This window comes from Rhizobium sp. WYCCWR 11128, assembly GCF_013416305.1.
Classification (GTDB): Bacteria; Pseudomonadota; Alphaproteobacteria; order Rhizobiales; family Rhizobiaceae; genus Rhizobium; species Rhizobium indicum.
In genome coordinates this window covers 1-903911 of the sequence record NZ_JACCEZ010000001.1, presented here as the reverse complement: position 1 = coordinate 903911, position 903911 = coordinate 1, and the positions used below count along the sequence as shown (strand labels likewise).

General features: G+C 61.4%; 867 protein-coding genes, 2 tRNA genes, 2 other RNA genes, 8 pseudogenes, 5 riboswitches and 1 other annotated feature (1 of these 885 running past the window's edge). Of the genes and pseudogenes, 391 read left to right on the top strand and 488 right to left on the bottom strand.

Annotation, left to right across the window (positions count from 1 at the left end; translation table 11 throughout):
• On the top strand, positions 1–503 hold the 3' portion of the coding sequence (locus tag HX898_RS04370; RefSeq protein ID WP_138329287.1) for a DUF922 domain-containing protein. 124 nt of this gene lie to the left of the window's left edge; 503 of the gene's 627 nt are visible here — the last part of the coding sequence; the start codon falls outside the window, past its left edge; the stop codon is at positions 501–503.
• Positions 504–820: 317 nt separating this feature from the next.
• On the opposite strand, the gene HX898_RS04365 is transcribed toward HX898_RS04370, so the two are convergent.
• Both HX898_RS04365 and HX898_RS04360 read right to left on the bottom strand, forming a co-directional pair.
• Positions 821–1141: a 2Fe-2S iron-sulfur cluster-binding protein gene (locus HX898_RS04365; protein WP_003540151.1), complete on the bottom strand. Its 321-nt coding sequence runs from the start codon at positions 1139–1141 to the stop codon at positions 821–823.
• A 260-nt stretch (positions 1142–1401) separates the two neighbouring features.
• Positions 1402–1785, bottom strand: a complete 384-nt coding sequence (locus HX898_RS04360; RefSeq protein WP_003540152.1) for an Hpt domain-containing protein — start codon at positions 1783–1785, stop codon at positions 1402–1404.
• Between the two features lie 462 nt (positions 1786–2247).
• On the opposite strand from HX898_RS04360, the gene HX898_RS04355 reads away from it, so the two are divergent.
• A complete protein-coding gene (locus tag HX898_RS04355; protein WP_180194085.1) occupies positions 2248–9390 on the top strand; it encodes a hypothetical protein in 7143 nt (2380 codons plus the stop codon).
• Between the two features lie 112 nt (positions 9391–9502).
• Positions 9503–10063, top strand: coding sequence for a cysteine hydrolase family protein (locus tag HX898_RS04350; protein WP_180194084.1), 561 nt, complete (start codon positions 9503–9505; stop codon positions 10061–10063).
• Positions 10064–10116: 53 nt separating this feature from the next.
• On the opposite strand, the gene HX898_RS04345 is transcribed toward HX898_RS04350, so the two are convergent.
• On the bottom strand, positions 10117–10866 hold the full coding sequence (locus tag HX898_RS04345) for an aminoacyl--tRNA ligase-related protein (protein WP_180194083.1): 750 nt from the start codon (positions 10864–10866) through the stop codon (positions 10117–10119).
• Between the two features lie 370 nt (positions 10867–11236).
• Here HX898_RS04345 and HX898_RS04340 point away from each other — a divergent pair, with 370 nt between their 5' ends.
• Positions 11237–12112, top strand: coding sequence for a D-alanyl-D-alanine carboxypeptidase family protein (locus HX898_RS04340; protein WP_180194082.1), 876 nt, complete (start codon positions 11237–11239; stop codon positions 12110–12112).
• A gap of 149 nt (positions 12113–12261) precedes the next feature.
• Here HX898_RS04340 and HX898_RS04335 read toward each other — a convergent pair whose 3' ends face one another.
• From HX898_RS04335 to HX898_RS04315, 5 genes are all read right to left on the bottom strand, one after another.
• Positions 12262–13515 (bottom strand): sensor domain-containing diguanylate cyclase, encoded by a 1254-nt coding sequence (locus HX898_RS04335; protein ID WP_138329282.1) that lies wholly within the window; start codon positions 13513–13515, stop codon positions 12262–12264.
• Positions 13516–13662: 147 nt separating this feature from the next.
• Positions 13663–14274, bottom strand: coding sequence for an ABC-type transport auxiliary lipoprotein family protein (locus HX898_RS04330; RefSeq protein ID WP_138329281.1), 612 nt, complete (start codon positions 14272–14274; stop codon positions 13663–13665).
• 24 nt (positions 14275–14298) lie between these two features.
• Positions 14299–15669, bottom strand: a complete 1371-nt coding sequence (locus HX898_RS04325; protein WP_180194081.1) for an MlaD family protein — start codon at positions 15667–15669, stop codon at positions 14299–14301.
• A 9-nt stretch (positions 15670–15678) separates the two neighbouring features.
• Positions 15679–16524 (bottom strand): ABC transporter ATP-binding protein, encoded by an 846-nt coding sequence (locus tag HX898_RS04320; protein ID WP_018445167.1) that lies wholly within the window; start codon positions 16522–16524, stop codon positions 15679–15681.
• 1 nt (position 16525) lies between these two features.
• The gene (locus HX898_RS04315; protein WP_171598709.1) at positions 16526–17695 is read right to left on the bottom strand and encodes an MlaE family lipid ABC transporter permease subunit; all 1170 of its coding nucleotides are present in this window, start codon (positions 17693–17695) and stop codon (positions 16526–16528) included.
• A gap of 99 nt (positions 17696–17794) precedes the next feature.
• Here HX898_RS04315 and dgcA point away from each other — a divergent pair, with 99 nt between their 5' ends.
• Positions 17795–18778 (top strand): N-acetyl-D-Glu racemase DgcA, encoded by a 984-nt coding sequence (dgcA, locus tag HX898_RS04310; RefSeq protein WP_180194080.1) that lies wholly within the window; start codon positions 17795–17797, stop codon positions 18776–18778.
• On the opposite strand, the gene HX898_RS04305 is transcribed toward dgcA, so the two are convergent.
• Positions 18730–19950: an MFS transporter gene (locus HX898_RS04305; protein ID WP_138329278.1), complete on the bottom strand. Its 1221-nt coding sequence runs from the start codon at positions 19948–19950 to the stop codon at positions 18730–18732. The two genes, dgcA and HX898_RS04305, sit on opposite strands and share 49 nt — an antisense overlap.
• 211 nt (positions 19951–20161) lie before the next feature.
• Complete coding sequence (locus HX898_RS04300) at positions 20162–21004, bottom strand: UDP-2,3-diacylglucosamine diphosphatase (protein ID WP_024321852.1); 843 nt, start codon at positions 21002–21004, stop codon at positions 20162–20164.
• 256 nt (positions 21005–21260) lie between these two features.
• Here HX898_RS04300 and HX898_RS04295 point away from each other — a divergent pair, with 256 nt between their 5' ends.
• Complete coding sequence (locus tag HX898_RS04295) at positions 21261–22010, top strand: phosphoglycerate mutase family protein (RefSeq protein ID WP_138329276.1); 750 nt, start codon at positions 21261–21263, stop codon at positions 22008–22010.
• Positions 22011–22074: 64 nt separating this feature from the next.
• Here the strand turns inward: HX898_RS04295 and HX898_RS04290 are convergent, their stop codons facing one another.
• Both HX898_RS04290 and HX898_RS04285 read right to left on the bottom strand, forming a co-directional pair.
• A complete protein-coding gene (locus HX898_RS04290) occupies positions 22075–25227 on the bottom strand; it encodes an efflux RND transporter permease subunit (RefSeq protein WP_138329275.1) in 3153 nt (1050 codons plus the stop codon).
• A 5-nt stretch (positions 25228–25232) separates the two neighbouring features.
• Positions 25233–26411: an efflux RND transporter periplasmic adaptor subunit gene (locus tag HX898_RS04285; RefSeq protein WP_180194079.1), complete on the bottom strand. Its 1179-nt coding sequence runs from the start codon at positions 26409–26411 to the stop codon at positions 25233–25235.
• Positions 26412–26643: 232 nt separating this feature from the next.
• On the opposite strand from HX898_RS04285, the gene HX898_RS04280 reads away from it, so the two are divergent.
• Entirely contained in the window at positions 26644–27204 is a 561-nt protein-coding gene (locus HX898_RS04280; protein WP_138329274.1) for a TetR family transcriptional regulator, read from the top strand.
• A gap of 60 nt (positions 27205–27264) precedes the next feature.
• Here the strand turns inward: HX898_RS04280 and HX898_RS04275 are convergent, their stop codons facing one another.
• On the bottom strand, positions 27265–28704 hold the full coding sequence (locus tag HX898_RS04275; RefSeq protein WP_138329273.1) for an FAD-binding oxidoreductase: 1440 nt from the start codon (positions 28702–28704) through the stop codon (positions 27265–27267).
• A 429-nt stretch (positions 28705–29133) separates the two neighbouring features.
• Here HX898_RS04275 and HX898_RS04270 point away from each other — a divergent pair, with 429 nt between their 5' ends.
• Complete coding sequence (locus HX898_RS04270) at positions 29134–31446, top strand: NADP-dependent malic enzyme (RefSeq protein ID WP_138329272.1); 2313 nt, start codon at positions 29134–29136, stop codon at positions 31444–31446.
• Between the two features lie 151 nt (positions 31447–31597).
• On the opposite strand, the gene HX898_RS04265 is transcribed toward HX898_RS04270, so the two are convergent.
• Positions 31598–32131 (bottom strand): ribonuclease H, encoded by a 534-nt coding sequence (locus HX898_RS04265; protein WP_138329270.1) that lies wholly within the window; start codon positions 32129–32131, stop codon positions 31598–31600.
• A 250-nt stretch (positions 32132–32381) separates the two neighbouring features.
• Between HX898_RS04265 and HX898_RS04260 the strand changes: the two genes are divergently transcribed.
• The gene (locus HX898_RS04260) at positions 32382–33479 is read left to right on the top strand and encodes a DUF2865 domain-containing protein (RefSeq protein WP_171598705.1); all 1098 of its coding nucleotides are present in this window, start codon (positions 32382–32384) and stop codon (positions 33477–33479) included.
• Between the two features lie 9 nt (positions 33480–33488).
• Here HX898_RS04260 and HX898_RS04255 read toward each other — a convergent pair whose 3' ends face one another.
• Complete coding sequence (locus tag HX898_RS04255; RefSeq protein ID WP_138329268.1) at positions 33489–34235, bottom strand: SDR family NAD(P)-dependent oxidoreductase; 747 nt, start codon at positions 34233–34235, stop codon at positions 33489–33491.
• Between the two features lie 565 nt (positions 34236–34800).
• On the opposite strand from HX898_RS04255, the gene HX898_RS04250 reads away from it, so the two are divergent.
• A complete protein-coding gene (locus HX898_RS04250; protein ID WP_180194078.1) occupies positions 34801–35955 on the top strand; it encodes a sulfite oxidase in 1155 nt (384 codons plus the stop codon).
• A 109-nt stretch (positions 35956–36064) separates the two neighbouring features.
• Here the strand turns inward: HX898_RS04250 and HX898_RS04245 are convergent, their stop codons facing one another.
• The 4 genes and pseudogenes from HX898_RS04245 to bluB all read right to left on the bottom strand — a co-directional run bounded on the left by HX898_RS04245 (position 36065) and on the right by bluB (position 40128).
• Positions 36065–37249, bottom strand: a complete 1185-nt coding sequence (locus HX898_RS04245; RefSeq protein ID WP_138329266.1) for a phosphatase PAP2 family protein — start codon at positions 37247–37249, stop codon at positions 36065–36067.
• A gap of 701 nt (positions 37250–37950) precedes the next feature.
• Positions 37951–38148 (bottom strand): annotated as a pseudogene (locus HX898_RS04240) (SRPBCC domain-containing protein); the annotation flags it as partial.
• A gap of 93 nt (positions 38149–38241) precedes the next feature.
• Complete coding sequence (locus HX898_RS04235) at positions 38242–39084, bottom strand: PhzF family phenazine biosynthesis protein (RefSeq protein ID WP_138329265.1); 843 nt, start codon at positions 39082–39084, stop codon at positions 38242–38244.
• A 357-nt stretch (positions 39085–39441) separates the two neighbouring features.
• Entirely contained in the window at positions 39442–40128 is a 687-nt protein-coding gene (gene bluB / locus HX898_RS04230) for a 5,6-dimethylbenzimidazole synthase (protein WP_138329264.1), read from the bottom strand.
• A gap of 41 nt (positions 40129–40169) precedes the next feature.
• Positions 40170–40358: riboswitch (cobalamin riboswitch) on the bottom strand.
• Between the two features lie 488 nt (positions 40359–40846).
• Between bluB and HX898_RS04225 the strand changes: the two genes are divergently transcribed.
• The 4 genes from HX898_RS04225 to HX898_RS04210 all read left to right on the top strand — a co-directional run bounded on the left by HX898_RS04225 (position 40847) and on the right by HX898_RS04210 (position 46471).
• Complete coding sequence (locus tag HX898_RS04225) at positions 40847–42250, top strand: MFS transporter (protein WP_138330031.1); 1404 nt, start codon at positions 40847–40849, stop codon at positions 42248–42250.
• Positions 42251–42517: 267 nt separating this feature from the next.
• The gene (locus tag HX898_RS04220; protein WP_138329263.1) at positions 42518–44392 is read left to right on the top strand and encodes a HAMP domain-containing methyl-accepting chemotaxis protein; all 1875 of its coding nucleotides are present in this window, start codon (positions 42518–42520) and stop codon (positions 44390–44392) included.
• Between the two features lie 60 nt (positions 44393–44452).
• Positions 44453–45034, top strand: a complete 582-nt coding sequence (locus HX898_RS04215; RefSeq protein WP_180194077.1) for a hypothetical protein — start codon at positions 44453–44455, stop codon at positions 45032–45034.
• Between the two features lie 375 nt (positions 45035–45409).
• Positions 45410–46471: a 3-deoxy-7-phosphoheptulonate synthase gene (locus tag HX898_RS04210; RefSeq protein ID WP_180194076.1), complete on the top strand. Its 1062-nt coding sequence runs from the start codon at positions 45410–45412 to the stop codon at positions 46469–46471.
• On the opposite strand, the gene HX898_RS04205 is transcribed toward HX898_RS04210, so the two are convergent.
• Positions 46468–47295 carry a PD40 domain-containing protein gene (locus HX898_RS04205; protein ID WP_180194075.1) on the bottom strand — a complete coding sequence of 276 codons (828 nt, stop codon included), beginning with the start codon at positions 47293–47295 and terminating at the stop codon, positions 46468–46470. The two genes, HX898_RS04210 and HX898_RS04205, sit on opposite strands and share 4 nt — an antisense overlap.
• A 62-nt stretch (positions 47296–47357) precedes the next feature.
• A complete protein-coding gene (locus HX898_RS04200) occupies positions 47358–49037 on the bottom strand; it encodes an NAD+ synthase (protein ID WP_180194074.1) in 1680 nt (559 codons plus the stop codon).
• A gap of 192 nt (positions 49038–49229) precedes the next feature.
• On the opposite strand from HX898_RS04200, the gene HX898_RS04195 reads away from it, so the two are divergent.
• A complete protein-coding gene (locus HX898_RS04195) occupies positions 49230–49760 on the top strand; it encodes a DUF1003 domain-containing protein (protein ID WP_138329258.1) in 531 nt (176 codons plus the stop codon).
• Here the strand turns inward: HX898_RS04195 and HX898_RS04190 are convergent.
• Complete coding sequence (locus HX898_RS04190) at positions 49757–50155, bottom strand: GFA family protein (RefSeq protein WP_180194073.1); 399 nt, start codon at positions 50153–50155, stop codon at positions 49757–49759. The two genes, HX898_RS04195 and HX898_RS04190, sit on opposite strands and share 4 nt — an antisense overlap.
• A 296-nt stretch (positions 50156–50451) precedes the next feature.
• Here HX898_RS04190 and HX898_RS04185 point away from each other — a divergent pair, with 296 nt between their 5' ends.
• Positions 50452–52290 carry an ABC transporter ATP-binding protein gene (locus HX898_RS04185; protein ID WP_180194072.1) on the top strand — a complete coding sequence of 613 codons (1839 nt, stop codon included), beginning with the start codon at positions 50452–50454 and terminating at the stop codon, positions 52288–52290.
• Between the two features lie 171 nt (positions 52291–52461).
• Here the strand turns inward: HX898_RS04185 and HX898_RS04180 are convergent, their stop codons facing one another.
• Positions 52462–53835, bottom strand: coding sequence for a 3-deoxy-7-phosphoheptulonate synthase class II (locus HX898_RS04180; protein ID WP_029875504.1), 1374 nt, complete (start codon positions 53833–53835; stop codon positions 52462–52464).
• Between the two features lie 219 nt (positions 53836–54054).
• Between HX898_RS04180 and HX898_RS04175 the strand changes: the two genes are divergently transcribed.
• Positions 54055–55338: a pilus assembly protein TadG-related protein gene (locus HX898_RS04175; protein ID WP_180194071.1), complete on the top strand. Its 1284-nt coding sequence runs from the start codon at positions 54055–54057 to the stop codon at positions 55336–55338.
• 121 nt (positions 55339–55459) lie between these two features.
• On the opposite strand, the gene gor is transcribed toward HX898_RS04175, so the two are convergent.
• Complete coding sequence (gor, locus tag HX898_RS04170; RefSeq protein WP_138389035.1) at positions 55460–56845, bottom strand: glutathione-disulfide reductase; 1386 nt, start codon at positions 56843–56845, stop codon at positions 55460–55462.
• A gap of 227 nt (positions 56846–57072) precedes the next feature.
• Between gor and HX898_RS04165 the strand changes: the two genes are divergently transcribed.
• Positions 57073–57285: a hypothetical protein gene (locus tag HX898_RS04165; RefSeq protein ID WP_064648318.1), complete on the top strand. Its 213-nt coding sequence runs from the start codon at positions 57073–57075 to the stop codon at positions 57283–57285.
• An 89-nt stretch (positions 57286–57374) separates the two neighbouring features.
• On the opposite strand, the gene HX898_RS04160 is transcribed toward HX898_RS04165, so the two are convergent.
• The 3 genes from HX898_RS04160 to rpiA all read right to left on the bottom strand — a co-directional run bounded on the left by HX898_RS04160 (position 57375) and on the right by rpiA (position 59034).
• Positions 57375–57659, bottom strand: a complete 285-nt coding sequence (locus HX898_RS04160; RefSeq protein WP_180194070.1) for an acylphosphatase — start codon at positions 57657–57659, stop codon at positions 57375–57377.
• A 97-nt stretch (positions 57660–57756) separates the two neighbouring features.
• Positions 57757–58320, bottom strand: coding sequence for a DUF2059 domain-containing protein (locus HX898_RS04155; protein WP_138329250.1), 564 nt, complete (start codon positions 58318–58320; stop codon positions 57757–57759).
• A gap of 15 nt (positions 58321–58335) precedes the next feature.
• Entirely contained in the window at positions 58336–59034 is a 699-nt protein-coding gene (gene rpiA / locus HX898_RS04150; RefSeq protein ID WP_003540249.1) for a ribose-5-phosphate isomerase RpiA, read from the bottom strand.
• A 225-nt stretch (positions 59035–59259) separates the two neighbouring features.
• Between rpiA and HX898_RS04145 the strand changes: the two genes are divergently transcribed.
• Positions 59260–59976 (top strand): HAD family hydrolase, encoded by a 717-nt coding sequence (locus tag HX898_RS04145; RefSeq protein WP_180194069.1) that lies wholly within the window; start codon positions 59260–59262, stop codon positions 59974–59976.
• A gap of 134 nt (positions 59977–60110) precedes the next feature.
• Here the strand turns inward: HX898_RS04145 and HX898_RS04140 are convergent, their stop codons facing one another.
• Entirely contained in the window at positions 60111–62024 is a 1914-nt protein-coding gene (locus tag HX898_RS04140) for a murein L,D-transpeptidase (RefSeq protein ID WP_180194068.1), read from the bottom strand.
• A 94-nt stretch (positions 62025–62118) separates the two neighbouring features.
• Positions 62119–62385 (bottom strand): hypothetical protein, encoded by a 267-nt coding sequence (locus HX898_RS04135; RefSeq protein WP_180193653.1) that lies wholly within the window; start codon positions 62383–62385, stop codon positions 62119–62121.
• A gap of 61 nt (positions 62386–62446) precedes the next feature.
• Here HX898_RS04135 and fumC point away from each other — a divergent pair, with 61 nt between their 5' ends.
• Positions 62447–63838: a class II fumarate hydratase gene (fumC, locus tag HX898_RS04130; protein WP_180194067.1), complete on the top strand. Its 1392-nt coding sequence runs from the start codon at positions 62447–62449 to the stop codon at positions 63836–63838.
• A gap of 135 nt (positions 63839–63973) precedes the next feature.
• Here the strand turns inward: fumC and HX898_RS04125 are convergent, their stop codons facing one another.
• Entirely contained in the window at positions 63974–64807 is an 834-nt protein-coding gene (locus HX898_RS04125) for a VCBS domain-containing protein (protein ID WP_180194066.1), read from the bottom strand.
• A gap of 256 nt (positions 64808–65063) precedes the next feature.
• Between HX898_RS04125 and HX898_RS04120 the strand changes: the two genes are divergently transcribed.
• On the top strand, positions 65064–66671 hold the full coding sequence (locus HX898_RS04120; protein ID WP_180194065.1) for a fumarate hydratase: 1608 nt from the start codon (positions 65064–65066) through the stop codon (positions 66669–66671).
• Positions 66672–66691: 20 nt separating this feature from the next.
• Here the strand turns inward: HX898_RS04120 and HX898_RS04115 are convergent, their stop codons facing one another.
• Complete coding sequence (locus HX898_RS04115) at positions 66692–66898, bottom strand: hypothetical protein (protein WP_138329242.1); 207 nt, start codon at positions 66896–66898, stop codon at positions 66692–66694.
• A 347-nt stretch (positions 66899–67245) separates the two neighbouring features.
• Between HX898_RS04115 and HX898_RS04110 the strand changes: the two genes are divergently transcribed.
• A complete protein-coding gene (locus tag HX898_RS04110) occupies positions 67246–68313 on the top strand; it encodes a GGDEF domain-containing protein (RefSeq protein WP_003540258.1) in 1068 nt (355 codons plus the stop codon).
• 290 nt (positions 68314–68603) lie between these two features.
• Here HX898_RS04110 and HX898_RS04105 read toward each other — a convergent pair whose 3' ends face one another.
• Both HX898_RS04105 and HX898_RS04100 read right to left on the bottom strand, forming a co-directional pair.
• Entirely contained in the window at positions 68604–69215 is a 612-nt protein-coding gene (locus HX898_RS04105) for a pyridoxamine 5'-phosphate oxidase family protein (protein ID WP_138329241.1), read from the bottom strand.
• A gap of 37 nt (positions 69216–69252) precedes the next feature.
• Positions 69253–70233 (bottom strand): alpha/beta fold hydrolase, encoded by a 981-nt coding sequence (locus tag HX898_RS04100; protein ID WP_180194064.1) that lies wholly within the window; start codon positions 70231–70233, stop codon positions 69253–69255.
• A 47-nt stretch (positions 70234–70280) separates the two neighbouring features.
• Here HX898_RS04100 and HX898_RS04095 point away from each other — a divergent pair, with 47 nt between their 5' ends.
• A complete protein-coding gene (locus tag HX898_RS04095; protein ID WP_025394811.1) occupies positions 70281–70748 on the top strand; it encodes a MarR family transcriptional regulator in 468 nt (155 codons plus the stop codon).
• A gap of 3 nt (positions 70749–70751) precedes the next feature.
• Here the strand turns inward: HX898_RS04095 and HX898_RS04090 are convergent, their stop codons facing one another.
• Together HX898_RS04090 and HX898_RS04085 are read right to left on the bottom strand one after the other, a co-directional pair.
• Positions 70752–71942 (bottom strand): low temperature requirement protein A, encoded by a 1191-nt coding sequence (locus HX898_RS04090; RefSeq protein WP_180194063.1) that lies wholly within the window; start codon positions 71940–71942, stop codon positions 70752–70754.
• A gap of 62 nt (positions 71943–72004) precedes the next feature.
• Positions 72005–72379: a DUF971 domain-containing protein gene (locus HX898_RS04085; RefSeq protein WP_043294718.1), complete on the bottom strand. Its 375-nt coding sequence runs from the start codon at positions 72377–72379 to the stop codon at positions 72005–72007.
• 136 nt (positions 72380–72515) lie between these two features.
• Here HX898_RS04085 and moaA point away from each other — a divergent pair, with 136 nt between their 5' ends.
• Positions 72516–73562: a GTP 3',8-cyclase MoaA gene (gene moaA, locus HX898_RS04080; protein WP_180194062.1), complete on the top strand. Its 1047-nt coding sequence runs from the start codon at positions 72516–72518 to the stop codon at positions 73560–73562.
• Between the two features lie 416 nt (positions 73563–73978).
• On the opposite strand, the gene HX898_RS04075 is transcribed toward moaA, so the two are convergent.
• A complete protein-coding gene (locus HX898_RS04075; protein ID WP_180194061.1) occupies positions 73979–74764 on the bottom strand; it encodes a methyltransferase domain-containing protein in 786 nt (261 codons plus the stop codon).
• 115 nt (positions 74765–74879) lie between these two features.
• On the opposite strand from HX898_RS04075, the gene HX898_RS04070 reads away from it, so the two are divergent.
• Genes HX898_RS04070 through HX898_RS04060 form a run of 3 tightly spaced genes read left to right on the top strand, consistent with a single transcriptional unit; the run spans position 74880 to position 77839 of the window.
• A complete protein-coding gene (locus HX898_RS04070; protein WP_138329235.1) occupies positions 74880–76016 on the top strand; it encodes an ABC transporter substrate-binding protein in 1137 nt (378 codons plus the stop codon).
• Between the two features lie 6 nt (positions 76017–76022).
• Positions 76023–77093, top strand: coding sequence for an iron ABC transporter permease (locus HX898_RS04065; RefSeq protein WP_180194060.1), 1071 nt, complete (start codon positions 76023–76025; stop codon positions 77091–77093).
• On the top strand, positions 77087–77839 hold the full coding sequence (locus HX898_RS04060) for an ABC transporter ATP-binding protein (RefSeq protein ID WP_180194059.1): 753 nt from the start codon (positions 77087–77089) through the stop codon (positions 77837–77839). Before HX898_RS04065 ends, HX898_RS04060 begins: the two co-directional genes overlap by 7 nt.
• A gap of 21 nt (positions 77840–77860) precedes the next feature.
• On the opposite strand, the gene HX898_RS04055 is transcribed toward HX898_RS04060, so the two are convergent.
• From HX898_RS04055 to HX898_RS04040, 4 genes are all read right to left on the bottom strand, one after another.
• Positions 77861–78811 carry a sugar-binding transcriptional regulator gene (locus tag HX898_RS04055; protein ID WP_003540269.1) on the bottom strand — a complete coding sequence of 317 codons (951 nt, stop codon included), beginning with the start codon at positions 78809–78811 and terminating at the stop codon, positions 77861–77863.
• A 21-nt stretch (positions 78812–78832) separates the two neighbouring features.
• Positions 78833–80299, bottom strand: a complete 1467-nt coding sequence (locus HX898_RS04050; RefSeq protein WP_180194058.1) for an FGGY-family carbohydrate kinase — start codon at positions 80297–80299, stop codon at positions 78833–78835.
• A 67-nt stretch (positions 80300–80366) separates the two neighbouring features.
• A complete protein-coding gene (locus tag HX898_RS04045) occupies positions 80367–81323 on the bottom strand; it encodes a transketolase family protein (protein ID WP_180194057.1) in 957 nt (318 codons plus the stop codon).
• Positions 81323–82132 (bottom strand): transketolase, encoded by an 810-nt coding sequence (locus HX898_RS04040; protein WP_130760764.1) that lies wholly within the window; start codon positions 82130–82132, stop codon positions 81323–81325. Before HX898_RS04040 ends, HX898_RS04045 begins: the two co-directional genes overlap by 1 nt.
• A gap of 206 nt (positions 82133–82338) precedes the next feature.
• Here HX898_RS04040 and HX898_RS04035 point away from each other — a divergent pair, with 206 nt between their 5' ends.
• From HX898_RS04035 to ribB, 6 genes are all read left to right on the top strand, one after another.
• Positions 82339–83319: an ABC transporter permease gene (locus HX898_RS04035; protein WP_180194056.1), complete on the top strand. Its 981-nt coding sequence runs from the start codon at positions 82339–82341 to the stop codon at positions 83317–83319.
• A gap of 117 nt (positions 83320–83436) precedes the next feature.
• Entirely contained in the window at positions 83437–84366 is a 930-nt protein-coding gene (locus tag HX898_RS04030) for a sugar ABC transporter substrate-binding protein (protein ID WP_171598688.1), read from the top strand.
• Positions 84367–84394: 28 nt separating this feature from the next.
• Complete coding sequence (locus HX898_RS04025; RefSeq protein ID WP_180194055.1) at positions 84395–85873, top strand: sugar ABC transporter ATP-binding protein; 1479 nt, start codon at positions 84395–84397, stop codon at positions 85871–85873.
• 22 nt (positions 85874–85895) lie between these two features.
• Entirely contained in the window at positions 85896–86684 is a 789-nt protein-coding gene (locus HX898_RS04020; protein WP_138389016.1) for an SDR family oxidoreductase, read from the top strand.
• A gap of 284 nt (positions 86685–86968) precedes the next feature.
• Positions 86969–87751, top strand: a complete 783-nt coding sequence (locus HX898_RS04015) for a glucose 1-dehydrogenase (RefSeq protein WP_138389015.1) — start codon at positions 86969–86971, stop codon at positions 87749–87751.
• A gap of 194 nt (positions 87752–87945) precedes the next feature.
• Positions 87946–88096, top strand: a riboswitch (FMN riboswitch).
• A 126-nt stretch (positions 88097–88222) separates the two neighbouring features.
• The gene (ribB, locus tag HX898_RS04010; RefSeq protein ID WP_138329224.1) at positions 88223–88858 is read left to right on the top strand and encodes a 3,4-dihydroxy-2-butanone-4-phosphate synthase; all 636 of its coding nucleotides are present in this window, start codon (positions 88223–88225) and stop codon (positions 88856–88858) included.
• Between the two features lie 86 nt (positions 88859–88944).
• Here ribB and HX898_RS04005 read toward each other — a convergent pair whose 3' ends face one another.
• Complete coding sequence (locus tag HX898_RS04005) at positions 88945–89712, bottom strand: SDR family oxidoreductase (RefSeq protein ID WP_180194054.1); 768 nt, start codon at positions 89710–89712, stop codon at positions 88945–88947.
• A 327-nt stretch (positions 89713–90039) separates the two neighbouring features.
• On the opposite strand from HX898_RS04005, the gene HX898_RS04000 reads away from it, so the two are divergent.
• From HX898_RS04000 to mobB, 3 genes are read left to right on the top strand one after another with little or no spacing between them, the layout of a single operon-like run.
• Positions 90040–90948, top strand: a complete 909-nt coding sequence (locus HX898_RS04000; RefSeq protein WP_138389012.1) for a DMT family transporter — start codon at positions 90040–90042, stop codon at positions 90946–90948.
• A 9-nt stretch (positions 90949–90957) separates the two neighbouring features.
• Positions 90958–91587, top strand: coding sequence for a molybdenum cofactor guanylyltransferase MobA (gene mobA, locus HX898_RS03995; protein ID WP_138389011.1), 630 nt, complete (start codon positions 90958–90960; stop codon positions 91585–91587).
• Positions 91584–92093, top strand: a complete 510-nt coding sequence (mobB, locus tag HX898_RS03990) for a molybdopterin-guanine dinucleotide biosynthesis protein B (RefSeq protein ID WP_180194053.1) — start codon at positions 91584–91586, stop codon at positions 92091–92093. The genes mobA and mobB overlap by 4 nt, the downstream gene beginning before the upstream one ends.
• Here the strand turns inward: mobB and HX898_RS03985 are convergent.
• From HX898_RS03985 to HX898_RS03975, 3 genes are all read right to left on the bottom strand, one after another.
• Positions 92037–94199, bottom strand: coding sequence for a response regulator (locus HX898_RS03985; RefSeq protein ID WP_281426026.1), 2163 nt, complete (start codon positions 94197–94199; stop codon positions 92037–92039). The genes mobB and HX898_RS03985 overlap by 57 nt on opposite strands.
• Positions 94177–95688 (bottom strand): ATPase domain-containing protein, encoded by a 1512-nt coding sequence (locus tag HX898_RS03980; protein ID WP_180194052.1) that lies wholly within the window; start codon positions 95686–95688, stop codon positions 94177–94179. Before HX898_RS03980 ends, HX898_RS03985 begins: the two co-directional genes overlap by 23 nt.
• Before the next feature lie 151 nt (positions 95689–95839).
• A complete protein-coding gene (locus HX898_RS03975) occupies positions 95840–96733 on the bottom strand; it encodes a LysR family transcriptional regulator (protein ID WP_138329218.1) in 894 nt (297 codons plus the stop codon).
• 133 nt (positions 96734–96866) lie between these two features.
• Between HX898_RS03975 and HX898_RS03970 the strand changes: the two genes are divergently transcribed.
• Both HX898_RS03970 and HX898_RS03965 read left to right on the top strand, forming a co-directional pair.
• Positions 96867–97262, top strand: coding sequence for a cupin domain-containing protein (locus HX898_RS03970; RefSeq protein ID WP_138329217.1), 396 nt, complete (start codon positions 96867–96869; stop codon positions 97260–97262).
• A gap of 14 nt (positions 97263–97276) precedes the next feature.
• Positions 97277–98266: an aldo/keto reductase gene (locus HX898_RS03965; RefSeq protein ID WP_180194051.1), complete on the top strand. Its 990-nt coding sequence runs from the start codon at positions 97277–97279 to the stop codon at positions 98264–98266.
• 48 nt (positions 98267–98314) lie between these two features.
• Here HX898_RS03965 and maiA read toward each other — a convergent pair whose 3' ends face one another.
• The 6 genes from maiA to HX898_RS03935 all read right to left on the bottom strand — a co-directional run bounded on the left by maiA (position 98315) and on the right by HX898_RS03935 (position 103068).
• A complete protein-coding gene (gene maiA, locus HX898_RS03960; protein ID WP_180194050.1) occupies positions 98315–98950 on the bottom strand; it encodes a maleylacetoacetate isomerase in 636 nt (211 codons plus the stop codon).
• Positions 98947–99123: a hypothetical protein gene (locus HX898_RS03955; RefSeq protein WP_171598680.1), complete on the bottom strand. Its 177-nt coding sequence runs from the start codon at positions 99121–99123 to the stop codon at positions 98947–98949. Before HX898_RS03955 ends, maiA begins: the two co-directional genes overlap by 4 nt.
• A 103-nt stretch (positions 99124–99226) precedes the next feature.
• Positions 99227–99643, bottom strand: a complete 417-nt coding sequence (locus HX898_RS03950; protein ID WP_171598679.1) for an organic hydroperoxide resistance protein — start codon at positions 99641–99643, stop codon at positions 99227–99229.
• Between the two features lie 191 nt (positions 99644–99834).
• Positions 99835–101157 carry a HAMP domain-containing sensor histidine kinase gene (locus HX898_RS03945; RefSeq protein ID WP_180194049.1) on the bottom strand — a complete coding sequence of 441 codons (1323 nt, stop codon included), beginning with the start codon at positions 101155–101157 and terminating at the stop codon, positions 99835–99837.
• Positions 101154–101894: a response regulator gene (locus tag HX898_RS03940; protein ID WP_018068635.1), complete on the bottom strand. Its 741-nt coding sequence runs from the start codon at positions 101892–101894 to the stop codon at positions 101154–101156. Before HX898_RS03940 ends, HX898_RS03945 begins: the two co-directional genes overlap by 4 nt.
• Before the next feature lie 124 nt (positions 101895–102018).
• Entirely contained in the window at positions 102019–103068 is a 1050-nt protein-coding gene (locus tag HX898_RS03935) for an alpha/beta hydrolase (protein ID WP_138389004.1), read from the bottom strand.
• A gap of 350 nt (positions 103069–103418) precedes the next feature.
• On the opposite strand from HX898_RS03935, the gene HX898_RS03930 reads away from it, so the two are divergent.
• The 11 genes from HX898_RS03930 (at position 103419) to ugpC (HX898_RS03880) (ending at position 116972) form a co-directional block, all read left to right on the top strand.
• Complete coding sequence (locus tag HX898_RS03930; RefSeq protein ID WP_138329210.1) at positions 103419–105194, top strand: cytochrome c biogenesis protein DipZ; 1776 nt, start codon at positions 103419–103421, stop codon at positions 105192–105194.
• Between the two features lie 54 nt (positions 105195–105248).
• The gene (locus HX898_RS03925; RefSeq protein WP_138329209.1) at positions 105249–106007 is read left to right on the top strand and encodes an alpha/beta hydrolase; all 759 of its coding nucleotides are present in this window, start codon (positions 105249–105251) and stop codon (positions 106005–106007) included.
• Positions 106008–106393: 386 nt separating this feature from the next.
• The gene (locus tag HX898_RS03920; RefSeq protein WP_130668602.1) at positions 106394–107116 is read left to right on the top strand and encodes a DeoR family transcriptional regulator; all 723 of its coding nucleotides are present in this window, start codon (positions 106394–106396) and stop codon (positions 107114–107116) included.
• 177 nt (positions 107117–107293) lie between these two features.
• Positions 107294–108322, top strand: coding sequence for a deoxyribose-phosphate aldolase (deoC, locus tag HX898_RS03915; protein WP_246697881.1), 1029 nt, complete (start codon positions 107294–107296; stop codon positions 108320–108322).
• A gap of 5 nt (positions 108323–108327) precedes the next feature.
• Positions 108328–110715, top strand: coding sequence for an aldehyde dehydrogenase family protein (locus tag HX898_RS03910; protein WP_138329208.1), 2388 nt, complete (start codon positions 108328–108330; stop codon positions 110713–110715).
• Between the two features lie 159 nt (positions 110716–110874).
• Entirely contained in the window at positions 110875–111330 is a 456-nt protein-coding gene (locus tag HX898_RS03905; protein WP_138329207.1) for an RbsD/FucU family protein, read from the top strand.
• 12 nt (positions 111331–111342) lie between these two features.
• Positions 111343–112275 (top strand): ribokinase, encoded by a 933-nt coding sequence (rbsK, locus tag HX898_RS03900; protein WP_180194048.1) that lies wholly within the window; start codon positions 111343–111345, stop codon positions 112273–112275.
• Positions 112272–113147 carry a sugar ABC transporter permease gene (locus tag HX898_RS03895; protein WP_138329205.1) on the top strand — a complete coding sequence of 292 codons (876 nt, stop codon included), beginning with the start codon at positions 112272–112274 and terminating at the stop codon, positions 113145–113147. Before rbsK ends, HX898_RS03895 begins: the two co-directional genes overlap by 4 nt.
• Complete coding sequence (locus HX898_RS03890; RefSeq protein WP_138329204.1) at positions 113144–114172, top strand: carbohydrate ABC transporter permease; 1029 nt, start codon at positions 113144–113146, stop codon at positions 114170–114172. The genes HX898_RS03895 and HX898_RS03890 overlap by 4 nt, the downstream gene beginning before the upstream one ends.
• A gap of 44 nt (positions 114173–114216) precedes the next feature.
• Positions 114217–115671, top strand: a complete 1455-nt coding sequence (locus HX898_RS03885) for an extracellular solute-binding protein (protein WP_138329203.1) — start codon at positions 114217–114219, stop codon at positions 115669–115671.
• A gap of 212 nt (positions 115672–115883) precedes the next feature.
• Positions 115884–116972, top strand: coding sequence for a sn-glycerol-3-phosphate ABC transporter ATP-binding protein UgpC (gene ugpC, locus HX898_RS03880; RefSeq protein ID WP_180194047.1), 1089 nt, complete (start codon positions 115884–115886; stop codon positions 116970–116972).
• A 275-nt stretch (positions 116973–117247) separates the two neighbouring features.
• Here the strand turns inward: ugpC (HX898_RS03880) and HX898_RS03875 are convergent, their stop codons facing one another.
• Positions 117248–119452, bottom strand: a complete 2205-nt coding sequence (locus HX898_RS03875) for an OmpA family protein (protein ID WP_138329201.1) — start codon at positions 119450–119452, stop codon at positions 117248–117250.
• A gap of 331 nt (positions 119453–119783) precedes the next feature.
• On the opposite strand from HX898_RS03875, the gene HX898_RS03870 reads away from it, so the two are divergent.
• The 4 genes from HX898_RS03870 (at position 119784) to HX898_RS03855 (ending at position 122733) form a co-directional block, all read left to right on the top strand.
• The gene (locus HX898_RS03870) at positions 119784–120557 is read left to right on the top strand and encodes a transporter substrate-binding domain-containing protein (protein ID WP_003560025.1); all 774 of its coding nucleotides are present in this window, start codon (positions 119784–119786) and stop codon (positions 120555–120557) included.
• Between the two features lie 113 nt (positions 120558–120670).
• Entirely contained in the window at positions 120671–121477 is an 807-nt protein-coding gene (locus HX898_RS03865; RefSeq protein ID WP_180194046.1) for an ABC transporter permease, read from the top strand.
• Complete coding sequence (locus HX898_RS03860) at positions 121474–122304, top strand: ABC transporter permease (protein WP_180194045.1); 831 nt, start codon at positions 121474–121476, stop codon at positions 122302–122304. The genes HX898_RS03865 and HX898_RS03860 overlap by 4 nt, the downstream gene beginning before the upstream one ends.
• A gap of 162 nt (positions 122305–122466) precedes the next feature.
• Positions 122467–122733, top strand: a complete 267-nt coding sequence (locus tag HX898_RS03855; RefSeq protein ID WP_062942183.1) for an usg protein — start codon at positions 122467–122469, stop codon at positions 122731–122733.
• Between the two features lie 65 nt (positions 122734–122798).
• On the opposite strand, the gene HX898_RS03850 is transcribed toward HX898_RS03855, so the two are convergent.
• Positions 122799–123524: a DUF2270 domain-containing protein gene (locus HX898_RS03850; protein ID WP_138391006.1), complete on the bottom strand. Its 726-nt coding sequence runs from the start codon at positions 123522–123524 to the stop codon at positions 122799–122801.
• Between the two features lie 114 nt (positions 123525–123638).
• Here HX898_RS03850 and HX898_RS03845 point away from each other — a divergent pair, with 114 nt between their 5' ends.
• The 4 genes from HX898_RS03845 to HX898_RS03830 all read left to right on the top strand — a co-directional run bounded on the left by HX898_RS03845 (position 123639) and on the right by HX898_RS03830 (position 126082).
• Positions 123639–124457, top strand: a complete 819-nt coding sequence (locus HX898_RS03845; RefSeq protein WP_138391005.1) for a methyltransferase domain-containing protein — start codon at positions 123639–123641, stop codon at positions 124455–124457.
• 127 nt (positions 124458–124584) lie between these two features.
• Positions 124585–125271, top strand: a complete 687-nt coding sequence (locus tag HX898_RS03840; protein ID WP_138391004.1) for a glutathione S-transferase family protein — start codon at positions 124585–124587, stop codon at positions 125269–125271.
• On the top strand, positions 125268–125609 hold the full coding sequence (locus HX898_RS03835; RefSeq protein WP_138329195.1) for a metalloregulator ArsR/SmtB family transcription factor: 342 nt from the start codon (positions 125268–125270) through the stop codon (positions 125607–125609). Before HX898_RS03840 ends, HX898_RS03835 begins: the two co-directional genes overlap by 4 nt.
• Positions 125606–126082 carry an SRPBCC family protein gene (locus HX898_RS03830; RefSeq protein WP_138329194.1) on the top strand — a complete coding sequence of 159 codons (477 nt, stop codon included), beginning with the start codon at positions 125606–125608 and terminating at the stop codon, positions 126080–126082. Before HX898_RS03835 ends, HX898_RS03830 begins: the two co-directional genes overlap by 4 nt.
• Positions 126083–126159: 77 nt before the next feature.
• Here the strand turns inward: HX898_RS03830 and HX898_RS03825 are convergent, their stop codons facing one another.
• The 10 genes from HX898_RS03825 to HX898_RS03780 form a co-directional block, all read right to left on the bottom strand.
• Positions 126160–126627, bottom strand: coding sequence for a DUF1801 domain-containing protein (locus HX898_RS03825; RefSeq protein WP_138329193.1), 468 nt, complete (start codon positions 126625–126627; stop codon positions 126160–126162).
• A 101-nt stretch (positions 126628–126728) separates the two neighbouring features.
• The gene (locus HX898_RS03820) at positions 126729–127199 is read right to left on the bottom strand and encodes a DUF1801 domain-containing protein (protein ID WP_138329192.1); all 471 of its coding nucleotides are present in this window, start codon (positions 127197–127199) and stop codon (positions 126729–126731) included.
• An 11-nt stretch (positions 127200–127210) separates the two neighbouring features.
• Positions 127211–127432: a hypothetical protein gene (locus tag HX898_RS03815; RefSeq protein ID WP_138329191.1), complete on the bottom strand. Its 222-nt coding sequence runs from the start codon at positions 127430–127432 to the stop codon at positions 127211–127213.
• Between the two features lie 57 nt (positions 127433–127489).
• Positions 127490–127900, bottom strand: a complete 411-nt coding sequence (locus tag HX898_RS03810; protein ID WP_138391003.1) for an SRPBCC domain-containing protein — start codon at positions 127898–127900, stop codon at positions 127490–127492.
• The gene (locus HX898_RS03805) at positions 127897–128220 is read right to left on the bottom strand and encodes a metalloregulator ArsR/SmtB family transcription factor (protein ID WP_138391002.1); all 324 of its coding nucleotides are present in this window, start codon (positions 128218–128220) and stop codon (positions 127897–127899) included. Before HX898_RS03805 ends, HX898_RS03810 begins: the two co-directional genes overlap by 4 nt.
• 246 nt (positions 128221–128466) lie before the next feature.
• Positions 128467–129294: an ATP-binding cassette domain-containing protein gene (locus HX898_RS03800; protein ID WP_171598671.1), complete on the bottom strand. Its 828-nt coding sequence runs from the start codon at positions 129292–129294 to the stop codon at positions 128467–128469.
• Between the two features lie 10 nt (positions 129295–129304).
• Positions 129305–130141 (bottom strand): aliphatic sulfonate ABC transporter permease SsuC, encoded by an 837-nt coding sequence (gene ssuC, locus HX898_RS03795; RefSeq protein WP_138391000.1) that lies wholly within the window; start codon positions 130139–130141, stop codon positions 129305–129307.
• 78 nt (positions 130142–130219) lie between these two features.
• Positions 130220–131410: an FMNH2-dependent alkanesulfonate monooxygenase gene (gene ssuD, locus HX898_RS03790; protein WP_168349466.1), complete on the bottom strand. Its 1191-nt coding sequence runs from the start codon at positions 131408–131410 to the stop codon at positions 130220–130222.
• A 384-nt stretch (positions 131411–131794) separates the two neighbouring features.
• Positions 131795–132760 (bottom strand): aliphatic sulfonate ABC transporter substrate-binding protein, encoded by a 966-nt coding sequence (locus HX898_RS03785; RefSeq protein ID WP_180194044.1) that lies wholly within the window; start codon positions 132758–132760, stop codon positions 131795–131797.
• 199 nt (positions 132761–132959) lie between these two features.
• Complete coding sequence (locus HX898_RS03780) at positions 132960–133328, bottom strand: hypothetical protein (protein WP_180194043.1); 369 nt, start codon at positions 133326–133328, stop codon at positions 132960–132962.
• 161 nt (positions 133329–133489) lie between these two features.
• On the opposite strand from HX898_RS03780, the gene HX898_RS03775 reads away from it, so the two are divergent.
• Positions 133490–134359 carry an NAD(P)-dependent oxidoreductase gene (locus tag HX898_RS03775; RefSeq protein WP_180194042.1) on the top strand — a complete coding sequence of 290 codons (870 nt, stop codon included), beginning with the start codon at positions 133490–133492 and terminating at the stop codon, positions 134357–134359.
• Positions 134356–135039: a DNA alkylation repair protein gene (locus HX898_RS03770; RefSeq protein WP_180194041.1), complete on the top strand. Its 684-nt coding sequence runs from the start codon at positions 134356–134358 to the stop codon at positions 135037–135039. The genes HX898_RS03775 and HX898_RS03770 overlap by 4 nt, the downstream gene beginning before the upstream one ends.
• Before the next feature lie 41 nt (positions 135040–135080).
• On the opposite strand, the gene HX898_RS03765 is transcribed toward HX898_RS03770, so the two are convergent.
• From HX898_RS03765 to HX898_RS03745, 5 genes are all read right to left on the bottom strand, one after another.
• Positions 135081–135977: a LysR substrate-binding domain-containing protein gene (locus HX898_RS03765; RefSeq protein ID WP_138329183.1), complete on the bottom strand. Its 897-nt coding sequence runs from the start codon at positions 135975–135977 to the stop codon at positions 135081–135083.
• Positions 135978–136426: 449 nt separating this feature from the next.
• Positions 136427–137482, bottom strand: coding sequence for a porin (locus HX898_RS03760; RefSeq protein ID WP_138329182.1), 1056 nt, complete (start codon positions 137480–137482; stop codon positions 136427–136429).
• A gap of 716 nt (positions 137483–138198) precedes the next feature.
• On the bottom strand, positions 138199–138687 hold the full coding sequence (locus HX898_RS03755) for an Lrp/AsnC family transcriptional regulator (protein ID WP_003540387.1): 489 nt from the start codon (positions 138685–138687) through the stop codon (positions 138199–138201).
• Positions 138688–138756: 69 nt separating this feature from the next.
• The gene (locus tag HX898_RS03750; RefSeq protein WP_180194040.1) at positions 138757–139389 is read right to left on the bottom strand and encodes a uracil-DNA glycosylase family protein; all 633 of its coding nucleotides are present in this window, start codon (positions 139387–139389) and stop codon (positions 138757–138759) included.
• A 4-nt stretch (positions 139390–139393) separates the two neighbouring features.
• Positions 139394–139951, bottom strand: coding sequence for a thermonuclease family protein (locus HX898_RS03745; protein WP_180194039.1), 558 nt, complete (start codon positions 139949–139951; stop codon positions 139394–139396).
• Positions 139952–140057: 106 nt separating this feature from the next.
• Here HX898_RS03745 and HX898_RS03740 point away from each other — a divergent pair, with 106 nt between their 5' ends.
• Complete coding sequence (locus HX898_RS03740) at positions 140058–141593, top strand: HAMP domain-containing sensor histidine kinase (protein WP_027667588.1); 1536 nt, start codon at positions 140058–140060, stop codon at positions 141591–141593.
• A 105-nt stretch (positions 141594–141698) separates the two neighbouring features.
• Here HX898_RS03740 and HX898_RS03735 read toward each other — a convergent pair whose 3' ends face one another.
• Together HX898_RS03735 and cobT are read right to left on the bottom strand one after the other, a co-directional pair.
• Positions 141699–142088, bottom strand: a complete 390-nt coding sequence (locus HX898_RS03735; RefSeq protein ID WP_180194038.1) for a diacylglycerol kinase — start codon at positions 142086–142088, stop codon at positions 141699–141701.
• A gap of 156 nt (positions 142089–142244) precedes the next feature.
• The gene (gene cobT / locus HX898_RS03730) at positions 142245–143261 is read right to left on the bottom strand and encodes a nicotinate-nucleotide--dimethylbenzimidazole phosphoribosyltransferase (protein ID WP_180194037.1); all 1017 of its coding nucleotides are present in this window, start codon (positions 143259–143261) and stop codon (positions 142245–142247) included.
• A gap of 182 nt (positions 143262–143443) precedes the next feature.
• Here cobT and HX898_RS03725 point away from each other — a divergent pair, with 182 nt between their 5' ends.
• The 5 genes from HX898_RS03725 (at position 143444) to HX898_RS03705 (ending at position 146888) form a co-directional block, all read left to right on the top strand.
• Positions 143444–144226, top strand: a complete 783-nt coding sequence (locus tag HX898_RS03725) for an adenosylcobinamide-GDP ribazoletransferase (RefSeq protein WP_180194036.1) — start codon at positions 143444–143446, stop codon at positions 144224–144226.
• 18 nt (positions 144227–144244) lie between these two features.
• Entirely contained in the window at positions 144245–144463 is a 219-nt protein-coding gene (locus HX898_RS03720) for a DUF1289 domain-containing protein (protein WP_180194035.1), read from the top strand.
• Entirely contained in the window at positions 144460–145161 is a 702-nt protein-coding gene (locus HX898_RS03715) for a TIGR02281 family clan AA aspartic protease (RefSeq protein ID WP_180194034.1), read from the top strand. Before HX898_RS03720 ends, HX898_RS03715 begins: the two co-directional genes overlap by 4 nt.
• Before the next feature lie 265 nt (positions 145162–145426).
• The gene (locus HX898_RS03710; RefSeq protein ID WP_138329174.1) at positions 145427–145864 is read left to right on the top strand and encodes an EamA family transporter; all 438 of its coding nucleotides are present in this window, start codon (positions 145427–145429) and stop codon (positions 145862–145864) included.
• A gap of 100 nt (positions 145865–145964) precedes the next feature.
• Positions 145965–146888, top strand: a complete 924-nt coding sequence (locus HX898_RS03705; RefSeq protein ID WP_180194033.1) for a LysR family transcriptional regulator — start codon at positions 145965–145967, stop codon at positions 146886–146888.
• On the opposite strand, the gene HX898_RS03700 is transcribed toward HX898_RS03705, so the two are convergent.
• The 12 genes from HX898_RS03700 to HX898_RS03645 form a co-directional block, all read right to left on the bottom strand.
• Complete coding sequence (locus HX898_RS03700) at positions 146851–147588, bottom strand: SDR family oxidoreductase (RefSeq protein WP_180194032.1); 738 nt, start codon at positions 147586–147588, stop codon at positions 146851–146853. The genes HX898_RS03705 and HX898_RS03700 overlap by 38 nt on opposite strands.
• 113 nt (positions 147589–147701) lie before the next feature.
• Entirely contained in the window at positions 147702–148463 is a 762-nt protein-coding gene (locus tag HX898_RS03695) for an ABC transporter permease (RefSeq protein ID WP_027667579.1), read from the bottom strand.
• On the bottom strand, positions 148460–149386 hold the full coding sequence (locus tag HX898_RS03690) for an ABC transporter ATP-binding protein (RefSeq protein ID WP_138390986.1): 927 nt from the start codon (positions 149384–149386) through the stop codon (positions 148460–148462). The genes HX898_RS03695 and HX898_RS03690 overlap by 4 nt, the downstream gene beginning before the upstream one ends.
• Positions 149387–149837: 451 nt before the next feature.
• Positions 149838–151451, bottom strand: coding sequence for a glycoside hydrolase family 43 protein (locus HX898_RS03685; protein WP_138390985.1), 1614 nt, complete (start codon positions 151449–151451; stop codon positions 149838–149840).
• 98 nt (positions 151452–151549) lie between these two features.
• On the bottom strand, positions 151550–152581 hold the full coding sequence (gene mgrA / locus HX898_RS03680) for an L-glyceraldehyde 3-phosphate reductase (protein WP_138329167.1): 1032 nt from the start codon (positions 152579–152581) through the stop codon (positions 151550–151552).
• 127 nt (positions 152582–152708) lie between these two features.
• Positions 152709–153842 (bottom strand): Gfo/Idh/MocA family oxidoreductase, encoded by a 1134-nt coding sequence (locus tag HX898_RS03675; RefSeq protein WP_017988583.1) that lies wholly within the window; start codon positions 153840–153842, stop codon positions 152709–152711.
• A 9-nt stretch (positions 153843–153851) separates the two neighbouring features.
• Positions 153852–154613, bottom strand: a complete 762-nt coding sequence (locus HX898_RS03670; protein ID WP_138329166.1) for a sugar phosphate isomerase/epimerase — start codon at positions 154611–154613, stop codon at positions 153852–153854.
• A 37-nt stretch (positions 154614–154650) separates the two neighbouring features.
• Positions 154651–157113: a glycoside hydrolase family 2 protein gene (locus HX898_RS03665; RefSeq protein WP_180194031.1), complete on the bottom strand. Its 2463-nt coding sequence runs from the start codon at positions 157111–157113 to the stop codon at positions 154651–154653.
• Positions 157114–157237: 124 nt separating this feature from the next.
• A complete protein-coding gene (locus tag HX898_RS03660; protein WP_173862949.1) occupies positions 157238–158329 on the bottom strand; it encodes an ABC transporter ATP-binding protein in 1092 nt (363 codons plus the stop codon).
• Between the two features lie 4 nt (positions 158330–158333).
• Positions 158334–159278, bottom strand: coding sequence for a carbohydrate ABC transporter permease (locus HX898_RS03655; protein ID WP_138390982.1), 945 nt, complete (start codon positions 159276–159278; stop codon positions 158334–158336).
• Positions 159271–160176 carry a sugar ABC transporter permease gene (locus tag HX898_RS03650; RefSeq protein ID WP_029870732.1) on the bottom strand — a complete coding sequence of 302 codons (906 nt, stop codon included), beginning with the start codon at positions 160174–160176 and terminating at the stop codon, positions 159271–159273. The genes HX898_RS03655 and HX898_RS03650 overlap by 8 nt, the downstream gene beginning before the upstream one ends.
• Before the next feature lie 183 nt (positions 160177–160359).
• On the bottom strand, positions 160360–161595 hold the full coding sequence (locus HX898_RS03645; protein WP_180194030.1) for an ABC transporter substrate-binding protein: 1236 nt from the start codon (positions 161593–161595) through the stop codon (positions 160360–160362).
• Between the two features lie 454 nt (positions 161596–162049).
• Here HX898_RS03645 and HX898_RS03640 point away from each other — a divergent pair, with 454 nt between their 5' ends.
• A complete protein-coding gene (locus HX898_RS03640; protein WP_011652324.1) occupies positions 162050–163093 on the top strand; it encodes a LacI family transcriptional regulator in 1044 nt (347 codons plus the stop codon).
• Between the two features lie 57 nt (positions 163094–163150).
• On the opposite strand, the gene leuS is transcribed toward HX898_RS03640, so the two are convergent.
• Both leuS and HX898_RS03630 read right to left on the bottom strand, forming a co-directional pair.
• Complete coding sequence (gene leuS, locus HX898_RS03635) at positions 163151–165667, bottom strand: leucine--tRNA ligase (RefSeq protein ID WP_180194029.1); 2517 nt, start codon at positions 165665–165667, stop codon at positions 163151–163153.
• A gap of 394 nt (positions 165668–166061) precedes the next feature.
• Entirely contained in the window at positions 166062–166970 is a 909-nt protein-coding gene (locus HX898_RS03630; protein WP_138329162.1) for a LysR family transcriptional regulator, read from the bottom strand.
• Positions 166971–167144: 174 nt separating this feature from the next.
• Here HX898_RS03630 and HX898_RS03625 point away from each other — a divergent pair, with 174 nt between their 5' ends.
• The 3 genes from HX898_RS03625 to HX898_RS03615 are packed head-to-tail and all read left to right on the top strand — an operon-like array spanning position 167145 to position 169431.
• Positions 167145–167759: a C39 family peptidase gene (locus HX898_RS03625; RefSeq protein WP_180194028.1), complete on the top strand. Its 615-nt coding sequence runs from the start codon at positions 167145–167147 to the stop codon at positions 167757–167759.
• Between the two features lie 34 nt (positions 167760–167793).
• Positions 167794–168870 carry a D-alanine--D-alanine ligase family protein gene (locus HX898_RS03620; protein WP_180194027.1) on the top strand — a complete coding sequence of 359 codons (1077 nt, stop codon included), beginning with the start codon at positions 167794–167796 and terminating at the stop codon, positions 168868–168870.
• Positions 168871–168885: 15 nt separating this feature from the next.
• On the top strand, positions 168886–169431 hold the full coding sequence (locus tag HX898_RS03615; RefSeq protein WP_138390978.1) for an AAA family ATPase: 546 nt from the start codon (positions 168886–168888) through the stop codon (positions 169429–169431).
• A gap of 8 nt (positions 169432–169439) precedes the next feature.
• Here the strand turns inward: HX898_RS03615 and HX898_RS03610 are convergent, their stop codons facing one another.
• The 3 genes from HX898_RS03610 to HX898_RS03600 all read right to left on the bottom strand — a co-directional run bounded on the left by HX898_RS03610 (position 169440) and on the right by HX898_RS03600 (position 171219).
• The gene (locus tag HX898_RS03610; protein ID WP_180194026.1) at positions 169440–170057 is read right to left on the bottom strand and encodes a class I SAM-dependent methyltransferase; all 618 of its coding nucleotides are present in this window, start codon (positions 170055–170057) and stop codon (positions 169440–169442) included.
• Between the two features lie 105 nt (positions 170058–170162).
• Positions 170163–170672, bottom strand: a complete 510-nt coding sequence (locus HX898_RS03605) for a GNAT family N-acetyltransferase (RefSeq protein ID WP_180194025.1) — start codon at positions 170670–170672, stop codon at positions 170163–170165.
• Between the two features lie 52 nt (positions 170673–170724).
• Entirely contained in the window at positions 170725–171219 is a 495-nt protein-coding gene (locus HX898_RS03600) for an N-acetyltransferase (RefSeq protein WP_180194024.1), read from the bottom strand.
• A gap of 248 nt (positions 171220–171467) precedes the next feature.
• Here HX898_RS03600 and HX898_RS03595 point away from each other — a divergent pair, with 248 nt between their 5' ends.
• Entirely contained in the window at positions 171468–171845 is a 378-nt protein-coding gene (locus HX898_RS03595) for a VOC family protein (protein WP_138390975.1), read from the top strand.
• Between the two features lie 73 nt (positions 171846–171918).
• Here HX898_RS03595 and HX898_RS03590 read toward each other — a convergent pair whose 3' ends face one another.
• Positions 171919–172683 carry a carbon-nitrogen hydrolase family protein gene (locus HX898_RS03590; protein ID WP_180194023.1) on the bottom strand — a complete coding sequence of 255 codons (765 nt, stop codon included), beginning with the start codon at positions 172681–172683 and terminating at the stop codon, positions 171919–171921.
• Between the two features lie 84 nt (positions 172684–172767).
• Entirely contained in the window at positions 172768–174198 is a 1431-nt protein-coding gene (gndA, locus tag HX898_RS03585) for an NADP-dependent phosphogluconate dehydrogenase (protein ID WP_003540463.1), read from the bottom strand.
• A 231-nt stretch (positions 174199–174429) separates the two neighbouring features.
• Between gndA and HX898_RS03580 the strand changes: the two genes are divergently transcribed.
• The 3 genes from HX898_RS03580 to HX898_RS03570 all read left to right on the top strand — a co-directional run bounded on the left by HX898_RS03580 (position 174430) and on the right by HX898_RS03570 (position 176050).
• The gene (locus HX898_RS03580) at positions 174430–175221 is read left to right on the top strand and encodes a helix-turn-helix domain-containing protein (protein WP_180194022.1); all 792 of its coding nucleotides are present in this window, start codon (positions 174430–174432) and stop codon (positions 175219–175221) included.
• Between the two features lie 70 nt (positions 175222–175291).
• Positions 175292–175690, top strand: a complete 399-nt coding sequence (locus tag HX898_RS03575) for an SRPBCC family protein (RefSeq protein WP_180194021.1) — start codon at positions 175292–175294, stop codon at positions 175688–175690.
• Positions 175691–176050, top strand: a complete 360-nt coding sequence (locus HX898_RS03570) for a VOC family protein (RefSeq protein WP_138329151.1) — start codon at positions 175691–175693, stop codon at positions 176048–176050.
• A gap of 82 nt (positions 176051–176132) precedes the next feature.
• Here the strand turns inward: HX898_RS03570 and HX898_RS03565 are convergent, their stop codons facing one another.
• The 7 genes from HX898_RS03565 to HX898_RS03535 all read right to left on the bottom strand — a co-directional run bounded on the left by HX898_RS03565 (position 176133) and on the right by HX898_RS03535 (position 182592).
• The gene (locus HX898_RS03565) at positions 176133–176849 is read right to left on the bottom strand and encodes a PAS domain-containing protein (RefSeq protein WP_180194020.1); all 717 of its coding nucleotides are present in this window, start codon (positions 176847–176849) and stop codon (positions 176133–176135) included.
• 251 nt (positions 176850–177100) lie between these two features.
• Positions 177101–178036 carry a lipid A biosynthesis lauroyl acyltransferase gene (locus tag HX898_RS03560; RefSeq protein WP_138390970.1) on the bottom strand — a complete coding sequence of 312 codons (936 nt, stop codon included), beginning with the start codon at positions 178034–178036 and terminating at the stop codon, positions 177101–177103.
• Positions 178037–178040: 4 nt separating this feature from the next.
• Entirely contained in the window at positions 178041–179069 is a 1029-nt protein-coding gene (locus HX898_RS03555; protein ID WP_171598653.1) for a zinc-binding dehydrogenase, read from the bottom strand.
• A gap of 57 nt (positions 179070–179126) precedes the next feature.
• Positions 179127–180413, bottom strand: a complete 1287-nt coding sequence (locus HX898_RS03550; protein ID WP_003540471.1) for a beta-ketoacyl-ACP synthase — start codon at positions 180411–180413, stop codon at positions 179127–179129.
• A gap of 12 nt (positions 180414–180425) precedes the next feature.
• A complete protein-coding gene (locus HX898_RS03545; protein WP_138390968.1) occupies positions 180426–181631 on the bottom strand; it encodes a beta-ketoacyl-ACP synthase in 1206 nt (401 codons plus the stop codon).
• Positions 181628–182110, bottom strand: coding sequence for a 3-hydroxyacyl-ACP dehydratase FabZ family protein (locus HX898_RS03540; RefSeq protein ID WP_003540474.1), 483 nt, complete (start codon positions 182108–182110; stop codon positions 181628–181630). The genes HX898_RS03545 and HX898_RS03540 overlap by 4 nt, the downstream gene beginning before the upstream one ends.
• 203 nt (positions 182111–182313) lie before the next feature.
• Complete coding sequence (locus tag HX898_RS03535; RefSeq protein WP_003540486.1) at positions 182314–182592, bottom strand: acyl carrier protein; 279 nt, start codon at positions 182590–182592, stop codon at positions 182314–182316.
• A 432-nt stretch (positions 182593–183024) separates the two neighbouring features.
• On the opposite strand from HX898_RS03535, the gene HX898_RS03530 reads away from it, so the two are divergent.
• Positions 183025–183747 carry a Crp/Fnr family transcriptional regulator gene (locus HX898_RS03530; RefSeq protein ID WP_180194019.1) on the top strand — a complete coding sequence of 241 codons (723 nt, stop codon included), beginning with the start codon at positions 183025–183027 and terminating at the stop codon, positions 183745–183747.
• On the opposite strand, the gene HX898_RS03525 is transcribed toward HX898_RS03530, so the two are convergent.
• The 8 genes from HX898_RS03525 to HX898_RS03490 form a co-directional block, all read right to left on the bottom strand.
• Positions 183737–184165 (bottom strand): L,D-transpeptidase, encoded by a 429-nt coding sequence (locus HX898_RS03525; protein WP_129420337.1) that lies wholly within the window; start codon positions 184163–184165, stop codon positions 183737–183739. The genes HX898_RS03530 and HX898_RS03525 overlap by 11 nt on opposite strands.
• Before the next feature lie 139 nt (positions 184166–184304).
• Entirely contained in the window at positions 184305–184505 is a 201-nt protein-coding gene (locus HX898_RS03520) for a hypothetical protein (RefSeq protein ID WP_003540491.1), read from the bottom strand.
• A gap of 136 nt (positions 184506–184641) precedes the next feature.
• Positions 184642–185622, bottom strand: coding sequence for an adenosylcobinamide-phosphate synthase CbiB (cbiB, locus tag HX898_RS03515; RefSeq protein WP_180194018.1), 981 nt, complete (start codon positions 185620–185622; stop codon positions 184642–184644).
• The gene (locus tag HX898_RS03510) at positions 185619–186743 is read right to left on the bottom strand and encodes a threonine-phosphate decarboxylase (RefSeq protein ID WP_180194017.1); all 1125 of its coding nucleotides are present in this window, start codon (positions 186741–186743) and stop codon (positions 185619–185621) included. Before HX898_RS03510 ends, cbiB begins: the two co-directional genes overlap by 4 nt.
• Positions 186740–188047 (bottom strand): cobyrinate a,c-diamide synthase, encoded by a 1308-nt coding sequence (locus HX898_RS03505; RefSeq protein ID WP_180194016.1) that lies wholly within the window; start codon positions 188045–188047, stop codon positions 186740–186742. Before HX898_RS03505 ends, HX898_RS03510 begins: the two co-directional genes overlap by 4 nt.
• Positions 188044–188883, bottom strand: coding sequence for a uroporphyrinogen-III C-methyltransferase (gene cobA, locus HX898_RS03500; protein WP_180194015.1), 840 nt, complete (start codon positions 188881–188883; stop codon positions 188044–188046). The genes HX898_RS03505 and cobA overlap by 4 nt, the downstream gene beginning before the upstream one ends.
• A gap of 189 nt (positions 188884–189072) precedes the next feature.
• Positions 189073–190026: a nucleoside hydrolase gene (locus tag HX898_RS03495; RefSeq protein WP_171598648.1), complete on the bottom strand. Its 954-nt coding sequence runs from the start codon at positions 190024–190026 to the stop codon at positions 189073–189075.
• 70 nt (positions 190027–190096) lie between these two features.
• Positions 190097–190516 carry a cobalamin biosynthesis protein gene (locus HX898_RS03490; protein ID WP_138390961.1) on the bottom strand — a complete coding sequence of 140 codons (420 nt, stop codon included), beginning with the start codon at positions 190514–190516 and terminating at the stop codon, positions 190097–190099.
• 100 nt (positions 190517–190616) lie between these two features.
• Between HX898_RS03490 and HX898_RS03485 the strand changes: the two genes are divergently transcribed.
• The 3 genes from HX898_RS03485 to HX898_RS03475 all read left to right on the top strand — a co-directional run bounded on the left by HX898_RS03485 (position 190617) and on the right by HX898_RS03475 (position 192672).
• Positions 190617–191402 carry a TSUP family transporter gene (locus HX898_RS03485; RefSeq protein ID WP_180194350.1) on the top strand — a complete coding sequence of 262 codons (786 nt, stop codon included), beginning with the start codon at positions 190617–190619 and terminating at the stop codon, positions 191400–191402.
• Between the two features lie 62 nt (positions 191403–191464).
• Positions 191465–191878 (top strand): nuclear transport factor 2 family protein, encoded by a 414-nt coding sequence (locus HX898_RS03480; protein ID WP_017988609.1) that lies wholly within the window; start codon positions 191465–191467, stop codon positions 191876–191878.
• Positions 191878–192672, top strand: coding sequence for a helix-turn-helix transcriptional regulator (locus HX898_RS03475; protein WP_180194014.1), 795 nt, complete (start codon positions 191878–191880; stop codon positions 192670–192672). The genes HX898_RS03480 and HX898_RS03475 overlap by 1 nt, the downstream gene beginning before the upstream one ends.
• A 5-nt stretch (positions 192673–192677) precedes the next feature.
• Here the strand turns inward: HX898_RS03475 and cobO are convergent, their stop codons facing one another.
• From cobO to cobU, 4 genes are read right to left on the bottom strand one after another with little or no spacing between them, the layout of a single operon-like run.
• Positions 192678–193328, bottom strand: coding sequence for a cob(I)yrinic acid a,c-diamide adenosyltransferase (gene cobO / locus HX898_RS03470; protein WP_180194013.1), 651 nt, complete (start codon positions 193326–193328; stop codon positions 192678–192680).
• Positions 193329–193342: 14 nt separating this feature from the next.
• A complete protein-coding gene (gene cobN, locus HX898_RS03465) occupies positions 193343–197500 on the bottom strand; it encodes a cobaltochelatase subunit CobN (RefSeq protein WP_180194012.1) in 4158 nt (1385 codons plus the stop codon).
• A 4-nt stretch (positions 197501–197504) separates the two neighbouring features.
• A complete protein-coding gene (cobW, locus tag HX898_RS03460; RefSeq protein ID WP_180194011.1) occupies positions 197505–198554 on the bottom strand; it encodes a cobalamin biosynthesis protein CobW in 1050 nt (349 codons plus the stop codon).
• A 4-nt stretch (positions 198555–198558) separates the two neighbouring features.
• Complete coding sequence (cobU, locus tag HX898_RS03455) at positions 198559–199068, bottom strand: bifunctional adenosylcobinamide kinase/adenosylcobinamide-phosphate guanylyltransferase (RefSeq protein WP_171598644.1); 510 nt, start codon at positions 199066–199068, stop codon at positions 198559–198561.
• A 376-nt stretch (positions 199069–199444) separates the two neighbouring features.
• Positions 199445–199842: riboswitch (cobalamin riboswitch) on the bottom strand.
• Positions 199843–200102: 260 nt separating this feature from the next.
• On the opposite strand from cobU, the gene HX898_RS03450 reads away from it, so the two are divergent.
• A complete protein-coding gene (locus HX898_RS03450; protein ID WP_180194010.1) occupies positions 200103–201893 on the top strand; it encodes a chloride channel protein in 1791 nt (596 codons plus the stop codon).
• 28 nt (positions 201894–201921) lie between these two features.
• On the opposite strand, the gene HX898_RS03445 is transcribed toward HX898_RS03450, so the two are convergent.
• The 7 genes from HX898_RS03445 to HX898_RS03415 all read right to left on the bottom strand — a co-directional run bounded on the left by HX898_RS03445 (position 201922) and on the right by HX898_RS03415 (position 225806).
• Positions 201922–203181, bottom strand: coding sequence for an adenylate/guanylate cyclase domain-containing protein (locus tag HX898_RS03445; protein ID WP_180194009.1), 1260 nt, complete (start codon positions 203179–203181; stop codon positions 201922–201924).
• A gap of 170 nt (positions 203182–203351) precedes the next feature.
• Positions 203352–204122, bottom strand: coding sequence for an SDR family oxidoreductase (locus HX898_RS03440; RefSeq protein ID WP_180194008.1), 771 nt, complete (start codon positions 204120–204122; stop codon positions 203352–203354).
• A gap of 258 nt (positions 204123–204380) precedes the next feature.
• The gene (locus HX898_RS03435) at positions 204381–204791 is read right to left on the bottom strand and encodes a hypothetical protein (protein ID WP_138390951.1); all 411 of its coding nucleotides are present in this window, start codon (positions 204789–204791) and stop codon (positions 204381–204383) included.
• A 146-nt stretch (positions 204792–204937) separates the two neighbouring features.
• The gene (locus HX898_RS03430; RefSeq protein WP_180194007.1) at positions 204938–219031 is read right to left on the bottom strand and encodes a DUF4214 domain-containing protein; all 14094 of its coding nucleotides are present in this window, start codon (positions 219029–219031) and stop codon (positions 204938–204940) included.
• Between the two features lie 775 nt (positions 219032–219806).
• Positions 219807–221252, bottom strand: a complete 1446-nt coding sequence (locus HX898_RS03425) for an HlyD family type I secretion periplasmic adaptor subunit (protein WP_138387465.1) — start codon at positions 221250–221252, stop codon at positions 219807–219809.
• On the bottom strand, positions 221249–223420 hold the full coding sequence (locus HX898_RS03420; protein WP_173883648.1) for a type I secretion system permease/ATPase: 2172 nt from the start codon (positions 223418–223420) through the stop codon (positions 221249–221251). Before HX898_RS03420 ends, HX898_RS03425 begins: the two co-directional genes overlap by 4 nt.
• A gap of 931 nt (positions 223421–224351) precedes the next feature.
• Complete coding sequence (locus HX898_RS03415; RefSeq protein WP_180194349.1) at positions 224352–225806, bottom strand: cobyric acid synthase; 1455 nt, start codon at positions 225804–225806, stop codon at positions 224352–224354.
• A 671-nt stretch (positions 225807–226477) separates the two neighbouring features.
• Between HX898_RS03415 and HX898_RS03410 the strand changes: the two genes are divergently transcribed.
• Together HX898_RS03410 and HX898_RS03405 are read left to right on the top strand one after the other, a co-directional pair.
• On the top strand, positions 226478–227479 hold the full coding sequence (locus HX898_RS03410) for a glycine betaine ABC transporter substrate-binding protein (RefSeq protein WP_180194006.1): 1002 nt from the start codon (positions 226478–226480) through the stop codon (positions 227477–227479).
• A 20-nt stretch (positions 227480–227499) separates the two neighbouring features.
• Complete coding sequence (locus HX898_RS03405; RefSeq protein WP_180194005.1) at positions 227500–227862, top strand: hypothetical protein; 363 nt, start codon at positions 227500–227502, stop codon at positions 227860–227862.
• A 76-nt stretch (positions 227863–227938) separates the two neighbouring features.
• Here the strand turns inward: HX898_RS03405 and HX898_RS03400 are convergent, their stop codons facing one another.
• Both HX898_RS03400 and HX898_RS03395 read right to left on the bottom strand, forming a co-directional pair.
• A complete protein-coding gene (locus HX898_RS03400; RefSeq protein WP_003540537.1) occupies positions 227939–228094 on the bottom strand; it encodes a hypothetical protein in 156 nt (51 codons plus the stop codon).
• Positions 228095–228286: 192 nt separating this feature from the next.
• Complete coding sequence (locus HX898_RS03395) at positions 228287–229228, bottom strand: LysR family transcriptional regulator (protein ID WP_017960848.1); 942 nt, start codon at positions 229226–229228, stop codon at positions 228287–228289.
• Positions 229229–229301: 73 nt separating this feature from the next.
• Between HX898_RS03395 and HX898_RS33110 the strand changes: the two genes are divergently transcribed.
• Positions 229302–229547 carry a hypothetical protein gene (locus HX898_RS33110; RefSeq protein WP_246697880.1) on the top strand — a complete coding sequence of 82 codons (246 nt, stop codon included), beginning with the start codon at positions 229302–229304 and terminating at the stop codon, positions 229545–229547.
• On the opposite strand, the gene HX898_RS03390 is transcribed toward HX898_RS33110, so the two are convergent.
• The 4 genes and pseudogenes from HX898_RS03390 to HX898_RS33025 all read right to left on the bottom strand — a co-directional run.
• Positions 229462–230556 (bottom strand): 4-oxalomesaconate tautomerase, encoded by a 1095-nt coding sequence (locus tag HX898_RS03390; protein ID WP_180194004.1) that lies wholly within the window; start codon positions 230554–230556, stop codon positions 229462–229464. The genes HX898_RS33110 and HX898_RS03390 overlap by 86 nt on opposite strands.
• On the bottom strand, positions 230549–231220 hold the full coding sequence (locus HX898_RS03385) for a 4-carboxy-4-hydroxy-2-oxoadipate aldolase/oxaloacetate decarboxylase (RefSeq protein ID WP_180194003.1): 672 nt from the start codon (positions 231218–231220) through the stop codon (positions 230549–230551). Before HX898_RS03385 ends, HX898_RS03390 begins: the two co-directional genes overlap by 8 nt.
• Before the next feature lie 2 nt (positions 231221–231222).
• Positions 231223–232185 (bottom strand): VOC family protein, encoded by a 963-nt coding sequence (locus HX898_RS03380; protein WP_180194002.1) that lies wholly within the window; start codon positions 232183–232185, stop codon positions 231223–231225.
• Positions 232186–232282: 97 nt separating this feature from the next.
• Positions 232283–232419: pseudogene (locus HX898_RS33025) on the bottom strand (PIG-L domain-containing protein); the annotation flags it as partial.
• Between the two features lie 332 nt (positions 232420–232751).
• On the opposite strand from HX898_RS33025, the gene HX898_RS03375 reads away from it, so the two are divergent.
• Both HX898_RS03375 and HX898_RS03370 read left to right on the top strand, forming a co-directional pair.
• On the top strand, positions 232752–233636 hold the full coding sequence (locus HX898_RS03375; RefSeq protein WP_171598635.1) for an NAD(P)-dependent oxidoreductase: 885 nt from the start codon (positions 232752–232754) through the stop codon (positions 233634–233636).
• Positions 233633–234844, top strand: a complete 1212-nt coding sequence (locus HX898_RS03370; RefSeq protein ID WP_138387457.1) for a LysR family transcriptional regulator — start codon at positions 233633–233635, stop codon at positions 234842–234844. Before HX898_RS03375 ends, HX898_RS03370 begins: the two co-directional genes overlap by 4 nt.
• 13 nt (positions 234845–234857) lie before the next feature.
• Here HX898_RS03370 and HX898_RS03365 read toward each other — a convergent pair whose 3' ends face one another.
• Positions 234858–235466, bottom strand: a complete 609-nt coding sequence (locus HX898_RS03365) for a LysE/ArgO family amino acid transporter (RefSeq protein WP_180194348.1) — start codon at positions 235464–235466, stop codon at positions 234858–234860.
• Positions 235467–235567: 101 nt separating this feature from the next.
• Here HX898_RS03365 and HX898_RS03360 point away from each other — a divergent pair, with 101 nt between their 5' ends.
• The gene (locus HX898_RS03360; protein ID WP_180194001.1) at positions 235568–236461 is read left to right on the top strand and encodes a LysR family transcriptional regulator ArgP; all 894 of its coding nucleotides are present in this window, start codon (positions 235568–235570) and stop codon (positions 236459–236461) included.
• Positions 236462–236509: 48 nt separating this feature from the next.
• On the opposite strand, the gene HX898_RS03355 is transcribed toward HX898_RS03360, so the two are convergent.
• The 7 genes from HX898_RS03355 to HX898_RS03325 form a co-directional block, all read right to left on the bottom strand.
• Positions 236510–236869, bottom strand: coding sequence for a hypothetical protein (locus HX898_RS03355; protein WP_138329120.1), 360 nt, complete (start codon positions 236867–236869; stop codon positions 236510–236512).
• Positions 236870–236976: 107 nt separating this feature from the next.
• Positions 236977–237459, bottom strand: a complete 483-nt coding sequence (gene greA / locus HX898_RS03350) for a transcription elongation factor GreA (protein ID WP_138387454.1) — start codon at positions 237457–237459, stop codon at positions 236977–236979.
• A 211-nt stretch (positions 237460–237670) separates the two neighbouring features.
• Positions 237671–237856, bottom strand: a complete 186-nt coding sequence (locus tag HX898_RS03345) for a DUF3008 family protein (RefSeq protein WP_003560205.1) — start codon at positions 237854–237856, stop codon at positions 237671–237673.
• Between the two features lie 37 nt (positions 237857–237893).
• Positions 237894–238103: a DUF2945 domain-containing protein gene (locus HX898_RS03340; protein ID WP_138387453.1), complete on the bottom strand. Its 210-nt coding sequence runs from the start codon at positions 238101–238103 to the stop codon at positions 237894–237896.
• A gap of 70 nt (positions 238104–238173) precedes the next feature.
• Positions 238174–238407, bottom strand: a complete 234-nt coding sequence (locus tag HX898_RS03335) for a DUF2171 domain-containing protein (protein ID WP_138387452.1) — start codon at positions 238405–238407, stop codon at positions 238174–238176.
• Positions 238408–238489: 82 nt separating this feature from the next.
• Entirely contained in the window at positions 238490–239446 is a 957-nt protein-coding gene (locus HX898_RS03330) for a DUF2950 domain-containing protein (RefSeq protein WP_138387451.1), read from the bottom strand.
• Between the two features lie 20 nt (positions 239447–239466).
• Positions 239467–240834 carry a DUF3300 domain-containing protein gene (locus HX898_RS03325; RefSeq protein WP_138387450.1) on the bottom strand — a complete coding sequence of 456 codons (1368 nt, stop codon included), beginning with the start codon at positions 240832–240834 and terminating at the stop codon, positions 239467–239469.
• A gap of 397 nt (positions 240835–241231) precedes the next feature.
• On the opposite strand from HX898_RS03325, the gene HX898_RS03320 reads away from it, so the two are divergent.
• Positions 241232–243946, top strand: coding sequence for a glucosidase (locus HX898_RS03320; RefSeq protein WP_180194000.1), 2715 nt, complete (start codon positions 241232–241234; stop codon positions 243944–243946).
• 173 nt (positions 243947–244119) lie between these two features.
• Positions 244120–244980, top strand: a complete 861-nt coding sequence (locus tag HX898_RS03315; protein WP_138330011.1) for an SDR family oxidoreductase — start codon at positions 244120–244122, stop codon at positions 244978–244980.
• A 133-nt stretch (positions 244981–245113) separates the two neighbouring features.
• Here the strand turns inward: HX898_RS03315 and HX898_RS03310 are convergent, their stop codons facing one another.
• The 3 genes from HX898_RS03310 to HX898_RS03300 all read right to left on the bottom strand — a co-directional run bounded on the left by HX898_RS03310 (position 245114) and on the right by HX898_RS03300 (position 247646).
• Positions 245114–246142, bottom strand: a complete 1029-nt coding sequence (locus tag HX898_RS03310; RefSeq protein ID WP_138329115.1) for a DUF2955 domain-containing protein — start codon at positions 246140–246142, stop codon at positions 245114–245116.
• Positions 246132–247238: an HlyD family secretion protein gene (locus HX898_RS03305; RefSeq protein WP_138387448.1), complete on the bottom strand. Its 1107-nt coding sequence runs from the start codon at positions 247236–247238 to the stop codon at positions 246132–246134. Before HX898_RS03305 ends, HX898_RS03310 begins: the two co-directional genes overlap by 11 nt.
• Positions 247239–247391: 153 nt before the next feature.
• Positions 247392–247646: a hypothetical protein gene (locus HX898_RS03300; protein WP_138329113.1), complete on the bottom strand. Its 255-nt coding sequence runs from the start codon at positions 247644–247646 to the stop codon at positions 247392–247394.
• 142 nt (positions 247647–247788) lie between these two features.
• Here HX898_RS03300 and HX898_RS03295 point away from each other — a divergent pair, with 142 nt between their 5' ends.
• The 7 genes from HX898_RS03295 to HX898_RS33505 all read left to right on the top strand — a co-directional run bounded on the left by HX898_RS03295 (position 247789) and on the right by HX898_RS33505 (position 256323).
• Positions 247789–249609, top strand: a complete 1821-nt coding sequence (locus HX898_RS03295; protein ID WP_138387447.1) for an adenylate cyclase — start codon at positions 247789–247791, stop codon at positions 249607–249609.
• Between the two features lie 142 nt (positions 249610–249751).
• Positions 249752–251062, top strand: a complete 1311-nt coding sequence (locus HX898_RS03290) for an alpha/beta hydrolase (RefSeq protein ID WP_180193999.1) — start codon at positions 249752–249754, stop codon at positions 251060–251062.
• Positions 251063–251109: 47 nt separating this feature from the next.
• Positions 251110–253266, top strand: coding sequence for a mechanosensitive ion channel family protein (locus tag HX898_RS03285; RefSeq protein ID WP_180193998.1), 2157 nt, complete (start codon positions 251110–251112; stop codon positions 253264–253266).
• A 54-nt stretch (positions 253267–253320) separates the two neighbouring features.
• Complete coding sequence (locus HX898_RS03280) at positions 253321–253722, top strand: hypothetical protein (protein WP_138329109.1); 402 nt, start codon at positions 253321–253323, stop codon at positions 253720–253722.
• 106 nt (positions 253723–253828) lie between these two features.
• Positions 253829–254476, top strand: coding sequence for a MarC family protein (locus HX898_RS03275; RefSeq protein WP_138329108.1), 648 nt, complete (start codon positions 253829–253831; stop codon positions 254474–254476).
• A 332-nt stretch (positions 254477–254808) separates the two neighbouring features.
• Positions 254809–255009: a hypothetical protein gene (locus HX898_RS03270; RefSeq protein WP_026157393.1), complete on the top strand. Its 201-nt coding sequence runs from the start codon at positions 254809–254811 to the stop codon at positions 255007–255009.
• A gap of 294 nt (positions 255010–255303) precedes the next feature.
• Positions 255304–256323 carry a GlxA family transcriptional regulator gene (locus tag HX898_RS33505; RefSeq protein ID WP_003540607.1) on the top strand — a complete coding sequence of 340 codons (1020 nt, stop codon included), beginning with the start codon at positions 255304–255306 and terminating at the stop codon, positions 256321–256323.
• A 141-nt stretch (positions 256324–256464) separates the two neighbouring features.
• Here the strand turns inward: HX898_RS33505 and HX898_RS03260 are convergent, their stop codons facing one another.
• The 3 genes from HX898_RS03260 to HX898_RS03250 form a co-directional block, all read right to left on the bottom strand.
• On the bottom strand, positions 256465–257796 hold the full coding sequence (locus HX898_RS03260) for a diguanylate cyclase (protein WP_180193997.1): 1332 nt from the start codon (positions 257794–257796) through the stop codon (positions 256465–256467).
• A 180-nt stretch (positions 257797–257976) separates the two neighbouring features.
• A complete protein-coding gene (locus HX898_RS03255) occupies positions 257977–258807 on the bottom strand; it encodes a response regulator (protein WP_138387444.1) in 831 nt (276 codons plus the stop codon).
• A gap of 145 nt (positions 258808–258952) precedes the next feature.
• Entirely contained in the window at positions 258953–259156 is a 204-nt protein-coding gene (locus HX898_RS03250) for a hypothetical protein (RefSeq protein ID WP_180193996.1), read from the bottom strand.
• On the opposite strand from HX898_RS03250, the gene HX898_RS03245 reads away from it, so the two are divergent.
• On the top strand, positions 259155–260138 hold the full coding sequence (locus tag HX898_RS03245; RefSeq protein WP_180193995.1) for a squalene cyclase: 984 nt from the start codon (positions 259155–259157) through the stop codon (positions 260136–260138). The two genes, HX898_RS03250 and HX898_RS03245, sit on opposite strands and share 2 nt — an antisense overlap.
• On the opposite strand, the gene HX898_RS03240 is transcribed toward HX898_RS03245, so the two are convergent.
• From HX898_RS03240 to HX898_RS03230, 3 genes are all read right to left on the bottom strand, one after another.
• The gene (locus HX898_RS03240; protein WP_180193994.1) at positions 260124–260738 is read right to left on the bottom strand and encodes a TetR/AcrR family transcriptional regulator; all 615 of its coding nucleotides are present in this window, start codon (positions 260736–260738) and stop codon (positions 260124–260126) included. The two genes, HX898_RS03245 and HX898_RS03240, sit on opposite strands and share 15 nt — an antisense overlap.
• Positions 260739–260757: 19 nt before the next feature.
• The gene (locus HX898_RS03235; protein ID WP_180193993.1) at positions 260758–261261 is read right to left on the bottom strand and encodes a DinB family protein; all 504 of its coding nucleotides are present in this window, start codon (positions 261259–261261) and stop codon (positions 260758–260760) included.
• A 133-nt stretch (positions 261262–261394) separates the two neighbouring features.
• On the bottom strand, positions 261395–261919 hold the full coding sequence (locus tag HX898_RS03230) for a DUF6428 family protein (RefSeq protein WP_138329102.1): 525 nt from the start codon (positions 261917–261919) through the stop codon (positions 261395–261397).
• A gap of 42 nt (positions 261920–261961) precedes the next feature.
• Here HX898_RS03230 and HX898_RS03225 point away from each other — a divergent pair, with 42 nt between their 5' ends.
• The 7 genes from HX898_RS03225 to arsK are packed head-to-tail and all read left to right on the top strand — an operon-like array spanning position 261962 to position 266349.
• Positions 261962–262318, top strand: coding sequence for a metalloregulator ArsR/SmtB family transcription factor (locus HX898_RS03225; RefSeq protein ID WP_180193992.1), 357 nt, complete (start codon positions 261962–261964; stop codon positions 262316–262318).
• Positions 262315–262845 carry an arsenate reductase ArsC gene (locus HX898_RS03220; protein WP_180193991.1) on the top strand — a complete coding sequence of 177 codons (531 nt, stop codon included), beginning with the start codon at positions 262315–262317 and terminating at the stop codon, positions 262843–262845. Before HX898_RS03225 ends, HX898_RS03220 begins: the two co-directional genes overlap by 4 nt.
• Positions 262845–263288: an arsenic resistance N-acetyltransferase ArsN2 gene (gene arsN2 / locus HX898_RS03215; protein ID WP_180193990.1), complete on the top strand. Its 444-nt coding sequence runs from the start codon at positions 262845–262847 to the stop codon at positions 263286–263288. Before HX898_RS03220 ends, arsN2 begins: the two co-directional genes overlap by 1 nt.
• On the top strand, positions 263285–263992 hold the full coding sequence (locus HX898_RS03210) for an MIP/aquaporin family protein (protein ID WP_180193989.1): 708 nt from the start codon (positions 263285–263287) through the stop codon (positions 263990–263992). The genes arsN2 and HX898_RS03210 overlap by 4 nt, the downstream gene beginning before the upstream one ends.
• Positions 263989–264417: an arsenate reductase (glutaredoxin) gene (gene arsC / locus HX898_RS03205; RefSeq protein ID WP_180193988.1), complete on the top strand. Its 429-nt coding sequence runs from the start codon at positions 263989–263991 to the stop codon at positions 264415–264417. The genes HX898_RS03210 and arsC overlap by 4 nt, the downstream gene beginning before the upstream one ends.
• The gene (gene arsH / locus HX898_RS03200; protein ID WP_168311617.1) at positions 264392–265117 is read left to right on the top strand and encodes an arsenical resistance protein ArsH; all 726 of its coding nucleotides are present in this window, start codon (positions 264392–264394) and stop codon (positions 265115–265117) included. The genes arsC and arsH overlap by 26 nt, the downstream gene beginning before the upstream one ends.
• Positions 265114–266349 (top strand): arsenite efflux MFS transporter ArsK, encoded by a 1236-nt coding sequence (gene arsK / locus HX898_RS03195; RefSeq protein ID WP_171598624.1) that lies wholly within the window; start codon positions 265114–265116, stop codon positions 266347–266349. Before arsH ends, arsK begins: the two co-directional genes overlap by 4 nt.
• Before the next feature lie 21 nt (positions 266350–266370).
• Here the strand turns inward: arsK and HX898_RS03190 are convergent, their stop codons facing one another.
• The 5 genes from HX898_RS03190 to HX898_RS03170 all read right to left on the bottom strand — a co-directional run bounded on the left by HX898_RS03190 (position 266371) and on the right by HX898_RS03170 (position 272951).
• Positions 266371–266637: a hypothetical protein gene (locus HX898_RS03190; protein ID WP_064250899.1), complete on the bottom strand. Its 267-nt coding sequence runs from the start codon at positions 266635–266637 to the stop codon at positions 266371–266373.
• Between the two features lie 112 nt (positions 266638–266749).
• Entirely contained in the window at positions 266750–269296 is a 2547-nt protein-coding gene (locus HX898_RS03185) for a mechanosensitive ion channel family protein (RefSeq protein ID WP_180193987.1), read from the bottom strand.
• Between the two features lie 92 nt (positions 269297–269388).
• The gene (locus tag HX898_RS03180; RefSeq protein ID WP_180193986.1) at positions 269389–269940 is read right to left on the bottom strand and encodes a DUF924 family protein; all 552 of its coding nucleotides are present in this window, start codon (positions 269938–269940) and stop codon (positions 269389–269391) included.
• A gap of 222 nt (positions 269941–270162) precedes the next feature.
• On the bottom strand, positions 270163–271227 hold the full coding sequence (locus tag HX898_RS03175) for a sensor histidine kinase (RefSeq protein WP_138329094.1): 1065 nt from the start codon (positions 271225–271227) through the stop codon (positions 270163–270165).
• Between the two features lie 278 nt (positions 271228–271505).
• Positions 271506–272951, bottom strand: a complete 1446-nt coding sequence (locus HX898_RS03170) for an MFS transporter (protein ID WP_180193985.1) — start codon at positions 272949–272951, stop codon at positions 271506–271508.
• 677 nt (positions 272952–273628) lie between these two features.
• Between HX898_RS03170 and HX898_RS03165 the strand changes: the two genes are divergently transcribed.
• The 13 genes from HX898_RS03165 (at position 273629) to HX898_RS03105 (ending at position 285499) form a co-directional block, all read left to right on the top strand.
• Positions 273629–274954: an ABC transporter substrate-binding protein gene (locus tag HX898_RS03165; protein ID WP_180193984.1), complete on the top strand. Its 1326-nt coding sequence runs from the start codon at positions 273629–273631 to the stop codon at positions 274952–274954.
• A gap of 132 nt (positions 274955–275086) precedes the next feature.
• Positions 275087–276055 carry a sugar ABC transporter permease gene (locus HX898_RS03160; protein ID WP_180193983.1) on the top strand — a complete coding sequence of 323 codons (969 nt, stop codon included), beginning with the start codon at positions 275087–275089 and terminating at the stop codon, positions 276053–276055.
• Positions 276052–277005 carry a carbohydrate ABC transporter permease gene (locus tag HX898_RS03155; protein ID WP_180193982.1) on the top strand — a complete coding sequence of 318 codons (954 nt, stop codon included), beginning with the start codon at positions 276052–276054 and terminating at the stop codon, positions 277003–277005. Before HX898_RS03160 ends, HX898_RS03155 begins: the two co-directional genes overlap by 4 nt.
• A complete protein-coding gene (locus tag HX898_RS03150; RefSeq protein WP_138387434.1) occupies positions 277002–277220 on the top strand; it encodes a hypothetical protein in 219 nt (72 codons plus the stop codon). Before HX898_RS03155 ends, HX898_RS03150 begins: the two co-directional genes overlap by 4 nt.
• 3 nt (positions 277221–277223) lie before the next feature.
• A complete protein-coding gene (locus HX898_RS03145) occupies positions 277224–278321 on the top strand; it encodes an ABC transporter ATP-binding protein (protein WP_180193981.1) in 1098 nt (365 codons plus the stop codon).
• Entirely contained in the window at positions 278314–279342 is a 1029-nt protein-coding gene (locus tag HX898_RS03140; RefSeq protein WP_180193980.1) for an ABC transporter ATP-binding protein, read from the top strand. The genes HX898_RS03145 and HX898_RS03140 overlap by 8 nt, the downstream gene beginning before the upstream one ends.
• A gap of 53 nt (positions 279343–279395) precedes the next feature.
• Positions 279396–281036: a dihydroxyacetone kinase subunit DhaK gene (locus tag HX898_RS03135; protein WP_180193979.1), complete on the top strand. Its 1641-nt coding sequence runs from the start codon at positions 279396–279398 to the stop codon at positions 281034–281036.
• 46 nt (positions 281037–281082) lie between these two features.
• Positions 281083–281703, top strand: coding sequence for a dihydroxyacetone kinase subunit DhaL (dhaL, locus tag HX898_RS03130; RefSeq protein WP_180193978.1), 621 nt, complete (start codon positions 281083–281085; stop codon positions 281701–281703).
• Entirely contained in the window at positions 281700–282098 is a 399-nt protein-coding gene (gene dhaM / locus HX898_RS03125; protein WP_180193977.1) for a dihydroxyacetone kinase phosphoryl donor subunit DhaM, read from the top strand. Before dhaL ends, dhaM begins: the two co-directional genes overlap by 4 nt.
• Positions 282098–282442 (top strand): HPr family phosphocarrier protein, encoded by a 345-nt coding sequence (locus tag HX898_RS03120; RefSeq protein ID WP_017994418.1) that lies wholly within the window; start codon positions 282098–282100, stop codon positions 282440–282442. The genes dhaM and HX898_RS03120 overlap by 1 nt, the downstream gene beginning before the upstream one ends.
• Positions 282426–284024, top strand: a complete 1599-nt coding sequence (locus HX898_RS03115; RefSeq protein WP_180193976.1) for a putative PEP-binding protein — start codon at positions 282426–282428, stop codon at positions 284022–284024. Before HX898_RS03120 ends, HX898_RS03115 begins: the two co-directional genes overlap by 17 nt.
• A gap of 1 nt (position 284025) precedes the next feature.
• Positions 284026–284436, top strand: coding sequence for a hypothetical protein (locus HX898_RS03110; RefSeq protein ID WP_180193975.1), 411 nt, complete (start codon positions 284026–284028; stop codon positions 284434–284436).
• Positions 284437–284497: 61 nt separating this feature from the next.
• The gene (locus HX898_RS03105; RefSeq protein ID WP_180193974.1) at positions 284498–285499 is read left to right on the top strand and encodes a dihydroxyacetone kinase subunit DhaK; all 1002 of its coding nucleotides are present in this window, start codon (positions 284498–284500) and stop codon (positions 285497–285499) included.
• A 102-nt stretch (positions 285500–285601) separates the two neighbouring features.
• On the opposite strand, the gene HX898_RS03100 is transcribed toward HX898_RS03105, so the two are convergent.
• From HX898_RS03100 to HX898_RS03085, 4 genes are all read right to left on the bottom strand, one after another.
• Complete coding sequence (locus HX898_RS03100) at positions 285602–286072, bottom strand: hypothetical protein (protein WP_180193973.1); 471 nt, start codon at positions 286070–286072, stop codon at positions 285602–285604.
• 257 nt (positions 286073–286329) lie between these two features.
• Positions 286330–287058, bottom strand: a complete 729-nt coding sequence (locus HX898_RS03095; RefSeq protein ID WP_180193972.1) for an alpha/beta hydrolase-fold protein — start codon at positions 287056–287058, stop codon at positions 286330–286332.
• Positions 287055–288014 (bottom strand): acetylxylan esterase, encoded by a 960-nt coding sequence (locus HX898_RS03090; RefSeq protein ID WP_180193971.1) that lies wholly within the window; start codon positions 288012–288014, stop codon positions 287055–287057. Before HX898_RS03090 ends, HX898_RS03095 begins: the two co-directional genes overlap by 4 nt.
• Before the next feature lie 81 nt (positions 288015–288095).
• Positions 288096–288692, bottom strand: coding sequence for an NAD(P)H-dependent oxidoreductase (locus HX898_RS03085; RefSeq protein WP_180193970.1), 597 nt, complete (start codon positions 288690–288692; stop codon positions 288096–288098).
• A 93-nt stretch (positions 288693–288785) separates the two neighbouring features.
• On the opposite strand from HX898_RS03085, the gene HX898_RS03080 reads away from it, so the two are divergent.
• Positions 288786–289457: a TetR/AcrR family transcriptional regulator gene (locus HX898_RS03080; RefSeq protein ID WP_180193969.1), complete on the top strand. Its 672-nt coding sequence runs from the start codon at positions 288786–288788 to the stop codon at positions 289455–289457.
• 214 nt (positions 289458–289671) lie between these two features.
• Positions 289672–291018 (top strand): epoxide hydrolase family protein, encoded by a 1347-nt coding sequence (locus HX898_RS03075; protein ID WP_180193968.1) that lies wholly within the window; start codon positions 289672–289674, stop codon positions 291016–291018.
• A gap of 60 nt (positions 291019–291078) precedes the next feature.
• Here the strand turns inward: HX898_RS03075 and HX898_RS03070 are convergent, their stop codons facing one another.
• Both HX898_RS03070 and HX898_RS03065 read right to left on the bottom strand, forming a co-directional pair.
• Positions 291079–291471, bottom strand: coding sequence for a VOC family protein (locus HX898_RS03070; protein WP_138387428.1), 393 nt, complete (start codon positions 291469–291471; stop codon positions 291079–291081).
• A 171-nt stretch (positions 291472–291642) separates the two neighbouring features.
• A complete protein-coding gene (locus HX898_RS03065) occupies positions 291643–292425 on the bottom strand; it encodes an alpha/beta hydrolase (protein WP_168311637.1) in 783 nt (260 codons plus the stop codon).
• 369 nt (positions 292426–292794) lie between these two features.
• On the opposite strand from HX898_RS03065, the gene HX898_RS03060 reads away from it, so the two are divergent.
• On the top strand, positions 292795–293487 hold the full coding sequence (locus HX898_RS03060; protein ID WP_180193967.1) for a GntR family transcriptional regulator: 693 nt from the start codon (positions 292795–292797) through the stop codon (positions 293485–293487).
• A gap of 5 nt (positions 293488–293492) precedes the next feature.
• Here HX898_RS03060 and HX898_RS03055 read toward each other — a convergent pair whose 3' ends face one another.
• Positions 293493–293888, bottom strand: coding sequence for a hypothetical protein (locus HX898_RS03055; protein ID WP_003540671.1), 396 nt, complete (start codon positions 293886–293888; stop codon positions 293493–293495).
• A 120-nt stretch (positions 293889–294008) separates the two neighbouring features.
• The gene (locus tag HX898_RS03050) at positions 294009–294620 is read right to left on the bottom strand and encodes a DUF1442 domain-containing protein (RefSeq protein ID WP_180193966.1); all 612 of its coding nucleotides are present in this window, start codon (positions 294618–294620) and stop codon (positions 294009–294011) included.
• Positions 294621–294902: 282 nt separating this feature from the next.
• Here HX898_RS03050 and HX898_RS03045 point away from each other — a divergent pair, with 282 nt between their 5' ends.
• Positions 294903–295673 (top strand): siderophore-interacting protein, encoded by a 771-nt coding sequence (locus HX898_RS03045; protein ID WP_180193965.1) that lies wholly within the window; start codon positions 294903–294905, stop codon positions 295671–295673.
• A gap of 148 nt (positions 295674–295821) precedes the next feature.
• Positions 295822–296328 carry a MarR family transcriptional regulator gene (locus HX898_RS03040; protein WP_180193964.1) on the top strand — a complete coding sequence of 169 codons (507 nt, stop codon included), beginning with the start codon at positions 295822–295824 and terminating at the stop codon, positions 296326–296328.
• Positions 296329–296411: 83 nt separating this feature from the next.
• Here HX898_RS03040 and HX898_RS03035 read toward each other — a convergent pair whose 3' ends face one another.
• Entirely contained in the window at positions 296412–297713 is a 1302-nt protein-coding gene (locus HX898_RS03035; RefSeq protein ID WP_180193963.1) for an epoxide hydrolase, read from the bottom strand.
• A gap of 232 nt (positions 297714–297945) precedes the next feature.
• Between HX898_RS03035 and HX898_RS03030 the strand changes: the two genes are divergently transcribed.
• On the top strand, positions 297946–298395 hold the full coding sequence (locus HX898_RS03030) for an NUDIX domain-containing protein (RefSeq protein ID WP_180193962.1): 450 nt from the start codon (positions 297946–297948) through the stop codon (positions 298393–298395).
• A gap of 8 nt (positions 298396–298403) precedes the next feature.
• Here HX898_RS03030 and HX898_RS03025 read toward each other — a convergent pair whose 3' ends face one another.
• Together HX898_RS03025 and HX898_RS03020 are read right to left on the bottom strand one after the other, a co-directional pair.
• On the bottom strand, positions 298404–299465 hold the full coding sequence (locus HX898_RS03025) for a DUF3095 family protein (RefSeq protein ID WP_180193961.1): 1062 nt from the start codon (positions 299463–299465) through the stop codon (positions 298404–298406).
• A 118-nt stretch (positions 299466–299583) separates the two neighbouring features.
• Positions 299584–299979 carry an Ohr family peroxiredoxin gene (locus tag HX898_RS03020; RefSeq protein ID WP_171602853.1) on the bottom strand — a complete coding sequence of 132 codons (396 nt, stop codon included), beginning with the start codon at positions 299977–299979 and terminating at the stop codon, positions 299584–299586.
• A 281-nt stretch (positions 299980–300260) separates the two neighbouring features.
• Between HX898_RS03020 and HX898_RS03015 the strand changes: the two are divergent.
• Positions 300261–301054, top strand: a pseudogene (locus tag HX898_RS03015) (methyltransferase domain-containing protein); the annotation flags it as partial.
• Between the two features lie 20 nt (positions 301055–301074).
• On the opposite strand, the gene HX898_RS03010 reads toward HX898_RS03015, so the two are convergent.
• The 3 genes from HX898_RS03010 to HX898_RS03000 all read right to left on the bottom strand — a co-directional run bounded on the left by HX898_RS03010 (position 301075) and on the right by HX898_RS03000 (position 304840).
• Positions 301075–301422: a hypothetical protein gene (locus HX898_RS03010; RefSeq protein WP_012757920.1), complete on the bottom strand. Its 348-nt coding sequence runs from the start codon at positions 301420–301422 to the stop codon at positions 301075–301077.
• A 135-nt stretch (positions 301423–301557) separates the two neighbouring features.
• Positions 301558–302871, bottom strand: coding sequence for an extensin family protein (locus tag HX898_RS03005; protein ID WP_180193960.1), 1314 nt, complete (start codon positions 302869–302871; stop codon positions 301558–301560).
• A gap of 151 nt (positions 302872–303022) precedes the next feature.
• Entirely contained in the window at positions 303023–304840 is a 1818-nt protein-coding gene (locus tag HX898_RS03000; RefSeq protein ID WP_180193959.1) for a methyl-accepting chemotaxis protein, read from the bottom strand.
• Positions 304841–305129: 289 nt separating this feature from the next.
• Here HX898_RS03000 and HX898_RS02995 point away from each other — a divergent pair, with 289 nt between their 5' ends.
• Together HX898_RS02995 and HX898_RS02990 are read left to right on the top strand one after the other, a co-directional pair.
• Positions 305130–305516, top strand: coding sequence for an acyl-CoA thioesterase (locus HX898_RS02995; protein WP_003540707.1), 387 nt, complete (start codon positions 305130–305132; stop codon positions 305514–305516).
• 19 nt (positions 305517–305535) lie between these two features.
• On the top strand, positions 305536–306123 hold the full coding sequence (locus tag HX898_RS02990; RefSeq protein WP_138329062.1) for a hypothetical protein: 588 nt from the start codon (positions 305536–305538) through the stop codon (positions 306121–306123).
• 123 nt (positions 306124–306246) lie between these two features.
• Here HX898_RS02990 and HX898_RS02985 read toward each other — a convergent pair whose 3' ends face one another.
• The 4 genes from HX898_RS02985 to HX898_RS02970 all read right to left on the bottom strand — a co-directional run bounded on the left by HX898_RS02985 (position 306247) and on the right by HX898_RS02970 (position 309710).
• Positions 306247–306945, bottom strand: a complete 699-nt coding sequence (locus HX898_RS02985) for a DUF4405 domain-containing protein (RefSeq protein WP_180193958.1) — start codon at positions 306943–306945, stop codon at positions 306247–306249.
• Between the two features lie 33 nt (positions 306946–306978).
• Positions 306979–307461, bottom strand: a complete 483-nt coding sequence (locus HX898_RS02980) for a cytochrome P460 family protein (RefSeq protein ID WP_180193957.1) — start codon at positions 307459–307461, stop codon at positions 306979–306981.
• Positions 307462–307580: 119 nt separating this feature from the next.
• A complete protein-coding gene (locus tag HX898_RS02975) occupies positions 307581–308669 on the bottom strand; it encodes an alpha/beta fold hydrolase (RefSeq protein WP_180193956.1) in 1089 nt (362 codons plus the stop codon).
• Between the two features lie 141 nt (positions 308670–308810).
• Positions 308811–309710, bottom strand: a complete 900-nt coding sequence (locus tag HX898_RS02970) for a LysR family transcriptional regulator (RefSeq protein WP_180193955.1) — start codon at positions 309708–309710, stop codon at positions 308811–308813.
• Positions 309711–309865: 155 nt separating this feature from the next.
• Here HX898_RS02970 and HX898_RS02965 point away from each other — a divergent pair, with 155 nt between their 5' ends.
• Entirely contained in the window at positions 309866–310855 is a 990-nt protein-coding gene (locus HX898_RS02965; RefSeq protein WP_180193954.1) for an aldo/keto reductase, read from the top strand.
• Between the two features lie 102 nt (positions 310856–310957).
• Here the strand turns inward: HX898_RS02965 and HX898_RS02960 are convergent, their stop codons facing one another.
• The 6 genes from HX898_RS02960 to HX898_RS02935 form a co-directional block, all read right to left on the bottom strand.
• Positions 310958–312142, bottom strand: coding sequence for a DUF1501 domain-containing protein (locus tag HX898_RS02960; RefSeq protein ID WP_180193953.1), 1185 nt, complete (start codon positions 312140–312142; stop codon positions 310958–310960).
• Between the two features lie 114 nt (positions 312143–312256).
• Entirely contained in the window at positions 312257–313768 is a 1512-nt protein-coding gene (locus tag HX898_RS02955; RefSeq protein ID WP_180193952.1) for a DUF1800 domain-containing protein, read from the bottom strand.
• A 211-nt stretch (positions 313769–313979) separates the two neighbouring features.
• Entirely contained in the window at positions 313980–314327 is a 348-nt protein-coding gene (locus HX898_RS02950; protein ID WP_003540725.1) for a DMT family protein, read from the bottom strand.
• Between the two features lie 270 nt (positions 314328–314597).
• On the bottom strand, positions 314598–315848 hold the full coding sequence (locus tag HX898_RS02945; protein WP_180193951.1) for an MFS transporter: 1251 nt from the start codon (positions 315846–315848) through the stop codon (positions 314598–314600).
• A gap of 437 nt (positions 315849–316285) precedes the next feature.
• Positions 316286–317095 (bottom strand): class I SAM-dependent methyltransferase, encoded by an 810-nt coding sequence (locus tag HX898_RS02940; RefSeq protein ID WP_180193950.1) that lies wholly within the window; start codon positions 317093–317095, stop codon positions 316286–316288.
• 80 nt (positions 317096–317175) lie between these two features.
• The gene (locus HX898_RS02935) at positions 317176–318087 is read right to left on the bottom strand and encodes an AraC family transcriptional regulator (RefSeq protein WP_138387409.1); all 912 of its coding nucleotides are present in this window, start codon (positions 318085–318087) and stop codon (positions 317176–317178) included.
• 93 nt (positions 318088–318180) lie between these two features.
• Here HX898_RS02935 and HX898_RS02930 point away from each other — a divergent pair, with 93 nt between their 5' ends.
• The gene (locus tag HX898_RS02930; protein ID WP_138329051.1) at positions 318181–318918 is read left to right on the top strand and encodes an SDR family oxidoreductase; all 738 of its coding nucleotides are present in this window, start codon (positions 318181–318183) and stop codon (positions 318916–318918) included.
• Between the two features lie 98 nt (positions 318919–319016).
• On the opposite strand, the gene HX898_RS02925 is transcribed toward HX898_RS02930, so the two are convergent.
• Positions 319017–320066, bottom strand: a complete 1050-nt coding sequence (locus tag HX898_RS02925) for a class I SAM-dependent methyltransferase (protein ID WP_138329050.1) — start codon at positions 320064–320066, stop codon at positions 319017–319019.
• A 98-nt stretch (positions 320067–320164) separates the two neighbouring features.
• On the opposite strand from HX898_RS02925, the gene HX898_RS02920 reads away from it, so the two are divergent.
• Entirely contained in the window at positions 320165–321244 is a 1080-nt protein-coding gene (locus HX898_RS02920; RefSeq protein ID WP_138387407.1) for a helix-turn-helix domain-containing protein, read from the top strand.
• 87 nt (positions 321245–321331) lie between these two features.
• On the opposite strand, the gene HX898_RS02915 is transcribed toward HX898_RS02920, so the two are convergent.
• Positions 321332–322213 (bottom strand): NmrA/HSCARG family protein, encoded by an 882-nt coding sequence (locus HX898_RS02915; protein ID WP_138387406.1) that lies wholly within the window; start codon positions 322211–322213, stop codon positions 321332–321334.
• Between the two features lie 100 nt (positions 322214–322313).
• Between HX898_RS02915 and HX898_RS02910 the strand changes: the two genes are divergently transcribed.
• Positions 322314–323237, top strand: a complete 924-nt coding sequence (locus HX898_RS02910) for a LysR family transcriptional regulator (protein ID WP_138329047.1) — start codon at positions 322314–322316, stop codon at positions 323235–323237.
• A 22-nt stretch (positions 323238–323259) separates the two neighbouring features.
• Here the strand turns inward: HX898_RS02910 and HX898_RS02905 are convergent, their stop codons facing one another.
• The 5 genes from HX898_RS02905 to HX898_RS02885 all read right to left on the bottom strand — a co-directional run bounded on the left by HX898_RS02905 (position 323260) and on the right by HX898_RS02885 (position 328765).
• Positions 323260–324726, bottom strand: coding sequence for a SulP family inorganic anion transporter (locus HX898_RS02905; protein WP_180193949.1), 1467 nt, complete (start codon positions 324724–324726; stop codon positions 323260–323262).
• A 70-nt stretch (positions 324727–324796) separates the two neighbouring features.
• Positions 324797–324852: a sequence feature (sul1 is cis-regulatory element that is thought to sense ions involved in sulfur or methionine metabolism; They are found in Alphaproteobacteria), on the bottom strand.
• A 146-nt stretch (positions 324853–324998) separates the two neighbouring features.
• Positions 324999–325250, bottom strand: a complete 252-nt coding sequence (locus HX898_RS02900; RefSeq protein WP_131663617.1) for a hypothetical protein — start codon at positions 325248–325250, stop codon at positions 324999–325001.
• A gap of 74 nt (positions 325251–325324) precedes the next feature.
• Positions 325325–325702, bottom strand: coding sequence for a response regulator (locus HX898_RS02895; RefSeq protein ID WP_180193948.1), 378 nt, complete (start codon positions 325700–325702; stop codon positions 325325–325327).
• A gap of 278 nt (positions 325703–325980) precedes the next feature.
• The gene (locus HX898_RS02890) at positions 325981–327741 is read right to left on the bottom strand and encodes a phospholipase D-like domain-containing protein (RefSeq protein WP_180193947.1); all 1761 of its coding nucleotides are present in this window, start codon (positions 327739–327741) and stop codon (positions 325981–325983) included.
• Between the two features lie 235 nt (positions 327742–327976).
• On the bottom strand, positions 327977–328765 hold the full coding sequence (locus HX898_RS02885; RefSeq protein ID WP_180193946.1) for a thioredoxin family protein: 789 nt from the start codon (positions 328763–328765) through the stop codon (positions 327977–327979).
• A gap of 209 nt (positions 328766–328974) precedes the next feature.
• Here HX898_RS02885 and HX898_RS02880 point away from each other — a divergent pair, with 209 nt between their 5' ends.
• Both HX898_RS02880 and HX898_RS02875 read left to right on the top strand, forming a co-directional pair.
• Positions 328975–329622, top strand: a complete 648-nt coding sequence (locus HX898_RS02880) for an ankyrin repeat domain-containing protein (RefSeq protein WP_138329041.1) — start codon at positions 328975–328977, stop codon at positions 329620–329622.
• Between the two features lie 96 nt (positions 329623–329718).
• On the top strand, positions 329719–330210 hold the full coding sequence (locus tag HX898_RS02875) for a YHS domain-containing (seleno)protein (RefSeq protein ID WP_138329040.1): 492 nt from the start codon (positions 329719–329721) through the stop codon (positions 330208–330210).
• A gap of 19 nt (positions 330211–330229) precedes the next feature.
• Here HX898_RS02875 and HX898_RS02870 read toward each other — a convergent pair whose 3' ends face one another.
• The gene (locus HX898_RS02870; protein ID WP_180193945.1) at positions 330230–332446 is read right to left on the bottom strand and encodes an adenylate/guanylate cyclase domain-containing protein; all 2217 of its coding nucleotides are present in this window, start codon (positions 332444–332446) and stop codon (positions 330230–330232) included.
• A 440-nt stretch (positions 332447–332886) separates the two neighbouring features.
• On the opposite strand from HX898_RS02870, the gene HX898_RS02865 reads away from it, so the two are divergent.
• Together HX898_RS02865 and HX898_RS02860 are read left to right on the top strand one after the other, a co-directional pair.
• Positions 332887–333723, top strand: a complete 837-nt coding sequence (locus HX898_RS02865; RefSeq protein WP_180193944.1) for a hypothetical protein — start codon at positions 332887–332889, stop codon at positions 333721–333723.
• Between the two features lie 687 nt (positions 333724–334410).
• A complete protein-coding gene (locus HX898_RS02860; protein WP_180193943.1) occupies positions 334411–335178 on the top strand; it encodes an adenylate/guanylate cyclase domain-containing protein in 768 nt (255 codons plus the stop codon).
• A gap of 78 nt (positions 335179–335256) precedes the next feature.
• Here the strand turns inward: HX898_RS02860 and HX898_RS02855 are convergent, their stop codons facing one another.
• Positions 335257–335487 carry a DUF982 domain-containing protein gene (locus HX898_RS02855; protein ID WP_246697166.1) on the bottom strand — a complete coding sequence of 77 codons (231 nt, stop codon included), beginning with the start codon at positions 335485–335487 and terminating at the stop codon, positions 335257–335259.
• A gap of 278 nt (positions 335488–335765) precedes the next feature.
• Positions 335766–336107 (bottom strand): hypothetical protein, encoded by a 342-nt coding sequence (locus HX898_RS02850; RefSeq protein ID WP_130677824.1) that lies wholly within the window; start codon positions 336105–336107, stop codon positions 335766–335768.
• 248 nt (positions 336108–336355) lie between these two features.
• Here HX898_RS02850 and HX898_RS02845 point away from each other — a divergent pair, with 248 nt between their 5' ends.
• The 7 genes from HX898_RS02845 to HX898_RS02815 all read left to right on the top strand — a co-directional run bounded on the left by HX898_RS02845 (position 336356) and on the right by HX898_RS02815 (position 351251).
• On the top strand, positions 336356–338146 hold the full coding sequence (locus HX898_RS02845) for a glycoside hydrolase family 15 protein (protein ID WP_180193942.1): 1791 nt from the start codon (positions 336356–336358) through the stop codon (positions 338144–338146).
• A gap of 178 nt (positions 338147–338324) precedes the next feature.
• On the top strand, positions 338325–341318 hold the full coding sequence (uvrB, locus tag HX898_RS02840) for an excinuclease ABC subunit UvrB (RefSeq protein ID WP_180193941.1): 2994 nt from the start codon (positions 338325–338327) through the stop codon (positions 341316–341318).
• A gap of 99 nt (positions 341319–341417) precedes the next feature.
• Positions 341418–341726, top strand: a complete 309-nt coding sequence (locus HX898_RS02835) for a hypothetical protein (protein WP_246697879.1) — start codon at positions 341418–341420, stop codon at positions 341724–341726.
• 66 nt (positions 341727–341792) lie between these two features.
• Positions 341793–342179: a GNAT family N-acetyltransferase gene (locus tag HX898_RS02830; protein WP_180193940.1), complete on the top strand. Its 387-nt coding sequence runs from the start codon at positions 341793–341795 to the stop codon at positions 342177–342179.
• Positions 342180–342565: 386 nt separating this feature from the next.
• Positions 342566–345337, top strand: coding sequence for a metal-binding protein (locus HX898_RS02825; protein WP_180193939.1), 2772 nt, complete (start codon positions 342566–342568; stop codon positions 345335–345337).
• 232 nt (positions 345338–345569) lie between these two features.
• Complete coding sequence (locus tag HX898_RS02820) at positions 345570–348878, top strand: cadherin domain-containing protein (protein ID WP_180193938.1); 3309 nt, start codon at positions 345570–345572, stop codon at positions 348876–348878.
• 171 nt (positions 348879–349049) lie between these two features.
• Positions 349050–351251 (top strand): cadherin domain-containing protein, encoded by a 2202-nt coding sequence (locus HX898_RS02815; RefSeq protein ID WP_180193937.1) that lies wholly within the window; start codon positions 349050–349052, stop codon positions 351249–351251.
• An 85-nt stretch (positions 351252–351336) separates the two neighbouring features.
• On the opposite strand, the gene HX898_RS02810 is transcribed toward HX898_RS02815, so the two are convergent.
• Positions 351337–351648, bottom strand: a complete 312-nt coding sequence (locus HX898_RS02810; RefSeq protein ID WP_011652481.1) for an antibiotic biosynthesis monooxygenase family protein — start codon at positions 351646–351648, stop codon at positions 351337–351339.
• A 179-nt stretch (positions 351649–351827) separates the two neighbouring features.
• Between HX898_RS02810 and HX898_RS02805 the strand changes: the two genes are divergently transcribed.
• From HX898_RS02805 to dusA, 3 genes are all read left to right on the top strand, one after another.
• On the top strand, positions 351828–352295 hold the full coding sequence (locus HX898_RS02805; protein WP_180193936.1) for a DUF3828 domain-containing protein: 468 nt from the start codon (positions 351828–351830) through the stop codon (positions 352293–352295).
• Between the two features lie 760 nt (positions 352296–353055).
• Positions 353056–353268, top strand: coding sequence for a cold-shock protein (locus HX898_RS02800; protein ID WP_003540801.1), 213 nt, complete (start codon positions 353056–353058; stop codon positions 353266–353268).
• A 188-nt stretch (positions 353269–353456) separates the two neighbouring features.
• A complete protein-coding gene (dusA, locus tag HX898_RS02795) occupies positions 353457–354458 on the top strand; it encodes a tRNA dihydrouridine(20/20a) synthase DusA (RefSeq protein WP_180193935.1) in 1002 nt (333 codons plus the stop codon).
• Between the two features lie 38 nt (positions 354459–354496).
• On the opposite strand, the gene HX898_RS02790 is transcribed toward dusA, so the two are convergent.
• Positions 354497–355453, bottom strand: coding sequence for a trypsin-like peptidase domain-containing protein (locus tag HX898_RS02790; protein WP_180193934.1), 957 nt, complete (start codon positions 355451–355453; stop codon positions 354497–354499).
• A gap of 586 nt (positions 355454–356039) precedes the next feature.
• On the opposite strand from HX898_RS02790, the gene HX898_RS02785 reads away from it, so the two are divergent.
• The 3 genes from HX898_RS02785 to HX898_RS02775 all read left to right on the top strand — a co-directional run bounded on the left by HX898_RS02785 (position 356040) and on the right by HX898_RS02775 (position 357607).
• On the top strand, positions 356040–356876 hold the full coding sequence (locus HX898_RS02785) for an alpha/beta hydrolase (protein ID WP_180193933.1): 837 nt from the start codon (positions 356040–356042) through the stop codon (positions 356874–356876).
• 43 nt (positions 356877–356919) lie between these two features.
• A complete protein-coding gene (locus HX898_RS02780) occupies positions 356920–357201 on the top strand; it encodes a hypothetical protein (RefSeq protein ID WP_180193932.1) in 282 nt (93 codons plus the stop codon).
• A gap of 196 nt (positions 357202–357397) precedes the next feature.
• The gene (locus HX898_RS02775; protein WP_138330007.1) at positions 357398–357607 is read left to right on the top strand and encodes a hypothetical protein; all 210 of its coding nucleotides are present in this window, start codon (positions 357398–357400) and stop codon (positions 357605–357607) included.
• A gap of 23 nt (positions 357608–357630) precedes the next feature.
• On the opposite strand, the gene HX898_RS02770 is transcribed toward HX898_RS02775, so the two are convergent.
• From HX898_RS02770 to HX898_RS02760, 3 genes are all read right to left on the bottom strand, one after another.
• Complete coding sequence (locus HX898_RS02770; protein WP_180193931.1) at positions 357631–357858, bottom strand: hypothetical protein; 228 nt, start codon at positions 357856–357858, stop codon at positions 357631–357633.
• 48 nt (positions 357859–357906) lie between these two features.
• The gene (locus HX898_RS02765; protein ID WP_180193930.1) at positions 357907–358062 is read right to left on the bottom strand and encodes a terminase small subunit; all 156 of its coding nucleotides are present in this window, start codon (positions 358060–358062) and stop codon (positions 357907–357909) included.
• Positions 358063–358427: 365 nt separating this feature from the next.
• Entirely contained in the window at positions 358428–358637 is a 210-nt protein-coding gene (locus HX898_RS02760) for a hypothetical protein (protein ID WP_138329026.1), read from the bottom strand.
• A gap of 479 nt (positions 358638–359116) precedes the next feature.
• Here HX898_RS02760 and HX898_RS02755 point away from each other — a divergent pair, with 479 nt between their 5' ends.
• The 3 genes from HX898_RS02755 (at position 359117) to HX898_RS02745 (ending at position 361120) form a co-directional block, all read left to right on the top strand.
• A complete protein-coding gene (locus tag HX898_RS02755) occupies positions 359117–359599 on the top strand; it encodes a BA14K family protein (protein ID WP_180193929.1) in 483 nt (160 codons plus the stop codon).
• Positions 359600–359865: 266 nt separating this feature from the next.
• On the top strand, positions 359866–360375 hold the full coding sequence (locus tag HX898_RS02750) for a BA14K family protein (RefSeq protein ID WP_180193928.1): 510 nt from the start codon (positions 359866–359868) through the stop codon (positions 360373–360375).
• Between the two features lie 154 nt (positions 360376–360529).
• Positions 360530–361120 carry a GNAT family N-acetyltransferase gene (locus HX898_RS02745; RefSeq protein WP_180193927.1) on the top strand — a complete coding sequence of 197 codons (591 nt, stop codon included), beginning with the start codon at positions 360530–360532 and terminating at the stop codon, positions 361118–361120.
• Between the two features lie 130 nt (positions 361121–361250).
• On the opposite strand, the gene HX898_RS02740 is transcribed toward HX898_RS02745, so the two are convergent.
• The 3 genes from HX898_RS02740 to HX898_RS02730 form a co-directional block, all read right to left on the bottom strand.
• Positions 361251–362150 carry a DUF3313 domain-containing protein gene (locus HX898_RS02740; RefSeq protein WP_171600328.1) on the bottom strand — a complete coding sequence of 300 codons (900 nt, stop codon included), beginning with the start codon at positions 362148–362150 and terminating at the stop codon, positions 361251–361253.
• 201 nt (positions 362151–362351) lie between these two features.
• Positions 362352–363704: a HAMP domain-containing sensor histidine kinase gene (locus HX898_RS02735; protein ID WP_171600327.1), complete on the bottom strand. Its 1353-nt coding sequence runs from the start codon at positions 363702–363704 to the stop codon at positions 362352–362354.
• Entirely contained in the window at positions 363704–364375 is a 672-nt protein-coding gene (locus tag HX898_RS02730; protein WP_138329021.1) for a response regulator transcription factor, read from the bottom strand. The genes HX898_RS02735 and HX898_RS02730 overlap by 1 nt, the downstream gene beginning before the upstream one ends.
• A 141-nt stretch (positions 364376–364516) precedes the next feature.
• On the opposite strand from HX898_RS02730, the gene HX898_RS02725 reads away from it, so the two are divergent.
• Positions 364517–364663 (top strand): hypothetical protein, encoded by a 147-nt coding sequence (locus HX898_RS02725; protein WP_012757973.1) that lies wholly within the window; start codon positions 364517–364519, stop codon positions 364661–364663.
• Between the two features lie 15 nt (positions 364664–364678).
• Here the strand turns inward: HX898_RS02725 and HX898_RS02720 are convergent, their stop codons facing one another.
• Complete coding sequence (locus tag HX898_RS02720; protein ID WP_180193926.1) at positions 364679–365221, bottom strand: NADPH-dependent FMN reductase; 543 nt, start codon at positions 365219–365221, stop codon at positions 364679–364681.
• A gap of 162 nt (positions 365222–365383) precedes the next feature.
• On the opposite strand from HX898_RS02720, the gene HX898_RS02715 reads away from it, so the two are divergent.
• Genes HX898_RS02715 through HX898_RS02705 form a run of 3 tightly spaced genes read left to right on the top strand, consistent with a single transcriptional unit; the run spans position 365384 to position 367988 of the window.
• On the top strand, positions 365384–366385 hold the full coding sequence (locus tag HX898_RS02715; RefSeq protein ID WP_138329019.1) for an ATP-binding cassette domain-containing protein: 1002 nt from the start codon (positions 365384–365386) through the stop codon (positions 366383–366385).
• Entirely contained in the window at positions 366382–367182 is an 801-nt protein-coding gene (locus HX898_RS02710) for an ABC-2 family transporter protein (RefSeq protein ID WP_180193925.1), read from the top strand. Before HX898_RS02715 ends, HX898_RS02710 begins: the two co-directional genes overlap by 4 nt.
• A 2-nt stretch (positions 367183–367184) precedes the next feature.
• The gene (locus HX898_RS02705; protein WP_180193924.1) at positions 367185–367988 is read left to right on the top strand and encodes an ABC-2 family transporter protein; all 804 of its coding nucleotides are present in this window, start codon (positions 367185–367187) and stop codon (positions 367986–367988) included.
• Positions 367989–368013: 25 nt separating this feature from the next.
• On the opposite strand, the gene HX898_RS02700 is transcribed toward HX898_RS02705, so the two are convergent.
• The gene (locus tag HX898_RS02700) at positions 368014–368535 is read right to left on the bottom strand and encodes a helix-turn-helix domain-containing protein (protein ID WP_138329016.1); all 522 of its coding nucleotides are present in this window, start codon (positions 368533–368535) and stop codon (positions 368014–368016) included.
• A 90-nt stretch (positions 368536–368625) separates the two neighbouring features.
• Here HX898_RS02700 and HX898_RS02695 point away from each other — a divergent pair, with 90 nt between their 5' ends.
• Both HX898_RS02695 and HX898_RS02690 read left to right on the top strand, forming a co-directional pair.
• Complete coding sequence (locus HX898_RS02695) at positions 368626–369267, top strand: dihydrofolate reductase family protein (RefSeq protein WP_180193923.1); 642 nt, start codon at positions 368626–368628, stop codon at positions 369265–369267.
• Between the two features lie 279 nt (positions 369268–369546).
• Complete coding sequence (locus tag HX898_RS02690; protein ID WP_138387373.1) at positions 369547–369750, top strand: hypothetical protein; 204 nt, start codon at positions 369547–369549, stop codon at positions 369748–369750.
• Positions 369751–370020: 270 nt separating this feature from the next.
• Here the strand turns inward: HX898_RS02690 and HX898_RS02685 are convergent, their stop codons facing one another.
• Complete coding sequence (locus HX898_RS02685; RefSeq protein ID WP_180193922.1) at positions 370021–370665, bottom strand: TetR family transcriptional regulator; 645 nt, start codon at positions 370663–370665, stop codon at positions 370021–370023.
• An 87-nt stretch (positions 370666–370752) separates the two neighbouring features.
• Here HX898_RS02685 and HX898_RS02680 point away from each other — a divergent pair, with 87 nt between their 5' ends.
• On the top strand, positions 370753–371406 hold the full coding sequence (locus HX898_RS02680) for a class I SAM-dependent methyltransferase (RefSeq protein ID WP_138387371.1): 654 nt from the start codon (positions 370753–370755) through the stop codon (positions 371404–371406).
• Between the two features lie 29 nt (positions 371407–371435).
• On the opposite strand, the gene HX898_RS02675 is transcribed toward HX898_RS02680, so the two are convergent.
• Positions 371436–372056 carry a TetR/AcrR family transcriptional regulator gene (locus HX898_RS02675; RefSeq protein ID WP_138387370.1) on the bottom strand — a complete coding sequence of 207 codons (621 nt, stop codon included), beginning with the start codon at positions 372054–372056 and terminating at the stop codon, positions 371436–371438.
• Positions 372057–372190: 134 nt separating this feature from the next.
• On the opposite strand from HX898_RS02675, the pseudogene HX898_RS02670 reads away from it, so the two are divergent.
• Positions 372191–373222, top strand: a pseudogene (locus tag HX898_RS02670) (aldo/keto reductase).
• Between the two features lie 322 nt (positions 373223–373544).
• On the opposite strand, the gene HX898_RS02665 reads toward HX898_RS02670, so the two are convergent.
• Positions 373545–374420 (bottom strand): helix-turn-helix domain-containing GNAT family N-acetyltransferase, encoded by an 876-nt coding sequence (locus HX898_RS02665; protein WP_180193921.1) that lies wholly within the window; start codon positions 374418–374420, stop codon positions 373545–373547.
• 63 nt (positions 374421–374483) lie between these two features.
• On the opposite strand from HX898_RS02665, the gene HX898_RS02660 reads away from it, so the two are divergent.
• Positions 374484–375380, top strand: a complete 897-nt coding sequence (locus HX898_RS02660) for a hypothetical protein (RefSeq protein WP_180193920.1) — start codon at positions 374484–374486, stop codon at positions 375378–375380.
• A 504-nt stretch (positions 375381–375884) separates the two neighbouring features.
• On the opposite strand, the gene HX898_RS02655 is transcribed toward HX898_RS02660, so the two are convergent.
• Entirely contained in the window at positions 375885–376352 is a 468-nt protein-coding gene (locus tag HX898_RS02655) for an Lrp/AsnC family transcriptional regulator (RefSeq protein ID WP_138334738.1), read from the bottom strand.
• Between the two features lie 124 nt (positions 376353–376476).
• Between HX898_RS02655 and HX898_RS02650 the strand changes: the two genes are divergently transcribed.
• Together HX898_RS02650 and HX898_RS02645 are read left to right on the top strand one after the other, a co-directional pair.
• A complete protein-coding gene (locus HX898_RS02650; RefSeq protein WP_180193919.1) occupies positions 376477–377688 on the top strand; it encodes an argininosuccinate synthase in 1212 nt (403 codons plus the stop codon).
• 254 nt (positions 377689–377942) lie between these two features.
• Positions 377943–378116 (top strand): hypothetical protein, encoded by a 174-nt coding sequence (locus HX898_RS02645; protein ID WP_180193918.1) that lies wholly within the window; start codon positions 377943–377945, stop codon positions 378114–378116.
• Between the two features lie 204 nt (positions 378117–378320).
• Here the strand turns inward: HX898_RS02645 and HX898_RS02640 are convergent, their stop codons facing one another.
• Positions 378321–378704, bottom strand: a complete 384-nt coding sequence (locus HX898_RS02640) for a VOC family protein (protein WP_180193917.1) — start codon at positions 378702–378704, stop codon at positions 378321–378323.
• A 579-nt stretch (positions 378705–379283) separates the two neighbouring features.
• Here HX898_RS02640 and HX898_RS02635 point away from each other — a divergent pair.
• Positions 379284–380060: a phosphodiester glycosidase family protein gene (locus HX898_RS02635; protein ID WP_180193916.1), complete on the top strand. Its 777-nt coding sequence runs from the start codon at positions 379284–379286 to the stop codon at positions 380058–380060.
• Positions 380061–380260: 200 nt separating this feature from the next.
• Positions 380261–380875, top strand: coding sequence for a LysE family transporter (locus HX898_RS02630; protein WP_138387364.1), 615 nt, complete (start codon positions 380261–380263; stop codon positions 380873–380875).
• A 31-nt stretch (positions 380876–380906) separates the two neighbouring features.
• Here the strand turns inward: HX898_RS02630 and HX898_RS02625 are convergent, their stop codons facing one another.
• Positions 380907–382787, bottom strand: a complete 1881-nt coding sequence (locus HX898_RS02625; protein WP_180193915.1) for an ABC transporter ATP-binding protein — start codon at positions 382785–382787, stop codon at positions 380907–380909.
• A gap of 171 nt (positions 382788–382958) precedes the next feature.
• Complete coding sequence (locus tag HX898_RS02620; protein WP_180193914.1) at positions 382959–383525, bottom strand: nuclear transport factor 2 family protein; 567 nt, start codon at positions 383523–383525, stop codon at positions 382959–382961.
• A gap of 89 nt (positions 383526–383614) precedes the next feature.
• Between HX898_RS02620 and HX898_RS02615 the strand changes: the two genes are divergently transcribed.
• Positions 383615–384628 (top strand): LysR family transcriptional regulator, encoded by a 1014-nt coding sequence (locus HX898_RS02615; protein WP_246697878.1) that lies wholly within the window; start codon positions 383615–383617, stop codon positions 384626–384628.
• Positions 384629–384723: 95 nt separating this feature from the next.
• Entirely contained in the window at positions 384724–385125 is a 402-nt protein-coding gene (locus HX898_RS02610) for a GFA family protein (RefSeq protein WP_138387361.1), read from the top strand.
• A gap of 79 nt (positions 385126–385204) precedes the next feature.
• Here HX898_RS02610 and HX898_RS02605 read toward each other — a convergent pair whose 3' ends face one another.
• The 3 genes from HX898_RS02605 to HX898_RS02595 all read right to left on the bottom strand — a co-directional run bounded on the left by HX898_RS02605 (position 385205) and on the right by HX898_RS02595 (position 387596).
• Positions 385205–385678: a VOC family protein gene (locus HX898_RS02605; RefSeq protein ID WP_138387360.1), complete on the bottom strand. Its 474-nt coding sequence runs from the start codon at positions 385676–385678 to the stop codon at positions 385205–385207.
• A gap of 300 nt (positions 385679–385978) precedes the next feature.
• Positions 385979–386983 carry a carbon-nitrogen hydrolase family protein gene (locus tag HX898_RS02600; protein ID WP_138387359.1) on the bottom strand — a complete coding sequence of 335 codons (1005 nt, stop codon included), beginning with the start codon at positions 386981–386983 and terminating at the stop codon, positions 385979–385981.
• 223 nt (positions 386984–387206) lie between these two features.
• The gene (locus tag HX898_RS02595; RefSeq protein WP_138387358.1) at positions 387207–387596 is read right to left on the bottom strand and encodes a VOC family protein; all 390 of its coding nucleotides are present in this window, start codon (positions 387594–387596) and stop codon (positions 387207–387209) included.
• 193 nt (positions 387597–387789) lie between these two features.
• On the opposite strand from HX898_RS02595, the gene HX898_RS02590 reads away from it, so the two are divergent.
• Positions 387790–388005 carry a hypothetical protein gene (locus HX898_RS02590; RefSeq protein ID WP_138387357.1) on the top strand — a complete coding sequence of 72 codons (216 nt, stop codon included), beginning with the start codon at positions 387790–387792 and terminating at the stop codon, positions 388003–388005.
• A gap of 130 nt (positions 388006–388135) precedes the next feature.
• Positions 388136–388906 carry a 4-hydroxy-tetrahydrodipicolinate reductase gene (gene dapB, locus HX898_RS02585; protein WP_138334751.1) on the top strand — a complete coding sequence of 257 codons (771 nt, stop codon included), beginning with the start codon at positions 388136–388138 and terminating at the stop codon, positions 388904–388906.
• A 15-nt stretch (positions 388907–388921) separates the two neighbouring features.
• Here the strand turns inward: dapB and HX898_RS02580 are convergent.
• The 3 genes and pseudogenes from HX898_RS02580 to HX898_RS02570 all read right to left on the bottom strand — a co-directional run bounded on the left by HX898_RS02580 (position 388922) and on the right by HX898_RS02570 (position 391079).
• Positions 388922–389841: pseudogene (locus HX898_RS02580) on the bottom strand (ornithine cyclodeaminase family protein).
• A 99-nt stretch (positions 389842–389940) separates the two neighbouring features.
• Positions 389941–390447, bottom strand: a complete 507-nt coding sequence (locus HX898_RS02575; RefSeq protein ID WP_138387354.1) for a GNAT family N-acetyltransferase — start codon at positions 390445–390447, stop codon at positions 389941–389943.
• A 134-nt stretch (positions 390448–390581) separates the two neighbouring features.
• Positions 390582–391079: a hypothetical protein gene (locus HX898_RS02570; protein WP_180193913.1), complete on the bottom strand. Its 498-nt coding sequence runs from the start codon at positions 391077–391079 to the stop codon at positions 390582–390584.
• A 313-nt stretch (positions 391080–391392) separates the two neighbouring features.
• On the opposite strand from HX898_RS02570, the gene HX898_RS02565 reads away from it, so the two are divergent.
• Both HX898_RS02565 and HX898_RS02560 read left to right on the top strand, forming a co-directional pair.
• Positions 391393–392796, top strand: coding sequence for an aspartate aminotransferase family protein (locus tag HX898_RS02565; RefSeq protein ID WP_180193912.1), 1404 nt, complete (start codon positions 391393–391395; stop codon positions 392794–392796).
• Between the two features lie 74 nt (positions 392797–392870).
• Positions 392871–393191 (top strand): low molecular weight protein tyrosine phosphatase family protein, encoded by a 321-nt coding sequence (locus HX898_RS02560; protein WP_180193911.1) that lies wholly within the window; start codon positions 392871–392873, stop codon positions 393189–393191.
• 107 nt (positions 393192–393298) lie between these two features.
• Here HX898_RS02560 and HX898_RS02555 read toward each other — a convergent pair whose 3' ends face one another.
• Complete coding sequence (locus tag HX898_RS02555) at positions 393299–393775, bottom strand: GNAT family N-acetyltransferase (RefSeq protein WP_180193910.1); 477 nt, start codon at positions 393773–393775, stop codon at positions 393299–393301.
• Between the two features lie 154 nt (positions 393776–393929).
• Between HX898_RS02555 and HX898_RS02550 the strand changes: the two genes are divergently transcribed.
• The gene (locus HX898_RS02550; RefSeq protein ID WP_180193909.1) at positions 393930–394715 is read left to right on the top strand and encodes a class I SAM-dependent methyltransferase; all 786 of its coding nucleotides are present in this window, start codon (positions 393930–393932) and stop codon (positions 394713–394715) included.
• A gap of 67 nt (positions 394716–394782) precedes the next feature.
• On the opposite strand, the gene HX898_RS02545 is transcribed toward HX898_RS02550, so the two are convergent.
• Together HX898_RS02545 and HX898_RS02540 are read right to left on the bottom strand one after the other, a co-directional pair.
• Positions 394783–395205 (bottom strand): TIGR02594 family protein, encoded by a 423-nt coding sequence (locus HX898_RS02545; RefSeq protein WP_138334759.1) that lies wholly within the window; start codon positions 395203–395205, stop codon positions 394783–394785.
• Positions 395206–395706: 501 nt separating this feature from the next.
• A complete protein-coding gene (locus tag HX898_RS02540; protein WP_180193908.1) occupies positions 395707–396882 on the bottom strand; it encodes an MFS transporter in 1176 nt (391 codons plus the stop codon).
• A 430-nt stretch (positions 396883–397312) separates the two neighbouring features.
• Between HX898_RS02540 and HX898_RS02535 the strand changes: the two genes are divergently transcribed.
• Positions 397313–397735, top strand: a complete 423-nt coding sequence (locus HX898_RS02535) for a hypothetical protein (RefSeq protein ID WP_180193907.1) — start codon at positions 397313–397315, stop codon at positions 397733–397735.
• A gap of 305 nt (positions 397736–398040) precedes the next feature.
• Complete coding sequence (locus HX898_RS02530) at positions 398041–399942, top strand: potassium transporter Kup (RefSeq protein WP_138334763.1); 1902 nt, start codon at positions 398041–398043, stop codon at positions 399940–399942.
• A gap of 99 nt (positions 399943–400041) precedes the next feature.
• On the opposite strand, the gene HX898_RS02525 is transcribed toward HX898_RS02530, so the two are convergent.
• A complete protein-coding gene (locus HX898_RS02525) occupies positions 400042–401625 on the bottom strand; it encodes a Na+/H+ antiporter (protein WP_180193906.1) in 1584 nt (527 codons plus the stop codon).
• A 563-nt stretch (positions 401626–402188) separates the two neighbouring features.
• On the opposite strand from HX898_RS02525, the gene HX898_RS02520 reads away from it, so the two are divergent.
• The 4 genes from HX898_RS02520 to HX898_RS02505 all read left to right on the top strand — a co-directional run bounded on the left by HX898_RS02520 (position 402189) and on the right by HX898_RS02505 (position 405329).
• Positions 402189–402944: an SDR family oxidoreductase gene (locus HX898_RS02520; RefSeq protein ID WP_180193905.1), complete on the top strand. Its 756-nt coding sequence runs from the start codon at positions 402189–402191 to the stop codon at positions 402942–402944.
• Between the two features lie 51 nt (positions 402945–402995).
• Positions 402996–403400 carry a cupin domain-containing protein gene (locus HX898_RS02515; RefSeq protein WP_180193904.1) on the top strand — a complete coding sequence of 135 codons (405 nt, stop codon included), beginning with the start codon at positions 402996–402998 and terminating at the stop codon, positions 403398–403400.
• Between the two features lie 169 nt (positions 403401–403569).
• A complete protein-coding gene (locus HX898_RS02510) occupies positions 403570–404319 on the top strand; it encodes an NAD(P)H-binding protein (RefSeq protein ID WP_180193903.1) in 750 nt (249 codons plus the stop codon).
• 233 nt (positions 404320–404552) lie between these two features.
• Positions 404553–405329, top strand: a complete 777-nt coding sequence (locus tag HX898_RS02505; RefSeq protein WP_180193902.1) for a protocatechuate 3,4-dioxygenase — start codon at positions 404553–404555, stop codon at positions 405327–405329.
• Positions 405330–405379: 50 nt separating this feature from the next.
• Here the strand turns inward: HX898_RS02505 and HX898_RS02500 are convergent, their stop codons facing one another.
• The 3 genes from HX898_RS02500 to HX898_RS02490 all read right to left on the bottom strand — a co-directional run bounded on the left by HX898_RS02500 (position 405380) and on the right by HX898_RS02490 (position 407366).
• Positions 405380–406156: a molybdopterin-binding protein gene (locus HX898_RS02500; protein WP_180193901.1), complete on the bottom strand. Its 777-nt coding sequence runs from the start codon at positions 406154–406156 to the stop codon at positions 405380–405382.
• Positions 406153–406995 carry a cytochrome b/b6 domain-containing protein gene (locus HX898_RS02495; RefSeq protein ID WP_171598271.1) on the bottom strand — a complete coding sequence of 281 codons (843 nt, stop codon included), beginning with the start codon at positions 406993–406995 and terminating at the stop codon, positions 406153–406155. Before HX898_RS02495 ends, HX898_RS02500 begins: the two co-directional genes overlap by 4 nt.
• 86 nt (positions 406996–407081) lie before the next feature.
• Complete coding sequence (locus HX898_RS02490) at positions 407082–407366, bottom strand: pentapeptide MXKDX repeat protein (RefSeq protein ID WP_180193900.1); 285 nt, start codon at positions 407364–407366, stop codon at positions 407082–407084.
• 235 nt (positions 407367–407601) lie between these two features.
• On the opposite strand from HX898_RS02490, the gene HX898_RS02485 reads away from it, so the two are divergent.
• The 3 genes from HX898_RS02485 to HX898_RS02475 all read left to right on the top strand — a co-directional run bounded on the left by HX898_RS02485 (position 407602) and on the right by HX898_RS02475 (position 409213).
• Complete coding sequence (locus tag HX898_RS02485) at positions 407602–408150, top strand: sigma-70 family RNA polymerase sigma factor (protein ID WP_027683988.1); 549 nt, start codon at positions 407602–407604, stop codon at positions 408148–408150.
• Positions 408147–408791, top strand: coding sequence for a DUF1109 domain-containing protein (locus HX898_RS02480; protein WP_180193899.1), 645 nt, complete (start codon positions 408147–408149; stop codon positions 408789–408791). Before HX898_RS02485 ends, HX898_RS02480 begins: the two co-directional genes overlap by 4 nt.
• Before the next feature lie 140 nt (positions 408792–408931).
• A complete protein-coding gene (locus HX898_RS02475) occupies positions 408932–409213 on the top strand; it encodes a nodulation protein (RefSeq protein ID WP_138334774.1) in 282 nt (93 codons plus the stop codon).
• A gap of 63 nt (positions 409214–409276) precedes the next feature.
• Here the strand turns inward: HX898_RS02475 and HX898_RS02470 are convergent, their stop codons facing one another.
• The 8 genes from HX898_RS02470 to HX898_RS02435 form a co-directional block, all read right to left on the bottom strand.
• Positions 409277–410770, bottom strand: coding sequence for a right-handed parallel beta-helix repeat-containing protein (locus HX898_RS02470; RefSeq protein WP_180193898.1), 1494 nt, complete (start codon positions 410768–410770; stop codon positions 409277–409279).
• A gap of 461 nt (positions 410771–411231) precedes the next feature.
• Positions 411232–412719, bottom strand: coding sequence for a right-handed parallel beta-helix repeat-containing protein (locus tag HX898_RS02465; RefSeq protein ID WP_180193897.1), 1488 nt, complete (start codon positions 412717–412719; stop codon positions 411232–411234).
• 526 nt (positions 412720–413245) lie between these two features.
• Positions 413246–414217: a DMT family transporter gene (locus HX898_RS02460; RefSeq protein ID WP_138334777.1), complete on the bottom strand. Its 972-nt coding sequence runs from the start codon at positions 414215–414217 to the stop codon at positions 413246–413248.
• Between the two features lie 111 nt (positions 414218–414328).
• Positions 414329–415531 carry an ABC transporter permease gene (locus tag HX898_RS02455; RefSeq protein ID WP_180193896.1) on the bottom strand — a complete coding sequence of 401 codons (1203 nt, stop codon included), beginning with the start codon at positions 415529–415531 and terminating at the stop codon, positions 414329–414331.
• A gap of 4 nt (positions 415532–415535) precedes the next feature.
• A complete protein-coding gene (locus HX898_RS02450; RefSeq protein ID WP_180193895.1) occupies positions 415536–416675 on the bottom strand; it encodes an ABC transporter permease in 1140 nt (379 codons plus the stop codon).
• Positions 416672–417376, bottom strand: a complete 705-nt coding sequence (locus HX898_RS02445) for an ABC transporter ATP-binding protein (protein WP_138334780.1) — start codon at positions 417374–417376, stop codon at positions 416672–416674. The genes HX898_RS02450 and HX898_RS02445 overlap by 4 nt, the downstream gene beginning before the upstream one ends.
• The gene (locus HX898_RS02440) at positions 417373–418605 is read right to left on the bottom strand and encodes an efflux RND transporter periplasmic adaptor subunit (protein ID WP_180193894.1); all 1233 of its coding nucleotides are present in this window, start codon (positions 418603–418605) and stop codon (positions 417373–417375) included. Before HX898_RS02440 ends, HX898_RS02445 begins: the two co-directional genes overlap by 4 nt.
• Before the next feature lie 226 nt (positions 418606–418831).
• Positions 418832–419905 (bottom strand): helix-turn-helix transcriptional regulator, encoded by a 1074-nt coding sequence (locus HX898_RS02435; protein WP_138334782.1) that lies wholly within the window; start codon positions 419903–419905, stop codon positions 418832–418834.
• On the opposite strand from HX898_RS02435, the gene HX898_RS02430 reads away from it, so the two are divergent.
• Positions 419895–420092 (top strand): hypothetical protein, encoded by a 198-nt coding sequence (locus tag HX898_RS02430; RefSeq protein ID WP_180193893.1) that lies wholly within the window; start codon positions 419895–419897, stop codon positions 420090–420092. The genes HX898_RS02435 and HX898_RS02430 overlap by 11 nt on opposite strands.
• Positions 420093–420147: 55 nt before the next feature.
• Here the strand turns inward: HX898_RS02430 and HX898_RS02425 are convergent, their stop codons facing one another.
• Positions 420148–421128 carry an SDR family oxidoreductase gene (locus HX898_RS02425; RefSeq protein WP_180193892.1) on the bottom strand — a complete coding sequence of 327 codons (981 nt, stop codon included), beginning with the start codon at positions 421126–421128 and terminating at the stop codon, positions 420148–420150.
• Between the two features lie 265 nt (positions 421129–421393).
• On the opposite strand from HX898_RS02425, the gene HX898_RS02420 reads away from it, so the two are divergent.
• Positions 421394–421570, top strand: coding sequence for a hypothetical protein (locus HX898_RS02420; RefSeq protein ID WP_171598283.1), 177 nt, complete (start codon positions 421394–421396; stop codon positions 421568–421570).
• Between the two features lie 8 nt (positions 421571–421578).
• Positions 421579–421953, top strand: a complete 375-nt coding sequence (locus HX898_RS02415) for a VOC family protein (protein WP_138334785.1) — start codon at positions 421579–421581, stop codon at positions 421951–421953.
• Positions 421954–422050: 97 nt separating this feature from the next.
• Here the strand turns inward: HX898_RS02415 and HX898_RS02410 are convergent, their stop codons facing one another.
• Both HX898_RS02410 and HX898_RS02405 read right to left on the bottom strand, forming a co-directional pair.
• Positions 422051–422632: a dienelactone hydrolase family protein gene (locus HX898_RS02410; RefSeq protein WP_171598285.1), complete on the bottom strand. Its 582-nt coding sequence runs from the start codon at positions 422630–422632 to the stop codon at positions 422051–422053.
• A 251-nt stretch (positions 422633–422883) separates the two neighbouring features.
• A complete protein-coding gene (locus HX898_RS02405) occupies positions 422884–424404 on the bottom strand; it encodes an FAD-dependent monooxygenase (RefSeq protein ID WP_180193891.1) in 1521 nt (506 codons plus the stop codon).
• On the opposite strand from HX898_RS02405, the gene HX898_RS02400 reads away from it, so the two are divergent.
• Positions 424403–424651, top strand: a complete 249-nt coding sequence (locus HX898_RS02400) for a hypothetical protein (RefSeq protein WP_171598287.1) — start codon at positions 424403–424405, stop codon at positions 424649–424651. The two genes, HX898_RS02405 and HX898_RS02400, sit on opposite strands and share 2 nt — an antisense overlap.
• 50 nt (positions 424652–424701) lie before the next feature.
• On the opposite strand, the gene HX898_RS02395 is transcribed toward HX898_RS02400, so the two are convergent.
• Genes HX898_RS02395 through HX898_RS02385 form a run of 3 tightly spaced genes read right to left on the bottom strand, consistent with a single transcriptional unit; the run spans position 424702 to position 428372 of the window.
• Positions 424702–426690: a primary-amine oxidase gene (locus HX898_RS02395; RefSeq protein WP_180193890.1), complete on the bottom strand. Its 1989-nt coding sequence runs from the start codon at positions 426688–426690 to the stop codon at positions 424702–424704.
• Positions 426691–426750: 60 nt separating this feature from the next.
• The gene (locus HX898_RS02390) at positions 426751–426924 is read right to left on the bottom strand and encodes a hypothetical protein (protein ID WP_171598289.1); all 174 of its coding nucleotides are present in this window, start codon (positions 426922–426924) and stop codon (positions 426751–426753) included.
• On the bottom strand, positions 426921–428372 hold the full coding sequence (locus tag HX898_RS02385) for an APC family permease (RefSeq protein ID WP_180193889.1): 1452 nt from the start codon (positions 428370–428372) through the stop codon (positions 426921–426923). The genes HX898_RS02390 and HX898_RS02385 overlap by 4 nt, the downstream gene beginning before the upstream one ends.
• Before the next feature lie 121 nt (positions 428373–428493).
• Between HX898_RS02385 and HX898_RS02380 the strand changes: the two genes are divergently transcribed.
• Positions 428494–429531: an AraC family transcriptional regulator gene (locus HX898_RS02380; RefSeq protein ID WP_138334787.1), complete on the top strand. Its 1038-nt coding sequence runs from the start codon at positions 428494–428496 to the stop codon at positions 429529–429531.
• 67 nt (positions 429532–429598) lie between these two features.
• Here the strand turns inward: HX898_RS02380 and HX898_RS02375 are convergent, their stop codons facing one another.
• From HX898_RS02375 to HX898_RS02345, 7 genes are all read right to left on the bottom strand, one after another.
• Complete coding sequence (locus HX898_RS02375; protein WP_180193888.1) at positions 429599–429961, bottom strand: cytochrome C oxidase subunit IV family protein; 363 nt, start codon at positions 429959–429961, stop codon at positions 429599–429601.
• A gap of 7 nt (positions 429962–429968) precedes the next feature.
• A complete protein-coding gene (locus HX898_RS02370) occupies positions 429969–430688 on the bottom strand; it encodes a heme-copper oxidase subunit III family protein (RefSeq protein ID WP_180193887.1) in 720 nt (239 codons plus the stop codon).
• 10 nt (positions 430689–430698) lie between these two features.
• Positions 430699–431418 carry a cytochrome c oxidase subunit 3 gene (locus HX898_RS02365; RefSeq protein WP_180193886.1) on the bottom strand — a complete coding sequence of 240 codons (720 nt, stop codon included), beginning with the start codon at positions 431416–431418 and terminating at the stop codon, positions 430699–430701.
• A complete protein-coding gene (ctaD, locus tag HX898_RS02360) occupies positions 431415–433193 on the bottom strand; it encodes a cytochrome c oxidase subunit I (protein ID WP_138334792.1) in 1779 nt (592 codons plus the stop codon). The genes HX898_RS02365 and ctaD overlap by 4 nt, the downstream gene beginning before the upstream one ends.
• Before the next feature lie 45 nt (positions 433194–433238).
• Positions 433239–434057, bottom strand: a complete 819-nt coding sequence (locus HX898_RS02355; RefSeq protein WP_138334793.1) for a cytochrome c oxidase subunit II — start codon at positions 434055–434057, stop codon at positions 433239–433241.
• 165 nt (positions 434058–434222) lie between these two features.
• Entirely contained in the window at positions 434223–434612 is a 390-nt protein-coding gene (locus HX898_RS02350; protein WP_003540937.1) for a cytochrome c family protein, read from the bottom strand.
• A 272-nt stretch (positions 434613–434884) separates the two neighbouring features.
• Positions 434885–435808, bottom strand: coding sequence for an MYG1 family protein (locus HX898_RS02345; RefSeq protein ID WP_138387319.1), 924 nt, complete (start codon positions 435806–435808; stop codon positions 434885–434887).
• A gap of 178 nt (positions 435809–435986) precedes the next feature.
• Between HX898_RS02345 and HX898_RS02340 the strand changes: the two genes are divergently transcribed.
• Positions 435987–436478, top strand: coding sequence for an HIT family protein (locus tag HX898_RS02340; RefSeq protein ID WP_171598293.1), 492 nt, complete (start codon positions 435987–435989; stop codon positions 436476–436478).
• A 186-nt stretch (positions 436479–436664) separates the two neighbouring features.
• On the opposite strand, the gene HX898_RS02335 is transcribed toward HX898_RS02340, so the two are convergent.
• From HX898_RS02335 to HX898_RS02325, 3 genes are read right to left on the bottom strand one after another with little or no spacing between them, the layout of a single operon-like run.
• Complete coding sequence (locus HX898_RS02335) at positions 436665–437429, bottom strand: ABC transporter ATP-binding protein (RefSeq protein WP_180193885.1); 765 nt, start codon at positions 437427–437429, stop codon at positions 436665–436667.
• A complete protein-coding gene (locus tag HX898_RS02330) occupies positions 437426–438466 on the bottom strand; it encodes an iron ABC transporter permease (protein WP_138387316.1) in 1041 nt (346 codons plus the stop codon). The genes HX898_RS02335 and HX898_RS02330 overlap by 4 nt, the downstream gene beginning before the upstream one ends.
• Complete coding sequence (locus HX898_RS02325) at positions 438463–439479, bottom strand: ABC transporter substrate-binding protein (protein WP_138387315.1); 1017 nt, start codon at positions 439477–439479, stop codon at positions 438463–438465. Before HX898_RS02325 ends, HX898_RS02330 begins: the two co-directional genes overlap by 4 nt.
• 176 nt (positions 439480–439655) lie before the next feature.
• Positions 439656–439912: riboswitch (cobalamin riboswitch) on the bottom strand.
• Between the two features lie 212 nt (positions 439913–440124).
• Here HX898_RS02325 and HX898_RS02320 point away from each other — a divergent pair.
• From HX898_RS02320 to HX898_RS02310, 3 genes are all read left to right on the top strand, one after another.
• Entirely contained in the window at positions 440125–440691 is a 567-nt protein-coding gene (locus HX898_RS02320) for a TetR/AcrR family transcriptional regulator (RefSeq protein WP_171598294.1), read from the top strand.
• The gene (locus HX898_RS02315; RefSeq protein ID WP_138387313.1) at positions 440688–441236 is read left to right on the top strand and encodes a hypothetical protein; all 549 of its coding nucleotides are present in this window, start codon (positions 440688–440690) and stop codon (positions 441234–441236) included. The genes HX898_RS02320 and HX898_RS02315 overlap by 4 nt, the downstream gene beginning before the upstream one ends.
• Positions 441237–441326: 90 nt before the next feature.
• Positions 441327–441929: a tetratricopeptide repeat protein gene (locus HX898_RS02310; RefSeq protein ID WP_171598296.1), complete on the top strand. Its 603-nt coding sequence runs from the start codon at positions 441327–441329 to the stop codon at positions 441927–441929.
• Between the two features lie 65 nt (positions 441930–441994).
• On the opposite strand, the gene blh is transcribed toward HX898_RS02310, so the two are convergent.
• The gene (blh, locus tag HX898_RS02305; protein ID WP_180193884.1) at positions 441995–443275 is read right to left on the bottom strand and encodes a bifunctional sulfur transferase/dioxygenase Blh; all 1281 of its coding nucleotides are present in this window, start codon (positions 443273–443275) and stop codon (positions 441995–441997) included.
• Positions 443276–443457: 182 nt separating this feature from the next.
• Complete coding sequence (locus HX898_RS02300) at positions 443458–443826, bottom strand: DsrE family protein (RefSeq protein WP_064652755.1); 369 nt, start codon at positions 443824–443826, stop codon at positions 443458–443460.
• Between the two features lie 88 nt (positions 443827–443914).
• Here HX898_RS02300 and HX898_RS02295 point away from each other — a divergent pair, with 88 nt between their 5' ends.
• From HX898_RS02295 to HX898_RS02285, 3 genes are all read left to right on the top strand, one after another.
• Positions 443915–444910 (top strand): AraC family transcriptional regulator, encoded by a 996-nt coding sequence (locus HX898_RS02295; RefSeq protein ID WP_171598326.1) that lies wholly within the window; start codon positions 443915–443917, stop codon positions 444908–444910.
• 151 nt (positions 444911–445061) lie between these two features.
• Positions 445062–446531, top strand: coding sequence for an HWE histidine kinase domain-containing protein (locus HX898_RS02290; protein ID WP_180193883.1), 1470 nt, complete (start codon positions 445062–445064; stop codon positions 446529–446531).
• A 1-nt stretch (position 446532) separates the two neighbouring features.
• Positions 446533–446877 (top strand): response regulator, encoded by a 345-nt coding sequence (locus HX898_RS02285; protein WP_138387308.1) that lies wholly within the window; start codon positions 446533–446535, stop codon positions 446875–446877.
• 107 nt (positions 446878–446984) lie between these two features.
• Here the strand turns inward: HX898_RS02285 and HX898_RS02280 are convergent, their stop codons facing one another.
• The 3 genes from HX898_RS02280 to HX898_RS33500 form a co-directional block, all read right to left on the bottom strand.
• Entirely contained in the window at positions 446985–447467 is a 483-nt protein-coding gene (locus HX898_RS02280; RefSeq protein ID WP_173883645.1) for a cupin domain-containing protein, read from the bottom strand.
• Between the two features lie 43 nt (positions 447468–447510).
• Positions 447511–447891 (bottom strand): VOC family protein, encoded by a 381-nt coding sequence (locus HX898_RS02275; RefSeq protein ID WP_180193882.1) that lies wholly within the window; start codon positions 447889–447891, stop codon positions 447511–447513.
• A 262-nt stretch (positions 447892–448153) separates the two neighbouring features.
• A complete protein-coding gene (locus tag HX898_RS33500; protein WP_180193881.1) occupies positions 448154–448417 on the bottom strand; it encodes a DUF1127 domain-containing protein in 264 nt (87 codons plus the stop codon).
• A 176-nt stretch (positions 448418–448593) separates the two neighbouring features.
• Here HX898_RS33500 and HX898_RS02265 point away from each other — a divergent pair, with 176 nt between their 5' ends.
• The 3 genes from HX898_RS02265 (at position 448594) to HX898_RS02255 (ending at position 452427) form a co-directional block, all read left to right on the top strand.
• Positions 448594–450606: a BTAD domain-containing putative transcriptional regulator gene (locus HX898_RS02265; RefSeq protein ID WP_180193880.1), complete on the top strand. Its 2013-nt coding sequence runs from the start codon at positions 448594–448596 to the stop codon at positions 450604–450606.
• A 108-nt stretch (positions 450607–450714) separates the two neighbouring features.
• Positions 450715–451251, top strand: coding sequence for an AAA family ATPase (locus HX898_RS02260; RefSeq protein ID WP_138387303.1), 537 nt, complete (start codon positions 450715–450717; stop codon positions 451249–451251).
• A gap of 189 nt (positions 451252–451440) precedes the next feature.
• Positions 451441–452427 carry an aldo/keto reductase gene (locus tag HX898_RS02255; protein WP_180193879.1) on the top strand — a complete coding sequence of 329 codons (987 nt, stop codon included), beginning with the start codon at positions 451441–451443 and terminating at the stop codon, positions 452425–452427.
• A 191-nt stretch (positions 452428–452618) separates the two neighbouring features.
• Here HX898_RS02255 and HX898_RS02250 read toward each other — a convergent pair whose 3' ends face one another.
• Complete coding sequence (locus HX898_RS02250) at positions 452619–453032, bottom strand: hypothetical protein (protein WP_180193878.1); 414 nt, start codon at positions 453030–453032, stop codon at positions 452619–452621.
• Positions 453033–453100: 68 nt separating this feature from the next.
• Positions 453101–453589 (bottom strand): hypothetical protein, encoded by a 489-nt coding sequence (locus HX898_RS02245; RefSeq protein WP_180193877.1) that lies wholly within the window; start codon positions 453587–453589, stop codon positions 453101–453103.
• A 145-nt stretch (positions 453590–453734) separates the two neighbouring features.
• On the opposite strand from HX898_RS02245, the gene HX898_RS02240 reads away from it, so the two are divergent.
• The 3 genes from HX898_RS02240 (at position 453735) to ftsZ (HX898_RS02230) (ending at position 457065) form a co-directional block, all read left to right on the top strand.
• Positions 453735–454397, top strand: a complete 663-nt coding sequence (locus tag HX898_RS02240) for a response regulator transcription factor (protein ID WP_171598307.1) — start codon at positions 453735–453737, stop codon at positions 454395–454397.
• Complete coding sequence (locus tag HX898_RS02235) at positions 454394–455764, top strand: HAMP domain-containing sensor histidine kinase (protein WP_180193876.1); 1371 nt, start codon at positions 454394–454396, stop codon at positions 455762–455764. Before HX898_RS02240 ends, HX898_RS02235 begins: the two co-directional genes overlap by 4 nt.
• A 281-nt stretch (positions 455765–456045) precedes the next feature.
• Complete coding sequence (ftsZ, locus tag HX898_RS02230) at positions 456046–457065, top strand: cell division protein FtsZ (protein WP_003560594.1); 1020 nt, start codon at positions 456046–456048, stop codon at positions 457063–457065.
• A 123-nt stretch (positions 457066–457188) separates the two neighbouring features.
• Here ftsZ (HX898_RS02230) and HX898_RS02225 read toward each other — a convergent pair whose 3' ends face one another.
• Entirely contained in the window at positions 457189–457467 is a 279-nt protein-coding gene (locus HX898_RS02225; protein WP_138334815.1) for a hypothetical protein, read from the bottom strand.
• A 210-nt stretch (positions 457468–457677) separates the two neighbouring features.
• Here HX898_RS02225 and HX898_RS02220 point away from each other — a divergent pair.
• Positions 457678–457812: pseudogene (locus HX898_RS02220) on the top strand (cell division protein FtsZ); the annotation flags it as partial.
• Between the two features lie 108 nt (positions 457813–457920).
• Here HX898_RS02220 and HX898_RS02215 read toward each other — a convergent pair.
• A complete protein-coding gene (locus HX898_RS02215; RefSeq protein ID WP_180193875.1) occupies positions 457921–459453 on the bottom strand; it encodes an Ig-like domain-containing protein in 1533 nt (510 codons plus the stop codon).
• Between the two features lie 196 nt (positions 459454–459649).
• Positions 459650–460774: a hypothetical protein gene (locus HX898_RS02210; protein WP_138334863.1), complete on the bottom strand. Its 1125-nt coding sequence runs from the start codon at positions 460772–460774 to the stop codon at positions 459650–459652.
• Positions 460775–460887: 113 nt separating this feature from the next.
• Here HX898_RS02210 and HX898_RS02205 point away from each other — a divergent pair, with 113 nt between their 5' ends.
• Positions 460888–461298 (top strand): hypothetical protein, encoded by a 411-nt coding sequence (locus tag HX898_RS02205; protein ID WP_029870478.1) that lies wholly within the window; start codon positions 460888–460890, stop codon positions 461296–461298.
• Here the strand turns inward: HX898_RS02205 and HX898_RS02200 are convergent.
• A complete protein-coding gene (locus HX898_RS02200) occupies positions 461291–461476 on the bottom strand; it encodes a hypothetical protein (RefSeq protein WP_138334817.1) in 186 nt (61 codons plus the stop codon). The two genes, HX898_RS02205 and HX898_RS02200, sit on opposite strands and share 8 nt — an antisense overlap.
• 52 nt (positions 461477–461528) lie before the next feature.
• Positions 461529–462353, bottom strand: coding sequence for a helix-turn-helix transcriptional regulator (locus tag HX898_RS02195; protein ID WP_138334818.1), 825 nt, complete (start codon positions 462351–462353; stop codon positions 461529–461531).
• 90 nt (positions 462354–462443) lie between these two features.
• Here HX898_RS02195 and HX898_RS02190 point away from each other — a divergent pair, with 90 nt between their 5' ends.
• Entirely contained in the window at positions 462444–463334 is an 891-nt protein-coding gene (locus HX898_RS02190; protein WP_138334819.1) for an SDR family oxidoreductase, read from the top strand.
• A 96-nt stretch (positions 463335–463430) separates the two neighbouring features.
• On the opposite strand, the gene HX898_RS02185 is transcribed toward HX898_RS02190, so the two are convergent.
• Together HX898_RS02185 and HX898_RS02180 are read right to left on the bottom strand one after the other, a co-directional pair.
• Positions 463431–463640, bottom strand: coding sequence for a hypothetical protein (locus tag HX898_RS02185; RefSeq protein ID WP_138334820.1), 210 nt, complete (start codon positions 463638–463640; stop codon positions 463431–463433).
• Between the two features lies 1 nt (position 463641).
• Entirely contained in the window at positions 463642–463842 is a 201-nt protein-coding gene (locus tag HX898_RS02180; RefSeq protein ID WP_171598312.1) for a hypothetical protein, read from the bottom strand.
• Between the two features lie 100 nt (positions 463843–463942).
• Here HX898_RS02180 and HX898_RS02175 point away from each other — a divergent pair, with 100 nt between their 5' ends.
• Positions 463943–464251, top strand: a complete 309-nt coding sequence (locus tag HX898_RS02175) for a hypothetical protein (RefSeq protein ID WP_180193874.1) — start codon at positions 463943–463945, stop codon at positions 464249–464251.
• A gap of 83 nt (positions 464252–464334) precedes the next feature.
• Complete coding sequence (locus tag HX898_RS02170) at positions 464335–465267, top strand: hypothetical protein (RefSeq protein ID WP_180193873.1); 933 nt, start codon at positions 464335–464337, stop codon at positions 465265–465267.
• Between the two features lie 60 nt (positions 465268–465327).
• Here HX898_RS02170 and HX898_RS02165 read toward each other — a convergent pair whose 3' ends face one another.
• On the bottom strand, positions 465328–465771 hold the full coding sequence (locus HX898_RS02165; protein WP_003560606.1) for an SRPBCC family protein: 444 nt from the start codon (positions 465769–465771) through the stop codon (positions 465328–465330).
• Positions 465772–465824: 53 nt separating this feature from the next.
• Between HX898_RS02165 and HX898_RS33400 the strand changes: the two genes are divergently transcribed.
• Positions 465825–465959, top strand: coding sequence for a hypothetical protein (locus HX898_RS33400; RefSeq protein ID WP_281385434.1), 135 nt, complete (start codon positions 465825–465827; stop codon positions 465957–465959).
• A 30-nt stretch (positions 465960–465989) separates the two neighbouring features.
• Here HX898_RS33400 and HX898_RS02160 read toward each other — a convergent pair whose 3' ends face one another.
• From HX898_RS02160 to HX898_RS02145, 4 genes are all read right to left on the bottom strand, one after another.
• Positions 465990–466403 (bottom strand): GFA family protein, encoded by a 414-nt coding sequence (locus HX898_RS02160; protein ID WP_047623313.1) that lies wholly within the window; start codon positions 466401–466403, stop codon positions 465990–465992.
• 162 nt (positions 466404–466565) lie between these two features.
• Complete coding sequence (locus tag HX898_RS02155; protein WP_138334824.1) at positions 466566–467258, bottom strand: type 1 glutamine amidotransferase domain-containing protein; 693 nt, start codon at positions 467256–467258, stop codon at positions 466566–466568.
• Between the two features lie 431 nt (positions 467259–467689).
• Positions 467690–467896 (bottom strand): hypothetical protein, encoded by a 207-nt coding sequence (locus HX898_RS02150; RefSeq protein WP_180193872.1) that lies wholly within the window; start codon positions 467894–467896, stop codon positions 467690–467692.
• Positions 467889–468428 (bottom strand): hypothetical protein, encoded by a 540-nt coding sequence (locus HX898_RS02145; RefSeq protein ID WP_138334826.1) that lies wholly within the window; start codon positions 468426–468428, stop codon positions 467889–467891. Before HX898_RS02145 ends, HX898_RS02150 begins: the two co-directional genes overlap by 8 nt.
• 122 nt (positions 468429–468550) lie before the next feature.
• Here HX898_RS02145 and HX898_RS02140 point away from each other — a divergent pair, with 122 nt between their 5' ends.
• Together HX898_RS02140 and HX898_RS02135 are read left to right on the top strand one after the other, a co-directional pair.
• Positions 468551–469219 (top strand): TetR/AcrR family transcriptional regulator, encoded by a 669-nt coding sequence (locus tag HX898_RS02140; RefSeq protein ID WP_180193871.1) that lies wholly within the window; start codon positions 468551–468553, stop codon positions 469217–469219.
• Positions 469220–469446: 227 nt separating this feature from the next.
• Positions 469447–469929, top strand: coding sequence for a DUF4168 domain-containing protein (locus HX898_RS02135; protein WP_138334828.1), 483 nt, complete (start codon positions 469447–469449; stop codon positions 469927–469929).
• Positions 469930–470153: 224 nt separating this feature from the next.
• Here the strand turns inward: HX898_RS02135 and HX898_RS02130 are convergent, their stop codons facing one another.
• Complete coding sequence (locus tag HX898_RS02130) at positions 470154–470540, bottom strand: ectoine synthase (RefSeq protein WP_138387292.1); 387 nt, start codon at positions 470538–470540, stop codon at positions 470154–470156.
• 130 nt (positions 470541–470670) lie between these two features.
• Between HX898_RS02130 and HX898_RS02125 the strand changes: the two genes are divergently transcribed.
• From HX898_RS02125 to HX898_RS02070, 11 genes are all read left to right on the top strand, one after another.
• Positions 470671–471549, top strand: coding sequence for a LysR substrate-binding domain-containing protein (locus tag HX898_RS02125; RefSeq protein ID WP_180193870.1), 879 nt, complete (start codon positions 470671–470673; stop codon positions 471547–471549).
• A 223-nt stretch (positions 471550–471772) separates the two neighbouring features.
• Positions 471773–473428, top strand: a complete 1656-nt coding sequence (locus tag HX898_RS02120) for an EAL domain-containing protein (protein WP_138334831.1) — start codon at positions 471773–471775, stop codon at positions 473426–473428.
• Positions 473429–473503: 75 nt separating this feature from the next.
• The gene (locus HX898_RS02115) at positions 473504–474013 is read left to right on the top strand and encodes a hypothetical protein (protein WP_138334832.1); all 510 of its coding nucleotides are present in this window, start codon (positions 473504–473506) and stop codon (positions 474011–474013) included.
• Positions 474010–475182 (top strand): class I SAM-dependent methyltransferase, encoded by a 1173-nt coding sequence (locus tag HX898_RS02110; protein WP_138334833.1) that lies wholly within the window; start codon positions 474010–474012, stop codon positions 475180–475182. The genes HX898_RS02115 and HX898_RS02110 overlap by 4 nt, the downstream gene beginning before the upstream one ends.
• Positions 475179–477536, top strand: coding sequence for a SpoIIE family protein phosphatase (locus HX898_RS02105; protein ID WP_180193869.1), 2358 nt, complete (start codon positions 475179–475181; stop codon positions 477534–477536). The genes HX898_RS02110 and HX898_RS02105 overlap by 4 nt, the downstream gene beginning before the upstream one ends.
• 3 nt (positions 477537–477539) lie before the next feature.
• Positions 477540–478100, top strand: coding sequence for a hypothetical protein (locus HX898_RS02100; RefSeq protein ID WP_180193868.1), 561 nt, complete (start codon positions 477540–477542; stop codon positions 478098–478100).
• A 7-nt stretch (positions 478101–478107) separates the two neighbouring features.
• Positions 478108–478446 (top strand): hypothetical protein, encoded by a 339-nt coding sequence (locus HX898_RS02095; protein WP_138334836.1) that lies wholly within the window; start codon positions 478108–478110, stop codon positions 478444–478446.
• A 342-nt stretch (positions 478447–478788) separates the two neighbouring features.
• Complete coding sequence (locus HX898_RS02090; RefSeq protein WP_180193867.1) at positions 478789–479196, top strand: lysozyme inhibitor LprI family protein; 408 nt, start codon at positions 478789–478791, stop codon at positions 479194–479196.
• Positions 479197–479422: 226 nt separating this feature from the next.
• Positions 479423–480076, top strand: coding sequence for a hypothetical protein (locus HX898_RS02085; protein WP_138334838.1), 654 nt, complete (start codon positions 479423–479425; stop codon positions 480074–480076).
• Positions 480077–480801: 725 nt separating this feature from the next.
• Entirely contained in the window at positions 480802–482577 is a 1776-nt protein-coding gene (locus HX898_RS02075) for an adenylate/guanylate cyclase domain-containing protein (RefSeq protein WP_138334840.1), read from the top strand.
• Between the two features lie 257 nt (positions 482578–482834).
• Positions 482835–483419, top strand: coding sequence for a GNAT family N-acetyltransferase (locus HX898_RS02070; protein ID WP_180193866.1), 585 nt, complete (start codon positions 482835–482837; stop codon positions 483417–483419).
• A gap of 224 nt (positions 483420–483643) precedes the next feature.
• Here HX898_RS02070 and HX898_RS02065 read toward each other — a convergent pair whose 3' ends face one another.
• Entirely contained in the window at positions 483644–484729 is a 1086-nt protein-coding gene (locus HX898_RS02065; RefSeq protein ID WP_180193865.1) for an aldo/keto reductase, read from the bottom strand.
• Between the two features lie 27 nt (positions 484730–484756).
• Positions 484757–485743, bottom strand: coding sequence for an MBL fold metallo-hydrolase (locus tag HX898_RS02060; RefSeq protein ID WP_180193864.1), 987 nt, complete (start codon positions 485741–485743; stop codon positions 484757–484759).
• Positions 485744–485791: 48 nt separating this feature from the next.
• Here HX898_RS02060 and HX898_RS02055 point away from each other — a divergent pair, with 48 nt between their 5' ends.
• Positions 485792–486772, top strand: coding sequence for a LysR family transcriptional regulator (locus HX898_RS02055; RefSeq protein ID WP_180193863.1), 981 nt, complete (start codon positions 485792–485794; stop codon positions 486770–486772).
• A 312-nt stretch (positions 486773–487084) separates the two neighbouring features.
• Here HX898_RS02055 and HX898_RS02050 read toward each other — a convergent pair whose 3' ends face one another.
• The 5 genes from HX898_RS02050 to HX898_RS02030 form a co-directional block, all read right to left on the bottom strand.
• Positions 487085–489217 (bottom strand): beta-galactosidase, encoded by a 2133-nt coding sequence (locus HX898_RS02050; RefSeq protein WP_180193862.1) that lies wholly within the window; start codon positions 489215–489217, stop codon positions 487085–487087.
• Positions 489218–489234: 17 nt separating this feature from the next.
• Positions 489235–490380: a sn-glycerol-3-phosphate ABC transporter ATP-binding protein UgpC gene (ugpC, locus tag HX898_RS02045; protein ID WP_180193861.1), complete on the bottom strand. Its 1146-nt coding sequence runs from the start codon at positions 490378–490380 to the stop codon at positions 489235–489237.
• A gap of 46 nt (positions 490381–490426) precedes the next feature.
• Positions 490427–491278 (bottom strand): carbohydrate ABC transporter permease, encoded by an 852-nt coding sequence (locus HX898_RS02040; RefSeq protein WP_138334845.1) that lies wholly within the window; start codon positions 491276–491278, stop codon positions 490427–490429.
• Positions 491278–492162: a sugar ABC transporter permease gene (locus tag HX898_RS02035; RefSeq protein ID WP_131620361.1), complete on the bottom strand. Its 885-nt coding sequence runs from the start codon at positions 492160–492162 to the stop codon at positions 491278–491280. The genes HX898_RS02040 and HX898_RS02035 overlap by 1 nt, the downstream gene beginning before the upstream one ends.
• Before the next feature lie 253 nt (positions 492163–492415).
• On the bottom strand, positions 492416–493690 hold the full coding sequence (locus HX898_RS02030; RefSeq protein WP_138334846.1) for an ABC transporter substrate-binding protein: 1275 nt from the start codon (positions 493688–493690) through the stop codon (positions 492416–492418).
• A gap of 195 nt (positions 493691–493885) precedes the next feature.
• Here HX898_RS02030 and HX898_RS02025 point away from each other — a divergent pair, with 195 nt between their 5' ends.
• The 4 genes from HX898_RS02025 (at position 493886) to HX898_RS33020 (ending at position 496618) form a co-directional block, all read left to right on the top strand.
• The gene (locus HX898_RS02025) at positions 493886–495103 is read left to right on the top strand and encodes an ROK family protein (RefSeq protein ID WP_180193860.1); all 1218 of its coding nucleotides are present in this window, start codon (positions 493886–493888) and stop codon (positions 495101–495103) included.
• Positions 495104–495220: 117 nt separating this feature from the next.
• Entirely contained in the window at positions 495221–495607 is a 387-nt protein-coding gene (locus HX898_RS02020) for a cupin domain-containing protein (RefSeq protein WP_180193859.1), read from the top strand.
• 195 nt (positions 495608–495802) lie between these two features.
• Complete coding sequence (locus HX898_RS02015) at positions 495803–496144, top strand: hypothetical protein (protein WP_210273037.1); 342 nt, start codon at positions 495803–495805, stop codon at positions 496142–496144.
• A gap of 114 nt (positions 496145–496258) precedes the next feature.
• Positions 496259–496618, top strand: coding sequence for a hypothetical protein (locus tag HX898_RS33020; RefSeq protein WP_210273036.1), 360 nt, complete (start codon positions 496259–496261; stop codon positions 496616–496618).
• 31 nt (positions 496619–496649) lie between these two features.
• On the opposite strand, the gene HX898_RS02005 is transcribed toward HX898_RS33020, so the two are convergent.
• The 3 genes from HX898_RS02005 to HX898_RS01995 are packed head-to-tail and all read right to left on the bottom strand — an operon-like array spanning position 496650 to position 498781.
• Entirely contained in the window at positions 496650–497495 is an 846-nt protein-coding gene (locus HX898_RS02005) for a hypothetical protein (RefSeq protein ID WP_180193857.1), read from the bottom strand.
• A 31-nt stretch (positions 497496–497526) separates the two neighbouring features.
• The gene (locus HX898_RS02000; RefSeq protein ID WP_180193856.1) at positions 497527–498108 is read right to left on the bottom strand and encodes a TIGR00730 family Rossman fold protein; all 582 of its coding nucleotides are present in this window, start codon (positions 498106–498108) and stop codon (positions 497527–497529) included.
• Positions 498109–498160: 52 nt separating this feature from the next.
• Positions 498161–498781, bottom strand: coding sequence for an NAD(P)H-dependent oxidoreductase (locus tag HX898_RS01995; protein WP_180193855.1), 621 nt, complete (start codon positions 498779–498781; stop codon positions 498161–498163).
• A 207-nt stretch (positions 498782–498988) separates the two neighbouring features.
• Here HX898_RS01995 and HX898_RS01990 point away from each other — a divergent pair, with 207 nt between their 5' ends.
• The 5 genes from HX898_RS01990 (at position 498989) to HX898_RS01970 (ending at position 502679) form a co-directional block, all read left to right on the top strand.
• Positions 498989–500410, top strand: a complete 1422-nt coding sequence (locus tag HX898_RS01990) for a PLP-dependent aminotransferase family protein (protein WP_180193854.1) — start codon at positions 498989–498991, stop codon at positions 500408–500410.
• 99 nt (positions 500411–500509) lie between these two features.
• Positions 500510–500965 carry a carboxymuconolactone decarboxylase family protein gene (locus HX898_RS01985; protein ID WP_180193853.1) on the top strand — a complete coding sequence of 152 codons (456 nt, stop codon included), beginning with the start codon at positions 500510–500512 and terminating at the stop codon, positions 500963–500965.
• 98 nt (positions 500966–501063) lie between these two features.
• On the top strand, positions 501064–501384 hold the full coding sequence (locus tag HX898_RS01980; protein ID WP_138387275.1) for a multidrug efflux SMR transporter: 321 nt from the start codon (positions 501064–501066) through the stop codon (positions 501382–501384).
• A 385-nt stretch (positions 501385–501769) separates the two neighbouring features.
• Positions 501770–502093 carry a hypothetical protein gene (locus HX898_RS01975; protein WP_180193852.1) on the top strand — a complete coding sequence of 108 codons (324 nt, stop codon included), beginning with the start codon at positions 501770–501772 and terminating at the stop codon, positions 502091–502093.
• A complete protein-coding gene (locus HX898_RS01970; RefSeq protein ID WP_180193851.1) occupies positions 502065–502679 on the top strand; it encodes a 3'-5' exonuclease in 615 nt (204 codons plus the stop codon). Before HX898_RS01975 ends, HX898_RS01970 begins: the two co-directional genes overlap by 29 nt.
• Positions 502680–502706: 27 nt before the next feature.
• On the opposite strand, the gene HX898_RS01965 is transcribed toward HX898_RS01970, so the two are convergent.
• On the bottom strand, positions 502707–503570 hold the full coding sequence (locus tag HX898_RS01965; RefSeq protein WP_180194346.1) for a DMT family transporter: 864 nt from the start codon (positions 503568–503570) through the stop codon (positions 502707–502709).
• Positions 503571–503672: 102 nt separating this feature from the next.
• Here HX898_RS01965 and HX898_RS01960 point away from each other — a divergent pair, with 102 nt between their 5' ends.
• Positions 503673–505082 (top strand): PLP-dependent aminotransferase family protein, encoded by a 1410-nt coding sequence (locus tag HX898_RS01960; RefSeq protein ID WP_180193850.1) that lies wholly within the window; start codon positions 503673–503675, stop codon positions 505080–505082.
• A gap of 338 nt (positions 505083–505420) precedes the next feature.
• On the opposite strand, the gene HX898_RS01955 is transcribed toward HX898_RS01960, so the two are convergent.
• Both HX898_RS01955 and HX898_RS01950 read right to left on the bottom strand, forming a co-directional pair.
• On the bottom strand, positions 505421–505822 hold the full coding sequence (locus tag HX898_RS01955; protein ID WP_180193849.1) for a response regulator: 402 nt from the start codon (positions 505820–505822) through the stop codon (positions 505421–505423).
• A gap of 10 nt (positions 505823–505832) precedes the next feature.
• Positions 505833–507578, bottom strand: a complete 1746-nt coding sequence (locus HX898_RS01950; protein ID WP_180193848.1) for an ATP-binding protein — start codon at positions 507576–507578, stop codon at positions 505833–505835.
• A gap of 80 nt (positions 507579–507658) precedes the next feature.
• On the opposite strand from HX898_RS01950, the pseudogene HX898_RS33080 reads away from it, so the two are divergent.
• Positions 507659–507736: pseudogene (locus HX898_RS33080) on the top strand (GNAT family N-acetyltransferase); the annotation flags it as partial.
• Positions 507737–507753: 17 nt separating this feature from the next.
• Here HX898_RS33080 and HX898_RS01945 read toward each other — a convergent pair.
• The 5 genes from HX898_RS01945 to HX898_RS01925 form a co-directional block, all read right to left on the bottom strand.
• Complete coding sequence (locus HX898_RS01945) at positions 507754–508236, bottom strand: hypothetical protein (RefSeq protein ID WP_180193847.1); 483 nt, start codon at positions 508234–508236, stop codon at positions 507754–507756.
• A gap of 264 nt (positions 508237–508500) precedes the next feature.
• Positions 508501–509415, bottom strand: a complete 915-nt coding sequence (locus HX898_RS01940; RefSeq protein ID WP_180193846.1) for an esterase — start codon at positions 509413–509415, stop codon at positions 508501–508503.
• Between the two features lie 180 nt (positions 509416–509595).
• Entirely contained in the window at positions 509596–511908 is a 2313-nt protein-coding gene (locus HX898_RS01935; RefSeq protein ID WP_180194345.1) for an autotransporter outer membrane beta-barrel domain-containing protein, read from the bottom strand.
• Between the two features lie 722 nt (positions 511909–512630).
• Positions 512631–513290 carry a PQQ-binding-like beta-propeller repeat protein gene (locus tag HX898_RS01930; RefSeq protein WP_180193845.1) on the bottom strand — a complete coding sequence of 220 codons (660 nt, stop codon included), beginning with the start codon at positions 513288–513290 and terminating at the stop codon, positions 512631–512633.
• A 54-nt stretch (positions 513291–513344) separates the two neighbouring features.
• Positions 513345–514565, bottom strand: a complete 1221-nt coding sequence (locus HX898_RS01925; protein ID WP_180193844.1) for a helix-turn-helix domain-containing protein — start codon at positions 514563–514565, stop codon at positions 513345–513347.
• A gap of 119 nt (positions 514566–514684) precedes the next feature.
• On the opposite strand from HX898_RS01925, the gene HX898_RS01920 reads away from it, so the two are divergent.
• Both HX898_RS01920 and HX898_RS01915 read left to right on the top strand, forming a co-directional pair.
• Positions 514685–515482, top strand: coding sequence for a DUF899 family protein (locus HX898_RS01920; protein WP_180193843.1), 798 nt, complete (start codon positions 514685–514687; stop codon positions 515480–515482).
• A gap of 5 nt (positions 515483–515487) precedes the next feature.
• Positions 515488–515850 (top strand): hypothetical protein, encoded by a 363-nt coding sequence (locus HX898_RS01915; RefSeq protein ID WP_180194344.1) that lies wholly within the window; start codon positions 515488–515490, stop codon positions 515848–515850.
• Between the two features lie 106 nt (positions 515851–515956).
• Here HX898_RS01915 and HX898_RS01910 read toward each other — a convergent pair whose 3' ends face one another.
• The 7 genes from HX898_RS01910 to HX898_RS01880 all read right to left on the bottom strand — a co-directional run bounded on the left by HX898_RS01910 (position 515957) and on the right by HX898_RS01880 (position 522758).
• Positions 515957–516598, bottom strand: a complete 642-nt coding sequence (locus tag HX898_RS01910) for a metallophosphoesterase family protein (RefSeq protein ID WP_180193842.1) — start codon at positions 516596–516598, stop codon at positions 515957–515959.
• Between the two features lie 152 nt (positions 516599–516750).
• Entirely contained in the window at positions 516751–517584 is an 834-nt protein-coding gene (locus HX898_RS01905; RefSeq protein ID WP_180193841.1) for an inositol monophosphatase, read from the bottom strand.
• Positions 517581–518411 carry a glycerophosphodiester phosphodiesterase family protein gene (locus HX898_RS01900; RefSeq protein ID WP_180193840.1) on the bottom strand — a complete coding sequence of 277 codons (831 nt, stop codon included), beginning with the start codon at positions 518409–518411 and terminating at the stop codon, positions 517581–517583. Before HX898_RS01900 ends, HX898_RS01905 begins: the two co-directional genes overlap by 4 nt.
• A complete protein-coding gene (ugpC, locus tag HX898_RS01895; protein WP_180193839.1) occupies positions 518408–519529 on the bottom strand; it encodes a sn-glycerol-3-phosphate ABC transporter ATP-binding protein UgpC in 1122 nt (373 codons plus the stop codon). Before ugpC (HX898_RS01895) ends, HX898_RS01900 begins: the two co-directional genes overlap by 4 nt.
• A 2-nt stretch (positions 519530–519531) precedes the next feature.
• Positions 519532–520449: an ABC transporter permease subunit gene (locus tag HX898_RS01890; protein ID WP_138387263.1), complete on the bottom strand. Its 918-nt coding sequence runs from the start codon at positions 520447–520449 to the stop codon at positions 519532–519534.
• Positions 520450–520452: 3 nt separating this feature from the next.
• On the bottom strand, positions 520453–521343 hold the full coding sequence (locus HX898_RS01885) for a sugar ABC transporter permease (protein WP_180193838.1): 891 nt from the start codon (positions 521341–521343) through the stop codon (positions 520453–520455).
• 107 nt (positions 521344–521450) lie between these two features.
• Complete coding sequence (locus HX898_RS01880; RefSeq protein ID WP_180193837.1) at positions 521451–522758, bottom strand: extracellular solute-binding protein; 1308 nt, start codon at positions 522756–522758, stop codon at positions 521451–521453.
• Positions 522759–522965: 207 nt separating this feature from the next.
• On the opposite strand from HX898_RS01880, the gene HX898_RS01875 reads away from it, so the two are divergent.
• On the top strand, positions 522966–524117 hold the full coding sequence (locus HX898_RS01875) for an ROK family transcriptional regulator (RefSeq protein WP_138330650.1): 1152 nt from the start codon (positions 522966–522968) through the stop codon (positions 524115–524117).
• A gap of 170 nt (positions 524118–524287) precedes the next feature.
• The gene (locus tag HX898_RS01870; RefSeq protein WP_180193836.1) at positions 524288–525169 is read left to right on the top strand and encodes a transglutaminase-like domain-containing protein; all 882 of its coding nucleotides are present in this window, start codon (positions 524288–524290) and stop codon (positions 525167–525169) included.
• Between the two features lie 58 nt (positions 525170–525227).
• Here the strand turns inward: HX898_RS01870 and HX898_RS01865 are convergent, their stop codons facing one another.
• A complete protein-coding gene (locus HX898_RS01865; RefSeq protein WP_180193835.1) occupies positions 525228–526010 on the bottom strand; it encodes a class I SAM-dependent methyltransferase in 783 nt (260 codons plus the stop codon).
• Between the two features lie 223 nt (positions 526011–526233).
• Here HX898_RS01865 and HX898_RS01860 point away from each other — a divergent pair, with 223 nt between their 5' ends.
• Positions 526234–527256, top strand: a complete 1023-nt coding sequence (locus HX898_RS01860) for an LLM class flavin-dependent oxidoreductase (protein ID WP_180193834.1) — start codon at positions 526234–526236, stop codon at positions 527254–527256.
• A gap of 127 nt (positions 527257–527383) precedes the next feature.
• On the opposite strand, the gene HX898_RS01855 is transcribed toward HX898_RS01860, so the two are convergent.
• The 3 genes from HX898_RS01855 to HX898_RS01845 all read right to left on the bottom strand — a co-directional run bounded on the left by HX898_RS01855 (position 527384) and on the right by HX898_RS01845 (position 530124).
• Positions 527384–527833, bottom strand: a complete 450-nt coding sequence (locus tag HX898_RS01855) for a potassium channel family protein (RefSeq protein WP_138330646.1) — start codon at positions 527831–527833, stop codon at positions 527384–527386.
• Positions 527830–528936 (bottom strand): AI-2E family transporter, encoded by a 1107-nt coding sequence (locus HX898_RS01850; protein WP_180193833.1) that lies wholly within the window; start codon positions 528934–528936, stop codon positions 527830–527832. Before HX898_RS01850 ends, HX898_RS01855 begins: the two co-directional genes overlap by 4 nt.
• 363 nt (positions 528937–529299) lie before the next feature.
• Positions 529300–530124: an AraC family transcriptional regulator gene (locus HX898_RS01845; protein WP_180193832.1), complete on the bottom strand. Its 825-nt coding sequence runs from the start codon at positions 530122–530124 to the stop codon at positions 529300–529302.
• A 97-nt stretch (positions 530125–530221) separates the two neighbouring features.
• Between HX898_RS01845 and HX898_RS01840 the strand changes: the two genes are divergently transcribed.
• A complete protein-coding gene (locus HX898_RS01840) occupies positions 530222–531145 on the top strand; it encodes a phytanoyl-CoA dioxygenase family protein (protein ID WP_138330643.1) in 924 nt (307 codons plus the stop codon).
• A 195-nt stretch (positions 531146–531340) separates the two neighbouring features.
• Positions 531341–532246 (top strand): LysR family transcriptional regulator, encoded by a 906-nt coding sequence (locus tag HX898_RS01835; protein ID WP_180193831.1) that lies wholly within the window; start codon positions 531341–531343, stop codon positions 532244–532246.
• Here the strand turns inward: HX898_RS01835 and HX898_RS01830 are convergent.
• The 3 genes from HX898_RS01830 to HX898_RS01820 all read right to left on the bottom strand — a co-directional run bounded on the left by HX898_RS01830 (position 532209) and on the right by HX898_RS01820 (position 535321).
• Positions 532209–533483, bottom strand: coding sequence for an MFS transporter (locus tag HX898_RS01830; RefSeq protein WP_138330641.1), 1275 nt, complete (start codon positions 533481–533483; stop codon positions 532209–532211). The two genes, HX898_RS01835 and HX898_RS01830, sit on opposite strands and share 38 nt — an antisense overlap.
• Complete coding sequence (locus tag HX898_RS01825; protein ID WP_180193830.1) at positions 533480–534130, bottom strand: helix-turn-helix domain-containing protein; 651 nt, start codon at positions 534128–534130, stop codon at positions 533480–533482. The genes HX898_RS01830 and HX898_RS01825 overlap by 4 nt, the downstream gene beginning before the upstream one ends.
• 84 nt (positions 534131–534214) lie before the next feature.
• The gene (locus HX898_RS01820) at positions 534215–535321 is read right to left on the bottom strand and encodes an adenylate/guanylate cyclase domain-containing protein (protein WP_180193829.1); all 1107 of its coding nucleotides are present in this window, start codon (positions 535319–535321) and stop codon (positions 534215–534217) included.
• 215 nt (positions 535322–535536) lie between these two features.
• Between HX898_RS01820 and HX898_RS01815 the strand changes: the two genes are divergently transcribed.
• Positions 535537–535761, top strand: coding sequence for a hypothetical protein (locus HX898_RS01815; RefSeq protein WP_003541104.1), 225 nt, complete (start codon positions 535537–535539; stop codon positions 535759–535761).
• A gap of 115 nt (positions 535762–535876) precedes the next feature.
• Here HX898_RS01815 and HX898_RS01810 read toward each other — a convergent pair whose 3' ends face one another.
• Positions 535877–536185: a hypothetical protein gene (locus HX898_RS01810; RefSeq protein ID WP_180193828.1), complete on the bottom strand. Its 309-nt coding sequence runs from the start codon at positions 536183–536185 to the stop codon at positions 535877–535879.
• A gap of 185 nt (positions 536186–536370) precedes the next feature.
• Complete coding sequence (locus HX898_RS01805; RefSeq protein ID WP_138330637.1) at positions 536371–536817, bottom strand: SRPBCC domain-containing protein; 447 nt, start codon at positions 536815–536817, stop codon at positions 536371–536373.
• 246 nt (positions 536818–537063) lie between these two features.
• A riboswitch (FMN riboswitch) is annotated at positions 537064–537206 on the top strand.
• Positions 537207–537284: 78 nt separating this feature from the next.
• Here HX898_RS01805 and HX898_RS01800 point away from each other — a divergent pair.
• From HX898_RS01800 to HX898_RS01790, 3 genes are all read left to right on the top strand, one after another.
• Complete coding sequence (locus HX898_RS01800) at positions 537285–537719, top strand: 6,7-dimethyl-8-ribityllumazine synthase (protein WP_062943356.1); 435 nt, start codon at positions 537285–537287, stop codon at positions 537717–537719.
• Between the two features lie 252 nt (positions 537720–537971).
• On the top strand, positions 537972–538661 hold the full coding sequence (locus tag HX898_RS01795; RefSeq protein ID WP_180193827.1) for a VOC family protein: 690 nt from the start codon (positions 537972–537974) through the stop codon (positions 538659–538661).
• Positions 538662–538687: 26 nt separating this feature from the next.
• Positions 538688–538852 carry a hypothetical protein gene (locus tag HX898_RS01790; protein WP_173883624.1) on the top strand — a complete coding sequence of 55 codons (165 nt, stop codon included), beginning with the start codon at positions 538688–538690 and terminating at the stop codon, positions 538850–538852.
• Positions 538853–538923: 71 nt separating this feature from the next.
• On the opposite strand, the gene HX898_RS01785 is transcribed toward HX898_RS01790, so the two are convergent.
• Positions 538924–539457: a cytochrome b/b6 domain-containing protein gene (locus tag HX898_RS01785; protein ID WP_180193826.1), complete on the bottom strand. Its 534-nt coding sequence runs from the start codon at positions 539455–539457 to the stop codon at positions 538924–538926.
• Positions 539438–539914, bottom strand: a complete 477-nt coding sequence (locus tag HX898_RS01780; RefSeq protein WP_138330634.1) for a MarR family transcriptional regulator — start codon at positions 539912–539914, stop codon at positions 539438–539440. Before HX898_RS01780 ends, HX898_RS01785 begins: the two co-directional genes overlap by 20 nt.
• 98 nt (positions 539915–540012) lie before the next feature.
• Between HX898_RS01780 and HX898_RS01775 the strand changes: the two genes are divergently transcribed.
• Positions 540013–540381 carry an antibiotic biosynthesis monooxygenase family protein gene (locus HX898_RS01775; protein WP_171376910.1) on the top strand — a complete coding sequence of 123 codons (369 nt, stop codon included), beginning with the start codon at positions 540013–540015 and terminating at the stop codon, positions 540379–540381.
• Positions 540382–540505: 124 nt separating this feature from the next.
• Here the strand turns inward: HX898_RS01775 and HX898_RS01770 are convergent, their stop codons facing one another.
• Complete coding sequence (locus HX898_RS01770) at positions 540506–541390, bottom strand: LysR family transcriptional regulator (protein WP_180193825.1); 885 nt, start codon at positions 541388–541390, stop codon at positions 540506–540508.
• 123 nt (positions 541391–541513) lie between these two features.
• Here HX898_RS01770 and ampC point away from each other — a divergent pair, with 123 nt between their 5' ends.
• The gene (gene ampC, locus HX898_RS01765) at positions 541514–542671 is read left to right on the top strand and encodes a class C beta-lactamase (protein WP_180193824.1); all 1158 of its coding nucleotides are present in this window, start codon (positions 541514–541516) and stop codon (positions 542669–542671) included.
• Positions 542672–542794: 123 nt separating this feature from the next.
• Here ampC and HX898_RS01760 read toward each other — a convergent pair whose 3' ends face one another.
• Together HX898_RS01760 and HX898_RS01755 are read right to left on the bottom strand one after the other, a co-directional pair.
• On the bottom strand, positions 542795–543571 hold the full coding sequence (locus HX898_RS01760) for a DUF1194 domain-containing protein (RefSeq protein WP_180193823.1): 777 nt from the start codon (positions 543569–543571) through the stop codon (positions 542795–542797).
• A gap of 113 nt (positions 543572–543684) precedes the next feature.
• Positions 543685–544587, bottom strand: coding sequence for a LysR family transcriptional regulator (locus tag HX898_RS01755; RefSeq protein ID WP_180193822.1), 903 nt, complete (start codon positions 544585–544587; stop codon positions 543685–543687).
• Between the two features lie 194 nt (positions 544588–544781).
• Here HX898_RS01755 and HX898_RS01750 point away from each other — a divergent pair, with 194 nt between their 5' ends.
• Positions 544782–545507, top strand: a complete 726-nt coding sequence (locus HX898_RS01750) for an SDR family oxidoreductase (protein ID WP_180193821.1) — start codon at positions 544782–544784, stop codon at positions 545505–545507.
• Positions 545501–545989 carry a RidA family protein gene (locus HX898_RS01745; protein WP_138330627.1) on the top strand — a complete coding sequence of 163 codons (489 nt, stop codon included), beginning with the start codon at positions 545501–545503 and terminating at the stop codon, positions 545987–545989. Before HX898_RS01750 ends, HX898_RS01745 begins: the two co-directional genes overlap by 7 nt.
• An 83-nt stretch (positions 545990–546072) precedes the next feature.
• On the opposite strand, the gene HX898_RS01740 is transcribed toward HX898_RS01745, so the two are convergent.
• On the bottom strand, positions 546073–546612 hold the full coding sequence (locus HX898_RS01740) for a Pycsar system effector family protein (RefSeq protein ID WP_138330626.1): 540 nt from the start codon (positions 546610–546612) through the stop codon (positions 546073–546075).
• Between the two features lie 128 nt (positions 546613–546740).
• Between HX898_RS01740 and HX898_RS01735 the strand changes: the two genes are divergently transcribed.
• Positions 546741–550457 carry a FecR domain-containing protein gene (locus HX898_RS01735; protein WP_180193820.1) on the top strand — a complete coding sequence of 1239 codons (3717 nt, stop codon included), beginning with the start codon at positions 546741–546743 and terminating at the stop codon, positions 550455–550457.
• Complete coding sequence (locus HX898_RS01730; protein WP_180193819.1) at positions 550457–552427, top strand: adenylate/guanylate cyclase domain-containing protein; 1971 nt, start codon at positions 550457–550459, stop codon at positions 552425–552427. Before HX898_RS01735 ends, HX898_RS01730 begins: the two co-directional genes overlap by 1 nt.
• Before the next feature lie 31 nt (positions 552428–552458).
• Here HX898_RS01730 and HX898_RS01725 read toward each other — a convergent pair whose 3' ends face one another.
• Positions 552459–553211 carry a nucleotidyltransferase domain-containing protein gene (locus tag HX898_RS01725; RefSeq protein WP_180193818.1) on the bottom strand — a complete coding sequence of 251 codons (753 nt, stop codon included), beginning with the start codon at positions 553209–553211 and terminating at the stop codon, positions 552459–552461.
• A 283-nt stretch (positions 553212–553494) separates the two neighbouring features.
• Between HX898_RS01725 and HX898_RS01720 the strand changes: the two genes are divergently transcribed.
• Positions 553495–554190, top strand: coding sequence for a fumarylacetoacetate hydrolase family protein (locus HX898_RS01720; RefSeq protein ID WP_180193817.1), 696 nt, complete (start codon positions 553495–553497; stop codon positions 554188–554190).
• Between the two features lie 10 nt (positions 554191–554200).
• On the top strand, positions 554201–554731 hold the full coding sequence (locus HX898_RS01715) for a gamma carbonic anhydrase family protein (RefSeq protein ID WP_180193816.1): 531 nt from the start codon (positions 554201–554203) through the stop codon (positions 554729–554731).
• A 40-nt stretch (positions 554732–554771) separates the two neighbouring features.
• Here HX898_RS01715 and HX898_RS01710 read toward each other — a convergent pair whose 3' ends face one another.
• A complete protein-coding gene (locus tag HX898_RS01710; protein WP_180193815.1) occupies positions 554772–555479 on the bottom strand; it encodes an isoprenylcysteine carboxylmethyltransferase family protein in 708 nt (235 codons plus the stop codon).
• An 88-nt stretch (positions 555480–555567) separates the two neighbouring features.
• Positions 555568–555969: a hypothetical protein gene (locus tag HX898_RS01705; protein WP_032992435.1), complete on the bottom strand. Its 402-nt coding sequence runs from the start codon at positions 555967–555969 to the stop codon at positions 555568–555570.
• A gap of 331 nt (positions 555970–556300) precedes the next feature.
• Here HX898_RS01705 and HX898_RS01700 point away from each other — a divergent pair, with 331 nt between their 5' ends.
• On the top strand, positions 556301–556672 hold the full coding sequence (locus HX898_RS01700; protein ID WP_171598379.1) for a hypothetical protein: 372 nt from the start codon (positions 556301–556303) through the stop codon (positions 556670–556672).
• A 31-nt stretch (positions 556673–556703) separates the two neighbouring features.
• On the opposite strand, the gene HX898_RS01695 is transcribed toward HX898_RS01700, so the two are convergent.
• The 4 genes from HX898_RS01695 to HX898_RS01680 all read right to left on the bottom strand — a co-directional run bounded on the left by HX898_RS01695 (position 556704) and on the right by HX898_RS01680 (position 559423).
• A complete protein-coding gene (locus HX898_RS01695; RefSeq protein ID WP_180193814.1) occupies positions 556704–557102 on the bottom strand; it encodes an ester cyclase in 399 nt (132 codons plus the stop codon).
• A gap of 167 nt (positions 557103–557269) precedes the next feature.
• A complete protein-coding gene (locus HX898_RS01690) occupies positions 557270–557668 on the bottom strand; it encodes a Fur family transcriptional regulator (RefSeq protein WP_011652680.1) in 399 nt (132 codons plus the stop codon).
• Positions 557665–558480 carry a zinc ABC transporter permease subunit ZnuB gene (gene znuB, locus HX898_RS01685; RefSeq protein WP_138387497.1) on the bottom strand — a complete coding sequence of 272 codons (816 nt, stop codon included), beginning with the start codon at positions 558478–558480 and terminating at the stop codon, positions 557665–557667. The genes HX898_RS01690 and znuB overlap by 4 nt, the downstream gene beginning before the upstream one ends.
• The gene (locus tag HX898_RS01680) at positions 558473–559423 is read right to left on the bottom strand and encodes a metal ABC transporter ATP-binding protein (protein WP_180193813.1); all 951 of its coding nucleotides are present in this window, start codon (positions 559421–559423) and stop codon (positions 558473–558475) included. The genes znuB and HX898_RS01680 overlap by 8 nt, the downstream gene beginning before the upstream one ends.
• 102 nt (positions 559424–559525) lie before the next feature.
• Here HX898_RS01680 and HX898_RS01675 point away from each other — a divergent pair, with 102 nt between their 5' ends.
• The 3 genes from HX898_RS01675 to HX898_RS33075 all read left to right on the top strand — a co-directional run bounded on the left by HX898_RS01675 (position 559526) and on the right by HX898_RS33075 (position 562097).
• Positions 559526–560569 (top strand): zinc ABC transporter substrate-binding protein, encoded by a 1044-nt coding sequence (locus HX898_RS01675; protein WP_180193812.1) that lies wholly within the window; start codon positions 559526–559528, stop codon positions 560567–560569.
• 146 nt (positions 560570–560715) lie between these two features.
• Positions 560716–561921: a zinc metallochaperone GTPase ZigA gene (gene zigA, locus HX898_RS01670; protein WP_180193811.1), complete on the top strand. Its 1206-nt coding sequence runs from the start codon at positions 560716–560718 to the stop codon at positions 561919–561921.
• Positions 561918–562097 (top strand): hypothetical protein, encoded by a 180-nt coding sequence (locus HX898_RS33075; protein ID WP_246697875.1) that lies wholly within the window; start codon positions 561918–561920, stop codon positions 562095–562097. The genes zigA and HX898_RS33075 overlap by 4 nt, the downstream gene beginning before the upstream one ends.
• A gap of 114 nt (positions 562098–562211) precedes the next feature.
• Here the strand turns inward: HX898_RS33075 and HX898_RS01665 are convergent, their stop codons facing one another.
• Positions 562212–562538, bottom strand: a complete 327-nt coding sequence (locus HX898_RS01665) for an RcnB family protein (protein WP_180193810.1) — start codon at positions 562536–562538, stop codon at positions 562212–562214.
• 529 nt (positions 562539–563067) lie between these two features.
• Here HX898_RS01665 and HX898_RS01660 point away from each other — a divergent pair.
• Positions 563068–563451, top strand: a complete 384-nt coding sequence (locus HX898_RS01660) for a VOC family protein (RefSeq protein ID WP_012758163.1) — start codon at positions 563068–563070, stop codon at positions 563449–563451.
• 241 nt (positions 563452–563692) lie between these two features.
• The gene (locus tag HX898_RS01655) at positions 563693–565024 is read left to right on the top strand and encodes a hemolysin family protein (protein WP_180193809.1); all 1332 of its coding nucleotides are present in this window, start codon (positions 563693–563695) and stop codon (positions 565022–565024) included.
• On the opposite strand, the gene chrA is transcribed toward HX898_RS01655, so the two are convergent.
• A complete protein-coding gene (chrA, locus tag HX898_RS01650) occupies positions 565021–566442 on the bottom strand; it encodes a chromate efflux transporter (RefSeq protein ID WP_180193808.1) in 1422 nt (473 codons plus the stop codon). The two genes, HX898_RS01655 and chrA, sit on opposite strands and share 4 nt — an antisense overlap.
• 1 nt (position 566443) lies before the next feature.
• Positions 566444–567259 (bottom strand): sulfurtransferase/chromate resistance protein, encoded by an 816-nt coding sequence (locus HX898_RS01645; protein WP_180193807.1) that lies wholly within the window; start codon positions 567257–567259, stop codon positions 566444–566446.
• A 374-nt stretch (positions 567260–567633) separates the two neighbouring features.
• Here HX898_RS01645 and HX898_RS01640 point away from each other — a divergent pair, with 374 nt between their 5' ends.
• A complete protein-coding gene (locus HX898_RS01640) occupies positions 567634–567942 on the top strand; it encodes a hypothetical protein (protein ID WP_003541169.1) in 309 nt (102 codons plus the stop codon).
• Positions 567943–568183: 241 nt separating this feature from the next.
• On the opposite strand, the gene HX898_RS01635 is transcribed toward HX898_RS01640, so the two are convergent.
• Entirely contained in the window at positions 568184–568486 is a 303-nt protein-coding gene (locus HX898_RS01635; protein ID WP_028740913.1) for a hypothetical protein, read from the bottom strand.
• 248 nt (positions 568487–568734) lie between these two features.
• Here HX898_RS01635 and HX898_RS01630 point away from each other — a divergent pair, with 248 nt between their 5' ends.
• Complete coding sequence (locus HX898_RS01630) at positions 568735–569049, top strand: hypothetical protein (protein ID WP_246697874.1); 315 nt, start codon at positions 568735–568737, stop codon at positions 569047–569049.
• Positions 569050–569087: 38 nt separating this feature from the next.
• Here the strand turns inward: HX898_RS01630 and HX898_RS01625 are convergent, their stop codons facing one another.
• From HX898_RS01625 to HX898_RS01605, 5 genes are all read right to left on the bottom strand, one after another.
• The gene (locus tag HX898_RS01625; RefSeq protein ID WP_168312913.1) at positions 569088–569384 is read right to left on the bottom strand and encodes a hypothetical protein; all 297 of its coding nucleotides are present in this window, start codon (positions 569382–569384) and stop codon (positions 569088–569090) included.
• Positions 569385–569538: 154 nt separating this feature from the next.
• Positions 569539–569614: transfer RNA gene (locus HX898_RS01620), tRNA-Lys, on the bottom strand.
• Positions 569615–569830: 216 nt separating this feature from the next.
• The gene (locus HX898_RS01615) at positions 569831–570742 is read right to left on the bottom strand and encodes a PhzF family phenazine biosynthesis protein (RefSeq protein WP_129420025.1); all 912 of its coding nucleotides are present in this window, start codon (positions 570740–570742) and stop codon (positions 569831–569833) included.
• Between the two features lie 484 nt (positions 570743–571226).
• Entirely contained in the window at positions 571227–571997 is a 771-nt protein-coding gene (locus HX898_RS01610; RefSeq protein WP_180193806.1) for an NUDIX hydrolase, read from the bottom strand.
• Between the two features lie 8 nt (positions 571998–572005).
• Positions 572006–573115 (bottom strand): endonuclease/exonuclease/phosphatase family protein, encoded by a 1110-nt coding sequence (locus tag HX898_RS01605; RefSeq protein WP_180193805.1) that lies wholly within the window; start codon positions 573113–573115, stop codon positions 572006–572008.
• A gap of 198 nt (positions 573116–573313) precedes the next feature.
• On the opposite strand from HX898_RS01605, the gene HX898_RS01600 reads away from it, so the two are divergent.
• Complete coding sequence (locus tag HX898_RS01600) at positions 573314–573676, top strand: DUF4189 domain-containing protein (RefSeq protein WP_171598382.1); 363 nt, start codon at positions 573314–573316, stop codon at positions 573674–573676.
• Between the two features lie 20 nt (positions 573677–573696).
• Here the strand turns inward: HX898_RS01600 and HX898_RS01595 are convergent, their stop codons facing one another.
• The 4 genes from HX898_RS01595 to HX898_RS01580 form a co-directional block, all read right to left on the bottom strand.
• Positions 573697–574752: an ABC transporter ATP-binding protein gene (locus HX898_RS01595; RefSeq protein ID WP_180193804.1), complete on the bottom strand. Its 1056-nt coding sequence runs from the start codon at positions 574750–574752 to the stop codon at positions 573697–573699.
• Complete coding sequence (locus tag HX898_RS01590) at positions 574740–576434, bottom strand: iron ABC transporter permease (RefSeq protein WP_180193803.1); 1695 nt, start codon at positions 576432–576434, stop codon at positions 574740–574742. Before HX898_RS01590 ends, HX898_RS01595 begins: the two co-directional genes overlap by 13 nt.
• Positions 576435–576441: 7 nt before the next feature.
• Positions 576442–577419 (bottom strand): ABC transporter substrate-binding protein, encoded by a 978-nt coding sequence (locus tag HX898_RS01585; protein ID WP_180193802.1) that lies wholly within the window; start codon positions 577417–577419, stop codon positions 576442–576444.
• A 291-nt stretch (positions 577420–577710) separates the two neighbouring features.
• Entirely contained in the window at positions 577711–578478 is a 768-nt protein-coding gene (locus HX898_RS01580; RefSeq protein WP_011652698.1) for an alpha/beta hydrolase, read from the bottom strand.
• 230 nt (positions 578479–578708) lie between these two features.
• Between HX898_RS01580 and HX898_RS01575 the strand changes: the two genes are divergently transcribed.
• The 3 genes from HX898_RS01575 (at position 578709) to HX898_RS01565 (ending at position 581708) form a co-directional block, all read left to right on the top strand.
• Positions 578709–579179, top strand: coding sequence for a MarR family transcriptional regulator (locus tag HX898_RS01575; protein ID WP_180193801.1), 471 nt, complete (start codon positions 578709–578711; stop codon positions 579177–579179).
• Between the two features lie 224 nt (positions 579180–579403).
• Positions 579404–580462 carry an aldo/keto reductase gene (locus tag HX898_RS01570; protein ID WP_180193800.1) on the top strand — a complete coding sequence of 353 codons (1059 nt, stop codon included), beginning with the start codon at positions 579404–579406 and terminating at the stop codon, positions 580460–580462.
• Positions 580463–580664: 202 nt separating this feature from the next.
• Positions 580665–581708 carry a DUF2278 family protein gene (locus HX898_RS01565; RefSeq protein ID WP_180193799.1) on the top strand — a complete coding sequence of 348 codons (1044 nt, stop codon included), beginning with the start codon at positions 580665–580667 and terminating at the stop codon, positions 581706–581708.
• A gap of 40 nt (positions 581709–581748) precedes the next feature.
• On the opposite strand, the gene HX898_RS01560 is transcribed toward HX898_RS01565, so the two are convergent.
• A complete protein-coding gene (locus tag HX898_RS01560) occupies positions 581749–582969 on the bottom strand; it encodes a PLP-dependent aminotransferase family protein (RefSeq protein WP_180193798.1) in 1221 nt (406 codons plus the stop codon).
• Between the two features lie 206 nt (positions 582970–583175).
• On the opposite strand from HX898_RS01560, the gene HX898_RS01555 reads away from it, so the two are divergent.
• The 6 genes from HX898_RS01555 to HX898_RS01530 all read left to right on the top strand — a co-directional run bounded on the left by HX898_RS01555 (position 583176) and on the right by HX898_RS01530 (position 586466).
• Entirely contained in the window at positions 583176–584276 is a 1101-nt protein-coding gene (locus HX898_RS01555; protein WP_138330597.1) for a branched-chain amino acid aminotransferase, read from the top strand.
• Positions 584277–584613: 337 nt separating this feature from the next.
• Entirely contained in the window at positions 584614–584823 is a 210-nt protein-coding gene (locus HX898_RS01550; RefSeq protein ID WP_003541204.1) for an AbrB/MazE/SpoVT family DNA-binding domain-containing protein, read from the top strand.
• Positions 584823–585200 (top strand): type II toxin-antitoxin system VapC family toxin, encoded by a 378-nt coding sequence (locus tag HX898_RS01545; protein ID WP_138330596.1) that lies wholly within the window; start codon positions 584823–584825, stop codon positions 585198–585200. The genes HX898_RS01550 and HX898_RS01545 overlap by 1 nt, the downstream gene beginning before the upstream one ends.
• Before the next feature lie 118 nt (positions 585201–585318).
• Entirely contained in the window at positions 585319–585570 is a 252-nt protein-coding gene (locus HX898_RS01540) for a type II toxin-antitoxin system ParD family antitoxin (RefSeq protein ID WP_180194342.1), read from the top strand.
• The gene (locus HX898_RS01535; RefSeq protein WP_138330595.1) at positions 585554–585889 is read left to right on the top strand and encodes a type II toxin-antitoxin system RelE/ParE family toxin; all 336 of its coding nucleotides are present in this window, start codon (positions 585554–585556) and stop codon (positions 585887–585889) included. The genes HX898_RS01540 and HX898_RS01535 overlap by 17 nt, the downstream gene beginning before the upstream one ends.
• Entirely contained in the window at positions 585879–586466 is a 588-nt protein-coding gene (locus HX898_RS01530; RefSeq protein ID WP_180193797.1) for a class I SAM-dependent methyltransferase, read from the top strand. Before HX898_RS01535 ends, HX898_RS01530 begins: the two co-directional genes overlap by 11 nt.
• A gap of 49 nt (positions 586467–586515) precedes the next feature.
• On the opposite strand, the gene ilvC is transcribed toward HX898_RS01530, so the two are convergent.
• Complete coding sequence (gene ilvC, locus HX898_RS01525) at positions 586516–587535, bottom strand: ketol-acid reductoisomerase (RefSeq protein WP_003560822.1); 1020 nt, start codon at positions 587533–587535, stop codon at positions 586516–586518.
• A 49-nt stretch (positions 587536–587584) separates the two neighbouring features.
• Complete coding sequence (locus tag HX898_RS01520) at positions 587585–588250, bottom strand: TetR/AcrR family transcriptional regulator C-terminal domain-containing protein (protein WP_180193796.1); 666 nt, start codon at positions 588248–588250, stop codon at positions 587585–587587.
• Between the two features lie 141 nt (positions 588251–588391).
• Between HX898_RS01520 and HX898_RS01515 the strand changes: the two genes are divergently transcribed.
• Both HX898_RS01515 and HX898_RS01510 read left to right on the top strand, forming a co-directional pair.
• Positions 588392–588871: a hypothetical protein gene (locus tag HX898_RS01515; protein ID WP_180193795.1), complete on the top strand. Its 480-nt coding sequence runs from the start codon at positions 588392–588394 to the stop codon at positions 588869–588871.
• Positions 588872–588893: 22 nt separating this feature from the next.
• On the top strand, positions 588894–589259 hold the full coding sequence (locus tag HX898_RS01510; protein WP_180193794.1) for a DUF4087 domain-containing protein: 366 nt from the start codon (positions 588894–588896) through the stop codon (positions 589257–589259).
• 83 nt (positions 589260–589342) lie between these two features.
• Here the strand turns inward: HX898_RS01510 and HX898_RS01505 are convergent, their stop codons facing one another.
• The 3 genes from HX898_RS01505 to HX898_RS01495 all read right to left on the bottom strand — a co-directional run bounded on the left by HX898_RS01505 (position 589343) and on the right by HX898_RS01495 (position 593080).
• Positions 589343–591022 carry a hypothetical protein gene (locus tag HX898_RS01505; protein ID WP_180193793.1) on the bottom strand — a complete coding sequence of 560 codons (1680 nt, stop codon included), beginning with the start codon at positions 591020–591022 and terminating at the stop codon, positions 589343–589345.
• Positions 591022–592080: a glycosyltransferase family 2 protein gene (locus tag HX898_RS01500; protein WP_180193792.1), complete on the bottom strand. Its 1059-nt coding sequence runs from the start codon at positions 592078–592080 to the stop codon at positions 591022–591024. The genes HX898_RS01505 and HX898_RS01500 overlap by 1 nt, the downstream gene beginning before the upstream one ends.
• Positions 592081–592171: 91 nt before the next feature.
• Positions 592172–593080, bottom strand: coding sequence for an AraC family transcriptional regulator (locus HX898_RS01495; RefSeq protein ID WP_138330589.1), 909 nt, complete (start codon positions 593078–593080; stop codon positions 592172–592174).
• A 204-nt stretch (positions 593081–593284) separates the two neighbouring features.
• Between HX898_RS01495 and HX898_RS01490 the strand changes: the two genes are divergently transcribed.
• Positions 593285–594331 carry an NAD(P)-dependent alcohol dehydrogenase gene (locus HX898_RS01490; RefSeq protein WP_011652713.1) on the top strand — a complete coding sequence of 349 codons (1047 nt, stop codon included), beginning with the start codon at positions 593285–593287 and terminating at the stop codon, positions 594329–594331.
• Positions 594332–594390: 59 nt separating this feature from the next.
• Here the strand turns inward: HX898_RS01490 and HX898_RS01485 are convergent, their stop codons facing one another.
• The 3 genes from HX898_RS01485 to HX898_RS01475 all read right to left on the bottom strand — a co-directional run bounded on the left by HX898_RS01485 (position 594391) and on the right by HX898_RS01475 (position 598395).
• On the bottom strand, positions 594391–596346 hold the full coding sequence (locus tag HX898_RS01485) for a TetM/TetW/TetO/TetS family tetracycline resistance ribosomal protection protein (RefSeq protein ID WP_180193791.1): 1956 nt from the start codon (positions 596344–596346) through the stop codon (positions 594391–594393).
• Positions 596347–596556: 210 nt separating this feature from the next.
• The gene (locus HX898_RS01480) at positions 596557–597822 is read right to left on the bottom strand and encodes an NAD(P)/FAD-dependent oxidoreductase (protein WP_180193790.1); all 1266 of its coding nucleotides are present in this window, start codon (positions 597820–597822) and stop codon (positions 596557–596559) included.
• A gap of 108 nt (positions 597823–597930) precedes the next feature.
• Positions 597931–598395: an Lrp/AsnC family transcriptional regulator gene (locus HX898_RS01475; protein WP_180193789.1), complete on the bottom strand. Its 465-nt coding sequence runs from the start codon at positions 598393–598395 to the stop codon at positions 597931–597933.
• A 157-nt stretch (positions 598396–598552) separates the two neighbouring features.
• Here HX898_RS01475 and HX898_RS01470 point away from each other — a divergent pair, with 157 nt between their 5' ends.
• The 4 genes from HX898_RS01470 to HX898_RS01455 all read left to right on the top strand — a co-directional run bounded on the left by HX898_RS01470 (position 598553) and on the right by HX898_RS01455 (position 602440).
• Positions 598553–599272 (top strand): aspartate/glutamate racemase family protein, encoded by a 720-nt coding sequence (locus HX898_RS01470; protein WP_180193788.1) that lies wholly within the window; start codon positions 598553–598555, stop codon positions 599270–599272.
• 247 nt (positions 599273–599519) lie between these two features.
• Complete coding sequence (locus HX898_RS01465; protein WP_180193787.1) at positions 599520–600437, top strand: helix-turn-helix domain-containing GNAT family N-acetyltransferase; 918 nt, start codon at positions 599520–599522, stop codon at positions 600435–600437.
• Between the two features lie 60 nt (positions 600438–600497).
• A complete protein-coding gene (locus HX898_RS01460) occupies positions 600498–601121 on the top strand; it encodes a TetR/AcrR family transcriptional regulator (protein ID WP_180193786.1) in 624 nt (207 codons plus the stop codon).
• A 110-nt stretch (positions 601122–601231) separates the two neighbouring features.
• A complete protein-coding gene (locus tag HX898_RS01455) occupies positions 601232–602440 on the top strand; it encodes an MFS transporter (RefSeq protein WP_180193785.1) in 1209 nt (402 codons plus the stop codon).
• Positions 602441–602449: 9 nt separating this feature from the next.
• On the opposite strand, the gene HX898_RS01450 is transcribed toward HX898_RS01455, so the two are convergent.
• Entirely contained in the window at positions 602450–602866 is a 417-nt protein-coding gene (locus HX898_RS01450) for a helix-turn-helix domain-containing protein (protein WP_180193784.1), read from the bottom strand.
• Positions 602867–603003: 137 nt separating this feature from the next.
• Here HX898_RS01450 and HX898_RS01445 point away from each other — a divergent pair, with 137 nt between their 5' ends.
• The gene (locus HX898_RS01445) at positions 603004–603891 is read left to right on the top strand and encodes an SDR family oxidoreductase (RefSeq protein ID WP_180193783.1); all 888 of its coding nucleotides are present in this window, start codon (positions 603004–603006) and stop codon (positions 603889–603891) included.
• Between the two features lie 71 nt (positions 603892–603962).
• On the opposite strand, the gene HX898_RS01440 is transcribed toward HX898_RS01445, so the two are convergent.
• The gene (locus HX898_RS01440) at positions 603963–604715 is read right to left on the bottom strand and encodes a pyridoxine 5'-phosphate synthase (RefSeq protein WP_180193782.1); all 753 of its coding nucleotides are present in this window, start codon (positions 604713–604715) and stop codon (positions 603963–603965) included.
• Positions 604716–605169: 454 nt separating this feature from the next.
• Between HX898_RS01440 and HX898_RS01435 the strand changes: the two genes are divergently transcribed.
• On the top strand, positions 605170–605862 hold the full coding sequence (locus HX898_RS01435) for a MerR family transcriptional regulator (RefSeq protein WP_180193781.1): 693 nt from the start codon (positions 605170–605172) through the stop codon (positions 605860–605862).
• 87 nt (positions 605863–605949) lie between these two features.
• Here the strand turns inward: HX898_RS01435 and HX898_RS01430 are convergent, their stop codons facing one another.
• Complete coding sequence (locus HX898_RS01430) at positions 605950–607077, bottom strand: ATP-dependent RecD-like DNA helicase (protein ID WP_003560862.1); 1128 nt, start codon at positions 607075–607077, stop codon at positions 605950–605952.
• Positions 607078–607150: 73 nt separating this feature from the next.
• Positions 607151–608074 (bottom strand): LysR family transcriptional regulator, encoded by a 924-nt coding sequence (locus HX898_RS01425; protein ID WP_180193780.1) that lies wholly within the window; start codon positions 608072–608074, stop codon positions 607151–607153.
• Between the two features lie 130 nt (positions 608075–608204).
• Here HX898_RS01425 and HX898_RS01420 point away from each other — a divergent pair, with 130 nt between their 5' ends.
• From HX898_RS01420 to HX898_RS01405, 4 genes are all read left to right on the top strand, one after another.
• Positions 608205–608684: a carboxymuconolactone decarboxylase family protein gene (locus HX898_RS01420; protein ID WP_171603999.1), complete on the top strand. Its 480-nt coding sequence runs from the start codon at positions 608205–608207 to the stop codon at positions 608682–608684.
• Between the two features lie 68 nt (positions 608685–608752).
• Entirely contained in the window at positions 608753–609508 is a 756-nt protein-coding gene (locus tag HX898_RS01415) for an SDR family oxidoreductase (RefSeq protein ID WP_180193779.1), read from the top strand.
• Between the two features lie 68 nt (positions 609509–609576).
• A complete protein-coding gene (locus HX898_RS01410) occupies positions 609577–609993 on the top strand; it encodes a cupin domain-containing protein (protein WP_138387186.1) in 417 nt (138 codons plus the stop codon).
• Positions 609994–610182: 189 nt separating this feature from the next.
• Positions 610183–611664 carry a mechanosensitive ion channel family protein gene (locus HX898_RS01405; RefSeq protein ID WP_180193778.1) on the top strand — a complete coding sequence of 494 codons (1482 nt, stop codon included), beginning with the start codon at positions 610183–610185 and terminating at the stop codon, positions 611662–611664.
• A gap of 16 nt (positions 611665–611680) precedes the next feature.
• Here the strand turns inward: HX898_RS01405 and HX898_RS01400 are convergent, their stop codons facing one another.
• Positions 611681–612169 carry an Rrf2 family transcriptional regulator gene (locus HX898_RS01400; protein ID WP_012758212.1) on the bottom strand — a complete coding sequence of 163 codons (489 nt, stop codon included), beginning with the start codon at positions 612167–612169 and terminating at the stop codon, positions 611681–611683.
• A 132-nt stretch (positions 612170–612301) separates the two neighbouring features.
• Positions 612302–612853, bottom strand: a complete 552-nt coding sequence (locus HX898_RS01395; RefSeq protein WP_138387183.1) for a MarR family transcriptional regulator — start codon at positions 612851–612853, stop codon at positions 612302–612304.
• A 144-nt stretch (positions 612854–612997) separates the two neighbouring features.
• On the opposite strand from HX898_RS01395, the gene HX898_RS01390 reads away from it, so the two are divergent.
• The 5 genes from HX898_RS01390 to HX898_RS01370 all read left to right on the top strand — a co-directional run bounded on the left by HX898_RS01390 (position 612998) and on the right by HX898_RS01370 (position 615672).
• Positions 612998–613333 (top strand): cupin domain-containing protein, encoded by a 336-nt coding sequence (locus tag HX898_RS01390; RefSeq protein ID WP_180193777.1) that lies wholly within the window; start codon positions 612998–613000, stop codon positions 613331–613333.
• A gap of 57 nt (positions 613334–613390) precedes the next feature.
• A complete protein-coding gene (locus HX898_RS01385; RefSeq protein ID WP_138387181.1) occupies positions 613391–613807 on the top strand; it encodes a VOC family protein in 417 nt (138 codons plus the stop codon).
• Between the two features lie 155 nt (positions 613808–613962).
• Positions 613963–614343: a hypothetical protein gene (locus HX898_RS01380; protein ID WP_138330570.1), complete on the top strand. Its 381-nt coding sequence runs from the start codon at positions 613963–613965 to the stop codon at positions 614341–614343.
• 34 nt (positions 614344–614377) lie between these two features.
• The gene (locus HX898_RS01375) at positions 614378–614893 is read left to right on the top strand and encodes an RNA polymerase sigma factor (RefSeq protein WP_138330569.1); all 516 of its coding nucleotides are present in this window, start codon (positions 614378–614380) and stop codon (positions 614891–614893) included.
• Entirely contained in the window at positions 614890–615672 is a 783-nt protein-coding gene (locus HX898_RS01370; RefSeq protein ID WP_180193776.1) for an anti-sigma factor, read from the top strand. Before HX898_RS01375 ends, HX898_RS01370 begins: the two co-directional genes overlap by 4 nt.
• Positions 615673–615779: 107 nt before the next feature.
• On the opposite strand, the gene HX898_RS01365 is transcribed toward HX898_RS01370, so the two are convergent.
• From HX898_RS01365 to nthA, 3 genes are read right to left on the bottom strand one after another with little or no spacing between them, the layout of a single operon-like run.
• Positions 615780–616148: a nitrile hydratase accessory protein gene (locus HX898_RS01365; RefSeq protein ID WP_138387179.1), complete on the bottom strand. Its 369-nt coding sequence runs from the start codon at positions 616146–616148 to the stop codon at positions 615780–615782.
• The gene (gene nthB, locus HX898_RS01360) at positions 616135–616794 is read right to left on the bottom strand and encodes a nitrile hydratase subunit beta (RefSeq protein ID WP_138387178.1); all 660 of its coding nucleotides are present in this window, start codon (positions 616792–616794) and stop codon (positions 616135–616137) included. The genes HX898_RS01365 and nthB overlap by 14 nt, the downstream gene beginning before the upstream one ends.
• Positions 616791–617438 (bottom strand): nitrile hydratase subunit alpha, encoded by a 648-nt coding sequence (gene nthA / locus HX898_RS01355; RefSeq protein WP_138387177.1) that lies wholly within the window; start codon positions 617436–617438, stop codon positions 616791–616793. The genes nthB and nthA overlap by 4 nt, the downstream gene beginning before the upstream one ends.
• A 97-nt stretch (positions 617439–617535) precedes the next feature.
• Between nthA and HX898_RS01350 the strand changes: the two genes are divergently transcribed.
• Together HX898_RS01350 and HX898_RS01345 are read left to right on the top strand one after the other, a co-directional pair.
• Complete coding sequence (locus HX898_RS01350) at positions 617536–618810, top strand: SDR family oxidoreductase (RefSeq protein ID WP_180193775.1); 1275 nt, start codon at positions 617536–617538, stop codon at positions 618808–618810.
• A complete protein-coding gene (locus HX898_RS01345; protein WP_180193774.1) occupies positions 618810–619286 on the top strand; it encodes a DUF2269 domain-containing protein in 477 nt (158 codons plus the stop codon). Before HX898_RS01350 ends, HX898_RS01345 begins: the two co-directional genes overlap by 1 nt.
• On the opposite strand, the gene HX898_RS01340 is transcribed toward HX898_RS01345, so the two are convergent.
• Positions 619278–619871: a LysE family translocator gene (locus HX898_RS01340; protein WP_180193773.1), complete on the bottom strand. Its 594-nt coding sequence runs from the start codon at positions 619869–619871 to the stop codon at positions 619278–619280. The genes HX898_RS01345 and HX898_RS01340 overlap by 9 nt on opposite strands.
• A 150-nt stretch (positions 619872–620021) precedes the next feature.
• On the opposite strand from HX898_RS01340, the gene HX898_RS01335 reads away from it, so the two are divergent.
• Positions 620022–620870 carry an aldo/keto reductase gene (locus HX898_RS01335; RefSeq protein WP_180193772.1) on the top strand — a complete coding sequence of 283 codons (849 nt, stop codon included), beginning with the start codon at positions 620022–620024 and terminating at the stop codon, positions 620868–620870.
• Positions 620871–620949: 79 nt separating this feature from the next.
• Here the strand turns inward: HX898_RS01335 and ilvN are convergent, their stop codons facing one another.
• Both ilvN and HX898_RS01325 read right to left on the bottom strand, forming a co-directional pair.
• Positions 620950–621522 (bottom strand): acetolactate synthase small subunit, encoded by a 573-nt coding sequence (gene ilvN / locus HX898_RS01330; RefSeq protein WP_003541288.1) that lies wholly within the window; start codon positions 621520–621522, stop codon positions 620950–620952.
• Between the two features lie 20 nt (positions 621523–621542).
• The gene (locus HX898_RS01325; RefSeq protein ID WP_180193771.1) at positions 621543–623333 is read right to left on the bottom strand and encodes an acetolactate synthase 3 large subunit; all 1791 of its coding nucleotides are present in this window, start codon (positions 623331–623333) and stop codon (positions 621543–621545) included.
• Between the two features lie 323 nt (positions 623334–623656).
• Between HX898_RS01325 and HX898_RS01320 the strand changes: the two genes are divergently transcribed.
• A complete protein-coding gene (locus HX898_RS01320; protein WP_180193770.1) occupies positions 623657–625681 on the top strand; it encodes an ATP-binding protein in 2025 nt (674 codons plus the stop codon).
• Here HX898_RS01320 and HX898_RS01315 read toward each other — a convergent pair.
• Positions 625666–626592, bottom strand: a complete 927-nt coding sequence (locus tag HX898_RS01315; RefSeq protein WP_180193769.1) for a dihydrodipicolinate synthase family protein — start codon at positions 626590–626592, stop codon at positions 625666–625668. The two genes, HX898_RS01320 and HX898_RS01315, sit on opposite strands and share 16 nt — an antisense overlap.
• 21 nt (positions 626593–626613) lie before the next feature.
• On the bottom strand, positions 626614–627228 hold the full coding sequence (locus tag HX898_RS01310; RefSeq protein WP_180193768.1) for a LysE family translocator: 615 nt from the start codon (positions 627226–627228) through the stop codon (positions 626614–626616).
• A gap of 151 nt (positions 627229–627379) precedes the next feature.
• Here HX898_RS01310 and HX898_RS01305 point away from each other — a divergent pair, with 151 nt between their 5' ends.
• A complete protein-coding gene (locus HX898_RS01305) occupies positions 627380–628888 on the top strand; it encodes a PLP-dependent aminotransferase family protein (RefSeq protein WP_180193767.1) in 1509 nt (502 codons plus the stop codon).
• Here HX898_RS01305 and miaA read toward each other — a convergent pair.
• Complete coding sequence (miaA, locus tag HX898_RS01300) at positions 628885–629781, bottom strand: tRNA (adenosine(37)-N6)-dimethylallyltransferase MiaA (protein ID WP_180193766.1); 897 nt, start codon at positions 629779–629781, stop codon at positions 628885–628887. The genes HX898_RS01305 and miaA overlap by 4 nt on opposite strands.
• Here miaA and serB point away from each other — a divergent pair.
• Positions 629780–630670 carry a phosphoserine phosphatase SerB gene (gene serB / locus HX898_RS01295; RefSeq protein WP_180193765.1) on the top strand — a complete coding sequence of 297 codons (891 nt, stop codon included), beginning with the start codon at positions 629780–629782 and terminating at the stop codon, positions 630668–630670. The two genes, miaA and serB, sit on opposite strands and share 2 nt — an antisense overlap.
• Positions 630671–631010: 340 nt before the next feature.
• On the opposite strand, the gene HX898_RS01290 is transcribed toward serB, so the two are convergent.
• From HX898_RS01290 to HX898_RS01270, 5 genes are all read right to left on the bottom strand, one after another.
• Positions 631011–632738 (bottom strand): DegQ family serine endoprotease, encoded by a 1728-nt coding sequence (locus HX898_RS01290; protein ID WP_180193764.1) that lies wholly within the window; start codon positions 632736–632738, stop codon positions 631011–631013.
• 202 nt (positions 632739–632940) lie between these two features.
• Positions 632941–633906 (bottom strand): protease modulator HflC, encoded by a 966-nt coding sequence (locus HX898_RS01285; RefSeq protein ID WP_180193763.1) that lies wholly within the window; start codon positions 633904–633906, stop codon positions 632941–632943.
• A 3-nt stretch (positions 633907–633909) separates the two neighbouring features.
• The gene (gene hflK / locus HX898_RS01280) at positions 633910–634992 is read right to left on the bottom strand and encodes an FtsH protease activity modulator HflK (protein WP_138330553.1); all 1083 of its coding nucleotides are present in this window, start codon (positions 634990–634992) and stop codon (positions 633910–633912) included.
• A 148-nt stretch (positions 634993–635140) separates the two neighbouring features.
• Positions 635141–635659: a dihydrofolate reductase gene (locus tag HX898_RS01275; protein WP_180193762.1), complete on the bottom strand. Its 519-nt coding sequence runs from the start codon at positions 635657–635659 to the stop codon at positions 635141–635143.
• Positions 635660–635672: 13 nt separating this feature from the next.
• Complete coding sequence (locus HX898_RS01270; protein WP_180193761.1) at positions 635673–636467, bottom strand: thymidylate synthase; 795 nt, start codon at positions 636465–636467, stop codon at positions 635673–635675.
• A gap of 111 nt (positions 636468–636578) precedes the next feature.
• Between HX898_RS01270 and ssrA the strand changes: the two genes are divergently transcribed.
• The 4 genes from ssrA (at position 636579) to HX898_RS01250 (ending at position 638207) form a co-directional block, all read left to right on the top strand.
• Positions 636579–636941: a transfer-messenger RNA gene (gene ssrA / locus HX898_RS01265) on the top strand.
• A 127-nt stretch (positions 636942–637068) separates the two neighbouring features.
• Entirely contained in the window at positions 637069–637584 is a 516-nt protein-coding gene (locus HX898_RS01260) for an SspB family protein (protein WP_138387101.1), read from the top strand.
• Positions 637585–637633: 49 nt separating this feature from the next.
• Complete coding sequence (locus tag HX898_RS01255) at positions 637634–637828, top strand: DUF4169 family protein (protein WP_003541320.1); 195 nt, start codon at positions 637634–637636, stop codon at positions 637826–637828.
• A 154-nt stretch (positions 637829–637982) separates the two neighbouring features.
• Positions 637983–638207 carry a ribbon-helix-helix domain-containing protein gene (locus tag HX898_RS01250; protein ID WP_180193760.1) on the top strand — a complete coding sequence of 75 codons (225 nt, stop codon included), beginning with the start codon at positions 637983–637985 and terminating at the stop codon, positions 638205–638207.
• Between the two features lie 92 nt (positions 638208–638299).
• Here HX898_RS01250 and HX898_RS01245 read toward each other — a convergent pair whose 3' ends face one another.
• The 3 genes from HX898_RS01245 to HX898_RS01235 all read right to left on the bottom strand — a co-directional run bounded on the left by HX898_RS01245 (position 638300) and on the right by HX898_RS01235 (position 644933).
• Positions 638300–642016, bottom strand: a complete 3717-nt coding sequence (locus HX898_RS01245) for an AsmA-like C-terminal region-containing protein (protein WP_180193759.1) — start codon at positions 642014–642016, stop codon at positions 638300–638302.
• 202 nt (positions 642017–642218) lie between these two features.
• On the bottom strand, positions 642219–643631 hold the full coding sequence (locus tag HX898_RS01240) for an FAD-linked oxidase C-terminal domain-containing protein (RefSeq protein WP_180193758.1): 1413 nt from the start codon (positions 643629–643631) through the stop codon (positions 642219–642221).
• A gap of 267 nt (positions 643632–643898) precedes the next feature.
• A complete protein-coding gene (locus HX898_RS01235; protein WP_180193757.1) occupies positions 643899–644933 on the bottom strand; it encodes an aldo/keto reductase in 1035 nt (344 codons plus the stop codon).
• A 92-nt stretch (positions 644934–645025) separates the two neighbouring features.
• Between HX898_RS01235 and HX898_RS01230 the strand changes: the two genes are divergently transcribed.
• Positions 645026–645928 carry a LysR family transcriptional regulator gene (locus HX898_RS01230; RefSeq protein ID WP_180193756.1) on the top strand — a complete coding sequence of 301 codons (903 nt, stop codon included), beginning with the start codon at positions 645026–645028 and terminating at the stop codon, positions 645926–645928.
• 256 nt (positions 645929–646184) lie between these two features.
• Positions 646185–647279 (top strand): AbrB family transcriptional regulator, encoded by a 1095-nt coding sequence (locus HX898_RS01225; RefSeq protein WP_138387095.1) that lies wholly within the window; start codon positions 646185–646187, stop codon positions 647277–647279.
• Between the two features lie 76 nt (positions 647280–647355).
• Here HX898_RS01225 and HX898_RS01220 read toward each other — a convergent pair whose 3' ends face one another.
• On the bottom strand, positions 647356–648252 hold the full coding sequence (locus HX898_RS01220; protein WP_138387094.1) for an AraC family transcriptional regulator: 897 nt from the start codon (positions 648250–648252) through the stop codon (positions 647356–647358).
• A 45-nt stretch (positions 648253–648297) separates the two neighbouring features.
• Here HX898_RS01220 and HX898_RS01215 point away from each other — a divergent pair, with 45 nt between their 5' ends.
• Positions 648298–648705 carry a DUF2000 family protein gene (locus HX898_RS01215; protein ID WP_003560946.1) on the top strand — a complete coding sequence of 136 codons (408 nt, stop codon included), beginning with the start codon at positions 648298–648300 and terminating at the stop codon, positions 648703–648705.
• A 51-nt stretch (positions 648706–648756) separates the two neighbouring features.
• Here the strand turns inward: HX898_RS01215 and HX898_RS01210 are convergent, their stop codons facing one another.
• The 9 genes from HX898_RS01210 to HX898_RS01170 all read right to left on the bottom strand — a co-directional run bounded on the left by HX898_RS01210 (position 648757) and on the right by HX898_RS01170 (position 662504).
• Entirely contained in the window at positions 648757–649422 is a 666-nt protein-coding gene (locus HX898_RS01210) for an OmpA family lipoprotein (protein ID WP_003541337.1), read from the bottom strand.
• 434 nt (positions 649423–649856) lie between these two features.
• Positions 649857–650855: a flagellin gene (locus HX898_RS01205; protein ID WP_180193755.1), complete on the bottom strand. Its 999-nt coding sequence runs from the start codon at positions 650853–650855 to the stop codon at positions 649857–649859.
• A gap of 273 nt (positions 650856–651128) precedes the next feature.
• Positions 651129–654284, bottom strand: a complete 3156-nt coding sequence (locus HX898_RS01200) for an efflux RND transporter permease subunit (protein ID WP_138387091.1) — start codon at positions 654282–654284, stop codon at positions 651129–651131.
• Entirely contained in the window at positions 654281–655492 is a 1212-nt protein-coding gene (locus HX898_RS01195; RefSeq protein ID WP_138330542.1) for an efflux RND transporter periplasmic adaptor subunit, read from the bottom strand. The genes HX898_RS01200 and HX898_RS01195 overlap by 4 nt, the downstream gene beginning before the upstream one ends.
• A 268-nt stretch (positions 655493–655760) precedes the next feature.
• Positions 655761–656681: an adenylate/guanylate cyclase domain-containing protein gene (locus tag HX898_RS01190; RefSeq protein ID WP_138330541.1), complete on the bottom strand. Its 921-nt coding sequence runs from the start codon at positions 656679–656681 to the stop codon at positions 655761–655763.
• A 155-nt stretch (positions 656682–656836) separates the two neighbouring features.
• Positions 656837–658387, bottom strand: coding sequence for a SpoVR family protein (locus HX898_RS01185; protein WP_138330540.1), 1551 nt, complete (start codon positions 658385–658387; stop codon positions 656837–656839).
• Positions 658384–659658 (bottom strand): YeaH/YhbH family protein, encoded by a 1275-nt coding sequence (locus HX898_RS01180; protein WP_180193754.1) that lies wholly within the window; start codon positions 659656–659658, stop codon positions 658384–658386. Before HX898_RS01180 ends, HX898_RS01185 begins: the two co-directional genes overlap by 4 nt.
• Positions 659659–659670: 12 nt before the next feature.
• On the bottom strand, positions 659671–661614 hold the full coding sequence (locus HX898_RS01175; RefSeq protein ID WP_138330539.1) for a PrkA family serine protein kinase: 1944 nt from the start codon (positions 661612–661614) through the stop codon (positions 659671–659673).
• Between the two features lie 413 nt (positions 661615–662027).
• Positions 662028–662504 (bottom strand): VOC family protein, encoded by a 477-nt coding sequence (locus HX898_RS01170; protein WP_029870283.1) that lies wholly within the window; start codon positions 662502–662504, stop codon positions 662028–662030.
• A 248-nt stretch (positions 662505–662752) separates the two neighbouring features.
• On the opposite strand from HX898_RS01170, the gene HX898_RS01165 reads away from it, so the two are divergent.
• The gene (locus tag HX898_RS01165; protein ID WP_180193753.1) at positions 662753–665233 is read left to right on the top strand and encodes a UvrD-helicase domain-containing protein; all 2481 of its coding nucleotides are present in this window, start codon (positions 662753–662755) and stop codon (positions 665231–665233) included.
• Positions 665234–665258: 25 nt separating this feature from the next.
• Here the strand turns inward: HX898_RS01165 and HX898_RS01160 are convergent, their stop codons facing one another.
• Positions 665259–665606: a hypothetical protein gene (locus tag HX898_RS01160; protein WP_180193752.1), complete on the bottom strand. Its 348-nt coding sequence runs from the start codon at positions 665604–665606 to the stop codon at positions 665259–665261.
• 268 nt (positions 665607–665874) lie between these two features.
• Between HX898_RS01160 and HX898_RS01155 the strand changes: the two genes are divergently transcribed.
• The 3 genes from HX898_RS01155 to HX898_RS01145 all read left to right on the top strand — a co-directional run bounded on the left by HX898_RS01155 (position 665875) and on the right by HX898_RS01145 (position 668095).
• On the top strand, positions 665875–666372 hold the full coding sequence (locus tag HX898_RS01155; RefSeq protein WP_180193751.1) for an EF-hand domain-containing protein: 498 nt from the start codon (positions 665875–665877) through the stop codon (positions 666370–666372).
• Positions 666373–666707: 335 nt separating this feature from the next.
• Positions 666708–667334, top strand: coding sequence for a bifunctional nicotinamidase/pyrazinamidase (pncA, locus tag HX898_RS01150; RefSeq protein ID WP_180193750.1), 627 nt, complete (start codon positions 666708–666710; stop codon positions 667332–667334).
• 95 nt (positions 667335–667429) lie between these two features.
• Positions 667430–668095: a dihydrofolate reductase family protein gene (locus HX898_RS01145; protein WP_180193749.1), complete on the top strand. Its 666-nt coding sequence runs from the start codon at positions 667430–667432 to the stop codon at positions 668093–668095.
• A 138-nt stretch (positions 668096–668233) separates the two neighbouring features.
• Here HX898_RS01145 and HX898_RS01140 read toward each other — a convergent pair whose 3' ends face one another.
• Entirely contained in the window at positions 668234–668497 is a 264-nt protein-coding gene (locus HX898_RS01140; RefSeq protein ID WP_138330532.1) for a DUF2164 domain-containing protein, read from the bottom strand.
• Positions 668498–668629: 132 nt separating this feature from the next.
• Between HX898_RS01140 and HX898_RS01135 the strand changes: the two genes are divergently transcribed.
• Together HX898_RS01135 and HX898_RS01130 are read left to right on the top strand one after the other, a co-directional pair.
• Positions 668630–669361 carry an AzlC family ABC transporter permease gene (locus HX898_RS01135; protein ID WP_180193748.1) on the top strand — a complete coding sequence of 244 codons (732 nt, stop codon included), beginning with the start codon at positions 668630–668632 and terminating at the stop codon, positions 669359–669361.
• Positions 669362–669364: 3 nt separating this feature from the next.
• Positions 669365–669673, top strand: coding sequence for an AzlD family protein (locus tag HX898_RS01130; protein ID WP_017961278.1), 309 nt, complete (start codon positions 669365–669367; stop codon positions 669671–669673).
• 68 nt (positions 669674–669741) lie between these two features.
• On the opposite strand, the gene HX898_RS01125 is transcribed toward HX898_RS01130, so the two are convergent.
• Entirely contained in the window at positions 669742–671577 is a 1836-nt protein-coding gene (locus HX898_RS01125) for an aminopeptidase P family protein (protein ID WP_138330530.1), read from the bottom strand.
• A gap of 279 nt (positions 671578–671856) precedes the next feature.
• On the opposite strand from HX898_RS01125, the gene HX898_RS01120 reads away from it, so the two are divergent.
• Entirely contained in the window at positions 671857–672030 is a 174-nt protein-coding gene (locus HX898_RS01120; RefSeq protein ID WP_012758267.1) for a hypothetical protein, read from the top strand.
• A 422-nt stretch (positions 672031–672452) separates the two neighbouring features.
• Here HX898_RS01120 and HX898_RS01115 read toward each other — a convergent pair whose 3' ends face one another.
• Positions 672453–673331: a 50S ribosomal protein L11 methyltransferase gene (locus HX898_RS01115; RefSeq protein ID WP_180193747.1), complete on the bottom strand. Its 879-nt coding sequence runs from the start codon at positions 673329–673331 to the stop codon at positions 672453–672455.
• Between the two features lie 69 nt (positions 673332–673400).
• Positions 673401–674003: an SCO family protein gene (locus HX898_RS01110; RefSeq protein WP_168344447.1), complete on the bottom strand. Its 603-nt coding sequence runs from the start codon at positions 674001–674003 to the stop codon at positions 673401–673403.
• A gap of 319 nt (positions 674004–674322) precedes the next feature.
• Here HX898_RS01110 and HX898_RS01105 point away from each other — a divergent pair, with 319 nt between their 5' ends.
• Positions 674323–674793 carry a chemotaxis protein CheW gene (locus HX898_RS01105; protein ID WP_003541378.1) on the top strand — a complete coding sequence of 157 codons (471 nt, stop codon included), beginning with the start codon at positions 674323–674325 and terminating at the stop codon, positions 674791–674793.
• Between the two features lie 109 nt (positions 674794–674902).
• Here the strand turns inward: HX898_RS01105 and HX898_RS01100 are convergent, their stop codons facing one another.
• A complete protein-coding gene (locus HX898_RS01100; protein WP_180193746.1) occupies positions 674903–675397 on the bottom strand; it encodes a CreA family protein in 495 nt (164 codons plus the stop codon).
• 77 nt (positions 675398–675474) lie between these two features.
• Positions 675475–676065, bottom strand: a complete 591-nt coding sequence (locus HX898_RS01095) for a 3'-5' exonuclease (protein WP_033180944.1) — start codon at positions 676063–676065, stop codon at positions 675475–675477.
• Positions 676066–676348: 283 nt separating this feature from the next.
• Here HX898_RS01095 and HX898_RS01090 point away from each other — a divergent pair, with 283 nt between their 5' ends.
• A complete protein-coding gene (locus HX898_RS01090) occupies positions 676349–676885 on the top strand; it encodes a GNAT family N-acetyltransferase (RefSeq protein WP_138330527.1) in 537 nt (178 codons plus the stop codon).
• A 31-nt stretch (positions 676886–676916) separates the two neighbouring features.
• Here HX898_RS01090 and ligA read toward each other — a convergent pair whose 3' ends face one another.
• The 10 genes from ligA to aqpZ all read right to left on the bottom strand — a co-directional run bounded on the left by ligA (position 676917) and on the right by aqpZ (position 689936).
• A complete protein-coding gene (gene ligA, locus HX898_RS01085) occupies positions 676917–679073 on the bottom strand; it encodes an NAD-dependent DNA ligase LigA (protein ID WP_138387079.1) in 2157 nt (718 codons plus the stop codon).
• Between the two features lie 308 nt (positions 679074–679381).
• Positions 679382–679909 carry a DUF6886 family protein gene (locus HX898_RS01080; RefSeq protein ID WP_138330525.1) on the bottom strand — a complete coding sequence of 176 codons (528 nt, stop codon included), beginning with the start codon at positions 679907–679909 and terminating at the stop codon, positions 679382–679384.
• A gap of 99 nt (positions 679910–680008) precedes the next feature.
• Positions 680009–681682, bottom strand: coding sequence for a DNA repair protein RecN (gene recN, locus HX898_RS01075; protein WP_138330524.1), 1674 nt, complete (start codon positions 681680–681682; stop codon positions 680009–680011).
• Positions 681683–681687: 5 nt separating this feature from the next.
• Positions 681688–682557, bottom strand: a complete 870-nt coding sequence (locus HX898_RS01070) for an outer membrane protein assembly factor BamD (protein WP_029873425.1) — start codon at positions 682555–682557, stop codon at positions 681688–681690.
• Between the two features lie 256 nt (positions 682558–682813).
• Positions 682814–683770 carry a UDP-3-O-acyl-N-acetylglucosamine deacetylase gene (lpxC, locus tag HX898_RS01065; RefSeq protein ID WP_012758277.1) on the bottom strand — a complete coding sequence of 319 codons (957 nt, stop codon included), beginning with the start codon at positions 683768–683770 and terminating at the stop codon, positions 682814–682816.
• A gap of 262 nt (positions 683771–684032) precedes the next feature.
• A complete protein-coding gene (ftsZ, locus tag HX898_RS01060; RefSeq protein WP_180193745.1) occupies positions 684033–685745 on the bottom strand; it encodes a cell division protein FtsZ in 1713 nt (570 codons plus the stop codon).
• Positions 685746–685801: 56 nt separating this feature from the next.
• Positions 685802–687133 (bottom strand): cell division protein FtsA, encoded by a 1332-nt coding sequence (gene ftsA / locus HX898_RS01055; protein ID WP_012758279.1) that lies wholly within the window; start codon positions 687131–687133, stop codon positions 685802–685804.
• Complete coding sequence (locus HX898_RS01050) at positions 687130–688062, bottom strand: cell division protein FtsQ/DivIB (RefSeq protein WP_138330522.1); 933 nt, start codon at positions 688060–688062, stop codon at positions 687130–687132. The genes ftsA and HX898_RS01050 overlap by 4 nt, the downstream gene beginning before the upstream one ends.
• Entirely contained in the window at positions 688050–688976 is a 927-nt protein-coding gene (locus tag HX898_RS01045; protein WP_017961294.1) for a D-alanine--D-alanine ligase, read from the bottom strand. The genes HX898_RS01050 and HX898_RS01045 overlap by 13 nt, the downstream gene beginning before the upstream one ends.
• 273 nt (positions 688977–689249) lie before the next feature.
• On the bottom strand, positions 689250–689936 hold the full coding sequence (gene aqpZ / locus HX898_RS01040; protein ID WP_180193744.1) for an aquaporin Z: 687 nt from the start codon (positions 689934–689936) through the stop codon (positions 689250–689252).
• A 268-nt stretch (positions 689937–690204) separates the two neighbouring features.
• On the opposite strand from aqpZ, the gene HX898_RS01035 reads away from it, so the two are divergent.
• Both HX898_RS01035 and HX898_RS01030 read left to right on the top strand, forming a co-directional pair.
• The gene (locus tag HX898_RS01035) at positions 690205–691518 is read left to right on the top strand and encodes an MFS transporter (RefSeq protein ID WP_180193743.1); all 1314 of its coding nucleotides are present in this window, start codon (positions 690205–690207) and stop codon (positions 691516–691518) included.
• A 115-nt stretch (positions 691519–691633) separates the two neighbouring features.
• On the top strand, positions 691634–692563 hold the full coding sequence (locus HX898_RS01030) for an SDR family oxidoreductase (protein WP_180193742.1): 930 nt from the start codon (positions 691634–691636) through the stop codon (positions 692561–692563).
• Between the two features lie 4 nt (positions 692564–692567).
• Here the strand turns inward: HX898_RS01030 and murB are convergent, their stop codons facing one another.
• The 18 genes from murB to HX898_RS00940 all read right to left on the bottom strand — a co-directional run bounded on the left by murB (position 692568) and on the right by HX898_RS00940 (position 712307).
• Positions 692568–693542, bottom strand: coding sequence for a UDP-N-acetylmuramate dehydrogenase (gene murB / locus HX898_RS01025; RefSeq protein WP_180193741.1), 975 nt, complete (start codon positions 693540–693542; stop codon positions 692568–692570).
• Complete coding sequence (gene murC, locus HX898_RS01020; RefSeq protein ID WP_180193740.1) at positions 693539–694954, bottom strand: UDP-N-acetylmuramate--L-alanine ligase; 1416 nt, start codon at positions 694952–694954, stop codon at positions 693539–693541. The genes murB and murC overlap by 4 nt, the downstream gene beginning before the upstream one ends.
• Positions 694951–696075 (bottom strand): undecaprenyldiphospho-muramoylpentapeptide beta-N-acetylglucosaminyltransferase, encoded by a 1125-nt coding sequence (gene murG / locus HX898_RS01015; RefSeq protein WP_180193739.1) that lies wholly within the window; start codon positions 696073–696075, stop codon positions 694951–694953. The genes murC and murG overlap by 4 nt, the downstream gene beginning before the upstream one ends.
• Before the next feature lie 6 nt (positions 696076–696081).
• Entirely contained in the window at positions 696082–697236 is a 1155-nt protein-coding gene (gene ftsW, locus HX898_RS01010) for a putative lipid II flippase FtsW (RefSeq protein WP_017988955.1), read from the bottom strand.
• A 1-nt stretch (position 697237) separates the two neighbouring features.
• Entirely contained in the window at positions 697238–698650 is a 1413-nt protein-coding gene (gene murD / locus HX898_RS01005; protein WP_138387071.1) for a UDP-N-acetylmuramoyl-L-alanine--D-glutamate ligase, read from the bottom strand.
• 7 nt (positions 698651–698657) lie between these two features.
• Positions 698658–699758: a phospho-N-acetylmuramoyl-pentapeptide-transferase gene (mraY, locus tag HX898_RS01000; RefSeq protein WP_003541415.1), complete on the bottom strand. Its 1101-nt coding sequence runs from the start codon at positions 699756–699758 to the stop codon at positions 698658–698660.
• Between the two features lie 22 nt (positions 699759–699780).
• Positions 699781–701214 (bottom strand): UDP-N-acetylmuramoylalanyl-D-glutamyl-2,6-diaminopimelate--D-alanyl-D-alanine ligase, encoded by a 1434-nt coding sequence (locus HX898_RS00995; RefSeq protein ID WP_180193738.1) that lies wholly within the window; start codon positions 701212–701214, stop codon positions 699781–699783.
• On the bottom strand, positions 701211–702731 hold the full coding sequence (locus HX898_RS00990; protein ID WP_180193737.1) for a UDP-N-acetylmuramoyl-L-alanyl-D-glutamate--2,6-diaminopimelate ligase: 1521 nt from the start codon (positions 702729–702731) through the stop codon (positions 701211–701213). Before HX898_RS00990 ends, HX898_RS00995 begins: the two co-directional genes overlap by 4 nt.
• Before the next feature lie 6 nt (positions 702732–702737).
• On the bottom strand, positions 702738–704498 hold the full coding sequence (locus tag HX898_RS00985) for a penicillin-binding protein 2 (protein WP_138330513.1): 1761 nt from the start codon (positions 704496–704498) through the stop codon (positions 702738–702740).
• The gene (locus HX898_RS00980; protein ID WP_138330512.1) at positions 704498–704974 is read right to left on the bottom strand and encodes a hypothetical protein; all 477 of its coding nucleotides are present in this window, start codon (positions 704972–704974) and stop codon (positions 704498–704500) included. Before HX898_RS00980 ends, HX898_RS00985 begins: the two co-directional genes overlap by 1 nt.
• A gap of 1 nt (position 704975) precedes the next feature.
• A complete protein-coding gene (rsmH, locus tag HX898_RS00975) occupies positions 704976–706001 on the bottom strand; it encodes a 16S rRNA (cytosine(1402)-N(4))-methyltransferase RsmH (protein ID WP_138330511.1) in 1026 nt (341 codons plus the stop codon).
• A gap of 17 nt (positions 706002–706018) precedes the next feature.
• Positions 706019–706456, bottom strand: a complete 438-nt coding sequence (gene mraZ / locus HX898_RS00970; RefSeq protein ID WP_026188472.1) for a division/cell wall cluster transcriptional repressor MraZ — start codon at positions 706454–706456, stop codon at positions 706019–706021.
• A gap of 413 nt (positions 706457–706869) precedes the next feature.
• Positions 706870–707267: RNase P RNA component class A (gene rnpB, locus HX898_RS00965), an RNA gene on the bottom strand.
• Positions 707268–707424: 157 nt separating this feature from the next.
• The gene (locus HX898_RS00960) at positions 707425–708600 is read right to left on the bottom strand and encodes an FAD-dependent oxidoreductase (RefSeq protein WP_180193736.1); all 1176 of its coding nucleotides are present in this window, start codon (positions 708598–708600) and stop codon (positions 707425–707427) included.
• Positions 708601–708687: 87 nt separating this feature from the next.
• Positions 708688–709878 carry an FAD-dependent oxidoreductase gene (locus tag HX898_RS00955; protein WP_138330509.1) on the bottom strand — a complete coding sequence of 397 codons (1191 nt, stop codon included), beginning with the start codon at positions 709876–709878 and terminating at the stop codon, positions 708688–708690.
• Positions 709879–709959: 81 nt separating this feature from the next.
• Complete coding sequence (locus tag HX898_RS00950) at positions 709960–710580, bottom strand: lytic transglycosylase domain-containing protein (protein WP_138330508.1); 621 nt, start codon at positions 710578–710580, stop codon at positions 709960–709962.
• A gap of 261 nt (positions 710581–710841) precedes the next feature.
• Positions 710842–711603, bottom strand: a complete 762-nt coding sequence (locus HX898_RS00945; protein ID WP_138330507.1) for an N-acetylmuramoyl-L-alanine amidase — start codon at positions 711601–711603, stop codon at positions 710842–710844.
• Positions 711600–712307, bottom strand: coding sequence for a DnaJ family molecular chaperone (locus HX898_RS00940; protein ID WP_025395328.1), 708 nt, complete (start codon positions 712305–712307; stop codon positions 711600–711602). Before HX898_RS00940 ends, HX898_RS00945 begins: the two co-directional genes overlap by 4 nt.
• Positions 712308–712718: 411 nt before the next feature.
• Between HX898_RS00940 and HX898_RS00935 the strand changes: the two genes are divergently transcribed.
• The 3 genes from HX898_RS00935 (at position 712719) to HX898_RS00925 (ending at position 715682) form a co-directional block, all read left to right on the top strand.
• Positions 712719–713930 carry a pyrophosphate--fructose-6-phosphate 1-phosphotransferase gene (locus tag HX898_RS00935; protein WP_171598402.1) on the top strand — a complete coding sequence of 404 codons (1212 nt, stop codon included), beginning with the start codon at positions 712719–712721 and terminating at the stop codon, positions 713928–713930.
• Positions 713931–713987: 57 nt separating this feature from the next.
• A complete protein-coding gene (locus tag HX898_RS00930) occupies positions 713988–714623 on the top strand; it encodes a LysE family translocator (protein ID WP_003541440.1) in 636 nt (211 codons plus the stop codon).
• Positions 714624–714737: 114 nt separating this feature from the next.
• The gene (locus HX898_RS00925) at positions 714738–715682 is read left to right on the top strand and encodes a lytic transglycosylase domain-containing protein (RefSeq protein ID WP_138330505.1); all 945 of its coding nucleotides are present in this window, start codon (positions 714738–714740) and stop codon (positions 715680–715682) included.
• Between the two features lie 44 nt (positions 715683–715726).
• Here HX898_RS00925 and HX898_RS00920 read toward each other — a convergent pair whose 3' ends face one another.
• Entirely contained in the window at positions 715727–717154 is a 1428-nt protein-coding gene (locus HX898_RS00920) for a serine hydrolase (RefSeq protein ID WP_138330504.1), read from the bottom strand.
• Positions 717155–717368: 214 nt separating this feature from the next.
• On the opposite strand from HX898_RS00920, the gene HX898_RS00915 reads away from it, so the two are divergent.
• The 5 genes from HX898_RS00915 (at position 717369) to HX898_RS00895 (ending at position 722636) form a co-directional block, all read left to right on the top strand.
• On the top strand, positions 717369–718613 hold the full coding sequence (locus tag HX898_RS00915) for a DUF3419 family protein (RefSeq protein ID WP_138330503.1): 1245 nt from the start codon (positions 717369–717371) through the stop codon (positions 718611–718613).
• On the top strand, positions 718610–719284 hold the full coding sequence (locus HX898_RS00910) for a class I SAM-dependent methyltransferase (protein ID WP_138330502.1): 675 nt from the start codon (positions 718610–718612) through the stop codon (positions 719282–719284). Before HX898_RS00915 ends, HX898_RS00910 begins: the two co-directional genes overlap by 4 nt.
• A gap of 125 nt (positions 719285–719409) precedes the next feature.
• On the top strand, positions 719410–720207 hold the full coding sequence (locus tag HX898_RS00905; RefSeq protein WP_180193735.1) for a GH25 family lysozyme: 798 nt from the start codon (positions 719410–719412) through the stop codon (positions 720205–720207).
• 82 nt (positions 720208–720289) lie between these two features.
• Positions 720290–721507, top strand: coding sequence for a lytic murein transglycosylase (locus tag HX898_RS00900; protein ID WP_180193734.1), 1218 nt, complete (start codon positions 720290–720292; stop codon positions 721505–721507).
• 223 nt (positions 721508–721730) lie between these two features.
• Positions 721731–722636: a DMT family transporter gene (locus HX898_RS00895; RefSeq protein WP_180193733.1), complete on the top strand. Its 906-nt coding sequence runs from the start codon at positions 721731–721733 to the stop codon at positions 722634–722636.
• A 480-nt stretch (positions 722637–723116) separates the two neighbouring features.
• On the opposite strand, the gene metF is transcribed toward HX898_RS00895, so the two are convergent.
• The 4 genes from metF to HX898_RS00875 form a co-directional block, all read right to left on the bottom strand.
• Positions 723117–724025 carry a methylenetetrahydrofolate reductase [NAD(P)H] gene (gene metF, locus HX898_RS00890; RefSeq protein ID WP_180193732.1) on the bottom strand — a complete coding sequence of 303 codons (909 nt, stop codon included), beginning with the start codon at positions 724023–724025 and terminating at the stop codon, positions 723117–723119.
• 1 nt (position 724026) lies between these two features.
• Positions 724027–725052: a metalloregulator ArsR/SmtB family transcription factor gene (locus HX898_RS00885; protein WP_180193731.1), complete on the bottom strand. Its 1026-nt coding sequence runs from the start codon at positions 725050–725052 to the stop codon at positions 724027–724029.
• A 162-nt stretch (positions 725053–725214) separates the two neighbouring features.
• On the bottom strand, positions 725215–726864 hold the full coding sequence (gene ettA / locus HX898_RS00880; RefSeq protein WP_012758311.1) for an energy-dependent translational throttle protein EttA: 1650 nt from the start codon (positions 726862–726864) through the stop codon (positions 725215–725217).
• A gap of 97 nt (positions 726865–726961) precedes the next feature.
• Complete coding sequence (locus HX898_RS00875) at positions 726962–727702, bottom strand: ribonuclease (RefSeq protein WP_138330498.1); 741 nt, start codon at positions 727700–727702, stop codon at positions 726962–726964.
• Between the two features lie 159 nt (positions 727703–727861).
• Here HX898_RS00875 and HX898_RS00870 point away from each other — a divergent pair, with 159 nt between their 5' ends.
• The 4 genes from HX898_RS00870 to HX898_RS00855 are packed head-to-tail and all read left to right on the top strand — an operon-like array spanning position 727862 to position 732706.
• A complete protein-coding gene (locus tag HX898_RS00870) occupies positions 727862–728791 on the top strand; it encodes an alpha/beta hydrolase (RefSeq protein ID WP_180193730.1) in 930 nt (309 codons plus the stop codon).
• Between the two features lie 48 nt (positions 728792–728839).
• Positions 728840–729796: a DMT family transporter gene (locus tag HX898_RS00865; protein ID WP_180193729.1), complete on the top strand. Its 957-nt coding sequence runs from the start codon at positions 728840–728842 to the stop codon at positions 729794–729796.
• 38 nt (positions 729797–729834) lie between these two features.
• Positions 729835–731037, top strand: coding sequence for a CaiB/BaiF CoA-transferase family protein (locus HX898_RS00860; RefSeq protein WP_180193728.1), 1203 nt, complete (start codon positions 729835–729837; stop codon positions 731035–731037).
• A 13-nt stretch (positions 731038–731050) separates the two neighbouring features.
• On the top strand, positions 731051–732706 hold the full coding sequence (locus HX898_RS00855; protein WP_180193727.1) for a thiamine pyrophosphate-binding protein: 1656 nt from the start codon (positions 731051–731053) through the stop codon (positions 732704–732706).
• Positions 732707–732751: 45 nt separating this feature from the next.
• Here HX898_RS00855 and HX898_RS00850 read toward each other — a convergent pair whose 3' ends face one another.
• The 3 genes from HX898_RS00850 to HX898_RS00840 form a co-directional block, all read right to left on the bottom strand.
• Positions 732752–733096 (bottom strand): RidA family protein, encoded by a 345-nt coding sequence (locus HX898_RS00850; protein ID WP_138330493.1) that lies wholly within the window; start codon positions 733094–733096, stop codon positions 732752–732754.
• 73 nt (positions 733097–733169) lie between these two features.
• Positions 733170–733508: a TIGR01244 family sulfur transferase gene (locus HX898_RS00845; protein ID WP_138330492.1), complete on the bottom strand. Its 339-nt coding sequence runs from the start codon at positions 733506–733508 to the stop codon at positions 733170–733172.
• A 71-nt stretch (positions 733509–733579) separates the two neighbouring features.
• Positions 733580–734419 carry an aldose 1-epimerase family protein gene (locus HX898_RS00840; protein ID WP_171598410.1) on the bottom strand — a complete coding sequence of 280 codons (840 nt, stop codon included), beginning with the start codon at positions 734417–734419 and terminating at the stop codon, positions 733580–733582.
• A 360-nt stretch (positions 734420–734779) separates the two neighbouring features.
• On the opposite strand from HX898_RS00840, the gene HX898_RS00835 reads away from it, so the two are divergent.
• Positions 734780–736180, top strand: a complete 1401-nt coding sequence (locus HX898_RS00835) for a L,D-transpeptidase (protein WP_171598411.1) — start codon at positions 734780–734782, stop codon at positions 736178–736180.
• A 96-nt stretch (positions 736181–736276) separates the two neighbouring features.
• Here the strand turns inward: HX898_RS00835 and HX898_RS00830 are convergent, their stop codons facing one another.
• The 6 genes from HX898_RS00830 to HX898_RS00805 form a co-directional block, all read right to left on the bottom strand.
• Positions 736277–736975: a ParA family protein gene (locus tag HX898_RS00830; RefSeq protein WP_180193726.1), complete on the bottom strand. Its 699-nt coding sequence runs from the start codon at positions 736973–736975 to the stop codon at positions 736277–736279.
• A gap of 230 nt (positions 736976–737205) precedes the next feature.
• Positions 737206–738357 carry an iron-containing alcohol dehydrogenase gene (locus tag HX898_RS00825; protein ID WP_180193725.1) on the bottom strand — a complete coding sequence of 384 codons (1152 nt, stop codon included), beginning with the start codon at positions 738355–738357 and terminating at the stop codon, positions 737206–737208.
• A complete protein-coding gene (locus tag HX898_RS00820) occupies positions 738354–739739 on the bottom strand; it encodes an aldehyde dehydrogenase family protein (protein ID WP_180193724.1) in 1386 nt (461 codons plus the stop codon). The genes HX898_RS00825 and HX898_RS00820 overlap by 4 nt, the downstream gene beginning before the upstream one ends.
• A 205-nt stretch (positions 739740–739944) precedes the next feature.
• Complete coding sequence (locus HX898_RS00815; protein ID WP_138387051.1) at positions 739945–741309, bottom strand: glutamine synthetase family protein; 1365 nt, start codon at positions 741307–741309, stop codon at positions 739945–739947.
• A 146-nt stretch (positions 741310–741455) separates the two neighbouring features.
• Positions 741456–743012, bottom strand: coding sequence for an amino acid permease (locus tag HX898_RS00810; protein WP_173883615.1), 1557 nt, complete (start codon positions 743010–743012; stop codon positions 741456–741458).
• A gap of 119 nt (positions 743013–743131) precedes the next feature.
• Positions 743132–743902: an N-formylglutamate amidohydrolase gene (locus tag HX898_RS00805; RefSeq protein ID WP_138387486.1), complete on the bottom strand. Its 771-nt coding sequence runs from the start codon at positions 743900–743902 to the stop codon at positions 743132–743134.
• Positions 743903–744080: 178 nt separating this feature from the next.
• Between HX898_RS00805 and HX898_RS00800 the strand changes: the two genes are divergently transcribed.
• From HX898_RS00800 to HX898_RS00775, 6 genes are all read left to right on the top strand, one after another.
• Entirely contained in the window at positions 744081–744953 is an 873-nt protein-coding gene (locus tag HX898_RS00800) for a MurR/RpiR family transcriptional regulator (RefSeq protein ID WP_138387049.1), read from the top strand.
• Between the two features lie 191 nt (positions 744954–745144).
• Positions 745145–746248, top strand: a complete 1104-nt coding sequence (locus HX898_RS00795; RefSeq protein WP_138330485.1) for an ABC transporter substrate-binding protein — start codon at positions 745145–745147, stop codon at positions 746246–746248.
• Between the two features lie 70 nt (positions 746249–746318).
• Positions 746319–747212, top strand: a complete 894-nt coding sequence (locus HX898_RS00790; protein WP_138330484.1) for an ABC transporter permease subunit — start codon at positions 746319–746321, stop codon at positions 747210–747212.
• Positions 747209–747997: an ABC transporter permease gene (locus HX898_RS00785; protein WP_026158775.1), complete on the top strand. Its 789-nt coding sequence runs from the start codon at positions 747209–747211 to the stop codon at positions 747995–747997. The genes HX898_RS00790 and HX898_RS00785 overlap by 4 nt, the downstream gene beginning before the upstream one ends.
• A gap of 12 nt (positions 747998–748009) precedes the next feature.
• The gene (locus HX898_RS00780) at positions 748010–749071 is read left to right on the top strand and encodes an ABC transporter ATP-binding protein (RefSeq protein ID WP_138330483.1); all 1062 of its coding nucleotides are present in this window, start codon (positions 748010–748012) and stop codon (positions 749069–749071) included.
• 196 nt (positions 749072–749267) lie between these two features.
• Positions 749268–749573 carry an NIPSNAP family protein gene (locus tag HX898_RS00775; protein WP_012758329.1) on the top strand — a complete coding sequence of 102 codons (306 nt, stop codon included), beginning with the start codon at positions 749268–749270 and terminating at the stop codon, positions 749571–749573.
• Positions 749574–749648: 75 nt separating this feature from the next.
• Here the strand turns inward: HX898_RS00775 and HX898_RS00770 are convergent, their stop codons facing one another.
• The 5 genes from HX898_RS00770 to HX898_RS00750 form a co-directional block, all read right to left on the bottom strand.
• Positions 749649–750650 (bottom strand): ABC transporter ATP-binding protein, encoded by a 1002-nt coding sequence (locus HX898_RS00770; RefSeq protein ID WP_138387048.1) that lies wholly within the window; start codon positions 750648–750650, stop codon positions 749649–749651.
• A 10-nt stretch (positions 750651–750660) separates the two neighbouring features.
• Positions 750661–751719 (bottom strand): Gfo/Idh/MocA family oxidoreductase, encoded by a 1059-nt coding sequence (locus tag HX898_RS00765; RefSeq protein ID WP_138387047.1) that lies wholly within the window; start codon positions 751717–751719, stop codon positions 750661–750663.
• The gene (locus HX898_RS00760) at positions 751716–752555 is read right to left on the bottom strand and encodes a carbohydrate ABC transporter permease (protein WP_138330479.1); all 840 of its coding nucleotides are present in this window, start codon (positions 752553–752555) and stop codon (positions 751716–751718) included. Before HX898_RS00760 ends, HX898_RS00765 begins: the two co-directional genes overlap by 4 nt.
• A gap of 9 nt (positions 752556–752564) precedes the next feature.
• The gene (locus HX898_RS00755; protein ID WP_180193723.1) at positions 752565–753512 is read right to left on the bottom strand and encodes a sugar ABC transporter permease; all 948 of its coding nucleotides are present in this window, start codon (positions 753510–753512) and stop codon (positions 752565–752567) included.
• Positions 753513–753729: 217 nt separating this feature from the next.
• Entirely contained in the window at positions 753730–754989 is a 1260-nt protein-coding gene (locus HX898_RS00750; protein ID WP_128438203.1) for an ABC transporter substrate-binding protein, read from the bottom strand.
• 524 nt (positions 754990–755513) lie between these two features.
• Here HX898_RS00750 and HX898_RS00745 point away from each other — a divergent pair.
• Together HX898_RS00745 and HX898_RS00740 are read left to right on the top strand one after the other, a co-directional pair.
• The gene (locus tag HX898_RS00745) at positions 755514–756398 is read left to right on the top strand and encodes an N-acetylglucosamine kinase (protein WP_138330477.1); all 885 of its coding nucleotides are present in this window, start codon (positions 755514–755516) and stop codon (positions 756396–756398) included.
• Entirely contained in the window at positions 756395–757159 is a 765-nt protein-coding gene (locus HX898_RS00740) for a GntR family transcriptional regulator (protein WP_011652849.1), read from the top strand. Before HX898_RS00745 ends, HX898_RS00740 begins: the two co-directional genes overlap by 4 nt.
• A 133-nt stretch (positions 757160–757292) precedes the next feature.
• Here the strand turns inward: HX898_RS00740 and metH are convergent, their stop codons facing one another.
• The gene (gene metH, locus HX898_RS00735) at positions 757293–761066 is read right to left on the bottom strand and encodes a methionine synthase (RefSeq protein WP_180193722.1); all 3774 of its coding nucleotides are present in this window, start codon (positions 761064–761066) and stop codon (positions 757293–757295) included.
• Between the two features lie 170 nt (positions 761067–761236).
• Here metH and HX898_RS00730 point away from each other — a divergent pair, with 170 nt between their 5' ends.
• Positions 761237–762511 carry an AGE family epimerase/isomerase gene (locus HX898_RS00730; RefSeq protein WP_180193721.1) on the top strand — a complete coding sequence of 425 codons (1275 nt, stop codon included), beginning with the start codon at positions 761237–761239 and terminating at the stop codon, positions 762509–762511.
• Here the strand turns inward: HX898_RS00730 and HX898_RS00725 are convergent.
• The 8 genes from HX898_RS00725 to HX898_RS00690 form a co-directional block, all read right to left on the bottom strand.
• Positions 762505–763128: a DUF2799 domain-containing protein gene (locus tag HX898_RS00725; protein WP_138330474.1), complete on the bottom strand. Its 624-nt coding sequence runs from the start codon at positions 763126–763128 to the stop codon at positions 762505–762507. The two genes, HX898_RS00730 and HX898_RS00725, sit on opposite strands and share 7 nt — an antisense overlap.
• 146 nt (positions 763129–763274) lie before the next feature.
• Positions 763275–763772: a heme-degrading domain-containing protein gene (locus HX898_RS00720; protein ID WP_180193720.1), complete on the bottom strand. Its 498-nt coding sequence runs from the start codon at positions 763770–763772 to the stop codon at positions 763275–763277.
• Positions 763773–763860: 88 nt separating this feature from the next.
• A complete protein-coding gene (locus HX898_RS00715; RefSeq protein WP_180193719.1) occupies positions 763861–764472 on the bottom strand; it encodes a flavin reductase family protein in 612 nt (203 codons plus the stop codon).
• A gap of 4 nt (positions 764473–764476) precedes the next feature.
• A complete protein-coding gene (locus HX898_RS00710; RefSeq protein WP_180193718.1) occupies positions 764477–765220 on the bottom strand; it encodes an aspartate/glutamate racemase family protein in 744 nt (247 codons plus the stop codon).
• Position 765221: 1 nt separating this feature from the next.
• Positions 765222–766043, bottom strand: coding sequence for an ABC transporter permease (locus HX898_RS00705; RefSeq protein WP_138387039.1), 822 nt, complete (start codon positions 766041–766043; stop codon positions 765222–765224).
• Position 766044: 1 nt separating this feature from the next.
• Positions 766045–766959: an ABC transporter permease gene (locus HX898_RS00700; protein WP_027664196.1), complete on the bottom strand. Its 915-nt coding sequence runs from the start codon at positions 766957–766959 to the stop codon at positions 766045–766047.
• A gap of 307 nt (positions 766960–767266) precedes the next feature.
• A complete protein-coding gene (locus HX898_RS00695) occupies positions 767267–768565 on the bottom strand; it encodes a PotD/PotF family extracellular solute-binding protein (RefSeq protein WP_138330469.1) in 1299 nt (432 codons plus the stop codon).
• 54 nt (positions 768566–768619) lie between these two features.
• Positions 768620–769708, bottom strand: coding sequence for an ABC transporter ATP-binding protein (locus HX898_RS00690; protein WP_138387038.1), 1089 nt, complete (start codon positions 769706–769708; stop codon positions 768620–768622).
• Between the two features lie 266 nt (positions 769709–769974).
• Between HX898_RS00690 and HX898_RS00685 the strand changes: the two genes are divergently transcribed.
• The gene (locus tag HX898_RS00685; protein WP_180193717.1) at positions 769975–770685 is read left to right on the top strand and encodes a GntR family transcriptional regulator; all 711 of its coding nucleotides are present in this window, start codon (positions 769975–769977) and stop codon (positions 770683–770685) included.
• A 63-nt stretch (positions 770686–770748) separates the two neighbouring features.
• Here the strand turns inward: HX898_RS00685 and HX898_RS00680 are convergent, their stop codons facing one another.
• Together HX898_RS00680 and HX898_RS00675 are read right to left on the bottom strand one after the other, a co-directional pair.
• Positions 770749–771162: a DUF4174 domain-containing protein gene (locus tag HX898_RS00680; protein ID WP_129419797.1), complete on the bottom strand. Its 414-nt coding sequence runs from the start codon at positions 771160–771162 to the stop codon at positions 770749–770751.
• 219 nt (positions 771163–771381) lie between these two features.
• Positions 771382–771765 carry a hypothetical protein gene (locus HX898_RS00675; RefSeq protein ID WP_129419796.1) on the bottom strand — a complete coding sequence of 128 codons (384 nt, stop codon included), beginning with the start codon at positions 771763–771765 and terminating at the stop codon, positions 771382–771384.
• A gap of 360 nt (positions 771766–772125) precedes the next feature.
• Here HX898_RS00675 and HX898_RS00670 point away from each other — a divergent pair, with 360 nt between their 5' ends.
• Complete coding sequence (locus HX898_RS00670; RefSeq protein ID WP_129419795.1) at positions 772126–772332, top strand: hypothetical protein; 207 nt, start codon at positions 772126–772128, stop codon at positions 772330–772332.
• A 25-nt stretch (positions 772333–772357) separates the two neighbouring features.
• Positions 772358–772597, top strand: a complete 240-nt coding sequence (locus HX898_RS00665) for a DUF2934 domain-containing protein (protein ID WP_180193716.1) — start codon at positions 772358–772360, stop codon at positions 772595–772597.
• 42 nt (positions 772598–772639) lie between these two features.
• On the opposite strand, the gene HX898_RS00660 is transcribed toward HX898_RS00665, so the two are convergent.
• Complete coding sequence (locus tag HX898_RS00660) at positions 772640–774565, bottom strand: DUF5054 domain-containing protein (RefSeq protein WP_180193715.1); 1926 nt, start codon at positions 774563–774565, stop codon at positions 772640–772642.
• 374 nt (positions 774566–774939) lie between these two features.
• Positions 774940–775134, bottom strand: coding sequence for a hypothetical protein (locus HX898_RS00655; protein WP_018242928.1), 195 nt, complete (start codon positions 775132–775134; stop codon positions 774940–774942).
• 123 nt (positions 775135–775257) lie between these two features.
• Here HX898_RS00655 and HX898_RS00650 point away from each other — a divergent pair, with 123 nt between their 5' ends.
• The 3 genes from HX898_RS00650 (at position 775258) to HX898_RS00640 (ending at position 777048) form a co-directional block, all read left to right on the top strand.
• Positions 775258–775983, top strand: a complete 726-nt coding sequence (locus HX898_RS00650) for a LuxR family transcriptional regulator (RefSeq protein WP_138330463.1) — start codon at positions 775258–775260, stop codon at positions 775981–775983.
• 199 nt (positions 775984–776182) lie between these two features.
• A complete protein-coding gene (locus tag HX898_RS00645) occupies positions 776183–776848 on the top strand; it encodes an acyl-homoserine-lactone synthase (RefSeq protein WP_003541559.1) in 666 nt (221 codons plus the stop codon).
• On the top strand, positions 776845–777048 hold the full coding sequence (locus HX898_RS00640) for a hypothetical protein (protein ID WP_138330462.1): 204 nt from the start codon (positions 776845–776847) through the stop codon (positions 777046–777048). Before HX898_RS00645 ends, HX898_RS00640 begins: the two co-directional genes overlap by 4 nt.
• Positions 777049–777167: 119 nt before the next feature.
• Here the strand turns inward: HX898_RS00640 and HX898_RS00635 are convergent, their stop codons facing one another.
• On the bottom strand, positions 777168–777536 hold the full coding sequence (locus HX898_RS00635; protein WP_025395379.1) for a response regulator: 369 nt from the start codon (positions 777534–777536) through the stop codon (positions 777168–777170).
• Positions 777537–777736: 200 nt separating this feature from the next.
• Here HX898_RS00635 and HX898_RS00630 point away from each other — a divergent pair.
• Positions 777737–777812, top strand: a tRNA-Ile gene (locus HX898_RS00630).
• Between the two features lie 318 nt (positions 777813–778130).
• Here the strand turns inward: HX898_RS00630 and HX898_RS00625 are convergent.
• Together HX898_RS00625 and HX898_RS00620 are read right to left on the bottom strand one after the other, a co-directional pair.
• A complete protein-coding gene (locus HX898_RS00625) occupies positions 778131–778751 on the bottom strand; it encodes a hypothetical protein (protein WP_180193714.1) in 621 nt (206 codons plus the stop codon).
• Positions 778748–778981: a hypothetical protein gene (locus HX898_RS00620; RefSeq protein ID WP_173883609.1), complete on the bottom strand. Its 234-nt coding sequence runs from the start codon at positions 778979–778981 to the stop codon at positions 778748–778750. The genes HX898_RS00625 and HX898_RS00620 overlap by 4 nt, the downstream gene beginning before the upstream one ends.
• A gap of 732 nt (positions 778982–779713) precedes the next feature.
• Between HX898_RS00620 and HX898_RS33065 the strand changes: the two genes are divergently transcribed.
• Positions 779714–779908: a hypothetical protein gene (locus HX898_RS33065; RefSeq protein ID WP_138386981.1), complete on the top strand. Its 195-nt coding sequence runs from the start codon at positions 779714–779716 to the stop codon at positions 779906–779908.
• 103 nt (positions 779909–780011) lie between these two features.
• Here the strand turns inward: HX898_RS33065 and HX898_RS00615 are convergent, their stop codons facing one another.
• Complete coding sequence (locus HX898_RS00615; protein WP_138330460.1) at positions 780012–780209, bottom strand: hypothetical protein; 198 nt, start codon at positions 780207–780209, stop codon at positions 780012–780014.
• A 254-nt stretch (positions 780210–780463) separates the two neighbouring features.
• On the opposite strand from HX898_RS00615, the gene HX898_RS00610 reads away from it, so the two are divergent.
• Entirely contained in the window at positions 780464–780610 is a 147-nt protein-coding gene (locus HX898_RS00610) for a hypothetical protein (RefSeq protein WP_171598428.1), read from the top strand.
• A gap of 100 nt (positions 780611–780710) precedes the next feature.
• Here the strand turns inward: HX898_RS00610 and HX898_RS00605 are convergent, their stop codons facing one another.
• Positions 780711–781157 carry a GNAT family N-acetyltransferase gene (locus HX898_RS00605; RefSeq protein WP_138330459.1) on the bottom strand — a complete coding sequence of 149 codons (447 nt, stop codon included), beginning with the start codon at positions 781155–781157 and terminating at the stop codon, positions 780711–780713.
• A 196-nt stretch (positions 781158–781353) separates the two neighbouring features.
• Here HX898_RS00605 and HX898_RS00600 point away from each other — a divergent pair, with 196 nt between their 5' ends.
• On the top strand, positions 781354–782094 hold the full coding sequence (locus HX898_RS00600; protein WP_180193713.1) for an SIMPL domain-containing protein: 741 nt from the start codon (positions 781354–781356) through the stop codon (positions 782092–782094).
• A gap of 145 nt (positions 782095–782239) precedes the next feature.
• Here HX898_RS00600 and HX898_RS00595 read toward each other — a convergent pair whose 3' ends face one another.
• The 4 genes from HX898_RS00595 to HX898_RS00580 all read right to left on the bottom strand — a co-directional run bounded on the left by HX898_RS00595 (position 782240) and on the right by HX898_RS00580 (position 784084).
• Complete coding sequence (locus tag HX898_RS00595; protein ID WP_138330690.1) at positions 782240–782584, bottom strand: hypothetical protein; 345 nt, start codon at positions 782582–782584, stop codon at positions 782240–782242.
• Between the two features lie 176 nt (positions 782585–782760).
• Positions 782761–783066 (bottom strand): hypothetical protein, encoded by a 306-nt coding sequence (locus HX898_RS00590; protein ID WP_180193712.1) that lies wholly within the window; start codon positions 783064–783066, stop codon positions 782761–782763.
• A 124-nt stretch (positions 783067–783190) separates the two neighbouring features.
• Positions 783191–783613 carry a secondary thiamine-phosphate synthase enzyme YjbQ gene (locus tag HX898_RS00585; RefSeq protein WP_138386979.1) on the bottom strand — a complete coding sequence of 141 codons (423 nt, stop codon included), beginning with the start codon at positions 783611–783613 and terminating at the stop codon, positions 783191–783193.
• 117 nt (positions 783614–783730) lie between these two features.
• Positions 783731–784084: a DUF1428 family protein gene (locus HX898_RS00580; protein WP_138330456.1), complete on the bottom strand. Its 354-nt coding sequence runs from the start codon at positions 784082–784084 to the stop codon at positions 783731–783733.
• A 213-nt stretch (positions 784085–784297) separates the two neighbouring features.
• On the opposite strand from HX898_RS00580, the gene HX898_RS00575 reads away from it, so the two are divergent.
• On the top strand, positions 784298–784984 hold the full coding sequence (locus HX898_RS00575; RefSeq protein ID WP_180193711.1) for an HAD family hydrolase: 687 nt from the start codon (positions 784298–784300) through the stop codon (positions 784982–784984).
• 122 nt (positions 784985–785106) lie between these two features.
• Here the strand turns inward: HX898_RS00575 and HX898_RS00570 are convergent, their stop codons facing one another.
• From HX898_RS00570 to HX898_RS00560, 3 genes are all read right to left on the bottom strand, one after another.
• Positions 785107–785778: a DUF922 domain-containing protein gene (locus HX898_RS00570; RefSeq protein ID WP_180193710.1), complete on the bottom strand. Its 672-nt coding sequence runs from the start codon at positions 785776–785778 to the stop codon at positions 785107–785109.
• 3 nt (positions 785779–785781) lie between these two features.
• Entirely contained in the window at positions 785782–787002 is a 1221-nt protein-coding gene (locus tag HX898_RS00565; protein WP_138386977.1) for an MFS transporter, read from the bottom strand.
• Positions 787003–787139: 137 nt separating this feature from the next.
• A complete protein-coding gene (locus tag HX898_RS00560) occupies positions 787140–787859 on the bottom strand; it encodes a Crp/Fnr family transcriptional regulator (protein ID WP_138330689.1) in 720 nt (239 codons plus the stop codon).
• 133 nt (positions 787860–787992) lie between these two features.
• Between HX898_RS00560 and HX898_RS00555 the strand changes: the two genes are divergently transcribed.
• Positions 787993–788238 carry a hypothetical protein gene (locus HX898_RS00555; protein ID WP_129419782.1) on the top strand — a complete coding sequence of 82 codons (246 nt, stop codon included), beginning with the start codon at positions 787993–787995 and terminating at the stop codon, positions 788236–788238.
• Between the two features lie 163 nt (positions 788239–788401).
• Here HX898_RS00555 and HX898_RS00550 read toward each other — a convergent pair whose 3' ends face one another.
• The 17 genes from HX898_RS00550 to dnaG form a co-directional block, all read right to left on the bottom strand.
• On the bottom strand, positions 788402–788635 hold the full coding sequence (locus tag HX898_RS00550) for a hypothetical protein (RefSeq protein WP_129419781.1): 234 nt from the start codon (positions 788633–788635) through the stop codon (positions 788402–788404).
• Between the two features lie 75 nt (positions 788636–788710).
• Positions 788711–789109, bottom strand: coding sequence for a DUF427 domain-containing protein (locus HX898_RS00545; protein ID WP_138330452.1), 399 nt, complete (start codon positions 789107–789109; stop codon positions 788711–788713).
• 83 nt (positions 789110–789192) lie between these two features.
• Complete coding sequence (locus tag HX898_RS00540; protein ID WP_180193709.1) at positions 789193–789885, bottom strand: phenylalanine--tRNA ligase beta subunit-related protein; 693 nt, start codon at positions 789883–789885, stop codon at positions 789193–789195.
• A 3-nt stretch (positions 789886–789888) separates the two neighbouring features.
• Positions 789889–790785, bottom strand: coding sequence for a DMT family transporter (locus HX898_RS00535; protein ID WP_180193708.1), 897 nt, complete (start codon positions 790783–790785; stop codon positions 789889–789891).
• Between the two features lie 79 nt (positions 790786–790864).
• Entirely contained in the window at positions 790865–791671 is an 807-nt protein-coding gene (locus tag HX898_RS00530; protein ID WP_180194341.1) for an AraC family transcriptional regulator, read from the bottom strand.
• 78 nt (positions 791672–791749) lie between these two features.
• Entirely contained in the window at positions 791750–792547 is a 798-nt protein-coding gene (locus HX898_RS00525; RefSeq protein ID WP_180193707.1) for an APH(3') family aminoglycoside O-phosphotransferase, read from the bottom strand.
• Between the two features lie 105 nt (positions 792548–792652).
• Entirely contained in the window at positions 792653–792814 is a 162-nt protein-coding gene (locus tag HX898_RS00520; RefSeq protein ID WP_171598430.1) for a hypothetical protein, read from the bottom strand.
• Positions 792815–792898: 84 nt separating this feature from the next.
• Positions 792899–794047 (bottom strand): DUF930 domain-containing protein, encoded by a 1149-nt coding sequence (locus HX898_RS00515; protein ID WP_180193706.1) that lies wholly within the window; start codon positions 794045–794047, stop codon positions 792899–792901.
• Positions 794048–794082: 35 nt separating this feature from the next.
• The gene (locus tag HX898_RS00510) at positions 794083–794820 is read right to left on the bottom strand and encodes a DUF930 domain-containing protein (RefSeq protein ID WP_138330446.1); all 738 of its coding nucleotides are present in this window, start codon (positions 794818–794820) and stop codon (positions 794083–794085) included.
• Between the two features lie 175 nt (positions 794821–794995).
• The gene (locus HX898_RS00505) at positions 794996–795289 is read right to left on the bottom strand and encodes a GYD domain-containing protein (RefSeq protein ID WP_003541605.1); all 294 of its coding nucleotides are present in this window, start codon (positions 795287–795289) and stop codon (positions 794996–794998) included.
• A 319-nt stretch (positions 795290–795608) separates the two neighbouring features.
• Complete coding sequence (rpoD, locus tag HX898_RS00500; RefSeq protein WP_018074040.1) at positions 795609–797666, bottom strand: RNA polymerase sigma factor RpoD; 2058 nt, start codon at positions 797664–797666, stop codon at positions 795609–795611.
• A gap of 463 nt (positions 797667–798129) precedes the next feature.
• Positions 798130–798477 (bottom strand): GFA family protein, encoded by a 348-nt coding sequence (locus tag HX898_RS00495; protein WP_171604142.1) that lies wholly within the window; start codon positions 798475–798477, stop codon positions 798130–798132.
• A 9-nt stretch (positions 798478–798486) separates the two neighbouring features.
• Complete coding sequence (tdh, locus tag HX898_RS00490; protein ID WP_011652887.1) at positions 798487–799524, bottom strand: L-threonine 3-dehydrogenase; 1038 nt, start codon at positions 799522–799524, stop codon at positions 798487–798489.
• Between the two features lie 112 nt (positions 799525–799636).
• Entirely contained in the window at positions 799637–800824 is a 1188-nt protein-coding gene (locus tag HX898_RS00485) for a glycine C-acetyltransferase (protein ID WP_180193705.1), read from the bottom strand.
• Positions 800825–800889: 65 nt separating this feature from the next.
• Complete coding sequence (locus HX898_RS00480; RefSeq protein WP_180193704.1) at positions 800890–801618, bottom strand: class I SAM-dependent methyltransferase; 729 nt, start codon at positions 801616–801618, stop codon at positions 800890–800892.
• 69 nt (positions 801619–801687) lie between these two features.
• Positions 801688–803556, bottom strand: a complete 1869-nt coding sequence (recQ, locus tag HX898_RS00475; protein WP_180193703.1) for a DNA helicase RecQ — start codon at positions 803554–803556, stop codon at positions 801688–801690.
• Positions 803556–805565: a DNA primase gene (gene dnaG / locus HX898_RS00470; RefSeq protein ID WP_138330440.1), complete on the bottom strand. Its 2010-nt coding sequence runs from the start codon at positions 805563–805565 to the stop codon at positions 803556–803558. Before dnaG ends, recQ begins: the two co-directional genes overlap by 1 nt.
• Before the next feature lie 670 nt (positions 805566–806235).
• Between dnaG and HX898_RS00465 the strand changes: the two genes are divergently transcribed.
• Entirely contained in the window at positions 806236–807126 is an 891-nt protein-coding gene (locus tag HX898_RS00465) for a hypothetical protein (protein ID WP_138386963.1), read from the top strand.
• A 3-nt stretch (positions 807127–807129) separates the two neighbouring features.
• Here HX898_RS00465 and HX898_RS00460 read toward each other — a convergent pair whose 3' ends face one another.
• On the bottom strand, positions 807130–807585 hold the full coding sequence (locus HX898_RS00460) for a GatB/YqeY domain-containing protein (RefSeq protein WP_138386962.1): 456 nt from the start codon (positions 807583–807585) through the stop codon (positions 807130–807132).
• Between the two features lie 269 nt (positions 807586–807854).
• Between HX898_RS00460 and carA the strand changes: the two genes are divergently transcribed.
• Together carA and HX898_RS00450 are read left to right on the top strand one after the other, a co-directional pair.
• Entirely contained in the window at positions 807855–809060 is a 1206-nt protein-coding gene (carA, locus tag HX898_RS00455; RefSeq protein ID WP_011652894.1) for a glutamine-hydrolyzing carbamoyl-phosphate synthase small subunit, read from the top strand.
• Between the two features lie 128 nt (positions 809061–809188).
• Positions 809189–809509, top strand: a complete 321-nt coding sequence (locus HX898_RS00450; protein WP_138386961.1) for an antibiotic biosynthesis monooxygenase — start codon at positions 809189–809191, stop codon at positions 809507–809509.
• A 10-nt stretch (positions 809510–809519) separates the two neighbouring features.
• Here HX898_RS00450 and HX898_RS00445 read toward each other — a convergent pair whose 3' ends face one another.
• The 3 genes from HX898_RS00445 to HX898_RS00435 all read right to left on the bottom strand — a co-directional run bounded on the left by HX898_RS00445 (position 809520) and on the right by HX898_RS00435 (position 812605).
• Positions 809520–810923, bottom strand: coding sequence for an MATE family efflux transporter (locus HX898_RS00445; RefSeq protein WP_180193702.1), 1404 nt, complete (start codon positions 810921–810923; stop codon positions 809520–809522).
• Positions 810924–811065: 142 nt separating this feature from the next.
• Complete coding sequence (locus HX898_RS00440) at positions 811066–812310, bottom strand: TCR/Tet family MFS transporter (protein WP_180193701.1); 1245 nt, start codon at positions 812308–812310, stop codon at positions 811066–811068.
• Positions 812303–812605, bottom strand: coding sequence for a hypothetical protein (locus HX898_RS00435; protein ID WP_138330435.1), 303 nt, complete (start codon positions 812603–812605; stop codon positions 812303–812305). Before HX898_RS00435 ends, HX898_RS00440 begins: the two co-directional genes overlap by 8 nt.
• Positions 812606–812717: 112 nt before the next feature.
• Between HX898_RS00435 and HX898_RS00430 the strand changes: the two genes are divergently transcribed.
• On the top strand, positions 812718–813713 hold the full coding sequence (locus tag HX898_RS00430; RefSeq protein WP_180193700.1) for an aldo/keto reductase: 996 nt from the start codon (positions 812718–812720) through the stop codon (positions 813711–813713).
• A gap of 56 nt (positions 813714–813769) precedes the next feature.
• On the opposite strand, the gene HX898_RS00425 is transcribed toward HX898_RS00430, so the two are convergent.
• Both HX898_RS00425 and HX898_RS00420 read right to left on the bottom strand, forming a co-directional pair.
• The gene (locus tag HX898_RS00425) at positions 813770–814690 is read right to left on the bottom strand and encodes a neutral zinc metallopeptidase (protein ID WP_138330433.1); all 921 of its coding nucleotides are present in this window, start codon (positions 814688–814690) and stop codon (positions 813770–813772) included.
• 76 nt (positions 814691–814766) lie between these two features.
• Complete coding sequence (locus HX898_RS00420; protein WP_138330432.1) at positions 814767–815297, bottom strand: DUF2306 domain-containing protein; 531 nt, start codon at positions 815295–815297, stop codon at positions 814767–814769.
• A 47-nt stretch (positions 815298–815344) separates the two neighbouring features.
• On the opposite strand from HX898_RS00420, the gene HX898_RS00415 reads away from it, so the two are divergent.
• Positions 815345–816121, top strand: coding sequence for a LytTR family DNA-binding domain-containing protein (locus tag HX898_RS00415; RefSeq protein ID WP_138330431.1), 777 nt, complete (start codon positions 815345–815347; stop codon positions 816119–816121).
• A 270-nt stretch (positions 816122–816391) separates the two neighbouring features.
• The gene (gene carB / locus HX898_RS00410; RefSeq protein ID WP_138330430.1) at positions 816392–819880 is read left to right on the top strand and encodes a carbamoyl-phosphate synthase large subunit; all 3489 of its coding nucleotides are present in this window, start codon (positions 816392–816394) and stop codon (positions 819878–819880) included.
• 77 nt (positions 819881–819957) lie between these two features.
• On the opposite strand, the gene HX898_RS00405 is transcribed toward carB, so the two are convergent.
• Positions 819958–821412: a UdgX family uracil-DNA binding protein gene (locus tag HX898_RS00405; protein ID WP_180193699.1), complete on the bottom strand. Its 1455-nt coding sequence runs from the start codon at positions 821410–821412 to the stop codon at positions 819958–819960.
• Positions 821412–822644 (bottom strand): putative DNA modification/repair radical SAM protein, encoded by a 1233-nt coding sequence (locus tag HX898_RS00400; RefSeq protein ID WP_180193698.1) that lies wholly within the window; start codon positions 822642–822644, stop codon positions 821412–821414. The genes HX898_RS00405 and HX898_RS00400 overlap by 1 nt, the downstream gene beginning before the upstream one ends.
• A gap of 253 nt (positions 822645–822897) precedes the next feature.
• Here HX898_RS00400 and greA (HX898_RS00395) point away from each other — a divergent pair, with 253 nt between their 5' ends.
• Both greA (HX898_RS00395) and HX898_RS00390 read left to right on the top strand, forming a co-directional pair.
• Complete coding sequence (gene greA / locus HX898_RS00395) at positions 822898–823374, top strand: transcription elongation factor GreA (protein ID WP_012758398.1); 477 nt, start codon at positions 822898–822900, stop codon at positions 823372–823374.
• Positions 823375–823401: 27 nt separating this feature from the next.
• On the top strand, positions 823402–824460 hold the full coding sequence (locus HX898_RS00390) for a glycosyltransferase family 4 protein (protein WP_180193697.1): 1059 nt from the start codon (positions 823402–823404) through the stop codon (positions 824458–824460).
• 73 nt (positions 824461–824533) lie between these two features.
• Here the strand turns inward: HX898_RS00390 and HX898_RS00385 are convergent, their stop codons facing one another.
• Entirely contained in the window at positions 824534–825868 is a 1335-nt protein-coding gene (locus tag HX898_RS00385) for a dicarboxylate/amino acid:cation symporter (RefSeq protein ID WP_138330427.1), read from the bottom strand.
• 225 nt (positions 825869–826093) lie between these two features.
• On the opposite strand from HX898_RS00385, the gene HX898_RS00380 reads away from it, so the two are divergent.
• Entirely contained in the window at positions 826094–827962 is a 1869-nt protein-coding gene (locus tag HX898_RS00380; RefSeq protein WP_171598431.1) for an ATP-binding protein, read from the top strand.
• Positions 827963–827966: 4 nt separating this feature from the next.
• A complete protein-coding gene (locus HX898_RS00375; protein WP_180193696.1) occupies positions 827967–829313 on the top strand; it encodes a sigma-54 dependent transcriptional regulator in 1347 nt (448 codons plus the stop codon).
• 31 nt (positions 829314–829344) lie between these two features.
• Here HX898_RS00375 and HX898_RS00370 read toward each other — a convergent pair whose 3' ends face one another.
• Positions 829345–829812 (bottom strand): Lrp/AsnC family transcriptional regulator, encoded by a 468-nt coding sequence (locus HX898_RS00370; RefSeq protein ID WP_003541645.1) that lies wholly within the window; start codon positions 829810–829812, stop codon positions 829345–829347.
• 230 nt (positions 829813–830042) lie between these two features.
• On the opposite strand from HX898_RS00370, the gene trxB reads away from it, so the two are divergent.
• The 6 genes from trxB (at position 830043) to HX898_RS00340 (ending at position 835977) form a co-directional block, all read left to right on the top strand.
• Complete coding sequence (gene trxB, locus HX898_RS00365) at positions 830043–831017, top strand: thioredoxin-disulfide reductase (RefSeq protein WP_171598432.1); 975 nt, start codon at positions 830043–830045, stop codon at positions 831015–831017.
• Positions 831018–831039: 22 nt separating this feature from the next.
• Positions 831040–831936 carry a LysR family transcriptional regulator VtlR gene (locus HX898_RS00360; RefSeq protein WP_018446649.1) on the top strand — a complete coding sequence of 299 codons (897 nt, stop codon included), beginning with the start codon at positions 831040–831042 and terminating at the stop codon, positions 831934–831936.
• A 554-nt stretch (positions 831937–832490) separates the two neighbouring features.
• Positions 832491–832784: a metalloregulator ArsR/SmtB family transcription factor gene (locus tag HX898_RS00355; protein WP_138330423.1), complete on the top strand. Its 294-nt coding sequence runs from the start codon at positions 832491–832493 to the stop codon at positions 832782–832784.
• Between the two features lies 1 nt (position 832785).
• Complete coding sequence (locus HX898_RS00350) at positions 832786–833952, top strand: MFS transporter (RefSeq protein WP_138386949.1); 1167 nt, start codon at positions 832786–832788, stop codon at positions 833950–833952.
• Positions 833953–833977: 25 nt separating this feature from the next.
• On the top strand, positions 833978–835102 hold the full coding sequence (locus HX898_RS00345; RefSeq protein WP_180193695.1) for an alkene reductase: 1125 nt from the start codon (positions 833978–833980) through the stop codon (positions 835100–835102).
• 74 nt (positions 835103–835176) lie between these two features.
• Positions 835177–835977 (top strand): aminoglycoside phosphotransferase family protein, encoded by an 801-nt coding sequence (locus HX898_RS00340; RefSeq protein WP_180193694.1) that lies wholly within the window; start codon positions 835177–835179, stop codon positions 835975–835977.
• 350 nt (positions 835978–836327) lie between these two features.
• Here the strand turns inward: HX898_RS00340 and HX898_RS00335 are convergent, their stop codons facing one another.
• Positions 836328–837350, bottom strand: a complete 1023-nt coding sequence (locus HX898_RS00335) for an NAD-dependent epimerase/dehydratase family protein (RefSeq protein WP_180193693.1) — start codon at positions 837348–837350, stop codon at positions 836328–836330.
• A 94-nt stretch (positions 837351–837444) separates the two neighbouring features.
• Here HX898_RS00335 and HX898_RS00330 point away from each other — a divergent pair, with 94 nt between their 5' ends.
• Positions 837445–838371, top strand: coding sequence for a LysR family transcriptional regulator (locus HX898_RS00330; RefSeq protein ID WP_180193692.1), 927 nt, complete (start codon positions 837445–837447; stop codon positions 838369–838371).
• Positions 838349–838864: a GrpB family protein gene (locus HX898_RS00325; RefSeq protein WP_180193691.1), complete on the top strand. Its 516-nt coding sequence runs from the start codon at positions 838349–838351 to the stop codon at positions 838862–838864. Before HX898_RS00330 ends, HX898_RS00325 begins: the two co-directional genes overlap by 23 nt.
• Here the strand turns inward: HX898_RS00325 and HX898_RS00320 are convergent.
• The gene (locus tag HX898_RS00320) at positions 838861–839148 is read right to left on the bottom strand and encodes a DUF2188 domain-containing protein (RefSeq protein WP_012758413.1); all 288 of its coding nucleotides are present in this window, start codon (positions 839146–839148) and stop codon (positions 838861–838863) included. The genes HX898_RS00325 and HX898_RS00320 overlap by 4 nt on opposite strands.
• A gap of 231 nt (positions 839149–839379) precedes the next feature.
• Here HX898_RS00320 and HX898_RS00315 point away from each other — a divergent pair, with 231 nt between their 5' ends.
• A complete protein-coding gene (locus HX898_RS00315) occupies positions 839380–840477 on the top strand; it encodes a calcium:proton antiporter (RefSeq protein WP_138330416.1) in 1098 nt (365 codons plus the stop codon).
• A 96-nt stretch (positions 840478–840573) separates the two neighbouring features.
• On the opposite strand, the gene HX898_RS00310 is transcribed toward HX898_RS00315, so the two are convergent.
• The 3 genes from HX898_RS00310 to HX898_RS00300 form a co-directional block, all read right to left on the bottom strand.
• Complete coding sequence (locus tag HX898_RS00310) at positions 840574–841443, bottom strand: 3-deoxy-manno-octulosonate cytidylyltransferase (RefSeq protein ID WP_138330415.1); 870 nt, start codon at positions 841441–841443, stop codon at positions 840574–840576.
• Positions 841444–841489: 46 nt separating this feature from the next.
• Positions 841490–842476 (bottom strand): glycosyltransferase family 8 protein, encoded by a 987-nt coding sequence (locus HX898_RS00305; protein ID WP_138330414.1) that lies wholly within the window; start codon positions 842474–842476, stop codon positions 841490–841492.
• Between the two features lie 187 nt (positions 842477–842663).
• Positions 842664–843866 (bottom strand): pyridoxal phosphate-dependent aminotransferase, encoded by a 1203-nt coding sequence (locus HX898_RS00300; protein WP_180193690.1) that lies wholly within the window; start codon positions 843864–843866, stop codon positions 842664–842666.
• A gap of 384 nt (positions 843867–844250) precedes the next feature.
• Between HX898_RS00300 and HX898_RS00295 the strand changes: the two genes are divergently transcribed.
• The 3 genes from HX898_RS00295 to HX898_RS00285 are packed head-to-tail and all read left to right on the top strand — an operon-like array spanning position 844251 to position 848603.
• Positions 844251–846638 (top strand): marine proteobacterial sortase target protein, encoded by a 2388-nt coding sequence (locus HX898_RS00295; RefSeq protein WP_180193689.1) that lies wholly within the window; start codon positions 844251–844253, stop codon positions 846636–846638.
• Complete coding sequence (locus HX898_RS00290) at positions 846628–847401, top strand: class GN sortase (protein ID WP_180193688.1); 774 nt, start codon at positions 846628–846630, stop codon at positions 847399–847401. Before HX898_RS00295 ends, HX898_RS00290 begins: the two co-directional genes overlap by 11 nt.
• A 59-nt stretch (positions 847402–847460) precedes the next feature.
• Positions 847461–848603, top strand: coding sequence for a PQQ-dependent sugar dehydrogenase (locus tag HX898_RS00285; protein ID WP_180193687.1), 1143 nt, complete (start codon positions 847461–847463; stop codon positions 848601–848603).
• A gap of 4 nt (positions 848604–848607) precedes the next feature.
• Here the strand turns inward: HX898_RS00285 and HX898_RS00280 are convergent, their stop codons facing one another.
• Entirely contained in the window at positions 848608–849078 is a 471-nt protein-coding gene (locus HX898_RS00280; protein ID WP_180193686.1) for a DUF3052 domain-containing protein, read from the bottom strand.
• Positions 849079–849177: 99 nt separating this feature from the next.
• On the opposite strand from HX898_RS00280, the gene HX898_RS00275 reads away from it, so the two are divergent.
• From HX898_RS00275 to HX898_RS00265, 3 genes are all read left to right on the top strand, one after another.
• Positions 849178–850068, top strand: a complete 891-nt coding sequence (locus tag HX898_RS00275; protein WP_180193685.1) for a DMT family transporter — start codon at positions 849178–849180, stop codon at positions 850066–850068.
• Between the two features lie 486 nt (positions 850069–850554).
• On the top strand, positions 850555–850770 hold the full coding sequence (locus tag HX898_RS00270) for a cold-shock protein (protein WP_003561293.1): 216 nt from the start codon (positions 850555–850557) through the stop codon (positions 850768–850770).
• Positions 850771–850911: 141 nt separating this feature from the next.
• A complete protein-coding gene (locus HX898_RS00265) occupies positions 850912–851367 on the top strand; it encodes a BA14K family protein (RefSeq protein ID WP_180193684.1) in 456 nt (151 codons plus the stop codon).
• A gap of 147 nt (positions 851368–851514) precedes the next feature.
• On the opposite strand, the gene HX898_RS00260 is transcribed toward HX898_RS00265, so the two are convergent.
• Positions 851515–852408: an oxidoreductase gene (locus tag HX898_RS00260; protein WP_180193683.1), complete on the bottom strand. Its 894-nt coding sequence runs from the start codon at positions 852406–852408 to the stop codon at positions 851515–851517.
• A gap of 34 nt (positions 852409–852442) precedes the next feature.
• Here HX898_RS00260 and HX898_RS00255 point away from each other — a divergent pair, with 34 nt between their 5' ends.
• Entirely contained in the window at positions 852443–852904 is a 462-nt protein-coding gene (locus tag HX898_RS00255) for a helix-turn-helix domain-containing protein (RefSeq protein ID WP_180193682.1), read from the top strand.
• Here the strand turns inward: HX898_RS00255 and HX898_RS00250 are convergent.
• Genes HX898_RS00250 through HX898_RS00240 form a run of 3 tightly spaced genes read right to left on the bottom strand, consistent with a single transcriptional unit; the run spans position 852901 to position 855495 of the window.
• Positions 852901–854277: an ATP-binding protein gene (locus tag HX898_RS00250; protein WP_180193681.1), complete on the bottom strand. Its 1377-nt coding sequence runs from the start codon at positions 854275–854277 to the stop codon at positions 852901–852903. The two genes, HX898_RS00255 and HX898_RS00250, sit on opposite strands and share 4 nt — an antisense overlap.
• A gap of 24 nt (positions 854278–854301) precedes the next feature.
• A complete protein-coding gene (locus HX898_RS00245) occupies positions 854302–855003 on the bottom strand; it encodes a response regulator transcription factor (protein WP_011652933.1) in 702 nt (233 codons plus the stop codon).
• Positions 855004–855495 (bottom strand): MarR family transcriptional regulator, encoded by a 492-nt coding sequence (locus HX898_RS00240; RefSeq protein ID WP_017989072.1) that lies wholly within the window; start codon positions 855493–855495, stop codon positions 855004–855006. It abuts the gene before it with no gap.
• A gap of 298 nt (positions 855496–855793) precedes the next feature.
• Between HX898_RS00240 and HX898_RS00235 the strand changes: the two are divergent.
• Positions 855794–856246 (top strand): annotated as a pseudogene (locus HX898_RS00235) (aminotransferase class IV); the annotation flags it as partial.
• Positions 856247–856394: 148 nt separating this feature from the next.
• Here HX898_RS00235 and HX898_RS00230 read toward each other — a convergent pair.
• Together HX898_RS00230 and HX898_RS00225 are read right to left on the bottom strand one after the other, a co-directional pair.
• Positions 856395–856664: a hypothetical protein gene (locus tag HX898_RS00230; RefSeq protein WP_180193680.1), complete on the bottom strand. Its 270-nt coding sequence runs from the start codon at positions 856662–856664 to the stop codon at positions 856395–856397.
• Positions 856665–856847: 183 nt separating this feature from the next.
• Positions 856848–857465 carry a DUF1236 domain-containing protein gene (locus HX898_RS00225; protein WP_180193679.1) on the bottom strand — a complete coding sequence of 206 codons (618 nt, stop codon included), beginning with the start codon at positions 857463–857465 and terminating at the stop codon, positions 856848–856850.
• A 287-nt stretch (positions 857466–857752) separates the two neighbouring features.
• On the opposite strand from HX898_RS00225, the gene HX898_RS00220 reads away from it, so the two are divergent.
• The gene (locus HX898_RS00220) at positions 857753–858448 is read left to right on the top strand and encodes an MBL fold metallo-hydrolase (protein WP_171598439.1); all 696 of its coding nucleotides are present in this window, start codon (positions 857753–857755) and stop codon (positions 858446–858448) included.
• A 114-nt stretch (positions 858449–858562) separates the two neighbouring features.
• Here the strand turns inward: HX898_RS00220 and HX898_RS00215 are convergent, their stop codons facing one another.
• The 4 genes from HX898_RS00215 to HX898_RS00200 form a co-directional block, all read right to left on the bottom strand.
• On the bottom strand, positions 858563–858904 hold the full coding sequence (locus HX898_RS00215; protein ID WP_180193678.1) for a tRNA-binding protein: 342 nt from the start codon (positions 858902–858904) through the stop codon (positions 858563–858565).
• A 10-nt stretch (positions 858905–858914) separates the two neighbouring features.
• Complete coding sequence (gene proC, locus HX898_RS00210) at positions 858915–859742, bottom strand: pyrroline-5-carboxylate reductase (RefSeq protein WP_180193677.1); 828 nt, start codon at positions 859740–859742, stop codon at positions 858915–858917.
• A gap of 1 nt (position 859743) precedes the next feature.
• Positions 859744–860244, bottom strand: a complete 501-nt coding sequence (locus tag HX898_RS00205; RefSeq protein WP_003541709.1) for a YbjN domain-containing protein — start codon at positions 860242–860244, stop codon at positions 859744–859746.
• Between the two features lie 389 nt (positions 860245–860633).
• Positions 860634–860894, bottom strand: a complete 261-nt coding sequence (locus HX898_RS00200) for an accessory factor UbiK family protein (RefSeq protein WP_003541711.1) — start codon at positions 860892–860894, stop codon at positions 860634–860636.
• A 201-nt stretch (positions 860895–861095) separates the two neighbouring features.
• Here HX898_RS00200 and lgt point away from each other — a divergent pair, with 201 nt between their 5' ends.
• The 6 genes from lgt (at position 861096) to HX898_RS00170 (ending at position 867078) form a co-directional block, all read left to right on the top strand.
• Entirely contained in the window at positions 861096–861944 is an 849-nt protein-coding gene (lgt, locus tag HX898_RS00195) for a prolipoprotein diacylglyceryl transferase (RefSeq protein ID WP_138386934.1), read from the top strand.
• Positions 861945–861963: 19 nt separating this feature from the next.
• Positions 861964–863064 carry a class I SAM-dependent methyltransferase gene (locus HX898_RS00190; RefSeq protein ID WP_180193676.1) on the top strand — a complete coding sequence of 367 codons (1101 nt, stop codon included), beginning with the start codon at positions 861964–861966 and terminating at the stop codon, positions 863062–863064.
• A gap of 111 nt (positions 863065–863175) precedes the next feature.
• A complete protein-coding gene (pgeF, locus tag HX898_RS00185) occupies positions 863176–863970 on the top strand; it encodes a peptidoglycan editing factor PgeF (RefSeq protein WP_180193675.1) in 795 nt (264 codons plus the stop codon).
• Between the two features lie 5 nt (positions 863971–863975).
• Positions 863976–865127, top strand: coding sequence for a Xaa-Pro peptidase family protein (locus HX898_RS00180; RefSeq protein WP_017961468.1), 1152 nt, complete (start codon positions 863976–863978; stop codon positions 865125–865127).
• 91 nt (positions 865128–865218) lie between these two features.
• On the top strand, positions 865219–866040 hold the full coding sequence (locus tag HX898_RS00175; protein WP_180193674.1) for a hypothetical protein: 822 nt from the start codon (positions 865219–865221) through the stop codon (positions 866038–866040).
• 105 nt (positions 866041–866145) lie between these two features.
• The gene (locus tag HX898_RS00170) at positions 866146–867078 is read left to right on the top strand and encodes a ribose-phosphate pyrophosphokinase (protein WP_163882283.1); all 933 of its coding nucleotides are present in this window, start codon (positions 866146–866148) and stop codon (positions 867076–867078) included.
• 219 nt (positions 867079–867297) lie between these two features.
• Here the strand turns inward: HX898_RS00170 and HX898_RS00165 are convergent, their stop codons facing one another.
• Positions 867298–868851, bottom strand: a complete 1554-nt coding sequence (locus HX898_RS00165; protein ID WP_180193673.1) for a hypothetical protein — start codon at positions 868849–868851, stop codon at positions 867298–867300.
• Positions 868852–868953: 102 nt separating this feature from the next.
• Positions 868954–871038: a bifunctional diguanylate cyclase/phosphodiesterase gene (locus HX898_RS00160; protein ID WP_180193672.1), complete on the bottom strand. Its 2085-nt coding sequence runs from the start codon at positions 871036–871038 to the stop codon at positions 868954–868956.
• 296 nt (positions 871039–871334) lie between these two features.
• On the opposite strand from HX898_RS00160, the gene HX898_RS00155 reads away from it, so the two are divergent.
• The 5 genes from HX898_RS00155 (at position 871335) to HX898_RS00135 (ending at position 876600) form a co-directional block, all read left to right on the top strand.
• Entirely contained in the window at positions 871335–871943 is a 609-nt protein-coding gene (locus HX898_RS00155; protein WP_003561325.1) for a 50S ribosomal protein L25/general stress protein Ctc, read from the top strand.
• Positions 871944–872127: 184 nt separating this feature from the next.
• A complete protein-coding gene (locus HX898_RS00150) occupies positions 872128–874479 on the top strand; it encodes an EAL domain-containing protein (RefSeq protein ID WP_180193671.1) in 2352 nt (783 codons plus the stop codon).
• A gap of 25 nt (positions 874480–874504) precedes the next feature.
• Complete coding sequence (locus HX898_RS00145; protein ID WP_138330396.1) at positions 874505–875218, top strand: transporter substrate-binding domain-containing protein; 714 nt, start codon at positions 874505–874507, stop codon at positions 875216–875218.
• 192 nt (positions 875219–875410) lie between these two features.
• A complete protein-coding gene (gene pth / locus HX898_RS00140) occupies positions 875411–876142 on the top strand; it encodes an aminoacyl-tRNA hydrolase (protein WP_180193670.1) in 732 nt (243 codons plus the stop codon).
• Complete coding sequence (locus HX898_RS00135) at positions 876139–876600, top strand: GNAT family N-acetyltransferase (RefSeq protein WP_180193669.1); 462 nt, start codon at positions 876139–876141, stop codon at positions 876598–876600. The genes pth and HX898_RS00135 overlap by 4 nt, the downstream gene beginning before the upstream one ends.
• A 31-nt stretch (positions 876601–876631) precedes the next feature.
• Here the strand turns inward: HX898_RS00135 and clpS are convergent, their stop codons facing one another.
• Entirely contained in the window at positions 876632–876943 is a 312-nt protein-coding gene (clpS, locus tag HX898_RS00130; protein WP_003541733.1) for an ATP-dependent Clp protease adapter ClpS, read from the bottom strand.
• A 341-nt stretch (positions 876944–877284) separates the two neighbouring features.
• Here clpS and ychF point away from each other — a divergent pair, with 341 nt between their 5' ends.
• A complete protein-coding gene (gene ychF / locus HX898_RS00125; RefSeq protein ID WP_012758451.1) occupies positions 877285–878388 on the top strand; it encodes a redox-regulated ATPase YchF in 1104 nt (367 codons plus the stop codon).
• Between the two features lie 72 nt (positions 878389–878460).
• On the opposite strand, the gene HX898_RS00120 is transcribed toward ychF, so the two are convergent.
• The gene (locus tag HX898_RS00120; protein ID WP_180193668.1) at positions 878461–879558 is read right to left on the bottom strand and encodes a hypothetical protein; all 1098 of its coding nucleotides are present in this window, start codon (positions 879556–879558) and stop codon (positions 878461–878463) included.
• Positions 879559–879639: 81 nt separating this feature from the next.
• On the opposite strand from HX898_RS00120, the gene HX898_RS00115 reads away from it, so the two are divergent.
• The gene (locus HX898_RS00115) at positions 879640–880131 is read left to right on the top strand and encodes a MaoC family dehydratase (RefSeq protein WP_180193667.1); all 492 of its coding nucleotides are present in this window, start codon (positions 879640–879642) and stop codon (positions 880129–880131) included.
• Positions 880128–880595: a MaoC family dehydratase gene (locus HX898_RS00110; protein ID WP_180193666.1), complete on the top strand. Its 468-nt coding sequence runs from the start codon at positions 880128–880130 to the stop codon at positions 880593–880595. Before HX898_RS00115 ends, HX898_RS00110 begins: the two co-directional genes overlap by 4 nt.
• Before the next feature lie 24 nt (positions 880596–880619).
• Here HX898_RS00110 and HX898_RS00105 read toward each other — a convergent pair whose 3' ends face one another.
• The 4 genes from HX898_RS00105 to petA all read right to left on the bottom strand — a co-directional run bounded on the left by HX898_RS00105 (position 880620) and on the right by petA (position 884049).
• The gene (locus tag HX898_RS00105) at positions 880620–881162 is read right to left on the bottom strand and encodes an adenine phosphoribosyltransferase (protein WP_180193665.1); all 543 of its coding nucleotides are present in this window, start codon (positions 881160–881162) and stop codon (positions 880620–880622) included.
• Positions 881163–881277: 115 nt separating this feature from the next.
• Positions 881278–882162, bottom strand: a complete 885-nt coding sequence (locus HX898_RS00100) for a cytochrome c1 (RefSeq protein ID WP_138330390.1) — start codon at positions 882160–882162, stop codon at positions 881278–881280.
• A gap of 25 nt (positions 882163–882187) precedes the next feature.
• Entirely contained in the window at positions 882188–883456 is a 1269-nt protein-coding gene (locus HX898_RS00095; RefSeq protein ID WP_138330389.1) for a cytochrome b N-terminal domain-containing protein, read from the bottom strand.
• A 14-nt stretch (positions 883457–883470) separates the two neighbouring features.
• Positions 883471–884049, bottom strand: a complete 579-nt coding sequence (gene petA, locus HX898_RS00090; RefSeq protein ID WP_138330388.1) for a ubiquinol-cytochrome c reductase iron-sulfur subunit — start codon at positions 884047–884049, stop codon at positions 883471–883473.
• Positions 884050–884331: 282 nt separating this feature from the next.
• On the opposite strand from petA, the gene HX898_RS00085 reads away from it, so the two are divergent.
• Positions 884332–885264 carry an endonuclease/exonuclease/phosphatase family protein gene (locus tag HX898_RS00085; RefSeq protein ID WP_180193664.1) on the top strand — a complete coding sequence of 311 codons (933 nt, stop codon included), beginning with the start codon at positions 884332–884334 and terminating at the stop codon, positions 885262–885264.
• Here the strand turns inward: HX898_RS00085 and HX898_RS00080 are convergent.
• Positions 885220–887133, bottom strand: coding sequence for an ABC transporter ATP-binding protein (locus HX898_RS00080; protein ID WP_180193663.1), 1914 nt, complete (start codon positions 887131–887133; stop codon positions 885220–885222). The genes HX898_RS00085 and HX898_RS00080 overlap by 45 nt on opposite strands.
• A 162-nt stretch (positions 887134–887295) precedes the next feature.
• Here HX898_RS00080 and HX898_RS00075 point away from each other — a divergent pair, with 162 nt between their 5' ends.
• Positions 887296–887526, top strand: coding sequence for a ribbon-helix-helix protein, CopG family (locus HX898_RS00075; RefSeq protein WP_062944444.1), 231 nt, complete (start codon positions 887296–887298; stop codon positions 887524–887526).
• A 111-nt stretch (positions 887527–887637) separates the two neighbouring features.
• On the opposite strand, the gene HX898_RS00070 is transcribed toward HX898_RS00075, so the two are convergent.
• On the bottom strand, positions 887638–889494 hold the full coding sequence (locus HX898_RS00070) for an ABC transporter ATP-binding protein (RefSeq protein WP_138386918.1): 1857 nt from the start codon (positions 889492–889494) through the stop codon (positions 887638–887640).
• Between the two features lie 386 nt (positions 889495–889880).
• On the opposite strand from HX898_RS00070, the gene HX898_RS00065 reads away from it, so the two are divergent.
• Together HX898_RS00065 and HX898_RS00060 are read left to right on the top strand one after the other, a co-directional pair.
• Entirely contained in the window at positions 889881–890342 is a 462-nt protein-coding gene (locus HX898_RS00065; RefSeq protein WP_029873279.1) for a tRNA (cytidine(34)-2'-O)-methyltransferase, read from the top strand.
• Between the two features lie 216 nt (positions 890343–890558).
• Positions 890559–892205, top strand: coding sequence for a Na/Pi cotransporter family protein (locus HX898_RS00060; RefSeq protein ID WP_138386917.1), 1647 nt, complete (start codon positions 890559–890561; stop codon positions 892203–892205).
• A 3-nt stretch (positions 892206–892208) separates the two neighbouring features.
• Here the strand turns inward: HX898_RS00060 and HX898_RS00055 are convergent, their stop codons facing one another.
• Complete coding sequence (locus HX898_RS00055; RefSeq protein WP_003541775.1) at positions 892209–892469, bottom strand: hypothetical protein; 261 nt, start codon at positions 892467–892469, stop codon at positions 892209–892211.
• 175 nt (positions 892470–892644) lie between these two features.
• Here HX898_RS00055 and hemF point away from each other — a divergent pair, with 175 nt between their 5' ends.
• The 3 genes from hemF (at position 892645) to HX898_RS00040 (ending at position 894229) form a co-directional block, all read left to right on the top strand.
• Positions 892645–893556 carry an oxygen-dependent coproporphyrinogen oxidase gene (hemF, locus tag HX898_RS00050; RefSeq protein WP_138386916.1) on the top strand — a complete coding sequence of 304 codons (912 nt, stop codon included), beginning with the start codon at positions 892645–892647 and terminating at the stop codon, positions 893554–893556.
• A gap of 103 nt (positions 893557–893659) precedes the next feature.
• A complete protein-coding gene (locus HX898_RS00045; protein WP_180193662.1) occupies positions 893660–893929 on the top strand; it encodes a hypothetical protein in 270 nt (89 codons plus the stop codon).
• A 114-nt stretch (positions 893930–894043) separates the two neighbouring features.
• Positions 894044–894229, top strand: coding sequence for a DUF1059 domain-containing protein (locus HX898_RS00040; protein ID WP_003561358.1), 186 nt, complete (start codon positions 894044–894046; stop codon positions 894227–894229).
• Here the strand turns inward: HX898_RS00040 and HX898_RS00035 are convergent, their stop codons facing one another.
• Genes HX898_RS00035 through HX898_RS00025 form a run of 3 tightly spaced genes read right to left on the bottom strand, consistent with a single transcriptional unit; the run spans position 894230 to position 896762 of the window.
• Positions 894230–895495, bottom strand: coding sequence for a CCA tRNA nucleotidyltransferase (locus HX898_RS00035; RefSeq protein WP_180193661.1), 1266 nt, complete (start codon positions 895493–895495; stop codon positions 894230–894232).
• The gene (locus HX898_RS00030) at positions 895492–896142 is read right to left on the bottom strand and encodes a CoA pyrophosphatase (protein WP_138330378.1); all 651 of its coding nucleotides are present in this window, start codon (positions 896140–896142) and stop codon (positions 895492–895494) included. The genes HX898_RS00035 and HX898_RS00030 overlap by 4 nt, the downstream gene beginning before the upstream one ends.
• The gene (locus HX898_RS00025) at positions 896139–896762 is read right to left on the bottom strand and encodes a DUF1285 domain-containing protein (RefSeq protein WP_180193660.1); all 624 of its coding nucleotides are present in this window, start codon (positions 896760–896762) and stop codon (positions 896139–896141) included. Before HX898_RS00025 ends, HX898_RS00030 begins: the two co-directional genes overlap by 4 nt.
• A 158-nt stretch (positions 896763–896920) precedes the next feature.
• On the opposite strand from HX898_RS00025, the gene HX898_RS00020 reads away from it, so the two are divergent.
• Genes HX898_RS00020 through HX898_RS00005 form a run of 4 tightly spaced genes read left to right on the top strand, consistent with a single transcriptional unit; the run spans position 896921 to position 903746 of the window.
• Positions 896921–897931 carry a MoxR family ATPase gene (locus HX898_RS00020; protein ID WP_138330376.1) on the top strand — a complete coding sequence of 337 codons (1011 nt, stop codon included), beginning with the start codon at positions 896921–896923 and terminating at the stop codon, positions 897929–897931.
• Between the two features lie 13 nt (positions 897932–897944).
• Positions 897945–898865 (top strand): DUF58 domain-containing protein, encoded by a 921-nt coding sequence (locus tag HX898_RS00015; protein ID WP_138330375.1) that lies wholly within the window; start codon positions 897945–897947, stop codon positions 898863–898865.
• Positions 898862–901675, top strand: coding sequence for a DUF4159 domain-containing protein (locus tag HX898_RS00010; RefSeq protein ID WP_180193659.1), 2814 nt, complete (start codon positions 898862–898864; stop codon positions 901673–901675). Before HX898_RS00015 ends, HX898_RS00010 begins: the two co-directional genes overlap by 4 nt.
• A gap of 1 nt (position 901676) precedes the next feature.
• Complete coding sequence (locus HX898_RS00005) at positions 901677–903746, top strand: hypothetical protein (RefSeq protein WP_180193658.1); 2070 nt, start codon at positions 901677–901679, stop codon at positions 903744–903746.
• Positions 903747–903911: the final 165 nt, after the last annotated feature.

Sequence of the window (903911 nt, the reverse complement as noted above, 5' to 3'; positions counted from 1 at the left end):
AAACCGCGGATGAACTCGACCGTGAACTCAGCCGGCGCGGCCCGACGGCGAGCGGTTCCTCGGCACGCCATCCCGGCGCTACCAAGATCCGCTTCGGCGGCGAGGCAACCTATATTCAGAATAACGGGCGCTGCCGCGTCGGCAACGTCAAGGTCACGGTCCACACCCAGATCATCCTGCCGCGCTGGAGCAGCCGCAAGGGCGCCAGCAAGGAGCTGTCGATGATCTGGGACGCGCTGTCGAGCGATATCAAGCGCCACGAGGAGCGCCATGCCGAGATCGCCCGCGACCAGGCCCGCGCCATGGAGCGCGCCATCCGGGCGCTGCCGCAGCAGCGCAGCTGCGAAGCCATGCAGGAACTCGTCTCCGGCGAATCAGCTCGCGGTATAGAGGAGCACGACCGGCAGCAGGCGCGATTCGACCGGGTCGAGGCGGTCAATTTCCAGAAGCGCATGCTGAGGTTGCTGAACAATCGAATCAATGGTCGAGCCGGCGCAAAATAAGGCTTTTTCAGTCTGATTGCGAGCGGAAACCCTTAGCTGCATAACGAAACTTGTGCGAAACTTGCACCCTCCCCAGCGATTCACTGGTCATTTTTCATCCTGGCAGACTCAACCGGAACGCGTTAATATGAACACATTCGAAAGTTCAGGTACGGCATCTGCACTTTCATCGCTGGGTTCTCCTGGCGCGTTCCGAAGCCGCGGATGTTCCTCCCTCATCCGTAGGTAATGCGCCCGCCTCGCCTCGCTCGCTCTAGCGCGCGAGGCGTCTTTTTTTGGTATCGAATTTTTCGGCGACGTTTGAAGCGCAGCGTGCTTCAGGCTTGGCGTTCCGGCACGTGCACCACGAGCCCGTCATAGACAGCCTTCATCCGGATCTGACAGGACAGTCGCGAGGTCGGGCGCACATCGAAGGCGAAGTCGAGCATGTCCTCTTCCATCGCTTCCGGCTGGCCGACCTTCTCCGTCCACTCCTCGTCGACATAGACATGACAGGTCGCGCAGGCGCAGGCGCCGCCGCATTCGGCCTCAATGCCGGGCACCGAATTGCGCACGGCATTCTCCATCACGGTGGAGCCTTGGTCGACGTCGAGGTCGAAGCGCGTGCCGTCGAAGGCGACGATGGTAAGTTTTGGCATCAGGACTATTTCCGGTCTTCAGGTGGGTGGGCGGATTTTCTTCCGACAATTCGACGCATCAGTCAACATTGGGAAATCCGCGACAGCCTCGCAGATCGGCCCTTCGCCCGCCGTCTTCAAAGCGTCATAAGAGACGTCGCAAAAAGACCCGCGGTTCCGCAATGGAACAACGGGCCTCGATCGAACGGTATCTTATGCACGTCGCCCAAAAGTACGCAGCGGTTTTGGCACAACGACATCTACCGAATAAAACTTGGAGATCAGCCGCGGCAGAGCTTCAGGATGAAATTCTCGGCGTCGATGACGGCGGCACCGAGCGCTGCCGTCGCGCCGGCATCACCACCGTTTTCCTCGACGGCTTCCGCTGTCTGCGACACGCGGAACGCGCCGACCGAGCTTGCCGCGCCCTTCAGCCGATGCGCGGCTGCGCCGATACGGATGGTTTCGCCGCTGGCAATATCCTGCAGGCATGCACGGGCTTGGCGCGCGAACATCTGAAGGACTTCGAGTTCCAGCGTCTTATCGCCCATCGTCTGCTTTGCGAGATGGACCAGATCGATCGGCCGGACCTTGGAGGGACACGGTCCCTTTGCATTATCCGGCGCCTCGAATACGATGTTCAATGCTGCCATCTGGGCTGCCATTGCCAATTCTCCCGTCTCTGTCGTCCGCAGTTGCAACAGTTCTGCGTCAGGAGGGTGGCCATCACGTTAAATTCCGGCACACTCGGGGCGGAAATCTCGCCATATGGTTAACATCCGTTAAATATCCCTAAACTATTGGCTTTTAAGCCGCGCCTGGGATTCAAAGGTGTTAACAACAGGTTAACGTGCCGTGAATCTCAAGCCTTCATTAATTGTGTGAAGAGCCCAGATGTGTCACTACGATACTGGTGGAGCGGGTTTATGGTACGCGCCTTTGCCGAGCGAGTGGATAATGGTAGTGTTTTGATACCTTCCGTTTGAAAAAGCGGCTATCTACTCTGAAATGACATGCTTATCCGTCCTTCGTTGGGATGGAAGGCTGGAACGGCAAAGTTGTTCCCGGGTGAGGCGGAAGCCCAGGAAGCGCTGTCGGACTGGCTGACAGTAACGAGGCATAACCGAATGGCGAACAACAAATATAACGAGTCGATTGAGGACAAGGCGTTCAAGGCATTGGACGAGGCGCTCCAGATCGACTTCAGCAAGGATAACGTACCGTCTCGCCGCGGCGACGCGCCCCAGGCCCCGGAGGCTAATGTGTCTGATCCAGTAAATGCGCGTAACCAGCAGGCCCAGGAAGAAGCGCAGCGCCGCAGCCGCCGCGGTGCCGCCGGCGAGCAGGCTTCCAGGGGTCCGGCGTTCGCGCCCGCCAACGATGCCAGCCGCAATACGCCCGCCTCGATCCTGAAATCCTTTGACGGCGCCTCCAGCCGCTCGGCGGTGCGCACCGCCACCCTGTTTTCCGTGCTTTGGGTCATGGCCGGCCTCGGCCTGATGTCGCTGCTTTATGCTCCGCAGATCTGGCAGATCCGTTCGCTCGCCGATCTCGTCGCCCTGCCCGGCGTCATTGCCGGCCTCGTCGGCATCATCATTCCTGTGATGATGTTCTATGCCTTCGCCATCATGATCTCCCGCGCCCAGGACATGCGCAACGCCGCCCGCTCCATGGCAGAGGTGGCATTGCGCCTGGCAGAGCCGGAAACCATCGCCTCCGAGCGTATCATGACCGTCGGCCAGGCCGTGCGCCGTGAGGTCTCGGCCATGAATGAAGGCATCGAGCGCACCATCGCGCGTGCCTCGGAGCTGGAAACGCTCGTCCATTCCGAAGTCAATGCGCTTGAACGTTCTTATGCCGACAACGAGTTGCGCGTTCGCGGTCTCGTCCACGAACTCGGCTCCGAGCGCGAGGCGATCGTCAACCATGCCGACCGTATCCGCACCTCGATCGGCAGCGTCCACGACCAGTTGAAGGAAGAGCTGTCGCTTGCGACCGAAGAGATCGCGGTGCGGCTTGCCACATCGGGCGAAGCCTTCGCCTCGCTGATCGATACACGCGCCGCGACGATCCTGGAAAAATCGGACAGCGCCCTGCAGTCGATGGGCAGCCTGCTCGCAGCCAAGACCGATACCCTGCTGCAGACCCTGAACGCATCGGGTTTTGCGCTGGCCACCGAATTCGACAACCGCCTCGAAGCCCTCTCCGTCAATCTCAACGACCATGGCGAAAGGCTGCTCAGCCAGTTCGAGACGCGCGCCTCGACCATGGACAGCAGCACCGAAAAGCTGAATGCGGCGCTGAATGAGCGTACGCACCAGCTCAACGAGATCCTGATCGCCCGCACCCGCGAGATCAATGAGAGCCTGACGTCAGGCGAACGCACGATCGGCGGCACGCTCGACGACGTGCTGTCGAAGCTGAACAGCGCGCTCGACGAAAAGGGCGCAAGCTTCCGCCAGAGCCTGCAGACCACCGCCGACGACGCCGTCATGGATCTCGACGTGCGCTCCGGCTTCTTTGAGGAGCGGCTGCAGACGACCGTCGCCCAGCTGTCGACCGCCTTCGACGAACGCGTCTCCGAATTCACCAGCGCCTTCGACAAACGCACCGGCTCGCTCGACACCAAGCTGATGGAGAGCCTCGCCCGTATCAACGAAACGCTGACCGGCGGCTCGGATTCGATCGACGGCATTCTGAATTCCGGCATCGACCGGCTCGGTTCGTCGATATCAGACCAGTCGCTGGCGCTCGCCACCGCGCTCGCCACCGGCCACGAAGTGTTGGAAAGCACGCTCGGCAATCGGGCGGACGAAATCACCGCGGCACTCACCAGCCGCACCGGCGAACTGACCTCGGCGCTGCAGAGCGCCACTTCGGAAATTGCGCTGACGCTTGCGACTGGCACCTCCGAGCTGCAGAACAACCTTCAGACACGCTCGGCCGAATTCCGCGACACGCTGCGCACCACCACCACCGATCTGACGACTGCCGTTGCCGCTGGCACCGAGCAGGTGACCGCTGCCTTCGGCGGTCGCGCCGAGGAACTGAGCGGCGTGCTTACCGCCCGTGCGACCGAAATCAGCGAGGCGCTCGGCACGGCCCATGGCCGTATCGACAGCGTCATGGCAGAGCGCGGCGGCGCACTGCTCCAGGCGCTGACCACTCATCACGGCCGCTTCGAGGAAGCGCTGACGACCCGCTCCGACGCCATCATCAATGCCGTCTCGGGTACCCATGACCGTCTTGCCGAGACGCTCGACGAAAAGGCGATGGCGCTTGCCATCTCTCTGAACGAGAGCCAGGCCCGCATCGAGGACACGCTCGAGACCCGCTCCGAAGCTCTGTTGAACGCCGTCTCCGGCACCCATGATCGTCTCTCCGAGACGCTCGACGAGAAGGCGATGGCGCTCGCCATTTCGCTCAGCGAAAACCAGGCCCGCATCGAAGATACGCTCGAGACGCGCTCCGAGGCCTTCCTCAACGCTGTGTCTGGCACGCATGATCGCCTGTCGGAAACGCTGGACAGCAAGGCGGCGGCCCTTACGACCTCGCTCGACGAGCGCCATGCCCGCATCGAGGATGCACTTGGAACGCGCGCCGAGGCACTGCTGAACACTGTATCCGGCACGCGCGACCGTCTTGCCGAGACGCTCGACGAAAAGGCGATGGCGCTCGCCATGTCCTTGAACGAGAGCCATGCCCGTATCGAGGAGACGCTCGAAACCCGTTCCGCCGCCCTGCTGAACGCCGTCTCCGGCACCCATGATCGTCTCTCGGAGACTCTGGACGGCAAGGCGGCAGCTTTTGCCACCTCGCTGAGCGAAGGCCAGGCCCGTATCGAGAATACGCTCGAAACCCGCTCCGCAGCGCTGCTGAACGCCGTCTCCGGCACCCATGATCGCCTCTCCGAGACGCTGGACGAAAAGGCGATGGCCCTCGCCATTTCGCTCAACGAAACCCAGACGCGGATCGAAGACACCCTGGAAACCCGCTCGGCGGCCCTGCTGAATGCGGTCTCCGGCACGCATGACCGTCTGTCCGAGACGCTGGACGAGAAGGCGATGACACTCGCCATCTCGCTCAATGAGAGCCAGTCGCGGATCGAAGAGACGCTGGAAGCACGCTCCGAAGCCTTCCTCAAGGCCGTGTCCGGCACGCACGACCGTCTCTCGGAAACGCTCGACGAAAAGGCGACGGCGATCGCCGCCTCCCTGAACGAGGGCCAGAGCCGCCTACAGGATACGCTGGAGAGCCGCTCGGAATCCTTCCTGAATGCAGTCTCCGCCACCCACGACCGCCTGTCCGAGACGCTCGACGATCGGGCGATGGCGCTTGCCATCTCGCTGAACGAGAGCCAGAGCCGTCTCGAGGAGACGCTGACAACAGGCGCCGATGCGATCACCAATGCGGTCTCCGGCACGCATGACGGCCTGAACGGTGTACTCGACCAGAAGGCCGCCACCCTCGCCGCCTCGCTGAGCGAAGGCCAGGCCCGCCTCGAGGAAGCCTTGGGCCACCGCACCGCCGCGATCATCGGCGCCGTGACGGCAACCCACGATCGGCTCACCGATACGCTCGACGAAAAGACCATGGCGCTCGCCATTTCGCTCGATGATAACCAGAGCCGCTTCGACAGTGTGCTCGAAGCCCGCAGCAACGCCATCATGGAGGCCGTCTCCGGTGCCGAGGCACGAGTCGCCGGCGCCTTCTCAGACAAGACCGATGCGATCCGCACCGCCTACACCGACAATCAGCAGCGGCTCGAAAATGCGCTTTCCGAGCATAGCGCCGCCCTCTCGGGCGTTCTCGATGCCGGCGGCAACCGCTTCGAGGATCTCGTCGGCGGCTTGACCGGCCGCATCGAAGGTCGTCTGACCGATGCACATACACGGCTCGGGGGCCTCGCCGACGAGGCCGCGGCTCGTATCGAGGGCGGGCTCGCCTCTGCCCATGAGCGCATCCGTACGACGCTCGAAGACCGCGCCAACGCCATCGACCTATCGCTGAACCAGGCCCATGCGCTGATCAGCGATACGCTGGCCGAACAGGCGACCAGCATCGGCACCTCGGTCGCGACGAGTGTTGGCATGCTCGAATTGTCGCTGGAGCACCGTGAAGCTGCGATCCGCGAGGCGATCGATGCCGGCGCCCAGACATTGGAAGATCGCATGCATGCCGGCGCCGGCCAGATCGCCGGCCGCTTCCAGGAGGCGGCAAACGCGATTTCGAGTTCCACTCAGAATTTCTCCGCCCATCTCGATCGGTCGGTCGAAAGCCTGACGGGCCGTTTTGAAGAAACCGGATCCCGCGTGGAATCCGGTCTTGCGGCGATCGAGACCCGCATCCGCGACGGCGTCGGCGGCGTTGCCGAAAAGGTCGAAGCGGCCAGCGGCCAGCTGTCCGGCGTGCTTGCCGACGGCGTCTCCCGTATCGGCGCGCTCAGCGACGACGCCACGCAGCGCATCTCGGCGACGCTCGAAGGCAGTGCTGCAAACCTCACCCAGGCGATCGACAGCCGCACCGCCAATCTGGCCGAGACGCTGGACAGCCGCACCACCAGCCTGACCGGCGCCATCGACGGCCGCACCGCGAGCCTCGGCGAAACTCTTGACCGCGGCAATGAACGCATCGAGGAACGCCTCTCCACCATGGACCGTGCGTTGACCGTCGGTCTCGAGGCTGTCAACCGCACCATCGAAGGCAAGGCCGCCGGTCTCGCCTCGACGCTGCGCAGCGCGGTTGCCGACGCAGCCCAGGGAATGGAAGGCGAAGCGACGAGAACCACCGAACTGCTTGGCAAGACCGGCCAGCAATTCGCCGAGGATCTCAATACGAAAAGCGACGAATTCACCCGCACCATGGATGAGCGCTCGTCGCAGATCGTCACCCGCGTCGCCGAAGCGCAGAACCGGCTGGCAAGCCAGGCCGCTGCCGTCGCCCAGACATTCTCGGAAGCCGGCAACGCCATCGTCAACAAGGTCGCCGAGGCCGAGACCATCGTCGGCACGCAAGTCAATGCCATCTCCAAGGTGCTGTCGGATGCCGGCCAGTCTCTGGAGACACGCGGCAATGCCATCCGCTCGACGCTGTCGGGCGCCGGCAGCGAGATTTCCACCACCATGGCGGATGTCGACCGGGCGCTCGAAGCCCGCAGCAGCGCCATCCGCTCCAATCTCGAGGAGCGCGCCCGCGAGATCGATACGACGTTCTCGGAAATCGACCGGGCGCTCGAAGCGCGCGGCAACTCGATCCGCTCGACGCTCGAGGAGCGCACCCGCGACCTCAACTCGATGCTATCAGGCCGCTCCGTCGAATTGACCCGCATCCTCGACGAAACGGCCCGCCCGATCATCGACCGCTACACCGATGCCGGCGAGCAGGCTGCCGCCCGCATCACCGCCGCGGCCAACCTCAGCGCCGACCGCCTGCGCGCCGAAAACGAAGCGCTCGCCAGCGCCGTTGCCGCGCGCACCGAGAATGTCGCCAATGCCGTCAGCGCCATCGAGAACAGTCTGGTCGGCAACGTCAACGGCCTCGTCGAGCGCATGTCGGAAAGCAGTGCGGCGATGGCGATGATGATGAACCGCGCCGCCGAGCAGCTGACCAGCGTCGACGGCCGTCTCGGCGATACCACCGCGCGTTTTGCCGACTCCGCCACCAAGGCCGCTGAAATGGTCTCCGCCTCGACCAGGCTTCTCGAAGGCAAGGTCGACCGCCTCTCCGACATCTCGGGCCAGACGCTGGCACAGGTCGGCGGCATCATCGGCCGCTTCGACGAACACTCCAAGGTTCTGACCCAGGCTTCGCAGCTTCTCGGCGCCGCCCAGTCCAACCTCGCCTCGACGCTCGAAGAGCGTGAGAGCGCGCTGCAGACGCTCTCGGTCGGCCTCGTCTCGCGCTCGGCCGAGATCGAAAAGACCATGCAAGGCCTCGGCAGCATGATCGAGACCGTGTTCGAGCGGGCAGAGCAACGCTCCAGCCAGGTTACCGGCAATTTGCGCCAGGGCGTGCAGTCCTCCTTCGCCGATATCGGCCGCATTCTCACCGAAACCGAAAAGCGCGCCCAGGAAGCGGCAGAGACGATGCGCGAGGCGATCACCCGCGCCGGCGACGAGGCCAATACGACGATCGACGGCACCTTTGCCAATGTCGAGCGCCGTTCCGGCGATCTCTCCAATCGCATTCGCGGCGGGCTCACCGCCTCGCTGTCGGAAGTCGAGCGCATGCTCGGCGAAGCCGGCCGCGCCTCCGACGGTGCCGCCCAGCACATGCGGGAAGCGCTGCGCGAGGCAATCGATGATGCCGTCGGCCGCTTCTCCGGCGCCACCGAGGATATCCGCCGTTCCGCCGCCGACATCCGCAGCGAGCTCGACGCCACCCGCGCCGAACTGAAGCGCGGCGCCTTCGATCTTCCCGAGGAAGCCAAGGAAAGCGCCTCGGCCATGCGCCGGGCCGTCGCCGAGCAGATCAAGGCGCTGCAGGATATCTCCCAGCTCGTCGGCCGCTCCAGCCAGCAGCTCGAGATCTCCGAGCCCGTCGCCCGCACGCTCGTCCAGGTGCAGCCGGCCCCGCGTCCCGCCCAGCCGGTCGCAGCCCAGCAGCCGCAGCCGGCAGCGCCGCCGCCGATCGAAGCGACAGGTCTGCGCGGAACGATCGCACCGTCTGCGCCGGCTGCCGCCCCCCAGCGCGCCGCGCCGCAGCCTGCCCCCAATCGACAGGAAACAGGGCGCCAGGAAACAGGTCGCCCGGAAACAGGTCGCCAAGAGCCGGCTCGTCCGGAAAGCGGCGGCTGGATTAGCGATCTGCTGCGTGGCGCATCGCGTGAGGACGCCGCCGACGAGGCCGCGGCCGCCCGTGTTCCCGCCCGCCCGGCGGAAACTGCCGCACCGGCGGCGCGCAGCAATGACAGCCGCAATCCGCGCCACGTCGTCGAATCGCTGAACTCGCTCTCGGTCGATATCGCCCGCGCCATCGATCACGACGCTTCGGTCGATCTCTGGCGCCGTTATCAGCGCGGCGAGCGCGACGTCTTCACCCGCCGCCTCTACACGCTGAAGGGCCAGCAGACCTTCGACGAGATCAAGCGCAAATACGACCGCGAACCGGAGTTCCGCACCGCCGTCGACCGCTACATCGGTGATTTCGAAAAGCTTCTCGCCGACGTCGCCCGCACCGACCCGAACCGCACGGTGACGCAGTCCTACCTCACCTCGGATACGGGCAAGGTCTACACCATGCTCGCTCATGCCGCAGGCAGGCTCGGCTGAGCCTGACTGGTACCCACCGATTGGAAAGCCGCTTGACCACGTGTCGGGCGGCTTTCGCTCTGTGAAGCGAGTGTTATCCATTCGCCATCCAGCCCACGGAAGCCTCTCCCGAATGACCAAGGCCCTTCTGATCATCGACGTACAGAATGCGATCCTCTCCGGAAAAGCCTCGCCAGAGCGGCAGCCTCAAGTCGATGCCGCACTCGACGAGACCGTCGCACGGCTGGCCGCACTACAGGAAAAAGCTCGGCAGGCGGGCGCGCCGATCGTACTCGTTCAGCATGATGGCGACAGCGGCCATCGATTGGCTGTCGGCACGCCGGGTTGGGCGCTGCGCGACGAGATCGCGCCGAGGCAGGCCGAGGTCGTTGTGCGCAAGAAAAGCGCCGACTCCTTCTTCGAGACCGATCTTGCAGAACTCCTGGACAAACGATCGGTCACTCACCTCGTCGTCGGTGGATGCATGTCGCAATTCTGTGTCGACACGACAGTCAGGCGAGCCGTGTCGCTCGGATATGATGTGACGTTGATTGTCGATGGTCACACGACTGGCGACACGGCGACCTTCACTTTCTCCGAGATCATTGCCCATCACAATGAAACACTCGATGGTTTCGATGCGGGCAAGGCGACGGTAGAAATTCGCCCCGCCGCCGAGATCGACTTTTCATAAATTTTCGGACGCACGAGAACCGGGACCGCTTGGCGGTCCCGGTTTCCGATATCTCACCGATCGGCCGCTATGTTCCAGTTGTAAACGCAGCGATCGAGGCCGATGGCGATCTCAAGCACAAGCACGTCGTGGTCGACGGCCGCTCCCTTCTTCGGCTGCGCCCGGTAGGGCTGCGGGAAATCCGTGCGTCGCGAGATCGAGCAGACTTCCATCCATTTGTCGCCATTGTCGACCTCGATATCGACAGTCACTTCGGAATAGGCCGGCAGCCGGTCGGAGGGTACGATCCGCGTCGGCAGATGGATGAGCGATGCGATCATCCGGCGGACCGGCTCGATGCAGGCGGCGTGATAGTCGTTGCCGCTGTCGGCCGCGAAGGCACATTGGAATTCGAGCTGCCAGAATTCCTTCAGCCGCAAGTGTTTGCTCGGCTGTTCCTGCTCGCGACGATAGGATCTGCCGGCCTGCCAGACGCAGAGCGGCAGCCGTGTCTTCGAGTGATTGCCGAGAATATGCTGCATGTAGACGTAGGTCGACGGCGTGGTTTCCGGCCTCAGCACCAGCGCGGTATCGCTGGTGGAGAGCTGTTCCTGGATCCAGATATCGGCGTTCGAATAGGCGCTCGAAACCAGCGACCGCGGCATCAGCGCCGGCGCCTCGACCCTCCTGACATCCCAGGCCGGATTGACGGATCTGAGAAAACTGCGGACCTCTTGCGAAAAGAAGCCGATCATATGATCGCGCAAATGGATCTCACGCTCCTCCCAATGGACGAGCGAATTGACATGATAAATATTGAGCACGGTGCCTGTCTCCCTGGCAACCTTGATTGACGTGGTGAGGGGCTTTACGTCCAGCAGCGCGCCGGACGCCTGGCGCCCTGACGTCACAGCAGGACGCGAAGACCTCGTCCGCCAAGAGCGCGCACGATCGCGACCTGCAGGCAGGTGCTGATATGACGGGAGAAAGGCGCGCGCTTCATGCTCATGGCGCGTTTTTTACGTGCCGTGCGCCTCATTGTCAAAACCGAAGAGGGTGAGACAAAAGGAATCAGCTGTGGATGACCCTTTTTTATTGCCCGCTGTCCTTCATTCCGTCACAAACTTTTCTGATCCGCTCACATTCAAACAAACGGCTCACTCCACCATCCAAACGACAGAGACAGCAACATTGATGACCAAGACGACATCCAGGCTCCTTGCCACCGCGCTCTCTTCCTTTTTCCTGATGGGCGCTTTCACTCAGGTTCAGGCAGGCCAGGCAAGCTTCGTCGTGGATGTGCAGTCCGGCCAGGTCCTCGAAGGTTCCAACCAGGACGATCTGAACTATCCGGCGTCGCTGACCAAAATGATGACGCTCTATCTCGCCTTCGAGGCCCTGCATGACGGGCGCCTCAACTGGGACCAGAAGCTCACCATGTCTGAGAATGCCGAGAGCAAGGAGCCCTTCAAGCTCGCTGTCGGCGCCGGCCGCAAGGTGACGCTGCGCGAAGCGGTCGAAGGCATTGTCGTGCTCTCTGCCAACGATGCGGCTGTGGCGATCGCCGAACAGCTTGGCGGCTCCGAACAGGTTTTCGCCAAGGCGATGACCGACAAGGCACGCCAACTCGGTATGAAGGATACGGTCTTCAAGAATCCGTCGGGCCTTCCCGATCCGGAGCAGGTCACCACGGCGCGGGACATGGCGACACTCGGCGTTTCGCTGATGCGGGACTTCCCCGAAGAGTTCAAGCTCTTCTCCATGCGCGGCTTCCAGTTCCGCGGCATGAAGCTGCGCGGCCACAACAACCTCATGTATCGCTATGACGGCGTCGACGGCATCAAGACCGGCTACACCGATGCATCGGGCTACAATGTCGTGACCTCGGCGCTGAAGGATGGCCGCCGCGTGGTCGGCGTCGTCATGGGCGAAAAGACTGCGAGCATACGCGACGACAAAATGGCAAGCTTGCTGGACAGCACCCTGTCGCCGTCATCAAGCGCCACAGCTTCCACGACGCCAGGCACGCAGCCGGGCGCGACGATGACGGATTCGCAACCGACGAAATAGGCCCGATGAGCGGAGACTTGCCGGCAGGATTTTGCTAGCGCATCGTGCTTTCCGAAAATCGGAAGCGATTTTCGGAAAGCACGATGCGTAGACTCAAAGAGTTAGAGCGTCCTTTGTGCGTCCCAAAAGACGCACGGCGCTCTAACGGGTTATCTGAACGCGACTTCCAGATGCTGCCGGTCTTGCGCGATCACCTTGCAATTCGTTTCGAATCCTTCGCCTTTGATGGCCAGGACAAATTCAGAAGGAATGCCTGATGTATTGGAGACTGAAATGCCGGCGCTCTCCGAGCCTATGGTTTTGACGGTGCAGTCGATGGTCGAACGCCGATCGTTGAACAGGATCGAACCCGCCTTCAGCACCCGCCGTCGAGCCCCAATGGCGTGATCGGCGTGGATGGAACTCCACGACACGCAACGATTCCGTCCACCATGCTTGGCCTGATACATTGCCGCATCCGCCTGAGCCAGCAAGGTCTCGATCTCCTTGCTGACGATCGAGAGTGCCGAAGTTCCAAAACTGGCTGTGACGGTCAGGGCGCCGTGATCGCCGCGTATGATCTCAGAGGCGACGGCGGCTCTGAGTTTCTCCGCGACCGCGGCAGCACCTTCCCGATCGACATGCGGCAGGATGACGGCAAATTCCTCGCCGCCAAGGCGGCCGAACAGATCGCCGGCTCGAAGGGTCGTCTTGCAGGTCGACGCCACCGCCTTGAGGACCTCGTCTCCGGCGGCATGTCCATGGGTATCATTCACCTTCTTGAAATGGTCGATATCGAAGACGATGCATGAGAGGTCGTGCTTGTGCCGCAGAGCGAGCGAAATGAGCTGATCGGCCTCCTGCTTGAAGGCACGCCGTGTCATCGCCTCGGTGAGGCTGTCGATCGCGGCCGACTGCATGAGCTCGATGCGGTCCATCGCCGCGCCCGCCAGTTCCTCGAGAATGCCGAGATCTCTGTTGCCGAACGATCTTGGCCTGCGGTCGATTGCGCATACCGTTCCGATCATGTGCCCGGCTTTTGTTCTCAACGGCACACCGGCATAAAAACGAATACTGTCCTCGCCCGTCACCGCAGGATGCTGTGAAAACCGCGAGTCCCTGGTAGCGTCCTGCACGACAACAGGCCTTTCACAGTCCACGACATAGCGGCAGAACGTATCTTCGCGCGACACCTCGTCGCCCGCGAGGCCGGAGCAAGCCTTGTACCATTGCCGATGCGCATCGATCAGCGACACGATGCCGATGTCGATGGAAAAGACCTCCTTTATCAGGCGTACGATCCGCTCGAAGCCCTCGTCTCTCGGCGTGTCGAGCAGATCGAGCTGTTGCAGCGCAGCCAGGCGATCATTTTCGCGCTGGATCGCCTCCGATGACGATTTCCCGAATACTCGCGCAACCACCATGCAGCATTCCTCCTGAAAGGGACTACATGATGCGTTCCATAAATTCGTGAAGAAATTGAATACGATGACGACCCCTATGCCATGGGATCAAATATTTTTCACAATCGACAACCCCCGATATTCACGGGGCGGCATCGAAATTCAAATTCAAATTGAGCGCAGCGTCCAGCTGACGATCTCGGAGGCGACGTTGGAGAAGGCGCGGTCGAGGCCTTTGACGAAGCCGTCATTGTCGCCGCCGGCCGGCGCCATGGCGCGGAACACCTTCTGGGCGCGCACCGAGCCGTTGCGATCATTGAGGATCTTGGCGGAAATTTCGACCACCGCCTGGTTGCCGTGCGAAGCGTCGATCTCGAAGGCGCGGATATCGGTGACGATCTGGTAGTCGATCGCCAGCCCCTGCCCCGGCATGCCGACGCCGCCGAGCTTGCCCGAGTTCTCGAAGGCTTCCACCAGCTTCGACTGCACTATGCGCGGCAGCTTGTCGCCCCACTGCGCCTTTGAGAGATACTGGATTTCCGAAGGCGAAACACGGATGACGATCTGCTCGCTGTCGAGCGACCTTAGCGCCGTCGGGCTGGCGATCAGGATCTGGCGGGATTTGGCCGCGGGTCCACTGCCGTCGACGGCAGCGGGCAGGTCATAGGTGTCGTTCTTGGCCGCGGTGCCGCACCCCGAAAGGATCAGCGCCGTCAGCGGCAGCGCGATCACCGTTCCCCTGATCCGTGAACGGCGCGACAACAAATGCGATGCGACCATATTAGGCTACCCCTGATTTCCCAGTTAACGCCGCGTCCGGCCGTCATATTGCTTCACCGTGTCCCCGCCGAAGATCAGGCGTTGCGGATTGCGGTCGAAGTTGGTGATCGTATCGTTCAGATTGCTGACGGTTCCGCGCATGTCGTTGACGAGAGTCTGCACGTCGCGCAAGCCGCCGCTCGAGAATTTCTGCAGATTGTCGGCAATCGGTCCAATGCGCGAATTCAGGTTGTCGGCGACCTTCTTGAAGGATTCCAGCGTATTGCGCGCCTCGGTGAACAGCGATTGCGTATTGTCGGTGCCAAGCAGCGCATCGACTTTGATGAGAATGCCGTCGATGCGGGTCGAGGCCGAATTCAGCTTGTTGGAAAGCTGCGATACGTCCTGGATCGTCTGGTCGATATCTTTCTGACGCGCCGAGACCGTGTTCGCGACCTCGCGGATCGAGGCGACGGCGGCGCGCGCATCCTTGGTCGCCTGCGCGATGTCGTCCACGGAACCCTTCACCTTCGCCGGGTCGATCTGGGCAACGAGCGTATCGACGCGATCGAGTGTCGCCTGCGCCTGCTTGCCGAAATCGTTGAAGGTTGTGGCCGTCTGGTCGAACTTCTGGATCGCGCCCTTGAGGTCGCCGGAGGCATCGGCGACATTAGCGGTAATCTTCTCGGCATTGGAGACGATGTTATCGATCTTTTGCGCATCGACCGCCTTGACCAGCGACTCGACGGCTTGAAGCGTCGAATCGACACGGCCGGAGACCGCCTTCACCGTATTGGAGAGCTCACCCACGCTCTGCAGGAAGGCGTCGATATTGCCGGAATTCTTGGCAAGCGCATCCGAAAACGTCTCGGCATTCTTGAAAGTCTCGGTCAACGGCCCGCGCGAATCTTCGATGAAACCCTGAAGCTCGCCGACCGCGTCGTTGGCGCGATCGAGGATCTTGTCGGCGGTCGCCAGAAGATTGGTGACGCTCGACTGGTCGGCGACGATGACGGCGCGCTTGTTATTGTCGATCGCATGCTGGAGGATGCTTTCCTCGCCCTTGCGGCCGCCCGAGAGTTCGATATAGGCAGCCCCGGTCAAACCCTGGATTTCAAGGGCGGCCTTGGTGGAGGGGTAGATCGGCGCATCGGTGCGCACCTGGGTGAAGGCCAGCGAATATTGCGGATCGTCGGCATCGATCGACAGTGTCTGCACCGAGCCGATCTGGATGCCGTTGAAGCGCACCGGCGAGCCGACGCTGAGACCGTTGGCCGAGCCCGGAATACGAACGATCAGTTCCGTCATCGGGCCGCCGCGGCCATATTCGGCCATCCAGTAGACGAAGCCGAAGGCAGCCGCGATCACCAGCACCGTGAAAAAACCGACAATCGTGTAATTGGCTTTGGTTTCCATCTTATCCGGTCACTTTCCGCTGCTGTCGTGCCGCGCGGCAGCATCGTTCTGCGGCACAATCGACCGCGCGCGTTTGCCCTTGAAATAGGCCTGCACCCACGGATCGTCATAGGCCAGCATGTCGTCGATCGTGCCTTCCACCATTACTCGCTTCTTTCCGAGCACGGCAATACGGTCGCAGACCGAAAACAGGCTGTCGAGGTCGTGCGTCACCATATACACGGTCAATCCCAGACTATCGCGCAGGTTGGCGATCAGTTCGTCGAATTCGGCCGCACCGATCGGGTCGAGGCCGGAGGTCGGCTCGTCCAGGAAGACGAGTTCCGGATCGAGTGACAGTGCGCGGGCAAGGGCTGCGCGCTTGATCATGCCGCCGGACAGTTCGGATGGATATTTGTCGGCGGCATCGGCTGCAAGCCCGACCATACGGATCTTCAAATGCGCCAATTCGTCCATCAGCGAGGTCGGCAGGTCGAGATATTCGCGCATCGGCACCTGGATGTTTTCCTTGACCGTCAGCGACGAGAACAGCGCTCCCTGCTGGAACAGCACGCCGAGCCGCATGTCGAGGGCGTTGCGCTGCGGTTCATCGAGCTCGTCGAAATCCTGGCCGAGGATCTTGATCGTGCCGGAGCGGCGCGGCAGCAGCCGGAGCACCGTGCGCATCAGCACCGATTTACCCGTGCCCGACGCGCCGACGAAGCCGAGGATCTCGCCGCGGTAGATATTGAGGTTCAGATTGTCGAGCACGACCTTGGAGCCGAAGCCGACGGTGACGTCGCGCGCCGACAGCACGATGTCCCTTTCGTCCTTGTCTTCCGTATCGATCGGTTTCTCGTCCACGCGGTCCGCCATCCTAGAAATCGATCGCTGCATAGAACATCGCAAAAAGCCCGTCCATCAGGATGACGACGAAAATCGCCTTCACCACCGCGGCCGTCACGTGCTGGCCGAGCGATTCCGCGCTGCCGCCGACCTTCAGCCCCTCGACGGCGGCGACGATGCCGATGACCAATGCCATGAACGGCGCCTTGATCATGCCTGAGAGCACCGTCGACAGTGTGACCGCCTCGTGCAGGCGCGACAGGAAGTTGGCGAAGGTGATGCCGGAATAGCCCCAGGCGACGGCGGCAGCACCGCCCAGCGAGGCGAAATTTGCCAGCACCGTCAAAAGCGGCAGCGCTATGGTCAGCGCCACTAGCCGCGGAAAGATCAACACGCCGATCGGGTTCAGCCCCATCACCTTCAGCGCGTCGATCTCCTCGCGCATCTTCATCGAACCGATTTCGGCGGTGATCGCGCTGCCCGAGCGGCCGGCAATCATGATCGAGGTCAAGAGCACGCCGATTTCGCGCAATTGCAGGATGCCGACGAGATCGACGACGAAGACCTCAGCACCGAAGTAGCGCAGCTGGAAGGCGCCTTGCTGGGCGATGATCGCCCCGATCAGGAAAGACATCAGCAAGATGATCGGAACGGCGCGAACGCCCATATGGTCGATCTGGTTGACGATCGAGGCAGGCGAAACGCCGCTGCCGCGGCCGAACTTCATCTGCGCGCCGCGCACAGCCGAGCCGAGGATATACATGGCAGCGGCGAAATTGTCCCAGACCTCATAGGTCATTTTGCCGATCGGCGCGAAGATGCGCGTGGCAAGCGAGACTTTCTCCACCTGCTCCGGCTCGGGCTTAGCCGGCTCCTCGGAAAACATCTCCAGCATTTCGTCGATATGCGAGTTGGTGCCTTCGAAGCGAACCGTCCGCCCGCCCGCCTCTTCTTGCTTCTTCAGCCGGCACAGCAGCCAGATGCCGGCGGTGTCAATCTCCGAAATCTCCGAGAGGTCTACCGTCAGATCGCCATTCTTCTTTTGCAGGAGCTTTTCGAAATCGCGCAGCACCAGATGGATGTAAGCGCTGCGCCAATTGCCCTGAAGACGCACACGCTGTCCCGAGCCATCAGCCTGGTCGTCCACTTGCAGTGAGGCGGCGTTGCGATTCTCGGCGTTCAAGATACTTGTGTCTTTCAAGGCTTACAGCGACATTGCCGAATCGCGAAGCAGATCGTTCGCCCGGCGCGTCAATATACAGAAGCACCGTGCAATTTCCATGCTTGCAGGAGAGCAATAATGCCGCGCACCCTCGATATCCAGATGAATTCCTTCCCAATTGCCGGGACCTTCACAATCTCGCGCGGGGCAAAGACCGAAGCCGAGGTCATCACCTGCACGCTTGTCGAAGAGGGTGCGCAGGGGCTTGGCGAATGCGTGCCCTACCGCCGCTACGGCGAGACCATGGAGAGTGTTTTCGCCCAGATCGAGGCTGCGCGACCGCTGATCGAGGCCGGCATTTCGCGCCATGACCTGCTGTCGGCCATGCCGCCAGGCGCGGCCCGCAACGCCGTCGATTGCGCCCTCTGGGATCTCGAGGCGAAGCGGACGGGAGACAGCGTCGCCGCCCGCCTCGGCCTTTCCGCTCCGCAGCCACTCACCACCGCGTACACCATCTCGCTCGGTGAGCCGGAGGTGATGGCCGCTCAGGCGCGCGAGCATGCCGGCCGCGCCCTGCTGAAGGTCAAGGTCGGCACCGGCGACGATGAAAGCCGCATCCGCGCCGTCCGCGCCGCCGCGCCCGATGCCGAAATCATCCTCGACGCCAATGAGGGCTGGCCGGAAGCAGTGTTGGAGCGTCATCTCCATATCGCCGCCGAAGCAGGCATCGCCCTCGTCGAGCAACCGCTGCCGGCCGGCCGCGATGGGCTGCTTGCCGAAATCCGCCGCCCTCTCCTCGTCTGCGCCGATGAAAGCGTCCACCACACCGGCGATCTCGCGAGCCTTGCCGACCGCTACGACGCGATCAATATCAAGCTCGACAAGACCGGCGGCCTGACGGAGGCGCTGTCGATGAAGGCCGAGGCCGAACGGCTTGGATTCAGCATCATGATCGGCTGCATGGTCGGCACCTCGCTTGCCATGGCGCCCGCCGTTCTGCTCGCCCAGAATGCCGATTTCGTCGATCTCGACGGTCCGCTGTTGCTTGCCCGCGACCGCGAACCCGGCCTGCGCTACGCCGCTTCGCTGGTCTTTCCGCCGGAAAGCACCCTTTGGGGCTGAAGGTAATAGGCGAAGATGACGAGGCCGAGGCCGGAAAACGCGACCAGCGCCATGACGTAATAGCTGACGACGCCGAGCCAGGCATAGAGATAACCCGACGCCAGGGTCATCAGCGCCATCGCCATGCCGACATAGAAGAAATAGGCGCCCTGTGCCGAAGATTCCTGCGTCTCCTGCACCGTCGCCATGATCCGTCGCTGCACGCCGGTATGCACGAAGGCGTAGGTGAAGCCGTGGAAGCATTGCAGCAGGAAGAAACCGGCAAATCCCGTATTCATCGGAAACAGTATCCAGCGGCAGACGCTGATGGCGCAACCGAAGCGGATCAGCGTCCAGGCGTCGAAGCGACGGCTGAGGCGCTTCGACAGGAAGAACACCGTCACTTCCGAAGCGACGCCGGCGCTCCAGAGCAGGCCGACCTCGGTGCCGGAAAAACCGAGGTGATGCCAGTAGATCGAGGAGAAGGCGTTGAGCACCGCATGGCTCGATTGCTGGATGGCGACGCCGATCAAGAGTAGCAGCAGGTGTGGCTCCCGCAGGCCGCTGCCGGTGGCGGCCGGAAGATCGATCGGCTGGCCGCGGCGCCGCGTCGGCCCGATGCGCGGACAGAAGATCGCCATGACAACGGTCATGATAAAGCCGAACGCCATGACATCAAGCACCATCCCGCCGCCCCACCGGTTGATCAGCTGGCCACCAACCAGCGTCGAAACGATGAAAGCAATCGAACCCCAGACCCGCATCGATCCGTAATCGAGCCCCCAGCGGCGCACGCCCGATATGACGATCGATTCGACGACCGGCACATAGGGCGCGAAGGTGGCGCCCTGCAGCGTAAAGACGATGAAGACAGGCCAGAAAGTCGTCGTCCAGTAGAGTGCTACGGCCGTCAGCAGCGACAGGCCGCCTGACCAGAGCAGTACGTCGGCGCGCTCCTTCATCCGGTCGGCAATCATGGCGACAACAGGCGCCACCAGCACGCGCACCACCATCGGAACGGCCAAGATCACACCGATTTCGTGGTCGCTGAAGCTGTGGCCCGCAAGCCAGACGGGGAAGAACGGCAGGACGATGCCGTTGACGAGCAGCGGCGCGCAATAGGAAAGCGCGCTGAGCAATCGGAAGCGCCGCGGCGCTCCCTCACCCGTCGGGGAAATTTGAGCGGGAATCATGGATGGACCTGAAGGAAACTCGTCGTTGTCCTAACACACCACCCCGGAAGCGACTATTGCGAGAAATAGCCCTTCTGAAACGTTTTAGAAAAAAAATAGGGCCTGTCGCCTGACGGTAACGGCTAAATTCCTACTGCAAAATTTCAAAGTGCTACAGCGTCCTTTGCGCGTCTGAAAAGACACGCGGCGCTGTAAAGCGCCGGCGCCAAAATCAGGCGGCTTGCGGGGCCAGTTCACCCTCGTCATGCATTTCGATGGCGGCAAGCGCCGGCACACTGCTGGCGAGCGCCCGCCAGGTGATCAGTTCGAAGGTGCCGTCCTCGTGCTCGGCGACCGCCGTGCAGCTTTCCACCCAATCGCCGGTGTTGATGTAGCGGATGCCGTCCATATCCTGGATGATGGCATGATGGATATGTCCGCAGATCACGCCGTCGGCGCCGTTTTTGCGGGCTTCCTCGGCCACGACGCGCTCGAATTCGCCGATAAAATTGACGGCATGCTTGACCTGCAGCTTCGCCCAGGCCGAGAACGACCAGTAGGGCATACCCAGCCGGCGGCGCACTGCCGCCAGGATGATGTTGATGCGGATCGCCGTGTCATAGGCCCAGTCGCCGAGATAGGCGAGCAGCCGGGCGTTGCGGACCACGACGTCGAACTCGTCGCCGTGCAGGATCAGGTATTTCTTGCCGTCGGCGCCGTCATGCATCATGCGCTCGACGACCTCGATGCCGCCGAAATGCATGCCCGGGAAGGCGCGCAGGAATTCGTCGTGATTGCCTGGAATATAGACAACGCGCGTGCCCTTGCGCGCCTTGCGCAACAGTTTCTGGACGACGTCGTTGCAGACCTGCGGCCAGTACCAGCTGCGCTTCAGGCGCCAGCCGTCGACAATGTCGCCGACGAGCACGATCGTGTCGGCCTCGTGGTGGCGCAGGAAATCCAGCAGGAAGTCGGCCTTCGCGGCCTTCGAGCCGAGATGGACATCGGAAATGAAGAGCGTGCGGAAATGTCTGGGTTCCATCATGTCTTTCACGAGCTGCCGCTCATGTCCCATCTTTCATCTAACCTTCCAAAACCAGACTCGTGTTTCAGGAAGATGACAAGCTGGGGAAAAGCCCTGCAAACCTGTTCATCCCACGCGGGCAGAATGCCCGTCGTCGCGAAGGCAGCATGCCCGTCGCCGCGTGGCCGCATGGCCGTCGCCACGTGGGCAGTATGCCCGTCGCCGCCAGGTCCGCGGACAAGGTTGCCCTGTGCATTCAGGGCGTTCATGATGACGGCGATTCATATCCGACAATGCGGGATGGCTGATGCGTCTCTTTCTCGTTCGCCACGGCGAATCCCTCGGCAACATCAATGAACAGGCCTACCGCCAATTCGGCGATCACAATGTGCCGCTGACGCGATGGGGCCATCGGCAGGCTCTCGAGGCAGGCGGCGTGATCGCGTCCTATCTCCAGGCATTGCCGAACGCGGGTTTCGGCAAGCTGCAGATCTGGTATTCGCCCTTTCTCAGGACCCGGCAGAGCAAGGATGCGCTGCTCGAAGCCCTGCCGGAAAGCTTCGTCGGCGATATCAGGGAGGATTATCTGCTGCGCGAGCAGGACTTCGGTCTCTTCACCGAAATCTATGACCACGCCGAACAGAAGCAGAAGTTTCCCGAGGAGTTCGAAAAATGGGCGAGGCTGCGCAGTAACAGCGGCAAGTTCTACGCCCGGCCGCCGGATGGCGAAAGCCGGGCGGATGTGGCCCAGCGGGTGCGTCTGTTCCTGCAGACAGTCATGCACGACGCCGAAAATAGCGACCACAACGTCGTGATCGTCGGCCATGGCGTCACCAACCGGGCGGTCGAGATGAATTTCCTGCACCGCCCTGTCGAGTGGTTCGAGCGCTCCGACAATCCCGGAAACGCCGATATCACGCTGATCGAGGGGACGCGCTCGCAAGGATACGAGTCGATCCTGCTGCATCAGGCCGCCGACCGGCAGCCGGGACAGGAAGGCGAATTGCGCGATGCCTATGGCGCCGACGTGACGATCACGCCGAAGCCAAAGGCATAATTCCTGAAATCCAACCGCGCAAAGGTGTGGCGAGTTGCGCAAGGCAACCCTCCAACTCTTCACCTCAGGTCGGCGACGTGACGGTTGCCGGCTCCTGCCCGGCCGGCGCCTCCTCGTTTACAGTCTCCGGCCGCTTCGTCCTCAAGAGACGCAGCACGAAGACGAAGAAGACGGGAACGAAGAAGATCGCCAATACCGTCGCCGAGATCATACCGCCGAGCACGCCCGTGCCGATGGCATTCTGGCTCGCCGCACTTGGCCCGGTGGCGATCGCCAGAGGCACCACGCCCAAAGTGAAGGCGAGCGAGGTCATGATGATCGGCCGGAAGCGCAGACGAGCACCTTCGATCGCGGCATCCATCAGCGATTTGCCCTCGGCAAAACCGTCCTTGGCGAATTCGACGATCAGGATGGCGTTCTTCGCCGACAGCCCGATGATCGCGATCAGGCCGACCTTGAAGTAGATGTCGTTGGACATGTCGCGGCTCATCACCGCGAGCACGCAGCCGATGACGCCAAGCGGCACGACCAGCATCACCGACAACGGGATGGACCAACTCTCGTAAAGCCCCGACAGCAGCAGGAAGACGAAAAGGATGCTGAGGCCGAACAGGAACGGCGCCTGCGATCCCGATCTCAGCTCCTCCAGCGACTGGCCGGTCCATTCGAAGCCGAAGCCGTCGGGAAGTTCCGAGGCCAGCCGCTCCATTTCGGCAATCGCCGCCCCCGACGAATATCCAGGCGCCGGAGCGCCAGAGATACGTACGGAAGGGTAACCGTTATAGCCGACGATCTGCGCCGGTCCCTTCTGCCATTCGGCGACGGCGAAGGACGATAGCGGCACCATGCCGCCGCTCGCATTGCGGACATTGAGCTTCATCAGATCTTCCGCCTGAAGTCTGCTCTTGTCCTGTGCCTGCACGATGACGCGCTGCATGCGGCCCGAATTCGGGAAGTCGTTGACATAGCTCGAGCCGAGATTGGCGGTGATCGTGCTGTTGATGTCGGCGAAGGCGACGCCGAAGGTATTTGCCTTCTCGCGATCGATAACGAGCACGAGCTGGGCCGAGTCAGGCATGCCCTCCGGTCGGATGCCTGATATGATGGGGTTCTGCGATGCCTTGCCGATCAGCATTCCCGCCGCCTCGGTCAGTGCCGCCTGGCCTTTCGCCCCGCGATCCTGAAGGCGGAAGGTGAAGCCGTTGGTCGTGCCGAACCCTTCGATCGGCGGCGGCGACAGCGCGAAGGATGTGGCGTCCTTCAGCCCAAACAGCTGCATGTTGGCGCGGTTGGAGATCTCCTGCACGGAATTGCCGGCGCCGCGTTCAGCCCAGTCCTTGAGCGTGACGAACACCAGGGCGGCGTTCGGTCCCTGCCCAGAGAAGCTGAAGCCCTGGATCGCAACGACGTTGGCAACGGCCGGCTCCTTCTTGAAGATCGCTTCGATGCTTTCGAGCGAGGCCACCGTGCGGTTGCGACTCGCCTCCGGCGGTCCCTGCACGTCGACGATCAGGAAGCCCTGATCCTCATCCGGCACGAAGCTGCTCGGCAGGTTGACGAAGAGATAGCCAAGGCCGATGAGCAGCGCGACATAGACGGCCATCACCCGCCAGGAGCGCTTGGCCAGTCGCTCGACGGTGCGGGCATAACGGCCGGTCAGCCGGTCGAAGTTGCGGTTGAACCAGCCGGCGATACCCTTCTTCTCGTGATGACCTTTGATCGGCTTCAGGAAGGTGGCGCAAAGCGCCGGGGTCAGCGACAGCGCCAGGAAGGCCGAAAACAGGATGGATACGACCATGGTCAGGCTGAACTGACGGTAGATGATGCCTGTGGAGCCTGGGAAGAACGCCATCGGCACGAAGACGCAGGAGAGAACCAGCGTAATCCCGAGGATCGCGCCGGTGATCTGCCGCATCGCCTTCTTGGTCGCTTCCTTCGGTGACAGCCCTTCCACCGCCATCAACCGCTCGACGTTTTCCACCACCACGATGGCGTCGTCGACCAGAATGCCGATGGCAAGCACCATCGCGAACATCGTCAGCACGTTGATCGAGAAGCCGGCGGCAAACATGACAGCAAGCGTCCCGAGCAGCGCGACGGGCACGACGAGCGTCGGAATGATGGTATAGCGGAAGCTCTGCAGGAAGATGAGCATGACGACGAAGACGAGCGCGACGGCTTCTGCGAGTGTATGCGCCACCTTCTCGATCGATGCCGAGACGAACGGGCTGGTATCATAGGGAACGGAATATTCGACGCCATCAGGGAAGAAGCGTGACAGCTCCTCCATCTTCGCCTTGACCAGGTTGGACGTATTGACGGCATTGCCCGTCGACGACAGCTGGATGGCGATGGCGGCACTCGGCTGCCCGTTCAAGCGGGTCGAGAAACTGTAGCTCTCGCTGCCCTCTTCGATGCGCGCGACATCGCGCAGCCTGACGTTCGATCCGTCGGCATTGGCGCGCAGCACGATGTCTCCGAACTCCTTGATATCGGTCAGTTGCCCCTTCACCAGCACCGTCGCCGTCAGGTCCTGCGAGATCGGATTGGGTGCTGCACCGATCTGGCCTGCCGCGACCTGGGCGTTCTGCGCCGAGATCGCCGCGCTGATGTCGGATGCTGTCAGGTTCAGGCCGACCATCTTGTCGGGATCGATCCAGATGCGCATCGCCCGCTGCGACGCAAACAGCTGGGCGCGGCCGACGCCTTCGAGACGGCGCAGCTCGCCGATGACGTTTCGGTTGAGATAGTCGCCGAGCGCCACCTCGTCGGTCTTCCCGTCCGTCGAGGTCAGCGAGATGAACATCAGGAAGCCTGAGGACGCCTCCTCGACGGTGATGCCCTGATCCTTGACGGATTGCGGCAGCCGCGGTTCGACGCGGCGGATGGCGTTCTGAACGTCGACCGAGGCCTGGTCGATATCGGTGCCGGCCGCAAAGGTCGCGGTGATCGTCATTGCGCCTGAGGTATCGGAGGTCGACTCGAAATAGGAAAGGTGCTCGACGCCGTTCAGCTCTTCTTCGATCTGGCGAGTAACGCCCTGATAAATGTCCTGCGGCGACGCGCCGGGATAGCTGGTGGTGATGCTGAGCTGCGGCGGCGCCACCTTTGGATATTGCGCAACCGGCAGGAACGGTAGAGCGATCAGGCCGGCGAGAGAGATGAAGATCGCAAAGACCCAGGCAAGGATCGGGCGATCGATAAAGAAACGTGCCATCGATCTTACTCCGGCTTCTTGGCGTCACCGGACGCGAGCTGGCCATTCCGCCACTCTTCCGGGGCGACCTTTGCGCCCGGCTGCAGCTTCTGGCCGCCGTCGACAACGAGACGCTCACCTGGTGACAGGCCGCTTTCGACCACCCATTCATTGCCGAAGGATTGACCGAGCTCCACGTCACGCGGCTGTGCTACGTCTCCCTCCTGGACGACATAGACCTGCGCCTTGCCGTCGGCCGTGCGGATGACGGCGCGCTGCGGGATAAGGATCGCCCTCTCACGGACGGCCTGTTCGATGCGGACCCTGATGTAAAGACCCGGCAGCAGGTCGCCCTTCGGATTGGGAAATTCACCGCGAAGGGTGACCTGCCCGGTCGTCGCATCGACGCTGGCACTGCTGAAGAGCAGCTTACCGGCTTCGCCATAGACCGTGCCGTCATCAAAGACGAGCTTGATGTCGGCCTTGCCTGGTTCGGTCGACGTGAGGCTGCCGTTCTCGACCGCCCGCTTCAGCGCCAGCAGGTCTCCGGAGGATTGCATGAAGTCGGCATAAACTGGGTCGATCTGCTGGATCATCGCCAGCGCGTCGCCGGCGTCGGCCGTCACCAGCGCGCCTTCCGTCACCAGCGCGCCACCGATGATGCCTGATATAGGCGCGCGAACTTCGGTATAGCCGAGATTAATCTTCGCTTCGTCGAGCGCAGCCTGCGCCAGCGCGATATCGGCATCGGCCTGCGCAAGGGCGACGGCGGCCGCATCATATTCGATACCGCTTGCAACATCGCGGTCGCGCAGCGACTTCTGCCGGTCTAGCTGCTGGCGGGCATTCAGCTGCGTCGCCCTGGCGCGATCGAGGCTTGCTTCCGCACTGGCCACGCGGACCCGGAAAAGCGCCGGATCGATCCGGTAGAGCACATCGCCCTGATGAACGAGGCTGCCCTGCTCGAAGATCCGTTCCTGCAGGATGCCGGAAACCCTGGCCCGCACTTCGGAAACGCGCGTCGCGGCAATGCGGCCGGGCAATTCGCTGATAACGGGAACCGGACGCGCGTTGAGCGTCAGGACGCCGACGGCTGCTGGCGGCATCGCGCCGCCTTCCTGGGCGTAAGCCGGCAGGCCGGCACCGAATATCAGCGCCAGGACAAACGTATAACGCAATGATTTCGTTCGAAAAAGCATGTTCATTAGCCTTCCTGCTGGTCCCGCTGGGGTCCAAAAAAGCACAGCCCGCCGAAATGACGTTCGGCGGGCCTCCTCGGCCGACAGATAGTCGATCTTTTTTTGCTTTGCAAGATACCTACCGGTTGGTATGATAGCATTATCATGATCGGAACTCCCATGGCCCGGCGATCCCGGGAGTGATACTGATCTTCTCAGGCGCCTCGGCGCGTAGCTTATCTCGAACACAGGTCATGCATTGGTAGATAGCCCCCGCAACAGAAAGAAACAGCCGGATGTCGTGCGGCAGGCTCTTCTCGATTGCGCCAGGAAGCTGGCGCTCGAGCATGGCCTGGCCGCCGTCAGCCTGCAGGCAGTCGCCAGCGCAGCCGGCGTGACCAAGGGAGGGCTGTTTCATCACTTCCCCAATAAGCAGGCTCTTATAGAGGCCGTGTTCGACGGCATGATGGAAAGCCTCGACCGCGAGATCGACGAGGAGCTTGAAAAGGATAAGGGCGGCCATGGCACATTCACCCGCGCCTATGTCCGCACCCTGTTTGCCGACCGAGCCCTTGCCAACAGCCCGTGGTCGGCGCAGACGATGACGGTGCTCGCCGACCCCTACTCCAAGAGCCTCTGGCACAGATGGATGAATGACCGGCTGGTCAGGCACGCCGAAACCGACATGGGAATGCGGCTGGAGATCGTTCGCCTGGCGGCGGACGGCGCATGGCTTGCCCATGTTTTACGGCCTGACGACCATGCCGCGTCCGACGACGCGGTTCTACTGCGTGAATTGATCGAACTCACCGAGGGGTGACAAGCAATTGGCGTCTCATCCCGCGCCCGGCTATATCACCCGAGCGCGGGGATGGTCGGGCTAGGCAGCTCGCACTGCCGCCATCGGTTTAACATTCTGGTTCATCCGGAACAGATTGTTCGGATCGTAGCGCCGCTTGATCTCGGCAAGGCGAGCGTAGTTGGCGCCGTAGGCAGTCTCGACGCGATCACCTTCGTCTTCGGGCATGAAGTTGATGTAGGCGGTGCCGACCGAATGCGGCTTGGTAGCCTCGAACAGATCCCGTGCCCAGCCTATGCAGCTTCCATCCATCCCGGTCTCCCGCCAGCGCGCATGCACATTCATGACGAAATGCGAACTGCGTTGCGGAAATGCGGTGGCCTCGGTGGCCACGCGGCCAGCCGCACCGCCGACATGACCGATGAAGATCTCGCATTCCGGGCCGGGCAGCCTGCGCACGGCATTAAGCAGAACCTCGATCGCGACATCGGGGAGAGATGCAAAATCCTGGCTCTTCCAGTAATTGCGTGCGCCGGGCGTGAGCAACGGGTCGAATGCCTGCTGCCAGCCGGTGAACGGCACCGGGCCGACGACGTCGGCAATGGGATTTCCGATCGCGCGCAATCGAGACGTTGCCTTTTCGCCCGCCGCGATGTCTCCGCAGTAGCACATGGCGAGCACGACGATTTCCTTGCCGTGCCATTCCGCGGGAAGGAACGGCAGCGGAGGCGCCTGGCGCATCACCACCCAGCAGGTCAGTTCGTCAGGTGCCGCGTCCAGCGCCTGTCGGTATTCCCTCAGCACCTTCTCCGCATCAGCGAAGGGATGTACGACCAGCCCGGCGAGAACCTCTGTGTTGAGAGGGTTGAGTTGGAACTCGAAGGAGGTGACGACGCCGAAATTGCCGCCGCCGCCGCGCAGCGCCCAGAAGAGGTCCGGCATTTCCTTTTCGCTCGCCTTGACCAGTTCGCCGTCGGCCGTCACTACATCAACCGAAAGCAGATTATCCAGCGTCAGCCCGAATTTGCGGGTCAGCCAGCCGAAGCCGCCGCCGAGCGTCAGGCCGGCAATGCCGGTCGTCGAATTGATGCCGGTCGGCAGCACCAGCCCGAAGGCCAGCGTTTCCTGGTCGACATCGGCAAGCGTGGCGCCCGGCTCGATCCTGGCGCGCCGCGTCTGCGGATCGACCCGCACCGATTTCATCGCCGACAGGTCGATGACGATACCGCCCTCGCAGACGGCGTTGCCGGCAATGCCGTGGCCACCGCCACGCACTGAAACGAGCAGATTGTTGTCGCGTGCAAACCGCACCGCCCGCACGACATCGGCGGCACCCGCGCATCGCGCGATAAGCCCGGGCCGGCGGTCAATCATCGCATTCCAGATCGTCCGCGCCTCGTTGTAATCCATGTCCTTGCTGGTCAGGAGACTGCCGCGAAATCCGGCGGCAAAGGCATCGATGGCCACGTCATTGACCATCGTCTGCCCCTTTTGCAGGGTCGTCAGGTTCAAATTGTCCATGATTTCCTCCATGCGACCGGCGCCCCGCACCCTCGCGGCGGCATTTTGCGCTTGTTGAAGTCGTCAAACAAGTTTCCCAAAGGGATTAGTCCCGTGATGACGATACGTCAGCCCAATCTGAAGTGCCCTGGGGTACCCCCCTCTGCCCTGCCGGGCATCTCCCCCACAAGGAGGGAGATCGGATGGGCGCGGCGGCTTCCCCAAACAACTGCCGTAAAGTTATTTCGATGCTGCAGAGAGGAACGGATGATCCAACCGCTTGCCGATCTCCACCCTTGTGGGGGAGATGCCCGGCAGGGCAGAGGGGGGTGCCACACAGTATACCCCCCGCCCACCTCGCGAAAACTTCTCCCATCCCTCATTTCCATACTGTCGCCCGTATCCGATTGATGTATGGAGGGAGCTCAAAAGACGTGCACGGAGGCGGCGATGGATCACCCGGAAAAATCGAAGACGGAAAAGAACCTGACGAGCGGCGATCTCGACGAGCAGGCACTTTTCTTCCACCGCTATCCCCGCCCCGGCAAGCTGGAGATCCAGGCGACCAAGCCGCTCGGCAACCAGCGCGACCTGGCGCTCGCCTATTCGCCCGGCGTTGCCGCCCCTTGCCTTGCCATCCGCGACAATCCGGAGATGGCGGCCGAATATACCTCGCGCGCCAATCTCGTCGCCGTCATCTCCAACGGCACCGCCGTGCTTGGCCTCGGCAATATCGGCCCGCTTGCCTCCAAACCGGTCATGGAGGGCAAGGCTGTGCTCTTCAAGAAATTCGCCGGCATCGACGTCTTCGATATCGAGATCGATGCCGCAGGCGTCGACCAGATGGTCTCGACCATCGCCTCGCTGGAGCCGACCTTCGGCGGTATCAACCTCGAAGACATCAAGGCGCCGGAATGTTTCGAGGTCGAGCGGCGCCTGCGCGAGAAGATGAAGATCCCCGTTTTCCACGACGATCAGCACGGCACGGCGATCATCGTCGCCGCCGCGATCCTGAACGGGCTGGAACTCGCCGGCAAGGCGATCGAGAACGTCAAGATCGTCGCCTCCGGGGCCGGTGCTGCCGCCCTTGCCTGCCTCAACCTGCTTGTCATTCTCGGGGCAAAACGCGAAAACATCTGGGTCCACGATCTCGAAGGCCTCGTCTATGAGGGCCGCATCGAGCTGATGGACGAATGGAAATCCATTTATGCCCAGAAGAGCGACACACGCACTCTGGCCGAAAATATCGGCGGCGGCGATGTCTTCCTCGGCCTTTCCGCCGCCGGCGTGCTGAAGCCGGAGCTGCTGGCGCAGATGGCCGACAAGCCGCTGATCATGGCGCTCGCCAATCCGACGCCGGAGATCATGCCCGATCTTGCCCGTGCCGCCCGCCCCGACGCGATGATCTGCACCGGCCGCTCGGATTTCGCCAACCAGGTCAACAACGTCCTCTGCTTCCCCTATATCTTCCGCGGCGCGCTCGATTGCGGCGCCGAGACGATCAACGAGGAAATGAAGATGGCGGCCGTGCGCGCCATCGCCGCCCTTGCCCGCGAAGAGCCATCCGACGTTGCCGCGCGTGCCTATTCCGGTGAGACTCCGGTCTTCGGCCCGGACTACCTCATCCCCTCGCCCTTCGATCCGCGCCTGATCCTGCGCATCGCGCCTGCAGTCGCCAAAGCCGCCGAACAGAGCGGCGTGGCACGCCGCCCGATCCAGGATTTCGACGCCTATCTCGACCAGTTGAACCGCTTCGTCTTCCGCTCCGGCTTCGTCATGAAACCGATCTTCACCGCCGCCAAGGCCGCCGAGCGCAAGCGCGTCATCTTCTCCGAAGGCGAGGACGAACGCGTGCTGCGCGCTGCCCAGGTGCTGCTCGAAGAAGGCCTTGCCGAACCGATCCTGATCGGCCGCCCGCAAGTCATCGAGACACGCCTCAAGCGCTACGGCCTGCGCATCCGGCCGCTGCAGGATTTCGAGGTCATCAACCCGGAAGACGATCCGCGCTTCCGCGAATATGTCGATCTCTATTTCTCCCTCGTCGGTCGGCGTGGCGTCATCCCGGAAGCAGCCCGCACGATCGTGCGCACCAACACCACCGTCATCGGCGCGCTGGCGCTGAGGCGCGGCGAGGCCGATGCGCTGATCTGCGGCCTGGAAGGGCGTTACGAGAAGCATCTGCGCGACGTCCGCCTGATCATCGGCAAGCGCAAAGATGTCCGCGATTTCTCAGCCCTCAGCCTGATGATCTCGCAGCGCGGCGCCACCTTCTTCACCGACACCTATGTCACCTTCAATCCGACTGCCGAGGAGGTCGCCGAGGCGACGGTACTGGCGGCCGAGGAAATCCGCCGTTTCGGCCTCACCCCGCGCGCCGCCCTGGTCTCGCATTCCAATTTCGGCTCGCGTGAGTCCGAAAGCGCCACGAAGATGCGCAACGCCCTGCAGCTCGTGCGCGAAGCCGCGCCCGACCTCGAGGTCGACGGTGAGATGCACGGCGAAAGCGCCATCACCGAAGCACTGCGCAAGCGCGTCATGCCGGACACGACCCTGCACGACGAAGCCAATCTTTTGGTCTTCCCGAACCTCGATGCCGCCAACATCACCCTCGGCGTCGTGAAGTCGATGACCGACGGCCTGCATGTCGGCCCGATCCTGCTCGGCACCGCGCTGCCCGCCCATATCCTCGCCCCCTCGGTCACCTCCCGCGGCGTCGTCAATATGGCGGCACTCGCCGTCGTCGAGGCATCGCAACCGGCTTGAGCCGGTTCAGGCTGCTGACAAAGTCGGCCAACTCCCTTTCGTCATGCTCGGGCTTGTCCCGAGCATCTGCAGCCGGTTGATATGCAGCAGATATCAGGCCACGGCGCCCGGGATAAAATCCTTTGGCTCCAAGACATGTCCTCATGCCGTATCAGGCACTCCGTATCGACAGGCGCCCTTTATCCGCAAGCGCATCGGCGCGTTCGTTACCGGCAATGCCGGAGTGGCCCTTGCACCAGGCAATGGCAATGAGCGGCTTCTGGGATAATTGAAGATCGACCGCTTTCCAGAGTTCCGCATTGGCGATAGTTCGGTTTCGAGCATTCCCATTGGGGTTGCCTTTCCTCCAGCCGTTGTTCCTCCAGATATGTCGCCGGCTGTTGCAGCCTTTGACGGCGTAGACGGAATCGGACCAGATGGTGACAGGCTCGCCGCTTGCCTCGCTGTTGATCCAGATTGCCGCCCTGAGCACGGCGGTCAATTCCATCGAATTATTGGCGGAATCTTCGGCGCCACCGAAGCCGGACGCGATTTCCGCCGCATCGCGATAAACGACGAATGCCCAGCCTCCGTGCCCAGAACCGGGTTCATAACAACCGTCCACGAAAACGTGGAAGCCGTGCTGGGTTTCCGGCAGCCCGACTGTCGTTGCGGGGGAGCTGAGTTCGTTGGCAATACCTGTCATTTTCGACGTCCGGATATGAGTACGTTCCCCAAGCGACTGAGGAGATTGGAGTGGAGCACGTGGCCTCGTTGATTACCATCGGCAGCCTCTTCATAATCGAACATTGGGTCTCTGGCGGTCCGCTGGATAAAATCGCGAAAATACGGTAGGAATTTATCCCAGCTTATTAAGAGAAATACCCTAAGAGAAACCCGCGGCGATCGAGGCCGCAATCGACCGATCGATTCTTTGCTCATTCCGGGACGACGCCGTGAAACGCCGAAACCTGTCTCTTGCCCTTCTCCTTGCCTTTGCGGCGCCTGCCGCCGCGCAAAGCAGCAGCGCCGTCTGTGAGGACCTGCGCGGCCGCCTCGCCGACTTGCCGCGATCGATCGGCAATGGCAACGGCCCGGAAGCCCGCCAATATTCCAGCGCCATGGCCGAGCAGAACCTCGAGCTGCGCAAAGTTCGCAACGAGCTGCGCAGCAATGGCTGCACCTCAGGCAGCATGGTCGTGATCGGCGGCGAGAATGCCGATTATTGCGCCGAACTCTCGCAGTCCGAAGCCCGCATGATCGACAATATCCGCTATCTCCAGGACCGCCGCAACGAGCTGGCCGGCCAGAATGGCGCCGCTGACGGCACGCGCCGCGAACTGATCGCCGCCCTCGACCACAATGGCTGCAACAGCGAAAACTTCTATGCCCCGAGCGATCGCAGCGCCAACGAACCGGCTCCGAGCGTCGAGGAACAGGCGATGCGCACCGATACCTTCATTCCGCTCGGCGGTGAAGAGATCGATCCGCGTTACGGCGTGCCACGGGCAGAGATGCTCTCCCCGGTCAGCACCATGTGCGTGCGCAGCTGCGACGGCGGCTTCTTCCCGATCAGCTCGAACGCCACGTCGGTCGATTTCGGCCGCGACGCCCAGACCTGCGCCAAGATGTGCCCAGGCATCGAGACCGAACTGTTCTATCGTGACGTGACGAGCACCGAAGCCTCGAACATGATCTCGGTCGCAACGGGCACGCCCTACAGCGCCATGAAGAACGCCTTTGCCTACAAGAACCGCACGCCCGGGGAAAAGTCCTCCTGCGCCTGCAATCTCACCGCCTATTACGAGGAGATGCGCGGCAAGCAGGCGGTAAGCGAACCGCCGCAGCAGGGCTCGATCACCACCATTCGCACCAATCCACCGGCGAAGGATACCGCAGCCGCCGCGCCGCAGCCGTCCGTTCCCGAGCGCCCCTATGATCCGACGCAGAACCGCGTCCGTCAGGTCGGCCCGCAGTTTCTGGCCGGCGATCAGGGCGCGATCGACCTCGCCAATCCGGCAGCGCCGGGCCCGCAGCCGCAACAGCAGCAGTGATCGAATGGGTCAGTAGGTCGTACGACCGCCGCTCAGGTCGAACGTCGATGCGGTCGTGTAGGAGTTCTCTTCGGAAAGCAGCCAGACCACCATCGAAGCGATCTCACGAAGTTCGACAAAACGGTCGCGCGGAATGCGGACGCGCATATATTCGATAAACTCGGCTGTCAGCCCGTCCAAAATAGGTGTCTTTGCTGTCGTCGGCGTTACCGCGTTCACGGCGATTCCCGTCTTTGCGAGTTCCTTGCCAAGCGACTTGGTGAAGCCCAGCACACCAGCTTTCGCAGCGCTGTAGGCGGCGATGTTCGGATTTCCTTCCTTGCCCGCAACCGAAGAGATGTTCACGATCCGTCCGTAATCGCGTTTTGACATGACAGGAACGACGTGCCGGCAACAATTGAAGGTTCCCGTCAGGCAGACATCGACGACGTCTTTCCACTCGTCGACATCGTATTCGATCGTGGGTTTTACCGGACCGGTAATCCCGGCGGAATTGACGAGGCCGTCGATACGGCCAAAAATCTCCTCGGTCGTCGCCGCCGCGTTTTTCACTGATTGGGGATCTGCGACGTTGACGCCGAAAGCGACCGTGCCGGATCCGAGAGCGGAAGCGCTGTCCTTCGCCATGTTTTCGTTCAAGTCCCAGATGGCCACCTTGCCACCAGACTGGATGACGCGCTCTGCGATCGCGTAGCCGATGCCGCGCGCACCGCCTGTGATCACGATGGTCCGTTCCTTCAAGTCGATCATGTTCATTGGGCCGTTATCCTCCGATTGAGCCACCGATAGCCGAATATCTATTGGAAATTCCGGGATTTCGCCTTCAGCGTATCGATATGAAGGTCAAGAATTTATCCCGAGTCGGATACTATGCCGAGCCCATTCGCTAAGAGATTTCCGGTAGTCCAGGATCGAAAGCTCGGCATGGTTTGAACGCGTTGGAAGACCGGGTTCGGCCCTAAGCGGACTTTTTTCGTTGTCGGAGGAGATGGCGGCTTTGCGCCCTCCTTCCGGACCTTTGCTGGTGATGACGCGAGGGCGCGTCTCGGCCAAAACAGCCTCGCAGTCGATCCTGAATATCGACGCTTACCTTGAACTCGGCGATTCGACGGCTATGGACTCTTCTCTTGCAAAGGCGCAATTTTGAAATAGGAGACGCAAGCTAGAAAACCGTCCGGCGCTGCATGTTTGAATGCGCAGCTGACGCTTGACCTCGCTCCGAAAATTTCCGGGTGAGGTAAGACATTGTGCGCATATCCGTGCCCAGGCTGCGGCAGATGGCCCGCTGCAGTTCGTTCCGGATGCATGTGGAGGGAAAACCATGCCTGTTCTTCAACGCAGAGAATTCATCGTTCAGGGAAGCGCGGTTCTCGCCGGAATCGCGGGTCTTTATTCGTCGCTGGCCTACGCTTTTCCGACGCGGCCGGGCGAGAAAGTCATTCCATGGCTCGATCAGCCCACGGAAAGTCCCGATCCGGTAGGGATTCAAACCCAGCTTGTCTGGGAGGATTTGGATGCCTTCATAACTCCGAACGACAGGTTTTTCAGCATCTCGCATTTCGATCGACCGACGATTGACGACAAGTCCTGGTCCCTCGACATCGGAGGGCTGGTCAAGAAGCCCTTGAAACTGACACTCGCCGACATCAAGGCGCGGCCGCGGCAGGAGGTAGTTCTCACCGTGGAATGCTCCGGCAACCACGGCTTCCCCTTCTTCACCGGCGGCATAGGCAATGCCCGCTGGGCAGGCACGCCGCTTGCCCCGATCCTCCAGGATGCCGGGGTCCTTGATAGTGGCATCGAGGTCGTCTTCTTCGGCACCGACAAAGGCGAGGTCACGATTCGCGACATCAAGATGCAACAGAACTTCGCTCGCAGCATGTCGCTCGCCGACGCGATGAACCCCGACAATCTGCTCTGCTACGAAATGAACGGGGCGACCCTGCCTGCCCCCAACGGTTTCCCGCTGCGGCTGATAACTCCGGGCTGGTACGGGATCGCCAACGTCAAGTGGCTGAAGGGCATCGAGGTTCGCGACACCCGCTTCATGAGCCTGCTGATGGGCCGCGACTATGTCACCATCCGGGAGGAAGAGCACAACGGCGAGACCGTGTGGGCCGAGACCTCGGTCGGCCGGGCCCTGCTGAAATCCGCGCCCGCGAAGGTCACGCGCAACGACTCGGGTCACCGGGTCGTCGGCGCAGCCTGGGGTGCACCGATCGACCGGGTCGAACTGAAAATCGATCAAGGGCCCTGGATGCCGGCAGTCATCGATCACAGCGAGGAGGCCGAATACGCCTGGAAGATTTGGTCACTGGATTGGCCAAATCCCTCGCCTGGAGAACACACGGTGACCTCGCGCGCGATCAGTACCGCAGGGCAAATTCAACCGGCGATGGACGATCCCTTGATCGCCAAAAAGCACACATACTGGGAAAGCAATGGCCAGGTGACGCGCCGCATCCGCATCGTTTGAGAAACGTTGCTGCCTCGCACGTCGGCTGCTGAGTGAACGGAACGTTCCACCGAGAACCCCTCGCTTAGGATTGCGACATTTCAGGAGAAAGGCGCTAGCGGCCCTTCCGCTAGTCTGCCCCGTCTTTTTTTGCCCGCTCGATGAATTTCCCGGCGACCGCTTTGCCAAGTGCGGCACCGGCCCGGTTGTCCATTTCATAGTGGATGCCGGCCCAGATGCGTGAATCGCCCGCTTCCTTGCCGACCGTTCGGATGAACTCCGCCTGGTCGGGGAACAGATAGGCAAGCACCTCGCATCGGGCAGTCGACAACGTGGAGTGATTCGACGGATAACTGGGATGGGCCGGCACTGCGAACAGGGGAGTGATGCTCGGGTCAAGCATGTTGGGCCGCAGGTACCAATAAGCGTATTTCCCGTCGTTGCTTGCAATGTAGGCGTCGTAGTAGACCGTTGCGAGCATCGCGTAAGCCCGTGCGGCGCGCGGCGGGTTCGAATCCGTCTTGTCCTCGAACATCCACTTGCTGGCATAGTCATACCAGTCGGTGAACAGGCCGGATGGGCTTTGCCAGTAGAACGCCTTGTAGCTGTTGGGGAATTTTCGCTCAAACTGGCGGACTGCATCCGTCTCGGCCTTCACGGCCGCAGACTTGCAGTCGGGCGGAGTCGGTGGCCTGAATTCATCGGCTGTCTCGAGCAGGATCGGCTTCCAGTTTGGCATGGTTGCATTGGCGGGTTTGTCTCCGACCCACATGCACGGCCCGGTCGGCACGGTGCCGGTCCAGACGGCATCGGAGCCGTCGGCCTTTGCCCGCGCAATCACTTGCTCTGCCACGCTTCGCCCCAGTTCCAGGCCGGCGGATGAATCGCTTGGGAACTGGACACCGGCAAGGACACGCGACTGTGCGGCTTCTTCGGCCATCGCCTGGAACGACAACGCCTCGTCGGGAAAGAAATAGGCAAGAACGGTCGCGGCGGCTCCAGCGGCTGCCGCGTGTTCGGATGGATAAGCGGGACTCCGAGGCGTGGGTAGCGCAGTCGGCAGTGTCGTATCCACCTCGCTCGGGCGGGGGCGATTGTAGAAGTATTTCGACTCCCAAGCCGCGATGGTGGCGTCGTAGACCGCCATCGTCAAATAGGTGTAGACGCGATGCGCATTGGGGATCGTCTGGTTTGCGAGAAGACGGTTGTTGACCAGGTCGATCCATCGATAGCCGGGCGAGCCAGCGTCCCAGAATCTGATCTTGGCGGCGACCTGCGCATCGTTCTTTGCGACAAGTTCGCGGACCTGCTCCAACTCGGTTGCGGAAGTATCCGGTGGGGGCGAGACTCGGAAGTCTTTGCCCGACGTGATTACCCACGTCTTCCACATTCCAGCGTTTGGCTCTATCTGATCCGATTGGGCGAAAGCGACGTTCCCTGAGAAAAGGATTAGCGCGCAGGCCCTGCTAAAGCCGCTAAGCATTTTCGACCCCCATAGTTGATCCCCGGCCCAGAGACGGAAGGTTTTCTGTTTTGACGGCCGTCCCACTTTCTATTTTAGCCCTCTCTAATTATACCGCGAAGCGCTGCCAAGTGAAAGGATCAAAAATGAGAGCAGGTTGCGGTATGAAAGGTCAGGTCCGAAGATCGCTGTCTTCCTGATTTGCACCCCGCAGGGTTGCTGTGACGACGCTCAGCAGTTAAGCCATCGGCGGGCCCCTTCCCACGTACCGATGGAATCGGTCGCCCGGAACAATCTGATTGCTCCCAGCGAATGGAAAGTCCTTTCCGGCCATGACTACTTCCCTTCGATCTAAAGAGACTGACGTAGCTTTTAGGGAAGTGAGAATGGTCGCCACGTTCCGAACTAGGGCCGAGGACCGCAATTGGCCGCCGCTCATAAAGCCCCTGAGGCTTCTCGGCGTCTGAGCGGTTAGCGCCCCGCTCCGGCCGGAAAGGCCGGTGGAGTCATTTCCCAAGAGCAGACGTTTCCCGAGGCGAGTTTCCCGACCCGCGCTACTCGCCTATGCTGGAAAGCAGTTCGTCGAGCTGTTCCAGTTGCTCCGGCAATGCCGCCGCCCCGCCCTGTAGTGCTTCCTCAAGCGCCTCCTTGGACGGATAGGCTTCGTGGAGATTCAGCAGCGTCTTCCCGCCCTGGTCCTCGAAGGTCACGGTCGTGACCGCGCCCTCTTCGCCCTCGTCGTCTGTCCAGACCGGCTACCGGCCCAAATCGGTAACTCATTCAAGTCGAGCCCATGACTGCTTCTGGCGCCAATTGCAGTCATCGGCCTCAGGTCGATGACTGTCTTAGAGGATAGCTTTTCCGTTTATGCAGGTAACGACATTGCCGCCAACCCAAATATCTTCAGATTCGAGCCGGACATGTACCCGCCCTGACCTGCCCAAGACCGTCCCTTGCGCAGCGATGTATGAAGGCGGGGCGAGATTTGCGGAAATGAGCCATTTTGCCAAACCCGCATTTAGGCTACCAGTGACTGGGTCTTCGTAACCAGCGGCGGTGAAGGCGCGGACCTCGAAATCCACGCCATCGACGTCCCCCAAACATGGTGCAATCAGGCCTACCCTTAGTCCGGAAATACTCTGGTAGTTCGGACGGACACGTAGGACATCGTCTCTGCTTTTCAGGAGCAAGGCCATCCAACCGGGACCGTTGTCTACCCAACTCGCATCGACTATCATCTCAGATGACAGACTTAGACCGCTCATAACTCGTTTCATTAGATCGTTATCGATATGTCCAGTCTTGATCAAATCTGGAGCCAGAAATGAGAGGATATCGCCGTCTCTTCTGATCCGGATCAAACCCGCCTCGCATTCCTGGATAACAACTGGCTGCTTTGGCTTTCCGCCCAAGGTCAGCCATGCGTGGCAGCTACCCAAAGTCGGGTGTCCGGCAAAGGGTAGCTCCTGATGCGGCGTGAAAATTCTGACGCGATAATCAGCATCCGGGACCGTCGGCTTTAGGAGGAAGGTCGTCTCGCTTAGATTGGTCCAGTTGGCAAACTTGGCCATCGTTGGTGTATCAAGATCGTCCGCATCCACTACCACCGCAAGTGGATTTCCACCCATTCGCTCCGAGGAAAAAACATCAACCTGTTGAAACGATAGCTCTTTAAGGTTCCTGTTCATAGCATCTCCTACTGTTCGTTCGCTAACAGCGTGCGCCAATGTCTATACACAAGGGGGCTGCAGAATGCCTTTCGGAGTAACGGATGCAGACAAAGATTTCCGCTTCGGGCATACCCGGTCTTCCAAAGCGTTCAAATTATGCCGAGCTTTTAATCCTTGATTACCGGAAATCTCGGGCTTTAGGGAATGGGCTCGGCATAGTTTCGGACTCGGGATAAATTCCGTTATGCCGAACTCGGCATAACGGAACAAAGATATCTCGGCCTCGCACCGCGTCGGCGATACCGACATCGGTTTGCTCACCTTGACCGTCAATGGCGTGACTATGCGATTGAGGCCATGCTCCACCGCACTGCTCTAGGTGTTCAGTCCCCATCCATCATGAAAGACGAGTTCCTCGAGCGGTAGCCGCTGCCGCCAGCCTTTGACGGAGAGTTCCGGCTCGTCATAGAGCCGGTCGACGAAACCGGCACAGAGCCAGGCGACCACTTCGATATGCTCGGGTATGCCGAGAATGGTTTTCAGGTCGCCTTCACGAAAAATGCTGACCCAGCCGATGCCGACCCCTTCCGCCCGTGCCGCAAGCCAGAGATTCTGGATGGCGCAGACGGTCGAGTATGAATCCATCTTCGGATTGTGGGTGCGCCCCAGCACCACGCTGCCGCTGCGGGTAGGATCGCAGGTCACGCATATGCCGAGCGGCGCCTCGACGATGCCTTCGAGCTTGAGCGATCGGTAGGCCTGCCGCCGCTCGCCTTCGAACATCAGCGCCGCCTCCTCGTTGGCCCTCGCAAACGCGTCCTGGATGCGCGTCCGGACAGCGGCACTTTTCACCAGAATGAAATTCCACGGCTGCATGAAGCCGACGGATGGTGCGTGGTGAGCGGCCGTCAGCAGCCGCTGCACAACATCATCAGGCAAGGGATCGGGCAGGAACTGGCTGCGAACGTCGCGCCGCGTCATGATCGCGTGATAGACGGCCTCGCGTTCGGCCAAGGAAAAACCGGACGCCGCCGAAAGGGCATCCTCATCAAAGGGTCGCATCGTCAAATCCCCAACAACGCGACCGCCCCGCTGTCCGCGCGGATCGGTCTATCTTGCCAGGCCGGTCTTCTGACTCGGCGTCATCCGTCTGCCGCAGCCTTCCCGGCAAAAGGCCAGTGGCATGATGAAGCGGCAAGCGTCGGCCTTACAGCGTTGGGCACGTTCCGGTCTTGCACCGGATTCCCGATTCTCCCGCCTTATCGGCGGGCACCTGACGACGCATCTATTTCAGGAAAGCGCGGCGGCGGCAAGCTGGGCCCGATGTCGCAGTCAAGCCGGAGGCCGCGCGGTGCCGCCTGTCCCTCTCTTCCGCCGGCAAAAGGGAGCGCTGCGGTGCCACGAATCTCTTCTCCCCAGCGGGGAAAAGGTGCCGGCAGGCGGTTGAGGGGGTGAGCGGCAAAGCCGCGAATGCGCTGAGCGTAAGCGAAGGGCAATGATGAAGGGCAGCCGTGCAGCCCCCTCATCCGACCCTTCGGGCCACCTTCTCCCCGCTGGGGAGAAGAGAGCGCAAGCCGCAGCCTCAGTTCCTACATCAAACCCTTGGGAGGACATAAGGAAACAAGACGTACGATCCCGTTTCGTCATCCACCCGCGTCGGTTTGAAGCGGCTAGGCAAGCCCCTTCACCGACAGTTTCTATGGCCTTATCACCACCGAAAGCGTATGGACTGTGACAGTCCATCGCAGCATCTCGGTTGCCCGTGCCCCGCCTCACACCCATGATCCTTGCGGTCGCCCTGTTCATGGAACAGATGGATTCGACCGTGATCGCCACCAGCCTGCCGGCAATCGCCGCCGATATCGGCACCTCGCCGATCGCGCTGAAGCTCGCCGTCACCAGCTATCTCGTGGCGCTGGCGATCTTCATCCCGATCAGCGGCTGGATGTCCGATCGGTTCGGTGCGCGCAACATCTTCCGCATGGCGATCTTTGTTTTCATGATCGGCTCGATCGCCTGCGCCTTTTCCAACTCGATCACGGCCTTCGTCGTCTCGCGCCTGATCCAGGGCGCCGGCGGCTCGATGATGACGCCGGTCAGCCGCCTGCTGCTGGTCCGGGGAACGCCGCGCCACGAACTCGTCGATGCCATGGCCTGGCTTACCATTCCCGCTTTGATTGGCCCGATCATGGGGCCGCCGATCGGCGGTTTCCTCACCACCTATCTCACCTGGCATTGGATCTTCTGGATCAACGTCCCGATCGGCGTGCTCGGCATCATCCTCGTCACGCGTTTCCTGCCGACCGTCGAGCCACGCAGTCCGCGGCCGATGGACTTCCCCGGATTCTTCCTTTGCGGCATCGGCTTCTCCGGCTTCGTTTTCGGCGTGTCGGTCATCAGCCTGCCGGCCGTGCCCGTCATCTACGGTTACGTCACGGTTGCGATCGGCATTCTTGCCGGCCTCCTCTACCTCCTGCATGCCCGCCGCGTGCCCTATCCGCTTCTCGATCCGAAGATGTTCCGTTACCCGATGTTCCGGGCGGCGATCCTCGGCGCTTCGAATTTCCGCATGGGGCTCGGCGCCCTGCCGTTCCTGATGCCATTGATGCTGCAGCTCGGCTTCGGCCTGACGCCGCTGCAATCGGGCTCGGTCACCTTCGTCAGCGCGCTCGGCTCCATGGGCTCGAAATTCGCCGCCTCGCGCACCTTCAATGCCTTCGGCTTCCGCACCGTCATATCAATCACCACTTTGCTGGCGGCGATCTTCCTCGGCATCAACGGCCTTTTCACCGCCGAAACGCCGCTGTTCCTGATCATGGCCTGCCTGCTGATCGGCGGCCTGTTCCGCTCCATGGCTTTCTCGGGCGTCAACGCCATGGCCTTCGGCGATGTCGATGACGCCGACAGCAGCCAGGCAACCGCGATCAATGCCGTTGCCCAGCGTATCTCCATGGCGATGGGTGTGGCGATCGCCGGCGGCATTCTCGAAATTTCGAGCAGCTTTCACGACGGCAGGCTGCTGGTCTCTGATTTCCATATCGCCTTCTTCAGCGTCTCGGCGATTTCGGCACTGGCCTGCATCACCTTCCTGCGCCTGCCGCATGATGCCGGCGCGGAACTGACGGCGCGCGGCCGCAAGCGCCGGCACGCCGAGCCCGAAGAGGCCGTGGCGGAAAACAGCTGATCGAGACAGATCTGCTTGGCGCGAAGGAAGCACTCCTCCTCCGATTCGCAAGGTTCGGCGCCGGCGAAAGCTACACGCGTGTGTTCCAGCATCTCATTCCACTTTATGATTTATTCACATATCAAATACACACTGCGTTTGCGCGTTTTGGGTTGCAATCCGGACATGGGCATGAGGGCTCGTGATGTGACCGTCAGCGCGGATGCCCGTATTGAGACGCCGGTCGGGAACATATCCGACTGAGCCGCAATTCTAGGCCGCCGCGGAATGTTCCAATTTTTGAAAACGATGCCTCTGACAGCCAAGCTGGCGGCGATTATCGTTGCCGTCAACCTCTGCGGCATTTCCGCTTTCGCCACCTATACGTGGATGTACGAAACCCGGGCATTGATCGATGGCGCCAAGGCGAATTGGTCCAAGGATGCGGAGCAGTTTGCCTCTCTGGCCGCGGGCGGCGTGAAATGGGGGAAGGCGAACGCCGTTCGCGAGGCTTATTCGCTCTACCGCGACGACCCCTCGCTCGATCTTGTGCAGTTTGCCGCATTCAACGCCGAACCTGCCGCCGTCGATACCTGGGCGCGCGATGGCGTCAGTGGTTTGCCGGCACCAGCCGATCTGGTGAAGAGCCTCGGCGCGAAACCGGAAAAGACGACCATCGATGACGGTAGAATATCTGCCGGCGTGGTGACGATCATCGCGCCGCTCCCGCTGGATAAGTCGGGCAAGGCCACCGGTTACATCGTCACGAACTGGTCCGTCGAAAAAATCGCTTCCGAAGTCAGGCAGAAAGTTCTCATTTCGCTGCTCACGCAGTCCGCGATCACCGCCATGGCCGTCGTTGCCTTCCTTCTCGCCATGCGCAGCCTAGTCGGCCGGCCCATCAGGGTAATCAGCGAACGAATCAGCGCGTTGCAGAAAGGCGATCTGGTCTCTCCCGTCACCTACAGGGAAAATGGCGACGAGATCGGCTTTCTGGCGCGTGCATTGGAGGTTTTCCGTCACGAGGCGATTGCGAAGGTCGAGAGAGAGCAGGCCGCTGCCGAGCAGAGTGCTTCGCTCGACGCCGAACGGGCGCGCAACGCATTGTTGACCGAAGAGGCCAGCAACACGCAACGGCTGGTCATGAACGCTCTCGCAAATGCATTGGAAGGGCTCGCCGCCGGCGACTTCTCGATACACCTGGCCGACGTCGGTCCAGAATTCGATAAATTGCGTCAGGATTTCAACAACATGGTCAATGCGGTCGCGGCCGCTCTAACAGAGATCAAGACCGCTTCCGTGGCGGTTGAAACCGGCTCCAGCGAGCTGGCGACCTCCGCGGATCAACTCGCCAGGCGGACCGAGCAACAGGCAGCAGCATTGGAACAGACCGCTGCGGCACTGGATGAGGTGACCACAACGGTCAGAACATCGTCGCAGCGAGCCGAAAATGCCGGGCAGCTGGTCGAGGAGACAAAGCGCAGCGCCCATGTCTCGGCGACCGTGGTGCGTGATGCGATCGGGGCGATGGACCGGATTCAAACCTCGTCGAGCCAGATCGGCCGCATTATCGGCGTCATCGACGAAATCGCCTTCCAGACGAACCTGCTGGCGCTGAACGCCGGTGTCGAGGCGGCGCGCGCCGGCGAGGCCGGCAAGGGTTTTGCGGTCGTTGCGCAGGAAGTGCGTGAGCTCGCCCAGCGGTCGGCAAATGCCGCCAAGGAAATCAAGAACCTGATCAACGTATCCGGCCAGGAAGTTGCCGCGGGCGTCGGGCTGGTGAACCAGACCGGCGATGCCCTGCTGAAGATCGAGGAGCAGATCAACCGCATCAGCGACAGCATCGCTTCCATCGTCCAATCCTATCGCGAACAGGCGACAGGCCTGCAGGAAATCAACAGCGCGATCAACCAGATGGATCAGACAACACAGCAGAACGCGGCGATGGTCGAGGAAACCAACGCGGCCTGCCACGAACTGCTGTCGCAAGGACGCCTGCTGCAGGACTCGGCCGGCAGGTTCATCGTTGGCGCGTCTGCGGCCAGCCCGCCCAAAGCCGTTCAACCCACCCGCCAATCTCGTCCCGAGCCGAGAGCCTTCGCGCAGCGGCATGCAGGAAATGCTGCCGTTGCCGCTGCTCCCGGAGCCTGGGAGGAGTTCTGACGTCGTCAGCATCCGATAAACCTTAGTTCTCAGCAACCTATAATCAGGAAGGAAACACTTATGAAGAAAATCGTGCCCGCATTTCTTTTGGCCTGCACCGCATTTGCCATGCCCATGGGCGTATCCATGGCGCAGGATGCCAAGCTTGCCCCGATCTCCGACTACGTGACAAGCGACGTCAAGCCCTGGCTTAACGACCCCGCCATCATCGAGGCTGTCAAGGCGCAGAACGCTGCCAACGCCAATCTCAGCGCAGCCGATGTCGACGCCCTCGACAAGAAGTGGCGTGCCGAAGTCGATGGTTCCGACCACTCGATGATCGACGGCGTGCTCAACAATGGCCTGTCGAAATTCCTTCAGGGAAAGAAGGAGGCTTCCGGCGGCAAGATCACCGAGATCTTCATCATGGATGCAAAGGGCCTGGACGTCGGTCAAAGCGACATCACATCCGACTACTGGCAGGGCGACGAGGCCAAGTTCCAGAAGTCCTTCGGCGCCGGCAAGGATGCCGTCTTCGTCGATGAGATCGAAAAAGATGAGTCGACCCAGACGCTGCAGTCGCAGGCAAGTGTCACGATTTCCGACGACAAGGGAACGCCGATCGGCGCCATTACCGTCGGTGTGAACGTCGACGCTCTCTGATCTCCGGAACGACATTCGAAAGCAATAAACCATATCGCCCGGAGCATGCACGGTTCGGGCGATATGCATAAACAAAGACTTCCAAGACGTCGCATGAGCGAGATCGAGTGCGGCGTGCCTTCTTCGGCGGTATATGCGCCCGCAAGAGCGCCAGTTTTTCAAGCGGCAAATTCTACGTGACATTGCCTGGTCTTGGCGCTACACAAGCCTCATGTCGATCACCTCAATCTACGCCTCGCGATTTTATGCGTACCGCTGCTCTCAGCGGATGCGGGTCCATGCGTAACTGAATTCGACGCGACGACAACCCGAACAGCCGCTAGTCTACCTGGCGGCTTTTTTGTTCCGCCGGTATGACCAAACAGGAGCCATACCGTGTCTGATGCCATTGATGATCTGCGTATCGTCGAGATCACCCCGCTGACCAAACCCGCCGATATCATTGCGGAAATCCACCGCAATACTGCTGTCACCGAGACTGTGACCAGCAATCGCGATGCGATCCATAAGATCCTCCAGGGCGAGGACGATCGGCTGATCGTCGTCATTGGCCCTTGCTCCATCCACGACCCTGCCGCGGCCAGGGAATACGCCGCGCTGCTGGAAGAGCAGCGACGTCGCTTCGCCGGCGATCTCGAGATCGTCATGCGCGTCTATTTCGAAAAGCCCCGCACGACCGTCGGCTGGAAGGGCCTGATGAACGACCCGCATCTCGACGGCAGCTACCGCATCGAGGAAGGGTTGAGGATTGCAAGACGCCTGCTGCTCGATATCAATGCGATGGGTCTTCCGGCCGGCGTCGAATTCCTCGACACGATCACGCCGCAATACATCGCCGATCTCGTCAGTTGGGGTGCGATCGGCGCGCGCACGACCGAAAGCCAGGTCCACAGGCAGCTTGCCTCCGGCCTTTCCTGCCCGATTGGCTTCAAGAACGGCACCGACGGCGGCGTGCGTGTGGCGCTGGACGCGATCCTCGCCGCCTCGCAGCCGCATCACTTCCCGGCCGTGACCAAGGACGGACAGGCGGCCATCGCCTCGACGACGGGCAATGAGGACTGCCACATAATCTTACGCGGCGGCAAGCGGCCGAACTATGAAGCGGCCGACGTTGAAGCCGTCACCGGCGAAGCCGTCAAGCTCGGCGTCGCCCCGCGCATCCTCATCGATGCCAGCCACGCCAACAGCGGCAAGGACCCGATGAACCAGCCGCTCGTCGTCAAATCCGTGGCCGCGCAGATTGCCGCCGGAAACAGCGACATCAAGGGCATGATGATCGAAAGCAACCTCGTCGCCGGCCGCCAGGATCTCGTTCCCGGCAAGCCGCTGGTCTATGGCCAGTCCATCACCGACGGCTGCATCGACTGGGATATGTCCGTCGCGGTGTTGGAAGACCTGGCAAAATCCGCCCGCGAGCGCCGCCAGACCCGCGCTTAAGCCGCCGGGAAATAGCGGACATAGGCGAACTCTTCGCCGTCAGGAGACCAGCAGGGCACGTTGATCGTGCCCTGCCCCCCGAAAAGCTCGAACAGCGTCTTCAGATTGCCGCCGTCCATATCCATCAGCCGTAGCCGCACGTCGAGGTCGCGCGGATGGTCGAACACCGATGGGTCGTAGGACAGGAGCAGCACCATGTCGTTGTTGGGCGACGGATGGGCGAACCAGTTGCCCTGATTGTCCGAGGTCACCTGCTCGAGCCCAGTGCCATCGGGATGGATGCGCCAGATCTGCATCAGCCCGGTACGGCTGGAATTGAAATAGATCCATTGGCCATCGGCGGAATAGTCCGGTCCGTCATTGCGGCCCTCGCCATGCGTCAGCCGCGTCTCGGCGCCGCCGTCGACGGAGATAGTGTAGATATCGAAGAGGTCGTCGCGGATGCCGCAATAGGCGAGCTGGCGCCCGTCCGGCGACCAGCCATGCCAGTAGGATGGCAGGTTCTCGGTGATGAGCCGCGGCTTGCCGCCTTCGATCGGCAGGATATAGATCGCCGACTTGCCGAATTCGGTCTTGTCGGAAATGACGATCTCAGTGCCATCGGGCGACATGCCGTGATCATTGTTGCAGTTGACGGCAAAGCCGGTATCGACCTTGACCACCTCGCCGCCATCGAGCGGCAACCGGTAAAGCAGCCCGTCGCCGTTCAAGAGCAGGTAGGAACCATCCGGCGAGAAGTTCGGCGCCTCCACCAGCCTGTCCGTCTGCCAGACCTCGCGGGCACTGCCCGTCCTGACATTGTAGATCTCAACCGAGCTGCGCATGTTTCCTCCCGAAAAGCTTGATGCCGTCAGCGATCTCGATTGCGTCAGCGATCTCGATTGCGTCAGCGGTCCCTGAACCGGTTGGTGATGGGATAGCGCCGGTCGCGGCCGAAATTCTTCTTGGTGATCTTCACGCCCGGCGCCGATTGCCGGCGCTTGTATTCGGCGAGATAGAGCAGATGTTCGACCCGGTGAACGGTCGCAACATCATGGCCGCGCGCGACGATCTCCTCGACCGCCATCTCCTTCTCCACCAGGCATTCGAGAATATCGTCGAGCACGGGATAGGGCGGCAGCGAATCCTGGTCCTTCTGATCGGGACGCAGCTCCGCCGATGGCGCCTTGTCGATGATATTCTGCGGGATCACCTCGCCCGACGGTCCCAGCGCACCCGGCGGCACGTTTTCGTTACGCCAGCGGGAAATCGCATAGACCTGCATCTTGTAGAGGTCCTTGATCGGATTGAAGCCGCCGTTCATGTCGCCGTAGAGCGTGGCATAACCGACCGACATTTCCGACTTGTTGCCCGTCGTCACCACCATTGAGCCAAACTTGTTGGAGATCGCCATCAGGATGACGCCGCGCGCCCGGCTCTGCAGGTTCTCCTCGGTGATGCCGCTATCCGTGCCTTCGAAAAGGCTGGCGAGCGCGCTGCTGAAACCCGTCACCGGCTGCTCGATCGGCACGATGTCGTAGCGGCAGCCGAGCGCCCTCGCGCAATCGGCCGCATCCTTCAGCGAATCCTCGGAGGTATAGCGGTAGGGCAGCATCACGGTGCGCACCCGCTCCTCACCGAGCGCATCGACAGCGATTGCCGCACAGATCGCAGAATCGATGCCGCCGGAAAGGCCGAGCACCACTGTTTTGAAGCCGTTCTTGTTGACGTAGTCGCGAAAGCCCAGCAGGCAGGCGCGGTAATCGGCCTCCTCGCTTTCAGGGATGTGCGCCATCGGCCCTTCGGCGCAATGCCAACCATCTTCGCCGCGTTTCCACGTCGTCACTGCAAGCGCCGTCTCGAACTGGCTCATCTGGAAGGCGAGCGACTTGTCGGCGTTGAAGGCGAAGCTCGCCCCGTCGAAGACAAGTTCGTCCTGGCCGCCGAGCTGGGCGGCATAGATCAGCGGCAGGCCGGTCTCGATCACCTGCTTAAGCACCACCTGATGGCGGATATCGACCTTGCCGCGATAATAGGGCGAACCATTCGGCGACAGCAGGATCTCGGCCCCGCTTTCGGCCAGCGTCTCGCAGACGCCGAGATCGCCCCAGATATCCTCGCAGATCGGAATGCCGATGCGCACGCCGCGGAAATTCACCGGCCCCGGCATTGCGCCCTGGTCGAAGACGCGCTTCTCGTCGAATTCGCCGTAATTCGGCAGGTCGATCTTGTCGCGCACCGCAATCACCTTGCCGCCGTCGAGCACGGCGACCGAATTGTAGCGCCCGGTCTCGTCCTGCCGGGGAAAGCCGATGATGACGCCCGGCCCGCCATCGGCGGTATCGGCCGCGAGATTCTCGACCGCCTTCCAGCAGGCGCGGATGAAGGCTGGCTTCAACACCAGGTCCTCCGGCGGATAGCCGGAGATGAAAAGCTCGGTCAGGACGAGCAGATGCGCGCCCTCCCGTCCCGCGTCAATACGCGCCTCGCGCGCCTTGGCGAGATTGCCGGCGACATCGCCGACCGTCGGGTTGAGCTGGCCGATGGCGATGCGGAAGATATCAGAAAGGGCGTTTTCCTGTGTCATGTCATTTATTTAGCCTGCACCTTTCACGACCGCAACACGTTCGAGCCGAAAGCGGCACCTCGCGACGACGAAATTTTTATGAACGGATCACGCGTGGCTCCGCGCGGCACCGATACGCATTGCAATTTGCCTCCGGAGCGGAATACTGGCGCCGAAAGCGACCGCATCGATAACCGGTATCGGAAACAGGCAATGTCTAATCTTTCGGACTTCGTGCACCATCATTTCGACAAACCGGCCGACGAGCTCGGCGACGTCGAAAAGCGCGTGCTGGCGAAAGCGCACCAACGCAAGGTCATCTCGACCGACGTCAATGCCGCCTTATCCGCCGAGTCATCCTTCGGCGAGCGTATCGCCGATGGCATCGCCCGCGTCGGCGGCTCGTGGTCCTTCATACTCGCCTTCCTCGCCTTTCTCGCCGTCTGGACACTGATGAACACCATCGGTCTGGTGGCGAATCCCTTCGACCCATACCCCTTCATTTTTCTGAATCTGATCCTGTCGATGATCGCCGCCATCCAGGCGCCGATCATCATGATGTCGCAGAACCGGCAGGCCGAGCGCGACCGCTTCGAGGCCGCCAAGGATTATGAGGTCAATCTCAAGGCCGAGCTTGAGGTGCTCTCCCTGCACCAGAAGATCGACATGAGCGTGCTGACCGAGCTGACGGCGCTGCGCGAGGATGTGGCCCGTCTCACAGCTGCGCTTGCAGCCAAGGGTTAAACCGGATTCACCGCGTATTGCGGAAGGCCGTCCGATATTTCGTAGAAATCGCCCTTGTCGGCGCAGTAGATATGATGGCCGAAGGCAAGGCCGCTCGGCGTGTCGAAGGCGCCGGCCATCACCGAAATCTCCGCCGATCCGTCCGCCTGCCAGAACAGCGCGGAGCCGCAATTCGAGCAGAAGCCGCGCTGCGCCTCGTCACTCGACCGGTACCAACGGACCGCCTCAGTGCCATGAACCGAAAGAGCCGCGCGGGCCACGTTGACCGCGGCGTAATAAAACCCCGTCTGCCGGCGGCACTGCGAGCAATGGCAGCCGACGACAGGTCCTGGCTTCGCCGTCGTTGAAAATCGCACGGCGCCGCAAAGGCAGCCGCCTGTATGCCGTTCGGTCATGATCGCTCTCCCGCTTATGACGGAACGTTGCCGCCGATCACCCGCGGCGTCAAATCCATTCCTTTCAACGAAATCATCAGAAATCTTGAAAATCGCCGGCCTTATCCATGCTTGGTCGGCTCAAGCACCTGTTGCTCGACGACAACAGCCCCCCAACCTCATCTCATCCCGGCATTGAATCGCCGGCTGTTGTCGGCGATACTTAAGGTCCAATTTATTCAACCCCCGGGAGACTGACATGAGAGCGACCCTGTCCGAACAGAAAGGAAACATCCCCCACAAGGACATTCAGCTTCATGAACATTCGGTTCTCCCGCGCGAGGAAAAGCTCGCGACGCCATAACCTCTTCCTGAAATTCTTCCGCGACGATGCGAATGCCGCCGACCGCGAGCGGCGTTGGTCGCGTATGCGCAAATTCCTCTCCTACTACCGTCCGCACCTGCCTTTGCTGCTGGCAGATCTACTTTGCGCCATCCTGGTCGCCGGCACGGCGGTCGCCCTGCCGCTCTGCGCCAATATCGTTACCAGCAGGCTTCTGGTTCTGCCCGACGCGCCGCAGGCCTTCGCACAGATCCTGGCGATGGGCGGCGTCATGCTGGCCGTTCTGGCGGTCCAGATCGTCGCCATCTTCTTCGTCGATTATCGCGGCCACGTGATGGGCGCGCGCATCGAAGCAACGGTGCGGCAGGAACTCTTCGAGCACTGCCAGAAGCTCTCGTTCAGCTTCTACGACCGCCAGCGCACCGGCCAGCTGATGAGCCGCATCACCAATGACAGCCTGTGGCTGGGCGAGCTCTTTCATCATGGCCCCGAGGATCTTTCCATCGCCGTACTCAAATACGGCGGCGCCATGCTGGTGCTGTTCTTCATCGATCCGCCATTAGCAGGCATCATCCTGCTGCTCACCCCGGTGGCGGTCGCCTACGCGCTCTATTTCAACCGCCGCATGAACCGCGCGCTCGAAGCCAGCAAACGCCAGATCGCCGCCGTCAATGAACGCGTCGAGGATGCGCTTGCAGGCATCCGCGTGGTCCAGTCCTTCGCCAACGAGGCGCTGGAGAAGGAACGCTTCGCCGAGCAGAACCGGCGTTTCCTGCAAAGCCGCGCCGAAGGCTACCGCAGCGAAGCCTGGTTTTCGGTAGGCACCGAAACCTTCGCCCAGCTCGTCACCATATTGGTGATCATCGTCGGCGGCCTGCGCATCCTGGCGGCGGAGCTGACCGTGCCTGATATGCTGACCTTCCTGCTCTGCGTCGCCGTGCTGGTCGATCCCGTGCAGCGGCTGGCGAATTTCGTGCGCCTTTGGCAGGAGGGTTACACCGGCTTCGTCAGAGCCATGGAGATCCTGGAGATCGCTCCCGATATCACCGACCGGCCGGAAGCGCGGCCGATGCCGGCGCCAAGGGGTGAAATCAGCTTTACCGATGTCGCCTTCGGCTATGAAGCCGACGGCCCGCGCGTCCTCGAAAAGCTGTCGCTCACCATCGCGCCCGGGGAATTCGTTGCCCTGGTCGGCCCTTCAGGGGTCGGCAAGAGCACGCTTTGCGCGCTGATACCGCGTTTCTACGAGGTCGAGGCCGGGGCGATCCAGATCGATGGCATCGACATCCGCGATGTGACGCTGGCCTCGCTGCGGCGCCATGTCGGGGTGGTGCAGCAGGATGTCTACCTGTTTGCCGGTACGGTGGCGGAAAACCTGCGTTATGGCCGGCCCGACGCCAGCGATGCCGAGCTGGAAGCCGCCGCGCGCGCCGCCAATGCGCACGACTTCATCATCGCCCTGCCCCATGGCTATGACACCGATATCGGCCAACGCGGCGTCAAGCTCTCGGGCGGCCAGCGCCAGCGCATCACCATCGCCCGCGCCTTCCTCAAGAATCCGGAGATCCTGATCTTCGATGAGGCGACCAGCGCGCTCGACAACGAGAGCGAACGGGCGGTGCAGCAGGCGCTGCTTAGCCTGGCAAACGGCCGAACCACCCTGGTCATCGCCCACCGCCTGTCGACCGTCCGCCATGCCGACCGCATCCTGGTCCTGACGGCTGATGGTATCGTCGAACAGGGCACCCATGACGAGCTCATGGCGCAAGACGGCGTCTACGCCAATCTGCACAGCGTCCAGGCCAGCATCTGAGCGTCTGGTGCGCCTCCACTGCAATAAAAAAGCCCGGCATCGCCGGGCTTTTCTTCACTCATTTGAGGCCACTGCATAATTCCTTAAATCGGAATCGATTTAAGGAATTATGCAGCAATCCAAAGTGCTACAGCGTCCTTTGCGCGTCTTTTCAGACGCGCGGCGCTGTTCTCAGCCGTTGGCGACCATCCGCTTTTCGTCGCGGCCACCCTTCATGCGCTCGGCAAGCAGGAAGGCGAGTTCGAGCGCCTGGTCGGCGTTGAGGCGCGGATCGCAATGGGTGTGGTAGCGGTCCTGCAGGTCTTCTGCGGAGACCGCGCGGGCGCCGCCGGTGCACTCGGTCACGTCCTTGCCGGTCATCTCGATATGGATGCCACCCGGATGCGAGCCTTCGGCGCGGTGGATCTGGAAGAAGCTTTCGACTTCCGACAGGATCCGCTCGAAGGGACGGGTCTTGTAGTTGTTGAGCGTGATCGTGTTGCCGTGCATTGGATCGCAGGACCAGACGACCTTGCGGCCCTCGCGCTCTACGGCGCGAATGAGCTTCGGCAGGCTGTCGGCGACCTTCTCATGGCCGAAGCGGCAGATCAGCGTCAGGCGCCCGGCTTCATTGGCCGGGTTCAGGATGTCGATCAGTTGCAGCAGATCGTCGGCCTGCAGCGACGGACCGCATTTCAGGCCGATCGGGTTCTTGATGCCGCGGCAATACTCGACATGCGCATGGTCGGCCTGACGCGTACGGTCGCCGATCCAGATCATGTGGCCTGACGTTGCATACCAGTCGCCCGATGTGGAATCGACGCGCGTCAGCGCCTCCTCGTAACCCAGCAGCAGCGCCTCATGGCTGGTGAAGAAATCGGTCTCGCGCAGGCTCGGATGATTTTCCGAGGTGATGCCGATCGCCTTCATGAAATCCATGGTTTCGCTGATGCGGTCGGCAAGCTTGCGGTAGCGCTCGCCCTGCGGGCTGTCCTTGACGAAGCCGAGCATCCACTGATGCACGTTTTCGAGATTGGCGTAACCGCCCATCGCAAAGGCGCGCAGCAGGTTCAGCGTCGCAGCCGACTGGCGATAGGCCATGGCCTGGCGTTCCGGATTCGGAATGCGCGACTCCTCGGTGAACTCGATGCCGTTGATGATGTCGCCGCGATAGGCCGGCAGCGTCACGTCGCCCTGCTTCTCGACATTCGACGAACGCGGCTTGGCGAACTGGCCGGCGATGCGGCCGACCTTGACGACCGGCAGCTGCGCACCGAAGGTCAGCACCACGGCCATCTGCAGGAAGGCGCGGAAGAAGTCGCGGATATTGTCGGCGCCGTGTTCGGCGAAGCTCTCGGCGCAGTCGCCGCCCTGCAGCAGGAAGCCGTTGCCTTCGGCGACATTGGCGAGATGCTTCTTCAGGCGGCGCGCTTCACCTGCAAAGACAAGCGGCGGATAGCTGGCGAGCGTGGCTTCCGTTGCCGCCAAAGCGGCTGCGTCGGGATATTCGGGAACCTGCAGGATCGGTTTTTGCCGCCAGCTGCTCGGGGTCCAATTGTCTGCCATCTCACTCACCTGTTCTCACATCCATACCTCAGGATGCCCTCAATATGCGGCGGCTTATAGACCTTTAGGTCAGGCTTGCAAAGACCAATCGCCGACAGTTGTCGCCTCACCGCCGCCGCCCGGCATTCTCTAGTTAAATCCGCATATACCATGTCGATTTCCCCATATTTTAGACTTTCAATGTAGAACCGCATAGAGTTTCAACATCGGGGAAATGGCATGGCGATCGTTCCGTCCGGCTTCATATCGGACCGCTCGGGCAATTTCGGCATCATGACGGCACTGCTGGTGGTGCCGCTCTTCGGTGCGGCCGGCATGGCGGTGGATTTCGCCCACGCGCTCAGCTTGAGGACACAGCTCTACGCCGCTGCCGATGCCGCCGCCGTCGGTTCGATCGCGGAAAAATCCGGCGCGGTCGCCGCCGCCATGACCATGAGCGGCAACGGCACGATCTCGCTCGGCAAGGACGACGCCCGCAATATTTTCATGTCTCAAATGTCCGGGGAGCTGACCGACGTTCATATCGATCTCGGCATTAATGTCACCAAGACCGCCAACAAGCTGAATTCGCAGGTTTCCTTCAGCGCCACCGTGCCTACCACCTTCATGCGCATCCTGGGCCGGGACTCGATCACGATCTCGGGTGCGGCGACTGCCGAATATCAAACCGCCGCCTTCATGGATTTCTACATTCTGCTCGACAACACGCCTTCCATGGGCGTCGGCGCAACCGCGAACGATGTTTCCAAGCTGCAGGCCAAAACAGGCTGCGCCTTCGCCTGCCATCAGATGGACCAGAGCACCAACAACTACACGATCGCCAAGGGCCTCGGCGTCGCTATGCGCATCGACGTCGTACGCCAGGCAACCCAGGCGCTGACCGATACGGCCAAGACCGAGCGCGTCAGCAGCGACCAGTTCCGCATGGGCGTCTATACTTTCGGCACCAAAGCCGAGGACGCAAAGCTGACGACGATCTCCAGCCCCACATCCGACCTGACGAAGGTGAAGAATTACACCGACACAGTCGACCTGATGACCATTCCCTACCAGAACTACAACCAGGATCAGCTCACGAGCTTCGATAGCGCCCTGACGCAGATGAATACCATCATCGATCCGGCGGGCGACGGCACGTCGAATATCAGCCCCGAAAAGATCCTGTTCTTCGTTTCCGATGGCGTCGGCGACAGCTACAAGCCGTCGACATGCACCAAGAAGACCACCGGCGGCCGCTGCCAGGAACCGATCGACACCTCTTTCTGCAAGCCGCTGAAGGATCGCGGTGTCAAGATCGCCGTGCTCTACACAACCTACCTGCCGCTGCCGAGCAACGATTGGTACAACAAATGGATCAGCCCCTTCCAGAGCGAGATCCCGACGAAGATGCAGGCATGCGCTTCGCCCGGCCTCTATTTCGAGGTGACGCCGACCCAAGGTATCGCCGATGCGATGAAAGCGCTTTTCCTCAAGGTCATCCGCTCGCCGCGCATCACCAGCTAGCGCATCGGCCCGAAAATTGGAATCGATTTTCGGAAAGCACGATACGTCGTTCAAAGAGTTAGAGCGTCCTTTGTGCAGCGGTTCCGGGTCAACGACATGCAGGGCAAAAGCAGGTCGCGGCTCAAATCCGCTTGCCGTCGCGGATCCGATAGCTCGGCGCATACATGGTGACGAGCTCTTCGGCGGCTGTCGGGTGCAGCGCCATTGTCCGGTCGAAATCGTCCTTGGTGCAGCCTGCCTTCAGCGTGACGCCGAGCAGCTGCGCCATCTCGCCGGCATCGTGACCAAGGATATGGGCGCCCACCACCTTGCGGCTCGCCGCATCGACGATCAGTTTCATGATCATCCGCTCGGCCCGCCCGGAAAGCGTCGCCTTCAGCGGCCGGAACTGGGCGCGGTAGACCTCGAGTTCGGGATAACGCTTGCCCGCCTCCTCTTCCGAAAGGCCGACAGTGCCGATCTCAGGCTGCGAGAAGACGGCGGTCGGGATCAGCTCGTAGTCCGGCCGGGTCGGATTGTTCTTGTACTCGGTCTCGATGAAACACATCGCCTCGTGGATCGCCACCGGCGTCAGCTGTACCCGGTTGGTGACATCGCCGAGCGCATAGATGTTTTCGACATTGGTGCGGGAATATTCGTCGACGATAACGGCGCCACGCTCGTCGACGGCGACGCCGGCCGCCTCGAGACCGAGACCTTCGGTGTTCGGATCGCGTCCGAGCGCCAGCATGACGACGCCGGCTTGCAGCGTGCCATTGTTCAGCGTCTCCAGAATGAGCCCGTCCGCACCCTTCGAAACCTTCTGCAGCGTGTCGTGGCAGAGGATGCGGATACCCTTGGCGACCATCGCCTCGTGCAGCCCGCGCCTCAGATCTTCGTCGAAGCGCGACAGGATCTCGGCGCCGCGATAGATCAGCGTCGTCTCGACACCGAGGCCATGGAAGATATTGGCGAATTCGACGGCAATATAGCCGCCGCCTGATATCACGATCGATTTCGGCAGTTCTTCAAGATGAAAGGCCTCGTTGGAGGAAATGCAGAGTTCGTGACCGGGAAGGGCTGCATGCGGGTTCGGCCGTCCGCCGGTGGCGATCACGATCGTCTTGGCCGTCACCGTCTGTCCAGTCTTCAGCAGCCGGACTGTATGAGCATCGACGAGCTCTGCGCGCGTTTCCAGGATTTCGGCATTGGCGCCGGCGAGACCTTTCTTATAGAGGCCTTCCAGACGGGCGATTTCAACATCCTTGGCCGCCACCAGCTTCTTCCAGTCGAAGCTGCTTTCGCCGACCGTCCAGCCGAAGCCCGCCGCATCCTCGAAATGCTCGTGGAACTGCGAAGCATAAACGAAGAGCTTCTTCGGCACGCAGCCGCGGATGACGCAGGTGCCGCCGTAGCGGTATTCCTCGGCGATCGCCACTTTCTTGCCGAGCGAGGCGGCGACACGGGCGCCGCGCACGCCTCCGGAACCGCCACCGATGACGAAGAGGTCGTAGTCGTAGGAAGACATGAGGAGCTCCGGAAGGGAATCGCAGGAAGGATGTTCCTGATATAGGGGCGATCGTCATGAAAACAAAAGCCCGCTCCTGCGTCATCCAGTTCCCATCGCCGAATCTTCATTGTAAAGGGCTGACCCCGGTCACCGTCTGCGGTTGACCCAGTCACCGTTTACGGTTGACCCGGTCGCTCGACGCTGGCAGGCAATCCACGGGCTGGAAAAGAATGGCGGAGCAAAAGATGGATCAAACTCTCTTCAGCAATCTGTGCAAGGCTGGCAAATTCAAGGAAGCGCTCGGCCTCGCCATTCAGGGCCATGAGAATGAAAAATACACGCCGAGCCGCTTCTCGATCGACAAAAAGACGAGACTGCCGATCTTCTATCGTGGCAACAAGCGCGTAGAGCCGGATGAGACGGGTGAATGGCAACTTGCAAAGAACCCGAACCCATAGGGCTGAGTTCCGGCGCATATGCGATGCCAATTGCATCTGCCTAGGATCGGGATGATTTTAGGCCCGATCGGCTCTAGCGATTGCGGCTGTCAGCGGGTAATGCGGAAATCCGTCAGGTTCTTCTCAAGCTGGGCTGTTTCCGTCTCGACGCCCGAAACCGACGCCCCCGAAGGCCCGCGCCTGAGACGCTCGATCATTGTCGTGACGGCGGCGGCGGGTCCTGCGATCACAGCGACGACCGCCCCGTCCTCTTCATTGCGAACCCAGCCCGTCAAACCGAGCCGTACCGCCTCATCGCGCGTCCAATAGCGAAAACCGACACCCTGGACCTTGCCGGATATCCGCACTCGGACGGCCTTATCATGATCGGACATGTCTGCAGTCACCTGAAGCCTCGCCAGCGGCATTTGCCGCACCATAGCAAAAAAGCCCGGACGATGCCGGGCTTTCGCAAATTTGAGGGGGCAGGCCTTACTGCTGGGCAGCCGGTGCCGGAGCTGGAGCAGTCGGGCTGTCGGTTGCCGGCGGCGGCGCCTTGATGACCTTGGAAAGCTCGGCGTTGCTCTGCTTTTCCAGGTCGCGGGAAATGCCCTGCGCCCAGATGTCGGCAGCCTTCGCCGTCTCGCGCGAGGCGACCGGGCCATCGCGCAGCAGCTTCTTGCCGACGTCGGAATTATAGAAGTCGGCGATCGCCTTCAGCTCATCGACGGTGAAGGTCTTGGCATAGGTGAGTGCAGCCTCCTTCTCCAGATCGCCGCGGCGCGGCGCCAGCGCCAGCGCCTGCGCGTCGACCGTCGACGAAATGACGTCCTGGTAGTTCGGCGAATCCTGGATCAGGCCGGCCTTCAAACGCTCGGCCAGACCGGGCAGAATGTTGTCGAACTGGGCAGTGGCGCCAATGGCGTCGATCGCCGCGCGAGACGCCTTCAGCTGCTCCTCGGAGACTTCCTGCGCCTTGACGGCGGAGCCGAAGGCAAGCCCGGAAAGAACGACGGTCGCAGCGGCGAGACGGCCAAGACCTGCAATGTTCATCATGAGTATATGCTCCTGTTATCTGTTTGCCTGCAGCGTGCGCGCACCCGCAGGACCGGCAATGATCGCAAGTGCCGCCATATTGATAAAGAGCCCGTGTTCAACGACGCCGGGTATGGAATTCAGCTCGCTCGAAAGCGCCTCTGCATCAGGAATGCGGCCAAAAGATGCATCGATGATGTGATGGCCGCCATCCGTGGTAAACTCTCCGTCACCCGACTGGCGCAGGTCGAGTTCACCGGAAAGACCAAGCCGGGCCGCGACCTTTTCGATCGCGATCCGCGTCGAGACGAGCCCGAACGGATTGACCTCGATCGGCAGCGCGAAGGCGCCGAGCGTTTCGACCAGCTTGCTCTCGTCGGCAATGACGATCATTCGCTCGGAGGCCGCCGCGACGATCTTTTCGCGCAACAGCGCGCCGCCGCCGCCCTTGATCAGCCTGAGCGCCTGATCGACCTCGTCGGCGCCATCGATCGTCAGGTCGAGTGCCGGCAGTTCGTCGAGCGACTTCAGCGGGACGCCGAGTTCGACGCAGAGCCGCGCGGTTCGTTCGGACGTCGGAACGCCTTCGACCCTGAAGCCGCCCGCGACCTTCTCCGCCAGCAGGCGAACGAATTCTTCCGCCGTGCTGCCGGTGCCGATCCCGAGACGCATCCCGCTTTCCACATGGGCGAGTGCGGCCTCGGCGGCTTTGATCTTCATTTCGCGGGCATCCATGCGCCGCCAGCTCCTGATATTGCGTTGGATGTGCTGTTTACACGGCTCGCCTGGCAAACGAAAGTCAAAATCATCACGGAAAATGAAAAGCCGAAACAGAGGCCTGCAGCCTTCCCGGCCATCGCCGGACGTTGCTTTCCGCCGCATGATCGCCTACCTCAGGGACGATCCATCGTTCCCTTGGACGATCCATCGCTCCTCAAGACGACCATCGCTCAAAGAGACATGCCCTTGACCCCTGTTCCCGCTCGCCCGGCGCTCGTCGTCTTCGATCTCGACGGCACCCTTCTCGATACCCATGTGGATCTGGTCGAGAGCCTGAACCATACGATCGCCGCCCTCGACCTCGAACCGGTCAGCTACGACGACCTCACCCACCTCGTCGGCCAGGGTGCGCGCGTGATGATCGAGCGCGCCTGCCGGCTGCGCGGCCATCCGCTCGAAAGCGACGCCCTGCCGCTGCTGGTCGAGCGTTTCGTTGCCCACTATGCCGGCAACATGCCCGGCCGTACCGAACCCTATCCCGGCCTGGTCGCCGCGATGGACCGGCTGAAATCTCAGGGTTACCGCCTCGCCGTCTGCACCAACAAGATGGAAAGCCTGGCAGTCGGCCTGCTCGACAAGCTCGACCTCACCCGATATTTCGACACCATCACCGGCGGCGACAGCTTCGAATACCGCAAGCCCGACGCCCGCCACCTCACCGGCACCATCGAACGCGCCGGCGGCGACATCGCCCGCACCGTGATGATTGGCGACAGCATCAACGACATCGCCGTGGCGAGGAACGCCGGCGTACCGTCGATCGCCGTGCCTTTCGGTTATTCCGATGTGCCGGTTTCGAGCCTCGATCCGGATGTTATCATCACCCATTTCGATGAGTTGACACCGGAGCTGGTGGAGAGGCTGATCCGCGACTTCGCGGAAAAGGTTGCGGTCTGAGTCCCAGCCGTCCCCGACTTCCGCTGGGTGCCACGCGGCAAGCCCTCTCCACTTTGTTCCCATTCCGTGCTCGCTGCAAAAACAAACCGGGCGGCCCGAAGACCGCCCGTTCGCATAAACCATCAAATCCGATATCAGATCTGCGCCCCACGCGCCTTGCTCGTCGCATCAAAAGCCTTGTCGACGTAGGCGTCGCGGCCATAGACGTCGTCGAAATATTCCACCACGCCGTCCTTGTTCGGCCAGGCGGTGAAGTAGGAGACGTAGACCGGGATCTTCTGCGGCACGCGCACCGCATGGTTCTGCCCGCTGGCGATCTGCTTGGCGACGTCGTCGACCGTCGTGCCAAGCACGGCGGCCGCCATCGCCCGCGGGTCGGCAAGGCGTACGCAACCGTGGCTCAGCGCCCGCATGTCGCGCTTGAAGAAGCTCTTTGACGGCGTGTCGTGCATGTAGATCGCGTGGCTGTTCGGGAACAGGATCTTCAGTTCGCCGAGCGCATTGTCGCTGCTTGGCGGCTGGCGCACCGAAACATTGTTGGTCGAGCCGTACCAGTCGACGCTCGACGAGGCGACGGCGTGGCCGTTCACTTCGACCTCATAACCGAGCTGGTCGAGATAGTTCGGATCCGAGCGCAGCTTCGGCAGCATCTCGTTGATGATGATCGACTGCGGCACGCCCCAGAAAGGGTTGAACTCGACCGTCTCGATTTCGTCGTCGAAGAAATAGGTCTGGTTGTTCTTGCCGCCGACCACCACGCGCATCGACAGCTGTTCCTTGCCGTCATTGTGGTAGTAGACCATGTAGGCCGGCTGGTTGATCATGACGTAGCGGGAACCGAGATCCTCCGGCAGCCAGCGCGCCTGCTCCATGGCAACGACGAGCTTGTCGATCTTCGAGGCATTGGTATCGCCGCCGGTCATGGCGCGCACCGTCGCCTGGCCGATGACGCCATCGGGCTTCAGCCCACGCTCTTTCTGGAAATCCTCGACCAGCGAAACGATGTCGGGCGAATAGTCGATGCTGCCGGCGTAAGCAGCAAGCGTTGCCGCATGATCGGTCTTCAGCGTTTCGGAACCGTGCTTGCCGATCGCCTTGACGATATTGGCGATCTCTGGCGAGCTGTCGCCAGGCCTCAGCAGCCTGTCGAGCGAAACGACGATTCGCTCCTCATTGCCGCCGTCGGCGGCGCGAAGCTTGGCAAGCTCCGCCTTCAGCGCCAGGAATTGCTGACTATCAGGCGAGCGGCTGGCGATGTAGGCGCCGACATCGGGGCTTAGGCGAGCAAGCTTCAGCACCGGGGCCAGATTGACCACCTTGCGCTGGAAGTCGTGATAGCCGGAGATCTTGTTCGGATCGATGCGGCCGCGCACCGTGTCCTGCACGAAGGCGAGCACCTTGGCGGAGAGATCGAGCTCGAACTGTGTCAGCGCCCGGTCGCGGAAGGCGGGATCGGGATTGGCCGGGTCGATATCAGGCGTCTGGACGGCGTAATCCGCCGGGTCGAGACCAACGAAGGACGCATCGGCAAGTACCAGCATCGCCGACTTGGCGCGGTCGTTGATCTGATTGCCCTCGACCCAGACGAGCGGATTGCGGCTGTCGCCGTAATAGGCTTCGAGCGCCTTTGCGACGTCGGCATTGGCGCGCACCTTGGCCTGCGCCAGGAAACGGCGCTGCACGGCCGGCTCGGCGCTGGCATCACCGCTGCCCGAAACATCGGCGACCGCGCCGGTGACGACGGGATCGGCAAACCTGCCGGTGTCGACGAACTGCAGCGTCTCGGTTTTGTAGGTATAATAACGCGGACCGCTCACCTTCGGTAGCGGCGCTTCCGGATCGAGCCCGCCGAGCGAGCCACCGACGCCACCGCGCGAACCCACGCGGCCGGGCGGCATCTGGTCCATGAAGATGGTGCTCTGCGTCCGCTGCCTGTCGCCGCGCAGCATGTCCATCAGTGTATAAGCATGCGCGGGTGCGGCACTCATCATAGCCACGCCGCAGGAAAGTGCCAATGCGGATGCCGCGCTTTTCAAAACGAACGTCATATATCTTCCAGTCCCGGTGTCATGCTGTTCTTGTCACGAGCGCAAGGCTCAAGCTCAAATCCCGCGAAACTCAAGCAGCGTAGGGCCTCATTGATCAGAAACCGGCCTGCGCCGCCAGCGCCGGCGGACTCAATTTTGTGTGACGGAGATCCTGCACGGCGCCGGCCAGCAGTTCACACAAAATTATGAAATTATTAGTTAATTTTTTACCGAATTTTCGCCGCCAGACCAGTCCGGCGAAAACGCCCGAACGCATAAAATTTCCAAAGTGGCTTAAAAGGCACGCCGAAAAGCCAGCGCAAACATGACTGGCAATTTCAATATTTCGCGCGGCGTCCAGTTTTCTTGTCGGACTTTCCAACCTATAAGACCTCATCTTTCGAAAATGCCCGAAAACAGCATGTAAAGGGAAGGCAAGGCCGATGACCGCAACCCGCACCGAAACAGATACTTTTGGCCCGATCGAGGTCGTCGCCGACCGATATTGGGGCGCCCAGGCCGAGCGTTCGCTCGGCAATTTCAAGATCGGCTGGGAAAAGCAGCCGCTGTCGATCGTGCGTGCGCTCGGCATCGTCAAGCAGGCCGCCGCCCGCGCCAACATGTCGCTCGACCAGCTCGATCCTGCCCTCGGCAAAGCGATCGTCGACGCCGCCCAGGAGGTTATCGACGGCAAGCTGAACGACCACTTTCCACTGGTCGTCTGGCAGACCGGTTCAGGCACGCAGTCCAATATGAATGCCAACGAGGTGATCTCCAATCGTGCGATAGAAATGCTCGGCGGCGTCATGGGTTCCAAGAAGCCGGTGCATCCGAACGATCACGTCAACATGAGCCAGTCGTCGAACGACACCTATCCGACGGCCATGCACATCGCCTGCGCCGAGCAGATCGCCCATCACCTGCTCCCGGCCCTCAAGCACCTGCATGCCGCGCTTGACATGAAGGTCACCGAATTCAGCCACATCATCAAGATCGGCCGCACCCACACCCAGGATGCGACGCCGCTGACCCTCGGCCAGGAATTTTCGGGTTACGCGGCCCAGGTCGGCTCCGCCATCAAGCGCATCGAAATGACCCTGCCCGGCCTTTGCGAGCTCGCCCAGGGCGGCACTGCCGTCGGCACCGGCCTCAATGCGCCGGTGGGTTTTGCCGAAAAGGTCGCCGAAGAGATCGCCGCCATCACGGGCATGCCTTTCGTCACTGCGCCGAACAAGTTCGAGGCGCTCGCCTCGCATGACAGCATGGTCTTTTCCCACGGCGCCATCAACGCGGCAGCCGCTGCCCTCTTCAAGATTGCCAACGATATCCGCCTGCTCGGTTCCGGCCCGCGCGCCGGCCTCGGCGAGCTGGCGCTGCCGGAAAACGAGCCCGGCTCCTCGATCATGCCCGGCAAGGTCAATCCGACCCAGTGCGAGGCGCTGACGCAAGTCTGCATCCATATCTTCGGCAACAACGCGGCTCTGACCTTCGCCGACAGCCAGGGCCATTTCGAGCTCAACGTCTACAATCCGATGATGGCCTATAATTTCCTGCAGTCGGTGCAGCTGCTCGCCGACGCCGCCGTCTCCTTCACCGACAATTGCGTCGTCGGCATCGAGGCGCGCGAGGACAATATCAAGGCAGGCCTCGAACGCTCGCTGATGCTGGTGACCGCACTTGCCCCGAAGATCGGATACGACGCCGCCGCCAAGATCGCCAAGACGGCGCACAAGAACGGCACGACGCTGAAGGAAGAGGCCCTCGCCAGCGGCCTGGTGACATCGGAAGAGTACGACGAGATCGTGCGCCCGGAAACGATGATCGGGCCGAAGTAGGAAGGTCGCATAGGCCACAGCCCCTCATCCGGCTGCCGCCACCAACCGGGGTCGAGCCACAGGTCTCGACCCGTCCTTCGGACCCCCGCTCGGGGGGAGAAGGGGATATGCCGCAACGCCTCGACTCCCTCCGGCCTATAGCAAGGCAAACAGCGAAAAATTGTCCATCACGACGGAATTGCCCATGAAATCGAAACGGATTTCTTCAATGTCTTCGAGATTGACCTCGAGAGTGGGGCCGGTGACTTCAAGCTCCTGCTGATAGACGATCTGGCCATCGTTCAGGGCGGTGAGCGTCAGGTGAAAGGGCGCTGCCGACAATTCGGCAATCGAAACGCTCTGAAAGGAGAACTCCCCGCCATCGAGCATTTTCAAGCTTACGGGCGCGGAACCTGGAAATAGGACCGTATCGCTGAAACCGTCCTCGGTGATGGCGTCGACGCCCGGGATGGTATCATAGACATACCCGTTCAGAAGCGTCAGGTCGTGGCTGCCGTTCACCGAAAGTGCAAAGTTGCGGTAGTCAGGCAGAGAGAAATTATCCGCCCTCGAGGTGACGCCCATATCGTCGAAATCCAGGACTTCGTGGTATTTTTCGCCTACGTCGACGCCGTCGATCGCAAGGGTCAGCACGCCGAGGTCCGTGCCCCCTGAGCCATCGGACATCTTGTAGCTCAGCGTCTCGATGAGCTGATCGTATTTCCCTAAATTCTTCACGACGTCGAGCGTGTAGTCCAGCTCATATTCGAAGTGGCCGTCCGGCTTCACTCTGAAGGTTCCGTACTCGCCCTTGATGATCGTTTCATGGTCAGGCCCATGTTTGGCGTCGATACGCACGCCATTGACGAAGCGAGCATACATGTCCGCTCCCTCGGGATCACTGGCGAGGCGCAGCAGATCCCCACGGATCCAATTGTCTTCGAAAAAAACGAGAAGGTCGTCGACAGCAGTTGGCTTTGCATTTGTCATTGTAAGCCCCGGCAAGTTAACGCTGCCGGGAATATGAACTGGCCTCGACCGGAAGGCAACCTGAAGTCGTCTGCTTCGCGAAAAATGTCGACTTCCCCTTTACTTTCACTCGCTTACCGTGTGTGACGTGCCGACTGCAAAACGCGACACGACATGGCCGCCCACTCCAGAGTCCGCCGCATCCTGATTGCTTTTGCCCCGCGGCGGATTTAGACCGGTTCCAATCTAGCGACGCCCTACCAGAAAGGTCACTTCGATGGCTGACGATCTCTTCCCCCTCGGCAAGGATGCCACCCCCTATCGCAAGCTCAGCGGCGACCATGTCTCGGTCGACACGTTCAAGGGCCAGGAGATCCTGACCGTCGAGCCGGAGGGGATCCGCCTGCTGGCCGAAACCGCCTTTGCCGACATCAACCACCTGCTGCGTCCCGGCCACCTGAAACAGCTCGCCTCGATCCTCGACGATCCCGAAGCGACCGACAATGACCGTTTCGTCGCCTACGATCTCTTGAAGAACGCCAATATCGCCGCCGGCGGCGTGCTGCCCATGTGCCAGGATACCGGCACGGCGATCATCATGGGCAAGAAAGGCCGCAGGGTCTGGACCGAGGGCGAGGATAGTGCAGCGCTGGCCCGCGGCGTCATGGACGCCTACGAGAAGAAGAACCTGCGTTATTCGCAGCTCGCGCCGGTCAAAATGTTCGAGGAGAAGAATACCAGAAACAACCTGCCGGCCCAGATCGACATCTACGAGGAAGGCACCGACGCCTACGAGTTCCTCTTCGTCGCCAAGGGCGGCGGCTCGGCCAACAAGACCTTCCTCTACCAGGGCACGCCCTCGCTCTTGACCCACGACCGAATGATCGACTTCCTTAAGGAGAAGATCTTGACGTTAGGGACGGCAGCCTGTCCTCCCTACCATCTGGCGATCGTCATCGGCGGCACCTCGGCCGAGATGAACCTGAAAACCGTCAAGCTCGCCTCCACCCGCTATCTCGACGAACTGCCGACCGAAGGTTCCGAGAGCGGCCACGCTTTTCGCGACATCGAGATGGAGAAGGAAATCCACAAACTGACCCAGCAGATGGGCGTCGGCGCCCAGTTCGGCGGCAAGTATTTCTGTCATGACGTGCGTGTCATCCGCCTGCCCCGCCACGGCGCCTCGCTGCCGATCGGCCTCGGCGTCTCTTGTTCCGCCGACCGTCAGGCCAAGGGCCGCATTACCCGCGACGGCATTTTCGTCGAGCAGCTCGAAACCGATCCGTCGAAATACATGCCCGAAATCGACGAGGCGAAACTGTCGGAATCGACGGTGCGCATTGATCTCAACCGGCCAATGGCCGAGGTGCTCGCCGAACTCTCCAGGCATCCCGTCAAGACCCGCCTGTCCTTGACCGGCACCATCATCGTTGCCCGCGACCTCGCCCATGCCAAGATCCGCGAACGGCTGGAAAAGGGCGAAGGCATGCCCGATTACCTGAAGAACCACCCGGTCTACTATGCCGGCCCCGCCAAGACGCCTGCCGGCTACGCCTCCGGCTCCTTCGGCCCGACGACGGCCGGGCGCATGGATAGTTACGTCGACCAGTTCCAGTCCTTCGGCGGCTCGATGGTGATGCTCGCCAAGGGCAACCGCTCGCGCCCCGTGCGCGAGGCCTGCAAGAAGCATGGCGGCTTCTATCTCGGCTCGATCGGCGGCCCCGCCGCCCGTCTTGCCCAGGACTGTATCCGCAAGGTTGAAGTATTCGAATATCCCGAGCTCGGCATGGAAGCGGTCTGGAAGATCGAAGTCGAAAACTTCCCCGCCTTTATTGTCATCGACGACAAGGGCAATGATTTCTTCCAGGAACTGAATTTGGGGTGATGGGGCAGGCTGCGCCTGCTCTACCGTGCCGACGCCTTATCCGACGCGCTGATGTTCCGCGCCGTGACCACCTCGCCCACGCTCACCACAGCCCCAGCATCGACCCTTGCCAGGATCTCCGTGCGGAAAGCGCCGGCGAAGAAGCCGGTGTGCTCCAGCAGCAAGACGCCGGCGGCAAGGACGGTGAAGGTCAGGATGGCGAAAGAAATATGACGGGAGGTTTCCATGGTCTCACGCCCTGATTTGTGGGCCAAGATCGGGTCCGTTGCAGAAAATACGATCCCCAAAATGTCGAGACTGCAATACGAAACGGCCAAAACCAACTGTCGACAAGATGAATACGGTCTCCAGCAGAGAAGAACTGTAAGTTTTTCAGACACTGTACCCGCTCTGCGAGTATGCACTGCCTCAGTAAAGATACGTTTTTCCATGGAGAATCATAGGTCTGATCGAAGTATTACCCCATGGGGCATTTGTCGTATGTAATCTTTGGTATATATCGCTTTAATCTTTTCCCAAGAAATTTAAGCTAACAAATAGAATATTGCCTTTGAATATATGAGGAGTTCGCCGGATGAATACGGCTGTCGCGCCCAAGGTGCCGGTTCCCGACGTTGCGGGTCAGATCACCTATGCCATGCGCTCTATGGGCGTCGCGCCGATACCGCGCAATTACCAGCTCTTCTACGAGGCCTATATCGGCTCTAATCCAGCCCTGACCCGCGAGCTTGCGGCCCTCGGCGGCCAAGTGACCCAGGCCGAACTCGATGCGCTCGGCGCGCAGCACTTCACCCACAGCCCGGCCCGTGTCTTCGATGATGCCCATACGCGCATATCAGGCGAGCTCGATGGCCTGCTGCGCATTCTCAGGCAGGAGCAGAGTTCGCTCGAAAGCTATACCAGACTGCTCGGCGAGACCCACAAGCGTATCACCTCCAAGAGCAATGCCAGTGTCGAACTGATCGAAAACGCTATCGATCTCCTGAGCCAGGCGACCGGCGACACCATGGCGCATGGCGAACGCACCGTCGAGGACGTCGTCCAGCGCTCGCAGGAGATGGATCAGGTCCGCAAGGAACTCGACGAATACAAGCGCATCGCCAACACCGACTCGCTGACGCGCCTTTCCAACCGCCGCGCCTTCGACGACCGCCTCGCCGCCATTTTCGACAATTCGAGCATGCGGCCGGTGACGGCGCTGCTGCTCTGCGACATCGACAATTTCAAGAAGATCAACGACACCTACGGCCATCCGGTCGGTGACAAGGTGCTCGCCACAGTCGCCTCCGTCATCCGCAGCAATGTCCGCCGTGACATCTTCGTTGCCCGCACCGGCGGCGAGGAGTTCGCCCTCATCATCGATGGCAACACGCCCGAGGAAGTGACCGCGATCGCCGAGCGCATTCGTCGCACGCTGGAGACGACGCCCTTCAAAAATTCCCGTACGCGGGTGAATTACGGTCCGGTCACCGTCTCGATCGGCATCTGCATGGCCTCCAGCGCCGGGGATGCCGGCGAACTCTATAGCAAGACCGACATCGCCCTTTACGGCGCCAAGAATGCCGGCCGCAACTGCACCATCCTCTATCAGGACGGCATGCAGAAGGATTTCACCAAGAGCTGGCTGATCTATAAGACGTGAGGGTAATCGGTCGCCGTGCGCACGCTGTCACCACAAGGTGACGGCTTAGACTGTTGTCCGGTTCACGCCGATGGCTCCGCCAGGAGTCCGAGGGAACGGACGAGGTAGCCGCTTGCTCCCTCATTCCTGTGCCTGTCACAGGAATCCAGCCACCGCGCGTCTGCGCGGTGAATAACTCTCTGCGACCGTGAAAATGTCTTCCGCACCCAAGGACTTGGGCGCACTGGATTCCTGTGACAAGCACAGGAATGAGGGAAGAGAGGTGGGTGTCCGCTTCTCGACACCACACCCTACCACATCGTCTTCGCCGCCCTGCCCGGCCATTCCCGGTCATAGGTCTCCTGGTCGAAATCACCCACCGCAGCCTTCAGCATCTGTCCCGGCGTCGGCAGCTTCGCCGGATCGGCGAAGTGTTCTCCGTTCCAGAGTTCGGCCCGCATCACGGCACGCGCGCATTGGAAATAGACCTCGTCGATCGAAATGACGACGACGGTACGCGGATGTTTGCCGTCCATCTCGAAGCTCGAAAGCAGCGCCTCGTCGTCGGAGACGATACCGCGGCCGTTGATGCGCATCGTCGTGTTCGAGCCGGGGATCAGGAACATCAGCGCCAGGCGCGGATCGCGCACAATGTTGGAGAGCGAATCAACGCGGTTGTTGCCGCGCCAATCCGGCAGATGCAGCGTCTCGTCGTCGGCGACGCGCACCACGCCGCCAAGATCGCCGCGCGGTGAACAATCGAGCCCTTCCGGCCCGACGGTCGCAAGCGCCGCAAACGGTGAGATCTCGATCATCTCACGATAGAGGGGGGTCAATTGCTTCGTCACCTTGGTGACGGAGGCCGGCGAAAGCCCAGCGCCATAAATCGTATTGAGCTCTTCGATGCTGCTGATGATTTTCATGAGGCGTCCCGCCGCGGCTTGATCTTCGCGACGGACGCTACAATGCCGCGCGCCTTGCCGGAAGCTCAAAAAACGGAATGATCTCCGCATCTTTTTTGATGCTTTCATCAGGCACTTCACCCACGCCCCGATCGCCGTCGAGAAACGCCGCGATCGCGGCAAGAACCGGTGCGGCGCCGATGATGCGCCGGTGGCCGAAGCCGTTCGCCCAGAACAGCCGAACGCCCTTCCCCGCCGCGCCATAGCGCCTGGCATGGAGAGACGACACCTCCTTGTCTTCCTCGGCATGGATGACGAGCACCGGCCGGCCGATGACGCCCGCCGCCGCGCCGGCGTCGAAATCCTCAAGTCTCCGGCCGGTGACGCGATGGACCTCATTCTCCAGTGTGGCTTGCGCCGCAGGGCGAAGACCGACCATCCGGCCGAAATCGGTAAACAGCCAGCCCATTTCGCTCGGCGCGCCGATCAGCACTAGGCGGTCGCCGCCAACAGGCGCAACGCTGGGCAGCAGGCCCGCCGCCGAGACCATCAACGCCGCGCCGCCAAAGGAATGGCCGATCGCCGCATCGAATGCGCCGAAGCGCGCCTCGGCCGCTGCGATCGTCTCGACCGCAAGCCCCATATGCAGGAAGCGCCCGCCGGAACGGCCGTGGCCGGGAAAATCGAGCGCCACGACCTCCGCGCCCGTTGCCGCAAGCATCGAGACGAGTTCGGCCATATATGTCGCGCTCGATCCCCAGCCATGCGTCACCAGATAGCGCTTGCGTTTGCCCCTCGCCCCGCCGTTCAGCCGATAGGCATGCGCTTGGCGCCCGCCGGCAAGCCGGAGGGTAAAGCGTTCGGCGCCGGCAAGCCGGGCCGCACCCGCCGCATGCGCCAGCTTCGACTTTGTGCCCTTGGGTCTTGCTGACGGCGTCCGGCAGAACAGCTGGAACGCCGCTCTGGCCGCCAGATCAGGAGAAACCGCCTGCAGCAGCGAAAACCCGAGGCGGGTGACGTTAAGCGCAAAGTTTGCCATAGTGGGATTCCAAAATACTGTTCAACACTGAACAATAAAGTACAACGATGAACAAAAATCAATCCCTTCCCTGGGATCATCCGCGTTTTCGCAGCTGGATCGCGGTGGCTCGCGCCTGCCAGCTCATGCAACAATCCCTGGCCCGCTCGCTTGCCGATCTCGACATCAAGCCGCCGCACCTCGATATCCTGGTCAATCTCTATCGTTTCGAAGGCATCTCGCAGCAGGAACTGGCGCGCAAGCTGCTGGTCGGCCGCTCCAATATGAGCATGCTGCTGCCGCAGATGGAAAAGCGCGGTCTAATCCTTCGCCGCGATGACGAACGCGACAAGCGTGTGCTGCGCCTCTATTTGACGCCAGAGGGTCGAAAGCTGAGTGAGGAAGCCATGGCCATCCAGACCGGCCTCATCGATCGCGTGCTGTCGGACGAGCCGATAGAGCAATGCATGGCGACCGCCGATTCGATGGAGCGGATCATCACCATGCTGCTGAAAGATCTGCGCGACGAGGACTGATGTTCAATGCAGCGTCGGCGCCGCCTCCGTACCCGTCAGCGAGCGGTATTCCCAGGCGGCGACGACGATCAGCACCAGCGTCGCCAGAATGCCCATCAGATAGACCTCGATGAAGGGCGCGACAAAGGCAAGCAGGATCAAAAACACCAGGCCGGCGAGATGCGAGAGCGGCATCCGCCCGCTGGTCGCGCCCTTGAACCAGAGATTGCCGATCAGGAACAGGCCGGAGCCGCCAAGCACGGCGGCGGCGATTCCGAGATCGCCGGTTTCATGCGGATGCGAGAACATGAACTCGACCGCGACCGCATGGACGATGATGCCGGCAAGAATTGGGATATGCCCATAGGTGAAGGCCTGCCGCGCCAAGCTTCCCGGCGTCTCTTCATGCTCGATGCGGTGGGCGGCGCGCCCGTGGCCGAAGCGGAAGTAGAGCCACCACATGGCGACCGTGCCGATGAAGGCGGTGACGAAGACGACGTTGGTCAGTCCTGAGAACGGCAGCTCCGCAAAGGTGCGGCCGGAAACGAGGATCGCTTCGCCGAGACAGATGATGACGAAGAGTGCACAGCGTTCCGCCATGTGCGCGCCGGAAACGTCCCAGTCCCGCGCCGTCGAGCGGCCGAGCACCGGCACGGCAAAGCCCGCGGCCGGCCCGGCATATTCGATCGCAAGCGCTATCACCCAGGCGATCAGCCGGGCTTCATGCTCGAGCAGCCCGCCGACAATCCAGAAGACCCCTGCAGCCACGAGCCAGGCGGTGATGCGGACGAAATTCAGCGTATTGGCGCGGTCGACGCGCGTCATCGCATAGGTCGTAAACAGCGAGCGCCCGACCTGCATCGCCACATAGGCGCCGGCAAACAGCAGCCCCTTGTCGCCGAAAGCCTCGGGAATGGAGGCAGACAGCAGCAGCCCGAGCATCATCAGCGCCACCAGCATGCCACGCACCGGCATCTTGTCCGGATCGAGCCAGTTCGTCACCCAGGCGGTGAAGATCCACACCCACCAGACGGCGAAGGTCATCAGCGCCGCTTCGGCGGCACCGAGCGGCGTGTAGTGGGCGGCGAGCGCATGCGAGAGCTGCGAGATCGAAAAGACGAAGACCAGGTCGAAGAACAGTTCGAGGAAGGTCACCTTGTTGCTGCTGGCGCTGCCCTTGGCGCGCAGCCAGTTCTTTCCGTTCGTTTTCGCCATATGGCCCCCCGATGGCTGGAATTGTGGGTCTCTTGAAAGTGATAGCGGCGCTCTCGTGAGCGTCAGCGCGGCTTCTCCGCCGTATCGCGGTTCATGCCCTTTTCGCTGAGCTCGTTCTCGTAGGCCGAAAACAGCTCCGCGCCCCGTTCGCCGAGCTCGCGCAGATAGGTCCAGGTGTAGATGCCGGTATCGTGCATGTCGTCGAAGCCGATCCGGACCGCGTAATTGCCGGTCGGCATCATCGAGATGATCGCAACATTGCGTTTGCCGGGCACCGTCACCTTCTGCCCGGGCCCATGGCCTTGCACCTCGGCCGAGGGCGACAGCACACGCAAGAGCTCGGCCGACAGGTCGAAGCTCTGGCCGTCGTTGAAAGTCACCGCCAGCCGCTGCCTGTCTTTCGAAACGCGAAGTTCGCTCGGCCAGATATCGCTCATCATTTTGTCCTCTTCTCATGCGAGGAGTAGGCGTTGATCTTTTTCAGCGCAAGCTGAAATTGGCATGCTCGCGCGGGCTGTTTCCCTTGACGCGACAATAGCATATGCCCACATTGATGAGAGTACGGAGATACAGGTGAACACCAGAGTCGGAACGATAGGCAATGCATCGCCGCTAGTGGCGGATGCACACCCGATGATCGACCCCTTCGGGCGGGCGGTCACCTATCTTCGCGTCTCCGTCACGGACCGCTGCGATTTCCGCTGCACCTATTGCATGGCGGAGAATATGACCTTCCTGCCGAAGAAGGATCTCTTGACGCTGGAAGAGCTCGACCGGCTCTGTTCCGCCTTCATCGCCAAGGGTGTCAGCAAGATCAGGTTGACCGGCGGCGAGCCCTTGGTGCGCAAGAACATCATGTATCTGGTGCGCCAGCTCGGCCAGAAGATCGGTTCCGGCCTCGACGAGCTGACGCTGACGACCAATGGCTCGCAGCTTTCCCGCCATGCCGAGGAGCTTTATGATTGCGGCGTGCGCCGCATCAATGTTTCACTCGATACGCTCAACCCGGACAAGTTCCGCAAGATCACCCGCTGGGGCGACTTCGCCAAAGTCATGGAAGGCATCGACGCGGCTCAGAAAGCCGGGTTGAAGATCAAGCTCAACGCCGTGGCGCTGAAGGATTTCAACGATGCCGAGATGCCGGAACTTCTGCGCTTCGCCCATGGCCGCGGCATGGATCTGACCGTCATCGAAACCATGCCGATGGGCGAGATCGAAGAAGACCGCACCGACCAGTATCTGCCGCTTTCAAAGCTGCGCGCCGATCTTGAAGAGCAGTTCACGCTTGCGGACATCGATTACCAGACCGGCGGCCCGGCGCGTTACGTCAGGGTCGAAGAGACCGGCGGCCGCCTTGGCTTCATCACCCCGATGACCCATAATTTCTGCGAGAGCTGCAACCGCGTGCGCCTCACCTGTACCGGCACGCTCTACATGTGCCTCGGCCAGAACGACGCCGCCGATCTCCGCTCAGCCCTCCGCGCCACCGAAGACGACGCCCTCCTCCATACCGCCATCGACGAGGCCATCACCCGCAAACCCAAGGGTCACGACTTTATCATCGACCGCACCCATAATCGTCCGGCGGTGGCGCGGCATATGAGTGTTACGGGTGGGTGACGCGCGGTCCCCGCGAATTGGGGAGTGATCGATCCAGTGAATCGATCGCAGTGCCGAACGCCCTGAGCCCAAGCGAAGGGCCGGGATACGGTGCGGCAAACTCCCTAAACACAGCCAGCCCCGAGAGAGCCTCATCCTGAGGTGCGTTGGAGGATGCCGCGCCCCAGTAAGAGGCGTTGGCGGATGCCACCCCCCTCTGCCCTGCCGGGCATCTCCCCCACAAGGAGGGAGATCGGCAGGAGGTTGGACCATCGATCTCCCTCTACCGATGCACGGCATACCAATCCGTCATTGTTTGGGGAAGCGTTGCGCCCATCCGATCTCCCCCCTTGTGGGGGAGATGCCCGGCAGGGCAGAGGGGGTACCCCACGGCGAACCCCTGAACTAAGCGGAGCCGCCGGCGGGCGCCAACCCCATCACCCAGGCTTGCGCGCACAGATCGCAAACCGGTCCTGCACCATGCGCTCCAGTCCGCGCAGGAACGGCATCTTGCGGGCCTGCGCCCAATGGATATCGGCGAGTTTGCGGTCGACGACGATATCGGTAAATCCGGCTTGGCGCAGAAGATCGACGACTGCTTCGGCCGGCATCTGGCTGGAGAAATGCACGCGTGAGCGGATCTTCTGGTGGCGCGCCATCATCTCCGGCGACATGTGGCTCGCCGGCGGTTTGCCTGTTACCTTCGTCCAGAGTTTCTGCAGGCCTTTGACCCAGGTTTCCTTACCCATATTGCCGTCGAGTATCAGCACCTTGCCGCCCGGCTTCAATACCGAGAACCATTCCTTAAAGGCAGAAGCCGGGTCCACCAGCGTCCAGACGAGATGGCGGTTGGTGATGACATCGTAACTGTCCTTGGGCTCCATCGTGTTTTCGGCGTCGCCGGAAACGAAACGGATATCGGTGCCCCGCTTCTTCGCCTTGGCGCGCGCCTGCGCCAGCATCGCATCCGACCAGTCGAGGCCGGTGACCGCAAAGCCGACATCGTACATGAGATGCGAGATGACGGCGGTGCCGCAGGCGAGATCGAGTGCCGCGCGCCCCTGCCCCTCGCCCAGATGTTTTCTGATCAGCCGCTGCCAGCCTTTCCGCTCCGCTTCCGAAAAGATTTCATGGCCGACGCTCTGGTCGAAGGTCGCCGCCCGTTCCGACCAGAAATCGCGGATTTCATCGCGGATGGAGTAGTTCGTATTCATGGAATTCATCTGAGGCACCCCGGCATCGGATCAGTTTGGAAACGCTCTAAAACATAGAACTTGATTCATAAAGTCATATTTCTTATGCCTGCGGACATTATTCAGACCTCGGGGGAATTTCCAGATGAATTTCGTGAAAATACTCGCAGTCTCCGCAGCGGCGATTGCGAGCCTGATGCCGCTTTCGGCCTGGGCGCAGTCCTTCACCGTCAAGGATGTCGCGGGTCGCGAAGTGACCTTCGACAAGCCGGTCGAGCGTGTGATCCTTGGGGAAGGCCGCATGCTCTATGCCGTAGCCCCGATCGAGAAGGAAGATCCCTTCGCCAAGATCGTCGGCTGGCGCAACGATCTCTGGACCACCGACAAGGACGGCTTCAACGCCTATGTCGAGAAGTTTCCGAAGGGCAAGGACCTGCCATTCCTCGGCAACCTAACCGACGGCACGCTGCAGACCGAGACGGTCGTCAAGCTTCATCCTGATGTGCTGCTGCTGCCGATCGGCAACAAGGCAGCGGCCGACGAGGTGAAGCTCGAAGACATGCTGAACGGCATCGGCGTGAAGATCGTCTACATCGATTTCCGCGAGCACATTCTCGCCAACACCGAGCCGAGCCTGAAGATCCTCGGCCAGATCTTCGGCCATGAAGACCGCGCCGAAGCCGTCGCCAGCTTCTGGAAAGAGCAGATGGCCCGCGTCACCGACAAGCTGAAGGCCGCCAATCCGCCGAAGCCCAATGTCTTCATGTACCGCGCCGCAGGCCTGGTCGAATGCTGCGGCACCTTCGGCCCCGACAATTTCGGCCTGATGGTCGATTGGGCCGGCGGCCACAATCTCGGCTCCGATTTCCTGCCGGGCTATACCGGCTCGATCAATGCCGAGCAGGTCGTCGCCTCCAATCCTGACGTCATCGTCGTCACCGGATCCAATTGGAGCCAGACCAAGAATGCCAAGGACTTTGTGAATGTCGGTCCCAATGCCGCCGCCACCTTCGACGACAGCCGCAAGACGCTGACTACGCTGATGGAAAACCCAGCCTTCACCGGCTCCAGGGCGGTTGCCGGCGGCAATGTCCACGCGATCTGGCACCAGTTCTATACCAGCCCCTACCAGTTCGTCGCCGTCCAGCAACTGGCCAAGTGGTTCCATCCTAACCTCTTTGCCGATCTCGATCCCGATGCCACCTTCAAGGAATTCCACGAAAAATTCCTGCCGGTCGCCTACCAGCCGGGTTACTGGGTCGACGCCAAGGCGGGTCAGTAATCCAAAATGGCCGAGATCGCCGCCATATCGATCGAAGCCGAAGCCGGGAGGGAGCGCTACCGCGCCCTCGCCCGGCGCAAGCTGCTGATCCTTGCCGCCATGACGGCAGCGCTCTGCCTGTCCTTTGCGGTCGATCTCGCCTGGGGCCCGGCCCGCTATAGTCTCAGTGAAGTCGTCGCCGCCCTCCTCGACCCCTCCTCCGTTTCGGATCAGGTGCGGGCCGTCGTCTGGGGCATCCGCATGCCGGTTGCCGTGATGGCGATCGTCGTCGGCGCATCGCTCTCCGTCGCCGGCGCGCAGATGCAGACGATCCTCGCCAATCCACTCGCCAGCCCCTTCACGCTCGGCATTTCAGCGGCGGCAAGCTTCGGTGCTGCCCTTGCGATCGTCACCAGCGTTCCGCTTCTGCCTGTAGCAGCCGGCCTGCTGGTACCGGTCAATGCCTTCATCATGGCGTTGATCGCCACGCTCTTCATCCATTTCGTCTCGCAGGCCCGCGGCGTCTCGGTGCAGACGGTGGTGTTGCTCGGCATCGCGCTGGTCTTCACCTTCAATGCCTTGCTCGCCTTCCTGCAATATCTCGCCTCAGAACAGGCGCTGTCGGCTGTCGTCTTCTGGACGATGGGCAGCCTCACCAAGGCCACCTGGCCGAAGATCTGGGTAACGCTTACGGTGCTGCTGATCGCGCTACCGCTCTTTGCCCGCAACGCCTGGGCGCTGACCGCGATCCGCCTCGGCGAAGACAAGGCCGCCAGCTTCGGCGTCAATGTCCGCCGCATCCGGCTGGAGACCATGCTCGTGGTCTCGCTGCTTGCCGCAGTCCCCGTCAGCTTCGTCGGTACGATCGGTTTCGTCGGCCTCGTCGGGCCGCATATCGCGCGCATGATCCTCGGCGAGGATCAGCGCTTCTTCCTGCCGGGCTCGATCCTGTCGGGCGCACTGCTGCTCTCGCTGACCTCGATCGTCTCGAAGTCGATCATCCCAGGTGTCGTCTTCCCGATCGGTATCATCACCGCGCTGGTCGGCGTGCCCTTCTTCTTCTCGCTCATCCTCTCGAACAGGAGCCGGTCGTGGTAGCGCTTCAGTTGCAATCGGTCGGCGCCTATCACGGCCGCAAGCTCTTCGTCGAAGATGTGACAACGCCGGTGATGACATCGGGCGAGGTCGTGGCGGTGATCGGCCCGAACGCCGCCGGCAAGTCGACGCTTTTCAAGCGCATCACCGGCCTGCTCAAGGGGCCGGGCCATGTCGTCGTCGAAGGCTCGAAGACAAAAAACGCCATCAGCTACATGCCGCAGGATACCTCGGCAAATGCGGTGCTGACGGTCTACGAATCTATCCTGCTTGCCCGCAAGCAGGGCCAGTCCTGGGCCGTCAGCGACAGCGACCTCCGCTTCATCGACGAGATCATGAAAGCGCTCGATATCAACGCCATCGCCTTCCGCGATCTCGGCGCGCTCTCCGGCGGCCAGCGCCAGCTCGTCTCGATCGCCCAGGCCCTGGTGCGCGAGCCAGAGATCATGCTGATGGACGAGCCGACCAGCGCGCTCGACCTCCACCGCCAGGTCGAGGTCCTCGATTTCATGCGCCGCCAGGCCCGCACCAAGGGCATGATCGTGCTGATCGCCATCCACGACCTCAACCAAGCGCTGCGCTTCGCCGACAAGGTCCTCGTCATCGCCAACGGCCGCATGCACGCCTGCGGCAATCCCCGCGACGTCGTCACCGCCGAGATGCTGCGGGAGATCTACAGGGTCGAGGCCCGGGTGGAGAAATGCTCGCTGGACCATGACCATGTGATTGTGGATGGGACAGCGCATTGAGGTGGCAATCAGTCTGTCTCATCAGTTGATCAATCGCTGCGCGGTAAACTTGTCCGTAACAAGCATGTGGATGACCCCCACGCGCAGCGCGCCTGCGATTGCGTCGGTCTTTTTGGACCCGCCGGCGAGAGCAATGACCCGGTCCACCCGTTCGAGATCCTCGAGTGGAAGCCCTATGACCCGGTCGTCCAGAGGTGTCTTGACCGGCTTGCCGTTTTTATCGAAGAAGCGAAGCGAGATATCGCCGACGGCTCCCGCCTCCGCGAGATCAGACAGTTCCCGAGACGAAAAGATGTTGCCTGACCGTGCGAGAAGTTCGGACGGCTCTACTGCTCCGATTCCGACGATCGCAAGCGTTATGCTGCCGAACAAGTCCATCGTCTCCCGAACGTATGGATCGGCCTGCATAAGAAATTTTGCCTCTCTGGACGTCGTAACCCCCTGCACAGCGAGCAGTTTTGGCTCAGCGCCGGTCAGCCGAGCAAGCCGCGTGGTGAGCTGCGTCGCATGCGTCTGCACTGAAGGATCGCCCATGCCTCCAAGGGTTTGGACGACGTATTTCGCCTGAGCGCTCTTCAGGGGATGAATGTTCTCGACCATCTTGGAGATGGTCTGGCTCCAACTCGAAACGCCGATGATCTCCCCTGGCGCAAGCGTCACCTCCAAGAGATGAGCCGCGGCCTCTCCGATACGGGCCATGATGGCGCCGTCCCGATCTTCCGTACACTCAACGACGATCGCCTCCGGCAAATCATATTTCTCGCGAAGCGCGCTCTCAAGCTCGCTGTAGGTGCCAACCGGGGGGGTCACGCTGGTTCGCACAATATCTTCGGCCTCGGCACGCTTGAGCATGCGCGACACTGTCGCCTGCGACAGGCGAAGGTGCTGTGCGATCTCCGCCTGTCGCCGCCCCTCCAAGTGGTACATCTGGGCGACCCTTGAGATGAGGCGGAGTTCATTGAGGCGAGTCATCGCTAATCCTAGGGTGAATTTTTATTCATCATTAGCCGTTGTTTCGCGTGCCGTCGAGCGGGCAAGTGCATCATTCCAGGTATTCAGAAGCACCGCTCGATCCACGGGTTCCGGGTCAATGATATGTGAGCTCCGGGGCAGCTCTGCGATAACCTGAAGATCGCTCCAGAGGCCAAGTGAGAGACCCGCGAGATATGCGGCTCCCAAAGCCGACGCCTCGGGTGCTTCGCATTGGATCACGGGATGTTCGATGAGGTTAGAGACACACTGCATCAGGAAGCGGTTTTGGCTCGGTCCGCCGTCGACATAGAGCGCCCCGAGCTCGCCGCCGCTTTGTGCTCGCATGGCGGTGATCACGTCGTGCACCTGGAAAGCGATCGAGTCGGTTACGGACCGCGCCATTTGCGCACGTGTCGTATTGAAGTTGATCTGGGAGAACAGGGCACGGGCGTCGGAGTTCCAATAGGGTGCGCCCAGTCCCACGAATGCTGGCACGAAGCCCGGTCCGCCCGGTGCGGCGCTCGCCGCAAGTTCGACAAGGGCCGCCACGTCCGAAAGGCCGAGAATGCCTGCCATCCAGGGGAGACTGGCGGCGCAAACGAGAATATTGCCTTCGAAAGCGAAAGTCGGCTTTCCATTGAGACGCCATGCGACGGTCGTTGTGACGCCGTTGCGTGGGGGAATAAATCGCGGAAGCGTCGTCATCACCGAAGAGCCGGTTCCGAAGGTTACCTTGCCATCACCCGGCTTGAATGCTCCATGACCGAACAGCGCAGCATGACTGTCTCCGATCACGGCCATTATCGGAGTTCCATCCGGCACGCCTGGCACCCCTTGCGTCCTGCCGAAGTCGGCAGAACTGTCGAGTACCTCGGGGAGGAGCGCGATATCCACGCCGAAAATCTCGCCAAGTTCCTCGCTCCATCTCTGCTCCTGGAGATCGAACAACTGGCTCCTGGCGGCATTCGAAGCATCGCAAACACGCCGGCGCCCGCCCGTCAGGCAGTGGACGAGCCAACTGTCGACCGTTCCCAGCCGCACCGATCGCCCGGCCGGAATACGGTCGAGCAGCCATCGGAATTTCGAACCCGGGAACATCGGATCCAATGGCAGTCCTGTGAGCGCCTGCACACGGTCAAGGCGGCCTTCGGCGATGAGACGTTCACAATCTTGTGCCGTTCGACGACACTGCCAGCTTACCACCGGTCCAAGTGCTTCTCCCGTTTCGGCGTCCCAGACAGTGACTGACTCGCGCTGATTGGAAATCGCCACGGCCTCGACAGCCACGTCGGGGGCGGCCTTCAGGCAGGCGTCGATCGCCTCGCAGACGGATGCGTAGAGCCGGCGTGGGTCTTGTTCGACCCAGCCTGGTTTCGGATAGGTGATGCCGACCGGAGCCGAACCTCTGCCAACAATTTCTCCCTTTTCGGAAACGAGAACTGCCTTTGAATTGGTCGTGCCCTGGTCAATTGCCAGAATTGCCCGCATTCTATCCTCCCCAGATCAGACGGCAGCCTGGACGACAAATGCGCCCCGGCTGATCACGTGATCCAAATTACTTGCGCCTGATCAGCGACTGCGCGGCGTCGGCGATTGCGGACGGCGCCATCCCGAATTCGTCGAGCAGGAACTCTGCCGAACCGGTCGGAGCATAGATGCCGGGAACTCCGAGACGTTTCATCGGGACCGGAGCATTGTCGACCACCACTTCGGCTACGGCGGAACCGAGCCCGCCAAAGATCGAATGCTCTTCGGCTGTGACGATCGCTCCGGTTTCCTTCGCCGCGGCGATGATGGCGTCCTCGTCGATCGGACGAACCGTTGCAAGGTTGAGCACTCTGGCGTTGATGCCGCGTTCTGCGAGGATCTCGGCAGCCTTTAAGATTCGATGAGTCAAAGTGCCGTTTGCGATAAGGGTGACGTCGGAACCCTGGCGAAGGAGGTTTGCCTTGCCCAGTTCGAACTTGTGACCCTCCGGAAGCAGATCAGGCACACCGACGCGAGACAGACGCAGGAAACAGGGGCCGTTATAGGCCGCGGCCCACTCAACCGCAGCAGCTGTTTCGATGCGGTCACAAGGCGCAATGACCGGAAGATTAGGCAGAACCCGCGTCCAGGCAAAGTCCTCGATCGAGTGATGGGTCGGGCCGAGTTCGCCATACGCCATTCCAGAGGAAATGCCGACCAGCTTGACGTTGGCATTCGAATACGAAATATCGGCCTTGATCTGCTCCAGCGACCGTCCCGTTAGAAACGGAGCGGCGGCGCACACGAACGGAAGGCGTCCGCCATTGGCGAGGCCTGCTGCAACCCCCACCATGTTCTGCTCAGCGATACCGACATTGACGAGGCGCTCTGCAAACTTCGCCTTGAAGCCGCCGAGCTTGGAAGAACCCACGGAGTCGTTGCAGACGGCAACGATCGTTTCGTTTTCGGCTGCCAGCCGCTCAAGCGTAGAGGCGAATGCGTCGCGGCAATCGTAGAGCTTGGGTGCGTTTATTGGCGCGTTCATTACAGTGCCTCCGACAATTCTGCCAATGCGATTTCGTATTGTTCCTTGCTCGGTACCTTGTGGTGCCAGTCGACTCGGTCTTGCATGAAGGAGATTCCATGGCCCTTGTTGGTGTGGGCCACGATGCAATGCGGTCTCGAAACCCGGTGTTCGAGGGCTGAAACGACTTCGCTCATATTGTTCCCATTGATCTCGGTGACTTCCCAATCGAAAGCTTCAAGCTTCGGACGAAGCGGGGCGAGATCGTTGGTTTCCGCCAGGGCGGCGCCCTGCTGGAACCTGTTGTGGTCGATGACCAGCGTCAAGTTATCGAGCTTGAACTGCGCGGCCGCCATGATCGCTTCCCAGTTGGAGCCCTCCTGCATCTCACCGTCGCCGGTGACGACGTAGGTGTGATACTTCGCGCCTGAGAGCTTGGCGGCTTTTGCCATTCCTATTGCGACTGGAAGACCGTGGCCGAGCGGCCCGGTATTCGTTTCGACGCCAGGGACCTTGTTGCAATTTGGATGCCCGTTCAGCCTCGAATGCGGCTGCAAGAAGGTGGAAATCTCTTCCTCTGGGATGAAGCCGCGTTTTGCGAGCGTCACATACAGAGCGCATGCAGTATGTCCCTTCGAAAGAACGAACCTGTCGCGGTCCGGGTGCTTTGGCTGATCGGGCCAAACATTCAGCACACGAAAATAGAGGGCAGTCAAAATGTCGATGACCGACATTTCCCCGCCAATATGGCCGGCGCCCGCTTCAAAGACCGCCTGGAGATCGCGCAATCGGATCTCGCGAGCGACCCGCTCGAGTTCTGTCGTATTCATGGGTTCCTCTCATGCATAAATATTCAGTTATCAATATTTTTGCACAAGACACCGATTAGTCAAGCCCTTTAAGCAACGCGCCGGCAGTTGCAAGTCCGGAAAATCCTATTGACAGCTCGGAAGCAACTTGTTAATGAATTTTCCAGCATCAGTGAATATTTATTCGTAGAGTGAATTAGCGAATAGCCTAGGCATAGGGAGGAACAATGGTGGCGCTCGATATCAATGAACACGGGCTTTCGTCCGGCGCCTGGTTGAGCAAGCTCAAGGGCGCCACCGGCCCGCTCGTGGGGCTGCTCTTGCTTTGCGTCTTCCTGAGCCTCAGCACCGACACGTTTCTTTCGGTTCGGAACGGCCTCAACATCCTCGATCAGATCACTGTCCTCGGCATCATGGCCGTCGGAATGACCTTTGTCATTCTGATCGGCGGCATCGATCTTTCCGTCGGCTCGGCGCTCGCTCTTGCGATGATGGTCATGGGCTGGACTGCGAATGTCGCCGGCCTACCGCTGCCGGTCGGGATCGTTTTTGCTCTGGTCGCATCGGGCGTTTCGGGCCTGATCGTCGGACTTCTGGTGACACAGTTCAGGGTTCCAGCGTTTATTGCCACTCTTGCGATGATGTCCGCGGCTCGCGGCGTCGCAAATATGATCACGGACGGCCAGCAGATCGTCGGATTCCCCGACTGGTTCATGATGCTGGCAATCGATCGTCATTTCGGCGTGTTGACAGCCACTGTGTTTCTCATGCTTGCGGTTGTTCTTGCGGCGTGGCTTTTCCTGCACTTCCGGTCTGAAGGTCGCATGCTCTACGCGGTGGGAGGAAATCCGGAAGTCGCTCGGCTGGCGGGTATCAACGTCCCGCTCGTGACGATTGGCGTCTACGTCGCAAGTTCAGTCCTTGCGGGGCTCGCAGGCATCGTGCTCGCCGCGCGGCTGGATTCCGTCCAGCCGTCCAGTGGTCTGGGCTATGAACTGGACACCATTGCCGCGGTCGTCATTGGCGGGACTTCGCTCTCCGGCGGCGCGGGCGGCATCGGTGGAACGCTGATCGGCGTTCTTATCATCGGCGTCCTTCGCAACGGGCTCAATCTTCTCAACGTCTCACCGTTCCTGCAGCAAGTGATCATCGGCATCGTCATCGTGCTCGCGGTCGGCGCGGAGACTATTCGTCGGCGTCGCGCCTAACGAACAGGGTCCGCCGCGTCGGCGGGCTCGGAATTCCGCTCCAAGGGTTTGGGGCGGATCAATACCCCGAGGGGGAGGACATACCCGAGGGTTCCATCAAACAACGGAGGAAATACAATGAAAATAGCGCGCACCATGCTCGCGTCTGCTGCACTGCTCGGCCTCATGCTCGGCCCCGTACACGCGGCGGAACTGAAGAAGCTCGGCCTGGCCGTAGCCAACCTTCAGGCAAACTTCTTCAACCAGATCAAGCAATCGGTCGAAGCCGAAGCCAAGAAGCGCGGCATCGAAGTCATCACGGTCGACGCAAAGGGCGACGGGCCGACACAGGTCAATCAGATCCAGGACCTTCTGACCCAAAAAATCGACGCGCTGATCTACATTCCGGCCGGCGCGGCGGCTGCGACCGTTCCGGTCAAGCTCGCAAAGAGCGCTGGTATTCCGGTCGTGAACGTTGACCGCAACGCCGAGGGCGCACCCGGCGATACCTTCCTTGCAACGGATTCCGTCGCGTCTGCCAAGGCCGTGTGCGACTACATCCTGAAGGAAGCCGGCGGCAAGGGGAAGATGGTCATCATCCACGGCCAGAAGGGCACGACGCCGGAAGTCGATCGTTCGAAGGGCTGCGGTGAATCTCTCAAGGCATATCCTGACGTCAAGGTTGTCGCCGAGCAGTTCTCGAACATCTGGAGCCAGGACGAAGGATTCCAGATCATGCAGAATATGCTGCAGGCAAATCCGGACGTTTCGATCGTGTTCGCCCAGGCCGACGGCCTCGCCCTTGGCGCCGCGCAGGCGATCAAGGTCGCCAATCCTTCCCAGAAGATCGTGGTTGGCGGCTTCGATGGTGACACCGCAGCTCTCGAAGCGCTCAGCAAGGGCGTCTTCAACGTAACGGCGACCCAGCAGACGCAGAAGATGGGCCGCGACGCGGTTGAAAACGCCGCCAAGCTTGTTGCCGGGGAGAAGGTGCCGCCGGTCCAACTCATGGATGCCACCCTGACCACCAAGGAAAACGTCGCAGGCTTCATCGCCAACCATCCGTAATGAAGTTGAGGTCTTGAGGAGGTGTGCCGTGACTGATCCAGTTCTTTCCCTGAGGGGCATATCCAAATGGTATGGGCCGCTCCAGGTTCTGAAGAATGTCAGCTTGGACGTCTATCCGGGCGAAGTGGTTGCACTTCTCGGTGAAAACGGAGCGGGCAAGTCAACGCTATCGGGCATTATCGCCGGGTCACGCACGCCGTCCGAAGGATCAATGACATGGCTGGGGCAGCCTTATGCCCCGGCCACCCCAAGGGAAGCGATCGACAAGGGCGTTGTCCTGATCCATCAGGAGCTGCAGCTTCTGCCGCAGCTGTCGATCGCGGAAAACGTCTTCATCGGACGTTGGCCGATGAAGAACGGTGTTGTCGACCGCGCCCAGATGGTTCGCCGGGCCCAGGACCAGCTCGCTCGCTTGAACCTTCACATCCCCGCAACGCGGACGGTCGCCGGCCTTTCCACAGCAAATCAGCAACTTATCGAGATCGCCAAGGCGCTGGCTCTCAACGCAAAGCTCCTGATCCTCGATGAGCCGACGGCCGCCCTTGGCGGCGCGGAGACGGAAGCTCTTTTCGAACAGGTTAGAAAGCTTCGGTCGGAGGGCGTCGGCATCGTCTACATTTCCCACCGCATGGAAGAGATCAAGCGAATAACCGACCGGATCGTCGTTCTTCGCGATGGCGAGCGCGTGCAGGAATTCTCAGACAGCGCGACCCCGGTGCGAACGATCGTCGAAAGCATGGTCGGACGCCCGCTTGACCGCTTGTTCCCTGCCCTGCCAGTTCCGACAGACCATCCGGTACTCCAGGTGTCCGGACTGAGCTCGCCGGACAACTCGTTCCGTGACGTTACCTTCGAAGTGCGCGCCGGGGAAATTCTCGGAATCGCCGGATTGGTCGGCGCCGGCCGTACGGAACTTGTCCGCGCGATTTCGGGCGCGGACCCAATCAGTGCAGGTTCGATCAAGCTGGAAGGCGAAGAACTCAGGCTGCGCGATCCGGCGGACGCGATCGCCAAGGGTATCGTGATGGTTCCGGAAGACCGCAAGGAGCAGGGCCTGATTGTCGGGCACCGGATCGGCGAGAACATTATCTACGCCAATCTCGACAAGCTGGGCGGGCGTTGGATTACGCCGAGCGTCAAGCGCTCGTTTGCGGAGAAGGCAGTTGCCAAGTTCGGCGTAAAGGGCCGTGCGGAGCAATATGCCTCGGACCTGTCCGGCGGCAACCAGCAGAAGGTGGTCATCGCGAAATGGCTGATGCGCGATCCTAAGGTCGTCGTGCTCGACGAACCGACGAGAGGCATCGACGTCGGCGCCCGAGCGGGCATCTACGACATCATCGTCAATCTTGCAAAACGGGGCGTGGCGGTCATCGTCGTAAGCTCGGACCTTGAGGAAGTTCTCGGAGTCTCCAATCGCATTCTCGTGCTTGCGCAAGGCAAACAGGCAGGCATTCTCAATCGTGACCAGGCAAATGACGTTTCGGTCATGGAGCTAGCTACCATCTAAACAGACAGAGAAAGGAAGAGCGGTGTCCGACATCACTCTGAACGCCCCGAAGCTTTTCGATCTCAGCGGCCAGGTTGCCATCGTTACCGGAGCCGGAAGCGGCATTGGGCAGCGCATTGCCATCGGCCTTGCGCAATGCGGGGCGGACGTGGCGTTGCTCGACCGTCGAACCGACGACGGGCTGGCCAAGACGGCTGAACATATTCGCGCCGCCGGCCGCCGCTCGATCCAGATCGCGGCGGATGTCACGAGCAAATCTTCCCTTGGAGATGCCGTAGCACGGACCGAAGCCGATCTCGGCCCATTGACACTTGCAGTCAACGCTGCAGGCATCGCTAACGCGAACGCAGCGGAAGAAATGGAGGAGGACCAATATCAGACGTTGATGGATATCAACCTGAAAGGCGTCTTTCTTTCCTGCCAGGCAGAGGCTCGCGCCATGCTGAAGAATGGGCGCGGCTCCATCGTCAACATCGCTTCCATGTCGGGTGTGATCGTAAACCGGGGGCTGAGCCAAGCGCACTATAACGCCTCCAAGGCGGGCGTGATCCATATGTCGAAGTCCATGGCGATGGAATGGGTCGACCGCGGCATTCGCGTCAACACCATCTCCCCCGGATACACGGCAACGCCCATGAACACCCGTCCGGAGATGGTCCACCAGACCAAGCTCTTCGAAGAGCAGACGCCGATGCAGCGCATGGCAGCGGTGGACGAGATGGTAGGCCCGGCGGTGTTTCTGCTGTCGAATGCAGCAAGTTTCGTGACCGGCGTCGATCTTCTCGTCGATGGCGGTTTCTGCTGCTGGTGATGCGATGAGAAAGCTCATTGCCGCCGCTGGAAAGTGACCGGTCTCGCTTCCTCCCTGGCTGAGATCGAGGCGCTGAAGGGACTAACGGGCAAGACGGCGTGCGATATCGCCGTCTGCCCGCCCTTCACGCCGATCGAACGGGCTGTCTAACGGACGGAGGGTTCGGGCGTCGTCATCGGCGCTAAAGGCTGCCTGAATTTGCGACAACCGGTTGAGATCCAATAATGATCGCATGGTAGGTCGCACCCAGATTTGCTGTTTATCGAGTGACACAAGGAAAGAGCATGAAACGCTTTGAGCAGAAGACCGTCGTTATTACCGGGGGCAGCCGCGGCATCGGCGCCGCCATCGCCAGACGCTTTGCGCGCGAAGGCGCCAATCTCGTCGTCTCGGCCAATGAGGAGCTGGTCCACGGCGTTGCCGAACAGATCCGAACCGAAGGCGGCAAGGCGATCTCCTTCATCGGCGATGTCACCGACAAGGCAAGCGTCACCGCCCTCTATGATGCCGCCGAGAAGGAATTCGGCTCGGTCGACGTTTCGATCCAGAATGCCGGCGTCATCACTATCGCCCGCGTCGAGGACCTGACCGAAAACGAGTGGGACAAGGTCATGGCCGTCAACACCAAGGGCGTCTTCCTCTGCGCCCAGGAGGCAATATCAAGAATGCGCAAGCACAAGCGCGGCGGCCGCATCATCAACACCGCTTCCGGCCAAGCCCGCGACGGCTTCATCTACACCCCGCATTATGCCGCCTCGAAAATGGGCGTCGTCGGAATCACCCAGAGCCTGGCCAAGGAAGTCGCGACCGAGAAGATCACCGTCAACGCCTTCTGCCCCGGCATCATCGAGACCGACATGTGGGCCTATAACGACCAGGCCTGGGGCAAGCTGCTCGGCAACTACGCCCCCGGCGAACTGATGAAGGAATGGGTCGAAGGCATCCCGATGAAACGGGCCGGCTCCGGCGAAGATGTCGCCGGCCTGGTGACCTTCCTCGCCAGCGATGACGCTGCCTATATCACCGGCCAGACGATCAATGTCGACGGCGGCCTGATCATGTCCTGATGCAGGCGCCCAAATTGCGTAGCGGTTTTGGGACAACGACATGCATCGAACAAAGAGCAAACCACGAGCGAAGTGCGGAAGGCGACACGGTCGTCGCCTCTGTGTGAACAGTGTGTCCATCGGCGTTAGGGCAGCTTTGCATTTTTGCCTGGTCGAGTGACCTTGCCATCCGCCTGTTTTTGGTCCTATCTTTGAACTGTTCTCAGGGCGGGGTGTAATTCCCCACCGGCGGTATCAGGAGCAATCCTGGAGCCCGCGAGCGCTTCCGGCACCTCCTGTCGGAAGGTCAGCAGATCCGGTGAGATGCCGGAGCCGACGGTATAGTCCGGATGGAAGAGGACAACACGGGCAGTCGCACTCCATCCTGGAGGCGGCTGACGTTTGTTCGCCCAAGGGCAGAAGGCTCGCTCACGGATTGAGCCGAGCAGACCATGTCAGTCCGCTGACATAACCCTTGAAAGGCCAGACAGCATGACTATCGCAACAATTGAAGATGCCATATCAGCCATTGCCAGCGGCAAGATGGTCGTCGTCGTCGACGACCAGAACCGGGAAAACGAAGGTGATATCGTGGTCGCGGCCGATGCCGTCACCCCGGAAACAATCGCCTTCATGATGACCCACGCCCGTGGTCTCGTCTGCATCGCCATGGAAGGCGAGCGTCTCGATGCGCTCGACATTCCGCTGATGGTGCCCAACAACACGGAATCGCACAAAACTGCCTTCACGGTCTCGGTTGATTATCTCAAGGGCACGACGACGGGCATTTCTGCGGCGGACCGCGCCGCCACCGTCCGCGCCCTGGTCGATGATCGCGCAAAGCCCGCCGATTTCGCCCGCCCCGGCCATATCTTTCCGCTGCGCGCCAATCCCCGCGGCGTGCTCGGCCGCCCTGGCCATACCGAAGCCGCCATCGATCTCGCCCGCCTTGCCGGAAGGGTCCCCGCCGGCGTCATCTGCGAAGTCGCCAACGACGACGGAACCATGTCTCGCCTGCCCGAACTCACGCTCTTCGCCGAACGCCACAACCTACCCCTCGTCACCATCGAGGATCTGATCGCCTATCTCGACCGCCAGGTAGTAAAAGACATACGCGAAGTCGCTTGATCGATGCCTTTGTTGCGGTGGCACAGCCCGCCGCAACTAAGAACGTGCCGAAGCGATGACCCTGAGGGCACCTTCCCTTGCCCACCCTATGTCCGGCTGATTGAAACGCCGCCATCGGCCAGCATCGCCGTGCCGGTCACGAAGCTCGACATGTCGGAGGCGAGGAAAAGCGCCGCATTGGCGATCTCTTCGGGTTGCGCCATGCGTTTCAGCGCATGCAGCCCCTCCACGAAGGCGAGCACCTCCGGCGTGGCATCAGGCGCGTTGGTAATGCTGGCGGGCGTGTCGGTGCCACCAGGAAGCAGTGCGTTGACGCGGATCTTCTGCGCTCCGAGTTCAGCGGCGAGCACCTGCACGAAGCCGATCAGCCCCGCCTTGCTCGCCGCATAGGCGGCCATGCCAGGCATACCGACGGTGTGGCCGACGAAAGTCGAGGTGAAGATCAGCGATCCGCCGCCTTTTCCCATCGCCGCCGACTGGTGTTTGGCGCCGAGGAAGGCGGCGGTGAGATTGGTCTCGATCGTCTCGCGCCAGCCCTCGAGCGACAGCCCGGCAACCGGCCCCATCTCACCGAGGATGCCGGCATTGTTGAAGGCGATGTCGAGCCGGCCAAAACGCGAGACCGCCGTTTCGACGAGCCTTGCCTGCAGCGCCTCGTTCCTGACATCGCCTGATATGGCGACGGCTTGACCACCCTCCGCCTCGATTTCCGCGATGACATCATCGAGCGCGTCCTGCCGCCGGCCGGTGACCACGAGCTTGGCGCCTTGCCGCGCAAAGAGTTTCGCCGCCGCGCGGCCGATGCCGGAGCTTGCGCCGGTGATGATGGCGATCTTGTCGTTGAGAAGTGTCATATCGGTCTCTCCTGGGTTGTTGCGAGATGTGAGATGCTCAAATATCAGGCGATGCAGCCACCCGATTCCCGCGCAAGAAGAGAAAAACGCCTATGGCCCAACCGGAAGGAGCGATGGCGCGTCCCCATCGCCGCCTTGATGGCCGTGCGGAAGTATCGGGATTCGCCTTATAAAACGGTGATTTGCGGCGATCTCACTCACACGCCTGCGTTGACGTCAGCGTTATTGTGCACCGCATCATCGATTTATGCTTTGTGTGACATTCATCCGATTCCCTTGATGCATCTTCGCGATTAAAAGGAGCGCACAGGTAACGGGAATCTCTTCATGCCGCGGTCACGCAATACTGAGGGCGCCATCTATATGAGTATGGCGATGGCCGGCTTTTCCGCGAGCGACGCTCTGTCCAAATCGGTGATCGGCTATATGAACGCTGGCGAAATCATGTTCCTGCGCGGCCTCTTCACCAGCCTGCTCGTCTATCTGATCGCCTGGAAAATGGGCGCGCTGCGTTCCTGGCGCATCATGCTGCAGCCGATGATCATTTTCAGGATCATCTGCGAGACGCTCTCCGCCGTCACCTATATCACCGCGCTCGGCATGATGCCGATCGCCAATGCCTCGGCGATCCTGCAATCGCTGCCACTGGTCGTCACCTTCGGCGCGGCGCTCTTCTTTGGCGAGCCGGTCGGCTGGCGGCGCTGGTCGGCGATCCTCGTCGGCCTCGTCGGCGTGATGATCATCATTCGTCCCGGCCCTGAGGGATTCACCGCCGCCGCCCTCCTCTGCGTCGCCGCGGTGCTGACGACGGCCGGCCGCGATCTCGCCACCCGGAGCATCAGTCCGGAGATTCCCTCGCTGATGATAACCGTCATCACCGCCATATCAGCCTCCTTCTTCGGTGCGCTGCTCATTCCGGTGCTTGGCGGCTGGCAGCCGGTCAGCGCCACCGCGCTTGGTCATCTCGTGCTCGCATCGGTGCTGGTGCTCGTTGGCTATCAGTCGGTCATCCTCGCCATGCGCACTGGCGAAATCTCTTTCGTCGCGCCGTTCCGCTATACCAGCCTGATCTTCTCTTCTGTGCTCGGCTTCTTTTTCTTCGCCGAAGTGCCTGACAGCTGGACGCTCGTGGGGGCTGCGATCGTCATCGCCTCCGGCCTCTATACGTTCTATCGTGAGGCCAAGCGCCGCGTGTCGCCGATCGCGCAGGAATCCGCGCCGCGCGCGCCGGTTTGAGGAAGGATGATGGCTGAATTCTCATTGGATAAATCTCAAATAGCGGGCGTCGTGCTGGCCGGCGGCCGCTCACAGCGCATGGGCCGCGACAAGGCGGGCGTGATGCTCGGGGCCGAGAGCCTGCTCCACCATGTGCTGACCCGCCTCTCGCAGCAGGCCCCGCTCGTTGCCGTCAACGCCGATGCCGCCGCCGAGAGCGTGCCTGTCGTTCCCGACCGTTTTCGCGGCAAGGCCGGGCCGATGGCCGGTATCCATGCGGCCATGGTCTATGCCGCCGGCCTGCCGTCGACCACCCATGTCGTCACCGTCTCGGTGGATTGCCCGTTCTTCCCGGCCGATCTCGTCGCCCGGCTGGCGGCAGCGGTCGACCACCCCTCGCAGGTCGCCATTGCAGCCTCCGAGGGCCGCAGCCATCCTGTCTTCGGGCTTTGGCCGGTGACGCTGGCCGCCGATCTCGAAGCCTGGATCGCCACCGACGAGAAGCGCCGAGTACGCGACTTCCTGTTACGACATGACGTTACGGAAGTGGCGTTTCCGCTGCATCCGACCCGTGCCAGCCTGCTGGATCCCTTCTTCAACATCAATACGCCCGACGATCTCGTCGAGGCGGAACGCTGGCTGGAGGCCCTTCGCGGATGACCGCACCGAAAATCTTCGGCATCGCCGGCTGGAAGAACTCAGGCAAGACGGGGCTCGCCGTCCGGCTGGTGACGGAGTTCACCCGCCGCGGCTACAAGATCTCGACGATCAAGCACGCCCATCATGATTTCGACATCGACAAGGTCGGGGCCGACAGCTACCGCCACCGTCAGGCCGGCGCCCACGAGGTCACCATCGTCTCCGGCACGCGCTACGCCATCATGCACGAGCTGCGCGGCGCGCCAGAACCTGAATTCGAGGAGATCCTCGCCCGTCTCGCCCCCTGCGATCTCGTGCTGATCGAAGGTTACAAGCGCGAGCCGATCCCGAAGATCGAGGCCCGCCGCCTGGAGGCCGCCAATCGCGAACCGCTGGCGCCAAGCGATCCCCATATCTGCGCCATCGCCGCCGATCATGCGGTCACGGACACGGCCTTGCCGGTCTTCGATCTAGACGACACAGGCGCCATCGCCGATTTTATCGCTGACATCGTCGGCCTTGGATAGGCGAGGCTTTGAACCACCTGCGTCACCGCCGGACCTGAGAAGCGGGACCGTTTCGCTTGCCATCGCCTTGGCAATTTCCTTAGCAAGCTGAGCCTGATCATAGGGCTTTGCCAATCTCGGAAGATCGATATCGGTGCCGGCAGGAAGATCGGCGTAACCTGTCGCCAGCACGATCGGCAATGCCGGATGAATGTCCCGTGCGGCCTGAGCAAGCTGTGCGCCGGTCATACCAGGCATCGAATAGTCGGTTATGACAAGGTCGAAATACTGACCGCTGCTGATCAGTTCCAGCGCCTGCGCGCCGGAGTTTGCTTCGACGACCTCGTGGCCGAGATCTTCAAGCATGTCGACCGAACTCATGGCGATCAAGGCATCGTCATCGACCAGAAGGATCTTCAGTCTGGATGCAGCTTGCGGAACGGGCAGTTCCGCTTCGATCGCCCGCTCGGGGCGCCGTTCGGTCGCCGGAAGCCACAGTTCGGCAATCGTTCCCACTCCAAGCTCGCTGGTCAGAAGAAGTGCGCCATTGAGCTGAACGGCAAGTCCGTGGATCATCGACAAGCCTAGGCCCGTGCCCTTTCCGAGTTCCTTGGTAGAGAAAAACGGATCGACTGCCTTCTTCAGCGTCTCCGCGTCCATGCCGGTGCCGCTGTCGGCCACTGCCAGCACAAGATATGCCCCCTTGCCGAGAGCGCCGTCATCGCCGGCCACCTGCTCCTCACGCAGCGATATCAACAGCGTCCCGCCATCCGGCATCGCATCGCGGGCATTGACCGCAAGGTTGAGCAGCGCCAATTCGAGCTGGTTCGCATCGACTAGCGCCGGCGGCAGCGTCGCCGGCAGGCTGGTTTCGATGCTGATCGACGATCCGACCGAGCGCCGCAGCAAGTCGTTCATGCCGGAGACCAACTCGGCCAGATCGACGGGCTTGACCTGCAGATCCTGCTGTCTGGCAAAAGCCAGCAGCCGCTGCGTCAGCGCCGCCCCGCGTCGCGCGCCCTGAACCGCGCCATCGACCAGACGCGTCGCCTTCGCATCTCCAGCCACGTGCTTGCCGAGCAGCTCCAGATTTCCGAGAACAACCATCAGCAGATTGTTGAAATCATGGGCGACGCCACCGGTCAGTTGGCCAATCGCTTCCATTTTCTGCGATTGGCGAAGCTGCTCCTCGGCCCTTTCGCGCTGGGCGACCTCCTCAAGCAGGGTCTGGTGGGCAGCGTTGACCTCCCTGGTCCGTTCCCTCACACGCTCTTCGAGGTTCTCATTGAGCCGTCTCAGATTTTCTTCGATGGTCTTGCGGGCGGTGGTATCGGAGCAGACGCCGACCAGTTTGCTGGCGGACCCATATCTGTCGGCGTAGAGCTGCGCATGGACTTCGGTCCAATGCAGTGATCCATCCGGCCAGATCGTCCTGTGCTCGATCGAATAGTCTTCTCCGGTATCAATCGTCCGGCGCAGGCGTGCCAGCACAAGGTCCCGGTCATCGGGGTGGATGCTGGCGATCAGATCGTCGCGGGTGACATCATCATCCGGTTCTCGGCCGAAGACTGCCTTGCAGGTCGCCGAGGCCGTCAACGCCATCGTGGAAAGTTCCAGCTCCCACGCCCCGAGACGACCGGCGGCGAGTGCCGTCTGCAACCGGCGTTCTCCCTCGCTCAGAGCCTCGAGCCGGGCGCGCGCTTCGTATTGGCGCAGACGTCCCTTCAAAGCTGTGCGGACAACGCTGATGAAGGAGGTCGCATGGAACGGCCTCTCCAGAAAGGCGACGTTGCCTAGAACCTCGGAAAGCCTGGCAGCGGCTGGATTTCGTTCAGGTCCGCCACCGCGGCGGGTGAGGACGATGAACGGCAGGTCGGACCAGCTTGGCTGGGCGGCAACCCAGGCAGCGATCGGTTTCAGGTCACTGCCGCGAACGGCCTCTTCCGTCAACACGCCAACCGCGATGTCGTCATCCAGCGATGACGCGAAGAGATTCAAATCGGCAACTGCGATCGATGATAGTCCGGCCTCATCGGTCAAGGATGCCGCAACCTGGGCATCGCGTCCGGCCGGGGCATAGATCAGTGCCTTCGGGTTACTGGAATTAGGAATTGCCGCCGTCCTCACTGTCGGTTGGCAAAAGCGCAGCGGACTTTGCAACGAAGTCCGGGACGCCACGAAGCACCCCCTGAAAACCGACGATGGGATCTCCGATCGTCAGGCCGTCCGCATCGATCCGATACTCCCGGATGGTGTCCTCGTGGTGGCCGGTCCTCTTCTTGATGACGGAGACCGCCCGCCGCACACGTCCCACGGCCTCGAAGTAACGCAGGAGGATGACCGTATCGGCGAGGTAAGTCACGTCAACAGGCGATTTCATATCGCCCACCAGTCCATGCTGGGCGACCGTAAGGAAGGTGTTCGCGCCTTGTCTGTTCAGATATTGCAGCAGCTCGTGCATATGCAATATCAGCGAATTTTCATCCGGCATCGAAGCCTGGTAGCCATTGATGCTGTCGATGATGACGGTCCTCGCGCCCGACCTGTCGACACAGGTCCGCACGCGGTGGGCGAATTCGCCGGGTGATAGTTCCGCGGCATCGAGCTGCTCGATATGCACCAAACCCTCATCCCTCAGTCCCTCGAGATCTATCCCGAGCTGTTTCAGGCGGGCGAAAAGCAAACCGAGCTCCTCATCGAAAATAAAGGCAGCCGTCTTTTCTCCGCGCGCGATGGCCGCCATCAAGAATTGAAACGAGAAAGTGCTCTTGCCGGTGCCGGCGGGACCGAGGATCAGTGTACTGGACCCTCGCTCGAGCCCTCCGCCCAGAAGAAGGTCCAGCTCTGCAATATTGCTGGGAAGCTGATCGCGAACATATTTCAACCTGTGTTCTGCGGCGACGAGACGCGGAAACACGACGACACCGCCGGTCTGGATGGTGAAGTCGTGGTAGCCGCCGCGAAAAGCCTGCCCGCGGTATTTCATCACCCTCAGGCGCCGCCGTTCGGAGCCGTAATTCGGCGCCAGCTCGTCGAGATGGATAACCCCGTGCACGACGCTGTGTACCGTCTTGTCGAGCGTGTCGGAGGTCAGATCGTCGAGGAGAAGCACGGTCGCCCCTTGTCGGGCAAAATAATGTTTGAGCGCAAGAATCTGCCGGCGGTAGCGCAGCGAGCTTTGTGCGAGAAGCCTTATCTCGGACAGGCTGTCGAGAACCACCCGGCTCGGCTTGATCCGCTCGAAGGCGGCGAAAATTTCTCTTGTCGTCTCACCGAGTTCAAGATCCGACGAATAAAGCAGGCTCTGCTGTTGGTCGGCATCCAGCAGGCTTTCCGGAGGCACGACCTCGAAGACCTCGATATTGCCCTCGATCACCATGCCGTGCGATGCGGCACCGGCCCGAAGTTCGCTCTCGGTTTCCGAAAGGGTGATGTAGAGCCCCTGCTCGCCGAGCCGTGCACCTTCGATCAGGAACTGCAGCGCAATCGTCGTTTTGCCAGCTCCCGGATTTCCCTCCAGGAGAAACACGTGCCCCGGCGAAAGGCCCCCCGCCAAAACTGTATCCAAACCGGACACGCCGGTCCGAGCTTTCGTGGCAGACGCCGCAGTATTCATTCACTGTTTCCTTCAATTTCAAGTGTGAATTAGCGGCGAGCGATGGAATGTCAAATTGCCGGCGGCATGATTTCACCTCCAGCAAGAACCAATCATTGAACGTTAGGTAGCTCGGATCCATGCCTGTCCGGACAGCTCGAAACGGCGAGACCTATCCCCGATAGCGCAGCGCATCGACGACGAGGGCGAATGCCGGCGATGTATGTCTGCGGCTCGGATAGTAGAGATGGTAGCCGGAAAACGGCAGGCACCAATCCTCAAGGACCCGCACCAGCCGCCCCTCGGCAAGATGCGTCTCGACCAAGTTCTCCGGCATATAGGCAAGGCCCAGACCGGCCAGCACGGCATTCAGCCGGAGCGCTATATTGTTGAAGACCAACTGTCCTTCGACGCGAACCCTGAGTTCGCGCCCGTCCTTTTCGAACTCCCAGGCATAGACACTGCCATAGGTCGGCAGGCGCAGGTTGATGCAATTGTGATCCGTAAGGTCCTGCGGCGTCAGCGGCTTCGGCCTGGTGTCGAAATAGGCGGGAGCACCGACAACGGCCATGCGCATATCGGGGCCGATGCGCACCGCGATCATATCCTTCGCCACCTGTTCTCCAAGCCGCACCCCCGCATCGTAACGCTCCGCAACAATGTCGGTCAGACCGTAGTCGACGATGATCTCGACATTGATATCGGGATAATCGGGCAGCAGCTTTTGCAAGGCGGGCCAGAGGACGGCATCGGCCGCATGCTCGCCGGCATTGATGCGAATGGTGCCTGCCGGCTTCTCCCGGAACGCGCTCAAGGCAGCCAGCTCGCTCTCGATCTCGTCTAAGCGCGGTCCGATGGAGACGAGCAGGCGTTCGCCGGCTTCCGTCGGCGAAACGCTACGGGTCGTGCGTGTCAGCAATCGCAGTCCAAGCCGTTCCTCGAGCCCTCGGATGGTGTGGCTGAGCGCCGACTGCGACACACCGAGCTTGCCCGCCGCCTTGGTGAAGCTTTGAGCGCGCGCGACGGCGATGAAGGCGATGAGGTCGTTGACGGCGGGGCGCGGCATTTATGAAACTTTCTCATGGGTTCTTGCCGTTTATACCATCTAATCGCGGCCAGGCGCACGCCCTAAATACCTTGTTACTCGAGTGGACATGTCCACCCGCCATCGAAAGCCCGGCATCGAAAGGAAGATAAAGATGGATATCAAGCGAAGCGGTTCGCAGCCATCGGCCAAGGGACCGACCGATTGGTTTACCGGCAGCGTGCGTGTCGACCCGCTGTTTGCCGTGACCAGCCCCGCACGCGCGGCTGGCGCCAGCGTCACCTTCGAGCCCGGCGCCCGAACCGCCTGGCACACCCATCCGCTCGGCCAGACGTTGATCGTCACATTGGGCTGCGGTCGCGTGCAGCGCGACGGCGGCCCCGTCGAGGAGATCCGCGCCGGCGACGTCGTCTGCTTCGCACCGGGTGAACGCCATTGGCACGGCGCATCGCCGACGACGGCAGTGACCCATATCGCCATCCAGGAACAGCTCGACGGCAAGGTCGTCGACTGGATGGAGCATGTCACCGACACGCAATACCAAGGTTAGAAAAGGAAACTTCTATGCAGAAGCGTGAACTTGGAAAGAGCGGACTTCAAGTCTCAGCCATCGGTCTCGGCTGCATGGGGCTGAGTTACGGGTATGGCCCGGCGACAGATATTCAGGAAGCGACCGTACTGATCCGGCGGGCATTTGAACGCGGCGTGACCTTCTTCGACACAGCCGAGGCCTATGGCCCCTATAAGAACGAAGAGCTTTTGGGCGAGGCGCTCGCCCCATTCCGCGAAGAGGTGGTGATCGCCACGAAATTCGGTTTCAACTTCGATGCCAATGGCGGTCAGAGCGGCATGAACAGCCGTCCGGAGCGGATCCGCGCGGTGGCCGACCAGGCGCTGAAGCGTTTGAAGACCGATGTCATCGATCTCTTCTACCAGCATCGCGTCGATCCCGATGTTCCGATCGAGGATGTCGCCGGCACGGTCAAGGCGCTGATCGCGGAAGGCAAGGTCAGGCATTTCGGCCTCTCGGAAGCGGGCGCCCAGACGATCCGCCGCGCCCATGCCGTCCAGCCGGTGGCGGCACTGCAGAGCGAATATTCGCTGTGGTGGCGCGAGCCCGAGCAGGAAATCCTGCCGACGCTGGAAGAGCTCGGCATCGGTTTCGTTCCTTTCAGCCCGCTCGGCAAGGGCTTTCTGACTGGCGCGATCAGCGAAACGACCACCTTCGACAGCAAGGATTTCCGCAACGTCGTGCCGCGCTTTTCTCAGGAGGCGCGAAAGGCCAACCAGGCGCTCGTCGATCGTCTCGGAGAAATCGCCGCCCGCAAGAAGGCCACCTCCGCCCAGGTCGCTCTCGCATGGCTGCAGGCGCAGAAGCCCTGGATCGTGCCGATCCCCGGCACCACCAAGCTGCATCGCCTCGAGGAGAACATCCGGGCCGCCGAGGTCGAACTGACGGCCGAGGATCTCGGCAATATCGAAAGCGCGCTCGCCACCCTCAAGGTGGAAGGCGATCGATATCCCGCGCATCTGCAGGCAAGGGTCAACCGCTGAGAAAAGAAACGGCCGCCATCGTTTGCGGTCGCTTCTTCATTGATCGCATCATCGTCTCGGCGCCGGTGCATTCTCCTGGAAAGCCGGGATCGCCTCGAGCCTGCCGACAATCTCCGCGATATTGGGCCACAGGGCGAGATCGAAGCCCATGCGCCGGGCGCTGATCGCCTGCGGGAAGAGAAAAATATCGGCGATACCAGGCCGGTCGCCGATGGCGAAGGCGCCTTGCCTGCGGCCGGCGATCATCGTCTCTACAGCGGCCATTCCCTCGCCGACCCAGTGACGGCTCCAGGCTGCAACGGCATTGGCATCCGCCTGGAAGGCCGTTTTGAGGTGCAGGCCGATGCGTGGCGGCAGCAGCGCATGGATCTCGGCTGCGATTGCAAGCGCGATCGACCGCGCCAGCGCCCTGCCCTCCGCCGTGTCGGGCAGCAGCGGTGGTTCGGGGTGAAGCTCGTCGAGATATTCGACGATCGCCAGTGACTGGGTGATGAGAACGCCGCCATCCGTCAGCAAGGCCGGCACCAGCCCTTGCGGATTGACGCTGCGATATCCGGCCTGCCGGCTCTCGGCCTCTTCGCCGAGGATGGTCACCGGCAGTGTTTCCGCCGTCAATCCCTTCAGGGCGAGCGCGATGCGGACTCGCGACGTCGCCGAGGAAATTTCATTCTGATAGAGCTTCACTGGTCTTCTCCCTGGTGACTTAAAAGAGGAGCTGGAACGGCCGCTTGCTCCCCGGAAGACGATGCTGCCGTCACGAGGCCCGCAAGCGGCGAAGGCTCCTGCGAGCTTACGTCGTAGATGCAGGGCGCGGCGAAAACCGTCGCGCCCAGAATGCAGATGATCATCAATCTCATCAGATCCTCCATCGGCGAGGCCCGGTCGGCCTCGTCCTGTTTGCTTTCGGCTCCTGTCCTTTGCCCGCCGCAGCCAATGGCCTTCGGTGGGCAATTCCACTCGTTAGGCAACCGTCAATTCGACATGAATGTTGCCGCGTGTGGCCTTCGAGTATGGGCAGGTCTGGTGAGCCTCTTCAATGAGGGCTCGTGCCACATCCGCTTCGATCCCGGGCAGGCTGACCTTGAGACGGGCCTGCAGGAAATAGCCGCCATCGGCTGTTCCGAGATCAACCTCGGTGTCAACGGCAAGATCGGCTGGAAGCTTGACCTTTTGATTAGCCGCGGCAAAGCCGATCGCGCCGATGAAGCACGCAGACCAGCCGGCGGCGAAAAGCTGTTCGGGATTGGTGCCGGCGCGGTTGCTGCCCGGAGGCGAAAGCTTGATCTCCAACTGGCCGTCGTCGCTGTGCGAAGCGCCATCGCGCCCGCCCGTCGTATGGGTCTTGCCGGTATAGAGAACCTTATCGATCTTTGTCATGGAACACTCCTTGTGTTGCGTCGCTCCAGGCGACTGGCCGCGCTGCGCGGCCGGGTTGACGGAGTGTGGTTTGACCGACGGATATATCCGCCATGTTTCCGAAATCGCCCGAAATGTCACAAAGCGTAGCATCCGGTATCGAGGACATCTTCACATACAAAACGTCTCGAAATTTTGCAGCGCCTCTGATGTCAACGGATAGTGATTTCCGCTGCCAGCCCGCCGCCAGCGCGATTGTGGAGCCGGAGCGACCCACCAATCTTGGCCGTCAGTTGCTGGGCGATAGCAAGACCGAGACCGGTGCCTCCGGTCTCCCTGTTGCGGGATTGTTCCAGCCGGAAGAAAGGCTGCATGGCGGCTTCCAGCATATCGTCCGGAATTCCCGGCCCGCGATCCATGACTGTGATCACGATATCGTTCTCGGCGCTGCGCTCGACACTAATCTCGGCAGCACCAGCGAACTTCAGCGCATTGTCGATGAAGTTCGACAGGATTCGGCGAAGTGCATGCGGCTTGGTGAAGGCGGCGCCCTGAACCAGCCCGACGACGGTGACGGCCTTTCCGGTATCCTGGTAGTCATAGGCTATGCTGTCGATGAACGAGGCGAGATCGATCCGGGCGCTCTTCTCGCCGTTGCCATGCGCGCTGCGAGCATAGGCAATCCCGTCCTGGACGAGACGCTGGATCTCGCCGAGATCATGCACCAGCTTGTCTTTCTCCGGCGACTCCTCCGCCATGTCGGCGCGCAGCCGCATGCGGGTGATCGGCGTCTGCAGGTCATGCGAGATTGCCGCCAATATCTGAACGCGCTCTTCGAGATAATGGGCAATCCTCTCCCGCATCGCGTTGAACGCCCTTGCCGCATGGGCGACCTCGCTCGGCCCCGCCTCGCTCAAGGCCGGACCGTCCTTGTTCGGGTCGAGGGCATCGGCGGCGGCGGCAAGCTCGCCGAGCGGCCGGATCGCCTGGCGAACCGCAAACCAGGTACAGAGGATGAGCAGCGCCATCTGGACGATAAAGACATAATGCAGCCATGCGGCAATAGGCATGACACCCTTCGGCGTGACGTCGATCGTCAAGGGGCTTCCGTCGCTCAACGTCAGATGCGCCTGCAGCCGGTTCACATCGCCTGGAATCCGTTCGATCCGGATTGGAAAGCGGTGCCCGATAGCCTCCTCGATCTTTCCTGAGATTTCCGCCCCTTTGCTTGACGTGTCAGGCACGCCGGGAAGGCCGGGCCCGAGCACGAAACGGTAATTGCCGCGGCTCAGCCGGTCGAGCAGGTCGCCGCGCTCGCCGGGCGGAAGCCGATCGAGAACCGCAATCGACGTTGCAACATCGTTTTCCAGCGTGCCGAGCATCACGGCCTTGGCCGACATGTACCGCTCCATATAGAGCACACTGAAGGACAGCCCGTAGGCCAAGGCCAGCCCGATCAGCAGGATCAGGAAGATCCGCGACCGCAACGTGCTCGGCCACGTCAGGCCCGAAGGCAAGGGGATTGCCGCCTTCATTGGCGCGGCTCCGATATTTCGACCGGGACGGAAAATACATAGCCTTCGCTGCGCACCGTCTTGATATAAGTCGGTTCGCGCGCATCGTCGCCCAGCCGCTGACGCAGGCGGCTGACCAGGAGATCGATAGAGCGATCGAAGAGATCGGCGTCGCGGCCCTGCGTCAGGCTCAGAAGCTGGTCGCGATTGAGCACACGTTGCGGGTGATCGATGAAGACGCGGAGCAGACGGTATTCGGCGCCGCTCAGCGCAATCGCGGTCCCTTCCCTGTCGAGAAGGTGCCGGGCAACCGTATCGAGCCGCCAGTCGCCGAAGGTCAGCAATTGTCCGGCTTCGCTGATCTGCAGGTTGGGCGGCAGCATCCGCGTCCGCCGCAGCACCGCCTTGATGCGGGCGAGAAGCTCACGCGCAGCAAAGGGCTTGGGAAGATAATCATCGGCGCCCATCTCCAGCCCGAGGATCCTGTCCATCTCGTCGGTGCGGGCCGTCAGCATCAGGATCGGGATCGCCTTGTGCCGGCCGGCGCGCAGTTCGCGGCACAGCACCAGCCCGTCGTCGCCGGGCATCATCACGTCGAGCACGATCAGGTCGACGGCATTGGCGTCGACAAAACTGCGCATCTGCCGTCCGTCGGCAGCAACGCTCGTGCGCAGGCCATTCTTCTGCAGGTAGCCCGATACCAGCTCGCGGATTTCGCGATCGTCATCGACGATCAGGATGTGATCGACATGATCCATATTTCCCTATTCCCCATCGATAGAAGCGGCCGCGCCGGTCGCTTTGTTCCTGACCGAAGCGACAGACGCGACCTACGCATATTCCGCTGGCCGGAGCAACGAGGCGCTGCACGGCAGCGTCGACCTAGAAACGATCGACGTCTATGACCGCCTGCGCAAAAGCCTGCGGCGCTTCCTGAGGCAGGTTGTGGCCGATGCCGCCGCCGATGGTGCGATGCTCGTATTTGCCGGAGAATTTTCCGGCGTAGGCGGAAGGCTGCGGATGCGGCGCACCGTTTGCATCGCCTTCCATGGTGATGGTCGGCACCGAAATGACAGGCGTTGCGGCGAGCGTCGTCTCGTAGGCATCGTACTTTGCCTCGCCTTCGACAAGCCCCAGGCGCCAGCGATAATTGTGAATGACGATGGCGACGTGGTCGGGATTGTCGAAGGCAGCGGCCGACCTGTCGAATGTCGCATCGTCGAAGTTCCACTTCGGCGATGCCGTCTGCCAGATGAGCTTTGCGAAATCATGCGTGTTGCTCTCGTATCCCTGACGACCGCGTTCGGTGGCGAAATAGAACTGATACCACCAGGCGAGTTCGGCTTTCGGCGGAAGCGGCTTCTTGTTGGCCTCCTGGCTGCCGATCAGGTAGCCGCTCACCGATACCATCGCCTTGCAGCGCTCGGGCCAGAGCGCCGCCATGATATTGGCGGTCCGCCCGCCCCAGTCGTAGCCAGCAATCACAGCCTTCTCGATATCGAGTGCATCGAGCAGCGCGATCATATCGGCGGCGAGCGCTGACGGCTGGCCGTTGCGCGGCGTCTGGTCGTCCAGGAAGCGGGTCGTCCCGTAGCCGCGCAGATAAGGCACAATCACCCTGTAGCCCGCCGTGGCAAGCAGCGGTGCGACATCGACGAAACTATAGATGTCATAGGGCCAGCCATGCAGGAGCAATACGACGGGGGCATCCGCCTTTCCCGCCTCGGCATAACCGATGTCGAGCACGCCTGCCTTGACCTGCTTCAGCGCTTCGAAGGACGTGTTGGTTCCGGGCTTTATAGCTGGCACCGATGCGGCAGTCGCAGACGACTGGGCGGCAGCCGTGCCGGCCACGCCGAATTCGACGGCCGCAAGGGCGATTGCCGTCATGCCGAAGAAACGGCGGCGGTGATGGTTGATTTGCTCTGACATCGGTCTCTCCTGTCGAATGGATCACGGTCGCGAAAAGGCGCTCTACTTGTATCCCTGATATGTCGCAAGCAACCGTTTTTTGAATGCGGATGTAGCTTCCGGCCGCCTGGATACATTCCGATACAATCGCGCGGCCTCGGCAAGTGGCCGCCTTGGCTGCAGTCGTCTCCTCGCGGCTGCGGCAGTTTGTATCGCTTTGTATCGCTGCCGCCCCACCCCGACACTTCGGTACATTTTCCTGCAAAGCCGGACACATCGGGGATACTTCACGCCGGCCATATCCCCGCCGTTGCTGGTTCGGGCCCCATCGCCGCCCAGAGCCCGATCAAGCGGTTTCAAAGGAAACGATGATGACACTTCTGATCATTGCCTATCTCGGAGGCGCGCTGACGATCCTCAGCCCGTGTATCCTCCCCATCCTGCCCTTCGTCTTCGCCCGCGCCGGACAGCCCTTCGTCAGAAGCACGCTGCCGATGCTGGCGGGCATGGCCGCCACCTTCGCGCTGGTCGCCACGCTGGCCGCAGTCGGCGGCAGCTGGGCCATTCGCGCCAATGAATATGGCCGCCTTGCCGCCATCGTCCTGCTTGCCCTCTTTGGCGCGAGCCTGCTTTCGCCGCGTTTCGCAAGCACGCTTGCCCGGCCGGTCGTCGATCTTGGCAACAATCTTCTGAACGCCACCGGCGGCGGGCGCGGCACCACGACAGTGAAGAGCGCGCTTCTTCTCGGCGTTGCCACCGGAATGCTCTGGGCGCCTTGCGCCGGTCCGATTCTCGGCCTGGTGCTGACCGGAGCTGCATTGCAGGGCGCCAATCTGCAAACGACCTTCCTGCTGATCGCTTATGCCGCTGGTGCTGCAAGTTCGCTTGCGGTAGCCCTGCTGGTCGGTGGCCGGATATTCGCCGCCATGAAGCGTTCGCTCGGCGTTGGCGACAGGATTCGTCAGGGGCTCGGCGCTGCCGTCCTGGCGGGTGTCGCCGTCATCGCGCTTGGCCTCGACACCAGCCTGCTCGCCCGGCTCTCCTATGCCAGCACCACATCGCTGGAACAGGCCGTGCTCGACAGGCTGCATGCAAAGCCGCTCAGTAGCGCATCTTCCGAGCTGGCGAGCAACGAGGTGATGATCGCCGCAGCTGATGCGAAGAAGCCCTTCCGCAGCGACTTGCCCGTCGAAGGCCGCGCCCCCTCGCTCGACGGCGCGGTCGAATGGCTGAACTCTGAGCCTCTGACATCAGAGCAATTGCGGGGCAAAGTCGTGCTCGTCGACTTCTGGACCTATTCCTGCATCAACTGCATTCGCACGATCCCCTATGTCAGGGCCTGGGCGGAAAAATACGCCGATCAAGGCCTTGTCGTCATCGGCGTCCACGCCCCGGAATTTGCCTTCGAGAAGAAGATCGACAACGTCAAAAGCGCAATCGACGATTTCAAGATCGGCTATCCCGTTGCGATCGACAATGATTACAAAATCTGGCGCGCTTTCGAAAACAGCTACTGGCCTGCCGCCTATCTGATCGATGCCAAGGGTCAGATTCGCTACCACCATTTCGGCGAAGGCAATTACAACAGGACCGAAAAGGCCATTCAGGACCTGTTGCGCGAGGCCGGCAGCCAGACGACGGCAAGCGCGCCGGTCGCGCCGGATGCCAAGGGCGTGGAAGCAGGCCCAGATCTCCGCAATATCCGCTCCGGCGAGACCTATCTCGGCTACGAACAGGCGGCGAATTTCGCCTCTCCGGAAGGGCTGCAGGCTGACCTGGCACAAAATTATACAATCGGCGAACCGGGCCTCAATGGCTGGGGCCTGTCCGGAACCTGGATCGTCGGCCGGGATCAGGCGACGCTTGATCAGTCGGGCGGTGGCATCACCTATCGCTTCAGCGCCCGCGATCTGCATCTCGTTCTTGGGCCTGGTGCCGGCGACAAGCCGATCCGCTTCCAGGTGAAGATCGACGGCAAGGCGCCAGGGCCCGACCACGGGTCAGACATCGATGCCGACGGCAACGGCACGGTGACCGCGACGAGGCTTTATCAGCTCGTCCGCCAGTCCGGCATGGTCGCCGCCCGCAACTTCGAGATCCGCTTCCTCGATCCCGGCGTGCAGGCTTACGCCTTCACGTTCGGCTGAACCTGAAACGCATCAATATCCCGATCATCAACAATGACCAAAGGAGTGATACTCATGAACAAACGCCTTCTTTTCACGGCAGCGTTTGCATTTGCCACCACCGCCATCGCGTTCGCCGCAGAGGCTGCCGCGGTCAAGAACATCGTGATCGTCCACGGCGCGCTGGCCGATGGCTCGGGATGGCGCAAGGCGACGGACATTCTCGAGAAGCGCGGCTTCAACGTCACCATCGTCCAGCAACCCATTACCTCGCTCGACGACGATGTGGCGGCGACCAAGCGCGTTCTCGACCTTCAGGACGGCCCGGTCCTGCTCGTCGGTCACAGCTATGGCGGCATGGTCATCACCGAAGCCGGCAACGATCCCGCGGTCGCGGGCCTGGTCTATGTCGCGGCATTCCAGCCCGACAAGGGCGAAAGCCTGCTGAGCCTCGCCAGCTCGAAGCCCGCCGGCAGCATGGATATAAAGGAAACGAAGGACGGCAAATATCTCTATCTCGATCCGGGCGCCTTCGCCGCGGATTTCGCAGCCGACCTTCCGCAAGCCGAAGCCGATTTCATGGCAAAGTCACAGGTCTTCGCCTCGAAGCAGGCATTCTCCGCCAAGATCACTCAGCCGGCATGGCGGACCAAGAAAAGCTGGTCGATCGTCGCCACCGAGGATCGCTCCATCAACCCCGAGCTTGAACGCGACATGGCAAAACGTGCCGGAAGCGACGTGACTGAAATAAAGGCAAGCCACGCCGTCTTCGCATCCCAACCGGAAAAGGTTGCCGATGCGATCGAAACGGCAGCAAGGAAAGCCGGCGAGTAGCGCGCGCAGCCAAGAATGTCCTCAGCAAGCCTCTGGTCGGAAGGCCACCCCGACCAGAGGCGTGACGAACCGCTGCCGGCAGAGAATGTCGATCTCGTCGTCACCCGCTTCCCCGCAGCCGAAGTGAGGCACCATCTATGCAGTTTTGTGACTATACCATCACGAAAATGGAAGATTGGTCACAAATTCTCATTTCAAATTGCGGGGTTTCCCTGTAAAATTGTGACGATATGCCATTTTGCGCGCAACTGGCTGGTGCAGAAGCTGTAGCTCGGCGCAAATGCCGAATCGTAGCTCGAGGGACATACAAGATGAGAATGGCAGTCCCTTGTTAAATTTTGATCAGAACACTATTCCAAGTGTAAACGATAAGGGAGAGATGCGATATGGATAGTCGCAAGGGCCGGCGCATCGCAGTCTTATCCGAGGCCCTTTCACAACATCGCATTCTGCACATCAAGAATGCTGCGGAGATCCTGGGCGTCTCAGAGATGACGGTTCGGCGTGATGTCAGCGCCAATGCAGACCAATTCGCGTTTCTCGGCGGCCACATCGTTGCAGCTGTCGAAGCGGAAAACGATCCCTATGAAATTTCCAAGGCAGCCGACAGTCATGCCGCTGCAAAACGGCAAGTTTGCACACAAGCTATTGATTACATTCACCATGATGATACGGTGTTTTTCGATTGCGGCACCACCTTACCCTATCTGGTCGATCTCCTCCCAGACCAGATTCACATAACGGCGATCTGTTACGCCATGAATGTCGCTGATCGTCTGACGCGAAAACCCAACGTTCGCCTTGTTATGCTCGGTGGTCTTTACCACCCAGCATCGGCGAGCTTTTCCGGTGCCACGGGGCTGGAAATGCTCGATCAGCTTGTGATCAACGTGGCATTTCTATCGGCAGCCGGTGTCGATGCCCGGCGTGGCGCAACCTGCGCGCATTTTCACGAAGCGGAGATCAAGAAAAAGGCGATGTCCCGGGCACGAAAGAATATTCTTCTCGCCGACAGCAGCAAAATTGGCAAGCTCAAGCCAGCCTTTTTCAGCGACATGAAGTCGTTCGACGTGGTCATCACCGAAAACGGCATGAACGATTTCGACTGAGAAATCCCGTACTTTTTTTGCGTCTGTCGAAATCTAAACTTGACGCAGCGGCGCGGTGATGCAAACCTCACAAACAGTGAAAAAAAAATCACATTTGAGCCAGTCGTGAAGCTTCCTCTGCGTGCCTCTGCACTTGATGGCAACAGGATCTTCACGCTCGGATCGGGAGGATTCTAGTTGGAAACCGTTGCTGTTCACAATGCGGCAAACGCGGCGCATCATGGAGGCCCTTCGCGATTGCCGGGCGGCACCCATAACCGGCCGCGCAATACCGGGATGGAACTCGATCTGTCTTGGGTGCTTGACACCCGGGTCAACCTGTCTGCCACCGAGCGCCGCGTAGCCTCGCTTCCCGGACGCCGGACCGTCAAAAAGGACGCACAGGGGGCTTGGCTCCTGAAGGCGGTGACCTGCATCGACCTGACGACATTGAACGGCGACGATACCCCCGAACGCGTCAAGCGGTTGTGCGCGAAGGCGATGAATCCGATACGTGCCGACATTCTGGATTCCCTTGGCATGAGCGGCCGTTCGATCACCACCGGCGCCATCTGCGTCTACCATCGTTTTGTTGCAACGGCCGTCGAGGCGCTCGGAGATTCCGGCATTCCGGTCGCCGCGGTTTCGACCGGTTTCCCTGCCGGCCTCAGCCCGCACCACCTCAAGGTCAAGGAAATCGAGGCGTCAGTTGCCGATGGCGCGAAGGAAATCGACATCGTCATCACCCGCGAGCATGTGCTGACCGGCAACTGGACAGCACTTTACGAGGAAATGAAAGAATATCGCGCCGCCTGCGGTGATGCGCATGTCAAGGCCATTCTGGCGACCGGCGACCTGAAGACGCTCCGCAATGTCACCAGGGCCTCGCTGGTCTGCATGATGGCGGGAGCCGATTTCATCAAGACCTCGACCGGCAAGGAAGGCGTCAATGCGACGCTGGCCGTGACATTGACCATGCTGCGGGCGATCCGCGCCTATCAGGAGCGCACCGGTATCAAGATCGGCTACAAACCGGCCGGAGGCATTTCCGCGGCGAAGGACGTGTTGAACTACCAGTTCCTGATGAAGGACGAACTGGGGCGCGAATGGCTGGAGTCAGACCTCTTCCGCATCGGTGCATCAAGCTTGCTTGCGGATATCGAGCGGCAGTTGGAGCATCACGTCACCGGTGCCTATTCGGCCCTCAACAGACACCCGATTGGATGATCCAGATGACTGTTGCAAAGTATTTCGACGAGATGTCCTACGGCCCCGCCCCTGAATCCGATACCGAAGCTCGCGACTGGCTGGCACGCCACGCTTCCGGTTTCGGTCACTTCATCAATGGCGCATTCGTGCCCTCCGCGTCGGGAAAGAACTTCGAGACGTTCGAGCCAGCCACCGGCAAGGTCCTGGCGAAGCTCGCGAACGGCGGCGCGGCGGATGTGGATAACGCGGTTGCTGCGGCTCGCAAGGCACAGGCGTCATGGGCGAGATTGCCGGGCCACGCGCGGGCGCGCCATCTCTATGCACTTGCCCGGATGATCCAGCGCCATGCGCGTCTGATTGCTGTGGTCGAGGCAATCGACAATGGCAAGCCCATCCGCGAAACCCGCGATCTCGACGTGCCCCTGGCAGCCCGTCATTTCTATCATCACGCCGGATGGGCGCAAATCCAGGACACGGAATTTGCCGATCATGTGCCGGTGGGCGTCGTCGGCCAGATTATCCCGTGGAATTTCCCGTTCCTGATGCTGGCCTGGAAAGTGGCGCCTGCTTTGGCGCTCGGCAACACCGTCATCCTGAAGCCTGCCGAATTCACCTCGCTGACGGCGCTTCTCTTTGCCGAACTGGCATCCGCGGCGGGCCTTCCGCCGGGCGTACTCAATATCGTGACGGGAGAAGGCGAGACAGGCGCGCTGCTTGTCGGGCATGCGGATATCGACAAAATTGCCTTTACCGGATCGACCGAAGTCGGGCGCGTTATTCGCGAGCGCACCGCGGGTAGCGGCAAATCCTTGACGCTGGAACTCGGCGGCAAGTCCCCTTTCGTCGTTTTTGACGACGCCGATATTGACGGCGCCGTGGAAGGCGTTGTCGATGCGATCTGGTTCAACCAGGGGCAGGTCTGCTGCGCCGGTTCGCGGCTTCTGGTCCAGGAAGGCATTGCCGATCTTTTCCACGAGCGGCTAAAGCGCCGGATGGAGACATTGCGGGTCGGTCAGCCTTTGGACAAGTGCATCGATATGGGTGCGATCATCGCGCCCGTGCAATTGACGCGTATCGAAGCGTTGGTGAAAAAGGGAGTTTCAGAAGGCGCGACGCTGCATCAGGCTAAGATCGACCTGCCGAAGGGCGGCAGCTTCTACCCGCCGACGCTGCTGAGCGGCGTGCAGCCGACATCGATCGTCGCGACCGAGGAAATCTTCGGGCCGGTTGCGGTCTCCATGACTTTCCGCACACCGGAAGAGGCTATCCAGCTTGCCAATCACACCCGCTACGGCCTCGCCGCCAGCGTCTGGAGCGAGACGATCGGCTTGGCGCTGAACGTTGCGGCAAAGCTTGCAGCCGGCGTGGTCTGGGTGAATGCCACCAATCTTTTCGATGCCGCCGTCGGTTTTGGCGGCAAGCGCGAATCCGGATTCGGCCGCGAAGGCGGACGCGAAGGTTGCTACGAATATCTGAAGCCGAAGGCTTGGGTCGGTCGCAAGGCGCGCGCAGCTATGCCCGCACTTTCGCAACTAAAGCCGGTTGCCGGCGATTTTGCCCTGCCAAGCATCGACCGGACGGCAAAGCTCTTCATCGGCGGCAAGCAGGCACGCCCGGACGGCAATTATTCCCGTGTCATCGCCTCACCCAAGGGCAAGGCAATCGGGGAGGTCGGCGAAGGCAACCGCAAGGACATCCGCAATGCGGTGGTAGCCGCCCAGGCCGCCTCCGCCTGGTCGAATGCGACCACTCATAACCGCGCCCAGATTCTCTATTACATCGCCGAAAACCTCAGTGGCCGCGCCGACGAGTTCGCCTCGCGGATAACAGCGATGACCGGAGCTTCCGCAGCCAATGCAAATGCCGAGGTCGACGCCGCGATTTCCCGTCTCTTCACCTACGCAGCCTGGGCGGACAAATATGAAGGCGGCATTCACCAGCCGCCGCTTCGCGGCGTTGCCTTGGCCATACCGGAAGCCATCGGCGTCGTTGGCGTCATTTGCCCGCCGGAAGCGCCGCTGCTCGGCTTTATCAGTCTGATTGCGCCGTTGATTGCTACCGGCAATCGTGTCGTCGCGGTGCCGAGTGAGGCCTTCCCGCTTTCGGCCACGGATTTCTATTCAGTTCTGGAAACGTCGGATGTGCCTGCCGGTGTCGTCAATATCGTCACCGGGTCGGCGATCGAACTGGCAAAGATCCTTGCCGCGCACAATGACGTTGATGCCTTGTGGGCCTTCGGCTCGGCGGAACTTTCGACGATGGTGGAGAAGCTGTCTTCGGGCAATCTCAAGCGAACCCTCGTGGACAATGGCAAGGCGACGGACTGGATGGACAGAGCCGCTGCCGAAGGCGCGATATACCTTCGCCGCGCTGTGGATGTGAAGAATATCTGGATCCCCTACGGAGAATAAGGGCTCCAACCCTGATCATCCGGGCAGGAGGAGAACCGCACCGGCAGGCGAGAATAACGGAATTTGAGGGAATCGCAGAACTGTAACGGAGCTGCGGTTATTGGGCTCTGTTTCGCGGCACGAGGTGCTGCGAAATGGTGCAACTAAGGGAGGATTTTCATGCTGAAGAATATCGATCCGGCTCTGAATGCGGACGTGTTGCACGCGCTCCGGTCCATGGGGCATGGCGACACGGTCGTCGTTTCCGACACCAATTTTCCTTCGGATTCCATTGCCCGGCAAACGGTGCTCGGCAAGCTGTTGCGCATAGACAATGTGTCTGCTGCCCGCGCCATCAAAGCTATTCTTTCGGTGATGCCGCTGGATACGCCGCTGCAGCCGTCCGCCGGACGAATGGAAATCATGGGCGCGCCGGACGAGATCCCTCCAGTGCAGCAGGAAGTCCAGGCCGCTATCGACGGCGCCGAGGGCAAGCCGGCGCCGATGTATGGCATCGAGCGTTTCGCCTTCTATGAGGAGGCCAAAAAGGCCTATTGCGTCATCACCACGGGCGAAAACCGCTTCTACGGCTGCTTCCTCTTCACCAAAGGCGTGATTCCGCCGGAAACCGTTTGAGGGGAAACGATAATGAAGGTGGGTGTTTCGATCCTCGGGATTTTCGTCGCCGACACGGCCTATCTGGCCAAGCGCATGCCAAACGTTGGCGAGACCATCACCGGGACCGGTTTTGCAGTAGGCCCGGGCGGCAAGGGATCCAACCAGGCTGTCGCTGCTGCCCGCGCCGGTGGAACGGTCTCCTTCATCTCGAAGATCGGCCGCGACACGTTCGGCGACATGGCGCTGAAGACCTATGCGGAAGCAGGCGTGACGCCGAAGGTTGTACAGATGGACGATATGCCGACCGGCGCTGCCTTCATCTACGTGAATGACGGTAACGGCGACAATGCGATTATCGTCTATCCAGGTGCCGCAGGCACCATCGGCGTTGGTGATGTCGAAGCGGCACGCGAAACCATCGAACAATCGGCTGTTTTCGTGACCCAGCTCGAACAACCGGCTGAAGCGGCGCAACGCGCCCTCGAAATCGCCCATGCGGCCGGCGTTACCACTGTTTTCAATCCCGCGCCGGCCGAGCCGTTTCCAGACACGATCTATCCGCTCTGCGACTATATCGTGCCAAACGAAACCGAGGCGGCGGCCATCGTCGGTTTTCCGCTCGACACGCTCGACGACGCCAGACGGGCTGGCGACGCCTTTCTTGCCAAGGGCGTGAAAGCCGCGCTGATCACCCTGGGTGGTCGCGGTGTGCTCTATCATACGGCCGGGCAATCGGTTCATGTTCCGGCGGTCTCGTCGGGAGCAGTCATCGATACCACCGGCGCCGGCGACGCATTTGTCGGTGGCTTCTCGGCAGCGCTCTCGCGGGGCGCTAGTCCGGTCGACGCCGTGCGTTTCGGCTGCGCGACCGCCGGTATTGCGGTGACGCGGCGGGGTACCGCGCCTGCAATGCCGAAGATCGAGGAAATCGAGGCGCTTCTCCAGAAGGGAGACGCAGCATGACCCGCAACGATCCAGTCAAACACTTCTTCATCTGGCCGGCGTTGCTGATCGTGCTGGTGATCTCGATCTTCCCGCTGATCTATTCGCTGACCACCAGCTTCATGAGCCTGCGGCTCGTGCCGCCGATCCCCGCGCGTTTCGTCGGCTTCGGCAACTATACGGAACTGCTTCAGAATCCGCGCTTCTGGAGTGTCACCTGGACGACGACGATCATCGCCTCTGTCGCGGTGACGCTGCAATATGTCATCGGTTTTTCCGTGGCGCTGGCGCTCAGCCGTCGTGTGCCCGGCGAAGGCTTGTTCCGGGTCAGCTTTCTGGTGCCGATGCTGGTGGCGCCCGTTGCCGTTGCACTGATTGCCCGCCAGATCCTCAATCCCACGATGGGCCCGCTCAATGAGCTGATGACCGTCTTCGGTTTTCCCAACCTGCCGTTTCTGACGCAGACCAGATGGGCTATCGGCGCCATCATTTCCGTCGAAGTGTGGCAGTGGACACCCTTCGTCATCCTCATGCTTCTTGCCGGCTTGCAAACCCTGCCGGAGGACGTCTACGAGGCTGCCGCGCTTGAAAATGCCAGCCCCTGGCAGCAGTTCTGGGGGATCACTTTCCCGATGATGCTGCCAATTTCGGTGGCGGTGGTCTTCATCCGCCTCATCGAGAGCTACAAGATCATCGACACGGTGTTCGTCATGACAGGCGGAGGGCCCGGCATTTCGACCGAAACGCTCACCTTGTTCGCGTATCAGGAGGGCTTCAAGAAGTTCAACCTCGGCTACACCTCCGCCCTTTCCTTCCTGTTTCTGATCGTCATTACCGTGATCGGGCTCGTCTATCTCGCCATCCTGAAGCCTTATCTGGAGAAGCACAAATGAGCGTGCGTGACCTCAAAGGATCCGGCCGCTGGTTGGCGCTCGCAGGCTGCCTGCTCTGGCTCGCCTTCACCTTCTTTCCGCTTTACTGGGTGGCGATCACCTCGTTCAAGTCGCCGCTCGGCGTCGTCGGCGGACCGACCTATATTCCGTTCGTCGATTTCGACCCGACGCTGACAGCCTGGAGCGAGCTTCTGTCGGGCGCGCGCGGCCAGTTCTACAACACCTTCATCGCCTCGACGATCATCGGGCTATCCGCATCGGTGCTGGCCACCTTCATCGGATCCATGGCAGCCTATGCGCTGGTGCGCTTCACCTTCGAGGTGAAGCTGCTATCCGGGGTGATTTTCGTCGTTGTTGCCTTCGGGGGATATCTGCTTGGCCGTCATGTACTGGGCTACGGGCAGGCTATTTCGCTGATCTTTGCCTTTGTTGCAGCGCTTGCGCTCGCCATTGGCTCCAGCCGAATGAAGCTTCCAGGGCCGCTCCTCGGCAATGATGATATCGTCTTCTGGTTTGTGAGCCAGCGCATGTTTCCGCCGATCGTCGCCGCCTTTGCCTTGTTCCTGATGTATACGGAAATCGGCAAGTTGGGGTTCAAGCTTGTGGACACCTATACAGGCCTCACCTTCGCCTATGTCGCCTTCTCGCTACCGATCGTGATCTGGCTGATGCGCGATTTCTTTGCGGCACTGCCGGTTGAAGTCGAAGAGGCGGCGATGGTCGACAATGTGCCGTCGTGGAGAATTTTCTTCGGTATCGTCCTGCCCATGTCCAAGCCGGGCCTGATCGCGACATTCATGATCACGCTCGCCTTCGTCTGGAACGAGTTCCTGTTCGCACTCTTCCTGACCAGTTCCAAATGGCAGACACTTCCCATTCTCGTCGCAGGGCAAAACAGCCAGCGCGGCGATGAGTGGTGGTCGATATCGGCAGCCGCCCTGGTCGCGATCATACCCATGGTCGTCATGGCGGGCATTTTGAGCAGGCTGATGCGGTCTGGCCTGCTTTTAGGAGCAATAAAGTGACCGTTCGACAAGCCTAGTCATTGTTCAATTCCGGGGAGGAAAACATGAGAAGATTGCTACTGAGTTCAACGGCCGCGGTACTGTTTGCGGCGGCGGGCACCGCACCGGCGCTCGCGTGCGAACCGGACTACACCGGTGTCACACTCACTGCCACGACGCAGACTGGGCCCTATATCGCCTCTGCACTGCAACTCGCGGCCAAGGGCTGGGAAGAAAAGACCTGCGGCAAGGTGAATGTCGTCGAATTTCCGTGGTCGGAACTCTATCCGAAAATCGTAACCTCGTTGACTTCGGGCGAAGACACGTTCGACGTGGTCGCCTTTGCGCCGGCCTGGGCACCGGACTTCACCGACTTTCTCTCAGAAATGCCGAAGAATATGCAATCAGGTGCCGACTGGGAGGACATCGCGCCGGTTTACCGCGAGCAACTGATGGTCTGGAACGGCAAGGTCCTGTCGCAGACCATGGACGGTGATGCCCATACCTATACCTACCGCATTGATCTGTTTGAAAACGCGGAAAACCAGAGCGCCTTCAAGGCGAAGTATGGCTATGATCTGGCCCCGCCCAAGACATGGAAGCAGTATCTCGACATCGCTGAATTCTTCCAGCAGCCGGACAAGGGCCTTTGGGGCACGGCGGAAGCCTTCCGCCGTGGCGGCCAGCAATTCTGGTTCCTGTTCAGTCACGTGGCGGGATACACCAGCCATCCCGACAATCCCGGCGGCATGTTCTTCGATCCGGATACGATGGATGCACAGGTCAACAATCCGGGCTGGGTGCGCGGCCTGGAGGAATATATTCGCGCCTCCAAGCTCGCACCGCCAAATGCGCTGAACTTCTCGTTCGGCGAAGTGAACGCGGCCTTTGCCGGTGGCCAGGTCGCGGAATCGATCGGCTGGGGCGATACCGGCGTCATCGCCGCCGACCCGAAGCAGTCGAAGGTTGCTGGCAGCGTCGGTTCGGCATCGCTGCCGGGCTCCGACGAGATCTGGAACTACAAGACCAAGAAGTGGGACAAGCAGCCAGAGGTCGTCCAGACTTCCTTCATGGCCTTCGGCGGTTGGCAGGCGGCTGTTCCGTCGTCTTCCAAGAACCAGGAGGCAGCCTGGAACTATATCCAGTTCCTGACGAGCCCGGCGGTTTCCGGTCAAGCGGCCATCACCGGCGGCACAGGCGTCAATCCTTACCGTCTTTCGCACACGACAAATACGGCGTTGTGGTCGAAGATCTTTTCCGAGCGTGAGGCCAAGGAATATCTTGGAAGCCAGAAGGACGCGGTGACCGCCAAGAACACGGCGCTCGACATGCGCCTGCCGGGCTATTTCTCCTATACGGAAATTCTCGAAATCGAGCTTTCCAAGGCATTGGCTGGAGAGGTGACGCCGCAGCAGGCGCTGGATACCGTGGCTGCCGGATGGAACAAGCTGACGGACGAGTTCGGCCGCGACAAGCAACTGGCAGCCTATCGTTCGTCGATGGGCCTGCCTGCGAAGTAAGCCCATCCTCAACATCTCATCCCGGCGGTGCCGGGATGAGATCAGACATCGTTGAAAGAAGAAGCAAACCATCGCCGCTTAGAGCGCCGTGCGTCCTTTCGGACGAAGGACGCTCTAACTCTTTCTCGCATCGTGCTTTCCGAAAATCGATTCCGATTTTCGGGCCGATGCGCTGGGGCCAGGCGATGGAATTCTCATGAAAAGGTTACAGCATGTCCCAGGTGCGTTTGGATCAGGTCACCAAATCCTTTGGTAGCGTTGAGGTCATTCCTTCGCTCGATTTGGCAATTGCCGACAAGGAATTCGTGGTTCTTGTCGGGCCTTCCGGCTGCGGGAAGACAACCACCCTGCGGATGATCGCGGGGCTGGAACAGACGACGTCAGGGGAAATCCGTATCGGCGAGCGGGACGTTACTGCGCTGCGCCCGGGTCTGCGCAATTGCTCGATGGTGTTTCAGAATTACGCGCTCTATCCGCATATGACAGTCGCCGAAAACATCGGCTACGGCATGAAGGTGCGCGGAACTCCGAAGCAGGACATCGATGCCGCCGTTGCAAATGCGGCGCGCATTCTCAATCTCGGTGCCTATTTGAAACGCAAGCCGAACGCGCTCTCAGGTGGCCAACGCCAACGTGTGGCGATTGGTCGAGCGATCGTTCGCCAGCCGGATGTGTTCCTGTTCGACGAACCACTGTCCAACCTCGACGCTAAATTGCGCATTGAAATGCGGACAGAAATCAAGCTCTTACACCGCAGGCTCAAAACCACGATCGTGTACGTTACACACGATCAGGTAGAGGCGATGACGATGGCAGATCGGGTCGTGGTTATGAATCAAGGGCGGATCGAGCAGGCCGCTGACCCGATCACCCTTTATGAATCCCCGAAGAACCTCTTTGTCGCTGCCTTCATCGGCTCGCCAAGCATGAATTTCATCGAGGGGCGACTTGTGCAAAACTCCGGTGAAATTGCCTTCCAAGCCGAAGGTGGGGTCGACATTCCGGTTCCTACACATAGAGCCGAGAGCCTTTCGGCGGCAGTGGAACAGTCAGTGGTTCTCGGAATCCGACCGGAACATACTATGGTTGGGGATCCCAACGTTCCAACTGTGAGCCTTCATGTCGCCGATATCGAGCCTCTCGGTCCATACACACTGGCGATTGGCAAGGTCGGGTCAGCGGCCTTTACTGCCCAGATCCACGCGTCATCGCGCGTTGGCCCGGATGACAGGATTAGCGTTCCAATTGATACCCAAAAAATGCACTTTTTCCTTAAAAGTACCGGAGATACGGTCGGCTAAGAAAGCACAGTGAGCTTATCCGGCAATCCACCAAAAGGGCATGCGGCCATCGCGATTTGCGCCGTATGAATTCAAAGATACGTGGCGTCGGCAGCCCCGCATAGGCGCTAAAGGCGTCGCAATGCCTCCGATGATCGACGACAATCCGCTCTCCTGCCGGCACCGCCCCGCTGGGGAGAAGAAGCCGCACGTCTCAACCATCCTTCAAGCCGCTTGGAAAGCAGAAGCAAGAACGGAATGCCCCTCCCCAAGAATGGAGAGGGGCATCCACATCATCACTTGTTGGCAGCGACCGGGCGGACCAGTGCCGTGACGCGGCGGATGGTGACGCGGCGGTTTTCCTGTTCGGGCGCTGACGTGTTGACCTTGAGATAGTTCTCACCATAGCCCTGCGTCGCGAGGTTCTCCGGCGCGATGCCGTAGACGTCGGAGAGCACGTTGGCGACCGATTCCGCCCGCTGGTCGGAGAGGATCAGGTTGCTCTGGTCTGAGCCGACAGCATCAGTATGACCCTCGATTAGGAAGGTTTCGCTCGGATCTTTCTCGAGCACCTGGCTGATCGCGTCGGCGACCTTGCGCAACGTGCGCGCCTGGGTCATCGGGATATCGGCGCTGCCGGTCGCGAAGGTGATCGTGTCGAGATCGATGCGACGCACCTTGTCGCGGATACGGGCCGAATACTTCACCTCATCCAGCGAATAGACGCGCTCGACCGGCTCGACGGGCGGCTCGCTCAGGAACTCGTAATAGTCCCGGTTCGGGTCGCTGCGGGTGTCGATGATGTAGTCGCTGAGCGGCACACGCAGCCGCATCGGCGGCAGGTCGGCGCCCGGATCCTCGAAATAGTCGCGGTCCGGATCGTCATAGAGATCCTGCGAATAATAGAGCACGTTCTCGCGTCCGCGGGCATCGACGCGCGAGCGCTGGATGATGTCGCCGTAGCGGTTGCGGATCGTCACGATGCGATAGCCTTCCGGCCGCGTGATCGTCTCGCGGTAGCGGTCGCCGGAGAGCTCTTCGTAGCTCGGTCGTTCGCCGTCGCGCAGGAAGCGCCTGTCATCGTCGCCGCGCACGATCGTCCTGTTGTCGTATTGGATGATCACACGGCTGTCGTCGCCGCGGTCGTCGAAGCGCGCGCCGTCGGGACGGACGAATCGTGGCCGCTCATCGAGCTTCCTGCCCTTCTCGCGCGTCACCGCCTCGAGTTTGACTGGCGCCGGCGCCTTGCCGCCGGTGGCGGCCTGTGCATCGGCATCGGAGGTCGGCACCTTCACCTCCTGGCTGTCGGCGCGCTGCCTGTCGCGGTCGCGGCGGCCTTCCCGGCCCTTGCTGCGGTCGGCATCCTTGTCGCTGTCGAGCACGGCCGCGCCGTTCTCCACCGGCAGCACGACGGTCTCGCTGCTCTTGGCCGGATCTGCGGCGATCTTCTTGCGGCGCTCCAGTTCCTCGGGCGAAGCCTTTTCCGGCGCCGGAATAGCCTGCTCAACCTGCTGGCCGCCGCTGGCATCCGGCAGCGGCTGGGCAGTGTCAGTTGCGGGCACGGCCGGCTGTGCGCCGGCGGGCTGCTCACCGGCGGGCTTTGCCGCCGTGCCGTCCTTGGGCTTTTCGACGGGTGCGGCTTCCGGTGCCGCCGCCTTGTCCTCCGTCGCCTTGCCTTCGGTTGCCTTGCCTTCGGTTGCTTTGTCTGTGGGTGCTTTGTCTGCTGGTGCTGCAGTCTCACCCTTTGTCGGCTTTTTCTCGGCCGGCGCCTCGGCGGCGGGTTTTGCCTCAGGCGTGGCTTCGGGCTTGGCCGTTTCTGCAGTCGGTGTCACGGCTTCGGGAGCGGCAGGCTGAGCTTCTTTCTCGGCCTTACCCTTGCCTTTATCCCTGCCCTGGGCCTTGTCCTGTCCTTTATCCCGTTTGCCACCTTCCGGCTTGGCTTCGGGCTGTGCTTGCTCCGCTTCCGGCTGAGCTTCCTTTGCTGCCGGCTGCTGTTCGGGTTCGGCCTGCTGCGCCTCCGTCTTCTTCGGCTTTTTCGGCTTTTCCTGGGTTACCGGCTGCTCGGCCTCGGGCTTTGCCTCGGGCTGCGCTTCCGATTTGGCTTTCCGCGCGGGCTTGCTTTCCGGCTGCTGAGCAGGCTCTTCTTTCGGCGCTGCTTCGGCCTTGGGCGCCTCAGGCTCTGCCTTGGGTTCAGGTGCCGGAGCTTCCTTGCGCTCAGCCTTCGGCTTTTCCGCGGGCGCTTCCTGCTGCGCCGGCTTCTCGGCGGCGGGCGCCTGTTCGGCCGGGGCTTCCTCCTTCTGCTTGCGCTTCTTCTTCAGCAACTCCTCTTCGGAAGGCGCATCCTGCGCCACCTGGAAGCTGCCCTGCTCGGCCTGCCGCACGGGCGAAGCCTGCGTCGCGACGTCGCGCACGGCCGCCATCGCCGCTGCCGGCTGCAAAGCCAGCGAAAAAGAAAGCAACGGAAAAGCCGCGCTTGCGAACAATCTTGATTTCATGCCCATCGGGTTTCCTCGATCCTGTTTGAGCTTCTTGAGGCCGCCAGGCCCTGGTTCCGCCCCTAGCCTCGCATTGAGGCGAAACGGCGGAATGGCAATTGCCGAGCCGCCGATTTGTTCCGGTTCTAAGAAGTTGGGGATTAACCTCGCGTGAATGTTGCAGTCTGCCGGCGTTCATCTCGCCTGCTATTTGCACCGCACAATTGCGATGGGATTTGTGTTGCAATTCCATGAAAAAAAGTCTGATTATCGCCGCAAGGCGGTCTCAGCACCGTTGAACTGCGGCCGTCAGCCCAACAGAAATAAGGAGCGACGGCCACCAACAGAGAGGATCCTCATGCTTAATTCTACCCGTATTTTCGCGGCAGCCTCGATCGCGGCGATGTCCCTTTTTGCCGGATCGGCCATGGCCGATGGCGAGAAATATGTGATCGGCACCGATTCGACCTATCCGCCCTTCGAATTCGTCGATGCCAGCGGCACCATCCAAGGCTTCGACATCGACATCACCAAGGCGCTCTGCGCCGAGATGAAGGCTGAATGCACCTTCGTCAGCACCGACTGGGATGGCATCATCCCGGCGCTCAACGCCAAGAAGTTCGACATGATCGTCTCCTCCATGTCGATCACGCCGGAGCGTCTGAAGCTCGTCGACTTCTCAAACAAGTACTACAACACCCCGCCGGCCATTGCCGTGCCGAAGGATTCGACGATATCGGACGTCGCCGGCCTCAAGGGCAAGGTGATCGGCGCGCAGACCTCCACGACGCACGCCAACTACGCCGAGAAGCATCTCGCCGACACCGAGCTCAAGCTCTATCCGACCGCTGACGAATACAAGCTCGACGTTGCCAGCGGCCGTGTTGACGCCGTCATCGACGACGTCGTCGTTCTCTCCGAATGGGTCAAGTCCGACGCCGGCGCTTGCTGCAAGATCCTGACGACCCTACCGGTCGACAAGGAAATCAATGGCAACGGCGCAGGCATTGCTATCCGCCAGGGCGATCCGCTCAGGGAAAAGCTGAACACGGCGATCGCCGCGATCCGCGCCAGCGGTGAATACAAGAAGATCCAGGACAAGTACTTCGACTTCGACGTTTACGGTCAATAAGAAATTCGTTATCTGGCCGACGAAGGTAATGGCGGAAGGCTTGCTCTTCCGCCATTTTTGTTTGACAAGGATTGCAAGATTAAAACGGCAAAAGCCGTGAGGGGAATTCTCGCATGGGCGGATTATTTTCCGCGCTGAGCTCCTTCTGGAGCTGGATTGTGCACATATTCGATCCGCTGTGCGGACCCGTTGGCATCTTCACGTGGTTAGGTCAGTCGACGATCCTTGCCTGTGGCGATACCGGCTGGGGCGACGAGATTGCACTTGGCCTGCAGGTCACCGTTTCGGTGGCGATCGTCACCCTGCCGATCGGCCTCGCCATCGGCTTCCTGGTGGCGCTCGGCCAGCAGTCGGAGGAAAAGCCGCTGCGGCTGGCGGCTGGTATCTACACCACGATCTTCCGCGGCCTGCCGGAGCTTCTGACGCTCTTCATCATCTATTACGGCATGCAGATGCTAATCCAGTCTCTGCTGACCTTCGTCGGTTATGACGGACCGCCGATCGAGATCAACGCCTTCCTCGCCGGCGTCATCGCGCTTTCGGTCGTCTTCTCCGCCTACTGTTCGGAAGTGCTGCTCTCGGCCTTCCGCGCCATTCCCAAGGGACAATATGAGGCGGGCGACGCGCTGGGGCTGCATCGCGGCCGCACGCTGCGCCTCATCATCCTGCCGCAGCTCGTGCGCATCGCGCTGCCGGGACTGACGAACCTCTGGATGGTCCTCCTGAAGGACACGTCCTACGTCTCGATCATCAGCCTTGCCGATATCCTGCGCCAGACGAGTGTCGCCGTACGCGTGACCAAGGAACCCTTCTTTTTCTATGGTCTGGCCTGCTGCCTCTATCTGGTGCTCGCCATCCTCTCCTCCTTTCTGCTCGTCTATGTCGAGCGCTGGGCCAAGCGTTCGGAGATCCGCCGATGAGCTACGCCGAAACACTGATCCCGCCGCAGCCCGCACCCCGGGAAGTGATGAAGCCGATGACACCGGCGCGCATGGCCGGCTATATCCTCGTCGCTCTCTGGGCTCTGCTTGGGGTGCTCCTGGTGATCTCCGTCATCAATGGCTGGGATCCGGAAAAATTCACCCGCTACGGGCCGCGTTATCTCCATGGCCTCTGGATAACGCTGAGCCTCGTCTTCATTTCCGTTATCTGCGGCGCCATCCTGTCCCTGCCGCTTGCCATGGCGCGCATGTCAAGGAACCGGGTGCTGAATGCGCTGGCCTACGGCTACATCTACTTCTTCCGCGGCACGCCACTGCTTGCCCAGTTGTTCCTGGTCTATTACGGCCTCGGCATATTCCGGCCGCAGCTTGAGGCCTTCGGCATCTGGTGGTTCTTCCGCGAAGCTTGGTATTGCGGCCTCTTTGCCATGACCATCAATACCGCGGCCTACCAGGCGGAAATCCTGCGCGGCGCCATCGAAAGCGTGTCGCATGGCCAGCACGAGGCGGCCGCCGCACTCGGCATTCATAAGTTCATAGCCTTCCGCAAGATCATCCTGCCGCAGGCTCTCATCGTCGCACTTCGGCCTTATGGCAACGAAATCATCCTGCTGATCAAGGGCTCGGCGGTCGTCGCCATCATCACCGTACTCGATCTGATGGGCGAAACCCGCTACGCCTTCTCCCGCACTTTCGACTACCAGACCTATCTCTGGGCGGCGATCTTCTACCTCACCATCGTCGAGGCCTTACGCCATCTCTGGGCCTGGTTCGAGCGCCGCCTGACCCGGCATCTCAAGCGCTGAGCCTTTGGCAGCACTCTCGGGACGATGCTGCCAAACCATTGATATTAAAAATAAATTGCCCTTTTACAAAGTATCTGTAAAGCTTCCGTTAACCACTCGCATGTTTCCATATCATGCAGCGCTAATAAGCGCGCGAGTGGGAACAAGAAGAAGCGGAATACGATGCATAAGGACATGGAAAAACAACTGAAGGGCTATGGTCTGACGACCGCCCAGATCCTCTATCGCCTGCCGGACCACCCGGTGATCCTACAGACCTATGTCTGGCAGGATTACGACCTCGCCCCTGATTTTCCCGAAATGCGCGGCTTCCTGAAATTCTGGGAAGAGAAGCTCGACGGGCCGCTGCATTCGGTGCGCTACATCCACCGCCAGCTGATCTCAGCAACCGAATGGCGGGCACTGAAGGGCGAGTTCATCCTGCACTGATCGGCTCTGGAGCATGATGCCGAAAAGAGTGAACGGCTTTTTCGCGTAACATCATGCTCACCGCATCAGACATGGGCTTCGCCATGGCCGAATTCGCCTTCGTCGCGATCCGGACGCAGGGCGAAACCGAGCATGCCGAGATAGAAGGCGACGACGGCTGCAATGACCGCAAGGCCGGGAACCGGCCCGAGCACGGCATTGTCGATGACATAGGCCCACGACTGCGCCTGCAGCGCCGGCATCCCCTCCGTCTGCAGTTTCGGCGTCGAGATCTTCAGGCACCAGGCGAGCAGCAGGATGAAATACATCCAGCCATAATTGCGTTTGAGCCGGCGGTGCATCGCCTCTTGATAGCTGAGCAGAAAGCGCGGCTTGCGCAGGCTGCGGGCGACCACCACCGCCCATTCGCTGCCGGCATTGGCGTCGGGCGCCAGAATCTGTGCGAAATAGCAGCGCTCGATCTGGCGAATGCGCGCGCGATAGATATCGAAGAAGCGGTAGCGCCGCGCCTCGATCATCAGAAGCAGCGTCACCAGCATCATCCCGAACAACAGCACCCCGTGATGCGAGGTCGGCGTCGACAGCGACACCGAAAGGAGTGCTGCAACCACGGTGATTGCCCAGTTGGACGTTCGGTCGATGCGGTCGCGCCAGCTCGTCATCCGCCCGAGTTCACCGCGGTAATAATGGCTGAGCGTATTGGTGACCTCGTTTGGTGTCGTAGGTAGCAGCAATGCCCGGCCGGCCTCGCCTTCCGTCGCCGATAATGTCCTTTCTGGCTCCGTTTTCATGGTCTTTCCTCCCTGGGTCTTCTTTTCGGCCATTCTGCGCCTGCAAGCGCGCCATTGCAAAACATCGAAAGCCGTCTTAGACGCATGCCTGAAACAAAAGGACGATGGACTGCGATGGCAAAGAAGATCGACGAAGATGCCCTTGGCGAGGCCTACAACCGCGCGCTGGAGCTGGAAAAGGCCGGAGATGTCGATGCGGCCGTTGCAGCCTATGAGGAAGTCCTGGCACTCGATCCCGACGATCACGGCGGTGCGGCCGTACGCATCGCCGCGATGGGCCGCGGCGAAACGCCGGTCAAGGCGCCCGACGCCTATGTCGAGACCTTGTTCGACCAGCATGCCGAGGTTTTCGAGGACGTGCTCGTCGAGCAACTCGGCTATCACGTGCCGATGCTGGTGCGCCAACGCCTGCAGGCTTTAAAGCTCGGACCGTTCAAGCGGTTGCTCGATCTCGGCTGCGGCACGGGCCTCACCGGCGGCGCGCTGCGCGACCTCTGCGCTGACATGACCGGGATCGACATATCGGAGAAGATGGTCGAGATCGCCCATGAGAAGGATCTCTACGAGACGCTCTTCGTCGCCGAGGTCGAGGATTTCCTCGACGACAACGACGAGGAAGCCTTCGACATCATCGCCGCCACCGACGTGCTGCCCTATCTCGGCGCGCTCGAACCGCTGTTCTTCGGTGCCGCCGAGAACCTGATGCCGGGCGGATTGTTCATCTTCTCCTCGGAAACCCTGCCTGAGGAAATTCTCGCCGGCCGCGCCTACATGGTCGGCCCGCACCAGCGCTTCGCTCATGCCGACGCCTATCTCAGAGAACGTCTGACGGCCACCGGTTTCGAACTCGTCGAAATATCGGATATCAACGTGCGCATGGAAGACGGCCAGCCGACACCAGGCCATTTGGTGATCGCCCGGTATAATGGCTGACGCCAACACCTGATATATCGGCTGACGGATGGTTGCACGGTTGGCGAAGTATCTATTGCGTAATGTGTTATGACCTGATAGTTAGTCGATCGGTAAAGTTTACCGCAACGATAGGAAAGGTCGCCGCATGTCGCTCGTGCTCCATGGGCATCCGCTCGCATCCTTCTGCCATAAAGTGCTGATCGCGCTTTATGAAAACGGCACTGTCTTCGAGAATCGCATCGTCGATCTTTCAGACGAAAGCTCGCGCGCCGATCTCTTTCGCTTCTGGCCGATCGGCAAGATGCCGCTGTTGCGGGACGAGGCGCGCGACAGCACCATTCCCGAGACATCGATCATCATCGAATATCTCGAGCAATATTATCCCGGCCCCGTTCGCCTGCTGCCGCCGGAGATCGACCGGGCGCTGCAGGTTCGCCTCTGGGACCGCTTTTTCGACCACTATGTCCAGGCGCCGATGCAGACCATCGTCAGCAATCGTCGGCGCCCCGACGGCACGGCAGACGAGATCGAGGTAGCAGCCGCCAAGGCGACACTCGCCACCGCCTATGCGATGATCGAAAAACAGCTCGCCGACAAGCAATGGATATCAGGCGAGGGCTTCACCATGGCCGATTGCGCCGCCGCCCCTGCCCTCTTCTATGCCGAGACACTGATCCCGTTTTCAGCGGAACAGCCGAGTCTTCGCGCCTATTACGACCGGCTGCTGGCGCGCCCGTCCTTTGCAAGGGTGCTGGAAGAGGCCCGCCCCTACTTCAAATTCTATCCCTACAAAGAACGGTTGCCGGCTCGCTTCCGGGATGCGACGGAATGATGGACGGCCAGGCGGATCTCGACCGCATGTTCCATGCACTTTCCGATCGCAGCCGCCGCGGCATGATCGATCGCCTCGGCCGGGGCCCGGCTTCCGTCACCGAGCTGGCCGCGCCGCTCGCGGTTGCCTTGCCGACGGTGATGAAACATCTGCAGGTGCTGGAGGAGAGCGGCCTCGTGCTCTCCCAAAAATCCGGCCGGGTGCGAACCTACCGCCTGCAGCAGGATGCGCTTGCCGCCGTCGAGCGCTGGGTGGAGCAGCGGAAGATCCGCTGGACGACTACCTTCGACAGGCTGGATCACTTTCTCGCCAATGAAACGGAGACCCTTCCCGAATGACGACACGATCCGCCGAACACGCCACTCTCGTCATCGAGCGTCACCTGAAGGCGCCGGTCGCCCGCGCCTTCCGCGCCTGGTCGGCGCCGGAAGCCAAGCGCCAATGGTTCGCCTGCCACGGCGAGTGGGTGCCGCTGGACTACGGGCTCGATTTCCGCCCCGGTGGCGCGGAAAGGAACTACGTCGCCGATACCGACGGCCTTCTGCACGCCTATGATGCCCATTACATCGACATCGTGCTCAATACCCGGATCATCTATGCCTATGAGATGAAGCTCGGGGAAAGCCGCATCTCTGCCTCGCTCACAACCGTCGCCTTCGAAGCCGAACCCGGCGGCACCAAAATGGTCTTCACCGAACAGGTGGTCTTCCTCGACGGCTACGCCGATAACGGCGCCCGCCTTCAGGGCACGGAGATCGGCCTCAACAATCTGGAACTCTTCCTCGAACGCGAGGAAAGCCCGATCCACTGATCGCATGTCACGCAAAACCAAATCGCCTCGCATGAATCAAATTTGACGCGAATGTTTCAGGCGAAATAGGCCAAGCCTCAAGCGCTGCTTGGTTTCTTCCGCGAGCCGGCAGGACGAGCGGCGGCCCGCTTTGAAGTGTTGAGTGCGACAGCACCGCGAATGAGCGCCTTCAACGCCTGCTCGTCAATCTCGTCGCCCTCATGGAAATCGATGGCGCGCCTGGTATTGCCGTCAAGGCTGGAGTTGAAGAGGCCTGAAGGGTCCTCCAGCGAGGCGCCCTTGGCGAAGGTCAGTTTCACCACGCTCTTGTAGGTCTCGCCGGTGCAGATGATCCCGGCGTGCTCCCACACCGGAACGCCTCTCCACTTCCATTCCTCGACCACGTCGGGCTCGGCCTGTCTGATGAAAGTTCGGACGCGGGCGAGCATCTCGCCGCGCCAATCGCTCAACTCCTCGATTCTCGCATCGATCAAACGAGAAGGAGAGTCTCCGTCTTTCTCTTCGCTGGAGCCGCTCTTCTTCGGGGTTGCCGTGGCTTTCTTCATCGATATCTCCCCTTCATCCCTTAAATGCTGATGGCCTAAGCGCGCAGTGCGTCTTTTCGGACGCACAAAGGACGCTCTAACGCTTAAATCTACGCGTCCGCTCACATTCGTTCGCCGGGCAATTGGCTTGCCTGTTCCACCCAGGCGGCGAGCTGGGCCTCGTCGAGTCGGTCTTCCTCATGAATGTGGAAGTAACGCACTTCCTTTTGTTTGGACTCGCCGGGCGGAACGGGACTGAGCGACGTGCCGCGGAAGAAAGCAACCTTGATGTATTTTGCGAAGCAATGGACACCGAGAAACCAGCCCTGCCCTTCCATGCCGTAAAGGGGCGAGTTCCATTTCACGGCCTTGTACACCCCGGGCACCGTGCGGGTGATGAGCGCGTCGAGGCGATGCCCGACGTCGCTTTTCCAGCCGGGCATGGCGGCGATGTAGGCTTGCACGGGAGCGTCGCCGTAACCCTTGGCGATCTGAGGGTTGCCGCCCGAGAGAAGGGTCGGCTCCGCGGTATCAGGCTTGGCGGCTGTCTTCTTCGTGACCTTTGCCGCAGTCTTGAGTGTCTTCCCGGACATTGCCTTCACTCCTACCCTCCCCTGCGTCCCGCGCCGCGCCACTTTGTGGCATATGGCAGCGCGAACAGGTAGAGACCGGTGAGCAGCAGCAAGGTCAGCGGCAGCAGCGCCATGAGGCCCACCCAGACCGACGATTTCTCCTGCACCATCGCGATGATATTAATTATGACGGCCAGCGTAAAGGCAATGGACAGCCAACGGTGGATCTGCCGAAGCCAGTTATTCCAATTCAAGGGAACCTCCTGCGAAAACGAGCGAAGCGGATGGCGTGATCCGTTTTGGCAGCGGTCTCACTCGATGCGCGTCAGCACCTGCTCCAGCTTTGCGAAGAACTGCTGCCAACCGTTTTTGGCGCCCCCGTAAGCCTGCCGCTGATCCGGCCGGAAGCCCGACTGCTCCATGCGCAACTGCGTGCCCGCGCCCTTGGGTGTGAGAGTCCAGGTGACGACACTTTCGAGATCATAGGCAGCCCAGGTGTAAGACAGGGTTTTGTTCGGCTCGACTTCCAGGACCTGGCAGTCGACCGAGCCCCAATCCGCGCTCAGCTTGAAACGGTGATCCACGACCGGCACGAAGTCGTTCTTCATTAGCCAGTCCGCAATCAGATGCGGCTGCGTGAGCGCGCGCCAGATCTTTTCCGGCGGAAAAGGGATCTCTCGTTCGACGATGACGGAACGGGTTTCGTTTGAAATTTCGGTCATTGGTCCATCCTTTTCAATAGATCTTCCAGCTGGTCGAACCGATTTTGCCAAAAGCCCGCCATCTCACTTGTCCAGTCGACCAGCGGCGCCAGCGCACCGAGCTGGGCGCTATAGTGGGTCTGGCGACCTTCGCGACGGTCGCGCACCAATCCGGCCTGCTTCAGGATTCCGAGATGTTTCGAGACGACCGGTTGCGAGACCCCGGCCCGAGCCGTCAGAGCCCCGACCGTCTTCTCTCCTTCGCGGCACAGCCGTTCGAAAAGAGCCCTCCGGGTCGGATCGGCGAGCGTTCTGAAGAGCACGTCCTGGGTGTCCGACATCTACAATCCATACCTCGTTGGCTATGGATTAACGTATAGCCATGGAGGTATGAATGAGTCAAGCTGAACGTAAAACAACTTGAGGAAAATAGTATTGCTGAATTTAGTGCGCATGGCAGCGCTGGCAGAGATAGGGTGAACTTCACATACCCAAGCGGCTATGCATTTTCGCCAGTGGTCATGCATGCTCGCACCGATACGCCTCGCCTATGCCGAGGTCATGCAGCATCGCGACTAGCGCTGGGATCAATGGCCGCCGTCGGTGCCGAGAATCGCGGCAAGCAGCCGGCCTTCCAGCTCGGCGAGGCCAGGATGGCCGTGCCGGCGCGGACGCGGATAGGGAATGGCAAGATCGAGTGCGATCCGCCCCTCGTCGAGCACGATGACCCGGTCGGCGAGATGCACCGCCTCGCTGACATCATGGGTGACGAGCACTGCGGTGAAGCCGAGTTCGCGCCAGACACGGTTGATGAGTTCTTGCATGCTGATGCGCGTCAGCGCATCGAGTGCGCCGAGCGGTTCGTCGAGTGCCAGCACGCCCGGCCGGCTGACCAGCGCCCGCGCCAGCGCCACGCGCTGCCGTTGCCCGCCGGAAAGCCGCGCCGGCCATTCCCCGGTCTTTTCGCCAAGCTGGACTTCGGCAAGCACGGCGTCGGCCGCCTTCAGTGCCGCCCGCCTGTCGATGCCGTCGCCGAGCCCGACGACGACATTGTCTGCGACACTGAGCCAGGGCAGCAGCCGCGGCTCTTGAAAGACGATGCGCGCGTTCGGGCTCGCCTGCGCCCCGTCGGCATCCTCGAAATGCAGCTCGCCGGCACTCGGCTCGTCGAGGCCCATCAGGATGCGCAGCAGTGTGCTCTTGCCGCAACCGCTCTTGCCGATCACCGCGACGAACTGGCCGGCCGGAATATGCAGGTTGATGCCGCGCAGCACGCGGTTGGCCCCAAAACTCTTTTCAAGCCCCGTCAGGCTGATCGCGGCGGGCGCACTACGGCCCACTGCCGGCGCGTTTTCACGCGCATAAGCTGGCTCTTCGGCGACGGCGTGAAAACGCTCATGTGCGATCGATGTCATGGCGTTTCTCCTACTTCTGATAGACCGGGTTCCAGGCGAGCAGCCGCCTCTCCAGAACCCGGGCGATGACATCGGCAAGCTTGCCGAGCACGGCATAAATGACGAGGGCGAGCACGACGACGTCAGTCATCATGAATTCGCGGGCATTGTTGGCCATATGGCCGATGCCCGAGGATGCGGCAATCGATTCCGATACGATCAGCGTCAGCCACATGATGCCGAGCGCATATCTGAGACCGACGAAGATCGACGGCAGCGCACCTGGAAAGATCACCTTGCGGAAAAGCGTCCAGTTGCCCATGCCATAGACCTTGCCCATCTCGATCAGATCGCGATCGACATTGCGCACCCCGTGATAGGTGTTGAGATAAACCGGGAAGAGCACCCCGAGCGAGGTCAGAAACAGCTTCGATTCCTCACCGATCCCGAACCACAGGATGACGAGCGGGATCATCGCCAGATGCGGAATGGTGCGCAGCATCTGCAGCGTCGTATCGGTCAATTGCTCGGAAATGCGTGATACGCCATTGGCAATGCCGAGCAGGAAGCCGATCGAGCCGCCGACGAGAAGGCCGGCAAAGGCGCGGCCGGCGCTCACCAGCACGTCATTCGGCAACTGGCCGGAAACCGTCGTCGACCAGAAGGCGAGGCCGACATCGGCTGGCGACGGCATGATGCGCGACGAGATCCAGCCGACAGAGGAGGCAAGCTGCCAGAACGCCACGATCGCCACCGGCACCAGGTAAGGCGTCAGCTTCTCCAGGCCGGGCAGCGGCAGGCGCAGACCCGCCTTCCCGGCCTTTTCGGAAGCGACCGACCGTACGAACGGAGTATCGAAAGTCGACATGCTTTGTCCTCGCGCTTATCGAAAGCAGGGTGTCGCAAGCCGTAAGCGGCTTGCGACGGTGTCACGCTCTGTTCGAGCTCAGGAGCCGGAGACGACTTTCAGATTGCCGCCATGGCTGCCGCCTGCGAAGACCTGCTTGCGGCCGAACTCGTTGTTGAAGCCCAGACGCTGCTGCTCGCGGGTGATGCCGAGTTCGGGGAAAAGCAGTTCGGCGACGCGATAGGCCTCTTCCAGATGCGGATAGCCGGAGCCGATCACCGTATCGATGCCGATCTCCTGATACTCGCGAAGGCGCGCGGCCACCGTCTTCGGCGAGCCGACCAGCGCCGTGCCCGCACCGGCGCGCACCAGGCCGACGCCGGCCCAGAGGTTCGGCGAGACTTCGAGCTTGTCGCGCCGGCCGCCGTGAAGGGCGGCCATGCGCTTCTGGCCAACCGAATCGGACTCGTGAACGAAGCGCTCCTGCGCCTCGCGGATCGTATCGTCGTCGAGATGGCGGATCAGCCGCTCAGCAGCCTCCCATGCCTCATCATCGGTTTCGCGCACGATGAAGTGCAGGCGAATGCCGAAGCTCACCTCTCGGCCGCGCTCGCCTGCGGCCTTGCGCACCTTGGTAATTTTCTCGGCAACCTGTGCCGGCGGCTCGCCCCAGGTCAGGTACTTGTCGACGCGTCCGACGGAGAAATCGATGCCGGCATCCGACGAGCCGCCGAAATAGAGCGGCGGGCGCGGGTTCTGCACCGAGGGAAAGCCGAGGCGCGCATTGGTCGCCTTGATGTATTTGCCGTCGAAGCTTGCCGTTCCCTTTTCCAGCAGTTCCTCGAACACGGTGAAAAACTCTTCCGCATGGGCGTAGCGCTCGTCATGCTCGAGATGGATGCCATCGCCGGCAAGCTCCGCAGGGCTACCGCCGACGACGATGTTGAGCAGCAGGCGGCCGTTGGAGATCCGGTCGAGCGTCGTCGCAAGACGCGCGTAATAGGCAGGCGATGCCGTGCCGGGACGGATCGCCACCAGGAACTGCAGCTTCTCGGTCTTGGCGGCAAGGGCTGCTGCCGTCACGAAGGATTCTTCGCAAGCAACCCCGGTCGGCAGCAGCACGCCGGAATAGCCGAGCCGGTCGACGGCTTGGGCGATCTGCGTGAGATAGCCGATCTCGGGCGCACGGTTGAGCTCGGAGGAGCCGAGATAAGTGCCGTCGCCCGATGTCGGAATGAACCAGAGGAAATTGATGGGCTCGGATGTGCCTGTATGGGAGATGGTGGTCATTGGAAGACGGTCCTTTAGCTGCGGAATTCGAAAATCAACTCGCGTGGTCGAGATGGCTCTCTGCAAGCGGCGACACGCAGACCGTCTGCCTTGCGCAGAGCCGCCGCCGCACAGATGCTTGGGAGGATCGTAGTGGCGGCGGAGGCGGCAAGAAGGCCGGCTGTCTGTCTATGCGCGAGCATCTGAAATATCCCTGTCGATCGGATTGGCAGTAGGCAGATGCCTTTCGGTGTCTCTCGATCGTGAGGATAGTGACATAGACCACCAATTAGATCGACAATATCAATTTGCTATTCTAATCCGTTTTGGGGAATATTTTTCCGGCTCGGCGGCATGGAGGCCCTCTCCATGCCGCCGAGCGGAAATCTTGGCCTGGCTGGAAAATCAGCTTGCCTTGGGACGCCAGACGATATCGCCGGTCACGAGCTTCTTCGGCAGGATGCCGAGCCCGTGGAACTCGTCGGCGAGGGCTTGCTGATAGGCGGCGGCGGCATCGGTGATGGTCGAAACGCTGCCGAGATCGGCGCCCTTTCGCGTCAAGGTCACGCGCGTTACGTCAACAGGAACGCCGGTGATCTCGGAAAGCTCCTTCACCGTCTCGTCGAGATTGCTCTGGGCCGACGTGCCGACCTTGGCAAGCTCATCGATCACGTCGACGACCACTTGCCCGTTCGCATCGGTGAAATCGCGATTGGCGAGGAAGAAACTGTAGGAGTCGACGATGCCTTCGGCGGTCGTCAGGATACGTGTCTCCGGATCGGCTTCAGCAATCGCCAGATAAGGATCCCAGATCGACCACGCGTCGATGCTGCCATTCTTGAACGCAGCGGCGGCATCCGGCGGCGAAAGATCGAGCTGCTCGACATCTTCGGGCTTCAGGCCTGCCTTGCGCAGAACCTTGACGGTTACATTGTGCGCGCTGGAGCCGCGCTTGAAAGCGACCTTCTTACCTTTGAGGTCTTCAAGCGTCTTGATCGACGAATCCTTGCGCACGAGGATGGCCGAGCCTGCCGGGCTGCCCTTGTAGAGACCGACATAATAGAGCTGCCCGCCGGCCGCCTGGGCAAAGAGCGGCGGCACATCGCCAGTCGCGCCGAAATCGAGAGCACCGGCGCCCAGCGCTTCGAGAAGCGGCGGGCCGGAGGTGAATTCTGACCAGCTGACGGTAATGCCGCGATCGGCAAGCCGCTTTTCAAGTGCGCTGCGACGCTTGGCGAGCGCCAGCACGCCGTTCTTTTGCCAACCGATACGAAATTCGCTGGCGGCAGCGCGTGCCGGCCGGACAGCCGGCAGCATTGCCGTAGCCACGGCAGCTCCGAAAAGCCCGAGCGTGTGTCGACGTGAAATCATGACTATCCCCATATTGAACGATGTCGGGCCTGCTTTCGGCTGGTCGACCTGTCAGTTATGGATGCCATGATGATAAAATCTATAATTTAGATCGACATTTTTATTTGCAACATTTGGCCCTTGCTGAAATTTTGCGGCCCGGAAATCGACCTCAAGCGGAATTTTTTCGCGCGCCCCTTATGCTGCCTATTATCCCGGCTCACTCCCGACCTTCGGCAGCCAGCCGCTCGCGAATGAAGGTGGGGCCGCCGGCAAGACGTTTCGCAAGCAGGCTTGCGGGATCGACCATGCGCCAATAGGGCGTAACCGTCGAAACCGGCTCGCCCTTCTCCAGCGCGCCGTAGGACAACTCGGCGATCGCACGCAAATGCCGCTGGACGGTCACCGGGCAACAGGCGTCCGCCCCGTATTGAGCGGCGAGACGGCGGCGGAGAGTGCCGACTTCGGTGAGGACACCTTCCGGTGCCGATCGAATCTGCTCTGCGACCATCTGCTGCGATGGAATGAGCATCGCCTGCATTCCGCTGCGGCCTTTGCGCCGCGGCTTGATCGTCGGAATTTCCCCCATGTCACCTCCGGAACATAATATCTTCTCGCCAACTTAGGACTCGGCCGAACAGTGGCCAGCCTCATATTCATTGATCGCAAGGAAGTCCGTTCGCGGGCTTTTCTGCTCCCGCCGTTTCGGTTAATCCTCGGAGCCTGCACTTGAGGAAAAGGATAGGACATATGGCAAAAGTCGCGTTCATCGGTCTCGGCGTCATGGGTTTTCCCATGGCGGGGCATCTGAAGACGAAAGGCGGCCACGATGTCACCGTCTACAACCGCACGGCCGAAAAAGCTGCCGCCTGGGCCGAGAAATTTTCAGGCCACGCCGCCCCCACCCCGGCCGAGGCCGCCACTGGGGCCGATTTCGTCTTCGTCTGCGTCGGCAATGACGAAGATCTCCGCTCGGTGACATCGGGTGAGAACGGCGCCCTGCACGGCATGAAGCCAGGTTCGGTGCTGATCGACAACACCACCGCCAGCGCTGAGGTCGCCCGCGAACTTTATGCCGCGGCAAAGGAAAAAGCTGTCGATTTCATCGACGCTCCCGTCTCCGGCGGCCAGGCCGGCGCCGAAAACGGCGCCCTGACCGTCATGTGCGGCGGCGACGAGGCCGTCTTCGAACGCGCTAGGCCTGTCATCGACGCCTATGCCCGCATGGTTGGCCTGATGGGGCCGGCAGGCTCGGGCCAGCTGACCAAGATGGTCAACCAGATCTGCATCGCCGGGCTCGTCCAGGGACTTGCCGAAGCGCTGCATTTCGGCAAGCGCGCCGGCCTCGATATCGAAAAGGTCGTCGAGGTGATTTCCAAGGGGGCAGCCGGCTCCTGGCAGATGGAAAACCGCCACAAGACCATGAACGCAGGCAAGTATGATTTCGGCTTCGCGGTCGACTGGATGCGCAAGGATCTCGGCATCGTGCTCACCGAAGCCCGTCGCAACGGCGCCAAGCTGCCGGTCACCGCCGTCGTCGACCAGTTCTACGGTGACGTGCAGGCAATGGGCGGCAATCGCTGGGACACATCCTCGCTGCTCGCCCGCCTCGAAAAATGATCGGCCCCTCCTCCGATGCAGCCGAATTGATCGCGCATCTCGAAACGCTGCGTTCGGAGGAGAATGTCGCCGGCATGGCGCGCTTCGGCATTGTCACCGGCGGCGCCCTCGGCATCTCCAATCCCGATATCCGCGCGGTCGCCAGACTGGCGAAGAAGGATCACCTCAGGGCAATGCAGCTCTGGCGAAGCGATATCCGCGAAGCCCGCCTGCTCGCCCTCTGCACAGCCGAACCGAAGCGGTTGACGACGGAAGAAGCCCGAAATTGGGCCGATGATTTCAACTCCTGGGAGATCGTCGATTGCGCCGCCGATCTCTTCGTCGAAGCCCGGCTGGATGAACTCATCTCAGACTTCGCCGCCGACGAGCGCGAATTTATCAGGCGCACCGCCTTCGCCATGATATCAGGTGCTGCGGTTCACTTGAAGCAGGAACCTGATGCGACCATCCTCGCTTGGTTGCCGCTGATTGAGGCCCATGCCGGCGACCCACGAAACTTCGTGCGCAAGGCGGTCAACTGGGCGCTGCGCAGCATCGGCAAGCGCAATCTCGCCTGCCATGCGCCGGCCCTGGCGCTCGCAAGGGCCCTGGCGGAAAGCCCTGACAAAACCGCCCGCTGGATCGGCAAGGATGCCGTCAGGGAACTGGCCGGCGAAAAGCTGTTGGCACGGTTGAGATAAGGCGGGATGCCGGCTCGAATAAAGATGCCTGGCGCTGTGAGTCAATGCTGTTTGGATTTTTCGACTAGGAAATCGATCAGGACCCGTACCGCCGGCGGCATGCCCTTGGCCGTCGTGAAGACGATGTAGAACTGGCTCTCCTCCGACTGCCATTCCGGCAGCACCCGCACCAGCTTGCCGGCCTGGAGATCGGCCTCGCAGGCGCTTTCGAGCAAAAGCCCGAAGCCGAGGCCGGCACGGGCTGCGTCGAGGATGGCGGTCATACTGCGGCAGGTGAGCCGCGGCTGATGCCGAATCACCTGCTTAGCGTCATTCGGACCGACCAGTTCCCAGGTGTGGAACGACACCCATGACGTCATCGCCAGCGTCGGCTGGTCGGCGAGTTCGTCCACGCAATGCAAGTTGCCGGTACGTTCGACAAGCGCCGGACTTGCGACCAGGATACGCCTGATACGGTCGAGCTTGCGCATCGTCAGGCTCGTCTGCGTCTCCGGCTCGTTGGTCGCCCTCACCTCGAGGTCGATCCGTTCGTTGATGAGATCGGCGCGCCGGTCGGAGCCGATGATCTGCAGCTTGATCTTCGGATAACGTTCCAGGAATTCGGGCAGAATCCCCCCGACAGAGATGTCGACGAGACCGAGCGGGCAGCCCATCCGCACCACACCTTGCGGATCGGACTGAGCCTCGCTGACGATCGATTTGGCGCGATCGGCCTCCTGCAGGATGGTCTGGCATCTTTCGTAGAAAGCTTGGCCGATCTCAGTTACCCGGAAGTGGCGGGTCGAGCGTTCTATGAGCCTTGCGCCAAGCCCTTCCTCAAGCCGGCTGACCCGCCTGCTGAGCTTCGAACGTGGTATTTTGAGATCGCGACTTGCAGAAGCGAAACCGCCGCTGGAGACGACAGCGGCGAAATAATAGTAGTCGTTGAGATCGTCCATAAGAACAAGCTATCCGCGAGTAGGAATGAATGCCGGCCCCCAGCAAGGGTTGTATCCTCTCTCCCAAAAAGCTGTGATCACATTGTCGGCATTGGATTTTCTTTTCGCGACCTGTTGCGACAAAACAAACAGATGCCGAAGGGGAGAATAGACAAACAGCCGTCCGCACGACAATTCTATCGGTGGATCCAGCTCGTTGGAAAAATGGAAAAACAGGGTGCCTCTAGAACGAGGCTGGCGGGATGCTGAGTGCAATACACACCGCACCGGTTCGGCTCACCTGAAGGCATCGTCATTGACTGCCTTGAAGACTGCGCGTCAAAAACGCTGCAAGGACGGTCCGGCAGGGAAGACCGGACCCGTCCCCGTAGCTGATCGGAGGTCACTCGGATCAGAAACTGATTTAAGTGCTCCCGGTCCGAAGACCGGGAGCATATCCACCAAGTGGATTAGAACGAACGCTGCAGACGGAAGTAGCCCGTCGTGGAGTCGTCGCCATCATCCGGATCGAGGTACTGAACCGAAGCCTTGGCGTAGAAGTTGTCGACGATCTGGTAATCAACCGTCAGACCAACCTTCCAAGCATCGCCGAGACCGTCGTAGTCTTCCGGAACTTCCGTGCCACCGCCGAAGTAGTTGCCGTAGTACTGAACGGCCGGGGTGATCTTCAGCTTGTCGGTTGCCTTGATAGCATATTCGGCAGCGACAGCCCATTCAGCTGAGGAGTAGTAGGAATTCGGGCCGGAAGAGTAAACGCCTGCGAGGCCGAGCGTGCCGGGACCGATGTCAACCGTACCCATTGCACGGATAGCGCCGTCTTCGTTGTCGACGTCCCAGCCACCGGTGACCTGGTAGCTGAATGCGCCGGCAGTGCCGCCAACGCCGAAGGCAACGCCGACATTGTTCGGACCATCGTCCGCAGTAAAGACGCCGGTGACGGGATCCACGGTACCCTGGTAGACGCCGTCTTCCAGTTCGTCGACGCTGATGCCAGCGTAGAAGGTGCCGCTTTCATACTGATAGCGGATCGAGTTGTGCAGCGTTACGACCGAACCGATGTCGTCGGTTTCACCGGAGAGACCATCGTCCCACCAGCTGTAGAACAGACCGGCGCGGAAGCCCGCGACGTCGAGGTAAGCGGAGTCGAGGATGGCGTCCTGATCGGTGGCATTGTCAGCATTGAACTGCATGACGATGACGCCGGTCAGCGGACCATACTCGGTGTCGCTCTTGGCCGTGAACTGAACCTGACCGCGGGTGACGGCATCCCAGTCCGAATCGCCGCCGACATCTTCGCCAACGTTGACCTGGAAACGGATGTAGCCTTCGATCTTGAGGCAGGTTTCGGTGCCCGGGATGTAGAAGTAGCCGGTGCCGTAAGCGTCGCAGACGCGAACATATTCAACCGGTTCCGGCTCAGCAGCAACAATAGCGTCAGCTGCAAGAACCGGCGTCGATGCAGCAAATGCTGCTGCTGATGCAAGCAAAACCATTCTGATGTTCATTTACCAATCCATTCCTTTGTCGATCGGGGCTGGCTTCAGATCGGGTAGTCGATTTGAAGCCGGCCCAGTTTGAACAGCCATCTCGGCGTGCGGATCGATCGAACCGCCAAACCGTCATCACATACAAGGCCCTATCAAGCAATTCTCGATACACGCCAGATGGGTTCTCACCGGATACTTTCCCCGACAACGTGATTTTTATACAACAATTTCAGATATTTAGACGAAAGACACGCCAAACGGCTCCGCGACGGAAATCTTCCATCGCAAGCCGCAAACGCTACACCCCTTTGTCAAATTCTCCACCGCCCGACCCCCGTCGAACATACTGGTGAAGCGCATAAACTCTACCGCCGGCTAACAAGCACAAACAAGGTGGCGGTTTAGAACATGGTGTCCTGAATTCGATACCAATGAGACAAAATTATGACATATCGCCCATTGGTTTCATCGACCATAACCCCGGAATCCTTACCAGGCTATTCATTTTTCCAGGAATTAGGGGAGATTTGAGCGTTTTTTCGCTATTTTTGAGGCTTTTTTGCAAACGCCGACCGCATATGCCAGAACTCGGTCTTGCCGAACCGGCATTCTAGTGTGCGGCCAGCGTGTCACACCTCGCCTCCAACGGGCATATCCCCGGTCAGACTCACGCCTGGTCCCAGTCCTCGTTGCATTTTGCATGATCGCGTGCGGTCATGGCCGCACGCTTGACCTCAATCCTCGTTGGACTTGGCATTGTCGAGAATCATGTAGTCGAGCGGCAGCTGCGTCGAATACTTGATCTGCTCCATCGCAAAGGCGGAGGAAACGTCGCGAATCTCGATCTTGGCGATCATCCGCTTATAAAAAGCGTCATAGGCGGCGATATCGGGCACGACGACACGCAGGAGATAGTCGACATCGCCGCTCATCCGGTAGAATTCGACCACTTCGGGGAATTCGGCGACCACCTCGGAAAAGCGACGCAGCCATTCAATCGAATGGGTGGCAGTGCGAATCGACACGAAGACGGTGACCTTGGTGTTGACCTTCTCCGGATCGAGAATGGCGACTCGGCGCTTAATGACGCCGTCTTCTTCCATCTTCTGGATGCGCCGCCAGCACGGCGTCGTCGAGAGACCCACTTTCTTGGCGAGATCGGCAACGGCAAGCGTCGAATCTTCTTGCAGAAGACGCAGTATTTTTCGGTCGAGGCGATCCATGCGCACAACAGTCCTTTCGAATTATTTTCTTTGTATAACTCGATTCCGCGCAACGAAAAGAATTTTGTTTCAGGAAAGCAGCATTTTCGTCCGTTCCTGCAGGACCGGGAGCAATTCTTTCTCGAACCAGGGATTGCGCTTCAGCCAGCCGCTATTGCGCCAGCTCGGATGCGGCAGCGGCAGCACCGCCGGCGATCGGTCGGACAGAAGACTGTCGCGCCACGCTCGCACCGTCTCGGTCATATTGTCCTGCCTTTCGCCGGCCATATGCCAGGCCTGCGCATATTGGCCGATGACCAGCACCAGTTCGATCTGCGGCATGGCCGAGATCACTCTTTGCCGCCAGAACGGCGCGCATTCGCGCCGCGGCGGCAGATCCGCGCCCTTGTCGTCGTAGCCAGGAAAGCAGAAGCCCATCGGCACGATGGCGAATCGGTCTCGGTCGTAGAAGCTTGCCCTGTCAACGCCGAGCCATGATCGCAGCCGGTCTCCCGATGCGTCGTCGAACGGCAGGCCGCTCTCATGCACCCGAAGCCCGGGCGCCTGCCCTGCGATCAGGATGCGCGCACTCGATGAGATCACCGCCACCGGCCGCGGCTCGTGCTGCAGCCGGTATTCGAGGCCTTTCGCCGGTGCGTCTCGACAGATGCGACAGCAGGCGATCTCCCGCCGCAGCGTCTCCAGCATGGCTTCGTCGCTCATGGCTTTACTCCCACCCGACGATCTGCCCGATGAAGCGCAGGGCGCCATCGAAACCGGAACTCTGGCGCGCATGATCGCGCACATCGCGCGGCCGCTCGAAAGTCCCGGCCCAGAGGCCCGCCCTCTGAGCCTTCGCCTTAGCCTCCTCCTTGCCATAATCGCCATAGGAAATCGCCATGCCCCGGCGGACCATGGCGGCATTGATATCGCCGCCTGCCCCGCTCCGGCAGACGACCAGCAGCCTGTCGTAGCGGTCGCGCCGGCTGCCCTGACAAAGCGTTCCCGATACCAGCACCATGTCCTGCAGCGCCTCGCGCGCCGCGCGCCCGCAGGCCCAGGCTTTCCCCGCCCGCTCGCAGCTCTGGTTGAGTTCTGGCGCATCGATGCCTTCGAGGCGCAAACGTTCGTCTCCCAATACCAGGCTGTCGCCGTCGGCGGCATGGAAGGCGCCCGCATGCTCGATTTTTGCTGCATCGTTGAGCTTGGCGGCGATCAGCGCCACGAGCGCCAGCAGGGCAAAAGCAATCACGCCGTCGCGAATCAGGCGCAGGCCCCGTGTCACGCTTTTGCCTCCTTAAAAAACAAATCCTTGGCAAAGATGGCAAACATCTTCTTAAGAATTGCCGGTTAAGCTCTTATCCACCCTGGGATGAAGTTTCAACGTGCACATGAGTACCGGCGTAAGCACATCGACCGACAAGATCATCGTCGACAGGTCGCGCAGCCACCGCAACAAGGCCGTTTCCAAGGCCGTGCGGCAGACGCGCGAACGTCTTCAGTCCGGTCATGCGTCCAATTCCTCCTTCGATCGTGACGTGCTCGACATGTATGTGGCGTCGGTGCTGCAGGGCGCGACGATCATGCCGCTCTTCGTCGTCATCATCACCGCGCTTGGCGTCTATTTCACCCAGAATACGCAATTGATCTTCTGGGCGCTGCTGACACTCACCTGTCACGCCGGCAATATCCTGCTTGCAAGGCGGGCGCGCCGGCAGGAGATCACCGCCGAGAGCGCCCGCAAATGGCGCCGCCTGCTGCTCTCCGGCCAGTTCCTGATTGGCTGCTGCTGGGCCGTCTTCGCATTGCAGGGTTGCGACACCTGCGAGCCATCGAGCTTCATTCTTTATAAGGGCGCCACGCTGCTGATCGCGCTCTCCGTCACGGCGATGTCGAACTTCATGCTGACGCCCGCCGTGCTCGCCGCCTTCTCGCCGGCGGTCCTGGCGCTTGCCGCCAAGAGCGGCCTGTCGCGCGACCTCCTCGAAATCAGCCTGACGGGGCTCTTCACCACCACCCTCGTCTTCTTCAATTATATCAGCGACCGGCTCTTCAAGTCGAACCTCAGGATCCTTTCCTACCAATCGGAGAAGGACGACCTGATCGCCGAGCTGGAAGTGGCGAAATCGATGTCGGACGAGGCTCGCCGCCGCGCCGAAGAGGCAAACCTCGCAAAATCGCGCTTCCTTGCCTCCATGTCTCACGAACTCAGAACCCCGCTCAACGCCATCCTCGGCTTTTCCGAGGTGATGTCGGCCGAAGTCATGGGCCCGCTCGCCAATCCGACCTACAAGGAATATGCCGGCGATATCCACCGCTCCGGCCAGCATCTGCTCGATCTCATCAACGAGATCCTCGACCTCTCCCGCATCGAGGCCGGCAAATACGAGTTGAGCGAGGAGGCGATCTCGCTTCTCGATATCACCGAAGATTGCATCGGCATGGTCCAGCTGCGCGCCCGCGCCAAGAACATTGCCATTTCGGACCAGTTCGAGCGGCAGCTTCCGGCCATCTGGGCCGACGAGAAGTCGATGCGCCAAGTGGTGCTCAACCTTCTCTCCAATGCCGTCAAGTTCACGCCGCAGGGTGGCGAGATCCACGTCAAGGTCGGCTGGACAGCTGGCGGCGGACAGTACATCTCGATCAAGGACAATGGCCCTGGCATTCCGGAAGAAGAGATTCCCGTCGTCCTGTCGGCCTTTGGCCAGGGCTCGATCGCCATCAAGAGCGCCGAACAGGGTACCGGCCTCGGCCTGCCGATCGTCCAGGCGATCCTTGCCAAGCATGACGGACAGTTCCTGCTGAAATCGAAGCTGCGCGAGGGCACCGAGGTTATCGCCATTCTGCCCGCCAAGCGCGTGCTCCAGAGCCTGCCGGCCGTCGAGGAGGCCCAGGCCGTCGCGCGCAAGCGCAAGAGTTTTGCCTGATTCAGCTAAAGCATGAAGCCGAAAAGTGTGAGCGGTTTTCGGGCAACATCATGCTTCAATTTTTAGACTTGAATCCGGATGACTTCCGGCCGATCCAGCGTGAAATCATCCGGTTCCAAAGAACAGGTGCTTGCCGAGGACGAAGCCGACATAAAGGCAGCAGGCGGCGATCATGCAGGTCACCGCGAAGGAGCCGAGATCCTTGGCATGTTTGCCGACGATCGAAATCTCCGGCGAAATCCGGTCGATCACCTCTTCGACGGCGGTATTCATCGCCTCCATCGAAAAGAGCCCGAGAAACAGAAGCACCGCGACGACGATCTCGCCAGCACTTGCACCGACGAGCGCCAGTGCCGCGATCGAAACGACGAAGAAACCGAGTTCCTGACGGAAGGCCGCCTCTTTCAACACCCGCAGGAAGCCCGCCCAGGAATAGCTGGCGGCGGCGATGAAATGCCGAATTCCGGTCTCTTTCGTCACCGCAGGCTTCGTCAAGATGCCCTCTCCTCTTGCCGTTGCATCAGACCGGGAAAGGCTTTGCCGTCCCCTTCGATGAGCGAATACGCAAATACCGAATCCATTTGAGCGGCGCAAGCGAACACGGGCGGATCGGCAGTGCCGACCGCGGGATCGGCGGCGCCGACCGCAGCCTCAATGTTTGTTGGTCACACCTGCCTGGGCGAAGGTCGCCATGCCGGAATGGCAGGCGGCGGCCGCCTTGACGATGCCGGCGGCTAGCGCCGCACCAGTGCCTTCGCCGAGCCGCATGCCAAGCGCCAGAAGCGGCGTCTTGCCGAGCATCTCGATTGCGCGCAAATGTCCGGGCTCGCCGGAAACATGGCCGATCAGGCAATGATCGAGCGCGGACGGATTGGCGGCTTTCAGGATCGCCGCCGCTGCGGTCGCGACATAACCGTCGATCAGCACCGGAATGCGCTCCATGCGGGCGGCAAGGATGGCGCCGGCCATCGCCGCGATCTCGCGGCCGCCAAGCCGGCGCATGATCTCGAGCGGATCGTCGAGATGGTCACCATGCAGCGCCACCGCTTTTTCCACCGCCGCGATCTTGCGCTCCAGCATCTCGCCTTCCGAACCGGTGCCGGGTCCCACCCAGTCACGCGCCGAACCGCCGTAAAGCGCATAGTTGATCGCCGCCGCAATCGTCGTATTGCCGATACCCATCTCGCCGATGCAGAGCAGGTCGGTGCCGCCGGCGATCGCCTCCATGCCGAAGGCCATGGTCGCGGCGCAATCGCGCTCGGAAAGGGCTGCCTCCTCGGTGATGTCGCCGGTGGGGTAATCGAGCGCCAGATCGAAGACTTTCAGCCCGAGATCATAGGCGACACAGATCTGGTTGATTGCCGCACCGCCGGCTGCAAAATTCTCGACCATCTGTTGCGTCACCGTTGGCGGAAAGGGCGTGATGCCCTGCCTGGTGACGCCGTGATTGCCGGCAAAGATCGCCACCAGCGGCCGGTTGACGGCAGGTGTGCGGCCCGTCCAGGCAGCAAGCCAGAAGGCGATTTCCTCAAGCCGTCCGAGCGCGCCCGGCGGCTTGGTCAGCTGCGCGTCACGTTCGCGCGCCGCCACCAGCGCGCGGGCATCCGGGCCCGGCAGATCGCGAAGAAGGGTACGGAAATCGTCGAACGGCAGACCTGAAACGCTCATCTGTGCGGTTTTCCTATGAATCCGGGTATTCTTGTTTTTTCCACGCAAATCAGCTTCTTTGCGGATGGCCACTCTCTTAAAGCGGGCGGACGAAGCGAACAACTCCAAAAGCGCCGCCGCGACCATAAGCCGAGACCACAAGCCGAGACCACAAGCCGAGACCTCTGGCAGAACGAAGCAGAATGAAGATCAAGGACTATGCGGTCGATACCGCCCGCGCCGTCGCCTTCCTCAGCCGCATTCCAATGCCGCAATCGCTGTTCAAAGGCTATGACGGCAGGCTCGGCCGGCTGGTGCGCGCCTTTCCCTTTGCCGGCATCGTCATCGGCTTCATCCCCGCACTCGCGCTCCTCCTGCTTTTGGGGCTGCGTGCGGACCCGCTGATGACAGCCTTGATCGCGCTTTCCATCCAGGTCCTCGTCACCGGCGCGCTGCACGAGGACGGTCTGGCCGATACGGCCGACGGCATTGGCGGCGGCAAGAGCCGCGAACAGAGCCTCCTCATCATGAAAGACAGCCGGATCGGCACCTATGGCGCGATAGCGCTGATCCTCTCCTTCGCGATCCGCGCAGCCGCGCTTGCTGTGATCGCCCGCCATTCCTCGCCACTCGCAGCCGCGCTTGCCATTCCTGCCGTCGCCGCCCTCAGCCGCGGTGCCATCGCCTGGCACTGGCAGCGGTTGGCACCGGCAAAGGCCGATGGCGTGGCCGCCTCGACCGGCCAGCCGGACGAGGCGGCGATGCAGTTTGCGCTCGCCTCAGCCGGCCTCGTCGCAGCGCTTCTGATCTGGCCGGCCTTCGGCCTGCGGCCGCTGGTTGCAAGCCTGCTCGCCACCGGCATCGCAGGGTTTGCCTTCACCGCTTTCATCCGCCGCAAGCTTGCCGGCCACACCGGCGATACGCTGGGCGCGACGCAGCAAATTTGCGAGATCGCCACTCTTTGCGCCCTTGCCACGGCACTTTGAAACTCCGATATATCCTTCATGCAAACACCGTGCATTCACCTCTGCTCCTTGGTTTCAGCCACCGGATTTTGCGCCGGCTGCGGCCGGACTCTTCAGGAAATCGGCAGCTGGACGAGCTATTCCGACACTGAGCGAAGGCGGATCATAGCGCTGCTGCCGGCAAGGCTTGCAGGTTCCGCCACGGTGGCGAACCATATGAAATCAAGCCTCGTCGCCGGGCCGGAGCGGCCTCTATGATCCGTTTGACCGTCTTCCTCGTCGTCATCGGCATCGGCCTTGCCGCGCTGATCGTCAACAATGACAACAGCCGCATCCTCGGCCTGCAAAGCGATGACTTCGGCCGCGTCGTCTATCTGCTGCCGATCGCACTGATGCTGTCTGCCGGCATCTGGGCGAGCCGGCGCAGTGTCGGCGAAACGATGCGCCAGATGATGATCTGGCTCGTCATCATCCTGGCGCTCGTGACCGTCTACCTCTATCGCCAGGAAGCGCTCGGCGTCGGCAACAGGCTGCTCGCCGGCCTCGTTCCCGGTCGCGCCGTCGTCGTCACGACGAGTGAGGGCGGCCAGGAGATCATCCTGCACAAGCTGCTGAACGGCCATTTCCAAGCCGATGTCGCGGTCAACGGCCAGACGATCGAGATGCTCGTCGATACCGGCGCCAGCATGGTGGCGCTGTCGCGCGAAGATGCCGAACGGATCGGCATCGACCTCTCCCGCCTCACCTATTCCATGACGGTCATGACCGCCAACGGCCGCGGCCGCGCAGCACCCGTCACGCTCGACCAGGTAGCGATCGGCCCGATCGTCCGCAACAATGTCGCAGCCAGCGTCTCCGAGGATGGCCGGCTCGACCAGAGCCTGCTCGGTATGAGCTTCCTGGAAACGCTGGGCTCGCTGCAGATGCAGACCGACGAACTCCGCATGCGCGACTAATTGCGGCTCCACCGCTTTACGGCGACGACCGGATCTGGCAGCTTGAGCGCAAGAACAACAAGACCACAAAGAGCAAAAAGAAACTCCTGCCGCATAATTCCTTAAATCGGAATCGATTTAAGGAATTATGCAACAATTCAAAGTGCTACAGCGTCCTTTGCGCGTCTGAAAAGACGCGCGGCGCTGTAGTCTGGTGGCACCGCATGTTCGACCGGCCTTCGCCCGAGGCGAGGCCTTGACCCATGGGTGCGACAGGAGCTTCGCGATGAATTCACTCTGGCCGATCGTCATCGGCGGCGTTCTGCCCGCCCTGTTCTGGGGCATCACCGCCATCTTCCAGAAGCAGAGCGCCACATCAGCCACCGGCTCCGCTGTCTACCTGATCGCCTTCGGCGCCGCCTGTGCGTTGGCTGGCCTGATCGCCGCCCTGATCTGGCGCCCTGCCCCCTGGACCGCCGAAGGTCTCGGCTTTGCCGCCACCGCAGGCGCCTGCTTTGCCGTCGGCACCGGCCTCATCAGCTTTGCGCTTTTCACTTACGGTGTCCCCGTCTCAAAACTCGCGCCGATCTGGAGCTGCAACGTACTGGTGACGCTGGCGATAGGCGCCGTCTTTCTCGGCGAAGCCTCCGAGCTCGACGTAATGAAGCTCGTCGCCGGCACCCTCCTCATCATCTCGGGCGCCCTTCTCGTCAGCAGCGCTTGACGGGAACTGGTGCGCCGCCACATGCTCCTGCGTTGCAGCGCCTTCTGCTTTGTTGATATCCTGAGTCCAGGCGCCTCTGCGCGCCGTACCGGAGCTCGACATGAACCCACGACAATTGAAGACATTCCTTGCGGTGATCCGGCAGGAGAATCTCACGCGCGCCGCTGCCGAGGTCAATCTCGCTCAGTCAAGCCTCAGCGACCAGATACAGGCGCTGGAAGAGGAACTGGGCGCAGAACTCTTCCTCCGCTCCCGGCAGGGCGTCGTCCCGACAGCGGCAGGTTCGGTCCTCAAGGCTTACGCCGAAGAGATATTGGCGCTGAACGACGAAGCGAATGCCGCCGTCAGCGCCGCGGCCGGCAGTGCGGAGCAGTCCGTCACATTGGGCACGCTCGAAACCATCGCCGCCGAAAGACTGGCACCGTGGCTGTCACTCTTTCGCGGGAAGAACCCAGACGTCGGCCTCAAGCTCAAGGTCGGCGGCAGCGGCGAATTACTTGCGCAATTGCAGCAGGGCTCGATCGACGTCGCCTTCACCTTCGATCGCGGACAGCAGGATGAGCGCTTCTTGACGCGCCGCATCTGCAGCGAACCGCTGGTGTTGATTGCCGGCGGCGATTCACAAGCCCGACCACCGGTGAGCCTCGCGACACTGAGCACCGCCCCCTTCGTCGCCACCGAAACCGGCTGCGTCTACCGTCACCTGTTCGACACTGCCTTCGCCGAAGCGCAGATTGCAGCACCATCAATCGTCACCGAAGCCGACAGCATCGCGACGATCGTCCGGCTCGTCGCATCCGGCACCGGTTATGGCCTCGTGCCGCGCCTTGCGGTCGGCCCGGCCGCAACACGGGGCGACGTCGTCGAACTGCCATGGCCGGGCAATCCACCTGCCGCTTCACTGGTGATGATGTGGCGGCGCAGGCGCGTACAGCCGCCGGCGCTTACCCTCCTGCTGCAATCGGCAAGCGAGGAACTCTCGCCGCTCAGACCAGCCGATGCCCGCCTTCGACATGCAGGATAGTGCCGGTGGTGAATCCGTTGCCGATCAGGAAGCGGATCGCATCGGCAATATCATCGGGCCGTCCAACGCGTCCAGCCGGCAGGCGCTGTGCCATCGCATCAAGCGTCGCCTGCTTGGCCTCGCCGGCGACGAAGCTCCAGATCGGCGTATCTACCCATCCGGGAGACACCGCGTTGATCCGGATCGGCGCCAGTTCGACGGCAAGCGCCCTGACCAAGCCTTCGAGCGCCGCATTGACGGCTGCGACCACCGATCCACGCGCCGCCGGACGGTAGGCCGCGACACCTGATGTATAGGTGATCGATCCTGAGGGCGGCAGATGGGCGGCACCATATTTTGCCAGCAGCAGCGGCCCGTAGATTTTGCTTTCGACCACCCTTTGCGCCGCCGTAAGCTCGACCGTAGCCAGCAGCTGATAGGCGCCTTCGATATCGGCCGCCGTGCTGACGATGTGATCGACCGGCCCGCTATTGCAAAACAGCGCCGCGACCTCTTCCTCGCGCGATATATCGACGGCAACCGTCGCCAATCCAGGATGCTCGCCGAGATTGCGGCGGGCCGCCGTAAGCTTATCTTCGCTGCGTCCGGCGATCGTCACCGCCGCCCCTTCCCCGAGTAAACGCCTCGCCAGCGCCAGCCCCATTCCGGAACTGCCGCCAACAATAATGATCTTCGCGCCTTCGATCCTGATATCCGTCATCTGCCATCTCCTTCTCGGCTGATGCAGCAGATGCCTCGGATTAGAGCGGAAGAAAAACGGAAGAAACCGATGGCGTCATCGAGTTTTCCGATGGCGCGTGTTCGGGTGAATAGTCAGTTGCGCAGCCGGTAACCGGTCTTGAAGATCCAGGCGAGCGTTCCCAGGCAGATCACCAGGAACACCGTGATCATCGCCAGGCTGATCGCCGGGTTGACGTCGGCGATCCCGTAAAAACTCCAGCGGAAGCCGCTGACGAGATAGAGCACCGGGTTGAGGTGGCTGACCGCCTGCCAGAAGGGTGGCAGCATGCTGACGGAATAGAAGCTGCCGCCGAGGAAGGTCAGCGGGGGCACAACCAGCATGGGAATGAGGTTCAACTGTTCGAAATTGCCGGCCCAGATGCCGATCATGAAGCCGAACAGGCTGAAGGTGATCGCCGTCAATAGGAAGAACAGGATCATCATGAAGGGATGCTCGATCCTGACGTCGACGAAGAGATTGGCGGTCAGGAGGATGATGAAGCCAATGATCATTCCCTTGGTCGCCGCCGCCCCGACATAACCGAGCAGGATCTCCGTCATCGCCACCGGCGCGGAAAGCACCTCGTAGATCGTGCCGGTGAATTTCGGGAAATAGATGCCGAAAGAGCCGTTGCTGATGCACTGTCCGAGCAGCGTCAGCATGATCAGGCCGGGCGTGATGAAGGCGCCGTAGGACACACCCTCTACCTCCTGGATGCGTGATCCGACCGCGGCGCCGAAAACGATGAAATAGAGCGAGGTCGAGATCACGGGCGAGATGACGCTCTGCAGCAGCGTGCGGCGCGTGCGCGCCATCTCGAAGAAATAGATCGATTTGACGGCCTCGATGTTCATTTTTCCGCTCCCACCAGCGCCACAAAGATGTCCTCGAGCGAGCTTTGCCGCGTCGAGAGATCCTTGAAATGGATATTGTTCTCACCGAGCCGGGTCAGCAGGGCCGCGATGCTTTCCTGTTCGTTGCCAGCGTCGAAATCATAGGTCAGCCGGTTGCCGTCTGCTTCCAGCGTCAGCCCGTTGCCGGCAAAACAATCCGGCAGGCGGCTGAGCGGTTCGGTGAGATCGAGGATGAGCTGCTTGCGGCCGAGCTTGGCCATCAGCGCCGCCTTGTCCTCGACGAGCAGCAACTTGCCGCCATTGATGACGCCGACGCGGTCGGCGATTTCCTCGGCCTCTTCGATATAATGGGTGGTCAGGATGATCGTGACGCCAGAGGCCCTAAGCTCTTCGACGACATGCCACATGTCCTTGCGCAGCGTCACGTCGACGCCGGCGGTCGGCTCGTCGAGGAAAAGGATATCCGGCTCATGCGAGAGCGCCTTGGCGATCAGCACCCGTCGCTTCATCCCGCCGGAGAGCTGGCGCAGCATATTGTCCTTCTTGTCCCAGAGCGACAGCGCGCGCAGCACCTTCTCGATATGCGCAGGATTGGCTTTCTTGCCGTGCAGCCCGCGCGAAAAGCTGACTGTATTGAACACCGTCTCGAACTGATCGGTGGTGAGCTCCTGCGGCACCAGCCCGATCATCCCGCGGGTGGCGCGGAAATCCTTCACGACGTCGTGGCCTGCGACCAGCACCCGACCGCTGCTCGGATTGGCGATGCCGCAGATGATCGAGATCAGCGTCGTCTTGCCCGCGCCGTTCGGCCCGAGCAGCGCCAGGATCTCACCCTTTTCGACGTCGAGATTGATGCCCTTCAGGGCCTCGAACCCATTGGAGTAGGTCTTGGTGAGGTTCTGAACGGAAATGATGGGGGCCATGCGGGACTCTTGCGGATTCTCGGAAGTTACTTCGGCCCGCTATATAGTCCCTTTGTAACGCTTTAACATCCTTTAGCGCATGAACACTGCATTCACGTGCTGCCAACACAGTTGGCCCGCCGAAGCGGTTGGCCGGCGAAAGAAAGGCAGCGTCGGCTTCAGATGTCATCATCCGGTGATCTTCATGCCCGATAAGGGAGCCGAGGCCAGCACCGGCATCCGCCCCGCCGCCACCCCTTTGCGGAGCCGTCTCCGGGTGTTCTCGTTGCACCCCTTTTTTGCTGCCTCGGCATGTAGTCAAAGTTATTGTTCAGTTACGAAGTGCTTGGAACCGGCCAGTATCCCCTGTTCAGCCGCGTTCGTCTTAGCCGGCCCTGCGCCGGCTTTCTTTTTTCGTTTCCCAGCTCATTCTTTCTGTAGTCCACCGTGGATGAAAGCGACTAGGTGCCCCTCACAGCTCGTCGTAATTGAACCAGTCAAAATCCGCGGCCTTCGCCCGGCCCGACGTATCGAAGGCAAACACGCCGGTGAAAGCGCCGGTGAAGGAGCCATGTTCGCCGCGTCCGCCCTCGTCTGAGATCACCCCGGCATCGAGGACCGGGCCGATCGGTTGCCAGGCGCCCTTGCCTTCGGTCTGCCAGAAGAATTGCAGGTCGTTCTCGCGGATTTCCATGGCGAGCTGGACGCGGCCCTCGGCGGCGATCGCCACGCCGCTGTCGACGGGAAAGCTCAGGCGTCCGTTCGGGTAGTCGCCGTTGCAGGAGAGGATCGTCACGCAGCGGCCGAGTGTTTCGTGCAGCGTCACCGCGACGGCGTGGAATTTGTGGCGGTTGTAGTAATGCGTCAGCCCCGCAACCTGCTGATAGGTGTCGGGCGAGAAGTCGATCACGGTTTCGGCGCGGAAACTGTGGTGTTCCTGACGGCGGGCGACCAGCGACTGTTCAAACCAGGAGCCAATACTCTCACGCGCAATCAGGCGCAAATGGCCGACACGATCCGTCAGGTTGAAGATGCGCGCGGGCTCGGGCGTGCGTAGCCACTGGAAATCGGCAGGCAATGTGCCGCCGTCGAAGTTGTATTCGCTGCGCATCGGCTTTTCCACGGGCACCGCGCCAAAGAGGCCCGGCACATCGACATCGGGCACTGAGGTGCCGTTTTCAAGATAGAGCCAGTCATCGTCGCGCCAGACGCATTTCTGTAAGGATGTCTCGCGCCCCAGCGTGCAGCGCCGTTTCGGCGGTAGCGGCCGGCCGCAGAGATGGGTGTGATAGGCCTCGCCCTCGGGCGTCTCGACATATTGACCGTGCCCTGCCCGCTGCAGCACCGCGCCCGGGTGATCCTTGGAGGTGATGAGATGCATGTTCGGATGCATCTCATAGGGTCCGTCGATCTTTCGCGACCGCGCCATGGTGACGGCATGGTCGTAGCCGGTACCGCCCTCTGCGGTGGTCAGGTAATACCAGCCGTTGCGCTTGAAGAGATGCGGACCCTCGACGAGGCCGAGCGGGCTGCCGGCGAAAATATTGTTGATCGGCCCCTTCAGCGCCTTTGCCGCCGGATCCCATTCCTGCAGCAGGATGCCGTCGAAGGCCGGCGATTTCGGCGAGCCGCCATAGCTTTCGGTACGGTGGTTCCACTGCATGTTGACGAACCACTTGCGGCCGTCATCGTCGTGGAAGAGCGAGGGATCGAAGCCGGAGGAATTGACATAGACCGGCTCGGACCATTCGGCCTCGATCGTAGGTGCCGTGACGATGTAGTTCGGCGCATCCTTGAAATTGCCGTCGTAGCGCTTGACGTCGGTATAGACCAGCCAGAACTGCCCGTCGGCATAGGACAGGCAAGGCGCCCAGATGCCGCAGCTATCGGGATTGCCGCGCATGTCGAGCTGTGATCTGCGCTCCAGCGGCCGGCGCACCAGCGTCCAGTTCACCAGGTCGCGCGAATGGTGGATCTGCACGCCGGGAAACCATTCGAAGGTCGAGGTGGCAATGTAATAATCAGCGCCGACGCGGCAGATCGACGGATCGGGATTGAACCCGGGCAGGATGGGATTGCGGATCATGACAGGGTCTCCTCCGAACGGCGGTGCTTTTTTTGCTGTACGTACATCAGATTATAACAGTAAAAGGCCCGGAAGACTTGCCTCCGGGCCTGAGATGACTATTCGCGTTCGGCGGACTTGGCCCAGAGATTGATGTCGGCCTCGCGGGCATAAACGTCGATCTCAGCAAGCTCCTCTACACTGAATTCGAGATTGTCGAGCGCCTTGACGCAATCGACGATCTGCGACGAGCGGCTTGCGCCGATCAGCGCCGAGGTCACGCGGCCGCCGCGCAGTACCCAGGCGATCGCCATCTGCGCCAGCGTCTGGCCGCGCCTTTCGGCGATCTCGTTGAGCTTGCGGATATTGTCGATGATCGAGGGGCGGATGTAGTCGCGCTTGAGAAAGTGGTTCTGCGCCGCGCGGCTGTCTTCGGGAATGCCGCCGAGATATTTCGTCGTCAGCATGCCCTGGGCGAGTGGCGAGAAGACGATCGAGCCCATGCCGACCTCATCCAGCGTATCGAGCAGCCTGTCGTCCTCTACCCAGCGGTTGAGCATCGAATAGCTCGGCTGGTGAATCAGGCACGGCGTGCCGAGATCCTTGAGGATCTTTGCAGCTTCGCGCGAGCGCTGCGAATTATAGGAGGAGATGCCGACATAGAGTGCCCGGCCGGAACGGACGATATGGTCGAGCGCGCCGCAGGTCTCTTCCAATGGCGTTTCCGGGTCGAAGCGGTGCGAATAGAAGATGTCGACATAATCGAGGCCCATGCGCTTCAGGCTCTGGTCGCAGGAGGCGATCAGGTATTTGCGGCTGCCCCATTCGCCATAAGGGCCGGGCCACATGTCGTAGCCGGCCTTGGATGAGATGATCAGTTCGTCGCGAAGCCCGACGAATTCGGTGCGCATGATTTCGCCGAAGGCGGTCTCGGCGCTGCCAGGAGGCGGGCCGTAATTGTTGGCGAGGTCGAAATGGCTGATGCCGAGGTCGAAGGCCGTGCGGCACATATCGATTTTGCGATCATGCGGCGTGTCGCCGCCGAAATTGTGCCAAAGGCCGAGCGAGACGGCCGGCAGCTTCAGGCCAGAACGGCCCGTGCGGTTATATTTCATTTTCGAATAACGGTCTGCGGCTGGTTGCCAGCTCATGATCCCAATCCTTAAAAGCAATTCCGGGAAAAGCGTGCAGCATTTTCCCTGGGAATTGCGCGTAACAAATGATCGAAGCAAAAAGGCGCGGGCTCATCGCCCGCCCCGACAATAAGGTTTCGCAGGCCTACTTCAAGAGCGCCTGCGCCTCCTCGATGCCGAGGGCGGCCGGTTGCGTGCAGGTCGTGGTCAGGTCGATGAAACGGCCCTCTTCGCCAGATTTCAGGATCGAGGTCATGACGTCGACGCCGTGCAGCGTGCGGTCGAGCGAGCAACGCGCATCGCGGCCTTCGATCAGTGACATCGCCATGTCGGCAAGGCCGGCGGTGCGGTAGTTGGCGCGCGATCCGTTCGGGCTTTCCTGATTGATCTTGCCGAATGGATGCTCCCAGGCGTCGAGCGGCTTGATGTCCTTGTCGCGGCCGCTTGCCTCGACGGTGCCGCCGAAGAAGTTCGGATCCGGCACGTAGAGCGAACCGTCGGTGCCGTAGAGTTCCATATTGGCATGGCGGTGCGACCAGACGTCCCAGCTCGCCGTCAGCGTCACCGTGGCGCCGTTGACGAATTCGAGCAGCGCCTGGATCGTCGTCGGCGTCTTGACCGGGATGATCTCACCGTTGCGCGGCTGGCTGGTGATGGTGCGGGTCGGCGACGCCATCGAGGTCATGCCGCCGACACGTTTGACCGGGCCGATCAGGTTGATCAGGTTGGCGATGTAATAAGGGCCGAGATCGAGGATCGGGCCACCGCCCGGCAGAAAGAAAAAGTCCGGGTTCGGATGCCACATCTCCATACCGGGGCTCATCACGTAACAGGCGCCCGAGGTCACCCGGCCGATGCCGCCGTCATCGATGAACTTGCGGGCAAGCTGATGGGCGCCGCCGAGGAAAGTGTCGGGCGCACAGCCGACGGCAAGGTTCTTTTCCTTGGCGATGCGACGAAGCTCCTCACCCTCCTCGAGCGAAAGCACCAGCGGCTTTTCGGAATACACGTGTTTTCCGGCCTCGAGGATCGCCTTCGATACCCGGAAATGCGCATCCGGGATCGTCAGGTTGACGACGACGTCGATCTCGTCATTGACGAGAAGCTCATCAATCGTCTGCGCTTTGACGCCATATTCCTTGGCGCGCGCCTCGGCCGCCTGCGCGTTGATATCGGCGCAGGCCAGCACCTTCAGCCCCTTGAAGAGCGGTGCCAGTGAGAAGTAAGTGGTGGAGATGTTGCCGCATCCGATGATGCCGACGCCAAGTTCCCTGGTCATGATGAAGCCTCAGTAGGTCTGGAAGGATGCGATCGAGCGGCTGATGTTGCGGTCGATGTCATTCGGGTTATCGTGTTCGACGACGTAGTGCTTGGCCTTGGTGGCGCGCAGCGCCGTCATCAGCCTAGCCCACTCGACCTTGCCGTGGCCGACATCGGCCCAGCCGCTCTCATCCGCCGCTTCGCCGGCCGGCGCGATGTCCTTGACATGCACGGCGGTGATCCGCGGTCCGAGCTTCTCGACCCAGGCGAAGGGATCGGCCCCGCCACGGATAACCCAGGCGATATCGGCCTCCCAGGAAATGTCGGGCGCGCCTTCGAAGATGTGCTCGATCGGCCGCGAGCCGTCCTGCAGCTTGAAGAATTCGAAATCGTGGTTGTGCCAGCCGAATTCGTAGCCGGCAGCCTTATACGGCTTGCTGATCTCCTGCAGGCGCTTGCCAAAGGCGACCCAACCGGCGGCGTCGGACGGGCGTTCCTCGGCCGCCAGATGCGGAGCATAGATCGAATCCATGCCCAGGGTCTTGGCAATGTTCAGCGACTTCTCGACTTCCTTCTCCAGGAAATCGGGGCTGAAATGGCCGGTCGCCATGACCAGGCCGTTCTTGTCGAGATCGGCGCGAAGGCTCTTCAGCCCGGCATCATCGAGATCGGCATAGATGCCGCCGAAGCCTTCGACTTCGGCATAACCAGCCTTGCCGAGCTTTTCGAAGATCGCCGAATAGGGCTGGAAGTTGCGGGCGCTATAGAGCTGGTAGCTAAGTTTCGTCATCATGTTCTCCTTGGGCCTCGTGCCCATTCTTGCAAGATCAATCTGCCGACTGGCAGGAATACAGGTCGTAGAACCGGAACTCCGGAAGCGCGCCACGATCAAGCGGCCGTGCCGGGGTAAAGGTGATCCGGCGGCTCTCGCCGGCCGCAAGATCGAAGGCGTTGTCGGAATATTTGCCGTCCGTCTCGGTCTCGATCATCACGAAAAGCGCAAGTCCCCTAGCGGTGACGTTGATGTCGACGGCGCCATTCTCCTCGACATATTCGTGGGTGACAGCAAGCCCCGCGGGCTCCAGCTCCAGCGCCTTGTAGGTGCCGTTGACGTAATGCCCCTCGCCGCCCGTACCGTTCGACGCGGTGAAGTGCCAGGCAAGCAGCGTTCCCTCTGGAATATCGGAGACGTCGATGCTCGTGGCAGTGACGGCCGCATCCGGCGAACACACGGCCTGCACGTCCTTCAGATGCCGGCGTTCGCCCTTCGTCGTCAGCAGCGAGATCGAAAGATCGACGCTGACATTGGCAAGCGTGTCGTTAACAAGCGAGAAGCGGATCGTCTTTCCGTCATCGGAAGGAATGGCAGCGACCGCGACCGGCTGGAAGAAGCGCTTGACGAGGTAGTGCATCGCCTTCCAGCGGCCGCCATAGTCGAGGCTCGACCAGGAAGCCACCGGCCAGGTGTCGTTGAGCTGCCAGTAGATCGTGCCCATGCAATGGGGTTTGAGCGACCGCCAGTATTCCACCGCCGTCTTGATCGCCAGCCCCTGCTGGATCTGGGAGAGATAGACGAAGTTCGGAAAATCCTTGGGGAAGCGGAAATAGCGGAACATCGTGCCGGCGATGCGCTCGTTGCCGCCGGCATTCTTCTGGTGCAGCTCCATGACGGGGGAAGCGACGTTCATGTCCTTCTCCTCGGCATAGGTCCTGATCACAGGCAGCGACGTATAGGACTGGAAGCCGAATTCCGAGCAGAAGCGCGGACGCACCGAGCGGTAATTGTCGAACGACTTGTTCTCGTGCCAGACCGACCAGTAGTGCATGTCGCCGGACCCGTCCGCATGCCAGGCATCGCCGAAATCGAGATAGCCGGACGCCGGGCTCGACGGCCACCAGAGCGCGCCGGGCAGCGCCTTCTTCACCGCCTGCTCGATGGTGCGGTTGAGGCGATCATAGGAGACGAGATAGCGGTCGCGGTCCTTCCTCGATTCCTCGAACCAGGTGAGCGCACCCACCAGCTCGTTGTCGCCGCACCAGAGCACGATCGACGGATGCGAGGAGAGCCGGCGCACCTGGTAGTCGACCTCGATCGTTACATTGTCGAGGAAGTCCTCGGTCGAGGGGTAGAGGTTGCAGGCGAACATGAAGTCCTGCCAGACCATGAGGCCCAGTCGGTCGCAGAGATCATAGAAATGATCCTGCTCGTAGAAGCCGCCGCCCCAGACGCGGATCATATTCATATTGGCGGCTTTGGCCGATTGCAGCAGGTCCTCGGTCTTCTCAGGCGAAGACAGCGAAAACAGCGCGTCGGCCGGGATCCAGTTGGCGCCGCGGCAGAAGACCTCGTGGCCGTTGACCTTGAAAGCGAAGCGGCTGCCTGACGCATCCGGCGTGGTGATCAGCTCGATGGTGCGAAGACCGATCTGCTTGATAACCTCATCCGTCGGCAATTCGACGGATAGCCTGTAGAGCGCCTGCTCGCCGCTGCCGGAGGGCCACCAGAGGCGCGGGTTGTCGATATGGAAGAGGTGGTTGACATGGGTCTCGCCGTTGACGCCGACATCGAGGCGCACGCGCTCGCCGTCGAGCTCGAAATAGACCTGGGCAATGTCTGGCCCCTTGGAAAACAGCGTCGCCGTCACTTTGAGATCGACCGAACCGTCATTATTGTGGGTCTGGCGGGTGACGACGTGTTCGATGCGCGCCGTTTCGAGCTTTTTCAGCGCGATCGTCCCGTAGAGGCCGAGCGGCGCAATGGCAATGTTCCAGTCCCAGCCGAAATGGCATTGCGGCTTGCGCAGCATGTTGCCGTCGGGGATCGGCGAATTGCCCGTGCTGTAGGGAATGTAAAAGGGCTGCTGCTTCTGTCGCGCAGCGCCGACGGCAATGTTGGAGGCAAAGACGATGCGGATGCTGTTGTCGCCTGATTTCAGCATGCTGGAGACGTCAGGCCGGTAGCGGCGGAAGCTGTTGTCGGCTTCGAGCGCCAGGAAGCCGTTGACGTGGACGCTGGCGACCGTGTCGAGATAATCGATATCGAGATACCAGTCGCCTTCGACCTCCGGAAGCGTGAAGCTGCGCTCGACGGCCCATTCGCGCTCGGCCACCCACTGCACCTTTTCCTCATTGCGGCCGAAATAGGGATCGGGGATCAGCCCTGCACGGTGGAGCGCGGTGTGCACGTCGCCCGGCAGCATGATCGCAGTACGGATCTCGCCGTCGACAGAGGCGAGCTGCCACGAACCGGAAAGGTCGATGTTGAAACCGTTCTTCGGCAAGGATGTCATAGTAGTATCCTGATCGGGCCGCTCCTGGGAGGCGCCGGACAAGCCGGACCACGGCCGAATTTGGCTGGCCTGATGGCCGATTGGAGGTAGGGCGGCGCCATTTCGGCCCCGCCCGCAGAGTTCTCTAGAGACGCAGCTCGCTTTCGGCATCGAAGACCGAGGCAACCGTCATGTCGAAGCTGAGCTTCACCTTGGCTCCGACGTTGAAGCGGCGTGCGCCGTTGACACGTACAGACATCGTGTGACCGGCATGTTTCAGCCACAGCAGATTGTCCGCGCCCATCGGCTCCTCGATATCGACGGTGGCGTCATGTTCTTCGCCGCCGGTATTCTCGTTAACCTTGATGTGTTCAGGACGAACGCCGAGAACCACTTTGCGGCCGGGCTGCAGCGTCTCGCCAGCGTCGTAGTCAGCGAGCGAGAAAATGACGCCGTTGGCTAAAAAGGCAATGCCCTCGCCTGATTTGACCAGCTCACCGTGCAGGAAATTCATCGACGGCGAGCCGATGAAGCCGGCAACGAACAGATTGCGCGGCCTGTTATAGATCGTCGTCGGATCGTCGAGCTGCTGGATGATGCCGCTCTTCATGATGGCGATGCGGTCGGCAAGCGTCAGCGCCTCGATCTGGTCGTGGGTCACGTAGATCATCGTGTTCTTCAGCGACTGGTGCAGGCGCTTGATCTCGACGCGCAGCTCCGAGCGGAGCTTGGCGTCGAGATTGGACAGCGGCTCGTCGAACAGGAAGACGTCGACGTCGCGCACCAGTGCCCGGCCGATCGCCACGCGCTGGCGCTGGCCGCCGGATAGCTCAGCCGGCTTGCGCTTCAGCAGCGGCTGAATCTGCAGGATTTCGGAAGCACGTGCCACCCGCTTGTCGATCTCGGCCTGCGGCACCTTGGCGACGCGAAGACCGAATGACAGGTTCTTCTCGACGGTCATCTGTGGATAGAGCGCATAAGACTGGAACACCATGCCGATGCCGCGGTCCTTCGGCTCTTCCCAGGTAACGTTCTTGCCCTTGATGAAGATCTGCCCTTCCGAGGCGTCGAGCAGGCCGGCGATGCAATTCAGCAAGGTCGACTTGCCGCAGCCGGACGAGCCGAGCAGCACCAGGAATTCGCCGTCGTTGATGTCGAGATTGAGATCCTTCAGCACGCTCACCGCGCCGAAATTCAGGGACAGATCCTTGATGGAGACGCTTGCATTCATATTCATGAGATCAACCCTTCACTGCGCCGGCGGCGATGCCGCGGACGAAAAGCCGCCCCGACACGAAGTAGACGATGAGCGGCACGAGACCGGTGAGGATCGTTGCCGCCATGTTGACGTTGTATTCCTTCACGCCCTGGACGGAATTGACGATGTTGTTGAGCTGCACGGTCATCGGGTAGGTATCCGGCCGGGTGAAGACCACGCCGAACAGGAAGTCGTTCCAGATGCCGGTCACCTGCAGGATCATCGCGACCACGAAGATCGGCAGCGACATCGGCAGCATGATCCGCAGGAAGATCTGCCAGAAGCCCGCCCCGTCGACACGCGCCGCTTTGAACAGTTCCTCCGGCAGCGACACGAAATAGTTGCGGAAAAGCAGCGTCAGGATCGGCATGCCGAAGATCGAATGCACGACAATGAGGCCGGTCAGCGTGCCGTAGATGCCGATTTCGCGCAGGATGATGACGATCGGATAGATCATCACCTGATAGGGAATGAATGCGCCGACGATGAGGATCGAGAAAAAAAGCTCGGATCCTCTGAAGCGCCAGTTTGCCAGCGCGTAGCCGTTCACCGAGGCGATCGCGATCGAGATGATCACCGACGGCACCGTGATGCGAACTGAATTCCAGAAGCCGCGCGACAGGCCATCGCAGTTGAGCCCGGTGCAGGCCTGCGCCCAGGCTTTCACCCAGGGTTCGAAGGTGATCTCCATTGGCGGCGAAAAGATGTTGCCGAGACGGATTTCCGGCATGCCCTTCAGCGACGTCACGACCATCACATAGAGCGGCAGCAGATAGTAGAGCGCTGCGATCGTCAATGTGCCATAGAGCATGATGTTGCGCGCCGACACCGCAGGGCGCGGCCGGGGGCCGCTGGGGCCTTCGCCGAGTTTCGGCGCGACGGCGTCGATGCCGGCAGACGTGGTGTTGAGAGTTCCTACATCAGCCACGCTTGCGCCCTCCGCCGAATTCCAGATAGGCCCACGGAACGATAATGATCGCGACTGTGACGAGCATCATGGTCGAGGCAGCAAAGCCCTGCCCCAGGTTCTGCGCCTGGAACATGTAATCGTAGACATATTTCGCCGGCACTTCCGAGGAGATGCCCGGTCCGCCCGATGTCTGCGCGACCACGAGGTCGTAGACCTTGACGATGCCGGAGGCGATGATGACGATCGTCGTGATGAAGACCGGCCGCATCATCGGGATGACGATGAAGAGATAGGTCCTCCACATCGGAATGCCGTCCACACGCGCCGCTTTCCAGATGTCCTCGTCGATCCCACGCAGGCCGGCAAGCATCAGGCACATGACGAGACCCGTCCCCTGCCACAGCGCCGCGATCAGAATGCCGTAGATGACGATTTCAGGCGTATAGAGCGGATTGAAAGTGAAACTTGTCCACCCCATCGAGCGCACCACAGCCTGGATGCCGAAATCGGGGTTCAGAACCCATTGCCAGACGAGGCCCGTCACGATGAAGGACAGCGCGAAGGGATAGAGAAAGATGGTGCGGAAAGTGTTTTCGAAACGGATCTTCTGGTCCATCAGCGCGGCAAGCATGAAACCGATGACCAGGCTGAAGATCAGCGAGAGAATGCCGTAGACAGCCAGATTCTCGATCGCCGTCACCCAGCGCGGCGCAGCCCACAGGCGCTCGTACTGATCGAAGCCGACAAAGCTCAACCGCGGAAGGAGCTTGGAATTGGTGAAGGAATAAAAAACCGTCCACAACGTCCCACCGACAAAGATCACCAGCGCCGTCAGGATCATCGGAATGGACGCAATCTTGGCATTCAGATTGCGCAGTAACTTATTTGGCCGGCCTGCTCGCGCTTGACCCGTCATGAATACTTCTCCTCAAATCGCAACTGCGACCAGTGACAGATCGGCAAGGCGCCGCCTGTCGTCTCCATCTCCGAAACCTGCTGAAGATACCAGAGATACGCCGCCGCCCGCCGGACCATCACCTGCCGTCCGGAACGGTCCGGCACCATGGGTGCCGGACCGCAAGGGCAGCGAATCTGCTGATCAGTCAGCAGAAGCGATGATCCCGGCGAAACGCTTCTGAGCGTCTTCCGGCGTCATCGACGGATTGGCGAAGAATTCGGAGAAGAGGTCTTCCTTCTGCTTCTGGCTGTCGGCCGAAAGCAGCTGGTCGGTGCCTTGGATCACGTTGCCCTTGGCCAGGATGTCGAGACCCTTCTTCATGCAATCATTGGCGGCGGCGAGATCGACGTCGCCGCGAACCGGCAGCGAACCCTTCTTCAGATTAAAGGCAACCTGGGTCTTGGGATCGAGCAGGGTCTTGGCAAGCACGGCCTGCGCCTTGGACTTTTCTTCGTCCTTCAGCAGCGGGAAGTAGAAGGCGTCGCCGCCAGTCGAGATGATCTCGTTCACGCCGAGGCCCGGCAGGCAGGTATAGTCGGTACCGGCCTTTTGACCGGCGAGCGCGAACTCACCCTGCGCCCAGTCGCCCATGATCTGGCCGCCGGCCTTGCCTGTGATGACAAGGTTGGTGGCCTGGTTCCAATCCTGGACGTTGCTGCCTTTGGCCATGCGCCGAGCGTCGTCGGCCGCCTTGAAGACCTTGGCGATTTCGGGACCGGCGGCAACTTCCGCATCCTTGTCCTTGAAGACCTTGTTGAAGGTATCCTTGCCGGCGACCGCAACCATCAGCACGTCGAAGGCGCCAGTTGCCTGCCACGGCTGACCGCCGACGGCGAGCGGAATGATGCCGGCCTTTTCGAGAGCCGGAGCAGCAGCGACGAACTCGTCCCAATTCTTGGGAACCTCGACGCCGGCCTTCTTGAAGGCGGCGTTCGAAAGCCACAGCCACTGCCAGGAGTGGATGTTGACGGGAGCGCAGTAGATCTTGCCGTCGATGGTGCAGGAATCGAGCAGGCTCGACGGACGAATAATGTCCTTCCACTTCTCGGCGGTCGCCACATCGGTCAGATCGCGCATCAGGCCGGCCTGGACAAGTTCCTCGGCCTGGCGGCCATGGTTGAACTGGGTTGCTCCCATCGGATCACCGCCGGTGACGCGGCTGATCATGATCGGACGGGCAGTGCCGCCGGAACCGGCGATAGCACCGTCGACCCAGTGGTTGCCGGTGGCGTCGAATGCCTTTGCCAACTCGGCGACGGCAGCGGATTCGCCGCCCGATGTCCACCAGTGCGTGACTTCGAGATCGGTGGCGTTGGCGGCGCTGAACGGAAGCGCGACCGAAGCGGCAAGCACGGCCGCCATTATACGGATTTTCATGAGTTCTCCTCCCTCACTGAAACGTTGCCGGAAAAACTTAGATCAATCGATTTCTCCACGCAACTGCCCGCAGGCAAATTTTTCCGTGATAACCGGAATTGCTACTTCTGCCTGTTTAAATCAGGAGCACTGCATCCCCTTGAAACGATACCAGGCCGGGCGTTCCCGCACATGCGTTGCCACTTTATCAGTTTGAATTTGCGTAATAATTTTACACAATAAATTTAGCCTTCCAATTCAGTCTCTTCGCAATCGCAATAAAACAGAGCACGGATTGCCGATTCAACCTATACGTACAATGTTGCAATGCACACAACAAAAAGCACTCGACATTTCTACTGTATCGTTACAGATTGCATTCTTCAGGGAGGTGCGATTTTGGCATGCGGCGGGCTTACGACGCTGGAAAAAGCCTCTATAAGCGACACCAATTCGCGCAGGACGGCCTAAAGGGATGGAAAACAAGGGAAATTTCGGGAACGCGGCATCGACGCCGGCAGCGCGCGAGCGCCCGACGTTGAAGACGATCGCCTTCATGACGGGCCTTGGCGTGACGACGGTGTCGCGTGCGCTGAAGGATGCGCCGGATATCGGGGCCGAAACCAAGGAGCGCGTGCGCATGGTCGCCCGCCAGCTCGGCTACCAGCCGAACAGGGCGGGTGTGCGCCTCCGTACCGGCAAGACCAACGTCATCGCCCTCGTCCTCAGCATCGACGAGGAGATCATGGGCTTCTCGAGCCAGATGGTCTTCGGCATCTCCGAGGTGCTATCCGGCACGCCCTATCATATCGTCATCACGCCGCATTCGCACAGCAAGGACCCGATGCTGCCGGTGCGCTATATCCTTGATACCGGCTCGGCCGACGGCGTCATCATCTCACGCATCGAGCCAGACGATCCGCGCGTAAGGCTGCTGAGCGAGCGCGGCATGCCCTTTGCCACGCATGGGCGCACCGATGCGGGTCTGACGCATCCCTTCCACGATTTCGACAACGAGGCCTTCGCCCATAAGGCGGTGGAAAAGCTGGTCAAGCGCGGCCGGCGCCGCATCGCCCTGCTGCAGCCGCCGAGCAAACTCACTTACTACGCCCATATCCGCATCGGCTTCCAGACCGGCCTGCATGATTATGGCGCCGAGGAAGTGCCGCTGCGCATCAACACCGACGCCCCGCTCGCCGACATCCGCGACGTCGTCGAGGTGATGATGCGCTCGGCCAATGCGCCTGACGGCATCGTCTGTTCGGCCGGCAGTGCTGCAATCGCCGTCAATGCCGGTATCGAGGCCGCCGGCAAGGCGCTCGGCCGCGATCTCGACATGGTCTCCAAACAATCGGTGCCGATCCTGAACTGGATCCGCCCCGAGATCATCACCGCCCAGGAAGACGTCCGCCACGCCGGCCGCGAAATGGCCAAAGCCGTCATCGCCCGCATCGACGGCGTCGAACCGGAACTGCTGCAGAGCGTAAGCCAGCCGACTTGGCCGGAGAGTGGGAGGTAGGCAGCCGGTTGAAGGAACGGACCGTCGGGCTCAAATCCGACGATCCGCTTTGGATCATCACAGGTCTTCGACGACGAAATTCACCAGTCGCCCCGGAACCAGAACTTCCTTGACCACCGTTTTGCCGTCGAGCAAGGCCATAACGGAAGGTTCGGATCGCGCCGCCGCAAGCAGCGCCTCGCCGAGATCGGCGGCGGCTTCGAAGCGGTGGCGAACCTTGCCGTTGATCTGCACGACATATTCGCGGGTCTCCATCTCGATCATTGCAGGATCGAAGGTGGGCCAGGAAACCCATGTCAGTGTTTCCCCGTGACCAAGCTTGCTCCATAACTCCTCCGCGATGTGAGGCGCAAAGGGTGCGAGCAACAGCACGAATGTCTCCACCACTTCGCGCGAACGCACTGCTTCCGCCGTCAGTGCGTTGGCCAGTTCCATCAGCCGGGAAACCGCGGTATTGAACCGAATTGCTTCGATATCCGCCGTCACGGTCTTCACCGTCTGGTGGCGCAAGCGCAGAAGCTGCGGGCTGGGGGCCGCCTCCAGCACCACTGGAGAGAGGCCATCGCTCTCGTCGCAGACAATGCGCCAGGCACGCTCCAGAAACCGACGCACGCCGATCACGCCAGCGGTCTGCCAGGGTTTTGCCGCGTCCAGAGGTCCCATGAACATCTCGTACAGGCGCAAGGCGTCGGCCCCGAACTGATCGACAACATCGTCGGGATTGACAACGTTCAGCCGCGACTTCGACATCTTCTCGACGGCGCGCTGCACTTCGACCGACCCAGCGAACCATCTGCCCTCCTCTTCGACGACCGACGACGGCGCGTAATACCGGCCCGCCGCATCGCGGTAGGAATGAGCAAGGATCATGCCTTGGTTGAACAGCCGCTGGAACGGCTCTTCCGTCGAAACGACGCCGATGTCGTAGAGCACCTTATGCCAGAAGCGGGCATAGAGCAGATGCAGGACCGCGTGCTCGGCGCCGCCGACATAGAGATCGACCGGCATCCAATAGCGCTCGGCCTCGCGCCCGACGGGTTTGCTGGTGTTCTCCGGATCGAGGAATCTGAGATAATACCAGCAGGAGCCCGCCCATTGCGGCATCGTGTTGGTCTCCCTCCGTGCCGGAATGTCGGTGCCCGGCACGGTCGTTTCGACCCAGGCCTGCGCACGGGCAAGCGGCGGTTCGCCATCCGGCATCGGAGCGTAGTCGTCCAGTTCGGGCGGCAGCAGCGGCAGGCATTCCTCGGTCAGCGGCATCACCGAACCATCCGCCAGATGCAGCACCGGGATCGGCTCACCCCAGTAGCGCTGGCGGGAAAACAGCCAGTCGCGCAGGCGGTATATGACCTTCGGCCAGCCCGCGCCGTTCGCCTGCAGCCAGGCGATGATGGCGGATCTCGCCTCCGGCGAGCCCAGGCCATCCAGGAAGCCGGAGTTGACCATCGCCCCCTCGCCCTCATAAGCCGCCTTTTCGATATCGTCCTCGCTGTCGATCACGAGAATGATCGGCAGCTCGTGCGCATGGGCAAAAGCGTAGTCGCGCGCGTCATGAGCCGGCACCGCCATCAGGGCGCCGGTGCCGTAGCCAGCCAGCACGTAATCGGCCACCCAAACCGGCAGCCGGGCTCCGTTGACAGGGTTGGTCGCATAAGCGCCGGTGAAGACGCCCGTCTTCTCGCGCCCGGCATCGGCCCGCACCGTCTCTTCCAATCCTTCGGCCTCGGCTATATAGGCGGCCACTGCCTCGCGCATTTCCGGCTCGATGATGGCGGCAACGGCAGGATGCTCCGGCGCGAGGACGATATAGCTTGCTCCGAACAGGGTCTCGGGGCGCGTCGTGAAGACGGTGATGACCTCTTTGCCGTGCTTGAGCGGAAACCGGATTTCGGCGCCCTCGGAGCGTCCGATCCAGTTGCGTTGCATGGTTTTCAGGTTTTCGGGCCAGTCGAGGCCGTCCAGTCCCTGCAGCAGCCGATCGGCATAGGCCGTGATGCGCAGCATCCACTGGCGCATCCTGCGGCGAATGACGGGATCGCCGGTCTCGACATAACGCCCGTCCTTGACCTCCTCGTCGGCAAGCACTGAGTTCTGGGCCGGGCACCAGTTGACCGCGACCTCCGCCTGATAGGCGAGGCCCTTCTCGAACAGCTTCAGGAAGATCCACTGCGTCCAGCGCACATAGGCGGGGTCGGTCGTGGCAAACTCGCGACTCCAGTCATAAGAAAAACCCAGCCTCTGCACCTGCCCGCGAAACGTCTCGATATTGCGCTTCGTCGTGATATCGGGATGCACACCAGTCCGCATCGCGTGGCGCTCCGCCGGCAGGCCGAAACTGTCCCATCCCATCGGATGCAGGACGTTGAAGCCGCGCATGCGTTTGTAGCGGCACGTTATATCCGTGGCCGTATAGCCGAGGGGATGGCCGACATGCAGGCCCGCACCCGAAGGATATGGGAACATGTCGAGTGCGTAGAATTTCGGTCTGGCCGGATCGATCTCCGCTCGAAAAATACGGTGATCGGCCCAATAAGCCTGCCACTTCGGTTCGATCGTCTTGGGATCATAAGGCATGCATCACTCCTGGCGCCGGCCGGCTATGCCGGCGACGTGTCCTAAAAATGAGAGGTACTCTTTGGTTCAGGAGCAGCTACGGCTGCCGGTGCTCCGGTGACGTCCGGCAGCCGCGGCTAAGTCGAAGCGCGCGCGAAGTTGCGGCGCACGACGTCTGCGCGACGCTCCGGACGAAAAAAGCGCGACGTGGCTTTGGAAGCGATCTGGTGTCCATGGACGGTGGCTCAAGGCAAATAAGGAGAACGCAAACGACAGTATTAACCGGCTCCGATCAGGAGGCCGTGGTGGTAAGTCGTGCGTCGCGTGCGCGAACGTCTGCTGCTTCAGTTGCCATAATCATGAACCAAGAGTGCCCGATATGATCGCTCCTGCCAAGAGTGCATTCGCGCGAAAATCAGGATCTGTTCAAATCCCGCGGCGCGCTCTTTACCAGTTGATCGAGCACCGCCGCGATCTTCGGGTTACGCACCTCACCGCGCCGGGTAATCGCATAGATGCCCCGGTAGGTGGATGGCACCAGCGGCTTGACGGTCAGGCTTTCGCCAAAATCTCGAAGCGCCAGTCCGGGCATCACCGAAATCGAGCATCCGGCTTCGACCAGCGCGAACACGACTTCGAAACTATCGCTGAAACCGTTGATGACGGGCTCGTAACCGATGTCGCGGCAGGCCTGGCGGATGGCCCTGCAATAGGCGCTGGAGGCGACGTCGAGAGCCCAATGTTCATCCCTCAGCTGTGCGAGTTCGATGACGGGCTCGCTCTCCAGCCTGTGGCCAGCGGGCAGAAGCACGAAGAGCTGGTCGCGGCAGAGGAACAGCGTGTCGGCCGTGCCCTCCAGCGTATGCGGATCGAACGATATGTCGTCGGCAATGACGATATCGGCCTGCCAGGCCCGGAGCGCTGCCACGCCTTCGGCAGGTCCCATCGTCGTCATGACGATGTCGAGATGCGGATGGTCGATGGCGAGCTGGCACATTGCGGCGGGAATGAAGGAGGAAGCCGCGGACGGCTGGGTGGCGATCCTCAGGTCGCCGGCGACGATATTCTGCAACTCGGCAATATCGGTCTTGGCTTCCTCGACAATGCCGAATATCCGGTCGGCATGCACAACGAGCCGCTGTCCGGCCGGTGTCAGCGTCACCCCTCGCCCGCGCCGCTCGACGAGCGCAATGCCGATTTCGTCCTCCAGTTGGGCGATCTGCTGGGAAACGGCCGATGAGGAAATGCCGAGCGCGTCGGCGACCGCAGCCATCGTCTCGCGGCGCGAGAGCTCGCGAAGCGTGCGCAATCGGAAGAAATCCAAGCCCGTTTCTCCGGTTGATCAATCGGCCATAATTTCTAACCTATATGCTTACTTTAATTAAGTAGACCTGAAGAAAACTGCACCTTAGCCTTGGATTCGCAAGCGGGGCATTGGCTCGAAAAAGCCAAGATTGCCGGCCATCTCATAAGACGAGTCACGGGGGATATCCACAGGATGCAGCAGAGCGGCGTGCCTTATTTCAGCCAATGGGAAACACCCGGCATGACGTTGCCGGTGCTTACCGAGGGATCGCAGGCTCTGCTCAGCGATCCCCTCTGGCGCCATTCTGGGGCCGCGACGATCGAGGAATATGCGCGCTGGGCGGTGAATGTCTGCGGCATGGCCTGCCTGAAGATGATTCTTGCCGCGCGCGGCGAGATCCACCCCACCCTCGAGCTTGCCCACGCCTGCACCGCCTATGGCGGTTATGTCGTCAACGAGATCGACGCCTCGATCAAGGGGTTGATCTACGCACCCTTCGTTCGCTTCGCCGCCGACCGATTCGCGCTTCGCGCGGAGACGATGACCGGCGTCGAGACGTCGGCCATTCCCGAGCTTCTGTCGAGGCGGCGGTTCTTCATCGCCTCGGTGCATTCGGGCATCCGCTGGCCTGAGCGCGAGCCGCCGTCGAAGGGCGGACACCTGGTGCTGGTGACGGCAGCCAACGATGAAACAATCCGCTTTCACAACCCGTCCGGTCATGACGAAGCGAGCCAGGCCGATGTGACACTGGCGCTTGCCGTCTTCGACCGTTTCTTCGCCTATCGCGGCATATCGGTCGACGCCTGACCCTTTTCAACACCAGATCGTTTCGGAGGCTTTCATGACCCCATCCCCAAACAGGCTGCGCATTGTCGTGCTCTTCGGCGGCCGCTCGGCCGAGCATGAGGTTTCCGTGCTCTCGGCAACCAATGTCATGGGCGCGCTCAAGCCCGAGAAATACGACGCCATCCCTGTTTTCATCACCCGCGACGGACAATGGCTGCTGAGCAGCTTCGAGGACGGCGTGCTGGCGACGCCTTCATCAGGCACGGAAATCTGCCTCGTGCCGGGTGGGCGCGGCCGGGTGCTGGCGATACCGGCTCATGGCGCGCCACATGACCTACTAAAGGTCGACATCCTGTTTCCTGTCCTCCACGGCCCGCATGGCGAGGACGGATCGGTGCAGGGCGCTGCGGAGGTGGCCCGCGTTCCACTCGCCGGTTGCGGCATCCTGGGTTCCGCCGCAGCGCTCGACAAGGATATCGCCAAACGCCTGCTGAGGGCGGCGGGCCTGCCGGTGGCGCGCGCGGTGACGATCCATGAGGGTGCCGCCCCTTCACTGGCAGCCTTGGAAGGCGAGCTCGGCCTGCCGCTCTTCATCAAGCCTGCGCGCCAGGGATCGTCGGTCGGCGTCGCCAAGGTCCATGCCAGCCAGGAATTCCCGCCCGCCCTTACTGAAGCCTTCCGCCACGATCGCACGCTGCTCGCCGAAGAATTCGTGCGTGGCCGCGAGATCGAATTCAGCGTCTTGGAGGATGCGGCAGGAGAACTCTTCGTCTCCCGGCCGGGCGAGATCGTGCCGGCGGAAAGCCACGGCTTCTATAGTTACGATGCCAAATATATCGACGAGAAAGGTGCCGCGCTGAAAGTGCCGGCCGAACTGCCGCAGGAGGTCGAGGCCGCCATGCGCGACGTGGCCGCAAGAGCCTTCCGGGCCGTCGGTTGCGACGGCATGGCCCGCATCGACTTCTTCCTGAAGGATGACATGCAGTTCCTCGTCAATGAAATCAACACCATCCCCGGCTTCACCGATATCAGCATGTATTCCAAAGCGATGGCGGCAAGCGGTGTTACCTACGCCGAAATCATCGACCGACTGGTGGACCACGGCCTGGCGCGCGCCCGACGGACCGCCTGAGACGGGAGCTTGATCATGAACAGGTCGGTCTTGATTTCGGGATGTTCCGGCGGCGGAAAATCGACGCTGCTTGCGGAACTTGCCGTCCGCGGTCATGCCGTCGTCGAAGAGCCCGGCCGACGGATCGTCAAACAGGAACTCGAGGGCGACGGCGCAGCCCTGCCCTGGGTCGACATGGCGGCATTTGCCCGCCGCGCAATCGAGATGGCGATCGCCGACCACGCGGCGGCGCGTGAGCAGCTGGGCTGGACGTTTTTCGATCGTGGGCTGATCGATGCGGCGACAGCGCTGCAGCACCTCACCGGAGAACCGGTCCTGGAAAAATTGAGCGCCACCCACCGCTATCACCTGAGGATTTTTCTCACACCGCCATGGCCCGAAATCTATACGACCGACCCCGAGCGGCGCCACGGCTTCGACGAGGCGGTCGCCGAATATGATCGACTTGCCGCCGTCTATCCGACGCTCGGCTACGACGTCGTCATGCTGCCGAAAATCGCGGTCGCCGACCGGGCGGATTTCATCCTCGACTGCCTCTCTCGGGAAACGAAGCAGCAGTAGACGAGACGTCAGTGCCTGCGAAAAACGCACCACTGGAACGACTGCCGGCCACCGCCGGGTGTCGTGTGTTCCTCCCGCCAGTCACGCTGAAGCGCGAAGGTGGACGAGAATTCAGTCGCAAGCGCCACCGCGTCGTAACGCTGGACCGGCAAGCCGCTGCACCGTTCCGGCCCGTGCGGCGCAAAGGTCGCGATGATCAAGACGCTGCCCGGCGCCGTGCCGGTTTCGAGCGCGCGTCGATAGGCCAGCCGCTGCTCGGGCTCGGTGAGGAAGTGAAAGACGGCGCGGTCGTGCCACACATCGTAATGGCGGTCGGGTTGCCATGCCGTGACATCGGCAACCATCCAGGCGATGCGGGCGGCTTCATCCCGCAGCCGCGCCTTGGCGACCTCGAGTGCCGGCGCGGCGATGTCGAGGACGGTGAGGTCGGACCACCCGCGCTCGACAAGACGGTCGACAAGGCTCGATGCGCCGCCACCCACATCGATCAGCGAGGCCGTGGCCGGCAGTTGCAGCTCGTCAAGCGCCCGCAAGGAAGGCCCAGGCCTCGGCTGATACCAGCTGACGCTGTCGGAAGGTTTCGTGCGGTAGACCTCGTCCCAGTGTTCCCGCTTCTCGCCCGTCATCCGATATCCCCATCTCTTGCAGAGCCCAATTCCCTAACTGATCAACATGTAAGAACTGAGACGTCTGTAACCAATCGCAGTGCGCCCAACACCATGTTCCGCGTTTCAGGACGCGAGGTGACGGTAAACGAGATCGGCAGGATCAGTTCGGGGTGCTTCCGGATCGAGACACGCGCCCAGCCGTTCGGCAACGGCAACAGATGCCGCATTGCCGGGTGCAATATAGCTGACCAGCGACGGCAGCTTGAGCGTCGCGAAGGCCCAGTTGCGCAGCGCGAGCGCCGCTTCGGTCGCATAGCCTCTGCCCTCGTATCCCTCGTAGACGAACCAGCCCAATTCCTTTTCGGGAAAGAGCGGCCCGTGATTGATCCCCACCTGACCGACGCATTCGCCGGATTCGCCAAGCTCGATCATCAGCGCTCCATGCCCGAAAAGCTGCCAGAGAGCCACGTCGTGACAAAACATCCCCCATGCCGCGCGCAGATCGAACGGGCCGCCCATTCCGACGGATCGCGGCGACGCCATGATCTGCATATAGGCGGCGAAATCGTCGATCTCCGGCCTGCGGAGCTTGAGACGCTCGGTTCGGATGATCATCGCGCCCGCTTCGACCATGTCGTCGCCTTCTCTGTCAGCTTGGGTTTGGAGTTTCGGCCGTTGGAATATTCTAGCTTTCAAATGCCGGGGCGAATTGCAACGTCCCGCTTGGCGGAGGTCCGCGAAAGACAATCCGCTGCACCAGCCGCGTATCGAGGTCGAGATACGTCAGTTGTCCATCGCTGCTGAAACCGACACGGCTGTATATCTCGGGATTGCCGATCAGGGCGCATCCACTGGCGCCCATCTCGTTCAACAATTCGAGACCCCGTGCAATCATCGCCTTGCCGATACCCTGCCGCTGTCTCTCCGGCTTGACCGATATCGGCCCCAGCCCGAACCAGCCGTCATGCGCACCGTCGATCGTCACCGCCGAAAACGCCACATGCCCGAGAATCTCGCCGCCCTGCTCGGCCACCAGCGATATCTTGAGATCGCCCGCCGCGCGAAGTCTGCGGACAATCTCCGCTTCCGTACCGTCGCTGTAGGGCATCGGCTTGAATGCGGTCGAGGTCAGATCATAGATCGCATCGATATCATCAGGCGTTTCGTATCGGATAAGCATCTCTGTCAATTCCTCAAGCGCGTTGTCGTCAGTGCTGCCCGTACAAACAGTGTCTTATCCCACTGAAACGAAGTGTCGTAGATCCCAGAAAAATCTCGCGGGGATTCCGCTACCCTCTTCCGCAGAAGATTTCGAGGCTATAGACCTAGGCTCGTGGGCACCGTCCTGCTGATCGAAACATCGGAGCGTACCATCTCTGTCGGCACCGTCCGAAGGGTATTTGCGTCTCCGCAATCAGAGGTTCTGCGATGAATGATATCGCCGATCACGGTGTTCGTTTCGGACGAATTGCCGCCATGCTGCCGGTCAAGGACATGACCAAGGCCTATGATTTTTACGCCAATGTCCTCGGCTTCAAGAAAATATTCGAGAACGGCAATCCTGTCGGCTTCATGATCCTGAAGCGCGATCAGGGCGAGGTGCATCTCACCTTGCAGCCGAACCACAAGGCTGCGGACTTCAATGTTGCCCACCTGATGGTCGACAATGTCGATGCCCTGCACGCGGTTTGCCAGCAATATGGGCTGAGAATCATCAAGAGCCTTCAGGACAAGGACTACGGATTGCGGGCCTTCGTGTTTGAAGACCCCGACGGCAACCGTATTGACGTTGGCCAACCGATCTAGCCCAGCCATGAGAAGTGGGTGGGGATACAGTCCCCATCCAACTTTCGCACAATCCCGAATTCCGCAATGCTCGTCATTTGAGTCGAGCCCCTGCATCTTGTCCATCACAGGGAAAGTCGAAGACCAGCAAGCCGGGCTCCTCCAGCGGGAGCTGCGCCACGAGCTGCCCTTGCCGATTCAGCACGGCCGTCGGTCCCCAGGCGATGCGCCCGTCGCGCTCACCCGTTACGTCGGACGATATCAGCCACAGGCCTGTCTCACGGCATCTTTCGCCGCGAACGGCGTTATGCATTGGCTTGAATATTTCCGCCTTATCCCGTGGCATCATGTTGTTGGAGAGGCATAAGATCAGCGACGCGCCAGACGCGGCGACCTTTGCGGCTGCCTCCGGAAAATTGGTGTCGTAGCAGATGTTGATCCCGAATCGCAGGGCACCGATCGCAAAGAGTGGGCTCTCCTTTCCAGCCTCGAAAGCCCGTTCGCCGTGCAGCAGGTGGGCCTTCCTGTAACGGCCGAGGAGAACGCCGCGCTCGACGACGACGGCGGTGTTGAACAATCGCCCGTCATCGATCTCGATCAGCCCCATGACCAGCACCGGTCCCGACTTCGACAACCGATCCAGGACCGCCGCGAACTCGGGCAATGCGAGATCGAGGGCAACATGCCGCGCCGATGCTTCATCGGTCAGGTAGCCCTGGAGAAAACCTTCGGGAAAGACTAGCAGGGCAACACCCTCAGCCTCGGCGAGCGCCGCGACCCTAACGGCATAATCCAAGGCCGCCCCAACATTCTCCCGAAATTCCGGCGTCTGCGCGGCGGCTATCCGAATGCTCGTCACTTGGATCTCCGGGTTCTCGGCCGCGGCATCTCAGCAAAAGGCCCGGCGCAGTGGCCGGGCCTCTCCTTGAAAAATCGGAAAACCTCAGAAGGTCGAGGCACCGCTGCCCCAGGGGCCGTGGTGGAAATCCTTACCATCAAGGCGGTCGAAGCCGTGCGCGCCGAAGAAGTCGCGCTGCGCCTGGATGAGATTTGCCGTTCCCCTGCCCTGGCGATAGGCGTCGAAATAGGTCAGCGCCGAGGTCAGCGCCGGCACCGGCAGGCCGGCGGCAATCGCGGCACCAACGACACGGCGCAGCGCCGGGATCGATTCCTTGACCATGTCGGAGAAGGCTGGCGTGACGATGAGGTTGGCAGCGTCAGGCGCCTTGGTGAAGGCCGAGGTGATCTCGTCAAGGAACTGTGAGCGGATGATGCAGCCGGCGCGCCAGATCCTGGCAATCGTCGGCATCGGCAGCGACCAGTTGAACTCGCGCGACGCTTCCGCCATCACCGCGAAGCCCTGCGCATAGGCGCCGATCTTGGCGGCGAAAAGCGCCAGCTCCAGATCCTTGTTGAGCTCGGGGCCGTAAGCGATCGGGAAGGACACGGCCTGCGTTCCGAAGATCTTCTCGGCGGCTTCGCGCTGCGACTTCATCGAAGAGAGGCTACGGGCGGCGACTGCGGCTTCGATCGCCGTTGCCGGAATACCCATGTTCTGCGCCTCGATCGCCGACCACTTGCCGGTGCCCTTCTGGCCGGCCTTGTCGAGGATCATGTCGACCATCGGCCCGCCGGAAACCGGATCGGTCGCGGCAAGCACCTTCTCGGAGATTTCGATCAGGTAGGAGTTCAGCCGGCCCTTGTTCCATTCGCCGAAGATGCCGGAGATTTCGGAAGCGCTCTTGCCGAGGCCGTCGCGCAGGATGCCGTAGATTTCGGCGATCATCTGCATGTCGGCATATTCGATGCCGTTATGGATGGTCTTGACGAAATGGCCGGCGCCGTCATTGCCGAGCCAGGCGACGCAGGGCTCGTCATTGTAACGCGCGGCAATCGAGGTCAGCACCTTCTCGACGCGCTTCCAGGACTCTTCGGTGCCGCCGACCATGATCGACGGGCCGTGGCGCGCACCTTCTTCGCCGCCGGAAACACCCATGCCGATGAAGGTCAGATCGGTATTCTTCAGTCGATCGAAGCGGGCGACGGTGTCGCGGAAATTGGCGTTGCCGGCATCGATCATGATGTCGCCCTTGGAGAGATGCGGGCGCAGCAGCTCCATCTGCTGGTCGACGGGCTCGCCCGCCTTGATCATGATGATGATAGGGCGCGGCGGCCGGATCGCATCGACGAATTCCTCGATGGTCTTGCAGGGAATGATCTGCTTCTTCAGATCGCCGGCGCTTTCGTAGAATTCGTCGGTTTTCTCCGGCGTGCGGTTGAACACCGCGATTTTATTGCCTTTCTCCGCGATGTTGAGCGCCAGGTTGGAGCCCATGACCGCAAGGCCGATCAGTCCGATTTCTGCCTTTTCCACGACAAACCTCCGATGTGTCAATTGGACCGGTGTTGTGGCACTGTCTCGGTCAAACGGCAAGTCTCGCAAGGGTCTAATCGGTTCGCAAAAGCCAATGAAATGAGGCTTGCAATATCCCCGCTTGTCCGACAACCCACCGGCTGCCTCTTAATCCGAAGCCGCAAGTTTTTCGCGCGTCCTGCCCGTATTGCCCTATCTCATGTTATCATCAGTGCCTCGGGAGATATCGCATTGGCATCGGAAAAGCGAAAAGACATGGCCCTCCTGGCGGCCCGCGCCGGCCACTACCGCGAATACGCACCGCCGCCGGCGCTGCGACGCCATTTCAGCCGGCTCTGGTCTCATGCGCTCCACAACGGACCGCCGGCAATGGTGGCGATCGTGCCGGATGGCTATTGCGATCTCCTCTGGATTGACGGCCGGCTGGTCGTCGCCGGCCCCGACAGGACGGCGGCCTTTCCCGTCATCCAGCCGGGCGCGACTGTCATCGGCGCACGTTTTGCGCCTGGCGCTGCAGCACCCTGGCTGAAGACGCCGCTCTCGCCGCTTGTCGGCTGCTCGGTGCCCCTTGCCGACATCGGCCGGAAGGACACTGCCGAATTCGAAGCGCGGCTCGCGGATTGTCCCGACCCCTCGGCCGCGATGGCGCTGTTTGGCCGCCTGCTCGAAGGGACCGCGCGCGATGCGGAGGAGCCCGCCCGCGACGCCGCCCTGATCTTTGCCGTCGCCGACGGCGGTCGCCCTGCATCCGGCCTGCTCGACCGGCTCGGCATGAGCGAAAGGCAGCTGCGCCGTCGCTGCCACCATCATTTCGGCTACGGCGCAAAGACGCTGGAACGGATCCGCCGGTTCCAGCGTTTCCTCGACCTCTGCCGCAAGTCGGGCACGATGCCGCTTGCCTGCCTTGCGCTCGAAGCAGGCTTTGCCGACCAGCCCCACATGACGCGGGAGGTCGGTGAGCTGTCGACGCTGACGCCCGCCGTCATTCTCGACCAGCTCGACATGCGGAAAAGAGCCGACTGACCGTTTTGTTCAAGACGCTGCCGGCCGGTCCGTTATTCTGACGAAAGCAAATGACAGGAACCTGCAAGCCATGACGACAATGCCCGCGAAAATCATCCACCGGTCGATCGAGCGCGATTGGCGCGACGTCTATGAATTCGCCGGAAAGCCGGAGAACATGCCGCTCTGGGCCTCTGGCCTTGCGACCGGGCTCAATCCTGATGGTGCCGACTGGGTCGCCGATGGCGCTCTCGGAAAAATCAGGGTGAGCTTCGTGCCTGCCAATGAATTCGGCGTGATCGACCATACGGTGACGATCGAATCCGGCCTCAGGGTCTATAATGCCCTGCGCATCGTGCCGAACGGCGATGGCTGCGAGGTCATGTTCACGCTGCTGCGTCTGCCCGGCATGACCGACGCGCAGTTTTCCGCCGATGCCGCCCATGTCGAGAAGGATCTCGCCATGCTGAAAGCCCTGATGGAGAGATAGATGGCCGAGAAGACAGAAAACCACGACCGCCGCATCGACTATGTCGAATTCAACGTCGCCGACATCGCCGCCGCCAAAGCCTTTTACGGCTCGGCCTTCGGCTGGCGCTTCACCGATTACGGCCCGAACTACTGCGAATTCGACGACGGCCGGCTAAAGGGCGGCTTTACCGATTTCGGCCCCGTGCGGCCGGGCGGCCCACTGGTCGTCGTCTATGCCAGTGATCTGGAAGAAGTGCTGACCTCAGTCGAAAGAGCCGGCGGCACGATCTGCCGGCCGATCACCGATTTTCCCGGCGGCCGTCGCTTCCACTTCCTCGACCGCGATGGTTACGAGCTCGCCGTCTGGGCGGCTGCTTAGCCAGACGACCCAGGCAGCCGGATTGGTCAGGCTGCCTAAGGCTGCCGACCGGGATCAGGCTGCTTAAGGCTGCCGACCGGGATCAGGCAGCCTGCGACAGCCGGTCGAGATCTTCCATGACGAGCAGGGCGCCGATCACCATACCGCCGGCATCGCGCAGCGGCGACATGCGACAGCGCACCTGCCGCGATTCGCCGCTGCCGGCCGAGCGCGCATAGGAATAGTCGATCTGTTCGCCGGCAAAACAGGCGTCGAGCTTGTGCTTGGCGCATTCGGCAAACCGCTCCTCGCCGATGAATTCGGAAAGGTGGCGGCCGATGAGCTCCATCGGCTTCCTGTTGAGATGGGCGCTGTTGGCCGGATTGGAATAGAGGTAGCGATAGTCCCTTGTCAGCACCGCCACGCGATCCGGCAGGCTTTCGAGAATCACCGCGTTGAGGAACTGACCGTTATCGGTATCCGGCACATAGGCCGGCGGCGGCTCGATGCGTACATCCTGCGGCGAAGGCACGCGCCAGTCCGGCCCATGCGCCCCGAAATAGCGGTCGAGCAGATAGGAGAGCACCGACGTGTGCTCCGTGACGCTGGCGCTGTCGTCGGCATCCTGGCTGATCAGGTGGCTCACAAACTGCAGCTGCATATAGACTTCAAGCAGATTGGCTGCCCGGCAGGCGAGGATGGCCTCGACCAGCGGCTCGACATGACGGTCGAGCGCCGTGACGCGCTGGTCGTCGCCCAGGCGTATCGCTTCCTCGATTTGCACGCAACGCAAAGAAAAAGCTCGAAAAAGCTCCAGCAAGACGCCTCCCACTCCCATTGTCCCAAGAGACGAGTCCGAAAACTCACATGGCTGCATTTCCCAAAAATGCGCCTTCCGGTAGACATTATTCGCGTCTTGGTAGTGACGGGTAACATGAAGTGCCCTCAGTTTCAATCCGAGAGCACCTGCCGCTTTTCACCGCTGATAAATGAGGGTGGACGTTTTTGGAGCATGATGCCGAAAAGTGTGAGCGGTTTTCGGCATCATGGCGGCCTGAAATCAATACTGTTCTAAGGCGCGAGCGTCTGCTTGATCTGCCAGCGGTCGTGATACCAGAGCCACTGTTCCGGATATTCCCGCACCCAGCTTTCCACCTTGTCGTTGAGCAGCTGGGCGGCGGCCGGCAGGTCGAGATTGCCCTTGGCGTCGCGCGGCATGTCCAGCCGCGGCTCGATTTCCAGCCGGTAGCGATTTCCGGGCAGCCGGATGCAGCGCGCCGGATAGACTTCGCAGTCGAACTGGCGCACCAGCTTCGGCAGCAGCGGATTGGTCTTGACGTCGCGCCCGAAGAAGGTGCCCTTGAGCCCCTTGCGGAATTTCTGGTCGACCAGCACGCCCACCCCCTGGCCTGCTTCCAGCTGACGGGCGAGCGCGAAGGAGGAGCCGGCATGCGAGGGCACCAGCTTGCCCATGCGGGCGCTGCGGAAGTCGAACACCTTCTTGGCGACATAAGGATTGTTCGGCGGCCGAAAGAGCACGGTGACGTTGAGCCCGAAGGCAGCACCCGCTACCGGCAGCAGCTCGAAATTGGCGGTATGGCCGGTAAAGACGATGAAGGGGCGCGGATTGTCACGCAGGTCGAGGAAGATCGGGACGCCCGACACCTCCACCCTGCCCGGCTCCGACTTTTCAGGATCATAGTCGAACAACTGGTCGAGGAAGACGTATTCCGCAGCAAGCCGGCCCATATTGCCCCAGCTGGCGAGCGCGATCTCCTCGATCTCGGCCTCGCTCTTCTCGGGAAAGGCGTTGCGCAGATTGGTCAGCATCAATCTGTGGCGGCTGGTCAGCCGGCCGAGGCGTCGCATCATCCTGTCGGCGAAGCGGATCGCGCCGTCGGCCGGAAACAGCTTCAGGAAATTCATGAAGCCGAACATCAGCTGAGCCACCAGCCATTGCTGGAAATTCCTGAGCGCCAGAACGAACCGGGTGATGAACAGCTTCACGCGGTCAATCCATCTTCAGGATGATCTTGCCGAAGATCTGGCGCGATTCCATCCGCTCCAGCGCCCGGTCGATATCACTGAAGCTGACCTCGGTATCGATGACGGGATGGACGAGCCCGCGGCCCATCTTCTGCATCGCATCCGCCATGTTCTCCATGCGGCAGCCGAAGGAACCGAAGAGCTTGAGTTGTTGCTGGAACAGCATCATCAGGTTCATCTCTGTCGAAACACCCGAGGTCGAGCCGCAGGTGACGAGGCGCCCGCCGCGCTTCATGCAGAGCATCGAGCCTGCCCAGGTGTCCTTGCCGACATGTTCGAAGACGACGTCGACGCCCTTCTTCTTGGTGAGCTTGCGCACCACGCCTTCGAAACGGTCGGTGCGATAGTTGATGACGTGATCGGCGCCGAGCGCCTTGGCCCTTTCGATCTTGTCGTCCGAACCGACCGTGGTGATGACGGTGCAGCCGATCTTCTTGGCGAGCTGGATCGCCGCCGTGCCGATGCCGGAGCCGCCGGCATGGACGAGGATCGTCTCGCCCGGCTCAAGCTTGGCATTGTCGAACAGCATGTGCTCGACCGTGCCGAAGGTGACAGGAGCAAGCGCCGCGCCGATCGCGTCGACGCCGGGAGGGGCAGGCACCAGCAGGCGCGCCGGCAGGTTGACCTTCTCCTGCGCAAAGCCGTCGAGATGGAAGCCGTGCACGCCCGAGACATGTTCGCAGAGATTGTCGCGGCCTTCACGGCAGGGACGGCAGAGGCCGCAGGTGCGCGCGCCGTAGATGGAGACGAGCTGGCCTGGCAGCACGTTGGCAACGCCCGGGCCGATCGATTCCACGACGCCGGAGGCTTCCGCACCGATGACCAGCGGCATCTTGCGCTTGGCGAATGCCATGCCGCGCCAGCCCCAGACGTCGATATGGTTGAGCGCCACCGCCTTGACGCGCAGCGTCACCTCGCCGGCACCAGGAGCGTCCGGTTCCGGCAGATCGGTGATCTCAAGCTTGCGGTCGTCGATCAGTTGCAAAGCGCGCATGGCAAAATCCCTCGCCTCGAAGGCGTTCTTCTTGTCATAAAAATTGTCGGGAACCGCTTAAGCCGGTTCGAGCGCCATGACAAGGCTGGCATTCTGCCCGCCGAAGCCGAAGGAGTTGGAAAGCACGGCCGAAACCTGGGCTTCCCGCTTCTTGTTCGGCACGACATCGAGAACGATCGACGGATCGGGGTTGTTGTAGTTGATCGTCGGCGGCAGCGTCCCGGTCAGCATCGTTTGCAGCGAGAACACCGCCTCGACGGCGCCCGCCGCCGTCAGCGTATGGCCGATCATCGACTTGTTCGATGAAACCGGAATGCCGACAAGCCGATCGCCGAACACGGCCGACATCGCGCCATACTCCATCTTGTCGTTCTCCGGCGTCGAGGTGCCGTGCGCATTGATGTAGCCGATGCCGCTCTCGTCGATGCCGGCATCGGCAAGGGCCGCGCGGATCGTCGCGATTGCCGGGCCGCCGTCGGGCGACGACCGGGTGCGGTGGAAGCTGTCCGCCTTGTCGCCGGCGCCCTTCATGATGCCGAGCACCTTGGCGCCGCGGGCGACCGCCGATTCCAGCGATTCCAGCACCAGGGTCGCTGCACCTTCGGCGATGACGAAGCCGTCGCGATCCTTGCTGAACGGCTTGGAAGCCTTGGTCGGTGGATCGTTCTGTGTCGAAAGGGCTGACAGCAACGAGAAGCGGATCAGCGCTTCGGCACTCAGCGATCCGTCGGTCGCGACCGTCAGCGCGCGATCCGTGCGGCCTTGGCGGATCGCCTCGATGCCGAGCTGGATCGCCGTGACGCCGGAGGCGCAGGCGGTCGAAAGCGTGACGGGAAGGCCGCGGGTGCCGAACCGGTCGGCAAGGCGCTCGGAAATAGCGCCAAACAGGGCCGCCTCATGGAAGGCCGGGTCCGGACGCTGGCGCAACGCCGTCAGGAAGCGCTCATAGGCATCCCCTGGATGGTCGGAAGCCGGCGAACGGTCGGCAAGTTCGAAACGCGCGCTCCATTCCGGCTCGATCGGCGGGGCGGCAAGAAACAGAGGGCCGTTGAAATCGCCGGAAAGGCCGGCATCGGCAAGCGCCTCGATCGTCGTTTCGCGGGCGAAGGCATAGGAGCGCTCGACGGCGTTCGGCACCGGAATGCCGATGAAATCAACGGTGCCGGCGATCCGCGTCGACAAGCCCTCGGTCGGGAAGCGGTTGATCTCGTGGATGCCCGACGTGCCTGACGAAAGCGCTGCCCAGTTGTCGCTGAGGCCCTGGCCGAGCGAGGTGATGATGCCCATGCCGGTAACAGCCACGATCGGACGGCCGAGGTGATCTCTATAAGCGGAAGCTGTCATATTTCTCACTCCTCACGCATCTGCGGAAAGAACGGCAACGCCCTCGCCGCGCTGGTGTCCGACCATGGTCACGACGGCGGCGGTTGCGCCTGCCCGCATCGGCGCCTCATGGGCGGCATCGAAGGGCGGAACCTTGGCCTTGCCGTCGACGGCAAGGGCTGCAAGCGCCAGACCCAGCGTGAACTGCGTCTCGATCGTATGGCCGGTGACGCCGCCGAAGCCGCGGATCGCAACGTCCGGCAATTGATGCTCGAGCACCGCCCGCTCGCGGGCGGCAAGATCGTGCATGCCGGTCGATCCGGAAAAGATCGCCGTGCTTTCAGTGGCAAGCCCGGCAGCCGGCGCCAAAAGCCGCTCCAGCCGGACTTCGAGATTGCCGGAATTGCGGTTGCCGCGATCGCCCTCGACCGCGTCGATGACGGCATAGATATGGGCACCGCGGGCCTCGGCATGCTTCCGCGATTCCAGCACCAGGAAGGCGCCTGCCGAACCGGTGATCATGCCGCCGCCGTCGCTGGGTCTACGCGACCAGAGCGGCACCCAATCGCCGCGCGCATGGGCGCCGATCGCTTCGGTGAGCAGGATCATGTCGGGCCGCTCGGCCGCGAAGGCGCCTCCAACAAGCGCATGCGAGGATTCGCCTGATTTGATGCGGTAGAAGGCGGTCTCGACGGCGGATATGCCGGCCGCTTCCTCGCCCATGAAGGTGCGCGACGAGCCGGTGACCTTGTGCACGATCGAGATATTGCCGGCGAGCAGGTTGGAAAGCTGGGCGAGGAACAGTGTCGGCCTCAGCTCGGTCGTCAGCTTCTCGTTGAGCAGCAACTCGCGGTCATTGCGCTTGAGCGCCTCGTCGACGATCAGTGTGTCGACATTGATGTCGCGCTCGCCGCCGCCGGCCGCCACGATCATGTCCATCGTGCCGCAGGCCTCGCTATCGTCCTTGAAGCCGGCATCGTCGAGCGCAAGGCCGGCGGCGAAGACGCCGATGCGCTGCCAGTTCTCCATCTGGCGTTGATCGCCGCGCTTGGCGATCTGCTGCGACCAGTCGATCTCAGGCAGCGGATGCACCGGATAGGGCTTGAACTTCTCGGTCTCGACAATCGCCTTCGGAGTGCTCGTGGCCGAAAGCAGCGCGATATGCGCATCCTTGCCGACGCCCTGACAGGTGACGATGCCTATGCCCGAGATGACGACGTCGTTTGCAGCCTTGCTCATCCAATCACTCCCTGCGCCGCGATCGCTTCGAGAAGCCCGATCTCGCCGGCACGTTTCTTCACGATATCGCCGAGCGGCACCTCGGAAAACGGCATGGTGCGCAGTTTCAGCTGCGCATCGCAGACCTTCTTGCCGCCGCTGGTGATTTTAGCCTTGGTGACCGCGAAACCCGAACCGTCATGCTCGAGCACGGCCTCGATGTCGAGCACGGCTTCCGGTTCGACGAAGGTGCGCATCTTGGCGCCGTCGACGGTCATCAGGAAGGGCATGGCGGCAAAATTGGTGACAGCAAGCACCAGCATGCCGGAGGCCTGGGCCATGGTCTCGATCAGGAGCACGCCGGGAACGAGCGGCATGCCGGGAAAATGACCCTCGAAGACGGGGCTCTTCGCCGGCACGACGGATCGCGCCTTGAGCGTGCCCTTCTTCAGGTCCACCGCTTCGACGCGGTCAATCATCTGGAAATATTCCAGCAGCATTCGGATCCTCCGGCCCGACAGGCCAGATCCGCCCGCCGGTGACGCCTAAAGCGCGTCTGGTTCGCACTTTAGGTCTTTGTTTTATGCATGCCGTTGTCCCAAAACCGCTGCGCACTTTTGGGCGGCATGCACTAGTTAGGAACGAAACCGCCCGGCCGCCATATTCAGGGCGGCAGGGCGTTCAAAAAAGACTGGTATATCGCTCAGGCCTTGGCTGCTTTGAGCTCGTCGATCTTGGCGCAGAGGTTCTTCAGCACGAAGTATTCTTCGGTGGAAACCTTGCCTTCGTTGACTTCCTGCGTCCACTTTTCGAGCGGGATCTTGATGCCGAATTCCTTGTCGATCGCAAAGACGATGTCGAGGAAATCGAGGCTGTCGATACCGAGGTCGTCGATCGTATGGCTCTCCGGCGTGATCGTCGCGCGGTCGATCTCGCTGGTTTCTGCAATAATGTCGGCAACTTTATCGAATGTAGCGGTCACGCGCTGTACCTCATGAAATGACGATTTAAACCCCCTCATAGGCAAATCCATTTCAAAAGCCAATGCTTTCGTCCCGGCGTTGCGGCAATTTGCCGGCTGGGTGTTGCCTAAACAGCAATGGAATGCCGGCCTTTGCCGTCACGCAAGGCGCGAGGCGATGCCGCTTTAGAAAGCCCGCCCTATCGGCGGGGCGAAGAAGCCGTCCGAATCAAACCCGCGGACGGCCTCTTTTCGGCGCAGGCGCTTCCCATAACAGCCATGGCACGGAAACTTTGATCTGGATCAAATCGGGATCCCGGCGAAATTGATAATCATCAAGCCGCGCTGGAAGAAATCGGGATAGCCGAACCCGCAATCGCGGCGTAATCGTCTAGGGTATACCCGGCATGCGCAGCCACACCCGGCACGCGCGGATTTCGAAGGGATCAGGACATGGACGTCGCACGCGGTGAGGTTTCCGACTCCGGCACTCTCGTCGCCTGCCGTTCCTGCCAGGCGCGGCACGGCGTCGTCTGCGGCGCGCTGTCGAGCAGCCAGCTCCGGGAACTCGGCCGCCACTCGCTGCGCCGTAAGGTCGATGCCGGCAGCGAGATCATCGCTCAAGGGTCGGAAAGCTCTTTCTATTCGAACATCATGCGCGGGGTGGTGAAACTCTGCAAGGTGATGCCGGACGGGCGCCAGCAGATCGTCGGCCTGCAATTCTCCCCCGATTTCGTCGGCAGGCCCTTCGTGCGCGAAAGCACGCTGTCGGCCGAGGCTGCGACCGATTCCGAAATCTGCGTCTTCCCGCGCAACCTGCTCGACCGCATGATATCGGAGACGCCGGAACTGCAGCGCAGCCTGCACGATCAGGCGCTGAAGGAGCTGGATGCCGCGCGCGAATGGATGCTGACGCTCGGCCGGCGCACCGCCGAGGAGAAGGTCGCAAGCTTACTCCACCTCATCGCCACCCACGCCGAACCGCAAACGGCCACGAGCACCGCTTTCGACCTGCCGCTATCCCGCGCCGAGATCGCCGATTTCCTCGGGCTGACGATCGAAACTGTCAGCCGCCAGATGACCAGGCTGCGCAAGAGCGGCGTCATTCGCATCGAGAACTTCCGACGTATCATCGTCCCCGACATGGATGAGCTGGAGCGGATGATCAGCGCGTAATGACCACGCGGGTATTGGCAAGGCCGGCCTGCCGCGTCAGCGAGAAGAACTGGGCAGCATTATCGGGATGCAGGCGAACACAGCCATGCGAGGCCGGCCGGCCCAGGCGCTTCAGGTCGAAGGTGGCGTGAACGGCATAACCGCCGTTGAAGAACACGGCGTAGGGCATCGGCGCATTGTCGTATTTCCTGGAGCGGTGATCGCGCGACAGCCACTTGGCGCGCCACGAACCGGTCGGCGTGACATAGCCGTTGCGCGCGGTCGAAACCTTCCAGCGATACTTGACGAAGCCGTTCTCGGAAACAGTCATCGTCTGCTTGCCGATGCTGATATTGGCGACCAGCGTTGCTGCCTGAGCGGCAACAGGAGAAAACTGCAGCAATAAACTTGCGGCCGCAGCCGCCAAAATCGTCTTCATCATAACCCCTCTTCGAACTCGCGCAGCTTAATTGCGCCCTCACGAAAGAGAGACTACGGCAATACTTATTAGATTGCTTTAATCCGAATGGTAATCACAATTTTAACGGCGCATGGCAGCAAGCGGGTACGCCGCAGGCTTACTGAAGCTTGCGCTTCGCCCCAGCCTGATTGAGCCCTTGGTAGGCCTTGTTCATCTTCTCGCGGATCGAGGCCATGGTGCCGAGATTATGGCCGCAGGCCGCACAGGTGATGATGTCGGTCTCCCGGATCTCGGGACGCTCGAACTTCATCTTGGTGCTCTTGCACTTCGGGCACGGTAATTCAACCTGAACTGTCATCGCTCTGCTTCCAATCTGATGGAGATATGAGGCGGTCGGAATAAACGTTTGAGTGGGGGCTGTCTACCGGCGGCGTGGGTGTGCTGTGTCGCACCCCCTCTCAGGGCACACCCTATCCCGCGTGCACGGCGCAACCCTACAGAAAACACAGAAACAACCCGAACGTAGTACCAGCGAGCACCATGCAGCTGGCGTAAAATACCGATACGCCGTCCTCGATATCGCTTGAGGTCGCCACGTTGCGGCCGGTGTCGTTGATCATCGGCTCGCGCACGATGACGCCGCCATAGATGCGCGGGCCGGCGAGCTGGACATTCAGCGCGCCTGCCATTGCTGCCTCCGGCCTGCCGGAGTTCGGCGAACGGTGCAAGGCCCCGTCGCGCATCGCCACCCGGATCGCCTCGCGCCCGGCGCTTGTTCCCCGCCGGATCCAGGCGCCGGCGGCAATCAGCAGTATGGAGAGGCGCGCGGCCGGCCAGTTGGCGAAATCGTCGAGCCGGGCGGCGGCCCAGCCGAAGTCGATGTATTTTTCCGACTTATGGCCGATCATCGAATCCGCCGTGTTCAGCATCTTGTAGGCGAAGAGCCCCGGCAGGCCGAAGACGGCATACCAGAGCGCCGGTGCGACGACGCCGTCGGAGAAATTCTCGGCAAGGCTTTCGATCGCCGCGCGGCAGACGGCTGGCTCGTCCAGCGTCTCGGGATCGCGTCCGACGATGCGGGAAACGGCGGTCCGCCCGCCGGCAAGCCCCTCGTCGCGTAAGGCGACGGCGACGGCCGCGACGTGATCGGCAAGGCTTTTCTGCGCCAGGAAGATCGCCACCAGCCCGGTCTCCAGCAAGATGCCGGCAAGGCCAAACAGCGCGAAGAACCGGTTGAACACGAAGCCTGCGGCTATCGCCACCAGAAGCAGCACCAGGATGGCGGCGATACCGTTCATTCGGCGTTGCGAGCCGGTGAGACTTTCCGGGTTGAGCTGCCGGTCGGCATAAGAGATCGCCGCACCGAACATGACGACGGGATGCGGCATCCGCGACCACAACCATTGCGGATCGCCGGCGATCCGGTCGAGCAGCAGCGCCAGAAGCAGTACGAGAAGGTTTTCGTCGATCGTCATCGCTCAAATCTCTGAAGGGCTTCGCCAAGCCGCCTGTCGGCCGCCGGATCGGGCGTCAGCCCGAAACGCAGCCAATCCGGCGCATAGTCGAACTTGCGGACGAGAATATGATGGCGGCAGAGATGCGTGTAAATGTCGCCGGCTCTCGCATCGGCGACAAGGGTGAAGAGCGCCGTTCCTCCAGCCATCCGCAACCCGGCGCCCTTCAGCACCGCATGCAGACCGGCGCAACGTTCATTGATGCGGCTGCAGATAGCAGAAACATCCGATCGCAGCAGCGAACCTGCAATCGAAAGGGCCGGTCCTGAGACCGCCCAAGGTCCGAGCCAGTCTTCGAAACGCGCGAGAATATCGCCGCGCGCAATCGCGAAACCGAGCCGGAGGCCGGCAAATCCGAAGAACTTGCCGAAGGAGCGGAAGATGATGAGGTTGGAAAGCTGCGGCGCACGGGATGCAAGGCTGAGCGCCGGATCGGTATCACCGAAGGCCTCATCGACGACGAGAAGCCCGCCTGCTGCCTTCATCCTGTCGTGCAGGGCAATCAGTGTTTCGGCCGGCCATGCCCGTCCATCAGGATTGTTCGGATTGACGACGACAGCCAACCGATGTCCGGCTCCGATCGCGGCAATATCGTCTACCACATCGATGGCAAAACCGGCCGAGGCGAAGGCGCGCGCATACTCGCCATAGGTCGGCGATACCACGGCAATCTTGTTGTCCGTCACGGCAATCTTGTTGTCCGTCACGGCAATCTTGTTGTCCGTCACGGCAATCTTGTTGTCCGTCACGGCAACCCTGTTGTCCGTCACATCGACTCGGTCGTCCGTAACGCCAACCAGCCTACCCTCGACCAGACGTGGCAGAAGCTGGATCACCGATTGTGTGCCGGGCACTGGTAGCGGCAGAATCTCGCCGCTGCCGTAGTGGTCGCGCGCCGCGCGCCTTGCCTCATCGACGAGGTGCCTGTCCGGCAGGCGGTGCCAGGCTCGCGCCGGAATGTCAGGCAGCGCGACGGGGCACGGATTGATGCCTGTGGAAAGATCGAGCCAGTCGTCCGGCCTGCCGCCGAAGGTAGCGGCAGCCGCGGTGATGCCGCCGCCGTGGACAATCGGTGCGCTCATGCGGCGGCTCCGGCAAGATCGATCAGATGCATGTAGGAGCCTGCCACCTGGTCGCGCCTGAGACCGGCGGCACCCAGATCGGTTCCGAGCGCATCCTGCACCTGAAAAAGCCGCTTGCCCTCGCCCTCGGAGACGACGCTGGAATAGTGGAATTCATGGGCCGTCATCATCCGCGCAAAGAAGGCGCCGTCGAGGGGCACAACACGGCGATAGCCGAGATGACGCTTTCGCTCGGCATAGGTGGTGACGACGGGCAGCAGGCCGAGCATCTCGTGGCGATGCCCCTTCGCATCGATCAGGCCCTCGCCAAGCACCATGTAGCCGCCGCATTCGCCATAGATCCGGATGTCGCGCGCTGCCGCATCGAGCATGCCGGCGCGGAAATTCTGCGCCTCTGCCAGCCGCCCGGCATGCAGCTCGGGATAACCACCGGGCAGATAGATCGCATCGGCATCACCAGCCGGCGCCTCGTCGGCGAGCGGCGAGAAAAAGGAAATCGCAGCACCCCGGCGGCGCCAGCCGAGCAGCATATGCTCGTAGGAAAAGGCAAAGGCGACATCGCGCGCCACGGCGATGCGGGCACCCAGCGGCGGCAACCGGTCGATATTGGCGGCCGATGGCCGGTTGAGCCCCTGTCTGGCGATGCGCAGCAGGAATTCAAAATTGCATTCCTCGGAGACGGCATCCGCCGCATGGTCGATGAAATTGTCGAGGGTTGCATGTTCGCCGGCCTGGACGAGGCCGAGATGGCGCTCCGGCAGGGAAAGCGCCTTGTCGCTGCCGATGACGGCGATGACAGGCATACGGATAGCTTCGAGCGCCTGCCGCAGCATCGCCTCGTGCCGTTCGCTGCCGACCTTGTTGAGGATGACACCGGCAACCCGCACATCGGCACGGAAACCGGCAAAACCAGTAACCAGCGCCGCCACCGACTGCGACATGCGCGAGGCATCGACGACCAACACCACGGAAAGCCCAAGCTGGGCCGCCAGATCGGCCGCCGTTCCCTTTCCGTCGGCCGCCCCATCGAAAAGCCCCATCATCGCCTCGATGATAAGGATACGGTCGCCGGAGCGGTGAAGGGCGCCATTGGCCGAGATCAGCTCCGGGCGCATCGCCCAGGGATCGAAATTCAGACAGAGCGTGCCACTCGCTGCCGCATGGAAGGCAGGATCGATATAGTCGGGGCCGGCCTTGCCGGGCGCGACCGCGATGCCGCGCCGGCGAAGCGCCCGGAGCAAACCGAGCGTCACCATCGTCTTGCCGGCGCCGGAGGAAGGTGCTGCGATCAGGAGGCCGCTCATGCCCGCACCTTGCCGGACCGGCGGAATGGATCGGGTTGCAGGCGCCGCCCGGCGAGCGCACCAAGCCAGTCGAGCGAAGCTCGGAGCCGCACCACCTCCCCGACGACGACGACAGCCGGCGGCTCCAGCCCGGAAGCGGCAACGGCCTCGGTCGCCTCTCCGAGCGTCGTTTCCAGCACCTGCTGCCGGCCAGTGGCGGCATTGCAGACGAAGGCGACGGGCTCGGATGGCAGCCGGCCTGCGGCGATCAGACGGGCGCTGATCTCGGCGATATGCTTCATCGCCATGTACATGACGATGACAGGCGAGCCCCGTCCGATCGCCTCCCAGTTGATCCTGTCGGGCACGATACCTGACGAATCATGGCCTGTGAGGAAGGTCACGGCATGGTTGATGTCGCGATGCGTCACCGGGATGCCGGCATAGGCGAGCCCGCCGATGCCGGCGGTGATGCCGGGCACGATGCGGAAAGGGATGTTGTGCTCGACCAGCGTCAGCGCCTCTTCGCCGCCGCGACCGAAGACGAAGGGATCGCCGCCCTTCAGCCGCAGCACTCGCTTGCCGGCGCGCGCAAGCTCCACCAGCCGCAGCGAGATGTCGCGCTGCTTCGCCGAAGGCTTGCCGCCGCGTTTGCCGGCATATTCCACCAGCGTTTCCGGCCTTGCCAGCGCCAGGCATTCCTCGTTGACCAGCGCGTCGTGAACGATGACGTCGGCCTCGGAAAGTCCCTTGGCGGCGAGCAGCGTCAGCAAGCCGGGATCACCGGGGCCGGCCCCGACGAGCCAGACGCTGCCCGGCTCAAGCGCCGGAAGATGGGAGAATGCGGCATCGATCATCCTGCTGATCTAGGCCCCGCAAAGGGCAAGGTCAACGCCGCGCCCATCACCTCACTTGAAGTTGCTGAGATGAGCATGACTCACTTTGTGAAGTGTCGGATTCAAATCCTCGGAGAACCCTCATAACGCAATGAATATATTGCAATATATCCCGAAGGCCGGCCGCGATGCTGCCGGCCTTCAAGCTAGTCAGGCTGCAAGCAGTGTATTGCGGATGAGGTCCAGGACCCTCTCCGACTCAATGCCGGTGCAGACCACCTGGCTCGGCAAGCCATCCCAAGCGCCATCAGGCGGAAAACGCCGCCCATCTGGCCTGACGATCGTCTGGCCATCGGCGATGCCGCCGCAGACGACACGCACCGCACCCGATATTGACGAGAACAGCTCCGGCACCACGACATAGACGCAGGCGCAGCTGTCATGCACCATCATGCCGTCTTCAACCGCGTGCTTGTAGAAATCGATGTAGGACTGCGAGAGTGCGTCGAGCTGCTTGACCGCCTTGTCACCCCTCGCCGCCATCTCGCCGAGATAGCTGCGGCTCATCGTGGTAATCGCGGTGACGTCGAGGCCGATGACGGCCACCTTCCAGGGTGCGGTCATGACGATGTCGGCAGCCTCAGGATCACCGTGGATATTGGCCTCGGCGACCGGCGAGACATTTCCCGGCACATAGAAATTGCCGCCCATGATGACGACGTCCTTGGCCAGCGTCGCAATCTCGGGGTCTTCCTTCAGCGCCAGCGCCAGATTGGTCATCCGGCCGACGGCGACGAGGCGCACCTCGCCCGGATGGGCGCGCACCGTGTCGATGATGAAGCGATGCGCCGGGCGCGGATCGAGCGGCAGGTCGATCGTCTCCGGTACCTCGATATCGCCGAGGCCGTTGTCGCCATGCACCATGGCCGGCCATGGCCGTTCCGCACGCGCGGAATCGATGGTGACGCTGGCGCCCTTGGAAACGGGTGCCGGAATATTCCATTCGCGCTTGAGGAAGAGCGCATTGCGCGTCGTCGTCTCAACCGAGGCGTTGCCGAAGACCGTGGTGATGCCGAGAAGGTCGATTTCGGGATGGCGATGCAGGAAGAGAAGCGCCATGGCGTCGTCGACGCCAGGGTCGGTGTCATAAATGACCTTGTGCATGAGATATCCTCTAGATGTGAACCGTGAAGCTGCCGGACGGCGCCGCGAATTGGCGCCAACATAACGTCCACTAGGCTTTCTGCAACCCGCTGCGGGAAACTGCCGCTGTCGCATGTGCAGATTTGATCTTGGCGACAGCAAGCTCGGCATCCGGTCCCGCAGCTGCAAGCGCAGCGGCCTCGGCGACCCCATGGCAGCCGACGCGGGCAAAGACGATCGCAGAGGGATTCGCGAGCCGCGGCGTCTCCTCCTCCAGCCGCGGCGCGCCGAAGAAGACGGCAGGCACGGAAAAATGCGCGGCAACAGCAAGGATCGCCGGCTCCAGTCTTCGGCTGTCGATCGAGGCAATGGCTGCGAGTTCCGCCGCGCCAATACCGGCTACATCGAGCGCCTCGATCGCAAGCGCCAGCACCTCGGCAGGCGACGTCCCACGCTCGCAGCCGAGGCCGAGCACGTGGAGCCTCGCCGTATCGAAAGAGATATCGCTCATGGAAACCGTCAAATACGCCCTGCCCATGTCGTTGCAGCCATTGCAGCTTGGGACGGCAAATGCAACAAGGCCGTCCGAAATCCCTCCCCGGAATACCACCTTGCCCGATATCGCCTTCGATCTGCTTCTGCTGCTCTGCGCAGCGGCTTTCTTTGCCGGTTTCGTCGATTCTATTGCCCGCGGCGGCGGCCTCATCACCGTTCCCGTCATGCTGATCGCGGGCATTCCGCCGCTCCAGACCCTCGGCACCAACAAGGTGCAGTCCCTCTTCGGCGCCGCCTCGGCCTCGATCGCCTACGCCCGCAAGGGCCATGTGCAGCTTGCGGAACAATTGCCGATGGCGCTGATGGCCATCATGGGCGGGGCGCTCGGCGCGGCACTCGCCACCATCGTTCCAGGCCAAGCGCTGCAGGCCATCATGCCGGTGCTCCTGGTGGCGATCGCCATCTTCTTCGCCGTCAAGCCGAACCTCAACGACCTCGACACGCACCGCCGCGTGACGCCCTTTACCTTCGGCCTGACGCTGGTACCTGTCATTGGCTTCTATGACGGCGTCTTCGGCCCCGGCACGGGCTCCTTCTTCATGCTGGCCTTCGTCACGCTCGCCGGCTTCGGCATGCTGAAGGCGACGGCCCACACCAAGCTTCTCAATCTCGGCTCGAATTTCGGCGCGCTGATCGTCTTCGCAAGCTTCGGGGCAATACTCTGGAAGATCGGCCTGTTGATGGGTACCTGCCAGTTCCTCGGCGCGCAGCTGGGCTCGCGGTTTGCCATGCGCATCGGCGCAAAGCTCATCAAGCCGCTGCTCGTGATCGTCTCCGTCGCCCTTGCGGTAAAGCTGCTCGCCGACCCGGCAAATCCGCTGCGTGTCTGGCTCGGCGTCTGACCGAACCCTCGACCATCTTCCATTACCTCTGACGTAATTGATAAGATGCATCGCCTTCCCGCATGATCGGGCTGCCTGGAACTGACGGGCGATCAAAAGGAGATGACCCGATGAACGACGCAAACACCAACGCAGAGCGCTATCTCGCCATCTGGAACGAGACGGATGCCGCTCGCCGTCGCGCTCTCATCGCCGAGAGCTGGAGCAAAGCCGCGACCTATATCGACCCACTGATGCGCGGCGAAGGCCATGAGCAGATCAATTCGCTGGTCGAGGCGGTGCAAAGCCGCTTCCCCGGCTTCCGCTTCGCCCTGATCGGAGCGGCCGACGGCTACGGCGACAACCTGCGCTTCTCCTGGGGCCTCGGCCCGGAAAACGGCGATGCGTTAATCAAGGGCACGGATTTCGCCGAACTCGAAGGCGGCAAGCTGAAATCCGTCCGCGGTTTCATAGATTTGCTGCCGGAAGCCGCCTGATGACGCCGACCGCCCGCTCCCTTGGAGACCATCTGCGCGAATGGCGCCAGCGCCGCCGCATGAGCCAACTCGACCTCGCGCTGGAGGCGGAGATCTCGCAGCGGCATCTGAGCTTCATCGAGAGCGGGCGCTCGACACCGAGCCGCGACATGCTGCTGCATCTTGCCGAACGGCTCGACGTGCCCCTTCGCGATCGGAACCCGCTGCTGCTCGCGGCGGGTTTCGCTCCCGTTTTTGCCGAACGCGCGCTCGACGATCCTGCACTGGAACCGGCCCGTCGCGCCATCGACATGGTACTGAAAGGGCACGAGCCCTTCCCAGCAATTGCCGTCGACCGCCATTGGACACTCATCGCAGCCAATGCGGCCATCGCTCCGCTGCTCTCAGCCGTTGCCGACCAGTCCCTGCTCACACCGCCCGTCAACGTACTGCGCCTCAGCCTGCATCCGCAAGGATTGGCGCCCCATATCAAAAACCTCTCCGAGTGGCGCGCCCACCTTATCGGCAGGCTGCGCCAGCAGTTCTCCGCTTCGGGCGATCCAATGCTGGACAAGCTTTTGAAGGAGTTGCTGTCCTATCCAGCGCCTAAAACTGCTGGCGAGGTCCATACCGACTATGCCGGCATCGCCGTTCCCCTTCAGCTTTCGACCAAGGCCGGCTTGCTTTCGCTGATCTCGACAACGACGATCTTCGGCACCCCCGTCGACATCACTTTGTCGGAACTCGCGGTCGAATCCTTCTTCCCGGCAGACGACGAAACGGCCGCCATCCTGCGCAGCCTCGCGCTCAACTGACCGTCTCAGAACTCCACGCCCGGCTGGCCCTTGATGCCGGAGCGGAAGGGATGTTTGATCAGTTCCATCTCGGTGACCAGATCCGCGATCTCGATCAACTCCTCCTTGGCGTTGCGCCCCGTCAGCACGACATGCGTCATATGGGGCTTTTCGGTCTTTAAGAATTCCACCACCTCGTTGATATCGAGATAGTCGTAGCGCAGCGCGATGTTGATCTCGTCGAGCAGCACCATGGAATTGCGCTCGTCGCGGATCAGCTCCTTGGCCTTTTCCCAGGCGGCCGAGGCTGCGGCGACATCGCGGGCGCGGTCCTGCGTTTCCCAGGTGAAACCCTCGCCCATCGTGTGAAACTGGCAGAGATCGGAGAAATGCTTCTCGATCAGATCGCGCTCGCCGGTCCACATCGCGCCCTTGATGAACTGCACGACGGCGGACGGCTTGCCATGGGCGATGTGGCGGAAGATCATACCGAAGGCGGAAGACGACTTGCCCTTGCCTTTGCCGGTATGGACGATGATCAGGCCCTTGCCGTCGGTCTTGGTCGCCATGATCTTGTCGCGCGCGGCCTTCTTCTTCGCCATCTTCTCGGCGTGGCGCGCGTCGTCTTTTCCGGTTTCGTTTCCCGGGATCTCGTTCTCTGGTGCTTCGTCGCTCATTGGTTCACCTCATTCTATTGTCTGGCGGCCAGGTCGAACCGGGCCGAATTGCTGCGCGGCGTCCAGAGGCTGCGGTCGATTGCTTCGCTGAGCCGCTCCCTCATCTCGTCGAATGCCGCCGGGTTCTTCTCGATCATGAAGTCACGCACGGCCGGATCGGTGACAAAGGCCTGGTAGACGGCCTCGAAATGGTGTTCGCCGACGGCACCCGTCGTTGCCGAAAAGGCAAAGAGATAATCGACGGTCGCGGCGATCTCGGCCGCCCCCTTGTAGCCATGACGCATGACGCCCGCGATCCATTTCGGATTGACGACACGGCCGCGCACGACACGGCCGATCTCTTCCTCCAGCGAACGGATGACCGGCCGCTCGGGCCTCGAATGGTCATTGTGATAGATCGATGGGCGTGTCCCGGCGAGTTGCTCGGCGGCGGCGGCCATGCCGCCCTCGAATTGATAGTAGTCGTCGCTATCGAGCAGATCGTGCTCGCGGTTGTCCTGGTTCTGGATAACAGCCTGCACCGAGCGCAGCCGCTCCTCGAACAAGCCGCGTTCGGCCTTGCCCTCCTCGCCGGCACCATAGGCATAGCTGCCCCAGACGAGATAGGCCTCGGCGAGATCGGCGCGCCGCTCCCAGCCCTTTTCGTCGATCAGTGCCTGCAGCCCGGCGCCATAGGCGCCGGGCTTCGAGCCGAAAACGCGGTAACCCGCCCGGCGCCTTGCCGCGACTTCGTCAAGACCGGCAGCCGCAAGCCTTGCCGCTTCGCCACGCATGCGCGTCGCGATCGGATTGTCGACCTCGTCCTCTTCAAGCGCGCCCACGGCACGGATCGCCTTGTCGAACAGCGCGATCTGCTCGGGAAAGGCGTCGCGGAAGAAGCCGGAAATGCGGAGCGTCACGTCGACCCGCGGCCGCCTGAGCATCGCCGGCGGAATGATCTCATAGCCGGTGACGCGGCGCGAGCTCATGTCCCAGAGCGGCTTGACGCCGATCAGCGCCAGGGCCTGGGCGATATCGTCGCCGCCAGTGCGCATGTTTGACGTGCCCCAGGCCGTCAACCCGAAGGAGACAGGCCATTCGCCATGATCCTGCACATAGCGGCGGACAAGCAGTTCCGCCGATTTTTTGCCGAGTTCGTAGGCGGCCGGCGTCGGCACCGTACGGCTGTCGACCGAGTAGAAATTGCGGCCCGTCGGCAGCACATCGGGCCGTCCACGCGTCGGCGCGCCGGAGGGGCCGGGTGCGACGAAGCGGCCGTCGAGGCCTTTGAGCAGGCCGACGATTTCGGCCGGGCCGCAGGCGAGGATGGAACGTTTGAGGCGGGTTTCAATCTCGGAGACTACCAACCCGGTTTGAGACCAGAGGGCTGGGCACTCTATCTCGCCGGAGACGAACTTTGCAGCGAGCAGTTCGATGCGCTCGACGGTGTCTCCGTTGGTCCGCCATGGGGCGTCAAGAATATCTGCGAGGATATCAGGACGTGGGCCGGTCCAGACGGCGGCCATGTCACAATCGAGAGGGTCGAAGATGGAGGCACCCCCCTCTGTCCTGCCGGACATCTCCCCCACAAGGGGGGAGATCGAGGATGAGAGGCCTCGCTCAATCTCATGCGTCGAAGCTGCGGCATCTTCAAACAGTTCTTTTTCGGGAAGCCCAAGCGACTTGCCGATCTCCCCCCTTGTGGGGGAGATGTCCGGCAGGACAGAGGGGGGTATCCCCCCCACGCCGCCGCCCAATCTAGCATCCGCCGCGATCGCCCGCTGCAAACTTGCATCCCCACCCTCACCCAGCCCGCGCGGCACCCGCGCCAAAGCCACGGTGAGGTCCGTCAGCAACCGCCCCTCGGGCGAAACGCCGAACACATGCAGTCCATCGCGGATCTGCATTTCCTTGAGGTCGCAGAGATAGGCGTCGAGCTTCTTCAGCGCCTCGCCCTCGCTTTCGCCCTTGGCAATCCCGGCATCCCGGTCGAGGCCGATATCGGTGACAAGATCGAGGATCTGACGGCTGAGCAGACGAATGCGGCGGGGATCGCTGCCGGAGGCCTCGTAATATTCGTCGACCAGCGCCTCCAGATCCTTCAGCGGCCCGTAGCTCTCCGCCCGCGTCAAGGGCGGCGTCAGGTGGTCAATGATGACGGCAGCACTGCGGCGCTTGGCCTGCGTACCCTCGCCCGGATCGTTGACGATGAAGGGATAGAGATGCGGCAGCGGCCCGAGGATCGCCTCGGGATAGCAGCTTTCCGACAGCGCCAGCGCCTTGCCCGGCAGCCATTCGAGATTGCCGTGTTTGCCCATATGGATGACGGCATGGGCGCCGAACGCGCGGCGCAGGAAAGCGTAGAAGGCGAGATAACCGTGCGGCGGCACGAGATCCGGCGAATGATAGCTCTCTTTCGGGTCGATATTATAGCCGCGCGCCGGCTGGATGCCGACGAGCACATCGCCGAAACGGGCGAAAGGCAGGGCGAAGACGCCTTCGCGAAAATACGGATCATCTTCGGGATCGCCCCAGCGGGCTCTCACCTCATCCTGAATCTTATTGGGAAGAGATTCCAGGAAGCCGTTGTAGCGACTCAGGGAAAGCGTCTCGCGGATGATCTTTCCGTCGGAACCGGAATTAGTCGGCCCTTCCATCAGATGCCGTATCAGCGCGTCGCCGTCGGCCGGAATCTCGGCGGCCGGATACCCCGCCGCCCGCATAGCCTTCAGCACCTCGATGGTCCCGGCCGGCGTATCGAGTCCAACGCCGTTACCGAGCCGACCGTCGCGGTTTGGATAATTCGCCATGACGAGCGCAATGCGCCGGTCGCCGGCTGATGTCTTCCGCAGCCGCGCCCAGTTGGCGGCGAGCTCCGCCGTGTAGCGCACCCGGCCAGCATCCGGTTCGCTGGCGACAATATTCGTCTCGACGGCAGCATCGTAGCGCGCCGCCGTCTTGAAGGAAATCGCCCGCGACAGCACCCGGCCATCGACTTCAGGCAGCGCCACGTTCATACCGAGATCGCGCGCCGACAGGCCTTGCGAGGAAGCCGCCCATGCCTCCCTCGACGAGGCCGACAGGATCGCCTGCAACACGACTGCCTCGTTCGCTTCCAACACCGTCGGCTGCCGGTCCGCACCCGGTGCCGAGACCGCAAAGCCCGTAGTGTTGATGACGACATCGGGTTTCAGCGCGGAAAACACGCTTTCGAGAATGCCTGTGGAAACCGGATCCTTCAGGCTATAGGCAAAGACCGGCAATGGGCGCAGGCCGAGTGCGGCCAGCGCCTCGACAAGCGCTTCGATCGGGCCGGTCTCGCCACTTTGGACGAGGGCGCGGTAGAAGCTGATGGCGACTGTCGGGGGTTCAAATCCCTCCTCCGCTACCATCACCCGCTCGCCCCCCTCTGTCCTGCCGGACATCTCCCCCACAAGGGGGGAGATCAGGGATGAGAGGTCTCTCTCCATCTCTTCGGCGGAAGGTGCGGAATCTTCAAACGGTTCTTTTGTGGGAAGCGCTGGCAACTTGCCGATCTCCCCCCTTGTGGGGGAGATGTCCGGCAGGACAGAGGGGGGTGCCACGTCCAAAGACGTCTGTGAAGGCGTCGCAGCAACCCGCCGCCACTCCTCAACCCCGATCAACCCCCGCCCTGGCCACCAGATACCCGCCTTCATCAAAGGCACCGCCGGCGCAGGTTTCTCGCCGCCCGCCAGCATCGCTCCGGCATAATCGAGAAACGCCCGCGCATTGGCATCGCCGCCCTCGATCAGATAGGCCCAGAGCGCATTGAGATCGTGGAGATCGACATTGGAAAAAGGAACCAGCCCGGCATCCGGCTTCGCATCGCCCGGCAGCACCGCAATCAGCGCCCCGGCGCGGGACGCTGCCGCATGCAGCGCTTCCAGCGCATAATGGAAATAGCTGGCGCCCCCGAGCGCCCGCACGACAATCAACTTGGCATGCCGCGCGGTGCGCTCGACATAGGTGTCGATAGACATCGGATGCTTCAGGCTCATCAGGCTGGCGAGCCGCAGCGAATGCGCCGCCCCACGGTCGCGATGGGCGGCGGCGATCGCGGCAAGCTCGCTGTCGGCCGCCGACAGGAACAGGATGTCGCCCGGCGTCTGCCCGAGGTCGATTGCCTCCTCGCCGTCGCTGATCGTTCCCTGTTGAGCCAGAAGCAGATGCATCGGGTTACGCCAGCTCTTCGATCGCCGCCCTCACCGCGTCCTGATCCATTTCGTGCAGGCCGATGACGACAAGGCGCGTGGCGCGCTTTTCGCTCGCGCCCCAGGCGCGGTCGAAATAATGGTCGATGCGGCTGCCGACGGCCTGGATCTGGAGGCGCATCGGCTTCCCCGAGACATCGACGAAACCCTTGAGGCGCAGAACGTCATGGGCGACAATGATGCCCTTAAGCGCTTCGACGAAGCCAGCGGGATCGGCAATGGGTCCGAGCTCGACGACGAAGCTGTCGAATTCATCATGGTCATGCGGCGCACCGTCCTCATGCTCCAGCTCGTGATGCGACTTGCGATTGGCGACATCGTCCTCCGTGCCGATGCCGAGGCCGAGCAGGATGCCGGCCGACACCTCGCCGTTCTTCGCTTCGATCATCACGGGCTTGCGCACCGTGCGGGAGGCGACCTCGTCGCGCACCCTGATAAGGCCGGCAGCGTCGATCAGGTCTGTCTTGTTGAGCACGATGAGATCGGCGCAGGTAAGCTGGTCCTCGAACAGCTCCTCGATCGGGCTTTCGTGATCGAGCGACTCGTCCTCGGCGCGGCGCGCATCGACAGCATCATGGTCATCGGCAAAACGCCCTGCGGCAACGGCGGCGCTATCCACCACCGTGATGACGCCGTCGACAGTCACCTGCGTGCGGATGTCAGGCCAGTTGAAGGCGGCGACCAGCGGCTGCGGCAGAGCAAGGCCCGAGGTCTCGATGACGATATGGTCGGGACGCTGTTCGCGCTCGAGCAGCTTCGTCATCGTCGGGATGAAGTCATCGGCGACGGTGCAGCAGATGCAGCCATTGGTGAGCTCGATGATGTCATCCTCGGTGCAATTCTCCGCACCGCAGCCCTTCAGCACGTCGCCGTCGACGCCGAGATCGCCGAATTCGTTGATGATCAACGCAATCTTCTTGCCGCCGGCATTGGTGAGCAGATTGCGGATCATCGTCGTTTTGCCGGCGCCGAGGAAGCCGGTGATGACGGTTGCGGGAATCTTCTGCTGGTTCATAGACTTAACCCTTCATTTTCAGCGGCAGGCCTGCCGCGATGAAATAAACTTCGGCGGCCTTCGCCGCGATCGATTGGTGCAGCCGGCCGGCATGATCGCGAAAATCCCGCGCCATGCGATTGTCCGGCACGATGCCGAGACCGACCTCGTTGGAAACGAAAACAAGCCACGCCTTCGCGGCGGGCAGGAAATCGGCAAGGGCTGCAAATTCCGCCGCCATATTCCGCTCCTCCATCATCAGATTGGTGACCCAGAGCGTCAGGCAATCGACCAGCACGATGCCCCCTTCGCCGTCTATGGCGGCGAGTTTACCGACGAGATCGAGCGGCTCTTCATGCGTTGTCCAGGACGGACCCCGATCGGCCTTGTGTTGGGTGATGCGCGCCTGCATCTCCTCGTCCCATGCCCGGCCGGTCGCGACATAGTGACGGTCGAGGCCGGTCGCTGTGACGAGGGATTCGGCGAAACGGGATTTGCCGGAACGTGCGCCGCCGAGGATGAAGGTGGCGGTCATACTCAAAAGCCCCTCAGGGAGAGTGCGTAGCCGTGGCTTGTTCCGAGTGCACCTTTCTCGGCTACTGAGAGTGTGACACCCCCCTCTGTCCTGCCGGACATCTCCCCCACAAGGGGGGAGATTGAATCGCCGAGAGCTTTTCTCCAAACAATTGATGTAACACGACGGTCGTGCGGCTTGCCGACCTCCCTCCTTGTGGGGGAGATGTCCGGCAGGACAGAGGGGGGTACCCAGCATTCGACATAAGCGGCCGAAAACACTCCTCTTGCAGCGCTGCTTGGAGGCGTGGCATGCGCCGCACCAGGCCGCGCCGAATTCAATCGTTCAGCCAAGACAACCTCCGTGCTGGCAACGGGCATATTGCCCAGGTGTGGGCTTCTCGCCCGGCACGCATGGCAGGTCTCCTGGCTCGCGGTTATCGGCCGCGATCGGGGCAGACCGGAAACCGGTCGCCCTGATCGTGCCAGCGGATCATCCTCGCCTTCCCGGCTGCATCAGTGAAAAGGTGGACGATTCGTAGACTTGAGAGGCGTCCGACCCCGGTTGATCACCATGCATATCCAGTGGCTTTTCCGGCATGTCACCCATCCCGCCCGCTTGCATTATTGCAAGCCGCCGGCCGGAAGGGCCTGATGCCGGATGGAAGACCCTGACCGCTCTACAGTCGCGGGGTCGGCTGTGATGAAGGCGCCCGGCTTGGGTCCGCCCCGTCACATTCCCTTTTCATCCGGAAGGGCGCAACACCGATCCGGAACCATCCGTTATGTCAGGATGGTCAGTCGACCATCCGTTATCGGGATGGTTAGGCAAGCGCAGGGATGAAGTCAACCGGCCTTGGCGGCCGCCCGATCGCCAGCCACGCGGCGCACTTACCCAAGCACGACTTACCCTACCTTAAATATCGTCATTTATCAGAGGCTTACGTCATAAAAAATCTATTCCATCCGCCGGCTTTTCGCCGCAATTGCGTCGCAAGCGGACTGCGCGACCATCTCCGCCCTTGACCGGGCCTCTCCCCGCCTAGTTGTCTAGCCATGCTTATGAAATTGGATCGGCGCCGTTTCCGCGCGCTGCGTGTTTTCTTCGATCCGGGACGCCTGCGGGCGCTGGCCCGCCGTAGCGAGGTCGGCCTGTCGCTGGCGGGCGCCGTCGTCGGCGTCATCTCCGGTCTCGCCGTCACCGGCATGAGCTACGTCTCCAACGAGCTGCATCAGCTGGTCTTCGGCATCGCCGACAGCGAAAGGTTGAGCTCGTCCGAGATCGAAAACAAGCTGCTGCTGCTCACCGCCCCCGTCATCGGCGGCGCCCTGCTCGGCCTGCTGCTTTTCGTGCTGGCGAAACGGCGCAAGAAACCGATGGTCGACCCGATCGAGGCCAATGCGCTGCATGGCGGTCGCCTGTCCCTGACCGACAGCATCATCGTTGCCGTGCAGAACCTGATCTCCAACGGTTTCGGCGCCTCCGTCGGCCTGGAGGCCGGCTATACCCAGCTTGCCGCCGGACTCGCCTCGAAATTCGGCCTGAAGCTGCAGCTTCGCCGCTCGGACTTGCGCACCCTCGTTGGCTGCGGCGCGGCAGGCGCCATCGCCGCCGCCTTCAACGCGCCGCTGACCGGCGCCTTCTATGCTTTCGAGCTGATCATCGGCACCTATACCATCGTCTCGCTGACGCCTGTCGTCGTCTCCGCCCTCGTCTCCACCCTGATCGCAAGGCTGCTTGCCGGCAGCGATTTCACCATCGATATCGGCAGCTTCGGTTCAGTCGTGCCGGCCGATTATATCCCGGCGCTGCTGCTCGGTGCTTTCTGCGCCGGTGTCGGCATCCTGATCATGCAGGGCGTCGCCTTTGTCGAGGAGCTGGCGCGCAAGAGCTCGATCGCCCCACCCTTCCGCCCGGCGCTCGGCGGCATCATCGTCGGGCTGTTGGCGATGATCTCGCCGCAGGTGCTCTCGGCCGGCCATGGCGCGCTGCATCTCAACCTTTCCCATGAGGTGGCGATCCCGACGCTGATCGGCCTCTTCCTCTTGAAATCCTTCGCCTCGGCGATCTCGATCGGCTCCGGCTTCAGGGGCGGACTGTTCTTCGCCTCGCTATTCATGGGCGCCCTGCTCGGCAAGCTCTTTGCCTATTGCGGCCCCTATTTCGCCGATGCGACGCTGACGCCCGTCATCTATGCCGTGGTCGGCATGAGTTCGCTTGCCGTCGCCGTCATCGGCGGGCCGCTGACCATGACGTTCCTGGCGCTCGAAATCACCGGCGATTTTCCGATCACGGCACTGGTGCTCGCTGCCGTCATCACCTCCTCGCTCGTCGTGCGTTCGACCTTCGGCTACTCCTTCGCCACATGGCGGTTCCATCTGCGCGGAGAAAGCATCCGCAGCGCCCATGACGTCGGCTGGATCCGCAACCTGACGGTCGACAAGCTGATGCGCGCCGACGTCAAGACGGCAAGGGCGGGCATCTCTCTGGAGGAATTCAAGCAGGCCTTCCCAATCGGCTCGACCCAGCGCGTCATCCTCGTCGAGGAGAGCGACAAATATGCAGGCCTCGTGCTGGTGCCGGAGATCTACGCCAACCCGACCGACGCCCAGGACGAGGGCAAGACGCTTGCCGATTTCATCCACTACCGCAACGACTTCCTGCAGCCGCAGATGAATGCCAAGCAGGCGGCGGCGATCTTCGACAAGAGCGAAAGCGAAGCACTCGCCGTCGTCAACAACCTGATCGAACGCAAGGTGATCGGCCAGCTCAGCGAAAGCTATACGCTGCGCCGCTACAGCGAAGAACTCGACCGCCGCCGCCGCGAGGTCTCAGGCGAGATCTGAGCGCCGTCGCGCCGATCGGATCGACGCTTCAGGATACGGCGTCGGCAAGCTTGAACACGTTTACCGCTTTCGAAACCCCGCGCAACTCGAAGGATCCCAGACATTCGTTGGCGACGGCGCAAGTGACGGCGAAGCTTTCCGACATCAGAAGATGATGGCCGAGCGTGCCGCAGAGTTTTTCGAGGCGCGAGGCCTCGTTGACGGCGCTGCCGATCACCGTGAAATCAAGCCTGCCGCGTGCGCCGATATTTCCATAGAAGACCTCGCCGAGATGCAGCACGACATCGACGCCGATGTCAGGACCTCCCTCATTCCTCCGCTGACCGTTCAGCACCTTGTTGGCTTCCAGAATATTCCTTGCGGAAGCCAGTGCGGCCATGCAGGCCTTTTGCGGATCTTCAGCATCGGTCGGAAAGATCGCCAGCACGCTATCGCCCATGAACTTGAGGATCTCGCCCGAATTTTCCTCGACATGCCAGCCGATCAGCTCGAAGTGTTCATTCAGAAACCCGGCGATTTCGCCCGGCTGATAAACCTCGGTCAGCGCCGTGAAGTTTCTCAGGTCCGCAAGCAGGATCGCCGCATTGATCGCCCCTCCCTTTCCCCTCTGAATATCGCCTGCAAGGATGCGTGCACTTGTCTTGGCGCCTGTATAGACGGCGAGGATATCCGATGCGGTTTTCGTTGCCGCGATACGATAACAAGCCAGCCCCAGCGCCGGGAAGAGCTTCGCGACGATCGCCAGTTGATCATCAGAAAATCCGCCCGGCCTGTCGCTTGTGAGAGACAGACTGACCCCGCGCAGCGCAGCCTCCTTCGGAAACTCCAGCAGGCTGACCAGGTGATCCGTGCCGCCGCCATGCGCGAATTCCGCAAGCTGCGGGTAGTTATCGACACCCTCGCCCTTGGCGATGTTCCATCGACCTGACGTTTCGCCACGGCCCAAAAGAAAATAGATCGGGGTCTTCTCGAAACTCAGCACTGCCGCACTGCCATATTCGGCATTCTCGATCGTGGTCGCACCGCCGCGCACGAAATTGGCCGAGACGCCGCCATACATGGGATGAATAGACGGCATTGAGATGCTTCCCCGCCAGATCGGAAAGCCATCCGCGATCAGCCGATCGCACAATCCAGCTATCAGCTCGCCAATATGCTCGGCTGTGATTCCATGTTCTATAAGCCACTGAATATGATTGTTAATTTCCGAACCTCCAAATGACCGACGCAGTTTATGGTTGGAAATCGGGCAAATGGACGGCGATGACCAACCGGGGCGGCGCCACATCAACCAATAGTCGAGTCAGGCAGATATTTCTAGTCACCGACTCCGGCAACGACAACCACAGGGCAGGCTAAGAAGGAATGGTACCTGCCGTTGCCGTTATTGCCTGCCGACGAGAAGCGGTGGAGAGTGCGGCAGAAATGAAAGACGGTGCCGCAGCACCTGCGGATATCTCACATCCTGACCGTCATGCCGCCGTCCACCGTCAGCACGTGGCCGTTGACGAACGAAGCGGCGGCGCTTGCCAGAAATAGCGCCGCGCCGGCGATCTCGTCCGGCCGTCCCCAGCGCTGGACCGGGATGCGCTGGCGCACGAAGGGCATCAATTCCTCGTTCGCAGCCATCGCCGCGTTCGTCTCGGTGGCAAACCAGCCGGGCGCAATTGCGTTGCTGGTGATGCCGTGCGGGCCGAATTCGACCGCCATGCCGCGCATCAGTCCGGTCAGTCCCTGCTTGGCTGCCGGATAGACGCAGTCACCGGGCATGACGACATGGCCGCTGATCGAGGTCACCGCGATCAGGCGGCCGTGATTGCGTCGCTTCATCAGCACGGCAGCGTCCCGCGACAGCGTCATCGCCGCCGCTAGGTCGGTGCGCAGCAGCTCGATGATGGAATCATCGTCGAATTCGGCCAGCGGCCGCCTGTCGCGGGCGCCGACATTGTTGATCAAAATATCGAGGCGACCATGGATCTTGTCGATATCGGCCATCGCAGCACGCTGTGCCTCGCGCTCGGCGATATCGAATGCGGCGGCCTCCGCCGTGCCGCCCGCGGCACGGATGGTCTTTACGGCGCCTTCCAGCGTCGCCGCCGTGCGTCCGTTGACGATGACATGCGCGCCGGCCTCGGCAAGGGCGCGCGCCATCTCGAAGCCCAGACCACGCCCGCCGCCGGTCACCAGCGCCACCTGACCTGCCAGTGAAAATCTGTCCAATATGCTCATGATTTTCGTCGCACTCGACCTCGTCCATCGCTGCAATTAATGGACTCAGTCAACTAATTTGGCAATAGCAGAACGAGATGTTATGCTGTGGCATCAGGAGGTCTGGCTTGGCTCCCTCTTCTCCCCAGCGGGGTCCGAAGGACGGGTTGAGACCCGCGGCTCGACCCAGGTCGGTGGCCCAAGGGTCGGATGGTCGGCCACGTCGGTGGCGCGGAAGGCCGGCCCTTGGCAATAGCGGGTATCTCGATCGAGATAAATTCACCGAACAACGTTGAATTCAAGCTCGAGGTCGAATACTCGACCATTGCCGTAGGACTCCCGGACCGTTGCCTTGTCCATTCCCACGTAGCCAGGCGCGGAGGTGTAATAGGAGACCACGCCGCCGGTTTTTATCCCATTGCATTTCGCTGCCTCGCCCTTGGCGTTCGGATAAACATCCTGAACCACGAGGTCGATCTTGCCATGGGCTGGCGGCGTCATCACGCGAACGTTCGGTGGCGTATCGGCGCTGCAGTCACGCTTCACATGCCAGGCTTGATGCAGGCGTGTGCGTTCCCCGCTGACCGCGGTGAACCGATGGCTTGCTTCTTTAATGCCGCCGGAGACGGTTGAGCAACTGGCCAACGATAAACCGAGTGCGACGGGAAAGAAGGCGGCGAACTTAAACATGCGACTGTGAACTCCTTCACTCAATGCTGCTCTCGATAACTACGCTCGGAATTCAGGGCAACTTGGTGAGGCATTTGGCCGCGCGCTCCACTGCACTCGATAGACCAGCCAGGTTCTGACATGCCGGATGATTGCCCCTTTCCTCCTCACAGGAACTGAACGTTCGCCGGCTGCAGGCTCGCAACCGCCACGTTCTTGAGGATGATCTTGTCGTCCGAGTCTGCCGTGATGATCACATCGCTGCCCGATTGTGTGGAGGCAGCCAAAAGATGCGCCCAGTCGGCGAAGACCGAGCTATCGACAGCGAGCACATCGTGGGCAGTTCCGGAAGCGGCAAAGCCCACGATCGTATCTATGCCACCGTTGGCGCCATAGGCGAACGTGTCCGCAGCCGCGCCGCCGATCAAGATGTCGTCACCCCCACCACCTGACAGTCGATTGGCGCCGCTGCCGCCGGTTATGACATTATCGAGCGCGTTGCCGGTGCCGGTGAACGCCGCCGTTCCGGTATAGGTCAGGTTTTCGACATTCGATCCAAGCGTATAGCTCGTCAGAGACGTCTTGACCGTATCGGTTCCTTCGCCGGCATTCTCGACGATGATGTCGCCAATATTGTCGACGACATAAATGTCATTTCCGGTACCACCCGTCAGCGTATCGGCGCCGGCTCCACCATCAAGCGTGTCATTGCCCGACCCGCCCGAGATGACGTTCGCAGACGCATTTCCGGTTCCCACGAAATCCGAGGAGCCGGTATAGACGAGGTTCTCGACATTCGTGAGCGAGGCCAGAGTATAGCTGGCGAGCGCCGTCTTGATCGTATCAATCCCGGCGTTGGCAGCTTCGGTGACCACATCGCCGGCTTTGTCGACGATGTAGGTATCATTGCCCGCACCGCCGATCAGCGTATCGATGCCGGCTCCCCCATCCAGGACATCGTTGCCAACGCCGCCAGTAATCGTATTGGCAAGCTCATTGCCCGTCCCCATGAAATCAGCGGCCCCGGTATAGATGAGGTTTTCGACATTGCTGATTGCGGCCAGCGAGTAGCTGGCAAGCGCCGTCTTGATCACATCGGTCCCGGCTCCGGCATTTTCGATGATTACGTCGTTCAGGCTGTCAACGATGAAGGTGTCGTTGCCAAAGCCGCCCATCAATGTGTCGTCACCGGCGCCACCATCCAGAATGTTTACACCATCGCCACCCCTGATGACGTTATTCAGCGCGTTGCCTGTACCGTTAAACGCCGCCGTCCCGGTGTAGGTCAGGTTCTCAACATCGGCGACGCCTGCCAATGAATAGGTCGCAAGCGTTGTGAAGATCGTATCGCTTCCCTCGCCGGCATTTTCCGTCACCACGTCGCCGACATTGTCCACCACATAGTCATCGTCGCCGATGCCGCCGATCAGATGATCGGCTCCCGCCCCACCGTCGAGGAAATCATCACCGCCGCCGCCAACAAGCGTATCGGCGCCGGCGCCGCCCGTCAGCGTGTTGCTGAGTTCGTTGCCGGTCCCTGTGAAGGCGGCAGTCCCGGTATAGGTGAGGAACTCGACATTGGCCCCGAGTGTATAGCTTGTGAGGGATGTCTTGATGGTGTCCATGCCTTCGCCGGTGTTCTCGACGACGATATCGCCGGCATTGTCGACGACATAAGTGTCATCGCCGGTGCTGCCAATCAGCGTGTCGGTACCGGCTCCGCCGTCGAGCGTGTCATTGCCGGCTCCACCGGTGATGATGTTCGCAGACGCATTGCCGGTGCCGGTGAAGGCGGCCGTGCCGGTGTAGGTCAGGTTCTCGACATTGGCGAGCGCGGCCAGCGAATAGGTCGCCAGGCTCGTTCTGATCGTGTCGGTGCCCTCGCCGGCATTCTCGGTCACCACGTCGCTGGCATTATCGACGACATAGGTATCGTCGCCCGTGCCGCCGATCAGCTTGTCGGCACCAACCCCGCCGTCGAGCGTGTCGTTGCCGGCCCCACCCGTCAGCGTGTCGGCGCCGGCACCGCCGGTGATCATGTTGTCGAGGCCATTGCCGGTCCCGGCAAAGGCTGCAGCACCAGTATAGATCAGGTTCTCGACATTGGCGGCCAGCGTGTAGCTGGCAAGCGAGGTCCTGACCGTGTCGATGCCCTCGCCTGTATTCTCCGTCACCACGTCGCCAGCATTGTCGACGACATAGGTGTCGTTGCCGAGGCCACCTGCCAGGTGATCGGCGCCGGTCCCACCGGTGATGAGGTTGTCGAGCGCATTGCCGGTGCCGGTGAAGGCCGCCGTGCCCGTATAGGTCAGGTTCTCGACATCGGCGCCGAGCGTATAGGTGGTCAGCGAGGTCTTGACCGTATCGGTGCCCTCGTCGGCATTCTCGGTGACGACATCGCCGGCATTGTCGACGATATAGGTGTCGTCACCGCTGCCACCGATCAGCGTGTCGGCACCTGCGCCGCCATCGAGCGTATCGTTGCCGGCTCCGCCCGCAAGCGTATCGGCACCAGCGCCACCCGTGATCGCATTAGCGAGCTCGTTGCCGGTGCCGGCAAAGGCTGACGATCCGGTATAGGTGAGGTTCTCGACATTGGCTGCCAGCGTATAGCTTGCAAGCACCGTCTTGACGATGTCGGTGCCGCCGCCCGCCGCTTCCACGACCACATCGCCCGCATCGTCGACAATGTAGGTGTCGTTGCCCGCTCCGCCGGTCAGCGTGTCGCCCCCCGCGCCGCCGTCGAGCGTATCGTTGCCCGAGCCGCCGGTAATGATATTGGCCACGGCATTGCCGGTGCCGGTGAAGGCAGCGGTCCCGGTGTAGGCCAGGTTCTCGACATTGGCGAGCGAGGCCAGCGAATAGGTCGCCAGGCTCGTTCTGATCGTGTCATTGCCTTCGCCGGCATTCTCCGTCACCACATCGCCGGCATTGTCGACGACATAAATGTCGTCGCCAGTGCCGCCGATCAGTTGGTCTGCTCCGGCCCCGCCGTCCAGCGTGTCATTGCCCGCCCCGCCAGACAGCGTGTCGGCATTCGCACCTCCGGTGATGACGTTGTCGAGCGCATTACCTGTGCCGGCAAAGATCGCCGACGTTCCGGTGCCTGTATAGACCAGGTTCTCGACATTGGCGGCCAGCGTGTAGGAGGCGAGCGCCGTCTTGACCGTGTCGGTGCCCTCGCCGGCATTCTCCGTGATCACATCACCGGCATTGTCGACGACATAGATGTCGTCGCCGGTGCCGCCGATCAGCGTGTCGGCACCTGCTCCGCCGTCGAGCGTATCGTTGCCGGCTCCACCGGTGATGACGTTCGCAGACGCATTGCCGGTGCCGGTGAAGGCCGTTGTGCCGGTGTAAGTGAGGTTCTCGACATTGGCGAGTGCGGCCAGCGAGTAGATCGCCAGGCTCGTCTCGATCGTGTCGGTCCCGGCACTGGCCGCTTCCGTCACCACATCGCCTGTATTGTCGACGATATAGATGTCGTTGCCCGCACCGCCGACCATCGTGTCGGCACCTGCGCCGCCGTCCAGGATATCGTTGCCGGCGGCACCGGTGATCACATTGACCGCAGCATTGCCTGACCCGATGAAGTCACCCGTGCCGGTGAAGGTCAGGTTCTCGACATTCGCTAGAGATGCCAGCGAATAGCTGTTGAGCGTGGTCTTGATCGTGTCGGTCCCGGCCCCGGCTGCTTCGACCACCACGTCGCCTGCATTGTCGACGACATAGGTGTCGTTGCCAGCGCCGCCGGTCAGCGTGTCGGCCCCCGCCCCGCCGTCGAGCGTATCGGCGCCTGCCCCGCCCGTGATCGCATTGGCAAGCTCGTTGCCGGTGCCGGTGAAGGCTGCCGTCCCGGTGTAGACGAGGTTCTCGACATTGGCGCCGAGCGTGTAGCTCGCCAGCGCCGTCTTCACCGTATCATTGCCTTCACCGGCATTCTCCGTCACCACGTCGCCCGCATTGTCGACGACATAAATGTCGTCGCCAGTGCCGCCGATCAGGTGGTCTGCTCCTGCTCCACCATCGAGTGTGTCGTTACCGGCGCCGCCGGTTAGCGTGTCGGCACCCGAGGCACCAGTGATGACATTGTCGAGCTCGTTGCCGGTGCCTGCAAAGGCAACCGTCGTCCCGGTATAGACCAGGTTCTCGACATTCGATCCAAGCGTATAGCTCGTCTGTGCAGTCTTGACCGTGTCTGTGCCTTCACCGGCATTCTCGGTGACGATGTCGCCGGCGTTGTCGACAACGTAGATATCGTCGCCGGTGCCGCCGATCAGCGTGTCGGCACCGGCTCCGCCGTCGAGCGTATCGTTGCCGGCTCCACCGGTGATGACGTTCGCCGACGCATTGCCGGTGCCGGTGAAGGGTGTGGTACCGGCAAAAGTCAGGTTCTCGACATTGGCCAGGCTCGCAAGCGAATAGGTCGCAAGGTTCGTCTCGATCGTGTCGGTTCCCGCACTTGCGGCTTCCGTCACCACATCGCCAGCATTGTCGACGATATAGATATCGTTGCCCGCGCCGCCGACTAGCGTGTCTGCACCTGCTCCGCCGTCGAGGATGTCATTGCCGGTGCCACCGGTGATGACGTTGACCGCGGCATTGCCTGACCCGGTGAAGTCGCCCGATCCGGTGAAGGTCAGGTTCTCGACATTGACCAGCGACGCCAGCGAATAGCTGTTCAGCGTGGTCTTGATCGTGTCCGTGCCGGCGCTCGCGGCCTCCACCACCACGTCGCCGATATTGTCGACGACATAGATGTCGTTGCCAGCCTCGCCCGTCAGCGTGTCCGCACCCGCTCCGCCGTCGAGCGTATCGGCGACCGCCCCACCCGTGATCGTATTGGCAAGCTCGTTGCCGGTGCCGGCAAAGGCTGCCGTCCCGGTGTAGACGAGGCTCTCGACATTGGCACCGAGCGTGTAGCTCGCAAGCGCCGTCTTCACCGTATCATTGCCCTCGCCGGCATTCTCAGTAACCACGTCGCCGGCATTGTCGATGACATAGGTGTCGTTTCCAAGCCCGCCAATGAGATGGTCGGCGCCGGTCCCACCAGTGATGACGTTGTCGAGCTCGTTACCCGTGCCGGTAAAGGCCACCGTTCCTGTGAAGGTCAAGTTTTCGACATTGGCCCCGAGTGTATAGCTTGTGAGGGATGTCTTGATGGTGTCCATGCCTTCGCCGGTGTTCTCGACGACGATATCGCCGGCATTGTCGACGACATAAGTGTCATCGCCGGTGCTGCCAATCAGCGTGTCGGTACCGGCTCCGCCGTCGAGCGTGTCATTGCCGGCTCCACCGGTGATGATGTTCGCAGACGCATTGCCGGTGCCGGTGAAGGCGGCCGTGCCGGTGTAGGTCAGGTTCTCGACATTGGCGAGCGCGGCCAGCGAATAGGTCGCCAGGCTCGTTCTGATCGTGTCGGTGCCCTCGCCGGCATTCTCGGTCACCACGTCGCTGGCATTATCGACGACATAGGTATCGTCGCCCGTGCCGCCGATCAGCTTGTCGGCACCAACCCCGCCGTCGAGCGTGTCGTTGCCGGCCCCACCCGTCAGCGTGTCGGCGCCGGCACCGCCGGTGATCATGTTGTCGAGGCCATTGCCGGTCCCGGCAAAGGCTGCAGCACCAGTATAGATCAGGTTCTCGACATTGGCGGCCAGCGTGTAGCTGGCAAGCGAGGTCCTGACCGTGTCGATGCCCTCGCCTGTATTCTCCGTCACCACGTCGCCAGCATTGTCGACGACATAGGTGTCGTTGCCGAGGCCACCTGCCAGGTGATCGGCGCCGGTCCCACCGGTGATGAGGTTGTCGAGCGCATTGCCGGTGCCGGTGAAGGCCGCCGTGCCCGTATAGGTCAGGTTCTCGACATCGGCGCCGAGCGTATAGGTGGTCAGCGAGGTCTTGACCGTATCGGTGCCCTCGTCGGCATTCTCGGTGACGACATCGCCGGCATTGTCGACGATATAGGTGTCGTCACCGCTGCCACCGATCAGCGTGTCGGCACCTGCGCCGCCATCGAGCGTATCGTTGCCGGCTCCGCCCGCAAGCGTATCGGCACCAGCGCCACCCGTGATCGCATTAGCGAGCTCGTTGCCGGTGCCGGCAAAGGCTGACGATCCGGTATAGGTGAGGTTCTCGACATTGGCTGCCAGCGTATAGCTTGCAAGCACCGTCTTGACGATGTCGGTGCCGCCGCCCGCCGCTTCCACGACCACATCGCCCGCATCGTCGACAATGTAGGTGTCGTTGCCCGCTCCGCCGGTCAGCGTGTCGCCCCCCGCGCCGCCGTCGAGCGTATCGTTGCCCGAGCCGCCGGTAATGATATTGGCCACGGCATTGCCGGTGCCGGTGAAGGCAGCGGTCCCGGTGTAGGCCAGGTTCTCGACATTGGCGAGCGAGGCCAGCGAATAGGTCGCCAGGCTCGTTCTGATCGTGTCATTGCCTTCGCCGGCATTCTCCGTCACCACATCGCCGGCATTGTCGACGACATAAATGTCGTCGCCAGTGCCGCCGATCAGTTGGTCTGCTCCGGCCCCGCCGTCCAGCGTGTCATTGCCCGCCCCGCCAGACAGCGTGTCGGCATTCGCACCTCCGGTGATGACGTTGTCGAGCGCATTACCTGTGCCGGCAAAGATCGCCGACGTTCCGGTGCCTGTATAGACCAGGTTCTCGACATTGGCGGCCAGCGTGTAGGAGGCGAGCGCCGTCTTGACCGTGTCGGTGCCCTCGCCGGCATTCTCCGTGATCACATCACCGGCATTGTCGACGACATAGATGTCGTCGCCGGTGCCGCCGATCAGCGTGTCGGCACCTGCTCCGCCGTCGAGCGTATCGTTGCCGGCTCCACCGGTGATGACGTTCGCAGACGCATTGCCGGTGCCGGTGAAGGCCGTTGTGCCGGTGTAAGTGAGGTTCTCGACATTGGCGAGTGCGGCCAGCGAGTAGATCGCCAGGCTCGTCTCGATCGTGTCGGTCCCGGCACTGGCCGCTTCCGTCACCACATCGCCTGTATTGTCGACGATATAGATGTCGTTGCCCGCACCGCCGACCATCGTGTCGGCACCTGCGCCGCCGTCCAGGATATCGTTGCCGGCGGCACCGGTGATCACATTGACCGCAGCATTGCCTGACCCGATGAAGTCACCCGTGCCGGTGAAGGTCAGGTTCTCGACATTCGCTAGAGATGCCAGCGAATAGCTGTTGAGCGTGGTCTTGATCGTGTCGGTCCCGGCCCCGGCTGCTTCGACCACCACGTCGCCTGCATTGTCGACGACATAGGTGTCGTTGCCAGCGCCGCCGGTCAGCGTGTCGGCCCCCGCCCCGCCGTCGAGCGTATCGGCGCCTGCCCCGCCCGTGATCGCATTGGCAAGCTCGTTGCCGGTGCCGGTGAAGGCTGCCGTCCCGGTGTAGACGAGGTTCTCGACATTGGCGCCGAGCGTGTAGCTCGCCAGCGCCGTCTTCACCGTATCATTGCCCTCGCCGGCATTCTCCGTGACCACATCGCCCGCATTGTCGACGACATAGGTGTCGTCGCCAGCGCCGCCGATCATCGTATCGGCACCCGCTCCCCCGACAATCGTATCATTTCCGGCGAAGCCGAGGATCACATCGTTGCCGGCCGCGCCATCGATCGTGTCGTCGCCGGTCCCGCCCGTCAGAATATCGGTGCCGGCGGTGCCGACAACGTCGATGCCGCTCCCCGTCGTCGATGACAGATAGGACTGATTGACCGCAAGAGCGACCGCGAAGTCAGCCTTGGTGGTGCCGGATCCGAGTGCTGACATCCAGAAAGATGCCTCCGACGCGGTCGGCACCCTGCCGAGGGCATTGAGGAAGAGCTGATTGACGAGATCTGCCGTTGACAGGCCGCCATAGAGCGTCGTGAAAGCCGAGGAGGCCAGAATGTCATTGGCGACCTGGAACTGGGTTTCGGTACCGCCGGTGATTGCGGTTGCCTTCGTGGCGGCTTCGCTTCCTGACGGATCGCGGCCGAGCAGGACACGATAAAGACGATCAACAGTTTCGGTCGCCGCGGCCTTGTCTGTCGAATGTAGATATTTGCCCGAAGTCACATTGGTCGTGACGTGGTCATTGCCGACGACCTGATGTTCGGCGCTCTCCGAAATCGCAAGGACCAGGCCCGCCCGCGTAATGCCGCCGGAGCTCAGCTTGCCGAGCCATGTTTGCATCTCACTGACGGATGCATTGCGTCCATAGGCGTTCTGATAGAGCACTTCGACGAAGCCTACGTTCGACAAGGTCCCGTAGTTCGACGTGAAGGCTGCGCTTGCGATGAGGTCGGTCGCAAGTTGCGTCGTATTGAGCGCACCCTGGGTCAGGTAGGTCCCTAGCTGCTCGCGCTCGGAGTTCTGCATGTCGCGGTCGAAGACGACATCGTAGATCCGCTGCATCTCGGCGACGTCGAGGTTTTCCTCGGTCATCTCGATTTGCGCCGATCCGCTGAGACCACGCACATTCGACCAGGTGATGGTATCGATACCATCCGGATCGATCCCGTGCCGGACATAGGCAGTGACCGAACCGGTTGTCGAAACCGCTTCCCAGCTATAGGAGCCGTTCGCCTCGGCGGAGACCGAGATGAACTCGTCGCCGAGATCGGTAGGCGCGCTCGTTGGATCGGACGGCGTGTCCGGCGACAAAATCGTTACGTCGGTGCTGCGCCCGTCGTCATCGACGTTGATAACGAAGCCGTCGGCCGAACTGTCCGCGGCCCCCGTGCGCCAGGACTTTCCGGTCGGATAGTCGAGCGACTGATAGGTGTTTCCTGCCGCATCGGTGTTGAACAGCTGGCTCTCGTCGATGACGCCGTCACCATCGTGATCGAAATCGGTGACGATTTCGAGTCCGTCTGCACTCGTCAAACGGACAAAGCCGCTGCGCTTGCTGCCGTCCTGGTAACTGGTCGTGCTCGACTCGACCAGTTCTCCATTGGCATCGACGGCCGTGGTGTCGATCTGTGATTCCGAGACACGTCCGGCTGCGTCGAGCTGAGAGAGTTGTGTCTTGCTCAGCCCATCGGCGCTCGTGGTGCTGGTCACCTTGTCGAGGACGGCAATACCATCGGGGGCGAGATCGGTAATGGTCTCGGTACGGCTGCCGTCCGGGTTGAGAACGGCAACATCCGTTCGCCTGCGATCGATCACGCCGTCCCCGTCCGAATCGAAACTGTAATCGGTCTCCAGACCGTTCGCACTGGCTGACGTCGTCGAGCGATCCTTGAGAGTGCCGTCGGAATTGAAATTGGAGATCGTCGTCGTCTTGACACCATTGCCGGCTGTCACAGTCGTTTCGCTGTGATCGGCAACGCCGTCGCCATCGCTGTCTCGGCTCTCCGTATGCGACAGGCCGTCGGCGCTATCTGCGGTCGTCTCCGAACGCAGCAGATGGCCGGTGACCGTATTCGAAAGTTGGACAGTCTCCGTCTTGCTGCCGTCGACATTCTGGATCGAGGTATCGGTCTTCGCATTCTTCGTTGAGAGCGCGATCGCAGTGGTCTTTGTCAGGCCGTTTGCCGAAACCGTCTGGACCTCCTGGTCGACGAGCCCCGTGACGCCGGAACCCGACAGCGCCGTGCCGGCGCTCGTCGTGGTCGTGGTACTGCCATCGCTATTGCGGACCGTAAGCGCGCTTGTCGCCCAGCTATGATTGCCGCTCCACTGCTGGGTGACAAGGTCGCCATTGGTCGAGGTCGTCTTGATGACCTGGTCGATAACCTGGCCTGTTGTATTGGTATCGCGCAGCGTCTCGGTACGCGAGCCGTCGGCGTTGAGCACCGTCCCATCGAAAATCGTTTCGCTGTATGAGTCGGTGTCATCGCTGTTGGTGAAATCGTTCTTCACCGTTTTCGTCAACCCGTCGGCACTGACGGTCGTCGTCTTGATTTCGTTGAACGCGACCGGATTGTTGATGCCGTAGCTTTCGACGATCGTGACCTGCGAACCATCGCTATTGACCGAGTTGACGGTCGTCTGCGCATTGGTTGGCGGAATACCGTTCGAGAGATCACTTGTACTGCTGCGGCCATCGGCGCTCGCTGTCGTCAGCGTATGGACGTATTTCAGGCGATTGACACCGGCGACACCGTCCTGAATGTCGAGGATACTACCGTCTGCATTGCGCGTGCGGGCCTCGTGAACCGTTTTGTCGACGGCGGAGTCGCTGCCGATATAGGTGTCGGTCGTGAGTGTTTGACCATCCGCGCCGATCGTCGTCACGGTCTTTCCGGTCTGCGTGCTTCCATTCCCGTTGCTGCGAGTAATGGTGACCGTCGATGACCCGTCGGCATTTGTCGTGGTTGCCGTCACCGACCGGCTGTCGAAGTCGCCGTCGCCATCGGCATCAGTTTCCACCGTCTTTACAAGACCGTCGGCCGACGTCGTCGTGACGACGCGTTTTTCGAGGATCGTTCCGTCCGGGCTGAAGGTCGAGACACTATCGATCGTGCTACCGTCGGCGGCAACAGTGACCGCCTCGACGGTGTCGAACCCGCCGTCGCCGTTCGCATCCGTATCGAACGTTTTCGTTCGGCCGTCTGCCTGCTCGATCGTTACCACCTTGCTGCGGAGTGCAGAGCCGTCTTCAACCGTGATCACTTCGGTGGTCGAGCCGTCGGCGTTAAGCGCCGTGACGTCGGTCACGGTCGTGTCGACAAGTCCGTCACCATCGGCATCGAGCGTCGTCACCTTGCTATATCCGCTATGGCTTGTCGTGATGGTGTTTCGATCGACAAGCGTCGTGCCGTTGCCCGCATAGTCCGAAACTATCTCCACCTTCGACCCGTCCGGGTTAAAGGAAGTGACGTCACGGGTCACGCTGTCAAAGGTTCCGTCGCCATCGAGATCGGACTGAACGGTGATCTGGCGGCCATTCGCGCTCGTGGTGGTCACGCGCCTGTCGGTCAGATTGGCGGCAGCAACAGCCGTGCCGGCATAATCGGAGACAGTCTCAACCCGGCTTCCGTCCGCGTTGAGCACCATCACGTCGCTGCTGTGCCGGTCGATGTCTCCATCCCCATCGCTGTCCGTCGTGGCAATGGTCGTCAGGCGATCGGCGCTCGTCGTCGTCAACGAAGATTGGAGCAAATGCTGTCCATCGGCGCTGTAAGTCGACGAGGAGGTCGTTTCGCTGCCATCGGCGGCGATGTTTGAAATCGTGACCTGTTCGGGACTGGAGAACTGATCGAGATAGGTGCTGGTCGTGACGTTCCGGCGGTCGGCGCTGGTGACGGTGACCGTCTTGCCGATTTGCGCCGACGTGGCGCCAGCGGCTTTGACGACCATATGCGTCTGGGAACCGTCTGCATTCAGTACGGTCGTATCTCGTTCTGAAGTATCTTTCGAACTGCCGGCGCCAAGATAAGTATCGACGATGGTGGTTTTTCCGTCGGCGCTGACCGTGGTTATGGTCTTGCCCGTCTGGACACTGTGATCGCCGTTCCAGTTCGTAACCGTGGTCGTCGAGGAGCCGTCGGTGTTGATGACGGTCGCGGTATCCAATTGCTTGTCGAAACACCCGTCGCCATTCTCATCGGACCGTATGTTCTTTGACAATCCATCGGCCGACGTCGTCGTCACCGTCTCGTATGATAAAACGGTTCCTGCCGGGTTGAAGGTCGAGAGCGTATCCGTGATCGTTCCGTCGCCGGCCACCACGATCGTTTCGACGGAATCGGATCCTCCGTCACCATTCGCATCGGTCTGAACCGTCCTGCTGCGCCCATCTGCGCTCCAGGCCGTCACTGTTCGATTCCGCAACGTCAGATCGTCGTTCTTGTCAGTGACAGTTTCGACCCGGCTGCTATCGGCGGCAATCACAGTGCTGTCCTGGTGGGTCAGTTCGAAGGCACCGTCACCGTCGGCATCCGTGTTGGTTGAACGAACGAGGGAGTCGGCGGTGAGCGTCGTGACGGTCTTGCTGAGCAGGGTTCCGTCAGCGCTCTTCACAATCTGCGTGGCCTCGGACGTACCATCGGTGTTGACGACAATGACGTTTGACTGAAGCTGATCCGTTAGCCCATCGCCGTCGAGATCGGTGGTTACGCTCTTGCTGCGGCCATCGGCGCTTGTCACCGTCACCGTTTCGTCGATACGGCTGGCGCCTGCCGTACCCGTGCCGGCATATTCGCTGACGTCTTCAGTTCGTGCTCCGCCGTTCGCCACCGATATCATATCGGTCGTGGTGGCATCGACGATGCCGCGTCCTGTGGAGTCCACGGTCTTCGTCTTTGTCAAACCATCCGCACTGGTTATCGTTGTCGTCTGATCCTTCTCCGAGCCATCGCCATTCAGGTCGGTCATTGTAACGGTCAGCGTACCGTTCGCGGCGGTGGCATCGGTCTCCCGCTGGGTGGTAAAGCCGCCTCCCGTCTGATCTCTGGAGATGGTAACGAGCTTGCCGTCAGCGCTGGTCACTGTGGTCGTGCGGTCAATCAGGATCGAGCCGCCATGATCGAAGTCGGCGAGCACTTCCGTCCGACTGCCGTCGCTTGCAACGGTGATCACATCGGTCTGCCGCTCGTCGATGATGCCGTCGCCATCCGTATCGATCGTCAGGGTGCGGGTCAGACCATCTGCCGAGGTCGTCAGGATGCGCTCGGACTGAAGGCTTCCATCAGTGCCGCTGACCTTCGTGTCGATGACAGTCGACCCGTCTGCGGAGTGCGACGTCGAGGTTGACGTGACGACGCCGGTCTTGTCGAAGGCCAGCGACACGTCCGCCGCCGTGCCGGTCGAACCGTTCGCTCGCTGAAATGTCGCGGTGCCGCTGATGGCCGAGCCATCGGGTTGAGTGGTTGTTTGGTTGTTCGAGATAAGATCGATTGACGTGATGCCAAGGTCCGAAAGGGTTTTCAGCTGTTGCGTGCCATCCGCCTGCGTGACGACGACCTTGAAATTGGCAAAACGGCTGTCGCCGGCATCGAGCTTTCCGTTGTGGTTGGTATCGAAGACATCACGCAGCGCCTGCATGTCGGTCGCCGCCGTCGGGTCCCACGCGGTAAAATCGATCTCGCTCTTCTGGTCGATCTTGCCATCACCATTCGCATCGATCGCCAGCACGCCGTCGCCGGCCGCTGCCCATGCGGTCAGATGCTTCTTGCCGTCGCCGGCCATGTCGAAATAGGTGATCGACGAGGTCTGCTGCGTCAGCTTGATACCGTTGCCGTCAAGGTCGAGGACGATTGGTTCGTCGTCGCCACTGTCGTCATCGTCATCGCCGCTAGAATCGTCGTCAAGCTCACCATCGACATTCGGGAAAAAACCGCCCGGGTCATAGTAGCTCGGTCCGGTATCGATACTTACGTTATGCTGCCCGCCGGAGTTGCTGTAGCTCACACCACCAAGCGACCCGGTATCCGGATCGGCAGGTTCGCGGCTACTGTCGTGACTGGTGTCGTAGCTGAAGTCATACTCGTTCGATCCTTGTCCACTCGAAAAAGAATCGGATCGCGACGACGAAGGATTATTGTCATCCGACCCGCTGCTGTAGGTCCAATCATCCTGATAGAAATAATCCGAGAATGTCGGTGTAGTCGCCGAACCATGAATACCGGTGAAACCGAAATTTCCTGGGTCTATGAAATTGCTGCTGGGATCGGCGGCAAAGTCGGTAGATGCCACCTGGTTCGCGGGTAATTCGTATCCACTGCTGATGCTGAGACCAGCATAAGGAGCGTAAACGTCGAGTGGGTCCGCATCTAATAACGGTGCCTGCGATATGCCGAGCCGATCGAGAACTGCTGTGGCGAGTTGTTTCTCGTTGTAGTCTTGGGTTGCGTAATACTTGGCTTCGTCCACAGCGTCGAATTGTCCGGCGACGTAGTTCCGAACGGAAGGACCGAGCTCTTCACTGTAGGTGAGCGCTACGGCGCCTCCCAAAATAGCGAAGGTGACTGGAAATTCTTTGGCTGCTGCGCCCACCATGCCGCTTGCGAGCGATACTGCGATGCGGCCAGCGGAGAGGGCTATACTGTCGTCGACATAAATTCCCACGGTCCGATTTAGAGCCGATTGCTTGTCATTAGCCAGGAGATCGAGTCCTGCGTCCACCGGCAGAAGACTTTTGGTCAGCAGATCAGAACGTGCCGCCATGCGCGCGTAGGCACTGATCGATGAGTCCGTCGAGACAGCCGTTGCTATGTGGTCGAACTCACCGTTGGCGAGCTGCGAGGCTATGTTGTTTATTCCCAGCTGCTTGGTGGCGCGCGTACTTTCCGCGTAAGTTGCCGAGATCGTGTAGGCCATGAATGACTGAACAGCAAATGCCGCTCTGCCAACTTCTTTGTTGAATTGATCGAACTCATTCTTAAGGTTATCGAAATTGAATGTGACGCTGAGAGTATTCATCAAGAGTTCTCACGATCTTTTATTGTCTTCAGATAGATGTTGTACAGATGCACAAAGAACGAAATGAAGAATATGGATGTTATCGTATTCGCCATATAAAGATTAAAAAATCCGTTCTCTCTCGAGCCTATCAAAAAGTCTATTGTATAGCATTTTGCATTGTCGCATGGCGTAGTTAATCTATAGTCTGAAATGTATATGACGAAACATACTGCAATTTCTATTGTTGCCGCTATGAATGCCTGCTTCATATTATTTTCAACTGGGCTTTTGCTGAGTCTGTAAAAAAATCCCTCATCAGTTACCTTCGCGCGACGCGCCATCCACCAAGCGATTGGGAAGAAGATCAAAGCGATTATAATCTGCGCAACCAAGAAGATGAGCAGATAGTCAGGGGCTCGAAATCGGTGAAATAACGCGAGAGATGAAATTGTCACCGCGACCATCAGAATCGCGAAAACGCTGTCTACGCTAATAATGCTTCGTCGGAGTAGAGTTCGACCTACTAAGAACAGGAAGATCAGAAACAGGACGATGGGGACGGGCCCGATCGGGGAAAGCGGGCTTGCAGGTACAAAATCACCGTTCACGCTCGGATCCTCCATCAATATGACGAGACGACGGGAAATACCGACCATCTCGGTTGCTGCGGGGGCGCATCGCTTTTATCAAATCACCGCTCCTTCATTGCATCGCTCGCCACTTCAACGAGAGGCGAAAACACGTAGGCCAGTATCCGCCTCGAACCGGTTCTGACCTCGGCCGTTGCCGACATTCCCGGTGAAAGCGAAACATCCGCGCCATCCGCCTGCACCGCATTTTGCTCAAGCTTCAGCGTCACCGCGAAAACGAGGTTCTGTGTCCGCTCGGCACCCGCAAACAGCGAAGTTTGCGGTGCGGCAGCAGCGTCTTCCTCTCGGCGCTCGGCGTCCGGCTCCGGAATGGCATCGGTTGCTATCTTGGTGATCGTTGCCGGAACCGTGCCGTATTGGGTGAACGGGAAGGCATCCAGCTTCACCACCGCCGGCTGGCCGACATGAACGAAGCCGATATCGCGATTGGGAACATAAACCTCGAGTTCCAGTGTGGCCCCTGCAGGGACGACCCTCAGAACCTCTTCGCCCGCCGTCACCACCTGACCTTCGGTGGAGATCGCGGAGGCCTGGACGACGCCGTCGATCGGGCTGCGCACCGTCATTTGCGCTAGTTCGGCGCGGCTCTTTGCAAGGCGCTGTTCGAGATCCTCGGCCTGCCGCTCGGCATCGCCGAGTTTTTCGGTCTGGTCACTGATGAACGTGCTGCGGGCCTTTTCGATCTCGGCGCCGAGGACATCGATCCCGGCTACGGCGTCGGCAAGTTGACCCTTCTGGATCGCGAGCTGTGTCCGCTGCGTCTTTAAGGTTTCGGTCGCGTCGATGACGCCGGCGATCGGCCCTGCGTTCTCACCGACGAGCGTGTTGCGCATCGCGACCCGCTGTTGTAGCGTATCGACGAGCGACGCCTGCTCGTCGAGCGTATCCTGAAGGTGGTCTCGCTCCCCTTCCTTCTGGCGCATTTGGGAACGCAATGACGTCAGCGACGCGTCGAGCTGACCGAGCTCGCTGGCGAGAATGGCGTCCTCCCGTTTGCGAAGCTTCGCGGGCACGTCTGCTGCCCAGTCGATGCGAGCGCCGCGCGGATCACCCGCTGCAGCCCCGGCAACAAGCGCCTCACGCCGACGCGTGGCTTCTGCCTGAACGGACGCGAGCGCGGTTTCGGCATCCCGTTCGTCGGCAATGGCTTCGGTCGAGTCCAGCTGGAACAGCACATCGCCGCGATGCACTTCGGTTCCATTGGCGGGCGGCAGACCAACGACCTTGCCACCGTAAAGCGGCTGAACGACCTTGACCCGTCCGACCGGTTGGATTTTGCCCTGTGCCGTCGCGATGATGTCGATCCTGCCGAGATATGCCCAGGCAAGCGCGACGGCCGCGAGCAGACAGATAATCAAAAGGAGCGCCGTTCCGACCGGGGACGGCGGCGTTTCAAGTACCTCGAGTGCAGGCGCCAGGAACTGGTTGTCGGATCTAGACCGTGTCGGCGGAGGCGAGGCAGCGATGGTGCGGGCGGCAACAGTCATGCCGGAACCCTTGTATCGTGCTGCAACGTCCAGAGCCGCGCAAAGAGACCATCCTTCTTTTGCAGAAGCTCGTCATGCGTTCCCATCTCGACAACCCGGCCGTCTGCCATGCCGATAATCCTGTGGCAGTTTCGAACGGCGGCAAGGCGATGGGCGATGATGATCACGGTTCGACCCTGGACGATGTGGCGCATGTTTTCCTGGACGACGCGCTCGCTTTCATAGTCGAGGGCACTCGTCGCCTCGTCGAAGATGAGGAGCGGCGGGTTGGTGGCGAGCGCCCTTGCGATGGCTATGCGCTGCCGCTGCCCACCCGACAGGTTGGCGCCCCGTTCCTCGATGACGGTGTCATAGCCCTGCGGCAGTTTCGATATGAATTCGTCGGCACCGGAAAGACGGGCCACCGCCAGGACCTGGGCGCGCGGCAATGCGGGATTGGCGAGCGCGATATTCTCGTGGATCGTGCGATTGAAGAGCAGGTTCTCCTGCAGAACGACGCCAATGTGACCTCGCAACCACGCCGGATCCATTTGCGAAAGATCCATCCCGTCGAGCAAGACTTGGCCTTCGTTGGCAAGATAGAGCCTCTGGATGAGCTTCGTCAGCGTCGATTTACCCGACCCCGAAGCACCGACGATACCGACCACCTCGCCTGGGCGGACATGCAGGTTGATGCTCTTCAGGATATCCTGACCGCCGGGGCGGTAGCGGAAACTGACATTCTTGAATTCGATGAGGCCTCTCGGAGCGGGAAGGGCAAGCCGCGTTGCCGGCGTTCGCTCCATCGGCGTATTCAGAATGTCGCCGAGACGGTCGATCGAGATCTGGACTTGCTGGAAGTCCTGCCAGAGCTGCGAGAGCCGGAGGACGGGTGCGGTGGCCTGGCTGGCGATCATGTTGAAGGCGACGAGCGAGCCTACCGACAGCTCGCCGTTGATGACAGCGCGCGCACCGAACAGCAACAGCAGCGCCGTCGTAAGCTTGCTGATGTACTGGATGACGTTCTGCCCGCCGGCGCCGAGCAGCGTCGTCTGAAACGCAGTCTTCACGTAGGCGGCGAGCTTTTCTTCCCACTGCGCCTGCATGACCGGTTCGACCGCCGCCGCTTTTACGGTCTGTATGCCGATGATCGCCTCGACGAGCAACTGCTGGCTGACCGCGCCACGGTTGAACTTCTCCTTGACCATGTCGCGAAGCGGTGGGCGCACGAGAAAGCCAACGAGGGCGTAGAGCGGGATCGAGCCGAGAACGATCAGCGTCAGGCTCCACGAGTAGAGCCACAGGATGCAGAGAAAGACGATGGCGAATACCAGGTCGATTGCGGCAAACAGCCCCTGCCCCGTGAGGAAGTTCCGGATCGTTTCCAATTCCCGGACACGGGCGACCGTCTGGCCTGCAGACCGCGTTTCGAAATAGTCGAGCGGCAAGCGAAGCAGGTGACGGAAAAGCCGTTGTCCCAGCTCGACGTCGATACGGTTGGTCGTGTGCGACAACGCATAGGTTCGCAGGTACTGTAAGACGACATCGAAGAGACCGATGATCGCAATTCCGGCGACCAGAACGAACAGCGTCGAATAGCCCTTGTGCGTGAGAACCTTGTCGACGACTACCTGGAAGAAGAGCGGCGTTACCAGGGCAAAAATCTGAACGAAGAGCGAGGCGACGAGGACGTGTGCAAGTGGCTTGCGGTAGCGCCAGAGGGACGGCAGAAACCATTTCAGTCCGAAGGTCCTGGGATCTGTTCCTGCCCCTCCCAATTTCCGGGCCACGAGAAGCGCGCGGGCACCTGTCTCGATCAGCAGCTCGGCTGCCGATAATTCACGATCGGCGCGTGTTACGGGATCAATGACCCTGTATCGGCCGGCCGGGGTCGGTCCGCCGAGAATGGCGAATGTGCCTTCCGGCATATGCACGATCGCGGGAACAGGCAGATTTCTGAGGCGTGCTTCGGTCAATTCGCGGACAGCCCTTGCCTTCAATCCGACTGCTGATGCCGCCCGCAGAAGATCCAGCTCGGAAGCAACCCCGCTGCCAATTGCAAGCTCATGATGAAGCTGGTTCGGATCGGCAGCAATCCGGTAAAAGGCTGCAATTCCGCACAAAGCACGCAGGCCGGAATCCACCGGTTGCGCGGCCGCATTTGCGATGCCGGGGTCGAGGCTGCCCATACGAAGATCACATCCTATTGACTGTATAAATATTGCAATCACAATCCCGGGGTCGTACGACACGAGATAAAATCCGTTGCCCAGGCTGACGAAAGATACTTTGACCCGCGACGCTCTCGGTTGATGACGTGGCGTGAAAATCCAGTGCGGAGCAAAAGCAAAGCGCCAAAAATGCGCTCTAGCTCGCACAAGATATTGACTATTTTGATTGGTTTTTAGGGGTTTCCATTTATTGGTGGGGCTCTCTTCTTCTTGTAAAGGAACGTTTACCTTCGGCTTTGACAAAGATTCCTAAAACAACCGGCTCTGACTAATCCCGCCGCGACCCTACGCGCAGAAGAATTGTTTGCTCCGAGCCCCCGCTCGTCAACGCCAGTTGGTTATTTCATAGTTCAAAGGTGGATAGCCAAAGCTTGTCAGAAAGGACTACCTATGATTTTGTTTTGCGTGTCTCACGTTTAATCGGAGAGAACTATCGGTCAAATCACGGCTCTGTGATATCGCGTGCCTTTGGGTCTTGAGGCTATTTTGTCGCATGAGGTCAATGTGACTATTGTACAAAATTGATCCGTATCCGTAGTCTTTGGGCATGTTGGGGTTAGCAATGTAAGGCCCGAGGGCATTACCCATCGAAATCGACGCGTTCGTTGGCTGTCGACAAGAACGCATAGCCGCCGATATCTCTCGGCGGTGCAATGCGCAAAAGATTGGATGGCTTTTCCACGACGTTCGAACTCAACGACAGCCACAACGGACTGCCTTAGCCTCCACGCCGCTCAGATGTCTATTATGCTAGAACGTCCGACTGCGCAGATCGTCACTAAAAGCACGAACCATATCCTCTCCAGGCAAATCACCAAGCGATGCTATGGAATCAGCAAAACCCCAAAAGAGGGAAGTCTCGGCTCGCTTCAGAGATGACAAAACAGCTCTATCCAACCAGCCCCGCAAGCCAGCGCGGGTCGAGATGTTTTTCCAGCCCACTCGCGATCTCGTCGAGTGCCCGGTCAACGCTTTCGCGGTAGTTGCCGCCTTCGCCCAATAGCCCGAAACTTTGAAGCAGTCGGGCGCGGTAGGCGTCGCCGCCAAAGAGGCCGTGCAGATAGGTGCCCATGATCCGGCCGTCGGCCGACAGCGCCCCGTCGGGCGCGCCGTCGATGATCGCCGAAGGCCTGATACAATCCGGGCCACGGGTGATGCCGAGATGGATCTGGTAGCCGGCAAGCGGCGCGTCATATTCGGTGGAGCGGGCCTGGCTGTTGCGCACGGTCTTTTCCGGCGCCATCTCGGTCTCGATGTCGAGCAGCCCAAGCCCCGGTGTCTCCAGCGTCCCGCCCTCGATGCCGAGTGGATCGTGCACCGTCCGGCCGAGCATCTGGTAGCCGCCGCAGATGCCGATCACCCGGCCGCCGCGCCTGACATGCGCCTGGAGATCGCGGTCCCAGCCCTCAGCCCTGAAATCGGTGAGATCCGATATCGTCGATTTCGAGCCGGGAAGGACGATGAGGCCCGCGTCGGCGGGCAGCCGCTCGCCGGCGCGAACGAAGACCAGCTCGACATCCGGCTCGGTCCTCAGCGGATCGAGATCGTCGAAATTGGCGATACGTGGCAGCACCGGCACGGCGATCTTCAGCGCGCCCGCCCCGCCCCTCGCCAGCCGTTCGAGCACGACCGAATCTTCGGCCGGCAGGCGCGCAGCACCCGGCAGCCACGGCACGACGCCGAAGCACGGCCAGCCGGTAAAGCCCTCGATGGCGCGGATGCCGTCGTCAAACAGCGAGACGTCGCCGCGGAACTTGTTGATGATATAGCCCGCAATCATCGCCTGGTCGCCCTCGTCGAGGATTGCATGCGTGCCGACCAGCGAGGCGATGACGCCGCCGCGGTCGATATCGCCGACGAGCACGACAGGCACGCCGGCCCGCGTCGCAAAGCCCATATTGGCGATATCGCCGGCCCTGAGATTGATCTCGGCCGGCGATCCGGCGCCCTCGACGATAACGAGGTCGGCACCCGCAGCCACTTTTTCGAAACTTTCGAGCACGGCGCCGAGCAGCTCAGGTTTCAGCCGCTGGTAGTCGCGCCCCTTCGCCTGTCCGAACACCCTGCCCTGCACGATGATCTGGCTGCCGTTTTCCGATTGCGGCTTGAGCAGCACCGGGTTCATGTGCACCGAGGACGGCGTGCGCGCGGCCAGCGACTGCAGCCACTGCGCCCGGCCGATCTCGCCGCCGTCATCGGCGACCGCCGCATTGTTCGACATGTTCTGCGGCTTGAACGGCCGGACCGTCAGCCCGCGATTGGCCGCCAGCCGGCAGAGGCCCGCAACCAGCACCGTCTTGCCGACATCGGAGCCGGTTCCCTGCAGCATGATCGCTCTTGCCATGATGGCCCGCATTCGCCTCTCGTTCAGGCGAGGCCTACAATGGGCGGCAACCTCGGGTCAAGCTTGGCCCGGGTCAAGACTTGGCCCCAGTCACGTCCCCACACAAACGCGAAAACCGCGCATGGCCTTGGCTCTGCGCGGTTTGCCGAAAACTCAGGCGTCTTCGCCCTTACACGGCGAAGCTCGCTTTCTCCGGTACGCACTACCTGAACCGGAGAAGCGGCGGTCATTGCTGCCACGCCCCAACTGATAACGGCACATTCTTACCGGAGAGTTATTGAAGGCTTACGCAAATGTTAATTTTGACCTTTTTTGACATTCTGGCCAAAATTTCTGCCGAAGATCCGCAGCCTGTCGCCAAGAGCGCGCTTTTCGCCCGAGGGCGCCAATTTCGGAATGCTGACATAAATTCTTCGAATTCAATAATTTAGTCACGCAACCATGAGCAGAAGATGGTTGATTTCTGCGAGCGAACGCGTAGGCTCGGTCAAAATGCGCCATTGTTGAATAAGTCCTGCGACGAGTTGCCGGAGCCGCAAGCACGGACGGCGCCCAGGAACCGGAAAGCCTGTTGCGGTATCGCCCGGCAGGCATTTTCCCTTCGGGTGCCGGAGATATTTGTCGGTGAATTTCAGAGCCTGCTGCGCGTCTGCCTAAGAAGAATTCGGGGAATGACGATGAAGACGTTTCTGATTCCCGCCGTCTTTGCCGCGGCTCTTTCTACCGTCGCGCCGGCCGAAGCCGCCGAATGCAGCAGCGTTTCGATCGCAGAAATGAAATGGGCCTCGGCAGGCATTGCCGCAAGCTTCGACAAGATCATTCTGGAAAAGGGATATGGCTGCTCCGTTACCATCGTCGATGGCGACACCCTGCCGACCTTCGCCTCGATGAATGAGAAAGGCATCCCCGACATCGCCTCGGAATACTGGATCAATTCCGTCAGGTCCCTGCTCGATCAGGCTGTCAACAGTGGCCGGCTGGTACAGGGGGCCGAAATCCTGGCCGACGGCGCCGTCGAGGGTTGGTGGATCCCGAAATTCATCGCCGACGCCCACCCCGACATCCGCTCGGTCGAGGACGCGCTGAAGCATCCCGAACTCTTCCCCGCCGAAGACGACCCGTCGAAAGGCGCAGTTTACAACTGCCCCGCCGACTGGAGCTGCCAGATATCGACCACCAACCTGTTCAAGGCGCTTGCCGCCGACAAGAAGGGCTTCGAGCTTGTCGAGACCGGCAGTCCCGAACGGCTCGATGCGTCGATTGCCCGCGCCTTCGACAACAAGATCGGCTGGCTCGGTTATTACTGGGCGCCGACCGCCATCCTCGGCAAATACGACATGACGCGCCTGAGCTTCGGCGTCGGCCACAGCAAGAATGAATGGGATCGCTGTACCGCGGTTGCCGGCTGCGTCAGGCCCGAGCTCAATTCCTACCCGGTCTCGCGCGCCTTCACCCTGATGACCAGGTCCTTCGCCACCCGCGCCGGACCAGTCACGACCTATCTCAAAACCCGCAAATGGGACAATGCGACGATCAACCAGGTGCTCGCCTGGCAGGACGAAAACCGCGAAAGCAACGAGGATGCCGCTATCTATTTCCTTCGCAATTACGAGAGTCTGTGGACGAAATGGGTGCCAGTCGATGTAGCCGAGAAGGTCAAGGCGAGCTTATAACGGCCAAAACACGATTAAGCATGGACGATTCGATGACAGGCAATGTTCCCTTTCCCGACCGCGATACCGTTGCGGAAAAGCTCGCCGCGCTGTCGGAGACCGACAAGTCCTACCTGGCGCTGCTCATGGAAAACGCTGTCCAGGACGACAACCTGCTCGACGGCCTGCGCCGCCATCTCGATCTTGCCGCCGGATCGCGTTTCCTGAACTCTCTGAAGCTCGAAAATCTGGGAATGTGGCTCGGGGCCCAAGCGCCGGATCGGCTGCAGATCCGGCTGATGGAAACCGCCCGATCTGGCCAGCATCCGGCCTACCAAGCCTTCCGGACCGGCCTCAGCCGATCCGGTGGCCTCGAAAAGGCTTATCCCCCGGTCATCCGCTAGGATAATCAGGACCGGGTCATCTGGTCCCTCGGTCGGTATCTGATCAGGCAGTCCCCGGAAGGAATCTGAACCGTCATCACTTCTTCGCGGCGCGGTCGACTGAGCGGCCGGCATCCTGCGTGGCGTTCACGGTGTTTGCCGTATCTTTTCCTATGCCGCGGATCGTATTGCCGCAGGAAGAAAGGGCAAGAAGAACCATCAAGGCTGCGGCAATTTTGGCCGTTGTCGTCATCTCGGATATCCTTGTTTGAAATCAACCCCGAACGGCGACAAATGCCGTCCGCGCCGATAACGCATGACAAACCAAAAGGTTCAGTGGCTGAAAGGATAGCCGCGACAGCCGCGCGTCCGATAGGGCGCGCTGTCACTTTCGATCGGCGCATAATCCTGTCCGAAATCGATTCCGATTTTCGGGGTTGCGCGGCTAGGCGGCGACCGCCTTCGCTCTCTCGGCAAAGGCGCCGCGAATGCTGTCGGCCACCGTCTCGATCGGCCCCGACACCTGCGAGGCGGTCAGCAGGCGGATATCAAAGGCGCCGAGCTCCGGCAGCCCTTCCTGAGGCCCGAGGATCGCCATATCCTCGTTGACATAGGACAGCGGCAACGGCGCAATGGCGAGATCGGAAAGCACGGCGGCGCGCTGCGCCATCGTGTGGCCGCTGAGATAGGCGACGCGATAATGCCGCTTGTTGCGTTCGAGCTGGGAGAGTGCCTCCTGGCGCCAGATGCAGCCATCTTCCCAGATCGAGATCGGCAGCGGATCGCGGCGATGCGCCGAACCGCACTTGGCGCCGGCCCAGACCAGCCGCTCGCGGAACACGACCTCACCGCCGGTCGGGAACGGCCGTGTCGCACAGTTGATCAACGCCAGGTCGAGCCGCTGCTCCTCCATGCGCTTCTTCAGCCCGATGCTCATGTCGATCGTCACGTCGACCATGATGCCGGGATAGCTTTCGGCGAAACTCTTCAGGATGCTCGGCAGCAGCCGTTCGCCGATATCCTCCGGCGCGCCGAGCCGCACGACGCCGCTGAGCTCCGGCATGATGAAGCGCGACACCGCCTCGTTCGACAGCGCCAAGATGTTGCGGGCATAGGACAGCAACATTTCGCCGTGGCGCGTCAACGATACCGAGCGGGCGTCGCGCAGAAACAGCGTCGCACCAAGCTGTTCTTCAAGCTTCTTGATCTGCATCGACACCGCCGACGGCGTGCGGAAGACCGCCTCTGCGGCGGTCGAAAAATTGCCTGTCTCCGCGATAGCCACGAAAGTACGCAGCACTTCGTTGTCAAGCAGTGGAATGGGACGGCGAAAGGGAATACTCATCGTCGCATCTTTCAATTTTTCTGATTTATAACCCCATATCATTTTGTTTGATTGAATGTCAATTGACACTCATATTTCGAGCGTCGGCAGCTAAATGCAGCAAAGGAGGCCCGAAATGTCTCAAACAAGCATCTGGAATATCGTACAGGCCCTTTCCGCATTCAAGTCGCAGAGGCGCAGGGATGCGAACCACAAGCACGCGCTCCGGGAGCTAAGGCGTTTTCCGCCACATCTGCTGGCAGATTGCCAGCGCGAGATGGACACGCCTCGGCCTGTCAGTCGAGACGGTTTTGACCAGGGCTCGGGCGGGCCGTTAAATTGGGAAACACTCGTCCGTCGAACAGCTTGCGCGCCGTTCTGATCGTCCCCGCCCCCTGGACCGAGCCGTCTGCGGCCAGATCGAGAAACACCTCCATGTCACCTGTGGGATGCTCGATGCGGTAGCGGCCGTCTGTGGAAGCATGTGCCAGTGCATGCGCCGTAGAACGGCCGAGCCGCGTCGCCGTCGCAATGGTGACGGCGGCCAGCACGCCGACCGAGGCGTGAACCCTGTGCGGGATGAAGCTGCGCGTTCCGATCGATCCGCCGGCGCGGGGCTCCGACACGAGGGTCATCTTGGGAACGGACGCGGCGGTGACGTCGCCGAGGTTCATCATCGGGCCGGCCTTGAGGCGAATGGATTCGATGCGCTGCTTGAGGCCCTCATTTGCTTCCAGCGCCTCGCGGCTCTCTTCCCCGGAAAGCCCAAAATCCGAGGCACACATGATCACGCAGGGCATGCCGTTGTCGATCAGCGTCGCCTCTACGCCGTCGATGACATCGACCTCGTTTCCTGTCGGAAGAAGGGCGCCGCACATCGAGCCCGCAATGTTGACGAAGAGCAGCGGTATCGCCGCATGGCTTCCCGGCACGCCGGCGATTTCGGCCCTGCCCTGGTAGTTGACCCTGCAATTCGGCGTCTCGATCCGAGCAAGCGCGATCTCGCCGGAGTTCACCATGTGAATCCTGACGGGCGTCACGTCATCCGACGCTTTCACCAGACCCCGCTCGATCGCGGCAGGACCGACGCCGGCAAGGATGTTTCCGCACCCTTGCGCACCGCTCACCAGCGCCTGATCGACGAAGACTTGCAGAAAGAGATAGTCGACATCGGCATCCTCTCGGGAAGAAGCCGAAATCACCGCAACCTTGGAGGTCAGCGGATCGGCACCGCCGATCCCGTCGATCTGCCGCGGGTCCGGTGAGCCCATGATGGCAAGCAGCAGGGCGTCCCGTTCGTTGGGATCTCCAGGCAGGTCCTCGGCCAGGAAATAGGCGCCTTTCGACGTTCCGCCTCGCATCCAGAGGCAGGGGATGCCGTCCTCATACATATTTAAGCCCCTTCTCCCGGAGCTTCGGCCGCATGTCATAGATATCGAGCCCGAGTTCACCGGCGGCGAGGCGTTGGCGCTTGGCCTCCTCGTTCGCCACCCGTGTCTCGGCAGCAGTCAGAACCTCCTCGGCCTCGTTGAGCTTCACCACGCACACCCCGTCGTCATCGGCAACGATGATGTCGCCAGCTTCGATGAAGGCGCCAGCGCAGACGATCGGAACGTTGACCGAACCGAGCGTTTCCTTGACGGTCCCCTGCGCGGACACGGCCTTGGACCACACCGGGAACTGCATCTGGGTCAGATCCCTGATATCGCGGACACCGGCGTCGATGACGAGGCCGCGGCAACCTCGCGCCCGCGCCGAGGTGGCGAGCAGGTCGCCGAAATAGCCGTTGTCGCAGGGCGAGGTCGGCGAAATCACCAGGATGTCGCCGGCCTGGATCTGCTCGATCGCCACATGGATCATCCAGTTGTCACCGGGTGGTGCGGAGATCGTGACGGCGGAGCCGGCGATCTGCGCACCCGAATAGATCGGCCTCATATGGCTGGCGAGCATGCCTTTGCGCCCCTGGGCTTCGTGGACCGTCGCGACGCCTGCTTTGGCGAGCCTGTCGATCACATCAGCTTCCGCCCGCGGTATGCTCTGTACGACGATGCCCATGCTTATGCTCCGTTCTTGTCCGCCGGCGGCGTGCCGTGGGTGTGGAATGTTTCGATCGTCTTCAGCCCCCAGGCCTGCCCCTTTTTCCGATCCGCCTCGGTCCAGACGATCGGCTCCCAATCGGGCGCCAGGATGAGACGCGCGCCGGCATTGGCTAGCTCGACGCGATTGCCGGCCGGCTCCCAGACGTAGAGGAAGAAGGTGCCCTGGATGGCGTGTTTGTGCGGGCCGGTCTCGATGTGGACGCCGTTTTCGAGAAAGATGTCTGCAGCCCTCAGGATGTCCTCACGCGTGTCCGTAGCGTAGGTGACGTGGTGAAGACGGGCACTGCCGCGGCCATGCTCCTCGGTGCAGGCGAGGTCGTAGCCCTTGTTGTTGATGGTGAACCAGCAGCCTCCCACGCGCCCGTTGTCGAGCTGGATCATCTCGGTCACCCGGGACCCGAGGCACGTCTCCATGAACCGCCGGAACTCGGAAACATCCGACGCCAGAAGATTGAGATGGTCGAGACGCCGGGGGTGGCATCCCCGGCCATGATAGCGCTGCGCGATGTTTTTCAGAGCGGGCTTTTCATCGTCGGGCGGTCGGTAGCGGACCGTGTCGTAATAGATTTCGAACACATGCCCGAAGGGATCTTCGAAGCGGAAGGCGCTGTGATGGCCGAGATCGCCGTCGACCCATCCCAGAACCTTGTAGCCGCTCGCCTCGATCGCCTTCACCCGCCGCTCGAGCGCCTGCGGCGACGATGCCCGGTAGGCGATGTGCCCAACGCCGGTCGTGTGATGACGCGTCAGCTTCAGCGTATGGAACTCGTAATCGTCCCATGCCCTGAGGTAGGCGGAATTCTCATCCTGGCCGGCAAGGCTCAGGCCGTAGACCCGCAGAAAAAAGTCGAGACTTTCTTCGAACTTGTTCGAATACATCTCGACATGCGCCAGATGCGCAATGTCGAAACAAGGTTCCATCTATCTCCTCCTCCCTTGGCCGGCCAGAGCTCGTCGACCGTGCGCGGAAAGACCGATTGAAAGCCTTCCGCATATTGGGCGCCGCGTCCGCAGGACTGCCGCGCTCTCCGAAGGACGGGCACACGACCGTGACGTCGTAACCCCTTTGGCGTGTAGCGCGATTGCGCCGCCGCAGCGCCAGACGAAATCCGCAACATGGACGCTGATGACGAGAGCCGTCTTCTTTTCCGACATGAATATCTCGTTCCTAGTTGACGGGATTTCATGCCTCAGCCTGCCGTTTGCCAATTTGGAATTGCGCCGATCTCATAAGTTTTCGCTATAGGAAAGCCTCAGCGGATCCCCTCGGGCAGCGAACTATAGCTTTTTCTTATATCTCGCCGATCATTTTGAAATGGCATTTCCCTCACATCCGGACAGCCTAACGTTACGATCAGGCTCGAAGACCCATGTCGAGGCATCACATATATGCCTTCTCGCGGCAGGCGCGGCCGGGACCGCGCCTACCTGCCCAATTTCACTTTGAGGAACGAGCTGCCCGGCAGCATGGGGAAAGGGAAAAACCGATGTCGGCGATTGCAACGATCGGATTCGGCGAAGCAGCGCAGGCCTTTGTGTCGGGCTGGATATCCGAGAATGGCGCTGCGTCCCCCGGTAGGATCTCCACATTCGACATAAAGGTGGAGGATCCATCCCAGCGTAGCGATTTGCTCCGGGCCTGTTCGGACCTTGGCGTCGACTGCGCCGAAACTCCGGGACTGGCATTGGCGGGCGCCGGCACCGTCTTCAGTCTAGTGACTGCGGATCGCTCTCTGGAAGCTGCGGCGCGCGCCGCCGAATTCCTCGACAGGGACGCCTTGTATCTCGACTGCAATTCCTGCTCCCCCGCGACGAAGGCGGCCGCCGCCAAGCTCGTCGAAGCCGCCGGCGCCATCTATGTCGACGTCGCCGTGATGTCGCCCGTCCATCCCGCCCGTCATCGAACGCCGCTGCTGATCTCCGGATCACAGGCCGACCGCGCGCAACGCCTGCTCCTCGACCTCGGCATGAACGTCCAGACCGCGGGAGACGAGGTCGGGCAGGCCTCCTCGATCAAGATGCTCCGATCGGTGATGATCAAGGGTTTCGAAGCGCTGACCGCGGAATGCCTGCTTGCCGCGCGCCGCGCCGGGGTCGAGAAGGCAGTGCTCGCCTCTCTCCAGGCTTCTGATCCCGGGATGGACTGGACCGCGCGCGCAGCTTACAACCTTGAACGCATGATGGCCCATGGGAGGCGGCGGGCGGCGGAGATGCAGGAAGTCGCCGCGACACTGAGGGAACTCGGCCTGCCGGACCGCATGGCCTCGGCAACGACCGACTGGCAGCGGCAGATCGGCGAATTGGACATCCGCACGGAGGAGAATTCTCTGGAAGCGCGGGCGGATGCCATTCTGGAGCGTAATTTGACTTGAATCCGACAGCATCTCAGGCATCGCAAGTCCAGCACAACCTCCGCCACCTCCGGGTCTTCCTGGCAGTGGTCGACACCAATTCCGTGACCCGGGCCGCCGATGTCTGCCATCTCTCGCAGCCCGCCGTCACGCAGGCGCTCTCCAAGATAGAGCGCGGCCTGCGCACGACCCTCTTCACCAGGACCCCGCAAGGACTGTTCGCCAATGCGCAGGGCGATGTCCTCGCAAAGCGCGTACGAAGAGCCTTCGGTTTCCTCGATCCGGCCCTCAATGAACTCAGCCCCCGCCTTCGCATGGTCGCGACGTCCTCGCAGCTGCAGGCCCTCATCGCCGTGCGCGAGGCCGAGAACTTCACGCTTGCCGCTCGCAGGCTCGGCCTGGCACAACCGACCGTTCACCGGGCGGTGACGCAGCTTGAGGAGGAAGCCGCCCGCCCGCTGTTCGAGCGGACTTCCTACGGCATCGTCGCCACCCGCGCCGCCGGGACGCTCGCCCAGGCCGCACGCCTCGCCTTTGCCGAACTGGCGCAGGCGGAGGTGGATCTCGCCGAAACACATTCGGAAGAAGCAGGCCGGATCGTCGTCGGTGCGATGCCGCTTTCACGCTCCTTCGTGCTTCCGAGAGCTATTGCCGAGTTCCGGAAGTTCCGTCCGAACACGCCGATCCACATTCTGGAAGGTCCCTATGCCGATCTGCTTGCCGGCCTCAGGCGCGGCGAGATCGATTTCCTGATCGGCGCGTTGCGCGATCCCGCACCGATCGGTGACGTCGAGCAACGCTTCCTGTTCAACGATACGCTGGTCATAGTTGCCGGCAGCAACCATCCGCTGACGGCACGCTCCGAGCTCTCGGTCGAGGAACTCGCGGCCTATCCATGGATCGTCGGCCAGCGCGGCACGCCGATCCGGCGGCATTTCGACACCTTGTTCGAGGGCCTGGACCACCCGCCAACAAGCATCGTCGAGTCCAGTTCGCTCATCCTGATGCGCGAACTGCTGAACGGAACGGACCATCTCGGCTGCATTTCCTATCTGCAGGCCCAGGCGGAATTGTCACGCGGCCTCCTCAAGGCATTGCCGCTCGACCTCAGCCACACCGCACGGCCGATCGGCCTCACCCTGCGCGTCAACTGGATGCCGACGCGCGCGCAGGAACTATTCCTGAGGTTCGTCTCGTCGAACGAGGAGTCGGCCGCCGAAACGCGGTGAAGCGGATCGGCGGTCACAACCCGCCCAGCAGCTTGAACGCTATGATCCACATCGTGAAAGCGACGAGCGTTTCCAGCATGCGCCAGGATGAGGGTTTCGAGAAGATCGGCCGCAGCCGCTTCGCGCCATAACCGAGCGAAAAAAAGAACAGGAAGGACCCCGTCACCGCCCCTGCCGCAAAAGAAGCCTGCTCTCCCGGATATCGTGTCGATATCGTGCCGAGCAGTACCACGGTGTCGAGATAAACATGCGGATTGAGCCAGGTGAGTGCGAGGCAGGTTGCCAGCGTCTGCCGAAAGCTCGACGTTTTGGCCTCCCCGGCTGTCAGAGCGGCGGACGACCGCAAGGCGGAATAGAGGCTTCTTGCCCCGTACCAGATCAAAAATACGGCTCCGCCGTAGCGCATGACGGGATCGAGCCAGGGCATGAACCTGGCGATTTGATGGAGGCTGGTTACGCCAAGCACTATCAGCGCCGCATCGGAGACCGCGCATGCGAGGCAGACGGCGAACACATGTTCGTTGCGCAAGCCCTGGCGCAGGATGAAGGCGTTCTGCGCGCCGATGGCGACAATCAGGCTGAGGCCCATCATCAGGCCGGTTCCATAGATCGAAAAATTCATCTCTTCAGCCAAATGCCCTCATTTCGGTGAGGATTGCGCTATCGCGATTGGGAGAATTAGGCTAATTAATCCAGCTTACTTCGATTAAGTGAAACTAATCCATGCTCGACTATCCCGCTCTTCGCGCCGTCGCAACGATTGTCCAGACAGGCAGCTTCGAAAGAGCTGCGACCGTCCTGAACGTGACCCCTTCGGCCATTTCGCAGCGCGTGAAGCAGCTCGAAGAGCGTCTCGGCGTCGTCCTCATCGTCAGGGGCACGCCGTGCACGGCGACGGAAAAGGGAGAATGGCTCTGCCGCCATATGGAGAATGTCGGCATGCTCGAAGCCGAACTCTTCGGACAACTGCCGGCCCTCGCCGATCCCGACGAACCACGCCAAAGGGTCACGCTTCAAATCGCGACGAATGCCGACAGCCTCGGGACATGGTTCGTCGAGGCGATGTCGAATTTTGCCAAAAGCTCTTCCTATCTGCTGAACGTCGCCGTCGACGACCAGGACCACACCGCCGAATGGCTGCAGCGCGGGCGGGTGATCGCCGCCGTCACCAGCCTGGAAAAGCCGGTCCGCGGCTGCCGGCGTTTTGCACTCGGCGTTCTGCGTTACCATGCAACGGCAACCCCCGACTTCGTCGCACGCTATTTTCCGCAGGGCGTGACATCAGAGGCGATCCGCAACGCTCCCGCGCTGACCTTCAATCAAAAGGACAGGCTGCAGAGCAGCTGGATCAGGCGAACATTCGGACGCGATCTCGATTACCCCACCCACTGGCTGCCTTCGCCGCAGAGCTTCGTCGAGGCCAGCCTTTCGGGCATGTGCTGGGGAATGAACCCGACCCAACTGACCTGCGAGCACCTCGCATCCGGACGGCTGGTCGAGCTGGTGCCCGACACGCCGCTCGATGTCCCGCTCTATTGGCAGATCAATCGCCTCGCCGCCGACCGCCTGGCGGATCTGACACGCGAAGTCGTCACCGTGGCCAAGCGCCGTCTTTGATGCATCACTCAAAAATGCAGCATCATCCCGGTGACCGGGTCGCTTTTATCAGACGTAAGCCGTGCGGCTGCCGAATTCGCTGGTTTCGTCAAAATTCGTCGTGCCGATACGCTCGCTTTCGCCGGAGAGTTCTTTCGGAGCTTCGCCGGCGGGCTTCGATGCAGCAGACGCTTGAGTTTGGCTGCTCTCGCTCGCTTCGAGCTTGGCGATCTTTGCTTCCAGCGTATCGATAGATTTTTCGATCGTGGCCTTCTCTTGCTCGTCCTGCGTTTCCGACAGGGCTGCCTTCTTTTCGGCAAGCTGTGCCTCGAGAGAGGCAAGCTGATCCGACGAACTGGAAGACGAGGTTGAAACGGCTGAACTCAAAATGGTGGATGCAGAACTGGAAATTGCGCTGACCATGAGCATGACTTTCGATGATGGAGTGCCATCGTTCTAGCCACGGATGGTAAAGGTTCGATAAATAAAGTACCAGACGGTACTAAAATAATGAGAGCTACGCGAATAGCACTCTCCTATGCGATGGCGATGATTTCCAGTTCCTGGCCGCCTGTCTCCACCACATCGCCGACAGCCTTGCCCATCAGCAACCGCGCCACTGGGGAGACGTAGGAAATCGATCCGGCCTTGGGATCAGCCTCGTCCTCTCCGACGATGCGATAGGTCTGCACACGCCCGTCGTCGCGACGGAAGGTCACCGTGCTGCCGAAGGCGACGGTCTCGATCAACGTAGGGGCAGGCATGAGCTGAGCGGTGCGAAGTCTTGCGGCTAAGTAGCGAAGATCACGCAATGGATTGGCCGTCTGCCGCCGCCGTTCGTTCACGTCTTCGATAGGGCTCGCAGCATCATAGACCTCGCGAGCCTGCTGGAACTGTAATTCCAGAGCCTTCAATCCCGCTTCAGTGACCAAGTTCGGATGCGGCGAAATCGGACGATCGGGCAGCAGGGTTTCCGAAGCGGTTTCGAAACTCTCTTCCTTGGTAAAAGCGACGGCCAATCTCGGACTCCGTTTTAGCGCGATGCGCTCTTCTAGCTGATGGGCAATTGCCCCGAAACGATCGTCGGAACCATACACCGACCGCGGCCGAACCGCCAATCTTGCTTCATAGGCAGCCGTCGCGGCGGCAGAGGCAGCCGCTTTCAAGGTTCACGCCCCGTAGCTGTTAAGCGGCGGGAACGTCTTGCAACGCATGGCGGTTCGACATCTCTCATTTCGAGACGTGCTGAGGTTTGCCTTTCCTCTTGGTTGAGGCAAATTCCTCGAGCTGTTTCTCGCTCATGGATTCGACCATCTGTTTCGAGGCGCCTTTGAGTTCGCTCTTCGGCGTCTCGCCACGCTTGGCCGAAAGTGCGGCGCCTGCCGCCTTCTGCTGGGCCTTGGACTTGGCTGGCATATCGATCTCCTTTGCTCGAACAGAACGGCCGCGGGCGTCAAAGCTTCTTGAGTTCGTCAGGCTTGTGTGCCGCCCGCTTTCCCCATTTGTCGCTCTCGACGATATATTGCGGCTCGGCCTTCGATGCCTTCACGCTGTGGCCTTTGATCTTCGTCGGAGTGCTCTGCTTTTTGACTACCCTGCCCTCGGTCTTTCCCTGGCTGGTATTCCAGCTTACCTCATCGCCGCTCTTTAATTGCTTCGACATGGCGGGCTCCTTTGAGCATGATGCCGAAAAGTGTGGAGGCTGCGGCCGGTAAGCCGCAGCCGACCGGCTATCAGTTGATGGTAGCCCATTGCATCCGGACATCCCTGGCGTTCTTCGACAGATGGACGTGAGCATCCACGTGGTCGACCCAATCGATCGGGATCAAGTGGTGCTTGCCGTCTTCCGTGTCGAGCTTCGTCAGCTTGATGCGCGTGGGGCCGTCGAGATGATCGACTGAGCCGACATGGGTGCCGTCGGCAGCCCGCACTTCCATATGCTCACGGATCTGATCTGCGGAAATCATCGTTTCCTCCTTTGCATCATTGTCAGGTACGAAGCGGCAACGAGGTGGAGCAAACTTGGTTCCCAACACGCGAGACCCTCGTTCAATCAGGAGTCACGTCCCAATTGTCACCCGGGTTGAAGGTCCTGACGCCAGCAGCTATTTTTTCGGTCTCCCGGCCGAGATCGGCCTGGTAGACCGTGCCGTTCGCGTTCACGACGAATGTGTGCACGCCGGTTTCGCCATATCGGATCGGCCAGGCGATAAGGGCAAATCCTGCGATCATGTTGCCGTTGATCACATAGTCGAACTCTCCGCCCGCGATGTTCGGTCCCTGGCCGTCGATGATCCTGTAGCGATAACCGTAATAACCTTCGCCGGCCTTGGCCTTATCAAGCGCGGCATTGTCTTCGAGAGCATTGCCCGCCGGGCTATCCCCCTCGCCCAGATCGGGCGACCAATAGAGACCGTCGGTTTTGCCGTCGCTGCTGATCAGTTTCTGGGCATATTCGAGAACGCCGTCGTCGTCGTGGTCAGCGGAAGAATATTCCTTTTGGGCATCGACATAGGCCTGCATCGTGTCGATGGTCTGCAATTCGTTCTCGCCGACGCGACGATTGATGATCTCCTCGAACCCGGCATAGGTGTCGAAACCCCACTTGCCATCGTCGCCCTTCACGATCGGAAATGGCAGAGGCCATAGTTTGTCGCCGATCTCGATGATCTTGCGGCCATCGACGTCCTTCACGACGATCTTCTTCTTCGTGCCGTCGCGGATTTGGGCATAGGTGTCCATCACCCCTTCGCCTGCCTTCGCTTTCGCTGCATCAATACCCAGCAGCGCCGCGAACTTGTCGAAATCATCAGCCGCTAGCGCCGCCTTGAAGGCGTCGACGGCTTGTTCCGGCGTCTCGAATATGGGCGGATCGCTCTGCGAAGCGAAGCCCGAGATGACGGTCGCATCGGATGGCTCTGCTGCAGATGCCGGAACCGGATTGGTGGCGAGAGCCGCAAGAGCGAACACCGAACCCAGAAGCATGTTTCTGACTGACTTTGTCATGACTTTCCTCCTTCTTCTGGTTATCGACGACGGCCGCCGCCGCCACCGCCGCGGCGCATTTCTCCACCGCCACCACCGCGGTTGCCTCCGGCCATGGCCTGTCTGCCGCGGCTGGACTGCATCTGAGCGCGCTTGCCGCTGTCGACCTGACCGAGCGCCGAAGGCTTTCTGGGCCGGCTGTCGACCCGGGCCGCAGGCTTCGGCTTTGCGACCGGGCGTTTGGCGTTGACCCCGGGCCTTGCGTTTTCGGCAGCCCTGTTCGGTGTTCTTGCGTCGGGCCTGCGGTTCTGCGCAGCCTGCGCTACCTTCCCGCCCCCAGCCGCCGCGCCTGTATTGGCTGCCTTGTTGCGAGCAGCATTTACCCTGTCCGCATCGATCTTACTCTTGCGAACATCGTTGACACTGACTTTGCCTGGCTTGTCGCGGAGCGTGTTCGCACGGTCGTTGCCTCTTGCTCCGACCCTGTTGCTGGCGTTCGCCTCGATACTGGTCCGGAAGGAGCTGCGGTCGATCTTGTTGAACTGCGCGCTGTCGAACCCGATCTTGCTGCGGTCGACGTTTTTCCAGTCGACGTCGTTGATATTCACCTTGCCGTTGATGTTGTTCAAACAGTTGTTGCAATCGATATCGACATTGCCGTTCCAGCGCCCGCCCCATACGCCCCAGCGGTTCCAGTCGACGGCGGCGGCCCACACCGCTCCCGTCACCACGCCCGCGAAAAAGGTGGCGGTCGGATAGTAGTAGTTCGGATACGGCTCGGAATAGTAGCCGATAGGCTCGGCCACATAGTTCGGTTCATACAGCATCTCCGGCGCGTATTGCGGAACGTAGATCTTCTCAGGACTGGCGGAGACGATCACGACGTTGTCGTTCTCCTGGCTGACCTTGATCTTGTCGTCGGTCTTGATGATGCCGTCGGCGACCGCTTTGTCGCGCAGTTGCTGTATGGCGATCAGAACGTCCTTCTGCTGGTAGGAAAGCGCCTCTCCGAGAGACTGCGTCCAGTCCAGATCCTCGCTCATCATCGTCACGATCTGGGGATAATTCAGCAGCGATACGATGCTGCCATCCCACGTCGTCTTCGGCTTGAGCTTGGGCTGCTTCTTCAAGGTTTCGAGGAACCGGGCTGCTTCCACGACCTGCAGCGGATAGAGCGACGCCGACGTGACGAGCGCAACCAGTTCGTCCGGATACAGCGCGATCCGCGCCACCAGGATTTCGAGTTCGTCCTCGCTCAGAGGCGCCGGCGCGTCGTCTTCCGCCGTGACGGGATTGGAAGCGGCCGGCTCCTGCGCGGCGGCGGTCAGCGTCAGATGTGGCGAAAACGGGAACCCTGCAAAAGGCAGGAACAGGCCCGTGGCGAGTAACAAAGCGTGAGGTCTAGCCATCTCAAATCCTCCTTGCGGTCAGACATGGTGTGTAGGCTGTCGACTATTGTATCTTCGCTCGTGCCGCATACTCCTCCCAGTGGAGGAGGATTGATAGCTAAACATCGGCCAAGTCGTCTTTTGCTACAGATTTATAGCAAAGACAGCTCCAGGCGTAGTCGCGGAACCGATCTCGGACGTATGTTACAGTAACACACTTACAAAAGCGGAGTTCAGCGCGCAGGCTAAATCGACCGCGTACAGGATCTCCCTTCTGCCTTTTGCGGGAGTGTAGATGGGCCGCCATACCTGCTTCTCCTTCAGTTCAGCCGATTGATCACGAAGTCATGGTCACGGACCACTGCCTCCTTTGAAGGCGATATGGCATGCCAATTATCAGTGACCGTGAGGACGCGTGATGAATGCTGAATCCCAGCGCCTCCGGGAGGCGCGAGACGGAAAAGCCGACTGGAAGAAATGGGGGCCCTACCTGTCCGAACGGCAGTGGGGAACCGTTCGCGAGGATTACAGCGAGGGCGGCGATGCGTGGGACTATCTCACCCACGACCAGGCCAGGTCGCGCGCCTATCGCTGGGGCGAGGACGGTCTGGCGGGTATCAGCGACAGCAAGCAGCGGCTGTGTTTTGCGCTGGCTCTCTGGAATGGACAGGATCCAATCCTGAAGGAGCGGCTGTTCGGCCTTACCAACAGCGAGGGCAATCACGGCGAGGATGTTAAGGAGTACTACTTCTACCTGGATTCGACGCCGACCCACTCGTACATGAAGTACCTCTATAAATATCCTCAATCCGCCTATCCCTACGACGACCTGGTGGAGACCAATAGCCGGCGCGGGAAAGGCGAGCTTGAATACGAACTGGTCGATACCGGCGTGTTCGACGCCGATCGCTACTTCGACGTCTTCGTCGAATATGCCAAGGCAGCACCCGAGGACATTCTTGTCGAGATCACCATTGCCAATCGCGGTCCGGAAGCGGCCACCCTGCACGTGCTGCCGACATTATGGTTCAGGAATAGATGGTCCTGGGGTGAAGAGGGTGACAAGCCAACCCTGGAACGTGTGGAGCGGAATGACGCTCCGGCTGTGATCGCTGCTAAAGCCGCGCCTGGGCTGCCGGCGGACGCGGACGTCACACGATATCTCTATTGTGACGGCTCGCCGGCGCTGCTGTTCACCGAAAACGAGACGAATACGCAACGTCTGTTCGGCGTTCCGAGTGCCACTCCATTCGTCAAGGATGGGATCGACAGCTTCGTCGTGCATGCCCGCACCGACACCGTGAACCCGCAGCAGATCGGAACCAAGGCTGCGGCACACTATGTCGTCATCGTGGATGCCGGGCAATCCCGGACGTTGCGGCTGCGCCTATGTGACCTGCCGCCGGCTGCAGGATCCAAGAATGTCCGGCCAATGTTCGATCGTTCGTTCGACGACGCGATGCAGGCGCGTCGGCGCGAAGCCGATGAGTTCTACGCTTCGATCACGCCGCCGTCGATGACGGCCGACGCCGCCGATGTCATGCGTCAGGCTCTGGCAGGCATGATGTGGGGCAAGCAGTTCTATCTGTATGACGTGAACAAATGGCTGGACGAACACGGCGTCAATCCATTCGATCCGAAGCGCCGGATCGAACAGCGTAACGTCGGCTGGCATCACATGTACAATGCCGACATCATCTCCATGCCGGACAAGTGGGAATATCCCTGGTACGCAGCCTGGGATCTGGCATTCCAGGTGATCGCTCTGACGATGGTCGATCCCGACTTCGGCAAGGATCAGATCGATCTGATGCTGCGCGAAGCCTATATGCATCCGAACGGGCAGATACCGGCGTACGAGTGGAATTTCGGCGACGTCAACCCGCCTGTCCACGCCTGGGCGACGATCTTCACCTACCGCCTGGAGCAGGCGCGGTCAGGCAAGGGCGACGTCGCCTGGCTTCAGAAATCCTTCCAGAAACTGCTTCTGAACTTCACCTGGTGGGTCAACCGCAAGGACCGATCCGGCAAGAATGTCTTCGAAGGCGGCTTCCTTGGGCTGGACAATATCGGGGTGTTTGACCGCAGCGCGCCGCTGCCGACCGGGGGCTATCTGGAGCAGGCAGACGGCACCGCATGGATGGCGCTCTACTGCCAGAACATGATGGAGATAGCGACCGAATTGGCTCTCAAGGATGCGGGCGGCGAGGAGATGGTGCTCAAGTTTACACAGCATTTCCTATGGATAGCGTCGGCGATGATCCACGCAGGCGACGAGGTCGGAATGTGGGACGAGGAAGACGGGTTCTTCTACGACGTCCTCCGTCTGCCGGATGGGCAGGCCCAGCGTCTCAAGGTCCGCTCGATGGTCGGCTTGCTGCCGCTATGCGCCGCCACCGCGTTCGAGGGCGACATCTACCAACGGTATCCCGAGGTCACCAGGCAGATGAAGCATTTCTTCGATACGCGCCCGGAATTGATCGCCTTCATCCATGACCCGCGCAAGCCGGGTCACGCCAATCGTCAGCTCGCCTCGATACTGGATGAGAACAAGCTTCGTCGCGTGCTGTCGACGATGCTCGACGAGAATGAATTTCTCAGTCCCTACGGCATCAGGGCACTGTCGCGCTACCACGATGAGCACCCCTACGTCTTCCAGGTCGGCGATCATGAGCACCGCGTAGCCTATCTCCCGGCAGAATCCGACAGCGGCATGTTTGGCGGAAACTCGAATTGGCGCGGCCCGATATGGATGCCGATGAACGGCCTGATCATCCGGGCGCTGCTGCAATACTACAGCTACTATGGCAACGATTTCACCGTTGAATGTCCCACGGGTTCCGGCCGTCACATGAACCTCTATCAGGTCGCCGAGGAACTCACCCAGCGCTTGTCGGCCATCTTCCTGCGAGGAAACGATGGCAAACGACCCGTGTTCGGCGGGCAAGCCAAGTTCCAGGACGATCCGCACTGGCAAGACTGCCTTCAGTTCTACGAATATTTTCACGGCGACAACGGCGCCGGTCTTGGCGCGAACCATCAGACAGGCTGGACCGGGTTCATCGCGCGGGGAATGCATCTGTTCGCCTCGGGTTCGCCTGAGGCGTGGCTTGAAAGCGCCAAGACCTCCTAGAGAAATTTCAGCACAAGTGCGCAGCGGTTTTGCGTCCGGAATTGCGTGAAAACAAAGAGATAGAATGCTTCCCTGATTCTAAGAAAAACGGAAGCGCTCAAGGGCAAATGCTCGGCGGCGCCGATCGAATTTACACCGGATAGCTCGGCTCCGGCAAATGAGGAGTGGTCATCATGGAAAGTTACTACGAGAACCGGCAGTTGCCTCAGCCGGTGATTCCAACCCTGCCACCGGTCCATCTGCTGAAGGGGCAGACTGCCCTCGTCACCGGCGCCAATTCCGGGATCGGCCGTGGGATCGCCCTCGCTCTCGGCAAGGCGGGAGCGAACGTGGTCGTCAACTACGTCACGGCCCCAGAGGACGCCACGCAGGTCGTCGACGAGATTCAACAGGGCGGCGGGCGCGCGCTTGCGGTCGCGGCCGACGTTTCCAACGAGGCGCAGGTCGAGGCGATGTTCGCGACCGCCGTCGAGGAGTTCGGCACGGTCGACGTGTTCGTCAACAACGCCGGACTTCAGAGGGATGCCCCCTTTCACGAGATGACGAGCGCCCAATGGGACACCGTCATGAACGTCAACCTCAAGGGCGCGTTTCTATGTTCGCGCGCGGCCGTCCGGGAGTTTCTCCGGCGGGGCGTACGGCCTGATGTTTCCGTGGCAGCCGGCAAGATCGTATTCATCAGCTCGGTCCATGAAGTCATTCCCTGGGCCGGACACGTGAACTATGCGGCGTCGAAAGGCGGACTGATGCTCCTTATGAAAAGCCTAGCCCAGGAGGTCGCCGAAAAGCGCATCCGCGTCAACAGCATCGCCCCCGGCGCAATTCGCACGCCAATCAATACTAGCGCCTGGCAAACCTCGGAAGCCTACGCTGAGCTGATGAAGCTCATCCCGTACAAGCGCATCGGCGAGGCGGAAGAGATCGGCCGGACCGCGGTGTGGCTTGCGTCTGATTTCACCGATTACATCGTCGGATCGACGATCTATGTCGACGGTGGAATGACGCTTTACCCCGGTTTCGAAACCGGCGGCTAATGCATGTCGCGCAAAAGTGTGCAGCGGTTTTGCGATAACGACATGCGTAAAAAGAAAGTCCTAAAGCGCGAGGAGCAGATCTGAAGGATTGGGGCACGCTTAGCTTTTCAGGTCGCTGCCGAAGCAAAGTGCGTCATGCCGAAATCCTCTCCGCGTTGCTGGCCCGTGGCCACAGGATCGCGGCAAATAGAAGTGCGTAGATCAAGGCCGCCGCGACATAGACGATACGGGTGGCGAAGGATTCTGCCGCACTCCCCGGCAGAGGCGAGACCCCGAGGCCAAAGAGGATCAGGAATGTCGTCAGGGCGCCAGCAAAAACCGGGGCGTCCTTTGACCGGGCAGCTGCGCGCCCTCCGAGCAGGAGGACGACAACGAGAACGATGAGGAAGATCGAGAGGAGATTAGGGCGCAGCGACAGCGCGGCATAAGCGACGGAGGCGAGCACCCCACCAAACAGATTGACGAGCACGAGCCCCATCGCTGCCCGCCCGCTCGCGCCAACGTCGAGCTGTCCGAGCAACGACGCCACGGTGATCGGAATGACTGCCGCAGCCGTCAGGTTGTCGCTCGTCAGGCAGATCACGACCGAGCCCAAGAGGATGACTGTGTTTGCCAGCGCCCGAAGCAAGGCCGGCGGCCGCTCGTCGATCGCCACCGCCTCGACCTCCTGGGAGAACGGCTCGGGAAAGACCGCATGGGCGAGCCACATCAGAACCGCACCTGACAACACCCCGGCGACCAGGATGGACAGGATGGAATTGGCGAGCTCCTTGTTCAGGATGCCGAGCAGAGGCACGATGATCGAAACAACGAGCACGAGAAAGACGGCCGGTCCTCCCTTTCCCGTCGACTGTGCGGCGAAGCACGCAAAATAAGTTAGCCCCAGGATCAGAAGGAACGGCGCCGGACGGTCGCCGAGCACGTTGGTCAGAACCATCATCGCCATCCCGGCGATCAGGATGACGATCGCCGCGCCGATGGTCTTGCCGAGCGGCATGGGCCGCGAGCTGCCGAGCAGAAACTGGGCGGCAAAGAGCGGACCGAGGAACGGCACGATGGCCCCGGCATAGACTGCCAGCGTGAAGCCGATGGAGACCGCGAACGCAACCCGAAGCCCCTTGCGTTTCTGCTGCTCGACCGCGGGGCTCCTCTCAGCGAACATAGGTCAGCACCGACACGATGCGGATCCAGAGCGATCCCCAGGCATTGGTGATCGGGTTGTCGCCCGTGTAGATGACGACGGTCGCCTGCGAGCCGTAGCGCACGCCGCCCTTGGGCCGCTGCGCCTCCTCGATGATGAGCCGGACTGGAAACCGCTGCGGCTCCTGGACCCAGCCGCTATCACTCCGGATCGTCGGCAATCCGGTGTTCGGGTCCGTGCTGCCCTGCGATACGCCGAAACCAACGCTCTCGACTTGCGCCGGAAACACCCGACCGGGAAGCGCGTCGAAAAGGACTTCCGCCCGGTTGCCGACTGCTACATTCTCAAGGCTGTTCTCCTTGAAGGCGGCGGTGATCCAGATCGTGCCAGCATCGATGAAGGTCATGGCTGGCTGTCCAGCCGACACGACCTTACCGGTTGTAAGTTGGAGGTTGGTCACGACCCCGGCCGAGGGTGCCTGAACGGTGGTCCGCACCAGATCGAGTCGTGCCTTTTCGAGTGCTGCCAGAGCTGCCCGGAGCTGCGGATTGTCATTTCCGCTCGGCCCGAGCTGCTCCTTGGCCTTGGCCAGCTCGGCCTCAGCACCGGTGACGGCCGCCTCTGACTGACCGAAAGCCGATTTGGTTGAATCAGCCCGCGCTTTGGAATACACGCCCCTCTTTTGCAGCTCTTCGGCGCGCGCAGATTGTTCGCGAAGATTGTCCCGATCGACCTGGGCCGTTACGAGCTTTGCCTGCGCCGCATCGACAGCGGCCGTTGACGCGCCCATCGACTGGCCGACACTTGCAAGGCTCGCCTCGGCCTCACTGACCGCGAGCTCGTAGCGCTCGGGATCGATACGGAAGAGAACCTGATCGGCGTCGACCCTCGAGTTGTCGACGACTCCCACTTCCACCACCCGGCCGGTGACTTCGGGCGCGATGCCGACGATATAGGCCTGAACTTGAGCCTGCGAGGTAGATGGCGTTCGCCGCTCCATGAAGACGGAGAGGACGAACAGGACGAGCGCCAGAAGGACGACAATGAGGGCTATCCTGCGGAGTGGATTCCGAGGCGCTGGGGAAATGGCAGGCTCGTCCAAGTTTTCGGAAACCACGGCAATATCCTTCGGAAGCGTTTCGTTTCGTGGAAGCGTAAAGTTTCAACGCCGGACGTCTGTCGCGATGGTCGTTACCGGGCGATGGAACGCAAGTAGGTAACCGTAACATACGCCTCGCGATGGCTGGCCGCCCGGGGGCGGTCGCGTATATCAGCGAGGTGGCGGTAGCGAGGCGTCAAGCGCGCCCTCTATCTCCTTGGAGAGTTCTGCGATCAGCTCCTGGTATTCGACGACGCGCTCGCCGCGCTTTGGGTCGGTTGAGACGTTCCATTTCTGCAGCGCCGATTGGGCGTCGGCAAAGTCCCTGCATATTTCCCGAAAATCCTCACTGCGGGCAGAGAGATCATCGATCGCCTTGATCCTGGCTGGAAATTGCCGACGGACTGCGGTCATGCCTTCGTCCATGGTTTACTCCTCACGGCATTTGGACGCTGCCTTTGCAACGTGTGCCCGGCCCAATCTTCATGGACGACGCAGGGTTCGTGGAGTATGTTACCGTAACATACGGTCTGGCAGTGACGTGACTCAACGGGGGATTGGGGCAGACATGCAGACGTGGATACCAGCAGAGGGGTCTGCAGCACCCATTCTTTTAGGGCCGGCGCCTCAAGCCGACGATATCAGGGAGCAACTGGAACGTGTCGTCTCCAGCCCCGAATTTCCAGGCATCGGGCGCGCCGCAGCGTTTCTCCGCTATGTCGTCTCGGAAACCCTTGAGGGTCGGGGCAACCGGATCAAAGCCTATTCGATCGCGATCGAGGTCTTCGGCCGAGATGCCGGCTTCACCCAGGACGATCCGGTGGTCAGGATCGAGGCTGGGCGGTTGCGGCGATCACTCGAGCGCTATTATCTCGTCGCCGGACAGCATGATCCGGTCAGGATCGACATTCCCAAAGGCGGATATGTTCCAACCTTCACCTGGTCCTGTCCGGCGTCAGTCGACGCTGGAGATGACGAAGCTGACGAAACATCGCCCTCTGAGGTTCGCTCCGGACGTTGGTTGCGCGCAAGGCGGGTCCTATTGCCGGGTGCCGCTGCCCTCGCTGCGGTGGCTATTTCGCTCTATTGGATCGGGACACGGTCACCCGCTCCGTCGCTCGAACGCGTTTCGAGCCTTTCGCCCGATCGCCCGGCCCTCGTGATAGCCCCGTTTGCCAATCTCGGCGAAGGGCCGGAGGCGCAGCTCTACACTGCCGGCCTGACCGAGGAACTGATGACCATCCTGCCACGGTTCAAGGAGATCAAGGTCTTCGGCCGCGAGACCTCCAAGTCCCTTCCCGCGGATGTGGGCGCATCGGAGATCCGGGCCGAATTCGGCGCACGCTATCTCCTTGCCGGCGGGGTACGCACGTCGGGCAAGCGTCTTCGTGTGACGGCCAGATTGCTCGATACGTCGGACGGCGAGATCCTCTGGTCGGAGAACTATGACAATGATCTCGCATCAGGAGACCTGTTTGCGATCCAGACGGATGTCGCCAGAAAGGTGGCGACCGCCATTGCCCAACCCTACGGGGTCATGGCACAGGTCGACTCCGCCAGTCCGCCGCCGGACGATCTCGGTGCGTATGAGTGCACTCTGCGCTTCTATGCCTATCGTTCGGAACTGAGCGGCGAAGCACATGCGCGCGTCCGGGATTGCCTCGAGGCCGCACTGGCGCGGTTTCCGAGCTACGCGACCGCCTGGGCAATGCTGTCGATCGTCTATCTCGATGAGGACCGCTACAAGTTCAATCCGACACCGGGCCAGGGTTCAGCCATACAGCGTGCACTCGATGCCGCCAGGCGCGCAACGCAGATCGATCCGAACAATACACGCGGACTACAAGCGCTGATGACGGCGCTGTTCTTCGACAGGCAGCTCGCTGAATCACTTCGGGTGGGCGAGCAGGCGCTCGCCACCAACCCCAATGACACCGAACTGATGGGCGAGTTCGGAACGCGGCTTGCGATCGCTGGCCAGTGGCAGCGTGGAGCAGCCCTCCTCGACCAGGCCATCGCCCTCAATCCAGGCAGCGGCGGCTTCTACCACGGAACGCGAGCCCTGGCCGCCTACATGCTCCGCGACAACCAAACCGCCGTACTGGAGATCAGGCAGGCGAACATGCAGAAGTTCCCTCTCTTCCATGTTGTCGCCGCCATCATCTACGCCGAGGCAGGCATGATGGACGACGCCCGCCGGGAAGGACAGGTGTTCGTCAGCATGCGACCTGACTTCCTGCCGAACATTGTAACGGAACTCGCGATGCGCAACATGCAGCCTGAAGATCGCGACCGCCTGATCGAAGGACTTCGCGAGGCGGGGATGACGGTGCCCGATCCCGATGCAATTGCGTCGAGCGCCGCCACCTCGGATCTGCAACCCCGCTGACACTGTCTCCCCGACCGTAACATACCCGATCATACGGGTAAGCCATCTCGTCTTCGCATAGTCTCGCCTAGTGCCGACTTCGACCGCCGCGGCGCGTGGCGTCGAGGCCTGCCCGAACTTGACAGGGCTATGAGGAACAACAGTGAGCACAAAATGTCACGATGGCCGAATTCGACCAAGCCCCTCCCCAGGTCTGAAATGGATCTCGGCTCTCCTGCTGCTCTGCGCATTGGCCGGATGTGGCGGCCACCCCAAGAACGTACTCATCCCCGTTGCCGATAGCGCGCCGAACTCCACCAAAGTCGATATACTCGTAACCACGACGCGCAGCCGCTCCACGATAAAAGGCGAGATGTTCACTGGCGAGCGCGCGCTCGCCCCGGCCTTTGCCGACATCACGGTGTCCATTCCCCCAGCGAACGTCCGCAAAATCGGCGAAGTCGCCTGGCCGAGGAGACTTCCATCCAACCCGGCAACCGACTTCGCAACCTTGAAAGCCGAGGAGATCACGCGCGACGACGCCAAGAAATGGCTGAGCGCCTCAGTCAGGAAGAGCCGCGACCGCAGCGTGCTGGTATTCATCCATGGCTTCAACAACCGTTTCGAAGATTCCGTCTATCGCTTCGCCCAGATCATCAAGGATTCCGGTGTCCATAGTGCGCCCGTGCTGGTGACATGGCCGTCGCGCGGCAGCCTGCTGGCATACGGATATGACAGGGAGAGCACGAACTACACGCGCAACGCCTTGGAGACACTTTTCCAGTATCTCGCCAAAGACCCAGAGGTGAAGGAAGTCTCGATCCTGGCGCATTCCATGGGGAACTGGCTGGCGCTGGAAGCGCTTCGCCAGATGGCGATCCGCAACGGCCGCCTCCCTGCCAAGTTCGAGAATGTCATGCTGGCCTCGCCCGATGTGGATGTCGATGTCTTCCGCCAGCAGATCATCGACATGGGCAAGCAGCATCCTAAGTTCACCCTGTTCGTTTCGCGAGACGATCGTGCCCTCGCGGTATCCCGCAGGGTATGGGGCGACGTCGCTAGACTCGGCGCCATCGATCCCGAGCAGGCCCCATTCAAGAAGGAACTGGCCGACAGCCAGATCACGGTGATCGACCTCACCAAGGTCAAGGCGGGCGACAGGCTGAACCACGGAAAATTTGCGGAATCGCCCGAGGTCGTTCAACTCATCGGCGCGCGGATTTCCGACGGCCAGACGCTGACCGACAGCAAGGTCGGGCTCGGGGACAAGATCCTTGCCGCGACGACGAGCACTGCGGCGGCGGCAGGCAGCGCAGCCGGCCTGATCCTTGCCGCCCCGGTCGCCGTCGTCGATGCGGATACCAGAGATAACTACGCCGGCCAAGTCAGCGGCCTCACGGGTCCTGTGGGTACGCAGCCGCGAGAGCCCGACTGCATGGCCAGAGGCCGATCGAAGGAGTCGTGCAGGCAGTGACGGTTCGGGAACCGGCAAACTGACGTTCATAGAGATCAGGATAGACAATGCCACTACTTTCCAAGATCCGCATATTTAGACCGCTTTTCACTGGGGCTGCCCTGGCGTCGGTTCTCCTTTGTGCCTCTATTGCCGTGGCGCAGAGCGTGACGCCTGCAAGCCCACAGCCGGAAAGCGTCCAGCGCTTTATCGGGATGTTCTCGGATCCTGATGTCCAACGCTTCCTGCAGCAGCAGTCGCAAGCAGCCAAGACCGCGGCGGAGACGCCCTCTGAAACCCCGAACGCCGACCCTTCATTCTCGGAATTCGCGATGCGGTTCCGTGCCCACGCCTCCGGCCTTCTCGGCGCTATCCAATCCTTTCCCCTGGAGACGATGCGCGGCGGGACCGTGCTCGAACGGGACATCCAGGCGAACGGCGGGACACGGCCGATCTTCCTGGTCGCGGCCTTCGTCGCCGTCGGGCTGGCCGCGCAATGGCTGTTCTGGTGGATCAGCGCCGGCTGGCGCTCGTGGATGGCACGCGCGCCCTTTGCCACGGTTCGCGAAAGGGTGATCGCACTGGCCGCGAGGCTTCTGTGGGCGGCATGTTACGTCCTCTCCTTCGGGCTTGGCAGCATCGGCTTCTTCCTGCTGTTCCAATGGCCACCTGTTATCAGGGAGATCGTCGTCGGTTACCTCTTCGCGATCGTCGTCTTCCGCCTGGCGAGCGCGTTTTTCGACGTGCTTCTGGCGCCACGGGCGGAGGAAGAGGGTCGGTTCCGTGTCGTCCCGATCACCAAGGATGCCGCCGGCCACTGGGCTAAACGCCTGGGCTATCTCGTTGGCTGGTATGCCTTTGGCTGGGTGACCATCCGCCTGCTCGGCACTCTCGGCTTTTCCGTCCCGGCCCGGCAACTCGTGGCCTATTCGCTTGGCCTCGTGCTGCTCGTCATCGGCATCGAAGCTGTTTGGAGACGTCCGTCCCGATTGTCTGCCGGCCAAGCCAGCCGGATCGGCCTGCGCGCGCGGAACTGGCTCTGGACGGTCTACTTCGTCGCCGTCTGGCTGCTATGGGTGGTGGGAGCCATGAAGCTGTTCTGGATCGCGGTGGTCTGTGCCGCCCTGCCCGGGGCCATCGCCCTCACCAAGGCGTCGGTCAACAATATTCTGCGCTCTTCCGCTGAGGAAGAGGACGGCCACAAGAAAGGCACCGTTGTCTCGGTAATCGTCGAGCGCGGTATCAGGGCAGCGCTGATCGTCGGAGCGATCGTTCTGCTCGCGGATGCCCTGGATATCAGGCTCACGCAGATGACGATGCAGGATTCGCCGTTTCTACGCCTCGTGCGCGGCCTCCTTAGCGCTGGGATCATTCTCCTGATTGTCGATCTCGCCTGGAGCGTCGTGAAGGTCATGATCGATCGCAAGCTCGGCGACACCGAGGCCGTCCTTGAGGTCGGCAGCGAACGGGAGCGGCGGCGCACGCGTCTCAGAACCCTGCTGCCGATCCTTCGCAATTTCCTGATGATCCTCTTCGTCGCCATCGCGATCATGATGGCATTGTCGTCGCTCGGCGTGGAAATCGGCCCGTTGATCGCAGGTGCCGGCGTGGTCGGCGTCGCCATCGGCTTCGGGGCACAGACCGTGGTCAAGGACGTCATCAGCGGGATGTTCTACCTGCTGGACGACGCCTTCCGGGTTGGCGAATATATCCAGAGCGGCAGCTATAAGGGCACCGTCGAGTCCTTCAGCTTGCGGTCCATCAAGCTCAGGCACCACCGCGGCGCGGTCTACATCGTCCCGTTCAGCGAACTCGGAGCCGTCCAGAATATGAGCCGCGACTGGGTGATCGAGAAGATGACGATCACCATTACCTACGATTCCGACATCGAGAAGGCCCGCAAGATCATCAAGAAGATCGGCCTGGAACTGTTCGAGGATCCGGAGTTCAAACCGACCACGATCGAGCCGCTGAAGATGCAGGGGATCGACAGCCTGGGCGACTCCGGCCTGCTTCTGCGGATGAAGGTCATGACGCTTCCGGGCGAGCAGTTCACGCTGAAGCGGCGAGCCCTGCGGATGATCCATCAGGCCTTCAACGAAAACGGCATCAAGCTCGCCGTGCCGACCGTCCAGGTCTCAGGCGGGAAGGACGACGCTGTTGCAGCCGCTGCCCAGCAGACGCTCGCAGCGCAGAGTGCGGCGACCGCCGCGAACCCGGCCTGAGAGCGGCACTCTTCAGGCCGTGAAACAGGACACAAAGCAATGGGAGGAAATGAGATGAAGATCCTGGACATCCTGTCGCACACGCTTGCGACACTTGCCGTGCTGATGATGGTCTGCGCGCCCCTCCTCGTTCCCGCGACGGCAGAAGCGGCACGCCGTGGCGTAGCGGCATGCGGCCCGAGAGGCTGTGGTGCTGCAGCCTGCGGGCCGCGCGGATGCGCTGCAGTCGGGCGCACCCGGCCTGCCGTACGGCCGCCCGTCCGGCGCGGCGTCGTCGTCGTCGCCCCACGCCGCTACTGGCGTCCGGGCACTGCCATCGCCGCAGGTGCTGCCATCGGCTTCGTCGCTGGAGCTGCCGCCGTTTCACTGGCAGGTACGCCTCCGCAATCCGGTCAATGCTGGTACTACACCTCGCCCGCTAAGACGACGGGCTTCTGGGACGTATGCCCGCGCTGAGCGGCTCGCAGAAAGACTGGCGAGCCCCTTGGTCCTCTTCGTCACCTCCCTCCCCAAAGTGGGGAGGCCCCGATTTTCGCATCACAAATTTTAGAGGGTACGTTCCATGGATTTCACAGTCATCGACACCGCACTCGTCGGAAAACTTCTGCTGCTGCTTCTGATCGGCATGGGGCCGAAGATCGCCCTGGTGCCGTTTCTGGAAAAGACTCACGCCTTCGATACCGAAACCAAGGTGCGCATAGGCCGCCAGATGGTTCTGATCGCCGTCGTCACGGCGCTGATCCTTTTCGCCACCGGCGCTCTGCTGATGCGGCTTCTCCATATCACGGGCGGCGCGGTCGCCGTCGCCGGCGGCATCATCCTCGCGCTGATCGCGATCAAGATGGCATCAGGACCGACAGAGAAGCCGCACGACGACTTTGCGGCGCCCGTCGATCCCGATAAGCTGGCCGTATTTCCGCTCGCGGTTCCCTACCTGCTCAATCCTGTCGGCATCACGGTCATCATCATCGCCTCCGGCGAAGTCGTCTCGATCGCCAGCGCGATACTTGTCACCGCTCTGATCCTGATCGTTGGCGCGTTCGACTATCTGGTGTTCACCAACATCGACAAGCTCGCCAAGCGTATGAAGCCAGTCACCATGATCGTTTCAGAGGTCGTCTTCGGCATTCTGCTGACCGCAGTCGCCGTCCAGTTGATCGTCGCCGGGCTTGGAAATCTTGGCATCATCACCCCAACTGCGGCACATTAGATGAGGATGACTTGCGGCCGGGCCAGTCCAAAAATCTGAACCCGGATTTATCAAAGAGACCGCGCCGAAAGCCGCTCGGTTTTCGGCGTCATGCTCAGCTGCGGATTTGCTATCCCCCTGCGTGGAAAGCCCGGGGATTAAGGTCGGTGAAAAGACTGCAAAACGTGTTCACCGATAGCCGCCGGGCGCACGACGATCATTCAATATCTCTGATGTTATCCATAAGTTCTATTCGTTTGAATGATGGGTTTCCAAGGCCCATATTGTGATCATGGACATGGACGAACCTCCCATTGACGACCATGTCCCTGACCCAAGAAAGGAACCGGAAAATGACCACGCTCACCTATCGCGGTGGTGGTAAGTCCCTCACCTCCAGCGAAAGCCGCTTCGACCTGGCACATTATGCCCGTAAGCTTGTGCTCGCCTGGACGCGCTGGCAGACGGCCCGCGAAATCGAAGCCATGCCCTTCGACATTCGCAAGGACATCGGCTGGCCGAGCACGGACGACAACAAACACCGGACCATGTAATGAATGCGACATTCCTCCCAAGATAAGGGCGGCGCCTGCCTCGTGCAACGCCGCCTTTTTCGTGGTCTGACCATCCATTCCTAAGCCATTTTCAACATTAAATTCCAGCCGCCTATCAGCCTGCCTTCTGCCTGCCCACGGCCATTCCGGCGGTTTGATCGGCCAAATCGCCGGCGATGTCGCATATTTGCTCTTCCCGGCCGCATTTTTCCATGCCAGTGTCGCTTTCAGGACATCGGCGCGACGCATTCCGCGCAACGAATGTGCCATCGCCCCTCGAGCATGGATTTCGCTATGAACAGGATGCAGATCAAGAAGCGTTCGGTAGTCTTCTTTATGGTACCGCAATTCACCATGCTGCCCTTTTCGGCGGCCGTGGACACCTTGCGTATCGCCAATCGCATGCTCGGCTATCAGGCCTATACCTGGCGGCTGACCTCCGTCGATGGAGAAAAGGTCTATTCCTCCTGCGGCATCGGCGTCGAGGCCAATTCCTCGCTCGCCGAGGAGCGCCGTCATCTTGGCGGCGAAAACCGGCCGGGCATGGTGCTCGTCTGTTCCGGCATCGATGTCGAGCAGTTTAACAACAAGTCTGTCAATGCCTGGCTGCGTGAATGCTACAATCGCGGCGTCGCCGTCGGCAGCCTCTGTACGGGCGCGCATGTGCTTGCCCAGGCCGGTCTCCTGAACGGCAAGCGCTGCGCCATCCACTGGGAAAACCTGCCGGGCTTTTCGGAAGCCTTCCCGCAGGCGGAGGTCTATGCCGATCTCTACGAGATCGACGGCAATCTCTACACCTGCGCCGGCGGTACCGCCTCGCTCGACATGATGCTGAACCTCGTCGGCGAAGATTTCGGCGAAAGCCTTGTCAACCGTATCTGCGAGCAGCACCTGACGGACCGCGTGCGCAATCCGCACGACCGCCAGCGTCTGCCGCTGCGAGCCCGCCTCGGCGTGCAGAACGCCAAGGTGCTGTCGATCATCGAGCTGATGGAAGGCAATCTCGCCGAGCCGCTGTCGCTGATCGAGATCGCCGACGGCGCCGGCCTCTCGCGCCGCCAGATCGAACGGCTGTTCCGCCAGGAGATGGGCCGCTCGCCGGCCCGCTACTATCTGGAAATCCGCCTTGACCGTGCGCGCCACCTTCTGGTGCAGTCCTCGATGCCGGTCGTCGAGGTCGCCGTCGCATGCGGCTTCGTCTCGGCCTCGCATTTCTCCAAGTGTTATCGCGAACTCTACCATCGCTCGCCGCAGCAGGAGCGTGCCGAGCGTAAGATGACCATGGCGACCGCGCGCCAGGCGGTCGCCGCCTGAGACAATAAGACCGGCCGTCGCCGCTTGAGACCAATAAGACAGCCGTCGCCGATTGAGACATTGAAAAGCTGATCTCGCCTGACGCAAAAGATCGTCGCCGCCTGAGATTGAGGGCGGCGGCTTGGCCCCGCCTCAGAGGCGCTATTGCGCCGCCTCTTCCGTCATCTTGGCATCGGAATAGACCTGGTTGCGGCCCCTGTGTTTGGCCATGTAGAGAAACTGGTCGGCGGCGTTGAGGTAATTCTCGAAGGTTTCGTAACCGGCGATCTCGGCGATGCCGATCGAAATCGTGACGCCGAGTTCCTCGTCGTCGGCCGTGACCTTCAGCCGCGAAATGTCCGAGCGGATCTCGTCGCAGAGCTTGGTCGCGGCTGCCGAATCCATCTGCGGGAAGAGGATGGCGAATTCCTCACCCCCGAGCCGCGAGAGAAGATTGTCGCTGCCCTCGAAGATCGTGAACAGCCTGTTTGCGACAGCCTTCAGCACCTTGTCGCCGATCTCGTGGCCATAGGTATCGTTCAGCCGCTTGAAATGGTCGATATCGAGAATGGCGACGGAACTCGGCACCTTCAACCGCAGGCACTCGTTCACCAGCTTCGGGCCGTTGTCGTAGAAATAGCGGCGGTTAAAGAGGCCGGTCAGATAGTCGCAGGCCGCCGCTGCCCTCAGCTGCCGCATCTGCGCCAGCGTTTCGGCATTGTTGGCGATGCGGCATTGCAGCTCCTCGGCGACGAAGGGCCGGTAGACGAAATCGCTGGCGCCGGCCTTGAGGAAACTCGCCGAAAGCATGCGGTCGTTGGAAGAGGAAACGCCGATGACACGCAGCCTGTCCGAACCGAAACGATGGCGGATGCGCCGCGTCAGTTCGTAGCCGCTCATATCGGGCATGTGGTGGTCGGTGACGACGAGCTCGATATCGCTGTAGGCCTCGAGCGCTGCCAGCGCCTCGAGCCCCGAATTTGCCTCGACGACGAGATATTGTTGTGCCTTCAGGAGGTCGACGAGCACCTGGCGCGCCGAGACGACATCGTCAACGACGAGCACCCGCGTCTTGCGGTTGGAGATCGCCCGCCGGACGGTGGCGACCAGATTGTCGAGCGCGAATTCATTGTCCTTCAGCACGTAATCGATGACATTGCGCTCCATGATCTTGTTGCGCGTGTTGAGATCGAATGTCGCGGTGAAGACGATCGCCGGGATATCGTGCTCGATCGTGCAGTCGAGCGCTTCACCATAGGGCGAATCCGGCAGGTTGAGATCGACGACGGCCATGGTGTAGCCGTGAGCGTCGTCGGCAAGTTCCTTGCGAAGAGCCTTCAGCGACGGGCAGGATTTGACGGCAAGGCCGAGTTCCGTCTGGAACCGGTGACAGAGCACCGCGGAAAACATCCGGGAATCTTCAACCAGAAGTATTTTAAGCCCGCCGGAGCGTAACCCGATACCATCCCGCTGAAAATCCGCTTGAAAAGCCACAGCCGCTACTCCCCCATGCGTCCGACGGGCGCGACTCGGCCCTCTCCCCGGCGGGGACGATAACCGAGAGGCCTGTGCGCGTGAAGGGGACAAATAATGGCGCTATTACTTGTAATTGCAAAAATTCGACGACTGTCCCCGACCGTCATTTCCGCCCCCCTGGCGATACTGGAAGGGCCGTCAGGCAACCGCCCGTTCCTTGCGCATCGATTGAATTTGCAGCAGCGTATCGAGGTTCTGGTTGACGCGGCAGTAGAACTCCTCGTCGATGAAGGGACGCAGCATGAAATCATTGCCGCCGGCCTTCAGGAATCGTGCTGAAAGCAGCCGGTTCGAAGAGGAGGAAACGCCGATGATGCGCAGTTCGTGCGAGCCGATACTGGCGCGGATGCGCCGCGTCAGTTCGAAGCCATCGATGTCGGGCATGTTGTAGTCGGTGATGACAAGGCCGATATCGCGGTTGACCTTCAGGATCTCCAGCGCCTTGCCGCCACTCTCGGCGACGCTGACACGGAAATTGTAGCGCTTCAGCCGGCTCGACAGCAAAGCCCGCGCGGTCGCGCTATCGTCGACGATCAGCACGTGGTGGCGATGATTGGTGAGGAAGCGGCATATCGATTCCGCCAGAAGATCGACGGCGAAGATATTGTCCTTGAGGATATAGTCGACGATATCCTTGGCCATCAGCTTGTCGCGCATGTTTTCATGGAAGGTGCCGGTGAAAACGATGGTCGGGATGGAGAGATCGACCAGATATTCGAGCGCTTCGCCGTTTTCGGCGCCGGGCAGGTTGATGTTCGAGATCGCCAGCGTGATCGGATCGGAAGACTTGTCGTAGGAAACCTGCAGATCCTCGAAGCTGCGGCAGATCTCGACATCGATGTCGAACAGCTCCTTGAGGCGCTTGCTGATCATCGAGGTGAATACGTTGGAATCTTCCGCGACAATAATACGCGCACCCGCAAACATTTCCCCGGAATATTGCATCCCCGAAATACCTAGAAACGCCATAGCAAACCTTTGATGTAAAATCTGTCCCCGGATCAAACTGATACATCAATTGATTTGAATAATTATTAATCGGCGCGCCTGGATATAAATGAAGAGGCGGCCCGATGGGGCCGTCTGCGATTTCTTTGCAGATATGCTTAAGAAATCAGGCGCGAAACGCCGCATGCTCGGCATCGAAAAGGCTTTCGCCGATAACCGTCGCATTATAGGTCGAACCGAGGTTTTGATCTTCAGCTTCGTGCCTTCCTTGGCGCAAGCCGGCGGCCGACGAGCCCACCCCGGCTGGCACCGCTCGGCCGAAGCAATTATAAACGAGCATCGACCCCGACCCGCCGACAGGTTCGCCCATGATCCAATCCGACCCGGTAATCGCATGGCTTCTCGACTCCGACCCGCCGATCCGATGGCAGGTGATGCGTGACCTGCTCGATGCTCCGGAGCGGGAGTGGATGACTGAGCGGGCCAAAGTCGAGACCGAGGGCTGGGGCGCAAGGCTGCTCTCCTGCCAGGATGAGGACGGGCAATGGGCAGGCGGCGCCTTCCTGCCCGCCGGTTTCGACCCGCGCGAGTGGAAGGAGCATGGCCAGCCGTGGACGGCCACGACCTTCTCGCTGTCGCAATTGCGCGAATTCGGTCTCGATCCCGCCTGCGATTGCGCCAGGCGCACCGTCAAATTGATCGGCGCCAACGCCCGTTGGGAAGAAGGCGGCCAGCCCTATTGGGAAGGCGAAGTCGAAGAGTGCATCAACGGCCGCACCGTTGCCGATGGCGCCTATTTCGGGATCGACGTCTCACCCATCGTCGACAGGCTGGCCGGCGAGCGTCTCGATGACGGTGGCTGGAACTGCGAGCGGATCAATGGCTCCGTCCGCTCGTCTTTCGCCAGCACCATCAATGTGCTGGAAGGCTTGCTGGAATACCAGAGATCGACCGGCGGCACGCATCAGTCTCGAGAGGCGCGCAGGACAGGTGAGGAGTTTCTGCTGGCCCGCAACCTCTTCCGCCGCCTTGGCACCGGCGAGCCGGCCGACGAACGCTTCCTGCACTTCCTGCATCCGAACCGGTGGCGCTACGACATTTTGCGCGCGCTCGACTATTTCCGCGCAAGCGCGATCCTGACCGGCGCCGATCCCGATCCGCGCCTCGGCGTGGCAATCGAGCACCTGCGTTTCAGACGCTTGCAGGACGGCAGTTGGCCGCTCGACGAGAGCCCTGCCGGTCGGGTGTGGTTCGAGGTCGATGACGGGCAAGGCAAGCCCTCACGGTGGGTGACGCTCCGGGCGATGCGGGTGCTCAGATGGTGGGATGCCCGGCCCTCAATCAATGCCTAACGGCAAACCCAGCGAGCGCAGGAAATGCGCCTCGATAGCGCCCAGCAATTCGGCACGATCGGACGGTGTCTCCGCGATGCCGGGCTGATTGACCACACCGTGCAGGGCGTTGAACAGAAACACCGCGGTAAAGCCGGGATCACTGACCGACCAGGCATTCTCGCCAGCACCGGCAGCAAGAAATTCGTTCAGATGGTCGATCAGGATGTTGCGCGAAAGCCCCTCCTTTGTTGCGGGAGGGGCTGCCACGAAGGCGAGATGATGCAGCCCGGCTGCGTCGAGGTAGCCGGTGGCGCATGCCGTCGACCAGGCCGCCAGCTTCCCGCGCCAATCCTCTTGCCTCCGTCCTTCGACCGCCGCGATGATGCCATCCAGCACACCCTGCACGAAACGGGCGCGCAGTGCCTGAAGAACATCAGCCTTCGAGGAGAAGTGCAGGTAGAACGTGCCCTTGGCGACCCCCGCCCCGGTCGTGATCTCCTCGATCGTGGTCTGCTCCAGGCCCTTTTCCAGAAACAGCCGCTCGGCCGCGGTCATCAGCTCGTCACGCCGCTCTTCGGGGGGTTTGGTTCTCGGTTTTGAAACAGGATTGGCCGGCATCGGCAGGACTAGTCCACTCTCATTGGCGGCGCGTGGGACCGGTCCTGTGCAGGTAGCCGGTAAACACGTCGCGCATTGCGGTGCTCTCGATCTCAGGCAGCAGACGACCGACTTCGCCGCGATGATAGCCGGCATGCGTCACCACATGGGCCAGCATCTCCTCGCGGGACATGCGTCCGCGTCCGCCATCGGTGAAGGTGAAGTCGACGACCTCCTCCATTTCCTCGGGCGTTATACGCGAGGTGTAATCGATATACCAACGGTCCGTATCCTGGATATCGAAGGACAACTGCGCCAAAGCCGGCACTTCGCTGCTCCAGCTCGCCGCATAGGAGTGATCCAGCCGTTGAAGATTGGCGGCGAAGATCCGATCGACGAGATGGGCGTGATTGAGGACGCGAAGGGCCGATCGGAACTCGTCGGATCGCGCCTCCACCCCGAGCGCGTTCAAGGCATCGAGAAGCTCGTCGTCGACGCTGGCTTTGTATTGGAACAGAGAGTTCAACAGTGTCTGCGCGCTCATGGCGATCTCCGGATGTGAACTGGATGCCGCCGGCATAACACCGGCAGCCTCCATCTACATCACTGACTGGTGGTCAGTCAATACACTTCCGATCTCTCTGCCACCCTGCCCTGCCGCGCGATCTTATGTGTCGTTACGCACAGCAGCCGCTCGCTGCCGCTTGTGGCCCGCAGCAGGCCGCCGCCCTGCTGTTTTCCTCTGCCAGCCAGCGATCGCGCGGCTTGCAGCTTGCCGGCCGCGGCGAAAGCGTAACATGGACGGCGCCGGCGCGAAGAACCGGCATCGCCGCGCAATAAAGCTGCATTGGCCGCACGCCGTCGCTGACTTCGAAGGTCAGCTTCGCCGAACCATCCAGTTGCACATGATCGGAAACCTTGCGGATGATTGCATGGAACTTGCCGGCCGGCATATGCGTGCGGTCGGCTTCCTCGATATCCCAGAGTTGGATGAAGATTTCCGCCCACGCTTCGGGATTGGCGCCGCAATCCAGGCCTGAGAATTGGCCCGCCTTGACCTCGGTGACATGATAGCCAGGCTTCACCGCCTTGCCGTCATAATAGAAAATCAGCGGAGAATCCTTGGCGCCGGTAAGCACACTGAGCAGCAGGCCGAGATCGATGTCGTTCTCTTGAATTTTGCTGTTGTCGATGACGTTCATTTGCGCTAATCCTCGTTTCAATGATTCAAGGATTATTGAAATATGGATCAACGTCAAGCCCTCATCGCATTCGGCGCGCTCTCGCAGGAAACCCGCCTTCACATCGTCCGCATGCTCGTAGTTTCGGGTCCCGACGGCATGGCGGCAGGCGCGATCGCTGAAAAGGCGGAGGTCTCGCCCTCTAATATCTCCTTCCACCTGAAGGAGCTCGAACGGTCGGGCCTGATCGCGCAGCAGCGTGAATCCCGGTCGATCATTTACACCGCGAGCTACGAGGCGCTTGGCGGCATGGTTCGCTTCCTGATGGAAGATTGCTGTTCCGGGCATCCGGAAATCTGCGCACCTGCCGCGGAGGTTGCGGCCTGCTGTACCCCTAAAATGAAGGAGAAACTGCAATGACCCCTGACCGCGTTTACAATGTGCTCTTTCTCTGCACGGGCAATTCTGCCCGCTCGATCCTGGCGGAATCCATCCTGGAGACCGAAGGCAAGGGTCGATTCAAGGCCTATTCGGCCGGCAGTCAGCCGAAGGGTGAAGTCAATCCCTATGCGCTGAAGGAGCTTGCAGCGCAGGGCTACCCAACAGTCGGTTTCCGCTCGAAGAGCTGGGACGAATTCGCCGAACCGGGCGCTCCGGAGATGGACTTCATCTTTACGGTTTGCGACAGCGCTGCCGGCGAGGCTTGTCCCGTCTGGATCGGTCATCCGATGACCGCCCATTGGGGCGTCGAGGACCCCGCTGTCGTCGAGGGCAGCGAAGTCGACAAAGGCCGCGCTTTCGCGCAGGCCGCCCGCTTCCTCAAGAACCGGATCAGCGCCTTTTTGAGCCTGCCTCTTTCCTCGATCGACAAGCTCGCCCTGGAATCGCACCTGCGCCAGATCGGCACAATGGAAGGCGCCAGCAGTAAACAGCCCAAGGCGAGCTGATGGGTTTCGAATTGAACCAGCAGGCCTTGGAAGGGCACGACGACAGACTTCGCGGCGCGCTCGCAGGCGCCGGGCTTCCGGTCGATGACCTCACAGACGCCGGCCGAAGCTTCTATCGGTTTTCACGTGGCGGCGAGACGGTCGGCTTCGGCGGGCTGGAACTCTATGGCGAGACTGTACTCCTGCGTTCCATTGTCGTGCTGTCCGATCAGCAAGGTTTTGGCTTCGGCCATGCGATCACCCTTGGCCTGCTCGATCAGGCCCAAAGGAAAGGCGCAACAGCCGCCTATCTGTTGACAGAAACAGCCGCCCCCTTCTTTCAATCGCTCGGCTTTCGTTCGATCGCCCGCGATGAAGCGCCGGCCGAGATTCTGACGACGCGGCAGGCCGCAAGCCTGTGCCCGGCATCGGCCGCCCTGATGGTCCGGAGCCTGCCGGCATGAGCGCGCCGGTGTTCCCCCCGTGTCGACGACTGGTCGCCGAAGCGCTCGGCACGATGCTGCTCGTAGCAACCGTCGTCGGCTCGGGCATCATGGCGGATAGCCTGACGGACGATACGGCGCTTGCGCTGCTCGGCAATACGCTGGCAACGGGGGCAATCCTCGTCGTCCTGATCACGATCTTAGGCCCGATTTCCGGGGCTCATTTCAATCCGGTCGTGTCGCTGGTGTTTGCGCTCCGGCGCGAACTGCCTGCCTCCTCCCTTCCCGCCTATATCGCGGCGCAGATCGTCGGCGGCATTGCCGGGACGATGCTCGCTCATGCGATGTTCGCCCTTCCCGTGCTGCAGGCCTCGGAAACCGTGCGCACCGGCGGCGCGCAATGGCTCTCTGAAGTGACGGCAACCTTCGGCCTCGTCTTCGTCATCTTAGCCGGTGTGCGCTTTCGCGCCGATGCCGTGGCATGGCTGGTCGGCCTTTATATCACCGCCGCCTATTGGTTCACCGCCTCCACGTCCTTCGCCAATCCCGCCGTCGCAATTGCTCGATCGCTGACGCACACCTTTTCCGGCATCCGCGCGATCGATCTACCGGGCTTTATAGCCGCTGAAGTCCTCGGCGCCTTGCTGGCGCTGATCCTTGCGGGCTGGCTGCTGATGGAAGCCCGCGATCCTGAAACCCTCACCAAGACGGAATCCGCCTCATGACCATAGATGTTACGATCTATCACAACCCCGAATGCGGCACTTCGCGCAACACGCTTGCGATGATCCAGAACGCCGGCATTGAGCCGAACGTTATCGAATATATGAAAAACCCGCCGTCGCGCGAGCAGCTAATCAAGGTGATTGCGGATGCAGGTTTGAGCGTTCGCGAGGCGATCCGCGAAAAGGGCACGCCCTATGCGGAGCTCGGCCTCGACAACCCTGATCTTACCGACGAGCAATTGCTCGACGCGATGCTGAAAGATCCGATCCTGATCAACCGGCCCTTCGTCATCACGCCGCTCGGCACGCGCCTGTCGCGGCCGTCGGAACTTGTCCTCGAAATCCTGCCGGAGACGCATCAGGGCGCCTTCACCAAGGAGGACGGCGAGAAGGTGCTCGATACCGGAGGCAAGCGCATTGTCTGATCTGCCTGCCCTATCGCCGATGCATCTGCGTCAACCGGATACGGACGCGCTCAGGCCGGCGTTCTCGACGCACAAGCCTCGCATCTTGATCCTTTATGGCTCCCTGCGAGCGGTGTCCTACAGCCGCTTCCTCGCACAGGAGGCCGCGTGGCTGCTCGAATATTTCGGCTGCGAAGTGCGCATCTTCAATCCGGAAGGTCTGCCGCTGCCTGATGCAGCGCCGGCGAGCCACCCAAAAGTTCAGGAACTGCGCGAATGGTCGGCATGGTCGGAAGGCCAGGTATGGGTCAGCCCCGAACGTCATGGCGCGATGACCGGCATCATGAAAGCGCAGATCGACTGGATTCCATTGTCGGTCGGCTCGGTCCGGCCGACGCAAGGCAAGACGCTGGCGGTGATGCAGGTCTCCGGCGGCTCCCAGTCCTTCAATGCGATAAGCCAGCTCCGCATTCTTGGCCGTTGGATGCGGATGATCACTATCCCCAATCAGTCCTCGGTCGCCAAAGCTTTCCAGGAATTCGACGCGGACGGCCGTATGAAACCCTCATCCTATTACGACCGCGTCGTCGACGTCTGCGAGGAACTGGTGAAGTTCACGCTGCTGACCCGTGATGCCTCGAACTATCTGACCGACCGCTACAGCGAACGGAAAGAAGAAGCCGAAAAGCTCGAACAGCGCGTGAGCCTCAGATCCCTATGACAATTGTCAGCACCGAACGACCGCCGGTAGCCGCCATCGCCGCGCTCGGGCTCACGCAGATCATCGGTTATGGATCGCTCTATTACAGCTTCAGCATCCTCGCCCCTGACATGGCCCGTGATCTGGGCTGGTCATCGGAATGGATCTTCGGCGCGCTCTCCGCGGCCCTTCTGATCGGCGGTCTGGCCGCACCTCTCATCGGCACGTGGATCGATCGCTTCGGCGCCGGCAGGATCATGACATCAGGCTCGGCGATTGCCGCCGCCGCCCTCGTCGCCTGCGCCTTCGCGCCGGGAAAGATCGCTTTCGTCGCGGCATTGATCGGCATCGAGATCGCCTCGAACCTGGTGCAATATGGCGCAGCCTTCGCCCTGCTCGTGCAGATCAGGCCGCAGGTCGCACAGCGCAGCATCACCTACCTGACGCTGATCGCCGGCTTCGCCTCGACCATCTTCTGGCCGATCACCACGGCGCTGCATGCGCATCTCTCATGGCAGAACGTCTATCTGATCTTCGCCGCGCTCAATCTCGTCGTCTGCCTTCCCATTCATGCTTGGCTCTCCCATGGCGTCAGCCAAACCAAGAGACGACATGCACACGAAACCGCAAAACGCGTCGAGCCGAGCCTTCCGCCGTCGGTGCGCAGGCCGGCCTTTATCCTGATGGTGACGGGCTTTGCTTTGGAAAGCTTCGTGAACTCGGCACTTCTGGTTCACATGGTGCCTGTCATGTCGGCACTCGGCCTCGGCGCCATGGCAGTGGTGGTCGGGACGCTCTTCGGTCCGTCACAGGTGCTGAGCCGCCTCATCAACATGGTCTTCGGCGAGAGCTTGTCGCAAGTGATGCTGGCGATCATCTGCGCCATCCTGCTGCCGGCAGCCCTTGTCATCCTTATCGCCACCGCACCCTCGGTGCCGGGCGCGCTGGTCTTCGCCGTCGTCTTCGGCCTCGGCTCTGGCCTTAACAGCATCGTCTACGGAACCTTGCCGCTCGCGCTCTTCGGAAGCGATGGCTACGGCCGGCGGCAAGGACAAATCATGTCGGTCCGTCTCGTCGTCTCCTCGATGGCGCCGTTCGCGCTCGCCTTCCTGATGGGTAATCTCGGCGTATCGTGGTCGCTGTCGATCGCTGCATTGCTCAGCACCGTCGCCGTAGCCGCATTCTTCGCCATTATGCGGCTGACGCGCCCGGTTGCCCGGCCGGAAACTGTTCCCCATCCCCGAGAAGCTTGAGCGCATTAATCAGGACGGGCGCTACTTGACGACGGCCGAGCCCTTGACGATGTCGATCGTCTCGCCGCCGTCGAGTCCGATGCGGTCGCCGTCGGGCGTTGTCATGAAGCAGCCGGAAGCACAGAGGTTTTCCGAAGCGCCGGCATCGACCACGACCTCGACGCGCTGGCCGCTCTCGGTGATGACGAGCACGACGGCGGCTGGATCGGTGTTGGTGATGGATGCCGCTTCAGCCGCGGGTGCGGCAAGCAGCGGGATAAGCAGAACGGCGGCAAACCTTGCCATCATGTGCGGCGGCGCTGGCGCGCCCTCCCCTCGAACGATCGGTGCTGCCCCCGGCAGCGATCCCGATAGTGGAGATCATGCACATATAGCTGTGAATGATGGCTGAATGACCCGTTCAGCCTTTCCGATTGCCGTCCGCCGTCTTGCTGCGCAATTGCCGCACCGGCTGCTCTTCCTCCTCCATGGGCGTGTCCGCCGAGTTTTCCTGCTCGTTGGGTTGATCCCTGCCCGCATCGGCAAGCGCGGGACGAGCCTCTCGATGGATGGTAAGATCGGTCTGTGGCAGCGGGATCTCGATGCCCTCGGCCTTGAAGCGCTTAAGGATCTCGATCCTGAGATTGTTGCGCACCGCCATGCCGTCACCCATGTCGGCGAGGAAGAAACGCAGCTCGAAATCCAGCGAATAGGGGCCGAAGCGCAGGAATTCGACATGCGGCTCCGGATTGCGCATGACGAGCGGTATCTTGGCCGTCAGTTCCAGCAGGATGTCCATCACCTGCTGCGGATCGGCGTTGTAGGCGACGGAAACCGGGATTTCCGAGCGGCCGATCTTGTTGCGGTGCGTCCAGTTGCCGACGAGGCCGTTGATCAAATCAGAATTCGGCACGATGATCGACTGCTTGCGGAAGGTCTCGATCTCGGTGGCGCGCACCGAAATGCGTTTGACGATACCTTCGGCGGTGCCGGAAACGACATGGTCGCCGACCTTGAACGGCCGTTCGACGAGCAGGATCAGGCCGGAGACGAAGTTGGAGACGATGTTCTGCAGACCGAAACCGATACCGACCGAAAGTGCGGAAGCGACGAGCGCGAAGCTCGACAGGTCGATGCCGGCCGCCGAAACGCCGATGATCGCTGCTATGCCGACGCCGAGATAGCCGATGCCCGTCTTGACCGAATTGCGCACGCCAAGATCGACATGGCTTCTGGCCATCACATTGCCATCGAGCCAGCGCTGCAGCCAGCGCGTCAGCAGGTAGACGCCGGCAAACAAGAGAATGCCGGTGCAGATGCCGAGCAGCGAGATGCTGATACCGCCGAGCCTGACCTCGGTGAACAGCCGATAGGCAAGAATCTGCAGATCCTGCACATGGAAGCCCCAGAGCAGCAGGATCAGCGGGATGCCGACGAGAAGCGCCACCGCATAGATGGCAAGGCCGACGAGCAGGCCAGCCTGATCGATCGCCACCGGCCCGAGCTTGAAGCGACGCGTCAGGAAGCTTGCGAAGAAGGTATCGCCGAAGCTTTCCTGCCTTGATATCGCCTTGCCGGAGAGCAGGCCGACATACATGGTGGCGACCAGCGCGCCGGTGATGATGAGCTGCGTGGCGGCGAAGCGCGCGAGCCCGACATAACCCGTGAGCGCTGTGAGGATGAGGCCGGCGCCGACGACCCGCAGGATGATCGCCATGCCGCGAGGCCAATGCCGTCCCGGCGCATCGGGATCGCCGTTCTTCGCCAGCATCGGTCTGCCGAAGGAGACCGCGATCAGGATCAGGCCGATGATCAGCGCAGCAATCAGGCTTCTGACCACGGTCAAGACCAGCGGCGAGCCCATCGCCTCGCCGATCGTGCCGAAGAGGTAATCGAGCGCGTTGACGATCGCCATCGCCAGCAGGCAGTAGCCGATCGAGCGCGCGCCGAGATTGGAAAGCCGCACGAGCCGCCAGCGCGGTTCGCGCGGCGCGAAGATGGCGTTGACGAAGCGGCCGACGAAATAGACAAGCCCGATCGCCCCGAACAGGGCGCCGATGACAGGCGCGATATCGGGCCTCAGCACATTGAACCCGTTAAGGAAAAAGAACGAAGTAACGAGCAGCACCGAGAGCGCCAGCGTGCGGATCAACGTCGACCAGAAGGCGATCGACAGCCGGCCGATATAGGACGGATTCTCGACAGCCTCGTCGCGGCGCAGGTAGGAGCCGAACAGCCGGTAACTGCCGGAGAGTAGGATCAGCGCCGAGGCGAGCGACAGGAAGATCGCGGCAAACATTGGGAAACGCTTAAATTTCCAGACGAAGGTGGCCCAGCTCGACAGAGCCTGCGTGAATTCGCTGGCCTCGTGCACGAAGGCGCTGCCGGCATCGTCGAGCACCGAGACCGAAATCTCGGTGCGTCTGAGCAGCGTATCGGCAAACAGCCGCCGCCGCATCTCGGTGATCTCGTTGACGAGCTTCGTCACCGTGATCGAGAGGTTTTCGGCATCGCCCGTCAGCGCGTTGATCTGCGCGCGTTCGGCGGCGAGCGCGTTGCGCTCTTGGGTGACGATCTCGGCTTCAGGCGGCTGCCCGTCCTTCGGCGGATCGCCGATCTCGGCAAGCCGGTTCTTGATCTGGTCGAAACGCGGCCTCAGATTGACCGATATGGTGATGACGGCGCGACTGAGCTCGTCGGCCTTGGTCGCAAGCCCGACCAGGGCATCGTCATTGTCGGCATTCTGCTTGACGCCGTCCTGAAGCGCCGTCAGCTGGACCTTCGCCTTGTCGATTTCCTTTGTCGCTTGGTCGAACGGCATATCGGCGAGCGGCGCCTGCGCCGCCGCCTGCGCCGCCGCCGGTGCCTGCGGCTCCTGTGCGAAGGCCGCAGCACCCTTGAAATGCGCGCCGGCGACCGCCAGCGTCAGCAGAAGAATGGTGCGAAGCAGAATCGGTCTCAGCCGCAAAAGCGCCTCCGGGAAAGGTTGTCGTCGGAATAGAATGCCAGCTTGTCTTAGTAAAGAAAGGCGACAGAAAGGCGGAAGCTCCCTGGAAACCCTTAGAAACCGGCATTGGGCCGGGAGAGATAGTCGCATTCCTCAGCCGTCGACTCGCGTCCGAGCATGGCATTGCGGTGCGGAAAGCGGCCGTAGGCGGCGATCACGTCGCGGTGGCGGATCGCATAATCGAGATATTCCGCATCGCCGAGGGCGTCGAACAGTTCCACCGATCGCTCCTGCTCCCCAAGGTCCTCGGCATGTTCGAACGGCATGTAGAAAAAGGTACGGCATGCGGCCTCGACCGCCTGATCGGCGCCCGATGCAAGCGCGAGCTTGGCTTCCCGAAGCGCCAGACCATCGGTCGCGACGGCAAGCGCAGTGCCGCGATAGATGTTGCGAGGAAACTGGTCGAGGACGATCACAGCCGCCAGCCGGCTCTCCGCATCCCCCCGCCATTCGGCGCCAACACCGGCCGCAAGAGCCAGATGGGTATCGCGGAAGCCTTCGCGGATCTCCACGTCGAGTTCCGGCGTCGAGCGGAACCACAGCTCCCGGCCGCATCTCACGAACCAGAAATCATACACTTCGCGTGGTGTGCGGATCGTCGCCATGTTTCCTCTTCCCTAGCGTTAGGAATGATGATGTTTTGTCGGTAAACTATTGTAGAGATAGGATAAATTCCGTTCCTTGCGCCCTTTCATCCGCCTGCCGGCACCTTCTCCCCGAGGGGAGAAGAGACTTGCGGCGGCGCCTCATTCCCCCTTCTACCCAGCGGGAAGGTGCCGGCAGGCGGATGAGGGGGCGGCAAACTCAGTGCCGGACGGGAAAATCCCCTACTTCCCCTCATGCAACGAAAACACCAGCGTCGCCTTGGTTCCGTCGTGGCCGGGATCATAGGCGAAATCCGATTTCAGGCTGGCGGCCATCGCCGTCAGGATGCGTGTACCAAGGCCGGTTCCCCTGGCCGGGCTCGACGGGTCGAAACCGGCGCCGTCATCCTCGACGATGACACGCAATGCCCCATCCGTCTGGTCGACGATGACGCGGATCTCGCCCGGCACGTTGTCCGGATAGGCATATTTAAAGGCATTGGTGACGAGCTCGCTGACGATCAGCCCGAGCGTGATCACCTTGTCGGTCGCCAGATTGACCGGCTGCGCGGTGAGGACGATCCGGTGCGGCCGCTTGTCGTCGCGCATCGAGGTTTCGAGTTCGGTGAGCAGGCTGTTCAGATATTCATCGACCTGTACCGAGCCGACCTGGCGATTGGTATAGAGCCGGCGGTGCACGCTGGCGATGGCGTTAATCCGCATCTGCGTTTCGTGCAGCGCGTCGATCGCAACCTGATCCGTGGTCATCGAGGATTGCATGCGGATCAGCGCGCCGACGAGGCCGAGGCTGTTGGCGATGCGGTGATTGACTTCGGTGAGCAGCATTTCGGCAAGGTCGCGCTGCTGGCGGATCACCTCCTGCGCCTGCGCCGTCTCGCGGCGAAAACGCGCTCGTTCCAGCGCCTGTTCAAGGGCGGCGGCGAGCAGGTCGAAATAGTCGGGTGAGATCCCTTTGAGCATGTAGTCGTCGGCGCCGGCCTTCAGCGCCGCGACCGCGATGCTGGTATCGTCCGAACCCGTCGCATAGATGACCGGCGGATGATCCGGCATCGCCGTGATGCAGGGCAGAATGTCGAGGCCGGTTTCGCCCGCCAGGACATGATCGAGCACGACGGCGTCGATACCGCCTTCGCCCAGTCTTGCAAGGCCGGCAGCGCCGCTCTCGGCCCACTCGACCGAAAAGCCGCGCCGGCGCAGGTTTTTCTGCATCAGTAGGGCGAGCCCCTCGTCGTCGTCGATATAGAGGATGTGGATCAGGGCATCCGCATCGCCGCTAGAATTGCTCATTCGGTCTCCCGGCGTTTTCTCGCAGCGACGACCGCCCGCAAGCGTCCGAGTCGTCCGCATGGCAATGTCGTATTGCATTGGCGGCCTGGGGTAAACAGCGGTTATCCCTCGCTCTTGTCGCAGGCGGCGCAGAAGGAGGATGTCGGGAAGCCGGCATTTTCAGACATGACCCTGGCCTGGGGAGGATCCCTGTGGAAGTCGTTGAAGGAGATGGGGAAACGAAAAACCTGAAATGAGATGCATGAACGCCGAGCGGCCCGATTGGTTCCGCGGATAAGCTAATTTTTCTGGAATTTCCGATGGCCTGAAACTTCGGCTCCCGCCTCCGCCGGCAATTGCAGGAAGCGCAGAGACGAGACGACGCCGATCACGCCGACCACGATGAAAGCCCAGCGGAAATCGGCAAGGACAGGATTGTCGGCGCCCCTGAAAGCCGAGGCAATGTTGAGCACGGCCGCCGCCACTGCCACGCCGAGCAGCATCGATACCTGCTGCAGCATGCTCGACAGCGTCGAGGCCGAGCTTCGCTGCGCCGGGCCGATATCGGCGAAAGCCAGCGTGTTCAGCGCGGTGAATTCCATCGACCGCGACAGGCCGGCGAGAAAAAGCAGCGCATGGATGAAAAACAGCGGCGTCGCCGGCGAGAGGAAACCGCAGCCGACGATCGAAAATGCTGCGATCAGCCCATTGACCCCAAGCACTGTGCGAAAGCCGAAGAAGCGCAGCAGCGGCGTCGTCACCGCCTTCATGCTGAAATTGCCGAGGAAATAGACGAGCAGATAGGTGCCGGCGGCAATCGAACTCAGGCCGAAGCCGAGCTGGAACAGCAAAGGCAGCAGGAACGGCGTCGCATTGATCGCCATTCGGCAGGCCGTGCCCGCCGACAAAGTCGACATCGAGAAGGTCTGGATGCGGAAGGCTGAAAGATCGAGCAGCGGATTGTCGACGGCGAGGAAATGCCGCGTCGCCATGACTGACAGCACGATGCCCGCCGCCAGCATTGATATAATGGGCAAAAGCCCGCCGTCCCATTTGACCGAGAGTTCGAGGGCGGCGAGCAGGAAGGTCAGCCCGGCAGCGCTCAACACAAAACCCACGAGATCCAGCCGGCCGGGATTGGTCTCGCGCTGCTCCGGCACGAAACGCAGCACCAGTGCGATTCCGAGAATGCCGATCGGGATATTGATGAGGAAGTTCCAGTGCCAGCTGGCATAGGTGGTGATAAAGCCGCCGAGCACCGGGCCGATCACCGGCGCTGTCAGCGCCGGCCAGGTGATCAGCGCAATCGCCTGGACGAGTTCGGACTTGCGGGCATTCTTCAGCACGATGATGCGCCCGACCGGCGTCATCAGTGCACTGCCTGCGCCCTGGACGGCGCGCCACAGCACGAATTCCGCAAGGCTGCCGGACAGCCCGCAGAACAGCGAGGCGCCGGTGAAGACGGCGATCGACATCAAGAAGATGCGGCGCGCGCCGAACCGATCGCCGAGCCAGCCCGACAGCGGAATGAAGGCGGCCATCGTCAGCATATAGACGGTGATGCCGATGCTCATCGACACCGGCTGCACGTTAAAGCTTGCCGCCATCTGCGGCAGCGAGGTGGTGACGATCGTGCCGTCGAGGATCTGCATGAAGAAGGAAACGGCAACGACCAGTGCCACGATCTTCGCCTGGCGGCCGCTTGCCGCCTCTTGCCCATTCTCGCTCGTCTCTGCCGTGGTCATCGATCTGCCAATGAAAATTCAGGATGACGCGGCAGGAAAACGGGAAGGAAGCCGATCGGAGATCTGCCGCGCGGAGGAGCGCGGACATGGAAAGCCGCGCACTGGCTGAATACGCCCGTTGCATCCGGCCGGAAAGGCTAAATCTCGCACTACGCAGGAATATTCCCGATACGGCCCGATACCTAGAGCATGATGCCGAAAAGTGTGAGCGGTTTTCGGACGACATCATGCTCTAACTATACAACGTGGAACAGGATGATTTTAGGCCGACCCGGCCTAAAATCATCCTGTTCTAGCGGCGTCGACCCAAGAAAGGATTCAAGAAAAAGGCCCCACCGAAGCGAGGCCAAGCTTGAACCGCTCCGGGGAAAAACAGGAGCGGCGTGCAGTCCATACCGTGCGATCGATGTCGCAACGAGGCCAGATGTCGCTGCATCGGTACGCTCGCCAAAGATTTTTTCGCGATCCGCCAAAAAAAGATCGCCCCAAACTATCCACCCATGTGGTGCAACACCTGTCGCATTGCAGCAACGATTGGCGCTTGCAATGTTTATAAAAATTGATATCACTAAACATATTGCTAAACATGATGATTGAGGAGTTCATGTGAGCATTCTCTGAAGTGGGTGAACATGCGACGCCGGCGGGGAGCCGGCCCTTGGTTCTGGGAGGAACTTATGCAGAAAACATCGAAAGCCCTTTTCGGGCTGGCCACGGCATTCGTCATGTCGTCGGCATTGCCCAATCTCGCCAAAGCCGATGAACTGACGCTGTGCTGGGCCGCATGGGACCCCGCCAATGCGCTCGTCGAGCTGTCGAAGGATTTCACCGCCAAGACCGGCACGCAGATGAAGTTCGAATTCGTTCCCTGGACGAGTTACGCCGACCGCTTCCTCAACGAGCTGAATTCCCATGGCAAGCTCTGCGACCTCATCATCGGCGACAGCCAGTGGATCGGCGGCTCGGCCGAGAACGGCCACTACGTCAAGCTCAACGACTTCTTCGACAAGGAAGGCATCAAGATGGATGACTTCGTGCCGGCGACCGTCGTCGGTTACTCGGAATGGCCGAAGAACACGCCGAACTACTGGGCGCTGCCTGCCATGGGCGACGTCGTCGGCTGGACCTACCGCAAGGACTGGTTCGAAAAGCCGGAACTGCAGAAGGAATTCAAGGAGAAGTACGGCCGGGATCTCGCAGCCCCGAAGACCTACGACGAGCTGAAGCAGATCGCCGAGTTCTTCCAGAAGCGCGAGATCGACGGCAAGACCGTCTACGGCGCCTCGATCTATACCGAGCGCGGCTCCGAAGGCATCACCATGGGCGTGACCAACGTGCTCTACGACTGGGGCTTCCAGTACGAGAACCCGCAGAAGCCCTATGACATGGAAGGCTTCGTCAACTCGGCCGATGCGGTCAAGGGCCTCGAATTCTACAAGTCCCTCTATGATTGCTGCACCCCGCCCGGCAGCTCCAACGTCTACATGGTCGAATCCGCCGACGCCTTCAAATCCGGCCAGGTCGCCATGCAGATGAACTTCGCCTTCACCTGGCCCGGCCTCTACAAGGACGAGAAGGTCGGCGGCGACAGGATCGGCTTCTTCCCCAATCCGGCTGAAAAGGCGCATTTCGCCCAGCTCGGCGGCCAGGGCATCTCGGTGGTCGCCTATTCCGACAAGCGCGACGCCGCCCTGCAATACATCAAGTGGTTCGCACAGCCCGACGTGCAGGCCAAATGGTGGGAACTCGGCGGCTTTTCATGCCTGAATTCCGTCGTCAACGCGCCGGGCTTTGCCAAGAGCCAGCCTTATGCCCAGGCCTTCCTGGACTCGATGGCGATCGTCAAGGACTTCTGGGCCGAGCCGAGTTACGCCTCGCTGCTGCAGGCCATGCAGAAGCGCGTCCATAACTACGTGGTCGCCGGCAACGGCACCGCCCAGGAAGCGCTCGACGGTCTGGTGAAGGACTGGAGCGACGTCTTCAAGGACGACGGCAAGATCTAGTGCCCGACGGGACCGGCGGCATCCCTCTGCGCCATCCTCACCAGGTTGGCGGCCCGGATCGGCAGACGAGCCGGGCCGCCAGATCTCTCATATCCTAAAAGACCCCGTGCCCCGAAACGACCAGGTGAAAACTTGACTATTTCCCAATCCTCCATCGTCGAGAAGGCAGCCGATGCGACAGCAAGGGCAACGCCCTCCTCGGTCGCCCGGCGCGTCCGCGGCCTCTCCGACAGGGCAATCGCCTGGCTGTTCATTGCGCCTGCCATCACCCTTCTCTTGGCGATCAACATCTTTCCGCTGCTTTGGGCGGTCTATCTCTCCTTCACCAACTACCGCGCCAACCGGCCGAATGCGCCGGTCCTGGGCGTCGGCTTTGGAAACTACCAGCGCGTTCTCAACGACCCCGACATCTGGCAGGCAATGCAGACCACCGCGCATTTCGTCTTCTGGACGATCGTGCTGCAGACGGTGATCGGCTTCACGCTCGCTTACCTGATCGACCGCAAGTTTCGCGGCCATGCCTTCTGGACGACGATCATCCTGATCCCGATGATGCTGTCGCCCGCCGTGGTCGGCAATTTCTGGCGCTTCCTCTACGAGCCACAGATCGGCCTCTTCGCCTATGCCGTGTCGATGGTCACAGGCATTCCGACCTCCGATATCCAGATGCTCGGCAACGTTACGCTGGCGCCCTGGGCAATCATCATCGTCGATACCTGGATGTGGACGCCCTATGTGATGCTGATCTGCCTCGCCGGCCTGCGCTCGATCCCCGACTATATCTATGAGGCGGCCGAGGTCGACCGCGCTTCGCCATGGCGCCAGTTCTGGTCGATCACCGTGCCGATGGCCCTGCCCTTCATCATGCTCGCCGTGCTCTTCCGCGGCATCGAGAATTTCAAGATGTTCGACATGGTGACGCTGCTCACCGGCGGCGGTCCGGGCTCGGTCACAGAGGTCGCCTCGATCACGCTGAAGCGCGCCGCCTTCGAAAGCTGGGCGACTGGCCGGGCCTCGGCCTTCGCCATCATCCTCTTCGTCGCGGTGTTCGGCCTCGCCAACATCTACGTCAAGGCATTGAACAAGGTGAAGCAACGATGAGCGCCGCCAACTCCGCCCATTCGGTCGTCGTACCGAGCCTCACCAGCAAGCGCATCGCCGGCACCATCGTCGTTCTTTATGCGCTGATCACCCTCATCCCGCTCGTCTGGATCTTCCTGACCAGCATCAAGTCGCCGCCGGATTCGATCAGCTATCCCCCGAAGATCGTCTTTTCACCATCGCTCGAAGGCTATTGCAACCTGTTCACGACGCGCACCCGGCAGACACCCGACTATATCGCCTCGCTGCCGGCGCCGGTCGGCACCTGCGATGAGGTGACGCGCAAGCGCAACATGGTGATAGCAGGCCCGTCGAATTTCCTGCCGCGCTTCATCAATTCGCTGGTGATCGCCTTCGGCTCCACCTTCCTTGCGGTCTTCCTCGGCACGCTCGCCGCCTATGGCTTTTCCCGCTTCAAGATCCCACTCGCCGACGACCTGATGTTCTTCATCCTGTCGACGCGCATGATGCCGCCGATCGCCGTCGCCATTCCGATCTACCTGATGTATCGCGAGCTCGGCCTGTCGGACACGGCGCTCGGCATGATCCTGCTCTACACCGCCGTCAACGTCTCGCTCGCCGTCTGGCTGCTCAAGGGTTTCATCGAGGAGATCCCGCGCGAATACGAGGAAGCGGCGATGATCGACGGCTATACGAGACTGCAGGCCTTCCGCAAGGTCGTGCTGCCGCAGGCAACGACCGGCATTGCCGCAACGGCGATCTTCTGCTTGATCTTTGCCTGGAACGAATATGCCTTCGCCGCCCTGCTGACCTCGGGTGAGGCCCAGACCGCGCCGCCCTTCATCCCGACGATCATCGGCGAAGGCGGACAGGACTGGCCGGCAGTTGCCGCCGGCACGACGATCTTCCTGATCCCGATCCTCGTCTTCACCATTCTCCTGCGCAAGCAGCTGCTGCGCGGCATCACCTTCGGAGCTGTCCGCAAATGAGCCATCTGATAGAAACACGCACCCGCACCCCTGCCCGTCCGAAACGGCCCTTCTTCCTGCGCCGTGGTCCGATGGAGGCCATCGCTACCGTGCTGATCGGGCTCGGCTTCCTGATGCTGTTCCAGCCCTTCCTGCTGCTGCTCTACACCTATTCGCTGGTCACTCTGCTCATAGGCACGGTCATGTTCATCATCGTCTCGAAATTCCCGGAGTGAACCATGGCGGACATCCGGATCGAAAATCTCCGCAAGGAATTCGGCAGTTTCGTCGCCGTCGAGGATTCGAGCTTCACCGTCCATGACGGCGAGTTCCTGGCGCTGCTCGGACCTTCCGGCTGCGGCAAGACGACGACGCTTCGCATGATCGCCGGCCTCGAGTTGCCCAGCAGCGGCAAGATCTATCTCGACGGCGAGGACGTCACCTTCAACCGCGCCAGCGCCCGCGACATCGCCTTCGTCTTCCAACTCTTCGCGCTCTACCCGCATATGAACGTGCGCCAGAATATCGGCTTCCCGCTGCTGTCGCAGGGCATGCCCAAGGCCGAAATCCGTCAGCGCGTCGAAGAGACCGCGCGTCTGCTGCAGATCGACCATATTCTCAACCGCTCGGTCTCCGGCCTTGCCGGCGGCGACCGGCAGCGCGTGGCGCTCGGCCGCGCCATCGTCCGGCGTCCGAAGTGCTTCCTGATGGACGAGCCGCTCGGCACGCTCGACGCCGAGTTCCGCGAGATCATGGTCCACGAGCTGCGCGAACTGCACAACCGCATCCACGCCACCACCGTCTACGTCACCCATGACCAGCATGAGGCGATGGCAATGGCCGACAAGATCGCCGTCATGAACCATGGCGTCATCGAGCAATTCGGTACGCCGCAGGAGATCTACGCCAAGCCGGCGACCATGTATGTCGCCGATTTCATCGGCTCGCCGCCGATGAACTTCATGCGCTTCACCTCCGGCCTGAAAAGCGGCGATCGCTCCATCCTGCTCGACGGCGTCGATGTCGCTGTTCCCGAGATCCACCAGGACATGGCCGAGAGCGAACTGGCGCTCGGCGTGCGGCCGGAGCATATCCGCTTCAGCGACGCCTCGGCGCTGCGCGGCGCCGTCTATGGCAGCGAATATCTCGGCACCAACCAGGTCGTGGCTGTGGAAACCCAGGGTGGGCTGATCAAGGCCCGCGTTCCCGCCAATCGCAGCTTCCAGATCGGCGAAAGGGTCGGCCTCGAATTCAACCCGGCGAAACTCGCGCTCTTCGACTGCACATCGGGCCGTGCGGTGCCATCCCAGCTCTATCAGGAGACCCGGCATGGCTGATGTCGTCCTCAGGAACCTCGCCAAGCGCTTCGGCGACACCCAGGCTTTGGCCGACCTCGACCTTTCGATCCGCGACGGCGAGTTCGTCGTGCTGCTCGGTCCCACAGGCGCCGGCAAGACCACGACGCTGCGGCTGATCGCCGGCCTCGAAAAGCCCGATAGCGGCGGCATCGAGATCGGCGGCCGCAATGTCGCCACTGAGGCGCCTGCCGAACGCGACGTCGCCTTCGTCTTCCAGCAATATTCGCTCTATCCGCATATGACTGTTTACGAGAACCTCGCCTTCCCGCTAAAGGCGCCGATCCGCAAGCTGAGTGCGGCGGAGATCGATCGGCGCGTGCGCGAAGTCGCGCGCATGGTCCGGATCGACCATAAGCTGGAGAACCGCTCGACCAGGCTTTCCGGCGGCGAGATGCAGCGTGTCGCGATCGGCCGGGCGCTGGTGCGCAAGCCGGCGATCTACCTGATGGACGAGCCGCTGTCCTCGCTCGACGCCAAGCTGCGCGCCGAACTACGCCTCGAGCTGAAACGCATCCAGAAGGAACTCGGCTCGACTTTGCTCTATGTCACCCACGACCAGGTGGAAGCCATGACCATGGCCGATCGCATCGGCATCGTTGCCGAGGGACGGCTGATGCAGGTTGGAACACCGCGCGAAATCTACGGCAATCCCGCCAACCTGCACGTCGCCGCCCGCCTCGGCCAGCCGCATATCAACCTTCTGCCGGCGGACCTGCTGCCTGGCGGCCAGCCGCCTGCCGGCACGAAGACGGTCGGCGCCCGCACCGAGCATCTCGACATCATCGTCGGCAAGGATGCCAATGCCGAGATCGACTGGATCGAACATCTCGGCGACCAGAACCATCTGCACATCAGGGTCCGCGATCCCAGGCAGGCCGCGCGGGAACACAAGCTCGTCACACTTGCGGATCCATATCTGGCGATTGCGCCGGGCGACCGAATCAGCCTGACGCTGCGTGATCCGCTTTATTTCGATGCGGCTGGACAGCGCCTGTCTTGACCGGCAAACAAACATGGCGATGGCATGAAAAACAAACAGACGGGTCTCAATCGATGAAACACTTTTTCAACCGCAGGGAAAACATCGTCACCGAAGCTCTGGACGGTCTGCTTATGACGAGCAGCAACGGTCGTCTTGCCCGCCTCGACAGCTTTCCCGACATCAAGGTGATCCTGCGCGCGGACTGGGACAAGTCGAAGGTGGCGATCATCTCCGGCGGCGGCGCCGGCCATGAGCCCTCCCATGCCGGCTTCGTCGGTAAGGGCATGCTGACGGCGGCCGTCTCCGGCGAAATCTTCGCCTCGCCGAGCGTCGATGCCGTGCTGACGGCGATCCGCGCCGTGACCGGCCCGAAGGGCGCCCTGCTGATCGTCAAGAACTACACCGGCGACCGGCTGAATTTCGGCCTCGCCGCCGAAAAGGCGCGCGCCGAAGGCTTCGACGTCGAGATGGTCATCGTCGCCGACGACATCGCCATTCCCGGCATCAACCAGCCGCGCGGCGTCGCCGGCACGCTGTTCGTCCACAAGATATCGGGCTATCACGCCGAAAGGGGCGAGGACCTGAAGACGGTCGCAGCCCATGCCGCGGCTGCGGCCGGCGAAATCGTCTCGCTCGGCATGTCGCTTTCCACTTGCAGCGTGCCCGGCCAAGCCCATGAGGACCGTCTCGGCGAGAACGAAGGCGAACTCGGCCTCGGCATCCATGGCGAGCCCGGCGTCGAGCGCATCACGCTGCAGCCGGTCACCGATATTGTTGCCACTATGGTGGCGCGCCTATCGCCTGCGCTTCGCGAAGGGGCAAGCCACTGCCTCCTCATCAACAATCTCGGCGCCGTGCCGCCGCTCGAAATGACCGTCATCGCCAATGCTGTATTGTCCTCGCAGCTTGCCGATCGCATCCGTCTGATCATCGGCCCGGCGCCGATGATGACGGCACTCAACATGAACGGCTTCTCGCTGTCGCTGATCCGGCTGGACGCCGTTCGCGAGGCGGCGCTGACGGCGGCGGTCGAACCGCATGCCTGGATGCCGGCCGTCGAACGCCACGAGATCAGGATCATCGCCGCACCGAGAACGGCGGCCGGTTTGAACGGCGCGACGGTGGCCGGGGAGAACAGCGACAACCGTCGCCTGATCACGGCGCTCTGCGAGCATCTGATCTCGGAGGAAAGCGAACTGAACCGGCTGGACGGCCGCGTCGGCGATGGCGATACCGGCTCGACGGTGGCGACGGGCGCCCGCAGCGTGCTGGCCCGTCTCGACACGCTGCCGCTCGACCGGCCGGCGGCAACGCTTGCCTCGCTCGGCGACATCCTCGGCACCAGCATGGGCGGATCGAGCGGCGTACTGCTGTCGATCTTCTTCACCGCCGCAGCAAAGGCGATGGCTGACAAGGCCGAAATCGCCGCCGCCCTTCTTGCCGGGCTCGACAGGATGACGTTCTATGGCGGAGCCGCAGTCGGCGACCGGACGATGGTCGATGCGCTCTCGCCTGCCCTGCAGGCGCTCGCATCCGGCGATATCGCCGCTGCGGCAAGGGCTGCGGCAGCGGGTGCGGAGTCGACGAAGACGATGTTGAAGGCGAGAGCCGGACGTGCCTCCTATGTAGGCGAAAGGGATCTGGCGGGCGTTGCGGATCCCGGCGCCGTGGCGGTTGCTGGCGCGTTCGGCGTGGCGGCAAGCCTCGCCTGACCGGCGTGAAATTCAAAAGCCCGCGGGAGGCGCGGCGACAGGGAGGATGGCAGTGCAGGCGGAACCGGTGCTTGTGGCAGGATTGATCGAGGTGTGCCGCGCGACGATCGCGGCAAACACAGATCATCTCTGCGCGCTCGATCGCGCCATCGGCGATGGCGATCACGGAACCAACATGCGGCGCGGCTGCGAGGCGGTGAGCGCCGAAGGCGAAAGCCTGTCCAGCCTGCCCTTTCCCGACGCCATGGAAAAGATCGGCCTGACGCTGGTGATGAATGTCGGCGGCGCGGCCGGCCCGCTCTACGGCACGTTGCTGATGGAGATCGGCCGCGAGCTTCGCAAGAGCGAAGAAAAGACCGATTTTTCCCTGGTGCTGAAACAGGCGATCGACGCCGTGGCGAAACGCGGGCGGGCTCATGCTGGCGACAAGACCCTGCTCGACGTGCTCTATCCCGTCCATGCCGCGTTGGCGAAGCGGTCTCCACTCGGTGACGTCGCCCGCAAGGCCGAACGCTCCGCCAACAGAACGGCTGAGATGAAGGCGATGCGTGGGCGCGCAGCCTATCTCGGCGACCGCTCGATCGGCCATGTCGATCCCGGCGCGTCGAGCTGCGCGCTTCTGACCACGGCGATCTGCCGCTATCTCGGGGAGCATCGTCCGCAATGAATGGAAAGACCGCAAATGTGGGTATTGTGATCGTCTCCCACTCGCCGCTGGCGGCGCGGGGCATCGCTGATATGGTCCGGCAGATGGTGGGCGACAGCGTGCCGCTCGCCTGGTCGGGCGGCAACGTCCATGGCGAGCTCGGCACTGATGCCGGCGGCATCCTGAGAGCGATCGAGGCTGCCTGGTCCGATGCCGGCGTCGCCGTCTTCGTCGATCTCGGCGGCGCCGAAACCAACAGTGAGATGGCGATCGAAATGCTGGGGCTTCCCCGCTCGGCCCTCGTCTCCATCTGCAACGCGCCTTTGGTCGAAGGCGCCGTCATCGCCGCTGCCGAAGCGTCGGGGGGCGCGTCGTTGGCCAAGGTCGTCGCCACAGCCGAGGAACTGTCCCCCTGATGACAACAGGATTGCGTAGTGAAAAACAGGAGCCCGATCCATTGCACGTGAACTGCCAGACGGAGGTGGAAGTCAAGCACGGCGTCGGGCTGCACGCCCGCCCCTCCGTCACCTTCACGCGGCTTGCCAAGTCCTTCCCCTGTTCGATCGAGATCGCCGTCAACGGCAGCGATGTCTGGCTGAACGGCAAGAGCATCATCAAGATCATGGGCGCGAGAATCCGTAAAGGTTCGATCCTCAGGATCCGCGCCGACGGCATTCTCGCCGAAGAGGCGATCCGCGCACTGAAGGAACTCATCGAGCGCAACTTCGATGAGGAAAAGAAACATGGCCGAACCGCTTAGACTGAAAGCCAAGAGCGCATCTCCGGGCATCGCATCCGGCCCGGCCTTTCTCGCGGAGCCTAAGGCTCCTTCCGCAGAGCGGCCGGACGCCGCCCCTGCGTCTCGAGCCATCGGTGGATACAGCGCGCTGGAGAAGGCGATCGACATCTCGATCGGCCAGCTCGAGCACCTCGCCGATGGAGCCGATGCCGAAAGCCGCGATATCATCGATTTCCAGATCGAGGTGCTGCGCGATCCGACCATCGCGGAAGCGACCGGCGCGCGCATGGAAGAGGACCAGAACGTCGTCTTTGCCTGGGTCGCCACCCTCGACGCCTATATCGGCGAACTCGAAGCGGCCGACGAGGAGCAGATGCGGGCACGCGCCGTCGATATTCTCGACATCAAGAACCGCGTGCTCGGGGCGCTCGCCGGCACCCCGATCGCCGATTTCCCGCCCGGTTCGGTCTTCGTCGGCAAGGACATGGAGCCGAGCCGTTTTCTCGCCCATGACTGGTCGAAAGGCGGCGGCATCGCGCTGTTCGCAGGCAGCACCGCCGGCCACGTCGCCCTGCTCGCCCGGGCGAAATCCGTGCCGATGGTGGTCGGCACCGGCCGCTTTTCCGCCGTGGACGGAGATCCCCTCAGCGTGGATGGCAACGCCGGTGCGGTCATCCTGAAGGCAGGCGGTATGCTGATCCCGCCGCTGGCACCTGCACAAGCACCTACCGGCGATATGCAAATCGCCAGCGGCGAGCTGCGCACGGCGGACGGCGTGCCGATCCTGCTCTCCATCAACATCAACGATCCCGCCGAGATCGATGCGCTCGATCTGGCAGTGGCAGGCGTCGGCCTGATGCGCTCGGAATTTTCGATCACCTCGCTCGCCGATGCCGCCAACGAGGAACGGCAGCTTGCAATCTATCGCCGCGTGCTGGAACAAGCGGGCGACAGGCCAGTAACGATCCGCATGCTCGATATCGGCGGCGACAAGCCGCTCGCCGGCCTCGAAGATCTGCCGGCTCTCTCCCCAGGCCTGCGCGGCATCCGGCTGCTGCTTGCCCGGCCGGAAATCGCCCGCGTCCAGGCCCGCGCCCTGCTGCGCGCCGCCGTCTTCGGCAGGCTTTCGGTGATGCTGCCGATGGTGACCTTTCCCGACGAGATCGACAGGATGCGCGAAATATTCCGCGAGGAAGCCGAAAAGCTCGGCCGCCGTTCCCTGCTCCACCGGATGCCGCCGATCGGCATGATGGTGGAGGTGCCGGCAGCCGCATTGATGCTCGACACTTTTGGATCTGCCGCGTTCTTCTCGTTCGGAACCAACGATCTCGCGCAATATCTCGCCGCATCGACCCGCGACGACATCGATGCCGATGCCGGCAAGGCGGCACCCGCCGTACTCCGGCTGATTGCCCAGGCGGTGAAGCTGACCGTCGGCAAGCCCGTCAGCATCTGCGGCGACATGGCCGGCAATCCGAGCTATCTGCCCGGGCTGCTCGCCGCCGGCCTCCGGCATTTTTCCGTGGCGCCGGCCCGGCGTCCCGCGATAAGATCGGCGATCATCGGCCTCAACGCCGATGGCACAAGGGCAGCCGGAGAATAGAATGGCGCGCGAAGACACCGAAGACGCCATTATCGCCTACAAGTCCATTCTGGCGCAGATCATCGACAACAGGCCATCGGGCACACGCCAGCGCCTGGCGACGGCGCTTGGAAAACATCGCAGCTTCGTCACCCAGATCACCAGCCCGACCTATGCAACGCCGCTGCCGGCGCGCCATCTCGCGACGATCGTCCGCGTCTGTCATTTCAACGCCGCCGAACAGGAGCGCTTTCTCGAAGCCTATCAGGCCGCCCATCCCGGCAAGCTGCCGGATCTCGGCCATTCCGAGAAATTGCGGCACCTGTCGCTGATGGTGCCGGACTTCGGTGACGACAGGAAAAACCGCCTATTGGAAGAGGCGATCTCCGATCTGGTGCAGAAGATCGTCGCGATTTCAGGGGCGAGCGAGTAGTGAGTAGTGAGTAGTGAGCAAATTGACGTAACGTAATGCCCTTGACCTTGGGAGGGGCTTGATGAAGAAGTTCATGAACACTGCGGAAACCATGGTCGCCGAAAGCGTCGAAGGCTTCGTGCGCGCCCATGAGGCCTTCGTGGTGTTCGGGCCCGAGCGCAAGTGCATCCGCCGCCGCCATCTTACCCCTGGCAAGGTGGCGCTTATATCAGGCGGCGGCGCCGGTCATGAGCCGATGCATATCGGCTTCGTTGGCCACGGCATGCTGGATGCCGCCTGCGTCGGCTATATCTTCACCTCGCCGACACCGAGCCAGATCATTGCCGCCATCGAAGAGGCCGATACCGGCGCCGGCTGCCTGCTCGTGGTCAAGAATTACGACGGCGACCTGATGAATTTCGAAATGGCGATCGAGATGGCCGGCGACCGCCACAGCCTCGACATGGTCGTCGTCAGCGACGATATCGAAACGTCGAGAACAGGCGAAGGCCGCGGCCGGCGCGGTGTCGCCGGAACGCTGATCGTCGAAAAGATCCTCGGTGCTGCCGCCGAACGCGGCATGCCGCTTGCCGCGTTGAAGCAGCTTGGCGAGGGACTGAACACACGCATCCGCTCCATGGGTGTCGCGCTGAACGGCGTGACAGTGCCGCAGACCGAGCGCACGACGTTTTCGCTCGGACCCGACGAAATGGAAATAGGCGTCGGCATCCATGGCGAGCCCGGCCATGCCAGGCAGCCTTTCGCCGCCTCGGACGCCATCATCGATCATCTCTGCCAGACCATCGCCGGCGACATCGCGATGACGCCGGGCGGCAAGGCACTGCTCTTCGTCAACGGCCTCGGCGGAACCCCACCCGCCGAACTCTATCTCGCCTATAACAGCGCCCGCCGCTTCATCGAGGAGAAAGCCATCCCGATCGAACGCTCGCTTGTTGGAACCTACGTCACCTCGCTCGACATGCAGGGACTGTCGGTCACGCTTGCCCTGCTGACCGACGAGGAAATCGCGCTATGGGACGCCCCTGTGGCGACGGCCGCATTACATTGGGGCGGCATTCCGTGAATCTGCCTGCGGCCGTTACTCGTTTCGATCTCGACAAATGCGTGGCCGAAACCCAGAATCAAATTATTAACGCCTATTTGTAGCGAGCCCATTGGTTGTCCCCTACGGAAGAATATCCATTACACATATTTTTTCGTCAGCGAAAACCTCAGTTAGGTTTCCACATCCATCGGAATTCCAAGCTACAGAGAAGTACGACACCCCACACCAAGTCCGAATCTCTTTAAATCTACTATTTATTTTCTTCGCAGCGGCTACCCGCTCAGAGGATCTTCGGATCTCATCATCTTCGTCGATAGTAGCTGTATCGAAGGGACCGTAAGACAACGAGCTAAAGCTCTCCTGATCCATCCAAGATGAAAGCCAGCTAGCAGGCGTAGTAAGTGGAAAGGCGGCAATAACGTCGCTCTCAAAACTCCAGAAGAACCCAAGAAAACCAGAGGGAGGAGTGGGAAGGCTTGAACCTTCAATGTTTTGGTGACAAGTCAGGCCTGCCGCAGTCGCTTTAAATCCCGGCAAAAATACCAGTGCAGCGAAAATAAGCCCGTAAAGACGAGGGCGACCGACAAACAAACTTATACCCCCCAATATTCAATCTTAAGCCGAGTAAATTCATCATCATTTGCAGAACAAGTCTGATGCGGCTGTTAAACAACAACCAGAATACTAATCCTCTGCGTGCATTTCGATCGCCAAAAACGTTTTACGTTTGAATTACTCTTTGCAAATGTCAATGCTTCAAAGGCCGACGCACATAAAAACTACGACATTCATAGGTGGCGCTTACACTTCGGCGAGTTTGGATTACATATGAACGCATCCCGAGGACGTCAGATGTAAAGCGGCGCCATCTTCCGCCAGGCGCCGGCGCGGTGGGCGCGTCCGTCCCAGACATGCAGCTGATGGCCGATATTCTTTTCACCAAGCAGCCGGCTGAGATAGCGGTTGTTGTCGAGGAACGGGTCGGCGTCGCCGATGGTGAGAACGATGTCGCTCTCGCGCAGCCTGTCTAGCCGCCAGTCGCTGCCGAGCCCTGGAAGAAAATGCGCCGGCGTGTGGAAGTAGATGCTGTCGTCGTAATAGCCGTCGAACAGGTCGCCGAAGGATTCTACCCTCATCGTCAGGTCGTAGCGGCCGGAAAAGGCGACGAGCTTGCGGAAGAGATGCGGATGGCGAAAGAACAGGCTCGCCGCCTGGAATGCGCCGAGGCTGCAGCCATGCACGATGGTGCAATCATGCTGGTTCTTCGCCGCCATCAGCGGCAGCACTTCGTGTAGGATATAATCCTCAAGGGCGCCATGCCGGCGGATGCGCTCGGCAGGGTGACGGTGAAAGCCATAGAAGGTCTCGGCCGCCAGGCCCTCGATGCAATAGAGTTGAAGTTGCCCGGCCTGCAGCTTGTCGGCAAGGCTTCCGACCAGGCCGAGCTGCTCATATTCGAAGAAGCGCCCTTCCCGCGTCGGGAAAACCAAAACCTTGGCGCCGGCATGGCCGAACACCAGCATCTCCATGTCTCGATGCAGCCGCTGACTGTACCAGCGCAGATATTCGCGGTTCATGGCACCCTGAAAAACTGTCCCACCTTGGCGCGGAGAACCGCTTCTTGCTCAGCGCTGCCAGGATAGTCGAAATGCCCTGCATCCAGGATGAAGATTTCATTAAATTTTGGTATCGCATTCGCGACAGCAAACTGGCAGGGCGGCGCCACCGAAGGATCGAACAGCGCAACAGCAACCAGCATCGGCACCTTGATCCGCGAAGCGGCCGTTGCCGCATCGTAGAGCCGAAGCGTCTCGAGCACATCTGCGTGTTTCTTATGATACTCCTGCACCGATTGCGCGCTGCCGACTGTCGGCAAGGTCAGCCGCAGCGGCTGATCCCCGAAGCTCGGCAGCGCCAGATGACCGCGATCGATGCGCTGGTCGTAAGCGATCGCCATCGCCCCGACACCGCCGCCGAAGCTGATGCCGCTATAACCGATATGCTCCGAAAGCCAGGGATAGAGCGCAACAAGCGTCGAAACCGCGAGCCAGATATCCTCGACGCAGCCGCCGATGATATAGGATTTCGGCTTGTCGATATCGTGGAGCACATGCCAGGACGGATTCTGCGAGATCGGCGGACGAGCGCTAAGCGACAGCCCGCGGCAGCAGGGAAAAAGCACTGCCGTTTCCTTGACCGGCAGATCGAATTCAGGCCGATCCCGCCCGCCATAACCATGCCCGACGACGAGGCCGCGCCGCACCTCCCCCCGACGCGGCAGGATGAGCCAGCCGCCGATCCTGAATGAACCGGTCGAGATATAGACGAGATCGAGCACGTGCCAGTCGGGATGGGTGATCTTGCTCCGGCGCAGCACCGGCTGCGGATCGACCGCCAGCGCCTTGAGATAACGCGCCTTCCAGAAATCGTCGAAACCCGCAGCCGCCTCGGGCGGCTCGACCGCGAGAAGCTCCGCGAGATGCATGCCGTAGGTGGGGTCGAAATCGAAGGGATGTGTCTTGGGAATGCTCATCCAAGGCTTTTCTCGTGAAAAGGCCGGTGGCGCAAGACTCTGCCCGCGCCGACCCGCAAAACGGCGCGGCCGGACAGCCCTCTATTGCCGCGAACCAAAAAGCCCGCAGCCGATGGCGCGCGCCGCCTTGAGATGAGCGGCCACGTTGTCCGGCCCAGCTTCGAGCAGCAGCTCGGATGTCACTACGGGGGCGCCGCAATAGTTGAAGATGCCGTGATCGATCTGCGTCTTCATGGCGTCGAAATAGCCGTGCCGCGCATTGGTCCCGACATCGGCGCCGCCAAGCCCGACCAGATGCACCGGCAGACGGCCGAGCAGCTTCGCCACCCCGGTACCCGAGCGATCGTCATAAGCCCAGCCATTGGTGAACACCCGGTCGATCCATCCCTTGAGCAGCCCCGGCATCGACCACCAGTAGACGGGATAGACGAGCACCAGCGCATCGGCGCGGTCGATCCTCGCCTGCTCGGCGGCGACATCGGCCGGCACCGCCTCGTCCCTCAGATGCAGGCCGAGATCCGCAGCGCTGAACCGGGGATCGAAGCCCTCGGCCGCGAGATCGGCGATCTCCAGGGAATGGCCGGCATTGGCAAGCGCGACACCCTCGGCAAGGTGGGCGGCAACGCCGTGGGTGAGCGACCGGGGATCGGGATGCGCGACGACGATGAGCGCGTGCATGGCGAAAACTCCTGCTGAATGATTGCGGATGAAAGGCACAGGCTGTATACTTTTGGTAAGCTACTTTCAGTAAGTTACTTTTGGTATATAGTCATGTCAAGCGCCGAAACAACCGGTCAGCCGACCGATCCGCAGCCGCGCCGCCGCCTGTCGCGGCAGGATCGGCATCGCCAGTTGCTCGACGTCGCTTGGCAGATCGCCCGTGACGAGGGAACGGAAGCGCTGACCCTCGGCCGGCTTTCCGAGCGGGCCGGCGTAACGAAACCCGTGGTCTATGATCATTTCGAAACCCGCCCCGGCCTGCTCGCAGCGCTCTACCGCGAATTCGACGCCCGCCAGACGGCTGTGATGGACGCAGCCCTTGCGGCAAGCCAGCCGTCGCTCGCCGACCGGGCCGCAGTCATCGCCACCTCCTATGTCGACTGCGTGCTTCTTCAGGGCCGCGAAATCCCCGGTGTGATCGCAGCACTTGCCGGCTCGCCGGAACTCGAAAGGATCAAGCGCGAATACGAAGCGGCCTTCATCGAGAAATGCCGCATCGCGCTTTCGCCCTTTACCGGTGCCGGCACGATCGCCGCAGCCGGCCTCTGGGCCATGCTCGGCGCCGCCGAAGCCCTCTCCTATGCCGCCGCGTCGGGCGACATCACCGCTGTCGAGGCAAAGAACGAACTCTTCGAAACCATCGTCGCGATGGTGGCGAGAAGTATGGGCGGCGGCACGCATCCCGATCACCTGCGCGATACGGCCGGCCTCGCATCGAGATGATCCGGCGGGAATACCTGTATCGAATCCACCGCCCGCTTCGCCATGGAACTCGGTTATTTCGGGACCTGGTGAGCGACGCGACGGCCGCCTTCTCGCACCAAATGATGAATGCTGCGCACAAGCTGAACGGCCCGACCTACGCCCATGCTATTCTGACGACGGCCGAACTCATCGAAGTCTTGCCCAAGGCGTCGGCTTCAAAGGAGACAATGCCATGACCATGCTCTTCAAAATGCTCACAAGTGCCGGCTCCGAATCCCTGAACCGCGACCGGCGCAGGTTCCTGACCACCGCGGCGATCGGGATCGCCGCGGTGGGCGCGACCAGCCTGTTTCCGTCCTATCCGGCATCGGCTGCCACGGGAGATGCGATCCGCCCGTTTCGCGTCGACACTCCCGAGGCGGACCTCCTCGACCTTCGCCGGCGCGTGCTGGCAACACGCTGGCCCGAACGCGAGACGGTCGACGACCAGTCGCAGGGCATACAGCTCGAAAAGATCAAGCCGCTCGTCGATTATTGGGGCACCAGCTACGACTGGCGTAAGGCGGAAGCGAAGCTGAACGCGCTGCCGCAATTCATCACCGAGATCGACGGCCTAGACATCCACTTCATTCACGTCCGCTCGAAACATCCGAATGCTCTGCCCGTCATCATCACCCATGGCTGGCCGGGATCGGTATTCGAGAACCTCAAGATCATCGGCCCGCTCACCGATCCGACCGCTCATGGCGGACGCGCCGAAGATGCGTTCGACGTGGTCATTCCTTCGATGCCGGGCTACGGCTTCTCCGGCAAGCCGACCGGCACCGGCTGGGGGCCGGACCGCATCGCGCAGGCCTGGGCGGAATTGATGAAGCGCCTCGCTTACAGCAGCTACGTCGCCCAGGGCGGCGACTGGGGCTCGCCGGTCTCCGGCGCGATGGCACGGCTCGCGCCACAAGGTCTGCTCGGCATCCACATCAACCTGCCGGCTGTCGTGCCGCCCGAAGTTGCCGCAGTGCTCGCCGCGGGCGGGCCGGCCCCGCAGCGACTCTCCACCGAAGAACGCGCGGCGTTCGATGCCCTCAGCGCCGCAGCCAAGATGGGGAACAGGTCCTATGCCACGATGATGGGCACGAGGCCGCAGACGATCGGCTACGCCATATCGGATTCCCCGGCCGGCCTTGCGGCATGGATGCTCGGTCATCCAGGCTTCACGCACTGGACCTACGACAGCAGCGATCCCGAAAAGTCTCCCGACGAGGTGCTCGACGACATCACGCTTTACTGGTTGACCAACAGCGCCGCTTCCTCGGCCCGGATCCACTGGGAATATGGCGGCGGGCGCAGTCCCGTCCTTTCGGCCGGGGAGAAGACCTCCAAGATCGCGCTTCCGGTCGCCATCACCGTCTTTCCTGGGGAGAGCTATCAGGCCCCGGAGACATGGGCCCGTCGCGCCTATCGCAACCTTAGCTATTTCCACAAGGTCGACAAGGGCGGCCACTTCGCCGCCTGGGAGCAGCCGGAGCTCTTCTCCGCCGAGCTTCGAGCAGCGTTCAGGCCGCTGCGCCGACCGATATGAGAGGAGCGGCGGCCCTCGCCGCTCAGGGATGCACCGGGGTCGCCTCCCTTGGCGCCAAGCTCACGGATTCCAGCCGCCGCTGCCATAAGCGCGCGTGATGATTTCAACCAGGTGGCCGTTCGGATCTTCGAAATAGACCCCGCGCCCGTTGTCGTGGTCATTGGTCTCGCTCGGCTTCCGCTGGCCGGGGTCAGCCCAGTAGCGCAGGTTCCGCTCGCGAATTCGATTAAATATCGCCTCGAATTCACCGTCTCCGACCAGGAAGGCGTAGTGTTGGCGGACGATCTCGTCTTCCGTATCCATATAATCGAGATTGGCGTCGTTGTCGGTCGTGACCATGTAGAACGGCCCCCAGCGCCGCGGCGCCGGCAGCCCCAACATATCGGCCAGAAAATCTGCCGAGGTCTTGCTGTCGCGAGCCAAGAGGATGGTATGATTAAAGTGGATGGCCATAGCGGTCTCTCGCAAGCGAGGTGAACTGCAACTTCGATGGAGGCTTCTCGGTTAACACCCCCGGCCGCCTCTTGTTCCGAACCTCGGCCAAACTTGACGCGACCGTCGCGGCATCATGGCCCATCACCAAAGCCAGCCGGCGAACGGCCCTGCCGCTTCCCGGCCTCGGCATCAGTCCGTATTCTGCCCCGCCGCCTCGAGGATCAGCTTTGTGATCTCGTCCGGGTGGGAGATCAACGACAGATGGCTAGCCTGGATTTCAATGGTCTTTGCTCCCATGCGTTTGGCCATGAAGCGTTCGAGATCGGGATTGATCGTCCGGTCCTCGGTCGAGACGGCATACCAGCTCGGCTTCGAACGCCAGGCGGCCTGTGTCGTCTTGCCGGTCAGTAGCGCCTTTTGGAATGGCTGCTGCACAGCATAGAGAACTTTCGCTTTCGCCTCCGGCAGGTCGCCGGCGAAATCACGCAGGAAGGCTTCCTCGCTCAGCCGACCCTCGTCGCCGTCGAAGACGATGCCGGCCGAAGCCGGTGGCGTTGGGAAGGTTTTGGCGAGAGCGGTATAATCCTCACCTGCATCCGGCGCCCGCGCCGCCACATAGACGAGCGCCGAAACATCAGGGTGCACGCCGGCCTCGGTGACCATCATGCCGGAAAACGAATGCCCGACCAGAACCGTCGGGCCGTCCTGCCGGTCGAGCACCCGCTTCACGGCAGCGACGGCCTCCGGCAGCGTCGTCAGCGGGTTCTGCACCGCCGTGGCATTGAGCCCGGCCGCCTGCAGGCGCGCGATCACCTCGGTCCAGCACGAGCCGTCGGCAAACAGCCCGTGCGCCAGCACGACGTTGCGCGCCTTAACCGGAGCGGATGTCGCGGCCATGCCGCGGGTGGCAAGCAGAGAAGCGGCGGCGCCGGCAACAAGGGCGGCCGAGAAAGTCCGTCTGTTCATCATCATGATCTGGTTCCTTGTGCGTCCAGGAATTGAAGGATCGAAAGCATGTGGCTCGGGACTGAAGACCCGAAGCCAAGTCAAAATCGGTTGGTCTGTGATGCCATGTCGGCACGGTTTGCTTTGCCCGGCGCGAGGCGTTGGCCTTCGCCGCGTTGCGGCTCCCGTCGTATTCAAATTCGGTGTTTCAATCGGCTTCGTGTATGCAAAAGCCTGCTTGCTGGAGATTTATGTATTCCCATTCGATATAAAGTCAATTATTGAATACGTAACACCTTTGTGATGCAATAAGTGTATACGCCTAGCGGCACATCAATCGCATTTGCATACAATCGACCGAGCCGTCGATGTTTAAAACCGATCGGAGATAACGGAATGGCGAGTGGTTTCGAAACCGAGGATGACGGCGATGATCGCGGGTTGCTCTCCGACCGCATCCGCAACGCCCTGACGGACGAGATCGCCACCGGCACGCTGGCGGCGGGCGCAGCGTTGGACGAACAGCAGCTTGCCGATCGTTTCGGCGCCTCCCGGACGCCGGTTCGCGAAGCGCTGCGTCAGCTGGCTGCGGGCGGCCTCGTCGAGCTTCGCGCCCGGCGCGGCGGCGTCGTCGCCCGTATGACGCCGGAGCGCATCATGGAAATGTTCGAAACGGTGGCCGAAATCGAGGCCGTATGCGTCAGGCTCGCCACCTACCGCATGACACCGCTGGAGCGCAGCCATCTGATCGAACTGCACGACCTCTCAGAGCCGATTGTCGAAGCCGGAAATTTCGACGCCTATGACAGCTTCAACCTCCAATTCCATGAAGCCATCTATCACGCCACCCACAATAGCTTCCTTGCCGAACAGGCAATCGCCGTGCGCAACCGCCTGAACGCCTTCCGGCGCACACAGCTGCGCCAGGGCGAACGGCTGCGCCGATCCCGGGACGAGCACGAGGCAATCATGCAGGCGATCGCCGAAGGCGACGGTGAGATGGCATCGCGGCGCATGCGCGCCCACATGCTGAACGCCGCCACCTCGCTCAGCCGTTTCATCGAAACCAACAAGCCGGGGGGAGTTTGACGTTCCTACGGCACGGGGCAGCGGTATTTATAGGCGATCAAGGTCGTCATCAGCTCGTCGCCAGTGGCCTCGCGAATGCCGGGATTCTCTTCTAGGAATGTACACAACGTATTGCCGATTGCTTCCGCGGTCGTTCCAACCGGCACACAGACGTTTACCCCGACGGAGTTGGCAAAATACGCCGAGTTCACCATTGCTTTCGGCGCAGGAACGACTTCGGTGAAAATACGGCGGGCCAAATACTCGTCCCGGTTCCACTTGTCCAACCAACCCGCGACATATCCGACGACAAACTGCCGTGAGCCGCCGCAATCAGAATAGAGGAGGTCACCGCTGGAAAATCCGGCGGGAATCTTTGCTGAAACCGTTGCCAACAGGGTGGCGATAAGAATGCCCGACATCACATCTCCAAAGCTCGCGATGGCGGAGCTTTGATCGGGAAAGTGTCGGAAATTAGCTTCAAACGTGTCATCTTTTTTGCTGCAACTAAAAACAAAATAGCCGCTAATCTCACCTCAGCCTCAATCGAACCGACTGACCTCAAGCCCGCTGCCAACCGGCAGCAGCACGCTTGATATCCCGGGCTTGGCACGGACAGCCTCGCCGTAGCGTTTGAGATCATCGCCTCCTGGGCGCAGCATGTTGTCGGCGACAATGATCGCGCCCGGATTGAGCTTAGGGTAGAAGGCTTCGAGGCAGGGAACGTAGAGATCCTTCCAGAGATCCACCAGCACCAAATCGATGCCCTGGGAAAGCTCGCCGATCATCTGGACCGCATCCCCAACCTTGAATTCCACATACTCCGCGAGCCCCGCCTTGACGGCCATGTCGCGTGCGTAGGCCGATTTGTAACCGTGCATTTCCATGGTGATCAGCCGCCCGCCGGAAGCGCGTGCTGCTTCCGCCAGCCATATCCCGGAATAACCGAAGGACGTGCCAAGTTCGAGAATGGTCGGGCTCTTGAGGCTCTTGGCGAGGACATTGATGAACTGTCCGGTCGCAGGTCCGACCGCGCGCAGCCGCTGATCCTGTCCTCCGTCGCGGCCGCCGGGGGGCAGCTCGCGCGGGCTGTTATGCTCCGTCTCAATCATCGCGTGATAAATGTCGAGCACGTCCTGGATTCTGCTGTCCATTGTCTTCTCCATCGCCGCCTGCACGAAATTCCTGCCGCTGATTGGCCAATCTTTGCCCGACCGGGACGGCACCAGAAAGTTAAACTTTGGCAATCATCGCCCTTGTTGGCCACCTTGCCGTTGCAGATGCCGCCGCCGTCGGCTACATCATGCCGTCAATGGTCGGGTCACCCGGCCACGTAAGCGTTAACGTCACTCAACGCGTATGATCGAACGGCTTTGCGGCTTCGATCTGCGCGACTGTGTCCTGCGGATCGAGCTTCAGAAGCCCCGGAAGGACACATGGATAACAATCAATTCAAAGATCAAGCTTCATCGACCCCTGGCATTGAGCGGATTCGCCACGACACGCGGCGGCGCTTACTGACAGTCGAAAGCGTCGTCGATATCACTCCGAGCATGCGCCGGGTCATATTGGCAGGTGATGATCTCGCCGATTTCATCAGTCTCGGTGCTGACGATCACATCAAGATCTTCACTCCCACTGCCGATGGTGGAGAAGAGCGTCGTGACTACACGCCGCGCCGCTATGACAATGCCGAGCGGAAATTGACCATCGACTTCGCCCTGCACGAGGCGGGCCCGGTGACGCAATGGGCGATCAATTCGCGCCCCGGCGACAGGCTCGAGATCGGCGGACCAAGGGGCTCCGCCGTAATTTCCGCGACAGTCAGACGGTGGCTGTTGATCGGCGACGAAACCGCGCTGCCGGCGATCGGCCGCCGGATCGAGGAAAGCGGCGCCGGAACCGTCATCACAACAATCGCAGCCGTCACCGGCCCATTGGAAGAGCAGACCTTCGAGACATCAGCCGAACTGCACCTCCACTGGGCGCACCGGCCTCTTTCGCAGGCAACCGATGCCGCAGCGCTGCTGAAACTGTTGAGCACGGCCGATATCCAGCCGGAAACCTTCATCTGGGTCGCGGCGGAAGCCTCGGTGACACGCGATATCCGCGCCTACCTGCTGGAACGAGGTTGCCCGCTCGGCTGGATCAAGGCGTCCGGCTACTGGGTATTCGGCAAGGCCGATACGACGGAGAAGTTCGGCTAGGCGGCGAGGCGTCGACGGGCCGCCGCTCCTGAAGCTGGGGGCGACGGCCGGACAAGCTGGTCGAAAAGAGTCACCAATTCAGTTGCGATTTAATCGGATACGATGTATATGTAACTCCTAGTATTCAGAGCCTGGATAGGATGAAATCATGCCCGTATCTAAAACCGCAAGACAGCCTGGCACGCCTGCGCCCGCCCCCCCGTCAGCGGGCAAGGACGGCCGGAAACTTTCCAACTTTCTGTGCTTCGCGGTCTATTCTGCAAATCTCGCCTTCGGCCGCGCCTACAAGCCGATCCTGGATGAACTTGGCCTGACCTATACCCAATACATCGCCATGGTGGCCCTCTCCGAAGAGGACGACCAGACCGTTGGAGTGTTGGGGGAAAAGATGTTCCTCGAATCCAACACGCTGACGCCCATCCTCAAGAAGCTGGAGTCGAATGGCTATATCACCCGTCACCGCGATCCCGCCGACGAACGGCAGGTGCGGCTCAGCCTGACGCCGGCAGGGCGCCAACTCGTTGAAACCGATCCCGGCAACGCGCTGCTTGGGGCCACCGGCCTTGGCGACGACTTTCCCGTCGTGCAGAAATCGGTGACGACGCTGCGCGACAACCTCCTGCGGTCAACGCAGGGCGAACCGGGGAAATCGTGATCGCGGCATTTGCGATCGCGGCATGGAAAATCAAAAACCTAAAGCGTGGCAAGCGAATCTGAAAGATCCGACACGCTTTAGGTCTACTGCCGCAGCGGCCGGAACGCAGTCCTGAGCTCGGCAGTGAAAGCCATCGGCTGTTCCCACGCGGCGAAGTGACCGCCCTTCGGCAACCGGTTGTAATGGATGAGCTTCGGATAGGCCTTCTCCGCCCAGCTCTGCGGCGCCTGGTAGATCTCATCGGGAAAAGCACTGACCGCCACCGGGATCTTGATGCCCCTGGGATCGAAGAACCCGCCCGACGGATGGTGCGCGTTGTCCCAATAGAGGCGTGCCGAGGAGATTGCTGTGTTCGTCAGCCAGTAGAGGGTGACGTTGTCGAGGATATCATCCTTGGTCAGCCCCTCGGGCTCTCCGTCAAAAACGCGGGCGATCATCCGGTAACTGCGGATGTCGTGATCGAGCATCCACGACGCAAGCCCGACCGGCGAGTCGACGATCCCGTAGAGCGTCTGCGGCCGGTTGTTCATCTCGATGGCATAGCCCAGCCCATTCTTGTAGAAATCGTCGAGCTGATCGAAGGCGCGCCTTTCGTCCGGCGACAGGTCGGCTGGCGGCATGCCGCCGGCGGCAAGAGCCTTGGCGATGTCAGCAGGAACCGTGGCCGCCATGTTCGTGTGAATGCCGAGCAATCCCGCCGGCTCCTGCACCGCCATCAATTCGGTGACCGCATTGCCCCAGTCGCCACCCTGCGCCACGAACTTGGTGTAGCCGAGACGTTGCATCAGCGTCGCCCAGGCATGCGCGATGCGGGGCGGGTTCCAGTTCCCCGACCCCGTCGGTTTCCCGGAAAAGCCGTAGCCCGGCAAAGACGGGATCACCACGTCAAATGCGTCCTCTTCGCTCCCGCCATGCGCTGTCGGATCGGTGAGCGGTTCGATGATCTTCAACTGCTCGATGATCGAGCCAGGCCATCCATGTGTGACGATCAGCGGCAGCGCATTTTTATGCTTGGAGCGCACGTGAATAAAGTGGATATCCAGCCCGTCGACCTCGGTGATGAATTGCGGCAAAGCATTGAGCCGTGCCTCCATCTTGCGCCAGTCGTAATCCGTCGCCCAATGTTTCGCGAGTTTCTGGATTGTCGCGAGCTGCACGCCCTGCGTATCGTCGGCGACGGTCTCCTTATCAGGCCAACGGGTGGCCGCGACGCGCCGGCGCAGATCGTCAAGTTGATCCTCGGGGAAATTGACGCTGAACGGGCTAAGCCCGTCGCCGTTCGCCTCAGCGCTGCGCGTCCCGGCAAGCATGCCGATGGCCCCGGCTGCGGCCGCGGCGGCAAGCAGCTCGCGCCGCGTAGGCGTTGATAGGGATGTGGGTGGCATGACGCTCTCCTCTCCGTTTGATCTGTTCGGAAACGGACGAAGATCGACTGACCGACCTCGTTCGCATCAGCAGGTCATTCGCGTCTGTCCGGGGACTATGCTCCCGGGCAACGTCGGGGGTCAACCTACCCGGTCAGGCTATGCCTCGACTGTCTCGACAGACGACTGGTCATTGCAAAGAACCGTGGCTGCGGGCAGCATCGGCGCGAGATCGATGAGGAAAGGAGAATGCATGCCCGACATCGCGATGGGCGTCTTGAGCCAGAACGGAACCGTTCTTCTGGCCAGGCGCAGTTCCGAGCGCAAGGTGCACCCGGATCGCTGGAGCCTCCCGGGCGGCCATGTCGAAAAGGGCGAAGACGCCGAGACGGCGATGTGCCGGGAATTGATCGAAGAAATAGGCGTGACACCCGAGCTCTGGCAGTTTTTAGGACGGTTCGTATCGGAAGACCCGCCCGAGGCATCCGCCACATTCCATGTCTATCACGTCGATAAATGGCAGGGCCAGCCGCGACTTATCGGTAATGAACACACCGAGCTCAGATGGTTCACCGCCGCCGAGATGGAAAAAGAAGCTGAATTGGCGTTGCCTCAGCTCACTGAAATGCTGGCAAACCCGGCCATACGTGAAACAGGCACTCCCGCTTATGTTTGTTGGCGGTCACCACGTCTCGCCGGTTGAACGGGTCCTCAGCGCGCATGATGCTGGACGTCGGCAAGCGCACCGGCCTCCATCATCTCGGCGGCCCTTGCATAACCGCCGCCCATTCCGTCGAGGAAATGCAGGTGCGAATCCGGGCTGCCTGATGGCACGAGGCAGGTCATCAGCGCATGCGATTGGCGATGCAGTCCGAAGTTGATCTCGCCGCGCGCCCTTGCCAGAAGAAGCATGGTTTCGACCCTGTCGATCTGTTCGGGCGTGCAGTCCAGCGTCAGGCGCAAACCGTCATCGAATTTGCGGAAATCCGAATGGGAGGCGACCTCCGACCAGCGTTTCGCATCGACACGCTTCCCGCTGCCTTTGGGCATGGCAATATCCCTGGCGATAGCCATATACACGGGAACCGGATGAGACCGGTGCGACGGCGCATCGAAGACGGCAAGCACGCGCTTCGCCAGCGCCGCAAAGACCTGCGGGCTCGCATGGTCATCCGGCTCGACCAGCAGCGACAGGATCTCGCCCCGCTGGCTCGGGAATGGGGTCCAGTCGCAACTCAGTCCGGTCAGGTCGGGCTTCGTCGCGTAGCGTTCCGGCTTGACCAGATACCGGCCGCTCTTGATCTGCTGCTCCGCCCATTTGAGCCCGCCCCCTGTAAACATCGCATAGGTCGCGTTCTCGGAGGCGGCATAACGGGCAATTCTGACGTCGCGCCCACTGGTGCGGATTTCGCGTACGCTGAGCAGCCCGATACGAAGGGTTAGATCGAGATCGGCTCTTGCAAAGTCCGCGACCTGCCGCAATGCCGATGTCGCCGCCATCATGCCCTGTGGCGGCAAGGCGAATGCTGCCCCGTCTCCGCGAAACACGAAGGGAAAATCGAACGATCCCCAGGCATTGCCGAGGGCGGCGATGATCGATGCGCCCGCATAGTTGACGTCTTCGTAGCGCCCCGCCCGGATCGCCGTGGTCGAGTTGACGACATCAGTGATACCGATCAGCCAGTCATCGGGCAAAGGCTCATAGACATCGGGGTCGAGCACATGTGAAAACTCGTCAAAGGCCTGGTGCGACTGGCCGTGGCTATTGATCATCGCTTGCTCTCCAGATCGGCAAGGTTTCCCGTGCCTGCTACTTCAGAAAGAGGTCTGCCGGCCGACCGGCAGGCCCTCCGCACCAAATCCTCCGGCGAGGAGGTCTGCCCTCGCCCGCTCAGACAAGCTTGGTCTCGACGTCGATATTGCCGTGTGTCGCCTTGGAATAAGGGCAGATGCCATGGGCTGCCTCGATCAGCTCCTGCGCGATGTCGCGATCGATGCCGGACAGGCTGACATTGAGGCGCGCCCTCAGGAAGAAGGAGCCGTTGTCGGCGTTGAGAGTAATCTCCGCGTCGACCTCGGGACCGGCCGGCAGCGTGATCTTTCTCTGGGCAGCGGCAAGTTCGATGGCGCCGATGTAGCAGGCCGACCAGGCAATGCCGAACAGGTTTTCAGCGGCCGGATGCGGCTGCGGCAGCTTGATGTCGATCGTACCGTCGCTGCTGCGTGCGGAGCCGTCGCGGCCGCCGGAGATGTGGGTTTTGCCGGTAAAGAGAAGCTTCTCGGTCATGGTGATATCCTTTCGGTTTAGGTTTTATTCGCATCCGATTAAATCGGATGCGCTCTAATACGCTCAGCCAAAACTGATGTCAACAACATTCCGATTTAATCGGATGCGATTTGTTTCTATAGGCGAAAACGCGCCATATCCGGGCAACCCTCAGCGGCAGCTATGCGAACAAGCCGGCCCGCTGCGCAAGGTCACGTCTTGTCCGGGAATGGGCCCATCTATAGGCTCTGCCGGCGAACTAGAGGCGGGGCGCATCCTGTGAAGAAACCCGGAGAGATGTCATGTCCTCCATAACAGCAGACAATGCCGGGCAATATAGCGACAGCCGGAAGCTCGCTGCGCGGGCTCGACTGCATAGCCAATACACCATCGCCGAGACAGCCTGGTTTCCATGGGTTGCCGCGCAATTGTCCCTGAAGCCGGGCGATCGTGTCCTCGATGTCGGCTGCGGGCCGGCTGGTTCTGGGCGGCAACGGCAGGTCTGCTGCCAACGGACCTCGACCTGACGCTCGCCGACCTTGCACCCGGCATGGTCGACGAGGCAGTGGCGCGTTGCAGCGCGCTGCCGTTCGGCTCCGTTCGGGGCTGCCAAGCTGATGCCGTCGCGCTCCCCTTCGAAGATGACGCCTTCGATGCCGTGATCGCGATGCATATGCTTTATCACCTGCCCGACCCGGCCGCGGGCATCGCGGACATGTCGAGAGTGCTGAAGCCGGGCGGCTTTCTCGCGGTCACCACCAACGGTGCCGGTAATATGCGGGAGATTTACGCGCTGACGACCGTATTCGGCAGTGCCCCTTCCGATCCGGCTGCCGAAGCCTTCGGATATGACGCTGCCGAACGATCGATGCGGTCGCAGTTTGGAAACGTGAGCATGTCGCAGCATCCGGCAAGCCTGCGGATCACCGAGCCCGAGGATGTATTCCTGGCGCTCGCCTCCTATCCGCCCGGCGATGGCGCCGGCGAAACTCAACTCACCAGGTTCCGTCAAGCCATTGCCGATGCGTTCAGCCAACGCAACGGCGTGCTAGAGGTCAGCAAAGAGACTGCACTGTTCCTCAGCAGAAAGACGGCCCGATCGGTGTCGTGGGGCGGTCAGACCTTCTCTTTCTTCCTGATTTTTTCCTTAGGCTCCACCGGTGCATCGGGCGTCGGCGCTAGAAGCTTGCGCAGTGACGAGATCTTGTCCTTCACCAGCGGCCGGAACCGCGTCGCGCGATAGGGCATGTCGGCCGCCCCATAACCTTCCGGCCCGTCGTCATTGCCGCGGTTGATCTCCGCGAGCTTCACCCCGATGAACGTGCCGTCGATATAATGGGTATATTCACCCACCCAGCGGATCGTATAGATCTCGCCCTTGCGGATCAGTTGGTCGATGCTGACATGCTTGAAGGTGTCGTTGATGCAGACGACCTTCTGGCCGACATGGAAATCATAGCTCATGGATCAAACTCTCGAAACGCAATCGGCTCGCCGATCTATAGCGTGCCCTGCGGCAGGGATGAACCGTTTTTTGGCAGCCGAGCCCGATGCTCCGACATCAGCCGCACCCGCGCCGCATGGCTTAGGCGATATGCATCAGTCGCAATAGGCCTTGCCGCTCTTGCGGGAGCGAAGATCGAAGTGGAAGTGGTTCCAGTGCTCCGGGTTGCTGCCGGGGCCGAGCACGGTGTTGAAATAGCGGCAGCTGTCGCTGCGCACCGCCTTCAGCAGCCGCCCTTCGCGCAGCGAGAACAGGCCCTTCTTGCGCACGTCGATCTCGTGGCCGTTCTTCAGCACGAACTTGCCGACGTCGATGGCGTTGCCGCGGGCGTGTTCCGACATCGGATTGTATTTCTGCCGGCTATTGTTCATGCGCCGGCAGGAATAGCCGCCGAGCGGCTGGATCGTCTTGATGCCGGACCAGTAGCGGTAGCGGGCGGACGGCGCCAGTTCGTTCTTCACCCATTTGGCGAAGGCAAGCGTCACTTGGCAGTTCAGCGTTACAGCCGGGCGGACGCCGATATTGCCGGAAAGCCCCTTCAACGACACCGGATAAGGCACCTGGCAGGCCGGGCCGTTCGAAATCGGCGGCTTGTTGTCGAAGAGTACGCCCATGCGCTTCAGCTCGCGCCGGCAGGCAAGCTCGGAGGACGGCATGACGCTGGGATCGACGGGCGCCGCCGGCTCGCTCATCATCGGATTGTTCGGCCGCAGCATCGCGACCTCTTCGCTCTCGTCCTCTTCGGGAACACGGGTCGGCGCCACCACAGGGCTGCCGTCGTTCCAGGCGGGCGCCCGGCTCATCTGTGCCTCGGCCGCCGGCTGCGGCATTGGCTGCTGCGGGGGCTGACGCATGGGCTGGTTGAGCTGCGTTGGATTATCGGTGCCGATGCCGTCGACAACCGGCTCTGTGGCGTTGCCCTCGGCGATCTGTTGCTGTTGTTCCTGCGCCAGCCCGACGACCGGCTCCGCCCCGAGATCGTCATCCATGTTGACGCCGCCGGACGGGATCGCAAGATCTTGCGTGCCGCCCCAGTTCTGGTTCTGCTGCGCCAGCGCCTCGTCGCTGTCGATCATCGGCAGCTTACGTCCCGGTGCGGTTTGCGGCGGAGCGGGTCGTGCCGCGTGGCCGGTGCCGGCGAGGTTTGGCGTATCGAGATAATCGACGGAGCCCTGGCTATTGCCGACGGGCGCGCTGGAAACCGGATAGGAGGCCTGGCTCTCCACCGGCGCCATGCGCACTGTAGGCGCCATGCGCGCTGCCCCCCGCGACGGCGAGATCGAACTAACCCTGGTGCCGTTGTCGACATTGGCCGGCGGCACCAGCCCGTCGCTGATCGAACAGGTCGTCAGCGCCGCCGAAAGCAGCAAGGGCAAAAGGGATCGCCGAGGAAAGGAAACAAACGCCATACTCTTATCGCTTCCGCAGGCTGGCTGGGCAGTGACCGAAAAAACTCACTCCAATTTTAATTAAAAACGGTGAATGAAAACTTACCGGCACAATCTGAACGCGACGGAAATGAAAAAGGCCGGTTTCCCGGCCTTTGATCTCTACGTTTTCTCACGCTGCCCGTGTGTATCGGGCCACTGGCGGCGGCTCCCCGCGCAGGCGGAAATTCGAAAGCAGCGTCTTCAACTGGGTGCTTTCGTCGGCGAGCGTGCGGCTTGCCGCCGTCGTCTCCTCGACCATCGCGGCATTCTGCTGCGTCATCTGGTCCATGTGATTGACGGAGCCGTTGATCTCGTTCAGCCCCGTCGACTGCTCGCGCGCCGCCGTCGCGATTGATGCGACGTGATCGTTGACCTGGTTGACCAGCGCCTCGATCTCCAGCAGTGCCTCACCCGTCGAGCGCACCAGCGCCACCCCACCCTCGACCTCCGTTGCCGACCGGCTGATCAGTTCCTTGATCTCCTTGGCCGCATTGGCGGAACGCTGAGCGAGTTCGCGCACTTCCTGGGCGACGACGGCAAAGCCGCGGCCCGCCTCGCCCGCCCGCGCAGCCTCGACGCCAGCATTCAGTGCCAGAAGGTTCGTCTGGAAGGCGATTTCGTCGATGACCGAGATGATCTGACCGATGCGGTTGGACGAATCCTCGATCCGGCCCATCGCGGTGACCGCATTGCGGACGATCTCGCCGGATTTTCCGGCACTCGCCTTGGTCTCGGCCACCATCTCGCGTGCCTCGTTCGCCCGTTCGGATGCGGTCTTGACCGTCGCGGTGATCTCGTCGAGCGCTGCCGCCGTTTCTTCGAGTGCGGCTGCCTGCTGCTCCGTACGCTTCGACAGATTGCCGGTCGCCTCGCTGATGTCGGAAGCGCTCTCGTTGACGACACGGCTCGATTCGGCGATCGCATGGATCACGCCGTTCAGCGCGTCGACGGCGGCGTTGAAATCGCCCCTCAGCTTGGCGTAGTCCTCGCCGATATCGCCGATCGCAACCGTCAAGTCACCGCTCGCCAACTTTTCCAGGCCGACGCCGAGCGCCTGCATCGCTTGGTTCTGCCGTTCGGAGGCGGAACGCAGGCTTGCCTCGTTGCCGCGGCGCTCTTCCTCGATCTGCTGCTGTCTTTCGTCTTCCCGCCCGCGCAGAGCGCTGCGCTCGTCGACGGAATCGCGCAGCACCAGCAGCACCTTGGCCATCTGGCCGATCTCGTCGCGACGGTCGCTGCCGGCAATCTCCACCGATGCTTCTTCGGCCGCAATCGCGTTCATCGCCGCTTTCAGACGGGCGATCGGCACTGTCACGCTGCGCACGATGGCATAGGCGATGGCAATCGTGGCGGCGCCGCCAAACAGGCAGAGCAGTGCGGCCCACATCGCGTTCTGGCGATAGAGCGCGGCAAGGTCATCCGCATAGACGCCGGTGCCGACGATCCAGCCCCAGGGCTCGAAACCGGCGACATAGGAATATTTCAGCACCGGCTCATCGGCACCCGGCTTCGGCCAGTAATAATCGACGAAACCCTTGCCGTCCTTCTTCACCTTGTTGACGAACTCGACGAACAGGAACTTGCCGTTCGGATCCTTCATCTGGGAGATATCGGTGCCGTTCAACTGCGGTTTGATCGGGTGCATCACCATGGCGGGATGCATGTCGTTGATCCAGAAATAACCGTCGGCGCCGTAACGCATCGCGCCGATCACGTCCTTGGCGGCCGCCTGCGCCTGTTCGCGGGTCATCGTGCCCGCCTGCTCCATCTTGTAATATTTGTCGAAGATGCCGAGCGCCGTCGCATCCATCTGCGCCAACCCCGCCTTCCGCTCCGCTTCCAGCTCGGAATAGGAATAATTCAGAAAGAAGACCATCGTCGCCGCGAGCACGGCAAGTGTGAATCCGACGAGGCAGTAAAGACGGGTGGAAATCTTGACGTTGCGCATGAGGTTCCCGGCGATTCTTGTATTTGAGATCAATCGCATTCTGAAGTGCCGGAATTACTGGAGCGTAAAGCTTAATTAGAAAACGATTAAATAACGTAAGGTCAGGTGACGGCTGTAAAATTCAACCATTTGAAATCGAATGAAATTTCAATCGGCAACGGCTACAATATTTTTCCCGTCAGCGGCCTGTAGTGCCCGACCTTGCCGTCTTTTACAGCCCAAGGTCTTTGCACTAGGGTGCTTCGCAGTGAATCGCCGGCCCGACGCCGCACCAGATGGAGAAGACTTGATGACCGATGCCGCCAAGCCGAGAGGCGAACTGACGCTGAGGACGCTTGCCATGCCCGGTGACGCCAATCCGGCCGGCGATATCTTCGGCGGCTGGGTCATGGCGCAGATGGACCTTGCCTCCGGCATCCGCGCTGCAGAGCGCGCCAAGGGCCGCGTCGTCACCGCCGCCGTCAAGGAGATGGCCTTCGAGCTGCCGGTCAAGATCGGCGACACGTTGTCCGTCTATACGGATATCGACCGTGTCGGCCGCACCTCGATCACGCTGTGCGTCGAAGCCTGGGCGCACCGCGCGCGTTACGCCAAGATGGAAAAGGTCACGGCGGGCACCTTCATCATGGTGGCGCTCGACGAAGAAGGCAAACCGAAGCAAGTCCCCGAGGAGTGACATCCTAAGGATCGAAAGCATGGAAACGGTCAGCTCGCCGGAGGTCTTCCTTCACATCAAGGTGGTGATGGGCATGGTCATCAGCCTTTCGCTCGCCAGGGTGCTGACCGGCCTTGCCGGCATCGTCCAGCATCCTGGTAAGGCCAAGGTCTATGCCATCCATCTCGGCTGGGCGTTGTCGATGTTCCTGTTCATCATCCATATCTGGTGGTGGGAGTATCGCCTGCAGGCCGTGCCGGCCATCGGCTTCGGCATCTATCTCTTCCTCATCTGCTTCTGCAGTCTGTTCTTCCTGCTCTGCGCCCTGCTCTTTCCGGCCTCACTCGACGAATATGGCGGCTACGAGGAATATTTCATCTCGCGGCGCAAATGGTTCTTCGGCATCCTCGGCCTCACCTACGCCGTCGATATTCTCGACACGGCAATCAAGGGCCATGAACGCATCCTCTCGCTCGGCTGGGAATACCCAGCCCGCAACATCGTCTACATCATTCTCTGCGCCATCGCTGCCTGGACTCCCAACCGCCGCTTCCACACGGCCTTCATCATTGCCAACCTGATCTACCAGATCAGCTTCATCTTCCGGCTCTATGATGTGTTGGGGTGAGAAGCGGTCCCGCAAAGCGGGAGCAATCGATCCGGTGAATCGATTGCAGCTTCGAACGCCCTGAGCCCAAGCGAAGGGCCGGGCGGCCGCAAACTCCATTCCCCACAAAAGCCGCCGCACACATCACTCGCCGGCATCCGTCACCCTGCGCACTCCACCCGCCCATCGAAGCCAGACGGCCGCATAATGCGCAGCGCACCCGCACCCAGCCAGGATCGCGATATGATGCAGGAAGAAGCCCACGGTCGATTCCTGAAAATCCCAGAAATCCATCGACGGCCGGGCAACGAGCCTGTCTGCGATTCCCATGACGACAGTGCTGTGGATGCCGCACACGGCGATTGCAGCCGCGGTGGCACGAAAAGACGCTGTCCGGATCGCGTTTGGCGGCCCGACGCGCAAAAGCCTGCCCACGACGGCCATGATCATCGACCAGTGAAGGCCGAGATGGACGGCCGCGAGAATAAATGCCCAATATGCCGCAAGGATGTGGATTTCGCGTGCCGTCGGACCACCGCTTAAAGGAAGGAAAGCAAACACCGTGCGTGACATCAGCACGCTCGTCACCAGCAACGCGGCCATGGTCGCGGCGATCGAGATATTCGACGCGATCGTCACGAAGCTGCGCCTGCCAGGCGCCGCCTTCGGGAGCCTGGCCCACCATCGCCTGTTGAAGACGTTGTGGGATAGGAGAAGGATGAACATGCTCGTGCCGATCAGCTCGTGCGACATGTTGTCGAGCCACCAATAGGCGAGCGCGACAAGAAGCAGCCCGGCTGCAGTGAAATCAAGCACGAGCCGTATCAGAAAGAACGGACTCATGACGCCGCGCCTCCGTCATGCGTTGGATCCAGCCTAGTCAACGACGGCTCCGTCGAATTCCTTGAGTTCCTCAAGGGTGTAGAGGAAGCCTTCGTCGGCTCTGGACGAATGACAGGACTGACACCGCGCCGTGTTCTCGGCCATGTTGATCGTGCCATCCGGCTTGAACCATTGGAACTGCCAATCGCCGGTGCGGCGGTCCTCATCATAGTCCGCTCCCCAGCCTCGGCCCTTTTCCATGACGAAATAGCGAAAGACTGCGCCTTCGCGGTAATCCACCAGGACGAAGTGCGTGCCGTCGGGAATGGGCTGCCCGGTCTTCACCGCCTGGATGGCTTCGTTTGTCGTCATGATATGCTCAGTCACGTTCCCCCGTCTGACGGTCGTATAATGAACGAGGCCTGCCAATTCGGGCAGCGTCGTCCGGTTCGGCTCCGCGTCGACTTGCCAACCGACAAGAACGACGGCGCTGGCCAAGGCGAGAAGGATGGGAACACGTTTGAAGAGATCACACATGGATATGTTTCCCTTAGTCTGCAGATCGTATGGGCTCTGAGCAGGATACAAACGGGATCGCCGCCTGCACGACCGGCCTTTGGGCCAGCCGAGCAGCGCCGCACCGCGTCCGAGGCGGATCAGTCGAGCTTCTTCTCGCGCAGGAACGTCGAGACCAGGTCGGCGATCTCTACGTTGTTCAGGTCGGAGAACGGGAAGTGGGTGTTGCCGTGGATGCCGATCTCGGGAAGGTGCACGACAGTGACATCACCGCCATGCTTGTTCACCGTATCGCGCCACAGGCGGGCCATTGCCAGGCGAACCCGCCAGCTGTCCTGCGCCGGCATCGTCGTCGGCTGGTCGGGGATGTTGTCGCCGTAATAGATGACGATCGGGATCTTCGTCAGCTTGATAAAGTCGTCCATCGGCACCGGCACGCCCTTCAGCGTGTCGAAGGCGCTCGGCATATCGGCGGGGACCTCGCCTGCCGGGAACACGAAGCTGCTGCCGGGTTCGAAGGCGACGATGGCTTTGACCTTGTCGCTCTTGATGGCCGTTAGCCAGCCCGGTCCGCCGCCCTGCGAATGGGTGAAAAGAATGCCGGGACCGATTTTCTCGAACAGCTTTGCCACCGCATTCGACACGACCTCCATATCGAACGGCCCGGTATTTGGCGTCATCGCGCGGAAGTACTGGTTCAGCGCTTCCGGATCACGGGAGAATTGTACGCCGTCGAAATAGTTCGGCCAGGTGCCGACGCGGAACTGGTTGAACCAGAGCTGCTCGTCCGCTGTCGGCTTAACTGTTGTCTCGGCCATGCTCCGTCCGGCGCCGCCCCGGCGCGGCTGGTCGACGAGATAGGTGGAGAAGCCTCGACGCAGGAAGATGTTCTGGAAACCTTCGCGGCCGTCCGGCGTCGTCTCCCAGGTCTTGGAGAATTGTCCGGCACCATGCCACATCACGATCGGGTACTGACGCGGGTTTGCCGGCACCTGATAGAAGGCAAAGGCATGATCGCCGTGATAGGTCTGGCCTGCGGGATCGAGAGGTTTCAGCGGATCGAAGGTTCCAGGCGCTGCCGTGCTGGTTCCCCCGACGGCAAAACTGCCTTGCTCCTGGATGACCAACGGCTCAGGCTTTGCCGCGTCGGCAGCCGTCGCCAATGTCCCGGCAAGCTGTGCAGAGGCAAGCAGCACTGCCGCCAAGGTGTTGGACAATCCATATCGCATGTCGGCTTCTCGCTTCGTTTCAGATGGCGAGAAAGTAGCGGCATCGGATGGAAAGGATTAGCCGGCCTGGACAGCTAGGGTCTATTAGGCTGACTAATTAATCACTGGCTGTTGATAAGCCGTGATGGAATAAAATCGGCACTACTTTCCTCTATAGCGGAGCGCATCGACGAACAGGGTGAAGGCGGGAGACGCATGCCGCCTGTTCGGATAGTAGAGATGATATCCTGGGAAGGGTTGGCACCAGTCCTCCAGAACGCGGATCAGCCGCCCGTCTTCAATGTAAGGCTGAACCTGATCCTCGGGCATGTAGGCCAGCCCCAGCCCGTCCAGCACGGCGCTTTGCCTCATGGCAATGTTGTTGAACACCGTCTGGCCCTCGACACGGACGCGCAGTTCGCGGCCGTCCTTCTCGAACTCCCAGGGATATATCGTCCCGTGCGTCGGCAACCGCATGTTGATGCAGTTGTGCGCCGTCAGATCCTGCGGGATATCAGGGCGCGGATGGCGATCGAAATAGGCGGGCGCTCCGACGACCGCCATGCATATCTCGGGGCCGATCCGGATCGCGATCATGTCCTTTGCCAAATGCTCGCCGAGCCGGATGCCGGCGTCGTAACGCTCGGCGACGATATCGGTCAGGCCGTAGTCGACGATCACCTCGACATTGATATCGGGATGATCAGGAAGAAACCGAGCCAATGCCGGGGCGAGAACGGAAATCGCCGGATGCTCGCCCGCCGTGATGCGAATGGTGCCGGCCGGCCGCTCGCGCATTTCGCTCAAGGCGGCGATCTCGAACTGGATTTCTTCAAATCTGGGTCCGACCCGTTCCAGCAGGCGTTCTCCTGCCTGGGTCGGCGACACGCTTCTGGTCGTGCGGGTCAAAAGGCGAAGCCCGAGCTTCTCTTCGAGACCGCGCACCGTCTGGCTCAACGCCGATTGCGACACGCCGAGCTTGGCGGCCGCCCTGGTAAAGCTTCGTTCTCTGGCAACGGTCAAAAAGGCCACGAGTTCGTTGAAGTTGTTGTCTTGGGGCATTCATTAGTCCGTCTTATAGGTGCATGCGCATTACAGCATCTAATCGAAAGCTGACACGAGGACTAAGTTCACGTCAACTGGACCGCGAGCCCGGCTGCTCCCGCACCGCGGAATGGATTTTTCCGAGCCCAAGCAAAACTACGACGGATATGACAATGAAAACACGCAATATCGGCGGCCTCGAAGTCTCGGCACTTGGTCTCGGCTGCATGAGCATGAGCGCTGCATACGGCCCGCCTGCCGACGAAGGCGACATGATCGGATTGATCCGCACCGCTCATCAGCAGGGCGTCACCTTGTTCGATACGGCCGAAGCCTATGGCCCCTTCGCTAATGAAGAGCTTGTCGGCAAGGCGCTCGCTCCGATCCGCGACCAGGTGGTCATCGCCACCAAATTCGGTTTCGATATCGATCAGCAAACCGGTGAACGCCGCGGCGGCACCAACAGTCGCCCCAAACATGTCAAGGCGGTTGCCGATGCCTGCCTGCGCCGCCTGAAGACGGACCGCATCGATCTGTTCTACCAGCACCGCGTCGATCCCGACGTGCCGATCGAAGATGTGGCCGGCGCCGTCAAGGACCTGATCGCAGCCGGCAAGGTCAAACATTTCGGCCTTTCCGAAGCCGGCGTTCAGACGATCCGCCGCGCCCATGCCATCCAGAAGGTCACTGCCGTCCAGAGTGAATATTCGCTCTTCTGGCGCGGCCCCGAGGCGGAACTGCTGCCCGCCCTTGAGGAACTCGGCATCGGCTTCGTGCCCTTCAGCCCCCTGGGCGCAGGCTTTTTGACCGGTAAGATCGACGAGAACACCAAGTTCGATCCAAGCGATTTCCGCAACAGCGTGCCGCGCTTTTCACCTGAAGCGCGCAAGGCCAATTTTGCGCTCGTCGAGCTCATCAAGCGGATCGGCGACCGCAAGGGCGCAACACCCGCGCAGATCGCCCTCTCCTGGCTGCTGTCCCAAAAACCATGGATCGTCCCGATCCCCGGAACAACGAAGCAGCATCGGCTGGAACAGAATCTCGGGGCGGTAGACGTTGACCTGCTGCCCGACGACCTCGCCGAAATCGATGCCGCCCTGTCGGAGATCGAGGTCCAAGGCGAGCGACTTCCCGAGGCAGCGCTCAAGATGACCGGCCGATAGGGCCTGTCGCCGATGCCGCCCCGGCCCTTCGCTTGGGCTCAGGGCGTTCGGCCCTGCGATCGATTCACTGGATCGATCGCTCCCGCTTTGCGGGACCGGGCCTCACCCACGCAGAAACTGCGACCCCTTGTCGAAACCCAGCCCCGGGAAGATCTTCCCCGTCAAATCATCGGCAGACACATCGAATTGCCGGTAGAGCATCGCGGCCGCAAGCTCGCGCACGTCGGCGGTTGGCATCAGGTCGCGGTCGTCGAGCAGTTGGCCATCGCCGATGCCCGGCCAGCGGCCGAGGATGCGGCCACCGTTGATGGCTCCGCCCGCAAGAAGCGCGCAGCCGCCGGTGCCGTGGTCAGTGCCGGCTGAACCGTTCTGGCGCACAGTGCGGCCGAATTCGGTCAGGGCAAGCACCACCGTCTTTGCCCAGATCTCGGGCCCGAGCGTGGCCTTCAACATATTGATCGCCTGCGAAAGGTCCTGCACCGGCCGTTTGAACTGGCCGGCCTGGCCGATATGCGTGTCCCAGCCTGATATCGAGAAGCTGGCGATGCGGTAATCGCCCTTCAGCATGTTGGCGGCAAGGGCCGCCACATCGGCGACCTTTGCGCCGCGCTGGCCCTCCGGCTCGACCATCATCGACGCGCTATTGGCCCGCGTCGCCTCGGCAAGCGCCTCGGCGAACGGCGGATCGCCGGCATAGAGCCGTGCCAGGAACTGCATCTCGTCGCGCGCCGGCGCCAGATTGGAATCCGACGCCCAGACATCGACATTGTTCGGCCCGGAGAGGATCAGCTCCGTCGAGGTGTTGATGTCGATTGCCTTGCGCGCATCCGAGCGCGGAATGACGGCGAGCGCCCGGTTCAGCCAGCCGGTCTTTTCCTCGGCGACGTGCTCGCCACCGGATTCCAGCATGTCCTGCCCGTCGAAATGGCTGCGCTGGTCGCGATAGGGCGTCGACACCGCATGCACGAAGGTAAGCTCGCGGCTCTTCCAGAGCGGCATCAGCTCGGCCGCCGCTGGATTGAGGCCAAAATGCCCGTCGAGATCGAGAAGCCCGGTCTCGGGCGTCAGCGCCAGTGTCGGCCTGAGCGCCGCAAAGCCGGCATCGCCATAGGGCTGCACCAGATCCAGCCCGTCCATCGCGCCGCGCAGCACGATGGTGACGAAGCGGTTATCACCCGGCATCGCCGCGAAGGTGACGGGCGTGAAAATGGGAGCGGCGGCGAGACAGCAGGCCGACGTCAGAAAGCCGCGGCGGGAGAGCGAAATCTGGTTCATGGGCAGCGTCACGGGCGGAGCCTCCAAAGCAGGTTCCGGAAAGTGTCCAACGGTTTTCCGGCCAGAACCTGCGACAAAATAAAGGAACTAAGCAGACGAAGCGTTGGCTTGCCACCGAAAGTCTGCTTAGCGGCGATTGAATTCGGGCGATGCCAATACCAGCGTCAGCCCGCTGATCTTGTTCGGCGCCTGCGACACCACGCGGATCGTCTCGTCGCGCGCTGCATCGGCAAGCGACGACTTCAGGAATTCGCGCGGATCCTCGTCCCGGCCGAACTGTGCTGCGGCCCGCCTTGCCCAGGCCAACCGCTCGGCGAGCTGGCTGCCGGTGATCCAGGCGGAGAAGCCTTCCTCGAAACCGGCCGGGCTCGGCGGCAGCCAGGTCGGCTGGCCCATGCGCCTGAGCGCGCCCTGCCCCAGCGCCCGCGCTGTCCGGAAGGCTTTGAGACGCTTCTCCCTCGCCTCGCCGGCAGGATCCGTCGGCACCGGCGATCCTGCCATGCCGGGCGTGTTCGCCGCCATGTCGCCCTCGTCCGTGCCTTGCTGGTTCGCCGCCAGGAAGCTGCCGACAACGCCGTTGACCGGCCCCGCATTCAGCGCCCTGAGGCCGGCGACGATATAATCGAAGGGCTGGCGCGCCTTGGCGCCCTCGTCGCGCCAAGCGGCGGGATGGTCGAGCATGGCGGTGTAGACGGCAGTCAGGTCGCCATCCGTCTTCTTCCAGGCTTCGGCCATGTCGGACACCAAGCCCTCATTGGGCTGGTCGGCGATGAAATGCGCCGCGAGCTTGCGGCTGATATGCGCCGCCGTCTTCGGATGGAGCGCGAGATCATCGAGCATGTCGAGATAATCGTCGCGCGAACGCCTGCGCCCGCCATAGCTGACGCCGAGCACCTCATGTACGCCGGGCTCCGAAATGTTCGGCCGGAAGGCGATGTCCATCTCCTTGCGATCGATGGTGAGCCCCGTCAGCACCATGGCTGCCGCCGTGACATCCGCCTGGCTGTAACCGCTGCCGGCGCCGAGCGTGTGCAGCTCCAGCAGTTCGCGGCCGAGATTTTCGTTCAGCCCTTTGTTGCGCTTGATGCCGCCGGCCGAATCCGGCCCCAGCGAATCCGCCTGGTCGAGATAGATCAGCATGGCCGGATGGGCGGTGGCATTGCGCAAGAGATCGCCGAACCTGCCTGATATGAACGGCCGGATCGCCTCGGCCTCGTAGAGCGGCACGATGAGGCGCATCGGCAGGCTCTTATTGGCGCTGGTGGAGAAGTGATCGGTCCAGAAGGTCGAAAGCCTCTCGTAGAAGCCATACGGCGACAGCACTGCCTGCATCAGCCGGAGGTTCGCATCGTGCTGGAACTGCTGCTGCGCTTGCCGCTGCACCCCTTTGCGCATCTCGCGCTGCGTCGTATCGTCGGTCACCGTCTTGGCGTCTTGCCGGATCTGCTGCAGCTGCGCCTGCAGGCTGAGAATCGCCTGGTGGCGCATGTCGGGGCCGCCGAGAGGAAAGTCCGGCGTTGCCGCCGCCCCCATCCGCAGCTGGCCGATGAGCTCGTCCTTGCTGCTCGGCGGCACCTCGCCCGGCCGGAAGCCATAGCCGAACCGGATCGCCGCCATCGTCGGGAAAGACAGGCTCATGGCCGTTCACCTCCTGATCACCGCTAAAGCAATTCCAGCAAAAGTGCGTCGCGGTTTTGCGTCCGGAATTGCGTGAAACAAACGTCAGAGCATTTCCGTGACCCGGAAATGCTTGAGGTGACAGGGTCTCAACGAATTGCGACGCCAATCTGTAGGAAATGTGGCGTTTTCCCGACATGGACAATTTGTAATCTATTGAAAAGGCTAAAGTTTATGCACGGAAGATGAAGGATGCTCCGATTGCGATCAGGGCAAAGCCGATCGCATGGTTCCAAGTCAGGTTCTCGCCGAGCCAGAAGATCGAAAAGCCGGCAAAGACGATCAGCGTGATCACCTCCTGCATCGTCTTCAACTGCGCCGTCGTATAGACTGCCGAACCGATGCGGTTGGCCGGCACCGCCAGGCAGTATTCGAAAAAGGCGATGCCCCAACTGACAATGATGGCGAGGAAGATGGCGCTGCTCTTGTGCTTGAGATGCCCATACCAGGCAAAGGTCATGAAAATGTTGGAGGCAAACAGCATGACGACGGGCCAGACGGCGGCGGGAGAAAATGGCATGGAGTCACTCGGGGCTGTGGGAGGAACGGTGGATCCGGCGAGATGCCGGCGGGCCTTACCTAGCACGCCGCCATTCGACGGCAAGTCCTGCAAGGCTCGGACCAATCGTCTCACGTCACCAATGCCGGCCAGCGGCAGCTTGCACAGCGCTTGCCTTCCGGCATCACGCTGTTGCGGCCGGCGTTTTACGATGGCATCTGGGATTGCAACGTGCTCAAGAACTGAAAGGCCGGCAGCTGTCGCCGCCGGCCTTCATAACCGCAGGCAGCGCTAGATTCGCATCGCGCCATGCGGCTCCTCGGTCTCCTCCGTGCCGAAGCGGACATCCTTCTTCTCGTAGCCGAAGCCGGCAAGGGCCGCGACGATGAGCGCCACGACTGCCGCGACGATCAAGAGTGCATAGGCATAGTCGCCGTCCCAACGAGCGGCCAACCCCGCCTGCAGCGTCGCATTGCCTGACGCCAGCAGGTTGCCGAGCTGATAGGCAAAGCCGGGGAATGTGCCGCGCACCTCGTCGGGGGACAGCTCGTTCAGATGCACCGGCACGATGCCCCAGGCGCCCTGGACGAAGAACTGCATCAGGAAGGCGCCGATAGCGAGCAGCACCGGCCCGGGCGCATAGGCCCAAAGCGGCGCGACGGGCACGGCGATCAACGCGGCGATGACGATTGCCTTTTTGCGCCCGATCCGCTGCGACAGCGCCCCGAAGAACAGCCCGCCGCAGATCGCTCCGATATTGTAGACGATGGCGATCGCGCCGACCGTGTAGCTCGAATAGTTGCGCTGCGTCTCGAGGAAGGTCGGGTAGATATCCTGCGTGCCATGGCTGAAGAAGTTGAACGCCGTCATCAAAAGCACCGCCCAGATGAACAGCGGAATGTTTTCGCGCAAGACTGTCAGGAACGGCCGGCGCCCCTCGGCCTGCTGTTTCAGGAAGGCCGGGCTTTCCTCGACGTTGCGGCGGATATAGAGCACCAGCAGCGCCGGCACCGCGCCGACAAAGAACATGCCGCGCCAGCCGATGACAGGAAAAAGCAGAAAGAACACAATCGAGGCGATCAGATAGCCGGAGGGATAGCCTGCCTGCAGGATGCCCGAAACGATGCCGCGGCTCTGCTCCGGCACCGTCTCCATGACCAGCGAGGCGCCGACGCCCCATTCCCCACCCATGGCGATGCCGTAGAGCGCCCTGAGCACAAGGAACATGGTGAGCCCGGTGGAGAAGCCGGTCAGAAATTCGAACAGCGAATAGAGCAGCACGTCGGCCATCAGCGTGATGCGCCGCCCGTAACGGTCGGCCGCCAGCCCGAAGACCAGTGCGCCGAGCGCCCGCATGGCAAGCGTCAGGAAGATCGCCGCCGAAACGGCGGGAACGTCGGTATGGAATTCCTCGGCGATATATTTGAGAACGAAGACGAGAATGAAGAAATCGAAAGCGTCGAGCGTCCAGCCGAGATAGCTGGCGATGACGGTGTTGCGCTGCTGCGGCGTCAGCCGGCGCAGGCTTTCCAAAGCGGACATCTGATATTCCTCCGTCCGAAAGCGGCGGCGAGGCGGGCAATTCCGGATGCCGTCGGAAGGGGTGCCCGAAACGGGCGGGTGATGCTGTTGCGGCAGCGTTTGCAGTCGGAGACAGCGGGCAATAACGTCAGCAATGCTGCCCGTGTTCCATCACGATTGCCGTGATCGGGCGGCGTCCCACGCGGCTCCTTGTCGCAGGCATACGACCGTCCAGCGCCCTGCCCTTGGGCGCGGCACCCTCCAACATCCCTTATCCTGAGGCGCGGAGCCCGTAGGGCGAAGCCTCGAAGGACACGCTGCAACGCTGCTCCTTGCGTCCATTTGACGTCGAAGCACCCGCCTCGTCCTTCGAGGGCCCTACGGGGCGCCTCAGGATGAGGCTCTCTTGGATGTTGCCGCCATACGCACCACAGGCAGCCACAGCGAAAACGCTATGCCTAGCTCTTGCCCGGAACCCTGCCCCGGCACGCCCACGCCACCGAAGCGAACGACCGTGGCCCATCCGGCTCGCCCGCCTCGTATGCAGCTCTGACGGCTGTATCGACCGCTTTTCGCTTCGCCGGGTCCAGCCCCGCGACATATTTGCCGAGTGGTCCCTCGCCGGCAGCGATCGGGTCCCAGTAGTCTTCGAAGGAGAGGTATTCCATCCGGATGAGCAGCGAGGTTTCCTCGACATCGGCAAGACCCTGCGCGATGAAGCTTTCCTTCATTTCCCCCGGCCGCATCATCGGCTGGAAACAATATTTGCGGCGCAGGGGCAGCGCGCCCTCATCAAGCATCGCCACCGTATCCCACATCATCCGCATGCCGGACATGCCGCCATAATGGTCCCAGACGGCGGCCGCGACCACGCCGCCCGGGCGCACGACACGGGCCATCTCGGATACCGCCTTTCCCGCCTCCGGCACGAAATGCAGCACGAGCAGCGACATCGCCCTGTCGAAGCGGTCATCCTCGAAGGGAAGCGCGCAGGCATCGGCCTGCCGGATCGATACGCGCGGATCGGTGTTGCGCCGCGTTGCCGCCTCGACGAAGACCGGCGAATAGTCGACGGCGACGATCTCCTGCAGGCCCGGCGTTTCCGCCAGCGTGAACGCCAGACTGCCGGTGCCGCAGCCGACATCGAGCACGCGATCCCCATCAGCGAGACCGGCGAAATCGATGAGCATCGGCGCGAGCTTCCTGCTCCAGCGCCCCATCAGCCGTTCATAACCATCCGCACTTCCGACATTGAAACTCGACGGCATTGAAGTCTCCCCCTCAAGGACGCTGGTCTGCCGTCGAACAATAGGGTTACGCGGCAGCCGTCGCAAGCGGACAGCCATTATCAACCCGGCTTCGCGTCCGACCAGTAGCGCTTCGGCGCGCGCCCGAAGACACGCTTGAACGCGTTTCCGAAGGCGCTTTCGGAGGAGTATCCGAGTGCGGCGGCAAGGCCGGCGACCGAGACATCCTCCCGGCGCAGGGCTTCGCGGGCGCGATGCATGCGCCAGCGTGTGACATAGTCGAGCGGCGCGACGCCGACCAGTTCCTTGAAGCGCTGCGCAAAGGCCGAGCGCGACATGCCGATCCGGGTCGCCAGTTCGTTGACCGTCCAGCGATGGCCCGGCCTGTTGTGGATCAGGCTGATCGCCGCGCCGATCTGCGGATTTGTGAGCGCGCCGATCCATCCCGTTTCGGCAGCGCCCTTCCGGCCGACATAGGCCCGCAGCGCCTGCACGAGCAGGATATCGCCCATGCGCCGCGTCATCAGCGTCGAGCCCATCTGCCCGGCCCCAAGTTCGTCGTCGAGGGTCGCGAGCGTGGCGCTGAGGATCGCCGCCGCGCGGTCGCTGGCCGGGATATGAATAAACGGCGGCAGCGCATCGAGCAGCAGCCGGGCATTGCCGCCCTCGATGACGAAGCTGCCGCCGATCAACGCGGTCTCGTCGCCACCGTGGCGAGCGATGTTGGAATGCTCCCAGTCGAAGAAGGCTATCCCGTCCTCCGGCTCGCGGTCGAGATCGTTGGCGATCACATAGGCGGGCGCATTGGCCAGCAGGAAGGTGTCGCCCGCAACAAGCGCAAACGGCGGCTCGTCAGGCAGAACGATCGAGCAGGCGCCACGGAGAACGGCGACGAACTTGAGCGCGGGCTTGGCCGGAAAACGAAACGCCCATTGCCCGCCGACCTCGAAACGTGTGCAGCGCGCGCTCTCGATATCGAGCAGTGAAAACACATCGGACAAGGGATCGATCATGGGGCCTGGACGATCTCGACGAAATCACGGAGCTCACAGCATAGATTCTCCAGTCCGCGTCTGCAATCCTCAGCCGCACAAAGGAGAACGAACATGTCTGCTATCAAGGATAAGGTTGTTGCCATCACCGGCGCAAGCAGCGGCATCGGCGAAGCCACTGCACTGATCCTGGCGGAGCGCGGCGCAAGGATCGTGCTCGGCGCCCGCCGCGCCGATCGGCTGCAAGCGCTGGCGCAACGCATCACCGACAAGGGCGGCGAAGCCGTCTGCCTCGCAATGGACGTCAAGAAGCGCGAGGATCTCACCGCCCTCGTCGCGCTTGCCTGCGACACCTATGGCAGGATCGACGTGATGATCAACAATGCCGGCATCGGGCCGATCTCGCCTCTCGACGAGTTGCGAGTCGAGGATTGGGAGGAGATGATCGACATCAACATCAAGGGTCCGCTCTATGGCATTGCCGCTGCTCTGCCGGTGTTCCGCCGCCAGGGCTTCGGCCACTTCGTCAACACGCTCTCGACAGCCGGCCTCATCATCAAGCCGACTATGGCCGTCTATGCCGGCACGAAAAATGCCATGCGTACCATCGCCGAAGGCCTGCGGCTGGAGGCCGGTCAACATCTGCGCGTCACCAACATTTCCCCGGGATTCATCAGAACTAATTTCGCCGACTCCATGACAAACCAAGGGATCAAGGCCGATATGGCAAAACGCATGGACGAGATGGCAATTTCACCCGATGCCATTGCCCGCGCCATCGCCTTCGCCATCGAGCAACCCGCCGATGTGGATATCAGCGACATCGTGGTGCGGCCGACCGCGCAGGCGTGACGATGGCGGGCGGCAGCTGTTGAAAAAGTCGGACGCATCTCCAGTGTGTTCCGCGGGCGGCCATCGGCCACCCGCATCTCGATTTGCCCCCACAGACGTCAGAGCCGAGCCTCCAGCACCATGTTGAATGGAGTCTCAGTTGCGCGCCGCACCTTCGAGAAGCCGCCCGCCTTGAGCACCTCGGTCAGCTTCGCCTGGCCGGCCTGCGCGCCGAGGGCGGCCCCCACCTCCTGGCCGAGCGAGGCCGGAACGCAGGTGTTCGCCGAGGCGGCATAGAAGACGCGGCCAACGGGATTGAGGTTGTCGGCCAGGCTGTCGCCCGCCATCGGCTCGACCAGCATCAGCGTGCCCTCCGGCTTCAGAGCCTTGGCGATATGTCTGACGGCACCGACCGGGTCGCCCATGTCGTGCAGCGCATCGAAAATGGTGACGAGGTCGAAGCCCGCCCCCTCGAAATCCTGCGCCCGCGCCGTCTCGAACCGGACATTGCTCATTCCCTTTGCGTGCCCGCTCGCATGCTCGATCGACGCGGCATGGAAATCGATGCCGGTGAATTCCGACTTCGGGAAGGCCTTGGCCATCAGCAGGGTCGACGAGCCGAAGCCGCAGCCAATATCGGCAACCCACGCGCCGCGCTCGAGCTTCTCGACGACACTTTCCAGCGACGGAAGCCAGCTCTCGACGAGATTGGCCTTGTAGCCCGGCCGGAAGAACCGGTCGGTGCCGCAGAACATGCAGTTGCACCGGTCCGTCCACGACACGCCGCCGCCATGGCGGAAGGCATGGGTGAGTTTGGCGCGATCGGCATAGATGGCGTCGAGGGCGACAAAGCCGCCGATCATGTTGACCGGGCTGTCCTCGACTGCAAAGACCGCCGCCTGTTCAGGCGAAAGCGTGAACCTGCCGGTCGCCGCGTCATAGTCGACAAATCCCGACGCGGCCTGGGCGGCGAGCCATTCCCTGACGTAGCGCTCTTTTGTGTCGGTCGCTTCGGCGAGCTCGATCGATGAGATCGCTCCCCTCTCCGCCATCTTGCGATAAAGACCCAGCTCCTCGCCGATGATGACGAGGGCGGAGTTCTGCGCTGCCCCGAGCTCAGTCACCATGACGCCGAGCAGCGTCTGCAATTTCTCGATATTCAGTTCCATTGATGCGATACCCTCTCCATCAGGCAGCGGCATGCCGCCCGTTTCGAAGCGTCTTTTACGTGTTGCCAATGGTTCGCAGCAGAGGCAGGATGGCCGCTATGAAGCCGATAGAGCCACATTCCCAGAACGCCGGGCGCCCGTTGCGGGTCAGCATCGTCGCATTTCCGGAATGCGACCCCTCGATCATGTACGGCATCTTCGACACGCTGTGGATCGCCGGCGCCAACTGGAAGAGCAGCTCGAACGAGCCGACGAGCGAGGTGATGTTCGCGCCGCGCCTGGTCGCCGCAGAGCCTGGCCCGCTGAGGCTGATAACAGGCGTGACGATCATGCCGCAGGAAACGATCGATGACATCGAAGAGACTGACTATGTCCTCGTTCCGAACGTGCTTGTCGACACGCCAGAAACCATCAGGGCGCTCGACCGCAGGCTCTTGAACTGGATTGTCGAGATGCACCGGCGCGGCGCCCGCCTGCTGGCCGCCTGCGGCGGCTCAATCGTGCTTGCCGAGGCGGGGCTGCTGGAAGGGCAGTCGGCAACGACGCACTGGATGTATGCGCCGCTGTTTCGCAGTCAGTTTCCGAATGTGGAGCTTAAGGAAGAGCGCATCCTGGTCCAGGCCGGCGCTGGTCATTCGATCGTCTGCGCCGGCGGCGCATCATCCTGGCAGGACCTGACGCTCTTTCTCATCGCCCGGCATGCCGGAACGGCCGAAGCCATCCGCATATCGAAGATCTTCCTCTATCAATGGCATCGCGATGGCCAGCTGCCCTACGCCTCGATGATCGCTAATGCCGATCACGGCGACGCCGCGGTGAAGAAATGCCAGGAATATGCCCCCCTGCACTACCAGTCGGCGGATATTGTCGCCGAGCTACTCAGGCTTTCCGGGCTGCCGAAGCGGTCCTTTGACCGCCGCTTCAGGAAGGCGACGGGTTATTCGCCGCTCGAATATGTCCAGTGGCTCCGCGTCGAGGAAGCCAAGCAGATGCTCGAGATGGAGGATGGGCCGATCGAGGAGATTGCGCTCGAAGTCGGCTATTCCGACCTCGCCTCCTTTCGCCGCCTGTTCCGCAAGCTGGCAGGCCTGACGCCCGGCGAATACCGCCGCCGCTTCCGGCTGCCCGCCAATGTCGAGGCGGCGCTACAGGCAGTGGCGCCGGCAGCGCGGGCCTGAGCACGATGTCTCGCTCGACGAGATCGGGAAGCGGACTCGACCAGCCCGCCTCCATCAGGATGTCACCACTCGATGACGTCGCTGCGACTAACCGGCCGTCTTGTCGAGCACACTCCAGTTGAAGCCCTTCGCCCAGTCGGCATAGCTGTGCCAGCCGACCTCAGGGAAATCCCGGCGCAAGGCGGCGATATCGGCGTCGTAGCCGGTGCGGTCGAACCATTCGAACATCAGCGCCGTATCCTCGCTCTGCTGCCGTATCGCCGCGATCGGCAATTCCCGGTAAGTGATTGGGCGGCCGAGCGCCTCGGTGAGGATCTTCGCCTGCTGCTCGCCCGACAATTCGTCGCCGGCAATATCGAAACGCTTGCCGAACACCTGCTCACGCCGCTCGGCCAGTGCCGCGACGAAAGCGCCGATGTCATCGATGGTGATCTGCTGCAGCACGCGAGCGGGCGGCAGGGCGGCGGCATAGACGCCCTGGCGAAGCCCGTCGATCGCCCAGGGCGCCACGGTGTTCTCCATGAAGGCGACGGGTGCGCTGATCGTGTAAGGGATGCCGAGGCCTGCAATGTGCTTCTCGACGAGATACTTGCTGTCGAAATGCGGAATGCCGGTCTTCTTGTCGGCATCGGCGACGGAGGAATAGATCAGGTGGCCGATGCCGGCGGCCTTTGCCGCATCGGCGGCGGCAATGCCCTGACGGGTTTCCGCGTCCGTTCCGGCCTCGTAGCTGTTGCCCATCAGGAACATCGCGTCGACGCCCTCTGCCGCCGCCGCCACCGATGCCGCGTCGTCAAGATCGCCGGCGGCGACCTGGACTCCTGCCGCGGTCAGCCGCTTTGCGCCGTCGCTCTCGGGCCGGCGGGTGATCGCCTTGACGCGGTGTCCCCGCGTCATCAGCGCGCGTACAACCGCGCCGCCTTGCTGGCCCGTGGCGCCTGTGACCAGTACGCTTCGTGTGTTGCTCATCTGCCTGCTCCTTGTTGTGACTGATGAAGCAAAGTTAGGGCCTGTCGCATTGAACCATAATGGCATATAATTGGAAAACATCGTGCCATGCTAGGATACAATGCTCGATCTCAACGATATCATGATCTTCGCCCGAGTCGTCGAAGCGGGCAGCTTTACCGCCGCCGCGCGCTTGCTCGGCATGCCGAAGACGACGGTAAGCCGCCGTATCGCCGAGCTGGAACGCGAACTTGGCGTGCGGCTGCTGCAGCGCACGACCCGCAGCCTCAACCTGACGGCTTCAGGACGTCTCTATTACGAAGAAATCAGCCAAGCGCTGCGCACCATCGAAGGCGCCAACCAGCGGCTTGCCGAAGCGCGTGCGGAGCCTGCCGGCACGATCCGCATATCGGCGCCGGTCGGCTTCGGCGGTCACTTCCTCCAGGATGCGATCTTCGAATTTCTTTCGACCTACCCGAAAACGAGCGTCGAGCTGCGCCTGACCGACGACAGGCTGAACCTCGTCGAAAACGGTATAGACCTCGCCTTCCGCACCGGCATCCTCGAAGATTCTACCTTGGTCGCCCGCAAACTCGGCTCGATGCACCGCCTTCTCTGCGCAAGCCCGGATTATCTCTCCCGCTGCGGCCCGCCCGCTGCGCCTGAAGATCTCGTCCGCCACGACTGCGTCATCGCCGGCCAGGCCGCCCATGCGCAATGGCTGCTTGAAGGCCCGCACGGCCAGGAAACGGTCGCGGTTTCGGGCCGCTTCGCCGCCAACGAGATGCAGGCGGTGATGGCCGCCGCGATCGCCGGCCATGGCATTGCGCAATTGCCGCACCGATTCGCCGAAGCCTGCATCAAGGACGGGCGGCTGCGCCGCGTTCTCGACGGCTATACGACCCCGGCCGGCGGCTTGCATGTCGTCTATCCCAGCAGCCGGCACCTGCCGCCTTTGGTCAAGGCATTCATCGAACTGGCCGTCAGACGGCTGAACGCCACGGGAACCGGCGGGGGCGATGATTTCGCGATCGTCTCGCGGTAGGATGAAATCCGCCCGGCCTTGGTCACACTTCCTTCAGCACTACCTTGCTGTCGAGGCTTCCGATCAAGGTTGCGCTCGCCTGGTTGAGGCCCGCGACCTCCACGGCAATGCCGTGCGCTCCGAACCGATGCACGACCTTGTCAAGCGCGGCAACGGCGGTGATGTCCCAGAAATGCGCTTCGGACACGTCGATCAGCACCGACTTGCCGACCGCGTCCTGAACGTCGAAGGCTTCGACGAAGACGTCGGCGGAGGCAAAGAACACCTGGCCGGCCACGCGATAGGTCAGCCGCCCGGCGGCTTGGTCGGGCGCCACGTCGACGCGCAGCAGGCGGGCAACCTTGAAGGTGAAGAACACGCCGCTGAGCAGCACGCCGACCGTCACCCCGAGCGCCAGGTTGGCCGTGAAGACGGTGACGAGGACGGTCGCCACCATGACGGCGCTCGACATCCTGGGATGAATGATGACAGCTCGAAGCGACGACCAGTCGAACGTGTCGATCGATACCATGACCATGATCGCCACCAGTGCGGCGACCGGAACCTCGGAGACCCACGGCTTCAGCAGCACCATCAGGATCAGCAGGAACGCGCCGGCAAACAGCGTCGAGAGCCGGCCGCGCCCGCCATATTTCACGTTGCTCACCGTCTGGCCGATCATACCGCAGCCGGCGATGCCGCCGAAAAGGCTGGCGGCGGCGTTGGCGAGGCCGAGACCGGTGCATTCGCGGTTCTTCGAACTCGGCGTATCGGTGAGATCGTCGACGACGCTCGCCGTCATCATCGATTCCAGCAGCCCGACCATGGCAATGGCAAGCGCGGGGGCTGCAATGATCCGAAGCGTTTCCAGCGTCAGCGGCACTGCCGGCCAGCCGAACACCGGTAGCGAATCCGGCAGCTTGCCGAGATCGGCGACAGTGAGAACCGGAAGCCCGAGCGCTATCGAGGCGACGGTCAGGATCAGGATGCAGATCAGCGGCGACGGGATCGCGGTGGTGACCCGCGGCGTGAGATAGATGATGACGAGCCCGGCGATCAGCACGGCATATTCCATCCAGCCGACGCCAATGATGTGTGGCATCTGCGCGGCAAAGATCAGGATGGCCAGTGCATTGACAAAGCCGGTGCGGACGGATTTCGACACGAAACGCATCAACACACCAAGCCGCAGCAGGCCGAAAGTGATCTGCATCAACCCCGCCAGCAGCCCGGCAGCAAAGAGATAGGGCAAACCGTGGGCCTGCACCAGCGGTGCCGCGACGAGTGCCACCGACCCGGCGGCGGCCGAGATCATCGCCGGACGTCCGCCGGTAAATGCAATGACGATACCGATCACGAAAGAGGCGAACAGCCCGACCTCTGGGTCCACTCCTGCCACGAAGGAGAAGGCGATCACCTCGGGGATCAGCGCGAAGGTCGCCACCGCTCCGGCAAGCATTTCGCGCATGGGATTGGCGGACCAATCACGGCGGATGGAGGAAAGCAGCATAGGATGGATTCTCGCAAAGCATGGCCGGCCCTACTCTGTCGAGCGGTCGCGTAATGGCATGCAGGTTTTGCGTTGTCTGGCGGATCGGCGGCCAGAAGAGCCACCCGGGGTCTCACCGGGTCCGTGGTGAATGCCTGCGGTATAGACGAGATCTTTACTGCAGCGCAACATTCAATTGCGAAGGACGAAAGCGAAAACGCACGAGCCGAACGCCTCTCGCCGGACGGCACTCTGCTCACCCCTTCGCTTGGGCGCTGAGGAACCGGAAGTCCTCACTGCCAGAGGAAGTCCGGCCCGGTGCTCTGGGAGGTAAGCTTCAGCGTCCCGTCCGGCTGGACGACATAGGTCTCGAACACACGGTAACCGAAATCGCCAAGAAAGGTATTCTTGACCACCGTTCCCGGACGATAGGGCGAACGGAGAACCTTTCCTCCATAGGTGAGGCTGCCGGGAAGAGGCTGCGGATCCCCTGCGCTGGCGCAGGCCGAGAGAGCGAAGAGAACGGCAATGAGCGCGTGTTTCATCCGGACTTCTCCTCGGGCAGGCGCAGCGGCCTGGGCGACGTCGATTTCCTTATAACACGCAGCGCTGCTGCTGTTCAGAACGCAGCTTTGCTGCTGTCGAAGTCTTTGCGTCGGGCCTCCGCCCGCGAGAGCGCACTGGCGATCCTCTCATCGGTAAAGGGCTTGGAGATCACCTCGAGCGCCCCTTCGATACCGTGACCGACATTCTCGGGACTGCCGGTTACGAAGATGACGTCAACCCCATGGCGGTCGATCAGCCGACGCGCCAGCTGGGCGCCACTCAGCCCATCGGAGAGACTGAGATCGACGAGCGCGACATCGCTTCTTTGAGCGTAGGCGAGAGCCTGCTCAACCGTCGAAACCGGCCCGATGGTCTGGTGTCCGGCCTCTTGCGCAAAGCGTTCGAGCTCCAGAGCGATAAAATTCTCATCTTCGACGATCATGACCTTCATGGATAAGCCTCCTCCTAGACGGGATGTCAGTCGCACTGCCGGTAGCGGGTAAAACGCAACCGTCCCCGGAATGTTTCCACCTTGAGAAGAATATGTTGGCAACCGGCAAAGTATTAATTTGACTTCGGGATGTCAGGTACTCCCTGGCCCTTCGGCCATGCGGACAGCCACTTTGCATACTCTTCGACGGACAAGGCCATCGTCCCCAAAGCGAAGGACCGCCTTTCGAAATCACCCGCGTGGAATGGTTGAGGTTCAAGGGCCATCGTGACCAGACATTACTCCGCCCGCGCAAACAACTCCCGGTCCCGGGCGCGGATGGGGTCGGTCCAGTCGCGCTCGAACCAGGGCGTGCCGCCAGGCTGAGGCGGGCGTTTGAGCTCCAGCGGACGGGCCGGGCCGTCGCTTGCTTCGGAGGCGACGCGGAAGATGTAGTGGTCGTACATCCTGAGCGCCTCGATCATGTAGCTGGTCGCAACCGTCCGGTCGCGCACGACGACGAGGTTCTCGCCGTTCTCGTCATCGGCGGGGTTCGAGAAATTATAGGAGCCGAGATAAACGCGCGCCGTCGGCTTGTCGAAATCGAGCACGACGAATTTATGGTGCATGCGCGTGCCGCGCTGGTTGCCGTCGACGCCGGCAAGGCCCGAGGGTTCCGTCAGGAAGGGCGGCGGCACGTTGCCCGTCAAGGCGGCCGCCCGCACCACCCTGCGGCGATTGTCCGGCGTCAGCACGTTGAGGCCGAGATTGCCGGCGCGCACCTCGGCATCGGCGATGCCCATGACATGCACCTCGGGGCGTTCGAGCGCGCGGCCGAGCGCCGGACCGATCGCTCCCCTGGTCATCTGGCCGAGGAAAGCGAGCGAGAACAGCACGCTGGACTGGGCGGTATCGATATCGGCGCCAATCTCGTCCAGCCGGCCATTGGCATCGCTGTGCGGCGAGAAAGCAACCTTGGCGTCGACGCCGTCGAGGCCGAGGTCGATCCAGCCGGCGGAACTTGGCGAGTCGCGGAAGTCTTCGGCGCGTTTGGCGGTGAAATAGCTCTCGAAGGCGGTGAAATAATCGTCGATCGCCTTTTCGCTGTGGACGGCAAGGCTGTTGTTCGACTGCACATAGAGCCCGCGCCAGCTGAGATTGGTCGAACCGTAGAGCACTGTCGAAATGCCGCCGCCGCGGACCGCGATCGACTTCTGATGCTGCAGGTTGGCCATGTGCTGGCGCTTGACGTTGGCAACACCCGCCGAGGTGATCAGCCGCTCCGCCGCCCTCGTCTCCGGCGAATTCGGGCGGCCGTGGCCCTTGGTGCGGTCGCTGTCGTCGATGATGATCTTGAGCCTCGGCCCCAGTGCCTCCAGCCGGGTGACCACCTCGGGCAGGTTGAGATCATAGGCGATGACGCGCACCTCAGCGCCGGCGTCGCGCGCTTTGTCGAGCAGATCGAGCGTTTCGGCCCGCGCCTCGAAACCCATCCAGGCAAGCGCCCGCTCGGCATCGGCATGGGTCGGCACGAAGTCCAGCCCCTCATCGCCGACAGGCGGCACCAGCGTGATGATCGTCGGCGCGTCGGCGGCAAAATTGCGCACGAAGGCCTGCGACGAGACGAAGCCGCGGGTGAAGGCGACGTTCAGCTTGCCGGGAATGGTCTCGCGCATCAGCGCCAGTTCCGCCTCCTGCGCCTCGCCCGATGTCAGAGCGCCCGCGGCATCCATGAACTTGGGCGTGACGCGATAGAGAAACTTGCCGGGCAGAACGGCGTTGAAAGGAAAATGCACCCAGCGGAACTTCTGGATCGGCGCCTCGGTGGTACGGATGCCGTCGTCTGGAACCGGTTGGCCCGGAAAGCCGATGCGGTTGCGCACCGTCTTGAAGAAGTCCGTACCCGGCTCACGATACTGGATGGCGAAACCGACGAAATCGATCGGCGGTCGGCCATTCTTCCAATCCATGCCGAGCAGCACCATGCCATCGCCGCGATGGATGGTCAGCGCAAAAAGCGCTGCCGCATTCCTGCCGGTCACACGAAAATCCGTATCCATGCCCGCCTCCCCTGGAAATCGGGCGAAATCTAGCATGGTTCCGTGACAGTAAGGAGATATGTCGGTGAAATTTTGCGCGCAGAAGGTGCAGGGAGGCGACGGTGCCGAGCAAGCGCCAGCGCCGCCACGACCTGCCCAGCTGATGCGTCGTCATGAAAGGAGATTTGCGGTTGAGCAGACTTTCAGACGGACCGCCGTACCCTCCTGCCGGGACGGAGGATACGGCCGGACCGACCTACGGTTTCTCGTTTGCACTCTCGGCCCGAAACGCCGCCTCCCCCGCATCTGACACCTCGACCCATTTCTTGTCGGGCTCGGCGTCCGGCACATAGCTGTCGTGCCAGTTCCACCACTTGTAGGTCGGGGTCTGGGGATAGCCCTCGGGCGAATTCTCCCAAACTTCCTGGCGGCCGAGCGGCGTGATGTCGAGATAGTTCCAGGTACCGCCCATCTGCTCGTCGCCGCGGTTGTTGATGAAATAGGTGCGGAAGATGCGCTCGCCGTCGCGGTAGAACACGTTGGTGCCGTGCCACTCGTCAACGCCGAAGTCCTTGTCGAAGCTGTCGGTGATCGCGACCCACGGCATCGTCCAGCCCATCCGCGCCTTCAGCCGTGCAATGTCGGCCTGCGGCGCACGCGAGGCAAAGACCAGCGTTGTGTCGCGCGCGTTGAGATGCGCGACATGGGCAACCTGATCGGCAACCATCGAGCAGCCTCGGCAGGCATGTTCGGGCCAGCCGAACACGCCGGGCTCGTAGAAGGCGCGGTAGAGGATGAGCTGGTGTCTGTTGTCGAACAGGTCCAGCATGCTGACTTTGCCCTGAGGACCTTCGAACGCATAGGCCTTCTCGACAGCCATCCACGGCATGCGCCGGCGCTCGGCGGCCAGTGCGTCGCGTGCGCGGGTCTCAGCCTTTTCCTTCACGAGCAACTGCTCGCGGGCCGCCTCCCAGGCCTGCGGCGACACGACCGGTGGCTTGTGCATGGCTTGTCCGCTTTTTCCATTCTCGGCTGAAGCAGTCATGGCTTTCCATCTCCTCATTGGGGCGATTTCTGGGGCTTGGAAGCCCGGTTCATCGCGCATTGGTCTGAGATAGTTTCGCATCGGAAATCGAACAGGGGGAGTAACAAGTGTGACCGTATTCCATGAAACCGCCGGTCGCAGCCGTAGCGCGCGAGTGGTGTTGGCCGGGAGCGCGTCCATTAGCGCAATCTTGTTTACGAGTTGCACACGTGCTAAAACGCGACAAAACGGCGCATACGAACCCTGATCAAACCGAGATCGTGCCCGTGAATATTTTTATCGCGACTGTTGTTACGCTTGTCATTGGCGTCCTGCCGGCATGGGCAGGTCCTTTGCATCAGGCGGCCAAGGACGGCGATATCGCCCGCGTCACACAGTTGCTGGACCAGCGCTCCGATCTGTCGGAGCTCGATGAGGCGGGCGAGCCGGCGCTGATTATCGCGTCATTGGCGGGCCATGCCGATGTCGTCGTTCTTTTGCTGGATCGCGGCGCCGACATCGAAATTCGCAACAAGGGTGGGCTGACGGCACTGCATGCAGCAGCCTATGGAGGAAATCTGGAGGTGGTGAAACGGCTTGTCGCCGAAGGAGCTGACGTCAACGACAGGAAGAATTTCTATCAGATGTCGCCGCTGCACGGCGCCGCCGAAGAGGGCCGCACTGACGTGGTCGCTTTTCTGCTGACGAAGAGCGCGGATGTCGAAGCGACGGAAAGAAACGGGTACACGCCTCTCACTCAAGCCGGGTGGCGGGCGCATTGGGACACGGCCAAATTACTCATGGAAGCCGGTGCTGTTTGCCAGAAAGCCGAGCTTGTGGGCGAACCGCTCTACAAGGAATGCACCAAACGGCAATAGCATTTCGCTTGAAGTAACAGACCGCGTCCGGGAACGGAGCTTGTTATGTCTTATCATGTGCAAAAATGCGGCCATGCGCGAAAATCCGGAAAGAGAATGGGCGTGGCTGTTGGCGCTGCGGTCATGCTGCTTTCCTTCCTTCAGCCTGCGGGGGCCGAGGAACTCGTCAATACCGGCTATTTCGGCGATATCGCGATCAAGGGCTACGACCCGGTCGCCTATTTCACTGAAAACCAGGCCGTCGAAGGATCCGAGACATATTCCCACCACTGGCTTGGCGCGACTTGGTATTTCGCCAGCGCTAAAAATCGCGACCTCTTCAAGGGCGATCCATCCAAATATGCGCCGCAATATGGCGGCTATTGCGCTGACGGCGTGTCTTTCGGGACAGTAACCACCAATATCGATCCGAAAGCTTGGCGGATCATCGATGGCAAACTGTACCTGAGCTATGACCCCGGCGCGGCCGAAGGCATGGAGAAAAATCCGACCAAGGTGACCGACTCGAAGAAGCATTGGTCCGAAGTGCAGCAGACGCTGATTTCGGAGAAGATGCACACCGTCTGGCAGCAACCGGATACGAAATGAAGCCGCAACGCCCGGCCCGTCAGGGTGTGGGTGAAAAGAACGTCAAGGCGCGCGGCGTGACATGGACGTATGGCCTGTCGCGCTGCTCGCCTGAGGTGTTGCGGTAAACATATCCGCACACCATCCGGTCTAGGAAATAGCCGTCGAATTTTTCGCAGAGACTGTCGCCCCGCACCTCGACGATACCGGTGATGTTGGTATTCGCGCTGCGATAGGCTGTGTTTCCAGCCTTGTCGAAATACTGAGTGAAATCCGTGCCGTTCTTGTGCTTGCCTGTCCAGCTCTTGCCATCGACAAGATTGCGCAGATCTGCCTCGCCGAGCCTGTCGGCTTGACTGCCTGTAAAACCGAAGGGCCATTCGGGAATGCTGGCCTTTCGCAATCCGGCCAGATGGCGCTGCAGATCGCCGTCCCGCCAGTAATCATAGAGATAGCCATAATAGGTGAGATTGCTTTCCGGGAAGAGCTCCAGCAGCTTTGCCGTCTCCGCTGCAGCCCTCGTTTCATTGCCCTGGTCGGCATAGGCCGCCGCCAGATATTCGCGTGCCGGCTCGACCTTCGGCAGGCTGTCGAGCGTCGGCTCTATCAGCGAGATCGCGCGCTGATCGTCACCCGCGGTATAAAAGACGATCCCCGCCAGCAGTTGAAAACTCGACGCCGGCGAAGGGTCGAGCCGCAAAGCCTTTTCCATCTCCGTGATCGCCTGCCCGCTGCTTCCGGTGTGGACCAGGATGAGAGCGAGGTTGGCGGCGGCCTCCGCATCGTTCGGCTCCATGGCAACCGCCATGTTGGCGGAATTTTTGGCCTCCGTTTCGCGTCCATCCACCCATTGCAGCAGGGCAAGCACCGTGTGCGCCCTGGCATTGTTGGGATCGAGCTTGAGGGCTTGCCCGGCGGCGTCATAGGCGATCTTGCGGGCGACGGCAGCCGACCAGAGGTAATTATAGTCGTTGCGCCAGACATCGACGGCCACCCGCGCGATTCCCGCATGGGCATTGGCAAAGCCCGGATCGAGATCGATCGCTTTCTGGTAGAAGGACAGCGTCCGACGATAGGTATCGACATCCCTCAAGATGAAGCCTTCCTGCTCGGCCCGCATGTAAAAATCGTAGGCTTCGAGATTTTCGGTCGGGATCCGGGCCAGTTGGTCGCGCTCGCGAGCGCTGAGCTTGACCGACAGGGCCGAGATGATCTTGCCGATCACATCGTCCTGAACGGCAAAGAGGTCGGCATATTGGCGATCGTAGCGTTCGGCCCAGAGCGACAGGCCGGAGACAGCGTCGATCAGTTTGACATTGATCCGCAGCCGCGGCCCGGCGCGCTGCAAGGTTCCTTCGAGCACATATTTCACGCCGAGTTCGGCTGCCACGTCCTGGATCTTGCCGACGGAGCCCTGGATGGCGAAGACCGAGTGGCGGGCGATGACGAAGAGGCCTGATACTTTGGACAATTCGGTGATCAGATCGTCCGTCAACCCCGCTGCAAGATGGTCGTGCTCAGTGTCGCCGCTGACATTGATGAAGGGCAGAACCGCGACTGAGGGCCTGTCCGGCAACGGATAGGCAAAACGTTCGCCGGGCCCCGGCGGCTTTGCCGGCATCCATGGCTGCCACCAGAGTGCTGCGCCCGCAAGAGCAAGGACGATGGCCGCTGCGATGCCGGCAACGAGGCGGCGTCTCGGCAGGCGCCTGCGGGTCTTGATGGTCTTGCCGGCAGCAGTCGGGTCAAGCAGGATGCGATAGACCCGGATCGGTTCGGTGATGCTCTTCAACCGCTGTTCGCCGAGCGAAGCGAAACCGACCGGGATTTTCGATTTCACCTGGTCGTATGTCGTGCCCGATATGGCGATACCGCCGGGGTCGGCCAGCGCCTGTATTCGATCGGCGATATTGACGCCGTCGCCCTGGATGTCTTCGCCCTCGACGATGATATCGCCGAGATTGATGCCGATCCGGAACTCGAGCCGATGCTCCGGCAGCGCCGCGGCAGTCTGCGTGGCTTTCAGTTGCTGAACCTCCACCGCGCAGCGCAGGGCATCGACGACACTTTGAAATTCGACCAGCAGACCATCGCCCATGGTTTTGACCAGCCGGCCGTGGTGAAGCGCGATCGCCGGCTCGAAGACATCGTTCTGGTCCGCCTGAAAACGCGCACGGGTGCCCTCTTCGTCGATCTGGCTCAATCGACTGTAACCGACGACATCAGCGATCAGGATTGCTGCAAGACGGCGCTCCATCCCCGGTCTTTCCTGGAGAGCGAATGTATTATTAACAATATCCTACAGTATGTTCTGCCGCGATGCTATCGTCGGGCCGGGTGATATTCAACTTGGCGGTGACATCGGATCCCAGCGAACGAAGCAGACATCTGCCATCTACCAATTACGGGTCTGAGCGGGCGCGCAACTACTGCATGCAAAAGCGGGGGTCTGTAAAAGATAGAGTTCAGGCCAGGCGCTATTTCATGTCGTGTGATTTCTGAACCCGCCATAATCGATTAATGCAAATCCACGGGGATGGAGTTGACCCGAAATGGGTCATCGCGCCTTGGTCCCTCCCGTCTGCGGCAGCTGAATTTTGTATCTTTTAAGTTGTTTCATGATTAGAATTTCTCTCCTACCGTTTCATCAACTTGCGATTGGGGATAGCGATGAGAAACTCGGTTGTAGGATGCATAGTGGGCGCAGTATCTGCCGCAATGATTTCTTTGCCGGCTCAAGCTGAAACCAATCCCATAGATAAGCGCGAGGGAGACGCGCACAATCATCACTTCTACTCTGCTGAATTTGCCAATCCTGATAATGTTATCGTTTATGTGGTTTGCAATCAGACTGATGCCGGAAGCGATTTCTTCTGGGCTAAAGCCGCGTTTGGTGTCGGAGAAAATAACCCTATTCCAGCGCACACGTGCCTCGAGCGCAATGACTACATTGATGGTTCGATTGACGGGAATGTGCCGAAGTCAAAGCCCAAAACGTCTGAAGTATACGTAAAGGCCGAAAATGGGGAAATTCCCACTTTAATTTGGTGCGACTACCTAACTTTTAATCGGTGCGACAATAATATTCCAGCCAATATCGCGTCTTGGGTTTCTGAGTTGCGCATGTTCGGCGAGGGGGCGTCGAACCGGCTGACCCCCATCATTAAGGCAGGCGTTCGGTTAACCGATGGAAAATATAAAGTGCAGATCGAATACTCGGAAGCCGCCGGCTCAATTGTCGTCGTTGCACTTAATGCCAACGTGAATACCGCGTCATTCCAGAATTCTGACAGTAAAGATATCGGAACTTCAAAAGCAGTAGATGTCGTAAAGTTTGACGATTCTAAAATTCAAGCTGATCTTCATAAAGAGGATCCCGTATTGCTTATAAATAACGGAAACTCCTCAGGTAAATTTGAGTTTTACCTCTCACCCCAAGGTGATAACGCCACATCTCTTTCGTTTATTGGGCTGAGAGATGGCACGATACGTTTCCGCTTCGACAGTATTCAACTCAGCAATTTGGCGCGGTAGGCCGATGTTCAACCTCGTTAGGAACCATAAACTTACTGCAATCTATGTACTATGCGCTGGCGTTCTTGCTCGTTATGCCTTGAGCGCTCCTCGCACGGTAGGTTTCGATGCGTACTTGGTCGATTTCGTCGTTATAGTATTTTCTTCTATAATTGCCGTCGCGGCGAGCCATATACTATTATTCTACTGGCGAGAAGAAGCTGAAGAAGACAATAACGGACGACTTACAGCGGCAGGCAAGCGAAGGCTAAGAAGTCGCTTCTATATAATGGCTTTTTTGGCGGCAATTGTCGTTTTGATCCTAATCGGTCTGCATCGAGGCGAATACCTATCTTGGCCATTTCGGGTAGTACTGTTTCTTGTGTCTGTGCTTAGCAGTATTGTTACGGGCGGCTTTGAACGCGCCAGTTCGATCTGAGCACCGGAATCCCTCCGAGCCGGGATCATCGTTGCTGCCGGCGGCGCGCGTAGGCACTAGCTCCAACTATACTTCAACCAGACCCCCGAGGAGAATGGCGCGGCAGTCCGCATTGGTTGCCAGGCCTGAGCGGATCGCGCTGGTGTTCGCAGCGATGATGCCAGGCGAAATACTTTGAGCCATAGTTCCCCTCGACCATCAGCAGAGTTGCCAAAAGCAGGCGAGTGTCCGAAGCTTGTTTTTAGCTATCAGGCGATGGATTGCGAGATATGACGACAGCCTCTTCCACGGAGCCAACCAGGCACGGCAGCGCCAGGATTTGTCGCGGCTGCTGGGACCAGATGCATGTGCCGATCCCGATCGGCGGTCCGCTTGCCCTGCCCTTCCGCGCCCTCGGCATCACCCGCAGCAAGATGAACCCCGATATCTGCACGATCTGCGAGCGCTCCTTCCAATATGTCAAGAAGCAGCGCCAGATCACTGTCGACGCCACCATCCTGTTTGCCGATATCAGGGCTTTCACGGATCTGTCGGAGCGCATCGAGGCGGTGCAACTGAGCGAGATTGTCAGCCTGTTTCAGGATCGCTGCGCGCAGGCGATTTGGGCGCATGATGGCATCGTCAACAAGCAGATGGGCGACGGCCTGATGGCGATTTTCAATTTTCCGATCGTCAGAAAGGATCACGCCGGCGCCGCGATCCTGGCCGCGCAGGAGATCCAGCGAAACTGCGCCGCCGCGCTGAGCGGTCTGGTGCTCGAGGCATTGCCCGGCCGCACCCTCGGCGTCGGCGTCGGCATCCATTCCGGTGAGGTCCAGATCGGCGAATTCTCAAGCTTCCGCAGCGATTTCACCGCCATCGGCGGCGTCGTCAACCAGGCCGCAAGGCTCGAATCCCAGGCCGCCGCCGGCGAGATCCTGATCTCGGCCGAAACGGCGGCGAAGGCTGCCGCGCTTGTTGCCGGAGCAGAAGAGCGCACGCTCACGCTCAAGGGCATCGAGCAGCCGGTGCAGGCGCGTGTGTTGATCAAACGCTGAGCGATTGCGACCACGCCACGATCTCTTCGAAGCGGATGCCGGCCGCGTGAAGACTGAATGTAGCCGGCGTCTCTCCTCCTATACTGGAGGGTTCACAACCGCGGCTTCGGCGCCGTCTTCATCATCATTGATCGTAACGCCGGCTTCCAACGCCGCCAGGATGAAAGCCTGCCGCACCGTCTCGGCCGGCATCCGTCCGGCAAGCCAGGCGCGGCAGAAATCGATCGCCCTTTGCTGGTGGACGCCGCCATTGACCGGCCAGTCCGAGACGAGCGCATAGAGCGCATCCTGCGGTGAGCGGAGAACCAGGCGTTCGCCGGTATCAAGGTCGATCGAGATCGTTTTTTTCCAGAAGGCGGAATGGTCGCTAATGGCAGTAGTACCCAGAGGTGAAGTGACTGGAAACTAACTGCGGAAGGCCGATTTCGGTTCCGATAAGAGGGTCGGACGATCGCCGCGCGGCATTGCACGAATGCCGTCGGTCTTTGGGCGAAGAAACGACGGACGCGAATGGATATTGAAATCGGGATCGCCGACCAATGCCTCATTTTTGGCCGGGCCGATCTCGATGGTTGCGGCCCCGGCTGTCAACCTGGCAGCTTGCAGCCCTTGCTCATTCCAGCGGACTGCATGGCGGAAACCTTGCCTTTGGACGCGGCAATTTCCCCTTCCTTGTCTCCCCCGGCGACGCTGCCGATGGGGACGCCGACGAGGAAGACACCGAAAGCATCGCCGTTCGCTGCACTGATCTGCTGCTTGGAAAGGTCGTCGAGCTTGGCCTTCTCTTTCTTGAGTTCCACGGCGAGCGCCGCGCAACTGAGGTTCGTATAGGCAGCCATCGGAATATCGACTTGAACGATAGCGTCAGGACGTTTGGCGCAGCCGGCCACTGCCGCGGCCGCCGCGAATGCAATGATTATCTTGTTCATGAATGGTCCCCAATTCCCGCAGCAGCTGTAACATCGGCGCGCGCAATGCGGGAGGCAGCAGAGCCTTCAACCACAGACTTTTATTTATCGACACTTTCCATTTCGGCTTGGCATTGCTGGCGATGCCCCCCATTGATATCCGGAGTTTGCATGATAGCCGGCACGCCTACCGCCCCGTTAGTTTCCGCGCTTGACCTCCGCGCACGGCCTCTACCTAAAAGCCCGACTGCTATGCAAAGGAGGCTCCGGTGTCGGTACCCATTGAGGACTACGCGCTCATCGGCGATTGCGAAACCGCCGCACTCGTCTCGAAGAACGGCTCGATCGACTGGCTCTGTTTTCCGCGCTTCGATTCCCCCGCCTGTTTTGCCGCCCTGCTCGGCGCCGAGGATAACGGCTTCTGGTCGCTGTCACCGTCAGGTGAAATTGTCCGCGTCACGCGCCGCTACCGCAACGATACGCTCATTCTCGAAACCGAGTTTCAGACCGAGACCGGCACCGCCGTTCTCATCGACTTCATGCCGCTTCGCGATGGCACGAGCGATCTGATGCGCATCGTCGAGGGCAAGAGCGGCACTGTCGCCTTCGATATGGAGCTCAACCTTCGCTTCGATTACGGCCGAACCGTTCCCTGGGTCACGCATGGCGAGGATGGCGGCATCACCGCCATTGCCGGCCCGGACAGGCTAACCCTGAATTGCGCCGTCCCGCTCGAAGGCCGCGGCCTGAGCACGGTCGGCTCCTTCCAGCTTGCCGCTGGCGAGAGCCAGATCTTCACCCTGACCTGGTCACCCTCGCATATGCCGCAGCCGGCTCAGCGGCAGGTGGAATATGCGCTGCCGGACACGGAGGAATTCTGGCAATCCTTTGCCGCGACCTGCCCGAAAGTGGGCGGGTGGACGGAACAGGTCAAACGCTCGCTCATCACGCTCAAGGCACTGACCTACATGCCGACGGGCGGCATCGTCGCCGCAGCGACAACCTCCCTGCCGGAAAAGGTTGGCGGGCCGCGCAACTGGGACTACCGCTATTGCTGGCTGCGCGACGCGACGCTGACCCTGCTCGCCCTGATGAAACTCGGCTATTACGAAGAAGCCAGTGCCTGGCGCAACTGGCTGCTGCGCGCGGTCGCCGGCGCCCCGGCGCAGATGCAGATCATGTATGGCGTCGCCGGCGAGCGCAATCTGCTGGAATGGCAGGTTCCCTGGCTGAGTGGCTACGAGGGCTCGACACCCGTACGCATCGGAAATGCCGCTGCCGAACAGGTGCAGCTCGATGTCTATGGCGAGGTGGCCGACGCCATGCTGCAGGCCCGCAAGGGCGGGCTTCCGCCGCATCACCGCGGACGCGAACTGGCGGCGGCCATTCTGCCCTTTCTCGAAAAAATCTGGATGGAGCCCGATGAAGGCATCTGGGAGGTGCGCGGCCAGCGCCAGCATTTCACCTATTCGAAGGTCATGGCCTGGGTGGCCTTCGACCGCGCCGTCCAGATTGCCGAGGCGGACGGCGAGCCCGAGGCCGCCGCACGTTGGCGCACGCTCGCAAATCACATCCATGCCGAGGTTTGCGAGAAAGCTTTCGATCCCGAACTCGGCTGTTTCGTGCAGGCCTACGGCTCCAAGGCGCTTGATGCCAGCCTGCTGCATCTCGGCATGGTCGGCTTCATCCCGCCTGATGATCCGCGCTATGTCGCGACAGTCGAGGCGATCGAGCGCAGGCTGCTGCGTGATGGCCTGCTGCTGCGCTACGAGACGCAGGAGGTGGACGACGGCCTGCCGCCAGGCGAAGGCGCGTTCCTCGCCTGCAGCTTCTGGCTCGTCGACGCCCTCGGCATGATCGGCCGCCGGGACGATGCGCTGCGCCTGTTCGAGCGGCTGCTTTCTATCTGCAACGATGTCGGGCTTCTGGCGGAAGAATATGATCCCGCCGCCCGCCGCATGCTGGGCAACTTCCCGCAGGCCTTCAGCCATGTCGGGTTGATCAACAGTGCGTTGAACCTCGCGCGGCTGAAGGGGCCGGCGGACCAGCGTTCGGCTTGATTATATGCTCGGCTTGGTTATTGGGAGACCGGCGGGAGAACACCCGCCGCTGCCCAAGGCGAGGTTAGCGCCCTTAAGCGACACCACCCCACTATTCAAAAATCCGAACGATTCATTCGTTTCCCTTTTGTACTCTTTCCCTCTTCACTTTCGCGCTGACTCTCTCCATATTCGCGCCATGGCCAGATCTCCGAAGAAATCCCCCGCCCCGAATGGCTTCGAGGAAGCCCCTCAATCGTCTTTTGAGGGAGCCCCCCTCTCAGGCTCGGTTGCCGATTGGGTGAAGCAGCTGGAGGCCGATGCCGAAACCTCGGGCGTCGAAACCCAGCGCCAGATCGCCTCCAAGGCCGGCAAACATCGCAAGAAGGTGGAAATCGCCGCCAGGACGAAAACCAGCGACGGCGGCGTCAGCGCGTCGAAATCGGCGCGCGGCACCTCCATGGGCGGCTCTACCGACCCGAAGACGCGTGCGGCCGCCGGCCTCAATCCCGTCTCCGGCATGGATACGACGCTGGAGGAGGCCTCGTCGCTGCAGGCCGGCACCGCCGTCACCGCCACGGTCGAGGCGCTGTCGGCGCTGATCGAGAGCGGCAATCCGCTTCACAAGAACGGCAAGATCTGGACGCCGCACCGCCCTGCCCGGCCCGACAAGTCAGAAGGCGGCATCGCCATCCGCATGCAGTCGGATTACGAGCCGGCCGGCGACCAGCCCACAGCCATCCGCGACCTCGTCGAGGGGCTGGAAAATGGCGACCGCAGCCAGGTGCTGCTCGGCGTCACCGGCTCCGGCAAGACCTTCACCATGGCCAAGGTGATCGAGGCGACGCAGCGCCCGGCCGTCATTCTGGCGCCGAACAAGACGCTGGCAGCCCAGCTCTATTCCGAGTTCAAGAATTTCTTCCCCGACAATGCGGTGGAATATTTCGTTTCCTACTATGATTACTACCAGCCGGAAGCCTATGTGCCGCGCTCCGACACCTATATCGAGAAGGAAAGCTCGATCAACGAGCAGATCGACCGCATGCGCCACTCGGCGACGCGCTCTCTGCTCGAACGCGACGACTGCATCATCGTCGCCTCGGTCTCCTGCATCTATGGTATCGGCTCGGTCGAGACCTATACGGCGATGACCTTCCAGATGTCGGTCGGCGACCGGCTCGACCAGCGCCAGCTGCTGGCCGACCTCGTCGCCCAGCAATACAAGCGCCGCGATATGGATTTCACCCGCGGCTCCTTCCGGGTGCGCGGCGACACGATCGAACTCTTCCCCGCCCACTTGGAAGATGCCGCCTGGCGCATCTCGATGTTCGGCGATGAGATCGACGCCATCACCGAGTTCGATCCGCTCACCGGCCAGAAGGTCGGTGACCTGAAATCGGTGAAGATCTACGCCAATTCGCACTATGTCACCCCGCGCCCGACGCTGAATGGCGCCATCAAGTCGATCAAGGAGGAGCTCAGGCTTCGCCTCGCCGAGCTTGAGAAGGCCGGCCGCCTGCTGGAGGCCCAGCGCCTGGAGCAGCGCACCCGCTATGATATCGAAATGCTCGAAGCGACCGGCTCCTGCCAGGGCATCGAGAACTATTCGCGTTACCTCACCGGCCGCGACCCCGGCGACCCACCGCCGACGCTGTTCGAATATATCCCCGACAACGCCCTCGTCTTCATCGACGAAAGCCATGTCACCGTGCCGCAGATCGGCGGCATGTACCGGGGCGACTTCAGGCGCAAGGCGACGCTGGCCGAATACGGCTTCCGCCTGCCCTCCTGCATGGACAACCGGCCGCTGCGCTTCGAGGAATGGGACGCCATGCGCCCCGACACCATTGCCGTTTCGGCCACGCCCGGCGGCTGGGAGATGGAGCAATCAGGCGGCGTCTTCGCCGAACAGGTGATCCGCCCGACCGGCCTGATCGACCCGCCGGTCGAGGTCCGCTCGGCCCGCAGCCAGGTGGACGACGTGCTCGGCGAGATCCGCGAAACCGCCACCAAGGGCTATCGCACCCTCTGCACCGTGCTGACCAAGCGCATGGCCGAGGACCTGACCGAATATCTGCATGAGCAGGGCGTGCGCGTGCGCTACATGCACTCCGACATCGACACGCTGGAGCGTATCGAAATCCTCCGCGATCTCCGCCTCGGCGCCTTCGACGTGCTCGTCGGCATCAACCTTTTGCGCGAAGGCCTCGACATTCCCGAATGCGGCTTCGTCGCCATCCTCGACGCCGACAAGGAAGGCTTCCTGCGCTCCGAAACTTCGCTGATCCAAACGATCGGCCGCGCCGCCCGCAACGTCGACGGCAAGGTCATCCTCTATGCCGACCAGGTCACCGGCTCGATGAAGCGGGCGATGGAGGAAACCAGCCGCCGCCGCGAAAAGCAGATGGTCTATAACCAGGAACACGGCATCACCCCGGAATCGGTCAAGGCCAGGATCAACGACATCCTCGACTCCGTCTACGAACGCGACCACGTCCGCGCCGATATCTCGGGCGCCTCGGGCAAGGGCTTCGCCGATGGCGGCAACCTCGTCGGCAACAACCTGCAGACCCATCTCAACGCCCTCGAAAAGAGCATGCGCGACGCCGCCGCCGACCTCGACTTCGAAAAAGCCGCCCGCCTCCGCGACGAAATCAAACGCCTCAAGGCTGCCGAGCTGGCGATTATGGACGATCCCATGGCTAGAGAAGAGTCAAAGGCAATGGAAGGCGTCAGACGGAACGCCAAAGCGACCCGCGAATCCCTTCTCCCAGCCGGCGAGAAGGTGCCCGGCAGGGCGGATGAGGGGGCCACCCCCTCCTACTTCGCCAAACCCTCGATCGACGACATGGGCCCAGGCACCGACACCACCACCCCTCTCTTCCGCAAACCCGCTCTGGATGAGATGGGCCGCGACATTGCCGAGCCCACAAAGAAGACCCTCTTCCGCAAGAACGACCTCGATGAAATGACGGTCGGCCGAACCGAAAAGCCGGTCACCGGCGCACTGCCGGAAAAGCCGGATGCCGCCAAAAGCACGAAGCGGTTTTCACCGCTGCTTGAAGGGCAGCCGGAGCGCGACGACGTGCGGCCGGTCGTGCGCGGGAAGACGGGTGTGGGGAGCTATGAGGACCCGGGCGAGCAGAAGCGCAAGGGGCGGACGAAGGGGAAGACCGGGCGGCCGGGGCGGTAAAGCAAGGCGCAGAGCCTAGTCGGGCTCGCGCGCGCTGATCTCGGCGAGCGCTCCGTCGCCGAAATCAGCCAGGCGGCACAGAGGAATATTCTGCGGGAAATGTCGAAACTCCAGGAAGAGCGGGTCAACGATCACATGATCGCCTACCGGATCGACGACAACCCGCCGCTGACGCCGGCCATCGTGCTGACGGATGGATTCTGGGCGATGGTGGACAAGAATTTCCCGGATGGCACCTTGCTGATCCTGCGCCAGCCCGACGAGGTGGCCGTGATCGACCGAAAGGCGCCCTCCGCGCTGATCACGGCCCGCCAGCTGATCGACATGGCGAAACACCGCGGCGTCGATTTTCTCTCCGACAGGATTTTCGAGCGGCGCGACGGCCGGCTCGTCACTGTGACGGAATGAGCCCGTGACGTCCCCCGCCCTTTGATCCGGAAGACCTCCATGCCCGCTGAAGGAAGGGAACCGCCCATGCTGGACCTGCGCATCGACCCCTTCCCCTCCGCCGCGGAACTTAACGCGCTCTTTTCCGCCGCCTGGGGCAGCCCGCACAACCGCGACTTCACCCCCATCCTCTCCCGCAGCCTCGCTCATATCGGCGCCTATCAGGACGACCGTCTCGTCGGCTTCGTCAATGTCGCCTGGGATGGAGGCATCCATGCCTTCATCCTCGATACCTCAGTGCATCCCGACATGCGAAGGCAAGGCATCGCGACGCGGCTGGTTCGGCAAGCGACGAGCCTCGCCCGCGAGCGCGGCGCAGAGTGGCTGCATGTCGATTTCGAACCGCACCTGACCGGCTTCTACCGCGCCTGCGGTTTCAGGCCGACCAAGGCAGGGATCATCAACCTCGTGTGAGGCGTCCCGCGCGGGAAGCCGGAACCAGTCGAAGCCAACACCAACCTGCGATAGTGGCGCGAATGGTCGCGCGGCGCAGCATTATCGAAGAACCCGCTGAAAACACAATTTTCGCGAGAGCATCCCAACCGAAAATGAAAGATAATATTATTTACGAAACCAAAATATGTCTTTGAGTTCTCAAATTAAAATTCTTTTCCCAGTATTTCATTCTTAGTTTTTCATTAAAAAAGCAATGAAAAGACACAATTTTGCATTGAAAACTTGACCGGGGATTGGCATAGATCCCCGAGGGGTTGTCGTCCGCCGAGCAATAAAACAGTTCTTTCGGGGATGTCTCATATTGCCGAGTACAAAGCATCTTTTGGGGAAAGATATATATATATATGACCTTGAATATTCTGGACACGAACGGCGCCACAATTACCAAGACCGGCGCTGAGTTCGAAGCTTACGATGTTATCCGCGACTCTGCCGCCAGCCCTTCCGCACCTGTCTCCCTCACTGTTTCCGATTCGTCCGTGGCGGATCTGGCCGACGAGCTGGGCTCGGTCTCTGCAAACGTGATTGGCTCTTACTACGGCAATGCGATCACGACGGGCGCGGGCAACGACACCATCTCAGGCAGCGACGGCAATGACACGCTGAACGGCGGCGCCGGCGACGATGTGATCAGTGGTGGTAGCGGCGACGACAAATTGATCGGCGGCGCCGGTAACGATACAATTTTTGACGGTGGCATCCCCTGGCCGGGAACGGGTGACCAGCAGCAACTCACCGACATCGACGCCGGTGACGGCGACGATTCCATAGTCGTGGAGAGATACAATCCACTGATTTCAGGAACAGTCGATGGCGGTGCCGGAATCGATACGCTGCAAACCTCGTCGCTCAACGTGACGATCAAGAATATTGAAGTACTTAATACGGAAAGATCTACCGTTAGCGGTTCGAGCGCGCAGTTCGAGAGTTTTGACAAGATCATCGGGTCGACCGATCCGGTCTTCAATTTTTCCGCTATTTTGGAGTTGACGGACAGCGCCCACCTCGATCTTTCCGACGAGCTGGCGGACCGCCGAGCTCATATCTGGGGCTGGAACAATCCCTCCGGCGTTGACGTCAAGACCGGCGACGGTGACGACGTATTTGCGGGCAGCGACGTCAACGACATTTTCGACGGCAGCGGCGGCAACGACATTTTCGACGGCAGGGGCGGCAATGACAAATTGACCGGCGGCGACGGCGACGACGAGCTCGATGGTGGCGACGGCACCGACACGGCTGTTTTCGCCGGTAATTTTTCCGACTATTCCCTTGCATTGGAAAATGGCAGGCATGTCGTCACGAGCTCGCTCGAAGGTACGGATACGCTGACGGACGTCGAATTCGCGCGCTTTGCCGATGGTGTCTACGATTTCGCCACCGGAACTTTCACCGTCGACAGTACCGAGCCAGGTAACCCTTTGAATATCCTGGAGACGAGCGGCGCCACGATTACCAAGACCGGCACCGAATTCGAAGCTTACGACGTCATTCGCCACTCCGAAATCAATCCTCTCGTCGCGGCCACCCTGGTCATCTCGGACTCCGGGACGGTAGACCTTTCCGACGAACTGGGTTCGGGCTCCGCAAATGTGACGGGCTCGAGCGGCGACGATACGCTCACGACAGGCGCAGGCAACGACATCATCTCGGGCGGTTACGGCGCAGACACACTGAACGGCGGCGCCGGAAACGATCATCTCCATGGAGGATCTGGCAATGACACGCTGAATGGCAGCACCGGCAATGACCAGATCTTCGGCGACGGCGGGAATGATGTCATTAAAGGCGGCGCCGGCAACGATACGATCATCGACGGTGATGTTGGCAACTTCTCTCCGGATCTCGGGCTCGTGCCGGAAGTCTTGGACATCGACGCCGGCGACGGAAACGATGTCGTCATCGTGCAGCCATTCGCTCCACTGGTCTCCGGAACAGTCAATGGCGGTGATGGGTTCGATACGCTGCAAGCCCCCGATCTAAGAGGTCTGACGATCGAGAACTTCGAAGTCCTTGACACTGCAAGATTTCAGGTTGCCGGTTCGAGCGCGCAGTTCGAAAGCTTTGATAGCATCGTCGGCTCGATCAATCCGTTCGACGTTGTTTCTCGCCCCTCACTGGCAATAACGGACAGCGCCCACCTCGATCTTTCCGATGAGCTGGGAGGCCACGGAGCTTTTATCACCGGCTATGGCTCCAGCATTGACGTCAAAGCCGGCGACGGCGACGACGAGTTTACGGGCACCGACGGCAACGACATTTTCGAGGGCGGCGGCGGCTACGACATCATCGATGGCGGCGCCGGCACCGACACGGCGGTCTTCTCCGCGAAGTTCGCCGACTATATGCTCGGCTACCGCTACGACAACGAATCCCACGTCGTGATAAGCCTGAGCGGGCAGGACGGTGAGGATATCCTGACCGACGTCGAATTCGCCCGTTTTGCCAACGGCGTCTATGAATTCGCCACGGGAACCTTCACGAGCACCAATAACGCGCCGACCAACATCCAGCTCTCGAAAACCGCCCTCTCCGAGGACACGCCGATCTGGACCACGGTCGGCCTGCTCAGCGCCAAGGACGCCGATGGCGACGCGCTCACCTATACGCTGATCGACGGGGCGAACGATCACTTCCGGATAAAGGGCGACCGCATCGTCACCTCGAAGGCGCTGGACTACGAGACGGACAAGTCGCACACGATCAAGGTGGCTGTCTCCGATGGCACGGTCACGGTCGAAAAGGACATCACGATCAACGTCCTCGACGTCAACGAAGCCCCTGTTAACAAGGCGCCGACCAATCTCGCCTTCTCGCGCAGCTCGGTCTCCGAGAATATCGCGATCGGCACCTCGGTCGGCCTTCTCTCGGCGCGCGATCCGGAAGGCGGCACGGTAAAATGGCGGCTGACGGATGATGCTGACGGCATCTTCAAGCTCGTCGGCAATAAGATCCAGACCAAGGCGGCGATCGACTACGAAAGCACCCACAGCCTGACCTTCACCGCCGAAGCCTACGACGCGGCAGGAAACGTCACCAGCCACGATTTCACGCTTGCAGTAAAGGACGTCTTCGAGCTGTCGGTTTCGAGCCTGCTGCACGACGCGCTCATCTAGCAACGACCTTGTCGCGGGACGCAGAAATGCGTCCCGCGACAAGCGCAGAATGCGCCCGCGTGCCCGCTTAAACGAGCACCCGGCGCTGCCACTGCCCCGAGTTCCAACCTGCGGTCGCCGCTTTCCAAAGAAGGTGGCTGCCGCCTCCGACACGAACCTTCTCCACCCGGAACGGCAGAAAAGACACAATCCCGTTCTTGCAGAATCCAACGTATCTTCTGGAAAGTTTAACATGGCCTTGAATATTCTGGACACGAACGGCACGACGCTTACCAGGACCGGCGCTGAGTTCGAAGCATACGACGTTATCCGCCACTCCGAAGCTACTCCCCTCGCCGCCGTCACTCTGGTCGTCTCCGATTCCGGCGTGGCAGATCTGGCCGACGAACTGGGCTCGGTCTCCGCGAACGTGACAGGCTCGAGCGGTGACAACACGATCACGACGGGCGCAGGCAATGACACCATCTCGGGTGGTGATGGTGCAGACACGCTGAGCGGCGGCGTTGGCGACGACCTGATCAAAGGCGAAGCTGGCGACGACGTACTAAATGGTGGTGACGGCAACGACAATCTCTTCGGCGGCGCCGGCAATGACGTCATCAAGGGTGGCGCAGGCGACGATTGGATTGTCGATGAAGGTTCTACGACCGGAGTCTTCAATATCGATGCAGGTGAGGGCAAGGACACCGTGTCGTTGTTGCAGGAGGTCGGCAGTACACCCTCGGGCAAAGTCGATGGCGGTCCCGGTGTCGACACGCTGCAAGCCACCAATTTGACCGGCCTGACGCTCAAAAGCTTCGAAATCCTTGACACGCAAGGATTGGAAGTTACCGGATCGTCCGCGCAGTTCGAAAGCTTCGAGAAGATTATCACCCCCAACCTCGGTCCCGGCTTCACTCCTACGATCACCTTGCGGTTGACGGACGGCGCCCATGTCGATCTCTCGCAGGAGATCGGGCCCAGCGTGGTCTACATCTCTCCTGACAAGGACACTACCAGTATCGACGTCACCACCGGCGGTACCCGGGACCATCTCATCGGGCTCAGCGGAAATGACATCCTGGATGGAGGCGCCGGTGACGACGTCATCGACGGCAATGCAGGAAATGACCGGTTGACCGGCGGAGCTGGCAACGACACCATCGATGGCGGCTACGGAAACGACGTCATCAGGGGCGGCGGCGGCAACGACAAGATTATGGATGGCCAATTTTTCAGTGGCATTGGCTCCGAAGCCTTCGACATTGATGCTGGCGATGGCAATGACACCGTGATCTTGCAGAACTATGACAGCATCGCCGATTCCGGAACGGTCGATGGCGGTGCCGGCACTGACAAACTGCAGGCCGGTCTTCTGACGGGCCTGACGATCAAGAACTTCGAAATCCTTGATACGGGAACATGGGCGATTGGCTCGGCGGCGCAGTTCGAAAGCTTCGACAAGATCACAAACACGGACAATCCGGCCAATATCATCCTCATGCAAGTGACGGACGGCGCCCATCTCGATCTTTCCGACGAGTTGGGAAGCCGTAAGGTCCAAATCGTCGGCAGCGGCTCCAGCATGGACGTGACGACGGGTAGCGGCGACGACCTCTTGGGCGGTACCGCTGGCAATGACACTTTAGATGGCGGAGACGGGAATGACGGGCTCTCCGGCCGTCTCGGCAATGACGTCATCAGGGGCGGTGCGGGTAACGACTCGATCAGCGATGGCGATAGTTTTGCTAACGTCGCTGAGGTCTTCAATATCGATGCTGGCACTGGCGACGACGGCGTGACCCTGGTCAAGGGCCTCTTCGGTCATCAGTTGTCCGGAACAGTCGATGGCGGCTCCGGCATCGACACGCTAAAAGCCAATGATATGACGGGCCTGACGATCAAGAACTTTGAAATCCTCAGCGCGTCGGCGATCGAGACTAAAGGATCGTCCGCTCAGTTCGAAAGCTTCGACAAGATCATCAGCTCGACCGGTCCGACCGATCAGTTTCCCATCTCCTTGAGATTGACGGACGGCAGCCATCTCGATCTTTCCGACGAACTGGCAAACAATTCGGTCACCATCGGCGGCACGGACTCCAGTATCGACGTCAAGACCGGCGGCGGCAACGACTATCTACACGGTGCCGCTGGCAATGACATTTTGGACGGCGGCACCGGCAACGACACGATCTCTGGCAATGGCGGCAATGACAAGCTGACCGGCGGTGCGGGCAACGACGCAATCTTCGACGGCGACAATGTTTCCACCACTCCCGAGACCTTCGATATCGACGCCGGCGAAGGCAACGATGCGATCACCTTGCGGACACACTCTTCCGCGATTTCCGGAGTGATCGACGGCGGCGCCGGCGCGGATACGCTGCGCGTCATCGAGCCGACCTTGGGCCCCAGCATGGAATTCATCGGGCTTGCCGGCCTGACGATCAAGAACGTCGAAATTCTTGAAACGGCGGGAGCCGAGGTTCTTGCTTCGGCCGCCCAGTTCGAAAGCTTCGACAAGATCGTCAAATACGAAATGCCGGGCTATGAGAACGATGTCCTCGCACTGACGTTGACGGACAGCGCCCATGCCGACCTCTCCGACGAACTGGCAAACCGCCACGTCGACATCTTCGGCACCGCCTTCGGCATCGACGTCAAGACCGGCGGCGGCGACGACTATTTCTTCGGAACCGGCGGCAATGACAAATTCGAAGGCGGCGCCGGCAACGACGTGCTTTTGGGCGGTGCGGGCATCGATACGGCGGTCTTCTCAGGCAATTTCGCCAAATACACTTTCGCATTGAACAATGGCAGCCACATCCTGACGAGTGCCCTGGAGGGCAAGGATACGCTGACCGATGTTGAATTCGCCCGTTTTGCCGACGGCGTCTACGATTTCGCCAAGGGAAAGTTCACGCCCGACGGTAGCAACAGCGCGCCCACCAATATCCAGCTTTCGAAAACTTCCCTGTTGGAGAGCACGCAGATCTGGACCACGGTCGGCCTGCTCAGCGCCAAAGACGCCGATGGCGACACGCTCACCTATTCGCTGCTCGACGGAGCCAACGACCACTTCCGGATCAATGGCAACCGCATCGTCACCTCGAAGGCGCTGGACTACGAGACCGCCAAGTCGCACACGATCAAGGTCGCTGTTTCGGATGGCAAGGTCACGGTCGAAAAGGACATCACGATCAACGTGCTCGACGTCAACGAAGCCCCCGTCAACAAGGCGCCGACCAATCTCGCCTTCTCGCGCAGCTCGATCTCCGAGAATGTCGCGATCGGCACCTCCGTCGGCCTGCTCACGGCAAAGGATCCGGAAGGCGACACGGTGAAATGGCGGCTGACGGACGACGCTGACGGCATCTTCAAACTCGTCGGCAACAAGATCCAGACCAAGGCTGCGATCGACTACGAAAGCACCCACAGCCTGACCTTCACCGCCGAAGCCTATGACGCGGCCGGAAACGTCACCAGCCACGATTTCACGGTGGCAGTAAAGGACGTCTTCGAGCCGTGGGTTTCGAGCTTGTCGCATGAGGCGTTGATTTAGCCGCAACACCGCCATTGCTCGAAGCAGACCTACGTCCCGCAATGGCTCGGAAAAATTAGGCGCTCCGGCAGAAAGCGTCGGCGCGCCCGCTTAAACGAGCACCACCAGGAACGGAAGAAAAGACACCACCCGTTCTGGCAGAGCGCAATGCATCTTCTGGAAAGTTAAAATATGGCTTTGAATATTCTGAACGTGTACGGCGGGCCTGTTACCAAGACTGGCGCTGAATTCGAAGCGTATGACGTCATCCGCTACTCCGCCACCAGTCCCCTCGCAAGGATCACTCTGTCAGTCTCCGACTCCAGCACGGCAGACCTTGCTGACGAGTTGGGTTCGGTCTCGGCAGACGTGTTCGGCTCGGACAGTGCCAATACGATCACAACAGGCGGCGGCAACGACGCCATTTCCGGTCGTGCCGGCGCAGACACTCTGAGTGGTGGAGCCGGAGACGATTTGATCGACGGTGGCGATGGAAATGACGCCCTTTTTGGTGGCGAGGGTAGCGACCAGCTTTTTGGCCGCCTTGGAGACGATATCATCCGTGGCGGCGCGGGCGACGACACGATAGAGGATGGCTTTTATTATTCTGTTAACCCTGAGGTCTTCGACATTGACGCGGGCGTTGGCAATGACACCGTGAGTTTATCAAACAGCATCAACGCCAGCGTGTCCGGAACCATCGACGGCGGCGACGGTGTCGACACGCTGCGAGCCAGCTTTCTTACTGGTCTGACGATCAAGAATTTCGAGGTTCTCGAGTCTGGGGAACTCGGAGTTACAGGATCGGCCGCACAATTTGACAACTTCGACAAGATTGTTGCCCAGAACAGCAACTCTGACATCGTCTTGCGGCTGTCGGGCAGCGCACATGCCGACCTTTCCGGCAAATTAGGTACTAGCGGAGTCCAAATCTATGCGGCGGTTACCAGCATCGATGTGACGACGGATGCGGGCAATGATCAATTATCAGGTACCGATGGCAATGATGTTTTCGATGCCCGCGCCGGCGATGACGTCCTCGATGGCTATGGTGGAGATGACGCGCTGACCGGCGGTGAAGGTAACGACCAAATCAACGGCGGTTTCGGGAAGGATGTCATAAGGGGTGGAGCAGGCAACGATTCGATCTTCGATGGTGAATCTTTCGGCGTTTACCCGGAAGTCTTAGACATCGATGCGGGCGAGGGTAACGACGCCATAATCGTGCAGACATCCGGTGGCGTGCTGTCCGGAGCGATTGATGGCGGTACCGGGATTGATATCCTGCGTGCTCCTACGCTAACGGGCCTAACGATCAAGAACGTTGAAATCTTTGAAACGTATGGCTACGTGATCGCCGGTTCGTCCACGCAGTTCGAAAGCTTCGACAAGATCGTCTTCGCGAACAATTCCACCGACAACTATGCCGTCTTGTTGTCATTAACGGACGGCGCCCACCTCGATCTTTCCGACGAACTGGGGGATCTCGGTGCTGTTATTGCCGGCAATGTCTCTGGCATTGACGTCAAGACCGGCGGCGGAGACGACGAGTTTACGAGCACCCACGGCAACGACATTTTCGACGGCGGCGCGGGCCTCGACATGGCCGTTTTCTCCGGCGATTTCGCCAGCTATTCCTTCGCGATCAACAATGGCAGCCATGTTCTGACCAGCGCCCTGGAAGGCAAGGATATCTTGATCGACGTCGAATCTGCCCGTTTTGCCGATGGCATCTATGATTTCGCTACGGAAACCTTTACGCCCGCCAACAAAGCGCCGACCAATATTCAGCTTTCGAAAACTGCGGTCTCCGAAGACACGCCGATCTGGACCACGGTCGGCCTGCTAAGCGCGCGCGACGCCGACGGCGACGCCCTCACCTACACGCTGCTCGACGCCGCCGACGATCATTTCCGGATAAAGGGCAATCGCATCGTCACCTCGAAGGCCTTGGACTACGAGACGACGACGTCGCACACGATTAGGGTCGCTGTCTCCGACGGCAAGGTCACCGTCCAAAAGGACATCACGATCAACGTGCTCGACGTCAACGAGGCCGCCGTCAACAAGGCGCCGACCAATCTCGCCTTCTCGCGCAGCTCGATCTCCGAGAATGTCGCGATCGGTACCTCCGTCGGCCTGCTCACGGCAAAGGATCCGGAAGGCGACACGGTGAAATGGCGGCTGACGGACGATGCTGACGGCATCTTCAAGCTCGTCGGCAACAAGATCCAGACGAAGGCTGCAATCGACTACGAAAGCACCCACAGCCTGACCTTCACTGCCGAAGCCTACGACGCGGCCGGAAACGTCACCAGCCACGATTTCACGCTTGCCGTGAAGGACGTCTTCGAGCCGTCGGTTTCGAGCTTGTCACATGAGGCGTTGATTTAGCCGCGACAGAATTGCCGGGCACCGAGGTGGGACTTGCAGTCGTACAAGCCCCACCGATAGGTGGCCGCGCGACATCAGGCACGCATCAGTCAAACCGCTCGTCGATATGCTCCACCTGAGCGGAAATCACATTGTCGATAACGACATGCGACAGCAGCGTCGGGCCGACGGCCCATAGCTCGCGCATGTGGTCCGTATCCTCGTGCCGGCGATGCGCTTCCTCGCTGGTGAAGGCCTCGGCCAACAGAATCTTGTCGGGATGCTCGGGCATCGGCACCAGCTCGATATAGAGACAATCCGGGTCGAGCCGGCTCTGTTCGAGATGGTTCTGCGCCGCTGCCAGATAGGCATGGCGCTTTCCAGGCTTGGTCATAAAAAATCCGACGATGCATTTCATCTCACCCTCCCCAGCTTGATTTGGAAGTCTCGCCCGGGCGCCTGTCACAAACAAGCGTGGAGCGTGGTCATTGGAACGGGCCGATGACCACGGCAGATCCTGACAACCCGCCCCTAAAATGCCGCTCCACCTCAGCGCCCGATTCCGCTATGATTCACCGCTCATCGAGGAGAGCCCGCATGCGCCTGCCCACATTCATCCTCGCCCTCGCCGTGTCGGCGGTCGCAGCCTTGCCGGCATCGGCGCAGACCTACAAGACGCCGAAGGCGCTGCTCAAGGCGCTCTATAGCTACGACACCGACAACAGCGACGCCGAGGCGCCATCGCCCTATTCGACCTTCTTCTCCGACCACCTGAACGAGCTCCTTCAGACCGATCTCGACAACACACCGGAGGGCGATGTCGGCGCGATCGACTTCGATCCAGTCATCGCAGGCCAGGACGGCGCCGCCAGCGACGTCAGGATCGGCCAACCGATCCTGCTGGATGACAAGGCCGAGGTGGAGGTGCAGTTCGAAAACGGCGAAGAGGTGACGCTCTTCTATACCCTGGTGCGCGAACACGGCGGCTGGAAGGTCGACGATATCGCCAACCAGCAGGGGGATAATCCGTGGAGCCTGAGCGCGTTGCTGGGGGATGCGCAGTAGGTGGGAAGCCTTGGGGGGCTCGCCTACGACGAGGATGGAGCGGACAATTGAACTAGCTGTAGAATAAAAGCCGCAGGCGCCAAAGAGAACCCTCATGGTGAGGAGGCCCAAGGGGCCGTCTCGAACCACGAGGGCGGGCGTGGAAGCTCCTTACCTGCATTCCACAAAGCCCCTATGCAAAATCGAAGGCAATGGCGCCGGTGGCCGCCCCCGTCCTTCGAGGCTCCGGCCTTTGGCCTGCGCACCTTACGATGAGGGCGGAGCAAAGACGGCGCGAGGAACACTGGAGAGCAGACTCTGCGATCCTCTTCACCATGAGGGCTGATCGATGTGCCCGCCGCCCCGACCGCCCCACGAAATCCATGCCCGGCTATCGAATCCGCCCGTCATCCCGCTTCGGCACGGAATCCCGATATGGCACAGGCGTGCAAGAATCCGTTAACCCATCGTCAAGTATCTGAATCTTCGGCATTTCCCGGTATCGATGCGGGCATGCCACAATAATCCCGCTTGCTTTTTGCCCGAAATGCTGGCACGAATTGACTTACTCGGGCATTTGCATGCCGGTGACTGGACTGATGTGGTAATCCCTTCCGTTTGGAAGGCGGCGCGGGACTACCCGCCTACGTAGACGTTCTTTCCCCGTACGTGACTTCTCCGACTGACCCTTCGTCCCAATCGATCGGGGCGAAAGCTAAAGCCGTCCGCTTCCTCTCGGGGGCGCGGATACTACACAGACTAAGGGAAAAGGACGATCCCAATGGCCACCAAGGGCACCGTAAAATTCTTCAACCAGGACAAGGGTTTTGGTTTCATCACGCCGGACGGCGGCGCAAAGGACGTTTTTGTCCATATCTCTGCGCTGCAGGCTTCTGGCATCCAGTCGCTGCGCGAAGGCCAGCAGGTTACCTTCGACACCGAGCCGGACCGCATGGGCAAGGGCCCGAAGGCTGTCAACATCTCGGCTTCGTAAGTCAGACTTCCGCTCACGCGGGATGAACGGCGCTCCGCAAGGGGCGCCGTTTCTGTTTGCGGTGATTGGCGGTCATTTGTCGATCGTATTGGCAAGTGTTATATGCGCCCTTTATGGATGATCCCGCCCCTGCGGTGGTACGGCGCCGTATTGCGGGCCCCCAGAGAACAACGAACAATGGAACGTCGATGACGCAGAAGAGGCCAATTTTTGCGGTCGCCCCGATGATCGACTGGACGGATCGGCATTGCCGTTATTTCCACCGGCAGATCAGCCGCGAGGCGCTGCTCTATACCGAGATGGTGGTGGCCGATGCGATCATCCACGGCCCGCGCGACCGGCTGCTCGGCCATGACGCCGCCGAGCATCCGCTGGCGCTGCAGCTCGGCGGATCGGACCCGGCAAAACTTGCCGAGGCGGTGAAGATCGCCCAGCCCTACGGTTATGACGAGATCAACCTCAACGTCGGCTGCCCTTCCGACCGGGTGCAGTCCGGCACCTTCGGCGCCTGCCTGATGTTGACGCCGGAAACGGTGGCCGAATGCATCGCGGCAATGAAGAGGGTTGCGACCGTGCCGGTGACGGTGAAATGCCGGATCGGCGTCGACGAGCAGGAGCCGGAACAGGCGCTGCCGGAGCTGATCACCCGCGTTCTCGATGCCGGCGCCGATGCGATCTGGATCCATGCGCGCAAGGCCTGGCTGAAGGGCCTGAGCCCCAAAGAAAACCGCGAGATCCCGCCGCTCGACTACGAGATCGTCTATCGGATGAAGCAGCGCTGGCCCGATGTCTTCATCGGCATCAACGGCGGTATCCGCACGCTCGACGAAGCCGCCGTCCATCTCGAACATGTCGACGGCGTCATGCTCGGCCGCGCCGCCTATCAGAATGCCGCGATCCTTGCCGCCATCGACCAGCGCTTCTTTGGTGCGCCTGCGGCCGAACCGGATTGGGAGGCCCTGCGTGACCGGATGATGGTCTATGCCGAACGCCACATCGCCAGCGGCGGCCGGCTGCAGCACGTGGCCCGCCACATGGTCGGTCTCTTCACCGGCTTGCCCGGCGCCCGCCGCTACCGTCAGATCCTCTCGACCGATGCGGCGAAAACCGGCGCCGGGCCGGAAGTGTTGGCGGCGGCCTTTGCGGCAGTGGATTTCTCGGGGACGGATCAGGAAGCAGTCAGCGCCTGACGTAAGGTGATGTCTTGTCATGGCGCCGAAGCGCGGCGTCATGAGCGCGCCATCGGCAGCAAGATCTTCTTCTCGATCTGACCCGCCACCGAAAACACCAGGATTTCCGTATCCCTGCCGATCCTGCTGCCATCCATCAATCGGACGATGTCGTCGACGCCGCCGACCGGGCTGCCGTCGATGGCGAGGATATAATCGCCCTCCTGCAGCCCTCCCTTTGCCGCCGGCCCCTCCGGCTCGACGCGCCGGATGCGAACGGAGGTCGTCTGCACAGTGCCCGCCGCAAGCGCCACCCGGCGCGGCAGCACGATCGTATCGCCTGCTATGCCGATGAAGGCGCGCCTGACCTGGCCATAGCGAAGAATCTCCGAAACCACGAAGTTGGCCGTGTTCGACGCCACGGCAAAGGCGATGCTCTGCGCCCCCTGAATGACGGCGGTGTTGACGCCGATGACCTCTCCGCCCGAAGACACCAGCGGCCCGCCGGAGTTGCCGGGATTGAGCGCCGCATCGGTCTGGATGACATCCTCCATCGGCCGGCCGCTGGCAGCCCGCATCGACCGGCCGAGCGCCGAGACGATACCGGCGGTAACAGTCCATTCGAAGCCGAGTGGGTTTCCGATCGCGATTGCGATATGCCCCCTGCGCAGGCGCTGGGAGTCTCCGAGCTTCGCCCAGGCGCCGGTGCTTGTATTGGCGCGAATGAGGGCGATATCGGTATCCACATCCCGGCCGAGCACCCGACCCTCGGTGACGAAGCCATCGGGCGTGGTGATGCGAACGGCCTTGGCGTCGTCGACGACGTGGCTGTTGGTGATGATCAGGCCGTCAGGCGAAATAGCGAAGCCCGAACCATGCCCCTGCCGGCCACCTACCCTCTCGATCCGGCTGACTGCCGGCCCGACCGTATCGACAGCTGCTGCGATCGATTGCGAATAGGCATCGATCAGCGCCCCATCATTTTGAGGCGCTATGTCCTTATCCATGTAACCCATTATTTGATCCTCAGGCGGCAGTAACGGCCGTCCCGCCGCCGGCGAAGCGGTCGCTATTGCGACGGTTCGCCATTGTGCTGTTGTATGAGGATTAGATGGTTGGGCGATGAACCGCGTTCAAGTGAGCGCCAGCTGCACGCGGCGCCAGAACGGGAACACACCTACCCCGGACAGATATATTGAACTACCCGGACGGATATATTGAACGAATATTAAAAAGATGGCTCATTACAGACGTTCGCCTCGCCCATGACGAACCAGCTTGAGGTGGCCGACAGCCGAGATACCGTGGATTTAAAGAATGTTCGCAGCGCGAAGCAGCCAGGCGAGGATCACCCAGCCCCTTCGCGTCATGCGAAATGGGCGGGTGCTACACCCATCTCGCGGAGACGTACAAACTTCTGTCATATCAACAGAATAGAAAGAGGCATTCAATAAGCACATCAACATATACCGAGCCGGTTGATCAGGCGCGACCTTCTTGCCCCTAGCCTCCGGCGCAACGGCGCTCGTGGCCTTTCTGCCGGCAACGGCGCAAACTTCTGACCGCATTAATCCAACCAACCCCAACCAACGGAGCCAAAAGATGAGCACGGTTACCACCAAGGACGGCGTCGAGATCTTCTACAAGGACTGGGGGTCGAAGAGCGCCCAGCCGATCATGTTCCATCATGGCTGGCCGCTCTGCTCCGACGACTGGGATGCCCAAATGCTGTACTTCCTTGAGAAGGGCTACCGGGTCGTTGCTCATGACCGGCGCGGCCATGGCCGCTCGACCCAGGTGGGCGACGGTCACGACATGGATCACTACGCCGCCGATGCCGCAGCCGTCGTCGAGCATCTCGATCTCAGGAACACCGTCCATGTCGGCCACTCCACCGGCGGCGGCGAAGCGACCCATTACGTCGCCCGCCACGGCCAGCCGCAGGGCCGCGTCGCAAAGCTGGTGATCATCGGCGCCGTGCCGCCCCTCATGGTGAAAACGGATGCCAATCCCGGCGGCCTGCCGATCGAAGTCTTCGACGACCTGCGCAAGCAGCTCGCCGCCAACCGCTCGCAATTCTATCGCGATCTGCCGGCCGGCCCGTTCTACAGCTTCAACCGGCCGGGCGCGAAAGTGTCGGAGCCGATCGTCAACAATTGGTGGCGCCAGGGCATGATCGGCGGCGCCAAAGCGCATTACGACGGCATCAAGGCCTTTTCGGAAACCGACTTCACCGAAGACCTGAAGATCATCACCGTGCCGACCTTCGTCATGCACGGCGATGACGACCAGATCGTGCCGATCGCCGACTCCGCCCCGCTCTCGGCCAAGCTGCTGCAGAATGCCACGCTGAAGGTCTACGAGAAATTCCCGCACGGCATGTGCACCACCCATGCCGATATCATAAACCCCGACATCCTCGCCTTCATCAAAGGCTGATCCGTGATGTTGCCGGGCGCCGATGAGGCGCCCGGTTGCCACGATGGCTTGCCATCCTGCACGCCGGCGTTCTGGCCACGTCGATCGATTGACGGCCAGAGACTCATTTTCCCATGAAACCGTTTTCGCCGATTTGCGTTTAGCGGCCATGAAAAGAGAACGTGAACCCTCATCAAAGGCTTACCGGCAGGATCGTTTCGAAAACACCGAGCGCGCCGCCAAGGAAACCATCGAGGCGGAGCAGCGGGCTCGCCGGGAAAAAACCAAGCGGCTGAAAGAGCTGCGCCTGTCGCAGCAACGCGCCAAGGACCCCGCAACCAAGTAGCACACTCATCTATCCATCAGGCAGACACACGGATCGCCCCATATCCATGCCCTGAAGCCCTCGCCCGCGTCTTGCCGTGCGAGGCCCCGAATAGTTTTTGAATTTCGGACCTTCGCCCATCTTGCAGAGCAAAGATCGCGAAATTATCTTTTTTTTCACGAAAGCGATTCACGGCATCCAAAAAGGGCAGATTGCGATGTCAGACAAGCTGTTCAGCACGCGTGACGAACCGCTCGCCTCCGAGGACCTCGATGTGTGCAGGCGTGTCCATGAAGCTCTCTGTAGCGGGCTAAAGGTCGACCGATCAGGCAAAGAGGCCGACCGCTTAGGCGCCCTCATCATCGAGCTTTACCGCCAGGGTGTGCATGACGAGAACCAGCTTCGATTGCTGGCCGGCGGAAGGTGAGCCTGATAGCTTGAGACGTCGAGCTAGCTGCGAGTCCGACACCGCCTTTCCAGCGCCCGCAACCGTTCCGCCCGCTTGATCTTCGCCACATGCACCACCTCCCCCTTGCCCCTGGCCGAGGTGCCGATCTCCGGCCCCACAACGATTGCCGCCGTCCGCTCATCCCACTCCGAAGGCGCCTTCTGCGCCCTCTTGTCATCGAACACGTCACGGACATCACCAAACGCGATGTCGGCAATGGCGACAAGCACGCACTCGGCGGAAGTCTCCGTCTCGGCAAGACGTGGCGCTAAGGCTCTCTAAATCTCCGCCCGCACAGCCTCATTCACCATCAAGCGGTTGCCATTGGCACGCGACTTTCCGCTATACCCCGTCCGCACCGCCGCGTGCTTCGCATTCAAATCCTTCAGATATTCCGCCACAAACAGGCGCTGCCTCGGCGTCAGTTCTGCCATTGGTGATCGTGCCCTCGATGAGAGGGCGATGGTAGCGGGAGATGGTGGCAGGGTGAAAAGCGCGCCGCGGGGAAGGCCCTACGAAGCCAGACCTCTGTCCCTGTTGTAAATCTCCCCCGGAGTCGGCTCTCTGGTCACTATCGTGCCGTCGGAAAGCCGGCGACGCATGACATCGCCGTGCCAATGCCATTCTCCGGATACGCCAGCGAAAAACAGCGCACGAAGCGCTTCGACCACGCGGCTCCACACCGATGGCTTGGGACGTCGGAAACTGATCGTTGTCATTTTGTCTTTGCTCCCCTTCAAAATTATTCTCTGCCGATCGCGCACGTCACGTTTCTCTCTTCCCGGAGGGTGCCCGATCATCATGGATTGGAATGATCCAGCCGCGCCAATATGCGCAATGCCTCAATTCGATCCGGCTCCCAGAAGGTCAGCCTGAGTCGGCCTGCATCCGAATCCAGGGAGAACGCCTCGCGGGCCAGCCCGACCTCGGCAAGCCTCATGCGTATGGAGTCGAGATCGGTCATGCCACCCAGCGGCTCCATGATGATGTATTGCGTCGGTTGCGCCATGTGGAAGCCCCTTACCTCAGAGTATTTGCCGGCGCACGAAAACAGAAACAGCAAAACAGCTCAAGGAAAGTCTTAATATCTGGTTACCAAACGAAGTTAATACTTCGTTACACATGAGGTTGACCGCCGTTTTAATATTGAACACCAGAAACCGCTCTATGATTTCAAGAGAGATTGCTGTCGCGCTTTCGACGCACATGCCGGCCCCCGAACGAGCCGTCCGACATTGAGCTTCGATAAGAGTAAAGTTCGTCTGCGCCGCGTCGTCGGTGCGATCTTCTCAGACATTCCCGCCCATTGGCGGTGGCGAAGCTGTGCAGCGTTTTCGGACCGGTCGGTTCCTGCCGTCCGGTAGTGGTGCACAGGCCTATTATGTTAGCACCAACGCACATACACCGCCTCATTCCATCCCAAAATGAAACCTATTCCCTTCCGCTGCGTTATCCCCTCGATACATCCGTTTACCCAAGGTGAGTGAAATGAACAGATTCGCCATCATTGCCCTGTCGATAGCGACGGCCTTCTCCGGAATGCCGGCCTCGGCAGGGCCGGCTTTCGTGCCGAGCCCGGTGCAATCGGCGCAGCCGACGTCTCAAAGCACCGATGCACGCATCATGACCATTGGCTGCAACAACTTCACGAACTGCCCGGGTCAGTTCGGCAATAATCGCAGGTGGTATCGCAACCGCCATAACTATCGCGACCGGAACTATTACCGCGACGACCGCTATGGCTGGGATCGCCGCTACGATCGCCGGTACCGCCGCAACGACAACACCGGCGCCATCATTGGCGGCCTGGCGGCCGGCGCCATCATCGGCGGCATCATCGCTTCGCAGCCGCGCGCACGTGCCTATAGTTCTGGTTCGCATGCGGAGTATTGCTATAGCCGCTACCGGTCATACCGCGCCTATGACAATACCTACCAGCCGAATTACGGCCCGCGCCGCCAGTGCCGCTAGCCGGCCCGTCCATAAGAGCAAGCCTCGCATGAAGATGCGAGGCTTTTTGATACCCGAAAACCCGTTACGCGGCTTTACCAGCGACACCGTAGACTGTCACGCCGTCCAGCAAATCGCCTTGCCCCCTATCGACCAGCTCTATATGTATGAAAGCACGGTACGTTAGCAGATACGCACATACATAACCCCTCCCCATCCCAAAATGAAACCTATTCCCTTCCCCCGCGTTATCCCCCCGATAAAACCGTTGACCCAAGGTGAGTGAAATGAACAAATTCGGCATCATTGCCCTGTCGATAGCGACGGCCTTCTCGGGAGTGCCTGCCTCGGCAGCCCCGGCCTTCGTGCCAAGCCCGATGCTATCGGCCCAGTCGGCGCCTCAAAATACCGATGCCCAGATCATGTCCGTCGCCTGCAACCCATACTCCATCGTCTGCTCGCGCGACGGCGATAACCGCAGGTCCTACCGCAACCGCGATCGCGACAACGACCGTGACCGCGACCGCCGAAGCTACCGCGAGCGCCGCTACGACCGTGACGACCGCTATGGCGGGGATCGCCGGTATCGCCGATATGACAACCGATATGACAATAACGGTGCCATAATCGGCGGCCTGGCAGCCGGTGCCCTCCTCGGCGGCATCATCGCTTCGCAGCCGCGCGCACGTGCCTATGGTTCTTCGCATGCGGAATACTGCTATAGCCGCTACCGGTCATACCGCGCCTATGACAATACCTACCAGCCGAACTACGGGCCGCGCCGCCAGTGCCGCTAATCCGGTCCATCCATCAGAGCAAGCCTCGCATGAAGATGCGGGGCTTTTTTGATGGCCGAAAGCCCGTTGCTTCCAATCGCCGGTCGGCCGTGCTTGTCTGCGCGGCCAAGATTGGTCGACCCGCTTAGTTGGGCGACGTGAACCTAGGGGCGAAATGACATCGGTAGAAACGGCAAAGCCCGTCGGCCCCGTCATCCTGCTGCCGCCGGATCTGGAAAACCTGTCGGGCTTCGAGGCGGCACTCGCCGCCGGCTGGTCTCCCGATCCGCGCCGCGCGGGCGATGAAGCCTATGTTTACGGTGAGTTTCAGCGGCTGCGCCAGGACAGATCAAGGTTTCTCGGCAATCTCATTCCTGATGGCAGGCGATGCACCGGTTCCGGATCGCCGCCTCTCACCACCCGTCTGTTCTGGATCTGGGATGGCGAATTCTGCGGCAGCATCAGCCTGCGCTTTCAAGCCGGCACCGAAGAGCTGCCGCCGGAAGTCTCGGGCCATGTGGGATATTCCGTCGTGCCGTGGAAACAGCGCAATGGCCACGCGACCGCCGCACTGAGCCTTCTGCTGGGTGTCGCGGCGAAGGAAGGCCTCGACCGACTCGTCATCCTCTGCAACGAGGACAATGACGCCTCGCGGCGCGTGATCGAGCGTAGTGGCGGCGAATTCTTCATGCGCGGCCCGCATCCCTCCGACAGGCCCGATCAGATCAAACTGTATTTCTGGCTGAAGCCCGGAGCCGCCGGCTGACGTGAAGCGCGACGGATTTGCAGACGGACGGAGCACGGGCCTTACCCGCCCTTGCTCCGCCCGTCCCGTCAGCCTGGGGCGGGCTGAGTGCTGATAGCGCCGGCTTGTCGGGCGCCGGCGCCGGATTCTCTCAATAGGTCGCGGCTGGTTTTGGCTTCTTCTCGGTCCACTGCGGCGGCGCGCCGTATTTGGCGGCCACGGCCCCCATCAGTCCGGGCGGCCGGCCGAAGGCGTCGCAGGCGGCGTATTTCGGTTTGCCGCCGAGCCAGGATTTCATCCGCTGCCCTGAGGGCAGCGAGATATCCATTCCCTTCGGCTCCTTGCCTTTGATCAACATGCGGGAAAACTCGCTGCTGAATTTCGAAGCCAGGCTATAGGCATCGCCGACTTCGGAAACGCGGGGGTTGTTCTGCAACGAGTTTGCCCCGCGCGACCAGACGATTGCCGCCCGCTGCACGCCACCGCTGTCGACGGCCTCCGCCTCGACCGCCAGTCCGCCAAGGCCGGCCGGCAGCCGGGGCACGCTGACGGGCAGTACGAAACCGGTGCCGACGGTCACGACGGTCGAAACACCAGCCATCGCCTTGTTGGTCGGCACAATGTCGGTGACGACCGAGCGGATCGTCAGATCCGCCGGCTGGCCGGCAGAGACCAACTGGTATTTGTCGCTGAGCGAAATGCAGAGCGCCCGGTCCAGGGCGTTCGCCACCATCACGCGGTCGGCGTTCGATTTGACGCGGGTCGCGGCGCTGAAAGCGAAAGTCGTCGGCACGATGCTCGCCGTCTTTGCCGGGCTAAGGCGCGTCCCATCGACATAGACGCGCGATTTCGACAGCTTGCCCTTCGGCGCGCCGAGATTGCCGTAGGAAGAAAGCGTGCCGGCCTCCTTTAGCGGCACCGAGCTGCAACCGGCCGCGGCCATGGCGAGCGCCAGCGGCAGAGCGAGGGCCAAGCCTCTCGACGCCAGTGGGAGGGAAAATGGGAATGGATTGCTGCGCACGCTGTCTGGCCTCCGTCGCCGATAGCGCATAACCCCGAAAATCGAAATCGATTTTCGGAAAGGATTATGCGCAGGTTTAAAGCGCTAGAGCGTCCTTGGCGCATCTTGTCGGACGCGCGGCGCTCTAGTGTCGGGCGAAAGTGGCGGTCGACAATTGCCGCAACATTACAGATCGCTCCCCTGAGCCTTCCTGGTCAGAACCAGGGCGTATGCTGCTCAAGCAAACCTGACCTATGCGAGTTCGATCACCACCCGCGTCCCGACAGCGCTGCTCTCGATGCTGACCTCGCCGCCATGATTTGCGGCGACCTGTTTGACGAGGCTGAGGCCGAGACCGGCGCCCCTGCTCTTCGGGGTGACGCGATAAAACGGCTCGAACACCAGCTCCCGATGTTCGGCCGGAATGCCAGGCCCTTCGTCGGCGACCGTGATCCGGCCGCCGCCGGAAGACGAGCGCGACACCGAAACCGTGATCATGCCGCTGTTGCCGCCATGGTCGATGGCGTTGCGCACAAGGTTGCTCACCGCCCTCGGTAGCGCCGAAGGGCTGCCCTTGCGTTTCAGGCTCTTGACCTCGCTCTGAAACGAAATCTGATAGCCGGCGGCAATCGCCAGCGGCGCGAGATCGGCAACCGTCATTCGGGCGATCTCGACGAGATCGACGGGTTCGTCGAGGTCAGTCGCCTGATCGTTGCGCTCGAAATCGAGCAACTGCTCGGCCGCCTGCCCAAGCCGCGCCACGTCGTCGAGCAGCCGCTGCCGCTCGCGCCCGTCGGGCATGCCATCGATCCGCGTCTGCATGATGGCGATAGGGGTCCGAAGCTCATGCGCCGCGTCCATCAGAAATCGCTGGCGTTTCCGGAATTCGCTCTCGAGCCGCTCCAGCGTGCCGTTGAAGGCGTTCACCAGCGGCGCCACTTCCCGGGGAATGCCGTCCACGGGAAGGCGCGCGCCATGCCGGCGCGGCTCGATCTCAGCCGCCTCGCGCGCCAAGTCGCTGATCCCCCGGAGCGCGCGTCCGACGATCCGCGGCACGGCGAAGAAGACAGCCGGCAGGGAGACCGCAAGCAGCGGTATGTAGATGGGATAGGTCTCAATCAGCATGGTCAGGAAGGTCGAGCTCCTGCTCGGGTCTCCACCATACATCACCCTGAAGGTGCCGAGCCGCGTTTCGATCGCGTCGATCGCCGCGCTCTCGTCCGTCTCCCTGGCGCCACGAATGTCACCCTCCTTGATGAGACGGATATAGTCGGCAAGCCCGCGATAAGCCTGGGGGATCGCGCCGTATGAGACCGTCCGCCCATCCTGGTCCGCGACGATGAACCAGAGTCCTTCGGCTTCCGCCTTGAACGACCTCAGACGCGGGCTGTCGGTAATCACGAGCCTGCCGTCAGTCTCCCGCCCCAACGCTTCGTCGAGCACCGTGGTAAGCTCATCCTCCGTGCCCACATTGGGCGAGAGGATCATCGCGCCGTAGACGCAGAGCCCGACGATGACAGCCGCCACCACAGCAACGAAGACGATACTCAGCTGCCAGCTGAGCCGCCACCAAAGCGACGGATTGGCGGATTGCGCCTTGGCCATCACTCTTCCTTCATGAGATAGCCGACACCGCGGATATTGTGGATCGCAACACCCGCGCCGGCATCGATCAGCCGCTTGCGCAACCGTGAAATATGCGCGTCGAGCGCATTCGACTGGATTTCCTCCTCGTAGTTATAAACCGCCGCCTCCAGCGTCGAGCGCAGCACCGTCTTTTCTTTGCGCCTTGCGAGTGCCGCCAGCACCAGAAGTTCGCGCCGGGGCAGATCGAGCGGCACGGCATCGACGGTGACGCTGAGATGCAGCGGGTCGATCACCATTCGCCCGGCCGTGATCTTAAGTTCGGCCAGTTCAGGCGATCGCCGCAGCACGGCCCTCAGCCGCGCCATCAACTCCTCGACCAGGAATGGCTTGCCGAGATAGTCGTCGGCCCCGAGGTCGAGGCCTTCGATCCGCTGCCTCGGCTCGTTCAGCGCCGTCAGCACGATGATCGGCGTATCCTTGCCCGTCCGCCGGAGCTCGGGAATGAAGGTCAGCCCCTCTCCGTCGGGCAGGCGCCGGTCGAGCAGAATCGCATCGTAGCCATTCTGCCGCGTCAACTCGACGGCGTCTGCCAGATGCATCGTGTGATCGGTGACGATCCCATGTTTGCCGAGTGCGGCCGACAGCGCCTCGGCCAGCTCCCTCTCATCCTCTATCAGCAGTATCCGCATCGCCCGTCCATTGTCTCGCTCACCCCTTCTGTCTGCCACAAGGGTTGCGGCAGCATTGCGGAGCTTGCAAGGCAGCCGGTCATGCTGCCGCAATTGTTGAGGTCCAGCACAAAGAATATCCGCAGCAGCTGGAGATCAAGAATGATCCGACCTATCCTTCGTCTCCTGACAAGACACTTCCTCTCCGCCTTCATCCTTGCCGCGCTGCTCGCTGCCCCGCTCGTCATTCTGCACACGCTTCACGAAAAGACGGCATTCGAGAACGGCCTGCTGATGGATGTCCGATGATAGAGTGAGCGAATCTCAGGCGGTCTTAGTGTCTGCCATCCAATGGGCCGAGAACGCCTGAAGATAGGCTTGCACCTTGGAGCGGTTCTCCGCTGTTTCGACGGTCCTGAACACTTCGGCCGGTTCCAGTTTCATCAGAGGAAGCTGGAGGAAGATATCGCCCGCGAACCGGTCGGTGATGGTCTCAAGGATCTTTCGAAGACCGGCCAGCATGTCGTCGCCTCGATGCGATGCGTGCAGCAGCGCGATCGGCTTATGGACGATCTCATCTCCCGATACGAGCCAATCGATCGCATTCTTGAGGCCGCCCGGGATGGATCGGACATATTCCGGGCTGGCAATGATCACCCCGTCGCTCTTGGCGATCGCATCGATGAAATCCCACACCACCTCCGGCAGGTGCTCTCCCTCGAGATCGGGCGAGAATACCGGCAACCGCCCCACGCCGTCGAAGATCGAAATCTCGATCTCAATTGGCGCTACGGTGCGAACAGCCCGCAGCATGGCGGTATTGGTGGAATTGCGCCGGGCGCTGCCGGATATTGCGAGAATCTTCATGACCCCAACAGGAAATGATTGATCGTGGCTGTCAACGCAAAAGACTAGGCTAGGCGCGATTGAGTAGCGCCCGAAAAGCGACTTTAGCTTGAATTGACCGAGCCCCGCGTTAGCCTGGATGCTGCTGCGAATCGGCTCGAATTACCCCTTGAGGAAATACACATGTCGGCTTTGATCGAGGCGCGGGGCGTCAGCAAACGCTTCCGGCAGCACAAGAGATTTCCGGGCCTGCTGGGCGCGCTGAAGACTTTGGTGACCAACGAATATACGGAAGTTCTGGCCGTTTCCGACATCGGTTTCGACATCACGGCGGGCGAAGCCGTTGGCTATCTCGGTCCGAATGGCGCCGGCAAATCGACGATGATCAAGATGATGACCGGCATCCTGGTGCCGAGCGACGGCACGCTCTCGGTCCTCGGCCGGACACCACATCTGCGGCGGATGGACAATGCCCGCGAGATCGGCGTCGTTTTCGGCCAGCGCAGCCAGCTGTGGTGGGACCTGCCGCTGGTCGACAGTTTTACCCTGCATCAGCGCATCTACGACATCCCCGTCGCCCGTTATGCGGATAATCTCCGGCGCTTCAGCGAATTGCTCGACTTGACGCCCTTTCTCGACCGCGCAGTGCGCCAGCTCAGCCTCGGCCAGCGCATGCGCGCCGAGATCGTCATGTCACTGCTGCACGACCCCAAGATCCTCTTTCTAGACGAACCGACCATAGGTCTTGATGTGGTCGCCAAGGATGCCGTGCGGCGTTTTCTCGCCGAGATCAACCGTGAGCGCGGCGTCACCATCATCCTCACCACCCATGACCTGCAGGACATCGAAACCATCTGCCCGCGGCTGATTATGGTCGATCATAGCAGGCTCATCTTCGACGGTGAGTTGAAGAGCCTGCGCGCGGCATTGGGCTCGGCCCGGCGGCTAACACTCGAATTTGCCAGCGACCCTGGACCGCTGCCATTGCGCACCGCGGTCCTCGTCAGCGACGAGGGTTTGCGCAAGAATTATCTCATCGAGCGTGAAGACATCTCGCTGGTCGCGATCCTGTCGGAGGTCGGCAACGGGCGCGATCTCAAGGATGTGGCGCTGCAGGAACCTGACATCGAAGAGGTCATCCGCACCTTCTACCAGGGCCGCAATGCCAAGGCCCGGGCATCATGAGCGCCTATTTCGCCTTCGCGCGCAGTTCCTTCCACTCGCAACTCGCCTACCGCAACGAAGTATGGGCCAATATCTTCGGCAAACTCGTGCAGGTCTTCGCGCGTGTCGCCATCTGGCAGGCGGCCTATGCCGGCGTCAGCGCAATCGTGGTCGACGGCGTTTCCCTGCAGCAGATGGTGACCTATGCCCTGCTCGGCGGCGCGGTGATGGGCGCAACCCGCCCTGAAAGGATCATCGGCGAGATCGGCCGGTCGCTGAAGACAGGTGATATCGCGGTCTGGCTGCTCAAGCCCTTGTCCTATCCGCTCTATCTTTTCGCCAACGAATGCGGCAGTTTCGGCTATCGCCTGATGACCCAGGTCATTCCGACCGTCGTCTTCACCGCGTTGTTTTACGGCATGCTGCCGCCGGCAAGCCTATTCGATGGCCTGATGTTCATCGCCTTCTGGGCGCTGTCCTTTACGCTGCTGTTCCTGATGTCGGCGCTCTTCGGCCTCATCGCCTTCTGGCTGATGACGAGCTTCTCGCTGGACTGGATCCTGGGCGCCCTGCTTCAACTATTCTCGGGCCTGCTGATACCGTTCTGGTTCTTCCCCGAACCGCTGGCCACGATTGCCCGCCACCTGCCCTTCGCCTGGGTGGTCTATTATCCCAATGCTGTCTATCTCGGCAGGCTTTCCACGGCCGATGTCTGGCTCCATCTCGGCCTCGGTCTCGGCTGGGCCGCGTTGTTCCTTGCCGGCGTCCTTTGGCTGTGGCGCTGCGCCTCCGGCCGCATCACTGTGCAAGGAGGTTGATCGTGCTCATTCATCACCTGCGCGTCCTTCCGCTGCTGGTCCGGATGCATGTCCGCTCCCAGATGGAATATCGCGGCGCCTTCTGGCTCGACCGTCTTGCGCAGATCCTTTCCTATGGCAGCGTCTTCGCCACCATCGGCATCCTGCTCGCCCGCTTCGACACGCTCGGCGGCTGGACCTGGCCGGAGCTGGCGCTGCTGTTCAGCTTCCAGCTGCTGGCTTATTCGCTGGGTGCTGCCATGAGCTTCGTGCAATTGCGCGAGCTCGAAGAACTGGTGCGGCTCGGCACTTTCGACACGCTGTTGGTCAAGCCTTTCAGCCCCTGGGCCTATCTGGTCTTTTCCGGCCTCAATATCGGCTATGCCGGCCACGTCATCCTCGCGGTGGCGCTGATGGGCTGGGCCGTTCTGTCCGTCGACTTCGCCTGGTCGGTCTGGTCCGCCACGTTCCTTATTGCTGCGCTCCTCAGCGCGACGCTGCTGACCGCTGCCCTCATTACCATGATCGGCGCTACGGCGCTGATCTGGGTGCGCTCCAACCACCTGTTCTCGATCTTCTTCGGCTTTTGGGAATTGACGCGCTACCCGCTCAACATATTCCCCGGCGGCATCCAGACCATCCTCATCACCGCGGTCCCGCTGGCCCTCACCAGCTCGGTCCCTGTCGGCGCCCTGCTCGGCAAAACGATCCCGATCCTCGGGGACTGGGCCGGGCTGGTGTCTCTTGTGGCCGGTCCAATCTGGGTGTTGATAGCAATCGTTCACTGGCGCTACGCCACCGGCAAATACCAGGGTGCCGGCGGCTGATCGGGCCGACTACTTTCCTGTATATTTAGGATGCCTGCGACAACGATCTCGCGCGGACCTCGAGGAACGCAGCCGTCAGCTTGGCCAGTACGGGTGAGGTGCATGTACCGTTGGCGCCACCGATCGGATCGACGATGTGGATCTGCCGGAGATCCTCCATGAACTCGCCCCACAGCGGCGACCCGCCTTCTTCGAGAAGCTGCGCGCGAATGCTCAACTCCTCGCTCACAGGCAGATGCCGTCGTCCCCAGGCGCCGATCATGGCAAAGACGGGCACGAGCTGGATCGCTGGCTCCGCCAGGCTGTAGATCGCTTTCTGGCTGTGGCTGGGGTCGTCCCGCTTGCTGATGAATCCGAGCGAGAGCAGACGCTTCAGCCTGGCGGCCAGAATGTTGGAGGCAATCCCCTCTTCCGAATGGGTCAGGAGATCGCGGAAATGGCGGCGGTTGCCGAACATGATGTCCCTGATGATGATGAGGCTCCACCGATCGCCCAGCACTTCCATCGTCAGGTTGATCGGGCAGCCCGACCGCAGTTCAATATCCACGAATTCTCTCCTTAAAACTGGTTGCAATATAGGATCACTTATGCGACAACGCAACTAGTTTCGATCCGCAATCAGATGGAGGAGAGCAGCATGTCCAAGGTGCGTGTCGCAGCATTTTCCCTTTCCGTGGATGGTTTCGGCGCCGGGCCGGAGCAAAGCATGAACGATCCGCTGGGCAAACGGGGAACGGAGATGTTCGAATGGTTTTTCCGTACCCGCACCTTCCGCGCGATGATCGGAAAGGACGGCGGTTCTGAAGGCGTCGACGAGGGTTATGCGGCCCGCGGCATGGCGAATTTCGGCGCCTTCATTCTCGGACGCAACATGTTCGGCCCTATCCGCGGCGATTGGCCGGATGATGCCTGGAAGGGCTGGTGGGGACCGAACCCGCCCTATCACGCGCCGACCTATATCCTGACGCATTATCCCCGCGAACCCATCGTCATGGAAGGCGGCACGACGTTTCACTTCATTACCGACGGCGTCGAGGAAGCGCTTGACAAGGCGAAGGCTGCGGCCGGCGGCAAGGATGTGAAAATCGGCGGCGGCGTCAGCACCGTCCGTCAGTATCTGCAGGCAGGCCTGATCGACGAACTGCATTTCGCCATCTCCCCGGTCGTACTCGGCAAGGGCGAAGCAATGTTCACAGGCATCGACCTCCCCGCCCTCGGCTTCCGCGTCGCCGAGCATGTCGCAACCGAACACGCCACGCATATCGTGCTGGCGAAATAAACGAGCCCGGTCGATATCTTAGGCGCTTCCAGATGGAACACCTCGGCCGCATTGAAGGCGTCCGCAACATCAAGACGGAAATCCCGATGCAGAAGATCAAGCAATCCTGGCAGGTACCGCTCTGACGGCCGCCTGTCGGGATCGTTCGGCTGTCACCAAACCGTGTCAAAATGGCCGTGGTATTGCTGTGGAATGGGCGTAGAGTAAACGCCATCGGATCATCGACACGACCGCTTGAGAGACTGTAGGTGCTCTTGCCGCTTCATGGAGGGTACGAAGATGCTCCTGTCGCTCATCTCGCTCAACGATGATGAAATAACCATCGTCACCGATGCCGTTCGGCAATGGTGCTGCGAGAGGAAGCTCGACATCGACAGCATCGAAGGACGCCACGCCATCACCGTCGCCGTCGATCTCGTCCAGATGAACACCGACTGCGACAGGCTTTTTGCCGAACTGTCGAAGCAACTGGACGAGCGGTAGGACCCGACATCCATCCATCGAAACCGAGGCGTCTTCCCACGACAGATGTGAGGATGCGCTTGCCGAAGGGTGAGGCGTCGCCGCATGCCTCTTCTCCCCGGCGGGAGAAGGTGCCGGCAGGGGGTTGAGCGGCAAAGCCGCGAATGCGCTGAGCGTAAGCGAAGGGCAATCGTGAAGGGCATCCCGTGCAGCCCCCTCATCCGACCCTTCGGGCCACCTTCTCCCCGCAGGGGAGAAGAAGGAGCAAGCCAGGTTGCGCAGCCGGGAACGTTATGCCCCGCCCCGGCCAGACCCAAGCCGTTCGAGGTAGGCGCAAAACATGTCGGCCATGGCGTCGGCATAGGCGTCGATCTCGGCAGGGCTCCGCGGAGCCTCCGAGAATTGCTTGCCCACAGTGCCAAGCGTCGTAGTGATCAAATCGCCCGCAAGTGCCCGGGTCGCCTCCGTCGCGCAAGGCAGCACTTCCTGCATGAACACATCGACGATGCGGTCTCCCGATGCCCTCGCCGCCTGTGCCTCCGGTGCGTCGCGATAAAGAGGCGCGGCGTCATGGAGCGCCACGCGCATCGCCGCCTCCTCGCATTCCGAGCGGAGGAAGGCATGAACGAGGCGGCGCAGCCTTTCGAGCGCCGGCCTTTGCGCATCGGCAAGGATGCCGCCGAGCATGTCCGTCGTCTGCCGCCATTCGTCGCTTTGCAGCCGAAAGAGGATCGCCGCCTTGTTGGGGAAATATTGGTACAGCGATCCGATGCTGACGCCGGCCCTTTCGGCCACCCGCGCCGTCGTGAAGCGCTGGGCGCCTTCCCGCGCCAAAACCTGAGCAGCGGCATCCAGGATCGCCGCCACGAGCTCTGCCGAACGGGCCTGTTTGGGCTGTTTTCGTGAGGAAATCCGGGCTCTTGGACGTTCGGTCATGGCAGCGCTACGCAATGCGAATAGCAGATGCGACGAATTACTCGTATTTTCCACTCGACACAAGAACCTGTCACAAGGAGATTTTACATGACAACATTGACCACCGCCCCGCTGGCGCCCCTGCTCGACGGCCTGTTCGAGGAGGCTGATACGGCGACAAGCCCTGCAATGTCGGGGCTGTCAGGCGATGAGCGGATGCGCCTGATCGGCAGCAAGACCGAATATCTCGACCTTTACGGGCGCCTGAAGGATCTTTGGCTTCCCGTCTCCAGAGAGGCCGGCGTGCTGCTCTACATGCTGGCGCGAAGCAGCCGCGCACGAACGATCGTCGAATTCGGCACATCCTTCGGCATCTCGACCCTCCATCTCGCAGCCGCGCTGCGCGACAATGGCGGCGGCCGGCTGATCACCAGCGAGTTCGAGCCGTCGAAGCTGGCCCGCGCCCGCGCCAACCTGACGGCCGGCCGCCTCATCGACCTCGTCGAGATCCGTGAAGGCGATGCCCTTGAGACCCTGAGTACGGATCTCCCGGAAACGATCGACCTGCTCTTCCTCGACGGAGCCAAGGCGCTCTATCGCGATATTCTGGAACTGGTGGAAGACCGCCTGAGGCCGGGCGCCCTCATCGTCGCCGACAATGCCGACCTCTGCCCGGAATACCTCGCCCGCGTGCGCTCGCCCGCGGCTGGCTACCTCTCGACGCCATTCGAAGAGGAAATCGAGCTGTCGATGCGGACCTGATGACAACGGCCTGTTTCATTGTCGGGGCTTCACCGCTGTACGGCGCCGTAGCGCAGCCCGTCGACCAGCAGGGACACCATGCGCCGGGCATGTTCGGACCCTTGGGCGTAGGCGTGCATGCTGAGACTTGCGGCCGCATTCAAAAGATCCTCGGCGGCGATATCGGTGCGGACCTCGCCGGCGGCAGCGGCGGCGTCGAGAAGCGAGCGAAGGGCCGGCTGCAGCCGCTGCTGGAAGTAGGCGGGCAAGGCATCGAAGGCCGGATTGCCGGAGTGCAGGGCCGCCGCAAGCCCGCGCTTGGCCGCGATGAAATCCACGAAACGCTGCATCCATCTGGCTAGCGCCTCGCCCGGCGCATATTCGGCGGCAAGGATCGGCGCAGAGTCGGCGCAGGCGTCGATTTCGCGGCGGAAGACGGCGACGACGAGGTCGGAACGCTCGGGAAAATGCCGGTAAACGGTGCCGATGCCGACACCAGCCTTCTCCGCGATCTCACGCACCGGGGCATCGACGCCGGAGGTCGCAAACACCGTCAATGCCGCCTGAAGCAGCCCATCGAGATTGCGCTTGGCGTCGGCGCGCACGCGCCTGTCCACCCTTTCCCCGGGCTTCCAGCCGTCTTCCTGCTCTTTCCTCTCGTCGCTCATCATTCACTCGCTTGCAAAACGGAACACAGTTCCGTATATAAACGGAATGCGGTTCCGTTTACGCAATTTAACACAGCGCGACGGTGTTGGCCACATCGATGCGCACGAAGTTCGTCTCCCAATAAAAGGAACAGACCATGCAATACCGCACGCTTGGAAGAACCGGCATCAAGGTCAGCCCCTATTGCCTCGGCGCGATGATGTTTGGCGCCGCCGGCAATCCCGACCACGAGGATTCGATCCGGATCATCCACAAGGCTCTCGATGCCGGCGTCAACTTCATCGATACTGCCGATATCTACAGCCGCGGCGAATCCGAGGAGATCGTCGGCAAGGCGCTCAAGGGACGGCGCGACGACGTCGTGCTCGCCACCAAGGCGCATCTGCCGATGGGCGACGACCCGAACCGACAGGGCAATTCGCGCCGCTGGCTGATCCGCGCAGTCGAGGATTCGCTCCGTCGCCTGCAGACCGACCATATCGATCTCTACCTGATCCACCGGCCGGCACCCGATACCGATATCGAGGAGACGCTATCGACCCTCACCGACCTGATACGGACGGGCAAGGTGCGCGCCGTGGGATCGTCGACCTTCCCCGTCTCGGAGATTATCGAGGCGCAATGGGTTTCCGAGCGCCGTGATCTGGCACGTTTCCGCGCCGAGCAGCCGCCCTATTCGATCCTGAACCGCGGCATCGAACGCGAGGTTCTACCCGCCTGCTAGCGTTACGGAATGGGCGCAATGGTGTGGAGCCCGCTGGCGATGGGCATGCTCACAGGCAAATATCGCAAGGGCGCACCGCAACCCGACAGCGCCCGCGCCAAACGCTTCCCCAAGCAGATGAACGACGAGCGCCGGCTGGACGCGGTCGAACGGCTCATCCCGCTCGCGCAGCAGGCAGGTCTTTCGCTGGCGCACATGGCGATGGCCTTTGCTATCGCCCATCCCGCCGTCACCTCGGCGATCATCGGCCCGCGCACGATGGAGCACTTCGACGATCTGCTTGCCGGCGCCGGGGTAAGCCTGACGGACGAAATCCTCGACCGGATCGACGCGATCGTCCCGCCCGGCACCGACACCGGCCCGTTGGAGGCGGCCTATAACCCGCCTGCGGTAACGCAGCCGAACCTGCGCCGCCGCCCGATAACGGAGCGCTTCGCCGCCTGATCCTCGGATGAGCGTAGCCATTGCGCTGCTGCAGCAAGTTTTGGCTCGAACGCCACCTCCCCCTCCCTCATTCCTGTGCCCGTCACAGGAATCCAGCCACGGCGCGTCGGCGCCGTGAATGGCTCTTATCTAAGGAACAAACTCTTTCGCGCCCAAGGACTTGGGCGCGCTGGATTCCTGTGACAAGCACAGGAATGAGGGAGGAGAAGTCGGCAGCGTCTGCCATAAACAGTCACCATCTCCTATCGCGGGTCGGATGGCACAATGGATCATTAGAAATCAGGCCAAGAAGTCAGACGTTCGCACTCAAAAGCACCTTCACTTAAAGGCGTTTCTCAAAGAACGTGTCCGGGTACGGATCGTCATTGAAACGATCGATCTCACTCCAGCCGGTTCCACGATAAAGCTGCGTCGCCTCGGGCAGCGCGCTATTTGTATCCAGACGCAGGAGCTTGATGGATAACTCGCGGGCGATGTTCTCGGCGGCCGTCATAAGACGCGTTGCGAGCCCAAGGCCACGCGCGGATGGAGCAACCCAGAGCCTTTTGATCTCCGCGACTTCGCCGCCGTTGCCCTTCAGCCCGACACAGCCGATCGGCAGGCCATCCGACATGGCCACCAGGAACGCACCGCGCGGACGGATCATATCCTCGGCGTCGGGATCGCGAGAAAGCGATACATCGAAACCCTTCTCGAAGCGGCGTGCAAGTTCGCCATAGTATTGACGGAGACAATAGCTGGCGTCCTCGTGTCGCGGGTCTTTCTCCTCGAGCACGATCTGCTCACGCCTCAGCGAAGAAGCGACGATATCCATGGCGCGCAGCAGTTCGTCCGGGCGGCTATGGCGCGCCAGAAACGATTTCGCCTGCGCATTGGAAAGCGCTTCATAAGCCCGAAACTCGCAACGACCGGTTTCGGTCAGCCTGGCAACGCGGCGACGCGCATCCTGAGGGTTCGGCACCGTCTCAATGAGACCCTCCTCTTCCAGACTGCGTAGCAGGCGACTCATCAAGCCAGAGTCGAGACCGAGATAATCGCGGATCACCGCAACATCCGATTGCCCCCGGCCGATCGAATTGAGGACGCGGGCAGCACCCAGCGGACGGCCGCGTCCGAGGAAAGACGTATCGAGAGCGCCAACTTCGGAGGTGACGGCACGGTTGAAGCGACGGACACGAGAGACAGGATCGTAGGTCATATTGTCTGACTTTAGTCAGATAATTGATCCTGTCAATTCGGAGCACTCAACGGAAGGGCATAAATGAGCCGCGCACTTCCCCGCCATCCGCCTTGCACAGCAGCATCGCCTCGCCTATGGGAACGACAACGTCCACAAGGCCTTCCCGTGTTCCGTTTTGCCCTTCACGCCCTGATCGTTCTCATCCTGACGCTGCTGACGCAGATCGGCGGCATCGCCTATCTGTTGGCGCTGACCGCCTCACGCTCCTGGGGCTTGCGGCGGTTTCTGGCAAAGCTGACGATCTTCCTGCTTTGTTATGCCGGCGCCACTTTTGCGGCGAGCTTCGCCGCGCCGATCTTCGGGCGGGCTCCCCTCTCCTGCATCGCCGACGCCGCGGACCGGCTCGTGGTCCGCTCCCCGATCTGTTGCCTGCTGAACCGCAACTACGTCACACCCGAGGTGCACGATCTGGCAAAGGCGCTTGCCGCCCACATGGACAGGGAATTTCCTGGAACCGTCACCGTCGCGCTGGATGCGAATTTCCCCTTCGTGAGAGGCTTTCCGCTGCTGCCGCACCTGTCGCATGCCGACGGAAAAAAGCTGGACTTCGCCTATTATTACAAGGACGTGGACGGCGCCTTCCTGAATGGCGCCACCCGTCCCCCGATCGGCTATTTCGCCTTCGAGCAACCCGCCCCCGGCGACGAACTGCCGTGCGAAGGGCGCAATGACTGGCTTACCACCCGCTGGGACTTCGATGCGCTGCAGCCTCTGTTTCCGGCCTATCGGATCGAGGAGCAGCGCACATCGGCCGCGATCGGCTGGTTGACCAGCGAAGGTGTGACGCGCTTCGGCCTGCAGAAGATCTTCATCGAGCCGCATCTGAAGAACGCGCTCGGCATCTCCGATAGCCATATCCGCTTTCAAGGCTGCCGCGCCGCCCGCCACGACGACCATATTCATATCCAGGTCGAGTAACCCTCTCGCCGGCCCCCTGGCCCAGACCCTCGGGATCGGCGGTTCGTCCGCCAAACGCGGATGCTCAGCGGATCGCACCTTGGGATGAGGCTCACTTCAACGCTGGTGCGGCATTCACCAACGGTATCTATTGGAAGTGCGGCATCCTACAACGTCCCTCATCCTGAGGCGCGCAGCCCGAAGGGCGAAGCCTCGAAGGACACGCCGCAGCACTGCATCCTGCATCCATCAAACGCCGAAACACCAGCCACGCCGGGTGGCAGGGAAGGCGCAAGTGGCGCTGCATGCCGATATCGCCGGATGAGACGCCGGTGGCCGGCCCCGTCCTTCGAGGCCCCTCCGGGGCACCTCAGGATGAGGCCGGAGGGAGGGCCGTACGACCGCGCAAACCACGCTCGATTACATCACCCATGCCGTGATGATCCTGCTCCTGGTCACAGGCCTCGTCTGGCTGGCAAGGAACCGGAACGCCTCTCCCCTGGGATAGGGATCGAGCTACAACGCCTATCTCAACGGCAGTTCGAAGCTTCGCTTGAGCGTTTCCATCGGCACGTCGGTTTTGACGCTGAGGACACTCGGAATGCGCGTCAGGTGATCGGCCTGAAAACGCCAGTAGCTGTGCAGATCGGCGGTGACGATCCGAAGCACGGCGTCGCACTCCCCTGTCGTTAGGTAGCATTCCATCACCTCGGGAAACCGCCTGACGGCTTGGGCGAACCGGAGCGTGACCTCGGCGTCCTGGGTCTTGAACCACACGCGGGCAAAAACCGTCAGTCCCGCCCCGACCTTTGCAGGGTCCAGTACGGCGACGTAGCGATCGATGATCCCGGCCTCTTCCAGCAGCCGCACGCGACGCAGGCACGGTGACGGTGACAGGCCTACCTCCTTCGCCAGATCGACATTCGAAATACGCCCGTCACGCTGGAGCACGCGCAGAATATGGCGATCGATCGGATCCAAGGCGACTGGCATTTCATAGCTCCTACCCGTGCTAAAGTGGCATGATATGCTAAACTTTCGCAATTTTACGGATGCTTCGCAAGCTCATTGCGTAGGACTTGGCCTATCGTTCCAGCATCGAGATGGAGATGGGTTGATGACGAAGATAGAGAAAATTGTGCTTTCCTATTCGGGCGGGCTGGATACCTCGATCATCCTCAAATGGTTGCAAGAGACCTACGGATGTGAGGTGGTGACGTTCACCGCCGATCTCGGCCAGGGCGAGGAGCTCGAGCCGGCACGAGCAAAGGCAGAGATGTCAGGGATCAAGGACATCCGCATCGTCGATCTGCGCGAGGAGTTCGTCAGCGATTTCGTCTTTCCGATGCTACGGGCGAACGCGCTCTATGAGGGGCAATATCTGCTGGGCAGTTCCATTGCACGGCCGCTGATTGCCAAGCATCTGGTCGGCATAGCCCAGGAGGTTGGCGCGGATGCCATCGCCCACGGCGCGACAGGCAAGGGCAATGACCAGATCCGGTTCGAGCTAGCCATCAATGCGCTCGATCCGTCGCTTAAGGTCATCGCTCCCTGGCGCCAATGGAACATCCGCTCCCGTACGCAGCTTCTGGAATATGCCGAGAAGCATCACATCCCGGTGCCAAGCGACAAGCGCGGCGAGGCGCCGTTCTCGATCGACGCCAACCTGCTGCACACGTCGACCGAAGGCAAGATCCTCGAAAATCCGGCGGAGGTCGCGCCCGATCATGTCTATCAGCGCACGGTTGATCCGCTCGATGCTCCTGACGCCCCCGAGATCATCACCATCGGTTTCGAGGGCGGTGACCCACTTTCCCTGAACGGCACGGCAATGACACCGGCCGCCTTGTTGACCGAACTCAATGGACTGGGCGGCCGGCATGGCATCGGGCGGCTCGATCTGGTCGAGAACCGCTTCATCGGCATGAAGTCGCGGGGAATTTACGAAACGCCGGGAGGGACGATTCTGCTCGCGGCGCATCGCGGCATTGAATCGATCACGCTCGATCGCGCCGCCGCGCATCTGAAGGATGAGATCATGCCCCGCTACGCCGAGCTCATCTATAACGGCTTCTGGTTCGCGCCGGAGCGGGAAATGCTGCAAGCCTTGATTGACCAAAGCCAGGCTTTCGTCAGCGGCGAAGTGACTGTGAGGCTCTACAAGGGAAGCGCCTCGGTCATCTCGCGCACCTCTCCCTGGTCACTCTATTCAGCCGACCTCGTCACCTTCGAGGAAAGCGCGGTTGCCTACGATCATCATGATGCCGAAGGTTTCATCAGGCTTAACGGCTTGCGGCTTAAGAGCTGGGCAGCCCGCAACGGCAGATGATCGGCCGATCTTAGGTCAGCGCACTTCGCGCTGACAAAACGGCAAACGCCTTCCCCTCAGCACTTCGCCCGGCGGAAACCGGACGAAACGAGCCGGTTAGGATGGAGAAGCGCGACTAATTTCAAACGATTTTAAAAACAGCAGCTCGAAAGCTAATCGATTTTAATTTTATCGTTAAAATTTTCTTGTTGCGACGCAAAAGAATTTAGACATTAATTGTTGCGGATGCTCAGTTTATTCGTTGGAGAACTCGCATGACTGTGACATTTCCGCTAACAGAAAAGCGCGACGCGGACACATTGCTGAAACACTTGACGTTGCACAATCTCAGCTTTCCGGGAAACTGCGTCGTGTCGCTCAAGACGCACGTCGCCCAGGTTTCATCCTCTCATACGACCGCGCTCGGCACTGCCCGTACTGCCTGGTAGAGATTGAATGTCCCGGCATCGCCGTCCACAATAGGATCGAAGCAGTTCTGCTGGATCGCCTATGCAGAATTGGATGAAACCGAGCGCGTCGACAGCTTATCTCGCGGCAGGCGGCCCCATGCCGAGCTTCCCTCGACCTTCGCGTCGGGACCGGCACCGGGTTCGATCTAGCCGTCTATCATCAGCAAGGCACCCACGTCATATTCAGCCGTTGTGGACGACCGCAATCTTGTTTCCGGCGGGGTCGCGCACGTAGGCGGAATACCAGTTCGGCCCGTAGTGCGGACGTAGATCAGGCGCGCCCTCGTCCGTTCCGCCGTTGGTCATGGCAACATCGTAAAAAGCGTCCACCTCGGCGCGGGACTTAGCCATGAAACCAACCATCGAGCCATTTCCGGCACTCGCCGGTTCGCCGTTGAACGGTTTGCAAACCCATAGAACGAAACCCTCCCCCTTCCCGCCTTCGGAAAAGGCGCGCCATCCCGGAAAGTCCTCATGTTTGCTCCATCCGATCGTTGCCAGAACCACGTCGTAAAAATCATTCGATTGAGCAGAATCGATTGCGCCAATGGTCGCGTAGACACTCATGATCTTCCCTTCCCTGCTGCAGGATCTGCGGAATTGATATCGCACCGATACGAACATAACAAGAACGCCGAGTTGCGGTTTTCGCGATAAATCAGCGGATACCGACCACGCTGCGAACCAGCAATACTAGAGCCGGCAAACTCGGGTATGGGGCGGGAAGCTGGCTTTCTGCGTTCCAGTCGAACATCCTATTGATCTTCAGCCAGTTTCTTGCCCCGTCGATGTGATCGGAGAATTTGTTCAGCCTTTTCAACAGATGGAAGTGGACGCTCTGTCCTGATGATATGAAATGCTCCGCAATTGTCATCGGGGCACCCGCAAGACACGGCATCAACGTGATATCTGGTTTGCCCAGTTCGCTTTTGCAGAGCGTTCGTTTTCTCTTCGCTCTTTATCGTGTCGATGATTGCACCGCGCTTTAGATACTTCCCAACCATCACTTCTGCCTCGTGTCGTCTAGTCAGCCTTATAATACAGCATCGTCGAGCGTAGCAACGAGCCGGAAGGCCCGCCGCATCAAACTATTGCAATCTCACAATTAAGCGCTTCATGGGCGATATGAAAGAGAGTCCCGTACCAATGACCTATCTCAAACACGGCATACTCGCATCCGCCATCATGCTGGCAGCAACGATGACATCCTTGCATCAAGCGCATGCTGAACAATGCGAACAGCAAACCTTCGAAGAGGCGAAATACGTCGTCTGCACGCTGGAACCGGGCAAAGCCGACCTGCGATTGTTCTGGACGGACGCCGATGGCGCCCCATACCGCGCTTTTTCAAGCCTGGCCGAAGCCGTTCGCGCCGAGGGGCGAACGCTGACTTTCGCCGTTAACGCCGGGATGTATCGTGCCGATTTTTCGCCGATGGGACTCTATGTCGAGAACGGCAGGGAATTAAAACCCGCCAATACGACAGAAGCCAAAAGCTCCTCGGGCCAGGTACCGAATTTCTATAAGAAGCCAAACGGCGTATTCTTTCTGGGTGACGCAGGCGCCGGGATACTCCCAACCGATGAATTTCTGAAGCGTCGGGCCAAGGTGCGGTTCGCCACCCAATCCGGTCCGATGCTTGTCATCGCCAACAAATTGAACCCGATCTTCATCGTCGGCTCGACAGACCGGACCCGCCGCAGCGGTGTCGGAACCTGCGAGCGCGGCGCGGTTCGCTTCGCGATCAGCGAAGACGGGGTGAATTTCCACGATTTCGCACGGCTCTTCCGCGACCATCTGAAATGCTCCGATGCCTTGTTTCTCGATGGCGGACGAGGCGTCGGACTTTACAATCCGGCAATGGGCCGCAACGATTGGTCCTGGCACGGCGGCTACGGCCCTATCTTCGGGCTTGTTGAATAGCGCACTCGCATTTGGCCAAAGGCACCCTGCCCCCGATTCCCTTGCCGGCAATAGGCAGGACGGTCGCCGCCATCGTCAAGGGGCGCGGCGATGGAGAAGGTGCCGATCCCGTACACGGGATGCATCATGGTTGGGAGGGCGAGCCTTTCAAAAACCGCCTGCTTCGCATAGGCTCCCGGCCTGCAAAGTAGGAAAGCCGGATGGAATATATCGATTCACTCGCATTGCTCGTCAGCGTCTACATCGTCTCCCTCGTCAGCCCCGGACCGAATTTCATCATCGTCACCAACACAAGCATGACGGTATCACGCACAGCCGGGCTTTTTGCGGGTCTCGGACTTGCGATCGCATCCCTGACCTGGGCCATCATGGCGATGGCGGGGCTTGGCTTTCTGCTGACGCATTTCGATTGGCTGCATATAACGTTGCAGGTGGTCGGCGCGCTGTATCTGATCTGGCTGGGCCTGAAGATGATCCGCGGCGCGGCCAAAGCCTTGAGCACAACCGGGCCGACCGAAGTCACTTGGCGCTCCGCGATGCGCCGCGCCTACGTCGTGAGTATGACCAATCCGAAATCAGTGGCTTTCTTCGGAAGTATCTTTGCGCTTGTCATCCCCGCACATGCGCCTGTCTGGCTTTATTGCGTCATCGCCCTGACCTGCTTCCTTCTTTCGGCGCTCTGGTATTGCGGCTTGGCCTTTTTCTTCTCGAACCCGCGCGTTTCCGCCAGCTTCCTGCGGTTCAAGGCCGGCATCGAGCGCGTGATGGGCGCCGCCCTGATCCTCATCGGCAGTCGCCTGCTCATAGTCCGCTGATGTTATCCCGGTTTACGTGAGGACCAGCCGCTCAGGCCGCAGGCGAGGTCGGCAAGAGTTCGTCGATCGCTTCGGGAATGAAGCCGCCGGTCTGGCGTTTCCACAAGCGGGCAAATAGACCGTCTTGTTCGACCAGTTCGTCCGGCCTGCCCTCCTCCACGATGCCCCCGTGATCGATCACGACGATCCGGTCCATTCTGGCGATAGTCGACAGGCGGTGGGCGATGGCGATCACCGTCTTTCCCTCCATGACGAGGTTGAGCCTTTCCTGGATGGCGGCTTCGGATTCGCTGTCGAGGGCGGAGGTCGCCTCGTCGAGCACCAGGATCGGCGCGTCCTTCAGGAGAACACGGGCGATGGCTACGCGCTGGCGCTGGCCGCCTGACAGTTTGATGCCGCGGTCGCCGACGAAGGCCTCATAACCGCTGCGGCCTTCGCCGTCGGAAAGATCGGCGATGAAGGCATCGGCGCTTGCCATCTTCGCCACCGCTTCGATCTCGTCCTTCGTCGCCTCCGGCCGGCCGTAACGGATATTGTCGCCGACCGAACGGTGCAGCAGCGCGACGTCCTGCGCGATGACCCCGATGGAGCGGCGAAGGCTTGCCTGGGTGACGGCGCGGATATCCTGCCCGTCGATGAAGATCGCGCCGTCCTTGATGTCGTAGAAGCGCAGAAGCAGGTTGGCGAGCGTGGTCTTGCCGGCGCCCGAGAGGCCGACAAGGCCGACCTTTTCACCGGGCAGGACCGTCAGCGACAGATCATCGATGACAGGCTTGCCGGACTTGTAGGCGAAGCGGACATGGTCGAAACGGATCTCACCGCTGCTGACAGCGAGGTCTGCCGCACCCGGCCGGTCGGTGATGGTGGGCGGTGTCGTCATAACAGGCATGGCATCCTTGATCGTGCCGATTGCCTGGAAGATCTGTTGGCCCATCTGCAGGAAGACGAAGATCTGCGACGACAGTCGGTTGAGAATGTAAACCGAGCCGACGAATTCGCCGATCGTGAGAAAGCCTTTGACGAGGCCGGAAAATCCAATCGCCAGCATGGTCAGCCACAGCAGCGTGTTGAGAACCACGACCGTCAATTCCGACGAACGATAGATGCGCTGTTCGCTGTGCTGCGTCTGCACAGCCTTTCCTATGATGCGGCGGATCGCGCCTGCCTCGCTATCTTCAGCCGCAAACTGCTTGATCATCTGCATGTTGGTATAGAGATCGGTGATGGCGCCGGCGACCAGGCTGCGCTGCTTCGCGGTGCGGCGCGAGCGCTCGACGAAGGTCGGCACGATCCTGGCGGTGAATACGACATTGAGCACGATCCAGATGACGACAGGCAGGGCAAGCTGCCACGCGAGCGCACTCAGCAGGATCACGGAGCCAACCAGTTGCATCAGGAAGCGTGGGATGGACTGGAATGCCGCGAGGATCTGCTGCTGGACGGCGGAAGAGACCTGCTGCAGCCGTGAGGAAACCTGGCCGGCATAGAGATCATGGAAGAAGGCAAGGTCCTGCCGCTCGACAGCCTTATGGCCCTGCCACTGAATGGCAGCCGGCATGCCGATGCCGAGCGTGTGCGACTTCAGCGTATTGAGCATGAAGGACATGATCGGCATGACCGGAAAAATCAGGAACCCGAGAATGGTCAGCAGCAGCCATTCATCGCGCAGGAAGGCGGGAGCGCCGTGTTGTGTCACACCATCGACGATGACCGAAAGTCCCCAGACGATTGTCAGGTTGATCGCCTCGAACACCATGGAGCAAAATGCCAGCGCAATCAGCACACCCCGAAACATCGAGATGAAATGCAGGAGTACCGCCACCGGCCCCTTCGACGGCAGTGGTCGGTAAGGGATATCGAGCGGCCGGATCAGGCTTTCGAAGGGACGATAGATCGCATCTGAAATCGACATGGGCCGCTCGGATCAAAAATCGGGAGGAGGCGTGGACTCAGCTACGCGAGGTCGCAGAAAACCATCTCCAGACTGCAATCTCAATTATAAATTTCAGAAATCTATGAAAGGGGCGTTGCCGCGAGAGCCGGGTGGTCCACGGCAAGGCGATCGCTTCAATCCGGACGGACATTATTCGCCCCGGGCCAGGGCTGCCGCCTGTTCCAGCGAGATCTTCCCAACCAGGGGGTCGGCATGACGGTGGGCGAGGCGCCAGTCTGATCCATGCCGGCGATAGACCTGAGTGACACGCAGCGACCAGTTCTGGTCCGGCAAGCCGCCTACCTCACCATGCTGACGCTCGATCATCACCAGTACGATCAGGTCGCCGCTGACATAGGACTTTTCCACCTCCAGGGTTCCGCCGCCGTTGCGGAAGTACCGAGCGAGTTCGGCCAGATGCTCGGGACTGTCGTCGAAGCTATGGCTGGCGGAACCACCGAAAGGCTGCATCAGGGTAAAATCGTCATCGAGCCGGATGAGGCTCGCCCACCGTGTCATGTCGCCGGCCATGAAAGCCGCCCCCTGTTGTTCTGTGCGGCGGATGATGCCGAGCAATGCCGCATCGGATGCCGGAGCGGCAGGCGCGACGCGCCCTGTTGCTGCGACCGCCATTGACAGGGCGGCTCGCCGGGAAAGGGTTGCGGCCTCGTGCACGGACTTGTCGCCGCGTGCCGTTTTGCTTTTGAAAAGGGACATCGGATCTTCCTATTGGTGACCGGCCGTACCGGAATGATCGTTATCTCCCACTTTCAATGTAATGAATCCAATGATACGATTTCATCGATATGCTGAACCAAATTGATCTCTCCAGAATCGATCTCAACCTGCTCGTGCTGTTCGAGACTGTCATTGAGGAACGCCATGTCGGGCGTTCGGGTCAGCGGTTGAACCTCTCGCCTTCGGCCATCAGTCACGGTCTTGGTCGGCTGCGCATGCTGCTGGGTGACCCGCTGTTTCTCAAAACACCGAAGGGTGTCGTTCCGACAGATCGGGCCGAGGAACTTGCAGCCCCCATCGCCGATATATTGGCACGTGTTCGCAGCGTGGTGGCGACAGCGGAGCCATTCGATCCAGCCCGCTCTCAGCGACGATTTACGATCGGCGCGCCCGATGGTGTTTCGTCTGTGTTTTTGCCGCCATTGCTCGATCTATTGGCCAAGTCTGCTCCCGGCATCGCAATCAGCGTCCGACAATTGTTGCCTAGACAGGGCGAACCATCGCCTGATCTGGCTTGGCGCGATGCGTTGGCCGCGTTGGAAGCCCGCGACATGGACATCGCCATCATTCCTCAGGCCGAGTTTCCGGTCCGCTTTGCATGCCTGCTGCTCTACGAGGAGGATTTTGTCATCGCTGCGCGTCAGGGCCACCCTTTTCTGACAGATCAGACACTGGCCACCTACTGCGCCATGCAGCACCTTGTGGTCTCGCATCTGGGCGATACACATGGCTTTGTCGACAATGTATTGGCCAGCCATGGATGCTCCAGGCAAGTGGCCCTGACGGTCCCGAACTTCATGTTCGCGCTCGCCGTGCTTGCGGAAACCGACTTTATCTCGGCCTTGCCACGCCGTTTCGTCGAAATGCATGCCGCGCGGTTCGGCGTCGTCAGCGTCAATCCTCCCCTGTCACTCGGACGCTTCGCCATAAACGCGACTGCGCCGAAGGCGGCAATGCGTGACGAGGGCGTGGTCTGGCTCGTAAGGCTCCTGCAGGCATCCATGGATAACGCGATAGATAAAACCCGCGCTGACAGTGGGTCGTCCGGCCCCCATAAAGGCGGGCACTTGAGGCGCCGATAGCATAAGACCTGGCACCTGGATCGCCCAATTGCGGTCATCGCGCGATTGAGGCAGGATGCCGTCCTTGAAGAGAGAGCAGGATCGAACCGACGCTCATGCTGACGGGCTCATGTCATTGCGGCAAGGCAAGCTGGAAACTCGAAGGTGATCCAGGCTCGATTACCGCCTGCAACTGCACGCTCTGCCGACGCTACGGCACGCTGTGGGCCTATGACTACGAAGGAGAGCGCATCGCTCTCACCGGTGAGACCGCCTCCTACACCCGCGCCGATAGGGACGATCCGTCTCTCGAAATATTGTTCTGCCCTTCCTGCGCCTGTGTCTTGAGCTGGCGCGGCTTACGGCTTCGAAAGGATGGCCGCCGGCGCATGGCTGTCAATATCCGGCTTGCGCCGCCGGATGTCGTTCAGGATCTGACTATCGATCATTTCGATGGCCTGGATACGTTTGAAGACCTTCCGTCCAAGGGGCGCTGCGTACGCGATCTCTGGTTCTGAGCCGACCGCGAAGACGCCACCGGGCCGGATCGCACCAGATACGAGCTCCTGGTAAAAGATCGTTCGGCGCGAAGCTGCCTCAGCCGCGCCGGGCGGCGTCGATCACCGCGACGTCGATCTTCCTCATGGTCATCATCGCATCGAAAGCACGCTTTGCCTGACCGCCACCCGCCGCCAGCGCTTCGGAGAGGATGCGCGGCGTAATCTGCCAGGACACACCCCACTTGTCCTTACACCAGCCGCACTCACTTTCCTGGCCGCCATTGCCGACGATGGCGTTCCAGTAACGATCGGTTTCTTCCTGATCGTCGGTTGCGATCTGAAAGGAGAAGGCTTCGTTGTGTTTGAACACGGGACCGCCGTTCAGGCCGATGCAGGGAATCCCCGCAACGGTGAATTCCACGACCAGGACGTCTCCCTGCTTGCCGTCAGGATAATCTCCCGGTGCCCGAATAACGGCACCCACGGCGCTATCGGGAAAAGTCGCGGCATAGAAGCGGGCAGCAGCCTCGGCGTCTTTGTCGTACCATACGCAGATCGTGTTCTTTGCCATTGCGCAGTCCTTTCGCTCTTCGTTTCGCATTGCCCACTGAAATAAGAGGCAAACCGTCTTTCTCCAGCCCGGTCCTAGCGATTTCACGCGGACGATTGCGAACGCTGCTAAATTAGTGGAGCGCCGCCTACCTCCCCTCCTTTCATCCCCGTGCTCTTCACAGGGATCCAGTGCGCCCAGTCCTGGGCGCGGGAGATACTTTTACAAGCGGGAGATTGCGGAACTGTGGATTACAGTTCCGCATGTGCATTCAGCGTCATCTGCATTTACTTGGCGGGCATGCCGTGGACGCGACGCGATCTAAAACATATTCCGCGCGTCGCTGCGCGGATCGCCCGCCACGCGGTGCGGCTCGTAGAGGCCGCTCCGCGCCTTGCGCCGCCACGGCCGGGAAAGATCGCCGGGATTGTCGTCGATATCCGCGAGCGATATAGCAGCCGTTCCTTCCGAAGGGCATTGCGCCGCCCATCGGCCGCCGGGCGCGACGACCCCGGAAGAGGCCGGATCAGCCTGACCGGGATGGGCAAGGGCCGAGAAACTGACCCAGTAGCTGTTGCTCGCCGCATGCCCTTGTGCCTCGGCGGCGAAGGACGGCTCGTTGGCCGGCGAACCGCCTGTTGTCGAGAACAGCACGCAATGGACGTCGAGCCGCTCATATTCGCTAAAAATCTCCGGGTAGTGGCATTCCATACCGAGAGCGCAGCCAAAGCGGATGCCGTCGACCTCGAAGGTGACAGGAATCGAACCCGGCGTGTACATGAAGGAGATCTTTGTGTTCGACAGTAGACGCTCGTCGTAGCGCGTCACCAGTTCGCCGCGGTCGGAGACGACATAGAGGCTGTTGTGCGGCCGGTGCGGCGCCGTCAGCGGATGCACCGAGCCGATGACCGCCCAGAGCCCCAGCTCGTGCGCCAGCCTGCGTGTTGCATCCAACTCCTCGCGAAGCACGGCCCATTCGAACCGCCGCCAATCGGAGGGCCCGATCTCCCGCGGCCCGATTTCCGACATGATGCGCTTGTTCGGCGATGATGTCGCCCCTTCGGGAAAATGGACGAGCCGCGCGCCTGCCTCCCGCGCCTGCCGCATCAGCAGGCGCATCTCCTGCCCGCTTTGGCGAAGCTTGTCGATATCGCGGGGATCGTCCGCATAGGTGGTCTGCGCCACGGCCAGACGCAGGCGTCTTGCCTCAGGCGCTTCGTCGTTCGCCGATTTAGGGAGAACATGGATGCGGGCGGTGGTGTAGGATTCACCCGTCTTGGCGGCGCGCGCACGCACCCGCCGCTTGAAATTTCCATTCTCAGTCATATCAGGGCCTCTCACGTTCCGGACATCGTTCCCCAGCAACAGGCCCGAAACATCAGGACCAAGGATCACGACCCGAGACGAAAGTCCCTTTGCCTCCGGTTGAAGACCCTGCTGGGGAAGGTCCTGGGAGGTTCGGCGTTAGGCCACGCCGACACAAAGATGCCGAGGCGACCGCGATTCGTCAATTCGGGGAATGGCCGGGATAGACAGGCGCCGAGGCGCCCTATTTCGGGCGGTCCACTTTATCCACGCGCCACGGCGGATCGGTGCGGTTCGATCCGGCGAAATAAAGGATGATGCGATTGCCGCCGGGATCGAACAGCTCAGCCTCGCGCCAGAGCCAGCTCTTGTCCTCCGGTCCACTGACGAAACGAAGACCGGCCTCGCTGAGACTGCCGACCATCTCGTCCAGCTTCTCGCACTCGAAATACACCGTGGTGCCGCCACCGCCGCCTTCGCCCTGATGCAGGGAGAAGGTGCTGTCCCCGTCCGGGCATACGAAGCGCGCATAGCGAGGACGGGCGTCGACGACGGGCTTGAGACCGAGAGCGCAGTAGAAGTTCCAGCCCGCATCGAGGTCAGGCATCGTAACTGTTACTTGATTCAGGCGCATGATCTATCTCCTCGGCTGAGTTCGCCCAAAACTGTGCGGCGGCTTGGCACCACGACATTCATAAAAACAAAGACCTGAAGCCGTCGCATGAATCAAATTCTAAGCGAGCAGTTTTAGTGTCATCGACACAAAACTCGTGTCAGACTGTGCAAGCCACGCACACGCCGGCGCACCGATCGAGAGGGCCGAAGCCATGCACAAGTTCACCGTATCAATCACCCGGGAGATCGAGGCCGACACCGCCGAGGAGGCCGCTTTGCTCCTGTATCAGGAACTATCAACGGGACCGATCCCCGACCGCTACTCGGTCGTCGACGAGACGAAGGCTGCCACGGAGGTGAAGCTGGATCGGCAAAAGGCCGACGAATTCGCCAGCATCGATCACACCGCCGACCCCGGCAACTGGTAAGCCCAGCTGACCAGAGGAGATCCCTGCTTTGCCGCGGAAGCGCAAGTGCGGTAGTGGCAGATCCCATTCGCCGGCGTAATGCCGATGCAAACAGCCGTCCGTTGGAAATATCGCGAGCCAAGGAAAGTCCGTGACCTCACCAATCAAAATAGCCGTCGCCGGCGCGAACGGCCGCATGGGGCGCGCCATCCTGCCACTGCTGGCGGCCGATCCGGATTTTGCGTTCGTCGGCGGCATCGGCCGCGAGGGCTCCGCGGGCGCCGGGCTGATCGACCGTTCGGCTGCGATTAAGGCGGCCGACGTGATCCTGGATTTCACGACGGGACGTGCTGCCACCGAACTTGCCGGCTTGTGCGCTTCGGCCGGCGGACCGGCCCTGGTGATCGGGGCGACGGGTTTCGAGCCGGATGAACTCGAACGGATCGCAGAGGCCGCCCGCAGGATTCCGATCCTGCGCTCCGGCAATTTCTCCATCGGCGTCAACATGCTGGTCGGCCTCGTCGCCCAGGCCGCCCGCGCCCTTCCCGCGCATGGTTGGGATATCGAAATCCTCGAAGCCCATCACAACAGGAAGATCGACGCGCCGTCCGGTACGGCGCTGATGCTTGGCGAAGCGGCGGCTAAGGGCCGTGGAGTTTCCCTCGCATCCGTCGAGCGGCGCGGGCGTGACGGCATCACCGGCGAGCGGCCGCCCGGCGAAATCGGATTTGCCGTGTTGCGCGCCGGCGGGCTGGTCGGAGAACACAGCGTCCTGTTTGCCGCCGCCGAGGAGGTCGTGACGCTCTCGCATTCGGCTCTCGACCGCGGCATGTTCGCCCGCGGCGCGCTTGCCGCCGCCCGCTGGATCGCAGGGCGCGCACCCGGCGAATACGCCATGGGAGATGTGCTGGGTCTGCCGTGAATGGGGGAGACAGACTCACAGCATATCCCGGATTGCCGAGGCGACGACGACCTCGGTTCCAGCCAACCCGACGGAGCAAAACAGCGTCGTATCGCCAGGCGATCCTCGCCCGGCCGCTTTCCCGGCCATGATATCGGCAAGGTCGGCCATGCGATGCTCATTACCGGAGCCGGCCAGGAAAAAGGGCGAAGCATAGGCGCGCGTCTGTTCGGAAGAGTCCGTCGCAATCACGGCTGCGACTTGGCGATATCCAGGCCGAGTTCGTATCCCTCACACGTTTTCGGGCCGACGGTGTTGACGTGCACGCCGGGCTTCAAATCCCTGGCATGAATGACGGGCGTTCGGCTCGTCGTCGCGCAGATGACGATGTCGGCGTCATCGACGGCTTCTGAGGCGCTGCCGGCAGGCTCCACTTCAATACCCAAGACCTGCTGCATCTCAGCTGCAAAGGCGGCGCGATTTTTCTCGTCGCGGCTATAGACGCGGGCGCGGTCCAGTTTTCGAACGGCGGCCGCCGCGGCAAGCTGGGTTCGCGCTTGCGCTCCGCTGCCGAGGATCCCGACGATCCCGGCGTCAGGCGCGCTGAGATGCCGGATGGCGAGCCCTCCGATCGCACCAGTGCGGAGGTTGCCGAGACGCTCTCCGAGAATAATGCCCTTGAGCTTCGCGTCGTCGGCCGACCACACAGCGACGATCTGTGAATGCTCCACCCCCTCGAATGTTTCATAGACCCGGAAGCCCGCGAGCGGTTTCTCGCCGAGTATGCCGCCGACGGTGAAGACGAGATCGCCTCGATCGGGAAACGAGACATGGTGGCGGGGTGGAGAGATCAGTCGATTGCCGGCCCTCGCGAGAAAAGCGGTCTCGAGCGCATCGATCGCGACCGCCATCAACGCGCCGTTCGCCACATCCTCGTCTCTCAGGATTTTCGTCACGCCCAAACCTCCGGTTCATGCCGGCATCCTGCAACCCCAACCCCGCTTGAGGTCAATAGGTCACCAAACCCATATGCGCGGGAAATGTCCGCGTGAGACCTAACCGACCAGACGGCGAGCCATCATGACGTCGTCGATCTCCCTGCCCTCCTCCAGAACCCCGCCGGGAATCCTGCCGATCTCGGAGAAGCCTTCCCGCTGATAGAAGCGTATTGCCGCCGGATTCTCCGCGCTGACGAAGAGTTCCAGCTGCAGGATGCCGATATCGCGCGCGTGGTCGGCCACCGTGCCGAGCAGCTTGCCGGCAAGGCCCGTTCCACGCAGGCTCCTTCTGACGTAAACCATGATGATCGTCGCGCGATGGGCCATCTTGCTCGACCGCTGCCGAACTAGGCCGGTTATGCCAACGGGTTCGCCATCCTGAAAGGCGATGAAAACCGGCTCGTTCAGGCGATTGCGCCACTCCTCGAGAGAAAGAGCCTCCCAGTCCTCGTAGCGGCTTGCAAAGAGGGACGGTTCGGTGCGAAGCGCTTCCAGACGGATGCGCCGAAAAGCCTCCACTTCGTCTGCCCTGACATGCCTGATCGTCGCGCCGCTTCCATCCATCGGGACCTCCTGCGAGATGAGAGGTACTCTCAATACAGATGGTCCCAGCCGTCAACCGGTGTCAGGAAGCTTCGTAGTTCAGCATATGCTCGAAGTGACGAGATCGAACGGAAATCCGTCATCTCAGGCGCGGGTCACTGCGCCGGGCTCCCCAGCCGGCCACCCTTCCGAACGACCGGTTCGCCGGGCGGACCGACCACCGATTGATCGGTCGGCCTCGCTGCCGGTTCGCCAGTTGGCCCCACCACCGGTTCACGGGCTGGCCCGTCGACCGGCTGGCCGGTGGATCGGACGACCAGGGGATCGGCAGGCTGGACGGCGGATTGATCGGTTGTTGGCCCGGGCACCGGCTCGCCGGTTGCCCCCGGCACCGGCTTGCCGGTTGCCCCCGGCACCGGCTGGCCGGTTGCCGAGTTCAACGGCTCACCGGTTGGTCGGGCCGCTGATTGCTCGGTTGGCCCGGCAACTGGCTCATCAGTTGAGTCGGCCACCGATTGATCGGTTGGCTTGTCGATCGTGAACGGTACAACTTCATGGATGATGAAGAGAAGAACTATCCCGACCAACGTGCATGTCAGCGCGTAGAGAAGGAAATATTTCAGTGCATATCCCTCGCTGATTGGCAGCGCCAACTTGACAATGGCGCAAATGATATTGCCACATCATTGAACGATACTTGAAGCGAAGGCAATCATTTTCAACAAGAGCCGCGAAATTTCAAAAATGCACAGAACGGGATAAGGTAGTTATTGTAGATATTTAGGAAGCGCCTCCCCGATGCTCAATTTGTCTTGAGGTCTCGGCAAGCCCAAGGAAGGCCCCGGAACCCAGATCCGAGATCTGCCAGGCGAAGACAGCCTCGGCGATATGGGCTAGATTGCGTGTGCCGGCAGCCTGCTTTCGAGGGTTAGGCCCTCCAGGATCGGTGGCGGCAGGGGGATCCGCATGACGGCAATCGCATCTCTATTTCAGGAAGCCGCCCGCCTTGCGGCAGGATTCCGGCAGGCAGCGCCGGCCCGCCATATGCCCACCCATGACTACGCAGCCTCGCTTGCCTGTTTCGACGAGCCGCTGCCGGCGGCCGGTTCCGATATGCTTGATGTCATCAGGCGTCTCTCGGACGGCGCCGAACCCGGGCTGCATGCAACCACTGGGCCGCGCTTTTTCGGCTGGGTTATCGGCGGCTCCCATCCGGTCGGCGTCGCGGCCGATTTCCTCACCAGCGCCTGGGGCCAGAATGCCGGAAACCATGCCGCCGCCCCGGCCGCAGCCGCCGTCGAGACCATCGCGGCGAGATGGCTTCTCGATCTCCTGAAGCTGCCGGCCGAAAGCTCGGTCGGCTTCGTCACCGGCGCGACGGTGGCGAACTTCACCTGCCTTGCCGCCGCGCGCGGCGAAGTGCTGCGCCAGGTGGGCTGGGATGCCGATGCCAACGGCCTGTTCGGGGCGCCTGAGATCACCGTTCTGATCGGCGACGATGCCCACACGACGGTATTCTCCGCGCTGCAATTCCTAGGTCTCGGCCATGATCGCGTGCTGCGCGTGCGCACCGATCCGGTAGGCCGGATAGACCGCGCCGCGCTGGCAGGCACGCTCGATACGGTCTCTGGACCGGTCATCGCCATTCTCCAGGCGGGGCAGATCAATACTGGCGCCTTCGACGATTTCGCCGCCATCATCCCGCTGTTGAAGGCGAAGCGCGCCTGGGTGCATGTCGACGGAGCCTTTGGTCTCTGGGCGCAGGCTTCAGCGAAGATCAGCCACCTCAGCCGCGGCATCGAAGCGGCCGACAGCTGGGCGACCGACGGCCACAAGTGGCTGCAGACGCCCTATGATTGCGGCTATGCGATCGTCCGCAACGAGCTCGCCCATCGCCGCGCCATGACGATCGCCGCGAGCTACCTGCCGCTCGCCGGCGAAGGCGAACGCGATCCTTCCCATTACGTGCCCGAGCTTTCGAGAAGAGCGCGCGGCTTTGCCACTTGGGCGATGCTGAAACATCTCGGTCGCGACGGCATCGCCGCCCTTATCGATCAGTGCTGTGCCTCGGCTCGGCTGGTGGCCGACCTGCTTGCGCGCGAGCCCGGCATCGCCATTCTGAACGAGGTCGCGCTGAACCAGCTCGTCATCCGCTTCGGAGCGGACCTGCCCTCCGAAGAAGGCGACGCGCTGACGCGAAAGACGATCGAAAAGATTCAGGCGGACGGCATGATCTTCGCCGGCGGCGCCAAATGGCGCAGCCGCGACGTCCTGCGCCTCTCGGTCACCAATTTCCAGACGACATCGGATGAGGCGCAGCTCGCCGCCCAAAGCATCATCGCCGCGTTCAAGAGTGTGAGCGGCGGCTGACGCAACTACTGCCTTGGTTCGCCCGGGCACGGAATTGTGCTATCGCCGGCTCTGTTCACTTGAAGAGAGAAAACGTGAAAAACGTCCTGTTCGTCTGCAGTCAGAACAAGCTTCGAAGCCCGACGGCGGAACAGGTCTTCGCGAGTTGGCCTGATATCGAGGTCTCCTCGGCCGGCACCAACAATGATGCCGAAAATCCGTTATCGAACGAACTGATCGAATGGGCCGATATCGTTTTCGTCATGGAGAAGGCTCATCGTGCGAAAGTCCAGGGCAAGTACCGGTCAGCTCTCAAGGACAAGCGGCTGATCTGCCTTCATATTCCTGATGACTACGATTTCATGGACCCCGCGCTCGTGCAACTGCTGAAGGTGAAGGTACCCCGGTATCTCTAAGCCTCGTAATGCGGCCGTAAAATCGCCGCCCGCACAAGGCGGGCAATTCTTCCGTCCGTCCCGCTTTGCGCCAGTGGTGGCAACTTGCGGCCAAGCTGCGGGAGCGGTCAGACTTGTTGAGAGACATATTCCGGAAACTCGGCCGCACCGCGGCTCAGGGCTTTCACCATCAACAGGCCGTCGTCGAAGTAGCCATTTCTCGCGTAGAACTGGTGCGTACGCTCCCTGCCCAGCACCATGGCGATGCGGATCACTGCGCATTCAGTCCGCTCCCCCTCCGCCTCGATCCACGCCATCATCTTGCCGCCGATGCCCTGACCGCGGAGAGCGCTGTCTACCACCACGTTGTCCGCCTCGACATACTTGCCGCACCACAACTGAGTGCCGGTCCAGAAACCCGACGCACCCACCATCCGTTCGTCGATGCAGGCTGCTATGCAGCGATAGTTGCTCTGTGCAAACATGGCTGAAAGTCGTTGGCAAACCACGGCCTCACTCAGGCGACTAACCTGGCTGTACAGCGGGAAAATTGTCATCGCCTGATCGAGGCCGACCAGCTCACGGATGATCACTTCGTCGGACACAGCAGCCCCCTATCCTCTCGATCGCATGATAGTGCACGCGAACTTGGTCATGATCCATAGGCGTGAACAACTTACAGTGGACGGCCTGTCTTCCCATTGTCACCCGCACCGCCTATAGCTCCCCGCCCATCCAGATCGAGCAAGGAGCAGAGCCATGAACACCAATGATGTCGCCGCCCATTGGGAGAGCAATGCCGAGACCTGGACGATCTATAGCCGCGCCGGTTACGACAAGTATCGCGACGCGCTGAACACGCCGGCCTTTCTGAAGATGCTGCCGCCGGTGGCGGGCCTTGCCGGGCTCGATCTCGGCTGCGGCGAAGGTTCCAACACCCGCGCCGTCGCTCGCCTCGGCGCCCGCATGATCGGTCTCGACATCGCCCCGACCTTCATTCGTTATGCCCGCGAGACCGAGACGCAAGCGCCGCTCGGCATTGAATACGTGCTCGGCGACGGCCAGAGCATCGATTTCCCGGAGGCGAGTTTCGATTTCGTCACCGCCTTCATGTCGATGATGGACATGGCCGATCAGTGCCAGGTGCTGAAGGGCATCCACCGCATCCTGAAATCGGGCGGCTTCCTGCAGTTTTCGATCCTGCACCCCTGTTTCGTGCCGCCGACGCGCCGCAACATCCGCAATCAGGCCGGCGAGCCCGTCGCCGTTGAGATCGCCGATTATTTCGACGAGAGCGACGGCCGGGTCGAGCGCTGGATCTTTTCCTCCATCCCCGAGAAAGAACGGGCGACGCTGACGCCCTTTGCCATTCCGCGTTTTCACCGGACGCTGTCGACCTGGGTGTCGATGATCGTCGAAGCGGGGCTGACGATCGAAGCTTTCGGCGAGCCCATGGCGTCAGTCGAGGTGGCGCTCGCCGAGCCAATGGTCGCCGATACCCGCATCGCGCCGATCTTCCTCCACATCAGGGCCTGCAAGGCGTAAGGCCTGTTTTCCCGCCGCCACCGAGGTTTGGAGGAGGGTGAGTTCTCACCCGGGTTCTCACCCAACATCATCGTCGCACGGCGACCACCGAGCTGGCGCGATAGCGCGACAGCTGGACCCGGTTGGATTGGTTGCCGCCGAACAGGTAGACGTACTGCCGGCGCTGGTCGATGTGATCGAACAGGCTCACATGAAAGCGCCGGCCGGTGCGGATCACCACGACATCCCCTCGCCTGGCGGAGCGGACGCCGACCGGCTTGCCAAACTTCCTCCAGGACGCCGCCATGTTGGGGTTGGGCGGCGGCTGCCGGGACGATCGCTTGGCGACAAAGGCCAGGAACGCCCCGCACCACGATACTCTGCGCGGATTGATGCTGAGGAAGGAGATGGAACGTTCGTGCATGCTTTTGTACTTGGATGCCGTAACGAGCATGTCTGCCTCACAGGGCACGGCAAGCGCCGTGAGGACGATGACGAGAATAACCTTCATAGTTACCCACCATTGCTTGTATAATGTTGAAATTCCAAAATGTGGCGAAGAATAAAACAGGCGCGGCAACGTAGATGCGAATTATGGCGTGATTTAGAAACAACTAATACTGGCATTTTGGCGGCAGAAATTTGTCCGAAGCGAGGCGCGGAAGCTCCGTAGGCGAGCCTGCCTTTTGGCCGGACACGACCATCGAAAACCCTGCAAAACATATGTTTTGCTCAGCCGAAAGGCTGGAAGTTTCGCCATCCCAACCAAGTCTATTCAGACGACACGGACTGCGTTCGCAATGCTTGTGCAGCAAAACCATTCGCCAAGGATTGACGACAGTGCGCGGAATTAGCTCCTCACCTATACGAGCTATATTTCCGATGCGCTTAATAATACTTCGGAGCAATGGGAAATACATTGCGCTCGCCCGATTCATCAGCGAAAGCCGGAGGTTGCCCCTCCGGTTGCGGACGTGAACGAGCTTAGGACAGCGGAGGCCGGCGTGGTGTGTCAACCATGTGGTTGCGCCGGTTCGGGTCGGCCTGTGACCGGGGCAGGATCAGCGGCAAGTGCCTTGGTGACCAGCAGCGCTGCGGCCAGAACAGGGACGACCGCCCAGTACGAAAAGCGGATGCCGAAGTGTTCGGCAACGAAACCGAGCAGTGGCGGCCCGGCGAAAAACACAAGGAACGTCGTCTGCCCGAGCGCTGCAACGTTGACGGGTGCGGGTCGATCCGTGCGTCGGGCCGCAGCCGAGATGGCAAGCGGATAGACTGAAGAGCAGCCGATACCTGTCAGGCCAAAGCCTGCGAGCGCGATAGCAGGGTGTGTCGCCGTCGCAACCATGACAACACCGATGGCCGCGATCCCAAGGAGAGTGATTGCAACCGGGCGCGGATTGAAGCGGTCGATGACAGGGTCCATGCCGAGCCGCCCGATGGCGATGAACGAGGAGAAAATGGTCACGCTGAGCCCTCCGACGAAGGGTTCGACCGCGAATACGTCGCGCATATAGATCGCCGACCAATCGACGCTTGCGCCCTCGGCAAGAAGCGGAGCTGCGGCGACAAGGCAAAGAGGGAGCAGTCCGAGCGTGGGAAAAGCGACGATCGGCGTATCTCCGGGGTGAGCGTCCTGCCGTCGGGGCGCATTCTCGATCCCGGAGAAAACGATCGACCCGGCAATCAAGACCGTCACCAGGACGATGAAAGTATGCAGTTCGATGGAGACGGCAGCCTGCCGCATGCCGGCGGCAACAAGGGCGGTGATGCAGAAGCCGAGGCTCCACATGCCGTGAGCCCGGCTCATGATGCGGTACCCAAGCAGCGCCTCATGGCGATCGGTTTCGATATTGGCGTTGATCTCGAATGCTCCGGTGAAAACGCCGGCAATGAAGAACAATGGCACCGCCAGAAGAGCTGAAGGCATCCAGGGGATCAACGCGAAAAACAGCGACGCACCGAAGACGGTCACGAAGGCGGTGGCGCGCGCACCGAGCCTCTCGATGAACCTCACCGAGAACGTCAACCCGCAGAGAACCCCCGAGGACAGGACGGCGAGCAGAAGGCCAAGCTCGCCTTCCGTCAGGCTAAACTTGAGCTGAAGGTCGGGCAGCCGCGAAACAAACGCGCCTAAGGAAAGGGCCACGGCAAACTGAATGAAGAAAATTCGGTGGTGCGGCTTCATCTCGACACTCTGCTCCGATTGGGGCGGGATCGAAGCAGAGCGATCCCGCAGATAGCCGGACATTCCGACGAAATGGCGCTAGAACAGGGTGATTTAGGCCGGGTCGGCCTAAAATCTGAATCCTGTTCTACATTATATAGTTAGAGCATGATGTCGTCCGAAAACCGCTCACACTTTTCGGCATCATGCTCTAGCTCAAAAAGCCGCGCTCTCAGGATCATCAACCACCCTTGCTGACAGCCCCTGTCAGCATCATGCAGCCGCCGCTGATTTCACGGGTGCTTGGCGGCCGCTGGTATTTCTGTGACGCGCAGCTGCTCCGTCCACATCCACCTTCCCTCCCTCACAGAAATTCGCACTCACATCAATTTACTTGCCGTTCCGCGATCGGCATATGTTTGTGCCATAGGTAAGTGGCATGAGGGGAACTATGGCATCGACGCATATAAACAATACGGGTGCACGTGCCGGCTGGAAGAGCTTTGTCGGGCTGGTCGTCGGCGCGGTGATCGGCTTTGCCTTTATGCCGGGCATTGCGCAGGCGGAATCCTTTTCGAAGCTTGAGAAGCAGGGCTATGCCGTCGGCAAACTCACCAAAGGCAAGGCCGGCGGCTACGGCTGGGTCATCTCCAACAGCAATAAGCGGTTCTTCTGCCGGATGAATGCCAGCCTGGCTTATGTCAGCAAAAAGGAGATGGTGAGCATCACGTCGTCAGGGCGCCTTATCAAGGTCGACCGTGCCACGTTCGAGGCAACGATCGGCGGCCCCGATCCGTCGATACCGCAATGGAGCGATCTTCAATCCGGCCGCGTCAAGCCTGATGACGTTGGGAGTTGCACGCCTGTTCGCTGATTGACGTAGAATATCGCGAGGAGCGCGACAAGCTGTTTGGAGTTTGCCCGCTCCCCGAATTGAATACACCACGCTAAACCGGCTGAAGAAGGACATGTCGCTTCCTGCCGACCGACAGCCGGATCACGCCGTCCGGCAGGGTCGGAGTCGTCAAGCCGCATTGCCTCGTCGTTCACGCTGCAACGCTTCTCACGCCCGCATCCGCCTCCACCCCCACAAAAAATTCACACCCACATCAATTTACTTGCCGTTCTGCAATGCGGCATATGTTTGTGTCCATGGCCAAGTGGCATGAGCGGGGAACCATGACGTCAACACATGCAGACAATACGGGTGAAGGTGCTGGCCGAAAGGGCTTCGTCGGACTGGTCATCGGCGCGGTCGGCGTCGTCTATGGCGATATAGGCACCAGCCCGCTCTATGCTCTTCGCGAGGCGCTGAGGCCCTTTGCCGCCGATGGCGTACACGAAGCCGAGGTCATCGGCCTGATTTCGCTGATGGTCTGGACGCTGACGATCATCGTAACCTTCAAATATGTGCTCTTCCTTCTGAGGGCGGACAATGACGGCGAAGGCGGCACGCTTTCGCTTCTCGCCCTTTTGATGAAGAAGATGGGGCGAAACGTGCCGGTGCTCTTCTTCGCCGGCCTGATCGGCGCGGCTCTGTTCATCGGCGATGCGATGATCACGCCGGCCTTGTCGGTCATGTCGGCGCTAGAAGGCCTGAAACTGGTCACGCCGGCCTTTGCCGAATACGTCCCGCTGGCGTCGGCAGCGATCATGATCGTTCTCTTTGCCGTCCAGTCGAAGGGAACCGCCGCCGTTTCGATCTTTTTCGGGCCGATAACGGTGTTGTGGTTTCTGGCCATGGCCGCGGGCGGCCTGATCCATATCGGCGACGACTGGAGGATTCTGGAAGCGCTCAATCCGATCAATGCATTCCTGTTCCTCACCCATGCCGGCAGCGTCGGCCTCATCGTGCTCGGTGCCGTCTTTCTGACGGTCACCGGCGCCGAAGCGCTCTATGCCGATCTCGGGCATTTTGGGCGCCGGCCAATCCAGATAGCATGGTTCGTGCTCGTCTTTCCGGCATTGCTGCTGAATTATCTCGGCCAAGGCGCGCTGGTTCTTAGCCATCCCGAGACGGCTACAAATCCGTTCTTTCTGATGTATCCCGACTGGGCCTTGCTGCCGGTGGTTATCCTGGCGACGATGGCAACGATCATCGCCAGCCAGGCGGTGATAACAGGGGCATTTTCGCTGGCCCGCTCGGCGGTTCACCTCGGCTTCCTGCCGAGGCTCAGGATCAAGTTCACGTCGGAAACCAACACCGGCCAGATCTACGTGCCGAGCGTCAATCTTCTCCTGCTGGTCGGCGTCTTGATGCTGATCTTTTCCTTCGGCGACTCCGAGTCTCTGGCGACGGCCTATGGCATCTCGGTGACCGGAACCATGGTCATCTCGACCCTGCTGGTCTTCCAGTTTCTCCGAGCCGTCTGGGGCTACTCCCTCGTGCTCGCCGCCGTCCTGCTGCTACCGCTCTTCATCATCGAAGTCCTGTTCCTGGCGGCGAACCTCTTGAAGATCCACGATGGCGGCTGGGTTCCGGTCGCCCTTGCGCTGGCGATCATGATCCTGATGTGGACATGGACGCGAGGACAGGCCTATCTGAAGAGACTGCGCGCCAACAACGAGATCCCACTCGATTCCTTCATCAGATCGATCGAGCGAAAGTCGGACCATTCGCCGGTCACTGTTCCGGGAACGGCAGTCTTCCTGACCAGCGTCCCGGATCGCACGCCGAATGTTCTGCTCCACAATCTCAAGCATAACCACGTGCTCCACGAACAGAACGTCATCCTGACCGTCTGGACCGAGGACGAACCTTATGTTCCCGACAGCCGCCGCATCAAGCTCAGCCAGCTCTCGCCGCGTTTCGTGCGCCTCGACATCACCTTCGGCTTCATGGACGACCCCGACGTCACCAGGGCATTGGCTCTCTGCCGGGAGGGCGGCTTCAAGTTCGAGATCATGAGGACCTCCTTCTATCTCGGCCGCCGGAACCTCGTCAGGACGCCGAACACCGGGTTGCCCCCCTGGCAGGAGCGCATATTCATGGCGCTGGAGGGCTTGGCGATCGATCCCTCCGACTATTTCAACCTGCCGTCCAACCGCGTCGTCGAACTCGGCGAACAGATCGCCATTTAGGTCAGGACACCGCTCGGCAGCGACATCAGGATCGCGCCGGTATCAGCCTCGATATCGCAATGCGTTGACGATGATGTCGAAAGCGCGAGGCGCTGAACATCACGCCTTGGCCGAGATCGCGCTCAGTTCCTCGAGATCGAGATCCCGTTCCAGCTCCCGTAGCGTCTCGTCATCGATGTCGCCGGCCCGGTGGAGCCGGATGAGTTCCCGGCGTCCAATTGCCACCGCTTCGAGAATGACGTCGAAATGCGCATGCAGCACCGGCATGTATTGCTCGGTTTTCTCGGCATAGTCGACGATCGACGTGGCCCGACGCTGGTAGCGCTCCAGCAATTGCGGGTGGATGAGTTTTCCCTCCGCGTCATAGGCCAGGCTCTGGACGATCCCGAACTGCGCCTGCGCCATGGCGGCTTCGGCCTGGCTCATCGTCAGGCGCGCTCTTTCCGACTCCGGCTCCACCAGCCGCGCCCAGGCAATCACCCGCCCCAATGTCGTGCCCTGTATGAGCACGGTTCCGAGAATGACGGCGAAGGCCGTCACGAGGATGAAGTCGCGGCCGGGAAATCCTTCCGGCAAGCTCAGCGCCAAAGCAAGCGTCACCACGCCACGCACGCCCGCCCAGCTGAGAACGGTGGCGCCGCCGACGCCGAGCGGCGCGGCGCGTGTGAACCCCAGGGCAGTGCATAACCTGATGACGAAATCGGCGGCGAAGACCCAGGCAAAACGCGCGAGCACGAGCGCCACGAGGATCGCCAGCATCGGCAATCCCATGGTCGCGATCACAGTGGCAAAGCCGCCGCCGCGTTCGACGACATCCCGGAGCGACAGCCCGATCAGGATGAAGACCGCAGCCTCCATCAGGAAGATCATCACCGTCCAGAACGAGATGCCGCGCATGCGCATGGCGGCCGATAGCACGGTGTGCTGATGCCAGCTCATGATCAGGCCGGCGGTCACGGTGGCGATGACGCCGGAAACATGCAGCTGTTCGCCGAGCAGATAGGCAATCCAGCCGAGCAGCACCGAGGCTGCGATGATCAGATATTCGTCGCCGAGACGCCGGACGAGCTTGTACCATGCCATTCCCACCACGACGCCGACGATGGCGCCGCCGAGCGCCAGCACGAGGAAGCTGCCACCGGCCTCCGCCGCGCTGAAGGCGCCTGTGGCCGTGGCGGCAACGGCAAAACGGAAGAGCACCAGACCGCTCGCATCATTGAGCAGGCTCTCGCCCTCCAGCAGGATCTGAAGCCGCCGCGGCAGGCGGACGCGCTGCAGCACGGCCCGCGCCGCAACGGCATCCGGCGGCGCAACGATCGCGCCGAGTGCTGCGCAGGCCGCCCAGGGAAGCGACGGAAAGATGAGATGGGCCACAACGGCGACGACCGCGCAGGTGAAGAACACCGCGCCGACGGCAAGCGAGGCGATGCCGATCACATGCCGCCGCAACCGCCCGGCGGCAATGGACCAGGCGCCGTCCATCAACAGCGGCGGCAGGAAGATGACCAGCACCAGCCCGGGATCAATTGATATCGCCGGCAGCCCCGGCACAAACGCCAGCGAAGCACCACCCGTCAGCAACGCCACGGACGGCGGCAATCCGAGCCTGTGGGCCGCATAGTGCAGCGCGATGATCGCAAGAAACATCGCGATGACGAGCTCGAACAAGTGGGTTGGTTCCATATGCCTCTGCCCCGGCTCGGAAACGAATCTTGGATGCCTACGGCATTCTTCCTTAAATCGAAATTGATCTAGGGAAGAATGCAGCAATTCAAAGTGTTACAGCGTTCTTGCGCATCTGAACAGACGCGTGGCGCTGCAAACGCCGCCGGCCTGGCAACGGCTGCTCCAGAGGCAGCCGGAGACAATTTTCGCTTTGTGCTATCAACGCTAGGTCTACACCCAGCGATTTCCTTCAGAGTTAGCCGTATTGAGCTTGCTTGGAACCGCCCCCACCTCAATCACACCTCAATGACCCGCCCGGCACATGCCATGTGGCGACGCTGAATCTCCGCGCGCCATTTGAGTTGCGCCGGATCGCATTAAGGAGGATTCTGCCTGGCACCGCGATGCCAGGTTCGGTCTCGGCTGACCTCAGCCATGGCGACGATATACGGCGACTTCGGCTTGTCCAAGCCGCAAACGTCTTTCGCGGCTCATTCCGACTTGCGTGATCTAGATCTGAGACATCTGGCCCAAAAGGGCGTCAACGCCGACCCGAACGGGCGTCAACAGGGAGGTTCGTCATGAAAATCGTTCTTATCGGCGGCACTGGGCTCATCGGGTCCAAGACCGCGGCGCGTCTGCGCGTTAAAGGCCACGAGGTGCTGGCCGTCTCGCCAAGCACCGGCGTCAACACCATCACCGGCGAGGGCCTGGCACAAGCGCTGGCTGGCGCCAACGTCGTCGTCGACCTTGCAAACTCACCGTCGTGGGAAGACAAGGCGGTCCTCGATTTCTTCGAAACCTCGGGCCGCAATCTGCTCGCCGCGGAAGCCAAGGCCGGCGTCAAGCACCATATTGCGCTCTCCATCGTCGGAACGGAGCGCCTGCCTGAAAACGGCTACTTCCGGGCCAAACTCGCCCAGGAGAAACTCATCAAGGCATCGCCCGTCCCCTACACGATCGTCCACTCCACCCAATTCCTCGAATTCCTGAAGGGCATCGCCGACGAAGCCACCGTCGGCACCGTCGCGCGTCTTTCTCCCGCAGCTTTCCAGCCCATCGCATCGGATGACGTTGCCGATGTGATGGCGGATGTCGCGCTTTCAAAGCCGCTTAACGGCACAATCGAGATTGCCGGACCTGAGCGCGGCCCCATGCACGAGATCGTTGCCCGGTATCTGAAAGCGATCAACGATCCGAGGAGGGTCGAGGCAGACGTTCATGCGCGCTACTTCGGGTCTGAACTGGACGATCGCTCGCTTGTGCCCGGCGAGGGCGCGAGGCTCGGCAAGATCGGCTTTGCGGATTGGTTTCGACAGTCCCAACGGCCGACCTAGATCAAGGCATCAAACCCACATCCGCATTCAACGAGCAGAAGGATTACGGCAATGAATTCAGCTTTGTTATCGCTATGTGTGTCGGCCACGGTTTGTCTTTTTGGCACTTTGGCGGTTGCCGCCGAAGACGGCGCAGCCGTCACACCGCTCATGAAAAAGGACCTTCCGAATTATCCCGGCAAGGAAGGGCTGATGATATCGGTCGAGTATGGGCCGGGAGGTTCCTCGCCTATTCACAAACATGAGGCGAATGCATTCGTCTACGTTCTGGAGGGCTCGATCGTGATGCAGGTCAAGGGCGAAAAGGAAGTCACCTTATCGCCGGGAGAGACCTTTTACGAAGGTCCTTCCGACATTCATCTGGTCAGCCGCAATGCGAGCACGTCCAAACCGGCGAAGTTCATCGTCGTGCTGCTGAAGAAGAAAGACGCTCCGGTTGTCATGCCGGTGAAGTGACATGCAGATGCTCTGGCTTGTCCCGAGCATCTGCAGACCGCGCAGCAGATCCTCGGCGCAAGGCCGAGGATGACGTCGAGTAAAGAGCGGGGTTGTCGACGACCACCGAGGCGTCCTTGGCAGCCAAGGCGTCCACATCGCAGTTCGGCACAACAGATGGAGCAAGCAGATGAAAATTACGGTCATGGGAGCGAGCGGGCGCATCGGAACGCGGCTCGTCGAGGATCTTCGACAGGCAGGTATCGAAGTGGTCAGCGCATCCCCGTCTCTCGGCGGTGTCGACAGCGTGACGGGAGAAGGCCTGAGGTCAGCCATAGCAGGAGCCGACGTCGTCATCGACGTCACCAACGCCGCGTCATTTGGCGACAGCTCCGCGTTGGCGTTTTTCAAGGCCTCCACCCGGAATCTGCTGGCGGCTTCCGCGGATGCAGGCGTCGGCCACTATATCGCCCTTTCCGTAGTGGGAACGCCTCGCCTTGTCGAAAGCGATTATTTCCACGCGAAGATGGTGCAGGAAAATCTCATCCGGGCAGCGCGGCGGCCCTATACCATCCTCCATTCCACGCAATTCTTCGAGTTTATCGGCGGCGTGGTCGACATGGCGGCAGATGGAGACGGCTTCCGGCTTCCCTCGGCGTCCATACAGCCCATAGCTGCCGATAATGTTGCCGAAATTCTGGCCGAATTGGCGATGGGAGCAGCGGGGAATGACACTATAGAGATATGCGGGCCTGAGCAATTCGGCCTCGACGAAATTGCCCGGATGCACCTCACCGCAAACGAAGACATACGTCAGGTCATGACCGACGACAGCGCCCGCTACTACGGCGTCGAACTGAACGACAACACATTGCTTCCGCGCAAGGGGGCACGGGCGGGTTCGCTGCGATACACCGACTGGCTGTCTATGTCAGACTGATCGTAGACGCGCGAGGAAATGGCTGCTTCACCGACGCTCCCGGCTTCGATCTCCGGAGCAAGGACCGCAGGAAAGGAAGATCCCGTGGCTCGCGGTCAGCGACGATACCGCCGCCAGGACCAGCTCATGGACAAGCTCGCTGAGCTGACAGGCACAGAGCTTCTCTGCTCAGATTTAATTGGAATTTTCGGTTACCCTCCTTAGATCCTGCGTCTTAAAGCAAAGGAAGACAGATGAAGAGGCGAACCCTTGTGCTTGGAGGTGCGGCCATTGTCGCATCATCCGTGGCTGCGGTAGCGATCTTGCCGCGGCGGCATATCACTGTTGCGGCCAGGACATTCGACTGGAAGGGAACGGATTTCGTAAGCGGCGGCACAAAGTCCATCGCATTGGAAAAGCTGCCCGTGCCGCTCTTCCGCAGCAGTCCGAATTGCGTCGTGACCGTCGCGCAGACCCTCGGCCCCTGCCATGTCAACAATGTCCCGGCTCGTCAGGACATCTCAGAAGGAAAGGCCGGGCTACCTTTGCGGTTGGCCGTTCGGCTCGTCCACGCAACCGACTGCCGGCCGATCGAAAATGCCGATATCGAAATCTGGCATACCGATCATCGCGGCATCTATTCCGGCCGCGAGGCTGCTGAGATGTGCACCTTCGGTGATGCCGAGGCGATCAGCGGGCTCGCCTTCCGCGGCCGCCAGCTGACGAATGCCAAGGGGCAGGCAAGCTTTTTGACGGCCTATCCCGGATGGTACAAGGGCCGCACGCCGCATGTTCATTGCCGCATCCTCGTCGAGGCCAAGGAACTTCTCGTCAGCCAGATCTATTTCGATGATGTGCTGAGCGATCTCATCTACGGCGAGCATCCCGACTATCTCGGGCGCCCTGCCCGCGATACGCGCAATGACGAGGACGGCCTCATCCCGGAGGATGCGGCCGACCACATGTTCGATTTCGAAAAGCTCGACAGCGGCGTGCTGTCCGCCACCATTACGATCGGCCTCGCTGCCTGAGCGAAGGAGCGGCGGGGCTTCCCGCACCCTCTTCGGTGGGGGCACCCCGCCTATATGCCCGCATACCATTCATAACCGCGATCCTCCCAGAAGCCGCCATTGCCGCCGTAGAGCTGGCCGAGATCGGTAACGGCTTCGATGCCGGTCAGGTATTTTGCCTGCTTGTAGCCGAGCTGGCGCTCGACCCGGAGCCGGAGCGGCGCGCCATGGGCAACTTCGAGATCGCGACCGTTCATGGTGTGGGCAAGGATCGTCTGGGGGTGGAACGCATCGACGAGATCGATGCTTTCGTAATACCAACCGCTGCCGTCGAGCGTCTTTTCATATTCGTCGGCGCAGTGGAAGACGATGTAGCGGGCTTCGGGTTTCAGGCCTGCCGCCTGCAGCAGCGCGCCGAGCGGCACGCCGGTCCATTTGCCGATCGCGCTCCAGCCCTCGACGCAGTCATGCCTTGTGATCTGCGTGCGGGCCGGCAGGGCTTTCAGCTCGGCCAGCGACAATTGCATCGGCTTGTCGACCAGCCCGCCGACCTCGAGCTTCCAGCCCGAAAACCGCTGGTTCATCCAATCGATATAGCGGGCATTATCAGGCATGCTCGTGCCGTTGGCGCGGAAGGTCGGCGAGATATCGGCTTCGGTGAATTCGCGGGCGAGCGCGTCGTCGCCGAGCAGGAAGCGCTGCGTCTTCATGCTGAGGCCTTCGGCGATCTTCAACACCGATTTCGTCCGATCGTTTTCGACGAGGGCATCGCAGCCGGCGAGCCCCAGCGCTGATGCCGTCATGGTCGCGCCGATCAGGAAGCGACGCCTGGTGATGATGCGGCTCATGACTTTCCTCCCTGCCCGATGTCGTAATAGCCGGTGACCATCGAACGCAAATTGTTGAACACGCCCGAGACCAGCACCATCGCCACATGCACGGCGACGAAGGCGACGAGCGAGAAGGCGGTCAGGAAATGCAGCGTGCGGGCCGATTGCCGGCCGCCGAACAGATCGAGCATCCAGGGCGCGACCGCGTTGAAGCCCGGCGACATGGTAAGCCCTGTCCCGATCATCAGCGGCAACAGCACGAAGATCACGGCGACATAGGCGAGTTTCTGCAGCGTATTGTAGTGGCGGGCCTCGGCCCCCTTGGGAAAGCGCAGCCGGGCATGACTGACGATCTCATGGCCGAGATGCGAAGGCTTCAGCTCTTCGGCCGCCGGCAGCAGATCGCGGCGAAAATGCCGGCTGACGAAACCATAGACGAGATAGATGAAGCCATTGATGACGAACAACCAGGCAAAGAAGAAATGCCAGCGCCGGCCCGATGCCAGATCCTGGTAGCTCGGCAAGGTCAGCCAGTTCGGAAAACCGCGCACCGCGGCCTCGCCGTCGACATTCGAAACCCCGAGAATGCCCGTCGTATCGAAGCTCAATCCGCCCAAGTGCGTCACGCCCTTCAGCGCATCGCCTTGCTGTTCGGCCACCATGGAAATGAAGGACGGATCATTGTCGGCGCCGTACTGGCCCCAATAGAGCGCCGGATGGGCGTTGAATATCTGCAGGCCGCTGTACAGCAGCACCGTCATGCACAGCACGTTTACCCAGTGCGACAGGCGCACCAGCAGGCCATGGCGGTAGAAGAGCGTGCGTCCGCTCGCCATGCCGGCATCGGTCGTGGCCATTGTAGTTCCTCCGGATCGACATGAAAGGTCTTCGCGAAAAAGGACGCGGCCGCCGGCCAAATAGTTTCAGCGGCCGCGGCTAAAGCTTACTTCATCGCGTCGCAGGCCTTCATCATCGTGTCCTTCTTCATCGTGTCCTTCTCCATGCCGGCATTGTGGATGCAGTCGGTCTTGGTGCTGCCGGTCGCCATTGCGTCCTTCGACATTGCATCCTTCGACATCGCATCCTTGGACATCGCATCCTTCGACATCGTGTCGGTCTTCATGCTGTCTTTCTTCATGGCATCGCTGCTTTGGGCGTTGGCGACGCCGGCAAGCGACAGGCCGATGACGAAGGTGCAGGCGGCAAGGCTGGAAAGGATCTTGGTCATGAGGGTCTCCTCGGATCGATTGACATGTCCGCCGACACTCGCCGACGGCTCACAGTCCTGAATTCGATCTCCTTGCGAAGGCGGTTACAGCCCTCACGCTTATGTGATAGCGCTACAGCGCCGCGCGTCTTTTAGAGACGCGCAAAGGACGCTGTACACTTTGAATTGCCGCCGGAAGATTTTTGAATCGACCTGTAACCAAAGCGTCATCCACGCGAATGACATTGCAGACGACATGACGAGCGCCCATTCGGAACAAGCACTGAAGATGCTGATGCTTCTTTCCCTTGACGGGGACGAGGCGGCCTATCGACGTCTGCTCGTGACGTTGCGGACCCTGCTCGTCGGTTATTACGGCGGACGTATCGGCACTACCGCGAAATCCGACACGGAAGATCTCGTGCAGGAGACGTTGCTGGCGCTGCATTCGCGCCGGGCGACCTATGACAGGGAGCGGCCGTTCACCGCGTGGTTCTTCTCGATTGCCCGTTACAAGCTGATCGACCATCACCGGAAGCATGGCGGCCGGTACAAGGCGGAAATGGAGCTGGACGAGGAGATCGAAGACGATTTCAGGGAGGATGCGATTGCAGCGCGCATGGATGTCGAACGGCTGTTGAGCGGTCTGCCGCAGCACCAGCAGGAGCTGATCCGTCAGGTCAAGCTCGAGGGGCAGTCGGTGGCCGATACGGCCAGCCGCACCGGACAGTCGGAATCGGCGGTCAAGGTCGGCGTTCACAGAGGCATCAAGGCGCTGGCGGCAAGATTGCGAGGTGGAATGTGAGAGAGACTGAGGACGTGATCGACAGCCTTGTTCGGGATCTGAGGCCGGTGCCGAGGCATGCGCTCGAACGCCGCTTCGCGCTCGCCATCCTGCCTGCTCTGGCAATCTCGCTGCTGCTGATGCTTATCGTCTTCGGCCTTCGCACCGATATGGCGCAGGCGCTGATGCTGCCCGTCTTCTGGATCAAGTCCGCCTACAATGCCTTGCTTGCAATCGCCGCCTTCGCATCCGTTTACCGCCTGTCCCGGCCGGATGGCTCGGAGGGCCGCTTTTTCGGGATTGCCGCGGCCATCATACTTACCCTCGCCGTCCTGGCGGTCATTCAGCTCACTTTGTCGCCGGCCGCAAGCTACCCCGTGCTGGTGCTCGGCTCCTCCGCCCTGCATTGCCCACTGCTGATCTTTGCCTTTGCCATGCCGATCCTGATCGCAAATACCTGGGTTCTCCGTGGCGGCGCCCCGAGCAACCTCGGCATCACTGGCTTCATCGCCGGCATTGCCGCCGGCGCATCCGGCGCCTGGGTCTATTCCTGGTTCTGCACGGAAAACGGCCTGCCCTTCGTCACCCTCTGGTATTCGCTCGGCATCCTCTTGACCGGCGGAATCGGCGCGCTGTTCGGCCCCCGCCTCCTGCGCTGGTAGCACCGGCTGTTTGCGGCACTGCGCCACTAAACCTTCATCCGGCATGAAACCAGATGCAGCATTCCTGCGTACTAGTCAGGGGGTGGGTGAGTATTGCGTACCCCCTGGATCGGAAAACACAGGCAGCGAGGTATGACGGCATGGTCAGGAAAGAAGGCGTAGCCCACCTCACCCGGCAAGCCGCGGAACAGGGGCTGGCCAGGCTGATGATGAGGCTGCCTGCGACGCGGGCAACGATCAGAGCAGTTGCGGCGAGCCAGCCCCATTTTTACGAATTATGCGGCGCCTACGGCGAAGCCTGCGCCGTCCTCGATCGCATGCGTCGGGATAGATCGGCCGATCCCGCAATCATCAGTGAATACGAGATCATCTGCGCGGAAATCGAGGTCGACGTCATCAGGATCTTGCTCGGCGATCAATGAGACTTCGCAAGTGCTGGGCGGAATGCCGCCGCGATACAACGCCATTTGCTGCCGGCATCCCTGTCAGCTCAGCAGGTCATCCACATGGATGGAGATGCTCAGCGTATCCGTGTCGAAGTGTAGCGAAGTCCCATCGGAGATCTTGTAGTGGAAGGTGTCGCTCACGTCTCCGCTAAGTCCGGCGAGCTTTGCCGCGTCGGCCGTATAGGTGTAATCGCCGTCACTGTCGACATGGATGGAGCCGTATTGGCCGGTCAGCGTCACGCCGTCCTTGTCGACGAATTCGCCCTCGAAGCGGCGAAGCAGCAGGATTCCATTGGCCGAGCTGTCGTTTTCGAGGAGATTGCCGTAATGGGCGCCATCCAGATCGGAGGAGATTTTCAGGCTGTCATGGGTTGCGACAAGCGCCGGCGCCGTGTCCGTGTGCGTCGTATCGCCGACCGCGAGACTATCGCTGCTTGCAAGCATCGTCGCCTGGGCCTCGTCGAGCGTCGTGTTGTTGCTGACGGGGAAGGTGTTCGCGGCGATGATGGCGGGAGATATGCTGTAGGGCTTGACATCGCTGGCGATAACATTGTCGTGGAAGGAGCCGGATGCCGGCCTGTCGACCTTCAGCGCTGCCTGCGTCAGGTCGTCGAAGACGTTGTTGTGGATCTCGATACCCTCGCGAACGTAACTGGTCGTGCCGGCGGCACTAACCACCACGCCCCATGCGCCGTCATGGATATAGTTGCCCGATATATCGTAGTCCCGCGTATTGCCCTGGTCGCCGAGACCGATGGCATAGGACCAGCTGTAGCCGCCATAGCCTGAAATATCGTTGTCGTGGATAGCGACGTTAGTGCCGGCTTGTGCGCCGATCCCGAAGCCGCCACCGATAATCGCGTTGTCCTCGACCACGGCATTTACAGACCGAACGAGCGCGATGACGCCCTTCGGCGTAGCGGCGCCCGTCTGGTCGAGGTAATTGCCGCTGATCACGATATTGCTGCTGTCGTTCATCTGGACGGCATCTGCCGCGGTGCCGTGGGCATTGGTGACGGTGTTGTTGAGAAAATTGACGCCGTTGACTTTTTCGATCCAGACGCCGTCGCCGTTGACGTCGTTGATCGTGCTGTTTTCGATGGTGATGTTCGAGCCGGTCCTGAAGGTGATCGAACCTGACTTGCCCGCCAGTCCGGTGTGATCGACCTCGACGTTGCGGACCGTCCAGTTCGAAACACTGCCGCCATAGATGGCCGCGCCGCCGGTGTCGGAGATCTTGATATTCTCGATGACGATGTTCGATGCATAGAGGCTGTGGATGCCGTCGTTGGGGCTATGGATGACCGGCGCATCGCCGACACCATAACTGCCGATCGTAATCGGAGCCGCAACGCTGCCGGAGTATTTAAGGTCAAGCTGGTCGTTGAACACGCTTCCGGCGGCAAGCAGCACGCTGTCGCCCGGCTGCAGTTTCAAGTTTTCTACCGCCCAGAACGACGAAAACGGCGTGTCCTCGCTCGTTCCATTGTTGCTGTTGGAGCCTATCGCTGGATTCACATAATAGATTGCCATATCGCCTTGTTCTCGAATTGCCCGCGCAGCCGTCTGAATCGGCTGCGACGCGTGGATCGGATGCGGTCGGGGCTAAAGGCCATGTCAAAAGGCCTTCGATATTGCCCTCACGACGGTTGGCAGACCCTGTGGGCCTACCTTGGTCCCGAGAACGCCTGGCGGAGGCGGTATTCTGGAGATGACAACTTATACGAAAACAATCTACTAAATAACGACCGAAAGGTGAATGAACGATAATCGTACACCTCGGCGACGATGGTCGCAGAGGTGAGATGTCCTGTTTCAGGTCAGTCGCAAGCCGGAAAGGTTGAGGCCGTATTGCAGCCCCTTACCCTCACCCGGCGGCAGCCGGGTGAGGGACACTGCGGAGCCATTTGATGGCGAGAGCAACGCTTCCCCGGGGGAGTCCATGCCTCCCCGGAAGGAACGCCCGGCATAGCGCCGCTCCCGGCACCCTCACCTCAGCTCAGCAAGCCATCCAGATGGATGAAGACGGTCAGCGTATCCCCGTCGCTATGATGCGAGTTTCCGTCGTTGATCCCGTAGCTGAAGGACTCGCTCACATGACCGTCATGGTCGGGGAGCTTCGTTTCATCGAGCGTGTAGGCATAGTTGCCTTCCCGATCCACGTGGATGACGCCGTAGTCGCCGGTCAGCGTCAGGCCGTGCTTGCCGACACTTTCGTCGCCGAAGCGGCGCAGAACCAGGGTGTCGTTGTCAGAACTGTCGTTGTCGAGAAGATTGCCGCGATGGGCCTCGCCATTATCGGTGAAGATCTTCAAATTGTCATGGACGGCGACAACCGCCGAATCCGCGGACACCTCCGTCGCTGCGGCAACCTTGGTATCGGCGGCGGCGAGCGTCGTCTCGACATTGGCGACCGTCTTGTTGCCGCTGACGGTAAAGGTATGCGCGTCGGCAATGGCCGGCGATATGCTGGTGGCCTTGGTGCCGGTCTCGATCGTATTGTTGGTGAAGGAGCCGGATGCCGGCCTGTCGACCTTCAGCGCCGCCTGTGAGAGGTCGTCGAAGACGTTGTCGTGAACCTTGATATTCGTGCGGCTATAGCTGGCACCGATGGGCCCGCTGACGGCAACGCCCCACGCGCCGTCATGAATATGGTTGCCTGAAATATCATAGTCCCGCGCATTGCCCTGGTCGCCGAGACCGACGGCGAAGGACCAGCTGTAACCGTGATATCCGGATATGTCGTTGTCGCGGATGGCAACGTTCTTGCCCGCCTGCGCGCTGATGCCGAAGCCGCCGCCGGTGATCACATTGTCCTCGACAACCGCATTGGTGGGCCTGACGAGCGCGATGACGCCCTTGGGGCTGCTGGCATGCGTCTGGTCGAGATGATTGCCCTTGATCAGAATGTTGCTGCTGTCGTTCATCTGCACGGCATCGGCCGTCGAGCCGCTCGCGCTGGTGACGGTGTTGTTGAGAAGCTTGACGCCGGCGACCTTTTCGATCCAGAAGCCGTCGCCTTTGACGCCCGATATCTTGCTGTCTTCGACCGTGACATTCTTGCTGCTCCGGAAGGTGACGGCGCCTGCGTTTTCCGACAATCCCGTCTTGGCGATCTCGACGTCGCGGACCGTCCAGTTCGTGACACTACCGCCATAGATGCCCGCACCGCCGGTATTCGATATCTTCAGGTTCTCGATGACGATGTTCGAGGCATAGAGGCTGTGGATGCCGTCGCCGCTGCTGTGGATGACGGGTGCCGCACCCGTCCCGTAACTGCCGATCTTGATCGGCGCGCTCTCGCTGCCTGAATATTTGATATCGAACTGCTCGTTGAACACGCTCCCCTTGGCAAGAAGCACGCTGTCGCCGGGTTTCAGTTTCAAGGATTCCACTTTGGACAAAGTCGCAAAAGCCGAGTTCTGGCCCGTTCCACCGTTGCGGTCGGAGCCAGTCGCTGAGTTCACATAGTAGACTGTCATATCGCCATGTTGCCCTATTCGTCGGATCGCTAATGTCGCCGCCGGAATCGCCCAGGATCGGCCGATCGGATGCGGCGGGGGCAAACCGGCCATGGCAAGAAGGCGATAAGATGTTGTCAATGGGGCAGCGGGCGAGTTCGCGCGCCTCATTCCACAGGCAATTGCCTGGTGTGACCAATGTTACAACTTGGGCCGAGAAATCGGCGACTTCGAGGTGAATAAATCGCGGCGTGTTTGCGCGAGGCATACGTCGCCTTCGGTCTGTGCGCCATGTGATTCTTGCCTTCGCTTGCGCTCAGGGGGTGAGGAGCGCCAGCGACGAACGCCTTGAGCGCAAGCGAAAGGCGCACTCCAAGGTGAAACCCTACCCCTCGCCCTCAAAGCCGAGGTCAGCGGCAACCATGTCGCAGCGATGGCGAGACTTCAGGCCCTACAGCGCCGCGCGTCTTTTCAGACGCGCAAAGGACGCTGTAGCACTTTGAATTGCTGCATAATTTTATCCTTAAATCGATCCCGATTTAAGGAATTATGCAGTAGCCGCTTCGGCCTTGATCTTCGGCTTCAGCAGGATGATGAGAAGCAAGCCGGCGATGATGAGTGCCGCGCCTTCGAGGTGATAGCGTTGCAACTGCTCGCCGAGGATCAGATAGGCGAGCACGGCTATGAAGATGGTCTGAATGTAGAGGAGGACGCCCGCCCGAGCCGCGCCCAGTGCCTCGATGCTGCGATTGAAGAGGTAGTACATGACCGCCCCGCCGGGGATCGCGACATAGGCGAGCGCGATGAGCCCGCTGCCGTTGAGCGTCGAGCGCTCGTCTGAGAATAGCTCGAACAGGTAGAAGGGCAGCGCCGTCAGCACCGCCGCACCGAGCAGCATCACCAGGAGCGCAAGGCGATTCATGTCGAATTTCGCTCGGCGGAGCAGGACGGTATAAAGACTGAAACAGAACGCGCCGGCGACGATCCACAGTTCACCCCGGTTGAAGTCGAGCCGCATCAGCGCGGCCGGACTGCCCTTGATGATGATGACCACGATCCCGAGAAAGGCCAAGATCGATCCGATCACCTGCCAGCGTCCCATCGGCTCGGCCAGCATCAAACGGGCAAGGATCATGGTGATGATCGGGATCAGGGCGATGATGATGCCGGCGGTGGTGGCATCGGCATGTTCCAGCCCGACAAAAATCATGCCCTGGCAGATCGCCAGTCCCACACCGCCGATGAGAAGCAGTTCGAGGGCGCGAGCCCGCGCGAGCGCGACCATCTCGGCGAAATGCCGGCGCACGATCGGCATCAGGATCGCGAAGGCGATCAGCACGCGCCAGAAGCAGAGCGCCCAGGGCGGCATTTCTGAAGAGACCCATTTCGCAGCGATATAGACGCCGGCCGACAGCAGCCAGCAGAAAATGCCGACGGAATAGGCGGCGGCAAGCGAACTGCCCCCCGCCTGTTCCGTCCCGACCGTGTCGCGATGGACCGCCAAGACATTCATTGCCATGGTTCAGTTATGCCACAATTTCCATGGGCTGCACAGATGAGGCGGCGGCGCTCCGCCTGACGGGTCGCCGTGATGACGTGACCCACCGGGAAGGTTCAGACAGCAGGCCTCTTACACCCTCGCCCTCAAAGCCGAAGTCAACGGCAGCCGTGTCGCCGCCAGCGCCGGCAACGCCCCGCCGATGATGCCGATTGCAAGCCCCAGCAGCCCGGCGGTCAGCGCGACGTCGGCGGTGACGTCGAGCTGGAAGGCCATCTTGGTATTGTTAGCGCCCATCGTACTGGCCTGCCAGCCGTTGAAGGCGAGCCATGAGGCGAGGATGCCGAGGGCGGCACCCGCGATCGAGAGAAGCACGGCCTCGACCCAGGTGGCAGTGAAGGCCGGCAGGCGGCCGAAGCCGAGCAGGCGCAGCGTGGCGATTTCGACCGTGCGGTCGGAGACCGAACTCATCATCGTGTTCAGCGCGCCAGCGGTGGCGCCGACCGCCATCAACAGCGCCAGCGGCCAACCGAACAGGCGGATGAGGCTCGCGGTACGCTCAGATTGCGCGGCATAGAGATCGGCCTCGGAGACGGCGGTGAGCGGCGGGCCGGGAAATGCGGAGATATGCTCCTGCAACACAGGCAACCCGCCTGCCCCATCGAGACGCACGCGCAGGCTCTGCACCTGCCCCTGCCGGTCGAGGGCCGATTGCACGGCCTCCAGATCCGCCCAGATCTCGGATTCGAAAGCGCTGCCGCCTGACGCGAAATGCCCGACGACCGTCCAGTCGACCGCGCCGAGCCGCACCTTGTCGCCGACGGCGAAGCCGGAGAATTCATCGGCGATGCGCCCACCGACGACGATCTCGCGGGCTCCCGGCGAAAACAACCGCCCTTGGGAGAGCGATACGCGATCGCGCAAACCCGGCCCCGTAGTGTCCATGCCGCGCAACGACAGTGTCTGTTCCGCCCCGTCGCTTGCCCTGAGGACATCGACGGGAACAACGATCTCGCGCGACAGCGCCAGGCCGCCCGCGGCATTCCGCGCCACGCCGATCTCGCCGGTCATGGCAGTCAGGCTGCGGATTGCCTCGGCAGGCACATCCGAGCCGGTCTCCTGGTTGGTGCCGCCGCCGAGGATGACGGCGATGCCGGTCGAACCCGCGCCTTGAAGCGCTGCCTCAAAGCCCCTGGCCATGGCGAGAAAACCCGCAAGCACCGCCACCACGAGCGCCACCGAGAGTACCATCGACAGCGAGATCCAAAGCCGCCGCGGCAGGCTGCCGAGATTGACTCTGATCATGAAAAAGATCTGCTTGAGCGCTGATGACATTGGACTATCTCGATCTGAAGGCGTTGACGATGGGCAGGCGCATGGCATTGGCGGCAGGGAACAATCCAGTCAGGAGGCCGAGACCGGCGATGATGGCGACGGATTTCAGCAGCACGGACGAGGTGAAGGCGAGGCCGAATTCCGGCCCGGCAAACAGCGTCGCGAGCTTGGCGAGAACGAGCCCGCCCGCCCCGCCGACGGCGAAGACGAACAGTGTCTCGCCGAGGATCAACGCAATGATCCGCCCCCTGGAAAAGCCGAGCACCTTCATGACGCCGATCTCGAAGCTGCGCTCCCTCACGGCAAAGAGCATGGTGTTGACCACGATCATCAGGATCGTCACGAAGGCGGCGCCGACGACGAGGCTGACGATCAGGCCGATATCGGCGAACTGCCGCAAGAAAGCCTTGAGGAACTGCTTTTCCGATTGAGTGCGCGTCGGTGCCGCCGAATTGGCAAACAGCGCGTCGATCCTTGCCGCCAGCACGCCGGATGAAACGCCCGGTCGCGGTCGCACCACGAAGCCATCGACTGTATCCTTGCCGCGGGCGCGCGCCGCATTGACGGCATCATAGCGGGCGATCATGAAATAGGTGTCGGTGCTGGCGTCGGCCCCTTCGAAGATGCCGGCGATCTCAAAACTCCAGTTGCGGCTGCCGTCTTCCCTTGTCAGGTGGCTGGTGACCCCGATGCGCTGGCCGACCGACCAGCCCTGCGCCTCCGCCAGCGCCCGGCCGACCAGCACCCGGTCACGGCCCTCTTCCAGCGCTGATATCAACTGCGGCGTCAGCCCGAGCTCGTCGCCATTGGCCGCGGCGATCAATCGTGGATCGACCGCGCTCGTCATCACGACATTCTTCTCGACATCGACGAAGCCCCGCATGCGCGTCATGTAGGCGACGGCGGCGACATCGCTATCGGCGGCGATCCTGTTGAGATAGGCAAGCGGCAGCGGCTGCGCCCGCCCCGATCTGTTGAAGACGCCGAGCAGCGTATCGCTCGCCCCGGCCGCCCCTTGCGAGCCGCTGAGGAAGCTCGCCGTCAGCCCATAGATCAGGAAGGCGACGCCGACCGAGAACATCAGAAGCGTGGCCCTGAACGGCTTGCGCCAGGCATTGCGGCGCATCAGCTGAAAGAAGGTCATTGGGCCAACCTTTCCTGCTCGACGAATTCGCCCTTGTTGAGATGCAGCGTGCGCCGGGCAAAGGAAGCCGCCTCGGGATCATGCGTCACCATAATGATGGTCTTCTGAAGCTCGCGATTGAGAAAGCCCAGCATCTCAAGGATATCATTGGCGGATTTCCGGTCGAGATCGCCGGTCGGTTCGTCGCAGAGCAAGAGGTCGGGATCGCCGACGATGGCGCGGGCGATGCCGACGCGCTGCTGCTGCCCGCCGGACATGCTGGATGGAAACTGCCGCTGCCGCCCGGAGAGCCCGACCAGATCCATGACGGTCTCGACGCGCGCCCGCCGCTCCTTGCGCTTGAGCGGCTTCAACAGCAGCGGCAGCTCGATATTCTCGCCCGCATTCAGCATCGGCAGCAGGTTGTAGAACTGGAAGACGATGCCCATGCTGTGCGCGCGCCAGGCGGCTCTGGCGCCTTCGCCCATCTGTTCGAGATGGCTGCGGCCGATCCTGATCTCCCCTCCGTCGGGGCTGTCGACGCCGCCGAGCATGTTGAGCAGCGTCGATTTCCCCGAACCCGACGGCCCCATGACGGCGACGAAATCGCCGCGTGCAATGGAAAGGTCGAGCCCGGAAAAGATCGGGATCGTCTCCGCGCCGATCCTGAATGCCTTCCTGACGCCGCGAAGTGCGATATAGGGTTCTTGAGTGTCGGTCATCGCTCTGCTCCTTGCTGATGGTCTGTGCTATCCCCGGCCTCACCCACCAGAAGGCGGATGCGCGCGGCCATGGCTGGACGCATGTCTGACGGCGGCGAGGAGAGTGCCAAGCGTAGCGTCACTGTCCCCTTCTCCCTCGAAATCATCGGCGCGATCTTCGATACTTCGACCGCAAAGGGCCGGTCGGGAAAGCCGTCGAGCACCGCCTCGCCACGCAAGCCCGACCGCATCAAAGCGATATTCGCCTCGGCCACGTCCGCATCGATGACCATGGTTGCCATGTCGGCAATCGCAAGCAGGCTTTCATTCTCCCGCACGCTGTCCTCTCGCGACAGCACGGTGTCGCCGACATGTGCGGTAAGCCGCGTGACGGTGCCTGATATCGGCGCCCGGACGGTCAGCGCTTCCACCTGCTCGCGCGCCCTGTCGATATCGAGATCCGCCTTGGCCACGTCCTGCCGTGCCTGCAGGGCGGCATTCTCGGCAGTGTCGAACGCCGTCTTCGCCTCCTCCAGCGTCTGCGCCGACATCGCATCGCGCCCGGCAAGCCGCTCGGTGCGCGTGAGGGAAGACCGCGCCTGCGCCAATTCGATAGTCTTCGCCGCCAGCGCCAACTCCGCCGATTGCCGGGCGATCTTGGCGCCCTGAAGCGCAAAGCGGGCGCCGGCATCATCGAGCCGCACCAGCACCTGGCCTGGTACGACCCTGTCGCCCGCCTCGACCTCGACGGCAACGATCCGACCTTCATATTTGGAAAAGACGGTAACGATATCGGGCGTCACGACGTAGCCGGAGCCGGTGACTTCCCGGGTTGGCAATCCCCTCTTCGTTGGGGTATCTGAGGGCAAAGCCCGAATAGGACCGGCGGCAGGCCTGTCTGTTCCATCGACGGATATTGCGATCTCGTCCTTGCCTGTGAGACCCGCAAGCACAGTCTCGATGCGCTCCAGCGTCTCGGGCCGATAGAGAAGCACCACCGCCAGCGATGCCGTCGCGACAAGGGCCAGTATTGCTCCGGGAATCACCCGCCGCCGGGCCTGACGATCCGGCGGTTCCGTCTTGAAGGCCGCGGGTTCGATCGAAAGCGATCTCAGCTTGGCGGCAAGGTCTCGGTCATGTTCTGATGTCGTGTTCATGCCGCCAGAATGACCAACGGCAGCAAAACCGCGACCTCGAACGCGTTTCCGATAGTCCTCGATCGCGATTGTGTACTTGGCGCGGCAAGACACCCGGGTCAGCCCTCATGGTGAGGGTGAGAAGCGATCCGCGAAGCGGAGCAATCGATCCAGTGAATCGATTGCAGTGACGAACGAAGCGCCGGCTCGAACCGCGAGGGCGGGTGATTGCGTGGGTGCAGCCTCATGCTTGCTGTGTGAAGCGCCGGTGGCCCGCCCCGTCCTTGGAGGCCCCTACCGGGCGTCTCAGGATGAGGCTGGAGAGAGGACAGGCGTCACTTCACGACGAAGCCGAAGAGACGCCGGATTCACCCTTCCTCTCCCGCCAGCCAATCGGCGTCATATCCGTGACCCGGCGGAATTCGCGGTTGAAGTTGGACTTGGTCTGGAAGCCGACCTCGAACATCACCTCGGTCACCGATTTCTGGGTCGCGGCAAGCAGCCGGCAGGCCTCGCCGATCCTGTAGTCATTGACATATTGCGAGACGTTCTTGTCCATCGCCCGGTTGATCGCCGCCGAGATCTGGCGGGCGGGAATGCCGGCCTTGCGGGCCAGCCGGTCGAGATTGAGATTGGCGTCGCGATAGAGTTTTCTTGCCTCCATCAGCGCATCGACCGTGGCGATCATCTCCTTGTCTTCGGTCGTTTCGGACTTCGGCACCGCCTCCACCATCTCGGCCGGCGCCCGGCTTCGGCTGGCGGCGGCTGCCGCAATGCCGAGGATGACGAGAACCGCGAGATTGCTGACGCTGATCAGCGTCAGCGCATGCTCGCCATGCGCCCATGTGAAATCGAAAAAGACGAAGATATCGACCGAGGCCGACAGGCACAGCGCCACCGCCGCGAAGATGATGGCCCGATAGGCCGGCACCGCTCCCTCGAAGGGCGCAAGCCGAAGCGCATCGGCGCCCGGCCGCATCAGAAGCAGGATCGCCAGGGCATAACCGACGAAAACAAGCACCAGCGCAATATCGATCACATCCCGCCGGACCACCATCAACGTGAGGATGACGGCAGCGGGCACCGCATGCAGTGCAATGCGCGTCGGCAGCGGCCGCCGGCTCGTCCTGACCAGCCTGGAAACCCCGGCATAGGCAAGCGGCGGCACCATCGCCGCGGTGACAGGCGCGATCACGCCCACCACCTGCACCCCGTAGCCCCAGCGCAGGCCGGAGAGGACGGATTGCAGCACGGCGAGCAGGATCAGTGCCAGAAACGGCAGATTGGGCTGCGCCTCCTCGTCGCGCCTGAGGACGGTGACGAAGAGGATGAGCAGCAGAAGGGCAACGACGAAAGGAAGCGGAATGAACAGCATGGCCTGATAGGATCGGAGTGGCGATTGGATGGCCATCATTGCCGAGATCCTCAGCCGGCGCGACCTCCATCATGTTTTAGGACACGTTTTAGGCTGGGATTTTTGTGAGCGGCATGCCGTGTCATCCCTCGTCCGACGGTCCGGAGCCGCCGTGCAGATTCTGCGTCGAGGGCAAGTGGCGACGATCATTATGGCGAACCGCGCGCCGGTTGGCATTCCGCAATGACGCGCCCCGACAGGCGAGCGCGGAACATAAAATACCCTGCACGCGCTCTACCTGCCTAGCCGAGAGCGGTTTGCGCAGCGCAAATCCGATCGACCAAAGCATCAAGATCGCCCCTTGGCGGGCGGTTCTTGACCAGTCGCTGCTTGAGATGCATGATCGGCTCCGCCAGAATTTCATCAAGGCTCTCGGCGCAGGTGAAGTCGCCCGCCACGCGTTTGACCTTTGAATTGTCAAAGATCGCCGACCATGCCTTGTCGCCCCGCAGCGGGCCAAGCCACTCCGGATTGTACCGGACCAGGGTATCCGTCGGCACGTGTACGATCTTGGCCTCGACATCAAGCAATCTGGCGATCGTCTTTTGAATATCGTTCCAGATATGAGCGCGATCGGAGGTGATGTGGAAGATCTCGTTCAACGCCGCCGGCTTGCCGAAAAGCCCGACAAAGGGCACCGCGAAATCAACCGAGCGGGTCAGTGTCCAGGGCGTGTGGCCATCGCCCGCCACGATGGTGGGCTCGCCGTCCAGCATGCGTCTCGCCATGACGTCGCTGTCACCCATCATGATGGGCAGGCCGGTGCGAACAGTGTGACTGGGACGGACGATGGTCCAGGCGAGATTTTGGGAATTCTTGAGCAGCGTCTCGCAGGCAATCTTATCTTGGCTATAGCGCCAGTAGGGGTTGATCGCCGGTGTCTGCTCGGTAATCACATAGTGACGCGGCGGCTTTTCGTAGACCGAAGCCGAAGAGATGAAGATGTACTGGCCGCAGTGCCCGGCAAAGACATCGATGTCACGCGCGACTTGATCCGGCGTAAAGGCAATGAACTGGCACACGACGTCATAATTGGCCTTGGCCAAGTCCGCATAGGTGGGTGCCGCGAGATCGCCGACGATCGCGGTAACCCCCGCAGGCAATGGGTTGCCTCTCAAACTGCGGTTATAGACGCTGACATGGTGGCCCTGAACCACGGCGCGCTCGACGCATGGATATGAAATCTGGCCGGTACCGCCAACAAAAAGGATTTTCAAAGCCATGGGAAGGACCTCAGTGTCGGATGTGGCGGGATATGCGGTCAGTCTTCATAGCGCGAAAGAAATCGGTCGTCTCCTGCAAAACAGGTACACCGGCTCACGTTGTTTAGATCGACCTGTCCCGTAAACCAACGTAGTGCCATTCCGTATAGGCCGATCGGACGACGTGAGGTTCGGCCGCAACCAGCCATTGCCGATACCGCGAAGATCTCTATCTCAAGCCAATAATGCCCCTTCTGTTTGAGATCAGCACAAGACGGAGGTTCTCTTGAAGGATTATCTGCCCTATGCAGCCGGGGCGCTGGCAGGATTGCTGGTCGCCTTTCTCATATCTCGCCTGTTGATGCTGCCGGAGACACCGCAGCTCGTGCTTTTTGCATTGCTGCCGGCGGTCGGCGGCGCGGTCGTCGAACGCGTTTGCCATCGCCGGCCCAACAATTCTTGAAGGGTTCCATGGCAAGGCTGAAAGAAATCGTCATCGATTGCGACATTCCCTCGCGTGTCGCCCGCTTCTGGGCGAAGGCGCTCGATGGCTACGACGTGATGCCATATGAAGACGACGAACTGGCCCGCCTGGCCGCTCTCGGATTGACACCCGAGACTGACCCGACCGTGATGGTCGAAGGTCCCGGAACCCGCCTTTGCTTCCACCTTCGCCCAGGGGAACGTTCCGCCCGCAACCGACTTCATCTCGATATTGCCACCCCCGATCGGGCCAGGGAGGTAGAGCGGCTTCTATCGCTCGGTGCGAGCTTCGTCCGGGAAGCGGATGGATACACGGTCTTAAATGATCCCGAAGGCAACAATTTCTGCGTGGTGTCGGAATAGTCCGCTCCGGGCCGAAAGCCCGCCCTGCAGCATGAACGGCACCCATCTCAGGTCGGCTACACCAGCGCCAAACCGGATCTCCCGCGGAATGTCTGGGTCAGACGCGATTCAGGAACTCGATCACGCGGAGGGTCAGCAGCGCGGTCGCTTCCGCGTCATAGGACGGCAGCGAGCTGTCGGCGAAGTAGTGCTGGTGGCCTGGGTACAGGAAAAGCTCCGCGTCCTCGACCTTCTCCACGATCTCACGGGCGGCGTCGATGTCGCCCTCGCGGACGAAAATCGGGTCGTTGTCCATGCCGTGGATCTGCACCGGAACGCCGTCCGGCCACGGTCCGAAGGCCCATTCGCCGCTGATCGGCAGGCAGGAATAGAAGAGCAGAGCCCCGCGGGCGCCGGGCCGCGTCTGCGCCAGCTTCTGCGCCGGCAGCACCCCGAACGAGAACCCGGCATAGACGAGCCCGGCAGGCAGTTCGTCGGCGACGCGCACGCCGCGCTCCCGCATGGCGTCGAATCCGATCTCCCCGATATAGGCGATCCCCGCTTCGATGCTTGGGAATGTGCGCCCGTCAAACAGATCAGGCGTGTGCACGATGTGACCGGCTGCCCTGATATCGTCGGCAAACGAGCGCACACCTGGGGTCAGCCCCTGTGCATGATGGAACAACAGGATCTCAGCCATAAGGAGCCTCCGGGCGGGACGGTCGGGCGCATCGCCACTCTACAGCGTCGCCGCCTTGCCGGGAAGAGTGCGGATACGTTGCCGAAGCAACATCTGTAAACCCGCCGAAAACCGTACATCGATTACTGCATTCCGGCGGCATCCTTCACAGCTCTTCTCCTATGCCTTCATGCGCTCAGTCCGGCATTTTAGAGCGAGAAAAACGGCCAAAGAAACGTCCTTCCAAACCTCAATGGCGGGGCGGCATAGTTTCAGGCTTTGCCGAACCACCGCGATGCGGCCTGCGCGGCTTTCTCATTGTCAGGCATAGCCTCACCAGCCCACGCCACGAAGCCGTCGGGGCGCACGAGCAGCGCGCTCAGTCCCAGCCGATCCCGGGCGTCACTGGCGACATAGGTGATCCCATTCCAGCGACCTGCCAGCGCTTGCAGCGGTGCACCGGCGTCAAAGTCCAAAAGCAGGCCTTTGCCCTGCCTGAGGTGATCGCCGAGCTTCGTACCGTCGGCCAGCTCGAAATCGGGAGCGCTGCGGCCGACCAGCGGGTGACTGCCGCCAAGATCGTAGCGGAGAGACACACCCCAGACGCGCTCGGCAAAGTATGTCGCGCCGTCACGCGTGTCGATCAGATCGCGGATGATGGCTTCGAGCGCGCGCGAACTCCGGCTCGGCCGCATCAGTGCGACCTGGGCGCGCGACCAGTCGAGAATCTGCGCTCCAACTGGATGCCGTTCGCAGAAATAGCTATCGAGCAGGCCCTCCGGCGCATCGCCGCGAATCGTCGTGGCAAGCTTCCATCCAAGATTCATCGCATCGCCGAGCCCGAGGTTCAGACCCTGGCCGCCCAAGGGGGAATGGATGTGCGCAGCGTCACCCGCAAGCAGCACCCTGCCCTTGCGGTAAGCCGTCGCCTGATAGGCGCGATCCGTCCAGGTGGTGGCAAGCTCAAGGCCTGTCACCGTGACATCGGCGCCGGAAATATGCCGCAACACCGATTGCACATGCTCCGGCGTGATCGGCTGCGTTCGGTGAAACGCGCCTCCGTCGAAATCGACCATCGCGATGGTGCCGGGCTTTTGGTAGGTATACATGCCTGTTGGCGTGTAATGGCGGCCCGCGACGAGCTTCTCCGGATCGGCCATCTCGACCTGAACGGAATAGCCGGTGAACTCCGGATCGGTGCCAACGAATTCAAAACCGCCTGCCCTGCGCACGGTGCTGCGCCCGCCGTCACAACCGATGAGCCATCGTCCGCGAAAGATCTGGCCACCCGCGCGAACGGTCACGCCTTCGCCCGACTGATCGAAGCCATCGACACCGAGCCCGCGCCTGATCTCGACACCCATCGCGCTTGCGTGGGCGGCCAGCGCGGATTCGAAGTGCTCCATCTCGACCGCCATGCTGGTACCGGCCGGACCTGGCAGGCGATAGGGCCACGTCGAGGTGTCGATGGTGTCGTGAAAGAACTGAATGCCGGCGAAATGCCCGCCCGGGTGACCCGCCTGCTGCATCCAATGCGCTGAAGTCGATTGATCTTTTTCGCGCTGCGGCGCCATGATGTCATCCAGCAGCCCGCGACGGTAGAAGGCTTCGATGGTCGGTGCGGAAAGGCCGCGCATGCCAAACGGCAGCCGCTTCAACGGCGAATGCGGGTCTTCGGCCTGCTCCAGCACCAACACCGAGAGGCCGGCCAGCCGCAGCTCGCAGGCCAGAAACAGGCCGACCGGACCTGCACCGGAAATCACAACGTCATGAATCATCAGAAAATCGGGCATGAACTACTCCTTTATGGTCGTTCGACCGGAGCAGTTCGTCGTTTTGAGAACCACACGGACGAACAATGGGACGCTTGAACAGCGTCTGTTGTTCGTCGTGGAGAACTCATGCACGAGGCAAGGAACAGAGCTTTCGTTTCCGAAAGGACTTGGGCCAACCACACCAAGTCATGCCTTTTCCGACATCGGCAACATAGCCGCCGAGCGATCGATCGGCAACAGAAGATATCCTCTTCTGAAGGTCTGACCTGACGGGGAAGGCCCCTTCCGGGCGGTTAAAAAGGAACAGCCGTCCAGCTATGTGTGGCAGCAGGAACCATTTCCGGTGTCATCAGGCGAATGTTGCAGGCGATTGTCGACGCTCTGGCTGTTTCCTTCCGGCGGCAGGTCCATGGCGATGTTGGATGCGAAGAAGCCGTTCGGTTTCAGCGTGAAGCCGGCATATTCCACGGGCATGATCGGAAAATCCTCGGGCTTGCAGACATGGGTATGGCCGAAGGAATGCCAGAGCACGACATCGGCATTCTCGATTTCGCGGTTCTGCTTGACATAACCCGGCAGGCCGTCGCCGCCGGCATGCACGTTCGGATAATCGCCGCTCGCATATTTTTCCCTGGCATCGAAGGCCGTGACCCAGATGTGTTTCTTGGCGAAGCCGCCGCGCTGGGCAACGGTCGAATCCGGCTGGGCAAGCATGACCGGCGACGGCATGACGACAATCTTGTAGCCCGGCGCCTTGCCGACGCTGTTCTTTATGTTGGGGTTGGAGACTTTCCAGTAACGGCCGGTCTCGCCATTGGCGAGTGCCGGGGAATCAAGTTCGCGTTTCAGCACACGGCTCCTGGTATCGAAGACATTGCCATAGGGATTATCCTCACCCCAGGGACGCGGCACGAACTCATGCTCGGTCACGGTATTGTCGCCGCCATCGACATCCATGTGCAGGCGCGCATTGAAGAAATGCTGGTGGGTCGGACCGCCGAGATTGTCATCGACCATGCCGCCCCATGGATAGGTTTCGCCGGTCGCGACCGCCGCCGTCTGGATGATGCCGGTGAGCTTGGCTTCGAGCTGGATCGTGCCGTCCTGATAGAGATACCAGTAGAAGCCGTAATCGTAATTGCCGACGGTTGCGAAGAAGGAGATGACGAGGCGGCGCGAACGGCGCACTTCGAAAATACCGTTGCGGAATTCGTAGTGCTTCCAGAGGATGCCGTAATCCTCCTCATGCATGCAGATGGCGTTCTTCATGGTGAAAGGCTGGCCGAGATCATCCGCCGCCGGCACGTCGAAATAGTGAATATGGCCCAGGCAGTCGCAGCCGAGTTCGAGGCAATTGGCCAGGCGCCCGAGGCCATATTCGCCGGCATCGAAGGCGCTCTTCCAATAGTGGTTGGCGGTCGGATCCGCATAGGGCACGACCATTTCCGTGACACTGGCGCGAAAGACGACGGGCCTGAGCCTGCCCTGATCCTTGATGCCGAGTTCATGCAGAACGAGACCCTCGCGCGGGGTGAAACCGACACGGAAACTCCAGTTCTGCCATTCGACTTTCCAGCCGTCGACCGTAAAGCTCGGCCCTTGCCGCTGAACGATATGCAGCGGCGTGAGATCGGGCCGCGGTTCCGGGAAGGTTTCGCGGCCATAATTGCGCTTCTTCCTCGGGACCGGAATGATCTTCTCATCGTCGACGAGCTCGACCACCCGGTTGGTGATCAGATCGACCACCGCCACCACGCCCTCGATCGGATGCGCGTAGCCGTTGTCACGGACATCCTCGCGCCAATAAGACACGGCGCGGACGATGCGCTTTCCCTTCTCGAATTCGCGGCCAAAATAGCCCGAGGAAAAAGGATCGATCTGGATGAGCGGAATATCCTCGTCGGTAATGCCGCGCTTCTTGACGGCAGCGATCCAGCGCGGATCGGATTTGACGGTGCCTTCCACGGTTTCGAATTCGCACAGCATGATCGGCGGCTGACCGTAGGGCAGTTCATCGAGAGGCAGCCGGATATAGGAGGACACCGTGTCGGCAGTCAGGTCTACGATGCCTTCGAAGGTTTCGCCATTGCTGATGTCGATTGCCAGGATGAAGGCAAGCCGCGGCAGCCTGTCGCCCAGGCGATAGGCGGCAAGATCGGCCTTGGCCGGCTCCTCCAGCCGGGTGATCGGAAAGCGGAAGGTGGCTGCGAGTGGCTGCCTATCCTTGAGTATGGCAACGGCAGAAGCGATCTCGTCGAGGCTCAGAGGATCGAGGGGATGGGTAACTGCGACAACGGCGTCCATTGGTATACCTCTTGTTTTTGGAAGAGACGACGCAACATGGCGCGTCGCAAGCTGCGGTGATCAGGATCGACCGGAGCAGATCTGTGCCTCGATCATCATCTGGTCTGCATGGATGCAGAACACCGAGCAGAAGGCGTGTGCCTCGACGGCAACCAGCACTGTCGCGCCGGCAAGGATCGCGACCGTGAGAACCAGAAGGCGATCGACGGGTGCAAATTCAGCAACGGCACTCATTCGAAGACCTTTCCAAGGGAGGCATAGAGAACTGGCTTGGATCTCTTGATCCGGATCGCAAACAGCGCGCCAAGAATGCCCACCAGCACCATGGCGTAGGGGAAAGCCTTGACGATCAGGCTTTCGCTGCCGGAAAGGAGTGAAAGATTGGAGCTGACCAGCACCAGCGAACCCATGAGGCCGAGGAGCGCCAGCACTGGCGCGGTCATCGTGGTCCAGGCGCTATAGCTGTTCGGCGTCTTGCGGAAGAACATGATGATCGCGACGGAGACAAGCACCTGCACCAGTAGGATACCGATACCTGCCAGCGCTGCCATCCAGGAGAACACGACAGTGTAGGGATCGGCGCCGAAGATCACGAACAGGGCAAGGACGACAGCCGCGATAAGACTTTGCAGAAGACCTGCAGCATAGGGCGAGCCATGTTTGGTATGAACCTTGCCAAGCACCTTGGCGGCCAGGCCTTCACGGCCAAGGGCGAAGAAATAGCGGTTGAGCGTATTGTGGAAGGACAGGATGCAAGCAAACAGGCTGGTGATCAGCAGCACGTTCATCACCTGGCTCGACCATGGACCAAGCACGGAATTGGCGGCGGTGAAGTAGAAGCTGTCGAGGCTGGCAGCAGCAGAAGCCTGCACCTTGCCCGGACCATAGAATTGCACGATTGCCCAGGTGGAGAAGGCATAGAAGAGGGTAATCAGCAGCACCGCGACATAGGTGGCGCGGGGAATGGTCTTTTCCGGATCTTCGGCTTCCTCGCCGAAAATGGCAGTCGCTTCGAAGCCGATGAAGGAACCGATGACGAAGACCAGCGCCACGCCGAGACCGGGCGCAAAGACCGACGATGGCGCAAAGGAGGAGAAGCTGATGCCTTCCGGTCCGCCGCCTGAAAAGACGATGGCAAGATCCAGAACCAGCAATATGGCGATTTCGGCAATCATGCAGACGCCGAGGATCGCGCCCGAGAAGGCGATGTTGCGCTGACCGCAGACCAGCACGACGACCAGTGCCACGAAGGCGAAGGCCCACCAGGGCAGAACCAGTCCAAGCGGCGCTATGGCATTGGCCATGAAGAAACCGAACAGGCCATAGATGGCGATCTGAACCGCGCTATAGGTGACCAGCGCCATGAAGGCGCCACCCACGCCAGCCGGCTTGCCGATGCCATGGGTGATATAGGTGTAGAAGGCTCCTGCCCCGCCCACATGCCGGCTCATGGCGGTGAAGCCGACCGAGAAGAGCAGGTAGAGCAGGCCGGTAAGCACGAAAGCGCCGGGGACGCCCGCGCCATTGCCGAAAGCAAAAGCGGCCGGCGAAGCGCCGACGACGGCCGTCAGCGGCGCGGCCGCGGCAACGACGAAGAACACGATATGGGCGAGGCCCACCGAGTCCTTGGCCAGACGACGCTCCGGCAATGATGGTGCGGGCATGCTTGCTTCCAGTGTCATGGAGAACCCCTCTTTGCTTGTTTGTTGCCAAGAAGGTAGGCGCGGCGATCTGGCCCCGAAATTGCAGTTTATGCCAATGAATCGATAATTCGCGCCACGAAGGTCACCGGAGACGCTGAAAATGGCAGTTGCATCGCATTTGATCAGCCGCATGCCAGCAGTTGCTTCAATTCGAGCCTCCGTCTTGATCCCGCTGGTGCAACAAATCGATAAAAGATCCGGGAAAACCGACCTTCTTCTGGCTTCGCACGGCATTCTGCGCTCGCAACTGGAAGATCCTTACGCTGTCCTGCCCATGGCGCGTTATGTCGCGCTGTTCGAAGATGCCGCGACGATAACAGGCGAACCGGCACTGGGAGCTCGCATGGGCACCGGCTTCAAGCCCGCCGACATCGGCCCCATCGGCATGCTCTTCGCACTCTCGCCGACCATACGCAGCGCCTTCGAGCGGCTGTCGAAATATGTCAACGCGGTACAAGGCGCGACCAGTTCCGGCGTGTTCGAAGAGAATGGCGATTTTGTCTGGAGCTACCGGATCGTCGATCCCAGCATGTGGCCGCGCCGGCAGGACAGCGAATTCACGATTGCCGCCTCCTGTCAGCTCGTCCGTTCGTGCTTCCGCCGTGGCTGGCGGCCGATCGAAATACAGCTCGAGCATCACGCCCCGCGCGACGCCGGCGTGCTGGAACGCATCTGTGGCGCGCCCATCATGTTCGGCCAATCCGGCAACCGGATCGTCATGAACAAGGCGGAGGCTGACCGTGTGCATCGTGCGGAAGACAAAAGCCTGGTCGAAATCCTGGAGCGGCATATCGGCGATCTGGTCAACGAGCCGGCCGCCGGCGATGCCGTCAAGGAAAAGGTCCAGGCCCTGATCGGCATCTATCTCGGCCGCAAACCGATCACGGTCGCAACGCTTGCCGCCGAACTGAAGATGTCGCCGCGAAGCCTGCAGCGCCGGCTGTCGGAGGAAGGCGTGTCGCTTCGCGATCTCGTTCGCCAGCACCGCCAGACACTCGCCGCCCACTATCTCGGCGACCGACATGCCGCACCGATGTCCGAGATTGCGCGTGTGCTGGGTTATGCAGACAACACGGTGCTCTGGCGTGCGCTGCGATCCTGGGAAAAGAAGGGGAACGACCCATCTTCGACAGGTTGAACGGAGATGTAAAAATCAAGTAAATGGACGATCGGACCGGCAGCCGAGACCCCGTTCGATTGCTGCTCTACGGCGCCGCACCAAAGAATGCCAATCGGGTGAAGATTGTGTAGTCTGCTTCCGATACCATCAACGCCACGAAAACCAGCACCAGCAGCGGCGGCAGCAGGATGGCATAGACGAGCGCCAGCCGTTCCCAGGCCATGTGCATGAAGATGGCGACGATCAGCCCGGCCTTCAGCATCATGAAGATGAGGATCAGCGTCCACCTGAGATAACCCTGGATGCCGAGATAATCGACCATGTAGGAAAAGGCGCTGAGCACGAAGAGCAGGCCCCAGACGAAAAGATAGAGCCGGATCGGGTGCTGCTGTCCGGTATGTGCCTGTCCATGCACTTGGCTTTGCGCATGCGCCGTTGTCTCGCTCATGACGACCTCACCACAGATAAAAAAACGCGAAGATGAAGACCCAGACCAGGTCGACGAAGTGCCAGTAGAGGCCCATGATTTCGACGGCCTCGTAGCGGCCTCTCCGGCTGGTGAAGAAGCCGCGCCGTTCCACGTCGAAATCGCCGCGCCAGACCTTGCGGGCGACGATAAGCAGGAAGATGACGCCAATCGTGACGTGGGTGCCGTGGAAACCGGTGATCATGAAGAAGGTAGATCCGAACTGTGCCGCCCCCCACGGGTTCTCCCAGGGGCGAACGCCTTCGGTGATCAGCTTCGTCCATTCGAAGGCCTGCATGCCGACGAAGCAGGCTCCGAGAACCGCCGTCAGCAGCATCAGCACCGCGGTCATGCGGCGATCGCGGCGATAGCCGCAATTGACCGCCATCGCCATGGTGCCGCTGCTTGAGATCAGCACGAAAGTCATGATCGCGATCAGGATCAGCGGAACGTTCTGGCCGCCGATATGCAGCGCGAAGACCTCGCTCGGATTGGGCCATGCAACCGGCGTCGACATCCGGGCCGTCATATAAGCGATCAGGAAACAGCCGAAGACGAAGGTGTCGCTCAAGAGGAAGATCCACATCATCGCCTTGCCCCAGGAGGCGGTCTTGAAGGCGCGCTGATCCGAGCTGAAATCGGCAGCGACACCGCGCAGGCCAACCGGGCTGAGGCCTGGCTCGCCGTGTGTCTGGACGGGATGTACCATCTGCAATCTCCTAACTGAGCAGTGTGCGGCAGAGATCGACGAAATCATTCGCCCATCCGGCAAAGAGCGCGAAGAGCAACAGCCAGACGGCGAGCATGAAATGCGAGTAGATGGCGGAAAGATCGACGCGGAGGCGCAGCCTGTCCGTCGCCACAGCCGTTGAAAAGGCCCCGACCGTCGTGTGCGCGAGCACGGCAAGCCCGCCGAGGATATGCAGGCCGTGCAGCCCGGTCAGCATGTAGAAGAAGCTGTTGGAAGGGTTATCGGCCAGCACGTACCCGGCCGCCGTCAGCTCCCGCCATGCCTGGATCTGTCCGACGAGGAAGAAGATGGCAAGCGCAAGCCCTGCAGCAAGCGCCGGTCGCAGCACTTCCATGCGGCCATGACCTGCTTCTCTTTTCGCCCATTGAAGGGCAGCGCTGCTTAAGGCCAGTGCCGCAGTGTTCACCCAGAGCAGCCGGGGAACAGGCGTCGCCCACCAGTCGGTCGACGCCATGCGCATGAAATAGGCGCTGACGGCAAGGCTGAAGACAGCGCCGACGACGCCGAGAAACACGAAGAGCCCGATTTTCACCGCCGGCGCCGGCAGCCTTTGCCGCTCGGCACCGTCATGACCCGGCAGTTGCACCGACCCGGTTTCGAGCCAGGGCTTCGAGGTCAACCGCTGCCCGGAAAGCCACCAGAAGATAATGGCGGCGACTGCGGCGAGGAAGATCAGCATGACGTTCATGCGTGGACCTCCCGTGTGACGCCGCCGCCTGATGGCACCGTCTGCGGAATGAAGTCCTCGGCCGCCCCGGGCACGCTGTAGTCATAGGCCCAACGGTAGACGACAGGCAGATCCTTGCCCCAGTTGCCGTGGGCGGGCGGCGTCTGCGGCGTCTGCCATTCGAGCGTCGTTGCCCGCCAGGGATTGCCGCCGGACTCCCTGCCCCGGAAAAGGCTCCAGACCAGATTGAACAGGAAGACCATCTGTCCGGCCCCGACGATCAGCGCCATGACGGTGATGAAGATATTCAGCGTATGGGCCGAAGGCGGAACGAAGGCCGTCTCTCCCATCTCGAAGTAGCGGCGCGGCACCCCGAGCAGGCCGAGATAGTGCATCGGAAAGAAGATCGCATAGGTGCCGAGGAAGGTGATCCAGAAGTGGATATGGCCGAGCACGTCGTTCAGCATGCGTCCCGTCACCTTCGGATACCAGTGATAGATCGCCCCGAAAATGACGAGGATCGGCGCCACACCCATGACCATGTGGAAATGCGCGACGACGAACATCGTGTCCGACAGCGGCACGTCGACGACGACGTTGCCGAGGAACAGGCCCGTCAGACCGCCATTGACGAAGGTGACGATGAAGGCGAGCGCAAAGAGCATCGGCAGCGTCAGGTGGATGTCGCCGCGCCACAGTGTCAGCACCCAGTTGTAGACCTTGATCGCCGTCGGGACAGCGATGATCAGCGTCGTCGTGGCGAAGAAGAAGCCGAAGGCCGGGTTCATGCCGCTGACATACATATGGTGCGCCCAGACGACGAAGCTGAGCGCACCGATGATGACGATCGCCCAGACCATCATGCGGTAGCCGAAGATGTTCTTGCGCGCATGCGTGCTGATCAGGTCCGAAACGATGCCGAAGGCAGGCAGCGCGACGATATAGACCTCCGGATGCCCGAAGAACCAGAAGAGGTGCTGGAAGAGGATCGGGCTGCCGCCGCCATGCTGTAGCTGCGTGCCCATTTCGACGATGGCAGGCATGAAGAAGCTCGTGCCGAGCAGGCGATCGAACATCATCATGACGCAGGCGACGAAGAGCGCGGGAAAGGCGAGCAGCGCCATCACGGTCGCGGTGAAGATGCCCCAGACGGTGAGCGGCATGCGCATCAGTGTCATGCCGCGCGCCCGCCCCTGCAGCACAGTCACCACATAGTTCAGCCCACCCATGGTGAAGCCGATGATGAAGACGATCAGCGAGGAGAGCATCAGCAGGATGCCCCAGTCCTTGCCGCCAGGCGTGCCGGAGAGAACGGCCTGTGGCGGATAGAGGGTCCAGCCGGCCCCCGTCGGGCCTCCGGGGGCGAAAAAGCCCGCAGCGAGGATCAGCACTGCGAGCAGGTAAATCCAATAGCTCAGCATGTTGGCGTAGGGAAACACCATATCGCGCGCGCCGACCATCAGCGGAATGAGGTAATTGCCGAAGCCGCCGAGGAACAGTGCGGTCAGCAGATAGATCACCATGATCATGCCGTGCATGGTGATGAACTGATAATAATGATCGGCATCGATGAAGGTGAAATAGCCGGGAAAGGCGAGCTGAATCCGCATCAGCCAGGAGAGTACCAGCGCCACTAGGCCGATTGCGATCGCCGTGAGCGAATATTGGACGGCAATGATCTTGGCATCCTGGCTGAACACATATTTTGTCCACCAGCTTTTCGGATGATAGAGTTCGACATCCTCGACTTCAGCAGAGGGGACGGCGCCTGCGCTGTCGGATGGAATCTCGACCATGATCTCTCTCCCCTTCGTCTCCCAGCGGTCTGCGACCGCTGGGGGTCAGTTTGCCGGCGGCATCTCTCCCGATGACGCCGTAAGCTGGGTGAATGTCTGCTGCTGCCCGAGCCAGGTCTGGTAATCCGCATCCTCCTCGACAACGACGGTGCCGCGCATTTGCCCATGGCCGACGCCACAGAGTTCGGCGCAGAGGATGTCGAAGGTCCCTGTCCGCGTCGGCGTGAACCAGAAATAGGTGATCATGCCGGGTATCATGTCCATCTTGGCGCGGAATTCCGGCACGTAGAAATCATGGAGCACGTCGACCGAGCGCAGCAATATGTGCACCGGCTTGCCGATCGGCAGATGCAATTCGCCGCCCTCGATGATCACGTCGTCAAGGCCGCTTGCGTCGTTTTTATCAAGGCCGAGCGGGTTTTCGGGGGTGACGTCGCCGGTTTCGGCGCGGCCGAGCTTTCCGTCGGCTCCGGGCAACCGGAAACTCCACAGCCACTGCTGGCTGACGACCTCGACGGATGCGGCATCGGCAGGCACTGTGATGAACTGGTTCCACACGATCAGGCCGGGCGCCAGCATCGCCGCAACGCCGACCGCCGTTCCCCCTCCCAGCAGCAATTCCAGCCTGCGGTTCTCGGGCTCGTAATGTGCACGGTTGCCCGGCTTGTGCCGGAAGCGGAAGACGCAATAGGCCATGAACAAAACCACCGCCACGAAGACGATGCCTGTGATCCAGAAGGTGATGACGAGGGTGGTGTCGATATAGGTCCAGTTGGACGCGATCGGCGTCCACCACCACGGGCTCAGCACATGGAACAGCACGGAGCCGACGACAATCAGGACGAGGATCAGCACGACAGCCATGTCCGCTCCTCCTCGAGCAGGTCGACCCGTGAAACCGCATTCCGCAAAAAGTCCGTGTTTATTATCGCACAGATAGAAAATATCGGCAATTACGGCAATTTAGGCATGCGCCCCGGGCCGCGAGCCGCCATTTGGAGTATTGCCCGTCGCGGGGAATGTTGCCCATCACTTGGAATATTGTTTGAGATAGGCGATGAGATTGGTGATTTCCTGGTCGTCCTTCACCCCGACGAAGGCCATCTTCGTACCCTTCACCTTCCCCTTCGGATTGTGCAGATAGTCGCGCAGCACCGTCTCGTCCCAGACGAGACCGCCCTCGCCGGCCGCCTTCATCCCGGCCGAATAGGCGTAATTGGGATGCGTTCCGGCCTTCCGGCCGAACAGCCCGTTCAACGACGGGCCGACCTTGTTCGTATCGGAATCGGCGACATGACAGGTCACGCATTTCTTAAAAACGGCAGCACCCGCCGTCGCATCGCCCTCCTGCGCCCCGGCGTCAGCAGGGGAAAGAGCAATCACGGATGTGGCGATCAGCAGAACAACACGGTAATCCATGGCAAACCTCATCCTCCTCAAGGTTGCCAGCCACTTGCACCCTCCGCAATCTCTCGCGTGGGAGTAGTGGTTGTTATGGCATAAAGCTTAGTCCTTCGCGGCAACAAGTCAATCGGCCCCACAATTGGGGCCACTTGAACGCCATCTGATGTCCGGGGGACTCGAGACGCGGATAAGCTCGTTGAGATCGAAAATCCGGCCAGCTATCCTTCAATCCACGGCGTAATGGATATGATGCAGGCCCCGCGCCACCTCAACTGCCGCCATTTGACCTACGTGCCGATCGAAAGCGCCTCCTTTACCGCCAGCTCGGCCATGGCGAGAGCGGCTTCGCGGGTCCTGGCGGCAGCGATGAAGCGGCCGTTATGGCAGAAGCTTGCGCCCTCTATGCCGCAAACCGCCTCCAATGCGCCATTGGTGAGCCCGGCCCAGGCCGCCGGCAGGTCGGCCCTGAGCTCGAACCCGTCCTCGGCGCGGCGGATGCCGGTCACGCACCAATCCTTTTCGCGCGGGTGGACGACGAACAGCAGGTGATCGGCGCCCGCCTTGACGATAGCGGGACGGAAGGGCATGCCCCTCGGCAATTCCAGAACACGCCCCTGCCCCGCAGCCTCGATTGCCCGATGCACGATCGCCTCGGCCCGCAATTTTGCGGCACTCTGAGCGATCCTGGCCTCGACGAAACTGCGGGCAATGGCAAGGGCCGTGTGGAAGGCGCGATCGTCGGCCTCAGGGTCTGCTTCGTCGAAAACCGGTTTCAGGGTTTCCAGCAGCGCCGGCAGCGTCAGCGCGGCCAGCGGCCCGGATGGGCTGAGCGCGCCATTGTCGGTCAGATCGACCGGCAGCACGAAGCTGGCGTCGAAAGAGCCATGCATCGCCTCGACATGCGCTTCGGGAAGGCCGAAGGCTGCGAGATAATCACGGCCGTAATGCTTCCAGATCAGGCCGAACGAGCTGTAGGGCTGGCCATCGTCGCGCAACGGCGCGCCGCGCTGGTGGTGATCGAATATCCCGGCAGCGGGATCATAGGCTCCGCCGACATCGTAGATGATCCGGTCTTCGCCCGGCGTGATCCACTCCGCCGCGCGGCTGCGAACGATACGAGCCTGCGGGAAAAGCCGGGTCAGGATGACGCTCGACAGCAATTCGTCGGCATGAAAGCCACCGGAATGGGTGACGAGGAAATCGGGGATCATGGGAGCTATGCGCCTTGTCGTTCGCGGACGATCCGCTTGCAGGTCGGCTGGAGATAACCGTTGCCGGCTGCTATCTCAACCCATACCTTAAATTGCAGTCGATTTAAGGATAAAATTATGCAGCAATCCAATGTGTTACAGCGTCCCCTGACGGGGCATCAGGAGTAAGAGGCAGTCCGTGGAGATCCCTCAGCGCTTTCACGTTGTCGAGACGGCCGGATGGCTTGTGAACCACCGCATGAACTCCGCCCTTCCCGGTTACCTCATGATCAGTTCCAAGACCGACACCAACGATCTGTCGGATCTGCCTGAAGACGCTTTGGCCGAATTCGGCCCATTGCTCGCAAGGGCTCAGAGTACGCTGAAACGGCAATTGAATGCTCAGCGCGTCTATATCGGCCGGTATGGACACACGCCCGGTTATCCGATCCACTTCCATGTGATCCCGATATATGAATGGGTGGAGGCGTTGTTCTGGAAGGACGCTCGATATCGCCTGCTTGAGAATTTTGCAGAGGGACCGGGGGAAACCGCAACGGATGGCGCAGAACTGACACTGTTTGTCTGGCGAGAGTTCTGTGAACGCGCAGAGCCGCCGCCGATCAGAGGGCCTTCGATCTCAGAGGCTATTAAGTTGCTGCGGGAAGCAATGCGGTTTCCGCCGCTTTAGATCTTTGTACTCATGCATGTCGCCGGAAAATGCCCAGCGGTTTTGGCAGGACGGCATGCATGAAGAGACAGCGCCGGCCTTGTGACCGCTGGCGATCCTGTGGCCGAAAGCGAGGTCGAAGGTCTCCGACCGTCTCGACCAACAATCCCGGATCCCCTCCTTGAGATCGAAATTCCCGGCCATCCGTCAATCCATGACGTATTGGATATGATGCCGGCCATGCACGGCCGATTTCTGGACATGGGCGCGAACGCCGAAGACCCGGCCGATCATATCCTCGGTCAGCACCTCCTCCGGCGCGCCGGAGGCGACGATCTCGCCTTTCTGAAGCACCGCCAGCCTGTCGCAGAACATCGCCGCCAGATTGAGGTCGTGCAGCGCGACGATGCAGGTGATGCCGAGCTTCGAAATCAGCGAGAGAATGTCGAGCTGATGCTGGATATCGAGATGGTTGGTCGGCTCGTCGAGCAGCAGTTCGCTCGGCGCCTGCGCCAGCGATCTGGCAATATGGACGCGCTGGCGCTCGCCGCCCGACAGCGTCTGCCAGAGCTGGCCCGCCCTCTCCTGCATACCCACCCGCGACAGGGCCTCGTCGACGGCGGCGTCGTCTCCGGGACCCCAGGACGACAACAGCCCGCGATGCGGCGTGCGGCCGAGCCGCACCACGTCGCGCACGGTCAATTGCGTATCGGTCGTCGACTGCTGCTCGACGAAGGCGACGCGACGCGCAAGGGCTGCGTGCGGCAGCGAGGAAATGTCGTCGTCACCCAGCCGGATGATGCCGCTGCGAACCCTGCGCAGCCGGCAGATCAATCTGAGAAGGCTCGACTTGCCGGAACCGTTCGGCCCGAGCAGACCGAGCACCTTGCCCTTTTCCACCGTCAGGCTGACGCCGTTGACGATGACGATATTACCGGCGGCAAAGCTCACCTCGTCGATGCTGATGCTCATGCCTTCCCCCGCACACGATAGAGGATGACGGCGAAGGCCGGTGCGCCGAAGAGCGCGGTGACGACCCCGATCGGCAGGATCTGCTGCGGGATGATGATGCGCGAAATAATATCGGCGCCGACCATGTAGATCGCGCCGCCGAGCGCCGTTGCCGGCAGCAGCCGCCTATGCGCCGGCCCGACGAGGAAGCGGGCGGCATGGGGGATGACGAGGCCGACGAAGCCGATCGAACCCACCATGCTGACGACGCTTGCCGTCATCGCCGCCGTCATGGCGAACAGCACGATCTGGACGCGGCGTACGGCAATGCCGAGCGAGGCGGCGGCATCCGTGCCGAAGGCGAAGGCGTCGAGCGCCCGCACATGGGCCATGCAGATGACGAAGCCGGCAAGCGCGATTGGCACCGACAGATAGACATCGGGCCAGCGCACGCCGCTGAGCGAACCCAGCAGCCAGAACAGGATGCCGCGCGCCTGCTCGGCATTCGCCGATGTCGTCACGATGTAGGAGGTTAGTGCATTGAAGAGCTGCGAACCGGCGACGCCGCACAGGATGATGCGCTCACCGGTTCCCCCCGCACCCGTCGCCAGGATGCCGACCAGCAAAAAGGCAATGACCGCACCGATGAAGGCGCCGCTCGACAGGCCGAGAACACCGTAGCCGAAACCGAGGATCATCACGCAGACGGCCCCCGTCGAGGCACCGGCGGAGATGCCGAGCACGTAGGGTTCGGCCAGCGGATTGCGCAGCAGCGCCTGCAGGATCGCGCCCGAAAGCGAGAGCGACGCGCCGGCGCTGGCCGCGACGAGCGCGCGGCTCAGACGATAATCCCAGACGATGCCCTGGTGGATGCGGCTGAGCTCGAAATCCGTTCCGAACAGACGGTTCGAAATCGCCTCCGCCGTCGTCGCAAGCGGGATCGCGATCTCGCCGATCGAAACGGCAAGACTGACCATCAGCCCGAGCAGGAGAAGTGCCGCCGTGGTGAGCGCGGCAAGCGCCCACCATCCCTGTTGCCTGACCGACACTGCCTTCACTGCGCCAGGCCGAAGGACTTGATGCCGTTCGCCAATGTCTCGATACCGTCGATCGTGCGGATCGTCGGGTTCATCGACTGCGCGTCCATCATCACGAAGTGCTTGTTTTTGACCGCGTCCAGCTCCTTGGTCACAGGATCGTTCTCGAGGAAATCGACCTTGACCTTGGGATCGTCAGCGGCGTAACGGCGGCGGTCCATGGTCGCGAGCACGATGACGGCAGGGTTAGCCTGGGCGATGGTTTCCCAACCGACCAGCGGCCATTCCTCTTCCGTGGTGACGACGTTCTTCGCACCGATCGTCTTCAGAATATAGGCGGGCGCGCTGTTCTTGCCGGCGATGAAGGCGTCGCCATTGACCTCCTTGCTGGAGAACCAGAAGACGACGGGCAGGTTCTTGCCCGACGCGCCTGATATCGAGGCGACGGCATCCGACTCGCGCTTCTTCAGCTTGGAAATCAGCGCATCGCCGCGCTCCTTGACGTCGAAGATCTCCGAGAGCTCGGCGATTTCCCGGTAGATCAGGTCCATCGTGAACAGCTCCTTGCGCACGCCGTCGCCGCCATCAGTGTTGACCTTGGCGACGCAATCGGCCGGCGCGAGATAGGTATTGATCCCGAGATCCTTGAATTGCTCCCGCTTGCCGACCGAGCCCTGCGCGCCGACATGCCATTCGAACTCGGCCGTCACCAGGTCGGGCTCCTGCCCGACGACGGATTCGAAGCTCGGGTCGTTGTCGGCAAGCCGCTTTATCTTGCTGTTGGCCTCGGCATATTGCGGCAGGACGGGACCGACCCAGACGGCCGTTCCGGCGATCTTGTCGGCAAGGCCGAGCGAGAAGAGCACTTCGGTCATGCCCTGACCGATCGAAACGACTTTGGATGGCGCCTTTTCGAAGGTCACCTGCTGGCCGCAATTGGTGATGGTCAAGGGATATCGGGTCGCGGCAAGGCTTGGTGCCGCAAAGCCGGCGAGCCCGAAGGCAAATGTCATGGTGGCGAGAATCTGGCGCATGGAAAACCTCGATGAAGGGAAAATCACGGCCGTTCCGCGCATATGCGCGGACCGAAAGCACGCTTAGGCGTGCACTAGCCGCAGGAGGCCCAATCGAGACGGATGCATGCCGGAATTCGGCGAAGGTTCAGCAGGTCAATCATATCTGTTCCTTGTCCGGGCATCCCCGCCCGGTTGATTGGATCGTGATTGACGGCAGGTCTCCTGGCTTGCGGATATCCGTCGTTTCATCCTCCTTCCCGCGATATCTCGCAGTGGCAGGGCCATGAGCCCTTCAGAGATGGCCAGTCGCTGGCCACTCCTGAGATGATCGACAATCCGCTTACAGTTGCGGGGGCAGCCACGGTCTCGGTCCCTACTGGGTCATCCTCACCGTGTTCCCTATTAATCCCCTTGGAGTCATCTTCAGGGAACCGTCGCACCCAGTTACGTCGCCGGCCCGCCCGGCGTCAATAACTATTCCCGCGTGTCATGCCGCCTCACCGACAAATGCGCTTCATGCCGTCTCACCGCGCAAACCGCCGGTTGCCAGAAGACGTTTGACAGCAATGCTGCCATTATGGCATTAATACTGCCATGAATAAAGTGACACCGCCTCGACCCACGGCCCGCGAAGAGTTGGCGACCATCACGCAGGACCGCATCATGGAAGGTCTTGCCGCCCTGTTGCGCGCCGGTAGCGACGAGGTCACCTTCGATCTCGTCGCCCGCCAGTCCGGCGTGCCGCAGCGCACGCTTTATCGCTATTTCGCCAACAAGGAGACACTGCTCGCCGCGTTCTGGCACTGGGTGAATGCGCTGATCGCCGTGCCGGCGCTGCCGGCTTCGCCTGAGCAAGTAGTGGCGCATATTCCCGAGCTCTTTTCTGCCTTCGACCGCGACGAGCCGCTGGTGAGAGCGATGCTGCACAATCCTCATGGTCGCGCGGTGAGGCTCGCCCATGCCGAGGCGCGGCGCGAGAAGTTTTCGATCGCGCTGCGCGATGTCACCGGGACGATTCCCGCAGAAGATGCCCGGCATCTGCTCGCCGCTGTGACAGCGCTCTGCTCTGCTTCGGGATGGGAGAGCATGAAAGATAACTGGAGCCTGTCGGGCGCTGAAGCCGCGAAGGCCGCGCAATGGGCCGTGCAGGCCCTGATCGACGATGCACGCCGGCGTTCCCGCGGGACCGAGGCCCGCCAGCCGGCAACAATGGAAGGAGACGCGCGATGATTCATCACATGTCGTTCGGCGTGCGCGATCCCGGTCGCGTCGCCCGGGTGCTGGCGGAGCTCATGGAGGCGACCGCGCTGCGGGCGCCGACCCCGCCCTTTCCCCATGACGCCTGGCTCGTCGTATCGGGCGATACGCAAGGCTCCTTCCTCGAAATCCTGCCCGCAACCGCGGTCTTCGATCCGGACGCACCGCTCGGCATCCGCCAGCGCCCGGCGACCTTCGAGCCGGTCACCGCCCACGTGCTGGTCAGCGCCGCGGTAGACGCCGCGTCGATCGAGACTGCCGCCGCCCGCGAAGGCTGGTGCGCCGAGCAGGTGGAAACCGGCCTCTTCCGGATCGTCAAGCTCTGGGTCGAGGACAACGTCCTGGTCGAATTCCTGGCAAAGGGTGAAGCCGATCGTTACATCGAAGCCTTCGGCCCCGCGGGCCTTCCCTCCCTCGACGGCAAATTGCGGGACCTCGAGGCAAAGCTTGGCGATGCCCTCGCGCAGAAGCTGCCGCCTGGCGTGCTGGAAAAAGCGCTGGGACATCCGCAGGCGTAGTCGTTGCCGGACCTGCGTCACGACGGATTGCGGAAGGCAGGCCCCGACATAGTTTTGGCGCCACCGATTTCAACGAGGTTTGATGTAGCAATGAGCAATCCGGATAGCACCGATCTCGCCGCCGCCAGGATAGACGCGATTCGCCAAGCAGCCGAGCAAGGCGATGCGCAAGCACAATTTGAATTGGGCCACATCACCGCACGAGGTGAAGGTGTCACCCGCGATAAAACAGAAGGCGCGGGATGGCTTCAGAAAGCCGCCGAACAAGGTCATGCCGACGCGCAATTCCTCCTGGCGGGCCTCTATCTCATGGGGGACGGAGTTGCACAGAGCGCGCCCGAAGGCTGCGAGTGGCTTGAGAAAGCCGCCAATCAAGGCCACGCCGACGCGCAATATTTGCTGGGCTTGATGAGAGAAGACGGCGACGGTTGCGATATCGATGCAGCAGACGCTGTCAGATGGTACAGCCAAGCCGCAGATCAGGATCATGCTGGTGCACAGTACAGGCTAGCCCAGTTGAAAGAGCACGGCGTGGGCTGCGAGATCGATCTGACAGAAGCATTCAAATGGTACCGTCGTGCTGCACTTCAGGATTACCCGGATGCAAGGGAAGATCTACTCGGATTATGCCGTGCACATCCAGACCTGCCGCTACCGGTGTCAGAATTGCTCGATGGCAAAGGTCGCTCCTGATACCCAGCTCTTTTTCCCGGGCGGCGCAGCGTCCAGACGTCGTCACCGGCCAACTATCCCCGCTCTCACAAAGCATCCAGCGGTATCTTCAGATACCGCCGGCCATTCCCCTCCGGCTCGGGCAGCCGTCCGCCGCGGATATTCACCTGCAGCGCGTGCAGCATCAGCTTCGGCTTCGGCAGCGTGCGGTCGCGTGCCTGGCGCAGCGCCACGAAACCGGCCTCGTCGATGCCTGCAATATGCGGATTGGAGCGCTTCTGCGCCGCCACCGTGCTTTCCCAGCGTGGGTGCCGGCCGCCTGGCTGATAATCGTGGCCGGAAAAGAGTCGGGTTTCCTCGGGCAGCGACAGGATGGCCTGGATCGAGTGCCAGAGGGCGGCAGCACTGCCGCCGGGGAAATCCGTACGCGCCGTGCCGGAATCCGGCGTGAACACCGTATCGTGCACGAAGGCGGCGTCACCGATCACATAGGTGATCGAGGCGAGTGTGTGCCCGGGCGAAAACATCACGCGGACTTTAAGCGCACCGATCTCGAACGTGTCGCCATCGGCAAACAGCCGGTCCCATTGCGAACCGTCGGTTTTAAGGGCCGGCCAGTTGTAGATCTCCTTCCAGAGCTTCTGCACGTCGGTGACATGGGCGCCGATCGCCGTCGGCGCGCCGGTCTTCTCATGCAGATAATGCGCGGCGGAGAAATGATCGGCATGCGGATGCGTGTCGAGGATCCATTCGACTGTCAGCCCTTCACTTTCGATATGAGCGAGGATGGCGTCGGCATTGGCCGTTCCCGTCGCCCCCGACATCTCGTCGAAATCGAACACCGGGTCGATGATGGCACAGCGTCTCGTCGCCGGGTCGGAAACGACATATTGCACACTGCAGGTGCGGGGCTCGAAGAAGGCCTTCACATGAGGCACCTGCCCTGCCCGCTTCTCGAGAAAGCGGCGCGCGCCGGCAAGATCGAAACCCAGGTTTTGACCGAAGGCTTCGACATCCCCGGGCTTCATCCGCCCATCCAGCACCTCGCCCAGCACATAGAGCATCAGCGCCCGCGTGCCGCTCTTGCAATGGGCGACAACCGGCCCCTTCGCTTGCGCCATCGCCGACTGAAAGGCGCGGATATCGGCTTCGGTGATCTCGGTCCCCTTCACCGGCACGAAACTGTAGGAAAGCCCGACCGCGGAGGCGGAAGCCTTTTCCACCGTATTGCCCGGCTGCTCCGGCTCCTCGCCGTCAGGCCGGGCATTGATGACGGCGGCAAAGCCTTGAGCCGCGAAGGCAGCAAAGCCTGCGGCATCGGGCTGCCCCGCCACCGATATCAGCTCATTGACCTTCACGGATGTCATCGAAGTCCCCGCGCTGCCTTCGTCGGGCATTATCGCATGTATATCGATACAATCTCACAAGTATATTGCCGAGCGCAAGAATAGGCGCTTGGTATTCCTCCGCGCCTGTCGCCGGTCCGCAAAGCCTGACGACGCCGGCGGGAGACGCCGCCCGAACTCCCGCCCATCCCGACGGTGTATCGTCAAAACGACAGCGTTGCAGCACCCTCCTTGATCTCGGCATGCATGGCGCTGGCGCCGACGATGACGACGCCGTCGAGCATGTCCTCCTGCGTGTAACCGCGAGAGGCGACGCAGGGCGGGCAGGCCCAGATCGTGCCGCCGCGCTGCTGGAAATTCTCGATCAGGCTCGACAGCGGATCGAGCGGCGGCACATGCGTCATGCGCTGGCCGCCCTTGCGCACCAGGTCGATCCCGGTGCTGGTGAGGAACACAGAAACCTTCAGCCCGGCGGTGATGCCGCCATTGGCAATGGTGAAGGCGACGGAGGACAGTTCGGATTCGATGCCCTTGGTAACAAGCACGACCAGTTTGTCGCTTTGAGTTTGCATAGTATTCTCCCAGTGAGTTGACGTGAACGCTCACTACGAGCGAGCGGGAACACCATAGGAGGGTGCGCGGGGCGCGTATTTGGCCGGAATGCGTGAAGCCTTGTCCGAAAATCCAGACGCTGCGGGTGTTGCGCGCGACGACGTGCTGTCGGCGCTGCTGTCGACGATCCGCCTTTCGGGATCGCTGCAGTTCTGCTTCATGCCGACGGGCGACTGGCAGACCGATGCCGCGCCGTCGCTGGCAAATCTTTCGGCCAAGGCTTCGGGCACGATGCCGTTTCACATCGTCGTGGAGGGCCGCTGCTGGTTGAAAACGGAAGGCGAAGAGAGCGAGCTGGAGGCCGGCGACGTACTGGTCTTCCCCTTCGGCACCGGCCATCAGCTCGGCGCGGGCAGAGACGGCACGCTGGTCCTGCCAACCCGCGACCTTCCGCAGAAGCCATGGCGTGAGATTCCCGTGCTGCGCTATGGTGAGGCGGCTCAAGGGGTGCGGCTGCTCTGCGGCTATCTGCAATGGGACGGGTTGAGCTTTGCGCCGCTGCGTCAAGCGCTGCCCAAGCTGATCCATGTCAGGACACGAGCCGCCAATGACGGCGACTGGCTGCGCGCCACCATCCGCCAGATGGTCGAGGAGGTCGACAGGCCTCGCGCCGGCGGCGTCTCGATGCTGCCGCGGCTGACGGAAATCGTCTTCATCGAGATTCTGCGCCATCAGATCATGATGGCCGAGCCGCGCTCGGTCGGCTGGCTGGCAGCGCTCGCCGACCCGGCGCTGTCGCGCTGCCTCTCCCTCATTCACGACGATCCCAAACGTGACTGGTCGCTGGAGGACCTCGCCGCCGCCGCCGGCCAGTCACGCAGCGCCCTCGCCGACCGCTTCCAGGCAATGCTCGATACCTCGCCGATCCGCTATATCAGGGACTGGCGGCTCTACCTCGCAAGCGTCGCGCTCGCCACCTCAGGCCAGACGATCGCGACGATCGCTTACGAAGCCGGCTATGCCACCGAAGCCGCCTTCAACCGCGCCTTCTCCCGCGCCTTCGCCACCCCGCCGGCAGCATGGCGGGCGATGGCGCGGGCGTAGAGGGTGATCGGCACCCGAGGAGAGCCTCGTTCTGAGGCGCGCCGCAGGAGCCGCGAAAGATGAGGTTGGTTGCAGAATGCCGCGACACTCATGGGTGGAAAGAATCAAAGGATGCGCTAATTAGAAAAACCATCAAATTCTGGAGCGAGCCTTGGATTCCGAATCCCCTAAGCCACTTACAGCTCGCTTTCCTGTCGGTGGCGGGGAAATTGGCCGGCTGATCCAGACCCGCGACTGGAGCAAGACGCCGCTCGGTCCTCTCGACCTCTGGCCGCAAAGTCTGAAGACGGCCACGAATATGCTCCTGCTTTCACCCGTGCCGATCGTTCTTCTCTGGGGCGAAGACGGTGTGATGATCTACAACGACGCCTACTCCGTCTTCGCAGGCAGCCGCCATCCGGATCTTCTCGGTTCCAAGGTCCGCGAGGGCTGGAGCGAAATTGCCGATTTCAATGACAATGTGATGAAAGTCGGACTGTCGGGGAAAACGCTCGCCTACGAGAACCAGGAGCTGACGCTGTTGCGCCATGGCAGTCCGGCTCCCGCCTGGATGAACCTCGACTATTCGCCCGTCCTCGACGAAAGCGGCAAACCCGCCGGCGTCATCGCGATCGTCGTCGAAACGACGAAAAGCGTCCTTGGCCAGCGCCGACTGCGCGAGAGCGAAGAGAGGTTCAGGGCGTTCACGACCGCGACGACCGACATCGTCTATCGTATGAGTGCCGACTGGAAGGAGATGCAGCAGCTCGACGGTCGTAACGTTCTCGCCGACACGGCCGATCCGACTGTCGCGTGGCAGGAGGCCTATTTATTTCCCGAGGACATTCCCGCGATCCAGGCGGTGATCGACGAGGCCATATCAAGTAAGGGTGTTTTCGAATGCGAGCATCGCGTCCGGCGGGCCGACGGCAGCACCGGGTGGGTGCTGTCACGGGCTGTTCCACTCCTGAACGACGCAGGCGCCATCGTCGAATGGTTTGGGGCCGCGACCGATATCACCGAGCGGCGACGCAAACAGCAGCAGTTGGAACTTGTCGTTCATGAGCTCAACCATCGCGTAAAGAACAATCTGGCGATGGTGCAGGCTTTTGCGTACCGCACCTTCCGGGATGCCGAAGACATCCCTCGTGCACTGGACAGTTTCACGGCGCGGCTGGTGTCGCTCGGCCGTGCCAATGATCTGTTGACAGGCGAATTGTGGAGCAGCGCCTCCTTGAAACAGACGCTCGACCAGGCGACCGTTCCACATCGGCCGGACGGCGGGCGGTGGGAGTTGACCGGAGACGAAATCCGGGTTTCCGCAAAGACGGCGCTGGCCCTGACCATGGCCTTTCACGAACTCGGCACGAATGCTGTGCGCCATGGCGCATGGTCGAATGACGGCGGCGCCGTCAGCGTCAAATGTTCCCTCCAAATCATCGACGGAACGCAACGCTACCGCATAGACTGGAACGAACATGGCGGACCGCCTGTCGAACAGCCGAAGCGGAAGGGATTCGGCACGGTCCTCATACAGCGCGGCCTCGCCGCGGAGACGGGAGGCAATGTGGAGATTTCGTTTGCAGAAACGGGTTTTTCCTTCAGCCTCGACGCTCCGGCAGACCGTCTTCGGAACGAATGACATGGCCAAGCGCGTTCTTGTCGTTGAAGATGAAATGACCATCGCCATGATGATCGAAGATATGCTCATCGACCTCGGTCACGAGGTCGTCGCGACAGCCGCGCGTTTGCCCACGGCGCTGGAGGTTGCCGCCGATGGAAATCTTGATTTCGTCATTCTCGATGTGAACCTGGCTGGGCATCAGTCATTCCCGGTGGCGACAGTCCTTCAGCAGCGCGGTATCCCGTTTGCCTTCGCAACCGGATATGGGCCAGCGGGTATCGATCCCGCCTTTGCCGGCCGACCGGTGCTGACCAAGCCGTTCACAACTGCCGATCTTGCCGCTGTCATCGAAACTGTCGGTTGAGACCCAAGAAGGCCGACGCCCAAGTCGAAGAGCCGCTCCAATGAGACGTGTTGTGGCGGGCGATGGCGCAGGGCTGAACTGGATCCGATCGACACGCAGATGATCGATCAGCGCGGTTGCGGGCCTGTCAATCCGAGGGCCAGCGTGATGTCGTTGATGATCCCCAGTCGCGCTTCGATCACCGCGATTTTCTCAGGCGTATCGGCACCAAAAGCCTCGATATCGATGAACATTTGCTCGCAGCCGCCTGGCGTGACTGTGCCGAACATCTGGCCGGGTTCGTCGCCTATGTTTCGCCAGCTGTGCGGTACATGTGGCGGCAGAACGACGACGGTTCCCACAGGCGCGTCGAACGCCTCGTCGCCGCATTGGAATCGATAGAGACCGCGGATGACCCGAAAGACTTCAATCTCCCGCGTATGCGTGTGCGGGGCCGGACCATGACCGGGCGGCGTGAAGGTTTCCCACATCCCGAACGCGCCGCCGGTCTCGGCGGCCGTGGCATGGATGACGATCCTCGCGCCAAACGGCGTCTTCGCCACACGCTCCTTGCCGGGTAAAGAGACGACAGCATTCCTGAAACTCGACATATCCACCTCCCCTCGATTGCAATCTTTGGGCGGAGCCTGCGCCTCACCCATGCGGCGCCGGCTGGTTGAGCATCGCTTCAATATTGTATCCGTCGGGATCGAGAACGAAGCAGGCATAATAGTTCTCTTCATATTCCGGCCGCGGGCCGGGCAAGCCGTTGTCCCGGGCGCCGGCTTCGAGCGCAGCCCGATAAAACGCCTCGACCTCCGCCCTGCTCTGCACCCGGAAGGCAACGTGCACACGCGTCAAAGGCGGCTTGTCGTCGGTGTGCTGGATCTCGAACAGGCTGCCGCCGACATCGAAGGCCCAGAACACGCCCTCCTTCCCGAAGGAGAGGCGATAACCGAGGGGTTCGAAAGCGCGCTCATAGAACAGTTTGCTCTTCTGCAGGTCACCCACTGCGATGGTGATATGATCGATCATACCGTGCCCTCCCTATCGTCCCAGCGTCCCATCATAGTCGAAATCGCCGCGGCGGAAAAACTGACGACTGATGGCGAAGGGTGAATGCCAGATCAGCGGTCCCTGCCCAGACAGAGCGGACTCGCCCACACCCGCAGCCCACCTGCCCGCCAGACAGCAAAAGCCCCGCCAATCATTGACGGGGCTGTGCATGCTGAAAATCGATCGGCATCCTCGCTTTGTCGACCGACAGCCGACGCGTCCGCGCAGTCGAACATTCCGACTATCGCATCGACATCAACTTCGTCATCAGCCCTGCTTTGATTTCGAGCACAGGTCGATTGACTTGGGGATGGCCGATGTCATCCCGGGGATAACCGATGTCCCTCAGCTGGTCGGGCGTCAGATCTGCCAATGCCTTCCGTCTTGCGACGCTCCGCTGCCACTTCCTCAGGGCAGCGACGATGATTGCTACGCTGTTCGCCCCGGACCCAAACACCGGTCTTTCCGGCGCGCTGATGCCGGCATGAGTTTCCGTGTGAGCCATTTTCAGTCTCCCATCTGTGAGATTTGCAAGTGGGAGCCTGCCACGCGGGTGTTTTCGCGCTGTTCGGCTCAGCGTGAACGGCCGGGAAAACTTCGACAAGCCGCCGCTAAATCGGTGTTAAATCTCTTTGCCGAGATGCTATTCTGCGGCGGCAGTCGAAATCTGGGGGACAATCTGTGCGCATCAGGTTGCTGGGTGGCCTCGAAGTGACTTCGCCGGAGCATCGGCAGGTTCGCTTCACCACGCGCAAGACGTCGCTTCTCTTTGCTGCCCTCGTGCTCGCAGGCCGCCGCGGCTATCGCAGGGAACTGCTTTCCGAGACCTTTTGGCCGGGACGAAGCAATGAGCAGGCCCGCAACAGCCTGCGCCAGGCGCTGGTCGATATCAGACGATCGTTCCCGGCTGGCGGGGATGCCGCCGTCTACATCGACGGGGATCAGGAGACCGTCGCGCTGATAACAGGTCCTGATGAAACCGACATTTCGATCTTCGACCGTAAACTGGAGGCAGGTCGGACCGCCGATCTCGCCTTCGCCGCCGATCTCTACCGTGGCGAGGTGCTCGCAGGCGAGGCCATTCCGGACGGGCTGGATGAGTGGTTTGGACCTTACCAGAGCACATATCAACGCAAGGCGCTGCAGCTGGTGGAGCGGTTGAGCCTCGCGCTCTCCGAGCGGGGCGCGGCGGAAGAATCGGCCTGCGAAGCGCTGGCGGAGAGGCTGCTGGCTGTGGACCCGACCATGGAGGCAGCCCATCGGGCGCTGATGCGGATCCACGCTCTCAGGGGTCACGAAAACGCGGCCTTGCGCCAGTTCGAGGCCTGTCGGGCGTTCTTGAAGAAGCATCTTCAGGCAGAACCCGAGGCAGAGACCTCTTCCCTGGCCGCTTCGCTGCAATCGCGCCAGGGATCTGAACATCAGCGGACCACACCGAGCCCCGACCTCGCGCTGCAGCCGCAGGCCATCTCAGCCTCGGCGAAACATCACGACCGGCCATCGGTTGCCGTGTTGCCGTTTCAGAATCTGAGCGGCGACGCGGAGCAGGAGTATTTCGCCGACGGCATTGTCGAGGACATCACCATCGCGCTTGCTCAATTCCGCCACCTCTATGTCATCGCCCGGAATTCGAGCTTCACCTACAAAGGTCAGGCGGTCGACATAAAGCAGGTCGGGCGCGAGCTGGACGTGCGCTATGTGGTCGAAGGAAGCGTGCGCCGGACGGGTGACCGCCTGCGCATTGCCGGGCAGCTCGTCGATACGTCGACCGGTACACATCTTTGGGCCGATCGTTTTGACGGAACCCTGGCGAATGTCTTCGATCTCCAGGATCAGGTCGCCTCGAGCATCGTCGGCGCCATAACGCCGAAAGTGGAGGAGGCTGAGATCGAGCGTGCCAAACGCAAGCCGACAGAGAACCTCGACGCCTACGACTACTATCTCCGCGGCCTGGCGGCCTTCGACCGGACGGTCACCAACCGATCGGTCATCGACGAGGCGCTGCGGCTTTTCAGGGAGGCAATCGAGCGTGACCCGGAATTCGCCGTAGCGCATGCACGGGCGGCACGCTGCTACGCCACACGAAAGAGCAATGGCTGGATGCTCAATCCCGCAGACGAGACTGCCGAAGCGACCCGGCTGGCGAGGAGAGCGGTCGAACTCGGCTGGGACGATGCGGTTGCGCTCACCTACGGCGGATATGTCATCGGTTATGTCGGCGGCGACCTCGATGACAGTGCGGCCTGCATCGATCGCGCACTCTTCCTCAACCCGAACCTGGCGGCTGCGCTCGGCGTCAGCAGTTGGGTGAAGGCGTGCCTGGGCGAGCCTGATAGGGCCATTGAACACGCAACACTCGCCATGCGTCTCAGCCCTTTGGATCCGCGCCTGTTTGCCTGGCAGTTCAACATCGGTCTCGCGCATTTTTGCGCCGGCCACTATGACGATGCTGCCGTCTGGGCAGGAAAATCGCTACGCCACCAGCTGAACTACCCGAGCGCGATGCGCGTGATGGCGGCGAGCCAGGCCATGGCCGGGCGGCTTGCGCAAGCCCGGGAAACGATCGCCCGCCTGTGCCTGATGGACCCAGCACTCCGACTTTCCAATCTCGCCGACGTGCTGCCACCATTCCGGCGACCGGACGATCGCAATCTATATATCGAGGCTCTCAGGATGGCGGGACTACCGGAGTAGCCGCCGCTTCAGCGGCTTCTTCCGAACGAAGGGGTCATGCCGGGCTATTGCCGACCCCCCTATCGGCTAATTGCGAAACGATGCTGCTTCGTGCGAAAATGCCGCGCGATGGATCACACGGGCGAAGTTCTCATTCTCACCGGGCCGCCGGGCTCCGGGAAAACCACGACGGCCGAGGCGCTCGCCCGCGAGCCCGGCTCGCCGAAGGTTCATCTTCATTGCGACGACTTCTGGCACTTCATCAAGAACGGCGTGATCCCGCCCTATCTGCCGGAAGCGCATGAACAGAATGTCGTCGTCGTCGATGTCTTGACCAAGGCGGCGACAGGCTATGCCGGCGGCGGCTACTTCGTCGTCGTGGACGGCATCGTCGGGCCGTGGTTCCTGGAACCGTTCCGGAAAATCGCGGCACCCCTCCACTACGTGATTCTGCGTCCGCCGCTCGATGTCGCCATCCGGCGCTGCCGGGAGCGCGGCGGCGACACGCTGACCGATCCCGGCCCTATTGCGGCGCTCTATCAGCAATTCTCGTCACTTGGCCCGTTCGAACAACATGTCGTCTCGACGGAGGGGCACGACAGGGAAGATACGCTGCGCACGGTGATCGAGGCTATGAGCAGCGGCACGTTTCGCCTGGCGTCATAACGCCAGCCCCTCGGCTTTTGGCGCAAGCGGCAGACACTGCCGGGATTCTCTTACCCGATCCCGGTTCGTCCTCTCCGAGCGAGCCGGGAAATTCATGAGCGGACCTCATAAGTTCATGCCGATATCCCCGGCTAATCGCCTCCGGACTTTGCCCTATCTTGGGATCAAACCTGGGAAGGAGGACTTGAAATGATCAAGCGCAAGCTCGGCCAAAGAGGCCCTGACGTATCGGCGATCGGCTTCGGCTGCATGGGGCTGAATTACCATCGCGGGCCGGCGATGGAGCGCGGCGATGCCATTGCGCTCTTGCGGGCGGCGCATGAGCGGGGCGTGACCTTCTTCGACACGGCAGAGGCCTACGGGCCGTTCACCAACGAGGATCTCGTCGGCGAGGCGCTGGCGCCGATCCGTGATGAGGTGGTGATCGCGACGAAATTCGGCTTCAAGGATGGCCGGCCGGAAGTCGGCCTGGATAGCCGGACCGAACGCATCCGCGTGGTCGTCGAAGAAGCCCTCCAGCGGCTTCGCACCGATCGCATCGATATCTTCTACCAGCACCGGGTCGACCCTGCCGTACCGATCGAAGAGGTGGCAGGCACGGTGAAGGATCTGATCGGCGCTGGCAAAGTGCTGCATTTCGGCCTGTCAGAAGCGGGCGCCGAAGCCATCCGCCGCGCCCATGCCGTCCAGCCGGTCACCGTGTTGCAAAGCGAATATTCGCTGTGGTGGCGCAACCCGGAACGGGAAATCCTGCCCATCGTCGAAGAACTCGGCATCGGCTTCGTGCCCTATAGCCCGCTCGGCCGCGGCTTCCTCACCGGCACGATGGACGAGAACACCAGTTTCGAAGGCGGCAACGACCACCGCAAGACCAATCCGCGCCTCTCGGCCGAAAACCGCAAGGCAAACCAGCCGGTGGTCGATGCGATCGAGGCGATCGCCGCTCGCAGAAACGCCACCGCGGCCCAGGTCGCCATCGCCTGGCTGATGGCCCGCAAACCCTGGATCGTCCCCATTCCCGGCACCACCAAGCTGCACCGGCTGGAAGAGAATATCGCCGCCGCCGACATCACCTTCACATCGGAGGAACTGGCCGAGATCGACGCGGTCTTCTCAGGCATCGAGATCCACGGCGACCGCTACTCGGGAACATCGGCAGCCCGCGTCACGCGCTGAGCCGACGCCCCCAGTCGCCGACGCTATATCCCCATGACAAGGGATCGATCAATTCGGGCGGCGGGAGCATTTCCTTCAGGTCGAGAAGATGGCGTCTCGACGGCGGTGTCACGGCCTCCGAGAAACCCGCAAAACCGCCCGCGAGACGCGGGCGGCTGCAATCGTGTGGCACCCGCCTCAAGCGCGGATGATCAGTCCTGGCCCTGCAGGCGGTCCATCACCTGGAGCAGCAGATCGGCGCAGGCCTTCATCGGTTCGTCCTCGGCGCATTTGAGATCGATCCGGGTGTTCCCATCCTCGATCCGGAAATGCGCTGCCTTGGACGGCGGTGGCGGTGGCGGGCGATGACCGCGGAAACCACGGAAGCCCATGTCGCCTCTCCGACCATGCCAGCGATAATCCGGGCGATCTCCCGGCCTCGCATCCGGCCGGTCCGTCATCTGCTCATCGTCACCAGGAGCGGACGGAGACGGCGGCGGAGGGGGCGAGCCGGGTTCAGCCGCTGCGGGCGGCGTCCCGGCGGATGGCGGAGCCGGCGGCTGCTGGGCGAAGGCGGTGCCGGCCAGTGCGGCAAGGGCAAGGCCTGATAGCAGAAGTCGTTGCATGGAAGCGTTCCTTTCGGAGTTATGAGGCGTGTCTGTTAACACCGCAGCGCGGCTTTGGTTCACGCCCGTCACGGCCTGTGATCGAAATCTGCAAATCGTCTGTGCGGAGGACCTTTCGGCGGACGCAGCGCTTCGGTTCGTCCATCCTGACGAACGAGGTAGCTCGCATGCACGAAGCCATCGTCGAAGCGGCCCTGGACGGTGACGGCTTCATCTTGGGTGACGAGAGCGCCATCCTCGCCGGCCCGGCCGGTTTCAACAAGCGCCTTGCCGCTCTCATCCTGCAACACAAACTTGTTGCCGTAGATCTCGGCGACCTTGCCCTTGATGGTGACGAGGCTCGAAACCGGCATGGCCGAAATCGCCACGGGCGTCAGCGGCGCCATTTCGGGCGTGGGGCGCATCATCTTCACGGCGCCCGCGCCCCCGGCCGCACCGATGACAAGCGCCACGGCCGCGGCGATAACGGGGACCGCCAGCCGGCGCCGGTGCGGCACGGGCGGCACGGGCGTGGCTGCGCCCTCGGAATGCGCGTTGTCCTGGTCTTCGTTCGGCATATATCTGCTCCTTGCTTCAGTAATGGCCGCAATCTAGCCGCCACACCCCCTCGCCTGCCTGAACCTCTCCGTTCAGATTGAGTTAAGCTCGGCCCGATAGTTTTGGCCCGTCCTCTGAGACGCCCTGCGATGAAAGCCCTGCCCCATGCGCGTACTGCTCGTCGAAGATGACGAAGATCTGAGCGGCCGGATCGCCGCTGTGCTGCGATCGGAAAATTTCGTCGTCGATATCGCTCGCAACGGCGAGGACGCTCTCCATGCGGGTCTGACAGAACTCTTCGATGTCGCAATCCTCGATCTCGGCCTGCCGAAGATCGATGGCGTCAGCGTGCTGAAGGGCTGGCGCGAGGGCGACCGCAATCTGCCGGTTCTGGTGCTGACGGCGCGCGACGGCTGGCCGGATAAGGTCGCGAGCTTCAAGGCCGGCGCCGACGATTTCCTCGCCAAACCGTTCAAGGTGGAGGAATTGGTGCTGCGCCTGCGCGCCCTGGTGCGCCGGGCGTCCGGTCACGCCGCCTCGCGGCTCGTCTGCGGCGCGCTGGTCTTCGACGCCCAGCTCGGCACCTTCGAGCTCGACGGCCTGCCGCTGAAGCTGACGGCGCTGGAATGGCGGGTGCTCTCCTGCCTGATGCTGCGCAAAGAGATGATCGTCGACCGGCGCGAACTGACCGAGCGCGTCTATGACGGCGATGCCGAAGTCGACTCCAATTCCATCGAGGTCATCATTGCCCGCCTGCGCAAGAAGCTCGGGGCCGACCATATCGAGACGGTGCGCGGCCGCGGCTATATGCTGACGTCGGCATCATGAAGGCGCCCTCCCTCAAACCGAAATCGATCGCCGGCCGGCTGCTGATGTTCTCCGGCATCTTCGTGACCCTGGCGCTCGTTGTGGCCGCCATCGTGCTCTGGCTGGCGCTCAAAACGGTGGTGCGCGAGCAGGTTGACCAGCGCCTCGACACACAGATCGGCGCCCTTGCCGGCGCGGTGACGCGCGACGCACAAGGCAAGATCACCTTGTCCGCGCCGCTCGATGCGCCGCCCTTCGATCGCCCCTCATCCGGCTGGTACTGGCAGATCGACGACGGGCAACAGCGCCTGACCTCCCGCTCCCTGATGAACGGCACGATAGACGCGCCGCCGCCCCGGCAGGATCTGCGCCATGTGTTGATGGGTTTGCCGACATCAGGCAGGGGCGGTGATCGCGGAAGAGGACTGCTCTATCTGCGCCAGGCCGTGCGCAGCATCGACGGCATGACGCTGACGATCACCGCGACGGCGCCGATGATCGCCCTCGTCGGCCCGGCACTGCGCGCCCTTTTCTGGCTGGTGCCCTGCATGCTGCTGCTCGGCCTCGTGCTGATGGCCGGCACGCTCTGGCAGATCCGCTTTGGTCTCAGGCCGCTGAAATCCATGGCAGCCAACATCGATGCCATCAACCGGGGAGAACGCGCCCGCCTGCCCGATGAGCCAACCGTCGAGCTTGCGCCGCTCGCGCTGAAAACCAACACGCTGCTGGCGGCCAACGAAGAAAGGCTCGCGGCAACGCGCATGCAGTTCGCCAACCTCGCCCACGGCCTCAAGACCCCGGTGGCGAGCCTGCTCCTGGCGCTCGACGAGCAAAACGATCCGCAAGGCGCACTGCGGAGCCTCGCCGCCCGCATCGACAACAGGATCAAACACCACCTCGCCGCCGCCCGCCGCGTGATGGCCTCCTCGGACAATGTCGCCAGCACCGACCTCGCGGCCTCAGTCGCCGATGTCCACCGCGCGATCAGCCAGATCCATGCCGAGCGCAAGATCGCCTTCGACACCGATATATCAAAGGGCCTGCGCGTCGCCTGCGACGAAAGCGATGTCGAGGAAATGCTCGGAAACCTGATCGACAACGCCTTCAAATGGGCCGCCTCCCACGTCACCCTCCGCGCCCGCCGCGACGGCCCGACCGCCCGCATCATCATCGAGGACGACGGGCCGGGCATCGCTCCGGACCGCCTCGCCGCCGTCCTCCTGCCCGGCGTCCGCGAAGACGAACACGTCCCCGGCAACGGCTTTGGCCTCAGCATCGTCAGCGAGCTTGCGGGGCTTTACGGCGGGTCGTTGGTGCTTGAGGCAAATGGGGCGGCGGGGTTGCGAAGTGTGCTGTGTTTGCCGGTGGCGGTGCGAGTGGTGGGGTAGGATTCCTTTGGTCGGGCGGCGAAGATGGATATCGCCCATCTCCATGCCAGTCCTTCGAACGGCGAATTCCGCGGGCTGGCGGCCGATACTTGTCTTCTCCGCAACGCTCGACCTTCTCTGATGCCCTTCCCTTAAAGCCGCAACCAGACTCCTCCCCGATCATCACCCTCTCGCCGAGACGTCTTTCGCCTCGCCTCTGCCTTGTTGCTCGCGTATCCTGACGCACGATTCGCCGTCCGCAAACGAGGGTGGGCATGAACGAAGCATCAAAGGAGAGCGCGATGACGGACGCCAAGAGCGGCATTTCTGGACTACGGCCGCATATTACAGTCATTGGCGTCGGTGGCGGTGGCGGCAATGCGATCAACAATATGATCGCGGAAAAGCTGGCGGGCGTCGAATTCGTCGCCGCAAACACGGATGCTCAGGTGCTGGCCACCTCCAAGGCGACGCGCCGCATCCAGCTTGGCGCGAATGTGACGGAGGGTCTCGGCGCCGGTTCGCTGCCTGAGGTCGGCCATGCGGCTGCCGAAGAGTCGCTCGATGAGATCATGGATCACCTGGCCGGCTCGCACATGTGTTTCGTCACCGCCGGCATGGGCGGTGGAACGGGCACGGGTGCTGCACCTGTCATCGCCCGCGCTGCGCGTGCCGCCGGCATCCTGACGGTCGGCGTCGTCACCAAGCCCTTTACCTTCGAAGGCAACCGCCGCATGCGGATGGCGGAAATCGGCATCGAGGCGCTTCGCCAGGCGGCCGATACGGTCATCGTCATTCCCAATCAGAACCTCTTCCGCATCGCCGATGCAAAAACCACCTTCGCTGACGCCTTCATGACGGCCGACCGCGTGCTCTATGCCGGCGTCGGCTGCATTACCGACCTGATCGTCAAGGAAGGCCTGATCAACCTCGATTTTGCCGACGTGAAGTCGGTCATGTCAGGCATGGGCCGCGCCATGATGGGCACTGGCGAAGCCTCCGGTGAGAGCCGCGCGATGAAGGCGGCGGAAGCAGCAATTGCCAACCCGCTTCTGGACGACATCTCGATGCGGGGCGCCAGGGGCGTGCTGATCTCGATTTCCGGTGGTTCGGATATGACGCTGTTCGAAGTGGACGAGGCGGCGAGCCGCATTCGTGACGAAGTGCAGGAAGACGCCGATATCGTCGTCGGCGCGATCTTTGACCGCAGCCTCGACGGAAAGTTCCGTGTCTCAGTGGTGGCAACCGGCCTGGAAGGCAGCCCGCTGCCCGCATCCGCGCCTCACGCCGCCGAGCAGGTTCAGACGCGCACGCTGCAGTAAGCGCAGCGGCGCGACATATCCGAGCACGACAGCCTGCCACGTCTTTTCAGACGCGCGGCGCTGTCGTGCTTCAATGTCCTGCGCCCCGGGGAATCGCCGCGATCACCGGTCGTTGATTCGCGATCACCTGTCGTTGATCGTGGGAAGGTGCGTTTCGACCTCTACGCGGCGCTTGTCATCCAACGGCTCAATGTGCTTCTGCCAGAAGGCCTCGGCCTCCGGCGTGTCATCATCCCAGTGGCGGATCTTGACAATATTGTCATCGATCTTGGCCAGCCGTTTACCGCCAAGCCGCAGGTATTCGTCCGCCAGTTGTTTCGATCGGGTCGTTTGCATGTCGTGTTCCTCCATAGGCGAACCGAAAGGCCGATCGTCATTACCGGGTTGGCTGGCAATCGGCATCCCCGTTATCGGCGCTTCCGCGCCTTCCAGTTAAACAGTACGGCGGGATCATGGTTCCAAATCATCGGCCGAAACCGGTCCACGCGGCCGGCTGAAGGCGTCGGCCGCCATCCATGTTCCACACGGCCCGCGGCTCTTGCTGCCGGGACAGCCGGAGACGCCTCGTACTGGCTGAAGAGCGGCCTTGTCCGGAACGGTAAGACTGCATACGTCGGGGCGATCTTCGACCGCAGCCTCGACGGCAAGTTCCGCGTTTCGGTGGTGGCGACCGGTCTGGAAGGCAGCCCTCTGCCTGCATCCGCGCCTCACGCCGCCGAACAGATCCAGACGCGCACGCTGCAGTAAGTGGCCACTGTTATGCTGCTCTGTTCACCACGGCACTGAGTGGATAAACGCCGCCACGCCCTGTGGAAAACGGGCGGGGCGGCGTTGGCATTCGGCCAGCAAAGACCGTCAGGCGAAGAGTATGTCCGAGATATTGTGCACCACGGAGATTTCGTCGATCCCGGTGTTGGTGATGTAGAGATTATCCGCCGCTGAGTCATAGACCACGTTGGTGATCAAGTCGTCTCCCGGTATGGCGATGTAGACGTCGACCGTTGTCTTGACCCCGGTTTCGAAGTCGAAGGCCGTGCCGATATGCTCGCTGCTGGAGGAATCGCCGAAGAAGAACGTGCCGTCGACGGCAAAACCGTAGCCGAGCCCGCCGGCCGCGAAGGTCTTGGATTCGATCGGGCTCAGCGTTTCGGGATCGATTTTGGAGACCTGCCAGGTGGAATCATTGATGCGGCCGACGACGTAGATGCCGGTCGAATCCTGCATCGTATTGACGGCCGTGAATCCACCCCAGTCGAACGTACCCGCCCCGTTCTGGCCGATAAGGCCGGGAATGGAAGCACCCTTCTGATCGAGTGATCCGTCGGCGGCATCCCACTTTGCGAGATAGGTCTGATCCGGGAAAGGGTCTTCCTCGCCTCTCGCCTCGTTGGTTCTTCCGATGATCTCGCCTCCGCGGACCGAAAAATAGGTTCCGCCGATGTCATATTCGCCCTTGTCATAGTCGCCGAGAGAGATGGCGCCGCTGGCGTGGCCGGCCTCGAATGCGGCGGCGTTGTCGTAAATGCTCGCCGTGGAATCATCCGGGAAACCATGGCCGGAACTGACGTAAAATTTGCCCGTCAGCGGATCGATCGCCACCCCCTGGAGTTCGTAATGGTCATCGAAGGGGCGCAGGACATCGGCCTGGGCCTCGACATGATCGGTATTCACAGACTTCCCGTCCGTCATGCCGTCGACGGTCAGCGTGCTCACGCCGGAATCCGCGTGACCGGCGCCGTCGGAGACCTTGTACTGGAGCTTCTCCGTGACATGCTCGCCATCATTGAGACCGGCCTTCACGGCCGGATCGAGATCATAGGTGAAGCTTCCGTTCGCCGCGAAATGGAAGATGCCGAATTGCCCGGACACATCGGTCGTCTGCCCCTGCCCGGCAGAAATGTTCGTGCCGTTGACCGAGCGCAGGAAGAGCGTATCCACCTCTCCCGCGTGATCATTGGCAAGCACGTTGCGGGCCATCTCGCTTCCCTCGTGGAAGGAGAAGCCGTCATCGACCGCGACCGGGGGGCTCGTGACGCCATGAATATCGAGCTTGAAGTGACCGACATCCGTATTGCCGGCGCCGTCGGAGATCTTGTAGCTGATCGTCTCCGTCAGCGTCATCCCCTTGATGAAGCCGGCTTTGGAGGCCTCGTTCAGCGTATAGCTGTAGGAGCCGTCGGCCTTGACGTGAAACGTGCCGTGTTCACCCTCGATATCGGTGATCGCGCCATCCTTCTTGGCCAGCACCCGCTCGCCGTCGAAGAAGCTGAGAAACAGGTTTCCGGAGCCCCCGGCCAGATCATTATCCAGCAGATTGCCTGAGATCACCTCATTCTCGGAAGCGCTGCTGACATCATTGACCGTCACAGGTTTTGCAAGCTCTGTCATGGATATCTCCTTCAAGATCCATTCGCCTTGGTCTATCGGGAGGAAAGCAGCTGAAACAGGGCAGGTCAATTAATTTTCTAGCAGGAGTGGTATTTTAGAATTTCACAGCTTTGTCACTCAAGAGAGCCTCATCCTTGCGGAAGCCGAAAGCTGGAGCCCCGAAGGACGAGGCAGACGCCGGCGACGCCTGCTCCCGTCAATCGCCGACGGTGAATCCCCACGATGACGGATCGGTCAATTCCGACGGCGGGATCATCTCCTTGAGCTCGACCGGGCGGCGCTTGATCTCGACGGCGGTGTAGTTTTCCCCATGCCCCCATCCCGAGAGGATGTTGATTTCGAGAGGCACGCCATCCGGCGTCAGGCATTCTTGTCTGCCCGCGTCGGCAAGGTCGGGTGTCATGTTGAACCAGGCGCAAGTTTCTCCAAGCGCGCCACCAGTCCGCTTTAAATCAACCTGGCCTGTCTTAAGCTGGAAAGTATTGTATGGGCGCTTGGGATCAAGCGGCGCACGGCCAGCGTGAAGATCATGCATGTCCTTGGAGGATATGATCGAGATTCCCTGGTTTTCGAGTTCGTTCCAAATCGTAAGTTTCAGAGTTCCGCCCTTTTCGCGACGCTCTTCGGATCGCCAGGGATAGTGCCTCAATATCCTGACCTCCGACCAACCCCCGACCATTCTGGCTTCAAAGTCGACGAGAGCTTCGGGCTCCGGATAATCCCGCAGCGGCTTCAGCCAGAACCATGGGTCGAACAGCCTCTTCGGCGGCGATATCTCGGATTCCGCGACGGCTGTTCGATCAAGCCGGACCAATTGCGTGTCGCTCATCGGCTTTCCCACGCGGAACAGAACCTTTTGCGAAACTTCAATGCCGTCAGCCGACAGACAACTGAACCAGAGCGGCGCCATCTCTTCTTCTGTGCGGATGAGTTGCCACCATTTGCAGGCTTCACCAGCCTGGTTGTCGGTCTCCCCGGTTTCCTTCGCCTGTTTCACGCTCAGGTCCAGACTCCGATCGGTCTTTTCAATGCTCATCCAGGCAAAGTCTTCGTTGCCGGTCCTGGTCGTCCGCAACACGGTGTTGTCGAAGTAATTTCCATAGGAGATGGCAGTGTGGTTGCCATTGACCGATTCAACCCGCGTCCATCCCTTGTGATGAACGACCGAACGCAACATTTCCTTCGGCTCACCGGACATGTTCCGAACGATCATCGAGGCGGTGTAGTCCGGAACATTCCGGGTGGCGGCAAAGGGAAGTTCACTTGCATTGCCGGCGCAGGCTGCAAGCACCAAGAGAGACGTCGCGATACGTCTTTTCACAGACTGCACCTCAATGATTGCTGGAAGCGGAACAAGGCTCAATCCAGAGCCTGTACTCTGCTTGACTTCCCGAAAAATTCAATGTTTGTTCAAGCAAAAGTTGAGGGTTTATAGTGAAGAATATTTTTACATATTCGATATTGGCAGTCGCAATGATTTCTCTTTCGAACTGCACGACGACGTCAAATGTCAGACACGATTCTCACCGGATGACGGCGCGCAGCGGCGAAAGGACGTCGGTGCTGCAGAACGCTCACCTCAATGGCGACTGCAAGTTTATTGACTATCCTCGTGTAGATATCGTGGAGCAGCCCAAACATGGGCGCACCGAGATTATCCACCAGCCGATTGTCGTCGATTCCGGCGGCAAGAAGATGAAATGCGACAAAGTCAAAGCGAATGGCGTTGCTGTCTATTACACATCGCACCCAGGCTACGTCGGCAGTGACAAGTTCATTCTCAGGACTCCCGAAGAGCGCGGCAGCATCGTAGAGGGCGTGGCCGAAGTGAAAGTCGTCAAATAGGGGGCGCAATCGGCGCGCCGCTGACACTAAGAATGACCGCTGACCGCTTTTGATGCGGCCACCATTGTCGCGAGATCGAAGGATTTGCGATCGTGATGTTTGCGATCGTGATGTTCATGCCAAGCCGTCTATCGATCAGGCTCATGCGCTCATTGTCTTCAACGGCCGCTCTTGGCATGACAGACTCCATTCTGCTTATTCAAAGCGCGTACGAATGATGGTGACGCACCTCACCCGACCAACCCCTTGATCTTCGCCGCATCCTCCGCCGTCGCCGGATTGTACACCACCATGCTGAGGTCCGGCCGCCCATCCACCTGGAAGGCCGAATATTCGAAGGAGAGCAGCCCGAGCACCGGGTGTTTGATGTGCTTGGCGCCCTCGCCGTGGGTGCGCACGTCGTTGTCGCGCCACATCGCCAGGAATTCGGGGCTCTTGCGACAGAGTTCGTCTACCAGCGGCTCGACCTCAGCCGCAGCCCCGGCACGGGCTGCATCCACGCGGAAAGCGGCGACGACGAAGCGGGCGACACTTTCCCAGTCGTATTGGGCAGCGCGCACGCGCGGATCGAGGAAGATGAAGCGCAGCACGTTGCGCTCCTCAGGCGGCAGCGCACCGTAATCGGTCAGAAGCACGGTTGCCGCCCGGTTCCAACCGACGACGTCCCATATCGCAGTGCGGATCAGCGCCGGGCTCGGGTCCAGCGCATCGAGCACGCCCTGCAACCTCGGCGTCACCCCTTCTTGCCTGTGGTAGTGCACCTCGGGCGGCCGGCCGAGGCCAATGAGGAAGAGATGCTCGCGCTCGACATCAGTCAGCATCAGCGCGCGAGAGATCCGATCGAGCACGTCAGCAGACGGCGCGCCGCCGCGGCCCTGCTCCAGCCAGGTGTACCAGGTCGGGCTGATATTGGCGCGGCTCGCCACCTCCTCGCGCCGCAGGCCTGGGGTGCGTCGCCTCTCCCCTGCAAAACCGAGGGCGGCAGGATCGAGCCTCACACGGCGATCCTTCAGATAGGCGCCGAGCCGGTTGTCCGAGGTGACGAATTCACCCATCCTGTTAGCCTTTATACCATGATAATGTCACTACTTTACCATGATACAGTCACGACGGATATGTGTCTCCAGCAAAAACGGAGATAACGCATGCGCGTATTCGTCACTGGAGCCACCGGCTGGGTCGGCTCGGCCGTCGTCAATGAATTGATCGCCGCCGGCCATCAGGTGCTCGGCCTCACCCGCTCGGACAAGGGAGCGGATCAACTGGCAGCCGCCGGTGCCGAAGTCCATCACGGCACGCTCGATGATCTCGAAAGTCTGAAGAGCGGTGCGGCTGAGGCGGATGCCGTGATCCACACGGCCTTCAACCATGATTTCTCGAAATTCGCCGAGAACTGCGCCGCCGACCGGCGCGCCATCGAGGCCCTCGGCGAGGCCCTCCAAGGCTCCGATCGTCCGCTGTTGGTCACAGCCGGCCTCGGCTTTGCCCCCGGCCGCGTCGGCACCGAGAAGGATCCGCCGATGCCTTCGACCGAAACCTATCCCCGTGCCTCCGAAATCACCGCAGTATCGCTTGTCGCCCGCGGCGTGCGCGCCTCCACCGTCCGGCTGCCGCCCTCGGTGCATGGCCATGGGGACCACGGCTTCGTGCCGATCCTGATCGATTTGGCCCGTCGCAAGGGCGTCTCGGCCTATATCGGCGAAGGGCAAAACCGCTGGCCGGCCGTGCACCGGCTCGATGCCGCCCGCGTCTATCGCCTGGCGATCGAGCGCGGCGCCGTCGGCGGCCCGTTCCTGGCAGTCGCGGAAGAGGGAGTTGCCTTTAGGCAGATCGCCGAGGTCATCGGCCGACGGCTCGATGTGCCAGCCGTGTCGCTCTCACGGGAAGAAGCGGCCGAGCATTTCGGCTGGTTCGCCATGTTCGCCGGCTTCGATGTGCCCACATCGAGCGAGCATAGCCGCGCGCTGCTCGGCTGGCAGCCGCAGCAGCCCGGCCTGCTCGCCGATATCGACCATCCGGCCTATTTCGGTGGGTAAGAACTGTGTCCACATCTAAAAATGGAGCATTTCCGTGACTGGAGAAAACGGAAATGCCTCGGGGTTGGCTCATAGGAGAACCAGCGACGGCCCGAGCTAGTGCGATCGGCTCTCGTTCCTATCGGCTGGATCGTAATTGATGTCCCAATCCTTCCCAGGCTTTTTCTTGCCGGGCGGGTTCTTGTTCACCGTGGCATCCTCAGAGCCAGTGATGACGGTCGGTTTGGCGCTGGCGACGCCGCTGCTTTTTCGGTCAGCCTGGGATTTGGCGAACTGGCCGGCTGCGTCTTTTTTGGGATCGGCCATCTCATTCGCCCTTCTGCTTCAGCGCGTCACCGATATTCTTGATGTCGGGATCGCGATTGTTTTCACCATGCGCGTCGCGGTCGCGATCCGGATCATCCTTGGCCTTCATGTAGCCGCGAGGTTTATTTTCCTTCGGCCCTTCCCAGCGGGGAGACTGGTCGGTGGTGCCGGGGGCGCCGTCTTTCGGTGTCGTCATGCCCATCTTCGTTCCTCCTTGGTTGGAACAAGGAAAACCGAAAAGATCAGCAACTGTTCCCGCGGCAATATTTTCGCGCAAAGCGGCTTACCGTAGCGAGGCAAGCGTGGCGCAGCAGAAGGCAAGCAAGGTGATCACGGCATTGACCGCGTGCGAATATTCCCATTGGGTGCGAAGGCTTTACCAATTCTTCGGCTGCACGGACCAGCTCTCCGTCGCCGCGTTCGCCGGCTGGGTGATGACCATGAAGATGACGAGCTTGAGCGCAATTAGCGCTGCCCGAACCGTCGGACGAGAATATCCGCGCGCGAGCCGCCGCCGCCATCAGCGCATTCCGAAAGCTCTGCGGCGCATAGAGCAATGCCAGCAAAGTCAGCACCACCCTGCCCGCGCCGATCGATCCATCCACTATTGATCGGCGACACCTCCGCGCTAGCTTCTGTTCGCGGCCGATCGGCCGCAGGGGATACGATCTCTGGGTGAAGGCGGAGGGGCGACGTGGCATCCTATTCGATTGACGAGGCGATCCGGGAACTTGCCCCGGCTCTCGGCAAGGCGCCGGCCGGCGCCGTCAGCGGCGAATGGACCGCCACAACGATGCAGGCAGGGCACTCCTCCCGGACGGGCGGCTACCGCGATGTCGAGGGAAACTATGTCCCGGAGGCATCCAGGCATCCGCTCGATATCATCTCCGATGTCGTTGAAAAGCTCGGTGCATCAGGGATGCCCCACTTCAATAAGGTGCTGATTCGCTGGAAGAAGCCGAAGTTCCCCTTCATGCGGGGAGAGATCACGCTCGAAACTAGCTATGACCGGACGATCGTGCCGCGAGGGCCCGACGACCCGATCTACGAAACCACCGCCGCTGTCCGGCGCGTCTTCTGGCAGAACCGCGGCAAGGTGCAGGAGGACTTTGCTGCTGAGCGCGAAACGGCCAACATTCATGCCCAGACGAAATGGTTCGGCCCGCATCGCCGTATCCTCGCCATCCATGCGCCGGAAAGGCTGACACTTGCCACCGACGGGCTGTCGACCCCTTGGGCCGGCATATCCGAGCCGGAGAACGGCGTCGAATGCGAGCTCTTCATGGAATTCGACGCCGCGACACTGGATGCGGCCGGGATCGAAAACTGGGCGAACCTGTTGATCAACATCGGAGACCTCGTGGCAGACGGTTATCGTGTCGCCCGCGATGTCGAGATGCACGGCGCCATCCTGTTCTGCCGGCTGACCGAGGATTACCACCCGATGACCCGCATCATGCTGAGCCGCGACGCCGGGCGCATCGACGGCCTGCCTTTCGGCTCCGTGCCGCTGATCCGGGCAACGCCGATCGCCGAAATAGAAATCGAAGGGCAGGACCTTTCCGACGATTGGGGCGCTGCGGCCGCCCGCCACGCCCTGGCCAAACGCGGCATGGGGATTGATTGATGTCGCCGATGCCGGGCGCCAATGCCGGGCGATTATCGCCCGGCCGGCGCGGTCCTCACGCTATTCCTGGATGTCGGGTTCGACGACCCTGGCGAGGTTTCGCAGCGACTCCTGCCAGCCGAGATAACAAGCCTCGGGCGGAATGACGTCAGGCACGCCTGCCTGTACGATATCCACCTCTGTACCGACCGAAACCTTCTTCAGCGTCACGGTGACTTCCATTTCGCCCGGCAGGTTGGGGTCGTCAAACCTGTCGGTGTAACGCAGACGCTCGCCGGGTACGAGCTCGAGATATTCGCCGCCGAAGGCGTGGCTATTGCCCGTCGTGAAATTGCGGAAGGACATTCTGAACGTGCCGCCGACAACCGGCTCCGAATGATGCACGGTGCAGAGGAAGCCGTTCGGCGGAAGCCACTTGGCAAGCGCGTCTGCCTCCAGGAATGCGCGATAGACTTTCTCCGGGCTGGTCGCCAGAACGCGGTGCAGGCGTATGGTACTCGGCATGGTCGTGATCCTTTCTGGATTTATGCAATGGACGAACCTAGGACGGGCGTGGCTTGACCGATCCGACACCGGATCGAATTTTTCTTCAAGAAAAATTGCTCCTGAGCATGTCGCGCAAAAGTGTGCTGCGGTTTTGCGATAACGAGATGCGTGAAAACAAAGACCTAAAGCGCAAGGAGCGAATCTGAAAGATTGCGACGCGCTTTAGGGGTCGCGGCTCAACCGGGCATCCCATCGAACTGCGGAAGATCGAGCGGCCTTGCCCAGGCGAGCCGCCGCCTGGTGAACATTTCGACCCCCGGCTTGATCAGCTCGGGCCGGTCCAGGCTGCCGAGCGTCACGAAGACGAGGCCGGGGAAGCTCTCGAGGTTGCTGCTGAACAATCTGGCGCCGCAATCGGGGCAAAAGTTGCGGTCGAGCCCCTTGCCTGAATCGGCGATGTAATGAAACGCCTTCGGGCTGCCGCTGATCACGGTGAAATCTTCCTGCGGCACGGCGAAGAACGTGGCGGCCTCGCCGCCCGTTGCCCTCTTGCAGTCTAGGCAATGGCAATTGGCGACAAAGTTCGGGTCGGTGTCGAAGGCAAATCTCACCGCGCCGCAGGCGCATTGCCCCGTATATTTCCTGGTCATGTCAGATGCCTCCCATCCCGTGTTCGAACATTTGCGATTGGCTCTGCCTCGCCGTCGTGCCGCAGACGTCGTCGTAGCGCGCCTGCGGCCGGGATCGGCAATAGCCGAATGAGAAGATCTCGGCCTCCCGGCGGCGGCAATCGTGCCCACCGGTCGAAACGCTTAAGCCGCGGCCTGCTTTTTCAAGGCATCGAGGAGCGTCCGGGCGCCCTGCCTGGATGAGGCAGGGTTTTGGCCGGTGATCAGCAGGCCATCCTGGACGACATGCACGCCCCAATCCGCCGTCTTCGAAAACTGGGCGCCCTGCTCTTTCAGCACGTCCTCGAGCAGGTAGGGAACAACCTCGACCAGGTGCATGGCCTCTTCCTCGGAATCGGTGAACCCCGTGACGGCCCGGCCCTTGGCGATGGGCTTTCCATCCGGCGCTTTTACATTCGTGAGGATACCGGGGGCGTGGCAAACGAGCGCCACAGGTTTTCTCGCCGAAAGCATGTCCTCGATGAGCGACAGCGCATTGCGATTGTTCGTCAGGTCCCACAGCGGGCCGTGCCCACCAGGGAAGAACACGCCGTCATAGTCCGCCTGCTTGATTTCGGACAGCATCAGGGTGTTGGCGAGCGCAGCCGTTGCCGCCTGGTCTCGCTCGAACCGTCGCGTGTCTTCCGTCTGGAATGCTGGCTCGTTGCTCTTCGGATCGAGCGGAGGTTGGCCGCCCTTCGGCGAAGCGAGTGTAATCTCCACCCCAGCGTCGCGGAAAACGAAATAAGGAGCAGCAAGCTCCTCGAGCCAGAATCCCGTCTTCTTGCCGGTGTTTCCCAGTTGATCATGCGATGTAAGAACCATGAGAATTTTCATTGCTCAGCTCCTTCAAGCCAGCCGGCGGACAACGCCGTCGGCACCCGGATTTACGGTGAAATACTGCCTGCAATCTCATGCTGAAACGGGAGGGGGCATAGAGCGGCTGCGCTGCGAAACAAGCTCTCCCGCGCGGTGTTTGCTAGAATTGCTTTAGCCGAAGCCTAACCAGACAAACGGCGGTCGCCCGCGACATCCGTTCGCTGGGCTGAGCCGGCAGACGCCTCAAGGGCATTTGAAAAGCCTGACCGGCTTTCCCGGCCCGCGCTGGATGATGCGCTTGGCTTCCAGATCCAGTTGAACGGCCTTCAACCACCATCCGGCCTTAGAACAGGATGATTTTAGGCCGGATCGGCCTAAAATCTGAATCCTGTTCTAAATTAGATAGTTGGAGCATGATGTCGTCCGAAAACCGCTCACACTTTTCGGCATCATGCTCTAGCGCCGCCCGGGAATTCGACCTCGGAGAGATGCGGCAGGATGGCGATGTTTGCCTGTGCTACGGTCAGTCCGGGTTCCTGCTCAGGCAGTGCGGCCAGCAGAGCGTGGCGCATTGCCATGTATTTGGCCTTGTTGACCCGCTCCGTATGGTGCGGCGAGGTTATGCTTTCAATGAGGATTTTTTCGTCATCAGGCATCGATAGCTCCTTTGACAGTGATGTCGGGCACTTTGAAGCCCATCGCAATCCACGCGGTGAGAAGTCTGCCATAGAAGCCGGCCGTCGCCAGCGCGCCGGAAGGCACGTCATCGGGCACACTCGCGCGATCGGGCGCATTCTGGGTCATCGTGCGCAATTGAAGGGGCGGAAGCTCGGCCTGCTTCCAGAGATTGCCGTAGAGGCTAAGCCAGTGGCCACCCTTGAACTCCAGGAAAATGGGCGTGTTGCAGCAGGATGCCAGGACACGTCGCGTTGAAGCATTGGGGCCGAGGCGGAACTCCCGCAGGTTTTCGGTTCCGGCCAAAAGGCTGATCCGATCCTTGCGATAAAGCACGTAGCGCGTACCGCCATGGATCGTCCGGATCGCCTCCGGCAAGGGAAGCGACTCCAGCCTTCCGGCCGCGTCACTGCAGCTCTTGCAGTGACATTCCGCGCTGATGATCGGGGCGCCGCGCACATCGAGGTGAAAGGTTCCGCAGGCACAAGTCAGACGGGTTGTCTTGTTGTTCATGACATCGCTCGCTGTTGAGATCGCTGGATAGTCGCAAAATCAAACTAGACCGTTTAGTTCCGTTATAAGAACTAGACGGTTCAGTTTGATCGTGTCAAGTAGGGTTGGAGCGGAGATCGAGAATGTTGATACCGGGTATGGAAGCCGACCTGGCCGAGCGGCGGGCCGGCACTCGTTCGGAGCGCAAACAGGCGGCGATCGTCGGTGCCGCGGCGGAAGTCTTTCTCAGCACCGGTTATGCCGGAGCCAGCATGGACGAGATCGCCAGCCGGTCCGGCGTGTCCAAGCAGACGGTCTACAAGCACTTCTCCAGCAAGGAGGCGCTGTTCGTCGCCGTGCTCACCCAGATGATGGGAGAAGCAGATACCGCCGTTCACACCGGCCTCCCCCAGGTGGAGAACCGCGCTCAGCTGGAAGCCTATCTCCTCGACTACGCCGTCCGCCAACTCACCATCGTCCTGACGCCGGGGCTGATGCAATTGCGCCGGCTCGTGATTGCGGAGGCGCAACGCTTCCCGGAACTCGCCAAGCTGCTTTACGCGCGCGGCCCTGCACGGGCGATCGAGGTCATAGGCAGCGCTTTCGAACAATTGGCCGGCAAGAAGCTGCTGCAGTTCTCCGATGCAACGGTAGCTGCATCACAGTTCAACTGGCTGGTGATGGCCGAGCCCGTCAACCGGGTCATGATGCTGGGCGATGCGGCCATTCCGACGAAGCAGGAGATTTACCGCCACGCCGAGGCGGCCGTCGCCACGTTCCTGGCGGCATTTCTGCATCCAGATAAGCGATAAACGCCACCGAAAGTCCGGGTATCACAGCGGCAATGACTTGAATTTTCCGCACGTGCCAACAGGCCGGCGGTCACAAAGCCGCCGCTCAATCGTCAGTAAATCGCCCCGTTACCGCCGCACCGTGCCCTCTTAAAGGTTCCATCGTCGCGACCTCGCCCGGCCTTTGAGTGGCTGAGCGATCGACCGAGGCGGTCTTGCTGCCCATAAAATCATGCACTTGAAGAGGAATGAACATGATCACTCGTTACACATCTGTCGCAACATTGAGCGCGGCAGTCTTCAGTCTGCTTGCTTTCAGCCCGGCATCCGCTGTCGACATGGCCCAGGCGCAACAGCAGCCGGCACAAGCGCAGCCCCCGGCACAGGCGCAGCCGCCGATGCAGGGACAGCCCGGCGGCAGCGGTGCGACGGCAGCCGTCAGCGATCAGAAAATCGAAGCCTTCGCCGTTGCCTATCTGCAGGTCGACAAGGTGAGACAGGAATATTCGGCCAAGATCGGCGCGACGAAGGACGAGGCTGCCAAGCAACAGCTGCAGGAGGAGGCCAAGAAGCAGATGGTCGATACCGTCCAAGCTTCTCCCGACATCTCCGTCGAAGAATATTCGTCGATCCTGACGGCCGCGCAGAGCGACCCGGCTCTGGCCAAGAAGGTACTGGAAAAGATCGGCACGCCGCCGCCGGGCCAGCAACAACAGCAACCGCAGCAATAGGCTGCACGTAGCTTCAAGTCACCACGAATAGGGAGCGGATGTCCTGTCGTTCGCGCCGGCAGCAGTGCCCGCCATTTGCCGGGCTCTGCTGTCCATCTCGGCAGTCGACAAAGAGATCGGCTAGAACAGGATGATTTTAGGCCGGATCGGCCTAAAATCTGAATCCTGTTCTACATCATATAGTTAGAGCAAAACCGCTTACACTTTCGGCATCATGCTCTGGTTCAGTATTGCGACCCGCTCTTGTTGTCCAGGTCGTGCCGTTCGGTGCCCGTCAGCGGCGGGTTGAAGATGCTGACGAGAACGAGATCCTGATCCTTCCCGCCGCGCAGATAATGGCGGTCGTGCTTGTCGAGCACGTAGATATCGCCGGTGCGGATCGGAAAGACATTGCCGTCCATATCCTCCACTTCGCCCTCGCCCTTGATGCAGTAGCAGGCCTCCAGGTGATTGCGGTATTGGAGCAAGGCCTCGCTATTGGCGCGAACGACGGTGTGGCACACCGTAAAGCCCATGCCATCGTCTTTGGTCAGCAGCCGGTGGCTCGTGCCGTTGCCCCAATCGACGAAACGCTCGGTGAGCTCCACCTCTTTCAGATTTCTGACGAACATCGCCGATTCCCCTGATAAATTATTGAAGATGCGGTGATGATTAATTTTCATCGCCCGCAACAATTAGCTATTGAAATCACTGGCATTTTCAAATGATGATTTCTGCGTCATCTGTGAGGAAATTTTACAAATGCAATTGCCGCCGTTAAACGCTTTGCGCGCTTTCGAAGCCACGGCCCGCCTGATGAGCCTTTCGAAAGCGGGCGACGAGCTGCACGTCACTCATGCGGCGGTCAGCCATCAGATCAAGCATCTGGAAACCTGGCTCGGCCGCAAGCTGCTGCAGAAATCGGGCCGCGGCATTACGCTGACCGCAGCCGGCGGTGAATATTACCGGGCCGTCTCCGGATCGCTGGCGGCGATCGCGCATGCGACCGGCAATATGCGGCGCGATCACGACATGCGCGCCATCACCGTCGGCTGCATTCCCTCAATCGCATCGCGCTGGCTCGTCCCCGCCCTGCCCTCCTTCCAGGAAAGCGCCCCCGATCTCGACATCAGGATCGTCTATGCCCGCGCCGAAGAACGCTTCGACGACGAGAGCCTCGACGTACTGATCACCATGGGCGAGGATCTGAGCGGCGGCAGGGAAAGCCGCCTGCTCTTCTCCCGCCGCAACCAGCCCGTCACCAGTCGCCATTACCTTGCCAAACGCAACTGGACGATCGACGACGTCTCGATCGCCGGCGCCGATCTGCTGCACGACGAATCCGTCGATGGCTGGAAGGAATGGTTCCGCAAGGCCGGCCAGAAAGCGCAGGAGCCGCTTCGAGGGCCGATATTTCAGGATTTCAACATGCTGGCGACGGCCGTAATCGCCGGCCATGGCGTGGCGCTCTGCCCTGTCGAGGTGTTCCGCCGCGAGATCGAACGCGGCGATCTGCTGGTGCTTTCCGAGATCGCCACGGCAGAGAACCAGGGCTATTACGTCATATCGAACAGCTGGGCGAAAAAGCCGGTCGGCCGCTTCATCGACTGGTTCATGACCGAGTGCGGATCGGGCGCGTGAGATCCCCTGCCCTCAGTTCATCGAAGGGTCGCCGCCGAGGCGATGGATGCAAATGGGTCGCGGTAATAAAGACGTGGCATAAGCCCATCCGTGAGCGAGTTGGGCAGAGGTTGGGGATTGTTAATCAGAAATGCCTAATGTAAATCTTGGCGTGCACAAGTTGTGCGGGGGCTGATTTGCTACAATATCTGGTTATGACATGAGACTAGGGAGGGCCTCGGACATGCGGAAAATTCATGCTGCCCCCTCGGCGCTCGGACAAACAGAGGCAAAAACTTCGAGCTCAATCGACCGGCTTTTGTTCTTTGATCGCGATTTCAATCCCGTCGAGAATTTGCTCGGCAATGAGCTGCCTGCTTCTGTCAAACCAGCAGCGTCGTTTTGGGAGCATTTTCCTGAATTGGACAAATCGGCGATTACACTCGCCCTCCGTTCATTGGGCGACAGTGCCCAACCTTTGCAAATATCGGGGGATCTTGGCGCGCCCGCGTCGCACGGACTGACGATCTATCGGATCGGAGATCTGTTTGCCGTGGTTCGGTCCGAGGAATCTATCGACGATGAGCGCGCAACTCTTTTGCATCTGGCCACCCACGATCCGCTCACTGGACTGCCGAACCGACGCCAGTTCAGCGAGGACCTCGCTGTGTTGTTACGAGAGACCGCAGGCTCGAACGAGACTCTGTCCCTGATGCAACTCGATCTTGACGATTTCAAACCCGTCAACGACACGCTTGGGCATCCGGCAGGCGACAAGCTTCTTCAGCTCGCTGCAAGCCGCATTCAAGGGTGCCTTGCCAGGGACGACAGAGCCTATCGACTGGCGGGTGACGAATTCACCGTAATATCAAGAGGCCCAGGACATCCCGCCAAAGGACACCAGTTAGCAGAAGCTTTGGTTGATGCATTCAAAAAACCCTTCACGATAGATGGCATCGCGCTATTTGTCGGTGCCAGTATCGGCATATCTGCTGCTCCACCGGACGGTACAAGTCCGGAGCAGCTGATGAAGGCGTCCGACGTCGCACTCTACGCCGCGAAGAAGGACGGGCGCGGTCGTGCAAGACCGTTTGATCCCTCAATGCTTGAGTTGCTGGAACAACGCGAACTGCTGCGCCGCAGCCTTCGCATGGCCCTGGTCCAGCAACAATTCTCTATTGAGTACCAACCCATCGCCGAGGGCGGCAGCATTGTCGGCTTCGAAGCATTGCTGAGATGGCACCACCCTCTACTTGGAAAAATCCCACCAACGGCATTTATTCCGATGGCCGAGGCCGATGGAATAATGCCGGAAATAGGGGCATGGGTTTTGGAGCAGGCATGTCGCGAGGCAATGAAGTGGCCGCAGAACTACATCGTCGCGGTCAATTTGTCCGCGGCTGAATTCTTGACAAACGGCCTCACCGATCGCGTATCCCAAACGCTGGACTTGATCGGGTTGCCGCCAGACCGTCTGGAGCTTGAGATAACCGAAAGCGTGCTGCTTGAGCGCACCGTCAACAATATCGACACCTTGAATACGCTCAACGTGCTAGGGATACGAATCTCGCTTGATGATTTCGGGACCGAATATTCTTCGCTCAGCTATCTGAAGACATTCCCGTTCGACACGATCAAAATCGACAAATACTTTATCACCGACCTCGAAAGCGATCTGAAAAGCCAGGCAATCGTCCGCTGCATCGTTAACCTCGCACATGACCTCGACATGCAGGTGACGGCCGAAGGGGTTGAAACGCCAGGTCAGGCGGAATGGTTGCGCAGTGTGGGCTGCGACAGACTTCAAGGCTATTTGATTAGCAGGCCGCTTCCGGTCCAGGCGATTGGCGAATTCATCACCCGGGCGGACACATCCGCAAGCCCAGCGCTACCACAGTGAACAACCGATTTTCGCCGTGCCTTTAGCTATGGCATGCATCAACCTGACGCCCCAGGCAAAAGAAGGGAGGGTGTATTGGAACAGGAAGCAGCTAGCTTCGATGACCATGCATTTGCGCCGATGGTATCGCTGGAACTGGACGTTGCGATGTTCAAATCCCGATGGCAGTTTTGCGACGGGATTACCGAATATCTCTCAGACATTCTCGGCCAAGGTCACAGCGATCCCGCTCGATATTCCAATTTTCTTTCCGTCGCGACGAACGAGTTCATCGAACTTGCTTTCCGTTCGACGAGCGAGCTGGGAAGGATAAGGTTCAGTCTCTACCGGAATGCGACATTCAATCGGCTGAGAATTGCGTTTCCTTGCGAGGAAGCATTTGGCCGAAAGCACATGGATGCGAGAGCAAGCGAACACCAGCCTGTCCCGGGCGCCGGCTCTGGATTCGTGGTCACGAAGTCCGATGGGACGGTTTTGCTCAGAGATTTGGCAGCAATATTCCGCGCCACGATCCGAATTGAGCAAGACGGCGAACAAGAGATTCAAATCATTGCGGATTTCCCCTCGGTCGAGGACTTCCGATGAGCCTGCTTCCCCTACCCTTCACTGTTCATTTTGATCCGACAAATCAGGAGCTGTTGCTGTCTGGCAAGATGCGGCCTGAAAGCGCCACTGAAATTGCCGATGCCCTCAAGCTGGTGCAGCAAAGTTTGGAAAAATACAGTGGGGTCGTTTACGTCAATGTCAAACGTCTGACGCACATCAACATGACTGCCTTCGCGGCCCTGGCCGATATACTCGCGGCAAGTTGCCGGATCAGACCGGAACGGAAGATCGTCATCATTACGTCGAGCGTGGTGGCATGGTCGACCTCGTTATTCCAAACGCTGGCGGCATCACAACCAAGCCTGTCGGTTGAAGTCTACGATTCGGCATTTTATCCGGGCCAGAGCTTTGTCGAGGATGAGACTTTCATTCCCATTCTGCGCACCCAGACGAAAATGACATGGAGGCACGAACGCGAACTGTTGCCTCGCCACGGCCTGCGCAGCGGTCTTGTCATCGCAGATATCTGTTGCGGAATTGGTGATTTCGCCGCCTTGGTTCAACGGGAATTTAGACCGGCACGCCTTGTCGCGCTGGATCATTCCGTGCGTAGCCTCGAATATGCCCGCAGGGTCGCGGCCGACTTCGATCTGCAGGGAATCGAGTACACCTATGGCGACGCTTCCCAAATGCTGCTGCGAGACAATCAATTTGACTTTGTGACCTGCCGACATTCGCTGCAGATTTTCAACCGTCCCGAGATGCTGCTCAGGGAGCTTTACCGCATCTGCAAGCCTGGCGGCCGTGTCTACATCACCAACGAAAAAAACTCGCATTGTCTGGGCGAGCCACATGCTGAATCCATAAGATGGACTTACGAAGAAGTCGCCAAACTGTTCAGGCACTTCGACATGGATGTCGAGATGGGGCCGAAAAGCCGCCACCTCCTCGCCGACGCGGGGTTCGATAACATCAAGGTCGATTCATTTATGGTCACGAATCTTGATGGGGATCCCCAGGACTTCGCAGACATCATCGAAGCATGGGAAAATGTCTACGCGGGTGAGATGGCCGTTCGACGGGGCGACTCGTCAGATTTCATTCGCAGGTTCCGGCAAGGATTCAAAGATCATATCTTTGCTGCTCTTCACCCCAAGGGTTATGCAGGCTGGCCGATCTGGGCAGCCTCCGGCCGAAAGCCGCTGTGATGGACGGGAAATCGAAGAGACCGGCAAGGCTAGGCTCATTTCGGGCAAAGTTCATTTTGGTCGTCGGTGGAGCTGTCCTCTTTGATCTGCTGGTCAGCGGTGGACTGGCGCTTTGGAATGTTCAGAGGCTGTCGCGCGATGCCACCCTGGAAGTCGGACAGGGTCTGGAAGCGGCAAGCCAGGAATACATCCGCACATATGCCGATTCCACCGCAGCACAGGTGAGTTTGCTCCTGCGGCAGGTTCACAACGACGTCAGCACCTTGGCGGGTGTGCTCCAGGCGCAGATCGACGATCCCGAGCGTAATTCCGTTGTCGGCGCGGCGATCGCCCGCACATCTCCCGGCAGCGTCAGCCTGTCCTACGATCAAAAGGCGAACTGGTCTCAGAACGCTCCGGGCTCAGTCTCCGTCGTCAGCGTCTGGAGTTACTTGCTCGGAGAAGACCACAACCCAAGACCCGACGTTCAGACCGATATCCAGACCAGCGCGGTTCTAGACCTTGTCGCACCTAGCTTGCTGCAGCACGGGGCTTCAAAGCTGCAGATGTATTACATCGGATCGAAAGAACGACCAATCTTCAGAACAGCGCCCTATACCGACCAGGCTCAGACCTTCGACCGCCTTTATCCTGGTCATAACGAGGCCAATTTCTGGGACTTCTTTTTTCCCGGACTTTATGAGTCCTGGCAGGGCTGGGCCAAGGATATGAAAACGAGGCCGGTCGCGGACGATATAACCCAGACAGCGCCCTATACGGACGCCATTACCGGGAAACTGATCGTTTCTTTCTTTCAACCACTATGGACAGCCGACAGGAAGGATGTCGCCGGGACGGCTGGCGCGGACATTACGCTCGACCAGCTCGCGCAGACTGTAGAAAATGTGAAAGTGGCCCAGTCCGGCTTTGGATTTCTCGCAATGTCCGACGGAAACGTTGTGGCGATCAACAGCACAGGCGAAAAAACGCTCGGTCTGCGTTCTGCGAGCGATGCGAGCGGAAGCGGAGTGACCGGACTGGAGCGCTCCCTGAAGGGAAGCTCCCAGCCGGCGATAGCGAGCCTGGCCCTTGACCGCGAACTGGGCATCCAACATTTGTCGTTGCAGCGGGACGGCAGCCAGGTCCCCTATATCGTTATCGTCAAGAAACTCCCCGCGACCAATCTCTGGTCCAGCGGCCCGGTTCGGCAAGAGGCGATGTCTCTTGGAGTGGTTGTGCCTGAACGAGAAATCCAGGCCTCCCTCTATGCGGCTCAAGCCAAAATTTCGGAAGCTACCAACCGGATCGTGATCTACCAAATCCTGGCGATCCTAATGTCACTGCTTGTTGTAGCTATAGCAGTAATTGCGGCTTCGAAACGAATAACGAGCGGAATCAGTGCACTTGCAGATGCCGCCAAACGGATTCAGGCGAAGGATTATTCGGTCAGGGTGGCCATAACAAGCAAAGATGAGGTCGGCGAGGCTGGTGAAGCATTCAACCGGATGGCCGAACAGATCAGCTATCACACGGAAAATCTCGAGCAGCTTGTCGAAGAGCGAACAGCTCAAATCGAAGATGCAAAGGAAGAGATTTCGACGCTAAACGCACAGCTCCAGCGAGAAAACAGACGTCTCGGGACGGAACTCGCCGTCGCCGAGAGAATCCAGCTCATGGTTCTTCCGCTGCACCAGGAGCTTGAGGAGTTTCAGGCCCTTGAGATCGCAGCCTATATGAGACCTGCAGAAGAAGTCGGCGGCGACTACTACGACGTATTGAAGAACGGAAGCCGATTGAAGATTGGCATCGGCGACGTCACCGGACACGGGCTCGAAAGCGGCGTGCTGATGTTGATGGTTCAGTCCGTCGCCCGCGCCCTGCAGGAAGCCGGAAACACCGATGCAGTCAAATTTCTCACAGACCTGAACAGCGCCCTGTTCAAAAATATCGTGAGGACCAAAATCGACAAGCATCTCACACTGGCGTTTCTTGACTACGACGGCAAAGAGATGATCCTGTCGGGACAACACGAGGAAGTTGTGGTCGTGCGGGCGAACGGCGAGGTCGAGCGCATAGACACCATGGATCTGGGTATACCGATCGGGCTGGAAGCCGATATTTCTGCTTTCATTAAAACCCGGGAAATAAGCTTCGAGACGGGCGACCTCATACTCCTGCATACGGACGGCGTAACAGAAGCCGAAAACGACGCTGGAGAACTCTTTGGCATCGAACGTCTATGCCGCGAAGCACTGCGCTTGAAGGACCAGAGCGCTGAGAAAGTCGTTGCCGGAATTATAGCGACATTAATGCTCTTCATAGGATCGCAGAAGATTTACGACGACATCACGCTTCTCGCAGTGCGACATAGGTGAGACATGACGCCAACGGTATATGGTATCGAATCTCTGACGGGCATAAGCCTAGATTCAAGCACTCGCCTCACGTTAAGCGACGGACCGCTTCAGCTCGGATGGAAGCACTCAGGAATGACGTCGGACTTTATAGCAGAAGTCATGGCTCTGCGGTATTCACGTTCAAGGAAGGACTATGTGCAGGCGCATCATGACATCGGATATCTCAGCAATGAGTTGATCGAAAATGCCGTCAAGTTTCGACAGCCTGGGGAGATCCTCATTGAAGCCGGCATATTGGACGGTACTTTTTTAATAAGGGTGAAGAACACGATCGATGGCGTGACATCCTCTCGCTTTCAGCAACTGCTGCATCGCCTTCAATCGAGGGACCCCGGAGAACTTCTTCTTGAGCAAATCGAAACCAATGCCATAACGGCAGAAAGCGGTTCGGGCTTGGGGTTGCTGACCCTTCTGAGCGATTACGACGCAAAAATGGCATGGGCATTCGAAGACAATAATGACCAGCGTGTCATCCTGACGACAACTGCAGCCGTGGCAATGCCGCCCTCCTCCAATCTGTGAGCGAAGAATGGAAATCAGCGACGAAAACTTCCGCGTATGGGCTGAGAAAAACGAGGTCTATTTCGATGGCGTATTCCGGCTGGCGGGACCGGATGCCTACGCGCCCATTTACTCATTGATCTCAGGCCTGCTTCATGAGGGGCACAAACAGGTCACGTTCAACCTGACGGGTCTCGAGTTCCTCAATTCCTCTGGCATAAATCTCCTGGCCAAGCTGACGATTGAAGCCAGAAAGATGGACGACCTCCTGCTCGTCGTCAAAGGCACCAGCCAATATCCTTGGCAAGCGAAATCGCTGCCGAATCTCAAGAAGTTACACCCGCTTATCGATTTGCGCTTGGCGTGATTCTCTATTGAATTCGGTTTGACGCTCTCGCAAAACCCAGCGAGGCGTCCTCTATCAAGTCCATATCTTTTCGATAACAGGCCAGCGGCTCCCGGATCGGCGAGCTGCTTCCAGTTATGCCCAAGGTATGGCCGACATACCTGCTGATCGAAAATGGACTGCAAGACTGGAATGTATCGTGCTCGCTCAGCACGGCGTACCAAGGTAATGAAACCGTCACCAACCCAAGGAAAATGATTGGTGAGATGACGTCGACTTGATGGAAGGGAGCAGAAGTGGGGTTAAAACCAGCAACGAGGCATGCGGTGTTTGGATATTCATTCAATCGGAAAGAGGTCCATCATGAGAATTTTGTTGCTGTCCGCCACTTTGGTCCTGACGACGTCAACGTTCGCATTTGCAGATGATAACTGCGGCGATAAGACAAATCAGTCAGACATGAACATCTGCGCTGCTGAATCCCTGAAGAAGTCGGATGCTGAGATGAACAAGGTCTACAAAGAGATCGAAGGTCGGCTGGAGGATGATGCCGACACGACCAAGCTTCTCGTAGCGACCCAGAAGGCATGGATTGCATTCCGTGATGCCGAGTGCAATTTTCAAAGCTCGACGGTCCAGGGTGGCACCGCCTATCCGTTCGTCAACAGTTCGTGCCACGACGGCCTGACTCAAAGCCGCACGGAGGCGCTCAAGGTTTACCTGAGGTGCAACGACGGGGACCTGGACTGCCCGGTCCCGGGGACAAATTAAACATCTGAAATATCGAAGTTACGCCTCGGCTCCGCGGTCTCTTGCCTTCCCGTCCCGTCGACCGTTCCGACCAGGAATCGTTAAGTATACGAAGCCGTGTAGGACTATAGACGGGATCGGCATCGGACCTCGGTCCGATGTGCAAGGGGCGATCGACGTCTAACCTCTCCTACCTGCTCAAGCCGTGCATCTGCCCGGCGCTTGATGATCTGGTTCGGAGGAAACGATGCGGACAGCAACCTTAGCGTCCTTGGCCTTGCTCTCGCTGGCTCTTGCAGCAAGCCCGGTAACGATTGCCGGGATCGACATGGCCGCACTGGCAAAGAGCGGGGGAAACGGCGGCGGTAACAGTGGGGGCAATAGCGGCGGCGGTGGTCATGGCGGCGGTGGTGGAAACAGCGGCAACCATGGCAGCAGCAGCCAAGGTAGCGGTTCAACCCATGGCAGCTCCAAATCGCAAGGCGTGAAAGGCAAGTCCAGCGAGGCGGCAAGCAAATCCAAGTCCGTCAAGGCAGACGAGACCAAAGTCAGCACGAAAGAAAAGAACCTGTCGGCGCAACTTGCGGGCCTGAACTCCTTGAAGCGAAACTACAAGGCGTTGATGCATACGTCGGACCCACGCATGACGGCGATCTCGGCCTACGCCATGGCCTATGCCCAGTATGAACTCGACAATGGAATCGAGCCCGCGGCCGATGACCCTCTGTTGGGGGACGAGGCGCTGGAGGACGCATTGGCTTCCGCAACAAAAACCGGTGAAGTCAGTCCGGCGGTTCTGAACCAGGCCAAAACCATTCTCGGGGTTGGCGACGCAAACGGGAAGATTGATCAAATTCGCACCTCGCTGGAGAACGCCGCGCCGGCGACATCAGACGAATAGCCGCGAATTCAGGTGCGAGCAGTGTGGAGCTGACAAGTATAGCTCCGCACTAAATTAAGAGAGCATTTCCGTTTTGTTTGAGTACGGGAATGCTCTTTTTTTGCATATTTTCGAACACAGACCGCTGCGCCAGCGAGCGAGGGTCGGTTAGGAGGCTCCCGCCAAGTCGCTGTTCTTTGAAACCATCGACACGCTTGTCGACTGGAGGCGGTCCTGGTTGGACTTGGTGTGGAGGAGCAGCAGCCTTGCTGGGGATGGGAACTATGCGCCAGAAGGGAGACGTCACTGATCATTGTTCACATTCTGTTTTTGACTTCGGCCATATCGGCGGGGTGACTGTTCCATGATCCGCTTGAACGCCGTGCTAGAGGCGTGCTCAGACGAATATCCCAGCGATACCGAAATTTCGGCCATTGTTTCCTCGCCCTGTATCAGTTTCGTTCCTGCCGACATCATTCTCCGGCGGGCAACGTAGGAGATCGGCGTTTCGCCGACGCGCCTTGGGAAGTACTGGGCGAAGCTCGTGCGGGACATCCCCGCCTTGCGGGCGAGGTCTTCCAGTGTCCAGACGTGCGATGGCCGGCGATGAAATTGCCATCCGGGGAGATATGTTGCGCAGCAGCGGCTCGCCCACTAAGACATCGCCCAAGATCGCTCAGAAAAGAAGCGAAAGTTCCGTCTTGCCCACTGTCTTCCTGCTATAGTGGAGAAGAGGAGACGGCTCAATGGGCGAGAATCGCAAGCTGGCCGCAATTCTGGCCGCCGACGTGGTCGGATACAGCAGGCTCGCGAGCGCGGACGAAGATCGTATTCTGGCGAGGTTGCGGGCACTGCGTAGCGACCTGATCGATCCAACTATAGCTGTGCACAACGGGCGCGTGATCAAGCGCACAGGCGATGGGGCATTGGTCGAATTCCGCAGCGTGGTGGACGCCGTCCGCTGCGCCGTCGAGGTGCAGAATGCCATGGTCGAACGCAATGCCGGCGTGCCCCAAGACCGCCGTATTGAGTTCCGAATCGGCATCCATTTGGGAGATGTGGTCGAGGAAAGCGACGGTGACCTGATGGGCGACGGCGTCAATATCGCGTCGCGCCTGGAGGGCGTCGCAGCGCCGGGCGCCATTTGCCTGTCGGAGGATGCCTATCGCCAAGTCAAGGCGAGGCTCGATCTCTCCGTCACCGATCTCGGCAGCACACAGCTCAAGAACATCGCCGAGCCGATTCGGATCTATTCGCTCCAGGTCGGCGTCGCCGCACTGGCAAAGTCAACAGTGACCGCCTACGCCGCCGCTAGTCGCGTGCCAGCCGCATCGCCGCCGGCGCTCTCGATTGCCGTGCTGCCCTTCGCCAACATGAGCGGTGATGTCGAGCAAGAATACTTCGCCGATGGCATCTCCGAAGACATCATCACTGCTCTGTCGAAGCTGTCGCAGCTGTTCGTCATCGCCCGCAACTCGTCGTTCACCTTCAAGGGCCGGAACGTGAACGTCCAAGAGGTGGGCCGCGGCCTTGGCGTGCGCTACGTGCTGGAGGGCAGTGTCCGCAAATCGGGCAGCAGGGTGCGGATCACCGCACAGCTGATCGACGCGACATCAGGCGGCCATCTGTGGGCGGAGCGTTTCGATCGCGACCTGACCGACATCTTTGCCGTGCAGGACGACGTAACGCAGCAGATTGTCGGCGCACTCGCGCTCAACCTGAGAGAGGGCGACCAGCAGCGGCTGGCTGCGGAGCAGACCGAGAGCCTGGAAGCGTATGACTGCTTCCTTCGGGGCCGTGAACACATGTGGAGGTTGACGAGAGAGCAAAACACGCAGGGCCGGGAACTGTTGCAACGCGCCATCGAGCTTGACCCGAAATTCGTTCCGGCCTACGCGTTCCTCGCCGTCACACATGGGCTGGCCTACATAAATCAGTGGAGCCAATCGCCGTCGAAATCGCTTGATCAGGCGATTGAGGCTGCCACGCGGGCGGTGGCGCTCGACGATCAATATCCCTACGCACATTGGGCGCTCGGCGTCGTCAAACTGCACTCGCGACAGCACGACGCGGCCATCGCCGAGGCCGAACGCGTGATCGCGCTTGCTCCCAATTTTGTCGAGGGGTACGAGAATCTCGGCAACGCACTACACTATGCCGGAAGGTCGGCCGAGGCGCTCGCCTATTTCGAACGGGCAATGGCCCTGAACCCCTATTACCCGGACCTGTTCCTGCACTTCTACGCGCAGGCGATGTTTCAGCTAGGCAGGTACGAGGAGGCCGTCGTCATCCTGAAGCGGCGGCTCGTCCGTAATCCAAACACAGACGTCTCGCGAGTGCTGCTGGCGGCGAGCTATGGTCACTTGGGGCGCTTCGAGGAGGCGCGCGGTGAGTGGGCGGAAGTGTTCCGAATCAATCCCGATTATTCCCTGGAGCACAGGCGCAAAGTACTGCCCTACAAGAACCCTGCCGATTTCGAACGCATTGTGGACGGCCTGCGGCAGGCTGGCCTGACTAGCTGATTGTTTGCCGCCAGCGGCAATGGGCCATAGCTTCTGTGCGGGGTCCACCGATGCATGCTCTCTGGTTTTGGGCCGGATGGTTCGCATCAGATTGTCCGAGAGACGTGCTCATGGGGCGCCAGACCAAGACTACGCCAAAAGCGGCCCAACCGCTGAGCCAGCAGCAACCGGTATCGCTCCCAAGCCATCCGGGTTACGATGCGCAGCTGAGAACGAGGGCGGGCGCCTCGTCGGACCACCTACGTCAGGAGGGCAGTGTGAAATCGCCGACAGCGAGAGTTATGGCCGCGGCCGAGGAAGATCTGGCGGTCGAAACGGTCATGCTGGCATTTGCTGCGGATCCTATGGCGCGATGGACCTGGCCGCACGCACACCAGTACCTTGCGACCATGCCCCGAATGATCCGGGCGTTTGGGAGCAGCGCATTCTCTAACGGAAGCGCCTTTTGCACCGACGGCTACGCCGGGACGGCGCTGTGGTTATCGCCCGGGGTGCATTCCGACGAGGAAGGGCTTGGTGCGGTGCTCGAGAGCACGGTTGCGCGCTCTCTTGCCCCCGAAACCACGGCCATATTCGAGCAGATGGCCGCGTACCACCCGAGCGAACCACATTGGTACCTGCCCCTGATCGGCGTCGACCCAGCGCATCAAGGCCAAGGTCACGGCGACGCCTTGATGGCGTACGCACTCGCACGGTGCGATCGCGATCACGCGCCAGCCTATTTGGAATCCTCGAACCCGCGCAACATTCCGTTCTACCGGCGCTACGGCTTCGAGCCGCTCGGCGCAATCCAGGCCGGTTCGTCGCCGACGCTCGTCCCGATGCTGCGGCGGCCGCGTTGAGCTTTAGTTCGATCAGATAGTTTGTGGCATACGGGCGGCGCAGAGCGCGCGGCACAGCCGCGAAACGAAGATGGAACGGACCGGCGAGAACTTTGCCGGCGGGCGCCCAGTCGGGTTATAGGCGATGCCCGCTTTTAGAAGTCGGATGATGTAGCTTTGACGGCCGACATGAGGGCACAAAGCAGCCCTATCGAACGAAACCTCTCGACGGCCGCACCCGGATATCATTGTTCAAGCCGGTTCCTGGCTTTCGCCTGCGCATCTCGGATCAGACCCGAGTACCGTCGCTCCTTGCCGGGATACCATGGCATCGTGCCTATCGAGGAGAAGCCTGGGATAGCTTCCATGTGGGTAAACATACGTCGGCGCATCGCGTCGTCGGGAAGTGGGCCGCGCATTGCCTGAAGATTGTCACTCATGTGGTTCGGGTTGGAAGTACCACACAGGACACAGGTTACGGCGGGATGGGCCATGACCCACTTCAGAAAGAATTGCGCCCAGGTTTTCGCGCCGAACTCGTTTGCGAACTCCGGTAACGGCTGACCTTCGACGACTTTGAGCAATCTGGCCTTTTCAAGCGGCAGATTGATCAGGACGGCGACACCGTTGTCTGCGGCCGATGGCAGGAGACGCCTTTCGGCATTCCTGTCGAAAATGGAATAGTTGGTCTGCACAAAGTCGACCTCACCACTTTCGATGAATTTCGTGAGAGCCTCCTGGGCCGAAGCCTCGTGATGCGTGATACCGACGTGCTGAATTTTCCCTTCCTTTTTCCATGAACGAAGGAGCGGAACAACGACCTGCGCATTTGTGATACTGTGACATTGCATCAGGTTGATCGTGTCACGCCAGGCCCGCAGCCTCGACTGCCGAAAGCTTTCCTCCGCATGGCTCTCGTCGCCCAGATATTCTCCCGTCGCCCAGATTTTGTTAGTCAGGAAGATTTCGGGCGCTTCCGGTGCCTCCGCCATGAACTGGCCAACGCTGACCTCGGCCGACCCATACAAAGGCGAGGTATCAATGACGCGGCCACCACCGGCGACATACCGCCTGAACACCTCCCGCAGGTCGTCCCGCGGTTCACCCGGCCGCCGGTCGAATGTCAGGAATGTGCCAAGTCCGAGGGCTGTGAGCCGCTCTCCCGTTTTCGGCACCGTGCGCGTCAGGATGGGCTCGGTTGCGGGCGTCGATGGGCGCGGCGCGTGACCTGTCGTGTCTTGTGCCTGTACTTCTGCTGCGATCGCTGCGCTCGCGGCAGTCAGCCCCATCGCACCCAGAAAGCGCCGCCGACCGATTGTCGTTCGGGTCATGAAAAAACCTCCACGGTCGATATCTGATTAGAACTGCCAGCCCGCCGGAACCCAGGCGTAACCCATGTCCGTCTTGAGCATTCGTCCGAGCCCCGGGAAAGGGTAATGAAACCCAAGAACAAGGAGCCTATCGGTCGCGGCCATATCGAATATGCGGCGACGAGACGCGAGCGCGGTATCCTTGTCTCTGTCAGGTCCGGGTCCCCATGGATGGTCGATGTTGACGACCGGGTGATAGGCAAGGTCCGCAGTGAGGAGCAGTTGGTCGTTTCCTGAGTGGACCAGGAATGTTGCCATGCCAGGCGTATGTCCGGGCGCAGCAATCGTGGTGAGGCCCGGCACGATTTCCGCACCTGCCTCGTAGAGCTCGATGTCCTTTGCGATCGGCTCGACACTCCGTTTGATCGCCGCGGCAAACCGGTCACGAAAGTCCTTTGGTACAGGCATGTAGGAGAGATCGGGATTGTTGCGCACAAAAAAATCCCAGTCTGCCCGGGGTGCGTAGACGGTGGCATTGGGAAACGCTTTTTTGCCTTCGGAAGTGCTGAGATTGCCGACGTGATCAGGATGCGTGTGGGACACCACGATCGTGTCGATATCGCCTGCATCGAGACCGATGGCGGCGAGATTGTCGAACACACGCCCCGCATTCGGTCCCATCGTGGCCCCGGCTCCCGCCTCAAGCAATATCCGCCTGTCGCCGACCTCAAGCAGCAGCGTGTTGAGTTGAAGGGTCATGTGATCGGTAGGAAGGAAAGCGCGACGAAGGACCTCCTGCAGTTCGGCCTCCGGAGCATCGTTGGCATAGACCGTCGGTGGGCCGCCGATCACGCCATCGCTCAAAACTGTCGCTTTGATCTGCCCGACCCGAAATCGATAATATCCAACATTACGGGCGTCCGGGCTCTGCACTTGCGCATTGCCTGATCCGGCTGAACCTCCGAGCAGCAGAGCGGCCGTTCCAGCAACCGCGGAAACCATGACCGTTCGCCGGTTCAATGTGAGTCGATCCATTGCTTTTCCTTTCAGTCGACAATCCGCATGTGCGGCTGAGATATTTAGATGACCTCAAATCACTGCGCTGATAAGACGAGCAAATCTACGCAGCTTGATAAGGCAGGCTTCGCAATGGATCAGTTTCGTTTGGATAGCCTGGATGTTTTTGCGGCGATCGTCAGGTGCGGCGGATTCAGGGCCGCCGCCCTGGAGCGAGGCGTTTCATCATCGGCACTCAGCCAGACAATCAACGCTTTGGAAGAGGCGCTCGGCATCCGCCTGCTCAACAGGACAACAAGAAGCGTTTCGCCGACGGAGGCGGGACAGCGTCTGCTGCAGCGCCTCGGTCCAGCTTTGACGGACATCCGTCTCGCAGTCGACGACCTTAACCAGTTAAAGGAAAACCCGTCCGGCACCCTTCGTATCAATGCGCCGGGCCCCGCAATCGATCACCTGCTCTGTCCGGCAATGTTCACCTTTATGGACACATACCCGGACATCAAGGTCGAGCTCATCAGCGACGCAGCCGTCATCGACATCGTCGAGCAAGGCTTTGACGCCGGCGTTCGGTTCGGAAAGCAACTGGCACAAGATATGATCGCAGTACCGCTGGGACCATCGCTTCGATACGCGATCGTGGCGTCGCCGGACTATATTGCAAAGCATGGCCTGCCTTTGACCCCCAATGATCTCGCCGGCCACAACTGCATTCGACGACGATTTCCCGGCGGCACGCTGGTATCCTGGAAATTTGAAAAGGGCGGAGACGCCCTCGAAGTCTTGCCGGAGGGACGATTGACGGTGAGTTCAGCACACAACGAACTGCAGGCCGCTGTCGCCGGATGCGGATTGGCCCATATCTTCGAGGACTACGCCACACCCGACTTGACGAACGGCCGGTTGACGGAGGTTCTGAAGGACTGGAGCCCCCTCTTGCCAAGCTGGTATCTTTATTACCCGAGCAAAAAACACTCCAGCGCCGCCATGCGAGAGCTGGTGAGCTTCTTGCGCTCCTACGATTGGGAGCTGTCCCGGATGCCGGCTTAATTGAACGGTCATGACCTACGCCTGACTCGCTTCGTGAGGACTCTCCCCAACTTGGACCAACGTAGAAAATACGGAAGACTCCTTCATCCGCGGTCTGAACGCGGGAACACTGTCGCGAAGGACGGCGGGTGACCGCAATGGGCCGACTGCGGGGTGTACGCACGCGTTACTCTACTGGATAATGCTGGGGACCGACCGGAGCATCTACAATGGCACCCATTCAGGTCCCGTGATATGGATCCTCGGCTCAAGGCCGAGGACGACGGAGAATGCAGCAGCAGCGCTCGCCACGTTTGGCCTGGCGAGCGCAACTCACCCCGCGAGCTCGATGATCGCGCAGCCGTAGCCTTCGAGATCGAGCCTACCGGCAACCGGCTTTTCGGCATCGAGGAGATCACGGCCAGCGGGAACGCCGCCGATGGCGGCCGGCTGGTCGGTGTAGTTCTGAATGAACAGCAGCCGGCGGTCGTCATTCATCCGCATGGTCACCTCGACGCCCTCGGGAAGGTCGCCGATCAGCGGCTCGATGCCGACGGGTGCAAACAGCCGCTCGGCAAGCGCTGCCGTCAGTTCCGGGGTGAGATAGGTACCGACATAGACCACCTGCCCCTTGCCGAGCTTGCGCGACGTCGCCATCGGCTGGCCCTCGGCATAGCGGTTGGACCAGGCCGCAACCACCTCGACATCGCTTGCGATCGCCAGGTTTTCATAGAAATAGCCGCCGACCAGTTCGCGGTTGCCGATCTTGAAGCGGCGTTCGCGGCGGCGCGATTCCGCCGGCTTGTTCGGCGGAATGACAAGCCCGCCCGAACGCTCCATCACATCGAAGAGCCCGTTGGCGCCGGGAGCGGCGAGACGGCCGAAATCCTCGACACGCACGCCTGTGAGCTGCGACAGCGCGGTGCCGGGCGCGGTCTCGCGGATGACGTGATTGTCTTCGTTGCGCGTGCCGGTGCGCGCGCCGATGACGACGGTGCCGCCCTGCTCGGCGAAGGATTTCAGCCTCTCGGTCCATTCGTCCTTCCACATCACCCAATGGGGCACATAGAGCAGCTTCAGCTTGGAAAGATCGTCCTCGGGATGAATGAAACCGCAGGCAATCCCGCGGTCGTAGCAATATTGGTGCAGCAGGATCGCATCGTCCTGCGGGCTCGGCAGGCCGATCGGATAGGTCTTGTGCGCTTCCTGATTGTCGAAATCGGAGCCGGCGATGCCGACATCCATGCGCACATAGGTGCCGAGGATCTTGGGCGCTAGCGCGGTCATCTCGGTTGCGAAGCGCTTCGCCTCGTCATAGCGATGGCGGGCGACATCGTCGTGGTCGATGATGCCCATCCAATAGATCTCGGCGCCGAAATGCGCGGGGCGCCAGCGGAAGAACATCAGGCCGTCGGCGCCGTGGGCGACTGAGGAAAGCGCCATGCGGCGCAGTTCGCCCGGTTCCGGTGTCAGCGTGCAGAAGCCCGGCTGGCTGCCGAAACCCGACTGTTGCTCAGGCACGATGTAGTTGCCGGAGAAGCCGCGGCAGATATCGAGGTGCAGCGCCTGAACCTTGGCGTGATTTCCGAGCCGCTGGAACTCGTCATAGAGCATCGGATAGATGTCGTAGCCGACGAAATCGAGATCGGTGGTGAACTGGCCGCGAAAGTCGATATCCCGGAGACCGCCGAGATTGTGGAAGACGAACCAGGAGGATTTGACGGCGCGCAGGATCTCCACCTGGTCGTGCTGGAAGCGTGCCGTCGAGAAGGCGAGGAAACGATGATAATCCTGCAGATGGCCGGGGCTCGGGAAGGTCGGGCCGAACTCGATCGGCAGCACCACCTGGTCGAAGCTGTCATAGGCAGTCGCCCAGAAATCGCCGCCCCATGCCGTGTTGAGCTTGCCGATCTCGCCGTATCTGCCGGCAAGAAAGGCCTGGAATTCGGTGAGCGTTGCCTTCGAAAAGCTCTCCGGCATGCTCGTGTTCAACTCGTTGTCGGTCTGCCAGCCGACGACAAAAGGATTGTCGCGATAGTGCTCGGCCATCGCTTTGGTGATACGCCGGCTGTGTTCGCGAAAGACCGGACTTGCCGTGTCGCAGTGCTGGCGCGAGCCATGGCTCATCGGCCGGCCCTTGCCGTCGACCCTTAAGATCTCCGGGTGGGCCACGGTCAGCCAGCGTGGCGGCGTTGCAGTCGGCGTGCACATGATCGTGTCGATGCCGTAGCGCCCGAGCATGGCGATGGCGCGGTCGAACAGATCGAAATCGAAGGTGCCGAGCTTCGGCTCGAGAATATGCCAGGCGAATTCGGCCATTCTGACCACGTTGAAGCCAGCCTTCGCCATGCGCTCGGCGTCGCGCTCCCAGTAGCTTTCATCGACGTGCTCGGGATAGTGTGGGGCGCCGACGAGGAAGCGGTCGGTCTTGACGGGGTTCCATACGGAGAGGGTCTTGTCGGACACGGTGGAGTTTCCTGTGATTATCTGTCGAGGATGGTTTTGCGGGCACTGATCGTGCGTCCGCCATCGGATGAAAAGAGATAGAGTTCCCGGGCGTCGAGCTTCAGCGCCACGTTCTGCTCGGCGGCAAAGGGCGCCACGTAACTGAGCTGCACCGTGATATTGCCGGTGCCGCTCTCCGAGGCGATGGTCTTGAGATTGCCGGCCTCGACATAGAGGATGGTTTCGCGGCCGAGATGCTCGACGAGCCTGATCTGGCCGTGGATCGCCCCGCCCTCGCCGCCATCGGCGACCATCGATATGTTCTCCGGCCGGACACCGAGCGTCAGGCTGGCGCCCCTCTGCAGCACCGTCGCCTCAGCCAGTTCCACCGTCACCGGCACGAGGCCAGGTGCGGAGACCGTGACATTGCGGCCGGACACGTCGTCGACGGTAACGCCGAGGAAGTTCATCCGCGGGGCGCCGAGAAAGCCCGCGACGAAGAGGTTGTCAGGGTTGCGGTAGAGTTCGAGCGGCGAGCCGACCTGCTCGATCACCCCCTGGTTCAAGACGACGATGCGGCTTGCCATGGTCATGGCCTCCACCTGGTCGTGGGTGACATAGACCATGGTGGCGCCGAGCTCGGCGTGCAGGCTGCTGAGTTCGACACGCATCTGGGTTCGAAGTGCCGCATCGAGGTTCGACAGCGGTTCGTCGAAGAGGAAAACGTCGGGCGAACGGGTGATGGCCCGGCCGATCGCCACGCGCTGCCGCTGCCCGCCGGAGAGCTGCTTCGGCCGTTTCCCCAGCTGGTCGGTGATCCTCAGGATCTTGGCTGCGCGCGCCACCGCCGTCTCGATCTCGGCCTTCGGGCGCTTGGCCATGCGCAAACCGAAGCCCATGTTCTCCGCCACCGTCATATGCGGATAGAGCGCGTAGGACTGGAAGACCATGGCGATGCCGCGATCCCCCGGCTCCTGTTTGCTGACGTCGCGGCCGTTGATCAGGATCTGGCCGGAGGAGATCTCCTCCAGGCCGGCGATCGTCTTCAAAAGCGTGGACTTGCCGCAGCCGGAGGGGCCGACCATGACGATGAACTCGCCTTGCGCTACGGAAAGATCGATGCCGCGCAGCGCATGATAGGCGCCGTAATTCTTGTTGATCTGTCGGAGTTCGAGACTGGTCATGCGTCCTGGCTCTCTGCTGTTGAAAACTTGATATCGAGGCGCTGGCTCATCCCTTCACCGCTCCCATCGTCAGGCCGGCGATGAAGTGACGCTGCATCAGGAAGAACATGATGACGGGCGGCACGGCGACGACGATGGTGCCGGCGGAAATCAGGTTCCAGGCCGAGACCCACTCGCCGCGAAGATTGGCAAGGCCGGCGGTCACAGGTTTGACGGAGTCGCTGACAGTCAGCACCACGGCCCAGAAATAATCGTTCCAGATGAAGGTGAAGATCAGGATGGCGAGTGCGGCAAGCGCCGGCCGCACCAGCGGGATCGCCACATGCCATAGCGTCTGGAAGGGAGACGCCCCCTCGGCGCGCGCCGCCTGGAACAGTTCATCGGGCAATGCTGCGATGAAATTGCGCATGAACAGCGTCGCAAAGCCGGTCTGGAAGGCCACATGGAAGATAATCAGCGCCGCCGTGGTATCGATCAGGTCGAGCCGGACCATCAGGTCGCGCACCGGGATCATCATGATCTGGTGCGGCAGGAAGTTGCCGCCGACGAACAGCGCGAAGATTAGCATGTTGCCGGGAAAGCGGTAGCGGGACAGCACATAGCCGGCGAGCGTGGAGAGCACCAGCACGCCGATCACCGAGGGAATGGTGATTGTCAGGCTGTTGAGGAAGTAGCGGGCCATGGGTGTCTGCGTGAAAACCGCCGTATAATTGTCGATGACGCCGATGCCGGTCGGCCATCCCCACAGATTGCCGCCCATCACATCCTCGGTCGAGCGGAACGAGGTGAGGATGATCGCAAACAGCGGGCAGAGCCAGAGCAGGAGGACGATGACGACGGCGAGCACGTAGAGGCGGCGCTGCCAGACGGCGGCATCGGGAATGGGACGAGGATACATCAGCCTCCCCTTTCTTCGGTATGGATGATGCGGCTGAGATACCAGACGATGAAGACGGCCATGATCACGAACAGCACCGAGGCGATCGCCGCGCCGTAACCGAAGCGGTAGGAGAAGATCGACTGCTCGAACATCTGGTAGGCGAGAACCGAGGACGAACCGAACGGGCCGCCGTTCGTCATCACCGACACCATGTCGAAGGAGCGAAGCGCCCCGACGACGGTGACGGCAATGGCGATGAAGGTAACCTGGGTCAGCTGCGGCAGCACGATGTGCCACAACATGTTCCACCCCCTTGCCCCGTCGACGCGCCCTGCCCCGATCAGCTCTTCGCTCAAATTGTTGAGACCAGCGAGATAGAGCACCATGCAGAAGGTGATCTGCGGCCAGAGTGCTGCAATCACGATGGCGAAAGTGACGAAATGCTCGTCGGAGAGAACCGCCGGCGCCGTCGCCCCGAACGCCCTGAAGATCAGCGCGAGCAACCCGAACTCCGGCGTATAGACCCAGGTGAAGACGACGCCGACCGTCACCGAGGCGAGCACCAGCGGAATGAAGAACAGCGACTTCAGGAAGCGCATGCCGCGGATTTTCTGGTTGACCAGCAGCGCGATGGCGAGCCCGAGAGGTGGTGCCGCCATGAACATCACCAGCCAGATCAGGTTGTTCTTCAGCGACACGTAGAATTGCGGATCGTTGTAAAGCTCGACGTAATTGCCGAAGCCGATCCACACCATTGGGCCGAAGCCATCCCAGTCGTGCAGGCTGATCCAGAGGCTCCTGACCGCCGACAGCAGGATGACAGTGAAGAACAGCACGATCGCGGGCGCGATGAGCAAAGTCGGGGTGAGCCACCAACGCTGGCGGCGCCATAACATCAACATGTCCAGAGCCTCAAATTATTTACAAGAGTGGAGCACAGCTCCGCCCGCAGCTTGTTGGCAAACCTCATTCTTTACTCGGCGTCATCCTCGGCCTTGTGCCGAGGATCTGCTGCACCGTCGGCAGATGCTCGGGAAAAGCCCGAGCATGACGAAAGACGAGTTGGCCGACTTTGTAAGCGGTCTCAGGAGCGGGCTGACGCCCGCTCCTAGGAGTGGAGGCACGCCCCTACTCCCTGCGTCTCCGGGAGGAGAACTAGATTTTGTAGATGCGCTTGCGTGTGCCTTCGAGGCGCGTCAGGATGGCCTTCCGCCGGTCGGGCTTGGCCATGAACTCCTGGAAGCCGACAAGACCCGCCTGCGCCATGTCGGGGTCGCTGTCGCGGTCGTAATATTGCGACGTGCCCTGCACCGTCTTCATCGTCTCGACGGCGGTATTCACCAGCGGATCCTTGCTCGGCGGCAGATCGCTGCGTGGCGGCACGTTGCCGCCCGGCTCCAGATAGGCCGCCAGATTCTCCGGCTTGTAGAAATAAGCGAGGAAGTCGCGTGCGCCCTGCTTGTTCTTGGCCTTGGCGGGAATGTGGATCGAATTGACCGAGAACTCCTCGAAGTGGCCGACCTTGGCGTCGAGCACCGGGAAGGTCGCATAGGAGAGCTGCGGCAGATCTTCGGCGGTGAAAGCCGAGCGCAGGAAAGCGCCGAGGTTCATCATGCCGGCCTTCTTTTGCGCCAGGAGCGCCGCGGCCTCCTGCCAGCCGAAGGACGTATGGTTCTCCGTGAAGAACCCCTTCGAAATCATCGCCTCCCACTGATCGAAAACCGCCGTCAGCGCGGGATCGAGATAGCTCATCTCGCCGTTCATCAGCGCCATATGCTTGTCGAGGCCGTTGATGCGAAGGTTCATCTGGTCGAACCAGCCGGCCGCCGGCCATAATTCCTTGGTGCCGATCGCGACCGGCGTGATGCCCGCGGCCTTGCACTTGTCGCCGTAGGCCATGAACTCTTCAGCCGTCTTCGGCACGGTCAGGCCATGCTGCTCGAACACATCCTTGCGATAGAACATGCCCCAGAGCGTGCCGCCTGTGGGGAGGCCGTACTGCTTGCCGTCTTCGGTGACGGCCCCTGCCGTCGCGCCGAGCACGTCCTTATATTTCTCTTTCTCGAAAAGGTCGGAGATATCGTCGAACAGGCCGCGCTTGACGAAGGCGCGCATGCGGTTGCCCGAAAACCAGGAGCAGACGTCGGGCGCGCCGGCGACGAGATAGTTGCGAATGGCCGTCTTGTGGGCCTCGTGGTCCATATTGTTGATGACGACGTTGACGCCGGCTTCCTTGCTGAAGCCCGCGGCGATCGCCTTCAGCGCATCGAGTGCGGCGCCATTGTTTTCGGCGGAGATCATCGTGACCTCCTGGGCCTGCGCGATCGCCGGGATCGGAAAGCTGCCGGTGACCGCTGCGGCGGAAACCAGCCCCGCGCCCTTCAGGAAGCGCCTGCGGGTGGTCGACGGAAATTGCTTCAAAAATGTCATTGAATTCCTCCCAGTTGATCGATCAACATCTCCCGACCGTCGCCTCCTCCATGAAACGACCGACCAGGCATTCAACGCTGCGATCCGCTCGGCGATTCCAGCGATAATCCGCCTGGCTGAGTTGATCCGCGGCCGAACTTATGCATAGATCTTTGCAGCTCGCAATAATTAATTTACAAAATTAAGGAATGCATCGTGAAGTTAAAAGGCGACCAGACCACGGCGAGAGCCATGAACCGACGCCTCATCCTCAACCTCCTCCGGCGCGAGGGGCCGAGGAGCCGCGCCGACATCGCGACGGTGATTGGTTTAAGTCCTGCCGCCGTCACCTTCGTCGTCGCCGACCTTCTGGAGGAAGGCATCGTCATCGAAGGGAAGACCGTACCCGGCCTCACCGGCCGCCGCCCGATCCCGGTGGATATCAACTACGAGCACGCGCTCGCCATCGGCTTCAAGCTGATGGTCGATTCGGTGGAGTGCGTGGCAACCGACCTTGCCACCAACCCCGTCGCCGCCATGCGGGTAAGCCTCGACGGCCATGACCCGGATAAGGTCGCCGACCTGCTGGCGGGCACCGTTCCCCAACTGGTGAAGCTCGCCGGACGGCCGAACGCGAAGCTCGCCGGCATCGGCATTTCCATGCCCGGCGTTATCAACCACGAACAGACGGCCTGCGTGCGCAGCTACCGATTCAAATGGGACAATGTCCCCCTCGCCTCACTGGTCGCGAGCCGCGTCCATGTGCCGGTCTGGCTGGAGGATGACACTAACGCCTATGCCATCGCCCAGCAGCTCTTCGGGCTCGGCCGCCAGCATCGCAACATGGCGGTTCTCGCCGTCGGCGTCGGCATCAGTTGCGCGCTCGTCATCGACGGCAAGCTCTACCGCGGCGCCAATGGTGCTGCCGGCAAATTCGGCCACACGCTCTATGAGGAGAATGGCCGGCTCTGCGAATGCGGCAAGCGCGGCTGTCTGATGGCCTATCACTCCGAAATCTCGATGCTCCGGCGCTGGCGGGAAGCGACCGGCCGCGAGGAACTCGGACTGCCGGAACTGACGGCTGCGCTCGCATCAGGCGATGCCGCCGCCCTCGCTCTCGTTGCCGATTCCGGCCGCGGCATCGGCACCGCCCTTGCCAATCTCGTCAACATCACCGACCCCGAAGTCATCGTCGCCGGCGGCGAAGCCGTCTCCCTCGGCGATCCTTTCCTGACGCCGCTGCGCGAAGCGCTTTCCGCCCGGACCTTCCGAACCGCCCCGCCCCTCTTGCCCGACTGGGAGGACAATTCCTGGGCCCGGGGTGCCGCCGCTCTGGTCACCCAGAAAATATTCGACTTCGAATCCTCCGGCGGCATCACGGACATCGCCAATCTCGCCGGCGTCAGACCCGTGGACTCGTCGTCGGCCGCGTAGTGATACACTGCATTACAAAAATGGGGGTTTTCAGACACATCGCTGGTTCAATCCTCAGGTGAAATCCGGACACGACCCAATGGTCGATATTGGTTTAAATCCAGGAAGGATGACCACATGAAAATGATCCAGACTATCGCACTCGCCCTTGTTCTCGGCGGCGCAGCAACAGCACATGCAGAACAGCCGCTGCAGCGCACCGATCTCATCAAGAACGATATCGACGTGCCCGGCCACGAGACCGTCCAGGTGCGCGTCGATTTCGCTCCGGGCGTTCTCGCCCCCAATCACTCGCATCCCGGCGAGGAGATCGCCTTCGTCATCGAAGGAACGCTGGAATACCAGCTCGAAGGCAGACAGCCTGTTACCCTCAGAGCCGGCCAATCCTTGTTCATTCCATCAGGCGTCGTACACTCGGCGAAGAACGTTGGCAGCGGCAAGGCTTCGGAACTGGCAACTTACATCGTCCGCAAAGGGGCGCCGCTCGTCGTGCCTGCGAAGTGAGCACTTCGTAGAACCGGATCGGGAGCAGCCGCCCCGCGAATAGGGACAAGACAGACGCCGCAATCTCTCCATTGCCCTGCCACCTCTCGAATGCCGTAGGAGCGTGTAGCCTGCCGTAGGATCGCCGATGCCTGTCAAAGAGAACTTGCCGGGGCATCATGGATAATATTCAGTCCAAAGCTCCGGCAAAAAAAGATGTATCGAAAAATCAAATCCTTTATCCAAGAATCCTTCAGGCTAAACCCGATGCCATCGATTGAAGACCGCCTCTTGCCAGAAATTCTCCCGGAGGAGGTCAAGGATTTCATTTCATCCGAGATTGTCGTCGGCGATATGGCCCTGCCTTCCCGGTATCCCAAACCCGCCGAAATGGAGGCTTGGCAGGTCGGTTTCCGCTTTCATGGGCTCACCGGCGAAAGCCTTGTGTCGACGACGTCAGGTGCATGGCAACCGGGATGGTATGTGATCGCAATGAACGGCTTCGACGATCCGTTTTTCATCGACATCAGCGAAAGCGCATTCGGCTTTCCCGTCTAATACGCACCGCATGGTGCCGGACGCTGGGACGCGATAATCGCGGCTCCGAACATCAGACGTTTCAGCCAGATATTGTCAGCCCTTCATGCGCTGGCAGATGACGATGCAAAGGTCATGACATTCATCGAGGCCGAAACCGACACGTCGAATGCGCTGTGGCGCGAGGTCCACGAAGCCCGCGCCGACCGCGAAACTCTGGAACGCGAACTGGCGCAGACAGAAACGGAATTTGACCCGAAGGACCTTGAGCACGGCACCTTGTTCATCACGGCTGTCGGCCCGCAAAAACTCAAGATCGCCCAGGTCCTCAGGCGCGCGCTCGGCCTATCCCTGCGCGAAGCACTGGCCTTGGCGGCAGAACCCGAAATCCCCATCGGCAGCGCCCCTTTCGTTCAGCTCCGCCGGCTTCAGTACGAATTGATCGCGCTCGGCGCATTGGTGGAGTTCCGACCAGATACCGAGCCACTTGCGTGAATTCCGGCTTAATTGCCACCTAGCCGAAGGTTCAGGTGCCGTCACCCTTGTCGACCTGCCTGAGCGGAACAGATTTCGATCCCGACGCGCGAGGACTCAGGCCCAAGTCCTCCGCCGACGTCGGGCCAGGCCTGCCGCCAGGCAAACAAAAGGCCGGCCTGGGAGCGTTGTCCATGAAGGTTACATACTGTTCGAAGGAGGGTATAAGTTTGAGCTTGACGGCCATGGTGTAGCAGACATCGAGACTACGCTTGCGCTTGAGGCACTTGTTTACGGATTGGATTTTGTCCCGAACATCTGGCTCTAGATATTCGACCGTAAGGTCATCCGGAATCATTCCGTGTTTACGCAACATATCCTCGGCGATCGTCTTGTTTTTTCGAAGATACATCGCCAACGCAATATAATGATTGATCGTGTATTCGGACACTTTACTAACCGGGAAATATGATGGCGGAACGAGCGATCGAAAGCCGATAGAACCCCAAAGACCTGCAAGTGCTACCGTATTTCCCTTGCGCGCCTCTTTCCACAACTCCCTCCAAGCTTGCGCACAGTCGCCTTGATGAAGCAGCCTCATCGGCTCCTCCCAAACATCTGGCCCATCTTCATTCGCGGCGGCGACTACAAGTGGCGACAGAACGAGGCCGGCAAACACAAAGAGCGACATGAATGGTTTAATCAGAAAAAAGCGAATGAAATCGCGCATGGTAAATTGTGTTCCCCCATAACATCCCCGGTCGGTGCTGTTGGAGTCATAGAAGTCTTTATGTTTTTGCTGCGGCAAAATTCCGCGTCTCAAACTGATTTTGACGTTGGAATTAAAGTGCCCGTCATCGGCATCGCGACCCGCTGCGGCGTACCCCGACAACACCAATAACCAGCCCTACGGTATCGTCGGATGGAAGCTACAGCCATTTCGGCACCTCGACGCGTGCATAGCTGCGCAGCTTGTCGATCAGGACCCTCGCATCCGTATCGACTGAAATCGAGTGCCGGTGCGCCGCCGGCAGGAACTTCGTCTCGACCATATGGTCGATGAAGCCGAGGAAGGCGTCGAAGAAACCGGCGGAGTTCAGGAGGCCAACGGGTTTGTCGATCTCTGAGAGCTGGTTCATGGTCCAGACCTCCATCAGTTCCTCGATCGTGCCGATGCCGCCCGGCAGCGCAATGAAGGCATCGGAAAGCTCGACCATGCGTTCCTTGCGGCTGCGCAGCGTCTCGACGATCTCATGCCTGGTCAGACCGGCATGCGATTGCCCGCGCTGATGCAAGCTTTGTGTAATCACGCCATGGACACTGCCGCCGGCCGCAAGGGCGGCGTCGGCAACGACGCCCATCAAGCCCTTGACCGTTCCGCCATAGACGATGGTTATCCCCGCCTCCCCTAGCGCCCGGCCGAGGGCGCGGGCGCCGTCGGCAAAGGCCTCCGAAGCGCCGAAATTGGAGCCGCAGAACACCGCGACGGACTTGATTGAACGTATCGTCATCTGAACCTTCTATCTCCTCACAGGCATTTGCATATACCTAGTCGATTCCAAGCTACGAGTGAGCGTAAAGCGAAGAGAAATGCTCCTCCAGCGCCCGACGTGTACCGATCCTGGTTTCCGCTGTGGCATCGGGGCCGGCACCTGTCCCCTGCACGGAGAAGAAGGTCAGGTCATGCAGCCCGATCGTGGCGAGGATGGCTTTCAGATAAGGCGTCAGGAAATCCGGCTGGCGGGCGCGCTCCCCGGAAAACCGCCCGCCCGAGGCGACGGCGATGAAGACGGGGCGGTCGCGTAGCGTGCCTACTTTTCCGGCCGCGCCGATCGTGAAGGTCCGCCGCGCCCGCACGACATGATCGATCCAGGCCTTCAGCGCCGAGGGGACGGTCAGATTGTGCATCGGCGTTCCGATGACGACGAAGTCCGCAGCCTCCAGCTCGCGGATCAGCTCTTCGGACAGGGCCATCGAGCCCTCGCGTGAGACATCCGCCGCCGATGCCTGGGAGATCGCATAGGCCGCGTCGACATGGGCGATCGTGCCATTGCCGATCACCCTCTCGACGACGATTGCCCCCGGCTCCGTCTGCAGGAGAAAGCCGATAATCGCTTGGGAGAGCCTGTAGCTCTCGGCCGCCTGCCCGCGCGGGCTGCAGCTCACATGCAGGATTGTGTTCATTGACCCACTCCGAGGTTCTGTCCAAATCCCTTCACCGCTTTGAAAGAGCGCGATGCCGATTTGAAGCGTGGAAGTGACAATGGTTCTACGAACATTATGGTCCATCCCCAAGGTCCATGAAGAGAGTTTACAACTGAGCCATGATTGTGCCGAGCGGGCCAATATGACATCATCATCCGCCTATCCATGTGAGAGGTTGACCAGTTGATGACCGGCGCAAGGCCCGGCAATATCCCGCCGCTCGATCCAGCAGCGGCCACGCCGTTTTACCGGCAGATCTACGATCGCTTCCGCGGCGCCATTGCCAGCGGTCTGTTGAAGCCCGGCGACCGGATACCTTCGGCACGGGCGCTGACCAAGGAATTGGGCCTCGCCCGAGGCACCATCGAAGCCGCCTATTCCCTGCTTGCCGCCGAGGGTTATATCCAGGCCCGCGGCCAGGCCGGCACCATCGTCACGCCGGATCTCAAACCGCAAATGCCGGCTCCGAGCCCGATCCCACCGGCCGATAGCGGCATCGCGTCGACGAGTTTTCGTCCCGACTCGATCCTGCCCTTCCAGATGGGCCTACCGGCACTCGATGCCTTTCCCCGCAAGATCTGGGCCCGGCTCGGCGCGCGCTGCGCGCGCGCCATGCAGCCGTCAGACATGGTTCACCCCGCCGTCTCCGGCCTGCCGGCCCTGCGTGCTGAGATCGCCGCCTATCTGCAGGTCTCGCGCGGCATCAGTTGTTCGCCGTCTCAGGTGTTTGTCACCTCAGGTTATCGCCACACCATCGCGCTGATCGTGCAAGCCTTGCTGAAGGCTGGCGATCGAGTCTGGCTGGAAAACCCGGGATATCCGCCGACCCGGGAGCTGTTCCGGCAAATGCAGATCGAGAGCATTCCCGTGCCGGTCGATCGCGACGGTTTGGTCGTCTCCGACGGCATCAGGCAGGCGCCTCGCGCCCGCGCGGCGGTGGTGACGCCGGCGCACCAGAGCCCGCTTTGCGTCTCGCTCTCCCTGCCCCGGCGCCAGGCGCTGCTGGACTGGGCTGCGGGAAACGAGGCATGGATCATCGAGGATGATTACGACGGCGAATACCGCTATGTCAGCCGTCCCCTTCCGGCCTTGAAGAGCCTCGATCGCGATGGACGGGTGCTCTATGCCGGCACCTTCAGCAAAGTGCTGTTTCCGAGCCTCCGGCTTGCCTATCTCGTCGTGCCGGAAGCTGAGGTGGCGCGGTTCGAGGAGATGACCGAGGCGCTGGCCGCCGGCAGTCCTGAGCTGACGCAGGCAATCGTCACCGCCTTCATCACCGAGGGTCATTTCGCCAGGCATATCCAACGTATGCGCAGGCTCTATGCCGAGCGCCGCGAGATGACGGCAGCAGGCCTGGAAAGCGTGCTCGCCGGCCATATGCAGATCGATTCCCAGCCCGGCGGCATGCACTTGATCCTGCGGCTGTTAGGCCGGCAGTCGGACCGGGAGTTCGTGGCACGCATGCGCAAGGAAGGCCTCTATGCGGAAGCACTGACGGACTGGATGATCGAGGGCGACGCCGCCCCGGCCCTGCTTCTCAACTTCACCAATATCGACTCTCAGCGCACGGCCGAAACGCTCGCAAGGCGGATGTCGAAACTGCTTTGAGCGATATCATGGTCTAATACAGAATGCCGTTCATGGACCTTCTGATATAGGCCAAGATGCACGACGATTAAGTCCTTCAATCAGAAAGGAACAATCGTCATGAGCAATCGCATCGACTACGCAAAGGCTTCTCCCGAGGGATACAAGGCTTTTGGCGGCGTCTACGTCACCGTCCAGAAAAGCGGCCTGCCAAAGGAGCTGGTCGACCTCGTCTATCTCAGGGTGTCTGAGATCAACGGTTGCGCCTTCTGCATCGACATGCATTCTCGCGATCTGCTGAAATCAGGCCTAACGGTCGACAAGCTGGTGCTGGTGGCGGTCTGGCGCGATGCCGGCAACCTGTTCAGCCCCCGCGAACGCGTAGCCCTTGCCTGGGCGGAAACGGTCACGCGCGTCGCCGAAACCGGTATTCCCGATGCCGACTACGCCGCTGCCGCCGCCGAATTCGACGACAAGGAACTCGCCGATCTCACCTATGCAATCGGCCTGATGAACGCCTTCAACCGCTTCGGCATCGCCTTCCGCTCGACGCCGGCGGCCGGCGCCAAGGCTTGAAGCAAGTCCGCTGCGGGCGCTCATGAATACGGGCGCCCGCTCCCTGAGAATAAAGCTCGCCGGGCCGCAACGCCCGGCCCATCAAGGGATGCACACCTATGGCTTGGGCGCTCCTCAGCATCGCCGGCATTCTCGAAATCGGCTTCGCCTTCTTCATGAAATCATCCATGGGCTTTACCCGGTTGATCCCCGCTTTGCTGACCGTTGCCACCGGCCTGTCGAGCGTCTTCCTTCTGTCGATTTCGCTGCGCACCCTGCCTGTCGGCACCGGCTACGCAGTCTGGACCGGCATCGGCGCGGCCGGCACCGCGATCCTCGGAATGGCCGTGCTGGGCGACTCCGTCGCGCCGATGCGGCTCTTCTGCATCGCTCTGATCCTGGCCGGCGTGATCGGCCTTAGGCTGGTCTCCGGCAGTTGATCCGAGCGCCGGCTCGAGAATCGATCCGAGCGGGTGCTGTATCATTAGGGATCGTTGCAGGCTTTAGCCCTTGCCACGTCATCGAAGATGTAGCGTCCGGATGTTTGGTCCGAGCAGCGGTCGATGTGGTCGTTCGCGATGACCCCCCGCCCGACACTTTCGCTCCACCTCTTCCGCCGTCTCGACGCCGCCCGGCGCCGGTAGTGGCCTCTGCGACGTCCTTGCGGCTTGCGCGGGCCGATGTCAATTCGCCGCCGGAACCGGGCAGCTCATGTCGTAGCGTGCCGCCTACGACAGCGCCGCACTGGCCGCCTCGGCCAAAGTCCCGTCATTTTGCATAGTCAGACTGGTTAGATAAACTCCACGCTCAGGAGCACCATCGACGATGGAGAAATTCGTGATTTGGCTCATCGTGTTGCCTTTCGCAGGAGTCTTTATTACCGCCTTGATCATGAAGCGAGGGATCAGACTTTGGATATCCATCGCAACCGCGAGCTTGGCAATATTGGTTGGGGCGATCTGCCTACACACCTTCGCCGTCGAGCCAAGCTGTCGGATTGATGAACAGGAATGTGTGGGAGCGACGGCGATTGCGTGGCTTATAGCCTTTATTTGGAGTGCTCCATGTGTTGGATTCCTCCTTAAATTTATCGGCCAAATTCGTGAGGGTAGTGTCGACGATGAAGACCGCGATCATATTCGACTGTGAATTTCTTTGCCTGGAAGGCTCGCAACGCAGATTTTGGTGCGCGGCCCACGATCCCGATCCTGTCATTGCGCAGATCGGAGCCGTCAAGCTTGGCCTCGAAGACGAGTTTCCGATCCTCGATACGTACAAATCCTACGTCCGGCCCATCGATCGCTTCGGCAAGAGGTATCCGCTCGATCCTTATTTCACCAATCTGACCGGCATCACCGAGGAGGATATCGACACCCATGGCGTGACATTGGAGGATGCCCTTTCCGGCCTCGACAGCTTCTCGGGCGGCGCCCGGTTTTGGTCCTGGGGCAAGGACGAGCTGAACATGTTGGCCATCAGCTGCTATGTCGCCGGCATTCAGCCTTCCATCCCGGCCCGCCGCTTCGACAACGCCGTCAAGCTGCTCGTCGCTGCGGGGATGCCGATCGAGGATTTGGCAAAGACACCGAGCAACAAACTGGCCGACTACTACGGCGTCGACCATCCTCCATTGCAGGCGCATGATGGGCTCGACGACGCTCTGTCGATTTCATACACGCTGCAACATCTGATGAAGATCGGAAAATTGCAGCCCGAGGTTTTCGACCGAATCTGAGGACAGAGAAAGCGTCACGATCCTCCCCTACCGCGCAAACCTGCGGGCGCCGGCGACGCAGAGGATGACGGCGACCGTGACGGCGAGCATGGCCCAGGTCACGGGCTCGTGCAGCAGGGTGGCAGCAAGCGCCAGACCGAAGAACGGCTGGAGCAGTTGCAATTGGCCGACGGCGGCGATGCCGCCCTGCGACAGGCCGCGATACCAGAAGATGAAGCCGATCAGCATGGAAAATAGCGAGACATAGGCAAGGCCGAGCAGCGCCGGCACTTCGATGCCGGCGAAGGTTGCCGGCCTATGCAAAAGCGCGACTGCGACCGTCAGCGGCAGCGACAGCACGAGCGCCCAGGAAATCACCTGCCACCCGCCGAGAGTGCGTGAAAGCCTGCCGCCTTCGGCATAGCCGAGGCCGCAGACGACAACAGCCGCCAGCATCAGCAGATCGCCGACCGGCGAGGCCGTCAGCCCTTGCGTCAATGCGAACCCCGCCACCAGCACGCTGCCGAGAACGGAAAAGAGCCAGAATGCCGGCTTCGGCCGTTCTCCGCCACGGACCACGCCGAAGATCGCCGTTGCGAGCGGCAGCAGGCCGATGAAGACGATCGAATGGGCGGAGGTAACGTGCTGCAGCGCCAGCGCCGTCAGCAGGGGGAAGCCGACAACGACGCCCAACGCCACCACGGCCAAGGAGAGGATATCGTCTCGGCTCGGTCGCTTCTCTCTGAAAGCGATCAGCAGGCCGAGCGCAAGAAAGCCGGCGATCACCGCGCGCGCCACGGTGAGAAAGACCGGATCGAACTGCATCACCGCCACGCGGGTGGCCGGCAGCGATCCGCTGAAGATCACCACCCCGATAAAACCATTGATCCATCCCGATGCCATGCGATCCATCTCGCGCTCCATGATGCGCTGCACTCCTTCATTCTCTAGCTCTTATCGGCCAACACGGATGGTTATGACAGTCACAGTCTGATACAATTTCTGGAAACTGTAATGGTGCAGGAAGCAATACGGATGAACGAAGGACGCACACGCGTGGAGATGGTCGCCGCGACGATCAGGCAGCGCATCGCCGGGCGCAGCCTGACACCGGGGGCAAAGCTACCATCCGTTCGAGGGCTGGCTGCGACGTTGAAACTGTCGACTTCGACCGTCGTCGACGCCTATGAGCGGTTGGTCGCCGAAGGCGCGATCCTGGCAAGACCGGGTTCGGGATTCTACGTCGCCAATCAGGCAGCCCCCTTTGCGCTTGCCGAGGCTGGGCCGAAGCTCGACCGTGCGGTCGACCCGTTCTGGATATCGCGGCAATCGCTGGAGGCCGGCGAAGCGGACCTGAAGCCGGGATGCGGCTGGCTCCCGCCTTCCTGGCTGCCGGGGGATGGCATGCGCCGCGGGCTCAGAACGCTTGCCCGCGCCGACGGGCCGGCACTCGCCGATTACGGCTCGCCGCTCGGCTTGCCGCAGCTGCGCCAGCTGATTTCGCGGCGCATGGGCGAACGGGGGATCCAAGCCTCCCCGGACCAAATTATGCTGGCCGATTCCGGCACGCAGGCAATCGATCTGCTCTGCCGTTTCTTGCTGGAACCCGGCGACACGGTGCTGGTCGACGATCCCTGTTATTTCAATTTCCACGCGCTGTTGCGCGCCCATCGGGCAAAGATCGTCGGCGTGCCCTACACGCCATCCGGTCCCGATATCGAAGTGTTTGCGCAAGTCCTCGCCGATGAGCGACCGCGGCTCTACATCACCAACTCCGCCATCCACAATCCGACCGGCGCAACCTTGTCTCCCGTTACGGCTCACCGGGTTCTGAAACTCGCCGACCAGTTCGACTTGACCATCATCGAGGACGATATCTTCGCCGATTTCGAATATACGCCGGCGCCCCGCCTTGCCGCCTTCGACGGGCTCGAGCGGGTCATCCACATCGGCAGCTTCTCGAAGACCCTGTCGGCCTCGGCCCGCTGCGGCTTCGTCGTGGCGAAATCGGAATGGATCGACGGCCTGACAGACCTGAAGATCGCCACCTCCTTCGGCGGCGGCCGGCTGACGGCGGAACTGGTGTTGAATGTCTTGAGCGACGGCAACTATCGCAAACACATCGAGGCGCTGAGACACCGGCTCTCCCGGGCTATGAGCGAGGTCTCGGCCAGACTGAAGAATCTCGGCATAACGCCCTGGCTGGAGCCTCAGGCCGGAATGTTCCTCTGGTGCCAACTGCCCGATGGCATCGACGCAGCTGATGTGGCGCGCGCCGCACTCGAAAAGAGGATCGTTCTGGCTCCCGGAAACGCATTCAGCCTGTCGCAATCGGCAACGAATTTCATGCGCTTCAATGTGTCTCAGACGCTGGATGCGCGGGTGTTCGAGGTGCTGGGGGATGCGCTGGCGGGACGAGGATAATGGAAGGTGGGCGGTAGCGGATGGGTGACATCAAACTCCACCGAAGCGTCAGTAAACGAAGCAACAGCAAGCAGCTGCACCCTCTTCTCCCCAGCGGGGAGAAGGTGGCCCGAAGGGTCGGATGAGGGGGCAGTACGGCACTCCCTCCAGTATACTATTGCTCTTCGCTTACGCTCACGTGCATTCGCTCCTGTCGTCGCTCACCCCTTCAACCGCCTGCCGGCACCTTCTCCCCGGCGGGGAGAAAAGATATGCGGCAGCGCCTCGCCCTTCCGGAAAGCGTCTTTTGCGGAAACGGAAGACATGTGCTTTCTTCCCTCGCCTTTGCCCAGCAACCATCAGAACGACCGGTGAACCGCCTTGTCGTTGGCAAGGCGCGTCACGCAGCCTTCGAGCTTGGCGAGCAGCAGATCGAAGTCGAGCGGTTTCGTCAGATAGTCCGCCGCTCCGCCGCGCAGGCCGGCAAGCGTATTTTCCCGATCGGTCAGCGCGGTCAGCAGGATGAAGGGAATGTTGGAAAGCTCCGGGTGATTGATCTGAATTTCGGCCAGAAGCTGGTGCCCGTCCATGACAGGCATCGAAATGTCGCTGATGACGATATCGGGCCATTTTGACAGGATTATTTCCAGTCCCTCGGCGCCGTTCGAGGCCTCGAGCGTCTTGTAGCCGGCTTCGCTCAATTCTTCGACGAGGAGGTTCCGGATCTCGACTTCGTCTTCTATGCACAGGACTGTAACCATGAGCTCTTCCTTAAGCTGCGACATGTTGATCCGACAATAGAAATTCTATTGGCAGAAGAATGGTGAATGTTGTGCCTTTGCCGAGCTCGCTCGTCACTTCGACGGTGCCGCCATGCAATTCGATGACCTGCTTGACGACATTGAGGCCGATGCCGGTTCCGGCAATGCCCGTGGCGCTGCGGGCGCGATAATAGGGTTGGAACAGCTTCGGTAGATCCTCCGCATCCATACCGATGCCGCTGTCGGAGATGGCGATCTCCACCGTCTTCTCGTCGACCCGGGCGCGAACATGAATGTCAGGCGCGTTGGGCGAATACTTAACGGCGTTCGAAATCAGGTTGGTGAAGACCTGTTCCATCGCGCTGCGGTCGAACGTCAATACATCCGGTATTGGCTCAAGATCGAGATGGAACACATGCGTGCGGCTGAGATGCCGCTGCCTGTCGCAGCAGCTGACGAGCAGGGTTTTCAGATCGCCTTCGCTGCGCTTCAGTGTGATCTGTCCGGTTTCGAGCCGCCCGCTGGCGAGGATGCTCTCCATCAGGTCGACCATGCGCACGACGGCGCTTCGGATCACGCCGGCTTTTTCGTGAACGTAATCACCGCTGACGTTGGTCGTCGAGCGGCAGAGCCGCTGGGCGGCAGCATCGATGATGGCGAGCGGCGTGCGAAACTCGTGCGAAGCCATGGCGACGAACTGGCGCTGGAGCGCATTCACCTGGCGTTCGTGCACCAGCAGGCGGTCCAGTTCCTCTCTCTGCCTTTCGATCTCGGCCGTTCGATCAGCCACCATCTCTTCCAGATGGTTGCGGTGATGGGTGAGCTGCGCCTGGCTGTCCAGCAGGGTCAGCGAGGTGCGATGCAGACCTCGCCCGAGCCAGCACACGACGGCGATCAGCAGCGCCAGGCAACCAAGCCCCGCCGGCGCGATCTGCCGAAGCAGCATGAATCCGGGCAGGATAGGCGGCCACACGAGGTAGCCGATCGTGCCGCCGTCATGGGACGACACAGGCACTTGCGCCCGTTCGTCCTCACTTTTCGAAGGCGCGAAATGCAGGCCTTCGAGCCGCGCATAATGGGCGATGCTTTCGGCAGCCTTTCCATCGAGGAACTTGACCGAGATGGCGATGAACTCCTGGCCCGGCTCGATCTGCATCCTGCCCGAGCTCGGCAGAATGGGACGCGCGCTTGCTATCGCCGGTCTGTTGCCGATCAGGATCGTCCGAACCGCGGCCAGTTGACCGAGCGCTTCGGCGCTGGGCTTTGCAGCCCGCTCGACGAGAACGGTGCGCATCTCACCGGCGAGAGCGGTCACGTCTCGGCCGTCGTCGTCACCGAGCCGCGGCGGCATGGCATCCGCGCCGTCGCGGAACGCAAACATCAGGCGATTGGTATCGTCGAAGATATAGGTCCTGTCGTGCCCGAAATACCGGCTCGTCCACCGGCCGACATTGTCGAGCAGCCATTCATGGTTCCGTTGCTTGGCATAAAGGAAGGCATCGTCCCATTTGGTGACGCTTTCCTGCTCCCGGGGAAGTGCCGCGATCTGCTCTTCCAATCCTTGACCGACGAAGTCGGCCTGCCGGCGCAGCGAGAGATCATCGACCTTCACCGCTGCGAGCCACGCAAATCCGCACAGCAACGCAGCCGCCGCGCAGGTGAGCGTCACCAGGACGAATGTGATGTGGGATGTGAGCCCGACCTTCAATACCTGCAACCTTTTGATGGCGCCCGATGCCGAGAAATTGACACGCAAAGGTTGACGGACCGTGAATTATGCGCTCCCGTGCGGGCCTGCGGCAGGTCTCCTATGGCAGTCGCGATCAGGAGAAGAGTATGGACGCCGCAGCACCGTCGGATATGTCAGGCATCAGGATCAAACCGATCGCTGCCGGCCACATCGATAGCTTTCATTGCTGTCGGTTTTACGCTCATCCGATCAAGTGAAGATTATCTAATGTGGTCTTTGTGGCGTGTATCGCTACTGAGATGATGAGAACCACATGATCGCGGTTCGCTGATTGATCCAAGGACAGCGTCAAGCTGTCCGGAACGTCCTTCCGAATGAATCTTTCTCTCGCCAGAAGTCGATCTGTCGTCACACTCACTGATGAGATCAAGCTATCTTTCTCAAGCAGAACAAAAAAGGGATCTTCGTCCGATGCTGGTGTCTTAGGCAATTGCGATTGACTCGTTGGGATTTGGAGAGCGTCAAACAGCGTCTTGAGCCTGTTATCTATGTCCGTATCGACAATGAGGCCACCAGCTTTGCCCGGTCGCAACATTAGAACGTCTATAGAGCAGTGGGTAAATGTCTCATCACTTACAAGTGGAACCCAACGGTAACCCCATTTGCCATTACGATCGGCGATCCACTGAAACTCAGGAACGGTTTTATGGTTCGCGTAGTCCATCCATTCATCTAGATTTCCGTCGACTCGCCAGAGCTCTCGGAATTGCTTGTGAAACTCACGGCGAATGTCGTGTTTGTGGGCTGGGCGCTTCGAATTATTACCCGAGGAATGCAACTCACCTTCATAAAACAACCTAAATCTCACTTAGCGCCCCTCCCATCCTATTCATCTTTCGTGAGGCACAACCACTGTGATTTCCTGTATCGACGAAACTGCCAGAGCGCATTTCGATATAGTTTAGGCCTCTTTCGCCCGACCACTCCCCTATCGGGCGAAAGCCTCGAACGGATTGTCGTGGGTCAGGCGCACCAGGGTGCCATCATCTATGCCCCGCCGTTTCAATTCGGGCAGCAAGACCGTGGAAAGATGCGTATACGGTTTGGGCGTCCCGCCCATCGGCAGCGCCGGATCGAACCAGCCGCGGTCATGGCTCAACAACAGGCGATTGCCGCAGCCCGCCTCCAGCGCCTTGATCACCAGCTCAGCCACCTCGTTGTCCCCGGCCCGGCCGACATGATCATACTCGATCCAGGCGCCTCGCTCGGCGACGGCGACGTTATAGGCGAAGTCCTTTTCCTCCTGCGTATGGATCGAGATAAACCTGTCGGCCCTGTAGCCCTCCGCCTCGATGACATCCAGCTGGTCCATCACGACCCGTCCCCTGATCGTATGACTGCCAATGACGGCGTCGGTCTGCGCCGCGGCCCGCGCGGCTGCCCGCAGGATTTTCGTCTCGAGCGCCGTCATGCCGTCATCGCCGGCACTGAGCTTGATCCAGCCCGCCTGGAACCCGGTCTCGTCGATCTGCTCCGTCAGCTCGCGAAGCATCCACGCCTCCAGCTCTTTCTCGGAAGCATGGCGGACCCATTCGGGAATCCAGGGCTCACGGTAATTGCCGGTGGGCACGACGATCGGAAAATCCGTCGCAATGGACACCGCAAGATCGATATCCGCACGGCGTCCGACGCCGCCCGTCGAGCATTCGACCAATGCCGTCACCCCGAGCTTCTTGATCCGCTCGATCTCGGGGGCCATCAGCCGAACGACGTCTTCTATCTCTGCTTCGGCATAACCGGGCTGGTCCGGCGTCCTGAGGTCGACGAAGACGTGCTCGTGCGGGAGGATCATCCCAAGTTCGGATTTGCTCTTAGGCCCGAGCGTCGTGCGCAGATATTTCAAAGTCTCTCCCCCCTACAGCCGCACCGGCTTTGCGTGCAGCCCTCGACCGACACCGAAGCGTCAACACTGCCGCGAAAGTAGATCGTTACATGATGAAATCAATTGCTCGCTCGATGGAAATTCTGACAACCTGACCCTTGATGTCGACTTCCGGCCTGGCGCCCTCCGGCAGCCATGCCGCTACCACTTCACGCTGAACCTGACCTTGGCGCCGAAGCTGTTGCTGTCGCCAAAGTCCTTGAGGCTGGTGCGGGCGAAGGCCTCGCCATAGGCCGCGTAACGGTCGTCCGCCCAGCTGAGTGAGCCGCCCATGCCAAGGCCGCCCCAGAGCGCCTGGTTCTCACTGATAAGCTTCGTCCCCGAGACATCGACATCCGAACCGTCGAGAAAGTCGTAGTAGAGATTGGCGATGCCGTAGAGCTTCGAGCGGCTGATCTTTCCGGAGGCACTCTTCCAGTCGCTGTCGTAATCGGCCGAGATGCCGAGGCGGCCGGTCAGGCTGTCGCCATCGTCAAGCGACGCGTCGGCGCCATAGGCATCGGTGAAGCTGTCGAAACGCACGGAGGAATAGGCAAGCTGCGCCTGCGGCGTCAGCGACCACTGGCTCGTCAGCGCAATCTTCTGGCCGGCTTCGACGCTGAGCCCATAGCCGAAGCCGTTGTTGTCGTCGGCAAGCGTGGTGTGAAGCGTCGAGGATTTGAGATCGCTGCTGTACCAGGTCACGCCAGCCTGCGTATCGATGTAGAAGCCGCTGTTGCCGTACCAGGTCAAGGTGCCGTCGAAGCCGTAGCCTGTGGTGTCGATGTCGCCCGTGCCGAAGCGCGAAGAGACGTCTGCGGAGGCCGTATCCACATGAAAGCTGAGCCCGCCGATCAGCACGCCCGCCCCGCTTCCGCGCAACATTCCGTCGACGCCCACCTGCAGCGTCCAGCTGTTGACGTCATATTCGGTGCCGGACGTCGAGGTTTCGGGCTCGAAATGCGAATGCGTCCCGTCGATGCGGGTCCAGATCGCCTTGCCCTGATCGTTGACCTCATCGTTCCCGGCGTCGGCAGCGGATTGACCATCGTCCGCCTCGCGCCCACCGGTGCGCTGGCGCAGCGTCCCGAACTCATTGAGGCTCTGCAGCACGCCGGCATAGGCCTCATAGAGCGGCACGGCAGGCGCATATAATGGCCCGGTCGAGGTGCCTGCGGCATCGAGAACGGCTGAACGCAGATACCAGTCGCCATCGGCAGGCGTGCTGACACCCCCTTGGTAAAGTCGATAGGCATAAGCCCCGCCGACCACGGCCTGGTCGCCTTCGAACACATAGTCGCCGAGGAGCGAGAAGGTGCCGGCCGACGTACCGGCGACATCGACGATTTTGATGCCTTCGACGGTTTGCGCGCCACCGCCTCCGAGGTTGGTCACCTTGACATCGGTGGTGCCTGATGTGTTGCCGGTGACGACGAGGCGGTCGGTCGCGGATGTATCGTTGCCGAGCACGCTCTCGATCTCCAGAGTGCCGCCGCTGCCAATATAGTTGCCCGATATCGTCAGCGTACCAATCGAATTGCCCGGCGCCAACACGCCGGCATTGGTCACATCGCCGAAGATCGTGCCGGTGCCGCCGAGAATACCGGCCCCCGTTGTCGTGACCGGGCTGGTGATCGAGCCGTTGACGGCGAGCCGGCCGCCGCTCACCGTCGTGGCGCCCGTATAGGTGTTGACGCCCAAAAGCGTTTGTCTGCCGCCGGTGACCGTCAGCCCGCCCGTGCCGGCGATGACGCCCGCGAACGTGTCGTTGGCATTGGCGATCGTCAGGGTTTGCGCCCCGATCTGCACGAGGCCGCTGCCGGCCAGGCTCTGGATGGTCGGGGCCGCTGCCCCCGAAACGTCAAGAGCGCCATCCGCGACAACCCGGCTGGAATTGGCGATGGCGCCGGCGCCGGAAAGGGCGAGGCTGCTGCCGAAGTCGATCTGCGTCTCGCCGGTATAGATGCTGTTCGCCAATAGGCTGAAGACGCCGCCACCGGTAACGGTCAGGCCGCCCACGCCGGTAAACCCCGACGCCGCGTCGGTTCCCACAGCAAAGCCGGCGGTATCAATCGTCAGCCCGCCGGACAGCAGATTGAGCTCGGTGCCGGAAAATAAGCTTATGAAGGCTGAGTTAGCGGCCGTCGCGCGCAAAATGCCATTGTCGAAATTGGCTTGGCTCACGCCAGGCCCGCCCCGCAAGGATAGGGTCTGCAATGTGCCGCCGCCGGTGATGTTGAGCGTGCCCGAAGATGCGGCGATGCCGCCGAGTACCGTATTGGCTCCCGCTGTGACCTGTCCGCCGTTCTCAATGTTGAGTGTGCCAGTACCCAAAAAACCCACATGAAAAGTCCCCGCGGGTATGTTCCACTGCGATCCCGGGCCGGTGACGGTGACGGTGCCTGTGGTTCCAGCCGCACTCGCGAGCCGCGACGAGCCCGTGCTTGTCAGGGTGCTACCATTCTGTATCGTCAGGACGCCGTGCGCTGGTCCGCCTTGGCCGACTTGTATTGCCCCCACCGAGACGCTGATCGGCCCAGTGACACCGAGGACGGTAGGCCCCTGGGACGGTACGCCAATTGTACTGATGTTAACGGTTGCACCGGCACCGGGAGCAACGCCGCCCGTCCAATTGCTCCCGTCAGTCCAGTCACTGCTTGTTGTTCCGGTCCAATTTTGGGCCGAGGCCGCCCCGGCGGATAGGGCCATAAGCACCACCCCACATACTGTCAGGAGGACAAGGTGCCGTCCTTTGAACTCCCGATGCTTTCCCGCGCTTCTTGAAATGGGCGTTGCGAGCGAACAGCCGAGGCTCAGTGCCGCGAAGCAGATCCGTGAAAGAAGCTTCTGTTTCCTGGTCCTGCGAAACACAGAGCTTGCCCGCATGATGCCGCCCCACAAAATGCTCTTAAAGATTGATTTAAAATAGGTTTTATCGAATCGGCAACTAAACCGCGATTAAAATTGACGAGTGTTAAGAAATCATGACGGCCTGGGCGCTAAAGCTGGCCACGAAGAAAAGCCGCAGATCGGTCACCCGACTGAAGGCAGCCGAAACATCGCAGCACTTTGCTTTCCTTGATGCGGCTGGCCCTCCCCCGCCCACGCCGCATCGATAACTCGCCTTCCATCCTTGCCTCTCCCGGCCCTTCGCATAGCTCAGGGCGTTCGGCCCTGTGATCGATCCACTGGATCGATCACTCCCGCTTTGCGGGACCAGGCACCAGCCCCGGCCGGCTGATCGCGCGGACCTTGCCGCTGGCGCCGCCACCGCAAAAGAAGCAGTCAGCGCCATCGGATTCGAGGCCGGAGACCCCGGTGCCCTCGGGCATCTCCAGCCGCTCCAGCACCTCGCCGGTTTCGGGGTCGATGCGTCTGACGTCGCTGTCATCGCCCTCCCAGGTGCCGTGCCAGAGCTGGCCGTCGACCCAGGTGACACCTGTCACGACGCGGTTGGATTCGATGGTGCGGAGGATCTTGCCGGTTTCCGGGTCGATCTGATGGATCCTGCGGCCGCGGTGCTGGCCGACCCAGAGCGAGCCTTCGGCCCAGGCAAGGCCGGAATCGCCGCCATTGCCGGGCGCCGGGATGGTGGAAACGATTCGTCCGGTCTTCGGGTCGATCTTGTGAATAACGTCCTCGGCGATCTGATAGAGGAACTCGCCATCGAAAGCCGTACCGGCATGGGACGCAACCTCAATCGAGCGCACCACCTCGCCACTTGCGGGATCGAGCGCGTTCAGCCTGTCGCCCGAGGCGAACCAGACATGCTCACCATCGAAGGTGACGCCGTTGACGCGCTCGGCGCCTGGAAAGGGTCCATATTCACGGATAATCGTCGCAGCCGACTTTTTCATCTCTTCCATCCTGTTTGCCCGTTGACCAGGGCCATCTTCATCAGTCAGGCCATACTAGTCGCTTGGCAAAGGTCCCGGGAGTAACAAGATCGTCGGGAAACCGGGCAGCGGCGGGCTCATCCAGCGCCGCGCCCGCCCGCGCCCGAAAGATTGCACCTTGCTCTCCTCCGCAAGTGAATCCAGCGCCCGCTGCACGGTGCGCGGGCTGGCGCCGAGCGCAATCGCCAGCGCCGAACTTGACCACGCCTCGCCATCGGCGAGAAAGGCGAGCACCGCCCCATGCTGGCCTTCGACCAGCGGCGCCAGCACGGCGGTCTCTCCGGCACGGCGCGGCGAGAGCGCAAAGCCGCGTTTCGTCGCCGAGACCTCGGCGAGCGCCAGCAGCTCGGCGCGCAGCCGGCCGATCTCGACGCGCAGCCGGGCACGGTGCGATTCATCGGCATGTTTGCCGCGGAAGGCACGCGCGATGAGTGTGCCGCGTGCCACATCCGCCGGCCAAGCTTCGGCAAGCGTCCGGGCGAGCGTGAAGAGCACCGGCCGCGTTGCCAGCGACACCGAAAGCTGATCGTCGCGCACGACATGGCGGCAGGCATCGACGACGAGCGTGCCAGAACCTAGCAGCTCTTCCACCTCCTCGAGCAGCAGCGGGCTTTCCCGCCAGCGCGAGATCAGCCGCGCCACGGGCGCGCTGAGCACGCCGGCAGCATTTTCCACCTCCGCCGTCAATACCGGCATACCGGCCTCGCGCGCCGCCTGCCTCGCCCGGTCAAGCGCCGCACGCGCCCCTTTCGTCTGCAGGCGCCGGATCGCTATACCCGCAACCACCAGCTCATGGGCAGCCCTTGCCGCCGGCGGCAGCGGCGTCGGGTCGAGTGTTTCGAGCGCCCGCTCGGCCTCGTCGAGCCGGCCGACCAGCACCAACCGGCGAAGCTCGACATTCCTGGCATGGGCGGCATTGACCCTGTCGCCATGCGCTTCGAGCACCTTGCGCGCCGCCTCCAGCGCTTTGGGCGGCCAGGTGAGATCGCGCGACACCAGCGCGATCTCGGCCTCGGCGACCACGCAGCGGGCCCGCGCCATCGCCTCCCTCGGACCGAAAGCACGCGCCGCACTCTTCAACAGCGCCTTGGCACGGACGAGATCGCCGAGCTGCGCCATCGCAATGCCGCGCAGCGCCAGCGCCGGCGCATCGTCGCGCAGCGCCACCCGCTTCAGCGCGCCGAGCGCATCGCCTGTTGCCAGCGCTCGCGCCGCCGCCGTGATCAGCGAGTCCATTCAAATCCCGTCACACTTGTCACTCCCACCATTTCCCCACCCGGCCTTAGATTTGTCGTCGACCGGCAAGCAAGCCTGCGCCGGATGCTACGACGAGAGACAGGCAAAGGAGAAGACCCATGACGGCACAGCTGAACGCAACACGCCAGCAGTGGCTGGCAGCAAGGCTCGATCTGCTCGAGGAGGAGAAGGAACTGACCCGGCAGAGCGACGCGCTGGCGATGAAGCGCCGGCAATTGCCGCGTGTCAGGATCGACAAGCAATATCGCTTCGACACCGACGACGGCAACGCCTCGTTGAAGGATCTCTTCGGCGACCGCTCGCAGCTTCTCGTCTATCACTTCATGTTCGGACCGGATTATAGCGCAGGATGCCCGTCCTGCTCCTCGATCGCCGACGGTTTCAACGGCGTCTTCGTCCATCTCGAAAACCACGATGTCGCCTTTTGGGCGGTCTCGCGCGCGCCGCTCGCAAAGCTCGAAGCGTTCAAGCGGCGGATGGACTGGAGCTTTCCCTGGGCCTCCTCCTTCGGCAGCGACTTCAACAGCAATTTCAGCGTCTGGTTCTCTGCCGAGCAGCAGCACCAGGGCGATGTAGACTATAATTACCGCCGCGAACCGCCGGCCCCCGAACCGCTCCCAGGCAGGACTGTCCAGGAGTGGCAGCCGCGCGACAGCGAGGCCCCGATCACCCAGATCGCCGCTATGACCGGCACCGACGTTCCCACCTATACTCGCGACCGCCCGGGTGTCAGCGCCTTCGAGCTTATCGACGGCGCCGTCTACCATAGCTATTCCAGCTATGCGCGCGGGCTGGACGGGCTCTGGGGCATGTACCAATGGCTCGACCGCGCACCGAAGAGCCGCAACGAAACCGGCATCTGGTGGCGCCACCACGACCGGTACGGCAAGGAGTGACGCCGATGCTGCTCTCCGCCCACACTCCAGAGCGAGGCGACGGAAACGCCGCTCTCAACGCCGCCGAATGGCTCTCGCTGGCTGCCGCCGCAGACGGATCAGCTGCTAAGCCGCGCAGTGGCATCGCTAGCCCGGGCGGCCGGATCGCCGCCCACACCGCCGACTGGCTATCACTCGCCGGCGCCCCGACATTCGGGGTCATGGCGCTGCTGACAGCCGCGACCGGCAGCGCCGACATGATCTGCATGACGACGCCGGATGCCTTCCCGATCGGCGGAATGGTGCCCATGTACCTGCTGATGAGCGGCTTCCACCTGGCGCCCTGGCTGCGGCTCGCCGCCGGCTGGCGACGCATAAGCCCCCGATAACGCTCCCCGACCGGTACCTCTTCTCCCCAGCCGGGAGAAGAGGGAGCAAGCCGCACTTCCGCTCAACCGCGTCCGGCCTTTTATCCCCTTACCAAAGCGACCAAGTTCATGCCCTCACCTCGATAAAGTCGATCGGCCCGCCGGCAACATCGTCGTCGAAGATCGCACAGGAAAGACTGCCGCCGAAGACGCAGCCGCTGTCGATGTTGGTGCGGTTTCCTGTCGTCACCGGGTTGGATAGCGACGGTGTATGGCCGTGGACCAAGTGCTTGCCCCAATAGTCACTGGACTCACCGGGAGGGAACCGTAGCCAGAGAAGATCGCGCTTGGTCTGCCGTTCCAGCGGAAATTCCGGAACAACGCCGGCATGGACAAAGATACGATATCGATCAACATGCATCAGGGGACGATCGGCAGCCCATTGCAAATGCTGAGGCAGAACCCTGCCGTCATAGGACATTTCCGTTTCAAGTCCGCCGTTGCTGATCCACACGTCTCTGCTGTCGCTGTCGGCATAGGCAGCGACCATCATGTCCTCATGATTGCCTTTCAGGCAGATCCATCTCCACGGGTCCGATGGACCGGCGATGATCCGGTCGAGGACACTTTTGCTGTCAGGCCCGCGATCAATATAGTCGCCAACGAAGACGACGGTCCCTTCAGACGCATAAGCCTCGATCCGATCGATCATCCTGTTCAGCGGATCGATGCAGCCATGGATATCGCCTATGGCAAACGTGTAGCGCATGTCTCATTTTTAGCTCTTGTTGGGGGACTTGGATACGATTTCCTGTGAGAACAGGAATGACGGAGATTGAGGGTGGCGCTCCCGCCGGACTACATGCCAGCGCACCGAAGCGCGCCGGCAGCAAGCCAGAGCGTCCTGCCGAAACGCAACCGCTATCTCCCCTCGACAAAGCTCCGGCGGATCGCCTCCCAGCTTGCCGAATCCGGCGCCAGCAGCAGCCGGCCCCTGGCCATCGCAGGACGATAGGCTTCGCCGCTGAGCAATGCCCCGTAGCCGCCAGCTTCGTGATGGATCAGCACGCCGGCGGCGTGGTCCCAGGGTTTGAGCTCGGCGTTGAGCGAAAAGCTCATAGCGCCTGTTGCCACCGCCCGGTATTCATAAGCCGAGCAGCGCCATGTGGTCGTGCGGGCAAAGTGCAGCATGCTCCGAGCGTAGGCCGGCTGCTCCTCGGCGGGGAACATATGCAGCGGCACAAAGCCGTGCATGTCACCGATTGGCGCCGGCGGGGCGACGCTGAGGCGGGTCTGCGTGCCATCGCGGGCGATGTGCCATGCGCCCTGCCCCGGCCGGGCGGCAAGGAAATCGCCGGTCACGGGATAGTGGATCAGCCCGGCCACCGTCTCGCCGCCCGAGACGATCGCCACGATCATGCCGAACAGCGGCACGCCATGGGCGAAATTCCAGGTGCCATCGACAGGATCGATGATGACAGCGAGATCGGCGTCGCCAAGCCGCGTCAGAATGGCGGGATTGGCGGAGACCGCTTCCTCGCCGACCAGCAATGCCTCGGGAAAGTGCGCGGACAGCGCTTCGGTGAGCCGCCGCTCGGCGCCGAGATCGGCATCGGTCACCAGATCGTCGGGCGCGGTCTTGGTGCGGATGCCCTCGGCGGTGACGCCGAGGAAGCGGGGCAGGATTTCCGCCTCCGCCGCCCGGCGCATATCCTCCATCACGGCGGAGAATATGTCGTCCGACACTTCCCTCATGCGCGGCGCGCCTCGATATAGGCCTTGAGCGCCGCCGGCTGGTCGGTCTGGATGACGCTGATGCCGGCCGCCATCATCCGCCCCCAGATCGCATTGGGATCTTCAAGGGCCGCGCTGTCGGTCAAGCCGCAGCAGGAGACCGGATCGAGCGTGTTGACCCAGAGCGAGATTCCGGCGTTGCGCAGACGCTCGTGCTGGCCGGCCAGCGTCTCAAGCTCATCGAACTTGGCTTCGCACATGAAGGGGCGCGCCGCGATGACTGCCTTGGCGGTCTCTTCGGCGCTCCCGACCCTGAAGAACGCCTGGCCCATGAACGGAATGCCGTCGATGCCGGGCTGCCTGGCGAGCCAAGCCAGCGCCTCCGGCGTGTCGGCGCGAGCCTTGAGATCGACCTGATCGGCCATGCCCATCTCTTTGACCTTGGCGGCGACGATGCCCATCATCTCGAGGTCCTTGAGATCGAGATCGACGAAGATGCGGCCACGCACGGTTTCGAGCACCTGTTCCAGCGTCGGAATGGTCTCACTCGTGAACGGCTGGTCCGGCCCGCCATCGGCCATGCGCAGCTTGAGGTTGGTGATCTCGGCGATCGTCATCTCCTCGGCGACGCGATCGATGCCGGCCATGCGCTCGAGCGTGTCGTCATGCAGGATGAACAGCACGCCGTCGGCGCTCTGCCGAATGTCCACCTCGACGATGTCATAGCCGCCGGCAATCGCATTCTCGATCGCGGCAAGGCTGTTTTCGGGAGCCTGATGCCACGCGCCGCGATGGGCGACGATGGCGCAGGAACGCGACGGGTCGGCAATATGGTCGATGTATTTCATGGGACTTCCTTTGAGTGCGCGCCGAGGGCGCCGGGTATGGCCCTGCCGCTTTCCGCATCGAAGAGATGCAGGCGGGTGGCAGGGAGATTGAGAGAGAGTTGGCTATGATCCGGTATTTCGACGCCGAAGGGTGTCGCGATCCTGACAACCGAGCCGCCGAGCTCGGCTGCCAGGATACAGTGTGAGCCGAGATCCTCGCGAAACCGCATAGCCGAGTTGACCACCTGTCCCTTGGCCGTGCCGCCGATGAGGATATCCTCGGGCCGAATGCCGAGCTGATAGGCGCCGGTAAGCCGCGCTTGCGCCACCACCTGCCCGTCGGCGAGCCTGAGCGCCGTGCCGTCGCCGGTGACCGGCAGGATGTTCATCGGCGGCGCGCCGATGAACTTCGCAACAAACACCGAGGCCGGATGGTGATAGATCGTCTTCGGCGTGTCGAACTGTTCGATCCGTCCCTTATTGAGGATGAGGATGCGGTCGGCCAGCGTCATCGCCTCCACCTGATCGTGGGTGACGAAGACGGTGGTGGCGCCGATGCGCCGGTGCAGTTCGGCCAGTTCGACGCGCATGTCGTGGCGCAGTTGCGCATCGAGGTTGGAAAGCGGCTCGTCGAACAGAAGCACGCCGGGTTCGCGCACGATGGCCCGGCCGATCGCGACGCGCTGGCGCTGGCCGCCGGAGAGATGCCCGGGCTTGCGGCCGAGATAATCGGAAAGGCCGAGCATCTTCGCCACCGCCCCGACCCGCTCGATGCGCTCGGCCTTCTGCATACCGGCGACCCTGAGGCTGTAGGCAATGTTGTCGAAGACGCTCATATGCGGATAGAGCGCATAGTTCTGGAACACCATGGCGCAGCCGCGATGTTTCGGTTCCAGATCCTGCACCTGCCGGCCGCCGATGACGATCGTGCCGCCGCTCACCCGTTCGAGGCCGGCGATCATCTGCAAAAGCGTGGACTTGCCGCAGCCCGAAGGCCCGAGCACGACGGTGAATTCGCCGGCCCTGAGCTCGACATCCATCGACGGGATGACGATGGTCTCGGCGTCATAGGCCTTGCTGACGCCTGAGAGCGTGATGTTGGCCGCGGCGGCGCGGATGGCCATGTCGATGGCGTTCATGGCTATTTCTCCGTGAGAACGAGGCCCTGGACGAGATAGCGCTGCAGGAGCGCGATCATCGCGAGCGGAATGATGGAAACGATAACGGTAGCGGCCATGATCATCGGGAAATCGGGGACTTCGCCGTCGGCATCGGGAACGAGCCGCGCAAGACCGACGACGGCCGTCTGCATATCAGGTGTCGAAGCGGCAACGAGCGGCCAGAGATATTGCGTCCAGCCGCTGAGGAAGGTGAGCACGAAAAGCGCGGCGAAGCTCGTTCGCGACAGCGGCAGCAGGATGTCGAACAGGAAGCGGATCGGCCCTGCACCATCCATGCGCGCCGCCTTGAAAAGGTCTTTCGGCAGGGTGAGGAAGAACTGGCGGAACAGGAAGGTGCCGGTGCCATGCGCCACAAGCGGCGCGACGAGGCCGAGATGCGTGTTCAGCACGCTCCATTCGAGCTTCACCGGCGCACCGAAGATATTTGCGATCAAATCATTGAGGCCGGTAACGTCAAGCAGAGCATTCAGCGGCGAAAACACGTTCGAGGCCACCTGATAGGTGGTGATGACGCGGATATCGAGCGGCAGCATGATGGTCGCGAGAATGAGCGCGAAGACAACGCCCGCCCAGCGAATGCGGAAATAGACGATCGCATAGGCCGACAGGAACGACAGGATGCAGGTGAAGATCGCAACGCTGAAGGCGGTCAGCATGCTGTTGACCATCTGGATCGGGATATGCGTCTCGGCAAAAACCCGCGCCATATTGGAAAAAAGCGCGGTGCCGGGATACCAGGCAAGCCCGTTGCGCAGCATGAATTCATAGGACTGCGAGGCGGTCGCAAGCGTCAGGTAGAGCGGCCCGAGAATATAGACGATGCCGACGACGAGGATGAAGCTGGCTGCGATGTTGAGGGAACGTGCGTTTTCGATCATGGGTCACCGCTCGTAATTGATGCGCCGGCCGAGGAAGAGGAACTGGGCGGCGGTGAGGAGGACGACGAAGACCATCAGGATCGCCGTCTGGGTCGAGGCGCCGGAAAGGTCGTAGCCTGTGAAGCCGTCGGTATAGATCTTGTAGACGAGCAAAGTCGTCGAGCCGCCTGGACCGCCCTTGGTGATCGTATCGATCAGCGCGAAGGCCGAGGTGACGCTCTCGGTGAACTCGAGCACCAGCGTCAGGAAGAGCTGCGGCATGATAAGAGGCAGCTGCACGTCGAAGACGCGCCGCCACGGCCCGGTCCCGTCCATCGCCGCTGCCTGGTGCATGGTCTTCGGGATCGATTGCAAGCCGGCGAGCAAGATGACGAAATTGAACGGGATGCCGCCCCAGACATGGGCTGCAATCAGCGTGATGAAGGCATCCGTGCCGTCGATGCCGGGCGCCCATATGCCGGGAAAAGCGCTGTTGAGCGGCGCCAGGATGCCGACGAAGGGATTGAAGATGAAGGCGAAGACGACGCCGATCGAAGCGCCCGCGACCCCCTTCGGCCAGATCAGCACGTTGCGCGCCGGCAGCGCCAGGCGGATCTTCCGATCGGCCGCGACCGCAAGGACCAGCGGAATCAGCACCGCCAGCGATGAGGCGGTCACCATGAAGATGACGGTACGCCAGCCGGCCTCCCAGAATTCGGGATCGGACAGCACACGGGCGAAATTATCCCAGCCGACGAACATCGAACCGCCGCCGAATGGGCGCTCCAGGAAGAACGACCAGTAAAAGGCCTGAAAAACAGGCACATAGAAGAACAGCGCGATCAGCAGCATCAGCGGCGCTACCAGGAGAAGCGGCAGCCAGCGGTGGTTGAAGAGCGAAGATTCCGACGTCATGGCAGCATCCTGGATTAGAAGAGCGGCACGGGGCGAGCCGAGAACGCCCCGTGCCTGACGCACGGGCGCTTCGAGCGCCCGTGCGTGGGGTTTGGATCAGCTCGCGATCAGGGCAGCTTCACGCCCTTGTAGGTCTGCTCGAAGCGGCGCAGCAGCTCGTCGCCGCGCTTCTTGGCATTGTCGAGCGCCACCTGCATGGTCTGCTGGCCGGCGAATGCCTTCTGGGTTTCTTCCATGAACACCTGGCGGAACTGCACGTAGAAGCCGAGGCGGATGCCGCGGGTATCGGGCGTGCGCGGCTGGTTCATCGATTCGATGCCGACGGCGGCCGTTGCATATTTCGGCGAGTTCGCTTCGCCGCTCTTGGCGATCGCATCCATCACGTCGTTGGTGACGGGCACGTAGCCGGTGGCGGCGGTTAGGAACATCTGCTGTTCGGGACGGCGCAGGAAATCGAGGAAGGCCTTGGCGCCTTCGACCTCGGCCTTGTCGTGGCCCTTCATGATGTAGATCGAGGCGCCGCCGACGAGCGTGTTGTGGCGCTCATGGCCCTGATACATCGGCGCCATGCCGACAGTGATCTGGTATTTGCCGTCGAAAGCCTTGGCGGACGCGGTGTAGGAGCCCGACGAATTCTCCATCATCGCGCATTCGCCGGTGTTAAAGGCGGCGGTGAAATTGCCGGCCTTGGTATCGGTCCCGAGCTTGACGAGACCTTCCTTGCGCCAGTCGACCAGGTTCTGGAGATGCTTGGCGGCAAAGGTGGTGTTGAAGACATATTCGGCGTCGAGGCCGTCATAGCCATTATGCTCGGAGGCGATCGGCAGACCGTGACGGGCCGAGAACTGTTCCAGCACGCGCCAGGTATCGCCGTCGGTGGTGAAGGGGCATTCATGGCCTGAAGCCTTCAGCTTGCGGGCGGCCTCGATGATCTCTTCCCAGGTCGTCGGCGTCTTGGTGACGCCGGCTTTCTCAAACTCGGTCTTGTTGGTGTAGAACAGCAGCGTCGAGGAATTGTAAGGCTGCGCGAAAAGCTTGCCGCCGGATGTTTCGTAATAGGCGCGCGCCCCGGCGATGTAATTGTCCCACTTGACCTCGGGCAGTACGTCCTGAACCGGGACGACGGCATCCGACAGCATCAGGTCGAGCGTGCCGGCATCGAAGAACTGAATGAGGACGGGATGGTTCTTTGCCCGGAAAGCGGCGATCGCCTTCTGCATCGACACTTCGTAGCTGCCCTGGCCGACGCAGGTGATGTGATGCGCAGATTGCTCGGCATTGAAAGCGGCGCACTGGTCCTGGATCGCCTTTTCGACGACGCCCGTATTGCCGTACCAGAATTCGATATTGGCGGCCTGCGCGGAACACGCGCCCGCCATCAGCGCGGCCGCAGCCGCGAGAATGGAAATCTTCATCTTGCCCTCGCCTGTTTTGATAGCCGGGTTCATGCCCAGCACCGTGACGGCGATTTACTACACACAGTGTGTAACAATTTGGTGACGCACACATGACACTTGTCGTGGAACGAGGCTGCTGCTATAGGATAAATGAGCTAAGTGGCCAGGAAGACAACAATAATTACTACACCTCGATGGTAATTTTTGACGAAGGAGGTGTTTGATATGGCCTATTTTCCGGAGCCGCTGATCGCGCCGCGCTTCCTGCGCGAAGGCGGCGGCGTCGTCTCCTCGAACGAGCGCGACCTGCTGAAGCTGATCTGGCGCAATCCCGGCCTTTCCCGGTCGGAAGTCACCGCCCACACCGATCTCACCCAGCAGTCCGTCTACCGCATCATCGACCAGCTGGAGGAGCGCGGCATCGTTTCCTTCGGCTCGCCGAAGCCCGGCGCCGGCCGCGGCCAGCCGAGCCCGACGCTTAGGCTCGACGGCCGCTACGCCTATTCCTGCGGCATCTCTGTCAACACCGATGTGATAGGCATCTGCCTGATGGATATATCGGGCAATGTGCTGGCCGAAAGCAGCATCGCCCTGCGCGAACGCACCATGGCCCAGGCGCTGGATCTCGTTCGCGAGCAGCTGATCGAGCACCAGAGGGCAAACAATCTTTCCGAAGAGGCCTTCTTCGGCATCGGCTTTGCCATTGCCGGCTTTCACGTCAGCGGCACCCGCTTCAATGCGCCCCTCCCACTGCATGAATGGTCGCTGATCGAGCTCGGCCCGCTGTTGTCGGAATTTTTCAACAAGCCGGTCTGGGTGCACAACGGCGCCAAGACGGGAGCCATCGCCGAATCCATGTTCGGTGTCGGCCGTTACATGAAGCACTTCGCCTATCTCAGCTTCAATTACGGCTTCGGCGGCGGCCTGATCACCAACGGCGAACTCCTGCATAACGGCATCGGCAATGCCGGCGAATTCTCGGGCATCTACGACGCCGAGGAAAACAAGCGCCGGCCGGCCTTGCAGTACCTGATCGAAAAACTCAACCGCAACGGCGTCGACGTTCCCTCGATCAGCTATATGCGCAAGCATTTCGATCGGAAATGGCCGGGAGTGACAGAGTGGGTTGATGAGGTGACGCCGGCCTATAACCGCCTCATCAATGCGATCTGGGCGATCTACGACCCACAGTCGATCATCTTCGGCGGCCAGGTCCCTTACGCCCTGGCGCAGATGCTGATAGACCGGACCGAGATCTACGACCGCCCCCGCTACGGCGTGCCGCGCCCACGCCCGAAGCTTGTGATCTCCGAAATCGCAAGCGACGCCTCGGCCATGGGTGCCGCTGTGACCCCGTTTAAATCGGCCTATTATTGAAGCCGCCGCGTCCTCGAGCCCGAAACCGACTCCCACTCAGCCGCTTACGGCAATTCCCTCTGCCTTTGCTTGAAGCTGCGCGATAAGGACCTCCCGTGCTTCGCTCGCGGGCCTCACGCATGGCCCGCGGGACCTTGCTCCGTTGGTCTGGTTTTATCATACTGCCCGGCATGAGCGGATATCAGAGCCCTGTCGATTTCTACACGCGCCCCGGCCCGATGACATCGGCCGGGCCGCATGCCCCCGCCCTTGCAGCGCTCAAGGGCGTCGAAACCGTTGCTGCGGCCGTGCACGGCACGCTGCTGCATGAAGCCTGGGCTCCGCGCTACAATCAGCCGCTCACCCCGGCGCGAAGGGCGCAGTCACACACGCGGCCGGCGCGAGAGATACTCGATACGATCATGGCGATCGATCCCGCCCCGCTCGACATTCCGCGCCCACCGGAGAAGCGCAGCATCGGCGTGTGCCGCCATTTCACCGTTCTCGCCTGCGCGGCACTCAAGGCCCAGGGCGTCCCGGCACGTGCCCGCTGCGGCTTCGGCATGTATTTCGAGGCCGGCAAGGGCATCGATCACTGGCTCGCCGAATATTGGGACGGAGAGCGCTGGGTGTCCGCGGATTTCCAGATCGACGATCTCCAGCGCGCCGCCTTGAAACTCGATTTCAATCCCCTCGACCAGCCGCCGGGCAAATTCCTCAGCGCCGGCGAAACCTGGCAGCGCTGTCGCGCCGGCGCCGCCGACCCCGGCAAATTCGGCATCTTCGACGAGTCCGGTTTCTGGTTCATTGCCATGAACCTCGTGCGCGACTTCGCCGCGCTCAACAACATGGAGATGCTTCCATGGGACAATTGGGGAGCTATGCCGCAGCCCGAGGAAGAAATATCTCCGGATGGCTTGGCGCGCTTCGATCGCCTCGCCGCGCTGACGATCGACGCAGACCAACGCTTCGGCGAGCTGCAGGCCCTCTATCAGGACGATGCCGGACTGCGCGTGCCGGCGCAGGTCTTCAACGGCGTGCGGCAGCAGATGGAGAATGTTGGCGGCGCGTGATCTTGAGATGGCTGAGATCGCCGCTTGTTCCCTTTGGTTCCCCTCTTCTCGTGTCTTCTCAGATCAGCTTGATTTCGCCCCAGACAATCCTGGTGCATACGACAAAGCTCAACCGATCATCATTCGAATAGGCGCGTAGCAATTCAGAGAGTTCCGTGTCGAAGGTCGCGATACGATCGCCAAGTTTCGAAGGTGCGAAGGTGTCGCGCGAATGCTGGCAGGAGACGAAATCCTCGACGCTCTGCTCGAAGGGATGCTCCGATATGAAGTCCTCGCTGCCATGCAGGTCAAGATAGCTCTGGTAGCTTCGCATGCCCTCGGACCATCTGCTGTGATCGAAAGGCTGGCCGGTCACCTCAGGAACCCACTTCCCCAGGAATGAATGCCAATCCGATAGCCACGCAGGCTCGAACGGGTCGTCGCCGGAAACCACCGCCATGACGTGACCTGGCGCGGCACTCGCCAGAAGATGCGGAAACAGCCTGGCATGATCCATCCAGTGAATACTGGCTGCTGCGACCGTCAGATCGAAGCGCTGGCCATCGGTCGGGAAATTCTCGGCGAAACTTTCTATCCAGCGGATATTCTCAGCGCCGCCACCCGGCAGCGATCTGCCCAGCACAATCATATGCGCGGAGGGATCGACCGCTGTGACACTCGCAAACGAACCTGACAGCGGGCGGGAGATTTTTCCCGGTCCGCAACCGATATCCAGCAGATGCTCCGACCGCGGAGCTATCGCCAGAAGCTTTCGAAAGACGGCATCGGGATAAGGCGGACGATACCGGTAATTTGCGACGACGTCGATTTCTTCGAATGAGGAGCCCCTGCGCTGGTCCATCAAAACTCCATGCTCACGCCGCAGCCGGCGGAGGCTGTAACACGCGTTTATGTCAGGGGGTTAGCGCGGCCGTAACAATCTCTCTGTCGGTTATAGCGGCGGATGGCAGGCCAATGCCGCAGAAGTGATACGCCGAACTCATCCGGTTCCGATTGTCTTTCGGGCCGAAATTGTGCGATGACCCATCGACCCCAGACACAACGGATCAAGGTGCGGCATCGGTATGAAGAAGATCGGTTTCCTCTCGTTCGGGCACTGGACGCCCTCGCCCCAATCGCAGACGCGCTCCGCCGGCGATGCGCTGCTGCAGTCGATCGAGCTTGCGGTGGCGGCCGAGGAGCTCGGGGCTGACGGGGCGTATTTTCGCGTGCATCATTTCGCCCGACAGCTGGCCGCACCCTTCCCGCTGCTATCCGCCGTCGGTGCCCGAACCAACCGGATCGAGATCGGCACCGCCGTCATCGACATGCGCTACGAGAACCCGCTTTATATGGCCGAGGATGCCGGTGCGGCCGACCTCATCGCCGGCGGCCGCCTGCAGCTCGGCATCAGCCGCGGTTCGCCCGAACAGGTGATCGATGGCTGGCGCCATTTCGGCTACGCCCCGCCCGAAGGCCAGAGCGAGGCCGACATGGCTCGCCACCATGCCGAAGTCTTCCTGGAGGTGCTGCGCGGCGAAGGATTTGCCAAGCCGAACCCACGGCCGATGTTTCCCAATCCGCCCGGCCTCTTGCGCCTCGAGCCGCATTCCGAGGGCCTGCGCGAGCGGATATGGTGGGGCGCGAGCTCGAATGCCACCGCCGTCTGGGCGGCCAAGCTCGGCATGAACCTGCAGAGTTCAACGTTAAAGGACGATGAGACGGGCGAGCCCTTCCACGTCCAGCAGGCCGACCAGATCCGGGCATACCGCGCGGCCTGGAAAGAAGCCAGCCACACGCGCCAGCCGCGCATCTCGGTCAGCCGCAGCATTTTTGCCCTCGTCGACGACCGCGACCGCGCCTATTTCGGCTACGGCAACGACGGTGAGGACAAGATCGGCTTCATCGATGAGAAGACCCGCGCAATCTTCGGTCGCAGCTATGCCGCCGAACCCGATGCCCTGATCAAACAGCTCGCCGAAGACGAGGCGATCGCCGAGGCCGACACGCTGCTGCTCACCGTCCCCAACCAGCTCGGCGTCGAATACAACGCCCATGTCATCGAAGCGATCCTGACCCACGTCGCGCCTGCGATGGGTTGGCGCTAATGTCCCGGGCAAGCCGTCTTCGTCGGCAAAGCTCCAGCACTCTAAAGCGCGTCGCGACGCGCTTTAGATCTTCGTTTATATGCATGTCGTTGTCCCAAAACCGCTGCACACTTTTAGGCGACATGCATTAGGGCTCATGCGCCGTTCGGTGTGCCGCGGCCAATTTCCCCGTGGCGTGCTGGATAGCCGAGAAAAACAGGGCCGTTGTGATCCCGAACATCATGAGCCCATTGGCTGCCTGCAGCGGCCCAAGCAGCCGGATACGGCCGTCAAGCACCACATCGCCATAACCAAGCGACGTGAAGGTGACGCCGGAAAAATACATGGCCGTCTCGAAGTCCTCGAAGGCGCCGAGCGCACGATATAAAAGCGCCCAGAAAACGACCTGGAAGATATTGCCCAGCATGAGCACGATCATCAGAACCGAGAATTGCAGGAAGATCCTTCGCCAGGGCTTTCGGCCCATCGGTTGCGTGCGCGCGTGAGCAAAATAACGCGCGGCCAGCACTGAAGCCAGTGCCTGCAGTGCGAGGCATATCGACATCGCAAGCAAGCCGAGGCTAATAACTGTAATCATGGGGCCGGACCTTCGATTCGGGGTCCGTCCTCGGCCGGGCGCTGATGCAGCCATTCCATCAGCAACACGAAGCCGACGGCCAGCAGCACGGGGCCAACAAATATACCGAGAAGGCCGTCGGCTATCATCCCTCCGATGACACCGATCAAAATGACCGGCATTGGCACGTCCGATCCACGGCCGAGCATCAAGGGTTTGAGCAAATTGTCGCTCAGCCCGGCGATCAAGGACCATATGGCGAAGATGATTGCCGGTGTTGTTGCCTCCGTGGCAAAGACATAGGCCATGACGGGCAGCGTCAGCAGCAGCGGCGGTATCTGCACGACTGCCAAGAGAAACGTGACGAGCGTTAGAGCGGCGGCCGCCGGAACACCAATCGCAAAGAAGCCAATGCCAACGAGCATCGACTGGATCACTGCCACGCCGACCACGCCGACCGCCACTCCCCGGATCGTTGTGGCAGTCAGATGGATGAGCCGGGCACCCCGCGCCTTACTGTTGGTGACGAGCTCCAGCAGACTGAGGGCAAAGGCCGCAGCACCCTTGGCATAGGCGACAAGCACGGCGGCGATCGCGATGGAAAGAACGAAGGATAGGCCACCGGCGGCGAGGCCTCCGGCGAAAGATGCGAGCCAGGCGGCAGGTTTGCTCAGCATCTGACCGTATTGACGGAGCGCCGAGGGCAGGTTGGCGGCAGTGAGCGACCAGCCCTCCGAGAGCTTCGCCCCGACCACCGGCAGGTCGGCAAGCCACGTGGGAGGCGGCGGAATTGTCAGGCTGTGGTTCTGCAAGCCGGAAACAAGCGAATAAATGGAAGATCCAAGCGATGTGACGACGACGAACATCGGCACCAGCACGACGGCAACGCCGACCATCCCGATGAGAAATGCCGACCAGCGATTGCCGATCCGGCCGGACAGGCGCAGATGCAAGGGATGAAGCATGACCGCCAGGATCACCGACCAAAGCAGAATGCCCATGAAGGGCAACATGACCCTGGCACAGACATAGACCAGAAGGGCGACAAGTCCCAATTGAACCGCAGCATGGACGATGGACGGTCTCGACGGCGCAAGATCGGCGTTCGATGCGCTGGACGTCATTTTCCCCTCCCCGCCCGGAGCTTCGCGAATGAGCGAAGCCGGACGTTCATGCATTGGACAACGAAACCACCCGGTATCGGACCTGCAATTGGTGGTGCGGCGAAATTTTCCCTACGCGATGAAAGATCGTCTCTAACGCCCCATTATCATACATGACTTCGTGAACACGGGATACGCCAGCCAAGCGTCTGGGGCAGCCGCCATCTTCGCGCTGGTCGACGACCGCGACCGCGCCCATTTCGGCACGGCAACGACGAGGGTGACAAGATCGGCTTCATCGACGAGAAAACTCATCGAAGCGAGCCTGACCCACATCGCCCCGGCGCTCGGCTGGCGCTGCACCCCGGCCACGGTTGTCGGCTCTCAAACCCGCGGATATCTCGCACGGAATTCGCGAGGGCTGCAGCCCTCACGTTCGTGAAAGACCCGCGAAAAATAAAACGGGTCATCCAGGCCGATCATGGCGGCCACCGTTTCGATCTTTTCGTCGGTGGTTGCCAGTAGTTGTTTGGCATGGTCCATGCGCACCCGAAGCTGAAATGCCTTGGGAGGCAGTCCGGTTTCGAGCGTGAACCGCCTGCGCAGCGTGGCCGGAGACATGCCGTGCTCGGCGGCAAAGGCTGCGAGGTCCAACGGTTGCATCGCCCGCCGCCGTAGCGTTTCCACGATGTTGGCCATATCTAGCCTTTCCTGGCGTCGATCAGCCGCGCCGCTTGCCTGTCTGGCGGCTGATATAACGATGCGATGCAGCATCAATGCCGCCGACGCCTGCCCGAGGTTGGTGTCGTCAAGCAGATCGGCATGAAGCTTGCCGAAGAGCCGCACCACCTCGTCGAGATGATGCAGGGCCACAACGGGATGTCGCTCCGCGATGATCCTCAGCCTCACGAAATCCCGCGTGAACGACCCTTCGAAAAGCGCCCAGCGCTCGTCCCAGCCGCCTTCGTCGGGGCCATAGGAATGCACGCGGTTGGGAAACAGCCAGAACAGTGCAGGTCCGGTCAGGCTCATGCGGCCGGTGGCGGCGGTATCCAGCCAACCCTGTCCCCGCTCCACCAGGACGACGGCGAAACTCGGTAGTTTCCGGTCCGTCACCGCACGGCGGGCATGCTGCCTGCCGCTGCCGGTGACTGCCAGTCCGCCGGCCGCACCGAGCGGCGTTCCATAGATGGCCTCGGCGCCTCTCATGGTGAGCGAAAAGTCCAGCTATAAATTTTCTCTATGTCGGTTGGCATGCCGGATCAGGTAATTGATGACGAGTCAACTCAAACGACGGAGGAGTGAAATGTCAATTGCTGCGGAGGTCATGCAAGCTCGCAAGATGGAATTTCCTCTTGCCGCAAATGGCAGAAGCTTGCCCGTGGAGCGGATCGGTTGGCTCGCGCCGACCGATCCCGGCATCGGCATCGACGCCATCCGCCGCCGCTACCAGGACGATGGCTATGTCTGGCTGAAAGGCCTTCTGCCGCGGGCCGATGTGATCGATTTCCGCCGCTGGGTCTTCGAACGCCTCGCCGAAACCGGGCTGGTCGAGCCTGGAAGCGATTTTTCGCTGGGCTTGGCGTCTGCCGGTGGCTTCGACAAAAGCCTGGCGGACAGGCGCCTGATGTCGCTCGTCCGCTCCGCCGCCTATGAAGGCTTCTGCGCGCAACCGCCACTCGCCCGCTTCATGGACGATTTCCTGCAGGGTATCTCCTATCTCCACAAGCGCAAGATCATGCGTTTCGTCCAGCCGGGATCGCCGACGGCCACACCCGCCCACTACGATCTCGTCTATCTCCGTGGCGGCACCAGCCGCCTGGTAACGGCCTGGATTCCGATCGGCGATATCCCCGCCGAGATGGGTGGCCTGGTCTACCTCGAAGGTTCGCACGCCCTGGGCGTCAAGATGGAAGCCGAGTTCAAGGCCACAAGCGGCGATCTTTCTGCGGAAGAGCGGATCAGCGCCTATAACCACCACATGGCCGAAGGCGGCTGGATCTCGAAGGACCTGCCCGATATGGCGGCGCGCTTCGACACCCGCTGGCTCGCCGCTGATTACGAGGCCGGCGACGTGGTGCTTCACTCGCCCTACATGATCCACGCCTCGACCACCAACCAGGACCGTAGCCGACGGCTGCGCCTCTCCACCGACATCAGATATCAGAATGTCGACGACGAAATCGACGTCCGATGGAACAACCATTGGAGTCTCGGCGATATGCTGTAGTCCGGCTTTCCAGGGCCCATCTTCAACCTGCGATCCGGTGCGATGGCTGCTATAGCAGGTTGATTGGCGAAGGGACGTCTACATAGAAGCGAAGCGTGGGGACCTTACTGCCGCGATGGGCGTTGATGGTCCGGGCCTTGAACGATCCCATGACTGCCCGACTTATTGATGTAGCCGAACCGCTCGAGTTGCCTGATGCCGCGTACGAACCTGAACGATATTCTGATCTTCATGGCCGTCGTCGATGCCGGAAGCTTTATCGCCGGCGGCCAGGCCATGGGCCTCTCGCGTTCTGCGGCAGGCAAGGCTGTCATCCGCCTTGAAGACCGGCTCGGCGCGCGCCTGCTCAACCGCACGACGAGGACGTTGAGCCTGACCGACGAAGGCCGGATGTTTTACGAGCGCGGGCTGCAGATCCTTGTATCGGTCGACGAGGCGGAAGCGAGCGTGGCGGGGCAGAACAGCACGCCGCGAGGCGTTCTCCGGCTTGCCGTTCCCGATGCTTTCGGGCGGCTCGTCGTGCTGCCTTTGCTTGAAAAATATCTTCGGGCCTGGCCCGACATCCAGGTCGAAGTGAGCTTCACTGATCGCCTGGCCGACATTGTCGAGGAAGGCTTCGATCTGGCGATCCGGATCGGCGCGACGGCGACGGTGTCGGACACCCGCCTGGTCTCGCGCGTGATCGCCACCTACAAGGCGCGCCTCTGCGCCTCACCGTCCTACCTTGCCGAGCGCGGCGAGCCGCGCGATATCGACGATCTCGCGGTCCATGACTGCTTGATCTTCGCCGGCCGCAATCAAAGGCAGGGCTGGCGCTTTCGCGGGAAAGGCGGTTCCTGGATCAAGGCGCAAGGCCGCAGCCGCCTGAGGCTCGACAGCGGCGAGGCGATCCGCGACGCCGCCCTGGCGGGGCTGGGCATCGCGCTGCTACCCGATTTTCTCGTCACCGACGATCTCGCTGCCGGCCGCCTTCGGCAGATCCTGGCCGACCTCGAAACCGATGACGCAAAGATCGTCACGCTCTATCCCGACAAGCGCCTGCTGGAACCACGTGTCCGCCGCTTCATCGACCTGATGGTTGAGGAGCTTGGCCACGGCTAGAGCTGGACGCTTCAGGCGAGGCCCTGTCAAACCCGCGAAAGCTCTTCAGCGCAAGCGGCGCAAGCGTTGCCGCGAGATAGGCAATCCCCATCAGGAACAGCGCCGCAGCAAGGCCGAGCCCGCTGATCAGCGCGCCGCCGGCGAGGCCGCCGAAGGGGATGAGGGCGAAGCAGAGGGCTGTGTTCAATGCGGTGACGCGGCCAGTCAGCGGCTTGGGGATGCGCTCGAAGATGACCGCCGACAGGATCGGGTTGAGGAAGCCCGACGCGAATCCTGCGATGGCGAGCGTCGCAAAGACGAGGCCGATGGGCGCGTCCAGCGCCGGAACGAGAAAGCGCGGAAAGCCGGTCAGGAGGAAGGCCACCGTATAGACCATCAGTCGCGGCATGCGCTCGCCGATCGCCGCGGCAATCGCCGCGCCTGCGATCGAGGCGCCGGCGAAGGCGGCGAACATTGCACCGAGCAGCTCCGGGCCATGGCCGGCATCCCGTGTCCAGACCGGCAGCAGCACGGCATGATAGGCCTGGTCGAAGAGATTGGTGACCGCCACCATAGCGACGATGCTGACGAGCACGGCATCGCCGCGCAGAAAGCGCCAGCCTTCGCGTAGATCCTCGAGATAGGACGCCCGTTCGACCGGTCGAGTTTCGGGCGCAGGCGCGCGTCGCGTCCCGGGTATGCCCGCGGCAACGATCAGCGCAGCGGCGGCGAAGGTGGCGGCATTGACGAGCAGCGCCTGGCCCGGGCCGATCAGCCCGATCAAAGCGCCGGCGCCGGCCGCGCCCGCCGTCGAGGCCAGCCGCTCGATGGCGCTCGCAACGCCGGTCACTCGTTCGAGCGGTACATTGGCGAGTGTGGCGATATCGGGAACCATCGCCTGCTTGGCCGCATCGGAGGGGCCGCGCAGCACGCCCATGGCAAAGACGAGCGGCAGCAGCACCGGCATGCCAAGCATGCCGAAGAGATCGAGAAGCGGCACCAGAGCGACCACGAGCACCGAAGCCGTGTCGCAGATGATGGCGATGCTCTTGGCGCCGGCGCGGTCGATCAGCGGTCCGCCGAGCGCCTTGGCGATGACATAGGGCAGCATCTCCATCATTGCCGTCAGGCCTGTCAGCACCGGGCTGCCAGTCGTGCTCAGCACCAGCCAGGGAATAGCGATGGTCGAAAGCCGCGTGCCGGAGAGCGAGAATGTCTCGGCAGCCGCGAGCGCCAGGAACGGCCCGCCCCGTCTCACGGCTTATCCTCCCCTTCGCGATGCGGAACGCGGCCCGGATAGGGAAAGGCGTGCAACATGACATAGAAGGGAACCATGCCGGATTCCTGCGACGCCGCCTCCCCGAGCGGCGGGGCCGCCCGCATCGCCTCCAGGATGATGTCGCTCAGCCGTTTCGTCAGGGCCTCGGCCTGTGCCGCCGTCATCGGGATTATGATGTCGTCGGCAGCCGTCGCCTTGCGCCATTCAGCCGGCAGCTCAGCATATTCCTCCAGCGCCTGCTGCATCTGGCCGACCTGCAGCGAGAGTGCAGCCTGGTTGAAGGCGATGTCGAGATCGAGCGCTTCACCCTCGGCCTCGCTTGCCGGCACCGAGGTGAGCTGGTGGCTGGCGCGCCACCAGCGGTCGCGCCGTGAAGCATGCGGCGCTTCCTCGATGAAACCGTATTGGGCAAGCTGGCGCAGGTGATAGCTGGTCGCGCCGCTGTTTAAGCCCAGCCGCACTGCCAGCTGCGTCGCCGTGGCAGGCCCATCGATCCTGAGCATGCCGAGCATGCTCAGCCGGACAGGATGCGTCAGCGCTTTCAGCGCGGTCGGATCGGGCACGACCCGGCTGAGGGTGCGGGGTGCGGTGACTGAGTGGGCAGGCTGCGGGCGCGGATTTTTCATGCCGGCAGCCTACTATTGCAAACATATCTTTGCAAAGATTTCTTTGCATAAACGAAGGCCGCTCACGGCACCCAGCCTTGCGGCTCAATTCTCCGGCAAGGTGAAGACCGCGCAAGGCTGGGCAATGCCTCGCAACCTGTGCTCTCCGAGCGGCATCAGGGCCGTCGCCGTATTCGCTGCAACCGCGCCCGAGATCAGCACGCTTCGGCCGAGCGGTTTGCAGAGCCCTTCCAGCCGGCTGACGAGATTGACGGCGGGGCCGATGGCGGTAAAGTCCAGCCGGTCGGCTGCGCCGATATTGCCCCACAGGATCTCGCCGAAATGCAGCGCCGCGCCGAAGGGCAGCGGCGCCAGCCCCTGCGACTGGCGTATCTGGTCGAGATGGACCATGCCGGCACGGCTGGCAGCAACCGCCCTGAGGGCTGCCTCGCAGGCTTCTCGGTCTCCGTGGCTTATCCTTCCCGCGTCGTCGGAAGCGCCCGTGACCGGAAAGATCGCCAGCACGCCGTCGCCCATGAATTTCAGCACCTCGCCGCTGAAGGCGTGCACCGCGCCTGCGACGCGGTCGAACCATGCGTTGAGCGTCGCGATCATCGCGTGCGGCTCCGTCACCTCCGAAAGCGCGGTGAAATCGCGCAGATCTGCGCAGAGAAGAGCAGCGCGTATGGTCTCGCCGGTGCCGCGGGCAAGCTCGCCGGCCTGCACCCGGGCGGCACTACGGCGGCCGAGATAGGCTTCGAGCAGGGCTGCCCGCGCCTCCCGCGCCGCGAGCGCTGCGAGCGGTGCGGCGGCAAAACGCGCGACCTCGCGCAGCCGGTCTGCTTCCGCCGGAGCGAATGCGCCGGCCCCTGCCCGTTTGTCGATACCCGCCCAGCCGAGCATGGGACTATCCTGCGAAGGCCCTATTCGCTCCTCCCATACCGGCCCGAGCGCGGTCAGCCAGTCGTGCCCGGCCTCGCTCTGCGGAGTCGCGGCAAAGGCCAGCGCCTCGATGACAGCACCGGTCTCGGCCCGCCACAGCCAGGTGCGCCGCGCAATGATCGGATGCGGCACCGAAAGCGTCAGTGTGCCGCCGGAAAGCGGCAGGCCGTCGGCCAGCAGCCGGCGCCCGAGTTCGGCCAGAAACCGCTCGGGCCTGGGCGAGGCTCCGGCCTCGTCAACCAGCCAGGCAAGGGGAGACGGCAGATCCATCGCTTAACATCGCACGCCCACGTGGACGTCCGCAAGGACATCCCCAGGTGATCGTGGGGACGTTTCCAGCGACTTAGCCTGTCGCCCGCAAAGGCCGTCCGCATCGCCTGTCGAAAACCATTCGGCGCGGTGGAAAACAAAAAATAAACACTTTAAACTTGCGCGACTTTGATTCCATTATAGGGTCGTTCGTCATCGTGTGATTGAGGGGTACGATGGGCACGATATTCTGGCCGAAAGATCCGTTGGATGGGAATGACATGACGCTGCTGACGTCGATCCTTCGGCGATGGTGCGAAAGATATCAGGTCGAGCTGACGGCAGAGGAGAGCAGCCGCAAGGCGAAGGAACTCGTCGAATGGTTCGAATTCGGCGTCAAGGATCCCGTCGAACTCGAGGAGCTGATCGACGACAAGTACTGGCTCGTCAGCAGGATCTGACCGTATTGGACAAATCGGGAGGACGCTGCCGGTCAGCGTCGGCGAACCTGTTTCATCAGAAAAGGCCGGGCGAAAATCGCTCCGGCCCTTGTCCATCTACATCTAAGCGAGACCCTTAATCATCATCCCGCCAACGGCGGTCGCGATCCCAACGCCGCTCATGGCGCCAGCGCGGACCATCCCAATCCCGGTGACGCCGCTCCCAGCCCCAGCGGGGCGGGCCACCGTAGAAAGCGACCGGCGGCGGGCGGCGCCAGTTTCGCCGGCATTCGCCCCAGCGCGTCAGATGCCAGCCGCGACCGCACGCGTAGTCGACCGTTGTGATATTGCTCTGAACATTGATTGTCCCAATCGGCATCGCCTGCGCCGTGCCGAACGAGAGGCTGCCAGCGAGCAAGGCAGCCGCGATAGAAAGTGCCTTCATCGAGAACTCCATTTCAATCCAGCCGTCCACAGCTTATGACCGCCAAATTGAACTGGAGATGAACTGCGCGTTCATGTTTGCGGGAGAAAAAGAAGCGCTTCCGCACGGCCGGTCTGAGCGCTCGCTGACCACTGTTGTCGCAACGGCAAGGGCTTCAGAGCCGCTCCGCCGCCGCCAAAAATTGTTCATGTCCTGCCGTAAAAAGGATCGGGACCCGGATCACCCCCGGCGGCGACCTCGGTCAGCCGCCCGAGATAATGTGCCCAACCCTCCGCATGGCCGGCGCATTGCTCGGCGCTCGGCAGGCCGCTATGGGTGAGCCGCAGCAGCGTTCCGCCTCCCTGCTCGATCAGATCGATCTCGACCAGGCTCGACCCCGGCGGCACCACCTCGCTGCCGTCCCAGCCGAAGCTGTAGGCAAGGCGATGAACCGGCACCACCTCACGAAACGAGCCACGCGCAAAGCGGGCGCCGGTAACATTGACGAGATAGAGCCCGCCGGGCTGCGGCTCGACCTGCGCCTCCGTTCCCATCCAGCGCAGGATCTTTTCCGGGTCGGTCATCAACGCGAACACCGCGGCCGGCGGCGCCGCGATATGCGTCTCGCGGCGGACGACGATGGGGTCTTGCATCTCTCTCTCCCATGGTTGCCACGGCCCTGCCCGCCGCGGATAGAGACGGCGCATCCCGTCCTGCCGTGCTATTCTGACGTGAATGTCCTCAATGGGAGCATGTAGGCGCGAGCCCATCCTCCGCAAGAGGGCTTGCCCGTCGCGATCGACGAACAAGCGAAACCGCCGCGTCTGGAGGCCTGATCCTGCATTGGCCTCGAAGCATTTCGACCTATTGCCAGCCGGTCACCTTCCCCCTATTGTCCGCGCCGTTCTCAGGGCGGGGTGCAAGTCCCTACCGGCGGTATGCAATTTAGATTGCGAGCCCGCGAGCGCCTTCTTCGGAAGGGTCAGCAGATCAGGTGAGATGCCTGAGCCGACGGTCATAGTCCGGATGAAAGAGAACGTGCGTTCCTGCCGCCCTTGCGGCTGTCGGGGACGTTCGTGATCGCCTTGGGTGATGTGTCTGTTCGCCAAAGGAGATTACCATGACACCCACCCGCTATGCCTTCGTCAAAGCCAGCTGGCACGCCGACATCGTCGACCGCGCCCTTGATGGCTTCCATCAGCTTATTCCGCCCGAGCAGGTCGACGTGTTCGATGTTCCCGGCGCATTCGAGATGCCGCTGCTGTCACGCGATCTTGCGGCAACCGGACGCTATGCCGCGGTCGTTGCCGCCGCCTTCGTCGTCGACGGCGGAATCTACCGCCACGAATTCGTCGCCCAGGCCGTCGTCGATGGGCTGATGCGCGCCGGCATGGATACCGGTGTGCCGGTGCTGTCGGTTTCGCTGACGCCGCATCAGTATCAGGAAACCGAGCACCATAAGCAGATCTACCGCGCACATTTCGTCGAGAAAGGCCGCGAGGCAGCAAAGGCGGCTCTGACGATCGGCAAAACCCGCGCCGCTCTCGCTGCGTGAAAGCGGCTCGACGAGCAGAACAACAACAGCCGATGAAGACGGCGGGCCAATCCCGCTGTCGACCACTCAGATCGACATGACCTTGCCAACCCCCGCGGATCGGGAGCGGCGCGCCTAGCGTCGCCGCGGAATCCGCCAATACCGGTCAAATCAGACAGAATAATTGATTCGACGGCCTCACCGCGCCGTGGTCAACTTCGGTCGTCACGCGTCAGCAATTCTCAAGGCATCCAAAACCCCAAGGAGCTTAAGATGAGCAATGCACTGCGCAGCGAAACCCCCATGCAGACCCCGAAAACACATCCCGTCGACACCAAGCTCGAGGTCGTGGTCATCCCCGTTTCCGATGTCGACCGCGCCAAGCGCTTTTACGACGGCCTGGGTTGGCGGCTCGACGCCGACTTCGCCAATGATGCCGATTTTCGGGTGATCCAGTTTACGCCGCCGGGCTCCGGCTGCGCGATCATCTTCGGCAAGAACGTCACGGCCGCCGCCCCCGGTTCCGCCCAGGGGCTCTATCTTATCGTCTCCGACATCGAGGCCGCCCGCCGCGATCTCATCGCCCGCGGCGTCGAGGTCAGCGAAGTGTTCCATGACGCGGCCGGCGTCTATGCCGGCAAGGACGAACCCTATCTGTTCGGGCGGCTCCGCATTGCCGGCCGCGATCCCGATCACCGCAGCTACCGTTCTTTCGCCTCCTTCAAGGATCCCGATGGCAACGGCTGGCTGTTCCAGGAAGTCACCACGCGCCTGCCAGGACGCATCGACGCCGACGGGACGACATTCACCAACTCAACCGATCTCGCGTCAGCCATGCGCCGTGCGGCGACCGCGCACGGTGAACACGAGAAGCGAAACGGCGGCAAACACGACGAGAACTGGCCGGACTGGTACGCCGAATACATGGTCAGCGAACAGGCCGGCAAGCAGCTGCCCTTATAGGCAAGGGCGGCGGCATCACGCAGACGGTGACATTTGAGAAGCGTCTCGGCGGCAACGGCGCGGCGCTTCATCGCGCCTTCTTGGTGCACAGCGGTCACCATACCGTCGAGCCGGTCCCGCTGATCGTCGATCGTCGAATTGGGCGTGGCACTGGCCAGCTCGTTGCCGGCGTGGCGATCTGCGTCTCCTGAGTCAGGCCCGAACGCGGCCGCCTGACAGATCTTCGAGAAGCCAAACATTTGACATCGAACGCGGCGGGATCTCAGCCGCCATACCACATCCGCCGCAGCAGGTGATCGCCGCGGACAAACTGGTGATAGAGCGCGGCACCGGCATGGAAGACCAGCAGGCCGACAAGCAGGAAGGCGCCGAACCCATGCGGGCCACGCGGCGGATAGGCGGTGAAATCAGGCAGCGTGGCGCCGGCTGCCTCGAAGATGGCGGGAGCAGCGCCACTGAGGATCATCATCCCGATGCCGCTGGCGACCATGCCGAGAATGAAAATGTAGAAGGCGACGTGAACAAAGCCCGCAAGGCGCTCCTGCCAGCGAGGCGATGCCGGCACCGGCGCAGGCTTGCGATCGAAACGCCACCACCAGACAATGCGAAGAGCCGTTAGAAGCAGGATGACGATCGCCATCGGAATGTGGAAACGCAACAGCCCGGCCTTGGTCGCGGCGTCCATGGCGTTGGCAGCCCGGAAGCCGGAGCCGAGCAGCGCCAGGATCAGAACCGCACTCAGCCAGTGGATCGAGACCGCTATTGCGCCATAGCGATCAGGCCTGCTCTTCAACATCTCCATGTCCTTCCAGTTTGCTGCGGAGCGCCTTCATGACGGCATGCGTGGTTTTGAGATCCTCGACCTGAAGCCCTTCCGAGAGCATGTCGACCCACGGGGCCTGCAGGCGCATGGCGGTTTCATATGCCTGGTTTCCCTTGTCCGTCAGCACGACGAGTTGTGCCCGTCGGTGGTGCGGGTTGGGTTGGAACGCGAGAAGCCCCTCCTTCTCCAGATCGTTGACGATACGCTGAACGTTCTGGCGGTTGGCGCCCATGTCGCGCGCCAGCCACGCGACCGGCTGCGGCCGGCCTGCCGTGGCGACGGTGCCGAGGACATGCCAGCGGGCGCTGGTCAGGCCGAGCCCGTCGACGAGCTTGTCGCCCGCGTTGATCATCCGGTTGTTGAGCCGGAAGAGATCCAGAATGAGGTCGGTCAAAGCTGTTCCGGCCGGGGTCCGTTGGGGTTCGTGCATTTGTCACCATATAGCTATATTGACATCATAGTGTCAAATTGAATATGTATCCGTATTACCAGATTGACATCATGTAACCAATTCAGATGGAGTCGACCATGTCACTCATGCGCCCGATGGACCCTGCCTTCCCGATCGATCGCCAAATCGCGATCGATGCCTCCGCGATCGTCCTCATCAACCTCTTCACGCTCGACAAGGCCGACGAGCAGGCCTTCCTTGATGCCTGGCAGGCCGATGCGGCCTTCATGAAACGGCAGCCTGGCTTCATCTCGACCCAGATGCATCGCGCCATCGGCGAAAGTCCTGCTTATCTCAATTATGCCGTCTGGGAATCGACCGCCGACTTCCGGGCGGCTTTCTCGCATCCGGAGTTTCGGGCGAAGCTCTCGGACTATCCGTCCTCGGCGGTCGCCTCCCCGCATCTCTTCCAGAAGGTCGCCGTGCCGGGCATCTGTGTGGCGTAAGCAAAGCGGCGGTGGTGGAGCATGACGGAGGAGTTCCCTTGACCAACGGGCTGAAGGGCAGGAACCCTGACGGCCAAGTCCTTGAGCGTCGGGTTGATCTCAGCCTCCGGCTCGCCGGAAGCTGTCATTGCGATGCGGAAGACATCTGCGACATCATCCAATTGGAAAATGCGAGCATGGCTGCTGTTGGCGGCCTTGATTGCAGTCGGGTCAGCCAATAGCTTCCCAGCGATATGGTCGTGGGAAAAGGTTGTCTTATAGACCCCGAGGATAGATGTCTGGAAAACATCGACGGCGGCGCCAAAGCAATACCCAGTCCTTGCAGGGCGGCCTCCATCATCGCGAGGGAAGAGTCGAAGACGATACCGGCGTTTATTTGTGACGCCGGCGGGACGTTCGCTGCCGCAAACCACGTGCTCCATTCGTCCGCCCTATAGCTCCGCAAAAGCGTCGCCTCGACCAGGTCTGCAGGCGACCTTAAACGCTCCGCCAATTTGGGCGTGCACAGAGGAGAGAGCGGAGCGTCGAACAGACGTAGCGCCTCTGTGCCGTGCCAGGAACCGCTGCCGAAGCGAATGGCAAAGTCTAGTCCCTCGGCCGCCATATCGACGCGATTATTGTTTGTCGAAACGCGCACATCGATGAACGGATGCTGCTGTTGAAAATCCGAAAGCCTTGGCAACAACCAACCGACGGCAAACGTCCCGACCACACCCAGGAACAGCAATTCCCGAACCTGCCCGGCTTCAATCCGGTTCAGCGTGATCGCCATCTGATCGAAGGAATTGGTCAAGGTCGGCAAAAGAGCTTCGCCTTCTGCAGTAATTTTCAAACCTCTTGGGAGACGCTGAAAAAGGGCAGCCCCCAATCGTTTCTCCAGGCTTTTGACTTGCTGGCTTACAGCGGCCTGGGTAACGCAAAGCTCGATCGCGGCCCGGGTGAAGCTGAGATGTCTTGCCGATGCTTCGAAGGCCCTCAAGCCATTTAAAGGGAGGAATTGCCGAACCATCTTAGCCCTAGATTTTCTTGGATCTCCTCCGAGATATCATCGTTTGCTGCCGCAAAACAGTGCCATTAAATGCCGTCCTCATGCGCCTTTGCGCTGATGAAGCTGCTTTTAGAGGATGAAGAAATGACGCGTGATTGGATAGGAATTCTATCGGCCGCATTGGTCTCGACATGCATTTCCACAAGTGGCTTTGCGGCTGACGAGCTGAAACTAAAAGCCATCTCGGACGCCGCGATAAAACCAATCATGGATAAATACGGCATTCCGGGCATTGCCGTTGCCATCACCGCTGACGGACAGAACCACATCTTCAACTACGGCGTCGAGTCGAAGGACACTGACAGGCCCGTCACCCCGGCGACCATGTTCGAACTGGGATCGATCAGCAAAACCTTTACAGTCACCCTCACCTCCTACGCGGACGTGACCGGCCGACTTTCGCTGTCGGACAAGGCAAGCAAATATCTTCCGTCGATGAAAGGAAAGCCGTTCGGCGATGTCGTGCTGATGGATTTGGGCACCCATACGGCTGGTGGATTTCCGCTGCAATTTCCCGACGAAGTCAAAACCGAAAAGCAGCTGATGGAATATCTCGCAACCTGGAAACCATCATTTGCCGCCGGAACGCGCCGAACATACGCCAATCCAAGCATCGGCGCGCTCGGATATATAACGGCAAAAAGCATGGGCAAAGACTTCGCAGCTCTTATGGAAGACCAATTGTTTCCCTCCCTTGGATTGAAAAGCACGTTTATTGATGTGCCGAAATCGCGGATGGTCGACTATGCCCAAGGCTACAAGCGAAGCGGTGAGCCGGCTCGGATGACACCTGCCATTCTTTCGTCCGAGGCCTACGGAGTGAAATCCACCGCAAGCGACATGATCCGGTTCATCGACGCGAACATGGGTTTGGTCGAGCTGGACGAGAAGCTGCAGCAGGCGATCACGAACACGCACAAGGGATATTTCGATGTCGGCGCGATGACCCAAGACCTTATTTGGGAACAGTATTCCTATCCCGCGACATTGACGACGTTGATGGACAACAATTCCAGCGCGATGCTCAAGACCATTCCCGTCAAGCAACTGATGCCCGCAATGAAACCGGGTGACGATGTGTGGATCAATAAAACCGGTTCCACGAATGGTTTCGGCGCATATGTCGCGTTCATCCCGAAAGAGCGAGTTGGTATCGTCATTCTGGCCAACAAAAACTATCCCAACGAGGACCGCGTCTCCGCCGCTTACCAGATACTGACTGATATAATTTCGGCGCGCTGACCCGGTAGAGCATGATGCCGAAAAGTGTGCGCGGTTTTCGGACGACATCATGCTCTAACTATGTAATTCAGAGCAGGATTGAGATTTTAGGCCGACCCGGCCTAAAATCATCCTGTTCTGGCATCAGCGATCGAAGATATCCCGCCATTGCTTCTCCCCGATCAGGCAGTCGGTGCCCGTCTCGGCGCCGGCTGTTTTCTGCACCGTCGCCGCCGGGGAAATGCCGCTGATCTCCAGCACCAGCTTGCGGCGCACGGCAACGGCGAAATCCTCTATTTTGCGGACCGGCAGCACAAAGGCGCCGGGACCGCCGATCACGCAATCCGCATAATATTTGTCGAGCCCGTTGGGCGCATCGGATGGCCGCAGCATGATGGCGAGGCCATTGATGATCATGCCGGCTTCCACCGCCTTGTCGCGGGCGGGAGTGACGGGATTGCCGGAATTGTTCGGCCCATCGCCGGAGACATCGATCACCTGCCGCCTGGATTGAAAGGGACTGGAAACGATCATGCTGGCGCCTTGGGCGATCGCGGTGGAGATCGATGTGCGCCGCTGCGTGGCAATCGGCCGGGCTTCGAGTTTATCTGCAAAAGCAATCGCATCCTCTTCCGTCTCGATCACCTGCCAGTCGATGACGGAATCCTGGACGACATAGCCTGCCCATTCGAAATAGCTGATGGCGATGCGGCCGGTCAGCCCGCCCTTGACCGCGTCGATGAATTCCCTGTGCTTGAGCGCTTCGACATAACCCTCGCGCTGGATGCCGATCTCCTCGAAGTCCATCGACCGCGAGGTATCGACGGCAAGCACGAGGGTCACATCGACCTCGCTTCCCCCCGCCTGCGCGATGGGGACGAGGCCGGAAAGACCCATAAGCACCGCAAGTGTCGTCAGCATTGGCAATCCAATCCCTGCGCCATCCAAGCCAGCGAACTCTAACACAGCTTGGCCGAGGGAGGACGCTCGCCCAGGCGCACGGCTTCAATTTTCGGTGATGGAATCGGAAGCCTTCAATGCAAGGGAAGCCACAAGGGGGTCTTCCATGCTTTCAGCGCCTCGAGAAAGACCTGCAATCGGGAGGGCAGGAAGCGGCGCGTGGGATAGACGGCGTGCACGAAAATTTCCTCGGACGACCAGTCCGGCAGCAGACGGACGAGTTCGCCTCTTCTGATCTGCTCGTCGCAATATGTCGAAGGCAGCAGGCCAATGCCGTGTCCGCGATAGGTGAAGGCGCTCACCGCGTCGAAATCCCGGCTCGATACCGACCCCGACACATGCAGGCGAACCGATTTGCGATGGCTCACGAGATGCCATTCCGCCTCGCCGTTGCGGCCGTTCAAGAGCACGCACTGATGGTCCTTCAGCTCTTCCGGCTTTGAGGGAAGCGCCCTGCCCTTCAGATAGTCCGGCGCGGCAACCAGATAACGCACGCTCTTTCCGAGCCGCTGCGCCACGATGGAGGAATCCTTAAGTTCGCCGAAGCGGATGGCGAGATCGACATTCTCAGCGATCAGATCGAGAAACAGGTTGGTGACGAAGAGATCGATCTGGATATCGGGATAGGTCTTCAGGAAGGATGAGATGAATTCGTAGAACACCTCCTGCCCGAAGATGACAGGCACGGAGATCTTCAGCAGACCTTCCGGTTTTCTCTGTGTCTCGGTGAGCGCCTGCTCGGCGTCGAGGAGATGGGCGAGCGGTTCGCTGCACCTGTCGTAATAGGCCCGGCCCTGCGCGGTCAGGCTCAGCTTGCGGGTCGTCCGCTGCATAAGCGTCACGCCGAGCTGCTCCTCCAGCGACGTCACCTTCCGGCTGACGGTCGATACCGGCATGCCGAGGGAATGGGCAGCGCGGCTGAAGCTGCCATACTGCGCCACCTTTACGAAAACGGCGATGTCGTTCAGATCGGCCATGCACTGATTTTTGCATGGATGCAAAAGAGAATCCAGATATTTCCATCTAATCGCGTAATGGAGTTTTCGCCATATTCACCTTGCGAAAACAACCACAACCGGATGGAGGCGCATTCGCAGCAGCCCCATCTCGAGCGACCCCGCCTTTGCAGCCGCAAGGCCCGCGTTGCCCGAACCAGATTATGGAGATCAGCATGACTACGAGAAAAACAGTCATCGTCACGGGCGCCTCCCAGGGTATCGGAGCCGGCCTCGTCAATGCCTTCGTCGAGCGCGGCTACAATGTCGTCGCCACCTCGCGCCAGGTCAGTACCTCAGATGCTTTTGAGGCCTCGGACAGGCTGGCGCTCGTCGATGGCGACATCGGCGATGCTGAAACCGCAGCGCGGGTGGCAAGGACCGCAATCGATCGCTTCGGCTCGATCGACGCGCTCGTCAACAATGCCGGCATTTTTCTAGCCAAGCCGTTCGTCGAGTTTACGATGGCCGACTTCCAGAAATTGTCCTCGACCAATCTCGAAGGTTTCATCCACCTGACCCAACAGGTCGTCAGGCAGATGCTCGTGCAGAAAACGGGCGGTAGCGTCGTCAGCATCACCACCCCATTGACCGATCATCCGATCGCCGGTTTCTCCGCCTCAGTCTCAATGATGACAAAGGGCGGCATCAACGCCATCTCCAAGAACCTGGCGATGGAATATGCGAACGAGAAAATTCGCTTCAATATCGTCGCTCCCGGTGTGGTGGACACGCCGTTGCACAAGGACAATCCAAAGGACTTCCTGAGCACGCTGTCGCCGATGGCAGGCATTTCCAACGTCGAGGAGATCGCCGATGCCGTCGTCTTCCTCACCGAAGCTCCGCGCATAACCGGGGAGGTGCTTCACGTCGACGGCGGCGCACATCTGGGCAAATGGTAGACCATGCAAAAGCTGAGGCAGCCGGCGCGGAACGGCGGCTGCAGGACCTCGGCATCGCCCTTCCCCCACCGCCGACGCCCTTGGGCGCGTATGTCGAGGCGGTCAGAACCGGCAAGCTGGTCTTCTTCAGCGGTATGCTGCCGGTCGTCGACCGCAAGCCCCGCTATATCGGCCGCGTCGGCGGCGCGCTGACGGTCGAAGACGGCAGGAAGGCCGCCGAGACAGCGACCCTTAGCGCCCTTGCGGGAGCCAGAGAATATCTCGGTTCGCTGGACAGGGTGGCGAAGGTCGTCAAGCTCGGCGTCTACATCGCCACCGAAGGCGATTTTCGCGACCACCCAAAGGTCGCCGACGGGGCATCCGAAATGCTGCTTGCAGTCTTCGGCGAAGACAAGCTCTCCGGCCGAATCGTCCTCGGCGTGTCCAGCCTGCCGTTAGGCGTGCCGATCGAGCTCGAGCTCGTTCTCGAAATAGAAGATTGAACGGGCGGGCGCGCCCTCGGCGCGCCCCGCATTCTTGGCCGCGCCTGCGCTCAGCGCATTTGCTGGCTTCGCCGCTTACTCCCTCACACGGCAATCAACAGCAGCACATAGGCGATCACGCTTACCATCAGCCCACGAAACGCGAAGGTGACGCAGCGGTATTTGTTGCGGGCGATAGCCGATAGAATGTTGGCGTTTTCGAGATACTGGTCGAAGAGGTAGCGCTCGTCACGGCGAAGGGCTGCCTCGAAGAACATATCGCGATGATCGGGCCAGGCGCCCCAGAATAGCGAGGTCGAGGTGCCGAGACGCCGCGGCAGCACAACAAGAATCGCCGACAGGATCGAGAAGACCGAGGCTGTCGCAAGCAGGCCTGAGAACAGCATGCTGCCCGGCGTGCCGCCGGTGTAACGCGTCAGGCTGAACACGGCCCTCACTTCGCTGGAGCTCACCAGAAAGGCGAGCATGAAAGTAAAAATATAGGCAGCCTTTTGGTCGGATATCTTGATCTGATCATAAAATATGTCATTGATTTTCTTGATATGATCGAAATACTCAGTGCTGACGTCGCCGCTCGACGGCTTGCTCAGCATAACCTCAGGTGCACTTTCAAATTCGCTCACGTGAATACTCCGCCATCAAGTGTTTCCCTGATATTACACTTGACGACGAAAGCAAGAACACGTGTGCAACATGCTTGACTTTTTCACTCTACACGGACAAAGGGAGAGCGGGGTATGGGGTCGAGGACATGCGGGGTTATTTCAGTAACATCTGTCGCGTCGGGATGGCGCTGGCGTTTGCCGTGCCCGGTTTCGGGCTGCCGGCGGCGGCCGACCCCGTGCAGCGCGCAACCCCCGTCGCCGGTTCCGTCATCGCCCGCAAGACCGGCGAAGAAGTCCGCTTCATCGACGTGTCGAACTGGCGTGTCGTCGACATCAATCAGGATCTGCTGACCGGCGACGTGCTGCGCACCAACGCCAACGGCCAGCTCGCCATCGTCTTTTCCGATCACACCCAGGTTCGCCTCGGCCGTAATTCCTCGCTGCAGGTCAAGAAGATGGCCGCAAGCGGCGACACGACGCTGGAGCTGCAATCGGGAACGATCTGGGCGCGCGCCGAGCGCGGCGGCCAGGGCCTGACGGTGGAAACACCTGCGGCCGCAGCCGCCATCCGCGGCACCGACTGGACCATGACGGTCGAGGGCAACAAGACTTCGATGATTGTGCTCGAAGGCCGCGTGGCGCTCAGCAACCCGCAGGGCAGCGTCGAGGTGAACGAGGGCGAAGGGGCGGTGGCGACCATCGGCCAGGCGCCGAGCAAGATCATCAGCGTCAATCCTGACGACCGCGAACAGATGCTCTTCTATCTGGACCTGCGCGACGGCTTCGACCTGATGCCGACTTCGCCGCTACGGGCCGACCGCATGGCGACCGAACGCCGTCGCCTGCTGGCCCTGCCGCCGGAGCGCCGCACCACCGAAGACTGGCTGGAACTCGCCGAAGTGCAGAGCGCCTTCGATGGACGCCAGGCTGCAACCGCAACGCTGCAGAATATCCGCGGCCGCAAACTGACGGCAGCCCAGCAGGCGCGCGTCAATTTGATCGACGCCACCATCGCCGGCTCCGAAAAGCGTTATGGCGATGCCGCCAAGCTCTTCCAGAAGGCCCTGCCGCATCTCGACCCGACACGCCGCAACATGGCCCAATATGGCGGCTATTTCGCCCGTTCGCTGGCCGACCCCGCCCATGCCGAACAGCCGCCGGCCAACACCACCGGCCCCTATGGCGCGATCATGGAGGCCTATACGACAGGCTTCCTAAAAAACCCGCGCGCAGCGCTCGAGATCATCAAGAAAGCGGAACAGCGCTATCCCGATGATCCGACCCTGCCGGCGGTCCGCGCCCAGTTGGCGGAGCTCACCGACGACCGTGAGCAGATGAAGGAAGCGATAGAACGCTCGCTGTCGCTCGACCCCGATCATCCGATGGCGCTCTCCGCCCGTGCAGGCTACAAGGCAAGCTATGAAAGCGATATCAACGGCGCACTCGCGGACCTGAACCGCGCCATCGCGCTTGCCCCCGGCGCATCAGGCACGCTGAATTCGCTCGGCCTGCTGCAAAGTTCGCGGGATGCCAATGGCGAAGCGGAAAAGGCCTTCAAGAAGGCGATCGAGCTCGATCCGCAGGACCCGCTGCTGCACGCCAACCTTGCGATCCTCTATCTCGATCAGGCGCGCATGAAGGAAGCCAAGCGCGAAATCGACACCGCGATCGCGCTTGATCCGTCCTTCGATCATGCTCTGCTTGCCCGCGGACGCTACTACCTGCAGTCCGGCGAGCGCGACAAGGCGCTGCAAGATCTGCTTGCCGCCAGCACCGCCAATCCCGCGCATTCGCAGTCGCAGTTCATGCTCGCAGCCGCCCATTACGAAAAAGGCGACCGGCTTCCGTCCGAACAGGCGCTCGAAAATGCCAACCGCCTCGACGATGACGATCCGGTCATCTCGTCCTTCCGCACCGCTATCGATATCGACGATTACGATTCTGATGGCGCGATCCGCAACGCGCAGGAATTCCTGCGCCGCTCGCGCGCCCGCGGCGGCGATTACAGCGGCCTCGGCGCCAATGCGAGCGCCGGTTCGACTCTGAACGACGCCTTCCGCCTGCAAGGATTGGATGCCTGGGGCCGCTATTACGGCGATGCCGTCTTCGATCCTTTCAACGGCACCGGTTATATCGATCAGTCGATCAAGGGCAGCATCTTTCCTTTCGTCAACGCGACCAGCTTCAGCGACGACAATATCATCCAAAACCGCGGCAACGCGTCGAGCTACTCATCCTTCATCCAGGGCCTGTTGCTTTCGCCGCACATGCTTTCCGGCCGCTCGCGCTCGGTAACGCTGTTCGATGTGCCCTTCATCGAAGGCTCGCTCGGCGGCGGCATCAACAGCGTCGACGGCCATACGAGGCGCATCGGCGAAGCCGATATCCAAGGCTATTCGAACGAGACCATTCCGATCAGCTTCTATGGCAACCTGACTTGGGAAGAGCTGGCGCTCGACCGCGACTATCGGGATTTCGGCGGTGTCCAGACGGATAACAAGCTGCTGAGTGCCAACGGTTATCTGACGGCAACGGTCACGCCAGATGATCGCGTGGTAGCCTTCGTCAACCACGGGAGGAATGACGGAACTCTAAACGCGTTATCGTCAAACACCGGGTTCATGGAACTCCTGTTCCGTGTGCCTATCCCGCTGCCTCTCTACACAACAGAGGAGACTGTACGAGAAAGCACATATGCCGGCATCGGCTGGAGCCACACGTTTGCCTATGAAAACGTGTTGAATGGAGCACTGCTTTATTCAGGAAGCAAATCGAATACGAGCAGCGTGCTTGATGTCGACCTGGACCCAGTGTTTATCGGCAGAGGGGTTCCCTTCATCATTCCCTTTACCAACGTCACTCAGGAGACCGAATCTCAAACCTATATCGGCGCTTTGAGCCATTCCATAGGTGCCGGACCTTTGACCTTTCGCTACGGCATCGAAGGCGGCTGGTTGGATGCCAGCAGCACGGTCGATGCGACGCTCCTAGGCTTGACAGCTCCTACCGATCGTACCGAGAACACCATCGATATCGGCCGCGGCTATATCGATGTGCTGCATGAGATCACGCCGGACCTCAAGGGCGAATACGCCTTGTTCGCCACGCGCCTGGAGGGCGACGGCATCGATATCAGCCGGCTGGAGCCGCGCTTCGGCCTCGCCTGGGCGCCGGTTCAAAACCACTGGCTGCGTGCTGCCTTCATGCGTCAAAGCTTTGATATTGGGATTCCGACCCTTGCTCCCATCGGCATCCTCGGGCTGCAAGCCAACCAGTTTTCCGCCAATCCGCGGGGCTACACGGATACGGTCGCCCTGCAGTGGGATGCCGAATGGACCGATCGATTCTTCACCTCGGTCGAGTATCAGCACCAGGAACTGCATGATTTCTCGATCGATTTTCCGATGATCTCGCTTCCGTCGGATACGAGCCTGCCGATCTCGCGCGGCAGCATCGATCGCGCTGCCGTCACAGCAAACGTCGCGCTCGGCCATGGTTTCGGCCTTTCGGCTACCTATGCCTATATGGATTCGGAAAACAGGGATCCGCTTGAGCCGATCTATGGAGGCCCTCTTCCCTTCATACCGCAGAATTCCGGGCAGATTGCGCTGACCTGGGTCAACGAAGCCAAGGTAAAGGCGACGGTCGCCGCCAACTATATCGGCGAGCGCGACGGCGATCGGTTTGGCACCAAGCTCGACGACTACTGGAGCCTTGACGCCCATCTGGTCTGGGAGCCGTTCGACAAGCGCATCGAGCTGGAGGCGGCCGCCTATAACCTGCTCGACGAGGACTTCGAGATCACCCCTGGTGTGCCCGGCTGGGGCCGCGCCTTCAAGGGCACGCTCAAAGTCCGCTTCTGATGCGGGTGCGGGAGAAACCTCGGCAGGCCAGGCAGATCAGGAGCCGCCATCTCAGGCTGCTGGTGCTGTCTCTGACGACGCTGATCACCATCTCGCTGCTGTCGCGCCTGCCCGCCTGGTCACTTCTGGAGCTCCGAAGCTTCGACTATCTCTCGACCGTCGACGATCCCCGTCCGCCACCCGGCGGCCCCGTCATCGTCGCGATCGACGAACCCTCGCTTGCCGATATCAACGCGCAATGGCCCTGGCCGCGCAGCCTGCATGCCCAGCTCGTCACCCAGCTGCGCGCCGCCGGCGCCCGCGTCATTGGCCTCGACATCATCCTGGCCGAACCCTCGACCCCAGAGAACGACAACGCGATCACCGGCGCTGTCGGCCCGGATGTCATCCTTGCCGGCGACGAGACGTTGATCGAGACGCCGCAGGCCTCGCAACTGATCCGTGCGACACCGCTGCCGCAGCTGACCGAGGCAGGTGCCGTGACTGGCATCGCCTCCGTCGAACTCAGCGGCGACGGCACCTTCCGGCGCATTCCGGGCTATGAGGACGGCTTTGCCGCCATGCTGGCCAAGGTCGCCGGCGTGGCCCCCGAGACTTTGCCCGCCGGCCGGCTCATCCAGTCCTTCGGCCCGGCCCGCAGCTATCCCACCGTCTCCTACTACCAGGCGCTCGACCCGAAGAACCTGCTGCCGCCGGATTATTTCAAGGACCGTGTCGTGCTGGTCGGCCTCAGCCTGCAGAATGCGCCGGCGATCGACAAGGGTGGCGTCGATGCCTTTGCGACGCCCTACACCGTTCATACCGGCAAGCTCGTCTCCGGCGTCGAGATCCAGGCGACGATCTACGACAATATCCGCAGCGGCCTGTCGATCGCGGAAGCCCGGCTGCCGACGGTCGCTGCCTGCATCCTGATATCGGTGCTGCTGGCAGCCACCACCGTCTGGCGCTCGACGGGATGGCTGACGATCGTGACCAGCGCGGCGGCCCTCCTTGCCTTCGCCGCCGTCGGTGCCGCCGGTATGCGGCTAGCCCATATCTTCGTCTCGCCGCTTGGCCCGACGGTCGCCTATATCTCTGTCGTCTTCGGCCAGGCCGCCTTCGATTTTGCCGAGGAGCGCCGCAACAAGCGCCAAATCACCCGCGCCTTTGCCCAATATATCTCGCCCGATCTCGTCAAGCGCCTGTCGAGCGATCCCTCGCAGCTGAAGCTCGGCGGCGAGCGGCGCACCCTCTCGGTGCTTTTCTCAGACGTACGCGGCTTCACCACCATCGCCGAGACGCTGAAGGACGACCCAGAGCAGCTGACCGGCCTGATCAACCGCTTGCTGACGCCGCTTTCCGACGTGGTGATGGACCATGGCGGGACGATCGACAAATATATGGGCGATTGCATCATGGCCTTCTGGAACGCGCCGCTCGACGATCCCGATCATGCCCTGCACGCCGTCGAAGCCTCGCTTGCCATGCAGGCGGCGATATCGAGCCTCAACCGCGAGCTGGAGCGAGAGGCGGCGATGCGCGGCGACAGGCCGCATGTGTTGAAGATGGGCGTCGGCATCAACACCGGCGAATGCATCGTCGGCAATATGGGCTCGACCCGCCGCTTCGACTATTCCTGCCTCGGCGACAGCGTCAACCTCGCCTCGCGCCTCGAAGGCGCCTCGAAGAATTATGGCGTGGCACTGCTGCTCGGCGAGGAGACAGCAAGGCTGGTCGCCGGCACCTATATCGTCGTCGAGCTCGACCGCATCATCGTCAAGGGCCGCACCGTGCCCTCGCCTGTCTATACCGTCGTGCATGATGCCGACGCCGAAGCCCTTGCCGCCCATGGGGCCTTCCTCGAGGCGAAATACGCCGGCACGCTTGCGCCATCCAACCCCGCCTTCGACAGGCTGGCCGCCGATATCCCCGAGCTTGCCGGCTATTACGCGATCGTCCGCGAGGCGCTGGTCGAGTCCGGCGAGGAATGACCGAGCAGAATGCAGGCAACGTAAATCGATACTATTCCAGACGGCGCGCTTCCAGCGGTGCGTTCTGCCTGTACCCCTCGAAATAGCGGCCGCCATGTAGGGCAAGCTCCCGATCGGCCAAAACCAGAAATCGTGCACCGTCACCCGCTGCCGCCAGACTGAACGCCGCGTCGAACTCGGCTGCCAGTTGCGCATCGAGCTTCTTCATGAGGCGCGGCGCCCATTTTCCGCGGCCGGTCCATGCACCGCGTCCGAGCAGAATCAGGTCGGCCAGCTTCTGGTAGAGCAGCGCGGCGATGGCGGCGATCTCTTCGGGCGGGCGGGTACCGCGCAGATCATCGGCCAAATCGGTGACCTGGTAGCGCAGCATGTCGTAGTCTGCCCCGGCAAGAGGTTTCGGTCCTGCCGCCAGCATACTTGCCGCCTTTGCCTGGATGACACCTGCGCTGTCGATATCCGGTCCCAAAATGCTGCTTGCCGCCACCATGTTGACCATGATGGGATAGCCGCTGTCTGCGTCCTGATGAAGGTAGTGCGCCAGCGTCTGTGGATCGTGGACGAAGGCCTCGACCGGGAAACCATCCGCGGTGAACGACTCCCGCCAGGCTCTGTCGAGCGACGGGAATACGACGACCAGATCGATATCCGAAAAGACGGTGCCTTCGCCGCGCATGATGGAGCCGGCGACATAGGCGAAAGCGGCCCCGGCATAGCGGCTGGCGATGCAGTGGCGGGCGACGGCCAGCGCCCGCTCCGCAAGAAGATATTTCTGGATATCGTCCACGATCTCGTCCTCGAATACGGGAAACGAGCGGGAACAAAAAACCCGCTCGTTTCCGGCGGGTTGGTCTTAGCAGCAATGAACGGAATTCAGTTCACGCGTCTACCACCCACCGCGATGCGGTGGTCGTAGACGTCGTCGAAGCTGCAAAAGTCCTGCTCATGGCGGTAACGCTACCGCTGGATAGTGATAGCGTCAATGCGCCGGCCAAGGAAGCTTCCCCGACGCGCCGATTTCCGTCTAAGATGACCCGCAAAGCAAGACTCGAAACAGGAAGAACCCACCAATGCCCCATCCCGCCACCGTCATTCCGCGTCCAGCACCGGTACTGCTGCCGGTGGACGGCAGCGCCGAGCGTTTTCCGGTGCGCCGCGTCTATTGCGTCGGGCGCAACTATGCCGACCATGCGATCGAGATGGGCCATGATCCCAGTCGCGAGCCGCCCTTCTTCTTCCAGAAGAATGCCGACAACCTGCTGCCGGCGGGCAAGGCCTTTCCCTATCCGTCGCTGTCATCAGACGTGCATTACGAGGTCGAATGCGTGCTGGCGCTGAAATCAGGCGGCGCAAACATTGAGGCAGCGGACGCGCTCGACTGCGTCTACGGTTACGCCGTCGGCATCGATTTCACCCGCCGCGACCTCCAGGGCGAGGCAAAGAAGCTTGGCCGTCCCTGGGAGGTCGGCAAGGCCTTCGAACATTCCGCCCCTATCTCGCCGATCGTTCCGGCAAGCCGCCTCGGCCACCCCGCTGGAGGCAAGATCTGGCTGGAACAGAACGGCAAGCGTGTGCAGGACGGCGATCTCAACCAGATGATCTGGAAAGTGCCGGAGATCATCGCCGAACTGTCGAAGCTCTTCACTCTTGCAGCCGGCGATATCATCATGACCGGCACGCCCGCCGGCGTCGGCGCGGTGGCCAGGGGCGATCGCATCAATTGCGGCATCGACGGCGTCGCCACCCTATCGGTCGAGGTCGTCTGAGGAGGAAGCCATGCCCGTCTACGCGCTTGGCGGATCGACGCCGAAACTGCCCGCCGCCGGCCTCTATTGGATCGCCCCGGATGCCAACATCATCGGCCAGATCGAGCTTGGCGAGAATGTCGGCATCTGGTTCGGCGCCGTGCTGCGCGGCGACAACGAGCCGATCGACGTCGGCGAAGGCACCAACATCCAGGAAGGCGTGATGGCCCATACGGACATGGGCTTCCCGCTGACGATCGGCAAAGGCTGCACCATCGGCCACCATGCCATCCTTCACGGCTGCACCATCGGCAACAACACGCTGATCGGCATGGGCGCGACCATCCTCAACGGTGCGAAGATCGGTAACAACTGCCTCGTCGGCGCCAATGCGCTGGTGACCGAAGGCAAGGAATTCCCCGACAACTCCCTGATCGTCGGAGCACCTGCCCGCGCAGTGCGCGTGCTCGACGAGGCGGCAATCGAAGCCATCCGTCGCTCGGCCGAAAACTACGTCGCCAACTGGCAACGCTTCGCCCGCGATCTAAGGCAGATCGGGTGATTGGGTAACGCGGGGGCGGGTGGCGAAGCACCCTCTCCGCTCACCAGACTCCCGGAATCAAGCGCCAGCGCACACGCGCCATATACTCCGCATAGCCTTCGAGGCCCTTGCGCAGTTCGGCTTCCTCGCCGAGCGTGCGGCCGAAGAGGACGACGACGAGCAGGCCGGCGGGGATCAGCGCGTAGAGCGATCCAAGCGACAGCGCCATGCCGGCGCTGAGCACGATGGCGGTTGCGTATCCGGGATGGCGGATTACGGCGTAGGGTCCGGTGTCGATCACCTTGTGGTCGCGGTCGGTCTGAATGCGCACCGTCGGCTCGAAATGCCGGTTGACCGATTGCGCCCAGGTCAAGCCGAGATAACCTGATGTCATCAGGAGATAGCCGATAAACACGACCCAATCGGGCTGCGGTGCCCAGTGGAAACGTCCGTCGTCGAATGCGCCGACCGGAAGAATGGCGGCAAAGAGAATGATCGTCAGCGTCGCCACCACGGCGTCCCAGGATTTGGTACCTTTCTGGTATCGGCTGCGCGCCGCAAACAGCTCCGGATTCGTCCGCCAGATCCAGATGATTGCGACAGCAGTCAGCACAAGGAACAGGCCGAGAAAAATCCACCCGCGCGGCCAGTCGAGCGTACCCGCCGGCCAGAACAGCGCTACAAACATGACGGCAATGGTGATGGCGAGCGATCCGAGCGATGGCGCCGCGGCGAATGAGTGACCGGGCCGAATGTCCCGCTGCGCCATGATCGCTCTCCGTTCCATTACAGCGCCGCGCGTCCTTTTAGACGCGCAGAAGGACGCTGCACATGGCGGATTTCATTGAAAAATCGCCTTACTCGGCGGCTTCGAGAAACTGGCTGTTTCGTGAAGAGGAGGCAAGAGCCTGAACCCTGGCTTCCGCCTTGGCGATCAGCTGATAGAATTCGTCCTGCGCTTCGACATCCAGCTGAATGACGGCATTGACGTCGTCGGGCGTATCGCAAACGCAGGCGACCGCAGAAATGGGACAGATACCGCCGGGATAACGTCTGCCGGTGCCCGTATAGGCGCGACGTCCCCAACGCTCGGAATAGACCGTCTCTTCCCGCTCAAGCTGCAGGATCGTTCCCTTGCAGGCAGTCACGATAGCCGCCTTGCCGTAGGCGAACCAGTGATAGTTCAGCCTCCGGAGAATATATTTGCCGGTGATATCTTCGCCAGCCAGTTCGGCAGGGTTTTCAATCATTCTAATCATGACGGCTTCCTCAACGTTTAAACAATATCCGTCATGTCTTCGCGCGCAGCAAGTCAAAAAACGCTGCTTTTGGAGACACTTAGTCACAAAGTGTTTCCGATTCTTACATTAACCACGCGCCGAGCACCCCCTTGTGCACACAATTCTTCGTCGAATTTCCCGCAACCTGCTACCGATTTCGTCATTGTCCGAGGTGGCAGTCACGTCAGTGTCCCCTTGTGTTTTTCGGCGCGGGCTCGATATGTCCCCCTAATTGGTCCGAACACCGCGCCGTTTTTCATCCCACGAAACGGCCGGCTGTTTCGCCAGTTGGTCACCGCAGGAGAATTTCATGGTCGACGCGATCAACCCCATCTCCGCCACCGCCGCGTCCGAACCCACCAAGGTCGGCACCAGCACCTCGATCGGCTCCGAACCAGACAATGCCTGGGTCGCCGCCCGCCAGTCGCAGATCACCGCCGATCAGCTGGCAGCGAAGAAGGCCGTGGAGAAGGAAGCCGCAAGCGGCCTCATCCCGCACGCGGATCTGATCGTCAACGACGAGGAGCATCCGCAAAAGCGGCACGGGCATGCGGCATCGGACGACGGGGAAGAGGCCGGCGAACAGGCGGAACAGCCGGTCTTGTCAGGCGAAAGCGATCGGATCGGCACCCGGAATTTCGACGACGATACGCCCTTCGGCGAGCGCGTCGCCATCATCTGATCGAAACGCAGACCGGAAACCGTCCGCGCGGTCAATTCGAGCCCGCAAGCTGGGCTTCGATCGCCGCCTTATCGATGACCGACCAGACCTCGACGATCTTGCCGCTGCGAAATTCGTAGATGACGTTCTCGGTGAAGGAAAGGCGCCTGCCGTTCACATCGAGGCCGAGGAATTTTGCCTTCGGCCTGCAATCGAAGCCGAGCCTGCAGGCGATGTATGGCGGATCGCAAAGCAGCATCAGCACCTTGAAATAGAGATCGGGAATCTCATCGAAGTCCCGCTCGAGCATGGCGACGTAACCCGGCAGCCCGAGCCGCCGGCCGTTATGAACTGCATCGTCGCCGACAAACTGCCCGAGATTGGCCCAGTCCTGCCTGTTCAGGCAGGCGATGTAGCCGCGGTATATGTCCGCGAGTTCTGTTTTCGTCACGCGATAGCCCCTGGCTTGGATTCTCAGGCAAAGATAGCGGAATGCAATATCGTAAGAACTGGAAGAAGCCGAAGAAAAGGCGGAACAACCAAATCGGCACCCACGACTTTGATGACGACACTCCTTTCGGTGAGCGCGAGGCGATCGTCTAGCGAAGGCGAGGAAGCTTACGCCGCGCAGGCCTCGCACAATCCGCGGATCTCGATCGTCGTCTTTTCAGGCTTGAACTTCTGCCCGCGCACCCATTCCATCAGCCGGTGGTCGACCTCGTGGTCGTGGAACTCCGTCACCTGGCCGCAGCTTTCGCAGATCGCGAAGGCGACGATGCCGTGGCTGTGGCAGTCGTCGCCCGGATGGGCGCAGGCGACGAAGGAGTTGATGCTTTCGAGCCGGTGCACCACGCCATATTCGAGCAGCTTCTCCAGCGCCCGGTAGACCTGCAGCGGCGCGCGAAAACCGTGGTCGCGCAGCTTGTCGAGGATGGTATAGGCGCTGAGCGGCCCTTCGGCCTTTTCGAGCACGTCGAAGACCAGCGACTGGTTCTTGGTCAATTGCGGTGTCGTCATGAGCCTTGTCCTTGCATGACCGCGCGGTGGCGCCTGACGGGAAGCAGGCTGAGAATGAAGAGGATCAGCGCTGCGACCACGATCGAGGGGCCGGAGGGCGTGTCGTAGGTGAGCGAGCCGAACAGACCGCCGACGACGGCCGCCGCCCCGATCAGCGAGGCGAGCACCGCCATGATCTCCGGCGTCGGCGAGAAACGCCGCGCCGCAGCCGCCGGAATGATCAGCAGCGAAGTAATCAGCATGATGCCGACGATCTTCATGGCAATGGCGATGACGACGGCCATCAGCAGCATGAAGAACAGCCGCGCCCGCTCCGGCTTCAGCCCCTCGGCCTCGGCGAGTTCGGCATTGACGGTCGCAGCCAAGAGTGGCCGCCAGAGCCAGGCCATTGCCACGAGCACGAACAGCCCGCCGCCCCAGATCAATCCGATGTCTGTGGTGGAAACGGCGAGGATATCGCCGAACAGGAAGGCGATGAGATCGATCCGCACCCAGCTCATGAAGGCGACCATGACGAGGCCGATCGCCAGTGTCGCATGCGAGAGGATGCCCAGCAGCGCATCGGCCGACAGCGCTTGGCGCTTCTGCAGGAAGAGCAGCAGCACCGACACAAGCGCGGCGACGGCGAAGACAGCCAGCGTCAGGTTGAGTTCGAAAAGCAGCGACAGTGCGACGCCGAGCAGCGCCGAATGGGCGATCGTATCGCCGAAATAGGCCATGCGCCGCCAGATGATGAAGCAGCCGAGCGGCCCCGTCGTCAGCGCCAGGCCGACTCCGGCAAGGATGGCGCGCACGAAGAAATCGTCAAGCATGGCGCTCTCCCGCTTCATGCGCGTGCGGATGGTCATGATCAGGATGGGCATGGTCAGGATGATCGTGATCATGTTCATGACCGGCATGCCCATGCTCATGCGCGTGCGCATGGCTGCCGTCATGCGCGTGATGGCCGTCGTCGGGGTGGCAATGATCGGTTACCGTGCCGTCGGCATGCTGCACGCGCCCATCAGGCAGATGTGTGTGATCGTGATGATGGCTGTAGACGGCCAGCGTCTGCGCCGCCCGGCTGCCGAACAGGCGCACATATTCCGGGCTGCGGCTGACAGATTCAGGCGTGCCGCGGCAGCAGACATGGCCGTTGAGGCAGATGACCGTATCGGTTTCGGCCATGACGACATGCAGGTCGTGCGAGATCAGCAGGATGCCGCAGCCCGTCGCATTGCGGATCGACTTGATGAGGTCGTAGAGGGCGATCTCGCCGGAAAAATCGACCCCTTGCACCGGCTCGTCGAGGACCAGCAGATCGGGCTTGCGGGCAATCGCCCGGGCCATCAGCGCCCGCTGGAATTCGCCGCCGGAGAGGTGCTGGACCTCGGCATCGAGCATATGGGCAATGCCGGCGGATTCGAGCGCCGAGAGCATATCGCGCTCCGGCAGCGGTCCTGTCAGCGTCATCAGCCGGCGCACCGAAAGCGGCAGCGTCCAGTCGATCGACAGCTTCTGCGGGACATAGCCGACCTTGAGGCCGGCTTTGCGCTCCACCCTGCCCTCGTCGGGCTTCAACACACCGATCGCCGCCTTGGCGCTGGTCGATTTGCCCGAGCCGTTCGGCCCGATCAGCGTAACGATCTCGCCGCGCGAGACGGAAAAATCGACACCGCGCACCAGCCAGCGACCGCTGCGCAGAATGCCGACATCTTCAAGCGAAACCAGCGGTTCGGCCCTGATACCGGCGGGGGTCTTTGCGGGAGAGAGCATCAAATTTTCCGAAAGTGCTGTTGCGTCCTGCTATTGCACACGTTATAGCATAACGCAATTGATGTAATAACATAACAATTGCAATTCAAGCGGAGCATATTGATGAAACGCGCCTTGGGGTCTGCCCTCAAAATCTTGGCCCTCAGAATGCCGGCCCTTGCAATCCCGGTCCTGGCGATCCCCACTCTGCTCTTTTCCGGCACCATGCGGGCAGCCGATGCGCCTGTCGTCGTCACCTCGATCAAACCGATCCATTCGCTGGTTTCGGCGATCATGCAGGGAGTCGGCGAACCCGAATTGATCGTCGATGGCGCCGCCTCCCCGCATACCTACAATCTGAAGCCATCGAATGCCCGCGCCCTGCAGGACGCCAAGGTGATCTTCTGGGTCGGCCCCGGTCTCGAGGCTTTCCTCGAAAAACCGCTGCAGGCGCTGGGCCGGGATGCCAGCATCGCGGCCCTCGACGACGCGCCCGGCCTCGTCAAGCTGCCTTTCCGTGAAGGCGGCGCTTTCGAGCCGCATGATGACGCCCCGGAGCACGAAAGTGCTTCCGGTCAGCATGATGAGGCTGACGCCGCACATGATGCTGATCCCGGGCACGCCAGTGACCATGACCACGACCACGGTACATTCGACACCCATCTCTGGCTCGACCCGATGAACGCCAAGGCCATGGCGGCCATGATCACTACGACGTTGGTCGCCGCCGATCCCGCCAATGCTCTGACCTATCAGGGCAACGCCAAGACGCTGGACGACAAGCTGGATGCGCTCGATACCGAGATCAAGGGCATGGTTGCTCCCGTCAAGGACAAGCCCTTCATCGTCTTCCACGACGCCTACCAGTATTTCGAGCACCGCTACGGCATCCGCGTCGCCGGCTCGATCACCGTCAGCCCGGAAACCATTCCCGGTGCGGAGCGGGTTTCGGAAATCCACCGCAAGGTCGGCGAACTCGGAGCCACCTGCGTCTTTGCCGAACCGCAGTTCGAGCCGCGCCTCGTCAATGTCGTCATCGAAGGCACGCGCGCCAAGTCAGGCGTGCTCGATCCCGAAGCGGCAACACTGAAGGCCGGTCCCGATCTCTACTTCAACCTCATGCGCGGCATCGCCAACAGCATGAAGGACTGCCTCTCCAGCGCATGAATCTCGTGCGCCGCTCCGCGCGTCCTGCCGGACACGCGACGCTCCAGGAGAGCTGAGGCGGAAAAAGGCGGACAACCCCGTTCCGCCTTTTTTCGGTGCGTCAAATGTAATGATATAACATTAAATACGAATCTGATGAGGTTCCCATGGACAATAGACTTCCCGTCACGGTGCTTTCAGGCTTCCTCGGCGCCGGCAAGACGACACTGCTCAACCACGTGCTGACCAATCGCGAAGGCTTACGCGTCGCGGTTATCGTCAACGATATGAGTGAGGTGAATATCGATGCCGCCCTGGTGCGCGACGGCGGCGCCAATCTCTCCCGCACCGAGGAACAGCTCGTCGAGATGACCAATGGCTGCATCTGCTGCACGCTGCGCGACGATCTGCTGAAGGAGGTGCGTCAGCTCGCCGATCAGGGCCGCTTCGATTACCTCTTGATCGAATCGACAGGCATCGCCGAGCCCCTGCCCGTCGCCACCACCTTCGAATTTCGTGACGAGAATGGCCAAAGCCTTTCCGACGTCGCAAGGCTCGACACCATGGTGACCGTCGTCGACGCCGCCAATCTGCTTGCCGATTATGCCTCGGCCGATTTCCTCGCCGACCGCGGAGAAACGGCCGGCGACGGCGACAACAGAACCATTGTCGACCTGCTGGTCGAGCAGATCGAATTCGCCGACGTCGTGGTGCTGAACAAGATCGGCACGGCAACCAATGAAGAGCGCGACGCCGCGCGCAAGATCATCACCGGCCTCAACCCGGATGCAAAGCTGATCGAGGCGGATTTCGGCAAGGTCGCCCTGAAAGACGTGCTCGGCACCGGCCGCTTCGATATCGACAAGGCCGAGACCCATCCGCTTTGGTACAAGGAACTGCACGGTTTCCGCGACCACGTGCCGGAGACCGAGGAATATGGCATTCGCTCCTTCGTCTATCGCGAGAAGCGGCCCTTCCATCCGGCAAAGCTGCAGGCCTTCCTCGATCGGGCATGGCCAGGCGTGGTGCGCGCCAAGGGCTTCTTCTGGCTGGCGACGCGCCCGCACCATGTCGGCGAGATCAGCCAGGCGGGCGCGATCGTGCGCACCGGCAAGATGGGCCTCTGGTGGGCGGCCGTACCCCGCGAACAATGGCCTGAGGAACCGGCCTTCATGCGCGCCATCGGCCCCTATCTCCACCCCGTCTGGGGCGACCGCCGCCAGGAAATCGTCTTCATCGGCGCCGATCCCATGGACGAAGCCTGGATCAGGAAGGAACTCGACTCCTGTCTTATCAGGACAGACGCCTTCGCGCCCGAACGCTGGCGCGACCTGCCCGATCCTTTCGCCAGCTGGAACAGGCAGGCGGCATGAAGGCGCAGGCAATCAAACGCGCTCTCTGCGTCTGTACCGAATGCGAACCGCTGCCGCCGATCGAAGGGCTTCATCCGCTTACGCACGAGGAAGGTACCGACGCTGAAGTCGGAAGACCAAGAGGTTTTCTCGGCATCATTGCTGAACGGGTCATTTCGTCCCGCAGGCAACCCTGAAGCGGGTCATAGCCGCCGTCAGCTGAAGAAGAGGAGGATGGGCGCGAAACTGCTACACGCCCTCCCAGAATCAAAAAGGCGGCCGAAGCCGCCCTTTCCTGATCTAACGACCGATCAGCGACCGGCAATAATGCTGGAGATGATGCCGCTGGTGACGCCGATCAGCAGGTAATCGTTGTCGGCCCGCACCCAGCGAAAACCGCGGGGCGGAGGCGCCAGCCGGTAGCGGCGGTAGTCGTTGACATCAGAGAACCGGCGACGCTCGCTGGCATTGACGCGGTATCCCCTCTTCCAATGCGACCGGACGACCGTCTTTTTGACGACCACCTTCTTCTGCACGACGATCGGCGGACGGCGATGATCGTCGGCGCTGGCCTGGGAAACAACCATCGGGGACAGAAGGAAGGAGGCGGAAAGAAGAGCTGCAAAAATCTTTTTCATGTGGGGTCCTCATGTTGGGCACGTGACCAAACTAGGGCCGAAAAGATGAACCGAAACTGAAATAAAAATTAAACTTTTGTAATGAAATCCGATAGCTACGGGTCTAAGTTTATATTTTAGATTAAACTTATACACGATGGCGAATATTCTATCGCCACAGATGGGGCATCGGCGCGGCCGGCCAGTTCGTCCTTGGAAGCCCTTGGCAGCACATCGGGGCGGGATTGAAGAAAAGATAGTTGCGGGCATCCGAGGATGAGGCTAGGACGGCGCGCCCTTCCTGTGCCCATCGCCTGGAAGACGCCGCCGTGGAGGATTGCTGCTGATGGCGGCCGGCGGGCGGCATGCCCTCGATTCGATATCATATCTATCGCCCAGAGGTGCTCGCGATTTGGCATAACGAGATGCATAAACTTGAAACGGGCGCATAATTAAATTCGAAGCGACGCATTTTAGGAACAGGAGAATTCTGCATGTCCCGCGAGGGGACGATCAGATCAAGACAACGAAGACCACAATGGAGGAAAACATGCCCGGTATCAGCATGCGCTACATCGTCGACGACGTCGACGCCGCGGTGGAATTCTACACAAGACATCTCGGCTTCTCCGTCGCGCTTCGTCCCGCACCGAGTTTCGCCATCCTGACCAGGGACGGTTTTCGTCTGTTCGTCAGCGGCATGACGGGACCGGGCGGAGCATCTCAAGCAATGCCCGACGGGCGAAAGCCGGAGCCTGGCGGATGGAATCGTATCCAGATCGAGGTCGGAGACCTGGAGGCGAAAGTCACCGCACTGCGCCAAGCTGGTGCGCGCTTCCGCAACGAGATCGTGCAGGGCATCGGCGGCAAGCAGATCCTGCTCGATGATCCGGCCGGAAACCCGATCGAACTCTTCGAAGCGCCCAAGAGATGAATGGGGCGACGTCGGTCATGCGGTTCACCAAGCGTTTTACGCTTCGCATCGGTGAACCGCACGCATGATCCCGGTCATGCGGTTTGCCACGCATTTTGCGGCCAGCATCCCAAACCGACGCAGTATGTCGATTACGACAGCCGGCTTCGGCATCTCTCGCCCCAGGACTAGCCGGAACGCCTTGCCACCGGTGTGCGAGCGTGTAGTTTCGGATTCCCATCAATTCGAAGGCAGGGAAAACATGTCCGATTCCGCCGGCGGGCTCTCCGACTATGTTGGGATACTAGCCGTGTTTCTTCTCGTCGCCGCCAATGGCTTCTTCGTTGCCGCCGAATTCGCCCTGGTGTCGGTCAGGCGTAGCCGCGTCGCCGAACTCGCTGCGGCAGGCCGCATGAACGCCTCGGCACTTCAGCGCGCCGTCGACAATCTCGACTCCAACCTTGCAGCCACCCAGCTCGGCATCACCATCTCGTCGCTCGCGCTCGGCTGGGTTGGAGAACCGGCGCTTGCGCACCTGATCGAGCCGCTGCTGTCCTGGTTGCCCGGGCAATGGGCGACGGCGGGCGCGCATACTGTTGCCGTCGTCATCGCCTTCGTCATCATCACGGCCCTGCATATCGTGCTCGGCGAGCTCGCGCCGAAGAGCTTGGCGCTTCAGCGCAGCGAGGCCACTTCGCTTGCCGTGGTGCGTCCACTCGGTCTGTTCCTGGTGCTGTTCAAGCCGGCGATCTTTGTCCTGAACGGCATGGGCAACATGGTGCTGCGGGGCGTCGGTCTTCGCACCGGAACCGGCGAATCGTCGTTCCATTCGCCGCAGGAGCTCAAGCTGCTGGTCGCCGAGAGCCAGGAGGCCGGCCTTCTCAACCAGGTGCAGCAGCAGCTCGTCGAGCGGGTGTTCAATATCGGCGACAGGCCGATCTCCGACATCATGACCCCGCGTCTCGACATCGAATGGTTCGACGCCGACGACAGCGAGGCCGAAATCCTGAAGACCATCCGCGAATGCAGCCACGAACAATTGCTGGTCGCCCGGGGCTCGATCGATGAGCCGATCGGCATGGTGTTGAAGAAGGACCTTCTCGACCAGGTTCTCGACGGCGGCAAGGTCCGGCCGATGGAGGTGATCAAGCAGCCGTTGGTGCTGCATGAGGGCACCTCGGTCGTCCGCGTGCTCGACAGTTTCAAGGCTTCACCCGTTCGCCTCGCCATCGTCATCGACGAATATGGTAGCCTCGAAGGCATCGTCACCCAGACCGACCTGCTCGAAGCCATCGCCGGCGACCTGCCGGGATCCAACGAAGAGCCCGATATCGTCGTCAGGGAAGACGGTTCGCTCCTGATCGATGCGATGATGCCGGCCTTCGACGCCTTCGAACGGCTGGGCCTGCGCGATCGTCCGGATGCCGATTTCCATACGCTGGCGGGCTTCGCGCTGCATCAACTCCAGCACATCCCCGAAGCTGGCGAAACCTTCGTCTTCGACAACTGGCGCTTCGAAGTGCTCGACATGGACGGCATGCGTATCGACAAGATGCTCGCGACGCGCATTTCCACCGATGGGGCCGAGGCCTAGCCGACCGCCAGGGTCCAGAGCATTCCCGCGGCTGCGCAGGCTAGCAGCGTCGCGATGACGGAAGCCTTGAAGCGGAAGATCGCTATCGCCGCGGCAGCAGACAGCGCCATTGCCGCCGGCACGGCCGATTGCAGCACGGGAATGTCGAGCAGCAAGCCGCCGAGGTGAACGGTCGCAACCTCTGCAAACAGCGTGTGCAGGGCAAACCAGATAGCGAGGTTGAGGATAACCCCGACCACCGCCGCTGTTATGGCCGACATCGCGCCCGCGAGCGCTATGTTGCCGCGCAGTTTTTCGATGAACGGCGCGCCGAGGAAAATCCAGAGGAAACAGGGCACGAAGGTGACCCAGCTCGTCAGTATCGCCGCAAGCGTTGCAGCAAGCATCGGGTTCAGCGCTCCCGGATCCCGGTAGGCGCCCATGAAGCCGACGAACTGGACGACCATGATCAACGGCCCCGGCGTCGTCTCGGCCATGCCGAGACCATCCAGCATCTCGCCGGGTTTCAGCCAGCCGAAATGCTGCACGGCCTCCTGTGCTACATAGGCAAGCACGGCATAGGCCCCGCCGAAGGTGACGACCGCCATTTTGCTGAAGAAAAGGCCGATTTCGGTAAAGACGTTGTCAGCACCGAAGGTTGCGTAGAGCGCCGCGAGCGGCGCGAGCCAGAGGGCAAGCAGCACGGCCGAGATGCGCAGCGACCAGGCGAGATTCGGGCGCGCATGCGCCGGTATGCCTTCGCCGAGCGCCGACTCGGCATCCGACAGCACCGGGCCGCTTCCGGCCTTATGGCCGCCGCCCGTCTGAAAGGCGGCAAGCCCGAACCTGCCGCCGAGGAAGCCGGCAATGCCGGCCGCGAGCACGATCAGCGGGAACGGCACATGGAGAAAGAAGATGGCGATGAAGGCCGCGGCCGCGATACCGACCATGACGCGATTCTTGAGCGCACGGCCGCCGATGCGGATGACGGCCTGCACGACGACGGCAAGCACCGCCGCCTTCAGCCCGAAGAACAGGCCGGCGACGATGCCGACATTGCCGTAAGCCGCGTAGATATAGCTGAGACCGAGGACCGACAGGAACCCAGGCAGTACGAACAGCAGGCCGGCGACGAGACCGCCCACTGTCCGATGCATCAGCCAGCCGATATAGATGGCGAGCTGCTGCGCCTCGGGTCCGGGAAGCAGCATGCAATAATTCAGCGCATGCAGAAAACGGTGCTCACCGATCCATCGCTTCTCGTCGACAATGATCCGATGCATGACGGCGATCTGGCCGGCAGGGCCGCCGAAACTCAGGGCGGCGACGCGCAGCCACACCCTGAAGGCATCGCCAAACGAGACGCCGTGATGATGCCCCTCTCCGGCGTCTTCCTCCGCCATTTTGCCACTGGGCGCATTATCCGTCATCTCGACCATCTCATGCTCTCTTCTTCGGCGCCGGCCAGTTGTGGGTTTCCTCGGTCGCATCGCGGCACCAGCGGAAGAAGGCGTCGTAGAGAAGCATCCCGGCCTCGAGCTGTTCCAGATCGTCGGAATACATCCTGGAGAGGCCGAGCGAGGCGGCCAGCAGGCCCGCCGCCTCGGGCGCGAGATCGAGCCTTGCGGTATCCGCCGCCCTGACGATCCGCGCCAGGCGCAGGAGCGGCTCCGATGCCAGCCCGAACTCCTCGACCATGACATCAAAGGTGCATAGTTCGCCGCGATGGCTCCAGAACACGTCATCGATATCGAAGGGCACCGCCCCGAAGCGCTCGCTGACGGCTAAAACCTCAGGCGCGGGCACGAACAGGAATACGGCGCTCGGATCGACGAAGCGCCGGATCAGCCAGGGACAGGCGATGCGGTCGATCTTCGGCCGCGCCCGCGTCACCCAGACCGTGCGCCCCTCGGCGTCGCGTTGCGGCAGCTTTTCGTCGGGCACCGCCAGTCCTCCCGCAATCCAGGATTCGAAGCCGCCTTCGAGGCTCTCGGCGTCGATACCGGCATGGCGGAGATAGGCGGCGACGCCATGGCTGAGCTTGCTGCCTTTCTGGCAGACCACGACGACGGAATCGGCATCGACGCTGCCCGCCCAGGACGCGACCTCGGCATGGGCGCGCCGGATCGAGCCCGGCACCAGACGGGGATCGAGCGCGAAGTCCTCCTCGGTGCGAACGTCGATAATGCAAGGCGCACCGGGGGTTCCGATAAGGCGATTGAGCTTGTCAGGGGAAATTTCGAGAAATGACGGCATGACGCGTCCCTCCGTTGATCGGTTTTACTGGACGCGATTCTTCAGCATGACGCCTCGTGGGGTGATCGCGACCCCATGCAGAAATCATTCGCAAACAGACCCCGTGGTGTCAAGCGCATTGCGCCATGGCGGCTTGCCGTCCACCGGCGGCCTGCCATCCGCGAATGCACCCAATCAGCCGACAGCTCTACCACCGGGTCTCTGCCGGTTGCCCGCAAGCAGATGAGGCGTGAGCGGCAAAGCCGCGAATGCACGGAGCGCCAGTAAACGAGAATGATGAGTAGGAAAAGCCAATCAGCACAAGCGCTTCGGCCCAGAACGGAACAAAATGCCCACTTCTGCATTCTTCTGTCACCGAAAGAGGAGAAAGTACCATGACGTACGACCCCAATAATGCCAACGACCCGAATCGCCCGCTGAACCCAAATCTGGATCTGCGCACCACGCCGAGCGCGCGCAGCAGTAATACCTGGGTTGTCTGGGTCGCTGCATTGGCCGTGATCGCTGTCGCTGCATTCGCCTATTCGCAGTGGAGCACCCCCGGCACATCTCCGGACACGACAGCTTCCACAACCCAATCAGAGCCGGCGCCGGCCAAGCCGATCGCTCCGACTGACAACAGCGCAACGCCTGCACCGGCACCAGCACCGGCCACTCCGCCGGCTGCCCCTGCCCAGCAGTAACCGCTGTTTGGCCAGACGAAGCCGGCCCAGTGCCGGCTTCCTCTCTGCTGCGAGCTCTTGAAGCTTTTTAAGTAAACCCTATTTAAGGGATACTAAATCTGTCTCTGACGGCTGACCACGGATGTACTGGCAGCCGTCATCGAGACGGATCGAGGAAGGTCGGTGCGAGTTTCGCCCGGCCTTTTTTCTTGACCTCGTCATCCATGCCGAACAGGCTACTGGCAACGCCTGGATCGGGATATTATTTGGGAATCCTGTTATAGAAGGACTGCGGATCGTACACGCACTCGTAGTCGAGGAGGCAGAGCTTGCCATTGGCATCCCTTACTCTTGCGGTGTCGTACTTGTCGCCGAGATTGCACCTGGCCGGCGGATAACGGAAGCTGCGGCCGCCAAAGCCCATGCGCACGAAAACCGCCTTGTCCTTGCGGATGATCTGCGCAAGCTCTTCGCAACTGTGATCCCTGGCATTGACCTCCACCGCCTCGACGGCAAGAGCGACGGACGGAAACAACAGTGCGACGGCCAGAACAACGCTTTTCATGGAAACTCCTGAATGTGAGAGAGCGAAGGTAGGGCATCGCACCGCATGCCGCCAGTGCGAGAACCGCCGGAATTATATACCGAGCATGGCCTTGCCTTTTTACCTCCCGGCACCCTTGAGAAATCAGCCAAGGCACGAGCTCTTTGAAGGCAGCAAGGCCCAGGTGGACGGGCAATCCCTCGCTACTGCTTCTGCGAGGGCATTGCTACATCCCGATCCATTAAGATGTTCGGTCTACGCTGCCGGCCATGAAACCGACGTTTGGACGCAGACACCTTGCATTGCCAGAGACGGAGCGGACAAAGGCCGTTCCAGCACGGAAGGTCGATGTGTCGCCCGCCGGAAGCTTCGATTGGCCGAAAACCAGGCGTTACGCCAAAAACGCGACCTTGGCCCTGTTGATCGTCACAAAGATTGCGGTTGCGACTATTTACGTCCTTAGACTAAACGCCTCGCATTCCTTCCAGGAATACGCACCGCCCATAGCGATGATGGCGGCCCTGTCGTTTTTCATCGTCGCAGCTCTCTGGCTCGCCGGCATGAAACTGAGCGGCAGCGATTGAGGGACACACAAAGAACAATTTTCGAAAAGCGCGATGCGCTAGGGAAAATTATAGGGCGACGCAGGGTCGAAGACGCAGGAATAATCAAGGATGCACTGTTTTCCACCTGCATCGCGCAAACTGGTGGTGCTGCGCTTATCGCCCATGCTGCATTGGGCGGGTGGATAACGAAAACTGCGGCCGCCGAAACCGACGCGGACAAAGACCTTTTTGTTCTGGCGGATGATCTGCGTAAGCTCGCTGCAGCTATGCTCGCTCGCTTTGACGTTCATGACGCCTGCGGCAAAGGCAGGCAATGGCAGAGACAATGCGACGGCAAAAATAACGCTTCTCATAGACCCCTCCCGATACGCGAAAGAGAGATAGGGCGCACGACCGACGCGGCCAGTCCTGCGCACGGCGCCAACCATGCCTCTCGCTTCGAGAACAGTTTCCGGCAGGCCGGAAAATCCGGCCTGAGTTCGAATATATCAATCTTTTCAAGAAATTTGGTGGGTGATGTAGGGCTCGAACCTACGACCCGCTGATTAAGAGTCAGCTGCTCTACCAACTGAGCTAATCACCCGTTCGCGCTTGGCTGCGCGGTGTGACGGGGCGTATAAACAGGATCGGCAGGCTTGTCCAGCGCATAGGCGAAATTTCTTTGGTTAATCGCGAAGATTTTTCGGCATGGCTGAAATGCAGCACATAACCCCGAAAATCGGAATCGATTTTCGCGAAGGATTATGCGCCGATTCAAAGTGATAGCGCGTCCTGTCGGACGCGCGGCGGTCTGGTGAAATCAAAGGTCGAGCGTGCCGCTGGCCAGCCGCACTGCCTGGCCGCCGATCCGCGCGTTGGAGATCGCCCCGCCGTCGACATCGATATGCAGGTGGATAAAGGATGGGCGGCCCATCTCGACGCCCTGCTCTATCATGATCGGGTGATGCCCGTCTGTCAGCCGGTCGAAATGGTGGATCGCGCCGGAGAGTGCGGCCGCCGCCGAGCCGGTGGCCGGATCTTCGACGATACCCATGCCGCTTGCGAACATGCGCGCATGGAACTTCGCCACGTGGTTGACGCCGCCGCGGCAATAGACATAGGCCGAGGCAAGCGCGCCATCGACGAAGGGCACGATCTTTTCCCAGAGTTGCGGATCGAATTCCACCCGCTGCGTGGCTCCGACATCATGCACCGGAATGAGCAGGAAGGGAACGCCGGCGCTCCAGACCGACGGGACATGATTTTCGAAGCCGATCTCGGTCACCTTCAGCGATAGCGCATCGGCGATGCCGAGCTTGTCGAGCGGCATGATGGCCGGCTGCGATTTGCGCGGCAGGTCGAATTCGGCAAAGCTCGCCTCACCCTCTCTCAGCCGCACCGCGCAGCGCACCGGCCCGACATTTTCCTCGAGCACCGAGACAAGATCGCGCGTCGCAGCACCATGCGCCCGTTCGGCCAGCGCCACCGCCGTGCCGACCGTCGGGTGGCCGGCAAAGGGCAGTTCGCGCCCCGGCGTGAATATCCTGAGCCGTGCCGCATAGGCGGGATTGGTCGAAGGCTGCACGAAGACCGTCTCGGAGAGATTGATCTCCCGGGTGATCGCCTGCATCGCCTCGTCGCTGAGATCGTCTCCGTCGAAGATCACCGCCAGCGGATTGCCCGCAAGCTTTCGATCGGTGAACACGTCATAGACGCTGTAGCTTCGCGCCACATCGGCCTCCTTGAATCGTCATCGCGCCGCCAACCTGCCCGACCACGCGAGCGAGTGCAAGGCGCTAAGTCCGCTAAGACCAACCCATCCCCGGCAGGAGACGCCGGTAGTCTCGGATTTATGCGTGATCGTTAATGAAAATCGATTTTGTTTTTCGGGAGAGCGGCGTTGGAGCGTGTGCGAACGCGCGGCTGTCACAGGAATAGAGAGGGCACGCCGTGTGGCACCCCCCTCTGCCCTGCCGGGCATCTCCCCCACAAGGGTGGAGATTGGCAAGAGGCTTGACCATTGCTCCCTCTCTGAAGGCAGCGACAATCACAATACTTTAGTTGTTTGGGGAAACCTCTGCGCCCAGCCGATCTCCCCACCTGTGGGGGAGATGCCCGGTAGGGCAGAGGGGGTGTCCCACGGCACGCCGGCGCTCAGGAATCCGGACACGGTGCGTTCGAGAGACCTCACCCCATGGTATCTTGACCTCTATCCCTCACACACCACCTTTGCCGAAATACCACTCAATCACCGGCAGCATGGCGACATTATAGGGATAGGCCGAGGCATCGGCCGAGCGGATCGCCACTGCGCCGGCGATCTCCTTGTCCTCGGCGACCAGCATATGGGCCTCGATCCGCTTCACCATCTCGTCCGCCGTCATGTCGAAGCGGAAGAGCCGAATGAGCGTTACCGTGCGCCTGGAATAACTGGCGTAGAGCCCCTGCCCCGCCACCGCGTCGGCCAGATCCAATCCGGTCTCCTCATGGACCTCGCGGCGCATGTTCGCCTCGATGTCGCAGCGCCCGTCGACGATATCCTCCGCCTCCAGCGAACCGGCAGCGAAATAGACCTGGCCGGGATTGGCGGTATGGGCGCCCATGCGGATCGCCACCAACGCCCCATCAGCGCTTTCGAGCACCGGATAGGCGAAGATGTGCAAGCCGCCCTGGCGCTGCGGCTGGCGGCGCCACCACATGAAAGCGGAAAAGGGAGTGACGTAACCCTCGCCCGAAATCCCGTCTTCGCCGAGCGATATCTGCTGCTGGAACACCAGGCGCCCATCGAAGAGCGCCGGGTTGGCGGCCGTTTCCTTGGCCCAGTTCTCGCGGATCGCCGCTTCCTCGGCAAGGACGAAGGGATGGGTGCCGGGCAGGACGCGCAGATCGACGCCGGCGATCGGGAAGACGGTGGCCTCAGGCGGCCAGCCGGCGAAGTCATCGGAAAAATCGCTGTTCGGAAAATTCATGTTCAAATTGGTTTTCATGTTCGCTCTCATGGGAGATCCAGTGTCATGACGACGGGGCAGTGATCGGACGCCTTCGGCCTGTCCCAGCCGGTGCGCGGATAACGCTCCACCTCCTGCCCCGGCGGGAAGATGGTGCGGTAGGGCTGGCCGCTGCGGATGATTTCGGGCAGGCGGCCGGCATTATGGGCGGCAAGTGCTGGCGAAAGCCAGAGATAGTCGAGCTGGCAAAGCCACTGCTCCTGCGGCCCGCGCGCGTGATAGAGCGTCCAGCGGTCGAGGGGTTCGCGGCGGCGCACGACATTTTCGGCAAAGCCGTCGCTACTGAAAACGTCGAGCGCGCTTTCGGTCTCGTTCTGATGTTCGAAGCGATAACCGGTGCCCCGGCGGCCGATGACATCGACACGCTCCTGATAATCGTTCATGTCTCCGCAGATGGCGAAGCTCTTCGTGCCGGCTTGCTCCGCACCGAAGCGATCCTCGATGATGCGGCGCACGGCGCGCGCCTCGGCGCGGCGGATCGGCATGGTCGACTGCCGCCCGTCCAGCCCGTCGCGCGGATTGCCCATCGACTTGAAATGCACGACGTAGAGCGAAAATGGCCGGCCGCCGATCAGAAGGTCAAGCTCCAGGCAGTCGCGCTTGAAGATCTTGTCGTCGATGCGGTTGGTGAGCACCAACTCCTCATTGAAGAGATCGAGATCGCGATAGGTCGTCATCGCATGGCTACGAATGTCCCTCAGCTCGATCTTCTGGCCGTCGCGCGTTTCCTCGCGCATCAGCACGGCAACATCAATGCCGCGGCTGTCATTGCCCTCGACCAGGTATTTCTGGCGGTAGCCGTTTCCGACCATCCGGAAGAGATAGCCGTATTCGAAGGCCTGAAGGGCAGCCATGTTGTCGATTTCCTGCAGGCAGAGGATATCGGCGTCAGCGTCGGCGATCGCAAGGGCCGACATCTGCCGCGTGTCGTCGGTCGCAGCGATCACCCGCGCCTGCTCGAGCTGCTGGTAGACACCCTCGCTCGACACTTGGAAAAGCTTGATGACGCGGTCCTGGCGCAGCTGGTTTCGGAAGCCGGTGAAATCGAAACGGGTGAGAAGATTTTCGACATTGAAGGTGGCGAGGCGAAGCGACATGGGAAGGATCCGGTTGCGGGCAGTACCTTATCCGGCAATAGCCGCGGGAAAAGATGGCAGGGCAAAGAAATATGCGGATAATCACTCCTCCTGGAGCCCCAGAGGCGATTGCCTGTGACTTGGGCCGCAGACATTCCGCCGCAAGCCTCGGATAGTTCTCCGTAGAGGACAATCGTCGTTCCGGCGCGGGGGCATTTCATGAAGCGGGTTCTTGCATCGTTTGCGGTTCTGACGTCTCTCGCCGGCGCGGCCCTTGCTGACACTTACGGCGCCATTGCCTACTCGCCTTCGACCCACGCCATCGGCTGGTCCTATGCTTATGACAATCGCGGCGACGCCGAAACCGTCGCCCGGCGCATTTGCGATAGCAGCGCCAACGATTGTCGCATCGCCATCTGGTTCCGGAACGGCTGCGGCGCGGTGGCCGTCGGCCATCGCAGCGGCTGGGGCTCCGGCTGGGGTAATGATGGCCGCGAGGCCCAGCGCCAGGCGATCCGCAGCTGCAGAAAGCAAACCGGCAACTGCCGCGTCATCCGCTGGCAGTGTTCGGAGAGCGAATGACACTGACGAGGCGCGGTGTCTCAAAGCCGCCAAGCCGCGCGCACCGATAGCCTGAGGCTGTCACCCGTCCGGACGGGAAAGCGGGAATAGGCCCGCAGCACCTGACTGTCGGCGAGGATCAGCTTCAGCGCATAACGCTCGCCCTCGAAGAGAACGGACTCGACCGTCGCCGCGATCCTCGCGCCGGCGGCAATATTTTCGCAAGATACGATGACATCCTCCGGCCGAACGAGGACATCCATCCGGTCGCCGTCGGCAGTACTAACGGCGGCACCGGCAAACATCGGCTCCAGCGCCTGCCAGTCGAAGGCCCTGTTGTCACCAGCGGTACGCGGCAGCGTCACGATCGTGCCCCGCCCGATCAGCCCGCCGACGATGCGCCCTTCCGGCCGCGCGTAGATCTCCGCCGGCGGCGCCACCTGCAGCAGCCGCCCTTCCGACATGACAGCGACGTCGGTCGCGAGCGCCATCGCCTCGCTCTGGTCGTGGGTGACATAGATCATCGTCGCGCCCGAGCGCTGGTGGAACTCGCGAAAAGTCTCCTCCATTTCCTGTTTCAGGTGCCGGTCGAGATTGGCAAGCGGCTCGTCGAGCAGCACCACGTCAGGCGATGTCACCAGGCAGCGGGCAAGCGCCACGCGCTGGCGCTGGCCGCCGGAGAGGTCGGCAGGCCGCCGTTCGGCGTAGTCGGCGAGCCGGACGGTGCCGAGCGCGTCGCGCACCTTCGCCCGGTAGGCGTCGCCTGAAATGCCGCGCACTTTGAGAGGATAGCCGACATTGTCGGCAACACTCATATGCGGCCACAGCGCGTAGGACTGAAAGACCATCGCCATGTTGCGCTTTTCCGGCGGCAGCGACTGCGCGGCATCGGCAAGCAATCTCTCGCCGAGATAGATCGAGCCGTCGCTCGGCGTCTCGAAACCGGCGATCATCCGCAGCACTGTCGTCTTGCCGCAACCGGAAGGCCCGAGCAACGCCAGGAAGCCGCCCTCGCGCACATCGAGCGAAAAGCCACTGACGGCGGCCCGGCCTGTACCGAAATCCTTGCCGAGCTGGTTGAGGATCAGCCTCGCCATGGGATCACTCCTTTCGGCAGTCGTTTCGCCAGAAGCTCGAGCAGCAGCATCAGCACGACGACCATGAGGACGACGAGCACCGAGAGCGCCGAAGCAAGGTCCGAGCTGCCGCTATCATCGAGATTGTAGATGGCAACGCCGAGTGTCTGGGTGCCGGCAGACCAGAGCAGCGCCGAGATCGTCAGCTCGTTGCAGGCAATCAGAAAGACAAGAATAACGGAGGCGCCGGCGGCCGGCGCAATCAGCGGCAGGATGATATCGGTAAGCCGGCGGAAGAAGCCGGCGCCGGAAAGCCGTGCGGCCTCTTCCAGCGCCGGATCGAGCTGGTGGAAGGCGCTGACCACGGGTTTCAGGCTGACGGCGAAGAACGAGGAGAAATAGGCGATCAGGATGATCCAGATCGTGCCGTAGAGCGAGACGTGCAGGATCGGAATCGGTGCTGCGAACACCAGGATGAAGCAGACCGCCATGACGATGCCGGGCAGCGAATAGGGTATCTCGATCAGGCTGGAGACGATGCGTGACAACGCGTCCTTGCGCCGCGTCAGCGTGTAAGCCGCAAGCACTGTCACCACGAGGAGACCAAGCGCGGTCGCGCCGGCAAGCGACAGCGAATTAATGAAGGCGGTGCGCGTCACAGCCTGCCTGAACAGGATCTCCTCAAAGGCATGCAGCGACATGGTCTTGAAGGTGAGCGGCACGCCATAGGCCGGCACCAGCGCGCCGGCGACCAGCGCGAAGAAGGGTGCTGCCAGCATGAAGAACAGGATCGCCCAGACGAGCGGTGTGAAGACTAGCCGCCAGGCGCCGAGTTCGAAGGCCGCACTCGCCCCGGATAACCCGATGACGCGGTAGTCGCGGCCGCGCAACGCCCGGTCCTGGATCACCAGCCCGACGACCGAGATGATGGCGATGATCGCCGAGAGCACGGCGACATCACCGAAGGTGCGGCTGGTGAAAGCGGAGAACTTGGTGAAGATCAACGTCGGCAGCGTGAAGATCGAGGCCGGAATGCCGAGAATGGCGGGAATGCCGAAATTGCCGGTGCAGGAGACGAAGGAGATCGCCGCTCCTGCAGTGATGCCGGGCAGCGACAAAGGCAGGATGATGTCGCGGAACACCCGCAGGCTGGAGGCGCCGGAAAGCCGTGCGGCTTCGACGCCGTCGCGGGGCAGCGTCATCAGCCCGGCCCGAAGCGCCAGGTAGACCAGCGGAGCATGCTGCACGCCATAGAGCAGCGCAATGCCGCCCACCGAATAGAGCGGCTGCGGCGAACCGAGCGGCGGGGCGAGATGCAACGCCTTCAGCAACGGGCTGGAGGGGCCGGACATCTGCACCCAGGCAAGCGCCGTCACCTGCGGCGGGATCATCATCGGCAGCACGAAGAAGAAGCTGAGCAGCCCCTTGGCGCGGATATCGGTCAGCGTCAGCAGGAAGGCAAAGAGGCAACCGATGACGAGAGAGATGATCGTGCCGAGAAGGGCGGTGACGATCGTGTAATAGGTCGCCGACCAGAGCGACGTCTCGCTCAAAACCGTCATCACGCCGCCATCGGCGAAGGCCGCCATTCCGACCATGGCGAGGCGGGCGAGCGGCAGCACGCTGAGGATCAGGACGATGATGACGACAAAAGGAAACAGCCAAGCGGGCTGGCTGTTTCCGGTTTTGATGTATCCGTGCATGAAAGGATCAGTTCGAGCCGTAGATGCCCGAGAAGGTCTTGAGATCCCGGTCGGTATTCTTCAATGCTTCGGCCGCCTTGATCGGCAGGACCTTGATGGTGTCGCGCGCCGGAAAGCCTTCCGGCAGCTTCATGCCGTTGCGGGCCGGGATGTAGCCGAGCTTCAGGAAGCCTTCCTGGCCCTTTTCGGAGAGCAGGTAATCGACGAACTTCTTGGCGGCATCGGCGTTCTTCGTGCTGGCGAGGATGCCGACCGGCTCGGTGACGGCCGAAACGCCTTCGCTCGGGAAAACAAATTCGACGGGAGCGCCCTTGGCCTTCTCGCGGATCGGCAGGTAATCGACGACCATGCCATAGGCCTTTTCGCCCGAGGCGACCGACTTCAGCACGGCGCCGTTGCCGCCGGCAGCGATCGCGCCATTTTCCGCGAGCGACTTGTAAAAGTCCCAACCGAGTCCAGGAACGGCGGCAAGCGTCTGGGCGTGGATGAGGGCCGCACCCGAGGCAAGCGGGCTCGGCATGGTGACGAGGCCTTTGGCTTCCGGCTTGGTCAGGTCCTTCCAGCTCGCAGGCTTCATCGCTGCCGAGGTATTGTACATGATGCCGGTGGTGATCAGCTTGGTCGAGTAGTAATAGCCGTCGGCGTCATAAAGGGCGGCGTCGTACTGAGCAGCCTCCGGCGACTTGTAGGCGAGCAGCTTGCCGTCTTCCTTGAGGCGCTCCAGCGTCACCACGTCGGCGATGAGGAGAATGTCGGCGACCGGGTTGCCGGCCTGGATCTCGGCCTGAAGCTTCGCCATGATCTTCGGCGTGCCGTCGCGTACCCAGTCGACCTTGATATCGGGATTGGCGGCCATGAAACCATCGACCGTCGCCTGTGCGTCCTCGTTCGGCTGGCTGGTATAGAGAACCAGGTTTGCGGCCGAGGCCGGAATGGCAAAGAGGCTCGCGGCGACAAGGGCTGCGGCAGAAACGATCGTTTTCATGGGAAGGATCCTCGATTTCGATAGCCCTCCCTTATTAGGGGTCGTTGACAGAGATGTGACAGGGCGCGGCGGCTGGTCCAAGCCCTGCACGACTACTTTGCCACCGACTGGTCGTGACCTCACCACCCTCGCTTCGGTCAGTTCACTGAGGATCAACTGAAGCAAATGCCTGATCAGCGGGTCCCGCTCCCGCCGATACGTCGCGCAGGCAGAGCCGGTCATGGCCCGCGGACAAAACCTCCGCGGCAGCCGGCCACGGCGCTCACACGCCGTGGCCCCTCGGATCGAATACTACTTTGCAGCTTCTTCGATCAGTTCAGCCACCTTCTCGGGATGCGACACCATCACGACGTGGGAGGCGCCATCGACCACCACGGTCCGCTTGGAGCCTGCCCGCTCGGCCATGAAGCCAAGGGCTGCGGCCGGGATGTTCTTGTCGCCGGTGCCGTAGACAAACCACGACGGCAGCTTCTTCCAGGCGGGCTCGCCGGATTTTTCGGTCAGGGCAGCCTCGGTGACCGGACGCTGGGCAGCCGCCATCAGGGCCGCCTGTTCGGCCGGCACGTCGCTGGCGAACTGATCATGGAACTTGGCCTGGTCGATATAGAGATCGACACCGCCGGCGCTGAGCTTTACCGGGGCCGCAAGCGCTCCGCTCAGCGTACCGCCCGGAAACTTGCCGGCGAGATCTGCGACCGATTCTCCGGCATCCGGCGCGAAGGCCGCGACATAGACCAGCGACCTGACGTTGTCGTGGCCGTTGGCCGCGGTCGAAATGACCTGGCCGCCATAGGAGTGACCGACAAGGACCACAGGGCCGGCGATGCTGCCAACCACGTCGGAGACATAGGCAGCGTCGTTAGAAACGCTGCGCAGCGGATTGGCGGCTGCCACGACAGAAAAGCCATCCTTGCGCAGGATTTCGACGACGCCGTTCCAGCTGGATGAATCGGCAAAGGCGCCATGGACGAGGACAACGGTCGGCTTGGCCGGCTGAGCAACGGCAGCACCGGAAAGAAGAGCGCCCGCCAGGGCGACGGCAGCAGCAAACTTGAACATTGGTCATTTCCTTTCGTCGGTTGAGTTTCAAAGAAGCCGAATGGGGAGCCACAAGGGAATTCACCTGCTTGCGAATCTATTGACGCAGCAAACCTCTGCGGTTTCCGTGTTTGGTATATAATTTGTCAGCGATTTCTTTGTACACGATCTAATTAGGCTCCCTCGTCTGCCGAGTCAATAGCTTGCAAACAGATCGCGCACAAATTATATTGAGATCAAAGGAGAGCGTGATGAAAGACACCAGATCAAATGATCTCGCTGACGTGCCCAAGATCGATGAAATGCTTTGCTTTTCGATCTATTCGGCAAGCCACGCCTTTAACCAGCTTTACCGTCCCCTGCTCGACGAGCTGGAACTCACCTATCCGCAATTTCTTGTCATGACCGCCTTGTGGGCGCGCGACGACCGCACGGTGAAGGATCTCGGCGAGACGCTTTTTCTCGACTCCAGCACCCTCACTCCGCTGCTGAAGCGGCTGGAAAATGTCGATCTCGTCACCCGCAACCGAAATCCCGCCGATGAGCGCCAGGTGCTCTTGCGCCTGACGGAGAAGGGACAGGCGCTCAAGAGCCGTGCCTCCCATGTGTTCGACTGCATCGGCAAGGCTGTCGGTCTCGACGCCGAGGCTGTCAGCAAGATTCGGGACACAATCGCTTCGCTTCGCGACAATATTCACAAGAAGGACAAGCAGGAGAGCTGACGTGGCCTCCACCACGTCGACGCTGCGCCAAGACAATTTCCGTCGACAAGCCGATGACATATTGTACGATCTGCCGCTCGGCTCGTGATCGGCCATAGCCGCCGCATGGCCGGAAGATGCCGACGCTCAGAATCTCGCCTAAGCCTCACGCAGCCGTGAACGCGCAGCCATTGCCATCTCCGAGCGTTGAGGTACGTCAGTCTTGTTTAAAGGGAGGAATTTCAATGGAATATCGTTTGCTAGGCCGTTCCGGCCTGAAGATTTCGACTTTGACCATGGGCACGATGACCTTCGGCGGTGTCGGCTGGGCGAAGACCGTCGGCGACCTCGGCGTCTCCGAGGCGAAAAAGATGATCGATATGTGCATCGATGCCGGCATCAATCTGATCGACACCGCCAACGCCTATTCCGACGGTGAATGCGAAAACATCATCGGCAATGTGCTCTCCGGCAAGCGGCCGCAAGGCGTGTTGCTCGCCACCAAGGCCCGCTTCAGCATGGGCGACGGACCGAACGACCAGGGTCTGTCGCGCTACCACCTGATCCGCGAATGCGAGGCGAGCCTCAAGCGCCTGAAGACCGATGTGATCGACCTTTACCAGGTGCATGAATGGGACGGCCAGACGCCGCTGGAAGAGACGATGGAAGCCCTCGACACCCTGATCAGGCAGGGCAAGGTGCGTTATGTCGGCTGCTCGAACTATTCCGGCTGGCACATCATGAAGGCGCTCGGCATCGCCAACGAGCACAGGTATCAGCGCTTCGTCAGCCAGCAGATCCACTATACGCTGGAAGCCCGCGACGCCGAATATGAACTGCTGCCGATCTCGATCGACCAGGGCCTCGGCGTGCTGGTCTGGAGCCCGCTCGCCGGCGGTCTGCTCTCCGGCAAGCATCGCCGCAACCAGGCAGCGCCCGAAGGTACGCGCCAGTTCGCCGGCTGGACCGAACCGCCGATTCGCGATGAGAACCGCCTCTGGAATATCGTCGAGACGCTGGTCGCGATCGGTGAGGAACGCGGCGTCTCGGCCGCACAGGTGGCGCTCGCCTGGCTGATCGGCCGCAAGGCGGTGACCTCGGTCATCATCGGCGGCCGCACCGAAGCCCAGTTCCGCGACAACATCGCCGCCGCCGAGCTGAAACTCACGGATGAGGAGCGCAAGCGCCTCGACGCGGTCAGCCTGCCACCGGTGATCTACCCCTATTGGCACCAGTTGAACACGGTTAGCGACAGGCTTGGTGAAGCCGATCTCGAGCTTTTCGGTCCGCATCTGCAGCAATAGGCGATAGCGGAGCAGCATTGCACGGCGGAAGACAAAGCATGTCGCGCAAAAGTGTGCAGCGGTTTTGCGACCACGACATGCTCAAATCAAAGACCTAAAGTGTGGCAGGCAAATCTGAAAGATCGCGCCATACTTTAGCCGTCACAAAAGATGCACTTTCGCCGTGTTACCGTCAGATCCCGCCACCCCCGCGAGGTTCTCCGTGCTGAAGAATTACAAGGTCCTGAAGGGTACGGCGAGCGCACTCGCCCTCGACGACGACAACGATCCCCATATCGAAATCCGCATCGAGGCGAACGGTGTCAGCTACCGCATCGCGCTCAACGTCCGCTCCAAGGAATCGCCGCACGACCTGCTCTACGCCAATATCGTCGATTTCAAGCACCCGGCGCTGACGGAGGCGCTCGAAGCCCTGCCGATGGGCCTGACCGATATCCGCAAGGACCGTCCGGAGCTTGCGATCGACTATGTCCGCAGCGGACTGATCGAGCGCGAGGACATGAATGTCGCGCCCTTCCAGCTATCCGGCCCGAAGAACGACCTGCGCGATTTCATCGAGCCGATCGTCCAGGAAGGCATTGCCGATTCCGACGTGCATTTCTATGCCGTCGGCGAGGCCTGGGGGCCTGAAAACAACAAGCCGGACCAGTATTTCCGTTTCGAGCCGGGCAACGGCATCCACGACATCCACATGAACCAGGGCGACGGCGGCAGCTTCAAGGCCACCAACGGGCCGAACCAGGACGGAGCGCTGCTCGTCCATTTCAATGATACCGACGAATGGGCGGCGATCTTCCTCTGCTTTCAGTCGCAGAACTGGAACACCGATGCGGCGACCGGCCATCCGGTTTCCGACAGCCGTGGAGGCCAGGGCCGCGGCGAAGGCACACGCCGGCCGCAGCCGATCGTCGCCTCGTCGCTACGCATCGTCGCCGCGCTGATCAACCCGGTCAACGGCGAAGGCGGCACCGAGGCCGAAACGGTGACGATCATCAACCGCTCCGACATGGAGGCATCGCTCGAAGGCTGGAAGCTGGAGGACGAAAACAGCAGGACCCAGACACTGTCGGGATCGCTGAGCGCAGGCGAGCTGCGCACCATAGCGCTCGATGCGGCAGCCGGCGGCCCGCAGCTTGCCAACCGGGGCGGCGACATCATTCTGCGCAATGCCGACGGCGCCGTTGCTGATCGGGTCGGCTACGGCAAGAGCGAGACGGCGAACGTGGGCTGGACGACGATCTTCTGATCGGCGCCCTGCCCTTGCTCCGTCAGCCGGGCGGCTGGAATCAGCTGCCGATTTCGGCCGAGATCAGCGCGCTCAAGCGGCCGATGCCGTCCTCGATCATCTGCTCGTTGGCGCAGGAGAAGCTGACGCGGAAGGTGTTGGCGCCGGAACCATCGGCGAAGAACGCCTTGCCGGGCACGAAGGCGACCTTGGCGGTTTCGAGCGATTTCGCCAGCAGCTTGGCGCCGTCCATGCCCTCAGGCAGCGTGATCCAGATGAACATGCCGCCTTCCGGCTTCGTCCAGCTGGTGCCTTCAGGCATGTATTTCTCAAGAGCGGCCAGCATGCAGTCGCGGCGTCGGCTGTAGGCGGCCTTGATCTTGGCGACCTGCGCGTCGAAGCCGCGCTCGGCGACATCTGATATCGCCATCTGGTTGATCGTCGAAGAATGCAGGTCGGCCGCCTGCTTCATCAGCACCAGCTTGCGGATGACGGGCGCATTGGCGACGATGAAGCCGACCCGAAGGCCGGGCGCCAGCGTCTTCGAGAAGCTGCCGCAATAGATCGTGCGCGTATCGTTGATATGACCCTTCTCGGCGATTTCGAGCGCCAGGATCGGCGGGATCGGATCGCCGTCGTAGCGCAGCGACTGGTAGGCCGCATCCTCGATGACGGCGATGTCGAGATCTTCCGCCAGCGCTAGGACCTTCTTGCGGCCGTCAAGATCGACGGTTTCGCCGGTCGGATTGGAGAAGTCGGTGGAGAGATAGGCGAACTTCACCTTGCCGCCGGCAGCGGAAGCGGCCGCGCGGTAGGACTCGGGCGTCCGGTTGCCGTTCGGCGTCAGCTGATCGTAGGCCGGTTCATAGGCATTGAAGGCCTGCAGCGCGCCGAGATAGGTCGGCCACGTCACGAGCGCGGTGTCATCAGGCGACAGGAAGAGCTTGCCGAGATAATCGAGACCCTGCTGCGAACCGGACACGATGAAAACGTTATCGAGTTCGCAGGGGATGCCGAGAGCCGCCATCTGCCCGACCAGCCATTCGCGCAGCGGCTTGTAGCCCTCGCTGACCGAATATTGCAGCGCCGAGTTGACGGCGGCGCCGTCGAAGATATCGGCATAGGCCTGCTTGAACTCCTGATCGGGAAACAGCGCCGGATCCGGAATGCCGCCGGCGAAGGAGATGATGTCGGGCCGATCGAGAAGCTTCAAGAGCTCGCGGATCTCGGATGCGCGCATGCGCGACGAGCGCGACGCAAACATGGTGTCCCAGTTCAGCATGGGGTTTCCTCGTATTTTTCTATTCCCCTAGCAGACCATGCCGGAGAATTTATGTCAACAATACTGACCTATTTTCTTGTCCCTGTGACAAGAAAGCGATTATTCCCCTGATCGATGCCGAAACCGCCTGATTCAGGCCTTTCCAAGACCAGCCCGGCGGCAGTAGTGTCGCCGCCACTATTCAATGTACTATCAAGGTGCCAGCAATGACCGCGACGACGACCTCTCCTGAAATCAAAATCGAATTGCACAAGTCTCCCGTCTCCGACGCCGACCGCATCCAGGCACTGGAGACGCCCGGCTTCGGTAAGGTCTTCACGGATCATATGGTCCTGGCACGATGGACTGCCGACAAGGGCTGGCACGATGCGAAGGTTACGCCGAGGCGTCCTCTGGAGCTCGATCCTGCAAGCGCCGTGTTACACTATGCTCAGGAAATTTTCGAAGGCATGAAAGCCTACAAGGCAGACGATGGCCGGATTCTGCTCTTTCGGCCCGAAGAGAACGCCCGCCGCTTCGCGCAGTCGGCGACTCGCATGGCTATGCCTCCTGTGCCCGAAGAACTCTTCCTGAAGGCGGTCGAAGAACTGGTCCGCGTTGACAAGGCCTGGATTCCATCCGGCGACGCCAGCCTCTACCTTCGCCCCTTCATGTTCGCCAACGAGGCGTTCCTGGGCGTTCGTCCAGCTCAGGAATATGTCTTCTGCATCATCGCCTCCCCGGTCGGCGCTTATTTCAAAGGCGGAGCGAAGGCGGTTTCCCTATGGGTAGAGACCGAATACACCCGTGCTGCCGCCGGCGGCACCGGTGCTGCAAAATGCGGCGGAAACTACGCAGCAAGCCTCGTGGCGCAAGCCGAGGCGGCGAAGAAGGATTGCGATCAGGTCGTCTTCCTGGATGCGGCAGAGCATCGCTGGGTCGAAGAACTCGGCGGCATGAACGTCTTCTTCGTCATGAATGACGGATCGGTGGTGACCCCGCCTCTTGGCGGTACGATCCTGCCGGGTATCACCCGGGCCTCGGTGATCGTGCTCGCTGGAGAAAAGGGCTTGCGCGTCGAGCAGCGTCCCTACTCCTTCGCGGAATGGCAGCAGGACGCAACCAGCGGCAAGCTCGTCGAAGCCTTCGCTTGCGGCACTGCCGCGGTCCTGGCGGGCATCGGCCTAGTTCGGCATGCCGGCGGCGAGTTTCTGATCGGAGACGGACAGACCGGCAAGTTGACCAGCGAACTGCGCCAGCAGCTCGTCAGTCTGCAGAAAGGCGTAACGAACGATGAGCGCGGCTGGACGCGCCTTATCCCGGCCTGAACTCCGGATGCGTCAGCCCAACGGCGGCGTCAACACCGACATGGTGGGCGCCGCTCTCCGCCTCGCCCGCAAAGCCGCCGGGCTGGCGATCTATTCCGCCCTGGAGTTCGTTTCGATCTGCACGATACGATGTTCTTCGAGCCGACAGCCATTAAGCAATCCGCGGATCTCTTTCGAAACCGGGCGTCGCCCGGTTTTTTGTTGCCGAGTCAGCCGGAAAAACCATCGTCAACGTCCCATTTTGCGACCGGAATAGCACCAACGCCAAAAACGGTTCGCCATTGACCGATGCCAAGTGAATTCTTACTATCTACTAATCGATATAGGAAAGGTAAGAATGGCAACCGCAACCCTCTCTACAAAATTCCAGATCTCCATTCCCAAGGAAGTGCGCGAACAACAGCACTGGTCGGCGGGACAGGAATTCGTGTTCATACCCAAAGGCAAAGGCGTATTGCTGATGCCGGTCCCGACGCTTGCCGATCTTCGCGGCATCGCCGAAGGCGCAGACAACAAAAACTACCGTGACCGGAACGACCGCTTCTGATGCGCGTGATCGACAGCTCCGCATGGATAGAATGGCTGACGAAAAGTGCTGCTGGAACGCGGCTGCAGGCTGAAATCCCGGAACGCGATCAATGCATCGTTCCGACGATCGTGCAGCTTGAGCTTTCCAAATGGCTGGCACGCGAAAAGGACGAGGAAGCCGTCGACAGCTTCATCGCCTATACCGCGACATGCATGGTTGTTTCGCTCGACACGACGCTTGCCCGCCGTGCCGCCGAAATATCGGCAACCCACAAACTCGCCACCGCAGATGCGATCATTTACGCGACCGCGGAGCGCCATGATGCCGACATCCTGACCTGCGACGCCCATTTCAAGGATCTCGAACGCGTCATCTATATCGATAAAAAAGACTGATCTGCATGTGACCCAAGCCCTCGACGGCGCGGCACAACGCTTCTATCACAAACTGGGAAATGGTAATCTGGCATCTGAAATGGCTGAAAACCGACATGGGCGGGCGGCACCGAATCCAATGGCGAAAATGACGATCTCGCTTCCGGATAATCTGGCGGAATACGTCGAAAACCGTGTCGCAAGCGGCAGATACAGCAGTGCCGACGCATTCCTGGCGGAGCTTATTCTGAAGGATCAGCTCCATCATAAGCTTGACGACGAGGAACTGCGCAACATTCTGAGACAGGCTGAGGAAAGCGGCCCGAGCGAGCGACGCATTCCCGACATCCTGTTGGAAACGAAGGCAAAGCTGCGTGACAACCACCTATAGGCTGACCCAAACCGCCTACTCTGTGCTATCGGGCATCGACGAATATGCTAGCCTCAATTTCGGCGAGGCGCAGGCAGACGCCTATCTTCTCGACTGGGACAGGATTTTCGTGCTTCTTTCGCATGCTCCCTCCATGGGAGAAGAGTGCGACGAACTCGGCGCTGGCCTTCGCCGCCTCCTCCACATGCGTCACGTCGCCTTCTACCGGGTGACATCGGAAGGGATTGTCGTCATTGACATCATCGACGCCGACCGGCTTCCTGAACGACATCTCCAATCCAACCGACGCCCACGATCGGCCGAGCAGCATGCCTCTTGACTGCACCTCCGCCTTCTATGAGGAAAATGCCGAGACATATGCCAACCGGGCGCGCAGCCTGCCGAAGCAGCAGCTCGATGCCTTCCTCGCCGGGCTTGCGCCGGGTGCGGCAATCCTCGAACTCGGCTGCGGCGGCGGGCAGGACAGCGCCTACATGCTGTCGCAGAGCTTCGATGTGACGCCGACCGACGGCTCCGCCGAACTTGCAAGACAGGCCGAAGCGCTGATCGGCAGGCCCGTCAAGATCATGCTGTTCCAAGAACTCGATGCCGAAAGCGCCTTCGACGGCGTCTGGGCGCATGCGAGCCTTCTCCACGTCCCACGGCCGGAATTGCCTGATGTTTTCACCCGCATCCGTCGCGCGCTGAGGACCGGCGGCATCATTCACGCGAGCTTCAAGGCCGGGGACGCGGAAGGCCATGACGGCTTCGGGCGCTATTACAACTATCCCTCCACCGAATGGCTTTCGGAGCTTTTGACGAAAGGCGGCTGGCGGAACATCGCCATCGGCGAAAGCGACGGCGGCGGCTATGACGGCAAGCCGACCCGCTGGCTGACCGTCGGCGCAGAACGGTAAAGGCCGGAGCTTTCGCCCCGGCCTTAAACTATAACAGCACAAAAAGTGCTTAGTTGACCGACTTGTCGACCAGCTTGTTCTTGCCGATCCAGGGCATCATGCCGCGCAGCTTGGCGCCGACTTCTTCGATCGGGTGGCTGTCGTTCAGGCGGCGGATGCCCTTGAAGCGCGAGCCGCCGGCGCGGTATTCCTGCATCCAATCGGACGTGAACTTGCCGGTCTGGATGTCCTTGAGAACGCGCTTCATCTCGGCCTTGGTCTCGGCAGTGATGATGCGCGGACCGGAGACATATTCGCCCCACTCGGCCGTGTTGGAGATCGAGTAGTTCATGTTGGCGATGCCACCTTCATAAATCAGGTCGACGATCAGCTTCACTTCGTGCAGGCACTCGAAATAGGCCATCTCAGGCGCGTAACCGGCTTCGGTGAGCGTTTCGAAACCGGCGCGGATGAGCTCGACGAGACCGCCGCAGAGAACGACCTGTTCGCCGAAGAGGTCGGTTTCGCACTCTTCGCGGAAGTTGGTTTCGATGATGCCCGAACGGCCGCCGCCGACGCCGCAGGCGTAGGAGAGAGCGAGTTCAAGCGCATTGCCGGAAGCGTTCTGGTGAACGGCAACGAGGCAGGGAACGCCGCCGCCCTTCTGGTATTCGCCGCGAACCGTGTGGCCCGGGCCCTTCGGTGCGATCATGACGACGTCAACTGAAGCCTTCGGCTCGATGAGACCGAAGTGAACGTTGAGGCCGTGAGCGAAGGCGATGGCTGCGCCATCGCGGATGTTGCCAGCGATGTCGGCCTTGTAGATGTCGGCCTGCAGTTCGTCCGGGGTCGCCATCATCATCAGGTCCGCCCAGGCGGCAGCTTCGGCAACCGTCATGACCTTGAAGCCATCGGCTTCGGCCTTCTTGACGGTCGGCGAACCGGCCTTGAGTGCGATGACGACGTTCTGGGCGCCGCTGTCCTTGAGGTTCAGCGCATGGGCACGGCCCTGCGAACCATAGCCGATGACGGCGACCTTCTTGGCCTTGATGAGGTTGAGATCGGCATCACGATCGTAATAGACGCGCATTTGAAGTTCCTTCCCTTTGCTTGTCTTGTTGACTGTCATTAAAGCGGAATCAGCCGAGAACCGGCATCTCCGCCAGAACCTTGTCCGTGCCATAGAGCCTGAGGAAGGCGGTGACTGCCCTCTCCGCCTGGCGTGCGGTATCCTTGAGGCCTGGTTCGCCGAGCAGCATGCGCACATGCAGGTCGGAGACAACAAGGCCGTAAAGCGTGTGATAAGCCTCGTCGGCATCGGCAAAACGCAGGAGCCCTGCCCTTTTGCCGGCATCGATCAGCGCCATGGCGCGCCGGTCGATCTGGCGACGGCCGCGCTCGAGCAGCAGCCTGCCGAGTTTCGAGCCGTCGCGGTTCGACTGGCCGATCGCCAGCCGGTTCAGCGCCAGCGAGACGTCGCCAGCGAGCACCTCCAGCAGGTCACGCGCAAAAATGACCACATGGTCGTGAAGGCTTGCCGCCGTCAGCCGCTCGCCGTTGCGCTCGAAGGTACGCACCTTGCTCGCCTGATAGGCTATCATCGCCGACAGCAGCCCGTCGCGATCGCCGAACCACTTGTAGAGGCTCTCCTTCGAGCAATTGGCGGCTCGCGCCACACCCGAGGTCGTCAGCGCCTTCTCGCCGCCATCGACGAGCAGCTGCAGCGCCTGCTCCAGAACGGCGTTCTGGCGCGGCGAAAATTCGCTCGGCTCTGCGGTATCGACGGACACGATCATAGCTCCCATATACGTACCGTACGGTACGGTTCGTGAGGTTTATGCGATAAACCGATCAGGTCGTCAAGAAGCCTGGATAGATTTTTTTAATACGTGAAACCGCGATGAAAGACCAGAATTGGATAGGCGCGAATCCTCGGCGATCGCATAATGTCGCGCTACGCCATTTGCCCGGAGGCTTCGATGTCACGTCTTTCTGCAGCTCTTCTCCTGCTCGGAGCAATCCTCCTTGGCGGCTCAAGCGCTCTCGCGCAGTCCGACAGCGACGTCTATAACCGCATCGAAGAGCTGCACGGCGATGCCGCGGGCTTCGACCGGCCGCTGCGCCAGCTTGTCAAGGCGATGCGCTCGGGCGAAGCCGAGACCATCGCTGGCCTCGCCGAATACCCGCTGACGGTCAAGGCCAATGGTGAGAGCTACGACGTCGAGAGCGCTGAGGATTTCATCGACAATTTCGATGATCTCGTGACGCCGGAAACGCGCCGCACCGTCGGGCGCCAGCAATATGAGGATATTTTCGTCAACAGCGACGGCGTCATGCTGGCCGGCGGCGCCATCTGGATGGGCGCGATCTGCGAGGACGCCACGTGCGAGGCCAGCCATTGGGCGATCATCGCGATCAACAATTGAAATCTGTCGAGGGGAAAAGGCAATGAGATACCGGATAGCCGCCGCGGTCATGATCGCAGCTCTTGTCGTCGCAGCCAATGCGAGGGCCGCCGAAACGCGCTGCGGCTGGATCGAGAATCCGACGCCCGCCAACTGGTGGCTGGAGGACGCGGAGAACACCTGGACGATCATGACCCAGGGCGACGATGCCGGCGAGGTGGAAGGCATGGAGCTGATCTCCGACATCTCCGAACATGACTATGTCAGAACCAACGGCAATTACGGCTATGCCTGCGCCTGCATGAATGTGGAGACTGATGGCAAGGATCGCATCACCCGCATCCTCTCCTTCCGTCAGCTAAAGCTCGCCAAATGCCGTGCCGACAAGGCGCTGAAATTCCCCGGCTGACTAGCGCCTCACCCGAAAACCGGATGGCGGCCGCAATCATGACCCAATCGTCCAGAGGCAATCGATCCACGAAGAGCCCCGACCTACGCCCTGGCGCAACCGGCGGGGATCGAGAGAGGCTCTGCCGGCATCGCCTTATCGATCGCGTAAAGTTTTGCGAAACCCGCATCTTCGACCAGCGTCAGGCCCGCCGGCATCAAGGTGCCGACATAGCGGTCGGGGATATCGGCATTGGCGACGAGGACGAAATCGAAACGCCTGCGCCAATCCGATATGTAAGGCGTAAAGTTTCTATATTCCTGCATCATTGCCGGGCATGAAAGCACGCCGATCGACAGCAGATTGCCCTCGGGAACCGCGATCTCAGACCGTGGCGGCAGAACGGATAACGGCTGCTTGCCTTTTGCAGTGAAGAGCGTCGGCACGAAAGCATGCGAGAAGGGCACGGCAAGCGTCGGCAGGTGCCGGAAAGTATCCAACCCCCAGGCAAAATGCCGGTTGGAGTGGGCAAGATCGCTCACTGTCTCGGGTTCATGTCCCAGAGGCAGCACGGCTGCACCGGCCGGCACCTTTTTAAGCACAGTCTCGACGGCGGCAACATCCTTCTGTGCCAGCCACCAGTTCCAGCCGATCCAGCCGGTGCGGCCGAAGACTGCGAGATTGATGATGAGCGCCAGCAATAGCGCTTGCCGGCGCGTGAGATTGGCGAAGGGGCACACCATCGCCATGGCGACGAGCGCTGTCATGATCGGAAAGCGCCAACTGATCCATCCGGTGCCGAGCATGTGGCGAGGCGAAACACAGGAGAGCAGCAGCAGGCCGCAGGCGGCGACGGCAAGCCCCGCATGGATGCGGATGTCGCCCGCGCCGACGGCACGCGTGCAGATGAGGATCAGCGGCAGAACCAGCACGACATCCACCACCGGGACATAAGTCGTGATGGCGGAGAGCAGATTAAGGACGATCAGGATGATACCGTCGTTCCAGGCGAGGCCGAGGCCGTTGCCGCCGGCGTTGGGCAAAGCCGCCGTATGGAGATAGAGCGCGAGCGGCGGCAGGACGCAGGCGCCGAGCGCCAGCGCCAACCGGCCGGCGAGCCTCATCAGACCCGCCTTCGATCGCACGATATCGATGCGCCAGGAAAATTCGAGGCCGCAGACGATCGCCATATAGAAGCCAAGCGCGAAGAGATGCATCACCGTCAGCAGCAGCGCGGCGGCCAGCCGCCAGGCAAAAACCAGGGCGGGATTTCTGCGCTGCAGCAGCAGATCGACGCAGGCGAAGAACAACGCCATGCCGAGGCCGATCTGGAAGTTGATGAAGCCGCCGATCATGGTGGCGCACCAGCTAAGCGACAGCATGGCGGTCTGCCAGTGGTGCCGGCCGCCGAAAAGCGCGCGGTGCAGACCGATCGCGCCGAGCGGCGGCAGCACGATCGCCAGGAAAAGCAAAGCCCGCGCAAGCCTGTCGGCACCGACAAGCGGCCCCAGCCAGGTGGCCAGAACGTCGATCCCGACATTGGTGAAGGTGCGGTTCCAATCGACCGCATAGATCTCAGGAAACGGCTGCTCGCCGATCCCGCCCGAAAGGAGCCAGATACGGGCGTAATGATTGGCGTAATCGAGAACCGGCGGAAAGGGAAACAGGAGAACCAAAGCCGCGGCAAGCCCGACGAATGCGACGATCGTAACGGTGGAATCCTGCCTGGCGATCGATTCCTCAGGCCCGGCTGCGGCCACAGCAGGCGCGGCAATCCGGTCCATTATCCGATCCGGCTGTTCTTTTGCGAGCGCGGCGGCTCTTCGGATGCAAAGGCCGCATCCAGCGCGGCGCGCTTATCGCTGGCGCTCATCTCCGAGAAAGCGATCGACAATTCTGCGTGTTCACTGCCGCGCACGATCGTCTCGACCATGAACATCGGCCGCTTCTTGCTCTCCTGTACCAGACGGCCGAGATACTCGCCGATGATGCCGATGCAGATCAGCTGGATAGCGCTGAAGACGCTGACCGCGGCCATGATCGACGACCAGCCGGTCACCGTCTCGCCCTGCAGCCAGCGAATGAAGGTGTAGACGAGCAACGCGATCGCGACGCCGGCGCTCATCATGCCAAGCCAAGTGCTGATGCGCAGCGGCGTCGTCGAAAAGCTGGTGATCGCATCGAGAGCGAAATTGATCATCTTTCGCAGAGGATATTTCGTCGTGCCGGCAAAACGGGCGTCACGCTCGTAGGGGAGAGCCACCTGCCTGCCGCCGATCCAGCTGACCATGCCGCGGATGAAGCGATCGCGCTCGGGCATCGCCAGCAGGATATCGACGACGCGGCGCCGCATCAGCCGGAAATCACCGGTATCGCGCGGAATGGTCACGGAAGCGAGCTTGGACAGGGCGCGATAGAAAAGCGAAGCGGAGGCCAGCTTGAACCAGCTTTCGCCCTGGCGGCGCGTGCGCTGGCCGTAAACGACGTCGGCGCCGCGCTCCATGATCGGCATCATCATCAAAAGCAGCTCGGGCGGATCCTGAAGATCGGCATCGATCAAAAGCACGCGCTCGCCCCGCGAGGCGGAAAGACCCGCCGTCGCTGCCAGCTGGTGGCCGTGATTGCGCAGAAGACGAACACCGAGCACCTGCGGCACATCTGCCGCCAGATCCGAAATGATCTCCCAGGTGCGGTCGGACGAGCCGTCATCGACGAGAATGAGCTCGAAGGCATCGCCGGCAACGCTCTGAGCAGCCGCGGCAGCGCGGCGGCAGAACTCGCGCAGCCCTTCTTCCTCGTTGTGACAAGGCGCGACGATGGAAAGAAATGGGACTTGCGCCATGCTAACGTCGGTGCCTGCTTGATGTTTGGCGCCAGACTAGCGACGAAACGTCAAACATCCTTTAACGATTGGCTGCCGGTCGCAAGGCCGACTATTCCGCCGCCATGACCTCGCGGGCGCCGTCAATATCGCGGGCCGGCGAGGCGCCGTAAAGGCGGCTGTATTCGCGGCTGAATTGCGACGGGCTTTGATAGCCGACTCGGTGACCGGCCGTGCCCGCATCGAGCCGCTCCACGAGCATCAGACGGCGCGCCTCGTGCAGGCGAAGCTGCTTCTGATACTGCACCGGCGTCATCGCCGTGACCGACTTGAAGTGATGATGGAAGGACGACACGCTCATGCTGACGCGGTCGGCGAGGTCCTCGATGCGCAGTGGCCGCGCGAAATTCTCCTTCAGCCATGCGACGGCGCGCGCGACCCTGTTGCTGTGGCTGTCTGCAGTTGCGATGTTGATCAGACGCGCACCATCCGGCCCGGTCAGCACCCGGTAGAGGATTTCCTGCTCGATCAGCGGCGCCATGGCAGGAATGTCGCCTGGACGATCGAGCAAGCGCAGCAGGCGAATGGCAGCATCCAGGAGTTCCGGCGGAGCGACGTTCACCGCCATCCCGCGCTGCCCGTCAGTATGGGCGGCCGGGCTCGGAATATCGATGCGGCTGAGCAACTCCAGCAGCTTTTCCGAGTCGATTGCCAGTCCCAGGCAGAGATGCGGAACCTCAGGGCTCGCCTCCGTGACGCGCCAGGCGACCGGCAGGTCGAGCGAGGTCAGCAGATAGTCACCAGTTCCATAGCTGATAAGTTCCGTGCCGAGGCGCAGGCTCTTGGCTCCCTGCAGTACAAAGGCAAAACAGGGCCGGTAGCTGCTGTGCAGCGGATCGCTGGGCTTGGACCGACGGCTGATGTGAAGATTGCCGATATCAGTCGCAAACTCGCCGTCACCAGCCGCGAAGCGCATCGCGATATCGACAATTTCCTGATAGGGGCTGAAGGGCAAAGTCATGCGGCAACTCTTTCTGTCAACTGTCTGACGCCGGCGATACCGCTCTTATCTAGAGTGCCCTGGCCATTTCGCAAACAGGCCGGCGCCTCACTTTTGCAGGATCGTGCAAAAAGCTGAGAGGATCGCTCTAACCCTCTGACGCAGTTCCGGGCAATAGTCCACCATCTCTTTCAACCCCCACCACAATCGAAAAGGATGGTTCCCATGCCCATTGCAAGAGGCTACGCCGCGACCGACGCTTCCAAGCCGCTGACCCCTTTCACCTTCGAACGCCGCAACCCGAACCCCGATGACGTCGTTATCGACATCAAATTTGCCGGCATCTGCCATTCGGACATCCACACTGTCCGCAACGAATGGAAGAACGCCGTCTATCCGATCGTGCCGGGCCATGAGATCGCCGGCATCGTCTCGGCTGTCGGTTCCGATGTGACCAAATTCAAGGTCGGCGATCGCGTCGGCGTCGGCTGCTTCGTCGATTCCTGCATCGGCTGCGCCGAGCGCGACCTCGATCGCGAACAGTATATGCCGGGGCTCGCCGGTACCTACAACGACTTCGAAGCCGACCGCAAGACACGGACCCAGGGCGGCTATTCCGACTCGATCGTCGTTAGGGAAGGCTATGTCATGTCCATTCCGGACAATCTGCCGCTCGATGCCTCCGCGCCGCTACTCTGCGCCGGCATCACGCTCTATTCGCCGCTGCGCCACTGGAATGCCGGCCCCGGCAAGAAGGTCGCGATCGTCGGCATGGGCGGTCTCGGCCATATGGGCGTCAAGCTCGGCGCCGCCATGGGTGCCGATATCACCGTTCTCTCCCAGAGCCTTTCCAAGAAGGAAGATGGGTTGAAGCTCGGCGCCAAGGAATATTACGCCACCAACGACCCCGAAACCTTCACGAAGCTCGCCGGCACTTTCGACCTGATCATCTGCACCGTCAGCGCCGAGATCGACTGGAATGCCTATCTCGGCCTTCTGAAGGTGGATGGTTCCTTCGTGGTGGTCGGCGCCCCGGAAAACCCGATCCCCGTGCATGCGTTCTCGATCATCCCCGGCCGCAAGAGCATTTCCGGCTCGATGATCGGCTCGATCAAGGAAACCCAGGAAATGCTCGACTTCTGCGGCGAGCACAACATCGTCTCCGAGATCGAGAAGATCAACATCCAGCAGGTCAACGAAGCCTATGAACGCGTCCTGAAAAGCGACGTCCGCTACCGCTTCGTCATCGACATCGCCTCGCTGGCAGCTTGAGAAAACGAGAGGCGGCTCCTTTGGGGGCCGCCTTTCTGATAACGGCCGTCCATCCGTCCTCATGCTGAGGCTCTCGTGGACTGCAGCCGCAGCAGATATTCGACTGGTTTGAACGGATCGGGGCCTGAACGCTCGCGCGAGCGCGGCGGGCCGGCCATCGGGCCATAATGGTCGAAAGAGGTTTCCATGGTCCCCGCCCCGCTCGTCAGGCCCGGCAATTGCTGCTGGACGCTCTGGATCATCGCGGATGCCATGGTGCCTTCCAGCCGGGCCATGCCGTCGGCAATCACGGAATCCGTCATCGTCGCGGCAGATTTCGCAAGCAGGGTCAGCAAGCCGCTCAAGCTCTCCGCGGGCGCTTCGAGATGAAAGCGGTCGATCGGTTCGCATAGGACGGTTTTCGCGGCCGACAGCGCGTCTGCCAGCACCCAAGGCGTCAGCTGCCGGAAATCGGCGGCGGTGCTTGCAGGCGAGCTGTGCCGGGCTGCCGTCATCGCCACGTGGCAATCGATGACCTGCCAGCCGAAAACGCCCTGCTTCAGCGTTTCGAACACGGTTTCTTCGACCGCCCTGTAAAAGCTGGCGGGCATCTGGCCGACGTCCACATCAAGCGCAAAGCTGTTGCCTGCCCCTTCTGGACGCGGTTCGACGCGTAGACCGACGGTGGCGAGAAACGGATTGGGCTCCTTGAAGAGGATCTGCAAGCCTTCCCCGGTTCCCGCAAGCCTTTCCACCAAGATGACCGTGCTTTCCTCGAACCCAGCCTCGAGACCGAAATCCGTCAGCAGGGTCGATTGGACGACCTCCTTCTGCACCTCGCCATAGAGCGATACGAAGATGTCGTCGGCATCATCGTTCCGGCGCAGATTGATCAACGGGTCCTGCTCCGCCATCTGGTTCAGCGCCAGCCAGAGGGCCGCCTTGTCGGAGGGCCACCGGGCGAGGACGCGGGTTTCAAGGCTGGGCGGGGCAAACTGCGGCCGCCCACCGGCGAGCAGGTCGCCGCCCACCGCATCCCCGATGCGGCCGCCGGCAAGGCCGCTTACGCGCGCGATCTGCCCGGCGCAAAAGCTTGCGGCGCCATGAACCCGGCCGGCCTCGAAAACCTCGATCGCGGTCACTCTTTCCGGGCCTTTGGGCAAATCCAGATGTTGCCGCAGCCGGACCGTGCCTGACGTCAGGTATATATAGGCCAGCTTTTCTCCGCCCCAGCCGCGTTCGATCTTGAAGATTTTTCCGGCAATCGGCCCTTCCGGATCGAGGCGCCGGCCGGGCAATATCGTCGCAATGGCCGATGTCAGGGCCGGCACGCCGACGCCGGTCGTTGCCGCACCTGCGAAGACAGGATGCACCAGACCGCGCGCGACCTGATCGCTCAGGCAGCGTCCAAGCCTGTCCGCCGTCAGGCGATCGGGCGCCAAGACGTAGTCGTCCAGCAGCGCCTCGTCATTCTCCGCGAGAGCTTCGCAGAGCGGCGTGAAAAGCGGTTCGCATCCGGGAGCCAACGCCGCCACCCTGGCAAGCCTGCTGCCGGCATCGATGACGGAAGACATGGCGATGGGGCGAACGGGCAATTGGCTGGCAAGAGCGTTCAGCACGTCCTCATATTGCGCGCCGAGACGATCGACCTTGTTGACGAAGAAGATAAAGGGAACGCCAAGCCGCCGCAGCGCCCGCACCAGCACCCGCGTCTGGGCCTGCACGCCTTCGACCGCCGAAACGACGACGACCGCAGCATCCAGCAATCCGAGCACCCGCTCGACCTCGGCGATGAAATCCGGGTGACCGGGCGTGTCGATGAGATTGACGATCCTGTCGCCGATCGTGAACGACACCACCGCGGCTCTGATCGTGATGCCGCGTTGCCGTTCGAGCTCGAGAGTGTCCGTCTGTGTATTGCCGGTATCGACGCTGCCGAGCTTGTCGATGACGCCGGCGTCAAAAAGCAGTCTTTCGGTAAGGCTAGTCTTACCTGCATCCACATGGGCAAGGATGCCCAGATTCAAAGTGCGCATGAACCACCAACTTCTCAGAATTTCGAATGTGATTTTCGTGAGAAGTGAATCGGCGCATTGGAACCTCTATCCGCTGATAGCTACGGCTGGATGCGTAACCTCCGGTGGTTTTCGGAAGACGCGACCAAACCCTAAGGGCGGATCCCAAGATATGTCAAGCTTGGCCATATCGCTGCTTCGAGGCTCAGCCTCTGGAGGGCGGGAGGAGAGTTACTCCTCCTCCCGCATCGTTTCCCTCTGCGTGATCAGCCGGGCGCTGTGCTGGCCGCTCAGATAGATCCACAGCCAGCTCCAGGCGACGGAAAAGCGCGAGCGGGTGCCGATCAGGAAGTAGATATGGGCAAGACCCCAGATCCACCAGGCGATCCAGCCCTTCAGCTTGATCGGGCCGAAATCGATGATCGCGGCACTCTTGCCGATCGTCGCCAGGCTGCCCTGATGCCAGTAACGGAAAGGCGTCGGCGCGGGTTTGCCGGATATGCGGGCGCGAATGACCTTGGCGACGTAACCGCCCTGCTGCTTGGCGGCAGGCGCTATGCCCGGCACCGGCTTGCCGTCCTCGCGCATGACGGACGCGGTATCGCCGACGACGAAGACGTCGGGCAGACCCGGCGCGCTCAGATCCTTCTCGACCGCGACGCGCCCTGCCCGGTCGGCGGCAACGCCGAGCCATTGCGCCGCCGGCGAGGCGGTGACCCCGGCTGCCCAGACGATCGTCCGGCTGGCAACGAAGGTCTCGCCGATCTTCACGCCGTCGGCGTTGCATTCGGTCACCGGCTTGCCGAGACGGATTTCGACCCCGAGTTTCTCCAGCGCCTTCTGGGCATAGGCCGAAAGCTCCTCGGCGAAGGTCGGCAGCACCCGCGGCCCAGCCTCGACCAGCACGACGCGGGTCTTGCGCGTATCGATGTTGCGGAACTCCTTGGGCAGCGTGAAATGCGCAAGCTCGGCAATGATGCCGGCCAGCTCGACACCGGTCGGCCCCGCGCCGACGATGGTGAAGGTCAAAAGCGCATCGCGCACCGCAGGATCGCTCTCCATCTCCGCCTTCTCGAAGGCAAGCAGCACGCGCCGGCGGATCGTCGTCGCATCCTCCAGCGTCTTCAGGCCGGGCGCCACCGGCTCCCATTCGTCATGGCCGAAATAGGCATGCGTCGCCCCCGTCGCCAGCACCAGCGTATCGTAACCAAGAGTCATGCCGTTGCGTAAGGAAACAGTCTTCGCGCCACTGTCGACGCCCGTGACCTCGCCGAGCAGCACCGTCACGTCAGGCCGGTCGGCATAGAGGCGGCGGATCGGCCAGGCGATCTCCGAGGTGGAAAGAATGGTGGTCGCCACCTGATAGAGCAGCGGCTGGAAGAGATGATGATTGCGCCGGTCGACCAGCGTGATCTTGACGCCGGCACCCTTCAACCCGTTGACGAGCTGCAGCCCGCCGAAACCGCCGCCGACAACGACGACATGATGATCGCTCATGACCTACCCCTTTGCGCCATTTCGCTCAAAGCCAATGTGGCCTTCGCCGCGATGGTTGCAACTGCCGTTTCGGCATAGCTCCCCTGCATCCCGGTCGGTGGAGCTGGCTCAATCGGCATACCCAACGGGAATTGCCGTGCCGCCTTTCAGAAGTTCCATCGAGATCGAGGCCGAGACGTCGAAGAGTTCGATCTTGCGGACGATCTGCTTGTAGATCACATCGTAATGCTCGACGCGCGGCAGCACGATCTTCAGGATATAATCGTGGTTGCCGGTCAGCCGGTGCGCTTCGACGATCTCTGGAATGTCGCTGATGATCTGGCGGAAGGTCTCCGTCCAATCGTCGGAATGGTGCGCCGTCTTGATGAGCGCGAAAACCGTCGTCGGCACGCCCATTTTTTCCCGGTCGAGCACGATGATCCGCCGGGCGATATGGCCGCTCTCCTCAAGCCGCTGGATGCGCCGCGAGCAGGCCGACACCGAAAGCGCCACGCGCTCGGCAAGATCGGTCACGGATATGCCTGCATCCTTCTGCAGCATGTCGAGAATGCGCCTGTCGCGATCGTCAAGCATTGCCTAGACTGGACCTCTCGCCGAATTTTTGCATGATCTCGTAAAACCACGCAAAATCATATCACGTATTTCGCAAGGATGACAAACAACGCAAACACGTCGCGCCGGAATTGCGGCATCATTCCCGACAGTTGAGAAGCATGGAGAGCATGAAGAAATGGAAACGATCGGCCTTATCGGCGGCATGAGTTTCGAAAGTTCGGCGGTCTATTACCGTGTCGTCAATGAGATGGTGCGTGACCGCAAGGGTGGCCTCGCCTCGGCCGAACTCATCCTGCATTCTGTCAATTTCGAGGAGATCGTCGCGCTTCAGAAGGCCGGCGACTGGGATATGGCCGCCCGTCGCCTCGCCGACGTCGCTCTGCGCCTGCAGATCGCCGGCGCCGGCTGCATCCTGATCTGCACCAACACCATGCATCTGATCGCCGACAAGGTCGCGGAGAAGATCTCCGTGCCGCTGATCCACATCATCGACGAGACGGCGAAATCGCTGCATGCGGCCGGCCGCAAGCGCCCGCTGCTGCTTGCTACCCGCTACACGATGGAGCACGGCTTCTACAGCGATCGCATGAAGAGCCTTGATGTTGATATCATGGTGCCTGATGCCAGCGACCGCACGACCGTGCACGACATCATCTTCAACGAACTCTGCGCCGGCAAGGTGCTCGACAGTTCTCGCGACAAGCTCATGACGGTGATTGCACGCGCCATCGATAATGGCGCCGACAGCATCATCCTCGGCTGCACCGAGATCTGCCTGATCCTCGACCCTGACCATTTGCCGCTGCCGGGCTTCGACACCACAGCGATCCATGCGCGGGCGGCGGTCGATTTCGCGCTCGGTGCAGACGAGACCGCGGAAGAGGAAGCGGCCTGATATCGCCCCACTCTTGGGATCATCAATTTAATTGACTCAGTCAACTAAATGCACAACAAAGTCTTCGTTCAGAGATCTTTGCTGGACTGCTGACAAAGTCGGCCAACACCTCTGTCGTCATGCTCGGGCTTGTCCCGAGCATCTGCAACCGATGCAGCAGATCCTCGGCACAAGGCCGAGGATGACGCCGAGTAAAGAGCGAGGTTTGTCAGCAGTCTGACAAAGATCTCCATCTGGAGATCTTGTCATGTCCGATATCGCTCTCATCGAAACCGTCCGCGATTTCAACCGCTTCTATACGAACTTCCTCGGCCTCTTGAACAAGGCCTATCTCGACACGCCGTTCACGCTGACCGATGCCCGGATCCTCTTCGAGATCGGCTCGCATGACGGCGTCAGCGCCGCCGCACTTGTCCGCGACCTGCAGCTCGACCCGGCCTATCTCAGCCGCATCCTCAAGCGTTTCCGCGCCGAGGGGCTGATCGAAACCACCCCCGATCCGGCCGACCTGCGCAGCCAGGTCATCATTGTCACCGACCGGGGACGGGAGCAGTTCGAAGAACTCGGCCGGCGCGCCAATGCGCAGATCGCCGCCCGGTTCGACAATCTCGCCAGCGGCGAACCGGAGGCAGCAGTCTCGGCGATGCACACGATCCGCACGCTGCTCGACCCGGCAGCAAAGTCCACACCGGCCATTATCCGCGCCCACCGCGCCGGCGATATCGGCTGGATCGTCCAGAGCCAGGGCCGTTTCTATGCCGAGGAATATGGCTGGGACCTGCGCTTCGAGGCGCTGGTGGCCGACGTCGCCGGAAAATTCCTCGTCAATTTCGATCCGGCCAAGGAATATTGCTGGATCGCCGAACGCGGCGGCGTCAATGTCGGTTCGGTCCTCGTCACCAATGGCGGCGACGGCGTCGCCAAGCTCCGCCTGCTCTTTGTCGGCAAGTCAGCCCGCGGCCTCGGTCTCGGCAAGCTGCTGGTCGATAAATGCATCCGCTTCTCAAAACAGAAGGGCTACCGCGAGCTTTCGCTCTGGACCAACGATATGCTGGAGACCGCCCGCGCCATCTACGTCAAGGCGGGATTCCGACTTGTCTCCGAGGAGAGACATCGCATGTTCGGCCCCGAAGCGAACGGCCAGAACTGGGTGCTCGATCTCTGAATTTGCTGCGCCGCAGAAATTTCACTTGATTTGGAAACGTTCATTCCCTAATTAGGCGCCATGACCGTTGTCAATCTCACACCAGAAGCAAAGACCCGCAGCCGTGGCCGTCCGCGCGAGTTCGATATGGACGCAGCGCTCGATGCCGCGCTGCGCGTCTTTTCCGAACGCGGTTACCACGCCGCAGCTATCAGCGAATTGACCGAAGCAATGGGCCTTGCTTCGGGGAGCATCTACAAGGCATTCAAGGACAAGCGCGGCATCTTCCTCGCTGCTTTCGCCCATTATCGAAAACTCGGCAGACGGCGCCTGGAAGCGATGATCGCGTCTGCAGAGACCGGTCGCGAGAAGGTCTTCCAGATGGTGATGTATTATACCGAGCTCTCCTATGGCGAAGCCGGCCGCAAAGGCTGTCTCGTCGTTGGCGGCGCCAACGACTTCGCGCTGCTTGACGAAGAAGCCGCTGCCCACGTCGTGACCGCCTTCGCCGCGGACGAAAAGCTGATGGCCGATCTCATCCGCATCGGCCAGACAGACGGCACCATTCCGAAGACGGCAGACCCGGATGCCGCCGCCCTCGCCTTCCTCTGCTTTACCAAGGGCCTGCGCGTCATCGGCAAAACAGGACGCAGCAGGGAAGAGATACTGTCTGCGGCCGAGGCCGCGATGAAGCTCGTGACCTGAACAGTCCACACCGTGGACGAGAAAAATACCGGCATTCGGTCAAGGATCGGGTGGCCGCAGCCAGCATTTTTGCATTCAATTCTTTCAATCTTTGAATACCGGAGTTTCTGATGAGCATTTCAGCCACCACGCCGGATGAGGCCATTCCCAGGGCGCTATCCCCTTGGCTAACCTTCCTTTTCGCCGCCGCCTGTGGGCTGGTGGCCGCCAATCTCTATTACGGCCAGCCGCTGGCCGGTCCCATCAGTGCCGATCTCGGCTTCACGCCTGCCGCTACCGGCCTGATCGTCACGCTGACGCAGATCGGCTACGGCCTCGGCCTGCTGCTGATTGTGCCGCTCGGCGATCTCACCGAAAACCGCCGTCTGGTGCTGATGCTGATCGCCGTCTCCGCCGTTGCGCTCATCGGCGCGGCGCTGTCTTCGACGCCCACAACCTTCCTCGTCGCCTCGCTCTCTATCGGCCTTTCATCGGTCGCAGTTCAGGTCCTAGTTCCCTTTGCCGCCAACATGGCGCCGGATGCAACGCGCGGCCAGGTCGTCGGCAACGTCATGAGCGGCCTGCTCTGCGGCATCATGCTCGCCCGCCCCTTCGCAAGCTTCGTCGCCGAGGCCTCCTCCTGGCACGTGGTCTATTACGTCACCGCAGCGCTCATGCTCGTGCTCGCCGTCGTGCTCCGCGCCAACCTGCCGGTCCGCCGGCCGACGACCAGGCTACGCTACGGCGAACTGCTCGCTTCCATGAGCCACCTGGCACTGACCTCGCGGGTGCTGCAGCGCCGGGCGCTCTATCAGGCCGGCATGTTCGGTGCCTTCAGCCTGTTCTGGACGACGACGCCGCTACTGCTCGCAAGTCCCGCCTTCGGCCTGACACAGAACGGCATCGCCCTCTTCGCCCTCGCAGGTGCTGCCGGCGCCATCGCCTCGCCGATTGCCGGCCGGCTTGCCGATCGCGGTATGACGAAGATCGCCTCGACGCTTGCCATGCTGCTCGGCATGGCCGCCTTCCTGATCAGCCATTTCGCCGCAGACGGCTCGCTTGCCGCCCTGCTGCTTTTGACGGCAGCGGCGATCCTTCTCGATTTCGGCGTGACGACCAATCTCGTCTGCGGCCAGCGCGCCATCTATGCGCTGAACCCGGAACACCGCAGCCGGCTCAACGGCCTGTTCATGGCAACCTTCTTTGCCGGCGGCGCGCTGGGCTCGGCACTCGGCGGCTGGGCCTATGCGACCGGCGGCTGGACGATGACGGCCTGGATCGGCTTCTGTTTCCCGGCGCTGGCCTTCCTGCTGTTCCTGACGGAAGGACGCGGCAAGTAAGAAGGCGGCCTATTTGTCGGCGGAATCGAAATGCAAACGGGCGGCGCGAACGGCATCATGGTTCGCTTCCGCCCAGTTCAAAAGCTGCGACAGCGGCTGGTAGAGCGAACGTCCAAGTTCGGTCATCGAATATTCGACGCTCGGCGGCTTGGTCGGGAAGACCTCGCGGTCGATATAACCATCCCTCTGCAGGTCGCGCAGCGTCTGAGTCAGCATGCGCTGCGAAATATCGGGGATCATCCGCCGCAGCTCGCCAAAGCGATAAGGCCGATCCGCCAGCACCTCGAGTAGCAGCGTCGACCATTTGCCGCCGATCTGCTGCATCATGTCTCTGACCGGGCAATTGCCGAAATCGAGACCGGCGAGATCGATCTCGCGCCGCGCCCCCGGCATCCTGTTCTTCAGACTGACGACCGCACCGCTCATCCGCTGGTTCCCTTTTGGTAACGTAGAGCTGAAAAACTGCCTCCTTTACACCGCCAGGTCAATTCCTATTCTAGTGTTACTCTCTTTTCGAGACCACCGGCACAACACAGCCAATACAACACAGAAGGAAACGACGTATGAGCGAAATCATCCTGGTCACCGGCGCTGCCGGGCAGCTCGGCCAGCGCGTCATCCATCACCTCATCGAGACCTACAAGGTCGCCCCCGGCAACATCGTCGCGGCGACGCGCAGCCCGGAAAAGCTCTCCGAACTCGAAAAGAAGGGCGTCGTCACCCGCAAGGCCGATTTCGATGACGCGGCAGGTCTGGAGAAGGCTTTCGCCGGCGTCGACCGGCTGTTGATCATCAGCACCGATGCGCTCGACACTCCCGGCAAGCGCCTCGCCCAGCACAAGGGCGCCGTCGCGGCGGCAGTCAAATCAGGCGTCAAGCACATTGCCTACACCTCGATGCCGGCGCCGGACAATTCGCTCGTCACCTTCGCGCCCGATCATCTCGGCAGCGAAAACGCCATCAAGGCAAGCGGTGTCGCCCATACGATCATCCGCGACGCCTGGTATCACGACAACTATCTGCACGGCATGCCGCACAACCTGCAGGGCGGCAAATGGTACAGCGCCACGGGCGACGGCAAGATCTCGACCATCTCGCGTGACGACTGCGCCCTGGCGATCGCCGCAGCCCTTGCCTCCGGCACATCCGAGAGCGCCACCTATACGCTGACCGGCACCCAGTCGCTGGACAGCCGGCAGATTGCCGCCATCGTTTCCGATGTCGCCGGCAAGCCGCTCGAAGTGATCGACGTCACCGACGAACAGCTCGGCCAGGGCATGCGCGGCGCCGGCCTTCCCGGTTTCGTCGCCGACATGCTGGTTTCTGCCGACGTCAACACCCGCGCCGGCAAGTTCGACATCGTCACCGAAGACTTCACCAAGCTGACCGGCAAACAGCCGCAGCCGCTGAAGGATTTCTTCGTCGAACACAGGGCTGCCCTGACCGCCTGAGGTAGTCTGAGACAGAATAAGGCCACCAGGAAAGCTCGCCCCGCACATCACGGGCGGGCTTTCTTCAATGATCAAACCGCCTGCCCGCAGGCCCGGCAGAAGCGCCGCACCGTTTCCGCCATGCCGTATTCCAGCGCATCGGCGGTCAGCCCATGGCCGATCGACACCTCGGCAAGCTGGGGAATGCGCTTCACCAGTGCTGGGAGATTTTCGACCGTCAGATCGTGGCCGGCATTGACGGCAAGGCCGATTGCTAGGGCCGCATCCGCCGTCCGTCCAAGCGCTTCAAGGATCGGGCCTGCCCGCTCCGGCGCGTCGAAGCAACCGCCATAGGGGCCGGTATAGAGTTCGATCCGGTCAGCGCCGACCGCCTTGGCGATCTCGACCGCTTCTGCATCCCCGTCGCCGTCGGCAAACAGCGACACCCGGCATCCCATCGTCTTCAGCCGCGCGACGGCATCGGTCAGGAACGCCTGGTGCTTGCGGAAATCCCAGCCGTGATCGGAGGTCGCCTGCGCGGGATCGTCAGGCACCAGCGTCACTTGCTCGGGTGCTGCCCCGGCGCAGAGCTCGAAGAATTCCTCGGTCGGATAACCCTCGATGTTGAACTCGGCCTTGGGGAATTCGTCGTCGATCAGGTTGCGGATGACGGGCAGGTCGGAAAAGCGGATGTGCCGCTGGTCGGGGCGCGGATGCACCGTCAGACCGCTGGCGCCGGACGCAAGTGCGATCCGCCCAAGCGCTTCGACGCTCGGCCAGGGCAGATCGCGCCGGTTGCGCAGCATGGCGATGGCGTTGAGATTCACGGAGAGCTTGGCGGGCATGGCTGATATCCATCGGTCACGGAAACGGGAGGCCCTGCTTTTAAGCCAAGGACCGTGCGATGGCCAACGAGATTCGCAGATGGGTGCGATGCCGATCGTTGATGGGCGTCACTGTTCGCTAGGCATTCGACCGCACCTGCGTAGCGCAAATAGTAATTCTCGTCGCTGTTGAAGACGACTGGCCGATACCGCAATGCAGCGCATGTTTTGCTGCAGCACACCCGAAAACCTCGGCAAATGATGCCGTCACGTTGCTATCCCATTTAAAAGAGATTATTTTTAGCACTTATAAAAAAGATCGTTCACGCATAACGTGGACATCGTATCGCGTAGAGTACGCCGCGTACTGCTTCTTTCCCAATGAGAAGAACGCCTAGAGGAAACCCCACTCGCCGCGCATGGGAAGCAACTGGCAAAACCGCATGAGGTGCAACAACATGCCCCAGGAGGGTTCATGCCAGACGGTTCCAAACGCCTGTTTGCCACCGCCGGTATCGCTTCGGAGGCCCGGTCGAAATACCGGTTCCTGCCTTCGGCCGCGCTACCGCCGGATCTACCTGATGGTCCGGTGCCCATTGCCGACATGGCAAACGCATTCGGCGTCACACACAGGACACTGCATTTCTATGAAGAGAAAGGGTTGATTTCAGCCAACCGCATCGGCCTGATGCGGGTCTACGGCCAGGACGATGTGATGCGCATGGCCGTGATCACGGTCTGCCGCGAAGCCGGCATGCCGATCGCCGTCATCCAGGAACTGATGGGCGAACTCCGCAACGCTGATTCGCAGGAAACGGCCGAGGCAATGTTCCGCGAGGCCCTGCAGGTGCGCAAGCGCGAACTGACGGCGGAGATGTCGACGCTGCACCGCCAGCTCCAGCAGGTCGGCGACCTCCTGGACTACGACGGCGGCATCGAGGAGCCGCCGTTAAACGACAATCAGGACAGTGCAAGCCTGACCCCGCAGGAGCGGCGTTGCCTGGAACTGATGGCCGAGGGTTATTCCACCCAGCGCATCGCCCGGGCGCTCGACCTGAAACATGACGAAACCCGTGACCTGGAGGCCGGAATCATCCTGAAATTCCGCGCCAACAACCGCTTCCAGGCCATCGCCAAAGCAGTTCTGCTCGGTATCGTGCAGGCTTAAGTACCATCCGCCTTAGACACGGCCGCCACCGTTTCTTCCTCACCATTCCAGATCGGGAATGCGACCTAATCGCGGGTGCGACTGGGATCAGCGGACGATCGTCAGCGTCTCCGCCGCGCGCGTGATTGCTGTATAGAGCCAGCGTTCCCGGGTATCGCGAAACGCCCAGCTCTCGTCGAAGAGCACGACATCGTTCCATTGCGAACCCTGCGCCTTGTGAACGGTCAGCGCATAGCCGAAGTCGAACTCGTCGTAGCGTTTGCGGGTGTTCCAGGGAATCTCGCCCTCGACATCCTCGAAGGCCTGCTTCAGCAGTTTGATCTTGGCCGCTCCCCGGTCCATGTCGTCATCCTCAGGGCGGACGAGCAGATTGATGCCGGGTTTCGTCGTTTCCTTCGACGAGGTCATCACCTGCCAGAGCGAACCGTTGAGCAAGCCCTTAGCCGGATCATTCCGCAGGCAGACGAGCTTGTCGCCGGTCTGCGGATAATCGGCATTGAAGCCTTTCAGCTCGCGAAGGCGCTGATTGTAACGCCGCCGCGTGCGGTTGGTACCGACGAGCACCTGGTCGGCATCGAGCACCAGCTGCTGCGTCACCTCGTTCTTCGAGATCACCTTGGCCGTGCCGTAATCGCCGTACATCACCTCGTTGCCTTCGCGCACCTGCATGGCAAGCTTGATGATCGGATTGTCGCGCGCCTGCCGGTGGATATCGGTGAGCAGGTAGTCCGGATCCTGATTGGTGAAGTAGCCGCCGCCGGTCACCGGCGGCAGCTGGCCGGGATCGCCGAGCACCAGGATCGGCGTGCCGAAGCTCATTAGATCCTTGCCAAGCGCCTCGTCCACCATCGAGCATTCGTCGACGATGATCAGCGCCGCCTTCGCGACCGGGCTTTGCCGGTTGATCGAAAACATCGGCGCGATCGAGGTCTTGCCTGTTTCCTCGTCTTCCACCGCCTCCTCGCCGCGCGGCCGGTAGATCAACGAATGGATCGTCCGGGCGTTGGAGGCGCCCCGCGAGCGCAGCACCTGCGCCGCCTTGCCGGTGAAGGCGGCAAACAACACGTCGCCATCGACATTTTCGGCAAAATGCTTGGCAAGCGTCGTCTTTCCCGTTCCGGCATAGCCGAACAGGCGAAAGAGCGGCGAGCGCCCTTCCTTCAGCCATTTCGAAACAGCCTTCAGGGCTTCATCTTGTTGCGGCGCAAATTGCATGATCGCAGGACTTGGCAGGATTCGCGGGCTTTAGGCAAGGCGGAAAACGGCAAATCGCCCGGCCGGACGATCATCAGTTCCACTGCCGGTCCGCGCCGCTCGCGCACATCGACGGGTCCTGCCCCATAGCCTCGGTGAGAAAATCCAGAACCGTCTTGACGCGCAGCGGCATGTTGCGCCGCGAGGGATAGACGACGGTCACCGGCAGCCGGCTCGGCTGGAAATCCTTCATCACGGGGACCAGCCGGCCGGCGGCAATATCGGGCATCGCGATGATGTGCGAAAGCACGGCAAGACCCGCTCCAGCAAGGGCTGCCCGGTGAATGGCGACGGCATTGCAGGCGGTCAGCCGCGGTGAGATCCGGACCGATATGTCTTCCGAACCGTTCGAGAAGGACCAGCTATTGGCCTCGCCTGCCCTGTTGTAGCACAGGCATTCATGGTCCTTGATCTCCTTCGGTGCGCGGGGAGCCGCCCTGCGCGCGAGATAGGCGGGAGATGCCACGAGGAAGGCGGTCGTCCAGCCGATCCGCCGGCAGACGAGGCTGCTGTCGGCGACCTGGCCCAAGCGCACTTCGAGATCCAGGCGCTCCTCGATCATATCCGAGCCCTGCTCCCTGAAGATGAGATCGACCGAGAGCTTCGGATGAGCGGCAAGAAGATCGCCGAGTCGCTCGCTGAGATAGAGGCCGAGTGGTGCTGGAACGCTGAGCCTGACCTTTCCCGAGGCCATGGCTCCGTCCGATCCGGCCGCATCGCCAAGCTCCTCAACCGCTTCGAGAATCCGCAGCGCCATCGGCAGCATCCGCTCCCCCTCTGCCGTCAGCGACAGACCGCTCGTCGTGCGATGCAGGAGGCGAGTATTGAAATGGCCTTCGAGGGCTGCGACCTGTCGCGAGACCGCCGGCTGCGTCACGTCGAGATCGTGGGCCGCCGCCGAGAACGAACCCGTCTCCACGACGCGTTGAAAGGTCCGCAATGCCGAAACGATATCCATCCCCGCCCCTCATACTTTTGCGCATAGGCTTTATGCAGCCAGACTAAGCGAGAATGGCTTTACAGTCCAGCAATTAAGGATATTTTCTATCCATAAGGATACTTAATATCCTTAATTGAAGGAGAGACACATGACCCAGCGACTGAACTACGCCCAGCAGTCCCCCGAGCTTTTCAAGAAATTCATGGAATTCAGCATGGCGCTGAAGAGCAGTGTGATCGACGAGAAGCTGCAGGCCCTCGTCGAGATCCGTGCCTCGCAGATCAATGGATGCGGCTTTTGCCTCGATATGCATGTGAAGCAAGCCAAGATCCACGGCGAGACGGAACTGCGGATCTACCACGTCGCCATCTGGCGGGAATCGAACCTGTTCATCCCCCGCGAGCGTGCAGCCCTTGCCTGGACCGAAGCACTGACCAAGCTTCCCGAAGGCGGCATTCCCGACGAGATTTACGAACGGGTGCGCGGCCAGCTTTCCGAAAAGGAAATCTCGGACCTGACCTTCGTCGTCATGGCGATCAATGCCTGGAACCGTGTCAATGTCGGCTTCAAGACCGTGCCCGGCACGGCCGACAAGGCCTATGGCCTCGACAAGGCCGGCCTGAACTAAACCGCGCAATTCATTGAGAAGATTCACCTTTGACGCTGCCGCACTACGGCAGCGAACGGAGATCCACTATGAAAATCGTTGTCATCGGCGGAACCGGCCTTATCGGTTCGAAGACTGTCGAACGCCTGCGCAAACGCGGCCATGACGTGATCGCCGCCTCGCCGAACTCCGGCGTCAACACGATCACGGGAGAAGGACTGGCGGAGGCGCTCTCGGGCGCCGAAGTCGTGCTCGACCTCGCCAACTCGCCGTCCTTCGAGGATAAGGCCGTGCTCGAATTTTTCGAGACCTCGGGCCGCAATCTTCTCACTGCTGAAAAACTCGCCGGCGTCAAGCACCATATCGCCCTCTCCGTCGTCGGCACCGAGCGCCTGCAGGAAAGCGGCTATTTCCGCGGCAAACTCGCTCAGGAAAAGCTGATCAAGGCATCGGGAATTCCCTACACCATCGTGCATTCGACGCAGTTCATGGAATTCCTCGGCGGCATCGCCCAATCGGGAACGGTCGGCCAGACGGTCCACCTGTCGCCGGCCTATGTGCAGCCGATTGCTTCCGACGACGTGGCGGACGCCATGGCGGACGTGGCCCTCTCTGCTCCGGCCAACGCGACGCTCGAGATCGCTGGTCCGGAACGGGCGCGCCTCAGCGAGCTCGTCGCCCGCTATCTGAAGGCCATGAAAGACCCGCGCACCACCGAGGCTGATGTCGAGGCGAGATATTTCGGCGCAAGACTGAACGACCAGTCGCTCATTTCCGACAACAACCCGCGGCTTGGTTCGATCACCTTCGAGCAGTGGTTCGCAAAGTCCGCCCAGCCGACATGATTGACGTGCCCTCAAGACGCGACCGCTCGGGCGCGTCTTCCCCCGACCCAGCAACCATGGAGATTCCGATGATCAGAACATTTTTCCTCGCCGCCGCCCTCGCCTTTCCGGCTGCCACCGGCGTCAGCGCCCATGACAGCAGCGAGTCTGCGAAGGTGACACTCGTCTATGAGCACGAGCTTCCGAACGTGCCGGGCAAGAGCATCAAGGGCGTGCTGGTCGAATACGGCCCGGGCGGCTTCTCCGAAGGCCACACCCATCCCGACACGGCCTTCATCTACGCCACCGTGCTCGAAGGAGCGATCCGCAGCCAGGTCAATGACGGCCCGGTCAAGGTCTATCAGGCGGGAGAAAGTTTCTCCGAAATGCCGGGCGATCGTCACGGTGTCAGCGCCAACGGCAGCGAAACCAAGCCCGCCCGCCTGCTCGCCGTCTTCGTCGTCGACACCAACCAGAAAGAACTGACCTATCCGCTCAACAAGTGACGATCCGCATTACAGCGCCGCGCGTCTTTTCAGACGCGCAAAGGACTCTGTAACACTTTCAACCCTCGCATCGGCCCGAAAATCGGTTCCGATTTTCGGGCCGATGCGATACCGCCTGCGCAGGCCTGATGCTTGCGCCGGCGACCGAGATGCTGAATCATGTGCGGCCCGCACCCCGGAGACAGAGAGATGATTGACGACGCCCTCTTCGGCAAACCTCTGATATCCCTGATAACAGTCGGATTCGCCGGTATCGTCGTCTGGCATCTGCTCTCCCGTCATCGGCCGACGACGCGGCTGGTGGTGCAGATCCTCTTCTTTGCAGTGATGACGCTGATCCTCGTCGGCAGCGGCATCGAACCCCACCGGTTTCAAGGATATGAGTCCGAGGATCCGCGGGCCCTGCTCGTCATCGTCGCAAAAACACTCTGGTGGATCCATCTGGCATGGGCCGTCATCGGTTTCATCAGGCTCTATCTGGTGCTGGAGGGCAGTCCGCGAGAGGCTCGCCTGCTCCAGGATTTGGTTATCGGCGTCGTCTATATCGGTATGGCCCTATCGGTTCTGGCCTTCGTCTTCGGCGTGCCGATCGGAACCCTCGTCGCAACCTCGGGCGTGGTCGCGATCATTCTCGGTCTGGCGCTGCAGAATACGCTCGCCGACGTCTTCTCCGGCATCGCCCTGACCCTCGGCCGGCCATATGTCATCGGTGACTGGATCCTTCTCAGCGACGGCACGGAGGGCCGCGTCGTCGAAAGCAATTGGCGCGCGACGCACATCCTGACCAGTGCCAACAATGTCGTCGTTCTGCCGAACAGTTTTCTGGCAAAGCTTGGCCTGACGAATGTCAGCCGGCCGGACGAGACCCATCTTCTGGTCCTCACCATCCGCATCGCCCCGACGCGGATGCCGGCATCGGTCCGCCAAGTCATGGCAACGGCGCTTGCGAGCTGCAATTCGATCGTGCGCGAGCCGCCGCCGGTCGTAGCACTCAAGGGGCTGGATGCTACGGCGCTTGAGGTCGAGCTGCAATTTCGGGTGACGAGCCCGAGCCAGCGGGTGCCGGCACGGAACGAGGTGCTCGATCTCGTCTATCGCCACTGCAAATCCGCCGGCCTGCTGCTGGCCATTCCGCCGTCGGCGACGGTGCTGACCGCCGATCTGCCGACAGAAGAGAGCGCAAAGCCGCCGAGCGTAACGCCGCTTGCCCTGATCGAGGCCATTCCGGTCTTTACAACGCTGACATCAGATGAGAAGCGCAGGCTCGCCGAAACCACGACTGCCCGGGAGTTCCGCAAGGGCGATGTGATCGTGCGGGAGGACGAAATGCTCCCCTCACTGATGATGGTGCGCGCCGGCATCATCGCGGCGCGGAATGCAGGCGAGGAACGCGGACGGCTCGCGCCGGGCGATTTTTTTGGAGAGACCGGACTGCTCGCCGGCATGCAGGAAGTCTGCACCCTGGAGGCTCTGACCCCCGTGACCGCCTATGAGATCGACCAGGAGGCCTTCGCGCCGCTGCTAAGCGAACGCCCGGCGCTGGCGGAAGAAATCGCCGACCAACTCGCCAGCCGCGCCGAGCGTTTCCGCAACGGCGCCTCCTTGCCCCAGGAACATGCCCGCAGCGCGCATGCCATCCTGAAGACCATCAGGACCATCTTCAAGGCGTAGAGATCGGCGCTCCCGCTCAGCCGGCGCGCTTGAGCACCCATTCGAACGTGCTCCGCCAAATGTCGGCCGGCACTTCCTCGGACAAGGTGCCGACCAGATCGGAAAGCCGGACGCGCCTCAGCGTATCACGCCAGGCCTCGTCGGCCTCCCACATGATGCGCGCCACCGCGCATGGCTTGCTGTCGCAATATCCTTCCGGCCGGCAGGGATTGTTTGCCCGGATGTTCGTACAGGTGAAGCTGCGGGCCTTCCCCTCGACCGCCTCGACGATCTCGAGAAAGTTGATATCCGAGGGGGTCTTGGCAAGCCTGTAGCCGCCACTCGGACCGAGCGTGGTCTCGACCAGCGATGCCTGCGAAAGGCTCTGCAGTGCTTTGGAGAGATATTCCTTCGGCAGACCATGAAGCTCGGCGAGCGCCTTGGTGGAAAGATACCTGCCCTCTGGCAGGCCCGCGAGAATGGCGCAGCAGTGAAGCGCCCACTCGACCTGGCTTTTCAGGATCATTCAGCAACTCGTGTGATGGTTGGTTCTGCCGATGGAATTAAGGACATATCATATCCGAAAACCGGCACGATGTAAATGAGCTGCAAAAGCAGCGTGTTGCTGCCTGAACGGCGATGCAGGCCCCGATCTCCCTCAGCCCCCGTTCTCGTCCTCTCCCTGCGTCAGCTCATTTTCAATTCCGGCGATCAGCTTGCGCAGCAGCGCCGCGAGCGCCTCGCGCTCCTTTCCGTCAAGAGCCTGCAGAAACGAAGATTCGCTCGCCATGTCGGTGCGGAAGGCCTTTTCGGCGAGTGCCGCACCCGCCTCGCTCAATGCCACCAATACGCTGCGCCCGTCACGCGGCGATTTCTCCCGGCGGATCAGGCCCGCCTTCTCCAGCCGGTCGAGCCTGTGGGTCAGGCCTCCCGAGGAGATCATCAGCGCCGAATACATGTCCGTCGGGGTCAGTCGGTAAGGCGGTCCGGAACGGCGAAGCGTTGCGATCACGTCGAATTCTCCGCGGTCGAGACCAAAATCGGCAAAGGTCGCCTCAATGCTCGGGCGGACTAGGTTCGACAGCCGAAAGGCCCGGCCTAGGATCGCCATCGGCTCGGTGTCGAGGTCGGGCAGTTCCAGCGCCCATTGCCGGCGCAGCCGGTCGACATGATCCTCGTAGGAGCCGTCACCTTTAGTTCCATTCGTCATTTTCTGCCTCATATGCCACCACAGCCGAGACATACACCTTCCATCCGCATCGAGGAAGATATCTTGACAGGAAGACAGTTTTGAGGATATATCTTCTCGCGAAGATAGTTTGTGATCGCAAATGGCACCAGCAGGAGGCACGTGATGTTCAGTATTCTTCGTCACCAGGAACCGCGACCCGATCAGAGCCGCACGGTCCGCTTCGAAGGCCGCGACCATGGCGGCGAGATATCGCTTTTCCTGGTCGACAATGAGCCCGGCCAAGGGCCTGACCTGCATATCCACCCCTATTCCGAAACGTGGGCAGTCAGGAAAGGTGAAGCCGAATTCACCGTAGGCGACGCCAAGACCCGCGCCTTTCCCGGCGATATCGTCGTCGTGGCCGCCAACACTCCCCACCGTTTCGAAAATGTCGGCACCGGACGGCTCGAAATCGTCTGCGTTCATGCCAGCGACGAGATCGTGCAGGAGTTTGTGTGAGGCAAAGCCGCCTCAGAAGACAACCTCCACAAGACAAAGGAAGAGGAGAGAACCGCAATGCCTAAGATGATCTTCGTGAACCTGCCGGTGAAAGATCTTGCCGCTGCGACCCGTTTCTATGACGCGATCGGCTGCAGCAAGAACGAACAGTTCAGCGATCACCAGGCGTCGAACATGGTCTGGTCCGAGGCCATTATCTTCCACTTGCTGACACGCGATTTCTTCGCGAGTTTCACGCCGAAACCCGTTGCCGAAGCGCAGAAGGCGAGCGAGATGCTGATCGCGCTGACGATGGACAGCCGTGAAGACGTGGACGCTATCGTCGAGGCAGCCGCAGTCGCCGGCGGCAAAGCCGATCCGCGCGCGCCGACGGACATGGGCTGGCTCTACAACCGTGCCTTCGAGGATCCCGATGGCCATATATTCGAAGCGGTCTGGGTCGACATGGCGGCGGCGACCGCCTCTGGGCAATAGCCGGCAAGGCGTCCGGCGACGTGCCGCGGGCGAAACGGGCTTCGACCCACCTCGCCCGCCATGAAAACTTTTGCTGCGCCTGGAATAAAACCACCGCGCCTCGTGTCTCATCTCAGGCATCGCAAGATTGCGTGCCCAATCTGAGGAGAGACATCATGACATCCGTGAAATTCCTGTCCGTCCTGGCGGCCGCCGCCCTTGCCGCGACCGCTGCTTTCGCCGCCCCTCCCGTCAAGGAAGTCGAATCCGCCAAGGGCAAGGTGCTCGCCGGCGAAAACGACATGACCCTCTACACCTTCAAGAAGGACGCCAAGGGCGTTTCCAACTGCTACGACGATTGCGCCAAGAACTGGCCGCCGCTGATGGCTGCTGGCGACGCCAAGGCCGATGGTGCATATTCGATCATCGATCGCAAAGATGGCACGAAGCAATGGGCCAAGGACGGCATGCCGCTCTATTTCTGGGTCAAGGACACGAAGGCCGGCGACATCACCGGCGATGGCGTCGGCGGCAACTGGGATCTCGCCAAGCCTTGATCGCGAAGACCCCGATCACAAGCGAGTTGCCGGCGTGAAAACACCCGCACCCGAAACCTTCGAGGGCCAGATCCTGGCCCTCCTGCCCTCGCTCAGGCGCTATTCGCGCAGCCTGACGCGCTCGGATGCCGATGGCGAGGACCTGCTCCAGGATTGTGTCGAAAAGGTTCTCACGCGCCGCGGCCAATGGCGCGGCCTCAACCTGCGGGGCTGGGTCCTGACCATCATGACCAATCTCTACCGCAACAGCCGGCGCGGCAAAACGCGCGACGGCCTTGTCGAGCTCGGTGCCGCAGAGGATCTGGCCGCGTCCGAACCGCCGGCCGATCCGCTGGAACGCGCCCGGCTGGACGATGCGCTGAACAGCCTGTCGGAGGAACACCGCGCCGTGCTGATGCTCGTGGTCATCGAGGGATACACCTATGGCGAGGTCGCCGTCGCGCTCGATATCCCGATCGGCACCGTCATGTCGCGCCTGTCGCGCGCCCGCCGGCGCGTCGCCGAGCGATTGAAGGCCGACAACATCATTACGCTTCGGAGACCGAAATGAACGAGACCAATCCGAGCGTCACCGAAGCCGACCTTCACGCCTATGCCGACGGCCAGTTGCCGCAAACGGCACGCGCCCGCATCGAGACCTTCCTGGCCGACAATCCCGACGAGGCGGCGATGGTCGCCGAATGGCAGGCGCAGAATTCAGACATCCGATCGTTGTTTGCCGGTTATGAGAAGGCGAAGGACACCGATCCTGTGCTCGTCGTCCCCCCGCGCGCCGTCTCATCGGGACCGAAACGCTGGGCGATCGCCGCATCGGCCCTCCTCATCTTCACGCTCGGCGCCGTCAGCGGTCATTATGGCCCCGCACTTCTGGAAAAGCCGGAGTTGCAGCTTGCCGGCTCCGAAACCTTGCCGAAACAGGCCCAGACCGCGTTTACGGTCTATGCCGCCGAGGTTCGCCATCCCGTCGAGGTCTTTGCAAACGAGGAGGTCCACCTCGCCACCTGGCTCGGCAAGCGCCTGGCAATCCAGAACCTCAAGATCCCGAACCTGCAGCCGCTCGGCTTCAAGCTGGTCGGCGGCCGGCTGCTGCCGGTCGACGGCAGACCGGGCGCCATGTTCATGTATGAAAACCAGGCCGGCGAGCGCCTGACCGTCATGGTCGGCCGCAACGCGGAGAACCGCACGACGAGCTTCCGTTTCGCCTCATCGGGCAATCTCGAAACTTTCTACTGGATCGACGGCGAACTCGGTTATGCCGTGACCGGAGAAATCTCCCGCGAGACGCTGCGGGAGGTAGCCGAGGAGTGCTACAAGCAGTTCCCGTCCTAGAGCAATTCCAGGAAAAGTGCAAAGCGGTTTTCCGTCCGGAATTACGTCAAAAAACAAAAAGTTAGAGCGGTTCTGCGCTTCCGTGAACAGCTGAACCGATCTAAGGATCAGCGTGAGGGATCGTTGCCGAGCTCGATCGGCCGTCCATGCGGCGTCGCCTCCGCCGCCCGCTGCCAGCTCTGCTGCAGTGCCAGGATCGTTTCCGCGTCGGCGATGCCGTTGTCGACGATGAGGTCGGAGAGTGCCGCCACCCAGCAGTCAAAATAGTCGCTGCCATCTTCGGCCCGGCCAGGCTTGTGCAATTGTGCGGAAAGCGTTTCAGCCCATTCGCTCCAGCTGAACAGGCCTTGTGTGTGCAGGTGCACGGTCATGGCAAAAGCCTCAGCCGCCCATGGCTCGGGAAAAACCGGCTCGCCCTCCGGCGACCTCGGCAGCCCGGACGATTGCGTCAGCGGCGATATCTCATGCCGGCTCAAGATAGCTCTCCCAGGCATCGATCGACACGGTCAGCGTGGGATCGGCGCCCTCGCCCCATATCTCCTCGCCGTCAAAGACGATGGTATAGAGCCATTGCGGATTTTCGCCCCTGCCATGCGCATTGTCGTCGGGAAAGACGAAGGCACCCTGCACTGCCTCGACCATTCCGGTCCTGGCGCGGGCATAACGCGGCAGGCGCGTATGTGTGACCGGATTGAAATTCTTCGTCTTCACCGTCTCCCCGACCGCAAAGAGCGGCGCGGTCTTAGCAGGACGATCGCAAGGGCCGCCTTTCGCCAGAACGCCGGGCACCATCTCCGCTTTCAGCACCCGTTTTGGAACCGCTCCCGCCTGCTGCGCATGGCCGGACAGCAATTCCGCGCGCGTCGCAAAGCCGTGCCGTTCGAGCAGCTTGTCGATGCCGCGGATCCAGATCTCGTAATAACTCGCGGCGAGGTAATCGGCCGGCGGAATATTCTCGCGCGCATGCCGGCTTTCATCGATGTTCCATGCGCCGAAAGCGCCGCAGGAAAGCGTGATGCCGAGCGCCCGCTTTTCCCATTCGGCATGGAAATAGGGCTCGTCCTTTTCCGGCGCGACAGGACCGAAGCCCATCTGCCCGCCGAGATCGTGCGGTCCGTTCATGTGGCGCTCTCCGGCTTGCGGGCAACGGCCGTGCCAATCATCGCATCGCGGCTGACGAGGCCGGCGAGCGTCTGTTCGTCCATTCCCTCTGTCCCTTCGGGCCGCTCGGGAATGACGAGATAACGCAGTTCCGCCGTCGAATCCCAGACGCGGATCTTCTTATCCTCCGGCAGCGTCAGCCCGAACTCGGCCAGCACGCCGCGCGGATCGATGACGGCGCGCGAGCGATAGGCCGGCGCCTTGTACCAGACCGGCGGCAGGCCGAGCACCGACCAGGGATAACAGGAGCAGAGCGTGCAGACGACGAGATTATGGGTCTCTGCCGTGTTGAAGACGGCGCGCATATGCTCGCCCTGCCGGCCGGTGTAACCGAGGCTTGATATCGCCGCCGTAGCATCGCGCTTCAGCCAGTCGGTGAAGTCCGGATCGCTCCAGGCCCTGGCGACGACATGCGCACCATTTCTCGGCCCCACCTTCGTCTCGTAAGTCTCGACGATCGCATCGATCGCCGCCGGATCGATCAGCCCCTTCTCCGTCAGCAGTGTTTCCAGCGCCTTCACGCGCGCCTGCATGTCCGAATAGTGATTGTCGTGATCGTGCCCACAGGCATGACTGTGGTCGTGCTCGTCGTCATGGTCGCGCAAGGCGAAGCCCTCCCGAAACTGCCCGCTATTTCTATCATATGCCGAAGGCCCGCCAAGCCCTTCTATGTCTCATGCGCTTTTCCGCTAATCTCCTGTCATGAACATCCTGATTCTCGGCGCAACCGGCTTCATAGGCTCCGTCGTCGCGGCCCGGCTCGTTGCCGAAGGCCACGTCGTGACCGGGCTCGGCCGCAATCCCGTACGCGCCCGTTTGAAACAGCCGGCGATCGACTGGCGGCGCGCAGATATCTCACGCATGACGAAACCAGCGGATTGGGATGATATCCTCAAGGATCAGCATGTCGTCGTCAATTGCGCCGGCGCCCTGCAGGACGGCCTGTCGGACGATTTGTCGGCCACCCAGGCTGAGGCGATGTTGGCGCTCTATTCCGCAGCCAAACGCTCGTCACGCCCGCTGATCGTGCAGATATCGGCAAGGACAGCGGGAGCGGCTAGCGATCTTCCCTTCCTCGCCACCAAGCGGCGGGCCGACGAGGCGCTGGCTGCAAGCGGTCTGGCTTATCTCATTCTGCGCCCTGCCCTCGTTCTCGGCCGCAATGCCCATGGCGGCTCAGCGCTGCTGCGGTCGCTTGCCGCCTTTCCCCTGGTGCTGCCGCTGGTCCATGCCGAAAGTCCGGTCGAAACGCTTTCGGTGGACGATGTGGCGGAAGCCGTGTCGCGGGCAGTCTCCGGCGGCATCTCCGGCGATATCGATCTTGCCGCCGACGAAGTTCTGCCGCTCGCCGATCTCGTCCGCCTTCACCGCCAGTGGCTCGGCCTGCCGCCCGCTCGCGTGTTCGCTCTCCCCCGCTGGCTTGCCAGCCCGGTGACGTGGCTGGCCGATCTATCAGGACTGCTCGGTTGGCGTTCGCCGCTGCGCTCGACGGCGATGACTGTCATGTCCGAAGGCGTGCGGAGCTCGAAAACAGGGAGCAGCCTTCCCACGACACCCGCGGCAGCGACGCTCTCGGCCAATCCCTCCGGCGTACAGGATCTCTGGTTTGCCAGGCTCTATCTTCTGAAGCCGCTCGTCATATCAGGCCTATCCGTTTTCTGGCTGCTCTCCGGTCTGATCCCGCTGCTGACACCGGAGAAGACGTCCGCTCACTTCCTGCCGTTCATGCCTGAGGCCGCAGCAACGGCGTTGACGCTTGCAACCTGCCTTATCGATATCGTTCTCGGCGCCGCCGTCCTCCTTCGCCCGCTGGCGAAACGCGCCCTTCTCGGCATGCTGGCCGTGTCGTTCGCCTATCTTGCCGGCGCCAGCCTGCTCGAACCCGCACTCTGGCTCGATCCGCTCGGTCCCCTCGTCAAGGTGCTGCCATCGATCCTGCTGACGCTCACCGCACTTGCCACGCTGGATGAACGCTGATGCTTGAGGAATGGCTGCTGCTTGCCCATGTCATCGGTGCGACCGTGCTCTTTGGCACCGGCGCCGGCATCGCCTTCTTCATGGTGATGGCGCACCGGACACGCGATCCCCGTCTGATCGCCCATGTCGCCAGCACGGTTGTCATCGCCGACACCCTCTTCACCGCCACCGCAGCCATTCTCCAGCCGGTGACCGGCTATCTGCTGGCCCGGTCTATCGGTTGGGAACTGTCGGAGGGATGGATTGCGCTGTCGCTGCTGCTTTATGTCGTGATCGGCCTGTTCTGGCTGCCGGTCGTCTGGATCCAGATCCGGCTGCGCGATATCGCCCGCGCCGCAGCAGCGGCGGGAAAAGCTCTGCCGCCGGGCTATTTCAGCCTCTACCGCATCTGGTTCGCCTGCGGTTTTCCGGCCTTCTTCGCTGTCATCGGCATTCTCTGGCTGATGCTCATGAAGCCGGCAATCACTCTATTTTAGCATCGGCCAGAGGCTTAGCACCAACAGCACCGCCATGCTGATATTGAACCATTTCAGCCGCACCGGATCGGAAAGCCATTCCCTCAGCGCCGAGCCGAAGCCGGCCCATGTCGAGACGCTGGGCACATTGACTGCAGCAAAAGCGAGACCGACGATCAGCACGCTCACCAGGTAGAGTTGCGGATTGGTGTAGGTCGCCATCGCGGTGATCGCCATCACCCAGGCTTTCGGGTTGACCCACTGGAAGGCCGCCGCCGCCAAGAAGGACATCGGCTCGACGCCGCTCCTGCCTTCGCTAAGCGAGCGCGACGAGGCGATCTTCCAGGCGATCCAGAGGAGATAGGCGCCGCCCGCAAATTTCAGCGCTGTGTAGACCATAGGCACCGTGTGCAGCAGCGCCCCGAGCCCAAGGCCGACGCCGATGAGCAGCGAGAAGAAATGGACACCGATGCCGAACATATGCGGGATCGTCCTGCGGAAGCCGAAATTCACGCCCGATGCGAAGAGCATCATATTGTTCGGCCCCGGCGTGATCGAGGTCGTGAAGGCGAAGAGAACGAGGGCGAGAAATGTATCCAGCGGCATGCGACCTCCCGAAGCCGGTTTTTCCGCGGCCTGTTATTTAGGTCAGCATAGCTGTCCTAAACCGCCGGTGCCATTACTTCATTGTCATGGTGACAGGATTACTTGAAAGATGGCGACCCGGCCCAATCTCCTGTCGAAGGGACAGAAACCATGCAGGACGACCCGATTCCATCGATCACATTCCCGAACGGCACTGAGGTGCCGGCGCTCGGCCAGGGCACCTGGGCCATGGGCGAGGATGCCGGCCATGCCAGGGCCGAGATCGAAAGCCTCAAGGCCGGCATCGATCTCGGCATGACGCTGATCGACACCGCCGAAATGTACGGCGACGGTGGCGCCGAAGAGATCGTCGGCCAGGCGATCAGGGGCCGGCGCGACGAGGTCTTCATCGTCAGCAAGGTCTATCCCTGGAATGCCAGCCTGAAAGGCACGATCGAGGCCTGCGAGCGCAGTCTCGAACGGCTGGGTACCGATCGCATCGATCTCTATCTGCTGCACTGGCGCGGAGACCATCCGCTCACAGAGACCGTCGCCGCCTTCGAAATGCTGAAGGCATCCGGCAAGATCGGCGCCTGGGGCGTCTCCAACTTCGATACCGACGACATGGAGGAGCTGCTCGGCGTGCCCGACGGCGCCAATGTCGCCGCCAACCAGGTGCTCTACAATCTCTCCCGCCGCGGCATCGAATTCGATCTGCTACCCTGGTGCCAGAACCGCGGCATTCCCGTTATGGCCTATTCGCCGATCGAACAGGGAAGCATCCTGCACCATCCCGAACTGATCCGCATCGCCAAGGCCTATCAGGCAACGCCCGCCCAGCTGGCGCTCGCCTTCCTACTGGAACGCGATGGCGTCATCGTCATCCCGAAGACCTCGAATGCCGAACGCGCGGCAGAAAACCGCGACTGCGTCTCGCTTGATATCACCGACGACGACTGGGATGCCCTCGACGCCGCCTTTCCGCCACCCACAAAGAAAAAGCCGCTGGAGATGCTCTGATCTCCAGCGGCTTTCCCAATTATTGCAGCATCGGGCTTAGATGTCCGGGCTGTGATCTTTACATGCCCGGGCTGTAATCTTACATGCCCTGCACGCCGCGGTTCATCGCCGCGATGCCGGTACGGCATACCTCGATGAGACCAAGCGGCTTCATGATCGCCACGAACTGATCGATCTTCGACGATTTGCCGGTGATCTCCAGAATGAAGTGACCGACGGTCGCATCCACCACCTTGGCATGGAAGGCATCGGCAAGGCGCAGGGTCTCGGCGCGCATCTCGCCCTCGCCAATCACCTTGATCAGTGCCACTTCGCGCTCGATCGGCCGGTCCTGGCCGAGTTCGCGGGCGCGCACCGTCAGGTCGACGACGCGATGCACCGGCACGATGCGTTCCAGCTGCGCCTTGATCTGCTCCAACACCTGCGGCGTGCCGCGTGTGACGACGGTGATGCGGGAAAGATGCGCCTGATGCTCGGTCTCGGAGACCGTCAGGCTCTCGATATTGTATCCGCGGCCGGAAAATAGGCCAATGACCCGGGCAAGAACCCCTGGTTCGTTGTCGACGAGAACCGAAAGCGTGTGGCTTTCGACGGCCGCCGTTTCCGGCGAAATGAAGTAAGCGGAGCCCGTGGGCTGTAGGTGAGCGTTCATGTCCTTGGTCCCTTCCCTTATTAGACGAGCGCGCGGCCCTTGGCGTCGATCGCATTGGCGACCGCTTCGTCGGTGGCCTCGTCCGGCAGCAGCATTTCGTTGTGGGCCTTGCCCGAGGGGATCATCGGGAAGCAATTGGCGAGATTGGCGACGCGGCAATCGAAGATGACCGGCTTTCTGACCTCGATCATCTCGAGAATGGTGTCATCGAGCTGATCAGGCTTTTCGCAGCGCAGGCCGACGGCGCCATAAGCTTCCGCCAGCTTGACGAAATCGGGCATCGCCTCCGTATAGGAATTCGACAGGCGGTTGCCGTGCAGCAGCTGCTGCCACTGGCGCACCATGCCCATATACTGGTTGTTCATGATGAAGATCTTGATCGGCGCATCGTGCTGGATCGCCGCCGACATTTCCTGGATGCACATCTGGATCGACGCGTCGCCGGCAATGTCGATGACGAGGCTGTCGGGATGGGCGATCTGCACGCCGAGCGCGGCCGGCAGGCCGTAGCCCATCGTGCCGAGGCCGCCCGAGGTCATCCAGCGGTTCGGCTGCTCGAAACCGAAGAACTGCGCCGCCCACATCTGGTGCTGGCCGACCTCGGTGGTGATGTAGGTATCGCGGTCCTTGGTGTGGGCGAAGAGCCGCTCCAACGCATATTGCGGCATGATGACGTCATTGCTCTTCGTATAGGCGAAGGAGTTGCGTGCCCGCCAGCGGGCGATATCGGTCCACCAGTCGTCCAGGCGGCCCTTTTCCGGCTTCTTCGGCAGCGCCCGCCACAGGCGGACCATGTCTTCGAGGACATGGCCGACATCGCCGCGGATGCCGATATCGACCCGAACGTTCTTATTGATCGAGGACGGATCGATATCGATATGGATCTTCTTCGAATTCGGCGAAAAGGCATTGAGACGGCCGGTGATGCGGTCGTCGAAGCGGGCGCCGATGCAGACCATGACATCGCAGTCGTGCATCGCCATGTTGGCCTCGTAGGAGCCGTGCATGCCGAGCATCTTCAGCCAGTTCTTGCCTGAAGCGGGATAGGCGCCGAGGCCCATCAGCGTCGAGGTGATCGGGAAATTGGTGAGCTCGACCAGCTCGCGCAGCAGCTTGGAAGCCTCGGGGCCGGAATTGATGACGCCGCCGCCGGAATAGATGATCGGACGGCGCGCATTCGCCATCAGTTCGATCGCGGCATGGATCTGGTTGAGGTCGCCCTGGATCTTCGGCTGGTAGCTCTTCTGGATCGCGTAATCGGCGGGCGGTGTGTAGGTGCCGGTCGCAAACTGCACGTCTTTCGGAATATCGACGACGACGGGGCCCGGACGGCCGGACTGGGCGATGCGGAAGGCCTCGTGAATGACGGCGGCAAGCTGGTTGACATCCTTGACCAGCCAGTTGTGCTTGGTGCAGGGCCGGGTGATGCCGACCGTGTCGCATTCCTGGAAGGCGTCGGAGCCGATGAGTGGGGTCGGAACCTGGCCGGTCAGGCAGACGAGCGGGATCGAATCCATCAGCGCATCCTGCAGCGGCGTAACGGCATTGGTAGCGCCCGGACCCGAGGTCACCAGCATGACGCCGACCTTGCCGGTGGAGCGGGCGTAACCTTCGGCCGCATGGCCTGCCCCCTGCTCGTGGCGGACGAGGATGTGCTTGACGTCCTCCTGCTGGAAGATCTCGTCATAGATCGGCAGGACCGCACCGCCGGGATAGCCGAAGATATGTTCGACGCCGTTGTCCTTCAGCGCCTTGAGAACGATCTCCGCTCCCGTCATCCGATTGCCTGCCGCCTGATTGTCCGTGCTCATCTGTCTGTTCCGTTTGATGCTGGGATTGCGTTTGTGGCCGGAAGCCCTGATTTCGGGCATAAAAAAAGGCCCCTGAGGAGCCTGTCATCTAGCGCATGGGTGGCTATTGCCGGATGGTTACACCATCCTGCCCATGCGCTTTCCCACCACGATAAGAGCCGTTGCGATTTTCATGGTCGGAAGTGATAGACAGAAAATTTCGCAGCGTCAACGCATGCCGCAATAAAAAACTGCCCCACGCCTGCATCCCCGAAAATCGATAGGATGAAGGATTTGTTAAAGGATCGACTTTATTCTTCTACGCTACCGCATGGAGTAGCCCTTTGCTCAACAACGACTTGCGCACGTCTGGCAAGGCAGGCGAGCATGATCGCCGCGATGGCCATGCGCCGGGAAATCGCTTTCTCGGCCGCGTGGTTGCATGCAGCGGCTCCCGGGCGACGATCGCCGCCGTCGCCGAACAGGGCGGCACGGATCTTACCGAACTCTGGTCCGTGGGACGGCTGATTTCGATCAGCGTCGGCCGCAACCGCGTCGTCGCGCTCGTCTATCAGATGAACACCGGCAGCCATGCCTGGGGCGAAGGCGAAGACAATATTTTCAAGATCGAGACCGAGCTGCTCGGCGAGGTCCGTGTCGACGAGGACGGGCGAGAGGAATTCTCGACCGGCATCTCGCGTTATCCCTATCTCGGCGCCATCGCGCACCGCATCCGATCCGCAGACCTGATGCGCATCTACGATGCCGGCGAGGGTACGACCGCCGTCATCGGCAAGCTGACGCAAGACGAAAGCATCGATGCGGCGATCCATATCCCCTCGATGCTGTCCAAGCATTTCGCCGTCGTCGGTTCCACCGGCGTCGGCAAGTCGACGGCCGTGTCGCTGCTCCTGCACAAAGCGATCGCGGCGGACCCGAAGCTGCGTGTCTTGATCCTCGATCCGCATAACGAATTCGCCGCCGCATTTCCTCAGCACGCCGTCACCATCGATACCGATACGCTTGATCTGCCCTTCTGGCTGATGCGACTGGAGGAGTTCGCCGAAGTCGTCTTTCGCGGCCGCCCGCCGGTGCCCGAAGAGCTCGATATGTTGCGCGATATCCTGCCGGAAGCCAAGCGCGCCTTCCGCGGCAGCGATAATTCGCTGGTGCGCCGGACGACGGAAAAAAGCTCGATTACCGCCGATACGCCGGTTCCCTACCGCATGGCCGATCTGCTGGCGCTGATCGACGAGCGCATCGGCCGCCTGGAAGGCCGCTCGGAAAAGCCCTTCCTGCGGTCGCTGAAGATGCGCCTCATCGCTGCGATCAACGATCCGCGCTATCACTTCATGTTCTCCAACAACACGATCAGCGACACGATCACCGACACCATCGCGCAGATCTTCCGCATTCCCGGCGAGAACCGGCCCATCTGCACCTTCCAGCTTGCCGGCATTCCTTCCGAGGTCGTCAATTCGGTCGCCTCCGTGCTCTGCCGCATGGCCTTCGAGGTGGCGCTGTGGAGCGACGGCGCCATCCACATGCTTGTCGTCTGCGAGGAAGCTCACCGCTATATTCCCTCCGATCCCACCCTCGGCTTCGTGCCGACGCGCCAGGCGATCGCCCGCATTGCCAAGGAGGGCCGCAAATACGGCGTCTCGCTCGGCATCATCACCCAGCGGCCGGGCGAGCTCGACCAGACGATCCTGTCGCAGTGTTCGACGCTCTTTGCCATGCGCCTCGCCAACGACCGCGACCAGGAAATCATCCGCTCGGCCATCCCGAACTCGTCGATCTCGACGACGAGCTTCATCTCCTCGATCGGCAATGGCGAGGCGATCGCCTTCGGCGAGGCGATCAGCGTGCCGATGCGCATGCGCTTTTCCCGCGTCGAGGAGAACCTGCTGCCTAAAGCGAGCAGCGCCAACAGCAAGCAGAGCGAGGAAGATCCGGATACGGTCGATCTGCGCAAGATCGTCACCCGCATGCGGGCGGTGACCGTCGGACCCGACATTTCGAATTTCCAGCAGAGCTATGCCGCGTCCGTGGCAGACTTCGACGAGGCCGATCCAGCCGACGAGGATCTCGACGCGAAGCAATACACGCCGCCCGTCTCTTCCGCCGCGCCGCTCGAATCCTACCGCCGCGAACTGCTGCCGCAAACACCGCGGCTGGACCCCGCCACGTCACCCGCGATCGATCCCAGACTGGACGCGCTCCGCCGTGAGATGCGTCGCGACGAGCCGGTCTTTCCCCGGCCGACACCGCCGGCGGACCAGCCCGCCGTCTCCCGCCGGGAACCCGGCACGTCGCTGCGCGAAAGCATCCTGAAAAAACCGCTGAGCAGCCTCTACAACAAGGATTGATCCTTCAGCTCGCTCTCCAGGGCGATCAGAGGCTCGACGGCGTCGAGCACCCGCTGCCGGTCCATCGGCCCGAGCGGCAAGAGAGGGCGTGGGAGCTCTGCCCTGGCGAGTGAGAGAAGGTCGACCAGCGTGTAGACCACGCGAAGGCTTCCAAACGCCTTGAACGTTTGCCAGAGCGGCTCGAGAAGACCATCGAGCCGACGCACTTCGCCGTCCTCGCCTGCAATTGCGGCCTTGGTCAGGGCAAGGGCGACGCGCGGAAGCAAGCCGCCGATGACGCTGTACCAGGCGTCAGCACCTGAAAGCAGCGCTTCGGCCGCGCCCCAGTCGCCGCTGTAGCCGATCGCAAGCCTGGTCTTCTCTCGCAATGCCGCCAGCTCGCCTGCGAAATCGCCGTCAGCAGGCAGAGGCATCTTCACGGCCCTGATCGTCTCGATATCGGATAGGCGCTGCAGAAGATCCCGGCTGAAGGTGAAGTGGGTCGTACCGGGATTGTTGTAGATACAAAGCGGCAGCTTCGCCGCCTCGGTGACCGCCAGGAAATGCTCGTAGGCTTCGTCCTGGGTCAGCGGCGTGTAGGACACCGGCGCAAGCAGAAGAGCGTCTGCACCGGCGGCCTCGGCATCCCTTGCCAGGCTCCGGGCATGGTCTGTCCTCAGAGCACCGACGCCGACGACCAGGGGAATACGACCGCGAACGCACTCGACCGCAGCCTCGACGGCTCGCCGTCGCTCCTCGCGTGTGAGAAAGGCGTAGATCCCGGTGCTGCCGAGAAGGCCTATCGAAGCCACGCCTGCATCACACAGGCGTTCCAGCAGGCGGCCGAGGGCTTCAGTGTCGACCCGGCCATCCCTATCGGCGGGCGTGGGCGGAAAGGCCGAAAGACCATGAAACGGAGAAGCGACAGGCATGATGCGATCCTGAAAATCCGGTCAATGTGAGAACAGCAGGCGCGATCCGGCGCCCGCGAAGAAGACGGCGAGGCTGCCCTCGATCCACCGCCGCGCACGGGCGTAGCCGCGCACCATCGGTGCCGTGGAGAAGAGCACGGCATAGCCGGCAAATATCGAGATCCCCAAGAGCACGCAGCCGCCGAATGCCGTGACGGCCATCTCCGGCGAAGCGCCCGGCTTGAGGCCGAGCGACATGATCGCCACCCAGGCCAGAACCGCCTTCGGATTGCCGAGATGCATCAGAACGCCGCGACGATAGAGCGCGCCGAGTTGCGCGGCAGGCCGCACGACCTCGCTTGCCGGCCTATCCGGGGCGGCTGCGGAGCGGGCCGCCCTCCAGGCGAGCCAGAGAAGGTACAATCCGCCTGCGATCTTAAGGAACAGCAGGGCATGGGCATAGCGGACGAGGAGTGTCGAGATGCCGGTGACCGCAACTAGCCCCCAGCATGTCGACATCGTGATAACCCCGGCGGCAAGGGCGAGCGCCGGTCGACGCCCTTGCCGCATCGCCACATTCATGATGGCCATATTGCTCGGTCCGGGACTGCCTGCAGCGATTGCGTAGGCAATGTAGACGACGAGAAGATCCTGCATTTGCGTTTTTCCAGAAGTTTGCGCCCGCGCACTGCACGACCCCGAAGGCGAAGAATTCGCCATCGGAGAGCCGCCAATCTGCTTCCTTTTCCTCGAAAATTGGTTCATCGTGAAGCGCCATTTTTGAAGAATCTCTATGGACCATTTTGCGATGTCCAAACGGCGCAGCACCATCGAAATCCCGTCGCTCAACGCGATAGATCGAACGACTAACGTCGGCCGCCAGCTTGCGCAGGCCCTGCGGAATGCAATCGCCCGCGGTGAGCTGAGGCCAGGCGAACGCCTTCCTTCGACGCGGAGCCTTGCGGATTCGCTGAAGATCGCGCGCGGCACCGTCGTCGAAGTGTTCGATCAGTTGACTGCCGAAGGCTATCTCGAAGCGCGGGTCGGAGCCGGAACCCGTGTTGCCGCTCATCTGATGGACGCGACGCCGGCGCCCCCGCCTGCGCCGGCAGCGGCGACTACCGCGGATGCTGTCGATCTGCCCTCCCCGGCTGCCCGGCTGATCGCCATTGCCCGTGCGCTCACTCCGCACCCACCCGTTCCCTTCGCCATCGCCGTCCCGGCTTGCGGCATTGCGCCCGACGACAGCTGGCGCCGTCTCGGCAACCGCGTGCGCGCGTCGCGACAGGCCGCACCTTCGGGTTATCACGACCCTATGGGCTTGCTCGAACTCAGGCTTGCCATTGCCGACCACGTCCGGCGCGCGCGGGCCGTTCATTGCGAGCCGGAACAGGTCATCGTTACATCGGGCACTCAGCAAGGCCTCTATATGGCGGGCCGTGTTCTTCTCTCGCATGACGATACGGTATGGGCCGAGGACCCGGCCTATCCCGGCCTGACGGCAGTGCTCGACGATCTCGGCGTACGGACACACCGCCTGCCGGTTGATGCACAGGGAATGAACGTGGAACGCGGCCTCGAGCTCTGTCCACAGGCGCGCGCCGCATTTGTCACCCCTTCGCACCAATATCCGATCGGGATGCCGCTCAGCATGGCCCGACGCAATGGCTTGATCGCCTGGGCCGACCAAAATCGCGCCTGGATCGTCGAGGACGACTACGACAGTGAGCTGCGTTATGCCGGACACCCGTTTCCGTCGATGCAAGGGTTGCGTCCGTCACGCGTCGTCTATCTCGGCACGTTCAGCAAGGTGCTCTTTCCTTCCCTGCGCCTCGGCTACGTCATCGCCCCTCCTCCGCTCGCGGAAGCCTTTGCCGGCGCCCGCGCCATTCTCGACCGGCATTCGCCGATCGCCGAACAGCACGTTCTGGCGGCCTATATGAGGGAAGGCTATTTCGAAGCGCATATTCGACGCATCCGCGGCCTCTATGCCGAGCGCCGCGCTGTTCTGCTTTCGGCCCTCGCCCGGGCCTTGCCTGAGGGGTGCCGCGTCCAGCAGAGCGACCAGGGTATGCATATTCTTCTATGGCTGCCCGAGGAGGTCGACGACGTGCAACTCGCAGCCCGCGCACTCTCGTCCGGCCTCGCCGTGCGGGCGATCTCCCCAATGTATGCCGCGCGGCCGGCGCGCCCCGGCCTGATGCTGGGCTTCGGCGGATTTCTGCCGGACCAACTGCAGGCGGCGGTGGGCGAACTCGTCAAACTGCTGAGCTTGCAGATGTCTCAAGCAGGAGGCCTGCAACGACCTGAAGCCTAAACCGTCAGCCGTTCCCAGCTATCGTCCATCTGGTTGCGAAACCATGTCATTTGCCGCTTGGCATATTGCCGCGTCGCCGCAGCCCCCTTCTCCAGCACCTCGTCGCGCGTCATCTCGCCCCTGATCATCGCCGTAATCTGCGACACGCCGATTGCCTTCATCACAGGCGCCTCGGCCTGCAGGTCGAGCGCAAGCAGCGCCCTTACCTCATCTTCCGCGCCTTGCTCCAGCATCTTTTCGAAACGCCCGTTGATGCGCTGATGCAGCACCGCCCTATCCGGCAGCACGACGATCTTGCGGGCCTCATCGGCGTCGATGATCACCGGTCCCGACTGGCCCTGGAATTCGGCGATCGACCGTCCCGTCGCCTTCATCACCTCCAGCGCCCGGACGATCCGCTGCCCGTCCTGGCGGCTGAGACCTGCCGCCACGGCGGGATCGGCCTCGACGAGCTCGGCATAGAGCCCGTCCGGCCCCTCCTGCGGCAGCCGCGTCCTGAGGGTCTCCCGCAGCGCCTCGGGTATCTCGGGCATATCGGAGAGACCGCCGGTCAGCGCCTTGAAATAAAGCCCCGTGCCGCCGACGAAGACCGGCAGCCGTCCCGCGGCCCTGAGCGCCGGTAGTAGTGTCGCGACATCGCGCAGCCAGGCGCCTGTGGAATAAGCTACACCCGCCGGCACATGGCCGTAGAGATAATGCGGCACACCCTGCATCTCCTCTACCGACGGGCGCGCGGTCAGCACCCGCAGCGTGTCGTAGACCTGCATGCTGTCGGCGTTGACGACCGCGCCGTCATGACGCTTGGCCAATTCGACAGCGAGCGCGGACTTGCCGCTGGCGGTCGGCCCGGTTATCAGGATCGCGTTCACTGTGCTCAGAAGGTTTTCCATCATGGCCCTCGTTGCCACGCTTGTTGCCAATCCGTCAAATCCCGTGCTGACACCCGAGATCGCCGAGCAGGCGGCCGAGGCCGTGAAGGCTTCCGGTCTCTACTGGCTGGCCGATGGCGTTGCCTGCGACATCGCGCTGCGCGATGGCACCGATGCACAAGCGGCCGAGGCCAGTATCCTTGCCGTCATATCAGGCGCGCCGATCGACCTCGTCATCCAGGAGCAGGAGACCCGCCGCAAGAAGCTGCTGATCGCCGACATGGATTCGACGATGATCGGCCAGGAATGCATCGATGAACTCGCCGCCGAAGTCGGCCTGAAGGAGAAGGTCGCGACCATCACTGCTCGCGCCATGAACGGCGAGATCGCTTTCGAGCCTGCCCTGCGTGAGCGTGTTGCCCTGCTGAAGGGGCTGCCGATATCGGTCGTCGACGAGGTGATCGCCAAGCGCATCACGCTCACCCCGGGCGGCCTGGAACTGATCGCCACCATGAAGTCGAAAGGCCATTACACCGCGCTTGTCTCCGGCGGCTTCACCGTCTTCACCAGCCGCATCGCCGCCACCCTCGGCTTCGACGAGAACCGCGCCAACACCCTGCTCGAAGACGGCGGCATTCTCTCCGGCTTCGTCGCCGAACCGATCCTCGGCAAGCAGGCGAAAGTCGATGCGCTGAACGAAATTTCGGCAAGCCTCGGCATTTCGCCGGAAGAAGCGATCGCCGTCGGCGACGGCGCCAACGATCTCGGCATGCTGCACCTTGCCGGCTCCGGCGTCGCCCTCCACGCCAAGCCCGCTGTTGCCGCCGAAGCGCAGATGCGCATCAACCACGGCGACCTGACCGCCCTGCTCTATATCCAGGGCTATCGGAAGACGGATTTCGTGACGGTTTGAAGGCGATATCGCGCAAGGCACCCCCTCTCCTTCCCGTTGCACTGGCATCGCCTGGGGTACCCCCCTCTGCCCTGCCGGGCATCTCCCCCACAAGGAGGGAGATCGGCTGGGCGCGATGGCTTCCCCAGACAACTGGCCGTAGCGTGAACCGTCAATTTAGGGCGAGGCATCGCTTCCTGCCGATCTCCCCACCTGTGGGGGAGATGCCCGGCAGGGCAGAGGGGGGTGTATCACACGGCACACCCTCTCCTCGTTATCAGTGCCCTCAGGGCTTTGCGATGCCACAGGTGTGAGGGAGAATCGGAGACCACGGCGGCATCCATCACCGCCATAGCTTTTCTTATTCCATCGGAACCGCCACAAACCGCAGATCGCCATTCGCCGACGCGATCATCAGCTGGGCGTTGCGGCGGCCTTCCTGTTTCAGCGCCTGCACCTTGGCGGCGACCGCATCAGGCGACTTCATGAACTCCTGCGCCACCTCGACAATCACGTCGCCGGGCTTCAGCCCCTTTTCGGCGGAAGCGGAGCCGGGCGTCACTTCCGTCACGACGACGCCATCGACGCTCTCGGCGATGCCGAAGGCCTTGCGAGTCTCGGCGCTCAACAGCGAGAGCGACAGTCCGAGCACGTTCTTCGGCGTGGCCGCATCCGGCGACACCTGGCCCTTATGCTGGTCGGGTGTATCAGGTGCAGGCTTGGCCTGATCGCCTGAATCCGGCTGGTCCATATCATTATTCTCGCCGGGATCCGGAGTGATCACGCCGTCGTCCTGCGAGCCATCGGGTGCATCGTTGGATGCAGCCGCCTGATCGCTGTCCTCGAGCCGGCCGAGCTTCACCTTGACGGTCTGCTCCTTGCCGTCGCGCAGCACCACGACGTCGACTTCCTTGCCGACCGTGCTTTCCGCCACGACGCGCGGCAGGTCGCGCATTTCGCTGACGGTCTTGCCGTCGAATTTCAAAATGACGTCACCCGCCTTGATCGAGCCGTCGTCGACGGGGCCGCCTTTGATGACGCCGGCGACCAGCGCGCCCTTTGCAGTGTCGAGCCCGAGGCTGTCGGCGATATCGTCGGTCACCGGCTGGATGCGCACGCCGAGCCAGCCGCGCCGCGTCTCGCCATATTCGCGCAGCTGGTCGACGACGCCGGAAGCAAGCTCCGACGGCACCGAGAAGCCGATACCGATCGAGCCGCCGCTCGGCGAAATGATCGCCGTGTTGATGCCGATCACTTCACCCTTCATATTGAAGAGCGGGCCACCGGAATTACCCTTGTTGATCGCCGCATCCGTCTGGATGAAGTTGTCGTAGGGACCGGCATTGATGTTGCGGCCCCGCCCGGAAATGATGCCCACCGTCACTGAACCACCGAAGCCGAACGGATTGCCGATCGCCATCACCCAGTCGCCGATGCGCATCGTGCTGGAGTCGCCGAATTTCACGGATTTCAGCGGCGTCTTCGGCTCGACCTTCAGCACCGAAAGATCGGTCTTCGTATCGGTGCCGATCAGCTTCGCCTTGAGCTTCGAACCATTGGCAAAATTGATCTCGATATCGTCGGCGCCCTCGATCACGTGATTGTTGGTGACGATATAGCCGGCCGGATCGATGACGAAGCCGGAGCCAAGCGAGCTGACATTGTGGTTGCCGCCCTTGTTACCTTGCTGCTTGTTAAAGAAGTCATTGAAGAATTCCTGGAAAGGCGAGCCGTCGGGCGCGCGCGGCGCCGGCCCCGCGCCCTCATCGTCCTTCACCTTCTGCGAGGTCGAGATATTGACCACGGCGTCGAGCAGCCCCTCGGCGAGATCGGCGACGGAAGCCGGGCCAGTGTTGGGCACGGCGGCCTGGATCGGAGCGGTCTGCTGCGGTGCGACGGCTGCGGGAGGAGTAGGAGCGGGAGCAGCCGTTTCCGGAGTAGCTGGAGCGGGTGCAATAACCCCGGGTGCGGTCGTCTCAGGCGTGGTTTGCGCATAGGCAATCCCGCTCACGCCGGCTTGCGCCAAGATTGCGGCGCTGGCCATAAGCGCGAGCGTTCGTCTGAAGGGCGAGCGAATCGTGGGGGCCATCAAGCTTCCTCATAAGGGGTGCAATGCGCACATTGAGCATCAGCATAAGGCGGAATGATGGAGGGTGAAATCACCTTTTCGCGAAATCCCCGTGCAATGTGACGTGCCCTCGCAAAAGCCGGATCGTCACAATCATTCCACGAAAAAAGGGCCGGCGCTCGGGCCGGCCCTTCCAGAATTATCGGGCTCGTTTCTCCTACCGTCAGTTCGCCGGCTGGGCGGGTGCTGCGGGAGCAGCTGCGCCGGGAACTGCCGGAACTGGGGCGGCCGGATTTGTCGGCTGCAGGGTGCCGGCGGCATTGTCGAAATAGCGGAAGAATTCCGAATTCGGCGACAGCACCAGCGTCGTGTCCTGCGACGAGAGAGCGGAGGAATAGGCCGCCATCGAGCGATAGAACTCGAAGAAGGCTGGATCCTTGCTGAAGACTTCGGCGAAGACGCGGTTGCGTTCCGCATCGCCCTGGCCTCGAAGGATTTCCGCATCGCGCTGGGCGCCTGCGGTGAACTCGACGACCTGACGGTCGGCGATGGCTCGCCGCCGCTGGCCTTCCTCATTGCCCTCGGCCCGGATACGCTCGGCCTCGGCGAGGCGTTCCGACCGCATGGCATTATAGGTGTTCGGCGCAACCTCCGGCGAAAGGTCGGTGCGCCGGATACGAACGTCGTCTATATGCAGGCCGAGATTTTCGGCATCCGTGCGCAGGTCGTCGCGAATCTCCAGCATCATCGCGACACGCTCTTCCGAGAGCGCGGCATTGTAGTCACGCAGACCGTAGACGCGGCGAAGCGATGAATCGAGCTGCGCTCTCAACCGCGCTTCCGCGGCTTCGCGATCGCCCGATACCGTTTCTCGGAAGCGGCGAACATCCGCGATGTTATAGATCACGAAGGCATCGACGTCGAAGGTCTGGCCATCCTGAACCTGAACGCGAATATTGTCGAGATCGAGCCTCAGCGCCTGTTTTTCGACCAGCTGAACGCGGTCGGCATCCATGAAGCCGAAGGGCAGCTTGAAATAAATACCAGGCTCGGTCTTGACCGACTGGATCTGGCCGAAACGGACGACGATGGCCTGCTCGCGTGCATTCACCACGAAGATGGACGAATAAAGCCCGACCAGCACGATGGCGAGGATGATGAGAATGATGGGAAGTCTGTTCGATGTCATGACTCAACCTCCCTGCTGCGCCGGCTTGCCGAGCTCATTGAGCGGCAGATAGGGCAGGACGCCCTGCTTCTCGTCGATAATGACCTTCCGGGAATTCTTCAGCACCTGCTCCATCGTTTCGAGATACAACCGCTTGCGGGTCACGTCGGGCGCCTTGGAATATTCGTCGTTGATCGCGGTGAATCGCTGCGCTTCACCTTCCGCCTCCTTCACGACACGGTCCTTGTAGGCGGCTGCATCTTCACGGATTCTGGCCGCATCGCCTCGCGCTTGGCCGAGCTTCTGGTTCGTGTAGCGATTGGCCTCTTCGATCGTGCTGTCGCGGTCACGGCCGGCACGCTGCACTTCTTCGAAAGCATCGGCGACTTCCCGCGGCGGCGCCACGTTCTGGATCGTCACGCCGGTCACGGTCACGCCCGCGCCATAGCGGTTCATCGTGTCCTGCAGGATATTGAGCACGTCCACTTCGATCGGCTGACGATTGCTGCGGAAGGCGTCCTGCGCCGGGCGTCGGCCGACGATTTCACGCATGGCACTGTCGGAAACCTGCTGCAGCGTCTCTGCCGGATTTTCGACGTTGAATAGATAGGCCTTGGGATCGCTGACGGTATAGAAGACAGCGAACTGCACATTGATGACGCTCTTGTCGCTGGACAGCATCAAGCCGTTTGAAGACGAGGCCGAAGTCGCCCCGATGTTCAATTGCTGCACGGTCACCTTGACCGTCTCCACGGTCTCCATCGGCCACATGTGGAAATGCAGGCCCGGCATGGAAATCTCGTCCTTCGGCTTGCCGAACCGCAGTTCGACGCCGCGCTCGTCCGGCTGCACGACATAAATGCACTGGATCAGCCAGAAGACGGCGACAATCGCCACGACGATCACTGCCACGCCGCCGTTGAAGCCGCCGGGGATGATGTTGCGCAGTTGGTCCTGGCCGCGCCGGATGATATCTTCCAGATCAGGCGGTCCCCCCTTGCCGCCGCCACCGCGCGGCCGGTTCGGCCCCTGTCCCCATGGTCCCTGATTATTACCGCCGCCGCCGCCCCAAGGGCCGCCGCCGCCATTCTGATTGCTCCAGGGCATCAAAACCTCGTTGTTCGTTAAGTCTCCACGCATCCGAAACCGTGGGGGCTGACCGGTGGACGCGTTGGTGACCGTTATAGGTATCACCGCATCGGCTTTCAACGCAGCGTGAGAAACTTGGTCAATTTAATTGGAAAATAGTTCATTTTCAGGCGTAACGGCGTTCGTAGACGATGAAACGCGTGGGATAACTGTCCTTTTCGCCGGCCGGAACCGCGATCGCCTCCCCCGCCTGCCAGATGGCGGGATCGATCGCGGGAAACGACGCGTCTCCGTCGAGATCGGCCTCGACATGCGTGATGCACATCCGGTCGGCAAGACCGATCGCCTGGGCATAGACCTGCCCGCCGCCGATAATGCAGATCTCGTCGACGCCGGTTTCGAGCGCCAACCTGTCGGCCGCCACCATCGCCTCGGACAGCGAATGGGCCATGGAGACATCAGGATGGTCTATCGCCGCTTGCCGCGAAATGACGACGTTCGGCCGTCCCGGCAGCGGCTTGCCGATCGAATCGTAAGTCTTGCGGCCCATCACGACAGGCTTTCCCAATGTCATCGCCTTGAAGCGCTTGAGATCGCTCGAAAGCCGCCACGGCATGTCGCCGTCGCGGCCGATAATGCCGTTGCGGGCAACGGCGGCGATAATGGTCCTGCGGATGTCGGCCATGGAATATCCCGGATCAGACGGCGATCGGCGCCTTGATGCTGGCATCGGCCTCGTAGCCGATCAGCTCGAAATCGTCGAAGGTGAAGCCGAAAATGTCCTTCACACCAGGCTTGATGCGCATGAACGGCAGCGGCTTCGGCCGGCGAGCCAGCTGCAGCTTCGCCTGGTCGAAATGGTTGTGATAGAGATGGGCGTCGCCGAGCGTGTGGACGAAATCGCCGGGCTTCAGCCCGGTCACCTGAGCCACCATCATCGTCAGCAGCGCATAGGAAGCGATGTTGAATGGCACGCCGAGGAAGATATCGGCCGAGCGCTGGTAGAGCTGGCAGGAAAGCTTGCCGTCAGCCACATAGAACTGGAACAGGCAATGGCAGGGCGGCAGCGCCATTTCGTCCACTTCGGCCGGATTCCAGGCCGAAACGATGTGGCGGCGCGAATTCGGATTGTTGACGATGCCTTTGACGAGATTGGCGATCTGGTCGATATGGCCGCCGTCGGGCTCTGGCCAGGAGCGCCACTGGGCGCCGTAGACCGGCCCGAGATCGCCGTTTGCATCGGCCCATTCGTCCCAGATCGAAACGCCGTTCTCCTTGAGATAGCGGATATTCGTCTCGCCCTTCAGGAACCAGAGAAGCTCATGGATGATGGAGCGCAGATGCAGCTTCTTCGTGGTAAGGACGGGGAAGCCTTGTTCGAGGTCGAAGCGCATCTGGTAACCGAAGACCGAGCGCGTGCCGGTGCCGGTGCGGTCGCCCCGGTCGGAGCCCTTTTCCATCACATGATTCAAGAGATCGAGATATTGCTTCATGTCGCGCTGATTCCGTTTCGGCCAATTTAAGCCCTCGGAACCGGGAAACCAATCACCGGCGGGTATTTTCCCAATGTTTCTGATGGGTCGCATAACGCTTTTATGACGTTTGCCCTTTCCTTGGGCTGAGGAAACCACTATATCAGCCTTGCCGGCTTTCGGGTCGGCTATGGCGATAAATGAGCGGTGTAATAAACCTATTGGACCCGGGGGCGGTACCCGGCGCCTCCACCAAAAACCGGCGGCCTCAAAGGCCGGCTTTTGATGGGGGCGAAACAGGATCGACAAGGGTGTAAAGATCGTCTTTTTGCTCGGCATTGTACCGCCGTTATCGGGCTAAAATTGTAGTTGCAAACGACAACTATGCGGAAGCTCGTCTCGCTGCTTAATCGCGGTGTGACACTTCAAATAAAGTCCTAGTGGTTCGCACCTCTAGGCGGGGTCCGAAGGCACCTGGCAACAGAAGCCTTCACCTTCTCCCTGCCGCCGAAATCATGTATGTTGCTTAAAAACGTGACTCGGCTCCGGTCTTTCCCAAGGCGCCCGGACGTGGCATACAACCTTGTGAAAAGACTCCGAACCGACGAAAGACAGGAAAAGCATGGGGCAGGATCATATCCGCTACGACATTCTGGCACAGGATGCACTTCGCGGCGTCATCCGCAAGGTATTGGCGGAAGTCGGAGCGACGGGCCGTCTGCCCGGTGATCATCACTTCTTCATCACCTTCCTCACGGGCGCCACCGGCGTGCGCATCTCCCAGCACCTGAAGTCGAAATACCCCGAGCAGATGACCATCGTCATCCAGCACCAGTTCTGGGACATGAAGATCACCGAGACGCATTTCGAGATCGGTCTTTCCTTCTCAGACGTTCCGGAAAAGCTGGTCATTCCATTCAATGCGATCCGCGGCTTCTACGATCCCTCCGTCAACTTCGAGCTCGAATTCGACGTACCGCTCGCCGATGGCGAGGAATTGCCGTCTGGAGAAATCACCGCCTATCCGGTGGATGCGGCCGGAAAACCCGATGACGCCGCAGGCGCAAAACCCGCCGACGGCGAGGAGAAGAAACCGGGCTCCGTCGTCTCGCTCGACTCCTTCCGCAAGAAGCAGTGATTTGAAGGGAGGCCAAGCCTCCCTTTTTTGTGAGGGTCCAGGCAACCGCATGAGCGCCGAAATCATCAATCTGCGCCAGTTCCGCAAGAAGCAGGCCCGCTCCGAAAAGGAGAAGCAGGCCGAGCAGAACCGCATCTCCTTCGGCCGCACCAAGACCGAAAAGCAACTGACCCGCAGCCTGAACGACAAGGCCGACAAAGCCCATCGCGACGGCCGGATCGAGACGGATGACGACGGCGCGTGACGCTTTCACGCAAAGCGTGAAAAGCTGGAATGGATTCTGCGATCAGCCACTTGCGCTCTTTCCTTGAATCAATCTGCCAACCCACGCTTAATTTGATAGAGAGTCCGGAACGCGTCTCTGACGCGCTGTGCTCCGTCCGGGATGTGAAGGCCCCATGATTCGCAAGCATTCGGCGACATTGCACGGCCATCGCACCAGTTTCTCGCTGGAGGATGAGTTCTGGACCGAGCTGAAGACGATTGCCGCAGCCCGTGCGATGCCGCTCGCCGCCCTGATCTCCGAAATCGACGACCACCGCCCACCGGACAGCAACCTGTCCTCGGCGCTGCGCTTGCATGTGCTTTCCTGGCTGAAGGCCGGCGCTGGCCACCAGCCTTGATGCATGCTGCTCAAAATTGCGTAGCGATTTGGGACGACATCAATGAAAACAAAGACCTGAAGCGTCTTGCATGAATCAAATTCTATGCGCTTTCACTGCGCCTGAACGCCCGGCAACTGATCGAAATCGAGCGGACCGGGCTGCGCTTGCCCGCTGCGCCGTGCTGCTTCCGCCTCGGCAGCGGCTCTCGCCTGCGCATCCGCATCCGCCTTCGCTTTGGCTTCCGCCGCGCGTGCGGCCTCCGCCTCGGCAGCAGCCTTCTCAGCGGCTGCTTTCTGCGCCAGCGCGCGCAGCCGCTCTTCCTCCGCCTGCCGTTGCTGCTCGATCTCTGCCGCCTTGATGCGCTCGGCGTCGTTGAACCGGTAGAGCGTTACCTCGCGGCGCAGCCGCTGTTTTTCGAGCACGACTGCCTGCAGCCGCTCGACACGCCGGCGCTCGCGCTCGAAGGCGCGCAGCGACAGATAGCTGGTGATATCGGTCACATCCATCGTCTTGCCGGGCGACGGCAGCATGCCGGAAAAATTCAGCCGGAGCGCCGGCTCGGCGCCGGAAAGCGTTTCTGTGCCGGGATTGAACCCGACACCCAGCGTCGCGCTGATCCGCTCTTCCGGTAGCGCGATTTGCGCATCGGCGGTGATGCGGGCGAGATCGTTGGCGACGGTGACATTCTGCACCCTCAGCGTCCCGTCGGCGATGTTGAAGGGGATGCCGAGCGGCGGCAGCTTCGCCTCGCCGTTGCTGAGCAGCGTCTCGATGATCGGATGCACCTTGCCGGCATTGATCTGCTCCTGCATCGTATCGGTCGCGGCAAGCAGCGGCGGAAGGATGGCAAGGTTCAACCCGCGTATGCTGGTATCGCCGAGCCTCAGTTCGCCCGAACCATTGAGCGAGCTGGCGATCTCGCCGATGGTCTTGCCTGAGGCCTCCATCGACAGCGACAATCCGAACTTGCCGTTGGCGATCGGCGCGCCGTCGCGCAGCCAGACGACGCCGGAAAGATCGGAATCGGCAAGCGCAAGCTTCGTCTGCAGGAAACCGGTGCCGCTGGCATTGGTGAATAGCAGGTTGCCGGAGAGCTTTCCACCGTCCCAGTTGCCGGCCATGTCGTTGAGCTGCAACTCGTCGCCCTTGTAGGCAACATTGCTGGTGAAGTCCGACACCGCCGTTTCCGGCAAGCCGGGCCAGAACTCCTTGGCCGCCAGCTTCACGTTGACGTCGAGATCCTTGAAGACGGGCAGCCCCAGCGCCGCCGTCGTCAGCTGACCGTTGGCGGGATCGACGATCTGGCCGAACACCGCCTCGCCGAGCCAGCCGGCATCGGCCTTGGAGAGTGTCAGCCCGCCGCTCGCGGTCGTCTTCGCAGCCTTACGGTCGAAGGTCAGCGCACCGGAAAATTCGTTGTCGGCCGCATGTCCCTTGAGATCGGAAAAGACGATCTTGTCGCTGTCGACGGCGGCATTGACCTGCAGGCCGAACGGCAGCCCGGTTCCGGTCTGCGGCAGGGCGATGCCGTTCATGATGAGATAGGGGTCGATATCGGCGCTGTCGAGCGAAAGCGCGATCTGGCCGTTCATGAAGGTCTCCGGCCGGACATCGACCTTGCCGTTGGCCATGAACGAGGTCCGGTCGGTCGCAAAGGTCAGCGCCGCGTCGGCGGGATCGTTGCCCGATGCCTTCACCTTCAGCGTCAGCCGGCCATTTGCGCCGACATCGACCGGCAGCGGGTCGAGCCCGGCCTGGCCGAACAGGACTGATGGCACGGCGTTTTCGAGCGTCGCCTCGAGGCTCGTCGTGCCGTTGCCGGTCAGCGCCAGGAGGTCGGACATGCGGTAATCGAGATTGACGCGGCTGCCGTTCGCCACACCGGCAAGCGTCACCGTCAGCGCATTGCCCTCGTCGCCGCCGAGCGTCAGCGCGCCGCGAAGCGCCGTATTGCCATACCAGCCGGCATTGCGCACCAGCCGGTCGAGCACCGGGTGATGCGGCAGGTGCTCGCGCAGCATGGTGAAGAAGCCGCCGGGATCGGCCGATTTGAAGGTGATCTCGCCCGCACCCTTGTAATCGAGCAGCGAGCCTTCCGCCCTGCCCGTCGCCGTCAGCTCGGCGCCGGCGATATTCTTGATCGACAGCCGATCGACGGCGAGCGCCCCATCGGCGATCGTAAACGTGGTCTCGACATTCTCGGCACTGACGCCGAAGGCGGTGAACTTGTCGGCCTTGAGCTGGGCGGCGATCTTGTGGTCGAGCACGTTGTCGCCGGCATCCTGGCCGGTCATCAGCCCGCTCAGCGCCTGCAGCGCGTCAAGATCGAGCGTATCGCCGTTCAGCGCCACTGATAGCGTCGGCGTCTGGCCGGAGATCGCCTGGCGCTCCAGCCGGCCCTTCAGCGTCGCCGGTCCGATGGCGACCTCGAGATTTTCGAAACGCTGCAATTCATGCGTCAGGCTGACATTGGCGGAAAAGCCCGCCTGCCGTAATTGCCGGATGGCCGGATCGACCGAGCCGGCTAGCCAGGAGGCAAGCCCCGTCGGCTGGCTGGAGGCCACCAGGATCTGGCCGTTGAACGAAGGCTCGCCCTGAAGCAGGAGCTTGCCCTTGCCCTCCACCTGCGTGCGCCCCGGCAGCGTGCCGGTGACGCTGTCGATCAGCCAGCCGGTGCCGGCCGGTTCGAGCTCCAGCTGTACGTCGCGTAGCGTCGTATCGCCGGCAACGATCGCCGGCAGCTTGACGCTCGCCTTGCCCGGCACCTGCGGGATCGGCACCTGCGCGACGATATCGATCAGCGAATTCAGCCTCTGGCGCGCCGAAACAGCGGGATCCCGTGTCGTCTTGCCGGCCGAGCCCTGATTGCCGATGCGGTTGACATCGATCTGCTGGCCGTCGGCGGTCAACAGGAATTCCGGCGCATTGCCGGTATCGAGCGTCGCCTCGCCGGTTATGACATAGGGGTCGTCCGTCGGGCCGATCTCCATCCTGTATTCGGGAATCCGAATGCGTTCATTGGTGAGCTCGAAGCGGCCCTTGACGCGCGGCGGCTGCTCTTTCTTGTTAGCGGGCTTGGCGCTGTTGCGGATCTCGACCGCTGCCGAAAGCTGGCCCTGATAGTTCGGCTTGCTGTCGACGAGCTTCAGCTCGCCATCGAGATCGACGCTGACAGGGTGCTTGTCCGGCAAAAGCCTCGTGCGCATGCGCAGCACGCCCTTCTCGTCCGGCTGACTGCTCGAGATCGAGAAGCCGCCGTGCTCGCCGTCGAGCGCAGCGTCGCCCTCGATGCGCCAGGGACCAGCCAGCGACTTTGCCGACATTTCCGCGTTGAGGCCGGTGATGCGACGCGAGCGGCCCGACTGATCGTCGATGAATTCGACCTCGCCGCCGCTGACATGCACGTTTTCGAGAACGACGGTCCTTGCCGGTATTTCCGCGCGGCTGCCGCGCATCCAGTCGAGCGTGCCGTCCTTGAGCAATCTCAAGCGCACCTTCGGATTGACGACGCGCATGTCGAAGATCAGCGCTTCGCCCGACAGGAAAGGTGCAAGCTCCGCATCCATGGAGAACTGCTCGACCTTGACGATCGGCGTGCCGTCCGCTTCCTGGCCGACGCGCACGTCATGCAACGTCACAGACGGAAACGGCAGCAGGCGCGCATCCACCGTGCCGTAGACGGTGACCTTCTTGCCGATGATGCGGCTTGCCTGATCCTCGAAATTCTTGCGGAAATCCGTCCAGTCGATGAACAGCGGCGCAAGCAGCGCCACAAACAGCACTACGACGATCACTCCCCCCAGAAAGACGAGGAACCGGCCTACCAATGCAAAGCGTCTCCATTCGGGATTCTGTTGCCGACACTAGAGCATGATGCCGAAAAGTGTGAACGGTTTTCGGACGACATCATGCTCTAACTCTTTAATTGAGAACAGGATTCAGATTTCAGGGCGAGCCGGCCTAACATCATCTTGTTCTAGCGTTATTCATGCCGGGGGCAAGACCCAACTTCATGAGAATGTTCCGCTTTCAGCCATGGTGGAAAATCTTGCCGGGATTGAAGATATCGTCCGGATCGAGCGCCTGTTTCACCTGTCGCATCAGATCCACCGCGCCGCCGAGCTCCTGTTCCAGAAACGCCATCTTGCCCTGTCCGACCCCGTGTTCACCGGTGCATGTTCCGTCCATTGCGAGCGCCCGCCGGTTGAGCCGTTGCACGAAAGCCTCGGCCACGGCGACGCCTTCGGTGCTCTTGTCATCAAACAACAGCAGCACATGGAAGTTCCCGTCGCCGGCATGGCCGACGATCGGCCCCAGCAGCCCATGCTCCTCGATATCCGCCTGCGTTTCGGAAACACAATCGGCAAGCCTCGATATCGGAACACAAACATCGGTCGAAAGTGCGGCAAGCCCGGGCGCCAGCGCCCTTGCAGCCCAATAGGCGTCGTGGCGCGCCTTCCAGAGCTTCGTCCGCTCCTCGGCATTGGCGGTCCATAGGAATTCGCCGCCGCCGCATTCGGCGGCGATCTCGGCAAAGGCTGCCGATTGCAGCGGCACGGTCTCGTCGGTGCCGTGGAATTCGAGGAACAGCGTCGGGCTTTCGGCATAGGAAAGCTTGGAATAGGCGTTGCAGGCCCGCATCTGTACTGTGTCGAGCAGCTCGATACGCGCCACCGGAATGCCCATCTGGATCGTCATGATGACGGCATCGCAGGCGGCATTGATGCTCGGAAAGGCACAGGCCCCTCCGGCAATCTTCTGCGGGATCGCCTGCAGGCGCAGCGTCACCGAGGTCAGGATGCCAAGCGTGCCCTCGGCGCCGACGAAGAGCCGCGTCAGATCGTAGCCCGCCGAGGATTTACGGGCGCGCCGGGCCGTGCGGATCTCCTCGCCATTGGCCGTGACGGCGGTGACGGCAAGCACATTGTCCTTCATCGTTCCGTAGCGCACGGCATTGGTGCCGGAGGCCCGCGTCGAGGCCATGCCGCCGATCGAGGCGTTGGCGCCGGGATCGATCGGGAAGAACAGGCCGGTATCGCGCAGGTAGATGTTCAGCGCCTCGCGTGTGACACCCGGTTCGACGGTGCAGTCGAGATCTTCGGGATTGACCTCGAGCACCCGGTTCATGCGGCTGAAATCGATCGAAATACCGCCATTGGCGGCATTGACCTGCCCCTCCAGCGAGGTGCCGACGCCGAAACCGATCACCGGCACCTTGTGGGTCGCACAGGCTCTGACCGCCGCCTTCACATCCTCGGCGCTCTCAGCAAAAAGCACCCCGTCGGGCAGTTGCGGCGGGATATAGGTGGTCGCATGCGCATGCTGTTCGCGGAAGGACTGGCCGGTCTGGAAACGCTCGCCGAAGCTCTGCTTGAGAATGCCGAGCACCGCGGCAATTCCAGCCTCGTTGCGTGTGCCCGCCTTCGCGTCCTTCAGCGCCATCCCTTTGATCTCCCTGCCATTCCGCAGAAACCATATCGTGTTCCGCAGGCTACAGCGCCGCGCGTCTTTTCAGCCGCGCAAAGGACGCTGTAGGACTCTAGAATTGCTGCATAATTTCATCCTTAAATCGATTCCGATTTAAGGAATTATGCAGCAGGCTGGGTATGCGGCAAGTCAAAGCGACTGTCCAGTTAAGATTGGCAGAAGATTTCATTCCCACTTTGTTATAGGCCGGCTGCTATAGACAAATCCGCCGTCCCCGGCGCCTCAGACGATCGGCGGATTGAGCCGGGCAAAACCCTCCTGTCGCCGATAGGGGAAATAGGGATAGGGCGCCGTCACCGCGCTGACGGCGTCGAGCCTTTCGATCTGCTCCTTCGACAAGCTCCAGCCGACCGCGCCGAGGTTCTGCCTGAGCTGCTCCTCGTTGCGGGCGCCGATGATGACGCTCGATACCGTCGGCCGGTTAAGCAGCCAGTTGATGGCGATCTGCGGCACCGTCCGGCCGGTCTCGCCTGCGATGGCGTGTAATACCTCGACGATGTCGAACAGCTTCTCGTCGTCGACGGGCGGCCCGTATTGCGCCGTCTCGTGCAGCCGGCTTGCCTCAGGCAACGGCTGGCCGCGGCGGATCTTGCCGGTCAACCGTCCCCAGGCAAGCGGGCTCCAGACGAGGGCTCCCACACCCTGGTCGGCGCCGAGCGGCATCAGCTCCCATTCGTAATCGCGCCCTGCCAGCGAATAATAGACCTGATGGGCGACATAACGCGGATAGCCGTGGCGCTCGGCGGCGGCGAGCGACTTCATCAGTTCCCAGCCGGCAAAATTGGAAACGCCGACATAGCGGATCTTGCCCGCTGCAACGAGCCCATCGAGCGTCGACAGCACCTCCTCGACCGGCGTCGAGGCATCGAAAGCATGAAGCTGCAGCAGGTCGATATAGTCGGTCCCGAGCCGGCGCAGCGCATCCTCGGTCGCGCGGATCAACCGCGCCCGCGATGTTCCCCAGTCCTGCGGCCCCTCACCCATCGGCAGCGCCGTCTTCGTCGAGATCAGCACAGCGTCGCGCCGGCCACGGATCGCCTGGCCGAGCACCTCCTCGGACGCGCCGGCCGAATAGACGTCGGCCGTGTCGAAGAGATTGACGCCGGCTTCCAGGCAGATGTCGACGAGCCGCCGCGCTTCCTCGGCATCGGTATTGCCCCAGGCGCCGAACAGCGGCCCGCTGCCGCCGAATGTGCCCGCGCCGAAGCTCAAGACCGGCACTCTGAGGCCGGAGGCGCCGAGATTTCTATAGTCCATGGATCTGTCTCCTGTATTTCCTATGAGATAGACCTCGAACATTCGATGATATAGATTGCCTATGAGACAATCATCTGTGAATTGAATTCATCATGAGTCGTCAGGACATCAATCGCTCCGGTGAAATGGAGGTCTTCGTCAGCGTCGTCGAGCGCGGCGGCTTTTCCGCGGCCGCCACGGCCCGGCGCATGACGCCGTCGGCTGTCAGCAAGCTCGTCGCCCGGCTGGAAACACGCCTCGGCGCCCGCCTCGTCAACCGTTCGACCCGCAGGCTGCAGTTGACGCCGGAAGGCTGTGCCTTCTACGAGCGCTGCATCACCATTCTTGCCGATATCGCCGAGGCTGAACGTCAGGCCTCGACAGGTGAACAGGCCTCAGGCCGCATCCGCATCAACACCAGCGGCTCTTTCGGCAACCATGTGCTGGCGCCGCTCGTGCCTGCCTTCATGGCGCTTCATCCGGCCGTGACGCTGGATATTTCCCATACCGACAGGATAGTCGACCTGATGGAGGAGCGCGCCGATGTCGCAATCCGCGCCGGCCCCCTGAAGAATTCCAGCCTGATCGCCCGCAAGCTTGGCGCCACCGGCAAGATCATCGTCGCATCGCCGGATTATCTCTCGCGTCATGGCAAACCACGCACGATCGCCGATCTCCGCCGCCGTTGCCGCATCGGCTTTTCCTACGCCCGCGCCGTCGAGGGCTGGCCGCTGCGCGAAGGTGGCGAAACGGTAACGATCCCGATCACCCCGGGCCTGCAGGTGGGAGACGGTGAAGCCATGCGCCACCTCGCCTTATCAGGCGCCGGCCTTGCCCGGCTCGCCGCCTTCACCGTGCGCGCCGATATCGATGCCGGCCGCCTAGTGCCGGTGCTCGAAGAGGCCAATCCCGGCGATATCGAGGAGTTCTACGCCGTCTATATGGGCCAGGGCGGTCCGCTGCCGGCACGCGTACGCGCACTGCTCGATTTTCTCGCCAGCCATGTGCGTTTCTGACCGTACCGCGCCCAAAACCGTGCAGCGACGTAGGAGGGCGACATACACAAAAACAATGACTTAAAGCGGCTGCATGAATCAAATTCGCATGTTAAGACGCCGAGAAGCCAAATTTGGCAATTGACCGCTCGCCTTCCACCCGCCTATACCGAACCCGCGCCAGCCGGCTCCTGCAGCCGGCCTTTCTTCGTCATGCCGGAGCCCCTCCCATCTTCAGCCTCAGGGCTTGGCGCCGGCCAGGAAAGACACGGGGATCATGTCACTCAGCGACGCAAGCCGCCTGCTGCGGGATGCCGGCCTGCCGAAATGGGCGCTGCTATTGGCACTTTCGACCGCCCTCGTCGTCTTCCTCGAACTCTTCGCTTTGCCGGCCTCGCTGCTGATCGGGCCGATGGTCGCGGCAATCGCACTGGCGTTGACCGTCGGCAAGGGAAAGCTTCGCGTGCCCTTCTGGCCGCTGCAGTTCGGCCAGGTCCTCGTCGGCCTGATGATGGCGCGCACCATCACCCCTGACATTCTCGGCACGATGGCGAAGGACGCACCGCTCTTCCTGCTGTTCATCTTCTCGGTCATCGCCATCGCCACCGGCCTCGGCTGGCTTTTGACGCGCTGGCAGGTGCTGCCTGGGACGACCGCGGTCTGGGGTTCCTCGCCGGGCGGCGCCTCCGCCATGGTCATCATGTCGGAAGCCTATGGCGCCGATGCCCGTCTCGTCGCCTTCATGCAGTATCTGCGCGTCGTCTTCGTTGCCGTCGGCGCGTCTGTGATCTCGCGCCTGTGGGTGGCAGCCGACGGCGCCGAACCGCCGCCGCTCGTCCTCTTTCCCGAGATCGACTGGCCAGCCTTTGCATCGACGATGGCTTTTACCGCCTTTTGTGCCTATGGCGTCCGGCGCCTGCGCCTCCAAGGCGGCACGATCATCGTGCCGCTCTTTCTCGGCGCCTTGCTGCAGGGCATGGGCCTTCTGAAAATTGAGTTACCGATGTGGCTGCTCGCCATCGCCTATGCACTGGTCGGCTGGAGCATCGGCCTGCGTTTCACCCGCTCGATCCTCAAGCACGTGGCGCGCGCCCTGCCGAGGGTATCGGCCTGCATCGTGCTGCTGATGGCGCTCTGCGGCTGCATGGCGGTGGCGCTTCACGTCTTCGCAGGCATAGATCCGCTGACCGCCTATCTCGCCACCAGCCCCGGCGGCGCCGATTCCGTCGCCATCATCGCCGCCTCCAGCGATGTCGACGTGCCCTTCGTCATGGCAATGCAGACCGGCCGTTTCCTGGTGATCCTGATGATCGGCCCGATGCTCGCGCGTTTCATCGCCCGCCGTTCCGGCCTTGCGGAAAATCCCGTCTAGAGCGGTTCAGCTTTTCATGGAAACGCAGAACCGCTCTAAGTTTTTGTTTTTACGCAATTCCGGACGGAAAACCGCTTCACACTTTTCCTGGAATTGCTCTAGTGCCCTGCTTGGGGTTGTGCGCGAGCGCTACCCATTGGCCGGGCGTCATGCCGTAGGCCTTCTTGAAATGGCGGTTGAGATGGCTCTGGTCGGCAAAGCCGGTCGCCGCCGCCACATCGGAAATCCCCTCGCCCGCGCCGATCATCGCCCGGGCCCGCTGCAGCCGCCGCATCAGAAGGTAGCGATGCGGGCTGGTGGCGAAGGCCGCCCGGAAATGCCGCGCCAGCGCGAAACGATCGAGACCCGTCACCGCCTCAAGCTCGCCGGAATTCACTGCCCGGGTCGCATGCGCCTCGAGATAATCCCGTGCCGCCCGCGCTTGCCGCCAGGCGACCAGGCCCAGCGGCCGGCGAGGCATACGCGCATGCCGTGACAGCCCGCCCGTCACCTGAGATACGAAATCGTCGACGAAAAGCGCGTCCAGTTCGCGGTCGAGTTCGCCAAGTGCTGCCAGCAGCACGCCTGCTAGCGCAGGATCGCCGATCACGGGTTCATCGACAAAAGGCAGGCCGACGCCATCCGCCTTCAGGCATTCGAGAAGCAGCGATGGCTCCAGATAGAGCATGCGGTATTGCAGCCCATCCTCCGTCCCCGCCCCGCCGTCATGCTCTTCGTCGGGATGTAGCACGATCACCTGCCCCGGCAGGCTGAAGCGCCGCTCGCCACGATAGCGGAAGGTCTGAACCCCCTTCAGAGTCACGCCGAGTGCATAGGTGTCGTGCCGATGCGGCTCGAAAGCATTGCCTGAGAACTGCGCCTCGATGCGCTCGATGCCGGGAAAGGCTGGCGCAGCCAGGATGGCGTTGCCGGATGGTCCCGCGCACAAACGTTCAAGACCTTCGAAGACCTGCGGATGTAAGTCCTGGTTCAACGCGTCCGATACTCCATAACCCGTAGATAGGTGAAAGACCGTCCGATGTTTGATACCAAAATTGCCGTCGTCCTGCGAAACAATCTTGCCGGCTGGCAGAAGCTGAACGTCACCGCCTTCCTGATGACAGGCATCGCCGGCCGGCATCCCGAGATCATCGGCGAAGCCTACAGGGACCGCGCCGGCAATCTCTATAATCCCCTATCGATCCAGCCGATCATCGTGCTCTCCGCCGACGAGGCGACCATATCAGCCGTTCACCGCCGCGCGCTGGAGCGCGATATCACCAGCTCGCTGTTCATCGAGGAGATGTTTGCGACCGGCCACGACGCGGCCAACCGCGCCGTCTTCGCAGAATTTGCGCCCGAAGACGCCAAGGTGGTCGGCATCGCCCTGCGCGCCGAAAAGAAGATCGTCGACAAGATCACCAAGGGCGCAACGATGCAGCACTGACGAAAAAGGCCGGGCGTGACCCGGCCTTTCCGCAAACGGTATGAGCCAGAATCAGCCCTGCGTAATCGGCGCGATCTGGATCTCGACGCGGCGGTTCTGCGCTCGGCCGGCCTCACTCGCATTGGAGGCAACGGGTTGCGACGGACCGAAGCCGACGGCGGAGACGCGGCGCTGGTCGATGCCCTGGCCGCCGAGATAATCGGCAACCGAAAGTGCACGGCGCTGCGACAGGTCCTGATTATGCTGCAGGCTGCCGGTCGAATCCGTATGGCCGTTGACGTCGATCAGCGTGCGGTTGAACTTGCGCAGTACGATCGCCACCGAATTCAGCGTCGGATAGAAGCCCGGCTTCACCGCGTCCTGATCGACATCGAAGGTGATGTTCGACGGCATGTTGAGGATGATGTTGTCGCCGTTGCGGGTCACCGAAATGCCGGTGCCTTCGAGCTGGGCGCGAAGCTCGGATTCCTGCTGGTCCATGTAGTTGCCGATCGCACCGCCGGCGAGAGCCCCGACGCCTGCGCCGATCAACGCCGCATTACGCTTGCCGTGGCCACCGCCTCCGACAGCCACGCCGACGAGAGCACCGCCCAGCGCGCCGAGCGCCGCGCCGCCGGCCGTATTGGAAACCTTCTGTTCACCGGTATAGGGATCGGTCGTCGTGCAGGCGCTGAGATAGCTTGCGGCAATAGCGAGAAGTATGAATTTTTTGATCATGGACAGGACGGTCTCCGTTCGACTGATGCGAGCAAATGGCAAGGATTGCGGCAAGAAAATGAAGATGCTCTCCTGATAGGGCAAATTCGGACGTCGAAACACAGCCATGTTGCGGGAATGCGCTGATATCACCAGTTTTAGCCGATGACTGCTCCTGCGCCTCCATAGGTATAAAGCCGTGCCTGCCATTGCGGTTTTCAGGCCGATGGTGCCGTTCATTACGATTGCCGTCATCGACTGACGTCTCCGTAACGCGTGTTGGAGCGCCCACTTCTCCTCCCTCATTCCTGTGCTCGTCACAGGAATCCAGCCACCGCGCGTCCGCGCGGTGAATGGCTCAATGTTGCGATTGAAAAAGTCTATCGCGCCCAAGGGCTTCGGCGCACTGGATTCCTGTGACGAGCACAGGAATGAGGGAAAGTGGGGTCGCCCTCTTAGACGTTCTGGAAGAGCTGCCGCATGGTGTCGTAAGTGGCGTTGGCGATGTTCAGCGACTGCAGGCCGAGCTGCTGCTGCGTCTGCAACGCCCGCAGCCTGCTCGACTCCTCCTCCATGTCGGCATCGACAAGCCGGCCGATGCCGGCGGTGATGTTGTCGTGCAGTTTCGTGGCGAAGTCGTTCTGCAGGTTGATGCGCTTTTCCAGCGCGCCGAAGGCCGAACCGACCGTCGTCAGTTGCGTCAGCGCGGCATCGACGACGCTGATCATCTGGCCGATCTGGCCCTGCGTCGTGCTTGATGTCACCGAGATCACCACCTGCCCGGTGGTGGTGCCGTTCTTGCTCGTCATCAGCACGTAATTTTGCGCAGCACCAAGTTCGGTGGCGAAATAGGCCGATGTCAGCACCCCGTATTCGCCGGAACCGGTGGCCCGGTTGTCGATCAGGTAGCGCGCGTCCTTGGAGGTCGTCGCCCCGACGGGCGTGTTGTCGATATGGTAGCTCAGCATGCCGATCGAGATCGTGCCGTCGGCGTTGCGGATGAACGAGGCCGGGATCTGGCGCGGCTGCGTCGGCGTCGCATCGTTGGTGAGGACCACCCAGTTGTCGCTGTTGAAGGTCGCCGATTCCGAAACGCTGCGCAGTTGCTCCTGCAGCTGTTTGATCTCTTCGTTGATCTTGTTCTTGTCGATGCCGTCTTCGGTTGCGGCAACCAGCTTTGCCTTGATTTCGGAGACGACGTCGATGACGCTCTGAACGCCGGTATAGGCCGTTCCCATCGTCGCTGCGGCCATGCCGAGCGCATCCTGGATGGCCGAAACCGCTTTATTGTCGGTCCGCGCGGTGGTGGCGATCGACCAGTAGACGGCATTGTCGCTGGCTTTTGCGACACGCATACCCGTCGTGATGTGGTTTTGCGTGACCGTCATATTCCGATTGATATCGCGCAGCACATAAAGCGCCGCATCCACGGAGACGCGCTGATAAATACTCACGGGACTAAACTCCAAAACACAACAGACGCAAACTGAACTAAAAATGAACCGTGCCGCACGGACGTTCATGTCCGGGGTCGCTGAAACTCCAGCGCATCGCAGCCTTCAAGAAACGAAGAAGACCAGTCGGTTACTGGTCACAATCATTGCCGTTTATGCTTAACAAACGACTAAACTTCAGAAGTAATTTAGCTAATTTTGCAAGGTTTCATACACCATAAAAAACGCAGCCGGACGAGGTTGGCCGGCGGCGTTTCGCAATCGGATAAAACCTTATTCGGCGGCCTGCAGCTGCTCGTCGTCGGGTGCGGCGCGCGGCCGTGTGGCGACCGACATTTCTTCGTGCAGGCGCGCTTCCTCGTGGGCGTGCGGCTTGGCGAAGCGGGCAAGCAGCAGATAGGCGACCGGCGTGATGAACAGCGTCACCAGCGTCGCGAAACCGAGGCCGCCGACAATCACCCAGCCGAGCGCAACGCGTGCTTCGGCACCGGCGCCATGAGCAAAGACCAGCGGCACGCCGCCGAGGATGGTGGCGATCATCGTCATCATCACGGGGCGAAGGCGCAGCGCGCAGGCCTTCTCGATAGAGGACCGCACATCCTCGCCCCGGTCGCGCAGCTGATTGGCGAATTCGACGATCAGGATACCGTTCTTCGCCATGACGCCGACGAGCAGCACCAGGCCGATCTGACTGTAGATGTTGAGGCTGGAGCCGGTGATAACAAGTGCGAAGACGGCGCAGGCAAGACCAAGCGGCACCGTCGACATGATGATCAGCGAGGACAGCACGCTTTCGAACTGCGCGGCCAGCACCAGGAAGATGATGACGATGGCGAAGCCGAAGGTCAGCGCCATGCCGCTCGAATTCTCTTCGAGCGTCGCCGCCTCGGCGAGCGGCAACAGGCGGGAGCCTGGCGGCAGCAGCGGCTCGGCGAGCGCAGTCACTTGGCTGACGGCATCGCCGAGCGACATGCCGTTCCTGAGGCCGGCGGTGATCGCCACGGAGGCGAGCTGCTGCTCGCGGTTGAGCTGCGGCGCGACCGAACCTTCCTTCATCGTGGCGATGACCGACATCGGTACGATCTTGCCGTCGCCGGTCTTCAGGAACACGTTCTCAAGGTCGGTCGGATCGTCGATCGGCCGCGTCGTCGAGGTCAGAAGCACAGGATAGGATTCGCCGTCGACGAAGACGTCGACCACCGATCGCCCTTCGAGCAGCGATTGGATTGCCGTCGAAAGCCCGGTTATGTCGATGCCGAGATCCGAGGCGCGCTCGCGATCGATCGCGACCGATACCTGCGCCTGGCTGGGCTCGTTGGTCAGGCGCGGCGTATCATACTGGCCGGTGGCCTCGAGCGACTGAACCAGCTTGGCGGCTGCCGCCGTCAGCGCCTCGTGATCATTGCCGATCAGCGCCATCTGCAGACCACTGCCGGCGCCGCGGATGCGAAGGCTGTTCGAGGAAATAGCATTGCCGCGCAGGGCCGGCACCCTGGAGGCTGCCTGGTTGATATCGCCGACGATCTCCGTCTGCGTCCTGTCACGCTCTCCCCAGGGAGCGAGCGTCAGCACCATGAAGCCGCTGTTCAGCGAACCGCCCTGCCCGGAGATCGAAAAGATATTGCGGATGTCGCCGCTGTCGACCAACGGCTGCAGATATTCTTCGACGAGTTGCATCTTGTCGCGGGTATATTCGAGGCTCGATCCCTGCGGCGTCGTCAGCCGCATCATCACCAGCGACCGGTCCTCTTCGGGCGTCAGCTCGCTCTTCACCGTCGAGAAAGCGATGAGTGCCGCACCGGCAAAGATCACCGAGAACAGGATGACGACGAAGGGCGCGTTGAGACAGCCGTGCAGCGCCCATTTGTAGAGATCGGCGAGCGCTCCGCCGAAGCGGCCGAGCATGCCGTGATCTTCGAGCATCGGCTTGGTCAGCATGCGCGAGGCGAGCATCGGACACAGCGTCAGCGCCACGATCGACGACAGCCCGACCGAGAAGGCGAGCACGAAGCCGAATTCGCGGAAGAGGCCACCGACCTGTCCCGGCAAGAATGAGAGCGGAATGAACACCGCCGCCAGCGTCGCCGTCGTGGCGACGACGGCGAAGAACACCTCGCGCGTTCCGAGCACGGCGGCAGCGCGCGGCCCCATGCCTTCGGAGCGCCGGCGTACGATATTTTCGAGCACCACGATCGCATCGTCGACGACGAGGCCGGTCGCCAGTACGATTGCGAGCAGCGTCAGGATGTTGATCGAGAAGCCGACCATGTAGATCGCCGCCAGCGTGCCGATCAGCGCCACCGGCATGCTGACCGCCGGGATCAGTGTCGCCCGCCAGTCGCGCAGGAAGAGGTAGATGACGGCGGTGACGATGACGGCGGCGAGCACCAGCGCCAGCACCACCTCGTGGATCGCACCCTGGATGAAGACGGCGTCGTCGCTGGTGATGGCGATCGTCGTGCCCTCGGGCAGCGTCTTCGACAGCTGGTCGACGGCGGCCTTGATGCCGGTCGAGATGTTCAGCGTATTCGATTGCGCCTGGCGGATGATGCCGAGGCCGATGCCCGGCTTGCCGTTGGAGCGCAGCGCCGTTTCGCCGTCGCGTGGTCCAAGCATCACCGTCGCGACGTCACCGAGCCGGACGCGGTCCTGCAGGATGACGTTGGAAAAATCCGCCGGGGTCTGCAGGTTGGCGGTGGCGCGCACCACGATATCCTGCGTATTGCTCTTCAGCGAGCCGGCCGGCACGTCGAGTGCGGCATTGTCGAGTGCCTTCGTCAGGTCGCCGATGGTCAGCCCGCGGCTGGCAAGAGCCCCCTGGTCGACATCGACGCGGAAGACCTTCTCCTGGTCGCCATATTCCTCGACGTCGGCAACCCCGTCGACGGAGGCGAGGCGATCGATCACCTCGTTTTCGACGAGCTGGGTCAGATCGTCCATGTTGAGATTGGTGGAGGTGACGGCAAGGCGCATGATCGCCGAGGAATCCGAATCCGCCTTGACGATCTGCGGCGCATCCGCTTCGTCGGGCAGGTTCTGGGTAATGCGGCCGATCGCGTCGCGCACGTCGTTGGCGGCGACCGAGAGATCGATCGCATCCGAGAATTCCAGCGTCACCCGGCTCTGACCGAAGGACGAGGTCGACGAAATCGATTTCAGGCCGCTGACGCGCGCGACCGCCCCCTCGATCACCTTGGTCAGTTCCTGGTCGATCGTCTGCGGCGATGCGCCGTCGAAGGTGGTGCGCACGGTGACGACGGGACGGTCGACATCGGGCAGTTCGCGCACCTCGACGCCGACATAGGCGGCAAGGCCGGCAACGACCATCAGCGTGTTGAACACCAGCGCCAGGATCGGTCGACGAACGAAAAGTGCAGTGAAGCTCTGCTTGCCCGACGCCCGGTCCTGATGAATTTCGGTCACGTTCATTGGGTGGCGACCTCCGCAGTCGCGGCGACATCGGCGCTCACGCGCACCGCCCCACCCTCACGCACGCGTTGCAGTCCCTGTGTGACGATCACGTCGCCATCCTCGAGATCGGCTTTGACGAGCACGAAATCCGGGTTGCGCTGCACGATGCTGACCCGCACCTTATGCGACTTGTCGTCGTTGACCTGCCAGACGAAGGAGCCCTGCGAATCCCACTGCACGGAGACCGGGTCGACAGCCGGATATTTGTCGCCAGGAAATTTCATGCTGACACTGAAGGACATGCCGGCACGCAGCTCGTCCGAACTGTTGTCGATCCGGGCGCGTAGGCGCAGCGTGCGGCTTGCCGCGTCGATGCGGTTGTCGACGGCTTCGACCAAGCCCGAAAACACCTGCCCCGGCCTTGCCACAGACATCGCCTCGACCGGCTGGCCGACCGACACCGTATTGGCGAAGCGCTCCGGCACCCAGTAGTCGACAAGGATTTCCGAACGGTCGTCAAGAGTGACGATCGGGATGCTCGTCGTGACGTTGTCGCCGATATTGACCGGCACGATGCCGACGATGCCGTCGATCGGCGCGGTGATGTTGCGCCGGGCGAGATTGAGCTCGGCGGCCTGCAGCTGCAGCCGCGCGCCCTGCTCGGCGATCTCCGAATCGAACACGTCCATGCGCGACACGCTGGACTTGATGTTGTGATAGAGATTCGACTTCTCGACGGCGGCCTTGACCGCCACATCAGCCTGGCCGCGGGCGATCACCTGCTCCTCGCTGTCGAGCTTGGCCAGCACCTGGCCGGCCGTCACCCTATCGCCCGACTTGATGAGAATTTCGCGGATCGTGCCGGATGCCTGCGGCGTGACCGCAACCGAACGGATCGCGTCACCCGTGCCGATGGCGTTCAGCCGGTCGTTGACGATCCCTTGGACGACGGCCTGCGTCGCGACGAGAATGGTGTTGTTGCGCCCGCCGCCATTGCGGCGGTTCTGTCCCTGCCCTTGTCCCTCGCCACGCTGCTGCCCTTGCGCCCGGGCGGGAGCGTCGGCATCGGCCGTCTCCCCGGCCTTCGGCGCGATCTTGGAAACGATGCTGTCTGGAATGCCTGCATCGCGCATCGTATCGCCGGCGCCGGGCACGAAGAAAACCCACGCGGCAAAGCCGGCAATAATGACGATGAGCGAAAGTACAAACTGCTTCCAAAAGGCCATTCACGTCTCCGGAGGGACTCGAGGTTGGACCAGGGTCGGTCGAAAGAGGCGCTGCGGGATCGAGATTCCCGTCTGATGCGACAATATCGCGCGTTTACAGCTTACCGGCAAGCATAAGCAGCCGGCATTACCGATTTGTAATATCAGCAAAGAATGGAAATAACCCGGCCGCTCACTTTTGCTTGAATGAACACTGGCCCGTGTCTTTAATCCTGCCGATTGTCGAGCAAAATACCGTACAAAATCCCCGAGGATGCGGGTTGGATGTCTATCGACGCATCGACCACCGCACGCCCATGGTAGCCGCAATCCCCAGTATCGGCCACACCGCCCAGAACTGCCCCGTCCAGGTGAAAAGGTTGATGCCGGCAAGGCCAAGCGCCAGGATCGCCAGCAAGGTGATCTTGCGATTGAATCGGGTCTGATCACGGTTCCAGGCGAGCGCCGCGACGACGGCCAGCGCGAGCACCGGAAAACGCGCCCAGAAGACGCCCTGCCACGACAGGAGATTGATACCGATCAGGACGGCGGCGATGACGCCGAGCACGCCATACAGCCTGCGTCCGCCCGGTGCTGGGGTTGTCTCGGCCTTAGCGGCCGCCATAACCGACGCCGGCTGCGGCCGCGCGGGGCCGGATCGTTCCGCAGAAGGCGTCTCGTCTTTGGCATCGCCGATCTTCACCGCGTAGCTCGGCACGCCTTCATCGACATTTTTCACCATCAGCGGTCCGAGAAACTCGAAACCAACCGCCACCTTGTTGCGGACCTGGTCATAGACGGTGTTCGATATCACGATGCCGCCTGCCGCAGCCGACGTCTGCAGCCGCGCCGCAATATTGACGCCGTCGCCATAGATGTCGTCGCCTTCGACGATCACGTCGCCGAGATTGATGCCGATGCGGAAGAGCATGCGCCCGTCGGCCGGGCGGCGGGCGTTGAAACCCGCGAGTTCGTTCTGGGTGTCGACGGCCGCGCGCACCGCCTCGACCACGCTCGGGAAATCGGCGATCAGCCCATCGCCCCAGGTATTGATGACGCGGCCACCATGGCTTTCGATCAGGCGCCCCATCGCTTCCCGGCAGCGTTTGAGCGCAGCGAGCGTCCCTTCCTCATCAGCCCCCATCAGCCGCGTATAATCCTGCACGTCAGCACAGAAGATCGTCGTCAGCTTGCGCCGCGTTTCACTCATGGTCTCTCGTCTCCGCGCTATCCGCCCCGGAAGATCGCTGCAAAGGGTGAAACTGGTCGAGATCAAGTGGGCGATTGCAACGGCGGTAAACTACTAAGGCTTTGTGTTTGTTGCCACCGATAATTGTTCATTATCGCCGTCAGCATAATCTGTGATCACTGAACGATCTTGCGCGGGCTCGCCGCGTGTTCTCTCGCCACCGTGCTGGAACTGTCGATTTCCTGAAGCAACACGTCATAGCCCCAGAGATCGGCGAGATGCTGCAGGACGAGTTTCGTGTCATTTTCCTGAAGATAGCAGCCATTCATGACGATGTGCTGCAGCAACAGGCGGCGGTCGCCAGCGAGGTCGACATCGACGATATCGATTGCCGGATCGGTCCAGCCGATATCATATTCGCGGGAGAGCTGGCGGCGGATGCGCAGGTATCCACGCTCATTATGGATCGCCGAAACCAGTACCCCCTCGGTCTGTTCCGGATCGTCGTAGAGATGGAATAGTCGCAACTGCCGGATCAGGTTCGGGCTCAGAAACTGGCTAATGAAGCTCTCGTCCCGGTAATTGGCCCAGATGTCGCGCAGGACCGCCATCGCATCGCCTCGTCCGGCGATATCGGGAAACCATGCACGGTCCTCTTCCGTCGGCGTCGTGACGATCCTCTCGATGTCCTGCATCATCGCAAAGCCAAGCGCATAGGGATTGAAGCCCGAGAACCGCCGGTCGTCATAGCTCGGCTGGAACACGACGTTGGCGTGCGACTTCAGGAATTCGAGGAAGTTTCCATCACTGATCTGCCCCCGCTCGTGAAGCCGGTTCATGATCTGGTAGTGGACGAAGGTGGCGGTTCCCTCGTTCATCACCTTGGTCTGCCGCTGGGGATGAAAATATTGCGCGACATGGCGGACAATGCGAAGGATCTCGCGCTGCCACGGCTGCAGCCGCGGCGCCGACTTTTCAAGAAAATAAAGGATGTTGTCCTGCGGAAGACCGAGGGCGGCGCGGCGCTTTTCCAGGCCGATGTCACCCGCCTTTCGGGCCTTGCCGACGGGAACCGTGCGCCACAGATCGTTGAACATCTGCTCCTCGTGGGCGCGGCGCTCCTGCTGCCGCTTTTCCTCCTGGCGAAGATCGATCGTGGTCTTGCCCGCGTATCGATGCACCCCGTGCGACATCAGCGCATGGGCTGCGTCGAGCGTACGCTCGACGGCCGTCTCGCCGTAACGTTCCTCACAGCGGGTGATATAACCCTTGGCGAAATCGAGGTAATCGAGGATGCCCTCGGCATCGGTCCAGAGCTTGAAGAGATAGTTGTTCTTGAAGAAATGGTTGTGGCCGAAGGCCGCATGTGCGGTGACGAGCGTCTGCATCGTCGCCGTGTTCTCCTCCATCAGGTAGGAGATGCAGGGCGAGCTGTTGATGACGATCTCATAGGCGAGGTCGCGCATCCCGCGGCGGTAGAAGGTTTCGTGATGAGCAAAGTGTTTGCCGAAGGACCAATGGCGATAGAAGAGCGGCATGCCGGTCGAGGAATAGGCATCGAGCATCTGCTCCGAGGTGATGACTTCGATCTGATTCGGGTAGACGTCGAGGCCGAGTTCGCCGAGCGCGATCTCCTCGCAGGCGTCGTGGATGCGCTGGAGCGTTGCGAAATCCCAGTCGGCCCCCTCGAACAACAGCCGCTCTCGTGGCCTCATCGTCATGGTCATGGCGTCACCTTCGACTGTGCGTCACGTTTCTGGAAGAGATCGTGGAAAACAGGGAATATTTCGTTTCGCCGGCAGACCTTGCGCATCGAAAGCGGCTGCAGCTCGGAACGGATCCCGTCATAAAGCATCCAAAGCGGCGAGCGGGATACCGAGGAGTCACCGCCTTCTTCGCCGACCTCGATATAGGCGAAATACTGGCACAGTGGCAAAATCTCGCGCAGCAGCTGTCCGCTCAGGTTTCCGTCCGAATGGGCGTTGTCGCCGTCCGATGCCTGGGCGCCATAGATATTCCATTCCGCCGGATCGAAACGCGCCACGATGATCGCCCGCATTGCCGCCAGCGCACTGGAAACCAGCGTGCCGCCCGTTGCCGGGCCATAGAAGAAGGTTTCCTCGTCGACTTCCTCGGCCTTGTCGGTATGGCGGATGAAGACGATCTCCACTTTCTTGTAGCGCTTCGACAGGAAAAGGTAGAGCAGCAGGTAGAACCGCTTCGCCAGGTCCTTCATGTGTTCCGACATGGAGCCGGAGACGTCCATCAAGCAGAACATCACGGCTTTCGCCACAGGCTTCGGCTCGTTTTCGAAGCGGCGATACCGCACGTCGAGCGGATCGATATAGGGAATGCGCCGGCTTTTTTCCGTCAGGGATTTGAGTTTTGCCTCAAGCGCCAGCCGGCTCTCGTCGTCCTCGCATTCCTCGATCTGCCGCTGCAGGGCTTCGATTTCCTCGCGGCGCGGACGGTGAAGCGCGACACGGCGCATCATCGCGAGCCTGGTCGTGCGACCGACGGCGATGTTGGACGGCGATCCCGACACGGAATAACCGGCACGGAACGGAGTTTCCTCCTCGGTTTCGGCCAGGCGCCGCTTGGCAAGGTCGGGCAGTTCCAGATCGTCCAGGAACACATCGAGGAATTCCTCGCGCGTCAGCACGAAGCGGAAGCCGTCCTCGCCGTCGCCCTCACCCGCATCCTTGGGTTTTCCGCCCCGGCTCCCTGGCGGGCGCGGAAGAATGTCGCCTTCGACGAAGGCCCTGTTTCCCGGCAGGATATGGTCGCGGATGCCGCCGTCGCCCCTTCTCAAGTTCGGCTCGGCCATTCCATCGATCGGCAGGCTGATTTCCCCGCCGTCGAGCACATCGCGAATGTTCCGGTTTTGCAGAGAACGTTTTACCGCCTGCTGCACGGCGCCTTTCATGCGCCGAAGAAACCGTTGCCGATTTTCCAGACTTTTACCGCGCGGATTTAGCCGACGGTCGACAATGTGCATATTGGCTCCACATTAACTTGCCTGTTTGACGCGCATGTACCATTCGACGAGGCGCCGAACCTGCCTCTCCGTGTAACCCCGCGCGGCCATGCGCGAGACGAATTCGCTGTGCTTCTTTTCCGTTTCGGAATCCTTCTTCGACCCGAAGGAAATGACCGGCAAAAGATCTTCGACCTGCGAGAACATTCGCTTTTCGATGACTTCCCGGATTTTCTCGTAGCTCGTCCATGACGGATTCTTTCCGCCGTTGGCTGCCCGCGATCTCAAGCAGAACTTGACGATTTCGTTGCGGAAATCCTTCGGATTGGCGATTCCTGCCGGCTTTTCGATTTTCGTCAGTTCCTGGTTGAGGAGCTCGCGATCGAGAAGCTGGCCGGTATCGGGATCCTTGAAGTCCACGTCTTCGATCCAGGCATCGGCATAATCCACGTAGCGGTCGAACAGATTCTGTCCGTAATCCGCATAGGATTCAAGATAGGCCTTCTGGATTTCATTTCCAATGAACTCTGCGTAACGCGGCGCAAGATCGGCCTTGATGAATTCCAGATATCGCTTCTCGACATCGTCGGAAAACTGCTCGCGGCGGATCGACTGCTCCAGTACATACATCAGATGAACCGGATCGGCACCGATATCCGTGGTGTCGTGATTGAAAGTGGAGGCGAGCACCTTGAAGGCGAAGCGGGTCGATATGCCGTCCATGCCCTCGTCGATGCCGGCGGCATCCCGATATTCCTGGACACTACGGGCGCGCGGATCCGTCTCCTTCAGGCTTTCGCCGTCATAGGTGCGCATCTTCGAGAAGTACGTCGAATTCTCATGCTTGCGCAGACGTGAAAGCACGGAGAAGCGGGCCAGCATTTCGAGCGTTGCCGGGGCGCATGGCGCATCGGTGAGTTCCGATCCCTCGATCAGCTTCTCGTAGATCTTCTGCTCTTCCGTCACGCGCAGGCAATAGGGCACCTTGATCACGCAAATACGGTCGATGAACGCTTCGTTGTTCTTGTTGGCCTTGAAGGTCTGCCATTCCGCCTCGTTCGAATGCGCAAGGACGATGCCGGAGAAGGGGATGGCGCCGATATTCTCGGAGCCGATATAGTTCCCTTCCTGCGTCGCCGTCAGCAGCGGATGCAGCATCTTGATCGGCGCCTTGAACATCTCGACGAATTCGAGCACGCCCTGATTGGCGCGATTGAGGCCGCCCGAATAGCTGTAGGCATCGGGATCGTTCTGGGAATAGGTCTCCAGCTTGCGGATATCGACCTTGCCGACCAGCGACGAGATATCCTGATTGTTCTCGTCTCCAGGCTCGGTCTTGGCGATGGCGATCTGGCGCAACCGCGAAGGCTGTACTCTGACGACGCGGAAGCGGGAAATATCGCCCCCGAAATCGTCGAGCCGCTTCAGGCACCACGGGCTCATCAGTCCGCTCAGGCGCCGCAGGGGAATGCCGTATTGCTCCTGCAGGAGCGATCCCATCGTGTCCGGGTCGAATAGGTTGAGCGGACTTTCGAAAACGGGGCTGATCTCGTCACCGGCCTTCAGCACGTAGATCGGATGAAGCTCCATCAGCAGCTTCAACCGCTCTGCCAGAGATGACTTGCCGCCGCCGACCGGGCCGAGCAGATAGAGGATCTGCTTGCGCTCCTCGAGTCCCTGCGCTGCATGCCGGAAGAAGGAAACGATGCGTTCGATTGTCTCTTCCATGCCGTGGAAGCCGACAAAGGCCGGATAGATCCGGATGGTCCGGTTCATGAAGATCCGGCCGAGGCGCGTGTCCCTGGCAGTATCGACCATCTGCGGCTCGCCTATCGCGGCGAGCAGCCGCTCGGTCGCATTGGCATAGGCAAGCGGTTCCTTTTTGCAAAGATCGAGATACTCCGAGATCGACATATCGGTCTCGCGACGCGCATCATAGCTGCGGGTGAACGCATCGAATACGGATTCGCTCAGCATGGGCCCTCCATCAAGGTTAATGCCACAGGCTCTAGGTCGTCATACCAAAGGAGATGGCCACGACATTCCTAAGAATCAATAGTTTCGCAGGTATATTCCACGCTCACCGGCTGTTTCTGGCAATGCACAAAAACGTGCGTGCACCGGTTATTTTTTTACTCTACGAAACTGTTTCTTATTGTAGTTGAGAAAAGGGCTATTGCGATATCAGCACATTTCGCGACGTGACAGAAAGATGAAAAGGGTGTGCAATGTCGCCCGTGATTCGAGCTCTGGAGAAATCGACGATTTGGCTGTGAAACTGCCCAAAGTCGATGCGGGACAGCGTGTGCCGATCCGCTCCAGACATGCTGGAAAACGGCGCATCCCAGCCATGCGCCCCGCATCGTGATTATGCGGCTACCCCGCGCGACTCAGCCGTTGAATGCCTTCTCCAGTGCGGCCACATCGATCTTGACCATGCCGAGCATCACTTCGGTTACGCGCCTGGCCCGCTCGCGGTCGCTGTCGGCGATCATCTCGGACAGCACGCGCGGCACGATCTGCCAGGAAAGGCCCCAGCGGTCCTTTAGCCAGCCGCAGGCCTCCGGCGTGCCGCCATTGCCGAGAAAGGCCTCCCATATCCGATCGATCTCGGCCTGGCTTTCCACGAGAATCGCGATCGAAAAGGAATGGTTGAAACTATCGAGCGGGCCGGCCTTCATGGCCAGAAAGGCCTGGTCGGCGAGCGTGAACTCGATCAGCTCGACGCTGCCGGGGGGCCCGCTCGGCGTTTCCGCCGGCAATATGGTGGTGCGGCCGATCCTGGAGTCCGGGATAACAGACACGTAGAATTCGACGGCTTCGCGCGCTTCCTCGGCGAACCAGAGATTTGAAACGACCTTCGGCATGAAACGGCCTCCTTGTTGACGGGTGTTGATCCGGACTGCTGTCCGATGATCCAAGGACGCCCCACCAGCGCCGGTTCCGACATGCTCCGATTGGAAATTTTTAGCCCCGCCCGCCCGCATGGCGACCACAGCCGGGCTCGGCGGTGGCATTGCCGCCCGTAACATACCGCTTGGAATAGCGCCGGCTCGGGAATGAAAGCAGAACATCTTTTCTGGTCTTTCCTTCCCGAATCACTACATTACGCGCCATGAGCAATAGTTTCGACGATATGCCCTTCTTCGACGAAGAGCCGGGCGAGATGGCGCGCAAGCCGCAGCCGCCTGCCGCAACCGCCGAAAGGGCGCCCGCCGCCAGTGGCGGCATCGCCGCCCGCGCCATGGCGGCTCGCGACGGCGGCAAGCGACCGGATTACCTCGCCGGGCTGAACCCCGAGCAGACCGAAGCCGTCGAAACACTGGAAGGCCCCGTCCTCGTGCTCGCCGGCGCCGGCACCGGCAAGACGCGCGTGCTGACGACCCGCATTGCCCATCTCCTCAATACCGGCCGCGCCTTCCCCTCGCAGATCCTCGCCGTCACCTTCACCAACAAGGCTGCCCGCGAGATGAAGGAGCGCATCGCGTTGCTCGTCGGCGGCGCCGTCGAAGGCATGCCCTGGCTCGGCACCTTCCATTCGATCGGCGTCAAACTTCTGCGCCGCCACGGCGAGCTCGTCGGCCTGCGCTCCGATTTCACCATTCTCGATACCGACGACGTCGTCCGCCTGATCAAGCAGATCATCCAGGCCGAAGGCCTCGACGACAAGCGCTGGCCGGCCAAGCAGTTCACCGGCATGATCGACACCTGGAAGAACAAGGGTCTCGGCCCCGCCGATATCCCTGAGGGCGACGCCCGCGCCTTTGCCAACGGCCGCGGCCGCGATCTCTATGTCGCCTATCAAGCCCGCCTCTCGACGCTGAACGCCTGTGATTTCGGCGACCTGCTGATGCATCCGATCGCGATCTTCCGCAAGAACCCGGATCTCTTGAAGGAATATCACGGCCGCTTCCGCTATATCCTCGTTGACGAGTACCAGGATACCAACACCGCCCAGTACATGTGGCTCAGGCTTCTCGCCCAGCGCCCCAAGGGCGAGCTGCAGAACGTCTGCTGCGTCGGCGACGACGATCAGTCGATCTATGGCTGGCGCGGCGCCGAGGTCGACAATATCCTGCGCTTCGAAAAGGATTTCCCCGGCGCCAAGGTCATCAAGCTCGAGCGCAACTACCGCTCGACCGAACATATCCTCGGGGCCGCCGCCCATCTGATCGCCCATAATGAGGGCCGCCTCGGCAAGACGCTGTTCACCGACCGCTCCGATCCCGACGACGTCAAGGTGCAGGTCCACGCCTCCTGGGATTCGGAGGAGGAAGCCCGCGCCATCGGAGAGGAGATCGAGCAGCTCCAGCGCGGCAAGCATCTCTTGAACGACATGGCGATCCTCGTGCGCGCCTCCTTTCAGATGCGCGAATTCGAAGACCGCTTCGTCACCCTTGGCCTCAACTACCGCGTCATCGGCGGCCCGCGCTTCTACGAGCGCCTCGAGATCCGCGATGCCATGGCCTATTTCCGCCTCGTTGCGCAGCCGGCTGACGACCTCGCCTTCGAACGCATCGTCAACACCCCGAAGCGCGGCCTCGGCGACACGACGGTGCGCGCGCTGCACGACTATGCGCGTGCCCGCGATATCCCGATGCTTGCGGCAGCCGCCGACATCATCGAGACCGACGAGCTGAAGCCGAAGGCGCGAAAGGCGCTCTTCGACGTGATTCAATCTTTCCGCCGATGGCAGGAACTGCTTGAAAACACGCCGCATACCGAACTTGCCGAGCAGATCCTCGAAGAGTCCGGCTATACCGACATGTGGAAGAACGACAAGAGCGCTGAAGCCCCCGGCCGCCTCGAAAACCTCAAGGAACTGATCCGCTCGATGGAAAGCTTCGAGTCGATGCGCGGCTTCCTCGAACACGTCTCCCTGGTCATGGATGCCGAGACCAACGAGAACCTCGATGCCGTCTCGATCATGACGCTGCACTCGGCCAAGGGCCTGGAATTCGACACCGTCTTCCTGCCCGGCTGGGAGGAAGGCCTCTTCCCGCACCAGCGCTCGCTGGATGAGAGCGGCCGCGCCGGACTGGAGGAGGAACGCCGCCTCGCCTATGTCGGCATCACCCGCGCCAAGCACCGCTGCCACATCTGGTTCGTCTCCAACCGCCGCATCCATGGCCTCTGGCAGTCGACCCTGCCCTCGCGTTTCCTCGACGAACTGCCGGAAACCCATGTCGAGGTCGCCGAAATGGAGCAGAGCTACGGCGGGTACGGCCGCGGCGGCTACGGTCAGTCCCGCTTCGACAAGGCCGAACCCTTCGCCAACTCCTATTCCACTCCCGGCTGGAAACGCGCCCAGGCAAACAAGACCGACGCCACACGCGACAATTGGGGCACCCGCTCCGGCCACGCCGTCGAACGCATCGGCTACGGCGAAAGCGGCCCGAAGGGGCGCACGATCGATGGCGAACTGGTGGCGAAATCCACCTCCTCCGAACCGTCGAAGTTCACCCTCGGCGACCGCGTGTTCCACCTGAAATTCGGCAACGGCAACATCACCGGCATCGAAGGCAACAAGCTGACGATCGAGTTCGACCGGGCCGGACAGAAGCGCGTGCTGGACGGGTTCGTCGAGCGCGTCTGACCTCGCGTCGGCACGACGAAAACGCTCACCCGAGCATCCGCATTCTTCCGAGCCCGAGAATATCGTTGACGAGCGCGATGCCCATGCCCGCGGCGACGATTCCCAATCCGATCAGAAAGAGCCGGCGAGATCGGTCATATTTGGTGGCAAACAGGGAGTCCCGCGCCAGCAAATCGGCAAAGACTTTCACCTGGACGGCGATGCCCACGGTCAGGAACAGCATCGGCAGAATATCGATGCGGCTCCAGTCATTGGGGTTGGAGACCCAGACGCTGATGAAATTGAGCGAGAAACCGAGGATGATACCGGCCGCCGTCAGCGACCCGTTGCGAAACGTGGCATCGATCTTTTCGTCGGGATCCGGCTCTGACATGGCTTCGCTTCCGGCTTGCTGCTGACGGTAAGAAAGGCAGAAATCATGCCCCGGAGCAAGGTCGGCCTGACGTCGCCTCTCGCAGAAAGCAGACGAAATGTCGCAGCCGCGCAAACCTGGGCACTCCGCTCATGGCTCCTGTGCACGCTCAATCGCACTTCTGCCCTGTCAAAACGTCGCTTTGACGCCTTGCGCAAATCAGCTTAGCCCAAAGGCTGCCCGCCCATGAAAGGCAGGCTTCACGACGAACTTTTCAAAGGAGGTTCCAGTGACCAGTGTTTCATCTCTCGGCAGCACAGTGACCCAGTACCAGTCTCCGCTGTCCAGCCTCGACAAGAACGGCGACGGCGTCATATCGGCGGACGAGTTGGCGGCCGCCTCGCAGTCCTCGACATCGGCCACGGCGTCGACCGACAGCGACGACGACAGCACGGACATCGTCAAGAAGATCACCGCCGACATCCTGTCGCTGATGCTGTCGATGCAGAAGACCGACGGCAGCGACGATCAGGGCGACAACAGCGATCAGAGCGACGACGCTTCCAAGGGCGTCTTCGCCGCAATGGATACGGATGGCGACGGCAAGTTGACCGAGTCCGAATTCCTCGCCGCCGATCCGAACAGCATCCAGACTTCAGGCGATAGCGATCCGCTCCTCACCAAGGTGCTGAGCGATATGCAGACGGCCCTCCATGCCTACCGCAATACCTACGGCGCTTCCGCCGCAGCAGGTGATTCCGCAGCCGAAGACGTGGCGGCGGTCTAGCTGGCCGAGATCCGGGCTCTGCCGGGGGAGCCTCGATCCATCGATGCCGCACAAAAGCATCCTATGCAGGCAGATCGATTTTGCCGGCAATTGCCACCGTCGTGGGCCGTGTCTGCGATCCGGAAATCATGCACGCGCCTTCCCTCTCCGTTCCATTTCAACACGAGAACCGCCGCCAGCTATCGCAATGATTGCATTAGAGCATTCTGTTTCGACGACTTACTACCGCTAGTGCCAGAATTAACACTTGCGCGTCCGCGCCTGGAAATCCACTAGTTGATCCATTCAGTGTGCTTGGCGTCTTACACTGCAATAAAGCGAAGGGATTGGCCTTGATGAAAGCGCTGCTGCTCGTCGATATTCAGAACGGCTTCTGTCCGGGCGGCAATCTGCCGGTGCCTGATGGCGACAAGGTGGTTCCCGTCGCAAACAGACTGATCGACAGCGGCAAATACGATCTGATCGTCGCCTCGCAGGACTGGCATCCGCCATGCCACGGCAGCTTCGCCTCCGCCCATCCCGGTGCCGCCCCCTTCGAGATGGGGGAACTGTCGGGCAAGCCGCAGATGATGTGGCCCGACCACTGCATTCAGGGTACGCTCGATGCCGAACTGCATCCCGAGCTCAAATCCGAAGAGATCGACCTGATCCAGCAGAAGGGCGAGAATCCTGATATCGACAGCTATTCGGCCTTCCGCGACAATGACCGCGACGCCTCGACCGGCCTTTCCGATTTCCTCGAGGACCAGGGCGTCACCGACCTCGACGTCTGCGGGCTGGCGACCGACTATTGCGTCAAGTTCTCCGCGCTCGACGCGCTGGAGATGATGCCTGACGTTCGCGTGCGCTTCGTCGAGGATGCAAGCCGCGGCATCACGCCCGAAGGCGTCACCGCCGCCATCGAGGAGATGCGGACGCATGGCATCGCGATCATCGACAGCGCCAGGGTCCTGGCCGACTGATTGAGATCAGCGATAAAAGACAATGTGGCGAATGTCGGATCGGCACACGTCCATCCGTCCTTGGCTCTGAACACACCAATCATGGGAGTTGAGAGATGAGAAAGCTTGTTACCGCAGCCTTCGTGAGCTTGGATGGCGTCATGCAGGCGCCGGGCGCGCCGCAGGAGGATCCGACCGGCGGCTTCACCCTTGGCGGCTGGACCGTCAATTACTGGGACGAGTCGATGGGCGGTTTCATGGACGGGATTTTTACCGACCCCTTCGCGCTGCTGCTCGGCCGCAAGACCTACGAGATCTTCGCTGCGCACTGGCCCTTCGTCGGCAAAGACGATCCCATCGGAAAAGCCTTCAATGCCGCGACCAAATATGTCGCAACCACCTCGAACGAGCCGCTCACCTGGGAAAATTCCTTTGCGCTACGCGGCGATGCCGCCGCCGAAATCGCCCGCTTGAAGCGAGAAGACGGTCCCGACCTCCTGACGCAGGGCAGCAGTGGCCTGCTGCAAACCCTGCTGGCGCACGACCTGATCGATGAACTCCGGCTCCTGACCTTCCCGCTCATCCTTGGCCCCGGGAAGCGCTTGTTCGGCAAGGGCGCCAGGCCGGAAGCGCTGAAGCTCACGGCCAACTCGGTATCGACGACCGGCGTCATCATGAGCGTCTACGAGCGCGCCGGCGAGGTCGAAACCGGCAGCTTCGGAATGCCCGCGCCTTCGCAAGCCGAGATCACCCGCCGGGAGCGGATGAAGCGCGAGGGCTAAATGCCTCTGCGTTCTGCGATTGCGGGCCGCGACGCCGCCGCGTCCGGTTTATGGACTACAGCGCCGCGCTCAGACGCGCAAGGGACGCTATAGAACTTTGAATTACTGCACAATTTTTATCCTCAAATCGATTCTGATTTAAGGAACAGTATCCTTGTTCTTGTCGTCTCGCTCCAGCAGATAGATGTCCTCGGCCAGGTCCTCCATCTTCCTCAGAAGCGCCGCATGCGCATCGCGAAGGCCCTGATTGTAATAATGGGCTCCGATCTCGTCCGCGAAGAAATCGAGCAGGAATTCCGCCGGCAGCACGCCGATCGCCTGGTCGAGCTCGGCCTCGAAATAGCGGCGAATGCTGGCAACGATCGTCGCCTTCGCCTCCTTCGAAAATTCGATCTTCTTCATCATTGCCTCTTTACCGAATGCGATCGGGACTTTGATGGTTCAGCAAAATCGATTGGTCAATCAAGGAAATTCAATTGCTGTTGCAAGCCATAGACCATAAGGGAAAACCTGAATTCCAAAAGGAAAGATCGCATGAATCGCGCCGACTTTGTTGAAGGTTTGCGGGGTGGCTCCGCCGTTGCGCTGGCATCCGCGCCCTTTGGCGCTCTCTTCGGAGCGCTTGCGGTCGAAAACGGCTTGTCGCTCTCCGAAACCGCCTTCATGAGCGCCACCGTCTATGCCGGCGCCAGCCAGATGGTCGGCATCGAACTCTTCGGTCACAATGTCCACGCCTGGCTGATCGTGCTGTCGATCCTCGCCGTCAATTTCCGCCACGTGCTCTATTCGGCGGCGCTGGCACGCTACATCGGACATTTCACGCCGGTGCAGAAATTCTTCACCTTTTTCCTACTCGTCGATCCGCAATTCGCCGAAGCGGTAAAGCGCGGCGAGTCCGGCCGGCAACTCACCTTCGCCTGGTACTTCGGCTTCGCCATCATCATCTACATTCCCTGGGTGCTGATCAGCATCGCCGGCGGCATGCTCGGCGGCTTCATTGGCGATCCCAAGGCCATCGGCCTCGACATTCTGCTGCCGGCCTATTTCCTCGGCATCGTCCTTGGCTTCCGCAAGCGAGACAATTTCCTGCCCGTGGCGCTCGTCAGCGCGGTGGCGTCCGTACTCGCCTACCGCTATGTCGGCTCGCCCTGGCATGTCAGCCTCGGTGCTGCCGTCGGCATCCTGCTCGCCGCCGTGCTGCCTTTGCCGCCGCAAGAGGCTGATCTCGAAGCCGACGCCCTTCAATCCGAAGTGCACGAGGTCTGAGCCATGGAATTCGATCTTCACATGGCGCTCGTCATCCTCGCCGCAGCAGCCGCCACCTTCGCCACCCGCATCGGCGGCTATATCCTCATCACCCGAATGAAAAGCATTCCCCCGCGCATGGAAGCGGCGCTGAACGCCGTGCCGGCGGCCGTGCTGACGACGCTGGTCGCCCCCGCCTTCTTCATCGGTGGCTGGGAATCGAAGCTGGCGCTGATCGTCGCTCTCTTCATCGGCCTGCGCTTCAGCCATACATGGATGCTGGTCGCCGCCTGGATCGTCGTGATGACCTGGCGCCACTCGATCGGCGCCTGAGCACCGGCCCGAAAGCCGGCACAGAAATTCAAGGCATTACAGCGTCGCCGACGCTGTAATGCCGTTTCTCAATATTCCAGCGGCAGCGTCGCGTTTTCGAGCCACGCCCTGACATCGTGATCGTGGATGAGCGGCATCAGCGCCTCACATGTGCGGCGATGATAGTCGTTGAACCACTGCAGCTCGTCATGGGTCAGAAGCTCGGGAATAACGAGGCTGCGGTCAATCGGGCAGAAAGTCAGCGTCTCGAATCCAAGCATCGGCGCATCGCCGCCCTCGATCTCCTCGGCACCCCGCACATAGATCAGGTTCTCGATGCGGATGCCGAACCTGCCGGGCCGGTAATAGCCAGGCTCGTTCGAAAGGATCATGCCAGGCAGCAGTTCCTGCGTCGAAAGCCTGGAGATGCGCTGCGGCCCCTCATGCACCGAGAGATAGGAGCCAACGCCGTGGCCTGTGCCATGGGCGAAATCGGCGCCGGCCCGCCACAGCGCGATGCGCGCCAGCGGATCAAGGTCGCAGCCGCGCGTGCCCTTCGGGAAACGCGCCGTGCTGATATCTATCATCCCCTTCAGCACCAGCGTGAAGAAGCGCCGATGCTCTTCCGAAACAGTGCCGATGCCGACGGTGCGGGTGATGTCGGTCGTGCCATTGATATATTGCGCGCCAGAATCGATCAGGAAGAGTTCGCCGGCCTCGATCATCCGGTTGGTCTCGGTCGTCACGCGGTAATGCATGATCGCCGCATGTTCGCCGGCGCCCGAAATCGTGTCGAAGGAAATGTCCTTCAGCGGGTTCTGCATGCTCTGGCCGACGCGGGCGCGCGCCGCTTCGAGATACTCGGCAGCAGCGATCTCGCTCACCGTGCCGGGCTTCGTCTGCGACAGCCAATAGAGGAATTCTACCATCGCCGCCCCGTCCTGCAGGTGCGCGGCGGCCGAGCCGTTGATCTCGACGTCGTTCTTCACTGCGCGCGGCAATTTGGCGGGATCGGCGCCCTCCACCACTTCGCCGCCCGCCTTGCGGATGATCTCTGCCAACGCATAGGCGGCGATGTCAGGGTCGATCAGCACGCGGCCGCCATCTCTCGAAACGGCGGCAAGCCTCTCCTCCAACGCCGAGGGCGGCAGCTGCGTGCAGATCTGCCCGAGATAGGCCTCCGGCTCGATGCCGGTCTTGCGCTTGTCGAGAAAGACTTCGGCCCGGCCGTCGGCATGGATGACGGCGCGCGCCAGCGGATGCGGCGTGTGCGGCACATCGGCGCCACGGATATTGAAGGTCCAGGCGACTGAAGAGGGATCGGCGATCAACACCGCCGCAAGATTCTTCTTCGAAAGATCGGCGGCGATCGTCGCGATCTTCTCTCTCGCCAGCACGCCGGCCTGCGCGACGTTCTGGATGCTGACCGCGCCGAGCGGCTCGGCCGGCCGGTCGCTCCAAAGCCTGTCGAGCGGATTGTGCGGCAGGAAGATCAGCGTGCCGCCGATCTGCGAAAGCGCTCTTTCCAGCCGGCGCACCTCGGCACCCGCATGCAGCCAGGGGTCGATGCCGAGCCGCAGGCCGTTGCTGCCGTTTGCGGCAAGCCAGACATGCGGCGGCTCGTTGACAAGATCGCCGCCCGAAAAGACCGAACCGTCGACCTGTTCGGCAAGCTGCGTCACATAGCGCCCGTCAACGAAGACGATCGCCTGTGTGCGTAGAATGAGCGCAATGCCCGCGGAACCGGTAAAGCCCGTCAGCCATGCGAGGCGCTCGGAACCTGCAGGAACATATTCGCCGTTGAACTCGTCGGCGCGCGGCACGAGAAAGGCGTCGATGCCGAGCGAATCGAAACTAGCGCGCAGCGCCGATACACGATCCCTGCCGAATTGCGGCGTGGAGGTAACCTCGAAAGACTGGAACATGCTGGAAACCCGAATGATTGAGACGAATCCGGTTAATGGGATGCCGGCCATGTTAGCGAAATTTCAATCGATGGGGAGAAAAAGCGACAAAACGAGTCGAAACCCCTGGGGCCGCTCAACATTTTGACAGAACTGTGACGCCAAAAGTTAATTTGGCACGCTTTATGCATTGGCCGCATGGCTCCCATGAGCAAAACCCTCTGCCTCCGCATTTCAGAATAGCTATATAGGCTGCATCGAACGGTTCGCGATGAACCTGTAAACAAAGGAATTCTTGAAATGACCGCCTCTCTCTCGCGCTTCGCATATAGCAGCCCGGTGCAGGCTGGCGAACGCCAGACCGTGCGTCACGTAATCGGCGCCCGCCGCCCGCAGAACGAGGACAGCCTCAAGCTGCTCGGCGCCGGCCAGCGGGCCACGCGCCACAAGGGCGCCCTCAGCTACGCGTTCTAAGCCTGAAAGCCAGTCCGTCTCCTCCCTCCCGGACCGGCCTATTGGAATGCAGTAGAGCCCGCTTGAGCGCTCCTCCCCTTGAGCTCGCGGGCATTGACCGGATAGACCGGTCCAAGGCGGTGCCATCGGCACCGCCTTTTTTCTTGTGTCAGGAAAGGCTTTCTTGCCCTTAAGGCAGCGCAAGAAGCGGCTTCGTTTCGATAGGTGTGCAGACCTCTCCCCACCCTCATCCCGGTGCTCGTCACAGGGATCCAGTGCGCCCAAGTCCTTGGGCGCGGGAACTCTCAAGGTCACGGAGTCATTCACCACGCAGACGCGCGATGGCTGGATTCCTGTGACAGGCACAGGAATGAGGTGAGGAGGAGACGTCTCGCCTCAAATAAGGCGTGCAGTGCAGGACAAGCCTTCGCCCCGCCAAAAACTCAAGGCCGGTCGAAGTGAATCGTCACCCAGCCATTCCGCCAGATCGTCCTGACATGGCGAAGTCTCGCGTCACTATAGGCGGCAATCACCTTCCAGCGCTGCCCGGCAAGGATGCCGGAGAGAATGACCGATCCGCCAGGCGCAAGATGCGTCGCAAGCTTCGGCGCCATGCGGATCAGCGGCCGGGCGAGAATGTTGGCGATGATGAGATCGAAGGGACCATGCTCGGAAAAGGCCGTCGAATGAAAGCCCGGCGCGGTCCTAGTGACGATGCCCGAGGCGATGCCGTTGCGGCGCACATTCTCCGCCGCCACCTTCGTCGCAATCGGATCGATGTCGGTCGCCAGCACCGGTATGTTCCTGAGCTTGCGCACCGCAATCGCCAGCACGCCGCTGCCGGTGCCGAGATCGAGCGCGTTGCGGACCGGGCGCGAGCGCACCACGCTATCGATCACCTCGAGGCAACCCGCCGTCGTGCCGTGATGGCCGGTGCCAAAGGCCTGGCCGGCATCGATCTCGATCGCGATGTCGCCGGGGCGGATCTTGTCGCGGTCATGCGAACCATGCACCAGGAAACGCCCTGCCCGGACCGGCTTCAGCCCCTCCAGCGATTTCACCACCCAGTCGATCTCGGGGATGACTTCCCGCTCCAGCCGGGCATCGGGGAAAGAGACCTTCAATGCGTCCTCGACCCGGGATTGCACCTCAGCCTCGTCCTCGGCCATCATGTAGATCGAGGCTTCCCAGATATCCTTCTTCTCATCGATCTCGGTGGTGCCGATGGCAAAGTCTTCTTCACCGAAGACCGCGCTCAGAAGGTCGAGGATCTCTTCGGCCTTGGTTTCGGTCGTCGTCACGTAAAGGCGGATTTCACTCACGATAGGCGGTCTTTCCCGTTTCCGTTGCCCGCCGCCGGTCGAAGCCAACGTCCCATCACGCTGAAACCATCACCCCTTGCTGACGAGATTCTCCAGCTTCTTTACCGCCGTGTCCGGGTTTTCGCCATAGGCGATCGTTCCGGAAAACCGCCCGGCCGAATCGAGCAGGAAGACCGAGGCGGTGTGGTCCATCGTATAGTCGCCGTTCGGATCCTTCTCGTCGACCGGCACTTTCTTGGCGTAGACGCGGAACCCCTTGACGACCTCGGCGATCTTATCGGGCGCGCCCGAAATGCCGGTGATGCGCTTGGAAACATTGGAGACGTATTCGTTCATGATCTCGGGCGTATCGCGTTCCGGATCGACGGTGACGAAATAGGCCTGCAACTTATCGCCCTTCGGATCGACCTTCTCCATCCAGCCGTTCAGCTCGAAAAGCGTCGTCGGGCAGACTTCCGGGCAATGGGTGAAGCCGAAGAACAGCGCCGTCGGCTTGCCGCGCAGCGCCTCCTCGGTGATCGGCTGTCCGTTCTGGGAGACCAGGGTGAAGGGCACGCCGAAAGGCGCTTCCGCCACCACATTCTTCGACTTCGTCAGGTAGAGCGTGTACGCGCCAAGAAACCCGGCAAGTATCAGGACACCGACCCAGACGGCGATGCGGAATGTCTTCATTGGCATGATCCTCGATCCAGGCGGATGTGCCGCCCGCCACTGCTGGCGTGATTATAGCCTCGACCGGAGGCGCGCAATTCAAGAATATGTTTTCGAACCCGTGTTGAATTGTCTCACCGGTAGAAACTGCCACGGCAACGAAATCCGCCCTCAGGAATCTGCACCGATCAAAAATGCATGTGTTTGAATAGCTTACCTCTAGAGCGACGGGCAATCCGAAAATACGTATCGTTAGGAAAGACTTAAGCCGTCACATCTATATTTAACGGCGGTTCCGCATCGCCTCTCCCGCTGGGGACAACTGGGAAGAATTCTGACCATGAACAACAATAACGCCATCAAGCAGTCGGGCGCTTATCTCGAAATCGTTTCGTTCCACCTGGGCGATCAGGAATTCTGCATCGACATCATGGCCATCCGCGAAATCCGCGGCTGGGCGCCAGTGACGCCGATGCCGCACACCCCGCCCTACGTCTTGGGTCTCATCAACCTGCGCGGCGCCGTGATCCCCGTTATCGACATGGCCTGCCGCCTCGGCATGAAGATGACCGAGCCCTCCGAGCGCTCGGCGATCATCGTCACCGACATCGCCGGCAAGCTGGTCGGCCTGCTGGTCGAGCAGGTTTCCGACATGATGACCATCAAGAGCGAGGACCTGCAGCCGCCGCCGGAAATCATCCCGGAAGCCCAGCGCGCCTTCTGCCGCGGCATCGTCGCGCTCGAAAAGACCATGGTCTGCTTCTTGAACCTCGACACGGTCATTGCCGACGAGCTAACGCAGGCCGCCTGAGGAATACTCATATCTGGAATTCGAAGGCCCGGCTCGTCCGGGCCTTTTTGATTTTGGAATGAGCGAAATCGGGAAGTGGCGCTCTTTCCAAAATCTCACCGCAGAAGCCTTATTGCGGCTTCCCGTTCTTCCACACAACGTTCTGCCCGTAGAGCGGGATGGTCGAGATCGACATCTTCGCCGAACCGTCCGTCAGTTCGCGCGAATGGGCGAGATAGATAAGCGTGTCGTTCGTCTTGTCGTAGATGCGGTTGACGACCAGTGTCTTCCAGATCAGCGACATGCCCTGGCGGAACACCTCGCTGCCATCCTTGGACAGGTCGATATTACCGATCTCGATCGGCCCCGTCTGCCGGCAGGCAATGGAATTGTTGGACGGATCCTCGAACCAGTTGCCGTTCTTGAACCGGTCGATCAGGCTGCGGTCGAAATAGGTGACGTGGCAGGTAACGCCCTTGACCTCAGGGTCGGAGACCGCATCGACGATGATGTCGTTGCCGATCCAGTCGACCCCGACCTTGCCGACGACTTCGGCCGAGGCAGCACCTGTGGAAAGGGCAGCGAAAGAGAAGGCGGCGAGGAGAAAATTGCGCAGTCTGGACATGGCGGCTCCCTGAATATCCGCATTCTAGATAAGCATGCACTCATGCTTTGCAAGAAAAGGGCGTTTGCGGAAAGGGATCAGCCTTTTCGGCAGGTGCAGGGCTCATAGGCCTGCGCCGTCAGCCGACCTGGCTTCATGCCGATCAACGACGGTATGGCGTGGACGGCATGGGCCTTGACCGCCCTTGCCATCTCGATGGCCGCTGCTGCGCAGACGGCGGCATCTTCGGCGGCGTTGTGGTGCACGAAACGCAGGCCGAGATGCTCGGCGATCAGGTTCAGCCGGTGCGAGAGGAAATGCGGCCAGATCCGCTGCGCCATCTTCAGGCTGCAGAGATAGGTAAGCTCAGGATAGGATTGCCGGTAGAGATCGAGGCTCGCCCGCCAGACGCTGAAATCGAAGGCCGCATTGTGCGCGATCATCGTCGCGCCGCGAAAATCCTCCTCGAACTCATCCATTACCTCGGGGAACTCGGGCGCGTCCTCGACATGCTCCGGCCGGATGCCGTGGATTGCGATGTTCATCCCTGAAAAGCGCATGTCCCGCGGCCGGATCAGCCGCTCCTCGACGCGCGTCACCCTGCCTTCCTCGATCCAGGCAAGGCCGACGGAACAGGCGCTACCGCGCTGTTCGTTCGCCGTTTCGAAGTCAATCGCGATGGTCTTCAAATCAGCAACCCGAATCGTTTCTTCCGGCACAGGAATACCGCCCCGCTTCTGGCCGCGCAAATTCGACACGCCGCCCGGTTGACTTTTTAACCCGCATATCGAAACTTATTGCCATGATCGGTTCCCTAACCATGGCAGCGCTTATCCATCACACCACGACCCTTGAAGGGTACGCGGGAGCGATGGCGCGTTAGCAGCGATCCGATCATCATCCCGAAACCCTGCCGAGGCGAGCAGGGTTTTCGGAAACCGGCTCTCCTCCCGACCACGATGGAGAGCATGAATGTCTGAAAACGAAGAGAATGAACCTCGCGGCCGAGCGCGCTTGCCGGATGGCGTCCTCGTGCGCGCCGTCCGCCTGTCCGATGCGGAGGAGATCACCGATCTCATAAATCTGCCGAGCTACCGGGCCGGCACCTTACGGCCGCCATATCAGAGGATCGAAGAGGTTCGCAAACACATGGAAAATCCGTCGCCCGGCGCGCTCAACCTCGTCGTCACCCAGGACGGCAAAATCGTCGGCAATAGCGGCCTCAACCGTCTTTCCGGCCGCCGGCAGCACGTCGCCAGCATCGGCATGGGTGTGCATGACGACTTCACCGGCCGCGGCTTCGGACGGATCCTGCTCGGAGCAATGGTCGATGCTGCTGACGACTGGCTCGATATCAAACGTCTGGAACTGACCGTCTACACCGATAACGATGTTGCCATCGGCCTCTACCGGAAATTCGGCTTCGAGCAGGAAGGGCTGCTGAAGGCCTTCGGATATCGCGCCGGTCAATATGTCGACGCCTATACGATGGCGCGGCTCAGGCTATGAGCAACGGGGCTGGCGGTTTGCCGTCAGCCCCTCACCCGCTGATCAGCGCCAGCCACTCGTCCTCGTCCATCGTCTGCACGCCGAGCTCACGCGCCTTGTCGAGCTTGGAGCCGGCGCCGGGGCCGGCGACGACGATGTCGGTCTTCTTGGAGACCGATCCCGCCACCTTGGCGCCGAGACTTTCAGCCCTCGCCTTCGCCTCGTCGCGGGTGAACTTTTCCAGCGAGCCGGTGAAAACCACGGTCTTGCCGGCGACCGGGCTGCCTGCCGTCTTCGGTTGTTCGGCCTCCTCGGGCGTCACTTCCTCGATAAGCCGGGTGATCACCTCGACATTGCGCGGCTCCTTGTAGAATTCGACGATGGCGCGCGCCACGACCTCGCCGATACCCTCGATGGCGTTGAGATCGTTCCAGGCGTCGCCGGAAAGCGCCTCGGCCTCGCGCATTGCGGTTTCAAAGGCCGCATAGGTGCCGTAGGAGCGCGCCAAGAGCTTCGCTGTGGTCTCACCGACATGACGGATGCCGAGCGCGTAGATGAAGCGGTGGAGCGCAATGCTGCGCCGTTCGGTGATCGCCGCATAGAGCTTGCCGACGCTGACCTTGCCGAAGCCGTCGATATTCTCCAGCTTGGTCAGCGATTGCTGCTGACGCTTCTCCAGCGTGAAGATATCGGGCGCAGTGCGGATCTGCAGCGACGCGTCCTCGTTTTCGAAGAAGAAGTCGATCTGCTTCGAACCGAGCCCTTCAATATCGAAAGCGTTGCGCGAAACGAAGTGCTTCAGATGCTCGGTCGCCTGCGCCCTGCAGATGAAACCGCCGGTGCAGCGGGTGACCGAATCGAGCTTGCCGGTCTTCTCATGTCTTTCGCGCACGGCATGCGAACCGCAGACCGGGCAGGTCTTCGGAAATTCATAGGGTCTGGCCTCGGCCAAGCGCTTCTCCATGACGACGTCGAGTACCTGCGGAATGACGTCGCCTGCGCGCTGCACGATGACGGTATCACCAATGCGGATATCGTGCTCGTCGTCGCGGATGCGTTCGCCGCTATTGCCGATGCCCTGGATGTAGTCCGCGTTGTGCAGCGTCGCATTGGTGACGACCACGCCACCGACGGTGATCGGCGTCAATCGCGCGACAGGTGTGAGGGCGCCGGTGCGGCCGACTTGGATGTCGATATTCTCGACGATCGTGAATGCCTGTTCGGCAGGAAACTTGTGCGCCGTCGCCCAGCGCGGCGAACGCGAGCGGAAGCCGAGACGGGCCTGCAGCTCGAGACTGTCGACCTTGTAGACGACGCCGTCGATGTCGTAGTCGAGATCCGGGCGCTCGAGACCGATCTCGTCATAATGCGACAGGATGTCGGCGACCGAGTTCAGCCGCTTCATCAGAGGGTTCACGGGGAAACCCCAATCCTTGAAGGTCTGCACCATCCCAAATTGCGTGTCGGCGGGCATTTCCGACATCTCGCCCCAGGCGTAGGCGAAGAATTTCAGCTTGCGGCTCGCCGTCACCTTGGCGTCGAGCTGGCGCAGCGATCCGGCAGCCGTATTACGCGGATTGACATAGGTCTGCTTGCCCTCCGCCTCCATCTGCCGGTTCAGCGCCAGGAAGTCGCTCTTGGCCATATAGACTTCACCGCGGATCTCCACGACGGCGGGAACACCCTTCGGCAGCTCGTTGGGGATCTCGGCGATGGTGCGGATATTGGCGGTGACATTCTCACCCGTCGTGCCGTCGCCGCGTGTCGCTGCCGTCACCAGCCTGCCGTTTTCGTAACGGATCGACATCGAGAGCCCGTCGATCTTCGGTTCGGCGGTAAAGGCGATCGACTGGTCCGGCAGCCGGCCGAGGAAGCGATAGACGCCGGCGACGAAATCCTGCACGTCCTCCTGCGAGAAAGTATTGTCGAGCGACAGCATCGGCCGCGCATGGACGACAGGCGAGAACGTGACGGAGGGCGCTGCACCGACATGCCGCGATGGGCTGTCTTCGCGGATCAACTCGGGAAACCGCACTTCCAGCGCATCGTTGCGGCGCTTCAGCGCGTCGTAATCAGCATCCGAAATCTCCGGCCGGTCCTTGCCGTGATAGAGCGCATCGTGATGCGCAATCTCCTTTGCCAGCCGTTCAAGCTCGACGGCAGCCTCTTCGATCGTCAACGTGTCGACGGTGGAACCTTCGGTGGGCATGGAACATCACTCCAGAGAATCTGCATTGTTTTTTAGAGCAAAATTTCCGGATGAAAAGAGAGGCCGCGTATCCGCCGTCGGGAGGATCGGCCTGCTCACCTCTCCTCCTCCATTCCTGTGCCTGTCACAGGAATCCAGCCACGGCGCCTCTGCGCCGTGAATGACTCTCTTTCAAGGAAGAAGAATCTCCCGCGCCCAAGGACTTGGTCGCGCTGGATCCCTGTGACGAGCACAGGGATGAGGGAGATTGAGGTGAGCTTTCGCGCCGACTTTCATGCCTTGGAACCCTTGTCACCGCCCTCCCCGGCCTATTCCCAATCGTTCGCATTACGCAACCTGATGCCACTGACATGCAGGCTGGTGCCCCAGAGCCCTTTCAGCGGCGTCAGCGTGTCCACCACCCGAAGCTCCACCTTGCGCGGCGCAAACTCCTGGTCGAGCCGCGAGATGGCGGTGCGCTCGATGGGAACAACGCGTCTGCGGGCCACCCACATGCCAGCATCATCCAGATCCTCGAAGCCCTCGGCCGGCAGCTCGTAGCGGTGGATGGTATCCGCTTCGAGCCTCTCCAGCCAATGGCGCTCTACGTAGGCAACGGCCCGCCAGTCGCCGAGCCAGCGCCGCCGTTCGGCCTCCAGCGTATCGGCTGTCGCCCAGAGCAGGATGCGGGGACAATCGCGCGGAAAGAGATACATGAAATCATGATCGGCATCGATTGCCCAGACGAGCGGACCGTTCAGCCATTCCCGGCCGGGCGCGCGGGCAGACGGGACGCGAACCGAACGTGGCTCGAACGCAGCAATACCGGAATCGTCGCTGAAATGGAAAAGCCGCATGGCATGAGCTCGCCGCCGATCGGGAAGCTTCAGCGCATATCGCGCCGCGGGATGATTGTCATCCCGCCGGCCCGAGCGGAAAGAGCATCGGAAGAAAAATCAGCCGTTGCCGGCGAGCAGCCGCTTCGCCGCCGCCCTCGCCTCTTCGGTGACCGAAGCCCCGGCCAGCATACGGGCGATCTCCTCGGTGCGATCCTTTTGCGCCATCGTGGCGACGCGCGTGGCGATCTTTTCCGAACCGTCGGCCGACGGTCCCTTGGAAATCAACAGATGCGTCGCAGCCCGCGCCGCGACCTGCGGCGCATGCGTGACCGACAACACCTGCACCCGCTCCGACAGCCGCTTCAGCCGCTGGCCGATCGCATCGGCCACCGCGCCGCCGACGCCGGTATCGATTTCATCGAAGACGAGCGTCGGAGCCGATCCGCGATCGGCAAGCGCCACTTTCAGCGCCAGCAGGAAACGCGACAGCTCGCCGCCCGAGGCGACCTTCATGATCGAGCCCGGCCGCGTGCCGGGATTGGTCTGAACATGGAACTCGACGACGTCGATGCCTTCGGCGAGCGCCTCCCCTGCATCCGTGGTAATCTCGACCATAAAACGGGCGCGTTCGAGTTTAAGCGCCGGCAGCTCGGCCATGACGGCCCCAGCCAGTGCGGTGCCGGCACGATGGCGCTTGTCAGACAGCGAGCGCGCCGCCGCATCGTAATTTTCCCGCGCTAGGCCGACCTCGGCGTCGAGCCGCGCAAGCCGCTCCTCGCCCGCGTCGAGATCGGCAAGATCGGCGATCATGCGCACAGCTAACGCCGGCAGCTCAGTGACGGGCACGGAATATTTGCGCGAGGCGGCCCTGAGCGCGAAAAGCCGCTCCTCCACCCGCTCCAGCTCTCTCGGATCGTATTCGGTCTTGCGCAGCGCCGCCTCGACTTCCATCTGCGCGTTGGAAAGCTGGTCGAGCGCGGCATCGAGCAGCGTCACAGTGTCTTCGAGCAGTCCCGGCGCCTCATGGCTCTTGCGCTCGAGCCGGCGCACCAGCGAGGCGATATGGGGCACCGGCGAGGCATTGCCGTTCAGGAATTCGGACGCCTCGGCGATATCGCCGGCGATTCGCTCGGCTTTCATCATCTTCTGCCGGCGATCGGCGAGTTCTTCCTCCTCGCCATCCTGCGGCGAGAGCTTCTCGAGTTCCTCGACGGAAGAGCGCAGATAGTCGGCTTCGCGCGCCGCACTTTCCACCTTCTCGCGGTGCTTCTTCAGCGTCCGCTCGCTGTCGCGCCACAGGCGATAGAGCCGGGAGACCTCCGAAACCTCGTCGGTGAGGCCGGCGAAGGCATCGAGCAGAGTGCGGTGGGCATTGGTGTCGACAAGGGCGCGATCGTCGTGCTGACCGTGGATTTCGACCAGCATCTGACCGGCCTGGCGCATCAGTTGCACGCTGACCGGCTGGTCGTTGACATAGGCCTTGGTGCGTCCGTCCGCTGATTGCTGGCGGCGGAAGATCAGATCGCCCTCGTCGTCGATGCCGTTTTCACGCAGGAGTGTGCGGGCGCCGTGTTCCATGCCGACGTCGAACACCGCCGTCACCTGGCCCTTGTCCTCGCCATGACGCACCAGGTCGCCGTCGCCGCGTCCACCGAGCGCCAGCGACAGGCTGTCGAGCAGGATGGATTTGCCCGCCCCGGTCTCGCCCGTCAGCACGGAGAGGCCGGTCTCGAAGGCAAGATCCAGCCGCTCGATCAGGACGATATCGCGGATCGAAAGCTGGATCAGCATTGGCCTCAGGAACCGAGAAGAAGTTTCTTGCCCGCTGCGGCGATCCACGAGCCCTTGTTTTCACGTGGCTCGGCACCGCCGCTCTGCAGCAGCTTGTAGGAATCAGCATACCACTGGCTGTCGGGATAATTGTGACCGAGAACGGCAGCGGCTGTCTGCGCCTCGTCGACGATGCCCATGGAATAATAAGCTTCGACGAGACGCGCTAAGGCCTCTTCGATCTGGTTCGTATTCGGATATTTCTCGACGACGATACGGAAGCGCGAGATCGCGGCGAGATATTCCTTCCGCTCCATGTAGTAGCGGCCGATCTGCATTTCCTTGCCGGCGAGCTGGTCGCGCGAAAAGCGGATCTTGGCCTGTGCGTCGTCGACATATTCGGAGTTCGGATAGTTGTCGATGACGGCCTGCATCGCCTCGATCGTCTTGGCCGAGGCGCGCTGGTCCTGCGTCACGTCGACGATCTGCTTGGAATAGGTGAGACCAATGAGATACTGCACATAGGCGGCATCCTGGGATTTCGGATATTGCGACATGTAGCGGTTGCCGGAAGCAAGCGCATCGTCTAAACGGCCCTGGCGATATTTGACGAAGGTGCTCATCACGAGCGCTTTGCGCGCCCATTCGGAAAAAGGGTTCTCGCGGTCGATCGCGTCAAACTTGCGCGCCGCTTCCGCCATGTTGCCGGCCTTCATATTGGCCAGGCCCTGGGTGTAGAGCACGTCAGGCGGATCGGTTTCGAGACCGAGCTTGGTGATGTCGATGTCGGGATCCGACTGGCAACCGGAGATCAAGGCGCCTGCGCTGAGCACCAGAAGCGATGCGAACAAGGCGCGCGCTGTCTTCATCATACCTTCAGATCCTGCATAACCCATTCGAAAGAACCCCACTGCTGCCGCTCTCTCCACGGCAGCCACGCCTCGCTGGCGTTTCTAGCCACAAATGTGCATCAAGAGCAACGCAATGATAAGGCATTAACGCATTTTTGTGGCAGCAGCCGCAGAATGATCGGCTTTTCAACTTCTTCCCGACCTGTGGCGGCCAAGCATCGGTCTATTGCCGTAGACACGCCCGACATAAAAAAACCGCCTCCGGGAAAGAGGCGGCCTGGTCTTGAGAATATGCTGGAGGTCATGCCGACCAGGGAGCGAATTCCGAAGCACTGACCGCGATCAGTTCGCGGGCAGCGACGCGCTGGCGCGGCGTCGACGTCTCGACCACTTCGTAGGCGGAGGAATCGGCGAGCAGCGCCTTCAGCGCATTGGCATTCATCTTGTGACCGCCGCGATAGGAACGGTAGCAACCGATGAACTGGACGCCGGCAAGCGACAGATCGCCGACGGCGTCGAGCGTCTTGTGGCGGACGAATTCATCCTTGGCGTAACGCAGCCCTTCGACGTTGATGACGGTGTTGTCGTCCGAGATGACGACGGAATTTTCGAGTGAGGACCCGAGCGCGTGGCCTGACGCCCAGAGACGCTCGACATCGCGCATGAAGCCGAAGGTGCGGGCGCGCGAAAGCTCGGCCTTGAAGACGGCGGGTGTCATGTCGCCGGCCCACTTCTGCCGGCCGATCAGCGGGCACTCGAAATCGATTTCGACTTCGAAGCGTGTACCGTCATAAGGACGGAATTCGCTCCAGGAGCCGCCATGCTCGATTCGCACCGGCTTGGTAATACGGATATAGCGGCGCTTGACGCCGAGCGAGACGAGACCGACCTGCTCGATTGCCTCGACGAAGGGCAGCGAGCTGCCGTCCATGATCGGCATTTCGGAGCCCTGCACCTCGATCACCACATTGTCGAGGCCGAGCGCATAGACGGCGGCCATGACATGCTCGATCGTCGCAACCGAATGGGCCGGCGAGAATCCGAGCACGGTGCAGAGGTCGGTATTGCCGACCTGCGAGGAGACGGCCTTGAGTTCGGTGATGTCGCCATTGTCATGCAGGCGCTGGAAAACGACGCCGGTGTCCGATTCGGCCGGATTCAGGGTGATCGAGACTTCCGCACCAGAATGGACCCCGGTGCCCGAAAGCGTCACCGGACGCGATACCGTCGTTTGAAAACCCAGCAAGCCAATCGCCATAAATTCTGCCTTTTATTCTTCCGTACCGGCGGTCTGTCCGATCGGCACGGTCATCGTTCATTCTGCAACCGGAGCCTGTCGAAAGGTCTCCTAGGGCAGTTTCATTGCACCATACTTACGTGCGCCAGCGCTCCAATCCAAATCACTGTTTCTTTCGCTTTGTTACGAAGTCACGCGATTGAAATTGCTCGCGAATCGCAGGCTGAAAAACAGCAATGCCCGGGACCTTGATCCCGGGCATGAACGGTGCTGAAGCAGCTCCTCAGTTCGACTGGCGACGCAGGAATGCCGGGATTTCCAGCTGGTCGTCTTCCTGCATCATCCGGGCCTGCGGAACCGCGCGGCCCTGGTCGTCGAGGTTGCCGCGGCGCGGTGCGTAGAGGCTTGCCTCGGGCGACAGCGGACGGCGCTGCTGCGAAGCGGACGGCGCTGCTGCCGTCATATCGGCGGCAACGGCGTCGTCGTCGCGGCGGCCAAGCGAATTGGTGATTCGCTTGAGCAGGCCCATCGGGCCGCGCTCCTCCGCCGCGTGCGCGGAAGCCGGCTGCGTGCGGTGGTCGAGTTCGGCCTGGACGACCGGCGGGAAATCCTCAACCTTCGGCATGCGCACCGGTTCGGCCTGGCGGATGGTCGGCTCCTGCCGGACCGGCTGCTGCTGGACCGGCTGACTTATGACCGGCTGGCTCATGACGGGCGCCGGAGCCTGCTGCTGCACCTGAGGACGCATTGCCGGAGCTTCCGGCGCAGGCGCGAAGATCTTGCTCTGCGGACGGAAGGTTTCCTGCTGTACTACGGGCTGCTGCAGCGGTGCGGCAGCACGCGGGGCCGGAATTTCGAGCTCGCGTTCCATCTCGGCTTCGCGGATGGTCTGCGCGATCGGATCCATGGCCTTCGGTGCCTGCATCACGGGGGCAGGCTGCACTGCGGCCGCTGCCGGAGCAACAGCCGCGGAGGGACGGATAGCGGGCCTTGCGGCCGGCTGGAGGTTGCGCTCGGCGGCTTCGTTCATCGCCCGGTCGATGCCGGTTGCGACGACCGAGACGCGGATGATGCCTTCGAGCGATTCGTCGAAGGTGGCGCCGAGGATGATGTTGGCGTCAGGATCGACTTCCTCGCGGATGCGGGTCGCGGCTTCGTCGACTTCGAAGAGGGTGAGGTCGCGACCGCCGGTGATGGAGATCAGCAGGCCCTGGGCGCCCTTCATCGAGGTTTCGTCGAGCAGCGGGTTGGCGATCGCAGCCTCTGCGGCCTGGAGCGCGCGGCCGGAGCCGGAAGCTTCGCCAGTGCCCATCATCGCGCGGCCCATCTCGCGCATCACCGAGCGGACGTCGGCAAAGTCGAGGTTGATGAGGCCTTCCTTGACCATCAGGTCGGTGATGCAGGCAACGCCCGAATAGAGAACCTGGTCAGCCATGGCGAAAGCATCGGCGAAGGTCGTCTTATCGTTGGCGATGCGGAAGAGGTTCTGGTTCGGAATGACGATCAGCGTATCGACAGACTTCTGCAGTTCCTGGATGCCCATCTCGGCCAGGCGCATGCGGCGCCCACCTTCGAAATGGAACGGCTTGGTGACGACGCCGACCGTCAGGATGCCCTTGTTGCGGGCGGCCTGCGCGACAACCGGAGCAGCACCTGTGCCGGTGCCGCCGCCCATGCCGGCGGTGACGAAGCACATATGCGTGCCGTTCAGGTGATCGACGATCTCGTCGATGCACTCCTCGGCGGCCGCGCGGCCGACTTCCGGCTGCGAGCCGGCACCGAGGCCTTCGGTGACGTTGACGCCGAGCTGGATGATGCGCTCGGCCTTCGTCATCGTCAGCGCCTGCGCATCCGTGTTGGCGACGACGAAGTCGACGCCCTGGAGGCCGGCGGTAATCATGTTGTTGACGGCATTGCCGCCACCGCCGCCAACGCCGAACACGGTGATGCGCGGCTTCAGCTCTGTGATGTCAGGCTTTTGCAGCTTGATGGTCATGGTACCTGTTCCTTCTCTCTCTGGCCGCATCGCCACGCCGGCCAATTACTCAAATTTCAGAAGCTTTCCTTCAGCCACTGGCCCATGCGGGCTATGCGGCTGTTATTTCCCCCAAGCGACATGAGCAGGCCGCTCTGTGACGCATGTGTCTCCATGTCCGCGACCTGCGGATAGATCATCAGGCCGACGGCCGTCGAAAAGGCCGGGCCCTTGGCCGCCGTCGGCAACCCAGAGACGCCCATCGGACGACCGATGCGGACGTTACGGGCAAGGATGCGCCGCGCCACGTCGGCAAGGCCGGTCAGTTGGCTCGCTCCGCCGGTCAGCACGACGCGCTTGCCGACGATCGGGCTGAAGCCGGAGCGCTGGATGCGGTCGCGGATCAGTTCCATCGTCTCTTCGATTCGGGCCGAGACGATGCGCGAAACCAGTGCCCGCGGCACCTGCGACGGCTGGTCGCGATCGTCCTCGCCGATCGGCGGGATCGAGATCAGCTCGCGCTCGTCTGAGGAATTCGAAAGCGCCGAGGCATGCACGACCTTCAGCCGCTCCGCATCCTCGATGCGGGTCGAAAGGCCGCGCGCCAGGTCGGTAGTAACGTGATGGCCGCCGAGGCCGACGGCATCCGTATGAACGAGCTTGCCCTCGGCAAAGACCGAAATCGTCGTCGTGCCGCCGCCCAAGTCGATCGCTGCGCAGCCGAGCTCGACCTCATCGTCGACGAGAGCCGCAAGACCCGATGCATAGGGCGTCGCGACGATGCCCTCGACCGACAGATGCGCACGATTGACGCTAAGCTCGAGGTTCTTCAGCGCCGAGCGCTCCGCCGTCACCACATGCATGTCGACGCCGAGCGCATCGCCGTACATCGCCAGCGGATCGCGGATGCCGCGCTCGCCGTCGAGCGAGAAGCCGGTCGCCAGCGAATGCAGCACCGAGCGGTCCTGGCGCAGCGACTGCTGGCAAGCGGCCGACAGCACCTTCTTCAGATCGTTGAGTTCGACTTCCTGGCCACCGAGATCGATCGTCGCGGTGTAGATGTCACTGCCGAGGCGGCCGGCCGTCAGGTTGACGATCAGGCTCTCGACCGTCAGCCCCGCCATGCGCTCGGCCGCATCGACGGCAAGGCGGATGACGCCTTCCAATGCGTCGAGATCGGCGATGACGCCGGTCTTGATGCCGCGCGAGCGCTGATGGCCGATGCCGATGATCTCGATATTGTGCGTGCGGCCCGGCAGGATCTGGCTTTCCTCGCGCGGCGTCAGCCGGCCGATCATGCAGACGACCTTGGTGGAACCGATGTCGAGCACCGAAACGACATGTGACCGCTTCGACGAAAGCGGCTTCAGGCGCGGCAATCCGAAATGGGATGAACCGAACAAGCTCATATATTCTGCCCCGCCTTCTTCAATTCTTTCGTGCGCTCCGTCACTGCCGTCTGCCTGCGGACCGCCGCCTCCGGCGTCAGCTGGATCGCGGTTCTGTCGGCCAGCCTGAGATCGACTGCGGCAATGTCCCGCTCGAGGAGCTGATGCTCCTTGTCGAACTTCGAAAGCGTCGCCAGTGCCTGGTCGATACCGTCTTCCGGCAGCTTGACGACGACGCCGTTATCCATGTGCAGGTCCCAGCGACGGCCGGATATCCAGACATAGGCCTTTACGCGGGCCTTCACGTCGGGCCACTTCGAGAAGGCTTCGTCGAGCGAAGCAGCCGCCGTTTCGGCATCGCGGCCGACGACGAGCGGCAGCGCCGAAAACTTGTTGTCCCGCAGCGGCGCAATGACGCTGCCGTTCTTCTCGATCAGGGAAAGCTCCTGCCCGTGCTGCCAGATCGCATAGGCCTGGCGCTCCTTGAGCTTCACCTCGATCGTCTTCGGATAGATCTTGCGGACCTCGACATTTTCGACCCAGGGAAGATGCGCAATCTTCCTGCGGGCGGCATCGACGTCGAGGGCGACCAGCGAGGTCGTGCCGTCAAGGCCGATCAGCTGCAGGATTTCGATTTCGGAGGTTTCCGAATTCCCGGAGACCTTGACGTCCTCGATCGCAAAACCCGCGGCCGTCGTCGTCGCCTGCGCCACGGCTTCCGTGTGACCGCCGAGCGACATGCCGTAAAGCCCCGTCGCGCCCAAGAAAGCGAGCGCCGAGACCGTGCCGGTATGAACAGGAATGTAGATGCGGCCGCTGCAGAGGCTGATCAGAAAGCGCGTGACCCGGCGCAGCGGACGCGGCAGCACGAACCGCTCTTCGGCTTCCATAATCGGAAGCACGGCATGATGGCTGGGGCGCCCAATCCTCTTGACTGTCAACGCAAACAAGACGCGTCCTCCACCATCCACCGGAGAAACTGACCAAACGAATAACCGGCATGACCGGCCATTTCGGGCACGAGCGAGGTTGGGGTCATACCTGGTTGGGTATTGACTTCCAGCCAGATGATTTCGCCGTCTTCGGAGAAACGATCGTCGTAACGAAAGTCGGACCGACTGACGCCGCGACAACCGATTGCCTGATGCGCCCTTAGGGACAATGTTTGTATTTTTTGGTAAATATTCGGTGAAATTTTCGCGGGGATGACGTGTTTTGAACCGCCTGCCGCATACTTGGAGTCGTAATCATAAAAATTGTGTCCCTGCGGCACCACTTCCGTGACGCCGAGCGGAGTTTCACCCATGACGCCGCAGGTGAGTTCGCGACCATAGACATAGCGCTCGACGATCACTTCCTCGCCGTAACGCCACTCGGGCGAGCTGACGATCTGTGGCGGATGCGCCTGATCTTCCGTGACGATGACGACGCCGAAGCTCGACCCCTCGCGGACGGGTTTCACCACATAGGGCGGTTTCATCGGATGCGTCGAGGGAAAGGCGAAACGGTTGACCACCTGCGATTCGGCGACCGGAATACCGGCGGCGGCGGCAACGAGCTTCGCCTTATCCTTGTCCATCGCCAGCGCCGAGGCAAGCACGCCCGAATGCGTATAGGGGATTTCGAGATATTCGAGGATGCCCTGAATGGTGCCGTCCTCGCCGAACGGGCCGTGAAGCGCATTGAAGACGACATCGGGCTTCAGCGCGGCGAGCTTCTCGGAAACGTCGCGCGCCACGTCGATGCGCGTCACGTCGAAGCCCTCCGCCTCGAGGGCTTCTGCGCAAGCCTTTCCCGAGGAAAGGCTGACAGGCCTTTCCGAGGAAAATCCGCCCATCAGGACAGCGACATGCTTGCGACTCATCAACACCCCCAAAAAATAACTTCCATTTTCGAAATCGACGCTTGCGCGAAGCTGTCTGCGCCGTTTCGGGCCTTTGTCCGACCTGGGTGCATTAGAGCATCATTATGGTTAATGAAGTGTTTACTTTCGTTAACTTCGTATTGCCGCGCCCGTGATTTTTTAACCTTCTCTTCTTCGGGATTGCCAGATCGAAGACGCCGCCGATCCGCGAAAACAGAAAAACCCGCACGGAAAAACCGCGCGGGCTCAATGGGATAGCTCTTTGTCTTGCAGTCAGTCGGCGTCGTCGAGGAATTTCCATACGAGTCCGCCGAGCGCTCCACCCGCAAGCGGCGCAATCCAGAACAGCCAGAGCTGCTGCAGCGCCCAGCCGCCGACGAAAAGCGCCTGGCCGGTGGAACGCGCTGGATTGACCGAGGTATTCGTCACGGGGATGGCAACGAGATGGATCAGCGTCAGCCCGAGGCCGATCGCCAGCGGCGCGAAGCCCGCAGGCACCCGGCTGCTGGTCGACCCCAAGATGATGATCAGGAAGAACATGGTCAGCAGCACTTCGATCAGCAGCGCCGAAAGCAGTGAATAACCACCCGGAGAGTGCTCGTCATATCCGTTGGCGGCAAAGACGCCGAGTTCGAAACCCGCCTTGCCGCTGGCGATGAGATAGAGCAGCGCCGCCGCGGCGATGGCGCCGACAACCTGCGCGACGATATAGGGAACGAGACGCGCCGCCGGAAACCGTCCGGCAACCGTAAGGCCGAGGGAGACGGCGGGGTTGAAATGACCGCCCGAAATACCGCCCACGGCATAGGCCATGGTGAGCACCGTCAGACCGAACGCAAAGGCCACGCCGACAAAACCAATTCCAAGCTCGGGATAGGCCGCGGCCAGCACGGCACTGCCGCATCCGCCGAAGACCAGCCAGAACGTGCCGAGAAATTCGGCAACAAGACTCTTTTGCATGGATATCTCCTCTGCCCTCAACCAGAGGGTTAGCAATGAATCTGTTACAATTCGATTCCGGTCAAGCACGCGGGCAACGCCACGGCAAGCCTCGCGCAAGGAAGGAAAACCCAAGGATTTGAGATGACGCCGAGGGACGCGAGCCGGTAATGCATGCAGCCGCGTTCCCTGTACCGACTGCATGTTTTGACGTTTTCTCGGATCTGAAATTGCGTTAAGACCCGCCCGCCTCCCAAGGCGCTTCACAAAAATACTGATTGGAATGAAAATGACAGACGCGATCTCCGCATCGCCGACTCCTGCCTCGAACAGTGCGCAAGTCAATTCCCCGGCTCGCGTTCTCATCGCCAGCCTTGTCGGCACCACCATCGAATTCTTCGACTTCTACGTCTACGCGACGGCAGCCGTCCTCGTCTTCCCGCATCTCTTTTTCCCGGCAAGTGATTCGAACGCCGCAACGCTGCAGTCGCTCGTCACCTTCTCGATCGCCTTCTTCGCCCGCCCCATCGGCGCCGTGATTTTTGGCCATTTCGGCGATCGCATCGGCCGCAAGGCGACGCTCGTCGCCGCGCTGATGACGATGGGGCTTTCGACCGTCCTGATCGGCATGCTGCCGGGCTATGATGCGATCGGCATCGCGGCACCCTTGTTGCTGGCGCTTTGCCGCTTCGGTCAGGGCCTCGGCCTTGGCGGCGAATGGGGCGGCGCCGTTCTGCTTGCCACCGAAAACGCTCCTCCCGGCAAGCGCAGCTGGTACGCCATGTTCCCGCAGCTCGGCGCGCCGATCGGCTTCATCCTCTCCTCCGGCTTCTTCCTCATCCTGGCGGAAACGATGAGCAACGAGGATTTCCTCGACTACGGATGGCGCATTCCCTTCATCGCCAGCCTCGCCCTCGTCGCAGTCGGCCTCTATGTCCGTCTGAAGATCGCCGAGACGCCGGAATTCCGCAAAGCCGTCGAAAAGCACGAACGCGTCGCGGTGCCGATCGAGGTTGTCTTCCGCAACCATCTGCGCAGCCTGATCCTCGGCACCTTCATCGCCGTCGCGACCTTCGTGCTGTTCTACCTGATGACGGTCTTCACGCTCTCCTGGGGTACGACACCTCTGGAAAAGGGTGGGCTCGGTTACTCCCGCGAGCAGTTCCTGGTCGTCCAGCTTGTCGGCGTCGTCTTCTTCGGCCTGACGATCCCGCTCTCCGGCTGGCTCTCCGATCTCTATTCGCGCCGCATCATCCTGACGCTGACGACAATTGCCATCGCCATCTTCGGCTTCTTCTACGCGACGCTGTTGACCAGCGGTCTCACAGGCGCTTTCCTGTGCTCGATCATCGGCCTCGCCTTGATGGGCTTCACCTATGGTCCGATCGGCGCTGCCCTGGCCGCGCCCTTTCCGACCACGGTGCGCTATACCGGCGCCTCGATGACCTTCAACCTCGGCGGCATCTTCGGCGCTTCGCTCGCCCCTTATATCGCCACCTGGCTCGCCACCCATTATAGTCTGGACTATGTCGGCTACTACCTCGCTGCCTCGGCAGTGATCTCGCTGGTCTGCATCCGGTTGTCGGGCCACGAGGAAGTCTGAACCTCGATCAACAAATGAATAACAAGCCGCGGCGCTCTATCGTCGCGGCTTTTTTATTGATGCCGTCAGCACTTCCGGTTAACCGGAACACTCACGGTAAAACGGGGAACAGATCATGCGATGCCTCATTACCGGCGCAGCCGGCTTTGTCGGTGGGCCTCTCGTCGAAAGACTGCATGGAGAGCAGATATGCGAGCTTGCGGTGACGACGCGATCTGCAGCCGCCAGCTTCCCGACATCTGTGCGGCATTTTCCCGTCGAGATATCCAGTGAAACCGATTGGACGGCTGCTCTCGAGGGTATTGATGTCATCGTCCATCTCGCCGCTCGTGTTCACATCATGCACGACCGCGCAGCCGATCCGCTTGCGGAATTTCGTCGGATCAACACCGCCGCCACGTTGAACCTCGCCGAGCAGGCCGCCCGCGCGGGCGTAAAAAGGTTCGTCTTTATCAGCAGCATCAAGGTCAATGGTGAGGAGAACGATCGGCCTTTCCGGCATGACGATACGCCAATGCCGATCGATCCCTATGGGATCTCGAAGCTGGAAACTGAAATCGGGCTGCATGAAATCGCCGCCCGAACAGGCATGGAAGTTGTCGTCATTCGCCCGCCGCTCGTCTATGGACCCGGTGCGCGGGGCAACTTCGCCCTGCTCGTCGGACTTGTCCGGAGGAAGATACCGCTCCCCTTCGCCTCGCTGAAGAACCGCCGGACACTGGTCGCGCTTCCAAATCTTGTTGATCTGATCATCACTGGGATGAAGCATCCGGGTGCTGCCGGCCAGACCTTTCTCGCAGGCGATGCAGAAGATCTTTCGACTCCCGGGCTTATCGAAGGGATTGCCGCAGGACTGGGTGTCAAACCGATGCTGCTCCCCTTCCCCCCCGCCCTGTTGCAGATGGGCGCGAGAGTCGCGGGAAAGGACGCCGTCTACCAGCGTCTTTGCGGTTCCCTGCAGGTCGATATATCCCATGCCCGCGAAGTGCTCGGCTGGTCGCCTCTCGTCACGCCGCGCGACGGCCTGAAGCTTGCGGTGAGGTAAACCGTTATCCGCTCGTCACACCGTGGAACGGACGCACTTCGCGGCCGGGCATGAAGACGCCGAGGCGTTTGATTTCCCATTCGAGCTTGATGCCGTCTTTTTCGAAGACCTCGCGACGCACCTGTTCGCCGAGATATTCGAGATCGTAACCGGTCGCCTGCCCCATGTTGATCATGAAGTTGCAGTGCAGCGACGACATCTGTGCCCCGCCGATGACGAGACCGCGGCAGCCTGCCTCGTCGACCAGTTTCCAGGCCGAATGGCCAGCCGGATTCTTGAAGGTCGAGCCGCCGGTCTTTTCGCGAACCGGCTGCACCGTCTCGCGGTGATTGCGCACGGCATCCATCTCGGCGCGTATCTGGGCGCGCTCTTCCGGATAGCCCTCGAACAGGACCGAGGTGAAGATCAGATCTGTCGATGCGGTCGAATGCCGGTAGGAATAGCCCATCTCGGCATTGGAAAGCACATGCTTGTCGCCCTTGCGGTCGACGGCATGGACTTCGATCAGCCGCTCGCGCGTTTCGACGCCATTGGCGCCGGCATTCATGCGCGCCGCGCCGCCGATGCCGCCGGGAATGCCGTAGAAGAAATGGAAGCCGCCGATGCCGTTGTCCATCGCCATCGCCGCCACATGTTTGTCCGGGCAGATGGCGCCGGCGAGAATGCGGTTTTCACCGGCAAGCTCGACGAAGCCGAACCCCTTGGCCGACAAGCGCAGCACGACGCCGGGAATGCCGCCGTCGCGCACCAGGATGTTCGAGCCGACGCCGACCACCGTCAGCGGCACCTCTTCCGGCAATATCTTCAGGAAAGCGATGAGATCGTCGACGTCATGCGGCTGGAACATCAGCTCGGCCAGGCCACCGGCCCTGAACCAGGTGACGCGGTCCATCGGGGCATCCGGCGTGATACGGCCGCGGATATCCTTTACACCGTCTCCGAGAGACGCGAGAAGCTTTTCCCCATTCACCTGTTTCATACGGACTTTCCCGATAGGCCTTCCAGTTGCTTGGGCAGCGCCGCTGCCCAGGATGTAATGCTCCCAGCCCCCAACAGAACCACGAAATCGCCAGGCTTTGCAACCTCCGCGACCATCTGCGGCAGAAGCTCCGCCGAGCTTAGAAAGCGGGCGTCGCGATGGCCGCCGGATTTTATGCGCGAGACCAGCGACACGGAATCGATACCCTCGATCGGATCCTCACCCGCCGCATAGACAGGTGCCAGGAAGATGCTGTCGGCATCGTTGAAGCAGGCGGCGAATTCCTCGAACAGGCTCGCAAGACGGCTGAAGCGATGCGGCTGGTGGATCGCGATGACACGGCCCTTGCAGGACTCTCGGGCGGCGCGCAACACCGCCTTGATCTCGACCGGATGGTGGCCGTAATCGTCGAAGATCTGCACCCCATTCCACTCGCCGGTCAGCGTGAAGCGGCGCTTGACGCCGCCGAAGGAGGCGAGCCCCTTGGCGATATCTGCGCTCGATATGCCGAGCCGGTTGGCAACGGCAATCGCCGCCGTCGCGTTGGAAATATTATGCCGGCCGGGCATTGGCATGACCAGCCCCTTGAGCTCGATTACCTGGCCGGTGCGGCGGCGGCGGATTTCGACGTCGAAGATCGAGCGCGTGCCGTCGACGCGCACATTCTTGAAGCGCACGTCGGCCTGCGGGTTCTCGCCATAGGTGATGATCTTGCGGTCCTCGATGCGGCCAACCAGCGACTGCACCTCGGGATGGTCGAGACACATGACGCCGAAGCCGTAGAACGGCACGTTCTCGACGAACTGCCGGAAGGCGGCGCGCACGGCGTCGAAATTGCCGTAATGGTCGAGATGTTCCGGGTCGATATTAGTGATGACCGCAACATCGGCCGGAAGCTTCAGGAAGGTGCCGTCCGATTCGTCGGCCTCGACCACCATCCACTCGCCCTCGCCCATGCGGGCATTGGTGCCGTAGGCATTGATGATGCCGCCATTGATGACGGTCGGGTCCAGCCCGCCGGCTTCGAGCAGTGTGGCGACCAGCGAGGTGGTCGTCGTCTTGCCATGCGTGCCGCCGATGGCGATCGCATTGCGGAAGCGCATCAGCTCGGCGAGCATTTCGGCACGGCGCACCACCGGCAGCAGCTTTTCGCGCGCGGCGATGAGTTCCGGATTGCTCTTCTTGATTGCCGTCGAGACGACGACGACCTCGGCCTCACCCAGGTTTTCGGCCCGGTGGCCGACGAAGACCTCGATGCCCTTGTCGCGCAGGCGCTGGACATTGGCGCTGTCGGCCTGGTCCGATCCCTGCACCTTGTGGCCGAGATTGTGCAGCACCTCGGCAATACCGCTCATGCCGATGCCGCCGATGCCGATGAAATGGACGAGACCGATCGTCTTCGGCAGTTTCATGCGCGTGTCCTCTTGAATTCCGCAATTGTCCGTCTGGCGGCAATAGCCTCAACCAGCTCGGCAAGCAAGTTCGCGGCATCGGGTTTCCCGGCGAGTTTCGCCGCCGCCGCCATGTGCGAAAGCTTTTCTGGATCGTTCATCACAGCCGTCAGGATCGCTGCGATCTTCTCCGGCGAAAGCTCCGACTGGGCAATCACCTTCGCCCCGCCGGTCGCAGCAAGTGCCGCCGCATTCGCCGCCTGGTCGTGATCGAGAGCGTGCGGGTAAGGCACGAGCACGGCAGGCCGGCCGATGACGGAGATTTCCGAAACCGTCGAGGCGCCCGAACGGCAGATCACGAGATGCGCCCTTGCCAGCCTCTCGGCCATGTCGGTGAAGAAGGGTGCGATATCGGCTCCCATCTCTAGCCTGGCGACGCAGCCGCTGACCATCTCCATATCCTCGGGACGCACCTGCTGGGTGATGCGCAGGCGCAGGCGAAGCGCATCGTCGAGCAGGCTGATCGCCGTCGGCAGCGCCTTGGAGAAATATTGCGCGCCCTGGCTGCCGCCGAAGACGACGAGGTTGAAGGCCTCGCCCGCATGCGACGGCGTGTAAGGCACCTCGGCTGCGGCGATGATTGCCGGGCGGACGGGATTGCCAGTCGTCACCGTCTTGTCTGAAAAGGCAGCGCCTCCCTCCGGCAGGAAACCGCCGGCGATGGCCTGCACGCGAGTTGCCAAGGCCTTGTTGGCGCGCCCCATCACCGCATTCTGCTCGTGGATCATCGCGGGCACGCCGAGCCGGGTGGCGGCAAGAAGCGGCGGCACGGTTGGATAACCGCCGAAACCGACGACGATGACCGGCTGCAACCGCTGGATCAGCTTCTTTGCCGCCCGCATGCCGCTCCAGAGCGTCCATAGCGAGCGGGCGACGGCGATCGGGTTCTTTGAGCCGATCGTCGCCGACGGCACGACATGGATTTCCTCGGCCGGGAACTTGCCGGCATAACGCTCGGCCCGGCTGTCCGTGACGAGATGCACCGAATAGCCGCGCTCCTTCAGCTTGAAGGCCAGCGCCTCCGCCGGGAACACATGGCCGCCGGTTCCCCCGGCGGCAAGCAGCACGATGCCTTTGCTCATGGTCTTCTACTCCGCCGGCATGCCGTGCGGGACACGGAAGAGGCTCCGGTCCTGTGCGCGTTTTTCCGGTCGATGGCGCGTCAGCGCCAGAATGAAGCCGGCGGTGACGCAGATCGCCACCATAGACGAGCCGCCATAGGAAATCAGCGGCAGCGTCATGCCCTTTGCCGGCAGCAGTTCGAGATTGACGCCGATATTGATGATCGACTGGATGCCCATCTGCAGCACCAGGCCGGCGACAGCGAAGCGGTTGAAGTCGTTCCGTTCGCGATAGGCATGCGAGAGGCCGCGCAGCACCAGCACGGTAAACAGCGCTACGAGCGCCATGCAGAACACGATGCCGAACTCCTCGGCCGCGACCGAGAAGATGAAGTCGGTATGCGCATCCGGGATGATGCGCTTGACGATGCCTTCGCCCGGTCCCTGGCCGAACCAGCTGCCGCGGATGATCGCCTCGCGCGCGGTGTCGATCTGGAACGTGTCGCCCTCGCCGGTCATGAACTTGTCTATTCGGCCGGCGACGTGCGGGAAGACGTAATAGGCGCTGAGCAGGCCGCCGGCGCCGCCGATGCCGAGCAGCATGATCCAGATCCATGGCATGCCGGCCATGAAGAACATTCCGCCCCAGACGGCTGTGGTCAGGATGGTCTGGCCGAGATCCGGCTGCGCGACGAGAAGGGCCGCGACGATGCCGAACAGGATGATGGCAAAGAGATTGCCAGGGATCTCCGGCTGGCGCGCATGTTCGGCAAACAGCCAAGCGCAGACCACGACGAAGGCAGGCTTCATGAATTCCGACGGCTGGATGGAAAGCCCGGCGATCCAGATCCAGCGCCTGCCACCCTTGACCTCCTGCCCGACGAACAGCACCAGCACCATCATGGCGACCGAGATGATCAGGATCAGGATCGCAGTTCGCCGCACCTGGCGTGGCGTCAGGAACGACAGCCCGAGCATGACGCCGATCGAAGGGATCATGAAAGCCGCATGGCGCTTGACGAAGTGGAAGGGCTCGAGCCCGATGCGCTCGGCGACCGCAGGAGATGCCGCAAACGACAGCATGAAGCCGATGCCCATCAGGAAGATGAACATTGCCAGGAAGAAGCGGTCGATGGTCCAGAACCAATCGGCCAGAGGCCCACGTTCCGCGCGGCTTACCATGTCATTTCTCTCCTGTTGCCGGACCGATCAGCATCGCAATCCCATCAAGCGCCGCCACGTGGCCGACGAAGGCTTCGCCCCTGACTTCGAAGTTCTTATACTGGTCGAAGCTTGCGCAAGCCGGGGATAACATCACGGCCGAAGCAGCGCTCTCGTCGCGTTCGGCATCGGCGGCCGCATGCGCGACGGCGCGCTCCAGCGTGTCCGAGATCTCGTAAGGCACGGCCTCGCCGAGCGTCGCGGCGAATTCCGCCGCCGCCTCGCCGATCAGATAGGCCTTGGCGATGCGCGGAAAATAGGGAGCAAGCGTCGTGATCCCGCCAGCCTTCGGCAAGCCTCCGGCGATCCAATAGATGCGATCATAGCTCGAAAGAGCCGGCGCTGCGGCATCGGCATTGGTCGCCTTGGAATCGTTGACGAAAACGACGCGGCCACGCTGCCCGACCGGCTGCATGCGGTGCTTCAGTCCGGGAAACGAGGCAAGGCCGGTGCGGATGTCGTCAGCGGAAATCCCGACGGCGAGGCAGGCGGCAACGGCTGCGGCGGCGTTCTGCGCATTGTGACTGCCGCGCAGCGTCTGGATGCCGTCGAGATCGGCGAAGGGCAGCATGGCGCCGCCGGCGGCCTGGATGAGTTTGGTGCCCTCGGCATAGATGCCGTCGGCCAGCACGTTGCGGCGCGAAATACGGACCACCTTGACGCCTGCCCGCTCGACACGATCGGCAATCAGCGCCGAATGGCTGTCGTCGACGCCGACGATCGCGACATCGCTGCCGGCGACCAGCCTTTCCTTGATATCGGAATAATGCTGCATCGTGCCGTGACGGTCGAGATGATCCGGCGTCAGGTTGAGCAGGATGCCGGCCGACGGGTCCAGCGTCGGCGCCAGATCGATCTGGTAGGAGGAGCATTCGACGACGTAATAACGCTCGGCCTTCGGCGGATCGAGCGTCAGCACGGCCGTGCCGATATTGCCGCCGAGCTGCGTGTCGTAGCCTGATGATTTCAGGATATGGGCGATCAGCGCCGTCGTGGTCGACTTGCCGTTGGTGCCGGTTATGGCGATGAAAGGGCAATCCGGCGCATGGGCGCGGCGCTCGCGCACGAAGAGTTCGACGTCGCCGACGATATCGACGCCGGCCGCCCGCGCAAGATCGACGGTCCAGTGCGGCTTCGGATGGGTGAGCGGCACGCCGGGCGACAGCACGAACAGCGCCTGCTGGCTCCAGTCGATGTTGTGCAGGTCTTCCGTCCTGATGCCTTCGGCAGCGGCCTTGGCGACACTGTCGGGATTGTCGTCCCAGGCGGTCACCTCGGCACCGCCTGATATCAGCGCCCGGGCGGTGGCAAAGCCGGAGCCGCCGAGCCCGAAGAGCGCGACCTTCCTGTCCTTGAGCGTCGTGACCGGGATCATCGCTGCCTCACCGGAGCTTCAGCGTCGAAAGGCCGAGCATCGCAAGGCCGACGGCGACGATCCAGAAGCGGATCACCACCTGGCTCTCGGTCCAGCCCTTCTTCTCGAAGTGATGATGGATCGGCGCCATCAGGAAGACACGCCGGCCGGTCATCTTGAAGAAACCGACCTGGATGATGACCGACAGCGTCTCGATGACAAAGAGGCCGCCGATGATTGCCATGACGATCTCGTGCTTGGTGGCGACGGCGACGGTGCCGATCGTGCCGCCGAGTGCCAGCGACCCCGTGTCGCCCATGAAGATGGCGGCCGGCGGCGCGTTGAACCAGAGAAAGCCGAGGCCGGCGCCGATGACCGCGCCAAGCACCACGGCGAGTTCGCCGGTGCCGGGCACGAAATTGATCTGCAGGTAATTCGCAAACACCACGTTGCCGGCGAGATAGGCGATGACGCCGAAGGAGGCGGCGGCGATCATCACAGGCACGATGGCAAGCCCGTCGAGACCGTCGGTCAGGTTGACGGCATTGCCGGCGCCGACGATGACGAAGCCGCCGAAGACGACGAACATGATGCCGATATTGATCATGAAGTCCTTGAAGAAGGGAAAGGCGATCGAGGAGCCGAAGGTCGAGCCGGCAATCCCCGAGGCAAGGGCGGTGCGCATCATGAAATAGACGGCGATGCCGGCGATGACGAATTCGATACCGAGACGCGCCTTGCCGGAAAAGCCCATGTGGCTCTGCTTCGTTACCTTAAGATAATCGTCGTAGAAGCCGATCGCACCGAAGCCCAGCGTCACCAGCAGCGTGGCGACCACATAGACGTTGGAAAGATCGGCCCAGAGCAGCGACGCGCCGACGATGCCGGCGAGGATCATCAGTCCGCCCATGGTCGGCGTGCCGGCCTTCTTGAAATGCGTCTGCGGCCCGTCGGCGCGGATCGGCTGGCCCTTGCCCTGCCGGATGCGCAGCGAATTGATGATCGTCGGCCCGAACAGGAAGACGATCAGTGCTGAGGTGAAGAGAGCAGCCCCCGTGCGGAAGGTAATATATCTGAACAGGTTCAGAAATTTGAAATATTCCGACAGTTCGACAAGCCAGATCAGCATTCAGGGCCCCTTGTTTACCCGATCAAAATTCGCGTTGCGTGTCGGCAAATGGCGGGAACTTGTCAAGGAGCGCGGCGACGATCTTGCCGAAAGCGATGCCCAGAGACGATTTCACCATCAACACGTCGCCTGGCGCGACCGAGTTCAATACATAATCCGTCAATTCGCTAGTGTTCTCGCGATATTCGACATGGACGCTTTCCGGCAACGATTCCTTCAGCGCAGCCATCTCCGCTCCTGCGAGCCAGACATGCTCGATGCCGGCAGCAAGCAGCGGCACGGCAAGGTCGGTATGGACCTTCTGCGCATACTCGCCCATCTCAAGCATGTCGCCGAGCACGGCGATACGGCGTCCGCGGCCGGTCGGTTCGGAGGCTGCCAGCAGCGCGATCGCCGCGCGCATCGAGGCCGGATTGGCATTGTAGCTCTCGTCGATCAGCGTGAAGCTGCCGCCGCCGATCACAAGCCGGTGGCGCTTTCCCCTGCCCTTTTCCGGCCTCAGCGTCGCAAGCGCTTCGATCGCCTTCTGCATATCGGCGCCGACGATCCTAACGACGCCGAGCGCTGCGAGCGCATTCTCGGCGATATGGCGGCCCGGTGCGCCGAGCGCGACCTCCAGCGTCTCGCCGCCGATCGTCAGCCACAGGGTCGAATTCTCGTCGGAACCATTGAATTCTGCGAGCCGGAATTCGGCCTTGGCATGCTGGCCGAAAGAATGGATATGCTCGATGCCGAGCGACTGCGCCGTGCGGTCGAGGAAATTGAACTGGTCGTTGTCGCGGTTGAGCACGACATGGCCGCCGGGTTCGAGCCCCTCGAAGATCTCGGCCTTGGCGGCGGCGATTTCCTTGATGTTCTTGAAATTGCCGAGATGCGCCGGCGCGATCGTGGTGATGATGGCGACATCGGGACGGATCATCACCACCAGCGGCCGGATCTCGCCGGGGTGGTTCATCCCGACTTCGAAGACGCCATAATCCGTATCCTCGGGCATGCGCGCCAGCGTCAGCGGCACGCCCCAATGATTGTTGAAGGAGGCGACGGAGGCGTGCACCTTGCCGGAGGGCGACAGCACATGCCGCAGCATCTCCTTGGTGGTCGTCTTTCCCACAGATCCCGTCACGGCGATGATCCGGGCCTTTGAGCGCTCGCGCGAGGCAAGGCCGAGCCGGCCAAGTGCCGCGAGCACGTCTTCCACGACGATCATCGGCACCGTCAGGCGGCCCATGGCGGGAAGCCTCGCCTCGCTGACGACGAGAAGGGAAGCGCCGTTCGCCATCGCCATCGAGGCGTAGTCGTGACCGTCGACGCGGTCGCCCTTGATCGCGAAGAAAGCTTCGCCTGGAGTAATCGAGCGGCTGTCGATGGAAATGCCGGTGATGCCCTCGGGCAGCGTGCCGAAGGGGCGCCCCGCCATCGCTGCGATCATGTCTTCCATCGTCCAGAGCCAGCTCAAGATTTCAATTCCTCCAAGGCCTTGCGCACCTCCGCATGATCGGAGAACGGCAGGGTGACGCCGCCGATCGTCTGCCCTTCCTCATGCCCCTTGCCGGCGACGATCAGCGTATCGCCGGATCTCAGCATGCCGACCGCCTCGCGGATCGCCATGGCGCGATCGGCGACTTCCGAGGCGCAAGGCGCGGCCGCCATGATCTCCGCCCGGATGGAGGCCGGCTCCTCCGAACGCGGATTATCGTCGGTGACGATAACGACGTCGGCAAGACGGCAGGCGATTTCGCCCATGATCGGCCGTTTGCCACGGTCACGGTCGCCGCCGCAGCCGAAAACGACGATGACGCGGCCGGTGGTGAAGGGTCTGACCGAGCCCAGCACGTTTTCCAGCGCATCCGGCTTGTGGGCGTAATCGACATAGGCGAGCGCCCCGTCTTTCGTATGGCCGACGAGTTCGAGACGGCCGGACGCGCCGACGAGCTTCTCGAGCGCGGCCATCGCAACCTTCGCCTCAACGCCGGTCGACATGGCAAGCCCTGCTGCAACCAGCGCGTTGGCCACCTGAAAATCGCCGGCCAGCGGAATGTCCACCTCGAAGATCTCGCCGCCGATATGGATCTCGGCCATCTGTTTGTGGCGGAAATGCTCGACGCGCTTCAACGATAGGTAATCGCCCTTACGCCCGACGGTGCGGATGTCGTGACCGGCATCTGTCGCGGCCTTGATCGCCTGCGCCGACCACGGATCGTCAGCAAAGATCACCGCCGGCGATCCCTTCGGCAACAGCGTATCGAAAAGCCGCATCTTGGCGGCCATATAGGCATCGACGGTCGGATGATAATCCATGTGGTCGCGGCCGAGATTGGTGAAGGCGGCGGCGGCAAGCCTGACGCCATCAAGCCGGCACTGGTCGAGACCGTGGCTGGAGGCCTCCATCGCGGCATGTGTCACGCCTTCTCCGGCAAGTTCCGCCAGCAGCGCATGCAGCGACACCGGATCGGGCGTCGTCAGCGAGCCATACTCGTTGCGCGTCGGCGAGACGACGCCCGTCGTGCCGATCATCGCGGCCGCGTGGCCAGCATGCGCCCAGATCTGCCGGGTGAAAGAAGCGACGGAGGTTTTGCCCGCGGTGCCGGTGACGGCGACCATAGTGTCGGGCTGCCTGCCGTGGAAACGCGCGGCGGCGATGGAAAGGAAACGGCGCGGCTCCTTGACCGCAAGCACGGGGATCGAAGCATCGACGGCTTGGGAGGCGATCGCGACGGCAGCGCCGCGGCCGGCGGCATCCACGATGAAGCCCGCGCCGTCCGCCTTGGTGCCGGCGACCGCGACGAAGACATTGCCCGGCGCCACCTTGCGGCTATCCGAAGACAGGCCCGAAATATCAAGCAGGCCTGCCGGGCCTTCGAGCTGTGCTTCAAGTTCCGGAAACTGATCTCCGGCCAAGTCTCGCAATTTCATCGAATGCACTTTTCTCTCTTGAAGCCGATTCACCCCTCGCGAATCGGCGTCGATATTCATTCACACTCAATAAGACACCAGCAAGGCCGATCCGCCCTCCCCGAATTTCGGCTCGATGCCGAGAATAGGGGCCGCACGCCTGATGATCTCGCGGGCGATCGGGCCGGCGGTACCGGCGGAGATCGTTCCGCCATAGGCTTTCTCGCCGGTCTTCGGCTCGTCGCAGAAAGTGATCACTGCATATCTGGGATCGTTCATGGGGAATGCGGCGATAAAGGAATTGAAATTCAGGGTTGCCGAATAACGCCCGTTCACCACCTTGTCGGCCGTGCCCGTCTTGCTGCCGACGGAAAAGCCCGGCACGCGGGCAACACGTCCGGACCCCTTGTAGCCGTTGAAGTCGAGGAGATAGCGGATCTCGTCGCTGGTTGTCTTCTTGATGACCTGCGTGGCAATCTCATCGGCCTGTTCGCGTGTGCGCGGTAGGAATGTCGGCTCGATCAGTTTGCCGCCGTTGACGAGAGCGGCAGCCGCCACCCCTGTCTGCAGCGCCGTCGTCGAGACACCATGGCCGAAGGAAATCGTGATCGAATTGATCTTCTTCCAAACGCGCGGCTGGCTCGGCATCTTCACTTCGGGCAGTTCGGTCTGCATCTTCGTCAGCAGGCCGAACTTGGTGAGATAGTCCTTCTGCGCGTCGATGCCGACGATGTCGATGACACGCGCCGTACCGATATTCGAAGAATACTGGAAAATCTCGGGAACGGTCAGCCAGCGGCGCTGCCCGTGAAAATCGTGGATGGTGAAGCCGCCGATATAGATCGATTTGCTGGCATCGAAACTGTCGGTCATCTTCACCTTGCCGCTATCGAGCGCCATGGCCAGCGAAAAGGTCTTGAACGTCGAGCCCATTTCGAAGGTGCCGTTGGTCATCCGGTTGAGCCAACCCTCCTTGGCGCCTTCCTGCGGATCGTTCGGATCGAAATCCGGCGCCGATGCCATGGCCAGCACTTCCCCCGTATGCACGTCGATGACCGCAGCACCGGCGCCCTTGGCCTGGAAGTTGTTGACGGCGTTGACGACCGCGTCCCGGACGATGTTCTGCACGCGCAGGTCGATCGATAGCCGCACCGGCTCGAGCGGCTGGTCGCTGGTCATGCCGACGGAGGCGAGATCGGCAAGCCCCTGGTCGTCGATAAATTTCTCCATGCCGGCGACACCGCGGTTGTCGATGTTGACGTAACCGAGGATGTGCGCGGCGGTCGCCCCACCAGGATAGAAGCGGCGCTTCTCCGGCCGGAAGCCGATGCCGGGAATACCGAGCGCCAGGATCTGGCTCTGCTGCTTCGGCGTCAGTTGCCGGCGCAGCCAGGCGAAATGCGAGGTCTTGACCGAGAGCTTCTTATAAGTGTCCCTGACGTCGAGTTCGGGCAGCACCGTTGCAAGCTTCTCGACCGCCTCGTCGGCATCGACGATCTTGTTCGGTTCGGCAAACAGCGAGACGGTGCGGATGTCGGTGGCCAGCACCTCGCCGTTGCGGTCGAGAATGTCGGGGCGCGAGGCCATCAGCCGGTCGGGCGGCAGGATGCTGGAGACGACCTCCTGATCCTTCATCGCATATTCGACGAGACGGCCGCCGATGACGGCGTAGACACCCATGAAGCCAAGGATCAGCAGGCCGACGCGGCTTTTTGCCTGCCCTGATTTCTTCTTGCGCGATCCCTCGATCGCCAGGCCGGCGGGGGAAGGACCGCCGAACCGGTTATAGACGCCGGCGGAGAAATGCGCCTGGCTCTTCAAAACCATGATGCGGGAAAGAAACGACATTATTCCTCCACCGATCCGGTTTCGATCTGGTCTGCATCCTCTGCCTCGCCGCGTGGCGCGGGCACCGGAATGGGCTGCGCCTTGGCGGTGGCTTGCACGCCCTTGGTGTCTGGTGCGCCTTTGGCGCTGGCCACGGTCGCGCTCTTCGCGCTGACCTTTGCCTCCGTCACGTCAGGCACGGGAACCTCGGATTTCAGCATCGGCAATTCCTTGGCATGCACGAGCGCCGTCGATTCCGTCGGCTGCAGCTTCAATTCTTCATTATAGGCCTTGACCAGCCGCTCCAGCCGGTTCGGCTGCGATTGCAGCGCCCAGTCGGCCTTGAGAAGGTCGATCGTGTCCTTCTCGAGCTTGATCTCTGCTTCGAGGCGATGAACCTCCTCGAGCTTCAATTCGGCGCGGTGCTTGATCGTGTAGGTCACGGCGGCGGTGGCCGTCATGACGCCGATGAGCACGAGATCGAACGTTTTCAGCATATCAACCTCCAAGCTTTCCGAGACTGGCAAGATTGGGAAACCCGAAGAGCGACATATCCGCGGCTTCGGCGGCGGCGTCCGTCCTCAGACCGGCGCGCAGCTTGGCGGAGCGGGCGCGCGGATTGATCTCCGCCTCCGCCTCGCTTGCCGAAACCATCGGCTTGCCGATCGCTGCAAAGGTTGCCGCCCGCTCATGCGCGACCGGCAGATGCCGCGAACCCGACGCCTTGCCGGCGCGGTCGGAGAAGAATTTCTTGACGATGCGGTCTTCGAGCGAATGAAAGGTGACGACGACAAGCCGACCGCCGGGTTTCAGCACCGATTCCGCCGCAAACAGCGCCTGCGCCAGTTCGCCGAGCTCGTCGTTGACGAAGATGCGCAATGCCTGGAAGACGCGCGTTGCCGGATGGATCTTGTCCTTCATCTTGCGCGGCGTGACGAGCTCGATGAGACCGGCGAGATCGCGTGTCGTTTCAAATGGCTTTTCGGCGCGGCGCTTCTCGATCGCATGGGCGATGCGCGGCGCCTGGCTTTCCTCGCCGAGAAAATGGAAGATGCGGATGAGATCCGCGACCTTGGCGCGGTTGACGACATCGGCGGCCGAAACGCCTTCGGCCGACATGCGCATGTCGAGCGGCCCGTTCTTCTGGAAGGAGAAGCCACGTTCGGCCTCGTCGATCTGCATGGAGGAGACGCCGATATCGAGCACGACGCCGTCGAGCCCGCCTTGCGGCGCATGATCGGCAAGATGCGAGAATTGCGAATGAACGAGCCTGAGACGACCGCCATGGGCGGCGACCATCGCTTGGCCAGCCGCAATCGCCGTCGGATCGCGGTCGAGCGCAATCACCTCGGCGCCAGCCGCAAGGATGGCCAAGCTGTAACCGCCAGCACCGAATGTACCGTCGAGGATGAGTTTGCCGGGCGCGGGCGCCAATGCCGCAAGCACTTCACCCAGAAGAACAGGAATGTGACGAACCGGTCCGCCACCGGCATCAGTTGAACCTCCGCCAGGATTCGCCACCATTCCGTTCCCTCGTTCTTTCAGGAACGCTTGCCCGCCAGCTTGCGCTCCCCTCGTGCCTGCGCCTGTGCGGCCACAAAAGCCTGCGGCTGCCAGAGCTGAAAATGATCCGCCCGACCGACGAAGGTCACTTCGTCCGAGATGCCGGTAAAGCCACGAATGAAATCCGTGACCATCAGCCGCCCCTCGGCGTCGAGCTTCATGAAGACCCCGCCTCCATGAATAAGAAGCGACATCTCGTTCGCATCCGGCGAAAACGGATCCTCCGCAGCAATCTGCCGTTCGAATCTTTCGAGAAGATCCGGACCGCCGATGCTGATCGCCGGAAACACAAAGTCCTGGAAGCAGTAGAGCTCCTGGACGTTGCGCTGCGCCAGCACGGAACGGAAAGCCGAAGGCACGGAAACCCTGCCCTTGGCGTCGATCCTGTTGGTCGCGTTCGAAAGGAAGCGGTTCATGACACGAAACATCCGTTCCCGCAGGGATCCGGACCAAAAGACGCCCGAAACTCCCGATATCAGGCACAGCTTCGCAAGCCGGATGAGCAAAAACCCCTCCGACGCTTCCGGAGAGGAAGGCGCCTTTGCTTTGCGATGAATGGGCAGGTGATTGCCCTGGTGCAGTGCGCATTTGGGATAGCATGGGACCATATGGGCGTCAATGGGATACGCCTATTTTGCAATAGACGCATGATCAAAAATTTATAAGCCGTTAAGTTTAACAAAGGGTTAGCGGCGTCATCTTACATATGACACGCATTGGTATTCCTGCAGGAAAAATCCATCCAATGGATGCATAAACATCTGCTTGAAAAACAGCCGGTTTCAGCGACTTACGCTGAAAATCCGGCTGCCGCGCCCGCAAGATGATAATCGCCAGTTGGCCTGTAAGCCGGGTTCTGTATGGCTCCGGCGTGAACCGGAACGTGGCAGCCATTCCTCTGGGACAGCGTTCGCACGCTGCCTCACGCAACCCACCCGGATGACTGGCCTGGAAACCAGCCGGAAAGCCTTTCGGCCTACCGCGTCATCCCTATTCGGTCTTGCTCCCGGTGGGGTTTACCGTGCCATTTCCGTTGCCGGAGATGCGGTGGGCTCTTACCCCACCCTTTCACCCTTACCTGTCATGACAGGCGGTTTGCTTTCTGTGGCACTTTCCCTGAGGTCGCCCTCGCCGGACGTTATCCGGCACCGTGTTTCCGTGGAGCCCGGACTTTCCTCACCCTACCGCCTTTCGGCATTGGTAAAGCGCGGCTGCCCAGCCAACTGGCAGGGCTCCCATAAACGAGAGAGATCGCAATTGCTATCGAAATAAATGATATCGCTCAGAGCAATTCCAGCAAAACTGCGCAGCGGTTTTGCGTCCGGAATTGCGCAAGAACAAAAACAGGGAGCACCTCCGTGATTCGGAGAAAAACGGAAATGCTCTAGCGAAATTGCGGTGTGAAATCCGTCGAGTAGCCCTGTTCGCCGATTCCGCCTGACAAAAGCAGCTCGGCCCCAAGCCGACCGATTTCGTCCGAGCTCTTGGCCGACGTGCCGGCGCAGCCCGTCAGCACCGCGATCTCCGGCGATGAGCTATAGCCGATCATCGGGTAGCCGCTTTCCGTATGCGACACGACGCAGGCGGCCGCCGAAATCGAAAGCGGCACCATATCGGGCACGAGACCTTCAACGATGCGCTTGAGATGCGCGCGCACCTTATCGCGCCCCTCGGTCTTGAACCAGGCGCGCATTTCCGTGTCGTCGCTGAGCGCCAGATCGTCAGGATCGCCGCCGATCTTCAGGTAGAATTTGCCGTCGGGATACCGGATCGGCGGAAGCAGGTAGATATCGATGCCGGGCGCCCGGAGAATGAGCGACGGCATCGCGGCCAGGCGCGCCGCGTCGGCCTCGCTTACCTCGAAAAGCGTCACGGTCCGGGCATAAACCGTCATGGCAACAGGCTGCGGCAACAGATTCTCCGCAATGGAAAATCCGCCCGCTGCCAGCAGCACCTTTTCAGCACGATGGGTCAGGCCACCTGATGTCTCGACGACAGCCGACCCACCTTCGCTGCGGATCGAAACGACATGATCGCGGATGACCGTGGCGCCTGCCTTTTCCGCCAGCAGCGATTGGGCTTTCACAAGCTTGCGCGGACTGATGTGGCCGGCGCCCCTCGCCTCGAAGACACCCGCGCCCCCATCGGGAAAGGCGAAGAAGGGAAAGGCGGCTTTCAGCCCCTGCTCGTCGAGCAGGCTGGTCTCGACGCCGAGCGAAACGGCGGCCCGTCGGGTTTTCTCGAGATAATCGCCCCCGGTCGGCGCGACGACGACGCAGCCGACCTCGCGATAGAAATCGATACCGCTGTCGCGGGCGATCTCGCCATAGCGGTCGATCGAGCGGTTGGCGAGCAGTGCCCAATTGCGGTCGGGATCGATGGTGCGAGTGATGCGCCCCTCGTCGTAATGGCTGGCGAAGACGCCCTGATGCGCCTTGCGGTCATCAGGCTCGTCCGGGCCAATCACCGCGACACCGTCCGCTTGGCGCGCCAGATGCCGCGCCGCTGCTGCCCCCATCAACCCGCGGCCGACGACGATATATTTGAAATCGACTGCCATGCTGTCTCCTCTCAACAGCGCCGCGCGCCTTTTCAGACGCGCAGAGGACGCTGTAACACTTTGAATTGCTGCATTCGATTTAAGGAATCATGCAGCAGCGAAAACCGGCGTCAGTGCGCCGCCGAAATCCGCTTCGCCCAGCTGCCCTTCCGCCAGAAGCACGGCTCCTAAGCGGCCGAGTTCGTCGGAAGATTTGGCCGCAACGAAATTGCCGCCGGTCAGCACCGCGATGCGCGGCGACTGCGTAAATCCGGCATAGGGATAACCGGTCGGCGTGAAATTCGCTACGCAGGGCGCCGAGGTGACCGGGCAGCCGGCAAGCCCCGGCATCAGCTGCAGGGCGACGCGCGAGAGATGATTGCGCTCGGCGGCACTGCCGTCGGAACGGAACCACGCCCCCGCATCCTCCAGCCTGCCGAAGGAAAGCGCCTCGGTGTCGCCACCGAGTTTCAGATAAGTCTTGCCGTCGGGATAACGCACCGGCGGCAGGATATAGATGTGATCCTCTTCCCGGTCACCGAGCACGATCGTCGACGGCATATCGCCGAAGATCGCCATCTCGCGTTCGCCGATCTCATAGAAGGCGACCGTTCGCGCCATGACCCTGGTATCGACGGGACGCGGCAGCAAGGCATGGAAATTACTGAAACCGCCAGCGGCGACCAGCACGCGCTCGGCGCTGTAGCTTCTGCCGCCGGCCATCACCTGGACATGGGAACCCGCATCGCGCACCGATGTTGCGGTCGCCTCGATCAGCGATACGCCGCCCTGTTCGGCAAGCTTTGCCTGCGCGCGCACTAGCGCCCGCGGGTTGATGTAGCCGGCGCGCTTGCGCTCGAAATATCCTGTGAAATCGGCGGCGACGGCAAGATAGGGAAAACGTTGGCTAAGTTCCGACGGTGCGATGGTCTCGATATCGCTGCCGAGCGTCCGGCTGACCGTCAGCGCCCTTTCGATATAGTCCTGCTCGTCCTTCTCAGGACCGGCAAAGAGGCAGCCGACCTCCGAATAGAAGGAGATGCCGCTCTTTGCCTCGATCTCGCCGTAGCGGTCAAGCGCGCGGGCGGCGAAGGTCCCCCAGGCAAGATTGCCATCGAAGGTGCGGGTGATGCGCGCTTCGTCGTAATGGCTGGCGAAGACACCGTGATGGGCCTTGCGCTCCTCTGGCTCGCGCGGGCCGATGAGTGCGATGCCGTCGGCCATCGAGGAGAGATGCCGTGCGGCGGCGGCACCCATCATGCCGCGTCCGATGATGATGAACCTGAAATCGACTGCCATATCCCACCTCGCTAAATTCCAGCGATACCATGGCAATCATCTTGAATCATCCAGCTCTTGTCAGGGATAAGCGCTTCAGGCTCAGAGCATTGCCAGAACCTTGCCGCAATAGGACTTGGACACCGGGTTCATGCGCGTGGCGCCATGACCGGCATTATATTTGAGGATGGTGTTGCAGGTCTGGCCACCACCGAGATCATGGGCGGCAGCCAGATATTTCATGCCGTACTTGATGTTGGTTTCCGGATCGAACAGGCCCTTGGCGCTGCCGGAATAGCCCATCATGCGGGCAGTTGCAGGCTTAATCTGCATCAGGCCGATTTCACCGTGGCTGCCGCGCGCATTCGGATTGAAATTGCTTTCGATGCGGATGACCGCGGTCGCAAGCGCAACCGGTACATCATATTGGCTCGCATATTTGCTGATCAGTGCGGAATAGGAATTGCCGGAAACATTGGCGACGGGATAACCGCTCTGGCGCTCGACCGTCTTCAGCGGGCGCTCCGCCGTCTTGAGCGGACGCTTCGCCGGCTTGACCGAACGCTCCGCTTTCTTCAACGGGCGCTCTGTCTTCTTTGAAGGACGCTCGACCTTCTTCACCGGCGCATCAGCTCGCACACCCCAATCATTCGCAAAGGCAAAGCTATTTCCGGCCAGCACCATGCCAACGCATGTTGCAGCAACAACAATCAGTTTTCTCATGTAGTCTTGATCACTCCGACCCAAAGAATTACCGGACGGCGCGCCTCGCTGTCATAATGAATACCAGATCAATGGCAGATCAGGATTCGCGGTAATTCTTATCGTTTCACATAACGCCAGTGGTTTAACTCGAAAACAACCCCGAGCCCCGGTTGGCGACGTTCTTAGACCATCGCAATGAGGAGATAATAGGGAAATGATGTGGCAGGCCGAATTTCGCGCTGCAGTGCGAAATTCGGCGTTTCAGTAATTGTCGAGGAATCAGGAATAACGCGGCAAAGCCGACAGCAGCCGGTGCAATGTGTCGATCGTCGAGAAATCGGCGATGCCATCTATCCGTTCGGGCCGAAAATGCCGCTGGAAAGCTTCGACGTCACCGGCCATTTTTTCCGAGAATTCGCCTGTGATTTCAGTGCCGTAACCATAAAGCGACAGCATCGACTGCAGCGCTTCCACAGGTTGGCCGGTATCGCCGCGCTGGAAGAAGCGCCCGCCGGTGATCGTTGCCGGCTCGACCCAGTGCCCAATGCCCGCTTGGTAGAGCGCGGCCCAGGGGAATTTCTCGCCCGGATCGACCTTGCGGATCGGAGCAACATCGGAATGCCCGAGGACCCGTTCAGGCGTGATCGACCAACGTTTGACACAGTCGCGACACAATTCGATCACCGCGGCGATCTGCTCTTTCGGATAATCAGGAAGCCCGCCCGGATGGCCGGCATTGGCGATCTCGATGCCGATCGACAGCGAATTGATATCGGTCTCGCCGTGCCAGCTGCTTTTTCCCGCATGCCAGGCACGCCGCATTTCCGGCACGAGCTGCACGACCTCGCCATTCTCATGCACGAAATAATGGCTGGAAACCTGGCTTTCGGCGCGACAGAGCCAGTCGAGCGCACCATCTGCCGTCGGCATGCCGGTATAGTGCAGGAGGATCATATCCGGACGGCGCCCGTCCGCCCGTTCGCCGTGGTTCGGCGAAGGCTGCACGTGGGCGCTTCTGCAGTCGGCCTCGAAAGAGGTCATGCGGCGCGGCGTTCCTTCTCGATCGCCTCATAGGCCGCGTTCAGCGCCGCCATGCGCTCATTGGCGATCACATGGAATTCCTTCGGCACGCCGCGCGAGATCAGCCGGTCGGGATGATGTTCGCTGACGAGGCCGTGGTAGCGGCGGCGGATGGTCGGGAAATCATCCGAAGGCGAGACGCCAAGCACCTTGTAGGGATCACCGCCGGTCGAGACGTGACGGGCGGCGATCTGCTCGAAGCGGGTCTCGCTCATCTGGAAGATCTCGCCGATATGGCCCAGGAAATTCAGTTCCTTCTCGTGGATCAGCCCGTCGGCCTTGGCGATGTGGAAGAGCCCGTCGAGCACGTCTTCCAGCACCGGGCAATTGGCCGCACAGGTAACGCAGAGCGTGGAGAGCCGTTCGGCATAGGCTTCGTAGCCGGCGACGTCCTGACGCGCGAGATTGTAAAGCCTGGCGACATTTTTCGCCTGATCCTGCGGAAACTCGAAGATTTCGCGAAAGGCTTCGACCTCCTTCTCGCTGACGATGCCGTCGGCCTTGGCCATCTTGGCCGACAGCGCGATGATCGCCACCGAGAAAGCCACCTTACGCCGGGTCTCGGGATCGCCTTCAAAAACCGTGCGGATAGCCTCGACCACCGCAGACAGCGCATTGCCTGCGGTATTGCCAATGGCATTCAACAGTTTTTCCCAGAAGGACATCGAAAATCTCACACACGTGTCAACTTATAGAGAAACAGCTTGACCAAAGAATCGCAGCCTTTGCAAGGCGACTATTCGTCGTAGGGCCGAACACAGTTTTCACGATTTGGTAATTGTCGCACCGCAACAAACGATTCATCACGCCCGCTTTCATCTCGCGTGAGGGCATGGCCGGCAGTCGCGGGCATCGCCCGGGCACGTGGATTCCGGAGCGCGCGGCGGAAATTTCCACGGGCAGTTCCCGACACGTAGACCGGGTTGAAACGATTATATCAGCACTTCGCGTCGCCTTTGCGATCCAACACGGCAGAAACGCGCATTTTTCGTAAATTCTTTACTTTACAGGGCCCTTTCCCTGCCGCATCCATGCGCTAGCTAACGCTGCCGCACCGAAACACCGTAGGAGGGATCATGGCCAAACAGAAAGTCGCAATGCTGACCGCCGGAGGCCTGGCGCCCTGTCTTTCGTCCGCCGTCGGCGGCCTTATCGAACGCTATAGCGACGTCGCGCCCGAGCTCGAAATCGTCGCTTACAAGTCGGGCTACCAGGGTGTGCTCCTCGGCGACAGCATCGAGATCACCCGCGCGATGCGCGAAAAGGCGCCGCTGCTGCACCGCTATGGCGGCTCGCCGATCGGCAACAGCCGCGTCAAGCTCACCAATGCCGCCGACTGCGTCAAGCGCGGCCTGGTCAAGGAAGGCGAGAATCCGCTGCGGATCGCCGCCGAACGCCTCGCCAATGACGGCATCACCATTCTCCACACGATCGGCGGCGACGACACCAACACCACGGCCGCCGACCTCGCCGCCTACCTCGCCGCCAACGGCTACGATCTGACCGTCGTCGGCCTGCCGAAGACTGTCGACAATGACGTCGTGCCGATCCGCCAGTCGCTCGGCGCCTGGACGGCCGCCGAAGTCGGCGCGCATTTCTTCGACAATGTCGGCAACGAGCAGACGGCCGCCCCCCGCACCCTCGTCATCCATGAAGTCATGGGCCGCCATTGCGGCTGGCTGACGGCCGCCACCGCCCGCGCCTATCTGCAGCGCACCAGCCGCAACCAGTATGTCGACGGCCTGATGATGGACGCGCACCTGAAGAGTATCGACGCCGTCTACCTGCCTGAGATGGCCTTCGACCTCGACGCCGAGGCCGCCCGCCTGAAGGAAAGCATGGACCGCAACGGCCACGCCACGGTCTTCGTCTCGGAAGGCGCCTGCCTCGATGCCATCGTCGCCGAGCGCGAAGCCGCCGGCGAGACCGTCAAGCGCGATGCTTTCGGCCATGTGAAGATCGACACGATCAATGTCGGCGCCTGGTTCCAGAAGCAGTTCGCCAATCTGCTCGACGCTGAGCGTTCCCTCGTGCAGAAATCAGGTTATTTCGCGCGCTCGGCGCCCGCCAACGGCGATGACCTCAGGCTGATCCAGAGCATGGTCGATCTCGCCGTCGAAAGCGCGCTCAATAAAGTCTCCGGCGTCACCGGCCATGATGAAGGCCAGAACGGTAAATTGCGCACTATAGAATTCCCGCGCATCAAAGGCGGCAAGGCTTTTGACCTTTCGACGGCATGGTTTGCCGAAGTCATGGACAATATAGGCCAGAAATACAAAGAAGCGTGATTGACGGATGGTTAATATGATGTCTTTGCTTGTTCCTGAGGAATAGGAGGAGACACCATGTCACTTGAAGCTTGGCTCGCTTTTGCGGCCGCATCCGCCATCATGCTGGCCATACCGGGGCCGACGATACTGCTCGTCGTTTCCTATGCGCTCGGTCATGGGCGCCGGACGGCGTTCGCGACGGTGGGCGGCGTGGCGCTTGGTGACTTCACGGCGATGACGGCTTCTCTCTTCGGTCTCGGCGCCGTCCTGGCCGCCTCCGCGACCCTCTTCACCGTCTTGAAGTGGATCGGCGGCGCCTATCTGATCTGGTTGGGAATCAAGCTCTGGCGGGCTCCCATCATCGGCGAACCGGTTGCCGACAACGACAACCTGCCGGAGGAGAAGTCGCTCAAGATCTTCCTCCACGCCTATGTCGTCACCGCCCTCAATCCGAAGAGCATCATCTTCTTCGTCGCCTTCGTGCCGCAGTTCCTCAATCCGGCCCTGCCCTTCGTCGGGCAGATGGCGATCATGGAAGCGACCTTCCTCGTTCTGGCGATCCTCAACGCCTCTACCTACGCCCTTCTCGCCCATAGCGCGCGCGGACTGATTCGCAAGGCGAGCATCCAGCGCGCAGTAAACCGAACCGGAGGCACTCTGCTGATCGCTGCAGGGGCTGTAACGGCCGGGTATCGCCGTATTGCAGCCTAGTAATATTCCGTGGTTGCCGGAATGCCACGAATAGGTTAATGGGGTCACCAGGGCTTAGGCTTTTGGTAACTTTTATACGCTGCCGGGGCGGCGCGATTTCACGAAAGTGGCGGAATGGTAGCGATCGGATTATCCGGCCTGAAACGCAGTCTTGTCGTCTCGACGATACTCTGCGGCGTGATGACGGGATGTACGAGCGTCGAATACACGTCCCAGGCCGAACTGACAGCCGCCCAGACCGTCGTGCCGATGCCGAAACCCGGCGAAGATGCAACACTCGCCGCGATCCCGACAGCCGAAGGCACAGCCGGTCAGGCGGTGGCAGGCGCCACCATTCCCCAGGCACCCCCCTCTTTGACCGCAACGGCGATGCCGGCCGTGACGACAGCTTCTCAGCCTGGCGATCTTGCCATGCAGGCAGGCATGCAGCCGGCAGCCTATGCGCAGATCCCGCTGACGCCCGAAATGACGGCGATCCAGTCCGTCGTGCCGACGCCGCGTCCGGGAACGGCGGCACAGCCGACGACGCAGCTTGCCTTTGCCGCGACACCGCAAAACAGCGCGCTTGCAGCACTTGCCGCAGTCGACACCACGCCGCGCGCCAGCATGGACTACGGTTTCGACGAATCCGGGCCGATCGATCCGCCGACCGCACCCCCGATGTTCAGCGACGACGACAAAGACGATGCGCCGACCGTCGAGAAGAGCTTTGTCACCAAGCTCATTCAGAAATATTCGAAAATCTACGAAATTCCCGAGACCCTGCTCCATCGCGTCGTCCATCGCGAGAGCCGCTATAATGCGAAGGCCTACAACAAGCGCGGCTATTTCGGCCTGATGCAGATCAAGTACAACACCGCCAAGTCCATGGGCTACGGCGGCGCCCCGGGCGGCCTCTTCGATGCCGAGACCAACATCAAATATGCCGCGAAATATCTGCGCGGAGCCTGGCTCGTCTCCGACAGTAAGGAAGACGACGCCGTTCGCCTTTACGCGCGCGGTTATTATTACGACGCCAAGCGCAAGGGCATGACCGACATCGCCCAAGGTAACTACTGAAACCGGGCAATTGCTGAAGTAGGGATGACGACTGAAACGGCGGCCTATGGCTGCGGCTGGGCTTGTCGTTGCGATCCGGCCTGCCGCTGCGACGCCCCCGAAGTCGGCAGGGCCGCCAGGATCGCCTTGAGAAGCACCTGCGGCTGGTAGTCGAGCCAGCTCGGCGTCAGGCCAAGCCTGACGACCACCAGATTGGCCGAAGGCACGATCGCCACGCTCTGCCCGTCGTGCCCCGTCAGCCAGAACGTATCCTCAGGCAGCCCGGCCCCAGCGCTCGAGCCGCGGCCGGGCGCCAGCCAGGCCTGGCCCTGCGAATACCGCCCGTTCGAAGCCGCCGTCGGGGTGCGCATGGCGCCGACGAAACCCTCCGGCAACAGTCGCTGGCCGTTCCACACGCCATCCTGCAGCAGGAACTGCCCGAAGCGCGCCCAGTCATGCGCCGTCGCATAGAGATAGGAGCTTCCGGCGAACGTGCCGCGCGCATCGAGTTCGAACACGGCGCTCGTCATGCCGAGCGGCGCAAACAACGCATCGTGCGGATAGGAAAAGGCCGCCTGAGCATTGCCGACCCTGTCCATCCAGATGCGCGAGAGCAGCACGGCCGTGCCGCTCGAATAGCGGAAGCGCTGGCCGGGTGCCGCCTCCATCGGCGCATTGGCCGGCAGCGATACCATGTCGGGATCGAGATAGAGCATGCGCGTCACATCGGCGACGTCGCCATAGTTCTCGTTGAAGGCAAGACCGCTCTCCATGCCGAGCAGATCGGAAACCTTGATCTTGGCACGCGCATCGTTCTTCCACTGCGCCAGCAGGTTATCGTCGTCGAAGGAGATCTTGCCGCCGAGCATCTGCCGGCCGAGGATCGTCGCATTTACCGTCTTCGTCATCGACCAGCCGATCAGCGGCGTCTTCGCCGAGAAGCCGGGTCCATAGGCCTCAGTGACGATGCGGCCATTGCGCACCACCACGATCGCCCGCATGGCCGGGCCGGCAACACCGGGATCTGCCAGCAGCGCCGCGATCTTCCCGTCCGCTGGATTGCCGGTTCCCTCGCCCTCCGGCCACAAGGCGTCGTTCGCCTGCATCTTGACCGGCGGATCGAAAGGCGCTGCATTCGCCGCCGCCTCGAAATTGCCGTCCGGCACGCTCGTGCAGCCGAAAGCACCGCGATAGAGCGCATAACTCGGCGCAAACAGCCCCATGAAGCGCGCCGTCACACGGTCGTTGTCTCGGTCGACGCTGACGCGCACCAGCCGCAGCAGCGGATTTCCAGGCGCCTGGACGTCGTCATGGAGCACATCCTCGGCCTCGCGGCCGGCAATGAAGACGTTGGAGCAGACGATCTTTGCGGCATAGCCGTCGCCGACCCGCAGCAATTCCGGCGGCTGGGCGAAGAGCCAGCCGGCGGCGCCGATGACGACGAGGACGACAAGGAGAGCAAGCGCCTTCAGAATACGCAGGACAAATCGCATGACATTCCTCCATGACGGGAGAAAAGCAGGAATCGCACCCGCCGGAAAGGGGCCGACGCGAAGAAGGCGCACCATACCAATCACTTCCTGAAGATGTGATTGAGATCACGCTTCATTGAAGCCGCAGCCTCGCGAGAGGGCGCTCACAGCCCACGTCATCAAACTGTAGCAGTGGCGCGCTACACGCCCTGAACGCTAAAAAGGTGACAGACTCATGTCAGAATTTGCACCGGATGCCGGCTTCCGCAAGAACCGGAAACTCAAGGATGCCCTTCTCCGCCATAAGGCTTTTTCGAAGGATGGCTTTTCCGAGCGTCTCTTCGGCCTTCTCTTCTCCGGCCTCGTCTATCCGCAGATCTGGGAGGATCCGGATCTCGACATGCAGGCGATGGAGCTGAAGCCAAACCATCGCATCGTCACCATCGGCTCCGGCGGCTGCAACATGCTCGCCTATCTCTCCAAAGCGCCGGCTTCGATCGACGTGGTCGATCTCAACCCGCACCACATCGCGCTGAACCGCCTGAAGCTTGCCGCCTTCAAGCATCTTCCCGGCCATGCCGATCTCGTCCGCTTCCTGGCAATGCCGAACGAAAAGTCGAACAGCCGCGCCTACGACCAGCATCTCGCCGCCCGTCTCGATGAGGCGACCCGCAGCTACTGGAACGGCCGTAAATTCGGCCGTCGCCGCGTCACAGTCTTCGACCGCAACATTTACGAAACAGGCCTGCTCGGCCGCTTCATCGGCGCCGCCCACCTTCTTGCCCGCCTGCATGGCGTCAAGCTGCGCGAGATGACCAAGACCCGCTCGATCCGTGAGCAGCGCCAGTTCTTCGACGAACAGATCGCGCCGCTCTTCGAAAAGCCGGTCGTGCGCTGGATCACCGGCCGCAAGAGCTCGCTCTTCGGCCTCGGCATTCCGCCGCAGCAATATGACGAACTCGCAAGCCTTGCCGCCGATCATTCGATCGCGCCGGTGCTGAAGCACCGCCTGGAAAAGCTCGCCTGTCATTTCCCGATGAGCGACAACTATTTCGCCTGGCAGGCCTTCGGCCGCCGCTATGGCACCGAATCGGAAGGCCCTTTGCCGACCTATCTGAAGTCGGAGCACTATCAGGTGATCCGCGCCAATGTCGACCGCGTCAATGTCCACCACGCAAGCTTCACCGAGCTTCTGGCCCGCGAGCCGGCCGCCTCACGCGACCGCTACATCCTGCTCGACGCACAGGACTGGATGACGGACGAGCAGCTGAACGACGTCTGGACGGAAATCACCCGCACGGCGCGCGAAGGCGCCCGCGTGATCTTCCGCACCGCCGCCGAAAAAAGCATCATCGAAGGCCGTCTGGCTCCGGCGATCCGCGACCAATGGGATTACTTCGAAGAGAAGTCGCGTGAACTGACTGCGCTTGATCGTTCGGCAATCTACGGCGGCTTCCACATTTACGGGAAGAAAGCGTGAGCAAGGTCGGCACTGAGACGGCAGGACAGAGCGATGAACATGCCAGCCTCATGGATGGCATGTACCGCTACCAGCGCCATATCTACGACCTGACCCGCAAATATTATCTTCTCGGCCGTGACAGCACGATCCGCAACCTCGACGTGCCCGAAGGCGGCACGCTGCTTGAAGTCGGCTGCGGCACCGGGCGCAACATGGCTTTCGCCCATAGGCATTTCCCGACCGCCAAGCTGTTCGGCCTCGACATTTCCCAGGAAATGCTGATTTCGGCGCGCAAGACCTTCGCCACCAAGGCGACGATCCCGGAATTCCGCGTCGCCGACGCCACGGCCTTCACACCGCGCGAATTCGGCGTCAGCGGTTTCGACCGCATCCTGATTTCCTACGCCCTGTCGATGATCCCGGACTGGGAGCGCGCCGTCGACGCATCGATCGCTGCCCTCAATCCCGGCGGCCAGCTGCACATCGTCGATTTCGGCCAACAGGAAGGCTTGCCGGGCTGGTTCCGGCGCATGCTGCAGTCCTGGCTTGCGAAATTCCACGTCACCCCGCGCCCCGATCTGCGCCCGGTCCTGGAAGCGCAAGCCCATGAAAACAACGCGACATTGTTGTTCGATACCGTCGGCGGCGGTTATGCCTGGCGGGCAGCTATTATCAGCAAGCGCTCATAATTCGCTTGAAACTAACCGATTTTTTACGTTGATATGATGAAAAGAGGGTTATCCTCTGCTGACTCGTCTTTTTCGAAGGTCAGGTTGTGGGGCAAAGAGATCATTCGAGCTACGACGGGACGCCCATGCGCCGGCTTTTGTTTTGCGTTTTGCCCTTGGCCGTCCTTTTGGCCGGTTGCAGTTCCTCCGGTTATGACTACCTCGAAACGGCGTCGATCAAGCCGAAGACGCGCTTCAAGGATACCGATCCCCAGGATTTCGGAGCCAAGCATCCGCAGCTCAACCAGGTGCACGGCATCGATATTTCCAAATGGCAGGGCGATATCGACTGGGGCACGGTGAAGAATTCCGGCGTCGCCTTCGCCTTCATCAAGGCCACCGAAGGCAAGGACAGGGTCGATCCGCGCTTCGACGAATACTGGCGAGAGGCCCGCGCCGCCGGCATCCCGCACGCTCCCTATCATTTCTATTATTTCTGCTCTTCGGCCGATCAGCAGGCCGACTGGTTCATCCGCAACGTGCCGAAGGAGGCCATGCGCCTGCCGCCGGTGCTCGACGTCGAATGGAACGCTGAATCGAAGACCTGCCGCTACCGCCCCGACGCCGCAACGGTGCGCGCCGAAATGCAGCGTTTCATGGATCGGCTGGAAGCCTATTACGGCAAGCGCCCGATCATCTATACCTCGGTCGATTTCCACCGCGAAAATCTCGCCGGCTACTTCCAGGATTATCATTTCTGGGTTCGTTCGGTGGCAAAACACCCCGAGGTGACCTATTCCGACCGCCGCTGGGCCTTCTGGCAATATACCTCGACCGGCGTGATTCCCGGCATCAGCGGTCCGACCGATATCAATGTCTTTGCCGGCAGTGCAAAGAACTGGAACAATTGGGTCGCAGCCGTTTCCAAGGATAGAAATTCTTAGTAACGTCCTGCGATGTTTCTTGCTTCCGTCACATTCGTCTGTGAAAGCGACGGGAAATCTTTTTGATATAAGGACCGCATCCATGCACCGCTCGCTCGCAAGCCGCTCTGCACTCGCCCTCCTGTTTGCGCTTGCCCTCGCCGGCGGCGCGGCCGCCCAGCAGGCGCCGGACGCAGCCTCGGCCGCACCCTGTGGCGGCGATCTGTCCGCCTTCCTCGAAGGCGTGAAGAAAGACGCAATCGCAGCCGGCGCCAGTGCGGCAGCCGCCGACGAGGCCTTTGCCGGCGCCGATATCGACCCCAAAGTCCTGAGCCGGGATCGCGCCCAAGGCGTCTTCAAGCAGACCTTCCTCGAATTCTCCCAGCGCACCGTCAGCCAGGCCCGCCTCGACATCGGCCGCCAGAAGATGAAGCAATATGCCGACGTCTTTGCTCGCGCCGAGCAGGAATTCGGCGTGCCCCCGGGCGTCATCACCGCCTTCTGGGCGATGGAAACCGATTTCGGCGCCGTCCAGGGCGATTTCAACACCCGCAACGCCCTGGTGACGCTGTCGCATGATTGCCGCCGTCCGGAACTCTTCCGTCCGCAGCTGATCGCCCTGATCGAGATGGTTCAGCACGGCGACCTCGACCCCGCCACCAATACCGGCGCCTGGGCCGGCGAGATCGGCCAGGTGCAGATGCTGCCGCGCGACATCATCGCCTATGGCATGGATGGCGACGGTGACGGTCATATCCGCCTGAAGCAGAGCGGCCCGGACGCCATCCTGACGGCGGCGAAATTCATCCAGCACCTCGGCTTCGAGCGCGGCCAGCCCTGGCTGCAGGAAGTGACCGTGCCCGACAACCTGCCCTTCGAGAAATCCGGTCTTGGCGGCACGATGAAGGCCGCCGAATGGTTCGCACTCGGCGTCAAGCCGCGCGACGGCAATATAGCTTTCGGCGATCTCGAAGGCGACCTCGTCCTCCCGCAGGGCCGCATGGGACCGGCCTTCATCGCCTACCCCAATTTCAAGATCTATCTCGAATGGAACAAGTCGTTCATCTACACGACCTCGGCCGCCTATTTCGGGACGCGCCTTTCGGGCGCCGAACCCTATCTCAAGGGCGTGCCGGAACAGGGGCTTGCCAGCGACCAGATGAAGGCCTTGCAGACCAAGCTGCAGTCGCTCGGCCATGATGTCGGTGAGATCGATGGCATCCTCGGCTCCGGCACGCGTGTCGCGATCCAGAAGGAACAGCAGCGCCTCGGCATGCCGGCCGACGGCTGGGCGACGCCTGCCCTTCTCAACGCCCTCTGATCCTAGAGCATGCCGCGCAAAAGTGTGCAGCGGTTTTGCGACAACGGCATGCGTAAAAACAAAGAGCTAAAGCGCGACGAGCGAATCCGAAAGATCGCGACGCGCTTTAGCTGACATCTTGCCGCCCGCTTCGCAAGAAACGGGTGGCGCGATCCGCCGCCTGCGATACAGCATGAAACCGAAAACCGTTTTTCGGCAAACGGCTTGCGGTGGAGGAACCGGCGTGGACAGCAGAATGAATGCCTGGACCTGGGGTCTGCTGGTCCTGCTCGGCCTGATCTGGGGCGCCTCCTTTTTCTTTGCCCGCATCGCCGTCCAGCACGTGCCGCCGCTGACCCTAGTCTTCTTCAGGCTGCTGCTCGCAGCGCTGGCGCTGCATATCTATATCGCCGGCCGTTTCGACTTCTATGCGATCCTCAAGGCCCGCTGGCGCGAATTCCTGATCCTCGGGCTCATCAACAATGCCCTGCCGCATGCGCTGATCTTTTTCGGCCAGACCCGCATCGGCGCCGGTCTGGCGGCGATCCTGAATGCGACGACACCGATCTGGACCGTGTTGATCGCCAACTACTTCACCTCAGACGAGAAGCTGTCGCCGGCAAAGATCGCCGGCTGCCTGGTCGGGCTGGCCGGGACGATCGTGCTGATCGGCCCCGGCATATCGGCCGGTGGCCAAGCCCCGCTCTGGGCGCTGCTTCTTCCCGTGCTTGCCGCGATCTCCTATGGTTTCGCCGCCACTTACGGAAAACGCTTCAAGAATGTTCCCGCCCCTGTCACCGCAGCCGGACAGTTGACCGCCTCTTCGCTGATTGCGCTGCCGCTGTCGCTGCTGGCCGATCGTCCTTGGGCGCTTGCCGCACCGTCGCTCGATGCCCTCCTCGCCATCCTGGCACTGGCGCTGCTGTCGACCGCCTTCGGCTACATCCTCTATTTCCGGATCATGGCGGCGGCTGGCGCCACCAATGCCTCGCTCGTCACCCTGCTGGTGCCGCCGAGCGCCATCCTTCTCGGCGTGCTCTTCCTCGGAGAAAGGCTCGCGCTGAGCGAGTTTGCCGGCATGGCGCTGATCGGTTTCGGCTTGGTCATTCTCGACGGCCGCGCCTATCGCATGCTCGCGAGGGCCACCTGAAACCGGTTGCGAATTCCACATGTTTTCAACCGGTTGCGAGCCTGCCATGTTTTAGGCGCATAGGTAAATGTGCGATCGCCCGATTTAACGGCATGTTAAAATCTGTGAACAAAAATTTGTTGAAAATTAAGAGGTAATTTCAAATACTTGCTGAAACGCTATTCGACTTATTCACCGAACCCTTCTGCATTGCAGCATAAAATCTGCTTCCCAACCGACATATTTCAGACATATTATCGGCCGGTTAACGCGAGGAGACAGACATGGGACTCACGCAATCCTTGAATGTTCTGTTGGTCAGTGCAGCGTTTGCTTTCGTCTTGTCCATGCTCTTTATCTGAGCTGGCCGACGAAAGTGTAATGACTGATAGTGCCTAAACTCCTGAATAGCTGATCAATCCGCCAACGAAAAAGCGCATGTCCCGCCCGACATGCGCTTTTCACTTTTACAGCGCCACGCGTCTTTCAGACGCGTAAAGATCAGGCGGCTGCGCCCGCACTTTTTGCCGCCCCGCGGGGGCGGGACAGGCCGAGATTGTCGAGCACGGCGGAAACCAGCGGCGCACGGTTCATCGTATAGAGATGGAAATCGTGGATGCCGCGCCGGACGAGATCTTCGATCTGTTCTGCAGCGACTTCGGCGGCGACCTTCGCCCGCTCCTCGGGCTTGTCGTCGAAGCCTGCGAAGCGCTCGTCGAGAAAGGCGGGGATGATCGTGCCGCAGGCCCCGGCGAAGCGCTTCAGCTGCGTCAGGTTCTGGATCGGCATGATGCCGGGCACAACGGGGATCGAGATGCCGGCGCCGCGCACCCGTTCCAGGTAACGCTCGAAATTATCGTTGTCGAAGAAGAACTGCGTCAGTGCCCGGTCGGCGCCATTGTCGGCCTTGCGCTTCAACATGTCGATATCGGCCGCCGTGTCGCGACTTTCCGGGTGTTTTTCCGGATAGGCGGAAACCGAAATCTCGAAATCGCCGATTTCCTTCAAGCCGGCCACCAGCTCCGCCGCATTGGCATAACCGCCGGGATGTGGCTGGTAGGGCGCGCCGGCACCACCGGGCGCATCGCCGCGCAGCGCCACGAAATGCGTCACGCCGGCCTTGCGGAACGTGTCGACCACCTGATGCGTCTCCTCCTTCGTCGCGCCGACGCAGGTGAGATGCGAGGCTGTGGCAAGCGGTGTCTGCGACAGGAACCGCGTAACGGCGGTCAGCGTCGGCGCTTTGGTGGTGCCGCCGGCGCCATAGGTCACCGAGACGAAATCCGGATCCCAATCCTGCAGTTCGCTGACGGTATGCCAGAGCTGCCCTTCCATCTCCTCCGATTTCGGCGGGAAAAATTCGAAAGAGACCCTGATGTTGCGACCGCGCGCATCGTTTTTCAAAGCCATGTCATACCCTCCCGGCAAATGTAGGTTCGGCGCCTTCGCTTAGTTGCGAAGCCATGAGGCGCCTCGGATCGCGCGCGAGCCAGACGGTGACCGTCAACCCCTGCCCGCTTTGCTGACCCGGATGAAGATCGACGACCTGTTCGACGTCGAGCCCAGCCTTGCGCAACCAGTCGGACATTGCCTGGTGCGAAAAACCGAGACGGACATGCGCATGCTCATCGCGGAGATATTCGAGCGTGTGCGGCGCAAGATCGATGACCACGAGCCGCCCGCCCGGCCGGAGCATGCGCGCCGCTTCCGCGATCGCAATCTCCGGCTGATCAAAGAAATGCAGCACCTGATGGATCGTCACCAGATCGAAGTCCTGTGCCTCGAACGGCAGGTTCAGGATATCGGCGTGGCGCACGGTGGCCTTGGTGATGCGGGACTTGTCGAGATTGGCGCGCGCCACACTCAGCATGTCGCGGCTGGCATCGACGCCGGTCGCCCGACGGTAGAGCCCGGACAGGAGTTCGAGGATGCGGCCGGTGCCGGTACCGAGATCGAGCAGCGAATCGATCGGCTGGCTGCCGAGCAGCCGGATGACGGCGGCGTCGACCTCCTCATCGGCCGCATGCAGGCGGCGAAGCTCGTCCCATTCGGCCGCGTTGCGGCTGAAATAGGCCTGTGCCCGCTCGGCGCGCTGGCGCTTGACCTGCGAAAGCCGCTCGCCGTCGCGAAGGATTGTTGGATCGTTCTCGGAAACATGCTTCAGCAGCGCTCGCACCAGCATGGCGGCCTTACCGTCCTGCTTGAGGCGGAAATAGGCCCAGGCACCCTCCTGGTAGCGTTCGATCAGTTCGGCCTCACCAAGCAGCTTCAGATGGCGGGAGATGCGGGGCTGGGATTGGCCGAGAATTTCGGTAAGATCGGTCACCGTCAGATCGCCGCCGTCAAGCAGCGCCAGAAGACGCAGGCGCGTGGGCTCGCCGGCCGCCTTCAAGACGTCCACCAGCGCATCCAGTCCAAGCTTCAAGGGTTCGCTCATCTTCGATCCAATCAAGATATAAAGATATCTTTATGTGATTTGAAAAGCGGTGGCAAGCGGCAATTCGCACTCTCCGCGAAATTGGCTGCTCAGATTGCGACAAGGCGTGACATGAAAAAGCCCCGGCCGAACCGGGGCTTTCGCAAGCAAAAATGAGTGAAATCAGCGTGTCAGGCGCTTGTGAGCCTGGCTGCCCGGGTTAAGGGCGTCGGGGCCGAGACGGCGAACCTTGTCCTGTTCATAATCCTCGAAGTTGCCTTCGAACCATTCGACATGGCCGTCGCCTTCGAAAGCGAGGATATGCGTCGCCAGACGGTCGAGGAACATGCGATCATGGCTGATGATGATGGCGCAGCCGGCGAAGTTCTCCAGCGCGTTTTCCAAGGCACCCAGCGTTTCCGTATCGAGGTCGTTGGTCGGTTCGTCGAGCAGCAGAACGTTGCCGCCGGCCTTCAGCATCTTGGCAAGGTGAACACGGTTGCGCTGACCACCCGAGAGATTGCCGACCTTCTGCTGCTGATCGCCGCCCTTGAAGTTGAAGGCGCCGCAATAGGCACGGGAGTTCATGTCGAACTTGCCGAGCTTGATGATTTCGGCGCCGCCGGAGATTTCCTCCCAGACCGTCTTGTCGGCCGCAAGGGTGTCACGGCTCTGGTCGACATAACCGAGATGCACGGTCTCGCCGATGCGGATCGAACCGCCATCCGGCGTTTCCTGGCCAGTGATCATCCTGAATAGCGTCGTCTTACCGGCGCCGTTCGGGCCGATGATGCCGACGATGCCGCCTGGCGGCAGCTTGATCGACAGGTCGTTGATCAGCGTGCGGCCCTCGAAGCCCTTGGTGATGCCGTCCATCTCGATGACCACCTGGCCGAGGCGCTCGCTGACCGGGATGATGATCTGCGCGTCGCCGGGACGCTGCTTCTCGGCGGCATCCACCAACTGCTCGTAGGACTTGATACGCGCCTTGGACTTGGCCTGACGGGCCTTCGGGCTGGAAGCGATCCATTCCTGTTCGCGGCTGATCGCCTTCTGGCGCGATGCGTCTTCGCGGCTTTCCTGCAGCATGCGCTTGGCTTTCGCCTGCAGGTAGGCCGAATAGTTGCCTTCGTAGGGAATGCCACGGCCGCGGTCGAGTTCGAGGATCCAGCCGGTGACGTTGTCCAGGAAGTAGCGATCGTGGGTAATCATCATCACGGCGCCCGGATAGTCGCGCAGATGTTTTTCGAGCCAGGCGATGGTTTCGGCGTCCAGGTGGTTGGTCGGTTCGTCGAGCAGCAGCAGATCCGGCTGCGAAAGCAGCAGGCGGCAGAGCGCGACACGGCGTCGCTCACCACCCGAAAGGCTGGTGACATCGGCGTCGCGCGGCGGGCAGCGTAGCGCTTCCATCGCCATCTCGACCTGGCTTTCCAGATCCCAGAGGTTCTGGCTGTCGATGACGTCCTGAAGCTTGGCGCCCTCTTCCGCCGTCTCATCGGAATAGTTCATCATCAATTCGTTGTAGCGATCGAGGACAGCCGTCTTCGAGGCAACGCCTTCCATGACGTTCTCGAACACCGTCTTGTTTGCATCGAGGTGCGGCTCCTGCTCCAGGTAGCCGACCGTTGCACCTTCGGCGAGCCAGGCTTCGCCGGTATACTCCTTGTCCTGGCCTGCGATGATGCGCAGCACGGTGGATTTACCCGCGCCGTTCGGACCGAGGATACCGATCTTGGCATCCGGGTAGAACGAAAGGTGGATATTCTCCAGGATCTTCTTGTTGCCATAGGCCTTGTTGAGGCCGGACATATGATAGATGAACTGACGTGCCATGCTGCGCTGCTCCGGGCGGGAAACTTCGATTGTGCCGCTATGTAGGCGAAACAGCGCCTGCGGGCAACGCCAAACCCGGTTTACTCAGGATTTCCGGTCAAAAGCCTACAGCGTCGACGACGCCCTCGTCACAGCCGAACGACGTTTTTCCAGCACCCTGGATCAGATCGGCAAGCCCGGCACTTTTCGCCGATGCCGCCCCGGCGGCTTCCGAAAGCCCGATCGTCAGCTCGCTGATCATCCTGACATTGCCGGCCCGCCGGCAGCTCATCTTGACACGGTCGCCGGCACCCGGGCCGAAGCTCTTGTCGAAAGCCGCCTTGATCGCGTCTGCCTTGACCGGCTTGCCGATATTGGCAGCGAAAAGATCGCGCACCGCCGACGCGTTGAGAGCGCTTACGAGATGCATGCCGACGCCGAAATAGTCGTCGGCACTCATCTTCGTGCAGGTGCCATGCTTCACCCATTCATGCCGTTCCAGGCCGGATTGCGTGCCGGGCATCGCCTTTGCCAGCGCCGTCTTCGTCTCAGCCGCAAGCGTGACCTCCGGCAGCTTGTTCCAGTCGCCATCCTTGTCGGCGGCCTTCTGATCGGCGCTCACGCCGCAATAATCCTGCCGCATCGGCCAGAGCCCGTGCAACGAAAAGTTCGTCGCGTCGGGGCGCTCGCCGGTCTGGCTCGCACACTCGGCTTTCTTCTGGTTCGTCTGGCAAAAGGCCGGCTGCCAGCTTGCCGCCAGAATGAAGCGGGTGCGCCCGCCGGCCTCCTGCGCCACGGCGGCGCCGGCAACAATCATCGACACAGCGAACGACAAGGTACGCAACTGCATGCTGCTCATTTCAACCCCCAAAAAAAGAACAATACAGGAACAAATAAGCATCAAATTCAAAAGGCCGCAACCCTGAATCGCAACAAGGCAGCAATTTGTTATCAGATAATCAAACGCCCATATTGCAATTACCCAGCGATCTGGTCTGTTGCCGCCGGGAGGACCCACATGTTTTCTGAAAAGCATAGGCTCGCCGTGCCAGGGGCGTCGCTGGCCTATCACCATGCCGAGGCCATCACCCCTCCGCGCGGCATCCTGTTGATATCGCATGGCTTGGCTGAACATTCGAAACGATACCGCGTCTTTGCCGAGGCGATGGCGGCACGTGGTTATCATGTCTATGCCCATGATCATCGAGGCCACGGCGAGACGACGGCACCCGATGCGCCGATCGGCCGCTTCGCCGGGCGGGGTGGGGTCGAAAGGGTGATCGGCGACGCTATCGCCATGCGCGGCCATGCGGCCTCCCGCCATCCCGGCCTGCCGGTGATCCTTTTCGGACATTCGATGGGCGGCCTCATCGCCCTCAACGCTGCCGTCACGGCTCCGGCCGACTTCGACGCCGTCGCCGTCTGGAATTCGAATTTCGCCGTCGGCCTTGCCGGCCGCGCCGCCCAGGCGATCCTGCTTGCCGAGCGCATGCTGAAGGGCTCCGACGTGCCGAGCGGCATGTTGCCGAAGCTCACCTTCGGCGCCTGGGGCAAATCCATTCCCGGCCGCCGCACCGAGTTCGACTGGCTGTCGCGCAGACCTGATGAAGTCGACAAGTATGTCGCCGATCCGCTCTGCGGCTTTGACGCCTCAGTCTCTCTCTGGTTCGATCTCTTCGAGCTGACCTTCCGCGCGCCGCAGAAAATCCACCTCGACCGGCTGCCGCGGGACATGCCGATCCATCTCGTCGGCGGCGAAGAAGACCCGGCGACGGAGCGTGGAAAAGCCGTGCTCTGGCTGTCAAATCATTTGAAAGGCCAAGGCTTCTCCCGTATCAGCACTGAGATATATCAGGACATGCGGCACGAAACACTGAATGAGATCGGCGCGGATGCGGCGATCGCGGCCTTTGCGGACTGGTGCGACAGGGCCGTCGCAAGATCCTGAGCGATCAATATCCTGAGTGACCAATATCCTGAGTACAGGGATTTCATCATGAACAGCACCTCCGTCCGCCCCGTTTCGTCCGCCTCCGACGTGACGATGGGGCTTGTGCTGATGTTTGTCTCGGTGATGTTCTCGCCGCTCATCGATATTTTCGCCAAGCTTGCCATCGTCACAGTCCCTTCCGCGGAGATCACCGCCGGCCGCTTCGCCGTACAGGCGCTCTGCATGTTGCCGATTGTGATATGGCGGCGCAGCTTTGCCGATTTTTCCTGGCGCCAGAACCTGTTCCATGCCATCCGCGGCGCGATCATCACGGTCTCGATGATCTCCTTCGTCACCACGCTGAAATACATGGCGGTCGCCGACGCGATTGCGATCTTCTTCGTCGAGCCGATCATTCTGACGATCCTCGGCGGTATCTTCTTGAAGGAGACGATCGGCTGGCGGCGCTATAGCGCCTGCGGCGTAGGCTTCTTCGGGGCAATGCTGATCATCCAGCCGAGTTTCGAAGAAGTCGGCTACATCGCGCTTCTGCCTGTCGTCAGCGCGCTCTGCATCGCCATCTTCGTGCTGATGACCCGCGTCCTCTCGCACAAGGAGGACCCTTGGGCGATGCAGTTCCAGATGAGCATCTGGGGCCTGCTCTTCTGCGCCATCCTGCTTTTCCTGGGCCAGGGAACCGGCTCCGATCTCTTCGATCCGGTCATGCCGGATGGCCGCGCCTGGTTCTATGTCGCCGGCGTCGGCGCCATGGCCGCGATATCGGGCATCCTCGGCGTCTATGCCTATCGCGCAGCACCAGCCTCGACGCTCGCACCGCTGCAATATTTCGAGATCGTCTCGGCGACGATCTTCGCCTGGCTGGTCTTTGGCGACTTCCCGGATGCGGTCAAATGGCTCGGCATCATGATTATCATGGCGTCGGGCTTCTACATTGTCTGGCGTGAGCGCCGCTTTGCATCGAAACCGGTATCCGGTACATCAGAGGCGACGCTGGCGCCCTAGATCTAAGCCCAGATCTAAGAACGAGAGCCCGGAGGAACATGACGGAGACCGTGACGAAAAAACCGCCGCTTGCCGGCATCCGGGTGATCGAGCTTGCTCGCGTGCTCGCCGGCCCCTGGGCGGGACAGATGCTCGCCGATCTCGGCGCCGACGTCATCAAGGTCGAAAATCCCGACGGCGGCGACGATACGCGCCAATGGGGGCCACCCTTCGTCGAGGGCGCCGACGGCGAAAATCTCTCGGCCGCCTATTACCACGCCGCCAATCGCGGCAAGCGCTCCGTCACTGCCGACCTGAAGAGCGCCGAAGGCCAGGATCTCGTCCGCCGCCTCGTCTCCACCGCCGATGTGGTCATCGAGAATTTCAAAGTCGGCGGCCTCGTCAAATACGGGCTCGATTATGACAGCCTGCGCAAGGTGAACCCGAAGCTCGTCTATTGCTCGATCACCGGCTTCGGCCAGAACGGCCCTTATGCCAGCCTCGCCGGCTACGATTACATCGTCCAGGGCATGTCCGGCTTCATGTCGATTACCGGGGAGCCGGGTGGCCAGCCGATGAAGGCAGGTGTCGCCATCGCCGATATCTTCACCGGCATCTATGCCGTCTCGGCGATCGAAGCCGCCCTGATCCATGCCCTGAAGTCAGGCGAAGGCCAGTTGGTCGACATGGCCCTGCTCGACGTGCAATCGGCCGTGCTCGCCAATCAGAACATGAATTACCTGGTCTCCGGCGAGGCGCCGACCCGCCTCGGCAATGCCCATCCCAATATCTCGCCCTATGAGGTCGTGCCGACGGCGGATGGTTATCTCATTCTCGCGGTTGGAAACGACGGCCAGTTCCGCCGCTTCTGCACCATCCTCGGCCTGGAGGCCATCGCGAGCGACGAGCGTTTCGCCACCAACAAGGCACGCGTCGGCAATCGCGCCGAAGTGCGCCGCCTCATCTCCACCGAGACGCTGAAATGGCAAAAGGCGGATCTGTTGAAGGCCTGTGAAGAGAACGCGGTTCCATCAGGCGCGATCAATACGATCGAGGAAATGTTCGCCCATCCGCAGGTGCAGGCCCGCGGCCTGCGCATCGACCTTGCGGATGCCGCCGGTACCGTGATCCCCGGTGTCAGGACGCCTGTTGTGCTGTCGGAGACGCCGCTGCGTTATATAAGGCCGAGCCCGCGTCTCGGCGAACACCAGGCAGAAATTCTGGCGGAACTCGCCGAGCGCGAGAGGAAGGCATCGTCATGAAGAAGGGATTGTCATGAAGAAGACGGGCGGGGAACTGATCGTCGAGGCGCTGAAGGCGAACGGAGTCAAGCGTCTCTCCTGTGTGCCCGGCGAGAGCTTCCTCGCCGTGCTCGACGCGTTGCGCGACAGCGATATCGACGTCCTCGTCTGCCGCCAGGAGGGCGGAGCGGCGATGATGGCGGATTGCTGGGGCAGGCTGACCGGCGAACCCGGCATTTGCATGGTGACCCGTGGCCCCGGCGCCACCAACGCCTCCGCCGGCCTGCATATCGCCAAGCAGGACTCGATCCCAATGATCCTCTTCATCGGCCAGGTGCAGCGGGAAGCGAGAGAACGCGAGGCCTTCCAGGAGGTCGAGTTCCGCCGCGCCTTCACCGAATTCGCCAAATGGGTGGGCGAGATCGACGATGCCGCCCGCATTCCCGAGTTCGTCACCCGCGCCTTTGCGATCGCAACCTCCGGCCGTCCCGGCCCTGTGGTGCTGACCCTGCCGGAAGACATGCTGCGCGACGAAGTCGAGGCGCCCCGCGCCAAGCGCTATGTCGGCGTCGAAGCCCACCCCGGTCGCAGCCAGATCGACGATCTCTATCTGCGCCTGCTCAAGGCCGAGCGGCCGATGGTGATCCTCGGCGGCACGCGCTGGGATGCCGATGCCGTCGCCGATTTTGCAATTTTCGCCGAACGTTTCAAATTGCCGGTCGGCTGCTCGTTCCGCCGGCAGATGCTGTTCGATCATCTGCATCCCTGTTATGCCGGCGATGTCGGCATCGGGATCAATCCGGCGCTGGCAAAGGAGATCAAGGAGAGCGACCTGCTGATCCTGCTGGGCGCCCGCATGTCGGAAATGCCCTCCTCATCCTATACGCTGATCGATATCCCATACCCCCAGCAATCGCTGGTGCATATCTATCCCGATGCATCCGAACTCGGCCGTATCTACCGTCCTGATCTTGCGATCTGCGCCGCTGCTGCCGATTTCGTTGAAGCGCTCGCCGATCTGGAAGCGCCGGCCGAGCCGCACTGGGCGGAGCGCACGGAACGCATGCACCAGGCCTATCTCGCCTGGTCGAAGCCGCCTTCGACAGGTCCGGGCGCCGTCCATATGGGGCCGATCATGGAGTGGCTGGAGGCCAATACCGGGCAGGACGCGATCTTTACCAATGGCGCCGGCAACTACGCCACCTGGGTGCACCGCTTCCATCGTTTCCGCCGCTTCAACACCCAAGCCGCCCCCACCTCCGGCTCGATGGGTTACGGCCTGCCGGCCGCCGTCGCCGCCAAGCGGCTCTTTCCCGAGCGCGAGGTCATCTGCTTTGCCGGGGACGGCTGCTTCCTGATGCACGGACAGGAATTCGCCACCGCCATCCGCTACGGTCTGCCGATCATCGCAGTCGTCGTCAACAACGGCATCTACGGCACGATCCGCATGCATCAGGAGCGCGAGTATCCCGGCCGCGTCAGCAGCACCGATCTGACCAATCCCGACTTCGCAGCCCTTGCTCGCGCCTATGGCGGCCATGGCGAGACGGTGGAGACGACGGCGGATTTCGCCCCCGCCTTCGAGCGGGCACGCGCCAGCGGCAAGCCCGCAATCATCGAAATCAAGCTCGATCCCGAAGCGATCACGCCGACGCGCACGCTCTCGGAAATAGCGCAAAAAAGCCGGTGAGCACGCGCAGTGCTCACCGGCTTCAGGTAATCGGAATGGCGCGTTTTAGTCGAGTGCCGCCGTGATGATGAACTCGACCTTGTATTTCGGCGCAGCGAGCTTGGCTTCGCTGGTGGCACGGGCCGGCGGATTGGCCGGATCGATCCAGCCTTCCCAGACGGCGTTCATCTCGGCGAAATCGGCGATGTCGGAAAGGTAGATGATCGTCTGAAGGATCTTCGACTTGCTGCTGCCTGATGCAGCCAGCAGACGGTCGACTTCGGCAAGCGATGACTTGCACTGATCGGTGACGCTTTCGCCCTCGCCGACCTGGCCTGCGAGATAGACCGTGTTGCCGTGAATGACGGCGCCGCTCATGCGCGCGCCGACGTCGATACGCTTAATGCTCATTCTAGTCTCCTGAGTGAATGGAAGGTGATGGCGCTGCGGCGCAGCGCCGGAAAATCGGCAGCCGGAACGGGGCCTAGCTACGAATATGGTGGGTCTTCTGGTAGATCGCCGTCGAGCGGGCGCCGGAGCGGCAATAGCCGAGCATCGGCCGCGGGAATTCGTCGAGCGCATCGACCATGCCCTGCACCGCTTCCTCGGTCACGCCCATCGGTCCGACAGGCACATGGGCGATCTCGAGGCCGAGCTCCTTGGCGCGCGCCTCGATGACGGAGAACGATGTCTGATCCGGGCTCTCATGGTCGGGGCGGTGGCAGACGATCGATTTGAACCCGAGCGCCTTGATCTCGTCGAGCTCCTCGAGCGTGATCTGGCCCGAAACCGAATATTCATCGTCGATCTGGCGAATATCCATCGTCTTGTCTCCTCAAAAATCGTGGGCTGAAGGTCTACGACGGAGGTCTGCCAGCGTCAACAACACTTCGCTCACAGGAAGGCAAAGGTCAGCGCATAGCTGCGGCTCTCGCCGGGCGCCAGCATGTTGAACTCACCGGCTGCCTCAAGCTCGTCGCGCGAGATCCACCGATGTGAAACCGGCTCGATGCCGATGATGTGGGCTGGCGCCTTCTGGTTCCGCCAGACCTGCAGATGGGGCAGCGTGTCGGCGCGGAAACGCACTCGCAGCGTCCTGCCGCCGATAGCGGCGATCGGTCCGAGGCGGACCTCCGCGAACCCCTCCTCCGTTGCCGGCGCTGCGACGCAGAAGATGCCGCCCGGCTCCTCGCCGAACGTCCAGGGGAAACCGCCATTTTCCAGCATGCGGCCTTCGAGCCGCGTGCCCTCGTCCAGCCATTTGCCGCCGGTGTTCATGTGGTACATCAGGAAGGTCGGCACCGTCCGATCGCTTGTATTGACGACCCGATCCTCGAGCCGCACCTCGCCGGTCGCCCCATCGATCCGCCACAGCCGCTCGATGCGCTGCGGCAGTCCCTCGACAGTGGTGATGTCGATATCGGCGCGGCATTCGGCATTGCCGTTCTCGAACTTCGTCCACAACACCTTTGCCACATGACCGGAGGCCGATCCGTGCAGCGGATAGACCTTGCCGTCGTCCCGGCCGGGGATCGGCTGGCGGTGGCGGATATGGTCCGGCCCGCAGGTAAAGAGGAAGCCCTCGAGCGAGTGATCGATTCGCGGGTCGCCATCATCGGGAATGGCGCGTTTCGGAGCGATGTCGACGCTTTCGACGATGCATCCGCCGATATCCAGCACCGATGTTTCGTCCAGCATCAGGCGCGGCCCGCTTGCGGCGGCAAATTCGATCATCACGGTCTCCTTGGGGAATTGTCGGCCCCTTAGAGCGCCGAGCGTCCTTTCGGACGCACAAAGGACGCTCTAACACTTTGAATCAACGCATCATGCTTTCCGAAAAACGGAATCGATTTTCGCAAAGAAGGATGCGCTAGCGTTAGGTTTCGGGCCGCCATTCGTCAATCGGCGTCGCCCGTATCTTGCGTTTTTGCAGCAACCGTGGATTTTGCGGAACTGACACAAGGACGCAAACGTTTATGAGCAAAAGGAAATCTTAGTGATTTTCATATTTTGTTCAGCACGCTTTCATAAATTCCACACTAGCGTCAAAATTCGCAGGTGTGTGTCTGCCAGTCACTGTTCGAGGTATGATACGTGAATCGCTTTTTGAAGTCGGCATTTTGCCTCGCGGCCGTCCTGGCTGCTCTTGCGGCTACAGCGCCGGAGGCAGGCGCGCAGCAGTTCCGCGATCGCCGCCAGAGCGATATCGTGCTTGTGACGCCGAGCGGCGAAATCCTCGACTATGTTCCAGCTGGCTATATCTACGCCCGCGACCGTAGCGGCAATCGCGTGTTGATCGACGACTATGGCAACGTCGTCGCTACCGAGATGCGCGCCCGCGGCTACTATCCGCCGCGGCCCGGCGCACGCGAAGTCTATAACGACCAGTACGGCAACGACCCCTATTATTCCGACAACAATCCCGATGGCGATACACGTTATTCCGAGCGCGGCGCCGTCACCGGCGGCATTCCGCGCGATGCCGCGATTGAACGCCGGCCGCTCGGCGACCAGCCCTATCCCGAGGATAACAGCATCGGCAATCCGCAGCCCGGCGACGATTATGCCTCGATCGACCCCGACCAGCAGATCCCGCCCGCCGATCAGCCGAAGGCCGCACCTGATGAACCTGTCATCACGCTGAAGAACAAGTCGAAGCCCGAGATCGTCGCACTGCAGGTCTTCCTCGATCGCGCCGGCATCTCTCCGGGCGTCATCGACGGCCATATGGGCTCGAACGTCACCAAGGGGATCTATGCCTATGACCAGATGACCGGGTCGAAGCTCGATCCCAACGACACCGATGCCATTCTGGAAGAGCTGCGTATGAACGGCGGCCTGCCCGTCGTCAGCTATACGATCACGCCGGCCGATGCCGCTGGCCCCTTCGTCGCCGAGATCCCGGAAGATTATTCGCACAAGGCGCTGTTGCCGTCGCTGGCTTACACCTCGACCACCGAGATGCTGGCCGAGCGTTTCCACATGGACGAGGCTTTTCTCAAGGAGATGAACCCCGGCGCCGATTTCACCGTTGCCGGCACCGTCATCAAGGTCGTCAATCCGGGCGAGCCGAAGAGCGGCGAAGTTGCCCGCATCATCGCCGACAAGGGTCGCAAGCAGGTCTTCGCCTATGACGGCGCCGGCAATCTCCTCGCCGCCTATCCGGCATCGATCGGCTCCTCCGACACCCCCTCTCCGTCGGGCTTGGTAAATGTCGAGCGTGTCGCCCTCAATCCCGGTTACACTTATAATCCGAAGATCAATTTCCAGCAGGGCGCCAACGACAAGATCCTCAATATCCCGCCCGGCCCGAACGGCCCCGTCGGCACCGTCTGGATGGCGCTTTCCAAGCCGACCTACGGCATCCACGGCACGCCCGAGCCCTCGAAGATCGGCCGCACCCAGAGCCACGGCTGCATCCGCCTGACCAATTGGGATGCCACCGAGCTTGCCAAGATGGTCAAGCCGGGCGTGACGGTCGAGTTCGTCGACTGAAATCACTTTGATGATAACAACGACAAGGCCGCCGGATCGCTCCGGCGGCCTTGTCGTTTCAGGTGGGGAGATATATTCAAGCGGCCGAGCGAACCGTCAGGCCGCCGTCGCCATCCGCACCGATGCGGTCAACCTGACCGGCAGCTTGCGCATCATTTCCTCGGCAAAACAGGTGGCGTTTTCCCGCGCCTTGTCGAGATTGCTGACGCGCGTCGGATCGATCGTGTGCAGCGTGCCGCCACAGTCGAAGATGTCGCGGAAGGCGGAGCGTTCGATGATTGCCGTATCGAGCACCGGCACATGCCGCTCGCTGAGCAGCGACTTGACGACTTGCAGCGCCCGCGTCGTCACCATCGAATTGACGCGGGTGAGCACCACCGAATGGCCGATCTTGATGCCGGCCTTCTCATCCAGATACTGCAGCAGTTCGAGCACCTGCGCACCGCCGCGCGCATCCATCGCACAGCCCTGAATGGGGATCAGCACGTGGTCGGAAAGGCCAACGGCAGTGGCAAGCAGCGGATTGCGCGCACCCGGCAGGTCGACGATGAAATAGTCGGTATTGTGCTTGTTCTCGCTGATATGCACCGGCAGCGACGCAGTTGTGACGAAATCGATCACCGAAAGATTGGGCACATGACCTGATATTTCGTGCCAGCGCGAAATCCAGTGCTGCGGGTCGGCGTCGAGAATGGTGACGCGATAACCTTTGCGGGCAAGCTCGGTCGCGAGCAGCAGAACAGCGGTCGTCTTGCCGGCGCCGCCCTTGGTATTTGCGAATGTGATGACAGGCATGTTCGGTCCTCGGAAGGAATGGTGCGAGCCGGAATCGCTCTTTTACGCACCGTCGGAGCATCGTGCGGTTAATTCATTCTTTCTAATCATGGTTAACAAATTCGAAAGACGCGCGGCGAAATTGCAGCCGGTATTTTTCACATCCCTAAAAATAGGGATGCTGCCCGAAACGAAAAAGGCCTGGGAAACCGCGGTTTTCCAGGCCAGTCTGTTGGTCCGCTCTTATGTCGTCAGAAGCAATCTTCGAATAGGGCCTTGGTATTTTCAAGCGTCAGTGCAACCGGGTTGCCGCCGGCGCTCGGATCTTCGATCGCCATGGCCGATAATTCGTCGATGCGGTCGGCAGCGATTCCCATCGCCGACAGCGTCTCCGGCACGCCGAGTTCGGAGCGGAGCTTCAGCACATAGTCGTAGAACCCGTCGAAACCGCCCGAAATGCCGAGATAGGCGGCGGCGCGTCCGATCTTCTCCTCGATCGCCTTGCGGTTGAAGCGCAACACCGCCGGCATCACCACCGCATTGGTCATGCCGTGATGGGTGTTGTAGACGGCGCCGATCGGGTGCGACAGCGCGTGGATGGCGCCGAGCCCCTTCTGGAAGGCGACCGCGCCCATGGCGGCGGCGGCCATCATGTTGGCGCGGGCTTCCAGATCCGTGCCTTCCCTATAGGCGCGTGGCAGGAACTCCTTGACGAGGCGCATGCCCTCGAGCGCGATGCCGGCCGACATCGGGTGATAGAAGGGCGAGGAATAAGCCTCCAGGCAATGGGCGAAGGCATCCATGCCTGTGCCGGCCGTGATGATCTTCGGCATACCGACCGTCAGTTCCGGATCGGAAATGACGACGCCAGGCAGGAACTTCGGATGGAAGATGATCTTCTTCACATGCGTTTCGGAATTGGTGATGACGCTGGCGCGCCCGACTTCCGAACCGGTGCCTGCCGTCGTCGGCACCGCGACGATCGGGGCGATGCCCTCGAGGCTCGCACGCGTCCACCAGTCGCCGATATCTTCGAAGTCCCAGACCGGCCGCGTCTGGCCGGCCATGAAGGCGACGCACTTGCCGAGATCGAGGCCGGAGCCGCCGCCGAAGGCGACGACGCCGTCATGACCGCCGTCCTTGAAAGCCCTGACGCCGGCTTCGAGGTTCTTCTCGTTCGGGTTCGGATCGACATCGGCAAAGATCGCCCGGCCGAGACCGGCATCTTCGAGAATATCGAGCGCTGTCTTGGTGATTGCCATCGAGGCAAGGCCACGGTCGGTGACGAGCAGTGGCTTCTTGATGCCGAGGCTTTTGCAGGCGTCGGCCAGTTCCGCGATGCGGCCCCGGCCGAGCTTGACCGATGTTGGATAGCTCCAGTTTGCGGTGATGTTGCTGCTCATGCTGTGACTTTCTTCAGATGGAAGGATTTCGGACGCGTCAGATTGTGGAAGCCGATGATCGACAGCGAGCCGCCGCGGCCGGTCTCCTTGACGCCGGTCCAGCAAAGCGCCGGATCGAGATAGTCTGCGCGGTTCATGAATACGGTGCCGGTTTCGATCTCGCGGCCGAGCCGCCCTGCCCGCTCGACATCCCTGGTCCAGAGCGAGGCCGTCAGCCCGTACTGGCTGTCGTTCATCAAAGCGAGTGCCTCCTCGTCGCTCTTCACTTTCATGATGCCGACTGCCGGACCGAAAGTCTCTTCGCGCATGAAGGCCATGGAGTGGTCGACATTGACGAGGACCTGCGGTGCGAGATAGGCGCCGCCGTCATCCTGGGGGAAAAGCTTGGGATCGACAAGCGCCTTGGCGCCCTTGGAAACAGCATCGGCGATCTGCTCGCGCACCACCTTGGCGAAGCGCTTATGCGCCATCGGCCCGAGCGAGGTTTCCGGATCGAGCGGATTGCCGAGCTTGTAGTTCGATACCCAGGCAACCGATTTCTCGACGAAGGCGTCGTAGAGCGATTCATGCACGTAGATGCGCTCGATGCCGCAGCAGCACTGACCGGAATTGTAGGTCGCGCCGTCCATCAGCGTGTCGACGGCCGCCTCGAGATCGGCGTCCTCCATGACATAACCCGGATCCTTGCCGCCGAGTTCGAGGCCGAGGCCGGTGAAGGTGCCGGCAGCCGCCCGCTCCATCGACCGCCCGCCTTCGACCGATCCGGTGAAGTTGACGAAATTGAAGCTGCCGGCGGCAATCAGCGCTGACGTCGTTTCATGATCGAGGAAGACGTTCTGGAACACATCCTCGGGAACGCCGGCCTCGATGAAGGCCTGCACCAACCGCTCACCGACCAGCAGCGTCTGCGAGGCATGCTTCAGCACCACGGTATTGCCGGCCATCAGCGCCGGCGCGATCGTGTTGATCGCCGTCATGTAGGGATAGTTCCATGGTGCTACGACGAAGACGACGCCATGGGCCTCGCGCTCGATGCGCCGCTCGAAACGATCGCTCTCCTCGACGACAACAGGCGCCATCGCGTCCGCCGCGATCGAGGCGACATAGTTGGAACGCTCGTTGAAACCCTTGTATTCGCCGCCATACTTGATCGGCCGGCCCATCTGCCAGGCGAGCTCTGGCACGACGACATCGGACATCTCGTTCAGCCGCGCAGCACCCTTCAGCACCAGTTGCACACGCTCTTCGAGGGGCCGTTTCGCCCAGGCTTTCTGCGCCTTGCGGGCGCGCGCCACCACATCCTTGGCGGCATCGAGAGAAAGGGCTGCGCGCTCGGCATAAACCGACCCGTCAACCGGTGAAATGCATTGGATCATTGCCATGATCTGTTCCTATCCTCGTATTCTTCAAAATTTGAGTGAGGCCGTGGCACCTCATCCGCCTGCCGGCACCTCTCCCCGCAAACGGGGCGAAGGGGATATGCCGCACCGGCTTTCCCTAACATCGACGCTGCGTTTGGCACGTCCCCTCTCCCCGTTTTTACGGGGAGAGGGTTAAGGTGAGGGGCAAGCAAATCGCAAATGCCTATTAAGCTCTTTCGAAACCGCGCGCCACTTCCCAATCGGTGATGCGGCGGTCGTATTCTTCCTGCTCCCATTCGCCGGCGCGCGTATAGTGGTCGATCACGTCGTCGCCGAAGGCCTTGCGTAGCATCGCCGATTCCGTCATCGCCGCCGTGGCCGCGCGCAGCGTGCGCGGGATCTCGCGAACGCCCTTGCCGCCATAGGCGTCGCCAACGAAGGGGGCTTCCAGTTCGAGCTTGTTCTCGATGCCGTCAATGCCGGCGGCAAGCAGCGCGGCGAAGGCGAGATAGGGATTGAGATCGGAGCCGCCAACGCGGCACTCGATACGGATACCCTTGGTCTCTTCGCCGCACAGGCGATAGCCGGCGGTGCGGTTGTCCTTGCTCCAGATCGCCTTGGTCGGCGCAAACGTGCCGGCCATGAAGCGCTTGTAGGAGTTGATGTAGGGCGCCAGGAAATAGGTGATCTCGCTCGCATGAGCGAGAAGCCCGGCGACGTAATTATGCATCAGCGGCGACATGCCGTATTTGCCGGTATGGTCGAAGAAAAGCGGCTTTTCCTCCAGGCTCCAGAGCGACTGGTGGATATGCGAGGAACTGCCAGCAGCATTGTAATTCCACTTGGCCAGGAAGGTGATAGCCTTGCCCTTCGACCAGGCAATCTCCTTGCAGCCGTTCTTGATGATCGCGTGCCGGTCGGCCATGGCGAGCGCATCGGCGTAGCGCACGTTGATTTCCTCCTGGCCGGCCGACGCCTCACCCTTGGAGTTCTCGACCGGGATGCCGGCGCCCTGCAGCCCGGTGCGGATCGCCCGCATCACCTCTTCCTCCTTGGTGGTCTGGAAGATGTGGTAGTCCTCGTTATAGGCGCTGACGAGCTTGAGGTTGCGGTAGCCGGAAGCCTGCGCCGCCTCGTAGCTCTGGTCGAACAGGAAGAATTCGAGCTCCGAGGCCATGTAGGCCTTCATGCCCATATCTTCGAGCCGCTTCACCTGCTTCTTCAGGATCGCGCGCGGCGAGTGGGCGACCTCCTCGTGCGTATGATGATCGAGCATATCGCAAAGCACCAGCGCGGTGCCTTCCAGCCAGGGAATACGACGCAACGTCGCAAGATCCGGCTTCATCGTGTAGTCGCCGTAGCCCTTCTCCCAACTCGTCGCCTTGTAGCCGGAGACGGTCTCCATCTCCATGTCGGTGGCGATCAGGTAGTTGCAGCTGTGCGTTTCCTTCCAGGCGCTCTCGACGAAATATTCCGCTTGGAAACGCTTGCCCATCAGTCGGCCCTGCATATCCACCTGGCAGGCCAGAACCGTGTCGATGCGCCCTTCGGCAACATCCTTCCTGAGATCGTCGATTGTGTAGCTGCTCATGATTGATCCGCCTGAATTGAATTGAGAAAATCGGGGCAACGAAATCGCATGCGCTCGGCCGGACTTTGCGGCCTGATGCCTTTTCGTTGTACCGGTGATGGGGCCGCAGGATGCGGCCCCGCCATTTGAGAGGGAAGCCTCGATGCTTAGTTTTCGCCGCTTTCGCCGACGGCTGCTTCGGCGGCCGCGATCTCGGCCTGACGCTTTGCCACTTCCGCACCGATCGGCGGCCCTTTGAAGCGACGGCTTTCGAATCCGAACCAGACGATCGCCGTCAGCACCAGGAAACCGACGGTGATGTAGAGCGCCCATTCGTTCGGCGGCTGAATGCCGAGGATGAAGATCAGGATCATCGCGATGACGGTCAGCACGGCAAAGAGCTTGAAGACGCCTTCGCCGAGGTTCCACGGTCCCATCTTGTCCCACTTCGACGTGCCCCAGGCGAACAGGCCGAGCGTGATCGGGATCGCGAAAGAGAAGAACAGGAAGATGACCGTGCACGAGACGACGATCGTATAGACCGGCGTGTCACCAATCGTAGCGAGCGAGGAGCCCCAGACGAACAGAACCGAGAGGATCGAGCCGGTCCAGATCGCAGCCACCGGCGTGCGGTGCTTTGGGCTGACTTTCGACAGGACCTTCGACGCCGGCAGACCGCCGTCACGCGAGAAGGCGAAGATCATGCGCGAGACCGAAGTAACGGTCGCAAGGCCGCACAGCCACTGGCTGACGAGGATGGCAAGATAGAGAATGTCCTTGACGATCGGGTTGACCTGGCTGTCCATCGCCCAGAAGAACACGTTCCAGCCCTGCTTTGCCGCATCATCCATATTCGGCAGCATGAGCACGAAGGCGCACAGCATGATATAGCCGAAAAGCGCCGACCAGAGCACCGAGGCGACCATGCCGCGCGGGACCGATTCGGCAGCCTTGACCGTCTCTTCCGACGTATGCGCCGAGGCATCATAGCCGGTGATGGTGTAGATCGGCAGCAGCAGGCCGAGCAGGAAGACCCAGGCACCGGAGGTGGAAGGCCAGACATTGCCGCCGACTTCGCCGGAATAGTTGGCGAAGGTGAAAAGGCGGCCGATCTCGTAGGAGGGCGCTGCGATGAGGCAGACGGCCGAAAGCGCGATAGCGGTCGCGAAGATGAGATAACCCGAGAAATCGGTCAGCTTCGCGGTCAGTCCGATGCCCATGTGGTTCACGAGCGCCTGCGCGCCGGTGATGACCACGAGGAAGATGATGCGCACCGTCGTCGTGTCGGTCAGCCCGAAATAGCTGGTGCCGAACGACCCCATGAAGAAATAATAGGTGCCGACATTGATGGCGCCCAGCACGGTGACGAGACCGAGCAGGTTGAACCAGGCGGTCACCCAGCCGGTAAAGCGGTTTCCGAGGATCGAACTCCAGTGATAGAGGCCGCCGGCCGTCGGATAGGCCGAGCTGATCTGCGCCATGCCGATGGCGAAGACGAGCGAGATGAAGCAGCCGACCGGCCAGCCGATGCCGATGGCGGCGCCGCCGGCACCCGAGGTCGCCTGCGCCAGCGAATTGATGCCGCCGGAGAGAATGCAGATGATGGAAAATGAGACGGCAAAGTTCGAAAACGAGCTCATGCGCCGTTCGAGTTCCTGGGCATAACCCATGGAATGCAGGATGTGCACATCCTGCTTCTTGTCCAGTTCGGTATAATCCGACATGACTTCCCCCTGTTCACGATCGGCCGCGGAATTGCGGGCCGATTCAGTGCCAATTGTCCGCGGCATTTGCGCCATGCGGACGTTCGCAGTTAAACTGCTCCCTCGGGTCTTCTTATTATTCAGGCGTCCAGACTTTGCTGGAGCAGCCCTTTCAAATAATCGGCCATGACCCCTTGGCCGATATCGTTTGCGATGAGGTCGTTGCGGACCTCGATCATCACATTGCGCAAGCCGTTCGAAAGCCCGTGCAGGATCAGCGTGTGCGTCACACCGTCCTCAGGCCCGTAAGGCTCGTTGCGTTCCGTTCTGTAAAGCGGCGCCTCGGCCGCTGCCCTCAGCATGCGGTCGGCGAGCCGGCTATCTTCATCGTGCAATATACCGAGTTCGACCGCGCGTTCGCGGCCGTGATAGACCGGCGTGAAGCTGTGCATCGTCACAATGATGCTGTCCTGCCCCCTCGCCCGGCGATCGCGGATCAGCCCGCGAATGGCGTCGTGGAAAGGCACATAGAGCGCGTCTGTGCGCGCAAGCCGTTCTTCGGGGCTCAAATCCCTATTGCCGGGAATGTCGTAGATTTCGCTGGTCTCCGGCATGGCGCCGGGTGAACTGGGCGGCCGGTTACAGTCGTAGATAAGCCGGGAGAACCGCTGGTAAACGAGCGTCGCGTCGAGCGCTTCCGATAGGATGCGGGCGACCGCAAGCGCGCCCGGGTCCCAGGCAATGTGAGTGGAGAGCGCTTCGCTGGGCAGGCCGAGATCGCCGAAAAGGGCTGGAAGCGCATTCGAAGCGTGCTCGCAGACCAGAAGCACCGGGCTCCGGCCGTGGATGCGTTCGATCCCGACGCAGTCACCGTCCGCTTCACTGAGGATTTTCGGCCGGGCCAGCACCAAAGGCGCCACTCCTTATCCCTTAACAAATTCTTGATGAAGAAAAGAATTCTTCAGGTTTCGGTCGGTGTCAAGCATCCACTGAAAATTTCTTTTCATGACAGTGGTTGACATGGATTATGACAGCGTTGTTAACTTTGAGTGGGAAAGTGGCGCCAGACCATCCCGGGGAGCATATTAAGTGACAATTGCGTCGAAGACGGTTTCGGACGTCATACACTCGCATTTGGGGGTGTTGACTCGTGCCGAGAAGCAGCTAGCCGAAAGCCTGCTCGACAACTATCCGGTCTCCGGCCTCGGCAGCATCACCACGATCGCCGAAAACGCCGGCGTCTCGACCCCGACCGTCGTGCGCATGGTGCAGAAGCTCGGCTTCAAGGGTTATCCGGACTTTCAGGCGCATCTGCATCAGGAAGTCGAGGCGACGATCTCGAATCCGATCGCCAAGCACGACCGCTGGGCGCAGAACGCGCCGGGCACCCATATTCTCAACCGTTTCGCCGATGCCATCATGGGTAATCTGCGCCAGACGCTGACTGATCTCGACACCGCGACGTTCGACAGCGTCGCCGCGTTGCTCTCCGACCGCAAGCGCGGCCTTTATTTCGTCGGAGGCCGCATCACCGGCGCGCTTGCCGAATATTTCTTCACCCATATGCAGGTGATCCGGCCGGCAACGACGCTACTATCGTCGAATTCCAGCAGCTGGCCGCAATATGCCCTCAACATGAATGCCGGCGACATCCTGATCATCTTCGACATCCGCCGCTATGAGCAGGAGATGGTGAGCCTTGCGACCGCCGCCCGCAAACGCGGCGCCGAAATCATCGTCTTCACCGACCAGTGGGGTTCGCCGGCCGCCAAGCTCGCCAGGCATGCCTTCCGCGTCCGGATCGAGGCGCCATCGGCTTGGGATTCCTCCGTCGTTACCCTTTTCATCGTCGAAGCGCTGATCGAGGCCGTTCAGAACTCGACCTGGGACGAGACGAAGGAGCGCATGAAGACACTGGAAGGCCTGTTCGAGCAAACCAGGCTTTTCCGTAAACCGGGTTAGGAGGACAAGACTAAAACAGAAGAAAAACAATGGCGGATTTTTCGCGGAAACAGACGGCGTTGTCGCAAATAAAACATTTGTCGCAACCCCCGTTATTCACAGCAGAATTAACGTCATCGAACTGTCACACAAGCTTCATGTAATCTCATTAACAGCATCGCCAGACACTGAAAACCCGAAGGAGAACAACAGTGATCTCTAACATTTCTCGACTTCTGTCGCTTTCTACTGCGATGATCATGGCTTCGACCGCGATTGCCGCCGCCGAGCCGAGCGCTGAACTTATCGCCGCCGCCAAAAAGGAAGGCAGCCTGACGACGATCGCTCTGCCGCACAGCTGGTGCGGTTACGGCGACGTCATTGCCGGCTTCAAGGCCAAGTACGGCATCGAGGTCAACGAACTGAACCCGGATGCAAGTTCGGGCGACGAAATCGAAGCCATCAAGGCCAACAAGGGCAACACCGGCCCGCAGGCTCCTGACGTCATCGACGTCGGCCTCTCTTTCGGCCCGTCCGCCAAGAAAGACGGCCTGATCCAGCCTTATAAGGTCTCCACCTGGGATTCCATTCCGGATACCGCCAAGGATGCTGAAGGCTACTGGTACGGCGACTATTACGGCGTTCTCGCGCTCCTGGTGAACAAGGATCTCGTCAAGGAATCGCCGACTGACTGGGCCGACCTGAAGAAGAGCGACTATGCAAACAGCGTCGCCCTCGCAGGCGATCCGCGCAGCGCCAACCAGGCTGTCCAGGGCGTCTATGCCGCTGGTCTTTCCGCATCCGGCGGCGACGCGGCCAAGGCAGGCGAGGAAGGCCTGAAGTTCTTCGCCGAACTGAACAAGAGCGGCAATTTCGTGCCGGTCGTCGGCAAGGCTGCTCCCTTCGCACAGGGCTCCACGCCGATCGTCATCGCCTGGGACTACAACGCCCTCTCCTGGGGCGAAGGCCTGAAGGGCAATCCTCCGTTCGAGGTCGTCGTTCCGAAGACTGGCGTCGTTGCCGGCGTCTACGTTCAGGCGATTTCCGCCTTCGCTCCGCACCCGAACGCTGCCAAGCTCTGGATGGAATACCTCTACTCCGACGAAGGTCAGCTCGGCTGGCTGAAGGGCTATTGCCACCCGATCCGGTTCAACGATCTTGCCAAGAACAACAAGATCCCGAAGGAACTGCTCGATAAGCTGCCGCCAGCAGCAGCCTATGAAAAGGCTGTCTTCCCGACGCTGGAAGAGCAGGCCGCCGGCAAGGAAACCATTACCAAGAACTGGGATTCCGTCGTCGGCGCCAACGTTCAGTAACTTTGATCCTGCCTCCCCGCCGCAAGGCGGGGAGGTTTTCTCACTCCGACGCCCCAGGATGAGCTTTTCCATGAGCACCGTTTCAACGCCGATGGCGAGCAGTGCCCCCTTGATCAACAAAGACCGCGTGATCGACTGGCTGGGCATCGCACCCTTCATTATATTCTCCCTGCTGTTCCTGATCATGCCCACGCTTTATCTCGTGGTGGGCGCGTTCCTGACGCCCGAGGGCGATTTCACGCTGAAGAATATCGGCGATCTTTTTACGCCATCGATCATGAGCGCTTACTGGATCAGTATCCGTATCTCGGTCGCCTCCGCCCTCGGCGGCGCGTTGATCGGCTTTTTCCTTGCCTGGGCCGTCGTGCTCGGCGGCCTGCCCGCCTCCGTGCGCTCGACGCTGCTGACCTTCTCCGGCGTCGCCTCGAATTTCGCCGGCGTGCCGCTCGCCTTCGCCTTCCTCGCAACGCTCGGCCGCACCGGCCTTGTGACGATCTTCCTGCGCGAATGGTTCGGCTTCAATCTCTACGGCACCGGCTTCAACCTGCTGTCCTTCTTCGGCCTCACCATCACCTACATGTATTTCCAGATCCCGCTGATGGTGCTGATTCTGACGCCGGCCCTCGACGGCATGAAGAAGGAATGGCGCGAAGCCTCGCAGATTCTTGGCGCCACCAACCGCCAGTACTGGACGATGGTCGCGCTGCCGATCCTTTGGCCGAGCCTGCTCGGCACGACGCTGCTGCTCTTCGCCAACGCTTTCGGCGCCATTGCCACCGCTTTCGCGCTGACCGGCAGCTCGCTGAACATCGTGCCGATCCTGCTCTATGCGCAGATCCGCGGCGACGTTCTGCACAATGCCAACCTCGGTTACGCCATCGCGCTCGGCATGATCGTCATCACCGGCGTCTCCAACGTCCTTTACCTCATGCTGCGCATGCGCGCCGAACGGTGGCAGAAATGAAAGCTCAACGTCTCGGAGCCTGGATCGCCATCATTCTCGGCGCGTCCTACTTTATCATCCCGTTGATCGGCACAATCGAGTTTTCATTGCGCATGCGCCGTGGCGAATACAGCCTCGATGCTTATGAGTCGGTATTCTCCGACATTCAGTTCCGGGAGACCTTCGGCTATTCGATGCTGATGGCGTTGCTCACCATCGTCTTCGGCATGCTGCTCGTCGTGCCGACGGCCTATTGGGTGCGGCTGCGGCTGCCGCAGATGCGTCCGGTCGTCGAATTCATCACGTTGCTGCCGCTTGTCATTCCGGCGATCGTCATCGTCTTCGGATACCTCAGGATGTATAATTCTTCGTCCTACCTGCCGCTGACGGGTTCGACGACCGGCACCAATATCCTGCTGGTCTTCTCCTATATCACCCTGTCCCTGCCCTATATGTACCGCGCCGTCGATACCGCCATGCGCGCCATCGACGTCCGCACGCTGACAGAAGCGGCCGAAAGCCTCGGCGCCCGATGGACGACCATCATGTTCAAATGCATTTTTCCCAACGTCATGAGCGGCGTGCTCTCAGGCGCTTTCATCACGCTCGCGATCGTCATGGGCGAATTCACCTTTGCCGCACTTCTGAACCGTCCGGCCTTCGGTCCCTACCTGCAGCTCGTTGGCGCCAACAAGGCCTATGAGCCTTCGGCGCTTGCCGTCATCGCCTTCTCGATCACCTGGCTCAGCATGGGCCTGCTCAACATCGTTTCCCGCGTCGGCAAAGCCCGCCCGGCAAAGGCTTAAGGTATCTGGCTCATGTCTTTTCTCACGCTGAACAACATTCAAAAATCCTTCGGCCCGGTTCAGGTCGTCAAGAACTTCAACATGAACATCGAGAAGGGTGAGTTCGTCTCCTTCCTCGGGCCGTCGGGCTGCGGCAAGACGACCGTTCTGCGCATGATCGCCGGCTTCGAAACGCCAACCGGCGGCACGCTGACCATCAACGGCAAGGACCAAAGCGCGCTGAAGCCGAACCAGCGCAATATCGGCATGGTGTTCCAGGCCTACGCGCTCTTCCCCAACATGACGGTACACGACAATGTCGCCTTCGGTCTCAAGGTCGCCGGCGCCCCAAAACCTGAGATCGACGCCCGCGTCAAGGAAATGCTCGGCCTGATCAAGCTCGATCACCTGGCCGACCGCTTCCCCTATCAACTGTCGGGCGGCCAGCAGCAGCGAGTCGCCCTTGCCCGTGCGCTCGCCGTCAAGCCGCAAGTGTTGCTGCTCGACGAGCCGCTCTCCGCACTCGACGCCAAGATCCGCGTGTCGCTGCGCGAGGAAATCCGCCAGATCCAGCAGCAGCTCGGCATCACCACGGTCTTCGTCACCCATGATCAGGAAGAAGCCCTTTCGATCTCCGACCGCATCGTCGTCATGAATGCCGGCAAGGCCGACCAGATCGGTTCGCCTTTCGAGATCTACAATACGCCGGCAACGCGCTTCGTCGCCTCCTTCGTCGGCACGCTGAACCTCATCGAGGCCAAGGTCGTCGATCCCGATACCAACCGCATCCAGATCGGCGATCAGGGCATAACGCTGAAGCAGTCGGTCGCTGCCCACAAGGCCGGAGAAACCATCTCGCTGGCGCTGCGCCCGGAAGCGGGCTCGCTCTCCGACAGCGTCAAGAGCGACACGGCGCTGACCGGCCATGTCGTTTCGGCCCACTTCCTGGGGTCGGTCATCCGCACGCGCATGAATGTCGGCGGCAACGTCATCTCCTTCGACATGTTCAACAGCCCGGGCACCACCCCGCCGCAGGCCGGCGAAACGGTCACCCTGCGCTTCATGGCAGCCGACCTGCTCATCATCCGCGACTGATTTCGCCAATACCGCTGAGACAAAAGGCGCCGCAAAACGGCGCCTTTTTTCATTTCAGCTCGTTCGAGCCGTCAGCAATCGTGATGCAGCCATCACCACAAAGCACTTGAACTCCCCCAGCTCGATGTCAGAAGTTGAGCAAACCAAATCAGCCGAGCAGCCTTCCGCCCAGCATCTTACCTGATGGGATATTTCAATGATTACCTGCCACCTGCGTTATGTGATCGATCCCTACAAGCTAGCCGAATTCGAAGAATATGCCCGGCTCTGGATTCCGATCGTCAACAGGATGGGTGGCACCCATCACGGTTATTTCCTGCCGTCCGAAGGCGCCAACAACATTGCCGTTGCCTTGTTTTCCTTCCCGAGCCTTGCCGCCTACGAGGACTATCGCACGCGCATGGCCAGCGATCCGGAATGTCAGGCCGCTTTCGAGCTCGACAAACGCAACCGCAGTATCGTCAGCTATGAACGCAGCTTCATGCGGCCCGTGCTCGGTTGAGCGAACCATGCACGACGGGAAATGAAAAAGCCCCGCCAGGCTGGCTGGCGGGGCTTTTTTCGTTCTGTCATGCGCTTAGCGGATCGCCTGGTCGTCGACATCGAAACGATGCACGTGCGCCTGGTCCGGCGTCGCATAGACGATCTCGTCCGGCTCGTACTGATGCTCGCCAAACAGGCGCGCCGTCAACAGGCCGCACTGGTCGGATTCCAGATAGATGATCGTGTCCGCGCCGAGATGCTCGACATGCACGACCTTCGCAGCCCAAGTCCCCTGTTCGCGCGATAACGTCACGTGTTCGGGACGCACGCCGATCGTCTTGGCGCTATGATCGCCGACCTTCTCGGCCGCGATGAAATTCATCTGCGGCGAGCCTATGAAGCCGGCAACGAAAACATTGGCCGGTCGTTTGTAGAGTTCCATCGGCGAACCGATCTGCTCGATCGCCCCGGCATTCAGGACAACGATCTTGTCGGCAAGCGTCATCGCCTCGACCTGGTCGTGGGTGACATAGATCATCGTTGCCTTCAGGCTGCGGTGCAGCCGGGCGATTTCGAGGCGGGTCTGGACGCGCAGCGCCGCATCGAGGTTCGACAGCGGCTCATCGAACAGGAAGAGTTCCGGTTCGCGCACGATGGCGCGGCCGATGGCGACGCGCTGGCGCTGGCCGCCGGAGAGTTCGGCCGGCCGGCGCGCGAGATAGGGTTCCAGCGAGAGCATGCCGGACGCCTTGCCGACACGCCTTTCGATCTCATCCTTGGCGGTGCCTGCCTGCTTGAGCCCGAGCCCCATATTGTCCTTGACCGTCAGATGCGGATAAAGCGCGTAGGACTGAAACACCATGGCGATGCCGCGCTTGGCCGGCGGCGTCAGCGTCTCATCGCGGCCGTTGATGACGACGGCGCCCGAGGTAACGTCTTCGAGGCCTGCAATGCTGCGCAGCAGCGTCGATTTCCCGCAGCCCGAAGGCCCGACGAAGATGACGAATTCGCCGTCCTTGACCTCGAGGTCGATGCCTTTCAGCACTTCATGCGTGCCATAGGTCTTGCGGATGGATTTGAGTTGAAGCGATCCCACTGTCTTTCCCTTACAATCTGACCGGCTGGCCGGTACGCACGCTCTCGTCGGCGGCAAGGCAGATGCGCAGCGACGCCACCGCATCCGCCATATGGCGGTCGAGGTCCAGATCCTCGCGGATCGCCCTCAGCATGAAGGCCTGTTCCAGGTCGCAGAGCGCCTGATGGCCAGGTTCGCCTTCCATCGTCATGTCCTGGTCGGGCCGGATGAACTTGCCGTCAGGCCCGGTCTCTGCCGTATGCAGCCGGATCACCGAGGTCTTGGTGTGCGTGTCTATATCGTCGGACTTGGCGTTCGGATCCATGACGATCGACACCGCGCCCTTCGGCGACATCACATCCTTCACGAAGAAGGCGGTTTCCGAAATCATCGGACCCCAGCCGGCTTCGTACCAGCCGACGGAACCATCCTCGAACAGCACCTGCAGGTGACCGTAATTATACATGTCGGCAGCGATCTCGTCGGACATGCGCAGCCCCATGCCGCGCACCTCGACGGCCCTCGCGTCAGTGATCTGGCACATGACGTCGACATAATGCACACCGCAATCGACAATCGGCGAGGTGGTGCGCATCAGCGACTTATGCGTCGCCCAGGTCGGGCCGCTGGACTGCTGGTTGAGGTTCATGCGGAAGACGTAAGGCGGGCCGAGCTTGCGCGCCTCTTCGATCAGCTTCATCCAGGAAGGATGATGGCGAAGGATATAGCCGATCACCAGCTTGCGCCCCGCCTTCCCAGCTGCCGCGACGACGCGCTCGGCATCGGCGACGGTGGTTGCCAGCGGCTTTTCCACGAAGACATCGCAGCCGGCCTCGAAGGCAGCGACCGCATAATCGGCATGGCTGTCGGAATAGGTGTTGATCGAGCAGAGGTCCGGCTTCAGCTCGGCCAGCGCCGCCATGAAGTCGGGATGGATCGTATAGCCCTGCAGCTCAGGCTCCAATTGCGGCGTCGAGCGGTTGACGAGACCGACGATCTCAAAGCCGGGATTGTTGTGATAGGCGAGCGCATGGCTGCGGCCCATATTGCCGAGGCCGGCAACGAGGACGCGGATCGGTTTTTCAGTCACTTGACGGCTCCTGACGTGATGCCGCGGATCAGCTGCCGCGAGAAGATGACGTAGAGGACGAGGATCGGCAGGATCGCCAGCGACAGCGCCGCCAACACCGCGTTCCAGTTGGTGACGAACTGGCCGATGAAGATCTGCGAGCCGAGCGTCACCGTCTTGGTGGCCTCGGAGGGCGCCAGGATCAGCGGGAACCACAGATCGTTCCAGATCGGGATCATCGTGAAGACCGCGACCGTCGCCATGGCTGGGCGTACCAGCGGCAGCACCAGGCGGAAGAAGATCGCATATTCGGAAAGCCCGTCGATGCGCCCGGCATTCTTCAGATCATCCGAAACCGTGCGCATGAACTCCGACAGGATGAAGATCGCCAGCGGTATGCCCTGCGCGGTATAGACGAGGATCAGCGCCGTCAGCGTATTGACGAGGCCCGCCGCCACCATGCCCTGCAGGATCGCCACCGTGCCGAGACGGATCGGGATCATGATGCCGATCGCCATGTAAAGCCCGAGCAGCATATTGCCGCGGAAACGGTATTCGGAAAGCGCAAAGGCGGCCATGGCGCCGAAGAGCAGCACCAGCAGGATCGAGACGATCGTGACGATGAAGCTGTTCTGGAAATAGGTGGCGAAATCGCCCTGCCCCAACACCGTCTGATAGCCGACGAGGCTGAAGGTCGATGGTGTCGGGATCATCAGCGGCTCGCGGAAGATCGAGGCGCGATCCTTGAACGAGTTGATGATGGTCAGAAACACCGGAAACAGCGCGACCAGCGTATAGGCGCTCAGCGCCAGGTGCACGAGGCCGGTGCGGATGGGAGATGTGCGTGCCTTGGACATGCGCGCTCCTCAGAATTGATAGCGACGCATGCGCCGCTGGATGACGAAGAGATAAAGCGAGACGCCGGCGAGGATGATGAGGAACATCACTGTGGCGATCGTCGCCCCCATCGAGCGGTCGCCGAGCTGAAGCTGGAAACCGAAGAAGGTGCGGTAGAGCAGCGTCCCGAGAATGTCGGTCGACATGTTAGGCCCAGCAAGCGCCCCCTGCACGGTGTAGATCAGGTCGAAGGCGTTGAAATTGCCGACGAAGGTCAGGATCGAGATGATGCCGATCGCCGGCAGGATGAGCGGCAGCTTGATCTTCCAGAATTGCGCCCAGCCGGTGATGCCGTCGCATTCGGCCGCCTCAATCACCTCCTCGGGGATGCTCAGAAGGGCCGCATAGATCAGCATCATCGGAATGCCGATATATTGCCAGTTGGAGATCAGTGACACTGCGATCAGCGCCGGGCCGGACTGGCCGAGCCAGGGCGCGAACAGGAATTTCAAGCCGATGAGATCGAGCATCCAGGGCGCCACGCCCCAGATCGGCGAAAGGATGAGCTTCCAGATGAAACCGACGATGACGAAGGACAAGAGCGTCGGCAGGAACATCGCCGTGCGGTAGAAGGCAACGCCGCGCAGCTTCGGCACCGAAAGCAGGGCGGCTAGCGCCACGCCGATCGGGTTCTGCACGCACATGTGGATGGCAAAGAAGATCAGGTTGTTGACGAGCGCATTCCAGAAATCGCGCGCCCAGCGCGCATCGCCAAACAGCACCTTGAAATTTGCCAGTCCGACGAAGGCCGGCTGCCCGTCGACCGTATTGTAGAGCGAGAGCCTGAGGGTTTCGATGAGCGGCAGCACCATGACGGCGGAATAGATGATCAGGGCCGGCAGCATAAAGACGAAAATATGCCAGCGCACCGAGCGCTTGATCGGGACGATATCGGCCGCGTTGTCGGTTTCGCTCATGGCTTTTGCCTGTTCTTGTCGACTGGCTGCAACGGCAGCACAGGTGGAAAACGTTGCGCCTCACCCTAACTCTCTGCCACCTGGGAAGAGAGGGAACACGCCCTGCTAAGATGCCATATCGGGCTGGGAGGTCGCTGCGAGTCTCCTTCTCCCCGCGAGCGGGGAGAAGGTGGCCGGCAGGCCGGATGAGGGGCAGCAAAAGCCGCCCCTGATCACATCACTTGGCCGGCTTGTACCAGCTGTCGAGGCCCTTCTGGAGCTTCTCGGCAGCAACCGCCGGCGTATCCGTGCCGTTGATCACATTGGCCGATTCGACCCAGGTCTCGTTTTCGAGGTTCGGCGTGCCGCGCGACAGGATCTGATAGGTCGAGCGCACCGTCGACTTGTACGGGCCGCGCCAGGAGACGAATTCCTGAGCGAGCGGATCGGACATCTTGACCGGGTTAGAGTTCAGGCTGAAGAAGCCCGGCAGCGCGTTGGCGTAGATATCGGCGAACTCAGGCGAAGCGACCCAGCTGAGGAACTTCTTGGCTTCCTCGGCATGCGTGCTCTTGGTGTTCAGAGCGACACCGATATCCGGATGGTCGGAGATGTAGCCCGTGTCGCCGGCCTTCGGAACCGGCGGCGGGAAGGCGCCCATCTTGAACTGCGCCTGGCTGTTGAACAGCGAGATTTCCCACGAGCCGGCCGGATATATCGCGGCACGACCGAGCGTGAACAGGTTCTGGCTGTCCGAATAGGTCTGGGCTTCGAAGCCGTCGCCGAGATAGGGCTTCCACTTGGCAAGCTCTTCATAGGGCTTGACCCAGTCGGCATCCGTCAGCTTCTGCTTGCCGGCGATCAGGGCGGCGCGGCCATCCTCACCCTTCCAGTAGTTCGGGCCGATATTCTGGTAGCCCATGGTAGCGGCTTCCCAGAGGTCCTTCGTGCCCATGGCGAGCGGAATGTAGGTGCCGTCGGCCTTGATCTTGTCGAGCGCTGCGTAGAACTCGTCCTGGGTCTTCGGCACAGAGATGCCGAGCTTGTCGAAGGCATCCTTGTTGTAGATGAAGCCGTGGATGACAGAAGCCATCGGCACGCAGAAGGTCGACTTGCCGTCGTCGGTGCTCCAGGCGGCCTTGGCGACCGGCGAGAAGTTCTCCATGCCAGGCAGGCTGGTGATGTCAGTGAGCTGCTTCTTGTTGAAGAGTTCGAGCGAGGCATCGAACGGACGGCAGGTGATGATATCGCCTGCGGAGCCTGCATCGAGCTTGGCATTCAGCGAGGCGTTGTATTCGGTCGGCGCGGTCGGTGAGAAAACGATCTTGATGCCCGGGTTCTTGGCTTCGAAAGCCGGGATGATCTTTTCCTGCCAGATCTGCAGGTCGTCGTTACGCCAGCTTTCGACCGTCAGCGTGACGTCGGCGGCATGGACGAGGCCCGCTGAACTCAGCAGACTGGAGGCAAGCAGCAAGCTTTTCAGAGCAGTGTTTTTCATTTCCCTCTCCTGTTTTAAGCGCCGTTAGGCGCTGTTTTCGATCTGAAACAAGCAATTGGCGTGTTTGAGGTAACACCCAACGCCCCTTGGAGGACCGCCAGTAATGCCGGTCCCGAAAGCTCGACGGACACGAAGGCGGATCGCCTGCGGCCGGACTGCGCGCCTTCCCGGTGGCTGCACCGGGCGGCGAAATGATGGGGAAAGCCGATGGACGCCTGAATTCGCCACCAGCTGATAGACCGGCGGGTCGTCATCTCGATCACCTTCGAAGCGGTTCCGGCTTGGCTTAACTGCCGATTTTCGCGGGCCTCGAAGTGCTGTTCCCTTTTGCCGAATTAATGCCAAAAAAATACCAATTGTCCAGACTAATTTAACTTTTCGGTCTGATAAAATTCATTAAAAAATTTAATCAAGCAAAATCAATAAGATAAAAAGATTGATTTTCTTCCTCATTCCCACTTGGTAAATGGTATTTTTTTGGTATTGTATTAAAAAACATGGGGAACGGCATATTCGGAGGCCCGATGACGGAGCTTGCAATCGGCATAGACGGCGGCGGAACGAGCTGCCGGGCCGCAGTCGCGGACAGGAACGGCAAAGTCATCGGCCGCGGCAAGGCCGGCCCTGCCAACATTCTGTCGGATCTCGAAAACTCTCTTCTCAATATCGTCGAATCCGCCCGGCAGGCGCTACGCGATGCCGGGCTCGATGCTGAGACCCTTTCCTCTGTCGCAGCCGTCGTCGGCGTTGCCGGCGCCAATGTCGGGGATTACGGCAGGCGAATCGAAAAGGCCCTGCCCTTTGCCGAAGGCCGCGTCGTCACCGATGCGCTAATCGCCCTGCAGGGCGCGCTCGGCGATGCCGACGGCATCGTTGGCGCCTTCGGAACAGGCTCCGTCTATAATGCCCGCAAGGACGGCCGGCTGAACGGCATCGGCGGCTGGGGTTCCGTTGTTGGCGACCAGGCAAGCGGCGCCCGCCTCGGCCGCGACCTCCTGGAAAGATCGCTGCTCGCCCACGACAGAGTGCGCCCGGCATCGCCGATCACCGAAGCGGTCATGACCGAATATGGCAACGATCCCGAGCACATCGTCGAATACGCGCACTCGGCAAGACCGAAGGACTTTGCCCGCTACGCACCGATCGTCTTCGAACATGCGGCCAAGGGCGATGCTATCGCGGTCGGCATCGTCACGGATGCGGCAACGGCGATCGGCGAAAGCCTCGACGCGCTGCTCTGGTCCGAATGCCCGTCGATCTGCCTGCTCGGAGGTCTTGCCGAAGCTTATGAACCCTGGCTTTCCGAACGCTACAGGCCGCTGCTCGCCAGACCGAAGAACGATGCCTTGCACGGCGCGGTGGAACTTGCGGTGAAGCTCTTGAACGACAGGCAGAGAGGTGCGGCATGAGCGACGACCTCGCTACCATCCTATCCCTGGAGCGCTTGCAGGCCGCCGGCACCGGCCCGCTCTACGTCAAGCTGCGCCGCATGCTCGAAGAGGCCGTGCGCACCGGCACGCTCGGCCACGGCGATGCGCTGCCGCCGGAACGCGACATCGCCGAATTCGCCGCCGTCAGCCGCGTCACCGTGCGAAAGGCGATCGACGAACTTGTCGCCGATGGCCTGCTGGTGCGCCGCCACGGCTCGGGCACCTTCGTCGCCAAGCCGGTCTCCAAGGTCGAGCAACGCCTGTCGCAGCTCACCTCCTTTACTGAGGATATGGCGCGCCGCGGCATGTCCTCCCGCTCCGAATGGCTGCACAAGGGCATCCACACCCCCTCGCCCGACGAGATGATGATCCTTGGCCTCGGCACCGACGTCAAGGTTTCGCGCCTTTCCCGCCTGCGCATCGCCGACGACCAGCCGCTGGCGATCGAGAATGCCAGCGTCTCCGGCGAATTCCTGCCCGATCCGTCGGCCGTCACCAATTCGCTCTATGCCGAACTCGAACGCCTCCAGGTCCGCCCGGTGCGCGCAGTGCAGCGCATCTCGGCCACCAACATGAAGGAAGCCGACGCCCAGCTTCTCGGTGTCTCCGTCGGTGCGGCCGGCCTGTCGATCGAGCGCATTTCCTATCTCGGCTCCGGCCGCGCCGTCGAATTCACCCGCTCACTCTATCGCGGCGACGCCTATGATTTCGTCGCGGAGCTGACGATCGCGGTGACTTGACCGCAAAGCCGACATCACCGGTTCAACAGAAAAATCTTCTTGATTTTCAAAAGCATGAAGCCGGAAAGTGAATCACTTTCCGGCTTCCTCGTTTCTTGAATCACTTTATCAGCGGACGACGCCAAGCGGCCGCTTACGCCGCATCCTCGATCTCGGTTTCGGTCTTGCGCGGCACGTAGTTCAGCACCGGCCCGAGCCAACGCTCGACTTCGGAAACCGCCATATCCTTGCGGGCCGCATAATCCTCCACCTGATCGCGCTCCACCTTGGCGACGCCGAAATAATAGGAGTCGGGATGGCCGATATAGAGGCCGGAGACCGAGGAACCCGGCCACATCGCATAACTCTCCGTCAGCTTCACGCCGGCGGCTTTTTCAGCATCGAGCAGCTTGAAGAGCGTTGCCTTTTCCGTGTGATCGGGCTGGGCGGGATAACCGGGTGCTGGGCGGATGCCGGCATAGGCTTCGGTAATGAGATCCTCCTTGCTGAGCGTCTCGTCCTTGGCATAGCCCCAGTATTCGCGCCGCACCTGCTCGTGCATACGTTCGGCAAAAGCTTCGGCGAAGCGGTCGGCCAGCGCCTTGACAAGGATCGAGGAATAATCGTCGTTCGCCCGCGCGAAACGTTCGGCGATGGCGATTTCCTCGATACCGGCCGTCACCACGAAGCCGCCGACATAATCCTGCACACCGCTTGAGAGCGGCGCCACGAAATCGGAAAGCGCCACGTTCGGCCGCCCGTCCCGTTTGGAAAGCTGCTGGCGCAGCGTGTAGAAGGTGGCGAGTTCTTGGCTGCGGCTCTCGTCCGTGAACAGGCGGATGTCGTCACCAACGGCGCCGGCCGGCCAGAAGCCGATGACGGCGCGCGGGCGGAACCACTTCTCGTCGATGATCTTCTTCAGCATCGCCTGCGCATCGGCCCAGAGCGCACGCGCTGCCTCGCCCTGCTTCTCGTCTTCGAGAATGGCCGGGTAGCGGCCGCGCAACTCCCAGGTCTGGAAGAACGGCGTCCAGTCGATGTATTTGGCAAGCTCGGCCAGATCGTAATCCTCGAACACTCGCGTGCCGAAGAATTGCGGCTTCACCGGCTGGTGGGCGGACCAGTCGATCTTGTGCGCATTCTCGCGCGCCCGGGGCAACGGCAGGCGCACCTTCTCGGCCTCGCTGCGTGCATGGGCGGCCGCCACCTTGGCATATTCGGCTCTTACGTCATCGACATAGCCCTGGCGGCTCTCCGGCGACAGCAGAGCCGAGACGACGCCGACGGCGCGGCTGGCATCGGTCACATAAACCGTCTGCCCCTTATTGTAGCCCGGATGGATCTTCACGGCCGTATGCACGCGGCTGGTCGTCGCCCCGCCGATCAGCAGCGGGATCTCGAAACCCTGGCGCTCCATCTCGGCTGCAACATGCACCATCTCGTCGAGCGACGGCGTGATCAGGCCGGAGAGGCCGATGACGTCGACCTTCTCGGCAATGGCCGTCTCGAGAATCTTCGTCGCCGGCACCATGACGCCGAGGTCGACGATCTCGTAATTGTTGCAGGCAAGCACGACGCCGACGATGTTCTTGCCGATATCGTGCACGTCGCCCTTGACCGTCGCCATCAGGATCTTGCCGGCGGACCGGCGTTCATCGCCGCCGTTGAGGCGCTTTTCCTCTTCCATGTAGGGCAGCAGCACGGCCACCGCCTGCTTCATCACACGCGCCGACTTGACCACCTGCGGCAGGAACATCTTGCCCGAGCCGAACAGATCGCCGACGACATTCATGCCGGCCATCAGCGGTCCTTCGATGACGTGCAGCGGCCGGGCGGCCTGCAGGCGCGCCTCTTCGGTATCGGCCTCGATATATTCGGTGATGCCGTTGACCAGCGCGTGCTCGAGACGTTTCTCGACGCTCCATTCGCGCCAGGAAAGATCCTGGACGCGGCCTTCGCGTGCAGCGCCGCCACGGAACTTCTCCGCCACTTCAAGCAGCCGCTCGGTACCATCAGGACGACGGTTCAGCACCACGTCCTCGCAGGCCTCGCGCAGCTCGGGATCGATATTGTCATAGACGGCAAGCTGGCCGGCATTGACGATGCCCATGTCCATGCCCGCCTGGATGGCGTGGTAGAGGAACACGGCGTGCATCGCCTCGCGCACCGGCTCGTTGCCGCGGAACGAGAAGGAGAGGTTCGAGACACCGCCCGAAATATGCACCAGCGGCATGCGCTCGCGGATCGTCCGCGTCGCCTCGATGAAGTCGACGCCGTAATTATTGTGCTCTTCGATGCCGGTCGCGACCGCGAAGATATTCGGATCGAAGATGATGTCCTCGGGCGGGTAGCCGATCTTTTCGGTCAGCAGCTTATAGGCGCGTGTGCAGATATCCACCTTGCGCTCGTAGCTGTCCGCCTGCCCCGTCTCGTCGAAGGCCATGACGACGACGGCAGCGCCGTAATTGTGCAGCAGCCGCGCCTGGGCGAGGAAATTCTCTTCGCCTTCCTTCAGCGAGATCGAGTTGACGATCGGCTTGCCCTGGACGCGCTTCAGGCCGGATTCGATGATCGAGAACTTCGACGAGTCGATCATGACAGGCACACGCGCGATGTCAGGCTCCGCGGCGATCAGGTTGAGGAACTCGACCATCGCCTTTTCGGAATCGATCAGGCCTTCGTCCATGTTGATGTCGATCACCTGGGCGCCGTTCTCGACCTGGTCACGGGCGACATCGAGCGCTGCGGTGAAATCGGCGTTGGTGATCAGTTTGCGGAAGCGGGCCGAGCCGGTGACGTTGGTGCGCTCGCCGACATTGACGAAGGGAATATCCTTGGTCAGTTCAAAGGGTTCGAGACCCGACAGCGACATGAAGGGGCGATGCTCGGGAATCGGCCGTGGCTTGTATTTGGCGACGGTCTCGGCGATCGCCTTGATATGCTCGGGCGTCGAGCCGCAGCAGCCGCCGACGATGTTGACCAGACCCTCGCGGGCGAAGCCATCGATCTGCGCCGCCATCAGCTCCGGCGTTTCGTCATACTGGCCGAACTCGTTCGGCAGGCCGGCATTCGGATAGGCGCAGATGAAGGTGTCGGCAACACCCGAAAGCTCCTGCAGGTGCGGGCGCATCGCATTGGCGCCGAGCGCGCAGTTGAGCCCGATCGTGAAGGGATTGGCATGGCGCACGGAATTCCAGAAAGCCGACGGCGTCTGGCCGGACAGTGTGCGGCCGGAAAGATCGGTGATCGTGCCCGAGATCATCACAGGCAGGCGCACGCCCTTGGCCTCGAAGCGCTCCTCGCAGGCGAAGATCGCAGCCTTGGCGTTCAGCGTGTCGAAGATCGTCTCGATGAGGATGATGTCGGCGCCACCGTCGATCAGCCCGTCGATCTGCTCGCCATAGGCGGAACGCAGATCGTCGAAGGTCACGGCGCGAAAACCGGGATTGTTGACGTCGGGCGAAATCGAGGCGGTGCGGTTGGTCGGCCCGATGGCGCCGGCGACGAAGCGGCGGCGGCCATCCTCACGCTCGGCGCGCTGTGCTGCCCGGCGCACGATCTCGGCACCTTCCTTGTTCAGGTCGTAGACCGCACCTTCCATCTCGTAATCGGCCTGCGCGATGCGGGTCGAGGAGAAGGTGTTGGTCTCGAGAATATCGGCGCCGGCCTTGGCGTATCTGTAATGGATCTCTTCGATCGCGTCCGGCTGGGTCAGGATCAGAAGGTCGTTATTGCCCTTCTGGTGACAGGCGCAGCCAATGAAACGCGTTCCGCGGAACTGGTCTTCATCATAGCCAAGCCCCTGGATCTGCGTGCCCATGGCGCCGTCGAGAACAAGGATGCGTTCGCTCGCGGCTTGTCTCAAAGCTGCGAACACTTCACTGCCGTCACGCTTGCCCGTTTCCGGACCAAAGAGATTGTCAAACACGGGAAGGCTCCTTGACGTCATAAGACCAGATAGTCCAAATCACATAAAGATATCTTTATGTCAATATATGCCTATCGATTTCGTGCTTTGCAAATCTCGCCGGATGACAGACTCGCACGACGCCTATATAGGCGTTTACAACGCTTTGTGCACGAAATCGGAGGAGCATCATGGCACCCGCAACCGGCAACGCCGTGCTTGGAAACTGGACGACCCGCGCCTATCACCGCGGCTGGCTGCTGACCCAAGCGAATGGTCTCTTCGATTTTTTCCAGCACAATTCGGTCAACCCCAAGGGCGGCTTCTACGATCTCGACGACGAAGGCGGGCCTCTCGACGCCGATGGCCAGGTTCGCGGCATCCATATCGCCGCGCGCGCCGTGCATTGCTTCTCGATCGGCGCTTTGCTCGGCCGTCCCGGAGCCTCCGACGTCGTCGACCACGGCATGGACTATATCTGGAACCATCATCGCGACCGGAAAAATGGCGGCTATTTCTGGTCGCTCAACAATGATGGTCCCGCTGATTCCAACAAGCAGGGCTATGGCCATGCTTTCGTGCTGCTCGCCGCCTCATCCGCAAAGACGATCGGTCATCCACTTGCCGACGGCATGCTCGCCGATATCACCGAGATCCTCAACACCAAGTTCTGGGAAGCCAAACACGGCGCGATTGCCGAGGAATTCACGGCCGACTGGCAGCCGCTCGATGGCGGCACCTATCGCGGCCAGAACTCCAACATGCACCTGACCGAAGCGCTGATGGCGGCCTTCGAGGCCACCGGCGACAGGGAATATCTGACCAAGGCCGAAAGCATCGCCGATCTCGTCATCCGCCGCGCGGCCGGTTCGGTCGACTGGCGCGTCGCCGAGCATTTCGATGCCGAATGGAATCTCGACAAGAATTACTATCACCCGAACGAAATGTTCCGCCCGGCCGGCACGACTCCCGGCCACTGGCTGGAATGGACCCGCCTCATCCTGCAGCTCTGGGCGCTCGGCGGCAAACGGATCGAGTGGATGCCGGATGCGGCCAAGGCGCTGTTTGCGCAATCCATGGCGCTCGGCTGGGACAACGACAAGGGCGGCTTCTTCTATACGCTCGGTTGGGACGACAAGCCCGCCAAGCGCAACAAGCTCTGGTGGCCAGCCTGCGAAGGTGCGGCTGCCGCGCATTTCCTCAACGAGCACCTGCCGAGCGATTTCCATGAGGAGAGCTATCGCAAGATCTGGAACGTGATCGAACGCGCTTTCATCGACCACAAGAACGGCGGCTGGCACGAGGAGCTGACGGAAGATCTCGTTCCCTCGCACTCGCTGTTCCCCGGCAAGGGCGATATCTATCATGCGTTGCAGGCCTGCCTCATCCCGCTCTTCCCGGCCACGGGCAGCCTGACGAAAGGCATCGCCGAGGCCGGCGGCAACTCTAAGGCCGGGGATCAGTAGCCCGGCGCCGGCAGCTCGGCGCTCGGGTTCCGCTGGAACCATTCGACATCCTCGTTGATGCGGTCGAGATCGTCCTGCACGTCGCGCTGGTCGCGGCGGATGTCGTGCAGGTCGTCCTCCAGATCCTCGATCCGCCGGCGCAGTTCCGACCGGTCACCGTCCTTGGCATCCCTCAGCTTGTCGGAGAGCTCGTCGATGCTGGTCTCCTTGAAACTGTAGTCGTTCTGCATCGAGCTGAGGCGCGTCTGCAGCTCGTGCTGCTTGCTGCCGAGACCGAAGCCGCGCAGGAAACCGGGCGCGGTCTCGGGTGGGCAGACATTGGCGTATCCGCTACCTGCCTGGCCGCGCGCAAGCCCGCTAAGCGGCGTGCAATAGCGCACGAGACCTGCCTGATACCCCTGAAACCAAATCGTCTGATCGGGCACGATCTTGACCCGCTCGCAGGATTTCGCATGTGCGGCGAAGCGCTGTTGCGGCTCGTGGCCCGCCGCGCCGTCGCTCTCGCCGATCACCCGCCAGTCTGCAGCGACGCATTCCTCCTTGGACAGCGTGTTGCAGGAGGCAAGGAAAAGGCCGAAGCCGATGGTGGCGGCAAGCGCAAGAAACAAGCGGATCATGGCGTCCCGGGTAGGATGAGGAGTGCGATGCCGCAGCTTAGCCGCAGGACAAGGCCGCGTCACCGGAGAGGCGGCACGATTTTGCAGTTTTCATGGCTTTTTTCTGTCAAAATTACGGCGAAAGCGACGACATCAGAGCGACCGCATCAAAGCGGCGGGGCGAGCCGCAGCGTATCCAGATCCTTGGCAAGCATCAGCGCCAGCGCCTCGACGGCGAGATTGTGGTCGTCACGCTGCGGCAGTCCTGAGACGGTGACGGCACCGATGCAGCCGGTACCCTTGAGATTGATTGGGAAACTGCCGCCATGCGGCGCATAGTCGGCGCCATCAAGCCCGTTATCCTCGACCGTCTTGCCGTCCTTCTGCAGCTTCAGGCCGGAGGCATAGCTGCTGCGGAAATAACGCAGCACCATGTTGCGCTTGCGGCGGACCCAGTTGGCGTTGTCGGGTGTCGCACCCGGGAGTGCCGCATAAAAAACGGGCATCGAATGCAGGGTCACGTCGATCGCGATGCCGAGGCCGCGCTCGGTGGCGAGTTCCTGCAAGAGCTTGCCGAGCTGCCATGCCGTCGTCAGGTCGAAGGCGTCGAAGCTCAGCGCTTTCTCCTGCTCCGCGATCCGGCTGAGATCGTTCTCGATTGTCATGATGGGCGCCCTCTCCTGCAATGATTTGCTGCAGACCATTCTCATCAGAAGAGAAAAAGTAAAGCAAAACTTGGGTCTACCCCTGATGTCAGAGCTTCGGCGTCAGCATCTCGAAACGGTCGCGGATGGTGGCGCAGGTATCGCCGCCGAGCCTCGCAATGGCATCGACTGCGGCCGGATCGACGTGCAGCCGTTCAGGATCGACCACCCCGTCGCGGTAATGTGCGTAAACGATCTCACCCATGACGATCTGCCGCGAGCGGCCGAGCTCCAGCGTCACGTGCCGCTTGCATTCGAAGGCGGCCGGCGCCTCGGCGATGAAGGGCGAGGCCACCTTCTCACCCGGCATCGCCGTCAGGCCGGCTTCCTTCAACTCGTCGACGCCGCGCGGATATCTGGCGCCGCAGACATGCATCGCCTCGGCGATCGCCAAGGAGACGATATTGACCGTGAACACTTCGGTCATGCGGATATTGTGGCCAGTGTCCTTGAACGACATGTCGGCATTGTTCTCGACCCCGATCGCAAGAATCGGCGGATCGGCCGAAAGGCAGTTGAAGAAACTGAAGGGCGCGGCGTTGATCCGGCCATTCTCGTCGATCGTCGTCACCAGCGCGATCGGGCGCGGGATGATCGTGCCGATCATCAGCTTGTAGCGTTCGCGCTCGGTGAGCTGCTTGAAATCGAAAGAGACGGACATCGGTTCAGCCGACCTTCAGGACCGGCGAGAAACCGCTCATCGCCCCGGTGAAGGGTTTCGGCAGCGGCGAGGCGTAGGAGCCGCGCTTGCTGGTGGAAAGCCCGAGCGACACCAGCGCTTCGGCCTGCTTGACGGCGGCCGCGACGCCATCGACGACAGGCACACCGTAGATCTCCTGCAGCTCGCGCGCCAGATCGGTCATGCCGGCGCAGCCGAGCACGATCGCCTCGGCGCCGTCTTCTAAAAGCGCCAGCTCGATCTCGGCCCTGAGCTTGCCGATCGCGCCCGAGGCCGCATCTTCGAGCTCCAGCACGGGGATGTCGGAGGCGCGCACCTTGCCGCGGTCGCCCATGCCGTAGCGGCGCACCAGATTGTCGATCAGCACCCGCGAGCGCTCCAGTGTCGTCACCACGGTGAAGCGCTGTGCCAGGAAGCCCGCCGTCACCACGGCGGATTCGCAAAGCCCGAGGATCGGCACATCGGCAAAGGTTCGCGCCGCTTCGAGCCCGGTATCGTCGAAACAGGCGATAACAGCCGCGTCGTAGCCCACACCCTGCCGCTCCTTGAGTTCCGCGAGCAGACCGGGGATTGCTAAGGCCCCGTCGTAGTGCCCCTCGATGGAAACCGGCCCCATGCGCGAGGTGGCCGCGATGATCTCCGTGCCGGATGCCGCCACCGCTCGCGCGGCGGTGGCGGCCTTCTCGGTCATGGAGGCCGTGGTGTTCGGATTGACGATGAGGATGCGCATGTCAGTTTATCTTTGCCTGCCGCCGGCTGAGCATCGTCATGATGCCGAGCGCGATGAGAATGATGGTGAAGGAAAACAGCGTCGTCACCGTGCCGAGCGCGTAGAGCACCGGCGTCGTGACGTTGGTCGTCATGCCGTAGATTTCGAGCGGCAGCGTGTTGTAGGTGCCTGATGTCATCAGCGTGCGGGCGAATTCGTCGTAAGAGAGCGTGAAGCCGAACAGGCCGACGCCGACGAGGCTCGGCGCGATCATCGGCAGCACGACATGGCGGAACGTCTGCCAGGAGCTCGCGCCAAGGTCGCGCGCCGCCTCTTCATAGGCCGGCGAAAAGCGGTTGAAGACGGCAAACATGATCAGCACGCCGAAGGGCAGTGTCCAGGTCAGATGCGCGCCGAAGGCCGACGAATACCAGGCGGGCTTCAGCCCTCCCTCCTGGAAGACGACGCCGATGCCGAGCGATATGATGATCGACGGCACGACGAGGCTGGCGACCGTAGCGTAGAACAGCGCGGTCGAACCCCGGAAACGGCGGCGGAAGGCAAGGCCGGCGAGCAGCGAGACGACAACGGTCACCGCCATCACCATCAGCCCGAGGGTGAAGGAGCGCCGGAACGAGGCGCCAAAATCGCCGACCGCCTGCTTCTCGAACAGATTGAAGAACCAGTGCGTGGAAACGCCGTTCATCGGGAAAGTCAGGCCGCCATCCGGCCCCTGGAAGGAGAGGATCAGGATCGCCGAAAGCGGGCCGTAGAGAAACAGAACGAAGATGATGAAGAAGAGCGCCAGCAGGTAGAATTCCAGGCCGCGTTTTTCGTGGTTCATCTCAAAGCTCCTTGCGGATATCGACGACACGCAGGATGGCCGCGACCATCAACAGCACCACCGCAAGCAGCACCACGGCGTTGGCGGCAGCGGCCGGATATTGCAGCAGCGACATCTGGTTCTTCATCATCAGCGCCACCGAGGCGCTCTGTCCGCCGGACATCACCTGCACCGTCGAAAAGTCAGCCATCACAAGCGTCACGACGAAGATCGTACCGATCGCCATGCCGGGTTTGGCAAGCGGGATGACGACGTTCCAAAGCACCTGCCAGCCGGAGGCGCCGGCATCGCGCGCCGCCTCGAACAGCGACCGGTCGATGCGCATCAGCGTGTTGAAGATCGGCGTCACCATGAACAGCGTGTAGAGATGCACCATGGCGAGCACGACGGCGAAATCGGAATAGAGCAGCCATTCGATCGGCTGCGGGATGATGCCCATCTTGATCAGCGTCGAGTTGACGAGGCCGTTGCGCCCAAGCACCGGGATCCACGAAATCATGCGGATGATGTTCGACGTCATGAACGGCACGGTGCAGACAAGAAAGAGGATCATCTGCGTCGACGTCTTGCGGATGTGGAAGGCCAGGAAATAGGCGACCCAGAAACCGATGACGAGCGTCAGCGCCCAGACGATCGCGGTGAATTTCAGCGTGTTGAGATAGATCTTCCACGTCACCCACGAACCGAGCGTGTCGGTGTAGTTCATCGTCAGGAAATCGGGATAGAGACCGGCAAAATCGTAGTCCCAGAAGCTGACGACCGCGATCATGGCGATCGGCAGCAGGAAGAACAAGCCGAGAATGACGAACAGCGGCGTCGCCTGGAGATAGGATATCGCCGATGGGGAAAGCTTCAGTCCGCGCCCGCCGCGCGCGCCCTGGCCATCCTCCTCCGTTTCCGCTGCGATGGTCGCCATATCCGGTTCTCCGTTCTGATTACGTCAAGTGGAACGACGGTGCGTGCCGCCCCCTCATCCGCCTGCCGGCACCCTTGCTGGGTCGAGCCACTGGTCTCGCCCCGTCCTTCGGACCCCCGCTGGGGAGAAGAGATTCGCGGCAGCGCCTAGGCCACCGCGAACCTTGATTTTGTCTAACGACGCGGCCACGGACTCCCTCTTCTCCTCAGCGGGGAGAAGGTGGCCCGAAGGGTCGGATGAGGGGGCGGAGTGAAGCGACGTCTTAAGCGTTAGCGAAAGACAGTAGCTGCCGCCCTCTCAGCGGAGATCAGGCTGCGATGAACTCGTTCCAGCGGCGGACCATGTAGCGGTCCTCGTCCATGACGGAGTTCCAGCAGGCGACAGCACCCATGCGGGCTTCGAAGGAGCCGCCGTCGCGAACGGCGCCGGCCTTTTCCATCACCTTGCCCTCGGGAGACAGGATGTCGCCGGCAGCCGGCTTACCCTCGATCCAGTAGCCCCATTCGTCGGCCGACATGAATTGCTTGGCAGTGTCCATGCAGGCGGAATAATAGCCCTGGCGGTTGAGGTAGCCGCCGACCCAGCCCGACGTGTACCAGTTGATGTATTCATAGGCGGCATCGAGCTGCGCGCCCTTGAGGTGCGAGGCAAGGCCAAGACCGCCGCCCCAGGCGCGGTAGCCTTCCTTGAGCGGCTGGAAGGTGCAGGCGATGCCCTTCGAGCGGACGGCGGCGACGGCCGGAGACCACATCGACTGGATAACGACTTCGCCCGACGCCATCAGGTTCACCGACTCGTCGAAGCTCTTCCAGAAGGCGCGGAACTGACCGTCGCCCTTGGCCTTGATGAGGAATTCGATCGTCTTGTCGATTTCTTCCTTCGTCATGTTGCCCTTGTCGGCATATTTGATCTTGCCGGAGGCTTCCATGATCATCGCCGCATCCATGATGCCGATCGACGGGATATTGAGGATCGCGGTCTTGCCCTTGAAGGCCGGATCGAGAATGTCCGCCCAGCTGGTGATCGGACGGCCAGTGAGATCAGGACGGATGCCGAGCGTGTCGGCATTGTAGATGGTCGGAACCATTGTCATCCACTGCGTCGCCTCCTTGGCGAACTTCTTGGAATCCTGCGCTTCGACGAAACCGACCGTGTGCGGCGCCGTGCCTTGGGCGATGACGCTGTCTGCCTTCAGCTTGCCGTTGATGAACAGCGGCACGATCTTGTCGTAATATTTCAGCTTTTTGACGTCCATCGGCTGCATGACGCCGGTCGGGAACACCTTCTTGGCGATCCAATATTCGATGTCGGCAATGTCGTAGCTGTCAGGCTGAGTGACGGCGCGCTGGGCGGCGGCGTCTGAATCGGTCGCCGTCATCTCCAGCGTGATGCCGAGATCGGCTTTGCACTTCTCGGCAATGGCATTGATGTTCGAAACGCCGGTGCCGAACTGGCGAAGCGTGATGTTCGTCTGCGCCCAGATGGTGGGAAAGCCGGTGATGGCGCCGGAGCCGGCGATGGCGCCGACGGCGGCAGCACCCGTCTTCAGCAGCGTGCGGCGGGAAAGACCCTTCTCCGCCTTGGTCGATGTCGTTTCAGTCGTCATGTCAGTTCCCCTTTTCTTGGATATGGAAGGTTCAGTGTTCTTGATGGTGATGGCTCATGCGGAAGAGCGGCCGAGAAGCACGGCATCCTCGAGCGCCCAACTGAGCGAAACGGCATCGCCGACGGCGACCGGCCGGGCGAAATAGTCGCCGTCCTCGGCAATGACGGTGAAGTCGTCGCTGCCGGCGCCGATAACGGTGATTTTCACGGAAGAGCCGCGATATTCGATGTTGGAGACGATGCCGTCGAAGCCGAGTGTCCACTCGGTCGCCACCTCCAGGCGCACGCGATCGGTGCGGATGCCGATGTCGACGGGCTCGCCGACTTCCCTGCCCGTTCCGCGCACGGAAAAACTCTGCCCCTCAGGCACGGTCATGACGAGCACGCCGTTCTCGCTCGAAGTCACCCGGCCGGACAACACGTTGTGGTCGCCCATGAACCGCGCGACGAAGGCCGTCGCCGGCCGCTCGAAGACTTCGCGCGGGGCTGCCGCCTGCTCGATCCGACCGTCATTCATGATGACGATGACGTCGGCGAGCGCCATCGCCTCTTCCTGGCTGTGGGTGACGTGCACGAAGGTGATGCCGAGCGACTTCTGCAGTTTCTTGAGTTCGGCGCGCATGCGGATCTTCAGGAACGGATCGAGCGCCGATAGCGGCTCGTCGAGCAGCAGCGCTTCCGGATCGGTGATCAGCGCGCGCGCCAGCGCCACGCGCTGTTGCTGGCCGCCGGAAAGCTGGGCCGGACGCCTGTTGGCATAGGCCTCCATCTGCATCAGCTTGAGCATCTCGAGTGCCTTGGCCTGCCGCTCCTGCTTATCGACGCCTTTCATCTTCAGGCTGAAGGCGACGTTGTCGATCAAATCGAGATGCGGGAAGAGCGCGTAGGACTGGAACATCATCGCCGTGCCGCGCCTGGCCGGCGGAAAATCGGTAACGACGACATTGCCGAGACGGATATCGCCCGACGAAATGCTCTCGTGGCCGGCGATCATGCGCAGCGTCGAAGTCTTGCCGCAGCCCGACGGGCCGAGGAAGCAGCAATAGGAGCCGGCGGGGATCTTCAGGCTGATCGCATGGACCGCCGTCGTCGCGCCATAGACCTTCGAAACGGATACTATATCGATCTCTGCCGCTTTCGACATCATGCCTTCCCCTGTTTGGAAAAGACGATGCATCTGCCGTGCCAGACTCCGTTGCCTGCAGCAAGCCATTGCGAAATAACGATTTTATCAAAACTGCAGTTAAGAGAGCAAATTATAGGCGCGTCGCTATCTGCACATGATTTAGGCTATCGTGCTCAATTTGTGCAAAACATCGTATACAATCTGGCCGCTGTTTCGGGCACAAATTCTGTTTAACTTTGGCGCGAAGCCGGATATGGTTTGCCGACCATCAGGAAGTAAATTTCATGAAATCCGCCGCCAAGGCTCAGCAGGCCGAAGACTCCACAGATACCGGCGCGCAACAGATCCGCGATGCCATTCGCGAAGCGATCGTCGAGCGCAGGCTCTCGCCCGGCACCAAGCTTTCGGAAAGCGATGTCGGCAATCTCTTCAACGTCAGCCGCACGCTTGCCCGCGCCGCCCTGCAGGCGCTCTCCTATGAAGGCCTCGTCAGCGTCGAGAAAAACCGCGGCGCCTTCGTCGCCTATCCCTCGCCGGAAGAGGCTCGCCAGATCTTTTCCGCCCGCCGCTTGGTCGAACCAGGCATATTGCGCGAGGCAGCGGCACGGATCACGCCTGACGATATTACTCATCTGCGACAGCTTCTGCTGGAAGAAGGCCGCCTGATGAGCGAGCGTGGTCAGACCGCGCGCCGCGCTGAAATCAAGGCATCGGGCGATTTTCATCTGACGCTGGCAGTCATATCGGGAAATTCGATCATGCAGCGCTTCATGGAGGAACTCGTCGCCCGCTCGTCGCTGGTGATTGCGCTCTACGGGCAGTCGACCGCATCGAGCTGCGGCCATTCCGAACATGGTGACATTATCTCGGCGATCGAAGCCGACGAACTCGACCGCGCCTGCCAGCTGATGCTGCATCACATCGCCCATATCGAGGCCGATCTTGACCTGCGCGAACGCAAGAGCCTCGGCCTCAAGGAAGCCTTCGAACTCTGAGCATGCAAAGGTTGCGGGCGCGGATGCTCCACCGCCCGCCGCTTCAAACGGACTCTCGAAACACTACCAAGGCGTCTTCTTCGGCAACATCTCAAAAGCTGCGAAGATATCCTCGGCGCTCATCGGCTCGCTCGAGCGCAGCTTAACGGTTCCGTCGCGTCCGATCAGGATCAGCCCAAACTCGCCGGATGGCGGTCCCTGCAGCCGATCGCGAATATCGTCGGCATCAAGTTCCCAGTCATCGTCGAACAGCGCAAACGCGCCGCCGCCGGCAATGCTGAACACCTCGACGTCTTCCTCGATCAAGCGCATATGCGCCTTGCGCAGCCATTCGTCCTGGATGAGCGCGCGGTCATCTTGCGCATCGGCGAAGATGATCAGCACCCGCTTCCTGTCGCGAAACTGCTCGAGCGATTGCGGAAGCTCAGGCTCACGCCTGGGTGTACCCATGATTTCATGAACAATAGATTTTAGCATGGTGCTCATTCCTCGCCCGTCACCACTGCATAACTCTTAGATCGGGATCGATTTAAGGATAGATTATGCAGCAATTCAAAGTGCTACAGCGCCCTTTGCGACTCTCGAAAAGGGCGCTGTAGTAGCGGGCTGTGCCTGCCGAATTAAACGGCTGGGAATGAGCGAGGTTCCGCCAAAAAGCGGAAAAGGATCGCAGCCATGGCCGCGATCCTCACCCTATCAGTCGCGGCCCTGGTCTTCGGACGCGTGGGCCGAAACGGCAACGAGATCCGCAGCCCCAGTGACGAGAAGTCGCTTGCGCACCAGGACGCGCATGACGCGCGCCGCCGTCGAGAAGGTCATCTGGTCGAGCGGGCCTTCGCCCTCCCACGGCTTGGTCAGCCGTTCGGTGACGGCGCCGACGATGTTCATCGGCACGATGTCGGTGCATTCGCGCATGGCTTCGAAAACGAAGCTGATGGGGATGACCCGTCCTTCGTGGGTCACGATCGGTTCGGTCAATTCGCTGTCCCATTCCTCGAAGGCATAGAGCGCTTCACGAAACAGCTGCTGGAGGTTGAACGGCGCGTGGCCGTCATGAAGTGGCGGCAGTGCATTCATCATGTCTGTCTCCTCTTGATGGGTTGAAGCCAAAGTCCTCCGGTATCGGTCGCGCCAACGCGGGGAACGGAACGTTTTGCTGCCCCTGCGAACCGAATAACACTATTGATTCTATAGAGTAACGCGCCGGGGTAAAGCCCATTTATCCGCCGCCGCGGAAGCGAATTCCATAACACGCTGATATTCTTGCGTGTTTTAGACGAAATTTTCTCCGCGCACACCAGCCTTAAAAATCTATGCCATCCGCCTGAGATCGCTCCGGAATGGCACGGCGAGGCGAAAAAACCCTGATAATTCACGGAACTTTTGTCTTTGTAATTTGTTTTGTTCTCACATTCGCAAAACACACTGGGGTTATCACCAATGACGCAAATCCGTGAACCGGAGCGCCGAAGCAAGATCCTGCGCGGCCGCCCCTATAGCCTTGACGAATTCGCCTCCAAATATGGCCTGCGCGGCGAGCAGGCAGAAAGCCTGTTTACCCGTTTCGGGCCCTCCTCGATCGAACTCGACCTGCTGATGGCAGCCAAGCGCCGGCCGCCGGTTCTGCAGGACAGAATTGCCGAATAACAATTTTGATGAATGGAATGGATAGATGAGCGACAGACGCCACGAATGGATCAGCAAAAGAGCTTACGCGATTTGGGAGGAACGCGGCCGGCCAAATGGGCGCGACGACGAGCACTGGCGCCAGGCAGTTGCCGAACGCGACTCGCTGGAGCGCACGCAGGCCTCCTCCGATGGCCGCGAGGTGCTGGTGAAGTTTCGCCCCAAGCCGCAGCGGCCCGAAGCGCCACGCGCCGGCTGGTTCAACCGAACCGCAAACGTCGGCTGAATCTTTTCTCACATCGGCCGGGCCGCTTGCGGATCGAGCGGCTCAATCGAGCCTGAGCCGGAAGCGCGCCTGAAAATCTCCCTGCCACCACATGGGGAAATTGGTTCCCCACTTATTGTTGTGCAGATTGAAGCGGATGCCGGCGGTAAAATCCGGCAGCGTCCTGCAAAACGTCATGAAATCCGAGCTTTGCGGCGCAACCAGCGGCGCATCGAAGGTTTCGATCGTCAGCGGGCCATCGGCAAGATCACCGCGTGCTGATGTCACCGCCTGCAATTGTCCCCCGCCGCTTGTCACAATATTCCCAGATCGGTGCCAGAGGCCCATCTTGCGGAAATTCCAGTCCCCGGCACCATCAGGCGTGAAGGAAAGAAAGCTTGCCTCCGGCATGCGGTTGGCCGGCTTGTCATGCAATGTCAGGCTGAGGTCGAGGCGATCGCCCTCGGCGGTGAAATGCAGCATCACATGCGGCGGCGCGCCATAATTCTGCACGGCCTCGGCCTGCATCGAGAGAAGGATGCCCGCCTCTTGCGTCGCTTCCAGCGCCGGCAGAAACACCTTCGAAAGTGCGGCCCCCGACCGGGCAAGCCCCGGTTTGTCATGGTCGAGCACCGCCCATTCCTGGCGATGGGTCAGGTAGGTCTCCATGTGGCTGATAACGTCGCCGGCATCGTAGCTCTCATATCGATAGGCGATCAGCGAGCCGTCGCAGCCGGAGATCGTCCGGCCGGAGGGTGAGGTGATTTCGGCCACATCGCCGCTCGCACCGTCGAGCGCGATCGACCAGCCACCGGTCTGCAGGCGAAGCTCCCGCCCACCGCCCTTGATGACGGCAGGCGTGGCAAGTTCGGCAAGTACGCTCTGCGCTGACTTCCGGTCCGTCTCGTCGAGCTGCGAGACCGCCTGGTCGAGATAGGCCCGCTGCTCGTCCCATGAGGCTTCGGTATAGGCGAAGCGATAATCGGATCGGCGTGCTGCCTCGAAATCGGCCCGCGACCACGCCTTATCGTCGCGCAAATAGGATTTGATATCGACGCCGCAGGTATGTTCGGCCACCATCGCCAGTCCGCGCCCGAAGGCGAGACGTCGCGCGTCGAGCCCATCCGCCGCGAAGCGGTCGTAGAGCCGCTGCAGCGCGAGAAACCGCGCCGTCTTCACCGGATCGCTGCCGCTGCCATGGATCCAGCTGTCGCCGAGTTCCAGCTCGACAACAGGGAAACGCTCACGCTCCCTCCAGAGAATGGCGCCGTAATCCTCGAGCGTCGCTGCGCGGATGATCGCATCCGGCTCACGGGCGCGTAATTCGCGATAGGCCTCGGCCGTCTGCGGCACGCTCTGCGGCCCCATATTGTCGTTGGTATGGGCAAAGCTTAGCCCGTCCTCGAAACCGTCTGGGAAACAGGTCTCGCCATAGGAGCGCTGGTACATGACGACCACCTCCTCGCCGCCTGGCGCCCGCCAGCGGAAGATGTCGGGCACGTCAGGCGGCGGTGAGGCCGTATTGACGCCGAGATGCAGGAAGCGGATGCCCGCCTCTGATAGCAGCGGCACCATGCCGAGCGTATGGCCGGGCACATCGGTCATCTTCGCCGCGATCGTCGTCTTGCCGAAGCGCCGGTCGAGGTCCTGCGAATAGGAAAGCCCGGCCCGAAAGAGATCCGGCGACATCAGCTCCGTATGGGTGGTGAACGGCAGCCCGTGCCAGCGGATCAGCCCGCACTCGATCGCCTGTTCCAGCGCTGCGACCTCTCCCGCAGAGCGCGAATTCAGATGATCCCAGATCAGCCAGGCGCCCGTCGTCCAGATGAATTTCGGCTCGTCGGAATTTTCGGCATGAAAATGCTTGGCCGTTTCGATCGCCTGCGGAATGAAGCGCTCGTGATATTGCCGGCGGACTTTCTCGGCATGGTCGGTAAAGCCGATATCGAGATGGGTCTTGAAGACCAGATGCACGCGCTTTTCAGTCATTCCATTTCACACATCGGACCATTTCACACATCGGGCCATTTCACACATCGGGGATGCCATCCGAAACGTTTCTGCATCAGCGCTGCCATAGGCCATCGGAGTGTAACCGTTTCCACAAACACCATTGCTCCTGCCGCAAACACGCCGTCAAGCGATTTTGGCACAGATCAATGAAATGAACGGGATTTCTTAACCATGAATTCGGAAACGTCGCCGTCCAGCGCTTTCATCGTAGAATCGAATCGCGACAAGAATGAAGACGTGTTCATCGATAATTATATAGAAGGGCGGCGGGATTTCCTGGCCGTCTCGCCCGGGGTGCGTTGTTGAGCCAAGGAGAAAAAGCCTGAGCCGTTCCTCCGCAAGGCTGATTGTCAGAAGGCGTTGGTTTCCTGGCAGAGCGCCCGGTGAACCTCGGTCCAGAACAGCGCCAGCGGCCTGTCGCCGTTGCGTTCGGCAACGAGCGCGCGGATCAGCGCTTCGGAGCCCGCCATGTCCTGCCAGCTGGATTTCAGGCCCTTGGCCGCCTGTTGGCATTCGGCAATCTCGAATGGTCTCTTGCTGTCCATATGAGGTCTCCTCATGACAGGCGCTAGCAGATGGAACCCGGATTGTCATTCCCCGCATATGTGGGGATGCCTTGTATTTATGACGGCCCTCGCGGTAGGATTGAGGGGATTGGGGCAGTGGAAATGATTGAGAATACCTATAGCGAAAAGTTCGAGTCCGCTTTCGAACAGATCAAGGCTGCAGCCAATGTGGATGCCGCCATCCGCATTCTCCAGGCTGAATATGGCCTCGATTTCGTCACCTACCATCTCGCCCAGACGATCGCGAGCAAGATCGATTCGCCCTTCGTGCGCACCACCTACCCGGATGCCTGGGTCTCCCGTTACCTGCTGAACAGCTATGTGAAGGTCGATCCTATCGTCAAGCAGGGCTTCGAACGCCAGCTGCCCTTCGACTGGAGCGAGGTCGAGCCGACGCCGGAGGCCTATGCCATGCTGGTCGACGCCCAGAAGCACGGCATCGGCGGCAACGGCTACTCCATTCCCGTCGCCGACAAGGCGCAGCGCCGCGCCCTCCTGTCGCTGAATGCCCGGATACCGGTCGAGCAATGGACCGAACTCGTCCGCCGCTGCCGCAACGAATGGATCGAGATCGCCCATCTCATCCACCGCAAGGCCGTCTACGAACTGCATGGCGAGAACGATCCGGTGCCGTCACTGTCGCCGCGCGAAATCGAGTGTCTGCACTGGACGGCGCTCGGCAAGGATTACAAGGATATTTCGGTGATTCTCGGGATATCGGAACACACCACGCGCGATTATCTGAAGACCGCCCGCTTCAAGCTTGGATGCGCCACCATTTCGGCGGCCGCCTCCCGGGCCGTTCAATTGCGCATAATCAATCCCTAAAGCGCGTCGCGATCTTCAGATTCGCTCTTCCCGCTTTAGCTCTTTGTTTTTACGCATGTCGTTATCGCAAAACCGCTGCACAGTTTTGCGCGACATGCTCTGCCCCCCCTCATCTGGGGGGGCCCATCTGAGGGAATTTCCGATCCGGCCCGCATGAACCATTCTGCTTTCCACGAACTTGAAAACGCTGGAGGGCAAAATGTTCGTTATCATTCAGGCACATGAGTATCAGAAATACGCTGCCGTACTCGACCAGATGTTTCGCCTGCGCAAGAAGGTCTTCGCCGATACGCTCGGCTGGGATGTCCCGGTCATCGGCCCTTACGAACGCGACAGCTACGATTCGCTGGCTCCCGCCTATCTCGTCTGGTGCAACGACAGCCGCACCCGCCTTTATGGCGGCATGCGCCTGATGCCGACGACAGGCCCGACACTTCTCTACGACGTCTTCAGAGAGACGTTTCCCGATGCCGCCAATCTTATCGCCCCCGGCATCTGGGAAGGCACGCGCATGTGCATCGACGAGGAGGCGATCGCCAAGGATTTCTCCAATGTCGATGCCGGTCGCGCCTTCTCCATGATGCTGCTTGCGCTTTGCGAATGCGCGCTCGATCACGGCATCCATACGATGATTTCCAATTACGAGCCCTACCTCAAGCGCGTCTACAAGCGCGCCGGCGCCGAAGTGGAAGAACTCGGCCGTGCAGACGGTTACGGCAAATACCCCGTCTGCTGCGGCGCCTTCGAAGTATCGGACCGCGTGCTGCGCAAGATGCGCGCCGCCCTCGGCCTCACCCTACCCCTTTATGTCAGGCACGTGCCGGCCCGCTCGGTCGTGACCCAATTCCTGGAGATGGCAGCATGAACCGCCTCGCTGAAACCACCACGCAGACTGCAATACAGAAGGATATCGGCGCGCTGGAGCGCCATGTTCTCGCATCCCGCGACATCGCCACGCAGATAGGGGATCCCTTCCTCTCCTATCTCCTCTCGATGGCGCTGTTTACGATCTACGAGAAGAAGGCCCATCACGAGAACGAGGCGCTGAGGAGCAGCTTCAGCTGAGGGCCGGTTCCCCTCCGCCGCCTGAAGACGAGCATGTCTCCCGGCGCCTCGCGCGCAGCCGCAAAAACAGTCCCCGTTTTGCGGCTGCGCGCCCCTGTCATGTCATCAGGGTATTGCCGTCACGTCATCAGGGAATCGATGGTCGAAATCAGCGTGTCGTGCATGTAGGGCTTCGGCAGGAAGGCGGTATTGGCGGGCAGCGCCATCGGATCGAGCCGCACCATACCCGAGGTGATGATGATGCCGATATTCGGCCGCATCGCCCTCACCCGATTGGCAAGCTGGAGACCGTCCATCGAACCCGCCATGTTGACGTCGGTGAACAGGATATCGACATCCTGCCTGCCCTTCAGCACCACCAGAGCCTCGTCGGCATTCGCCGCCTCCAGCGCCACATGACCGACCTCCTCCAGCACATCGAGGATATTGAACCGGATCAGCGGCTCGTCCTCCACGATGAGCACCACGGCACTATTCGAAGCCACCATCTGCGATCGCCCTCTTCATGCGGAATGTGACTTGGATAAGTGTGGCCCGCGCGAGAAGGTTCCAGTGGCTGCCCACGAAATATGCATCGTCCACAGATGCTTGCGCTGCCCGCTTGTGGCTCCTCCGGATTTGCGTTAGAGCGGAACCCGTGCTGCGGGAACCATTGCCCCGGCACCCAAGCGCCGGATACCCGGCGCCAGGGCCTGTAGCTCAATGGTTAGAGCCGGCGGCTCATAACCGCTTGGTTGGGGGTTCGAGTCCCTCCGGGCCCACCACTCCGCTGCAATGCCCTGTGTAGCCGGACGCGAAATTCCGGAATTTTGACACTAGGTTTCGGAATTTTGAGGTTTCAAAAGACGGGCATGGCGAGCGTTTGAAGCCCTGTCCTGAGCCGCACAAACCGCCCTTCGCCGGGCGTACTCATTTTTCGTGCAGATCTGGATGCGTCGTTCCCGGCACGCTCGTTCGCAAGGAATCCTGCAGAAACCCACAGGTCTTCTCAAACTTTCCCCGATGGTCGAAAGGATTGTCGGATGCACGCCATCCGCTTCCAGACTTCAGCTCCGAGTTCGGTGAACGATTCCACAAGTGCATTAGGCCTTCGGCGTCCGGCCGGTAATCGCGAAGTCCATATATGTAAGTTTGTCGATCAACCTTGTCACGTCGGGATGGTCAAATGAATGTATCTCAAGCTTGTGGGCAAATTTGTTCCGGATCTGAGCTATTAGCTTCAAGGCTTTGCAGGCGCCCGATCCGACTATGCCCAATGCAAAAGCGATATCCACTCGTGCAGTGAAAGTGCTGAGCGGCCCATATCGCATCGGGTCGAATAGACGATCAATTGCCTGTGGATCAGAATGCATTCCAGGGAAATAGCGTTCAATTGCTGATCGCAACTGCTCCTCGACGACGGTCACGTGAACAATGGCAATCGAGCGGTCCGCCTCGCGGCGAGCCTGCCTCACCGCTTCGCCTTGAGCGGTAACAGCATTGTATGTTGCCTCTCCTCCGTAGGCCTCGATCATTGTGTTTCTTACTTTGGCTTGAAGTGCTTCAGACCAAGCTCTTTGCTCTTCGATCGACCAGGTTGGCGGCTGAGGCTGCTCGCTTTCTTCACCACGCGCTAAACGCTCTGCGTGCTCTAATAGAGCTGCCTGCAGGCGTACTATCTCATCGTCCAGTTCGGCAAGCCGTGCAGCGGTAACCTCTGTCATCTAAGCAACCCGAGCGACTTAGCTGTAGCCTTTGTGATCGTGCGCAGCGACGCGTTCGATTTCGCCATCAACGGCACACTTGTGCCAATGAACTGAGCATTCTGGTCGATATCGTAAGCGCAGGGATCAGCATAAGCGATGATCTGCACGAGGCCGCCAGCAAGTTCCTGTCCGTTAAGGTCCATATCGGCCGCTGCCTCACCGCCCCATACTGATAACGCGACGGCCAAAACCCCATATCCCGCGCAACGCATAATTACCCCCAACGATCAACGCTTTCGCGTTGGTACTAACTCCGCTGGAAATAGAATAGGTCAATTCGACGGGCGTAATTTGGCATCCGCTGAATAGCTGCCGAATTTCCCTGTCGCAGGTTGTTCTCCCCATAAACTTAAGTTCTCTACTGGTTGGAAGGACTTGCGACAGGACTTCTGCCTTGTTTTCCAAAGCCCTGTTCGTTGCCGCTTGCTGTTCTTTTGCCGTGGAACCCAAGCGTTTCAATGCGACCTGACCCGGTGTGCGCAGGATATGGCATCCGCGCCTCAAGGCGCCTTCTTCCAATGCAAGCTGCTGGCGCAGATGGCGGATGTCCTGGAGCAGTGTGCCTATTCGGCCGCCTTATCTCCTTTGCGAAAGGCTACCACCTCGGCGAATTCGTCGCCGACCGGGCTTGACCTTCGCTCTGGATTCATGGCCGCACCCATGAGCCTCCTACCTACTCCAGATCGGCAATCGAGCAGGGTAAATGGGACCTCTTCGACAGGCTGCGGCTCCCCATATCGTCGATGTCCAAACAAACATCTGTAGGCGTGGCCGTGGCAACCTTGATCGTGGCAGCGAGCGCTGGCGAAGGGGTTTTCAGCAAATAACAAAATCTTGATCGACAACGACAGTTATCAGGTCCCTCATCGGCACTACTTGCCAGGATTATAAGGACACTTTGGACAGTGAGGGGTGGGGAGATGCTTCAAACTCGCAAATTATCGGCAGCCATAGCAGCCGTCTTCGTCATTGCCATGTCGGCATCGGCCTGCACCACGAGCCCAAACGACTCAGTGCAGACCGGTTCGGTCGGCTATACCGCTCAGAGCGCCGACTTTGCCCTTCGGCCTGCCTGCCGCAATGGATTCGGCAACGATCGTCCGTGCAGCTATTAGCGCTGGAGAATTAGAAGTCTGATTGCCGCGATAGTTCGCCTCCGGCGATGGCCAGTATCACGCGACTTCGTCCGGCGGCATCATGCCTGATCGGCGCACATTCCTAATAGCTACAAGAGCGTCCATCGCTCGGCCTGAATCCACCCCCACACGCCGGATTAAGCGGCTGACGCTCATAATAACCGCCATAACCGCCGCCGATCGACGAGGTTTGATCGGGGCTTGTTGATGTGCAGGCCGAGATGATCGAGGCAAGGCTGATCAGCGTTCCGGTCGCGATAAATGCGAAAAATCGGTTCATCTGAGCTTCTCCTTCGGAGGGGATGGTTTTACCCCAAGCGGGCAATCTACCATGCCACGGCGAATACAGACGAGGATTTATAGCGGCCGACCGCTCTCGGCGGCCGCTTCTAACGCCAATGTGATCGCCCTTTAGGCCAGTTTCGCCCAAGCCATGCACCGTCACATAACTGTCATGCAAAATTGCCCATTGTTATGGCAGCCTGGGCAAAATATATGCTGCCGGCTAACAAAAAAAAGAATGAGTGAACTGCCATGAGTGCCATACATAAACTTTTCAACCGCAATCTCCTGACCCGCTTCGTCGCTGGTCTCGGTGCGGTTCCCCAGCGCATTCGCAACGCACGCGAAGAGCGCAAGCCCGCCATCCACCCATCCTTCATGGACGATTTCGGCGCCTAGTAGGACAATTCGCGAGTCAACCGACTCGTCTGCCCCCGCAATTACGTCCTCCAATGTCATTTCAGTTGATATCTGATGGGAAGCCGCCAGCGGCTTCTGATCAAGTTGCGGCGGAAAATTCCTTCCGGAACCAGATCCGGTCAACGGGCCGGCATCCCGCATGCCCGCTGACCCTGCCGAATTCGACATATCCGAGCTTCGGGTAAAAATCCGGGGCCTGGGTCGAGAGCGTGTCGACGCAGGCCGTGACGGCGGCGCGGCGGCGCCCTTCTTCTTCCGCCGCCGCCATCAGCTTCCTGCCGATGCCGCTCAGGCGCAGCGATTTTTCGACCCACAGATTGCCGATGAAAAGAACAGAGAAGGAAACGGACGCCGTTATTCCGGCGATAAGCCTTCCATTTTCCCGCCAGACGATGGCGAAGGCCTCGCGTCTGATCTCAGCGCTCTCGTTGAAGGCGTTCAGGCCATCGGAAATCGCGGTGGCGATCTCTGACGGGACGGGATCGAGCGTTTCGAACATTGCTTCCTCGTCGTCGATGATCGCCATATGATAGCGAGCCGTCGGTTCCGGTCCAGCCGTTTCGGCTCTTAAGGGTCGGCGGACGTCCTCCGGGTTCAGCTCCAACGCATGCGCCCCTTAGATTTTTTTCTCGCTACGCATGCGCCTGTCTTTTCCGCCGTAATAGCTTCACAATCAACCGACAGAAAGCTGTTCCGGGAAACGACAACCAAGGAATGAAAACATGGCGCCGATCTATACCAGAACTGTCCTGATGACCGCCCTTCTGGCCCTGCCGCTCGCCGCTGCAGCGCCCGTCTTCGCGCAGGATGCAAAGCCGCGCGAGCCGGTGATTTCGGTGACCGGCGATGGCGAATCCTCCGTCGCTCCCGATATGGCCATCGTTAATCTCGCCGTCGTCAAACAGGCGAAAACCGCCCGCGAAGCGCTCGACGAAAATAACAAGGCGATGAACGACGTGCTTGCCGCGCTGAAGAGCGGCGGCATCGCTGAGCGCGACCTGCAGACCTCCGGCTTTTCCATCCAGCCGCAGTACAATTATCCGCAGCCGGTCGACGGCCAGCAGCCGCCGCCGCAGCTGATCGGCTACCAGACCATCAATTCGGTCACCGTCAGGCTGCGCGATCTCGCCGAGCTCGGCGCGGTGATCGACCAGTCCGTCACCCTCGGCATCAACCAGGGCGGCGAAATCCAGTTCACCAACGACAAGCCGGACGCCGCGATCGAAGAGGCACGCAAGGCCGCGGTCGCCGATGCCGTCAAGAGGGCGAAGACGCTGAGCGAAGCCGCCGGCGTCAAGCTCGGCCGCATTCTTGAGATCAACGAGAATGTGCCGCGCGCAATGCCGCAGCCGGTCTATCGCGCCACGATGATGAAGGAGGCCTCCGACGCCGCCGTTCCCGTCCAGGGCGGCGAGAACAATTACAATGTCAGCGTCACCGTGACCTTCGCGATCGAACAGTAAAATGAAAGCGCCGCGCGTCTTTTCAGATGCGCGGCGCTGTAAAAAGGTTTTCACAAAGAAAACCGCCCTTGCCGATCGGGGAGACTGGCAAAGGCGGTTCTTAGCCGCCGCATCGGGGAGACGGGGCGGCGTTTTCTTCTAACGATTAGCGGCGCAGGGCGGGGCAACCGCGCACATTGCCGAAGCTCATTTCACCGGGACCGCGACGCGTCCAGCCCTGGACGATCACACGGCGCGGCGTGATATCGACGACGCGCGTGCGGCGAAAGCCGTAATCCCGGGCGAGGTTTTCGGCGAGCCGCGGATCGCAACCGCGCGACGGCCGGCCGTAGCCCTGCCCCGGAGGCGGGCGGCGGTAATCCTGCGGCGGACCACGGTCCGGCTCGCCAATAATGATATTCAACTGGGCGGCGGCCGGGACCACCGTGCCGGCAAGCGTACCGGCTGTCAGCATGACGGCAAGACCCGCCTTTGCCAGAAACTGCATCATCGAAAAACCTTTCGTTTGAAAGTCGGTGCGGTCGAGCCGCCCTCCCCATTGGTCCGCATCACGCCGAAGCGTCATTTGGGAATCACTCATACAGGTCAGAGAAGAGACGGCTGAAAGTGTCACCGTCAAGGCAAAACAGACCGGAAGCGCCGCTTCGGCGCCTCCGGCTGCAGTCCTCAGCGCCGGATCAGCGGGCAGCCGCGGACATTCGCGAAGGTGATCCTGTCCCAGCCGCGGCGGTCGCGCCCGGCAACGACGACGACGCGCGGCGACATGCGGGTGATGTGGGCTCTCCGCAGGCCGAAATCACGCGCCTTGCGCACCGCGTGCATCGGCGAGCAGCCGCGGATCGGACGATGATATTGCGCCTCGACGACAAAGCTCGTCTGCGGCCCTGCGGCGGCGGCCGTGGAAACAGTGGCCGGAATAGTGCAGAGGGCGAGCAGAGCGGCAAGCGAAGCCTTGGTCAGGAAATGCTTCATGTTGTGTCTCCGTCGATTGGTATTCCCAAGCTCTCCCTTCAGGGATTGTCTCGACAGTAAACGTTGCAAAATGAATGGTGTTCGAACCGGGCATTCAGTTTGCATTCACAAGGATTAACCGGTTTCAGTTGCTGAGATGCAGCACGATTTCGCGCCGGTGCGGCCGGTCGCGATGTTCGAAAAGATAAAGGCCCTGCCAGGTGCCGAGCATCAACCGCCCATCGGCAACGGGAATGCCGATCGAGACCTGCGTCAGCGCCGCCTTGATATGCGCCGGCATGTCGTCCGGCCCCTCGGCCCTGTGCACGACCCAGCCCATGTCAGGATCGGAGGCCGGCGGCACGAGGCGGCGGAAGAAGGCGAGGAGATCGGTGCGCACGTCAGGATCGGCATTTTCCTGGATCAGCAACGAGCAGGAGGTGTGGCGCACGAAAACGGTGAGAAGCCCCTCCTCCCGCCCCGACGCTCTGACGAAGGCCTCCGCCTGGTGGGTGAACTCGTAAAGGCCCTGTCCGCGTGTGGACAAGGTGAGGATCGTCTGGGGCAAGGCGCTCTCCTGCTTCGAGATGACATCTCTCGCGAGTTGGCGCGCTGCTTGGCACGAGTCAAGCTTGCCCGGGCAAAGTCAAGCTTGCCCGGGCAAGTCAATGCTTGCTTCGGGCGATCAGAGCTTGAGCAGCGTCTCAAAGCCGCCGTAGATCATCCGCTTGCCGTCGAACGGCATCTGCCACTGGTCGCCCTTGAGCCTGGCATCGGCCATCACCTTGGCATTGATATCGTCGCGCTCCTGGCGCGAGCCGTAGACGATCCAGGAAAACACCACCACCTCATCCTCCTTCGCCTGCACGGCGCGGGGAAAGGAGGTCAGCTCGCCATAGGGCACATCGTCGCCGATGCATTCGACATATTCGAGCGCGCCATATTCCTTCCAGATCGAGCCGGCGAAGGTCGAGAATTCCTTGTAGGCCTCGATATTCCCCTTCGGAACCGCCACGATGAAACCATCGACATAGGACATCTCGCTCCTCCTCTGCGCGTCTGCGCCTTGTTATGGCGGAGGAGATAGGACGGCGGCCAGGCAGGTCCAGGGACGAAGCGCTCAACCGCCTTTTCATCTCTGATTGCGCCGCTGTCGATCGTCCATTCGACTCGTGAGGTTTGACCCCGATCCGGTTTTCCGCTTTACCGGCTTTGCGGAACAATCCTTTGAGCGAGCATCGGGCGGGACACCATGATTAGAGCGGTCCTTTTTGATCTTGACGAAACCCTCATCGACAAGACCGCTACCGTCTTCACCTTCCTGCCGCTCCAATATCAGCGATTTCGTCTTGGCGAGCACGGTGTCGAGGAACAGCACTACATTGCTGAATTCCTGCAACTGGAGAAGGCCGGCCTGGTAAGAAAGCGCGATCTTTATCCGCGCCTGGCGGAGACATTCAGTCTTCCAAGCGAGCTTGCTGAGGCCCTCTTCCACGACTTCGAGACAGTGTATCCCGGCATGGCTGTTCCCATGTTAGGAGCAAAACAGACCATTTCGGCGCTGAAGCAATCCGGCGTTCTAGTCGGCGTCGTCAGCAATGGCGAAGGCAATGTGCAGCGACCGAAAATCGCGGCGGCGGGACTGAACGAAGGGCTCGACCTGGTGGTCATTTCAGGAGATATCGGCCTTCGTAAACCGGCACGGGAAATTTTCGAGCTGGCTGCTGGCCGTCTCGACCTGCCCGTCGACAACTGTCTCTTCGTCGGCGACAATCCCGAGGCCGATATTCTTGGAGCAGAGAACGCCGGCATACATGCCGTCTATTTCGGCCCGAAAAACGCCTGGCCCGCTTCGCTGCCCTCGCCGCGGTATCGAATAGAGCTGCTGCCGCACCTGATAGCCCTTGTCCGCGATCTGAACGCACCCACCGAGACTTGATAGGGACGAAGCGCCCGCTCCGAAAGGGGATGGCCATGCATCTGGCTGCGGCCTGATAGCCGCACCGGAGCTTTCTGGCTATACCGCTTTGAGAACGTCGCCCGTTATCCGCTTCGGCCCACTCAGGGCCCATTCACCAGCTTGAGGATGAGCTGCTGGATATTGCCGCCGTCACCCATTTCGATCTTGTCGAAGTCGCGGCCGCGCTGGCGCTGTCTTTGGGAGATCTCGCCGAGGCGCCGGGTCAGCTCGATCCTGATCTTCTTGCAATCGGGATCGTCGGCAACGGTGAGGCCGATGCTCGTCACCTCGATCTCCTTGACCATCTCCTTGATGGTCTCGCCATGCACCCGCTCATGCGCCTGCATGCCTGATATGAAGGCCTGCCAGCTGCTCTTCACGGCGGCTGGCAGCTCAGCAGATGGTTTCGGCAGCGTATAGGTGATGATGAGCTTCGGCCGGTTGGTCACGATAACGCAGGCATTGCCCTGCGGTTCGTATATCCGGGTCCAGGTCAGCTTGAACGTCGTATGCGCGATTGCCCGGCCGAAGCCGCCCGCCTTCGGCCCACGCTCGCCGATCGATGCATAGAGCCCGGCCCCAGACGTGCCTGATATCGAATAGGGCCGCACCTCTTCGACCGCCTGCCACTCGGCCAGTGCCACGGCCGGCACTAAGGCGAAAAACGCGGCCAGCACGCAAGATAGAAAACTTTTCGTCACGCCGATCCCCACCGAATGATGTTTCGGGCCGAACCTAACGGGAGCGGTCGCCGCTTTCAACGCGTCATGCATGTGCTAGCCCTGCAGCGTCTTGACCTTGCTGAGATCGGGGAAGAGCCGCATCCACAGGAGCACGACGACGATCGTGCCGAGCCCGCCTACAACGCCTGTGGCGACGGGTCCGAGGGCTGCCGCCATCATGCCGGATTCGAATTCGCCGAGCTGGTTGGAGGTGCCGATGAACAGCGAGTTGACGGCGCTGACGCGGCCACGCATCTCGTCCGGCGTCAAAAGCTGCACCAGCGAGCTGCGCACGACGACACTCACCGTATCGGACGCGCCGATGACGAACAGTGCCAGCACGGAAAGCGCGATATTGGTGGAGAGCGAGAAGATGATGGTGGCGACGCCGAACACGGCGACGGCGGCAAGCATCTTGCGGCCGACATTGCTGCTCAGTGGCCGGCGAGCGAGCATGATCGACATGGCAAGCGCGCCGACCGCCGGGGCCGCGCGGAGAAAACCGAGGCCCCAGGGACCGGCATGCAGGATATCGCTGGCAAACATCGGCAGCAGCGCAGTCGCGCCGCCGAGCAGCACTGCGAAGAGATCGAGCGAGATCGTCCCGAGCATCACCGGCCGGCTGCGGATGAAGGAGACGCCGGCAAAGACCGAGGCGAGCGTCACCGGCTCACGCTTGGCAGGGCTCCATTGCATCCGGATCGAGATGACGTTGAAGCTTGCGACGGCAAAGAGCAGCGCGGATATAGCAAAAGGCGCAACGGGGTGGAGGCCATAAAGCAGGCCGCCGAGCGAGGGGCCGATGATCATCGCCGTCTGCATCAACGAGGTCGAGGTTGCGACCGCCTTCTGCAGCATCGAGGCCGGCACGATGTTCGGCAGCAGCGCCGCCATGGTCGGACGCTCGAAGGCGACGACGGCGCCGAGCACGGTGACGGCGGCAAGGATGCCGGCCGGCGTCAGCCATTGCTGCCAGGTGGCAACCGCCAGCACCAGCGCCGTCACCGCCTCGATCAACTGGCAGACAAGTCCGATGCGCCGCCGATCGAACCGGTCGGCGACATGGCCGACGACGAAGGTCAGCACCGCCATCGGCAGAAACTGGCACAAGCCGACGAGGCCGAGCGCAAAGGCGCTATGCGTCTGGTCGTAGATCATCCACCCCATGGCGATGCCAATGGACTGGAAGGAAAGCGAGGAAAAGACGCGGGAGGCAGCGAAGTTCAGATAGCCGGGGTGGCGAAGAACGCTCCCCGGGCTTTGGGATATGTCCATTGCGATGTCACCGGCCGGCAGCGGTCGCCGGCCTTTAGGAGAGTTTTCAAGATCGGAGCGGTGTTCTGCCCGAATGGGCGAATTGTCAATCGCAATGAAGCGCCGTCACCGGATTGTGTGATGCCTCCAGCCCTGTCCTACCGCGGCTCCCTGAAGATGCTGAGATAGCCGGGATCGAATTCGGCGATTTCCTGCAGGCGTTCCCAGTCGACGATGGTGATCGTCCGGTTCTCCCAGGTGAACACGCCCTCGCGCCTCAGCGCCTGCAGCGTCTTGTTGAGGTGGACGACAGAAACGCCGAGCACGTCGGCCATCTCGATCTGCGTCAACGGAAACTGGAAGCTTGCGCCGCGCGTCCGCTTCACCACCTGCAGCCGCACGAAGAGTTCGCAGACGAGGTGAGCGATATGGGCACGCTTGGAGCGCCGGCCCATGGCGACGATCCACTCGCGGTGGATGGCGCCATCGACCAGCGTGTCGAGCCAGAGCAGCCGGGTCAGGTGCGGCATGCGTTCGGTGATAGCCTTGAGATCGGCATGATCGGCGAAGGCGACATGACAGGACGACAGCGCCACGATGCCGTGATCCATCTTCTTGATCGGGAAAGCATGCAGATCGACGAAATCGCCGGCAACATGCAGTGCGGTGATCTGGCGGCTGCCATCGGCCATCACCTTGTAGCGCGCCGCAAAACCATCGAGCAGCAGCGTGCTGTAGCCAGGCCTGCTTCCTTCGGAGACGAGATCCTCCCCGGCAGCAAAATACCTGTCTTTGACGATGATCGCTCTGAGATGGCTTTCCTCTTCGGCCGACAGCAGATCACGGCTTCCAAGGTTGAGCAGCAGGGATTCAATCACGGGCATGCCCACCGATATCGCTGGAAGCCGGCCCCATTTCGATGCGACCTATATTTTCTATAAGAATCAATGCCTAGCCTCGGGAACAATTGTCTTCATCTGTGATTTCTCCCTGTGACGCGCAGGAAAAAACATGGCTCGCTACTATTTCGATCTACACAACGGGGAAGGTCCCACGCGCGATGAGCACGGCACCGAGCTCAGATCTCGTGAAGACATTCCAAAAGAAGTGACCCGCATCCTGCTGGATGTGGCCCGTGACGAATTGCCTGCGGGTGATCGCATGACCATCGCCATCACCGTCCGCAACGAGAAGGGCGATCCGGTCACGGTTGCCAGTCTCGTCTTCAACAATGAATGGCTCGACGTCTTGCGATAGCGGCGGCCGTTAGGGGCTGCCGCCAGTCACACATACGCATCAATCCGACTCGGTCGATTGCGCGACGCTAAGACCCGCCTTCATAGCCGGCAATTAAATTTGACATAGTCGTTCGATTGCTTGGCGCGATCGACAGGTATTCAGGGCCGGGACGCCCGCGTGGCTATTTCGCAATTTCCTCGAGAATCAGCCGGATTTCCGCAAGCGGTCGCCGGCTTTCATCGAAGAGCTCCACCGACATCATATTCAACGGTGCAGTCGGCAGGCCTTCGGCGGCCATCTCCGCGAGAACGCGCCGCGCCTCCGCTTTGGCAGCCTCGATAGAGTCGAAATCATATCCCGTCTCGGTCGCCCCGGCACCATCCCGATCGAAGAGCTGAAAGTAGAATTTCGGCACGACACATCCCCCGCTAGATGACCCTAACGGCCCGGAAGCAAACATGTTCCGCCGGAACGGCTGCAATGCGTGTCGTCAGAAGGTGCCGGCTTCCGGAGAGGCCATTTCCTCGATGCCGTCGACGCGATCGGGATAGAAGGCGAGATGGTCTTTTATGTTGATGACCGCGGCGTTCGGCGCCTCGTAGGTCCAGACGGCATTCTTCGAGCGGTCGCCGCCCGCAATGATGCTGTAATAGGAGGCAACGCCCTTATAAGGGCAATGGCTGGTGTGGTCGGTGCGCTGAAGCAGCGACATATCCACATCCCTCCGCGGAATATACTGCACCGGCGGATAGGAGGCCTCGCGCAGCGTCAGTGCGTCATGGGTATCGGCGATGGTCTTGCCGCCAAGCGTGACGACGACACGGGAGGGATTGTGCTCGACCGTGATCGGATGGTCCGGCCCCGGAATCTTGATCGACTTGTCTGACATGGTGGTTCGTCTCCAGGAGATATCGGCCCCATGGAGATAGGGCGGCCATGCCGCCGGCCCAAGGCCTCGAATGCCACCTTCGTTTAGAATTCGAAACGCGGCGATTCCACGCTCAGCACCGCCGTTTTGGGTGCCACCGGCCAATGCCCCGCGAGCGCATCCGCAACTGTGGCGACCAGCTTCCCCATATCCTCATCGGCGGAAACATGCAGGGCCTCCGCAACAATCAGCACCGAGCGCGTCGTCTCCCGCACGGCCGAAAGCCCGCTCTGCCGGTTCGTCCAGCGCCGCGCATGCGCGTTTCCCGCACCGTCTGCGAAGATCACCTCGTCCGGCTCCGGATGTTCGATTTCGCCAGCGAAGGTCAGATAGGTCTCGTCACCCCTGGCTCGCCGGACTTCGAGATCGCCGGCGATCTTATCTGTGTCGAAGACGGCGACCGGAATGGCGAAGGCGAGTGAAACCGCATTGCAGAGATCGATGAGCGGATGCAGGCGCGGCAGCGCATGTTCCTGGCGGAAGCGGCGCAGCAGCGCCTCGGACGCGCAGCGATATTGTGTCGGCTTCAGCCCCATACGGGAAAAGCCGCGCCGCCAGGCCTGGATTTCGGGGAATTCGCCTTCCTGGGCTTTGGCCAGCCGGGCCTCGGCAATCGCGCTGAAGCCTGCGATCGCCGCCTCGACATCGGCATCCGCATCGATCCCTTCCGCATGAAGCGTGCCGGCGCGAAGCTCCGGAAAGGCCTGCCATATGGCATCGGAATGGCTGAACTGCATGGTCTATCTCCCTCCGGCAAGTTTCACGGTACGGCTCCCGGCAAAGGCAAGCCCGAGCACGGCCGCAAACACGCAGGCGATACCGGCGATCTGGCTGAACCCGACCGGCTCTCCAAGGATGATGAAGGCAAGGATGACGGCGGAAACCGGAGCCAGCGCCGTAAAGAGCGCGGCTTCCGTACCGCTCACCCTTTCTGCCCCCGCATACCACAGCAGAAATCCGCCCACGGTCGGCACGAGCGCATAATAGACGACGGCGGCGACAGCGCTTGCGGAAATACCATGTGCGAAAGGCGCTTCGAAAATAGCCGAGATGGCGGCAACGATGAAGCCGATGCCGGCCATCAGCGTCGACTGGGCAAGCGGCGCAATCTCCGTCTTCAGTCTTTTGTTCAACAGAATGAATAACCCCTCGCAGACGACGGCCAGGAAGATCAGCGCATTGCCCAAGAGCGAGCCCCCGGCGGCATCCGGCGTGACAGCGATCGACAGCACGCCTGCCGTCGCAAGCGCCACGGCAAGAAGCAGGCCACGCTGCGGCCGTTCACGAAGCAGCAGGATGGAGATTGCGGCCGACACCACCGGCAGCGTGCCGATGATGACGCCGGCATCGGCCGCCGAGGTCAGGCTGAGGCCGGAGATCAGCAGCGTCGTGTAACCAACACTGCCCGCCCCGGCCTGAATGATGAGGATGAGGCGGTCATGCCGGGAAAACCTCGGCAGCCGCGCGCCGGTGGCCCACATCAGGAGGAGAAGGACAGGAAAGGCGATGGCGAAGCGCAACGCGGTGGCGCTGAACGGCGGCAGACCCGAAGCGATGAGTTTGCTGGCGACGACCGTACTTCCCACAGTCAGCATCGCCAGCGCCAGATAGAGATAACCTTGAACCTGCCTCGACATTCAGCGTCTCCTGTTGGATGCGCCGAGAAAACAGCAGGAGCCTGTCGAGGTCTTGAATGAAATTGCAGGCTTAGCGAGATCAGAGAAAGGCGCCGGCATAGAGACGCGGCGACAGGCCGTATTTGCGCACGAAGACGCGCGTCATATGGCTCTGATCGGCAAAGCCGCTGGCAAAGGCCGCTTCCGCCAGCGGCATGCCCTGAGCGATCAGCCGCCGTGCGATATGGATGCGTGCCTGGACGAGATAGGCGTGCGGCGTCAATCCGGTCGCCTTGGCAAAACCGCGCAGCACCTGGAAACGGCTGAGCCCGCTTTCCCTGGAGAGATCGGCGAGCGAGACGGCGGCAAGCGGGTCGTCGTCAATCAGGTTTCGAGCCGCGCGGATCGACGCCGGCACCAGTGGTCGCTCTTCGGTACCAGAGCACTCCCGCATGACGTCGGCGACGAGTTGCAGAAGCAGTTCCTCGCAGAACAACCCATCCGCCGCCCTGCCGCCGGTCACCGCACCAAACAGCGTTTCGAAGCGGCCGGCGATCGCCGCATTGCGGATGACAGGATGCGGGATTTCCGATCGCCCTGCCCCGCTTTCGCTGATCTCTCGCGACAGACCAGTGACGATGGCGGGATCGAAATAGAGGATGCGCCATGACCGCCCTTCGCCGATCGGCGCGCCGTCATGCACCTCGTTCGGATTGACCGTGATGATGTCGCCGGCCTCGGCCTCCACCATGCCGCGGCCGCTGAGCGATGACTGAGCACCGGCGGAAATCAGGCCGATGCCGAATTGCTCATGGGTGTGGCGCGCGAAGCTGTGATGCGTTTCCGCTTCCACCGCTTCGACGCCTGATAACGCCGAGCGCAACATCCTGAACTGATTTCTCGCCATCATCCGTCCGCAGGTCCGATCGCCGGATACTGCCAGCCGCAGTGAGATGACGCAATCGTGGCGGCCAGACTGGGCTGCCTAGAAGAACTCGTCGAGCAGTTGATAATAATCCAGCCTTGCCGGATCCGTGGCCGGCATGCCGTAGCGATCAAGGAAGGGCTGCACCAGCGCCTCGCCGAAATTGTGGGCAATGCTGCGGCAGGCGAGCGCGATATCCTGATAACGGTCGGCGACGCCGAGCCGGCTGCAGTCGATATAGCCCGAAAATCCCTCTTCCGACGCGATGAAATTCGGCAGGCAGGCGTCGCCATGGGTAACGACGAGATCCTCGCCGTCCGGCCTCTGGCGCTCAAGTTCGGCAAACAAGGCCTCAGCACTCTTTCCAAGCCGCGTCTCGTCAAAATCGGTCTCGTCGACGATGCCGGCCTGCATCCGCGCTTTTGCCGCCGCGATACGCCTCTCCAGCCGATGATCGAACGGGCAGGATGCGATCGGCAGGCGATGCAGGTCAAGAAGTGCCGCAGCCAGCAGTTCAACCCGCGCAAGTGGCGTCAGCACCGGTGCGCTGGCGAGGTCACTCCCGGGCAGCGCGCTGATCAGCAGCCGGTTGTGCACACCGTCGCTATCCTCTGCAATGACACCAGGACAGGACAGACCGGAAGCCTTGACCCAGCGAAGCCTGGCTGCTTCGTCAGCGAGTTCGCCGAAATCACCGACCTCTTCGGCCTTCAGATAAAGCGTCGGCAATCCGAGAGCTTCCAGCCGGAAGACACTTGCGGCGGAGCGGCCGAGCGCATCCCGTTCGAACCGGTAACCGGCCAGACGGGCGTCAAGCACGCCCGCCGACGGCGGTTGATCCTCTTGGAAAATCGACATGATATCTAGGCCATTGATGCTGGCGAATTATCCCGACAAGGCGAGGCACTGCATGCGGCGGAATCGCTCTGCACACATTGCCAGACCGAACGGGCCTCTGCGACCTTAATGAACGGTTTCGGCGGGCGCGGCTTCGAGAAGGATTTCGAAAGCCTCTTCCAGAGCAGCCACCAGAATATCGGTCAGCTCGTCACCCTTGTTCTCCAGGAACACCGCGCTCACGGCTTCGTCCTGACGCTCAAAAAAATGCTCAATCTCGTTCGACATATCATTGTCCTCTTCTTCACCGGAATCATCACGGCCATGAGAAGAGGCTAGGTGCGGTTCCTTGCGCGTGGCTTGTAGTGAAGCTCACCGATGCTCAGCGTCGCCCATTGGATAGTGATAGCGCGCCCACTCACTTTGAGGGATTACATTCCCGACACCAAATTCAAACGATACAATCTTCGTCGCGTTGTCATTCACTTCGCAGCTGAACGTCAATTGGTGCAACTTCTGACCGTCATAGAACGCGCTTCCCTTAAGCGCGAGGAAATTGCCATTCGGGAGCTCGTATTGAGGCACCTCAATAGTATTGGGATCATATGCCGCAGACGAATGAAGAAGCTGTTCTCTGAGCTCGCTCCAGCAAAGCCGACCGCCTCGCGTTGAACGGGGCAAGTTGTTCATCGCCATCTTGACTGCGCGGTCTGAGACAAAGTCGTCGGTAAATAGCGTCTTCGCTTTCGTGAGCTTGTTCGATTCCTTAGCCTCGGCGTCTGGTGGCTTTGAGGAGGTTGTTGCCGTCGAATTCGTCGACGGCTTTGCCGGCTCGAAATTCGTCTTTGCCTCATCCTGTCCTGTGGCAGCCGGCCCGTTCTTTTCCGGATTGACCTCGGCAGTCTCGACCTCGGGAAGTTCGATATCTTGAGGAAGCGGATTCGCGGCAGGCATAGTCTCCGGAACCTCAGGCTTTTGGAGTTGCGGGGGTTCGATAGGCGGCGTTTCTTCGGGTTTTGGCTCAACGACCGGCGGTTTTGGTGCTTCTGCCTGCTGCGGTATACCCCGCTCGCTGTGTTCCGGCGCTGAATCCTTCTCGGCAAATTCGAAGACCGGGCGGGCGACACGTTGTGGCTGGGGAGCGACGGGCGCTTCCGGCACCTTCGCAGCTTTTGGCGGCGGAGGCGGAGGCGGAGGTGGTGGTGGCGGAGGCGGCTCCTTCTTGGCCTCTTCCGGTGGCTTCGGCTCCGGTGGCTTTTCCTTGGGCTCTGGCTTCTTCTCCTCCGGCGGCGGAACGAGCTCAACCTTCACGCTCTCGTCTTCAACAGGCTTCGGCTCGATCTTCGGCAACCCGAAAATCAGAAGAGCAACGATAGGAATATGCGCAGCAACGGACGCGACGACGCCCCAGCGGATTTCAGGCCGCTGCTTTCCCGTTTCGTGCTGCGTTTCCGCCGGTTCTACGTCTTCTTCTGTCACAGCAGCGATGTGGTCTCTAAAGCCGGCAGCATCAAGCCACAAAAGAAAAAAACCGCGTGATCGAGCAGCGATGAGGGTTATTGGTCGGCCGCGCCATCGTCGGCCACCAGATTGTGCTCCTGCCATTCATCTTGGGGAATGGCATCGCCGACGAGGAAGGCGAAGGACGCGACCTTGCCGGAGCCGGCATCGAGCTCACATTTGAACTGGATGTTGTACCACTTGCGTTTGCTGCGGAAGGCGCCGCCGCTGACCTCGACGCTGTTGCCGCTGACCTTCTCCGCCGCCATCGCATAGGGGGCGAGCACATCCGGCGCCATAGCCGGCTGCGCCCGGCGGACCTGCTCCAGCGCCTCGAGATCACAGAGCTGCAGATTGCGCTCGCTGCCGGCAAGGTCACGCAGTGCCTCGCGGGCGCGGCGGCTGCGTGGATCGGCAAGGAGCTTGTCGGAAAACAGCTGTCTTGCCTCGACGAATTCCGCCGGCTTTTGCACCGGCAAAGTAATCGGTGCCACAGAAGGCATTACCGCAGCTGGCGGATTATTTGTCACCGGCGCCGCCGGCTCGGCTTCGGGTTTTGCCGCCTCAGGCTTTGCCTGTTCCGGCGAAGGCGGCTTGGCGGGCTCTGGCATTTTCAGCTGTTCCACGGCCTGCGGGACGATCTCCACCGAGAGACCGTCATCCAGCAATGGCAGCGGCGGCTCCGCCTTCGGCAGCAGTAGCAGCAGAAGCAGGATCGCGATGACATGCAGTGCGAACGACGCCGCAGCGCCTCGCCGGATCCCGTCATCCCATGTGTCCGCCGCCAGTTCCATCGGTCACGAAGCGGCTGTCGAACGACCGGTGACGATCATGAAACTGAGGAGCGCTTTCATCATGAGCTTGCCGAAAAGTCGGGCCGGAGCCTGCCGCGGAAATTGAAGCACGCCGCGACACTGCCAGCGCAGCGAGTGCTCCGCAACATCTAAGATCGACGATCTCCGGCTCCGGCTACCCGAGCGAGCCGATGAGATCCCGGTAGGCGGCCTCCGGGAATGCCTTCAGCGTCTCAGTGCGGACATTGCCGCCCATCGCCAGCGACAGGGTAAAATGCGCCATGACGGCGTCATCGGGCGCCTCGCAGACGGCGACCATGTCATGCCCGCCCATCGTCAGGTAGAATTGGTTGATGGAGCCTCCGACGCTGGTGAGCAATTTCTTCGCGGCATCGAGCCGTTTTGCCGAGTCGCGCACATTGCGGATGCCCTGATCCGTCCAATTGATCAAAAGAATGTAAGTGGTCATGTCGCACCTCCCAGAGCATGATGCCGAAGAGTGTGAGAGCTTTCCGGACAACGTCATGCTCTATTTTTCTGGCGTAGATCCAAATTCAGATTTTGGCCGGTCAAGCCTAAAATTATTCGGATCTAGGGAGGCTGGGTCATGCAGGTATACGTCGACCCTCGGTCGCGCGTTGCGATCGATGCCTTCCCCCGTGGCCGGATTATAGGCTTGTCACCGTGGAGGGACAAGAAAGGCGCAGGGATCATTGGTATTAATCAGGAAAAGTAAAAGCCGGGCGCGAAGCCCGGCTTTTCCAAATCAGAACGGTGTGGCCGAAGCCTTAGCTGTCGAGGAAGCTTCTGAGCTTCCTGGAGCGGCTCGGATGCTTCAGCTTGCGCAGCGCCTTCGCCTCGATCTGGCGGATACGTTCGCGGGTGACCGAGAACTGCTGGCCGACTTCTTCGAGCGTGTGGTCGGTGTTCATACCGATGCCGAAGCGCATGCGCAGAACACGTTCCTCGCGCGGCGTCAGCGAGGCGAGAACACGGGTCGTCGTCTCACGCAGGTTCGCCTGGATGGCGGCGTCGATCGGCAGCAGCGCGTTCTTGTCCTCGATGAAATCGCCGAGATGCGAATCCTCTTCGTCACCAACTGGGGTTTCGAGCGAGATCGGCTCCTTGGCGATCTTCAGGACCTTGCGGACCTTTTCGAGCGGCATGGCGAGCTTTTCGGCCAGTTCTTCCGGCGTCGGCTCGCGGCCGATCTCGTGCAGCATCTGGCGCGATGTGCGCACGATCTTGTTGATCGTCTCGATCATGTGCACCGGAATGCGGATCGTGCGGGCCTGGTCGGCGATCGAACGGGTGATCGCCTGACGGATCCACCACGTCGCATAGGTCGAGAACTTGTAACCGCGGCGGTATTCGAACTTGTCGACCGCCTTCATCAGGCCGATATTGCCCTCCTGAATGAGGTCGAGGAACTGCAGGCCGCGGTTCGTGTACTTCTTGGCGATGGAGATGACCAGGCGAAGGTTTGCTTCGACCATTTCCTTCTTGGCGATACGCGCTTCGCGTTCGCCCTTCTGCACCATATGCACGATGCGGCGGAATTCCGAGATCGAGATACCGGTTTCGGTCGCCAGATTCTGAATTTCCTGGCGGATGTCGCGGATCGTCGTGTTTTCGCCCCTGGCGAATTCCTTCCAGCCGCGGGCGGCCAGATTGCCGATCGACTTCATCCAGTTCGGATCGAGTTCGGCGCCCTGGTACTGCTCCAGGAAAGAGTCACGCTTGACGCCGTAAGATTCGGCCAGACGCAGCAGGCGGCCCTCGTTGGAAACGAGGCGCTTGTTGATGTCGTAGAGCTGCTCGACGAGGGCGTCGATGCGGTTCTGGTTCAAGGACAGAGATTTGACGGCCTTGATGAGCTCATCTTTGAGTTCCTTGTAGCGGCGCTCCTGGGCAGTGGACAGCGTGCCGGAAGCCGACAGCCGCTGCTCGACCTGCTGGTCCTGCAGCTTGCGCAGCTTCTTGTAGGTCTCGGCGATCGTATCCAGCGTCTCCATCACCTGCGGGCGAAGCTCGGCTTCCATCGCCGCCAGCGAAAGGTTGGATTCGTCCTCGTCCTCTTCCTCCTCCTCGGGAGGCAGGCCTTCGCCGCCGACATCGGTGATGTCGTCGTCGCCGGAGCGGGCGCGACGGGTCTTTTCCTTCTCTTCTGCCAGCTTGCGATCGGCTTCGATCTTCTCCGGGCTCTGGAACTGCGGCGCAGCCTTGGCTTCAGGACCGGAATAGGTCGTTTCGAGATCGATGATCTCGCGCAGCAGCGTCGTGCCTTCGTTGAGTTCGTCGCGCCAGATGATCAGCGCCTGAAAGGTCAGCGGGCTCTCGCAGAGACCCGCGATCATCGTCTCGCGGCCGGCCTCGATACGCTTGGCGATCGCGATTTCACCCTCGCGGGAAAGAAGCTCCACCGAGCCCATCTCGCGCAGGTACATACGAACCGGATCGTCGGTACGGTCGGTCGGTTCTTTTTTCTTGGCGGTCGCAAGCGCCGTGCCGCTCGAAGGCGCGAGTTCGCCGCCTTCGCTCTCCTCGTCGCCACCGGCGTCGTCGTCATCGCTGCCGCCGGAAGCACCGGCTTCCTCGGCTTCCTCGTCCTCGATGACGTTGATGCCCATATCGGACAGCATCGACATCGTGTCTTCGATCTGCTCGGACGTCACTTCTTCTGACGGCAGGACCGCGTTGAGCTCGTCCATGGTCACATAGCCGCGCTTCTTAGCGGCTTTGATCATCTTCTTGACCGCGTCGTCGGAAAGATCGAGAAGAGGGCCGTCGCTTGCGCCGTCGCGTTCGACTTCCGCGTCTTCGTTCTCTTTGACCTTGGTTGCCATTTATATCGTCGCCTTCCTGACGCTATCCAATCTCGCTACGGTGAACGGGCTGTCTCAGGGCCTGACGCGCCGCACGCGCCGCCCTCGAATCACCTTTGCCCACCTAACGGGATGACATTTAAAGCCTGATTAACCACGATTACCGGCACCGGACAGCAAAGCTTTCTTGCTCTTGGATTTCCGGCCATGGTTGCGCGATCCGCCTTGACCCAGTTCACCATTCAACAAGTCGAACGGTGATTCCCACATTTTTTGTTCTCGTCAAGCTTTTCCCGAAAAAAAGCCGACAAAAATACGGAAAAAGCCTTATCCACAGGCTTTGAACCGCGGCAGCGATTGCGAACCCTTATTTAAGATGCGGCGAACAAAAGACAAGGGCAGCAAATATTTTGCCGGCCGCACCAGTCGTTTCCACCATTTCGCAGTTGCGCCGAGGAATTCGCCATTGCCTGCGGGATAGTGGCTAACGCGCCGCGCCGTCATACGCCTTCACCGTCAGCGCGCCGATATCGACCGCGGGAATGCAGCGCAGATTGATCGAAGCCATGGCTGCGCCGTTCGGACCCACAGCCTCGCCGAACGGCGCGATGCCGCAATTGGCGCAGAAGTGATGCCGAATGACATGCCGGTTGAAAGTATAGGTCGAGACATTGTCCTCCGGCGTTGTCAGCACCAGCTTCTCGCGCGGCACGAAGGCGAGAAGTCCGCCGCGCCTGCGGCAAAGCGAACAATTGCAATCGAGCGCCTCGGTGAATTCGCCTTCGACCTCGAAAGCCACGTTGCCGCAATGGCAGCTTCCTTCATAGAGCATGTCGTCTCCTCACATCCAATCCATCACAACCTTGCCGGAATTGCCCGACCGCATAGCCTCGAAGCCGTCGCGGAAGTCGTCGATGCCGATCCGGTGGGTGATGATGGGCGCGAGATCGAGGCCGCCCTGAACGAAGGCGATCATCTTGTACCAGGTCTCGAACATCTCGCGGCCGTAGATGCCCTTGAGATTGAGCATCTTGAAGATCACCTTGTTCCAGTCGATTTCGAAGCCCGCCGGCGCGATGCCGAGAATGGCGATCTTGCCGCCATTGTTCATCTTGTCGATCATATCGCGGAAGGCAGGTGCCGCCCCCGACATTTCCAGCCCGACGTCAAATCCTTCCGTCATGCCGATCGCCTTCATCACGTCGGCGAGGTTTTCCTTCGATGCGTCGACGACGTGATCGATGCCGAGCTTGCGCGCCAGCTCCAGCCGGTGCGGATTGATATCGGTGATGACAACCTTGCGGGCGCCGGATCGCTTGGCGACCAGCGCGCCCATGATGCCGATCGGCCCGGCGCCGGTGACGAGCACGTCCTCGCCGACGAGATCGAAGGAGAGCGCGGTGTGCACGGCATTGCCGAACGGATCGAAGATCGCGGCGATCTCGTCGGAAATATCGTCCGGGATCGGCACGACATTGCTTTCGGGAATGCAGACGAATTCGCCGAAGGAGCCCGGGCGGTTGACGCCGACACCAAGCGTATTTCGGCAGAGATGCCCCCTGCCCGCCCGGCAGTTGCGGCACTTGCCGCAGACGATATGACCCTCGCCGGAAACCCGCTCGCCGACATGATAGCGGGTGACCGCCGAGCCGATCTCGGCGATCTCGCCGGAGAATTCATGGCCGACCACCATCGGCACCGGAATGGTCTTCTGTGCCCACTGGTCCCAGTTCCAGATATGGACGTCGGTGCCGCAGATCGCCGATTTCTTCACGCGGATCAGCACATCGTTCGGCCCGACCTCGGGTACCGGCACATTCTCCATCCAGAGCCCGACCTCGGGTTTTGCTTTGACCAGCGCCTTCATCATGTTCGACATCAACGATATCCCGCCCTTGTTCTGGTGCTCGACTTTGCTATCCCCTCTTCTCCCCAGCGGGGAGAAGGTGCCCGTAGGGCGGATGAGGGGGCGGCACGGCACGCCGTCAATCTCAAATCACACCCAATTCCCGCCCTGCCTCGGCAAAGGCCGCAATTGCCCGCTCCACATCCGCCCGCGAATGCGCCGCCGACATCTGCGTGCGGATGCGAGCCTGGCCTTTCGGCACGACGGGGAAGGAGAAGCCGATCACATAGATCCCTTTCTTCAGCATCAGACCGGCCATATCCTGGGCGAGTTTGGCATCGCCCAGCATGACGGGAATGATCGGGTGGCCTTCGCCGGCAAGCGTGAAGCCGAGCTTGGTCATTTCGGTGCGGAAGAGATCGGCATTGTCCGAAAGCCGCTTGCGCAGGGCATCGCCGTTTTCGATGAGGTCGAACACCTTGAGCGAGGCGGCGGCGATGACGGGCGCCAGCGTGTTCGAAAACAGATAGGGCCTCGAGCGCTGCCGCAGCCATTCGACGACCTCCGCCTTGGCGGAGGTATAGCCGCCCGAGGCGCCGCCGAGCGCCTTGCCGAGCGTGCCGGTAATGATGTCGATCCGGCCCTCGACGCCGCAATGTTCCGGCGACCCACGGCCGTTCTTGCCGACGAAGCCGACCGCGTGGCTGTCATCGACCATGACCATCGCGCCGTATTTCTCGGCAAGATCGCAGACGCCGCCGAGATTGGCGATGATGCCGTCCATCGAGAAGACGCCGTCGGTGGCGACCAGCTTGAAGCGGCTGCCTTCGGCCTTCTTCAGCTCCTCTTCGAGTGCTGCCATATCGTTGTTGGCGTAGCGGAAGCGCTTGGCCTTCGAAAGCCTGACACCGTCGATGATCGAGGCGTGGTTCAGCGCGTCGGAGATGATCGCGTCCTCCTCGGACAGCAGCGTTTCGAACAGGCCGCCATTGGCGTCGAAGCAGGAGGAATAGAGGATCGTGTCTTCCATGCCGAGGAAGGCGGAGATGCGCGCTTCGAGCTGCTTGTGCTCTTCCTGCGTGCCGCAGATGAAGCGCACCGAAGCCATGCCATAGCCGTATCGGTCGAGCGCTTGCTTGCCGGCCTCGGCCAACTCCTCGTTGTCGGCAAGGCCGAGATAGTTGTTGGCGCAGAAATTCAGCACCCGCTCGCCGGTCGAAATCGCGATCTCGCCCGCCTGCTTGGAGCTGATGACGCGCTCGGATTTGTAGAGACCGGCATCCTTCAGCGCCGAAATCTCGTTGCTGAGATGGGAGAGAAATTGCGAGGTCATGGACGGCCTTTCCCAGAGATTTCCGTTTGCCCGCCGGGTTAGCATATTGCCGCCGGCTTGTCTTCTCAGCGCTGTACCGAGATCAGCAGGAACATCGGCCGGTCCAGCTCCTCCGCCCACTCGGGATTGTCGCGCAATTCCTGATCGTTCGGGCTCCACTCCTCGACATAGTGAAGGGTAAAGCCCGCCGCAATCAAGGTGTTGAGCGTCGTGCCGAGCTTGCGGTGCTGCTTGACCACGCCCTTGGTGAGCCAGTCGGTGGTGCGCGGACCTTCGACGGAGTAGCGGTCGAGCGGCCAGATGCGCCGCCCCTCGGCATCGGCTGCCCAGGCGGGATTGGTCGGCGCCATGAAGACCGGATGCTCGATGGTGAAGACGAAATGCGATCCCGGCAAAAGCGCGCGATAGACCGTCGCGGCGAGACCGGCGAAATCCTCGATATAATGCAGCGCCAGCGAGCTGTAGGCGAAATCGAAGGAGGCTTGAGCAAGCGTGAGATGCTCGAGATCGGCGATCTCGTAAGTGATCGCTGCTTCAACTGTATCGGCCCTTGCTCTGGCGATCATCTTTTCCGAGATGTCGAGCGCCAGCACGCTTGCAGCACCCTGGCTCACGGCAAAACGCGAAAACCAGCCGAAACCGCAGCCGAGATCGACAACACGCTTGCCGGCAAGATCGGGCAGCAACGCGCGCACCGCCGGCCACTCCGATGCTCCGTCGAGCCCGTGCAAGGATCGTCTCATGCCGCTATATCCGGCGAAGAATTCCGGTCGGTCGTAGATATTCTGGGCCATCGGCGCTCCTCCCTTAAGAGCGGGAATACCATGCCCCCTCGCCCGATCTCAAGGATCAGGCCGCGCAGCTCAGCCGTTGTCTTGCGCCAGGATAATATCCAGAAAGGCATCGCCGTAGCGTTCGAGCTTCGCCTGCCCGACACCTGATATGGCGAGCAATTCCTTGCGGCTGCGAGGCCGCTCCGTGGCGAAGGCGATCAGCGTCGTATCGGGAAAGACGACATAGGGCGGCACGCCGAGCGATTTCGCGATCGCCATGCGCTCGGCCCGCAGCGCCTCGAAGAGACTGCCGTCTGCGCCTGATAGTCCCGATTTGCGCTCGCTGCGCTCCGCCTTCTTCGTACGCCGTTCCGAGGCCGGCCGGTCCTTGCGGAAGAACACCTGCCGCTCGTGCTTGAAGACGGAGCGCGCCTCCGGCTCGAGCTTCAGCGCCCCGAAGGCCTCGTGGTCGACGCGGATCAGCCCCATGGCGAGCAGTTGGCGGAAGACCGACTGCCAGACGCGCGCTGGAATATCCTTGCCGGCCCCGAAGACCGGCATTTCGGCATGGCCGAAGCGTTCGGTCTTTTCGTTGACGTTGCCGAGGAGCACGTCGACGACATGGCCAGCGCCGAAACGCTCGCCGGTGCGGTAGACGGCGGCAAGCGCCTTGATCGCCGCCTCCGTGCCCTCCCAGGTCTCGACCGGCTTCAGGCAGGTGTCGCAATTGCCGCATTGTCCGGCATGCGCCTCGCCGAAATGGGCAAGGATTGCCTGGCGGCGGCAGGAGGCGGTCTCGCAGATCGCCAGCAAAGCGTTGAGCTTGGCGCGTTCGACCCGTTTGATCTCGGCGGCAGCATTGCCCTCGTCGATCATCCGGCCGCGCTGGATGACGTCGGCCATGCCATAGGCCATCCAGACCTCGGACGGCAGACCGTCGCGCCCGGCGCGCCCGGTCTCCTGATAGTAGGCTTCCACAGAACCCGGCAGGTCGAGATGGGCGACATACCGCACGTTCGGTTTGTCGATGCCCATGCCGAAGGCGACGGTGGCGACCAGGCAAAGATTCTCTTCTTTCAGGAAGGCATCCTGATTGGCGTCACGAACCGCCCTGTCCATGCCGGCATGGTAGGCACGCGCGCGAATACCCTGCCCGTTCAGCCATTCGGCCGTATCTTCGACCTTGGCGCGAGACAGGCAATAGACGATGCCGCTATCGCCCTTGTGGCCGGACAGGAACCGCAATAGCTGCTGGCGCGGCTGGTCGCGCTCGACGATCTCATAGGCAATATTCGGTCGGTCGAAACTGGTGGTAAAGATCTCGGCAGTATCGAGCCCCAGCCGCTCGATCATGTCGTCGCGCGTATGCGGATCGGCCGTCGCCGTCAGTGCCACTCTGGGCACACCGGGATATTGCTCGCCGAGCCGCCCGAGTTCGCGATATTCCGGCCGGAAATCATGGCCCCATTGCGAGACGCAATGGGCCTCGTCAATCGCAAACAGCGCAATCTTCTCGTTGGCGATCAGCTCGCGGAAACCATCAGTCAGAATACGCTCGGGCGTCACGTAGAGAAGGTCGAGCAGGCCCGCCGAAAGCGCGCGGCGAACCTCGACGAACTCCTCGCGCGACAGAGACGAGTTGAGTGCTGCGGCGCGGATGCCGAGCTGCTTCATCGCCTCCACCTGATCGCGCATCAGCGCAATCAGCGGCGAAACGACGATACCGACACCGTCGCGGCAGAGCGCCGGGATCTGGAAGCACAGCGACTTGCCGGCGCCTGTGGGAAAGAGCACGACCGCATCGCCGCCGGAAACCACGTGCTCGACCACCTGCTGCTGCTTGCCGCGGAAGGAGGAATAGCCGTAGACCTGCTTGAGGATATCGAGCGGCGAGCGGCCGGAAGAAAATAGCGCGCCGGAAGCGGAAAAGCCCGGTTCGTTTCGTTCGGTCAGCGACATCAGTGGTTCGCCGCCCCTTTGACGCGGCCGGAAAGCACGCCGAAGCCATCGATGATGGCCTCCTGGTTCTCAAGGCGCACCCCTTCGAAATGCACTTCCTGCTGCGCTCGCATCAGCTGAACGATCGCCTCGCCGTCGCCGGCTTCGGTTGCCAGCGCGATCTCGCGCTCGAGCTCGATCTTCTGCCGGCGCAGCGCCTTCGCCCGCTTGTGGGAGGCCAGCGCCTGGCGGTATCCCTCACGCGCATCCTCCATCGCCGCCTGCTCGGTCGCGATCCACAGCCGGGCATTGCGCACCTGCTGGTCGAGGCTCTTGATGAGCGGGCCGAAGCCTTCGAATTCCAGCCTTTCGGTCAGATATTCGCGCGTCAGATGCGGGGCGGCGACGGAAGCCGCTGCTCCCAGCATCGCCGACCAGAGCCGCTGCAGCTCGCGGCTGTCATATTCGATCGCGGCAATCTCGTCATAATCGTCGATCATCAGCGAGGGGTGATTGACGACGGTCAGCGCCAGCACGCATTCGCGCAGCGCCGTATTGTTCTGGTGGCCGCGCACGGGACCCGAGCGGGCGAGCCTTTCTGAAATGACGCTGGGGCTTTTCGGCCCGGCCTTGCCGGCATTGTCGCGGCCCGTCCGGTAATTGCCATTGCCGTTGAAGCCGCCGCGGCGATCGCCATTGTTACGGTTCTGGAACTGCGGCTGGAAGAAGGCGTTCAGCCGATCGCGAATATCCTGCTGGTAGTGACGGCGGACGTTTTCGTCGGCGATGACGGCGACCAGTTGCTTCAGCCGCGCCTCGAGCTCGGCGCGCGCCTCAGGCGTGTCGAACTTGCCGGTGTTGACCTCCCGGCTCCAAAGCATCTCGGAGAGCGGCTTTGCCTGGCTCATCACCTTGTCGAAAGGCGCGCGCCCGTCATCGCGCACGAGATCGTCGGGATCCTTGCCGTCGGGCAGAAGCGCGAAGCGAACGGAACGGCCGGGCTTCAGATGCGGCAGCGCCAGTTCGGCGGCGCGATTGGCCGCGCGGATGCCGGCACCGTCGCCGTCGAAGCAGAGCACCGGCTGCGGCACCATTTTCCAGAGCAGCTCGAGCTGGTTTTCGGTGAGCGCCGTGCCGAGCGGCGCAACGGCATTCTCGATGCCCGCCTGATGCAGCGCGATCACGTCCATATAGCCTTCGACGGCAATAATGGTGCCGGTCGCATTGTCGTCCTGAGAATCACCGCGGCCAGGTCCCTGGATCGCCCGCCGCGCACGGGCAAAATTGTAAAGAACATTGCCCTTGTGGAAGAGTTCAGTCTCGTTGGAGTTCAGATATTTCGCCGGCGCGTCGGCCGACATGGCGCGTCCGCCGAAAGCGATCACCTTTTCCCGCGACGACAGGATCGGGAACATGATGCGGTCGCGGAAACGATCGTAGGAAACCGGCACGTTTTCATGGACGACCAGACCGCAGGCCTCGATCTGCTCCTTGAGTACGCCCTTGCCAGCGAGGAATTCCTTGAGCGCATTGCGGCTGTCGGGCGCATAGCCGAGACGGAAGGTCTCGATGGTGCGCCCCGTCAATCCGCGGTCGCGCAGATAGGCGCGCGCCCTCGCCCCATTCGCCGTCTGCAGCTGATCCTGAAAAAATTGTGTCGCCATTTCCATGACGTCGATCAGCGAGCCGCGCTCCTTCTCGCGCTTCTCCATCACAGGGTCGGCAAGCGGCATCGGCACGCCGGCCATATCGGCGATCTGCTGTACCGCCTCGGGAAAACTCAGACCTTCAAGTTCTGTCAGGAAACGGAAATGGTCTCCTGTCACCCCACAGCCGAAGCAGTGATAGCGGCCCTTTCGGTCCTCGCAATGGAAGCTCGGCGATTTCTCGCCGTGGAACGGGCAGCAGGCCCAGTAGTCGCCGCGGGACACGTTGGTCTTGCGCTTGTCCCAGCTCACGCGGCGCGCAATCACGTTCGAAATCGGAACGCGGTCGCGAATATCATCGAGAAAGGTGTTGGAAAAGCGCATTTATACCTCTTGGCCAGCTCCCATATAAGCTGCTTTTCCGCTCCATGCCACGAAACTTGTCATGAAAACCCGCTATTCACAGGCTATGCGGCCGTCATCGGCGGCTCCGGTTATCCAATCAACAACGCGTTATCGCCCCCTGCGACAGGGTGCGACATTATTGTCTCTTCGGAGCAGGAATTCCGCCGTCAGAAAAGCTTCCGCGAGAGCGTGGACCTCCAACACAGTTGAGAAAAAATCTTTTTGAAACAAATGGTTATTCAATCAGGTGATTGCGCCTCATCATCCCTCGCGCCACCTCCCGAGAAGCCGCCTAGGCGCCTCCCAAACCGCCGATTCCGGCAATTATTATTTTTTTGTAATTTGAATACGCCGCCGCACCGCAATAGGTTCGATCTCAACAAAGCGATCCCCGAGCGAAGCACCATCCCTACCCCCGGCGCCGCTTCGCAAGGGTGCCTTTGCAAATACCCTCCGGCTTGGGCTTCGGCCCTGCGTGCCGGAGGAAGCAAAGAGCAAGAAGGCAGGAGCGCCCCCAGCTCCTGCCTTCTTAAATTTTGGGCTCTGCTGCGACAACTCTCCCTTTGAAATTAACCGCTTATCGATAAAACCGTTGACAGGCGGCGCTCGCATGAAAGATGTATGCGCCGAACTCCCTGGACCTCTCCAAATGGCTTTTACCGCGGACAACCTTGCAGCAGACGATCGCTTTCTCGCTGCCATCCTGCATTGCGCCGATCAGATGCTCGCCATCTATCGCGAGAGCCCGCGCATCGCCTCCATCTTCGCCGCGCAGCAGCGCTGGCTGATGGCCCATGCCGGCTTCGCGCTTCATTACGGCTATTCCGACGACGGGAAGAGCGGCGGCCTCTATTCCGGCCGCTTCATCGATTTTGCGGTCAGGAACGACATCGCCAGCCGCAACACGGCCGCAGCCTTCATGCAGGAAATGCTGGCCTATCGCTTCCTGCGGCCGGTTCCCGGCCCCGACAAGCGCACACGCTACCTGGAGCCTACCGAAATCGCCGAGCAGCATTTTACCCGGTGGCTCGTCGCCCATATGATGATCCTCGACGGTCTCGACGGCGGTGAGCGCGCCGATAAGATTGCCGCCGATCCCTCGGCAATGATGGCAGCGATCCAGCCGCTGATCGCAAGGGCGATCATCGGGAGTGAAGCGGTCCGCAATCCGGGCGCCACCTTCAACCTCTTCAACTGGGCGAATTCCGGCGGGCTGGTGATGGACTACCTGATCTCGCGCCTTCCCGAATTTCCAAGGACGGCCGAACGCGTCGTGCTCGGCCCTCTGTCGCTCAGGGAAATCCGCGAACAGTTCATGATCTCCAATACCCACCTGAAGCGGCTTCTGATGCAGGCAGCAACCATGGAGAGCATTGGCTGGACCGAACCCTCCCGCAAGGGCGACTTCTGGCTGTCGGCCCATTTCATCCGCGAATACTGGAATTATCAGGCGGCGAAATTCGCCATCATCGATGCCGCCGCCGAAGCGGTGCTCGGGCCTGCGGTCCGTGACGAACCGCAGGCAAGGCAAGTTGTCTGAGGCTTATCCGTTCAACAGTTCCTTGACGGTCGCCGACGCCTTGGCGAAATCCATCTGGCCGGCATAACGCTCCTTCAGCGCCGCCATTACCTTGCCCATGTCCTTGCCGCCTGCGGCGCCCGTTTCAGTGATGATCGCCGAGACGTTGGCGCGCACTTCGCCGTCCGAAAGCTGCTTCGGCATGAAATCCTGGATGACGATGATTTCGGCGCGCTCCTTGGCGGCAAGCTCCGGCCGGGAATTCTCCTCGTAGATCTTGGCCGATTCGTCACGCTGCTTCACCATTTTGGCGAGGATCTGCAGAATCTCGTCGTCGCTCGCCTGCTCCTTGCCGGTGCCGCGGTTGGCGATATCGCGGTCCTTGACCGCGGCCTGAATCAGCCGGACGGTGGAAAGCCGCTCCGCATTCTTGGCCTTCATCGCCTCTTTCAGCTGGGTGGCGAGTTGATCGCGCAGCATGGTCTTCACTCCTGTTTTGATGCCGCTTCATAAACCACGCTGATGCGGCGGATCAAATAAATTGCGCGGTCAGTGCGATAAAGCGCAGGAAAACGGCCGCGATCTCGGCTACAAAGATTGACGCTAAGCGATTGCGTGGCTATTTACCGCCACCTGCACCAAAATTCGTGATCAGGCCTGAAGCGCGCGGCATTGCCGTGTCCACACGCCTGCGAAATCAAATGGCGACGAGCGCGGCAACGCGCCCACCTGCCGGAAACGGGATGAAGATGACCGCGACAGCACCCTGGACAATCGAAAAGCCGACCGCCCTGCTCGTTCTTGCCGACGGCACGGTCATCGAAGGCAAGGGCATCGGCGCCACCGGCAAGGTGCCGGCCGAAGTGGTCTTCAACACAGCGCTCACCGGCTATGAGGAGATCCTGACGGACCCCTCCTATCTCGGCCAGATCGTCACCTTCACCTTCCCGCATATCGGCAATATCGGCACCAATGATGAAGACATCGAGGACCTGACGCCTGCCGCCCGCCACGGCGCCGTTGGCGTCATCTTCAAGGCCGACATCACTGAGCCCTCGAACTACCGCGCCGCCAAGCACCTCGACCAATGGCTGAAGGCCCGCGGCGTCATCGGTCTCTGCGGCATCGACACGCGCGCACTGACCGCCTGGATCCGTGAGAACGGCGCTCCGAACGCGGTCATCGCCCACGATCCGAACGGCGTCTTCGACATCGAGACGCTGAAGGCCGAAGCCAAAGCCTGGAGTGGGCTTGAAGGTCTCGACCTCGCCAAGATCGCCTCGTCGGGCCAGTCCTCGCAATGGACCGAAACGCCGTGGGTCTGGAATGAAGGCTACGGTGAACTCAAGGCAACGGACGCGAAATACCACGTCGTCTGCCTCGATTACGGCGTCAAGCGCAACATCCTGCGCCTGTTTGCCGGCCTCGACTGCAAGGTGACCGTCGTGCCGGCCGCGACGAGCGCCGAAGACGTGCTCGCCATGCAGCCGGACGGCATCTTCCTGTCGAACGGCCCGGGCGATCCGGCGGCAACCGGCGACTATGCCGTGCCTGTCATCAAGACGCTGATCAAGACCGATATCCCAGTCTTCGGCATCTGCCTCGGCCACCAGATGCTGGGTCTCGCACTCGGCGCGAAGACCGAGAAGATGCATCAGGGCCATCACGGCGCCAACCACCCCGTCAAGGACCATACGACCGGCAAGGTCGAGATCGTCTCGATGAACCACGGCTTCGCGGTCGACTCGAAGTCGCTGCCGGATGGCGTTGAAGAGACTCATATTTCGCTTTTCGACGGCACCAATTGCGGCCTGCGCGTCCTCGGCAAGCAGGTCTTCTCGGTCCAGCACCATCCGGAAGCCTCTCCGGGCCCGCAGGACAGCCACTATCTCTTCCGCCGCTTCATCAACATGGTGCGCGAGAAGAAGGGCGAACCGGCGCTCGCCGAACGCTGATTTCAAATAATTCACACTTCTGATGAAGGCTCGCACAGGTGGGCCTTTTTCTTCGTTCGTATATTGACCTCAACCTAACTTGAGGAATTACAGAGCTACCTGCAAACATATGATGCAGGAGAGAATGGATGAACGGCGTTTTCTACAGGATCGACAAGTTCGCCGTACCGCCCCCGGCGCGCGACGAGTTCCTGATGCATATGGTATGCACACATACCTTGCTGCAGGCGCAGGAAGGCTTCACCCGTCACTCCGTCCTGGAACAGGTCGCCGGACCCGGCGAATTCAACTTTGTGGCGATCGCCGAATGGGAAAATGCCGAGGCGTTCGAGCGGTCGCAGGCAGCGGTCGCCGCCGCGCAGGCAACGGCGAACCTTAGTCCGCAGGAAATGTTCGAACGGCTCGGCATCCGCGCCGATATCGCCGGCTACAAGCCGGTCGCAGCCTGATTAGGAGATATCAGGAGCCCGCCGTCACTCCCTCCCGGCGAAGAAGAAGGTAGAAGCGCGCGCAGAGCATGACGGCAGCCGCCGCCAGCCCGACGAGGAAGCCGAACCAGATGCCGATGCCGCCGAAACCGAGCGGGAAGGCAAAGGCCCAGGCGAGGAAGAAGCCGATCGGCCAGTAGGCGATCAACGCCATGATCATCGGCACACGGGCGTCCTTGAGGCCGCGCAGCAATCCATTGGCGATCACCTGCAGCCCGTCGACCAGCTGGAAAAGGCCGGCAACGACGATCAGCGGCCCGGCATAGGCAAGTACCTCGGGCGCCTCGGGCGAGTTGACGTCGAGGAACCAGCTGCCGAGGAATTGCGGCATGGAGGCAAAGAGCACGCTGCCCACCGCCGAAATGGCGCAGGCGAGGACGAGCACGGTGATCGAAGCGCGCACCAGCCCCTGATAATCGCCCTGCCCGTGGGCGACACCGACGCGCACCGTTGCCGCCTGGCTGAGGCCGAGCGGAATCATGAAGGCGATCGAGGCCCATTGCAGGGCAATGCCATGAGCCGCAAGCTCGATGGTGCCGATATAGCCCATCAGCAGCGAAGCCACCGTGAACAGGCTGACCTCGGCAAGGATGGTGACGCTGATCGGGAAACCGAGCCGGATGACCTCCAGCAGCGCGTGCCAGTCGGGTTTCCAGAACCGCACGAAGATCTCGTAGCGCCGCGTCTCTTCCCGCCGCTGCACGAAAGCCAGGATGAAGAGGAAGCCGGCTGTCTGCACCACGACCGAAACGATCGCCGCACCCTCGAGCCCCATCGCCGGAAAGCCGAAATGGCCGAGTACGAGGATATAGGCAAAGATCGCGTTCATCACCAGCGTGGCGATGGTGACGTTGAGGATGATGCCCGCCTTGCCGATGGCGCTGACGAGCGAGCGCATGACGTTGAAGAGCAGCGCCGGCAACACGCCGAACTGACCGATCATGATGTAGCCGTGTGCGAGCTTGGCCACCTCGGGCTTCTGCTGCGCAAAAAGCAGGATCTGTTCCGCATTGAAGAAGGCCGGTTGCATGATGATCCAGAATCCGATCACCACCCAGAGACCCATGCGCAGCGATCGGCGCACCGAGACGACGTCGCCGCGGCCATAGGCCTGGGCCACCAGCGGAATGACGGCGATCGCAAAGCCCGATCCGAAGATAAGGATCGTGAAGAGGAATTGGGCCGACAGCACCATCGCCGCCAGCTGCTCGGCGCCGAGACGTCCGATGATCATCACGTCGGTGGTGTGGATGCCGAGCTGAGCGAGCTGGGCGCCGATCAGCGGAATGCCGAGCGCCAGCGTGGCACGGAAATGTGCGCTCCAACGATTATCGTTTGTCGGCGCAAGTCTGCGCGCGTCGATCGGCGTGTCCATGACACCAGTCCTGTGATTGAAATATGCGTCGCCGCAGCTTGCGGCGAAATATCATCCGGGCTTAGATCAAAGCCCTGCAAAGAACTACCCCAAATGAGGCAGATGATGAAAAATTCATCATCGCATCAGCGTTTCTGATCGATCAACCGGCCGCTTCCAGCGCCTCAGCCGGCTCGCGGACCCGGACCCGCAGGAGGAACACGCCGGCGGCCACCAGGATGAACAGGGCGGCGGCAAGATAGGGCGCGCCGGCAAAAGTGACCGGCGCCTCGGGCCGCGTGAAGTAACCGAACATCTGCGTGAAGATCAACGGTCCGGCGATGGTGGTGACGCTGCTGAGGCTGGTAAGCGCGCCCTGCAGCTCACCCTGCGCCGAAGGCGGCACCATGCCGGCGGCAATGCTGCGCAGCGGCGGATCGGCGACGTTTTCCATGACAGTCGCAACGATGATGACATAGACGACCCAGCCCTCCCAGGCGAAGGCATAGCCGGTGAGACCGACGGCCGAGAAGCACAGGCCGAGAAGAGCGGTCTTCCACTCGCCGAGCACCGGCACGATCCGCGGCAGAACCAGCCCCATGACGATCACGGCGCCGATGCCGTAAATGCCGAGCGACAGGCCGATCTGTCCCTCGCTCCAGCCGTAGCGATAGGTCGAGACGAACGACCAGACCGAGGGATAGACGGCATGCGCCAGGAAAAACAGGAACATGACGAGGCTGACCCAGCCGACGCCAGGATAATGGCGCATCTGGCGCAACGCGCCGAGCGGATTGGCACGTTTCCACTCGAACCGGCGGCGGTTCTTCGCCTCCAGCGTCTCGGGCAAAAGGAAACAGGCGGCGATGAAATTCAGAAGCGACAGCGCAGCCGCGCCGAGGAACGGCACACGCGGGCCGAATTCGCCGAGGACACCGCCAACGACGGGGCCGATGGTGAAGCCGACGCCGAAGGCGATGCCGATCAGCCCGAAATTTTTCGCCCGGTTCTCCTCCGTGCTGATATCGGCGATATAGGCCGAGCAGGTGGCGAAACTGCCGCCACTGATACCAGCAAGCACGCGGCCGACGAACAGCATCCAGAAGCTGGTGGCGATGCCGCAGATGAAATTGTCGATCGCGAAGGTCAGCACCGAAAGCAACAGGATCGGCCGGCGGCCGAAACGGTCGGACAGGTTTCCGAGCAGCGGCGCGAACAGGAATTGCATGCCGGCATAGACGAGCATCAGCCAGCCGCCGTCAATCGCTGCGTCGCTGACGCTGTCGCCGGTCAGCTGCTCCAGATAGGCGGGCAGCACCGGCATGATGATGGCAATACCGATAATGTCGAGGAAGAGGATGATGAAGACCAGGAAAAGGCCGCGGCGAACGAATTTAGGGTCAAGCATGAGGCATCTCTACAGCGGTTGCTTCTGAAAAGACGATCTCGTCGCCGAGAAAGTGACATAGCTCAGAAAAGAAACCGAAACAATCCGTGAACATTTCAAAGTTTTTGATAATGCTCAACGGGAAATTTATGAGAGGCCTCAACCGATGGGCGCGCGCTGCCGTTCCAGCTTCAGGAGATCGAGAGCCGCCCAGCGGATCGCCGGGCGAAGAGTCCCTTGCAATCGCCGCGACGGCATCCAGATCACCAGAGAAGCCCAGTCCAAGAGAAGACTGGTCCAAGAGAAGACCGGTCATTGTGCACTTCGCCGCACAGCCTGTTCGATGCCGTCCGATTATCGCCCGAATGCGAAAGCGGTAGAACGGTATCGAGGACGACGCCCGGCGGCGCAAACTGATGGAGAAAACAATGCAGACCTATCGTTTGGGAAAGACCGGACCCGATGTCTCGGCCATCGGCCTCGGCTGCATGGGCATGTCGGGCATGTACGGCCCCTCCGATCGCGCAGAAAGCATCGCGACGATCCATGCCGCGCTCGATGCCGGCATCAACCTGCTCGACACCGGCGATTTCTACGGCATGGGCCATAACGAAATGCTGATCGGCGAGGCATTGAAGGGTCGCAGGCGCGAAGACGCCGTCATCAGCGTCAAGTTCGGCGGCCTGCGCGATCCCGTCGGCGGCTGGAGCGGCATCGACGCCCGCCCGGTCGCGGTGAAGAACTTCCTCAGCTATACGCTGCAGCGCCTCGGCGTCGACTATATCGACATCTACCGTCCCGCCCGCCTCGATCCGAACGTGCCGATCGAGGACACGGTCGGCGCCATCGCCGACATGGTCAAGGCGGGTTATGTCAAGCATATCGGCCTGTCGGAAGTCGGCGCCGACACGATCCGCCGCGCCGCCACTGTGGCCCCGATCGTCGACTTGCAGATCGAATATTCGCTGATCTCGCGCGGCATCGAGGAGAAGATCCTGCCGACGACACGCGAACTCGGCATCTCGATCACCGCCTACGGTGTGCTCTCGCGCGGCCTGATCAGCGGCCATTGGCAGAAGGGCCAGGGCGGAACGGCCGGCGATTTCCGCGCCTACAGCCCGCGCTTCCAGGAAGGCAATATCGATCAGAACCTCGCTCTGGTGGAGAAGCTGCGCGAGATTGCCAAGGCAAAGAGCGTCTCGGTCGCCCAGATCGCCATCGCCTGGGTCGCCGCCAAAGGCAAGGACATCGTCCCGATCATCGGCGCTCGCCGCCGCGACCGGCTGACCGAGGCGCTCGGCTCACGCGCAGTCGATCTGTCGCCAGAAGACTTCGCCGTCATCGAACGCGCCGTGCCGAAAGACGCGGCGGCGGGTGGGCGTTATCCTGAGCATATGCTGCAGCATATGGACAGCGAGAAGTAAGCAAGGGATGGAAGGGGCTGTGACGCGCTATGTGCCGTGCGCCCCTTCATCTCTCCTCAAACCGGTCCCGAGAACGTATCGCAGGCCGACAGCTGGCCGCTGTCGAAGCCGCGCTTGAACCATTTGACCCGCTGCTCCGAGGTACCGTGGTTGAAGCTTTCCGGCACGACATAACCCTGTGACCGCTTCTGCAGCGAATCGTCGCCGATCTGCTGGGCTGCGTTCAGCGCTTCCTCCAGATCGCCTGACTCGAGCAGGCCCTTCTGCTGCGTATATTTGCCCCAGATGCCGGCAAAGCAATCGGCCTGCAGCTCGACGCGCACCGACATCTTGTTGGCGTCGGCCTCGCTCATGCGCTGGCGGGCCTGGTTGAACTTCGGCAGGATGCCGAGCAGGTTCTGCACATGATGGCCGACCTCATGAGCAACGACATAGGCCTCGGCGAAATCACCCGACGCGCCGAAGCGGTCGGAAAGCTCCTGGAAGAATTCGGTGTCGAGATAAACCTTGTGGTCGCTCGGGCAGTAGAACGGACCTGTTGCGGATGATGCGGAGCCACAGGCCGATGCCGTCGAGCCCGAGAACAGCACGAGGCTCGGCTCCTCGTAATTTTGGCCCTGCGCCTGGAAGATGCCCTGCCAGGTATCCTCGGTCTCGGCAAGAACGGTGCGCATGAAAGCGGTCATCTCGTCGTTGGCGGGCGTGCGTGTTCCGCCGGACTGGCTCTGCTCGTAGCCGGGACCGCTTGTCGTGCCGCCGGTATCGAGCATCTGCAGCAGATCGATGCCCATCATCTTGAAGATAAAATAGATGACGATGAGGAAGACGATCGTGCCGATGCTGAGGCCGCCACCGGCCCGGCGAACACCGCCGCCGGAAGGAAAGTTGAAGCCGCCGCCGCGGCCGAAACCGCCGCCGGTCGGATCGCTGCGGCGATCCTCGATATTGTCGGACTGACGCCGGCCTTTCCATTCCATCTTCGCTCTCCCCGGCAATGCCTGTGCTTGCGCTCAAGGAGTTATATATCCGTCAGCGGCCGGAATTCCAGCGACTTCATCGGGCAATCAGGCGCCCGCGTCGGCGACGCAGCACGATTGCGATCAGTATCGAGCCGATCACCGCCGCAGCAAGGACAGCCGGCCATTCCACGCCGGTGAAGATGACCGCATGCATGATCCGGCCAGGCAGGAAAGTGAACAGGCCGGCAAGCACGATGCCGCCGAAATAAAGGCCGGCGACGATGCGCTTATGCAGACGGATATCGCCGCGGCGAGCCGCCGCGATCGCATTCCAGCTGCCGAACAACGTTGCAATCGACAGAAGATGGATCGGGCTGAACCCATAGAAGAGATCGAGTTCGTGAATGAAGAAGCTCGATACCGCCGTGACAACCATCAGCGCCATCCAGATCCTGCCGAGCAGACGGTGCAGCGGCGTGCCCTTGGGGCGCAGCAGGACATAGGCGCCGAGAAGTGCCGCCGGCGTAACAGCAGTGACATGGATCTGAACGGCGAGCGGGGCGGCGAGGAGCGGTTCGACGGTCATCAGCGACATCCGGTTGAATTCGGTCCTTCTTTCCGCCAAGACTGCATCCGCCTCAATCCGAACCGCGCAAACGGCAGGAAAACTTCGTGATTCACCTCTTCTTGCAATCCACGCTTCGCGAATTGCAGGTCTTTCTCCACTCCCGGCGCTTCTGGGGAACCTTTGCCGCGATCGTCCTGCTCTTTGCCGTCACCGGTCCCTACGGCACGATGGAAAGCATGGCCTTCGGCGAACGCCTCGCCTACTGGCTGAGCCTGCATGCCATTGCCTGGACGATCGCCATTCTCTGCGCAGTCGCAGCCGAAAGACTGCTGCAGGGAGTGATCATTTCGATGTTCGCCCGCATGATGGCGGGCTCGCTCATAGCCGCCCTGCCGATCGGTTTTGCCATCGGCCTCGTCGACTATGTCTTCACCGGCGAAGCGACCACGCTGGAAAGCGGCCTGCAGCGCGCGCTTTTTGCGGTGCCGCTCTGCGCCCTCTTCTGCCTTTTGACCTACATGGCGATGAGCCAGAAAATCGCCGAAGCCGCAGCACCTGAGGAAACCAGCCCCGCAGCCTCGATCCTCGACCGGCTGAAGCCTGAGAATCGTGGCGCGCTGCTGCGCCTTTCCGTCCAGGACCACTATACCGAGGTGGTGACCAGCCGCGGGCGCGAACTGGTGCTCTTGCGTTTCGCCGATGCGCTGAGGGAAACCGCCGCGACGCCGGGCCTTCGCGCCCATCGCTCGCACTGGGTGGCCGACGCCCATGTCGAAAGCCTGAAACGCGACAATGGCAGGCTGCTGATCCTCACCCGCGACGGCACGGAAATCCCGGTCAGCCGCAGCTATGCCGAGGATGTGCGCCGCCGCTTCACGTAAAGAAGACGCGCGGCGCTGTAGGTGCTTGACGGGACTCCCGCTTTCGCTCTTCCTGAAGCAGCGCGGCGAAATTCGGGTACTCCTCGTGCCTGACGAGAAATAGCCCTTCGCGTGTTGGATTCCTGTCGATTCCGCGATTTATGGGGTTCCGTTTGCAAATACATTTGCCTATAAGCCGCTTCTAGCCTGAAAAGACCCAGCATGCGCGACCCGACCCGGTGATCTCCCACCCTGGCCGGCTTTCTGCGCAGCCAGAAAACGGAAGCACCCATGCCGAAGCGCCAAGACATCAAATCGATCCTTATCATCGGCGCGGGACCGATCGTTATCGGCCAGGCTTGCGAGTTCGACTATTCCGGCACCCAGGCCTGCAAGGCGCTGAAGGAGGAAGGCTACCGCGTCATCCTCGTCAACTCCAACCCGGCGACGATCATGACCGATCCGGGCCTTGCCGACGCCACCTATGTCGAGCCGATCACCCCCGAGGTTGTCGCCAAGATCATCGCCAAGGAACGCCCGGATGCGCTGCTGCCGACCATGGGCGGCCAGACGGCGCTGAACACCGCGCTTTCGCTGAAGCGCATGGGCGTGCTCGACCGCTACAATGTCGAGATGATCGGCGCCAAGCCCGCCGCCATCGACATGGCCGAGGACCGCGCTCTGTTTCGCGAGGCGATGGCCCGCATTGGGCTGGAAACTCCGCGCTCGATGCTGGCGAACGCCACCGACATCAAGGACCTCGACCGCAAGACGCATGAGGCCGAGCGCGTCAAGCTGCGCGAAAGCCTCTCGGGATCCGACCTCGACAAGGCGCTGGACGAGCTGGAAAACCAGTGGAACCTCGGTGAGAGCGATCGCAAGCAGCGTTACATGAGCCATGCCATGGCGATTGCCGCCCAGGCGATCGACCATGTCGGCCTGCCCGCCATCATCCGTCCCTCATTCACGCTCGGCGGTACCGGCGGCGGCATCGCCTACAACCGCTCGGAATTTTTCGAGATCGTCGGCGGCGGCCTCGATGCCTCGCCGACCACCGAAGTGCTGGTCGAAGAATCGGTGCTCGGCTGGAAGGAATATGAAATGGAGGTCGTCCGCGACAAGGCGGACAACTGCATCATCATCTGCTCGATCGAGAACATCGATCCGATGGGCGTCCACACCGGCGATTCGATCACCGTCGCGCCGGCCCTGACGCTGACGGACAAGGAATACCAGATCATGCGCAACGCCTCGATCGCGGTGCTGCGCGAGATCGGGGTCGAGACCGGCGGCTCGAACGTCCAGTTCGCCGTCAATCCGAAAGACGGCCGTCTCGTCGTCATCGAAATGAACCCGCGCGTCTCGCGCTCGTCGGCGCTCGCCTCCAAGGCCACCGGCTTCCCGATCGCCAAGATCGCCGCCAAGCTCGCGATCGGCTATACGCTCGACGAACTGGATAACGATATCACCGGCGGCGCAACGCCCGCCTCCTTCGAACCGTCGATCGACTACGTCGTCACCAAGATCCCGCGTTTCGCCTTCGAGAAATTCCCCGGCGCCTCGCCGGTGCTGACGACCGCGATGAAGTCGGTCGGCGAAGTCATGGCGATCGGCCGCACCTTCGCCGAATCGCTGCAGAAGGCACTGCGCGGCCTCGAAACCGGCCTGACCGGCCTCGACGAAATCGAGATCCCCGGCTTCGAAGAGGGCGAATCCAGCCAGAACGCCATCCGCGCTGCAATCGGCACACCGACGCCCGATCGCCTGCGCATGGTCGCCCAGGCGCTGCGCCAGGGCATGAGCGAAGCCGAAGTCCACGAAGGCTGCAAGATCGACCCATGGTTCATCGCCGAGCTGAAGGCGATCGTCGAGATGGAAGCCCGGATCCGCGAGCACGGCCTGCCTGATGATGCCGCAAACCTGCGCATGCTGAAGGCCATGGGCTTCTCCGACGCGCGTCTGGCGACGCTGACCGGCAAGCGCCCGAAGGAAGTCGCCGAATTCCGCAACAGCCTGAATGTCCGCCCTGTCTTCAAGCGCATCGATACCTGTGCGGCCGAGTTCGCCTCGCCGACCGCCTATATGTATTCGACTTATGAGACGCCTTTTGTCGGCGCCGCCCGCTCCGAGGCTGAGGTCTCCGACCGCAAGAAGGTCGTCATCCTCGGCGGCGGCCCGAACCGCATCGGCCAAGGCATCGAGTTCGACTATTGCTGCTGCCACGCCGCCTTCGCGCTGAAGGATGCGGGTTATGAGGCGATCATGATCAACTGCAACCCGGAAACAGTCTCGACCGACTACGACACGTCGGACCGCCTCTATTTCGAGCCGCTGACGGCCGAGGACGTGATCGAGATCCTGCGGGCAGAACAGGAAAGAGGTGAAGTCGTCGGCGTCATCGTCCAGTTCGGCGGCCAGACGCCGCTGAAGCTTGCCGAGGCGCTGGAAAAGAACGGCATCCCGATCCTCGGCACCGCGCCCGATATGATCGACCTTGCCGAGGACCGCGACCGCTTCCAGAAGCTCCTGATGAAGCTCGACCTCAACCAGCCGAACAACGGCATTGCTTATTCGGTCGAGCAGGCCCGCATGGTCGCCACCGAAATCGGCTTCCCGCTGGTCGTGCGTCCCTCTTACGTGCTTGGCGGCCGCGCCATGCAGATCCTGCATTCGGAAGGCCAGCTGCAGAGCTACCTGCTCGATACCGTGCCTGAACTGGTGCCTGAGGATATCAAGCAGCGCTATCCCAACGACAAGACCGGCCAGATCAACACTCTGCTCGGCAAGAACCCGCTGCTCTTCGACAGCTATCTCAGCCACGCCATCGAAGTCGACGTCGACTGCCTCTCGGACGGCACCGACGTCTATGTCGCCGGCATCATGGAGCATATCGAGGAAGCCGGCATCCATTCCGGCGATAGCGCCTGCTCGCTGCCGCCGCGCACGCTCTCCAACGAGATGCTCGACGAGCTGGAGCGCCAGGCGAAAGCCATGGCCAAGGCCCTCAATGTCGGCGGCCTGATGAACGTCCAGTTCGCCATCAAGGACGGCACCGTCTACGTTCTCGAAGTCAATCCGCGCGCCTCGCGAACCGTGCCCTTCGTCGCTAAGACCATCGGCGCGCCGATCGCCAAGATCGCCGCCCGCGTCATGGCCGGCGAAAAACTCGATGCGACCTTCGCCGCCTACGGCGAAAAGCCCGATCCGCGCAAGCTGAAGCACATCGCTGTCAAGGAAGCCGTCTTCCCCTTCGCCCGTTTCCCCGGCGTCGACACGCTGCTCGGCCCGGAAATGCGCTCGACCGGTGAAGTCATAGGCCTCGATACCGATTTTGCACTGGCCTTCGCCAAGTCGCAACTCGGCGCCGGCGTCGAGCTGCCGCGTGACGGCACGGTCTTCGTCTCCGTCCGCGACGCCGACAAGCCGCGCGTGCTGCCGGCGATCAGCATCCTCGTCGAACAGGGCTTCAAAGTGCTGGCGACCGGCGGCACCGCCCGCTTCCTCGCCGAAAACGGTATCACCGCCACCAAGATCAACAAGGTGCTGGAAGGCCGTCCGCACATCGAGGACGCGATCCGCAACCGCCAGGTCCAGCTCGTCATCAACACCACCGATGGCAACAAGGCGATCTCCGACTCCAAGTCGCTGCGCCGTGCGACGCTGATGCAGAAGGTGCCTTATTACACGACGATGGCAGGCGCCGAAGCCGCCGCCCAGGCAATCAAGGCGCTGAAGGCCGGCAATCTGGAAGTGCGGCCGCTGCAGAGCTATTTCGCCTGAGATACGGAACGCCATCGCTCGATGAGCGATGGCGCCAGCCTTGCCATTGGGGCACCACCGGAGGCTTCTGAATCAGTTTATGCAGCGGCCACCATAAGGCGCTGAACCATCAGCATATCTTCGCGAAATCGTGCCAGTTCCTCCGCACTCAGCCGCTCATCGGGAATACGCAGCAGATAGGATGGATGCACCGTCACGAAGAGCGTTCGCTCCTCATCGATCGCGATCGCTTTCCCCCTGACATCCTGAAGCCGCTGTTTCGTATCGGTCAGCGCCGCGAGCGCCGTCGCCCCCATCGCAACGATGAGCTTCGGCTTGATCAGTGCCATCTCCAGATTGAGCCACCAGCGGCAATGCTTCACCTCGCCCATATTGGGCTTCTGATGGATGCGACGCTTGCCGCGCGGCTCATATTTGAAATGCTTGACGGCATTGGTGACGTAAAGCGTTGAGCGATCAATGCCCGCTTCAGTGATCACCTGATCCAGCAGCCTGCCGGCCGGACCGACGAAGGGGCGCCCTGATATATCCTCCTGGTCGCCCGGCTGCTCGCCGACGAACATCACCTCTGCATCGCGCGGCCCCTCCCCGAATACCGTTTGCGTGGCCTTTGCATGCAGCGGGCAGCGGGTGCAGCCGGCAGCTTCCGCGCGCAGTGCTTCCAGCGTGCCCGCCGGCGCTTCGGGCTCGGCCGGAATGCTGCGCGCGGCTTCCTGCAGGCGATCGTGAAAGGGCAACGACTGGGTCGCCTCCCGTGCAGCCATGGCCCGCACCTGGCTCTCCGCCGATGCGATCAGCCCAGGGATGAGATCGGCTTCCGGCAGGTTCTTCCAGTATTTTTTCGGCATCTCCGCCTGCATCGCCTTCAGCTTCAACCGCGCCGGATTGAAAATGCTGGCGTAGTAGGTGCGCCAAAGTTCGTCGGTAGCATCGGTGAGATTGGGTTTTTCACACGGTTCGTCGCTCATCGTCAGCCGCTCGCCGTCCCAGGCGGCCGATCCCTTGGGCGTCGCGATCAGCCAGTCCATGTCGGTGAAGCGCCGTTGAAAGAAGGGCGCTGTGCGCCTGACGATATGGTGATCCGGCTCGAACCAGGCGAGGAATTTTCGACGGCCCGCCGACACCGCACCAACCTCCTTGAAGCGGACGAAGGCCGTCATCTTGTGCGCGTCGCGCCGAACGTTTTTCGCCATCAGCCTGGCACGGGCGACGTCCTCGTCGGAGGCCACTTCAAGCAGCTGCCGATCCAGTTGCAGCCGCCAGAGCAGACGGTAAAGCAGGGAAAAGCGCGCCGGGTCGGAATGGCAGAGAACTGTCTCCGCGAGATCGATGAAGGCGGGCGGCACTGTCATCGGCTTGCGTGCCATGATAGGCGCCGGCGGCATGGCGTCGCGTTGAAACACAAGGTCCGCCTCCTCGCTTTTTTCGCGCCAATCGATCTCTTCCGGCAGGATGCCGGCGACCGCCAAAGCGCGCGCGGCGTCACGCCATTCGGCAAGCTCCCCGCGCCCTGCAAGCACGACCCGGCGCATCACAGCAACGACAATTGTTCGGGTTGCGGTTCGAACATGGCGCGAAGGTCGGGGCGCTCGATCAATCGGCGCGGCGACCAGCCTTCCGCCGAGATGAAGGATTGGACTTTCTTGATCGAAATGCCGAGCCGCTGGAGATCATCGAGCCGCAACCGGCGAAAACGTCGGGCCGAAACGATCGCTTTGACTGTCTTGGTGCCGAGGCCGGGCACACGCAGCAACCGTTCACGCTCGGCCTTGTTGATATCGACGGGGAATTCCGCCCGATTGGCGAGCGCCCAGGCAAGCTTGGGGTCGAGGGTGAGATCGAGCATGCCGCCCGCCTGGTTTGCGGTGATCTCGTCGATGCCGAAACCGTAGAATCGATAGAGCCAGTCGGCCTGATAGAGCCGGTGTTCCCGCATCAGCGGCGGCTTGATCAGCGGCAGGTTTTTCGACGAGTCCGGAATCGGGCTGAAGGCGGAATAGTAGACGCGCTTCAGCCCGTAGCTGCTATAAAGCCGGCCGCTGGTCGCAAGGATCGTCGCATCGTTCGCGCCATCGGCGCCGACGATCATCTGTGTGCTCTGGCCGGCCGGCACGAAACGCTGACGCTTCTTCGTCTGCAGCGTCGGTTCGCCGGCGGCCTCAATCTTCAGCCGCAGATCCCCCATCGATCGCCGGATATTGGCAGGCTTCTTTTCCGGCGCAAAGCGGGTGATGCCGTTATCCGTCGGCAACTCGATATTGAGCGACAGCCTGTCTGCATGAAGCCCCGCCTCCTCGATCAGACGCGGCGACGCCTCGGGGATCGATTTCAGATGGATATATCCGCGGAAATTGTGGGTCACACGCAGTTCGCGGACGATGCGGACCATCTCTTCCATCGTGTAATCTGACGAACGAATAATGCCGGAGGAAAGGAACAGGCCTTCGATATAGTTGCGGCGATAGAATTCCAGCGTCAGCCAGATGACCTCCTCGGGCGTAAAGCGCGCCCTTTCGACATTGCTCGACGAACGATTGACGCAATAGGCGCAGTCGTAGATGCAGAAATTGGTCAGCAGTATTTTCAGAAGCGAAATGCACCGCCCGTCCGGGGCATAGGCATGACAGATGCCGGATCCCTCGGTCGAACCGAGCCCGCCACTTGCCCGGGAATCACGTTTTACCGTGCCGCTGGAAGCGCAGGAAGCGTCATATTTCGCAGCATCGGAAAGGATGGCCAAGCGTTCTGTTAGCGACTTCTTCATTAGTATGTTCACTATATGTTCTTATATGCGAAGTCAATCAGGACGATGCGATTTCTGCCCGTTTTCCAGCCGCATCACCTGATGCCGGGGCGAGCCGCGTTTCTTTTATGCGAATTTTCTGGAAATCGGCCTTGGCGATCTGCTATAAGCGTCCGACTAAGATTGTGGCACGGTTCCGAAGCTCCCCTTCGGGACCTGTTTTCTTTTGTGTTCGCCGCTAATTGTGCGGATACGAGGATTGAAGGACAGAAAAATGGTTGAAAAGGTACCGATGACACCGGGCGGTTTCGTCAAGCTGCAGGAAGAGCTGCGCTGGCGTCAGCAGGAGGAGCGCCCTCGAATCATCGAGGCGATCGCCGAAGCCCGTGCCCATGGCGACCTTTCCGAAAACGCCGAATACCACGCCGCCAAGGAAGCCCAGAGTCACAACGAAGGCCGCATCAGCGAGCTGGAAGACCTGACGGCGCGCGCCGAGGTCATCGACCTCACCAAGATGTCGGGCGACAAGATCAAGTTCGGCGCCAAGGTGAAACTCATCGACGAGGACACCGATGAAGAAAAGACCTACCAGATCGTCGGCGACCAGGAAGCCGACGTCAAGGCCGGCCGCATCTCCATCTCCTCGCCGATCGCCCGTGCTCTGATCGGCAAGGAAGTCGGCGATTCCATCGAGGTCAATGCGCCGGGCGGCTCCAAGGCCTACGAAATCCTCCAGGTTTCCTGGGGCTGATCGCCCGCCAGCCGCGAGACCCCTCCCTTGCCCGATATCCGCGACGTCGAGATCATTGCGCCCAATTTCAAGCGCCGGCTCTCCGGCGTCACGTCGACTATCGTCCAGCTCATCCCATGCCAGATCCGGCTCGGCATCAAGATCGCGACACTCGGGCCCGGCCTGCCGGAGGACCTGCCGAAACTTAAGGGGCGGCAGCTCCTCGGCCTCTGGCGCCCGCCGGCGCGCCGGCGCCAGCGCGTCTGGCACGCGCGCCGCAACAACGAGATGGCGGTCGGCATCCTGCTGCGCCAACTGTTGCGCATGCCGCTGAAGCTTCTCTTCACCTCGGCCGCGCAACGCCGGCACACCGCCTATACGAAATGGCTGATCCGTCGCATGGACGCCGTCATCGCGACTAGCGATCGATCCGGCTCGTTCCTCGAGGTGCCGCACACGGTCATCCAGCACGGCGTCGACCTTGCTCTGTTCCATCCGCCGGAAACGGCGGAGGACGGCATCGCCGCCACCAGCCTGCCGGGCCGCCATCTCATCGGCTGCTTCGGCCGCGTGCGCCATCAGAAGGGCACCGATCTTTTCGTCCAGGCGATGATCGAACTGCTGCCGCAGCACCCCGACTGGACGGCGGTCGTCTCCGGCCGGGTGACGACCGAACACACGGCATTTGGCGACAAACTCAAGGCGGATGTCGCGGCCGCCGGGCTCAGCGACCGTATCCTCTTCCTCGGCGAAGTGCCTGACATCAAGGTCTGGTATCGCCGCCTGACGCTTTACGTCGCCCCTTCCCGCAACGAGGGTTTCGGCCTGACGCCGCTCGAAGCCATGGCCTCGCGCACTGCGGTGGTGGCATCGGACGCCGGCGCCTATGCCGAGCTCATCGTCACGGGCGAGACGGGCTCGGTCGTCGCCGCCGGCGATGTCGAGGCGCTGACGCGGGCAATCGCGCCCTATATCGCAGATCCCGCGCTGGCGATCGCGCATGGCGAGAATGCGCTGCGGCATGTCAGGGCGAATTTCGCGCTGGAGAAAGAAGCGAGCGCGATCGGCGCCATTTACAACAGCCTTTTCGGCGACAATCGCAGCTGAGGCAGAAAAGAGAAACGGCCCGCTGGATGACGGGCCGTTGAGAGAATTTTAGGACTGCGGACAGTTCGGTCAGTTATTCAGCCGGCTGCAGCCCGGCAGCGGGAGCACTCTCCCCGGCCTGGCCGCCCAGTGCGGCGGCGAGCTGCACCGTATCCAGCTCGTTTTCCCAACGTGCCACGACGATCGTCGCAACCGCATTGCCGACGAGGTTGGTCAGCGCCCGGCATTCCGACATGAATCGGTCGATGCCGAGGATGAGCGCCATGCCGGCGACCGGTACGGAGGGCACGACGGAGAGCGTCGCGGCAAGCGTGATGAAGCCGGCGCCGGTGATGCCTGCGGCACCCTTCGAGCTCAGCATCGCCACTAGCAGCAACAGGATCTGATCACCCCAGGAGAGATGGATGCCGGTTGCCTGAGCAATGAACAAGGCAGCCAGCGTCATGTAGATGTTGGTGCCGTCGAGATTGAAGGAATAGCCCGTGGGGATGACGAGGCCGACGACCGAGCGCTTGCAGCCGGCCTTTTCCATCTTGTTCATCAGTCCCGGAAGGGCAGCCTCCGAAGACGAGGTGCCGAGGACCAGCAGCAGTTCTTCCTTGATGTAGCGCAGCAGCGCCACAATCGAGAAGCCGTTGTAGCGGGCGACAGCGCCGAGAACGACGAGGACGAAGAGCAGAGAGGTGATGTAGAAGGTGCCGATCAGCATGGCGAGGTTGGCGATCGATCCGACGCCGTACTTGCCGATGGTGAATGCCATGGCGCCGAAGGCGCCGATCGGGGCAGCCTTCATAAGGATGGCGACGAGCTTGAACACGGGCGCCGTCAGGGCATTGAGGAAGTTGACGACCGGTTCGCTCTTTTCGCCGACCATGGCGAGCGCGATGCCGAAGAGCACCGAGAAGAATAGCACCTGCAGAATGTCACCATCGGCGAAAGCGCCGACGATCGTCGTCGGGATGATGTTGGTCAGGAAACCGACGATGCTTTGCTCATGCGCCTTTGCGGCGTAGCCGGCGACGGCGGCCGGATCCAGCGAGGCCGGATCGATGTTCATGCCGGCGCCGGGCTGGACGACATTGGCGACGATCAGGCCGATGATGAGCGCCAATGTCGAGAATGTCAGGAAGTAGAGCATCGCCTTGCCGGCGACGCGGCCGACCTTCTGCAGGTCGCTCATGCCGGCAATGCCGGTCGCAACCGTCAGAAAGATGACCGGCGCGATGATCATCTTGACGAGCTTGATGAAGGCATCGCCGAGCGGCTTCAGCTGGGTGCCGAATTCAGGATAGAAATGGCCGAGAAGGATACCCGCAGCGATAGCCGCGAGAACCTGAACGTAAAGATGGCTATAAAAGGGCTTCTTGCCCTTGCTGCCTGCGATTGCATCGAGTGGTGCTGCGATCATGATGTCCTCCTAATGGCTCGTCCGGAACGAACTCCGGCCTCCCGAGCCGTTCGCTTCAAGTCCAACAGCTCAGCCGTTGTTGCCCCATTCTTCGCAATCGCCGTGCCAGTTTTGCGCCGACTAGCCAACAAGTTGAATTTATTAATGAAAAATTTATTTTGCTGCTGACGGATCATTAAGTAATGCGGAAATCCGCACAAATCCATTTGCGTCTCGTGCAGAAAAATGCACAAATCCGCCATGTCCGTGTCGCAGAAATTGTGGCCTCCCCTACCCGTGCAACACCGCATCCGCCGGATGTGGTGGGCCTATGCCGTGCTCGCCCTCGTCGCTGTCGTCGCAAGCCTCTGGGCCAGCGGCGAGATCGGCCGGCACCGGGCGGAGGCTGCCCTCGAGGAACAGGCCCGCATGGATGCGAGGCTGAATGCGGCGTTGCTGCGCACGGTTCTCGAAAAATACCGGGCGCTTCCCTTCGTGCTGTCGCAGGACGCGGCACTCGCCGCCGCACTGGCGGGAAACGATGCCGGCGCGTTCGAGCAGCTCAGTCAGAAGCTGGAAAATTTGGCGGCGGGCACGAAAGCCGCCGTCATCTATGTCATCGACAAGGACGGCATGGCGATTTCGGCCAGCAACTGGCGCGAGCCGACGAGCTTCGTCGGCAATGACTACCGCTTCCGCGAGTATTTTCAGGGGGCGGTCGAACGAGGACAGGCCGAGCACTTCGCGCTCGGCACGGTCAGCAAGAAGCCGGGTCTCTATATCTCCCAGCGGATTTCGGGCAGCAATGGCTTGCTGGGTGTCGTCGTGGTCAAGGTCGAATTCGACGATGTCGAGGCGGATTGGAACACCTCGGGGACCCCGTCCTACGTCGTTGACGAGCGCGGCATTGTCCTCATCACCAGTCTTCCATCATGGCGGTTCATGACGATCGGCCGGATCGCCAAAGACCGGCTGACGGCGATCCGCGAAAGCCTTCAATTCGGCGATGCGCCACTTCAACCCCTGCCTCTCGACATGGTCCGAAACCTCGGCGACGGGCTCGATGTCGTCGAGATCGTCATGCCCGGCGATGCCGGGAAAACCAGGTTTCTCGATGTCGCAACGTCGGTGCCGGCGACCGCATGGCATTTGCAGCATCTGGTGGCGCTGGGGCCGTCCGTCGATGCGGGGATTCGCGAAGCCCGCATGCTGGCATTGCTGATACTCTTGCCACTGCTGGCCGGAGCAGCCTTCCTTTTGCGCCGCCGCCATGCGATCGCCCTGCGAATCTCCAGCGAACAGCAGGCGCGGGAGGAACTGGAACGGCGGGTAGTCGAGCGGACGCTGGATCTCAGCCAGGCGCGGGACCGGCTGCAGGCTGAAATCATCGGCCACAAGAGCACGGAGCAGAAGCTGCAAGCCGTGCAACAGGATCTGGTGCAGGCCAACCGGTTGGCCATCCTGGGTCAGGTGGCCGCCGGCGTTGCCCATGAGATCAACCAGCCGGTGGCGACCATCCGTGCCTATGCCGATAACGCCCGCACCTTCCTCGATCGCGGCCAGACTGCGCCTGCCGGCGAAAATCTCGAGAGCATTGCGGCGCTCACGGAGCGCATAGGTTCGATCACCGAGGAGCTGAAGACCTTTGCCCGCAAAGGCCGCGGCAGCGCCGAACCAACCGGATTGAAGGACGTCATCGAGGGCGCGGTGATGCTGTTGCGCAGCCGGTTTGCCGGTCGCATGGATACGCTCGACATCGACCTGCCGCCCGACGAACTGCAGGTGATGGGAAACCGGATTCGTCTCGAGCAGGTGCTCATCAATCTGCTTCAAAACGCCCTGGAGGCGGTGGCGCCGAAGGCCGGAGACGGTCGCGTCGAGGTCAGAACATCCACCGATGCAGGGATGGTAACGGTGACGGTCGCCGACAATGGTCCCGGCATCCCTCCGGAAATCCGAAAGGGCTTGTTCACGCCGTTCAACACCTCGAAGGAAAGCGGTCTCGGCCTTGGCCTGGTGATCTCCAAAGATATCGTCGGTGACTACGGCGGCCGGATGGAGGTTGCAAGCGACAGCGACGGAACCCGGTTCATCGTTCAGCTGAGGAAGGCTTGAGGTCATGGACATACCGATGCCCGTTGCGCTGATCGATGACGACAAGGATCTGCGCCGCGCCACCACCCAGACGCTCGAACTCGCCGGATTTTCCGTTTCCGCCTATGACGGTGCAAAAGCCGCGCTGGCGGACCTGCCGGCGGACTTTGCCGGCCCCGTCGTCACCGATATCCGCATGCCGGAGATCGACGGACTGCAACTTTTCGCCACGCTGCAAGGCATGGATGCCGACCTCCCGGTGATATTGATGACCGGCCACGGCGATATCCCCATGGCCGTTCAGGCGATCCAGGATGGTGCCTATGATTTCATCGCCAAACCCTTCGCAGCCGATCGGCTCGTCCAGAGCGTGCGTCGCGCAAGCGAGAAGCGGCGGCTTGTTCTGGAAAACCGCATGCTGCGGAAGGCAGCCGAAGATGCGCAGGAGAATTTGCCGCTGATCGGCCAGACGCCTGTCATGGAAAACCTCAGAAACATTCTTCGCCATATTGCCGATACCGACGTGGACGTGCTCGTCGCCGGGGAAACGGGCAGCGGCAAGGAAGTGGTTGCCCAGCTCCTGCATCAATGGAGCCACCGCCGGAAGGGCAATTTCGTGGCGTTGAACTGTGGCGCGCTGCCCGAAACCGTCATCGAAAGCGAACTGTTCGGCCACGAGGCCGGCGCCTTTACCGGCGCCCAGAAGCGCCGCACGGGCCGCATCGAACATGCAAGCGGCGGCACGCTTTTCCTCGACGAAATCGAAAGCATGCCGGCCGCCACGCAGGTCAAGATGCTGAGGGTGCTGGAGATGCGCGAGATCACGCCGCTCGGCACCAACGAGGTGCGTCCGGTCGATCTTCGCGTCGTCGCGGCGGCCAAGATCGACCTCGGGGATCCCTCGGTGCGCGGCGATTTTCGCGAGGATCTCTATTACAGGCTGAATGTCGTGACGATCTCCATTCCGCCGCTGAGAGAACGCCGCGACGATATTCCGCTGCTGTTTTCGCACTTCGCCGCGCGCGCCGCCGAGCGCTTCCGTCGCGATGTCCCACCGCTTTCACCTGATGTGCGGCGGCATCTCGCCTCGCACACATGGCCGGGCAATGTCCGCGAGCTCTCGCATTATGCCGAACGCGTGGTGCTTGGCGTGGAAGGCGGTGGAGCGGCAGCGGTCCCTCCGCAGCCGACGGATGCGACGCTTCCCGAACGGCTGGAACGCTACGAGGCGGAGATCATTCGCGACGCGCTGTCGGCCAATGACGGCGACGTCCGCCGCACCCTCGAGGCGCTCGGCATTCCGAGAAAGACGTTTTATGACAAACTTCAGCGCCACGGCATCAACCGGGGCGGCTATATCTCGCGCAAGTAGTTGGCGATGACGGTCTATCTGCCGAGTGGCTTTAGACTTCCACTAGGCCCAGCTTCTTCACCTGCCGGATCGTCAGCATGGTGCGCACGGTATCGACATGTTCGTTCGCCGTCAGCACCTCGATAACGAAATCCTGGAAGCGGGTGAGATTCTCCGCCACGCAATGCAGCAGGAAATCGCTGTCGCCGGAAACCATCCAGGCCTGGCGCACCAGCGGCCATTCGGCGGTGGCAGCGGCGAAGGCTTTGAGATTGCCTTCCGACTGGTGCTTGAGGCCGACCATGCAGAAAGCGACGAGGTCGAAGCCGAGCTTCGGGCTATTCAGCATCGCGTGGTAGCCCTCGATGATGCCGGCTTCCTCGAGCTTGCGCACCCGGCGCAGGCAAGGCGGCGCCGAGATGCCGACGCGATCGGCGAGCTCCACATTGGTCATGCGGCCATCGGCCTGCAGTTCCCGGAGGATCTTTATATCGATGACGTCGAGTTCTGCACGACCCACATCATTGCCTTTCTTTAATTCTCCGCGGGGAGCTTCTATATAAAGCCGCGGAATACGCAAGAAAGTTTCACGCCGCTGACGGATTCTTGCACATCCGGGTGATTTGCCTTGTTGGTAACGCAAGGCTGCCCTTGAATAAAAGCATTGGACGTTCATAAATGGCGCAGGGACGCGAAGCGGCCGCAATTGCTATCTAGCTGCCGCCCTCCTGCCAGTCGAAAGGAAATGACATGCCCGCCCGCCATACGAAGGTGCTCATCATCGGTTCCGGACCTGCAGGCTATACCGCCGCGGTCTATGCCGCGCGCGCCATGCTGAAACCGGTTTTGATCGCCGGTCTCGAACAGGGCGGCCAGCTGATGATCACCACCGATGTCGAGAACTATCCGGGCTTTGCCGATCCGATCCAGGGTCCCTGGTTGATGGAACAGATGCTGCAGCAGGCAAAACATGTCGGCGCCGAGATCGTCAACGACTTGGTGACCGAAGTCGACATGAACCAGCGCCCCTTCGTCGCCCGCACCGACAGCGGCCAGGTCTGGACCGCCGATACGCTGATCATCGCCACCGGCGCCAAGGCCAAGTGGCTCGGCATCGAGAGCGAGCAGCATTTCCAGGGCTTCGGCGTTTCGGCTTGCGCCACTTGCGACGGTTTCTTCTATCGCAACAAGGATGTGATCGTGGTTGGCGGCGGCAACAGCGCCGTCGAAGAGGCGCTCTATCTCTCCAACATCGCCAAGTCGGTGACAGTAGTGCACCGCCGCGACTTCTTCCGCGCCGAAAAGATCCTGCAGGAACGCCTTTTCTCCAAGGAGAATATCAAGGTGCTGTGGAACACCGAAGTGGCTGAAATCACCGGCACGCCGGCCAAGCCGCCGATGCCGCAATCCGTAACCGGCGCGCGCCTGCGCGACGTCAGAACCGGCGCGATCACCGACATGGTGATCGATGGCGTCTTCGTCGCCATCGGCCATGCGCCGGCAACCGAGCTCTTCAAGGACAAGCTGAAGCTGAAGGACAATGGTTATCTCTGGACCGCGCCGGATTCGACTGCGACCAGCCTGGACGGCGTCTATGCCGCGGGCGACGTAACGGACGATACGTTCCGCCAGGCAATCACTGCTGCCGGCCTGGGGTGCATGGCAGCGCTTGAAGCCGAGCGATATCTGACGGGCCACATGCCCGTCGCCGTGGCCGCGGAGTAAGATCGGCATGAGGGGTGGGGGAATGCCATTGGATTGGGACAAGCTGCGTATTTTTCACGCAGCTGCCGAGGCGGGTTCGTTCACGCATGCGGCAGATAAACTGCATCTGTCCCAATCCGCCATCAGCCGCCAGGTCAGCGCGCTGGAGCAGGATGTCGGCACCAAGCTGTTTCATCGCCATGCGCGTGGCCTGATTCTGACCGAACAGGGCGAGCTGCTTTATCGCACCGCCCATGACGTGCTGCTGAAGCTCGAAACGGTGAAGATGCAACTCACCGAGACGACCGAGACGCCATCCGGCAAGCTGCGCGTCACAACGACGGTCGGCCTCGGCCAGGGCTGGCTGACCGACAAGATCCAGGAATTCCTGCAGCTTTATCCCGATGTGCAGATCCAGCTGATCCTCGACAATGAGGAAGTGGATGTGAACATGCGTCATGCCGACTGCGCAATCCGCCTGCGCCAGCCGCAGCAATCCGACCTCATCCAGCGCAAGCTCTTCACCGTGCACATGCACGTGTATGCGGCCCCGTCCTACATCAACCGCCACGGCGAGCCGCAGAAGGTCGAGGATCTCGACAATCACCGCATCATCACCTTCGGTGAGCCGGCCCCGAGTTACCTGCTCGATGTCAACTGGCTGGAGGTCGCCGGCCGCTCGTCCGATAACAAGCGCATCCCGCATCTGCAGATCAACAGCCAGACCTCGATCAAGCGCGCCGCCCTGCTCGGCATCGGCGTCGCCTGCCTGCCGGATTACATCGTCGGCCGCGACCCCGGCCTGATCCAGCTGGCGATCAATGCCGACGTACCCTCCTTCGACACCTATTTCTGCTATCCCGACGAGATTAAGAACGCCGCCAAGCTAAAAGCCTTCCGCGATTTCATCGTCAGCAAGGCCAGAAACTGGAACTTTTGAGCCTGGTTTTATTGATGAATTGCCGACTATGCAGAACACGCATGACTGGCATGCACAAATGAGGGTTGCCGTTTGCCCATTAAACCACCATATCGCACATAGCTGATGCACATGGTGGCTTTTCCTCCCAGTTCCACCGCATTAGCTGTTCCCCTCTGGAGGTTTTTGACCTTCACACTTATAAGGGCCCTGGTTTTCCAGTGGCCCTTTTTTTTTGCCTTTTTTCCTCAGCGAAATGCCGCACCGCAAAAAATTTGTGCGGCGCATAGCAGACATGCACAAAAAAGCATTGAAACCTGCTCAAGGAAGCACCATATCCCTCTCAGCTGATGCATCTTGTGGTTTCTCTCCCAGTACCACCGCATTAGCTGTTCCCCTCTGGAGGTTTTTTGACCTTCACAATTATAAGGGCCCTGGTTTTCCGGTGGCCCTCTTTTTTTGCCTAAAATTTGCTCATTCCACAAAACTTGCCGCCTCACGCCTCCGTGATTTGCATATCGAAGCCTGACGATCGATATATCGGCCAGACACGATTTATAGTTCGGCGAACCACGATGGACAAAGACGAAATTATCAAGGCGCTCGCCCATCCCACCCGGATGGACATTCTGAACTGGCTGAAAAATCCCGAGGCGCATTTCCCCTCGCAGGAGCATCCTTTCGAAATGGGCGTCTGCGCCAGCCAGTTCGAGCGCTGCGGCCTGTCACAGTCGACGGTCTCGGCTCATCTCGGCACGCTGCATCGCGCCGGCCTCGTCACTACCAAACGCGTCGGCCAGTGGATCTTTTACAAGCGCAACGAAGAAACCATCGCCGCTTTCCTCAAGCAACTGACGCAGGACCTTTAGAATGCCCCTCGCCCTCCTCGTTCTTGCCTTGAGCTCGTTTGCGATAGGCACCACCGAATTCGTCATCATGGGTCTGTTGCCGGAGGTCGCCGCCGATCTCTCGGTCAGCATCCCGCAGGCCGGGTGGCTGGTGACCGGTTATGCCCTGGCGGTCGCGATCGGCGCACCTGTAATGGCGATTTCGACTGCGAAGCTGAAGCGCCGCACCGCCCTGATTGCGCTGATGGCCTTCTTCATCGCCGGCAACCTGCTGTGCGCTCTGGCGAGTGACTACTGGGTGCTGATGATCGCCCGTGTCGTGACAGCACTCTGCCACGGCGCCTTCTTCGGCATCGGCTCGGTGGTCGCCGCCGGCCTCGTTGCCGAAGACCGCAAGGCCCGCGCCATCGCGCTGATGTTTACCGGCCTGACACTTGCCAATGTTCTCGGCGTGCCGCTCGGCACTGCGATCGGCCAGGCTTATGGCTGGCGCGCCACCTTCGGCGTCGTCACCGTCATCGGTATCGTCACCATTCTCGGCCTGATCGCCATCCTGCCCAGGGACAAGCAGCAAGAAAACGGCAGCATCCTGCGCGAGATCGCAGCACTCAGGAATGGCGGCCTGTGGCTGGCACTTTCCACCACCGTCTTCTTCGCCGCCTCGATGTTTACCCTCTTCACCTATATCGCGCCGCTACTGCGCGACGTCACCGGCGTTTCGCCGGAAGGCGTCACCTGGACGCTGTTCCTGATCGGCCTCGGGCTGACCATCGGCAACCTCGTCGGCGGCAAGCTTGCCGATTGGCGGCTCGGCGCGACGCTTGCCGGCGTCTTCGCCGCGATCGCCATCACTTCGATCGCCTTCAGCTATACGAGCCGCTTCTTCATCCCGGCTGAAATCACCCTCTTCCTCTGGGCGATGGCAAGCTTTGCTGCCGTACCGGCGCTGCAAGTCGGCGTCGTCGGCTTCGGCAAGGGCGCCCCGAACCTCGTCTCGACGATCAATATCGGCGCCTTCAACACCGGCAATGCGCTCGGCGCCTGGGTGGGTGGCCTGGTCATCGACGCCGGCTTCGATCTCACCCGCGTTCCGCTCGCCGCAGCCTTGATGGCCCTGATCGGCCTTGGCGCGACAGCGCTCACCTATCTCTCCGCCAGGGGCCGGGCCGCCCTTGCCCCTGCCGAGTGATCCTCCCGCAAAAGAAAGGACCATCATGGCCAAGCTTTTCGAACCCACGAAAGTCGGCGACATATCCGTCAAGAACCGCATCGTCATGGCGCCGCTCACCCGCAACCGCTCGCCGGGCGCAATCCCCAACGACCTCAACGTCGAATATTACCGTCAGCGCGCTACCGCTGGCCTGATCATCACCGAAGCAACCGCGATCACCCATCAGGGCCAGGGTTATGCCAACGTGCCTGGTCTCTACAGCAAAGAGGCTCTCGACGGCTGGAAGCGCGTGACCGACGCCGTTCACGCAGCCGGCGGCAAGATCGTCGTCCAGATGTGGCATGTCGGCCGCATCTCGCACACGACGCTGCAGCCGAATGACGGCAAGCCGGTTTCTTCGACCAACCGCGTCGCCAAGGCCAAGACCTATCTGGTCAATGCCGACGGCACGGGCAGCTTTGCCGACACCTCCGAGCCGCGCGCGCTCGAAACGGCCGAAATCCCCGGCATCATCGAGGATTACCGCAAGGCTGCCCGGGCGGCGATCGACGCCGGCTTCGACGGTGTCGAGATTCACGGCGCCAACGGTTACCTGCTCGACCAGTTCATCCGCGACGGCGTCAATGACCGTACTGATGCATATGGCGGTTCGATCGAAAATCGCACCCGTCTGACCTTCGAAGTCGTCGATGCCGTGGTGAAGGAAATTGGCGCCGGTCGCACGGCGATCCGCATCTCGCCGGTGACGCCATCAGGCGAAAGCTACGATTCCAATCCGCAGGCGACCTTCGCAAATGTCGTCGAAGGACTGGCCAAATACGACCTCGCCTATATCCATATCGTCGAAGGCCAGACCGGCGGCGACCGCGACTACAAGCAGGGCGACAATCCCGCCTTCGATTACAAGGCACTTCGCCAGACTTATGAAAAGGCCGGCGGCAAAGCCGACTGGATGGTCAACAATGGCTACGATCGCGATCTGGCGATTGAAGCCGTCGAGGGCGGCCGCGCCGATCTCGTCGCCTTCGGCAAGCCTTTCATCGCCAATCCCGATCTCGTCGAGCGCCTGGTACACAATCTGCCGCTCAACACGCCCGAACAGTCGACCTTCTATGGCGGCACCGGCAAGGGCTATATCGACTATCCCATTCTCGAAAAGGTCGCCTGACCTTTCACACGCCAACGCGAATCCCGCCGAAAGGCGGGATTTCCATCTTCGACGCGTTTTTGTAGGGTGCCGCCATGTTTGCTCCCTATCTTGATCGCTGGTCGCTGATATCAGACGGCGACCCCATCATCACCCACTCCAGCCGCCTCCTGCCGGTCCTCTGGCAGGACAGGCCTGCCATGCTGAAAGTGGCGGCCGATATCGACGAACGATACGGCGCGCTTCTGATGCAGTGGTGGGACGGTGACGGCGCAGCCTATGTCTACGCCCGTGAGGACGACGCCGTGCTGTTGGAAAGGGCGATGGGGAAACGCTCGCTGCTTGCCATGGCGATGGACGGCGAGGATGACGAAGCGAGCCGCATCCTGTGCCGCACCGCCGCGCGGCTGCATGCGCAGCGTGAAAAACCGCTTCCCGATCCCGTGCCCCTCAGCCGCTGGTTCCGTGATCTCGAACCGGCCGCCGACAAACATGGCGGTGCGCTTGCCGATTGCTCGGCGATCGCCAACATCCTCCTTGCCGATCAGCGTGATGTGACCATCCTCCACGGCGACATCCACCACGACAATATCCTCGATTTCGAGGCACGCGGCTGGCTGGCGATCGATCCGAAGCGGCTGTACGGCGAGCGCGGCTTCGATTTCGCCAACATCTTCGCCAACGAGGAGCTGCCTGTCATCACCGATCCCGCCCGTTTCCGCCGCCAGCTCGCCATCGTCTCAGCGGAGGCGAAGCTGGAGCCGAAGCGGCTGCTGCAATGGATCGCCGCCTATTCCGGTCTTTCCGCCGCCTGGTTCCTCGGCGATCCGAATATTCAGCAGGCAGAAACGGCCTTGACGGTCGCCCGGATCGCGCTGGCCGAACTCGAGAACTAGAGCCTTTCCGGGTTAGATTGAAGCATTCTGCCGGAGCAGGTTTTCGTCAGGGCAGAGGCGATTGGCGAAGGGCATACCCCTTGGTACGTCCGAGCCGATCGCCTCTGATCCTGGCGGAAAGATGCCCGGCCCACCGGCCGCACTGCTTCGCCATGCGAAGCAATAGGTGCGTCCGGCGATTCTTAAGTCTTGCAGATTTGCCCCGCAAATCTGCGGGAGGGTTGGCTGAAACGGGCCGGCTGATCGACCGGCCGGCTTGGCCGTAGAGCGGGGCTACGACGCGCGCCGGCCGGTCGACCATCCGACTCCGTTTGAGCCAACAGAATGCTGCAATCTAACCCGGAAAGGCTCTAACCCGCGTTCTGCGACGGGTGCCCGATAAAGGCAACTGCCGTGTCACGATGCGGTTCGGGCAGGCAGCCGAGCGCCACGAGCGAAGCCCTGACCGCCTCGTCGATCGGTGTCTGCGGTTCGCTGGCGAGTTCCGCCGTAAGCCTGGTATTCCGCATCCGCACCGGCACCTTCCAGAGATAGCGCATCTCCTTGATCTCCCGCATCACAGGAATAAAGGGCGCCGCCAGCGGCACGATCCACCAGGGAAAGCCACCGATCTTCGCCTTGCCGCCGGCGACGCGCTTGATTGCTTCGGCCATCTGCATACCGTCCGCATCCCAGAAGCCCTCCATGTGATAGACGGCGAAGGCCGGCAGCCGATCGGCCCGCTCGACGAGCTGGGCGATGGTTTCCGCCATGTCGGGCAGGTAGACCCATTGATGACCGATGCCGCGCTGACCCGGGTTCCTGATCGTGCCGACCGGCTTGCCTGGGGTCACGAGACCGGACGAAAACCAGCTATTGGCCGTCGTGCCTGGGCCGAAGAAATCCCCCGCCCTGACAATGATGACGCAGGCGCCGGACTGTGATGCCGCCTTCAGCCGCTTCTCCATTTCGACCCGGATCGCCCCCTTCTTCGTCACCGGATGCTGCGGGCTTTCTTCCGTCGGCGCCGGCAGAGCATCGGGCCCAAAATTATAGACGTTGCCCGGCAGCACGATGCGCACGCCGACAGCGCGAGCAGCGGCGATGGCATTGTCGAGCATCGGCAGCACCAGCGTTTCCCAGTCGCGGTAGCCGGGCGGATTGACGGCATGGACGATCAGGCCGACGCCTTCAGCCGCCCTCAGGACGTCACCGGCATTCATCGCATCGCCCTGCACCCATTCGAAAGCCGACTCGCTCCTCGACGCCTTGGCAGCATCACGGTTAAGCGCCCGAATTCGCCAGCCGCGCGCAAGCAGCTTGCGGGCAACCGCGCTGCCGATACCGCCGGTTGCGCCGAGAACCAGGGCCGTCGTCTTCATTTCACTGCTCATGACAATCATCTCCTTCGATCGGATGAGAGGATCATGCCATCAGAGCGGCATAAACGAAATTGACGAAAGAAATACCTCTGATATACAAAAATATATGAGCGAGGAACCGAGCTGGGATTTCTACCGCAGTTTTCTGACTGTGCTTCAGCAGGGGTCGCTTTCGGCCGCCGCCCGCGAACTGGGGCTGACCCAGCCGACCATAGGCCGCCATGTCGATGCACTGGAACTGGCGATCGGCGCCGAACTCTTCACCCGCTCACCGAATGGCCTGCTGCCGACCGACGCCGCACTGGCGCTGAAGCCCTATGCCGAAACGCTGGCGGCAACCACCGCCGCCCTTTTGCGCACCGCATCCGGCCAGCGCGAGCGCGTGGCGGGAACGGTCAGGGTCAGCGCCAGCGAAGTCATCGCCGTCGAAGTGCTGCCGGCGATTCTCGGACCGCTGCAGGAGACCAATCCCGAACTGCAGATCGAACTCTCGGCATCCGATATGATCGAGGATCTGGTGAACCGCGAGGCCGATATTGCCGTGCGCATGGCCGAGCCGCAGCAGGCTGCACTCGTCGTGCGCCGCATCGGCGATATCCCCCTCGGCTTTCATGCCCATCGCCGCTATCTCGAACGACACGGCATTCCGCAAACCCTGGCCGACCTCGCAAACCACCGGCTCATCGGCTTCGACCGGCAGACGGCCTATGTCCGCATGGCGATGAAACGCTATGCGGTGCCCGGCATCAATTTCTCCTACAGAACCGACAGCAATCTTGCCCAGCTTTCGGCGATCCGCGCCGGCGTCGGCATCGGTCTCTGCCAGATCGGACTTGCCCGAGGGAACCCTGACCTTGTCCACGTCCTGCCCGATGCCTTCGCCATTCCGCTCGGCACGTGGGTGGCGATGCATGAGAGCCTGAAGACTTCGCCGCGCTGCCGTGCCACCTTCGACGCGTTGGTCAAGGGCCTGCAGGACTATCATCGATATTCGACCTGGCGGGAACGAGATGGCAACGCACAATCCGGTTGAACTCGCGCCCTATGATCCGCAATGGCTGCAAGCCTTCCAGCGCATCCGCGGCAGGCTTCTGGCTTTGCTGCCGCAGGCGCTCGCCATCGATCACATCGGCAGCACGTCCATACCGGGCATGATGGCCAAGCCGCTTATCGATATCGACATCGTTCTTCCTGGCCTGGGGCATATCGAGGACGCCACACGCGTGCTTCTGGCCGAAGGCTACGAGCCGCGCGGCAATCGCTATGACGACGATGTCTGGGCTTTTCTATCGAAAGGTTCGGTGCCGGCAGAACGGGTCTACCTTTGCCCTTCCGGCAACGGCACGCATCGAAACAGGCTGGCTTTCCGGGATTATCTCATCGCGCATCCGCAGGCGGCGGCCGATTATGCCGTACTCAAACGCAGACTGGCAGCCGAATTCCGGATGGACGGCGACCGCTATACTGCGCGTAAGCGCGAATTCGTCGATGCGATCGTCGCGCGGGCACTGGCGGGAGATAGTTAGCTGCCGATGCCTTGCGAGGCCTCGGCCGGGCGATCCTTCCACTGGCCGTCCACCACCTCGGTTTCCGGCCGGTCGCCGCCTTCGGCATATTCTTCATGCCACTTGCCGTTCTCGTCCTGCCAACTGATCTCGGCGGAATCGCCGCCGACCTGCTGTTCGGCCGCGACGATGCGCGCAGCTTCGAGCGCATCGGCATGGGTCGGGAATGCCTCTGAATAGACACCTCCCAGCCTGTAGGCCCAGCCGCCGTCATGCGGCACGACTTCGTAGACCACCTTGATCATGCATCCGTCTCCTCATCTTCTTGTTGCGCATTCGCACGCTTCCGGAAAAGATCCGGATCATCGCGGCCGCTTGACGAGAATTCGAGGACGCCGCGATCTGCTTTCCGGCCCCGATGACGTTCAGTATTCCATTAAACGCCGAAGACTGCAAATGGCACTCGACCGGAGCTTTCTTGATATGCGAAATCAGTGACTTAGATAGAACGCATGAATCGGGACAGGAGCTAAGGCTTGGGGATCGCGTCACGCTTTAAAGAGGAAAAGTTTTTGGTCGCCGCACTTGTCGTTGCAGCGATCGCCTATTTCTTGGAACACGCGGTGATCGAGATGGGGCGCGGCGTCGCACTGATTGCCGCCGCTGGCCTGGTCGGCACCATCGTACTCGCCTCGATCCGCGTGGCCCATCATGCCGAGCTGCTCGCCGTCAAGGTCGGCGATCCCTATGGCACGATGATCCTGACGCTCTCAGCCGTCGCCGTCGAAGTCATCATCCTCGCCATCATGATGGGCAGCGAGAGCTCGCCGACGCTGGTGCGCGACACTATCTATTCGGCCTTGATGCTCGATATCAACGGCATTCTCGGCCTGGCCGCTCTGCTCGGCGGCCTCAAGCACGGCGAACAGCCCTACAACGACAATTCCGGCAAGACCTACGGCGTGATGATCCTCACCGCCATGGGCATTTCGATGATCGTGCCGGAATTCGTGCCCAGCGACAAATGGCACTATTATTCCGCCTTCACCATCGTCGCAATGATCGCGCTCTACGGCCTCTTCCTGCGCATGCAGGTTGGCCAGCACAGCTATTTCTTCAGCTACAGCTATCCGCGCTCCGAACGGAAGAAAGAAAGCCCGGATGCGCATGGCCCCGACGGGTCGGCCGCGATCTCGATCGCCACCATTCTCGCCGGCGTCGTCATCATCGGCCTGCTCGCGGAGTTCATGGCGGCCTTCATGACCGAAGGCCTGCGCGACAGCGGCGCGCCGATCGCCGTGACCGCCGTCGTCGTCGCAGCGATTTCGGCCGCCCCCGAGATCCTGACCGCGTTGAGGGCAGCACTCAGGAACCGCATGCAGGCGACGGTCAACATCGCCATGGGCGCCTCGCTGTCGACGGTCATTCTGACGGTGCCCGTCATGGAGGCGATCGCGCTCTATACCGGCCAGCCCTTCATCATGGCGATGACCCCGGTACAGACGGTGATGGTGGCGATCACGCTGATTGCCGCCGCGATCAACCTCAACGACGGCGAGACCAACGCCATCGAGGGCATGACGCATTTCATCCTCTTCGCCACCTTCGTCATGCTGACGGCGCTGGGGCTTTGAAGGCTGCGCCTCCCCGACAAGAGCAGCTATCCGTGCACGTAGCGTCAACTCACAGAGCGGCCTGCCAGCCCCACCTTTTGAGGAGAGCTTCGACAGTCATTCCTTCGACTTTTCGAGGAAACGCTGCTTGCGGGTTTTCGGCTTGAAGCGCCGGAAGAAACCCTCGATGGCGCGGATGGATTTGGTGACGGACATGAGCCTGTCGATCTGGCTATTTGCGTTGTGGAGCCGTTCCGACAGGACTTCGGCCGCCGTCATCGCGATCTCGATCGGCGGCACCTGTGGAAACCGTCTGGCAATTGCCGCATAGGGGCTAGCGTCCACGCCGCCCATCATCGAGATCGTGCCCATCCGTGCAAAGAGACGCAGGAAGATCTGCTCGAACGTCCAGTCGTGCACGTCGAAGACCTTCCACTTCTCGCTCCTCTTCGCCGAAAAGCCGGCAAGCAGGATCTTGCCCGGCAGTTGCAGCTCGGCGAGCCACAGCGCCACCGCAAAACCACTCGTCGCGATCTTGCCCACCGGGTAGAGATCGACGAGCATTTTCGTCAGATCAAGGTGACGGGTTTCAGCGCCTTCGAAGCGGCCCTCTTCGCTGAAGTTTTCCTCAGGGGAAACGCGAATGTTGACGACGCCCAAAAAATCGTCGCCGGCAAAGAAGCGCAGGACATCCGCCGCCTCGCGCCTGTGGACGATATTGGCGCCCATCACGCCGCTGCGGGCAAACAGCACCGCATGGCCGGCGAAGGGTTCGTCGAGCACCTTATAGACATTGTTGAAGAAGACGTAGAGCGCCGTCTCCGGCAATTCGCTTCGCAGCCGTTTGAAGTCGACGGCTTCGCTGTTTGCCACCAGCACGACGTGGGAATAATGCGACAACAGCGCCTTCCACGCCTCCGGCGTCAGAAAATTGAAGCCGCTATCCGGGGCGGCCATTGTCTGCGTGTCGCTGGGGATTGCTTCCATATCGGCTCACATGCACTTTCCAAGGACGATGCGCTTTGCCGCCCCACTAGCTGTTGCTGAAATAAGCGCGTGTCCGTGCCAGCCGCGCCAGCCCGCCGATCCGCTTTCCCAAATGCGAAAGGAACCCCGCGATCCGGCCCGTCATCGACGGCTGCCTGCAGAAGGAAGCCCATGGCGTATTGGCGAGATCCTCGGCATAACGCTTGGCCATCCGGCGATGCACCCACGGCACAGTCGCCTGCCACGGCTTTTTCCGGCCGGTGAAATGGATGATCGCCGGCTGGCCGACGAAAGGCAGGAGGCCGGTCTGCGTGTTCCAGCGCGGATCGAGCACCAGCCAGTCGCCATCGAAAGTGACGTTCAGCGCATCCTGGTCGTTATTCTCGAAAAGATGCGACCGCTCCTCGAAAATCTCCCGTGTCCTGGCAAAAAGCCCCCTCGACCGACAGGCCGACCAGTCGAACAGCAGCACGCCCGCATTGAAATAGCGGCCGCCCTCGCCCATGCCGATCTTCCGCTGCCGTGCGCCGGCCTTCTCGGGAAAGGCCATGACATAATCGTCTATGGCGGCAAGCGCCTTGCCCTGCAAATCCATGGCGAAGATGTCGTCGACCGGCGCAACCGCAAGCACATCGGCATCGAGATAAAGCAGCCGCTCGACATGATCGGGAATGTGCAGATCCATGTAGAGCCGCGCGAGCGTCGCGCCCGACCAGCGACCCCGCGCCTGCAGCGCCGTATCCGGCGTATTGTAGGGCAGCACCTTGATAGCCATGCCGTGCAGCCGAGCGAAATTTCCGACCTCGGCGATCTCGTTCGGCTTGAGGTCGATGCCGAGAAGCAGAAACTCAACAGTGGAACCTGAGAGATTGCGCTTGACGGAAAGCAGGGTGCAGCAGGCGGCCGGCAGCATGTTGACATCCGAACAGACGATCACGGCACTCTGCTGCAAAATCCCGGCCTCCCGAAGCGGCGACTTAAACTGATGCCGGATATCTAGTTGGTTTGATGCCAACCCGCAACCGCAGATCACCCGCCAAAACGTCCCTCTGCGTCACGTTTTGAATCGGATTTCAACGACTTGAGAGGCAAAGCGGAATCAACTCCGCAGCATGTTGAATCGGGATGTGAGCTACTATCGCAGCGCCAGCCCAACGTCGCCGCAAACAAAAAGGCCCGCCGTCTCCGGCAGGCCTTCTATCGGTGTTTTGAAAACCCGCTTACTTGCAGGCGCCGCAGAAGCGCTGGATGCGCCGGCAGGCTTCCTCGAGCTGCTCCTCCGAAGTCGCGTAGGAGATGCGGAAGTTCGGGCCGAGGCCGAAGGCCGAACCATGAACGACGGCAACGCCTTCCGTTTCCAACAGTTCGGAAACGAAATCCTCGTCCGTCGCGATGACCTTGCCGGAGGGCGCGGTCTTGCCAATCAGACCCTTGCACGAGGGATAGACATAGAAGGCGCCTTCCGGCACCGGGCAGACGATCCCCTTGGCCTGATTCAGCATCGAAACGACGAGATCGCGACGGCCTTCGAAGATCTTCTTGTTCTCAGGGATGAAGTCCTGTGTGCCGTTCAGCGCTTCGACAGCCGCCCACTGGGCGATCGACGTCGCACCCGAGGTCTGCTGACCCTGGATCATGTCCATGGCCTTGATGAGCTGGATCGGGCCGGCCGCATAGCCGATACGCCAGCCGGTCATCGCATAGGCCTTGGAGACACCGTTCATCGTCAGCGTACGGTCGTAGAGCTTAGGCTCGACTTCCACAGGCGTGACGAACTTGAAGTCGCCATAGGTCAGGTGCTCGTACATGTCGTCGGTCAGCACCCAGACCTGCGGATTCTTCATCAGCACATCCGTCAGCGCCTTCAGCTCGTCATGCGTATAGGCCGCCCCCGTCGGATTGGACGGCGAGTTGAAGATGAACCACTTGGTCTTCGGCGTGATCGCCTTTTCGAGATCGGCCGCCTGAAGCTTGAAGTTATGCTCCTGGGTGGCCGAAACGAAAACCGGCGTGCCGCCGCACAGCGCCACCATCTCAGGATAGGAAACCCAGTAAGGCGCCGGGATGACGACTTCGTCGCCGGGGTTCAGCGTTGCCATGAAGGCGTTGAAAAGGATCTGCTTGCCACCGGTGCCGACGATCGTCTGCTCCCAGGAATAGTCGAGGCCGTTCTCGCGCTTGAACTTGGCGGCGATCGCCTTGCGCAATTCCGGGATACCGGAAACCGGCGTGTACTTCGTTTCGCCGCGGTTGATCGCGTCGATGGCCGCCGTCTTGATATTATCGGGCGTATCGAAATCCGGCTCACCTGCGCCGAGCCCAATGACGTCACGTCCTTTTGCTTTCAGCTCGCGCGCTTTCTGGGAGACGGCGATGGTGGCTGAAGGCTTCACACGGGAAAGAGCATCGGCAAGGAAAGCCATGATAACGGTCCTAATGGTTGAAACGGGCAGAAAGCCGGGACCGGAGTTCTGCGGTTAGCTCTATGTCCAATGTATGACGGCATTTCAAGCGGAAAGGCGTCATGGTGGCATGATTCTTATTGATCGGTTCGCCGCGTCGCCCGCCCGGCATGCCGCGCCCTTGGGAGAGGCTTGCGTCACCTGGTCGAAACGCTAGGCGCAGACCTTGAATCAATCTCTGAAGTCACACGGATTTATCCCCTGAAATCAGAGGCATCGTCGAATTCGGCCATCGCCATGAATAAGCCGCAACAAATGCCGCGCCACGCCGCAATTCGGTCGCGAGCGCGCCGAGATCGAAGCCGCATCATCCGGCATCCGAAATTGGTTATTGAGGGTATGCCAATGTTTCTGGAAGATGAGTTTGCCATACGGCGCATTCGCGCGCGCCGAATTTCCGTTTCAGTCCTTGTTGCCGTCACCGCTTTTGCCGCCTGCATCGCCGCGATGCTAGGGCTTGCCTCCGCCGCCCGCGCCGCCGAGACGCAGCAGGCATCGGCCCAGCTCGCAGCACTTGTCCGGCCGAACGATGTCCGCAGCGGCTCGCTGCTCTTTCCGTCGAAGGAGCCGGGCTTCTATGTCGAAGCGCCGCGGCTGAAGAGTGATGTCGCCATCGATGTCTCCGGCCCGATCGCCAGGGTAAAGGTGACGCAACGCTTCCAGAATCCGAGCCAGGGTTGGGTCGAGGGCACCTACGTCTTTCCGCTGCCGGAGAATTCCGCCGTCGACGCGCTGAAAATGCAGATCGGCGAACGCTTCATCGAAGGCCAGATCAAACCGCGCCAGGAAGCCCGCGAGATCTACGAACAGGCCAAGGCCGAGGGCAAGAAGACGGCGTTGCTCGAGCAGCAGCGGCCGAACATCTTCACCAACCAGGTCGCCAATATCGGTCCCGGCGAAACCATCGTCGTCCAGATCGAATACCAGCAGACCATCCACCAGTCGGGCGACGAGTTCTCGCTGCGCTTCCCGATGGTCGTCGCTCCGCGCTACAATCCGGCGCCGATCGTCCAGACTGTCGAGTTCAACAATGGCGCCGGTTTCGCCACGCCGCGCGACCCGGTGGAAAACCGCGACAAGATCCAAGCCCCCGTGCTCGATCCGCGTGAGAACGCCAGGATCAATCCGGTTTCGCTGACCGTCGACCTCCGGGCCGGTTTCCCGCTCGGCGATGTCAAATCGTCCTTCCACGCGGTCGATATCAGCCAGGACGGCGACCAGGCGAGGACGATCAGCCTGAAGGCGGACACCGTTCCCGCCGATAAGGATTTCGAACTCACCTGGAAGGCCGCTCCCGGAAAGATGCCGAGCGCCGGCCTCTTCCGCGAAGTGATTGATGGTAAGACCTATCTGCTCGCCTTCGTCACCCCGCCCACGGCCCCGGATACGGCAGCGCCGCCGGCAAAACGCGAAGTGGTCTTCGTCATCGACAATTCCGGCTCCATGTCCGGCCCGTCGATCGAGCAGGCGAGGCAGAGCCTGGCGCTTGCCATCTCCAAGCTGAACCCCGACGACCGCTTCAACGTCATCCGTTTCGACGATACGATGACGGATTATTTCAAGGGTCTCGTTGCTGCGACGCCTGACAATCGCGAAAAGGCGATCGCCTATGTCAGGGGCCTCACCGCTGACGGCGGCACGGAAATGCTGCCTGCTCTTGAGGATGCGTTGCGAAACCAGGGACCGGTTGTAAGCGGCGCGCTGCGTCAGGTCGTGTTCCTGACGGATGGCGCGATCGGCAACGAACGGCAGCTCTTCCAGGAAATCACCGCAAACCGCGGCGATGCCCGTGTCTTCACCGTCGGCATCGGCTCGGCGCCGAACAACTATTTCATGACCAAGGCTGCCGAGATCGGCCGCGGCACATTCACGGCGATCGGCTCGACCGACCAGGTGGCAAGCCGCATGGGCGAGCTTTTCGCCAAGCTGCAGAACCCAGCCATGACCGATATCGCCGCGACCTTCCAAGGCATAAAAGTCGAGGATATCACCCCGAACCCGATGCCGGACCTCTACAGCGGCGAACCCGTCGTGCTGACCGCGCAGCTGCCTGACGATAAGCCCGCCGGCAAGCTGCAGATCATCGGCAAGACAGGCGATCAGCCCTGGCGCGTCGAGATGGATATCGCCAATGCCGCCGACGGCAACGGTATTTCCAAGCTCTGGGCACGGCGCAAGATCGACGATTTCGAGGCCCGTGCCTATGAACGGCAGGATCCGGCCGCGCTCGACAAAGATATCGAGACCGTGGCGCTCGTCCACCATCTCGTCTCCCGCGTCACCAGCTTGGTCGCCGTGGATGTCACCCCGTCGCGCCCGGCCGATCAGCCGCTCGGCTCGGCCAAGCTGCCGCTCAACCTGCCGGATGGCTGGGATTTCGATAAAGTCTCCGGCGAAAACGCTGCTCCTCTTGGCGGCGTAGAACGTCGTGGCTCGGCTACGCCGGCAGGAAACGCCGGACCGGAGCAGGCTGCAGCCGAAACACAGGCACTTGTCGCATCGCCTGAGATCGCAAACATGATGGCCGCAGCCCCGACCGCCAAGGCAGCCACCATAATCGCGCAAAAAAGCACGACCGTGAACCTGCCGCAGACGGCGACGCGCGCCGACGAGCAGATCATCCGCGGGCTGACCATGCTGCTCCTGGCGCTGACGGCGGCAAGCGGACTGGCCGTCTGGCGCCGCCGCCTCAAGCGCATGATCGCGGTCGGAGCCAAGCGCAATGGTCTCTAGGCTCTCCGCAAGCCAGAACGAGGAAGCGGCCGAATTCGAGCCGCTTCCGACCTATCTGGAACTCGCCATGGCCGCCGCCACGGCCCACGACATGCCAAAGCCTCGCCAGCGGAAGGGTTTCTTCCTCTGGCGTCTTTCCTCGATCGAAAAGGCGATCGCCTTTGCCATCGCCGGCCTTGCCTTCTATGGCTTGGCGCTGATCGGCGACGGTTTCCTGCTAAAGGCGAAAGCGGAACTCTCCCAGATCCTGCTGAAACGCGCCTTCGCCGCGGAGCTTCAGGGGAAAGAGACAAAACCCTGGCCCTGGGCGGATTTCACCACGGAGGCCAAGGTGCGCGCCCCGCGCCTCGGCAAGGAGGCGATCGTGCTCTCCGGCGCCTCCGGCGAGGCTCTGGCCTTCGGTCCGGCCTGGCTCGCCAACACGCCGCAGCCCGGCGAGGAAGGCACCTCCGTCATCGCCGCCCATCGCGACACGCATTTCCGCTGGCTGCAATATATAAGGCCGGGCGATACGATCGAGGTCACTCGCCGCGACGGCAAACTATTGACCTTCAAGGCCGGCGAGGGCCGCATCGCCCCGTGGGATGCCAACGGCATCGATCCCTCCTCCGATGGCCACCGCCTGGTGCTGACCACCTGCTGGCCCTTCAATGCCACCGAACGCGGGCCGCTGCGCTACATCCTTGAGTCAGAATTGGTAGACGACCAGGCGACGGGCTCGGTTCAGCCGCCGAACACAAAGCCGTTATTGCAGACCGAATGAGGTTGAAGCTCTCCCCTGCCCGCTCCACGTTCAGCCTGAAGAGACGACGGGGAAGCAAGATGAAGAGAATGCCCGCCTTCCATTTCGCCGCAGCGCTGGTCCTGTTCGGCGCCGTGTCCGCGGATGCAGCCGATACCATCAACACTCAGGAACTCGCCGTCCGTGTCGACAAGCTCGCCGACGGCCTCGAACATCCCTGGGCAGTCGAGGTGTTGCCCGATGGCGCCTATCTCGTCACCGAGCGGCCGGGCCGCATGCGCATCGTCCGCGCCGGCAAAGTCTCCGACCCGATTGGGGGCGTGCCCAAGGTCAGTGCCCGTGGCCAGGGCGGCCTGATGGACGTGGCGCTCGCGCCTGACTTTGCCACATCTCGCAAACTCTATTTCACCGCCGCCATCGCCAACAGCCAGGGCTCCGGCACCGAAGCCTTCAGCGCCAAGCTTTCCACTGACGAAAAAGCACTCGATGCCGTGACGCCTATCTTCACCATGCGGCGCTTCACGTCAGGCAATATCCAGTACGGCTCGCGTATCGCGATATCAGGTGACGGCTCGCTGTTCATCAGCGTCGGCGATCGCGGCAATCGCGACCGTTCGCAGAACTGGCAGGACGATGCCGGCTCGATCATCCACATCAATCCCGATGGCAGCATTCCTGCCGACAATCCGTTCAAGGACGGCGGCAAGGCGTTGCCGGAAATCTGGTCGAAAGGCCACCGCAACCCGCAGGGCATCACCTTCGACGCCAAGGATGGCAAGCTCTATACCGTCGAACACGGCGCGCGCGGCGGCGACGAGATCAATCAGCCCGAGGCCGGCAAGAATTACGGCTGGCCGATCATCACCTATGGCCGCGACTATTCAGGCGCCGAGATCGGCCAAGGCACCGCCAAGGAGGGGCTGGAACAGCCGCTGCATCATTGGGATCCTTCGATCGCGCCGGGCGCGCTCGTCGTCTATCGCGGCGCCATGTTCCCGGAATGGGACGGCAATTTCCTCGTCGCGGCGCTGAAGTTCCAGCTGCTCTCGCGCATGCAGCGTGACGACGGCGGCGCCTTCGTTACCGAAGAGCGCCTGTTCAAGGGCGAATACGGCCGCGTCCGCGACGTCGTCGTTGCACCCGACGGAGCGCTGCTGATGGTGACGGACGAGGATAACGGCGTGCTGCTCAGGATCTCGAGGGCCCAAGCCCGTAACGGCTGAGACGTCACAACGCGCCGCGCAGCTCCTTGCGGATGACGAACTTCAGCCCGGACCAGATCTCGTCGACGGCGCAGACTTTGACGTCGACCAGACCGATTGGGAGCAGAACCTCCCGCAGCACGTCCTCGGTGATGTCGGTCGGCACGCGGGAACTCTTCTTCGGCCAGGAAATCCAGACCATCCCATCCCGCCTCAGGGCGCGGAAAAGCGCAAACGCGGCCGCCTCCAGCGCCGCCCGTTCTGTCGCAAACAAATGCACATAGTCGAACATACGCTGAGGCGTCTCTGGAAGCGCGCGGGCGACAGACGCAAAACCGTCAAAACCATTGATGGCGACGATCGTTTCAGGAATGCCGAGAAGAGCAGCCGCCTGCCCGTGTGCAAGGCCGAGTTTCCTGACGAGCGGCGTGCCGGAATAGCCTGCTGTCCCCGCTATCGCCGCACCGCCGGCCGGCTTCCGTTCTTCGCCTCGCATGTCTTCACCTCCGTCGTCAGGCACGAAGTCTTCACCCTTGCCGAAAGCAAACGCAACTGCTAACCGCTCGGGCACATCTCCCTTCCCATCGAGGACGACATGAAGCGCGTTCAGGCGAACCTCCTCCTATTGCTTGCAGCCGCTATCTGGGGCGGCGGCTTCGTCGCGCAGTCGACGGCGATGAAGGCGATCGGTCCCTTCTGGTTCATTGGCCTGCGCTTTGCCGTCGCCACGCTGGCCGTGCTGCCCTTCGTCCTTTTTGAAGCGCGCAAGGCAAAGGAGAAGACCCGCGCACGCCATGCGAAGCTCTATATCCTGATCGGCCTTGCCCTTTTCGGCGGCGCAGCCACGCAACAGGTCGGCCTGCAGACGACGACGGTGACGAATTCCAGCTTCATCACCGGCCTCTATGTCGTCTTCGTACCGCTGATCGCCGTGTTCTTTCTGCGCCGTGCCCCGCATTGGATCATCTGGCCAGGCGCGCTGATGGCGGTCACCGGCATCTATCTCCTGTCCGGCGGCCACCTCTCGGCGCTGACACCTGGCGATCTGCTGACCGTCGTCTGTGCCGTCTTCTGGGCGATCCAGATCACCCTTGCCGGCACGACCGTTTCCGAGACCGGAAGGCCGCTCGCGCTCTCCGCCACGCAATTTGCCGTCACCGCAGTCTGTGCGCTGGCCGTTGCCGCAGCCATCGAACCTGTCAGCCTTTCGGCAATACAGGCCGCGGCGCCGGAGATCCTTTATGTCGGCATCTTTTCCTCGGGCGTGGCTTTCGTGCTGCAGGTGATCGCCCAGCGCTACACGACGCCCTCGCAGGCCGCGATCTTTCTTTCTTCCGAAGCGCTCTTCGGTGCCTCGCTTGCAGCCCTGCTGCTCGGCGAGACGATGCCGGTAACAGGTTATGCAGGTTGCGCGCTCATGTTTATCGCTATGCTTGTGGTCGAACTCGTGCCGGGATTGACCCGCCGACGCCTGCCAGCCACGTGAACACGCGTCCAAATATGGGTGGGTCACCCATCGGGAAAAAAATTTATCGAATGCGGGAGACGCGTTCACGTTGCATTTTTGGGAAATTCTGCTCGGAACTTATATTGCCGACGATATAAAACGTTAATCATTCCCTATCGGCGAAGGAAATTTTGCGTTTTTGCGCAAATTGGATATCGGCGGGGGTGTGCCCGCAACGACACGTTAAAAAACTTTTGCTTGCCAAAATCCTTTAAACGCAGCACTCTCAGCGCGTTCGGGCATTTTGCGAGCATGGGAAGTCCTTAAGTATTTGCGCGCCGGGAACGCTAATATCCCGGTCAGCCGGTTCCGAAAATGGCGGGCGAAAGTCCTGCCTGGAACAGGCCGAGGTAGAGGGGACCTTTTTCTCAAATTTCAAGAATTGCCTGCCAACACCTCCCGCAAGGAGGCAATGCTATGATGCTGCCCGTGTGGATGGCGGGCAGAGAGAAAAGGACCTGAGGCATGGCAGAGACTGGCACTGTAAAATTCTTCAATACCGACAAAGGCTTCGGCTTCATCAAGCCGGACCGGGGCGGCGCCGATATCTTCGTTCACATTTCTGCCGTTCAGGCTTCCGGCCTGGCCGGTCTGACGGAAAACCAGAAGGTAAGCTTCGACACGGAGCCGGATCGCCGCGGCAAGGGCCCGAAGGCCGTCAATCTGCAGATTGCGGGCTGAACCCTTAACAAGGCTGGCGAATTCGAGTTGAAGCCCGGCAGCAATGCCGGGTTTTGTTGTTCAGCCTTCGTTCAGCTACAAATCTGTACGACTGCGACCATCGAGAAAGGGACCGGCGTTCGGTTCCCGGGATTAGGATTTATGCTTATGAACAGGCTCGCCAAGACCCTTCTGCTGACGGCAACCGCTGCCGCACTCACGCTTTCCGCCATCGGTGAAGCGTCGGCCCGCGACCGCCACTGGCGCCATGGCAATCACGGCAACAACGATGCGTGGGTCGGCGGCGCCGTCGGCCTTGCCACCGGGCTGATCGTCGGTTCGGCCATCGCCAATGCCAATAACGGGCCGGTTTACGAAGAGCGCCGCTACATCGACCCAGCCTACGAGCCGGATTACTACGAGCCCGCTCCGGTCTATCGCGCCCCGCGCCGCGTCTATGTCGATCAGCCGGAATATTACGCGCCGGTCCGCACAGCGGTAGAGCCCTGGTCGCCGCAATGGCAGCGTTACTGCTCCTACCGCTACCGCTCGTTCGATCCACGCAGCGGCACCTATATCGGCAATGACGGCCGCAGCCACTTCTGCACTGCCGGCTGATTTCGCCATCATCCCTGATGCCAAGCGCCGCTTTTCAGCGGCGCTTTAGTTTTGCCTGGGTCAACCGGCCTTCTTGTTCCTAGAGCATGATGCCGAAAAGTGTGCGCGGTTTTCGGACGACATCCTGCTCTATTTCTTTGATTTAGATCAGGCTTCAGATTTTAGGCCGATCGGGCCTAAAATCATCCTGATCTGAGGCATGGACTCCCCCTCGGCATCAAAATCGGTCGAGACGCTCACGGTGCGCCACATCCGATCGGCTTCGATACGCGCCGCATCCGCCTTTTCGACATTGTGGACCGCATCGCTGCCGAGCAGCAGCCGGAACGGCGGCTCGTCGAGACCGGCGATGTGGATGACGACCGCAGCCGCTTTGGCAGGATCACCGGGCTGGCGACCATCGTACTCGCGCTGGAAGCGCACCGTGGCGCCGACCGTCTCCGCATAGTCCTGCCGCCCTTCGGCAAGCACCGTCGAGGAGCCGGCAAAATCGGTCCTGAAGCCGCCGGGCTCGATCACCGTCACCCTGATGCCGAACGGCGCAACCTCTTTCGACAGCACCTCGGAAAAGCCCTCGACACCGAATTTCGCCGCCGAATAGGCGCCGCGCCCGGCAGGTCCGATCCGGCCGCCGACGGATGAGAACTGGATGATGTGCCCCGCCCCCTGCCCGCGCATCAGGGCGATGACCGCCTTCGTCATGATTATCGTGCCGAAGAGGTTGGTCTCGATCTGGGTGCGGAAATCGGCAAGACTGGTATCCTCGATCGAGCCAACATTGCCGTAGCCGGCATTGTTGACAAGCACGTCGATGCGCCCGAACCTCTTCACACCAGCTTCGACTGCTGCCGCTGCCGCCACCTCGTCGGTCACGTCAAGCGCCAGCGTCAGGACCTGATCGCCATACCGCTCGGAAAGATCGGCAAGCTGGCCGGGATCGCGCGCAGTCGCCACCAGATTGTCGCCGGCAGCCAATACCGCCTCCGCCAGCGCCCGGCCGAGACCGCGCGAACTCCCTGTTATCAACCAGACTCTGAACATCGGAAACCCTCCTTGTTTGGTTCCCGGTTCATGTATGGTCTATTGTATCCGATCGAAAGAAGGTACCCAGACGATCTATACACACCTTGAGGTAACTGACGTGAGCAGCGACATGTTCGATTTCTGCAGCAGCATGACGGACGAACAGGACGGGCGGGCCCGTGAACTGATCGAACGGGCGGCGGCGAAATGGCCGCTGCGCATCCTGCATGTGCTCTCCGATGCCGGCGCTCCCCTGCGCTTCTCGCGCCTTATGGAGAGGGTCGATGGCATCAGCCAGAAAGTGCTGACGCAGACGCTGCGCACCCTCGAAAGGGATGGCCTCGTCATCCGCACGCTTTATCCCCAAGTGCCGCCGCGCGTCGAATACGAGTTGACGCCGCTCGGACGCGATCTCCTCATGCAAGTCGCCGCGCTCTGGCGCTGGATCGTCCAACGCCTGGACGATTTCGATGCGCGCAAAGCCGTCAAGCTGACGGCTACCGCCAACGCTTAAGCCGGAATGCGGATCGTTGCCCTCAGCCCACCGAGCGGGCTATCGCTGAGCGTGACGTTGCCGCCGTGGCTGCGGGCAATGTCGCGGGCGATCGCAAGGCCGAGCCCGGTGCCTGATGCATCGAGGTTGCGCGCCGTATCCAGCCGGAAGAACGGCTTGAACACGTCCTCACGGTTCTTTTCGGGAATGCCAGGCCCGTCATCGTCGAAGATGACGGTCAGCCATTTGGCATTGTGCTTGGCCTCGATGTCGAGCCTATCGGCATAACGGCGCGCGTTCGAGGCAAGGTTGGTGACGAGACGCATGAAGGCGTTCGGCCTGACGGAGATATCGTCGTCGCCTTCGATGGAATAGCTGAATTTTTTACCGTGCAGGGCAAAATCCGATTCCAGCTTTGCGAAGATCTCGCTGAGTTTCAGCTCGCCGACATCCTCTTCGACCTCGCCGCGTGCGAAGGCCATATAGGCCTCCAGCATGGTCTGCATGTCGTTGATGTCATCGTTGAGGCCATGCAGGTCGGGATTGTCGCCGGCCAGCGCCAATTGCAGCTTGAAGCGGGTGAGGATGGTGCGCAGATCATGGCTGACGCCGGAGAGCATCGCGGTGCGCTGCTCGATCTGCCGTTCGATTCGCTCGCGCATCAAAATGAAGGCAAGGCCGGCGCGCCTGACCTCGTCGGCGCCCCGCGGATAGAAATTATCGGGCTTCTGCCCCTTGCCGAAGCTTTCGGCCGCGCGCGCCAAGGTCAGGATCGGCCGGATCTGCCCGCGCAGGAAGAGAATCGAGATGCCGATCAGCACCAGCGAGGTGCCGACCATCCAGACGATGAAGATATGGGTGTTCGAGGCATAGGTCTGGCTGCGCTTGGTCAGCACCCGCAGGATCTTGTTGTCGAGTTTGATGCGGATCTCGACGAGGTTCGAGTTGCCGACCGTGTCGATCCAGAAAGGCCGATGGATCTCGTCGGTGATCTCGTCGCTGAGGATGCCGTCGAGGATCGAGAAGAACGGCTTGACGCGCGGCGGCGGCAGATCACCATCCGGCTCGATCGAGATCTGCAGGCTGAGCTGGTCGCGGGCGATGCGGACGATCTCGCTATAGTCCGAATTCTGCGGATAAGTCTCGATGATCTCGATGATCGCGGCGATGTCACGGGTGACCGCAAGCGACAGCCGCTCCGTCACCATTTGCCAGTGGCGCTCCATGAAGACGGCGGCGACGACGGATTGCAAGAGCACCATCGGAATGATGATGATCAGCAGCGAACGCGCGTAAAGTCCGGTCGGCAGCCGCCGGCGCAGCCAGCGGACGATCGAGCGCCAGCCCGGCGCAGAAGTGCGGTCTTCCCGCCGCAAACTGTCGATCGTCACCATCAGCGCCGGTCCCGAACCTTGAGTTTAGTCGATGCTCAGCCTGTATCCGATGCCGCGCACGGTCTGCAGCCAGACGGGATTGGCGGGATCGTCCTCGATCTTACGCCTCAGCCGGTTGATCTGCACGTCGATCGTCCGCTCGCCGACTTCGGTATCGTTGCCGATCAGCTCATGGCGGGGGATCGTATCGCCGGCACGCCGCGCAAAGAGCAGCATGATCTCTTGCTCGCGGTCGGTGAGCCGGATCACCTCACTGGCTTTCTTCAGCTCCTTGCGGGTCAGCGAGAAGGTGTAGGGGCCGAACATCACCTGTTCTATCTTCGGTCCCTCGCCGCCGGCGTTGCGGCGCAGGATGTTGTTGATGCGCAGCACCAGTTCGCGCGGGTCGAAGGGCTTGGAAAGATAGTCGTCGGCGCCCGCCTCGAGGCCTTCGATGCGGTTGCCCGATTCTGCCAGCGCCGTCAGCATGATGATCGGGACGTTCTTGATGGCGCGAAGCCCGCGGGTAACCTCGATGCCGGATTCGCCGGGCATCATCACATCCATGATGATCAGGTCGAAGTCGAGACCCGCAAGCTTGCGCTGCGCCTCGGCGCCGTCGGCGGCGACGGTGACACGGAAGCCGTTTTCGGCGAGATAGCGATTGAGCAGCGCACGGATGCGGGAGTCGTCATCGACCACCAGCAAGTGCGCCGCATCGTCGGAAATATCTGTCTTGACCGCCATTCAATCCGCCTTCTGTCTGTCCCGCATGCCGCTGAGGAAAGCTTTTACGCCCTCCCGCACCTCCGCAGAAGCCCCTTCGAATGCCCGCTCAATGCGGCGCGATTGCGGCTCGGCAAGAGCAAGCGCCAGCTCTCGTCCCGATTTCGTCGGATAGAGCTTGCGCTGCCGCCGGTCTTCAGGACCTGCCACCTGGCGAATATAGCCTGAGTCGATCAGCTGTTTCAGCACCCTTGCAAGGCTCTGCTTGGTGATCTTCAGCGTTTCGAGGAGATCGGCTACCGTCATACCGGGATTGCGGTTGACGAAATGCACGACGCGGTGATGCGCCCGGCCGAAGCCGCTCTTTTCGAGGATAGCGTCAGGATCGGAAACGAAGTCGCGATAGGCGAAGAAGAACAGCTCGATGATCTCGAAATCGATGATATCAGTATCTTCCATCGGCGTGGCTAGCGGCTCTGGCTTGCCTGCTTTCGGGCCGGTCTGTCGTGACACTCGGCATTTCCTTTCTGTTCCGCGCGCTGCCGGAAGCTTTCGTGAAGATATGTCAGCTTTATTGACATAAATTTGCGTCGCTATTAGCTTCCGCGAACTCTGCGTGAGCCCCGCACGGCCTCTCATCTCCCTGGCATTTCTCCAGAAAACAAGGCCCGTCCGGCACTCCGACGCAATACGCGATTTCCCCTTGCGTCTGTGGATAAAACGTAATGGGGACAACAATCAACAGGCATAGCGTTTGAAGCGCTGGAGGAGTTTGGGGATGGCTTCGATTCCTTTGAATCAGCTGGACGGGGCGCAGGCCAACCGCATCAACGTCGCCATCGCCATCTGGCAATGGGGCAGCTATTACAACCCGCGCGAAAAGCTGAAGGGCATCCGCCTCGATATCGCCGAATACCGTCGTCCCGATCCGAAGACGGCGCCCTGCGCCTCCAAAGCTGCCGGTCTCTACATGATCTGCACCATTTCCAAGCACGCCGCCGAAGCCAAGGGCTACGCCGATGCAATGATGCTCGATTATCGCGGTTAGATAACTGAGGCGACCAGCGCCAACATCTTCTTCATCAAGGACGGCGTCATTCATACGCCGACCCCGGATTGCTTCCTGAACGGTATCATCCGCCAGACTGTCATCGACCCGGTTTCCGAAATCGGCCCGTATCGCTTCGCGCCGTCGACGATCTCCGAAACGCCGATGAACGACTACATGAAGGAAGTCTATCCGGCGGCGATCGCCGCCGGATAAGGGCCTCACGCAATAGGTCCGGCCACTGCATAATTCCTTAAATCGGAATCGGTTTAAGGATGAAATTATGCAGCGGTTCAAAGTGCTACAGCGTCCTTTGTGCGTCTGAAAAGACGCGCGGCGCTGTAGATACAGACCCGTCGGGCCTTTATCTATGAGCCCGCGCCATGACCAGTCCGGCGAGCGTCGAGAGAATGCCGCCGCCGATCAGGCCGCCGATGCTGTCGGCGATCAGGCCGGTCATAGCCGCTTCCCCACCGACCATGCTGAGCAGCATGCCACCGGCGACGCCGCCGATCGCACCGGCGATCGTACGGGCAACGACGTTGATCGCCTGCTGCTTCAAAGCGGCGCTCGCGGCGTTGCCGCCGATTGCGCCGGCAATCAATTGTGTGATGAGCGGAAGTAGGGCTTCCATGATTTCCTCCTCTGGCGATCTCCCCGATCGCCGATCCATGCCGAACCTTCGGCATATTAGTATTTTATCATATTTTGGAGGAAAGCGTTAAGAAAAATCAACCGATGCGGGATTAAGGCAGGGAGAAGCGCCCCGGAACGAGGCGGTCCGATGTCCGCCTCGCCTCAGTTTCTGTCGATCACGTCATTGATAGACGTAGACGATCCGGCGCGTACCGGGATCGACCAGCACCTGCCGATCGTTGATCCTCGTATAGCGGTACTCGTAGTCGGGAATCGTCTGGAAGGTGACATCGCCAGGCACTTCCGCGCCGACGACGACGTCGCCGCCAAGCTGTACCGTCTGGCCCGGATTGGTGTCGATATAGGTGCGAACCGTCTCCGGCGGGGTGATGGTCTCGACCGCTCCGACGGGGCCGAGCAACTCGTCGCCCGGTGCCGGCTGCGGATCGGCCGGAACAACACTTGCGGTGGACTCGTAAGTCACGCTGGGAACGCCAATCTCGGCGCGGTGCTGTTCGACGATGACAGAGCTGCCGCCATGATCGACCTGCAGATAATCGGCATAGACCCAGCCGCGCATGCCGTTGACGTCGACACGGCACCAGCGGCTGCCTTCGATGCAGCCATCAAGCACCGCGGTCGAACCGCGGGTAGCAAGGCCGACCGTCGGATATTGCGGCCCCGGGCCGGCGCGAACGTTGAGATCATTGACCGTCGTGGCCATCATCTCCGCCTGCGCAAGACCACCGCTTGCCAGGAGCACGGCTCCAGCCAACAGAATGTTTCTCTTCAAGGTCATGTGAGGGTCTCCTTGGTTTCGATGGGCTGACAACGCACGGGGTTCCACGATGTTCCCCGGCCCTCCGCCCAGCGAAACACCGCTTGCGGGAGATTTCGTCCAAGTCCCTTGAAGAATTGAGCAAAATTCGATTTTTCCGCTCTATGGCAATGGCGAAGAGAGGCATAAACTCTTGTTGCAGTCCGTCTTTTTGCCGTGAGGCAGGCCGCCATGGTGGAAGATTCCGGCTGTCCTTGCAGCGGTTTCGGACTATACCCGAAGCAGCAGAGACACCAAGCGAGGCACTTATGGGCATGCTCCAGGCCGGCATCATTCCGGTGACACCCTTCCAGCAGAACTGCACCATCTTCTTCGATCCCGATACCAAGGAAGGCGTCGTCGTCGATCCCGGCGGCGACGTGCCGCTCATCCTGCAGGCGATTGCCCAGAATGGCCTGAACATCAAGGAAATCTGGCTGACACACGGCCATCTCGACCATGCCGGCGGTGCCAGCGAATTGAAGGAGGCCCTCGGCATCGACGTGGTCGGCCCGCATCAGGACGATCTGCCGCTGCTGCAGCGGATCGAAACCCAGGCTGAAAAATACGGCATATCAGGATTGCGCGACGTCGTGCCCGACCGCTGGCTGAAGGACGGCGACAAGATCTCTTTCGGCGCCCATGAATTCGAAGTCTATCACACACCCGGCCACGCCCCCGGCCACGTCATCTATTTCAACCGCACGCAGAATTTCGCTCATCTCGGCGACGTGCTTTTCAACGGCTCGATCGGCCGCACCGACCTGCCCGGCGGCAATCATCAGCAGCTTCTCGATTCGATCCGCGACAAGGTATTACCGCTCGGCGACGACGTCGGCTTCATCTGCGGCCACGGCCCCGGCAGCCGCATCGGCGACGAGCGGCGAAGCAATCCATTTCTGCAGGAGATCAGACCTCGTAGAGGATCCGATGCGGCCACGTCAGGCGAAGCCCCGAACAACTAATGCATTCGCCCAAAGTGCGCAGCGGTTTTGGGATAACGACTTGCATAAAATAAAGACTTGAAGCGCGTCGCGTGAATCCGATTCGACGCGACGCGCTTTAGTGTGAGCTCGCGCTCACATCATCTTTTGGCCGTTCGGCACCGGCTGTTCGACCGCAGCAAGCACGATCGCGCCGTTCTCGTCCTCGAAACCCAGCGTCAGCACCTCCGAGCGGAACGGCCCGATCTGGCGCGGCGGGAAATTGACGACGCCGAGCACCTGCCGGCCGATCAGGCTTTCCGTCGTATAGTGCACGGTGATTTGCGCTGAGGATTTTTTAATGCCGATGTCAGAACCGAAATCGATCAGGAGTTTGAACGCCGGCTTGCGCGCCTCCGGAAAGGGACTGGCTTCGATGATCGTGCCGACGCGGATATCGACACGCTCGAAATCGGCGTAGGTGATCTCTTCGGCCATATGGTCTCCGTCAGCCAGCCAGTTCCTCGGCCCGCTTGCGCGCCGCCGCAAGGGCTGCGTCGAACAAGGGCTGCATGCCGTCTTCGGCCATCAGCACGGCGAGCGCCGCCGCCGTGGTCCCGCCGGGAGAGGTCACATTCTCGCGCAGCCGCGAAGCGTCGTCGGGGGACTGGTGCATGAGTTCACCAGCCCCCGCGACTGTTTCCCGCGCAAGACGCATGGCGAGGTCCGCCTGCAGGCCGAGTTTACGGCCTGCCTCCGCCATACATTCGACGAGATAGAACACATAGGCAGGACCGCTGCCCGAAAGCGCCGTCACGGCATCGATATCGGCTTCCGCCGGCACCCATTCGACCGGCCCCGAGACGCGCAGAAGGGAATGGACGCGTTCGCGCTGCGGATCGCTGACCCCTGAATTCGCAAAGGCACCGGTGACACCGCGCCCGACCATGGCCGGCGTGTTCGGCATGGCCCGCACCATGGCGGCCTTGCCAAGATGTTTCTCGAGGAAACCGAGCGTCTTGCCGGCCGCGACCGAGACGACGACCGTGTCCGGCCCGACGGCACTCTTCACCGCCGGCAGCACGGTCTCCATCACCTGCGGCTTGACCGCGAGGAACAGCACGCTTGCCTTCAAATCCGCAGGAAGCGCGGTCAGATGGGTCGCGCCAGCCTCGCTGATCGTCGAAAGCATGGCCGGCGACGGGCCGGGATCGACAACGATCACGGCCGAGCCCGGAACGCCGCTTTTCAGCCAGCCGGAGAGCATCGCCCCGCCCATGTTTCCGGCACCGATCAGAACGACGGGATGTGTCGAGGAAAAAGGGGTCGTCGGCATCTTATGCCTCGCCGACCGTTTCAAACAGCACGGCTTCCATCGCCTTCGTCGCTTCCATGCCGGACCAGACGACGAACTGGAATGCCTGGAAATAGGCTTCGCAGGTGTCGAGCGCGCTGGAAAGCAGCACCTCCACCTGGCGATTGGTAGGCTCCGCGCCACCCGCAAGCAGCAGCGATTGGCGGAAAATGACAACATCTTCCTGGCGCCAGAGGTCGAAATGACCCATCAGCACCTGCCCGTTGATCGCCGAGAGCAGCTTGACCACCTCATTGACCCTGATGTCGGGGACTTTGATATCGAAGGCGCAGCCAAGATGCAGCGCCTCGAATTCCTCCATCCAGGAGAAGGAGACGTGGTAGTCCGTCCAGCGGCCCTCGACCGTCATCGCGATCTCGTCCTCGCCGGACCGTTCGAACGACCAGTCGTTGTTGGAGGCAACGTACTCGATCATATCGACCGGGTTCGACTGACGCTCGACTTCCAATTCCATCAGGTTCATGCAGCACCTTCTTGACCGGAACGAATGCGACCTAACTTGGTGTACGAACACAAGAAAGACACACGCAAAATACCGGAACCACCACTCGGATGATCGTTGAACCGCTGCCAGACTTAACGCAGATAACCTGCCCGGAGCTTACTAAGTCGCTTCGAATCATCATTTAAAATCAGTGTATAGCGCCCCTTGCCCCCTGCCAGCCCCCCGAACGGAAAATAGGACCGACCACTGTGGAAAGGCTCTTCGAAATTCAATTCAGAAGGGAGAATAAGCGACTCTGCGAATTGGCTTTTTTGGCAGTGTCCACAGGTGGAAAACTCACCTGGTTTTTTTACGGAAGATGCGGCGTGTGGCATGAAGGCAACGCCGCATCTGTGTCTTATCGGGACTTAAGCGCCCTCGCCGGCAAGCTTCGCCTCGAGCGCTGCGATGCGGGCGGCAAGCGCCTCGTTCTCGTCGCGTGCCTTGATCGCCATCTCGCGCACGGCCTCGAACTCCTCGCGCTTGACGATGTCCATGCTGTTCAGCCAACGCTCGGCCTGGGCGTTGAAGGCGGTTTCGATCTCCTTGCGGACGCCCTGGGCGGCACCGGCCGCATCGGTCATCAGCTTGGCGAATTCGTCCATGATTCGGTTCGTTCCGGTCGTCATGGCGTTTTTCTCCCTTGGCATGAGGTGAATTCAGCCCTTCAGGGCCTCGAGGATTGAGGTAGGGCTTCGCCATCGACGATGCAAGCGCTTTACACGGCATAAGCTTGCCGGAACCGGCCGGGAACTGGCCATCACGAACAATGGACTTGACCGTCCGGGATCGCAGCGGCATGTTCCGCGCAACTCAACGGGTGGAAAACCTTGCCGACAGCAGCCGATCTCCTTGCCATCATGCCTTTCCCGGATATCGATCCGATCGCCTTTTCGATCGGTCCGCTGGCGATTCACTGGTACGGTCTCGCTTACGTCGCCGGCATCCTGCTCGGCTGGGCCTATGCGCGCCGCATCGCCGCCAATGACAGTCTCTGGCCCGGCAACGTCTCGCCGATATCAAAGACGCAGCTCGACGATTTCATCGTCTGGGCAGCGCTTGGCGTCGTCCTCGGCGGTCGTCTCGGCTATATTTTCTTCTATGATCTCCCCGCCGTCCTGCGCAGTCCCGTCCGTGCGCTGGAGATCTGGAATGGCGGCATGTCCTTCCACGGCGGTCTGACCGGCACGACGATCGCGATGATCCTCTTTGCCCGCCGCAACGCCATCCCGGTCTGGAGCCTGTTCGACATCGTCGCCGCCGTCGTTCCCTTCGGCCTGTTCTTCGGCCGCATCGCCAATTTCATCAATGGCGAACTGTGGGGCCGGTTGACCGACGTGCCCTGGGCCGTGGTCTTCCCGACCGGCGGTCCCTTCGCCCGCCATCCGAGCCAGCTTTACGAAGCCGGCCTCGAAGGCATCGTTCTGCTCCTGGTGTTGGCCGCCTTCGTCTATGGCTTGCGCGCGCTGAAAAGCCCCGGCTTCATTACAGGCGTCTTCGTCTGCGGTTATGCGCTGTCACGCATCTTCGTCGAATTCTTCCGCGAGCCTGATGCCCAGCTCGGTTACCTTCTCGGCACGAACTGGCTGACCATGGGCATGGTGCTCTCCTCCCCGATGATCCTGCTTGGCCTCTGGGCGATGCTGCGGGCTCGCCGCCAGGCTGCGCTGCAGCTCTGAAAACGGCAGGACGCCCGACATGACCACCGCTCTAGGCGAAAAGATCAAGGCGATTATCCAGGCCAACGGCCCGATCAGCGTCACCGATTATTTCTCGCTCTGCCTGGCAGACCCCGAACACGGCTATTACCGCACCCGCGAGCCCTTCGGCCGTTCCGGTGATTTCGTCACCGCGCCGGAGGTCAGCCAGATCTTCGGCGAGATGATCGGCGTCTTCATCGTCCATGCGTGGCAGCGCCATGGCACACCGACTGATGTGCGCCTCGTCGAGATCGGCCCCGGCCGCGGCACCATGATATCAGACATGCTGCGCGTCATCTCCCGCATCGCTCCACCGCTTTTCGACGCCATGACCGTGCATCTCGTCGAAACCAGCGAGCGACTGCGCGACGTCCAGAGCCAGACGCTCGAACCCCACGGCGAGAAGATCACCTGGCACGATGGCTTCGACGAAGTGCCGCCCGGCTTCACGCTGATTGCCGCCAACGAACTCTTCGACGCCATCCCGATCCGCCAGTTCGTCCGCATGCCGACGGGTTTCCGTGAGCGCATGGTCGGTATCGACGCCGATGGCGAGCTGACTTTCGCCGCCGGCGTCGCCGGTCTCGATCCCACGCTTCTTCCCGAACCGGTGCAGAACGTGCCGGTCGGCACCCTCTTTGAGATCTCGCCTGCCCGCCAGGCGGTGATGATGGCGATCTGTGAGCGGCTGCGCGCCTTCGGCGGCACGGCGCTTGCGATCGACTACGGCCATCTCGTCACGGGCTTCGGCGATACGCTGCAGGCCGTGCGCATGCATGAATTCGACCCGCCGCTCGCCCATCCCGGCGAAGCCGATCTGACGAGCCATGTCGACTTCCAGCAGCTCGCAGAAACGGCGCTAGCGGCCGGCCTCCATCTGAACGGCGCCCTGCATCAGGGTGACTTCCTGACCGGCCTCGGCATCCTCGAGCGCGCAACAGCCCTCGGCCGCGATCGCGAGCCGCAAACCCAGCAGGTCATCCAGGCGGCGGTCGAAAGGCTCGCCGGCGCCGGTGAAGGCCGGATGGGCGAACTCTTCAAGGTGATGGCGGTCTCCTATCCCGCCCTCGATCTCATGCCCTTTCGTCCGGTGGATTGACAGGGCGCACGCGGCTGGTTCAACATCCGCCCGAAACAAGAACTTGAAGCGCGCCGCATATGCGATGCGCTTGGGATAATAACAAACCCCTCGAAAACCCCGGAATCACAGATGCAGGACGCGGCCTCTCCCGCACCGATCGAAAGCGCACTGCTGAAAGAAGCGGCGGGCGCCACGATCCGGCACGGTTATTTCACTCGGGCCGGCGGCGTTTCCGAAGGGCTGTATCGTGGCCTCAATGTCGGCCTCGGCTCCAGCGACGAACGCGACAAGGTCCTGGAAAACCGCCGTCGTGTCGCTGCTTGGTTCGGCTTGCCGGTCGAGCGGCTGGCAACCGTGCATCAGGTCCATTCCCCCGATGTCGTGGCGATCGGCGCCGATTACGACGGCGCCCACCCCGACGCGGATGCGATGGTAACGCGCACCCCTGGCATTGCGCTTGGTGTGCTCGCCGCCGATTGCGGACCCATCCTGTTTGCCGACCCGGACAATCGCGTCATCGGCGCTGCCCACGCTGGCTGGAAGGGTGCGCTGACGGGCGTGCTCGAAAACACCATTGCCGCCATGGAGGCACTGGGTGCGGACCGCGCTCGCATCGTCGCTTGCCTCGGCCCCTCGATCAGCCAGGCGAGCTATGAGGTTGGCCCTGAGTTCGTCGAGCGTTTCGTCGCCGAAAACCCGGAGGACGAGCGCTTTTTCGTGCCTTCCGAAGCGCCCGGCCACGCCATGTTCGACCTGCCGGCGCTGACGGTCGACCGGTTGACGAAAGCCGGCGTGCGCGCCGAAAGCCTCGGCCTCTGCACCTATCCGGACAATGAGCGCTTCTTTTCCTACCGTAGGACGACACATCGCAAGGAGCCGGATTACGGCCGCCAGATTTCCGCGATATCAATCAGGGAGACTTGAGCAGAATGGCACTGCATTTCGAAAAGGCCGAATTCGCAAGCCGGCTTGCGCGCCTCACCGAGAAGATGAAGGAAGAAAAGCTCGACGCCTTGCTGCTCTTCGCCCAGGAAAGCATGTACTGGCTGACCGGCTACGACACCTTCGGCTACTGCTTCTTCCAGACGCTGGTCGTCAAGAGCGACGGCACCATGGCGCTGATCACCCGCTCGGCCGATCTTCGCCAGGCCAGGCATACCTCGATCCTCGAGGACATCCATATCTGGGTCGACCGGGTCAATGCCGACCCGACGCTCGACTTGAAGAACCTGCTGGTCGAGATGGACCTGCTCGGCGCCCGCATCGGCATCGAATATGATACGCACGGCATGACCGGCCGCGTCGCCCGGCTGCTCGACGCACAATTGACCACCTTCGGCCAGATCGTCGACGCCTCCTACCTCGTCAGCCGCCTGCGCCTGATCAAGAGCCCGACGGAGGTCGCCTATGTCGAGCGCGCCGCCGTTCTCGCCGACGATGCGCTCGATGCCGCGATCCGGCTGACAAAACCTGGCGCCGACGAGGCCGATATCCTCGCCGCCATGCAGGGCGCGATCTTTTCCGGCGGCGGCGACTACCCCGCCAACGAGTTCATCATCGGCTCCGGCGCCGATGCCCTGCTTTGCCGCTACAAGGCCGGCCGCCGCAAGCTCGACGCCAACGACCAGCTGACGCTCGAATGGGCCGGCGCCTATGCGCATTACCATGCCGCCATGATGCGCACGATCGTCATCGGCGAGCCGACGCATCGCCACCGCGAGCTTTATAACGCTTGCCGCGAAACCATCGAGGCGATCGAGACCGTGCTCAAGCCCGGCCAGACCTTTGGCGATGTCTTCGACATGCATGCCAGGATCATTGATGAGCGCGGCCTGGCCCGCCACCGGCTGAATGCCTGCGGTTATTCGCTCGGCGCCCGCTTCTCGCCCTCCTGGATGGAGCATCAGATGTTCCATGTCGGCAATCCGCAGCCGATCGAGCCGAACATGTCGCTCTTCGTGCACATGATCATCGCCGATTCCGATACGGGCACGGCGATGACGCTCGGCCAGACCTATCTGACGACAGCGGACGCGCCGCGCGCGCTATCCCGCCATCCGCTCGATTTCATCGGGCTCTGACCGGTGAGAATCCGGAATTGACAGATGACCGTCCCCACCCGCATAAATTCGGGTGGGGCTGATTGCGATTGCGGGAAGGACAGACCAAGGGATGACGCGAGCTGCGATTGTGCCCACGCTCCTGTTCGTCATGGCTCTATTGACAGCCTGCAATACGACCGATGCACTGACGCCCCAGGTCGATATCGGCAATTCCTCCGGGGGAGCCCCGTCGAGCCCGGTGACGCAGAGCGAAGCCGAGCGTTTGGCGGGCACCCGCCGGCCGCGTTTCTCGGGAAGCTCGCAGCAGGGCGGCTACCATCCAGCCTATGATCAGTCACAGCGGGCCTATCGGCCCGGCACCGGCGCGGCGCCGACGACGATGCAGGAACAGGCAGACGCCCTGTCGAGAAGCGGCTCCTCACCGGCCGCCTCTGCTCCGATCGACGGACAATCGCTGCCCCCGCCGGCGGCCAGTGGTGAGCTTGCCGCACAACCGGCTCCGCCGGCCGAGGCGCAACAGCCGCAGCAGACCGCCGCCCTCCCCCCCAGTTCCTCCTCCGCCCGCGGCAATACCGTGCGCTTCCTACCGATCATCGGCGCGCCGGTGCAGGCCGTGACACCGCTCTCGCGCCAGCTCGGTGCCGAGGCGCGCGCGCACGGCCTTTCCATCAAGAGTTCGAACGACGCGAGCAGCGACTACATCCTCAAGGGCTACCTCTCCGCCTTCAGCGACGACGGCAAGGTCACCGTGGTCTATGTTTGGGACATTCTCGACAGCGGCGGCGGCCGCCTGCACCGCATCCAGGGCCAGGAAAGCGTGCCGACGGCCGCGGCCGATCCATGGGCGGGCGTTCCAGCCTCGGTGATGCAGCAGATCGCCTCGAAAACCATCGCGGAATTCTCTTCCTGGCGGCAGGCTCAGGGCGGTTAGTCACAAACTTTTTGCAAATATGGAAGCCTGTGGCGCCTTTGCCCTTGCATTCACGGGGAAGCTGACTAAAAAGCGCGGCTATCAGCGCGTAACAGGCGGACCAAAATGAAGGTTTTCGCGGGCAATTCGAACCGGCAACTCGCCGAAGCGATCTGCAACTATCTCAACGTTCCCTTGGGGAAAGCCAGTGTTCGAAGGTTTGCCGATCAGGAAATCTTCGTGGAAATCCAGGAAAATGTGCGCGGCGAGGACGTTTTCCTTGTACAGCCCACCGCTTTTCCGGCAAACGACCACCTGATGGAACTGCTGATCATGATCGACGCCATGCGTCGTTCCTCAGCCCGCCGCATCACCGCCGTCCTTCCCTATTTCGGCTATGCGCGTCAGGACCGCCGTGCTTCAGGCCGCACGCCGATCTCCGCCAAGCTGGTCGCAAACCTCATTACCGAAGCCGGCGCCGACCGTGTCATGACGCTCGATCTCCATGCCGGGCAGATCCAAGGCTTCTTCGATATCCCGACCGACAATCTATTCGCCATGCCCGTGCTGACGCGCGACATCAAGAGCCATTATGACCTCAGCAACGTCGTGGTCGTCTCGCCTGACGTCGGTGGTGTGGTTCGCGCCCGCGCGCTTGCCAAGCGGCTGGACTGTCTTCTGGCCATCGTCGACAAGCGTCGCGAGCGGCCGGGTGAATCCGAAGTCATGAACATCATCGGCGACATCAGCGGCAAGGACTGCCTGCTGATCGACGACATCGTCGATTCCGGCGGCACGCTCTGCAACGCGGCCGACGCGATGCTGGCCAAGGGCGCATCCAGCGTCACCGCCTATATCACCCACGGCGTTCTCTCGGGCGGCGCAGTCACCCGCGTCACGTCCTCGAAGCTGCGCGAACTCGTCATCACGGATTCGATCCAGCCGACCACCGCGGTTCTCTCGGCGCACAATATCCGAATCGTGACCACGGCCCCTCTGATCGGCGAAGCCATCAGCCGAACGGCTCAGGAAGAGTCCGTCTCCAGCCTCTTCGACTAAAAAGAGCCGGCATTCGACCGGCTCTTTCAATTTCTGCATCAGAGACCAAGCTATTACCGGGCATGCGCTCCGAGCCGCATGAATTGCTGCCCATTGATTGTCGCCGAGCCGCGTTCGGCGACAACGAAAGCCCAGAATAAACCGCCGTTACGATCGTTGGGCACAAAAAAGCCGGCACAAGGCCGGCTTCTTTTCATTTCTGATCCCAATTGATAACGCTCAAGGCTGCTGCGGCGGCGCAGGTACCGCGTCCTGCCCCTGATCCGGTTCCTGCTCCTGGTCTGACTCCAGCCCCTGATCTTGATCCTGGTCCGGGCCATCCGGCCCCTTGACCACCTGCCCGTTGACGGCGATCGCGCCGTCGCGGCTGATGCTGATGTCCCAGCGCGAACGGCCATCTGCATCGGTCTTGGCGAAGCCCTTCACCATCATGATGCCGAAGGAAACCTGGTTGAGATCGGGATCCGTCTTGGCAAGCTCCTGAACCGCGGCAATCGTCTTGTCGAGATCACGGGCAAGGATCGTCGCTTCCATCGAATAGTCCTTTTCGGTGTCGACCCGCCCCTCGATCTTGCCGGTCATATCGAGGTCGTAGACATCGGATTTGGCGCTGATCTTCGGAAACTCGACGGCGAGCCGGCCGTCGCGGAAGAGCTTCTTCGCCATCTCCTCGCCGCTCGTCTCAGGCGCCTCGGCGCTGCTGAAATCCACCGCCATGAATGCGTCGCCGAAGGTTGCGAAATCCATATTCGGAATGGCCAGCTGCAGATCGAAGCTGGTCGGCACGAAAGGCGAATAGCTTGCCGGCATCAGCGGGCTGTCGAGGCTGATGTCCTGCGCATTGATGCCGAAGCCGAAACGCATGGCGTCGCTCGGCCCGTCGACAGCCACATTGTAATCGAACGCCTTGACGCCGCCATTGCCCATCTGGCTGCTGATGGTCAGATTGTTGACCCCGATCGTTTCGCTGAACGAGGTAAGAATCGGGAAGGCTTGCTTGAGCATTCCCTTTATCTTGTCGCTGTTTTCGGGGCTCAGTTCCTTCTCTTCAAGATGGTCGAGAACGAAAAGGACGATCTCGCGGATTTGTTTGGCCGGCAGGCCATTCACCTTGGCATCGAAATCAATCGAATCGGCACGGATTTCAACGGGCGGCATTTGCAGGCCGGAAACCTGCTCGACGAAAGTGGACATCGAGCCGCTGCCCGCAAAATCGATACGCCCGTTGCCGCCTGCGCTGTCCGTCGAACTCAGCTTTTGGTCGATCGCGGCGATGCTGGCATGGACTTCCTCGGTGTCGGACTTGCTGGTGACCTTGATGTCCTTGCCGGTGAGGGTGCCGGAGCGCAGATAGCTGATCGCCGGATCGAAGACGCCGGTGTAGACAAGCGAAGCGATGGAGTAGGAAAAATCCGTCGGCTTCTGGTCGGGGCCTTTGAAATGGCCGGAAACGTTGAGGTTGTTGTCACCCTCGATGTTCCAGAGCCCGCTGTCGAGCGGCGTGGCGAACATCGAGAACGGCGTCAGCCCGTTGATCGCGAATGTCGCCGGATCGGCTTTGGCAAGCAGCTTCGCGAGATCGTAAATGATCTCGTATCGCGCCCCCGCCGGATTGACTGTGATCAGGCCGCTCTTCGCCAGATCCTCGGGAAGCAGCTTCGTCAGCGTGTCCTTGACCGCATTGGCGCCATCCTGATTGATCTCGACACCCTGGGCCGTGGTGACAAGGCAAAGTGCCAGCAAGCTCGTTGCCGTGACAAGTTTGAGACGCATAGTCCGATTTCTCCTCAGCCGCTTTTTTGAACGCGGGCCATCCAAAGATGCGAAGCGCGCCGATGTCAACCTCAGCTGCGGCAGAGAATGGCAATTTGCCACTCACGCGGCCGCGGATTTCTTCACGGCCGGCGCAAGAACCGTTTCCTGCTGTACGGCCGGCACCTCGCCGTTGACGATCGCCTCGATGCCCGAGCGCGGTCCCGGCTTACCGAAGAGGAAGCCCTGCACCTGCAGGCAGCCTTCCCGTCGCAGGAAGTCGATATGGTCTTCGTTTTCGACGCCTTCAGCAAGCACCGGTATGTCGAGGCTTGCCGCAAGAATGAGCGTCGAACGCACGATTGCCGCAGACTGCTTGTTGGTGACGACGCCGTCGACGAAGGCGCGGTCGATCTTGATCTTGTCGAACGGGAAGCTCTGCAGTGTCGACAGTGACGAATAACCCGTGCCGTAATCGTCCATCGCCACCTTCACGCCAAGCGCTTTCAGCCGGCGGATTGCCTGCAGCGCATGTTGATGATCGGCGATGATGCCGGATTCGGTGATCTCGATCTCGAGTCGCGCCGCCGGCAGGCCGGTCTCGAGAAGGATCTGATGCACGATCTGCGGTAGGCGGTTGTCGCCGAGCTGCTGCGGCGCGACGTTGACGGCGATGCGCAGCGGGTTCTTCCAGGTCGCCGCTTCCGCGCAAGCGGCCCGCAGCACCCATTCACCAAGCTCAATAATAAAGCCGGTCTTTTCCGCGATCGGAATGAATTCGACGGGTGAGATGTAGCCGCGCACGGGATGTCTCCAGCGCAGGAGCACTTCCAGGCCAACGATGTCGCGCGTCAGCGTGTCATTCTGCTGCTGGTAGAACAGCTCGAATTCGCCGCGCGCCAATCCCTCCCGCATCTCGCTCGCCAGCGCGTTGCGTTCGCGCGCTGCCTGGTCCATCCAGGGCTCGTAGAAGCATATGCTGTTGGTCGCTGTCGATTTTGCCCGATACATGGCGATATCGGCCTGCGACAGCAGGTCGTCCAAAGTGTCCGCCTGTCCGGGATAGGTGGAGATACCGATACTGGAGCCGACGGTCAGCGCATGGCCGTTCCATTCGATCGGCCGGGCGATCTCGTCGAGCATGCGTTGTGCTAGTCCCTTGGCGTCTGAACGGACGAAATAATCGCACATGACGGCCACGAACTCGTCGCCGCCGACCCGCGCCACGAACTGGCCGTTCTGCATGATCCTGGACAGCCGCTCGGCGACGGCGCGCAGCACGGCATCGCCGGCGGCGTGGCCATGAACGTCGTTGATTTCCTTGAAACGGTCGAGGTCGAAGGAAAGCACGGCGATATTGGCCGTCATGTCTTTCGGCTTGTTGACCAGAGCCGACAGATGCTCGTTGAAGGCGGCGCGATTGGCAAGATTGGTCAGCGGGTCATGCAGCGACAGATGGCGGTAACGCTCGACGGCTGCCTGCGTCGACTGCATGTCGATGATATAGGTGGAGGCACCCAGCGCCAGGATGATGATCATGACGGCGCTGACAAGACCGGTCATGATGCCGTCCGAGATGATCTCGGTGGGTGCCGCAACAGTGGCATCCGGCAGGATCGTCAGTCCCGCCATGCCGGTGAAATGCGTGAGCACGATCGCAAGGATCAGCGAAAGGGCAGCCCCGTGGCGGCAGAAACGCGTGATCGGCCGACCGATGCGATTGGTGGCGACCGCGCCGAACAAGCCGGCGAAGACCAGCGAGGCGACGACATAGGAGGCCTGCCATTCGAGACGACCCTCGATCTCGTAACCGGCGATCCCGACATAGTGCATGACCGCGATGCCGAGGCCGACGATCACGCCGCCTGCCTCGATAAGCGCGCTCTTCTGCGCGATTGACGCGATGGCAAAGCCGATCATCGTCGTCGCGACGGCGGCAAACAGCGACAGCAGCGTCAACGTCGGCTCATAGCCGTTCGCCACCGGCGTCTGGTAACCGAGCATGACGATGAAATGCGTCGTCCAGATGGACGAGCCGCCAACGAAACCGGAGAGAAACAGCCAGTTGGTTTTCTGCAGCCCCTGCGATCGGCGCACCCGGGTGAAGAGGCGCATCGACAGCATCGATCCGAGCACACAGATAACGGTGGCGAAGATCAGATGCGGAAGGCTGTGTTCGACGGTGATACAGGAAAGGACGCGCAACATGAGAGGCAACCGGCAAATTGAGACGGCCCTGCTTATATTGGCGGGTAAACGCAGGATTTATGAATCGCCGCCGATTTCGTTTTCGATGGTTAAACCTTGGCGAAAGCGTGTATATGGGCGAAAAACAACCCAAATCCCCAACTTGCGTTTCCGATCGACTTATAATATAGGCCACCGGTCCGTGTAGACACCCTTGGAGGCAACGCGGATGAGGTCGGGTCATACCGCCTCCGGTTCGTCGGAACAAGGCTTTTGCCCGCCGCCGAACTCTCCAAATAACCTCGAAAGGAATAGCCATGAGCCAGGAAACTTACGAGCTCAAGGCCGAGGCGCGCGAACGGGTTGGTAAGGGGTCCGCCCGTGAACTTCGCCGCAACGGTTTGATTCCCGCTGTCATCTATGGTGACAAGCAGGCCCCCATTGCCATCGCTCTCAACACCAATGAGGTGACGAAGCGCATTCACGCCGGTGGTTTCATGACCACCGTGGCGACGATCGACGTCGACGGCAAGAAGCACAAGGTTCTGCCGAAGGACTACCAGCTCGATCCGGTCCGTGACTTCACGATGCATGTCGATTTCCTGCGCGTCTCCGGCAACACCCAGGTGACCGTTGAAATCCCCGTTCACTTCATCAACGAAGAGAAGTCCCCGGGCCTCAAGGTCGGCGGCGTTCTGAACATCGTTCGCCATGAAGTCGAAGTTCATTGCCCGGCCGATGCGATCCCTGAGTTCTTCAACATCGACCTCAGCGGCAAGAAGATCGGTGACAGCATCCATATCGCGGAAGTCACCCTGCCGAAGGGTGTCACTCCTGTGATCGACCGCGACTTCACGATCGCGACCATCATTGCCCCGGCTGGCGGCATTGACGAGACTGCTGCGGAAGGTGGAGCCGAAGCCTGATCGCTTCGACCAATTTGTAAAGCATATGGCCCGCTTTCCCCTGGAAAGCGGGCTTTTCATTGCCCGGAAACGCCCCGTTTCAGCAACATTTAACAAATTCGTGAAAGCATGCTCCGTCAGTTGCGAAGAAGCCCGCCTCAACGCACGACAGCAAATATGGCCGGCCTGGGGAGTAGACGGAACCATGAACAATTCCGTTGAGAACAGATTTTTTGCGATAGTTTGCGGAGCGCTGCTTGTTTTTGTCGCTCCCCTCTTTGTTCTCTTCCTTTTTCTTTCCTCCGAGCGGGCCGACAAGGAAATACGCGACCATATCTCCGTTCTTCTTGTCGCCAATGCCCAGGCGCTGGCCAAGCCCCTGTGGGACCTCGATGAGGACAGCGTCACCCAGATCAGCGCGACGGTCGTTTCCCAGGGCGCCATCGTCAGGGTCGAAGTGCGTGACCAGTCAGGCCAGCTCGACGTCAGCCAATCCACCATTCCGCGCTCCTTCGACGGCAAGCTCGTGCAGGTGTCGCGCGCCATCATCTACAACACCGTCGACGGTCCGAAAAACCTCGGCAGCATCAGCGTCTATTATCCTGCGCTCGGCCTGTTTTCCGGCCTGAAGCAGGAAGAGGTCGTCTTCATCTCGATCTTCATCTTCGCGGTGCTGACCGTTTTCGGCACGGCGCTGATCGGCAATCGCTTCTTCGTCATCCAGCCGCTGATGCGGCTGACGGCGGCAATCGAGGCCACCCGCCAGTTGGGCTCCCGCCATCATGTCGACTGGCAGTCGAACGACGAGATGGGACGGCTTGCCCATAGCTTCAACGAGATGCAGACCAAGCTCGAAAGCGAGGAAAAGGAGCTGAAGCTCGCACACCGCCGCGCCACCGACATCTACAATCTGACGCCCGCCATGCTCTTCTCGCTCGACGAGGAAGACCGCATCACCGCCGTCAGCGATTATTGGCTGCTTGCCACAGGTTATAACCGTGCCGCCGTCATCGGCCGCAACTTCGCCAATCTCGTCACCCCCGCGACCCGTGACAAATTCGTCAAGCGCCGCCAAGCCGAAAGCGGCATGACCGTCACCGTCAAGTTCGTTTGCCTGGACGGCCGCACCATGGACGTCCTCATCATGGAATCGGAGGCGGGAGGTGGCGCTCAAGACCGCCTCTCGCTATCGGTCATGACCGATGTGACCGAACTCAAGGCCTCCGAGGACCGCAACCACCGCCAGGCAATCACCGATCACCTGACCGGGCTTCTCAATCGCCAGGGCTTCGAAGCCGTCCTCGACAACAAGATTGCCGCTGCCGATGCCGCCGGCCAGGAACTCGCCTGTCTCTTCGTCGATCTCGACCGTTTCAAGTGGATCAACGACAATATGGGCCATGCCGCCGGTGACATGGCACTGGTCGAGCTCGTCGAGCGCCTGAAGACCCATCTTGCCCCCTCCGACGAGGCGGCCCGTCTCGGTGGCGACGAATTTGCCATCCTGCTGCCGGCCAAGGACGCCGAAAACCGCGCCAAGGTGATGTGCGAGCAGATCGCCTCGATCTTTGAAACGCCATTCACCCCTGACATGCATCTGAGCGCTTCCGTCGGCATCGCCATCTATCCGCATCATGCCGAAACCGCGGCCGAGCTGCTGCAAAAATCCGACATGGCGATGTATGCCAAGAAACGCGACGGCAAGAACGGCGCCCAGCTCTTCGACAATGCTATGCTCGACCGCGCTCGTAGCCGCGCCGAAATCGAGGCCAATATCGAAGCCGGCCTCGTCGACAACTGGTTCGAAGCCTTCCTGCAGCCGATCGTCACCCTGAACGGCCGTGGCATTGCCGGTTTCGAGGCGCTGATGCGCCTCAACCATCCGCAGAAGGGCTTGATGCCGCCAGCCGAGATCATCAGCGTCGCCGAGGAAACGGCAAAGATCGTCCGCGTTGGCAACGTCATCATGGAAAAGGCGATCGCCAACCTCGCGAAGATTTCCCGCATATCAGGCATGCAGGATACCTATCTCGCCATCAACTTCTCGCCGCTGCAATTCGAGCCGGCGCTGCCGGCCCGTCTTGCCGCCATCGTCGGCCGCCACGGCATCCGGCCAGAGCGCATCGTCGTCGAAATCACCGAAGCCGTGCTGATGCATGACAACCCACAGATCCGCTTGATCGTCACGGAACTTCGTCGCTTCGGCTGCCGCATCGCGCTTGACGATTTCGGCACGGGCTATTCGTCGCTGAGCTACCTCAACCGCTTCCCCGTCGACATCATCAAGATCGACCAGTCCTTCACCCGCGCGATCAACGACGGCGACGACGACGTGCGTCAGAAGAGCCGCATGCTGATCGAAGGCATCACCACGCTTTCCCACAAGATGAATTGCACCGTCATTGCCGAGGGTATCGAGACCGAAGAGGAATGCCGCACGCTCCATCAGATGGGGCTTGACTATGGCCAGGGCTATCTCTTCCATCGTCCGCAGCACGCAGCCACGCTGATCGAGGAACTGGCGGCCTCGCAATCGGCCGTCGCACGCGCCTCGTGAACGAAGAACCAAGGACATGATGCAGATGAAAAAGCTCCTGCTTCTCGCATGCCTGGCGCTGCCCTGCACCGCCCATGCGCAAACGGTGACGTTCACGACCGAGGACTATGCCCCCTTCAACTATCGCGAAGGCAAGGAGATCAAGGGCGCGACCGTCGAGCAGGTCGAAAAGGTGATGGCCGCGATCGGCGTCGACTACACGATCGAGATCATGCCCTGGGCGCGCGCCTTCGGCCTTGCCCGCACGGCGCCGATGACTTGTGTCTTTGCGACCGCCCACAACGGCGCACGCGACCCCTTGTTCAAATGGGTCGAGCCGCTGCTCATCGACCGCAACATCCTGATCACCCGCAAGGGCTCGGGCGTCACCGCCGGCAATCTGGACGAGGCGAAGAAGTATACGGTCGGCACGCAGCGCGAGGACTATACCGAGACGATCCTGAAGGAGAAGGGTTTCACCAAGCTCGATGTCGCCAGCGACTTCAATGCGACGCTACGCAAGCTGCTTGGCGGGCGCATCGACATGATGCCGATCTCCGAACTCTATTTCGAAAAGCTGAAGGCCGACCAGCCGGTGGAATTGGTGACCGTGCTCTCCGCCCAGCCAATGGGCATCGCTTGCGAGAAGAACTTTCCGGACGATCTGCTCGCCAGGATGCAGGCTGCTCTCGACAAGCTGATCGCCGATGGCGACCAGAAGCAGATCTTCCTGAAATACGGCATGAACCTGTCGGAATGACTCCGAAGACAACTGCCCTTTCCGCTTGACTTTGCTTTCATTTCGCGGTGGTGAACGGCGGGAAGTTCTAAAGCGCGTCGCGATCTTTCAGATTCGCTTGTCGTGCTTTAGGTCTTTGTTTTTACGCATGTCGTTTGTCGCAAAACCGCTGCACACTTTTGCGCGACATGCTTTAGCGAGGAAAAACAGGCCATGCTGATCATCGCGGGTCTCGGCAATCCCGGCGGCAAATACGTCGGCAACCGCCACAATATCGGCTTCATGGCCGTCGACGCCATCCATAGGCACCACAGCTTTTCGCCCTGGTCGAAGAAGTTCAGGGCCGAGATCGCCGAGGGCGAGGTCGGCGGCGAGAAAGTGCTGCTGATGAAGCCGCAGACCTTTATGAACCTTTCCGGCGAGTCCGTCGGCGAAGCGATGCGTTTCTACAAGCTCCAGCCGGCCGATCTCGTGGCCATCTACGACGAGCTCGACCTTCCTGAGGGCAAGGCGCGGCTGAAGACCGGCGGCGGCCACAACGGCCACAACGGCATCAAGTCGCTCGATGCGCATTGCGGCAGGGAATACCGGCGGCTACGCCTCGGTATCGGCCATCCCGGCATCAAGGAAATGGTGCAGAACCATGTGCTCGGCGATTTCGCCAAGGCCGACAAGGCCTGGCTGGAGCCGCTTCTCGACACGCTCGCCGACAATGCCGACATGCTGGTGCGAAACGAAGATTCGCAGCTGATGAACAAGATCGCGCTGGCGCTCGGCGGAAAGGCCGAGGAGGAGAAACCGGCGAAGGAAAAGAAGGACGCCGAGAAGAAGCCGGCCGGCCAGTCACATATCCATCGGGCCCGCAACCACAATCAGCCGAAGTTGCCGGCCACCGGCCCGATGGCCGACATGCTGAAAAAGATGTTCGGCAAAAAGGGCGATTGAGACCGATGCCGGATCAAGACGTCGTCATCCGCCCGGCTGCCCGCGGCGATCTTGCCGGTCTCATGAGGCTTTACCGTCACCTGAACCCCACCGATCCGGTTCTTGACGAGGCCATCGCCGAAGAACGCTTTTTCGCCATCCTGGCCAAGCCCGGCATGACCGTCTTCATCGGTTTTGCGGGTGAGGTCGCCGTCGCCACCGTCACAAGCGTCGTCGTGCCGAACCTGACACGGAACGGCGCGCCCTATGCGCTCATCGAAAACGTCGTCACCCATGCCGATCATCGCAAGCGCGGCTATGCCCGCGCCGTCATCGGCCACGCGGTCGCAGACGCCTGGAACGACGGATGCTACAAGGTGATGCTGCTTACCGGCTCGAAGAATCCGGCAACGTTGCGCTTCTATGAGAATTGCGGTTTCGTGCAGGACAAGACCGGCTATCAGATCCGCCGGCCCTGAATCCATATTCGGGGCGGCCCTCGGAAAACGCCTATTCCTCCGGTTCGGTGGTGAACATCAGCGGAAAGCCCATGCCCTTGGCAAGGTCGATGCCTTCCTTGGCCTTGGTCTCGGCGATGTCCCTGACGCAGACCACGACCACGCAGGAACCCAGCTTGTGCGCCGTCATCATCACCCGGTAGCCGGTCTCCTCGCTCATGCGGAAGACGGCCTTCAGGATCATGATCACCAATTCGCGCGGCGTATAATCGTCATTGACGAGAATGACCTTGTAGAGCTTCGGCTTGTCCAGCTTGAGCTTCACTTTGGCCTTCGGTTTCAGTGCAATGTCATTGTCACTCATCGGAAAAATCCACCCATTGATGACATGGGGTCAGCAATCTTCAAAACCATCTAATCATTGTCGATGACGAATTTTTGACGGTTAACCGGTGCGGCTCCCGACCTCAAACGGGCAGGAGCTGGTCGCCGGCATCGTCACCGAAAGGTCAACTTCGTCTATGCGAACAGCGACCGGCATTCTGGTGAAATCAGCAATACGTCCAAATCTCCGTCGCTTTCAAGAATAGGCCAGCACCGATCCGTCGGCAAGTGAGCGACGCTAAAAGCTCTCTAAGACTTGACCATATTGCTCCTTTATCCCATAGGCACCAGCAAGGAATTCAAGAACAGCAGGTTTTAGCCATGGGCTTCAAATGCGGTATCGTCGGGCTGCCGAATGTCGGCAAATCGACCCTCTTCAACGCGCTCACCAAGACGGCCGCCGCACAGGCGGCGAATTATCCCTTCTGCACCATCGAGCCGAACACCGGCGAAGTCGCCGTTCCCGATCCACGCATGCGCAAGCTTGCCGACATTGCCAAGTCCAAGGAACTGATCCCGACCCGCATTTCCTTCGTCGACATTGCCGGCCTGGTGCGCGGCGCCTCGAAGGGTGAAGGCCTCGGCAACCAGTTCCTCGCCAATATCCGCGAGGTCGACGCCATCGTCCATGTGCTCCGCTGCTTCGAAGACAGCGACATCACTCATGTCGAGGGCCGCATCAACCCCGTCGCCGATGCCGAGACGATCGAGACCGAGCTGATGCTTGCCGACCTCGAAAGCCTGGAGCGCCGCACCGAGCAGACGCGCAAGCGCGCCACCGGCAAGGACAAGGAATCGGTGGCGATGCTGCCGATCATGGATGCCTCGCTGAAGCTGCTCAACGAAGGCAAGCCGGTTCGCACGCTGCTGTCGACGCTCGATGCGGAAGAAATCGTCATCCTCAAGAGCCTCAATCTTCTGACCTCGCATCCGGTGCTCTACGTCTGCAACGTCGCCGAAGGCGATGCCTCGACCGGCAACGAATTCACCGAGGCCGTTGCCGTCATGGCGAAGGAACAGGGTGCCGAAACCGTCGTCATCTCGGCGGCGATCGAATCGGAGGTTGCCCAGCTTCCCGAGGAGGAAGCCAAGGAATTCCTCTCCGCCCTCGACCTTGACGAGGCCGGCCTCGACCGGCTGATCCGTGCCGGCTACAAGCTGCTCCACCTCATCACCTATTTCACTGTCGGCCCAAAGGAAACGCGCGCCTGGACGATCGAGCGCGGCACCAAGGCGCCACAGGCCGCCGGCGTCATCCATTCGGATTTCGAGCGTGGCTTCATCCGCGCCAACACCATCGCCTATGACGACTACATCAAATACAACGGCGAAGTCGGCGCCAAGGATGCCGGCAAAGCGCGCGACGAAGGCAAGGAATACGTCGTCCAGGACGGCGACGTCATCCACTTCCGCTTCAACACCTGAACGGAAATTGCCGCTATCCCGATCAATTCATTTCGCCCAAATCGCTCAGCGGTTTGGGCGAAATCGTAAGATTTACGGGGTTGCCCCTAAGACGGCCGGCGGCAGTCTTTGCGAAATGGCAGCCGGCAGTGCCCGCAGCACGATGCGGCGCAGCGGCATCCAGCCGGTACCGATGATGAGCACGATCGCTCCGACGACGATCAGCGTCGTGAAGATATAGGTGTCAACCGTCGCACTCCCCTGCCGGAAAATGCCGTAGATCGCAAAACCGAGCGACAGCAGGCCTGACGTGACGAAGGCGCGTCGATCGATGACAAGGCCGATCAGCATCAACACCACCACGCTGATAACAATGATGGGCGTCTTGATCGATACCGCCTGGGCAACATTGAGCAAATTGCCGTCGAACGACATCAGCAGCCTTACGCTGAAGAGCAGAGCCGGTGCCGCGCCGAGGTGAAGCCAGAAGGCGATGTCGGAGCGTGTCGTCCGGCGCAACCGATCGCCGAGGTCGAAATAGAGCGCCGTTGCAAACAGCCCGAGCGCGCAAACGAGGAAGACCACCGCGAGCAGGAGGGGATGATTGGCGAAGAATTGCGGATCGCCGCTCGCCCATTGCATGAGGCGCAATAGCAGGGTGAGCACCAGCGCAAGGGCCGAGGTGATGCAGAGCGCCAGCGCCAGCGGCACGCGGTACCGGGCATAATAGAGGCCGAGAATGATCGGGAAGCCGGCGACGAACTGCGTCGCCTCCGCCCCAATATCATTGAAGGCTGATGTTCCCGGCTTGAAGAAGAAGGACATCAGCACGAATGTCCAGCAGAACAGCGCAATCGTCAGGCTGACGGCCGGCAAAGCGAGCCGCTGGCGGCGCACCAGGATTTCCGAAAGCACGATGATCGCAGGCAGCACGGCATAAAGTGCGGCAAGCCCCCAGAGGCCGCCGAGCGCCACCACGACGCCGATGGTGATCAGCACATCGTGGAAGCCGCGCACAAAGCGTGGCGTCTCGGTATCCGACCAGGCCTGCCCCTCCGCTTCCATTGCCGGCTGTGCCTCAGCGATGACGACCCCGCGCTCCGTCAGGAACGGCAAAAGCCGCACGCCCGCCTCCGGGGAAATCAGCTCCTGGCGCACGGCCTCGTCGAGTATCGACCTTAGTTCAGTCATGCCGGTTTATCTCCCCGGAATCATTGAGCCCGCGCGGATGCTATTGTAAGCATTGTGCGCTGCATATGGCGGGAGGAGCGAATGTCGGCAGAAAAGCTTTCCTTCGAGGATTTCCAGCCCGGCCGCCGCTTCGCGCTTGGCCCGAAGCCGGTGACCGCCGAAGAAATCATTGAGTTCGCAAGTGAATTCGACCCGCAGCCGATGCATCTCGATGAGGTTGCCGGCCGCGCCAGCATTCTCGGTGGCCTTGCCGCCTCCGGCTGGCATACCTCTTCGATGTTCATGCGCATGATGGCCGACAGTTATGTGCTGCATTCGCTCTGCGAGGGCGCGCCGGGCGTCGACCTGATGGAATGGCGAAAGCCGGTGCTTGCCGGCGACACGCTGTCCGGCCACTCGATCGTGCTTGAAGCCCGGCCGATGCGGTCGCGCCCCGGCATTGGCATCGTCAAGTTTCGCCACGAGGTGGAAAACCAGCGTGGCGAACTCGTCTGCGTCTCGGAGAATTCGGTCATGTTCGGCATGCGCGCCTGGCCCGCGGATATCGGCATAAACCCGGAGACGTCAGCATGAGGATGTCCGAGCTTTACGCGGTTGGCGAGAAGGCCGAGATCGGCAGCTACATTTTTACCGAGGAAAACATCATCCATTTCGCGACGCGCTACGATCCGCAGCGTTTCCACGTCGACAAAGAAGCCGCTAAGGACACGCTCTTCGGCGATCTCTGCGCCTCGGGCTGGCACACCACCGCCGCCTGGATGCGGACCTTCCTCGCTTTTTGGGAAAGGCAGAGCGCCGCACTCGCGCAAAGGGGCCAGACGTCGCCGAACCTCGGCCCTTCGCCCGGTTTCCAGAAACTGCAATGGCTGCGGCCGGTCTTCGCAGGCGACGTCGTCACCTATTCCGTCGCCTTCCTCGCCAGCCGCGCGCTCGCGTCGCGGCCGGGATGGCACCTCAACACCATCCTCTGCGAGGGCGTCAATCAAAACGGCGATGCCGTTATCCGCTTCGAAAGCAGCGTGCTCGAATTCGACTGACGCTGCAGGCAGCAGGACGAGGGCTCAGTGGCCGGAGAATTCGACCAGCGTATGAACGACGACGCCGAGCTCTTCCAGTTTCTTGCGGCCGCCAAGATCCGGCAGGTCGATGACGAAACAGGCGCCGACCACTTCCGCGCCGATCTGGCGCAGTAGCTTCGTGGCACCCACCGCCGTGCCGCCGGTGGCGATCAGATCGTCGACCAGGATCACCTTCTCGCCGGGCTGGACAGCATCGCGATGCATCTCCATCTCGTCGACGCCATATTCCAGGCTGTAGGCGATGCGCACGGTCTCGTGGGGCAGCTTGCCTTTCTTGCGGATCGGTACGAAACCTGAGGAAAGCTGGTGCGCCACCGCGCCGCCGAGGATGAAGCCGCGCGCCTCCATGCCGGCGATCTTGTCGATCTTCGTGCCCGCATAGGGCTGCACGAGTTCGTCGACCGCCCGGCGGAAAGCCCGAGGGTTGCCAAGCAGCGTGGTGATGTCGCGGAAGATGATGCCGGGCTTGGGATAGTCAGGAATGGAGCGGATGCTGGCTGCGAGCTCCGAAATCGTATTGTTCATGGAAAATCCATATCTGCGAACGCATGAAACTGGCTGGACTTTATCAATTGCCAGGGGCGGAACCAACAAAAAAGGCGGCCCGTAGGCCGCCTTTCGAAATCCGGCAGGGAACCGCTCAATGTTCCTTATTGGCGTAGATCGAGCGCTTCGTCAGGTAGATCAGCACCGTGAAGATCGCCAGGAAAATCATGACCATGAAGCCGGTGCGCTTGCGCTCATCGAGATGCGGCTCAGCGGCCCACATCAGGAAGGCGGTAACGTCCCTCGAATACTGGTCGACCGTCGCCGGCGCGCCATCGTCATAGGTCACCTGGCCGTCAGAGAGCGGCTTCGGCATGGCAAGGACGGCGGCAGCATTGAAATAAGGGTTATAATGTCCGCCCTGCGGCACCTGGAAACCGGCCGGCGGCTCTTCATAGCCGGTCAGCAGTGCATGGATATAGTCCGGGCCGCTTTCCTGATATTGCGTGAAAATGTCGAAAACGAACTGCGGAAAGCCGCGCTCGACTGAGCGGGCCTTAGCGATCAACGAAAAATCGGGCGGAGCCGCGCCATTGTTGGAAGCAGCCGCGGCTTCAGCATTGGGGAAAGGCGACGGGAAGTAATCGGAAGGAACCGCCTTGCGGGTAAACATCTCGCCGCTGGCGTCGGGACCGTCCTGGACCTCGTAATTCGCGGCGAAGGCCTTCACCTGCGCCTCGGAATAGCCGAGTTCGTCGAGCGTGCGGAAAGGCACGAGCTTCATCGAATGACAGGCTGCACAGACTTCCGTGTAGACCTTGAGGCCGCGCTGGAGCTGGCCCTTGTCGTAATGGCCGAACGGACCGGCGAAAGACCATTCCTCCTCCTTCGGATGCTTCAGCGGATAATGCGGGGTCTCACCTTCCGCGTGATGGGCCGGAGCCGCACCGTTGGCGGGCGTCGCCTCCTGGGCCAGCACCGCACTGCCGAGACCGGCGGCGAATGCGAACGAGAGAATGCTTGTAACAAGCGTTTTCATATTTCTATTCCCTTCCGTCGCTCGCTTATGCCTTGACCGCTGCGGTCTTGTTGCGCTTTTCGAGCACCGCTTCGGTGATCGAATTCGGGATGCGGCGCGGTGTTTCCACCAAGCCGAGAACCGGCATCGCGACCAGAAAGAAAGCGAAGTAGAGGAGTGTGCAGATCTGCGAGATCGTGGTGAACAGGCCTTCCGCCGGCTGCGAGCCGAGCCAGCCGAGGATGATCGCGTTGATCACGAACAGCCAGTAGAACAGCTTGTACCAGGGGCGGTAGACGGCGGAACGGACCTTTGAGGTATCGAGCCAGGGCAGGAAGAACAGCACGATGATCGCGCCGAACATCACGAGCACGCCCCCGAGCTTGGAATCGATCGGGCCGACGTTGAAGGTGATCGAACGCAGCATCGCGTAGAACGGCAGGAAGTACCATTCCGGAACGATGTGGGCTGGCGTCTTCAACGGGTCGGCCGGGATGTAGTTGTCGGCATGGCCGAGGAAGTTCGGCATGTAGAAGACGAAATAGGCATAGACCAACAGGAACACCGATACGCCGAGCGCATCCTTCATTGTCGCATAGGGCGTGAAGCGCACCGTGTCCGTCTTCGTCTTGACCTCGACGCCCGTCGGGTTCGTCTGGCCGACGACGTGCAGCGCCCAGATGTGCAGGACGACGACGCCGGCGATCATGAAGGGCAGCAGGTAATGCAGCGAGAAAAAGCGGTTCAGCGTCGGCTGTTCGACGGCAAAGCCGCCGAGTAGGAACTGCTGCAACCATTCGCCAATCAGGGGAAAGGCCGAGAAGAAGCCGGTGATGACGGTCGCACCCCAGAAGGACATCTGGCCCCAGGGCAGAACGTAACCCATGAAGCCAGTCGCCATCATCAGGAGATAAATGACCACACCGAGAATCCAGAGAATTTCTCGCGGCGCCTTGTAGGAGCCGTAGTAGAGGCCGCGGGCGATGTGCAGGTAGACGGCGACGAAGAAGAAGGATGCGCCGTTGGCATGCATATAGCGCAGCAGCCAGCCCTGGTTGACGTCGCGCATGATCTTTTCAACGGAGTTGAAGGCGACCGACGATTCAGCGGCGTAATGCATGGCGAGCGTGACGCCCGTCAGGATCTGCACCACCAGCATGACGGCGAGCATGGCGCCGAAGGTATAGGCATAGTTCAGGTTACGCGGAACCGGGTAGGCGATGAAGCTGTCATAGACCATGCGCGGCAACGGAAGGCGCGCATCGACCCATTTCTCGAGGCCGGTTGATGGCTCGTAGCTGGAATGGCCACTCATATATCAGTCTCCCCTCAACCGATCTTGATTTTGGTATCGGACACAAATGAAAAGGTCGGGATCGCCAGGTTCTCGGGCGCAGGACCCTTCCGGATGCGGCCGGCCGTGTCGTAGACCGAGCCATGGCAGGGACAGAACCAACCATTGTATTCGCCGGCCTGGCCGAGCGGGACGCAACCGAGATGAGTGCAGGTACCGACCATGACGATCCAGTTTTCCTTGCCTTCGCCGCCCGAGCGGTCGACGCCCGTTGCCTGAGCCTCGGCAGGAAGGTTTGCATTGCGGGCTGCCGGATCCTTAAGGTCCGACACGGGAACATCGGCTGCGGCCTTTACTTCTTCCGGCGTGCGATTGCGGATGAAGATCGGCTTGCCGCGCCACTTGACTGTCAGCGACATGCCGGGCTCGAGGCTGGCAACGTCGACTTCGATGGAGGCGAGAGCAAGCGTCGAAGCGTCAGGACGCATCTGATCGATGAACGGCCAAGCGACCGCGACGGCGCCGACGGCGCCCGCCATACCAGTGGTGAGATAAAGGAAATCACGGCGAGTGGGTTCGCCCGTGCCCTCGCTTGTCGTTTCGTGTTCGCTCACGGCTAACATCCTCTGCGCAATTTTCGCGGAATTCCGCCCTACCCCTCTACCGGCGAATCTCTCTAGACACAATTCGGCCATAGATTCCCCAGCAATCCGGCGCGTTCTATGCTTGATCGCAAATTATGTCCAGCCTTGGCAAGGGGATGAGGGCACAATGTCGCGGGAAATTTCGGATGAATTTTTAAGGCAAACACGCGCTTGCCATTATGTTGCATTGCAACAAAAATGCCCTCGTGATAGGCGCAGTCCGAGCCATGCCAGTGAGCCGGACCGGAGCGGATGAGAGCCACGATTTTTTGCGTATTCAGCGTTCTTACGACGCTCGTTCTCGCCATTATCTCCTTGCGATACATCACCGATTTCTATTTACTGTCCTTCTTTTACAGCTTCCAGGTTCATCTGGCGGCAGCCGGCGCGGTGGCCTCGGTCGCTGCCCTTCTCGTCAAGCGGCACTGGTATGGCCTGCTGACCCTAGCAGTATCGGTGGTTCTTGCAGTCCATGGCATCGTGATGATGCGCGAATTCGTCGAACCATCAGTCGAGGAGAGCCGCACGGCCCTGTTCAGGCTAATGTCCTTCAATATCGAGAACGATAATTTCGCAAACGGCCCTGACATCGCCGACATGGTCATCGCCTCAGGCGCCGATGTCGTCAACATCCTGGAGGCCGAGCCGCTGCTGTCGGAACTGCCGCGGTTGTTGAAGACCTATCCCTATTATATCGGCTGCGGTGTCGGCATGGAACAATGCGATACGCTGGTGCTGTCGAAGCGTCCGCTGATCGAACCCCGCATCCGCAATCTCGGCCTGCTCTGGCGCAACCGGCTGACGATCTCGACAATCGATTTCGATGGCCAGAAGGTCAATTTCCTCGCCGCGCACCTGACAAAACCTTATTACGACGAGTTCCACGGCCTCGAAATCTGGGATCTAGCAGAGATCATCCCTTCCCTTTCGGGACCGCTCGTCCTTGCCGGTGATTTCAATACGTCGATTTTGGCGCCCGACGTGCAGTATCTCATGCGCACTCAAGGCTTGGGCACGGCATCGCTGGAGCCCGCAACGTGGCCGATCCGCGCCGGCGCCTTCGGTATTCCGATCGATCATATCTTTACCCGGGCGCCGCTGCGGCTGAAATCGGTCCGCCGCATCGAGAACGGCTTCGGATCAAATCATTTTGGCCTCATGGCGGAATTCGTCGTCGACCCTTGAGCCCGCATCCTCGTCCGTAGCAAGGAAGCCGCCGGACTGGCGCGCCCAAAGCTCGGCATAGAGCCCGCCGTGGCGAAGCAGTGCGTCATGGCTGCCTTCCTCGATGATCCGTCCGAGATCGACGACGATCAGCCGGTCGAGCGCGGCGATCGTCGACAGCCGATGGGCGATCGCAAGCACCGTCTTGCCTTCCATGATCCGATGGAGATTGGACTGGATGGCTTCTTCCACTTCCGAATCGAGCGCTGATGTCGCCTCGTCGAGAACGAGGATCGGCGCGTCCTTCAGCATGACGCGGGCAATGGCGATACGCTGCCGCTGCCCGCCGGACAGTTTGACGCCGCGTTCGCCGACATGCGCATCGAAACCTCTGCGGCCCTGCTGATCCTGCAGGCGTTCGATGAAGTCGATGGCTTCGGCGCGCCTGGCCGCCTCGACCAGCCCCTCCTCACCGGCATCGGGCCGTCCGAACAGGATGTTGTCACGCACCGAACGATGCAGCAGCGAGGTGTCCTGGCTGACGACGCCGATCTGCATCCTGAGAGATTCCTGCGTCACGGCTGCAATATCCTGGCCGTCGATCAGAATACGGCCGTCCTGAATATCGTAGAGGCGCAGCAGCAGGTTCATCAGCGTCGATTTCCCCGCGCCCGAACGGCCGACGATCCCGACCTTTTCGCCCGGGCGGATGGTCAGCGAGAAATTCTCGACGACCGGCTGATGGCCCTTGCCGTAGCGGAAGGAAACATTGTCGAAGCGGACACCGGGCTGCCGGATTACCAGGGTCTTCGCATCAGCCCGATCGACGAGCCCCAGAGGCTGGGAGATCAGCTCGGCAGCGTTCTGGATGGTGCCGAGGTTGCGCATGATGCCGTTGAATTGCGTCATCAACCGTCCGAGCAGGAAATTCAGCCTGAGCACCAGCGCCAGCGAAAACGCCACCGCACCCGAGCTGATGAGGCCGCGCAGCCAGAGATCGACGCTCAGTCCCGCCATCGTCACGATCATCAGGCCGGAGAGCAGCGCCATCGAGGCCCTGACGCCGGTGATGAACCGCGTGAAGCGCAGCACCGTATCCTGATAGATATCGAAGCCTTGCCGCATGTAGCGGTCGGTCTCCTCGTCGCGTGCAAACAGCTTCAGCGTCTGCATGTTGCTGTAGGAATCGACCATCCTGCCGTTCAGCATCGATCCGGCTTCCGCCGTTTCGCGGGAATGATGGCGGATCCGCGGGACAAAGTGGCGCGCCAGCAGGCTGAAGGCGCCAAGCCAGAACAGCACGACGGCGGCAAGGGAAAAGTCCAGCCGGGCGACGAGCACGAGCGTCGTTGCGGCATAGATGCCGACGAACCAGACGCTTTCCATCAGCGAGGTGACGAGATCGCCGGTGGCCTGCCCCGCCGACCAGACCTTGGTGACGATGCGTCCGGAGAAATCGCTCTGGAAGAACGACAAGGATTGCCTGGAGACGTGGAGATAGGATTGCCAACGTGCGAGATTGTAGAAGCCCGGCGTGATCACCTGCTGATCGACGAGCGCGATCAGGAAGGCGATGACGAAGCGCACCAGCCCGATGAGGGCGAGCATGCCGAACAATTCGCCGCCATGGGCTGCGAGAAGGCCGCTCCAGCCGGCACCCGGGGTGATGCTGCCGAGGATATCGACGAGCCGCCCGACAAACCAGAAGAGCGCAGCCTCGATCGCCGCCGACGCGCCGCCGAGAACGAGCATGGCGATGAACGGCATCCTCGCCTGGCCGATATAGAACCAGATGAATCCGAGCGTCGAGCGCGGCGGCTGGAGATTGGCGCGTGGGCGGAACGGATCGATCCAGGTTTCGAACCGGCGGAGGATGGGGCTTAGGAACATAGAAGCGATATAGGCGGAATAACCGGACCGGCAAAGGGAATGAAAAGCGACCGAAACCTTATATTTTGGTAATTATCGGTAACATCGGCGGCATACCCATTGAATGCCCCCGAACCGGTCACAATCTCACGTTACGATCGCGCTTTACCGGAGACCACTTCCATGGAAACGAAAATGCTCGATGTGCATGTTCCGCTTCCGCTTGCAGAAAGGCTGGATGCCCTGGCGTTCGCCCTGGGGTTGCCGCGCGACGAGATCGTCGCGGAGGCCATTGCCACCTGGATCGATCAGGAGGAGCACCGCCGCTTGGTCGCGCTGCGCACGATCGCCGCCGCCAACACCATGGTGGTCGTCGAGCATCACCGCGTGATCGATTGGGCCGACAGTCTTTGAACGGATAAGGGGCAAACGCAGTCAGGCCTTCAGCAACCGTCCGGCAAGCTTATAGCCATCCTAAGAATTAAAGAGGCCCTCTCCGCTTTCGCAGGGAGGGCCTCATTCATCTTATTCCGCAGCCTCTTCCGCTTCGTCGGCGTGATCGGAGAGGAAGCCGCCGGACTGGCGGTTCCAGAGGTCGGCATAGATACCGCCTGCTTCGATCAGTTCGCCGTGCGAGCCGGCCTCGATGATCCGGCCCTTGTCGAGCACGATCAGCCGGTCCATCTCCGTCAGCGTCGACAGCCGGTGGGCGATGGCGATCACCGTCTTGCCCTCCATCAAGGCGAAGAGGTTTTCCTGGATCGCCGCCTCGACTTCCGAATCGAGCGCCGAGGTCGCCTCGTCGAGCACCAGGATCGGCGCGTCCTTCAGGAAGACGCGGGCGATCGCGACGCGCTGCCGCTGGCCGCCTGACAGTTTGACGCCGCGTTCGCCGACCTGCGCGTCGAGCCCCGCGCGCCCCTGCATGTCGACGAGGCCTTCGATGAACTCCCAGGCATTGGCGCGTTTGGCGGCCTCGATCACCTCGTCGTCCGTTGCTTCGGGACGACCATAGGCGATGTTGTCGCGGATCGAGCGATGCAACAGCGAGGTGTCCTGCGTCACCACGCCGATCAGCGAACGCAGGCTTTCCTGCGAGACACCGGCGATATCCTGCCCGTCGATGGTGATGCGGCCGGCCTCCAGATCGTAAAAGCGCAGCAGCAGGTTCATCAGCGTCGTCTTGCCGGCGCCGGAACGGCCGACCAGACCGACCTTCTCGCCTGCCTTGATGTCGAGCGACAGGTTGTCGATGATGCCCTTGCTCTTGCCGTAGTGGAAGCGGATGCGGTCGTAGTGGATCGCGCCCTTCTTCGCCGTCAGGGTGGGTGCGCCCGGCTTGTCGACGATGTCGTGCTGTTTGCTCATCATCTCCATGCCGTCATAGACCGTGCCGATATTCTCGAACAGCGCCGAGACTTCCCACATGATCCATTGCGACATGCCGTTGACGCGCATGGCAAGACCGATAGCGATGGCGATGGCGCCGACCGAGATGGCCCCGTTCAGCCAGAACCAGATCGACAGGCCCGAGATGACGAAGAGCGCAACGCAGTTGTTCATGTAGACGAAGATGTGGAAGAGCGTCACCTTGCGCATCTGCTTGTGTACGGTCTGGAGGAACTCGTCCATGCCCTCCTTGGCATAGACCTCCTCGCGGCCCGCATGCGAAAACAGCTTGACCGTCGCGATATTCGTATAGCTGTCGACCACGCGGCCCGTCATCATCGAACGCGCATCCGCCTGCGCCGCCGCGATCTTGCGAAGCCGCGGCACGAAATAGGCGACGATGCTGATATAGACCGCGAGCCAGACGAGGATCGGGATCATCAGCCGCCAGTCCGCCGCCGCAATCACGATGATCATCGTCAGGAAGTAAGTGACGACATAGACGAAGACGTCGAGGATCTTCATCACCGTTTCGCGTACGGCAAGCGAGGTCTGCATCACCTTGGTGGCGACACGCCCGGCAAACTCGTTGGCGAAGAACGACATGCTGTGGCGCAGCAGGAAGCGGTGCATCTGCCAGCGTGCGATCATCGGATAATTGCCGAGCATCATCTGGTGCATGATGAGCGAATCGAGCCCGGCTACCACAGGCAGGCCGACCAGCACCAGTGCCGCCATCCAGAAAAGCTTGTGGCCTTCTCTCTCCAGGAATGTGGCGCGGTCGGCATTGGTCAGCCAGTCGACGATGTCGCCGAGGAACTGGAAGAGCGCCACTTCGCCGATAGCGATCAGCGCGGTCAGCACGGCCATCAGGCCGAGCCAGGGTGCAGCCGGCTTGCTGTAATGCCAGCAGAAGGCAAAGAGACCTTTCGGCGGGGCGACAGGGTCCTCGCTTGGAAAGGGATTGAGTCGCTGTTCGAACCAGCCAAACATGAAATTGCTCCGAAACGTCAGCGTTCCGGCTCCCGGCTTCGCGCCATCCCAGCGCTATGCAAGCACATATGGGAACCGAACGTTCAAGGGGCGAGGCTGAGACAGCCGCACAATGGATCAAAAAAGGAAATTCAGGGAAGAAACCCGCCCTATCGGCGGAAAATCGCACTGCTTGGCATCATGGCCGGGAGGCGCACATACAGCAAAATATTCATTCTGGCGCTCCTTGCTGGCGATTGAAGATATGCACCGATAACGCGAAAACGAGGAATTTTCCAGCCCTGTTGTGCCAAAAATTTCATCTCTTCGGGTCAAAACGCGCCCTGTTGCGCCGAAATCACAGTTGCATTAGGCCTTGAGCGGCGAAAGCGGGAAAACGGCGCATTATGACTTCACTCAGACTGGCACTCTATCAGCCGGATATAGCAGGCAATACCGGCACCATCCTGCGTCTTGCCGCCTGCCTTGGCTTCGCGGTCGATCTGATCGAACCCGCTGGCTTCGACATCTCCGACCGCAACCTGAAACGGGCCGGCATGGACTATATCGCCGCCGCCGCCCTCACCCGCCATGTCAACTGGGACCGCTTCGAGGCGTGGCGTCTGAGCACCGGCCGCCGCCTGATCCTTGCCTCGACAAAGGCTGCGGAGCGCTACACCGATCTTGCTTTCCGCCCGGACGATGTCCTGCTCTTCGGTCGCGAAAGCGCCGGCGTGCCGGATCAGGTGCATGAAACAGCCGATGCGCGCGTGCTGATCCCGATGGTCGAAGGCCAGCGCTCGATCAACGTCGCCGTCTCGGCCGCGATGATCGTCGGCGAGGCGATGCGCCAAACCGTCTGGGCCTGACGGACACCGGCGCTGGCGGAGCAAAGCCGGCGGAATTGCCGATCCGCTCCAGAATATGTCGCAAAATAGCGTTGTCTATCTGTCAAACCGGCGTATATTTATTAGCCGGGCAATCAAAAACTCCGCATTGGCTTCCATGATTCCAACAAGTTGGAATGGCCATGTGAGAAAAACAGCACTTCTCCAGCTCTGTGAAAGAAGAATAAAAACAATAAAATGGACTCTACAATCATCATGATCAACCTGTTCGGCGCCGTGGCTCTGCTGCTGTTCGGCCTCGCGCAGGTAAAGGATGGCGTGTCCAGGGCCTTCGGCGCCCGCCTGAGAACAGGTCTGGCGACGGGCACGCGCGGCAGCCTTCGTTCTTTCCTGTCAGGACTCGTCGCAACCATCGCGCTGCAGAGCTCCACGGCAACGGCGCTGATGACCGCCTCCTTCGTCGAGCGTGACCTGATCAAGCCGCGCATGGCGCAGATCGTCCTGCTCGGTGCTAATGTCGGCACCGCGATCACCGCCTGGATCGTGGCAACGGGCATCGAATGGCTCTCTCCGCTTCTGATCCTTGCCGGCATCGTGCTTTGCCGCGGCCGTTCCAGCGCCAGCCAGGGCGGCGGCACAGCGCTGATCGGCATCGGGCTGATGCTGTTGTCGCTGCACCTCCTTGGCCTTGCGACGGAACCGATGCGCGCCTCTCCCGCCCTAGCCGCCTTCATCGGCCTGCTGGACGGCGCCCTGCCCGTGGCCATGATCGTCTCGGCAGCACTTGCCTTCGCGTCCTCGTCGAGCCTTGCGGTGGTGGTGCTCATCCTGTCGCTCGCCTCAGCCGGCATGGTCTCCGCCGAACTTGTCATCGTGCTCGTGCTCGGCGCCAATCTCGGCGGCGCAATACCGCCTGTCGTCGCGACATTGTCCGGGCCGGCTTCGGCTCGGCGCGTCACCCTCGGCAATCTCGCCGTCCGCACGCTCGGCTGCCTCATCGCCCTGCCGCTGGCGGGATATGGCGCGGAACTCATCCAAATGCTGCCCTTCGGCCCTGCCAAGCTGCCGGTCGATGCGCATCTTGCCTTCAACCTTCTGCTGGCCGCGCTGGCCTGGCCATTCTCCCGGCCGCTCGCCGCCCTGATGGCCCGGCTGGTGCCGGATCAGGCCGAGCCTGACAGCGCCCCGAAATATCTGGATGCGCAGGAGCTTTCGACGCCGGTCGTTGCCCTTGCCAGCGCCACCCGCGAAGTGCTCGGCGTCGGCGACCTGATCGAGCGCATGCTGATCCGGGTCTCCGAAGCTTTCGAGCGTAACGACGCATCGAAGCTTGCCGAGATATCCGCCCTCGAAGAGCGCGTCGACCGGCTGCAGCAGGCGGTGAAGGTCTATCTCTCGAAGCTCGGCCGCGAGGGTCTCAGCGACGAGAACGCTCGCCGCTCGATCGTCGTCATCGATTATGCGATCAACCTCGAACATATGGGCGATATCATCGAGAAGGGCTTGCTGGAGCAGGTGGCGAAGAAGATCTCCCTTGGCCTGAAATTTTCCGAGGATGGTCATCAGGAACTACGCAAGCTGTTCGACCTGACCATCGACAATCTGCGCGTCGCCCAGACGATCTTCGTCACCCGCGATTTCAATCTGGCGCGCCAGATGATGGAGGTGAAGGTCGAGGTGCGCCGGATGGAGAAACAGTCTGCCGAGCGCCACCTCGAACGCCTGCGTGACGGACGCGCCGACAGCCTGCAGACGAGTTCGCTGCATCTCGACATGCTGCGCGACCTGAAGCGCATCAACGCCCACATCGTTTCCGTGGCACATCCGATCATGGATGAAAGCGGCCTGCTGATCGAAAGCCGCGTGCGCGCCACTGCGAAGTGACGGTCAATCGGCCGAAGGCAGGCGGCGCATGGTGAATTCGATCTGATCGCCGTCGAGCTGGCGCCAGCTTTCCACCTCGGTCCAGTAGGCGGCTTTCGGATATTCGTCGAACCATTCACGCGCCTTGGCCCGTGCGTCCATGAGGCCGAGGCAATATGTCTCACGCACGAAATGGTCTTTCTTGCTCGGGGGATTTTCCGCCCGATGTCTCGCTATCCTGCGCTTCAGGCCGTCGAAGGACGGAGGCCCTGGAACTTTCTTCATCAAACCTACCTCCTCGGAAAAGGTAGTATCGAAATTCTCGATTTGCGAGTCGAATCTTGGAAGCGCCGGGTGCTTGCCTCGGCTTGGCGGGATGCAGCATCAACTGCTAATCATGGCGTGCAATCAAGAATGAGCGAGTCGCCTCTAAAGGAGATGTCGACCGTTGGAGGCGTAAATGGAAAGACCGGAACTGCCGATCGGCTTGCCTGACGATATCGAAGAGAAGAAGGCTGCCGCCCGCAATTGGTTCGAGGGATTGCGCGATACGATCTGCGCCTCCTTCGAAGCCATCGAGGATGAGTTGGAAGGACCGCTGTCCGACCAGGAGCCCGGCCGCTTCGTCGCCAAGGACTGGTCACGCGAAAACGGCGCCGGCGGCGGTGGCCGGATGTCGATGATGGAAGGCCGCGTCTTCGAAAAGGTCGGCGTCCATACCTCCACTGTCTACGGCGAATTCGCCCCGGATTTCCGCGCCCAGATACCCGGCGCCAAGGACGATCCGCGTTTTTGGGCCTCGGGCATCTCGCTGATCGCCCATCCCGTCAACCCCAACGTTCCGGCCGTGCACATGAACACTCGCATGGTCGTCACCACCAGCCGCTGGTTCGGCGGCGGCGCCGACCTGACGCCGGTGCTGTCGCGCCGCCGCACTCAGGAGGACGAAGACAGCCAGCTCTTCCACAAGGCCATGGAGATCGCCTGCCGCAATCATGCCGTCGCCGATTACGATGCGTACAAGGCCTGGTGCGACGAATATTTCTTCCTGAAACACCGCAACGAGGCCCGCGGCATCGGCGGCATCTTCTATGACTGGCTGCATTCAAGCGAGGAAGCCGGCGGCTGGGACGCCGATTTCGCTTTCACACGTGATGTCGGCCGGGCTTTCGCCATGGTCTATCCAAAAATCGTCCGCTCCAACTTCAATAAATTGTGGACAGAGGCCGATCGCGACGAACAATTGATCCGCCGAGGCCGCTACGTCGAATTTAATCTGCTGTATGATCGCGGCACGATCTTCGGCCTGAAGACCGGCGGCAACGTTGAATCCATTCTCTCTTCGTTGCCCCCCGTCGTCCGCTGGCCATGAAACTGTGATATCTCATCGATAAATTCGAGGTGATAGACCTTCACGAAAACTCAGTGCGTCCTAACTTTATATGTATGTGCGTAACAATCGGAGGAGGATTGTCATGACGATACAAAGTGGCTCGCCAGCGTCCACGGATGTCCAGGAAACATCCCGCACGATCGACACATCCGAGTTTCTGACGCGCATCGCCGAGAAACTGCGGACCAAGAGCGGCTCGGATCTGCCGCTGTCCTGCTTCATCGAGCAGGTCAAGCTGCAACTGGCTGGCGGGAAGTCGCCGGAACAGCTGCAGAACGAAGCAGCGGCCGCCAACACCAACATGCCCGGCCACCTTTCGGATACCTACAAAGCCTGGGCGATGCCCGACTGATACGGCCTTTACTGGCCGGCATGTCGATGCCGGCCGGAACCTTCCCTCCCCCCGCACATTCTTAAATCGCGTAAGATCGCGATCGTCGTTGTGTTTCGAACAGAGGAGAAGACCATGCGACTTTTCGAATGCGGCACTCTCGTTCCGGGCTGCGCCTGGCATACACGAGCGGATAGTGACGCCGAGGTGGTCCGCCGTGCCGTCGAGCACCTGAAAGATGCTCACGGCGAAACCACGATCCGCGAGAACATGGTGGATAATATCAAGGCTCGCATCCGTGACGAAGCGACCGCCGCCTGATTATTGCACGCGTTCCTGCAACCGGGCGAGCAGCGCCGCCCGGTCGGAAGCAAAGTTTTCCTCCACCCATTGGTTTTCCAGGCCGGAAAGCAGCTCGCCGACGCGCGGGCCGGACGCGATTCCTGCCGAAATCACGTCGCCGCCGTTCAGCGGAAACTGTGGCTTCTTCCAGTGCATTGCCCTGTCCAGCAGCTTGATAAGCCGCGCCGACCGCGCCATTTCATCGAAATCGCTTTCAGCCTTGCCGCGCGCAACCGCAAGCGCCAGCTTCAGCCGTGTCGAGATGCCGTCGGTGCTGTTGCGGTAAAGCAGCCGTTCGAAGGCGGCCGACGACATCTCGTCATTAACAGGCGCTGCCATTGCCCAGGCCTTGAGAGTGGCCGCTTCCGCATTCGAGAGCTTGAGCCGGGCTGCGAGCGCCTGCATGCGCGCCGCATCGGGCGGCACGATCGCCGCAAGGCGCAGCAAAGGATCGGGCGTCCAGCCTAGCGCCTTTTCGGTGGCGATCAGCGAAGGGATCGCATCGATCCCCCATCGTTCCGATTCCGGCAGGATTTCCGTCAGCACTGCCACCTGCCGCATCCAGAGCAGCGCCCGGCCAGGATCGGCAGCACCTAGCAACTTTCGCAGTTCAGACCAGACGCGTTCTGCCGAAAGCGTCGTCAGTTTCGAACGCGCGACGGAACACGCCTTCAGCCCCTCGGCATCCGGCCGCCCGGAACCGTAATAGGCAAAGAAGCGGAAGAAGCGCAGGATACGCAAATGATCCTCGGCAATACGCCTTGCGGCATCACCGATGAAGCGGATGTTGCGCGTCTCGATGTCGGCAAGCCCGCCAACGAGATCCACCACCTCGCCCTTTGCATCGGCATAGAGCGCGTTGATCGTCAAATCCCGCCGTTCGGCATCTGCCTTCCAGTCCGTGCTGAAGGCAACCTTGGCATGGCGTCCGTCGGTCTCGACGTCGGTGCGAAGGGTCGTCACCTCGAAGGGCTTGCCGTCGATGACGAGCGTCACCGTGCCGTGCTCCAGGCCGGTTGGGACTGCCTTGATGCCGGCCGCCGCCGCCCGCTCCATCACCGCCTCCGGTCTGAGTGTCGTGGCGATGTCGACATCATTGACCGGCAGGCCCATCAGGCTGTTGCGCACCGCTCCGCCAACCACCCGAGCTTCCCCGCCATCGGCCCCACCATCGGCGTTGAGAAGCGCTAAGATCCGGCCAAGGGCCGGGTCGCGGAACCATGCTTGGTCGGCGATGCCGGTCATGCATAAAGCCTTTCGTAAAGCGTGCGGACGATGCCGGCGGTGATGCCCCAGATCATTCTGGTTTCATAGGGCACGCGGTAGAAATGCCGGTCGATGCCGTCGATGACACGTCTGTCGCGGGTGTGATTGGCAGGATCCATTAGGAAGGAAAGCGGCACCTCGAACACGTCGGCCACCTCGGTCGGGTTCAGCGTCAGCGCAAAGCCCGGGGAGACGACGCCGAGCACCGGCGTAATGCGGAAGCCCGTCGAGGCAAGGTAATTCGGCAGCCGCCCGACGGTTTCGACGAAGGAACCAGCCAGGCCGATCTCCTCCTCCGTTTCTCGGATCGCCGCCATTTCGGGCGAGATATCGGCGGGATCGATCGAGCCGCCGGGAAAGGCGATCTGCCCGGAATGTTTGCGCAGCGTCGCCGTGCGCTTGGTGAAGATCACATGCGCTTCATCGCCGTCATCGACGACGGGCACGAGCACGGCGGCGTCGCGCAGCTTGAAAGTCTCGACCTCGGCGACGATATCGGGGTTGAGGATATGGTCTCCATGATCACGCCAGGCATGATCGACCGGCCCGCCATTCTGGTTGAGCGCGCGGCGGCGGAATTCGGCTGCGGAAAACAGCGGATAACGTTGGGTAATCGCATCATTCATCGAGAAAGCGCATCCAGTTCATCGGCCGGCATCATCGCAAAGACCTCTCCGGCGGAGCGGACGGCGAACATCGCCTGTCCCTCGACCTCGAGCGTCTCGCCGAACGCCACCAGTTCATACATCACCGCACGCGACACCAGCGCCTCCAACCGCCCCCGCACATGCAGATAGGGTTTCAATTCGGCATTCTCGCCCGCAATGGCAAAGCGCAGCCGATGCTCTCCTCCCGCCTCCACGACATCGCCAACATTGGTGCGGAAGGTCAGCACCTGCTGGCCTTGCCCCTCCGTCACGCTCATCTCCACGGCGATGAAAGGCGCGTCGACGACCCTTATACCGACCTTTTCCACAGGTGTTACGAGATAGGTCTTCTGGTCGTCATCTTTTCTTAAAACCGTTGAGAACAGCCGCACCAGCGCCGGTCGGCCGATCGGCGTGCCCATGTAGAACCAGGTACCATCAGCCCGGATTTCCATGTCGATATCGCCGCAGAAAGGCGGATTCCACCGCTCGACCGGCGGCAAACAGCGTTTTTTCTCGCCATTTTCCTGAGACGCGCGCGAAATCAGTGCGGCAAGTCCCGCCGCATCCGCCTGTCCGCTGATTTCCTCGGCTGCCATTCTTCCGTCCCGGTTTGTCCTTAACGAAGTAAAGTCACGAGATAGTCATTCGCAACGAACTTGTCAGCCCGTCACATCTCCATAACTCTATCGGGTATGAGGCACATGTATAAGTCCGCCGATTCGCTGCCGAATGATTTCAGCCGTTGGAGATACGCATGGGTATGATGAAGACCGAAGCCAGCCTCGATGACAAGGCGATCGTCGCCGCCGCCGAAAAGGCGCTCTCCGATATCGCCGCCATTCGCGGGGAAGTCTCGAAAGTGATCTTCGGTCAGGAAAGCGTCGTCGAGAACACCATTCTCGCTGTGCTGTCCGGTGGTCATGCCCTGCTCGTCGGCGTTCCCGGCCTTGCCAAGACCAGACTGGTGACGACGCTCGGCGAGGTGCTCGGCCTTGCCGCCAACCGCATCCAGTTCACGCCGGATCTGATGCCCTCGGATATTCTCGGCTCCGAGGTGATGGACCAGGACGACAGTGGACGCCGCTCCTTCCGTTTCGTCAAGGGCCCTGTCTTTGCCCAACTCCTGATGGCCGACGAGATCAACCGCGCCTCGCCGCGTACCCAGTCGGCCCTTCTGCAATCCATGCAGGAATATCACATCACGATCGCCGGCCAGCGCTATGACCTGCCGGCGCCCTTCCATGTGCTCGCCACCCAGAACCCGCTCGAGCAGGAAGGCACCTATCCTCTACCCGAAGCCCAGCTCGACCGCTTCCTGCTGCAGGTCGACGTCCACTACCCCGAACTCGCCGCCGAGCGCCAGATCCTGCTCGAGACGACGGGCCTGGGCCAAACCCGGCCGGAAGCCATCATCGATGCCCAGCGGCTGATCGAGATCCAGACCCTGGTGCGCCAGATGCCGGTGAGCGACACGGTCGTTGATGCCATCCTGGCGCTCGTGCGTTCCGCCCGCCCGGGACAGGGCAATGCCTCGACCGACAAGAACGTCGCCTGGGGTCCAGGCCCGCGCGCCGGCCAGGCTATGATGCTCTGCGCGCGTGCCCGCGCACTCTACGAAGGCCGTCTCGCACCGTCTCTGGACGATATCTTCGCGCTCGCCGAACCCATTCTCCAGCACCGCATGGCGCTGACTTTCGCCGCCCGCGCCGAAGGCATGTCGGTGCGTGACGTCATCGCCGGACTGGTCAAGCAGGCAAAGGGATAAGGAAGCCGGACGCGTGGCATCTATCGGACAGATCGTCAACCCGACGTCAGGCAGCGATGCCCTTTCCCGCGCCAGGCAGCGGGCAGCCCTAGTGCCGGACTGCCTGGTGGAAGCCAAGCGCATCGCCAACACAGTGATCGCCGGCTGGCATGGCCGCCGCAAGCGCGGCATCGGCGAGAATTTCTGGCAGTTCCGACCCTATGCCGAGGGCGAGAGCCTGTCGCGCATCGATTGGCGCCGCTCCGCCCGCGACGATCATACCTACGTGCGCGAGCGCGAATGGGAGGCTGCGCACACGATCTGGCTCTGGTGCGACATGTCGCCCTCGATGATGTACAAGTCGAGCTATGGCAACGTCTCCAAGGAAAGCCGCGCGCTGGTCATCATGCTGGCGCTTGCCGAAATCCTCGCCCGCTCCGGCGAGCGCATCGGCTGCCCCGGCATCATGGAACCCGCTTCCGCCCGTAACGCCGCCGAACGCCTCGCATCCGCTCTCATGCACACGCCGCTGACCGGCGGCCTGCCGGAAACGGCGATGATCCGCGGCTGGAGCGACCTCGTCCTTATCGGCGATTTCCTCGACGATGCGCCGGCAATCATGGAACGGCTCGGCCCGCTTGCCCGCCGCGGCCTGCGCGGCCACGTGGTCGAGATATCAGATCCCGCCGAGGAGATATTCCCCTATAGCGGCCGCACCGAGTTCACCGATCCGGAGAGCGGCGCCAAGCTTATATCCGGCCGCGCCGAACATATCCGCGAGGCCTATCGCAACGCCTACCTCGCCCGCAGGGACAGCCTCGGCCAGTCGCTGCGCCATCTCGGCTGGACCTTCGCGAGCCACCGCACCGATCACCTTGCGTCGGAGGCGCTGGTCGCGGTGCACATGTATCTGTCCGGCATGCCGGCCAAGGCAACGCATGGAGGGCAGCTATGAACGCCCTTCCCTTCGCTTTCGCCTATCCCGCCATTCTCGGCGCGCTCGTCGCCTTGCCGGTCATCTGGTGGCTGCTGCGGCTGACGCCGCCACGTCCGAAGACCGAAGTCTTTCCGCCGCTGAAAATCCTCGCCTCGGTGCTGAAGCGCGAGGAGACGCCGGCGCAAAGCCCGTGGTGGCTGACGCTGCTGCGCATGCTGCTCGCCGCCGCCATCATCCTTGCGATCGCCGATCCGGTTTTCAATCCACGCACCAGTTCGCTCGCATCAGGTGGCCCGCTCGTCCTCTTCGTCGACAATAGCTGGGCAGCGGCACCCGACTGGGAGCGCCGCATCCAGACCGCCGACGCGTTGATAGACGACGCCGAATCCGCCGGCACGCCTGTGTCGATCGCCTTTACTGCCGATCCGACCAACGACGCCGTGCCCGGCACCGCCGCTGCCGCCCGCGACAAGCTGCGCGCCGCCGAGCCACGACCGCTGGTGCCGGACCGCGAACGCGCCTTCCAGGCGCTGCGCGCCGCCCTGAACGGCATCAAGCCCGGCACCCTCGCCTTCCTGACCGACGGCGCCGCCGCCAAGCCTGACGACGCGACGGTGCGCAGGCTCGCCGAACTCCAGCCCACCGATCTGCGCCTGATCGAGGGCGATGCCGCAAGGACGGTCGCGATCACGGCGGCCAACAATGCGGCGGATGCCATGACCGTCAAGGTCACGCGGCTCAACAGTTCGCAGGCCGCATCGGTAGCGCTGAACGCCGTCGATACCCAGGGCCGCTCGATCGCCAATGGCAGGGCGGATTTCCGCCCCGGCCAGAGCGTCGCGACGAGTTCGATCACCGCCCCCTTCGAGATGCGCAACGATTTCGCGCGCGTCAGCGTCGACAATGGCGCGACGGCAGGCGCCGTCCACCTTCTCGACGACGCATTCAAGCGCCGCCGCGTCGTCTTGCTGTCAGGTGAAGGGGGGGACGAGTTCCAGCCGCTGCTCTCGCCGCTCTATTATATCCAGCGGGCTCTGCAACCCTATGCGGATCTGATCCAACCTGCCGATTCCGATCTTTCGGTCGCAATACCAAAACTTCTCACCAGCAATCCCTCCATCATCATCATGGCCGATATCGGCCGGCTGCCGGAGGAGACCTACGAGCCTTTGACGCGCTGGATATCGAATGGCGGCATGCTCCTGCGTTTTGCCGGCCCGCGCATGGCGGCAGCCCCTGCGGACGATCCGCTGATCCCTGTCATCCTGCGTCAGGGAGAACGGGCGCTGGGCGGCACCTTGTCCTGGAGCGAGCCGCAGTCGCTTGCCGAATTTCCGAGTTTCGGACCTTTCGCCGGCATAGCGCGTCCCTCCGATGTCGTCGTCAAGCGGCAGGTGCTTGCCGAACCGACACCCGATCTTGCCGAACGCACCTGGGCAAGCCTGGCTGACGGCACGCCGCTCGTCACGATGAAGCAGCTCGCATCCGGTCAGATCGTCCTGTTTCACGTCACCGCGGAAGCAACCTGGTCCGATCTGCCGATCTCCGGCACTTTCGTCGACATGCTGCGCCACCTCCTGCAGATATCACGCTCGGGCGGCGTGACATCAGAGGCGCGCGGCAATGTGCGTGTCTCCGAAACCCTGCCGCCATTCCGCATGCTGACGGCCAAGGGCACGCTGGTCTCCGAAACGGGATCGGCACGGCCGCTCATTCCGCAGGCAGGAGTCGAACCGACGGCGAATTTCGACAACCCTCCCGGGCTCTACGGTTCGGAGGACGGTTTCACCTCCCTGAACGTGCTGCCCGAGAACGCCGAACTGAAGCCGATCGACACAACAGGGACCAATGCCGTGCGCGAAGGCCTGATCGGCGGCGAAAGCTGGTCGGCAAAACCCGCACTCTTTCTCGCAGCCTTTCTGCTGCTCTTGGCCGATAGCCTGATCGTCCTCTTCATGAATGGCGCATTCTCGCGATTGCGCCCGGCTGTCCGCACCGCCGCGATGATCGCGGTCGCCGTCTGCGCCGGCTTTCTCATCCAACCCGGCACGCTTCACGCCGACGACTCCCAGCCCGGCGACGACCTCATCCTGCAAAGACTTGATAACACCCACCTCGCCTATGTCGTCACCGGCGAACAGGACGTGGACAATATATCCGAGCGCGGTCTCGAGGGCCTGACCCAGTTCCTGACTTTTCGCACGACGCTGGAGCCGGCGCCGCCCGTCGGCATCGACCTCACCAAAGACGAGCTCTCCTTTTATCCGATCATCTACTGGCCGGTTTCGGCAACGGCGCCGATGCCATCGTCGGCGGCGATCAGCCGTATCGATGCCTATATGCGCAATGGCGGCACCGTGCTTTTCGATACGCGCGATCAGATCAGCGCATTGGACAATGGCGGCAATGTCAGCGCCAACGGTGAGAGGCTGCAGGCAATCCTCGCCAATCTCGACATCCCGGCGCTCGAGCCGGTACCATCGGATCACGTGCTGACGAAATCCTTCTATCTCCTGTCGAGCTTTCCCGGTCGCTATGCCGGCAGCCCTCTCTGGATCGAGGCCCGGCAAGGCGGTCAGGGGCCGAGCGAAAAATCGGCGGCGACGGCCGACGGCGTTTCGCCGATCCTGATCACCGGCAATGATTTCGCCGGCGCCTGGGCGATCGACGAGAACGGCGTACCGATACTGCCGACCGTGCCGTCGGATGAAACGCAGCGCGAATATGCCTACCGTTCCGGCGTCAACATCATGATGTATATGCTGACCGGCAACTACAAGACCGACCAGGTCCATGTTCCCGACCTCCTCGAACGGTTAGGACAATGAGATGACATTCGACTTTTCGCCCTTCCTGCCCTGGTCGGTTCTGGCTGCATTGGCTGTCGTCAGCGCTGTTATCGCCGCCTTCGCGATCTGGCGTGGCATTCGTGGCGCCTGGATCAGAACACTGGCAGCGCTCGCCATGCTGACCGCGCTTGCCAATCCTGTGCTGCTGCAGGAAGATCGGGATCAGTTGTCGACGATCGTTCCCGTCCTTGTCGATCGAAGCCAGAGCCAGCAGACGCCCGAGCGCGTCAAGATGACCGACGATGCGCTTGCGGCCTTGAAGGGACAGCTCGCCCGTTTCCCCCAGATAGAGCCCCGCTTCGTCGATGTCGAAGGCGACGTCAATTCCGACGTGCCGTCCACGCGCCTGTTCGACGCGCTGTCGGCCAACATTGCCGATGTCCCGCCCGCCCGTATCGGCGGCGCCATCATGCTGACCGACGGTGAAGTCCATGATGTTCCGGGCGCCAATCAGGCGCTCGGTTTCGACGCGCCGATCCATGGCCTCGTCACCGGCAAGGCCAACGAATTCGATCGCCGCATCGAAGTCATCAAGGGACCGCGTTTCGGCATCGTCAACGAAGAGCAGCAGGTGATCTTGCGCGTCTTCGACGACGGCCCGAGCCCCGGCGGCACAGCCGATGTCACGGTAAAGCTGAATGGTGATGAGATCGCCACCCTGCAGGCGACACCCGGGCAGGATACGCCGTTCTCTTTCAAGGTGCCGGGTGGCGGCAGCAATGTGCTCGAATTCTCGGTCGCAGCACTTCCCGGCGAAGTCACCACCGCCAACAACCGCGCCGTCCATGTCATTGACGGCATCCGCCAGAATCTCCGTGTCCTGCTCGTCTCCGGCGAGCCGCATGCCGGCGAGCGCGCCTGGCGCAACCTGCTGAAATCCGATGCCTCGGTCGATCTGGTCCACTTCACCATCCTGCGTCCGCCGGAAAAGCAGGACGGCACGCCGATCAACGAGCTGTCGCTGATCGCCTTCCCGACCCGCGAGCTCTTCGTCGACAAGATCAAGGATTTCGACCTGATCATCTTCGATCGCTACCAGCATCGCGGCGTGCTGCCGCTGCTCTATTACGATTACATCGCGCAATATGTCGACAATGGCGGCGCGCTGCTGATCGCCGCCGGTCCCGAGCATGCCGGTCCCGATTCCATTGCGCTGACGCCGCTTTCTTCGGTCCTGCCCGCAACGCCCACCGGAGAGATGATCGAGAAGGCCTTCTATCCCCGCCTCTCCGAGGAAGGCCGCAAACATCCGGTCACGCGCGGTCTGGACGGTTCGGGCGAGGACCCGCCGCATTGGGGCCGCTGGTTCCGCAGCGTCGATGTCGACCGGCCGCAGGGCGAGACGATCATGCTCGGCGCCGACAACCACCCGCTGCTCGTGCTGAACCGCGCCGGCCAGGGCCGCGTCGCCATGCTGCTTTCCGATCAGGGCTGGCTCTGGGCGCGCGGCTTCGAAGGCGGCGGTCCGAATGTTTCACTCTATCGCCGTATCGCCCATTGGCTGATGAAGGAGCCGGCGCTCGAGGAAGAAGCGTTGACGGCGCGCGCCTCCGGCCGGACCCTTGAAGTCACCCGCCAGACGATCGGCGACAATCCCGGCAATGCCACCGTGCGTTATCCCTCCGGCAAGACCGAAACGCTGCCGCTCACCCAGTCCGAACCGGGGCTCTACAAGGCCGAGAAGAGGATGGACGAAATCGGCCTCTTCGAAATCCGCAACGGCAGGCTGTCGACGCTTGTCCATATCGGCGCCGTCGACGCACCGGAATTCAAGGCGATGATCTCGACGACCGATGTGCTGCAGCCGGTCGCCGACAGAAGCAAAGGTCTCGTCGCCCGCGTCTCCAACGCAAATGGCGCGATCTCCGTGCCGCCGATCCTGCCGGTGCGCGGGCAGGTTCGCGTCTCCGACAACGATCGCATGATGATCCGCATGACCAACGAGACTGTTTTGAAGGGCATCAACACGCTACCGCTCTTTGCCGGTTTCGCCGGCGTGGGCATCCTGCTGCTCGCCTTCGGCGCCATGTGGTGGCGCGAAGGGCGTTAGAGCCTTTCCTGCTCAGATTGAAGCATTCTGTTGGCTCAAACGGAGTCGGATGGTCGACCGGCCGGCGCGCGTCGTAGCCAAGCTCTACGGCCAAGCCGGCCGGTCGATCAGCCGGCCCGTTTCAGCCAACCCGAAGGGCCGGGCATCTTTCCGCCAGGGGAGAGG

Bases quoted from the DNA above. Each gene is read 5' to 3' on its own strand.
- HX898_RS04365 (WP_003540151.1), bottom strand. From the start codon at position 1,141: ATGCCAAAACTTACCATCGTCGCCTTCGACGGCACGCGCTTCGACCTC.
- HX898_RS04360 (WP_003540152.1), bottom strand. From the start codon at position 1,785: ATGGCAGCCCAGATGGCAGCATTGAACATCGTATTCGAGGCGCCGGAT.
- HX898_RS04355 (WP_180194085.1), top strand. From the start codon at position 2,248: ATGGCGAACAACAAATATAACGAGTCGATTGAGGACAAGGCGTTCAAG.
- HX898_RS04350 (WP_180194084.1), top strand. From the start codon at position 9,503: ATGACCAAGGCCCTTCTGATCATCGACGTACAGAATGCGATCCTCTCC.
- HX898_RS04340 (WP_180194082.1), top strand. From the start codon at position 11,237: ATGACCAAGACGACATCCAGGCTCCTTGCCACCGCGCTCTCTTCCTTT.
- HX898_RS04335 (WP_138329282.1), bottom strand. From the start codon at position 13,515: ATGGTGGTTGCGCGAGTATTCGGGAAATCGTCATCGGAGGCGATCCAG.
- HX898_RS04330 (WP_138329281.1), bottom strand. From the start codon at position 14,274: ATGGTCGCATCGCATTTGTTGTCGCGCCGTTCACGGATCAGGGGAACG.
- HX898_RS04325 (WP_180194081.1), bottom strand. From the start codon at position 15,669: ATGGAAACCAAAGCCAATTACACGATTGTCGGTTTTTTCACGGTGCTG.
- HX898_RS04320 (WP_018445167.1), bottom strand. From the start codon at position 16,524: ATGGCGGACCGCGTGGACGAGAAACCGATCGATACGGAAGACAAGGAC.
- dgcA (WP_180194080.1), top strand. From the start codon at position 17,795: ATGCCGCGCACCCTCGATATCCAGATGAATTCCTTCCCAATTGCCGGG.
- HX898_RS04305 (WP_138329278.1), bottom strand. From the start codon at position 19,950: ATGATTCCCGCTCAAATTTCCCCGACGGGTGAGGGAGCGCCGCGGCGC.
- HX898_RS04300 (WP_024321852.1), bottom strand. From the start codon at position 21,004: ATGGGACATGAGCGGCAGCTCGTGAAAGACATGATGGAACCCAGACAT.
- HX898_RS04295 (WP_138329276.1), top strand. From the start codon at position 21,261: ATGCGTCTCTTTCTCGTTCGCCACGGCGAATCCCTCGGCAACATCAAT.
- HX898_RS04290 (WP_138329275.1), bottom strand. From the start codon at position 25,227: ATGGCACGTTTCTTTATCGATCGCCCGATCCTTGCCTGGGTCTTTGCG.
- HX898_RS04285 (WP_180194079.1), bottom strand. From the start codon at position 26,411: ATGAACATGCTTTTTCGAACGAAATCATTGCGTTATACGTTTGTCCTG.
- HX898_RS04275 (WP_138329273.1), bottom strand. From the start codon at position 28,704: ATGGACAATTTGAACCTGACGACCCTGCAAAAGGGGCAGACGATGGTC.
- HX898_RS04270 (WP_138329272.1), top strand. From the start codon at position 29,134: ATGGATCACCCGGAAAAATCGAAGACGGAAAAGAACCTGACGAGCGGC.
- HX898_RS04265 (WP_138329270.1), bottom strand. From the start codon at position 32,131: ATGACAGGTATTGCCAACGAACTCAGCTCCCCCGCAACGACAGTCGGG.
- HX898_RS04255 (WP_138329268.1), bottom strand. From the start codon at position 34,235: ATGAACATGATCGACTTGAAGGAACGGACCATCGTGATCACAGGCGGT.
- HX898_RS04250 (WP_180194078.1), top strand. From the start codon at position 34,801: ATGCCTGTTCTTCAACGCAGAGAATTCATCGTTCAGGGAAGCGCGGTT.
- HX898_RS04235 (WP_138329265.1), bottom strand. From the start codon at position 39,084: ATGAACAGGAACCTTAAAGAGCTATCGTTTCAACAGGTTGATGTTTTT.
- bluB (WP_138329264.1), bottom strand. From the start codon at position 40,128: ATGCGACCCTTTGATGAGGATGCCCTTTCGGCGGCGTCCGGTTTTTCC.
- HX898_RS04225 (WP_138330031.1), top strand. From the start codon at position 40,847: ATGATCCTTGCGGTCGCCCTGTTCATGGAACAGATGGATTCGACCGTG.
- HX898_RS04220 (WP_138329263.1), top strand. From the start codon at position 42,518: ATGTTCCAATTTTTGAAAACGATGCCTCTGACAGCCAAGCTGGCGGCG.
- HX898_RS04215 (WP_180194077.1), top strand. From the start codon at position 44,453: ATGAAGAAAATCGTGCCCGCATTTCTTTTGGCCTGCACCGCATTTGCC.
- HX898_RS04205 (WP_180194075.1), bottom strand. From the start codon at position 47,295: ATGCGCAGCTCGGTTGAGATCTACAATGTCAGGACGGGCAGTGCCCGC.
- HX898_RS04200 (WP_180194074.1), bottom strand. From the start codon at position 49,037: ATGACACAGGAAAACGCCCTTTCTGATATCTTCCGCATCGCCATCGGC.
- HX898_RS04195 (WP_138329258.1), top strand. From the start codon at position 49,230: ATGTCTAATCTTTCGGACTTCGTGCACCATCATTTCGACAAACCGGCC.
- HX898_RS04190 (WP_180194073.1), bottom strand. From the start codon at position 50,155: ATGACCGAACGGCATACAGGCGGCTGCCTTTGCGGCGCCGTGCGATTT.
- HX898_RS04185 (WP_180194072.1), top strand. From the start codon at position 50,452: ATGAACATTCGGTTCTCCCGCGCGAGGAAAAGCTCGCGACGCCATAAC.
- HX898_RS04180 (WP_029875504.1), bottom strand. From the start codon at position 53,835: ATGGCAGACAATTGGACCCCGAGCAGCTGGCGGCAAAAACCGATCCTG.
- HX898_RS04175 (WP_180194071.1), top strand. From the start codon at position 54,055: ATGGCGATCGTTCCGTCCGGCTTCATATCGGACCGCTCGGGCAATTTC.
- gor (WP_138389035.1), bottom strand. From the start codon at position 56,845: ATGTCTTCCTACGACTACGACCTCTTCGTCATCGGTGGCGGTTCCGGA.
- HX898_RS04165 (WP_064648318.1), top strand. From the start codon at position 57,073: ATGGATCAAACTCTCTTCAGCAATCTGTGCAAGGCTGGCAAATTCAAG.
- HX898_RS04160 (WP_180194070.1), bottom strand. From the start codon at position 57,659: ATGTCCGATCATGATAAGGCCGTCCGAGTGCGGATATCCGGCAAGGTC.
- HX898_RS04155 (WP_138329250.1), bottom strand. From the start codon at position 58,320: ATGATGAACATTGCAGGTCTTGGCCGTCTCGCCGCTGCGACCGTCGTT.
- rpiA (WP_003540249.1), bottom strand. From the start codon at position 59,034: ATGGATGCCCGCGAAATGAAGATCAAAGCCGCCGAGGCCGCACTCGCC.
- HX898_RS04145 (WP_180194069.1), top strand. From the start codon at position 59,260: ATGCCCTTGACCCCTGTTCCCGCTCGCCCGGCGCTCGTCGTCTTCGAT.
- HX898_RS04140 (WP_180194068.1), bottom strand. From the start codon at position 62,024: ATGACGTTCGTTTTGAAAAGCGCGGCATCCGCATTGGCACTTTCCTGC.
- fumC (WP_180194067.1), top strand. From the start codon at position 62,447: ATGACCGCAACCCGCACCGAAACAGATACTTTTGGCCCGATCGAGGTC.
- HX898_RS04125 (WP_180194066.1), bottom strand. From the start codon at position 64,807: ATGACAAATGCAAAGCCAACTGCTGTCGACGACCTTCTCGTTTTTTTC.
- HX898_RS04120 (WP_180194065.1), top strand. From the start codon at position 65,064: ATGGCTGACGATCTCTTCCCCCTCGGCAAGGATGCCACCCCCTATCGC.
- HX898_RS04115 (WP_138329242.1), bottom strand. From the start codon at position 66,898: ATGGAAACCTCCCGTCATATTTCTTTCGCCATCCTGACCTTCACCGTC.
- HX898_RS04110 (WP_003540258.1), top strand. From the start codon at position 67,246: ATGAATACGGCTGTCGCGCCCAAGGTGCCGGTTCCCGACGTTGCGGGT.
- HX898_RS04105 (WP_138329241.1), bottom strand. From the start codon at position 69,215: ATGAAAATCATCAGCAGCATCGAAGAGCTCAATACGATTTATGGCGCT.
- HX898_RS04100 (WP_180194064.1), bottom strand. From the start codon at position 70,233: ATGGCAAACTTTGCGCTTAACGTCACCCGCCTCGGGTTTTCGCTGCTG.
- HX898_RS04095 (WP_025394811.1), top strand. From the start codon at position 70,281: ATGAACAAAAATCAATCCCTTCCCTGGGATCATCCGCGTTTTCGCAGC.
- HX898_RS04090 (WP_180194063.1), bottom strand. From the start codon at position 71,942: ATGGCGAAAACGAACGGAAAGAACTGGCTGCGCGCCAAGGGCAGCGCC.
- HX898_RS04085 (WP_043294718.1), bottom strand. From the start codon at position 72,379: ATGAGCGATATCTGGCCGAGCGAACTTCGCGTTTCGAAAGACAGGCAG.
- HX898_RS04075 (WP_180194061.1), bottom strand. From the start codon at position 74,764: ATGAATTCCATGAATACGAACTACTCCATCCGCGATGAAATCCGCGAT.
- HX898_RS04070 (WP_138329235.1), top strand. From the start codon at position 74,880: ATGAATTTCGTGAAAATACTCGCAGTCTCCGCAGCGGCGATTGCGAGC.
- HX898_RS04065 (WP_180194060.1), top strand. From the start codon at position 76,023: ATGGCCGAGATCGCCGCCATATCGATCGAAGCCGAAGCCGGGAGGGAG.
- HX898_RS04055 (WP_003540269.1), bottom strand. From the start codon at position 78,811: ATGACTCGCCTCAATGAACTCCGCCTCATCTCAAGGGTCGCCCAGATG.
- HX898_RS04050 (WP_180194058.1), bottom strand. From the start codon at position 80,299: ATGCGGGCAATTCTGGCAATTGACCAGGGCACGACCAATTCAAAGGCA.
- HX898_RS04045 (WP_180194057.1), bottom strand. From the start codon at position 81,323: ATGAACGCGCCAATAAACGCACCCAAGCTCTACGATTGCCGCGACGCA.
- HX898_RS04040 (WP_130760764.1), bottom strand. From the start codon at position 82,132: ATGAATACGACAGAACTCGAGCGGGTCGCTCGCGAGATCCGATTGCGC.
- HX898_RS04035 (WP_180194056.1), top strand. From the start codon at position 82,339: ATGGTGGCGCTCGATATCAATGAACACGGGCTTTCGTCCGGCGCCTGG.
- HX898_RS04030 (WP_171598688.1), top strand. From the start codon at position 83,437: ATGAAAATAGCGCGCACCATGCTCGCGTCTGCTGCACTGCTCGGCCTC.
- HX898_RS04015 (WP_138389015.1), top strand. From the start codon at position 86,969: ATGAAACGCTTTGAGCAGAAGACCGTCGTTATTACCGGGGGCAGCCGC.
- ribB (WP_138329224.1), top strand. From the start codon at position 88,223: ATGACTATCGCAACAATTGAAGATGCCATATCAGCCATTGCCAGCGGC.
- HX898_RS04005 (WP_180194054.1), bottom strand. From the start codon at position 89,712: ATGACACTTCTCAACGACAAGATCGCCATCATCACCGGCGCAAGCTCC.
- HX898_RS04000 (WP_138389012.1), top strand. From the start codon at position 90,040: ATGCCGCGGTCACGCAATACTGAGGGCGCCATCTATATGAGTATGGCG.
- mobA (WP_138389011.1), top strand. From the start codon at position 90,958: ATGGCTGAATTCTCATTGGATAAATCTCAAATAGCGGGCGTCGTGCTG.
- mobB (WP_180194053.1), top strand. From the start codon at position 91,584: ATGACCGCACCGAAAATCTTCGGCATCGCCGGCTGGAAGAACTCAGGC.
- HX898_RS03980 (WP_180194052.1), bottom strand. From the start codon at position 95,688: ATGAATACTGCGGCGTCTGCCACGAAAGCTCGGACCGGCGTGTCCGGT.
- HX898_RS03975 (WP_138329218.1), bottom strand. From the start codon at position 96,733: ATGCCGCGCCCCGCCGTCAACGACCTCATCGCCTTCATCGCCGTCGCG.
- HX898_RS03970 (WP_138329217.1), top strand. From the start codon at position 96,867: ATGGATATCAAGCGAAGCGGTTCGCAGCCATCGGCCAAGGGACCGACC.
- HX898_RS03965 (WP_180194051.1), top strand. From the start codon at position 97,277: ATGCAGAAGCGTGAACTTGGAAAGAGCGGACTTCAAGTCTCAGCCATC.
- HX898_RS03955 (WP_171598680.1), bottom strand. From the start codon at position 99,123: ATGAGATTGATGATCATCTGCATTCTGGGCGCGACGGTTTTCGCCGCG.
- HX898_RS03950 (WP_171598679.1), bottom strand. From the start codon at position 99,643: ATGACAAAGATCGATAAGGTTCTCTATACCGGCAAGACCCATACGACG.
- HX898_RS03945 (WP_180194049.1), bottom strand. From the start codon at position 101,157: ATGAAGGCGGCAATCCCCTTGCCTTCGGGCCTGACGTGGCCGAGCACG.
- HX898_RS03940 (WP_018068635.1), bottom strand. From the start codon at position 101,894: ATGGATCATGTCGATCACATCCTGATCGTCGATGACGATCGCGAAATC.
- HX898_RS03935 (WP_138389004.1), bottom strand. From the start codon at position 103,068: ATGTCAGAGCAAATCAACCATCACCGCCGCCGTTTCTTCGGCATGACG.
- HX898_RS03930 (WP_138329210.1), top strand. From the start codon at position 103,419: ATGACACTTCTGATCATTGCCTATCTCGGAGGCGCGCTGACGATCCTC.
- HX898_RS03925 (WP_138329209.1), top strand. From the start codon at position 105,249: ATGAACAAACGCCTTCTTTTCACGGCAGCGTTTGCATTTGCCACCACC.
- HX898_RS03920 (WP_130668602.1), top strand. From the start codon at position 106,394: ATGGATAGTCGCAAGGGCCGGCGCATCGCAGTCTTATCCGAGGCCCTT.
- HX898_RS03910 (WP_138329208.1), top strand. From the start codon at position 108,328: ATGACTGTTGCAAAGTATTTCGACGAGATGTCCTACGGCCCCGCCCCT.
- HX898_RS03905 (WP_138329207.1), top strand. From the start codon at position 110,875: ATGCTGAAGAATATCGATCCGGCTCTGAATGCGGACGTGTTGCACGCG.
- rbsK (WP_180194048.1), top strand. From the start codon at position 111,343: ATGAAGGTGGGTGTTTCGATCCTCGGGATTTTCGTCGCCGACACGGCC.
- HX898_RS03895 (WP_138329205.1), top strand. From the start codon at position 112,272: ATGACCCGCAACGATCCAGTCAAACACTTCTTCATCTGGCCGGCGTTG.
- HX898_RS03890 (WP_138329204.1), top strand. From the start codon at position 113,144: ATGAGCGTGCGTGACCTCAAAGGATCCGGCCGCTGGTTGGCGCTCGCA.
- HX898_RS03885 (WP_138329203.1), top strand. From the start codon at position 114,217: ATGAGAAGATTGCTACTGAGTTCAACGGCCGCGGTACTGTTTGCGGCG.
- ugpC (WP_180194047.1), top strand. From the start codon at position 115,884: ATGTCCCAGGTGCGTTTGGATCAGGTCACCAAATCCTTTGGTAGCGTT.
- HX898_RS03875 (WP_138329201.1), bottom strand. From the start codon at position 119,452: ATGGGCATGAAATCAAGATTGTTCGCAAGCGCGGCTTTTCCGTTGCTT.
- HX898_RS03870 (WP_003560025.1), top strand. From the start codon at position 119,784: ATGCTTAATTCTACCCGTATTTTCGCGGCAGCCTCGATCGCGGCGATG.
- HX898_RS03865 (WP_180194046.1), top strand. From the start codon at position 120,671: ATGGGCGGATTATTTTCCGCGCTGAGCTCCTTCTGGAGCTGGATTGTG.
- HX898_RS03860 (WP_180194045.1), top strand. From the start codon at position 121,474: ATGAGCTACGCCGAAACACTGATCCCGCCGCAGCCCGCACCCCGGGAA.
- HX898_RS03855 (WP_062942183.1), top strand. From the start codon at position 122,467: ATGCATAAGGACATGGAAAAACAACTGAAGGGCTATGGTCTGACGACC.
- HX898_RS03850 (WP_138391006.1), bottom strand. From the start codon at position 123,524: ATGAAAACGGAGCCAGAAAGGACATTATCGGCGACGGAAGGCGAGGCC.
- HX898_RS03845 (WP_138391005.1), top strand. From the start codon at position 123,639: ATGGCAAAGAAGATCGACGAAGATGCCCTTGGCGAGGCCTACAACCGC.
- HX898_RS03840 (WP_138391004.1), top strand. From the start codon at position 124,585: ATGTCGCTCGTGCTCCATGGGCATCCGCTCGCATCCTTCTGCCATAAA.
- HX898_RS03835 (WP_138329195.1), top strand. From the start codon at position 125,268: ATGATGGACGGCCAGGCGGATCTCGACCGCATGTTCCATGCACTTTCC.
- HX898_RS03830 (WP_138329194.1), top strand. From the start codon at position 125,606: ATGACGACACGATCCGCCGAACACGCCACTCTCGTCATCGAGCGTCAC.
- HX898_RS03825 (WP_138329193.1), bottom strand. From the start codon at position 126,627: ATGAAGAAAGCCACGGCAACCCCGAAGAAGAGCGGCTCCAGCGAAGAG.
- HX898_RS03820 (WP_138329192.1), bottom strand. From the start codon at position 127,199: ATGTCCGGGAAGACACTCAAGACTGCGGCAAAGGTCACGAAGAAGACA.
- HX898_RS03810 (WP_138391003.1), bottom strand. From the start codon at position 127,900: ATGACCGAAATTTCAAACGAAACCCGTTCCGTCATCGTCGAACGAGAG.
- HX898_RS03805 (WP_138391002.1), bottom strand. From the start codon at position 128,220: ATGTCGGACACCCAGGACGTGCTCTTCAGAACGCTCGCCGATCCGACC.
- HX898_RS03800 (WP_171598671.1), bottom strand. From the start codon at position 129,294: ATGACATCGATCGCACATGAGCGTTTTCACGCCGTCGCCGAAGAGCCA.
- ssuC (WP_138391000.1), bottom strand. From the start codon at position 130,141: ATGTCGACTTTCGATACTCCGTTCGTACGGTCGGTCGCTTCCGAAAAG.
- ssuD (WP_168349466.1), bottom strand. From the start codon at position 131,410: ATGACCACCATCTCCCATACAGGCACATCCGAGCCCATCAATTTCCTC.
- HX898_RS03785 (WP_180194044.1), bottom strand. From the start codon at position 132,760: ATGATTTCACGTCGACACACGCTCGGGCTTTTCGGAGCTGCCGTGGCT.
- HX898_RS03780 (WP_180194043.1), bottom strand. From the start codon at position 133,328: ATGGGGGAAATTCCGACGATCAAGCCGCGGCGCAAAGGCCGCAGCGGA.
- HX898_RS03775 (WP_180194042.1), top strand. From the start codon at position 133,490: ATGGCAAAAGTCGCGTTCATCGGTCTCGGCGTCATGGGTTTTCCCATG.
- HX898_RS03770 (WP_180194041.1), top strand. From the start codon at position 134,356: ATGATCGGCCCCTCCTCCGATGCAGCCGAATTGATCGCGCATCTCGAA.
- HX898_RS03765 (WP_138329183.1), bottom strand. From the start codon at position 135,977: ATGGACGATCTCAACGACTACTATTATTTCGCCGCTGTCGTCTCCAGC.
- HX898_RS03760 (WP_138329182.1), bottom strand. From the start codon at position 137,482: ATGAACATCAGAATGGTTTTGCTTGCATCAGCAGCAGCATTTGCTGCA.
- HX898_RS03755 (WP_003540387.1), bottom strand. From the start codon at position 138,687: ATGGATCGCCTCGACCGAAAAATACTGCGTCTTCTGCAAGAAGATTCG.
- HX898_RS03750 (WP_180194040.1), bottom strand. From the start codon at position 139,389: ATGAGCGACGAAGCCATGCTGGAGACGCTGCGGCGGGAGATCGCCTGC.
- HX898_RS03740 (WP_027667588.1), top strand. From the start codon at position 140,058: ATGAGTACCGGCGTAAGCACATCGACCGACAAGATCATCGTCGACAGG.
- cobT (WP_180194037.1), bottom strand. From the start codon at position 143,261: ATGAGCGTTTCAGGTCTGCCGTTCGACGATTTCCGTACCCTTCTTCGC.
- HX898_RS03725 (WP_180194036.1), top strand. From the start codon at position 143,444: ATGAAGATCAAGGACTATGCGGTCGATACCGCCCGCGCCGTCGCCTTC.
- HX898_RS03720 (WP_180194035.1), top strand. From the start codon at position 144,245: ATGCAAACACCGTGCATTCACCTCTGCTCCTTGGTTTCAGCCACCGGA.
- HX898_RS03715 (WP_180194034.1), top strand. From the start codon at position 144,460: ATGATCCGTTTGACCGTCTTCCTCGTCGTCATCGGCATCGGCCTTGCC.
- HX898_RS03710 (WP_138329174.1), top strand. From the start codon at position 145,427: ATGAATTCACTCTGGCCGATCGTCATCGGCGGCGTTCTGCCCGCCCTG.
- HX898_RS03705 (WP_180194033.1), top strand. From the start codon at position 145,965: ATGAACCCACGACAATTGAAGACATTCCTTGCGGTGATCCGGCAGGAG.
- HX898_RS03700 (WP_180194032.1), bottom strand. From the start codon at position 147,588: ATGACGGATATCAGGATCGAAGGCGCGAAGATCATTATTGTTGGCGGC.
- HX898_RS03695 (WP_027667579.1), bottom strand. From the start codon at position 148,463: ATGAACATCGAGGCCGTCAAATCGATCTATTTCTTCGAGATGGCGCGC.
- HX898_RS03690 (WP_138390986.1), bottom strand. From the start codon at position 149,386: ATGGCCCCCATCATTTCCGTTCAGAACCTCACCAAGACCTACTCCAAT.
- HX898_RS03685 (WP_138390985.1), bottom strand. From the start codon at position 151,451: ATGATCCGCAATCCCATCCTGCCCGGGTTCAATCCCGATCCGTCGATC.
- mgrA (WP_138329167.1), bottom strand. From the start codon at position 152,581: ATGAGCTGGCAACCAGCCGCAGACCGTTATTCGAAAATGAAATATAAC.
- HX898_RS03675 (WP_017988583.1), bottom strand. From the start codon at position 153,842: ATGACCAGGGAACTTGGCGTCGGCATCATCGGATGCGGCAACATCTCC.
- HX898_RS03670 (WP_138329166.1), bottom strand. From the start codon at position 154,613: ATGACGAAACTTAGCTACCAGCTCTATAGCGCCCGCAACTTCCAGCCC.
- HX898_RS03665 (WP_180194031.1), bottom strand. From the start codon at position 157,113: ATGACATCCTTGCCGAAGAACGGTTTCAACATCGACCTTTCCGGTTCG.
- HX898_RS03660 (WP_173862949.1), bottom strand. From the start codon at position 158,329: ATGAATATGAATGCAAGCGTCTCCATCAAGGATCTGTCCCTGAATTTC.
- HX898_RS03650 (WP_029870732.1), bottom strand. From the start codon at position 160,176: ATGACGGGTCAAGCGCGAGCAGGCCGGCCAAATAAGTTACTGCGCAAT.
- HX898_RS03645 (WP_180194030.1), bottom strand. From the start codon at position 161,595: ATGAAAATCCGTATAATGGCGGCCGTGCTTGCCGCTTCGGTCGCGCTT.
- HX898_RS03640 (WP_011652324.1), top strand. From the start codon at position 162,050: ATGGAAAACAAGGGAAATTTCGGGAACGCGGCATCGACGCCGGCAGCG.
- leuS (WP_180194029.1), bottom strand. From the start codon at position 165,667: ATGCCTTATGATCCCAAGACGATCGAACCGAAGTGGCAGGCTTATTGG.
- HX898_RS03625 (WP_180194028.1), top strand. From the start codon at position 167,145: ATGCAGCAGAGCGGCGTGCCTTATTTCAGCCAATGGGAAACACCCGGC.
- HX898_RS03620 (WP_180194027.1), top strand. From the start codon at position 167,794: ATGACCCCATCCCCAAACAGGCTGCGCATTGTCGTGCTCTTCGGCGGC.
- HX898_RS03615 (WP_138390978.1), top strand. From the start codon at position 168,886: ATGAACAGGTCGGTCTTGATTTCGGGATGTTCCGGCGGCGGAAAATCG.
- HX898_RS03610 (WP_180194026.1), bottom strand. From the start codon at position 170,057: ATGACGGGCGAGAAGCGGGAACACTGGGACGAGGTCTACCGCACGAAA.
- HX898_RS03605 (WP_180194025.1), bottom strand. From the start codon at position 170,672: ATGGTCGAAGCGGGCGCGATGATCATCCGAACCGAGCGTCTCAAGCTC.
- HX898_RS03600 (WP_180194024.1), bottom strand. From the start codon at position 171,219: ATGCTTATCCGATACGAAACGCCTGATGATATCGATGCGATCTATGAT.
- HX898_RS03595 (WP_138390975.1), top strand. From the start codon at position 171,468: ATGAATGATATCGCCGATCACGGTGTTCGTTTCGGACGAATTGCCGCC.
- HX898_RS03575 (WP_180194021.1), top strand. From the start codon at position 175,292: ATGACGACAATGCCCGCGAAAATCATCCACCGGTCGATCGAGCGCGAT.
- HX898_RS03570 (WP_138329151.1), top strand. From the start codon at position 175,691: ATGGCCGAGAAGACAGAAAACCACGACCGCCGCATCGACTATGTCGAA.
- HX898_RS03555 (WP_171598653.1), bottom strand. From the start codon at position 179,069: ATGCGCGCTTTGCAACTGATCGACGACCGCAAGCTTGAGATCACCGAT.
- HX898_RS03550 (WP_003540471.1), bottom strand. From the start codon at position 180,413: ATGACAGCTTCCGCTTATAGAGATCACCTCGGCCGTCCGATCGTGGCT.
- HX898_RS03545 (WP_138390968.1), bottom strand. From the start codon at position 181,631: ATGAGCAAGGCTGCAAACGACGTCGTCATCTCGGGCATAGGCATCGTC.
- HX898_RS03540 (WP_003540474.1), bottom strand. From the start codon at position 182,110: ATGCTGCTGGAATATTTCCAGATGATTGACCGCGTCGAAGCGGTGGAC.
- HX898_RS03530 (WP_180194019.1), top strand. From the start codon at position 183,025: ATGGACGTCGCACGCGGTGAGGTTTCCGACTCCGGCACTCTCGTCGCC.
- HX898_RS03525 (WP_129420337.1), bottom strand. From the start codon at position 184,165: ATGAAGACGATTTTGGCGGCTGCGGCCGCAAGTTTATTGCTGCAGTTT.
- HX898_RS03520 (WP_003540491.1), bottom strand. From the start codon at position 184,505: ATGACAGTTCAGGTTGAATTACCGTGCCCGAAGTGCAAGAGCACCAAG.
- cbiB (WP_180194018.1), bottom strand. From the start codon at position 185,622: ATGACGATCGACGAAAACCTTCTCGTACTGCTTCTGGCGCTGCTGCTC.
- HX898_RS03510 (WP_180194017.1), bottom strand. From the start codon at position 186,743: ATGAGCGCACCGATTGTCCACGGCGGCGGCATCACCGCGGCTGCCGCT.
- HX898_RS03505 (WP_180194016.1), bottom strand. From the start codon at position 188,047: ATGAGCGGCCTCCTGATCGCAGCACCTTCCTCCGGCGCCGGCAAGACG.
- cobA (WP_180194015.1), bottom strand. From the start codon at position 188,883: ATGATCGATGCCGCATTCTCCCATCTTCCGGCGCTTGAGCCGGGCAGC.
- HX898_RS03495 (WP_171598648.1), bottom strand. From the start codon at position 190,026: ATGCACAAGGTCATTTATGACACCGACCCTGGCGTCGACGACGCCATG.
- HX898_RS03490 (WP_138390961.1), bottom strand. From the start codon at position 190,516: ATGAGCGATATCTCTTTCGATACGGCGAGGCTCCACGTGCTCGGCCTC.
- HX898_RS03480 (WP_017988609.1), top strand. From the start codon at position 191,465: ATGATCGGGCTGCCTGGAACTGACGGGCGATCAAAAGGAGATGACCCG.
- HX898_RS03475 (WP_180194014.1), top strand. From the start codon at position 191,878: ATGACGCCGACCGCCCGCTCCCTTGGAGACCATCTGCGCGAATGGCGC.
- cobO (WP_180194013.1), bottom strand. From the start codon at position 193,328: ATGAGCGACGAAGCACCAGAGAACGAGATCCCGGGAAACGAAACCGGA.
- cobN (WP_180194012.1), bottom strand. From the start codon at position 197,500: ATGCATCTGCTTCTGGCTCAACAGGGAACGATCAGCGACGGCGAGGAG.
- cobW (WP_180194011.1), bottom strand. From the start codon at position 198,554: ATGAACCAGCAGAAGATTCCCGCAACCGTCATCACCGGCTTCCTCGGC.
- cobU (WP_171598644.1), bottom strand. From the start codon at position 199,068: ATGACCGCCACCTTCATCCTCGGCGGCGCACGTTCCGGCAAATCCCGT.
- HX898_RS03450 (WP_180194010.1), top strand. From the start codon at position 200,103: ATGCTTATGAAATTGGATCGGCGCCGTTTCCGCGCGCTGCGTGTTTTC.
- HX898_RS03445 (WP_180194009.1), bottom strand. From the start codon at position 203,181: ATGTGGCGCCGCCCCGGTTGGTCATCGCCGTCCATTTGCCCGATTTCC.
- HX898_RS03440 (WP_180194008.1), bottom strand. From the start codon at position 204,122: ATGAGCATATTGGACAGATTTTCACTGGCAGGTCAGGTGGCGCTGGTG.
- HX898_RS03435 (WP_138390951.1), bottom strand. From the start codon at position 204,791: ATGTTTAAGTTCGCCGCCTTCTTTCCCGTCGCACTCGGTTTATCGTTG.
- HX898_RS03430 (WP_180194007.1), bottom strand. From the start codon at position 219,031: ATGGCCTACACGATCTCGGCAACTTACGCGGAAAGTACGCGCGCCACC.
- HX898_RS03425 (WP_138387465.1), bottom strand. From the start codon at position 221,252: ATGACTGTTGCCGCCCGCACCATCGCTGCCTCGCCTCCGCCGACACGG.
- HX898_RS03420 (WP_173883648.1), bottom strand. From the start codon at position 223,420: ATGGGCAGCCTCGACCCCGGCATCGCAAATGCGGCCGCGCAACCGGTG.
- HX898_RS03415 (WP_180194349.1), bottom strand. From the start codon at position 225,806: ATGGCAAGAGCGATCATGCTGCAGGGAACCGGCTCCGATGTCGGCAAG.
- HX898_RS03410 (WP_180194006.1), top strand. From the start codon at position 226,478: ATGACGATGAAGACGTTTCTGATTCCCGCCGTCTTTGCCGCGGCTCTT.
- HX898_RS03405 (WP_180194005.1), top strand. From the start codon at position 227,500: ATGGACGATTCGATGACAGGCAATGTTCCCTTTCCCGACCGCGATACC.
- HX898_RS03400 (WP_003540537.1), bottom strand. From the start codon at position 228,094: ATGACGACAACGGCCAAAATTGCCGCAGCCTTGATGGTTCTTCTTGCC.
- HX898_RS03395 (WP_017960848.1), bottom strand. From the start codon at position 229,228: ATGATATGGGGTTATAAATCAGAAAAATTGAAAGATGCGACGATGAGT.
- HX898_RS33110 (WP_246697880.1), top strand. From the start codon at position 229,302: ATGTCTCAAACAAGCATCTGGAATATCGTACAGGCCCTTTCCGCATTC.
- HX898_RS03390 (WP_180194004.1), bottom strand. From the start codon at position 230,556: ATGTATGAGGACGGCATCCCCTGCCTCTGGATGCGAGGCGGAACGTCG.
- HX898_RS03385 (WP_180194003.1), bottom strand. From the start codon at position 231,220: ATGGGCATCGTCGTACAGAGCATACCGCGGGCGGAAGCTGATGTGATC.
- HX898_RS03380 (WP_180194002.1), bottom strand. From the start codon at position 232,185: ATGGAACCTTGTTTCGACATTGCGCATCTGGCGCATGTCGAGATGTAT.
- HX898_RS03375 (WP_171598635.1), top strand. From the start codon at position 232,752: ATGTCGGCGATTGCAACGATCGGATTCGGCGAAGCAGCGCAGGCCTTT.
- HX898_RS03365 (WP_180194348.1), bottom strand. From the start codon at position 235,466: ATGAATTTTTCGATCTATGGAACCGGCCTGATGATGGGCCTCAGCCTG.
- HX898_RS03360 (WP_180194001.1), top strand. From the start codon at position 235,568: ATGCTCGACTATCCCGCTCTTCGCGCCGTCGCAACGATTGTCCAGACA.
- HX898_RS03355 (WP_138329120.1), bottom strand. From the start codon at position 236,869: ATGCTCATGGTCAGCGCAATTTCCAGTTCTGCATCCACCATTTTGAGT.
- HX898_RS03345 (WP_003560205.1), bottom strand. From the start codon at position 237,856: ATGCCAGCCAAGTCCAAGGCCCAGCAGAAGGCGGCAGGCGCCGCACTT.
- HX898_RS03340 (WP_138387453.1), bottom strand. From the start codon at position 238,103: ATGTCGAAGCAATTAAAGAGCGGCGATGAGGTAAGCTGGAATACCAGC.
- HX898_RS03335 (WP_138387452.1), bottom strand. From the start codon at position 238,407: ATGATTTCCGCAGATCAGATCCGTGAGCATATGGAAGTGCGGGCTGCC.
- HX898_RS03330 (WP_138387451.1), bottom strand. From the start codon at position 239,446: ATGACAAAGTCAGTCAGAAACATGCTTCTGGGTTCGGTGTTCGCTCTT.
- HX898_RS03325 (WP_138387450.1), bottom strand. From the start codon at position 240,834: ATGGCTAGACCTCACGCTTTGTTACTCGCCACGGGCCTGTTCCTGCCT.
- HX898_RS03320 (WP_180194000.1), top strand. From the start codon at position 241,232: ATGAATGCTGAATCCCAGCGCCTCCGGGAGGCGCGAGACGGAAAAGCC.
- HX898_RS03315 (WP_138330011.1), top strand. From the start codon at position 244,120: ATGGAAAGTTACTACGAGAACCGGCAGTTGCCTCAGCCGGTGATTCCA.
- HX898_RS03310 (WP_138329115.1), bottom strand. From the start codon at position 246,142: ATGTTCGCTGAGAGGAGCCCCGCGGTCGAGCAGCAGAAACGCAAGGGG.
- HX898_RS03300 (WP_138329113.1), bottom strand. From the start codon at position 247,646: ATGGACGAAGGCATGACCGCAGTCCGTCGGCAATTTCCAGCCAGGATC.
- HX898_RS03295 (WP_138387447.1), top strand. From the start codon at position 247,789: ATGCAGACGTGGATACCAGCAGAGGGGTCTGCAGCACCCATTCTTTTA.
- HX898_RS03285 (WP_180193998.1), top strand. From the start codon at position 251,110: ATGCCACTACTTTCCAAGATCCGCATATTTAGACCGCTTTTCACTGGG.
- HX898_RS03280 (WP_138329109.1), top strand. From the start codon at position 253,321: ATGAAGATCCTGGACATCCTGTCGCACACGCTTGCGACACTTGCCGTG.
- HX898_RS03275 (WP_138329108.1), top strand. From the start codon at position 253,829: ATGGATTTCACAGTCATCGACACCGCACTCGTCGGAAAACTTCTGCTG.
- HX898_RS03270 (WP_026157393.1), top strand. From the start codon at position 254,809: ATGACCACGCTCACCTATCGCGGTGGTGGTAAGTCCCTCACCTCCAGC.
- HX898_RS33505 (WP_003540607.1), top strand. From the start codon at position 255,304: ATGAACAGGATGCAGATCAAGAAGCGTTCGGTAGTCTTCTTTATGGTA.
- HX898_RS03255 (WP_138387444.1), bottom strand. From the start codon at position 258,807: ATGGCGTTTCTAGGTATTTCGGGGATGCAATATTCCGGGGAAATGTTT.
- HX898_RS03245 (WP_180193995.1), top strand. From the start codon at position 259,155: ATGATCCAATCCGACCCGGTAATCGCATGGCTTCTCGACTCCGACCCG.
- HX898_RS03250 (WP_180193996.1), bottom strand. From the start codon at position 259,156: ATGGGCGAACCTGTCGGCGGGTCGGGGTCGATGCTCGTTTATAATTGC.
- HX898_RS03240 (WP_180193994.1), bottom strand. From the start codon at position 260,738: ATGCCGGCCAATCCTGTTTCAAAACCGAGAACCAAACCCCCCGAAGAG.
- HX898_RS03235 (WP_180193993.1), bottom strand. From the start codon at position 261,261: ATGAGCGCGCAGACACTGTTGAACTCTCTGTTCCAATACAAAGCCAGC.
- HX898_RS03230 (WP_138329102.1), bottom strand. From the start codon at position 261,919: ATGAACGTCATCGACAACAGCAAAATTCAAGAGAACGACATCGATCTC.
- HX898_RS03225 (WP_180193992.1), top strand. From the start codon at position 261,962: ATGGATCAACGTCAAGCCCTCATCGCATTCGGCGCGCTCTCGCAGGAA.
- HX898_RS03220 (WP_180193991.1), top strand. From the start codon at position 262,315: ATGACCCCTGACCGCGTTTACAATGTGCTCTTTCTCTGCACGGGCAAT.
- arsN2 (WP_180193990.1), top strand. From the start codon at position 262,845: ATGGGTTTCGAATTGAACCAGCAGGCCTTGGAAGGGCACGACGACAGA.
- HX898_RS03210 (WP_180193989.1), top strand. From the start codon at position 263,285: ATGAGCGCGCCGGTGTTCCCCCCGTGTCGACGACTGGTCGCCGAAGCG.
- arsC (WP_180193988.1), top strand. From the start codon at position 263,989: ATGACCATAGATGTTACGATCTATCACAACCCCGAATGCGGCACTTCG.
- arsK (WP_171598624.1), top strand. From the start codon at position 265,114: ATGACAATTGTCAGCACCGAACGACCGCCGGTAGCCGCCATCGCCGCG.
- HX898_RS03190 (WP_064250899.1), bottom strand. From the start codon at position 266,637: ATGATGGCAAGGTTTGCCGCCGTTCTGCTTATCCCGCTGCTTGCCGCA.
- HX898_RS03180 (WP_180193986.1), bottom strand. From the start codon at position 269,940: ATGGCGACGATCCGCACACCACGCGAAGTGTATGATTTCTGGTTCGTG.
- HX898_RS03175 (WP_138329094.1), bottom strand. From the start codon at position 271,227: ATGAGCAATTCTAGCGGCGATGCGGATGCCCTGATCCACATCCTCTAT.
- HX898_RS03170 (WP_180193985.1), bottom strand. From the start codon at position 272,951: ATGACCACGGCAGAGACGAGCGAGAATGGGCAAGAGGCGGCAAGCGGC.
- HX898_RS03165 (WP_180193984.1), top strand. From the start codon at position 273,629: ATGCAGAAAACATCGAAAGCCCTTTTCGGGCTGGCCACGGCATTCGTC.
- HX898_RS03155 (WP_180193982.1), top strand. From the start codon at position 276,052: ATGAGCGCCGCCAACTCCGCCCATTCGGTCGTCGTACCGAGCCTCACC.
- HX898_RS03150 (WP_138387434.1), top strand. From the start codon at position 277,002: ATGAGCCATCTGATAGAAACACGCACCCGCACCCCTGCCCGTCCGAAA.
- HX898_RS03145 (WP_180193981.1), top strand. From the start codon at position 277,224: ATGGCGGACATCCGGATCGAAAATCTCCGCAAGGAATTCGGCAGTTTC.
- HX898_RS03140 (WP_180193980.1), top strand. From the start codon at position 278,314: ATGGCTGATGTCGTCCTCAGGAACCTCGCCAAGCGCTTCGGCGACACC.
- HX898_RS03135 (WP_180193979.1), top strand. From the start codon at position 279,396: ATGAAACACTTTTTCAACCGCAGGGAAAACATCGTCACCGAAGCTCTG.
- dhaL (WP_180193978.1), top strand. From the start codon at position 281,083: ATGGCAGTGCAGGCGGAACCGGTGCTTGTGGCAGGATTGATCGAGGTG.
- dhaM (WP_180193977.1), top strand. From the start codon at position 281,700: ATGAATGGAAAGACCGCAAATGTGGGTATTGTGATCGTCTCCCACTCG.
- HX898_RS03120 (WP_017994418.1), top strand. From the start codon at position 282,098: ATGACAACAGGATTGCGTAGTGAAAAACAGGAGCCCGATCCATTGCAC.
- HX898_RS03115 (WP_180193976.1), top strand. From the start codon at position 282,426: ATGGCCGAACCGCTTAGACTGAAAGCCAAGAGCGCATCTCCGGGCATC.
- HX898_RS03110 (WP_180193975.1), top strand. From the start codon at position 284,026: ATGGCGCGCGAAGACACCGAAGACGCCATTATCGCCTACAAGTCCATT.
- HX898_RS03105 (WP_180193974.1), top strand. From the start codon at position 284,498: ATGAAGAAGTTCATGAACACTGCGGAAACCATGGTCGCCGAAAGCGTC.
- HX898_RS03095 (WP_180193972.1), bottom strand. From the start codon at position 287,058: ATGAACCGCGAATATCTGCGCTGGTACAGTCAGCGGCTGCATCGAGAC.
- HX898_RS03090 (WP_180193971.1), bottom strand. From the start codon at position 288,014: ATGAGCATTCCCAAGACACATCCCTTCGATTTCGACCCCACCTACGGC.
- HX898_RS03085 (WP_180193970.1), bottom strand. From the start codon at position 288,692: ATGCACGCGCTCATCGTCGTCGCGCATCCCGATCCCCGGTCGCTCACC.
- HX898_RS03080 (WP_180193969.1), top strand. From the start codon at position 288,786: ATGTCAAGCGCCGAAACAACCGGTCAGCCGACCGATCCGCAGCCGCGC.
- HX898_RS03075 (WP_180193968.1), top strand. From the start codon at position 289,672: ATGACCATGCTCTTCAAAATGCTCACAAGTGCCGGCTCCGAATCCCTG.
- HX898_RS03070 (WP_138387428.1), bottom strand. From the start codon at position 291,471: ATGGCCATCCACTTTAATCATACCATCCTCTTGGCTCGCGACAGCAAG.
- HX898_RS03065 (WP_168311637.1), bottom strand. From the start codon at position 292,425: ATGATGATGAACAGACGGACTTTCTCGGCCGCCCTTGTTGCCGGCGCC.
- HX898_RS03060 (WP_180193967.1), top strand. From the start codon at position 292,795: ATGGCGAGTGGTTTCGAAACCGAGGATGACGGCGATGATCGCGGGTTG.
- HX898_RS03055 (WP_003540671.1), bottom strand. From the start codon at position 293,888: ATGTCGGGCATTCTTATCGCCACCCTGTTGGCAACGGTTTCAGCAAAG.
- HX898_RS03050 (WP_180193966.1), bottom strand. From the start codon at position 294,620: ATGGACAGCAGAATCCAGGACGTGCTCGACATTTATCACGCGATGATT.
- HX898_RS03045 (WP_180193965.1), top strand. From the start codon at position 294,903: ATGGATAACAATCAATTCAAAGATCAAGCTTCATCGACCCCTGGCATT.
- HX898_RS03040 (WP_180193964.1), top strand. From the start codon at position 295,822: ATGCCCGTATCTAAAACCGCAAGACAGCCTGGCACGCCTGCGCCCGCC.
- HX898_RS03035 (WP_180193963.1), bottom strand. From the start codon at position 297,713: ATGCCACCCACATCCCTATCAACGCCTACGCGGCGCGAGCTGCTTGCC.
- HX898_RS03030 (WP_180193962.1), top strand. From the start codon at position 297,946: ATGCCCGACATCGCGATGGGCGTCTTGAGCCAGAACGGAACCGTTCTT.
- HX898_RS03025 (WP_180193961.1), bottom strand. From the start codon at position 299,465: ATGATCAATAGCCACGGCCAGTCGCACCAGGCCTTTGACGAGTTTTCA.
- HX898_RS03020 (WP_171602853.1), bottom strand. From the start codon at position 299,979: ATGACCGAGAAGCTTCTCTTTACCGGCAAAACCCACATCTCCGGCGGC.
- HX898_RS03010 (WP_012757920.1), bottom strand. From the start codon at position 301,422: ATGAGCTATGATTTCCATGTCGGCCAGAAGGTCGTCTGCATCAACGAC.
- HX898_RS03005 (WP_180193960.1), bottom strand. From the start codon at position 302,871: ATGGCGTTTGTTTCCTTTCCTCGGCGATCCCTTTTGCCCTTGCTGCTT.
- HX898_RS03000 (WP_180193959.1), bottom strand. From the start codon at position 304,840: ATGCGCAACGTCAAGATTTCCACCCGTCTTTACTGCCTCGTCGGATTC.
- HX898_RS02995 (WP_003540707.1), top strand. From the start codon at position 305,130: ATGACCGATGCCGCCAAGCCGAGAGGCGAACTGACGCTGAGGACGCTT.
- HX898_RS02990 (WP_138329062.1), top strand. From the start codon at position 305,536: ATGGAAACGGTCAGCTCGCCGGAGGTCTTCCTTCACATCAAGGTGGTG.
- HX898_RS02985 (WP_180193958.1), bottom strand. From the start codon at position 306,945: ATGAGTCCGTTCTTTCTGATACGGCTCGTGCTTGATTTCACTGCAGCC.
- HX898_RS02980 (WP_180193957.1), bottom strand. From the start codon at position 307,461: ATGTGTGATCTCTTCAAACGTGTTCCCATCCTTCTCGCCTTGGCCAGC.
- HX898_RS02975 (WP_180193956.1), bottom strand. From the start codon at position 308,669: ATGCGATATGGATTGTCCAACACCTTGGCGGCAGTGCTGCTTGCCTCT.
- HX898_RS02970 (WP_180193955.1), bottom strand. From the start codon at position 309,710: ATGCCCCAAGACAACAACTTCAACGAACTCGTGGCCTTTTTGACCGTT.
- HX898_RS02965 (WP_180193954.1), top strand. From the start codon at position 309,866: ATGAAAACACGCAATATCGGCGGCCTCGAAGTCTCGGCACTTGGTCTC.
- HX898_RS02955 (WP_180193952.1), bottom strand. From the start codon at position 313,768: ATGAGCCTGTCTTTCCCGACGATGGCGGCGATCCGGTTCGGCTATGGC.
- HX898_RS02950 (WP_003540725.1), bottom strand. From the start codon at position 314,327: ATGCCATTTTCTCCCGCCGCCGTCTGGCCCGTCGTCATGCTGTTTGCC.
- HX898_RS02945 (WP_180193951.1), bottom strand. From the start codon at position 315,848: ATGTCCGCTTTGGAAAGCCTGCGCCGGCTGACGCCGCAGCAGCGCAAC.
- HX898_RS02940 (WP_180193950.1), bottom strand. From the start codon at position 317,095: ATGCCGTCGAGTTTCAATGTCGGAAGTGCGGATGGTTATGAACGGCTG.
- HX898_RS02935 (WP_138387409.1), bottom strand. From the start codon at position 318,087: ATGATCGATCCCTTGTCCGATGTGTTTTCACTGCTCGATATCGAGAGC.
- HX898_RS02930 (WP_138329051.1), top strand. From the start codon at position 318,181: ATGTCTGCTATCAAGGATAAGGTTGTTGCCATCACCGGCGCAAGCAGC.
- HX898_RS02925 (WP_138329050.1), bottom strand. From the start codon at position 320,066: ATGGAACTGAATATCGAGAAATTGCAGACGCTGCTCGGCGTCATGGTG.
- HX898_RS02920 (WP_138387407.1), top strand. From the start codon at position 320,165: ATGAAGCCGATAGAGCCACATTCCCAGAACGCCGGGCGCCCGTTGCGG.
- HX898_RS02915 (WP_138387406.1), bottom strand. From the start codon at position 322,213: ATGAGCAACACACGAAGCGTACTGGTCACAGGCGCCACGGGCCAGCAA.
- HX898_RS02910 (WP_138329047.1), top strand. From the start codon at position 322,314: ATGCTCGATCTCAACGATATCATGATCTTCGCCCGAGTCGTCGAAGCG.
- HX898_RS02905 (WP_180193949.1), bottom strand. From the start codon at position 324,726: ATGCTGCTTTCCTCCATCCGCCGTGATTGGTCCGCCAATCCCATGCGC.
- HX898_RS02900 (WP_131663617.1), bottom strand. From the start codon at position 325,250: ATGAAACACGCGCTCATTGCCGTTCTCTTCGCTCTCTCGGCCTGCGCC.
- HX898_RS02895 (WP_180193948.1), bottom strand. From the start codon at position 325,702: ATGAAGGTCATGATCGTCGAAGATGAGAATTTTATCGCTCTGGAGCTC.
- HX898_RS02890 (WP_180193947.1), bottom strand. From the start codon at position 327,741: ATGGATACGGATTTTCGTGTGACCGGCAGGAATGCGGCAGCGCTTTTT.
- HX898_RS02885 (WP_180193946.1), bottom strand. From the start codon at position 328,765: ATGACTGCTTCAGCCGAGAATGGAAAAAGCGGACAAGCCATGCACAAG.
- HX898_RS02875 (WP_138329040.1), top strand. From the start codon at position 329,719: ATGGGCGTGGCTGTTGGCGCTGCGGTCATGCTGCTTTCCTTCCTTCAG.
- HX898_RS02870 (WP_180193945.1), bottom strand. From the start codon at position 332,446: ATGGAGCGCCGTCTTGCAGCAATCCTGATCGCTGATGTCGTCGGTTAC.
- HX898_RS02860 (WP_180193943.1), top strand. From the start codon at position 334,411: ATGACGACAGCCTCTTCCACGGAGCCAACCAGGCACGGCAGCGCCAGG.
- HX898_RS02850 (WP_130677824.1), bottom strand. From the start codon at position 336,107: ATGAACAAGATAATCATTGCATTCGCGGCGGCCGCGGCAGTGGCCGGC.
- uvrB (WP_180193941.1), top strand. From the start codon at position 338,325: ATGGCCAGATCTCCGAAGAAATCCCCCGCCCCGAATGGCTTCGAGGAA.
- HX898_RS02835 (WP_246697879.1), top strand. From the start codon at position 341,418: ATGTCGAAACTCCAGGAAGAGCGGGTCAACGATCACATGATCGCCTAC.
- HX898_RS02830 (WP_180193940.1), top strand. From the start codon at position 341,793: ATGCTGGACCTGCGCATCGACCCCTTCCCCTCCGCCGCGGAACTTAAC.
- HX898_RS02825 (WP_180193939.1), top strand. From the start codon at position 342,566: ATGACCTTGAATATTCTGGACACGAACGGCGCCACAATTACCAAGACC.
- HX898_RS02820 (WP_180193938.1), top strand. From the start codon at position 345,570: ATGGCCTTGAATATTCTGGACACGAACGGCACGACGCTTACCAGGACC.
- HX898_RS02815 (WP_180193937.1), top strand. From the start codon at position 349,050: ATGGCTTTGAATATTCTGAACGTGTACGGCGGGCCTGTTACCAAGACT.
- HX898_RS02810 (WP_011652481.1), bottom strand. From the start codon at position 351,648: ATGAAATGCATCGTCGGATTTTTTATGACCAAGCCTGGAAAGCGCCAT.
- HX898_RS02805 (WP_180193936.1), top strand. From the start codon at position 351,828: ATGCGCCTGCCCACATTCATCCTCGCCCTCGCCGTGTCGGCGGTCGCA.
- HX898_RS02800 (WP_003540801.1), top strand. From the start codon at position 353,056: ATGGCCACCAAGGGCACCGTAAAATTCTTCAACCAGGACAAGGGTTTT.
- dusA (WP_180193935.1), top strand. From the start codon at position 353,457: ATGACGCAGAAGAGGCCAATTTTTGCGGTCGCCCCGATGATCGACTGG.
- HX898_RS02790 (WP_180193934.1), bottom strand. From the start codon at position 355,453: ATGGGTTACATGGATAAGGACATAGCGCCTCAAAATGATGGGGCGCTG.
- HX898_RS02785 (WP_180193933.1), top strand. From the start codon at position 356,040: ATGAGCACGGTTACCACCAAGGACGGCGTCGAGATCTTCTACAAGGAC.
- HX898_RS02780 (WP_180193932.1), top strand. From the start codon at position 356,920: ATGGCTTGCCATCCTGCACGCCGGCGTTCTGGCCACGTCGATCGATTG.
- HX898_RS02775 (WP_138330007.1), top strand. From the start codon at position 357,398: ATGTCAGACAAGCTGTTCAGCACGCGTGACGAACCGCTCGCCTCCGAG.
- HX898_RS02765 (WP_180193930.1), bottom strand. From the start codon at position 358,062: ATGGCAGAACTGACGCCGAGGCAGCGCCTGTTTGTGGCGGAATATCTG.
- HX898_RS02760 (WP_138329026.1), bottom strand. From the start codon at position 358,637: ATGGCGCAACCGACGCAATACATCATCATGGAGCCGCTGGGTGGCATG.
- HX898_RS02755 (WP_180193929.1), top strand. From the start codon at position 359,117: ATGAACAGATTCGCCATCATTGCCCTGTCGATAGCGACGGCCTTCTCC.
- HX898_RS02750 (WP_180193928.1), top strand. From the start codon at position 359,866: ATGAACAAATTCGGCATCATTGCCCTGTCGATAGCGACGGCCTTCTCG.
- HX898_RS02745 (WP_180193927.1), top strand. From the start codon at position 360,530: ATGACATCGGTAGAAACGGCAAAGCCCGTCGGCCCCGTCATCCTGCTG.
- HX898_RS02740 (WP_171600328.1), bottom strand. From the start codon at position 362,150: ATGCGCTATCGGCGACGGAGGCCAGACAGCGTGCGCAGCAATCCATTC.
- HX898_RS02735 (WP_171600327.1), bottom strand. From the start codon at position 363,704: ATGGCCAAGGCGCAATCCGCCAATCCGTCGCTTTGGTGGCGGCTCAGC.
- HX898_RS02730 (WP_138329021.1), bottom strand. From the start codon at position 364,375: ATGCGGATACTGCTGATAGAGGATGAGAGGGAGCTGGCCGAGGCGCTG.
- HX898_RS02725 (WP_012757973.1), top strand. From the start codon at position 364,517: ATGATCCGACCTATCCTTCGTCTCCTGACAAGACACTTCCTCTCCGCC.
- HX898_RS02720 (WP_180193926.1), bottom strand. From the start codon at position 365,221: ATGAAGATTCTCGCAATATCCGGCAGCGCCCGGCGCAATTCCACCAAT.
- HX898_RS02715 (WP_138329019.1), top strand. From the start codon at position 365,384: ATGTCGGCTTTGATCGAGGCGCGGGGCGTCAGCAAACGCTTCCGGCAG.
- HX898_RS02710 (WP_180193925.1), top strand. From the start codon at position 366,382: ATGAGCGCCTATTTCGCCTTCGCGCGCAGTTCCTTCCACTCGCAACTC.
- HX898_RS02695 (WP_180193923.1), top strand. From the start codon at position 368,626: ATGTCCAAGGTGCGTGTCGCAGCATTTTCCCTTTCCGTGGATGGTTTC.
- HX898_RS02690 (WP_138387373.1), top strand. From the start codon at position 369,547: ATGCTCCTGTCGCTCATCTCGCTCAACGATGATGAAATAACCATCGTC.
- HX898_RS02685 (WP_180193922.1), bottom strand. From the start codon at position 370,665: ATGACCGAACGTCCAAGAGCCCGGATTTCCTCACGAAAACAGCCCAAA.
- HX898_RS02680 (WP_138387371.1), top strand. From the start codon at position 370,753: ATGACAACATTGACCACCGCCCCGCTGGCGCCCCTGCTCGACGGCCTG.
- HX898_RS02675 (WP_138387370.1), bottom strand. From the start codon at position 372,056: ATGATGAGCGACGAGAGGAAAGAGCAGGAAGACGGCTGGAAGCCCGGG.
- HX898_RS02665 (WP_180193921.1), bottom strand. From the start codon at position 374,420: ATGACCTACGATCCTGTCTCTCGTGTCCGTCGCTTCAACCGTGCCGTC.
- HX898_RS02660 (WP_180193920.1), top strand. From the start codon at position 374,484: ATGAGCCGCGCACTTCCCCGCCATCCGCCTTGCACAGCAGCATCGCCT.
- HX898_RS02655 (WP_138334738.1), bottom strand. From the start codon at position 376,352: ATGCCAGTCGCCTTGGATCCGATCGATCGCCATATTCTGCGCGTGCTC.
- HX898_RS02650 (WP_180193919.1), top strand. From the start codon at position 376,477: ATGACGAAGATAGAGAAAATTGTGCTTTCCTATTCGGGCGGGCTGGAT.
- HX898_RS02645 (WP_180193918.1), top strand. From the start codon at position 377,943: ATGACTGTGACATTTCCGCTAACAGAAAAGCGCGACGCGGACACATTG.
- HX898_RS02640 (WP_180193917.1), bottom strand. From the start codon at position 378,704: ATGAGTGTCTACGCGACCATTGGCGCAATCGATTCTGCTCAATCGAAT.
- HX898_RS02635 (WP_180193916.1), top strand. From the start codon at position 379,284: ATGACCTATCTCAAACACGGCATACTCGCATCCGCCATCATGCTGGCA.
- HX898_RS02630 (WP_138387364.1), top strand. From the start codon at position 380,261: ATGGAATATATCGATTCACTCGCATTGCTCGTCAGCGTCTACATCGTC.
- HX898_RS02625 (WP_180193915.1), bottom strand. From the start codon at position 382,787: ATGTCGATTTCAGATGCGATCTATCGTCCCTTCGAAAGCCTGATCCGG.
- HX898_RS02620 (WP_180193914.1), bottom strand. From the start codon at position 383,525: ATGTCCCTTTTCAAAAGCAAAACGGCACGCGGCGACAAGTCCGTGCAC.
- HX898_RS02615 (WP_246697878.1), top strand. From the start codon at position 383,615: ATGCTGAACCAAATTGATCTCTCCAGAATCGATCTCAACCTGCTCGTG.
- HX898_RS02610 (WP_138387361.1), top strand. From the start codon at position 384,724: ATGCTGACGGGCTCATGTCATTGCGGCAAGGCAAGCTGGAAACTCGAA.
- HX898_RS02605 (WP_138387360.1), bottom strand. From the start codon at position 385,678: ATGGCAAAGAACACGATCTGCGTATGGTACGACAAAGACGCCGAGGCT.
- HX898_RS02600 (WP_138387359.1), bottom strand. From the start codon at position 386,983: ATGACTGAGAATGGAAATTTCAAGCGGCGGGTGCGTGCGCGCGCCGCC.
- HX898_RS02595 (WP_138387358.1), bottom strand. From the start codon at position 387,596: ATGCGCCTGAATCAAGTAACAGTTACGATGCCTGACCTCGATGCGGGC.
- HX898_RS02590 (WP_138387357.1), top strand. From the start codon at position 387,790: ATGCACAAGTTCACCGTATCAATCACCCGGGAGATCGAGGCCGACACC.
- HX898_RS02575 (WP_138387354.1), bottom strand. From the start codon at position 390,447: ATGGATGGAAGCGGCGCGACGATCAGGCATGTCAGGGCAGACGAAGTG.
- HX898_RS02565 (WP_180193912.1), top strand. From the start codon at position 391,393: ATGACGGCAATCGCATCTCTATTTCAGGAAGCCGCCCGCCTTGCGGCA.
- HX898_RS02550 (WP_180193909.1), top strand. From the start codon at position 393,930: ATGAACACCAATGATGTCGCCGCCCATTGGGAGAGCAATGCCGAGACC.
- HX898_RS02545 (WP_138334759.1), bottom strand. From the start codon at position 395,205: ATGAAGGTTATTCTCGTCATCGTCCTCACGGCGCTTGCCGTGCCCTGT.
- HX898_RS02540 (WP_180193908.1), bottom strand. From the start codon at position 396,882: ATGAAGCCGCACCACCGAATTTTCTTCATTCAGTTTGCCGTGGCCCTT.
- HX898_RS02535 (WP_180193907.1), top strand. From the start codon at position 397,313: ATGGCATCGACGCATATAAACAATACGGGTGCACGTGCCGGCTGGAAG.
- HX898_RS02530 (WP_138334763.1), top strand. From the start codon at position 398,041: ATGACGTCAACACATGCAGACAATACGGGTGAAGGTGCTGGCCGAAAG.
- HX898_RS02525 (WP_180193906.1), bottom strand. From the start codon at position 401,625: ATGGAACCAACCCACTTGTTCGAGCTCGTCATCGCGATGTTTCTTGCG.
- HX898_RS02520 (WP_180193905.1), top strand. From the start codon at position 402,189: ATGAAAATCGTTCTTATCGGCGGCACTGGGCTCATCGGGTCCAAGACC.
- HX898_RS02515 (WP_180193904.1), top strand. From the start codon at position 402,996: ATGAATTCAGCTTTGTTATCGCTATGTGTGTCGGCCACGGTTTGTCTT.
- HX898_RS02510 (WP_180193903.1), top strand. From the start codon at position 403,570: ATGAAAATTACGGTCATGGGAGCGAGCGGGCGCATCGGAACGCGGCTC.
- HX898_RS02505 (WP_180193902.1), top strand. From the start codon at position 404,553: ATGAAGAGGCGAACCCTTGTGCTTGGAGGTGCGGCCATTGTCGCATCA.
- HX898_RS02500 (WP_180193901.1), bottom strand. From the start codon at position 406,156: ATGAGCCGCATCATCACCAGGCGTCGCTTCCTGATCGGCGCGACCATG.
- HX898_RS02495 (WP_171598271.1), bottom strand. From the start codon at position 406,995: ATGGCCACGACCGATGCCGGCATGGCGAGCGGACGCACGCTCTTCTAC.
- HX898_RS02490 (WP_180193900.1), bottom strand. From the start codon at position 407,366: ATGACCAAGATCCTTTCCAGCCTTGCCGCCTGCACCTTCGTCATCGGC.
- HX898_RS02485 (WP_027683988.1), top strand. From the start codon at position 407,602: ATGACGAGCGCCCATTCGGAACAAGCACTGAAGATGCTGATGCTTCTT.
- HX898_RS02475 (WP_138334774.1), top strand. From the start codon at position 408,932: ATGGTCAGGAAAGAAGGCGTAGCCCACCTCACCCGGCAAGCCGCGGAA.
- HX898_RS02470 (WP_180193898.1), bottom strand. From the start codon at position 410,770: ATGGCAATCTATTATGTGAATCCAGCGATAGGCTCCAACAGCAACAAT.
- HX898_RS02465 (WP_180193897.1), bottom strand. From the start codon at position 412,719: ATGACAGTCTACTATGTGAACTCAGCGACTGGCTCCGACCGCAACGGT.
- HX898_RS02460 (WP_138334777.1), bottom strand. From the start codon at position 414,217: ATGGCAATGAATGTCTTGGCGGTCCATCGCGACACGGTCGGGACGGAA.
- HX898_RS02455 (WP_180193896.1), bottom strand. From the start codon at position 415,531: ATGTCATCAGCGCTCAAGCAGATCTTTTTCATGATCAGAGTCAATCTC.
- HX898_RS02450 (WP_180193895.1), bottom strand. From the start codon at position 416,675: ATGACCTTCTTTCAGCTGATGCGCCGCAATGCCTGGCGCAAGCCGTTC.
- HX898_RS02445 (WP_138334780.1), bottom strand. From the start codon at position 417,376: ATGACCGACACTCAAGAACCCTATATCGCACTTCGCGGCGTCAGGAAG.
- HX898_RS02430 (WP_180193893.1), top strand. From the start codon at position 419,895: ATGGCCATCATTGCCGAGATCCTCAGCCGGCGCGACCTCCATCATGTT.
- HX898_RS02435 (WP_138334782.1), bottom strand. From the start codon at position 419,905: ATGATGGCCATCCAATCGCCACTCCGATCCTATCAGGCCATGCTGTTC.
- HX898_RS02425 (WP_180193892.1), bottom strand. From the start codon at position 421,128: ATGGCTTTGAAAATCCTTTTTGTTGGCGGTACCGGCCAGATTTCATAT.
- HX898_RS02415 (WP_138334785.1), top strand. From the start codon at position 421,579: ATGGCAAGGCTGAAAGAAATCGTCATCGATTGCGACATTCCCTCGCGT.
- HX898_RS02410 (WP_171598285.1), bottom strand. From the start codon at position 422,632: ATGGCTGAGATCCTGTTGTTCCATCATGCACAGGGGCTGACCCCAGGT.
- HX898_RS02400 (WP_171598287.1), top strand. From the start codon at position 424,403: ATGAACTACTCCTTTATGGTCGTTCGACCGGAGCAGTTCGTCGTTTTG.
- HX898_RS02405 (WP_180193891.1), bottom strand. From the start codon at position 424,404: ATGCCCGATTTTCTGATGATTCATGACGTTGTGATTTCCGGTGCAGGT.
- HX898_RS02395 (WP_180193890.1), bottom strand. From the start codon at position 426,690: ATGGACGCCGTTGTCGCAGTTACCCATCCCCTCGATCCTCTGAGCCTC.
- HX898_RS02390 (WP_171598289.1), bottom strand. From the start codon at position 426,924: ATGAGTGCCGTTGCTGAATTTGCACCCGTCGATCGCCTTCTGGTTCTC.
- HX898_RS02385 (WP_180193889.1), bottom strand. From the start codon at position 428,372: ATGACACTGGAAGCAAGCATGCCCGCACCATCATTGCCGGAGCGTCGT.
- HX898_RS02380 (WP_138334787.1), top strand. From the start codon at position 428,494: ATGGCAGTTGCATCGCATTTGATCAGCCGCATGCCAGCAGTTGCTTCA.
- HX898_RS02375 (WP_180193888.1), bottom strand. From the start codon at position 429,961: ATGAGCGAGACAACGGCGCATGCGCAAAGCCAAGTGCATGGACAGGCA.
- HX898_RS02370 (WP_180193887.1), bottom strand. From the start codon at position 430,688: ATGGTACATCCCGTCCAGACACACGGCGAGCCAGGCCTCAGCCCGGTT.
- HX898_RS02365 (WP_180193886.1), bottom strand. From the start codon at position 431,418: ATGAACGTCATGCTGATCTTCCTCGCCGCAGTCGCCGCCATTATCTTC.
- ctaD (WP_138334792.1), bottom strand. From the start codon at position 433,193: ATGGTCGAGATTCCATCCGACAGCGCAGGCGCCGTCCCCTCTGCTGAA.
- HX898_RS02355 (WP_138334793.1), bottom strand. From the start codon at position 434,057: ATGGCTGTCGTGCTGATCCTCGTCCTGATTGTCGTCGGCTCCGTGCTG.
- HX898_RS02350 (WP_003540937.1), bottom strand. From the start codon at position 434,612: ATGGATTACCGTGTTGTTCTGCTGATCGCCACATCCGTGATTGCTCTT.
- HX898_RS02345 (WP_138387319.1), bottom strand. From the start codon at position 435,808: ATGATCCCCGATTTCCTCGTCACCCATTCCGGTGGCTTTCATGCCGAC.
- HX898_RS02335 (WP_180193885.1), bottom strand. From the start codon at position 437,429: ATGAGCATCAGCATCGACGAGGTGAGCTTTGCCGCCGGTAATATCGTC.
- HX898_RS02325 (WP_138387315.1), bottom strand. From the start codon at position 439,479: ATGCGCCAGATTCTCGCCACCATGACATTTGCCTTCGGGCTCGCCGGC.
- HX898_RS02320 (WP_171598294.1), top strand. From the start codon at position 440,125: ATGGAAGGTCTTGCCGCCCTGTTGCGCGCCGGTAGCGACGAGGTCACC.
- HX898_RS02315 (WP_138387313.1), top strand. From the start codon at position 440,688: ATGATTCATCACATGTCGTTCGGCGTGCGCGATCCCGGTCGCGTCGCC.
- HX898_RS02310 (WP_171598296.1), top strand. From the start codon at position 441,327: ATGAGCAATCCGGATAGCACCGATCTCGCCGCCGCCAGGATAGACGCG.
- blh (WP_180193884.1), bottom strand. From the start codon at position 443,275: ATGACATCCGTGAAGGTCAATGAGCTGATATCGGTGGCGGGGCAGCCC.
- HX898_RS02300 (WP_064652755.1), bottom strand. From the start codon at position 443,826: ATGCAAACTCAAAGCGACAAACTGGTCGTGCTTGTTACCAAGGGCATC.
- HX898_RS02295 (WP_171598326.1), top strand. From the start codon at position 443,915: ATGCGTGAAGCCTTGTCCGAAAATCCAGACGCTGCGGGTGTTGCGCGC.
- HX898_RS02285 (WP_138387308.1), top strand. From the start codon at position 446,533: ATGGCCAAGCGCGTTCTTGTCGTTGAAGATGAAATGACCATCGCCATG.
- HX898_RS02280 (WP_173883645.1), bottom strand. From the start codon at position 447,467: ATGTCGAGTTTCAGGAATGCTGTCGTCTCTTTACCCGGCAAGGAGCGT.
- HX898_RS02275 (WP_180193882.1), bottom strand. From the start codon at position 447,891: ATGATCGATCATATCACCATCGCAGTGGGTGACCTGCAGAAGAGCAAA.
- HX898_RS33500 (WP_180193881.1), bottom strand. From the start codon at position 448,417: ATGGCTCACACGGAAACTCATGCCGGCATCAGCGCGCCGGAAAGACCG.
- HX898_RS02260 (WP_138387303.1), top strand. From the start codon at position 450,715: ATGGATCACACGGGCGAAGTTCTCATTCTCACCGGGCCGCCGGGCTCC.
- HX898_RS02255 (WP_180193879.1), top strand. From the start codon at position 451,441: ATGATCAAGCGCAAGCTCGGCCAAAGAGGCCCTGACGTATCGGCGATC.
- HX898_RS02250 (WP_180193878.1), bottom strand. From the start codon at position 453,032: ATGCAACGACTTCTGCTATCAGGCCTTGCCCTTGCCGCACTGGCCGGC.
- HX898_RS02245 (WP_180193877.1), bottom strand. From the start codon at position 453,589: ATGCCGAACGAAGACCAGGACAACGCGCATTCCGAGGGCGCAGCCACG.
- HX898_RS02240 (WP_171598307.1), top strand. From the start codon at position 453,735: ATGCGCGTACTGCTCGTCGAAGATGACGAAGATCTGAGCGGCCGGATC.
- HX898_RS02235 (WP_180193876.1), top strand. From the start codon at position 454,394: ATGAAGGCGCCCTCCCTCAAACCGAAATCGATCGCCGGCCGGCTGCTG.
- ftsZ (WP_003560594.1), top strand. From the start codon at position 456,046: ATGACGGACGCCAAGAGCGGCATTTCTGGACTACGGCCGCATATTACA.
- HX898_RS02225 (WP_138334815.1), bottom strand. From the start codon at position 457,467: ATGCCGATTGCCAGCCAACCCGGTAATGACGATCGGCCTTTCGGTTCG.
- HX898_RS02215 (WP_180193875.1), bottom strand. From the start codon at position 459,453: ATGACAGAGCTTGCAAAACCTGTGACGGTCAATGATGTCAGCAGCGCT.
- HX898_RS02200 (WP_138334817.1), bottom strand. From the start codon at position 461,476: ATGCCAAGAGCGGCCGTTGAAGACAATGAGCGCATGAGCCTGATCGAT.
- HX898_RS02195 (WP_138334818.1), bottom strand. From the start codon at position 462,353: ATGGGTGAATTCGTCACCTCGGACAACCGGCTCGGCGCCTATCTGAAG.
- HX898_RS02190 (WP_138334819.1), top strand. From the start codon at position 462,444: ATGCGCGTATTCGTCACTGGAGCCACCGGCTGGGTCGGCTCGGCCGTC.
- HX898_RS02185 (WP_138334820.1), bottom strand. From the start codon at position 463,640: ATGGCCGATCCCAAAAAAGACGCAGCCGGCCAGTTCGCCAAATCCCAG.
- HX898_RS02180 (WP_171598312.1), bottom strand. From the start codon at position 463,842: ATGGGCATGACGACACCGAAAGACGGCGCCCCCGGCACCACCGACCAG.
- HX898_RS02165 (WP_003560606.1), bottom strand. From the start codon at position 465,771: ATGCCGAGTACCATACGCCTGCACCGCGTTCTGGCGACCAGCCCGGAG.
- HX898_RS02160 (WP_047623313.1), bottom strand. From the start codon at position 466,403: ATGACCAGGAAATATACGGGGCAATGCGCCTGCGGCGCGGTGAGATTT.
- HX898_RS02155 (WP_138334824.1), bottom strand. From the start codon at position 467,258: ATGAAAATTCTCATGGTTCTTACATCGCATGATCAACTGGGAAACACC.
- HX898_RS02150 (WP_180193872.1), bottom strand. From the start codon at position 467,896: ATGCCTGATGACGAAAAAATCCTCATTGAAAGCATAACCTCGCCGCAC.
- HX898_RS02145 (WP_138334826.1), bottom strand. From the start codon at position 468,428: ATGAACAACAAGACAACCCGTCTGACTTGTGCCTGCGGAACCTTTCAC.
- HX898_RS02140 (WP_180193871.1), top strand. From the start codon at position 468,551: ATGTTGATACCGGGTATGGAAGCCGACCTGGCCGAGCGGCGGGCCGGC.
- HX898_RS02135 (WP_138334828.1), top strand. From the start codon at position 469,447: ATGAACATGATCACTCGTTACACATCTGTCGCAACATTGAGCGCGGCA.
- HX898_RS02130 (WP_138387292.1), bottom strand. From the start codon at position 470,540: ATGTTCGTCAGAAATCTGAAAGAGGTGGAGCTCACCGAGCGTTTCGTC.
- HX898_RS02125 (WP_180193870.1), top strand. From the start codon at position 470,671: ATGCAATTGCCGCCGTTAAACGCTTTGCGCGCTTTCGAAGCCACGGCC.
- HX898_RS02120 (WP_138334831.1), top strand. From the start codon at position 471,773: ATGCGGAAAATTCATGCTGCCCCCTCGGCGCTCGGACAAACAGAGGCA.
- HX898_RS02110 (WP_138334833.1), top strand. From the start codon at position 474,010: ATGAGCCTGCTTCCCCTACCCTTCACTGTTCATTTTGATCCGACAAAT.
- HX898_RS02100 (WP_180193868.1), top strand. From the start codon at position 477,540: ATGACGCCAACGGTATATGGTATCGAATCTCTGACGGGCATAAGCCTA.
- HX898_RS02095 (WP_138334836.1), top strand. From the start codon at position 478,108: ATGGAAATCAGCGACGAAAACTTCCGCGTATGGGCTGAGAAAAACGAG.
- HX898_RS02090 (WP_180193867.1), top strand. From the start codon at position 478,789: ATGAGAATTTTGTTGCTGTCCGCCACTTTGGTCCTGACGACGTCAACG.
- HX898_RS02085 (WP_138334838.1), top strand. From the start codon at position 479,423: ATGCGGACAGCAACCTTAGCGTCCTTGGCCTTGCTCTCGCTGGCTCTT.
- HX898_RS02075 (WP_138334840.1), top strand. From the start codon at position 480,802: ATGGGCGAGAATCGCAAGCTGGCCGCAATTCTGGCCGCCGACGTGGTC.
- HX898_RS02065 (WP_180193865.1), bottom strand. From the start codon at position 484,729: ATGACCCGAACGACAATCGGTCGGCGGCGCTTTCTGGGTGCGATGGGG.
- HX898_RS02060 (WP_180193864.1), bottom strand. From the start codon at position 485,743: ATGGATCGACTCACATTGAACCGGCGAACGGTCATGGTTTCCGCGGTT.
- HX898_RS02055 (WP_180193863.1), top strand. From the start codon at position 485,792: ATGACCTCAAATCACTGCGCTGATAAGACGAGCAAATCTACGCAGCTT.
- ugpC (WP_180193861.1), bottom strand. From the start codon at position 490,380: ATGACCAGTCTCGAACTCCGACAGATCAACAAGAATTACGGCGCCTAT.
- HX898_RS02040 (WP_138334845.1), bottom strand. From the start codon at position 491,278: ATGTATCCTCGTCCCATTCCCGATGCCGCCGTCTGGCAGCGCCGCCTC.
- HX898_RS02035 (WP_131620361.1), bottom strand. From the start codon at position 492,162: ATGTTGATGTTATGGCGCCGCCAGCGTTGGTGGCTCACCCCGACTTTG.
- HX898_RS02030 (WP_138334846.1), bottom strand. From the start codon at position 493,690: ATGACATTTTTGAAGCAATTTCCGTCGACCACCCGCAGGCGCTTCCTG.
- HX898_RS02020 (WP_180193859.1), top strand. From the start codon at position 495,221: ATGAAAATGATCCAGACTATCGCACTCGCCCTTGTTCTCGGCGGCGCA.
- HX898_RS02015 (WP_210273037.1), top strand. From the start codon at position 495,803: ATGTATCGAAAAATCAAATCCTTTATCCAAGAATCCTTCAGGCTAAAC.
- HX898_RS33020 (WP_210273036.1), top strand. From the start codon at position 496,259: ATGACATTCATCGAGGCCGAAACCGACACGTCGAATGCGCTGTGGCGC.
- HX898_RS02000 (WP_180193856.1), bottom strand. From the start codon at position 498,108: ATGACGATACGTTCAATCAAGTCCGTCGCGGTGTTCTGCGGCTCCAAT.
- HX898_RS01995 (WP_180193855.1), bottom strand. From the start codon at position 498,781: ATGAACACAATCCTGCATGTGAGCTGCAGCCCGCGCGGGCAGGCGGCC.
- HX898_RS01990 (WP_180193854.1), top strand. From the start codon at position 498,989: ATGACCGGCGCAAGGCCCGGCAATATCCCGCCGCTCGATCCAGCAGCG.
- HX898_RS01985 (WP_180193853.1), top strand. From the start codon at position 500,510: ATGAGCAATCGCATCGACTACGCAAAGGCTTCTCCCGAGGGATACAAG.
- HX898_RS01980 (WP_138387275.1), top strand. From the start codon at position 501,064: ATGGCTTGGGCGCTCCTCAGCATCGCCGGCATTCTCGAAATCGGCTTC.
- HX898_RS01975 (WP_180193852.1), top strand. From the start codon at position 501,770: ATGGAGAAATTCGTGATTTGGCTCATCGTGTTGCCTTTCGCAGGAGTC.
- HX898_RS01970 (WP_180193851.1), top strand. From the start codon at position 502,065: ATGAAGACCGCGATCATATTCGACTGTGAATTTCTTTGCCTGGAAGGC.
- HX898_RS01965 (WP_180194346.1), bottom strand. From the start codon at position 503,570: ATGGATCGCATGGCATCGGGATGGATCAATGGTTTTATCGGGGTGGTG.
- HX898_RS01960 (WP_180193850.1), top strand. From the start codon at position 503,673: ATGGTGCAGGAAGCAATACGGATGAACGAAGGACGCACACGCGTGGAG.
- HX898_RS01955 (WP_180193849.1), bottom strand. From the start codon at position 505,822: ATGGTTACAGTCCTGTGCATAGAAGACGAAGTCGAGATCCGGAACCTC.
- HX898_RS01945 (WP_180193847.1), bottom strand. From the start codon at position 508,236: ATGGACTACGCGAACCATAAAACCGTTCCTGAGTTTCAGTGGATCGCC.
- HX898_RS01930 (WP_180193845.1), bottom strand. From the start codon at position 513,290: ATGAAAAAGTCGGCTGCGACGATTATCCGTGAATATGGACCCTTTCCA.
- HX898_RS01925 (WP_180193844.1), bottom strand. From the start codon at position 514,565: ATGGACTCGCTGATCACGGCGGCGGCGCGAGCGCTGGCAACAGGCGAT.
- HX898_RS01920 (WP_180193843.1), top strand. From the start codon at position 514,685: ATGACGGCACAGCTGAACGCAACACGCCAGCAGTGGCTGGCAGCAAGG.
- HX898_RS01915 (WP_180194344.1), top strand. From the start codon at position 515,488: ATGCTGCTCTCCGCCCACACTCCAGAGCGAGGCGACGGAAACGCCGCT.
- HX898_RS01910 (WP_180193842.1), bottom strand. From the start codon at position 516,598: ATGCGCTACACGTTTGCCATAGGCGATATCCATGGCTGCATCGATCCG.
- HX898_RS01905 (WP_180193841.1), bottom strand. From the start codon at position 517,584: ATGAGGGAAGTGTCGGACGACATATTCTCCGCCGTGATGGAGGATATG.
- HX898_RS01900 (WP_180193840.1), bottom strand. From the start codon at position 518,411: ATGAAATACATCGACCATATTGCCGACCCGTCGCGTTCCTGCGCCATC.
- ugpC (WP_180193839.1), bottom strand. From the start codon at position 519,529: ATGAACGCCATCGACATGGCCATCCGCGCCGCCGCGGCCAACATCACG.
- HX898_RS01890 (WP_138387263.1), bottom strand. From the start codon at position 520,449: ATGATCGAAAACGCACGTTCCCTCAACATCGCAGCCAGCTTCATCCTC.
- HX898_RS01885 (WP_180193838.1), bottom strand. From the start codon at position 521,343: ATGACGTCGGAATCTTCGCTCTTCAACCACCGCTGGCTGCCGCTTCTC.
- HX898_RS01880 (WP_180193837.1), bottom strand. From the start codon at position 522,758: ATGAAGATTTCCATTCTCGCGGCTGCGGCCGCGCTGATGGCGGGCGCG.
- HX898_RS01875 (WP_138330650.1), top strand. From the start codon at position 522,966: ATGGCCTATTTTCCGGAGCCGCTGATCGCGCCGCGCTTCCTGCGCGAA.
- HX898_RS01870 (WP_180193836.1), top strand. From the start codon at position 524,288: ATGAGCGGATATCAGAGCCCTGTCGATTTCTACACGCGCCCCGGCCCG.
- HX898_RS01865 (WP_180193835.1), bottom strand. From the start codon at position 526,010: ATGGACCAGCGCAGGGGCTCCTCATTCGAAGAAATCGACGTCGTCGCA.
- HX898_RS01860 (WP_180193834.1), top strand. From the start codon at position 526,234: ATGAAGAAGATCGGTTTCCTCTCGTTCGGGCACTGGACGCCCTCGCCC.
- HX898_RS01855 (WP_138330646.1), bottom strand. From the start codon at position 527,833: ATGATTACAGTTATTAGCCTCGGCTTGCTTGCGATGTCGATATGCCTC.
- HX898_RS01850 (WP_180193833.1), bottom strand. From the start codon at position 528,936: ATGACGTCCAGCGCATCGAACGCCGATCTTGCGCCGTCGAGACCGTCC.
- HX898_RS01845 (WP_180193832.1), bottom strand. From the start codon at position 530,124: ATGAGAGGCGCCGAGGCCATCTATGGAACGCCGCTCGGTGCGGCCGGC.
- HX898_RS01840 (WP_138330643.1), top strand. From the start codon at position 530,222: ATGTCAATTGCTGCGGAGGTCATGCAAGCTCGCAAGATGGAATTTCCT.
- HX898_RS01835 (WP_180193831.1), top strand. From the start codon at position 531,341: ATGCCGCGTACGAACCTGAACGATATTCTGATCTTCATGGCCGTCGTC.
- HX898_RS01825 (WP_180193830.1), bottom strand. From the start codon at position 534,130: ATGAAAAATCCGCGCCCGCAGCCTGCCCACTCAGTCACCGCACCCCGC.
- HX898_RS01820 (WP_180193829.1), bottom strand. From the start codon at position 535,321: ATGGATCTGCCGTCTCCCCTTGCCTGGCTGGTTGACGAGGCCGGAGCC.
- HX898_RS01815 (WP_003541104.1), top strand. From the start codon at position 535,537: ATGGGCACGATATTCTGGCCGAAAGATCCGTTGGATGGGAATGACATG.
- HX898_RS01810 (WP_180193828.1), bottom strand. From the start codon at position 536,185: ATGAAGGCACTTTCTATCGCGGCTGCCTTGCTCGCTGGCAGCCTCTCG.
- HX898_RS01805 (WP_138330637.1), bottom strand. From the start codon at position 536,817: ATGCAAGACCCCATCGTCGTCCGCCGCGAGACGCATATCGCGGCGCCG.
- HX898_RS01800 (WP_062943356.1), top strand. From the start codon at position 537,285: ATGACACCCACCCGCTATGCCTTCGTCAAAGCCAGCTGGCACGCCGAC.
- HX898_RS01795 (WP_180193827.1), top strand. From the start codon at position 537,972: ATGAGCAATGCACTGCGCAGCGAAACCCCCATGCAGACCCCGAAAACA.
- HX898_RS01785 (WP_180193826.1), bottom strand. From the start codon at position 539,457: ATGTTGAAGAGCAGGCCTGATCGCTATGGCGCAATAGCGGTCTCGATC.
- HX898_RS01780 (WP_138330634.1), bottom strand. From the start codon at position 539,914: ATGCACGAACCCCAACGGACCCCGGCCGGAACAGCTTTGACCGACCTC.
- HX898_RS01775 (WP_171376910.1), top strand. From the start codon at position 540,013: ATGTCACTCATGCGCCCGATGGACCCTGCCTTCCCGATCGATCGCCAA.
- HX898_RS01770 (WP_180193825.1), bottom strand. From the start codon at position 541,390: ATGGTTCGGCAATTCCTCCCTTTAAATGGCTTGAGGGCCTTCGAAGCA.
- ampC (WP_180193824.1), top strand. From the start codon at position 541,514: ATGACGCGTGATTGGATAGGAATTCTATCGGCCGCATTGGTCTCGACA.
- HX898_RS01760 (WP_180193823.1), bottom strand. From the start codon at position 543,571: ATGCTGACGACACTTGCGGTGCTTATGGGTCTTTCCGGCCTCGTCCCC.
- HX898_RS01755 (WP_180193822.1), bottom strand. From the start codon at position 544,587: ATGGCCGATCTGAACGACATCGCCGTTTTCGTAAAGGTGGCGCAGTAT.
- HX898_RS01750 (WP_180193821.1), top strand. From the start codon at position 544,782: ATGACTACGAGAAAAACAGTCATCGTCACGGGCGCCTCCCAGGGTATC.
- HX898_RS01745 (WP_138330627.1), top strand. From the start codon at position 545,501: ATGGTAGACCATGCAAAAGCTGAGGCAGCCGGCGCGGAACGGCGGCTG.
- HX898_RS01735 (WP_180193820.1), top strand. From the start codon at position 546,741: ATGCGGGGTTATTTCAGTAACATCTGTCGCGTCGGGATGGCGCTGGCG.
- HX898_RS01730 (WP_180193819.1), top strand. From the start codon at position 550,457: ATGCGGGTGCGGGAGAAACCTCGGCAGGCCAGGCAGATCAGGAGCCGC.
- HX898_RS01720 (WP_180193817.1), top strand. From the start codon at position 553,495: ATGCCCCATCCCGCCACCGTCATTCCGCGTCCAGCACCGGTACTGCTG.
- HX898_RS01715 (WP_180193816.1), top strand. From the start codon at position 554,201: ATGCCCGTCTACGCGCTTGGCGGATCGACGCCGAAACTGCCCGCCGCC.
- HX898_RS01710 (WP_180193815.1), bottom strand. From the start codon at position 555,479: ATGGCGCAGCGGGACATTCGGCCCGGTCACTCATTCGCCGCGGCGCCA.
- HX898_RS01705 (WP_032992435.1), bottom strand. From the start codon at position 555,969: ATGATTAGAATGATTGAAAACCCTGCCGAACTGGCTGGCGAAGATATC.
- HX898_RS01700 (WP_171598379.1), top strand. From the start codon at position 556,301: ATGGTCGACGCGATCAACCCCATCTCCGCCACCGCCGCGTCCGAACCC.
- HX898_RS01690 (WP_011652680.1), bottom strand. From the start codon at position 557,668: ATGACGACACCGCAATTGACCAAGAACCAGTCGCTGGTCTTCGACGTG.
- znuB (WP_138387497.1), bottom strand. From the start codon at position 558,480: ATGCTTGACGATTTCTTCGTGCGCGCCATCCTTGCCGGAGTCGGCCTG.
- HX898_RS01680 (WP_180193813.1), bottom strand. From the start codon at position 559,423: ATGCTCTCTCCCGCAAAGACCCCCGCCGGTATCAGGGCCGAACCGCTG.
- HX898_RS01675 (WP_180193812.1), top strand. From the start codon at position 559,526: ATGAAACGCGCCTTGGGGTCTGCCCTCAAAATCTTGGCCCTCAGAATG.
- zigA (WP_180193811.1), top strand. From the start codon at position 560,716: ATGGACAATAGACTTCCCGTCACGGTGCTTTCAGGCTTCCTCGGCGCC.
- HX898_RS33075 (WP_246697875.1), top strand. From the start codon at position 561,918: ATGAAGGCGCAGGCAATCAAACGCGCTCTCTGCGTCTGTACCGAATGC.
- HX898_RS01665 (WP_180193810.1), bottom strand. From the start codon at position 562,538: ATGAAAAAGATTTTTGCAGCTCTTCTTTCCGCCTCCTTCCTTCTGTCC.
- HX898_RS01660 (WP_012758163.1), top strand. From the start codon at position 563,068: ATGCCCGGTATCAGCATGCGCTACATCGTCGACGACGTCGACGCCGCG.
- HX898_RS01655 (WP_180193809.1), top strand. From the start codon at position 563,693: ATGTCCGATTCCGCCGGCGGGCTCTCCGACTATGTTGGGATACTAGCC.
- chrA (WP_180193808.1), bottom strand. From the start codon at position 566,442: ATGGTCGAGATGACGGATAATGCGCCCAGTGGCAAAATGGCGGAGGAA.
- HX898_RS01645 (WP_180193807.1), bottom strand. From the start codon at position 567,259: ATGCCGTCATTTCTCGAAATTTCCCCTGACAAGCTCAATCGCCTTATC.
- HX898_RS01640 (WP_003541169.1), top strand. From the start codon at position 567,634: ATGACGTACGACCCCAATAATGCCAACGACCCGAATCGCCCGCTGAAC.
- HX898_RS01635 (WP_028740913.1), bottom strand. From the start codon at position 568,486: ATGAAAAGCGTTGTTCTGGCCGTCGCACTGTTGTTTCCGTCCGTCGCT.
- HX898_RS01630 (WP_246697874.1), top strand. From the start codon at position 568,735: ATGAAACCGACGTTTGGACGCAGACACCTTGCATTGCCAGAGACGGAG.
- HX898_RS01625 (WP_168312913.1), bottom strand. From the start codon at position 569,384: ATGAGAAGCGTTATTTTTGCCGTCGCATTGTCTCTGCCATTGCCTGCC.
- HX898_RS01610 (WP_180193806.1), bottom strand. From the start codon at position 571,997: ATGAAAACCAATTTGAACATGAATTTTCCGAACAGCGATTTTTCCGAT.
- HX898_RS01605 (WP_180193805.1), bottom strand. From the start codon at position 573,115: ATGTCGCTTCGCCTCGCCACCTTCAATGTCGAAAATCTTCTCACCCGT.
- HX898_RS01600 (WP_171598382.1), top strand. From the start codon at position 573,314: ATGAAGCGGGTTCTTGCATCGTTTGCGGTTCTGACGTCTCTCGCCGGC.
- HX898_RS01595 (WP_180193804.1), bottom strand. From the start codon at position 574,752: ATGGCGAGGCTGATCCTCAACCAGCTCGGCAAGGATTTCGGTACAGGC.
- HX898_RS01590 (WP_180193803.1), bottom strand. From the start codon at position 576,434: ATGCACGGATACATCAAAACCGGAAACAGCCAGCCCGCTTGGCTGTTT.
- HX898_RS01585 (WP_180193802.1), bottom strand. From the start codon at position 577,419: ATGAAAACGATCGTTTCTGCCGCAGCCCTTGTCGCCGCGAGCCTCTTT.
- HX898_RS01580 (WP_011652698.1), bottom strand. From the start codon at position 578,478: ATGTTCAAGTTTGCTGCTGCCGTCGCCCTGGCGGGCGCTCTTCTTTCC.
- HX898_RS01575 (WP_180193801.1), top strand. From the start codon at position 578,709: ATGAAAGACACCAGATCAAATGATCTCGCTGACGTGCCCAAGATCGAT.
- HX898_RS01570 (WP_180193800.1), top strand. From the start codon at position 579,404: ATGGAATATCGTTTGCTAGGCCGTTCCGGCCTGAAGATTTCGACTTTG.
- HX898_RS01560 (WP_180193798.1), bottom strand. From the start codon at position 582,969: ATGCTGAACTGGGACACCATGTTTGCGTCGCGCTCGTCGCGCATGCGC.
- HX898_RS01555 (WP_138330597.1), top strand. From the start codon at position 583,176: ATGACCGCGACGACGACCTCTCCTGAAATCAAAATCGAATTGCACAAG.
- HX898_RS01550 (WP_003541204.1), top strand. From the start codon at position 584,614: ATGGCAACCGCAACCCTCTCTACAAAATTCCAGATCTCCATTCCCAAG.
- HX898_RS01545 (WP_138330596.1), top strand. From the start codon at position 584,823: ATGCGCGTGATCGACAGCTCCGCATGGATAGAATGGCTGACGAAAAGT.
- HX898_RS01540 (WP_180194342.1), top strand. From the start codon at position 585,319: ATGGCGAAAATGACGATCTCGCTTCCGGATAATCTGGCGGAATACGTC.
- HX898_RS01530 (WP_180193797.1), top strand. From the start codon at position 585,879: ATGCCTCTTGACTGCACCTCCGCCTTCTATGAGGAAAATGCCGAGACA.
- ilvC (WP_003560822.1), bottom strand. From the start codon at position 587,535: ATGCGCGTCTATTACGATCGTGATGCCGATCTCAACCTCATCAAGGCC.
- HX898_RS01520 (WP_180193796.1), bottom strand. From the start codon at position 588,250: ATGGGAGCTATGATCGTGTCCGTCGATACCGCAGAGCCGAGCGAATTT.
- HX898_RS01515 (WP_180193795.1), top strand. From the start codon at position 588,392: ATGTCGCGCTACGCCATTTGCCCGGAGGCTTCGATGTCACGTCTTTCT.
- HX898_RS01510 (WP_180193794.1), top strand. From the start codon at position 588,894: ATGAGATACCGGATAGCCGCCGCGGTCATGATCGCAGCTCTTGTCGTC.
- HX898_RS01505 (WP_180193793.1), bottom strand. From the start codon at position 591,022: ATGGACCGGATTGCCGCGCCTGCTGTGGCCGCAGCCGGGCCTGAGGAA.
- HX898_RS01500 (WP_180193792.1), bottom strand. From the start codon at position 592,080: ATGGCGCAAGTCCCATTTCTTTCCATCGTCGCGCCTTGTCACAACGAG.
- HX898_RS01495 (WP_138330589.1), bottom strand. From the start codon at position 593,080: ATGACTTTGCCCTTCAGCCCCTATCAGGAAATTGTCGATATCGCGATG.
- HX898_RS01490 (WP_011652713.1), top strand. From the start codon at position 593,285: ATGCCCATTGCAAGAGGCTACGCCGCGACCGACGCTTCCAAGCCGCTG.
- HX898_RS01485 (WP_180193791.1), bottom strand. From the start codon at position 596,346: ATGCGCACTTTGAATCTGGGCATCCTTGCCCATGTGGATGCAGGTAAG.
- HX898_RS01480 (WP_180193790.1), bottom strand. From the start codon at position 597,822: ATGAGCGATCATCATGTCGTCGTTGTCGGCGGCGGTTTCGGCGGGCTG.
- HX898_RS01475 (WP_180193789.1), bottom strand. From the start codon at position 598,395: ATGCTTGACGATCGCGACAGGCGCATTCTCGACATGCTGCAGAAGGAT.
- HX898_RS01470 (WP_180193788.1), top strand. From the start codon at position 598,553: ATGGAAACGATCGGCCTTATCGGCGGCATGAGTTTCGAAAGTTCGGCG.
- HX898_RS01465 (WP_180193787.1), top strand. From the start codon at position 599,520: ATGTCCGATATCGCTCTCATCGAAACCGTCCGCGATTTCAACCGCTTC.
- HX898_RS01460 (WP_180193786.1), top strand. From the start codon at position 600,498: ATGACCGTTGTCAATCTCACACCAGAAGCAAAGACCCGCAGCCGTGGC.
- HX898_RS01455 (WP_180193785.1), top strand. From the start codon at position 601,232: ATGAGCATTTCAGCCACCACGCCGGATGAGGCCATTCCCAGGGCGCTA.
- HX898_RS01450 (WP_180193784.1), bottom strand. From the start codon at position 602,866: ATGAGCGGTGCGGTCGTCAGTCTGAAGAACAGGATGCCGGGGGCGCGG.
- HX898_RS01445 (WP_180193783.1), top strand. From the start codon at position 603,004: ATGAGCGAAATCATCCTGGTCACCGGCGCTGCCGGGCAGCTCGGCCAG.
- HX898_RS01440 (WP_180193782.1), bottom strand. From the start codon at position 604,715: ATGCCCGCCAAGCTCTCCGTGAATCTCAACGCCATCGCCATGCTGCGC.
- HX898_RS01435 (WP_180193781.1), top strand. From the start codon at position 605,170: ATGCCAGACGGTTCCAAACGCCTGTTTGCCACCGCCGGTATCGCTTCG.
- HX898_RS01430 (WP_003560862.1), bottom strand. From the start codon at position 607,077: ATGCAATTTGCGCCGCAACAAGATGAAGCCCTGAAGGCTGTTTCGAAA.
- HX898_RS01425 (WP_180193780.1), bottom strand. From the start codon at position 608,074: ATGGATATCGTTTCGGCATTGCGGACCTTTCAACGCGTCGTGGAGACG.
- HX898_RS01420 (WP_171603999.1), top strand. From the start codon at position 608,205: ATGACCCAGCGACTGAACTACGCCCAGCAGTCCCCCGAGCTTTTCAAG.
- HX898_RS01415 (WP_180193779.1), top strand. From the start codon at position 608,753: ATGAAAATCGTTGTCATCGGCGGAACCGGCCTTATCGGTTCGAAGACT.
- HX898_RS01410 (WP_138387186.1), top strand. From the start codon at position 609,577: ATGATCAGAACATTTTTCCTCGCCGCCGCCCTCGCCTTTCCGGCTGCC.
- HX898_RS01405 (WP_180193778.1), top strand. From the start codon at position 610,183: ATGATTGACGACGCCCTCTTCGGCAAACCTCTGATATCCCTGATAACA.
- HX898_RS01400 (WP_012758212.1), bottom strand. From the start codon at position 612,169: ATGATCCTGAAAAGCCAGGTCGAGTGGGCGCTTCACTGCTGCGCCATT.
- HX898_RS01395 (WP_138387183.1), bottom strand. From the start codon at position 612,853: ATGACGAATGGAACTAAAGGTGACGGCTCCTACGAGGATCATGTCGAC.
- HX898_RS01390 (WP_180193777.1), top strand. From the start codon at position 612,998: ATGTTCAGTATTCTTCGTCACCAGGAACCGCGACCCGATCAGAGCCGC.
- HX898_RS01385 (WP_138387181.1), top strand. From the start codon at position 613,391: ATGCCTAAGATGATCTTCGTGAACCTGCCGGTGAAAGATCTTGCCGCT.
- HX898_RS01380 (WP_138330570.1), top strand. From the start codon at position 613,963: ATGACATCCGTGAAATTCCTGTCCGTCCTGGCGGCCGCCGCCCTTGCC.
- HX898_RS01370 (WP_180193776.1), top strand. From the start codon at position 614,890: ATGAACGAGACCAATCCGAGCGTCACCGAAGCCGACCTTCACGCCTAT.
- nthB (WP_138387178.1), bottom strand. From the start codon at position 616,794: ATGAACGGACCGCACGATCTCGGCGGGCAGATGGGCTTCGGTCCTGTC.
- HX898_RS01350 (WP_180193775.1), top strand. From the start codon at position 617,536: ATGAACATCCTGATTCTCGGCGCAACCGGCTTCATAGGCTCCGTCGTC.
- HX898_RS01345 (WP_180193774.1), top strand. From the start codon at position 618,810: ATGCTTGAGGAATGGCTGCTGCTTGCCCATGTCATCGGTGCGACCGTG.
- HX898_RS01340 (WP_180193773.1), bottom strand. From the start codon at position 619,871: ATGCCGCTGGATACATTTCTCGCCCTCGTTCTCTTCGCCTTCACGACC.
- HX898_RS01335 (WP_180193772.1), top strand. From the start codon at position 620,022: ATGCAGGACGACCCGATTCCATCGATCACATTCCCGAACGGCACTGAG.
- ilvN (WP_003541288.1), bottom strand. From the start codon at position 621,522: ATGAACGCTCACCTACAGCCCACGGGCTCCGCTTACTTCATTTCGCCG.
- HX898_RS01325 (WP_180193771.1), bottom strand. From the start codon at position 623,333: ATGAGCACGGACAATCAGGCGGCAGGCAATCGGATGACGGGAGCGGAG.
- HX898_RS01315 (WP_180193769.1), bottom strand. From the start codon at position 626,592: ATGCCTGTCGCTTCTCCGTTTCATGGTCTTTCGGCCTTTCCGCCCACG.
- HX898_RS01310 (WP_180193768.1), bottom strand. From the start codon at position 627,228: ATGCAGGATCTTCTCGTCGTCTACATTGCCTACGCAATCGCTGCAGGC.
- HX898_RS01305 (WP_180193767.1), top strand. From the start codon at position 627,380: ATGTCCAAACGGCGCAGCACCATCGAAATCCCGTCGCTCAACGCGATA.
- serB (WP_180193765.1), top strand. From the start codon at position 629,780: ATGGCCCTCGTTGCCACGCTTGTTGCCAATCCGTCAAATCCCGTGCTG.
- miaA (WP_180193766.1), bottom strand. From the start codon at position 629,781: ATGATGGAAAACCTTCTGAGCACAGTGAACGCGATCCTGATAACCGGG.
- HX898_RS01290 (WP_180193764.1), bottom strand. From the start codon at position 632,738: ATGGCCCCCACGATTCGCTCGCCCTTCAGACGAACGCTCGCGCTTATG.
- HX898_RS01285 (WP_180193763.1), bottom strand. From the start codon at position 633,906: ATGACATCGAACAGACTTCCCATCATTCTCATCATCCTCGCCATCGTG.
- hflK (WP_138330553.1), bottom strand. From the start codon at position 634,992: ATGCCCTGGAGCAATCAGAATGGCGGCGGCGGCCCTTGGGGCGGCGGC.
- HX898_RS01275 (WP_180193762.1), bottom strand. From the start codon at position 635,659: ATGGCCGACATCCGCAGGACCATTATCGCCGCCGTTGCCCGCAACGGC.
- HX898_RS01270 (WP_180193761.1), bottom strand. From the start codon at position 636,467: ATGAAGCAATATCTCGATCTCTTGAATCATGTGATGGAAAAGGGCTCC.
- HX898_RS01260 (WP_138387101.1), top strand. From the start codon at position 637,069: ATGGGGCAGGATCATATCCGCTACGACATTCTGGCACAGGATGCACTT.
- HX898_RS01255 (WP_003541320.1), top strand. From the start codon at position 637,634: ATGAGCGCCGAAATCATCAATCTGCGCCAGTTCCGCAAGAAGCAGGCC.
- HX898_RS01250 (WP_180193760.1), top strand. From the start codon at position 637,983: ATGATTCGCAAGCATTCGGCGACATTGCACGGCCATCGCACCAGTTTC.
- HX898_RS01240 (WP_180193758.1), bottom strand. From the start codon at position 643,631: ATGGCGCTGAAGGACGCGAAGGCGGGCACACGCAACGAGGCTGGAATT.
- HX898_RS01235 (WP_180193757.1), bottom strand. From the start codon at position 644,933: ATGGACTATAGAAATCTCGGCGCCTCCGGCCTCAGAGTGCCGGTCTTG.
- HX898_RS01230 (WP_180193756.1), top strand. From the start codon at position 645,026: ATGAGTCGTCAGGACATCAATCGCTCCGGTGAAATGGAGGTCTTCGTC.
- HX898_RS01225 (WP_138387095.1), top strand. From the start codon at position 646,185: ATGTCACTCAGCGACGCAAGCCGCCTGCTGCGGGATGCCGGCCTGCCG.
- HX898_RS01215 (WP_003560946.1), top strand. From the start codon at position 648,298: ATGTTTGATACCAAAATTGCCGTCGTCCTGCGAAACAATCTTGCCGGC.
- HX898_RS01210 (WP_003541337.1), bottom strand. From the start codon at position 649,422: ATGATCAAAAAATTCATACTTCTCGCTATTGCCGCAAGCTATCTCAGC.
- HX898_RS01200 (WP_138387091.1), bottom strand. From the start codon at position 654,284: ATGAACGTGACCGAAATTCATCAGGACCGGGCGTCGGGCAAGCAGAGC.
- HX898_RS01195 (WP_138330542.1), bottom strand. From the start codon at position 655,492: ATGGCCTTTTGGAAGCAGTTTGTACTTTCGCTCATCGTCATTATTGCC.
- HX898_RS01190 (WP_138330541.1), bottom strand. From the start codon at position 656,681: ATGAGTGAAACGCGGCGCAAGCTGACGACGATCTTCTGTGCTGACGTG.
- HX898_RS01185 (WP_138330540.1), bottom strand. From the start codon at position 658,387: ATGACCATGACGATGAGGCCACGAGAGCGGCTGTTGTTCGAGGGGGCC.
- HX898_RS01180 (WP_180193754.1), bottom strand. From the start codon at position 659,658: ATGCACATTGTCGACCGTCGGCTAAATCCGCGCGGTAAAAGTCTGGAA.
- HX898_RS01175 (WP_138330539.1), bottom strand. From the start codon at position 661,614: ATGCTGAGCGAATCCGTATTCGATGCGTTCACCCGCAGCTATGATGCG.
- HX898_RS01170 (WP_029870283.1), bottom strand. From the start codon at position 662,504: ATGCCGAAGGTCGTTTCAAATCTCTGGTTCGCCGAGGAAGCGCGCGAA.
- HX898_RS01165 (WP_180193753.1), top strand. From the start codon at position 662,753: ATGAGCAATAGTTTCGACGATATGCCCTTCTTCGACGAAGAGCCGGGC.
- HX898_RS01160 (WP_180193752.1), bottom strand. From the start codon at position 665,606: ATGTCAGAGCCGGATCCCGACGAAAAGATCGATGCCACGTTTCGCAAC.
- pncA (WP_180193750.1), top strand. From the start codon at position 666,708: ATGAAAGCGCTGCTGCTCGTCGATATTCAGAACGGCTTCTGTCCGGGC.
- HX898_RS01145 (WP_180193749.1), top strand. From the start codon at position 667,430: ATGAGAAAGCTTGTTACCGCAGCCTTCGTGAGCTTGGATGGCGTCATG.
- HX898_RS01140 (WP_138330532.1), bottom strand. From the start codon at position 668,497: ATGAAGAAGATCGAATTTTCGAAGGAGGCGAAGGCGACGATCGTTGCC.
- HX898_RS01135 (WP_180193748.1), top strand. From the start codon at position 668,630: ATGAATCGCGCCGACTTTGTTGAAGGTTTGCGGGGTGGCTCCGCCGTT.
- HX898_RS01130 (WP_017961278.1), top strand. From the start codon at position 669,365: ATGGAATTCGATCTTCACATGGCGCTCGTCATCCTCGCCGCAGCAGCC.
- HX898_RS01125 (WP_138330530.1), bottom strand. From the start codon at position 671,577: ATGTTCCAGTCTTTCGAGGTTACCTCCACGCCGCAATTCGGCAGGGAT.
- HX898_RS01120 (WP_012758267.1), top strand. From the start codon at position 671,857: ATGACCGCCTCTCTCTCGCGCTTCGCATATAGCAGCCCGGTGCAGGCT.
- HX898_RS01110 (WP_168344447.1), bottom strand. From the start codon at position 674,003: ATGAAGACATTCCGCATCGCCGTCTGGGTCGGTGTCCTGATACTTGCC.
- HX898_RS01105 (WP_003541378.1), top strand. From the start codon at position 674,323: ATGAACAACAATAACGCCATCAAGCAGTCGGGCGCTTATCTCGAAATC.
- HX898_RS01100 (WP_180193746.1), bottom strand. From the start codon at position 675,397: ATGTCCAGACTGCGCAATTTTCTCCTCGCCGCCTTCTCTTTCGCTGCC.
- HX898_RS01090 (WP_138330527.1), top strand. From the start codon at position 676,349: ATGTCTGAAAACGAAGAGAATGAACCTCGCGGCCGAGCGCGCTTGCCG.
- ligA (WP_138387079.1), bottom strand. From the start codon at position 679,073: ATGCCCACCGAAGGTTCCACCGTCGACACGTTGACGATCGAAGAGGCT.
- HX898_RS01080 (WP_138330525.1), bottom strand. From the start codon at position 679,909: ATGCGGCTTTTCCATTTCAGCGACGATTCCGGTATTGCTGCGTTCGAG.
- recN (WP_138330524.1), bottom strand. From the start codon at position 681,682: ATGCTGATCCAGCTTTCGATCCGCGATATCGTCCTGATCGAGCGGCTG.
- HX898_RS01070 (WP_029873425.1), bottom strand. From the start codon at position 682,557: ATGGGTTATGCAGGATCTGAAGGTATGATGAAGACAGCGCGCGCCTTG.
- lpxC (WP_012758277.1), bottom strand. From the start codon at position 683,770: ATGGCGATTGGCTTGCTGGGTTTTCAAACGACGGTATCGCGTCCGGTG.
- ftsZ (WP_180193745.1), bottom strand. From the start codon at position 685,745: ATGACCATCAAGCTGCAAAAGCCTGACATCACAGAGCTGAAGCCGCGC.
- ftsA (WP_012758279.1), bottom strand. From the start codon at position 687,133: ATGAGCTTGTTCGGTTCATCCCATTTCGGATTGCCGCGCCTGAAGCCG.
- HX898_RS01045 (WP_017961294.1), bottom strand. From the start codon at position 688,976: ATGAGTCGCAAGCATGTCGCTGTCCTGATGGGCGGATTTTCCTCGGAA.
- aqpZ (WP_180193744.1), bottom strand. From the start codon at position 689,936: ATGCAAAAGAGTCTTGTTGCCGAATTTCTCGGCACGTTCTGGCTGGTC.
- HX898_RS01035 (WP_180193743.1), top strand. From the start codon at position 690,205: ATGACAGACGCGATCTCCGCATCGCCGACTCCTGCCTCGAACAGTGCG.
- HX898_RS01030 (WP_180193742.1), top strand. From the start codon at position 691,634: ATGCGATGCCTCATTACCGGCGCAGCCGGCTTTGTCGGTGGGCCTCTC.
- murB (WP_180193741.1), bottom strand. From the start codon at position 693,542: ATGAAACAGGTGAATGGGGAAAAGCTTCTCGCGTCTCTCGGAGACGGT.
- murC (WP_180193740.1), bottom strand. From the start codon at position 694,954: ATGAAACTGCCGAAGACGATCGGTCTCGTCCATTTCATCGGCATCGGC.
- murG (WP_180193739.1), bottom strand. From the start codon at position 696,075: ATGAGCAAAGGCATCGTGCTGCTTGCCGCCGGGGGAACCGGCGGCCAT.
- ftsW (WP_017988955.1), bottom strand. From the start codon at position 697,236: ATGGTAAGCCGCGCGGAACGTGGGCCTCTGGCCGATTGGTTCTGGACC.
- murD (WP_138387071.1), bottom strand. From the start codon at position 698,650: ATGATCCCGGTCACGACGCTCAAGGACAGGAAGGTCGCGCTCTTCGGG.
- mraY (WP_003541415.1), bottom strand. From the start codon at position 699,758: ATGCTGATCTGGCTTGTCGAACTGTCGGAATATTTCAAATTTCTGAAC.
- HX898_RS00990 (WP_180193737.1), bottom strand. From the start codon at position 702,731: ATGAATATCGACGCCGATTCGCGAGGGGTGAATCGGCTTCAAGAGAGA.
- HX898_RS00985 (WP_138330513.1), bottom strand. From the start codon at position 704,498: ATGTCGTTTCTTTCCCGCATCATGGTTTTGAAGAGCCAGGCGCATTTC.
- HX898_RS00980 (WP_138330512.1), bottom strand. From the start codon at position 704,974: ATGCTGAAAACGTTCGATCTCGTGCTCATCGGCGTCATGACGGCCACC.
- rsmH (WP_138330511.1), bottom strand. From the start codon at position 706,001: ATGGTGGCGAATCCTGGCGGAGGTTCAACTGATGCCGGTGGCGGACCG.
- mraZ (WP_026188472.1), bottom strand. From the start codon at position 706,456: ATGAACCGCTTCCTTTCGAACGCGACCAACAGGATCGACGCCAAGGGC.
- HX898_RS00960 (WP_180193736.1), bottom strand. From the start codon at position 708,600: ATGGCAGTCGATTTCAAATATATCGTCGTCGGCCGCGGGTTGATGGGG.
- HX898_RS00955 (WP_138330509.1), bottom strand. From the start codon at position 709,878: ATGGCAGTCGATTTCAGGTTCATCATCATCGGACGCGGCATGATGGGT.
- HX898_RS00950 (WP_138330508.1), bottom strand. From the start codon at position 710,580: ATGAGAAAACTGATTGTTGTTGCTGCAACATGCGTTGGCATGGTGCTG.
- HX898_RS00945 (WP_138330507.1), bottom strand. From the start codon at position 711,603: ATGACCTCTTTCGAGGCCGACTGCAGAAGCGCCCACGTGCAGCCTTCG.
- HX898_RS00940 (WP_025395328.1), bottom strand. From the start codon at position 712,307: ATGTCCTTCTGGGAAAAACTGTTGAATGCCATTGGCAATACCGCAGGC.
- HX898_RS00935 (WP_171598402.1), top strand. From the start codon at position 712,719: ATGGCCAAACAGAAAGTCGCAATGCTGACCGCCGGAGGCCTGGCGCCC.
- HX898_RS00930 (WP_003541440.1), top strand. From the start codon at position 713,988: ATGTCACTTGAAGCTTGGCTCGCTTTTGCGGCCGCATCCGCCATCATG.
- HX898_RS00925 (WP_138330505.1), top strand. From the start codon at position 714,738: ATGGTAGCGATCGGATTATCCGGCCTGAAACGCAGTCTTGTCGTCTCG.
- HX898_RS00920 (WP_138330504.1), bottom strand. From the start codon at position 717,154: ATGCGATTTGTCCTGCGTATTCTGAAGGCGCTTGCTCTCCTTGTCGTC.
- HX898_RS00915 (WP_138330503.1), top strand. From the start codon at position 717,369: ATGTCAGAATTTGCACCGGATGCCGGCTTCCGCAAGAACCGGAAACTC.
- HX898_RS00905 (WP_180193735.1), top strand. From the start codon at position 719,410: ATGCGCCGGCTTTTGTTTTGCGTTTTGCCCTTGGCCGTCCTTTTGGCC.
- HX898_RS00900 (WP_180193734.1), top strand. From the start codon at position 720,290: ATGCACCGCTCGCTCGCAAGCCGCTCTGCACTCGCCCTCCTGTTTGCG.
- metF (WP_180193732.1), bottom strand. From the start codon at position 724,025: ATGGCTTTGAAAAACGATGCGCGCGGTCGCAACATCAGGGTCTCTTTC.
- HX898_RS00885 (WP_180193731.1), bottom strand. From the start codon at position 725,052: ATGAGCGAACCCTTGAAGCTTGGACTGGATGCGCTGGTGGACGTCTTG.
- ettA (WP_012758311.1), bottom strand. From the start codon at position 726,864: ATGGCACGTCAGTTCATCTATCATATGTCCGGCCTCAACAAGGCCTAT.
- HX898_RS00875 (WP_138330498.1), bottom strand. From the start codon at position 727,702: ATGAGCAGCATGCAGTTGCGTACCTTGTCGTTCGCTGTGTCGATGATT.
- HX898_RS00870 (WP_180193730.1), top strand. From the start codon at position 727,862: ATGTTTTCTGAAAAGCATAGGCTCGCCGTGCCAGGGGCGTCGCTGGCC.
- HX898_RS00865 (WP_180193729.1), top strand. From the start codon at position 728,840: ATGAACAGCACCTCCGTCCGCCCCGTTTCGTCCGCCTCCGACGTGACG.
- HX898_RS00860 (WP_180193728.1), top strand. From the start codon at position 729,835: ATGACGGAGACCGTGACGAAAAAACCGCCGCTTGCCGGCATCCGGGTG.
- HX898_RS00855 (WP_180193727.1), top strand. From the start codon at position 731,051: ATGAAGAAGACGGGCGGGGAACTGATCGTCGAGGCGCTGAAGGCGAAC.
- HX898_RS00850 (WP_138330493.1), bottom strand. From the start codon at position 733,096: ATGAGCATTAAGCGTATCGACGTCGGCGCGCGCATGAGCGGCGCCGTC.
- HX898_RS00845 (WP_138330492.1), bottom strand. From the start codon at position 733,508: ATGGATATTCGCCAGATCGACGATGAATATTCGGTTTCGGGCCAGATC.
- HX898_RS00840 (WP_171598410.1), bottom strand. From the start codon at position 734,419: ATGATCGAATTTGCCGCCGCAAGCGGGCCGCGCCTGATGCTGGACGAA.
- HX898_RS00830 (WP_180193726.1), bottom strand. From the start codon at position 736,975: ATGCCTGTCATCACATTCGCAAATACCAAGGGCGGCGCCGGCAAGACG.
- HX898_RS00825 (WP_180193725.1), bottom strand. From the start codon at position 738,357: ATGAGCAGCAACATCACCGCAAACTGGAGCTATCCAACATCGGTCAAG.
- HX898_RS00820 (WP_180193724.1), bottom strand. From the start codon at position 739,739: ATGGCAATGATCCAATGCATTTCACCGGTTGACGGGTCGGTTTATGCC.
- HX898_RS00815 (WP_138387051.1), bottom strand. From the start codon at position 741,309: ATGAGCAGCTACACAATCGACGATCTCAGGAAGGATGTTGCCGAAGGG.
- HX898_RS00810 (WP_173883615.1), bottom strand. From the start codon at position 743,012: ATGTCGGATTATACCGAACTGGACAAGAAGCAGGATGTGCACATCCTG.
- HX898_RS00790 (WP_138330484.1), top strand. From the start codon at position 746,319: ATGAGCACCGTTTCAACGCCGATGGCGAGCAGTGCCCCCTTGATCAAC.
- HX898_RS00785 (WP_026158775.1), top strand. From the start codon at position 747,209: ATGAAAGCTCAACGTCTCGGAGCCTGGATCGCCATCATTCTCGGCGCG.
- HX898_RS00780 (WP_138330483.1), top strand. From the start codon at position 748,010: ATGTCTTTTCTCACGCTGAACAACATTCAAAAATCCTTCGGCCCGGTT.
- HX898_RS00775 (WP_012758329.1), top strand. From the start codon at position 749,268: ATGATTACCTGCCACCTGCGTTATGTGATCGATCCCTACAAGCTAGCC.
- HX898_RS00760 (WP_138330479.1), bottom strand. From the start codon at position 752,555: ATGTCCAAGGCACGCACATCTCCCATCCGCACCGGCCTCGTGCACCTG.
- HX898_RS00755 (WP_180193723.1), bottom strand. From the start codon at position 753,512: ATGAGCGAAACCGACAACGCGGCCGATATCGTCCCGATCAAGCGCTCG.
- HX898_RS00750 (WP_128438203.1), bottom strand. From the start codon at position 754,989: ATGAAAAACACTGCTCTGAAAAGCTTGCTGCTTGCCTCCAGTCTGCTG.
- HX898_RS00745 (WP_138330477.1), top strand. From the start codon at position 755,514: ATGACGGAGCTTGCAATCGGCATAGACGGCGGCGGAACGAGCTGCCGG.
- HX898_RS00740 (WP_011652849.1), top strand. From the start codon at position 756,395: ATGAGCGACGACCTCGCTACCATCCTATCCCTGGAGCGCTTGCAGGCC.
- HX898_RS00730 (WP_180193721.1), top strand. From the start codon at position 761,237: ATGGCACCCGCAACCGGCAACGCCGTGCTTGGAAACTGGACGACCCGC.
- HX898_RS00725 (WP_138330474.1), bottom strand. From the start codon at position 763,128: ATGATCCGCTTGTTTCTTGCGCTTGCCGCCACCATCGGCTTCGGCCTT.
- HX898_RS00720 (WP_180193720.1), bottom strand. From the start codon at position 763,772: ATGACAATCGAGAACGATCTCAGCCGGATCGCGGAGCAGGAGAAAGCG.
- HX898_RS00715 (WP_180193719.1), bottom strand. From the start codon at position 764,472: ATGTCCGTCTCTTTCGATTTCAAGCAGCTCACCGAGCGCGAACGCTAC.
- HX898_RS00710 (WP_180193718.1), bottom strand. From the start codon at position 765,220: ATGCGCATCCTCATCGTCAATCCGAACACCACGGCCTCCATGACCGAG.
- HX898_RS00705 (WP_138387039.1), bottom strand. From the start codon at position 766,043: ATGAACCACGAAAAACGCGGCCTGGAATTCTACCTGCTGGCGCTCTTC.
- HX898_RS00700 (WP_027664196.1), bottom strand. From the start codon at position 766,959: ATGGCGACCATCGCAGCGGAAACGGAGGAGGATGGCCAGGGCGCGCGC.
- HX898_RS00695 (WP_138330469.1), bottom strand. From the start codon at position 768,565: ATGACGACTGAAACGACATCGACCAAGGCGGAGAAGGGTCTTTCCCGC.
- HX898_RS00690 (WP_138387038.1), bottom strand. From the start codon at position 769,708: ATGTCGAAAGCGGCAGAGATCGATATAGTATCCGTTTCGAAGGTCTAT.
- HX898_RS00685 (WP_180193717.1), top strand. From the start codon at position 769,975: ATGAAATCCGCCGCCAAGGCTCAGCAGGCCGAAGACTCCACAGATACC.
- HX898_RS00680 (WP_129419797.1), bottom strand. From the start codon at position 771,162: ATGCTAAAATCTATTGTTCATGAAATCATGGGTACACCCAGGCGTGAG.
- HX898_RS00675 (WP_129419796.1), bottom strand. From the start codon at position 771,765: ATGATGAATGCACTGCCGCCACTTCATGACGGCCACGCGCCGTTCAAC.
- HX898_RS00670 (WP_129419795.1), top strand. From the start codon at position 772,126: ATGACGCAAATCCGTGAACCGGAGCGCCGAAGCAAGATCCTGCGCGGC.
- HX898_RS00665 (WP_180193716.1), top strand. From the start codon at position 772,358: ATGAGCGACAGACGCCACGAATGGATCAGCAAAAGAGCTTACGCGATT.
- HX898_RS00660 (WP_180193715.1), bottom strand. From the start codon at position 774,565: ATGACTGAAAAGCGCGTGCATCTGGTCTTCAAGACCCATCTCGATATC.
- HX898_RS00655 (WP_018242928.1), bottom strand. From the start codon at position 775,134: ATGGACAGCAAGAGACCATTCGAGATTGCCGAATGCCAACAGGCGGCC.
- HX898_RS00650 (WP_138330463.1), top strand. From the start codon at position 775,258: ATGATTGAGAATACCTATAGCGAAAAGTTCGAGTCCGCTTTCGAACAG.
- HX898_RS00645 (WP_003541559.1), top strand. From the start codon at position 776,183: ATGTTCGTTATCATTCAGGCACATGAGTATCAGAAATACGCTGCCGTA.
- HX898_RS00640 (WP_138330462.1), top strand. From the start codon at position 776,845: ATGAACCGCCTCGCTGAAACCACCACGCAGACTGCAATACAGAAGGAT.
- HX898_RS00635 (WP_025395379.1), bottom strand. From the start codon at position 777,536: ATGGTGGCTTCGAATAGTGCCGTGGTGCTCATCGTGGAGGACGAGCCG.
- HX898_RS00625 (WP_180193714.1), bottom strand. From the start codon at position 778,751: ATGACAGAGGTTACCGCTGCACGGCTTGCCGAACTGGACGATGAGATA.
- HX898_RS33065 (WP_138386981.1), top strand. From the start codon at position 779,714: ATGCTTCAAACTCGCAAATTATCGGCAGCCATAGCAGCCGTCTTCGTC.
- HX898_RS00615 (WP_138330460.1), bottom strand. From the start codon at position 780,209: ATGAACCGATTTTTCGCATTTATCGCGACCGGAACGCTGATCAGCCTT.
- HX898_RS00610 (WP_171598428.1), top strand. From the start codon at position 780,464: ATGAGTGCCATACATAAACTTTTCAACCGCAATCTCCTGACCCGCTTC.
- HX898_RS00605 (WP_138330459.1), bottom strand. From the start codon at position 781,157: ATGGCGATCATCGACGACGAGGAAGCAATGTTCGAAACGCTCGATCCC.
- HX898_RS00600 (WP_180193713.1), top strand. From the start codon at position 781,354: ATGGCGCCGATCTATACCAGAACTGTCCTGATGACCGCCCTTCTGGCC.
- HX898_RS00595 (WP_138330690.1), bottom strand. From the start codon at position 782,584: ATGATGCAGTTTCTGGCAAAGGCGGGTCTTGCCGTCATGCTGACAGCC.
- HX898_RS00590 (WP_180193712.1), bottom strand. From the start codon at position 783,066: ATGAAGCATTTCCTGACCAAGGCTTCGCTTGCCGCTCTGCTCGCCCTC.
- HX898_RS00580 (WP_138330456.1), bottom strand. From the start codon at position 784,084: ATGTCCTATGTCGATGGTTTCATCGTGGCGGTTCCGAAGGGGAATATC.
- HX898_RS00575 (WP_180193711.1), top strand. From the start codon at position 784,298: ATGATTAGAGCGGTCCTTTTTGATCTTGACGAAACCCTCATCGACAAG.
- HX898_RS00570 (WP_180193710.1), bottom strand. From the start codon at position 785,778: ATGCATGACGCGTTGAAAGCGGCGACCGCTCCCGTTAGGTTCGGCCCG.
- HX898_RS00565 (WP_138386977.1), bottom strand. From the start codon at position 787,002: ATGGACATATCCCAAAGCCCGGGGAGCGTTCTTCGCCACCCCGGCTAT.
- HX898_RS00555 (WP_129419782.1), top strand. From the start codon at position 787,993: ATGGCTCGCTACTATTTCGATCTACACAACGGGGAAGGTCCCACGCGC.
- HX898_RS00545 (WP_138330452.1), bottom strand. From the start codon at position 789,109: ATGTCAGACAAGTCGATCAAGATTCCGGGGCCGGACCATCCGATCACG.
- HX898_RS00540 (WP_180193709.1), bottom strand. From the start codon at position 789,885: ATGCAGTTCAGCCATTCCGATGCCATATGGCAGGCCTTTCCGGAGCTT.
- HX898_RS00535 (WP_180193708.1), bottom strand. From the start codon at position 790,785: ATGTCGAGGCAGGTTCAAGGTTATCTCTATCTGGCGCTGGCGATGCTG.
- HX898_RS00530 (WP_180194341.1), bottom strand. From the start codon at position 791,671: ATGGCGAGAAATCAGTTCAGGATGTTGCGCTCGGCGTTATCAGGCGTC.
- HX898_RS00525 (WP_180193707.1), bottom strand. From the start codon at position 792,547: ATGTCGATTTTCCAAGAGGATCAACCGCCGTCGGCGGGCGTGCTTGAC.
- HX898_RS00520 (WP_171598430.1), bottom strand. From the start codon at position 792,814: ATGTCGAACGAGATTGAGCATTTTTTTGAGCGTCAGGACGAAGCCGTG.
- HX898_RS00510 (WP_138330446.1), bottom strand. From the start codon at position 794,820: ATGGAACTGGCGGCGGACACATGGGATGACGGGATCCGGCGAGGCGCT.
- HX898_RS00505 (WP_003541605.1), bottom strand. From the start codon at position 795,289: ATGACCACTTACATTCTTTTGATCAATTGGACGGATCAGGGCATCCGC.
- rpoD (WP_018074040.1), bottom strand. From the start codon at position 797,666: ATGGCAACCAAGGTCAAAGAGAACGAAGACGCGGAAGTCGAACGCGAC.
- HX898_RS00495 (WP_171604142.1), bottom strand. From the start codon at position 798,477: ATGCTCTATGAAGGAAGCTGCCATTGCGGCAACGTGGCTTTCGAGGTC.
- tdh (WP_011652887.1), bottom strand. From the start codon at position 799,524: ATGTCGAACATGATGAAGGCGCTGGTCAAAGCAAAACCCGAGGTCGGG.
- HX898_RS00485 (WP_180193705.1), bottom strand. From the start codon at position 800,824: ATGACCTCGCAATTTCTCTCCCATCTCAGCAACGAGATTTCGGCGCTG.
- HX898_RS00480 (WP_180193704.1), bottom strand. From the start codon at position 801,618: ATGGCCCAGAATATCTACGACCGACCGGAATTCTTCGCCGGATATAGC.
- recQ (WP_180193703.1), bottom strand. From the start codon at position 803,556: ATGTCGCTGACCGAACGAAACGAACCGGGCTTTTCCGCTTCCGGCGCG.
- dnaG (WP_138330440.1), bottom strand. From the start codon at position 805,565: ATGCGCTTTTCCAACACCTTTCTCGATGATATTCGCGACCGCGTTCCG.
- HX898_RS00465 (WP_138386963.1), top strand. From the start codon at position 806,236: ATGGCTTTTACCGCGGACAACCTTGCAGCAGACGATCGCTTTCTCGCT.
- HX898_RS00460 (WP_138386962.1), bottom strand. From the start codon at position 807,585: ATGCTGCGCGATCAACTCGCCACCCAGCTGAAAGAGGCGATGAAGGCC.
- carA (WP_011652894.1), top strand. From the start codon at position 807,855: ATGACCGCGACAGCACCCTGGACAATCGAAAAGCCGACCGCCCTGCTC.
- HX898_RS00450 (WP_138386961.1), top strand. From the start codon at position 809,189: ATGAACGGCGTTTTCTACAGGATCGACAAGTTCGCCGTACCGCCCCCG.
- HX898_RS00445 (WP_180193702.1), bottom strand. From the start codon at position 810,923: ATGGACACGCCGATCGACGCGCGCAGACTTGCGCCGACAAACGATAAT.
- HX898_RS00440 (WP_180193701.1), bottom strand. From the start codon at position 812,310: ATGCTTGACCCTAAATTCGTTCGCCGCGGCCTTTTCCTGGTCTTCATC.
- HX898_RS00435 (WP_138330435.1), bottom strand. From the start codon at position 812,605: ATGACCGGTCTTCTCTTGGACCAGTCTTCTCTTGGACTGGGCTTCTCT.
- HX898_RS00430 (WP_180193700.1), top strand. From the start codon at position 812,718: ATGCAGACCTATCGTTTGGGAAAGACCGGACCCGATGTCTCGGCCATC.
- HX898_RS00425 (WP_138330433.1), bottom strand. From the start codon at position 814,690: ATGGAATGGAAAGGCCGGCGTCAGTCCGACAATATCGAGGATCGCCGC.
- carB (WP_138330430.1), top strand. From the start codon at position 816,392: ATGCCGAAGCGCCAAGACATCAAATCGATCCTTATCATCGGCGCGGGA.
- HX898_RS00405 (WP_180193699.1), bottom strand. From the start codon at position 821,412: ATGCGCCGGGTCGTGCTTGCAGGGCGCGGGGAGCTTGCCGAATGGCGT.
- HX898_RS00400 (WP_180193698.1), bottom strand. From the start codon at position 822,644: ATGAAGAAGTCGCTAACAGAACGCTTGGCCATCCTTTCCGATGCTGCG.
- greA (WP_012758398.1), top strand. From the start codon at position 822,898: ATGGTTGAAAAGGTACCGATGACACCGGGCGGTTTCGTCAAGCTGCAG.
- HX898_RS00385 (WP_138330427.1), bottom strand. From the start codon at position 825,868: ATGATCGCAGCACCACTCGATGCAATCGCAGGCAGCAAGGGCAAGAAG.
- HX898_RS00380 (WP_171598431.1), top strand. From the start codon at position 826,094: ATGCACAAATCCGCCATGTCCGTGTCGCAGAAATTGTGGCCTCCCCTA.
- HX898_RS00375 (WP_180193696.1), top strand. From the start codon at position 827,967: ATGGACATACCGATGCCCGTTGCGCTGATCGATGACGACAAGGATCTG.
- trxB (WP_171598432.1), top strand. From the start codon at position 830,043: ATGCCCGCCCGCCATACGAAGGTGCTCATCATCGGTTCCGGACCTGCA.
- HX898_RS00360 (WP_018446649.1), top strand. From the start codon at position 831,040: ATGCCATTGGATTGGGACAAGCTGCGTATTTTTCACGCAGCTGCCGAG.
- HX898_RS00355 (WP_138330423.1), top strand. From the start codon at position 832,491: ATGGACAAAGACGAAATTATCAAGGCGCTCGCCCATCCCACCCGGATG.
- HX898_RS00350 (WP_138386949.1), top strand. From the start codon at position 832,786: ATGCCCCTCGCCCTCCTCGTTCTTGCCTTGAGCTCGTTTGCGATAGGC.
- HX898_RS00345 (WP_180193695.1), top strand. From the start codon at position 833,978: ATGGCCAAGCTTTTCGAACCCACGAAAGTCGGCGACATATCCGTCAAG.
- HX898_RS00340 (WP_180193694.1), top strand. From the start codon at position 835,177: ATGTTTGCTCCCTATCTTGATCGCTGGTCGCTGATATCAGACGGCGAC.
- HX898_RS00335 (WP_180193693.1), bottom strand. From the start codon at position 837,350: ATGAGCAGTGAAATGAAGACGACGGCCCTGGTTCTCGGCGCAACCGGC.
- HX898_RS00330 (WP_180193692.1), top strand. From the start codon at position 837,445: ATGAGCGAGGAACCGAGCTGGGATTTCTACCGCAGTTTTCTGACTGTG.
- HX898_RS00325 (WP_180193691.1), top strand. From the start codon at position 838,349: ATGGCAACGCACAATCCGGTTGAACTCGCGCCCTATGATCCGCAATGG.
- HX898_RS00320 (WP_012758413.1), bottom strand. From the start codon at position 839,148: ATGATCAAGGTGGTCTACGAAGTCGTGCCGCATGACGGCGGCTGGGCC.
- HX898_RS00310 (WP_138330415.1), bottom strand. From the start codon at position 841,443: ATGGAAGCAATCCCCAGCGACACGCAGACAATGGCCGCCCCGGATAGC.
- HX898_RS00300 (WP_180193690.1), bottom strand. From the start codon at position 843,866: ATGGCTTTCCTTGCCGATGCTCTTTCCCGTGTGAAGCCTTCAGCCACC.
- HX898_RS00295 (WP_180193689.1), top strand. From the start codon at position 844,251: ATGTTTCTGGAAGATGAGTTTGCCATACGGCGCATTCGCGCGCGCCGA.
- HX898_RS00290 (WP_180193688.1), top strand. From the start codon at position 846,628: ATGGTCTCTAGGCTCTCCGCAAGCCAGAACGAGGAAGCGGCCGAATTC.
- HX898_RS00285 (WP_180193687.1), top strand. From the start codon at position 847,461: ATGAAGAGAATGCCCGCCTTCCATTTCGCCGCAGCGCTGGTCCTGTTC.
- HX898_RS00280 (WP_180193686.1), bottom strand. From the start codon at position 849,078: ATGCGAGGCGAAGAACGGAAGCCGGCCGGCGGTGCGGCGATAGCGGGG.
- HX898_RS00275 (WP_180193685.1), top strand. From the start codon at position 849,178: ATGAAGCGCGTTCAGGCGAACCTCCTCCTATTGCTTGCAGCCGCTATC.
- HX898_RS00270 (WP_003561293.1), top strand. From the start codon at position 850,555: ATGGCAGAGACTGGCACTGTAAAATTCTTCAATACCGACAAAGGCTTC.
- HX898_RS00265 (WP_180193684.1), top strand. From the start codon at position 850,912: ATGCTTATGAACAGGCTCGCCAAGACCCTTCTGCTGACGGCAACCGCT.
- HX898_RS00260 (WP_180193683.1), bottom strand. From the start codon at position 852,408: ATGTTCAGAGTCTGGTTGATAACAGGGAGTTCGCGCGGTCTCGGCCGG.
- HX898_RS00255 (WP_180193682.1), top strand. From the start codon at position 852,443: ATGGTCTATTGTATCCGATCGAAAGAAGGTACCCAGACGATCTATACA.
- HX898_RS00250 (WP_180193681.1), bottom strand. From the start codon at position 854,277: ATGGTGACGATCGACAGTTTGCGGCGGGAAGACCGCACTTCTGCGCCG.
- HX898_RS00245 (WP_011652933.1), bottom strand. From the start codon at position 855,003: ATGGCGGTCAAGACAGATATTTCCGACGATGCGGCGCACTTGCTGGTG.
- HX898_RS00230 (WP_180193680.1), bottom strand. From the start codon at position 856,664: ATGGAAGCCCTACTTCCGCTCATCACACAATTGATTGCCGGCGCAATC.
- HX898_RS00225 (WP_180193679.1), bottom strand. From the start codon at position 857,465: ATGACCTTGAAGAGAAACATTCTGTTGGCTGGAGCCGTGCTCCTGGCA.
- HX898_RS00220 (WP_171598439.1), top strand. From the start codon at position 857,753: ATGGGCATGCTCCAGGCCGGCATCATTCCGGTGACACCCTTCCAGCAG.
- HX898_RS00215 (WP_180193678.1), bottom strand. From the start codon at position 858,904: ATGGCCGAAGAGATCACCTACGCCGATTTCGAGCGTGTCGATATCCGC.
- proC (WP_180193677.1), bottom strand. From the start codon at position 859,742: ATGCCGACGACCCCTTTTTCCTCGACACATCCCGTCGTTCTGATCGGT.
- HX898_RS00205 (WP_003541709.1), bottom strand. From the start codon at position 860,244: ATGAACCTGATGGAATTGGAAGTCGAGCGTCAGTCGAACCCGGTCGAT.
- HX898_RS00200 (WP_003541711.1), bottom strand. From the start codon at position 860,894: ATGACGACCGGAACGAACCGAATCATGGACGAATTCGCCAAGCTGATG.
- HX898_RS00190 (WP_180193676.1), top strand. From the start codon at position 861,964: ATGACCACCGCTCTAGGCGAAAAGATCAAGGCGATTATCCAGGCCAAC.
- pgeF (WP_180193675.1), top strand. From the start codon at position 863,176: ATGCAGGACGCGGCCTCTCCCGCACCGATCGAAAGCGCACTGCTGAAA.
- HX898_RS00180 (WP_017961468.1), top strand. From the start codon at position 863,976: ATGGCACTGCATTTCGAAAAGGCCGAATTCGCAAGCCGGCTTGCGCGC.
- HX898_RS00175 (WP_180193674.1), top strand. From the start codon at position 865,219: ATGACGCGAGCTGCGATTGTGCCCACGCTCCTGTTCGTCATGGCTCTA.
- HX898_RS00170 (WP_163882283.1), top strand. From the start codon at position 866,146: ATGAAGGTTTTCGCGGGCAATTCGAACCGGCAACTCGCCGAAGCGATC.
- HX898_RS00165 (WP_180193673.1), bottom strand. From the start codon at position 868,851: ATGCGTCTCAAACTTGTCACGGCAACGAGCTTGCTGGCACTTTGCCTT.
- HX898_RS00160 (WP_180193672.1), bottom strand. From the start codon at position 871,038: ATGTTGCGCGTCCTTTCCTGTATCACCGTCGAACACAGCCTTCCGCAT.
- HX898_RS00155 (WP_003561325.1), top strand. From the start codon at position 871,335: ATGAGCCAGGAAACTTACGAGCTCAAGGCCGAGGCGCGCGAACGGGTT.
- HX898_RS00150 (WP_180193671.1), top strand. From the start codon at position 872,128: ATGAACAATTCCGTTGAGAACAGATTTTTTGCGATAGTTTGCGGAGCG.
- HX898_RS00145 (WP_138330396.1), top strand. From the start codon at position 874,505: ATGAAAAAGCTCCTGCTTCTCGCATGCCTGGCGCTGCCCTGCACCGCC.
- pth (WP_180193670.1), top strand. From the start codon at position 875,411: ATGCTGATCATCGCGGGTCTCGGCAATCCCGGCGGCAAATACGTCGGC.
- clpS (WP_003541733.1), bottom strand. From the start codon at position 876,943: ATGAGTGACAATGACATTGCACTGAAACCGAAGGCCAAAGTGAAGCTC.
- ychF (WP_012758451.1), top strand. From the start codon at position 877,285: ATGGGCTTCAAATGCGGTATCGTCGGGCTGCCGAATGTCGGCAAATCG.
- HX898_RS00120 (WP_180193668.1), bottom strand. From the start codon at position 879,558: ATGACTGAACTAAGGTCGATACTCGACGAGGCCGTGCGCCAGGAGCTG.
- HX898_RS00115 (WP_180193667.1), top strand. From the start codon at position 879,640: ATGTCGGCAGAAAAGCTTTCCTTCGAGGATTTCCAGCCCGGCCGCCGC.
- HX898_RS00110 (WP_180193666.1), top strand. From the start codon at position 880,128: ATGAGGATGTCCGAGCTTTACGCGGTTGGCGAGAAGGCCGAGATCGGC.
- HX898_RS00105 (WP_180193665.1), bottom strand. From the start codon at position 881,162: ATGAACAATACGATTTCGGAGCTCGCAGCCAGCATCCGCTCCATTCCT.
- HX898_RS00100 (WP_138330390.1), bottom strand. From the start codon at position 882,162: ATGAAAACGCTTGTTACAAGCATTCTCTCGTTCGCATTCGCCGCCGGT.
- HX898_RS00095 (WP_138330389.1), bottom strand. From the start codon at position 883,456: ATGAGTGGCCATTCCAGCTACGAGCCATCAACCGGCCTCGAGAAATGG.
- HX898_RS00085 (WP_180193664.1), top strand. From the start codon at position 884,332: ATGAGAGCCACGATTTTTTGCGTATTCAGCGTTCTTACGACGCTCGTT.
- HX898_RS00080 (WP_180193663.1), bottom strand. From the start codon at position 887,133: ATGTTCCTAAGCCCCATCCTCCGCCGGTTCGAAACCTGGATCGATCCG.
- HX898_RS00075 (WP_062944444.1), top strand. From the start codon at position 887,296: ATGGAAACGAAAATGCTCGATGTGCATGTTCCGCTTCCGCTTGCAGAA.
- HX898_RS00070 (WP_138386918.1), bottom strand. From the start codon at position 889,494: ATGTTTGGCTGGTTCGAACAGCGACTCAATCCCTTTCCAAGCGAGGAC.
- HX898_RS00065 (WP_029873279.1), top strand. From the start codon at position 889,881: ATGACTTCACTCAGACTGGCACTCTATCAGCCGGATATAGCAGGCAAT.
- HX898_RS00060 (WP_138386917.1), top strand. From the start codon at position 890,559: ATGGACTCTACAATCATCATGATCAACCTGTTCGGCGCCGTGGCTCTG.
- HX898_RS00055 (WP_003541775.1), bottom strand. From the start codon at position 892,469: ATGAAGAAAGTTCCAGGGCCTCCGTCCTTCGACGGCCTGAAGCGCAGG.
- hemF (WP_138386916.1), top strand. From the start codon at position 892,645: ATGGAAAGACCGGAACTGCCGATCGGCTTGCCTGACGATATCGAAGAG.
- HX898_RS00045 (WP_180193662.1), top strand. From the start codon at position 893,660: ATGACGATACAAAGTGGCTCGCCAGCGTCCACGGATGTCCAGGAAACA.
- HX898_RS00040 (WP_003561358.1), top strand. From the start codon at position 894,044: ATGCGACTTTTCGAATGCGGCACTCTCGTTCCGGGCTGCGCCTGGCAT.
- HX898_RS00035 (WP_180193661.1), bottom strand. From the start codon at position 895,495: ATGACCGGCATCGCCGACCAAGCATGGTTCCGCGACCCGGCCCTTGGC.
- HX898_RS00030 (WP_138330378.1), bottom strand. From the start codon at position 896,142: ATGAATGATGCGATTACCCAACGTTATCCGCTGTTTTCCGCAGCCGAA.
- HX898_RS00025 (WP_180193660.1), bottom strand. From the start codon at position 896,762: ATGGCAGCCGAGGAAATCAGCGGACAGGCGGATGCGGCGGGACTTGCC.
- HX898_RS00020 (WP_138330376.1), top strand. From the start codon at position 896,921: ATGGGTATGATGAAGACCGAAGCCAGCCTCGATGACAAGGCGATCGTC.
- HX898_RS00010 (WP_180193659.1), top strand. From the start codon at position 898,862: ATGAACGCCCTTCCCTTCGCTTTCGCCTATCCCGCCATTCTCGGCGCG.
- HX898_RS00005 (WP_180193658.1), top strand. From the start codon at position 901,677: ATGACATTCGACTTTTCGCCCTTCCTGCCCTGGTCGGTTCTGGCTGCA.